Source organism: Cupriavidus sp. 30B13 (assembly GCF_049059565.2).
GTDB lineage: Bacteria > Pseudomonadota > Gammaproteobacteria > Burkholderiales > Burkholderiaceae > Cupriavidus.
On the sequence record NZ_CP188223.1, the window covers coordinates 1170492 to 2074080 of the forward strand.

Annotated in this window: 790 protein-coding genes, 15 tRNA genes, 1 other RNA gene, 5 pseudogenes and 1 riboswitch (2 of these 812 only partly in view); of the genes and pseudogenes, 421 read left to right on the forward strand and 390 right to left on the reverse strand. The window is 68.8% G+C overall.

Going from position 1 to position 903589, the window contains the following annotated elements; all coding sequences use genetic code 11:
• From ACKI2N_RS05465 to trxB, 3 genes are all read right to left on the reverse strand, one after another.
• Window positions 1-411, reverse strand: the 5' portion of a protein-coding gene (locus ACKI2N_RS05465) for a trimeric intracellular cation channel family protein (RefSeq protein ID WP_420995539.1). The gene continues 231 nt to the left of window position 1, outside the view; the window shows 411 of its 642 coding nt (coding positions 1-411); its start codon is at window positions 409-411; its stop codon lies beyond the left edge, outside the window.
• A 9-nt stretch (window positions 412-420) separates the two neighbouring features.
• Window positions 421-1104: a Smr/MutS family protein gene (locus tag ACKI2N_RS05470; protein ID WP_420995540.1), complete on the reverse strand. Its 684-nt coding sequence runs from the start codon at window positions 1102-1104 to the stop codon at window positions 421-423.
• A gap of 162 nt (window positions 1105-1266) precedes the next feature.
• Window positions 1267-2214 carry a thioredoxin-disulfide reductase gene (trxB, locus tag ACKI2N_RS05475; RefSeq protein ID WP_420995541.1) on the reverse strand — a complete coding sequence of 316 codons (948 nt, stop codon included), beginning with the start codon at window positions 2212-2214 and terminating at the stop codon, window positions 1267-1269.
• Between the two features lie 168 nt (window positions 2215-2382).
• Between trxB and ACKI2N_RS05480 the strand changes: the two genes are divergently transcribed.
• The 3 genes from ACKI2N_RS05480 to ACKI2N_RS05490 all read left to right on the forward strand — a co-directional run bounded on the left by ACKI2N_RS05480 (window position 2383) and on the right by ACKI2N_RS05490 (window position 5908).
• Window positions 2383-4710: a DNA translocase FtsK gene (locus ACKI2N_RS05480; RefSeq protein ID WP_420995542.1), complete on the forward strand. Its 2328-nt coding sequence runs from the start codon at window positions 2383-2385 to the stop codon at window positions 4708-4710.
• Between the two features lie 143 nt (window positions 4711-4853).
• A complete protein-coding gene (gene lolA, locus ACKI2N_RS05485; protein ID WP_420995543.1) occupies window positions 4854-5489 on the forward strand; it encodes an outer membrane lipoprotein chaperone LolA in 636 nt (211 codons plus the stop codon).
• Between the two features lie 8 nt (window positions 5490-5497).
• The gene (locus tag ACKI2N_RS05490) at window positions 5498-5908 is read left to right on the forward strand and encodes a hypothetical protein (RefSeq protein WP_420995544.1); all 411 of its coding nucleotides are present in this window, start codon (window positions 5498-5500) and stop codon (window positions 5906-5908) included.
• A 58-nt stretch (window positions 5909-5966) separates the two neighbouring features.
• Here ACKI2N_RS05490 and ACKI2N_RS05495 read toward each other — a convergent pair whose 3' ends face one another.
• Window positions 5967-6635: a hypothetical protein gene (locus tag ACKI2N_RS05495; protein WP_420995545.1), complete on the reverse strand. Its 669-nt coding sequence runs from the start codon at window positions 6633-6635 to the stop codon at window positions 5967-5969.
• Window positions 6636-6999: 364 nt separating this feature from the next.
• Here ACKI2N_RS05495 and ACKI2N_RS05500 point away from each other — a divergent pair, with 364 nt between their 5' ends.
• The 4 genes from ACKI2N_RS05500 to ACKI2N_RS05515 all read left to right on the forward strand — a co-directional run bounded on the left by ACKI2N_RS05500 (window position 7000) and on the right by ACKI2N_RS05515 (window position 11170).
• Window positions 7000-8049 carry a TRAP transporter substrate-binding protein gene (locus ACKI2N_RS05500; protein WP_420992906.1) on the forward strand — a complete coding sequence of 350 codons (1050 nt, stop codon included), beginning with the start codon at window positions 7000-7002 and terminating at the stop codon, window positions 8047-8049.
• A gap of 123 nt (window positions 8050-8172) precedes the next feature.
• Window positions 8173-9546, forward strand: coding sequence for a replication-associated recombination protein A (locus tag ACKI2N_RS05505; RefSeq protein WP_420992905.1), 1374 nt, complete (start codon window positions 8173-8175; stop codon window positions 9544-9546).
• A 140-nt stretch (window positions 9547-9686) separates the two neighbouring features.
• Window positions 9687-11000 (forward strand): serine--tRNA ligase, encoded by a 1314-nt coding sequence (gene serS / locus ACKI2N_RS05510; protein WP_420992903.1) that lies wholly within the window; start codon window positions 9687-9689, stop codon window positions 10998-11000.
• An 80-nt stretch (window positions 11001-11080) separates the two neighbouring features.
• Window positions 11081-11170 (forward strand) — tRNA-Ser (locus ACKI2N_RS05515).
• Window positions 11171-11283: 113 nt separating this feature from the next.
• Here ACKI2N_RS05515 and ACKI2N_RS05520 read toward each other — a convergent pair.
• The 9 genes from ACKI2N_RS05520 to atpD are packed head-to-tail and all read right to left on the reverse strand — an operon-like array spanning window position 11284 to window position 18221.
• On the reverse strand, window positions 11284-12198 hold the full coding sequence (locus ACKI2N_RS05520; RefSeq protein WP_420992902.1) for a F0F1 ATP synthase subunit gamma: 915 nt from the start codon (window positions 12196-12198) through the stop codon (window positions 11284-11286).
• Complete coding sequence (locus ACKI2N_RS05525; RefSeq protein WP_420992901.1) at window positions 12195-13772, reverse strand: alternate F1F0 ATPase, F1 subunit alpha; 1578 nt, start codon at window positions 13770-13772, stop codon at window positions 12195-12197. Before ACKI2N_RS05525 ends, ACKI2N_RS05520 begins: the two co-directional genes overlap by 4 nt.
• Entirely contained in the window at window positions 13769-14623 is an 855-nt protein-coding gene (locus ACKI2N_RS05530) for a F0F1 ATP synthase subunit delta (protein WP_420992900.1), read from the reverse strand. Before ACKI2N_RS05530 ends, ACKI2N_RS05525 begins: the two co-directional genes overlap by 4 nt.
• 3 nt (window positions 14624-14626) lie before the next feature.
• Window positions 14627-14908: a F0F1 ATP synthase subunit C gene (locus ACKI2N_RS05535; RefSeq protein ID WP_420992899.1), complete on the reverse strand. Its 282-nt coding sequence runs from the start codon at window positions 14906-14908 to the stop codon at window positions 14627-14629.
• Window positions 14909-14964: 56 nt separating this feature from the next.
• A complete protein-coding gene (locus tag ACKI2N_RS05540; RefSeq protein ID WP_420992898.1) occupies window positions 14965-15669 on the reverse strand; it encodes a F0F1 ATP synthase subunit A in 705 nt (234 codons plus the stop codon).
• Complete coding sequence (locus tag ACKI2N_RS05545; protein WP_420992897.1) at window positions 15653-16000, reverse strand: ATP synthase subunit I; 348 nt, start codon at window positions 15998-16000, stop codon at window positions 15653-15655. The genes ACKI2N_RS05540 and ACKI2N_RS05545 overlap by 17 nt, the downstream gene beginning before the upstream one ends.
• Window positions 15987-16346 carry an AtpZ/AtpI family protein gene (locus tag ACKI2N_RS05550; protein ID WP_420992896.1) on the reverse strand — a complete coding sequence of 120 codons (360 nt, stop codon included), beginning with the start codon at window positions 16344-16346 and terminating at the stop codon, window positions 15987-15989. Before ACKI2N_RS05550 ends, ACKI2N_RS05545 begins: the two co-directional genes overlap by 14 nt.
• Window positions 16343-16738 carry a F0F1 ATP synthase subunit epsilon gene (locus ACKI2N_RS05555; protein ID WP_420992895.1) on the reverse strand — a complete coding sequence of 132 codons (396 nt, stop codon included), beginning with the start codon at window positions 16736-16738 and terminating at the stop codon, window positions 16343-16345. Before ACKI2N_RS05555 ends, ACKI2N_RS05550 begins: the two co-directional genes overlap by 4 nt.
• The gene (gene atpD / locus ACKI2N_RS05560; protein WP_420992920.1) at window positions 16728-18221 is read right to left on the reverse strand and encodes a F0F1 ATP synthase subunit beta; all 1494 of its coding nucleotides are present in this window, start codon (window positions 18219-18221) and stop codon (window positions 16728-16730) included. The genes ACKI2N_RS05555 and atpD overlap by 11 nt, the downstream gene beginning before the upstream one ends.
• Before the next feature lie 163 nt (window positions 18222-18384).
• Here atpD and ACKI2N_RS05565 point away from each other — a divergent pair, with 163 nt between their 5' ends.
• Window positions 18385-19227: a DUF1653 domain-containing protein gene (locus ACKI2N_RS05565; protein WP_420992894.1), complete on the forward strand. Its 843-nt coding sequence runs from the start codon at window positions 18385-18387 to the stop codon at window positions 19225-19227.
• Window positions 19228-19231: 4 nt separating this feature from the next.
• The gene (locus ACKI2N_RS05570) at window positions 19232-20314 is read left to right on the forward strand and encodes a phosphatase PAP2 family protein (RefSeq protein ID WP_420992893.1); all 1083 of its coding nucleotides are present in this window, start codon (window positions 19232-19234) and stop codon (window positions 20312-20314) included.
• Here the strand turns inward: ACKI2N_RS05570 and ACKI2N_RS05575 are convergent.
• A complete protein-coding gene (locus ACKI2N_RS05575; RefSeq protein ID WP_420992892.1) occupies window positions 20208-21521 on the reverse strand; it encodes a hemolysin family protein in 1314 nt (437 codons plus the stop codon). The genes ACKI2N_RS05570 and ACKI2N_RS05575 overlap by 107 nt on opposite strands.
• Before the next feature lie 91 nt (window positions 21522-21612).
• Entirely contained in the window at window positions 21613-22575 is a 963-nt protein-coding gene (locus ACKI2N_RS05580; RefSeq protein WP_420992891.1) for a LysR family transcriptional regulator, read from the reverse strand.
• Between the two features lie 126 nt (window positions 22576-22701).
• Here ACKI2N_RS05580 and ACKI2N_RS05585 point away from each other — a divergent pair, with 126 nt between their 5' ends.
• The 4 genes from ACKI2N_RS05585 (at window position 22702) to ACKI2N_RS05600 (ending at window position 26772) form a co-directional block, all read left to right on the forward strand.
• A complete protein-coding gene (locus ACKI2N_RS05585; protein WP_420992890.1) occupies window positions 22702-23991 on the forward strand; it encodes a D-amino acid dehydrogenase in 1290 nt (429 codons plus the stop codon).
• A 191-nt stretch (window positions 23992-24182) separates the two neighbouring features.
• Window positions 24183-25112 (forward strand): glutamate/aspartate ABC transporter substrate-binding protein, encoded by a 930-nt coding sequence (locus tag ACKI2N_RS05590; protein WP_420992889.1) that lies wholly within the window; start codon window positions 24183-24185, stop codon window positions 25110-25112.
• A 156-nt stretch (window positions 25113-25268) separates the two neighbouring features.
• Window positions 25269-26084 (forward strand): transporter substrate-binding domain-containing protein, encoded by an 816-nt coding sequence (locus ACKI2N_RS05595; protein WP_420992888.1) that lies wholly within the window; start codon window positions 25269-25271, stop codon window positions 26082-26084.
• A gap of 28 nt (window positions 26085-26112) precedes the next feature.
• Window positions 26113-26772 (forward strand): amino acid ABC transporter permease, encoded by a 660-nt coding sequence (locus ACKI2N_RS05600; RefSeq protein ID WP_420992887.1) that lies wholly within the window; start codon window positions 26113-26115, stop codon window positions 26770-26772.
• Between the two features lie 244 nt (window positions 26773-27016).
• Here ACKI2N_RS05600 and cphA (ACKI2N_RS05605) read toward each other — a convergent pair whose 3' ends face one another.
• The gene (cphA, locus tag ACKI2N_RS05605) at window positions 27017-29590 is read right to left on the reverse strand and encodes a cyanophycin synthetase (protein WP_420992886.1); all 2574 of its coding nucleotides are present in this window, start codon (window positions 29588-29590) and stop codon (window positions 27017-27019) included.
• Between the two features lie 41 nt (window positions 29591-29631).
• Window positions 29632-32268, reverse strand: a complete 2637-nt coding sequence (cphA, locus tag ACKI2N_RS05610) for a cyanophycin synthetase (protein ID WP_420992885.1) — start codon at window positions 32266-32268, stop codon at window positions 29632-29634.
• A 239-nt stretch (window positions 32269-32507) separates the two neighbouring features.
• Here cphA (ACKI2N_RS05610) and ACKI2N_RS05615 point away from each other — a divergent pair, with 239 nt between their 5' ends.
• Together ACKI2N_RS05615 and ACKI2N_RS05620 are read left to right on the forward strand one after the other, a co-directional pair.
• Window positions 32508-34796 (forward strand): ABC transporter ATP-binding protein, encoded by a 2289-nt coding sequence (locus ACKI2N_RS05615; protein ID WP_420992884.1) that lies wholly within the window; start codon window positions 32508-32510, stop codon window positions 34794-34796.
• An 11-nt stretch (window positions 34797-34807) separates the two neighbouring features.
• Window positions 34808-35278, forward strand: a complete 471-nt coding sequence (locus ACKI2N_RS05620; protein ID WP_420992883.1) for a DUF1854 domain-containing protein — start codon at window positions 34808-34810, stop codon at window positions 35276-35278.
• A gap of 30 nt (window positions 35279-35308) precedes the next feature.
• Here the strand turns inward: ACKI2N_RS05620 and ACKI2N_RS05625 are convergent, their stop codons facing one another.
• The 5 genes from ACKI2N_RS05625 to ompA form a co-directional block, all read right to left on the reverse strand.
• Window positions 35309-36175, reverse strand: coding sequence for a hypothetical protein (locus ACKI2N_RS05625; RefSeq protein ID WP_420992882.1), 867 nt, complete (start codon window positions 36173-36175; stop codon window positions 35309-35311).
• Between the two features lie 494 nt (window positions 36176-36669).
• Window positions 36670-37028: a transfer-messenger RNA gene (gene ssrA, locus ACKI2N_RS05630) on the reverse strand.
• A gap of 90 nt (window positions 37029-37118) precedes the next feature.
• Window positions 37119-37790 carry a phosphoglycolate phosphatase gene (gph, locus tag ACKI2N_RS05635; RefSeq protein WP_420992881.1) on the reverse strand — a complete coding sequence of 224 codons (672 nt, stop codon included), beginning with the start codon at window positions 37788-37790 and terminating at the stop codon, window positions 37119-37121.
• A 2-nt stretch (window positions 37791-37792) separates the two neighbouring features.
• The gene (gene ubiG / locus ACKI2N_RS05640) at window positions 37793-38542 is read right to left on the reverse strand and encodes a bifunctional 2-polyprenyl-6-hydroxyphenol methylase/3-demethylubiquinol 3-O-methyltransferase UbiG (protein WP_420992880.1); all 750 of its coding nucleotides are present in this window, start codon (window positions 38540-38542) and stop codon (window positions 37793-37795) included.
• A 111-nt stretch (window positions 38543-38653) separates the two neighbouring features.
• Complete coding sequence (gene ompA, locus ACKI2N_RS05645; protein ID WP_420992879.1) at window positions 38654-39313, reverse strand: outer membrane protein OmpA; 660 nt, start codon at window positions 39311-39313, stop codon at window positions 38654-38656.
• Between the two features lie 458 nt (window positions 39314-39771).
• Between ompA and gyrA the strand changes: the two genes are divergently transcribed.
• From gyrA to cysM, 18 genes are all read left to right on the forward strand, one after another.
• Entirely contained in the window at window positions 39772-42480 is a 2709-nt protein-coding gene (gene gyrA / locus ACKI2N_RS05650; protein ID WP_420992878.1) for a DNA gyrase subunit A, read from the forward strand.
• Window positions 42481-42559: 79 nt separating this feature from the next.
• Window positions 42560-43135 (forward strand): DUF2059 domain-containing protein, encoded by a 576-nt coding sequence (locus tag ACKI2N_RS05655; protein WP_420992877.1) that lies wholly within the window; start codon window positions 42560-42562, stop codon window positions 43133-43135.
• Between the two features lie 129 nt (window positions 43136-43264).
• Complete coding sequence (gene serC / locus ACKI2N_RS05660) at window positions 43265-44425, forward strand: 3-phosphoserine/phosphohydroxythreonine transaminase (RefSeq protein ID WP_420992876.1); 1161 nt, start codon at window positions 43265-43267, stop codon at window positions 44423-44425.
• Between the two features lie 132 nt (window positions 44426-44557).
• Complete coding sequence (pheA, locus tag ACKI2N_RS05665; protein WP_420992875.1) at window positions 44558-45697, forward strand: prephenate dehydratase; 1140 nt, start codon at window positions 44558-44560, stop codon at window positions 45695-45697.
• A 56-nt stretch (window positions 45698-45753) separates the two neighbouring features.
• Entirely contained in the window at window positions 45754-46869 is a 1116-nt protein-coding gene (hisC, locus tag ACKI2N_RS05670) for a histidinol-phosphate transaminase (RefSeq protein WP_420992874.1), read from the forward strand.
• Window positions 46870-47038: 169 nt separating this feature from the next.
• Window positions 47039-47947 (forward strand): prephenate dehydrogenase, encoded by a 909-nt coding sequence (locus ACKI2N_RS05675; protein WP_420992873.1) that lies wholly within the window; start codon window positions 47039-47041, stop codon window positions 47945-47947.
• A gap of 67 nt (window positions 47948-48014) precedes the next feature.
• Entirely contained in the window at window positions 48015-49319 is a 1305-nt protein-coding gene (aroA, locus tag ACKI2N_RS05680) for a 3-phosphoshikimate 1-carboxyvinyltransferase (protein ID WP_420992872.1), read from the forward strand.
• 177 nt (window positions 49320-49496) lie between these two features.
• A complete protein-coding gene (cmk, locus tag ACKI2N_RS05685) occupies window positions 49497-50159 on the forward strand; it encodes a (d)CMP kinase (protein WP_420992871.1) in 663 nt (220 codons plus the stop codon).
• A 146-nt stretch (window positions 50160-50305) separates the two neighbouring features.
• Complete coding sequence (gene rpsA / locus ACKI2N_RS05690; protein WP_420992918.1) at window positions 50306-52000, forward strand: 30S ribosomal protein S1; 1695 nt, start codon at window positions 50306-50308, stop codon at window positions 51998-52000.
• A gap of 32 nt (window positions 52001-52032) precedes the next feature.
• A complete protein-coding gene (locus ACKI2N_RS05695) occupies window positions 52033-52518 on the forward strand; it encodes an integration host factor subunit beta (protein ID WP_420992870.1) in 486 nt (161 codons plus the stop codon).
• Window positions 52519-52766: 248 nt separating this feature from the next.
• Entirely contained in the window at window positions 52767-53093 is a 327-nt protein-coding gene (locus ACKI2N_RS05700) for a lipopolysaccharide assembly protein LapA domain-containing protein (protein ID WP_420992869.1), read from the forward strand.
• 3 nt (window positions 53094-53096) lie between these two features.
• Window positions 53097-54344, forward strand: a complete 1248-nt coding sequence (lapB, locus tag ACKI2N_RS05705) for a lipopolysaccharide assembly protein LapB (RefSeq protein ID WP_420992868.1) — start codon at window positions 53097-53099, stop codon at window positions 54342-54344.
• 42 nt (window positions 54345-54386) lie between these two features.
• On the forward strand, window positions 54387-55760 hold the full coding sequence (locus tag ACKI2N_RS05710; RefSeq protein ID WP_420992867.1) for a UDP-glucose dehydrogenase family protein: 1374 nt from the start codon (window positions 54387-54389) through the stop codon (window positions 55758-55760).
• 69 nt (window positions 55761-55829) lie between these two features.
• Window positions 55830-56822 (forward strand): D-glycero-beta-D-manno-heptose-7-phosphate kinase, encoded by a 993-nt coding sequence (gene rfaE1, locus ACKI2N_RS05715; protein ID WP_420992866.1) that lies wholly within the window; start codon window positions 55830-55832, stop codon window positions 56820-56822.
• Window positions 56819-57814 (forward strand): ADP-glyceromanno-heptose 6-epimerase, encoded by a 996-nt coding sequence (rfaD, locus tag ACKI2N_RS05720; RefSeq protein ID WP_420992865.1) that lies wholly within the window; start codon window positions 56819-56821, stop codon window positions 57812-57814. The genes rfaE1 and rfaD overlap by 4 nt, the downstream gene beginning before the upstream one ends.
• Before the next feature lie 244 nt (window positions 57815-58058).
• Window positions 58059-58463 carry a ComEA family DNA-binding protein gene (locus ACKI2N_RS05725; protein WP_420992864.1) on the forward strand — a complete coding sequence of 135 codons (405 nt, stop codon included), beginning with the start codon at window positions 58059-58061 and terminating at the stop codon, window positions 58461-58463.
• Between the two features lie 272 nt (window positions 58464-58735).
• Window positions 58736-60040, forward strand: coding sequence for a solute carrier family 23 protein (locus ACKI2N_RS05730; RefSeq protein WP_420992863.1), 1305 nt, complete (start codon window positions 58736-58738; stop codon window positions 60038-60040).
• 145 nt (window positions 60041-60185) lie between these two features.
• Window positions 60186-61088, forward strand: a complete 903-nt coding sequence (gene cysM, locus ACKI2N_RS05735; protein WP_420992862.1) for a cysteine synthase CysM — start codon at window positions 60186-60188, stop codon at window positions 61086-61088.
• A gap of 80 nt (window positions 61089-61168) precedes the next feature.
• Here cysM and mltB read toward each other — a convergent pair whose 3' ends face one another.
• Window positions 61169-62275 (reverse strand): lytic murein transglycosylase B, encoded by a 1107-nt coding sequence (gene mltB, locus ACKI2N_RS05740; protein WP_420992861.1) that lies wholly within the window; start codon window positions 62273-62275, stop codon window positions 61169-61171.
• Window positions 62276-62392: 117 nt separating this feature from the next.
• Here mltB and ACKI2N_RS05745 point away from each other — a divergent pair, with 117 nt between their 5' ends.
• From ACKI2N_RS05745 to ACKI2N_RS05780, 8 genes are all read left to right on the forward strand, one after another.
• Window positions 62393-63316: a histone deacetylase family protein gene (locus tag ACKI2N_RS05745; RefSeq protein ID WP_420992860.1), complete on the forward strand. Its 924-nt coding sequence runs from the start codon at window positions 62393-62395 to the stop codon at window positions 63314-63316.
• 17 nt (window positions 63317-63333) lie between these two features.
• The gene (locus ACKI2N_RS05750) at window positions 63334-64137 is read left to right on the forward strand and encodes an enoyl-CoA hydratase (protein WP_420992859.1); all 804 of its coding nucleotides are present in this window, start codon (window positions 63334-63336) and stop codon (window positions 64135-64137) included.
• Between the two features lie 160 nt (window positions 64138-64297).
• Complete coding sequence (locus ACKI2N_RS05755; protein WP_420992858.1) at window positions 64298-65332, forward strand: methionine ABC transporter ATP-binding protein; 1035 nt, start codon at window positions 64298-64300, stop codon at window positions 65330-65332.
• Window positions 65322-65975, forward strand: a complete 654-nt coding sequence (locus tag ACKI2N_RS05760; RefSeq protein ID WP_029043184.1) for a methionine ABC transporter permease — start codon at window positions 65322-65324, stop codon at window positions 65973-65975. The genes ACKI2N_RS05755 and ACKI2N_RS05760 overlap by 11 nt, the downstream gene beginning before the upstream one ends.
• A gap of 91 nt (window positions 65976-66066) precedes the next feature.
• Window positions 66067-66867 carry a MetQ/NlpA family ABC transporter substrate-binding protein gene (locus ACKI2N_RS05765; RefSeq protein ID WP_420992857.1) on the forward strand — a complete coding sequence of 267 codons (801 nt, stop codon included), beginning with the start codon at window positions 66067-66069 and terminating at the stop codon, window positions 66865-66867.
• A 204-nt stretch (window positions 66868-67071) separates the two neighbouring features.
• A complete protein-coding gene (locus ACKI2N_RS05770) occupies window positions 67072-67821 on the forward strand; it encodes an electron transfer flavoprotein subunit beta/FixA family protein (RefSeq protein WP_420992856.1) in 750 nt (249 codons plus the stop codon).
• Window positions 67822-67838: 17 nt separating this feature from the next.
• Entirely contained in the window at window positions 67839-68774 is a 936-nt protein-coding gene (locus ACKI2N_RS05775) for an electron transfer flavoprotein subunit alpha/FixB family protein (protein ID WP_420992855.1), read from the forward strand.
• A gap of 90 nt (window positions 68775-68864) precedes the next feature.
• Window positions 68865-70649 carry an acyl-CoA dehydrogenase gene (locus tag ACKI2N_RS05780; protein ID WP_420992854.1) on the forward strand — a complete coding sequence of 595 codons (1785 nt, stop codon included), beginning with the start codon at window positions 68865-68867 and terminating at the stop codon, window positions 70647-70649.
• Between the two features lie 75 nt (window positions 70650-70724).
• Here the strand turns inward: ACKI2N_RS05780 and ACKI2N_RS05785 are convergent, their stop codons facing one another.
• A complete protein-coding gene (locus tag ACKI2N_RS05785) occupies window positions 70725-72029 on the reverse strand; it encodes a D-amino acid dehydrogenase (RefSeq protein WP_420992853.1) in 1305 nt (434 codons plus the stop codon).
• A gap of 108 nt (window positions 72030-72137) precedes the next feature.
• Here ACKI2N_RS05785 and ACKI2N_RS05790 point away from each other — a divergent pair, with 108 nt between their 5' ends.
• On the forward strand, window positions 72138-72641 hold the full coding sequence (locus tag ACKI2N_RS05790; RefSeq protein WP_420992852.1) for an Lrp/AsnC ligand binding domain-containing protein: 504 nt from the start codon (window positions 72138-72140) through the stop codon (window positions 72639-72641).
• Between the two features lie 119 nt (window positions 72642-72760).
• The gene (locus ACKI2N_RS05795; protein WP_420992851.1) at window positions 72761-73846 is read left to right on the forward strand and encodes a PA0069 family radical SAM protein; all 1086 of its coding nucleotides are present in this window, start codon (window positions 72761-72763) and stop codon (window positions 73844-73846) included.
• A gap of 33 nt (window positions 73847-73879) precedes the next feature.
• Here the strand turns inward: ACKI2N_RS05795 and ACKI2N_RS05800 are convergent, their stop codons facing one another.
• From ACKI2N_RS05800 to ACKI2N_RS05815, 4 genes are all read right to left on the reverse strand, one after another.
• On the reverse strand, window positions 73880-76102 hold the full coding sequence (locus ACKI2N_RS05800; RefSeq protein WP_420992850.1) for a copper-transporting P-type ATPase: 2223 nt from the start codon (window positions 76100-76102) through the stop codon (window positions 73880-73882).
• Between the two features lie 222 nt (window positions 76103-76324).
• Window positions 76325-76813, reverse strand: a complete 489-nt coding sequence (locus ACKI2N_RS05805) for an NINE protein (RefSeq protein ID WP_420992849.1) — start codon at window positions 76811-76813, stop codon at window positions 76325-76327.
• A gap of 200 nt (window positions 76814-77013) precedes the next feature.
• Window positions 77014-77421, reverse strand: coding sequence for a hypothetical protein (locus tag ACKI2N_RS05810; RefSeq protein ID WP_420992848.1), 408 nt, complete (start codon window positions 77419-77421; stop codon window positions 77014-77016).
• A 164-nt stretch (window positions 77422-77585) separates the two neighbouring features.
• Window positions 77586-78722, reverse strand: coding sequence for a PQQ-dependent sugar dehydrogenase (locus ACKI2N_RS05815; protein ID WP_420992847.1), 1137 nt, complete (start codon window positions 78720-78722; stop codon window positions 77586-77588).
• A gap of 145 nt (window positions 78723-78867) precedes the next feature.
• Here ACKI2N_RS05815 and rpsP point away from each other — a divergent pair, with 145 nt between their 5' ends.
• From rpsP to ACKI2N_RS05840, 5 genes are all read left to right on the forward strand, one after another.
• On the forward strand, window positions 78868-79122 hold the full coding sequence (gene rpsP / locus ACKI2N_RS05820) for a 30S ribosomal protein S16 (RefSeq protein ID WP_020201010.1): 255 nt from the start codon (window positions 78868-78870) through the stop codon (window positions 79120-79122).
• A 178-nt stretch (window positions 79123-79300) separates the two neighbouring features.
• Window positions 79301-79885: a ribosome maturation factor RimM gene (gene rimM / locus ACKI2N_RS05825; protein ID WP_420992917.1), complete on the forward strand. Its 585-nt coding sequence runs from the start codon at window positions 79301-79303 to the stop codon at window positions 79883-79885.
• Window positions 79886-79949: 64 nt separating this feature from the next.
• Window positions 79950-80744, forward strand: coding sequence for a tRNA (guanosine(37)-N1)-methyltransferase TrmD (trmD, locus tag ACKI2N_RS05830; RefSeq protein WP_420992846.1), 795 nt, complete (start codon window positions 79950-79952; stop codon window positions 80742-80744).
• Between the two features lie 75 nt (window positions 80745-80819).
• Window positions 80820-81215 (forward strand): 50S ribosomal protein L19, encoded by a 396-nt coding sequence (gene rplS, locus ACKI2N_RS05835; RefSeq protein ID WP_420992845.1) that lies wholly within the window; start codon window positions 80820-80822, stop codon window positions 81213-81215.
• A 142-nt stretch (window positions 81216-81357) separates the two neighbouring features.
• The gene (locus ACKI2N_RS05840) at window positions 81358-82038 is read left to right on the forward strand and encodes a CoA pyrophosphatase (RefSeq protein WP_420992844.1); all 681 of its coding nucleotides are present in this window, start codon (window positions 81358-81360) and stop codon (window positions 82036-82038) included.
• A 12-nt stretch (window positions 82039-82050) separates the two neighbouring features.
• Here the strand turns inward: ACKI2N_RS05840 and ACKI2N_RS05845 are convergent, their stop codons facing one another.
• Entirely contained in the window at window positions 82051-82896 is an 846-nt protein-coding gene (locus ACKI2N_RS05845) for a sulfurtransferase (RefSeq protein WP_420992843.1), read from the reverse strand.
• Between the two features lie 182 nt (window positions 82897-83078).
• Here ACKI2N_RS05845 and dnaE point away from each other — a divergent pair, with 182 nt between their 5' ends.
• Window positions 83079-86591 carry a DNA polymerase III subunit alpha gene (dnaE, locus tag ACKI2N_RS05850; RefSeq protein ID WP_420992842.1) on the forward strand — a complete coding sequence of 1171 codons (3513 nt, stop codon included), beginning with the start codon at window positions 83079-83081 and terminating at the stop codon, window positions 86589-86591.
• A gap of 49 nt (window positions 86592-86640) precedes the next feature.
• Window positions 86641-87894, forward strand: coding sequence for a glycosyltransferase (locus tag ACKI2N_RS05855; RefSeq protein ID WP_420992841.1), 1254 nt, complete (start codon window positions 86641-86643; stop codon window positions 87892-87894).
• Here ACKI2N_RS05855 and ACKI2N_RS05860 read toward each other — a convergent pair.
• On the reverse strand, window positions 87842-88609 hold the full coding sequence (locus tag ACKI2N_RS05860) for a glycosyltransferase family 2 protein (protein WP_420992840.1): 768 nt from the start codon (window positions 88607-88609) through the stop codon (window positions 87842-87844). The two genes, ACKI2N_RS05855 and ACKI2N_RS05860, sit on opposite strands and share 53 nt — an antisense overlap.
• Window positions 88610-88641: 32 nt before the next feature.
• Here ACKI2N_RS05860 and ACKI2N_RS05865 point away from each other — a divergent pair, with 32 nt between their 5' ends.
• From ACKI2N_RS05865 to ACKI2N_RS05880, 4 genes are all read left to right on the forward strand, one after another.
• The gene (locus ACKI2N_RS05865) at window positions 88642-89874 is read left to right on the forward strand and encodes an O-antigen ligase family protein (protein WP_420992839.1); all 1233 of its coding nucleotides are present in this window, start codon (window positions 88642-88644) and stop codon (window positions 89872-89874) included.
• A gap of 77 nt (window positions 89875-89951) precedes the next feature.
• Window positions 89952-91640, forward strand: coding sequence for a lipid A export permease/ATP-binding protein MsbA (msbA, locus tag ACKI2N_RS05870; protein WP_426990834.1), 1689 nt, complete (start codon window positions 89952-89954; stop codon window positions 91638-91640).
• Window positions 91641-91748: 108 nt separating this feature from the next.
• On the forward strand, window positions 91749-92339 hold the full coding sequence (locus ACKI2N_RS05875) for a peroxidase-related enzyme (RefSeq protein ID WP_420992837.1): 591 nt from the start codon (window positions 91749-91751) through the stop codon (window positions 92337-92339).
• 115 nt (window positions 92340-92454) lie between these two features.
• Window positions 92455-93672 carry a cation:proton antiporter gene (locus ACKI2N_RS05880; RefSeq protein ID WP_420992836.1) on the forward strand — a complete coding sequence of 406 codons (1218 nt, stop codon included), beginning with the start codon at window positions 92455-92457 and terminating at the stop codon, window positions 93670-93672.
• A 17-nt stretch (window positions 93673-93689) separates the two neighbouring features.
• Here the strand turns inward: ACKI2N_RS05880 and ACKI2N_RS05885 are convergent, their stop codons facing one another.
• Together ACKI2N_RS05885 and acpA are read right to left on the reverse strand one after the other, a co-directional pair.
• Window positions 93690-94199 (reverse strand): hypothetical protein, encoded by a 510-nt coding sequence (locus ACKI2N_RS05885; RefSeq protein WP_420992835.1) that lies wholly within the window; start codon window positions 94197-94199, stop codon window positions 93690-93692.
• Between the two features lie 254 nt (window positions 94200-94453).
• Entirely contained in the window at window positions 94454-96592 is a 2139-nt protein-coding gene (gene acpA, locus ACKI2N_RS05890) for an acid phosphatase (protein ID WP_420992834.1), read from the reverse strand.
• A gap of 391 nt (window positions 96593-96983) precedes the next feature.
• Between acpA and ACKI2N_RS05895 the strand changes: the two genes are divergently transcribed.
• A complete protein-coding gene (locus tag ACKI2N_RS05895) occupies window positions 96984-98285 on the forward strand; it encodes a cytochrome-c peroxidase (RefSeq protein ID WP_420992915.1) in 1302 nt (433 codons plus the stop codon).
• Window positions 98286-98425: 140 nt separating this feature from the next.
• Here ACKI2N_RS05895 and ACKI2N_RS05900 read toward each other — a convergent pair whose 3' ends face one another.
• From ACKI2N_RS05900 to ACKI2N_RS05940, 9 genes are all read right to left on the reverse strand, one after another.
• Window positions 98426-98806, reverse strand: coding sequence for an RcnB family protein (locus tag ACKI2N_RS05900; protein ID WP_420992833.1), 381 nt, complete (start codon window positions 98804-98806; stop codon window positions 98426-98428).
• A gap of 103 nt (window positions 98807-98909) precedes the next feature.
• Window positions 98910-100376, reverse strand: coding sequence for a ribonuclease G (rng, locus tag ACKI2N_RS05905; RefSeq protein ID WP_420992832.1), 1467 nt, complete (start codon window positions 100374-100376; stop codon window positions 98910-98912).
• A gap of 150 nt (window positions 100377-100526) precedes the next feature.
• The gene (locus ACKI2N_RS05910) at window positions 100527-101132 is read right to left on the reverse strand and encodes a Maf family protein (protein WP_420992831.1); all 606 of its coding nucleotides are present in this window, start codon (window positions 101130-101132) and stop codon (window positions 100527-100529) included.
• A gap of 127 nt (window positions 101133-101259) precedes the next feature.
• Window positions 101260-101730, reverse strand: coding sequence for a 23S rRNA (pseudouridine(1915)-N(3))-methyltransferase RlmH (gene rlmH, locus ACKI2N_RS05915; RefSeq protein ID WP_420992830.1), 471 nt, complete (start codon window positions 101728-101730; stop codon window positions 101260-101262).
• A gap of 22 nt (window positions 101731-101752) precedes the next feature.
• Window positions 101753-102511 (reverse strand): ribosome silencing factor, encoded by a 759-nt coding sequence (gene rsfS / locus ACKI2N_RS05920; protein WP_420992829.1) that lies wholly within the window; start codon window positions 102509-102511, stop codon window positions 101753-101755.
• 11 nt (window positions 102512-102522) lie between these two features.
• Complete coding sequence (locus ACKI2N_RS05925; RefSeq protein WP_420992828.1) at window positions 102523-103269, reverse strand: nicotinate-nucleotide adenylyltransferase; 747 nt, start codon at window positions 103267-103269, stop codon at window positions 102523-102525.
• A 10-nt stretch (window positions 103270-103279) separates the two neighbouring features.
• A complete protein-coding gene (gene hemF, locus ACKI2N_RS05930; RefSeq protein ID WP_420992827.1) occupies window positions 103280-104191 on the reverse strand; it encodes an oxygen-dependent coproporphyrinogen oxidase in 912 nt (303 codons plus the stop codon).
• Between the two features lie 262 nt (window positions 104192-104453).
• Window positions 104454-105722, reverse strand: a complete 1269-nt coding sequence (gene purD / locus ACKI2N_RS05935; RefSeq protein ID WP_420992826.1) for a phosphoribosylamine--glycine ligase — start codon at window positions 105720-105722, stop codon at window positions 104454-104456.
• Window positions 105723-105823: 101 nt separating this feature from the next.
• Entirely contained in the window at window positions 105824-106549 is a 726-nt protein-coding gene (locus ACKI2N_RS05940; RefSeq protein ID WP_420992825.1) for a YebC/PmpR family DNA-binding transcriptional regulator, read from the reverse strand.
• Between the two features lie 258 nt (window positions 106550-106807).
• On the opposite strand from ACKI2N_RS05940, the gene ACKI2N_RS05945 reads away from it, so the two are divergent.
• On the forward strand, window positions 106808-108355 hold the full coding sequence (locus ACKI2N_RS05945) for a helicase HerA-like C-terminal domain-containing protein (RefSeq protein ID WP_420992824.1): 1548 nt from the start codon (window positions 106808-106810) through the stop codon (window positions 108353-108355).
• Between the two features lie 30 nt (window positions 108356-108385).
• On the opposite strand, the gene ACKI2N_RS05950 is transcribed toward ACKI2N_RS05945, so the two are convergent.
• The 3 genes from ACKI2N_RS05950 to ACKI2N_RS05960 all read right to left on the reverse strand — a co-directional run bounded on the left by ACKI2N_RS05950 (window position 108386) and on the right by ACKI2N_RS05960 (window position 110518).
• A complete protein-coding gene (locus ACKI2N_RS05950) occupies window positions 108386-108532 on the reverse strand; it encodes a DUF3149 domain-containing protein (RefSeq protein ID WP_420992823.1) in 147 nt (48 codons plus the stop codon).
• A gap of 140 nt (window positions 108533-108672) precedes the next feature.
• The gene (gene upp / locus ACKI2N_RS05955; RefSeq protein WP_420992822.1) at window positions 108673-109323 is read right to left on the reverse strand and encodes a uracil phosphoribosyltransferase; all 651 of its coding nucleotides are present in this window, start codon (window positions 109321-109323) and stop codon (window positions 108673-108675) included.
• 145 nt (window positions 109324-109468) lie between these two features.
• Window positions 109469-110518 carry a Bug family tripartite tricarboxylate transporter substrate binding protein gene (locus ACKI2N_RS05960; RefSeq protein ID WP_420992821.1) on the reverse strand — a complete coding sequence of 350 codons (1050 nt, stop codon included), beginning with the start codon at window positions 110516-110518 and terminating at the stop codon, window positions 109469-109471.
• Between the two features lie 235 nt (window positions 110519-110753).
• Between ACKI2N_RS05960 and ACKI2N_RS05965 the strand changes: the two genes are divergently transcribed.
• The 4 genes from ACKI2N_RS05965 to ACKI2N_RS05980 all read left to right on the forward strand — a co-directional run bounded on the left by ACKI2N_RS05965 (window position 110754) and on the right by ACKI2N_RS05980 (window position 114108).
• Window positions 110754-111698, forward strand: coding sequence for a DMT family transporter (locus tag ACKI2N_RS05965; RefSeq protein WP_420992820.1), 945 nt, complete (start codon window positions 110754-110756; stop codon window positions 111696-111698).
• Window positions 111699-111769: 71 nt separating this feature from the next.
• Window positions 111770-112558, forward strand: coding sequence for an SDR family oxidoreductase (locus ACKI2N_RS05970; RefSeq protein ID WP_420992819.1), 789 nt, complete (start codon window positions 111770-111772; stop codon window positions 112556-112558).
• A gap of 112 nt (window positions 112559-112670) precedes the next feature.
• A complete protein-coding gene (locus tag ACKI2N_RS05975; RefSeq protein WP_420992818.1) occupies window positions 112671-113072 on the forward strand; it encodes a methylglyoxal synthase in 402 nt (133 codons plus the stop codon).
• 61 nt (window positions 113073-113133) lie between these two features.
• Window positions 113134-114108 carry a quinone oxidoreductase family protein gene (locus ACKI2N_RS05980; RefSeq protein WP_420992817.1) on the forward strand — a complete coding sequence of 325 codons (975 nt, stop codon included), beginning with the start codon at window positions 113134-113136 and terminating at the stop codon, window positions 114106-114108.
• 9 nt (window positions 114109-114117) lie between these two features.
• Here ACKI2N_RS05980 and ACKI2N_RS05985 read toward each other — a convergent pair whose 3' ends face one another.
• The 6 genes from ACKI2N_RS05985 to ACKI2N_RS06010 form a co-directional block, all read right to left on the reverse strand.
• A complete protein-coding gene (locus ACKI2N_RS05985; RefSeq protein WP_420992816.1) occupies window positions 114118-114411 on the reverse strand; it encodes a YkvA family protein in 294 nt (97 codons plus the stop codon).
• Window positions 114412-115039: 628 nt separating this feature from the next.
• Window positions 115040-116185, reverse strand: coding sequence for a BMP family ABC transporter substrate-binding protein (locus ACKI2N_RS05990; protein ID WP_420992815.1), 1146 nt, complete (start codon window positions 116183-116185; stop codon window positions 115040-115042).
• Between the two features lie 153 nt (window positions 116186-116338).
• Window positions 116339-117259: an ABC transporter permease gene (locus ACKI2N_RS05995; protein WP_426990580.1), complete on the reverse strand. Its 921-nt coding sequence runs from the start codon at window positions 117257-117259 to the stop codon at window positions 116339-116341.
• 16 nt (window positions 117260-117275) lie between these two features.
• A complete protein-coding gene (locus ACKI2N_RS06000; RefSeq protein WP_420992813.1) occupies window positions 117276-118376 on the reverse strand; it encodes an ABC transporter permease in 1101 nt (366 codons plus the stop codon).
• A complete protein-coding gene (locus ACKI2N_RS06005) occupies window positions 118369-119946 on the reverse strand; it encodes an ABC transporter ATP-binding protein (protein WP_420992812.1) in 1578 nt (525 codons plus the stop codon). Before ACKI2N_RS06005 ends, ACKI2N_RS06000 begins: the two co-directional genes overlap by 8 nt.
• 386 nt (window positions 119947-120332) lie before the next feature.
• Window positions 120333-121259, reverse strand: coding sequence for a pirin family protein (locus ACKI2N_RS06010; protein WP_420992811.1), 927 nt, complete (start codon window positions 121257-121259; stop codon window positions 120333-120335).
• Between the two features lie 725 nt (window positions 121260-121984).
• Here ACKI2N_RS06010 and ACKI2N_RS06015 point away from each other — a divergent pair.
• Genes ACKI2N_RS06015 through ACKI2N_RS06030 form a run of 4 tightly spaced genes read left to right on the forward strand, consistent with a single transcriptional unit; the run spans window position 121985 to window position 125540 of the window.
• Window positions 121985-122701, forward strand: coding sequence for an ABC transporter permease (locus ACKI2N_RS06015; protein WP_420992810.1), 717 nt, complete (start codon window positions 121985-121987; stop codon window positions 122699-122701).
• Between the two features lie 26 nt (window positions 122702-122727).
• On the forward strand, window positions 122728-123705 hold the full coding sequence (locus ACKI2N_RS06020) for a glycine betaine ABC transporter substrate-binding protein (protein WP_420992809.1): 978 nt from the start codon (window positions 122728-122730) through the stop codon (window positions 123703-123705).
• A gap of 10 nt (window positions 123706-123715) precedes the next feature.
• The gene (locus ACKI2N_RS06025) at window positions 123716-124363 is read left to right on the forward strand and encodes an ABC transporter permease (protein WP_420992808.1); all 648 of its coding nucleotides are present in this window, start codon (window positions 123716-123718) and stop codon (window positions 124361-124363) included.
• A 1-nt stretch (window position 124364) separates the two neighbouring features.
• Window positions 124365-125540, forward strand: a complete 1176-nt coding sequence (locus tag ACKI2N_RS06030; RefSeq protein WP_420992807.1) for a betaine/proline/choline family ABC transporter ATP-binding protein — start codon at window positions 124365-124367, stop codon at window positions 125538-125540.
• A gap of 113 nt (window positions 125541-125653) precedes the next feature.
• On the opposite strand, the gene ACKI2N_RS06035 is transcribed toward ACKI2N_RS06030, so the two are convergent.
• Together ACKI2N_RS06035 and ACKI2N_RS06040 are read right to left on the reverse strand one after the other, a co-directional pair.
• Window positions 125654-127228, reverse strand: coding sequence for an aldehyde dehydrogenase (NADP(+)) (locus tag ACKI2N_RS06035; RefSeq protein WP_420992806.1), 1575 nt, complete (start codon window positions 127226-127228; stop codon window positions 125654-125656).
• A 194-nt stretch (window positions 127229-127422) separates the two neighbouring features.
• Window positions 127423-128169 carry a FadR/GntR family transcriptional regulator gene (locus tag ACKI2N_RS06040; RefSeq protein ID WP_420992805.1) on the reverse strand — a complete coding sequence of 249 codons (747 nt, stop codon included), beginning with the start codon at window positions 128167-128169 and terminating at the stop codon, window positions 127423-127425.
• A gap of 259 nt (window positions 128170-128428) precedes the next feature.
• Here ACKI2N_RS06040 and gudD point away from each other — a divergent pair, with 259 nt between their 5' ends.
• From gudD to ACKI2N_RS06055, 3 genes are all read left to right on the forward strand, one after another.
• Window positions 128429-129814: a glucarate dehydratase gene (gene gudD / locus ACKI2N_RS06045; protein ID WP_420992804.1), complete on the forward strand. Its 1386-nt coding sequence runs from the start codon at window positions 128429-128431 to the stop codon at window positions 129812-129814.
• A 122-nt stretch (window positions 129815-129936) separates the two neighbouring features.
• On the forward strand, window positions 129937-130941 hold the full coding sequence (locus ACKI2N_RS06050) for a Bug family tripartite tricarboxylate transporter substrate binding protein (RefSeq protein WP_420992803.1): 1005 nt from the start codon (window positions 129937-129939) through the stop codon (window positions 130939-130941).
• A gap of 116 nt (window positions 130942-131057) precedes the next feature.
• Window positions 131058-131435, forward strand: a complete 378-nt coding sequence (locus ACKI2N_RS06055) for a hypothetical protein (protein WP_420992802.1) — start codon at window positions 131058-131060, stop codon at window positions 131433-131435.
• A gap of 20 nt (window positions 131436-131455) precedes the next feature.
• Here ACKI2N_RS06055 and ACKI2N_RS06060 read toward each other — a convergent pair whose 3' ends face one another.
• The 4 genes from ACKI2N_RS06060 to ACKI2N_RS06075 all read right to left on the reverse strand — a co-directional run bounded on the left by ACKI2N_RS06060 (window position 131456) and on the right by ACKI2N_RS06075 (window position 133965).
• A complete protein-coding gene (locus ACKI2N_RS06060; RefSeq protein WP_420992801.1) occupies window positions 131456-131944 on the reverse strand; it encodes a hypothetical protein in 489 nt (162 codons plus the stop codon).
• A gap of 294 nt (window positions 131945-132238) precedes the next feature.
• Complete coding sequence (locus tag ACKI2N_RS06065) at window positions 132239-133009, reverse strand: anti-sigma factor family protein (RefSeq protein ID WP_420992800.1); 771 nt, start codon at window positions 133007-133009, stop codon at window positions 132239-132241.
• The gene (locus tag ACKI2N_RS06070; RefSeq protein ID WP_420992799.1) at window positions 133006-133527 is read right to left on the reverse strand and encodes a sigma-70 family RNA polymerase sigma factor; all 522 of its coding nucleotides are present in this window, start codon (window positions 133525-133527) and stop codon (window positions 133006-133008) included. The genes ACKI2N_RS06065 and ACKI2N_RS06070 overlap by 4 nt, the downstream gene beginning before the upstream one ends.
• Window positions 133528-133875: 348 nt before the next feature.
• Window positions 133876-133965: transfer RNA gene (locus ACKI2N_RS06075), tRNA-Ser, on the reverse strand.
• A gap of 229 nt (window positions 133966-134194) precedes the next feature.
• Between ACKI2N_RS06075 and ACKI2N_RS06080 the strand changes: the two genes are divergently transcribed.
• A complete protein-coding gene (locus ACKI2N_RS06080) occupies window positions 134195-134761 on the forward strand; it encodes a glycine zipper 2TM domain-containing protein (RefSeq protein WP_420992798.1) in 567 nt (188 codons plus the stop codon).
• 91 nt (window positions 134762-134852) lie between these two features.
• On the opposite strand, the gene hemW is transcribed toward ACKI2N_RS06080, so the two are convergent.
• From hemW to ACKI2N_RS06105, 5 genes are all read right to left on the reverse strand, one after another.
• Window positions 134853-136097 (reverse strand): radical SAM family heme chaperone HemW, encoded by a 1245-nt coding sequence (gene hemW / locus ACKI2N_RS06085; protein WP_420992797.1) that lies wholly within the window; start codon window positions 136095-136097, stop codon window positions 134853-134855.
• Window positions 136094-136711 carry an RdgB/HAM1 family non-canonical purine NTP pyrophosphatase gene (gene rdgB / locus ACKI2N_RS06090; protein ID WP_420992796.1) on the reverse strand — a complete coding sequence of 206 codons (618 nt, stop codon included), beginning with the start codon at window positions 136709-136711 and terminating at the stop codon, window positions 136094-136096. Before rdgB ends, hemW begins: the two co-directional genes overlap by 4 nt.
• Window positions 136712-136740: 29 nt before the next feature.
• The gene (gene rph / locus ACKI2N_RS06095; RefSeq protein ID WP_420992795.1) at window positions 136741-137460 is read right to left on the reverse strand and encodes a ribonuclease PH; all 720 of its coding nucleotides are present in this window, start codon (window positions 137458-137460) and stop codon (window positions 136741-136743) included.
• Window positions 137461-137620: 160 nt separating this feature from the next.
• Window positions 137621-138535, reverse strand: a complete 915-nt coding sequence (locus ACKI2N_RS06100) for a PP2C family protein-serine/threonine phosphatase (RefSeq protein WP_420992794.1) — start codon at window positions 138533-138535, stop codon at window positions 137621-137623.
• A 63-nt stretch (window positions 138536-138598) separates the two neighbouring features.
• Window positions 138599-139654, reverse strand: coding sequence for a serine/threonine protein kinase (locus ACKI2N_RS06105; protein ID WP_420992793.1), 1056 nt, complete (start codon window positions 139652-139654; stop codon window positions 138599-138601).
• A gap of 178 nt (window positions 139655-139832) precedes the next feature.
• On the opposite strand from ACKI2N_RS06105, the gene ACKI2N_RS06110 reads away from it, so the two are divergent.
• The 4 genes from ACKI2N_RS06110 to ACKI2N_RS06125 all read left to right on the forward strand — a co-directional run bounded on the left by ACKI2N_RS06110 (window position 139833) and on the right by ACKI2N_RS06125 (window position 144404).
• Window positions 139833-140774, forward strand: a complete 942-nt coding sequence (locus tag ACKI2N_RS06110) for a YicC/YloC family endoribonuclease (protein WP_420992792.1) — start codon at window positions 139833-139835, stop codon at window positions 140772-140774.
• A 5-nt stretch (window positions 140775-140779) separates the two neighbouring features.
• Window positions 140780-141433: a guanylate kinase gene (gene gmk, locus ACKI2N_RS06115; protein WP_420992791.1), complete on the forward strand. Its 654-nt coding sequence runs from the start codon at window positions 140780-140782 to the stop codon at window positions 141431-141433.
• Window positions 141434-141516: 83 nt separating this feature from the next.
• Window positions 141517-141720 (forward strand): DNA-directed RNA polymerase subunit omega, encoded by a 204-nt coding sequence (rpoZ, locus tag ACKI2N_RS06120; RefSeq protein WP_006578656.1) that lies wholly within the window; start codon window positions 141517-141519, stop codon window positions 141718-141720.
• Window positions 141721-141986: 266 nt separating this feature from the next.
• Complete coding sequence (locus ACKI2N_RS06125; protein WP_420992790.1) at window positions 141987-144404, forward strand: RelA/SpoT family protein; 2418 nt, start codon at window positions 141987-141989, stop codon at window positions 144402-144404.
• Window positions 144405-144431: 27 nt separating this feature from the next.
• Here the strand turns inward: ACKI2N_RS06125 and greB are convergent, their stop codons facing one another.
• A complete protein-coding gene (gene greB / locus ACKI2N_RS06130; RefSeq protein WP_420992789.1) occupies window positions 144432-145013 on the reverse strand; it encodes a transcription elongation factor GreB in 582 nt (193 codons plus the stop codon).
• Window positions 145014-145136: 123 nt separating this feature from the next.
• Between greB and ACKI2N_RS06135 the strand changes: the two genes are divergently transcribed.
• The 4 genes from ACKI2N_RS06135 (at window position 145137) to ACKI2N_RS06150 (ending at window position 147254) form a co-directional block, all read left to right on the forward strand.
• A tRNA-Arg gene (locus tag ACKI2N_RS06135) sits at window positions 145137-145213 on the forward strand.
• A gap of 554 nt (window positions 145214-145767) precedes the next feature.
• Window positions 145768-146454 carry a DUF1266 domain-containing protein gene (locus ACKI2N_RS06140; RefSeq protein ID WP_420992788.1) on the forward strand — a complete coding sequence of 229 codons (687 nt, stop codon included), beginning with the start codon at window positions 145768-145770 and terminating at the stop codon, window positions 146452-146454.
• Between the two features lie 100 nt (window positions 146455-146554).
• Window positions 146555-146836, forward strand: coding sequence for a hypothetical protein (locus tag ACKI2N_RS06145; protein ID WP_420992787.1), 282 nt, complete (start codon window positions 146555-146557; stop codon window positions 146834-146836).
• A 181-nt stretch (window positions 146837-147017) separates the two neighbouring features.
• Window positions 147018-147254 (forward strand): hypothetical protein, encoded by a 237-nt coding sequence (locus ACKI2N_RS06150; RefSeq protein ID WP_420992786.1) that lies wholly within the window; start codon window positions 147018-147020, stop codon window positions 147252-147254.
• 51 nt (window positions 147255-147305) lie between these two features.
• On the opposite strand, the gene ACKI2N_RS06155 is transcribed toward ACKI2N_RS06150, so the two are convergent.
• Together ACKI2N_RS06155 and ACKI2N_RS06160 are read right to left on the reverse strand one after the other, a co-directional pair.
• Window positions 147306-147764: a hypothetical protein gene (locus tag ACKI2N_RS06155; RefSeq protein ID WP_420992785.1), complete on the reverse strand. Its 459-nt coding sequence runs from the start codon at window positions 147762-147764 to the stop codon at window positions 147306-147308.
• 156 nt (window positions 147765-147920) lie between these two features.
• Window positions 147921-148208 carry a hypothetical protein gene (locus ACKI2N_RS06160; protein WP_420992784.1) on the reverse strand — a complete coding sequence of 96 codons (288 nt, stop codon included), beginning with the start codon at window positions 148206-148208 and terminating at the stop codon, window positions 147921-147923.
• Window positions 148209-148472: 264 nt separating this feature from the next.
• On the opposite strand from ACKI2N_RS06160, the gene ACKI2N_RS06165 reads away from it, so the two are divergent.
• Window positions 148473-149156: a Fe2+-dependent dioxygenase gene (locus ACKI2N_RS06165; RefSeq protein ID WP_420992783.1), complete on the forward strand. Its 684-nt coding sequence runs from the start codon at window positions 148473-148475 to the stop codon at window positions 149154-149156.
• Window positions 149157-149358: 202 nt separating this feature from the next.
• Here ACKI2N_RS06165 and ACKI2N_RS06170 read toward each other — a convergent pair whose 3' ends face one another.
• Complete coding sequence (locus ACKI2N_RS06170) at window positions 149359-149658, reverse strand: hypothetical protein (protein ID WP_420992782.1); 300 nt, start codon at window positions 149656-149658, stop codon at window positions 149359-149361.
• A 259-nt stretch (window positions 149659-149917) separates the two neighbouring features.
• Here ACKI2N_RS06170 and ACKI2N_RS06175 point away from each other — a divergent pair, with 259 nt between their 5' ends.
• Both ACKI2N_RS06175 and lpxO read left to right on the forward strand, forming a co-directional pair.
• Window positions 149918-150229, forward strand: a complete 312-nt coding sequence (locus ACKI2N_RS06175) for a hypothetical protein (protein ID WP_420992781.1) — start codon at window positions 149918-149920, stop codon at window positions 150227-150229.
• A gap of 156 nt (window positions 150230-150385) precedes the next feature.
• Window positions 150386-151288 (forward strand): lipid A hydroxylase LpxO, encoded by a 903-nt coding sequence (gene lpxO / locus ACKI2N_RS06180; protein ID WP_420992780.1) that lies wholly within the window; start codon window positions 150386-150388, stop codon window positions 151286-151288.
• Between the two features lie 76 nt (window positions 151289-151364).
• Here the strand turns inward: lpxO and ACKI2N_RS06185 are convergent, their stop codons facing one another.
• From ACKI2N_RS06185 to ACKI2N_RS06195, 3 genes and pseudogenes are all read right to left on the reverse strand, one after another.
• The gene (locus ACKI2N_RS06185; protein WP_420992779.1) at window positions 151365-152927 is read right to left on the reverse strand and encodes a sensor domain-containing diguanylate cyclase; all 1563 of its coding nucleotides are present in this window, start codon (window positions 152925-152927) and stop codon (window positions 151365-151367) included.
• 94 nt (window positions 152928-153021) lie between these two features.
• Window positions 153022-153231 (reverse strand): hypothetical protein, encoded by a 210-nt coding sequence (locus ACKI2N_RS06190; protein WP_426990593.1) that lies wholly within the window; start codon window positions 153229-153231, stop codon window positions 153022-153024.
• A gap of 454 nt (window positions 153232-153685) precedes the next feature.
• Window positions 153686-155125 (reverse strand): annotated as a pseudogene (locus tag ACKI2N_RS06195) (PLP-dependent aminotransferase family protein); the annotation flags it as partial.
• A 175-nt stretch (window positions 155126-155300) separates the two neighbouring features.
• On the opposite strand from ACKI2N_RS06195, the gene ACKI2N_RS06200 reads away from it, so the two are divergent.
• Entirely contained in the window at window positions 155301-155726 is a 426-nt protein-coding gene (locus ACKI2N_RS06200; RefSeq protein ID WP_420992776.1) for a hypothetical protein, read from the forward strand.
• A complete protein-coding gene (locus ACKI2N_RS06205) occupies window positions 155723-156682 on the forward strand; it encodes a threo-3-hydroxy-L-aspartate ammonia-lyase (RefSeq protein WP_420992775.1) in 960 nt (319 codons plus the stop codon). The genes ACKI2N_RS06200 and ACKI2N_RS06205 overlap by 4 nt, the downstream gene beginning before the upstream one ends.
• 46 nt (window positions 156683-156728) lie before the next feature.
• Here the strand turns inward: ACKI2N_RS06205 and ACKI2N_RS06210 are convergent, their stop codons facing one another.
• Window positions 156729-157034, reverse strand: coding sequence for a single-stranded DNA-binding protein (locus ACKI2N_RS06210; RefSeq protein ID WP_020202980.1), 306 nt, complete (start codon window positions 157032-157034; stop codon window positions 156729-156731).
• A 210-nt stretch (window positions 157035-157244) separates the two neighbouring features.
• Between ACKI2N_RS06210 and ACKI2N_RS06215 the strand changes: the two genes are divergently transcribed.
• Entirely contained in the window at window positions 157245-158861 is a 1617-nt protein-coding gene (locus tag ACKI2N_RS06215; RefSeq protein WP_420992774.1) for an NAD(P)/FAD-dependent oxidoreductase, read from the forward strand.
• Window positions 158862-158874: 13 nt separating this feature from the next.
• Here the strand turns inward: ACKI2N_RS06215 and ACKI2N_RS06220 are convergent, their stop codons facing one another.
• Window positions 158875-160134: a TIGR03862 family flavoprotein gene (locus ACKI2N_RS06220; protein ID WP_420992773.1), complete on the reverse strand. Its 1260-nt coding sequence runs from the start codon at window positions 160132-160134 to the stop codon at window positions 158875-158877.
• 162 nt (window positions 160135-160296) lie between these two features.
• Between ACKI2N_RS06220 and ACKI2N_RS06225 the strand changes: the two genes are divergently transcribed.
• A complete protein-coding gene (locus ACKI2N_RS06225; RefSeq protein ID WP_420992772.1) occupies window positions 160297-160683 on the forward strand; it encodes a hypothetical protein in 387 nt (128 codons plus the stop codon).
• A 56-nt stretch (window positions 160684-160739) separates the two neighbouring features.
• Window positions 160740-161294 (forward strand): DUF1415 domain-containing protein, encoded by a 555-nt coding sequence (locus tag ACKI2N_RS06230; protein WP_420992771.1) that lies wholly within the window; start codon window positions 160740-160742, stop codon window positions 161292-161294.
• Between the two features lie 74 nt (window positions 161295-161368).
• Here the strand turns inward: ACKI2N_RS06230 and ACKI2N_RS06235 are convergent, their stop codons facing one another.
• Window positions 161369-162265 carry a class I SAM-dependent methyltransferase gene (locus ACKI2N_RS06235; protein WP_420992770.1) on the reverse strand — a complete coding sequence of 299 codons (897 nt, stop codon included), beginning with the start codon at window positions 162263-162265 and terminating at the stop codon, window positions 161369-161371.
• Window positions 162266-162385: 120 nt separating this feature from the next.
• A complete protein-coding gene (locus ACKI2N_RS06240) occupies window positions 162386-163330 on the reverse strand; it encodes a bestrophin family protein (protein ID WP_420992769.1) in 945 nt (314 codons plus the stop codon).
• Window positions 163331-163640: 310 nt separating this feature from the next.
• Here ACKI2N_RS06240 and ACKI2N_RS06245 point away from each other — a divergent pair, with 310 nt between their 5' ends.
• The 3 genes from ACKI2N_RS06245 to ACKI2N_RS06255 all read left to right on the forward strand — a co-directional run bounded on the left by ACKI2N_RS06245 (window position 163641) and on the right by ACKI2N_RS06255 (window position 168357).
• On the forward strand, window positions 163641-165284 hold the full coding sequence (locus ACKI2N_RS06245; protein ID WP_420992768.1) for a DUF342 domain-containing protein: 1644 nt from the start codon (window positions 163641-163643) through the stop codon (window positions 165282-165284).
• A gap of 302 nt (window positions 165285-165586) precedes the next feature.
• Complete coding sequence (locus ACKI2N_RS06250; RefSeq protein ID WP_420992767.1) at window positions 165587-166096, forward strand: DNA-binding response regulator; 510 nt, start codon at window positions 165587-165589, stop codon at window positions 166094-166096.
• Between the two features lie 221 nt (window positions 166097-166317).
• On the forward strand, window positions 166318-168357 hold the full coding sequence (locus ACKI2N_RS06255; protein ID WP_420992766.1) for a gamma-glutamyltransferase family protein: 2040 nt from the start codon (window positions 166318-166320) through the stop codon (window positions 168355-168357).
• A gap of 227 nt (window positions 168358-168584) precedes the next feature.
• On the opposite strand, the gene ACKI2N_RS06260 is transcribed toward ACKI2N_RS06255, so the two are convergent.
• Window positions 168585-169454 (reverse strand): transcriptional regulator, encoded by an 870-nt coding sequence (locus ACKI2N_RS06260; RefSeq protein WP_420992765.1) that lies wholly within the window; start codon window positions 169452-169454, stop codon window positions 168585-168587.
• 471 nt (window positions 169455-169925) lie between these two features.
• Here ACKI2N_RS06260 and ACKI2N_RS06265 point away from each other — a divergent pair, with 471 nt between their 5' ends.
• A complete protein-coding gene (locus ACKI2N_RS06265) occupies window positions 169926-170213 on the forward strand; it encodes an excalibur calcium-binding domain-containing protein (RefSeq protein WP_420992764.1) in 288 nt (95 codons plus the stop codon).
• Window positions 170214-170229: 16 nt separating this feature from the next.
• Here the strand turns inward: ACKI2N_RS06265 and ACKI2N_RS06270 are convergent, their stop codons facing one another.
• From ACKI2N_RS06270 to ACKI2N_RS06285, 4 genes are all read right to left on the reverse strand, one after another.
• Complete coding sequence (locus ACKI2N_RS06270) at window positions 170230-170715, reverse strand: hypothetical protein (RefSeq protein ID WP_420992763.1); 486 nt, start codon at window positions 170713-170715, stop codon at window positions 170230-170232.
• Window positions 170716-171338: 623 nt separating this feature from the next.
• On the reverse strand, window positions 171339-171710 hold the full coding sequence (locus ACKI2N_RS06275; protein ID WP_420992762.1) for a hypothetical protein: 372 nt from the start codon (window positions 171708-171710) through the stop codon (window positions 171339-171341).
• A 143-nt stretch (window positions 171711-171853) separates the two neighbouring features.
• On the reverse strand, window positions 171854-173230 hold the full coding sequence (locus tag ACKI2N_RS06280; protein WP_420992761.1) for an NAD-dependent succinate-semialdehyde dehydrogenase: 1377 nt from the start codon (window positions 173228-173230) through the stop codon (window positions 171854-171856).
• A 96-nt stretch (window positions 173231-173326) separates the two neighbouring features.
• Window positions 173327-173824, reverse strand: a complete 498-nt coding sequence (locus ACKI2N_RS06285) for a carboxymuconolactone decarboxylase family protein (protein WP_420992760.1) — start codon at window positions 173822-173824, stop codon at window positions 173327-173329.
• A gap of 162 nt (window positions 173825-173986) precedes the next feature.
• Between ACKI2N_RS06285 and ACKI2N_RS06290 the strand changes: the two genes are divergently transcribed.
• From ACKI2N_RS06290 to ACKI2N_RS06345, 12 genes are all read left to right on the forward strand, one after another.
• Window positions 173987-174763 (forward strand): AraC family transcriptional regulator, encoded by a 777-nt coding sequence (locus tag ACKI2N_RS06290; RefSeq protein ID WP_420992759.1) that lies wholly within the window; start codon window positions 173987-173989, stop codon window positions 174761-174763.
• Window positions 174764-175079: 316 nt separating this feature from the next.
• Window positions 175080-177401, forward strand: a complete 2322-nt coding sequence (locus ACKI2N_RS06295) for a TonB-dependent siderophore receptor (protein WP_420992758.1) — start codon at window positions 175080-175082, stop codon at window positions 177399-177401.
• A gap of 8 nt (window positions 177402-177409) precedes the next feature.
• A complete protein-coding gene (locus ACKI2N_RS06300) occupies window positions 177410-178189 on the forward strand; it encodes an energy transducer TonB (RefSeq protein WP_420992757.1) in 780 nt (259 codons plus the stop codon).
• A gap of 30 nt (window positions 178190-178219) precedes the next feature.
• Window positions 178220-178948: a MotA/TolQ/ExbB proton channel family protein gene (locus ACKI2N_RS06305; protein WP_420992756.1), complete on the forward strand. Its 729-nt coding sequence runs from the start codon at window positions 178220-178222 to the stop codon at window positions 178946-178948.
• Window position 178949: 1 nt separating this feature from the next.
• On the forward strand, window positions 178950-179357 hold the full coding sequence (locus ACKI2N_RS06310) for an ExbD/TolR family protein (RefSeq protein ID WP_420992755.1): 408 nt from the start codon (window positions 178950-178952) through the stop codon (window positions 179355-179357).
• A 19-nt stretch (window positions 179358-179376) separates the two neighbouring features.
• A complete protein-coding gene (locus ACKI2N_RS06315; RefSeq protein WP_420992754.1) occupies window positions 179377-181173 on the forward strand; it encodes an ABC transporter ATP-binding protein/permease in 1797 nt (598 codons plus the stop codon).
• A gap of 17 nt (window positions 181174-181190) precedes the next feature.
• On the forward strand, window positions 181191-182543 hold the full coding sequence (gene trxA / locus ACKI2N_RS06320) for a thioredoxin (protein ID WP_420992753.1): 1353 nt from the start codon (window positions 181191-181193) through the stop codon (window positions 182541-182543).
• Between the two features lie 16 nt (window positions 182544-182559).
• Window positions 182560-183867: a thioredoxin family protein gene (locus ACKI2N_RS06325; RefSeq protein ID WP_420992752.1), complete on the forward strand. Its 1308-nt coding sequence runs from the start codon at window positions 182560-182562 to the stop codon at window positions 183865-183867.
• 26 nt (window positions 183868-183893) lie between these two features.
• On the forward strand, window positions 183894-185360 hold the full coding sequence (tldD, locus tag ACKI2N_RS06330) for a metalloprotease TldD (RefSeq protein ID WP_420992751.1): 1467 nt from the start codon (window positions 183894-183896) through the stop codon (window positions 185358-185360).
• Window positions 185361-185519: 159 nt separating this feature from the next.
• Window positions 185520-186890: a metalloprotease PmbA gene (pmbA, locus tag ACKI2N_RS06335; protein ID WP_420992750.1), complete on the forward strand. Its 1371-nt coding sequence runs from the start codon at window positions 185520-185522 to the stop codon at window positions 186888-186890.
• Window positions 186891-188007: 1117 nt separating this feature from the next.
• Window positions 188008-188511, forward strand: a complete 504-nt coding sequence (locus tag ACKI2N_RS06340) for an RNA polymerase sigma factor (RefSeq protein WP_420992749.1) — start codon at window positions 188008-188010, stop codon at window positions 188509-188511.
• A gap of 36 nt (window positions 188512-188547) precedes the next feature.
• Window positions 188548-189525 carry a FecR family protein gene (locus tag ACKI2N_RS06345; protein ID WP_420992748.1) on the forward strand — a complete coding sequence of 326 codons (978 nt, stop codon included), beginning with the start codon at window positions 188548-188550 and terminating at the stop codon, window positions 189523-189525.
• Window positions 189526-189561: 36 nt separating this feature from the next.
• Here ACKI2N_RS06345 and ACKI2N_RS06350 read toward each other — a convergent pair whose 3' ends face one another.
• The 4 genes from ACKI2N_RS06350 to pepN form a co-directional block, all read right to left on the reverse strand.
• Window positions 189562-189867, reverse strand: a complete 306-nt coding sequence (locus tag ACKI2N_RS06350; protein WP_420992747.1) for a hypothetical protein — start codon at window positions 189865-189867, stop codon at window positions 189562-189564.
• 244 nt (window positions 189868-190111) lie between these two features.
• Window positions 190112-190187, reverse strand: a tRNA-Thr gene (locus tag ACKI2N_RS06355).
• A 174-nt stretch (window positions 190188-190361) separates the two neighbouring features.
• A complete protein-coding gene (locus tag ACKI2N_RS06360; protein ID WP_420992746.1) occupies window positions 190362-191378 on the reverse strand; it encodes a class 1 fructose-bisphosphatase in 1017 nt (338 codons plus the stop codon).
• Window positions 191379-191492: 114 nt separating this feature from the next.
• Window positions 191493-194192 (reverse strand): aminopeptidase N, encoded by a 2700-nt coding sequence (gene pepN, locus ACKI2N_RS06365; RefSeq protein ID WP_420992745.1) that lies wholly within the window; start codon window positions 194190-194192, stop codon window positions 191493-191495.
• Between the two features lie 265 nt (window positions 194193-194457).
• On the opposite strand from pepN, the gene ACKI2N_RS06370 reads away from it, so the two are divergent.
• Entirely contained in the window at window positions 194458-195066 is a 609-nt protein-coding gene (locus ACKI2N_RS06370) for a DUF4136 domain-containing protein (RefSeq protein WP_420992914.1), read from the forward strand.
• A 251-nt stretch (window positions 195067-195317) separates the two neighbouring features.
• Entirely contained in the window at window positions 195318-197639 is a 2322-nt protein-coding gene (locus ACKI2N_RS06375) for an NADP-dependent malic enzyme (protein WP_420992744.1), read from the forward strand.
• A 144-nt stretch (window positions 197640-197783) separates the two neighbouring features.
• Here ACKI2N_RS06375 and ACKI2N_RS06380 read toward each other — a convergent pair whose 3' ends face one another.
• On the reverse strand, window positions 197784-198029 hold the full coding sequence (locus ACKI2N_RS06380; RefSeq protein WP_420992743.1) for a hypothetical protein: 246 nt from the start codon (window positions 198027-198029) through the stop codon (window positions 197784-197786).
• A 518-nt stretch (window positions 198030-198547) separates the two neighbouring features.
• Between ACKI2N_RS06380 and ACKI2N_RS06385 the strand changes: the two genes are divergently transcribed.
• Complete coding sequence (locus ACKI2N_RS06385; protein ID WP_420992742.1) at window positions 198548-200725, forward strand: TonB-dependent receptor; 2178 nt, start codon at window positions 198548-198550, stop codon at window positions 200723-200725.
• A gap of 72 nt (window positions 200726-200797) precedes the next feature.
• Here ACKI2N_RS06385 and ACKI2N_RS06390 read toward each other — a convergent pair whose 3' ends face one another.
• Window positions 200798-202303 carry an MFS transporter gene (locus ACKI2N_RS06390; protein ID WP_420992741.1) on the reverse strand — a complete coding sequence of 502 codons (1506 nt, stop codon included), beginning with the start codon at window positions 202301-202303 and terminating at the stop codon, window positions 200798-200800.
• Window positions 202304-202460: 157 nt separating this feature from the next.
• Between ACKI2N_RS06390 and ACKI2N_RS06395 the strand changes: the two genes are divergently transcribed.
• A complete protein-coding gene (locus ACKI2N_RS06395; RefSeq protein ID WP_420992740.1) occupies window positions 202461-203090 on the forward strand; it encodes a TetR/AcrR family transcriptional regulator in 630 nt (209 codons plus the stop codon).
• A 91-nt stretch (window positions 203091-203181) separates the two neighbouring features.
• On the opposite strand, the gene ACKI2N_RS06400 is transcribed toward ACKI2N_RS06395, so the two are convergent.
• From ACKI2N_RS06400 to ACKI2N_RS06420, 5 genes are all read right to left on the reverse strand, one after another.
• Window positions 203182-204267 (reverse strand): porin, encoded by a 1086-nt coding sequence (locus ACKI2N_RS06400; protein ID WP_420992739.1) that lies wholly within the window; start codon window positions 204265-204267, stop codon window positions 203182-203184.
• Between the two features lie 182 nt (window positions 204268-204449).
• Window positions 204450-204968, reverse strand: a complete 519-nt coding sequence (gene uraD / locus ACKI2N_RS06405) for a 2-oxo-4-hydroxy-4-carboxy-5-ureidoimidazoline decarboxylase (protein ID WP_420992738.1) — start codon at window positions 204966-204968, stop codon at window positions 204450-204452.
• Complete coding sequence (gene puuE, locus ACKI2N_RS06410; RefSeq protein ID WP_420992913.1) at window positions 204965-205915, reverse strand: allantoinase PuuE; 951 nt, start codon at window positions 205913-205915, stop codon at window positions 204965-204967. The genes uraD and puuE overlap by 4 nt, the downstream gene beginning before the upstream one ends.
• 100 nt (window positions 205916-206015) lie before the next feature.
• The gene (locus ACKI2N_RS06415; protein ID WP_420992737.1) at window positions 206016-207422 is read right to left on the reverse strand and encodes a nucleobase:cation symporter-2 family protein; all 1407 of its coding nucleotides are present in this window, start codon (window positions 207420-207422) and stop codon (window positions 206016-206018) included.
• 147 nt (window positions 207423-207569) lie between these two features.
• Window positions 207570-208313 (reverse strand): GntR family transcriptional regulator, encoded by a 744-nt coding sequence (locus tag ACKI2N_RS06420; RefSeq protein ID WP_420992736.1) that lies wholly within the window; start codon window positions 208311-208313, stop codon window positions 207570-207572.
• A gap of 323 nt (window positions 208314-208636) precedes the next feature.
• Here ACKI2N_RS06420 and uraH point away from each other — a divergent pair, with 323 nt between their 5' ends.
• The 3 genes from uraH to ACKI2N_RS06435 all read left to right on the forward strand — a co-directional run bounded on the left by uraH (window position 208637) and on the right by ACKI2N_RS06435 (window position 211301).
• On the forward strand, window positions 208637-208990 hold the full coding sequence (uraH, locus tag ACKI2N_RS06425) for a hydroxyisourate hydrolase (protein ID WP_420992735.1): 354 nt from the start codon (window positions 208637-208639) through the stop codon (window positions 208988-208990).
• Window positions 208991-209020: 30 nt separating this feature from the next.
• Window positions 209021-210226, forward strand: coding sequence for a urate hydroxylase PuuD (locus tag ACKI2N_RS06430; protein ID WP_420992734.1), 1206 nt, complete (start codon window positions 209021-209023; stop codon window positions 210224-210226).
• 220 nt (window positions 210227-210446) lie between these two features.
• Window positions 210447-211301 carry an NADPH-dependent F420 reductase gene (locus ACKI2N_RS06435; RefSeq protein WP_420992733.1) on the forward strand — a complete coding sequence of 285 codons (855 nt, stop codon included), beginning with the start codon at window positions 210447-210449 and terminating at the stop codon, window positions 211299-211301.
• A 29-nt stretch (window positions 211302-211330) separates the two neighbouring features.
• On the opposite strand, the gene ACKI2N_RS06440 is transcribed toward ACKI2N_RS06435, so the two are convergent.
• The 7 genes from ACKI2N_RS06440 to xdhA form a co-directional block, all read right to left on the reverse strand.
• Entirely contained in the window at window positions 211331-211906 is a 576-nt protein-coding gene (locus ACKI2N_RS06440) for a TMEM165/GDT1 family protein (RefSeq protein ID WP_420992732.1), read from the reverse strand.
• Between the two features lie 88 nt (window positions 211907-211994).
• A riboswitch (yybP-ykoY riboswitch) is annotated at window positions 211995-212152 on the reverse strand.
• 34 nt (window positions 212153-212186) lie between these two features.
• Window positions 212187-213287 carry a fatty acid desaturase gene (locus ACKI2N_RS06445; protein WP_420992731.1) on the reverse strand — a complete coding sequence of 367 codons (1101 nt, stop codon included), beginning with the start codon at window positions 213285-213287 and terminating at the stop codon, window positions 212187-212189.
• 154 nt (window positions 213288-213441) lie between these two features.
• Entirely contained in the window at window positions 213442-214773 is a 1332-nt protein-coding gene (gene guaD, locus ACKI2N_RS06450) for a guanine deaminase (protein WP_420992730.1), read from the reverse strand.
• Window positions 214774-214842: 69 nt separating this feature from the next.
• Window positions 214843-215898, reverse strand: a complete 1056-nt coding sequence (locus ACKI2N_RS06455; protein WP_420992729.1) for an adenosine deaminase — start codon at window positions 215896-215898, stop codon at window positions 214843-214845.
• Entirely contained in the window at window positions 215895-216938 is a 1044-nt protein-coding gene (gene xdhC, locus ACKI2N_RS06460; protein ID WP_426990611.1) for a xanthine dehydrogenase accessory protein XdhC, read from the reverse strand. Before xdhC ends, ACKI2N_RS06455 begins: the two co-directional genes overlap by 4 nt.
• A gap of 11 nt (window positions 216939-216949) precedes the next feature.
• A complete protein-coding gene (gene xdhB, locus ACKI2N_RS06465) occupies window positions 216950-219328 on the reverse strand; it encodes a xanthine dehydrogenase molybdopterin binding subunit (RefSeq protein WP_420992727.1) in 2379 nt (792 codons plus the stop codon).
• 15 nt (window positions 219329-219343) lie between these two features.
• Window positions 219344-220852, reverse strand: coding sequence for a xanthine dehydrogenase small subunit (gene xdhA, locus ACKI2N_RS06470; RefSeq protein ID WP_420992726.1), 1509 nt, complete (start codon window positions 220850-220852; stop codon window positions 219344-219346).
• Window positions 220853-221071: 219 nt separating this feature from the next.
• Here xdhA and ACKI2N_RS06475 point away from each other — a divergent pair, with 219 nt between their 5' ends.
• The 5 genes from ACKI2N_RS06475 (at window position 221072) to ACKI2N_RS06495 (ending at window position 226701) form a co-directional block, all read left to right on the forward strand.
• Window positions 221072-222028, forward strand: coding sequence for a LysR substrate-binding domain-containing protein (locus ACKI2N_RS06475; RefSeq protein ID WP_420992725.1), 957 nt, complete (start codon window positions 221072-221074; stop codon window positions 222026-222028).
• A gap of 153 nt (window positions 222029-222181) precedes the next feature.
• A complete protein-coding gene (locus ACKI2N_RS06480; RefSeq protein WP_420992724.1) occupies window positions 222182-222808 on the forward strand; it encodes a DUF4126 domain-containing protein in 627 nt (208 codons plus the stop codon).
• Window positions 222809-222935: 127 nt separating this feature from the next.
• The gene (locus ACKI2N_RS06485; RefSeq protein ID WP_420992723.1) at window positions 222936-225563 is read left to right on the forward strand and encodes an ABC transporter permease; all 2628 of its coding nucleotides are present in this window, start codon (window positions 222936-222938) and stop codon (window positions 225561-225563) included.
• A 78-nt stretch (window positions 225564-225641) separates the two neighbouring features.
• Window positions 225642-226064 (forward strand): group II truncated hemoglobin, encoded by a 423-nt coding sequence (locus tag ACKI2N_RS06490; RefSeq protein WP_420992722.1) that lies wholly within the window; start codon window positions 225642-225644, stop codon window positions 226062-226064.
• A gap of 34 nt (window positions 226065-226098) precedes the next feature.
• Window positions 226099-226701, forward strand: a complete 603-nt coding sequence (locus ACKI2N_RS06495; protein ID WP_420992721.1) for a DUF924 family protein — start codon at window positions 226099-226101, stop codon at window positions 226699-226701.
• 39 nt (window positions 226702-226740) lie between these two features.
• Here the strand turns inward: ACKI2N_RS06495 and ACKI2N_RS06500 are convergent, their stop codons facing one another.
• The 10 genes from ACKI2N_RS06500 to ACKI2N_RS06545 all read right to left on the reverse strand — a co-directional run bounded on the left by ACKI2N_RS06500 (window position 226741) and on the right by ACKI2N_RS06545 (window position 234460).
• Complete coding sequence (locus ACKI2N_RS06500; RefSeq protein ID WP_420992720.1) at window positions 226741-227325, reverse strand: TIGR00730 family Rossman fold protein; 585 nt, start codon at window positions 227323-227325, stop codon at window positions 226741-226743.
• Window positions 227322-228026 (reverse strand): TetR/AcrR family transcriptional regulator, encoded by a 705-nt coding sequence (locus tag ACKI2N_RS06505; RefSeq protein ID WP_420992719.1) that lies wholly within the window; start codon window positions 228024-228026, stop codon window positions 227322-227324. Before ACKI2N_RS06505 ends, ACKI2N_RS06500 begins: the two co-directional genes overlap by 4 nt.
• 137 nt (window positions 228027-228163) lie before the next feature.
• On the reverse strand, window positions 228164-228664 hold the full coding sequence (locus tag ACKI2N_RS06510; protein ID WP_420992718.1) for a diacylglycerol kinase: 501 nt from the start codon (window positions 228662-228664) through the stop codon (window positions 228164-228166).
• Window positions 228564-229709, reverse strand: coding sequence for a glycosyltransferase family 4 protein (locus ACKI2N_RS06515; RefSeq protein WP_420992717.1), 1146 nt, complete (start codon window positions 229707-229709; stop codon window positions 228564-228566). The genes ACKI2N_RS06510 and ACKI2N_RS06515 overlap by 101 nt, the downstream gene beginning before the upstream one ends.
• Window positions 229710-229799: 90 nt before the next feature.
• Window positions 229800-230699 (reverse strand): UDP-2,3-diacylglucosamine diphosphatase, encoded by a 900-nt coding sequence (locus ACKI2N_RS06520; RefSeq protein ID WP_420992912.1) that lies wholly within the window; start codon window positions 230697-230699, stop codon window positions 229800-229802.
• A gap of 271 nt (window positions 230700-230970) precedes the next feature.
• Complete coding sequence (locus ACKI2N_RS06525) at window positions 230971-231948, reverse strand: esterase/lipase family protein (RefSeq protein ID WP_420992716.1); 978 nt, start codon at window positions 231946-231948, stop codon at window positions 230971-230973.
• The gene (locus ACKI2N_RS06530) at window positions 231945-232490 is read right to left on the reverse strand and encodes an RDD family protein (protein WP_420992715.1); all 546 of its coding nucleotides are present in this window, start codon (window positions 232488-232490) and stop codon (window positions 231945-231947) included. Before ACKI2N_RS06530 ends, ACKI2N_RS06525 begins: the two co-directional genes overlap by 4 nt.
• Window positions 232491-232668: 178 nt before the next feature.
• Window positions 232669-233457 carry a DUF3106 domain-containing protein gene (locus ACKI2N_RS06535; protein WP_420992714.1) on the reverse strand — a complete coding sequence of 263 codons (789 nt, stop codon included), beginning with the start codon at window positions 233455-233457 and terminating at the stop codon, window positions 232669-232671.
• A 2-nt stretch (window positions 233458-233459) separates the two neighbouring features.
• Window positions 233460-233897, reverse strand: a complete 438-nt coding sequence (locus ACKI2N_RS06540; RefSeq protein WP_420992713.1) for a DUF3619 family protein — start codon at window positions 233895-233897, stop codon at window positions 233460-233462.
• The gene (locus tag ACKI2N_RS06545) at window positions 233894-234460 is read right to left on the reverse strand and encodes an RNA polymerase sigma factor (RefSeq protein WP_420992712.1); all 567 of its coding nucleotides are present in this window, start codon (window positions 234458-234460) and stop codon (window positions 233894-233896) included. Before ACKI2N_RS06545 ends, ACKI2N_RS06540 begins: the two co-directional genes overlap by 4 nt.
• Before the next feature lie 388 nt (window positions 234461-234848).
• Here ACKI2N_RS06545 and ACKI2N_RS06550 point away from each other — a divergent pair, with 388 nt between their 5' ends.
• From ACKI2N_RS06550 to ACKI2N_RS06720, 35 genes are all read left to right on the forward strand, one after another.
• Window positions 234849-236612 carry an acetolactate synthase 3 catalytic subunit gene (locus ACKI2N_RS06550; RefSeq protein WP_420992711.1) on the forward strand — a complete coding sequence of 588 codons (1764 nt, stop codon included), beginning with the start codon at window positions 234849-234851 and terminating at the stop codon, window positions 236610-236612.
• Window positions 236612-237103: an acetolactate synthase small subunit gene (gene ilvN / locus ACKI2N_RS06555; protein WP_020203618.1), complete on the forward strand. Its 492-nt coding sequence runs from the start codon at window positions 236612-236614 to the stop codon at window positions 237101-237103. Before ACKI2N_RS06550 ends, ilvN begins: the two co-directional genes overlap by 1 nt.
• A 91-nt stretch (window positions 237104-237194) precedes the next feature.
• Window positions 237195-238211 carry a ketol-acid reductoisomerase gene (gene ilvC / locus ACKI2N_RS06560; RefSeq protein ID WP_420992710.1) on the forward strand — a complete coding sequence of 339 codons (1017 nt, stop codon included), beginning with the start codon at window positions 237195-237197 and terminating at the stop codon, window positions 238209-238211.
• Window positions 238212-238365: 154 nt separating this feature from the next.
• Window positions 238366-239010: a phosphatidylserine decarboxylase gene (locus ACKI2N_RS06565; RefSeq protein WP_420992709.1), complete on the forward strand. Its 645-nt coding sequence runs from the start codon at window positions 238366-238368 to the stop codon at window positions 239008-239010.
• A gap of 29 nt (window positions 239011-239039) precedes the next feature.
• Window positions 239040-239939, forward strand: a complete 900-nt coding sequence (gene pssA / locus ACKI2N_RS06570) for a CDP-diacylglycerol--serine O-phosphatidyltransferase (RefSeq protein ID WP_420992708.1) — start codon at window positions 239040-239042, stop codon at window positions 239937-239939.
• A gap of 156 nt (window positions 239940-240095) precedes the next feature.
• Window positions 240096-240590 (forward strand): peptidoglycan-binding protein LysM, encoded by a 495-nt coding sequence (gene lysM, locus ACKI2N_RS06575; RefSeq protein ID WP_420992707.1) that lies wholly within the window; start codon window positions 240096-240098, stop codon window positions 240588-240590.
• Window positions 240591-240958: 368 nt separating this feature from the next.
• The gene (locus tag ACKI2N_RS06580) at window positions 240959-242497 is read left to right on the forward strand and encodes a 2-isopropylmalate synthase (protein ID WP_420992706.1); all 1539 of its coding nucleotides are present in this window, start codon (window positions 240959-240961) and stop codon (window positions 242495-242497) included.
• A 219-nt stretch (window positions 242498-242716) separates the two neighbouring features.
• Window positions 242717-243964 (forward strand): branched-chain amino acid ABC transporter substrate-binding protein, encoded by a 1248-nt coding sequence (locus ACKI2N_RS06585; protein WP_420992705.1) that lies wholly within the window; start codon window positions 242717-242719, stop codon window positions 243962-243964.
• A gap of 192 nt (window positions 243965-244156) precedes the next feature.
• Window positions 244157-244426, forward strand: a complete 270-nt coding sequence (gene rpsO, locus ACKI2N_RS06590) for a 30S ribosomal protein S15 (protein WP_420992704.1) — start codon at window positions 244157-244159, stop codon at window positions 244424-244426.
• 432 nt (window positions 244427-244858) lie between these two features.
• The gene (gene pnp, locus ACKI2N_RS06595) at window positions 244859-247021 is read left to right on the forward strand and encodes a polyribonucleotide nucleotidyltransferase (RefSeq protein WP_420992703.1); all 2163 of its coding nucleotides are present in this window, start codon (window positions 244859-244861) and stop codon (window positions 247019-247021) included.
• Window positions 247022-247207: 186 nt separating this feature from the next.
• Window positions 247208-248212 (forward strand): NAD(P)H-quinone oxidoreductase, encoded by a 1005-nt coding sequence (locus tag ACKI2N_RS06600; protein WP_420992702.1) that lies wholly within the window; start codon window positions 247208-247210, stop codon window positions 248210-248212.
• Between the two features lie 150 nt (window positions 248213-248362).
• Complete coding sequence (gene tpiA / locus ACKI2N_RS06605) at window positions 248363-249067, forward strand: triose-phosphate isomerase (RefSeq protein WP_426990837.1); 705 nt, start codon at window positions 248363-248365, stop codon at window positions 249065-249067.
• Between the two features lie 46 nt (window positions 249068-249113).
• Complete coding sequence (gene secG, locus ACKI2N_RS06610; protein ID WP_420992700.1) at window positions 249114-249482, forward strand: preprotein translocase subunit SecG; 369 nt, start codon at window positions 249114-249116, stop codon at window positions 249480-249482.
• Between the two features lie 203 nt (window positions 249483-249685).
• Window positions 249686-249770, forward strand: a tRNA-Leu gene (locus ACKI2N_RS06615).
• A gap of 165 nt (window positions 249771-249935) precedes the next feature.
• Window positions 249936-250295, forward strand: coding sequence for an NADH-quinone oxidoreductase subunit A (locus ACKI2N_RS06620; RefSeq protein ID WP_420992699.1), 360 nt, complete (start codon window positions 249936-249938; stop codon window positions 250293-250295).
• Window positions 250296-250301: 6 nt separating this feature from the next.
• A complete protein-coding gene (locus tag ACKI2N_RS06625) occupies window positions 250302-250784 on the forward strand; it encodes a NuoB/complex I 20 kDa subunit family protein (RefSeq protein ID WP_020203631.1) in 483 nt (160 codons plus the stop codon).
• Window position 250785: 1 nt separating this feature from the next.
• A complete protein-coding gene (locus tag ACKI2N_RS06630; RefSeq protein WP_420992698.1) occupies window positions 250786-251385 on the forward strand; it encodes an NADH-quinone oxidoreductase subunit C in 600 nt (199 codons plus the stop codon).
• Window positions 251386-251393: 8 nt separating this feature from the next.
• A complete protein-coding gene (locus tag ACKI2N_RS06635) occupies window positions 251394-252647 on the forward strand; it encodes an NADH-quinone oxidoreductase subunit D (protein ID WP_420992697.1) in 1254 nt (417 codons plus the stop codon).
• A gap of 203 nt (window positions 252648-252850) precedes the next feature.
• On the forward strand, window positions 252851-253351 hold the full coding sequence (gene nuoE, locus ACKI2N_RS06640) for an NADH-quinone oxidoreductase subunit NuoE (protein ID WP_420992696.1): 501 nt from the start codon (window positions 252851-252853) through the stop codon (window positions 253349-253351).
• A gap of 1 nt (window position 253352) precedes the next feature.
• A complete protein-coding gene (gene nuoF / locus ACKI2N_RS06645) occupies window positions 253353-254648 on the forward strand; it encodes an NADH-quinone oxidoreductase subunit NuoF (protein WP_420992695.1) in 1296 nt (431 codons plus the stop codon).
• Between the two features lie 12 nt (window positions 254649-254660).
• Window positions 254661-257036, forward strand: a complete 2376-nt coding sequence (gene nuoG, locus ACKI2N_RS06650; RefSeq protein WP_420992694.1) for an NADH-quinone oxidoreductase subunit NuoG — start codon at window positions 254661-254663, stop codon at window positions 257034-257036.
• A gap of 18 nt (window positions 257037-257054) precedes the next feature.
• A complete protein-coding gene (gene nuoH / locus ACKI2N_RS06655; RefSeq protein ID WP_420992693.1) occupies window positions 257055-258119 on the forward strand; it encodes an NADH-quinone oxidoreductase subunit NuoH in 1065 nt (354 codons plus the stop codon).
• Window positions 258120-258184: 65 nt separating this feature from the next.
• Entirely contained in the window at window positions 258185-258676 is a 492-nt protein-coding gene (gene nuoI / locus ACKI2N_RS06660) for an NADH-quinone oxidoreductase subunit NuoI (protein ID WP_420992692.1), read from the forward strand.
• 159 nt (window positions 258677-258835) lie between these two features.
• Window positions 258836-259471, forward strand: a complete 636-nt coding sequence (locus ACKI2N_RS06665; protein ID WP_420992691.1) for an NADH-quinone oxidoreductase subunit J — start codon at window positions 258836-258838, stop codon at window positions 259469-259471.
• A 16-nt stretch (window positions 259472-259487) separates the two neighbouring features.
• On the forward strand, window positions 259488-259793 hold the full coding sequence (gene nuoK, locus ACKI2N_RS06670; RefSeq protein ID WP_006156828.1) for an NADH-quinone oxidoreductase subunit NuoK: 306 nt from the start codon (window positions 259488-259490) through the stop codon (window positions 259791-259793).
• A gap of 59 nt (window positions 259794-259852) precedes the next feature.
• Window positions 259853-261970, forward strand: a complete 2118-nt coding sequence (gene nuoL, locus ACKI2N_RS06675; protein WP_420992690.1) for an NADH-quinone oxidoreductase subunit L — start codon at window positions 259853-259855, stop codon at window positions 261968-261970.
• Between the two features lie 13 nt (window positions 261971-261983).
• Window positions 261984-263450, forward strand: a complete 1467-nt coding sequence (locus ACKI2N_RS06680; RefSeq protein ID WP_420992689.1) for an NADH-quinone oxidoreductase subunit M — start codon at window positions 261984-261986, stop codon at window positions 263448-263450.
• A gap of 18 nt (window positions 263451-263468) precedes the next feature.
• Window positions 263469-264944: an NADH-quinone oxidoreductase subunit NuoN gene (gene nuoN, locus ACKI2N_RS06685; RefSeq protein ID WP_420992688.1), complete on the forward strand. Its 1476-nt coding sequence runs from the start codon at window positions 263469-263471 to the stop codon at window positions 264942-264944.
• Between the two features lie 19 nt (window positions 264945-264963).
• Window positions 264964-265272 (forward strand): DUF2818 family protein, encoded by a 309-nt coding sequence (locus ACKI2N_RS06690; RefSeq protein WP_420992687.1) that lies wholly within the window; start codon window positions 264964-264966, stop codon window positions 265270-265272.
• Window positions 265273-265323: 51 nt separating this feature from the next.
• On the forward strand, window positions 265324-265986 hold the full coding sequence (locus ACKI2N_RS06695) for an NUDIX domain-containing protein (RefSeq protein ID WP_420992686.1): 663 nt from the start codon (window positions 265324-265326) through the stop codon (window positions 265984-265986).
• A gap of 195 nt (window positions 265987-266181) precedes the next feature.
• Window positions 266182-266634: a DUF1178 family protein gene (locus ACKI2N_RS06700; protein WP_420992685.1), complete on the forward strand. Its 453-nt coding sequence runs from the start codon at window positions 266182-266184 to the stop codon at window positions 266632-266634.
• A gap of 94 nt (window positions 266635-266728) precedes the next feature.
• Window positions 266729-267931 (forward strand): acyl-CoA dehydrogenase family protein, encoded by a 1203-nt coding sequence (locus ACKI2N_RS06705; RefSeq protein ID WP_420992684.1) that lies wholly within the window; start codon window positions 266729-266731, stop codon window positions 267929-267931.
• Window positions 267932-267944: 13 nt separating this feature from the next.
• Window positions 267945-269063, forward strand: coding sequence for an acyl-CoA dehydrogenase family protein (locus ACKI2N_RS06710; protein WP_420992683.1), 1119 nt, complete (start codon window positions 267945-267947; stop codon window positions 269061-269063).
• Between the two features lie 110 nt (window positions 269064-269173).
• On the forward strand, window positions 269174-269623 hold the full coding sequence (locus tag ACKI2N_RS06715; protein ID WP_420992682.1) for a MaoC family dehydratase: 450 nt from the start codon (window positions 269174-269176) through the stop codon (window positions 269621-269623).
• Window positions 269624-269724: 101 nt separating this feature from the next.
• A complete protein-coding gene (locus ACKI2N_RS06720) occupies window positions 269725-270204 on the forward strand; it encodes a MaoC family dehydratase (RefSeq protein ID WP_420992681.1) in 480 nt (159 codons plus the stop codon).
• Between the two features lie 89 nt (window positions 270205-270293).
• On the opposite strand, the gene ACKI2N_RS06725 is transcribed toward ACKI2N_RS06720, so the two are convergent.
• Window positions 270294-271595: an MFS transporter gene (locus tag ACKI2N_RS06725; RefSeq protein ID WP_420992680.1), complete on the reverse strand. Its 1302-nt coding sequence runs from the start codon at window positions 271593-271595 to the stop codon at window positions 270294-270296.
• Between the two features lie 433 nt (window positions 271596-272028).
• Between ACKI2N_RS06725 and urtA the strand changes: the two genes are divergently transcribed.
• The 15 genes from urtA (at window position 272029) to ACKI2N_RS06800 (ending at window position 286177) form a co-directional block, all read left to right on the forward strand.
• Complete coding sequence (urtA, locus tag ACKI2N_RS06730; RefSeq protein WP_420992679.1) at window positions 272029-273294, forward strand: urea ABC transporter substrate-binding protein; 1266 nt, start codon at window positions 272029-272031, stop codon at window positions 273292-273294.
• Between the two features lie 244 nt (window positions 273295-273538).
• Window positions 273539-275173: an urea ABC transporter permease subunit UrtB gene (urtB, locus tag ACKI2N_RS06735; RefSeq protein WP_420992678.1), complete on the forward strand. Its 1635-nt coding sequence runs from the start codon at window positions 273539-273541 to the stop codon at window positions 275171-275173.
• Window positions 275173-276420 (forward strand): urea ABC transporter permease subunit UrtC, encoded by a 1248-nt coding sequence (gene urtC / locus ACKI2N_RS06740; protein WP_420992911.1) that lies wholly within the window; start codon window positions 275173-275175, stop codon window positions 276418-276420. Before urtB ends, urtC begins: the two co-directional genes overlap by 1 nt.
• Window positions 276417-277265: an urea ABC transporter ATP-binding protein UrtD gene (urtD, locus tag ACKI2N_RS06745; protein WP_420992677.1), complete on the forward strand. Its 849-nt coding sequence runs from the start codon at window positions 276417-276419 to the stop codon at window positions 277263-277265. The genes urtC and urtD overlap by 4 nt, the downstream gene beginning before the upstream one ends.
• A gap of 2 nt (window positions 277266-277267) precedes the next feature.
• Window positions 277268-277960, forward strand: coding sequence for an urea ABC transporter ATP-binding subunit UrtE (urtE, locus tag ACKI2N_RS06750; protein WP_420992676.1), 693 nt, complete (start codon window positions 277268-277270; stop codon window positions 277958-277960).
• Between the two features lie 114 nt (window positions 277961-278074).
• Entirely contained in the window at window positions 278075-278950 is an 876-nt protein-coding gene (locus ACKI2N_RS06755) for an urease accessory protein UreD (RefSeq protein WP_420992675.1), read from the forward strand.
• 67 nt (window positions 278951-279017) lie between these two features.
• Entirely contained in the window at window positions 279018-279320 is a 303-nt protein-coding gene (locus ACKI2N_RS06760; protein ID WP_020203657.1) for an urease subunit gamma, read from the forward strand.
• Between the two features lie 83 nt (window positions 279321-279403).
• Window positions 279404-280015 carry a HupE/UreJ family protein gene (locus ACKI2N_RS06765; protein ID WP_426990631.1) on the forward strand — a complete coding sequence of 204 codons (612 nt, stop codon included), beginning with the start codon at window positions 279404-279406 and terminating at the stop codon, window positions 280013-280015.
• 64 nt (window positions 280016-280079) lie between these two features.
• A complete protein-coding gene (locus tag ACKI2N_RS06770; protein WP_420992673.1) occupies window positions 280080-280385 on the forward strand; it encodes an urease subunit beta in 306 nt (101 codons plus the stop codon).
• Complete coding sequence (ureC, locus tag ACKI2N_RS06775) at window positions 280385-282103, forward strand: urease subunit alpha (protein ID WP_420992672.1); 1719 nt, start codon at window positions 280385-280387, stop codon at window positions 282101-282103. The genes ACKI2N_RS06770 and ureC overlap by 1 nt, the downstream gene beginning before the upstream one ends.
• A gap of 20 nt (window positions 282104-282123) precedes the next feature.
• Window positions 282124-282726, forward strand: coding sequence for an urease accessory protein UreE (gene ureE / locus ACKI2N_RS06780; RefSeq protein WP_420992671.1), 603 nt, complete (start codon window positions 282124-282126; stop codon window positions 282724-282726).
• Between the two features lie 121 nt (window positions 282727-282847).
• Entirely contained in the window at window positions 282848-283471 is a 624-nt protein-coding gene (locus tag ACKI2N_RS06785; RefSeq protein WP_426990634.1) for an endonuclease domain-containing protein, read from the forward strand.
• Entirely contained in the window at window positions 283468-284160 is a 693-nt protein-coding gene (locus ACKI2N_RS06790) for an urease accessory protein UreF (protein ID WP_420992669.1), read from the forward strand. Before ACKI2N_RS06785 ends, ACKI2N_RS06790 begins: the two co-directional genes overlap by 4 nt.
• A gap of 34 nt (window positions 284161-284194) precedes the next feature.
• Window positions 284195-284824, forward strand: coding sequence for an urease accessory protein UreG (gene ureG, locus ACKI2N_RS06795; RefSeq protein ID WP_420992668.1), 630 nt, complete (start codon window positions 284195-284197; stop codon window positions 284822-284824).
• Between the two features lie 354 nt (window positions 284825-285178).
• Window positions 285179-286177, forward strand: a complete 999-nt coding sequence (locus tag ACKI2N_RS06800) for a threonine ammonia-lyase (protein WP_420992667.1) — start codon at window positions 285179-285181, stop codon at window positions 286175-286177.
• 61 nt (window positions 286178-286238) lie between these two features.
• Here the strand turns inward: ACKI2N_RS06800 and ACKI2N_RS06805 are convergent, their stop codons facing one another.
• Complete coding sequence (locus tag ACKI2N_RS06805) at window positions 286239-286631, reverse strand: helix-turn-helix domain-containing protein (RefSeq protein ID WP_420992666.1); 393 nt, start codon at window positions 286629-286631, stop codon at window positions 286239-286241.
• Window positions 286632-287053: 422 nt separating this feature from the next.
• Here ACKI2N_RS06805 and ACKI2N_RS06810 point away from each other — a divergent pair, with 422 nt between their 5' ends.
• On the forward strand, window positions 287054-287839 hold the full coding sequence (locus tag ACKI2N_RS06810; protein ID WP_420992665.1) for a hypothetical protein: 786 nt from the start codon (window positions 287054-287056) through the stop codon (window positions 287837-287839).
• Between the two features lie 31 nt (window positions 287840-287870).
• On the opposite strand, the gene ACKI2N_RS06815 is transcribed toward ACKI2N_RS06810, so the two are convergent.
• Window positions 287871-288563, reverse strand: coding sequence for a glutathione binding-like protein (locus ACKI2N_RS06815; protein WP_420992664.1), 693 nt, complete (start codon window positions 288561-288563; stop codon window positions 287871-287873).
• Window positions 288564-288754: 191 nt separating this feature from the next.
• The gene (locus tag ACKI2N_RS06820; protein WP_420992663.1) at window positions 288755-290017 is read right to left on the reverse strand and encodes an acyl-CoA dehydrogenase family protein; all 1263 of its coding nucleotides are present in this window, start codon (window positions 290015-290017) and stop codon (window positions 288755-288757) included.
• 166 nt (window positions 290018-290183) lie between these two features.
• Here ACKI2N_RS06820 and ACKI2N_RS06825 point away from each other — a divergent pair, with 166 nt between their 5' ends.
• Window positions 290184-291119, forward strand: a complete 936-nt coding sequence (locus tag ACKI2N_RS06825; protein ID WP_420992662.1) for a LysR family transcriptional regulator — start codon at window positions 290184-290186, stop codon at window positions 291117-291119.
• A gap of 55 nt (window positions 291120-291174) precedes the next feature.
• On the opposite strand, the gene ACKI2N_RS06830 is transcribed toward ACKI2N_RS06825, so the two are convergent.
• From ACKI2N_RS06830 to ACKI2N_RS06840, 3 genes are all read right to left on the reverse strand, one after another.
• The gene (locus tag ACKI2N_RS06830) at window positions 291175-292626 is read right to left on the reverse strand and encodes a hypothetical protein (RefSeq protein WP_426990639.1); all 1452 of its coding nucleotides are present in this window, start codon (window positions 292624-292626) and stop codon (window positions 291175-291177) included.
• Window positions 292623-293264: an RNA polymerase sigma factor gene (locus tag ACKI2N_RS06835; protein WP_420992660.1), complete on the reverse strand. Its 642-nt coding sequence runs from the start codon at window positions 293262-293264 to the stop codon at window positions 292623-292625. The genes ACKI2N_RS06830 and ACKI2N_RS06835 overlap by 4 nt, the downstream gene beginning before the upstream one ends.
• A 79-nt stretch (window positions 293265-293343) precedes the next feature.
• Window positions 293344-295101, reverse strand: a complete 1758-nt coding sequence (locus tag ACKI2N_RS06840; RefSeq protein ID WP_420992659.1) for a vWA domain-containing protein — start codon at window positions 295099-295101, stop codon at window positions 293344-293346.
• Between the two features lie 186 nt (window positions 295102-295287).
• Here ACKI2N_RS06840 and ACKI2N_RS06845 point away from each other — a divergent pair, with 186 nt between their 5' ends.
• A complete protein-coding gene (locus ACKI2N_RS06845; protein WP_420992658.1) occupies window positions 295288-297171 on the forward strand; it encodes a gamma-glutamyltransferase family protein in 1884 nt (627 codons plus the stop codon).
• Between the two features lie 188 nt (window positions 297172-297359).
• On the opposite strand, the gene ACKI2N_RS06850 is transcribed toward ACKI2N_RS06845, so the two are convergent.
• The gene (locus ACKI2N_RS06850) at window positions 297360-297710 is read right to left on the reverse strand and encodes a winged helix-turn-helix transcriptional regulator (RefSeq protein ID WP_420992657.1); all 351 of its coding nucleotides are present in this window, start codon (window positions 297708-297710) and stop codon (window positions 297360-297362) included.
• Window positions 297711-297813: 103 nt separating this feature from the next.
• Here ACKI2N_RS06850 and ACKI2N_RS06855 point away from each other — a divergent pair, with 103 nt between their 5' ends.
• Both ACKI2N_RS06855 and ACKI2N_RS06860 read left to right on the forward strand, forming a co-directional pair.
• Window positions 297814-298143, forward strand: a complete 330-nt coding sequence (locus ACKI2N_RS06855) for a nuclear transport factor 2 family protein (protein WP_420992656.1) — start codon at window positions 297814-297816, stop codon at window positions 298141-298143.
• Window positions 298140-298919 (forward strand): SDR family oxidoreductase, encoded by a 780-nt coding sequence (locus tag ACKI2N_RS06860; protein WP_420992655.1) that lies wholly within the window; start codon window positions 298140-298142, stop codon window positions 298917-298919. Before ACKI2N_RS06855 ends, ACKI2N_RS06860 begins: the two co-directional genes overlap by 4 nt.
• 30 nt (window positions 298920-298949) lie before the next feature.
• Here ACKI2N_RS06860 and ACKI2N_RS06865 read toward each other — a convergent pair whose 3' ends face one another.
• The 4 genes from ACKI2N_RS06865 to ACKI2N_RS06880 form a co-directional block, all read right to left on the reverse strand.
• A complete protein-coding gene (locus tag ACKI2N_RS06865; RefSeq protein WP_420992654.1) occupies window positions 298950-299957 on the reverse strand; it encodes a Bug family tripartite tricarboxylate transporter substrate binding protein in 1008 nt (335 codons plus the stop codon).
• Between the two features lie 256 nt (window positions 299958-300213).
• The gene (locus tag ACKI2N_RS06870) at window positions 300214-301290 is read right to left on the reverse strand and encodes a phosphotransferase (protein ID WP_420992653.1); all 1077 of its coding nucleotides are present in this window, start codon (window positions 301288-301290) and stop codon (window positions 300214-300216) included.
• Window positions 301291-301376: 86 nt separating this feature from the next.
• Window positions 301377-302156 (reverse strand): oxepin-CoA hydrolase, alternative type, encoded by a 780-nt coding sequence (locus ACKI2N_RS06875; RefSeq protein ID WP_420992652.1) that lies wholly within the window; start codon window positions 302154-302156, stop codon window positions 301377-301379.
• A gap of 95 nt (window positions 302157-302251) precedes the next feature.
• Entirely contained in the window at window positions 302252-303775 is a 1524-nt protein-coding gene (locus ACKI2N_RS06880) for a 3-hydroxyacyl-CoA dehydrogenase (RefSeq protein ID WP_420992651.1), read from the reverse strand.
• A 216-nt stretch (window positions 303776-303991) separates the two neighbouring features.
• On the opposite strand from ACKI2N_RS06880, the gene ACKI2N_RS06885 reads away from it, so the two are divergent.
• Window positions 303992-304633 carry a glutathione S-transferase gene (locus tag ACKI2N_RS06885; RefSeq protein ID WP_420992650.1) on the forward strand — a complete coding sequence of 214 codons (642 nt, stop codon included), beginning with the start codon at window positions 303992-303994 and terminating at the stop codon, window positions 304631-304633.
• A 36-nt stretch (window positions 304634-304669) separates the two neighbouring features.
• On the opposite strand, the gene ACKI2N_RS06890 is transcribed toward ACKI2N_RS06885, so the two are convergent.
• Together ACKI2N_RS06890 and ACKI2N_RS06895 are read right to left on the reverse strand one after the other, a co-directional pair.
• Window positions 304670-305860, reverse strand: a complete 1191-nt coding sequence (locus ACKI2N_RS06890) for a pyridoxal phosphate-dependent aminotransferase (RefSeq protein ID WP_420992649.1) — start codon at window positions 305858-305860, stop codon at window positions 304670-304672.
• Between the two features lie 79 nt (window positions 305861-305939).
• Window positions 305940-306452: a putative toxin-antitoxin system toxin component, PIN family gene (locus ACKI2N_RS06895; RefSeq protein ID WP_420992648.1), complete on the reverse strand. Its 513-nt coding sequence runs from the start codon at window positions 306450-306452 to the stop codon at window positions 305940-305942.
• Between the two features lie 39 nt (window positions 306453-306491).
• On the opposite strand from ACKI2N_RS06895, the gene yaaA reads away from it, so the two are divergent.
• Both yaaA and ACKI2N_RS06905 read left to right on the forward strand, forming a co-directional pair.
• On the forward strand, window positions 306492-307277 hold the full coding sequence (gene yaaA, locus ACKI2N_RS06900; RefSeq protein WP_420992647.1) for a peroxide stress protein YaaA: 786 nt from the start codon (window positions 306492-306494) through the stop codon (window positions 307275-307277).
• A gap of 124 nt (window positions 307278-307401) precedes the next feature.
• A complete protein-coding gene (locus tag ACKI2N_RS06905) occupies window positions 307402-308544 on the forward strand; it encodes a M14 family metallopeptidase (RefSeq protein WP_420992646.1) in 1143 nt (380 codons plus the stop codon).
• A gap of 304 nt (window positions 308545-308848) precedes the next feature.
• Here the strand turns inward: ACKI2N_RS06905 and ACKI2N_RS06910 are convergent, their stop codons facing one another.
• From ACKI2N_RS06910 to ACKI2N_RS06920, 3 genes are all read right to left on the reverse strand, one after another.
• Window positions 308849-309673, reverse strand: a complete 825-nt coding sequence (locus ACKI2N_RS06910) for a BspC domain-containing protein (protein WP_420992645.1) — start codon at window positions 309671-309673, stop codon at window positions 308849-308851.
• 247 nt (window positions 309674-309920) lie between these two features.
• Entirely contained in the window at window positions 309921-310802 is an 882-nt protein-coding gene (locus ACKI2N_RS06915) for an N-formylglutamate amidohydrolase (RefSeq protein ID WP_420992644.1), read from the reverse strand.
• A 12-nt stretch (window positions 310803-310814) separates the two neighbouring features.
• On the reverse strand, window positions 310815-311801 hold the full coding sequence (locus tag ACKI2N_RS06920) for a tripartite tricarboxylate transporter substrate binding protein BugE (RefSeq protein ID WP_420992643.1): 987 nt from the start codon (window positions 311799-311801) through the stop codon (window positions 310815-310817).
• 180 nt (window positions 311802-311981) lie between these two features.
• Between ACKI2N_RS06920 and gcvA the strand changes: the two genes are divergently transcribed.
• Window positions 311982-312884 (forward strand): transcriptional regulator GcvA, encoded by a 903-nt coding sequence (gcvA, locus tag ACKI2N_RS06925; protein ID WP_420992642.1) that lies wholly within the window; start codon window positions 311982-311984, stop codon window positions 312882-312884.
• A gap of 36 nt (window positions 312885-312920) precedes the next feature.
• Here gcvA and ACKI2N_RS06930 read toward each other — a convergent pair whose 3' ends face one another.
• The 3 genes from ACKI2N_RS06930 to ACKI2N_RS06940 are packed head-to-tail and all read right to left on the reverse strand — an operon-like array spanning window position 312921 to window position 315611.
• A complete protein-coding gene (locus ACKI2N_RS06930; RefSeq protein WP_420992641.1) occupies window positions 312921-314096 on the reverse strand; it encodes a vWA domain-containing protein in 1176 nt (391 codons plus the stop codon).
• A gap of 29 nt (window positions 314097-314125) precedes the next feature.
• Entirely contained in the window at window positions 314126-314719 is a 594-nt protein-coding gene (locus tag ACKI2N_RS06935) for a GNAT family N-acetyltransferase (RefSeq protein WP_420992640.1), read from the reverse strand.
• A 13-nt stretch (window positions 314720-314732) separates the two neighbouring features.
• On the reverse strand, window positions 314733-315611 hold the full coding sequence (locus ACKI2N_RS06940) for an AAA family ATPase (RefSeq protein WP_020201397.1): 879 nt from the start codon (window positions 315609-315611) through the stop codon (window positions 314733-314735).
• A 405-nt stretch (window positions 315612-316016) separates the two neighbouring features.
• Here ACKI2N_RS06940 and ACKI2N_RS06945 point away from each other — a divergent pair, with 405 nt between their 5' ends.
• Both ACKI2N_RS06945 and ACKI2N_RS06950 read left to right on the forward strand, forming a co-directional pair.
• Window positions 316017-316364 (forward strand): c-type cytochrome, encoded by a 348-nt coding sequence (locus ACKI2N_RS06945; protein WP_420992639.1) that lies wholly within the window; start codon window positions 316017-316019, stop codon window positions 316362-316364.
• An 11-nt stretch (window positions 316365-316375) separates the two neighbouring features.
• A complete protein-coding gene (locus tag ACKI2N_RS06950) occupies window positions 316376-316774 on the forward strand; it encodes a c-type cytochrome (RefSeq protein ID WP_420992638.1) in 399 nt (132 codons plus the stop codon).
• Here the strand turns inward: ACKI2N_RS06950 and ACKI2N_RS06955 are convergent.
• The 5 genes from ACKI2N_RS06955 to ACKI2N_RS06975 all read right to left on the reverse strand — a co-directional run bounded on the left by ACKI2N_RS06955 (window position 316701) and on the right by ACKI2N_RS06975 (window position 325716).
• Window positions 316701-317345, reverse strand: coding sequence for a hypothetical protein (locus tag ACKI2N_RS06955; RefSeq protein WP_420992637.1), 645 nt, complete (start codon window positions 317343-317345; stop codon window positions 316701-316703). The genes ACKI2N_RS06950 and ACKI2N_RS06955 overlap by 74 nt on opposite strands.
• A 56-nt stretch (window positions 317346-317401) precedes the next feature.
• Window positions 317402-318481, reverse strand: coding sequence for a 3-deoxy-7-phosphoheptulonate synthase AroG (aroG, locus tag ACKI2N_RS06960; RefSeq protein WP_420992636.1), 1080 nt, complete (start codon window positions 318479-318481; stop codon window positions 317402-317404).
• Window positions 318482-318857: 376 nt separating this feature from the next.
• Entirely contained in the window at window positions 318858-320318 is a 1461-nt protein-coding gene (gene tldD, locus ACKI2N_RS06965; RefSeq protein ID WP_420992635.1) for a metalloprotease TldD, read from the reverse strand.
• A 114-nt stretch (window positions 320319-320432) separates the two neighbouring features.
• Complete coding sequence (locus ACKI2N_RS06970) at window positions 320433-321272, reverse strand: carbon-nitrogen hydrolase family protein (protein ID WP_420992634.1); 840 nt, start codon at window positions 321270-321272, stop codon at window positions 320433-320435.
• Between the two features lie 55 nt (window positions 321273-321327).
• Window positions 321328-325716, reverse strand: coding sequence for a YhdP family protein (locus ACKI2N_RS06975; RefSeq protein ID WP_420992633.1), 4389 nt, complete (start codon window positions 325714-325716; stop codon window positions 321328-321330).
• A gap of 121 nt (window positions 325717-325837) precedes the next feature.
• Here ACKI2N_RS06975 and glnE point away from each other — a divergent pair, with 121 nt between their 5' ends.
• Together glnE and rrtA are read left to right on the forward strand one after the other, a co-directional pair.
• A complete protein-coding gene (gene glnE, locus ACKI2N_RS06980; protein WP_420992632.1) occupies window positions 325838-328813 on the forward strand; it encodes a bifunctional [glutamate--ammonia ligase]-adenylyl-L-tyrosine phosphorylase/[glutamate--ammonia-ligase] adenylyltransferase in 2976 nt (991 codons plus the stop codon).
• Window positions 328814-328851: 38 nt separating this feature from the next.
• Window positions 328852-329460, forward strand: coding sequence for a rhombosortase (rrtA, locus tag ACKI2N_RS06985; RefSeq protein ID WP_420992910.1), 609 nt, complete (start codon window positions 328852-328854; stop codon window positions 329458-329460).
• Window positions 329461-329511: 51 nt separating this feature from the next.
• Here the strand turns inward: rrtA and ACKI2N_RS06990 are convergent, their stop codons facing one another.
• The 4 genes from ACKI2N_RS06990 to ACKI2N_RS07005 all read right to left on the reverse strand — a co-directional run bounded on the left by ACKI2N_RS06990 (window position 329512) and on the right by ACKI2N_RS07005 (window position 334594).
• A complete protein-coding gene (locus ACKI2N_RS06990) occupies window positions 329512-331188 on the reverse strand; it encodes a S8 family peptidase (protein WP_420992631.1) in 1677 nt (558 codons plus the stop codon).
• A 197-nt stretch (window positions 331189-331385) separates the two neighbouring features.
• Window positions 331386-331826 carry a hypothetical protein gene (locus ACKI2N_RS06995; protein ID WP_420992630.1) on the reverse strand — a complete coding sequence of 147 codons (441 nt, stop codon included), beginning with the start codon at window positions 331824-331826 and terminating at the stop codon, window positions 331386-331388.
• Between the two features lie 40 nt (window positions 331827-331866).
• Window positions 331867-333591, reverse strand: coding sequence for a DNA repair protein RecN (gene recN / locus ACKI2N_RS07000; protein WP_420992629.1), 1725 nt, complete (start codon window positions 333589-333591; stop codon window positions 331867-331869).
• Window positions 333592-333676: 85 nt separating this feature from the next.
• On the reverse strand, window positions 333677-334594 hold the full coding sequence (locus ACKI2N_RS07005; protein ID WP_420992628.1) for an NAD kinase: 918 nt from the start codon (window positions 334592-334594) through the stop codon (window positions 333677-333679).
• Between the two features lie 104 nt (window positions 334595-334698).
• On the opposite strand from ACKI2N_RS07005, the gene hrcA reads away from it, so the two are divergent.
• The 3 genes from hrcA to ACKI2N_RS07020 all read left to right on the forward strand — a co-directional run bounded on the left by hrcA (window position 334699) and on the right by ACKI2N_RS07020 (window position 337401).
• Window positions 334699-335736 carry a heat-inducible transcriptional repressor HrcA gene (gene hrcA, locus ACKI2N_RS07010; RefSeq protein ID WP_420992627.1) on the forward strand — a complete coding sequence of 346 codons (1038 nt, stop codon included), beginning with the start codon at window positions 334699-334701 and terminating at the stop codon, window positions 335734-335736.
• Between the two features lie 112 nt (window positions 335737-335848).
• Window positions 335849-336964 (forward strand): ferrochelatase, encoded by a 1116-nt coding sequence (gene hemH, locus ACKI2N_RS07015; RefSeq protein WP_420992626.1) that lies wholly within the window; start codon window positions 335849-335851, stop codon window positions 336962-336964.
• A 41-nt stretch (window positions 336965-337005) separates the two neighbouring features.
• The gene (locus ACKI2N_RS07020) at window positions 337006-337401 is read left to right on the forward strand and encodes an RNA-binding S4 domain-containing protein (RefSeq protein ID WP_420992625.1); all 396 of its coding nucleotides are present in this window, start codon (window positions 337006-337008) and stop codon (window positions 337399-337401) included.
• Between the two features lie 42 nt (window positions 337402-337443).
• Here ACKI2N_RS07020 and ACKI2N_RS07025 read toward each other — a convergent pair whose 3' ends face one another.
• Window positions 337444-337599, reverse strand: coding sequence for a hypothetical protein (locus ACKI2N_RS07025; RefSeq protein ID WP_420992624.1), 156 nt, complete (start codon window positions 337597-337599; stop codon window positions 337444-337446).
• Between the two features lie 274 nt (window positions 337600-337873).
• Between ACKI2N_RS07025 and grpE the strand changes: the two genes are divergently transcribed.
• Window positions 337874-338431, forward strand: coding sequence for a nucleotide exchange factor GrpE (grpE, locus tag ACKI2N_RS07030; protein ID WP_420992623.1), 558 nt, complete (start codon window positions 337874-337876; stop codon window positions 338429-338431).
• A gap of 96 nt (window positions 338432-338527) precedes the next feature.
• The gene (locus ACKI2N_RS07035; RefSeq protein WP_420992622.1) at window positions 338528-338953 is read left to right on the forward strand and encodes a thioredoxin family protein; all 426 of its coding nucleotides are present in this window, start codon (window positions 338528-338530) and stop codon (window positions 338951-338953) included.
• Window positions 338954-338987: 34 nt separating this feature from the next.
• On the opposite strand, the gene ACKI2N_RS07040 is transcribed toward ACKI2N_RS07035, so the two are convergent.
• Window positions 338988-340313: a phospholipase A gene (locus ACKI2N_RS07040; protein ID WP_420992621.1), complete on the reverse strand. Its 1326-nt coding sequence runs from the start codon at window positions 340311-340313 to the stop codon at window positions 338988-338990.
• Between the two features lie 154 nt (window positions 340314-340467).
• Window positions 340468-340899 carry a DUF1841 family protein gene (locus tag ACKI2N_RS07045; protein ID WP_420992620.1) on the reverse strand — a complete coding sequence of 144 codons (432 nt, stop codon included), beginning with the start codon at window positions 340897-340899 and terminating at the stop codon, window positions 340468-340470.
• 104 nt (window positions 340900-341003) lie between these two features.
• Here ACKI2N_RS07045 and ACKI2N_RS07050 point away from each other — a divergent pair, with 104 nt between their 5' ends.
• Complete coding sequence (locus ACKI2N_RS07050) at window positions 341004-341960, forward strand: DMT family transporter (RefSeq protein ID WP_420992619.1); 957 nt, start codon at window positions 341004-341006, stop codon at window positions 341958-341960.
• 82 nt (window positions 341961-342042) lie between these two features.
• Window positions 342043-342630 carry a malonic semialdehyde reductase gene (locus ACKI2N_RS07055; protein WP_420992618.1) on the forward strand — a complete coding sequence of 196 codons (588 nt, stop codon included), beginning with the start codon at window positions 342043-342045 and terminating at the stop codon, window positions 342628-342630.
• Between the two features lie 95 nt (window positions 342631-342725).
• Here ACKI2N_RS07055 and nth read toward each other — a convergent pair whose 3' ends face one another.
• Both nth and rsxB read right to left on the reverse strand, forming a co-directional pair.
• Complete coding sequence (nth, locus tag ACKI2N_RS07060; RefSeq protein ID WP_420992617.1) at window positions 342726-343370, reverse strand: endonuclease III; 645 nt, start codon at window positions 343368-343370, stop codon at window positions 342726-342728.
• A complete protein-coding gene (gene rsxB, locus ACKI2N_RS07065; protein ID WP_420992616.1) occupies window positions 343367-344188 on the reverse strand; it encodes an electron transport complex subunit RsxB in 822 nt (273 codons plus the stop codon). Before rsxB ends, nth begins: the two co-directional genes overlap by 4 nt.
• A gap of 204 nt (window positions 344189-344392) precedes the next feature.
• Here rsxB and ACKI2N_RS07070 point away from each other — a divergent pair, with 204 nt between their 5' ends.
• Entirely contained in the window at window positions 344393-345028 is a 636-nt protein-coding gene (locus ACKI2N_RS07070) for a TetR family transcriptional regulator (RefSeq protein ID WP_420992615.1), read from the forward strand.
• Window positions 345029-345121: 93 nt separating this feature from the next.
• On the opposite strand, the gene ACKI2N_RS07075 is transcribed toward ACKI2N_RS07070, so the two are convergent.
• Both ACKI2N_RS07075 and ACKI2N_RS07080 read right to left on the reverse strand, forming a co-directional pair.
• Window positions 345122-346363 (reverse strand): polyhydroxyalkanoate depolymerase, encoded by a 1242-nt coding sequence (locus ACKI2N_RS07075; protein WP_420992614.1) that lies wholly within the window; start codon window positions 346361-346363, stop codon window positions 345122-345124.
• A 279-nt stretch (window positions 346364-346642) separates the two neighbouring features.
• Window positions 346643-347839 (reverse strand): amino acid aminotransferase, encoded by a 1197-nt coding sequence (locus tag ACKI2N_RS07080; RefSeq protein WP_420992613.1) that lies wholly within the window; start codon window positions 347837-347839, stop codon window positions 346643-346645.
• A gap of 156 nt (window positions 347840-347995) precedes the next feature.
• Between ACKI2N_RS07080 and uvrB the strand changes: the two genes are divergently transcribed.
• Entirely contained in the window at window positions 347996-350095 is a 2100-nt protein-coding gene (uvrB, locus tag ACKI2N_RS07085) for an excinuclease ABC subunit UvrB (RefSeq protein WP_420992612.1), read from the forward strand.
• Window positions 350096-350171: 76 nt separating this feature from the next.
• On the forward strand, window positions 350172-350471 hold the full coding sequence (locus tag ACKI2N_RS07090; protein WP_420992611.1) for a putative quinol monooxygenase: 300 nt from the start codon (window positions 350172-350174) through the stop codon (window positions 350469-350471).
• Between the two features lie 12 nt (window positions 350472-350483).
• Here the strand turns inward: ACKI2N_RS07090 and ACKI2N_RS07095 are convergent, their stop codons facing one another.
• Window positions 350484-350813: a hypothetical protein gene (locus tag ACKI2N_RS07095; protein ID WP_420992610.1), complete on the reverse strand. Its 330-nt coding sequence runs from the start codon at window positions 350811-350813 to the stop codon at window positions 350484-350486.
• A 254-nt stretch (window positions 350814-351067) separates the two neighbouring features.
• On the opposite strand from ACKI2N_RS07095, the gene ACKI2N_RS07100 reads away from it, so the two are divergent.
• The 11 genes from ACKI2N_RS07100 (at window position 351068) to iscX (ending at window position 359916) form a co-directional block, all read left to right on the forward strand.
• Window positions 351068-351559: a low molecular weight protein-tyrosine-phosphatase gene (locus ACKI2N_RS07100; RefSeq protein WP_420992609.1), complete on the forward strand. Its 492-nt coding sequence runs from the start codon at window positions 351068-351070 to the stop codon at window positions 351557-351559.
• 70 nt (window positions 351560-351629) lie between these two features.
• A complete protein-coding gene (locus tag ACKI2N_RS07105; protein ID WP_420992608.1) occupies window positions 351630-353729 on the forward strand; it encodes a site-specific recombinase in 2100 nt (699 codons plus the stop codon).
• 79 nt (window positions 353730-353808) lie between these two features.
• Entirely contained in the window at window positions 353809-354360 is a 552-nt protein-coding gene (gene iscR / locus ACKI2N_RS07110; RefSeq protein WP_420992607.1) for a Fe-S cluster assembly transcriptional regulator IscR, read from the forward strand.
• Between the two features lie 58 nt (window positions 354361-354418).
• Window positions 354419-355642: an IscS subfamily cysteine desulfurase gene (locus ACKI2N_RS07115; protein ID WP_420992909.1), complete on the forward strand. Its 1224-nt coding sequence runs from the start codon at window positions 354419-354421 to the stop codon at window positions 355640-355642.
• A 49-nt stretch (window positions 355643-355691) separates the two neighbouring features.
• Entirely contained in the window at window positions 355692-356096 is a 405-nt protein-coding gene (gene iscU / locus ACKI2N_RS07120; protein ID WP_020201432.1) for a Fe-S cluster assembly scaffold IscU, read from the forward strand.
• Between the two features lie 25 nt (window positions 356097-356121).
• The gene (gene iscA / locus ACKI2N_RS07125) at window positions 356122-356442 is read left to right on the forward strand and encodes an iron-sulfur cluster assembly protein IscA (RefSeq protein WP_020201433.1); all 321 of its coding nucleotides are present in this window, start codon (window positions 356122-356124) and stop codon (window positions 356440-356442) included.
• A gap of 22 nt (window positions 356443-356464) precedes the next feature.
• On the forward strand, window positions 356465-356686 hold the full coding sequence (locus ACKI2N_RS07130) for a DUF3565 domain-containing protein (protein ID WP_420992606.1): 222 nt from the start codon (window positions 356465-356467) through the stop codon (window positions 356684-356686).
• An 82-nt stretch (window positions 356687-356768) separates the two neighbouring features.
• Window positions 356769-357287 (forward strand): Fe-S protein assembly co-chaperone HscB, encoded by a 519-nt coding sequence (gene hscB / locus ACKI2N_RS07135; protein ID WP_420992605.1) that lies wholly within the window; start codon window positions 356769-356771, stop codon window positions 357285-357287.
• Between the two features lie 119 nt (window positions 357288-357406).
• Window positions 357407-359272, forward strand: coding sequence for a Fe-S protein assembly chaperone HscA (hscA, locus tag ACKI2N_RS07140; RefSeq protein ID WP_420992604.1), 1866 nt, complete (start codon window positions 357407-357409; stop codon window positions 359270-359272).
• Window positions 359273-359313: 41 nt separating this feature from the next.
• The gene (fdx, locus tag ACKI2N_RS07145) at window positions 359314-359652 is read left to right on the forward strand and encodes an ISC system 2Fe-2S type ferredoxin (protein ID WP_420992603.1); all 339 of its coding nucleotides are present in this window, start codon (window positions 359314-359316) and stop codon (window positions 359650-359652) included.
• 69 nt (window positions 359653-359721) lie between these two features.
• On the forward strand, window positions 359722-359916 hold the full coding sequence (gene iscX / locus ACKI2N_RS07150; RefSeq protein ID WP_420992602.1) for a Fe-S cluster assembly protein IscX: 195 nt from the start codon (window positions 359722-359724) through the stop codon (window positions 359914-359916).
• Between the two features lie 84 nt (window positions 359917-360000).
• On the opposite strand, the gene ACKI2N_RS07155 is transcribed toward iscX, so the two are convergent.
• The 4 genes from ACKI2N_RS07155 to prfB all read right to left on the reverse strand — a co-directional run bounded on the left by ACKI2N_RS07155 (window position 360001) and on the right by prfB (window position 364518).
• Window positions 360001-360720, reverse strand: a complete 720-nt coding sequence (locus ACKI2N_RS07155) for a glycine zipper 2TM domain-containing protein (protein ID WP_420992601.1) — start codon at window positions 360718-360720, stop codon at window positions 360001-360003.
• Between the two features lie 279 nt (window positions 360721-360999).
• On the reverse strand, window positions 361000-362538 hold the full coding sequence (gene lysS / locus ACKI2N_RS07160; RefSeq protein WP_420992600.1) for a lysine--tRNA ligase: 1539 nt from the start codon (window positions 362536-362538) through the stop codon (window positions 361000-361002).
• Window positions 362539-362584: 46 nt separating this feature from the next.
• Complete coding sequence (locus ACKI2N_RS07165) at window positions 362585-363355, reverse strand: SDR family oxidoreductase (protein ID WP_420992599.1); 771 nt, start codon at window positions 363353-363355, stop codon at window positions 362585-362587.
• 58 nt (window positions 363356-363413) lie between these two features.
• Window positions 363414-364518 (reverse strand): peptide chain release factor 2 gene (gene prfB, locus ACKI2N_RS07170; RefSeq protein WP_420992598.1). Its coding sequence is split into 2 segments (ribosomal slippage): window positions 363414-364436 and window positions 364438-364518, totalling 1104 coding nucleotides; the frame shifts between segments, so codons are not numbered across the junction.
• A gap of 242 nt (window positions 364519-364760) precedes the next feature.
• On the opposite strand from prfB, the gene ACKI2N_RS07175 reads away from it, so the two are divergent.
• Complete coding sequence (locus tag ACKI2N_RS07175) at window positions 364761-365519, forward strand: peptidoglycan DD-metalloendopeptidase family protein (protein ID WP_420992597.1); 759 nt, start codon at window positions 364761-364763, stop codon at window positions 365517-365519.
• Between the two features lie 36 nt (window positions 365520-365555).
• Here ACKI2N_RS07175 and recJ read toward each other — a convergent pair whose 3' ends face one another.
• Both recJ and ACKI2N_RS07185 read right to left on the reverse strand, forming a co-directional pair.
• Window positions 365556-367253, reverse strand: coding sequence for a single-stranded-DNA-specific exonuclease RecJ (gene recJ, locus ACKI2N_RS07180; protein WP_420992596.1), 1698 nt, complete (start codon window positions 367251-367253; stop codon window positions 365556-365558).
• Between the two features lie 103 nt (window positions 367254-367356).
• Window positions 367357-368484, reverse strand: coding sequence for a hypothetical protein (locus tag ACKI2N_RS07185; protein ID WP_420992595.1), 1128 nt, complete (start codon window positions 368482-368484; stop codon window positions 367357-367359).
• Between the two features lie 152 nt (window positions 368485-368636).
• Here ACKI2N_RS07185 and ACKI2N_RS07190 point away from each other — a divergent pair, with 152 nt between their 5' ends.
• From ACKI2N_RS07190 to ACKI2N_RS07205, 4 genes and pseudogenes are all read left to right on the forward strand, one after another.
• On the forward strand, window positions 368637-369887 hold the full coding sequence (locus tag ACKI2N_RS07190) for a lipoprotein-releasing ABC transporter permease subunit (RefSeq protein ID WP_420992594.1): 1251 nt from the start codon (window positions 368637-368639) through the stop codon (window positions 369885-369887).
• Complete coding sequence (lolD, locus tag ACKI2N_RS07195) at window positions 369880-370629, forward strand: lipoprotein-releasing ABC transporter ATP-binding protein LolD (RefSeq protein ID WP_420992593.1); 750 nt, start codon at window positions 369880-369882, stop codon at window positions 370627-370629. Before ACKI2N_RS07190 ends, lolD begins: the two co-directional genes overlap by 8 nt.
• A gap of 20 nt (window positions 370630-370649) precedes the next feature.
• Window positions 370650-371543 (forward strand): TatD family hydrolase, encoded by an 894-nt coding sequence (locus ACKI2N_RS07200; protein WP_420992592.1) that lies wholly within the window; start codon window positions 370650-370652, stop codon window positions 371541-371543.
• A 62-nt stretch (window positions 371544-371605) separates the two neighbouring features.
• Window positions 371606-373891 (forward strand): annotated as a pseudogene (locus ACKI2N_RS07205) (DNA internalization-related competence protein ComEC/Rec2); the annotation flags it as partial.
• 70 nt (window positions 373892-373961) lie between these two features.
• Here ACKI2N_RS07205 and ACKI2N_RS07210 read toward each other — a convergent pair.
• Window positions 373962-374960, reverse strand: coding sequence for a MurR/RpiR family transcriptional regulator (locus ACKI2N_RS07210; RefSeq protein ID WP_420992591.1), 999 nt, complete (start codon window positions 374958-374960; stop codon window positions 373962-373964).
• Between the two features lie 294 nt (window positions 374961-375254).
• Here ACKI2N_RS07210 and edd point away from each other — a divergent pair, with 294 nt between their 5' ends.
• The 10 genes from edd (at window position 375255) to ftsB (ending at window position 387244) form a co-directional block, all read left to right on the forward strand.
• A complete protein-coding gene (gene edd / locus ACKI2N_RS07215) occupies window positions 375255-377141 on the forward strand; it encodes a phosphogluconate dehydratase (protein WP_420992590.1) in 1887 nt (628 codons plus the stop codon).
• Between the two features lie 194 nt (window positions 377142-377335).
• Entirely contained in the window at window positions 377336-377836 is a 501-nt protein-coding gene (locus ACKI2N_RS07220; RefSeq protein ID WP_420992589.1) for a gluconokinase, read from the forward strand.
• A 287-nt stretch (window positions 377837-378123) separates the two neighbouring features.
• On the forward strand, window positions 378124-379596 hold the full coding sequence (locus tag ACKI2N_RS07225) for a circularly permuted type 2 ATP-grasp protein (protein WP_420992588.1): 1473 nt from the start codon (window positions 378124-378126) through the stop codon (window positions 379594-379596).
• 115 nt (window positions 379597-379711) lie between these two features.
• On the forward strand, window positions 379712-380665 hold the full coding sequence (locus tag ACKI2N_RS07230; protein WP_420992587.1) for an alpha-E domain-containing protein: 954 nt from the start codon (window positions 379712-379714) through the stop codon (window positions 380663-380665).
• A 33-nt stretch (window positions 380666-380698) separates the two neighbouring features.
• The gene (locus ACKI2N_RS07235; RefSeq protein WP_420992586.1) at window positions 380699-381523 is read left to right on the forward strand and encodes a transglutaminase family protein; all 825 of its coding nucleotides are present in this window, start codon (window positions 380699-380701) and stop codon (window positions 381521-381523) included.
• A 140-nt stretch (window positions 381524-381663) separates the two neighbouring features.
• The gene (locus ACKI2N_RS07240) at window positions 381664-382485 is read left to right on the forward strand and encodes a peptidase (RefSeq protein ID WP_420992585.1); all 822 of its coding nucleotides are present in this window, start codon (window positions 381664-381666) and stop codon (window positions 382483-382485) included.
• 157 nt (window positions 382486-382642) lie between these two features.
• Window positions 382643-384295, forward strand: a complete 1653-nt coding sequence (locus tag ACKI2N_RS07245; protein ID WP_420992584.1) for a CTP synthase — start codon at window positions 382643-382645, stop codon at window positions 384293-384295.
• 32 nt (window positions 384296-384327) lie between these two features.
• The gene (gene kdsA, locus ACKI2N_RS07250) at window positions 384328-385200 is read left to right on the forward strand and encodes a 3-deoxy-8-phosphooctulonate synthase (RefSeq protein WP_420992583.1); all 873 of its coding nucleotides are present in this window, start codon (window positions 384328-384330) and stop codon (window positions 385198-385200) included.
• Window positions 385201-385526: 326 nt separating this feature from the next.
• Entirely contained in the window at window positions 385527-386816 is a 1290-nt protein-coding gene (gene eno, locus ACKI2N_RS07255) for a phosphopyruvate hydratase (RefSeq protein ID WP_420992582.1), read from the forward strand.
• A gap of 86 nt (window positions 386817-386902) precedes the next feature.
• Entirely contained in the window at window positions 386903-387244 is a 342-nt protein-coding gene (gene ftsB / locus ACKI2N_RS07260; RefSeq protein WP_420992581.1) for a cell division protein FtsB, read from the forward strand.
• Window positions 387245-387351: 107 nt separating this feature from the next.
• Here the strand turns inward: ftsB and ACKI2N_RS07265 are convergent, their stop codons facing one another.
• The 3 genes from ACKI2N_RS07265 to ACKI2N_RS07275 all read right to left on the reverse strand — a co-directional run bounded on the left by ACKI2N_RS07265 (window position 387352) and on the right by ACKI2N_RS07275 (window position 389469).
• Entirely contained in the window at window positions 387352-387762 is a 411-nt protein-coding gene (locus ACKI2N_RS07265) for a hypothetical protein (RefSeq protein WP_420992580.1), read from the reverse strand.
• A 90-nt stretch (window positions 387763-387852) separates the two neighbouring features.
• Window positions 387853-388881, reverse strand: a complete 1029-nt coding sequence (locus ACKI2N_RS07270) for an Hsp33 family molecular chaperone HslO (RefSeq protein ID WP_420992579.1) — start codon at window positions 388879-388881, stop codon at window positions 387853-387855.
• A gap of 63 nt (window positions 388882-388944) precedes the next feature.
• Window positions 388945-389469 carry a gamma carbonic anhydrase family protein gene (locus ACKI2N_RS07275; protein ID WP_420992578.1) on the reverse strand — a complete coding sequence of 175 codons (525 nt, stop codon included), beginning with the start codon at window positions 389467-389469 and terminating at the stop codon, window positions 388945-388947.
• A 153-nt stretch (window positions 389470-389622) separates the two neighbouring features.
• Between ACKI2N_RS07275 and ACKI2N_RS07280 the strand changes: the two genes are divergently transcribed.
• On the forward strand, window positions 389623-390510 hold the full coding sequence (locus ACKI2N_RS07280) for a ferritin-like domain-containing protein (RefSeq protein ID WP_420992577.1): 888 nt from the start codon (window positions 389623-389625) through the stop codon (window positions 390508-390510).
• On the opposite strand, the gene ACKI2N_RS07285 is transcribed toward ACKI2N_RS07280, so the two are convergent.
• Entirely contained in the window at window positions 390504-390866 is a 363-nt protein-coding gene (locus tag ACKI2N_RS07285) for a hypothetical protein (protein ID WP_420992576.1), read from the reverse strand. The two genes, ACKI2N_RS07280 and ACKI2N_RS07285, sit on opposite strands and share 7 nt — an antisense overlap.
• Window positions 390867-391382: 516 nt before the next feature.
• Window positions 391383-393116 carry an acyl-CoA synthetase gene (locus tag ACKI2N_RS07290; RefSeq protein WP_420992575.1) on the reverse strand — a complete coding sequence of 578 codons (1734 nt, stop codon included), beginning with the start codon at window positions 393114-393116 and terminating at the stop codon, window positions 391383-391385.
• Between the two features lie 152 nt (window positions 393117-393268).
• Here ACKI2N_RS07290 and ACKI2N_RS07295 point away from each other — a divergent pair, with 152 nt between their 5' ends.
• On the forward strand, window positions 393269-394162 hold the full coding sequence (locus tag ACKI2N_RS07295; protein ID WP_420992574.1) for an alpha/beta fold hydrolase: 894 nt from the start codon (window positions 393269-393271) through the stop codon (window positions 394160-394162).
• A gap of 18 nt (window positions 394163-394180) precedes the next feature.
• On the opposite strand, the gene ACKI2N_RS07300 is transcribed toward ACKI2N_RS07295, so the two are convergent.
• Window positions 394181-395314, reverse strand: a complete 1134-nt coding sequence (locus ACKI2N_RS07300; RefSeq protein ID WP_420992573.1) for an NAD(P)/FAD-dependent oxidoreductase — start codon at window positions 395312-395314, stop codon at window positions 394181-394183.
• A gap of 184 nt (window positions 395315-395498) precedes the next feature.
• Here ACKI2N_RS07300 and ACKI2N_RS07305 point away from each other — a divergent pair, with 184 nt between their 5' ends.
• The 8 genes from ACKI2N_RS07305 to ACKI2N_RS07340 all read left to right on the forward strand — a co-directional run bounded on the left by ACKI2N_RS07305 (window position 395499) and on the right by ACKI2N_RS07340 (window position 402858).
• Window positions 395499-396344, forward strand: coding sequence for a 3',5'-nucleoside bisphosphate phosphatase (locus ACKI2N_RS07305; RefSeq protein WP_420992572.1), 846 nt, complete (start codon window positions 395499-395501; stop codon window positions 396342-396344).
• 141 nt (window positions 396345-396485) lie between these two features.
• Window positions 396486-397109, forward strand: coding sequence for an L-threonylcarbamoyladenylate synthase (locus tag ACKI2N_RS07310; RefSeq protein ID WP_420992571.1), 624 nt, complete (start codon window positions 396486-396488; stop codon window positions 397107-397109).
• 44 nt (window positions 397110-397153) lie between these two features.
• Entirely contained in the window at window positions 397154-397819 is a 666-nt protein-coding gene (locus tag ACKI2N_RS07315) for a site-2 protease family protein (protein WP_420992570.1), read from the forward strand.
• 76 nt (window positions 397820-397895) lie between these two features.
• Window positions 397896-399098 carry a tryptophan--tRNA ligase gene (locus tag ACKI2N_RS07320; RefSeq protein WP_420992569.1) on the forward strand — a complete coding sequence of 401 codons (1203 nt, stop codon included), beginning with the start codon at window positions 397896-397898 and terminating at the stop codon, window positions 399096-399098.
• 14 nt (window positions 399099-399112) lie between these two features.
• Complete coding sequence (locus ACKI2N_RS07325) at window positions 399113-399691, forward strand: class I SAM-dependent methyltransferase (RefSeq protein WP_420992908.1); 579 nt, start codon at window positions 399113-399115, stop codon at window positions 399689-399691.
• A gap of 150 nt (window positions 399692-399841) precedes the next feature.
• Window positions 399842-400726 carry a 4-hydroxy-tetrahydrodipicolinate synthase gene (gene dapA, locus ACKI2N_RS07330; protein WP_420992568.1) on the forward strand — a complete coding sequence of 295 codons (885 nt, stop codon included), beginning with the start codon at window positions 399842-399844 and terminating at the stop codon, window positions 400724-400726.
• Between the two features lie 46 nt (window positions 400727-400772).
• A complete protein-coding gene (bamC, locus tag ACKI2N_RS07335) occupies window positions 400773-401990 on the forward strand; it encodes an outer membrane protein assembly factor BamC (RefSeq protein ID WP_420992567.1) in 1218 nt (405 codons plus the stop codon).
• Between the two features lie 79 nt (window positions 401991-402069).
• On the forward strand, window positions 402070-402858 hold the full coding sequence (locus ACKI2N_RS07340; RefSeq protein WP_420992566.1) for an MBL fold metallo-hydrolase: 789 nt from the start codon (window positions 402070-402072) through the stop codon (window positions 402856-402858).
• A 113-nt stretch (window positions 402859-402971) separates the two neighbouring features.
• Here ACKI2N_RS07340 and ACKI2N_RS07345 read toward each other — a convergent pair whose 3' ends face one another.
• On the reverse strand, window positions 402972-403199 hold the full coding sequence (locus ACKI2N_RS07345; RefSeq protein WP_420992565.1) for a hypothetical protein: 228 nt from the start codon (window positions 403197-403199) through the stop codon (window positions 402972-402974).
• Window positions 403200-403398: 199 nt separating this feature from the next.
• Entirely contained in the window at window positions 403399-404607 is a 1209-nt protein-coding gene (locus ACKI2N_RS07350; protein ID WP_420992564.1) for a JmjC domain-containing protein, read from the reverse strand.
• A gap of 11 nt (window positions 404608-404618) precedes the next feature.
• Here ACKI2N_RS07350 and ACKI2N_RS07355 point away from each other — a divergent pair, with 11 nt between their 5' ends.
• Complete coding sequence (locus ACKI2N_RS07355) at window positions 404619-405149, forward strand: FKBP-type peptidyl-prolyl cis-trans isomerase (RefSeq protein WP_420992563.1); 531 nt, start codon at window positions 404619-404621, stop codon at window positions 405147-405149.
• A gap of 161 nt (window positions 405150-405310) precedes the next feature.
• On the opposite strand, the gene ACKI2N_RS07360 is transcribed toward ACKI2N_RS07355, so the two are convergent.
• The 5 genes from ACKI2N_RS07360 to ACKI2N_RS07380 all read right to left on the reverse strand — a co-directional run bounded on the left by ACKI2N_RS07360 (window position 405311) and on the right by ACKI2N_RS07380 (window position 411104).
• Window positions 405311-406372 (reverse strand): hypothetical protein, encoded by a 1062-nt coding sequence (locus tag ACKI2N_RS07360; RefSeq protein ID WP_420992562.1) that lies wholly within the window; start codon window positions 406370-406372, stop codon window positions 405311-405313.
• Entirely contained in the window at window positions 406369-409056 is a 2688-nt protein-coding gene (gene mutS / locus ACKI2N_RS07365) for a DNA mismatch repair protein MutS (RefSeq protein ID WP_420992561.1), read from the reverse strand. Before mutS ends, ACKI2N_RS07360 begins: the two co-directional genes overlap by 4 nt.
• Before the next feature lie 293 nt (window positions 409057-409349).
• Window positions 409350-409784 (reverse strand): universal stress protein, encoded by a 435-nt coding sequence (locus tag ACKI2N_RS07370; protein WP_420992560.1) that lies wholly within the window; start codon window positions 409782-409784, stop codon window positions 409350-409352.
• Between the two features lie 43 nt (window positions 409785-409827).
• On the reverse strand, window positions 409828-410043 hold the full coding sequence (locus ACKI2N_RS07375) for a YdcH family protein (RefSeq protein WP_420992559.1): 216 nt from the start codon (window positions 410041-410043) through the stop codon (window positions 409828-409830).
• A 245-nt stretch (window positions 410044-410288) separates the two neighbouring features.
• Window positions 410289-411104, reverse strand: coding sequence for an inositol monophosphatase family protein (locus ACKI2N_RS07380; protein WP_420992558.1), 816 nt, complete (start codon window positions 411102-411104; stop codon window positions 410289-410291).
• A gap of 166 nt (window positions 411105-411270) precedes the next feature.
• On the opposite strand from ACKI2N_RS07380, the gene ACKI2N_RS07385 reads away from it, so the two are divergent.
• Window positions 411271-412203: an RNA methyltransferase gene (locus tag ACKI2N_RS07385; RefSeq protein WP_420992557.1), complete on the forward strand. Its 933-nt coding sequence runs from the start codon at window positions 411271-411273 to the stop codon at window positions 412201-412203.
• A gap of 285 nt (window positions 412204-412488) precedes the next feature.
• The gene (cysE, locus tag ACKI2N_RS07390; protein WP_420992556.1) at window positions 412489-413232 is read left to right on the forward strand and encodes a serine O-acetyltransferase; all 744 of its coding nucleotides are present in this window, start codon (window positions 412489-412491) and stop codon (window positions 413230-413232) included.
• A gap of 30 nt (window positions 413233-413262) precedes the next feature.
• Here cysE and ACKI2N_RS07395 read toward each other — a convergent pair whose 3' ends face one another.
• From ACKI2N_RS07395 to ACKI2N_RS07410, 4 genes are all read right to left on the reverse strand, one after another.
• Window positions 413263-414063 carry a UDP-2,3-diacylglucosamine diphosphatase gene (locus ACKI2N_RS07395; protein ID WP_420992555.1) on the reverse strand — a complete coding sequence of 267 codons (801 nt, stop codon included), beginning with the start codon at window positions 414061-414063 and terminating at the stop codon, window positions 413263-413265.
• 84 nt (window positions 414064-414147) lie between these two features.
• Window positions 414148-414648 (reverse strand): peptidylprolyl isomerase, encoded by a 501-nt coding sequence (locus ACKI2N_RS07400; RefSeq protein WP_420992554.1) that lies wholly within the window; start codon window positions 414646-414648, stop codon window positions 414148-414150.
• A 101-nt stretch (window positions 414649-414749) separates the two neighbouring features.
• Entirely contained in the window at window positions 414750-415334 is a 585-nt protein-coding gene (locus ACKI2N_RS07405; protein ID WP_420992553.1) for a peptidylprolyl isomerase, read from the reverse strand.
• A gap of 69 nt (window positions 415335-415403) precedes the next feature.
• Window positions 415404-416159: a tetratricopeptide repeat protein gene (locus ACKI2N_RS07410; protein ID WP_420992552.1), complete on the reverse strand. Its 756-nt coding sequence runs from the start codon at window positions 416157-416159 to the stop codon at window positions 415404-415406.
• Between the two features lie 324 nt (window positions 416160-416483).
• Between ACKI2N_RS07410 and cysS the strand changes: the two genes are divergently transcribed.
• The 7 genes from cysS to ACKI2N_RS07445 all read left to right on the forward strand — a co-directional run bounded on the left by cysS (window position 416484) and on the right by ACKI2N_RS07445 (window position 423709).
• On the forward strand, window positions 416484-417872 hold the full coding sequence (cysS, locus tag ACKI2N_RS07415; RefSeq protein WP_420992551.1) for a cysteine--tRNA ligase: 1389 nt from the start codon (window positions 416484-416486) through the stop codon (window positions 417870-417872).
• A complete protein-coding gene (locus ACKI2N_RS07420; protein ID WP_420992550.1) occupies window positions 417869-418708 on the forward strand; it encodes a DNA-3-methyladenine glycosylase family protein in 840 nt (279 codons plus the stop codon). The genes cysS and ACKI2N_RS07420 overlap by 4 nt, the downstream gene beginning before the upstream one ends.
• A 116-nt stretch (window positions 418709-418824) precedes the next feature.
• Window positions 418825-419796 carry an acetyl-CoA carboxylase carboxyltransferase subunit alpha gene (locus ACKI2N_RS07425; protein ID WP_420992549.1) on the forward strand — a complete coding sequence of 324 codons (972 nt, stop codon included), beginning with the start codon at window positions 418825-418827 and terminating at the stop codon, window positions 419794-419796.
• Complete coding sequence (gene tilS, locus ACKI2N_RS07430; RefSeq protein ID WP_420992548.1) at window positions 419762-421204, forward strand: tRNA lysidine(34) synthetase TilS; 1443 nt, start codon at window positions 419762-419764, stop codon at window positions 421202-421204. The genes ACKI2N_RS07425 and tilS overlap by 35 nt, the downstream gene beginning before the upstream one ends.
• A gap of 177 nt (window positions 421205-421381) precedes the next feature.
• Window positions 421382-422632 (forward strand): aspartate kinase, encoded by a 1251-nt coding sequence (locus ACKI2N_RS07435; protein WP_420992547.1) that lies wholly within the window; start codon window positions 421382-421384, stop codon window positions 422630-422632.
• A gap of 152 nt (window positions 422633-422784) precedes the next feature.
• Window positions 422785-422878, forward strand: a tRNA-Ser gene (locus ACKI2N_RS07440).
• 444 nt (window positions 422879-423322) lie between these two features.
• Window positions 423323-423709 (forward strand): hypothetical protein, encoded by a 387-nt coding sequence (locus ACKI2N_RS07445; RefSeq protein ID WP_420992546.1) that lies wholly within the window; start codon window positions 423323-423325, stop codon window positions 423707-423709.
• A 55-nt stretch (window positions 423710-423764) separates the two neighbouring features.
• Here ACKI2N_RS07445 and ACKI2N_RS07450 read toward each other — a convergent pair whose 3' ends face one another.
• Window positions 423765-424736, reverse strand: a complete 972-nt coding sequence (locus ACKI2N_RS07450; protein WP_420992545.1) for a toxin-antitoxin system YwqK family antitoxin — start codon at window positions 424734-424736, stop codon at window positions 423765-423767.
• Window positions 424737-424857: 121 nt separating this feature from the next.
• On the reverse strand, window positions 424858-425604 hold the full coding sequence (locus ACKI2N_RS07455; protein ID WP_420992544.1) for an FkbM family methyltransferase: 747 nt from the start codon (window positions 425602-425604) through the stop codon (window positions 424858-424860).
• Window positions 425605-425838: 234 nt separating this feature from the next.
• Here ACKI2N_RS07455 and ACKI2N_RS07460 point away from each other — a divergent pair, with 234 nt between their 5' ends.
• Window positions 425839-426204, forward strand: coding sequence for a helix-turn-helix domain-containing protein (locus ACKI2N_RS07460; protein WP_420992907.1), 366 nt, complete (start codon window positions 425839-425841; stop codon window positions 426202-426204).
• On the opposite strand, the gene ACKI2N_RS07465 is transcribed toward ACKI2N_RS07460, so the two are convergent.
• Window positions 426205-426843 (reverse strand): hypothetical protein, encoded by a 639-nt coding sequence (locus ACKI2N_RS07465; RefSeq protein ID WP_420992543.1) that lies wholly within the window; start codon window positions 426841-426843, stop codon window positions 426205-426207.
• Between the two features lie 576 nt (window positions 426844-427419).
• Window positions 427420-427884 (reverse strand): annotated as a pseudogene (locus ACKI2N_RS07470) (IS5 family transposase); the annotation flags it as partial.
• Window positions 427885-428083: 199 nt separating this feature from the next.
• Between ACKI2N_RS07470 and ACKI2N_RS07475 the strand changes: the two are divergent.
• Both ACKI2N_RS07475 and ACKI2N_RS07480 read left to right on the forward strand, forming a co-directional pair.
• Complete coding sequence (locus tag ACKI2N_RS07475; protein WP_426990680.1) at window positions 428084-430084, forward strand: hypothetical protein; 2001 nt, start codon at window positions 428084-428086, stop codon at window positions 430082-430084.
• Window positions 430085-430198: 114 nt separating this feature from the next.
• Window positions 430199-430951 (forward strand): TonB-dependent receptor, encoded by a 753-nt coding sequence (locus ACKI2N_RS07480; protein ID WP_426990841.1) that lies wholly within the window; start codon window positions 430199-430201, stop codon window positions 430949-430951.
• Here ACKI2N_RS07480 and ACKI2N_RS07485 read toward each other — a convergent pair.
• From ACKI2N_RS07485 to ACKI2N_RS07500, 4 genes are all read right to left on the reverse strand, one after another.
• Window positions 430948-431733 (reverse strand): hypothetical protein, encoded by a 786-nt coding sequence (locus ACKI2N_RS07485; RefSeq protein ID WP_420995110.1) that lies wholly within the window; start codon window positions 431731-431733, stop codon window positions 430948-430950. The genes ACKI2N_RS07480 and ACKI2N_RS07485 overlap by 4 nt on opposite strands.
• A gap of 15 nt (window positions 431734-431748) precedes the next feature.
• Window positions 431749-434328, reverse strand: coding sequence for a TonB-dependent siderophore receptor (locus ACKI2N_RS07490; RefSeq protein WP_420995109.1), 2580 nt, complete (start codon window positions 434326-434328; stop codon window positions 431749-431751).
• A gap of 137 nt (window positions 434329-434465) precedes the next feature.
• On the reverse strand, window positions 434466-435446 hold the full coding sequence (locus ACKI2N_RS07495; RefSeq protein ID WP_420995108.1) for a FecR domain-containing protein: 981 nt from the start codon (window positions 435444-435446) through the stop codon (window positions 434466-434468).
• Between the two features lie 4 nt (window positions 435447-435450).
• On the reverse strand, window positions 435451-435963 hold the full coding sequence (locus ACKI2N_RS07500; RefSeq protein ID WP_420995107.1) for a sigma-70 family RNA polymerase sigma factor: 513 nt from the start codon (window positions 435961-435963) through the stop codon (window positions 435451-435453).
• Window positions 435964-436010: 47 nt separating this feature from the next.
• Between ACKI2N_RS07500 and ACKI2N_RS07505 the strand changes: the two genes are divergently transcribed.
• A complete protein-coding gene (locus ACKI2N_RS07505) occupies window positions 436011-436319 on the forward strand; it encodes a hypothetical protein (protein WP_420995106.1) in 309 nt (102 codons plus the stop codon).
• Here the strand turns inward: ACKI2N_RS07505 and ACKI2N_RS07510 are convergent.
• The 18 genes from ACKI2N_RS07510 to tssB form a co-directional block, all read right to left on the reverse strand.
• Complete coding sequence (locus ACKI2N_RS07510) at window positions 436313-438859, reverse strand: TonB-dependent siderophore receptor (RefSeq protein WP_420995105.1); 2547 nt, start codon at window positions 438857-438859, stop codon at window positions 436313-436315. The genes ACKI2N_RS07505 and ACKI2N_RS07510 overlap by 7 nt on opposite strands.
• A gap of 145 nt (window positions 438860-439004) precedes the next feature.
• Window positions 439005-440093, reverse strand: coding sequence for a FecR domain-containing protein (locus ACKI2N_RS07515; protein WP_420995103.1), 1089 nt, complete (start codon window positions 440091-440093; stop codon window positions 439005-439007).
• On the reverse strand, window positions 440086-440595 hold the full coding sequence (locus tag ACKI2N_RS07520; protein WP_420995102.1) for a sigma-70 family RNA polymerase sigma factor: 510 nt from the start codon (window positions 440593-440595) through the stop codon (window positions 440086-440088). The genes ACKI2N_RS07515 and ACKI2N_RS07520 overlap by 8 nt, the downstream gene beginning before the upstream one ends.
• Window positions 440596-440766: 171 nt before the next feature.
• Entirely contained in the window at window positions 440767-442239 is a 1473-nt protein-coding gene (locus ACKI2N_RS07525) for an efflux transporter outer membrane subunit (RefSeq protein ID WP_420995101.1), read from the reverse strand.
• The gene (locus ACKI2N_RS07530; protein WP_420995100.1) at window positions 442236-444269 is read right to left on the reverse strand and encodes a MacB family efflux pump subunit; all 2034 of its coding nucleotides are present in this window, start codon (window positions 444267-444269) and stop codon (window positions 442236-442238) included. Before ACKI2N_RS07530 ends, ACKI2N_RS07525 begins: the two co-directional genes overlap by 4 nt.
• Window positions 444270-444277: 8 nt before the next feature.
• On the reverse strand, window positions 444278-445456 hold the full coding sequence (locus ACKI2N_RS07535) for an efflux RND transporter periplasmic adaptor subunit (RefSeq protein WP_420995099.1): 1179 nt from the start codon (window positions 445454-445456) through the stop codon (window positions 444278-444280).
• Window positions 445457-445586: 130 nt separating this feature from the next.
• Complete coding sequence (locus tag ACKI2N_RS07540; RefSeq protein WP_420995098.1) at window positions 445587-445949, reverse strand: DUF3325 domain-containing protein; 363 nt, start codon at window positions 445947-445949, stop codon at window positions 445587-445589.
• Entirely contained in the window at window positions 445946-447622 is a 1677-nt protein-coding gene (locus ACKI2N_RS07545; RefSeq protein ID WP_420995097.1) for a PepSY-associated TM helix domain-containing protein, read from the reverse strand. Before ACKI2N_RS07545 ends, ACKI2N_RS07540 begins: the two co-directional genes overlap by 4 nt.
• Complete coding sequence (locus ACKI2N_RS07550; RefSeq protein WP_420995096.1) at window positions 447619-448173, reverse strand: hypothetical protein; 555 nt, start codon at window positions 448171-448173, stop codon at window positions 447619-447621. Before ACKI2N_RS07550 ends, ACKI2N_RS07545 begins: the two co-directional genes overlap by 4 nt.
• 275 nt (window positions 448174-448448) lie before the next feature.
• Complete coding sequence (gene icmH, locus ACKI2N_RS07555) at window positions 448449-449279, reverse strand: type IVB secretion system protein IcmH/DotU (RefSeq protein ID WP_420995095.1); 831 nt, start codon at window positions 449277-449279, stop codon at window positions 448449-448451.
• Window position 449280: 1 nt separating this feature from the next.
• Window positions 449281-450618, reverse strand: coding sequence for a type VI secretion system baseplate subunit TssK (gene tssK / locus ACKI2N_RS07560; RefSeq protein ID WP_420995094.1), 1338 nt, complete (start codon window positions 450616-450618; stop codon window positions 449281-449283).
• Window positions 450615-451688, reverse strand: coding sequence for a type VI secretion system lipoprotein TssJ (tssJ, locus tag ACKI2N_RS07565; RefSeq protein WP_420995093.1), 1074 nt, complete (start codon window positions 451686-451688; stop codon window positions 450615-450617). The genes tssK and tssJ overlap by 4 nt, the downstream gene beginning before the upstream one ends.
• Window positions 451685-453058, reverse strand: a complete 1374-nt coding sequence (tagH, locus tag ACKI2N_RS07570) for a type VI secretion system-associated FHA domain protein TagH (protein WP_420995092.1) — start codon at window positions 453056-453058, stop codon at window positions 451685-451687. The genes tssJ and tagH overlap by 4 nt, the downstream gene beginning before the upstream one ends.
• Window positions 453055-454074, reverse strand: coding sequence for a type VI secretion system baseplate subunit TssG (tssG, locus tag ACKI2N_RS07575; protein ID WP_420995091.1), 1020 nt, complete (start codon window positions 454072-454074; stop codon window positions 453055-453057). The genes tagH and tssG overlap by 4 nt, the downstream gene beginning before the upstream one ends.
• Window positions 454038-455804, reverse strand: a complete 1767-nt coding sequence (gene tssF / locus ACKI2N_RS07580; RefSeq protein ID WP_420995090.1) for a type VI secretion system baseplate subunit TssF — start codon at window positions 455802-455804, stop codon at window positions 454038-454040. Before tssF ends, tssG begins: the two co-directional genes overlap by 37 nt.
• A 24-nt stretch (window positions 455805-455828) precedes the next feature.
• Entirely contained in the window at window positions 455829-456257 is a 429-nt protein-coding gene (gene tssE, locus ACKI2N_RS07585) for a type VI secretion system baseplate subunit TssE (protein ID WP_420995089.1), read from the reverse strand.
• 14 nt (window positions 456258-456271) lie between these two features.
• Window positions 456272-457744: a type VI secretion system contractile sheath large subunit gene (gene tssC / locus ACKI2N_RS07590; protein ID WP_420995088.1), complete on the reverse strand. Its 1473-nt coding sequence runs from the start codon at window positions 457742-457744 to the stop codon at window positions 456272-456274.
• A gap of 47 nt (window positions 457745-457791) precedes the next feature.
• Complete coding sequence (gene tssB / locus ACKI2N_RS07595; RefSeq protein WP_420995087.1) at window positions 457792-458298, reverse strand: type VI secretion system contractile sheath small subunit; 507 nt, start codon at window positions 458296-458298, stop codon at window positions 457792-457794.
• A 452-nt stretch (window positions 458299-458750) separates the two neighbouring features.
• Here tssB and tssH point away from each other — a divergent pair, with 452 nt between their 5' ends.
• Genes tssH through tssM form a run of 5 tightly spaced genes read left to right on the forward strand, consistent with a single transcriptional unit; the run spans window position 458751 to window position 468779 of the window.
• Window positions 458751-461315, forward strand: coding sequence for a type VI secretion system ATPase TssH (gene tssH, locus ACKI2N_RS07600; protein WP_420995086.1), 2565 nt, complete (start codon window positions 458751-458753; stop codon window positions 461313-461315).
• A 14-nt stretch (window positions 461316-461329) separates the two neighbouring features.
• Entirely contained in the window at window positions 461330-462898 is a 1569-nt protein-coding gene (locus tag ACKI2N_RS07605) for a sigma 54-interacting transcriptional regulator (RefSeq protein WP_420995085.1), read from the forward strand.
• Window positions 462895-463608: a type VI secretion system-associated protein VasI gene (vasI, locus tag ACKI2N_RS07610; protein ID WP_420995084.1), complete on the forward strand. Its 714-nt coding sequence runs from the start codon at window positions 462895-462897 to the stop codon at window positions 463606-463608. The genes ACKI2N_RS07605 and vasI overlap by 4 nt, the downstream gene beginning before the upstream one ends.
• Window positions 463609-463640: 32 nt before the next feature.
• Complete coding sequence (gene tssA / locus ACKI2N_RS07615; RefSeq protein WP_420995083.1) at window positions 463641-465053, forward strand: type VI secretion system protein TssA; 1413 nt, start codon at window positions 463641-463643, stop codon at window positions 465051-465053.
• Between the two features lie 15 nt (window positions 465054-465068).
• Entirely contained in the window at window positions 465069-468779 is a 3711-nt protein-coding gene (gene tssM / locus ACKI2N_RS07620) for a type VI secretion system membrane subunit TssM (protein WP_420995082.1), read from the forward strand.
• 379 nt (window positions 468780-469158) lie between these two features.
• Here the strand turns inward: tssM and ACKI2N_RS07625 are convergent, their stop codons facing one another.
• From ACKI2N_RS07625 to ACKI2N_RS07675, 11 genes are all read right to left on the reverse strand, one after another.
• On the reverse strand, window positions 469159-470001 hold the full coding sequence (locus ACKI2N_RS07625; RefSeq protein WP_420995081.1) for a tetratricopeptide repeat protein: 843 nt from the start codon (window positions 469999-470001) through the stop codon (window positions 469159-469161).
• Window positions 469998-470963, reverse strand: a complete 966-nt coding sequence (locus tag ACKI2N_RS07630; RefSeq protein ID WP_420995080.1) for a glycoside hydrolase family 19 protein — start codon at window positions 470961-470963, stop codon at window positions 469998-470000. Before ACKI2N_RS07630 ends, ACKI2N_RS07625 begins: the two co-directional genes overlap by 4 nt.
• A gap of 125 nt (window positions 470964-471088) precedes the next feature.
• Window positions 471089-471868 (reverse strand): hypothetical protein, encoded by a 780-nt coding sequence (locus ACKI2N_RS07635; RefSeq protein WP_420995079.1) that lies wholly within the window; start codon window positions 471866-471868, stop codon window positions 471089-471091.
• Complete coding sequence (locus ACKI2N_RS07640) at window positions 471823-472011, reverse strand: SH3 domain-containing protein (protein ID WP_420995078.1); 189 nt, start codon at window positions 472009-472011, stop codon at window positions 471823-471825. Before ACKI2N_RS07640 ends, ACKI2N_RS07635 begins: the two co-directional genes overlap by 46 nt.
• A gap of 222 nt (window positions 472012-472233) precedes the next feature.
• A complete protein-coding gene (locus tag ACKI2N_RS07645; RefSeq protein WP_420995077.1) occupies window positions 472234-472815 on the reverse strand; it encodes a hypothetical protein in 582 nt (193 codons plus the stop codon).
• Window positions 472816-472828: 13 nt separating this feature from the next.
• Complete coding sequence (locus tag ACKI2N_RS07650; protein ID WP_420995076.1) at window positions 472829-473197, reverse strand: hypothetical protein; 369 nt, start codon at window positions 473195-473197, stop codon at window positions 472829-472831.
• A gap of 163 nt (window positions 473198-473360) precedes the next feature.
• A complete protein-coding gene (locus ACKI2N_RS07655) occupies window positions 473361-473855 on the reverse strand; it encodes a hypothetical protein (RefSeq protein WP_420995075.1) in 495 nt (164 codons plus the stop codon).
• 189 nt (window positions 473856-474044) lie between these two features.
• Window positions 474045-474302 carry a PAAR domain-containing protein gene (locus ACKI2N_RS07660; protein ID WP_420995074.1) on the reverse strand — a complete coding sequence of 86 codons (258 nt, stop codon included), beginning with the start codon at window positions 474300-474302 and terminating at the stop codon, window positions 474045-474047.
• A gap of 229 nt (window positions 474303-474531) precedes the next feature.
• Window positions 474532-475512 carry a hypothetical protein gene (locus ACKI2N_RS07665; RefSeq protein WP_420995073.1) on the reverse strand — a complete coding sequence of 327 codons (981 nt, stop codon included), beginning with the start codon at window positions 475510-475512 and terminating at the stop codon, window positions 474532-474534.
• Window positions 475513-475527: 15 nt separating this feature from the next.
• Complete coding sequence (locus ACKI2N_RS07670; RefSeq protein ID WP_420995072.1) at window positions 475528-477618, reverse strand: type VI secretion system Vgr family protein; 2091 nt, start codon at window positions 477616-477618, stop codon at window positions 475528-475530.
• Window positions 477619-477719: 101 nt separating this feature from the next.
• Window positions 477720-478238: an Hcp family type VI secretion system effector gene (locus ACKI2N_RS07675; RefSeq protein ID WP_420995071.1), complete on the reverse strand. Its 519-nt coding sequence runs from the start codon at window positions 478236-478238 to the stop codon at window positions 477720-477722.
• Between ACKI2N_RS07675 and ACKI2N_RS07680 the strand changes: the two genes are divergently transcribed.
• Window positions 478237-478512, forward strand: coding sequence for a hypothetical protein (locus ACKI2N_RS07680; RefSeq protein WP_420995070.1), 276 nt, complete (start codon window positions 478237-478239; stop codon window positions 478510-478512). The genes ACKI2N_RS07675 and ACKI2N_RS07680 overlap by 2 nt on opposite strands.
• Before the next feature lie 228 nt (window positions 478513-478740).
• On the opposite strand, the gene ACKI2N_RS07685 is transcribed toward ACKI2N_RS07680, so the two are convergent.
• The 3 genes from ACKI2N_RS07685 to ACKI2N_RS07695 are packed head-to-tail and all read right to left on the reverse strand — an operon-like array spanning window position 478741 to window position 481261.
• Window positions 478741-479139 carry a hypothetical protein gene (locus ACKI2N_RS07685; RefSeq protein WP_420995069.1) on the reverse strand — a complete coding sequence of 133 codons (399 nt, stop codon included), beginning with the start codon at window positions 479137-479139 and terminating at the stop codon, window positions 478741-478743.
• A gap of 8 nt (window positions 479140-479147) precedes the next feature.
• Window positions 479148-480257: a CaiB/BaiF CoA transferase family protein gene (locus tag ACKI2N_RS07690; protein WP_420995068.1), complete on the reverse strand. Its 1110-nt coding sequence runs from the start codon at window positions 480255-480257 to the stop codon at window positions 479148-479150.
• A gap of 11 nt (window positions 480258-480268) precedes the next feature.
• Window positions 480269-481261: a Bug family tripartite tricarboxylate transporter substrate binding protein gene (locus ACKI2N_RS07695; RefSeq protein ID WP_420995067.1), complete on the reverse strand. Its 993-nt coding sequence runs from the start codon at window positions 481259-481261 to the stop codon at window positions 480269-480271.
• Between the two features lie 103 nt (window positions 481262-481364).
• On the opposite strand from ACKI2N_RS07695, the gene ACKI2N_RS07700 reads away from it, so the two are divergent.
• From ACKI2N_RS07700 to ACKI2N_RS07710, 3 genes are read left to right on the forward strand one after another with little or no spacing between them, the layout of a single operon-like run.
• Entirely contained in the window at window positions 481365-482333 is a 969-nt protein-coding gene (locus ACKI2N_RS07700) for a LysR family transcriptional regulator (protein ID WP_420995066.1), read from the forward strand.
• A 19-nt stretch (window positions 482334-482352) separates the two neighbouring features.
• A complete protein-coding gene (locus ACKI2N_RS07705; protein WP_420995065.1) occupies window positions 482353-482493 on the forward strand; it encodes a hypothetical protein in 141 nt (46 codons plus the stop codon).
• An 8-nt stretch (window positions 482494-482501) separates the two neighbouring features.
• The gene (locus ACKI2N_RS07710) at window positions 482502-483116 is read left to right on the forward strand and encodes a response regulator (protein ID WP_426990697.1); all 615 of its coding nucleotides are present in this window, start codon (window positions 482502-482504) and stop codon (window positions 483114-483116) included.
• 42 nt (window positions 483117-483158) lie between these two features.
• On the opposite strand, the gene ACKI2N_RS07715 is transcribed toward ACKI2N_RS07710, so the two are convergent.
• Both ACKI2N_RS07715 and ACKI2N_RS07720 read right to left on the reverse strand, forming a co-directional pair.
• Window positions 483159-485642, reverse strand: a complete 2484-nt coding sequence (locus tag ACKI2N_RS07715) for an ATP-binding protein (protein WP_420995063.1) — start codon at window positions 485640-485642, stop codon at window positions 483159-483161.
• A 133-nt stretch (window positions 485643-485775) separates the two neighbouring features.
• A complete protein-coding gene (locus ACKI2N_RS07720; protein WP_420995062.1) occupies window positions 485776-487425 on the reverse strand; it encodes a hypothetical protein in 1650 nt (549 codons plus the stop codon).
• A 288-nt stretch (window positions 487426-487713) separates the two neighbouring features.
• Here ACKI2N_RS07720 and ACKI2N_RS07725 point away from each other — a divergent pair, with 288 nt between their 5' ends.
• Complete coding sequence (locus ACKI2N_RS07725) at window positions 487714-489714, forward strand: hypothetical protein (RefSeq protein WP_420995061.1); 2001 nt, start codon at window positions 487714-487716, stop codon at window positions 489712-489714.
• 76 nt (window positions 489715-489790) lie between these two features.
• On the opposite strand, the gene ACKI2N_RS07730 is transcribed toward ACKI2N_RS07725, so the two are convergent.
• A complete protein-coding gene (locus tag ACKI2N_RS07730; protein WP_420995060.1) occupies window positions 489791-491191 on the reverse strand; it encodes an ATP-binding protein in 1401 nt (466 codons plus the stop codon).
• A 19-nt stretch (window positions 491192-491210) separates the two neighbouring features.
• Window positions 491211-491909 (reverse strand): response regulator, encoded by a 699-nt coding sequence (locus ACKI2N_RS07735; protein WP_420995114.1) that lies wholly within the window; start codon window positions 491907-491909, stop codon window positions 491211-491213.
• A gap of 317 nt (window positions 491910-492226) precedes the next feature.
• Between ACKI2N_RS07735 and ACKI2N_RS07740 the strand changes: the two genes are divergently transcribed.
• Window positions 492227-493351 (forward strand): porin, encoded by a 1125-nt coding sequence (locus ACKI2N_RS07740; RefSeq protein ID WP_420995059.1) that lies wholly within the window; start codon window positions 492227-492229, stop codon window positions 493349-493351.
• A gap of 26 nt (window positions 493352-493377) precedes the next feature.
• Window positions 493378-493890: a cytochrome b gene (locus tag ACKI2N_RS07745; protein WP_420995058.1), complete on the forward strand. Its 513-nt coding sequence runs from the start codon at window positions 493378-493380 to the stop codon at window positions 493888-493890.
• A 115-nt stretch (window positions 493891-494005) separates the two neighbouring features.
• Here the strand turns inward: ACKI2N_RS07745 and ACKI2N_RS07750 are convergent, their stop codons facing one another.
• The 4 genes from ACKI2N_RS07750 to ACKI2N_RS07765 all read right to left on the reverse strand — a co-directional run bounded on the left by ACKI2N_RS07750 (window position 494006) and on the right by ACKI2N_RS07765 (window position 500444).
• A complete protein-coding gene (locus ACKI2N_RS07750) occupies window positions 494006-496174 on the reverse strand; it encodes a TonB-dependent siderophore receptor (RefSeq protein WP_420995057.1) in 2169 nt (722 codons plus the stop codon).
• 241 nt (window positions 496175-496415) lie between these two features.
• Window positions 496416-498842, reverse strand: a complete 2427-nt coding sequence (locus tag ACKI2N_RS07755; protein WP_420995056.1) for a TonB-dependent siderophore receptor — start codon at window positions 498840-498842, stop codon at window positions 496416-496418.
• A gap of 97 nt (window positions 498843-498939) precedes the next feature.
• Window positions 498940-499953, reverse strand: coding sequence for a FecR domain-containing protein (locus ACKI2N_RS07760; protein ID WP_420995055.1), 1014 nt, complete (start codon window positions 499951-499953; stop codon window positions 498940-498942).
• A complete protein-coding gene (locus tag ACKI2N_RS07765; protein WP_420995054.1) occupies window positions 499929-500444 on the reverse strand; it encodes a sigma-70 family RNA polymerase sigma factor in 516 nt (171 codons plus the stop codon). The genes ACKI2N_RS07760 and ACKI2N_RS07765 overlap by 25 nt, the downstream gene beginning before the upstream one ends.
• Before the next feature lie 414 nt (window positions 500445-500858).
• Between ACKI2N_RS07765 and ACKI2N_RS07770 the strand changes: the two genes are divergently transcribed.
• The 5 genes from ACKI2N_RS07770 (at window position 500859) to ACKI2N_RS07790 (ending at window position 507101) form a co-directional block, all read left to right on the forward strand.
• A complete protein-coding gene (locus ACKI2N_RS07770; RefSeq protein WP_420995053.1) occupies window positions 500859-501167 on the forward strand; it encodes a YtcA family lipoprotein in 309 nt (102 codons plus the stop codon).
• A gap of 20 nt (window positions 501168-501187) precedes the next feature.
• Complete coding sequence (gene mdtN / locus ACKI2N_RS07775; protein ID WP_420995052.1) at window positions 501188-502258, forward strand: multidrug transporter subunit MdtN; 1071 nt, start codon at window positions 501188-501190, stop codon at window positions 502256-502258.
• 9 nt (window positions 502259-502267) lie between these two features.
• A complete protein-coding gene (locus tag ACKI2N_RS07780) occupies window positions 502268-504379 on the forward strand; it encodes an FUSC family protein (protein WP_420995051.1) in 2112 nt (703 codons plus the stop codon).
• Window positions 504372-505865: an MdtP family multidrug efflux transporter outer membrane subunit gene (locus ACKI2N_RS07785; protein ID WP_420995050.1), complete on the forward strand. Its 1494-nt coding sequence runs from the start codon at window positions 504372-504374 to the stop codon at window positions 505863-505865. The genes ACKI2N_RS07780 and ACKI2N_RS07785 overlap by 8 nt, the downstream gene beginning before the upstream one ends.
• Window positions 505866-506126: 261 nt before the next feature.
• A complete protein-coding gene (locus ACKI2N_RS07790; protein WP_420995049.1) occupies window positions 506127-507101 on the forward strand; it encodes a helix-turn-helix domain-containing protein in 975 nt (324 codons plus the stop codon).
• A 19-nt stretch (window positions 507102-507120) separates the two neighbouring features.
• On the opposite strand, the gene ACKI2N_RS07795 is transcribed toward ACKI2N_RS07790, so the two are convergent.
• The gene (locus ACKI2N_RS07795; RefSeq protein WP_420995048.1) at window positions 507121-508131 is read right to left on the reverse strand and encodes a zinc-binding alcohol dehydrogenase family protein; all 1011 of its coding nucleotides are present in this window, start codon (window positions 508129-508131) and stop codon (window positions 507121-507123) included.
• A 332-nt stretch (window positions 508132-508463) separates the two neighbouring features.
• Here ACKI2N_RS07795 and ACKI2N_RS07800 point away from each other — a divergent pair, with 332 nt between their 5' ends.
• Window positions 508464-510116: a Na+/H+ antiporter gene (locus ACKI2N_RS07800; protein WP_420995047.1), complete on the forward strand. Its 1653-nt coding sequence runs from the start codon at window positions 508464-508466 to the stop codon at window positions 510114-510116.
• Here ACKI2N_RS07800 and ACKI2N_RS07805 read toward each other — a convergent pair.
• From ACKI2N_RS07805 to ACKI2N_RS07840, 8 genes are all read right to left on the reverse strand, one after another.
• Entirely contained in the window at window positions 510084-510416 is a 333-nt protein-coding gene (locus ACKI2N_RS07805; RefSeq protein WP_420995046.1) for a putative quinol monooxygenase, read from the reverse strand. The genes ACKI2N_RS07800 and ACKI2N_RS07805 overlap by 33 nt on opposite strands.
• A gap of 68 nt (window positions 510417-510484) precedes the next feature.
• Window positions 510485-511885, reverse strand: a complete 1401-nt coding sequence (locus tag ACKI2N_RS07810) for a dihydrolipoyl dehydrogenase family protein (RefSeq protein ID WP_420995045.1) — start codon at window positions 511883-511885, stop codon at window positions 510485-510487.
• A gap of 170 nt (window positions 511886-512055) precedes the next feature.
• Window positions 512056-512556: a DoxX family protein gene (locus tag ACKI2N_RS07815; protein WP_420995044.1), complete on the reverse strand. Its 501-nt coding sequence runs from the start codon at window positions 512554-512556 to the stop codon at window positions 512056-512058.
• Window positions 512553-513467, reverse strand: a complete 915-nt coding sequence (locus ACKI2N_RS07820; RefSeq protein WP_420995043.1) for a DNA-binding domain-containing protein — start codon at window positions 513465-513467, stop codon at window positions 512553-512555. Before ACKI2N_RS07820 ends, ACKI2N_RS07815 begins: the two co-directional genes overlap by 4 nt.
• 7 nt (window positions 513468-513474) lie before the next feature.
• A complete protein-coding gene (locus ACKI2N_RS07825; protein ID WP_420995042.1) occupies window positions 513475-514452 on the reverse strand; it encodes a hypothetical protein in 978 nt (325 codons plus the stop codon).
• Window positions 514453-514463: 11 nt separating this feature from the next.
• Window positions 514464-515369, reverse strand: a complete 906-nt coding sequence (locus ACKI2N_RS07830; RefSeq protein ID WP_420995041.1) for a DUF692 domain-containing protein — start codon at window positions 515367-515369, stop codon at window positions 514464-514466.
• Window positions 515370-515465: 96 nt separating this feature from the next.
• The gene (locus ACKI2N_RS07835) at window positions 515466-515798 is read right to left on the reverse strand and encodes a DUF2282 domain-containing protein (RefSeq protein ID WP_420995040.1); all 333 of its coding nucleotides are present in this window, start codon (window positions 515796-515798) and stop codon (window positions 515466-515468) included.
• A 278-nt stretch (window positions 515799-516076) separates the two neighbouring features.
• Window positions 516077-516229 carry a hypothetical protein gene (locus tag ACKI2N_RS07840; protein WP_420995039.1) on the reverse strand — a complete coding sequence of 51 codons (153 nt, stop codon included), beginning with the start codon at window positions 516227-516229 and terminating at the stop codon, window positions 516077-516079.
• Between the two features lie 435 nt (window positions 516230-516664).
• Here ACKI2N_RS07840 and zigA point away from each other — a divergent pair, with 435 nt between their 5' ends.
• The 6 genes from zigA (at window position 516665) to ACKI2N_RS07870 (ending at window position 521991) form a co-directional block, all read left to right on the forward strand.
• Window positions 516665-517861: a zinc metallochaperone GTPase ZigA gene (gene zigA / locus ACKI2N_RS07845; RefSeq protein WP_420995038.1), complete on the forward strand. Its 1197-nt coding sequence runs from the start codon at window positions 516665-516667 to the stop codon at window positions 517859-517861.
• 229 nt (window positions 517862-518090) lie between these two features.
• Window positions 518091-518651, forward strand: a complete 561-nt coding sequence (locus ACKI2N_RS07850) for a DUF2796 domain-containing protein (protein ID WP_420995037.1) — start codon at window positions 518091-518093, stop codon at window positions 518649-518651.
• A 10-nt stretch (window positions 518652-518661) separates the two neighbouring features.
• Window positions 518662-519363, forward strand: coding sequence for an ATP-binding cassette domain-containing protein (locus ACKI2N_RS07855; RefSeq protein ID WP_426990707.1), 702 nt, complete (start codon window positions 518662-518664; stop codon window positions 519361-519363).
• Window positions 519363-520631, forward strand: a complete 1269-nt coding sequence (locus ACKI2N_RS07860; protein ID WP_420995035.1) for an ABC transporter permease — start codon at window positions 519363-519365, stop codon at window positions 520629-520631. Before ACKI2N_RS07855 ends, ACKI2N_RS07860 begins: the two co-directional genes overlap by 1 nt.
• 10 nt (window positions 520632-520641) lie before the next feature.
• On the forward strand, window positions 520642-521226 hold the full coding sequence (locus ACKI2N_RS07865; protein WP_420995034.1) for a DUF3299 domain-containing protein: 585 nt from the start codon (window positions 520642-520644) through the stop codon (window positions 521224-521226).
• Between the two features lie 60 nt (window positions 521227-521286).
• Window positions 521287-521991, forward strand: a complete 705-nt coding sequence (locus tag ACKI2N_RS07870; RefSeq protein WP_420995033.1) for a DUF3299 domain-containing protein — start codon at window positions 521287-521289, stop codon at window positions 521989-521991.
• A 78-nt stretch (window positions 521992-522069) separates the two neighbouring features.
• On the opposite strand, the gene ACKI2N_RS07875 is transcribed toward ACKI2N_RS07870, so the two are convergent.
• Complete coding sequence (locus ACKI2N_RS07875; protein ID WP_420995032.1) at window positions 522070-523008, reverse strand: LysR family transcriptional regulator; 939 nt, start codon at window positions 523006-523008, stop codon at window positions 522070-522072.
• A 118-nt stretch (window positions 523009-523126) separates the two neighbouring features.
• Here ACKI2N_RS07875 and ACKI2N_RS07880 point away from each other — a divergent pair, with 118 nt between their 5' ends.
• The 4 genes from ACKI2N_RS07880 (at window position 523127) to ACKI2N_RS07895 (ending at window position 527206) form a co-directional block, all read left to right on the forward strand.
• Entirely contained in the window at window positions 523127-523918 is a 792-nt protein-coding gene (locus ACKI2N_RS07880; protein ID WP_420995031.1) for an HpcH/HpaI aldolase family protein, read from the forward strand.
• Window positions 523919-524090: 172 nt separating this feature from the next.
• Complete coding sequence (gene hisD, locus ACKI2N_RS07885; protein ID WP_420995030.1) at window positions 524091-525383, forward strand: histidinol dehydrogenase; 1293 nt, start codon at window positions 524091-524093, stop codon at window positions 525381-525383.
• An 8-nt stretch (window positions 525384-525391) separates the two neighbouring features.
• A complete protein-coding gene (locus ACKI2N_RS07890; protein WP_420995029.1) occupies window positions 525392-526156 on the forward strand; it encodes an SDR family NAD(P)-dependent oxidoreductase in 765 nt (254 codons plus the stop codon).
• Between the two features lie 69 nt (window positions 526157-526225).
• Complete coding sequence (locus tag ACKI2N_RS07895) at window positions 526226-527206, forward strand: Bug family tripartite tricarboxylate transporter substrate binding protein (protein ID WP_420995028.1); 981 nt, start codon at window positions 526226-526228, stop codon at window positions 527204-527206.
• A gap of 76 nt (window positions 527207-527282) precedes the next feature.
• On the opposite strand, the gene ACKI2N_RS07900 is transcribed toward ACKI2N_RS07895, so the two are convergent.
• From ACKI2N_RS07900 to ACKI2N_RS07935, 8 genes are all read right to left on the reverse strand, one after another.
• Window positions 527283-527951, reverse strand: coding sequence for a TetR/AcrR family transcriptional regulator (locus tag ACKI2N_RS07900; RefSeq protein WP_420995027.1), 669 nt, complete (start codon window positions 527949-527951; stop codon window positions 527283-527285).
• Window positions 527952-528093: 142 nt separating this feature from the next.
• Window positions 528094-529758 (reverse strand): cation/acetate symporter ActP, encoded by a 1665-nt coding sequence (gene actP, locus ACKI2N_RS07905; RefSeq protein ID WP_420995026.1) that lies wholly within the window; start codon window positions 529756-529758, stop codon window positions 528094-528096.
• Window positions 529755-530114 carry a DUF485 domain-containing protein gene (locus tag ACKI2N_RS07910; RefSeq protein ID WP_420995025.1) on the reverse strand — a complete coding sequence of 120 codons (360 nt, stop codon included), beginning with the start codon at window positions 530112-530114 and terminating at the stop codon, window positions 529755-529757. The genes actP and ACKI2N_RS07910 overlap by 4 nt, the downstream gene beginning before the upstream one ends.
• 56 nt (window positions 530115-530170) lie before the next feature.
• On the reverse strand, window positions 530171-531391 hold the full coding sequence (locus ACKI2N_RS07915) for an FAD binding domain-containing protein (RefSeq protein ID WP_420995024.1): 1221 nt from the start codon (window positions 531389-531391) through the stop codon (window positions 530171-530173).
• Window positions 531388-531867 (reverse strand): VOC family protein, encoded by a 480-nt coding sequence (locus tag ACKI2N_RS07920; RefSeq protein ID WP_420995023.1) that lies wholly within the window; start codon window positions 531865-531867, stop codon window positions 531388-531390. The genes ACKI2N_RS07915 and ACKI2N_RS07920 overlap by 4 nt, the downstream gene beginning before the upstream one ends.
• Window positions 531868-532382: 515 nt before the next feature.
• The gene (locus ACKI2N_RS07925; RefSeq protein WP_420995022.1) at window positions 532383-532526 is read right to left on the reverse strand and encodes a hypothetical protein; all 144 of its coding nucleotides are present in this window, start codon (window positions 532524-532526) and stop codon (window positions 532383-532385) included.
• Window positions 532527-532607: 81 nt separating this feature from the next.
• Window positions 532608-533117 carry a hypothetical protein gene (locus ACKI2N_RS07930; RefSeq protein WP_420995021.1) on the reverse strand — a complete coding sequence of 170 codons (510 nt, stop codon included), beginning with the start codon at window positions 533115-533117 and terminating at the stop codon, window positions 532608-532610.
• A gap of 306 nt (window positions 533118-533423) precedes the next feature.
• On the reverse strand, window positions 533424-536315 hold the full coding sequence (locus ACKI2N_RS07935; protein WP_420995020.1) for a CheR family methyltransferase: 2892 nt from the start codon (window positions 536313-536315) through the stop codon (window positions 533424-533426).
• Between the two features lie 263 nt (window positions 536316-536578).
• Here ACKI2N_RS07935 and ACKI2N_RS07940 point away from each other — a divergent pair, with 263 nt between their 5' ends.
• The gene (locus ACKI2N_RS07940) at window positions 536579-537298 is read left to right on the forward strand and encodes a Crp/Fnr family transcriptional regulator (protein ID WP_420995019.1); all 720 of its coding nucleotides are present in this window, start codon (window positions 536579-536581) and stop codon (window positions 537296-537298) included.
• A 274-nt stretch (window positions 537299-537572) separates the two neighbouring features.
• On the opposite strand, the gene ACKI2N_RS07945 is transcribed toward ACKI2N_RS07940, so the two are convergent.
• From ACKI2N_RS07945 to ACKI2N_RS07970, 6 genes are all read right to left on the reverse strand, one after another.
• Window positions 537573-538604, reverse strand: a complete 1032-nt coding sequence (locus ACKI2N_RS07945) for a porin (RefSeq protein ID WP_420995113.1) — start codon at window positions 538602-538604, stop codon at window positions 537573-537575.
• Window positions 538605-538716: 112 nt separating this feature from the next.
• Entirely contained in the window at window positions 538717-539712 is a 996-nt protein-coding gene (locus ACKI2N_RS07950; RefSeq protein WP_420995018.1) for a Bug family tripartite tricarboxylate transporter substrate binding protein, read from the reverse strand.
• A 156-nt stretch (window positions 539713-539868) separates the two neighbouring features.
• Window positions 539869-541029, reverse strand: a complete 1161-nt coding sequence (locus tag ACKI2N_RS07955) for an acyl-CoA dehydrogenase family protein (RefSeq protein ID WP_420995017.1) — start codon at window positions 541027-541029, stop codon at window positions 539869-539871.
• Between the two features lie 30 nt (window positions 541030-541059).
• Window positions 541060-542283: an acyl-CoA dehydrogenase family protein gene (locus ACKI2N_RS07960; protein ID WP_420995016.1), complete on the reverse strand. Its 1224-nt coding sequence runs from the start codon at window positions 542281-542283 to the stop codon at window positions 541060-541062.
• 13 nt (window positions 542284-542296) lie between these two features.
• Window positions 542297-543007: an enoyl-CoA hydratase/isomerase family protein gene (locus ACKI2N_RS07965; RefSeq protein ID WP_420995015.1), complete on the reverse strand. Its 711-nt coding sequence runs from the start codon at window positions 543005-543007 to the stop codon at window positions 542297-542299.
• Complete coding sequence (locus ACKI2N_RS07970) at window positions 543004-544260, reverse strand: CaiB/BaiF CoA transferase family protein (RefSeq protein ID WP_420995014.1); 1257 nt, start codon at window positions 544258-544260, stop codon at window positions 543004-543006. Before ACKI2N_RS07970 ends, ACKI2N_RS07965 begins: the two co-directional genes overlap by 4 nt.
• Before the next feature lie 199 nt (window positions 544261-544459).
• Here ACKI2N_RS07970 and ACKI2N_RS07975 point away from each other — a divergent pair, with 199 nt between their 5' ends.
• Window positions 544460-545392 carry a LysR family transcriptional regulator gene (locus ACKI2N_RS07975; RefSeq protein WP_420995013.1) on the forward strand — a complete coding sequence of 311 codons (933 nt, stop codon included), beginning with the start codon at window positions 544460-544462 and terminating at the stop codon, window positions 545390-545392.
• 92 nt (window positions 545393-545484) lie between these two features.
• Here ACKI2N_RS07975 and ACKI2N_RS07980 read toward each other — a convergent pair whose 3' ends face one another.
• The 6 genes from ACKI2N_RS07980 to ACKI2N_RS08005 all read right to left on the reverse strand — a co-directional run bounded on the left by ACKI2N_RS07980 (window position 545485) and on the right by ACKI2N_RS08005 (window position 550251).
• The gene (locus tag ACKI2N_RS07980) at window positions 545485-545997 is read right to left on the reverse strand and encodes a CinA family protein (protein WP_420995011.1); all 513 of its coding nucleotides are present in this window, start codon (window positions 545995-545997) and stop codon (window positions 545485-545487) included.
• A gap of 3 nt (window positions 545998-546000) precedes the next feature.
• A complete protein-coding gene (locus ACKI2N_RS07985; RefSeq protein WP_420995009.1) occupies window positions 546001-547110 on the reverse strand; it encodes a flavodoxin family protein in 1110 nt (369 codons plus the stop codon).
• 205 nt (window positions 547111-547315) lie between these two features.
• The gene (locus tag ACKI2N_RS07990; RefSeq protein WP_420995008.1) at window positions 547316-547975 is read right to left on the reverse strand and encodes a UdgX family uracil-DNA binding protein; all 660 of its coding nucleotides are present in this window, start codon (window positions 547973-547975) and stop codon (window positions 547316-547318) included.
• A 5-nt stretch (window positions 547976-547980) separates the two neighbouring features.
• Window positions 547981-548601 carry a diguanylate cyclase gene (locus ACKI2N_RS07995; protein WP_420995007.1) on the reverse strand — a complete coding sequence of 207 codons (621 nt, stop codon included), beginning with the start codon at window positions 548599-548601 and terminating at the stop codon, window positions 547981-547983.
• Window positions 548602-548632: 31 nt separating this feature from the next.
• The gene (locus ACKI2N_RS08000; protein ID WP_420995006.1) at window positions 548633-548995 is read right to left on the reverse strand and encodes a hypothetical protein; all 363 of its coding nucleotides are present in this window, start codon (window positions 548993-548995) and stop codon (window positions 548633-548635) included.
• Window positions 548996-549306: 311 nt separating this feature from the next.
• Window positions 549307-550251, reverse strand: a complete 945-nt coding sequence (locus ACKI2N_RS08005) for a DUF72 domain-containing protein (RefSeq protein WP_420995005.1) — start codon at window positions 550249-550251, stop codon at window positions 549307-549309.
• Window positions 550252-550558: 307 nt separating this feature from the next.
• Between ACKI2N_RS08005 and ACKI2N_RS08010 the strand changes: the two genes are divergently transcribed.
• The 5 genes from ACKI2N_RS08010 (at window position 550559) to ACKI2N_RS08030 (ending at window position 554545) form a co-directional block, all read left to right on the forward strand.
• Entirely contained in the window at window positions 550559-551047 is a 489-nt protein-coding gene (locus ACKI2N_RS08010; RefSeq protein WP_420995004.1) for a hypothetical protein, read from the forward strand.
• 114 nt (window positions 551048-551161) lie between these two features.
• Window positions 551162-552961 (forward strand): thiamine pyrophosphate-requiring protein, encoded by a 1800-nt coding sequence (locus tag ACKI2N_RS08015; RefSeq protein WP_420995003.1) that lies wholly within the window; start codon window positions 551162-551164, stop codon window positions 552959-552961.
• A 222-nt stretch (window positions 552962-553183) separates the two neighbouring features.
• On the forward strand, window positions 553184-553624 hold the full coding sequence (locus ACKI2N_RS08020) for an Hsp20/alpha crystallin family protein (RefSeq protein ID WP_420995002.1): 441 nt from the start codon (window positions 553184-553186) through the stop codon (window positions 553622-553624).
• Between the two features lie 14 nt (window positions 553625-553638).
• A complete protein-coding gene (locus tag ACKI2N_RS08025; protein ID WP_420995001.1) occupies window positions 553639-554043 on the forward strand; it encodes an Hsp20/alpha crystallin family protein in 405 nt (134 codons plus the stop codon).
• Between the two features lie 118 nt (window positions 554044-554161).
• Window positions 554162-554545 carry a hypothetical protein gene (locus tag ACKI2N_RS08030; protein WP_420995000.1) on the forward strand — a complete coding sequence of 128 codons (384 nt, stop codon included), beginning with the start codon at window positions 554162-554164 and terminating at the stop codon, window positions 554543-554545.
• A gap of 46 nt (window positions 554546-554591) precedes the next feature.
• On the opposite strand, the gene ACKI2N_RS08035 is transcribed toward ACKI2N_RS08030, so the two are convergent.
• Window positions 554592-555395 carry an AraC family transcriptional regulator gene (locus tag ACKI2N_RS08035; RefSeq protein WP_420994999.1) on the reverse strand — a complete coding sequence of 268 codons (804 nt, stop codon included), beginning with the start codon at window positions 555393-555395 and terminating at the stop codon, window positions 554592-554594.
• A 179-nt stretch (window positions 555396-555574) separates the two neighbouring features.
• Between ACKI2N_RS08035 and ACKI2N_RS08040 the strand changes: the two genes are divergently transcribed.
• The 7 genes from ACKI2N_RS08040 (at window position 555575) to ACKI2N_RS08070 (ending at window position 566852) form a co-directional block, all read left to right on the forward strand.
• Window positions 555575-557758 carry a TonB-dependent siderophore receptor gene (locus ACKI2N_RS08040; protein ID WP_426990720.1) on the forward strand — a complete coding sequence of 728 codons (2184 nt, stop codon included), beginning with the start codon at window positions 555575-555577 and terminating at the stop codon, window positions 557756-557758.
• Window positions 557759-557946: 188 nt separating this feature from the next.
• The gene (locus ACKI2N_RS08045) at window positions 557947-558483 is read left to right on the forward strand and encodes an RNA polymerase sigma factor (protein ID WP_420994997.1); all 537 of its coding nucleotides are present in this window, start codon (window positions 557947-557949) and stop codon (window positions 558481-558483) included.
• Between the two features lie 22 nt (window positions 558484-558505).
• Window positions 558506-559498: a FecR family protein gene (locus tag ACKI2N_RS08050; protein ID WP_420994996.1), complete on the forward strand. Its 993-nt coding sequence runs from the start codon at window positions 558506-558508 to the stop codon at window positions 559496-559498.
• Between the two features lie 66 nt (window positions 559499-559564).
• Window positions 559565-562093, forward strand: a complete 2529-nt coding sequence (locus ACKI2N_RS08055; protein WP_420994995.1) for a TonB-dependent hemoglobin/transferrin/lactoferrin family receptor — start codon at window positions 559565-559567, stop codon at window positions 562091-562093.
• 113 nt (window positions 562094-562206) lie between these two features.
• Complete coding sequence (locus tag ACKI2N_RS08060) at window positions 562207-564267, forward strand: choice-of-anchor tandem repeat GloVer-containing protein (protein WP_420994994.1); 2061 nt, start codon at window positions 562207-562209, stop codon at window positions 564265-564267.
• Between the two features lie 105 nt (window positions 564268-564372).
• Entirely contained in the window at window positions 564373-566238 is a 1866-nt protein-coding gene (locus tag ACKI2N_RS08065; protein WP_420994993.1) for a choice-of-anchor tandem repeat GloVer-containing protein, read from the forward strand.
• A 74-nt stretch (window positions 566239-566312) separates the two neighbouring features.
• Complete coding sequence (locus ACKI2N_RS08070; RefSeq protein WP_420994992.1) at window positions 566313-566852, forward strand: Fur family transcriptional regulator; 540 nt, start codon at window positions 566313-566315, stop codon at window positions 566850-566852.
• A 34-nt stretch (window positions 566853-566886) separates the two neighbouring features.
• Here the strand turns inward: ACKI2N_RS08070 and fumC are convergent, their stop codons facing one another.
• The 11 genes from fumC to ACKI2N_RS08125 form a co-directional block, all read right to left on the reverse strand.
• Window positions 566887-568287 (reverse strand): class II fumarate hydratase, encoded by a 1401-nt coding sequence (gene fumC, locus ACKI2N_RS08075; RefSeq protein ID WP_420994991.1) that lies wholly within the window; start codon window positions 568285-568287, stop codon window positions 566887-566889.
• A 241-nt stretch (window positions 568288-568528) separates the two neighbouring features.
• Window positions 568529-570976 (reverse strand): TonB-dependent siderophore receptor, encoded by a 2448-nt coding sequence (locus ACKI2N_RS08080; protein WP_420994990.1) that lies wholly within the window; start codon window positions 570974-570976, stop codon window positions 568529-568531.
• Window positions 570977-571063: 87 nt separating this feature from the next.
• The gene (locus ACKI2N_RS08085) at window positions 571064-572104 is read right to left on the reverse strand and encodes a FecR family protein (protein ID WP_420994989.1); all 1041 of its coding nucleotides are present in this window, start codon (window positions 572102-572104) and stop codon (window positions 571064-571066) included.
• The gene (locus ACKI2N_RS08090; RefSeq protein ID WP_420994988.1) at window positions 572101-572619 is read right to left on the reverse strand and encodes a sigma-70 family RNA polymerase sigma factor; all 519 of its coding nucleotides are present in this window, start codon (window positions 572617-572619) and stop codon (window positions 572101-572103) included. Before ACKI2N_RS08090 ends, ACKI2N_RS08085 begins: the two co-directional genes overlap by 4 nt.
• 140 nt (window positions 572620-572759) lie before the next feature.
• A complete protein-coding gene (locus ACKI2N_RS08095) occupies window positions 572760-575192 on the reverse strand; it encodes a TonB-dependent siderophore receptor (protein ID WP_420994987.1) in 2433 nt (810 codons plus the stop codon).
• A 176-nt stretch (window positions 575193-575368) separates the two neighbouring features.
• Window positions 575369-576406 (reverse strand): FecR family protein, encoded by a 1038-nt coding sequence (locus ACKI2N_RS08100; protein ID WP_420994986.1) that lies wholly within the window; start codon window positions 576404-576406, stop codon window positions 575369-575371.
• Between the two features lie 10 nt (window positions 576407-576416).
• Entirely contained in the window at window positions 576417-576932 is a 516-nt protein-coding gene (locus tag ACKI2N_RS08105) for a sigma-70 family RNA polymerase sigma factor (protein ID WP_420994984.1), read from the reverse strand.
• Between the two features lie 238 nt (window positions 576933-577170).
• Window positions 577171-579177, reverse strand: a complete 2007-nt coding sequence (locus ACKI2N_RS08110) for an Ig-like domain-containing protein (protein ID WP_420994982.1) — start codon at window positions 579175-579177, stop codon at window positions 577171-577173.
• A gap of 332 nt (window positions 579178-579509) precedes the next feature.
• Window positions 579510-580991 (reverse strand): FAD/NAD(P)-binding protein, encoded by a 1482-nt coding sequence (locus tag ACKI2N_RS08115; RefSeq protein WP_420994980.1) that lies wholly within the window; start codon window positions 580989-580991, stop codon window positions 579510-579512.
• An 18-nt stretch (window positions 580992-581009) separates the two neighbouring features.
• Entirely contained in the window at window positions 581010-582485 is a 1476-nt protein-coding gene (locus tag ACKI2N_RS08120; RefSeq protein WP_420994978.1) for an LLM class flavin-dependent oxidoreductase, read from the reverse strand.
• Window positions 582482-583918: an LLM class flavin-dependent oxidoreductase gene (locus ACKI2N_RS08125; protein ID WP_420994976.1), complete on the reverse strand. Its 1437-nt coding sequence runs from the start codon at window positions 583916-583918 to the stop codon at window positions 582482-582484. Before ACKI2N_RS08125 ends, ACKI2N_RS08120 begins: the two co-directional genes overlap by 4 nt.
• A gap of 499 nt (window positions 583919-584417) precedes the next feature.
• Between ACKI2N_RS08125 and ACKI2N_RS08130 the strand changes: the two genes are divergently transcribed.
• Genes ACKI2N_RS08130 through ACKI2N_RS08165 form a run of 8 tightly spaced genes read left to right on the forward strand, consistent with a single transcriptional unit; the run spans window position 584418 to window position 594335 of the window.
• Window positions 584418-585659, forward strand: a complete 1242-nt coding sequence (locus tag ACKI2N_RS08130; RefSeq protein ID WP_420994974.1) for an acyl-CoA dehydrogenase family protein — start codon at window positions 584418-584420, stop codon at window positions 585657-585659.
• Window positions 585656-587212, forward strand: a complete 1557-nt coding sequence (locus tag ACKI2N_RS08135) for an FAD-dependent oxidoreductase (protein ID WP_426990730.1) — start codon at window positions 585656-585658, stop codon at window positions 587210-587212. The genes ACKI2N_RS08130 and ACKI2N_RS08135 overlap by 4 nt, the downstream gene beginning before the upstream one ends.
• Before the next feature lie 34 nt (window positions 587213-587246).
• On the forward strand, window positions 587247-588785 hold the full coding sequence (locus ACKI2N_RS08140) for an ABC transporter substrate-binding protein (protein ID WP_420994970.1): 1539 nt from the start codon (window positions 587247-587249) through the stop codon (window positions 588783-588785).
• An 8-nt stretch (window positions 588786-588793) separates the two neighbouring features.
• Window positions 588794-590374, forward strand: coding sequence for an ABC transporter substrate-binding protein (locus ACKI2N_RS08145; protein ID WP_420994968.1), 1581 nt, complete (start codon window positions 588794-588796; stop codon window positions 590372-590374).
• Window positions 590375-590387: 13 nt separating this feature from the next.
• A complete protein-coding gene (locus ACKI2N_RS08150) occupies window positions 590388-591305 on the forward strand; it encodes an ABC transporter permease (RefSeq protein WP_420994965.1) in 918 nt (305 codons plus the stop codon).
• Window positions 591306-591307: 2 nt separating this feature from the next.
• Entirely contained in the window at window positions 591308-592264 is a 957-nt protein-coding gene (locus ACKI2N_RS08155) for an ABC transporter permease (protein ID WP_420994963.1), read from the forward strand.
• An 11-nt stretch (window positions 592265-592275) separates the two neighbouring features.
• Window positions 592276-593307: an ABC transporter ATP-binding protein gene (locus ACKI2N_RS08160; RefSeq protein ID WP_420995112.1), complete on the forward strand. Its 1032-nt coding sequence runs from the start codon at window positions 592276-592278 to the stop codon at window positions 593305-593307.
• Complete coding sequence (locus ACKI2N_RS08165) at window positions 593304-594335, forward strand: oligopeptide/dipeptide ABC transporter ATP-binding protein (RefSeq protein ID WP_420994961.1); 1032 nt, start codon at window positions 593304-593306, stop codon at window positions 594333-594335. Before ACKI2N_RS08160 ends, ACKI2N_RS08165 begins: the two co-directional genes overlap by 4 nt.
• Before the next feature lie 48 nt (window positions 594336-594383).
• On the opposite strand, the gene ACKI2N_RS08170 is transcribed toward ACKI2N_RS08165, so the two are convergent.
• Both ACKI2N_RS08170 and ACKI2N_RS08175 read right to left on the reverse strand, forming a co-directional pair.
• Window positions 594384-595382, reverse strand: a complete 999-nt coding sequence (locus ACKI2N_RS08170; protein WP_420994959.1) for a TauD/TfdA dioxygenase family protein — start codon at window positions 595380-595382, stop codon at window positions 594384-594386.
• 260 nt (window positions 595383-595642) lie between these two features.
• Window positions 595643-595816: a hypothetical protein gene (locus ACKI2N_RS08175; RefSeq protein WP_420994957.1), complete on the reverse strand. Its 174-nt coding sequence runs from the start codon at window positions 595814-595816 to the stop codon at window positions 595643-595645.
• A gap of 28 nt (window positions 595817-595844) precedes the next feature.
• Between ACKI2N_RS08175 and ACKI2N_RS08180 the strand changes: the two genes are divergently transcribed.
• The 3 genes from ACKI2N_RS08180 (at window position 595845) to groL (ending at window position 599690) form a co-directional block, all read left to right on the forward strand.
• Window positions 595845-597458 carry a carboxylesterase/lipase family protein gene (locus tag ACKI2N_RS08180; RefSeq protein WP_420994955.1) on the forward strand — a complete coding sequence of 538 codons (1614 nt, stop codon included), beginning with the start codon at window positions 595845-595847 and terminating at the stop codon, window positions 597456-597458.
• A gap of 214 nt (window positions 597459-597672) precedes the next feature.
• Window positions 597673-597963, forward strand: coding sequence for a co-chaperone GroES (locus tag ACKI2N_RS08185; protein WP_420994953.1), 291 nt, complete (start codon window positions 597673-597675; stop codon window positions 597961-597963).
• Between the two features lie 95 nt (window positions 597964-598058).
• Window positions 598059-599690, forward strand: coding sequence for a chaperonin GroEL (groL, locus tag ACKI2N_RS08190; RefSeq protein ID WP_420994950.1), 1632 nt, complete (start codon window positions 598059-598061; stop codon window positions 599688-599690).
• A 109-nt stretch (window positions 599691-599799) separates the two neighbouring features.
• Here groL and ACKI2N_RS08195 read toward each other — a convergent pair whose 3' ends face one another.
• Both ACKI2N_RS08195 and ACKI2N_RS08200 read right to left on the reverse strand, forming a co-directional pair.
• Window positions 599800-600408 (reverse strand): nitroreductase family protein, encoded by a 609-nt coding sequence (locus tag ACKI2N_RS08195; protein WP_420994948.1) that lies wholly within the window; start codon window positions 600406-600408, stop codon window positions 599800-599802.
• A gap of 236 nt (window positions 600409-600644) precedes the next feature.
• Window positions 600645-601649, reverse strand: coding sequence for a molybdopterin-binding oxidoreductase (locus ACKI2N_RS08200; protein ID WP_420994946.1), 1005 nt, complete (start codon window positions 601647-601649; stop codon window positions 600645-600647).
• 109 nt (window positions 601650-601758) lie between these two features.
• Here ACKI2N_RS08200 and ACKI2N_RS08205 point away from each other — a divergent pair, with 109 nt between their 5' ends.
• Window positions 601759-602505, forward strand: a complete 747-nt coding sequence (locus tag ACKI2N_RS08205) for an AraC family transcriptional regulator (protein ID WP_420994944.1) — start codon at window positions 601759-601761, stop codon at window positions 602503-602505.
• 42 nt (window positions 602506-602547) lie between these two features.
• On the opposite strand, the gene ACKI2N_RS08210 is transcribed toward ACKI2N_RS08205, so the two are convergent.
• Complete coding sequence (locus tag ACKI2N_RS08210; RefSeq protein WP_420994942.1) at window positions 602548-603486, reverse strand: cyclase family protein; 939 nt, start codon at window positions 603484-603486, stop codon at window positions 602548-602550.
• A gap of 330 nt (window positions 603487-603816) precedes the next feature.
• Between ACKI2N_RS08210 and ACKI2N_RS08215 the strand changes: the two genes are divergently transcribed.
• On the forward strand, window positions 603817-604470 hold the full coding sequence (locus ACKI2N_RS08215; RefSeq protein WP_426990736.1) for a ProQ/FinO family protein: 654 nt from the start codon (window positions 603817-603819) through the stop codon (window positions 604468-604470).
• A 248-nt stretch (window positions 604471-604718) separates the two neighbouring features.
• Here the strand turns inward: ACKI2N_RS08215 and ACKI2N_RS08220 are convergent, their stop codons facing one another.
• The 4 genes from ACKI2N_RS08220 to ACKI2N_RS08235 all read right to left on the reverse strand — a co-directional run bounded on the left by ACKI2N_RS08220 (window position 604719) and on the right by ACKI2N_RS08235 (window position 608471).
• Window positions 604719-605282, reverse strand: coding sequence for a DUF882 domain-containing protein (locus ACKI2N_RS08220; protein ID WP_420993730.1), 564 nt, complete (start codon window positions 605280-605282; stop codon window positions 604719-604721).
• Between the two features lie 19 nt (window positions 605283-605301).
• A complete protein-coding gene (locus ACKI2N_RS08225) occupies window positions 605302-606903 on the reverse strand; it encodes a L,D-transpeptidase family protein (RefSeq protein WP_420993731.1) in 1602 nt (533 codons plus the stop codon).
• A complete protein-coding gene (locus ACKI2N_RS08230; protein WP_420993732.1) occupies window positions 606900-607355 on the reverse strand; it encodes a universal stress protein in 456 nt (151 codons plus the stop codon). Before ACKI2N_RS08230 ends, ACKI2N_RS08225 begins: the two co-directional genes overlap by 4 nt.
• 108 nt (window positions 607356-607463) lie before the next feature.
• Window positions 607464-608471: a zinc-dependent alcohol dehydrogenase family protein gene (locus ACKI2N_RS08235; protein WP_420993919.1), complete on the reverse strand. Its 1008-nt coding sequence runs from the start codon at window positions 608469-608471 to the stop codon at window positions 607464-607466.
• A gap of 309 nt (window positions 608472-608780) precedes the next feature.
• On the opposite strand from ACKI2N_RS08235, the gene ACKI2N_RS08240 reads away from it, so the two are divergent.
• Both ACKI2N_RS08240 and ACKI2N_RS08245 read left to right on the forward strand, forming a co-directional pair.
• The gene (locus tag ACKI2N_RS08240) at window positions 608781-609257 is read left to right on the forward strand and encodes a universal stress protein (protein ID WP_420993733.1); all 477 of its coding nucleotides are present in this window, start codon (window positions 608781-608783) and stop codon (window positions 609255-609257) included.
• Between the two features lie 19 nt (window positions 609258-609276).
• Entirely contained in the window at window positions 609277-609819 is a 543-nt protein-coding gene (locus ACKI2N_RS08245; RefSeq protein WP_420993734.1) for a flavodoxin family protein, read from the forward strand.
• Between the two features lie 48 nt (window positions 609820-609867).
• Here ACKI2N_RS08245 and ACKI2N_RS08250 read toward each other — a convergent pair whose 3' ends face one another.
• The 3 genes from ACKI2N_RS08250 to ACKI2N_RS08260 form a co-directional block, all read right to left on the reverse strand.
• Window positions 609868-611421, reverse strand: coding sequence for an AAA family ATPase (locus ACKI2N_RS08250; RefSeq protein ID WP_420993735.1), 1554 nt, complete (start codon window positions 611419-611421; stop codon window positions 609868-609870).
• Window positions 611422-611554: 133 nt separating this feature from the next.
• Window positions 611555-612361, reverse strand: a complete 807-nt coding sequence (fnr, locus tag ACKI2N_RS08255; protein WP_420993736.1) for a fumarate/nitrate reduction transcriptional regulator Fnr — start codon at window positions 612359-612361, stop codon at window positions 611555-611557.
• 91 nt (window positions 612362-612452) lie between these two features.
• Complete coding sequence (locus ACKI2N_RS08260) at window positions 612453-612884, reverse strand: response regulator (RefSeq protein ID WP_420993737.1); 432 nt, start codon at window positions 612882-612884, stop codon at window positions 612453-612455.
• A 236-nt stretch (window positions 612885-613120) separates the two neighbouring features.
• Between ACKI2N_RS08260 and ACKI2N_RS08265 the strand changes: the two genes are divergently transcribed.
• From ACKI2N_RS08265 to ACKI2N_RS08275, 3 genes are all read left to right on the forward strand, one after another.
• The gene (locus ACKI2N_RS08265; protein ID WP_420993738.1) at window positions 613121-614275 is read left to right on the forward strand and encodes a PAS domain-containing sensor histidine kinase; all 1155 of its coding nucleotides are present in this window, start codon (window positions 613121-613123) and stop codon (window positions 614273-614275) included.
• Window positions 614272-614916, forward strand: coding sequence for a response regulator (locus ACKI2N_RS08270; RefSeq protein WP_420993739.1), 645 nt, complete (start codon window positions 614272-614274; stop codon window positions 614914-614916). Before ACKI2N_RS08265 ends, ACKI2N_RS08270 begins: the two co-directional genes overlap by 4 nt.
• 248 nt (window positions 614917-615164) lie before the next feature.
• A complete protein-coding gene (locus ACKI2N_RS08275) occupies window positions 615165-616523 on the forward strand; it encodes an MBL fold metallo-hydrolase RNA specificity domain-containing protein (RefSeq protein WP_420993740.1) in 1359 nt (452 codons plus the stop codon).
• A 120-nt stretch (window positions 616524-616643) separates the two neighbouring features.
• On the opposite strand, the gene ACKI2N_RS08280 is transcribed toward ACKI2N_RS08275, so the two are convergent.
• Genes ACKI2N_RS08280 through ACKI2N_RS08290 form a run of 3 tightly spaced genes read right to left on the reverse strand, consistent with a single transcriptional unit; the run spans window position 616644 to window position 619700 of the window.
• Entirely contained in the window at window positions 616644-618455 is a 1812-nt protein-coding gene (locus tag ACKI2N_RS08280) for a PHA/PHB synthase family protein (RefSeq protein WP_420993741.1), read from the reverse strand.
• Window positions 618452-619198, reverse strand: coding sequence for an acetoacetyl-CoA reductase (gene phbB, locus ACKI2N_RS08285; protein ID WP_420993742.1), 747 nt, complete (start codon window positions 619196-619198; stop codon window positions 618452-618454). Before phbB ends, ACKI2N_RS08280 begins: the two co-directional genes overlap by 4 nt.
• Window positions 619188-619700, reverse strand: coding sequence for a hypothetical protein (locus tag ACKI2N_RS08290; protein ID WP_420993743.1), 513 nt, complete (start codon window positions 619698-619700; stop codon window positions 619188-619190). The genes phbB and ACKI2N_RS08290 overlap by 11 nt, the downstream gene beginning before the upstream one ends.
• A 332-nt stretch (window positions 619701-620032) precedes the next feature.
• On the opposite strand from ACKI2N_RS08290, the gene ACKI2N_RS08295 reads away from it, so the two are divergent.
• Complete coding sequence (locus tag ACKI2N_RS08295; RefSeq protein WP_420993744.1) at window positions 620033-621292, forward strand: MgtC/SapB family protein; 1260 nt, start codon at window positions 620033-620035, stop codon at window positions 621290-621292.
• Window positions 621293-621320: 28 nt separating this feature from the next.
• Here the strand turns inward: ACKI2N_RS08295 and ACKI2N_RS08300 are convergent, their stop codons facing one another.
• On the reverse strand, window positions 621321-621659 hold the full coding sequence (locus ACKI2N_RS08300; RefSeq protein WP_420993745.1) for a hypothetical protein: 339 nt from the start codon (window positions 621657-621659) through the stop codon (window positions 621321-621323).
• A 605-nt stretch (window positions 621660-622264) separates the two neighbouring features.
• On the opposite strand from ACKI2N_RS08300, the gene ACKI2N_RS08305 reads away from it, so the two are divergent.
• The 3 genes from ACKI2N_RS08305 (at window position 622265) to ACKI2N_RS08315 (ending at window position 628163) form a co-directional block, all read left to right on the forward strand.
• The gene (locus tag ACKI2N_RS08305; RefSeq protein WP_420993746.1) at window positions 622265-624127 is read left to right on the forward strand and encodes an ABC transporter ATP-binding protein; all 1863 of its coding nucleotides are present in this window, start codon (window positions 622265-622267) and stop codon (window positions 624125-624127) included.
• A gap of 215 nt (window positions 624128-624342) precedes the next feature.
• A complete protein-coding gene (locus tag ACKI2N_RS08310; RefSeq protein WP_420993747.1) occupies window positions 624343-627579 on the forward strand; it encodes an ATP-binding protein in 3237 nt (1078 codons plus the stop codon).
• A gap of 41 nt (window positions 627580-627620) precedes the next feature.
• On the forward strand, window positions 627621-628163 hold the full coding sequence (locus tag ACKI2N_RS08315) for a gamma carbonic anhydrase family protein (RefSeq protein WP_420993748.1): 543 nt from the start codon (window positions 627621-627623) through the stop codon (window positions 628161-628163).
• 34 nt (window positions 628164-628197) lie between these two features.
• Here ACKI2N_RS08315 and ACKI2N_RS08320 read toward each other — a convergent pair whose 3' ends face one another.
• The 3 genes from ACKI2N_RS08320 to wrbA form a co-directional block, all read right to left on the reverse strand.
• Window positions 628198-629619, reverse strand: coding sequence for an FAD-binding oxidoreductase (locus ACKI2N_RS08320; protein ID WP_420993749.1), 1422 nt, complete (start codon window positions 629617-629619; stop codon window positions 628198-628200).
• Window positions 629620-629689: 70 nt separating this feature from the next.
• Entirely contained in the window at window positions 629690-630112 is a 423-nt protein-coding gene (locus tag ACKI2N_RS08325; protein ID WP_420993750.1) for a DUF2069 domain-containing protein, read from the reverse strand.
• On the reverse strand, window positions 630109-630714 hold the full coding sequence (gene wrbA, locus ACKI2N_RS08330) for an NAD(P)H:quinone oxidoreductase (protein WP_420993751.1): 606 nt from the start codon (window positions 630712-630714) through the stop codon (window positions 630109-630111). Before wrbA ends, ACKI2N_RS08325 begins: the two co-directional genes overlap by 4 nt.
• A gap of 205 nt (window positions 630715-630919) precedes the next feature.
• On the opposite strand from wrbA, the gene ACKI2N_RS08335 reads away from it, so the two are divergent.
• The gene (locus ACKI2N_RS08335) at window positions 630920-632287 is read left to right on the forward strand and encodes a YihY family inner membrane protein (protein ID WP_420993752.1); all 1368 of its coding nucleotides are present in this window, start codon (window positions 630920-630922) and stop codon (window positions 632285-632287) included.
• 17 nt (window positions 632288-632304) lie between these two features.
• Here the strand turns inward: ACKI2N_RS08335 and ACKI2N_RS08340 are convergent, their stop codons facing one another.
• From ACKI2N_RS08340 to ACKI2N_RS08350, 3 genes are all read right to left on the reverse strand, one after another.
• A complete protein-coding gene (locus ACKI2N_RS08340; protein ID WP_420993753.1) occupies window positions 632305-632622 on the reverse strand; it encodes an Mpo1-like protein in 318 nt (105 codons plus the stop codon).
• Between the two features lie 427 nt (window positions 632623-633049).
• Complete coding sequence (locus tag ACKI2N_RS08345) at window positions 633050-633874, reverse strand: alpha/beta fold hydrolase (RefSeq protein ID WP_420993754.1); 825 nt, start codon at window positions 633872-633874, stop codon at window positions 633050-633052.
• Window positions 633874-635184 (reverse strand): O-acetylhomoserine aminocarboxypropyltransferase, encoded by a 1311-nt coding sequence (locus tag ACKI2N_RS08350; RefSeq protein ID WP_420993755.1) that lies wholly within the window; start codon window positions 635182-635184, stop codon window positions 633874-633876. The genes ACKI2N_RS08345 and ACKI2N_RS08350 overlap by 1 nt, the downstream gene beginning before the upstream one ends.
• Before the next feature lie 270 nt (window positions 635185-635454).
• Here ACKI2N_RS08350 and ACKI2N_RS08355 point away from each other — a divergent pair, with 270 nt between their 5' ends.
• The 4 genes from ACKI2N_RS08355 to ACKI2N_RS08370 all read left to right on the forward strand — a co-directional run bounded on the left by ACKI2N_RS08355 (window position 635455) and on the right by ACKI2N_RS08370 (window position 640452).
• Window positions 635455-635901: a CBS domain-containing protein gene (locus ACKI2N_RS08355; RefSeq protein WP_420993756.1), complete on the forward strand. Its 447-nt coding sequence runs from the start codon at window positions 635455-635457 to the stop codon at window positions 635899-635901.
• Window positions 635902-636080: 179 nt separating this feature from the next.
• Window positions 636081-637979, forward strand: a complete 1899-nt coding sequence (locus ACKI2N_RS08360; RefSeq protein WP_420993757.1) for an MFS transporter — start codon at window positions 636081-636083, stop codon at window positions 637977-637979.
• 144 nt (window positions 637980-638123) lie between these two features.
• Window positions 638124-639242 carry a chorismate synthase gene (gene aroC, locus ACKI2N_RS08365; RefSeq protein WP_420993758.1) on the forward strand — a complete coding sequence of 373 codons (1119 nt, stop codon included), beginning with the start codon at window positions 638124-638126 and terminating at the stop codon, window positions 639240-639242.
• A gap of 1 nt (window position 639243) precedes the next feature.
• Window positions 639244-640452, forward strand: coding sequence for an MFS transporter (locus tag ACKI2N_RS08370; RefSeq protein ID WP_420993759.1), 1209 nt, complete (start codon window positions 639244-639246; stop codon window positions 640450-640452).
• A gap of 4 nt (window positions 640453-640456) precedes the next feature.
• On the opposite strand, the gene ACKI2N_RS08375 is transcribed toward ACKI2N_RS08370, so the two are convergent.
• Together ACKI2N_RS08375 and ACKI2N_RS08380 are read right to left on the reverse strand one after the other, a co-directional pair.
• Complete coding sequence (locus ACKI2N_RS08375) at window positions 640457-641566, reverse strand: NAD(P)/FAD-dependent oxidoreductase (RefSeq protein ID WP_420993760.1); 1110 nt, start codon at window positions 641564-641566, stop codon at window positions 640457-640459.
• Window positions 641567-641668: 102 nt separating this feature from the next.
• Window positions 641669-642373, reverse strand: coding sequence for a FadR/GntR family transcriptional regulator (locus tag ACKI2N_RS08380; RefSeq protein ID WP_420993761.1), 705 nt, complete (start codon window positions 642371-642373; stop codon window positions 641669-641671).
• A 295-nt stretch (window positions 642374-642668) separates the two neighbouring features.
• Here ACKI2N_RS08380 and ACKI2N_RS08385 point away from each other — a divergent pair, with 295 nt between their 5' ends.
• Window positions 642669-643574, forward strand: a complete 906-nt coding sequence (locus ACKI2N_RS08385) for a flagellar brake protein (protein ID WP_420993762.1) — start codon at window positions 642669-642671, stop codon at window positions 643572-643574.
• A gap of 124 nt (window positions 643575-643698) precedes the next feature.
• On the opposite strand, the gene ACKI2N_RS08390 is transcribed toward ACKI2N_RS08385, so the two are convergent.
• The gene (locus ACKI2N_RS08390; protein ID WP_420993763.1) at window positions 643699-645378 is read right to left on the reverse strand and encodes a 4Fe-4S dicluster domain-containing protein; all 1680 of its coding nucleotides are present in this window, start codon (window positions 645376-645378) and stop codon (window positions 643699-643701) included.
• 367 nt (window positions 645379-645745) lie between these two features.
• Here ACKI2N_RS08390 and ACKI2N_RS08395 point away from each other — a divergent pair, with 367 nt between their 5' ends.
• The 7 genes from ACKI2N_RS08395 (at window position 645746) to ACKI2N_RS08425 (ending at window position 652461) form a co-directional block, all read left to right on the forward strand.
• Window positions 645746-646531 (forward strand): SDR family oxidoreductase, encoded by a 786-nt coding sequence (locus tag ACKI2N_RS08395; RefSeq protein WP_426990748.1) that lies wholly within the window; start codon window positions 645746-645748, stop codon window positions 646529-646531.
• 287 nt (window positions 646532-646818) lie between these two features.
• Window positions 646819-647442 carry a TRAP transporter small permease gene (locus ACKI2N_RS08400; RefSeq protein ID WP_420993764.1) on the forward strand — a complete coding sequence of 208 codons (624 nt, stop codon included), beginning with the start codon at window positions 646819-646821 and terminating at the stop codon, window positions 647440-647442.
• Window positions 647439-648743, forward strand: a complete 1305-nt coding sequence (locus ACKI2N_RS08405) for a TRAP transporter large permease (RefSeq protein WP_420993765.1) — start codon at window positions 647439-647441, stop codon at window positions 648741-648743. The genes ACKI2N_RS08400 and ACKI2N_RS08405 overlap by 4 nt, the downstream gene beginning before the upstream one ends.
• Window positions 648744-648843: 100 nt before the next feature.
• Window positions 648844-649872, forward strand: coding sequence for a DctP family TRAP transporter solute-binding subunit (locus ACKI2N_RS08410; protein WP_420993766.1), 1029 nt, complete (start codon window positions 648844-648846; stop codon window positions 649870-649872).
• Window positions 649873-650130: 258 nt separating this feature from the next.
• Complete coding sequence (locus ACKI2N_RS08415) at window positions 650131-650838, forward strand: DUF2968 domain-containing protein (RefSeq protein ID WP_420993767.1); 708 nt, start codon at window positions 650131-650133, stop codon at window positions 650836-650838.
• A gap of 388 nt (window positions 650839-651226) precedes the next feature.
• Window positions 651227-651943: a hypothetical protein gene (locus tag ACKI2N_RS08420; RefSeq protein ID WP_420993768.1), complete on the forward strand. Its 717-nt coding sequence runs from the start codon at window positions 651227-651229 to the stop codon at window positions 651941-651943.
• Between the two features lie 119 nt (window positions 651944-652062).
• The gene (locus ACKI2N_RS08425; RefSeq protein WP_420993769.1) at window positions 652063-652461 is read left to right on the forward strand and encodes an acyl-CoA thioesterase; all 399 of its coding nucleotides are present in this window, start codon (window positions 652063-652065) and stop codon (window positions 652459-652461) included.
• 19 nt (window positions 652462-652480) lie between these two features.
• On the opposite strand, the gene ACKI2N_RS08430 is transcribed toward ACKI2N_RS08425, so the two are convergent.
• Entirely contained in the window at window positions 652481-653026 is a 546-nt protein-coding gene (locus ACKI2N_RS08430) for a LuxR C-terminal-related transcriptional regulator (protein ID WP_420993770.1), read from the reverse strand.
• 178 nt (window positions 653027-653204) lie between these two features.
• On the opposite strand from ACKI2N_RS08430, the gene ACKI2N_RS08435 reads away from it, so the two are divergent.
• Together ACKI2N_RS08435 and ACKI2N_RS08440 are read left to right on the forward strand one after the other, a co-directional pair.
• Entirely contained in the window at window positions 653205-653918 is a 714-nt protein-coding gene (locus ACKI2N_RS08435; RefSeq protein WP_420993771.1) for a CoA transferase subunit A, read from the forward strand.
• 11 nt (window positions 653919-653929) lie between these two features.
• Window positions 653930-654568, forward strand: a complete 639-nt coding sequence (locus tag ACKI2N_RS08440; protein ID WP_420993772.1) for a CoA transferase subunit B — start codon at window positions 653930-653932, stop codon at window positions 654566-654568.
• A 70-nt stretch (window positions 654569-654638) separates the two neighbouring features.
• On the opposite strand, the gene ACKI2N_RS08445 is transcribed toward ACKI2N_RS08440, so the two are convergent.
• Window positions 654639-655103 carry a DUF411 domain-containing protein gene (locus tag ACKI2N_RS08445; protein WP_420993773.1) on the reverse strand — a complete coding sequence of 155 codons (465 nt, stop codon included), beginning with the start codon at window positions 655101-655103 and terminating at the stop codon, window positions 654639-654641.
• 15 nt (window positions 655104-655118) lie between these two features.
• Complete coding sequence (locus ACKI2N_RS08450; protein WP_420993774.1) at window positions 655119-655907, reverse strand: 3-hydroxybutyrate dehydrogenase; 789 nt, start codon at window positions 655905-655907, stop codon at window positions 655119-655121.
• Between the two features lie 296 nt (window positions 655908-656203).
• Between ACKI2N_RS08450 and ACKI2N_RS08455 the strand changes: the two genes are divergently transcribed.
• The 14 genes from ACKI2N_RS08455 to ACKI2N_RS08520 all read left to right on the forward strand — a co-directional run bounded on the left by ACKI2N_RS08455 (window position 656204) and on the right by ACKI2N_RS08520 (window position 668724).
• The gene (locus ACKI2N_RS08455; protein ID WP_420993775.1) at window positions 656204-657088 is read left to right on the forward strand and encodes an alpha/beta fold hydrolase; all 885 of its coding nucleotides are present in this window, start codon (window positions 656204-656206) and stop codon (window positions 657086-657088) included.
• Window positions 657089-657148: 60 nt separating this feature from the next.
• Window positions 657149-657511 (forward strand): RidA family protein, encoded by a 363-nt coding sequence (locus tag ACKI2N_RS08460; RefSeq protein WP_420993776.1) that lies wholly within the window; start codon window positions 657149-657151, stop codon window positions 657509-657511.
• Window positions 657512-657526: 15 nt separating this feature from the next.
• Complete coding sequence (locus tag ACKI2N_RS08465; RefSeq protein WP_420993777.1) at window positions 657527-659746, forward strand: RelA/SpoT family protein; 2220 nt, start codon at window positions 657527-657529, stop codon at window positions 659744-659746.
• 21 nt (window positions 659747-659767) lie between these two features.
• Window positions 659768-659844 (forward strand) — tRNA-Val (locus ACKI2N_RS08470).
• A 78-nt stretch (window positions 659845-659922) separates the two neighbouring features.
• Window positions 659923-659999, forward strand: a tRNA-Val gene (locus ACKI2N_RS08475).
• A gap of 393 nt (window positions 660000-660392) precedes the next feature.
• Window positions 660393-662300 carry a threonine--tRNA ligase gene (gene thrS / locus ACKI2N_RS08480; RefSeq protein WP_420993778.1) on the forward strand — a complete coding sequence of 636 codons (1908 nt, stop codon included), beginning with the start codon at window positions 660393-660395 and terminating at the stop codon, window positions 662298-662300.
• 45 nt (window positions 662301-662345) lie between these two features.
• Entirely contained in the window at window positions 662346-662867 is a 522-nt protein-coding gene (gene infC, locus ACKI2N_RS08485; RefSeq protein ID WP_081651578.1) for a translation initiation factor IF-3, read from the forward strand.
• Window positions 662868-663035: 168 nt separating this feature from the next.
• On the forward strand, window positions 663036-663233 hold the full coding sequence (gene rpmI / locus ACKI2N_RS08490) for a 50S ribosomal protein L35 (protein WP_006575466.1): 198 nt from the start codon (window positions 663036-663038) through the stop codon (window positions 663231-663233).
• A gap of 29 nt (window positions 663234-663262) precedes the next feature.
• A complete protein-coding gene (rplT, locus tag ACKI2N_RS08495; protein WP_092292801.1) occupies window positions 663263-663619 on the forward strand; it encodes a 50S ribosomal protein L20 in 357 nt (118 codons plus the stop codon).
• A gap of 332 nt (window positions 663620-663951) precedes the next feature.
• Window positions 663952-664989, forward strand: coding sequence for a phenylalanine--tRNA ligase subunit alpha (pheS, locus tag ACKI2N_RS08500; protein WP_420993920.1), 1038 nt, complete (start codon window positions 663952-663954; stop codon window positions 664987-664989).
• Window positions 664990-665059: 70 nt separating this feature from the next.
• A complete protein-coding gene (gene pheT, locus ACKI2N_RS08505) occupies window positions 665060-667507 on the forward strand; it encodes a phenylalanine--tRNA ligase subunit beta (protein WP_420993779.1) in 2448 nt (815 codons plus the stop codon).
• An 86-nt stretch (window positions 667508-667593) separates the two neighbouring features.
• Window positions 667594-668007, forward strand: a complete 414-nt coding sequence (locus ACKI2N_RS08510; RefSeq protein ID WP_420993780.1) for an integration host factor subunit alpha — start codon at window positions 667594-667596, stop codon at window positions 668005-668007.
• A 151-nt stretch (window positions 668008-668158) separates the two neighbouring features.
• Window positions 668159-668590 carry a MerR family transcriptional regulator gene (locus tag ACKI2N_RS08515; protein ID WP_420993781.1) on the forward strand — a complete coding sequence of 144 codons (432 nt, stop codon included), beginning with the start codon at window positions 668159-668161 and terminating at the stop codon, window positions 668588-668590.
• A gap of 57 nt (window positions 668591-668647) precedes the next feature.
• A tRNA-Pro gene (locus ACKI2N_RS08520) sits at window positions 668648-668724 on the forward strand.
• Window positions 668725-668936: 212 nt separating this feature from the next.
• Here ACKI2N_RS08520 and ACKI2N_RS08525 read toward each other — a convergent pair.
• Window positions 668937-669212, reverse strand: a complete 276-nt coding sequence (locus ACKI2N_RS08525; protein ID WP_420993782.1) for a hypothetical protein — start codon at window positions 669210-669212, stop codon at window positions 668937-668939.
• A 582-nt stretch (window positions 669213-669794) separates the two neighbouring features.
• Here ACKI2N_RS08525 and ACKI2N_RS08530 point away from each other — a divergent pair.
• The 6 genes from ACKI2N_RS08530 (at window position 669795) to ACKI2N_RS08555 (ending at window position 673578) form a co-directional block, all read left to right on the forward strand.
• Window positions 669795-671300: an ATP-binding protein gene (locus ACKI2N_RS08530; protein ID WP_420993783.1), complete on the forward strand. Its 1506-nt coding sequence runs from the start codon at window positions 669795-669797 to the stop codon at window positions 671298-671300.
• A 392-nt stretch (window positions 671301-671692) separates the two neighbouring features.
• Window positions 671693-671980 (forward strand): hypothetical protein, encoded by a 288-nt coding sequence (locus ACKI2N_RS08535; RefSeq protein ID WP_420993784.1) that lies wholly within the window; start codon window positions 671693-671695, stop codon window positions 671978-671980.
• A 32-nt stretch (window positions 671981-672012) separates the two neighbouring features.
• Window positions 672013-672255, forward strand: coding sequence for a hypothetical protein (locus ACKI2N_RS08540; RefSeq protein ID WP_420993785.1), 243 nt, complete (start codon window positions 672013-672015; stop codon window positions 672253-672255).
• A gap of 69 nt (window positions 672256-672324) precedes the next feature.
• Entirely contained in the window at window positions 672325-672576 is a 252-nt protein-coding gene (locus ACKI2N_RS08545; RefSeq protein ID WP_420993786.1) for a hypothetical protein, read from the forward strand.
• 74 nt (window positions 672577-672650) lie between these two features.
• On the forward strand, window positions 672651-673019 hold the full coding sequence (locus ACKI2N_RS08550; protein WP_420993787.1) for a hypothetical protein: 369 nt from the start codon (window positions 672651-672653) through the stop codon (window positions 673017-673019).
• Window positions 673020-673323: 304 nt separating this feature from the next.
• A complete protein-coding gene (locus ACKI2N_RS08555; RefSeq protein ID WP_420993788.1) occupies window positions 673324-673578 on the forward strand; it encodes a hypothetical protein in 255 nt (84 codons plus the stop codon).
• Between the two features lie 18 nt (window positions 673579-673596).
• Here ACKI2N_RS08555 and ACKI2N_RS08560 read toward each other — a convergent pair whose 3' ends face one another.
• Both ACKI2N_RS08560 and ACKI2N_RS08565 read right to left on the reverse strand, forming a co-directional pair.
• A complete protein-coding gene (locus ACKI2N_RS08560; RefSeq protein ID WP_420993789.1) occupies window positions 673597-674229 on the reverse strand; it encodes a DUF2939 domain-containing protein in 633 nt (210 codons plus the stop codon).
• 94 nt (window positions 674230-674323) lie between these two features.
• The gene (locus ACKI2N_RS08565) at window positions 674324-679216 is read right to left on the reverse strand and encodes an NAD-glutamate dehydrogenase (RefSeq protein WP_420993790.1); all 4893 of its coding nucleotides are present in this window, start codon (window positions 679214-679216) and stop codon (window positions 674324-674326) included.
• Window positions 679217-679588: 372 nt separating this feature from the next.
• Between ACKI2N_RS08565 and ACKI2N_RS08570 the strand changes: the two genes are divergently transcribed.
• Complete coding sequence (locus ACKI2N_RS08570; protein WP_420993792.1) at window positions 679589-681100, forward strand: acetyl-CoA hydrolase/transferase family protein; 1512 nt, start codon at window positions 679589-679591, stop codon at window positions 681098-681100.
• 406 nt (window positions 681101-681506) lie between these two features.
• On the opposite strand, the gene ACKI2N_RS08575 is transcribed toward ACKI2N_RS08570, so the two are convergent.
• Both ACKI2N_RS08575 and ACKI2N_RS08580 read right to left on the reverse strand, forming a co-directional pair.
• Window positions 681507-681860 (reverse strand): hypothetical protein, encoded by a 354-nt coding sequence (locus ACKI2N_RS08575; RefSeq protein ID WP_420993793.1) that lies wholly within the window; start codon window positions 681858-681860, stop codon window positions 681507-681509.
• A gap of 252 nt (window positions 681861-682112) precedes the next feature.
• Entirely contained in the window at window positions 682113-683087 is a 975-nt protein-coding gene (locus ACKI2N_RS08580) for a Bug family tripartite tricarboxylate transporter substrate binding protein (RefSeq protein ID WP_420993794.1), read from the reverse strand.
• Between the two features lie 182 nt (window positions 683088-683269).
• On the opposite strand from ACKI2N_RS08580, the gene ACKI2N_RS08585 reads away from it, so the two are divergent.
• A complete protein-coding gene (locus ACKI2N_RS08585) occupies window positions 683270-683554 on the forward strand; it encodes a hypothetical protein (protein WP_420993795.1) in 285 nt (94 codons plus the stop codon).
• Here ACKI2N_RS08585 and ACKI2N_RS08590 read toward each other — a convergent pair.
• Window positions 683542-683617 (reverse strand) — tRNA-Lys (locus tag ACKI2N_RS08590). The genes ACKI2N_RS08585 and ACKI2N_RS08590 overlap by 13 nt on opposite strands.
• 145 nt (window positions 683618-683762) lie before the next feature.
• Between ACKI2N_RS08590 and ACKI2N_RS08595 the strand changes: the two genes are divergently transcribed.
• Together ACKI2N_RS08595 and ACKI2N_RS08600 are read left to right on the forward strand one after the other, a co-directional pair.
• Complete coding sequence (locus tag ACKI2N_RS08595) at window positions 683763-684671, forward strand: LysR family transcriptional regulator (RefSeq protein WP_420993796.1); 909 nt, start codon at window positions 683763-683765, stop codon at window positions 684669-684671.
• Between the two features lie 124 nt (window positions 684672-684795).
• A complete protein-coding gene (locus ACKI2N_RS08600; RefSeq protein WP_420993797.1) occupies window positions 684796-686181 on the forward strand; it encodes an 8-oxoguanine deaminase in 1386 nt (461 codons plus the stop codon).
• 383 nt (window positions 686182-686564) lie between these two features.
• On the opposite strand, the gene ACKI2N_RS08605 is transcribed toward ACKI2N_RS08600, so the two are convergent.
• A tRNA-Lys gene (locus ACKI2N_RS08605) sits at window positions 686565-686640 on the reverse strand.
• 236 nt (window positions 686641-686876) lie between these two features.
• Between ACKI2N_RS08605 and ACKI2N_RS08610 the strand changes: the two genes are divergently transcribed.
• The gene (locus ACKI2N_RS08610; RefSeq protein ID WP_006159541.1) at window positions 686877-687140 is read left to right on the forward strand and encodes a DUF1488 domain-containing protein; all 264 of its coding nucleotides are present in this window, start codon (window positions 686877-686879) and stop codon (window positions 687138-687140) included.
• A gap of 189 nt (window positions 687141-687329) precedes the next feature.
• On the opposite strand, the gene ACKI2N_RS08615 is transcribed toward ACKI2N_RS08610, so the two are convergent.
• The 7 genes from ACKI2N_RS08615 to folD form a co-directional block, all read right to left on the reverse strand.
• On the reverse strand, window positions 687330-689129 hold the full coding sequence (locus ACKI2N_RS08615; RefSeq protein ID WP_420993798.1) for a SulP family inorganic anion transporter: 1800 nt from the start codon (window positions 689127-689129) through the stop codon (window positions 687330-687332).
• A complete protein-coding gene (gene hpaR, locus ACKI2N_RS08620; protein WP_420993799.1) occupies window positions 689126-689575 on the reverse strand; it encodes a homoprotocatechuate degradation operon regulator HpaR in 450 nt (149 codons plus the stop codon). The genes ACKI2N_RS08615 and hpaR overlap by 4 nt, the downstream gene beginning before the upstream one ends.
• A 133-nt stretch (window positions 689576-689708) precedes the next feature.
• A complete protein-coding gene (gene xth, locus ACKI2N_RS08625; protein ID WP_420993800.1) occupies window positions 689709-690500 on the reverse strand; it encodes an exodeoxyribonuclease III in 792 nt (263 codons plus the stop codon).
• A gap of 117 nt (window positions 690501-690617) precedes the next feature.
• A complete protein-coding gene (locus ACKI2N_RS08630; protein WP_420993801.1) occupies window positions 690618-693560 on the reverse strand; it encodes an autotransporter outer membrane beta-barrel domain-containing protein in 2943 nt (980 codons plus the stop codon).
• A gap of 172 nt (window positions 693561-693732) precedes the next feature.
• Entirely contained in the window at window positions 693733-694446 is a 714-nt protein-coding gene (gene hutC, locus ACKI2N_RS08635) for a histidine utilization repressor (protein WP_420993802.1), read from the reverse strand.
• A 156-nt stretch (window positions 694447-694602) separates the two neighbouring features.
• Window positions 694603-696696: a M3 family metallopeptidase gene (locus tag ACKI2N_RS08640; RefSeq protein WP_420993803.1), complete on the reverse strand. Its 2094-nt coding sequence runs from the start codon at window positions 696694-696696 to the stop codon at window positions 694603-694605.
• 97 nt (window positions 696697-696793) lie between these two features.
• Window positions 696794-697645 carry a bifunctional methylenetetrahydrofolate dehydrogenase/methenyltetrahydrofolate cyclohydrolase FolD gene (folD, locus tag ACKI2N_RS08645; protein WP_420993804.1) on the reverse strand — a complete coding sequence of 284 codons (852 nt, stop codon included), beginning with the start codon at window positions 697643-697645 and terminating at the stop codon, window positions 696794-696796.
• Between the two features lie 132 nt (window positions 697646-697777).
• Between folD and ACKI2N_RS08650 the strand changes: the two genes are divergently transcribed.
• Window positions 697778-698452 (forward strand): energy-coupling factor ABC transporter permease, encoded by a 675-nt coding sequence (locus ACKI2N_RS08650; protein WP_420993921.1) that lies wholly within the window; start codon window positions 697778-697780, stop codon window positions 698450-698452.
• Between the two features lie 99 nt (window positions 698453-698551).
• On the opposite strand, the gene ACKI2N_RS08655 is transcribed toward ACKI2N_RS08650, so the two are convergent.
• Entirely contained in the window at window positions 698552-699184 is a 633-nt protein-coding gene (locus ACKI2N_RS08655) for a response regulator transcription factor (protein ID WP_420993805.1), read from the reverse strand.
• 81 nt (window positions 699185-699265) lie between these two features.
• Window positions 699266-701863, reverse strand: a complete 2598-nt coding sequence (locus tag ACKI2N_RS08660; RefSeq protein ID WP_420993806.1) for a PAS domain S-box protein — start codon at window positions 701861-701863, stop codon at window positions 699266-699268.
• A 397-nt stretch (window positions 701864-702260) separates the two neighbouring features.
• Here ACKI2N_RS08660 and aceE point away from each other — a divergent pair, with 397 nt between their 5' ends.
• The 4 genes from aceE (at window position 702261) to lpdA (ending at window position 709299) form a co-directional block, all read left to right on the forward strand.
• Window positions 702261-704948: a pyruvate dehydrogenase (acetyl-transferring), homodimeric type gene (gene aceE, locus ACKI2N_RS08665; RefSeq protein ID WP_420993807.1), complete on the forward strand. Its 2688-nt coding sequence runs from the start codon at window positions 702261-702263 to the stop codon at window positions 704946-704948.
• A 163-nt stretch (window positions 704949-705111) separates the two neighbouring features.
• Window positions 705112-706776: a dihydrolipoyllysine-residue acetyltransferase gene (gene aceF / locus ACKI2N_RS08670; RefSeq protein ID WP_426990752.1), complete on the forward strand. Its 1665-nt coding sequence runs from the start codon at window positions 705112-705114 to the stop codon at window positions 706774-706776.
• Window positions 706777-706865: 89 nt separating this feature from the next.
• Entirely contained in the window at window positions 706866-707483 is a 618-nt protein-coding gene (locus ACKI2N_RS08675) for an MFS transporter (RefSeq protein WP_420993810.1), read from the forward strand.
• Between the two features lie 28 nt (window positions 707484-707511).
• Entirely contained in the window at window positions 707512-709299 is a 1788-nt protein-coding gene (lpdA, locus tag ACKI2N_RS08680; RefSeq protein WP_420993811.1) for a dihydrolipoyl dehydrogenase, read from the forward strand.
• A gap of 411 nt (window positions 709300-709710) precedes the next feature.
• On the opposite strand, the gene phaP1 is transcribed toward lpdA, so the two are convergent.
• Window positions 709711-710289 carry a TIGR01841 family phasin PhaP1 gene (phaP1, locus tag ACKI2N_RS08685; protein WP_420993812.1) on the reverse strand — a complete coding sequence of 193 codons (579 nt, stop codon included), beginning with the start codon at window positions 710287-710289 and terminating at the stop codon, window positions 709711-709713.
• Window positions 710290-710725: 436 nt separating this feature from the next.
• Between phaP1 and ACKI2N_RS08690 the strand changes: the two genes are divergently transcribed.
• From ACKI2N_RS08690 to pbpG, 5 genes are all read left to right on the forward strand, one after another.
• Window positions 710726-711673, forward strand: a complete 948-nt coding sequence (locus tag ACKI2N_RS08690; protein WP_420993813.1) for a histone deacetylase — start codon at window positions 710726-710728, stop codon at window positions 711671-711673.
• Window positions 711670-712575: a DMT family transporter gene (locus ACKI2N_RS08695; protein ID WP_420993814.1), complete on the forward strand. Its 906-nt coding sequence runs from the start codon at window positions 711670-711672 to the stop codon at window positions 712573-712575. The genes ACKI2N_RS08690 and ACKI2N_RS08695 overlap by 4 nt, the downstream gene beginning before the upstream one ends.
• Before the next feature lie 20 nt (window positions 712576-712595).
• Window positions 712596-713042 carry an acyl-CoA thioesterase gene (locus tag ACKI2N_RS08700; protein ID WP_420993815.1) on the forward strand — a complete coding sequence of 149 codons (447 nt, stop codon included), beginning with the start codon at window positions 712596-712598 and terminating at the stop codon, window positions 713040-713042.
• Window positions 713043-713066: 24 nt separating this feature from the next.
• Window positions 713067-713768: a nitroreductase gene (locus ACKI2N_RS08705; protein WP_420993816.1), complete on the forward strand. Its 702-nt coding sequence runs from the start codon at window positions 713067-713069 to the stop codon at window positions 713766-713768.
• 310 nt (window positions 713769-714078) lie between these two features.
• Window positions 714079-715275: a D-alanyl-D-alanine endopeptidase gene (gene pbpG, locus ACKI2N_RS08710; protein WP_420993817.1), complete on the forward strand. Its 1197-nt coding sequence runs from the start codon at window positions 714079-714081 to the stop codon at window positions 715273-715275.
• Window positions 715276-715431: 156 nt separating this feature from the next.
• On the opposite strand, the gene ACKI2N_RS08715 is transcribed toward pbpG, so the two are convergent.
• From ACKI2N_RS08715 to ACKI2N_RS08725, 3 genes are all read right to left on the reverse strand, one after another.
• Entirely contained in the window at window positions 715432-716844 is a 1413-nt protein-coding gene (locus ACKI2N_RS08715) for an FAD-binding oxidoreductase (RefSeq protein WP_420993818.1), read from the reverse strand.
• A gap of 41 nt (window positions 716845-716885) precedes the next feature.
• Window positions 716886-717614, reverse strand: coding sequence for a FadR/GntR family transcriptional regulator (locus ACKI2N_RS08720; protein ID WP_420993819.1), 729 nt, complete (start codon window positions 717612-717614; stop codon window positions 716886-716888).
• A 140-nt stretch (window positions 717615-717754) separates the two neighbouring features.
• A complete protein-coding gene (locus ACKI2N_RS08725; protein WP_420993820.1) occupies window positions 717755-718543 on the reverse strand; it encodes an IclR family transcriptional regulator in 789 nt (262 codons plus the stop codon).
• A gap of 236 nt (window positions 718544-718779) precedes the next feature.
• Between ACKI2N_RS08725 and ACKI2N_RS08730 the strand changes: the two genes are divergently transcribed.
• Genes ACKI2N_RS08730 through ACKI2N_RS08740 form a run of 3 tightly spaced genes read left to right on the forward strand, consistent with a single transcriptional unit; the run spans window position 718780 to window position 721248 of the window.
• Window positions 718780-719505, forward strand: coding sequence for a (Fe-S)-binding protein (locus tag ACKI2N_RS08730; protein WP_420993821.1), 726 nt, complete (start codon window positions 718780-718782; stop codon window positions 719503-719505).
• 58 nt (window positions 719506-719563) lie between these two features.
• On the forward strand, window positions 719564-720976 hold the full coding sequence (locus ACKI2N_RS08735; protein ID WP_420993822.1) for a LutB/LldF family L-lactate oxidation iron-sulfur protein: 1413 nt from the start codon (window positions 719564-719566) through the stop codon (window positions 720974-720976).
• Window positions 720973-721248: a hypothetical protein gene (locus ACKI2N_RS08740; protein WP_420993823.1), complete on the forward strand. Its 276-nt coding sequence runs from the start codon at window positions 720973-720975 to the stop codon at window positions 721246-721248. Before ACKI2N_RS08735 ends, ACKI2N_RS08740 begins: the two co-directional genes overlap by 4 nt.
• 99 nt (window positions 721249-721347) lie before the next feature.
• Here the strand turns inward: ACKI2N_RS08740 and ACKI2N_RS08745 are convergent, their stop codons facing one another.
• From ACKI2N_RS08745 to ACKI2N_RS08835, 19 genes and pseudogenes are all read right to left on the reverse strand, one after another.
• Complete coding sequence (locus ACKI2N_RS08745) at window positions 721348-722142, reverse strand: ABC transporter ATP-binding protein (protein WP_020201197.1); 795 nt, start codon at window positions 722140-722142, stop codon at window positions 721348-721350.
• 1 nt (window position 722143) lies between these two features.
• Window positions 722144-723037: an ABC transporter permease gene (locus ACKI2N_RS08750; protein ID WP_420993824.1), complete on the reverse strand. Its 894-nt coding sequence runs from the start codon at window positions 723035-723037 to the stop codon at window positions 722144-722146.
• A 148-nt stretch (window positions 723038-723185) separates the two neighbouring features.
• The gene (locus tag ACKI2N_RS08755) at window positions 723186-724157 is read right to left on the reverse strand and encodes an ABC transporter substrate-binding protein (RefSeq protein ID WP_420993825.1); all 972 of its coding nucleotides are present in this window, start codon (window positions 724155-724157) and stop codon (window positions 723186-723188) included.
• 309 nt (window positions 724158-724466) lie between these two features.
• A complete protein-coding gene (locus tag ACKI2N_RS08760) occupies window positions 724467-725525 on the reverse strand; it encodes an aldo/keto reductase (RefSeq protein WP_420993826.1) in 1059 nt (352 codons plus the stop codon).
• A 92-nt stretch (window positions 725526-725617) separates the two neighbouring features.
• Window positions 725618-726652: a quinone-dependent dihydroorotate dehydrogenase gene (locus tag ACKI2N_RS08765; protein ID WP_420993827.1), complete on the reverse strand. Its 1035-nt coding sequence runs from the start codon at window positions 726650-726652 to the stop codon at window positions 725618-725620.
• 97 nt (window positions 726653-726749) lie between these two features.
• Window positions 726750-727580, reverse strand: coding sequence for an arginyltransferase (locus ACKI2N_RS08770; protein ID WP_420993828.1), 831 nt, complete (start codon window positions 727578-727580; stop codon window positions 726750-726752).
• Between the two features lie 92 nt (window positions 727581-727672).
• Window positions 727673-728425, reverse strand: coding sequence for a leucyl/phenylalanyl-tRNA--protein transferase (aat, locus tag ACKI2N_RS08775; protein ID WP_420993829.1), 753 nt, complete (start codon window positions 728423-728425; stop codon window positions 727673-727675).
• Window positions 728426-728474: 49 nt separating this feature from the next.
• Window positions 728475-729059, reverse strand: a complete 585-nt coding sequence (locus tag ACKI2N_RS08780) for an NUDIX hydrolase (RefSeq protein ID WP_420993830.1) — start codon at window positions 729057-729059, stop codon at window positions 728475-728477.
• A 384-nt stretch (window positions 729060-729443) separates the two neighbouring features.
• Window positions 729444-730838 carry a hypothetical protein gene (locus ACKI2N_RS08785; protein ID WP_420993831.1) on the reverse strand — a complete coding sequence of 465 codons (1395 nt, stop codon included), beginning with the start codon at window positions 730836-730838 and terminating at the stop codon, window positions 729444-729446.
• The gene (locus ACKI2N_RS08790; protein ID WP_420993832.1) at window positions 730835-731092 is read right to left on the reverse strand and encodes a PAAR domain-containing protein; all 258 of its coding nucleotides are present in this window, start codon (window positions 731090-731092) and stop codon (window positions 730835-730837) included. The genes ACKI2N_RS08785 and ACKI2N_RS08790 overlap by 4 nt, the downstream gene beginning before the upstream one ends.
• Window positions 731089-731775, reverse strand: a complete 687-nt coding sequence (locus ACKI2N_RS08795; RefSeq protein WP_420993833.1) for a T6SS immunity protein Tli3 family protein — start codon at window positions 731773-731775, stop codon at window positions 731089-731091. Before ACKI2N_RS08795 ends, ACKI2N_RS08790 begins: the two co-directional genes overlap by 4 nt.
• Complete coding sequence (locus ACKI2N_RS08800; RefSeq protein ID WP_420993834.1) at window positions 731772-732506, reverse strand: T6SS immunity protein Tli3 family protein; 735 nt, start codon at window positions 732504-732506, stop codon at window positions 731772-731774. Before ACKI2N_RS08800 ends, ACKI2N_RS08795 begins: the two co-directional genes overlap by 4 nt.
• Window positions 732507-732682: 176 nt before the next feature.
• The gene (locus tag ACKI2N_RS08805) at window positions 732683-733366 is read right to left on the reverse strand and encodes a T6SS immunity protein Tli3 family protein (RefSeq protein WP_420993835.1); all 684 of its coding nucleotides are present in this window, start codon (window positions 733364-733366) and stop codon (window positions 732683-732685) included.
• Complete coding sequence (locus ACKI2N_RS08810; protein ID WP_426990842.1) at window positions 733366-733698, reverse strand: effector protein Tle3 domain-containing protein; 333 nt, start codon at window positions 733696-733698, stop codon at window positions 733366-733368. Before ACKI2N_RS08810 ends, ACKI2N_RS08805 begins: the two co-directional genes overlap by 1 nt.
• Window positions 733699-733719: 21 nt before the next feature.
• Window positions 733720-734097 (reverse strand): annotated as a pseudogene (locus tag ACKI2N_RS08815) (contractile injection system protein, VgrG/Pvc8 family); the annotation flags it as partial.
• A 685-nt stretch (window positions 734098-734782) separates the two neighbouring features.
• Window positions 734783-734858 (reverse strand) — tRNA-Met (locus ACKI2N_RS08820).
• An 82-nt stretch (window positions 734859-734940) separates the two neighbouring features.
• Entirely contained in the window at window positions 734941-735687 is a 747-nt protein-coding gene (locus ACKI2N_RS08825; protein WP_420993837.1) for an RES family NAD+ phosphorylase, read from the reverse strand.
• Window positions 735647-736036: an antitoxin Xre/MbcA/ParS toxin-binding domain-containing protein gene (locus ACKI2N_RS08830; RefSeq protein WP_420993839.1), complete on the reverse strand. Its 390-nt coding sequence runs from the start codon at window positions 736034-736036 to the stop codon at window positions 735647-735649. Before ACKI2N_RS08830 ends, ACKI2N_RS08825 begins: the two co-directional genes overlap by 41 nt.
• Before the next feature lie 201 nt (window positions 736037-736237).
• Window positions 736238-737176, reverse strand: coding sequence for a helix-turn-helix transcriptional regulator (locus tag ACKI2N_RS08835; protein ID WP_420993841.1), 939 nt, complete (start codon window positions 737174-737176; stop codon window positions 736238-736240).
• A 249-nt stretch (window positions 737177-737425) separates the two neighbouring features.
• Here ACKI2N_RS08835 and ACKI2N_RS08840 point away from each other — a divergent pair, with 249 nt between their 5' ends.
• The 8 genes and pseudogenes from ACKI2N_RS08840 to ACKI2N_RS08875 all read left to right on the forward strand — a co-directional run bounded on the left by ACKI2N_RS08840 (window position 737426) and on the right by ACKI2N_RS08875 (window position 746965).
• Window positions 737426-739096, forward strand: a complete 1671-nt coding sequence (locus tag ACKI2N_RS08840) for a benzoate-CoA ligase family protein (RefSeq protein ID WP_420993842.1) — start codon at window positions 737426-737428, stop codon at window positions 739094-739096.
• Window positions 739077-739892: an alpha/beta fold hydrolase gene (locus tag ACKI2N_RS08845; protein ID WP_420993843.1), complete on the forward strand. Its 816-nt coding sequence runs from the start codon at window positions 739077-739079 to the stop codon at window positions 739890-739892. The genes ACKI2N_RS08840 and ACKI2N_RS08845 overlap by 20 nt, the downstream gene beginning before the upstream one ends.
• 100 nt (window positions 739893-739992) lie before the next feature.
• Window positions 739993-741180 carry an ABC transporter substrate-binding protein gene (locus ACKI2N_RS08850; protein ID WP_420993844.1) on the forward strand — a complete coding sequence of 396 codons (1188 nt, stop codon included), beginning with the start codon at window positions 739993-739995 and terminating at the stop codon, window positions 741178-741180.
• A gap of 124 nt (window positions 741181-741304) precedes the next feature.
• Window positions 741305-742172: pseudogene (locus ACKI2N_RS08855) on the forward strand (branched-chain amino acid ABC transporter permease).
• A 58-nt stretch (window positions 742173-742230) separates the two neighbouring features.
• Window positions 742231-743214: a branched-chain amino acid ABC transporter permease gene (locus ACKI2N_RS08860; RefSeq protein WP_420993922.1), complete on the forward strand. Its 984-nt coding sequence runs from the start codon at window positions 742231-742233 to the stop codon at window positions 743212-743214.
• Window positions 743211-744032 carry an ABC transporter ATP-binding protein gene (locus tag ACKI2N_RS08865; RefSeq protein ID WP_420993846.1) on the forward strand — a complete coding sequence of 274 codons (822 nt, stop codon included), beginning with the start codon at window positions 743211-743213 and terminating at the stop codon, window positions 744030-744032. The genes ACKI2N_RS08860 and ACKI2N_RS08865 overlap by 4 nt, the downstream gene beginning before the upstream one ends.
• A complete protein-coding gene (locus ACKI2N_RS08870; protein WP_420993847.1) occupies window positions 744029-744739 on the forward strand; it encodes an ABC transporter ATP-binding protein in 711 nt (236 codons plus the stop codon). The genes ACKI2N_RS08865 and ACKI2N_RS08870 overlap by 4 nt, the downstream gene beginning before the upstream one ends.
• A gap of 327 nt (window positions 744740-745066) precedes the next feature.
• Window positions 745067-746965, forward strand: a complete 1899-nt coding sequence (locus tag ACKI2N_RS08875) for a potassium transporter Kup (protein ID WP_420993848.1) — start codon at window positions 745067-745069, stop codon at window positions 746963-746965.
• A 213-nt stretch (window positions 746966-747178) separates the two neighbouring features.
• Here the strand turns inward: ACKI2N_RS08875 and ACKI2N_RS08880 are convergent, their stop codons facing one another.
• The gene (locus tag ACKI2N_RS08880) at window positions 747179-749530 is read right to left on the reverse strand and encodes a Tex family protein (RefSeq protein WP_420993849.1); all 2352 of its coding nucleotides are present in this window, start codon (window positions 749528-749530) and stop codon (window positions 747179-747181) included.
• Between the two features lie 130 nt (window positions 749531-749660).
• Here ACKI2N_RS08880 and ACKI2N_RS08885 point away from each other — a divergent pair, with 130 nt between their 5' ends.
• The 3 genes from ACKI2N_RS08885 (at window position 749661) to ACKI2N_RS08895 (ending at window position 753112) form a co-directional block, all read left to right on the forward strand.
• Window positions 749661-750458: a hypothetical protein gene (locus tag ACKI2N_RS08885; protein WP_420993850.1), complete on the forward strand. Its 798-nt coding sequence runs from the start codon at window positions 749661-749663 to the stop codon at window positions 750456-750458.
• Between the two features lie 132 nt (window positions 750459-750590).
• Window positions 750591-750794: a YdcH family protein gene (locus tag ACKI2N_RS08890; RefSeq protein ID WP_420993851.1), complete on the forward strand. Its 204-nt coding sequence runs from the start codon at window positions 750591-750593 to the stop codon at window positions 750792-750794.
• Window positions 750795-750868: 74 nt separating this feature from the next.
• On the forward strand, window positions 750869-753112 hold the full coding sequence (locus ACKI2N_RS08895) for an ATP-dependent DNA helicase (RefSeq protein WP_420993852.1): 2244 nt from the start codon (window positions 750869-750871) through the stop codon (window positions 753110-753112).
• Between the two features lie 76 nt (window positions 753113-753188).
• On the opposite strand, the gene ACKI2N_RS08900 is transcribed toward ACKI2N_RS08895, so the two are convergent.
• Complete coding sequence (locus ACKI2N_RS08900; RefSeq protein ID WP_420993853.1) at window positions 753189-754019, reverse strand: outer membrane protein assembly factor BamD; 831 nt, start codon at window positions 754017-754019, stop codon at window positions 753189-753191.
• Between ACKI2N_RS08900 and ACKI2N_RS08905 the strand changes: the two genes are divergently transcribed.
• On the forward strand, window positions 754003-755253 hold the full coding sequence (locus ACKI2N_RS08905) for an RluA family pseudouridine synthase (RefSeq protein ID WP_420993854.1): 1251 nt from the start codon (window positions 754003-754005) through the stop codon (window positions 755251-755253). The genes ACKI2N_RS08900 and ACKI2N_RS08905 overlap by 17 nt on opposite strands.
• Window positions 755243-756034, forward strand: a complete 792-nt coding sequence (gene pgeF / locus ACKI2N_RS08910; protein ID WP_426990760.1) for a peptidoglycan editing factor PgeF — start codon at window positions 755243-755245, stop codon at window positions 756032-756034. Before ACKI2N_RS08905 ends, pgeF begins: the two co-directional genes overlap by 11 nt.
• 25 nt (window positions 756035-756059) lie before the next feature.
• On the opposite strand, the gene ACKI2N_RS08915 is transcribed toward pgeF, so the two are convergent.
• Window positions 756060-756356 carry a hypothetical protein gene (locus ACKI2N_RS08915; RefSeq protein WP_420993856.1) on the reverse strand — a complete coding sequence of 99 codons (297 nt, stop codon included), beginning with the start codon at window positions 756354-756356 and terminating at the stop codon, window positions 756060-756062.
• Window positions 756357-756748: 392 nt separating this feature from the next.
• On the opposite strand from ACKI2N_RS08915, the gene phaC reads away from it, so the two are divergent.
• From phaC to ACKI2N_RS08960, 9 genes are all read left to right on the forward strand, one after another.
• Entirely contained in the window at window positions 756749-758551 is a 1803-nt protein-coding gene (phaC, locus tag ACKI2N_RS08920; RefSeq protein ID WP_420993857.1) for a class I poly(R)-hydroxyalkanoic acid synthase, read from the forward strand.
• A gap of 77 nt (window positions 758552-758628) precedes the next feature.
• Window positions 758629-759810 (forward strand): acetyl-CoA C-acetyltransferase, encoded by a 1182-nt coding sequence (locus ACKI2N_RS08925; RefSeq protein ID WP_420993858.1) that lies wholly within the window; start codon window positions 758629-758631, stop codon window positions 759808-759810.
• Between the two features lie 117 nt (window positions 759811-759927).
• Entirely contained in the window at window positions 759928-760668 is a 741-nt protein-coding gene (locus ACKI2N_RS08930) for a 3-ketoacyl-ACP reductase (protein WP_420993859.1), read from the forward strand.
• 353 nt (window positions 760669-761021) lie between these two features.
• Window positions 761022-761573, forward strand: a complete 552-nt coding sequence (gene phaR / locus ACKI2N_RS08935) for a polyhydroxyalkanoate synthesis repressor PhaR (RefSeq protein ID WP_420993860.1) — start codon at window positions 761022-761024, stop codon at window positions 761571-761573.
• Window positions 761574-761885: 312 nt separating this feature from the next.
• Complete coding sequence (locus tag ACKI2N_RS08940) at window positions 761886-762866, forward strand: tRNA dihydrouridine synthase (protein ID WP_420993861.1); 981 nt, start codon at window positions 761886-761888, stop codon at window positions 762864-762866.
• A 138-nt stretch (window positions 762867-763004) separates the two neighbouring features.
• Complete coding sequence (rimO, locus tag ACKI2N_RS08945) at window positions 763005-764384, forward strand: 30S ribosomal protein S12 methylthiotransferase RimO (RefSeq protein ID WP_420993862.1); 1380 nt, start codon at window positions 763005-763007, stop codon at window positions 764382-764384.
• A gap of 100 nt (window positions 764385-764484) precedes the next feature.
• Entirely contained in the window at window positions 764485-765669 is a 1185-nt protein-coding gene (gene bktB, locus ACKI2N_RS08950; RefSeq protein WP_420993863.1) for a beta-ketothiolase BktB, read from the forward strand.
• 28 nt (window positions 765670-765697) lie between these two features.
• Window positions 765698-766303: a hypothetical protein gene (locus ACKI2N_RS08955; RefSeq protein WP_420993864.1), complete on the forward strand. Its 606-nt coding sequence runs from the start codon at window positions 765698-765700 to the stop codon at window positions 766301-766303.
• Window positions 766304-766406: 103 nt separating this feature from the next.
• Window positions 766407-767645 carry a cystathionine beta-lyase gene (locus ACKI2N_RS08960; RefSeq protein ID WP_420993865.1) on the forward strand — a complete coding sequence of 413 codons (1239 nt, stop codon included), beginning with the start codon at window positions 766407-766409 and terminating at the stop codon, window positions 767643-767645.
• Window positions 767646-767729: 84 nt separating this feature from the next.
• Here the strand turns inward: ACKI2N_RS08960 and ACKI2N_RS08965 are convergent, their stop codons facing one another.
• From ACKI2N_RS08965 to mfd, 7 genes are all read right to left on the reverse strand, one after another.
• Window positions 767730-769814: a TonB-dependent siderophore receptor gene (locus ACKI2N_RS08965; protein WP_420993866.1), complete on the reverse strand. Its 2085-nt coding sequence runs from the start codon at window positions 769812-769814 to the stop codon at window positions 767730-767732.
• Window positions 769815-769987: 173 nt separating this feature from the next.
• Window positions 769988-771622 carry a PepSY-associated TM helix domain-containing protein gene (locus ACKI2N_RS08970; RefSeq protein ID WP_420993867.1) on the reverse strand — a complete coding sequence of 545 codons (1635 nt, stop codon included), beginning with the start codon at window positions 771620-771622 and terminating at the stop codon, window positions 769988-769990.
• Between the two features lie 22 nt (window positions 771623-771644).
• Entirely contained in the window at window positions 771645-771956 is a 312-nt protein-coding gene (locus ACKI2N_RS08975; RefSeq protein ID WP_420993868.1) for a hypothetical protein, read from the reverse strand.
• Complete coding sequence (locus tag ACKI2N_RS08980; protein WP_420993870.1) at window positions 771953-772255, reverse strand: hypothetical protein; 303 nt, start codon at window positions 772253-772255, stop codon at window positions 771953-771955. Before ACKI2N_RS08980 ends, ACKI2N_RS08975 begins: the two co-directional genes overlap by 4 nt.
• A 222-nt stretch (window positions 772256-772477) precedes the next feature.
• The gene (gene serB / locus ACKI2N_RS08985; RefSeq protein WP_420993871.1) at window positions 772478-773332 is read right to left on the reverse strand and encodes a phosphoserine phosphatase SerB; all 855 of its coding nucleotides are present in this window, start codon (window positions 773330-773332) and stop codon (window positions 772478-772480) included.
• 128 nt (window positions 773333-773460) lie between these two features.
• Window positions 773461-774666 carry an acetylornithine deacetylase gene (gene argE, locus ACKI2N_RS08990; protein ID WP_420993872.1) on the reverse strand — a complete coding sequence of 402 codons (1206 nt, stop codon included), beginning with the start codon at window positions 774664-774666 and terminating at the stop codon, window positions 773461-773463.
• Window positions 774667-774821: 155 nt separating this feature from the next.
• The gene (gene mfd / locus ACKI2N_RS08995) at window positions 774822-778295 is read right to left on the reverse strand and encodes a transcription-repair coupling factor (protein ID WP_420993873.1); all 3474 of its coding nucleotides are present in this window, start codon (window positions 778293-778295) and stop codon (window positions 774822-774824) included.
• Between the two features lie 433 nt (window positions 778296-778728).
• Between mfd and ispD the strand changes: the two genes are divergently transcribed.
• On the forward strand, window positions 778729-779520 hold the full coding sequence (gene ispD, locus ACKI2N_RS09000; RefSeq protein ID WP_420993874.1) for a 2-C-methyl-D-erythritol 4-phosphate cytidylyltransferase: 792 nt from the start codon (window positions 778729-778731) through the stop codon (window positions 779518-779520).
• A 48-nt stretch (window positions 779521-779568) separates the two neighbouring features.
• Window positions 779569-780078 carry a 2-C-methyl-D-erythritol 2,4-cyclodiphosphate synthase gene (gene ispF / locus ACKI2N_RS09005; RefSeq protein WP_420993875.1) on the forward strand — a complete coding sequence of 170 codons (510 nt, stop codon included), beginning with the start codon at window positions 779569-779571 and terminating at the stop codon, window positions 780076-780078.
• A gap of 34 nt (window positions 780079-780112) precedes the next feature.
• Here ispF and ACKI2N_RS09010 read toward each other — a convergent pair whose 3' ends face one another.
• The 6 genes from ACKI2N_RS09010 to ompR all read right to left on the reverse strand — a co-directional run bounded on the left by ACKI2N_RS09010 (window position 780113) and on the right by ompR (window position 786142).
• A complete protein-coding gene (locus tag ACKI2N_RS09010; RefSeq protein ID WP_420993876.1) occupies window positions 780113-780682 on the reverse strand; it encodes a GNAT family N-acetyltransferase in 570 nt (189 codons plus the stop codon).
• Between the two features lie 162 nt (window positions 780683-780844).
• The gene (locus tag ACKI2N_RS09015; protein ID WP_420993877.1) at window positions 780845-781366 is read right to left on the reverse strand and encodes a carboxymuconolactone decarboxylase family protein; all 522 of its coding nucleotides are present in this window, start codon (window positions 781364-781366) and stop codon (window positions 780845-780847) included.
• 140 nt (window positions 781367-781506) lie between these two features.
• Window positions 781507-782055, reverse strand: a complete 549-nt coding sequence (locus ACKI2N_RS09020; RefSeq protein ID WP_020201245.1) for a peroxiredoxin — start codon at window positions 782053-782055, stop codon at window positions 781507-781509.
• 343 nt (window positions 782056-782398) lie between these two features.
• Window positions 782399-783700 carry an MFS transporter gene (locus ACKI2N_RS09025; protein WP_420993878.1) on the reverse strand — a complete coding sequence of 434 codons (1302 nt, stop codon included), beginning with the start codon at window positions 783698-783700 and terminating at the stop codon, window positions 782399-782401.
• A gap of 359 nt (window positions 783701-784059) precedes the next feature.
• Window positions 784060-785409 carry an ATP-binding protein gene (locus ACKI2N_RS09030; protein ID WP_420993879.1) on the reverse strand — a complete coding sequence of 450 codons (1350 nt, stop codon included), beginning with the start codon at window positions 785407-785409 and terminating at the stop codon, window positions 784060-784062.
• Between the two features lie 10 nt (window positions 785410-785419).
• Window positions 785420-786142: a two-component system response regulator OmpR gene (gene ompR / locus ACKI2N_RS09035; protein ID WP_006576352.1), complete on the reverse strand. Its 723-nt coding sequence runs from the start codon at window positions 786140-786142 to the stop codon at window positions 785420-785422.
• A 266-nt stretch (window positions 786143-786408) separates the two neighbouring features.
• Between ompR and ACKI2N_RS09040 the strand changes: the two genes are divergently transcribed.
• The gene (locus ACKI2N_RS09040; RefSeq protein ID WP_420993880.1) at window positions 786409-786795 is read left to right on the forward strand and encodes a hypothetical protein; all 387 of its coding nucleotides are present in this window, start codon (window positions 786409-786411) and stop codon (window positions 786793-786795) included.
• Window positions 786796-786894: 99 nt separating this feature from the next.
• On the opposite strand, the gene ACKI2N_RS09045 is transcribed toward ACKI2N_RS09040, so the two are convergent.
• From ACKI2N_RS09045 to hpnD, 3 genes are all read right to left on the reverse strand, one after another.
• The gene (locus ACKI2N_RS09045) at window positions 786895-787791 is read right to left on the reverse strand and encodes an SMP-30/gluconolactonase/LRE family protein (RefSeq protein WP_420993881.1); all 897 of its coding nucleotides are present in this window, start codon (window positions 787789-787791) and stop codon (window positions 786895-786897) included.
• A 104-nt stretch (window positions 787792-787895) separates the two neighbouring features.
• Window positions 787896-789179, reverse strand: a complete 1284-nt coding sequence (locus ACKI2N_RS09050) for a Zn-dependent hydrolase (RefSeq protein WP_420993882.1) — start codon at window positions 789177-789179, stop codon at window positions 787896-787898.
• A gap of 133 nt (window positions 789180-789312) precedes the next feature.
• Window positions 789313-790149: a presqualene diphosphate synthase HpnD gene (gene hpnD / locus ACKI2N_RS09055; protein ID WP_420993883.1), complete on the reverse strand. Its 837-nt coding sequence runs from the start codon at window positions 790147-790149 to the stop codon at window positions 789313-789315.
• Between the two features lie 445 nt (window positions 790150-790594).
• On the opposite strand from hpnD, the gene ACKI2N_RS09060 reads away from it, so the two are divergent.
• Window positions 790595-791752, forward strand: a complete 1158-nt coding sequence (locus tag ACKI2N_RS09060) for an efflux RND transporter periplasmic adaptor subunit (RefSeq protein WP_420993884.1) — start codon at window positions 790595-790597, stop codon at window positions 791750-791752.
• Between the two features lie 10 nt (window positions 791753-791762).
• Window positions 791763-794873: an efflux RND transporter permease subunit gene (locus tag ACKI2N_RS09065; RefSeq protein WP_420993885.1), complete on the forward strand. Its 3111-nt coding sequence runs from the start codon at window positions 791763-791765 to the stop codon at window positions 794871-794873.
• 254 nt (window positions 794874-795127) lie between these two features.
• Here the strand turns inward: ACKI2N_RS09065 and ACKI2N_RS09070 are convergent, their stop codons facing one another.
• The 7 genes from ACKI2N_RS09070 to ACKI2N_RS09100 form a co-directional block, all read right to left on the reverse strand.
• Entirely contained in the window at window positions 795128-795538 is a 411-nt protein-coding gene (locus ACKI2N_RS09070; protein ID WP_420993886.1) for a DUF3830 family protein, read from the reverse strand.
• Between the two features lie 90 nt (window positions 795539-795628).
• Window positions 795629-796828: an amidase gene (locus ACKI2N_RS09075; protein ID WP_420993887.1), complete on the reverse strand. Its 1200-nt coding sequence runs from the start codon at window positions 796826-796828 to the stop codon at window positions 795629-795631.
• A 28-nt stretch (window positions 796829-796856) separates the two neighbouring features.
• The gene (locus tag ACKI2N_RS09080; RefSeq protein ID WP_420993923.1) at window positions 796857-797837 is read right to left on the reverse strand and encodes an ABC transporter ATP-binding protein; all 981 of its coding nucleotides are present in this window, start codon (window positions 797835-797837) and stop codon (window positions 796857-796859) included.
• A gap of 60 nt (window positions 797838-797897) precedes the next feature.
• The gene (locus ACKI2N_RS09085) at window positions 797898-798953 is read right to left on the reverse strand and encodes an ABC transporter ATP-binding protein (RefSeq protein WP_420993888.1); all 1056 of its coding nucleotides are present in this window, start codon (window positions 798951-798953) and stop codon (window positions 797898-797900) included.
• A 4-nt stretch (window positions 798954-798957) separates the two neighbouring features.
• Complete coding sequence (locus tag ACKI2N_RS09090; protein ID WP_420993889.1) at window positions 798958-799845, reverse strand: ABC transporter permease; 888 nt, start codon at window positions 799843-799845, stop codon at window positions 798958-798960.
• Window positions 799846-799858: 13 nt separating this feature from the next.
• Entirely contained in the window at window positions 799859-800809 is a 951-nt protein-coding gene (locus tag ACKI2N_RS09095) for an ABC transporter permease (protein WP_420993890.1), read from the reverse strand.
• 168 nt (window positions 800810-800977) lie between these two features.
• A complete protein-coding gene (locus ACKI2N_RS09100; protein ID WP_420993924.1) occupies window positions 800978-802630 on the reverse strand; it encodes an ABC transporter substrate-binding protein in 1653 nt (550 codons plus the stop codon).
• A 194-nt stretch (window positions 802631-802824) separates the two neighbouring features.
• Here ACKI2N_RS09100 and ACKI2N_RS09105 point away from each other — a divergent pair, with 194 nt between their 5' ends.
• Window positions 802825-804072 carry a Zn-dependent hydrolase gene (locus tag ACKI2N_RS09105; protein ID WP_420993891.1) on the forward strand — a complete coding sequence of 416 codons (1248 nt, stop codon included), beginning with the start codon at window positions 802825-802827 and terminating at the stop codon, window positions 804070-804072.
• A gap of 28 nt (window positions 804073-804100) precedes the next feature.
• On the opposite strand, the gene ACKI2N_RS09110 is transcribed toward ACKI2N_RS09105, so the two are convergent.
• Window positions 804101-804913 carry an IclR family transcriptional regulator gene (locus ACKI2N_RS09110; RefSeq protein ID WP_420993925.1) on the reverse strand — a complete coding sequence of 271 codons (813 nt, stop codon included), beginning with the start codon at window positions 804911-804913 and terminating at the stop codon, window positions 804101-804103.
• A 442-nt stretch (window positions 804914-805355) separates the two neighbouring features.
• On the opposite strand from ACKI2N_RS09110, the gene ACKI2N_RS09115 reads away from it, so the two are divergent.
• The 6 genes from ACKI2N_RS09115 to ACKI2N_RS09140 all read left to right on the forward strand — a co-directional run bounded on the left by ACKI2N_RS09115 (window position 805356) and on the right by ACKI2N_RS09140 (window position 810559).
• Window positions 805356-806063, forward strand: a complete 708-nt coding sequence (locus ACKI2N_RS09115) for a GntR family transcriptional regulator (RefSeq protein WP_420993892.1) — start codon at window positions 805356-805358, stop codon at window positions 806061-806063.
• Between the two features lie 44 nt (window positions 806064-806107).
• Window positions 806108-806785 carry a DUF2848 domain-containing protein gene (locus ACKI2N_RS09120; protein ID WP_420993893.1) on the forward strand — a complete coding sequence of 226 codons (678 nt, stop codon included), beginning with the start codon at window positions 806108-806110 and terminating at the stop codon, window positions 806783-806785.
• The gene (locus tag ACKI2N_RS09125) at window positions 806782-808113 is read left to right on the forward strand and encodes an amidase (protein ID WP_420993894.1); all 1332 of its coding nucleotides are present in this window, start codon (window positions 806782-806784) and stop codon (window positions 808111-808113) included. The genes ACKI2N_RS09120 and ACKI2N_RS09125 overlap by 4 nt, the downstream gene beginning before the upstream one ends.
• A gap of 111 nt (window positions 808114-808224) precedes the next feature.
• Window positions 808225-809553: an MFS transporter gene (locus tag ACKI2N_RS09130; protein WP_420993895.1), complete on the forward strand. Its 1329-nt coding sequence runs from the start codon at window positions 808225-808227 to the stop codon at window positions 809551-809553.
• A 258-nt stretch (window positions 809554-809811) separates the two neighbouring features.
• A tRNA-Leu gene (locus ACKI2N_RS09135) sits at window positions 809812-809898 on the forward strand.
• A 241-nt stretch (window positions 809899-810139) separates the two neighbouring features.
• Entirely contained in the window at window positions 810140-810559 is a 420-nt protein-coding gene (locus tag ACKI2N_RS09140; RefSeq protein ID WP_420993896.1) for a hypothetical protein, read from the forward strand.
• An 89-nt stretch (window positions 810560-810648) separates the two neighbouring features.
• Here the strand turns inward: ACKI2N_RS09140 and ACKI2N_RS09145 are convergent, their stop codons facing one another.
• The 4 genes from ACKI2N_RS09145 to ACKI2N_RS09160 form a co-directional block, all read right to left on the reverse strand.
• Window positions 810649-811767: a hypothetical protein gene (locus ACKI2N_RS09145; protein WP_426990778.1), complete on the reverse strand. Its 1119-nt coding sequence runs from the start codon at window positions 811765-811767 to the stop codon at window positions 810649-810651.
• A gap of 257 nt (window positions 811768-812024) precedes the next feature.
• Complete coding sequence (gene dinB, locus ACKI2N_RS09150; protein WP_420993898.1) at window positions 812025-813188, reverse strand: DNA polymerase IV; 1164 nt, start codon at window positions 813186-813188, stop codon at window positions 812025-812027.
• Window positions 813189-813352: 164 nt separating this feature from the next.
• Complete coding sequence (locus tag ACKI2N_RS09155) at window positions 813353-813844, reverse strand: hypothetical protein (RefSeq protein ID WP_420993899.1); 492 nt, start codon at window positions 813842-813844, stop codon at window positions 813353-813355.
• Between the two features lie 391 nt (window positions 813845-814235).
• A complete protein-coding gene (locus ACKI2N_RS09160; RefSeq protein WP_420993900.1) occupies window positions 814236-815093 on the reverse strand; it encodes a 23S rRNA (adenine(2030)-N(6))-methyltransferase RlmJ in 858 nt (285 codons plus the stop codon).
• Between the two features lie 190 nt (window positions 815094-815283).
• Between ACKI2N_RS09160 and mnmC the strand changes: the two genes are divergently transcribed.
• From mnmC to ACKI2N_RS09200, 8 genes are all read left to right on the forward strand, one after another.
• Entirely contained in the window at window positions 815284-817284 is a 2001-nt protein-coding gene (mnmC, locus tag ACKI2N_RS09165; RefSeq protein ID WP_420993901.1) for a bifunctional tRNA (5-methylaminomethyl-2-thiouridine)(34)-methyltransferase MnmD/FAD-dependent 5-carboxymethylaminomethyl-2-thiouridine(34) oxidoreductase MnmC, read from the forward strand.
• 299 nt (window positions 817285-817583) lie between these two features.
• Window positions 817584-818942: a trigger factor gene (tig, locus tag ACKI2N_RS09170; protein ID WP_420993902.1), complete on the forward strand. Its 1359-nt coding sequence runs from the start codon at window positions 817584-817586 to the stop codon at window positions 818940-818942.
• Between the two features lie 96 nt (window positions 818943-819038).
• Window positions 819039-819689, forward strand: coding sequence for an ATP-dependent Clp endopeptidase proteolytic subunit ClpP (gene clpP, locus ACKI2N_RS09175; RefSeq protein WP_020203705.1), 651 nt, complete (start codon window positions 819039-819041; stop codon window positions 819687-819689).
• Window positions 819690-819900: 211 nt separating this feature from the next.
• A complete protein-coding gene (clpX, locus tag ACKI2N_RS09180; protein WP_420993903.1) occupies window positions 819901-821175 on the forward strand; it encodes an ATP-dependent Clp protease ATP-binding subunit ClpX in 1275 nt (424 codons plus the stop codon).
• A 248-nt stretch (window positions 821176-821423) separates the two neighbouring features.
• Window positions 821424-823835 (forward strand): endopeptidase La, encoded by a 2412-nt coding sequence (gene lon / locus ACKI2N_RS09185; RefSeq protein WP_420993926.1) that lies wholly within the window; start codon window positions 821424-821426, stop codon window positions 823833-823835.
• Window positions 823836-824136: 301 nt separating this feature from the next.
• Window positions 824137-824212 (forward strand) — tRNA-Val (locus tag ACKI2N_RS09190).
• A gap of 59 nt (window positions 824213-824271) precedes the next feature.
• Window positions 824272-824348, forward strand: a tRNA-Asp gene (locus tag ACKI2N_RS09195).
• A gap of 172 nt (window positions 824349-824520) precedes the next feature.
• Window positions 824521-826458, forward strand: a complete 1938-nt coding sequence (locus tag ACKI2N_RS09200; protein ID WP_420993904.1) for a SurA N-terminal domain-containing protein — start codon at window positions 824521-824523, stop codon at window positions 826456-826458.
• A gap of 132 nt (window positions 826459-826590) precedes the next feature.
• Here ACKI2N_RS09200 and ACKI2N_RS09205 read toward each other — a convergent pair whose 3' ends face one another.
• The gene (locus ACKI2N_RS09205; RefSeq protein WP_420993905.1) at window positions 826591-827268 is read right to left on the reverse strand and encodes an arylesterase; all 678 of its coding nucleotides are present in this window, start codon (window positions 827266-827268) and stop codon (window positions 826591-826593) included.
• On the opposite strand from ACKI2N_RS09205, the gene ACKI2N_RS09210 reads away from it, so the two are divergent.
• The gene (locus ACKI2N_RS09210; RefSeq protein WP_420993906.1) at window positions 827267-827965 is read left to right on the forward strand and encodes an ABC transporter ATP-binding protein; all 699 of its coding nucleotides are present in this window, start codon (window positions 827267-827269) and stop codon (window positions 827963-827965) included. The two genes, ACKI2N_RS09205 and ACKI2N_RS09210, sit on opposite strands and share 2 nt — an antisense overlap.
• Window positions 827966-827993: 28 nt before the next feature.
• Here ACKI2N_RS09210 and pgi read toward each other — a convergent pair whose 3' ends face one another.
• The 8 genes from pgi to ACKI2N_RS09250 all read right to left on the reverse strand — a co-directional run bounded on the left by pgi (window position 827994) and on the right by ACKI2N_RS09250 (window position 838338).
• A complete protein-coding gene (gene pgi / locus ACKI2N_RS09215; protein WP_420993907.1) occupies window positions 827994-829625 on the reverse strand; it encodes a glucose-6-phosphate isomerase in 1632 nt (543 codons plus the stop codon).
• Window positions 829626-829808: 183 nt separating this feature from the next.
• The gene (locus tag ACKI2N_RS09220) at window positions 829809-830801 is read right to left on the reverse strand and encodes a DMT family transporter (protein ID WP_420993908.1); all 993 of its coding nucleotides are present in this window, start codon (window positions 830799-830801) and stop codon (window positions 829809-829811) included.
• The gene (locus ACKI2N_RS09225) at window positions 830798-832408 is read right to left on the reverse strand and encodes an NAD(P)H-hydrate dehydratase (RefSeq protein WP_420993909.1); all 1611 of its coding nucleotides are present in this window, start codon (window positions 832406-832408) and stop codon (window positions 830798-830800) included. The genes ACKI2N_RS09220 and ACKI2N_RS09225 overlap by 4 nt, the downstream gene beginning before the upstream one ends.
• A 2-nt stretch (window positions 832409-832410) precedes the next feature.
• A complete protein-coding gene (locus ACKI2N_RS09230) occupies window positions 832411-833700 on the reverse strand; it encodes a D-amino acid dehydrogenase (protein WP_420993910.1) in 1290 nt (429 codons plus the stop codon).
• Window positions 833701-833775: 75 nt separating this feature from the next.
• Window positions 833776-835086, reverse strand: a complete 1311-nt coding sequence (locus ACKI2N_RS09235; RefSeq protein WP_420993911.1) for a TRAP transporter large permease — start codon at window positions 835084-835086, stop codon at window positions 833776-833778.
• Window positions 835086-835637 carry a TRAP transporter small permease subunit gene (locus tag ACKI2N_RS09240; protein WP_420993912.1) on the reverse strand — a complete coding sequence of 184 codons (552 nt, stop codon included), beginning with the start codon at window positions 835635-835637 and terminating at the stop codon, window positions 835086-835088. The genes ACKI2N_RS09235 and ACKI2N_RS09240 overlap by 1 nt, the downstream gene beginning before the upstream one ends.
• A gap of 174 nt (window positions 835638-835811) precedes the next feature.
• Window positions 835812-836801, reverse strand: coding sequence for a TRAP transporter substrate-binding protein (locus tag ACKI2N_RS09245; RefSeq protein WP_420993913.1), 990 nt, complete (start codon window positions 836799-836801; stop codon window positions 835812-835814).
• A 193-nt stretch (window positions 836802-836994) separates the two neighbouring features.
• Entirely contained in the window at window positions 836995-838338 is a 1344-nt protein-coding gene (locus ACKI2N_RS09250) for an amidase (protein ID WP_420993914.1), read from the reverse strand.
• A 395-nt stretch (window positions 838339-838733) separates the two neighbouring features.
• Here ACKI2N_RS09250 and ACKI2N_RS09255 point away from each other — a divergent pair, with 395 nt between their 5' ends.
• The 4 genes from ACKI2N_RS09255 (at window position 838734) to ACKI2N_RS09270 (ending at window position 848751) form a co-directional block, all read left to right on the forward strand.
• Entirely contained in the window at window positions 838734-839321 is a 588-nt protein-coding gene (locus tag ACKI2N_RS09255) for a winged helix DNA-binding protein (RefSeq protein WP_420993915.1), read from the forward strand.
• Window positions 839322-839381: 60 nt separating this feature from the next.
• A complete protein-coding gene (locus tag ACKI2N_RS09260; RefSeq protein ID WP_420993916.1) occupies window positions 839382-843026 on the forward strand; it encodes a hydantoinase B/oxoprolinase family protein in 3645 nt (1214 codons plus the stop codon).
• A gap of 248 nt (window positions 843027-843274) precedes the next feature.
• Window positions 843275-847321, forward strand: coding sequence for a phosphoribosylformylglycinamidine synthase (gene purL, locus ACKI2N_RS09265; RefSeq protein ID WP_420993917.1), 4047 nt, complete (start codon window positions 843275-843277; stop codon window positions 847319-847321).
• 116 nt (window positions 847322-847437) lie between these two features.
• Entirely contained in the window at window positions 847438-848751 is a 1314-nt protein-coding gene (locus tag ACKI2N_RS09270; RefSeq protein ID WP_426989754.1) for an IS4 family transposase, read from the forward strand.
• A 131-nt stretch (window positions 848752-848882) separates the two neighbouring features.
• Here ACKI2N_RS09270 and ACKI2N_RS09275 read toward each other — a convergent pair whose 3' ends face one another.
• From ACKI2N_RS09275 to ACKI2N_RS09290, 4 genes are all read right to left on the reverse strand, one after another.
• A complete protein-coding gene (locus ACKI2N_RS09275; RefSeq protein WP_420994137.1) occupies window positions 848883-849161 on the reverse strand; it encodes a hypothetical protein in 279 nt (92 codons plus the stop codon).
• Window positions 849162-849400: 239 nt separating this feature from the next.
• Entirely contained in the window at window positions 849401-850267 is an 867-nt protein-coding gene (locus ACKI2N_RS09280) for a molybdopterin-dependent oxidoreductase (RefSeq protein WP_420994138.1), read from the reverse strand.
• Window positions 850264-850893 (reverse strand): cytochrome b/b6 domain-containing protein, encoded by a 630-nt coding sequence (locus tag ACKI2N_RS09285; protein WP_420994139.1) that lies wholly within the window; start codon window positions 850891-850893, stop codon window positions 850264-850266. The genes ACKI2N_RS09280 and ACKI2N_RS09285 overlap by 4 nt, the downstream gene beginning before the upstream one ends.
• A gap of 11 nt (window positions 850894-850904) precedes the next feature.
• On the reverse strand, window positions 850905-851558 hold the full coding sequence (locus tag ACKI2N_RS09290) for a hypothetical protein (RefSeq protein ID WP_420994140.1): 654 nt from the start codon (window positions 851556-851558) through the stop codon (window positions 850905-850907).
• 147 nt (window positions 851559-851705) lie between these two features.
• Between ACKI2N_RS09290 and ACKI2N_RS09295 the strand changes: the two genes are divergently transcribed.
• From ACKI2N_RS09295 to ACKI2N_RS09340, 10 genes are all read left to right on the forward strand, one after another.
• Entirely contained in the window at window positions 851706-852377 is a 672-nt protein-coding gene (locus tag ACKI2N_RS09295) for a heavy metal response regulator transcription factor (protein ID WP_420994141.1), read from the forward strand.
• Entirely contained in the window at window positions 852374-853789 is a 1416-nt protein-coding gene (locus ACKI2N_RS09300) for a heavy metal sensor histidine kinase (protein WP_420994142.1), read from the forward strand. Before ACKI2N_RS09295 ends, ACKI2N_RS09300 begins: the two co-directional genes overlap by 4 nt.
• Window positions 853790-854288: 499 nt before the next feature.
• Window positions 854289-855080 (forward strand): ABC transporter permease, encoded by a 792-nt coding sequence (locus tag ACKI2N_RS09305; RefSeq protein ID WP_420994143.1) that lies wholly within the window; start codon window positions 854289-854291, stop codon window positions 855078-855080.
• Window positions 855077-855739 (forward strand): ABC transporter ATP-binding protein, encoded by a 663-nt coding sequence (locus ACKI2N_RS09310; RefSeq protein WP_420994144.1) that lies wholly within the window; start codon window positions 855077-855079, stop codon window positions 855737-855739. Before ACKI2N_RS09305 ends, ACKI2N_RS09310 begins: the two co-directional genes overlap by 4 nt.
• Window positions 855736-856839 (forward strand): chain-length determining protein, encoded by a 1104-nt coding sequence (locus ACKI2N_RS09315; RefSeq protein ID WP_420994145.1) that lies wholly within the window; start codon window positions 855736-855738, stop codon window positions 856837-856839. Before ACKI2N_RS09310 ends, ACKI2N_RS09315 begins: the two co-directional genes overlap by 4 nt.
• A gap of 2 nt (window positions 856840-856841) precedes the next feature.
• Window positions 856842-858572 (forward strand): SLBB domain-containing protein, encoded by a 1731-nt coding sequence (locus ACKI2N_RS09320; RefSeq protein WP_420994146.1) that lies wholly within the window; start codon window positions 856842-856844, stop codon window positions 858570-858572.
• A gap of 5 nt (window positions 858573-858577) precedes the next feature.
• Entirely contained in the window at window positions 858578-859606 is a 1029-nt protein-coding gene (locus ACKI2N_RS09325) for a galactosyltransferase-related protein (protein WP_420994147.1), read from the forward strand.
• Between the two features lie 228 nt (window positions 859607-859834).
• Complete coding sequence (locus ACKI2N_RS09330; protein WP_420994148.1) at window positions 859835-863956, forward strand: CDP-glycerol glycerophosphotransferase family protein; 4122 nt, start codon at window positions 859835-859837, stop codon at window positions 863954-863956.
• A gap of 36 nt (window positions 863957-863992) precedes the next feature.
• A complete protein-coding gene (locus ACKI2N_RS09335) occupies window positions 863993-866032 on the forward strand; it encodes a capsular polysaccharide biosynthesis protein (protein WP_420994149.1) in 2040 nt (679 codons plus the stop codon).
• A 79-nt stretch (window positions 866033-866111) separates the two neighbouring features.
• Complete coding sequence (locus ACKI2N_RS09340) at window positions 866112-867437, forward strand: capsule biosynthesis protein (protein WP_420994150.1); 1326 nt, start codon at window positions 866112-866114, stop codon at window positions 867435-867437.
• Window positions 867438-867473: 36 nt separating this feature from the next.
• Here the strand turns inward: ACKI2N_RS09340 and ACKI2N_RS09345 are convergent, their stop codons facing one another.
• The gene (locus ACKI2N_RS09345) at window positions 867474-868685 is read right to left on the reverse strand and encodes a globin domain-containing protein (protein ID WP_420994151.1); all 1212 of its coding nucleotides are present in this window, start codon (window positions 868683-868685) and stop codon (window positions 867474-867476) included.
• A gap of 251 nt (window positions 868686-868936) precedes the next feature.
• Between ACKI2N_RS09345 and ACKI2N_RS09350 the strand changes: the two genes are divergently transcribed.
• Complete coding sequence (locus tag ACKI2N_RS09350; protein WP_420994152.1) at window positions 868937-869449, forward strand: RrF2 family transcriptional regulator; 513 nt, start codon at window positions 868937-868939, stop codon at window positions 869447-869449.
• 44 nt (window positions 869450-869493) lie between these two features.
• Here the strand turns inward: ACKI2N_RS09350 and ACKI2N_RS09355 are convergent, their stop codons facing one another.
• The 5 genes from ACKI2N_RS09355 to ACKI2N_RS09375 all read right to left on the reverse strand — a co-directional run bounded on the left by ACKI2N_RS09355 (window position 869494) and on the right by ACKI2N_RS09375 (window position 873579).
• Window positions 869494-869952: a cupin domain-containing protein gene (locus tag ACKI2N_RS09355; protein WP_420994153.1), complete on the reverse strand. Its 459-nt coding sequence runs from the start codon at window positions 869950-869952 to the stop codon at window positions 869494-869496.
• Between the two features lie 16 nt (window positions 869953-869968).
• Window positions 869969-870406, reverse strand: coding sequence for a carboxymuconolactone decarboxylase family protein (locus tag ACKI2N_RS09360; protein WP_420994154.1), 438 nt, complete (start codon window positions 870404-870406; stop codon window positions 869969-869971).
• A gap of 130 nt (window positions 870407-870536) precedes the next feature.
• A complete protein-coding gene (locus ACKI2N_RS09365; RefSeq protein ID WP_420994155.1) occupies window positions 870537-871967 on the reverse strand; it encodes a PLP-dependent aminotransferase family protein in 1431 nt (476 codons plus the stop codon).
• Window positions 871968-872122: 155 nt separating this feature from the next.
• A complete protein-coding gene (locus ACKI2N_RS09370; RefSeq protein WP_420994156.1) occupies window positions 872123-872557 on the reverse strand; it encodes a MarR family winged helix-turn-helix transcriptional regulator in 435 nt (144 codons plus the stop codon).
• A 146-nt stretch (window positions 872558-872703) separates the two neighbouring features.
• Complete coding sequence (locus tag ACKI2N_RS09375; RefSeq protein ID WP_420994157.1) at window positions 872704-873579, reverse strand: AraC family transcriptional regulator; 876 nt, start codon at window positions 873577-873579, stop codon at window positions 872704-872706.
• A gap of 114 nt (window positions 873580-873693) precedes the next feature.
• Here ACKI2N_RS09375 and ACKI2N_RS09380 point away from each other — a divergent pair, with 114 nt between their 5' ends.
• Window positions 873694-874137 carry a hypothetical protein gene (locus ACKI2N_RS09380; RefSeq protein ID WP_420994158.1) on the forward strand — a complete coding sequence of 148 codons (444 nt, stop codon included), beginning with the start codon at window positions 873694-873696 and terminating at the stop codon, window positions 874135-874137.
• Between the two features lie 202 nt (window positions 874138-874339).
• Here ACKI2N_RS09380 and ACKI2N_RS09385 read toward each other — a convergent pair whose 3' ends face one another.
• The gene (locus ACKI2N_RS09385) at window positions 874340-874663 is read right to left on the reverse strand and encodes a hypothetical protein (RefSeq protein ID WP_420994159.1); all 324 of its coding nucleotides are present in this window, start codon (window positions 874661-874663) and stop codon (window positions 874340-874342) included.
• Window positions 874664-875198: 535 nt separating this feature from the next.
• On the opposite strand from ACKI2N_RS09385, the gene ACKI2N_RS09390 reads away from it, so the two are divergent.
• Together ACKI2N_RS09390 and ACKI2N_RS09395 are read left to right on the forward strand one after the other, a co-directional pair.
• Window positions 875199-875561 carry a hypothetical protein gene (locus ACKI2N_RS09390; protein WP_420994160.1) on the forward strand — a complete coding sequence of 121 codons (363 nt, stop codon included), beginning with the start codon at window positions 875199-875201 and terminating at the stop codon, window positions 875559-875561.
• 303 nt (window positions 875562-875864) lie between these two features.
• Entirely contained in the window at window positions 875865-876431 is a 567-nt protein-coding gene (locus ACKI2N_RS09395; protein WP_420994161.1) for a TetR/AcrR family transcriptional regulator, read from the forward strand.
• A 116-nt stretch (window positions 876432-876547) separates the two neighbouring features.
• Here the strand turns inward: ACKI2N_RS09395 and ACKI2N_RS09400 are convergent, their stop codons facing one another.
• Both ACKI2N_RS09400 and fliD read right to left on the reverse strand, forming a co-directional pair.
• Window positions 876548-878320 carry an MBL fold metallo-hydrolase gene (locus ACKI2N_RS09400; protein ID WP_420994162.1) on the reverse strand — a complete coding sequence of 591 codons (1773 nt, stop codon included), beginning with the start codon at window positions 878318-878320 and terminating at the stop codon, window positions 876548-876550.
• Between the two features lie 131 nt (window positions 878321-878451).
• A complete protein-coding gene (gene fliD, locus ACKI2N_RS09405; protein WP_420994163.1) occupies window positions 878452-879882 on the reverse strand; it encodes a flagellar filament capping protein FliD in 1431 nt (476 codons plus the stop codon).
• A gap of 544 nt (window positions 879883-880426) precedes the next feature.
• On the opposite strand from fliD, the gene ACKI2N_RS09410 reads away from it, so the two are divergent.
• Complete coding sequence (locus ACKI2N_RS09410) at window positions 880427-880690, forward strand: hypothetical protein (RefSeq protein ID WP_420994164.1); 264 nt, start codon at window positions 880427-880429, stop codon at window positions 880688-880690.
• A 71-nt stretch (window positions 880691-880761) separates the two neighbouring features.
• Here the strand turns inward: ACKI2N_RS09410 and ACKI2N_RS09415 are convergent, their stop codons facing one another.
• The 3 genes from ACKI2N_RS09415 to ACKI2N_RS09425 form a co-directional block, all read right to left on the reverse strand.
• Window positions 880762-881187, reverse strand: coding sequence for a rubredoxin (locus tag ACKI2N_RS09415; protein WP_420994165.1), 426 nt, complete (start codon window positions 881185-881187; stop codon window positions 880762-880764).
• 278 nt (window positions 881188-881465) lie between these two features.
• Window positions 881466-882674: a zinc-binding metallopeptidase family protein gene (locus ACKI2N_RS09420; protein WP_420994166.1), complete on the reverse strand. Its 1209-nt coding sequence runs from the start codon at window positions 882672-882674 to the stop codon at window positions 881466-881468.
• A 184-nt stretch (window positions 882675-882858) separates the two neighbouring features.
• A complete protein-coding gene (locus ACKI2N_RS09425; protein WP_420994167.1) occupies window positions 882859-883035 on the reverse strand; it encodes a hypothetical protein in 177 nt (58 codons plus the stop codon).
• A 346-nt stretch (window positions 883036-883381) separates the two neighbouring features.
• Between ACKI2N_RS09425 and ACKI2N_RS09430 the strand changes: the two genes are divergently transcribed.
• The 4 genes from ACKI2N_RS09430 (at window position 883382) to ACKI2N_RS09445 (ending at window position 889412) form a co-directional block, all read left to right on the forward strand.
• Window positions 883382-883912 carry a sigma-70 family RNA polymerase sigma factor gene (locus tag ACKI2N_RS09430; protein WP_420994168.1) on the forward strand — a complete coding sequence of 177 codons (531 nt, stop codon included), beginning with the start codon at window positions 883382-883384 and terminating at the stop codon, window positions 883910-883912.
• Complete coding sequence (locus tag ACKI2N_RS09435) at window positions 883912-884940, forward strand: FecR domain-containing protein (RefSeq protein WP_420994169.1); 1029 nt, start codon at window positions 883912-883914, stop codon at window positions 884938-884940. The genes ACKI2N_RS09430 and ACKI2N_RS09435 overlap by 1 nt, the downstream gene beginning before the upstream one ends.
• Before the next feature lie 169 nt (window positions 884941-885109).
• Complete coding sequence (locus ACKI2N_RS09440) at window positions 885110-887608, forward strand: TonB-dependent siderophore receptor (RefSeq protein ID WP_420994170.1); 2499 nt, start codon at window positions 885110-885112, stop codon at window positions 887606-887608.
• Window positions 887609-887714: 106 nt separating this feature from the next.
• Window positions 887715-889412, forward strand: a complete 1698-nt coding sequence (locus ACKI2N_RS09445; protein WP_420994171.1) for an alpha/beta hydrolase-fold protein — start codon at window positions 887715-887717, stop codon at window positions 889410-889412.
• Between the two features lie 25 nt (window positions 889413-889437).
• On the opposite strand, the gene ACKI2N_RS09450 is transcribed toward ACKI2N_RS09445, so the two are convergent.
• From ACKI2N_RS09450 to ACKI2N_RS09460, 3 genes are all read right to left on the reverse strand, one after another.
• The gene (locus ACKI2N_RS09450) at window positions 889438-890562 is read right to left on the reverse strand and encodes a Gfo/Idh/MocA family protein (protein WP_420994172.1); all 1125 of its coding nucleotides are present in this window, start codon (window positions 890560-890562) and stop codon (window positions 889438-889440) included.
• 113 nt (window positions 890563-890675) lie between these two features.
• Window positions 890676-891593, reverse strand: a complete 918-nt coding sequence (locus tag ACKI2N_RS09455) for a LysR substrate-binding domain-containing protein (RefSeq protein WP_420994317.1) — start codon at window positions 891591-891593, stop codon at window positions 890676-890678.
• 109 nt (window positions 891594-891702) lie between these two features.
• Complete coding sequence (locus ACKI2N_RS09460) at window positions 891703-892821, reverse strand: alkene reductase (protein WP_420994173.1); 1119 nt, start codon at window positions 892819-892821, stop codon at window positions 891703-891705.
• Window positions 892822-893064: 243 nt separating this feature from the next.
• Here ACKI2N_RS09460 and ACKI2N_RS09465 point away from each other — a divergent pair, with 243 nt between their 5' ends.
• A complete protein-coding gene (locus ACKI2N_RS09465; RefSeq protein WP_420994174.1) occupies window positions 893065-893724 on the forward strand; it encodes a TetR/AcrR family transcriptional regulator in 660 nt (219 codons plus the stop codon).
• Window positions 893725-893997: 273 nt separating this feature from the next.
• Here ACKI2N_RS09465 and ACKI2N_RS09470 read toward each other — a convergent pair whose 3' ends face one another.
• The gene (locus ACKI2N_RS09470) at window positions 893998-895110 is read right to left on the reverse strand and encodes an NADH:flavin oxidoreductase/NADH oxidase (protein ID WP_420994175.1); all 1113 of its coding nucleotides are present in this window, start codon (window positions 895108-895110) and stop codon (window positions 893998-894000) included.
• Window positions 895111-895569: 459 nt separating this feature from the next.
• Between ACKI2N_RS09470 and ACKI2N_RS09475 the strand changes: the two genes are divergently transcribed.
• The gene (locus tag ACKI2N_RS09475; RefSeq protein ID WP_420994176.1) at window positions 895570-896484 is read left to right on the forward strand and encodes a LysR family transcriptional regulator; all 915 of its coding nucleotides are present in this window, start codon (window positions 895570-895572) and stop codon (window positions 896482-896484) included.
• Window positions 896485-896508: 24 nt separating this feature from the next.
• Here ACKI2N_RS09475 and ACKI2N_RS09480 read toward each other — a convergent pair whose 3' ends face one another.
• The 5 genes from ACKI2N_RS09480 to ACKI2N_RS09500 all read right to left on the reverse strand — a co-directional run bounded on the left by ACKI2N_RS09480 (window position 896509) and on the right by ACKI2N_RS09500 (window position 901409).
• A complete protein-coding gene (locus ACKI2N_RS09480; RefSeq protein WP_420994177.1) occupies window positions 896509-897090 on the reverse strand; it encodes a TetR family transcriptional regulator C-terminal domain-containing protein in 582 nt (193 codons plus the stop codon).
• 77 nt (window positions 897091-897167) lie between these two features.
• Window positions 897168-898397, reverse strand: a complete 1230-nt coding sequence (locus ACKI2N_RS09485) for an MFS transporter (RefSeq protein WP_420994178.1) — start codon at window positions 898395-898397, stop codon at window positions 897168-897170.
• A gap of 253 nt (window positions 898398-898650) precedes the next feature.
• On the reverse strand, window positions 898651-899295 hold the full coding sequence (locus ACKI2N_RS09490) for a flavin reductase family protein (RefSeq protein WP_420994179.1): 645 nt from the start codon (window positions 899293-899295) through the stop codon (window positions 898651-898653).
• A 128-nt stretch (window positions 899296-899423) separates the two neighbouring features.
• Window positions 899424-900320, reverse strand: coding sequence for an SDR family oxidoreductase (locus ACKI2N_RS09495; RefSeq protein ID WP_420994180.1), 897 nt, complete (start codon window positions 900318-900320; stop codon window positions 899424-899426).
• 192 nt (window positions 900321-900512) lie between these two features.
• Window positions 900513-901409 carry a helix-turn-helix domain-containing protein gene (locus tag ACKI2N_RS09500; RefSeq protein WP_420994181.1) on the reverse strand — a complete coding sequence of 299 codons (897 nt, stop codon included), beginning with the start codon at window positions 901407-901409 and terminating at the stop codon, window positions 900513-900515.
• A 330-nt stretch (window positions 901410-901739) separates the two neighbouring features.
• On the opposite strand from ACKI2N_RS09500, the gene ACKI2N_RS09505 reads away from it, so the two are divergent.
• Window positions 901740-902774 carry a LysR family transcriptional regulator gene (locus tag ACKI2N_RS09505; RefSeq protein WP_420994182.1) on the forward strand — a complete coding sequence of 345 codons (1035 nt, stop codon included), beginning with the start codon at window positions 901740-901742 and terminating at the stop codon, window positions 902772-902774.
• Window positions 902775-902802: 28 nt separating this feature from the next.
• On the opposite strand, the gene ACKI2N_RS09510 is transcribed toward ACKI2N_RS09505, so the two are convergent.
• Together ACKI2N_RS09510 and ACKI2N_RS09515 are read right to left on the reverse strand one after the other, a co-directional pair.
• Window positions 902803-903228 (reverse strand): nuclear transport factor 2 family protein, encoded by a 426-nt coding sequence (locus ACKI2N_RS09510; protein WP_420994183.1) that lies wholly within the window; start codon window positions 903226-903228, stop codon window positions 902803-902805.
• On the reverse strand, window positions 903225-903589 hold the 3' end of the coding sequence (locus ACKI2N_RS09515) for a hypothetical protein (RefSeq protein ID WP_420994184.1). The gene runs 571 nt beyond the window's last position; 365 of the gene's 936 nt are visible here — the last part of the coding sequence; its start codon lies off the right edge, out of view; the stop codon is at window positions 903225-903227. The genes ACKI2N_RS09510 and ACKI2N_RS09515 overlap by 4 nt, the downstream gene beginning before the upstream one ends.

Below are 903589 nucleotides of genomic sequence, written 5' to 3' on the forward strand. Positions count from 1 at the left end.
GCCCATCATGACCGCCACGGTCGGCGTCATCTGCGCCACCAGCGCCAGCGAGGTGCCGGTGACCGAGAACAGTCCCAGCCCGATCGCGTCGGCCGCGATCATGGTGCGGTCCGAGGCCACGCGGCTGACCACCCGCAGCACCAGCGAGGCGCTCAGCGACAGCAGGAAGATCAGGATCACGTAGCCTTCGTGGTCGACCCAGTAGAAGGGCCGGCGGTCCAGCAGCACGTCGCGCACGGTGCCGCCGCCGAAGGCGGTGGCGAAGGCCACCACGAAGGTGCCCACGGCATCGAAGCGCTGCTTGCGCGCGTCGACCACGCCGGAGATGGCGAAGGCCAGCACGCCCGTGACTTCCATCACATGCAGGATCAGGGGCAGCCGCCCCATCAGGAGATCGAGCGGCAGGTGCATCGCGCCGCTTCAGGCGTGCGGCTGGCGCAGCAGCACCATCAGCGCGCCGGCGCCGCCCTCGGCGCCGCGCGCCTGCACGAATGCCAGCACTTCTTCCTTCTGCACCAGCCAGCTGCGCACCTTGCCCTTGAGCACTGGCGTCTTGTCGGGCGAGCCGTTGCCCTTGCCGTGGATCACGCGCACGCAGCGCACGCCGCGCTTGACCGAGCGCCGCACGAACTCGGCCAGCGCCTCGCGCGCTTCGTCGCTGCGCAGGCCGTGCAGGTCGATCTTGTCCTGCGGCACCCACTCGCCGCGGCGCAGTTTCTTGACCACGTCGATGCCGATGCCGGGGCGGCGGAACGACAGCGTTTCGTCGGTGTCGAGCAGGTTCTCGACGTCGAACTCGTCGGAAAGGGACGCGGCCAGCACCGCCTTGTCGTCGAGCTGGGTCTGCACCGGCACCGGCGCGGGATGCCTGGGCGCGGGCACGACGCGGTTGCGGTCGCGCAGGGTGTTGACGTTGCCGATGCTGCTGCGGAACACGTCGGCTTCCTCGCGGGCGCGCCGCGCCGCCGCCTCGGCCTCGCGCCGCTCGGCTTCGCGCCGCTCGGTGTCGGCTTTCAGGGTGTCGCGCAGGCCGGACAGGTCATCCAGGCCGAAGCGCCTGGTCGGCTTCGGCGGGCTGGCGGGTTTCTTGGCGCCATGCGGCATGGGTCTCTCCGGGAAGGCTCGGGCTGATCTCGGGGAGATTATAGGGGAGGGCGGCAGGCGCCAGAAGAGCGCAGGATGGGCGCCGGATCGGCGCCGGCGGCGGGACGCTCGAAGGCAACCCGCCGCCTTTCGCCGCCCGGCGCGCCGGGCGGCTTGTGCCGCTTACTGCAGCGCTTCCACGTAGCGCTGCGCGTCGAGCGCGGCCATGCAGCCGGTGCCGGCGCTGGTGATGGCCTGGCGATAGATGTGGTCCTGCACGTCGCCGGCGGCGAACACGCCGGGGATGCTGGTGGCGGTGGCGTCGCCCGCCAGGCCGCTCTTGGTCACGATATAGCCGTTGTGCATCTCCAGCTGGCCTTCGAACAGCTCGGTGTTGGGCTTGTGGCCGATGGCCACGAACACGCCGGCCAGCTTCACTTCGTCGACCGTGCCGGTCTGCGTGTTGCGCACCTTGATGCCGGTCACGCCGGAGTCGTCGCCCACCACTTCGTCGAGCACCGCGTTCCAGCGGATCTCCACGCGGCCTTCCTTCTCGCGCTGGAGCAGGCGGTCGACCAGGATCGGCTCGGCACGGAACTTGTCGCGGCGGTGGAGCACGGTAACCTTGCTGGCGATGTGCGACAGGTACAGGGCTTCTTCCACGGCGGTGTTGCCGCCGCCGATCACGGCGACTTCCTGGTTCTTGTAGAAGAAGCCGTCGCAGGTGGCGCAGGCCGACACGCCGCGGCCCATGAAGCTTTCTTCGGAAGCCAGGCCCAGGTACTGGGCCGAGGCGCCGGTGGCGATGATGAGCGCGTCGCAGGTGTACTCGCCGGCGTCGCCGACCAGGCGGATCGGGCGCTCCGTCAGGCGGGCCGTGTGGATGTGATCGAAGATGATTTCGGTGTTGAAGCGCTCGGCATGCTCCAGGAAGCGCTGCATCAGTTCGGGGCCTTGCACGCCGTTGGCGTCGGCGGGCCAGTTTTCCACGTCGGTGGTGGTCATCAGCTGGCCGCCCTGCGCCAGGCCGGTGATCAGCACGGGCTGCAGGTTGGCGCGCGCCGCGTAGACGGCGGCGGTGTAGCCGGCGGGGCCGGAACCGAGAATCAGCACTTTTGCGTGTTTGGCCATGATGCGTTCCTGTGGCCGGTGCGCCTTGCTGCGCACCAGCGTGAATCGAAACCAGCATTATAAGTGGACCGGCGTTTGCTCACTGTTGCAAATTCCAATGAGAGCGATAGCCCCGGGCAAGGTTAAAATGGCCGGCACTGCAATCCCAGACGGCAAACCAGACCAGGCATGGCCCGAGCTACCACCACCACCCGTACCGACCCCTCCGCGCTGCCTTCGCGCATCGGCAAGCTGCTGGGCGAGGTGCGCTGGTTCCTGATGCTGGCCGTCACGCTGGCCTTCGTCTGCATCCTGGCCAGCTACAGCAAGGCCGATCCGGGCTGGTCGCATGCCAACCAGGTGGCCGACATCCACAACCTGGGCGGCCGCGTGGGCGCCTGGCTGGCCGACGTGCTGTTCTTCATCTTCGGCTTCTCCGCCTACTGGTGGGCGGTGCTGCTGGTGCGGCGCTGCTGGCGCGGCTGGCGCGCGCTGACCGCCGAGCTGCCCGAGCGCACGGCCGAGGCGCGCCAGGGGCTGGTGGTGAGCTGGATCGGCTTCGCCCTGTCGCTGACCGCCAGCATGGGCCTGGAAGCGATCCGCATGTATCCGCTGCGCGCGGCGCTGCCGCGCGCGCCCGGCGGCGTGCTGGGCGACCTGCTGGGCGGCTGGATGCAGATGGCGCTGGGCTTCACCGGCGCCACGCTGCTGCTGCTGCTGGCGCTGGCCATCGGGCTGTCGCTGTTCTTCCATTTCTCGTGGCTGTCGGTGGCCGAGCATGTCGGCGGTTTCGTCGAGAACCTGTTCCTCGGCTTCAAGGCGCGTCGCGAGAGCAAGCAGGACCGCATCATCGGCGAGGCCGCCAAGGTCGAGCGCACCGAGACCGTGGAAGTGCAGCGCGTCAAGATCGAGGAAGCCACGCCGGTGCAGATCGTGCGCCCGCAGGCGGTGCCCAAGCACGAGCGCGTGGAGCGCGAGAAGCAGCAGCCGCTGTTCGCCGACATCCAGGACTCTGACCTGCCGCCGCTGGCGCTGCTCGACCCGATCCCGGCGCACCAGGAAACCGTGAGCGCGGAAACGCTGGAGTTCACCTCGCGCCTGATCGAGAAGAAGCTCAAGGACTTCGGTGTCGAGGTCAAGGTGGTGGCGGCCTACCCGGGCCCGGTCATCACCCGCTACGAGATCGAGCCGGCCACCGGCGTCAAGGGCAGCCAGGTGGTCAACCTGGCGCGCGACCTGGCGCGCTCGCTGTCGCTGGTGTCGATCCGCGTGGTCGAGACCATTCCCGGCAAGAACTACATGGGGCTGGAACTGCCCAACCCCAAGCGCCAGACCGTGCGCCTGTCCGAGATCCTCGGCTCGCAGGTCTACAACGAAAGCGCCTCCATGCTGACCATGGCGCTCGGCAAGGACATCGCCGGCAAGCCGATGGTGGCCGACCTGGCCAAGATGCCGCACTGCATGGTGGCCGGCACCACCGGCTCGGGCAAGTCGGTCGGCATCAACGCCATGATCCTGTCGCTGCTGTACAAGGCCAAGGCCGAGTCGGTGCGGCTGATCCTGATCGACCCCAAGATGCTCGAAATGAGTGTCTACGAAGGCATCCCCCACTTGCTGTGCCCGGTGGTCACCGACATGCGCCAGGCCGGCAACGCGCTGAACTGGTCGGTCGGCGAGATGGAGCGGCGCTACAAGCTGATGAGCAAGCTCGGCGTGCGCAACCTGGCCGGCTACAACAAGAAGATCGACGAAGCCGCCGCGCGCGAGGAAAAGCTCCCCAACCCGTTCAGCCTGACCCCGGACGCGCCCGAGCCGCTCGACAAGCTGCCGGTCATCGTCATCGTCATCGACGAGCTGGCCGACCTGATGATGGTGGTGGGCAAGAAGGTGGAAGAGCTGATCGCGCGCATCGCGCAGAAGGCGCGCGCCGCCGGCATCCACCTGGTGCTGGCCACGCAGCGCCCGTCGGTCGACGTCATCACCGGCCTGATCAAGGCCAACGTGCCGACCCGCATCGCCTTCCAGGTCAGCAGCAAGATCGACTCGCGCACCATCCTCGACCAGCAGGGCGCCGAGGCGCTGCTCGGCATGGGCGACATGCTGTACCTCGCGCCCGGCACCGGGCTGCCGATCCGCGTGCACGGCGCCTTCGTCTCCGACGAGGAAGTCCACCGCGTGGTGGAAAAGCTCAAGGAGGGCGGCGAGGCCAACTATATCGAGGGCATTCTCGAAGGCGGGCTGGCCGAGGGCGAGACCGGCACCGACGGCCTGGGCGGCGGCGCCGGCATCGGCGGTGGCGGCGGCGAAGCCGATCCGCTCTACGACCAGGCCGTCGAAGTGGTGCTCAAGAACCGCCGCGCCTCGATCTCGCTGGTGCAGCGCCACCTGCGCATCGGCTACAACCGCGCCGCGCGGCTGCTCGAGGACATGGAAAAGGCCGGCCTGGTATCGGCCATGTCGGGCAACGGCAACCGCGACATCCTGGCCCAGCCCGGGGCCGTGCGCGACGAGGAATGACGCCGCGCGGGTAACATGCGGTTACGCGCGATGCACCCGGTTGCGGAATCCGCCGCCCGCGCGCCGCTCTAACCGGACATGCGGCGCCGCGCCCGGGCACAACGGCGCGGCGCCGCGGCCTCTCCACCAAGCAAGGAAACTACATGCGAATCCGCTTTCTCGTGCCGGCCTGCGCCGCGCTGGCCATGTCGCTGGCGGCGCCGGCGGCCATGGCGGCTGGCGTGGACCAGCTCCAGGCCTTTGTCGCCAGCGTCAAGAGCGCGCGCGGCGAATTCACCCAGCGCCAGGTCAAGGGGCAGGGCGACAGCCTCAAGGTCACCGGTTCTTCCAGCGGCACCTTCGCCTTCGCGCGGCCGGGCAAGTTCACCTGGCGCTACGTCAAGCCGTACGACCAGCTGCTGCAGGCCGACGGCCAGACCCTCTACATCTACGACAAGGACCTGAACCAGGTCACCGAGCGCAAGCTCGACGGCGCGCTCGGCTCCAGCCCGGCGGCGATCCTGTTCGGCAGCAACGACCTCGAGAAGAACTTCACGGTGAAGAACGGCCCGACGCGCGACGGCGTGGAGTGGATCGAGCTGACCCCCAAGGCCAAGGACACGCAGTTCGAGCGCATCGGCATCGGCTTCAAGGGCGGCGACCTGGAGGCGATGGAGCTGCGCGACGCGTTCGGCAACACCACGCTGCTGACCTTCAGCGCCATGCAGAAGAACCCCGCGCTGCCCGCCGATACGTTCCGGTTCACGGTGCCGAAGGGCGCCGACGTGATGAAGCAATGAGGCCGCCCATGAACACGCTCTTCTCCGCGCGCCGCGCCGCTGCCCTGGCCGGCATCGCGGCGGCCATGCTGCTCGCGGCCTGCGCCGGCAGCGGCGGCGCCAGCAGGCATTTCGACGTGGATGCCTTCCTGCGCGCTTCGGATACGGCCTTGCCCGAAGTGCTGGCCAACCCCGACTTCCTCGCCGCCACGCAGGCGCCCGCCAACGATTGCGCCGTGCTGCTGCAATCGGTCAGCAGCGGTGTGCTCGAAGGCCTGCCGCCCACCGGCAGCGGACGCGGCCCGGCCTGGCTGCTGCATCCGGCCGGTTCGCCCGACAAGGTGTGGCTGGTGGTGGGCAAGGCCGGCGGCGAGCGGACCTGCCACGGGCCGCTGCCGGCCGACGCGATGAAGGCGCTGGCGGAACGGGCCGGCAGCTAGAGGCTGGCGGCCTGCCCGCCACGCACAAGGAAAGGATGGCGGCGCGAGCCGCCATTTTTCATGGCCCGGTTTTCGGCTTGGGACGGGGCGCTGCCTTGCCCGCGGCGGCCTTGCCGTCTTCCACGCGCCGGAAGCGCAGCTTGGCGCCGCGCTTCTTGTGGCGCTCGAACATCAGCTTCACTTCCTCGCGCCGCCGCATGTGCCGGTGGCCCACCGTGCCGTCGGCATAGGGCAGCTTGGCGACCACGCCATTGGCGGTGTGCTTGGCCAGCAGTTCGTCGAGCGCCTGGCGCGCGCGCACCTGCGCCTGGAGCAGTGCGTCGGACGGGTTGGCGCGCGCCCGCGTGAGGTCGTAGGGCAACTGCACCGGACCGGCCAGCTGGCGCAGCATGGCGCGGATCTCCGGGCTGTCCATTTTCGATTCGTGCAGGACCCAGGCGGCATCGTGGCGCAGCCACGGTTCGGGGTCGCGCAGCTTGCGCAGCAGCGCCTGGCGCAGGTCCGCCTGGCGGTAGCCGTGCGCGCGCCGCACCGCGTTGAGCGCGATGCGCCTGACGTGGCCGTTGCCGTGGTCGAACAAGTCGGCCACCAGGCGTTCCACCATGCCCGGCTTGTCGATCATCTCGGCGAGCTGGCCGGCGAGGGCGATCTCGTCCACGGCGCTGATCCGCTCCTGCGCGGACATCCGGCTCAGCTTGAACACGAGCATGCGATAACGAAGCTGCATAACACTCCCTGAAGACGCTGCGAAACGCGTGCCGGGCAAGCATGTGGCCGGCACGGCCATGATGCGGCGCCGAAGCGGCCGGCGGCGGGGGCGGACCGCGTGACGCACACGGATGGCGCGTGCGGAGCAAGGCTTCGGGCTCAACGAATATCGGCAGGATCGCGCCGGACTTTAGCGCCGGGGCCCGGCATTTTTCGGTGCCGCCCGGTGGCATGCCGCGGCGCGCCGGCGCGCCCCTATAATGCCGGGCACGGCCCTTGCTGCTCCTGCCTTGCCCCGCCGTGGCGCCGCGCACCGCGGCGCCGCGCCGGCCATATCAAGCCACCCGGCACCTTACACTCGCAGCCCCGATCCCATGACATCCATGTCTGCCTCCCTGAAGTGTGCATTCCAACCCGCGCGCCGCCGGCTGCTGCGCGGCGGCGCGCTGCTTGCCCTGCTTGCCTGCGGCGCTGCCCAGGCGTGGGCGCAGCCGGCCGCCGCCGGCGCCGCCTGGCGCATGGCCACGGAATATCCGGCCAGCGCCATGCCGGGCGAAGGCCTGGCCACGTTCGCCGACGAAGTCAGGGCGCGCACCGCGGGCGCGGTGGAGGTCAAGCCGAGCTATGACGCGAGCGCGGGCGTGCGCTCGGCGCAGATGCCGGCCGCGGTCAGGGAAGGCAGGCTGGAAGGCGGCGATGCCTTCGGCGGCGCGCTGGGCGCGGTGGATCCGCTGTTCCTGCTGTCCTCGCTGCCGTTCGTCGCCACCTCGGTGGACGGCGCGCGGCGCCTGGCCGAGCTGGCCCGCGCCGACTACGCGCGCGCGTTCGAGGCGCAGGGCCAGCACCTGCTCTACATCACGCCGTGGCCGCCCACCGGGCTGTGGTCGCGCGACCCGGTGGCCACGCTGGCCGGGCTGCGCGCGCTGTCGGTGCGCACCTACGACGAGACCTCGACCGAGGTGATGAAGGCCGCCGGCGCGCAGGCCACCAACCTGTCGTTCGCCGACGCCATGCCGCGCCTCAAGGACGGCTCGGTCAACGCGGTGCTGTCCTCGGGCGACGGCGGCGCGGGCCGCAAGCTGTGGGACTACCTGCCCAACTTCACGGCGATCGGCTACGCCATGCCGCTGTCGTTCACCACGGTCAACGCCGCGGTCTATGCCGCGCTGCCGCCGGCCACGCGCGCCGCCGTGGACGCCGCCGCGCAGGCCACCGAGCAGAAGCAGTGGGCGCGCCTGGATACCCGCCTGGAAGAAAACACGGCGCGCATGCGCGCCAACGGCGTGACGATCCAGCCCAGTCCGGCGCCCGCCGTGCAGCAGGCCTTGCGCGAAGCCGGCGCCGGCGCGGTGAGCGCGTGGCGCGCGCGCGTCGGCGGCGAGCGCGCGGCCGTGCTGGATGCGTTTACGCGCAACGAGCAGGCAGCGAAGTAGGCAGCGAAGCAGGCAGCGAAGCAGGGCGGGCGCGGGCCGCCTGCCCGCGATGGTCTACACTGTCAGGTTCCAGGGCGCAGCGGCCTGCCCGTGCGCCCGCCCTGACCAAGAGGCCTGATTACCGTGGCGGATTCGCTGTTCTCCGAAGCTCCCGACCGTTCCCAACAACCGCTGGCCGAGCGCCTGCGCCCGCGCAACATCGACGAAGTCATCGGCCAGCAGCACCTGCTGGGCCCGGGCAAGCCGCTGCGCGTGGCCTTTGCCTCGGGCGAGCCGCATTCGATGATCCTGTGGGGGCCGCCCGGCGTGGGCAAGACCACGCTGGCGCGGCTCATGGCCACCGCCTTCGACGCCGAGTTCATCGCGCTGTCGGCGGTGCTGTCCGGCGTCAAGGACATCCGCGAGGCGGTCGAGCGCGCCGAGCAATACCGCGCCCACGGCCGCCGCACGCTGGTGTTCGTCGACGAGGTGCACCGTTTCAACAAGAGCCAGCAGGATGCCTTCCTGCCGCACGTGGAAAGCGGCCTGTTCACCTTCATCGGCGCCACCACCGAGAACCCGTCGTTCGAGGTCAACGGCGCGCTGTTGTCGCGCGCGGCCGTGTACGTGCTCAAGAGCCTGGACGACGCCGAGCTCACGCAGCTCGCGCGGCGCGCCAGCGAGGAGCTGGGCGGCCTGCAGTGGGAGGACGAGGCACTGGCGCTGGTGGTGTCTTCGGCCGACGGCGACGGCCGCAAGCTGCTCAACAACATCGAGATCGTGGCGCGCGCCGCGCGCAACGCCGGCGCCGCCAGCGTGGACACGGCGCTGCTGGGCAGCGCGCTGTCCGAGAACCTGCGCCGCTTCGACAAGGGCGGCGACGCCTTCTACGACCAGATCAGCGCGCTGCACAAGTCGGTGCGCGGCTCCGACCCCGACGCCACGCTCTACTGGTTCTGCCGCATGCTCGACGGCGGCGCCGACCCGCGCTACCTGGCGCGCCGCATCGTGCGCATGGCCTGGGAAGACATCGGCCTGGCCGACCCGCGTGCGGCCCGCATCACGCTCGACGCGGCCGAGACCTACGAGCGCCTGGGCTCCCCGGAAGGCGAGCTGGCGCTGGCGCAGGCCCTGGTCTACCTGGCCGTGGCGCCCAAGTCCAACGCCGGCTACAACGCCTACAACGCGGCGCGCGCCTTCGTCGCCAAGGACAAGTCGCGCGGCGTGCCGGTGCACCTGCGCAACGCGCCGACCAGGCTGATGAAGGAACTCGGCTACGGCCACGCCTACCGCTACGCGCACGACGAGCCCGAAGCCTACGCGGCCGGCGAGCACTATTTCCCCGACGACCTCAAGCGCCAGGGCTGGTACCAGCCCACGCCGCGCGGGCTGGAGGGCAAGATCGGCGACAAGCTGCGCCACCTGCGCGAGCTCGACGCGCAGTGGCAGCGCCAGCAGCAGGGCAAAGACAAAGGCAAGGGCAAGGATGGGGGCAACGATGGGGGCGGTGAGTCCTAGCCGGCCCGCCCGTCCCGCGGAACAGCGGCCGCCGGCGCCGTCTGCTGCGCGCCAGGCCGAACGGCGGGCGGCGCGGCCAGTGCAGTAAAATGGCGGGTCCGCCGGCATGTCGCCGGCCCAGCACCCTCCACACACGCAACATGCTAGACATCCAGCTGTTCCGCAAAGACATCGACACCGTGGCGCAACGCCTTGCCGCGCGCGGTTTCCAACTCGACGTAGCGGCCTTCCAGGCACTCGAAGCCGAGCGCAAGCAACTGCAGACCCAGACCGAGGAACTGCAGGCGCGCCGCAACAGCCTGTCCAAGCAGATCGGCATGCTCAAGGGCAAGGGCGAGGACGCCTCGGCCGTGATGGCGGAAGTGGGCGGCATCGGCGATGCGCTCAAGGCCTCGGCCGCGCGCCTGGACGAGATCCAGGCGCAGCTTGCCGAGACCATGCTGGCCATTCCCAACCTGCCGCACGAAAGCGTGCCGGTGGGCCGCGACGAGACCGGGAACGTGGAAGTGCGCCGCGTCGGCACGCCGCGCAGCTTCGATTTCGAGATCAAGGACCACGTGGACGTGGGCGAGCGGCTCGGGCTGGACTTCGACACCGCCACCAAGGTCACGGGCTCGCGCTTCGCCATGCTGCGCGGCGGCCTCGCGCGCATGCACCGCGCGCTGGTGCAGTTGATGCTCGACACCCACACGCTCGAGCACGGCTACACCGAGATGTACGTGCCCTACATCGTCAACGCGGCCTCGATGCGCGGCACCGGCCAGCTGCCCAAGTTCGAGGAAGACCTGTTCAAGGTGCCGCGCAAGCTCGGCGGCGAGAACAGCGAAGGCGGCGAGCGCACCGAGAACTTCTACCTGATTCCCACCGCTGAGGTGCCGCTGACCAATATCGTGCGCGACGCCATCGTGGCCGGCGACAAGCTGCCGCTGCGCTTCGTCGCCCACACGCCGTGCTTCCGCTCGGAAGCGGGCTCGTATGGCCGCGACACGCGCGGCATGATCCGCCAGCACCAGTTCGACAAGGTCGAACTCGTGCAGGTGGTGCCGCCCGAGCAGTCGTTCGACGCGCTCGAGCAGCTCACCGGCCATGCCGAGGCGATCCTGAAGAAGCTGGACCTGCCGTTCCGCACCATCGTGCTGTGCACCGGCGACATGGGCTTCGGCAGCACCAAGACCTACGATCTCGAAGTGTGGATCCCCGCGCAGAACACCTACCGCGAGATCAGCTCGTGCTCGAACATGGGCGACTTCCAGGCGCGCCGCATGCAGGCCCGCTTCCGCACCGCGCAGGGCAAGCCCGAGCTGGTGCACACGCTCAACGGCTCGGGCCTGGCCGTGGGCCGCACGCTGGTGGCGATCCTGGAGAACTACCAGAACGCCGACGGCTCGCTGACGGTGCCGGCCGCGTTGCAGCCGTATCTCGGCGGCCTGGCCCGGCTGGAACCCGAGGCGTAAATTTTCTCGCCCGAGGGGCTTGCGGTCGCAATGGACTTCACTCTATAATCTTGTTCTTCGCGACACGCGACCAAGTTACCGGAGAGGTGGCAGAGTGGTCGAATGTACCTGACTCGAAATCAGGCGTACCGGCGACGGTACCGTGGGTTCGAATCCCACCCTCTCCGCCAGCATGACCAGAAGCCCCCGGAAGCGTTCGTTTCCGGGGGTTTTTGTTTTCCCGCGCGCTTGTTTTCCCGCGCGCCGCGCTGTCTTGCGCCATGGCTCGCCAGCCGCCGGCCGCTCATGGCCTGCCGTCGGCTGGTCCCGCCCGCGACAGCGCCTCATACCCCGCCGTCACATCGAACAGCTCCTCGTCGATCGCGCTTTGCCGCTCGCTGTGGAAGCGGCCGCGCAGGCTGGTCAGCAGTTCGTCGATGTTCTTGTCGGCGCGCTCCATGGCCGCCAGGCGGCTGGCGTTCTCGCTGGCGAGCGATTCGGCGCACGCGCTGAACAGCGAGATGAAGAGATGCTCGCGGATCAGCGCGCGCAGCGTCGCGGTGCCGCTGCCGATCACCTGCGGCGGGTTGCGCGTCGGCCAGCGCTGCGCGAGCAAGGCGGCCAGCCATTGCGCGTCGAGCGGCAGCAGGCGCTGCGCCACCGGCCGGAACTGCGCGCCGGGCTGCGGCTGGTTGTAGAACACGTGGATGTGGGCTTGCCCGGCCTGGCTCGGATGCGTTTCGGTATCGAGCTGGAGGCGGTCCACCAGCGCGGCGATGGCCTCGACCGAGCCCGGCACCGCATAGGCGCCGGTCACCGCGATGCCGGCGTCCTCCAGGCGCGCCCGCACCCGTTCGCCGACGGCCCACACCGCGCGCTTGCCGGGCAGCGCCCGCAGCGCATCGAGCGCGTAGTCGGCGATCGTCTCGTTGAACTGGCCCACCAGGCCCTGGTCGGAGCCGAACACGATGGCGCCGACCGTGTCCGGGCTCGCCGCCGCGGCGCGTTCGTCGCGGGGCATGGCGGCGGCCGGGCCGAGCGGGCGCAGGCATGCGCCCAGGCTCAGGGTTACCGCGCGCCGGTAGTCGGCCAGCGCGAGCACGGACTGCTCGTACTGGCTGATGCTCGATGCCGCCAGCGCGCGCATGGTGCGCACCACGCCTTGCAGTTCGGTGGCGCTGTCGATCTGGTGGCGCAGCGTGGCGGTGGTGTCGCTCATGGCGTCGTCGCGGGGGCGGAGGGCGGCGTGCCGCCGCTGCCCGCCGCGGGCTGGAACGGCGCCAGCGCCGCGCGCGCGATGGCGACGAGGGCCTGCGCATCCGCTTCGTCCGGCTTGCCTGCCGCTTCGAGGCGGGCGGCGATGGCCTGCGGGATGGTCGCGGCCGCCGCGCACACGGCGCGCTGCGCGTCCTGCATCCGCTCCAGCGGCACGGTATCGAAGAGGCCCGCGCCCAGGGCGCTCAGGATCGCGATCTGGCCGGGCACCGGCACCGGCTCCGACTCGGCCTGCATGAGGCAGGCGCGGATGTGCTGGCCGTGCGCGATGGCCCGGCGGCTGTCGTCGTCGAGGCGGGCGCCGAAGCGGGAGAACGCTTCGAGCTCCTCGAACTGCGCGTAGGCCAGCTTGAGGTCGCCGGCCACCGCGCGGAAGCTGCCGCGCTGGGCCTTGCCGCCGACGCGCGACACCGACTTGCCGACATCCACCGCTGGCAGCACGCCCAGCTCGAACAAGGAGGGCGACAGGTAGATCTGGCCGTCGGTGATCGAGATCAGGTTGGTCGGGATGTAGGCCGACATGTCCTGCGCTTCGGTCTCGATGATCGGCAGCGCGGTGAGCGAGCCGCCGCCGCGCTCGTCGCTCAGGTGCGTGGCCCGCTCCAGCAGCCGCGAATGGATGTAGAAGATGTCGCCGGGGAACGCCTCGCGGCCTGGCGGGCGGCGCAGCAGCAGCGACAGTTCGCGGTAGGCGCGAGCATGCTGGGTAAGGTCGTCGTAGACCACCAGCACGTCGCGCCCGGCTTCCATGAAATGCTCGGCGATGCTGGTGGCCGCGTATGGCGCGATATAGGCCAGGCCCGGCGGCTGGTCGCCTTCGGTGACCACCACCACGGTGTAGTCGAGCGCGCCGCTGGCGCGCAGCGTGGCCACGGCCTTGGCCACGGCGGAGGCGCGCTGGCCGATGGCGCAGTAGACGCACAGCACGTCGCGCCCGCGCTGGTTCAGGATGGTGTCGATGGCGATGGCGGTCTTGCCGGTCTGGCGGTCGCCGAGGATCAGTTCGCGCTGCCCGCGCCCGATCGGGATCAGCGCGTCGATGACCTTGACGCCGGTCTGCAGCGGCACCCTGACGGGCGCGCGCTCCAGGATGGCCGCGGCGGCGCGCTCGATCGGCAGCCGCGCGGCGGCGGCCACCGGCCCGAGCCCGTCGAGCGGCCGGCCGAGCGGGTCGATCACGCGCCCGAGCAGGGCGTCGCCGACCGCCACGTCCATCACGCGGCCGGTGCGCTCGACCTCGTCGCCGGCGCCGAGCCGCCAGTAGTCGTCGAGCAGCACCACGCCGACCTCGTCCTCGTCGACATTGAAGGCGATGCCGTACACGCCGCCGGGAAAGCGCACCAGCTCGTCGAAGCCGACGCCGGGCAGGCCCGACACGTGGGCGACGCCGGTCGCCACGCTGACGACGGTGCCCACTTCCTGCGTGGCCAGCGGCGGGGCGAAGCCGTCGCGCGCCGCGCGCATCGCCGCGAACGCGCGCGCGATGGCGGCTTGCGGGGTCGGCAGGGCGGCGCTCATGGCTGGCTCGCCGCGGCCCGCGGGGTCTGCGGGGCTTGCGGGACGTGCGGGACTTGCGGGGCCGGACCGGTGCCTTCGGCCGGCGCCGCGGCGCTGCCCGGCGCCAGCAGTTCGCCCGCGGCATGCTCCAGCGAGCCCAGGTAGTGGTCGATGCTCCAGGCCAGTTTCTGGCCGCCGCCGGCGAGCTCGATGCCGCCCACCAGCTCCGGCGCGGTTTCGAAGGCCAGCGGGATGCCGCTGCCCAGGCAGGCATCGAGCGCGGCCTGGATGGCGGCACGCTGCGCGTCCGGCAGCTCGAATGCGCTGCGCACCACCGCGCGCGCCGACGGCAGCCTGAGCGCGGCGGCGAGGCTGCTTTTCGCCGGCTCGCCGAGCGCGCGCAGGCGCCGCACGAAGACGTCCGCCACGCGCTCTTCGAGGCTGGCCGAGGCCAGGTCCGCCAGCGCGCGGCGCGCGATGGCGAACACTTCGTGCCGCGCCAGGTCGCCGAGCGCCTGCGCCAGGTGCCCGGCCTCGCTGCGCAGCGCCTCCTGGCGCCTGGCGCCGAGATCGTCGGCGGCCTGCCGGGCCGCCTCCATGAGCTGCCGGCGCTGGGCCTCGGCCGTGCTGGCGGCCTGCGCCATCAGCGCGGCGCGCTCGCGGTCGAAGGCTTCGCTTTTCTGCCGGAAGGCCTCGCCTTGCCGGCGCGCGGCGGCGTCCTTCGCCTCGACGTCGGCGATCTGCGCGGCGATCAGGCTCTCGCGGGCATCGATGGCGTCGAGCACCGGCTTGTACAGAAAGCGCTTGAGCAGCCAGACCAGCACGACGAAGTTGAGCGCCTGCGCGCCAACGGTGAACCAGTCGATCAGCATGGCTTACCTGGCCGCGGCGCGGGCGATGGCGGCGTTCCAGAACGGATTGGCGAAGATCAGGATCATCGAGACGACGAAGCAGTAGATCGCCGTCGATTCGATCATCGCCAGGCCGACGAAGAGCGTGCGCGTGATGGTGGCCGAGGCATCGGGCTGCTGGGCCAGCGACGTCAGGGCCGTGGCGACCGCGCGGCCTTCGGCGAGCGCCGGCCCCATGCAGCCGAAGCCGGTGCACAGGCCGGCGATGGCGATCGACGCTACCGCGATGATGGTCAGGCTGTCCATGAGCTGTTTCCTTGTCTGGTTCGGTTGGTCGGTGGTTCGGTTGGTCAGTCGGTTGGTCAGTCGGGTCCGGGCGGCGGGGCCGGCGCGGGCTCCGCCTCGTCCGCGTGGGTGGCCGCGGCGAGATAGACCGCCGCCAGGATGCTGAAGATATAGGCCTGCACCATGCCGGTGAGCAGGCCGAGCGCGGTCATGACGATGGGAAAGAGAAAGGGCGTGATGGTCAGCAGGATGGCGATGATCATCGCCCCGCTCATCATGTTGCCGAACAGGCGCACCGCCAGCGCCAGCGTGCGCGACAGTTCGCTGATGATGTTGAACGGCAGCATCATCATGGTCGGCTCCAGGTAGGAGCGCAGGTAGCCGCGCAGGCCCTGGCCGCGGATGCCGTACAGCGGCACCGCCACGAACACGCACAGCGCGAGCGCCAGCGTGGTCGACAGCGAGCCGGTCGGCGGATCGTAGCCGGGCACGATGGTAAACAGGCTCGCCGCCGCGACGAACAGGAACAGCGTGCCCAGGAAGCCGAGGTAGCGGCGCGGCTGGCGCAGGCCCACGTCCGCGATCTGGTGCTCGATGCCGGTGATGACGATCTCGAGCAGGTTCTGCCAGCGCGAGCGGCGGTGGTCCGCCGAGAGCCGGCGCGTGACCAGCCACGAGCCCAGCCACAGCACCAGCATCAGCGCCCACGTAAACAGGATGGTGGCGTTGAGCTTGACGATGCCGTGCTGCCAGAAGATCCACTGGTCAGGGCTGAGGCGCATGGCTGCTCTCCCCGGGCGCCGGCGCGCGGCGGCCGGCCTGCCGCGATGTCGTCCGCGTCATGCGCGTCGCCACGCAGCGCGCCACGGTGAAACCCGCCAGGCACGCGGCCAGCCGTTCCCAGTGCCCCGCGCCGATCGCATGGAAGCCGAGCAGCGTGACGCCCATGCGCAGCAGCAGGCTGCCCAGTTGCCACAGCGCCGCGCGTCCGGGCGCCAGGCCCGGCGACATGGCCTGGCGCACCGTCCACCACAGTCCGCCGAAAAAGAAGCCGCCGAGCGCGCCGCCGGCCAGCCCCGCGAGCAGCAACGCCGCCATGTCATGCATCTGCATCGTGTTCATCCTGTTCTTCCGCGTCCCGGCGCATGGCCTGGTCTTCCCTGGCCACCCAGCGCCATGCATTGAAACAGCCGAGCACCAGGCCGGCCACCAGCAGCGCCAGCGCCCATGAATGCCGGCCCGGATGGTGCCGGTCCAGCCAGATGCCCAGCGCCGCGCCGAGCAGCGTCGGCACCACCACCGACCAGCCGACCAGCCCCATCATGCCCAGCCCGGACCAGACGCCCGGTACGCCCTGGCGCCGCGCCCTGAGCTTGCGCCGCGCCTTGGCGCCGACCTCGCCGGCCAGCGTGGGCGCGGGCCTGGCCGGGGATTCCGGTGTGGGCCGCGGCTCGCTCATGGCAGTGTCTGGCGCAGCCTGGCGAGGCGCGAAAGAAAGCCCGTCTCCAGCTTGTCCATGACCGTGCGCAGGCTGCGCGCCTGCTCGTCCAGCGCCAGGAACTCGCGCTCCACGGTGCGGCGCAGGCGGGCCAGGTCGGTGCCGGCCATCGCCTGCCGCACCGATACGCGCACCTCGAGGCCGGTCTTCACCAGCACGCCCTGGTCGACCGCGATGAACACTTCGCCGTCGGCCGGCGTCTCGAAGGCCAGGATGCCGGGCGCGAGCGCCGCGACGCAGTCGAGCCGGTGCGGCAGCATGCCGAACGAGCCCTCGGCGGTCTCCGCCACGATGCGCGACACCTCCGGCTTGCGCAGGAAGACGCGGAACGGCAGCAGCACTTCAAGACGCATGCTGTCCGGCGGCATCTCGCACCTCCGCGGGTGGTGGGGCGGCTGGCTTGCTCCGCGCCTCGGAGACCGGCCCGATCATGTAGAGCGCGCTTTCCGGGTAGTCCTTGAACTCGTCGCGCAGGATGCGCTCGCAACCGTCGAGCGCGTCCGCCAGGCTGACCGTCTTGCCCGCGATGCCGGTGAACTGCTCGGTGGTGAAGAACGGCTGCGTGAGAAAGCGTTCCAGGCGGCGCGCGCGCGCCACCACGTTGCGGTCGGCGGGGGAGAGCTGCTCCAGGCCGAGCATGGCGATGATGTCCTTGAGCTCGGCGTACTGCGCCAGCGTGCGCCGGATGTCCTGGGCCAGCTGGTAGTGGTGCGCGCCGACGATGCCCGGCGTGGCCATCATGGAGTTAGATTGCAGCGGATCGACGGCCGGGTAGAGGCCCTCGCTCGCGCGCTTGCGCGACAGCACGATGGAGGCGGACAGGTGCGAGAAGGTATGCACCGCCGCCGGGTCGGTGAAATCGTCGGCCGGCACGTAGACTGCCTGGATCGAGGTGATGGCGCCGGTGTCGGTGTTGGCGATGCGCTCTTCCAGCCCCGACAGCTCCGTGCCCATGGTGGGCTGGTAGCCGAGGCGCGACGGCATCTGCCCCATCAGGCCGGAGACTTCCGAGCCGGCCTGGATGAAGCGGAAGATGTTGTCGATCAGCAGCAGTACGTCGCGGTGCTCTTCGTCGCGGAAGTACTCGGCCATCGTCAGCGCGGCGTGGCCGACGCGGAAACGCGCGCCCGGTGGCTCGTTCATCTGGCCGAAGACCATGACCATGTCGTCCAGCACGCCGGCCTCGCGCATGTCGTGGTACAACTCTTCGCCTTCGCGGCAGCGCTCGCCGATGCCGCAGAAGATGCTCACGCCCTGGTGGTGGCCGACCATGTTGTGGATCAGCTCGGTGAGCAGCACGGTCTTGCCCACGCCGGCGCCGCCGAACAGGCCCGCCTTGCCGCCCGTCTCCAGCGGCAGCAGCACGTCGATGGCCTTGATGCCGGTCTCGAACACGACCGAGCGCGTGGAGCGCCGCGCCAGCGGCGGCGGCGCCCGGTGCACGGAGCGCCACTGCACGTCCGGCGGTGCCGGCAGCCGGTCGATGGGCTGGCCGAACACGTCGAACATGCGCGACAGGATATGCGCGCCGACCGGTGCCTGCAGCGGCGCCCCGGTGTCCCGCACCGGCATGCCGCGCGCCAGCCCCTGGGTGGAGGTCAGCGCGATGCAGCGCGCGTGGCGCACGTCGAGCTGGGCCAGCACTTCGATGGCGATCCGGCCGTCTTCCCCGGCGCGCAGCAGCGTGCGGATCGGCGGCAGCGCGGAGGCGAAGCGCACGTCGACCACGCTGCCGCGCACCGCGGCGACCACGCCGCGGTGCGTCTCGCCGCGCGTGCCCGCCGGCGCCTGCCATGTCGGTTCCACACTGTCTTTCACGCCGTCCTCCGCGGGCATCCGCGCCATTGCACAATCATGCGCCCGCGTCGCCGGGGGAAGTTGACGCATGTCAACTTTCGGAGCGCGCCGCGCCTGCTCGGCCACCGGTACGGGCAGGTGCGCCTTGCGCCGCGCCGTCCATGCACTATCATGGCGCAGCCCCGCTCCGGACCCATTCATCATGACCTTGCCGCCGATCCCGCCCGCTGCCGAAGACTTCCTGCCGGGCATGCCCTACCGCCACTACAAAGGCGGCGCCTACGCCATCGCCGGGCTCGGCCTGCTCGAGTCCGACCTGTCGCGCGTGGTGGTGTACCGGTCGATGCGCGACCGCGGCGAATTGTGGGTGCGGCCGCTGGACGTGTTCACCGAGGCCGTGGCGACGCCGCAAGGCGCGCAGCCGCGCTTCGCGCCGGACTGGCCGGCGGCGCTGGCCTGCCTGGATTTTCTGCCGCGCGCCGCGGTGCTGCAGGCGCTGGCCTGCTACGACGCGCCGTATCGCCGCTATCACGACCGCCGCCACGTGCTCGAGATGTTCGCCGTGGCGCATGCGCGCGCCATCGCGCTTTCGCCCGCGCAGGCGCTGGCCGTGCTGTTCCACGACGCGGTCTACGTGCCGGGATGCGAGCACAACGAAGCCGCTTCCGCGGCCCTGATCGAGACCATGGCGAGCGGCGTGGATGCGGCGGTCGTGGCGCAGGCCGCGCGCATCGTGACGGATACCCGCGGGCACCGCGCCTCGGTGCCGGGCTCGGAGCCGGTGCTGGACCTCGACCTGTATCGCCTGGCCGCGCCGCAGGCGGATTTCGACGGCTACACCGATGCCGTGTTCGAGGAAAACCGCGCATTGCTGGCCAGCCGCTCGGGTTTGTCCGGCGCGGCGCTGCATGCGGCCTTCATGGCGCGCCGCGTGGCCTTCCTGCAGGCGCTGGCGCGGCGCGAGCGGCTGTTCCTGACGCCCGCGTTTGCCGATTGCGAGGCGCCGGCGCGCGCCAATATCGCGCGCATGGCGGCCGGGGCTTGAGGCGATGGCGGGCGCTCATGTCTCCGATGCGTGGCTGACGCCGCTCACCGCGCTGGGCGTGGTCGGCCTGCTGGCCGTGTTCGCGCTGTTGCTGCTGTGCGTGGTGCGGGGCCTGCTGCTGGTGATCCGGCCGCTGGTGCGCCGCCTCGACGGCGCGCGCCTGCGCGGGCGCGATGCGCTGCTGGCGCGCGCCGGGCCGCCGTGGCCGCGCCTGCTGCGCGTGCTGGAGCGCGACATGGCGGAGCTGCTGTTGCTGGCGGCGGCCGGCGTCCTGCTGCTGGCGTGCGCCGCGGCGCTGCTGTGGCTGGGCGCGTCCATCGCGCACGGTGCGCCGCTGGTGCGGCTGGACGCGGCCGTGTTCGCGCAGTTGCGCGCGTGGCGGCAGGACTGGCTCGACACGGCGATGGTGGCCATCACCGAGCTGGGCGGCGCGCGCGTGTCGGTCACGGTAGCGGTGACGGTGTTCGCGTGGCTGGCATGGCGCCGCGCCTGGGTGGCCGCGGCCTACTGGGTGGGCGCGCTGCTCGGCGCGCGCGCCTGCGTGATGGTGCTCAAGCTGGCGCTGGCGCGCAGCCGGCCGGCCAGCATCTATGGCGGCCTGGAGTCGTTCTCGTTTCCCAGCGGCCACGCCAGCAGCAGCATGGTGACCTACGGCTTCCTGGCCTTCCTGCTGTGCCTGCGCCAGCCATGGCGCGTGCGCATGCCGGTGGTGGCGCTGACGGCGGTGGCGGTGGCGCTGATCTGCCTGTCGCGGCTGTACCTGGGCATGCACTGGCTGTCCGATGTGCTGGCCGGCTGCGCGCTGGGCTTTGCGTGGATCGTGCTGCTGGGCGCCGCGTACGCGACGCTGCATGCGCCGGAACGGCTGGCGCCGCTGCGCCTGGGCGCGGCCGCGGCGGTTGCGGTGCTGGTGGTGGCCGCGTGGATCCTGGCGTTCCGGTTGCCGGAGACGGTGGAGCGCTACCGCCGCGCGCTCGCGGTCACGGCTGGAACGGCTGCGCCGGCGGCAGTTTCGACACCAGCAACTGGTCGATCTTGTGATGGTCGATGTCCAGCACTTCGAAGCGGTAGCCCGCCACTTCGATGAACTCCGACTTCTTCGGGATGCGCTTGAGCGAGTAGATCACCAGCCCCGCGGCGGTGTCGACGTAGTCCTCGCCGGGCAGCTCCTCCAGTTCGAGCGCCTTCTTCAGGTCCACCAGCGGCGTCAGGCCGTCCACCAGCCACGAGCCGTCGTCGCGCCGCACGATCTGCTCGTCCTCGCTGGAATAGATGATGTTGCCCATCAGCGCGCCGACGATGTCGTCCAGCGTGACGATGCCCACCACCAGCCCGTACTCGTTCATCACCACCGCGAAGCTCTGGTGCATCTCGCGAAAGCGCGTGAGCGCCTCGGTGAGGGTCAGCGTGTCCGGGATCACCAGCACGTTCTTGTCGTGGTGCTTGCCGATGTTGCCGATGTTGCCGATCACGCCGGTGGAGTCGTCGGCCAGGAACATCTGCAGGATGTCCTTCGAATCGATGTAGCCGAGCACGTCGTCGAGGTTGTGCCCGCACACCGGGTACTGCGCATGCGGGTGGTTGACCAGCTTGCGGCGCAGGCTGTCGGCGGCCTCGTCCAGGCCGATGTAGACCACGTCGTCGCGCGGCGTCATCACCGCGGTGACGTTCTTGGCGTCGAGCTCGAACACGTTCTCGATCAGGTGGATCTCATGCTTGTGCAGCACGCCGGCTTCGGCGCCGGCGTCCACCATCGCGGCGATGTCTTCCGAGGTGATCTGGTCGATCTGCTTGGTGGGCAGGCCGAACATGCGCAGGGTGGCGTCCGCCGTGGCGTTGAACACCCAGACCAGCGGCTTGAAGATCTTGATCATGGTCAGCATCGGCCCGATCACCAGCAGCGCGCAGGGCTCGGGAAAGCTCATGGCGATGCGCTTGGGAATCAGGTCGGCGAACTGGATGAACAGCAGCGTGACCACCAGGAACGAGCCGACGTTGGCGATCTGCCCGGCGAGCGGCGCCTCGAAGTAGGGCAGCAGCGCCGCGTGCAGCAGGTCGGACACGTGCTTCTCGCCGACGATACCGGCGAGGATGGCCACGCTGTTGACGCCGATCTGCACGATGGTGAAGAAATTCCCGGGCTCCTCCTTGAGCAGCATGATCTTGGTGGCGCGGCGGTCGCCGCGCTCGGAGAGCGTCTGCAGCTTGGTGCGGCGCGATGCGGTCAGCGCGATCTCGGAGGTCGAGAAGAAGGCGCTGATCAGGATGAGCAGGAGCAGGATTAGGGCGAACATAGGTTTCAGGAAGCACCAGATGGGCGCTTCAGGCTGTCTGATGATGGTGCACGGCGCGGGGCGCTGTCAAATCCGCGGCCGGCGGCAGGGCCTACTTGGGAATGTGTTCGAAGCTGACCGCCGGGGCCTCCAGGCGCGCGGGCAGCGTGGCCGCAAGCTGCAGTGCGGCATCGGCGAACTGCGCGCGCATGTCGTCGGCCAGGCTGGAGCTGCCGCGATGGCTGGCGCGCAGGGCCTGGATCTCGAAGCCCAGCGCCGGCCTGACCGCATGCAGCGAGACCCGTTCCGGGTTGGCGCCGAGCGCGGTGTACTGGTCCAGCAGGGTCAGGCCGAGGCCAGCGTCGACCAGCGCCAGCGCCAGCGAATAGGTCTGGACTTCCAGCATCGAGCGCGGCTCGAGCGCGTTGCGCGCGAGCGTCTGGCGCACCAGCAGGCCCAGCGAGCTGTTGTCGTCATAGGCAATGAAAGGGCGCTCCACCAGCCGCTGCATCGGCACGTCGGCGCGCCGCGCGCGCGGCGAGGACGGCAAGAGCGGCTCGCCGCGCGGCACCGCCAGCAGCATCTGCCCGCTGGCCACCGGCTCGCTGGCGATGGCCTCGTGGCGCGGCGGCGCGAAGGCGAAGCCGAGGTCGATCTGGTTGGCCAGCAGGCCCTGCACGATCTCGTCGGTATGGTGGGTCAGCACCTGCACCTGGGTGTCCGGGTGGCGCGCGCAGAAGCGGCGCACGGCGGGCACCAGCAGCGGGTTGGCCAGGCTGGGCGTGGCCGCCACCCGCAGCCGGCCCGCACCTTTGTGGCGCAGGCTCTCCGAGACGCGCCGCACGCGCTCGATCTCGCCATAGAGCCGTTCGACGTCGCCGTACAGCGCGGTGGCCTCCGGGGTGGCCTGCAGGCGGCCCTTGATGCGTTCGAACAGGCGAAAGCCCAGCGTGGCTTCGGCATGCTGCAGCACGCGCGTGACCACCGGCTGGGAGACGTGCAGCAGGCGCGCCGCCTCGCTGACGGTGCCGCTCAGCATGACGGCGCGGAAGACTTCGATCTGGCGCAGGCGCATCGGGACGGGCGGTGCGTCGGCGCACCCATAGCCTAAAGACATATTCTGGCACGTATTCGCATTGGGCAAGCCGGCCCGCCTGGTCTACGCTCTCGCGGATCGGATCCAACGGCGACAAGGCAGGCAATGAAGGTAGTGATCGTGGGGGCGGGGGTGATCGGGATGAGCACGGCGTGGCGGCTCGCGGCCGACGGGCACGAAGTCATCGTGCTGGAGCGCCGCGACGGCCCGGGCGAGGAAACCAGCTTCGCCAACGGCGGCCAGCTCAGCTACAGCTACGTGGCGCCGCTGGCCGGACCGGGCGTGCTGGCCAAGGTGCCGGGCTGGCTGCTGCGCGCCGATTCGCCGATGCGCTTCCGGCCCTCGCTGGACCCGGCGCAGTGGCGCTGGCTGGCCGCCTTCGCGCGCGCCTGCAACGCCGCCGCCAGCGAGGCCACCACGCGCAAGCTGCTGCGGCTGGCGTTCTACTCGCGCGACCTGATGCAGGCCTTCGTCGACAGCGAGCCGGCCGATTTCGGCTTTGCGCGGCGCGGCAAGCTGATCGTGCACCGCGATGCCGCCAGCTTCGGCGCGGCGTGCCGGCTGCTCGACTACCAGGCCAGCCTGGGCTGCGAGCAGCAGGCGCTGGACCGTGACGCCACCGTGGCGCTGGAGCCAGCGCTGGCGGGCATCCGCGGCGAGATCGCCGGCGCCATCCACACGCCGAGCGAAGAAGTGGCCGACTGCCACCGCTTCTGCCTGTCCCTGGCATGGTTGCTGCATGACCGCCCCGGCGTGTCGCTGCGCTTCGGCGCCGAGGTGCAGGGCATCGAGCGCGAGGGTGGGAGCGGGGGTGGACGCGGGGGTGGACGCATTACCGGCGTGCGCACCGCCGGCGGCATCGAGCGCGCCGACGCGGTGGTGGTGGCGGGCGGCATGGGCAGCGTGAACCTGCTGCGGCCGCTGGGGCTGCGCGTGCCGCTGTGGCCGCTCAAGGGCTACAGCATCACGGTGCCGATCCGCGCGGGCGTCACCGCGCCGCATATCAGCATCACGGACTTCGCGCGCAAGATCGTCTATGCCCGCATCGGCAACACGCTGCGCGTGGCGGGCATGGCCGACCTGGTGCGCGGGGATACCGTGATCGACCGCAGCCGCATCGCCACGCTGGCCGGCGAGACCCGCGCGCTGTTCGCCGGGGTGGCGCCGGATGCGGAGGTGCCCGAGCAGCTGCAGCCGTGGACCGGGCTGCGCCCGGCCACGCCGAGCGGGCTGCCGCTGGTGGGCGAGTCGCGCCTGCGCGGCCTGTGGCTCAACCTCGGCCACGGCGCGCTCGGCTTCACGCTGGCGATGGGCAGCGCCGGCCTGCTGGCCGACCGGCTGGCCGGGCGCAAGCCGGCGGTCGAGGCCGGGGATTTCAGCGCGGCGCTGGCGTAGCGCCGCCGCGCGCAGGGAGCACGGGGAGCGCCGGTTACAGCGTCGCACAGCCGTACCGCGGCCGTACCGCAGCCTGGTCCGCAGCGCACCGACATCGACACCGGCCGTTCCTTGAGCGAGCCGTCCCTTGATCGTGGTTCTTTAATCGTGGTTCTTTAATCGTCGTCCCTTCACCCCAGGAGAAACACCAGATGAAACCGCATGCACGCCTGCCCCGCCTGAACCGATTCTCCCGCTGCCTGCTGGCCGCCGCCGTGCTGGCGGGCGCCGCCGGCGCCCCCGGCGCGGCCAGCGCCGACGACGGCGATACGCTGCGCAAGATCAAGGAGACCGGCGTGATCTCGCTGGGCTACCGCGATTCGTCGATCCCGTTCTCGTACACCAACGGCCGCGACGTGATGGGCTACTCGCACGAGATCCTGCTGCAGATCGTCGACAAGGTGAAGGCGCAGCTGCAGATGCCCAACCTGCAGGTCAAGCTGATCCCGATCACCTCGCAGAACCGCATCTCGCTGATGCAGAACGGCACCATCGACATCGAGTGCGGCACCACCACCAACAACCTCGAGCGGCAGAAGCAGGTGGCGTTCTCCAACAGCCTGTTCGTCTATGGCCTGCGCATGCTGACCAGGAAGGACTCGGGCGTGAAGGACTTCCCCGACCTGAAGGACCGCAACGTGGTGACCACCGCCGGCACCACCGACGAGCGCCTGCTGGTCAAGATGAACGGCGAGAAGGCCATGAACATGAACCTGATCAGCACCAAGGACCACGGCCAGTCCTTCCTGATCCTGGAAAGCGGCCGCGCGGTGGCCTTCGTCATGGACGAGCCGCTGCTGTACGGCGAGCTGACCAAGGCCAAGAACGCCGACGACTGGGTGGTGGTGGGCACGCCGCTGCAGACCGAGAACTACGCCTGCATGTTCCGCAAGGACGATCCTTCCTTCAAGAAGCTGGCCGACGACGTGATCGCCGGGCTGATGACCAGCGGCCGCGCCGACCAGCTCTACAAGAAGTGGTTCCAGTCGCCGATCCCGCCGCGCGGCATCAACCTCAACTATCCGCTGTCGGCCGACATGAAGGACCTGTACGCGCACCCGAACGACAAGGCGTTCCAGTAAGCCTGGCGGGTCCCGGGCGGGCAGGGCGAATCACCATTGCCGGGTGCCGCGCGGTTGCGGTAGGCTCGAAGGCGGACTACGCTCATAGAGCTATCTGGTGCTATGTAGCGCCAGTAGTAGTGCCAGTATCCGCCGCCCGTCCTGTCTGGAGACCCCATGCAATCGCTTCGACTTCGCACCGGCTGCCTCAAGGCGCTGTCTGCCGCGCTGTTTGCCATTTCGCTGCTGGCGGCCGGCGTGGCCGCCCAGGCCGCCGACCTGCTCGATACCGTCAAGCAGGCCGGCGTGCTCAGGATCGGGGTGGAGGGCACTTATCCCCCGTTCAACTACCGCGGCGCCAACAACCAGCTCGACGGCTTCGACGTCGACGTGGCCAAGGCCGTGGCGGCCCGCCTGGGCGTCAAGCCCGAGTTCGTCACCACCGAGTGGAGCGGCATCATTGCCGGCCTGCAGGCCGGCAAGTTCGACGTCATCGTCAACCAGGTCGCGGTGACGCCGGCGCGCAAGCAGGTGCTGGATTTCTCCACGCCCTACGTCTACTCGGCGGCGCAGCTGATCCAGCGCAAGGACGACAAGCGCCAGTTCAAGTCGCTGGACGACCTCAAGGGCAGGAAGCTGGGCGTGAGCCTGGGCAGCAACTACAACGAGCTGGCCAAGTCGGTGGCCGGCATCGACGTCAAGACCTATCCCGGCGCGCCGGAATACCTGCGCGACCTGGCCGCGCAGCGCGTGGACGCGGCGCTCAACGACCGCCTGATGATCGGCTACCTGATCAAGACCTCCAACCTGCCGCTGCGGCCCGGCGCGATCGTCGAGGGCGGCGGCTCCGAGGTGGCGATTCCGTTCCGCAAGGACAATCCCAGGTTCGCCCAGGCCATCGACCGCGCGCTGGATGACATGCGCAAGGACGGCACGCTCGCCAAGCTGTCGGCGAAGTGGTTCGGCAGCGACGTGACGCGGCCCGCGAAGTAAGCGCGGCAGCACGCGCCGGCGTTCGTTCATGTCCGCTCTCCAGCTCATCGCCGCTTCCTTGCCCGTCCTGATGCAGGGCATGCTGCTGACCATCAAGTTCGCGCTGCTGTCGATGGCCTTCGGGCTGGTGATCGGGGTGGCGGTGGCGCTGATGGGCATCGGCCACCAGCGCGTGCTGCGCGCGCTGGCGGGCGCCTATGTCAGCATCATGCGCGGCACGCCGCTGCTGGTGCAGATCTTCGTGGTGTACTACGGGCTGCCCGGCATCGGCATCGCGCTGGAGCCGACCCCGGCCGGCGTGCTGACGCTGAGCCTCAACGTGGGCGCCTATCTTTCCGAGAGCATGCGCGGCGCCATCCTCGGCATCCCGCGCGGGCAGTGGATGGCGGCCTACAGCCTGGGCCTGACGCCGGCCCAGACGCTGCGCTACGTGGTGGGGCCGCAGGCGCTGCGCCTGGCGGTGCCGAGCCTGTCGAACAGCCTGATCAGCCTGATCAAGGACACCTCGCTGGTGTCGGTGATCACGGTGACCGAACTGCTGCGCACGGCGCAGGAGGTGATCGCCGCCACCTACCAGCCGCTGCCGCTCTATCTGGCGGTGGCGGCGATCTACTGGGTGCTCAGCACCGCGCTGTCGCAGGTGCAGCGGCTGCTGGAGCGGCGGCTGTCGTTGCCGGGGAGGCATTAGGGGCGGGGGGCCGCTGCGGTAAAGAAAAAGCCAGCCTGGAGAGGCTGGCTTTTTTCTGCAAAGTCGCGTGAGCGGCGGCAGGGTTTTCTCCCCTCTCCCGCTTGCGGGAGAGGGGCGGGGGAGAGGGCCGACGTCTCCACGAAGTGAAGACTTTCGTCATGCGCGGGCGCTCGCCCTCTCCCCCGGCCCCTCTCCCATAAATGGGAGAGGGGCGCAAACCACCGCGTTGGCGGTGCCTTGCGCCCTACGCCGCTTCCCTGATCCGCTGCGCGATATGCGCGAGCGCCTCTTCCACCTGGTCCACCAGGATCAGGCACAGGTCGCCGGGCTGCAGGTGGGCCAGGGCGGTATCGATGGCGAGGAATTCCCCGCGGATCTCTTCCACCGCGCTGGCGCGCCGGGCGCCTTGCAGGCCTTCGCGCAGCAGCGCCAGCACCTCGCCGTCCTCGCGGCCGCGCTGGCACTGGTCCTGGTACAGCACCACTTCGTCGAACACGCCGCCGAGGATCTCGGTCTGGCGGCGGATGTCGACGTCGCGGCGGTCGCCGGCGCCGCTGATCACCACCGAGCGGCGCCTGGCCGGCATGCTTTCGATGGCGTCGCACAGCGCCTGGATCGCGTCCGGGTTGTGGCCATAGTCGGCAATCAGGGTGGCGCCCTTGTAGTCGAACACGTTGAAGCGTCCCGGGGCGGTGGCGGCGTCGTTGACGAAGGTGGCCAGGCCGCGGCGGATCACGTCCCAGTCGATGCCGAGCGCCCATGCGGCGGCCACGGAGGACATGGCGTTCTCGACCTGGAAGCCGATGGTGCCGCCGCGCGTGAGCGGGATGGCCGCCAGCGCGAGGCGGACCTGGCTGTCGCCTTCGGCGGCCACGATATGGCCGTCTTCGACGAACACCACGCGCTTGCCCTGCGCGCGGTGGGTGGCCATCACCGGGTTGTTCGGGTCGGCGGCGAAGAAGGTCACGGCGCCGGGGCAGGCGTCGGCCATGCGCACCACCATCGGGTCGGCCGCGTTGAGCACGGCCATGCCGTGCGGCGCCACGTTCTGCACGATCACGCTCTTGAGCACGGCCAGGTCTTCCACCGTGCTGATGTAGGACAGGCCGAGGTGGTCGCCTTCGCCCACGTTGGTGACCACGGCCACGTCGCAGCGGTCGAAGGCCAGGCCTTCGCGCAGCAGGCCGCCGCGCGCGGTCTCGAACACGGCGGCGTCCACGTCGGGGTGCATCAGCACGTTGCGCGCGCTGCGCGGGCCGCTGCAGTCGCCGGTGTCGATGCGCTCGCCCTGGATATAGACGCCGTCGGTGCCGGTCATGCCCATGCGCAGGCCGCTGCCGGCGAGCAGGTGGGTGATCAGGCGCACCGTGGTGGTCTTGCCGTTGGTGCCGGAGACCGCCACCACGGGGATGCGGCCGTCGTCGCCGTCGGCGAACATGGTGGAGATGATGGCCTCGCCCACCGCGCGGCCCTTGCCGTACGACGGCTGCAGGTGCATGCGCAGGCCCGGCGCGGCGTTGACCTCGACGATGCCGCCGGCCTGTTCCTCGAACGGCTTGAGCACGGTCTCGCAGACCGCGTCCACGCCGCAGATGTCGAGCCCGACCATCTGCGCCGCGGCCACGGCGCGCGCGGCCATGTCGGGATGCACGTCGTCGGTGACGTCGGTGGCGCTGCCGCCGGTGGAGAGGTTGGCGTTGTTGCGCAGGACCACGCGGGTGCCCTTGGGCGGCACCGAGTCGGCGGTCAGGTTCTGCTTGGCCAGCACGGCCAGCGCGATATCGTCGAAACGGATCTTGGTCAGCGAGGTGGCGTGGCCCTCGCCGCGGCGCGGGTCGCGGTTGACCTCCTCGACCAGCTCGCGCACGGTGTGCCTGCCGTCGCCGGTGACCTGGGGCGGATCGCGGCGGGCCGCGGCCACCAGGTGCTTGCCCACCACCAGCAGGCGGAAGTCGTGCCCGGGGATGTAGCGCTCGACGATCACGTCGGAGCTGATGTCGGAGGCGACCTCGAAGGCGGCGTCGATTTCCTCGCGGGTGCGGATGCGCACGGCCACGCCCTTGCCCTGGTTGCCGTCGCGCGGCTTGACCACCACCGGCGCGTTGATCTCCTGGGCGGCGGCCCAGGCCTGGTCGGCGTCGGTCACGGTGCGGCCCAGCGGCACCGGCACGCCGGCGGCGTGCAGCAGCGTCTTGGTGAGGTCCTTGTCCTGCGCGATCGATTCCGAGACCGCGCTGGTCATGTCGGTTTCGGCCGCCTGGATGCGGCGCTGCTTGCTGCCCCAGCCGAACTGCACCATGCTGCCCTGGGTCAGGCGGCGGTAGGGGATGCCGCGCGCCACGCCGGCATAGACGATGGAGCCGGTGCTCGGCCCCAGGCGCAGATCCTCGTCGAGTTCGCGCAGGCGGTGCAGCGCGCCGGCGAGGTCGAACGGCATGTCGTCGCGCGCGGCGCGGCACAGCGTGGCCGCCAGTTCCAGCGCGAGCCGGCCGACTTCTTCCTCGCTGTACTGCACCACCACCTGGTAGGTGCCGGGCTCGACCGTGGGCGCGGTGCGGCTGAAGCTGACCGGGCAGCCGGCTTCGGCCTGCAGCCGCAGCGCGGCGCATTCGAGCGCATGCGCCAGCGACACCACGCCTTCGTTGTCGTCGGGCCGCAGCGGGCCCACTTCGGGGAAGCGCGCGCGCAGGCGCTCTTCGAAGCCGGGCAGCTGGGCCAGGGTGTGGGCCTCGTCGGAGCACGACACGATGGCTTCGACGGCGGTGTGGCGGCACCACAGGTTGGGGCCGCGCAGGGCCCGGATGCGTGAGACTTCCATGAAATCAGTTTCCTCTTGGATCCGTTCTTCTGCGGTCCGGATCAGGCGCGGCGGCCCGGCTGGCCCATCCACTGGTGGACCTGGTCGATGGTCGGCAGGGTCGAGGCCTCGTCGCACTGCAGGACCAGCAGGTCGCCGGCCACCACTTGCGCTAGGGCGGCCTCGATCGCCTGCCGGCGCGGGCCTTCGTCGATGATCTTGGTCACGCGGCGGCCTTCGTACAGGCCCTGCTTGAGCAGCGCGCGCGCCTCGGCATCGGGCAGGGCGCTTTCCACGGAGCGGTCCTCGCACAGGAAGACGCGGTCGAAGGCGGCGCCCAGCACCTTGCCCTGCTTGACCATGTCCTCGTCGCGGCGCTGCAGGCCGGCGCCGTACACCACCACGCGGCGCTCGGTCGGGAAGCGCTCCAGCGCCGCCACCAGCGCTTCCAGCGCGGGGGCGTTGTGGGCGTCGTCGATCACCACGATGGCGCCGTTGCGCTCGAACAGCGTGAAGCGGCCCGGCACGTCCACCTGGCCCACGTCGAAGGTCACCACGCCGGCGCGGATCAGGTCGTGCGAGATGCCCAGCGCCCATCCGGTGGCCACGGCGGCCAGCACGTTCTCGACCTGGAAGGCCACGCGGCCGGCGTAGGTCAGCGGGATGGCGGCGACGTCGGCCAGCGGCGTCTCGCGGCTGCCGGTGGCCAGCACCACCTTGCCGTCGCGCACATATACCGCGCGGCGGCCGGCCGCGCGGTGCGCGGCGATGGCGGGCAGGTCGGCCGACAGGCCGAAGAAGATCACGTCGCCGTCGCTCAGTTCGGCCATCTCGACCACCAGCGGGTCGCGCGCGTTGAGCACGGCCACGCCGCCGTCGAGCACGACGTCGACCTGCGTGCGCAGCACGTTGTACATCTTTTCGATTTCCTCGACGTAGTACTGGCCGAGGTGGTCGGGCACGTCGATGTTGGTGACCACGCCGACCTGGCAGCGGTCATAGGCGAGGCCCTCGGAGAGGATGGCGCCGCTGTCGTTCTCGAGCACGGCGGCGTCCACCGCGCGATTCATCAGGATGCGGTGCGCGGCGTCCCAGTTGGCGCGGTCGCCGGCTTCGACGCGGCGGCGGTCCAGGTAGAGGCCGTCGCTGCAGGCCAGCCCGGTGTGCTTGCCGGACAGCTGCAGCAGGCGCGCCACCAGCTTGGCCACCACGGTCTTGCCGTTGGTGCCGGTGATGCCGACCACCGGGATGCGGCCGTTGTCGTCGCCTTCGCCGGCGGGGAACAGGTGGTCCACCACCGCTCGGCCGACCGGGCGCGCTTCGCCGTTGGAGGGCTTGAGGTGCATCAGCAGGCCGGGGCCGGCGTTGACCTCGACGATGGCGCCGCGCTGCTCGGCGAGCGGGCGCGAGATGTCCTGCGCCACCAGGTCCACGCCGGCGATGTCCAGGCCCACCACGCGGGCGGCCAGCGAGGCATGCGCGGCCACGCTCGGGTGCACGCGGTCGGTCACGTCGAAGGCGACGTTGCCGTTGCGCTGGATCAGCACGTGCTTGCCTTCCGGCGGCACCGAGCCGGCGTCATAGCCCTGGCGCTTGAGTTCGAGGCGCGCGGCGGAATCGAGGCGCACCTTGTTGAGCGGGTGGTCCTCGGTGCTGCCGCGGCGCGGGTCGGAGTTGATCTGCAGTTCGATCAGCTCGTCGATGGTCGAGCGGCCGTCGCCGGTCACGCTGGCGGTCTCGCCCATGGCCGCTGCCACCAGGCGGCCGCCCACCACCAGCAGGCGGTGTTCGTTGCCGGGCACGAAGCGCTCGACGATGACACCGCTGCCTTCGTCGATGGCCACCGCGTAGGCGGTCTCGATTTCCTCGCGCGTGGTCAGGTTGGTGAACACGCCGCGGCCGTGGTTGCCGTCATAGGGCTTGACCACCACCGGCACGCCGATGTCCTCGGCGGCGTCCCAGGCGTCGGCGGCGCTGTCCACCAGGCGGCCTTCGGGCACGGGCACGCCGCACGATTCGAGCAGGCTCTTGGTCAGGTCCTTGTCGCGCGAGATGCTCTCGGCAATGGCGCTGGTGCGGTCGGTCTCGGCGGTCCAGATGCGGCGCTGGCGGCTGCCGTAGCCGAGCTGCACGAGGTTGCCCTCGGACAGGCGGATGGCCGGGATGTCGCGGTCGTCGGCGGCATCGACGATGCACGCGGTGCTCGGCCCCAGGCAATGCTTGTCGACCAGGCGGCGCAGGTGATCCACGGTCTCCGACACGTCGTAGGGGCGGTCCTCGATGGCGGCCATCACCAGGTCGCGCGCGGCGAACAGGGCGGCGCGGGTGACTTCCTCGTGCCAGGCGCGCACGACCACCTTGTAGACGCCGCGGATCGGCGTTTCGCGGGCCTTGCCGAAGCCGCCGGGCATGCCGGCCAGGTTCTGCAGCTCAAGCGTGACGTGTTCCAGGATATGGCCGGGCCAGGTGCCTTCCTTGAGGCGCTGCAGGAAGCCGCCGCGCTCGCCGATGCTGCAGCGGTGTTCGATCAGCGAGGGCAGCCAGGCCGACAGGCGCTCGTAGAATCCCGGGATGGTGTTGGAGGGAAAGTCCTCCAGTTCCCCGATGTCGACCCACGCCTCCAGCACGGGCCGATATGTCCACATATTCGGGCCGCGCAGCGACATGACATCGAAAATCTCAATGTCCTTCTTTTTCATTGATTTAGCTTGAGGCAGTGGGCGAGTGCCCGAGAAATAGAAGCCTAACCTTTCAGTAACGTTACAACGGTCAGCCGGTTGACTTTCTTGATTAAAAAGCGATTGTGCAATGCATCAGGGCGCCCCTGCGTTTGGCCTTATGTATACTGCGGGCAAATTGGCGGGCCGCCAGGGCGTGCCCGCGCTAAATTGTTTCAAGTTATGTCCATGCCCAGGGGACGCAGCATGCTGTGCCAACGATGACCCAACCTTCCTTGCCCGCGATTGATACCGACGCCTCGAACGAACCCTGGCGTAACGAACTCGGCACCCGCCTGGTGCCCGGCGAGGCCGTCCTGGCCTGGCTGGCGGTGGATCTTGATGCGAGGCTGCATTTTACCCAAGGCTGGGTGCTTGTGACGGATCGTCGGCTGCTGGCCCGCACGCCGGGCCGCAACGACTGGCAGGAATGGGCAATCCAGCCCGGATTATCGCTGCATCACGCCGATCATGCCGGCGTCGGCACGCTCGAGCTGCAGGACAGCGGCCGCCTGCTGGCCACCTGGCGCTACACGCTCGGCCACAACCCGGCCGCGCTGCGGCTGATCGACCAGTTCCAGGCCCAGCGCGATCTTTCCCAGTCGGGCCGCCTGGGGCTGGCCGGGGCCGACGCGGTCTGCCCGACCTGCAAGGCGCCGCTGTCGCCCGACGACGAGCAATGCCCGCAATGCAGCCGCGACCTCGAGGCGCCGCCTTCGACCTGGGCGCTGCTGCGCCTGTGGCGCTTTGCCAGGCCGTACCGCTTCGAGCTGCTGGCCGGTTTCCTGCTGACGCTGCTGTCGACGGCCGCCACGCTGGTGCCGCCGTATCTGACCATGCCGCTGATGGACAACGTGCTGATTCCGTTCCAGAACGGCCTGCCCATCGACTACGGCCGGGTGAAGCTCTACCTGGCCGGCCTGCTGGGCGCCGCGCTGGTGGCGTGGAGCCTGGGCTGGGCGCGCACCTACCTGCTGGCGCGGGTGTCGGAGCGCATCGGCGCCGACCTGCGCACCACTACTTATGAACATCTGCTGCGCCTGTCGCTGGAGTATTTCGGCGGCAAGCGCACCGGCGACCTGATGGCGCGCATCGGTTCCGAAAGCGACCGCATCTGCGTGTTCCTGTCGCTGCACCTGCTGGATTTCGCCACCGACGTGCTGATGATCGTCATGACGGCGGCCATCCTGATCTCCATCAACCCGTGGCTGGCGCTGGTGACGCTGGTGCCGCTGCCGTTCATCGCATGGATGATCCACCTGGTGCGCGACCGCCTGCGCCACGGCTTCGAGAAGATCGACCGGATCTGGTCCGAGATCACCAACGTGCTGGCCGACACCATCCCCGGCATCCGCGTGGTCAAGGCCTTCGCCCAGGAAAAGCGCGAAGTCGAGCGTTTCCGCGAGGCCAACCGGCACAACCTGGCCATCAACGACCGCGTCAACGCGGTGTGGTCGCTGTTTACGCCGACCGTCACGCTGCTGACCGAGATCGGCCTGCTGGTGGTGTGGATCTTCGGCATCTGGCAGGTCTCGCACAACGCCATCACGGTCGGCGTGCTGGTGGCCTTCCTGACCTACATCAGCCGCTTCTACACGCGGCTGGACTCGATGAGCCGCATCGTCTCGGTCACGCAGAAGGCGGCCGCGGGCGCCAAGCGCATCTTCGACATCCTCGACCATGTCTCGAGCGTGCCGGAGCCGGCGCGCCCCGTGCATCTGGAGCGCGTGGAGGGCGCCATCGAACTGCGCGACCTGGGCTTCCGCTACGGCAACCGCGCCGTGATCCGCGGGCTCAACCTGTCGATCGCGCCGGGCGAGATGATCGGGCTGGTGGGGCACAGCGGCTCGGGCAAGAGCACGCTGGTCAACCTGATCTGCCGCTTCTACGACGTCTCGGAAGGGGCGATCCGCGTCGACGGCGTGGATATCCGCTCGCTGCCGGTGTCCGAGTTCCGCAGCCACATCGGGCTGGTGCTGCAGGAGCCGTTCCTGTTCTTCGGCACCATTGCCGAGAACATCGCCTACGGCAAGCCCGGCGCGACCCGCGAAGAAATCGTCGCGGCCGCGCGCGCGGCCCATGCGCATGAGTTCATCCTGCGGCTGCCGCACGGCTACGACTCGCTGGTCGGCGAGCGCGGCCAGGCACTGTCCGGCGGCGAGCGCCAGCGCATCTCGATCGCGCGCGCGCTGCTGATCAACCCGCGCATCCTCATCATGGACGAAGCCACCTCGTCGGTGGACACCGCCACCGAGAAGGAAATCCAGAAGGCGCTGGACAACCTCGTGCAGGGCCGCACCACCATCGCCATCGCGCACCGCCTGTCGACGCTGCGCAAGGCCGACCGGCTGGTGGTGATGGACCGCGGGCAGATCGTGGAAGTGGGCGGGCACGAAGAGCTGCTGGCCCGCGAAGGCGCGTACTACAAGCTGTACCAGGCGCAGGCCCGCAACGTCGACACCGACGCGGAGCAGGATCTCGACACCGCCGAAGCGGTCATTGCCCAATAAGGAAGGCCGCCATGCAGCAAGCCGATTTCAAGCTCTCCCGCAACGCCCTCGGGCGCCTGGTGATGACCACCGCGGATGGCGCGGTGCACGAAGGCGTGGTGCCCGTGCGCGCGTTCCCCATCGCCGCGCCCGACGACGGCGTCGGCATGATCAGCGCCGATGGCCGCGAACTGGCCTGGCTGCCTCGCCTGGACGCGTTGCCCGCGCCGCTGCGCGAGATGATCGAAGCCGAACTGGCCAGCCGCGAATTCATGCCGGAGATCCGCCGCATCCGTTCGGTGTCGACCTTCGCCACGCCCAGCACCTGGGAAGTGGAGACCGACCGCGGCATCACCTCGCTGGTGCTGCGCGGCGAGGAAGACATCCGCCGCCTGGCGGGCTCGACGCTGCTGATCTCCGACAGCCACGGCATCCACTACCTGATCCGCAGCCTTGCCGGGCTCGACAAGGCCAGCCGCAAGCTGCTCGACCGCTTCCTCTGAGCGCGCGGCCCGGACTGCCGCCGCCGGCCGTCAGTGCTTGCCGGTGAAGATCATGCCGGCCTGGCGGTCGGCGCGCATCACGAACAGGTAGAGCTGGCCCAGCGTGGGCAGGCTGTGCGTGGTGGTCGGGTCGTAGTAGGCGATGCCCGTCATCGTCGTGTTCGGATAGCGGCATGGTGCCGCGCCGAACTGCAGGCTGACGTTGTAGACCTTGCCCTGGCGCCGCGGCGTCGCGGTGCCGGTAAACGAGCACCCCGCGCCGGCGTCGACGGTGATGCCGCCCGTGGCGTCGACATGCATGGCGATGCCGTCCGAGCGCATGCCGCTGGTGTCGAGCGCCACCGCGTTGCCGGCGTAGTCGCCCTGCAGTCCGTCCACCGTGGCGACGTAGTTGTAGTCGGTGCTGTAGGTGGCGGTGAACGCGGCATTGCGGGCGTTGCGGTAGGTCAGCTGTGTCTGCATCAGCGTGCTGGGCACGAACCTGCCGTTGAAATTCGCCGCCGTGAGGTTGTAGCCGGCCGCTTCCAGGTTGAAGTCGAGCCCGTTGTTGTTGGTGGTGAGCGTGTCGCTGTTGCTGCTGTAGTTGCCGGTGACGACGCCCATCGGCACGTCGGGCACGCCAGGCGACGAGTAGAAGATGTAGAAAGCGTTCTCGTCGAGCACCAGCACATTGACCCGCTGCCCGTCCGGTGTATTGCCGGTGAAGATGCCGGTGCCGATGGCGTTGGTATCCGGCGCGGCCGGCACGGCAGGGGTGGCGGGCGTGTCGGGCGCCGCCGGCGCGCTCCCGCCCGATGGCGGCGTGCGCACGAGCGCCAGCCCGTTGTCGTTGTCGCCCGATCCGCCGCATCCCGCGAGGGCGAGTGCGATGCCCGCCGCGCCGATGATTCTCTTCATGTTGCCCCTTGCCGGTTCCGTTTTCCTCCGGAGCGGAGCCGTGCCGCCCGGTCGTCGAAAAAAATATCGACTGTAACAGATGATTACAATTTGGCGGCGAAGCGGGACGATGCGGGAGGGAACGGCCACCGGCGGCTGGCCGGGGTGGCCGGCACCGCAAAAGAAAGGCGCCCGCACTGGAACGGGCGGGCGCTTGAGGGATGCTCCGGAACAGACATGAAGACCGGCCGGAAGGCCGTTCCCGCTTGGGTCTGGGATGGGCCTGGGGAGATCATGCCTTCATTGGCGCCGGATGTGAATCAGACGGCTCTTATCGGCAGGGATATCCCTGGCGTTGCCGCCGGGGTCCGGCCGGAAAGCCTGCGCGTCGCGAGATGGCGCGCGGCGGTATTGGCCGGGGCCGGCGACGATTATGGGCGGTAAAAAAAATAAAACCCCGGGGAGCCGATCCTCGGGGTTTTTTGATGGCACCGGCAATAACCGGTATCGAATATTGGTGGAGCCGGCGGGAATCGAACCCGCGTCCGCAAGCCCTCCACAGAGAGTTCTACATACTTAGTTCTGTCATTTGATTTAACCGGTGCATCGCGGACGAACACGCTCTACAACGGCGAGTCACTAGGTTTTCGTCCCCGGGTTCGTGACTCACTCAGGGCTTATCTGACGTAAATGACCTCGCGTAGTCTTGCGACTCTAGCCCGTCAGCGAGCCAGTGCGAGGACGGCCGCAATTAAGCGGCCAGTGCGTAACGTTCGTCGTTAGCAGTTATTGCATTCCCATTGATTAACGAGGTGACGGGTCCTCGGTATGCCCTCCACTGCTTTGTAACCCACGTCGAAACCAGGTCGGCCCCGTGTGAACTGCCTGAACAGTGTCAAGAAATGGGATTGTACTCCGTTGGCGGCCTGAAGTGTAGGGCGCGTCCCGCTGCCGATTCCGGGGACTAGCGGCGCGCGGCCGGCGTCAGCAGCGCGATCAGTTCGCTCGGATGGCGCACCAGGTAGTCAGCGCCCCATTCCTCGGGCGGCTCGCCTTCGCCGCAGTAGCCGTAGGCTGCGGTGACGGTGGCCATGCCGGCGGCCTTGCCGGCCTGGATGTCGCGCAGGTCGTCGCCCACGTACACGCAGCGCGCGGGAGCCACGCCGCTGACCTCGGCGGCGTGCAGCAGCGGGGCGGGGTGGGGCTTGGCATGCGGCGTGGTGTCGCCGCTGACCACTGCCGAGGCGCGCGGCGCCAGGCCGATGGCGGCCACCAGGGGCGTGGTGAAGCGGGTGACCTTGTTGGTGACGATGCCCCAGCGGATGCCGGCTGCCTCGAGGGCGTCCAGCACCTCGCCCATGCCTTCGAACAGGTGCGTGTGCACGGCGATGTCGGCCTCGTAGTAGTCGAGGAAGGTGTCGCGCAGGGCGGGAAACTCTGGATCGGCCGGGCTCTTGCCGAAGGCGGCGCCGATCAGCCCGCGCGCGCCGTGCGATGCCACCGGGCGCAGCTTTTCATAGGCCACGGGGGGGCGGCCATGTTCGGCGACCAGGCGGTTGGCGGCGGCGGCGAGGTCCGGGGCGGTGTCGGCCAGGGTGCCGTCGAGATCGAAGAAGACTGCGTCGAAGGTCAGCATGTTCAGGCGGGCCGGCGGAATGCCATCAGATAGTTCACGTCGGTGTCGCGGCCCAGCGAATAGACCTGGGTCAGCGGGTTGTAGCGCATGCCGCGCATCTCGATCAGTTCGAGCCCGACGTTGCGCGCGTAGCGCGCGAGTTCGGCGGGCGTGATGAACTTGTCGTAGTCGTGCGTGCCGCGCGGCAGCATCTTGAGCAGGTACTCGGCGCCGACCACGGCCAGCAGGTAGGCTTTGAGGTTGCGGTTGATGGTGGAGAAGAACACCGTGCCGCCGGGCCGCACCAGGGTGGCGCAGGCGCGCACGACGGATTGCGGGTCGGGCACGTGCTCGAGCATTTCCATGCAGGTCACCACGTCGACGCTGGCGGGCATGCGCTGCGCCAGCGCTTCGGCGGCGATCTCCTCGTATGTCACCGATACGCCGGACTCCAGGCTGTGCAGGTCGGCCACGCGCAGCGCCTTGGCGGACAGGTCGATGCCGCGCACGGTGGCGCCGCTGCGCGCCATGCTCTCGGCCAGGATGCCGCCGCCGCAGCCGACGTCGACCACCTGCTTGCCGTCCAGGCTGGCGATGCCGTCGATCCAGCCCAGCCGCAGCGGGTTGAGCTCGTGCAATGGCTTGAACTCGCTTTCCGGGTCCCACCAGCGGTGGGCCAGTTCGCTGAACTTGTCGATTTCGCGGGCGTCGGCGTTCTTGCCGAGCAGGGTGGTTTCCAGGGTGGGGTGGTGCGGCGTGGAGATCTGCGTCATGGAGTTTGGCGCGCAGCCGGTGCGGCAGCGTGGAAGCGGAGGGTATTGCGGCACTGTATCAAAAAAAAAGCCCAGCTTGCGCTGGGCTTTTCTTCATCGGAAGGAATCCGATTAACGTGCGCTGCGGGTGCCGACCACTTCGACTTCCACGCGGCGGTTCGGCTGCTGGCAGGCGATTTGTGCGGTGCGGTTGCCCTTGCACGACTTCGGATCGACCTTCAGCTGACGCTTGCCCTTGCCTTCCGTGTAGACACGGTTGGCTTCCACGCCCTTGCTCACCAGATAGGCCTTGACGGCTTCGGCACGACGGATCGACAGGCGATCGTTGTACTTGTCCGAACCGAACGAGTCGGTATGGCCAACGGCGATGATGACTTCCAGGGTGATGCCGGACAGCTTGGAGACCAGGTCGTCCAGCTTTGCCTTGCCTTCGGGCTTCAGCACGGCCTTGTCGAAATCGAACAGGGTGTCGGCAGCGAAAGTGACCTTCTCGCTGGAGACAACCGGCGGAGCAACCGGTGCGGGCGGTTGAGCAACCGGAGCGGACGCCGGAGCCAGGGCGCCATCGCACAGGGCGTTGGCGGTGGCCGGGGTCCACGAGCTATCGCGCCAGCAAAGCTCGTTCGTGCCGTTCTTCCACACGTACTCGCTCGTACCGTTGCCCCAGTTATCGTTCACAGCCTTCTTTTCGTAGGGGACGGACTGGGCTTGAGCGGATGCAGCCATTACTGCGGTAGCTGCAACGAGCGCGAGCTTGGCAAATTTTTTCATATTTCTCCTCTCAGGATGAGATCACCGCAGGGTTACTGCGAGCAAATGGACGGAAACAAGTCATACATTCTTCGGAGTATAACATTCTCGATGCGGTGTATGCTCCACTTCGAACAATGTCTGGCTCTTCGCTGGGGAATTGTGCCACAAGCCTCGTTTCCTAAGAAGTAAATATATTCGATTCAATCAATGGGTTTTAGGCCTGTGGTGTTTGTGCAACATGGCCCTTGCGATGCCCGGAAACCCTTGTCTGGCCGGGCTTGCAGGTTTTCGGTCCGGGCGCCTCGCACCCGTTTGCGGGCCCGCGCGAGGCCCGCCGCGCGGGCCTGCCGCGGCTGCGGGGGCGGGGTGCCGGGCATGTTAGAATGCCACGTTGCCCTGCTGTCAGACGCCGTCCCGGCGAATGGCGATTCACCTGGGTGCCTTCTGTTTAAATTCGCCGCATAACCCACGCCGCAATGGATCAATTCGCCAAAGAAACCCTTCCGGTCTCCCTCGAAGAGGAAATGCGCCGCTCCTATCTCGATTACGCGATGAGCGTGATTGTCGGGCGCGCGCTTCCCGATGTGCGGGATGGCCTGAAGCCGGTACACCGGCGTGTGCTCTATGCGATGCATGAGCTGAACAACGACTGGAACCGGCCGTACAAGAAATCGGCGCGTATCGTGGGGGATGTGATCGGTAAGTACCACCCCCACGGCGACACTGCTGTATACGATACGATCGTCCGCATGGCGCAGAATTTCTCGCTGCGCTACATGCTGGTCGACGGCCAGGGGAATTTCGGTTCGGTGGACGGGGATAACGCAGCCGCCATGCGTTATACCGAAATCCGCCTGTCCAAGATTGCCCACGAGATGCTGCTGGACATCGACAAGGAAACTGTCGATTTCGGGCCGAATTATGACGGTTCCGAAAATGAGCCGCAGATTCTCCCGGCGCGCATCCCCAATCTGCTGATTAATGGTTCGTCGGGCATCGCGGTGGGCATGGCCACCAATATCCCGCCACACAACCTCAACGAAGTGGTCGACGGCTGCCTGCACCTGCTGCGCAATCCGCAGGCCACGGTGGACGAGCTGATCGAGCTGATCCCGGCGCCGGACTTCCCGACCGCCGGCATCATCTACGGCATCCAGGGCGTGCGCGAGGGCTACCGCACCGGCCGCGGCCGTGTGGTGATGCGCGCCAAGACGCACTTCGAGGACATCGACCGCGGCCAGCGCCAGGCGATCATCGTCGACGAGCTGCCCTACCAGGTCAACAAGCGCACCCTGCTCGAGCGCATCGCCGAGCTGGTCACCGACAAGAAGGTCGAAGGCATCTCGGATATCCGCGACGAGTCCGACAAGTCCGGCATGCGCGTGGTGATCGAGCTCAAGCGCAACGAAGTGCCGGAGGTGGTGCTCAACAATCTCTACAAGCACACCCAGCTGCAGGACACCTTCGGCATGAACATGGTGGCGCTGGTCGACGGCCAGCCGCGCCTGCTGAACCTGCGCCAGATGCTGGACTGCTTCCTGTCGCACCGGCGCGAAGTGGTCACCCGCCGCACCGTGTTCGAGCTGCGCAAGGCGCGCGAGCGCGGCCACGTGCTGGAAGGCCTGGCGGTGGCGCTGGCGAACATCGACGAGTTCATCGCCATCATCAAGGCCGCGCCGACCCCGCCGATCGCCAAGCAGGGCCTGATGGCCAAGGCGTGGGATTCGAGCCTGGTGCGCGAGATGCTGTCGCGCGCCGAGGGCGAGACGCCGGGCGGCCGCGCTTCCTATCGCCCGGACGGCCTGCCGGCCATCTTCGGCATGCAGGGCGACGGCCTGTACCGCCTGTCCGACTCGCAGGCGCAGGAAATCCTGCAGATGCGCCTGCAGCGCCTGACCGGCCTGGAACAGGACAAGATCGTCCAGGAATACCGCGACATCATGGCGGAAATCGCCGACCTGCTCGACATCCTGTCGCGGCCCGAGCGCATCAGCACCATCATCGTCGACGAACTGACCGCGATCCGCGCCGAATTCGGCGACGCGCGCCGCTCGCATATCGAGCTCAACGCGACCGAGCTCGATACCGAGGATCTGATCACGCCGCAGGACATGGTGGTGACGCTGTCGCACAGCGGCTACATGAAGAGCCAGCCGATCTCCGAATACCGCGCGCAGAAGCGGGGCGGGCGCGGCAAGCTGGCGACCGCCACCAAGGAAGACGACTGGATCGACACGCTGTTCGTGGCGAACACCCACGACTACATCCTGTGCTTCTCCAACCGCGGCCGCCTGTACTGGCTCAAGGTGTACGAGGTGCCGCAGGGTTCGCGCAACTCGCGCGGCCGGCCGATCGTCAACATGTTCCCGCTGTCCGACGGCGAGAAGATCAACGTCATCCTGCCGGTGCGCCAGTTCGACGCAGAGCATTTCATCTTCATGAGCACCGCGCGCGGCACCGTGAAGAAGACCGCGCTGACCGAGTTCTCCAACCCGCGCAAGGCCGGCATCATCGCGGTGGACCTCGATGAGGGCGACTACCTCATCGGCGCCGCCGTCACCGACGGCCAGCACGACGTGATGCTGTTCTCCGACGCCGGCAAGGCCGTGCGCTTCGACGAGAACGACGTGCGCCCGATGGGCCGCCAGGCGCGCGGCGTGCGCGGCATGAACCTGGAAGACAGCCAGAGCGTGATCGCCATGCTGGTGGCGCCGGCCGAGACCAGCGAGCAGGCCGGCACGGTCGGCAGCGTGCTGACCGCCACCGAGAACGGCTACGGCAAGCGCACGCCGATCGCCGAATACACTCGACACGGCCGTGGCACCAAGGGCATGATTGCGATCCAGACGAGCGAGCGCAACGGCCGGGTGGTGGCCGCGGCGCTGGTATCGCCGGACGACGAGATCATGCTGATCACGACCGGCGGCGTGCTGATCCGCACACGCGTGGCCGAGATTCGCGAAATGGGCCGCGCCACGCAGGGCGTCACGCTGATCAACGTGGACGAAGGCACCAAGCTGTCCGGGCTGCAGCGGATCGTCGAGAGCGATGCCGACAACGGCGTCGCGGGTGACGAGTCCGACGCGGCCGAGGCGGATGGCGCCGAAGGTGCCGCGCAGGGGGAGCAGGCCGGTACGCCTGACGACACCGAGGCGGGCACGCCGGATACGGGATCGAATTCGTAAGTTGTTGCAACATTGGACCGCGGGCCGGAACTCGATTGCCGGCGGCGGGACTAAAACGGACATATTCAAGGGAGTCACAATGCTCAAGACCTATCGACGTATCGCTGTTCTGGCTGCCTTCGTGCCGGCCATGATGCTGGCCGGCGCGGCGCATGCCCAGGCTCAGGCCCAGGACGCGGACAAGACCGCGGCCATCAAGGAACTGCTGACGGTGATGCAGGCCGACCAGGCCGTGAAGGGCCAGGCCGACAACTGGCAGCAGGGCGCCAAGCAGGAAGCGCCCATGGTCCTGGAACAGGTCCTCGTCGAGAACAAGACGCTCAACGACAAGCAGAAGCAGGCCGCTGTCGACAAGCTGAAGAAGAACGGCGCGGTGCAGCGCATGGTCGATGGCGCCGGCCAGGCCTTCACCACCGACGGCTTCAAGAGCGACGCCATCAAGGCGCACTATGACGCCTTCGCCAAGTACTACAGCGCGCAGGAAATCCGCGACCTGACCACCTTCCTGAAGTCGCCCACGGGCCAGAAGTTCATGGCCAACCAGGGCAAGGCTACCCAGGAAATCTGGGGCTCGATGATGCAGAAGTACGGCCCGCAGGTCGGCAAGTCGATGCGCGACGCCGCCGAGAAGGAAATCGCCGCCGCGTCGAAGTAAGCTGCTGCGCAGGCCGGCAACCCGGCCGCCCGGAGCGGGGGCGCTGCCCCCGTCTCCCCATTGCGGTGCGGGTTTGAGGGATAATGGCTGCTTGGTCTACACCGGCAGCCATTTTTCATTCTTACTTCCATGAACGAACCCCAGAATCCAGCACTTGCCGCCATGATGCAGCGCGCCGTGGCCGAGCGTGTCTATAACTTCTCGCCCGGTCCGGCAGCGCTGCCGACCGAAGTGCTGCTGCAGGCGGCAGAGGAGATGCTGTCGTGGCATGGCACGGGGGTGTCGGTCATGGAAATGAGCCACCGCAGCCGCGAGTTCGAAGGCATCCAGGCCGAGGCGCTGGCCAACCTGCGCGAGTTGCTGCACGTGCCGAAGAACTTCCGCATCCTGTTCCTGCAGGGCGGCGCCATCGGCGAGAACGGCATCGTGCCGCTGAACCTGATGCGCCGCGTGAACGCCGAGCGTCCCAAGGCCGATTTCGTCGTGACCGGCAGCTGGTCGGTGAAGTCCGAGCAGGAGGCGCGCCGCTATGGCGAGGTCAATGTCGCCGCCACCAGCGCCGCGCAGAAATTCACGCGCATCCCCGACGTGTCCGAATGGAAGCTGTCCGACGACGCGGCCTACGTGCACCTGTGCACCAACGAGACCATCGGCGGCGTCGAGTTCCAGGACGTGCCCGACATCGGTCAGAGCCGCGACGGCGGCCCGGTGGTGGTGGCCGACGTCTCCAGCCACATCCTCTCGCGCCCGGTGGACTGGTCGCGCATCCAGGTCGCCTACGGCGGCGCGCAGAAGAACATCGGCCCGGCCGGCGTGACCATCGTGATCGTGCGCGAAGACCTGCTGGGCCACGCGCATCCGCTGTGCCCGTCCGCCTTCGACTGGCGCCTGGTGGCCGAGCACAACTCGATGTACAACACGCCGCCGACCTACGCCATCTACATTGCCGGCCTGGTCTTCAAGTGGCTCAAGGCCCAGGGCGGCGTCGACGCGATCGAGCAGCGCAACATCGCCAAGGCGAGCGCGCTGTACCGGTTCCTGGACCAGAGCGCGTTCTACCGCAACGACATCGATCCGGCCAGCCGCTCGCGCATGAACGTGCCGTTCTTCCTCGCCGACGAGTCGCGCAACGAAGCCTTCCTGGCCGGCGCGCGCGCCAACGGGCTGGTGCAGCTCAAGGGCCACAAGTCGGTCGGCGGCATGCGCGCCAGCCTGTACAACGCCATGCCGCTCGACGGCGTGCTGGCGCTGATCGAATACATGCGCGAGTTCGAACGCAGCGCGGCCTGAGCGTTTTCCCCCCGGCATGGCGCGGCCGGCCCGCGCCATGCCGCGCATCCTCGCTCGGGATGGCGCGGAGATGGCGCAAACCGGTCTTTTTCAGAGCCGTCTTGCAACGAAGCGGCGAAGCGGATCCATACGATGACAAACCAAGACAAGCACAGTGCGCAGGAGGCGGCGCAGCAGGACAACGCCGCGGCCGAGAAGGCGCTCGGCGTCGAGCTGACGCCGCTGCGCGAGCAGATCGATACGCTCGACCGCGAGCTGCTTTCGATGCTCAACCGCCGCGCGCAGCTCGCGCTCGACGTGGGCGAGGTCAAGAAGAAGTACGGCGCGCCGGTGTTCCGCCCGGAGCGCGAGCTGCAGGTGATCCGCAAGGTCCAGGGCGCCAATCCGGGCCCGCTGCTCGACGACAGCGTGGCGGCGATCTGGCGCGAAGTGATGTCGGCCTGCCGCGGGCTGGAGAAGCCGCTCGAAGTGGCCTTCCTCGGCCCGGCCGGCACCTTCTCCGAGCAGGCGCTGTATGCGCATTTCGGCCATGAAGTGAGCGGCGTGCCGTGCCCGAGCATCGACGAGGTGTTCCGCGCGGTGGAAGCCGGCACCGTCGAGTACGGCGTGGTGCCGGTGGAAAACTCCACCGAGGGCGCGGTGTCGCGCACGCTCGACCTGTTCCTGCAGACCTCGCTCAAGATCAGCGGCGAGATCGCGCTCAAGGTGCACCACAACCTGATGGCGTCGTCGCCCGACATGAAGGGCGTGACCGTGGTGCGCGCCCACGCGCAGGCGCTGGCGCAGTGCCAGCACTGGCTCACGGCCAACTATCCGCATCTGGAGCGCCAGGCGGTGTCGAGCAACGCGGAAGCCGCGCGCATGGCGAGCGAGGACCCGACCGTCGCGGCCATCGCCGGCGAGTCGGCGGCCAACCGCTATCACCTGCACCTGGTGCGCACGCATATCCAGGACGATCCGCACAACCGCACGCGCTTCGCCGTGATCGGGCGCTACGAGACCGAGCCCTCGGGCAGCGACCAGACCTCGATGATCCTGTCGGTGCCGAACAAGGCCGGCGCGGTCTACCAGTTGCTCGCGCCGCTGGCCGACAACGGCGTGTCGATGTGCCGCTTCGAGTCGCGCCCCGCGCGCAGCGGCGCGTGGGAGTATTACTTCTACGTCGACGTGGAAGGCCACCAGAACGACGCGGCGGTGGCGCGCGCGCTGGAGGAACTGCGCCGTAACGCGGCCTATTTCAAGGTGCTGGGCTCGTACCCGTCCAGCAAGTAAGGCAGCAAATCAAGACAGCAAGCAGACAGCAAGACAGCGATCAGCAAGGAGTCGACATGGCAGAGCAGGGCAAGCAATTCGGTCCCGAGTACGTGCGGGCGATTTCTCCGTACGTGGCGGGCAAGCCGATTTCCGAGGTGGCGCGCGAGTTCGGCCTGGACGAAGCCGCCATCGTCAAGCTGGCCTCGAACGAGAACCCTCTCGGCATGCCCGAATCCGCCCGCACCGCCATCGCGGCCGCGGTGGCCGAGCTGGGCCGCTACCCCGATGCCAACGGCTTCGAGCTGAAGGCCGCGCTGTCGGCCCGCTTCGGCGTGCCGGCCGAATGGCTGACACTGGGCAACGGCAGCAACGACATCCTGGAGATCGCCGCGCACGCGCTGGTCAGGCCGGGCGAGTCGATCGTCTATGCCGAGCACTCGTTCGCGGTGTACGCGCTGGCCACGCAGGAAGTCGGCGCGCGCGCGATCGAGGTCAAGGCGCGCGACTACGGCCACGACCTCGAGGCGATGGCCGCCGCCATCGCGCCGGACACGCGCCTGGTCTTCATCGCCAACCCCAACAACCCGACCGGCACCTTCCTGCCGGCGGCCGCCATCGAACGCTTCCTGGCCAAGGTGCCGGCCGGCGTGGTGGTGGTGCTGGACGAGGCCTACAACGAATACCTGGACGACGCGCAGCAGTACGACTCGGTGGCGTGGGTGCGCCAATACCCGAACCTGCTGGTCTCGCGCACCTTCTCCAAGGCCTACGGCCTGGCCGGCCTGCGCGTCGGCTACGCGGTGGCGCAGCCCGGGCTGACCGACCTGCTCAACCGCATCCGCCAGCCGTTCAACGTCAACAGCCTGGCCCAGGCGGCAGCCATCGCGGCGCTGGGCGACGCGGCCTTCCTCAAGCGCAGCGCCGAGCTGAACCGCGCCGGCAAGGCGCAGCTGGTCGAGGCATTCGACCGGCTCGGCCTGCAATACGTGCCGTCCTCGGGCAACTTCGTGCTGGTGCGGGTGGGCCAGGACGACGGCGCCGGCGCGCGCGTCAACCTGGCGCTGCTCCGGCAGGGCGTGATCGTGCGCCCGGTCGGCAACTACAACCTGCCGCAATGGCTGCGCGTGACCATCGGCCTGCCCGAAGAGAACGCCGCCTTCATCGCGGCGCTCGAAAAAGCGCTCGGATAAGGGTGCGCAGGCCTGTCTTGCCGCCTTTGCCGAACCCTTTGCCGAGCCGTTTGCCGAGTCCTTTCGCCGCGGCTTTCCGGCCCGCGCCCGCGCAATCGGCGGCGCCGCCGCCGGGCGGAGCGGATACAATGCCGGATTCCCGAACTTTCGTGCCTGGCAGCGTATCTCCGTGACCGAACCTGCGTCCGCTCCCTATTTTTCCCGTGTCGTCATCGTCGGCGTCGGCCTGATCGGCGGCTCGCTCGCGCTTGCGCTCAAGCGGGCCGGCGCGGTCGGCACCGTGGTCGGCGTGGGCCGCTCGCAGGCTTCGCTCGAGCGCGCGCTCAAGCTCGGCGTGATCGACGAGGCAGCCACGCTGGAAGAGGCTGCCAGGGGCGCCAGCGTGATCGTGCTGTGCGCGCCCGTGGCGCAGACCTTTGCGCTGCTGCATGCACTCGAGCCGCATCTCGAGCCCGCCACCATCGTCACCGACGCCGGCAGCACCAAGTCCGATGTGATCGTGGCCGCCAAGACCGCGCTGGGCGACAAGGCCGCGCAGTTCGTGCCGGCGCATCCCATCGCGGGCCGCGAACTGAACGGGGTCGAGGCCGCGCTGGCCGATCTCTACGACGGCAAGCGCGCCGTGCTGTGCCCGCTGCAGGAAAACAGCCGCCTCGACGTGGCCGCCGTGCGCGCCATGTGGGAAACCGCCGGCGCACACTGCGACGTGATGTCGGCCGTCCAGCACGACGCGGTGTTCGCCGCGGTCAGCCATCTGCCGCACCTGCTCTCCTACGCGCTGGTGGCCCAGGTGGCCAACGCCGAGGACGCCGCGCTCAAGCTCGATTTCGCCGGCGGCGGCTTCCGCGATTTCACGCGCATCGCCGCGTCCTCGCCGGAAATGTGGCGCGATATCTGCGTCGGCAACCGCGAGGCCCTGCTGAGCGAGCTGTCCACCTACCAGGCCATGCTCGCGCACCTGAAGACACTGATCGAGAAAAGCGACGGCGCGGGCCTGGAGCGCATTTTCCAGCGCGCCAGCCAGGCGCGCCTGCGGTGGGGCGCGCAGCGCGCGCCCGCCGCCAACGCCGAACCCTGACCGCCACGCCACTGACACCGCGGCGGCCCGCCACCGGCAGGGCCGCCGCACAACCAGCCCGCAGACCATGGAACACCTCACGCTCGGTCCCCTCACTCGCGCTTCCGGCACGGTCCGCCTGCCGGGCTCCAAAAGCATCTCCAACCGCGTGCTGCTGCTGGCGGCGCTCGCCGAAGGCGAGACGCGCGTATGCGACCTGCTTGATTCCGACGACACCCGCGTGATGCTGCAGGCGCTGCGCACGCTCGGCGTGGAATGGCGCCAGGAAGACGGCGCGTGCGTGGTGCGCGGCGTCGGCGGCAATTTTCCCAACAAGTCGGCCGAGCTGTTCATGGGCAACGCGGGCACCGCGATCCGCCCGCTGACCGCGGCGCTGGCGCTGCAGGGCGGCAGCTACAAGCTGTCCGGCGTGCCGCGCATGCACGAGCGGCCCATCGGCGATCTGGTCGACGGCCTGCGCCAGATCGGCGCCAGGGTCGACTACCTCGGCACCGAGGGCTATCCGCCGCTGCAGATCTCGCCGGCGCCGATCCGCGTCGACGCGCCGATCCGCGTGCGCGGCGACGTGTCCAGCCAGTTCCTCACCGCGTTGCTGATGACGCTGCCGCTGGCCGACGCCGCCACCGGCGCCATCGAGATCGAGGTGGTCGGCGAGCTGATTTCCAAGCCCTACATCGAGATCACGCTCAACCTGCTGGCGCGCTTCGGCATCGACGTCAGGCGCGAAGGCTGGTCCCGCTTCATCGTGCCGGCGCGCGCCGCCTACCGCTCGCCCGGCGAGATCTTCGTCGAAGGCGATGCCTCGTCGGCTTCGTATTTCCTGGCGGCCGGCGCCATTGGCGGCGGTCCGCTGCGGGTGGAAGGCGTGGGCATGTCGAGCATCCAGGGCGACGTGAAGTTCGCCGAGGCGCTCAACCGCATGGGCGTCAACGTCATGGCCGGCGCCAACTGGATCGAAGTGCGCGGCACCGAGCGCGACGACGGCCGCCTGCGCGGCATCGAGCTGGACTGCAACCACATCCCGGACGCCGCCATGACGCTGGCGGTGGCCGCGCTGTTCGCCGACGGCCCCACCACGCTGACCAATATCGCCAGCTGGCGGGTCAAGGAAACCGACCGCATCGCCGCCATGGCCACCGAGCTGCGCAAGCTCGGCGTGGAGGTCGAGGAGGGCGCGGACTACCTGAAGGTGACGCCGCCGTCGCAATGGCAGACGCCGGCCGGCGGCATCGATACCTACGACGACCACCGCATGGCGATGTGCTTCTCGCTGGCCGCCTTCGGGCCGCTGCCGGTGCGCATCAACGAGCCGGGCTGCGTGGCCAAGACCTTCCCCGATTATTTCGAGGTGTTCGGCACGGTGACGCGCTGATCACCGCGCGCGCTTGTCCGCGCCTGCCCCAGTAGCGGTCGGGCGCGGAATGCGCCACAGTAAGAGAATGCGCTGCGAACGGTGCTGACCGGGCGCGGCTGAAGCACGGCGTGCTTGCCGCGGCGCATGCGTGCTTTTTATCCAGGAAGTTAATTTTTTGTTCTGTTTCAATAAGCAATGACTATCGTCGACGTCATCACAATCGACGGGCCCACCGCCTCCGGAAAGGGCACCGTAGCGCACAAGGTGGCCGATGCGCTCAGCTTCCACTTGCTGGACAGCGGGGCCTTGTATCGCCTGGTGGCGCTCGCCAGCGAGCGTGCGGGCATCGACGCGCAGGATGTCGAGGGGCTTGCAAAGCTGGCCACCCGCCTCGATGTCAAGTTCGGTCCGGACCGGGTCTGGCTCAGCGGCGAGGAGGTCAGCCTGGCCATCCGCGCCGAGGCCACCGGCAACCGCGCCTCGGCCATCGCGGTGCACCAGCCGGTGCGCGACGCGCTGACGGCGCTGCAGCGCGGTTTCCGCAAGCTGCCAGGGCTGGTCGCCGACGGGCGCGACATGGGCACCGTGATTTTTCCGGACGCCCGGCTGAAGGTGTTCCTGACCGCAAGTGTCGAGGCGCGCGCTCGCAGGCGCTATAAACAATTGATTGATAAGGGAATTTCTGCTAATATCGAAGACCTTTTGCGTGACCTCGAGTCGCGCGACCTGCGGGATCGCACCCGCACGGCCGCGCCGCTGCGTCCCGCAACGGATGCGCAACTGCTCGATACCTCCGAGATGACGGTGGATCAGGCGGTGGCGCAAGTGCTGGACTGGTACGCCGCGCAGGGTTGCTGACCCGCGCCCGGACCGCCCCGCGCCGAAGTGCCGGCAGCGCCCGCGTGCGCGGAACTGCCGGTGTTGTTCAACCTGACCCCGCTGCCCAGGCAGACTGAGCGCGATCCTCGCGCCGGCCCGAGTACTGCGGATTGCTAAACAAGTTTATGTCCGACCTGCAAACTAACGAATCCTTTGCCGCACTGTTCGAGGAATCCGTCGCCCGCTCCAATATGAAGGCTGGCGAAGTGATCTCCGCTGAAGTCGTGCGCATCGACCACAACTTCGTGGTCGTCAACGCCGGCCTCAAGTCCGAAGCCTTTGTGCCGGTGGAGGAGTTCCTGAACGACCAGGGCGAACTCGAAGTGCAGGCCGGCGACTACGTCTCCGTGGCCATCGACGCGCTCGAGAACGGCTATGGCGACACCATCCTGTCCCGCGACAAGGCCAAGCGCCTGGCATCGTGGCTGAACCTCGAGAAGGCGCTGGAAGACGGCGAGATCATCTCGGGCACGGTCACGGGCAAGGTCAAGGGCGGCCTGACCGTCATGGTCAACGGCATCCGCGCGTTCCTGCCGGGCTCGCTGGTCGATGTGCGTCCGATCAAGGACACCACGCCGTACGAAGGCAAGACCCTGGAATTCAAGGTCATCAAGCTGGATCGCAAGCGCAACAACGTGGTGCTGTCGCGCCGCGCCGTGGTCGAAGCGACCCTGGGCGAAGAGCGCCAGAAGCTGATGGAAACCCTGAAGGAAGGCGCCATCGTCAACGGTATCGTCAAGAACATCACCGACTACGGCGCGTTCGTGGACCTGGGTGGCATCGACGGCCTGCTGCACATCACCGACCTGGCATGGCGCCGTGTGCGCCACCCCAGCGAAGTGCTGTCGGTCGGCCAGGAAATCACCGCCAAGATCCTCAAGTTCGACCAGGAAAAGAACCGCGTCTCGCTGGGCGTGAAGCAACTGGGCGAAGATCCGTGGGTCGGCATCTCGCGCCGCTACCCGCAAAGCACCCGCCTGTTCGGCAAGGTGACCAACCTGACCGACTACGGCGCGTTCGTCGAGATCGAAGCCGGCATCGAAGGCCTGGTGCACGTGTCGGAAATGGACTGGACCAACAAGAACGTTGCCCCGTCCAAGGTTGTCCAGCTGGGCGACGAAGTCGAAGTCATGGTGCTCGATATCGACGAAGACAAGCGTCGTATCAGCCTGGGCATGAAGCAGTGCAAGGCCAATCCGTGGGACGATTTCAGCCGTAACCACAAGAAGGGCGACAAGCTGGCCGGCCAGATCAAGTCGATCACCGACTTCGGCGTGTTCATCGGCCTGCCCGGCGGCATCGACGGCCTGGTTCACCTGTCGGATCTGTCCTGGCAGGAAACCGGCGAAGAAGCCGTGCGCAAGTACAAGAAGGGCGACGACGTGGAAGCCGTGGTCCTGGGCATCGACGTCGACAAGGAACGCATCTCGCTGGGCATCAAGCAGCTGTCGGGCGATCCGTTCAACAACTTCATCTCGGCCAACGACAAGGGTTCCCTGGTCAACGGCACCATCAAGACGGTGGACGCCAAGGGCGCCGTGGTGCAGCTGGCTGACGACGTGGAAGGCTACCTGCGTGCATCCGAAATCTCGGCTGACCGCGTGGAAGACGCCCGCAACGTGCTGAAGGAAGGCGAACAGATCACCGCCCTGGTGGTGAACGTCGACCGCAAGTCGCGCAACATCAACCTGTCGATCAAGGCCAAGGACAGCGCAGAGCAGCAAGAAGCGATGCAGAAGTTCCAGGCTGACACCGGCACTGCCGGCACGACCAACCTGGGCGCGCTGCTGAAGGCCAAGCTCGGCCAGGACAGCCAGTAAGCATCGGTTCCTACCCCTGCCAGCGGATGCCCATGACCAAGTCCGAGCTTGTCGAAAAACTGGCTGCCCGCTTCCCGCAGTTGCTGCTGCGGGACGCGGACATCTCGGTGAAGACGATCCTCGATGCGATGTCCGAAGCGTTGGCCGATGGCCACCGCATCGAGATTCGCGGATTCGGCAGTTTTGGTCTGAACCGGCGTCCGCCGCGCGTGGGGCGCAACCCCAAGTCCGGCGAAAGGGTGCTGGTGCCCGAGAAACGGGTGCCGCACTTCAAGGCGGGCAAGGAGTTGCGCGAGCGGGTCGACCGCAGCCTGATGACGCCTGCCGGTAACGGCGGCTCGGGCGCTGGTGCCGCCGCCAACGGCAGTCACGCCGGCAGCAACGGTAATGCCAACGGCAATGGCCACGGCGCGGCGCCGGGCGCGGTCCATGCGGCATCGCACGGACAGCCCAAGCCGGCAGTGGCTGCCGGCGGCACGCTGCACGACGACGCCGGGCTGAAGCTGGCCCGGTCCTGAGTTGCGGCGATTCGTTCGCAATATGCCTGGATAGTCGAGAAAGCGCCCCGCATCGGGGCGCTTTTTCATTATGCGGGCATACAAGAGGTTACCGTTGGCGCGAGGCGATTCCGCTACAATGCCGGAAATCCACCGAGGGGTGCCGCCGCCGCGCTTGCCCGATGTTCCGTTTTGCATCGGCCGGCATTGCCGGAGCCCGGTTCCCTGCCTGCCGCATGAAGTCCGCATGAAATCTGCCTGACGTCCGCATGAAACTTGTCGCCTGGATCATCCGCATTGTCCTGTTCGCGCTGCTGTTCGTGCTGGCGCTGCGCAATACCGCCGACGCCTCGCTGCGGCTGTTCTTCGACGCCGTGTGGCGCGCGCCGCTGATCCTGATCCTGCTGGCCGCGTTCGGCCTCGGCATCGTTGCCGCGCTGGCCGCCGTCGCGCCGGCGCTGATGCGCCAGCGCATCGAAATGGGCCGGCTGCAGCGCGCGCTTGGCGAGGCGCGCAGCCAGTCGGCCGAAGGCCCGCGTGACCAGCAGGCCGCCGCGTCCGGCGTTCCTTATAACGTAGTCGGCCCGAAAGTCTGATCCATGATTTTTGAAACCTGGTGGCTGCTTGCGCTGCCGCTGATCTTCGGCCTCGGCTGGATGGCCGCGCGCTTCGACGCGCGCCAGCTCCTGAGCGAGCAGGGCGCCTTGCCCCGCTCCTATTTCAAGGGGCTGAACTTCCTGCTCAACGAGCAGCCCGACCAGGCCATCGATGCCTTTATCGAAGTGGTGCGCCTGGATCCCGAGACCACCGAGCTCCACTTCGCGCTCGGCGCGCTGTTCCGCCGGCGCGGCGAGACCGAGCGTGCCATCCGCGTGCACCAGAACCTGGCCAGCCGCCAGGATCTGCCCGACGCGGAGCGCGAGCACGCGCTCTACGAGCTCGGCCAGGATTACCTGCGCGCGGGCCTGCTGGACCGCGCCGAAGAGTCGCTGCGGCGCCTGATGTCCGGCCCCTACGCGGCGCCGGCCAAGCACGTGCTGCTCGAACTCTACGAAGTCGAGAAGGAATGGAAAAAGGCCATCGACGCCGCGCGTGAGCTGCAGCCGCTCGAGCACAAGGACTACAAGGTGCAGATCGCCCAGTTCTGCTGCGAGCTGGCCCAGGACGCGCTGCAGCGCAAGCAGCCCGACGAGGCGACCGCCTGGCTGCGCCAGGCCATCGAGGAAAATCCCGCCAATGTGCGCGCGCCGATGCTGCTGGGCGACGTGTCCATGGCCGCCGGCGATATCGCCGGGGCGCTCGGCCACTGGCTCGGCATCGAAAAGCAGGATGCGTCCTACCTGCCGCTGGTGGCGGACCGCGTGGTCAATGCCTATCGCCAGCTCGGCGAAGAAGGCCGCGCCCTGGCATGGCTGCGCGGCCTGCTCAAGACCAGCCTGGCCCCGGAGTTGCTCGACAGCGCTTATCGCGCCGAGCTCGAACTGCACGGCGCGCCCGCCGCCGCGGCGCTGATGCGCGAGCAATTGCGCCGGCAGCCTTCGCTGCTGGCCCTGACCAAGTATTTCGAAGCCCAGGCCGCCGAAGCCGCGCAGGCGCAGGAAGCGCCCGCCGACGCGGCGGCGGCCGGCACCGCGGCCACGGCGGTGGCGCCGCCGGCCGCCGGCCAGGATATCGCGCAGGCGCAGGAAGTCTCGGCGATCCGCGACCTGCTGCAGCATCGCACGCGCAACCTGGCCCGCTATACCTGCCGCGAATGCGGTTTCCGCGCGCGGCTGTTCTATTGGCAGTGCCCTGGCTGCAACCGTTGGGAGACCTACGCGCCGCGCCGTTCAGAGGCACTCGGTTGACGCTCCGGCGTCGCACGCCAATCCCTATCTGGAGTACAAGCTATGAAAGTCACCGTAATCGGCAGCGGCTACGTCGGTCTAGTGACCGGGGCCTGCCTGGCCGAACTGGGCAACGACGTGTTCTGCCTCGATGTGGACGAGCGCAAGATCGCGCTGCTCAACGCCGGCGGGGTGCCGATCTACGAACCGGGCCTCAAGGAACTGATCCTGCGCAATCGCGAAGCCGGGCGGCTGACCTTCTCCACCGACGTGGCGGCGAGCGTCGAGCACGCCGACGTGCAGTTCATCGCGGTCGGCACGCCGCCCGACGAGGACGGCTCGGCCGACCTGCAGTACGTGCTGGCGGCGGCGCGCAACATCGGCCGCCACATGACGGGCTTCAAGGTGGTGGTGGACAAGTCGACCGTGCCGGTCGGCACCGGCGACCGCGTGGCGCAGGCGATCCGTGCCGAGCTGGCCGGGCGCGGCCTCGAGGACCTGCAGTTCTCGGTGGTGTCGAACCCCGAGTTCCTCAAGGAAGGCGCCGCGGTGGAAGACTTCATGCGCCCCGACCGCATCGTGCTGGGCTGCGACGCCGACGTCGCGGGCCGCCACGCCAAGGCGATCATGCGCCAGCTCTATGCGCCGTTCAACCGCAACCACGAGCGCACCTTCTACATGGACGTGCGTTCGGCCGAGTTCACCAAGTACGCCGCCAACTCGATGCTGGCCACGCGCATCTCGTTCATGAACGAGCTGGCCAACCTGGCCGACGAAGTCGGCGCCGACATCGAGCTGGTGCGCATGGGCATCGGTTCCGATCCGCGCATCGGCTATAGTTTCCTGTATGCCGGCGCCGGCTACGGCGGCTCGTGCTTCCCCAAGGACGTGCAGGCGCTGATGCGCACCGCCAGCGCGTACGGCAAGCCCATGCGCGTGCTGGAAGCGGTCGAGGCGGTCAACGACGCGCAGAAGCAGGTGCTGGCCGACAAGATCGTGCGCCGCTTCGGCGAGGATCTCGGCGGGCGCACCTTCGCGGTCTGGGGCCTGGCGTTCAAGCCCAATACCGACGACATGCGCGAGGCGCCGTCGCGGGTGCTGGCGCGCGCACTGGTGTCGCGCGGCGCGGCCCTGCGCGTGCACGACCCGATCTCGATGGCGGAGGCGCGCCGCGCGCTGGAGGGCGACCTCGCCGACATCGAGGGCGGCTTCGCGCGCGTGCATTTCAGCGACGCCCAGATGGACACGCTGGACGGTGCCGACGCGCTGGTCATCGTCACCGAATGGAAGGTCTTCCGCAGCCCGGACTTCAACCAGATCAAGCGCCGCCTGACGGCGCCCGTCATCTTCGACGGACGCAATCTGTACGAGCCCGAGGCCATGCAGGAAGCCGGCATCGAATATCATGCGATCGGGCGGCCGACCACGACGCGCTAACCGAGAAACCAACGGGAAGAACAAGCCGACGCACTGGCTGACGGACCGGGCCGCGTTGCCAAGGACTCCATGAGCAAGAACCACATTCCGCTGCAACAGATCAATCAATCCCGCATCCTGGTGACGGGCGACATGATGCTGGACCGCTACTGGTTCGGCGACGTGGAGCGCATCTCGCCGGAAGCGCCGGTGCCGGTCGTGCAGATCAAGCGCAGCGACGAGCGTCTCGGCGGCGCGGCCAACGTGGCGCGCAACGCCGCCGCGCTCGGCGCCAACGTCGGCATGCTCGGCGTGGTCGGCGACGACGAGCCCGGCCGCACGCTCGAGACGCTGCTGGCGGCCAGCCACGTGCAGCCCTACCTGCACCGCGACCCCAGCGTCAACACCACCATCAAGCTGCGCGTGGTGGCCCACCAGCAGCAACTGCTGCGGGTGGACTTCGAGAATCCGCCCGCGCACGAGGTGCTGCTTTCCGTGCAGGACCGCTTCCTGTCCCTGGTCAAGGAATACAAGGTGCTGGTGCTGTCCGACTACGGCAAGGGCGGGCTGGCGCACGTGAGCCGCATGGTGGAAGCGGGCCGCGCGGCGGGCTGCCTGGTGCTGGTCGATCCCAAGGGCGACGACTACTCGCGCTATCGCGGCGCCACGCTGATCACGCCCAACCGCGCCGAGATGCGCCACGTGGTGGGCGCCTGGAAGACCGAGTCCGACCTGACCATCCGCGCCCAGAACCTGCGCCGCGAGCTGCAGCTCGAAGCGCTGCTGCTGACGCGCTCGGAAGAAGGCATGACGCTCTACACCGAGGCCGAAGTGCTGCACGTCTCGGCGCAGGCGCGCGAGGTCTACGACGTCTCCGGCGCCGGCGACACCGTGATCGCCACGCTGGCGACCATGCTGGGCGCGGGCGTGCCGCTCAAGGAAGCCGTGCAGCATGCCAACCGCGCCGGCGCCATCGTGGTGGGCAAGCTCGGCACCGCCGTGGTCACCTATTCTGAACTGTTCGGCACGCCGGCGCAAAACGCGGCGCTGCCTTCCGGCTCGCACGAGCCCTCACGCACATGACCATCATCGTTACCGGCGCTGCCGGCTTCATCGGCAGCAACCTCGTCAAGGGCCTGAACGACCGGGGCGAGGACAATGTCGTCGCCGTCGACAACCTGACGCGCGCAGAGAAATTCCACAACCTGGTCGACTGCGACATCCGCGACTACGTCGACAAGACCGAATTCCTGGCCCGCTTCGCGCGCGGCGAGTTCGGCAAGGTGCGCGCGGTGTTCCACGAGGGCGCCTGCTCCGACACCATGGAGCACGACGGCCGCTACATGATGGAGAACAACTACCGCTACACGCGCGCGCTGATGGAAGCCTGCCTGGAGCAGGGCACGCAGTTCCTCTACGCCTCGTCGGCCGCCACCTACGGCGCCTCGCAGGTGTTCAGGGAAGACCGCGAGCACGAGCAGCCGCTCAATGTCTATGGCTATTCCAAGTTCCTGTTCGACCAGGTGGTGCGGCGCACGCTGCCGTCGGCGCTGTCGCAGATCGTGGGCTTCCGCTACTTCAACGTCTATGGCCCGCGCGAAGCGCACAAGGGTCGCATGGCCTCGGTGGCGTTCCACAACTTCAACCAGTTCCGCGCCGACGGCACGGTGAAGCTGTTCGGCGAGTACGGCGGCTACGGCCCCGGCGGCCATACGCGCGATTTCGTCTCGGTGGAAGACGTGGTGAAGGTCAACCTGTTCTTCCTCGAGCATCCGGACAAGTCGGGCATCTTCAACCTCGGCACCGGCCATGCGCAGCCGTTCAACGATATCGCCTCGGCCGTGGTGAACACGCTGCGCGAAGCCGAGGACAAGCCCCGCCTGAGCCTGGAAGAGCTGGTGCAGGAAGGACTGGTGGAATACATCAAGTTCCCCGACGCGCTGCGCGGCAAGTACCAGTGCTACACCCAGTCCGACATGTCGCGCCTGCGCGCGGCCGGCTACAAGGAAGCGTTCTACACGGTCGAGGAAGGCGTGTCGCGCTACTGCCGCTGGCTGCTCCAGCGCAAGGGCTGAGACGGGCGCGGACTTCGACGCGCGCCGCGGCGCGCGTATCACAAAGCGGCAAGCTGGCCTTGCCAGGCAGCCTGGACGCGCGCTTCGGCGCGCGTTTTTCTTTTGGCGCCTTGCGCGGACACACCTTGGTAGCCGAGGTGAACTTTGGTTGCAGGATGCGCCAAGCGCGCCGCGCGCTTCTATCCTCCGTCTTGCCGCGTCCAGCCAGGGCGCGGCAACCTTCACAACGGATAGGAGAATCTCCATGCTCAATCAGGCAATCAGGCAGTCGATCAAGCAGTCGATCCAGCAGTCGATCAAGCTGGTGTCCAGGCATGCGGTGCTGGCGCTTGCGCTCTGCTTTTCGCTGGCGGGCGCGGCATATGCCGCCGTCGATGTGAACACCGCCGACGAGGCCACCCTGGTGACGCTCAAGGGCATCGGCCCGGCCACGGCCAGCACCATCGTCGCCGAGCGGACCAAGGGCGGCCCCTTCAAGGATGCCGCCGACCTCGCCGACCGCGTCAAGGGCCTCGGCCAGAAGTCGGTGGCGCGGCTGGAGGAAGCCGGCATGACCATCGGCGCGGGCACCGCGCCGAAGTCCGCCGCCGCCGTGGCGAAGAAGGAGGCCAAGCCCGCGGACAAGGCGCCGGCGAAGGCCGCCAGGTAGCACGCGCGCAGCGCGCGCTGCACCGCCGAAGCCCCGGACGCGTCCGGGGCTTCCTGCATTCATGCACCATGATCGTGGCAATGCGCCGCCCCGGCGCCGGCGCACGCTGGTACGGCTTGTGCTAGTCCCGGTGGCTTCGCATGAATGCGGCCGCGCGGTATCATGCGCACGCCCGCGCGGACCGAGCCGGCTGCGCGGCCACGACAAACCAATTCGAGCCGGACCTGCCCGCGAGCGGGCAGCCAGGCCAAGATAAGAAAGGGAGCTCGACGATGGGAAATGGTGAGGACGCGGGATTCCTGCCCAAGTGGCGGCTGAAGACGCATGGCGTGATCGCGCCTGACGAACGGCTGCCTGCCGGCCAGACCGTCCTGGCGGGCATCCAGCACGTGGTGGCGATGTTCGGCTCGACTGCCATCGCGCCGATCCTGATGGGCTTCAATCCCAACATCGCGATCCTGTTCTCGGGCATCGGCACGCTGATCTTCTTCCTGTGCGTGCGCGGCAGGGTGCCGAGCTACCTGGGCTCGAGCTTCGCGTTCATCGCGGTGGTGATCGCCGCCACCGGTTATGCCGGCAGCGGCCCCAACCCCAACATCCCGGTCGCGCTCGGCGGCATCATCGCCGCGGGGGCGCTCTACCTGCTCATCGGGCTGGTGGTGCAGGCGGTGGGATACCGCTGGGTGGAGCGGCTGATGCCGCCCGTGGTGACGGGCGCGATCGTCGCCGCCATCGGGCTGAACCTCGCGCCGGTGGCGGTCAGGGCCGTGAGCGGCGCCGCGCTGGATACGTGGGTGGGTCTGGCCACGGTGCTGGCGGTGGGCCTGGTGGCGGTGCACGCGCCGGGCATGCTGCGCCGCCTGCCGGTGCTGGTCGGCGGGCTGTTCGGCTACCTGCTGTACTACGTCTGCACCAACCTCATGGGGCTGGGCAAGGCCATCGACTTTTCCGGCGTGGCCGCGGCCAGCTGGTTCGGCTTGCCGGTGTTTACCGCGCCGGTGTTCCAGGCCAGCGCGATGCTGCTGATCGCGCCGGTGGCGATCGTGCTGGTGGCCGAGAACCTCGGACACATCAAGGCCATCAGCGTGATGACCGGGCGCAATCTCGATCCGTACATCGGCCGCGCCTTTATCGGCGACGGCATTGCCACCATCATCTCGGCGGGCGGCGGCGGCACCGGCGTGACCACCTACGCCGAGAACATGGGCGTGATGGCGGTGACGCGGATCTACTCCACGCTGATCTTCGTGGTGGCCGCCGTGGTGGCGCTCATCCTGGGCTTCTCGCCCAAGTTCGGCGCGCTGATCCTGACCATTCCTGGCCCGGTGATCGGCGGCCTGACCATCGTCGTGTTCGGCCTGATCTCCGCCACGGCGGGGCGCATCTGGGTCGAGAACAAGGTGGACTTCTCGAGCTCGCGCAACCTCATCACGGTCGGCGCCACGCTGACCGTGGCAGCCGGCGACCTGACCCTCAAGCTGGGCGGCATGGCGCTGGGCGGCATCGGCACCGCCACCTTCGGCGCCATCCTGCTGTACCACCTGCTGGGTGGGCGCAAGAGCGAGGCCGAGGCCTGAGCGTGCCGAACGCGCTGAACGTGCCTGACGTGTCGGACATGCCATGAGGCGGCGGCATGCCGGGGCCGCGGGGGCCCGGCATGCCGCCGACGCGAGTATTACGACTGGATTACAATGTCCGCCGACATTTGGAATCCCGCTCACCATGGCCTACAAGACGATCGAAGACACCATCGGCAATACGCCGCTGGTGCAACTGCAGCGCATTCCCGGCGCGGCCGGCGCCCCGCGCGGCAACGTAATCCTCGGCAAGCTCGAGGGCAACAACCCGGCGGGCTCGGTCAAGGACCGGCCGGCGGTGTCGATGATCGCCCGCGCCGAGGCGCGCGGCCGCATCAAGCCGGGCGACACGCTGATCGAGGCCACCTCTGGCAACACCGGTATCGCGCTGGCCATGGCGGCCGCCATCCGCGGCTACAAGATGGTGCTGATCATGCCGGAAGACCTGAGCATGGAGCGCCGCCAGAGCATGGCCGCCTATGGCGCGGAGATCATCCTCACCCCCGTCAAGGGCGGCATGGAGTACGCGCGCGACCTCGCCGACTCCATGGAGCGCGATGGCCGCGGCGTGATCCTCGACCAGTTCGCCAACCCTGACAACCCGCTGGCCCACTACGAGACCACCGGCCCCGAGATCTGGCAGGAAACCGAAGGGCGCATCACTCATTTCGTCTCCGCCATGGGCACCACCGGCACCATCACCGGCGTGTCGCGCTACCTCAAGGAGCAGAGCGCGGCGGTGCAGGTGGTCGGCGCGCAGCCGGCCGAGGGCTCGCGCATTCCCGGCATCCGCAAGTGGCCGGAGGCGTACATGCCGAAGATCTACGATCCCAAGTTCATCGACCGCACCGAGCTGGTCAGCCAGGGCGACGCCGAGCACATGGCCCGCCGCATGGCGCGCGAGGAAGGCATCTTCTGCGGCATCTCGGCCGCGGGCGCGCTGTGCGTGGCGCTGCGCATCGCCGAGGAAGTGGAGAACGCCACCATCGTCTTCGTGGTGTGCGACCGCGGCGACCGCTATCTTTCCACCGGGGTGTTCCCGGCCTGAGGTCCGCGCCGCGCGCCAGCAAAAAGCCCCGCTCGGACTACGGCGGGGCTTTTTTGCCTGTTGCCGGGCGGCGGCCCGCGTCAGCCCATCGCCGACTTGACCGCCTCGCCTAGCTGGTACACCGCCAGCGCATAAAAGAAGCTGCGGTTATAGCGCGTGAGCACGTAGAAATTGCGCAGGCCCAGCATGTAGTCGGTGGTCTCGCCGGGCGTGGGCAGGTCCACCACCAGCACGCCGGTCTCGCCTTCGCGCGCGAGGTCGATCGGCTCGTCCACGCGCAGGCCGGTCTTGAGCAACTGGTTGAGCGTGCGGGTCGGCCACGGCTCGCCGTCGGCCGCGGCGGCGGCGATGCCGCGGCTGCCCTCGTCGGTGGCGATGCGCCACACCACCGGGCGGCCCTGTTCCCAGCCGTGCAGCTGCAGGAAGCGGCCCACGCTGCCGATGGCATCGGTGGGGCTGTTGCGCAGGTCGATGTGACCGTCGCCGTCGTAGTCGATGGCATATTCGCGCAGGCTGGTGGGCATGAACTGCGGGATGCCGACCGCGCCGGCGTAGGAGCCCAGCACCGAGAACACGTCGGTATTGGTGTCCCGGCACCACAGCAGGTAGTCCGCGAGCTGGTTGCGGAACAGCGTGGTGCGGGCATCGCGGTTGGGCGTGTCGGGATAGTCGAAGGCCAGCGTGGAGAGCGAATCGATCACGCGGAACGTGCCCATGTCGCGCCCGTAGATGGTCTCCACGCCGATGATGCCGACGATCACGGAGGCCGGCACGCCGAACTCGGCCTCGGCGCGGCGCAGCGTGTCGCGGTTCTGCTGCCAGAAGCGCACGCCGGCGTTGATGCGGATCGGCTCGATGAAGCGCGAGCGGTAGGCGCGCCAGCTTTTGCGCCCCGGCGTGGCCGGCGGCATGATCAGGCGCGCGACCGTGGACGAATAGACGGTCTGGCCGAACCAGCCTTCGAGCAGGGTGCGGGAGAAGCCGTGGCGCGCCACCATGTCGTCGATGAAGGCGCGGCTCTTGGGATTGTCGCGGTAGCGGCCCGGCTCGATCTCTTCTTCGCGCACGCTCGCGCTGCGCTTGCCGGCCGCGAGCAGGGCGGGGGAGACGCCGCACAAGCTCAATGCGGCAGCGGAAAGCGCGGCGCCCAGCAGTGGGCGGCGCAAGGAGCGCTGGATGTCGGTCATGGTGTCCTTTGCAAGTCGCTGCGAGTATAGCGGATGGTGCGCGCGCGGCACCCGGCTGGGTGGCTGGCCCGGCATGTGCTAACGTAGCGAATGGAGACAACCATAAAGCAATAAGACATGCCGACAGGCTTCTACACGCATCCCGAATTCCTGCTGCATGAGATGGGGCATTTTCATCCGGAGTGCCCGGAGCGCCTGCAGGCCATCGAGGACCAGCTGATCTCGCACGGCATGGACGGCCTGCTGGACCGGCGCGAAGCCCCGCCCGCCACCGCCGAGCAGATCGGCCGCGTGCACCGGCCGGAATACGTGGCCAGCCTCGCCGCGGCCAGCCCCGCCAGCGGCTACCACCCGATCGACCCGGACACGCTGATGAACAGCCACACGCTGGCCGCCGCCGGCCTGGCGGCCGGCGCCGCCGTGGCCGCCACCGACGCGGTGATCGCGGGCGAGATCGAGAACGCCTTCTGCTGCGTGCGTCCGCCCGGCCACCACGCCGAGCCGGACCGCGCGATGGGCTTCTGCTTCTACAACAACGTGGCGGTCGCGGCGCGCCACGCGCTGGCCGCGCACGGGCTGGAGCGGGTGGCCATCGTCGACTTCGACGTGCACCACGGCAACGGCACCGAGGCGGCATTCCGCTGCGACCCGCAGGTGCTGATGTGCAGCTTCTTCCAGCACCCGTTCTATCCCTACAGCGGCACCGAGCATATCGCCGCCAATATGTCGAACATCCCGCTGCCGGCCTATACCAACGGCCTGGCGGTGCGCGAAGTGGTGGAGACGATCTGGCTGCCGCGCCTGCATGAGTTCAAGCCGCAGATGCTGTTCATCTCGGCGGGCTTCGACGCCCACCGCGAGGACGACCTCGGGCAGATGGGCCTGGTCGAGCAGGACTACGCCTGGATCACCTCGCAACTGATGGAGGTCGCCCGCACCCACGCGAAGGGGCGCATCGTCAGTTGCCTGGAAGGCGGCTACAACCTCAGCGCGCTCGGCCGCAGCGTGCTGGCGCACCTCAAGGTGCTGCTCGAACAATAGGCACACAGGAGACCGGCATGGCCGAAACCGACAACCGCGCGGCCACGCCGCTGCTGGCCGAAAGCCTGGACGCCGCGGGCGTGCTGCGGCTGACGATGAACCGCCCCAAGGCTTTCAACGCCTTGTCCGAAGGCCTGCTGGACGCGCTCGCCGCCGCCTTCTCCCGCATCGCGGCCGATCCCGCGGTGCGCGTGGTGGTGCTGGCCGGCGCCGGGCGCGCCTTCTGCGCGGGCCACGACCTGCGCGAGATGCGCGCCAGCCCCTCGCATGCCTACTACCGCGGGCTGTTCGACCGCTGCACGCGCATGATGATGGCGATCCACAAGATGCCCCAGCCCGTGATCGCGCGCGTGCAGGGCATCGCCACCGCCGCCGGCTGCCAGCTGGTGGCGATGTGCGACCTGGCGGTGGCGGCGGACGATGCGCGCTTCGCGGTGTCCGGCGTCAACCTCGGCCTGTTCTGCTCGACCCCCGGCGTGGCGCTGTCGCGCAACGTCTCGCGCAAGCAGGCGCTGGAAATGCTGCTGACCGGCGACATGATCGACGCGGCGCAGGCGCGCGAGCGCGGCCTGGTCAACCGCGTGGTGCCGCCCGCTGCACTCGACGCCGAGGTCGCGCGCCTGGCCGCCAGCATCTGCGCGAAGCCGGCCGCGGCGGTGGCCGCCGGCAAGGGGCTGTTCTACCGCCAGCTCGAGATGGGCATCGAGGCGGCCTACCAGCTTGCCGGCCAGACCATGGCCTGCAACATGATGGACGAGTCGGCACTGGAAGGCGTGCAGGCCTTCCTGGACAAGCGCCCGCCCTCCTGGGGCGGCGCCTAAGCAGCTTTTCGTTGTTCTATATGCTGCGAGCATATAAAGACATCGGCAAAAATTCGTTTCTGGCATGAAGCGGATCGCTTAAAATGCGAGCTTCGCCAAAAAAATAAGATGCGGCAACAGCGCTTGAGACATTTCTCGCCTGTTGCCGTTTTCATTTCACATGATCGAACTGCAAGGTTTATCGCAGCGCTTCCCCGGCGGGTCGGGCGAGGTGCATGCATTGCGGGATGTCAGCCTGTCCATCGCTTCGGGCGAGGTCTTCGGCATCATCGGCCGCAGCGGTGCCGGCAAGAGCACGCTGGTGCGGGCCATCAACCTGCTCAACCGCCCCAGCGCCGGCCGCGTGATCGTCGCCGGCCAGGACCTGACCGCGCTCGACAGCGGCGCGCTGCGCCAGGCTCGCCGCGACATCGGCATGATCTTCCAGCATTTCAACCTGCTGTCGTCGCGCACTGTGTACGACAACGTGGCGCTGCCGCTGGAGCTGGCCGGCAAGTCCAGGAGCGAGATTTCCGCGACCGTGCTGCCGCTGCTGGAACTGGTCGGCCTGACGGCGCTGAAGGACCGCTATCCCGCCCAGATCAGCGGCGGCCAGAAGCAGCGCGTGGGCATCGCCCGCGCGCTGGCCAGCAAGCCCAAGGTGCTGCTGTCCGACGAGGCCACCTCCGCGCTCGACCCCGAAACCACGCGCGCCATCCTGGAGCTGCTCAAGCAGATCAACCGCGACCTGGGCCTGACCATCGTCATGATCACGCACCAGATGGAAGTGATCAAACAGGTCTGCGACCGCGTTGCCGTGCTCGAAGCGGGGCAGGTGGTGGAAACCGGCCGCGTGATCGACGTCTTCCTGCGCCCGCAGCATGCGGTCACGCGCGCGATGATCGGCGACGTGATCGCCCAGGAACTGCCGGCCAGCGTGCTCAAGCGCGTGGAAAGCCGGCTCGGCAACGGGCGCGACCACGTCTACCGCCTGGCCTTCACCGGCGCCGGCGTGGACCAGCCGGTGCTGGCCCAGGCCATCCGCCGCCACGGGCTCGATTTCAATATCCTGCACGGGCATATCGACGAGATCCAGGGCCAGGCCTTCGGCTCGCTGGCCATCATGGCCACGGGCGAGCTGGCCGACGTCAAGGCGGCCATGGCATTCCTGCAAGAACAAGGCGTGGTGGTGGAGGAGATCGAGCATGTGGTCTGAAATGTTTGACCTGTTCCTGACCTCGTTCAACGAGACCCTGCTGATGGTGGGCATCTCGGGCGTGGTCGGCGCGCTGTTCGGCGTGCCGCTGGGCGTGCTGCTGCACCTGACCAACCGCGGCGGCGTGCTGTCGCACCCGCTGTTCAACCGCACCATCGGCGTGGTGGTCAACGCGGTGCGCTCGATTCCCTTCATCATCCTGCTGGTGGTGGTGATCCCGTTCACGCGCTTTATCGTCGGCTCGTCGATCGGCACCACGGCCGCCGTGGTGCCGCTGACCATCGCCGCGATTCCGTTCATCGCGCGCCTGGTGGAAAGCGCGCTGCGCGAAGTCGACAAGGGCCTGGTGGAAGCCGCCCAGTCGATGGGCGCGACCACCGGCCAGATCGTCATGAAGGTGCTGCTGCCCGAGGCCATGCCCGGCATCGTGGCCGGCCTGACCATCACCTTCGTCAGCCTGGTCGGCTACTCGGCCATGGCCGGCGCCATCGGCGGCGGCGGGCTGGGCGACCTGGGCATCCGCTATGGCTACCAGCGCTACATCACCGAGGTGATGGTGGCGGTGGTGCTGATCCTGATCGTCTTCGTGCAGGCGGTGCAGAGCTTCGGCGACTGGCTGGTGCGGCGCATCAGCCATAAGTAAGGCGCACGCGAAAAGCCAGCGCGGCAACAGCGCGCGGGCCACGCGCGCGGAAAACCAGAGTCAGAGCATTCGAGAAACAAGGAAGCCAGTCATGCAACGTCGCAACGTGCTGCAATGGATCGCCGGCGCCGCCATTGTTGGCGCCACCTTCGCCACCGGCGCTCTCGCCCAGGAAAAGCCGGTCAAGGTCGGCGTCACGGGCGGCCCGCACGCCCAGATCATGGAGCAGGTGAAGAAGGTCGCGGCCAGGGACGGCCTCAACATCCAGGTGGTGGAGTTCAGCGACTACATCCAGCCCAACGCCGCGCTGGCCGCCGGCGACCTCGACGCCAACAGCTACCAGCACCTGCCGTACCTGGAAGCGCAGATCAAGGACCGCGGCTACAAGTTCGCCAACGTCGGCTTTACCGTGACCTTCCCGATGGGCGTGTACTCCAGGAAGCTCAAGTCGCTCGACCAGCTCAAGGACGGCGCGCGCGTGGGCGTGCCCAACGATCCCACCAACGGCGGCCGCGGCCTGCTGCTGCTGCAGAGCAAGGGCCTCGTCAAGCTGCGCCCGGACGCCGGCCTGAAGGCCACGCCGCTGGACATCGTGTCCAACCCGAAGAAGATCAGGATCGTGGAACTGGACGCCGCCCAGCTGCCGCGCTCGCTGGACGACCTCGACGCCGCCGCCATCAACGGCAACTATGCCGAGTCCGCCGGACTGTCGCCGACCAAGGACGCGATCGCCATGGAAGGCCCGAAGGGTCCCTATGCCAACCTGATCGCCGTTCGCGAAGCCGACAAGAACAAGCCGTGGGTAGCCAAGCTGGTGAAGGCCTACCACTCGCCCGAGGTCAAGCAGTATGTGCAGAGCACCTACAAGGATTCGGTGATTACCGCCTGGTAAGTTGGAGAAAAACCTCCAAACCGCCGTGCCGCAGGGCAGCCCGCGGCACAATGGCCCCAGGTTTTCGCGTTGCCGGGCTATGCCCGGCAATTCTTTGCCGATAAAATAGTACGACCGTTCGAAAAACAAGAAGGCCGCCAACCCGGTGGTTATAATGGCGGGCGAACCAAATTTCTGACTATCGACTATCAGTGGAGTGAGCGCATGAAAGTACTCGTCGCAGTCAAGCGCGTGGTGGATTACAACGTCAAGGTCCGGGTCAAGTCGGACGGCTCGGGCGTGGATCTGGCCAACGTCAAGATGAGCATGAACCCGTTTGACGAAATCGCCGTGGAAGAAGCGGTGCGCCTGAAGGAAGCCGGCGTGGCGACCGAGGTGATCGCCGTGTCGTGCGGCGTGGCGCAATGCCAGGAAACCCTGCGCACCGCGATGGCGATCGGCGCCGACCGCGGCATCCTGGTCGAGTCGGGCGAAGAGCTGCAGCCGCTGGCCGTGGCCAAGCTGCTCAAGGCACTGGTGGACAAGGAGCAGCCGCAACTGGTGATCCTGGGCAAGCAGGCCATCGACGACGATTCCAACCAGACCGGCCAGATGCTGGCCGCGCTGGCGGGCCTGCCGCAAGCGACCTTCGCCTCCAAGGTGACGGTCGCCGATGGCCGTGCATCGGTGACGCGCGAAGTGGATGGCGGGCTGGAAACGCTGTCGCTCAAGCTGCCGGCGGTGGTCACCACCGACCTGCGCCTGAACGAGCCGCGCTACGTCACGCTGCCCAACATCATGAAGGCCAAGAAGAAGCCGCTCGAGACCGTCAAGCCCGAGGACCTCGGCGTCGACGTCGCGCCGCGCCTGAAGACCGTCAAGGTCGTCGAGCCGCCCAAGCGCAGCGCGGGTGTGATGGTGCCGGACGTCGCGACGCTGGTGCAGAAGCTGAAGAACGAAGCCAAGGTCATCTGAGCGCCAGGAGATAAAACATGACTGCACTCGTCATTGCTGAACACGACAACCAATCCATCAAGTCGGCCACGCTGAACACCGTGACGGCAGCCGTCCAGTGCGGCGGCGACGTCCACGTGCTGGTTGCCGGCGCCAATGCCAGGGCGGCTGCCGACGCGGCCGCCAAGATCGCCGGCGTGTCCAAGGTGCTGCTGGCCGACGCGCCGTATTTCGGCGACGGCCTGGCCGAGAACATCGCCGAACAGGTCCTGGCCATCGCCAGCGACTACAGCCACATCCTGGCGCCCGCCACCGCCTACGGCAAGAACATCCTGCCGCGCGTGGCCGCCAAGCTCGACGTGGCCCAGCTGTCGGACATCACCAAGGTCGACGGCCCGGACACCTTCGAGCGCCCGATCTACGCCGGCAACGCGATCTCGATCGTGCAATCGTCGGACAAGGTCAAGGTCATCACCGTGCGCGGCACCGGCTTCGACGCCGCCGCCGCCGAAGGCGGCTCGGCCGCCGTGGAAAGCCTGCCGGCCGTGGCCGACACGGGCATCTCGCAGTTCGTCTCGCGCGAAGTCACCAAGAGCGACCGCCCGGAACTGACCGCGGCCAAGATCATCGTGTCCGGTGGCCGTGGCGTGGGTTCGGGCGAGAACTACACCAAGGTGCTGACGCCGCTGGCCGACAAGCTGAACGCCGCCATGGGCGCCTCGCGCGCCGCGGTGGACGCCGGCTTCGTGCCCAACGACTACCAGGTCGGCCAGACCGGCAAGATCGTCGCGCCGCAGCTGTACATCGCCGTCGGCATCTCGGGCGCGATCCAGCATCTGGCCGGCATGAAGGACTCCAAGGTGATCGTGGCGATCAACAAGGATGCCGAAGCGCCGATCTTCTCGGTGGCTGACTACGGCCTGGTTGGCGACCTGAACACCGTCGTGCCGGAACTGGTGGCGGCGCTGGGCTGATCGCGCGGGCCCTGCCGGGCCCGCCCAGAAAGTGCAAGCCGTTCCGGGCCCGCCCGCGAACGGCTTTTTTATACACATCCGGAGACATCGATGACCTACCGTGCCCCGCTCAAGGACATGCTGTTCGTGATGAACGAACTGGCTGGCCTCGGCGCAGTCAGCAAGCTGCCCGGCTTCGAGGACGCCACGCCGGAGACGGCGCAGGCGGTGCTCGACGAGGCGGCCAAGTTCAACGAACAAGTGGTGGCGCCGCTCAACCGCATCGGCGACACCGACCCCAGCCGCTGGAAGGACGGCGTGGTCACGACCACGCCCGGCTTCAAGGACGCCTTCCGCCAGTTCGCCGAAGGCGGCTGGCAGGGCGTGCTGCATCCGCAGGAATTCGGCGGGCAGGGCCTGCCCAAGCTGATCGCCACGGCGTGCAACGAGATGCTCAACAGCGCCAACCTCTCGTTCGCGCTGTGCCCGCTGCTGACCGACGGCGCCATCGAGGCGCTGCTCACCGCGGGCAGCGACGCGCAGAAGGCCGCCTTCCTGCCCAGGCTGATCTCGGGCGAATGGACCGGCACCATGAACCTGACCGAGCCGCAGGCCGGCTCGGACCTGGCCGCCGTGCGCACGCGCGCCGAGCCGCAGGGCGACGGCACCTACAAGGTGTTCGGCACCAAGATCTTCATCACCTACGGCGAGCACGACATGGCGAAGAACATCGTCCATCTCGTGCTGGCGCGCACGCCCGATGCGCCCGAGGGCGTGAAAGGCATCTCGCTGTTCATCGTGCCCAAGTTCCTGGTCAACGAAGACGGCTCCACCGGCGCGCGCAACGACGTGCACTGCGTGTCGATCGAGCACAAGCTCGGCATCAAGGCCAGCCCCACCGCCGTGCTGCAGTTCGGCGACCACGGCGGCGCCATCGGCACGCTGGTCGGCGAGGAGAACCGCGGCCTCGAGTACATGTTCATCATGATGAACTCGGCGCGCTTTTCGGTCGGCATGCAAGGCGTGGCGGTGTCCGAGCGCGCCTACCAGCAGGCCGTGGCGTTTGCCCGCGAGCGCGTGCAGAGCCGCCCGGTCGACGGCTCCGCGCGCGAGGCGGTCACCATCATCCACCACCCGGACGTCAAGCGCATGCTGATGACCATGCGCGCGCTGACCGAAGGCGCGCGCGCGGTGGCCTACGTGGCCGCGGCCGCCTGCGACACCGCGCACCAGCACCCCGACGAGGCTGTGCGCCGGCAGTACCAGGCCTTCTACGAGTTCCTGGTGCCCATCGTCAAGGGCTGGAGCACCGAGCTGTCGATCGAGGTCACCAGCCTCGGCGTGCAGGTGCACGGCGGCATGGGTTTCATCGAAGAGACCGGCGCCGCCCAGCACTACCGCGACGCGCGCATCCTGCCGATCTACGAAGGCACCACTGCCATCCAGGCCAACGACCTGGTCGGGCGCAAGACCGTGCGCGACGGCGGCGCGACCGCGCGCGCGATCTGCGCGCAGATCGCCGAGACCGAGGCCGCGCTGGGCCAGCAGGGCGGGGCGGCCTTCGCGGCGGTGCAGGCGCAACTGGCCCGCGGCCGCGCGGCGCTCGAAGCCGTGGTGGCGTTCGTGGCCGGCAATGCCAAGTCGGATCCAAACGCGGTGTTCGCCGGCAGCGTGCCTTACCTGAAGCTGTGCGGCATCGTGTTCTCGGGCTGGCAGCTCGCCCGCGCGATGCTGGCCGCGCAGGCCAGGCACGGCGAGGATGCGGCGTTCCACGATGCCAAGATCGCGACCGCGCATTTCTTCGCCGAGCACATCCTTTCGCAGGCATCGGGTTTGCGCGACGCCATCGTGGCTGGCGCGGCGCCGGTCAATGCCTTGAGCGAAGCGCAGTTCTGACGGCTGCGCGGCAGAAGCAAGAAGGGCGGCCCCGGGAGGGGCCGCCCTTTTTTTTCGGGCGCGGGCTTGGCCGGCTCAGGCCACGGCGGGGCGGTGCGCGGCGCGCGCGCCCGGCTGCCTGATATAGCGGGCCACGGACAGGTCGTCGGCGCGGATGGCCGGCGAGGTGCCCGACACCAGGTCCGACAGCAGCTTGCCCGAGCCGCAGGCCATGGTCCAGCCCAGCGTGCCGTGGCCGGTGTTGAGCCACAGGCCCTTGACGGGGGTCGGGCCGACGATGGGCGTGCCGTCCGGGGTCATCGGGCGCAGGCCGGTCCAGAAGGTGGCGCGGCTGACGTCGCCGGCCCCCGGGAACAGGTCGTTCATCACGTGCTCCAGCGTGCGGCGCTTGGACGGGTCCAGCGAACGGTCGTAGCCGACGATCTGGGCCATGCCGCCCACGCGGATGCGGTCGTCGAAGCGCGTGATGGCGACCTTGTAGGTCTCGTCGAGCACGGTCGACACCGGGCTGCGCGCCGCGTCGGTCATCGGCACGGTGATGGAGAAGCCCTTGAGCGGGTAGACCGGCAGGTTCGAGATGCCCGGCAGGAAGTTCTTCACGAACGGGGTCGACCAGCTTCCCAGCGCCACCACCACCAGGTCGGCCGTCACCGGCTGGCCGCCGACCATCGCGCCGGTAACCGCGTCGCCCTTGGTCAGCAGTCCGTCGATGGAGCGGTTGTAGTGGAACTTCACGCCCAGGCCTTCGGCCATCGCCGCGAGCTGGGTGGTGAACAACTGGCAGTCGCCGGTTTCGTCGTTGGGCAGCCGCAGGCCGCCGCTCAGCTTGTGGCTGACCGCGGCCAGGGCCGGTTCGCTCGCGGCGAGGTCTTCGCGCGACAGCAACTGGTAGGGCACGCCGGCCTGCTCGAGCACGGCGATGTCCTTGGCCGCGCCGTCGAGCTGCTCCGGCGTGCGGAAAACCTGCAGCGTGCCTTGCTGGCGGCCTTCGTACGCGATGCCGGTATCGGCGCGCAGCGCGCGGATGCAGTCGCGGCTGTATTCGGCCAGCCGCACCATGCGTTCCTTGTTGACGGCGTAGCGCTCGGCCGAGCAGTTCATCAGCATCTGCCACATCCATTGCAGCTGGAACAGCGTGCCGTCCGGGCGCACCGTGAGCGGAGCGTGCTCCTGGAACATCCACTTGATGGCCTTGAGCGGCACGCCGGGCGCGGCCCACGGCGACGCATAACCGGGCGAGATCTGGCCGGCGTTGGCGAAACTGGTGCCGAGCGCGGGCGCGGCCTCGCGGTCGATCACCGTGACTTCATGGCCGGCACGGGCCAGATACCAGGCGCTTGTCACGCCAATCACACCGCTGCCAAGTACGAGAACGCGCATAGTCGGGGGCCTGAACCAGAAATCAAGGTGGATAAAGTAATTAACTCTATAATATTTAAATATGTGCAGTCATAGTTGTCGTAATTTTCAGGGAAACAGGAACTACTCATGAGAACGAGCCGGCAACCCGTGCGCAGCCTGGACCGGCTGGACCGCAGGATCCTGGCGCTGCTCCAGGCCGACGGGCGCATGTCGATGAAAGAGCTGGCCGAAGCGGTGGGGCTGACCATCACGCCCTGCATCGAGCGGGTCAAGCGCATGGAGCGCGACGGCGTGATCATGGGCTACTACGCGCGGCTCAATCCCGCGCTGCTGGGCAGCGGCCTGCTGGTATTCGTGGAAATCTCGCTGGGCAACAAGTCCGGCAACATGTTCGAGCAGTTCCGCCGCGAAGTGTCGCGCATTCCCGAAGTGCTGGAGTGCCACCTGGTGTCGGGCGACTTCGATTACCTGATCAAGGCGCGCATCCGCGAGATCGGCGAATACCGGCGCCTGCTCGGCGACATCCTGCTGCAGTTGCCCGGCGCCGCGCAGTCCAAGAGCTACGTGGTGATGGAAGAGATCAAGGAGACGCTCGCGATCGCGGTCGACGAAAAGGCGCCGCCGGCCTGAGGGCGGGACCCACCGCCGCGGGGCGTCTCACGCGCGCCGGCACGCCCCGGAAAACCTGCAAGCCATACCTTGATACTGTATATTCATACAGTACATCGTAATGCCCAGCAGGAGTTGTCATGGCGTCACTCAAGACCAGTTTCCGGCGCGGCCGCGGGGCGCTTTCGAACGTCGAATCCCGCTTCGACGGCTGGTCGCGCGAGCCCGACGACGATGGTCTCGCGGCAGTCCTGGAAGCCCATGGAGAGCCGCCCCAGCCGAAGACCATCGTGGTCCTCGAAGAAGCGAAATCCATCATCACGCGGAACCAGTCGCCCGACATCCCGTTCGACCAGTCGATCAACGTCTACCGCGGCTGCGAGCATGGCTGCTCGTACTGCTTCGCGCGCCCGACGCACGCCTACCTGGGGCTGTCGCCCGGGCTGGACTTCGAGACGCAGCTGTTCGCCAAGCCGAATGCGGCCGAGCTGCTGCGGCGCGAGCTGGGGCGCAAGAGCTACGTGCCCTCGGTGATCGCGCTCGGCACCAATACCGATCCTTACCAGCCGATCGAACGGGAGCACGGGCTCACGCGCGCCATCCTCGAGGTGCTCGAGGAATTCAACCACCCGGTGGCCATCACCACCAAGTCGTCGCTGGTCACGCGCGACGCCGACATCCTCGCCCGCATGGCGGCGAAGGATCTGGCCCGGGTCTATATCTCGATCACCACGCTCGACGCGGATATTGCCCGGCGGCTCGAGCCGCGCGCCAATACGCCGGCCAAACGCATGGAGGGGGTGCGGCGCCTCGCCGGGCAGGGCATTCCCACCGGTGTCATGGTGGCGCCCGTCATTCCGGCGCTGACGGACTTCGACATCGAGCGCGTGCTGGAGGCGGCCGCCGAGGCCGGCGCCGGATCGGCCGGCTACGTCATGCTGCGCCTGCCGCTGGAGGTGCGCGACATCTTCGTGGAATGGCTGGAGCAGCATTACCCGGGGCGGCGCCGCCATGTCATGAGCCTGATCGAGCAGATCCGCGACGGCAAGCACAATCACTCGGAGTTCGGCCAGCGCATGCGCGGCACCGGCATCTTCGCCGAGCTGGTCGGCAAGCGCTTCGAGCAGGCCTGCCGCCGCTTCGGACTCAACCAGCAGCGGCGGCCGCTGCGGGCCGACCTGTTCCGCGTCCCGCCGAAGCCATCCGCGCAGCAATCGCTGTTCTGAGAGGCCGCGCGATGCCGCCGCCGCTGCGTTCCCTCACACCGCCGTGCGCCGCAGGCGCAGGGCGTTGGAGACCACCGACACCGAGCTCAGGCTCATGGCCAGCGCCGCGAACATCGGCGACAGCAGCAGTCCGGTCGCGCCGTACAGGGCGCCGGCCGCCAGCGGCACGCCCAGCGCGTTGTACACGAAGGCAAAGCCGAGGTTCTGCTTCATGTTGCGGATCGTCGCTTCGGACAGCTTCCTGGCGCGGGCGATGCCGCGCAGGTCGCCTTTCACCAGCGTGACCTGGGCGCTGTTCATCGCCACGTCCGTGCCGGTGCCCATGGCAATGCCGACGTCGGCCCGGGCCAGCGCCGGGGCGTCGTTGATGCCGTCCCCGGCCATGGCCACCACGCGGCCTTCCTGCTGGAACCGCGCGACCAGCGCCAGCTTGTCCGCCGGCTTGACCTCGCCGTGGTATTCGTCGATGCCCAGCCTGGCCGCCACGGCCCGGGCCGTGGCCACGCCGTCGCCGGTGGCCATCACCACGCGGATGCCTTGCGCCTTCAGGCTGCGCAGCGCTTCGGGCGTGGTCGCCTTGACCGGGTCCGACACCGCCAGCAGGCCTGCGAGCGTGCCGTCGACGGCGAGATACATGACGCTCGCGCCTTGCGCGCGCAGGCCGTCGCCGGCCTCGCCGAGGGCGGCGGTGGGAACGGCTTCGGTTTCCATCAGCGCGGTGTTGCCGAGGGCGAGTTTCCTGCCTTCCACGGTGCCGCGCACGCCGATGCCGGAACCCGATTCGAAATCCGCCGGCGTGGCCAGCCGCAGATCCTGCGCGCGGGCCGCCGCGACGATGGCGGCCGCCAGCGGATGCTCGCTGCCCTGGTCGAGGCTGGCCGCCAGGCGCAGCACTTCCTGGTCCGAAAATCCGTTGGCGCCGATGCTGCGCTCGAAGGTCGGCCGGCCTTCGGTGAGCGTCCCGGTCTTGTCCACGATCAGCGTATCGACCTTGCGCAGGTTCTCGATGGCCGAGGCATCGCGGAACAGCACGCCCGTGGACGCGCCCTTGCCGCTCGCGACCATGATGGACATGGGGGTCGCCAGCCCGAGCGCGCACGGGCAGGCGATGATGAGGACCGCGACGGCATTGATGAGGCCATACCCCCAGCTCGGCTGCGGGCCGAACAGCCCCCACGCCAGCAGCGTGAGCAGGGCGACGGCGATGACCGCGAGCACGAACACGCCGGCCACCTTGTCCGCCATCCGCTGCATCGGCGCCTTCGAGCGCTGCGCCTGGGCGACCATCTGCACGATCTGGGACAGCACCGTCCGGGAACCGACCTTCTCGGACTCGATGACCAGGCTGCCGGACGCGTTCATGGTGGCCCCGATCACATGGTCCCCGACGCGCTTGGTCACGGGGATCGGCTCCCCGGTGATCATCGACTCGTCGAGCGAACTGGTCCCCTCGGTCACCACGCCGTCGACCGGGACCTTCTCGCCCGGCCGCACGCGCAGGCGGTCGCCCACATGGACGTGGCCCAGTGGCACATCCTCTTCGCTGCCGTCGGCGTTGATGCGGCGCGCCGTCTTTGGCGCCAGGCCGAGCAGGGACCTGATCGCCGCCGAGGTCTGCGAGCGGGCCTTGAGCTCGAGCAGCTGGCCGACCAGGGTCAGCGAGATGATCACCGCGGCCGCCTCGAAATACACGCCGACGCGGCCGTGCGCGGCGAAGTCCTGCGGGAATAGTCCGGGCGCCACGGTGGCAATGACACTATAGATATAGGCCGCCCCGGTACCGAGGCCGATCAGCGTCCACATATTGGGGCTGCGCTGCACGAAGGACCGGACGCAGCGCGCCAGGAACGGGTATCCCGCCCACAGGACCACCGGCGTGGACAGGGCCAGTTCCACCCAGCTTTGCGCGCTGGCCTCCATCCAGCCGAACTGGTGGCCGGACATGGCCAGGATGAAGACCGCGGCGGTCAGCGGCAGGGTCCACCAGAAGCGCCGCTGGAAGTCGGCCAGTTCGGGGTTCTCCGCGTCTTCCGGCTCCGGCATGAGCGGTTCCAGCGTCATGCCGCATTTCGGGCAGTTGCCGGGATGGTCCTGCCGGATCTCCGGGTGCATGGGGCAGGTATAGATAGTGCCTTCCGGCGCCGGCGCGGATTCTGCGGCCGGCGCGCGGGCGTGCTGGTGGTCGTGCGGATTGCCGTGCCGGTGCACGTGGCCGTGCTGGTGTTTTTCGCTCTGCGGATGTTCGTGGCTGTCCATTCGGTGGCGCTCCTTTCGGTTCGGCCATGCTCGCGTCTGGTGCTGCGTCTATTGCTGCTGTTCGCTTCCGGCGTTCGCATCATAAGCGCCCCACGCGGCGGCTTGATGATGTGGCGCAAACCAGCGTCACGACGGTGCTGCTGCCGGAGCGCAGCCGATAGAGGCGAGGCGGGGCCGCGCTGTCCTGCGGACCGCGCTACGGGATGTGCCGGGCGGCCACGGTTACTGCGAGAGTGCCCGCGCCGCTTCGACCTGGGATTCGAAGAAGGTCTGGAAGCTGATGGCGAGGCCGGCCATCAACAGGCCGGTGCCGATCAGCAGCGACAGGATGACCAGGATCACGACCGGCCAGCCCGAGCGGGTGGGCTGGCCGTGCGGATTGAAGCGCGCGTCCCACTTCTCGTCGGGGCGCAGCCCGTACACGATGGCCGTGAGGAAGGCGGCGATCACGGAGGCGCCGCCGGCGACCGCGAAGGTCCAGTTCAGCGCCGGCGCGCCGGCCCCAGTCTGCATCGACGCCACGCCGATCGCGCCGGCCAGCGTGGCCAGCAGGTGAGCCCAGCCGAACTTGTCGCGCAGCCCGCCCAGGTAGAAGCGGTGCAGGCCGAGGCTGCCCAGCAGGAAGGCCAGCGCCACCGTGAGCAGCTTGGATTTGCCGGGGGTGGCGCGGGCGGTCTTGGTGGCGGCGGAGGCTGGAGTGGCGGCAGGCATCGGGCGGCGGCGAAGTGAGGGGCCGGCGAAACGTGCCGGCGGGGCAGTCACGCGCCAGCCATGCTGGCGCCGGCGCTCATTGTACGCCGGCGCGTGACGCGCACGACGCGGCACCGGCATGGCGCAGGCGCAGCCGCCGTGGCAAGCGCGGGGGCGGCACGAAGGTGCAAGGCAAGAAAGGGGAGGGGGAAAGTTGGCGGCTACCGGCCGCCGTCGCGCCCGCGGGCCTGCCAGCCCGGGCCGATGCCGGAATTGCGCTGTTCGCTGCGCACGGGGTCTGCCTGCGCGCTGCGCTCGGCCGGGCGACCGCGCTCGTCGTCGCGTTCCTGCGGGGGCAGGGGACGGCCGTTGAGGCGGTCGTCGGCGCGGGCGCGGGCTTCCATCCGTTCGATCTGGGCGCGTACGTGGTCCTGGCGCTCGGCGCGCACGCTGGCCATCTCCCAGCCGCCCTGGCCCGCCGGTGCGCGGGCATTGGCCATGCTCCGGCCTTCGGGCCGGCTATGTTGCCAGAACGCGACCTGTGCATGGCCGGCGCCGCTGAGGCCGAGAAGAAGGACGGCCAGCACGATGCCTGCCACCGGGTCGCGCAGGAGAATGCGGGGGAACATGCGGAATCCCAGTTTCCTGTCGCGCGGCGATGTTGTCGGAAGATGGAATCATGGTACGCACGCGCATCCGGCGCGCCTAGGCAAAAGCCGTTACCGGTGTAACGGATTGTTTCGTCCCCTTCTGCCAGGAAATATCACATTCGTGAAAGATTCCTGTGTTCACCTCATGGCGCATAGCGGATGCGGTAGACCGCGCCCGCGAGGTCGTCGCTGACCAGCAGCGAGCCGTCGGGCGCCACCTGCACGTCGACCGGCCGGCCCCAGGGTTTGCCGTCCTGCAGCCAGCCCTGCGCGAAGACCTCCTGGCGCACGGCCTGGCCACGCTCGTCGAGCACCACCCTGACCACGCGGTAGCCGATCGGCTGGGAGCGGTTCCAGCTGCCATGTTCGGCAATAAAGATATTGTTGCGATATTCGGCAGGAAATTGCGATCCGGTATAGAAGCGCATGCCCAGCGCGGCAACGTGGGCGCCGAGCTTTGCCGCCGGCGGCACGAATTCGGAGCAGGCGCGCTGCTTGCCGAATTCCGGGTCGGCGATGTCGCCGGCATGGCAGTACGGATAGCCGAAGTGCTGGCCCGCGCGGGTGAGGTGGTTGAGCTCGTCGTCCGGCACGTCGTCGCCGAGGTTGTCGCGGCCGTTGTCGGTAAACCAGAGCTGGCGCGTGCCGGGCTGCCAGTCGAAGCCGACCGTATTGCGCACGCCGCGCGCGACCACCTGCAGGTCGCTGCCGTCGGGCTTCATCTTCATGATGTTGGCGTAGCGGTTCTCGTCCGGCTTGCAGATGTTGCAGGGCGCGCCGACCGGTACGTAGAGGTAGCCGTCGGGTCCGAAGGCGATGAACTTCCAGCCGTGTTGCGCCTCGCCGGGAAAGCGGTCGCTTACCACGACGGGAGCGGGCGGATTGTCCAGGCGCGCCTCGATATCGTCGAGCCGCACGATGCGCGAGGTCGACGAGGCGTACAGCGCGCCGTTGCGGAAGGCCACGCCCACCGGCATGGTCAGCCCCGTGGCGACGGTGCGCACCTGCGGGCTGCCGGCGAGCGGGCCGCTGATCGCATACACCTTGCCTTCGCCGCGCGTGCCGATGAACAGGGTGCCGGCCGGCGACAGGGTCATGCCGCGCGCTTCCGGCACCGCCTGGCTCAGCACGTCGATGCGAAATCCAGGCGGCAGCCTGATCTGGTCGACAGGCAGGGCGTCGGCGGCCGCGGCGGCGGCCATGTGGCCAAGCCAGGCGCCGCTGGCAAGCACGCCCGCGAGCAGGGCGCGGCGGGCGCGAATGTGAAGGTAGGAACGCATGCGATGCTCTCCTGTGGGGGTTTTCGCCACGATGCCTGTGGTCGGGTGTCGCGTCAATCGCTCTAAGTGTTTGTTTGGGCTCGGGATTTGGGCTATACTCTTGCGTTTCGTGTTCGAACATCAAGTTTTCTGAGGAATCACACCCATGGTCGTAATCCGTCTGGCTCGCGGTGGCAGCAAGAAGCGCCCGTTCTTCAATATCGTTGCTGCTGACTCGCGCAACCGCCGCGATGGCCGTTTCATCGAGCGTATCGGTTTCTACAATCCCCTGGCCGGCGCCAGCGAAGAAGGCCTGCGCCTGGTGCAGGACCGCCTGACCTACTGGACCGGCGTTGGCGCGCAGATGTCGCCGACCGTGGCCCGCCTGGTCAAGCAGAACGCCGCCAAGGCCGCTGCCTGATTGCCGTGACGCGCGTTTCGCGACGCGTGGCAAACGACACGTGACCGAACGCAAGCAAGGCGCCCCGGCACGGCGGCCGCTCAATGTGCCGCTGGAGCCCACGGCCCGGCCGCAGTCCGCCGGCCACGCGGGCCAGAAGAAGCCGGGCCCGAAGCCGCAGGCCGGATCGCCGGCCGCGCTGGCCGCACTGGCGTACACCGCCGACGAGTTGCCGGACGACCTGGTCGAAGTCGGCTACATCGGTGCGGCCTATGGCATCCGGGGCTGGCTCAAGATCCAGCCGCACGCCGACGACGCGAGCGCGCTGCTGCACGCGCGCCGCTGGTGGCTGCTCAAGCCGCCGGCAGGCATGCCGGGCGCGGCGGGCGCGGAGCGGTCGGAGGCCTTGTGCGTGAAGATCGCGCAGTCCCGCGAGCATAGCGGCACCGTGGTGGCGCAGGCGGTCGGCGTGACCGACCGCAGCCACTCCGAAGCGCTCAAGGGCCGTCGTGTATGGATCCGCCGCGAGGATTTCCCCGCGCCGGACGAAAACGAGTTTTACTGGGTCGATCTGATCGGCTGCGCCGTGTCCAACGAACAGGGCGAGCTGCTGGGCGAAGTGTCCGGCCTGATCGACAACGGGGCTCACCAGATCCTGCAGGTGGCGCATGCCTTGCCCGACGGCAAGACCGGCGAGCGCCTGATCCCGTTTGTCGATGCCTTCCTGCGCTCGGTCGATATCAAGGCCAGGCAGGTGGTGGTCGACTGGGGGCTGGATTACTGAGTTGCCGGGCGCCTGGCGACAGGTGCCGGGCCGGGGTCCGGAGGGCAAGCCAAGGGAGAGGCGGATGCAGTTCGATGTGATCACGCTGTTTCCCGAGATGTTCCGCGCGCTGACCGACTGGGGCATCACCAGCCGGGCGGCGAAGCAGCAGCGCTATGCGCTGCGCACCTGGAATCCGCGCGATTTCACCACCGACAACTACCGTACCATCGACGATCGCCCATATGGCGGCGGCCCTGGCATGGTGATGCTGGCCAAGCCGCTCGAGGACGCCATCGATGCGGCTTGCGCGGCCCAGCGGGGCGCGCAGGCGGACGCGGTCAAGGTCGAGCCGCATGTGGTGCTGATGTCGCCGCAGGGCGCGCCGCTGACGCATGCGAAGGTGATGTCGCTGGCGCAGCGCCCCGGGCTGGTGCTGCTGTGCGGGCGCTACGAGGCCATCGACCAGCGCCTGATCGAGCGGCGCGTGGACGAGGAAATCAGCCTCGGCGATTTCGTGCTGTCCGGCGGCGAGCTGCCGGCGATGGCCGTGATCGACGCGGTGGTCAGGCATCTGCCCGGCGTGCTGGGCGATGCGCAGTCGGCGGTGCAGGACAGCTTCGTCAACGGCCTGCTGGATTGTCCGCATTACACGCGGCCGGAAGAATACGAAGGCGTGCGGGTGCCCGAGATACTGCTCGGGGGCCATCATGCCGAGATCGAGAAGTGGCGGCGCCAGCAGGCGCTCGCCAATACTGCGCGCAAGCGCCCCGACCTGATCGAGGCAGCCCGCAGCGAAGGTTTGCTCAGCCGTGCCGACGAGAAATTCCTGTCGGCGTGGCTGGCGAATGAAGGGCGGGAGTTCGCTCCCGTCAAGTGAAACCCCATCCTCTGCCGGGGCCCGGGCAACGCCCGGGGCATTCAACGCTGGCATGATGGACAAGGAGAAGAAACGATGAACCTCATCGAACTGATCGAGAAAGACGAAATCGCGCGCCTGACCGCGAACAAGACCATCCCCGCATTCGCACCCGGCGACACCGTGATCGTCAGCGTGAACGTGGTGGAAGGTAACCGCAAGCGCGTGCAGGCCTACGAAGGCGTCGTGATTGCCAAGCGCAACCGCGGCCTGAACTCGTCCTTCATCGTGCGCAAGATTTCCTCGGGCGAAGGCGTGGAACGTACGTTCCAGCTGTACTCGCCGCTGATCGCCGGTATCGAAGTGAAGCGCCGCGGCGACGTCCGCCGCGCCAAGCTGTACTACCTGCGTGAGCGTTCGGGCAAGTCCGCGCGTATCAAGGAAAAGCTGGCATTCAAGGCCGCGCCTGCCAAGGCAGCCGCAGCCGAGTAAGCCGGTTGCCGTGGCCGGTCCGCCGGCCATGGCTGCGCAAAAAGGGCACCTCCGGGTGCCCTTTTTGCATCATGGCGCGCACTCTTGCTGCTGCGACGCGCAAAGACGGCTTTGTCCGGCATCTGTCATACTTCATGCCGATATGCGTCCCGCCTTCGATCCCGAATCCCTTCCCGTCGTTTCCACCGATACCAGCCATCCGGCGCTGCCCGACGTGCGCCTGCAGCCGGACTTTGTCCGCCACCGGCTCAAGTCGCCGCCGGCATGGGCGCCCGAGCTGACCGACGAATCGCGCGTCTATGACCGCAGCAAGGCGCTGCGCGACGCCGCGGTGCTGGTGCCGCTGGTGGAGCGGAAGGACGGCCTGACGGTGCTGCTGACGCAACGCAACGCCAACCTGAGCGCGCATGCGGGGCAGATCAGCTTTCCGGGCGGGCGCCATGAGCCGTCGGACGTCGATCGCGTGGACACCGCGCTGCGCGAGACGGAAGAAGAAGTGGGGCTGGTGCGGGACTACGTGGAGGTGCTGGGCGCGCTGCCCGACTACATCACGGGCACCGGCTTTCATGTCAGCCCCGTGGTTGGGCTGGTCCGCAGCGGCTTTACCTTGCGCCCCGACGCGCGCGAGGTGGCCGATGTGTTCGAGGTGCCGCTGGGCTTCCTGATGGATCCGTCCCACCACCAGCGGCGCCTGTTCCGCTGGGTGGACGGCGAGCGGCTCTTCTACGCCATGCCGTTCCCGCGCGAGGGCGGCGGCTACCGCTTCATCTGGGGCGCCACCGCCGGTATGCTGCGCAACCTCTATCACCTGCTGGCGGCCTGAAGCCGCCGGCGTTCAGGCCGCCGCCTGCCGCTGCGCGGCGCAGTGGGGGCAGCTCTTGCCCACCACGTAGTGCGGGCTCTGCTGCTCCTCGGCGGTGACCACGGCGCGGCAGGCGAAGCACTGCTTGGGGCCTGCCGGCTCCAGCCTGGGATTCAGCGCGGTGCGGTAGTCGAACACGAAGCAGTCGCCTTCGTAGTGGCTGCCGCCCACTTCCTCGAAGTACTTCAGGATGCCGCCCTCGAGCTGGTAGACGTGCTCGACGCCGGCTTCCTGCATGTGGATGGCCGCCTTCTCGCAGCGGATGCCGCCGGTGCAGAACGACACCACGGTCTTGCCTTCGAATTCCGCCTTGTGCGCGGCGATGGCGGGCGGGAAATCGCTGAACTTGGCGATGTCGTAGTCCACCGCCTGCGCGAAGGTGCCGACCGCCACCTCGAAATCGTTGCGGGTGTCGAGCATCACCACCGGGCGGCCGGCATCGTCGTGGCCCTGGTCGAGCCAGCGCTTCAGGTCCGCCGGCCGCACCGCCGGCGCGCGCCCGGCCTCGGGGCGGATCAGCGGCATCTTCATGGTGATGATTTCCTTCTTTTCGCGCACCAGCATGCGCTTGAAGGGCTGGGTCTCCGACAGGCTTTCCTTGGGCGCGATGTCGGCGAAGCGCGGGTCGGCGTGCAGCCAGCCCATGAAGCCGTCGATGGCGCCGCGGCTGCCCGCCAGGAACATGTTGATGCCTTCCGGCGCGAGCAGGATGGTGCCCTTGAGGCCGAGGGCCTCGCAGCGCGCGCGCATTTCCGGGCGCAGGGCCGGGATATCGTCCAGGGTGACGAATTTGTAAGCGGAGATGTTTACGATCTGCATAGATGAGGCGCGCCCGGCCCGCGCCTGGTGACCGCGCGGTAACTGCCTGATTGGAAAGGCGAAATTATAGCGCTTCAAAGGCCGCGCGCCGGCCTTGTCCGAGCGCCCCGCTCAGGCTTGCGCGCGCGGCGCGCGTGCAAAGAACGCAGGCGCCGGCATGCCGAGCCGGTACAATCACGCCCATGTCTGCACCTCGCTTCGTTCATCTCCGCCTCCATTCCGAATACTCCGTCGTCGACGGGATCGTGCGCCTCGACGACGCCGTCAAGGCCGCCGCGGCCGACGGCATGGGCGCGCTCGCCCTGACCGACCTGGCCAACGCCTTCGGCCTGATCCGCTTCTACAAGGAAGCGCGCGGCGGCGGCGTCAAGCCGGTGGTCGGCGCGGACGTCTGGCTCACCAACGCCGAAGACCGCGACAAGCCCGCGCGCCTGCTGCTGCTGGTGCAGGACCGGCGCGGCTACCTCAACCTGTGCATGCTGCTGTCGCGCGCGTGGCTGTCCAACCAGCACCGCGGCCGCGCCGAGATCGAGCCGGGCTGGTTCGACGAGCCCGGCGAGGAAGGCCTGCCGCTGGCCACTGGCCTGATCGCGCTGTCCGGCGCCATGGGCGGCGACATCGGCATGGCGCTGGCCAACGGCAACGACGCCGCGGCCGAGCGTGCCGCCGCGCACTGGGCCCGGGTGTTCCCGCAGCGCTTCTACATCGAGCTGCAGCGCGCCGGCCATCCGGGCACCGACGCCTACGTGCAGCAGGCCGTGCAGCTGGCCGCCAGGCTGCGCCTGCCGGTGGTGGCGACGCATCCGGTGCAGTTCATGACCGCCGACGACTTCACCGCGCACGAAGCCCGCACCTGCATCGCCGAAGGCGAGCTGCTGGCCAACCCGCGGCGCACGCGGCGCTTCACCACCGACCAGTATTTCAAGACGCAGGACGAGATGTGCGCGCTGTTCGCCGACATCCCCTCCGCGCTGGAAAACGCGGTGCAGATCGCGCGCCGCTGCAACCTCACGCTGGAGCTCGGCAAGCCGCGCCTGCCGCTGTTCCCCACGCCGGACGGCATGTCGCTCGACGACTACCTCGTCCACCTGGCCAAGGAAGGCCTGGAAAAGCGCATGGCCGTGCTGTTCCCCGACGAGGCCGAGCGCGAGGCCAAACGGCCCGAATACTACGCGCGGCTGGAATTCGAGACCGGCACCATCATCAAGATGGGCTTCCCCGGCTACTTCCTGATCGTGGCGGACTTCATCAACTGGGCCAAGAACAACGGCGTGCCGGTGGGCCCGGGGCGGGGCTCCGGCGCCGGCTCGCTGGTGGCCTACGCGCTCGGCATCACCGACCTGGACCCGCTCAAGTACGCGCTGCTGTTCGAGCGTTTCCTGAACCCGGAACGGGTCTCGATGCCCGACTTCGACATCGACTTCTGCCAGCACGGGCGTGACCGCGTGATCACCTACGTGAAGGAAAAGTACGGCAAGGACGCGGTCTCGCAGATCGCCACCTTCGGCACCATGGCGGCCAAGGCCGCGGTGCGCGACGTGGGGCGCGTGCTCGACCTCGGCTACGGCTTCGTCGACAGCATCGCCAAGCTGATCCCGTTCAAGCCCGGCAAGCTGGTCACCATCGAGGAAGCCAAGAAAGAAGAGCCGCTGCTGACCGAGCGCGAGAACAACGAGGAAGAAGTGCGCCAGCTGCTGGAGCTGGCCCAGCGCGTGGAAGGCATGACCCGCAACGTCGGCATGCACGCCGGCGGCGTGCTGATCGCGCCCGGCAAGCTCACCGATTTCTGCCCGCTCTATACCCAGGGCGGCCAGAACGACGGCATGAGCGGCGTGGTCAGCCAGTACGACAAGGACGACGTGGAGGCCGCCGGCCTGGTCAAGTTCGACTTTCTGGGCCTGACCACGCTGACCATCCTCGACTGGGCCGAGCGCTACATCCGCCGGCTCGACCCGTCCAAGGCGGACTGGAACTGCAGCCACATCCCGCTCGACGACGTAGCGGCCTTCGACATCCTCAAGACCGCCAACACGGTGGCCGTGTTCCAGCTGGAAAGCCGCGGCATGCAGGGCATGCTGAAAGACGCCAAGCCCGACCGCTTCGAGGACATCATCGCGCTGGTGGCGCTCTACCGCCCGGGCCCGATGGACCTGATCCCCAGCTTCTGCGCGCGCAAGCATGGCCGCGAGAAGGTGGAGTACCCGGACCCGCGCGTCGAGCCGGTGCTCAAGGAGACCTACGGCATCATGGTCTACCAGGAGCAGGTGATGCAGATGGCGCAGATCATCGGCGGCTACTCGCTCGGCGGCGCCGACTTGCTGCGCCGCGCCATGGGCAAGAAGAAGGCCGAGGAAATGGCCCAGCACCGCGAGCTGTTCCGCGCGGGCGCGGCCAAGAACGGCCTGAGCGCCGAGAAGGCCGACGACACCTTCGACCTGATGGAGAAGTTCGCCGGCTACGGCTTCAACAAGTCGCACGCGGCCGCCTATGCGCTGCTGGCCTACTACACGGCCTGGCTCAAGGCGCATCACCCGGCCGAATTCATGGCAGCCAATATGTCGCTGGCCATGGACGACACCGACAAGGTCAAGATCCTCTACGAGGACTGCAAGCTCAATGGCCTGAAGGTGCTGCCGCCCGACGTCAACGCCAGCGAATACCGCTTCGCGCCGACCGACGCCAGGACCATCCGCTACGGCCTCGGCGGCATCAAGGGCTCCGGCCAGGGCGCCATCGAGGACATCCTGCGCGCGCGCGAGGAAAAGCCGTTCGTCGATTTGTTCGATTTCTGCGAGCGGGTCGACCGCCGCCAGGTCAACCGCCGCACCATCGAGGCGCTGATCCGCGCCGGCGCCTTCGACAGCCTCAACGACAACCGCGGCCAGCTGCTGGCCTCGGTGTCGCGCGCGATGGAAGCCGCCGAGCAGAAGGCCGAGTCGGCCAACCAGGTCTCGCTGTTCGACCTGATGGCCGACGCCGGCGAATCGCACCGCCCCGAGCTGGTCGACGAGCCGCGCTGGCCGGCCAAGCGCACGCTGCAGGAAGAGAAGCAGGCGCTCGGCTACTACTTCTCGGGCCACCTGTTCGACGCCTACCGCGAGGAGGTCGGGCGCTTCCTCAAGGGCACGCTGGCCGGGCTCGAGAAGGAAGTGCAGGGCAACGGCGGCGGCTACGGGCGCGACGTGCGCGGCAAGGTGATCGCCGGCGTCATCACCGGCATGCGCACGCAGATGACGCAGCGCGGCAAGATGCTGATCGTGATGCTCGACGACGGCACCGGACAGGTCGAGATGACCGTGTTCAACGAGCTGTTCGACGCCAACCGCCACATGTTCCGCGAGGACGAGCTGGTGATCGTGCAGGGCAACGCGCGCCACGATACCTTCACCGGCGGCGTGCGCTTCACCGCCGAATCGGTGATGGACCTGGTGGCCGCGCGCGCCAGGTATGCCGAGGCCGTGGGGCTGGCCCTCAACGGCAACGCTTCCACGGAACTGCTGCGCGAACTGCTGACGCCGTATCTCGCCAACGTGGCCAACACGCCGGGCCTGCCGGTGCGCGTCAGCTATGCCACCAGCGGCGCGCGCTGCGAGGCCGAGCTCGGCCGGCAGTGGCTGGTCACGCCGTCGGACGACGCGCTGGCGAGCTTCCGCGCCGCGCTGTCCGGCGAGAACGTGCGCATGCTGTACGGCTGATCCGCCGTTGCCGGCAGCCCGTCATCCCCTGGATCCACCACGCCCCCGCATGGCCAAGCAACGCATCCTCTTTCACCTGACCCACTTCCTGCGCGGTGGCATCGAGACCTCGCTGGTTTCGCTGCTGGCCTCGCTCGACCGGGAGCGCTTCGAGCTCGGCCTGACGCTGACCTATCCGACCGAGGCGCTGGAGACGCATTTCCGCGCCATGCTGCCGCCCGACGTGAAGATCCACATCCTGGCGCCGGAGCGCTGGCTGTCGCATTTCCGGCAGAAGAAGAAGGCCGGCAAGCTCGGCCCGCTGGGCAAGATCTACGAGGAAGTGCTGCTGCCGCCGGTGCGCAAGCCGCTGGTCAACCGGCGCTTCCGCGCGATCGCGCGCGGCTACGACCTGGCCATCGACTACGACATGTCGCTGTCGCGGCTGACCGGCCGCCTGCCGATACCGATGATCGGCTACCAGCACTTCAGCGTGGCGCACCTGGAGCGCGAGAACCCGCGCAAGCTGCGCAAACTGCGGCGCCAGTGCCGCGAGCACTATGACCGCATCGTGGTGCTCAACGACAGCATGCTGGCCGACGCGCGCGCGCTGATTCCCGAGGCCGCGGCCAAGTTCGTGCGCCTGTACAACGCCACCGACCTGGACCGCATCCGCGCGCTCGGCAACGCGCCGTTCACGCCGCCGGCCCATCCCTACATCGTTTCCGTGGGGCGCCTGGAGGAAAGCCAGAAGGATTTCACCACGCTGCTGCACGCCTACGCCGCGCTGGTGCGCGGCACCGGGCTGTGCGAACGGCTGGTGCTGGTGGGCGACGGCGCGTCGCGCGCGCGGCTGGAGGCGCTGGCGCGCGAGCTGGGCGTCAGCGAACGGGTGACCTTCGCCGGCTTCCAGGCCAATCCCTATGCGTGGATCCGCCACGCGCGGCTGATGGCGTTCAGCTCGAAGATGGAGGGGCTGCCCAATGTGCTGCTCGAAGGCATGGCGCTGGGCCAGCTGGTGGTGAGCACCGACTGCCCGGTGGGGCCGCGCGAGATCCTGGCCGACGGCCAGGCCGGGCTGCTCACGCCGGTCGGCGACGTGCACGCGCTGGCCGAGGCGATCCGGCGCGGGCTGGAAGACGCGCCGCTGCGCGCGCGGCTGCTGGCCTTTGCCGCGCGCCATATCGAGCAGATGGGGTTCGGCCCGACCTCGGCCGCCTTCGCGGCCTGCGTGGACGACCTGCTGGGCACGCCGCCGGCGGCGGCCGGGCTCAGCGCTGCGGCTCCTGCGGCTGCGTCTTCTGCCGCAGGTACCACAGCTTGATGTATTTGTAATAGCTGGCCTGGCCGTTCATCAGCGCCACGCCCAGGCCCTGCGCGCCGTCCAGGAAGGCGCGCCGCATCAGGTAGGTGCGCAGGAAGGCCCAGGCGCCATGCAGCACGGCGCCGGCGGGCGAGGCCGACTTGCCGCGCGCGAAGCCCTGCTGGGCGCCCAGCGTGGAGTACTGGTCGACCTTGCGCAGCACCTGCGAGAAGTCGTCGTAGGTGTAGTGCAGCAGCGGCGAAGCCAGCTTGCCGACCGGGCCGTCGGCGACCACGCGCTCGTGCACGAGGTCGTCGGTAAAGCGTGCATGGCCGCGCCTGAACAGCCGTGTGACGTAGTCGGGATACCAGCCGCCGTGGCGGATGAAGCGGCCGCAGAAGCGCGACAGGCGCGGCATCTCGTAGGCGTCGGCCTGGCCGGACGCGACCGCCGCCAGGATCTCGTCGCGCAACTCGGGGGTGACGCGCTCGTCGGCGTCGAGGGATAGCACCCAGTCGGTGTCGGCCTTGGAGACGGCGAGGTTTTTCTGGGCGCCGAAGCCCGGCCAGTGCTCGGTTTCGAAGACCTCGGCGCCGAGGCTGCGGGCCAGTTCCACGGTGCCGTCCCGGCTACCCGAATCCACTATAATCGCGCGGTCGCACCAGGACACGCTTTCCAGGCAGGCCCGGATGTTGTGTGCCTCGTTTTTCGTAATCAGTACGACTGAGATTTTCATAGGGTTTGTCTATGGTGTTTCGTGCAGGGAAAGTGACTTCCATCGCCAATGCGCTGGTCCTGGCATTCCCGATCCTGCTGCTCTGCGTGCCCAAGGGCGCAGGCATCTTTCTCGCCGGCATCCTGGTGCTGGCGTTGCTGGCCCACCGGGGCATGGGGAGCACGTGGACGCAGTATCGCGCCACGCTCTATCCGCTTGGGCTCGCTATTCTAGCCGCCGTGCTCGTGTTCATGGCGTCGAAGCTCTATTTCGGCGTGCCCTGGAACGTGATGGACAATCCGTCCCGGATCCTGCTGCTGCTGCTGACCTGCCTGGTCGTGCTGAGGACCGCGCCCGATCCGCAGCGCATCTGGGGCGGGATCACCGTGGCGCTGGCCGTCAGTCTTGCGGCGGTGCTGTTCCAGCGCTGGGTTCTCAACGATCCGCGGCCTTCCGCGTGGACGCAGGCCATCGCCTTCGGCAACATGGTTGCCGCGCTGGGGCTGATCGGCTTCGTGCATCCGGGCGAAAGCCGCAGGGCGCACCTGATCGCGTGGGCCAACCTGGCGCTGGCGGCAGCGGTGCTGATCGTCAACGGCACGCGCGGCGCCTGGCTGGCGCTGGCCGTCACGATGCTGCCATTGCTGTTCGTGCGCTACCCCAGCATGAAGCCCGGCAAGTTCATCGGCGCGGTGTCGCTCATCGTCGCGCTGGCCGCCGGACTCTATCTGGTGCCGGATAGCCCGGTCGCCCAACGGGTGGACCTGGTGCGCGGACAGTTGGAGCAGTTCCAGGAAGGCAACACGGAAACGTCGGTCGGCGCGCGCCTGAAGACCTGGCAACTGGCGCTGGACTCGATCCGCCTGCATCCGTGGCTGGGCGTCGGCATTGGCCAGTTCGCGCGTATTCCCCGCGCCTCGGCCTTCTGCCAGCAGCACGGCGGGTCCGATGTCTGCATCCTCCAGCATGCCCACAACGACGTGCTCGAGGCCGCCGCAACCACCGGCATGCCGGGCCTGCTGGCACTGCTGGGCCTGTTCCTGGTGCCCGGCGTCCTGTTCTGGCGGCTGTTGCGCGCCTGTTGCCGCTCGGGCAACCGCATCGGCGTCTGCCTGAGCGCCGGCGGCCTCGGCGTGGTGCTGGCCAGCCTGATCTGCGGGCTGACGCAGGTGACCATGGCGCACCAGGCCAATATCGTTTTCTACGCCAGCGTCATCGGGCTGCTGCTCGGCCTGGCCGCGATGCAAACAAAATATCCCCGCGCCGACGGGGCGGAGAAGCTGTGAACGTTCGAGAACAACACGCCCTGCACGGCCGCGAGGCCGACACCCTGAAGCGCGTCTGGGCCTATCTGCGCCCGGAGATGCGCATCTTCGTGGTCGCCATCATCGCGATGGCGGTGGTGGCGGGCGCGGAAGGCCTGATCCCCAAGGTCGTCAACGACCTGCTCGACAAGGGGTTCGGCGGCGCCTACGCGGGCAAGCTCTGGCACGTGCCGGCCTTGCTGACCGGCGTGGCGCTGATCCGCGGCGTGGCGCAGTTCGCCTCCGGCTACCTGCTGAGCCTGATTTCCAACCGCGTGCTGCTGAAGATGCGCATGCAGATGTTCGAGCGCATGCTGCACGCGCCGGCGCTGTTCTTCCACCGCAATACCGCGGCCTCGCTCATCAACGCGGTGATCTTCGAGGTCAACCAGGTCATGCAGATCCTGACCGGCGTGCTGATCACGCTGGTGCGCGATTCGCTGACGGTGCTGGCGCTGCTGGTCTACCTGTTCTACACCAACTGGCGGCTGACGCTGGTGGTGGCGGTGATCCTGCCGGTGATCGGCTTCGTCATGTCCAAGGTCAACCGGCGCCTGCGCCGGCTCAACCGCGACCACCAGGCGCTGACCAACAGCGCGGCGTACGTGGTCGAGGAGGCCGTGGGCGGCTACAAGGTGGTCAAGCTGCACGGCGGCGAGCAGTACGAGACCACGCGCTTTGCCGCCATGGCCGAGCGCCTGCGCGGCTACTCGATGCGCATGGCGGTGGCGGGCGGGCTGAACCAGCCGGTCACGGCCTTCCTGGCCTCGCTGGCGCTGTCGGTGATCCTGACCATCGCCATGATCCAGTCGCAGTCCAACCAGACCACGGTGGGCAGCTTCACCGGCTTCGTGATGGCGATGCTGCTGCTGATCTCGCCGCTCAAGCACCTGACCGACCTCAACCAGCCGCTGCAGCGCGGCCTGACCGCGGCCGAGATGATCTTCGGCCTGATCGACGAACCGGTCGAGCGCCAGGAAGGCGGGCTGCCGCTGGCGCGCGCGCGCGGCGAGCTGGTGTTCGACAAGGTGAGTTTCCGCTACGGCGATGCCGGCCGGCCGGCGCTGGACAAGGTCAGCTTCCGCGTCAGCGCGGGCGAGGTGGTGGCGCTGGTGGGCCCGTCGGGCAGCGGCAAGACCACGCTGGTCAACCTGGTGCCGCGCTTCTTCGACCCGACCGAAGGCCGCATCCTGCTCGACGGCCAGCCGATCGACGTGTTCGCGCTCAAGGACCTGCGCGACCAGATCGCCTTCGTCAGCCAGGACGTGGTGCTGTTCAACGGCACCGTGGCGGCCAACGTGGCCTATGGCGTGCATACCGCCGAGGACATCGACATCGCGCGCGTCGAGCGCGCGCTGGCGGCCGCCTACCTGACCGACATGGTCAAGGGCCTGCCGCAGGGCCTGGAGACCAATATCGGCGACAACGGCATGAAGCTGTCCGGCGGCCAGCGCCAGCGGCTGGCGATCGCGCGCGCGATCTACAAGGATGCGCCGATCCTGATCCTGGACGAGGCCACCTCGGCGCTGGATTCCGAGTCGGAGCGGCAGGTCCAGGCCGCGCTGGAAGCGCTGATGGTCGGCCGCACCACGCTGGTGATCGCGCACCGCCTGTCCACCATCGAGAACGCCGACCGCATCGTGGTGCTGGACCACGGGCGCGTGGCCGAGCACGGCAGCCACGAGGAGCTGCTGTCGGCCGAAGGGCTCTACGCCGGCCTGCACCGCATCCAGTTCGCCACGCACTGAGCGCGGCATGGCGCGGCGCCGGCTGTGCCACATTCTTCCCTCCGGGTTTGCGGGCGCCGCCGGCCAGGTTGGCTAGAATGGCACGCAAACCACAGCCGAGAGGAAGACATGAGCAAGCCCGATTCCCCGATCAGCCGGTATCCCGTGCCGGCGCTGGCCGACCTGCCCGACGACATCCGCGCGCGCATCCTGGACGTCCAGGACAAGGCCGGCTTCGTTCCCAATGTGTTCCTCACGCTGGCGCACCGGCCCGACGAATTCCGCGCCTTCTTTGCCTACCACGACGCGCTCATGCTCAAGGAAGGCGGCCTGACCAAGGGCGAGCGCGAGATGATCGTGGTGGCGACCTCGGGCGCCAACCAGTGCCTCTACTGCGTGGTGGCGCACGGCGCCATCCTGCGCATCTACGAGAAGCAGCCGGCGCTGGCCGACCAGGTCGCGGTCAATTACCGCAAGGCCGACATCGTGCCGCGCCAGCGCGCCATGCTCGATTTCGCGCTCAAGGTCTGCCAGGCCTCGCAGGAAGTCGGCGAAGCCGATTTCGCCGCGCTGCGCGAGCATGGCTTCAGCGACGAGGACGCCTGGGACATCGCCGCCATCACGGCGTTCTTCGGCCTGTCCAACCGCATGGCCAACACCATCGGCATGCGGCCGAACGACGAGTTCTACCTGATGGGGCGCGTGCCCAAGGCAAAATAGCGCGCTCGCCCGCTCACGCATTGCCGCAGGCCGCGCCCGGCGCGGTCCGCGGCTTCCGTTACCGCAAATCGCCAACTTTCCTCTGTCCTGCCCGACCGGCACGGCGTCTTCCATCTTGAATCCTGTCTCGCTCTTCTTCGCCCAGGCCTGCCTGGTGGTGGGCACGCCGTTCGTCCTGTGGCGCGGACTGCGCATCGGCAGCATCGTGCCGCTGGTCGCCATGCAGATCGTGGGCGGCATCCTGCTCGGGCCGTCGCTGCTGGGCGCGTTGTGGCCGCATGGCTGGCAGGCGCTGTTCGGCGCCGCGCAGCTGTCGGCGCTGTCGGGGCTGCAGTGGCTGGCGGTGGTGCTGTTCGCTTTCCTCTCGGGCCTGCACATCGGCGGCACCGGGCAGCCGGGCATGCGGCGCATCGCCACCGCGGCGGCGCTGGGCTGCGTGCTGGTGCCGTTCGCGCTGGGCACCGCGGCCGGCGCGTGGCTGGCGCATGCGGCGCCGGCGGTGGTGGGGCCGGCGGCATCGGCCTGGCAGTTTGCCTTTGCCGTGGGCGTGTCGATGGCGGTGACCGCGCTGCCGGTGCTGGGCGCCATCCTGCGCGAAATGAAGCTGTCGGACTCCGTGCCCGGCCAGCTGGCGCTGGGCTGCTCGGCCTTCAGCGACGCGGCGATCTGGCTGGTGCTGTCGGCCATCCTGGCCAGCGCGGGCCGCTCGTCTGCCGGCGATTTCCTGCGCCTGGCGTTGTGCGGCGCGCTCTATGTCGGCGCCATGCTGTGGCTGGTGCGGCCGGCCCTGGCGCGCGCGCTGCCGCGCCTGCAGGGCACCGACGCGCGCCTGGCGCTGGTGGCGGTGCTGATCTTCGGCTCGGCGCTGGTCTCCGAATCGATCGGGCTGCATTACATCCTGGGCGGCTTCCTGGCCGGCGTGGCGCTGCCGCGCGAAGCGGCGGCGGACCTGCGGCGCCAGCTCGAGCCGACCACGGTGGTGGTGCTGATGCCGTTCTTTTTCCTGATGACGGGGCTGCGCACCGACATCGCCGTCGGCGGGCACGAGACCTTGCTCGTGTTCGGGCTCGGCACGCTGGTGGCGGTCGCCGGCAAGGTCGCCGGCACGGCGCTGCCCGCGCGCCTGGCCGGCCTGCCGCGGCGCGAGGCGTGGATGCTGGGCGCGCTGGTGCAGACCAAGGGGCTGATGGAAGTGGTGGTGCTGGGCATCCTGTTCGAGGCCGGGCTGATCGGCCAGGCGGCGTTCTCGGGGCTGCTGCTGATGGCGCTGGCCACCACCGTGCTGGCCAAGCCGCTGACGCGCGCCGCGTCACGGCTGCGCGGCCCCGCCTGAGGCGGGCGCGCCGCGCGCTAGCGCACCTCCGCGCACGCGCCGCTGCGCGGGTCGAACAGGACCGGCCACGCCTGCTCGTAGATCCCCGGCGTGCAATGCTGCTCGCAATGGGCATGGGCCAGCGTCACGCGGCGCGGATCCTGCCACACCATCAGCGTGCAGCCGCTGTCGTCGCGCGCGCGCAGCTCGATGTGGGGCGTCTTGCGGGTCTGGCGGAATTCGGTCAGGTCGAAGTGGCACGAGCCGCGCCTGCCGACCCACAGGGTCCAGGTCAGGCTGCGCACGTCGTTGCTCGCCACGCGCATGTGCGCGTCTTCGCGGAAACCGTCGTCTTCGGTGCGCTGGCAGTTGCCGGCGATGTCGATATCGCGCGCCGGTATCGGCGTGGCGCGCTCGCGCGCGGCGCTGGCGGCCGCGGGACGCGGCTCGGGCGCGCGCGCGGCGGGCGGGGAGGGCGGCGGCAAAGTCACGGTACAGGCCGTCAACGCGGCGACCGACAGCCACGCAGGCAAGCGCGTGTTCTTCATGGCTACTCCTTGCGCCCGGTGCCCGCGCGGCCGCCAGGCTGGCCGCGCGCACCTCTACCTGTAGTTATAGAAGATGGCCAAAGGAAGGCGAGGGGAAAGCACCATGCCCGCGTGCGGCAGGCATCGGATGCCGCCTGCGGCCATGCCGATGCCGCACCGCGCAAAGAAAAACCCCGGGCCGGCGACGGCGCGGGGTTTTTGCAGGCTTGCGCTCACGCCGCGCCGCATTGGCCGATGCGGCGCGAGTGACTCGCTTACTTGGTGGTGGAGAAGTCCAGCGCGTTGCTCAGGTCGCCCATCGTCTTGGCCTTGTTGGCCACCAGCGCATCGTCGCGCTGCTTCAGGCCCGGCAGCGTCGGCAGGGCGAAGCGGTGCGTGATGAAGCGCAGGATGGAGGCCGTGTCGTACTGCGTATGGTCGACGAAGCCCTTCCTGGCGAACGGCGACACGATGATCGCCGGGATGCGCGTGCCCGGGCCCCACACGTCGCCCTTCGGCACCGTGGCGTGGTCGAAGAAGCCGCCGTTTTCGTCGTAGGTCACCACGATCAGCATGTTCTTCCACTGCGGGCTCTGCTTGAGCTGGCTGATCACGCTGGCGATGTGGGCGTCGCCGTCGGCCACGTTGGCATAGCCGGCGTGCTGGTTCAGGTTGCCCTGCGGCTTGTAGAACGTGACGGCGGGCAGCTTGCCGGCGGCGGCGTCCTGCAGGAACTGCGAGTCGAAGTCCTTCAGGTGCGCGCTGCGGTAGTCGGCATTGGCGACCGGGTCCAGCTTGGCGTAGAAGTTGAACGGCTGGTGGTGCGTCTGGAAGTTGGGCACGGCCTGGCCGTTGTTGATCAGCGTGCGGTCGGCCGTTACCTTGGCCCAGGCGCCGGCGTACCAGGCCCAGTTGACCCCGCGCGCGTCCAGCAGGTCGCCGATGGTGGTCTGCGTCTGCGGCGGCAGCGTGGTGGCCTTGGTCGGGTCGGCATAGGTAGCGTTGCCGCCGGCCGCCGGCGCGTTGCCGCTCGGCTGGTAGGCCGGCTGCATGGTGTTGACGGCGTAGTACATGCCCGTCTTGTCCTTCGGCGTCAGCGTGCTGTCGTTCTTGTAGGCGGCGGCGCCGCTCAGGACGCTGGCCGGTGCCGTGGGGCTCGGCGTGAGACGCACGAAATTGCCGTTGGCATCGGTGTCGATGGCGGAGATCGAGCCGCTGGCCGGCGAGGTGTCCGCGTTCGGGTATTGCGGCGCGCAGGCGCAGATCAGGTACTGGTGGTTCAGGAAGGAGCCGCCGAACGCGCCCATGTAGAAGTTGTCGGCCAGCGTGTAGTCCTGCGCCACCTTCCACAGGGCCATCTTGCTGCCGTCGTAGTAGCCCATGGTGATGCCGCCGGCGTCGGTGTAGGCCGCGAACTTGTCGTTCTTGCCGCCGTTGATCTGCATCTGGTTGTTGTAGAAGCGGTGCACCAGGTCGCGCGTGACGACGGTCTGGTCCACCACCGTGCCGGCGCCCTGCACGCCGGCCGGATCGTCGATGCGGAACGGCTTGTTGGCCCAGCCGACCGTGTTGGCCTGCGGCAGCGTGACGGCCTGGCCGCTGGCGGTAAAGCCGCCCCAGGTCGGCGGCAGCGAGGCCAGCGTGCTGTTGTCGAAGTCTTTCTGCGGCTCGATCTTGCCGTCCGAGGACGGGTTCACGCCGGGCACGCCGTTGGCGCCCGGGAACAGGCCGTACAGGTTGTCGAAGCCGCGGTTTTCCGCGTAGATCACCACCACGGTCTGGATGTTGTTGAGCGCCAGGCGCTTGGTCACGCCGTCGCCGATGGCCTTGCCAACATCGCCGCCGCTGGCCACGGCATCGGCGATCAGGTCGATGGCCTGGTCGATCTCGGCCTGCAGCGCGGTCTTGACCTTGCTGTCGGTTTCCTTGTTGTGGTCTTCCAGCAGCTTGTCCACGGCCACGCCGAGGCGGGTCGCCAGTTGCGTCTTGGCCGCGTTGAGGTCGCCGCCGTTGCCGTCCATGATGACGGCCAGCTCGGTCGAGATGGCGCTGATCACGCCATTGGCCGCCGCCGGTGCGCGGAAGATCAGCGGGCGGGTCACCGCGTTGTGCGCGCTGCCGTCGTTGCGGAAGGCGTCGGTGCCGATCTCTGCCACCACGGCGCCGGTGCCGGTGAGCGTGTAGGCGCCCTGCTGGTTGGTGAAGGTATTGGCTTCGCCGGTGTCGCACTTGCCGTTGCCGTTGGCGTCGAGGCAGACCTTGGCGTGCTCGAAGTAGCTGCCGGTCACGACACCGGACGTGGTGGCGGCGGCGGGCGAGGCCGGGGCCGGGCTGCCGGAGTCGCTGCCGCCGCAGGCGGTCATGGCTGCGGCGGCGAGGGCCGCCAGCGGAAAGAGTCGGAATGCGCGACGCATGGTTTTTCCTCTTCTATGCGTAAGGGGACGACAAAACATGAGGGGACGACAAAAGATGGCTGTCAGGGTGGGGCGCTATTGTTCTGAGGCAGGAGTCTGTGCCCGGTCCGTGTCAAATTGATGATGGTGACGACGGTGAGTGGAACTTTGTGCGCCGGCGGCGGTCGCCGCCGCGTGAGTCGGTTTGGTGACTGACACGCGGCTGTCATCGAGGCGCGCTAGGGTGGCAAGCCTGCCGGACGCGGGTCCCGGACCATGCCGCCGCGCCCCGCATCCACCCGACTTTGCGTTTCGCCTTCTCATGATGCTGCCGCCCTTGCTGCTGAATATCTCGTCGCCTTCGCTGCAGGCGTGGATACGCATCGCGGGCACTGGCGCGCTGGCGCTGGCGATGGCATTGCTGGGCGCGTGCGGCCGCCAGGATGCGCCCGCGGCAGTGACGCCGGCCGCGGCCAGCGCGCCGGTGGCCGCCGGCGCACCGCCCGCCGCGGCCCCCGCTGCGGCCAAGGCCCCCAAGCCGTTCTACGCGATGATGGCCGAGCGCCATCCGTCGATCCCGGCGCTCAATGCGCTCGGCAAGTCACTGTTCTTCGATCCGTCGCTGTCGGCGTCGGGCCAGCAGGCCTGCGCGAGCTGCCACAGCCCGGCGCATGCCTACGGGCCGCCCAACGATCTCTCCGTGCAGCTGGGCGGCGCCGACATGCGGACCCCGGGCACGCGTGCCGCGCCGTCGCTGCGCTATGTGCAGAACGTGCCGCCATTCGCCGAGCACTTCCACGAGAACGACGGCGACGACTCGGTCGACCAGGGGCCGACCGGCGGCCACAACTGGGACGGCCGCGCCTCGTCCGCGCACGAGCAGGCCGGCGCGCCGCTGCTGTCCGCGCACGAGATGGCCAACGGCACGCCGGCGGCGGTGGTGGCGCGCATCCGCTCCGGCCCGCATGCCGAGGCCTTCCGCCAGGTGTTCGGCAAGGACATCCTGGACGAACAGGACACCGCTTACCAGGCCATCGTGATGGCGCTCGAGGTGTTCCAGGAAACGCCCGCCGAGTTCTACCCGTACACCAGCAAGTACGATGCCGTGCTGCGCGGCCAGGCGACGCTGACCCCGCAGGAAACGCGCGGGCTGCGCGTGTTCAACGACCCGGACAAAGGCAATTGCGCCGCCTGCCACCCGGGCAGCATCCGCGAAGGCGCATTCCCCGCGTTTACCGATTTCGGCTTCATCGCGCTCGGCGTGCCGCGCAACCGCAAGCTCGCCGCCAACGCGGACCCCGGCTTCCACGACATGGGCCTGTGCGGCCCCGACCGTACCGACCTCAAGGACCGCGGCGAGTACTGCGGGCTGTTCCGCACGCCCTCGCTACGCAACGTGGCGCTGCGCCGCACGTTTTTCCACAACGGCATCTTCCATTCGCTGGACGAGGTCCTGCATTTCTACGCGCAGCGCGACACGAACCCGGACCAGTGGTATCCGCACAAGCGCGGCGGCGCCGTCGACAAGTTCGACGACCTGCCCGCGCAGTACCACGGCAACGTCAACATGGAAGCCCCGTTCGGCGGCAAGGCCGGCGGCAAGCCGGCCATGACGGACGCCGAGATCCGCGACGTGATCGCGTTCCTGAAGACGTTGACGGATGGCTACACGGTGCCGGCGCAGGCACCGGCAAAGGTGGCGGCGGCGCATTGAGGCGGCGCGCGGGAATCGGTGGCGATGGCCGCCGTCCGCATTGCGCGGTACGGCGGCCAATCCGCCGGTCATGCGCCGGTCATGCGCCGGTCATCCGGCAAATAAACCGGCAAATAAACCGGCGAATCATCGGCTGGCGGTCAGTGGCCGATGAGGGACTGGAGTACCACGCCGGTGGCTACGCCGATGAGGAAGTAGTCGCCGCCCACGCCGACCCACTGGTAGCCGCGCGGCGGCGCGGACAGGCGGTGCTCGCGCCAGTTGTCGACGACATACTGGCGGTCGCGGTATTCCATGGGAATCCGCTCGCCCTTGTGCCAGCCGCCCGGCGGCGGATGGTATCCCTCGGGCCCGTGGCCGCGATCCGGCCCGCGGCCATGCTCGGGTCCGTGGCCGTGGCCATGATCGTATCTGCCGGGAGGCGGGCCCCGGTGGTCGTCATGGCCCTGGGCGAACCCGGCCACCGACGTCATCGCGAAAGCGGCCAGCAGCAAGCTGGAGACCACCCTGGTCTTTTTCATCTTTACGTTCTCCGAACAGCCCTGTTCATGAAGGGCCTCCGGGGCAGTCTAGCGTGGATCATCCGTCGCAACTGTTACGAATTCTTCCATGCAGCTGCGCTGCTCACATCAGGATGATGTCGTACTGCTCCTGGTGGAACGTCGATTCCACCTGCAGCGAGATCGGCTTGCCGATGAAATCGCCGAGCATGGCCAGGTGCTGGCTTTCTTCCTCGAGGAACAGGTCGATCACGTGCTGCGAGCCGAGGATGCGGAATTCGCGCGGGTTGAACTGGCGCGACTCGCGCATGATCTCGCGCAGGATGTCGTAGCACACCGTGCGCGGCGTCTTGACCTGGCCCTTGCCCTGGCACACCGGGCACTGCTCGCACAGCACGTGCGCCAGCGATTCGCGGGTGCGCTTGCGGGTCATCTCGACCAGGCCGAGCTGGGAGAAGCTGTTGACGGTGATGCGGGTGCGGTCGCGCGCGAGCGCGCGCTTGAGCTCGGACAGCACGGCGTCGCGATGCTCGGCGTTCTCCATGTCGATGAAATCGATGATGATGATCCCGCCCAGGTTGCGCAGCCGCAGCTGGCGCGCGATGGTGTGCGCCGCTTCCAGGTTGGTCTTGAAGATGGTGTCGTCGAAATTGCGCGCGCCGACGTAGCCCCCGGTGTTGACGTCGATGGTGGTCATGGCCTCCGTCTGGTCGATCATCAGGTAGCCGCCGGACTTGAGGTCGACGCGGCGCGACAGCGCCTTCTCGATTTCCGCGTCGATGTTGAACAGGTCGAAGACGGGGCGCTCGCCGGTGTAGTGCGACAGGCGCGACAGCACCGCGGGGGTGTATTCCTGGGCGAACTCCACCAGCTTCTGGTAGTTCTCGCGCGAGTCCACCTGGATCGCGTTGGTGGCGTCGCTGACGAAGTCGCGCAGCACGCGCTGGGCCAGGTTCAGGTCCTGGTAGAGCAGGCTGGGCGCGGGCAGGCTGGTGGCGTTCTGGCGGATCGAGGCCCAGATCTTGCGCAGGTAGGCGATGTCGTTGCCGAGCTCTTCGTTGCTCGATTCCTCGGCGATGGTGCGCACGATGAAGCCGCCGCGCTCGTCGGCCGGCACCAGGCTCTGCACGCGCGCGCGCAGGGCTTCGCGGTCGATCTCGCCTTCGATGCGCTGGGAGATGCCGATGTGCGGGTCCTGCGGCAGGTAGACCAGCGTGCGCCCGGCGATGCTGACCTGTGTCGACAGGCGCGCGCCCTTGGTGCCGATCGGGTCCTTGATCACCTGCACCATCAGCGCCTGGCCTTCGTAGAGGGTCTTCTCGATCGCCAGCGGCGCGGCGTTGCCGTTCTTCTCGGGGTCGCGCGGGTGCCAGATGTCGGCGACGTGGAGGAAGGCCGCGCGCTCGAGGCCGATGTCGATGAAGGCGGACTGCATGCCGGGCAGCACGCGCACGACCTTGCCCAGGTAGATGTTGCCGACCAGCCCGCGCGAAAGCGTGCGCTCGACATGGAGTTCCTGCACGGCGGCCTGCTGCACGATGGCCACGCGTGTTTCCTGCGGTGTGATGTTGACGAGGATGTCTTCAGTCATATTGGATGAAACTCGTCGCCGGCTGACCGGCCAGGTGGTTGTCCGCACGATGCCGCCACGTGTTGCGGGGGGCGATGCCATGGCCGTGCACGCCATGGGGCTGTCGACGATCGATGAGCGCCGGTCGGGGACCGGCGTTTCGGCGGGCTCTCAGAACCGCAGCCGGGCCTGTCTGAGCAGCGCGGCCGTCTCGAACAGAGGCAAGCCCATGATACCCGAATAGCTGCCCGCGATTCGGGCCACGAACTCCGCCGCGCGGCCCTGGATGCCGTACGCGCCGGCCTTGCCGGCCGGCTCGCCGCTGGCCACGTAGGCAGCGATCTCGGCCTGGCTCATGGCGCGGAAGGTGACGTCGGAGACGGACAGCGCATGGCGCAGGCCGAGCGTGGAGACCACCGTCACCGCGGTCAGCACGCGGTGGGTCTGGCCGGACAGCGCCGCGAGCATGCGCGCGGCGTCGGCGTCGCCGGCCGGCTTGCCGAGGATCTCGCCGCCCAGGCAGACCGTGGTGTCGGAGGTCAGGATGGGCGCGTCGGGCAGGGCGCGCCGTTCGCGGCGGCGTAGCGCGGCTTCGGCCTTGAGCGCGCACACGCGCTGCACGTAGTCGTCCGGGCTTTCGCCGGGCAATACCGCTTCGAGCGCTTCGGCGTCTTCATCGTCGCCGGCCAGCAGCAGTTCGTAGGCAACCCCGAGCTGGATCAGCAATTCGCGCCGGCGCGGGCTCTGGGAGGCAAGGTAGAGAAAGGGATGGGTCACGGCAGTCGGGGAGTCCTGGTAGGAGAAGATCCGGCAGGCGCCATGCGCCGCTTGGGCCGCATTGTACCCTTCTGCTGCATCGCCGCAGGCGCGGCCCGGGGGGGCGGGGCGCGGGACCGGCGCGGGGTCAGGCGCGGTGATACGGATGGTTCTGCGTGACCGACCACGCGCGGTACAGCTGCTCGGCCAGCAGCACGCGCACCATGCCGTGCGGCAGGGTCAGGCTGGACAGCCGCAGCAGGGTCTGCGCGCGGGCCTTGAGGGCGGGGTCGAGGCCGTCGGCGCCGCCGATCAGGAAGGCCACGTCGCCGCGTTCGCGCTGCCAGTCGGTCAACTGGCCGGCGAGCTGCACCGTGGTGAGGTCGCGGCCGCGCTCGTCCAGCGCCACGATGCGGCATTGCCGCGGCAGCGCCGCCTCGATGCGGGCCGCCTCGCGCTGCATCACGGTGGCGGCGTTATTGCTGGAGGAGCGCGCCTCGGGCTTGATCTCGCGCAGCTCGATGCGCAGCTCCGGCGGCATGCGCTTGGCGTACTCGGCGAAGCCGGTCTCGATCCAGCCGGGCATCTTGTGGCCGACGGCCACGATCAGCAACTGCATGGCGGGATGGGGCCGCGCGGGCTCAGGCCGGGCGGGTGGTGCGCTTGCGCGCGGCCGGCGCCTTGGCGGCGGCGGTCTTGCCAGCGGTCCTGGCGGGCGCCTTGGCCGCGGTCTTGGTGGCGGTCTTGCGTGCCGTGCCGGTGCCGGTGCCGGCGGCGCTCTTGCGCGGCGCGGCGGACTTGGCCGGTGCCTTGCGCGCCGGGGCCGAGCCCAGGCTGCTGGTCAGGCGTTTCTTGACGGCCGGCGCGCGGTTGACGGCGATGGCGTCGGCGTCGGTGTCTTCATGGCCAAGCGGCGGCGAGGGCTCTTTCATGCCTTCGGGCAGGCGTGCCAGCGCCGGGCGCAGGTTGCTGGCGCGGCGCACCGTGCGGACCACCGGCGCATCGTCGTCCTCGTCTTCGTCGATCGGCTCGCTGGCCTTGGCAAGGCCCTTCCTGGCGGCCAGCTTCAGGCGCACCGGCTTGTCGCCCCAGATTTCCTCGAGGTTGTAGTACATGCGCAGCTGCGGCTGCATGATGTGGACCACCGCGTCGCCGCAGTCGACCAGCACCCATTCGCCCGTTTCCAGCCCTTCCACCGCCACGATGTGGCCGCCCGCGCCCTTGACGGTATCGCGCACCGAGGCGGCCAGCGCCTTGGTCTGGCGGTTCGAGGTCCCGCTGGCGATCACCACCCGGTCGAACAGCTCGGTCAGGTGGGTGGTGTCGTACACCTTGATGTCCTGCGCCTTGACATCTTCGAGGCCGTCGACGATGGCGCGTTGCAGTTTGCGAATATCCATGGTGTTCTTGTTCAGCTGAGATCGGTTTGTGGGCGGGCCGGGTCGGGCAGATCCGACGGGGCAGGCCGGTAAAGGCCGCGGCTCGCGATGTAGTGTGCCACGCCGGGCGGCAGTTGGTCATCTGCCGGCTGTCCGGCGGCCAGGCGTTGGCGAAGGGCGGTGGAGGAGAGGTCGACGGCGAGCGTCTGGTCGATCCACATGTGGCCGGAGGGCGTGGATTGTATCAGGTGGGTGGACCCGCGGCGCGCGGCGAGCTCTTCGCGCACCGGACCGTCCAGTTCCGAGAGGTCGAAACCCGGGCGCGTGGCCACGCACAGGTGCACGTCGGCGAACAGGTCCTGCCAGCCATGCCAGGTGTGCAGGCGCAGCAGCTGGTCGGCGCCCATCAGCCACGCCAGCGAGGCGTGCGGGCCGTAGCGCTGGCGCAGTTCGTGCACGGTGTCGACGGTGTAGCTGGGACCGGCGCGGTCCACTTCCATGCGGCTGGCGTGCACGTGCGCGCGGGTGTCGGACAGCGCCGCCGCGGCCAGCCCGGTCATGGCGAGGCGGTCGGCGGCGGGCGTGACGTCATCGCCTTTCTGCCAGGACTGGCCGGTCGGGATCCACACCAGTTCGTCCAGTTCGAGCCGCTCGATGCAAAGCCGGGCGAGCGCGACGTGGCCGCTGTGCGGCGGGTCGAAGGTGCCGCCCAGGATGCCGAGGCGGTAGGGGCGCTGGCCGTCGCCGGCGGTGCCTGATCGTGTCTTGTCGTATTCCATACGCTCGCCGTCAGGCCCAGTCGCGCACGGGCAGGAAGTCGGTGTACAGCGCCGCTTCGGCGCTGCCCGGCTCGGGCTGCCAGTCGTAGCGCCAGCTGGCCTGCGGCGGCATCGACATCAGGATGGATTCGCTGCGCCCGCCCGACTGCAGGCCGAAATGCGTGCCGCGGTCGAACACGAGGTTGAACTCGACGTAGCGCCCGCGCCGGTAGGCCTGGAACCCGCGCTCGCGCTCGCCGTAGGCCATGTCCTTGCGCGCCCGCAGGATGGGCAGGTAGGCATCGAGGAAGGCGTCGCCGACCGATTGCGTCATGGCGAAGCTGCGCTCGAAGCCGAGCGCGGAGAAATCGTCGAAGAAGATGCCGCCGATGCCGCGCGCCTCGCCGCGGTGCTTGAGGAAGAAATACTCGTCGCACCATTGCTTGAAGCGCGGGTAGAGGTCCGCGCCGTAGGGCGCCAGCGCGTCGCGGCAGGTGCGGTGGAAGTGCGCGCAGTCGCCGGCGTCGCCGTAGTACGGCGTCAGGTCCATGCCGCCGCCGAACCACCACACCGGCTCGGCGCTTTCCTTCACCGCCAGCAGGCAGCGCACGTTCATGTGCACGGTGGGCACGTACGGATTGCGCGGATGGAACACCAGCGACACGCCCAGCGCCTCGAAGCCGCGCCCGGCCAGCTCCGGCCGGCTGGCCGTGGCCGAGGGCGGCAGCGCGTCGCCGCGCACGTGCGAAAAGCCCACGCCGGCGCGCTCCATCACGGCGCCGCCTTCCAGGATGCGCGTGCGCCCGCTGCCGCGCAGGCGCTCGGTGGGCGGCTTCTCCCAGGCATCGGTGGCGAACGCCTGCCCGTCGATGGCGGCGACGGCGTCGGTGATACGGTCTTGCAGACCGAGCAGATAGGCACGGACTGCCTGGGAATCGATCATGGTGTGCGGGCGGATGGGCCGGTGCGGCGACGGCCGGGCAGGTGGTTCGCCTGTCCGGCCGTCATGGCGGTGTCATGATTGTACTGGCTGGCGCCGGGAACGCCGGGAAAAGGGGCTTTGCGGAGGCTTGGGGGACTTTGCGGTGCCTGGCGCCCGGCATGCCGAAATGCCGAGGCCCCGGCCCGACGTCCCGTCAAAGGCGGAGACATCGCGGCGGGCACCGCAGTGCCCGCCATGCGCCGCGCAGCAGATTTGTCCGCCTTTAACGCTTGATGGCGCGGTAGCCGATGTCGGTCCGGTACTGCATGCCGTCGAAATGGATCTGCTCGACCGCGGCGTAGGCCGCGCGCTGCGCCGCCTTGACCGTGTCGGCCAGCCCCACCACGCACAGCACGCGCCCGCCGGTGACCTGCAGCACGCCGTCCTTGAGCGCGGTGCCGGCATGGAAGGTCACGCTGTCCTCGGCCTCGGGCGGGATGCCGGTGATGACGTCGCCCTTGCGCGGCGCGTCGGGGTAGCCGTGCGCGGCCATCACCACGCCCAGCGCGGTGCGGCGGTCCCAGTCCAGCTCGATCTCGTCGAGGCGGCCGGAAACCGCGTGCTCCATCACGTCCACCAGGTCGGTCTTCAGGCGCGCCAGGATCGGCTGGGTTTCCGGGTCGCCCATGCGGCAGTTGAATTCCAGCGTCTTGAGGTTGCCGTCGGCATCGATCATCAGGCCGGCGTAGAGGAAGCCGGTGTAGACGATGCCGTCCTTCTCCATGCCGCGCACGGTCGGCAGGATGATCTCGCGCAGCGCGCGCGCATGCAGCGCGGGCGTGACCACCGGGGCCGGCGAGTACGCGCCCATGCCGCCGGTGTTGGGGCCGGCATCGTGGTCGAGCAGGCGCTTGTGGTCCTGGCTGGTGGCCAGCGCCAGCACGTTCTTGCCGTCCACCAGCACGATGAAGCTGGCTTCCTCGCCGGCCAGGAACTGCTCGATGACCACGCGCGCGCCGGCGTCGCCGAGGCGGTTGTCGGCCAGCATCATGTCGACCGCGGCGTGCGCTTCGGCCAGCGTGGTGGCGACCACCACGCCCTTGCCGGCGGCCAGGCCGTCGGCCTTGATGACGATCGGCGCGCCCTGCGCGTCGATGTAGGCGTGCGCGGCGGCGGCGTCGTTGAAGGTCTGGTACGCGGCGGTCGGGATGCCGTGGCGCTGCATGAAGGCCTTGGCGAAGTCCTTGGACGACTCCAGCTGCGCGGCGGCCTGCGTGGGCCCGAAGATGCGCAGGCCCTTGGCGCGGAAGATGTCGACGATGCCGGCCGCCAGCGGCGCCTCGGGGCCGACCACGGTGAAGCTCACGCCCTCGCGCTCGGCAAACGCGGCCAGCACTTCCGGATCGGTCAGCGGCACGTTCTGCAGACGCTTGTCGAGCGCGGTGCCGCCGTTGCCCGGCGCCACGTACACCACCTGTACCTTGGGCGACTGGGCCAGTTTCCAGGCCAGCGCGTGTTCACGACCGCCCGAGCCGACAACCAATACTTTCATGATCCACTGCCAGAAAAAATTCGCATGCGAAAAAGCGGCAGCGATGGTCCGCCAAGAACCGTGCTGCCGCCGTGTGACGAGCCCCCCTGCCGGGCGCCCGCTTATTCCTCGATCACCGCGTTGGTGAACACTTCCTGCACGTCGTCCAGGTTTTCCAGGACGTCGAGCAGCTTCTGCATCTTGACGGCATCGTCGCCGGTGAAGCTGACTTCGTTCTGCGGCTTCATGGTGACGTCCGCCAGCTCGGCCTTGAAGCCCGCGGCTTCCAGCGCGGCCTTGACCGTGCCGAAATCGTTGGGCGGGCACAGCACCTCGATCGAGCCGTCCTCGTTGGTGACCACGTCGTCGGCGCCGGCTTCCAGCGCGGCTTCCATCAGCTTGTCCTCGGGCGTGCCGGGGGCGAACAGGAACTGGCCGCAGTGGGTGAACATGAAGGCCACCGAGCCTTCCGTGCCCATGTTGCCGCCGTGCTTGGAGAACGCATGGCGCACTTCGGCCACGGTGCGGGTACGGTTGTCGGTCAGGCAGTCGACGATGATCGCGGCGCCGGCCAGGCCGTAGCCCTCGTAGCGGATTTCTTCGTAGTTCACGCCTTCCAGGCCGCCCACGCCGCGCTGGATGGCGCGCTGGATATTGTCCTTGGGCATGTTCGCGTCCATCGCCTTGTCCATCGACAGGCGCAGGCGCGGGTTGGAGTCGGGGTCGCCGCCGCCGAGCTTGGCGGCCACGGTGATTTCCTTGATCAGGCGGGTCCAGACTTTGCCGCGCTTGGCGTCAGCGGCGGCTTTCTTGTGTTTGATATTGGCCCATTTTGAGTGACCGGCCATGATTCTCTCCGAAGCGGAACTACGTATTGATGCGCGCGCCTTGGCCGGCGCGCGCCGCCCGCGCCGGGCGGGCCAGGGCGGCCCGGCGGCGCCGGCGGAAGGTGTCGTGTGTCTGTGAGCCGGCCCGGGGGCTGGCTATAATCAGCCCAGCATTTTATCACGCGGCCCTGCCGCCGCCGGCCCCGATGGCGGGAACCGCCGGGCGGGCGGGGACGACCAGCGGCGGCGCCGGGGCGCCGCCCGCCAACCAGAGAAACCATGGCCGATCCCATCCTCATTGCCAAGAACGCCGAACTCGAACTCGCCCTGCTGCCCGAGATGGGCAACCGGCACGGGCTGATCACCGGCGCCACCGGCACCGGCAAGACCGTGACGCTGCAAAGCCTGGCGCAGGGATTCTCGCGGCTCGGCGTGCCGGTGTTCCTGGCCGACGTCAAAGGTGACCTGACCGGCATCTCCCAGCCGGGCAAGCTGTCCGACAAGCTCAAGGCGCGCCTGGGCGACCTGGGCCTGCCCGAGCCGGTCTGGGGCGGCTGCCCCACCACGCTGTGGGACGTGTTCGGGCAGAAGGGCCACCCGGTGCGGGCCACGGTCTCGCACATGGGGCCGCTGCTGCTGTCGCGCATGCTGGAGCTCAACGACACCCAGCAGGGCGTGCTCAACCTGGTGTTCCGCATCGCCGACGCCAACGGTCTGCTGCTGCTCGACGCCAAGGACCTGCGCGCCATGCTGCAGTACGTGGGCGACAACGCGAGCCAGTTCACCACCGAGTACGGCAATATCTCCACGGCTTCGGTCGGCGCCATCCAGCGCGGCCTGATGGCGCTCGAGTCGCAGGGCGCGGACGTCTTCTTCGGCGAGCCCATGCTCAACCTGGACGACTTCATCCAGACCGAGAACGGGCAGGGCGTGGTCAACATCCTGGCCGCCGACAAGCTGCTCAACTCGCCCAAGCTCTACGCCACCTTCCTGCTGTGGCTGCTGTCCGAGCTGTTCGAGAAGCTGCCCGAGGCCGGCGACCTCGACAAGCCCAAGCTGGTGTTCTTCTTCGACGAAGCCCACCTGCTGTTCAACGACGCGCCCAAGGCGCTGCTCGACAAGATCGAGCAGGTGGTGCGGCTGATCCGCTCCAAGGGCGTGGGCGTGTACTTCGTCACGCAGAACCCGGTGGACATTCCCGACACGGTGCTCGGCCAGCTGGGCAACCGCGTGCAGCACGCGCTGCGCGCGTTCACCCCGCGCGACCAGAAGGCGGTCAAGGTGGCGGCCACCACCATGCGCGCCAATCCCGCGCTGGACCTGGAAAAGGTGATCGGCGAACTCGGCGTGGGCGAGGCGCTAGTGTCGCTGCTCGACGCCAAGGGCATTCCCGGCATCACCCAGCGCGCCTGGGTGATGGCCCCCGGCAGCCGCATCGGCCCGGTCACCGACGACGAGCGCAAGCAGTTGCTGGCCGCCTCGCTGGTGGCCGGCACCTACGAGCAGGCGATCGACCGCGAATCGGCCTACGAGAAGCTCAAGGGCCGCGCGGCGGGAACGGGCGCGGCACCGGCGGGCAATGGCACGCCCGCGCCCGCCGGCGCGCCGGATGCGGGCCAGGGCGCGCCGGCGCAGGGCGGCGGCTGGCTGGACCAGGCCGGCGAGATCTTCGGCGGGCTGACCAAGGGCACCGGCAAGAGCGGGCGCGGCGACTCGATCCTGGAATCGATGGCCAAGTCGGCCGCGCGCACGGTGGGTTCGCAGGTCGGCCGCGAGCTGATCCGCGGCGTGCTGGGCAGCCTGCTGGGCGGGAGCAAGAAGAAATAGGCGGGCCGGCGCGGGCGCGGCCGGTCCCGCTCAGCGCTTTTGCGCTGCCTCGGCATCCTCGCGCATCTTGCGCAGGAACAGGCGGGTGAAGAACCACCCCATGCCGATGATGAAGGCGATCACGCCCAGGCTCATCAGCCCGGTGCCGGTGGTGAACAGGATCTTGAAGGCTTCCATCTGGGTCTCCCTGGTCTGGCGCGGCACATCGGTCGATGTGCCGCGCCCAGTCTAGGCAGACCCGCCGCCGCGCGGATTGAGGCGGATCAAGGCGGGTGCAGACAGCGCCGCCCGGCGTTCCCGGGCCGCCCCGCGCGCGCTCAGTTCTTGGTGCCGAACAGGCGGTCGCCGGCGTCGCCCAGGCCGGGCACGATATAGGCGTGCGAATCCAGGTGGCTGTCCAGCGAGGCCACGAACAGCCTCACGTCCGGGTGCGCCTTCTGGAACACCTCCACGCCTTCCGGCGCCGCCACCAGCGCGACGAAGGTGATGGCCTCGTCCTTGACGCCGCGGCGCTTGAGCACGTCGACCGCGTGCGCGGCCGAATAGCCGGTCGCCACCATCGGGTCGCACAGGATGAAGCTGCGGTCTTCCACGTCGGGCAGGCGCACCAGGTATTCCACCGGGCGGTGCTGGTCGTCGCGGTACACGCCGATATGGCCGATGCGCGCCGACGGGATCAGCTCGACCAGGCCGTCGCTCATGCCCACGCCGGCGCGCAGCACCGGCACGATGGTCAGCTTCTTGCCGGCGATCACGGGCGCGTCGAGCTCGACCAGCGGCGTCTCGATGCGGCGTGTGGTGAGCGGCAGGCTGCGCGTGATCTCATAGCCCATCAGCAGCGTGATCTCGCGCAGCAGCTCGCGGAACGTGCGCGTGGAGGTTTCCTTGTCGCGCATGTGGGACAGCTTGTGCTGGATCAGCGGGTGATCGAGGATGTACAGGTTGGGAAAGCGGGGATCTTGCTTCATGGCGGTGAGCGGCTGAAAGGGCGCGCAGAGTACGCGCGGGTGTGCGCAGGAGTGCGGGAGGGGCGCGAGGCCCGGTGCAGCCGGATTGTAATGGATGCCGGGCCGCGCGCCGCCCCCGGCGCGGCGCGCGGCTCCCGGCGCTGCCTCAGTCCAGCGAGATGTTGGCGCTCCTGGCCACCTTGCCGAACTTCTCGTACTCGGACATGGTCAGCGACTGCAGCTCGGCCGCGCTGGAGCCCTTCGGGTTGAAGCCGGCCTGCACCAGCTTGTCCTTGACGTCGGCATTGCCCAGCGCCTCGACCAGCGCGGCGTTGAGCGCGTGCACCACCGGGGCCGGCATGCCGGCCGGGCCGTACACGCCGAACCACGGCTCCACGGCGTAGCCGGCCAGGCCGGCCTCGGCCAGCGTTGGCACGTTGGGCAGCGACGGCGAGCGGTTCTTGCCCGCCACCGCCAGCGCGCGCAGCTTGCCGGCCTGGATATGCGGCAGCGACGCCGGCAGGTTGTCGAACATCACCTGCACGTGGCCGCCCAGCATGTCGTTGATGGCCGGGCTGCTGCCCTTGTACGGCACATGAACCAGGCCGGTCTGGGTCATCTGCGAGAACATCGCGCCGGCCAGGTGCATCGAGGTGCCGGCGCCCGCGGTGGCGTAGGTCAGGCCCGGATGGGCCTTGGCGTAGCTGACCAGCTCGGCCACCGTCTTCACCGGCAGGTCGTTGCTGACTTCCAGCACGATGGTGGAGGTGCCCAGCAGGCTGACCGCGGTGAAGTCCTTGCGCGGATCGAACGGCACGTGCTTGTAGATATGCGGGTTGAGCGCATTGGTGGAGATGGCGCCGAAGCCGATGGTGTAGCCGTCGGGCGCGGCCTTGGCCACCGCTTCCATGCCGATGTTGCCGCCGGCGCCCGGGCGGTTTTCCACCACCACCGGCTGGCCCAGCTTCTCGGCGATCTTCTGGCCGACCGTGCGCGCCACCAGGTCGGTGGTGCCGCCGGCCGCGTACGGCACGACGAAGCGGATCGGCTTGGCCGGGTACTCGCCGGCCGCCCGGGCGGCGCCGGGCAGGCCGCCGGCCAGCGCGGCGGCGATGGCGGCCGCGATCAGCAGGCGCCTGCCGGGCGCCGGCGTGCGGGCGGCGCCGGACGAAACGGCGCCGGACGAAACGGAAAGAGGGAAGGGTGCTGCCGTCATATGTGCTCCTGGTTTTTCTTATGCGGTACGCGCGAGAGGGCGCCGACCGGCGAGCTTACGGCAGTTTGGCCAAGGCTGCCAGCGCCGCCTCGGCCGTGCCGCCGCCCGTGCCGCCGGCCTGCCCGCCGCGGCAGGACGGCGTCCGCTGCACCTGCCTCTTTTCGCATACAATGGCTCGCGTCTTGCCCGAGCCGCCTCCGGCGGCGCGCGGCGTGTCCCATCCAGTCCGCCCCCCGTGCCCGCATCCCCACTTTCCAGCACCGCAGTTCCCGCCCGGCCGGCTTCGCAGCGCGCCGGCCTCGCCGTGGCCGCCATCGGCGCCGTCCTGTTCTCCGGCAAGGCCATCGTCGCCAAGCTGATGTACCGCTACGACGTCGACGCGGTCATGGTCATCACCCTGCGCATGCTGTTCGCCGTGCCGCTGTTCATGGCGATCGGCTGGTGGCAGTCGCGCCGCCTGCCGGCGCTGTCCTGGGCCGACCGCGGCCGCATCGTCTTCCTCGGCTTCATCGGCTACTACCTGTCGAGCTTCCTCGACTTCCTCGGCCTGCAGTACATCACCGCCGGGCTGGAGCGGCTGATCCTGTTCCTCACGCCGTCGTTCGTGCTGCTGACCAGCGCCGTGGTGTTCAAGCGCAGCATCGCTCCCAGGCAATGGCTGTCGCTGCTGCTGGCGTATATGGGCATCGTGCTGGTTTTCGCGCATGATCTGGACGTGAGCGGCAGCCAGGTCTGGCTGGGCGCGGCGCTGGTGCTGGGCAGCGCGCTGACCTACGGGGTCTACCTGATCCTGTCCGGCGAGCTGGTGCAGCGCATCGGCTCGCTGCGGCTGGTGGCGTATGCGATGTGCGTGTCCACGGCCTGCTGCGTGGTGCAATACCTGGTGCTGCGGCGCCCGCTGGCGGAACTGCTGCAGCCGGCGCCGGTGATGTGGCTGTCGCTGGTCAACTCGGTGCTGTGCACGGTGATGCCGGTGTCGCTGACGATGATCGCGGTGGCGCGCATCGGCGCGCCGATGGCGTCGCAGGCCGGCATGCTCGGCCCGGTGTCCACGCTGTTCCTCGGCTTCTGGCTGCTGGGCGAGCCGATCACCGGCGTGCAGCTGGCCGGCAGCGCGCTGGTCATGGGCGGGATATATTTGCTGTCGGCGCGCCGGCGCGAGCCGGGGCCGGCACGATAGAACACGGAAACGAACGCAGGGCCAACAAGAGAGGCGGGCGGCCGCCTCGATGACACAAAGGAGTCGATGAGATGGATCTAGGATTGCGCGGCAAGCATGCGCTGGTGTGCGGCGCCAGCAAGGGCCTCGGTTTCGCCTGCGCGGACGCGCTGGCCGCCGAAGGCGTGGACGTGGTGATCGTGGCGCGCGGCGCCGAGGCGCTGGAGAAGGCGGCGGCGGACCTGCGCGCGCGCCACGGCCGGCGCGTGGTCGCGGTGGCCACCGACATCACCACCCCCGAAGGGCGCAAGCTGGCGCTGGATGCCGTCGCCAAGCTCGGCGACCTGGACATCCTCGTCAACAACGCCGGCGGCCCGCCCCCGGGCAACTTCCGCGACTGGGACCGCGATGCGTGGCTGGCCGCCATCGACGCCAACATGCTGACCCCGATCGAGCTGATCAAGGCCACCGTGGACGGCATGATCGCGCGCAAGTGGGGCCGCATCGTCAATATCACCAGCGGCGCGGTCAAGGCGCCGATCGACGTGCTCGGCCTGTCCAACGGCGCGCGCTCCGGCCTGACCGGCTTCGTGGCCGGCCTGGCGCGCGAGGTGGCGCAGCATGGCGTGACCGTCAACAACCTGCTGCCGGGGCCGTTCAACACCGACCGCCTGTTCAAGACCATGGAAGGCGGCGCCAAGAAGGCCGGCCTGACGGTGGAGGAAGTGGCCGAGCGCCGCGCCGCGCAGAACCCGACCCGCCGCTTCGGCGAGCCGGCCGAGTTCGGCGCCACCTGCGCCTTCCTGTGCAGCCGCCAGGCCGCCTACATGACCGGCCAGAACGTCCTGCTCGACGGCGGTGCCTTCCCGGGCACGTTCTAGGCGGCCCATGCCGTGCCCCCGCGCGTGGCGCCGATGTCGTGCGCGGGCGGGCTTTCCGCCGGGCCGCGCCGGCCCGGCCGTTCGTTTCCATTGACAGGCCTGGATGACGCAGATGACTTGCCCCCGCATTGCGCTGATCGCGCACGACCACAAGAAAGACGATATCGTCGCCTTTGCCCGGCGCCACCGCGATTTCCTCTCGCGCTGCGAGCTGCTGGCCACCGGCACCACCGGCGGTCGCCTGGCCGACGAGGCCGGCCTCACGGTGACGCGCATGCTCTCCGGCCCCTGGGGCGGCGACCTGCAGATCGGCGCGCAGCTGGCCGAAGGCCGCGTGGGCGTGGTGATCTTCCTGCGCGACCCGATGACGCCGCAGCCGCACGAACCCGACATCAACGCGCTGGTGCGCGCCTGCGACGTGCACAACGTGCCGTGCGCGACCAACGTGGCGACCGCCGACCTGCTGGTCGCCGAACTGCGCCGGCTCTACCCCGAGGCCGCCACGCAAGCCTGAGCCCTTACCCGCACCGACCGCAAGAACCGACAGCAGATAGCAAGAACGACAGGAGCGCAACATGAGCAAAGCCATCCGTATTTTCGAAACCGGCGGCCCCGAAGTGATGCAATGGGTCGACGTCGAGGTCGGCGAGCCCGGCCCGGGCGAGATCCGCGTGCGGCATGAAGCCGTGGGCCTGAACTACATCGACGTGTATTTCCGCACCGGCCTGTACAAGCAGCCGCTGCCCGGCGGCATCGGCATGGAAGGCGCCGGCGTGGTGGAGGCCGTGGGCGAGGGCGTGCGGCACCTGAATGTCGGCGACCGCGTGGCCTACGCGGGCCGTCCCACCGGCGCCTACGCCCAGGTGCGCGTGATGCCGGCGGACATCGTGGTGCGCCTGCCGGACGCGATCTCGTTCGAGCAGGGCGCGGCCATGATGCTGCAGGGCCTGACCGTGCAATACCTGGTGCGCGACAGCTACCGCGCGCAGGCCGGCGACACCGTGCTGCTGCACGCCGCCGCGGGCGGCGTGGGCCTGATCGCCAGCCAGTGGCTCAAGGCGCTCGGCGTAACCGTGATCGGCACCGCCGGCAGCGACGAAAAGGCCGCGCTGGCGCGCGCCCACGGCTGCGACCACACCATCGTCTACACGCGCGAATCGTTCGTCGACCGGGTCAGGGAGATCACCGGCGGCAAGGGCGTCGCCGCGGTCTACGATTCGGTGGGCAAGGACACCTTCAACGGCTCGCTGGACTGCCTGGCGCCGCGCGGCACCATGGTGGTGTTCGGCAACGCCTCGGGCCCGGTGCCGCCGTTCGACCTCTCGGTGCTCGGCAACAAGGGCTCGCTGCGCCTCACGCGGCCCACGCTGATGACCTATGTGGTCCACCGCGAACTGCTGGAGCCGATGGCGGCCGACCTGTTCGGCATGGTCACCAGCGGCAAGGTGAAGATCGAGGTGCGCCAGCGCTACGCACTGGCCGACGTGGCCCAGGCGCACCGCGACCTGGAAGGCCGCAAGACCACCGGCACCACCATCCTGCTGCCCTGAGCGGCGCCGCTAGCGCGCGCGCACGGCGGTGGCGCCGGCGCGCGCCTCGGCCTGCCGCAGCACGTGCGGCGGCAGTGCCTTGAGCATGAAGTGCACCGCCAGCGGAATCAGCACCACGTCGTCGACGATGCCCAGCCCCAGGATGAAATCCGGGATCAGGTCGATGGGCGAAATCGCATACAGCACCAGCCCGAAGGTGGCCGGGCGCAGCCAGCGCGGCGCGTCCGGATGGCGCAGCGCGAACCACAGCAGGCGGCCGTCGCGCCGCAGCAGCGTCCACAGCGCCGAGAATCGTTTCCACATGAGAGGGCTCCTTCACTTAGCGAGATTTATTCGCCACAAGGCCGGGGACGGGTCTTGGTCTTGGTCGTGGTCTTGCCAGTAGCTTGGGGTGGTTGGCGGGGGTTCAAGTTCCCCGGTGACGGGGGGATGCCGTTGGTGGCTTGGCCTGGCTTGCGAGGCGGGGCTTGTGCTTCAAAGTCAACTTCAAAGTCAAAGGCTTTCGCTCCCCCGGAGCGACCTACTTTCTTTTTTCCGAAAAGAAAGTAGGCAAAGAAAGCGGACTGCCTGGCCGGCAGGGGCAGAAACGTCGGGTTTCTGGTTGTTGGTGGTTTCGTGGTGGGGCCTGCGGTTCTGCTGGCCTCCTGCCGTTACCGGTGCTGGCGGCCACGATCCTGCCAGCGGTGCTGGATTCGTGGCGGCGCTGCATGATGGCGTAGGCCCGGGTGGTTCAAGCTGCTGCCGCGGCCGGAGCGGATGCGGACGTCATAGGAACGGCACTGGTTTCGTGGTGGGCGCGGTGGCTCCAGTTTGAAACGTAGCTGACGTTGGCCTTGAAGCACAAAATCCAGCCCGCCGGCCTCCCAACGAAAAAAGCGGCGGATGCCAAAAACCACATCCACCGCTTCCTGCTACCTCCCTCCACCAGCCATCAACCCGGAATCTTCCCCTCCACGCCTTCCACGTAGAACTTGATTCCATGCAGGAAGCCGTCGTCGGCGGCCTGGTCCTTGGCCAGTTGTTCCTTGCCGGTATTGTCCTTGAGCGGACCCTTCCAGATCGGCGCCGAGCCGTCGGCGATGCCCTTCTTGCGCTCTTCCACCAGTGCCTTGACGTCATCCGGCACCGCGGCGTTGAAGCCCTTCAGGTCGATCATGCCTTCCTTGATGCCCCACCACGTGGTGCCGTTCTTCCACTGGTTGGCCAGCACGTCGCCGACCACCTTGTTGTAGTAGACGCCCCACGAGATCACCGAGGCGGCCAGGTGGGCCTTCTCGCCGAACTTGCTCATGTCGCTGTCCCAGCCGAAGGCGTACACGCCCTTTTCCTGCGCGGTCTGCACCACGGCGGCGGAGTCGGTGTTCTGCATCAGCATGTCCACGCCCTGGCCGATCAGGGTGGTGGCGGCTTCGCGCTCCTTGCCCGGGTCGAACCACTTGTTTACCCACACCACCTTGACCGTGGCCTTGGGATTGACGCTGCGCGCGCCCAGCGTGAACGAGTCGATGTTGCGGATCACCTCGGGGATGGGCACCGATGCCACCACGCCCATCTTGCCGCTCTTGCTCATCTTGCCGGCCACCACGCCGGCCAGGTAGGCGCCTTCATAGGTGCGCACGTCGTACTGCGCCAGGTTGTCGGCGGTCTTGAAGCCGGTGGCGTGCTCGAACTTCACGTCCGGGAATTCCTTGGCGACCTTGAGCATCGACTCCATGTAGCCGAAGGTGGTGCCGAAGATCAGCTTGTTGCCCTGGGCGGCCAGGTCGCGGAACACGCGCTCGGCGTCGGCGGCCGATTCCGGCACGTTCTCGACGTAGGAGGTCTTCACCTTGTCGCCGTACTTTTCTTCCACGGCCTTGCGGCCGGCGTCGTGCGCATAGGTCCAGCCGGCGTCGCCGACCGGCCCGATGTAGACGAAGGCGACCTTGAGCGGCTCGGCCTTCTGCTCGGCCACCGGGGCCGAGGCGGGCGCGGCGCTTTCGGCGGGCTTGTCGGCTTCCTTCTTGCCGCAGCCGGCGAGGGCCAGCACGGCGGTGGCGGCGAGGGCCGCCAGGGTTTTCCTGCGCGTGACGATCATGATTTCTCCTTGAAATGACCTGGTTAGTGATTGTTATGACTAAGGGTGCGACGGTGGCTCAACTGTGGCTCGACTGCGGTTCTCGAATGCCGGAAACCGGTGCGGCGGCGCCCCGCGGGGCGCCGCCGCCGGGAACGAAGACTGCGGGAAGGGTCAGGCGGCGCCCGGGCGGAACGGCTTGCCCAGCGACGCCGGCATGTTCAGGCGGATCCACGCCGGGTTGCGCGAGATCAGCGCCAGCACCACGATGGTGGCCGCGTAGGGCAGCATCGACAGGATCTGCGACGGCACCGCCACGCCGATGCCCTGCAGGTAGAACTGCAGGATGGTGACGCCGCCGAACAGCCACGCGCCGGCCAGCACGCGGCCCGGGCGCCAGGTGGCGAAGGTGGTCAGCGCCAGCGCGATCCAGCCGCGCCCGGCCACCAGGTTTTCCACCCACATCGGCGTGTACACCAGCGACAAGTAGGCGCCGGCCAGCCCGCAGCAGGCGCCGCCGAACAGCAGCGCGGCGAAGCGGATCAGGCGCACCGGATAGCCCAGCGCGTGCGCCGATTCGGGCGACTCGCCGATCGCGCGCAGCGTCAGCCCGGCGCGCGTGCGGAACAGGAACCAGGCGATGGCCGCGCACAGCAGCAGGCTGAAATACACCATCCAGTGCTGCTGGAAGAAGGCCGGGCCGAAGAACGGGATGTCGGCCAGCCCGGGAATCGACCTGGCCTGCGAGGGCATGGCGAAGCCGACGAAGCGCTGGCCCATGAAGGCCGACAGCCCGGTGCCGAAGATCGACAGCGCCAGGCCGGTGGCTACCTGGTTGGTGGCCAGCACCAGCGCCAGCCACGAGAACAGCGTGGCCATGACCATGCCGGCCAGCGCGCCGGCGGCGAAGCCGATCAGCGGCGACTGGGTCTGGTAGCCGGCCATGAAGCCGAACGCGGCGGCCACCAGCATCATGCCTTCGGCGCCGAGGTTGAGCACGCCGGCGCGCTCGTTGATGAGCAGGCCGAGCGCGGCCAGCAGCAGCGGCGTGCCGGCGTTGATCGCGGTGGCGATGAGAGGTGCGAATTGTTCCATGTACGTGGGGTCTCGCTCAGGCGGCCTTGGCGCGCCAGCGCAGGCGGTTGTCGATCAGCGTGTCGCTGGCCAGCAGGAAGAACAGCAGCATGCCCTGGAACACCGAGCCGATGGCCGAGGGCAGGCCCAGGCGCGACTGCGCCATCTCGCCGCCGATGTAGAACAGCGACATGACGATGCCGCCGAACACCGTGCCCACCGGATGCAGGCGGCCGACGAAGGCCACGATGATGGCGGTGAAGCCGTAGCCCGGCGAGATCGACGGCAGCAGCTGGCCGATCGGGCCGGTCACTTCGAAGGCGCCCGCCAGGCCGGCGGTGCCGCCCGAGATCATCAGCGCGCTCCACAGCGAGCGGCGCGCCGAGAAGCCGGCGTAGCGCGCGGCCGCCGGCGCGGTGCCGCCCACCTGCAGGCGGTAGCCGGCGAAGCTGCGGAAGATAAACGCCGTCATGACGGCCACCAGCGCCAGCATCACGGCGAAGCCGGCATGCAGGCGCGAGCCCGGCATCAGGTTGGGCAGCAGGAACTCCGCGCCGAACACCTTCGACTGCGGGAAGTTCATCCCGTCGGGATCCTTGAGCGGGCCATTGACCACGTACAGCATGAGCTGCTGCGCGATATAGGTCAGCATCAGCGACACCAGGATCTCGTTGGCGTTGAACTTGTCCTTGAGCGCCGCGGTGAGCGAGGCCCAGAACATGCCGCCGATCACCCCCGCCAGCGAGGCCAGCACCAGCACCACGGTGCCGTTGGCGGTGTGCCCCGGCACGTCGAAATACAGCACGGTGGCGCCGGCGAAGATGCCGCCCACGATCAGCTGGCCGTCGGCGCCGATGTTCCAGATGTTGGCGCGGTAGCACACCGACAGGCCGAGCGCGCACAGTACCAGCGGCACGGTCTTGAGCAGCACCTCGCCGATGGCGCGGCGGTCCTTGAGCGGGTCGACCAGGAAGACCTTGAGCGCGGCCACCGGATCCTTGCCGAGCAGCAGGAACAGCAGCGCGCCGAACGCGAGCGTGAGCGCCAGCGCGATGAACGGAGAAGCATAGGCCATGCGGCGCGAGGGCAGGCCGCGCGGGGCCAGCGCGAGCGGCGAGCGGAGCAGGAAATCAGCCATGGAGTGCTGCCTCCCGCTGTTCCTGCTGGCCGCCCGGCCCGCCTTCCCACAAGCCGCTCATCCACAGGCCGACCTGCTCGCGCGTGGCGTCCTGGATGGCGATCGACGGCGACAGCCGGCCTTTGGCGATCACGTGCAGGCGGTCGCAGATGGCGAACAGCTCGTCCAGTTCCTCGGACACCACCAGCAGCGCGCAGCCGGTGGCCTTGAGGGCCAGCAGCTCGTTGTGGATCTGCGCCGCGGCACCCACGTCCACGCCCCAGGTGGGCTGGGCCACGATCAGCACCCTGGGCCCGCTTTCGACCTCGCGGCCCACGATGAATTTCTGCAGGTTGCCGCCCGACAGGCTCTTGGCCAGCGCCTCGGGCCCGCTGGCCTTGACGCGGAAGCGCTTGATCACGGCCTGCGCCAGCCCGGCCGCGGCCTTGGGCGAAATCATGCCGTGCCGCACGTAGGGCGCGGACTGGTGCGACAGCAGCGTGTTGGCGGCCAGGCTCATGCCCGGCACCGCGCCGCGGCCCAGGCGCTCTTCCGGCACGAAGGCCAGGCCGGCGCGGCGGCGCGCGCGCGCGTCGAGGCGGCCGACCGGCTTGTCGTCGAGCAGCACCGCGCCGGGTTCGGCGCGCGTGTCCTCGCCCGACAGCGCGGCCAGCAGCTCCTGCTGGCCGTTGCCGGACACGCCGGCGATGCCGACGATCTCGCCCGCGCGCAGGTCCATCGCAATGCCCGACAGCTCGGTGGCGAAGGCATGCGCGCGCGGCAGCGAGAGCGCGCGCACCGCCAGGCGGCAGCCGCCCGGCTCGGTCTGCACGCGCGCCTCGCGCGGCGGCTCGCCGCCGATCATCAGGCGCGACAGCGAGGCCGCGCTCTCCTGGCGCGGGTCGCACACGCCGGTGACCCGGCCCATGCGCATCACCGTGGCGCTATGGCAGAGCTCGCGGATCTCGTCGAGCTTGTGGCTGATGTAGAGAATGCTGGTGCCTTCGGCGGCGAGCTGGCGCAGCGTGACGAACAGCGTCTGCACGGCCTGGGGCGTGAGCACCGAAGTGGGCTCGTCCAGGATCAGCAACTGCGGCCTGGCCAGCAGCGCGCGCACGATCTCCACGCGCTGGCGCTCGCCCACCGACAGCGTATGCACGTGGCGGTTGGGCTCGAGCGGCAGGCCGTAGCGCTGCGCGGTTTCGCGGATGCGCTCGGCCAGCTGCTTCATGCTGGTGCTGTCCTTGTCCTTGCCCTTGTGGCGCGGCAGGCCCAGCGCGATGTTCTCGGTGACGGTCAACGTGTCGAACAGCGAGAAATGCTGGAACACCATGGCGATGCCCAGGTTGCGGGCATCGTGCGGATTGTGGATGGCGGCAGGCGCACCGTTGAAGTGCATCTCGCCGGCGTCGGGCTTGACCGCGCCGAAGATGATCTTCATCAGGGTGGACTTGCCGGCGCCGTTCTCGCCGAGGACGGCGTGGATCTCGCCGGGGGCCACGACGAGCGAGACGTCGTCGTTGGCGGTTACGCCGGGATAGCGCTTGCTGATATGGGCAAGCGCCAGCCGGGGGGATGTGCTTAGGGTCACTGAGGCGGCTCGAATTGTTATGGCAGCAACGTTGGTCGGCGTTCTTGGCAGGCGGCGCTTCCTGCGGCGCGACGGGCAGGATCGCCGCATCGCATCGCCGGGACCATCACGGGATGGTGATGCCGTTTATTAAGCGTGGATTATATAAGTGCGCGGGGGCCGGACGGCCTGTTCCGGGCTGTTTCGGCGGCCCCGCAACGGTTACAGGCAGGTTGCAAGTCGCATGCCGGGGTGCGGGGACCGCGCCGCCGCGCAGCCGGCGCGCGCGCTTGGCCGGCACGCACCGGGGGGCGCCGGCAAGGCAGAAAAAAGCCCCGGGCAGCAGGGTGCTCCCGGGGCCGTCGCGGGAAGGGCGCGTTGCCTTCCCGCCGCGGTGGCGTGGTGTCTCAGGCGCCGTTGTTCGCCGCGATCTGGTTGAAGCGGCCTTCGCGGAAATCCGCCAGGGTCTGGTAGATCTCCTCCTGGCTGTTCATCACGAACGGCCCATATTGCACGATCGGCTCGCCCAGCGGCTTGCCCGCGATCAGCAGGAAGCGCGCATCGGTGGTCGCGGTCACGGTCACGCCGTCGGCATCCGCGGCGTTGTCCAGCACGCCCATGCGCTGCGCCTCGAGCACGGCCACGTTGTCGCCCGTGCCCACCGCGATCTCGCCGCGGTAGGTGTACACGAAGGCGTTATGGCCCGCGGGCAGCGCCTGCGAGAAGCGCTGGCCGGCCGGCAGCGACACGTCGAGGTACAGCGGCTCCGTCACCGGGCGCGTGACCGCGCCGGCCACACCGTGCGAGGCGCCGGCCAGCACGCGCACGGTGGCGCCGCCCGGCAGCGCCACCGTGGGCACGGCGGCCGCGGGCAGGTCGCGGTACCAGGGCGCGGTCATCTTGTCCGCCGCCGGCAGGTTCAGCCAGAGCTGGAAGCCTTCCATGCGGCCGTCTTCCTGCTCGGGCATCTCCGAGTGCACCACGCCCGCGCCGGCCACCATCCACTGCGCGCCGCCGTTTTCCAGCAGGCCTTCGTTGCCGGCGCTGTCGCGGTGGCGCATGCGTCCGGCCAGCATGTAGGTGATGGTCTCGAAGCCGCGGTGCGGGTGGTCGGGGAAGCCGCCGATGTAGTCGTCGCGGCTGTCCGTGCCGAATGCGTCCAGCATCAGGAACGGGTCCAGGCGGCGCTGCAGGTTCTGCGTCAGCACGCGGGTCAGCTTGACGCCGGCGCCGTCCGAGGTGGCGATGCCGCGCACCACGCGGTCGACCGCGCGCGAGCGCTGCACGGTTTCTCCGGCGGTGGCCGGAACGGTCTGGATGAGGCGTTGTTCCATGTTCGATCTCCTGTTGGCCGGGCGGGCCCGGCGTTGGCGGGGGCGGCGGCAATGGCGGCCGGCCCCGTTGGCTACCCTCCCAATTTAAGGGTTTGGGCCGAAAGCGGTAGATAGCGGACAGGCAACAGATTGTTCTGATACTGGCACGGCGGACGCGTTCCGCGTGCCGGTTTTTGCAACAACGCGGCAGCGCCGGAAGATGTCGGACAAACACCTACAATTGCGGGGAAAAGCAGGCGTAAATTCCGAAAGATGACAAGATCGACGTAAATGCGTATAATAGCGCTCTCGTTGTCATCCGATGCTGCGTAATCGCGCATGGGGCGCAAATCCGGCATGAGGCTCGCGGTCGCGGTTCGCAGTCTTGCCCGGCCGTCGTTTGCGTCTTGTCCGTTGCTCGCCCGGCATCGGCCGATTGATCCGGCGGCGCGTCGGAAAACCATCAACTCTGCGCTGCCACTGGCCACCCGCATTCCGCGTTCTCGCGGCGGGCTGCGCCGCTCCAGGGATGCCCGGCTCCACCGTCCGGCGTCCCGTCAAATGGGTTTCCCCGCCTCGCGGCGTGGAGCCCGGCGCCCGTCCACCGGCTCATCTGCCGGTCATGGCGGGCAAGGCAATCTAGTCAGGGCCGGCGGCCCCCGTTGCTCCGCCCGCGCCCGTTTTATCGTCCGCCGATCCGGATGTGGCGCCTCGTGCCCGCATGCGGCGCGCGGGGAGAGGGGAATATGTCCAAGCAATCCGTCCAGGCGCTCGCCTGGGGATGTCTCACGCTTGCCGCGCTGGCCGGACTGGCCGCGTGGATCGGCGTCGACGTCATCCGGCAATACCAGGACCGCCTGTGGTACGACGTGGCCGACCACCTGCGCCTGGTGGCGTGGTCCATGGCGCTGGCGCTGGCCACCGGCATCCCGGCCGGCATCGCCCTGAGCCGGCCCTGCATGCGCCGCTGGGCCGACCGCCTGATGCAGGTCTTCAATATCGGCAACACCGTGCCCTCGCTGGCGGTGCTGGCGCTGGCGCTGGCCGTGCTCGGCATCGGCGAGCGGCCCGCCATCCTCGCGCTGTGGCTGGCCTCGCTGCTGCCGATCGTGCGCAATACCTGCGAAGGCCTGCTCGGCGTGTCGCCGGCGCTCACCGAGGCCGCGCGCGGGCTGGGCATGACGGCGCGCCAGCGCCTGCTGCGCGTGGAGCTGCCCAACGCGCTGCCGGTGATCCTGGCGGGCGTGCGCATCAGCCTGGTGATCAACGTGGGCACGGTGCCGCTGTCGTTCCTGATCGGCGCCAACAGCCTGGGCGAGCTGATCTTCCCCGGCATCTACCTCAACAACCAGCCGCTGCTGCTGCTCGGCGCGGCCGCCACCGCGCTGCTGGCGCTGGCCCTGGACGGCCTGTTCGCCGCCGCCGGCCATTGCTATCTGCGCAGCCGCGGGCTGGCGCGCTGAGCGCCGCGCACAACAAGGAGAATCCGATGCAACCGATCAAGAACGGGCTGGCGCGGCTGGCCGCCGCGCCGGCGCTCGCCGCGGCGCGTCTGCTGGCAAGTCTGCTGGCACGTCCCGCCGTATCGCTGGCGGTGCTGGGCGCGTGCGCTGCCGCGGCGCTGGGCCTGCCGGCGCATGCCGACACCATCCGCGTGGGCGGCAAGAACTTCACCGAGCAACTGATCCTGTCGTCGATGACGACGCAGTACCTCAAGGCCAAGGGCTTCGACACCGAGCTGACCTCCGGCCTGGGCAGCACGCTGATGCGCCAGGCGCTCGAAAGCGCGCAGCTCGACGTGGTGTGGGACTACACCGGCACTGCGCTGATCGTCTTCAACAAGGTCGAGGAAAAGCTCGGCGCGCAGGAGAGCTATGAGCGCGTCAAGACGCTCGACGCCGCGCGCGGGCTGGTCTGGCTCGACGCCTCCGGCATCAACAACACCTACGCGCTGGCCATGCCGCGCAAGCGTGCCGAGGCCGCCGGCGTGACCACGCTGTCCGCCTTCGCCGGGAAGATGCGCGCGGCCGGCGAGGACACGGCCCACCCGTTCGCGGTCGACATGGAATTCGCCGCGCGGCCGGACGGCCTGGAGCCGCTCAAGGCGCTCTACCAGCTGCCGTTCGCGCGCCTCGACGTGATCCAGCTCGATCCCGGCCTGGTCTACACCGCGCTGAAGAATGACCAGGTCGAACTGGGCCTGGTCTACACCACCGACGGCCGCGTCAAAGGCTTCGACCTCGTGCTGCTCGAGGACGACCAGCATTTCTTCCCCGCCTACAACGCCGTGCCGGTGGTGCGCCAGGCGGCGCTGGAGCGGCACCCGGAGCTGGCCGGGCTGCTCAACGCGCTCGCGGCCCGGCTCGACAACGAGACCATGACCGCGATGAACTACCAGGTCGACATCGGCCAGCAGCCGGTCGACAAGGTGGCGCAGGATTTCCTGCGCAGCCACGGCCTGCTCTGAAGGAGGCCGCATGGACCTGATGACTTACCTGCAGCACAGCTGGCCCACGCTGCTCAGGCTGACCGGCCAGCACCTGGCGCTGGTGGGCTCCGCGGTGGGGCTGGCGATCGTCGCCGGCGTGCCGCTGGGCATCCTGTGCGCGCGCTTCCGCTTCCTCGCCGCGCCGCTGCTGACGCTGGCCACCGTCGTGCTGACGCTGCCGTCGATCGCGCTGTTCGGGCTGATGATCCCGGTGTTCGCGCGCTTCGGCCACGCGCTCGGCTACGTGCCGGCGGTGACCGCGGTGTTCCTGTATTCGCTGCTGCCGATCATGCGCAATACCTGCGTGGCGCTGGCCAGCGTGGACGACGGCATCCAGGAAGCCGGCCGCGGCATCGGCATGACCACCTGGCAGCGCATGCGGCTGGTGGACCTGCCGCTGGCCGTGCCGGTGATCCTCGGCGGCGTGCGCACGGCCGTGGTGATGAACATCGGCGTGGCCACCATCGCCGCCATCATCGGCGCGGGCGGCCTGGGGGTGCTGATCCTGCAAGCGATCAGCCAGAGCAACATGAGCAAGCTGGCGGTGGGTGCCGTGCTGGTCAGCGTGCTCGCCATCGTGGTCGATGCCTGCCTGCAGTGGCTGCAGCGGGCGCTGACACCGAAAGGAATCCGCTGACATGATTGAACTCGACCAACTCACCAAGACCTTCCGCCAGAAGGACGGCGCCGAAGTGCGCGCCGTCGACGCCGTCTCCATGACGGTGCCCAAGGGCGAGATCTGCGTCTTCCTCGGCCCGTCGGGCTGCGGCAAGACCACCACGCTGAAGATGATCAACCGCCTGATCCAGCCCAGCGCCGGCCGCGTGCTGATCGACGGCGAGGACACCGCGCGCGTGGACGAGGTCACGCTGCGGCGCAAGATCGGCTACGTGATCCAGCAGATCGGCCTGTTCCCCAACATGACCATCGAGCAGAACATCATGGTGGTGCCGCGCTTGCTGGGCTGGGACCGGAAACACTGCCGCGAGCGCGCGCGCGAACTGATGTCGATGGTGCAGCTCGACCCGGACAAGATGCTGTCGCGCTACCCGCGCGAGCTGTCGGGCGGCCAGCAGCAGCGCATCGGCGTGATCCGCGCGCTGGCCGCCGACGCGCCGGTGCTGCTGATGGACGAGCCGTTCGGCGCGGTCGACCCGATCAACCGCGAGAGCATCCAGAACGAGTTCTTCCTGATGCAGCGCCAGCTCGGCAAGACCGTCATCATGGTCTCGCACGATATCGACGAAGCCATCAAGCTGGGCGACCGCGTGGCGGTGTTCCGCCGCGGCAAGCTGGTGCAGTTCGACCATCCCGACGCCTTGCTCGCGCACCCCGCCGACGACTTCGTGCAGGCCTTCGTCGGCCACGACAACACGCTCAAGCGCCTGCTGCTGGTGCGCGCCGGCGACGCCGCCACCATGGCGCAGAGCTGCGCGCCGGACATGCCGCTGGCGCAGGCCTTCGGCATCATGGACGAAGCCGACGTGCGCCAGTTGCCGGTGGTGGACACGGCCCAGCGCGCGCTGGGCTACGTCACGCGCCGCGATGCGCGCGGCGGGCAGGGCACGTGCGCCGATGCGATGCGCCCGTTCAAGGCGACCGCCGCGTTCGACGAACACCTGCGCATCGTGCTGTCGCGCATGTACCAGCACAACACCAGCTGGCTGCCGGTGCTCGACGCCGACGGCGTGTATCTCGGCGAGGTCACGCAGGAATCGATTGCGGACTATCTCAGTTCCGGACGCTCGCGCGGCAATGCGCCGGTGATCCGGCCGCCGCAGGCCCCCGCGCCGATCGAGCGCGCGGCGGCGTGAGGCGCGCCGGCAAAGCCGGCGCCAGCGGCGCAGCATGAGTGCCGTCCGCGGACGCAAAAAAGGGCCGGAATTTCCGGCCCTTCGTCATGGCGGCGGCGCATGCCGCGCGCGGCTTACTCGCGGCCGAGCTGTCCATCCTTCAGGCGCCACGCGCCCAGCGGGTTGCCGTCCTGCAGCACCGGCGGCAGCAGCTCGGCCGGCACGTTCTGGTAGCACACCGGGCGCAGGAAGCGTTCGATGGCCGAGGCGCCCACCGAGGTCGAGCGCGTGTCAGAGGTGGCCGGGAACGGGCCTCCGTGCACCATCGCATGCGAGACTTCCACGCCGGTGGGATAGCCGTTGAACAGCACGCGGCCCACCTTGCGTTCGAGCACGGTCAGCAGGCTGGCCGCTTCGGCGCGGTCGCCGGCGTCGGCCTGCACGGTGGCGGTGAGCTGGCCTTCCAGGCGGCGCGCCACGGCCAGCATTTCCGCGTGGTCGCGGCAGACCACCAGCACCGAGGTCGGGCCGAAGACTTCCGCTTCCATGCGGTGGTCCGCGAGGAACTGCGCCGCGGTGGTTTCGAACAGCGCCGGGCGGGCCTGGTTGGGGCCGTTGGCCGCCAGGCCGCTGCCGATGCGGCGCAGCCCTTCGATGTCGCCCAGCTGCGCCACGCCCTTTTCGTAGGCCTGGCAGATGCCCGGGGTCAGCATGGTGCCCGCGGCCTTCTCCGCCAGCGCGGCGACCGTGCCCTGGCGGAAGACGTCGAGCGCGGGGCTTTCCACCGCCAGCAGCAGGCCGGGGTTGGTGCAGAACTGGCCCACGCCCATCACCAGCGAATCCACCAGGTTGCGCGCGATGTCCGCCGCGCGCGCGTCGAGCGCCGCGGGCAGCAGGAACACCGGGTTGATGCTGCTCATCTCGGCGTAGACCGGGATCGGCTGCGGGCGGGCATTGGCGGTCTGCAGCAGGGCCAGGCCGCCGCTGCGCGAGCCGGTGAAGCCGACCGCCTGGATCGACGGGTGCGCCACCAGCGCGGTGCCGATGGCAAAACCGCCCACCAGCAGCGAGAACACGCCTTCCGGCAGGCCGGCATCGGCCACCGCCTTCTGGATCACGCGGCCGACCAGTTCGGACGTGCCGGGGTGGGCCGGGTGCGCCTTGACCACTACCGGGCAGCCGGCGGCCAGCGCCGACGCGGTATCGCCGCCCGCCACCGAGAACGCCAGCGGGAAGTTGCTGGCGCCGAACACCGCGACCGGGCCCACGGCGATCTTCTGCAGGCGCAGGTCGGGGCGCGGCGGGGTGCGCTCGGGCAGGGCGGAGTCGAGCGTGGCGGCTTGCCAGCGGCCGTCGCGCAGCACGCCCGCGAACAGGCGCAACTGGTTGGCGGTGCGGGCGCGCTCGCCCTGCAGGCGGGCGACGGGCAGCGCGCTTTCGGCGTGGGCACGCTCGATCAGCGTGTCGCCCAGTGCTTCCAGGCCGCTGGCGATGGCTTCCAGGAAGGTCGCGCGTGTCTCGGGCGAGGTGTTGCGGTAGGTGTCGAACGCCGCTTCGGCCAGCGCGCAGGCGCGTTCGGCATCGGCCGCGTCGCCGCCGTGGAACGCCGGCGCGAGGATCTCGCCGGTGGCCGGATTGATGGCATGGAGGATATCCGCGGTGCCGCGCACTGCGCTGGCGCCGATCAGCATTTCGCCGGTGATGGTCATGTGGGAGTTTCCTTGGACTGCGGTCAGATGGGTGCGCCCCGGGGCAGCGGGCGGGTGACGGGCCGGGCGCGATCGCGTCGCTGCATCGATCGCGCTTCGTTATAAGACATCCTACAACAAGAGCTCCCGCACGGGCAAGCGGGGAAGGCCGGGCGCGCCGGGCGGCGGTCCGGTCGGGTGCCCGTCAGGCGCCGTCAGGCTCCTTCGACGGCGGCCGAGGCCTTGCGCAGCCGCTCGCGGCTGTTGGTCAGGTGCATGCGCATCGCCGCCTTGGCGCCTTCAGGATCACGCCGCTCGATGGCGTCATAGATGTTCTCGTGCTCGATATTGACGCGCTCGAGGTACTGCGCGCGCTCCTGCGCGCTCACGTGCAGGCGGCTGCGCGGAATCACCATGGTGCCCAGGTGGCCCATGATGTCGGTGAAATAGCGGTTGCCGGTGGCGCGCGCGATGGCGAGGTGGAACTCGAAGTCCGCGCCCACCGAGTCCTTGCCGTCGGTGGCGGTGCGCTTGAGCTCGTCGAGCGCGCCGCGCATGGCCGCGAGCTGTTCGTCGCTGCGGCGCGTGGCCGCCAGGCTGGCCGCCTCGGCCTCCAGGCTGACGCGGAATTCCAGCATGGCCAGCACGTCCATGGCGGTCACCATGGCGGCGGGATCGATGCGGAACGGCGAGGCGCTTTCGGCCGGGCGCGCCAGCACGAAGGTGCCGATGCCGTGGCGGGTCTCGACCAGGCCGCTGGCCTGCAGGCGCGACAGCGCCTCGCGCACCACCGTGCGGCTGACGCCCAGCGCGCTCATGATCTCGGACTCGGTCGGCAGTTTGTCGCCGGGCTTGAGCGCGCCTTGCTGGATGCGTTCGCTCAGGTTGCTCACCGCCTCTTCGGCAAGCGTGCGGCCGCGGCGCCGCAGCGGGGTGGAGGAAGCGAGCATGGGGTTTGACATGGTGAGGGCAGGGACTTGACCGGGTCGCAATGTGCTCATTATACTGCGTCGTAAGTCATATGACGACCGATAACAGCTTTCTGGCAGGGCGATCGTCGCCCCCGCGCACCGCATCAGGCTGCGCAGGTGGCGCGCGCGCAACCGCCGGAACGGCCAGCACGAGAAAGCCGGTTTCAGCCGGCGCAGCCAAGACCGAGACAACCCGCAGCGCGCTGGCAGCCCGCCTGGCCATCCGCCGCGCTCTCCGCCGGAACCCGACATGACCCCAACGCCCATTTCCGCCGCCCGCGACGCGTCGCCGGCCCACGCGACGCCCGCTGCCGGCACGCCCGTCGTCACCGGCCTGACCGTGGTGCCGGTGGCCGGCCACGACAGCATGCTGATGAACCTGTCCGGCGCGCACGGCCCGTTCTTCACCCGCAACATCGTCATCCTCACCGACAGCGCCGGCAATACCGGCGTGGGCGAGGTGCCGGGCGGGGAGGGCATCCGCCAGACGCTGGACGACGCGCGCGAGCTGGTGGTGGGGCAGCCGGTCGGCAACTACCAGGCGGTGCTCAACCGCGTGCGCAGCGCCTTCGCCAGCCGCGACGCCGGCGGCCGCGGCCTGCAGACCTTCGACCTGCGCATCACCATCCACGCCGTCACCGCGCTGGAGGCTGCGCTGCTCGACCTGCTCGGCAAGCACCTCGGCGTGCCGGTGGCCGCGCTGCTCGGCGAGGGGCAGCAGCGCGACGCGGTGGAGATGCTGGGCTACCTGTTCTACGTGGGCGACCGCAACCGCACCACGCTCGGCTACCGCAGCGAGCCCGATGCCGACAATGCCTGGTTCCGCCTGCGCAACGAAGCGGCGATGGATGCCGCCGGCGTGGTCCGGCTCGCCGAAGCCGCGTTCGAGCGCTACGGCTTCAACGACTTCAAGCTCAAGGGCGGCGTGCTGCGCGGCGACGAGGAGATGGAAGCCATCGTCGCGCTGGCCGAGCGTTTTCCCAAGGCGCGCATCACGCTCGACCCCAACGGCGCCTGGTCGCTGGCCGAGGCCGTGCGCCTGTGCCGCGACAAGCACGGCGTGCTGGCCTACGCGGAAGACCCCTGCGGCGCCGAGGACGGCTACTCGGGCCGCGAGATCATGGCCGAGTTCCGCACCGCCACCGGACTGCCCACCGCCACCAACATGATCGCCACCGACTGGCGCCAGATGGGCCACGCGGTGCGCCTGCAGTCGGTGGACATCCCGCTGGCCGACCCGCATTTCTGGACCATGCAGGGCTCGGTGCGCGTGGCGCAGATGTGCGCGGAGTGGGGCCTCACGTGGGGCTCGCATTCGAACAATCACTTCGATATCTCGCTGGCCATGTTCACCCACGTGGCCGCCGCCGCGCCGGGCCGCGTGACCGCCATCGACACCCACTGGATCTGGCAGGACGGCGAGCGCCTGACCAGATCGCCGTTGCGGATCGAGGACGGCAAGGTCGCCGTGCCCACGGCGCCGGGCCTGGGCGTGGAACTCGACATGGAGCAGGTGGCGCTGGCGCACGAGCGCTACAAGAGCATGGGCCTCGGCGCGCGCGACGACGCCGTGGCCATGCAGTTCCTGATTCCGGGCTGGAAGTTCGACAACAAGGCGCCGTGCATGGTCAGGTGAGCGCGCCTTCCTCCGGCCGGCAAGACAAAAAAGAAAGAAGCGGTATCCGATCAGAAGTCGAAAGCCCGGGACGTCCAGTACGTCCGCGTCCACCAAACGTCCACGAGAATCAAGGAGACACCATGACCCCGTTCCAACAACCGTCCGCGCGGCGCAGGCTGCTCGCGCTCGCCGGCGCGCTCGTCGCCACCGTGGCGGCGGCCGGCAGCATCACCGCCGCCGCGCAGACCTGGCCGACCAAGGCCGTCTCGGTGGTCGTGCCGTTCCCGGCCGGCGGTTCCACCGACACCATCGCGCGCATGCTGGCGCCGCCGCTCAACGAGAAGCTCGGCCAGCCCTTCGTGGTGGACAACCGCCCGGGCGCCACCGGGGCCATCGGCGCCGCCATGGTCAAGCGCGCGCCCGCCGACGGCTACACGCTGATGGTGGCGTCGATCGGCGTCTATGCGGTGAATCCCTTCCTGCAGAAGAACCTGCCCTACGACCCGGCCAAGGATTTCGACCTGCTGACCGTGGCGGTGCGCGCGCCCAACGTGCTGGTGACCAAGCCGGACTTCCCGGCCAAGAACCTGCAGGAACTGGTCGCGTACATGAAGAAGAACCCGGGCAAGGTGGCATTCGCCACGTCCGGCGCCGGCTCGTCCGACCACCTGACCGCCGCGCTGTTCTGGCAGAAGTCCGGCACCGACGGGCTGCACGTGCCCTACAAGGGCGGCGCGCCGGCGATCTCCGACCTGCTGGCCGGGCAGGTCGATGCCTCGTTCCAGAACATCAACGCGGTGCTGCAGCATATCCGCAGCGGCAAGCTCAAGGCGCTGGCCGTGACCGGCGACAAGCGCTCCCCGGTGCTGCCCAACGTGCCCACCATGACCGAAGGCGGCGTCAAGGACGTGGACGTCTACTCGTGGCAGGCGGTAGCCGCGCCGCGCGGCCTGCCCAAGGACGTCAAGGCCAGGCTGCACGCCGCGCTGGTCAGCGCGCTGGCCGATCCGCAGATGCGCCAGAAGCTGGCCGAAAGCGGCTTCGAGGTCGTGGCCAACACGCCCGAGCAGTTCGACCAGTTCGAGAAGCAGGAGCTGCAGCGCTGGAAGGCCGTGATCGAAGCAGGCAAGATCACCAGCGAATAAGCACGCCGCGCACCGGCCGCACAGTTGACGCGGCCACGCCGCTTTCATGCTCTTTGCCCCGCCGTCGCGCGGGGCATTTTTCCTGGCGGGTACCGCGGCCTGCTACGCTTGCGTGCATGCGCCGCCCCAAGATCCGTTTCTGCAAATCGCCGCCCTGCCTGCTGGTCGAGACCCGCTGGCTGGTGCCGCGCCGCTTCGACGGCTTCACCCCCGGCCCGCTGATCCTGCTGCGACCCGGCGCGAGCCACGCGCTGATCGAGCACGAGAAGGTGCACGTGCGGCAGTTCTGGCGCTGGTGCGGACTGATGGGCGTGCTTTACCTGCTCAGCCCGCGCTGGCGCCTGCGCTTCGAGCTGGAGGCGTACCGCGAACAGCTGCGGCACTGCGAGCCATCCGCGGCGCGCCAGTTCGCGCGCATGCTGTCGCGCCACTACCGCCTGAAAATCTCGGAGGAAGAGGCTTACCGCTTGCTGACCCTGCCCGGCGGGCGCTGAGCTTCAGCGCGCCGCGCGCATCAGCGATGGCCGCCGCCGCCGTGGAATCCGCCGTGGAAGCCACCCCCGTGGAACCCGCCGAAGCCGCCGTGGAAACCACCGCCGAAGCCGCCATGGAAGCCGCCATGGAAACCCCCGCCGACCCGGACCCCGGGCGTGCGGAAGTACGGATGGCCGAGCTGGTGGATGTGATGGAAGCGATCGATGAAGATCACGCTGCCGAATGTCACGCCGAACGGCGACCAGTACCACGGATCGACCGCATAGTAAGGGTAGGGCGCGGCATACGTCACCACGCCCGAGTCGCCGTTGTCGACCATCTGCCAGGTGCCGTCGGGCTGCAGGCAGGCCAGGCCCTGGACCTGCTGCTGGACGCCGTTGATCTCGGTCTGCCCGGTCATCTGCTGGCAAGGCGGGCTTGCTGCATCCTGGGCCGCCGCCGGCACGCTGAATCCAATGAAACCCACGGCGGCCAATGCCGCCACCACGGTTGCGAAATGCTTGCGCATGCTTGTCATCCTGAACGCGAATACCCGACGTCGCGATATGGCCACGACCTACGGTGCTGGTCTTGCGGGGCGGCGCGAACGGTGAAGCCATCGCGCGGCTGCGGTACCCCGTCTTTGGTATTTCCGTAGGGAATTCCGGCCCTATCCCAAGGCACATCGGTTTGCCTGGCGGTCCCGTGCGCACTGTCGTCCCGCATCGGTCCCGCATGCCTTGTAAACGGATCGGAGGGTGTCCTTATTCCCGCGCATGCCGCGGATTTCCGCGGCCGCGCGAATCGGAACCGGTGCGCTGCCTCATTGCCAGCTTTCCGGCGTGCAGCCGAGGCTGCCGCAGACGTCGAGCGCGATCTCGCGCAGGCGCGGTTCGCTGTGCTGCCCGGAGACGGCGTAGCCCGTGCCGCCGGCGGTCCAGTAGAAGGTGCTGCGGCCATCCTGGCGCAGCACGCGGAACGAATCCTGCGGCGAAGAGGCCGGGGCGATGTACACGGTCAGCCGCTCTCCCGCCCGGTTCTCGTACATCAGCTGCGCCGCGGGGCCGGTAGCGCCGGGCAGCAGCCGGCCGCCCATCAGCCGGTAGCCGAACTCGTCGAGCACCGGAATCGTCAGCGAGCGGGACAGCCGGTGCGACAGCCATGTCACCAGGTGCTCGTGGTCGGAAGCGGGCACCTCGACCGCGTGGCGCTGCTCGGTCGAAAACACCGCATAGGCCAGGTCGGCATGGTGGGCGAAGGCGTAGGTGTCGGCCGCGGAATCCGGCAGCCAGGCCACGCCCGTGCCCAGCGCCAGGCCGACCGCCACGAAACCTAGCGCCGCCGCGCCGCGCCGCCACGCGTGCGGCCGCGGGCGCACCACCACGTAGCGCACATCGTGCTCCAGCGGAAACAGCGCCCTGAGCGCCGCGCCGTGGCGCTGGTAATCGGCCACGCGGGCAGCGGCCTCTTCGTCGCGCGCCAGGCCGGCAAGCACATCCTCGCGCGCCTGCGGCGGCAGTTCCCCGTCGACCAGGGCCGACAGCCGCTCCAGTTCGGGCCCGGGCGGCATGGCAGGGTTGCGATTATGGTTCATGACGTGCTCCTCACGGCTTTGCGCGGCGCGGGCTGGTGATCGGTGCCATCCTGGAGCAGGCTGCGCAAGTGCTCGCGCGCGCGCGACAGCCTGGACATCACGGTGCCCACCGGCACCTGCAGGATGGCGGCGGCCTCCTGGTAACTGAGCTGCTCCAGCGCCACCAGCAGCAGCACTTCGCGCTGGTCCGGCGGCAGGCGGTACAGCGCCCGCTGCACATCGCGCAGCAGCAGGCCTTCGATCTGCTGGTCCGGCGCCGCCAGCTGCGCCCACAGCGGATCGCTGTCTTCGACGGCGACCTCGTGCTGCTTGCGCAACTGGTCGATATAGAGATGGCGCAACACGGTCAGCAGCCACGCGCGCAGATTGCTGTGGGAGCGCAGCAGCGAAGCCCGGCCAAGCGCGCGTTCGGCCGTGTCCTGCACCAGGTCGTCGGCCCAGGCGGCGTCTCCCGTCAGCGCGCGCGCGTAGCGCCGCAACTGCGGCAGCCAGCCCGCCAGGTCATCCTCCAGGCTCACCGGAGCCCGCCGGCCGGGGTGCCAGGGCAGCAGCGGCCACCGGCAAAACGGCGCGGCAGCGCCGGCGGGGCAAGCGGCAAGGCGGGAACCAGACCAAGCACTTCCATTTCGATTTCCCCTCCCGCGTCCGGCCCGGATTGCCTGACGATGCATGAAGCGGAACCGGCCGCCTGCGCGAGGCGTCCGGCCCTTCCAGTACGGTAAACGTGCCGCGGCGGGGTTTTATTCCGTTGCCGCCGGCAGATTCAGGCAGGTCGGGCGCCGGGTGCGCCGGCCTTTGCTTGCGGTACGCGCGCGCGCGGGCCATGCGGACGCGGGTGCGGCGAAAATCGGGTGGTGGGGAAGGGCTGGCGGAAGCGGTGAGATTCGAACTCACGGATGGGTCACCCCATCGGCAGTTTTCAAGACTGCTGCCTTAAACCACTCGGCCACGCTTCCGGGAAGGAAAGAGCGCGCATTATAGCAAGGGCGCGGCGGCCGCCGGGCGCTTTTCCGCGCACCGGGCGGGGCATGGACTTGTCGGTGCCGGTCGGACAAGATGGAACCTTCGCCGCGGTGTTTGGCTCCTATCATGCGTGAGAGCGCACATTCGGCGCGGCGGCATGGTTCCGGTCCGTGCGCTCTCCGGCAATTCCACGCAGTTGCGATCAATCGAGGAGAATTTCTGATGAACGGCAAAACTCTGTTGGGCGTGGCGGCGGCTGCCGCCGTGGCTGGCCTGGCCGGATGCGCTGCGCCGGGCGGCTATGGCGGTGGCTACAACGGCGGTTATGGCGGCGGCTATAACGCGCCGCCGCCGCAGGCGGGCTACCAGCAACCGGGCTACCAGCAAGGCTACCCGCAGCCCGGCTACCAGCAGCCCGGCCCCGCCACCTACCAGGCGCCGGCGGGATCGGTGTTCTACGGCCGGGTCGAGTCGATCGAGCCGGTCACCACGCAGCAGGGTGGCAGCTCGGGCCTGCTCGGCACGGTGATCGGCGGCCTCGCCGGCGGCTTGCTGGGGCACCAGATCGGCGGCGGCACCGGCAACACGGTCGCCACCATCGGCGGTGCGGTCCTGGGTGGCGTCGCGGGCAACCAGGTCGAGCGGCGGGTCGATGGTCCGGAGACGGTCTACCGTGTCAACGTGCGGCTCGACGATGGCCGCCTGGCCACGGTCACGCAGCGCAACGTGGGCAATCTGCGCGTGGGCGCCCGCGCGCAGGTGGCCAACGACATGGCCACGCCGTACTGACCGGCGCCGCACGGCGAGAAAAAAAATATGGCCACCCTCGGGTGGCCGTATTGCATGGCGGTCTCCGGCCTCAGCCTTCAGTCCTTAGTCCTTAGTCCTTGAGGAACATTTCCTGCAGGTCGTTGAGGAAGCGCCGTCCCAGTTCGGTGGGCCTGATGGTGGCGAGGTCGGCTTCGAGCAGGCCTTTCTTTTCGGCCGCGGCGAGGTCGCGGCTGATGGTGTGCAGCGGCAGGCCGGTGTGGTCGAAGAAGGTGGTGGCCGGCACGCCGTCGGTCAGGCGCAGCGCATTGAGCATGAACTCGAAGGGCAGGTCCGCCGCGGCCACGTCGTGGCTTTCCTGCACCGCGTTGCCGGCCATGGCTTGCGCCATGTAGGTGGCCGGATGCTTGTGGCGCATCTGGCGCAGCACGCGGTGCGGGAACGAGAGCTTGCCATGCGCGCCGGCGCCGATGCCGAGGTAGTCGCCGAAACGCCAGTAGTTGAGGTTGTGGCGCGCCTCGCGGTGCGGCTTGGCGTAGGCGGACGTCTCGTAGTGTCGGTAGCCGGCCTGCGCGGTGCGCGCCTCGATCAGGTCCTGCATCTCGTACGCGCTGTCGTCGTCGGGCAGCGCGGGCGGGAACTTGGCGAACAGGGTGTTCGGCTCGAGTGTCAGGTGGTACAGCGACAGGTGCGTGGTGCCGAACGACAACGCGGTTTCCAGGTCCTCGGCGCATTCCGCCATCGTCTGGCCGGGCAGCGCGTACATCAGGTCCAGGTTGACGTTGTCGAAGTTGGCCAGCGCGATGCCGATGGCGGCGCGCGCTTCGGCGCCGCCGTGGATGCGCCCGAGCGCGGCAAGGTGGCGGTCGTTGAAGCTCTGGATGCCGATCGACAGGCGGTTGATGCCGCTGGCGCGGTAGCTGGCGAAACGCTCGGCCTCGAAGGTGCCTGGGTTGGCCTCCATGGTGATCTCGGCGTCGGCGTCGAGCGGCAGCAGCGCGCGGATGTCCGACAGCAGGCGGTCCATGCCGGCGGCCGACAGCAGGCTCGGCGTGCCGCCGCCGATGAACACGGTATGGACCTGGCGGCCCCACACCAGCGGCAGCGACTGCTCGAGATCGGCGCGCAGCGCGTCGAGGTAGGCGTCTTCCGGGATATCGTGGCTGCCGGCGGCGCCGGGCACCGCATGCGAGTTGAAATCGCAGTACGGGCACTTGCGCACGCACCACGGGATATGCACGTAGAGCGACAGCGGCGGCGAGGCCGGCAGCGCGATCTGGCCGGGCTGCAGCCACAGCGACTTGGTGTCCGCGGGCGCGCTGGCGCCGCTGCGCGCGGCGGGAACGATCGGGATCATGGGCGGGCGTGGTGGCCGCCCGAGGCGCGCAGGCGCTCGGTCAGCACCTTGAGCGCCTGCGCGCGGTGGCTGACGGCGTTCTTTTCTTCCGCGCTCAGCTCGGCCACGGTCTTGCCCAGTTGCGGCAGCAGGAAGTGCGGGTCGTAGCCGAAGCCGGCGTTGCCGCGCGGCGCGTCGACGACTTCGCCGGCCCACACGCCTTCGGCGATGACCGGGCGCGGGTCGTCGGCATGGCGCACCAGCACCAGCACGCAGTAGTAGTAGGCGTGCCGGTTGAACTTGCCGGCCAGTTGCGAGATCAGGTGCGCGTTGTTGGCGGCGTCCGACCTGGGCTTGCCGACGAGCTGCGCGTAGCGCGCCGAATAGACGCCCGGCGCGCCGTCCAGCGCGTCCACGCAGATGCCGGAATCGTCGGCCAGCGCGGGCAGGTTGGACAGGCGGCTGGCATGGCGCGCCTTGGTGAGCGCGTTCTCGACGAAGGTGGCGAAGGGCTCTTCGGCTTCGGGAATGCCGAGCTGGCCCTGCGGCACCACGTCATAGCCCAGCGGCGCCAGCAGCGCGCCGAACTCGCCGAGCTTGCCGGGGTTGTTGGAGGCGAGGACCAGGCGTTGCATCGCGTTCACCGTATCGGTTCGATCCACCATCAGGCCAGGCCGAGCGCGCGGCGCTGGTGCGTCACCAGCTCCGCGATGCCCTGCTCGGCGAGGCGGGTCATGGCGTCGAGGTCGGCGCGGCTGAACGGCGCGCCTTCGGCGGTGCCCTGCACTTCGACGAAGCCGCCGCTGCCGGTCATCACCACGTTCATGTCGGTGTCGCAGTTGCTGTCCTCGGCATAGTCGAGGTCGAGCACGGCCACGCCGTCCACCATGCCGACCGACACGGCGGCGACGAAATCGCGGATCGGGCTGGTCTTGAGCAGGCCGTCGCGCAGCATGGTGGCGACGGCGTCGTGCGCCGCCACGAAGGCGCCGGTGATCGCCGCGGTGCGCGTGCCGCCGTCGGCCTGGAGCACGTCGCAGTCCAGGTGGATGGTGTATTCGCCCAGCGCGGCCAGATCGAACACCGAGCGCATGGCGCGGCCGATCAGGCGCTGGATTTCCTGCGTGCGGCCGGTTTGCTTGCCGCGCGCGGCTTCGCGGTCCGAGCGGGTGTGGGTGGCGCGCGGCAGCATGCCGTATTCCGCCGTGACCCAGCCTTCGCCGCTGCCTTTCTTGTGCGGCGGCACCTTGGCCAGCACGCTGGCCGTGCACAGCACCTTGGTATCGCCAAAGGCACTCAGGACGGCGCCTTCGGCATGGCGGGTGTAGTGGCGGGTCAGTGTGATAGGGCGCAGCGCATCGGCTGCGCGTCCGCTTGGTCGCATGGGGGAATTTTCTCGGGAAACGGTCCAGGAGCGGGATTTTACCGCCGGCCGGGCTTGCGTGCCCGTCCGGCGCCGGCGCAGGCGCCGAGACCGGCCCGATTGCCGGGTTTTTCATGCGGGGCGGCGCGCACGCTACTTTTCGCGGCCCGCGCGGCCGCGCTCAGCGCATGAAGTTGCTGCTCTTGTCGATCGCCGCGCGGATCTCGGCGATCGAGCGCTCGATCTCTTCTTCCGACAGCAGGTCGGTGTCGCCGCCGTTGTTCTCGAGGATGGAGGTGGTGAAGGTGTTGAGCGGCAAGGTCTCGGTCGCCACCGCCTCGTCGTTGGCCAGGTGCGCGTCCAGCTCCCACATCATGGCGATGGCGGTGGTGTTGTCCGCGCCTTCGCCGGCGTTTTCCAGGGCCTGGTCGATCAGGTCGGGGATGGCATGCACCACCGACAGGTTGGTCACCTTGTCGACCAGCAACTGTTCCTCGATGCTGCCCCACAGGCCGTCCGAGCACAGCAGCGCGACGTCGCCGGGTTCCAGCCGCAGCGGGCCGCCGATATCGATCAGCGGCAGGTTGGGCGAGCCCAGGCAGTTGTAGAGCTTGTTGCGCTCGGGGTGGTTGGCCACCTGCATCGGCAGCACGCGCTCCTGCTGCAGCAGGTTCTCGATCTTGGAGTGGTCGCGCGTGCGGGTCAGCAGGTCGCCCTTGCGCACCAGGTAGAGGCGGGAGTCGCCGGCGTGCGCCCAGTGGATCTGGCCGTTCTGCACCAGGCAGCACACCACCGTGGTGCGCGGCACGTCGGCCAGGCCGTTGGCCTCGGCGTAGCGATGGATGTCGCGGTGGGCCAGCATGATGGTGTCCTGCAGGAAATCCGCCGGATTGCGGATCGATGGCCGGGCCTGGGCCTGGAACTGGCGGGCCAGGGTCTGCAGGGCCTGCTGCGCGGCGACTTCGCCGAGCGCGTGGCCGCCCAGCCCGTCGGCCAGCACCATCAGCAGGGCATCGCGCGTGAAGCAATACCCCATGCGGTCCTGGTTGATGCGGCGGCCGCCTTTCCTGCTTTCCTGATAGACGGAGAATCGCATGTTGGCTGTTGGGGTCGGTTCCCGGGAGGGCGCGCCCGGCGGGCGGCTCCTCCCGAATGTAGGTTAATCGCCGCTCGGGCCGATTTCCCGCGCGGGGGCGCCGGCGGCAGGTTCGTCGCGCTTGCGCAGCAGCGTCAGGAAACGGCTGGCGATGGGGCGCTCGGCGGCGGCCGGCGCGGGCACGCCGGCCGCGGCCTGCTCGCCCAGCGCGTTGGTCTGCTCGCGCAGCTCCTTTTGCAGCCGGAACACGCTCTGCGGCCGTTCCGACGGCGCCAGGCGCAGGCACCATTCGACCAGGTCGACCAGGCCGTTGGTGTAGCTGGTGCGCAGGCGCGTGAGGGAATCCGCCATGCGGTCGTCCTTCTCGCGCTGGTTCGCTTCCTGCGGTGGCATGCCGGCCATGCAGGCATAGAGCGTGGCGCCAAGGCTGTAGATGTCGGTCCAGGGGCCGAGCTCGCTGTGCTTGCCGTACAGTTCGGGCGCGGCAAAGCCGGGCGTGTACATGGGCTGGAAGCGCGCCGCCTCCATGGTCAGGATCTGGCGCGCGGCGCCGAAATCCAGCAGGATGGGCGATTCGTCCTCGCGCAGGTAGATGTTGCCGGGCTTGATGTCCAGGTGCAGCAGCTTGTGGATATGGACCTCGCGCAGGCCGCTCATCAGCGCATGGAAGACCTTGCGGATGAAATGCTCGCGCAGGACCTTGGCGCGGCCTTGCTGGCGCGCGTGCAGGATGTGTTCCTGCAGCGTCTTGCCCAGCTCGTAGTTCATCACCATGTAGACGGTGGAGTTCTCGCGGAAGAAATTCACCACGCGCACCACGCTGGGGTGCGAGATGCGGGCCAGCGAACGGCCTTCCTCGAAGAAGTACTTGAGCCCGAGCCGGAACGACGCGGCGCTCTCCTCGGGCACCACCGGGATCAGCTCGCCGGGCTTGCGGCGGGCCAGCGACGAAGGCAGGTATTCCTTGATGGCGACAGGCGAGCCGGTCTCGTCGGTAGCGAGGTAGACGAAACTGAACCCCCCGCTGGCCAACTTCTTTACAATACGGTAGTTGGACAGCAGCGTGCCGATGGGCAGCGGTGCGCTCTTCGGAGGTGTTGCGCCCTTGGACTCTGTCATAGGATTCGGGACCTTGATTGCCTCCGGATTGTCCTGACTAATCGATGACTTGTAAAGAACACAATAGCGGCCATTATTGGCCCTCTTTCCGGTGTTCGGACGGCGCGGCGGCGGGGTACCCGGCACCGCGCGCCGCCAGGACCCAAGCGGCCAGTTGGCCATTTCGCGAGACTATCCAATGATCCACAGCATGACGGGCTACGGCCTGGCGGCCCGCCAGGCGCCGCTGACCGACGCGCACGGCGCGCCGACCGGCAGGACCGCTTCCGTATCGGTCGAATTCCGCACTGTCAACTCGCGATTCCTCGACCTGTTGTTCCGGGCCCCGGAAGAGTGCCGCGCCTTCGAGCCGGCCCTGCGCGAGATGCTCATGGCCAAGCTGTCGCGCGGCAAGCTGGAGTGCCGCATCAACCTGCAGCGCGCCGAGGCCGGCACCGGCGGCGCCACGCTGGCGCTCAACGACGCCCTGCTGGCGCAGATCCGCGCGCTGGAAACCACCGTGGCGGCCACCTTCACCGAGGCCGGCACGCTGCGCATGGGCGAGATCCTGCGCTGGCCCGGCGTGCTGGTCGAGCCCGAGCTGTCGCAGGAAGCGCTGCGCGAGGCGGTGACCGAGGCGGCCAGGGACGCCCTGGCCCAGCTGCTCGAGGCGCGCCGCCGCGAGGGCGAGGCGCTCAAGGCCACGCTGGTCGAGCGCATCGAGGCCATGCTGGCCATCGTCGAGCGGCTCGTGCCGACCATCCCGCAACTGATCGCCCACCACCAGGAAAAGCTCACCGAGCGCCTGCAGGAAGCCTTCGGGCTGGTCGCGCCCAACGGCATGACCTCGATGAGCCGCGACGAGATCGGCGAGCGCATCCGCCAGGAAGCCACGGTCTACGGCATCCGCATCGACATCGCCGAGGAGCTCTCGCGCCTGCAGGCCCACCTGAACGAAACCCGCCACATCCTCAAGAAGGGCGGCCAGGTCGGCAAGCGGCTCGATTTCATGATGCAGGAGCTCAACCGCGAAGCCAACACGCTGGGCTCCAAGGCCGCCGCCAAGGAGCTGGCCGATGCCTCCATGGAGCTCAAGCTGCTGATCGAGCAGATGCGCGAACAGATTCAGAACCTCGAATAATCATCATGAGTGAAACGTCGTCCCACGTCGCCATCGACACCGCCTACCCCGGCAACCTGTTCATGGTGGTGGCGCCCTCCGGCGCAGGCAAGTCCACGCTGGTCAATGCGCTGCTGGCGCAGGACCCGGCCATCCGCCTGTCCATCTCCCACACCACCCGCGCGCCGCGCCCCGGCGAGCAGGACGGCCGCGAATACCACTTCACCACGGTGGACGCGTTCCGCGCCGCGCGCGACCGCGGCGAGTTCCTCGAGTGGGCCGAAGTGCACGGCAACTACTACGCCACCTCGCGCGTCTGGATCGAGCAGCAGATGGCCCAGGGCAACGACGTGCTGCTCGAGATCGACTGGCAGGGCGCGCAGCAGGTGCACCAGCGCTTTTCCAACGCCACCGAGATCTTCATTCTGCCGCCGTCGCTGTCGGCGCTCGAGGAGCGCCTGAACAAGCGCGGCCAGGACGAGCCCAACGTGATCGTGCGGCGCCTGCTGGCCGCGGGCAGCGAGATGGCGCATGCTTCCGAGTCGGACTACGTCATCATCAACGAGGTGTTCGAGCACGCGCTGGAGGAACTGCGCACGGTGATCCGTGCCACCCGTCTGCGCTTTTCGTCGCAAAAGGCGCGCCACACCGACCTCTTCATCGAGCTCGGTATTCATTGAGCCGGAGGCGCGCGGGAACGTTTTTTGCCGCGTGCTGTAAAATAGCCGGCATCGCATAGGTTTTGTCCCGAGGTGGATTTGATATGGCGCGTATTACCGTCGAAGATTGTCTGAAACACATCCCGAACCGTTTCGAGCTCGCGCTCGCGGCGACGTACCGGGCCCGTCAGCTGGTGCAGGGTCATACGCCCAAGGTCGAGGCCAAGGACAAACCGACCGTGGTGGCGCTGCGCGAGATCGCGTCGGGCCAGGTCGGCATCGAGATGCTCAAGAAGGTACCCACCTGATTTTCGGGCGGCCGTGGCCAGTCTTCGCAATGCGTACCTTTGCATCCAGCGCTTGCTGCACCTGCTGACGTACCTGTTCGCGAACGCGATTGCACAGCCACATCACAGAGGCCGCCCCGATGTCTTCTTCCCAGCCTTCTCCTCCTGCCGCGACGGCGAGCCCTTCGGGCGCGCTCCCGCGCCCGCATGGAGATGCGCCTGGTGAAGCGGGCGGCGACGCGATGCCGCCCGTCACGCGCAAACGCGCCGGGCCAGGCCAGCCGCCCGTGACGGCACGCACCGGCGCTCCCAATCTGCCCGATCCGCTCGGCGACAACGTCGTCGGCGAGCGCGCCGTCGCGCCCGCCATGGGCTCGGGCAAGGGCAGGGCCGCGCAGGCGGCGGCCGAAGGCGAACTGAGCGAGGCCCCGGCCGCCGCGGCACCCGCCGACGCGCTGTTCATCGACGCCGTGCTGGCGCAGTCCTACCGCCACTTCTTCGGCCCCACCTCCCAGCCCGCGGTACCGCCGCGCCAGCAGGTGATCTCGATCACCCGGCTGATGGAGAAGCTCGCCTACCTGAAGCCGGCCGACCAGGCCATCGTGCGCGAGGCCTTCCAGTTCTCCGACGAGGCCCACCTGGGCCAGTACCGCCAGAGCGGCGAGCCCTACATCACCCATCCGGTGGCGGTGGCCGAGCTGTGCGCGGACTGGAAGCTGGACGTCCAGTCCATCATGGCCGCGCTGCTGCACGACGTGATGGAAGACCAGGGCATCACCAAGAGCGAGCTGGCGGAGAAGTTCGGCCCCAAGGTGGCCGAGCTGGTCGACGGCCTGACCAAGCTGGACAAGCTCGAATTCCAGAGCCGTGAGCAGGCGCAGGCGGAGAGCTTCCGCAAGATGCTGCTGGCGATGGCGCGCGACGTGCGGGTGATCCTGGTCAAGCTGGCCGACCGCACCCACAACATGCGCACGCTCGATTTCGTGCCGCCGGAAAAGCGGCGCCGGATCGCGCTCGAGACCATGGAGATCTACGCGCCGATCGCGCACCGGCTCGGTCTCAACACCACCTACCGCGAGCTGCAGGAGCTGTCCTTCAAGGTCGGCTCGCCGTTCCGCTACGCCACGCTCGAGAAGGCGGTCAAGGCCGCGCGCGGCAACCGGCGCGAGGTGGTCAAGCGCATCCTCGAGGCGGCGCAGAAGGCGCTGGGCGACGCCGGCATCGTGGCCGAGCTGTCCGGGCGCGAAAAGACGCTGTACAGCATCTACCGCAAGATGCACGACAAGCAGTTGTCGTTCTCGCAGGTGCTGGACGTGTACGGCTTCCGCGTGGTGGTGGAAACGCAGATGCACTGCTACATGGCGATGGGCGCGCTGCATGGCCTGTACAAGCCCATGCCGGGCAAATTCAAGGACTACATCGCGATCCCCAAGATCAACGGCTACCAGTCGCTGCACACCACGCTGGTGGGTCCGTTCGGCACGCCGGTGGAGTTCCAGATCCGCACGCGCGACATGCACCAGATCGCCGAGGCCGGCGTGGCCGCGCACTGGATGTACAAGCACCAGGCCGACCAGGCCAACGACATCCAGCAGCAGGCCCACCAGTGGCTGCAGTCGCTGCTCGACATCCAGAGCCAGACCGGCGATTCGCAGGAATTCCTCGAGCACGTCAAGATCGACCTGTTCCCGGACGCGGTCTACGTGTTCACGCCCAAGGGGCATATCCGCGCGCTGCCGCGCGGCGCCACCGCGCTCGACTTCGCCTACGCCGTGCATAGCGACCTGGGCAACCAGTGCGTGGCGGTGAAGATCAACAACGAGCTGCTGCCGCTGCGCACCGAGCTCAAGAGCGGCGACATCGTCGAGGTGGTGACGGCGCCGTACTCCAAGCCCAACCCGGCCTGGCTGGCCTTCGTGCGCACCGGCAAGGCGCGCGCGGCGATCCGCCACTACCTCAAGACCACGCGCCTGGACGAGGCCATCCAGCTCGGCGAGCGCCTGCTGGAGCAGTCCGCGCGCCAGCTCGGCATCGAGTTGAAGGCGTTGCCGCAGTCGGTGTGGGACCGCATGGTGCAATGGACCGGCAACAAGCACCGCGAGGACATCTTCGCCGACCTGGCGCTGGGGCGGCGCGTGCCGGCCGTGGTGGCCAAGCGCATGGAGATCCTGCTGCAGGAGCTGTCCGGCGACGTCGACAGCGCGCTGCTGGCCGCCGTGCAGACCTTCGCCGGCGACGAAGCGCCGGCGGTGCCGATCACCGGCGACGAAGGCATGTCGATGATCTTCTCGGCGTGCTGCCGCCCGATCCCGGGCGACTCCATCGTCGGCTACCTGGGCAAGGGCGAAGGCCTGCAGATCCACGTGCAGGACTGCAAGGTGGCCAAGCGCCTGCACAGCAAGGACCCGGAGCACTGGATCGACGTGATGTGGGCGCGCAAGACCACGCGCGCGTTCGACGTTTCCATCAAGGTGATGGTGCGCAACGTCAAGGGCATCGTCGCGCGCGTGGCGGCGGACCTGACCTCGGCCGACGCCAACGTAGCGCATGTCTCGATGGAGCAGCAGGAGGGCGGCCACCAGGAAGCCACCTACATGCAGTTCGTCATCCAGGTGCAGAACCGCCTGCACCTGGCCAACGTGATGCGGGCGCTCAGGCGCAACCCCGACGTGATCCGCATCTTCCGCGACCGCAACGACGGCTGACGCCGCCGCCGCGCGGCGGCGCGGGGCTCAGGCCTGGCCGGGCTGCGCCGCCGGCTGCTGCGGATAGCGGACTTCCAGGATATCGATCTGCTCGACGCCGTTGGGCGTGTGCAAGGGCACGGTGTCGCCTTCGCGCGCCTTGATCAGCGCGCGCGCGACCGGCGAGATCCAGCTTACATGGTTACTGTCGAGGTCCACCTCGTCCATGCCGACGATGGTGACCGTGGTCTCTTCCCCGGCCTGGTTGGCATAGGTCACCGTGGCGCCGAAGAAGATCTGGTCGTTGTCGCCCTGCAGGGAAGGGTCCACCACCTCGGCCTTGTCCAGGCGGCGGGTCAGGAAGCGGATGCGGCGGTCGATCTCGCGCAGGCGCTTCTTGCCGTAGAGATAGTCGCCATTCTCGGAGCGGTCGCCGTTGGATGCGGCCCACGATACGATCTGGACCACCTCGGGGCGCTCCGTGTCGATCAGGTGCATCAGCTCGTCGCGCAGGCACTGGTAGCCCTGCGCGGTGATGTAGTTCTTGCTGCCCGGCGGCAGCGGCGCGGCGCCTTCGGGGAGGTCGTCGTCCTCATCGCCGGACGACTCTTTGACGAATGCCTTGTTCATGGTACGGATCACTTCAAGCGGGCTGTCATTATAGAAAGTCTCGGTCGGACGAAAGAAAAAGCGAAAATATGCCCGAAGGGGGTTCACAAAGCCCAAAAGTACGATATAATTTCTTTCTCGAGTGCGGCTGTAGCTCAGTTGGATAGAGTACTTGGCTACGAACCAAGGGGTCGTGGGTTCGAATCCTGCCAGCCGCACCACCTATCAGAAGAGAAGGGCTTCCAGAAATGGAAGCCCTTTTTTCGTCTTCGTTTTTGTTGTTCCCGTCCTCGTTGCGGCGTATTGCCTGCGCCCGTGCTCGGCGATGGCCGTCTGCCGCAGCACCGGTGGCCTGCCCCATTCTACGTGGTCTCGCGTCCGGTGCCCGCCGCGCGCGCGTGCGATTCAGAGTTGTCGCATCGCGGGCCATCCTTCCCGCCGCTAATCTCGGTTCCGGTGCGCCCCCGATGCGCGCTGATCGCCCGACCGCTGTCAGTACCGGCTGTCCGCTGTCCGCTGTCCGCTGTCCGCTGCGCTGCCGTTCTTCGCCAGTTGCTCGCGCCGGGCGATCGCACTCTTCCGGATTCTTCTCTTGAGGGCTTCCAAGATGCGGGCTTTACCCTGGTTGGTTTCCGCCCTGCTGCTCGCCGGGCTGGCTGGTGCCGCGCGGTGCCGGCATCGCCGCCGCGTTTCGTGCGCGGCGCCGGCCGCGCCCGCGTGCCGGCTGCCGGCCGGCAAGGGCCGCGCGCAAGGCGGCGCTGTCCGCCGTGTTTCCATGCCAGGAGCGGGCGAGCGCGAGCAGGGTTTGCTGCTCGGCCTGTTGCACGACGGCTGCCCGCACGGGCATGCGCGCGCGCTGGCCACCGGCACCGATCCGCGCGCGCAGGCCAATGCCCTCGCCGATGCCTGGCACATCCATACCGCCGGCGAAGCGCGCGGCATGCTGGCGTGGCTGCTCGAGGAGGGGCATCGCGCCTTGTACCCGCAGGTCTGCCGGATCCTGTTCGCGGTGCCGCGCGCCGCGCGCGAGCGCGAGATCGTGCGGCTCGACCAGGTCTTCGACCCGGTGCGCCTCGCGCTGTGCGTCGACAATCTCGAGCGCGCGCTGCCGGGCCTGCGCGAGTCGCGCTTCATCGTCTCCGGGCAGGATCTCGCGCGCGGCGTGCTGGCGTGGGACATGAGCCGCGCGATCCATGTCGCGCGCATGGCCTACGACTGCGGCATGCAGACCGACGCGCAGGCCTGGGCCGTGATCGAGCGGGCGGCGGCGCAGGTATTCGCGCAGTACGCATCGTGGGAGCAGGTGGTGGCGAGCTATTTGCTCGGGCGCGCCATGTGGGCGGGCCCGGATGCCGGATTCTCGCGCCACGTGGCATTCGCGCGGGCCTGCATCGACGACGCCGCCAGTCCGTGGCAGGCATCATCCTATCCTGGCCAGGAGCCCGGCCGCGGCGCCATGTAGGCGGGCGCCGACTTGCGGGCCCCTGGCCTGCGGGCTAGGCTGGGTTGAAGGGCGCGGCGCCGGTGCGCCGGCCCGGCCACGGGCAACGCGGGGGAATGTCATGAACAATTCGGACTGGCGTGTCGAAGCCTATCGCGGCATGGATGTCTATGTCCTGGTTTCCGAACAGCAGGAAGACGGCGTGGCGGCGCTGGGCGGCGTGGGCAAGTGGCGCTACGAGGTGCGGGTCGCGCAGGAGGGTGCCGATCCTTCCGACGCGGGAGACACCGAGCGGTCATCCGGGCAGGGCGCGCCCTACGCGACCCGGCATGCCGCCGAGGAGGCGGCGTTCATCGCGGGCTACCGGCTCGTCGATCAGCTGGTGGGGCGCGCCGAGGGCTAGACGTCCGCTCCCTGCGGACCTGCCGGCATCGTTGCGGATTCGGAAACATCGCATATCACGTCGTGATGTGCCTGGCTTCGTCCGTTATTGATGCCGATCATGCCAGCGTCGCCGGCGGCGCTCTACTCTGAAACTGAAGCACACGGCTTACGCGGTGTGCATGCAGCAAGGAGGTGCCATCATGCCGGAGTTCAACGGATACAAGATCATCTACGAAGTGCTCTCGCTGCCCAAGGCCAAATGGGCAATCCTGGTCGAGGTCATTCACGCGCGGGACGGCGCGGTGCTCGCCAAGCGCCACAACCCGTTCCCGCACCACGTTTTCGACACCAAGCTCGAGGCGCTGGACCAGGTCAACCGCTACCTGAAGGAAATGCTGGAAGGCAGGCCCGCCAGCGCGAATGCGCTGCGCGGCTAGCGATGGCTTCGCGCGCACCGTCTCGTGCGCGCATCCCATAGCGGCGCTGTTTCAGCGCCGTCCGCCGCGGCCGCCGCCACCACGGCCACCCACGCCGCCGCCGTGCTGTCCGCCGCCCCAGCCGCCGCGGTAGCCATGTCCGAAACCGGGGCGATGGGGATAGGCGCCCCGGTAGGAATAACCGCCGCGATACGGGTAGCCGCCGTGGTAGCGATACCAGCCACGCGCGCCGCCATAGCCGCCATAGCCACCATAGCCACGGTAGCCGCCGTAGCCCCAGTGGCGGTAGCCGTAGAAAACGGCGCCGCCGCCGTAGAACCCGCCATAGAACGGCAGCGGATAGTCATAGCCATACCCATATCCGTAGCCATACCACGTCGGCGGGTACGCCGTGCCGGGTCCGTAGAACGCGTAAGGGTCGTAGACGCCGTAGGCATCGTAGGGGCCGTACGGCGAGTAGCCGTAGTCGTAATCGTTGTCGAAGACGGCGCATGCGCCCAGGAACAACAACGGTAGAGCCAGCAAGAGTCGGAGCGGAGCGCGGTGCATGTTGCCTTCAGTTTGGCATGGGCCTGCCCGGCGCATGCCGGGCGATAACAATTAGAGACCGCCATCGCCCGCTAGGTTCATTGCCGCGCCCCCGCTGCGGGCGTGTCGGTGCGGTGCTCAGGCGGGCGCCCGCGCCAGCGCGGCCGCGCGCGCGAAAGTGTCGCGCACCTGCGGCTGGCCCTCGCGTCCCGCCGCTTCGGCATGCGCGTCGAGCCGGTCGATCAGCACGCTCAGGTTGTTGCCCGCGGGTGCGGTCTTGCTCGCCGCGCACTGGCCGACAGCCTCGCGCATGAGCTGGCCGAGTTCCCGGTCGATGTCGGCGCCGTCGAAAGCGCTGATCGACAAGGCGGAAATCTGCTCGAGGTAACGATTGACCAACGCTTCGTCGTGTGCGGGTTCGGGCATTGCCGTCTCCTTCGCCTGGATGGCATTGATGGCGGGGTGAGCTTCATTGTAGTGGGCGGGCGTGACCGTAGCTGTCGGGGCGGCGCCTACAGGAGAGCAGTACCCGTCACCATATCAGATGCTTCCTACCCGGCTTGCGCGAGATCAAGCGATATCTCGATGAAAATGATTCCTATTTGAATGCGGGAGGCCTTTCCCCTACAATCGGCGCTCGCCTGTCCACCCCGGCGCCAGTCCACCGTCTCTCCCGAGGTAAACGAAATCATGATGCTGCATATTCCCGATGTGCTGACTCCGGCTCAGGTAGCCGAATGCCGCGCGCTGATGGACGCGGCGGAATGGATCGACGGCAACGCCACTTCCGGCGTCCAGTCGGCCCTGGCCAAGCGCAACATGCAGTTGCCCGAAGGCTCGCCCGTGGCGCGGCAGGTCGGCGACCTGATCCAGGACGCGCTGGGCGCCAACCCGCTGTTCTTCTCCGCCGCCTTGCCGCTCAAGGTCTACCCGCCGCTGTTCAACCGCTACGAAGGCGGCCACGCCTTCGACAACCATGTAGACAATGCCATCCGCCACCTGCGCGGGACCAGTTTCCGCATCCGCAGCGATCTCTCAGCCACGCTGTTCCTGACGGCGCCCGAAGACTACGACGGCGGCGAACTGGTGGTGGAGGACACCTACGGCCAGCAGCGCGTGAAGCTGCCGGCCGGCCACATGGTGCTGTATCCCGCCACCAGCCTGCACCATGTCAGCCCGGTCACGCGCGGCGCGCGCGTGTCGTCGTTCTTCTGGATCCAGAGCATGGTGCGCGACGACGGCCAGCGCTCGGTGCTGTTCGAGCTGGACACGCAGATCCAGCGCGTGGCGCAGGCGCTGAGCCACAAGGAGCCCGCGGTGGTCGGGCTGACGGGGGTCTATCACAACCTGCTGCGCCGCTGGGCCGACGCCTGAGCCGGCCACGGCAGCGCTGCGTAGGGATCGGAAAGAAAGGGGAAAGGGAAGCGTAAGGGGGAGCGTAAGGGGAGCGAGGCGCGGGCGCGAACGGGGGAAACCCGAAGGATGCCGGACTCTCCCGAATCCGGCGCCGGCCGTCCGCCTCGCGGCGCCGCGGCATCGATGCGTGCCGGCGGCGGCTATTGGTTATGGCTACCGGCTATTCGCGATCGCGCCGGTGCGGCGGCAGTGGCACCATGGCGACGCGCCGCCGCGCGGGCTTGAGCACCCGGTTCGGCCAGAATACGTAGGTGGTATGCGGGTCCATCGGCTTGCCGAAGTAGGACACCCACACCTGCACGCCCTGTTCGGTTTCCGCGACGATGGCGGCCACGGCGCGGGCCGCGACTGCGGGGGATTTGAGCAAGGTCGCGAGCGCTTCCACGCCTTGGACCACATGGTGTTTGACACCGCCGAACCACGCGTACTGGCGCATGGCTGACAACAAACGCTTGGTCATTGAACGCTAGTGTTGGTGAGTGAGCTGATGAGACACGAGCTTACTCCCTTTGTTCAGTGCCGGACGATGGGACTTCTCTATCGCTTTCCCTGAGTCATCGGATGTCGCAGCACGGCCTTGCGCGCGGCGGCCGGCCGTTGCCTTTTTGCGCGTGCCGTCCGGCCGCCGCATTGACAACGCGCGGCGCGGGGATTAGCGTCATCGGCAGGGCCGCCCCGTCCGCCCCGCCGCCACGTCCGCCTATCCCGGGAGCTTGCCGATGACCGAAGAGATGCTGATGCAACTGATGGTCGAAGTCGAGAAAGAGGATCCGATCGACTACGCCGACCTGCCCTTCGACGATGCCACGCTGCGCAACCTCGCATGCCGGCTGGTGGCCCAGCGCTCGAACGCGATGGAATCGGCGGGCATGCCGGTCGGCGACCTGCTTGCCACCATGTGGGCGTCCACCGCCAAGCTGGTGCTGGAGAACATGGTGCTCAACGCGCGCCTGCTGGCGCTGCGGGGCCAGCCCGACGACGCCAGCGCGCTGATCGGGCGCATCGCCCGCCAGTCGCGCGGCAATTCCTGAGCGGGCTGCCGGCCGCCGGCCGGCACGCTGTGCGCTGGCGATCTCATTTAGCAGCGCGCGCGCCGTTTCGCTACACTACGGGTTTTCGCCCCCGATGCTGTGCCGTTGCCCGCAAGCGCGACGGCGTTCGATGCTGCTGATTTGGAGGATTTTCGGGTGATCAAGTGGATAATCGTCGCGGCGTACCTGGGAGCGATCCTGTACGTGCATTTCCGCGGCAAGGTAAGGCTGCGCATCTGGCGCCAGCTGCTGGACCATTCGGCGCTGGTCGCGCCGATCAACTGCTTCATGTACATGTTCTCGGGCGTGCCGCGCACGCCCTACATCCCGGTCGAGCGCTTCCCCGACCTCGAGAAGATCCGCGCGGCCTGGCCCCAGATCCGCGACGAAGGGCTGGCGCTGGCCGCCATGCGCAAGATCAAGGCCGCGGAGAAGAACGACGACGCCGGTTTCAACTCGTTCTTCAAGTATGGCTGGAAGCGTTTCTACCTGAAGTGGTACGAGGCGCGCCATCCGTCGGCCGAGGTCCTGTGCCCGCGCACGGTGGAACTGCTGCGCGGGCTGCCCAGCGTGAAGGCCGCGATGTTCGCCGAGCTGCCGCCGGGCGGCAAGCTCAACCCGCACCGCGACCCGTTCGCGGGCTCGCTGCGCTACCACCTGGGCCTGGCCACGCCCAACGACGACCGCTGCTTCATCGAGGTCGACGGCGAGCGCCATAGCTGGCGCGACGGCCTGGGCGTGGTGTTCGACGAGACCTACCTGCACTGGGCCGAGAACAAGAGCGACAGCAACCGGCTGATCCTGTTCTGCGACATCGAGCGTCCGATGCGCTTCGGCTGGGCCGGCAAGGTCAACCGCTGGATGGGCCGCAAGGTCATGACCGCGGCCAGCTCGCCCAACGAGGAAACCGACCAGACCGGCATGATCAACCGGCTGTTCCGCATCGTCTGGCTGGGCGGCCAGTACCGCCGCCGCTTCAAGGCCTGGAACCGCCAGGCCTACTACGTGGTCAAGTTTGGCCTGATCGCCGCCGGCGTGGCGCTGATCATCTACATCTGAGCGCGGCGCGCGGCACCGAGTTTCTTACACGGAAAAAGGGCCGGCGCAAGCCGGCCCTTTTCGTTTCCACGCCGCCTCAGCGCCGGCGCCGGCCGCGCTCGTCATCGAGTTCTTCGTAGTAGGCGCGCTTGGCCTGGTACATGCGCGAGTCGGCCAGCTTGATGGCGTCGCTCAGGCGCTCGCCGATGCCGCACGTCGCGGTGCCGATCGACAGGCTCAGCGCGGTACCGGGGTAGAACTGGTTGTTCAGCTCCACCACCTGGTGGATCTGCTCCACCACGGTGGCCACGCCGCGCTCGTCGCGCCCGGGCAGCAGCACCATGAATTCGTCGCCGCCGACGCGCGCCACGCAGACCTGGTCGCTCACGGCCTTCTTCAGCGCTTCGCCGGTGCGGCGCAGCAGCGCGTCGCCGTCGCCGTGGCCGAGCTGGTCGTTGACCTGCTTGAGGCCGTTGAGGTCCACCGCGATCACGCTGACCGGCCACGGTCCCTTGCGGCCCAGGCGCGCCAGCTCGTCTTCGTAGTAGGCGCGGTTGTAGAGCTTGGTCAGCACGTCGTGCTTGCCGAGGAATTCCACGTAGGCCTCGGCCTTCTTGCGCGCGGTGATGTCGGTCAGCGAGACCAGCACCTGGTCCCAGTCGGCCTCGTGGCCCGGGAACACCGACCACTGCATGAACACATCCACCGGCCGGCCGTCCAGCGCGTAGTTGATGACCTCGCGCTGCTGCCACAGTTTCTCGTTCCACAGGTCGACCAGCTGCTCGGCGAACTGGATGCGCATATTGTCGCGGAACACGTCGCCCAGGCGCGACAGCAGCTCGGCCTTCGAGGTGGCGCTGAACATCAGCAGGGTCTGCTGGTTGACGTCGAGCACGCGGATTTCCTGCATGCAGCGCGAGATGAAGTCCGGGTGGACGTTGAGAAAGGTGCGGAAATCCGTGATGCCGGCGCCGCGCACCTCGTCCAGCAGCAGCTTGACCGCGCTGAAATCCTCCACCCACAGCGACACCGGCGAATGCTCGAACAGGCCCAGCGCGTACTGCTCGCTGCGGCGCAGTTCGCGCTCGGTGGCCACGCGCACCGTGATGTCCTCGATGGACAGCAGCACGCGCGCCCAGGTGTCCTCGTGGCCGGGCATGACGGTTGCCTCGAGGCGGATGTCCAGGCGCTTGCCTTCCAGCGTGTAGTTGACGGTCTGGCTGGAGAAATGCCGGCCGCCGTCCCACAGCTGGCCCAGTTCCTCGACGTGCTGGTCGAACATGTCGTCGCGGAACACGGTGTCGAGGTTGCCGACCAGGTCGGCCAGGTCGGAGGCGCGGAACAGCTCCAGCGTGCGCTGGTTGACGTCCAGCACGCGGATCAGCGCCGAGCAGTGCGCCACTTCCTGGGGATGCCGGCGCAGGTGGGTGCGCAGGTCGGTCACGCCGCGCGCGCGCAGGGCCTGGAAGTGCTCGCGCACCGCGCTGAAGTCTTCAAGCCACAGCGATACCGGCGCGAGCTGGAACAAGGTTTGGTATTCGGCGTCGATGTGCGCCGCGTCGGTGATGGCCGTCAATGTGTATTCTCCCTTTCCCGTCGGCGCGCCGGGCCGGCTGGCCCGGGCGTCCGGGTCTGTGCCGGACTGCCGCCAAGCGCGCATCGGCGATAGCATAGGGCAGCGGGGCGGGAAATGGGGAGGTGTGTGGCGTAAAAACCGACGTCCGCGGGGTGTCCCCCACCAGCGGGGGGCAGGTTCAGGCCTGGCGGGAGAGCTCGGCGATGCGCGCCGGGGCGAAGCGGTGCGGCGCGTTTTCCTGCTCGGCGATCAGTTGCAGCGCGGCTGCCTGCAGCAGCGATCCGGCGGTCAGGTGGGAGGCCAGTGCGCGCAACTCGTCGAGTTTGCCGCGTGCCGGGGGCTGGAGGGAGGTCATGTCGCTGGTGGTCTGCTCGGAAACAGCGGCCATGGTAGCGGCGCGCGGGGCCGCGGCGCTTTGCGCTGCGTCATGCGCCCTGCTCGCGGCGCCGGCTTCCTCCCGCGCGGCCGGGGCGGGGCGGGCCTGGTTCGCCTCGGCGCGCGCCTGCCGGCGGTGGGCCTGGTCGGCACGGCGCAGCATGCACGAGCGCGGCGTGGCGGCGCCGGTGTCCGCGGCGAGAGGGAGGAATGGGAGCTGCATCGTTTTTCTCCTGGTGGGCGGCTTGCCGCCTTCGACAAGCCTTGGCAGAGTGCCGCACGCCGCTTTCCTTGCCGAGCGCGCTGCGATGAACGGCCGGATCGGTGGAGCGAAAAGCACGCTGCAGTGCCTGAGCCGATACCCCGGCGCGATCCGGTGCCATCCGGCGCCATCCCGCGGATCGTCTAGCCCGGCGCGCGCCCCCCGGCGCGCGCCCCCCGGCGCGGGCGCCGCGCGGCGGCCGGGCGGCCAGGCGCGCCGCCACCCCGGCCAGCTCGCGCAGCGCGCGCTCGATTTCCGGCGAAAACGGCATGCCGCAGTTCAGGCGCAGGAAATGGTCGAAGCGGTTGGAGTTGGAGAACATCACGCCCGGCACCACGCGGATGCCAGCCTTCAGGGCCTCGTCGAACACGGCTTCGGACGATACCGGCCCGGGCAGTTCCACCCACAGGTGCAGGCCGCCGTGCGGATCGGAGGCACGCGTGCCGGCCGGGAAGCCGGCGGCGATCGCCTGCGCCACCTGCGCGCGCTGTCCGCGCAATTGCTCGCGCAGGCGCCGCAGGTGGCGCTCGAAGGCGCCCGAGCCCATGTAGTCCGCCAGCGCCATCTGCGCCAGCAGCTCGTTGGGGCGCGACTGGCTGTACTTGAGCATTTCCACGCGCGCCTGCCAGCGGCCCGCCGCGATCCAGCCCAGCCGCATGCCGGGCGCGAGCGTCTTGTGCAGCGAGGCGCAATGGATCACGCCGCCGTCGCGGTCCCATGACTTGAGGGCCGCGGGCGGCGTGTCGCCGTCGGCCAGCGCGGAGAAGCAGTCGTCCTCGATCAGCGCGATGTCGCGCTGCCCGCACCAGGCCACCAGCCGGGCCTTGTGGTCGTCCGGCATGATGCAGCCGAGCGGGTTTTGCAGGTTGGGCACCACCACCACGGCGCGGATGTTGTCGTAGGTCTGCGCCGCCAGCTCCAGCGCTTCGAGCGAGATGCCGGTCTGCGGGCTGCTGGGAATCTCCAGCGCGCGCATGCCCAGGCTTTCCAGGATCTGCAGCAGGCCGTAGTAGGTCGGCGACTCCACCGCGATCACGTCGCCGGGGCGCGCCACCGCGCGCAGCGCGAGATTGAGCGCTTCCGTGCAGCCATGCGTGACCAGGATGTCCTCGGGCGCCACCGTGATGCGCGACAGCAGCGCATGGCGCGCCAGCACCGCGCGGAAAGCGGGGTGCCCGCCGGCATCGGCGGCGGTGCCGAACAGCTGCGGGTGGCGCCGCAGCGCGCGCGCCGCCGCGTCGCGCAGCGCCTGCGCCGGGTAGAGCGCGGGCGCGGCGCAGGCGCCGGCGAAATTCACCGCCACCGGGCGCTGGCGCCCGCGCGCGGTGATGGCCGAGATGCGTTCATGGATGCCGACGTACTGCGCGGGGTCCGGCAGCGTGGCCGGCGGCTCCGCGATCGGCGCCAGCGGTTTGTGCGGCGCCCGTGCCGGGTGCCGCACGAAGTAGCCCGAGCGCGGCCGGGCTTCGAGCAGCCCGTCGCTTTCCATCTGCCGGCAGGCCTGCAGCGCGGTCGACAGGCTCACGCCGTGCAGTTCCATCAGGGTGCGTACCGACGGCACGCGGTCGCCCGGCTTGAGCGTGCCGGCCTCGATGGCGTGGCGGTAATGCTGCGCGAGCTGGCGGTAGAGCGGGGCGGAATCCATGCGGCATGGTGGCGCGGCGGCGGCCAGCGCAACAGATACAGATACGGGCGTTCTGTATCGTAACAGATGGCCTGTGCATGATCTGTTGCGGTCCGGCCGGTGCGGGCGTGTGCCTGTTTCGGCCCGGCGCTGCCCGATAGTCTGGATCCCTGTCAACACCGCAGGGAGCCGCATCATGCAAGGCTATCGTTCCGATCTTCCCGATCCCATGAAGGCGGTCGCGCCGGTCGCGCCCGCCACCCCGGGCGGCGCGCCGCGGGCGCAGATGCTCGACCTCGAAACCAGCCGTGTGCTACGGTTCCATGCCAGGGCCGGCACCGCGCTGTATGTGCTGGAAGGCGAGCTTGCCCTGTCCGGGGCGCCGCGCTGGCTGGCCGGCACCATGTGGCGGCAGCCGCAGCGCCTGCCGGCCGGCAGCATGGTGGTGCTGCCTTCGGGCTGGGTGGAGCTGCTGGCCACGCGCGCCGCCACGCTGCGCCTGCACGCGCCCGCCGCGCGGCCGCGGCGCCTGGCCCGGCTGTCCCGCTGGCTGGCCCGCCGCCTGTCCCCGGGCACGCCCGCCCACGCATCGCAATGTTTTCACGGAGAGCAACACAAATGAGCGAACTGGCAATTTCCTATGACGACGTGGCCGCGGCCCACCGGCGGCTCGAAGGCGTGGCCCACCGCACGCCGGTCATGACCTCCACCTTTGCCGATGCGAACAGCGGCGCCGAGCTGTTCTTCAAGTGCGAGAACTTCCAGCGCATGGGCGCCTTCAAGTTCCGCGGCGGCTACAACGCCATCGCGCAGTTCACGCCGGCGCAGCGCAAGGCGGGCGTGATCGCGTTTTCCTCGGGCAACCACGCGCAGGCCATCGCCTTGTCGGCGCGCCTGTTCGGCGTGCGCGCGGTCATCGTCATGCCGCACGACGCGCCGGCCATCAAGATCGCCGCCACGCGCGGCTACGGTGGCGAAGTGGTGCTGTACGACCGCTATACCGAGGACCGCGAAGCCATCGGCCGCCGCCTGGCCGAGGAGCAGGGCCTGACCCTGATCCCGCCGTACGACCATCCGCACGTGATGGCCGGCCAGGGCACCGCCGCCAAGGAACTGTTCGAGCAGGCCGGCCCGCTCGACGTGCTGATCACCCCGCTCGGCGGCGGCGGACTGTTGTCCGGCTGCGCGGTGGCCGCGCGCGCGCTCAACCCGGACTGCCAGGTGATCGGCGTCGAGCCGGAGGCCGGCAACGACGGCCAGCGCAGCCTGCGCAGCGGCAAGATCGTCCATATCGACACGCCCGACACGCTGGCCGACGGCGCCCAGACCCAGCACCTCGGCAATCTCACCTTCCCCGTGCTGCGCAGCCTGGTGGACGACGTGGTGACGGTCAGCGACGCCGAACTGGTCGAAGCGATGGCGTTCTTCGCCGGCCGCATGAAGATGGTGGTCGAGCCCACCGGCTGCCTGGGCGCGGCGGCGGTGTTCGCCAGGCGGATCGACGTCGGCGGCAAGCGCGTCGGCGTGGTGATCTCGGGCGGCAACGTGGACCTGGCGCGCTTCGCTTCCCTGCTGTAGGCGGCGCAGCCATAAAGTGCAGCCCGGGCGCGGCAGCCCGCCGCGCTCAGGGCTGGGCGTCGCGGGCGCTCAGCAGGCCGTGCGCCACCATGTCCAGCGCCGGGCGCGTGTCGCCGTTCTTGTCGGTCCAGACCTTGGGCGTGAGGCTGCCCGAGAGCGCCACGGATTCGCCGTCCTCGAGCGCCAGCAGCGCGGCGCGCACCTTGTCGGCAAACGCGATCACGTTGACGATCACGGTGTCGCCGTCCCCGGCGGTGGCCTTGAGCCGGGCGGTGACGAACAGGCTGCCGCCCTGGCCGCTGCGTTCGCTGGCGTGGCCGTGGAGGCGGCCGCTGACTAGTCCGTCGATCATGGTGTTCCTTGCTGTCATGAGGTTGGCGGCCATCGCCGAGCGCGCCGCCGGGGTGCGGAAGATCTCACAATTTCGCCGCCGCGGGGCGCAGAATGCGGGCCCTGGCCCGAAAAACTATAAAATTGCGGTCCGGCCAGCCCGACGCTCACCCAGAGTGCAGTCCGCGCCCCATGCGGGGCGGACCCCCCGGCCGCAGAATTCCAGGTTCCCATGCTACGTCTAAGTGAAGTCAAACTCCCGCTCGACCATGCCGAGAGCGATCTCGATGCCGTGGTGCGCGCGCGCCTGGCCGAGATCGGCGTCGAGGCCGATGGCCTGGCCGGGTTCACCGTGTTCCGCCGCGCGCACGATGCGCGCAAGCGCTCCGATATCAAGCTCACCTACATCATCGATATCGAGGTCAGGGACGAAGCCGCGGCGATCCGGCGCATGGCGGGCAAGCCCAACTGGAGCGTGACGCCGGACATGGCCTACCGCTTCGTGGCGCTGGCGCCGGCGCAAGGCACGCGGCTGCGCCCGGTGGTGATCGGCATGGGCCCGTGCGGGCTGCTGGCCGGGCTGATCCTGGCGCAGATGGGCTTTCGCCCGATCATCCTGGAGCGCGGCAAGGAAGTGCGCGAGCGCACCAAGGACACCTTCGGCCTGTGGCGCAAGAGCGTGCTGAATCCGGAGTCGAACGTGCAGTTCGGCGAAGGCGGCGCCGGCACGTTCTCCGACGGCAAGCTCTACAGCCAGATCAAGGACCCGCGCCATCTCGGCCGCAAGGTGCTGGAAGAGTTCGTCAAGGCCGGCGCGCCGGAAGACATCCTCTACCTCGCGCGCCCGCACATCGGCACCTTCCGCCTGGTCAGCATGGTGGAGAAGATGCGCGCGGAGATCTTCGCGCTGGGCGGCGAGATCCGCTTCGAGACGCGCGTCGAGGATTTCGACATCGACCACGGCAAGCTGCGCGGGCTCAAGCTGCACGACGGCGCCTACCTGGAGGCCGACCACGTGGTGCTGGCCGTGGGCCACAGCGCGCGCGACACGTTCCAGGTATTGCACGACCGCGGCGTGTTCATGGAAGCCAAGCCGTTCTCGCTGGGTTTCCGCATCGAGCATCCGCAGGGCCTGATCAACCGCAGCCGCTTCGGCAAGTTCGCCGGCAACAAGCTGCTCGGCGCCGCCGACTACAAGGTGGTGCACCACGCCAGCAACGGGCGCGCGGTGTACAGCTTCTGCATGTGCCCGGGCGGCACGGTGGTGGCCGCGGCCTCCGAGCCGGGCCGCGTGGTGACCAACGGCATGAGCCAGTACTACCGCGCCGAGCGCAACGCCAACGCCGGCATCGTGGTCGGCATCACGCCCGAGGATTATCCCGGCGGTCCGCTGGCCGGCATCGCTTTCCAGCGCCACTGGGAAGAGCGCGCCTTCGAGCTGGGCGGGCGCAACTACAACGCGCCGGCCCAGCTGGTGGGCGACTTCATCGCGCGCCGGCCTTCGACCGCGCTCGGTTCGGTCGAGCCCTCGTACAAGCCGGGCGTCACGCCGACCGACCTTTCCGGCGCGCTGCCGGAGTACGTGACCGAAGCCATCCGCGAGGCTCTGCCCGAGCTCGACAAGAAGATCGCCGGCTTCGCCGTGCACGATGCGGTGCTGACCGGCGTGGAAACGCGCACCTCCTCGCCGCTGCGCATCCGCCGCAACGACAGCTACCAGAGCATCAACGTGGAAGGCCTGTACCCGGCCGGCGAAGGCGCCGGCTACGCGGGCGGCATCTACTCGGCGGCCATCGACGGCATCGAGGTGGCCGAGGCCGTTGCGCTGAGCATCGTCAACGGCGCCTGAGCGCCGCGCTGCCTCAGGCGGCGCGCTCCAGCCAGGCCGCGGCGCCCAGCCCGGCCGCGCGCCCGCTGGCGAAGCAGGCGGTCAGCAGGTAGCCGCCGGTGGGCGCTTCCCAGTCCAGCATCTCGCCGGCGCAGAACACGCCCGGCACGGCGCGCAGCATCAGTTGCGCGTCCAGTGCCTCGAACGCGACGCCGCCCGCGCTGCTGATGACCTCGTCGAGCGGGCGCGCGCGCAGCAGGCGCAGCGGCAACGCCTTGAGCGCGGCGGCCAGCCGTGCCGGATCGGCGAATTCTTCCTTCGACAGGCACTCGCGCAGCAGTCCGGCCTTGACGCCGGCAATGCCCAGCCTGCTTTGCAGATGGCTCGACAGCGAGCGCGCGCCGCGCGGGCGCAGCACCGCCTCGGCCACGCGCGCGGCGCTCAGGCCGGGGGCGAGGTCGAGATGGATCACGGCCTCGCCGGTGCTTTCCAGCAGGTCGCGCATGGGCGCGCTGAGCGCATAGACCAGGCTGCCCTCGATGCCGCCCGCGGTGATGACGAACTCCCCCTGGCGATCGTGCCGGTTGCCGTCGCGGTCGCGCAGGCCGATGGCCACGGCCTTGACCGGCTGCCCCGCGAAGCGCGTGCCGAAGTGCTCGCTCCAGGCCACGTCGAAGCCGCAGTTGGCGGGGCGCAGCGGCGCCACCTCGACGCCGCGCGCGGCCAGCAGCGGCACCCACGCGCCGTCCGAGCCGAGCCGCGCCCAGCTGCCGCCGCCCAGCGCCAGCACCACCGCCTGCGCGTGCACACGCAGTTCGCCCTCGCTCGTGGCGAAGCGCAGCGCGGGCGCCGCCTGGTCCGCCCAGCCCAGCCAGCGATGCCGCATATGGAAGCGCACGCCGGCCTCGCGCAGGCGGTGCAGCCAGGCGCGCAGCATCGGCGCGGCCTTCATGTCGGTGGGGAAGACGCGGCCCGAGCTGCCGACGAAGGTCTCGATGCCCAGGCCGTGCACCCATTCGCGCAGCGCCCGCGGCCCGAACTCCGCCAGCAGCGGCGCGATCTGCGCGCCGCGGCTGCCATAGCGCGCGAGGAACGGTTCGGCCGCTTCCGAATGCGTGAGGTTCATGCCGCCGCGCCCGGCCATCAGGAACTTGCGGCCCGCCGAAGGCATGGCGTCGTACACGTCCACGCGCCAGCCGCGCGCAGCCAGCGCCTCGGCCGCCATCAGGCCCGCGGGGCCGCCGCCGATCACGGCAACGGTGGCGGAATCGGGAGTGGCGGCGGGTGCGGGCATGTGGGAACTCGGGGAAGGGCGGCGGAAGGGGCGGAACGGATTATATAGGGTCACCAAGGGTCACCAGCGGCTACCCGGGGCAGCATCGCGCCGGCGCCTGATAAGATCCGGCCCTCGACCTCGCCCATACGCGTACCCACAAGCGTCCCATCCGTGCCTGCCATGACCCCGCCGCCGTTTGCCCCGGCCTTCCGCCTTGCCACGCGCCGCCTGCTGGCGGGTCTCGCGCTGGGCCTGCTCTGCGCCGCGCCGCCCGCATTCGCCCAGGAAACCGCGCAAGGGCTGCGGGACAAGGCCATGCACGGGGACTTCCTGTCACAGCGCAACCTGTCCTATTGCCTGCAGTCCGGATGCCTCGGGCTGGAGAAAGACCGCGTGCGTGCCTGCGCATGGCGCAAGGTGATCCTGCTGTCCGGCGACCGCCACGTGACCGATCTCGACACCGCCAATCTCGAATACGTCTGCGGCAAGCTGAGCGCGGCCGAGCGCGATGCCGCCATGCGCCAGGCGGACGCGCTGGCGCAGCAGATCTACGGGCAGCGCCGCTGAGCGGCGGCGCGGGGGGCGGACGCTAGAATGGCGGTTTCGCGCCGTCCGCCATTGCCATGACTTCAGCCACGCCGTCCACCGAAACCGTCCTGCACGCCACCCGGCAATGGCTGGAGCGCGCCGTGATCGGCCTCAACCTGTGCCCGTTCGCCAAGGCCGTGCACGTGAAGCGGCAGATCCGCTACGCCGTGAGCGCCGCCACCGATGCCGAAGGCGTGATGGCGGATCTCGAAACCGAACTCAAGCTGCTGGCCGAGGCGGACCCGGCCGAGACCGACACCACGCTGCTGATCCTGCCGCATGCGCTGGCGGATTTCCTCGACTACAACGACGCGCTGTATTTCGCCGAGCGCCTGCTCAAGAGCCTGCGCCTGGCCGGCACGCTGCAGATCGCCAGCTTCCATCCGCACTACCGGTTCGACGGCACCGAGCCGGACGATATCGAGAACTACACCAACCGCGCGCCTTATCCGATCCTGCACCTGCTGCGCGAAGACAGCATCGCGCGCGCGGTGGCAGCGTTCCCCGATGCGGCGGACATCTACGAGCGCAACCAGGAGACCATGCGCAAGCTTGGCCTGGCGGGCTGGCAGGCGCTGATGCGCGATTGATGCAGTCGATGCAGTACGACTGGTACTTGCCGGGCCGCGCAACGACGCCAGGATCTTCTTGAAACGACTTCTTACTACGTCACGGCGCAGGCGTCCTCGCCGTGCGCGCCGGCGTAGAAGCGCCCCGACATTTCTTCCAGCCCCAGCGTCTTCAGCACTTCGTTCAGGCGCTCGGCGGGCCGGCGCCGCGGCAGGTCCTTGTACTGCGCGATGATCAGCTCGTTCTTCATCGAGTGCTCCCAGCCCACCAGCTCGGTCACGCTGACCTGGTAGCCATGCGCTTCGAGCTGCAGGCAGCGCAGCACGTTGGTGACCTGGCTGCCGAACTCGCGCGTGTGCAGCGGGTGGCGCCAGATCTCGGTGAGCGGGCTGGCCAGCGCGCGGGCCTTGTTCTTGCGCAGCACGCCGGCCACCTCGGCCTGGCAGCAGGGCACCACCACGATGTACCTGGCGTGCTTTTCCAGCGCGAAGCGGATGGCGTCGTCGGTGGCGGTGTTGCACGCGTGCAGCGCGGTGACGATATCGATGGTGGCCGGCAGCTGCGGCGAGACGATCGAGTCCGCCACCGACAGGTTGAGAAAGGACATGCCCCCGAAGCCCAGCCGCGCGGCCAGCTCCTGCGAGGTGCGCACCAGTTCCTCGCGCGTCTCGATGCCGTAGATGCGCGAATTGTCCAGGTGGTCCTTGAAGAACAGGTCGTACAGGATGAAGCCCAGGTAGGACTTGCCCGCGCCGTGGTCCACCAGCGTCACGTCCGGGTGGTCCTGCTTGAGGTCCTGCAGCAGCGGCTCGATGAACTGGAACAGGTGGTAGACCTGCTTGAGCTTGCGGCGGCTGTCCTGGTTCATCTTGCCGTCGCGCGTGAGGATGTGCAGCGCCTTGAGCAGTTCGATGGACTGGCCGGGACGGATTTCGTGGGGGCTGGACGCCGGTGCGGCGGGCGTTTTCGACGCCGGGGACTTCTGGGCCATCTGGGGAACCTGGGAAAACTGTGGATGAGCGCCGTCAGCGCCAAAGCGGCAGTTTACCGAAAGTCGCTCCCGGCCGGGCGGAGTGGCGCAAGCGCCGCAGCCCGCGCGGCCGCGGCGTGCCTACAGCAGGCAGTAATCCACCGGCGCCAGCGGCGGCGGCAGGTCGGTCTCGCCCAGCGCTTCCTTCATCGCGATCTCGATGGCGCGGCACATGGCATCGAGCGGCAGGTCGTTGGGCGAGGTGCCGAACGGCTCTTCCAGCTCGTCGCCGAGCGCATCGAGGCCGAAGAAGGTGTAGGCCACCAGGCCGACCACGATGGGCGTCAGGAAGCCGGTGGTGTCGACCAGCCCGAACGGCAGCAGGAAGCAGTAAAGATAGGCGGTACGGTGCAGCAGCAGCGTGTACGAGAACGGGATCGGCGTGTTGCGGATGCGGTCGCAGGCCACCGCGGTGGACGTCATGGCCGACAGCGTGTTGTCGATCGCCACCGCCAGGCACGGGTCCACGCGCTGCTGCCGCACGCACTGGCCGAGATCCTCGCCCATGCGCATCATCAGCAGGGCGGGCGCGTTGGTGCTGGCGAGCATGGCGTCCCGTTCGGCGGGCGCCAGCCAGGCGGCATCGATGCCGGTGCCGGCCTGGCTGCCGCGCAGGCGGTTGCGCAGCGCGCAGGCGAAGGCGATCGTGCGCAGCAACATGCGCTGGCGCACCGCGCCGGGCGCCGCCGGCGCATGGCCCGGCGCGGCGTCGCCGATCAGGCTCATGCACTGCCGCGCGAGGTCCTGGCTGCGCACCACCAGTTCGCCCCACAGCTTGCGCCCTTCCCAGAAACGGTCATAGGCGGCGGTATTGCGAAAGCCGAGGAAAATGGCCAGCGGCAGCCCGATCAGCGTGAACGGGATGGCCGTGAGCGCGACCTTGTGCCGGAAGAAGGCGCCGTGGGTGACGGTGACTGCCAGCGCGAGCAGCACGTTTACCAGCAGCACGCGCCAGATGCGCGACAGGATCGAGCCACGCAGGACCAGGAACAGCCTCAGTCCCGATGGGCGGTCTCGCACGATCATCCAGTGTTCCCCTTTTGTTGCAGCGCGGCGTTGCGCCGATGGGCAGAAGTGTACATTTTGCCTCGGCCGGGGGCTCAAGTTTTCTCCCGAACCGCCGTTGGTGTAGTGCGCGCTAGAAAGAACATAGATCAGCAGCGCGTAGTGCCTGCCATCAATCGCATGCCGCCGCGCCCGGCCAGTACGGGCTGACTCGCCGCAAGGCGGGGCAGGGCGGATTGCGCGGGGCGCAGCGGTCGGGACCGCGCGCCCGCAAACGACCCATCGGGGGAAAGACGGAATGGAAAGCCGGGGAGAACACCCAGTCAGCGCCATGGACGGCGCAGCGCAGAGCGCAACGGAAGGCGGCCTGCGGATCCGCCTCGACGAGGCCACGCGGCATTTGCACGCGTTCTTTGCCGTGGTGCCGGGACGGATGCCGCCGGACCGCGCCGCGCTGGAGGAAGCGCTGGCCGCCGGGGGCTGGCGCGGCGCCAGGCTGGACACCGCCACGGTCGGCAACTTCCTCGCGCAGTGCCAGCGCGCCACCGAAGGCGCGCCGGTGGAGGCGCTCGTCGGCGAGGTGACAGACGGCTATTTCGAGTTCGACGTCAGCGCCGACGGCCTGAGCGTGCGGCTCGACCTGCTGCCGGCGCAAGGCGGGCGCGAGGTGACGCGCGACGAGGTGCGCGCCGCGCTGGCCGAGCGCGGCGTCGTGGCCGAGGTCGACGCCGCCGCGCTGCGCGGCGCCTTCGAGGCGGGCGCCTGCGAGGGCCTGGAGATTGCCGCCGGGCGCGCGCCGCAGCCCGGCACGCCGGCGCGCTTCGAAAGCCTGCTGGCGCCGCGCAAGCCGCTGGTGGAAGAAGACGACAGCGGCCGCATCGACCTGCGCGACCTCGGCACCTTGCTGCTGGTCAATCCGGGCACGCCGCTGATGCGCCGCATCCCGGCCCGCCCGGGCACGGATGGCCTCGACGTGTACGGCAAGGTGGTGCCGGCGCCCGCGGTCGACGATTCGCCCTATGCCGACGGGCTGGCCGGCGTGGCGCCCGATCCCGCCGACCCGCAGGTGCTGCTGGCGGCCATCTCGGGCTCGCCCGCGCTGTTGCCGCATGGCGTGTCGGTCAGCCCGGTGGTCGACGTGGAAGCGGTGGACATGCACTCGGGCAACGTCACCTTCGACGGCACCCTGCGCGTCAATGGCGACATCAAGACCGGCATGACGGTGCGCGTGACCGGCGACGTCATCGTCAGCGGCACCATCGAGGCGGCCCATGTCGAGGCCGGCGGCAACGTGGTGGTCAAGGGCGGCATCATCGGCAAGGCCGAAGGCGCGCATCAGGGCGGCGACGGCACGGCGGCGCTGGCGAGCGTGCGCTGCAAGGGCAGGCTGCACGCGCGTTTCATCGAGAGCGCGGTGGTCGAGGCCGGCACCGACGTCACCGTGGAAAGCGGCATCCGGCAGAGCGACGTGGCTGCCGGACGCGCGATCTTCGCCGGTCCCAAGGGCGGGCAGGGCAACATCACCGGCGGCCGCATCCGGGCCAAGGCGATCGTGCGCACCGCCACGCTCGGCGCGTCCGCCGGCATCGCCACCGTCGTGCAGGTGGGCACCAATCCCTATGCCGAGGCGGAAAAGACCGAAGCCGAGGCCCAGCGCCGCCAGATCGACACCGACCAGGCCAAGGTGCAGCAGCTCGTCAGCTTTTTCGCCAAGCATCCGGAGAAGGCTTCCGGCGACCTGCGCGAGAAGGCGCGCGCGACCTTGTTCAAGCTGACCCGGGACGCCATCGAGGTCGATGCCCGGCTGGCGAAGCTGGCCGAGCAGCTGCACCCCGCGCCCGACGCGGTGATCGAGGTGAGCCGGCGCATCCACGGCGGGGTGGTCGCCCAGATCGGCCAGAAATCCATGAAGATCATGGAAGACAAGCCGGGCGGCCAGTTCCGCATGGTCGAAGGCCGCGTCGCGCTGGTCTGATCCGGCCGGACCGGCAGGCGGGGCCGCCCGCGCCTGTGCGGCGTCCCGGCCCGTAACGCGCGCGGAACACGTTACGTGACGCGTAACGCGCCGGCCCGCCCCGCGCGCCGCGCAAGCTCCGCTTTCCCAGTCTTGCCGTTTCCCGCCAGCCCTTGCCGGACAAGGGCTGGCGGGCGCCGTCGCGGGCGTCGCGGCGGCCTTCGCGACACGCTCCTGCGCCTGGCACATGCCTTGCGATCCCTTTGTGTCATCAGGCGCCCGCCGCCGGCGCCCTCCGGTTAACAGAGCACAGAGGAGCAATCATGGATATGGCACTCACCGCCCGCGCCAACGTCGACAGCATCATTCCGCGCGGGCTGTCCTCGGCCCGCCCGGCGGGCCTGCCCCAGTGGCAGGGCAGCCGCGCGCAGATGGCCACGCCCGGCGCGGCGCCGGTCCGCGCGGTGGTGATCGACGAATGCGCGCTGCTGCGCCTGGGCCTGAGCCGCATGCTCGAAAGCCTGCCCGGCGTGGCGCGCGTGGACAGCGTGGACCCGGACGAGCTGCCCGATCACGCCGGCGCCATCCGCGAGGCCGAACTGCTCGTCTTCGGCATGCCGCAGGACGTGACCAGCGGCTGGCGCATGCTGCGCAAGCTGCGCAGCATGCTGCCGACGCAGCGCGTGCTGCTGCTCTCGGACAATATGTGGCTGCACATGCCGCCGCCGGAAATGGGCTACGGCATCTGCTGCTGCCTGCCCAAGACTGCCGCGCTGGTGACGCTGGAGGCGGCCATCGCCAGCATGCTGGAGGCGCAGGTGCTGGCAGCCTGAAACGCCGGGCCGCCAGGCGGCGGCGCGGCATCAAGCGTACTTTTCATCACTCGCCAGTATGAACCGCGTTTGGATGTCTGTAAATAGATACATGTAGGGATTCAATGCCGTATTTGCCGGGCTTATGTTGAGCCTTCGCCACCCTGGCCCTTGCGTGCCGGGGCAGGCGGTCGACGTAGGGAAGCGTCGATTTTTCAAGCCTCAACATAAGTCAGGAAAACATGCCAAATACTGCACATCATGCGGTTTCATCCCCCTTTCACAACGCCACCCCCACCTTCGACCGCACGCGCCTGAACGCCATCGCCGTGGCCCTGCTGGCCCTGGGCCTGGGCGCCTGCGGCGGCGACGATCCCGCACCCGAGCAGCCGGTCGCGGTCAATCCGCCCGCCGTCGTCGCCGGCTGCGAACTGAACGGCACCACCGGCGGCGAAGCCGTGATCCTGCCGGGCGACCCCGGCGCGCCGGAAATCGCCACGGGCTATGCGCCCAAGAACACGGTGTACTCCAAGACGTACATGGCGGTGACCAACAACCCCGTGTCCACCAAGGCCGCGTGCGACGTGCTGAAGAACGGCGGCACCGCCGTGGACGCCGCGGTGGCCGCGCAGATGGTGCTCAACCTGGTCGAGCCGCAGTCCTCCGGCATCGGCGGGGGCACCTTCATCATGTACTACGACGCCGCCACCAAGCAGGTCACGGCCTACGACGGCCGCGAGATGGCCCCGGCCGCCGCCGACGAGAACTACCTGCAGTGGAAGTCCGCCGCCGACCAGACCGCCCCGGTGCCGACGGCCATCCGCAGCGGCCGCTCCATCGGCACGCCGGGCACGCTGCGCGTGCTGGAACTGGCCCACCGCGAGCACGGCAAGCAGGCCTGGAAGGATCTGTTCTCGCCGGCCATCAAGCTGGCCACCGACGGCTTCCCGATTCCGCCGCGCATGGCGGCGTCGATCAGCGGCGCCAGCACGGTCACGAACATCAAGCGCGACCCCGAGATGGCCGCCTACTTCCTCAACGCCGACGGCACGCCGCGCGCGGTCAACACCATCATCAAGAACCCGGCGCTGGCCAGCGTGTTCAGCGCGGTCGCCGCGGACGGCGCCGACGCCTTCTACAAGGACGGCCCGATTGCCCGGGCCATCGTCGACAAGATCCAGACCACCTACGGCGGCACCACCACGCCCGGCGTGACCACCGTGGCCGACCTGGAAAACTACGTCGCCAAGAAGCGCGCCGCGGTCTGCACCACGTACCGCGGCTACGAGATCTGCGGCATGCCGCCGCCGTCGTCGGGCGGCATCGCGGTGGCGCAGATCATGGGCATCCTGGAAAACTACGAAATGTCGCGCTACGCGCCGGCCGTGGTGGACAAGAACGGCGGCCGCCCGACCGTGCTGGGCGCTCACCTGATCGCCGAAGCCGGCAACCTGGCCTATGCCGACCGCAACAAGTACGTGGCGGACACCGACTTCATCGGCCTGCCGGGCGGCAGCTGGGAAAGCATGCTGAACAAGCCTTACCTGCGCCAGCGGGCGGACCTGATCAGCACCGTGGGATCGATGACCCTGCCGGCGCCCGCGGGCGATCTCGGCGCGGTGCCGCTGGCGCCGTCGCTGCTCGACGAGCACGGCACCACGCACCTTTCGCTGACCGACAAATACGGCAACGTGGTCTCGATGACCACCACCATCGAGTCGGGCCTCGGTTCGTATCACTTCACCAACGGCTTCCTGCTCAACAACCAGCTGACCGACTTCAACGCCGCGCCCACCGTGGCCGGCGTGCCCGTCGCCAACCGCCTGCAGCCGGGCAAGCGCCCGCGCAGCTCGATGTCGCCCACGCTGGTGTTCAAGCGCAATGCCGACGGCTCGCGCGGCGACTTCTACATGACCACCGGCTCGCCGGGCGGCGCCACCATCATCCAGTACGTGGCCAAGACCCTGGTCGGCGCGCTCGACTGGAAGCTGGACGCGCAGCAGACGGTGTCGATGATGGACTTCGGTTCCAACAACGTGAACATGATCGTCGGCGGCGAGCATCCCAACCTCGACCTGAGCGTGCCCGCGGGCGGCGCGGCGGGCGACAACGATCCGCTGGTCAAGGGCTTGCGCAACCTCGGGCACACCGTGAACGTGGGCGCGCAGTCCAGCGGCCTGAGCGCCATCATCCGCACCACCATCGGTGGCGCGACGGTGCTGGTGGGCGGTGCCGACCCGCGCCGCGAAGGCGTGGTGCTGGGCGATACCTTCACGCCGTAAAAGGCAGCCGGCGCCGTGGCGGCTGCCTCCCGATCGGTTTTGCGGAAATTTCCCTGGCTCAAATAGGAAATGGCTGATTGGTCGTGGCGGTTCTGCTGGCTACAGTAGCCACATACCGCTCTCTCCCCGGGGGTGGTATTCCCGATGAGGGTCCATCCCTTGGCCCTCCTTCCGTAGCGCCGCATGCTTTCGCGTGCGGCGTTTTTTTTGCGTCGTGCCGGCCGCGTTCAGGCAGGCGAGACGCCTGACGGCACTTCCGCGCCGCGCGGCAGGACGCGCCACGCGAGGTTCGCGCCGTCGCCGGCGCCGGCAAATTCGCAGTGCGTGTCGCGCGCCTCGGCGAAGTCGGCCGCTTCGAGCCATACCGACAGGAAGGCACCCATGGCATCGAGCAGCGTGTCGGAATTGATGCCCGCGGGGCCGCCGACCTTCGGGCAGATCACCAGGTGCGTGCCCTCGTGCGAATACACGCGCAGCGTCTTCACCAGGTCGGCCGGCTGCAGGCGATGCTCCGTGCAGGGCACGCCCTCGAAGCCGAACGCCAGCAGGAATTCCTCTTCCTCCGCCTGCCCCGTGCAGAGAATCACCTTGGGCCGCATGCGGCGGCGCAGGCCCGCGATAAAGCGGAAGCGTCCGCCCTGGCGGCAGAAGTCCGCGTAGCGCCAGTTCGGGCTCAGGTAGGGATTGCGGCGGAAGGTCTCGATCTGCGCGAGATCCATGTGCTGCGGCTTGGGCAGCGGATAGAGATTGAGCTTGAACTCCCAGCCCCCCGGGGCGTAGAGATACTGGTCGAAGTAGGCGTGCCAGTCCACGCCCGGCATGGTCTCGCGCAAGGTGGCCGCGCGCGTGGCCGCCATGATGCGGGCCAGGCGCTGATGCGTCTGCCAGCGCGGCATGTCGTGGCGGTGGCGCTCGCGGAAGGCCGCGTCCCAGGCCGGCGGCGCATGCACCGGCGCCAGCGCCGCGCCGGGAGCGGCGGCAAGCAGATGCGGCTCCTTGTCGCAAAGCCAGACGGCCGCACCGATGTTCCCGCCCTCCATGCCGGCGTACGACGAGAAATATGCGTCCAGTTCCTCGCTGCTGAAAATCGATGCCATGTGATGTCTCGTTGATGCAAGCTCGTCATTCGCTCCCCGGCGTCCGTCGCGGATACCGGGGGTTCCCGTTTGCCGTCGGCGGCCGGCCGCGAAGCCGGCGCGCCACGTCGTGCGGTTGTGCATGCGCAATCGGCGTGCCATCCGCGCGGCATCCGTGCGCAGGCCCGTGGCGCGGCCCCGGCGCGATGGCCCGAACCGGCTGGAAGCCGCGCCGGACCTGGGTTTGCGGGGAGATGGGCGGGCCGGGCGAAAGCCATGGCGGCGCGGCGGGCGTGCGGGCCGCACGCCATCGCGGCGTTACGCGTTACGTAACGCCAGCGTTGCCGCGGAACACCGCCGGCGCTGCTACCGTGTTCCGCGCGGCACGGCCATACCCCGCGCGGGCGGGGCCGGTTTCCGTGGCGCGGCTGCCGACACGCGCGCCCGGCCGCGCCCGTTTGTGGCATGCTTCGCGCGAAACGGAGGAGCCAGATGAACAAATTCCTGGTGATCGGCGCGGCGCTGATCGCGGCGGGTTTCTACTTCAAGTCGGGGGCGCGCGTGGAAGCGCCCGGGCCGACGCCCGAGCCCGCGATCGCGGCGGCAGCGCCCGCCATGGCCCCGCCGGCGGCCGCCTTCCGCTGCGAGGGCAAGCAACGCTGCAGCGAGATGCGCTCCTGCGAGGAAGCCCGGTTCTACCTGCGGAACTGTCCCGGCGTGAAGATCGACGGGGACGGCGACGGCATTCCGTGCGAGCCGCCGCCGCTGCGGTGCTCGTAGCGGGCCGGCGGCTGGCCTACCAGACCCGTATGCGGATCTGCAGCGAGATGCAGCCGTCGACCTTGCCGCGGATCGTCGGCACGTAGATCAGGCTCGCGCCCACGCGGCCGTACTCGATGCCGATCACCGGCGCCGCCATCGGCGACCAGCCGCCGTTGTTGACATCCGGATAGCCGCGTATCGCGCCGGCCGCCGCGCCGATCCGCAACGGCCCCAGGTGCAGCGGCTGCCAGGCCACGGTGGCGTAGACCGAGTGGTAGCGCACGCTGTTGCGGTATTCGCCGGCGGACAAGGTGAAGTCCTCGCTGACGCGCACGTCGGCGCCGAAGCCCCAGTTGTACGCGTTGTAATGCGCGGCGCGGTTGAAGTGATAGGACAGCAGGCCCGCGTTCAGCCAGACCTGCGTCGGGAAGGCCGGTGCCGGCGGCGCGGCCCGGGGCGATGCCGCGCTCACCTCGCGCGCCGGGCCCTGCGGAGAAGGCACCGCGAGATCTGGAGGCACGGCATCATCCGCGCGCGACGGGGCCGCTGCCAGCGACACGCACATGGCAAGCAGCACGAGGCAGCCGCGCGAAAAAAGGCAATAGCTCGCCGCGCCAGGGACTGGACAAGCATCCATGGCCGCTTCCTTCGTTCTTGTTGTGGCTGGGACCGGCCGGGCGTGGCGCGCGCAATGCGCGGGCGCGGCGATCCTGCGATACCGGCGTGGCGCCGGCTATGTGGTGGCGGTCTGCATGCTGTTCCCCGGTTGCGCGGCAATCGGCGAACGCGTGCCGGGCAGGTGCCGGCCGGTTCGTCATGTCTGTGCGGGCGGCTGGAATCGCGGCCCGTCGTTTTACTTGTCGTGTGATACCAGTCTGGTACCTGCGCGGGGCCGATTCAATGCTTCGTACGCCGTAGGCCTAAGGACGGGCCTGGCGGACGAGAGACTGTCAACGATTCGCCGCCGCCATGCTTTTGGCGGGCGCACGTGCCGGGAACGGCGCGGGGAAGCGCCGAAAGATGCGGGCGGAGGAAGCGAAACGGGCGGAAGGGGCGGAAGGGGCGGAAGGGGCGGAAGGGCTGGAAGGGCTGGAAGGGGAGGATGCGGCGGCAAGGCCGCCCGCAGTTTGTGCCTGCGCGGTGTCAGCGCTTCCAGGCGACCGGCGCGGTGGCCGAGCACGTCGCCATCTTGCCGTACCAGTTCCGGCTGGTGGCGAGCCTGATGCGCTGCGGGTCCACCGGCTCGATCTGGCGCTGCCGGCGCTCGGCAAGGCTGTTCGCCACGCTCGCAAGCGCCGCCTTGCAGTCCGTTTCCGCCGTGCCGGTCCGCACCGTGAAGCCGGAGTAGCGATGGTTGACCATCAGCGTGAAGCCGTCCGCGACGTACTCCACCGTGTACTCGGTGTCCATGTCATAGGTGGACATCTGCCGGCCATTGCCAGGCATGGGCGTGGGCGTGGTGCAAGCCGCCGCGGCCAGGCAGGCCATTGCTGCCAGCACCTTTGTGTATCTCACAGCATGACCTCCATGGCATTGCGTGTCGGGAAACGGGCGCCGCCTGGCTCGCGGCGCGCCCTGGGGCTGGATGGTACCAAGGAATGGCGGCGGCGGTCACGCCGCCACGGCCGCCGCGGCTGCCGTGGCTTCGCTGTCCGGGCTCAGCCGGCCGCGGCGACCCGCACGAGCTTCTTGTTGACGAACTCGCCGATGCCGAGCTCGGAGAGCTCGCGCCCGAAGCCGGAATTCTTCACGCCGCCGAACGGCACCTCCGGCCCGGTATAGGCGGCGGAGTTGATGAAGACCATGCCGGCCTCGATCCTGGCGGCAACGCGCCTGGCCCGCTCGACGTCCCCCGAGAAGACCGACGCGCCCAGGCCGAAGCGGGTGGCATTCGCCAGCCTGATCGCGTCTTCCTCGCTGTCGACCACGTAGTAGGAGAGCACCGGCCCGAAGGTTTCCTGCTGGTAGAGGGGGTTGTCCTCGCCGATCCCGGTGACGATGGTCGGCTCCATGTAAAAGCCGGGACGGTCGATGCGCCGGCCACCGAGCACCACGCGGGCGCCGGCATGCCGCGCGCCTTCGACCTGCGCCAGCAGCCCTTCGAGCGCGCGCTCGGACACCACCGGGCCGACTTCGGTCGCGGGGTCGGCAGGGTCGCCGACGGCAAAGTTGCCGATGCGCTGCGTCATGTGCGCCAGGATCCGTTCCCCGCGCTCCTTTCCGACCACGATGATGCGCTTGGACGAAACGCAGGCCTGGCCCATGTTGATCATGCGGGAGAAGATCGCCTGCTCGGCGGCCTGCTCCAGCGGCGCGTCCTCCAGGACGATCATCGGGTCGCTGCCGCCGAGCTCCAGCACCACCTTCTTCAGGTTGCGCCCGGCGCGCTCCGCCACGGACGCGCCCGCGCGTTCGCTGCCGGTGAGGGTGACGCCGCGGACGCGGAAATCGTCGATGAGCGCGCCGACCTGCTCGACGGAGCAGAACAGGTTCGTATAGACGCCGGCGGGCGCGCCGGCTTCCTCGAAGAGCCGCGCAAACGCCAGCGCGCACTGCGGCACGTTGGGCGCGTGCTTCACCATCAGCACGTTGCCGGCCATGATCTGCGGGCCCGCCACGCGGGCGAGCTGGTAGTAGGGGAAGTTCCAGGGCTCGATCGCCAGGATCACGCCGACCGGCTCCGTGACCACCACCGCGCCCGGCGCCTCGGCCAGCGGCGCCGGCCGCAGGAAGGATTCGGCGCGCCGCGCGTAGTAGTCCAGGATGTCGGCCGAGAGATCGATCTCGTAATAGCCCTGGTTGACCAGCTTGCCCATTTCCAGCGTCAGGTAGCGGGCATATTCGTCGCGCTTCTCGCGCAGGATCGCGGCGGCGCGCGCCATGACCGCGGCGCGGGCGGAAACGGGCCGGTGCCTCCAGTCGCGCTGGTAGCTGTCGTCCGCGGTCTTCAGTGCGGCAAGCACTTCGGCATCGGACATCGGCGGGAAGGTCTCGATCGTAGCGCCGGTCGCCGGATTGACGGTTTCATAGGCCATGCTGTTTCTCCTTGAGGAAGCGGTCGGAAAAGGTCTGCCTCTGCGGCAGCGGTGAGGTGGTGAAGAAAGGCGCGGGCGCGCGCCATGCGCCCGGGCTCAGGCCAGCAGCGCGTCCCAGCCGGTCGGGTGGTCGTCCAGTTCGACGCCGAGGGTTTCGAGGAAGCGGGCGGTCATCATGTAGTGGCCGACCAGCAGCGTGAGCTCGGCGACCTCCTGGTCGCTCATGTGCTGCCGCAGCGCCGCCAGGGTGGGGTCGCTGACCTTCACCCGATGGACGCATTCGTCGACGAACCGCAGGATCGTGCCCGCGCGCGGGCCGAGCACGATGCCGTTGCCGCTTTCGATTGCCGCGATGTCCTGTCCGGTCCAGCCGGCGCCGCGCGCGATGGGCACGTGCTGCATGCGCTCGTACCGGCTCGCGCTGAGCGCCCCGACGCGCAGGATCGCCAGCTCGCGGTCCTTGGGGGCCAGCCGGCCTTTGGCGAATGAAGCGCCGAGGCTGAGGTAGGGGTCCGTGGACGCCGCCGTGAGCAGCAGCGCGCGCGTGAGATTGGCGGGAAAGCGCCGGAATTGCGCGCTCTGGGCTTCAGTCATTTCCGGTAACATCACCAGGGGAATTCGGGACACTGTTCTTGCTCCGGTCGGTTGCAGGGAGGTCGTCGGCAGCGACGATCGCTTGACCGGTAAGTTACAGGCCGGGGTTCCGTCCGGCGTCGCAGCCCGAGCCACTTTGTGTGCAGGAAATGACAACCTTCGATGCGCGTGCAGAAGAGCCAGAACCGCGATGACTTCCAGAACGTCGCCGGCTACGTGTCGGCGATGGCCAAGTCGTTTCCGCTCGGCACGCTCAACCCCCGCCATGCGCACCGGCGTGCGCAGCTGGTGTTCGCGGTGTCCGGCGTCATGGAGCTCAGCACGGCAGGCTGCCACTGGCTGATCCCGCCGCAGCGCGCGCTGTGGGTGCCTGCCGGCACCGAGCACGAGATGCGCGCGCGCACGGATGTCGAACTGCGGACCCTGTGGGTGCGGGTCGAAGACGTCACCGTGCCGCTGCCGTCGGTTCCCACGCTGGTGTACGTGACGCCGCTGCTGCGCGAGCTGATCGTGCGCGCAGTGGAACTCCCCATCGAAGACGGCGTCGCGGGCGCGGCGGCGCAGATCATCTCGCTCATCTTCAGCGAACTGCATTTCGTTCCGCCGGGCGAGTTCCATCTCCCGCGCGTATCGGATCCGCGCCTCGTGCGGGTCGAGACGCAGTTCAAGCAGAATCCGGGCGACACCCGCGGCCTGGAAGAATGGGCCGCGATCGCCAACATGTCCGCGCGGACCTTCACGCGCCACCTCAAAGACGAGACCGGGCTGTCCTTCGCGGACTGGCGCCAGCAGATCCGCCTGACCGAAGCGATGGTGCGGCTGGTGGGCGGAGAGTCGATCACCTCGATCGCGCTGTCGCTCGGGTACGAGAACACCGGCTCCTTCAGCCGCATGTTCAAGCGCGCCATGGGCGTGAGTCCCAGCGATCTGGCGATCTAGCGGCCCGGCGCCCCTGCCGTGGTCGATGACGCGGCGGCCACGCCGCGCTTGCCGATCGCTATCCCAAACCGCTCGGGCAAAAGGCATCTTGCCGAATCCGGGTCGGGAGCGGTTCACTCGTTGCGCTTTTTCCCCTTCCTATCCCGTGCCGGCATCTTCATAGAAGAAATTTATTGATTTTTTTGAGTCGATCAAAAAGATTTTCCAGCCGGGACGGTACCGCCTCGGCGGTTCAATCGGCTTTAGAGGTATGGGCGCGTATTTGCCGGCAGCGAAGCGCAATAGCGGGAAAACGAAGACAAAGGGAAAACTGCTCATGCCTTTCAGATGGAATCAGAAGACACTGGCCTGTCGTGCGCTGGGTACCGCCCTCGCCGTGGCGAGCGCCAGCCTGTTCGCGCAGACGGCGATCAACCTGCAGGCCCAGCCGTTGTCGACGGCGCTGTCGCAGCTGGCGCGGGAACGCGGCGTCAATATCCTGGCGCTCGACACGCTGGTGGCCGGCCGCAGCGCACCGGCCGTGGCCGGCACGCTGACCGTGCAGCAGGCGCTGGACCGCCTGCTGCAAGGCAGCGGGCTGACGGCGCAGCAGCAGGACGACAAGACCTACGTGATCCGCGCGCTGCCGCCGCCGGCACGCAAGGAGCCGGCGTCCGGGGCGGATGCCAGCGTGCTGCCGACCATCATGGTCACCGACAGCGCGGCGCCAACGGATTCGGGCTTCGTCGCGGTGGCGACCTCGACGGCCACGCGCACCGACACGCCGATCGCGGAAATTCCGCAGTCGGTCCAGGTCGTGACGGAGGACGTGCTGAAAAGCCAGCAGGTGCAGTCCGTCGGCGACGCATTGCGCAACGTCAGCGGTGTCTCGATCTCGAACGCAGGCGCCGACAGCATCGGTGGCACGCCGTACATCCGCGGCATGACGGCGGCGGTCAGCGTCAATGGCGGCATGAGTCTCGCGCGCGCGGATACCGCGCTGTCGCTGCCGACGATCGCGCTCTCGAGCGTCGAAGTCCTGAAGGGGGCGAGCGCCATCCTGGCGGGCGCATCGGATCCCGGCGGCATCGTCAACATCAACGTCAAGCGCCCGCAGGCGGAGCCCGTGCGCGAAGTGACCCTGCAGACCGGCTCGTACGGCAACCTGATGGGCGGGCTCGACCTGGCCGGCGCGCTCTCGGAGGACAAGAAGCTGATCTACCGCTTCGTGGTCTCGGGCGAGCGGAACAGCCGCGATTTCATCGGCCACGACGGCAAGCGCGATTTCTATGTGGCGCCGTCGATCGGCTGGCGCAGCGGCGGCACCGACCTGGCGGTGGGTTTCGAGCAGCATACGGGGCGGCAGCCGCCCCCCAGCTATACGTTCCCGCTGTCGAACGGCCCGGCGCCGCTCACGGGGCTGTCGGGCCGCGCGGACGATCACATGTCCGTCAACAGCACCTCGGTGTACTACGACCTCAAGCAACAGTTGACACCCGGGCTGACCCTGCTGAGCAAAGCGCGCTATATCGCCGAAAGCTCGATCAACTCGGCCTACACGGTTTTCCCCCTCGACATGGGCACGTCCGATCCCCTGGCGGTGTACACGGGGATTGCCAGCCACACCAGCGTGCGTTCCTTCAATCTCGACAACAGCCTCAAGGCCAAGTTCGAGACCGGCCCGGTCCGGCATACGATGCTGGCCGGCTTTGCCTATACGACAGCCTGGACTTCGTTGGACGGGGGCTATGGCGGCATGGCGTTCGGGTCATTTCCGATATCCGATCTGCCGCCGCTGAGCCAGGTGGTTACGCCGCAGCCGTCTCTCACTTATTCAGATCGCACTTACCAGAACGTCTTCTATCTGCAGGATCAGCTGAAGTGGGACAGGCTCACCGTCCTGGCGAGCATCAACCGCGGCCAGGCCTGGTCCAGCCTGCAGCCTTCGGTGGACGCGTGGTCGCCCAACATCGGCTTCGTGTACCAGCTTACCGATGCCGTGGGGGTCTACGCCAACGCGCTGCGCAGCTTCTCGCCGCAATCCAACATCCGGCGCGACCTCGGCAGGGCCGAGCCCATGCCGCCGCAGACCGGCCGTTCGGTGGAGGCCGGCGTCAAGCTGAACCTGCTCGATGACCGCCTCACGGGGACGTTGGCGGTGTACCGCGCCGCCAAGTACAACGTGGCGATGAGCGATCCGACGAATCCGGGCTTTTCCTTCCTGGTGCCGGGCGTCGTGAGCCGCGGCTTCGAGATGGACCTGACCGGGCGCCTGATGCCGGGCTGGAACATCATCGCCAGCTACACGTACGCCAATCAGTTGCCGACGGAGGGCAACATCAGCCAGCTGCCGCGAAGCTCCGCCAGCCTGTGGACGACCTATGACCTGCAGGGCGAGACCCTGCGCGGCTGGGGGGTGGGGGCAGGCATCTGGGCGCGCACGCGTTACCAGGCTACCGCCTATACCGGCGAAAACCGCTCGATTCCCGGCCAGGCCCGCACCGACGCAAGCCTCTATTACCGCAACAAGCAGTGGTCGCTGACGCTCGGCGTGAAGAACCTTTTCGCCCGCACGCTGTACGGCGACTACGCCAGCCAGCAACTGGTGGAAGTCCTGCCGGGGCGCCTGGTCTATTTCACCGCGACCCACAATTTCTGAGGCGTCCCATGGAGATCTTCGTGCCCTCGCCGCCGTGGCGGGCCCGCGCCGTGTCCGATGGAAAGCCGCGTTCATCCGCGCACGCTTACCGGATCCGGGGCGCGGCGTTCACGCTGCTGCTGCACGGCCTGGCGCTGTTCGGCATCGTGCACTACGCACCGCCAGCCTCGCTCGCGTCCGCCGGCCGCCCTGTTTCCGGCGCGGGGGTGCGGGTCACCCTGGTTTCGGCTCCCGCCGCTGCGCCGGCGCCGGCACCGGAAAAGCCGGCGCCGGTGAGCAAGCCCGCGGAACCGCGCCGGGCCGCGCCGCGGCATGCGCCGGTGCTGGCGTCGGACCGCTCGCAGGCCGCGCGCAGCGTGCCCGTCGAAACCACGCCGGTCGCGTCGCCCACGCCGCCCGAACCGGCCACGCCGCCAGCGCCGCCGACCGCGCAGGCGGCAGCGCAAAGCGCAGCGCAAACCGCGCCCGCGGCGATCAACCGCGAGCTGAATCTGCCCGGGGCCAATGCGGTCAAGGACGTTGCCCGCATCGTGTGCCATTTCGCCCAGCCGCCCTATCCGGCGGTGGCCCGGCGGCTGCGCCACGAAGGCACCGTGACCTTGCGCGTCACCATCGATGTCACCGGCAGGGCGTCGCAGGTCGACGTCGACACCAGCAGCGGCTTTGCCGAGCTCGACGCCGCCGCGGTGCAGACGCTGCGCGCCGGCCGCTGCGACCCGTACGTCGAGAACGGCCTGCCCGCCAGCGTGCGCGCGGTCCAGTCGCTGGCGTTCAATCTCACCAACTGATTCCACCCAGGTTCCAAGGAGAACTTCGCTATGCAATACGGACTGAATGCCGTCTGGCAGCAAGGCGACGTCGTCGCACGCGCCATCATGCTGCTGCTCATCCTCATGTCGATGCTGTCATGGGGCGTCATCTTCTACAAGGGCATGGAGCTCCTCCGCCTCAAGCGGCGGGCCACCATCGCCGAGCGGGATTTCTGGCTGGCGGGATCGCTCGCCGAAGCGCAGGCTTCGCTGGGAAGCCCGGGTTCCGGCAACCCCCACCTGGACCTGGTGGAAGCAGCGCAGGAGGCCTATCGCGGTCCGCAGTCCGAAGAGATGATGGCGCCGGACGAGTGGCTGCACCGCTGCCTGGGCATTGCGCTCGACGAACACCTCGCCCGCCTGGCGAGCGGCCTGGGCGTGCTGGCCTCGATCGGCAGCACCGCGCCGTTCATCGGGCTGTTCGGTACGGTATGGGGCATCTATCACGCGCTGATGGCGATCAGCGCGGCGGGCCAGTCGAGCCTGTCGCAGGTGGCCGGCCCGGTCGGCGAGTCGCTGGTGATGACCGCCTTCGGCCTGTTCGTGGCGATCCCGGCCGTGCTCGGCTACAACACCATCGCGCGCAACAACCGCGGCGTGGCGCACAAGCTGCACCGCTTCCGCCACGAGCTCCACTCGTTCTTCGTGCGGGGCGAGCGCGGCCGGGCCAGCAAGGGAACGAACATCGCCCCGTCGTCGCGGCCTGGCATTTCGATCATGATTCAGCCGGGGATCTGACATGGCGCCCTCGTTCGAAGAGCACGACGATGTCGTCACCGAGATCAACATGACGCCGCTGATCGACGTGATGCTGGTGCTGCTGATCGTCTTCATGGTCACGCTGCCGGCCATCACGCACGCGGTCAAGCTCGAGCTGCCGCGCGCGAGCAGCGCGCCGAGCGACAACCAGCCCGAGCGCGTCGACGTCTCGGTCGATGCGGGCGGCACGGTCTCATGGAACGCCCAGCCGGTCGACGAGGGCGCGCTTGCCACCAGGCTGGCGGTGGCGGCCACGCAGCAGCCGCAGCCGGCGCTCCAGCTCTATGCCGACCGCACCACGCCCTACGAGGCGGTCGCCGGCGTGCTCGCGGCCGCGCAGCGCGCCGGACTCACGAACATCAATTTCGTGACGACGCCCAAGTCTTAACCCAAGCGAGATTCCATCCGTGAAGTCCTTTTCCCGCCAACCCGGCGCGGCTGCCCACGCGGCGTCCTCGATCATTCCGCCCGGGGGCACCCTGCGCGCCGCCTGGCGCCTGGCGTCCCCGGTCCTGAGCTCGCCGCTCAAGTGGAAAGCGGTCGCGCTGCTGGCCCTGGCGATCGGCCTGACCTTCGTCACCAACCACGTGATGGTGGCGTTCAACGCGTGGCACGGCGTGTTCATGGACGCGGTCCAGCGCTACGACGTGGCCGGCATGGGTCCCATCGGGCGCCAGCTAGCGGTCATCATGGGCGCGATCGCGGTGCTCGCGTCGCTGGACATCCTGCTGCGCTCCACGCTGGAGATCGGCGGGCGCAGGTGGATGACCGAACACCTGATCGACAGGTGGCTGGCGCGCGGCGCGTTCTACCGGATCGAGCGCGACCAGTCGGTCGACAATCCCGACCAGCGGATCACGCAGGATGTCGCCCAGTTCGTTTCCTACGGCTACACGCTGACCATCGGCTTCATCGCCGCGCTGGTGAGCCTGGTGAGCTTCTCGGAAATCCTGTGGAAGAAGTCGGGGCCGATCGACCTCGTCCTCTTCGGCCAGACGGTCGTGATCCCGGGGTATCTGTTCTGGGCCGCGCTGCTGTATGCGATGGGCACGTCGTACCTGGTCCACCTGGTCGGCAGGCCGATGATGCGGCTCAACTTCGCCAAGGAGCGGGCCGAGGCAGATTTCCGCTTCATGATGACGGGGGTGCGCGAGCACGCCGAACAGATCGCGCTGTATCGCGGCTCGCAGACCGAAAGCCTGCGGCTGCGCCGCGGCTTCGATGCCGTGTGGCGCAATGCATGGCAGATCGTGCGCTTCGATGTCCGCTTCAACCCGCTCAATGTCGTGCTGCTTCACATCTCCGTGTTCGTGCCGACGTTCATCGTGCTGCCCCGCTATCTGGCGCACGCCATCACGCTCGGCGACATGAGCATGATGGGCTCGGCATTCACCACGCTGGTGATCACGCTCTCGTGGTTCATCGCCAACTACCAGGGCTTGCAGAACTTCCGCGTCATCGTCTCCCGCCTGGACGGACTGGAGCGGGCCACGAGCGCGGCGGGCGGCGCCGCGGAGGGCCGGGCCATCGCGCACGCGGCGGCGGGGCAGCGGCTGGTCGCCTCCGGCCTCACGCTGGCCACGCCCGCGGGGCGCGTGCTCGCCCGCGATCTTTCGTTCGAGCTGGCGCCCGGCGAGCGCTGGCTGGTGCGCGGGCCGTCCGGCGCGGGCAAGAGCACGCTGATGCGCGCGCTCGCCGGGATCTGGCCCTATGGCGGCGGGACCGTCACGATTCCCCATGGCGCGAAGATCCTGTTCCTGTCGCAGAAGAACTACCTGCCGACCGGCACGCTCAAGGCGGCGCTGTGCTACCCGTCCGCCGAGGATGCCTTTCCCGACGCCGTGTGCCGCCAGATGCTGACCGATTGCCAACTGGGGCATTACTGCGGCCAGCTGGAGGAATCGGCGCCGTGGGGCCACCGGCTGTCGCCGGGCGAGCAGCAGCGCCTGGCGATCGCGCGCGCGTTGCTGCAGCGGCCCGACTATCTGTTGATGGACGAGTCGACCAGCGCGCTGGACCTCGATACCGAGCGCCATCTCTATGGCTTGCTGGTCCAGCGCCTGCCGAACACCACGCTGTTCAGCATTTCCCACCACACGACGCTCGGTGCGTTCCATACCCATGTATTGCATGTGGGGGATAGCCGGGTCGACGGCGACGCCTGCGTGCGGACCGACTCCGCTGTTTCTCTGCTGTCCCTCTAAACCAAGAGAATCCATTCATGAGCAATCTGATCGTCAATACGACCGACGCGACGTTCGAGCAGGATGTCCTGCAGTCGGAGTTCCCCGTCCTGCTGGATTTCTGGGCGCCCTGGTGCGGCCCTTGCAAGATGCTCACCCCCATGCTGGAGCGCCTTGCCGTCCAGTATGCCGGCCGGGTCCGGATCGTCAAGCTGAACGTCGACGACAATCCCGAGACGACCAAGCGGTTCCAGATCCGCGGCATCCCCAGGCTGATGCTCTTCGCGCAGGGGGAACTGCAAAGCGCGCAGGTCACGCAATCCCAGGCCGGCCTCACGGTACTGTTCGACAACATCTCGAAGCCTGCCGGCGTCGTGGCGACAGCGGCGGCGACAGCAGCGTCGGCACCGGCGGCGGCGCCGGTGGCGGCGCCGGCAGGGGCCGCGCTTGCGGCCAGCGTCGTGCCGAGCTTCGGCGGCGATCCCGCGCGCAAGGCGGACTATCTGCAGCGCCTGCGGGCGGCCACGTTCGATGGCGACCATTCCCCCAGCGAGAGCGTGACCACCAGCGCCGGCGCGTTTGCCGGCACCACGGGCGGCCCCGAAGGCCTGGGCCAGCTGCTCGATGTGGTCTGGTGGCTGAACTATTATGATCCGGCGCGCAAGGCGCAGGCGCACGATCGCGCGGTATCGCTGATCGAAGCCATTCCGGTCGGCATCGACCTCAACCGCATTTCGCTTCTCATGGCGAACTGGCTGTTGCACGATCCCGAGACAGGGATTGCGTGCCAGGCCCCGACCGACGTCGCGCGCGCGCTGTGCGACCGGCTGGCGGCGCTCCACCAGCGCGAGCTGGATGGCGAGCGGGTGCCGGAGAGCGAGTGGTCGGTACTGCAGCACGATGTCGTCAGGCTCGCGCCGCCTCCGGTCAATCCCGATCATGCCGGCGCCGCCGCGGCACCGGCCTTGTCGCCCGAGCAGAAGTTCCTGGCCGTTCTCGAATATGGCACGATGCCGCTCGCGGATGCCGGGCTGAACAATCTCTTCAACATCGTCTACGGCCGGACGCTGAATCTCGAGATCGAGCGTTCGGGCTGCTGGAGCGCCGAGGAAAACCAGCAGTACCAGTCCGTCTACGAGGCAACGCGGGACGCGCTTTCGTCCGCGCTCGGCGAGCGCCCCGCGGATGAAGATGCCGAAGCCGCCGCGCAATGGGACGAGCGGTCGAAATCGATCGGAGCGCAGGTGCAGCCCGCGATCCAGAAGTCGCACCCGGAACTGCAGGCGCGCCGCGATGCGGTGGAGCGTTTCCAGAAAGCCCTGGGCAGCCGGGTTGCCGATGCCGTGCAGGCGCAATTCCTGGCGCAATGCGCCGCCGTAGCCACGCGCTGAGGATCGTCGGACCATCATGAGCGATTTGATCGTCAATACCACCGATGCGACATTCGGGCAGGATGTCCTGCGGTCGGAATGCCCCGTCCTGCTCGATTTCTGGGCGCCCTGGTGTTCCCCTTGCAAGGCCCTCAACCCGATGCTGGAACGCCTCGCCGCGCAGTATGCCGGCCGGGTCCGGATCGTCAAGCTGAATGTCGACGAGAATCCCGAGACCGCCAGGCTGTTCCATGTCCGCGGCATCCCGCGGCTGATGCTGTTTGCGCGGGGCGAGTTGCAGATGCCGAATGTCGCGCATTCGCAAGCCGGTCTCAAGGTACTGTTCGAGGACCTGACGAAGGCCTTGCCAGGCGCGGTCGCCGTGGCGCCGGCCCCTGCCGTGGCCGCCGCCGTGCCGAGCTTCGGCGGCGATCCGGCGCGCAAGGCGGACTATCTGCGGCGCCTGCGGGCGGCAACGTTCGAGACCAGCTGCCTGCCCGCCGACAGCGTGGCGACGGACGCCGGCGCGTTTGCCGTTGCCACCGGCGGGCCGGAAACCCTGGGCAAGCTGCTCAACGGCTTGTGGTGGACGCTCAATGAACCGGAGAGCCCCGGCCAGTCCCACGACTGGGTGGTTTCCTTCATGGAGGCGATCCCCGTCGGCGTCGACCTGGCCCGCATTTCGCTCGCCGTGGCGCATTGGATGCTGCACGACCCCGAGCTGGGGAGCGCGCAGTACGCCCCGACCGATGCCACGCGCGACTTGTGCGGCCGGCTGGCGGCGCTGCACCGGCGGGAACTGGATGGCGAACGGATTCCCGAGCATGAATGGTCGGCGCTGCAGCGCGACGTCGTTGCGCTCGCGCCGCCTCCGTTCGATCCCGATACCGCCACGGAGCCGCCCGACTGGTCGCCGGAGCAGGGCTTCATGGTGACCTTCGAGCGGCTGGCGACGCCGCTCGCGGAGTGCGACATGTCTGGCCTCTTTTCCGCTTGCTACGGCCGGACGTTATCGCTTGCCGTGGCACACCTGGGCTGCTGGAGCGGCCAGGACCAGCAGCAAATGCAGTCCGTCTACGAGGCAACGTGGAAGGCGCTGCTGTCCACGCTCGGGGAGCGTCCGGCGGACGAAGACGCCGAGGCGCTCGCGCGATGGGAAGCCCGGATGCGGGCGCTGCGGGATCAGGTGCGGCCGACCGTGCGCAAGACGCATCCGGAACTGCAGGCGCGCGTGGAGGCGTGGGAGCGCATTCAACAAGACCAGGGCAGCCGGCTGGCCAATATCGTGGGGGACTACTTCAAGGCCCTGTGCGCATCCGCGCCCCGCATCGCTGCGCCAAACTGAAGATCAGCCTACATCATCCGCTCACCATGAATATCCTCGAATCCGGCATCCGCCACCTCGCGCTCGCGAAAGACATCCTGCTGGCGCCTTACGGCCACGACGAAACCCTGCTCGCCGGGACGCTCGCCGACATCTTCACGCACCAGGTCGACTACGCCGACCTCTACTTCCAGTCCACCCGCAGCGAGGCGTGGAGCCTCGAGGACGGCATCGTCAAGTCGGGCAGCTTCAGCATCGACCAGGGCGTGGGCGTGCGCGCGGTGGTGGGCGACCGCACCGCATTCGCCTATTCCGACGACCTCTCGCCGGAGGCGATCCGCCAGGCCGCGGCAACCACCCGGGCGATCACGCGGGCCGGCGGCGGCAGCCAGAAGATCGAGGCCGCGCCGGCGCTCAGGCGCGTAGCGGGCCGCGACCTGTACCGGCCCGCCGATCCGCTGGCGTCGCTCGACGCGACCGAAAAGGTGAAGCTTCTCGAGCGCGTCGAACGGATGGCGCGCACCCGCGACCCCCGCGTCAGGCAAGTGATGGCGAGCCTGACGGGCGCGTACGACGTGGTACTGGTGGCGCGCAGCGACGGCGTGCTCGGCGCCGATATCCGTCCGCTCGTGCGGCTGTCGGTCATGGTGATCGCCGAGCAGAACGGCCGGCGCGGCGAAGGCATGGGCGGCGGCGGCGGCCGCTCCGACTACGCCTGTTTCTCCGACGAGGTGCTGTCGCGCTACGTCGGCGAGGCGGTGGATACCGCGCTGGTCAACCTCGACGCGAGCCCCGCGCCGGCGGGCGTGATGACCGTCGTGCTCGGGCCGGGCCTGCCCGGCATCTTGCTGCACGAAGCGATCGGCCACGGCCTGGAAGGCGACTTCATCCGCAAGGGCTCGTCGGTGTTCGCCGGCAGGATCGGCGAGCAGGTCGCCGCCAGGGGCGTCACGGTGGTCGACGACGGCACGCTGCCGGGCCATCGCGGGTCGCTCAACATGGACGACGAAGGCAATCCGACCCAATGCACGACGCTGATCGAAGACGGCATCCTGAGGGGGTATATCCAGGACACCCTGAGCGCGCGCCTGAACGGCATGCCGGTGACGGGCAACGCGCGCCGCGAGTCGTACGCCGATCTGCCGATGCCGCGCATGACCAACACCTACATGCTCAACGGCGACAAGGATCCGCAGGAGATCATCGCCTCGGTGAAGCACGGCCTGTACGCGCGGAAATTCGGCGGCGGCCAGGTCGACATCACGAATGGCAATTTCGTGTTCTCCGCATCCGAGGCCTACATGATCGAAGACGGCAGGATCACCCGCCCGGTGAAGGGCGCGACGCTGATAGGCAGCGGCCCGGAGACGCTCAAGTATGTGAGCATGATCGGCAACGACATGGCGCTCGACGCGGGCGTGGGCAACTGCGGGAAGATGGGGCAGAGCGTGCCCGTGGGGCTCGGCCAGCCGACCCTGCGGATCGACCAGATGACGGTCGGCGGCACCAGTTGAGGCGTCGATGCATGCCGGCGCTTTCCCGCGCGTTCCCGGTGCCATGCGCGCAGCCGGGCCGGCGGGGAAAGCCGCAATGCGCGAAGCGGTAATTTTTTCGGGCCTGCCATGCGCGTGCGATGAGCGCGGGCCGCGGGCCCATCAACGGATATCACGACTATGGCTGTCACCTCCGACGCGCACGCGCGTCATTTTGCGCACACGCAGGATCAACTGAAAGACATGGCGGCGGACATTCTCCGCCACGCCAAGGCGCTCGGCGCCACCGACGCCGCCACCGAGATCACCGAAGGCGACGGCTTGTCGGTGTCGGTGCGCTGCGGCGAAGTGGAGACGATCAAGCGCAACCGCGACAAGACGGTGGGCGTCACCGTCTTCATGGGCAAGAAGCGCGGCGCCGCCAGCACCTCGGACTTCTCGCCGGCGGCGCTGAAGGATACCGTCGCGGCCGCCTGCAATATCGCGCGCTTCACGGCCGACGACGACTCGGCCAGCCTGGCCGATCGCGACCTGCTCGAAACCGCGCCGCGCGATCTCGACCTCTACCATCCGTGGCAGCTGTCGGCCGACGACGCCGTGGAAATCGCCCGCCGCGCGGAAGAGGAGGCGTTCGCCGTCGGCGCGGATATCCGCAACTCGGACGGCGCGAGCGTGGCCGCGCAGCATTGGCAATTCGTGCGCGCGACGTCGCAGGGCTTCGCCGGCGGCTACCCGCATTCGCAGCACTACATCGCGTGCGCGCCGATCGCGGGCAGCGGCGGCGACATGCAGCGCGGCAACTGGTACACCGTGCAGCGCAGTGCCGACGATCTCGCGTCGCCGGAGTCGGTCGGCCGCCGCGCCGCCGAGCGGGCGCTGGCACGCATGGGCGCGCGCCGCCTCGACACCTGCAAGGTGCCGGTGCTGTTCGAGGCGGCGCTGGCGGCCGACCTCCTCGGCGTTTTCGCGCACGCGGCAAGCGGCGGCATGCTGTACCGCAAGTCATCGTTTCTGGTCGACAGCCTCGGCAAGCCGGTGTTCGCGCCGCACGTGCAGATCGCCGAGGATGCGCACGCGCCGCGCGCGCTGGGCAGCGCGCCGTTCGATGCCGAGGGCGTGCGCACGCACAGGCGCAGCCTCGTGAAGGATGGTGTCGTCGAAGGCTATTTCCTGTCGACCTATTCGGCGCGCAGGCTCGGCATGCGCAGCACCGGCAACGCCAGCGGTCCGCACAATCTCGCGCTGCGCAGCTCCACGACGAAGAGCGGCGACGACTTCGGCGCGATGCTCAGGACGATGGGCACCGGCCTGGTGCTGACGGAGCTGATGGGCAGCGGCATCAACTACGTGACCGGCGATTATTCGCATGGCGCGGCCGGGTTCTGGGTCGAGAACGGCGTGATCCAGTATCCGGTCGAGGGGATCACGGTCGCGAGCACGCTGCAGGACATGTTCCGCAACATCGTCGCGGTCGGTGCCGATACGATCGTGCGCGGAGCCAATGAAACAGGCTCGGTGCTGATCGAGCAGATGACGGTCGCCGGCAAGTAAGCCGGGGCCCGTCGCATGGCGCGCGTGTTCTCGTGCGCGCCCCGCATCCGTTGCCTGTGTCCGGGGCGCGCAGGGCTGCCCCGAACGCGCGGCGGGTCTTCGCGGCGCCGCGCCGTTCATGCGGTCCCGCCATTGCCGGGACAAGCGCCGCACGTCGCATCAGCCAGCGCTGACGGCTGAGGTCGTCCCGCATCGCCGCGCGTGTCCTGCGCAACGCCGCCGCGTCCTCGCGGGCAGTCGGCCTCCGTCCCGTTTCTTCCATTGCCTGCCGCAGTGTTGCCTGTCGATGACGGCAATGCGGCCAGCAGCGATATCCGCTCCCGCCGGCGCTTGCCGGGCCAGTTTCGCCACGCCTCTTCCGGGCATTCCGGGCAATAAGGACATGCGCAAATATTCGTGGCCGCGCATGCCGGCTGGTCTTATTCTCTGCACCGCTGTTGCAGGTGCTCCGCGTGTTTTCCTCGATGTGTTTCGCGGCGGATAGTGCGGCCGATTCCACGATGATTTTTCGATTGCACCGCCTTGGTGTGGATGACCGCGGAACGGCTCCGCTCTGCTGCATGGCGGTGCAGCGGAGACGCGGCAAACGCCGCGCATGCCCGGCACCTGTCGCCGGCATCGGCGGGCTGTCGTGCCGCGCGCGCCGCCGTGAAAGCCGCCGCGGCGCGGCAACCCCCTCCAGCGTGCCTGCGACAGCGCAGCGAGCCCTCGTGGCAGGCAAAAAAGGGAATGTATTCGGCACCGGCGCCGCCGGGAGCAATGTGCCGGGACACCTGGCACGGCAGTTGCAATGAAGAAGCCGGGAGCCCGGTTTCACGACGCATGCCTGACGCGCGTGCCGAACCGGAAGAAACGGAAGGGAAGAGGAAAACCATGAAAAAGTCGGTCCTTGCAGCCCGCGCCAGTTGCGGCGCCAGCGCACTCGCGCCAGGCCGCCCCGCGTCGGCGGCCCGATGAACACCCGTCGCCGCCCGGCGCTCCGGGGTTTCGACGGCTCGCATTCGAGCGGTTTCCATATCGGTACCTGCGGCCCGGACATCGGGGCGGATTTTCGCCGCGGCCGCGGGGATGCCGCCCGGATGGGCGCGCGCGTGCTCGCGCCTGGAGTCGTGTGATAATGAATTTCGTCGATGAGTTGGTGAACGGCTATCAGGAACTGGTGCGCACCTTGGCGCGCGAGCTCAACATGGACGATGCCAGGGACGTGGCGCAATCCTCGTTCGAGCGCGCGCTGGTCTACGGGCAGACGCACCAGGTGGAGTCTCCGCGCGGCCTGTTGTTCCGCATCGCGCAAGGGCTGCGGATCGATCATGTGCGGCGGCGTTCACGTGTATTGTGGGAGTCGTTTCATGCGGCAAGCGAGGAGGAAGACAACGACTTCGACCGGTACGGGCATTTCGAAATAAGCCCGGAGCAGGAAGTTGTGAGTCAGCAGACACTCCAGAAGCTGTGCGAAGTCCTGGACGGGCTACCACCTCGTTGCCGGGAAGCCTTCGTTCTGTGTAAACTCCATGGGCTATCCTATGACGAAGCCGCAGCCGAAATGGGTATCAGTGCCGCCGTCGTGCACAAATACCTGATCCAGGCGCTGCGGGCTTGCCGGGGAGCGACTCAATCATAACGAGGGCTTCGTTCCATTCACGCCAGTCGTCCAAACATGCCGTTGACTCCGTCTGAGCAGGACTATGCCGAAAGCCTCCTCGTGTCCGCTCAGTTTGGCGACACGGCGCAGAGCGCATCGGCCAAGGCCGCTCTGGATGCATGGACTCGCCAGAGCGGCGAGCGCCAGGCCTATGTGCGCAAGCTCGAGGCGGCGGATCACTCCCTGGACAAGAACCTGTCGGACCTCAAGGCCCGCTATGCCCGGCATGTCGAGCCCGCATCCGCGCAGCGGATCGCGCCCGCGCGCGCGATCCGCTGGCACCGCTCGCCCGCGGCATACCTGCTGGCGGCCGGCCTGGCGGCCTCGGTGCTCTGGGCAGTCAACCCTGTCCTGTCCCGCCAGGAGGCTTCTTCCGAAATCGGGCAGCAGCGCATGATCGATCTCGACGACGGCAGCGAGGTGCTCCTGAACACCAACACGGCCGGCCGCTTCGTCAACCGCCTCCGTTCGCGCGAATGGACGCTGGAGCGGGGCGAAGCGCTGTTCTCCGTCAAGCACAGCCCGTGGCGCCCGTTCCATGTGTTCGCGGAGTCCGTCGACATCCGCGATATCGGCACGCGCTTCAGCGTGCGCAGGCTGGCCGGCGGCGTCAGCGTGGCGGTGCTGGAAGGGAGCGTCGAAGTCAGCGCGGCCGGCAACAAGGCGCCGGCGCTGCTGGGGCCGAACGAGGCCATCAGAACCGACGGCTCGGTGTTCACCAGTCTCGATCCGAAGTCGTTCGACACCCTGGTGAGCTGGAAGGACCGGCGCCTCGATTTCAATGGCACGTCGCTGACCGATGTCGTCAGCGAACTCCAGCGCTATCGCTCGGAACCCATCGTGCTGGCCGACGCGCGCGCCGCCAAGGTCCAGATCACCGGCGGATTCTCCAGTGCCGACCCCGACCATCTGCTCGACATGCTGCCCCTCGTCGCCCCGGTGGCGGTATCGCGCAAGCAGGACGGCACGGTGGTCATTTCTTCGCGCCGGTAATTCGCATCGGCGTCGCGTCTGGGCCCTTAGCGGCCCTTAGCGGCCCTCGGCGGCATCGCCGCGCGCGCCCTGGAACTCATCCCGCAGCCTGAATATCCGCACGCTCAGCGCCAGCAATGCCAGGGGCAGCAGGAAGATGGCACTCGGGACGAGATACCAGAAAAGCCATGAAGCCCCGTCCTTGCCGCGTCTCTCCAGCTCGTGGAAGCACATGACGCCGGACACGACCGCCCCGAAATAGAAGACGCCGCCAATCTGCCAGTGCGGCAGAAGAAGAATGGAAGACGCCGCAAGTGCCAGCGAGAGCCAGCACAAGGCGAACCAATGCAGTACCTTTCCCATGGTCGTGGTCTAGCTGTATCCGGTAGCGGGAGAATATCAGGACCGTGTGCCGCCATGTTGCGGCGACTCGCATCTGGCCGCAGGCGCGCGCGGGCAAGATCGGTGGCAATGAGGCCGAGGGTCGTCCTGTGTCCAGGGTGACGGCAGGCAAGCCGCCGGACGACAAAAAACCCGCAGAGCTTTACGCTGTGCGGGTTTCTGGCAATGCCGGTCAAACCTTGAATTCTTGTGCTTTGAATTCTTGTGGTGCCGAAGAGAGGAATCGAACCCCCGACCTTCTCATTACGAATGAGCTGCTCTACCGACTGAGCTACTTCGGCCTCACCATCCGTGGAACAACTACTGGATGAAGCCCGCAATAATAGCAACGTTTTTTTGGGATGGGAAGCCCCTGCCGCAAAAAATTCGCGCCTTCGCGTGCACGTTGCGGCACGGCGGCTTGCAGAAAAAAGGGACGCCCCGGGCGTCCCTTTTCCATGGCCATCCGCGGGCTGTCAGCCGGCAGCCTTGTCTTCCTGGTGGTAGCGCGTGACGCGCTCCACTTCGTTCTTCGAGCCGAGGATCACCGACACGCGCTGATGCAGTTTTTCCGGCTGGATGTCCAGGATGCGCTGGTGGCCGTTGGTGGCGGCGCCGCCGGCCTGTTCGACCAGCATGGCCATGGGGTTGGCTTCGTACATCAGGCGCAGCTTGCCGGGTTTTTCCGGCTCGCGCTTGTCCCACGGGTACATGAAGATGCCGCCGCGCGTGAGGATGCGGTGCACGTCGGCCACCATGGAGGCGATCCAGCGCATGTTGAAGTTCTTGCCGCGCGGGCCTTCGTCGCCGGCCAGGCATTCGTCGATGTAGCGGCGCACGGGCGGGGCCCAGTGGCGCATGTTGGACATGTTGATGGCGAATTCCTTGGTGTCTTCCGGGATCGTCACGTCCGACTGGGTGAGCACGAAGCTGCCGGCTTCGCGGTCCAGCGTGAACATGTGCACGCCGTTGCCGACGGTCAGCACCAGGGTGGTCTGCGGGCCGTACACGGCGTAGCCGGCGGCGACCTGGTGGGTGCCGGGCTGCAGGAAGTCCGCGTCGGTCACGGTCTGGCCGGGCTTGGGCATGTGCAGCACCGAGAAGATGGTGCCGATCGAGACGTTGACGTCGATGTTGGACGAGCCGTCGAGCGGATCGAACATCAGCAGGTATTCGCCCTTGGGATAGCGGTTGGGGATCTCGTAGAAGCTGTCCATTTCCTCCGAGGCCATGGCGGCGAGGTGGCCGCCCCATTCGTTGGCGTCGAGCAGGACTTCGTTGGCGATCACGTCCAGCTTCTGCTGGGTTTCGCCCTGCACGTTGCCGGTGCCGGCCGAGCCGAGGATGCCAGCGAGGGCGCCCTTGCTGACGGAGTTGGAAATGGCCTTGCAGGCGCGCGCCACGACTTCGATCAGCAGCCGCAGCTCGGGCTGGATCGTGTTGTGTTTGCGCTGCTCCTCGACCAGGTAGCGGGTGAGGCTGATGCGACTCATGCGATTTCTCCTTGAATGGGCGCAATTCTACATGGGGCGCATGCTGCGCAGACCGCCACGCGCGGGGGGACCCGGCGCGGGCCGCCCGCGCGCGGACGGCCCGCCGGGCGTGGATTACGGCGCCAGCGCCTTGCCCACGATCTCGCGCACGTCGCGCGACAGGTCCTTGGCGGCGGCGACCTGTTCCAGCGCGGCGCGCATGCGGTCGCGCAGGGGCAGCGCGTATTTCTGCCAGCGGTCCATCACGCGTGCCAGGCGCGAGGCCACTTGCGGGTTGATGGCATCGAGCGCCAGCACCTGCTCGGCCCAGAACGCGTAGCCGGAGCCATCCTCGGCGTGGAACTGGGCCGGGTTGGCGGCGCAGAAGCTGAAGATCAGCGAGCGCGCGCGGTTGGGGTTGCGCAGGTTGAAGGCGGGGTGCTCCATCAGCGCGCGCACGGTGTCGATGGTGTGCTTGCCGGCGTGGCCGGCGTCGCGCGGCTCCACCGTGCCGCGCTGCATGCCTTGCAGCGAGAACCATTTGTCGATCACCAGCGCGTCGTGCTCGAAGCGCTGGTAGAAATCGGCCAGCGCGGCTTCGCGCCCCGGGGCGAAGCTGTTGACCAGGGCGGCCAGCGCGGCGAAGCGGTCGGTCATGTTGTCGGCCGCGTTGTACTGCGCTTCGGCCAGCGCCTGCATCGCGGCGTCGCCGCTGTCGGCCAGGTAGCCCAGCGCGAGGTTGCGCAGCGCGCGCTTGCCGGCGGAGACGGCGTCGGGGCTGTAGTCGCCGGGCGTGGCGTTGGCATGGTAGGCGGCCAGCCAGTCGGCCTTGAGTTCGCGCGCCAGTGCTTCGCGCATGAACTGGCGCGCGCGGTGGATCGCGGCCGGGTCGGCCACGCCCATGCGTTCGGCCAGGTAGCCTTCGGCGGGCAGCGTGAGCGCCTGCTCGCGGAAAGCGGGGCTGAGCTGCGTGTCGTCGAGCACGGTGCGCAGCGCCGCCACCAGCGCCGCGTCGAGCTTGAGCTCGCGCCCGCCTTGCACCTGCGACACCAGTTGCAGCAGGGCGCGCGTGGCCAGGCGCTGGCCGGCTTCCCAGCGGTTGAACGGATCGCTGTCGTGGGCGAGCAGGAAGGTCAGCTGGGCCTCGCTGTAGTCGGCGTCGATCACCACCGGCGCGGAGAAGTCGCGCAGCAGCGACGGCAGCGGCGGCGCGTCGCCGCGCGGCAGGTTGACGAAGCGGAAGCTTTGCTCGGCCTCGGTGAAGTCGAGCACGCGCGTGGTGGCGCCGGGCTGGCTCTCGCCTTCGAGCTGCAGCGGCAGGTCGCGGCCGTCGGCGCCGAGCAGGCCCAGCGCAAACGGAATGTGGAAGGGCAGCTTGTCGGGCGTGCCGGGGCGCGTCTCGATGCCGACCTTGGGGCAGTGCTGCGTGAGCGTGAGCGTGAGGCTGCCTTCGTCGCCGTTCCAGGCGGTGCGCACGCCCACCACCGGCGTGCCGGCCTGGCTGTACCAGCGGCCGAACTGGGTCAGGTCGCGCCCGTTGGCGTCGGCCATGGCGGCGCGGAAGTCGTCGCAGGTCACGGCCTGGCCGTCGTGGCGCTGGAAGTACAGGTCCATGCCCTTGCGGAAGCCTTCGCGGCCCAGCAGGGTCTGGTACATGCGTACCACCTCGGCGCCTTTCTCGTAGACCGTGACGGTGTAGAAGTTGTTGATCTCTTCGTAGCTGTCGGGCCGCACCGGGTGCGCCATGGGGCCGGCGTCCTCGGGGAACTGCACCTGGCGCAGCACGCGCACGTCTTCGATGCGCTTGACCGCGCGGCCCGATTCGGAGCCCATCATGTCGGCCGAGAATTCCTGGTCGCGGAATACGGTCAGGCCTTCCTTGAGCGAGAGCTGGAACCAGTCGCGGCAGGTCACGCGGTTGCCGGTCCAGTTGTGGAAGTACTCGTGGCCGACCACCGCCTCGATATTGCCGAAATCGGCGTCGGTGGCGGTCTGCGCGTTGGCCAGCACGTACTTGGTGTTGAAGATGTTGAGGCCCTTGTTCTCCATCGCGCCCATGTTGAAGTCGCCCACGGCGACGATCATGAAGCGGTCGAGGTCGAGCTCCAGGCCGAAGCGCCGCTCGTCCCAGCGGATCGAATGGATCAGCGAATCCATGGCGTGGCGCGTCTTGGGCAGGTCCTGCGGTTCCACCCACACCTGCAGCAGCTTTTCCTTGCCGGAGGCGGAGGTGATGCGCTCCTCGATGCGTTCGAGCTTGCCGGCCACCAGCGCGAACAGGTAGGACGGCTTCTTGAACGGGTCTTCCCACACGGCTTCGTGCCGGCCGCCGGGCAGCTCGCGCTCGCCCACCAGGTTGCCGTTGGACAGCAGCACCGGGTAGGCCGCGCGCTGCGCGCGCAGCGTGACGCGGAAGATGGACATCACGTCCGGGCGGTCCAGGTAGTAGGTGATCTTGCGAAAGCCCTCGGCCTCGCACTGGGTGAAGAAATTGCCGTTGGAAACGTAGAGGCCGGACAGCGACGTATTGGCGGCCGGCTGGCAGGCGGTGACGATTTCCAGCGTGCCGTGGTCGGGCAGTTCGGGCAGCGTCAGCGTGCCGGCGTCCTGGCGGGCATCGTCGAGCGGGCGGCCGTCGAGGCGCACACCGACCAGTTCGAGTTCCTCGCCGGCCAGCACCAGCGGCCCGGCGGCCTGGCGCCTGAAGCGCAGCGTGTTGGTCACCACCGTGCGCGCCGGGTCGAGCTCGAGCACGAGGTCGACGTGCTCAAAAGCGAAGGCCGGCGGAGTATAGTCTTTGCGGTGGACGGTAACGGGCGTATCGGTGCGCAGCATGAAGGAATCCTGTCCTCTGAAGGCCACTTGGGCGGCATGGTCGCCATGCGGGGGGAAACGGGCGCGGCGGGGTCGAAGACCTGCCGGCCGCGCCGGCATGGCGCTGAAGAACTCATTGTAGCCAAGCGCGCCCCGGCCGGGCACACCAAGTACTGAAGAACGATCGAACGATCTTGCGAGGGGCATCATGACAAGACAAAGAATTGCCGCCGTGTGGGCGCGGCTGGCTGGCTCGGGGGCGCACCGCGCCAGGGCAATGGCGGGCATGGCGGTGCTTGGCGCCGCGCTGCTGTCGGGCTGCGCCAGCACCGTCACCTCGGAGGTGACGGCGTTCCGGCAGGGCAACTGGCAGAACGACCCGCCGCGCACTTATGCCTTCGACCATGCGCCGGGCCAGGAGGCGCAGCTAGAGGACCAGACCTATGAGCAATGGCTGGCGCAGGCGCTGTCCGGCGTCGGCTTCGAGCAGGTGGCGCGGCCGCAGGCGCGCTACCTGGTCAGCATGGAGTACGACAGCAATCAGCGCCTGATGCGCGTGCAGGAGACCACTTATCCCGATCCCTGGTACGGCGGCCCGTACTGGGGGCCTTACTGGGGACCGTATTACCGCCCGTGGGGCTGGGGCGGCCCGGGCTACTGGCCGCCCACCACGACGGTGCGCGACGTGCCGGTGACGCTGTCCACGCTGCGCGTGGTGTTCAAGGAGGCGGCCAGCGGGCAGAAGGTCTACCAGGTCACCGCCCATCACCGCGGCGAGGGCAGCTCGCTGCAGGCGGCCATGCCCTACCTGATCCGCAGCGCCTTCGTGCAGTTCCCGGCGGAGAGCGGGCGGCCGCGCCGCGTGACCTTGCCGCTGGACCCGAACGACAAATAGAAGCATGGCGGGGCATTGCCCCTGCCGCGGTAAAAACTGAATTGCCCGGCGCAAGTCCCGGATAGCTTGTCCGCGCAAGCGGCAGGGGCTTCGCGCCGCGCTTGCCTGAGCTAGAATGACGGCTCGATTTTTCGGCCCGAGAAGCCGGAGCACGCCTCGAGAGTAGCGCAGGAAGATTGCCGGCCGCGTGCCGGGTCTGACCCGCGCAGGGAGCGGCGGATTCCGGCTGGGCCACTACCCGGACGAGCACAATGAGCAGCAAGACCGGCGGTGATGCACCGCAACATGCCCCCAACAGTCCCGAAGCGCAACTGCGCCTGGCCGCGCTGGAATATCACCGCAGCCCGACCAGGGGCAAGATCCAGGTAACCGCGACCAAGGCGCTGTCGAACCAGCGCGACCTGTCGCTGGCTTACTCGCCGGGCGTGGCCTACGCCTGCGAAGAGATCGCCAAGGACCCGGCGATGGCGGCCGAGTACACCTCGCGCGGCAACCTGGTGGCGGTGATCACCAACGGCACCGCCGTGCTGGGCATGGGCGACATCGGCCCGCTGGCCGGCAAGCCGGTGATGGAAGGCAAGGGCTGCCTGTTCAAGAAGTTCGCCGGCATCGACGTGTTCGACATCGAGCTCGACGCGCGCGACCCGGACAAGATCGTGGAAATCGTCGCCGCGCTGGAGCCCACGCTCGGCGGCGTGAACCTCGAGGACATCAAGGCGCCCGAGTGCTTCTACATCGAGCAGAAGCTGCGCGAGCGCATGAACATTCCGGTCTTCCACGACGACCAGCACGGCACCGCCATCATCTCGGCCGCGGCGCTGCTCAATGGCCTGAAGGTGGTGGGCAAGGACATCGGCAAGGTCAAGCTGGCGGTCTCGGGCGCCGGCGCGGCGGCCATCGCCTGCCTGGACACCATGGTGAGCCTGGGCGTGACCCGCACCAACATCACGGTGGTGGACTCGAAGGGCGTGATCTATGTCGGGCGCGACGCCAACATGGAGCCCAACAAGGCGCGCTACGCGCAGGAAACTGCCGCCCGCACGCTGGCCGACATCGTCGACGGCGCCGACGTCTTCCTGGGCTGCTCGACCGCCGGCGTGCTGACCGCCGAAATGGTCAAGACCATGGCCGACAAGCCCATCATCCTGGCGCTGGCCAACCCCGAGCCGGAAATCCGCCCGGAGATCGCCAAGGCCGCGCGCCCCGACTGCATCATCGCCACCGGCCGCTCGGACTATCCGAACCAGGTCAACAACGTGCTGTGCTTCCCGTACATCTTCCGCGGCGCGCTCGATTGCGGCGCCACCAAGATCACGGAAGCCATGAAGCTGGCCTGCGTCAAGGCTATCGCCGAGCTGGCCGAGGCCGAGCTCAACGATGCCGTGGCGGCGGCCTACGGCGGCCAGGAACTGAAGTTCGGCCCCGACTACATCATCCCGACGCCGTTCGACCAGCGCCTGATCGAGAAGATCGCGCCGGCGGTGGCCAAGGCGGCCGAAGAGTCCGGCGTGGCCACGCGCCCGATCAAGGACCTGGAAGCCTATCGCCAGCAACTCTCGCAGTACGTCTACCACACCGGCCTGATCATGAAGCCGGTGTTCTCCGCGGCCAAGGCCGCGCCCAAGCGCGTGGTCTACGCCGAGGGCGAGGAAGAGCGCGTGCTGCGCGCGGTGCAGGGCGTGGTGGACGAAGGCCTGGCGCGCCCGATCCTGATCGGCCGCCCGCACGTGATCCAGATGCGCATCGACAAGGCCGGCCTGCGCCTGAAGCCGGGCGTGGACTTCGAGCTGGTCGACCCGGAAGACGATCCGCGCTACCGCGCCTACCACGAGGCCTATCACGCGCTGCGCGGCCGCGACGGCGTCACGCCCGACATGGCCAAGGTGGCGCTGCGCCGCTCCAACACGCTGATCGGCACCATGCTGATGCACATGGGCGATGCCGACGCGATGCTGTGCGGCACCGTGGGCCGTTTCGAAGCGCACCTGGAACACGTGCGCGACGTGATCGGCCTGGCGCCGGGCGCCAAGGTGTTCGCGGCGATGAATGCGCTGATGCTGGAAAAGTACACGCTGTTCATCACCGACACCTTCGTCAACGACGATCCCACCGCCGAGGAACTGGCCGCCATCACGCAGCTGGCCGCCGAGGAAATCGCGCGCTTCGGCATCCATCCGAAGGTGGCGCTGATGTCGCACTCGATGTTCGGGTCGTCGAACCGCCCGTCGGCGCGCAAGATGCGCGCGGCCCAGGAAATCCTGGCGCAGGTGGCGCCGCACCTGGAAGTGGAAGGCGAGATGCAGGGCGACGCGGCCCTGGTCGAGGACGTGCGCCGTCACTTCCTGCCGGGCACCAAGCTGGCCGGCAGCGCCAACCTGCTGGTGATGCCCACGCTGGACGCCGCCAACATCGCCTTCAACCTGCTCAAGATCACGGGCGGGCAGGGCGTCACCGTCGGCCCGGTGCTGCTGGGCGCGGCCAAGCCGGTGCACATCCTCAACCCGCAAGCCACTACGCGCCGCATCGTCAACATGACGGCCGTGGCGGTGGCCGAGGCCAACGCCGCGCGCTGAACCGGCGCGGCGCGGTCCGGGACCGCACCATGAAAAACGGGGCTCCTCTCTGGAGCCCCGTTTTTTTTTAGGCCGGTTTGTGAAGCAGTCCCGCCGGCCCGGTAAAACCTCGCTGTCCTTGCGCGCACGCGCAATCGTCGCAGCCTATTGCAGCATGTTGTACTGCTCGCGCATCACCACGATGATGGATTTGGCGGCTGCCAGCTTGGTCGGCAGGTGGTCATCGCATTCGCGCGGGAAGTCGACTTCCGCGCTCCAGTTACAACCCGTGTGGTCGGGTTGGTGCACGCGCATGGCATGCAGCTCGCATTCGCCGCACTCGGGATTGTTGTTGAGGAACTGGTTCAGGATGGCCATCAACTCCGACCGGGTCTTTGCATCACGCCGCATGAGTCACCTCGTCCGTTGCCGTTTTGTTGCCTGGAAAATAAATTTAGGCAGGCACCGGCGGGCTCGCCAATTGAATCGGCCTATTAAACAACGGCTTTCGATCCCGATGACACGGTAGACTGTCTCTATCGCATTGCAACAATCTCATCATCCCGCGGCGCTCTGCCGCCGGCCCGGCACGGGCTTCCGCCCGACCTTCCCGCAACGATTCCGGTGTACCGCCGCGCCTTGCCGCCGCCCGATCCGGCGCATAAGGCATTTTTGTTGCAGACGCAGCAAAAATGAAACGATAATACAAATCAATCTCATTTACATCCGACCTGATGTTCTGAAATAATCCGCCCACACCGCCTGGAACGCCCACGCCGCGCACTTGCCGCGCGATGGCCGCACGGCGTTGTCTTGGGTCAGCAAAGTGCCCCGCCGCCGGGCACGCACAGAACATCGGGAGTTTCACCTTGTCTTCAGCTTCACGTGGTTCGCATGCGCCTGCCGGCGCACTGCGCGCTCGCTCCGCCATGCGGCCTTCGCATTCCGGCCGCTTTTTCGCTACCGCACGGCTGCGCCCGCTGGTGACGGCGCTGGCCGTGGCCGGCGCCCTGCCTTCGTTTGCGCTGGCGCAGCAGGCGGGCGCGGCGCCCGCCGAGAGCCTGCCGGAGGTCACCGTGCGCGCGCCCGCCGCAGCCGCCGACCAGCCGCCGCCGGCCTATGCCGGCGGCCAGGTGGCGCGCGGCGGCCGCCTCGGCATCCTGGGCAACCAGGACATCATGGACGTGCCGTTCAGCGTCACGTCATACACCGCCGAACTGATGCAGAACCAGCAGGCGCGCAGCATTGCCGACGTGCTGGCCAACGATCCCGGCGTGCGCAGCAGCTACGGCTTCGGCAATTACTCCGAGTCGTTCGTGGTGCGCGGCTTCCAGCTCACCGGCGACGACATCTCCTACAACGGCCTGTACGGCATCGCGCCGCGCCAGCTGGTGGCGGTCGAAGGGCTGGAGCGGGTCGAGGTATTCCGCGGCGCGAGCGCGTTCCTCAACGGCGTGACGCCGGGCGGCTCGGGCATCGGCGGCGGCATCAACCTGGTGCCCAAGTTCGCTACCGACCAGCCCATCACCCAGGCCACCATCGACTACGGCAGCGACTCGCAGGTCGGCGGCCACGTGGACATCGGCCGCCGCTTCGGCGAGCAGAAGCAGTTCGGCGTGCGCATCAACGCGCTGGCGCGCGGCGGCGATACCGCCATCGACCGCGAGAACCGGCAGCAGCGCCTGTTTACCGCGGGGCTCGACTACCAGGGCGACAAGGTGCGCCTGTCGGCCGACGTCGGCTATCAGAAGCAGAGCATCTACGGCGGCCGCTCGATCGTCCAGCTCAGCGGCACCACCTTGCCTGCGGTGCCGTCGGCCAGCGCCAACTACACCCAGCCGTGGGCCAACTCCATGCTCGAGGACACCTACGGCACGCTGCGCGGCGAGGTCGACATCGCCCCGGCCTGGACCGCCTACGTGGGCCTGGGCGCGCATCACACCAACGAGTTCGGCAACTACTCCACGCCTACCGTGAACGGCGCCGGCATCGGCACCGCCGGGCGCCTGACGGTGCCGTACAAGGCCGACACCACCTCGGAAGAGGCGGGCGTGCGCGGCCGCTTCGAGACCGGTCCGGTCAAGCACCAGGTCAACCTGGCGTGGTCGGGCATGCAGACCAAGAAGAACACCGCCTACGACTTCGGCTCGTCGGTCCCCGCCAGCCTGTACGACTTCGTCGAGGCGCCGCGTCCCGGCACCGTGCTGGTCGGCGGCAACATGGCGGACCCCGGCACCACCGGCCGCACCAACCTGAGCAGCGTGGCGGTGTCGGACACGCTGTCCTTCCTGGACGAGCGCGTGCTGCTCACGCTCGGCGTGCGCCAGCAGAACCTCAGCGTGCGCGGCTATGCCTATACCGGCGTGCAGAACGCCGACTACAACCGCTCGGCCACCTCGCCCGCGTTCGGGCTGGTGGTCAAGCCGTGGCGGAACATCTCGCTGTACGCGAACCACATCGAAGGGCTGTCCCAGGGGCCGACCCCGCCGGTCACGGTGGTCAACCGCAACGAGGTGTTCGCGCCGGTCAAGTCCAAGCAGGACGAGGCGGGCGTCAAGTGGGACAGCGGCAAGTTCGGCGCCACGCTGGCGGTGTACCAGATCAAGCAGCCGGTCGGCATCACCGATCCCGGCTCCAACACCTTCGGCCTGGCCGGCGAGCAGCGCAACCGCGGCGTCGAGCTGAGCGGTTTCGGCGAGCCGCTGCCCGGCGTGCGCGTGCTGGCCGGCATGGCGTACATCGACGCCAAGCTGACCAGCACCGCGAACGGGGCCAACGACGGCAACAAGGCGATCGGCGTGCCGAACTACACGCTGAACCTCGGCGCGGAATGGGACCTGCCGTGGCTGGCCGGCGCCACCGTGACCGGGCGCTACCTGTACACCGGGCGCCAGTACCTGGACGCCGCCAATGCCGTGAGCATCCCGTCCTGGAGCCGCTTCGACCTCGGCGCGCGCTATACCTTCAAGGCCGCACAGCAGCGCTACACGGTGCGCGCGCTGGTGGAGAACGTGGCCAACAAGGCGTACTGGGCTTCGACCTACGGCGGCTACCTGCTGCAGGGCGCGCCGCGCACGTTCAAGGTGGCGATGACGGTGGATTTCTGAGCGTCGCACGCATGAAGGAGCCCGCCCCGGCGGGCGGGTTTCCAGTTCGTGCAGGACGCCGGCTGTCCGCTTTCAGCGAGCGGCGGCCGTTTCCCGGATGGCCGGCTTCGCGCCGGGCTGAACCGTCAGGAGCAGGGCGATCGCAACGATGCAGGGAACTCCCGCGCACAACATCGCAACGTGAAACCCGCTTGCCATCGCTGCCGCATAGAGTCCGGAGAATACACGCGGGGCGTCTGGCAAGACATGGTGCGTGACCGCCTCGCGCGCGACCGACGCGGCATCGGCGATGCCGTGCGCGCCGGCGGCATCGGCGAGCACGTGGATCGCCCGGCTGCCCATCAGCGTTCCAAGCAGCGCAATGCCGATGGTCATCCCCGTCTGGCGCAGCGCATTCATGGTGGCGGAAGCCATTCCCGAGCGCTCCCGCGGCGCCGAACTCATGACGATCATGCCGGTGGCGGGGACGGCGAGCCCCATTCCCAGGCCGAGGACGCCGAACAGCGTGCCGACGGCCAGGTAGGGAGTCTGCGCGGTGAACTGCGTCATCGACAGCATCGAGATTCCGACCAGGCCGTATCCGGCCACCATCAGCCACCGCACGGCGATGCCCGCACTCAGCCGCCCGAACAGAACCGAGGCAACGCCGGTGGCCACGAACTGCGGCAGCATCCGCCAGCCCGTCTCGACCGGAGACCAGCCCTGGATCTGCTGGAGGAAGATCGAGAAAAAGAACAGGCTGCTGTAGCACGAAAAACCGAGCACGAACGACGCGAAATTGGCGACGGCGAACGGGCGATGCCGGAACAGGGACAGCGGCAGCAGCGGGCGCGCGACGCGCGTTTCCACCACCCAGAAGGCAACGAAGGCAACCAGGGCGGACAGCAGGGCTGCCGATGGCAGGGCGCCGCCGAAGCCGTATTCGCCGGCCGCGATCAACCCGTAGGTCAATGCGCCCAGCCAGAGGACGCTGAGTATCTGCCCGAGCGGGTCCAGCGCGGCGTGATCGGGGTGCCTGCGTTCCGGGATTCCCCACATGCCCAGTCCGACGGCGATGATGCCCAGCGGAAGGTTGATGAAGAAAATGCTCTGCCAGCCGGCGCTCTGCAGCAGTACTCCGCCGAGCAGCGGCCCCAGAATCAGCGCCAGCGCGCTGAACGCCGACCAGCCGCCGATGGCGTGCGCGCGTTCCCTGGGGTCGGGAAACGCGTGGGTGAGGATCGGCATCGCGCCCGGGATCAGCAACGCGCCCGCCACGCCCTGCACCGCCCGGCCGGCCAGCAAGAGAGGCAGGGTGGCCGCCATGGCGCACATGGCGGAGCCGGCCGTGAACAGGACGACGCCGGCCATCCACGCGCGCTTGTGGCCGTACAGGTCGCCCAGCGGGCCGGCCGACAGCATGAATGCCGACAGGCAGATCGCGTAGGCGTTGACCACCCACTGCAGCCCGGCGATGTCGGTCCGCAGCGCCGTCTGCAGGGTCGGCAGCGCCACGTTGACGATGCTGATGTCGAGCGACGCGAGGAAGGTGCCGAGATACGCGGCTCCCAGCAAGGCATGGCGGCGATAGCGCTGCATGGCGGTTCCGTGAAATGAGGCGGGACAACGATCGTCCATGCCGCATCCTATCAATCGACTGACCGTCGGTCAATGGAAAATGCAGCGCGGTGCGGGACCGTGGCCGGGCACTTCACTTAAACTGCGTCCGTCTGTCTGTCGCGCGCGAAATGACCCAATGAAAGCGAGATCGTCCCAAGCGGAGCCGCCTGCCGGCGCTCCGGCCCGTCCCCGCACCAAGCCGGCGGAAATCCGCCTGGAGGAGCTGATGGCCGCCGCCGAAAAACTATTCCTCGACAAAGGCGTGGAGGCGACGACGATCAACGAGATCGTCGAGGAGGCGCAGGTCGCCAAGGGCACCTTCTATCATTACTTTTCTTCCAAGAACGAGATGCTCGAAGCGCTGGGCAAGCGCTACACGGCGCAGTTCCTGGCCAGCCTGCAGAAGGCGGTCGATGCCTGTGCGGAGGATGACTGGGCCGGCCGGCTGCGCGCCTGGATCCAGGCCAACGTGGAAACCTACGTGAAGACGTACCGCACGCACGACATCGTCTACGTCAACCACCATCATCACGACCGTTCCAATCAGGCGAAGAGCGCCATCCTCGACCAGTTGCTGGGCATCATAGAAGGCGGCAGGGCGGCCGGAGCCTGGCCGGCGGAGCAGCCCCGGGTGGTGGCGCTGCTGATCTACTCCGGCATCCACGGCGCCACGGACGACATCATTGCCGCCAGGGCGAAGGACAGTTCCCCGTTCGCGCGCAGCCTGTCGGATGCCTGCCTGCGCATGTTGTCCGCGGGCAAGTGAGGACGCAGGGCCGCCGCCTCCCACGCCGGACCCGCCACGAAAAAACCCGCCGCAAGGGCGGGTTTCCGTTGCCGCCGGCAAGCCCGGCGCGTCAGAACTTGTGGCGCACGCCCACGCCGAAGGTGTCGCCGTGCGACAGGTCGGTGATCCTGTCGTAGAAGTACGCCGCGTAGACGTCGGTGCGCTTGGACAGGTTGTAGTCGTAGGCGACCGCCACCGTGTTGCGCTTGAAATCCGCGACCGAGTTCTTGGTCTTGTCGTAGGCGTAGGAGGCCAGCACGCTGCCCGCGCCGATCGGCACCGACACGCCGACCTGGCCGTTGTAGTGCTTGATGTCGCCGTTGGGGTTGTTGTCGATGTCGGTCTTGATGTACTGGCCCTGCGCGAACACCTTCACCACCTGGAAGTCGTAGCTCAGGCCGGCCTGCACCGCGTTCTGCTTGCTGAAGCCGGCCAGCAGCGGGCTGGTGGAGGCGGTGATGTCGCCCGGCGTGCTGTCGAACTTCACTTGCTGGAACGCCAGCGTGGCGGCGATCGGGCCGTTGAAGTAGGTCAGGTTGCCGCCCCACTTGTTCTGGCCGATGGAGCCGACCTTCTCGCCGAAGGAGTAGATCACGTTGGCGGTCAGGCCGCCGATGGTCGGGGTCGAGTACAGCACCGAGTTGTTCCAGCCCGAGTCGCCGACGATGCCGGGATCGTTCACGCGCGCGGTGGACGCGCCGAAGTAGGTGTGGAACACCATCGGCGAGAACACGTAGGAGTCGATCAGCGGGTTGAACAGGATGGTCGACACGAAGTAGGGCGTGGTGTTGCGGCCCAGCTTGACCGAGCCCAGCTTGTCGTTCTGCAGGCCGACGAAGGCATTGCGGCTGAACAGCGAGTCGCCGTCGAAGCGGCCCGACCTGCCGTTGTCGGTGCGGAAGAAGCCGTTCAGGTCGAAGATGGCCTTGGTGCCGCCGCCGAGGTCCTCGGTGCCCTTGATGCCCCAGTACGAGGTCTGCATGCCGCCCGAGTTGGCGACCCAGGCGCGGTCGCCCGAGCCCACGTTCTTGGTGCCGCCGACGAACATGTCGGCCTGGCCGTAGAGCGTGACGCTGGACTGGGCCATGGCGGCGCCGCTGGCGAGGGCGGCAGCCATCGCCGCCAGCTTGAGTGCCGGCTTGAATTGCTTTTGCATTGGTGATTTCTCCGTGGTTGATCCGTTGCGTGCTTTTGTGTACTGGGTCCCTGGCGGGTTCTATTCGTTCTTGGGGCATGCCCGGGCGGTGAATTCCGCTGGCTCGCGGAACCCCCGCCGGATGCTGCCCGGGCGCCTGCGGCCGAGGTACCGCAATCGATAAGCAGGCTGCCCATTTCAACTCAGCGGGATACTAAGTCGTCCAGTCGGAACTGCGCAATGCGGTGGATCTGGTTGATGCAAGTTTGCAACTCCGCGGCGGGCGCGTTGCCGATGCGCCTTGCGAATTCCCCGATGATGCCGGCGCGGTCATAGCCGCGCACGGCCAGGATGAAGGGAAAGCCGAACTTCTCGTTGTAGCGGCGGTTGAGGTCCTGGAGCTGTTCGAACTCCGCGGCCGAGCACTGGTCCAGGCCCGCGCCGCTTTGCTCGCGGGTCGATTCGGCGGTCAGCTCGCCGCGCACCGCGGCCTTGCCGGCCAGCTCCGGGTGGGCGCGCACCAGCGTGATCTGGGCGGCGTCGCCGGCGCCGTCCACGATGGCGCGCATGGTGTCGGCCAGCGTGGCGATATTGGCGAACGGACGTTGCGCCGCGGCGGCCTGCGCCACCCACGGCGAGTGTTCGTAGATGCCGCCGAGCAGCTCGATGAAGGCATCGGCGGGCAGCGCGTTGAGTTGTGCGAGGGTATAGGTCTGGCTCATGCTTGGGTTTTCGCGGAATGGGGATGGGTCTCGGCCCAGTGGCGCGCGATGTCCACGCGCCGGCAGATCCACACCTTGTCGTGGCCCTGCACGTAGTCGAGGAAGCGCTGCAGCCCGCGCATGCGCCCCGGGCGGCCCAGCAGACGGCAGTGCATGCCGACCGACAGCATCTTGGGCCGGTCCAGGCCGAGCGGGTCGCCCTCGGCGTAGAGCACGTCGAAGGCATCCTTCAGGTACTGGAAGAACTGCTCGCCGGTGTTGAAGCCCTGCGGCGTGGCGAAGCGCATGTCGTTGGAGTCCAGCGTGTAGGGCACCACCAGGTGAGGTTTTTTCTCGCCGCCGCTCACCTCCACCTCGGTCCAGAACGGCAGGTCGTCGCCGTAGTAGTCCGAGTCGTACAGCAGGCCGCCGTGCTCCACCACCAGGCGGCGCGTGTTGGGGCTGTCGCGGCCGGTGTACCAGCCCAGCGGCAGCGTGCCGGTCAGCTCCTCGATGATCTGCATGCCGATGCGCATGTGCTCGCGCTCGGTGGCTTCGTCGATGCCCTGGTAGTGGATCCAGCGCCAGCCGTGGCAGGCGATCTCATGGCCGAGCTCGACGAAGGCGCGGGTCAGCTCGGGATGGCGCTGCAGCGCCATCGACACGCCGAAGATGGTCAGCGGCAGGCCGCGCCGCTCGAACTCGCGCAGGATGCGCCAGACGCCCGCGCGCGAGCCGTACTCGTACACGCCCTCCATGCTCATGTGGCGGTCCGGGTAGGCCGCCGCGCCGATGATCTCGGAGAGGAACTGCTCGGAGCCGGCGTCGCCATGCAGCACGTTGTTCTCGCCGCCCTCTTCGTAGTTGAGGACGAACTGCAGCGCAATGCGCGCGCCGCCCGGCCAGCGCGCGTGAGGCGGCTGGCTGCCGTATCCGACCAGGTCGCGTGGATAGTTGTTGCTTGTCATCAGGGTCATGGTGTCTCAGGAAACTGTGCCGGCCCCCGCCGGCTTGTATTGCGCCGCGCTTATTGCGCCGTGTGCTCCGTATGCGCCGTGTGCTCCGCGCTCATTCCGTGCCGTGTGAGTTCGCCGCGGCGTGGCGCATCGCCTCTTCGCGCGACTGGATGCCGTTGAAGAACACGTTGAGCACCACCGCCACGATGGTGCCCAGCACGATGCCGCTGTGCGTGAAGGGGTCGGTCCACTTGGGCAGGTACTGGAACAGCGTCGGCGACAGCGTGGGAATCATGCCGAAGCCGATCGCGATGGCGACGATGAACAGGTTGTGGCGGTTGCGGTTGAAGTCGCACGAGCCGAGGATGCGGATGCCGGTGGCCGCCACCATGCCGAACATCACGATGCCCGCGCCGCCCAGCACGAACTGCGGCACCGAGGCCACGATGTGGGCCATCTTCGGAAACAGTCCCAGCGCGATCAGGATGACGCCGCCGGCGGCCGCCACGTAGCGCGAGCGCACGCCGGTCACCGTGACCAGGCCCACGTTCTGCGAGAACGAGGTATAGGGGAAGGTGTTGAACACGCCGCCGATCACCGTGCCGAGGCCGTCGGCGCGCAGGCCGCGCGTGAGATCCTGGTTGGACAGGCGCTTGCCGGTGATGTCCGCCAGCGCGAGGAACATGCCGGTGGATTCCACCAGCGTGATCAGCATCACCACGCACATCGACAGCGTGGCCGCCAGGTCGAAGGTGGGGATGCCGAAGTGCAGCGGCGTGATGAAGGCGACCATGCTCGCTTCGCCGACGCCGTCGAACGACACCTTGCCCAGCGCCATCGCCACCAGCGTGCCGGCCACGATGCCCAGCAGCACCGCGCAGTTCGACACCAGGCCGCGGCCATACTTGCTCAGCAGCAGGATCACCGCCAGCACCAGCCCGGCGATGCCGAGATTGCCGAGGTCGCCGTAGGCCAGGTTGGGCACTTCCTTGACCACGCCGTCGATCACCGCGCGCATGGTGGGCTGGCCGCCGCCGGCCCAGTTGATGCCGACCCGCATCAGCGACACGCCGATCAGCGTGATCACCGTGCCGGTCACCACCGGCGGGAACAGGCCGAGCATGCGCCCCATCAGCGGTGCCACCAGGATGCCGAACACCCCGGCTGCGATCACCGCGCCGTAGATGCCGAGCAGCCCCACGTTGGGATCGGAGCCGATGGCGATCATCGGCGCCACCGAGGCGAACGTCACCCCCATCATCACCGGCATGCGGATGCCGAACTTCCACACGCCGACCGCCTGGATCAGCGTGGCCAGGCCCGCCGCGAGCAGGTCCGCGTTGATGAGGAAGGCGAGCTGGTCCTTGGGGAGCTTGAGCGCGCCGCCGATGATCAGCGGCACCGCGACGGTACCGGCATACATCACCAGTACGTGCTGCAGGCCGAGCGCGAGCAGCCGGCCCGAAGGCAGCCGCTCGTTGGTGAGATCCGTTGGAACCGTGGTGCTGGCGCTAGTCATGGGTGTGTCTCCTCTCCTTTGGATGTTGATGGGAACGCTGCCGGCGGCTGGCTCTGTGCGTGATTCCGGCCCGCGCGCATCGTCGGGGACGCGTTCTCTTGAGCAGGAATCGGGCCTTGGCCGCGGGGTGGCGGCGGGAACATCGCGCTAGGTGGAGTGGCCCAGCACGCTGCGAAGATCGAAGTTGCCCGGTTCGTCGGGCTGCACGCGGTCGGCGCAGGCGCCGAGATGGTGCGCCATGCGGCTCTGGGCGAGCGCGGCGTCGCCCTGTTCCAGTGCATCGAGAATCTCTTCGTGCTCGTCGAACGAGCAGGCGTTGTTGCCCGGCGCTTCCACGCTGGCGATCATCAGCGTGGTGCGCGACACCAGCCGGCGCATCATGGTGACCAGCAGCGTGTTGCCGGACAGCTCGGCCAGCGCGGTGTGGAACTCGGCCGACAGGCGGATCCACTTGGGCCGCTCATGGCCGAGGAAGGCCTGGCGCTCGGCCTCCACCATCTTGCGCAGCGGCGCGATCACGCGCTTGACGTCGCGCATGGCGGCGAGCTTTTCCAGCACCGCGCGCTCGAGCATCTGGCGCAGCTCGAACATGTCGTGCGCCTCGTCGGTGGACGGGCTGGCGATGAACGCGCCGCGGTTGGGCTCGAGGTCGACCATGCCGTCGGCGGCCAGGCGCGCAAGCACCTTGCGCACGGTGTGGCGCGCGGTGGCATAGATTTCGCAAAGCGAGTGCTCGGTCAGCTTGGTGCGCGGTGGCAGCCGGTGCTCCATGATCGCGTCATAGATCTCGTGATACATGCGCTCCTCGACGGAGCCCTTGCGCGCGGGCTTGGTTTCGGCCGGGGCGGCGGTGTCATCGGCACCGCCAATCAGCTTGAGACTTTTGGACATCTTGGCACCAGCGTATCGGTGAGGAGAGAAGCGGCGCTGCGGGCCGGCCCGGAAAGACGTCCCGGGAACCGGTGGCGCGCCCCAAAAATTGTTGACAATTATTTGGTTGTGCATTCAATATTGTCAACAAAACCGAGCTAGGTTTTCGACAACTCAGGGTATTTCCTTAGTTGTCATCCGGACTGGCGCGAAGCATTGTCGCCCTGCACCAGTCCAGCGCCGGGATGCGTTAGAAATACGTACCGAGCGGGCACCATTCCCACAAATGGTGCTAGTGAAGGCAGCGGCGCCTCTCACAACCCAAAGCCCTAAGGAAGAACAGGATGGGACGCTTGACCACTCATGTACTCGACACCGCAGCCGGCAAGCCCGGTGCCGGCATGTCGATTACCCTGCATAAAATTGTCGACAATCGTAAGGAGGCGCTGAAGACCGTCGTCACCAACCACGATGGCCGCTGCGACCAGCCCCTGCTGGACGGCGACACCATGGCCGCCGGTGTGTACGAGCTGGAATTCGGCGCCGGGGACTACTTCCGCGCGCAAGGCGCCAGGCTGCCCGAGCCGCCCTTCCTCGACGTGGTGACGCTGCGCTTCGGCATCGCGGACACGGCCGCGCACTACCACGTGCCGCTGCTGGTCTCCCCCTGGTCGTATTCCACTTACCGCGGCAGCTGAGCGCGGGCCAGGCAACACAGGAGACAAGACATGGAAGGCTATATCCTCGACTGGGCCAATCTGCTGCTGCGCTGGGTGCACGTCATCACCGCCATCGCGTGGATCGGTTCCTCGTTCTATTTCGTCTGGCTCGACAACAGCCTGACGCGACCGCAGGACCCCGAGTTGCAGGAAAAGGGCGTGGGCGGCGAGCTGTGGGCCGTGCACGGCGGCGGCTTCTACAACCCGCAGAAATACCTCACCGCGCCGAGGACGCTGCCGGAGAACCTGCACTGGTTCTACTGGGAGTCCTATTCCACCTGGATGACCGGCTTCGGCCTGCTGGTGGTGCTGTACCTGTTCAACGCCAGCACGTTCCTGATCGACAAGAACGTCTACGACATGTCGCCGGGCGCGGCGGTCGGGCTGGCGCTGTCCTACCTGGCCGCGGGCTGGGTGGTGTACGACTGCATCTGCCGCGTGTTCGGCAAGAGCGACCGCACCGTCGGCGTGCTGGTGGCGATCTACGTGGCGGTGGCCGCGTACGTGGCCTGCCACGTGTTCTCGGGCCGCGCGGCATTCCTGCTGACCGGCGCGATGATCGCCACCATCATGAGCGCCAACGTGCTGGTCTGGATCATCCCCGGGCAGCGCAAGGTGGTGGCCGCGCTGCGCAAGGGCGATCCGGTCGATCCGGTGCACGGCAAGAATGCCAAGCAGCGCAGCGTGCACAACACGTACTTCACGCTGCCGGTGCTGTTCGCCATGCTGTCGAACCACTACAGCATGACCTACAGCTACAAGTACAACTGGGCGGTGCTGGTGCTGATCATGCTGGCCGGCGTGCTGATCCGCCAGTTCTTCATCCTCAAGCACAAGGGCAAGATCAACGTGGCATGGCCCGCCGCCGGCGTGGCCGTGCTGGCCGTGGTCGCGGTGATGATCGCTCCCGTGCCGCGCGAGACCGTGGCCGGCAAGGACGGCGCCGCGGCCACGCCGGTGCGCTTCGCGCAGGTGCAGGAAGTCATCAACTCGCGCTGCATCCAGTGCCATGCCGCGTCGCCCAAGCTGATGCCCAGCGCCGCCAAGGGCATCAAGTTCGATACCGCGGACGAGATCAAGGCGCACGCGCAGATGATCTACCAGCAGGCCGTGCAGCAGAAGGCCATGCCGCTGGGCAACGTCACGCAGATCACCGACGACGAGCGCGCGCTGCTGGGGCAGTGGTTCGAGGCGGGGGCGAAGACGACCAACTGATCATCCGGCTCGCCTGGCAGGCGAAATGAGAAACGGGGCGCGAGCCCCGTTTCTCATTTCGCGGTCGCCAGACCGCGCGGAACCGGTCCCGCGCGATGTGCCGGCCGTGCGCAGCGCGCGCAGCTTTTTTGGCCTACAGTTTGAGGGCACGCGCCGCGTCCCGCGCCGGCGCCATTCGCTGTGATGCAGCAGCTTCTCCTTGCCGATCGAGGAGTCCGACATGCCGTTTTCCGGTCATCCCGCATCTCCGGCCCGCCGCGCGGGCCGTCCGCCCGAGTCCCGCTGCGCCGCCACTGCCCCCGCCGCCCCCGACCTGCGACGGCGCCTGCTGGCGGGCGGCTCGGTCCTCGCCCTGCTGGCCCTGGCGCTGGGCCTGCGTCCTTCGCACCTGCTGGCGCAGTCGGGCGCCGCCCCGGTCCGCATCGGCGTGATCGGTTCCGGGCGCATCGGCGGCACGATAGGCGGGCTGTGGGTGCAGGCCGGGCATCCGGTGCTGTTTTCCTCGCGGCATCCGGAGGAGCTCAAGCCGCTCACCGACAAGCTCGGCCCGCTGGCGCGCGCCGGCACCGTGGCCGACGCGCTGGCCTTCGCCGACGTGATCTTGCTGGCCGTGCCGTACAAGGCACTGCCCGAGATTGCCGGGCAGAACGGCAATGCCTTCGACGGCAAGGTGGTGGTGGACGCGACCAACGCGGTGCGCGCGCGCGACGGCGCCATCGTCGACGAAGCGATGAGCAACGGCATCGGCATCACCACGGCCAAGTACCTGCGCGGCGCGCGCGTGGTGCGCGCGTTCAACTTCACGGGCGCGGCGGATTTCGCGCAGAACAGCCGCCGCGCGGGCGCGCTGATGGCCGTGCCCATCGCCGCGGACGATCCGGTGGCCCTGCGCGTGGGCGCGCAGCTGGTGCGCGACGCCGGCTTCGAACCGGTGGTGGTGGGCCCGCTGGCCACCGCGAACAGCTTTGCCACGGGCGGTCCGCTGTTCCGCCAGATGGGTTCGGCGGACGAGCTGCGGGCGCGCATCGCGCAGGAAGCCGGACGGCCGGCCGCGGCCGGCGCGATGGCGAAATAACGGCGCGCCGCCCGCCGCCCGCCGCCCGCTCAGGCGCCCACGCCGAGCAGCGCCAGCACGCCCAGCACCAGGAAGATCGCCGCGGCGATCTTGTGCACCAGCGCGATCGGCATCTTGTTGGCGAAGCGGTCGCCCAGCAGCACGGCGGGCGCATTGGCCAGCATCATGCCGAAGGTGGTGCCGGCCACCACGCCGATCACCTCGCCGCTGAAGCGGGCCGCCAGCGCCACGGTGGCGATCTGCGTCTTGTCGCCCATTTCCGCGAAGAAGAAGGCCACGATGGTGGTGCCGAGGATGCCGAGCGCGCCCTTGGCCGGCTTGCCCTGCTCGGCGTCGTCGAGCTTGTCGGGGATCAGCATCCAGCCGGCCATGGCGATGAAGCCCACGCCGAGGATCCAGCGCAGCACGTCCGCGCCGAGCACGTGCGTGATCCAGCCGCCGAGCGCGCCGGCGAAGCCGTGGTTGACGAGGGTGGCGATGAAGATGCCGAGGATGATCGGCAGGGGCTTGCGGTAGCGGGCCGCGAGCACGAGGGACAGCAACTGGGTCTTGTCGCCCATTTCAGCAAGGGCGACGATGCCTGTGGAGACGAGGAAGGCTTCCATTCTTTTGTGGGTGATGTCCGGGCCGCTGCATCGCGAGATGCCAATGACAAGCACCTTTCCCGGCCCGGCCAGAAAGGTGATGTCATCGGTCTCGCCAGGCCTGGAAACAGGCCGCGTGGCCCGTCCCGGAAGCTGCGCACGCCATAACCGCAAGCGGTCAAGTCTGTTGACGTGCGCCCCCGCTTTTCCGCTTCCCGCGTTGCGCGGGCGGTGAAAACGGGGCGGCTACTCCCCAATGGAAGCCCGCATTATGCCAAGGCGGGCCGCGCGCGTCCAGTGCCTACAGTGGCACCGGTGCGTTGTCGCTGGTCTGGCGGCCGCGGAAGTCGGTCCAGCACAGCGCCTTGAAGTCGTACAGCTTGCAGCGGCGCGCGGTGCCGAAGTACCAGCGCCAGCTGAAGTTCTGGATGATGATGCGGCCCGGCAGGGTCTGCTCCAGCAGCGCCTGGGCGCGCTTGAGGCGGTACAGCGGCACGCTCATGTCCACGTGGTGCGCGGTGTGCTCCATGATGTGGTGCAGCGCCGCGCCGATGCCGTAGCGGAACCGCAGGTGCACGGTGGTGGAGACGAACGGCTGGGCGCGCGCCCACATGGCCTTGGTGTCGTACCAGGCCACGCTGGTGTGGGTGTGGTGCACGTACAGCACGAAACCGACGGTCAGGTTCCACACCAGGAACGGCAGCACGAAACCCAGCCCGACCAGCAGCGCGGCCGACTGGCCGCTGGCCAGCGCCAGCCACACCAGCGCGCCGATCCAGGCGGCGCCGAACACGGCCACCAGCACGCAGTCCCACATGAAGATGGCGCGCCGCGTGGGCATCTGGCGGCGGTTCGGGAAGAACATCTTGCACCACCAGATTTCCACCAGGTAATACAGCCCCGCGCCGAAGCCGGTGCGGTAGATGCGCTCCATCGCGCGGCGCCAGCGCGGCAGCGCCTGGAATTCCTCGAGCGAGTACGGCGCCCACACGAAGTCGAAGCCCTTGAGGTTGGAATAGCCGTGGTGGACCACGTTATGGCCCACTTCCCACAGGCTGTAGGGCGTCAGCGACGGCAGGAAGGTCAGGCGCCCGAGCCATTTGTTCAGGCCGCGCCGTGGCGTCAGGCTCTGGTGGCAGGCATCGTGCCCGATGATGAACAGGCGGGCGATGACGAGGCCGGTTGCCACGCCCGCGGCCGCCTTGGCCAGCCAGTGCGAAAACAGCACCACGCCGGCCAGCGCCGCGGCGAACAGCGCGGTGTCGAGCGCGAACAGCACCAGCGCGCGCGGCGTGCTGCGCGTGGTGATCGGGATCATCCAGCTGCGGATGACCTTGCGCGGCGGCAGCGGAGCGTCTGGGGAAACCGGTTCGGGAAAGGGAATTTGCTGCGAGACGGTCATGGCACCTTCAGTTGTCGAGCGCTTGGAATGGAACTGGGCGATTAGCGGCCACACGAGGCCAAGGTTGCGACAGCTTAGAAGGGATGTATGACGGGTGTGTTGACTGGCGTCAAAAAGGGCGTGGCGGCTCCCGCCGAGTGGCGGGAGCGCCGCTTCAGTGCGCGGCGCGCGCCGCGGCTCCGGCTTCCTCGCCCATCACGTAGACCTCGCCGACGGCGCGGTCGTCGCCCAGCATGGCGAAGGCGAATAGCTGCTCTTCCAGCGTCTCCGAGCGTTCGCTGCGGCGCGCGATCAGCGGCGTGGCGTGCGGGTCCAGCACGATGAAGTCGGCTTCGCAGCCGGGCGCGAAGCTGCCCACGCGCGCGCTCCAGCCGAGCGCGTCGGCGGCCGCGCGCGTGGCGAGGTAGAACATGCGCAGCGCGGTCAGGTGATAGCCGCCCATGCGCGCCACCTTGTGCGCGGCGTTCATGGTGCGCAGCATGGAGAACGAGGTGCCGCCGCCCACGTCGGTGGCCAGCGTGACGTTGAGGCGGTTGGCGTCGGACTGGTGGAAATCGTAGAAGCCGCTGCCCAGGAACAGGTTGGAGGTGGGGCAGTGCGCCACGGCGGCGCCGCTGTCGGCCAGGCGGCGGCGGTCGTCCTGGTCCAGGTAGATGGCGTGGCCGTAGAGCGCGCCGGGGCGCAGCAGGCCGTATCGGTCGTAGACGTCCAGGTAGCTGCGCGCCTGCGGGAACAGCTCGGCCACCCATTTCACCTCGTCGCGGTTTTCCGCCACGTGGGTCTGGATGAAGGCGTCCGGGTAAGCCTTGGCGAGTTCGCCGCAGGCGGCCAGTTGCGCTTCGGTGGAAGTCGGGGCGAAGCGCGGCGTGATGGCGTAGGACAGGCGCTTCCTGCCATGCCAGCGCGACAGCAGGTCGGCCGAGTCGCGCGCGCCGGACTCGGCGGTGTCGCGCAGGAACTCGGGGCAGTTACGGTCCATCATGACCTTGCCGGTGACCAGGCGCAGGTTGCGGCGGTCGGCCTCGGCGAACAGGGCGTCGGCCGAGGCCGCGTGCACGGTGCTCCAGGCCACCGCGCTGGTGGTGCCGTTGCGCAGCAGCTCGTCGGCGAAGAAGCCGGCCACCGCGGCGGCGTATTCCGGCTCGGCGAAGCGGCGCTCCTCGGGGAAGGTGTAGGTGTCGAGCCAGTGCAGCAGGCCCGGCGAGGGCGAGGCGATGATGTCGGTCTGCGGGTAGTGCACGTGTGTGTCGATGAAGCCAGGCACGATCAGCTTGCCGCGGCGGTCGACGATCTCGGCGCCGGCCGGGATCTGCGCGGCCAGTTCCGCGTAGGCGCCCGCCGCGGCGATGTGCCCGGCGGTGACGATCAGCACGCCGTCCTCCCAATACTGGTACGCGTCCTCATGGAACTGGGGGTCGCGCAGGAAATGCAGCACGCGGCCACGGATGGCGCGGGTGATGGCGGGAGCGGGGGGCGTGGTCGTCATGTCGATGTCTCATGCTGTGCCGGCGCGGGACTCGGGTCCGCGGGCCGGCCTCTCGGTATAAGCCGCGCGTCAGGCCGGAGCGGCCGCGGCGGCGATGGCGGGTAGCGGCGATTGCCAGAAGTGGTCGACTTCGGCGAGGAAGGCGGCCTTCTGCGTGGCGGGCAGGAAGGACGCCTCGAAACTGTTGCGGGCCAGCGTGTGGCCGTCGGCCGCGGTCAGCGGCATGGCTTCGAAGGTGGCTTCCCAGTTGGCGTTCATGTAGCCGCCGAAATAGGCGGGGTCGTCCGAGTGCAGCGTCACCAGCACGCCGGCGTCGAGCAGGCGCTTGAGCGAGTGGTCGCGCAGGTCGGGGTAGACCTTGAGCTTCTGGTTCGACAGCGGGCACACGGTCAGCGCCACGCGCTCGCGCGCCAGGCGCTCGACCAGCGCGGCATCGTCGATGGCGCGCACGCCGTGGTCGATGCGCTCGACCTTGAGGATGTCGAGCGAGTCGGTGACGTTCTGCGCCGGGCCTTCCTCGCCCGCATGCGCGACCAGCCGCAGGCCAAGCTCGCGGGCGCGCGCGAACACGCGCGCGAACTTCTGCGGCGGATGGCCCTTTTCGGAGGAGTCGAGCCCCACGCCGATGAAGCGGTCGCGGTAGGGCAGCGCGGCTTCGAGCGTGGCGAAGGCGTCTTCCTCGGACAGGTGGCGCAGGAAGCAGAGGATCAGGCTGCTGGAGAAATCGAACTGCGTGCGCGCCTGGGCCAGCGCGTCCGAGATGCCGTCGATCACCACGCTGACCGGCACGCCGCGCGCGGTGTGGGTCTGCGGGTCGAAGAAGATCTCGGCATGGCGCACGTTGTCGGCCACCGCGCGCTGCACGTAGGCCATGGTCATGTCGAAGAAGTCGTCCTCGGTCAGCAGCACGCTGGCGCCGGCGTAGTAGATGTCGAGGAAGGACTGCAGGTCGGTGAAGGCGTAGGCATCGCGCAGCGCTTCCACGCTGGCGTAGGGCAGCTTCACCTGGTTGTGCTGGGCCAGCCGGAAGATCAGCTCGGGCTCGAGCGTGCCTTCGATATGGACATGCAGTTCCGCCTTGGGGGTGAGGCGAATACGGTCGGCGAGCGCGGCATCGAGCGTCATGGGGTTCCTTTTGCGGTTCTGGTTTGCGTCGTTCCCGCCGCTTCGCCGCCGCGTGCCGCGCTCAGCGCGCCCAGGTGGGCGGCGCGCTGGTCGCGGACCTGCAGCAGCTGGGCGACGATGGCAACCGCAATCATAGCCGGAGCCTTGTCGGTGATGCCGGCGATGCCCATCGGGCACGTCATTTCGGCGAAGCGCGCCGGGTCGATGCCGTGCTCGGCCATGCGGCGCTCGAAGCGCGCGCGCTTGGTCCTGGAGCCGATCAGGCCGAAGTAGGCAAAGTCGTCGCGGCGCAGGATGCGCTCGCACAGCGCCTGGTCCAGCGCGTGGCTGTGCGTCATCACCAGGAAATAGCTGCCGGGCGGGGCGGCGTCGATGACCGCCTCGGGGGTGTCGGTAGCCTCCGCGCTCACGTTGGCCGGCAGCCCGGCCGGGAACAGCGTGTCGCGCTCGTCCACCCAGCGCACCCGGCACGGCAGGCCGGCCAGCAGCGTGACCAGCGCATGGCCGACGTGGCCGGCGCCGAACAGCACGACCTGCATCTCGTCCGGCACCATGACGTCGGTCCAGCCGCCGTCGCGGTTCAGCGTCACCGACGGCAGCAGCGCCGGCGCCGGCGCATGCCGCACCGGGCCGCTCGCCGGCACGGTGCGCGCCACCGAGCGGCCGGCGGCAAAGGCTTCCTGCACGGCGTCCAGCCACGGCAGGTCGGCCTCGCCGAGCACCTCGAAGGCGAGCCGCACCACGCCGCCGCAGCACTGCCCCAGCGCCGGCCCCAGCGGGATGCGCACCAGCTGGCGCGCCGGGCCGCCGGCGGCCAGCGCGGCCAGCATGCCGCGCGCGATCTCCATGCCGCGCCATTCGAGATGGCCGCCGCCGATGGTGCCCACCAGGTCGCCGGCGGTCACCAGCATGCGGATGCCGGCCTCGCGCGGGGCGGAACCCCTGACCTCGGCGATGGTGACCATCGCCACCGGCACGCCGGCGCGCACGCAGCGCACGGCGTCGGCGAAGCCGAAGGGTTTGAGCGGGGCATCTTGCATGATGTGCCTTCCTACCGGGATGCCGGGGTGGCCGCGGCCCGCACGGCGTCCACCGCGTCGAGGATGGCCTCGCTGGTGGCCGGCGCCGTCAGCGGCGGGTTGACCTGGTAGCCGCCCACGCTCGCCACCGCGTCGCGGATGGCGAAGAACACCGAGAACGGCAGCAGCAGCGGCGGCTCGCCCACCGCCTTGGAGCGGTGGATGCTGTCCTCCACATTGCGGTTGTCGAACAGCCGCACGGTGAAGTTCTCCGGGCAGTCGTTGACGGTCGGGATCTTGTAGGTGGACGGCGCGTGCGTCATCAGCTTGCCGTCCTGGTTCCACCACAGCTCCTCGGTGGTCAGCCAGCCCATGCCCTGGATGAAAGCGCCTTCCACCTGGCCGATGTCGATGGCCGGGTTGAGCGAGCGGCCCGCGTCGTGCAGCACGTCGGCCTGCAGCAGCTTCCATTCGCCGGTCAGCGTGTCCACCAGCACCTCGGAGCAGGCCGCGCCGTAGGCGAAGTAATAGAACGGCCGGCCCTGCAGCTTCGACTGGTCCCAGTACAGCTTGGGCGTGGTGTAGAAGCCGTCCGACCACAACTGCACGCGCGCCACGTAGGCCTGGCGGGCCAGCTCGCTGAAGTCCAGGCGCAGCTCGCCGGCCACCACCAGGTCGTCGCCGAAGCTCACCTCGCCGGGCTCCACGCCGGCCTGGCGCGCGGCGAACGCGGCCAGGCGCTCGCGGATCTGGCGCGCGGCGTCCTGTGCGGCCTTGCCGTTCAGGTCCGAGCCGGTGGAGGCGGCGGTGGCCGACGTGTTGGCCACCTTGCTGGTGTCGGTGGCGGTCACGCGCACGCGCTCCAGGCGGATGCCCAGCTCGTGCGCCACCACCATCGCCACCTTGGTGTTGAGGCCCTGGCCCATCTCGGTGCCGCCGTGGTTCACCAGCACCGAGCCGTCGTTGTACACGTGCACCAGCGCGCCGGCCTGGTTGAAGTGGGCCACGTTGAACGAGATGCCGAACTTCACCGGCGTGATGGCGATGCCCTTCTTGAGCACCGGACTGGCGGCGTTGAACGCGCGCGTGGCGGCGCGGCGCGCGCGGTAGCCGCTGGTGGCCTCGAGTTCGTCGAGCAGTTCGTGGATGACGTTGTCCTCCACGGTCTGGCCGTAGGGCGTGACGTTGCGCTCGGTCTTGCCGTACAGGTTGGCGCGGCGCACGTCGAGCGCGTCGCGGCCGACGTTGCGGGCCACGTTGTCGAGGATGTACTCCATGGCGAAGGCACCCTGCGGGCCGCCGAAGCCGCGGAAGGCGGTGTTGCTCTGGGTGTTGGTCTTGCCGCAGTAGCCGTCGATGCGCACGTCGGGCAGCCAGTAGGCGTTGTCGAAGTGGCAGATGGCGCGGGTCATCACCGGGCCGGACAGGTCGGCCGAAAAGCCGGCGCGCGACACCATTTCCACCGCCACGCCGTCGAGGCGGCCGTCGGCATCGTGGCCGACCTCGTAGTCGAACACGAAGTCGTGGCGCTTGCCGGTGATCATCATGTCGTCGTCGCGGTCCGGGCGCAGCTTGACCGGGCACAGCAGCTTCCACGCCGCCAGCGCGGCGCAGCAGGCAAAGATGGCGGACTGCGATTCCTTGCCGCCGAAGCCGCCGCCCATGCGCCGGCACTCCACCAGCACCTGGTGCGCGTGCCAGCCCAGCATGTGCGCCACCGCGTGCTGCATCTCGGTGGGATGCTGGGTGGAGCACCACACGTGCATGCCGTCGTTTTCCTTGGGCGCGGCGTAGGCGATCTGGCCTTCCAGGTAGAACTGCTCCTGGCCGCCCAGGCGGATATGGCCGCGCTCGCGGTGCGCGGCCGCGGCGATGCGGCTGGCCGGCGCGCCGCGCGTGAGGTGCATGGGCGGCAGCACGTAGCTGCCGGCCTGGTGCGCGGCCTCGGGCGACAGCACCGGAGGCAGGTCTTCGTATTCGATCGCGCCCAGGCGCGCGGCGCGGCGCGCGGCGTCGTGCGAGGTGGCGACCACCACGAATACCGGCTGGCCGATGAACTGCACCAGGCCGGTGGCCAGGATCGGGTCGTCGTGGAGGATCGGGCCGCAATCGTTGGTGGCGGGGATGTCGTCGGCGGTCAGCACGGCCACCACGCCGGGCGCGGCGCGCACCTTGTCCAGCGCGACCGACCGGATGCGGGCGTGCGCGCGCGTGCTCATGCCGAGCGCGGCGTGCAGCGTGCCGGCCAGCTCGGGGATGTCGTCGGTGTAGGTGGCGGTGCCCGCCACGTGCAGGTGCGCCGATTCGTGCGGGCGCGAGATGCCGACCTGCGGCGTGGCGATGGCGGTGCGGGCTGCGCCGCCGAGGTCGGCCTCGGCGTCGAGCAGGAAGGGTTCGGTTTGCTTGTTCATGGCGCTGTCCTCCCCTCAGGCGGTGGCCAGGGCCTGGCCGGCGCCCGGCGCGCGGACATTGACGGCGGCCGCCGGCAGCGCGTCGGCGCGGGTTTCCAGCCAGAAGCGGTACAGCAGGTTGGCGGCGCCGCGGCTGCGGTAGGCGGCGCTGGCGCGCATGTCGCTCAGCGGGGTGTAGTCCTGCCCCAGCGCGGCCATGGCGGCGCGCACGGTGGCTTCGGTCCATGGCTGGCCGAGCAGGGCGGCCTCGGCGCGCGCGCCGCGCCTGGGCGTGGCGGCCATGCCGCCGAAGGCCACGCGCGCGCGGGCGATCACGCCGTCTTCGAGCGTGAGCGCGAAGGCCGCGCACACCGCGGAGATATCCTCGTCGAAGCGCTTGGACAGCTTGTAGGTGCGGAAATGCTGCGCGCCGGCCAGCGGCACGCGCAGCGCCGCGACGAATTCGCCCTCGGCCATGGCGGTCTTCTGGTAGGCCAGGTAGAGGTCTTCCAGCGGCAGCGCGCGGCGTGCCTCGCCGCGTTGCAGCACCACTTCGGTGCCGAGCGCGATCAGCGCGGGCATGGAGTCGCCGATCGGCGAGCCGTTGGCGATGTTGCCGCCCAGCGTGCCGGCGTTGCGGATCGGCAGCGAGGCAAAGCGCTTCCACAGCTCGCGCAGATCGGGATGGACCGCCTCCAGCGCGGCGTAGGCGCGCTCCAGCGATACGCCCGCGCCGATCTCGAGCATGCCTTCGCTTTGCCGGATGTATTGCAGGTCCGCCACCTGGCCCACGTACAACAGGTTGCCCAGCCCGCGGAACTGCTTGGTGACCCACAGCCCCACGTCGGTGCTGCCGGCCAGGATGCGCGCGCCGGGCTCGGCGGCCTTGATGGCGGCGAAGGCCGAGGCCGTGCGCGGCGCGTAGAAATGCTGGCCGTCGGCGCTGTAGTGGAAGGTGTCCTCGCGGCGCAGCGCGCGCAGGGTCTCGGCGATCCGGCGCGGCTCGAGCTTGCTGGCATGCGGGGCGGGCAGGGCCATCATGCGCTGCCCGGCCTCGATGATGGGGCGGTAGCCGGTACAGCGGCACAGGTTGCCGGTGAGGGCGTCGCAGATGGTGTCGCGCGCCGGCGCGCGGCCGCTGCCGGCGTCGCCGGCGTGCCGCTGGTAGAGTGCCCACAGCGACATCACGAAGCCTGGCGTGCAGAAGCCGCACTGGGAGCCGTGGCATTCCACCAGCGCCTGCTGCACCGGATGCAGGGCGCCGTCGGCCTGGCGCAGGTCTTCCACGGTGACCAGCGCGCGGCCGTCCAGCGTGGGCAGGAACTGGATGCAGGAGTTGACCGCCTTGAACTCGACCTCGCCATCCTCGCGCAGCTCGCCCAGGACCACGGTGCAGGCGCCGCAGTCGCCCTCGGCGCAGCCTTCCTTGGTGCCGGTGCAGCGGGCGTCCTCGCGCAGGTACTGCAGCACGGTGCGGGTCACCGGCGCGCCGCCGACCTCCCTGACCTGGCCGCGGTGGTAAAAGCGGATGGTTTGCGTCTCCATGGTGTCGTCTCTCTTTGCAATGGGGCAAACATAGCACTCGGGCCGATCATGCAATATTCGGCCCAGGTGATATGCCCCATCAAGGAGGGGAGAGCGTTGTGCCGCCAGCGAACCGGCGCCGGCCGGATTGACCGATGGTGGGGTGCCTGACATACACTATGCGCCGTTCCCATCCCCCACGCCACTGGCCGCGCAGCGCGCCTGGCGCCCCCCCTCGCCATGCACGGACGCGACCACCTCGACACCTATTTGCTGCGTGTACTGCACACCCTGCTGACCGAGCAGAGCGTGACGCGCACGGCGGTCAAGCTGGGGCAGTCGCAGCCGGCCATCAGCAACACGCTCAAGCGCCTGCGCGAGATCACCGGCGACGCCATTCTGGTGCGCGGCAAGAGCGGCATGGTGCCGACCGAGCGCGGGCGCGAGCTGCTGCAGCTGGCCGAGCAGAGCCTGGCGGCGATGGACCGCATCGCCCGCCCGCCCCAGCATTTCGATCCCGCCACCACCACGCGCACCTTCCACCTCGGCGCGCCGGACTACCTGGACGCCTTTTTCCTGCCCAACATCGTCGAGCGCGTGCGCCGGCTGGCGCCGCGCGCCCGGCTGTTCGTGCATCCCATGACGTCGTCGAGCGACTTCCTCGAAAGCCTCGAGCAGGGCCAGCTCGACATCGTGGTGGGCAACTGGCTGTCGCCGCCCGAGCACCTGCACATCTCGCCGCTGTTCGACGACGAGGTGGTATGCATGCTGGGCGCCCAGCACCCGCTCGCGCGCAAGGGCCTGACGCTCAAGCACTACCTCGAGATGCCGCACCTGGCGCCGGCGCCGTATGCGTCGATGCAGCGCAGCATGATCGACCAGGCGCTGGCCGAGCAGGGCTACAAGCGCAATATCCAGGTCACGCTGCCGTATTTCGGCCTGGTGCCCTACGTGCTGATGAAGACCGACATGGTCTTCACCACCGGCCGCCAGTTCGCCGCGCACTATTCGCAATACCTGCCGCTGCGCATGGTGCCGTCGCCGGTGCCGTTCCCGCGCATGCGCTTCTACCAGCTCTGGCACGAGCGCTGCCACGCGGCGCCGGACGTGATGTGGCTGCGGCGGATGATCGCGGAGGTGGCGGCGGAACTGCCGCAACTGCCCCAGCTGCCGCAGCTGGGCGAGGTGCAGGCCTGAACGGCGGGGAGCGGCCCGGCTCCGGAAAGTGGCGCAAGCCATGCATGCGGGTGGGCGGGGAGGGGCCGCCGGCGGGCTGTCCGGGCGGGGCCGTATTACACTGCTTGCAGTGGCCGGCGCTGCTGCCGCCGCGACAGACATGCAAGGAGCCTCATGCTAGAAACGGCCGCGTTGGCCGCGGGCTTGTCCTGGACCAGCGGATTCCGCCTCTACCTGGCCGTGTTCACGGCCGGCGCGCTCGGGCGCCTGGGGCTGCTGCATCTGCCGCCTGGGCTGCAGGTGCTGGAGTCCTGGTGGATGATCGCGCTGGCGGCGTTGCTGGCGCTGGCCGAATTCGTGGCCGACAAGGTGCCCGGCTTCGATTCGTTCTGGGACAGCATCCAGACCTTCATCCGCATTCCCGCCGGAGCGATCCTGGCCGCCGCGGCGTTCGGCCAGCTCGATCCGCAGTGGGTGATGGCCGCGGGGCTGGCCGGCGGCACGCTGGCGGGCACCGCGCACGCGGCCAAGGCCGGCACGCGCGCGCTGATCAATGTCTCGCCGGAACCGTTTTCGAACTGGGCTGCCTCACTGAGCGAGGATGTCGCCGCCAGCGGCGGCCTGCTGCTCGCGTTTTTCCTGCCGGTGGCCTTCCTGGTGGTGCTGGCGCTGCTGCTGGTGGTGGCGATCTGGCTGCTGCCCAAGCTGTGGCGCGGCCTGCGCCGGCTGCGCGCGGCGCTGGCCAGGCGCGCCGGGCCGGGCGAAGCCGCCATCACGGCGCGCCGGCAGCCGCGGCGCTAGTGCATCCGCCTGCCCGGATTCACGGTATTCACGCCCTCGCGTCTTCATGGACAACCCGCGGCCTGCCCGGCGGGCCGCTTCAATGCATGTCGACGCAGGTCAACGCATGTGCACGGATAACTGACTGATGCCTTCCGAACTGGATTCTGCCGCCGGGACCGCCGGCGCTTTTTCTGCCGCCGCGGCGGTGCCCGCCGCCCGCTTTTCCCCGTGGCGCCAGGCCCTGCGCATGGCGCGGCGCGACTGGCGCGCCGGCGAGCTGTACCTGCTGCTGTTCGCGCTGGTGCTGGCGGTGGCGGCACTGAGCAGCGTGGGCTTCCTGGCCGACCGCATGCGGCTGGGGCTGGAGCGGGACGCGCGCCAGATGATCGCCTCCGACGTGCTGATCGTGAGCGACCAGCCCTTCGACGCAGCCTTCGCCGCGCGCGCCGCGCAGGCGGGGCTGGCCACCGCGCAGACCGTCACCTTTCCCAGCATGGCCACCGCGCGCCCGGCCGCGCAGGCGGGGGCGGCCGCTTCCGCCGCGGCGGCGGAGCCGCCTTCGCAACTGGCAGCGCTCAAGGCGGTCGGGCCCGGTTATCCGCTGCGCGGGCAGGTCAAGGTGGCCGCCGCGCGCGGCGGCCCGGAGGTGGCCGCCGGCGGCATTCCGGCGCCGGGCACGGTGTGGGTCGACGAAGCGCTGCTCGATTCGCTCGGCGTGTCGCTGGGCGACACCATCCAGTTGGGCAGCCGCGCCTTTCGCATCGAACGCATCATCACGCAGGAGCTCGACCGCGGCGCCGGCTTCATGAACTTCGCGCCGCGCGTGATGCTGCCGCTGTCGGACCTGGACGCCACCGGGCTGGTGGGCTGGGGCAGCCGCGTGACCTACCGCCTGCTGGTGGCGGGCCCCGACGCGGCCGGCCAGGCCTACCGGCAATGGGCCGACGCCGAGATCGCCCGGCGCGGCCTGCGCAATACGCGCGTGGAATCGCTCGAGTCCGGCCAGCCGCAGATGCGCGCCACGCTGGACCGCGCCGAACGTTTCCTGTCGCTGGTGGCGGTGCTGTCGGCGATGATCGCGGCGGTGGCCATCGCCATGTCCGCGCGCCGCTATATGCAGCGCCATACCGACGCCTGCGCGGTGTACAAGTGCATGGGCCTGTCGCGCCGCGAGATCCTGCTGGCGTTCTCGCTGGAGTTCCTGCTGCTGGGCCTCGGCGGCGCGGTGGCGGGCGTCGTGCTGGGCTACCTGGCGCACTACGGCCTGCTGCTCTCGCTGGGCAACCTGCTGACCGTGACGCTGCCGCAGCCTTCGCCGGCGCCGGCGCTGGTGGGCCTGCTGGCCGGCATGGTGCTGCTGGCCGGTTTCGCGCTGCCGCCGCTGCTGGCGCTCACGCGCGTGCCGCCGCTGCGCGTGCTGCGGCGCGACCTGGGGGCGCCGCCGGTGTCCACCTGGATCGCCTACGCGCTCGGCCTGGGCGCCTTCGTGGCGCTGCTGCTGGTGGCCGCGCGCGACCTCAGGCTCGGCCTGACCACGGCCGGCGGCTTCCTCGGCGCCGGCGTGGCGTTCGCGCTGCTGGCGCTGGGCTTGCTGAGCCTGCTGGCGCGCCTGATGCGCGGGGGCCGGCTGGCGCGCGGCAGCGTGGGCTGGCGCTTCGCGCTGGCGGTGCTGGAGCGGCGCCGCGCGGTGACGGTGCTGCAGACCGTGGCGCTGGCGGTGGGGCTGATGGCGCTGCTGCTGCTGGGCATGACCCGCAACGACCTGATCGCCTCCTGGCGCAACGCCACGCCCGCCGACGCGCCCAACCGCTTCATCATCAACATCCAGCCCGACCAGCGCGCGCCGCTGGCCGGCATGCTCGCCCACGCGGGCATTCCTGACCTGCTGTACCCGATGGTGCGCGGGCGCCTGACCCAGATCGCCGGCCAGCCGGTGCATGCCGAGCGTTTCGAGGACGGGCGCGCGCGCAACCTGGTCGAGCGCGAGTTCAACCTGTCGTACACCGACCGCCTGCCCGAGGGCAACCGCGTGGTTGCCGGCCGCTGGCTGGCCGCCGGCACCGAGGCGGGCGCGTCGGTGGAAGAGGGCATCGCCAAGACGCTCGGCATCCGCCTGGGCGACACGCTGCGCTTCGACGTGGCGGGGCAGGCCGTGGAGGCGCCGGTCACCTCGCTGCGCAAGCTGGACTGGGGTTCGATGCGGGTGAACTTCTTCGTCATCCTGCCGCCGGCCGCGATGAAAGGCATGCCCGAGACCTACATCACCGCATTCCACCTGCCCGCGCCGCAGGCGGCGCTGGGCAACCGGCTGGTGGCGGCCTTCCCCAACATCACCGTGGTCAATACCGACCTGATCCTGCGCCAGATCCAGGAAGTGCTGGACCAGGTCATCGCCGCGGTGGAATTCCTGTTCGCGTTCACGCTGGCGGCCGGCGTGACGGTGCTTTACGCGGCGCTTTCCGGCTCCCGCGACGAGCGCAAGCGCGACGCCGGCCTGCTCAAGGCGCTGGGCGCCTCGGCCGCGGTGGTGCGGCAGACGCAATATGCCGAGTTCCTGGTGGTGGGTGGCCTGGCGGGGCTGCTGGCCAGCCTGGGCGCGATCGCGGTGGGCTGGGGCCTGTCGCAGTTCGTGTTCGATTTCCCCTACCGCTTCAATGGCTGGATCGTGCCGGCCGGCGTGCTTTCTGGCATGCTGTGCGCTTTTGCGGGGGGCTGGCTGGGTTTGCGCGAGGTGCTGAAGCAGCCCGCGCTGGCCACGCTGCGCGAGGCCTGAGTAATCTGAGTGACCCGAGTGGCCTGCGGGCGTCTTCTTGCGCCACGCCCCTCTCCCCGGATGAACTGACGAGTGTTTATGAGTACCGATTCGAATTCCGCGGCCGCCGCCGACGTCGCCGAGCCCACCGCCTATGAACTGGTCGGCGGCGAGGCGCGCGTGCGCGAGATGGTGGACCGCTTCTACGACCTGATGGACCTGGAAGAGCAGTTCAAGGGGCTGCGCTCGCTCCATCCCGCCTCGCTCGACGGCTCGCGCGACAAGCTGTTCTGGTTCCTGTGCGGCTGGCTGGGCGGGCCCAACCATTTCATCGAGCGCTTCGGCCATCCGCGCCTGCGCGCGCGCCACCTGCCGTTCCAGATCGGCACCAGCGAGCGCGACCAGTGGATGCGCTGCATGGCGCTGGCGATGCAGGACGTGGGCCTGCCCGACGACCTGCAGCTGCGCCTGATGAAGGCTTTCTTCGATACCGCCGACTGGATGCGCAACGTGCCGCGCTGAGGCAGCCGTTGCGGCTTCCCCGGCCTCTGCCGCCATGACCGGACCCCAGCCCCTGCCAGCCGAAGCGCAACGCGTGCTCGATTTCTGGTTCGGCGCGCCGGGCTCCGCGCAGTGGAACACCAACCGCAAGGCCTGGTTCACCAGGTCGGCGGAATTCGATGCCACCGTGCGCGCCGCCTTCCTGCCACTGTGGGAAGCCATGCGCGCCGGCGCGCATGAAGACTGGGCGCAGACCGCGCCGGGCGCCTGCGCGCGCATCGTGGTGCTCGACCAGATGCCGCGCAACATGTTCCGCCACGACGCGCGCAGCTTCGCCACCGATGCGCAGGCGTTGCAGGCGGCCCGCCTGATGGTGGCGGGCGGCGCCGACCGCGCGCTGCCCACGCCGTTCCACCGCCTGTTCTGCTACATGCCGTTCGAACACGCCGAATCGCTGGCCGGCCAGGCCGAGTCGGTGCGGCTGATGACCGCGCTGCGCGACGACAGCGGCGGCGAGGTGGACACCGTGGCCTGGGCGCTCAGGCACCAGGCGGTGGTGGCGCGCTTCGGCCGCTTCCCGCACCGCAACGCGGTGCTGGGACGGGAGAGCACGCCGCAGGAAACGGCGTTCCTGCGCGAGCCGGGTTCGTCTTTCTGAGGCGGGGAAGGAGGGGCGGCGGGGCCGCGCGGCGCGGGCTCAGGTCTGCCCGCGCTTTTCCTGCCACTTGTCCACGGTCACGCGCGGCGCGCGGGCGAGCTTGTCGAGGATGCCTTCCGGCGTGGGATCCATGTACAGCAGGTCGTTGTGGACCTGCTTGAGGAAGCCTTCGTCGACCGCGTGCTGCAGGAAGCCCAGCATGCCGTCGTAGAAGCCGGCCGCGTTGAGCAGGCCGACCGGCTTGGCGTGGTAGCCGAGCTGCAGCCAGGTGAAGGTCTCGAACAGTTCTTCGAAGGTGCCCACGCCGCCGGGCATGGCGACGAAGGCGTCGGCGCGGTCGGCCATCATCTGCTTGCGCTCGTGCATGTTGCGCACCACGTGCAGCTCGCTCAGGCCGCGGTGGCCCACTTCCTTCTGCATCAGCGCCTCGGGGATGATGCCGATGGCGGTGCCGCCGTGCGCCAGCACGGCATCGGCCACGGTGCCCATCAGCCCGACCTTGCCGCCGCCATAGACCAGCGCGAGGCCGCGCTCGGCCAGGAGCTTGCCCATGGCGCGCGCCGCCTCGGCGTATTCGGGACGGTTGCCGGGGCTGGAGCCGCAGTAGATGCAAACGGACTTCACTTGTCTTCCTTCGGGGTCTGGGTCTGGGCCGCGCGGGCGGCGGCGTATTCGCGGGCTTGCTGGTCGAACGCCTCGCGCGCACGGCCGCGCAGGTACGGCGCGAGGATCGAGAAGATGTGGTAGCTGGCGCCGTGCAGGTAGCCGCGGATCTGGGCCGGGTCGTTGTACTGGCGCGGATGCTGCACGAACTGGAAGGACAGCCAGTAGGTGGACACCACCACCATGTTGGTGCAGATGGCGTCGACCTGTTCGGGCGTGGCTTCCATCTCGCCGTCTTCCTGGAACTGGCGGCAGATCTCCATCGCCAGGCGCTTCTTCTGCTCGACGATGCGCTTGAAATTGGTTTCAAGCATGCGGTTGCGCGCCAGCAGGTCGTTGATGTCGCGGTACAGGAAACGGTAGTTCCACAGGAACTCCGACATGTACTGCAGGTAGCCCCAGCTCTCGTCCAGCGTGGCCTTGTGGTCGTCCGGCAGCTTGAGGCGGCGCTCCATCTCCTGCTCGAACAGCATGAAGATGGAGTTGATGATGTCGTCCTTGTTGCGGAAGTGGTAGTACAGGTTGCCGGGGCTGATCTCCATCGCTTCGGCGATGGTCGTGGTCGTCACATTGGGCTCGCCGAGCTCGTTGAACAAGCGCAGCGAGACGTCGAGGATGCGGTCGCGGGTGCGGCGCGGGCCGGTTTGCGGTTTGGATTCCATGGGCGGCCGGGCGAGCGGCAATTCGGTAAGTTGAAGCCGATTATAAGCAATCGCGCCTGCCGCACTGCCGCATGCCGCCCGCATGGCTCCCGCGCCGCCATCCGTCCCGTCCCTGCCGCCGTTTCTTGTCCAGTGCCTCATCCCGCCAGTTGCTTCAGCCAGCCCACCACGATCGGCCCGGCGATCGCCAGCCAGGTGCCGCCGCACAGCACCAGCGCCAGCATCACGGCGGCGCTGCCGAAGTCCTTGGCGCGCTTGGACAGGCCGTGGCGCTCCAGCGAGATGCGGTCCACCGCGGCTTCCACGCTGGAGTTGAGCAGCTCGACGATCAGCACCAGCAGCAGGGTGCCCAGCAGCAGGATGCGCTCGACGATGCCGACCGGCAGCAGCAGCGCGCACGGCGTGAGGATGACCACCAGCGTCAGTTCCTGGCGGAACGCGCTTTCCTCCAGCACCGCGTAGCGCAGGCCGGACAGGGAGTTGATGCCGGCATGCCAGGCCCGCGCCAGGCCGCGGTTGCCTTTGTGGGGATTCTGCTCAATCGTGTAGTCGCTGTTCGGCGAGGCCTTGGCCGGCGCCGAGGTCTGGGCCGCCGGCGGGCGGCTGGATACGGGCGGCGGGCGATGCGGATTCGGCATGTTCGGATGCGGGACGGGCAGCGCCGCCGGCCGGGCCGGCGGGCGCGGAGGGCAGCGGCTGCAGGTGTGTCAGGAACTGCTCGGAGGCAGCGCGCCACGAGAACCGCTCGGCGTGCGCGCGGGCAGTGGCGCGGTCGATGCGCAGTGCCTCCAGGCACGCTTCACGCAGGTCTTCGTGCATCACGCCGGCACGGCTCTCGCCGAGCACGTCGATCGGGCCGGTGACCGGATACGCCGCCACGGGCAGGCCGCTGGCGAGTGCCTCGAGCAGTACCAGGCCGAAGGTGTCGGTGCGGCTGGGAAACACGAAGACGTCGGCTGAAGCATACACCTTGGCCAGTTCCGGCTGGCTCAGCACGCCGAGATAGCTGACGCCCGGGTAGCGCGCCCGCAGCGAGGCCAGCGCGGGGCCGTCGCCGACCACCCACTTGGAGCCCGGCAGGTCCAGCGCGAGGAAGGCCTCGACGTTCTTTTCGACCGCCACGCGGCCCACGTAGAGGAAGATCGGGTGGGCGGTGTTGAGCACGTTGGCCTGCTGCGCGGTGAACACGTCCAGGTCCACGCCGCGCGTCCACAGCACGCCGTGCGCGATGCCGTAGCGGCGCAGGTCCTGCAGCACCACCGGCGTGGGCGCCATCACCGCGCGCGCCGGGCCGTGGAACCAGCGCAGGAACGCGTAGGTCCAGCCCAGCGGGATGCCGAAGCGCGCCTGCACGTACTCGGGAAAACGGGTGTGGTACGCGGTGGTGAACGGCAACCGCTCGCGCAGCGCGTAGCGGCGCGCGGCCATGCCGAGCGGGCCTTCGGTGGCGATGTGCAGGGCGTCGGGGGCGAACGCGCGGATGCGCTCGCGCACCTTGGCGCCGGCGAACAGGGACAGCGAGATCTCGGGGTAGGTCGGGCAGGGGATGGTGCGGAATTCCTGCGGCGTGATCAGCTCGACCGTATGCCCCAGCGCGGTCAGCTCGCGGCGGGTGGACTTGAGGGTGCGCACCACGCCGTTGACTTGCGGCTCCCAGGCATCGGTGACGATCAGGATCTTCATGTCTGCTCCTTGCGGCGGGCCGCGTGGGTGACCGGGCCTCGGCGGGGCGAGGCCGGGGGACTGCGTTCTGCGTCGGCGGCGGCGCCCGGCTCAGGCGGCCGTGACGGCGGCGCGGCGCCCGGCCGTGGCGGGGGCGTCGAGCAGCTTGGTCCAGTAGACGATCTGCAGCTCGCCGTCCTGCGTCTCGACCAGCGCCGAGAGGCTTTCCACCCAGTCGCCGTCGTTGCAGTAGAGCTGGCCGTCCACCTCGCGGATCTCGGCCTTGTGGATGTGGCCGCAGATCACGCCGTCGCAGCCGCGGCGGCGCGCTTCCTCGACCATCGCTTGCTCGAACGAGTTGATGTAGTTGACCGCGTTCTTGACCTGGTGCTTGAGATATTGCGACAGCGACCAGTACGGGAAGCCCAGGCGCGCGCGGATGCGGTTGAAGTGGCGGTTGATGGCCAGGATCAGCGTGTAGAGCGAGTCGCCCAGGTAGGCCAGCCAGCGCGCGTGCTGCACCACGCCGTCGAACAGGTCGCCGTGCACCACCCACAGGCGGCGCCCGGTGGCGGTGACGTGGATGGCGTCCTCGCGCACGGCGATGTCGCCGAAGGCCAGGCCGTCGAACTGGCGCGCCACTTCATCGTGGTTGCCGGGCACGTAGATCACCTCGGTGCCCTTGCGCGCCTTGCGCAGCAGCTTCTGCACCACGTCGTTGTGGCTTTGCGGCCAGTACCAGCCGCGCCGCAGTTGCCAGCCGTCGATGATGTCGCCGACCAGGTAGAGCTGGTCCGATTCGTTGTGCTTGAGGAAATCGAGCAGGTAGTCGGCCTGGCAGCCCGCGGTGCCCAGGTGGATGTCGGACAGCCAGATGGCGCGGTAGTGGCGGATCGGGTGGGCGGGATGCGGGGCGGAGGGCGTGGTGGCGGGGGGCGGCAGGCTGGCGGAGGCGGGAGTGGAAGCCCCGCGTGACGGCGGGCGTTGCTGCAAGGTACTGGCCGGTGGCATGAAGGCGGCCAGCGCGGCGGGCAGGGACGAAGGGCCGGGCAGCGGCGGCGACTCCGCCGTGCGGGCGCGCAGCAGTTGCGCGGCCTTTGCCAGTTGTCCGCGTGCGGAGCGAAGGGCTTGAACCATGGCGGCCTCGGTATCGACGATGGCTGCATTGGGCCAGCCGCCGATGACGGAGCCGTGACGGAAACATGAATGTCACATGACTGTGGCGTGCCCGCCAAACTGCCCGACCCCTGCCCGCCATTGCGGGCATCGGCCGCGCGCCGGCTCAGGAGGCCGGCGCCACCGCGCAAAGCCGCGCCAGCGCGCCCAGCACCGCCTGCGTGACGCGCGGATGGTGCAGCAGGCTCACGTGGCCGACGCCGGCCAGCGGCACATGGTGGGCGCCTTCCAGCCACGATGAGCCGGCCGGGCCGGCGATGGAGTCGTGCCAGCTGAATACCGACACCAGCGCGGCGCGCTGGCGCGGCGTTTCGCGCGCCGCCAGCGCGCGCAGCCAGGCGCTGCCGCAGCGCATCTGGCGGGCGTTGAAGCCGCTGCCGTAGCGCGCCAGCGCGCAGCCGTGGTGGGGCGAGCCGAGCGTGACGATGCCGCGGCACGGCGGCGGCTTGCCGCGCCCCGCCACGGCCGCGCGCGCGGCCAGCCCGCCCATGCTGTGGCACAGCAGCAGCGGCGCCTGGCCAGTGGTGGCGGCGATGCGCGCGATGGCGGCGCGCACCTGCAGCGCGTAGTGGTCGAGGTCGCCGAACACGGGCTCGAGGTCGACCGCCTCGCAGTGATAGCCGGCCGCGGCCAGCGCCGGCTGCATGTCCAGCCATACCGCGTGGTTGCAGCCGTAGCCATGCACCAGCAGCAACGGCGGGCGCGAGCCCGGCGCGCGCGCCGGGGTGAAGCGCCGGTGCGAGCAGAACGGCTGGAGCCAGTTGAACATGCGGAATACGGCTGCGTATTCGTGCAGGAAGCAGCCCAGCGCCTGTGCCGGGCTCAGCGGGGCGGGCCGGGTCGCCAGGAAGGCCGGCGGCTGCGGCGGGCGCTTGCCGGCGGGCACGCCGAAGCCGGCCAGCGAGAGGACGAAGGCGCCGGCCAGCGACAGCCCCAGCAGGCCCAGCACCAGCAGCAGGCCGGCCAGCAGCCCGGCGGCAAGCGTCCAGCCGGCGCGCTCGCGCAGCGCCACCGCGCAGCCGGCCACCGCGGCAGCCTGCACTGCCACCGCGATGCGGCGCAAGGCGGCGGCCGAGAGCGTCATGGCTTGGGCGGGCGCAGGTCGGCCAGGCGGGTGCCGGCCAGGCGGTCGTGCAGGAACTGGCGGCGCGGGTCCAGCCACGCCAGCAGGATCCAGATCAGCAGGCCGGCGGCCAGCACGCCCACGAACGGGCCCTTGACCAGGCCGAGCGCGTGTCCCACGGCCGCCGAGGGCGGCAGCCACAGCCATGCGAGCAGGTAGCGCGCGGTGGCCTGCGGCCAGCGCGGCGGCACGCCGGCGGCGGTCTCCACGCGCATGCGCCAGGTCTGCATGGCCAGGGTCTGGCCATTGCGCTGCCAGAACCAGACGAAGTAAAAGCCCAGTACCAGGAAGCTCCACAGCTGCATGGCGAGCTTGCCGTCCATGCCCAGCCGCTGCAGCGCCGGCCGCGCCAGCAGGTAGAGCGCGGTGGAGGCGCTCAGCACGCCGAACAGCAGCACGCCTTCATAGAGCATGCAGGCCGCGCGGCGGCGCAGCGAGGGCGCCTGCGCCGGGCGCCTGGCGGCGGGCTTGGCGTCGGGGGTGGAAGTGGTCGCGGCAGGCATGGCGGAATTGGGCAAGGGCGATGCCGGCCCGGGGCAGGCGCGGTAACGGAGGTGGCAACGGGTAGACAACGGTGCGGTAACGGCGCGGCAGGGCACGGCAACGGCAGCCACGGCCACGGCCGGCGCAAACCGCATTATGCCAAAGCCGGGCGGGCCCGGGCATTCCCGCGCCGGGCGTTCAGCGGCGTACCGGCTCGTCGGGGCTGGCCGGTCCGCCGGCGTTGCTTGCCGCGGCCTCGGCGCCGGCCTCGTGCGGCGTCTCCGGCGCGGCGGCGGGTGCCGCGGGTGCCGCCGTCACTGCGGGCGGGGTGGCTGCCGCCGGCGTTTCGGGCGCATGCGTGCCCGCTTCGGAGGCCGGGTGGTGTGCCGCCATGTGCGCGCCGGCCGTCCCCTTCTTCTCCAGGTGCATCTGGCGGGTGGTCTCGGCGGGCAGGCGCTTGCCGGAGGGCAGGGCGCTGACCGCGCCGGGGCGGCGCGGCACCTTCTCGGCAGCCGCAAGGTTCTTTTTCTGTTCTTCCGGCAACTGCTGGTATTTATCCCAGGCTTCGGCCTTCTTCTGCGGCGGCAGCGAGCGCGTGATCTGGTAGTTTTCGCGCGCCAGCCGGCGCTGTTGCGGCGTCATCTTGACCCATTCGGTCATGCGCGTCTGCAGGCGCGCCTGCTCGGCCGGCGAGAATTTCGGATAACGCTCCGCGATCTGCATCCATTTGCGGCGGTTCAGCTCGGGGAACGTATTCCATTCGCCTTGCAGCGGCGCCAGTACGCGTTGCTGCACGGCGGTCAGTTCCGCCCAGGTCGGATGCGCGTTGACGGGGGTGGAGGCGGCGGAGGCGCCGGTGGCGCGGCCGCCCTGCGCCTGGCAGGCCAGGGGATTGAGCAGCCACGCGGCGGCCACCGCCAGCCCGGCCAGCAGCAAGCCTGCCAGCCGCCGGCGCGGCGCGGCGGGTCGGAGAGGAGTGCTGGCCATTGCTACTGCTGACCGCGTTTGAGGAACACGTGGAAGCCCTGGTCGGCGTATGCCGTGGGCGGCAGGTCGTCGAGCAGCATCGCGGCGTCCACGTCGGCCAGTTCGTCGACGCGTTTTTGCTGCTGCCAGTGGTAGATGCCGATCAGGCCGGCGCCGAGCGCCACCAGCGTCCATACCAGCCCGAGGCGGCGCAGCCAGGCGCCCGCGCGGTGCAGCGGGGAATCGTCCTCGTCGAACGAGACCGTGGCCGGGCCGGCCGCGGCGAACTGCGGCGCGGCCACGGCGGCGTGCGCCTTCTTGCGCGACAGCGCGACGCGCCGCGCGGCGGCGAGCCGCGCGCTCACATCCGCCGGCAACGCATTCGCCGAGGCATCCAGTGCCGTGCGAATCTCATGTGCCAGGCGGCGTTCATTGATTTCTTTTTCGTTTCTGGTGCTCATAGTCGGACCCCCCGCGCTCGCAATGCCTGCGCCAGTGTGTGCGTGGCGCGGGAACAGTGAGTCTTGACGCTGCCTTCGGAGCATCCCATGACAGCAGCCGTTTCCGCGACGTCCATATCCTCCCAGTAACGCATCAGGAACGCTTCGCGTTGACGTGTCGGCAGGCGCTGGATCTCCTGTTCGATGATATGCATGGTCTGGGCGCGTTCTACTTTGTCGGCGCTGCTCTCGGCCGATTCGGAGCCGATTTCGGCCTCGAAAGTGTCGAGCAGGTCATTATCCTCGCCTTCCCGGTCGTCGCGCAGGTTGGAAAACAGCGTGACCCAGGTATTTCGCACCTTCTGGCGGCGGAACCAGTCGTGGATGGTGTTCTGCAGTATGCGCTGGAACAGCGGCGGCAGTTCGCTCGCGTTCTTGTCGCCGTACTTCTCGGCGAGCTTGATCATGGCGTCCTGGACGATGTCCAGGGCGGCCTCGTCGTCGCGCACCGCAAACACGGCCTGTTTGAAGGCGCGCCGCTCGACGCTGGCGAGAAAGTCGGATAGTTCCTGATCGGTTGCCATGCAGGCGGGGTACAGACGGTGAGGCCGCGGCCGGTGGATGTGCAGGTTACGGCTTCCTGCACGTCCAAAATGGTGGGAATGCTAGCAAATAACCCTGTGGGTGACCATCTTTGTTCTTTGTTGCGGTCATTCACGAAGGCCCCGGCGGGGGCGGCAGCGGCTTTGCCGCATGCAAAAAACGGACGCCGCCGGGTTTCCCCGGCAAGCAGAAAGCCGTAGACCGGCCTGATGCAATGCAGTATCATCGTCGGTTCACGACATCAGTGGTTGTCTCATCAGGCCGCTTATGAGGCGGTCTACCATGCAGACGCGCACCGCTTGAACCCGTGCCACAAGCCCGGCAGAGAGCATCCGAACAATTTTTTGCCGAAAATTGCAAAGGACTGAAATGAACATGCCCAGCGCGGAATTCTCCCACGCAGACAGCAATTCATCTGCCGCACCCGAAATGATCGGTGCGGAAATCCTCGTTCACGCACTTGCCGAAGAAGGCGTCGAGTACGTCTGGGGCTACCCCGGCGGCGCAGTGCTGTATATCTACGACGAGTTCTACAAGCAAAAGAAGATCGAGCACATCCTGGTGCGCCACGAGCAGGCCGCGGTCCATGCCGCAGACGGCTATGCGCGTGCGACCGGCAAGGTGGGCTGCGCCCTGGTGACCTCCGGTCCCGGCGTCACCAATGCGGTGACGGGCATCGCCACGGCCTACCTGGATTCGATCCCGATGGTGATCATCACCGGCAACGTGCCGACGCACGCCATCGGCCAGGACGCTTTCCAGGAATGCGACACGGTCGGCATCACCCGCCCGATCGTCAAGCACAACTTCCTGGTCAAGGACGTCCGCGATCTCGCTTCGACCATCAAGAAGGCGTTCTATATCGCCGCGACCGGCCGTCCCGGCCCGGTGGTGGTGGATATCCCCAAGGACGTCTCGCGCAACACCTGCAAGTACGAGTATCCCAAGTCGATCGACATGCGCTCGTACAACCCGGTGAACAAGGGCCATTCGGGCCAGATCCGCAAGGCGCTCGCGCTGTTGCAGGGCGCCGAGCGGCCGTTCATCTACGCGGGCGGCGGGGTGGTGCTGGCCAACGCCAGCGAGGAGCTGCGCCAGCTGGCCGCGCTGACCGGCCATCCGGTCACCAACACGCTGATGGGCCTGGGCTCGTTCCCCGGCACCAGCAAGCAGTTCGTCGGCATGCTCGGCATGCACGGCACGTATGAAGCCAACATGGCCATGCAGAACTGCGACGTGCTGATCGCCATCGGCGCGCGCTTCGACGACCGCGTGATCGGCAATCCGGGGCACTTCACCTCGCAGCCGCGCAAGATCATCCACATCGACATCGACCCGTCTTCGATCTCGAAGCGCGTCAAGGTGGATATTCCCATCGTGGGCAACGTCAAGGACGTGCTGCAGGAGCTGATCTCCCAGCTGCAGGCCAGCGACGTCAAGCCCAAGCGCGAGGCCCTGGCCCGCTGGTGGGAGCAGATCGAGCAGTGGCGCTCGGTGGACTGCCTCAAGTACGACCGCAATTCCGAGATCATCAAGCCGCAGTACGTGGTCGAGAAGATCTGGGAACTGACCAAGGGCGACGCGTATATCTGCTCGGACGTCGGCCAGCACCAGATGTGGGCCGCGCAGTTCTACAAGTTCGACGAACCGCGCCGCTGGATCAATTCCGGCGGCCTGGGCACGATGGGCGTGGGCCTGCCGTACGCGATGGGCATCAAGAAAGCCTTCCCCGAGAAGGAAGTGGTGACCATCACCGGCGAAGGCTCGATCCAGATGTGCATCCAGGAACTGTCGACCTGCCTGCAGTACGACACCCCGGTCAAGATCTGCGCGCTCAACAACCGCTATCTCGGCATGGTGCGCCAGTGGCAGGAGATCGAGTACGACAACCGCTACTCGCACTCCTACATGGACGCGCTGCCCGACTTCGTCAAGCTGGCCGAGGCCTACGGCCATGTCGGCATGCGCATCGAGAAGACCGCGGACGTCGAGCCGGCGCTGCGCGAAGCGTTCCGCCTGAAAGACCGTACCGTGTTCCTCGACTTCCAGACCGACCCCACCGAAAACGTGTGGCCGATGGTGCAGGCCGGCAAGGGCATCTCCGAAATGCTGCTCGGCGCGGAGGACCTGTAATGCGACATATCATTTCGGTCCTGCTGGAAAACGAACCGGGCGCGCTGTCGCGCGTGGTGGGCCTGTTCTCGGCGCGCGGCTATAACATCGAGACGCTGACGGTGGCCCCCACCGAAGACGCCTCGCTGTCGCGCATGACCATCGTCACCAGCGGCTCCGACGACGTGATCGAGCAGATCACCAAGCACCTGAACCGCCTGGTGGAAGTGGTCAAGGTGGTGGACCTGACCGAAGGCGCGCACATCGAGCGCGAGCTGATGCTCGTCAAGGTGCGCGCGGTCGGCAAGGAGCGCGAGGAAATGAAGCGCACCGCCGACATCTTCCGCGGCCGCATCATCGACGTCACCGAGAAGACCTACACCATCGAGCTGACCGGCAACGGCGTCAAGCTCGACGCCTTCCTGGACGCCATCGACCGCGCCGCCATCCTCGAGACCGTCCGCACCGGCGGCTCGGGCATCGGCCGCGGCGAACGCATCCTGAAGGTCTGAACCAGATTGCAGTATCCATGGGCGGCCCCGCCGCATGCAGCGCGGCGGCCGTCAACCGACACACGAAAAACGAAAGCTTGAAGGAACCATCATGAAAGTGTTTTACGACAAGGACGCCGACCTCTCCCTGATCAAGGGCAAGAACGTCACCATCATCGGCTACGGCTCGCAAGGCCACGCCCACGCGCAGAACCTGAACGACTCCGGCGTCAAGGTGACGGTCGGCCTGCGCAAGAGCGGCGCATCGTGGAACAAGGCCGTCAACGCCGGCCTGCAGGTCAAGGAAGTGGCCGAGGCCGTCAAGTCCGCCGACGTGGTCATGATCCTGCTGCCGGACGAGCAGATCGCCGACGTGTACAAGAACGAAGTGCACGACAACATCAAGGAAGGCGCCGCGCTGGCCTTCGCCCACGGCTTCAACGTGCACTACGGCGCCGTGATCCCGCGCGCCGACCTCGACGTGATCATGATCGCGCCGAAGGCCCCGGGCCACACCGTGCGCTCGACCTACGCGCAAGGCGGCGGCGTGCCCCACCTGATCGCCGTGCACCAGAACAAGTCCGGCGCCGCCCGTGACATCGCCCTGTCGTACGCCACCGCCAACGGCGGCGGCCGCGCCGGCATCATCGAGACCAACTTCCGCGAAGAAACCGAAACCGACCTGTTCGGCGAGCAGGCCGTGCTGTGCGGCGGCACCGTCGAGCTGATCAAGGCCGGCTTCGAGACGCTGGTGGAAGCCGGCTACGCGCCGGAAATGGCTTACTTCGAGTGCCTGCACGAACTGAAGCTGATCGTCGACCTGATCTATGAAGGCGGCATCGCCAACATGAACTACTCGATCTCCAACAACGCCGAATACGGCGAATACGTCACCGGCCCGCGCGTCGTGACCGCGGAGACCAAGAAGGCCATGAAGCAGTGCCTGACCGACATCCAGACCGGCGAGTACGCCAAGAGCTTCCTGCTCGAGAACAAGGCCGGCGCGCCGACCCTGATCTCGCGCCGCCGCCTGACGGCCGAGCACCAGATCGAGGAAGTGGGCGCCAAGCTGCGCGCCATGATGCCCTGGATCGCCAAGAACAAGCTGGTCGACCAGTCGAAGAACTAAGTCGGAATCCAGTCCTGGGCCCGCCGTTTCGCGCGGCGGGCCGCGGCCGTCCCGCCTTCCGCGCGCTCGGGTCCCTGTTCCCGGGGAGCTTTCGCGCGGGGGCGGGACGGCTTTTTGTTATCCTTGTCAGACTTTCTTCTTCTACAAGCACTGCATGAACTATCCTCATCCGCTGATTGCCCGTGAAGGCTGGCCGTTCCTGGGCGCCGCCTTCGTCATCTCGCTGCTGGTGCAGTTCAGCGCCGGCTTCTGGTGGGCCCTGCCGCTGTGGATCATCACGCTGTTCGTGCTGCAGTTCTTCCGCGATCCGCCGCGGCCGATCCCGGCCCAGCCGAACGCCGTGCTGGCGCCGGCCGACGGCCGCATCGTGGTGGTCGAGAAAACCCAGGACCCCTACGCGGGGCGCGAGGCGCTGAAGATCAGCGTGTTCATGAACGTGTTCAACGTCCACTCGAACCGCGTGTCGGTGGACGGCCAGGTGGAAAAGGTCGAGTACTTCGCCGGCAAGTTCGTCAACGCGGACCTCGACAAGGCCTCGCTCGAAAACGAGCGCAATGCCGTGGTGATCCGCCGCGCCGGCGACGGCAAGGTGGTGACGCTGGTGCAGGTCGCCGGCCTGGTGGCGCGCCGCATCCTCTGCTATACCCGGGTTGGTGAAACCCTTTCGCGCGGCCAGCGCTACGGCTTCATCCGCTTCGGCTCGCGCGTGGACGTGTACCTGCCCGTGGATGCGCGCCCGCGCGTGACCATCGGCGAGAAGGTGTCGGCCTCGTCGACCGTCCTGGCCGAGCTGGACTGACCCGGCCGCGCGGCCACTGGAGAACAGGCATGGGTGCATTCAACCGGCGCAACAAGCGCGCCAGCAACGGCAACGTGACGCATCTGCGTCCGTTCCGCCACAACCAGCTACGCGGCAACGAGCCGGACGGCTACGATGACGATGCCGCCGATCCCGACATCGAGTACGTGCGCCCGCGCCGGCGCGGCATCTACCTGCTGCCGAACGCGTTCACCACCGCGGCGCTGTTCGCCGGCTTCTTCGCCATCGTGCAGGCCATGAACATGCGCTTCGACACAGCGGCCATCGCCATCTTCGCGGCCATGGTGCTGGACGGCATGGACGGCCGCGTGGCGCGCATCACCAATACGCAGAGCGCGTTCGGCGAGCAGTACGATTCGCTCTCCGACATGACCTCGTTCGGCGTGGCGCCGGCGCTGGTGATGTACGAGTGGATCCTGCACGACCTCGGCAAATGGGGCTGGATCGCCGCCTTCGTCTACTGCACCTGCGCGGCGCTGCGCCTGGCGCGCTTCAACGCCAACATCGGCGTGGTCGACAAGCGCTTCTTCCAGGGGCTGCCCAGCCCCGCGGCGGCGGCGCTGGTGGCCGGCTTCGTGTGGCTGGTGATCGACAACAAGCTGCCCGTCAAGGACCTGTGGATGCCGTGGGTGGCATTCGGCATCACGCTGTACGCCGGGCTGTCGATGGTGTCGAACGCGCCGTTCTACAGCGGCAAGGCGCTCGACGTGCGCTACCGCGTGCCGTTCGGCATGATGGTGCTGGTGCTGGTGCTGTTCGTGGTGGTGTCGACCGATCCGCCGGTGGCGCTGTTCGGGCTGTTCGTGGCCTACGCCATCTCGGGCTACCTGTTGTGGGGCTGGCGCGCGCTGCACGGGCAGCCGGCAAGCGTGCGCAAGGGGCGCGACGGCGGGAACGACCGTTCCTGAGCCGCTCCGGCGGGAAAGGCGCTGCGGCGCCTTTTCTTTTTTTTACTCTTCAGTTCTCGCTCTTTTACCGCCGCTCTTTTATCTTGGCTCTCTGATCCCGGCTGCTGTTCCGCCGCTGTTCGTCGTCGTTCCTTTTCACGATCACAGGAGGTTCCCATGGGCATGCTCGACTTCATCAAGGAAGCAGGAGAGAAACTGTTCGGCGGCGGCGCGGCCAAGGCGGCCACGCCCGAGGCCGCGCCCGCGGCCGATGCCGACGCGGCCAACCGCGCCGCCGGCGATGCCATCGAGGTCTACATCAAACAGATGGGCCTGGACGCCACCGGGCTGACGGTCCAGGTGGACGGCTCGCAGGGGCTGGTGACGGTGTTCGGCGTGGCGCCGGACCAGGCCACGCGCGAGAAGATCATCCTGTGCTGCGGCAATGTGCAGGGCGTGGACAAGGTCGACGACAAGATGTCGGTCAACGTGGAGACGGCCGAGTCGCAATGGCATACCGTGGTCAAGGGCGACACGCTGTGGGCCATCTCCCAGGTGGCCTACGGCAACGGCGCGCTGTATACGGCCATCTTCGAAGCCAACCGCCCGATGCTGTCGAATCCGGACAAGATCTACCCGGGGCAGAAACTGCGCATCCCGCCGAAGCCCTGACGCCGGGCGCCGCCGGACAGCCGGGCAGGGCGCGCACGCCGCCCGGTCCCGGCTATCGGCTATCGGCTATCGGCGCGATTGATGCGCCCGTATTGCGCGCGCGCGGCTTCTCGGCTATAGTCGCTGACATGATTTCGCGCCAAGCCCTACTCGCCCGCACCATTCTAGGTGGCCTACTAGGCCATCAGGTCGGGATGCGTTCGCGCTGAGGGAAGCCAATACCCTCGCGCAAAGTCACACAGGATTCACAAACGCCCCGGCCTGCATCACTGCACGCCGGGGCGTTTTGCATTCAGCGCCGGCGCCGGGAGAGCAGGCCAGGTCCGCCAGACGCCAAGCACAACAGATAAAGCCCAGGAGCCCCACCCATGTCCGACAAACTCATCATTTTCGACACCACCTTGCGCGACGGCGAACAGTCGCCCGGCGCCTCCATGACCCGCGAGGAAAAGATCCGCATCGCGCGCCAGCTGGAGCGCCTGAGGGTGGACGTGATCGAAGCCGGCTTCGCGGCCAGTTCCAACGGCGACTTCGAGGCCATCCGCTCGATCGCCCAGGTGGTCAAGGATTCCACCATCTGCTCGCTGGCCCGCGCCAACGACAAGGACATCGCCCGCGCCGCCGAGGCGCTCAAGCCGGCCAACTCCTTCCGCATCCATACCTTCATCGCCACCTCGGCGCTGCACATGGAGAAGAAGCTGCGCATGACGCCGGACCAGGTCTATGAGCAGGCCCGCCTCGCCGTGCGCTTCGCGCGCCAGTTCACCGACGACATCGAGTTCTCGCCCGAAGACGGCAGCCGCTCGGACATGGACTTCCTGTGCCGCGTGCTCGAAGGCGTGATCGCCGAGGGCGCCACCACCATCAACCTGCCGGACACGGTCGGCTACGCGGTGCCGGAAGGCTACGCCGCCCTGATCCGCTCGGTGCGCGAGCGCATCCCCAATTCCGACAAGGCGGTGTGGTCCGTGCATTGCCACAACGACCTCGGCATGGCCGTGGCCAACTCGCTGGCGGCGGTCAAGCTCGGCGGCGCGCGCCAGGTCGAGTGCACCATCAACGGCCTCGGCGAGCGTGCCGGCAACACCAGCCTGGAAGAAGTGGTGATGGCGGTCAAGACCCGCCGCGACTACTTCGACATGGACGTCGGCGTGGACACCACGCAGATCGTGCCGGCCTCCAAGCTGGTCTCGCAGATCACCGGCTTCGTGGTGCAGCCCAACAAGGCCGTGGTCGGCGCCAACGCGTTCGCCCATGCCTCGGGCATCCACCAGGACGGCGTGCTCAAGGCGCGCGACACCTACGAGATCATGCGCGCCGAGGACGTGGGCTGGACCGCCAACAAGATCGTGCTGGGCAAGCTCTCGGGCCGCAACGCTTTCAAGCAGCGCCTGCAGGAACTCGGCATCACGCTCGACAGCGAAAGCGAGATCAACGCCGCTTTCGCGCGCTTCAAGGAACTGGCCGACCAGAAGGCCGAGATCTTCGACGAAGACATCATGGCCATCGTTTCCGACGAGGCCCACGACGTCAACGATCACTTCCGCTTCATCTCGCTGTCGCAGCGCTCGGAAACCGGCGAGCGCCCGCATGCGCGCGTGGTGTTCAACATGGACGGCCAGGAAATGGTCGGCGAGGCCGAGGGCAACGGCCCGGTCGACGCTACCCTGCATGCCATCGAAAGCAAGGTCAACAGCGGCGCCGAGCAGGTGCTGTATTCGGTCAACGCCATCACCACGGGCACCCAGGCCCAGGGCGAAGTGACGGTGCGCCTGTCCAAGGCCGGCCGCATCGTCAACGGCGTCGGCACGGACCCGGACATCGTGGCGGCCTCGGCCAAGGCCTACCTGGCCGCGCTGAACAAGCTGCACGACAAGGCCGTGCAGAAGATCAACCCGCAGATCTGATCCGGATCCCAGCGGCAAGCCCCGCGGCCTATCCGGCTGCCTGGCTTGAAACCGGCCCGCCGCGTTTCCCACGAGGACGCCGGCGGGCGTTTTGCGTTCTCTCGCATTCTTTTCGCGTTCCCGCCGCGCGCGGCGCTTTCCTTCCCGGCGCGCCGCCGCGGTTTGCCTCCGGCCGCCTCCCTGGCTTACCATGCACCGCTTTTGACGGGAGGGCTCTCGATGTGGAGTAGACGATGGCTGGCCGGCTGCCTGCTGACGCTGGCCGCCGCGGGCGCTGGCGCCCAGGAGCCGATCCGGCTCGGCATGATCGAGGGACTGTCGGGCCCGTTCGCCAATGCCGGCGACGCGGTGGTGCGCAACCTGCGCATCGCCATCGAGCGCGTCAATGCGCGCGGCGGCGTGAAGACCGCGCAGGGCATGCGCCCGTTCGAGCTGGTGACGCTCGACAGCAAGGGCAATGTCGACGAGAGCCTGATCCAGTTCCGCGGCCTGACGGACCGCCGCATTCCCTTCGTCCTGCAGGGCAACAGCTCGGCGGTGGCCGCCGCGCTGGTCGGCGCGGTCAACCGGCACAACCAGCGCCAGCCCGATGCGCGCGTGCTGTTCCTCAACTATTCGGCGGTCGACCCGGCGCTGACCAACGAGAACTGCAGCTTCTGGCATTTCCGCTTCGACGCCAGCGCCGACATGCGCATGCAGGCCCTGACCGAGGTCATCCGCGCCGACGCGAGCGTGCGCCGCGTCTACCTGATCGACCAGGACTACAGCTTCGGCCACCAGGTGGCGCGCTCGGCGCGCGAGATGCTGGCCGCCAAGCGCCCCGACCTGCGCGTCGTCGGCGACGAATTCCACCCGATCGGCAAGATCAAGGATTTCGCTCCCTACATCGCCAAGATCAAGGCCAGCGGCGCGGATGCCGTCATCACCGGCAACTGGGGCAACGACCTGACCCTGATGGTCAAGGCCGCGCGCGAAGGCGGGCTGAACGCCAAGTTCTACACCTTCTACGGCAACGGCCTGGGCGCCCCCGCGGCGATGGGCGACGCCGGGGTGGGGCGGGTGCTGGCGGTGGCCGAATGGCACCCGAACGTCGGCGGCGCCGCTTCGGACGCGTTCTACCAGGCCTTCCGGGCGCGCTACCCCGAGCCGCGCGACGACTACGTCCACCTGCGCATGCAGATGATGGTCGAGATGCTGGCCCGCGCCATCGGGCAGGCCGGCTCGACCGATGCCGTCAAGGTGGCGCACGCGCTGGAAGACATGCGCTACGTCAACGACTTCCATGACGCCACCATCCGCGCCGGCGACCACCAGGTGCTGCAGCCGCTCTACGTGTCCGTGATGGAGAAGCAGGGCGGCGAGGTGCGCTTCGACAACGAGGGTTCGGGATACGGGTTCCGCACGGTCAGGAAGCTGAAGGCCGCGCAGACCACCTTGCCGACCACCTGCGAGATGGAGCGGTTCTGAAGGGCGGCAAGGGATTTCTGGCAAGTGCCGCCGGATTTCCGCTATAATCGCCGGCTGTCGTCGCCAGTCCGAGGGGCAACCTGCGGTTCCGGCGCCGGCAGCGATGCAAATATGCCTGAGAAGTAATGCAAAAGGCACGACGCAGGCGGCGCATTCCGCGCTGTAGCGTTCGCAAGTGAAAAGGAAATCACCATGGCAGCCGCCGAAACCAGCAAGACCGATATCATCAAGCAGTTCGCACGCGCAACCAACGACACCGGCAGCCCCGAAGTCCAGGTCGCCCTGCTGACCAACCGCATCAACGAACTGACCCCCCACTTCAAGGCCAACATGAAGGATCACCACAGCCGCCGCGGCCTGCTGCGCATGGTGAGCCGTCGCCGTCGCCTGCTGGACTACCTCAAGGCCAACGATGCCGACCGTTATCGTTCGCTGATCGAGAAGCTGGGCCTGCGCAAGTAAGCACCAGGATCGTCCGGATGGCAGCACGAATGGATGCACTGCACGCCTTCGCGTGAAGCCATGAATGCCTGCGTCAGCCCCGCTGATGCAGGCATTTTGTTTTTGCGGGCCGAGCCCGCGACGCTGCCGGGTGGAGTGATGCCTGTTCCACCCGGCAGCGCCAGGCGCCCCTGCCTGACGCCCGTTGCGCCAAGACGTGCAACGGAGTAAGTTACTTCGTTCTTTAGCTTTTTTTCATACCGGAGTCGGGCAAGGAAGCGGGGCTTTGTGTCATTCCAGCGTGGTATCCGCGGTATCGGCCGTGGTATCGGGTACCCCGCTGGAATGGCATAGCACTTCCCTGTGACCGCGACCGACGCGCATCCGGCGGTTCGCCCGCGGCTGCTAACGCGGGCATTGCACAAGCGTGCAAGCACGAACAAAGGAACGCTCATGACCATGTTCAACAAGATCGTCAAGGAATTCCAGTGGGGTCAGCACACGGTGCGCCTGGAAACCGGCGAAATCGCCCGCCAGGCTGGCGGCGCCGTGATCGTCGACGTGGAAGACACCGTGGTGCTGGCCACCGTGGTGGCCGCCAAGTCGCCCAAGGCCGGCCAGGATTTCTTCCCGCTGACCGTCGACTACATCGAAAAGACCTACGCCGCCGGCAAGATCCCAGGCGGCTTCTTCAAGCGTGAAGGCCGTCCGTCGGAAAACGAGACGCTGACCTCGCGCCTGATCGACCGTCCGCTGCGCCCGCTGTTCCCGGAAGGCTTCTACAACGATGTGCAGGTGGTGATCCACGTGCTGTCGCTGAACCCGGAAGTGCCGGCCGACATCCCCGCGCTGATCGGCGCCTCGGCCGCGCTGGCCGTGTCGGGCATTCCCTTCAGCGGCCCCGTGGGCGCCGCCCGCGTCGGCTACAAGGACGGCCAGTACCTGCTCAACCCGACCCGCTCGCAGATCGCCACGTCGCAGCTCGACCTGGTCGTGGCCGGTACCGAGCGTGCCGTGCTGATGGTGGAATCGGAAGCCCACCAGCTGTCGGAAGAAGTGATGCTGGGCGCCGTGGTGTACGGCCACGAGCAGATGCAGACCGCCATCAACGCCATCCATGACCTGGTGCGCGACGGCGGCAAGCCCGAATGGGACTGGGCGCCGGCGCCGAAGAACGAAGCGCTGATCGCCAAGGTCGGCGAGATCGCGCTGCCGCTGCTGCAGGACGCCTACCAGCTGCGCCAGAAGTCGGCGCGCAGCCAGAAGCTCAAGGAAGTCTACGCCGCCGTGACGGCCCAGCTGGCCGAAGCCGGCGTGGAAGCCGACAAGGTCGAGGTGGGCAACGTGCTGTTCGACATCGAGGCGAAGATCGTGCGCAGCCAGGTGCTGTCGGGCGAGCCGCGCATCGACGGCCGCGACACCCGCACCGTGCGCCCGATCGAGATCCGCTCGTCGGTGCTGCCGCGCGCGCACGGCTCGGCCATCTTCACCCGCGGCGAGACGCAGGCGCTGGTGGTGGCCACGCTGGGCACCAAGGGCGACGAGCAGATCATCGACGCGCTCGCCGGCGAATACCGCGACCGCTTCATGCTCCACTACAACATGCCTCCGTTCGCCACCGGCGAAACCGGCCGCGTGGGCAGCCCGAAGCGCCGTGAAATCGGCCACGGCCGCCTGGCCAAGCGCGCGCTGATCCCGGTGCTGCCGAAGGACGACGAGTTCGCCTACACCATCCGCCTGGTCTCCGAAATCACCGAATCCAACGGCTCGTCGTCGATGGCATCGGTGTGCGGCGGCTGCCTGGCGCTGATGGACGCCGGCGTTCCGGTCAAGGCGCACGTGGCCGGCGTGGCCATGGGCCTGATCCTGGAAGGCAACAAGTTCGCCGTGCTGACCGACATCCTGGGCGACGAGGACCACCTCGGCGACATGGACTTCAAGGTGGCGGGCACCGACGCCGGCATCACCGCGCTGCAGATGGACATCAAGGTCCAGGGCATCACCAAGGAAATCATGCAGGTCGCGCTGGCGCAGGCCAAGGAAGGCCGCCTGCACATCCTGGGCAAGATGCAGGACGCCATGGGCCATGCGCGCACCGAGCTGTCGGAGCACGCGCCGCGCATGATCACCATGAAGATCCATCCGGACAAGATCCGCGAAGTGATCGGCAAGGGCGGCTCGACCATCCAGGCGCTGACCAAGGAAACCGGCACCACCATCGACATCCAGGAAGACGGCACCATCACCATCGCCTCGACCTCGACCGAAGGCATGGCCGAAGCCAAGCGCCGCATCGAAGGCATCACCGCGGAAGCCGAAGTGGGCAAGATCTACGCCGGCACCGTGCTCAAGCTGCTGGACTTCGGCGCGATCGTCAACATCCTGCCGGGCAAGGATGGCCTGCTGCATATCTCCGAGATCGTCAACGAGCGCGTCAAGGACATCAAGGACTGGCTCAAGGAAGGCCAGCAGGTTCGCGTCAAGCTGATCCAGGCCGACGAGAAGGGCCGCCTGCGCCTGTCGCTGAAGGCCGCGCTGGCCGAAGAGGGTGGCAGCATCAGCCCGATCGTCAACAGCGACGCGCCGGCGAACCCGTCGGCGGAACAGCAGCAGTAAGCTGCCCCGCAGTACCCGTAGCAGGAAAAACGGCTGGCGATGTCCAGCCGTTTTTTTGTTTACACTGCGCGAGTCCCGGCCCGGCGCCGCGGCGCGCCTCCAGGGGCCGCGCCGCCGCCGGCCTCCCCGATACCGACCCCAGCCATGCGCGCGAACGCAGCCGCATGCGCAATGCAAGGAGCAGACATGCAAGCCATCGAAATCCGCGAATACGGCGCCCCCGAAGTCCTGCAGCTCACGCAGCGCCCCGATCCCGAGGCCCGGGCGGGCGAGATCCTGATCCGCGTGACCGCCGCCGGGGTCAACCGCCCCGACGTGTTCCAGCGTACCGGCAACTATCCGGTGCCGCCGGGCGCGTCCGACCTGCCCGGGCTGGAAGTGGCCGGCGTGGTGGCCGGCGGCGATCTCTCGCATCCCGACAACCGCTTCGGCCTCAAGCTGGGCGACCGCGTCTGCGCGCTGCTGCAGGGCGGCGGATATGCCGACCTGTGCGCCGCGCCGGTGGCGCAGTGCCTGCCGGTGCCGCCCGGCCTGTCGGATATCGAGGCGGCGGCCCTGCCGGAGACCTTCTTCACCGTGTGGAGCAATGTGTTCGACCGCGGCTACCTGGGGCGCGGCCCGCTCGGCAAGGACGAGACCCTGCTGATCCAGGGCGGCTCGAGCGGCATCGGCACCACCGCCATCCAGATCGCCAAGGCGCTCGGCCACAAGGTCTTCGTGACCGCCGGCAGCGCCGAGAAATGCCGCGCCTGCGAGGCGCTCGGCGCCGACCGCGCCATCAACTACAAGACCGAGGATTTCGCCGCCGAGGTCAAGGCGCTGACGGGCGGCCGCGGCGCCGACGTGATCCTCGACATGGTGGCCGGCCCCTACCTGGCGCGCGAACTGTCCTGCGTGGCCGACGACGGCCGCATCGTCATCATCGCGCTGCTGGGCGGCGCCAAGGCGGAGATCCCGCTGGCCGACATCCTGCGCCGCCGCATCACCGTGACGGGCTCGACGCTGCGCCCGCGCCCGGTCGCCTTCAAGGGCGAGATCGCGCAGGCGCTGCACCGGCACGTGTGGCCGCTGCTGGCCGCCGGCAAGATCAAGCCGGTGATCCACCAGACCTTCCCGGCGGCGCAGGCCGCCGCCGCGCACCGCCTGATGGAGTCCAGCGAGCATATCGGCAAGATCGTCCTGACCTGGTAAAGGCGGCAGGGCAGGGCGTGCGGCCCCGGGGCGCTCCCGGGCCGGCTTGGGGCCGCTTTGGTGGCGTAGGGCCCGCGCCCGCGCTACAATAGCGGGTTTTATCGAGAGAGGCGCTCCGTGAGACAAAAGCTCGTCATCGGCAACTGGAAGATGCACGGCAGCCTGGCCGCCAACGCGGCCCTGCTGGCAGGTATCAAGGCCGCGCCGGCAAGCGCCCGCCTGGCGGTGTGCGCGCCGTTCCCGTACCTGGCGCAGTGCCAGTCGCTGCTGGCCGGCTCGGCCGTGGCATGGGGCGCGCAGGATGTCTCGGCCGAGGCGCGCGGCGCGTTCACCGGCGAGGTGGCGGCTTCGATGCTGGCCGAATTCGGCGTTTCCTATGTCCTGGCCGGGCACTCGGAGCGCCGCAGCTATCATGGCGAGACCGATGCCGTGGTCGCCGCCAAGGCATTGCGCGCGCTCGAGTCCGGCATCGTGCCGGTGGTGTGCGTGGGCGAGACCCTGGCGCAGCGCGAGGCAGGCGAGACCGAGGCCGTGGTCGGCCGCCAGCTCGATGCCGTGCTGGAGGCGCTTTCGGCCGAGCAGCTCGGGCGCATCGTGCTGGCCTACGAGCCGGTGTGGGCGATCGGTACCGGCAAGACCGCCAGCAGCGCGCAGGCCCAGGCCGTGCATGCCTTCCTGCGCGGCCGCGTGGCGGCGCGCGACGCCGGCGTGGCGGCCGGCATGGCCATGTTGTACGGCGGCAGCGTCAAGCCGGACAACGCGGCAGAACTGTTTTCCATGCCCGACATCGACGGGGGCCTCATCGGAGGCGCCGCGCTGAAGTCGGACGATTTCCTCGCGATCGGCAACGCCTGAATGCCGGCCGCTCACATGGTCTGATCAGGCAAGCGAATCGAATCAAATGGCAATTTTCAAAACTCTGTTGGTGGTGGCGCAGGTACTGTCCGCGCTTGGCGTGATCGGCCTGGTGCTGCTGCAGCATGGCAAGGGCGCCGATGTCGGCGCGGCATTCGGCTCGGGCGCCTCGGGCAGCCTGTTCGGCGCCACCGGCTCGGCCAACTTCCTGTCGCGCACCACGGCCGTGCTGGCATCGCTGTTCTTCATCTGCACGCTGAGCCTGACGCTGATGGGCAACTATCGTCCCGCCGCCTCGCTGGGCGTGATGGGCGCCGCGCCGCAGTCGGCGCCGGCGCCTGCCGCGGCGGCTTCGGCCCCCGCTGCGCCTGCCGTGGCAGCGTCGGGCGCAGCCGCGCCCGCAGTACCGAAATAATCAAGCGGCCTTGCGACTGATTCTTGAAGATTTTTGTAGTTGTGCGTTGAACAAAACAAGAATTTTGGGTTAGAATGCAAGGCTTGAAACGATCCCCCAGCGACGGGGCTCCAGCCAGGATAGAGGTATCCCAGCCAGAGTTCCGAAGGGTGTAAAAACCCTGGGCCCCAAGGCCAGCGCCAGGCAATATTGTTTCTCCCCCAGCCGACGTGGTGAAATTGGTAGACACGCTATCTTGAGGGGGTAGTGGCGAAAGCTGTGCGAGTTCGAGTCTCGCCGTCGGCACCAAACAACTTGATCGGGGCGTGGAGTCCGGAGTGCATCCCGGCTTCCTGCCCCGGCCAGTCCGCAAGGCGGCGTCGTAATTTCTACGGAATGGCGCTTGGGGTGGGCAACAGGTCGCCGCTAGCTGCTGGTGCTGTTGACAACATTCCAGATAAGGCTGGCCGTACCTTGAATCTCGAAGCCTACTTCCCCGTCCTCATCTTCATCATCTTCGGTGTCGTGCTCGGCGTGGCACTGATGTCGATTGGCCGGATCCTCGGCCCCAACAAACCTGATCCCGCGAAGCTCTCTCCGTACGAGTGCGGCTTCGAAGCGTTCGAGGACGCGCGCATGAAGTTCGACGTGCGCTACTACCTCATCGCTATCCTGTTCATCCTGTTCGATCTCGAAACCGCCTTCCTTTTCCCGTGGGGTGTAGCCCTGCGCGACATCGGCTGGCCGGGTTTCTTCTCCATGGGCGTGTTTCTGCTGGAATTCATCGTGGGCTTCGTCTACATCTGGAAAAAAGGCGCGCTCGATTGGGAGTGATGTGAAATGGCAATCGAAGGCGTTCTCAATGAAGGCTTCGTCACGACTACCGCTGACAAGCTGATCAACTGGACCCGCACCGGGTCGCTCTGGCCGATGACCTTTGGCCTGGCCTGCTGTGCGGTGGAAATGATGCATGCCGGCGCGGCACGCTACGACCTGGACCGCTTCGGCGTGGTGTTCCGTCCGTCGCCGCGGCAGTCCGACGTGATGATCGTGGCCGGCACGCTGTGCAACAAGATGGCCCCCGCGCTGCGCAAGGTCTACGACCAGATGGCGGAGCCGCGCTGGGTGATCTCGATGGGGTCGTGCGCCAACGGCGGCGGCTACTATCATTACTCGTATTCCGTGGTGCGCGGCTGCGACCGCATCGTGCCGGTCGACATCTACGTGCCGGGCTGCCCGCCGACGGCCGAAGCGCTGATCTACGGCGTCATCCAGCTGCAGAACAAGATCCGCCGCACCAACACCATCGCGCGCAAGGGCTGACATGGCGAACCTCGATACCCTGAAGGCCGCGCTCGAAAAGACATTGGGCAAGCGTATCCAGAAACTCGTCGAAGCGACAGGGGAGCTAACCCTGATCGTCAAGGCCGGCGACTACCTGGAAACCGCGCTGATGCTGCGCGACGATCCCGCGCTGCGCTTCGAGCAGCTGATCGACGTGTGCGGCGTGGACTATTCTTCCTTCGGCGACGGCGCCTGGGACGGTCCCCGCTTCGCCGCGGTGACGCACCTGCTGTCGATCACGCACAACTGGCGCCTGCGCGTGCGCGTGTTCGCGCCGGACGACGACGTGCCCGTGGTGCCCTCGCTGATCGACGTCTGGAATTCGGCCAACTGGTTCGAGCGCGAAGCGTTCGACTTCTACGGCATCGTATTCGAAGGCCACCCCGACCTGCGCCGCCTGCTGACCGACTACGGTTTCGTCGGCCATCCGTTCCGCAAGGACTTCCCGGTGTCGGGCTTCGTCGAAATGCGCTACGACCCCGAGCAGAAGCGGGTGATCTATCAACCCGTGACCATCGAGCCGCGTGAAATCACGCCGCGCGTGATCCGGGAAGAGAACTACGGCGGCTTGCAGCACTGAGAAGCGCAATGGCAGACATCAAGAACTACACCCTGAACTTCGGCCCGCAGCACCCGGCAGCGCACGGCGTGCTGCGCCTCGTGCTCGAGCTCGACGGCGAAGTGATCCAGCGCGCCGACCCGCACATCGGCCTGCTGCACCGTGCCACCGAGAAGCTGGCCGAGCAGAAGACCTGGATCCAGAGCGTGCCCTACATGGACCGCCTCGACTACGTGTCGATGATGGTCAACGAGCACGCCTACGTGATGGCGATCGAGAAGCTGCTCGACATCGAGGTGCCGCTGCGCGCGCAATACATCCGCGTGATGTTCGACGAGATCACGCGCCTGCTGAACCACCTGATGTGGATCGGCGCGCATGCGCTGGACGTGGGCGCGATGGCGGTGTTCCTGTACGCCTTCCGCGAACGCGAGGACATGTTCGACATGTACGAGGCGGTGTCGGGCGCGCGCATGCACGCGGCCTACTACCGTCCGGGCGGCGTGTACCGCGACCTGCCCGACACGATGCCGCAATACAAGGCGTCGAAGATCCACAACGAGCGCGCCATCAAGGCCATGAACGAAGCGCGTTCGGGCTCGCTGCTGGACTTCATCGAGGACTTCACCAACCGCTTCCCGAAGTACGTCGACGAATACGAGACGCTGCTCACGGACAACCGGATCTGGAAGCAGCGCCTGGTCGGCATCGGCGTGGTGAGTCCCGAGCGCGCGCTGCAGATGGGCTTTACCGGCCCGATGCTGCGCGGCTCCGGCATCGAGTGGGACCTGCGCAAGAAGCAGCCCTACGAAGTGTATGACCGCATGGACTTCCAGGTGCCGGTGGGCATGGGCGGCGACTGCTATGCCCGCTACCTGGTGCGCGTGGAAGAAATGCGCCAGTCCAACCACATCATCAAGCAGTGCATCGACTGGCTGCGCCGCAATCCGGGCCCGGTGATGAGCGACAACCACAAGGTGGCGCCGCCGTCGCGCGTGGACATGAAGACGAACATGGAGGAGCTGATCCACCATTTCAAGCTCTTCACCGAAGGCATCCACGTGCCCGAGGGCGAGACCTACGCGGCGGTGGAGCACCCGAAGGGCGAGTTCGGCATCTATGCGATCTCCGACGGTGCGAACAAGCCGTACCGCCTGAAGATCCGGGCGCCCGGCTTTGCCCATCTGGCGGCCCTCGACGAAATGGCCAAGGGCCACATGATTGCAGACGCGGTAACGATCATCGGTACGCAGGACATCGTCTTCGGCGAGATCGACCGCTAACAGGAGCCGCCGGCCCCGGACGACGATCCGGGCGCCCCTGGCAGGGATCCGGGCAAGTCCCGCGTCCGGCCACGGGAAACCCGCGGTGGGCCAGGCATGCTTCGACATGCGGGCCGCAACGGCAGCGACGGCTGCAAACCTGCGCAATGCGCGCCATGTGGCGGGCATGAACGCAAATGACTCGGCGTATTACAGCAACGACCATGCTATCAGCAGAAGCTCTCAAGGAAATCGATCGCGCGATCGCCAAGTATCCGGCTGACCAGAAGCAGTCGGCCGTGATGGCGGCGCTGGCCGTGGCACAGGGCGAAGTGGGCTGGGTCTCTCCGGAAGTCATGCAGTTCGTCGCCAGCTACCTCGACATGCCTCCGGTGTGGGTCGAGGAAGTCGCGACCTTCTACAACATGTACGACACCAAGCCGGTCGGCAAGTACAAGCTGACGGTCTGCACCAACCTGCCGTGCGCCCTGTCGGGCGGCGAGCGGGCCGGCGAGTATCTCAAGCGCAAGCTCGGCATCGACTACAACGAAACCACCCCGTGCGGCACCTTCACCCTCAAGGAAGGCGAGTGCATGGGCGCCTGCGGCGACGCGCCGGTGATGATCGTCAACAACACGCGCATGTGCAGCTTCATGAGCGACGCGAAGCTGGACCAACTGGTTGACGAGCTGAAGGCCGCCGACTCCGCCACGGGGGACAAGTAACATGACCTCTCTGCACGACCGCCACATCAAGCCGCTGATCCTGGCCGGCCTCGATGGCAGCAACTGGCACCTCGAAGACTACGTCAAGCGCGGCGGCTACCAGCAGCTCAAGCGCATCCTGACCGAGAAGATCACGCCCGAGCAGGTGATCGCGGACGTCAAGGCCTCGGGCCTGCGCGGCCGCGGCGGCGCGGGCTTCCCCACCGGCCTGAAGTGGAGCTTCATGCCGCGCCAGTTCCCGGGCCAGAAGTACCTGGTCTGCAACACCGACGAGGGCGAGCCCGGTACCTTCAAGGACCGCGACATCATCCGCTACAACCCGCACGCGCTGATCGAAGGCATGGCCATCGGCGCGTATGCGATGGGCATCACCGTGGGCTACAACTACATCCACGGCGAGATCTGGAACGAATACCGGATCTTCGAGCAAGCCCTCGAAGAGGCGCGCGCGGCCGGCTTCCTGGGCGACGACATCCTGGGCTCGGGCTTCAACTTCCAGTTGCATGCCCACCACGGCTACGGCGCCTACATCTGCGGCGAGGAAACCGCGCTGCTCGAATCGCTGGAAGGCAAGAAAGGCCAGCCGCGCTTCAAGCCGCCGTTCCCGGCCAGCTTCGGCCTGTACGGCAAGCCGACCACCATCAACAACACCGAGACGTTCGCCGCGGTGCCGTTCCTGCTGGCCGTCGGCCCGGACAACTACCTGAAGATGGGCAAGCCGAACAACGGCGGCACCAAGATCTTCTCGGTGTCCGGCGACGTCGAGCGTCCCGGCAACTACGAGATCCCGCTGGGCACGCCGTTCTCGGCGCTGCTGGAGCTCGCCGGCGGCATGCGCGGCGGCAAGCGCATCAAGGCGGTGATCCCGGGCGGCTCGTCCGCGCCGGTGGTGCCGGGCGACATGATGATGGCGTCCGACATGGATTACGACTCGATCGCCAAGGCCGGCTCGATGCTGGGCTCGGGCGCGGTGATCGTGATGGACGAGACGCGCTGCATGGTCCGCTCGCTGCTGCGCCTGTCGTACTTTTACTTCGAAGAATCGTGCGGACAGTGCACGCCGTGCCGCGAAGGCACCGGCTGGCTCTACCGCATGGTGAATCGCATCGAACACGGGGAAGGTCGCCAGGAAGACCTGGACCTGCTCAATAACGTCGCTGAAAACATCATGGGCCGCACCATCTGCGCGCTCGGCGATGCGGCAGCGATGCCGGTCCGCGGCATGCTCAAGCACTACTGGAAAGAGTTCGAATATCACGTCGAACACAAGCAGTGCATGGTTCCGGCCTACTCTTAAGCGTGGCAGAACATGGTTGAACTCGAGATCGACGGCAAGAAGGTTGAGGTTGCTGAAGGCAGCCTGGTGATGGAAGCCGCCCGCAAGCTGGGCACCTACATCCCGCACTTCTGCTACCACCGCAAATTGTCCATCGCGGCGAACTGCCGCATGTGCCTGGTCGAGGTTGAAAAGGCGCCCAAGGCGCTGCCGGCCTGCGCCACTCCCGTCACCGCGGGCATGAAGGTCTTCACCAATTCGGAGAAGGCGGTCAAGGCCCAGAAGTCGGTGATGGAATTCCTGCTGATCAACCACCCGCTGGACTGCCCGATCTGCGATCAGGGCGGCGAGTGCCAGCTGCAGGATCTGGCCGTCGGCTACGGCGGCTCCGGCTCGCGCTACAAGGAAGAAAAGCGCGTGGTGTTCCACAAGAGCGTGGGCCCGCTGATCTCCATGGAGGAGATGACGCGCTGCATCCACTGCACCCGCTGCGTGCGTTTCGGCCAGGAAGTGGCCGGCGTGATGGAGCTGGGCATGCTCAACCGCGGCGAGCACTCCGAGATCACGACGTTCGTCGGCCAGACGGTCGACTCCGAACTGTCGGGCAACATGATCGACCTGTGCCCGGTCGGCGCGCTGACCAGCAAGCCGTTCCGCTACTCGGCCCGCACCTGGGAACTGGCCCGCCGCAAGTCGGTGTCGCCGCATGACGGCCTGGGCGCCAACCTGGTGGTGCAGACCAAGAACCAGCGCGTGATGCGCGTGCTGCCGCTGGAAAACGAAGACGTCAACGAGTGCTGGCTGTCCGACAAGGACCGCTTCTCGTACGAAGGCCTGAACAGCGCCGACCGCCTGACCAAGCCGCTGCTCAAGCAGGGCGGCGAGTGGATGGAAACCGACTGGCAGACCGCGCTGGAATATGTGGCCAACGGTCTGGCCGGCATCAAGCGCGACCACGGCGCCGACCAGATCGCCGCGCTGGCCAGCCCGCACAGCACGCTGGAAGAACTCCACCTGCTGGCCAAGCTGGTGCGCGGCCTGGGCAGCGACAACGTCGACTTCCGCCAGCGCCAGACCGATTTCTCGGCCGCCGTGAAGGGCGCGCCGTGGCTGGGCCTGCCGATCGCCGAGGTCTCCGCGCTGCAACGCGTGCTGGTGATCGGCTCGGCCCTGCGCAAGGATCATCCGCTGCTGGCCGCGCGCCTGCGCCAGGCCGGCAAGAAGGGTGCCCGCGTGGCGGTGCTCGGCGCCAACGCCGACGACCTGCTGATGCCGCTGGCCGCGCGCATCGACGTCGCGCCGTCGGCCTGGGCCGCCGCGCTGGCCGGCGTGGCCCGCGCCGTGGCCGCCGCCAAGGGCGTGGCCGCTCCGGCCGGCACCGACGGCTTCGATGGCGACGACAAGGCCAGGCTGGTCGCCGACGCGCTGCTGTCGGGCGAGCGCCGCGCCGTGTTCCTCGGCAACGAGGCCGTGCGCCATCCGCAATTCGCCACGCTGCACGCGCTGGCGCAGTGGATCGCCAGCGAGACCGGCGCCACGCTGGGCTTCCTGACCGAAGCCGCCAACACCGTGGGCGGCCATATCGCCGGCGCGCTGCCGCAGAACGGCGGCGCCAACGCGCAGGCCATGTTCGACACCCCGCGCCGCGCCTACGTGCTGCTCAACACCGAACCCGAGTTCGACGCCGCCAACCCGCGCCAGGCGCTGGCCGCGCTGGGCCAGGCCGGTACCGTGGTGGTGCTGTCGCCGTTCCGCTCGGAAGCCGCGCTGCAGTATGCCGACGTGATCCTGCCGGTGACGCCGTACACCGAGACCGCCGGCACCTTCGTGAACTGCGAAGGCCTGCCGCAGAGCTTCAACGGCGTGGTCCGCGCGCTCGGCGATGCGCGCCCGGCCTGGAAGGTCCTGCGCGTGCTGGGCAACCTGCTGGACGTGCCGGGCTTCGACTACGAGACCGCCGAAAACGTGCGCGACGAAGTGCTGGCCAGGCCGGTCGCGGCGCAGCTGGACAACACCACCGACGCAGCCATCCGCGTGAGCGCGGCGGCCGGCGGCATCGAGCGCGTCGCCGACGTGCCGATCTACCACGCCGACCCGATCGTGCGCCGCGCCGATTCGCTGCAGCTGACCGCGGCCGCGCGCCGCGCCATGCAAGCCGGCCTGTCGGCCGACCTGTTCGCCTCGCTCGGCGTGCGGGCGGGCGACCCGGTGCGCGTGACGCAGGGGCAGGGCAGCGTGGTGCTGCCGGCAGTGCTGGAAGCGGCGCTGCCCGCGAACACCGTGCGGGTGTCCGCCGGCACCGTCGCCGCGGCCAGCCTGGACGCCACGAGCGGCACCGTCACCGTTGAGAAAGCCATCGACCTGGCCAGCGCCGCGAAGGGTGCGGCCGAGCCGGCGGCCACGGCATAAGAAGAGCGAGAAAGAAACATGATCGACTGGATTACCTCGCAAGGGCAGAATCTCTTCGGCGGCGCCTGGACGCCGCTGTGGATCCTGATTCGCGCCGTGCTCATCGTGGTGCCGCTGCTGTTGTGCGTGGCCTACCTGATCCTGTGGGAGCGCAAGCTGATCGGCTGGATGCACGTGCGCATCGGCCCGAACCGGGTCGGCCCGCTGGGCCTGCTGCAGCCGATCGCCGACGTGCTCAAGCTGCTGCTCAAGGAAGTGATGATGCCCACGCAGGTCAGCCGGGGCATGTACCTGGTTGCCCCGCTGATGGTGCTGATGCCCGCCGTGGCGGTGTGGGCGGTGATCCCGTTCCAGGCCGAGGCGGTGATGGCCAACGTCAACGCCGGCCTGCTGTACGTGATGGCGATCAGCTCGGTCGGCGTGTACGGCGTGATCCTGGCCGGCTGGGCCTCGAACTCCAAGTACGCCTTCATCGGCGCCATGCGCGCCGCGGCGCAGATGGTGTCGTATGAAATCGCCATGGGCTTCGCCCTGGTGACGGTGCTGATGGTGTCGGGCAGCCTGAACCTGTCGGCCATCGTCACCACGCAGAACACCGGCTACTTCGCCGGCCTGGGGATCAACATCCTGTCCTGGAACTGGCTGCCGCTGCTGCCGATGTTCGGGGTGTACTTCATCTCCGGCGTGGCCGAAACCAACCGCCACCCGTTCGACGTGGTGGAAGGCGAATCGGAAATCGTGGCCGGCCACATGATCGAGTATTCGGGCATGGCCTTCGCGCTGTTCTTCCTGGCCGAGTACATCAACATGATCATCATCTCCACGATGACCTCGCTGATGTTCCTGGGAGGCTGGGCGCCGCCGTTCTCGAGCTTCATCACCGATGCGATCCCGGGCTTCTTCTGGCTGCTGATCAAGGTGTTCCTGCTGCTGTCGGTCTTCATCTGGCTGCGCGCCTCGTTCCCGCGCTACCGCTATGACCAGATCATGCGCCTGGGCTGGAAGGTCTTCATCCCGCTCACGGTGGGCTGGCTGATCATCGTCGCGATCTGGATCCGGTCGCCTTGGAATATCTGGCATTGAACGGCCAGGGCAGGTGCGCCGCCGCCCCCGGCGGCGCCCTGCGGAATCACTAGGAAGCAATCGTCATGCTGCTCGCCATCAAGGACTTCTTCAACAGCCTGCTCCTGAAGGAACTCTTCAAGGGCATGGCTCTGACCGGGCGCTATCTCTTCGCCCGCAAGGTCACGGTCCAGTTTCCCGAAGAGAAAACGCCGATCTCGCCGCGTTTCCGCGGCCTGCACGCGCTGCGCCGCTATCCCAACGGCGAAGAGCGCTGCATCGCCTGCAAGCTGTGCGAGGCGGTCTGCCCCGCGCTGGCCATCACCATCGAGTCCGACGCGCGCGCCGACGGCACCCGCCGCACCACGCGCTACGACATCGACCTGACCAAGTGCATCTTCTGCGGCTTCTGCGAAGAGGCCTGCCCGGTCGACGCCATCGTCGAGACGCACATCCTCGAATACCACGGCGAGAAGCGCGGCGACCTGTACTTCACCAAGGACCTGCTGCTGGCCGTGGGCGACCGCTACGAACCGCAGATCGCCGCGGCCAAGGCCGCGGACGCCAAGTACCGCTGAGCCAGGCGGCGCATTACAGGGCGCGCCGGCCGAGTCTGGCCGGCGCTGCCAACGAATAGTGAATCTGGCCCCCCAGGGGGTCGACGAAAAGGATGCCGCAAGGGCAGGCCGCCGGAGGCGGCTTGTGCCGGAAGGCTCAAAGAGGATCCGACAGGAACCATGGAACTCACGACCACCATCTTCTATGTCTTTGCGCTGGTGCTGGTGCTCTCCGCACTGAAAGTCATCACCGCGAAGAACCCCGTGCACTCCGCACTGTTCCTCGTGCTGTCGTTCTTCACGGCCGCCGCGATCTGGATGCTGCTGAAGGCCGAATTCCTCGCCATCCTGCTGGTGCTGGTGTACGTGGGCGCCGTGATGGTGCTGTTCCTGTTCGTGGTGATGATGATCGACATCGACATCGAGCACCTGCGGCGGGACTTCTGGACCTACGTGCCGCTGGCCTCGGTGGTCGGCGCGCTGATCATCGCCGAGATGGCCACCGTGCTGGTGCGCAACTTCATCGGCACCACCACGCCGCTGAACAGCGTGGCGCAGAGCCCGGACTACTCGAACACCGCGGCGCTCGGCAAGCTGATCTACACCGACTACATCTACGCCTTCGAAGTGGCCGGCATCATCCTGCTGGTGGCGATCATCGCCGCCGTCGCGCTGACGCTGCGCCGCCGCAAGGACAACAAGGCACAAGACGTGGGCGAGCAGCTGCGCACCCGCCGCCAGGACCGCGTGCGCCTGGTCTCGATGCCGACGGAAGCCAAGGCGCAAGACGCCGCCGCTACCGCCAACAAGAACTGAAGCCCGGAGAAACGCTGTGCTATCTCTTGCCCACTTCCTCGTGCTCGGTGCGATCCTTTTCGCCATCAGCATCGTTGGTATTTTCCTGAACCGCAAGAACGTGATCGTGCTGCTGATGGCGATCGAGCTGATGCTGCTTGCGGTCAACATGAACTTCGTCGCCTTCTCGCACTACCTGGGCGACCTGGCTGGCCAGGTTTTCGTTTTCTTCATCCTCACGGTGGCTGCGGCCGAGTCGGCAATCGGTCTGGCAATCCTGGTCGTGCTGTTCCGCAACCTGGACACGATCAACGTGGACGACATGGACACCCTCAAGGGCTGATCCGCATCGCCACGTCATGAATCAAGACCGCAATCCGACCGCACACCACTAAGCGTCCTATGGCAACCACGCTCGACCCCAACCTGCTACTGGCGATCCCGCTCGCACCGCTAGCCGGTGCAGCCATCGCCGGCCTGTTCGGCACCAAGTTCTTCAGCACGTTCTCCTCGGAGACGCGCGCCGGCCGCACGCTGGCCCACACCGTGACGATCCTCGGCGTGGCGATTTCCTGCCTGCTGTCGATCATCGTGCTGATGGACGTGTTGAACGGCGCGAGCTTCAACGCCACCGTGTACGAGTGGATGACGATCGGCAGCCTCAAGATGGAAGTGGGCTTCCTGGTCGATTCGCTCACCGCGATGATGATGGTGGTGGTGACCTTCGTCTCGCTGATGGTGCACATCTACACCGTCGGCTACATGGCGGAAGACCCCGGCTACAACCGCTTCTTCGCCTATATCTCGCTGTTCACCTTCTCGATGCTCATGCTGGTCATGAGCAACAACTTCCTCCAGCTGTTCTTCGGCTGGGAAGCGGTGGGCCTGGTGTCGTACCTGCTGATCGGCTTCTGGTACACCCGGCCGACGGCGATCTTCGCCAACCTGAAGGCCTTCCTGGTCAACCGCGTCGGCGACTTCGGCTTCATCCTCGGCATCGGCCTGCTGCTGGCCTACAGCGGCAGCATGAACTACACCGACGTGTTCGCCGCGCGCGACCAGCTCGCCACGATCCTGTTCCCGGGCACCGACTGGATGATGATCACGGTGGCCTGCATCTGCCTGTTCATCGGCGCGATGGGCAAGTCGGCCCAGTTCCCGCTGCACGTGTGGCTGCCCGACTCGATGGAAGGCCCGACCCCGATCTCCGCGCTGATCCACGCCGCCACCATGGTGACGGCCGGCATCTTCATGGTCGCGCGCATGTCGCCGCTGTTCGAGCTGTCCGACACCGCGCTGTCCTTCGTGCTGGTGATCGGCGCCATCACCGCGCTGTTCATGGGCTTCCTGGGCATCATCCAGAACGACATCAAGCGCGTGGTGGCCTACTCCACGCTGTCGCAGCTCGGCTACATGACCGTCGCGCTGGGCGCCTCGGCCTACTCGGTGGCGGTGTTCCACCTGATGACCCACGCGTTCTTCAAGGCGCTGCTGTTCCTGGCGGCCGGCTCGGTCATCATCGGCATGCACCACGACCAGGACATCCGCAACATGGGCGGCCTGCGCAAGTACATGCCGATCACCTGGATCACCTCGCTGGTGGGTTCGCTGGCGCTGATCGGCACGCCGTTCTTCGCGGGCTTCTACTCCAAGGACTCGATCATCGAGGCCGTGGCGGAATCGCATATCGCGGGCTCCGGCTTCGCTTACTTCTCGGTGCTGGCCGGCGTGTTCGTCACGGCGTTCTACTCGTTCCGCATGTACTTCCTGGTGTTCCACGGCGAAGAGCGTTTCGGCAAGGCGCACGACGCCCACCACGCGCACGGCCATGACGACCACGATGCGCACCATGCCGACGACGATGCCCACCACGACGAGCATCACGGCCTGGCCCCGGGTCAGAAGCCGCACGAGTCGCCGTGGGTGGTGACGCTGCCGCTGGTGATGCTGGCCATCCCCTCGGTGGTGATCGGCGCGATCGCCATCGGCCCGATGCTGTTCGGCGACTTCTTCAAGAACGGCGTGGCCTTCAAGAACGTGATCTACGTCGGCGAGAACCACCACGCGATGGAAGAGCTGGCCGAAGCGTTCCACGGCTGGGTGGCGATGGGCCTGCATTCGCTGACCACGCCGGTGCTGTGGCTGGCCATCGCGGGCGTGGTGCTGTCGTGGTTCTTCTACATGAAGCGCCCGGACATCCCCGCCGCGATCAAGCAGCGCTGCTCGGGCCTGTACACGCTGCTCGACAACAAGTACTACATGGACGCCATCAACGAGGCCGTGTTCGCGCGCGGCGCGCGCCTGCTGGGCACCGGCCTGTGGAAGGGCGGCGACCAGGGCCTGATCGACGGCCTGGTGGTCAACGGCGCGGCGCGCGTGGTGGGATGGTTCGCATCGGTCAGCCGCTACCTGCAGTCCGGCTACATCTACCACTACGCATTCGCCATGATCCTGGGCATGCTGGTGCTGCTGTCGCTGACGGTGTTCGGCACCTCGTTCGCCACGGTGGGCGCCAAGTAAGGAAAACAAGAAAATGGTTCTGTCTTTCGCTATCTGGCTGCCGATCTTCTTTGGCTTGCTAGTCCTTGCCTCCGGGTCCGACCGCAGTCGCTGTTACGTGCGCTGGATGGCGCTGTTCGGCTCGGTCCTCAGCTTCATCGTCACGCTGCCCCTGGTCTTCCACTTCGACCGCTCCACGGCTGCCATGCAGTTCGTCGAGAAGTCGACATGGATCGAGCGCTTCAACATCAACTACCACCTGGGGGTCGACGGCATCTCGATGTGGTTCGTGGTGCTGACCGCCTTCATCACGGTGATCGTGGTGATCTCGGCCTGGGAGGTGATCACCGAGCGCGTGGCCGAGTACATGGCCTCGTTCCTGATCCTGTCCGGCCTGATGGTCGGCGTGTTCAGCGCGCTCAACGGCATGCTGTTCTACGTGTTCTTCGAGGCCACCCTGATCCCGATGTACATCATCATCGGCGTGTGGGGCGGCCCGAACCGGGTGTACGCGGCCTTCAAGTTCTTCCTCTACACGCTGCTCGGCTCGCTGCTGACGCTGGTCGCGCTGCTGTACCTGTACAGCAAGACCGGTACCTTCGACATCCTCGAATGGCACCAGGCCAAGCTGACCATGAACGAGCAGATCGGCCTGTTCATCGCCTTCTTCCTGGCCTTCGCGGTCAAGGTGCCGATGTGGCCGGTGCACACCTGGCTGCCCGATGCCCACGTGGAAGCGCCGACCGGCGGCTCGGTGGTGCTGGCCGCCATCATGCTGAAGCTGGGCGCCTACGGCTTCCTGCGGTTCTCGCTGCCGATCGCGCCCGACGCGAGCCACAGCCTGGCGGCGTTCATCATCACGATCTCGCTGATCGCGGTGATCTACATCGGCCTGGTGGCGCTGGTGCAGGCCGACATGAAAAAGCTGGTGGCGTACTCGTCGATCGCCCACATGGGTTTCGTCACGCTCGGCTTCTTCATCTTCAACGAGATCGGCATGGAAGGCGGCATCGTCCAGATGATCTCGCACGGCTTCATCTCGGGCGCCATGTTCCTGTGCATCGGCGTGCTGTATGACCGCGTGCACTCGCGCCAGATCGCCGACTACGGCGGCGTGGTGAACGTCATGCCGAAGTTCGCCGCGCTGTCGGTGTTCTTCGCCATGGCCAACTGCGGGCTGCCGGCCACCTCGGGTTTCGTCGGCGAGTTCATGGTGATCCTGGGCGCGGTCAAGTTCAATTTCTGGATCGGCCTGCTGGCGGCCACCGCGCTGATCCTGGGTGCCGCCTATTCGCTGTGGATGGTCAAGCGCGTAATCTTCGGCGACGTGGTGCACAAGCACGTGGCCGAGCTGATCGACCTGAACAAGCGCGAGTTCTTCATGCTCGGCCTGCTGGCGATCATGACCCTGTACATGGGCCTGTATCCGAAACCCTTCACCGATGTCATGCACGCTTCCGTGGTGAACCTGCTGTCGCACGTGGCGCAGTCGAAGCTGTAATCGGGGAGAGAAACAAACATGCAACCGTCCTCGACACTGGCACCTGTGGCGCCAATCATTTTCCTGGCGATCTCGATTGCCGCGGTCAACTGGATCGACCTGGCCCGCGGCAGCAAGCGCGCGAGCCTGGCGTATCCGCTGTCGCTGCTGATCACGCTCGTGCTGACCGTGTGGTTCGGCCTCAACGCCGCCGCCGGCGACACGCACTACGCCTTCGCCAACCTGGTGGTGGTGGACCCGATGGCCAACGTGCTGTCGGCCTTCTGCTCGGCCGCGCTGTTCATCACGCTGGTCTATACCCGCGGCTACCTGGCAGACCGCGAGATGTACAGCGGTGAGTTCTACATGCTCGCGCTGTTCACGCTGGGCGGGCAGATCGTGATGATCACCGGCAACAACTTCCTGACCCTGTACCTGGGCCTGGAGCTGCTGTCGCTGGCCTCGTACGCGCTGGTGGCCCTGCGCCGCGACAACCGCGTGACGTCCGAATCGGCCATCAAGTACTTCGTGCTGGGCGCGCTGGCCTCCGGCTTCCTGCTGTACGGCATGTCCATGCTGTACGGCGCCACCGGCTCGCTGAACCTGGGCGAAGTGTTCCGCGTGGTGGAGTCGGGCCGCGTGAATACCACCATGCTGGCCTTCGGCGTGGTGTTCCTGGTGGCGGGCATCGCCTTCAAGATGGGCGCCGCGCCGTTCCACATGTGGATCCCGGACATCTACCAGGGCTCGCCGACCGCGGTGACGCTGCTGATCGCGGGCGCGCCGAAACTGGCCGCGTTCGCCATGGCGCTGCGCCTGCTGGTCGAAGGCCTGCTGCCGCTGGCGGTGGACTGGCAGACGATGCTGGTCGTGCTGGCCGTCGCTTCGCTGGCGATCGGCAACCTGACCGCCATCGTGCAGACCAACCTGAAGCGGATGCTGGCGTACTCCACCATTTCGCACATGGGCTTCCTGCTGCTGGGCATGCTGTCCGGCGTGGCCGGCGGCAGTGCCGAGGGCGCCGCCGGCGCCTACGGCGCGTCGATGTTCTACGCCGCGACCTACGTGCTGACCACGCTGGGCACCTTCGGCATCGTGCTGCTGCGCGCCGGCAAGGACTTCGAAGCCGAGACCCTGGACGACCTCAAGGGCCTGTCGCGCAAGAACCCGTGGTACGCGCTGCTGATGCTGGTGATGATGTTCTCGCTGGCCGGCATCCCGCCGACCATGGGCTTCTACGCCAAGCTGGCCGTGCTGGAAGCGGTGGTCAAGAGCGGCATGACCTGGCTGGCCGTGGTGGCGGTGCTGTTCTCGCTGATCGGCGCGTTCTACTACCTGCGCGTGGTCAAGCTGATGTACTTCGACGCGCCGGCCGACGAGCGTAAGCTGGAGTCGTCGTTCGGCCTGCGCTCGATGCTGAGCCTGAACGGCGCGGTCATCATCGCCCTGGGCCTGTTCCCGTCCGCGCTGATGAACCTGTGCTACCAGGCCATCCGCGCCACGCTGGCTTCGTGAAGCAGGGCGGCGCAGGCATATGAGCTCGTCGGCGGCAGGCTGGTTTGTCATCTTGCTGGCATTTGTCTGTGCCAACCTGCCGTTCGTCAACCAGCGCCTGTTCGTGCTGGTGTCGCTGCGCTTCGCCAGGAAGCCGCTGTGGATCAGGCTGGCCGAGCTGATCACGTGGTACGTGTGCGCCGGCCTGGCCGGCTTCGCGGTGGAGGCGGGCCTCGGCAACGCCTTTCCGCAGGGCTGGCAGTTCTACGCCATCACCGCCTGCATGATGCTGGTGTTCGCCTTCCCGGGCTTCACCTGGCAATACCTCGTCAAACATCGCGCGGCCTGAGGCCCGGGCAGTGAAGGCGCCCGGCCGGCCGCGCCCGGACCCGGAGCTTTCATGAGCGACCAGACGGATACGGCCGCGGCCGCCGCCGCCGCCGCCGATGCCGATACCGGCCACGGCGACCTCGCCGCCGGCAACGATCTCGCCCTCAGGGAAACCTGCGTGGCCTCCGCCACGCTGCACCAGGGCAAATTCCTCACGCTCAAGCAGGACATCGTCCGGCTGCCGGACGGCAAGCACGCCGGGCGCGAGTACGTGCTGCATCCGGGCGCGGTGATGATGATCCCGCTGTTCGACGACGGCACCGTGCTGATGGAGCGGCAGTTCCGCTATCCGGTCGGCGAGGTGATGCTCGAATTCCCGGCCGGCAAGCTCGATCCCGAGGAAGGCGCGCAGCGCTGCGGCGAGCGCGAGCTGCGCGAGGAAACCGGCTACAGCGCGCGGCGCTGGGACTACCTCACGCGCATCCACCCGGTCATCTCCTACTCCACCGAGTTCATCGACATCTTCCTCGCGCGCGATCTGGCGGCGGGCGCGGCCGAGCTCGACGATGGCGAGTTCCTCGAGACCTTCATCGCGCCGGCGGGGCAGGTCATCGACTGGGTGCGCGGCGGGCGCATCACCGACGTCAAGACCATCATCGGCGCGTTCTGGCTCGAAAAAGTGATCTCCGGGGCCTGGCAGCCCGGCGAGCAGACCCTGCCGGGCCCGCGCTGAGCCATGCCCGGCAAGGCGCCGGGCATGCGCGTAGAATCCCATTCCTTAGCCGTGCAGGCGCGGCCATGCCCCGGTTTCCCCGTTGCGCGAAGCAGTTGCGGCAAGCCGGCGGCGCGGGGCCGCAAAAAAATTAGCACGACCGTTCACAAAATTCCGTTTCGCGGATACTATAGCTTTCGACGGGCTGGAAACATCATGAAGGTGCTCGACCTGCGCTGTGCGCAAGACCATCGTTTCGAGGGCTGGTTCGCTTCGGAGGACGATGCGCAGGCGCAGATTTCGCAGAAACTCGTCCAATGCCCGATCTGCGCCGACCATGCCATCACCCGGCTGCCCAGCGCGCCGCGCCTGAACCTGTCCGGCGCGGCCGCCGCGCCGGCCGGCAGGCCGGCCGGGGCGAAGGCCCCGGCCGCGGCTCCCGTGACACTGCAGTCGCTGTACATGAAGGCGGTGAAGCAGGTGCTGGCGCAGACGGAGGACGTGGGCGAGCGCTTTGCCGAGGAGGCCAGGCGCATGCATTACGACGAGGCACCGGAACGCGGCATCCGCGGCACGGCATCCCCGGACGAAGTGCAGGCGCTTGCCGAAGAGGGCATCGATACCTTCCAGCTCGTGGTGCCGGATGCGCTCAAGCAGACGGCTCACTGAATAGCGTCCTGTGCCCGCGGCAGTGTCTTGCCGGCGCATGACGCGCTAGCTAGAACAATTTGCCGGTCTCACACCGGCATCACTGGAGACGGGCATGGATCTCAACTACTCGGCGGCCGACGATGCCTTCCGCGCGGAAGTGCGCGGCTGGCTGGAGGCCAATCTGCCGGCCGACATCAGCAGCAAGATTCTCAACCACCGCCGCCCGAGCCGCGACGACCTGGTGCGCTGGCACAAGCTGCTGGCGGGCCGCGGCTGGTCCGCGCCGCACTGGCCCGTGCAGTACGGCGGCACCGGCTGGAACGCCACCCAGCGCCATATCTGGGACGAGGAAAATGCCCGCGTCGGCGCGCCCGGCGTGCTGCCCTTCGGCGTGGCGATGGTCGCGCCCGTGATCATGAAGTACGGCAGCGAAGCGCAGAAGCAGTATTACCTGCCGCGCATCCTCGACTGCACCGACTGGTGGTGCCAGGGCTATTCCGAGCCAGGCTCGGGCTCCGACCTGGCCTCGCTCAAGACCCGCGCCGAGCGGAGCGCCGACGGCAAGCACTACATCGTCAACGGCCAGAAGACCTGGACCACGCTCGGCCAGCACGCCGACATGATCTTCTGCCTGGTGCGCACCGATCCCGAAGCCAAGAAGCAGGAAGGCATCTCCTTCCTGCTGATCGACATGAAGACCCCGGGCATCACCGTGCGCCCGATCATCATGCTCGACGAAGAGCATGAAGTGAACGAGGTGTTCTTCGACAACGTGCAGGTGCCGGTGGAAAACCGCGTGGGCGAAGAGAACCGCGGCTGGACCTACGCCAAGTACCTGCTCGGCCACGAGCGCACCGGCATCGCCCGCGTGGGCAATTCCAAGCGCGAGCTCGGCTTCCTCAAGCGGGTGGCCAGGCAGCAGCAGAAGAACGGCCGCCCGCTGCTCGAAGACCCGCTGTTCGGCGCCAAGGTCGCCGCGCTGGAGATCGAGCTGATGGCGCTGGAGCTGACCGTGCTGCGCGTGGTGTCGAGCGAGAGCGCCGGCAAGGGCCCCGGCCCCGAGGCCTCGATGCTCAAGATCAAGGGCACCGAGATCCAGCAGATGCTGACCGAGCTGATGGTGGAGGCCGTGGGCCCCTACGCGCAGCCGTTCGACACGGCCTACCTGGAATGCGAGCACGACCACGCCGTCACCGGCTACGACGATGCCGCGCCGCTGGCCGCCTACTACTTCAACTATCGCAAGACCTCCATCTACGGCGGGTCCAACGAAATTCAGAAGAACATCATCAGCCAGATGATCCTGGGGCTGTGAGGAGACACGCGATATGAACTTCAATCTCAGCGACGAGCAGAAGCAACTGGCCGATGCCATCCACCGCTTCATCGACAAGAGCTACGACTTCGAGACCCGCAAGAAGGGCATCAAGTCCGCCAGCGGCCACGGCGACGCGGCCTGGGGCGCGCTGGTCGAGCTCGGCCTGACCGCGCTGCCGGTGCCCGAGGCGCAGGGCGGTTTCTCCGGCACCGCCGTCGACATGATGGTGGTGCAGCAGGAACTGGGCCGCGGCCTGGTGGTGGAACCGTACTTCGCCACCGTGGTCGGCGCCTACGCGCTCAAGCTGGCAGGCGGCCAGGACGCGCTGCTGGAGCAGGTGGCCGGCGGCGAGCTGAAGCTGGCCGTGGCCTTCAACGAGCCGCACGCCCGCTACGCGCTCAACGACGTGCGCGTCACCGCCGGGGACGGCAAGCTCAATGGCCGCAAGACCGTGGTCCTCCACGGCGCGCAGGCCGGCAAGCTCGTCGTCTCGGCCCGCAGCGCCGGCGCCGATGCCGACACCAGCGGCATCTCGCTGTTCCTGGTCGACCCGAAGGCCGCCGGCGTCAGCATCACCGACTACCGCACCATCGACAACCTGCGCGCCGCCGATATCACCTTCAAGGATGCGCAGGGCGAACTGCTGGGCACCGCCGGCGCGGCCTGGGAGATCATCGAGCAGGTGGCCGACTACGCCGCCGTGCTGTTGTGCGCGGAAGCGGTCGGCGTGATCGACGCGCTCAACGCCGCCACGCTGGAATACGCCAAGACGCGCCAGCAGTTCGGCCAGCCCATCGCGCGCTTCCAGGCGCTGCAGCACCGCATGGTGGAGATGTTCATCCACGCCGAGCAGTCGCGCTCGATCACGCTGCTGGCGGCCGCCAAGTTCGACGAGGCCAGCCCCGCCGAGCGCCGCCGCCTGGCGTCGGCCGCCAAGGCGCGCGTCGGCCAGGCCGCCCGCTCGGTCGGCCAGGAAGCGGTGCAGATCCACGGCGGCATGGGCGTGACCGACGAACTGCCGGCCGCGCACATGTTCAAGCGGCTGACGCTGATCAACACCACCTTCGGCGACGTCGATCATCACCTGGGCCGCTTTGCGACACAGCCCGGTTTCCTGGAAACCGCCTGATCCGGGAACATGACAGAAACCGCGCCGCAGTCCAGGCGCGGTTTTTTTTCATTCCGCTGCCACCGCGGCATCGCCGCACGGCCGCGCCACCGCACCATAGAGGGACCATCATGCCTTCCCTGTATTTCGAAGACTTCACCGTCGGCAGCAAGCGCGACCTCGGCTCCCACCTGGTGACCGAGGAAGAGATCCTCGCCTTCGCGCGCCAGTACGATCCCCAGCCCTTCCATATCGACAAGGAAGCGGCGCAGAACAGCATCTACAAGGGCCTCATCTCGAGCGGCTGGATGACCTGCTCGGTCATGATGCGCCTGCTGGTGGACAACATGACCTCCAAGTCCGCCAGCATGGGCTCGCCCGGCGTGGACGAGATCCGCTGGCTCAAGCCGGTCTACGCCGGCGATACGCTGAGCGTGTCGCTGGTGGTGCTCGACGCGCGCGCGTCCACGTCCAAGCCGGACCGCGGCGTGGTCCACACGCAGTGGGAGGCCACCAACCAGCGCGGCGAACTGGTCTGCACGGTCAAGGGCATGGGCATGTACGGCCGCCGCCCGGCCTGAGGCCGTTGCCAGCCCGCGCGCATCAGGGCATCATCTGGCGGCGCCCGCCGCGGCCACCTTCGCCACCCCCGCCACCCTCGCGACAACAACAAGGAGACACCATGCGTACCATCGCTTCGCTCGAAGAACTGGAAAGCCTGCAAGGCCAGGAAGTGGCCGTCAGCGACTGGATCGAGGTCACCCAGCAGCAGGTCAACCAGTTCGCCGAAGCCACCGGCGATCATCAATGGATCCACGTGGACGTGGAACGCGCGCGCCGCGAATCGCCGTTCGGCGGCCCGGTGGCGCACGGTTTCCTGACGCTGTCGCTGCTGCCGGCGTTCCTGCACAACGCGCTGGACATGCCCGGCGTGAAGATGGGCGTGAACTACGGCCTGAACCGCGTGCGCTTCACCGCGCCGGTGCCGGTCGGCAGCCGCCTGCGCGCGCGCGTGAAGCTGCTGTCGGTGGAGCGCCTCGAGCCGCTGCCCAGCGCGCCCGCGCTGGTCGGCGCCCAGTCGATCTGGGAAGTCACCGTCGAGCGCGAAGGCAGCGAGCGGCCCGTGTGCGTGGCGGAGTCGATCACGCGGCGCTACTCGTAGCACGGATTCTCGGCGCCGGTTTGCGGCGCCGGCGCAGGGTGCCGGCTCAGGGCACCGGCCGGGAGCGCCTGCCGCGCCCGGCGCGCGCCTCACGCCGGCGAGCGCGCCGGCCCCATTTCCCGCGCGGCCGCCGCCAGGGCCGTGGCCGAGCGCTCGGGGTTCATCCACAGCAGGCCCATCGCGCCGCTGGCCAGCAACAGCAGTGCATTGATGGTCAGGCCCGCGTCGAAGCCGCCGCTCATGCCGTGGCGCTGCACCAGTTGTCCCACCACCGCCGGCGCGACGACGCCCGCCATCGAGATGACCGCGGTGTGGATGGCCAGCACGCTGCCGCGCTGCGCTTGCGGCACGACCTGCGCCAGCATGGCGGGGGAGAGCGCATAGGCCACCGGCGGCAGCGCGCCGGCCACCGCGAGCAGCAGTGTCTTGGCCACCGGCGACAGCGTGGCCGATTCGATCACCAGGTACATGACGCCGCCGGCCAGCGCCGCCACCGAGATCAGCGCGCCGCGCGCCAGCCGCGACGAGGCGCCGTTGCGCAGCAGGCGCTGCGACAGCCAGCTCAGCACCAGCGTGGTCGGCATGGCCGCCACCACGATCACCGCGTACCAGCGGCCCGTGGCCACCGGGCTGAAGCCCAGCCCCTGCTCCAGCCAGGCCGGCAGCCACGTCAGCGCGAGCGCCAGCGCCCAGTAGGCGCAGAAATTCAGCACCATGCACGACAGCACGGTCGGGTCGCGGAAGATGCGGCGGTAGGGCAGCCGCGCCGCGCTCGCGCCGGCGCCCGCATGCCGCGTGTGTGCCTGCGTCAGCGGTCCTTCGCGGCCCAACCACAGCCACAGCGCGCTCCACGCGGCGCCGACCGCGCCCAGCACCACGAAGTTGGCGCGCCAGCCCCAGTGCTGCGTCACCAGCGGAATCGCCAGGCCCGCCACCAGCAGCCCTACCGTGGCGCCCTGGTTCACCACCGCCACCGGCAGGTTGCGCTGGTGGTCGGGAAACCATTTGTAGAGCGCGTGCACGGAAATCGGGAAGGCCGGCCCCTCGGCCGCGCCCAGCAGCATGCGGCAGGCCAGGATGGTCATGGCCGAGCCGGCCAGCGCCATCGGCACCTGCAGCACCGCCCACGCCACCCCCATGCCCAGCAGCAGCCAGCGCGTGGCGACGCGGTTGGAGAGAAAGCCCACCAGCACGGTGGCTAGCGCGAACAGCCAGAAAAAGCTGCTGGCGACCATGCCGAACTCAGCCGGCGACAGCTTCAGGTCCGCCATCATCGGCACGGCGACCATGCCCAGCACGATCTTGTCGAGGAAATTGATCAGCGCGAGCCAGGTCAGCATCGCTGCCATGGCCCAGGCCTGGCGCGGCTGGTACGACGAGGGATGGTTCATGGGCATGGCCGGTGGCGCAGAGGTGCGCGCGGCGCGGCCGCGCGCGTATCGAAGGGGGGGCGCCGCCTGCGACGAGGATGGCGCGCCGGCCCGGCGGCAAGAAACGCCGGGCCACCATAGTGCCGTTTCCGGATTCGGACAAGTCACGGCGCAGCATGGCGGCCACCGGTCCCGGCCACCGCGCGCAAGCGCTGCCGCGCACCAGTCCGGCAGCGCACGCCGCCGCGCATGCCCCAATCTGAGTCGGCCTGCCGACGTGCACCGGAATGGTGCGCATACATCCCGCACATTGCTGGTGCGCAGGGCTTTTCGCCGCCACCGGAGGCAGGCCCGGACTCGCTCCACGGGCGCGCAAGCCATGGCATGTTAGTTGCAGATACGTTACTTGGGGTGCGTTGTTCCTTATCAAACACGAGACAATCTGGGAGCTGCAATGAAACGACGTGACATGCTGAAGCTGTCGGCGGTAGCCGCCGCGGCGCTGGTTGCAACCGCTGGCGTCAGCCCGCTGGCGATGGCGCAGTCCAAGGAACCGATCAAGGTCGGCATCCTGCATTCGTTGTCCGGCACCATGGCCATTTCCGAAACGTCGCTCAAGGACGTGGCGCTGATGACCATCGACGAGATCAACAAGAGCGGCGGCGTGCTCGGCCGCAAGCTCGAGCCGGTGGTGGTGGATCCCGCCTCCAACTGGCCGCTGTTCGCCGAGAAGGCGCGCCAGCTGATCACCAACGACAAGGTCGCCGTCACGTTCGGCTGCTGGACCTCGGTGTCGCGCAAGTCGGTGCTGCCGGTCTACGAGGAACTGAACGCGCTGCTGTTCTACCCGGTGCAGTACGAAGGCGAGGAGATGTCGAAGAACGTCTTCTACACCGGCGCGGCCCCCAACCAGCAAGCCATCCCCGCGGTCGAATACCTGATGAGCAAGGAGGGCGGCGGCGCCAAGCGCTTCTTCCTGCTGGGCACCGACTACGTCTACCCGCGCACCACCAACAAGATCCTGCGCGCCTTCCTCAAGAGCAAGGGCGTGGCGGACAAGGACATCGAAGAGGTCTACACGCCGTTCGGCCACAGCGACTACCAGACCATCGTCGCCAACATCAAGAAGTTCTCGCAAGGCGGCAAGACCGCGGTGATCTCCACCATCAACGGCGACTCCAACGTGCCGTTCTACAAGGAGCTCGGCAACGCCGGCCTGAAGGCCAAGGACGTGCCGGTGGTGGCCTTCTCCGTGGGCGAGGAAGAACTGCGCGGCATCGACACCAAGCCGCTGGTCGGCCACCTGGCCGCGTGGAACTACTTCATGTCGGTCAAGAATCCCGAGAACGATGCCTTCAAGAAGCAGTGGGCGGCCTGGGTCAAGGCCAACAACCTGCCGGGCGGCGACAAGCGCGTGACCAACGACCCGATGGAAGCCACCTACGTGGGCATCCACATGTGGGCGCAGGCCGTGAAGAAGGCCGGCACCACCGATCCGGACAAGGTGCGTGCCGCCATGTACGGCCAGACCTTCAAGGCCCCGGACGGCTTCACGCTGACCATGGGCGAGAACCACCACCTGTACAAGCCGGTGATGATCGGCGAAGTCAAGGGCGACGGCCAGTTCACGGTGGTGTGGAAGACGCCGAAGGCGATCCGCGCGCAACCGTGGAGCCCGTTCATCGCGGGCAACGAAGGCAAGCCGGACAAGGTGATGTAAGCCGCTTCCGGGCTGCCCGCCTGCCAGGGCCTGCGCCCTCTCCCGCGCGGGGAGGGCCGCGGGAGAGGGCATGCGACGCCGGCTGCCGCCGGCCGCTGCCAGCCGGCATGGCCGGCCCTCTTTCCGCCCCTCCGCCCCCGGGGACTCCAGGGGGCGAAACAGCGGGTGGGTCCACCGCTTGCGCCGCATCCATCCAGAACACCAAGACGCGATCCAACGCGCTACCAGGACTCCGCCGGCTCCTATGCACCGATCCTTTTCCTTCTCCGCCTTGCCCTGGCTGCGCGCCATGCTGGCCGCGCTGCTGCTGGCCGCGGCGCCGCTGTGGGCCGCGCCGCTCACGCAGGCCGACCTCAAGCCGCTGGCCGAAGACGACTTCGACGCCAAGACCGCCGCGCTGAGCGCGCTGGCCAAGGCGCCGCCGGAACAGGCCGGCCCCATCCTCAAGGCACTGCAGGACGACGCGCTGCAATACGCGCCGTCGGTCGGCATGGTGCGCCAGGACGGCGACAAGACCGTCGACGCGATCACCGGCAAGCCCGTGACCGTGAAGGCCGACGAGCTCGAATCGCTCACGCTCAACAACAGCCTGCGCGCGCTGGTGGACAGCGCCGCGAGCAGCATGCTGCTGCAGTCGCCCGACGCCACGGTGCGCGCGCAGGCCGTCAATACGCTGCTGGACCAGCCCGGCAGCGCCTCGCGCGAGACCGTGGAGGCCGCGCGCAAGGCCGAGGCCGACGCCGGCCTGCGCGCCAAGCTCGACGTGATCTGGGCCAATATCGTGCTGGCCGAGGGCAACCGCAACGACCGCCTCGAGGCGATCCGCATCCTGGGCCGCGACAGCAACCCGCAAAGCCGCCAGAAGCTGCAGCCGCTGGTGGAAAAGGACGCCGCCGGCAACTACCGCGAACCCGACGCCGAGCTGCGCGGCGCCGCCCAGCAGGCGCTCGACGCGCTGCGCGGCGACCAGCGCCGCGCCGAGCTGATCGGCAACCTGTTCGCCGGCCTGAGCCTGGGCAGCGTGCTGCTGCTGGCGGCACTCGGGCTGGCCATCACCTACGGCCTGATCGGCGTCATCAACATGGCGCACGGCGAATTCCTCATGATCGGCGCCTATGCCACCTATATGGTGCAGGGCGTGTTCCGCGCGCACTTCGCCGGCGCCTTCGACTGGTACCTGCTGGCCGCGTTGCCCGCGTCGTTCCTTGCTTCTGCCATCGTCGGCTTCGTGCTCGAGCGGCTGGTGCTGCGCCATCTCTACGGGCGCCCGCTGGAGACGCTGCTGGCCACCTTCGGCGTGAGCCTGCTGCTGATGCAGGCGGTGCGCACGCTGTTCGGCGCGCAGAACGTGGAAGTGGCCAACCCGTCGTGGATGAGCGGCGGCATCGAATGGCTGCCGGGGCTGGTGCTGCCCTACAACCGCATGGTCATCATCGTGTTCGCGCTGGCCGTGGTGGCGGTGGCGTGGGGCGTGCTCAACCGCACGCGGCTCGGCCTGTTCGTGCGCGCCACCACCCAGAACCGCACCATGGCGGCCTGCGTGGGCGTGCGCACGTGGAAGGTGGACAGCTACGCGTTCGCGTTCGGCGCGGGCATCGCCGGGCTGGGCGGCTGCGCGCTGTCGCAGATCGGCAATGTCGGGCCGGACCTCGGCCAAGCCTACATCATCGATTCGTTCATGGTGGTGGTGCTGGGCGGGGTGGGCCAGCTGGCCGGCACCATCATCGGCGCCTTCGGCCTGGGCCTCGTCAACAAGTTCATCGAGCCGTTCTACGGCGCGGTGCTCGCCAAGATCTTCGTCCTGGTGCTGATCGTGCTCTTCATCCAGAAGCGCCCGCAGGGACTGTTCGCGCTCAAAGGGCGCAGCGCGGAGGCATGATGCAGACATCGACAAGCAATCCATCCGCGGGCGGCTTCCGGCTGGCCGTGCCGGCGCGCCAGCCGCTGTTTACGCGGCGCGGCTGGGCGGCGCTGGTGGTGCTCGCGCTGATCGCCGCCGTCGGCGTGCCGGTGTGCGCGCTGCTGCTGCCCGAAGGCCATCCGTTGCACATGTCGGCCTATGTGCTCACGCTGGTCGGCAAGATCATGTGCTTTGCGCTGGCCGCGATCGCGCTGGACCTGGTGTGGGGCTACTGCGGCATCCTCAGCCTCGGCCACGGCCTGTTCTTTGCGCTCGGCGGCTACGCCATGGGCATGTACCTGATGCGCTCCATCGGCCGCGAAGGCGTGTACAAGAGCGACCTGCCCGACTTCATGGTGTTCCTGGACTGGAAGGAGCTGCCGTGGTTCTGGCACGGCACCGGGCACCTCGGCTACGCGTTGCTGCTGGTGGTGCTGGTGCCGGGCGTGCTGGCGTGGCTGTTCGGTTTCTTCGCGTTCCGCTCGCGCATCAAGGGCGTGTACCTGTCGATCATCACGCAGGCCATGACTTATGCGGCCATGCTGCTGTTCTTCCGCAACGAGACCGGCTTCGGCGGCAACAACGGCTTTACCGACTTCAAGCGCATCGCCGGCTTCGCGGTGGCCGCGCCGCACACGCGCACCGCGCTGTTCGTGCTGACCTTCGCCGCGCTGCTGGCCGGCTTCATCGCCTGCCGCTACATCGTCACCTCCAAGCTGGGCCGGGTGGTGACGGCGGTGCGCGACGCCGAGATGCGCGTGATGTTCTCGGGCTACAACCCGCTCGGCTACAAGCTGTTCGTGTGGACCTTCTCGGCGGTGCTGTGCGGCATCGCCGGCGCGCTCTACGTGCCGCAGGTGGGCATCATCAACCCGGGCGAGATGTCGCCGGCCAATTCCATCGAGATGGCGGTGTGGGTGGCCGTGGGCGGGCGCGGCACGCTGATCGGCCCGGTCATCGGCGCGTTCCTCGTCAACGGCGCCAAGACCATGTTCACGGCGTACTTCGCCGAATACTGGCTGTTCCTGCTGGGCGCCATGTTCGTGCTGGTCACCCTGTACCTGCCGGACGGCGTGATCGGCCTGCTCAAGCGGCTGCGCGGCGAGCCGGCGCGGCGGCAGCCGTCGCAGGGCGCGGCTTCGGCGGGCGCTTCGCCCATTGTCACCCAATCGAATGCAAGCGAGGCGACGCCGGCCGGCGCCACCCGCAGCGGAGGCGACGCATGAACGCGGCACTCGGAACCCAGCAGGCGGAAAGCGGCGACGCCACCGGCCTCGGCCGCGTGCTCGAGCCCGGCGTCATCGACGTCTCGCACGGGCCCATCCTCTACCTGGAAGACGTCACCGTGCAGTTCGACGGCTTTCGCGCGCTCAACCAGCTCACGCTGTCGATCGACCATGGCGAGCTGCGCTGCGTGATCGGCCCCAACGGCGCCGGCAAGACCACCATGATGGACGTGATCACCGGCAAGACCGGGCCGCGCAACGCCAACGTGAGCGGGCGCGTGTTCCTCGGCCAGAGCATCGACCTGATGCGCATGACCGAGCCCAAGATCGCGCAGACCGGCATCGGCCGCAAGTTCCAGAAGCCCACCGTGTTCGAGCAGCACGAAGTGTGGGAGAACCTGGAGCTGGCGATGAAGGCCGACAAGCGCTGGTGGTCGTCGCTGCGCGCGCGCCTGGACGCGCACGGCCACCGCCGCATCGAGGAAACGCTGGCGCTGACCGGGCTGGAGGACGAGGCCTACCGTCCCGCGGGGCTGCTCTCGCACGGGCAGAAGCAGCGCCTGGAGATCGGCATGCTGCTGATGCAGCAGCCGCAGCTGCTGCTGCTCGACGAGCCGGTGGCCGGCATGACCGACGAGGAAACCATGCAGCTCGCCGCGCTGCTCAACAGCCTGCGCGGCACCTGCTCGATGATGGTGGTGGAGCACGACATGGAGTTCGTCGCCGCGCTGGCGGGCGCCACCGGCACCGTGACCGTGCTGGCCGAGGGCAGCCTGCTGGCCGAAGGCACGCTCGACGCGGTCAAGCGCGACGAACGCGTGATCGAATCCTACCTGGGAAGATAACCATGCTGCAGGTCAACGCACTGAACCAGTTCTACGGCGGCAGCCACATCCTGCGCAATGTCAGCTTCGAGGTGCCGCAAGGCAAGCTGACCACGCTGCTGGGCCGCAACGGCGTGGGCAAGAGCACGCTGCTCAAATGCCTGATGGGCGTGGTGCCGACCAGGAGCGGCAGCATCAGCTGGGCGGGCCACGCGCTGGAGAAGAAGCCGCCCTACGAGCGCGTGGCCTCCGGCCTGGCCTATGTGCCGCAGGGCCGCGAGATCTTCCCGCGCCTCACCGTGGAAGAAAACCTGCTGATCGGCGCGGCCAGCCGCAAGCGCCCGAGCGGCGTGCCGGACCGCATCTACCAGTTGTTCCCGGTGCTGCGCAGCATGCGCGCGCGCCGCGGCGGCGACCTGTCCGGCGGGCAGCAGCAGCAACTCGCCATCGGCCGCGCGCTGATGAGCGAGCCGGGACTGCTGATCCTGGACGAGCCCACCGAAGGCATCCAGCCGTCGATCATCCAGGACATCGGCCGCGCGCTGCGGCTGCTGGTGGACGAGTTCGGCATGACCGTGCTGCTGGTGGAGCAGTACTACGAATTCGCCCGCCACCTGGCCGACCACTACGTGGTGATGAGCCGCGGCGAAGTGGTGGCCAGGGGCGAGGGCGCGCGCATGGAGGAAGACGGCGTGCGGGAGCTGATCGCGGTGTGAGAAGCGCGCGCGGCCGCCGCGCGATGCCACTTCCAGCCGGCCCGGCCGCGCGCTATGATGCCCGCATCACGCGCGCCGCGCATGCCCCCGGCGGCGCCCGCCTTCCAAGCCTTCATGCGTCATCCTGACTTTCCTTCGACCCTGGCCGTGCCGCCCGCATGGGAGGCCAGCCTGTGCCTGGGCTTTGCCGCGCGCGGCGAGCGCACCGCGCTGGTCGAGCGCCGCCACCGCGGCCCGCTGCTGGTGCAGAAGCCGCTCTATCCCGAGGGCGGCATCTGCCATGCGGTGATCCTGCATCCGCCCGCCGGCATCGCCGGCGGCGACAGCCTGCAGATCGACCTGGTGGCGGGTGCCGGCGCGCATGCCGTGGTCGCCACCCCGGGCGCGACCAAGTGGTACAAGTCGCTCGGCCGCGAGGCCGCGCAGCGCGTCACGCTGACGCTGGAAGCGGGCGCGCGGCTGGACTGGCTGCCGCAGGAGAACATCGTGTTCGACGACGCGCACGCGCGCCTGGCCACCACGGTGACGGTGGCGCCCGGCGCCAGCGCGATCGGCTGGGACGCCGTCGTGCTGGGGCGCCAGGCCAGCGGCGAGACGTGGTCGCGCGGCACGCTGCACATGGATACGCGCATCGCGCTGGCCGGCGGCCGGCGCGCCTTGTGGATCGAGAGCGCGCAGCTCGAGGCCGGCTCCGCGCTGCGCCATGCGCCGGCCGGGCTGGACGGCCTCAATGTCATGGGCACGCTGTGGGCGGTGGGCGAGGGCGCCACGCCGGCGCTGGCCGAGGCGCTGGCGCAAACGCTGCCGTACCGCGCCGACCTGCGCGCCGGCGTGACGCGCCTGGAGCAGGACGGCCAGCCGATGCTGCTGCTGCGCGTGCTGGGCGCGCGCATGGAAGCCGTGCGGGAACTGCTGGTGCGGGCGTGGGGCCTGCTGCGCGAGCCCATGCACGGCGTGCCGGCGCGGCCGCTGCGGCTATGGGCGACATGACCGGCGACATGGCGGGCGCCGCCGCGGGCGGCGCCGGCACGATACCAACGACAACGGGACGAACCAGATGGAACTGACTCCGCGAGAGAAAGACAAGCTGCTGATCTTCACCGCCGCGCTGCTGGCCGAACGCCGCCGCGCGCGCGGGCTCAAGCTCAATTACCCGGAAGCGGTGGCGCTCATCACCGCCGCCATCATGGAGGGCGCGCGCGACGGCCGCACCGTGGCCGAGCTGATGCACGAAGGCACCACCGTGCTGACGCGCGAGGACGTGATGGACGGCGTGGCCGAGCTGATCCCGGAGATCCAGGTCGAAGCCACTTTCCCGGACGGCACCAAGCTGGTCACGGTGCATCACCCGATCGTCTGAGGCGCGCCGCGCCGCGCCGCACCCCGCCCCAACCTGCCGAACCCTGCCGCACCCTGTCCAACAAAAACACGAGGCATCAAGACATGAACCGTTCCAACCGCGCGCGCGCCATCGTGGGCGCTTCCCTGGCGCTGGCCAGCGCCGCCGCCATCGCCCACCCCGGCCACGATGCCGCCACCGTCGGCGCCAGCCTGTGGGCGGGCCTGCTGCATCCGTTCACCGGCATGGACCACCTGCTGGCCATGGCCGGCGTGGGCGTGTGGAGCGCGCTGGGCGCGCGCTCGCCGCGCGAGGCGCTGCGCATGCCGTTCGTGTTCGTCGCGCTGATGCTGGCCGGCGCCGCTCTCGGGCTGGCGGGGGCGGGGCTGCCGCTGGTGGAGCCGATGATCGCCGCCTCGCTGCTGGTGATCGGCTTGCTGGTGGCGCTGCGCGCCAGGCTGCCGGCGTGGGCCGGCATGGCCATCGTCGGCGGCTTCGCCGTGTTCCACGGCTACGCGCACGGTGCCGAGCTGCCGACCGCGGCGGGCGCGCTGCCGGCGGCGGCCGCCTACGTGGGCGGCTTCACCGTCGCCACCATGGCGCTGCACCTGGGCGGCATCGGCGTGGGGCAGGTGCTGCGCCGCCACGCCGGCTGGCTCGCGCGCGCGGCCGGCGCGGGCGTGGCGCTGTACGGCGTCGGCCTGATGGTGGCCTGATGCAGCCCGGCGCGGCCGTGGGCCGCTTTCGCATCGCGTTGGCAACGTCGACAAGGAACCCGACATGATTCCCGGTGAACTGATGCCCGCCGAGGGCGAGATCGAACTCAACGCCGGCCGCCAGATGGTCAGCGTGACGGTGGCCAACACCGGCGACCGGCCGGTGCAGGTCGGCTCGCATTTCCATTTCTACGAGACCAATGCCGCGCTCGACTTCGACCGCGAGGCCGCGCGCGGCTTCCGCCTGAACATCGCCGCCGGCACCGCGGTGCGCTTCGAGCCGGGCCAGAGCCGCACGGTCGAGCTGGTGGCGCTGGACGGCGCGCGCATCGTCTACGGCTTCAACGCCAAGATCATGGGAGCGCTGTGATGAGCGTGAAAATCTCCAGGCAGGCCTACGCCGAGATGTTCGGCCCCACCACCGGCGACCGGCTGCGGCTGGCCGACACCGGGCTGGTGATCGAAGTCGAGAAGGACTTCACCATCTACGGCGAGGAAGTGAAGTTCGGCGGCGGCAAGGTGATCCGCGATGGCATGGGCCAGAGCCAGCGCATGGCCAGGGACTGCGTCGACACCGTCATCACCAATGCCCTGATCGTCGACCACTGGGGCATCGTCAAGGCCGACATCGGCCTCAAGGACGGGCGCATCGCATCCATCGGCAAGGCCGGCAACCCGGACATCCAGCCCGGCGTGACCATCGTGGTCGGGCCCGGCACCGAGGTGATCGCGGGCGAGGGCATGATCGTCACGGCCGGCGGCATCGACAGCCACATCCACTTCATCTGCCCGCAGCAGATCGAGGAAGCGCTGATGAGCGGCGTCACCACCATGATCGGCGGCGGCACCGGCCCGGCCACCGGCACCTTCGCCACCACGGTGACGCCGGGGCCGTGGTTCATGGAGCGCATGCTGCAGGCGGTGGAAGCCTATCCGATGAACATCGGCCTGCTCGGCAAGGGCAACGCCAGCCAGCCCGGGCCGCTGACCGAGCAGGTGGAGGCCGGCGCGATCGGCCTCAAGCTGCACGAGGACTGGGGCACCACGCCGGCGGCCATCGACACCTGCCTCACCGTGGCCGACGCCACCGACACCCAGGTGGCGATCCACACCGACACGCTCAACGAGGCCGGCTTCGTCGAGGCCACGGTGGCCGCGTTCAAGGGCCGCACCATCCACACGTACCATACCGAAGGCGCTGGCGGCGGCCACGCGCCCGACATCATCAAGGTATGCGGCGAGGCCAACGTATTGCCGTCGTCGACCAACCCGACGCGGCCCTATACCGTCAACACGCTCGACGAGCACCTCGACATGCTGATGGTGTGCCACCACCTGGACCCGTCCATCGCCGAGGACATCGCCTTCGCCGAAAGCCGCATCCGCCGCGAGACCATCGCCGCCGAGGACATCCTGCACGACCTCGGCGCGTTCTCGATGATCTCCAGCGACTCGCAGGCCATGGGCCGCGTGGGCGAGGTCATCATCCGCACCTGGCAGACCGCGCACAAGATGGCCGCGCAGCGCGGCAAGCTGCCCGGCGATCCCAACGACGCGCGCGGCGGGCACGACAACTTCCGCGTCAAGCGCTATATCGCCAAGTACACCATCAACCCCGCGCTCACGCACGGCATCGCCCACGAGGTCGGCTCGGTCGAGGTCGGCAAGTGGGCCGACCTGGTGCTGTGGAAGCCCGCCTTCTTCGGCGTCAAGCCGAGCCTGATCCTCAAGGGCGGCATGATCGCCGCGGCCGCGATGGGCGACCCCAACGCGTCGATCCCCACGCCGCAGCCGGTGCACTACCGGCCGATGTTCGCCGCGGCCGGGCGCGCGCTGCACAAGTCGTCGCTGACCTTCGTCTCGCAGGCCGCGCTGGCCGCCGACGTGGGCGGCCGCTATGGGCTGGAGAAAACGCTCGCGGCGGTGCGCGGCACGCGCACCGTGAGCAAGCGCGACATGGTGCACAATGACTGGCAGCCGCACGTCACGGTCGATCCCGAGACCTACCAGGTCGTCGCCGACGGCCAGTTGCTGATGTGCGAGCCGGCCACCGTGCTGCCGATGGCGCAGCGCTATTTCCTGTTCTGAGTTCCCGTCCCGAGCCCGCCTTGCAGAAGATCGACAAACACCTCAGCGCCCCGCACGGCATCGCCGCCGTGCTGGTGCGCCGCGCGCCCAAGCTGGTGCTGCCCTTCGCCGAACGCAGCAAGAGCCGCCTGCGCGCCACGCTGGACAACGGCGAGGAAGTGGCGCTGTTCCTGCCGCGCGGCACGGTGCTGCGCGGCGGCGACCTGCTGGTCACCGAAAGCGGCGTCTTCGTCGAGGTGCAGGCCGCGGCGGAATCGGTGCTGCAGGTCGGCGCCAGCGACCCGCAGGCGCTGATGCGCGCCGCCTACCACCTCGGCAACCGCCACACGCCGGTGGAAGTGGGGCGCGACTACCTGCGCCTGGAGTACGACCCCGTGCTGGCCGACATGCTCGCGCGCCTCGGCGTGCAGGCCGGACGCGCCGAACTGCCGTTCGAGCCGGAAGCGGGCGCCTACGGCGGCGGCCACAAGCACGGGCACGACGCCACGTTCGCCGAGGACTACGCGGCGGCGCAGGCGGTGTTCCATGAGCATCATGGGCATAGCCACGATCACGATCATGGGCATGCGCACGACCATGGCCACGTGCACGATGCGCATTGCGGCCACGACCACAAGCATTGAGCCCGCAGGCTGGCGCATGAAGACACCACCGCTGTCCAATCGGCCGACAACCGAACTCCCCTCTCCCGCAAGCGGGAGAGGGGCAGGGGGAGAGGGCAAGCGCGCGCCGGAGCCCGCATTCGTGAAATCGCTACGTGCCAGCCAGACCGAGGCGGAGCAGCGTCTCTGGTACCACTTCCGTGCGCATCGTTTCCTCGGTTTGAAGATCAGGCGCCAGAAGCAGCTCGGCCCGTTCATCGCCGACTTCGTTTGCCTGGAACTGAAGCTGGTGATCGAGGCCGATGGCGGGCAGCATGGCGACATTTCCGACGCCAGGCGCGATGCCTGGTTCCAGCGTAACGGCTACACCGTCCTGCGTTTCTGGAACAACGAGGTGCTGGGCCAGACCGGTGCCGTGCTCGAACGGGTGCGCGAGGTGGCGCTGAGGCTGGGGCACGTGGACGCGCCGGCCCTCTCCCCCGGCCCCTCTCCCGCAAGCGGGAGAGGGGAGCAAACCGTCGGTCTGCGAGGGGGTTCGAACAAGGCGAAATCGTCTCCGCACGAGTTCCTCTCTCCCGCAAGCGGGGGAGAGGCGCAAACCGTCGGTTTGCGAGGATGTTTGAGTACGGCCACATCGTCTCCGCACAAGCTCCCCTCTCCCGCAAGCGGGAGAGGGGCAGGGGGAGAGGGCAAGCGCGCGCCGGAGCCGAATGCTTCCGCGATGCCAGCCACCGCCGCGAGGCAACGAGAAAAGGGCCATTCATGACCCAGCTCTCCCAGCTGATCTCCCTCCTGCACCTGGCCTCGCCCGCGCTGCCCATCGGCGGCTTCAGCTATTCGCAGGGGCTGGAGGCCGCCATCGAGTGCGGCCTGGTGCACGACGCCGCGAGCGCCGAGCAATGGGTGCGCAGCAACCTGCTGGACGTGCAGGCGCAGTGCGAGGCGCCGGTGTGGCTGCTGCTGTTCCGCGGCTGGCAGGCGCGTGACGCCGCCGGCGTGGCGCAGTGGAACGACTGGTTCCTCGCCACGCGCGAGAGCGCGGAGCTGCGGCTGGAGACCGAGCAGATGGGCTGGTCGCTGGCGCGGCTGGTCGCGCAGATGGAGTGGGGCGACGGCGCACTGCGCACGCAGCTCGCGGCGCTGTCGCCGGTGTGCCTGCCCACGGCCTTTGCCGCGGCGTGCGTGGCGCTCGGCGTGGACGAGCGCGACGGGCTGGCGGCCTATTGCTTCAGCTGGGCCGAGAACCAGGTGGCCGCGGCGCTCAAGGCGGTGCCGCTGGGGCAGGTGGCCGGCCAGCACATCCTGCGGCGGCTGCATGCGGCCGTGGCGCAGGCCGTCGGCGAGGCGCTGCGCCGCGCCGATGCCGGGCCGCCGGCGTTGTCGACCTTCTCGCCGATGCTGGGCCTGCTGTCGGCCCGCCACGAAACCCAGTATTCCCGGCTGTTCCGTTCCTGAGCGGCCGATCTTCACCGAGACACGATTCCCGATCATGACCCAGGCCCGTACCAAGAAGAATCCCCCGCTGCGCGTCGGCGTGGGCGGCCCCGTCGGTTCCGGCAAGACCACCTTGCTGGAGATGCTGTGCAAGGCCATGCGCGAGCGCTATGACCTGGTGGCCATCACCAACGACATCTACACCAAGGAAGACCAGCGCCTGCTGACCGTCTCGGGCGCCTTGCCGGCCGAGCGCATCATGGGCGTGGAGACCGGCGGCTGCCCGCATACCGCCATCCGTGAGGATGCCTCGATCAACCTCGAAGCGGTGGACCGCATGCTGGCGAAGTTTCCCGATGCCGACATCGTCTTCATCGAATCGGGCGGCGACAACCTTGCGGCCACCTTCAGCCCGGAACTGTCGGACCTGACCATCTACGTGATCGACGTGGCCGGCGGCGAGAAGATCCCGCGCAAAGGCGGGCCCGGCATCACCAAGTCGGACCTGCTGGTGATCAACAAGACCGACCTGGCGCCCTATGTGGGCGCCAACCTCGACGTGATGGAAAGCGATGCGCGCAAGATGCGCGGCGCGCGCCCGTTCGTGATGGGCAGCGTGAAGTCGGGCCAGGGGCTGGCCGAGGTGATCGCCTTCATCGAGCGGCAGGGCATGCTCGGCATCTAGCCAGGCAGCTTTTCAGCCGCGCCGGCGCGCGACAAGCCGGCATCGCCGCGTTTGCGCCGCCGGCGGCTTGTGGCATACTTGCCCGCCTATGCCGCGCGTTTTCCTCGCCCCTTCCTCGCCGTGCCGCGCCACCGATTCCGGTGACGCCGCCGCACGCATGGGCGCCGCGCCGTCATGCCTGGCGCTTTCTGGCGCCGGCTCCTCTTCCGCTTTCTCTTCTTCCGCTTTCTCCATCATTCGAATTATCCGGGGTCGCTGAGCTGCGGCTTTGGCTGGTGCTCGGTGGCCCGTGGTCCGTCTGACCGCGCACGCCGCCCGGCCTGCGCGCGACTTCCGATCCGATGGAGAATCCCGATGTCCGACCTTCCCGAGCTGCGCGCCCACGCCAGTTATCCCGTCCTGGCCGAGATCCAGGACACAGCCCGGCGCCTGCGCGGCCACGTGCTGGAAACCCCCGTATGGCGCTGGCAGACCGGCGCGATGCAGCAACTCGACCCGGCCACCGAAGTGTGGCTCAAGATGGAGCTGTTCCAGCTCACCGGCACCTTCAAGCTGCGCGGCGCGCTCAACAGCATGGCGCGGCTCGATGCCGCCGCGCGCCGGCGTGGCGTGGTGGCCGCGAGCGCCGGCAACCATGCCATGGCGGTGGCCTATGCCGCCAAGGTGGCGGATGTGGGCGCCAAGCTGGTGATGCCGGCCGGCGCCAGCCCGGCGCGCGTGGCGGCGTGCCGCGAGTGGGGCGCGCAGGTGGTGTTGCTGCCGGACGTGCACGCCGCCTTCGCGCACGCGCAGCAGCTGGCGGCGCAGGAAGGCCGCACCATGGTCCATCCGTTCGATGGCCCGCTGATCGTGCAGGGCACGGGCACGGTGGGGCTGGAGCTGATGCGCCAGGTGGCGGGGCTGGAGGCGGTGGTGGTGCCGGTGGGCGGCGGCGGCCTGTGCGCGGGCATTGCCGCGGCGGTCAAGCAGATCAATCCCGCCTGCAAGGTCTACGGCGCCGAGCCGGCGGGGGCCGATGCCATGACGCACAGCTTCGAGGCGGGGCGCCCGCAGGTGCTCGAGCGCGTGGAGACCGTCGCCGACAGCCTCGGCGCGCCCTATGCGATGGACTACAGCTTCGGCGTGTGCAGCCGCTTCGTCGACGGCATGGTGCGGGTCTCGGACGAGGCGATCCGCGACGCCATGCGCATGCTCTACCGCGACATGAAGCTGGCGACCGAACCGGCCACCGCGGTGTCCACCGCGGCGCTGCTGGGGCCGCTGCGCGGCCGGCTGGAGGGCAGGAAGGTGGCGCTGGTGCTATGCGGGGCCAACCTCGACGCGGCCCGCTTCGCGGAGCTGCTGGCGGCCTAGCGCGCGGGCGCCGGCCAATACGCAATACGCGGCGCGGCCGGCTCCGCGGGAACTACGTCAACTACATCTGCTGCTGCGCCCGCGCAGCGATCACGCGCGCCACCGAGGCGATGGCATCCTGCTCGATGTCGTTCATCAGCGCCATGTGCCGCACGGTCACGCGCTGGGCCGGCGTGATGTTGAACTCCGCGCAGCGCTGCTCCAGCACCAGCGCGCCGCGGTCGCCCTTGCCGCTGCCGTCGCCGAAGTTCAGCATCTCCGCCGGGTTGACGCCCAGCGTGCTGGACAACGCGCAGATATTGACGAGGGAGACATTGCGCACGCCGCGTTCGATGCCGCTGAGGTAGGAGCGCGCCATGCCGCTTTCCAGCGCGAGTTTTTCCTGCGACCAGCCGCGTTGCTTGCGTAGTTCCGCCAGGTGCAGCCCGAAGAGCTTGAGAGGATCAGCGATCATGGCTCGATTCGTGGAGAAAGACGAAGCGAGGTTAAGGGTTTGACCTCTTTGTATCGACGCCTTATAGTGGAACGCACTATGAGTGTCGGATTGAATTGCGTTGAAGATGTCGGAATCGTTTCGGAAACGTCTGTCAATTCCGCTCAATTGTAAAAGGAATGTAATAGGCGGCGGGCGCCACGCCTCGGCGGGTGCCGGCTTTTGCCGACCGTGCGCGCGGCCCGGGTGCCGCAGGCGCGGGCCCCCGTAGCCAGCGCCGATGATGCCATCGCCACGCGCGCCGGAACTTGTCCGATCCATACGAAAACGGGCCGGCATGCGGCCCGGGCCGGCGGGGCCAGGCATGGGCAAGGCCGGAAGGCCATCACCCCCGGGGGAAGCGCGGCGCGGCATGTTTCCATCAAGCGGAAAAAGGGGGTGTCATGCGTATTTTTTCCTTGTTCGAGGCGCAGATGCGCGGCGAAATCCTGGCCGGTGGCGGGGCTTCGGCATTGCGCGTGGGCCTGCAGGTCCGGGTGGTGCCCGAGACGGCCGGCCTGGGCAGCAGCGGCGACTACGTCTTCCTGCCGCAGGGCGCGATGCAGCCCGGCACCGCCACCGCGCGGGCCGAGTGGTGGGCCTGCCTGTGCGGCGCGGTGAAGGTCACGCTGGCGGGCTGCGCGCCGGTGCTGCTGTCGCCGGGGAGCGTCTACGCGATCCGCCAGGGCGAGCGCCTGCGGCTGGCGGCGCTGCAGGACAGCGTGCTGATCCGCGCGGTGCTGGACCCGCATGCCGTGGGGCTGGTGGGCGCGGGGCTGACCAGCAGTTTCGATGCGTTCGCGGCCGGCCAGGCGGAGCGCTGGCGGGCGTGGGGCGGGGCGGCCGATGCCGTGGCGCGCGCCGGGCGGCCGGCGCCGCCGCGCCTGAACGCCGCGTTCGTGACGATCGCCGAGGGCGAGCCGGAATGGGCGGACCGGCTGCGCGCCGGCGGGCTGAACTGGGCCGCCTGCCACGAAGGCACGCTGCGCCTGCAATGGCATTCGCCGTGGCCGCATGCCGAGCGCCAGGTCGCGTACCTGCAGCCCGGCATGGTGTTCGCGCCGGATCCGGACGAGGGGTACCGCATCGAGGCGCTCGAGCCGGTGGCCAGCCTGCTGTGCTGCCTGCAGGCGCCGGCGCGCGAGCCGGCCGGCGCGGGCGGCGCCGCGCAGGCCGTGTCGCTGCACTGAGGGGGCGGCACGCGCGCGCCGCTGCCGCCGCTCAGCGGCGCTGGTACTGGGTGGCGCCGAACAGGATTTCCTTTTCCTTGTCGTCGCGGATGGGCTTGCGCACGCCGGCCAGCACCTCCACGCCGCGCTTGACCGCGGGGCGCTCGGCGATTTCGTTGAACCAGCGCTTCAGATGCGGGTAGTCGTCCAGCTCCACGCCCTGGTTCTGCCAGCTGCGCAGCCACGGGAAGGTGGCGATGTCCGCCACCGTGTACATGTCGCCGGCCAGCCACGGATGCGCCGACAGCCGCTTGTCGATCACGCCGTACAGGCGGCGCGCTTCGTTGGTGTAGCGGTTGATGGCGTACTCCAGCTTCTCCGGCGCGTACATGCGGAAATGGTGGGCCTGGCCCAGCATCGGGCCGACGCCGCCCATCTGGAACATCAGCCACTGCAGCGCTTCGTACTTGCCGCGCACGTCCTCGGGCAGGAACTTGCCGGTCTTGCCGGCGAGGTAGAGCAGGATCGCGCCGGACTCGAACAGCGAGATGGGCTGGCCGTCCGGGCCGTCGCTGTCGACGATGGCGGGGATCTTGTTGTTCGGGCTGATCTTGAGGAATTCGGGCGCGAACTGGTCGCCGGCGCCGATGTTGGTGGCATGCACCTTGTACTCGAGGCCGCACTCCTCGAGCATGATGTGGATCTTGTGGCCGTTGGGCGTGGGCCAGGAATAGACGTCGATCATCGGGGAAGGGGCTCCTGGGAATGGCTGCAATCGCTGCGATCACGGCGTGTCGCGCGGACGGTGGGCCGCCGCTTCAACCACTGCGGTGGCGAACCGCGCGATTTAAGCACAGAAGAAAAAAACGCGCAGACCACGCTGCGCGTTTTCCCTGCTGGCGGCAGGGGATGTGCCCCGCCGCCGCGACGGCGGGCTCAGAAGCCGCGCGTTACCGGCATGTCGATGTCGTTCGGGTTGATGCTCATGTGCTTGGCCAGTTCCAGCTTGGCGATGGCGTTGCGGTGCACCTCGTCCGGGCCGTCGGCCAGGCGCAGCGTGCGCTGGTGCGCCCACCACGAGGCCAGCGGGAAGTCGTCGGAGACGCCGGCCGCGCCATGCACCTGGATGGCCCAGTCGATCACCTTCAGGGCCATGTTCGGCGCCACCACCTTGATCATGGCGATCTCGGCCTTGGCCACCTTGTTGCCCACGGTGTCCATCATGTACGCGGCCTTGAGCGTGAGCAGGCGCGCCATCTCGATGTCGCAGCGGGCCTCGGCGATGCGCTCGCGCGTCACGCCCTGGGCCGCCACCGGCTTGCCGAACGCCACGCGCGCCAGGCTGCGCTTGCACAGCAGTTCGAGCGCGCGCTCGGCCACGCCGATGCTGCGCATGCAATGGTGGATGCGGCCCGGGCCGAGGCGGCCCTGGGCGATCTCGAAGCCGCGCCCTTCGCCGAGCAGGATGTTGGCCGCCGGCACGCGCACGTTCTTCAGCTCGATCTCCATGTGGCCGTGCGGCGCGTCGTCGTAGCCGAACACCGGCAGGAAGCGCTTGATGGTGATGCCCGGGGTCTCGGCCGGCACCACGATCATCGACTGCTGTTCATGGCGCCCGGCGTCCGGGTTGGTCTTGCCCATCACGATGTAGACCTGGCAGCGCGGATCGCCCGCGCCCGACGACCACCACTTGGTGCCGTTGATCACGTACTCGTCGCCGTCGCGCTCGATGCTGCAGCAGATGTTGGTGGCGTCGGACGAGGCCACGGCCGGCTCGGTCATCAGGAAGGCCGAGCGGATCTCGCCGCGCAGCAGCGGTTCCAGCCAGCGGTCCTTGAGTTCCTCGGAGGCGTAGCGCTCCAGCGTTTCCATGTTGCCGGTGTCCGGCGCGGCGCAGTTGAACACCTCGGCCGACCAGGGCACCCGGCCCATGATCTCGCACAGCGGCGCGTATTCGAGGTTCGACAGGCCTTCCGGCGCGCGCTTCGAATGGGGCAGGAACAGGTTCCACAGGCCGGCTTCGCGCGCCAGCGGCTTGAGCTCCTCGATCACCTTGGTCGGGATCCAGGCGTTGCCGGCCTGGCGGTTGGCCTGGATTTCCGCGTAGAAGCGCTTCTCGTTCGGATAGATGTGCTTGTCGAAGAAGGCCAGCAGGCGGGCCTGCATCTCCTTGACCTTGGGGGTGTACTCGAATTGCATGTTGTCTCCTCCACCTCTGAATGAGAGCCTGGAGGCCGTTGCCGGCCCCGGCGGACGCGGTCTGCGTCGACTGGAGAGGACTCTACCGTAATCCAGGTAATTAGAAAAATGAATTTTCTGGATTTGCCAGTATCAATAGGGTGCATTCCGTGACAGAATCGACGCCATGCAGCTCTCCCGCATCGACCTCAATCTCTTCGTCGTCTTCGACGCCATCTACAGCGAAGGCAGCATCACCGCGGCCGCGCGCCAGCTCAACCTGACGCAGCCCGCCGTGAGCCACGCGCTGGGGCGCCTGCGCACCCTGTTCGACGACCCGCTGTTCGAGCGGCGCGGGCAGGGCATGGCGCCCACGCCGCTGGCGCGCTCGCTGGCCGCCGAGGTGCGCGCCGCGCTGCAGTCGTTCGCGCGCACGCTGCAGGACACGCCGCACTTCGACCCGGCCGCCACCGTGCGCCGCTTCACCATCGGCATGCGCGACGCGCTGGAATCCACGCTGCTGCCGCCGCTGATGGCGCGCGTGACCGCGATGGCGCCGCAGGTGGAAATCGCGGCGATCCGCTTCGACCGGCGCGAGATGGAGTCCGAGCTGCTGGCCGGCACGCTCGACGCCGCCATCGACATCCTGCTGCCGGTCTCGCCCGCCATCCACCACACGCCCTTCATGGCCGACCCGATGGTGGTGCTGGCGCGCCGCGACCATCCGCTGGTGAAGAAGGAGCTGACGCTGGAGCGCTACCTGGCGGCCGAGCACGTGCATGTGTCGTCGCGCCGGCGCGGCGCCGGGCTGGAAGACCAGGCGCTGCACCGCATGGGCCTGACGCGCCGCGTGCGCCTGCGCTGCCAGCACTACGCGGCGGCCTGCCGCGTGGTGAGCTGCACCGATCTGCTGGCCACGCTGCCGCTGCGCTACGCGCGCATCGCCAACGAGCCCTACGCCAACCGGCTGCTGTCGCTGCCGTTCAAGGTGCCGTCGCTGGAGCTGCACCTGTACTGGCACGCCGGCGGCGAGAACGACGGCGCCAACCGCTGGCTGCGCGAGCAGTTGCAGGCGGTGATCGCCGCGCTGGGCGGCGGGCGGGGCGAAGCGGCGCCGGGCTGAGGCCGGCCGTCCGCGTTCTCGTGCTCGTTTTCCTGCTTTCTTGCCGGCGCGCCGTTCAGCGCGCGCCGTCGTCGATGCGCTCGATGCGCACGGTGTCGGGCGGCAGCGCGCTGTCGGCCTGCACCGCGTAGGGCAGCGGCGGGCGGCGCGCCGCCGGCACCGCTTGCCATAAGCGCGCGGTCCAGGCGCGGACCGCGGGGCTGTCCGGCGCCGCCGCGGTGATGCGCAGGGCCAGCGGTGCGGCGCTGGCCTGCTCCGCGCCCGGCGCATCGGGGATCAGGCGCTCCAGCGCCAGTTGCGGCTCCAGCCGCAGGCCCATCGTCACGGATTTCGCGGGTTGCGCGAGCGTGTGCACGGCTTCGTCCGACGGCGCCGCGCGCAGCCCCCAGCGCTGCCCCTGCATGGCCAGCACCGGCGCGGCGGGCGTGACCGGCGGCACCGGGGCGATGGCGGCCGGCTGGGGCGGCGGCGCGGCCGGCGCCGGCATGGCGATGCGCGGTGCCAGGGCCGGCGGGGCGGCCGGCACCGGCAGCGGTGGTGGTGCCGGCGGGACTGGCGGAGCCACCGGGGCGGGAGCGGGGGGGGGCGCGGCCTGGGGAGCGGCCTGGGGCGTGGCTTGCGGTGCGGCCGCGGCCGGGCCGGCAGCCGGCACGGCGCGTTCCGCGCGTGTTGCCGTGGCGGGCGCCGCCGCCGCGCGGGCGGCGCCCGCGTCGCCATCCGGTGCGGGGCCGGCTTGGACTTGCGGCGCCGGGCGTGCCTTGGCGGTGGCCGGGGCATGCTCGCCCGCGGGCGGCGGTTGCTGCGGCGCGGCCGCGGGCGGTGGCTGGCGATTCGCCGCGGGCGCCGGTCCAGGCGCGGGCGCTTGCGCGCCCGGCGCGGCCTGCGGCTCGCTTGCCTTGTGCGCGGTGCGCGGGGCATCCGGCAGCAGCAGCGCGCCGTCGCGCGCGTCCATCTGCCTGAGCACGATCTGCAGCGACAGCGCGGCCACGCCCAGCGTGCCCGCCAGCACGCCCAGCGCGGGCCACCGGCGCCGCGCGGCGCGCCGGCCGGGGGCGGACGCGGTTTCCTGCCGAGCCGTTTCTTGCTGCTGCTGCTGCTGCTGCTGATGCTGCGCCTCGGCCTGTTCGCGCAGCCACGCCTGCGCTGCCGCGCCGACCGTCGCGCCCAGCACGCGCTGCGGGCTGTCGCCGCGCCGCACCTCTTCCAGCACGGCCGCGCGGCGGCCGGCCTGCGCGGCTTGCAGGCGCGCGGCTTCCGCCATCACGGCGGCCTGCAGGCCGGCGGACGGGGTGAACGTGGCGCCGGCATCGGCATCGGCGCTGGCTGCGCCATCGGCTGCGTTCGTGTTCGCGTTCGTGGCTGCGCGCGCCTGCCGCGTGGCCTGCGCGGCGCGCGCCGCGGCCATGACCGCGGCCTCCAGCGAGGGCGGCGGCGCGAACGGCGGCAGCGCGCGCAGCAGCGCCGCGAGCCGGTCCTCGCCGGCGATGAATCGTTCGTCCGCGCTCATGGCCGGCGCTCCTGCGGCGCCGCCGCCGCGAGGCTCTCGCGCAGCCGCGCGAAGGCGTAGCGCAGCCGGCTCCTGACGGTCTCGAACTTCTCGCCCAGCGTCTGCGCGATGTCCTCCACGCTCATCTCGCTGAAGAAGCGCAGCACGATCACTTCGCGCTGCGCCGCCGGCAGCGCCATCAGCGCCTGCCGCACGCCTTGCAGGTTCTGCCGCAGCGCGGCCTCGGCCTCGGGGCTGAGGTCGCCGGCGGGCAGCGCGAGGTGGTCGTCGCCGAGCGTGTCGCGCTGGCGCTCGTAGGCGCCGCGCAGCGTGTCGAGCCAGGTGTTGCGCGCGATCTGGAACAGGAAGGTGCGCAGCGCCGCGCCGGGCTGGTAGTCGCCGCAGCGGGTCATCAGCTTGACCCAGGTCTTCTGGGTCACGTCTTCGGCCTCGCCCGTGTTGCCCTGGCACAGCCACGCCACGTAGTTGTAGAGCGCCGCGTTGTGGCGGCGGAACAGCTCGGCCACCGGCTGCTCGATCAGGCCGTTGGCGACCAGCAGCATGAGGTCGGTATCGGCCAGCGCGGACAGGCCGGCGGCGGGCGTGGCTGGCGTGGGGTGCGTGCCGGTGGGCATGCGGTCGGGCGCGGAGGCATTCATGCGCGGCAGTATATGACAGCGCTGCGCGCCGCCGCGAACGGGGCGCGTGCGTGCCGCGCGCGGCGCCACCGCGCGTGCTTCAGGGCCGTGGCGCGGCGCCGTCGCCCTGCGCCAGCGGCGCATGCGTCGACAAGGCCTGCGCCAGGTCCACCAACTGGAGGAACTCGCCGCGGTAGCCGAAGCGGTCGTCGCCGCGCGCGCCGAGCGCCAGCGCGCGCGCATCGGCATAGCGCCAGGCGCCGGCATGGCTGCCGCTGCGCAGCAACTGGCCGAAGCCGGCCACCGCGGCGGCGAAGCGGAAGGCATCGCCGGCCTGCGCCAGCGGCCGCACCGCGCTGGCCGGCACCGCCAGTTCCAGCAGTTCGCTGGCCTGCCCCTGCGGGCGCTTGTAGCGCAGCTTCACGTGGGCCAGCTCGCCGGCGTTGCCGCTTGCGGCCGGCGCGCGCTGGTAGCGCAGCGGATCGATCAGGCCGGGCCTGCCGGCCAGCGTCAGCTCGTAGAGCGCGGTCACGGTGTGCCCCGCGCCGATGTCGCCGGCGTCCACCTGGTCGTTGTTGAAGTCCTCGCGTTTCAGGGCGCGGTTCTCGTAGCCGATCAGGCGGTACTCGCTGACCGTGGCCGGGTTGAACTCGACCTGGATCTTGACGTCGCGCGCCACCGTGGCGAGCGTGGAGCTCATCTCCTCGACCAGCACCTTGCGGCCTTCCATCAGGTTATCGATGTACGAGTACGCGCCGTCGCCGGCGTCGGCCAGTTGCTCCATCAACCGGTCGTTGTAGTTGCCGGTGCCGAAGCCCAGCGTGGACAGCGACACGCCCGACTTGCGCTTTTCCGCGACCATCGCCTTGAGCTCGCGGAAGTCGGTGACGCCCACGTTGAAGTCGCCGTCGGTGGCCAGCAGCACGCGGTTGATGCCGCCGGCGATGAAGCTCTGCTGCGCGGCCTGGTAGGCCAGCGCGATGCCGCTCGCGCCGGCGGTGGCGCCGCCCGCCACCAGGGCGTCGATGGCGGCGGAGATGGCCGTCTTGTCGCTGCCCGGCGTGGGTGGCAGCGCGACGCGCGTGCCGCTGGCGTAGGTGACCAGCGTGATGCGGTCCTGCGGACGCAGCGCGCCGGCCAGCAGCTTGAGCGAGGACTTGAGCAGCGGCAGCTTGTCTGCCGAGTACATCGAGCCGGACACGTCGACCAGGAACACCAGGTTGGCCGGCGGCAGGCTCGCGCGCGCCGCGTCGGCGGCCTTGATGCCGATGCGCAGCAGCACGTTGCCGGCATGCCAGGGCGCGGGCGCGGCCTCGGCATGCACGGCGAAGGGCCGGCCGTCGCGCGGCGGCGCGTAATCGTAGGGGAAGTAGTTGACCATCTCTTCCACGCGCACCGCGTCGGCCGGGGGCAGGCGGCCCGCGTTGAGCAGGCGGCGCACGTTGCTGTAGCTGCCGGTGTCGACGTCGATGCCGAAGGTGGAGACCGGCGCCTGCGCGACCTGCTGCACGCCGTTTTCCTCGATGGCGCCGTAGCGCTCGCGCGCGGGCTCGCCGCGCCAGCCGGACTGCGCGGCCATCGCGGCGGGCGCCCCGCGCAGGCCGAAACGGACCGGCGCGCCCGCGTTGGCCGGCATTTCGGCCCGGCTGGCCTTGGCGGTGGGAGCGGCCGGCGCGTCCGGCGCCGGAAACGCCATGGCCGGCGCGGTGGTGAATGGCTCGCCGGGCAGGATGACAGGGGAGCGCGGCGGGTAGGCCCTGCCGCTGTCGGCGGCGGGGTTCGCCTGCTGGTTCGGGGACGGTCCGCCGCATGCGGCCATTGCGAGGGCAACGGCCAGGACTGCCGGGCGCTTGTGCATGTCGATTTCTCCGGAAAGGGCCGCGCCGGCGGTGCCGGCGCCGGGGCGCTGCCAGTGAAACGAAGCAGGCACGCGGGCGGGGTTGATCCGATGCGAAAAAAAACGGCGCGGCCTCCCCGGGGGTGCCGCCCCACGCACAGGCGCCCTACAATGGCTGTTTCTTCCCCCACGGATGAGGAGCTAGGCATGGCAAACCAGGCATATTCCCCGGCGCTCTGGCGCGGCCCGCTCGCCGTCGCCGCGGCGCTCGCGCTGCTGGGCGCCTGCTCGACCCAGACCGGCGCGCCGCCGGCCGCCGGCACCGCGCCCGCGGCGCCGGCTGCTTCGGCCGCCGCCGCGCTGCCGCCCGCGCCGGAAGTGGCGTCGGGCTACCGGCAGGGCATGACCACCACGTTCGCGGACAGGCACATGGCCGCGGCGGCCAACCCGCTGGCCACCGAGGCGGGCCGCAAGATCCTGCGCGACGGCGGCTCGGCCATCGACGCGGCGATCGCCATGCAGGCCGTGCTGACGCTGGTCGAGCCGCAGGCCACCGGCATCGGCGGGGGCGCCTTCATCATGTACTGGGACGGCAAGCGCGTGCAGGCCTACGACGGCCGCGAGACCGCGCCCGCCGGCGCCGGCGAGAACCTCTTCATGCGCCCGGACGGCAAGCCGATGAGCTTCAGCGAGGGCCAGATCGGCGGCCGCTCGGTGGGCACGCCGGGCGTGCTGCGCGCGCTCGAGCTGGCGCACCGCCAGCACGGCAAGCTGCCCTGGGCCAGGCTGTTCCAGCCCGCCATCGAGCTGGCCGAGAAGGGCTTCCCGATCTCGCCGCGCCTCTATACGCAGATCGCCGCCGACAAGTTCCTGCCGAACTCGCCCGAGCTGGCCGCCTACTTCCTCACGCCCGACGGCAAGGCCAGGCCGGCCGGCACCATGCTGAAGAACCCGGCGCTGGCCCGCACCCTGCGCGAGATCGCGCGGCGCGGCCCCAGCGTGCTGTACACCGGTCCGATCGCCGGCGACATCGTCAGGCAGGTCAACGGCAGCGCGAACCCGGGCTCGCTCTCGCTGGCGGACCTGCGCGACTACCGTGCCAAGGAGCGCGTGCCGGTCTGCAGCGACTACAAGCGCTGGAAGATCTGCGGCATGCCGCCGCCGTCGTCGGGCGGCATCGCCATCGCGCAGATGCTCGGCACGCTGCAGGCGCTGGAAGCCAGGGACCCGAAATACGCGCTGGCCGCGATGACGCCGCGGCAGGTGAATTCGCCGGCCGGCTTCGAGCCCACCGTCGACGCCGTGCACGCGGTGTCGGAAGTGGGGCGCCAGGCCTATGCCGACCGCGGGCTTTACGTGGCGGACTCGGACTTCGTGCCGGTCAACGTGGCCGGGCTGATCGACCGCGACTACCTGGCCCGGCGCGCCGCCCTGATCGGCGAGCGCAGCATGGGCAAGGCCGAGCCCGGCGTGCCGCCCGGCACCAAGGTCGCGTTCGCGCCGGACCGCTCGCCGCCGCGCGTGTCGACCTCGCAGATCGTGGCGGTGGACAACGCCGGCGGCGCGATCTCCATGACCACCACGGTGGAGAGCTATTTCGGCTCGCACCTGATGGTGCGCGGCTTCGTGCTCAACAACCAGCTCACCGATTTCTCGTTCGTGCCGAGCGAGAACGGCAAGCCGGTCGCCAACCGCGTGCAGGCCGGCAAGCGCCCGCGCTCGTCGATGGCGCCGACGCTGGTGTTCGACCGCGAGAGCGGCAAGCTGGTCGCCACGGTGGGTTCGCCCGGCGGCTCGCAGATCATCGAGTACGTCTCCAAGACGCTGGTGGGCCTGCTGGACTGGAACATGGACGTGCAGGCCGCGATCAACCTGCCCAACTTCGGCAGCCGCAACGGCCCGACCGAACTGGAAGCCGGGCTGGTCAGCCCGGCGCTGGCGCAGGGCCTGGCCGAGCGCGGGCACCAGGTGGCGCAGATCGAGATGACCAGCGGCACGCAGGCCATCGTGCGGCGCCAGCGCCCGGACGGGAAGTGGGCCTGGGCGGGCGGCGCCGATCCGCGGCGCGAAGGGGTGGCGCTGGGGGATTGAGCGAGGCTGGCTTCCGATCGCTGACAGGCCTCCGGTTAGCGGAGGTTTGCTCCCCTCTCCCACGCCAGCGGGAGAGGGGAGACCGCAATCGGCAAGCTGACTTTGCCGGCAATTCGAGGCCGGCTCGCGCGAGCCGGCCTTTTTTCGTTTCGCGCCATCGCCAGCCGCCGCGCGGCCGCGCGTGCCGGTCAGTCCCCGCTTGCCTCGCCTGCGGGCAGTGCTCTCTGCTCCGACCACAGCAGCAGCGCGTCGAGCGCCGGGCACAACGCCTGTCCCCACGCGGTCAGCCGGTACTCCACCTTGGGCGGGACCTGCGCGTAGATCTGCCGCGCCACGATGCCGTCGGCCTCGAGCTGGCGCAACTGCTGGGCCAGCATCTTCTGCGAGACGGCGGGGATGAGTCGCTCCAGGTCGGAGAAGCGCTGCACCTTGCCGTCGAACAGGTGGAACAGGATGATCAGCTTCCAGCGCCCGTCGATCAGCCGCAGCATCTCTTCCACGCCGGCGGCGGCCGTGGCGGGCGTATAGACCTTTCTCATGGGTGGGTAGCTTACCTTTTCGTGCGTTCTTGTCGAGCAGGGAGGTTATGTTGAAAATCCGGGTACCGCAACTTTGCTCCGGAGCCCCCGGACACCCGCCATCATGAACCTGCCGCTGCCCGGCGCCATCGCCGCCTTTTTCGAGGTGAGCAACGGTGCCGACGATGCGCTGCTGGCGCACTGCTTCGCGCAGGATGCCGTCGTGCGCGACGAAGGCCATGCCCACGAGGGACAAGAGGCCATCCGCTCCTGGCTGCGCGAGGCGCGGCGCCAATACGCGTACCGCGTCGAGCCGCTGGCGCTGTCGGGACAAGGCGCCGGCGTGACGGTGGTGGCCAGGGTCACCGGCACGTTCCCCGGCAGTCCGGTTCAGCTCGCGCACGTTTTCCGGCTGCGCGGCGAGCGCATCGCATCGCTGGAGATCCGCGCATGAGCATGGACCTCGGATTGAAGGGGCTGCGCGTGCTGGTCACCGCCGGCACCAAGGGCGTCGGCGCGGCTGCGGTGGCGCGTTTTCGCCAGTCCGGGGCGCGCGTGCTGACGACGGCGCGCACGCGTCCGGATGCGTTGCCGGAGGCGCTGTTCGTCGGCGCCGATCTCACCACGGAGGGCGGTTGTGCCGCGGTCGCGGAGGCGGTCGACGAGCGGCTGGGCGGCGTGGACATCGCGGTTCACGTGCTGGGCGGCTCGTCGGCGCCCGCGGGAGGCTTCGCCGCGCTCGACGACACCGCGTGGCACCGCGAGCTGTATCTCAACCTGTTTCCCGCGGTGCGGCTGGACCGGGCCCTGCTGCCCGGGATGCTGGCCCGGGGCGCCGGCGTCATCATCCACGTCACTTCGATCCAGGACCGGCTGCCGTTGCCGGAATCCACCACGGCCTACGCCGCGGCGAAGGCCGCGCTGTCGACCTACAGCAAGAGCCTGTCCAAGGAGGTGACGCCGAAGGGTGTGCGCGTCGTGCGCGTCGCGCCCGGCTGGATCGAGACCGAAGCCGCCGTGGCGCTGGCCGAGCGGCTCGCGCGGCAGGCGGGCACCGACTACGAGGGCGGCAAGCGGATCATCATGGATGCGCTCGGCGGCATTCCGCTCGGGCGCCCGTCGAAGCCGGCCGAGGTGGCGGACCTGATCGCCTTCCTGGCTTCGCCGCGGGCGGCGGCGATCAGCGGGACGGAATATGTGATCGACGGCGGGACCATCCCCACGGCGTAGCGTGGCCGGGCCCCGCGCCGAGGCGCGGCTTCAGTCGAGCCGCACGTCGGCCTGCTTGACCACCGCGGCCCAGCGCGCGCGCTCGGTGACGAAGAACTTGTTGGTCTCCGGCGGCGTCATGGTCACCACTTCGGCGCCCTGGCCGGCCAGTTGCGCGCGCACTTCCGGCGTGCGGATGATGCGGATCAGCTCGCTGCTGATGCGCGCCACCAGCGCGTCGGGCATGGCCGCCGGCGCCATCACGCCTTGCCAGGTGCCGGACTCGAAGCCGGGCACGCCCTGTTCGGCGATGGTCGGCACCTGGCCCACCAGCGGCATGCGGGTCTTCTTGGACACCGCCAGCACCTTGAGCTTGCCGGCCTGCACCTGCGGCAGCGTCGCCAGCATGCCGTTCATCAGCACCTGCGCCACGCCGCCCACCGTGTCGGCCACGGCCTGCGAGCCGCCCTTGTAGGGCACGTATTGCCACTTGGCGCCGGTGGCCTGCGCCACCGCCACGCCGGCCAGGTGCGGCGCGCTGCCGATGGCGGTGACGGCGAAGTTGAGCTGCGTGCGCTTGGACAGCTCCACCAGCTCCTTCAGGTTGTTGGCCTGCACCGACGGGTGCACCACCAGCAGGTGCGGCGAGTAGGCCAGCATCGACACGCCCTTGAGGTCCTTGCCAGGATCGAAGGTGAGCTTGGTGTAGACGGACGGGCTGATCGCCAGCGCGCCGACGTCGCACAGCAGCAGCGTGTGGTTGTCGGTGCCGGCCTGCGCCACCATCGCCGCGCCGATATTGCCGTTGGCGCCGGGGCGGTTGTCCACCACGATGGGCTGGCCGAGCGCGTCGCCGAGCTGCTTGCTGATCAGGCGCGCGATGATGTCGGACGAGCCGCCGGCCGGGTAGGGCACGACCATGCGGATGGGGCGGGTGGGCCAGTCTGCCGCCTGCGCGGCGGAGGACAGGAGAGCGCCTGCGGTGCCGAGGCCGCCAGCGGCGGCGGTGGCGCCCAGGGCGGAAAGCTGGGTCAGGAACGTACGGCGGGTGGTCGGCATTGCTGCTGTCTCCGATATTGTTGACGTTGTATGTTGTCGTATGTGTTTGATGATAGCTCGAAGTTTGCGGGCGGTCTAGGGGCGGGTTTTCGCCTAGATGCCGCAGCTATGGCTTCCAGGCCGCATCGCCGGCAGGGAGGCGGCGTGGAGGCGGCTTGTGGTACACATCGTGTGATACGACAACATCGGGCAGGAAAAAAGCCCCCATTCCGGGCAGGGAATAGGGGCTTCGCATGGCTGCGGCCCGCGGGCCGTCCTATTGCTTGGCCTTCCTGGCGTATTCCCAGCCCATTTCCGCCATCGGCCGCGCGCGCTTGCCGGCGTCCAGCGCCTGCGCCGACGAGGCGGTGCCGTCCACCACGCGCTTCATGATGCCCTGCAGGATGCCGGCGATGCGGAACATGCTGAAGGCGAGGTAGAAATTCCAGTCGCCGGTGATGGGGCGGCCGGTGCGCTTTTCGTAGGTGCGGCGGTAGGTGGCCTCGTCGGGGATGCCCAGGCTCGCGTAATCGAGCCCGGCGATGCCGCGGAACTGGCCGGGCGCGATGTGCCAGCTCATGCAGTGGTAGCCGAAGTCGGCCATCGGGTGGCCCAGCGTGGACAGCTCCCAGTCCAGCACCGCCAGCACGCGCGGCTCGGTGGGATGGAACATGAGGTTGTCGAGGCGGTAGTCGCCGTGGACGATCGAGGTCAGGTCGGCGTCTTCGTGCGGGATGTGGTCGGGCAGCCAGGCCATCAGCGAATCCATGGCCGGAATGCTCTCGGTCTCGGACAGCTTGTACTGCTTGGTCCAGCGCTCGATCTGGCGCGAGAAGTAGTTGCCCGGCTTGCCGTAGTCGCCCAGTCCGATGGCCTGGTAGTCGACCGTGTGCAGCGCGGAGATGACGCGGTTCATCTCGTCGTAGATGGCGCCGCGCTCGGCCGTGCTCATGCCCGGCAGCGACTGGTCCCACAGCACGCGGCCGGCGACGAATTCCATGATGTAGAAGGCGCGGCCGATCACGGCTTCGTCCTCGCACATGGCGTACATCTTCGCCACCGGCACGTCGGTGCCGGCCAGCGCCGCCATCACGCGGTATTCGCGCTCGATGGCGTGCGCCGAGGGCAGCAGCCTGGATTTCGGGCCCGGCTTGGCGCGCATCACGTAGGTCCGGCCCGGCGTGATCAGCTTGAAGGTGGGATTGGACTGGCCGCCCTTGAACTGCTCGATGGCCAGCGGGCCGGCGAAGCCCGCCACGTGCCGGCCCATCCAGGCTTCCAGGGCGGCGAGGTCGAAGCGCTGCTGCTCGGCCACCGGCCGCGTGCCTTCGAAGTTCGAAACGTTGTCGCTCATGCTGTCTCCGTTTTTCGGTCTGTTCCGGGTATTCCGTGTTCGTGTGGCTTGCCCGTCTGCGCGGGCATGTCTGGCCGGCCGCGCGCCTAGCGGTAGCGCGGCTTGCGCTTTTCCAGGAAGGCGCTGATGCCTTCGCCGCCGTCCTTGTGGTGCAGCGCGGCCACGAAGTTGTCGCGTTCCTCGGCCAGGTGTCCGGTGAGGCTGGCGGTGCCGGCGTGGTTGATCAGCGCCTTGATGCGGCCCACCGCGTGGGGCGACTGCGCGGCCAGCGATTCGCCCAGGCGCAGGGCCTCGGTGAGGGCCTGCCCGGGCGGCACCACGCGGTTGACCAGGCCGAAGTGGGCCAGGCGCGCGGCATCGGCGGGCTTGCCCTCCATCATCAGCTCGGAGGCGAGCTGGCGCGGCAGCGCGCGCGCCAGTTCGTAAGAACCGCCGCCGTCCGGCGTGAGGCCGACCTTGACGTAGGCCATGACGAACTTGGCGTCGCTGGCGGCCACCACGAAATCGCAGGCCAGCACCAGCGAGAAGCCGGCGCCGGCGGCGGGACCTTCCACGGCCGCGATGATGGGCTTGGGAAACGCATGCAGCGTCTCGATCCAGTGGTTGAGGACCTCGATGCTCTCGGCCTGCACCGACTGCGGCCTGGCGCGGTTGCCGAGCAGGCGGTTGAGGTTGCCGCCGGCGCAGAACACGCCGTCGGCGCCGGTGATGACCACCGCGCGCACTTCGTCGTCGCGCGCGGCCTGTTCCAGCGCTTCCTGCGAGGCCGCGTAGATGTCCGGGTGCAGCGCGTTGCGCGCCTCGGGGTTCGAGATGGTCAGCACCAGCGTGGTGTCGACGCGTTCGGAAAGCAGCTGAGCGGTCATGGCGGCGAGGCTAAGAGCGGGGCGGCGCGAAGCGGGGCGCGCCCGCGGGGGCGGATGTGAAACGACCGCAGGCCCGGGGGCTTGCGGTCGCGGGATTACTGCTCTTCGGCCAGCAGCGACAGGCCGAGCCCGGCGCGGCGCCACAGCCACGGGCTGGGGCGGTAGCGCATGTCGCCGGTCAGGCGCTCGAGGTTGCGCAGCACGGTCAGCACCAGGTGCGGGCCGATCGCGTCGCCCAGCGCCAGCGGGCCCTTGGGATAGCCCAGGCCCAGGTTGACGGCGAGGTCGATGTCGACCGGCGTGGCGATGCCCTGCTGCGCGATGTCGCTGGCGATATTGACGATGCAGCTCACGATGCGCTGGGCCACGAAGCCGGCCGAGTCGCGGATCACCGTGACCGGCACGCCGTCGGCGGCGAACAGGCCGTGCGCGGCGTCGCGCATGGCGGCGCTGGTGGCCGGCGTGGTCATCAGCGTGCGGCGCTTGGTGGCCTCGAACGGCATCAGGGTGTCGATGGCGACCACGCGGCTCGGGTCCAGGCCTTCGTGCAGCGCGCAGGTGGTGGCGTCCAGGCCCAGCGGCGTGACCACGATCAGCGCGTCGGCGGAGGGCTGGTTGCCGGCCTCGGTGGTCATGCCCAGCGCGCTGATCAGCTTGACCACCATGGCGTGGCCGCGCTCGTCGGCGTGGCTGACCCAGACGCTGGCCGGGCGCGCGGACGGCACCGCGGCGGTGGCGGGCGCCTGCTTCTGGCCGTCCACGTAGCGGTAGAAACCGGCGCCGGCCTTGCGGCCGAGCAGGCCGCCCACCGAACGGATCGCCGTGATCGGCGAGGGGCGGTAGCGCGGTTCCTGGTAGAACTGGTTGTAGATCGATTCCATCACCGGGTGCGACACGTCCAGCCCGGTCAGGTCCATCAGCTCGAACGGGCCCATGCGGAAGCCGGCCTGCTCGCGCATGATGGCGTCGATGTCGGCGAACCCGGCCACGCCTTCCTGGGCGACCTTGAGGCCTTCGATGTTCATGCCGCGCCCGGCGTGGTTGACGATGAAGCCGGGCATGTCCTTGCAGCGCACCGGCGTATGGCCCAGGCGGCGCGACAGCGCCATCAGCGCGTCGCCCACGGCGGGGTCGCCGGACAGGCCGTCGATCACCTCGACCACCTTCATCAGCGGCACCGGGTTGAAGAAGTGATAGCCGGCGATGCGGCCCGGGTGCCTGGCGCCCACCGCGATGGCGGTGATCGACAGCGAGGAGGTGTTGGAGGCGATCACTGCTTCCGGGCGCAGGATGGCTTCGAGCCTGGCGACCAGGTCGCGCTTGACTTCGAGCTTCTCGACGATGGCCTCTAGCACCATATCGCAGCCGGCTAGGTCTTCCAGCGCGTTGCAGGGCAGCACGCGGGCCAGCGCGGCGGCGCTGGACTCGGCGCTCATCTTGCCCTTCTCGGTGAGCTTGGCGAAGGTGTCCTGCAGGTATTGCCGCGCGGCCGCCACGGCTTGCGGGTTGGTGTCGTACAGGCTGACGGTCAGGCCGGCCTGCGCGGCGATCTGCGCGATGCCCCGGCCCATGGCGCCGGTGCCCACGATGCCGAGGGTGTCGATGGTGAAAGTGCTCATAGTGCGTCCAGAAAGTTGTGGTTAAATTAGCACGAGCGTACGTTTTTTGCATCATCCGCGACAGTGGCGCGATGCAAGCGGCGTGCGCTGATCGGCCACGGGCGCCGTCAGAGTCTGCCTGGGCACACAATGCGGCCCGGCCCTTGCGCCGGGCGATTTTTTGCGGTCCCCCGCCGCATCCCGCCGTAGTACCCCCATGACAAGGAGAGAGACGACATGCTGCAGCTCTGCGGATTTTCCGCCAGCAACTACTACAACAAGGTCAAGCTGGCCCTGCTGGAAAAGAACCTGCCGTTCGAGGAAGTGCTGGCCTGGCTCGGCGAGACCGATCCCGAAGCCTCGCCGCTGGGCAAAGTGCCCTACATGATCACCGATCGCGGCCCGCTGTGCGAGTCCGAAGTGCTGGACGCCTACATCGAATCCACCTACCCGCAGACGCCGCTGCTGCCGGCGGACCCGTTCCAGGCCGGCAAGGTGCGCGAGCTGGTGACCTTCCTGGAGCTGTACCTGGAGCTCACCGCGCGCGAGCTGTATCCGGAAGCCTTCTTCGGCGGCAAGGTGAGCGACGGCACCAAGGAGCGGCAGCGCAAGCTGCTCGAGCGCTATATCCCGGCGTTCGCCAGGCTGGCGAAGTTCTCGCCCTATATCGCCGGCGACACCTTCACGCTGGCCGACTGCGCGGCCGTGGTGCACCTGCCGCTGGTCTCCGCCTGCACGAAGATCGTCTACGGCGAAGACATGCTGGCCGGGCTGCCGGTCAAGGACTATCTCAAGCGCATGTCGGAGCGGCCGTCCGTGCAGAAGGTCAATGCGGACCGCAAGGCGAATACGGAGCTGATGCTCGGCCGCAGGAAGTAGGGCGCGCCGGCGGGCGCGCCGGGGCCGGAGGCTGGCTTACAGCTTTTTCAGCCGCTCCAGCGCCAGCGCCAGCGTTTCCTCCTTCTTGGCGAAGCAGAAGCGCACCACGCCGGATTCGCGCGGCTGCGAGTAGAACGCCGACACCGGGATCGCCGCCACGCCGATTTCCTTGGTGAGCCACATCGAGAAATCGGCCTCGCTCAGGTCGGAGATGGCCGAGTAATCCACGCACTGGAAGTAGGTGCCGTCGGATGGCAGCAGCTTGAAGCGCGTGCCGGCCAGCCCGGCGCGGAAATAGTCGCGCTTGGCCTGGTAGAAGTCCGCCAGGCCGAGGTAGGGGGCCGGGTCGGCCATGTAGTCGGCCAGGCCGTGCTGCACCGGCGTGTTGACCGTGAACACGTTGAACTGGTGCACCTTGCGGAATTCGGCCGAGAGCGCCGCCGGCGCGGCGACGTAGCCGACCTTCCAGCCGGTCACGTGATAGGTCTTGCCGAAGCTCGACACCACGAAGCTGCGGCGCGCCAGCTCGGGGTGGCGCGACACGGACTCGTGGCGCTGGCCGTCGAACACCATGTGCTCGTAGACCTCGTCGGACAGCAGCAGGATGTCGGTGCCGGCCAGCAGGCCGGCCAGGCGCTCCATGTCGCCGGCGCGCCAGATGGTGCCGGTGGGGTTGTGCGGCGTGTTGACCATCAGCATGCGCGTGCGCGGCGTGATGGCCGCGGCGATGCGGTCGAACGGCACGCGGAAGTGCGGCGCGTCGAGCGCTACCGGCACCACCTTGCCGCCGGCCAGCTCGATGGCGGGGATGTAGCTGTCGTAGCACGGTTCCAGCACGATCACCTCGTCGCCGGGGTGCACCGCGCACAGGATGCTGGTGAGGATGCCCTGGGTGGCGCCGGCGGTGACCGTGATCTCGCTGTTCCAGTCATAGGCATGGCCGTACAGCTTGCCGATCTTGTCGGCGATGGCCTGGCGCAGCGCGGGCACGCCCGCCATCGGCGGGTACTGGTTCAGGCCCGAGCGCATGGCGTGCGCCACCGCGTCGACGATCTTCGGGTCGCAGTCGAAGTCCGGGAAGCCCTGGCCGAGGTTGACGGCGTTGCGCTCGGCGGCCAGCGCCGACATCACGGTGAAGATGGTGGTGCCCACGTTGGGCAGGCGCGAAGGCGGCGGCGTGAGCGGCAGGCAAGGCGAGGCGGACTGGACGGAAGGCTGGCTGGACATGGGAAGCGGCGTCGGGCTGGAGCGGCGGTCGGAGAGCGAAGGATCGAGAAAGACGGACGGCGAACGGCAATCCCGCATTCTAGCGGGGATCGGCCGCGGCCTGCGCGGCGCCGGCGCGCGCGGCCAGCCAGGCCGGGAAGGCCTGCGGCAGCAGGATGTCCACGCCGCTCTGGCGGCGCAGGCGCCCCTTGAGCTTGAGCACGGCCTTGTCCTTGGACACCAGGCAGGCGGCCTGGGCGAAGTGGGCCAGCTCGATGAATTTCTGGTCGTCGGTGTCGCGGCAGCGCGGCAGGCGCGCGGCCAGCGTGTCGGCTTCGGCGGGAATCTCCAGGGCGGTGGCGAGGCGGTCCACGGTGGCCATGGCGGCGGGAATGTCCACGCCGAAACGGGCAAATTGCGGATAGGCCAGCACCCGGCGCAGTTCTTCGCGGCAGTCGGGGCGGATCACCGCGGCGATGGCGCCGCCGTGCAGCGCGGCGCGGATGGGCTCGACATGGGGGTCGGCAAAGACCAGCAGGTCGACCCAGATATTGGAGTCGAGCACCACCCGCGGCGCGGCGGCGGCGGGGGCTTCGGTGGAGTGGGATGGCATTCGTTACAATCGGGTCTTTGTGTTTGCCGCGATTTTGCCATGCTCATCGTCCTGTCCCCCGCCAAGTCGCTCGACTACGAGACGCCGGCACGCCTGAAGACCCATACGCTGCCGCGTTTCATCGAGCGCTCGGCGGCGCTGATCGAGCGCCTGCGCAAGCTCGCCCCGCAGGACATCGGCGCGCTGATGGACATCTCCGACAAGCTCGCCGTGCTCAACGCCACGCGCTACGGCGACTGGTCGCCCGAGTTCACCGCCGCCAACAGCAAGCAGGCGGTGCTGGCCTTCAACGGCGACGTGTACGAGGGGCTGAACGCGGCGTCGCTGTCGAACGACGACCTTGCCTTCGCGCAGAAGCACGTGCGCATCCTGTCCGGCCTGTACGGCGTGCTGCGCCCGCTGGACTGGATGCAGCCCTACCGCCTGGAGATGGGCACGCGCCTGGACACCGCCGCGGGCAAGGATCTCTACAGCTTCTGGGGCGACGACGTCACCCGGCTGCTGCAGGAGGACTTCAAGGCGCTCAAGGCCGAGGGCCGGCCGGTGCTGGTGAACCTCGCCTCCGAGGAATATTTCAAGGTGGTGCGCCCCAAGGTGCTCGACGCGCGCATCGTCACGCCGGTGTTCGAGGACTGGAAGGGCGGCCGCTACAAGATCATTTCCTTCCATGCCAAGCGCGCGCGCGGCACCATGACCCGCTACGCGGTGACCCACCGCATCACCGACCCGGCCCGGCTCAAGCGTTTCGCCGAGGACGGCTATGCCTTCGACAAGGACGCATCGGACGATGCGCGCTGGGTATTCCGCCGGCGCCTGGAAGACTGAGGCTGAGCGGCATCGCCGCCCGTTTTCCCTCGGCCTCTTTGCCACCGTCGCCCCTGCTCCCTTGCCACATGACCGCGCGCCGCGCCGGCGCGCTGCCGCACACGCCTTACAGAACCCATACGCCATGACCCAAGCCCTGCATATCTCCGCCAGCTTCGACGCGGGCGCCATCGAAGTCGAATCGCTCGCGCAGGCCAGCGACATCCGGCTGCGCATCCGCGCCGACTCGCACGCGGAGTTCCGCCAGTGGTTCCATTTCCGCCTGCAGGGCGCGGCCGGGCAACCCTGCACCCTGCAGTTCCTGAACGCGGGCGACTGCACCTACCCGGACGGCTGGCGCGGCTACCACGCGGTGGCCTCGTATGACCGCGCGCACTGGTTCCGCGTGCCGACCGCGTTCGACGGCAGCACCATGACGGTGTCGTTCACGCCCCGGCACGACAGCGTGTGGCTGGCGTACTTCGAGCCGTACTCCGAGGACCGCCATCTTTCGCTGCTGGCCACCGCGCAGCGCTCGCCGCTGGCGCGCCTGTCGCACCTGGGCAGCACCGTGGACGGCCGCGACATGACCGCGGTCACGGTGGGCCAGCCCGGCGACGGCAAGAAGACCATCTGGATGATCGCGCGCCAGCATCCCGGCGAGACCATGGCCGAGTGGTTCTGCGAAGGCGTGCTGCAGCGCCTGACCGGCACCGGCATGTGGGCCGGCGATCCGGTGGCGCGCCGCCTGCTCGAGCGCGCCGTGTTCCATATCGTGCCGAACATGAACCCGGACGGCTCGGCGCGCGGCAACCTGCGCACCAACGCCGCGGGCGCCAACCTCAACCGCGAGTGGATGGCGCCCAGCCTGCAGACCAGCCCGGAGGTGTACCACGTGCGCCGCGCCATCGAGGCGAGCGGCTGCGACATGTTCTTCGACATCCACGGCGACGAGGGCCTGCCTTACAACTTCGTGGCCGGCAGCGAGATGCTGCCCGGTTTCACCGAGGCGCAGCGCGCCGACCAGTTGCGTTTCATCGAGGCCTTCAAGCGCGCCACGCCGGACTTCCAGGACGTGTACGGCTACGCCGCCAGCAAGTACAACGCGGACGCGCTCAAGCTGGCCTCGAAGTACATCGGCCATACCTTCGGCTGCCTGTCGCTGACGCTGGAGATGCCGTTCAAGGACAACGCCGACCAGCCCGATCCGGCGGTGGGCTGGAACGGCGCGCGCAGCGCGCTGCTGGGCGCGGCGATGCTGCAGGCGGTCCTGGCGCAGTTGGATTGAGGGGTGCGCGTGCGAGGGGCAAAGCCCCGGTGCGATTGACGAAGCCCGCGAACGGGCCCAAGCGGCCAGAGCTAGCCTAAGCAAGGTGTCCTCCCTCTCCCCTCACGGGGAGAGGGCCGGGGAGAGGGGCGGTTTGACTAGGCGCCACATCAAGCGAAGCCAGCGGTGTGATCCAGCTTAGCAGCCAGCAACGAAGCCGCCGGTTTTTCCAGCACGGCAGCATTCGCCAGCGCCCGCCCTCTCCCTCGGCCCCTCTCCCGTACGCGGGAGAGGGGAGCAAACCAGCGGCAAGTCTACCCGCCACTCAGCGCGCCTTCTTGCCCGGCTTCGTGGTGCTCTTGCTGCTGCCCTTGGCGGCGGGCTTGCCGGTGCCGGTCGATTTGGCGCTGCCGGCCTTGCCCGAGCCGGACTTGGTCGCCTTGCCGCCCTTGTGCCCCTTGGCGCTGCCGGCCTGGCGGGCATTGCTGCGTACCGCGGGCGCGGCGGCGGGCTCGCTGATGACGGTGCCGCTGCCATCGAGCAACTCGTAGGCCAGCATCATGCCGTCGGCGTAGCCGCAGCGCACCTTGACCGCCTCCCACTGGGCCTCGCCGTTGCGCTTGTGCGCGGTGGCGGCGAAGGTCACCACGGAGCTGACCGGCACGGCCTGCTTGCCTTGCGAGAAGCGCCCGTCCCACGGTTCCACCGTGGCCTGCCCGGCGCCGAGCGCGCCGGTGGGGATCTTCAGCGCGTCGAACGTCACCGAGCGCGGCACCACCCAGCTGGCGTGCGCGGCGCAGTCGGCCACGTCGGCGCTGGCGTTTTCGGTCTGCATCAGTTGCTGGCGCATCTGCGCGCGGTATTCGGCCAGGCTCACGCGGCCTTGCGCTGGCAGGGTCACGGTCTTGGTGGGCGGCGTGGCGGCGGGAGCGGGCGGCGGGCGGGTGGCGGCCGGGGCGGGGGTGGCGGGCTTGGCGGCAGCGGCTGCCGTGGCTGCGGCGGCGGGCGTGGCGGTGCCGGGATTGGTTACCACGGCATCGCGGTCGTTGAGCGGTGTATCGGCGCAGCCCGCCAGGGCGATCGCACCTGCCACTGCGGCAGCCAGCGCGCAGAGGCGGCTGCCGATCAGGTCAGAGATTCGTCGGATCACGGGATCGTCTTGCTTTGAGGCAAAAGGGGTTGGCAAAGGTCTGCCATGATAGAGGAAACCCATGCCGCAAAGTTCCGAAATCTCTTGACCCTAGGTTCTACCCTAGGTGCCGCCGCAGCCACGATGGCGGCGCGGCGCGCCCGCCATGCCGCTTTCGGGGCGGGCCGGCGCGCGGCTGCGTTGCACAGCCGCGCGGCCTGCCGCGCATGGCGCGGCGGGGCTTGCCGGTGGCGCTTCGGCGCGCGCTTCAGTGTGCCGAAGCCGCCTTGACGAAGACCTTCAGCTCGTCGAGCAGGTGGTTGAGGTTGGCCTTGAGCTTGCCGAAGCCGGCGTTGTGCGCGAGGCCCACTTCGTCCATGTACAGCTTGCGGTTGATTTCCAGTTGCAGGCTGTGGCGGCGCTGGGCCGGCTGGCCCACCACGCGCACGATCTCCACGCCCTTGTACGGGTGGTTGCGCCAGACGTCGTAGCCCATGTCCTTGAGCACGGCTTCGACGCGGTCGGTGAAGCGCGTGTCGCAGGTGGTGCCGTCGCGGTCGCCCACCACGAAGTCCGGATGCTGCAGGCCCGGATGCTCGGTGGCGTACTGCGCCGCTTCGCTCGGCATCGAGTGGCAGTTGATGTGCCACGCGCTGCCGTGCTGGGCGATGGCCTGGTCCGACAGCTTCTGCAATTGCGCGTAGTAGGGCAGGTAGTACTGCGCGATGCGCGCCTGCACCTCGACCACGCTCAGCTTGCGGTCGTAGATGGCCTCGCCGGTATCCAGCACGCGCCACACCAGGCCCTTGCCGAGCCGGGTCTTGGAGGTTTCCTGGCGCGGGCCGGGCCAGGGCGCGTCGAGCAGCGCCTCGTCGATTTCCTCGATGCCGCGGTTGGCATCGAGGTAGCTGCGCGGGAAGCCCGCGCACAGCAGCGCGATGCCGCGTGCGGGGGCGTCGGCGTACAGCTCGTCGACAAAGGTGTCTTCGGCCTGGCGCAGCAGCGGCAGGGGCAGCCCGGCGGCCGGACGGAAATCGTCCGGGTAGGTGGTGGCGCTGTGCGGCGAATCGAGAAAGAGCGGGCTGCTCTCGCCTTGCGGCAGTTGCAGGAGGTGGGGAGTAAGCCCGGTCTTTCGGTCTGCTTCCGTCATGATGTGCGTCGGTTAATCCAGGGAGATCTTGGCGGCGCCGGCGATGCGCTTGTTCTTCGCCACTTCGCTCTTGATCTGGGCGGCGAACTGCGCCGGGGTGTTGCCGACCGGCACCGCGCCCAGCTTCTCCAGCTTAGCCTTGACTTCGGGCAGCGCAAGCACCTTCACGGTGGCGTCGTGCAGCTTGTTCTGCAGGTCGGCGGGCAGGTTGGCCGGCGCGATCAGGCCGAACCACGAGGCGTCGTTGACTTCGGGCAGGCCGAGTTCGGCGAAGGTGGGCACGTTGGGCAGGGCCGGCACGCGCTTGGGCGCGGCCACCGCCAGGGCGCGCAGCTTGCCGCCTTCGATGAAGGGCAGCGAGGACGGCAGGTTGTCGAACAGCACCTGCACCTGGTTGGCCAGCGCGTCGTTCAGCGCCGGGCCGACGCCCTTGTACGGCACGTGCAGCAGTTCGGTCTTGCTGCTCATCTTGAACAACTCGCCCATCATGTGCGATACGCTGCCGTTGCCGGCCGAGCCGTAGGCCATCTTGTTGGGCTCGGTCTTGGCCAGCGCGATGAACGACTTCATGTCGGTGGCCTTGACCGCCGGGTTGATGCTCATCACGTTGGGCACCGAGGCCAGGTTGGTGATGGTGGAGAAGTCCTTGGTGGCGTCATAGGCCAGGCGCGGATACACGGCCGGGTTGATGCCATGCGTGGAAGCCGTGGCGATGCCCAGCGTGTAGCCGTCCGGCGCGGCCTTGGCCAGGAACGCGGTGCCGATGCTGCCGCCGGCGCCGCCGCGGTTGTCCACCACCACGGCCTGGCCCAGTTGCTGGCCGAGCTTGTCGGCCACGATGCGCGCCACGATGTCGGTGGTGCCGCCGGCCGGGAACGGCACGACCAGCGTGATGGGCTTGGTCGGGTAGGTGCCCTGGGCCGCGGCCGACAGCGACAGGCCGGCGGCGACGGCGCCGGTGGCGGCGGCAAGGAGGCGGAGCATGTTACGGCGTTGCATGAGTTCGGTTCCTGAAGGAAGAGCGGGGAGAGGAAAGAGGAGGGAGGCTCAAGGGGCCTCTCAAACGTCTTGAAAGCAAGTCAAAGGGCTTTCCCCGATTCTGCTCGTTCGTGCAAGCAGTCCGCAAACGAAATAAAATCGCACGATCATTCCGTTTGGTAGTGAAGTAAGGGGTAACCTATGCGACGCTTATGTCCGTCGCTGACCGAATTGCAGGCTTTCGAGGCCGCCGCGCGCTACAACAGCTTCACGGTGGCCGCGCGCGAGCTCCATGTGACGCAGGGGGCCGTCAGCAAGCAGGTGCGCAGCCTGGAAGCCTTCCTCGGCGTGGAGCTGTTCGAGCGCGTGCGCCAGCGCCTGATGCTGACCGACGCCGGCCAGCGCTACCTGGACCGCATCCGCCCCAGCCTGACCGAGATCGAGGCCGCCACGGTCGAGCTGATCGCCCGCCAGGGGCGCGGCGGCACCCTCCATATCGCCAGCATGCCCACGCTCGGCGCCAAGTGGCTGATCCCGCGCCTGCCGCAGTTCTTCGAGAAGCATCCCGACGTGAGCCTGGAGTTCGTGCCGCATGCGCAGGGCTACGATTTCTCGCAGCCCGATCTCGACGCCGCCATCCGCTTCGGCGACGGCGTGTGGCCGGGCAGCCTGGCCGACTACATGACCGGCCGCGAGGTGCTGCCGGTGTGCCGGCCAGGCCTGCTGGCGGGCGAGACCGACGGGATGGCGCGCACGCCGGCGGCGCTGCTGCGCTATCCGCTGCTGCATCACACCACGGTGCCCGAGGCGTGGACGGACTGGTTCGCCGAACTTGGCGTGGCCACCCGCAAGGCGTGGAGCGGCGCGCGCTTCGACCAGTTCTCGCTGCTCACGCAGGCGGCCATGTCGGGCCTCGGCATCGCGCTGATCCCGCGCTGCCTGATCGAGCAGGAGCTGGCCAGCGGCGCGCTGGTGGTGGCACATCCCGCGCGCGTGCTGAGCAAGAAGGGCTATTACCTGTGCTACCCGGAGCAGAAGCAGCACCTGCCGGCGCTGCAGACCTTCCGCCAGTGGGTGATGGAGGGGGTGGACGTGGTGGCCTGAGGCGGCGCCACCGGTCCGTGTCCGCTTCCTTGAGCGCTACTTCGACAGTACCCGCATGGCCTGTTCGAGCCCGTTGAGCGTGACCGGGTACATGCGCGACTTCATGATCTGGTTGATCACGGTCACCGACTGGCGGTATTGCCACAGGCCTTCGGGCTCGGGGTTGAGCCAGACGAAGCGCGGGAACTGCTCGATCAGGCGGTTGAGCCAGACCGCGCCGGCCTCCGGGTTGTTGTACTCCACCGAGCCGCCCGGCTGCAGGATCTCGTACGGGCTCATGGTGGCGTCGCCGACGAAGATCACCTTGTAGTCCGAGCTGTACTTGTGGATCAGGTCCCACGTGGCGATCTTCTCGGCGTGGCGGCGGCGGTTGTTCTTCCACACGTAGTCGTACACGCAGTTGTGGAAGTAGTAGTACTCGAGGTGCTTGAACTCGGTCTTGGTGGCCGAGAACAATTCCTCCACGCGCTTGATGTGGTCGTCCATCGAGCCGCCCACGTCGAGCAGCATCAGCACCTTGACCTTGTTGTGCCGCTCCGGGCGCAGCTTGATGTCGAGCAGGCCGGCGTTGGCCGCGGTGGAATGGATGGTGTCGTCGAGGTCCAGCTCGGTGTCTGCCCCTTCGCGCGCGAAACGGCGCAGGCGGCGCAGCGCCACCTTGATGTTGCGCGTGCCGAGCTCGACCTGGTCGTCGTAGTCCTTGTAGGCGCGCGTCTCCCACACCTTGATGGCGGTGCGGTTGCCCTTGGAGGGGCCGCCGATGCGGATGCCTTCCGGGTTGTAGCCGCCGTGGCCGAACGGCGAGGTGCCGCCGGTGCCGATCCACTTGTTGCCGCCCTCGTGCTTTTCCTTCTGCTCCTCGAGCAGTTGCTTGAGGCGCTCCATGAGCTTGTCGAGCCCGCCCATGGCTTCGATCTTGGCCTTTTCCTCGGCCGAGAGCTCGCGCTCCAGCGTCTTCTGCAGCCAGTCCAGCGGAATGTCGGATTTCCAGTCGACCAGGTTTTCCACGCCCTTGAAGTACGCGGCGAAGGTCTGGTCGAACTTGTCGAAGTGCTTCTCGTCCTTGACCAGCGCCATGCGCGACAGGTAGTAGAACTCGTCGATCGACGGCGAGATGACCCCGGCCTTGAGCGCTTCGAGCATGGCCAGGTATTCCTTGACCGAGACCGGCAGCTTGGCGTGGCGCAGTGAGAAGAAGAAGTCGATCAGCATGATGCCTCGCTTTCAGTCGGCGCCGCGCTTCAGCGCGGGCGCGCGAGCTGGAATTGCAGGTGTTGGCGCACCGTCGGCCATTCGCTGGCGATGATGGAGAACACCACGGTATCGCGCAACGAGCCGTCCGGCATGCGCTGGTGGTTGCGCAGCACGCCGTCCTGCTTGGCGCCCAGCCGCGCGATGGCGGCGCGGCTTTGCTGGTTCATCCAGTGCGTGCGGAATTCCACGGCGATGCAGCCGAGATGGTCGAACGCATGGCCCAGCAGCATCAGCTTGCATTCGGTGTTCAGCGGCGTGCGCTGGACGCGGCGGGCATACCAGGTCGAACCGATCTCGACGCGCCGGTTGGCCGCGTCGATGTTCATGAAGGTGGTCATGCCGGCGAGCTGGCCGGCGGCGTCGCGCACCGCGAACGGCAGCATCGAGCCCTGTTCCAGCAGGCCCAGGCGCCGCGCGATCTCGGCTTCCATGCGCTCGGGCGCGGGCACGCTGGTGTACCAGAGCTTCCACAGTTCGCCGTCGGCCGACGCGGCGCGCAGGCCGTCGGCATGCTCGGGCCGCAGCGGCTCGAGAGTGGCGTGATGGCCCACCAGCGTCACGGGCTTGGCAAAGGCGGTCATGGCGGGTGCGGGCTCAGCGGTTGGCGCGGTTCATGAACACCAGGCGCTCGAACAGGTGCACGTCCTGCTCGTTCTTCAGCAGCGCGCCGTGCAGCGGCGGGATGGCGGCCTTCTTGTCCGGGCTCTTGAGCGCCTCGGGCGGGATGTCCTCGGCCATCAGCAGCTTGAGCCAGTCGATCAGCTCCGAGGTCGAGGGCTTTTTCTTCAGGCCCGGCAGGTTGCGCATCTCGTAGAACGATTCGAGCGCGGCGGCCACCAGCTCGCGCTTGATGCCGGGGTAGTGCACGTCGACGATGCGCTGCATGGTCTCGGCGTCGGGGAACTTGATGTAGTGGAAGAAGCAGCGGCGCAGGAACGCGTCCGGCAGTTCCTTCTCGTTGTTGGAGGTGATGATGACGAGCGGGCGGTGCCTGGCCTTGACCAGCTCGCGCGTCTCGTACACGTAGAACTCCATGCGGTCGATTTCGCGCAGCAGGTCGTTCGGGAATTCGATGTCGGCCTTGTCGATCTCGTCGATCAGCAGCACCACCTGCTGGTCGGCCTCGAAGGCCTGCCACAGCACGCCCTTGACGATGTAGTTGCGGATGTCGTGCACGCGGTCGTCGCCGAGCTGCGAGTCGCGCAGGCGCGAGACCGCGTCGTACTCGTACAGGCCCTGCTGCGCCTTGGTGGTCGACTTGATGTGCCATTGCAGCAGCGGCATGCCGAGCGCCGCCGCCACTTCCTCGGCCAGCATGGTCTTGCCGGTGCCGGGCTCGCCCTTGATCAGGAGCGGGCGCTGCAGCGCGCGGGCGGCGTTGACGGCCAGCTTGAGGTCATCGGTGGCAACGTACTGCTGGCTGCCTTCGAAGCGGGTCTGCTGGTTGGGGCTGGCGTTGGTGGTGTTGGACATGAGGCAACCTGATGAGGGGTTCGTGCGTGTCGGAATGGGCCAGTATAAAAGAGCTTTTCCGTTCGCGTATGCCCGCCTGCACCATGCTGGACGCTCGCGTGCAGCGTGCGGTACAATGCGCCGGTTTGACGCGCCCCCCAAGTCCTATATCTCCACCGTCCGGTTCGTCCGCCTAGTCTTGCGCGCGGCCCCTGCCGGGAGGCGGCGTTCAAAAGAGATGGTTGCAGAATGAGGCAGGTCCCACCCATCCCCGCCGCGTCCGGCGGCGTCCCGGGTGCCCGGATCCCCTGGCAGCTTCACATCGAGCCGCGCGCAGACGCGGTCTCCCGCCGGCCCCATTCCGAAGCCATTTCTGACCGGTCGGGCAGGTCTCCCAGGGTTTTACACTTCCAATCAGCTACGACAATGAAAAAGCTCCTCACGATGGTAGTGCTGGGTGCGGCCGCGATGGCTGTGCAAGCCCAGGAAGTCAAGGGCAATGTGGATGCCGCCAGGAACAAGGTCGCAATGTGTATCGGATGTCATGGTATTCCCGGGTACCGTGCTTCGTTCCCCGAGGTGTATCAGGTGCCGCTGCTGGGAGGCCAGAACGCCAAGTACATCGAGAACGCCCTCAAGGAATACCAGAAGGGCGACCGCAAGCACCCGACCATGCGCGGCATTGCCGCCACGCTGAGCGACCAGGACATCGCCGACGTGGCTGCCTACTACGCCCAGCAGACCTCCAGCACCCAGAACAACAACCAGAAGTGAGGGGACCCTCCATGAATACGCTCAAGACGCTTTCGCTCGCGGCCGGCGCGCTCGTGCTGGGTGCCGCGGCCTTCTCCGCCGCGGCCGCCGACATCGCCGCCGGCAAGGCGCTGGTGGAAAAGGGCAACTGCGTGGCCTGCCACGGCGCCGGCATGAATGCCCCGATCAGCCCGGACTACCCGAAGCTGGCCGGCCAGCACGCCGACTACCTGTACCACGCGCTGGTTGCCTACCAGGTCACCACCAACCCGCAGGTGGGCCGTTCCAACGCCATCATGGCCGGCCAGGTCAACGCCAATCCCGCCGTGACCGGCAAGGACGGCAAGCCGCGTCCGTTCACGCGCCAGGAACTGCGCGACATCGCCGCGTATATCGAGTCGCTGCCGGGCGGGCTGGTGCTGAAGAAGTAAGGACGGCATGCCGGAGTATCGGCTGGAAAACCTGCGCATCCTGTTCGGATAGTCCCAGCAAAGCCACGGCTTCGGCGCCCGTCCGTCCATCGCGGACAATATGGCCGATCGTCTCGTTCAAGGCTTCCCGGAAGCGCAAGCGCATCGGGTCGGGTCGGGTCGGGTCGGGAACACCCATCGCCTCGATCTGGACGACGGCGTATTTCCTGATCAGTTCTTCCGTGGCCAGCAGGGAATAGCGATTGCCCTCCAGGCGCGATGAGGACCAGGACAGATCGATGAGCAGGGGTCCCAGCACGTTGCGTGCATAGGTTCCGGCGGGCTGTTGTCCGCGCCGGCGCCCCTCCGGCCAGTGCTTGCGCGATGGCTTCGGGAAGCAGGTAGCTCTGATTGGGCACATAGCCGTCCACGAAGGCGCGCTGGTAGCCGACTGCCATTTGGGAACCCGCATGAGCTGATGACGGGCTGATTTGTTTTCGGCGAGCCGGTTCTCACGGCACATCCCGGCATTGATGAGCCCGGTTGGATCGGATGCGCGCGCGAGCCAGCCGGATTCCGGCGTGGGTGCCATGTCGAAATCAAAAAAGCCGCTGACATCAGCGGCTTTTTCGTTGCGCGCGGCCGGGCTCAGTTGCCGGTGCCCTTGGCCAGGCGGCGTGCCTTGACGGCGTTGGCGAGGATCTCCAGTACCTGGACCGAGTCGTCCCAGCCGATGCAGGCATCGGTGACCGACTGGCCGTAGGTGAGGCTATCCACCGGCGTGCCCTGGGCGTGGTCCTGGCGGCCCGCCACCAGGTGCGATTCCACCATCACGCCGACGATGCGCTCGTCGCCGGCGGCCAGCTGGCGGCCGATGTCCTCGCACACCGGGATCTGGTTCTCGTGCTTCTTGCTGCTGTTGGCGTGCGAGGCATCGATCATCAGGCGCGCGGCCAGGCCGGCCTTGGAGATCGCCTCGCAGGCTTCCTGCACGCTGGCGGCGTCATAGTTGGGCGCCTTGCCGCCGCGCAGGATGATGTGGCAGTCCTCGTTGCCCGAGGTCGACACGATGGCCGAGTGGCCGCCCTTGGTGACCGAGAGGAAATGGTGGGGCTGCGAAGCGGCCTTGATGGCGTCCACGGCGATCTTGACGTTGCCGTCGGTGCCGTTCTTGAAACCCACCGGGCACGACAGTCCCGAGGCCAGCTCGCGGTGCACCTGGCTTTCGGTGGTGCGCGCGCCGATGGCGCCCCAGCTCACCAGGTCGGCGATGTACTGCGGGCTGATCATGTCGAGGTACTCGGTGCCGGTCGGCACGCCCAGCTCGCTGATGTTCAGCAGCAGCTCGCGCGCGGTGCGCAGGCCGTCGTTGATCTTGAAGCTGCCGTCCATGTGCGGGTCGTTGATCAGGCCCTTCCAGCCCACCGTGGTGCGCGGCTTTTCGAAATACACCCGCATCACCACTTCCAGCTCCCCGGCGAAACGGTCGCGCTGCACCTTGAGCAGCTTGGCGTATTCGAGCGCGGCGCGCGTGTCGTGGATGGAGCAGGGCCCGATGATGACGATGAGGCGGTCATCCATGCCGTGCAGGATGCGGTGCATGGCCTGGCGCGCGCCGTAGATCACGTCGGAGGCCTGTTCGGAGCAGGCGAACTCGCGGATCAGGTGCGCCGGCGGCAACAGTTCCTTGAGTTCGCGAATACGCAGGTCGTCGGTGTTCTTCAGCATGATGGCTCCGGATTTTGTGGGTCGTGGGTTTGGGGGTATGGGCTAGGGCCTGGGAGCGGGCCGGGATAAAAAAAGCCGCCAGGTTCGCTGGCGGCTTTTTCTGTATCCTCGGGGCGCTTACGATCGTCCCTCTCCATCCGCCAGCGGTGTGAGATCGCTAAAAAAGTAAAAGTAAAACTTGGCGGACATGGATCGGATCAGGCTCGGGTGTCGTATGTTCTTTGCGGCAATGCGTCAGAGGATGGCACAAAATTGCGCCGGGGCTGGCAATTCTGCGGGCCGCGGCCGTTGACCATCGTGCAACGAAGCATCTTTATAGCGCTTTTTACCGTGCTTGGCAAGCGCCGCGCGCTGCACGCGCGGCGCCCGGCGGGCTTCAGGCGGTGCCGCCCACGGTCATGTTCTCGATGCGCAGGGTCGGCTGGCCGACGCCCACCGGCACGCTCTGGCCTTCCTTGCCGCACACGCCCACGCCCGAGTCCAGGCGCATGTCGTTGCCGATCATGGTCACGTCCTTGAGCGATTCCGGGCCGTTGCCGACCAGCGTGGCGCCCTTGACCGGCGCGGTGATCTTGCCGTCCTCGATCAGGTAGGCCTCGCTTGCCGAGAACACGAACTTGCCGTTGGTGATGTCGACCTGGCCGCCGCCGAAATTCACCGCGTAGAGGCCGCGCTTGACGCTGGCGATGATCTCCTGCGGGTCGCGGTCGCCGTTGAGCATGTAGGTGTTGGTCATGCGCGGCATGGGCAGCGCGGCATAGCTCTCGCGGCGCGCGTTGCCGGTCACCGGCATCTTCATCAGGCGCGCGTTGAGCGTGTCCTGCATATAGCCCTTGAGGATGCCGTCCTCGATCAGCGTGGTGCACTGGGTCGGGTTGCCCTCGTCGTCGAGGTTGAGCGAGCCGCGGCGGTTGGCCAGCGTGCCGTCGTCGACCACGGTCACGCCCTTGGCCGCCACGCGCTCGCCCATGCGGCCGGCAAACGCCGACGAGCCCTTGCGGTTGAAGTCGCCTTCCAGGCCGTGGCCGATCGCTTCGTGCAGCAGCACGCCGGGCCAGCCCGGGCCCAGCACCACGGTCATGGCGCCGGCCGGGGTGGGGCGCGCGTCGAGATTGACCAGCGCCGAGGCGACCGCTTCGTCGACGTACTTGCGCAGCAGCTCGTCGGTGAAATAGCCGTAGGCATAGCGCCCGCCGCCGCCCGAGGAGCCGATCTCGCGGCGGCCGTTCTGCTCGGCGATCACCGTCACCGAGACGCGCACCAGCGGGCGCACGTCGGCGGCGATGACGCCGTCGCTGCGCGCCACCAGCACCACGTCGTATTCGCCGGCCAGGCCCGCCATCACCTGCACCACGCGCGGGTCCTTGGCGCGCGCCATGCGCTCCACGCGCTCGAGCAGCGCCACCTTGTCGGCGGCGGCCATCGAGTCGAGCGGATCGTTGGGGGTGTACAGGTTGCGCCCGCCCTGCGAGGCCATCTTGCCGGCCACCTTGACGCGGCCGCTGCCGGCGCGGCCGATGGTGCGGGTGGCGGCGCCGGCCTTGAGCAGCGCGTCCAGGCTGATGTCGTCCGAGTAGGCGAAGGCGGTCTTGTCGCCCGACACGGCGCGCACGCCCACGCCCTGGTCGATGCTGAAGCTGCCCGACTTGACGATGCCTTCTTCCAGGCTCCACGCCTCGTTGCGGGTGTACTGGAAGTAGAGGTCGGCGTAGTCGACCTTGTGCGTGAAGATGTCCGCCAGCACGCGCTGCAGCTTGGCCTCGTCGAGGCCGTAGGGAGCCAGCAGCAGTTGCTGGGCGGTGGCGAGGTTGCGGATTCCGAGGTCGCCGGCGTTCATGGTTTTCCTTTTATCGTCGTGCCGCGGCGGCTGCGGACGCCACCGCGTGAAAAATCTGCGTTCCGTGGCCCGGGCGGGCGCATCGCCATCTGCCCGGGCCTGTGGCCGTACATGCTACAGCACCCGGTGGCGCAGCGCCGGCAGGTTCTGCCGCACTTCGTCCAGGCGCGCGGGATCGATCACGCCGCTCACCACGCCTTCGCCCTCGGGCAACACCGCCATGATTTCGCCCCACGGGTCGATCAGCATGGAATGGCCCCAGGTGCGGCGGCCGTTCTCGTGCTTGCCGCCCTGTGCCGCGGCCAGCACATAGCACTGGTTCTCGATGGCGCGCGCGCGCAGCAGGATCTCCCAGTGCGCCTGTCCCGTGGTGTAGGTGAAGGCGGCCGGCATCAGAATCAAGCTGGTCTTGCCGCCGGCGGCGAGCTGGCGGTACAGCTCCGGGAAGCGCAGGTCGTAGCAGACCGACATGGCGACCCGGCCGCACGGCGCCTCGAAGCTCACCGGCGTGTCGCCGGCCAGGATGGTGCGCGACTCGTCGTAGCTCTCGGTGCCGCGCGTGAAGCCGAACAGGTGGATCTTGTCGTAGCGCGCCACGCGCTCGCCGCGCGGATCGTAGACCAGCGAGGTGTTGTAGACGCGCGCCTCGTCCTCGCACCACAGCGGCAGGGTGCCGCCCACCAGCCAGAGGCGGTGGCGGCGCGCGGCCCCGGCCAGGAAGGACTGGATCGGGCCGTCGCCGTCGCGCTCGCGGATGGCGACCTTGTCGCCCTCGCGCTGGCCCATCATGCAGAAATATTCCGGCAGCAGCACCAGCTCCGCGCCGCCGTGCGCGGCCTGGGCGATCAGCGCCTCGGCGCGGGCCAGGTTGGCCTCGCGCGAGATGCCGCTGACGGTCTGGATCGCGGCCACGCGGAACGGCGTTGCGCCGGGGGCGGAGGCGGTTGCGGTCATGTGCGTTTTCCTTGGCATGGGGCTGGCGGCGCGGCGCGCGCCGCGCGTGCGGGGCTTACGGCAGCGGGTAGACCCGGTTCGACGTGCCTTGCACGGAGGGCAGGCCGGGCTGGGCATCGCCCTTATTCTCCCCCACTTTGCCGATCTGCGGGTTCGCCCAGCTGCCGCTGATGTGGTAGCGGCGGCTGAAGGCCTTGGAGAACTCGTCGGCGAAGATGAGCTGCGCGGCCAGCGTGCCGATGCCCAGCGCCGGATTGATGAAGGCCGCCGCCACCGAGGCCGAGGTGGCGTTGATGCGCGGCACCACCGTGACCTCCAGGTCCTGGGTTTCGCGCGGCAGGTTGGCGCTGCCCGTCATCGAGGCGCGCAGCTGGCCGCCCTTGAGCTCGAAGTCCTTGGTGCTGGCCACGCCGTTCTCGAGCGTGCCGGTGCCGGTGATCTCGTCGAACACCATGCCCTGGCCCGCCACGCCGCGGAAGTCGAAGGTGGCCAGCCGCATCAGCCCCTGCAGGCTGAGCACGCCCAGCAGCTTGGCCGCGCCCGGCTCCACGGCGAGGATCTGGCCGTTGTCGAGCTTGAGCGTCACGCGGCCCGACAGGGTGGGATAGTCGATCGCCAGCGGCGATCCGCGCCAGCCCACGCGCCCCTCCAGCGTGCCGCGGCCGTCGGCCAGGATGTGCGGCAGGCCCATGCGTTCGAGCACCTGGCCGCCGTTGCGCACGTCGAGCTTGAAGTCGAGCAGGGTGCGGCGCTCGGCGCTGGCGCCTTCGCGCAGCCGGCGCGGCATGCGCCAGCTGCCGCTGCCGGTGAAGGTGGCGCCGGGCTGCTCGAGCACCAGGCGCTCCAGCGTCCACACCGGATCGCCGCCGCTTTCGCCGGCGTGCGCCTTGACCTCCAGCTTGCCGAAGTCGCGCCCGTGCAGCTCGAAGCGGTCGGCCACCAGGTCCAGCGCCGGCAGTTCGCCGGCGTTGCCGGCCAGGGTATCCGCCATGTTGCCGGCGTCGTTGCTGTCGGGGATGTTCAGGCGCGACAGGCGTACCGTCAGCGCGCCGGCCGGCCCGGTGCTGGCGTCGTCGCGCCAGCGCAGGGTGCCGGCGACCTGGCGCGCGTCCAGGCGCACGTCCCAGCCGCCGGGCGCGCGGCTGGCTTCGACCGCCGCCTCGTCCAGCTCGCGGCCGAATGCCACCAGCGTGCGCGCGCGGGCGGTGATGCGCTCGGGCATGAAGGGCGAGGGCGGCGCGGCTGGGGCGTTGCTCCGGCCGCCGTTGTTCGCCCTGGCGGTGCCGCCGTCGCCGCCCAGCAGGGCGCGCCACGGGTCCAGGTCGAAGCGGCTGCTGGCCAGCGCGGCGGTGACGCCGCTGGCCGGCTGCGGCGCCGCCTGCTCGATGCCGATGCCGCCCGCCACCACTTCGGTGCCTTCGGCGCCGCGCCGCAGCAGGTAGCGCGCATTGAGCGCATTGCCGTATTGCACCAGCAGCTCCTCGTGGCCGGCGCGCGCGGCGGCCGGGCGCAGTTCCACGCGCAGCGGCACGGCCTGGGCCGCGCTCTTGGCCAGCGGGGCGGGCAGCGCCAGCGCCAGCCCGGCCAGGTCGGACGTGATGGTGATCTGCGGCTGGTGCTCGCGCACGCCGATCACGGCACCGTAGCTGGCGCTGCCCTCGGTCTTCTGCCCCAGCGCGGCGAGCGGCGAGCCTGCCAGCATCTCGCGGATGGCGGGCGCGCCGAGATTGCCGCTGGCCGTCACGCGCACCGTGCCGTCCGGCTGGCTGCCGCCGCCGGCGCGGATCTCGCCGCCGAGAAAGCGCGCGCGCAGGTCATTGAGCTGGAAGCCGCGCTCGCTGAAGGCGATCGTGCCGGTGGTGCCTCCCAGCGGCGGCAACTGCGGGCTCAGCACGAGGTCGTTGCCGGGCAGGCGGAATTGCCCCTCCACCTTGGCTCCGTGGGCTTCGGTGAGCGGCAGGTCGAGCTTGAGGCGCAGCTCGCCGTTGCCCTGGGCGCGCATCTCGCTGGTCACCTGGCCGGTCCAGTCGCGCACCGGGCTGGCGCCGATAAAGCGCAGGAAGCCCGACATGGGGCCGCTGGCGCCGCCGTCGAGCAGCAGGTGGCCGTGATCGCTGAGGTCGGCGATATGGCCGTTGACATCCTGCAGCGTGACGCCGGCCACGCCCTGCACGGTGGCGCGCTGGGCCACGAAGGACAGGCCGCCGCGCTCGAACAGCACGCGGCCGCTGATGTCGGTGAAGTTCGGCCACGCCTTGCCGCCGTTGCTGGCGGCCGCGGCGCTGCCGGGCGCCGCGCCGACATGGGGCGCGATCTGGTAGCTGAAATGCTGGATCGGCACTTCCACGCGGAAGTCGCCGGCGCCGTCATGCGGGCTGTGGAAGGGGAAGTATTCGAGGTCGCCCTTGACCAGGAACTTGACGTCGCTGGCTTCGCCGGCCACCAGCGCGCCGGCCAGGTACTGGCGCGTCGCCGCCGGCAGGCCCATCGGCAGGTAGCGCGGGATGCGGCTGACCTGGGCCCGGCTCAGCTCGCCGCTGAGGTCGGCAATGCCGCCGTGGCCGTCGCCGCCGGTCTGCCAGGTGCCGCGCACGACGCCGGCGGTGTCCGGGTTGGCGAAGCGCACGCCGTCGGTGCGCACCGCCAGCTTGTCGCGCTCGCGGGTCCAGTGCACCTCGCCGGCGATCTGGTCGAACGGCACGCGCGGCTCCTCGAACATGCCGGGCAGCATCAGCGCGGCGTTGCTGCCTTCCAGGCGCGCGCTGCCGCGGTGCTCGTCGAAATTGAAGCTGCCCGACAGCCGCGTGAAGCCGGGCACGCCCAGGTTCGGCTTGCCGTTGGCGCCCATGGCGGGGCTGGCCGCCTGGCCGCGCACCGAGACGTTGCGCAGCGTGCCCTGCACATTGAAGTGCGGCTGTCCCTCGCGGCGCGTCAGCAGGTTGGGCCGGTCGCGGTTCCAGTTCACGTCCAGGTTGTCGAGATGGCCCGACGGCTGCAGCGCGCGCAACTGGCGCGACAAAGCCGTGTCGAGCGGCAGCGAGGTGGCCAGCGAGCGCACCGTGTTGAGGTCGAAGGTGGGCGCCTTGAGCGTGAACTTGCGCAACTGGCCCTTGTTGTCGGTGGCCCACCCCACCACTACCTTGCGCATGCCCTCGCGCCAGGCACTCTCGGCCGCGGGCGCGTCGGACGCCACGCCGGCGGGAGCCGAAGCCGGCACGGCAGCGGACGCGGAAGCGGAAGCGGGCACGTCGGCGCGCGCGGGCGGCACGGCCGGGCCCTCGGCCGGCTCTGGCTGCCACAGCAGGGTGTCGATGGTCAGCAGGTGGTCGTGGTCGCGCCCGGTGCGGTGCATGACGAAGGCCTGCGCGCTGGCGAGCTTGAGCGGCTCGGGCGCGCCGGCCAGTTGCAGGTCCACGCCGCTGGCGCGTAGCCGGGCCTGGCTGCGGCTGATCTGGCCGCCGCGGAATTCGATGGTGCCGTCGGTGCTGAAGGTGCCGCGCGCCACGCGGTCGAAGATGGCCGTGTAGCGCTGCAGCACGGGCAGCTCCAGCCGGCCCAGGTCCCAGCTGGCCTGGCCGTGCCAGTTGTGCCAGTCGCCGGCGCGGCGCAGGTAGTCGTGGCGGAAGTCGGCCTGGATCACCAGCGGGCGCGGCGCCAGCGTGGCGGATTGCGCTTCCAGCTTGACGAGGTGGCGCGAGCCGAGCCGCCGCGCGCTGAACTGGATGTTGCCCACGTCGAGCTGCGGCAGCTTGTCCTTGTCGTCGAGCCAGCGCAGCTTGCCGTCGCTGAGCTCGACCTTGCCCTGCGCCAGCAGCCAGTCGAACAGGCGGTTGTCCTGCGGCTGCGCGCCGGTGGTGTCGACCGCCATGCCGGCCACCTCGAGCTTGCCGTCGGGGGTGCGGTGCACCAGCACGTCGGTCTGGCTGGCCGAGATCTGCTGGAACAGCAGGTCCATGCCGAACAGGGAGCGCCAGGAGAGCTTGCCGTCGAGCGTGCCGGCGGCCAGCAGCACGCGCTGCTCGCCGTCGAGCGCCTTGACGTTGCGGGCATGGAAGGCTGGGTGCCAGCCGTCCCAGTAGGTGTCGAGCTGGCCGATGCTGAAGCTGGCGGACAGCGCGATCGAGCCGCGCTGCTCCAGCCAGGTGCGCGCCGCCGAGGCCTGTGGCCACAGCACGAAGCGGATCAGCAGCCCGCCCAGCAGTGCGATCACCAGCAGCGCGATCGCCAGGCGCGCCAGCGCGCGGCCCAGTCCGCGCCACGCGGGATGGCGCAGCACCGCGCGCGCGGCGCGCCCGAGCGCGCGCGCCAGCGCCAGCGCGCGGCGCGGGGCCTGCTGCAAAAAGGTGGGGCCGGCGGTCCCGTCCTGGCCCGGCGCGGCTGCCGCGGCGGCCGTGGCGGCAGCCGGCGGGCCGGGTTCTGCGGGAGGGGTGGCGCGGCTGGACATGCGCAGATTATCCGACAATACTAGGCGCTCTCCAATTCGGTGCCTGACAGGCCGTGCACGATGCGCGCGCCGGCCCGGGGCCGGCTCACGCGCTTCCCTCATGCGCTTCCAAGTAACAGGAATGACTTCCACTGATCCGACGAGTTCCACGGCAGGTTCCACGGCAGCAAGCGCCACCGCCACCGCCGCGGCCGGCTCGGGTGGCGAACATGCGCCCGGCAACACTTCCGGGGCCGCCAGGCAAGCCGTGGCCGACATGGCCACGGGGCCTTACGCCGTCGTGGCCGCCGCCGGGCTCGTGCCGGTCGATTGCGCCGGCACGGCATTGTACTCGCCCGCCTATTCGCATTACACCCGCCGTATGGTGCAGGCCCGTCCCGCCCTGGCGGAAATCGTCGCGGCCGCGAGCGCGCGGCCGCTCACGCGCGAGTGGATGGCGGCCCGGCTGCAGGCGCTGCACGAACCGTCGGCCGACGCCGAGGACGCCGCCAAGCGCGCGCTGCGCCGGCTGCGCGCCGAGGTGATGTGCGTGGTGATCGAGCGCGACCTGCGCGGGCTGTCGGCCCTGGGCGAGGTCACCGGCGCCATGACCGACCTGGCCGAGCTCGGCATCCAGTACGGCATGTCGGTGCTGCAGGCGGACATGGAGCCGGTCTATGGCCGCCCGGTCGGCGAGTCCAGCGGCGAGGTGCAGGAGCTGGTGGTGGTCGGCATGGGCAAGCTGGGCGGGCGCGAGCTCAATGTGTCCTCCGACATCGACCTGATCTTCCTCTACGACGAAGACGGCGACACGCGCGGCGGCCAGCGCAGCCTGTCCAACCATGAATACTTCATCCGCCTGGGCCGCCGCCTGATCAACCTGCTGGCCGAAGTCACCGCCGACGGCTATGTGTTCCGCGTCGACATGCGCCTGCGCCCCAACGGCGACGCCGGCCCGCTGGCATGCAGCTTCGGCATGCTGGAGCAATACCTGGTGGTGCAGGGGCGCGAATGGGAGCGCTATGCGTGGATCAAGGGCCGGGTGGTGTCGGCGCAGGACACGCCGCACGCGCGGCGCGCCGCGGCGCAGCTCGCCAGTCTCACCGGCCCCTTCGTGTTCCGCCGCTACCTGGACTACGGCGTGATCGCCGCGATCCGCTCGCTGCACGCGCAGATCCGCGCCGAGGCGGCCAAGCGCAGCGGCGGCCTGGCGGGCGGCGGGGGCGGGCAGCGCGTCAACCAGCGCGCCTTCGACATCAAGCTGGGCCGCGGCGGCATCCGCGAGATCGAGTTCATGGCCCAGGTGTTCCAGCTCATCCGCGGCGGCCAGGACACCGCGCTGCGCGTGCGGCCCACGCTGGAAGTGCTGGCGGTGGCGGTGGAGCACGGCCTGCTGCCGGCCGGCCAGGCCCAGCAGCTGGCCGATGCCTACCGCTTCCTGCGCCAGCTCGAGCACCGCCTGCAATACCGCGACGATGCCCAGACCCATCACCTGCCCACCGCCGCCGAGGAGCAGCAGGCGGTGGCCGCCATGATGGGCTGCGACGGCTGGCCGGCCCTGATGGCGCGGCTGTCCTCGCTGCAGGAGCCGGTGGCGCAGCAGTTCGAGGCCACCTTCTCCGACCCCGACCAGGTCAACGAGCCGTGCGAGGCGCTGTGGCCCGCGCTGATCCAGGACGAACAGGACGAGCCGCCGTGCGAGCGCCTGGCCAAGGCCGGCTTCACCGATTGCACCGGGCTGCTGGACCGCCTGCGCGCGACCGGCTCGTCGCTGCGCTACCGGGCGCTGTCCGAGCAGAGCCGGGTGCGCTTCGACCTGCTGGTCAACCGCGCGCTCGACCTGGCCGCGCGCCAGGGCGATGCCGACAGCACCATCGCGCGCTTCGTCGATTTCCTCGAGGCCATCAGCCGGCGCGCGTCCTATCTGTCGCTGCTGTCCGAGTACCCGCAGGCGATGGCGCGCGTGGCCGACACGCTGCACGCGTCGAGCTGGGCCGCCGCCTACCTGACGCGCCACCCGCAACTGCTCGACGAACTGCTCGACAGCGACGCGCTGGCCGGCGCGCCGGACTGGCACGGCTTCCGCGCCCGCCTGGCCGCGCGGCTCGACGCCGCCCACGGCCAGGTCGAGGCGCAGATGGACATCCTGCGCCGCGAGCACCATGCCGAGACCTTCCGCATCTTGCTGCAGGACCTGCAAGGCATGCTGACCGTGGAGCAGGTGGCCGACCGCCTGTCCGACCTGGCCGACGCCATGCTGGCCGTCACGCTGCAGGCGGTGTGGCGCCAGCTCGCCACGCGCCACCGCGAGCAGCCGCGCTTCGCCGTGATCGCCTACGGCAAGCTGGGCGGCAAGGAGCTCGGCTATGCCTCCGACCTCGACATCATCTTCCTCTACGAGGACGAGCACGAGCGCGCGCCCGACATCTACGCGGCCTACGCGCGCCGGCTGATCACCTGGCTGACCAGCCACACCGCGGCCGGCACGCTGTTCGACGTGGACACGCGGCTGCGCCCGAACGGCGAGGCGGGCCTGATGGTGACCAGCTTCGAGGGCTTTCGCCGCTATCAGCAGCGCGAGGGCGACAACACGGCGTGGGTGTGGGAACACCAGGCGCTCACGCGCGCGCGCTTCTGCGCGGGGGACCCGGAGATCGGCGCGCATTTCGAGCGCCTGCGCGGCGAAGTCCTGCGCGAGCCGCGCGACGCCGCCACGCTGGCCGGCGAGATCACCGCCATGCGGCGCAAGGTGGCCGACGGCCATCCGAACGCCGGCGGGCTGTTCGATCTCAAGCATGACCGCGGCGGCATGGTCGACATCGAGTTCACCGTGCAATACCTGGTGCTGCTGCATAGCCACCACCACCCCGAGCTGACCCGCAACGCCGGCAATATCGCGCTGCTGCGCACCGCCGCGGAGCTGGGCCTGATCGACGCCACGCTGGCGCGCGAGGTGGGCGACGCCTACCGCGTCTTCCGCGCCCGCCAGCACCAGCTGCGGCTCGACGGCCACGACCAGGCGCGCGTGCCCGCGGACTCGGTGGCCGCGGAAGTGGCGCAGGTGCGGGCGCTGTGGCAGGCCGTGTTCGGCGAGCCGGCGGGCGCGGGCGGCAATTGACGCAGCTTCCCGCCGGCGCGGCGCCGCCACGGCCCGCCATGCCGGCCATGCCCGGCATAGTGGCCGCGCTCGCCGCCACGGCCGCGCTCGGCGCGGCCTTCACCTTTGTTCCCTGGCTGCACGCCCACGGGCTCTACCTGCGCGACGCGGTGCTGGGGCACGGCGCCGCCGGCCAGTGGTGGCGCTTGTTCACCGCGATGTGGGTGCACCTGGGCTGGCGCCACTGGCTGGCCGACCTGCTGGCGGCCGCGGGCCTGCTGCTGCTGGTGGGGCGCGAGGCGCGTGGCGGCGCCATGTTCGCCGTGCTGCTGGCCTGCGGCGTGGCGGTGCAACTGGCGTTGTGCCGGGTGCCGGCGGTGGGCTGGTACGGCGGGCTGTCCGGCGCGTTGCACGGGCTCGCGCTGTGGGGCGGGCTGCGCCTGCTGCGCGGCGACGGCTGGTCGCGCGGCATCGGCGTGCTGCTGTGCCTGGGCGTGCTGGTGAAGACCTGGCTGGAACAGTCCTGGCTGGCGCCGGTGGTGTTCGACGCGCAATGGGGTTTCGGCGTGGTGCGCATCTCGCACGCGGCCGGCGCGGTGGCCGGCCTGGCGCTGTGGCTGCTGCAGGAGTGGTGGGAGCGCCGGCGCGGCCCGGCGCCCGGCGGGTGAGTGCATGAGCGCGCAGGCGCCGCCGCCCCCGCGGCGCCGGCCATCGGGCCGTTAGCGTGGCGCGGCCTTCCGGCGCCGCCGCGCGCCCAGGCCGAGCAGCAGGCCAAGTCCGCACAGCGCGAACGAGAGCGGCCATGCGAGCGCGCCGCCGCCACCGCCGCCGCCATCCGACGGCGTGCCCGGCGTGGCGGCCGGCGCCTGCGTGGCGGCGATCACGGCGGCGTTGGCGTCGAGCAGGCCCGCGCCGCAACTGCCCACGTTGGCGGCCTGCGTGCAATAGGTGTTGGCCGGATGCGGCCGCGCCGAGCTCTTCAGCGCGGCCAGCACCTGGGCCGGCGTCAGGGCCGGGTTGACCGCGAGCATCAGCGCGGCCACGCCCGACACCAGCGGCGCGGCAAAGCTGGTGCCCTGCGAGTTGATCACGTTGTAGTTGCCCAGCGTGGTGGTGCCGTCGTTGGACAGCGTGCGGATATACGACTGCGCGGTGGTGCAGGAGATGGCGCCGGTGCCGGGATCGGTGACCACCCTGGAGTTGCCGCAGCCGCCGCCCGGCGCGCTCAGCGAAACCTGCGGCCCCACGTTGGCGTAGCTGGCGTTCTCGCCGCTGTTGACGTGCGCGGTGACGGCCACCACGCCGGTGCAGTCCGCCGGCGCCTCGACCGCGCCGGCGCTGTTGCCGGTGGCCGCGACCACCACCGCGCCGGCGGCGGCGAGGTCGTTGACGGCCTGCTGCTCGATGGTGGAGCAGGTGCCGCCGCCCAGGCTCACATTGATGACGCGGGCCGGGGTGGGGTTGGCCGGGATGTTCGGCACCGCCAGGCCGCCGGCCCAGCGCATGCCGTCGACCGTGTCGGACAGCAGCGCGCCGCAGCGGCCCGAGACGCGCACCGGCTGGATGCGCGCGTTCCAGTCCACCCCGGCGATGTTCTGCCCGTTGTTGGTGATCGCGCCCAGCGTGCCCGCCACGCGCGTGCCGTGCCAGCTGTTGTTGGTGGCGGTGGTGGCCGGCGCCGAGCCGGCGCAGGTGTAGCCGACCGGCACGCCGTCGCCGGCATCGGTGGCGTCGGCGTCGCGGCCGTCGCTGTCGTTGGCGGTGCCCGGGTCGGTGATGAAGTCGTAGCCCGGGACGATGCGGGCCGCCAGGTCCGGATGCGGCAGGTAGCCGGTGTCGACCACCGCGATCACCAGGCTGCTGCTGCCGCGGGTGCGGTCCCAGGCGGGCGGCAGGTTGACCCCGCCCACCACCGCGGCGGGCGTGTTCAGGTAGACCTGGTTGAGGGCGAATTCGGGGTCGTTGGGGCTGGTGTCGTGGAGCTGCAGCCAGCGGTCCGGCACCACCTCGGCGATGCGCGGGTCCTGGCGCAGGCGCGCCGCCGTGGCCTCGGGGTCGGCGGCAGCGGCGCCGCCCACGCTCAGCAACTGCAGGTTGCCGCCCATCTGGCGCTTGACCGAGAGCGCCACGCCGGTGCTCTGGCTCACGCTCAGCATGCGCTCGGACTGCGCGCCGGCGGCCGCATTGTCCTTGGCGCCCGCGCTGTCGCGCCAGCGCACGATGAAGTTGCCGCTATAGCGCGGCGCGGGCCGCGCGGCCGGGTCCGGCGCCGCGCCGGCGGCGGCCGGCAGGCCCAGCCAGAGGCCGGCGCCCAGCGCCAGCAGCGCCGGCAGCGCGGCGGCGCGCCGCGCCAGGGCCACGATCCTGCGATTTCGATCCTGCCACGGTTGCTGCATGTCTGCCTCCTCCCGTTTGGTCCGCGTCGGACCGACCGCGGCGGAGCACCCCTGGGACGCTCCGGCATTGCCTGTGCGCGGATGCGCCGGAAACCTCGGTTACTGCGACCAGCTTTTCAAGGTACTTCAACGCCCCAGCGGGGACATTCGACTACAGCAAACTGACGGCGGCGCGACAGAAATCCGCGCCAGGCGCTTCAGCCCGGCTGCATGTCGCGGCCGGTGGGCTGGGTGCGGTTGGGCTTGAGTACGCGGTCCGGCTCGGCGGTCTCGATGCGCGGCGCCGCGCGCAGCGTGGCCACGGCCTGGTCGAGCGTGGCGTCGGCCGAGGCGGAGATCGCGGTGACCAGCCACACGCCGCCCGACATGGGCCGCTTGACCACGAAGCGGATCGGGCCGGCGATCGACTCCACCAGGCGCCCGGCATCTTCCGAGGCGGTCACCGGCGGCGCGGTGAAGCGCACCATGATGTCGCCGACGGCGCGGTCGGCATTGAGGCTGCTGGCCGGCGCGGACGGGCGCTGGGCCTGGCAGGCGCTCAGCGTGGCCAGCGCCAGCAGGGCCAGCACGCCGCAGGCGGCGGTCAGGCGCAGCGGGCGGGCCAGCTTGCGGGAGGGCGGCTGCGTGCCGATGGACATGGGAGACTCCTGATTGGTTACTGGGCCGGGGACGGCGCCGTCAACTGGCGGCGCGGCGCGACCGGCGCGTTTCGCGGGCCGGGACGGCGCCGCTGCGCGCGCCTTGCGCGAGCATTTCCTCGGCGTGCTGCATGGTGGTGGCGGTCACGGTGGTGCCGCCGAGCATGCGCGCGGTCTCGACCACGCGGCCGGCGGCGTCGAGCGCGCGGATGCGCGAGCGGGTGACCGAGCCTTCCTGGCCGCGCGCGCTGGTTTCCTTGCTGACCAGCAGGTGCGCGCCGGCCTGCGCGGCCACCTGCGGCAGGTGGGTCACGCACAGTACCTGGCGCGCGCGGCCCAGCTCCTGCAGGCGGCGGCCGACCACCTCGGCCACCGCGCCGCCGATGCCGGTATCGACTTCGTCGAAGATCAGGGTCGGCGTGGGCGCGGCTTCGCTGGTGATGACGGAGATCGCCAGGCTGATGCGCGCCAGCTCGCCGCCGGAGGCCACCTTGGCCAGCGGGCGGGCGGTGACGCCGGCATGCCCCGCGACCAGGAACTCGACCTGCTCCAGGCCGTGGCTCTGGCCTTCCTCGAGCGGGTGCAGGGCCACCGCGAAACTGCCGCCGGCCATCGACAGGCCCTGCATGGCCTCGGTCACGCCGGCGGAGAGTTTTTCGGCCGCCACCTTGCGCGCCGCGCCGAGGTGCTGGGCGATGGTCAGGTAGGCGGCGCGCGCGGCGGCCTCGCGCGCCATCGCCTTGTTCAGGTCCTGGGCGGACTGCAGGTCGTCGAGCTGCTGGCGGCGCGCCAGCAGCTCGTCCGGCAGTTGTTCGGGCGGCAGCCGGTACTTGCGCGCGGTGGTGTGCAGCGCCTGCATGCGCGCCTCCACCACCTGCAGCCGCTCGGGGTCGAGGTCGAGCCGGTCGACGTAGCGGTTGAGCGAGTGGGCGGCTTCCTCGACCTGCACCTGGGCCGGGTCGAGCGCGGCCAGCACGTCGCCCAGGGCCGGGTCGACGTCGGCGAGCTGGCGCAGGCGCTGCACCACGCTGTTGAGCGTGGACAGCACCGAGCCGTCGGCTTCGGAGAGCGCTTCGAGCGCGGCGCGGCTGCCTTCGATCAGGCCGGCGGCGTGCGACAGGCGGTTGTATTCGGCCTGGATGTCTTCCCATTCGCCGGGCTGCGGCGCGAGCTTTTCCAGCTCGCCGACCTGCCATTCGAGGCGCTCGCGCTCCAGCGCCATCTCGCGCGAGCGGTGTTCCACCGTTTCGCGCTGGCGCACGCAGGCGCGCCACGAGCGCCAGGCTTCGGCCACGGCGCCGGCCTGCGCCGTGAGGCCGGCGTGGGCGTCCAGCAGCAGGCGCTGGGCGTCCGGGCGCAGCAGCAGCTGGTGGGCATGCTGGCCGTGGATGTCGACCAGGCGGTCGCCGATCTCGCGCAACTGGCCCAGCGTGGCGGCCGCGCCGTTGATGAAGGCCTTGCTGCGGCCGCCGGCGTCGACCGTGCGGCGCAGCAGCACCGTGCCTTCGTCGCCGGTGAGGTCGTGCTCGGCCAGCCAGGCGTCCAGCCCGGCCGGCGTGGCGAAGGTGGCGCCGATGCTGGCGCGGGCCGCGCCTTCGCGCACCACGCCGGCGTCGGCGCGCTCGCCCAGCACCAGGGCCAGCGCGTCGATCAGGATCGACTTGCCGGCGCCGGTCTCGCCGGTGAAGACGGTAAAGCCCGGGGAGAAGTCGAGGTCGAGGGTATCGACGATGACGAAATCGCGGATGGACAGGCTGCGCAGCATCGTGGGCGACGGGTCAGGGTCTGGGTTGGGTCGTTCGGGATCGTTCAGGGCTGGCTCGGGGCCGGATCGGTTGCGGCCGGCCCGGTCAGAGCCGGTTGTCTTCGCTCGGGTACTCGTGCCAGTGCAGCTTCTTGCGCAGCGTGGCGTAATAGTTGTAGCCGAGCGGGTGCAGCAGGTTGACGGTCTTGGCCGAGCGCCGCACCACGATGCGGTCGCCGGGCAGCAGCGAGGTCAGCGACTGCATGTCGAAGTTGACGCTGGCGTCGCGCGCGGTGGCCACCTCGATCGACACCTCGGCGTCGTGCGGCAGCACGATCGGGCGGTTCGACAGCGCGTGCGGGGCGATCGGCACCAGCACCAGGCCGGACAGCGTGGGATGCAGGATCGGGCCGCCGGCCGACAGCGCGTAGGCCGTGGAGCCGGTCGGGGTGGACACGATCAGGCCGTCCGAACGCTGGTTGTACATGAAGTAGCCGTCCACCGAGACCGCCAGCTCCACCATGCCGGAGATGCCGGAGCGGTTGACCACCACGTCGTTGAAGGCCAGCGCGGAGAAGATCACGCCGTCGTCGCGCACCACCTGCGACTCCAGCAGCATGCGGGTCTCGGATTCGTAGCGCCCCGACAGCATGTCGGGCAGCACCGACTGCACGTTTTCCAGCGGGATGTCGGTCATGAAGCCGAGCCGCCCGTGGTTGACGCCGATCAGCGGCACCGGGAAGCCGGCCAGCTGGCGCGCCAGGCCCAGCAGGGTGCCGTCGCCGCCCAGCACCACCGCGACGTCGGCGTGCTTGCCGATCTCGCCGGGGGGCAGGGCGGGGTAGTCGGTCAGCCCGGTGGCCAGGGCGGTCTCGCGCTCGAACACCACATCCTGGCCGTTCTTCAGGATGCAGGCGGCCAGCTCTTCCAGCGGGCCTTCGATGCCGGCGGTGGCGTACCTGCCGATCAGGGCGACGGTGCGAAAGGGGGCGCGCGCGGCGGCGGGCTTGGGGAGCGATGACATGCCCGGATTAGACCATACCGCCGTGACCATTGTCAGCACGCCGGCGCGCGCCGGCGTGCGCCGGCCGCCCGAACCGGGAAAACTTGCGTAAAATCGGGTGCATCATGGATGAACGTGCCAAAACGCTTCTCAAAACGCTGATCGAGCGCTATATCGCCGAGGGGCAGCCCGTCGGCTCGCGCACCCTGTCGAAGTACTCGGGACTCGACCTGTCCCCGGCCACCATCCGCAATGTGATGTCGGACCTGGAGGAAATGGGCTTCATCACCAGCCCGCATACCTCCGCCGGGCGCATTCCCACCCCGCGCGGCTACCGGCTGTTCGTCGACACCATGCTGACCGCCCAGCCGCTGGACGGCGCGCTCAACCTGGCCGAGCTGACCGGCAAGATCCAGGGCCAGCTGCACGGCCAGCAGCTCGGGCCGCAGCGGATGATCACCGCGGCGGCGCACACCTTGTCCAACCTGTCGCATTTCGCCGGCGTGGTGATGACCCCGCGGCGCGCGCAGGCGTTCCGCCAGGTCGAGTTCATGCGGCTGTCGGACAAGCGCATCCTGCTGATCATCGTCACGCCGGAAGGCGACGTGCAGAACCGCATCATCCAGACCGAGCTGCCGTACAGCCCGTCGCAGCTGGTCGAGGCCGCCAATTTCATCAACTCGCACTATGCCGGCATGAGTTTCGACAACGTGCGCGACCACCTGCGCGGCGAGCTGCAGGCGCTGCGCATGGACATGTCGCAACTGATGCAGGCGGCGGTGGAAGCGGGCAGCAGCGCCATGGCCGAGGAGGAGGACAACCATGTCTTCATCTCCGGCGAGCGCAAGCTGCTCGAGGTGGAGGACCTGTCCTCCAGCATGGAAAAGCTGCGCCGCCTGTTCGACGTGTTCGAGCACAAGACCGGCCTGCTCAAGCTGCTCGACGTCTCCAGCCATGCGCAGGGCGTGCAGATCTTCATCGGCGGCGAGAGCAAGCTGGTGCCGCTCGAAGACATGGCGGTCATCACCGCGCCCTACGAGGTCGACGGCCAGATCGTCGGCACGCTGGGGGTGATCGGGCCGACCCGCATGGCCTACGAACGGGTGATCCCGATCGTCGACATCACGGCGCGGCTGCTGTCCAGCGCGCTGAGCCAGAACTAGTGCGGGGCCAGGCGGGTCTCACGGACTGCCTGTTCCGTTCCGCCTGTCAGTTCGGCGAGACCCGGCGGCCGCGCGCGTTCGCCGCGGCCTGCCCCGCCACACCGGAAACACCATGAAGACTACTCCCGAACCGGCCTACCAGCATGGCCAGGCGCCGCGCACGGCGATCCTGCTCATCAACCTCGGCACCCCCGATGCGCCGACCCCGAAGGCCGTCGGCAGCTACCTCAGGCAGTTCCTGTCCGATCCGCGCGTGGTGGAGATCCCGCGCGCGGCCTGGCTGCCCATCCTGTACGGCCTGATCCTGCCGCTGCGCTCGCGCGCCTCGGCCATGAAATACGAATCGGTGTGGCTGCGCGAGGCGCACATGACCGGCTCGCCGCTGCTGGTCCACACCGAGCGCCAGGCCCACGCGCTGCAACTGCTGCTCAACCAGCACGGCCACGAAGTGACGGTGGCCTGCGCGATGCGCTATGGCAACCCGTCGATCGGCTCGGTGCTCGAAGCGCTGCGGCGCCAGGGCACCGAGCGCATCCTGCTGCTGCCGCTGTATCCGCAGTATTCCGGCACCACCACGGCGACCGCGTTCGACGAGGCATTCCGCGTGCTGGCGCAGTGGCGCAATCAGCCGGAGTTGCGGCTGGTCAAGCATTTTCACGACCATCCGGCTTATATTGCCGCCCTGCACCAGCAGGTGGGCGCATACTGGGCGCAGCACGGCACGCCGGATTTCGCGCGCGGCGACCGCCTGATCCTGTCGTTCCACGGGGTGCCGCGGCGCACGCTGGAACTGGGCGATCCCTACCATTGCGAATGCCTCAAGACCGGCCGCCTGCTGGGCGAGGCGCTCGGGCTGCAGGCCGGCCAGTACCAGGTCACCTTCCAGTCGCGCTTCGGGCGCGCGGAATGGCTGCAGCCCTACACCGCGCCGACGCTGCGGGAGCTGGGCAAGGTCGGCACGGGCCGGGTCGACGTATTCTGCCCCGGCTTCCCTGCCGACTGCCTGGAAACGCTCGAGGAAATCGGCATGGAGGGGCGCTCCGAATTCCAGGTGGCCGGTGGCAAGGTTTTCCACTACATTCCCTGCCTCAACGACGCCGAGCCCTGGATCGCCGGGCTGGCCGAGATCGCCCTGCAGCACCTGCAGGGCTGGCCGTTGCGGCTGCCGCACCCGCACGAGCTGGAGGCGCGCCGCAGCCAGGCACAGATGCGCGGCGCGGCGGCCTGAGGCGCGGCCCGTGTCGGGGAGACGACAGAGGAGATGACAGCATGAACGTATCTTTCGAGGCGGACGCCCGCCTGCGCATCGACAAATGGCTGTGGTGCGCGCGTTTCTTCAAGACGCGCTCGCTGGCGGCCGAGGCCGTGGAGCGCGGCAAGGTGCAGGTCAACGGCCAGCCGTGCAAGAACTCGCGCGAGGTCAAGCCCGGCGACACGGTGGCGCTTGAAGCGCACCAGCAGCGCTGGGAACTGGTGGTCAAGGGGATCGCCGGCGCGCGCGGTTCGGCGCCGGTGGCGCAGACGCTGTACGCGGAAACCGAGGCAAGCCAGGCGCGGCGGCGGGAAGATGCGGAAAACCGGCGGCTCAACGTGGAGCCGGCGTCGCGCCTGCAGGGCCGGCCGACCAAGCGCGACCGGCGCCTGCTCGACGGCATCGGGCGGTGAGGGGAGCGTCAGCGCGCGCGGCGCCGCGGCTCACCGGCCGGATCAGCGAACGAAGGGAATGATGTAATGCTTGAAGACCGCCTTGCCACTGCCGTACTCGGTGTCCCGCGGCGTGAAGGCGCCGGAGAGGCAGATAAAGATTGTCATCACCGATAATGCGGCGAGCAGGAAGACCGTCAGAACAGGCAGCTTGTGCATGGCTAACCTTTCGAGAGTGGCCCGACTATGGTGCATCTTCGACCCCGTTATTTTTGTCATTTTTGTACACTTTCATCTTAGAGGGTGCGCTGCAGCAAAGCAATATGGCCCCTATTTCGGGGTCCCCCTCTTTGTAACCATGTGTTTCACCGCACCGACGTGGTGCGCCCTTGAAAAAATGGATGCCTGCCACCAATTGCAGGCTACATTTGCCGATTGAACCACCCGTGGCCGGCGCCAGGCCGGCCGCGTCCTTGTATCAGAACGGATCGACATGGAAGAACAGAAGCAGACGCCATCCAACACGACGCCGCCCGCGGCCGCCGGCGAGGAGCTGAACAACGCGCCGGCCGCGCAGGCCGAGAACGCCGCCGCGGAGGACGTGACCGCCCAGTTGGCCGCGCTCGAAGCCAAGGCCAAGGAAAACTACGACCTGTTCCTGCGCGCGACCGCCGAAGGCGAGAACATCCGCCGCCGCGCCCAGGAGGATGTCGCCAAGGCGCACAAGTTCGCCATCGAGAGCTTTGCCGACTACCTCCTGCCGGTGATGGACAGCCTGCAGGCTGCGCTGGCCGACGGCTCGGGCGACATCGCCAAGCTGCGCGAAGGCGTCGAGCTGACCGCGCGCCAGCTCACCAGCGCCTTCGAGAAGGGCAAGATCGTCGAGCTGAACCCGGTCGGCGAGAAGTTCGACCCGCATCGCCACCAGGCCATCTCGATGGTGCCGGCGCCGCAGGAGCCCAATACCGTGGTGTCGGTGCTGCAGCGCGGCTACATGATCGCCGACCGCGTGCTGCGCCCGGCGCTGGTGACGGTGTCCGCGCCCAAGTAAGGCCGCAGTCCTTTTTTCGCTGTCCGCCTGTCCGGCTGGCACGAGCAACGCCCGGTGCCGCTCTGGCCCGGGCGTTTTTCATTGATGGAGAGACCGATGTCCACATCCCCCGACCCCGCCGCCGACGGCGCGGCCCCGCACCTCGATCACCGCGCCTTCGACGCGTTCGGCATGCGGGAAGTCAGCGGCGACGATATCGACGCCGCCATCGCCGATGCCGGCGACAAGCTGGTCTGCGTGTTCTTCTGGGGCGTGGACTGCTTCAACTGCGAGATGGCGAAAAAGGCCATGCTGGCCAATCCCGAGCCGGTGCGCGCGCTCGACCTGCACTGGCTGCACGCCAACGTCTACGCGCATCCCGAGCTGGGCAAGCGCTTCGGCCTGCACGGCATCCCGGTCTTCATGTTCTTCCACAAGGGCAAGAAGCTCGGGCGCGCCACCGGCTGGCACGGCCAGGGCCAGTTTGCCGCGGCGGTGGGCAATGCCCGCCTGAAGGCCGGCGGCAAGCCGCTGGCCGGCTGAGCGCAGCGCTCGCTCCCGCGCGCGGCGGGCCCCGCTAGCGCGACAGCGCGTAGCCGAGGCGGAACTGCCACGGCAGCTTGCGGTTGTAGTCCAGCAGGCTCTCGCCGTAGCCGACGAAATAACCCGCCATCAGGTAGCCGGCGGTGCCCGGGATCAGCCGGGCCAGCGGGTAGGTCACCGCCGCGTCGACGCTGCCGTAGTACTTCTGCGTGCCCTTGCGCAGGGTGGCGGCGAACTCCCACGAATCCGCCTTGCCATAGGCCAGCTTCAGGTCCATGTAGCCCCGGTAGCTGGCAATGTTGGTGTTGTCGTTTTTCTCCAGGTAGTAATACAGCTTGGGCGACACGCTCCAGTGCCAGTCGGTCAGGTCGCCTACATAGAAGGTCGGCCTGACGAAGACGGTGTTGATGCTGCGCGACCGGTCGCCGTCGAGGCCGTTGGATTCATGCTCCAGGCCCGCGGCGAGCGACAGCCGGCTGATGGCGCGGTTGTGCACGCCGGTATCCGACAGGTAGTAGAACAGGCTGGGCCGGTAGTTGGTGTCGCGGAACGGGTGCGAATCGGCGGCCAGGTCCCACAGCGAGAACTGCGTGTAGCCGAAGTACAGGTTGTCCAGCAGGCTGCGCGAAGCCGGGTCCTCGCCCTGGAAGACGCGGAACTTGAAGCTGAGCTGGAACTTGGCATTGGCGCCGCCATGCCCGCCGGCAATGAAGTACATCGGTTCGTTGAAGGTCAGCCGGCCCTGGTCGCGCAGGTCGGCCTGCACCGGCGCGGGCTCGGCCGCCGCCGCCGCCGATACCACTGGCACCACCGGGGTGGGGGCGGGGGCGTGGCTGTCGCCGGGGGCCGGTGTGGCGGTCGCTTGCGCCGCTGGCGCCGGTGCCGCGGCGGGTGCCGCATCTTCCTGGCCCGGCGTGCGGTTCAGCGTGACCAGTACCGGCGCGGCGTCGATATCCACGGGATCCAGCCGAACCAGTCCCCGCAGCGTGGGCGGCACGGTCGCGCTGTATTCGATGGTGCGGTGCTCGCCTTGGCGCAGCCGGACCGTGGCGGGGCCGGGCGTGGTGCGCTGCATGCTCAGGCGCACCGGCGCCTGCAGGTCCGCCGAGGCCACCACCTCGATGGCGTGCGGCACCAGGAAGGCACGGTTGGCCTTGTCCGCGCTGACCAGCAGCGTGAGGGTCAGCGGCCGGGTGCCGTCGACCACCTTGGGTGGCTGCAGCAGGGCGATGGCGGCGCGGCTCTGAAGCGGCCACGCTGCCAATACCGCGAGGGAAAGCAGGAGAGCGGGGGCGGCCGCTCCGGGGCGGCGCGGAACGGCGCCGGGGCCGGTCCGGGCTTTGAGCGTGCAAGGCTGCATAGGATTGGGCGGCGTGCCTTCCCCGGATCTGGGGCGGGGTGACGCACGCGCGGCAGGTTATTGCGACGCGGTAGAGCCTATCATGCCCTGCGAACGGGATTTGTGATGATTTGTACGCCGCGAGCGGGCCGGGGACGGTCCGGCGCGGTGCCGGCTACCGTGTGGCGCGGCGCCGGACCGAGGCAATGTATTGCTCGCCGTCGGGCGGCAAGCCGGTGCGCTGTGCTTGCCACAGCATCTCGCCCAGGCATTCCATGACCTGGTGATGCGCCTCGTGCGGCGAATCCAGGCGCTGGGCCAGGGCCTCGTAGGCGCGGCGGATGCCCGGCGGCTGGTCGATCGAGACCTGCTCGGCGATCGACAGGTGCATGGACAGGTGCAGGAACGGATTGGTCTGGCCGCCCTCGGGCGTGTAGTCCTGGCTCAGCGCGCCTTCGGTGTCGGTGAGCAGGCTCTGGTATTCGGGATGCTCGCCGATCCAGTCGACGGCAATGACTTCAAGCGGCGTGAGGACGCTGCCGGCGCGCTGCTTCTGCCAGGCTTCGCAGAAAAAACGGCGGACTTCTTCGCGGGAGGGATTGAACATGATGGCGCCATTGTAAACGAGCCCGGATTCCGCCGCAGGGCCCCGCGCAGCATAGAATGCGGCTTGCCCGGCGCCCGCCGGGCGCTCCCGCTCCGCATGTTCCCATGTCCGCTTCACACTCTTCTTCCGCCGGTGGCCAGCCGTCCGGCCGCGACCTTCGCGAGCAGCTCGCCGGGGTATTGCTGATCGCGCTGTCGGCCAGCGCCTTCGGCGCCATGGCGATCTTCGCGCGCTTTGCCTACGATGCCGGCGCCGACGTCTATGGCCTGCTGGCGGTGCGCTTCGTGCTGGCGGCGGGCGCGCTGGCGCTGGCCATGCGCGCGCGCGGCGTCGGCCTGCCGGGCTGGCGCAAGGTGCTGGCGCTCGCGGCCATGGGCGGGATCGGTTATGTCGGCCAGTCGTTCTGTTTTTTCACGGCGCTCAACCATGCCCAGGCCAGCCTGGTGGCGCTGCTGCTGTATCTCTATCCGCTGTTCGTGACGCTGCTCGCGGCGGTATTCCTCAAGGAGCGGCTGAGCACGGCGGCGGTGGTGGCGCTGGTGCTGTGCTCGCTCGGCGCGGGCCTGACGGTCGGCGGCGGCTCGGGTTCGGCGCTGGGGATCGCGCTCGGGCTGGCCTCGGCGGCGATCTACTCGGTGTACATCATCGTGGGCGCGCGCATCACGGCCGGGGTCGACCCGCTCGCCACCACCACCGTGGTGTGCGTGGCCGCGGCGCTGGTCTACGGCGGGGCCGGCATCGCGCGCGCGGCGGCGGGCGTGCCGCCGCAGTTTCCGCAGACCTTGCCGGGCTGGCTGGCGCTGCTGGCGATTGCCTTGCTGTCGACGGTGCTGGCCATCCTGACCTTCTTCGCCGGGCTGCAGCGCCTCGGCGCGGCGCGCGCGTCCATGCTCTCCACGCTCGAGCCGGTGGTCACGGTGGCGCTGGCGGCGCTGCTGCTGGGCGAGCAGGTCGGGCTGACCCAGGCGCTGGGCGGCGCGCTGATCCTGGCCGGGGTGCTGTGGCTGACGCGCAAGGGCACCGGCACCCGGCAGGCGGGGCAGAAGGTGCAACAGAATTGAATCCCTTGCTCAAATCGCTTGGTGGGAGCAAGCGCTGTCTTCGCTACAATCCGGCTCTCAACTCCCGTTCAGGAACCGACGCATGAAACCGATCGACCAGGCCGCCATCGCCCAACTGTTCACCGAAGCCCGCACCCACAACGTGTGGCAGGACCGCAAGGTGGACGATGCCACGCTTCACCAGATCTACGAAGCGATGAAGTTCGGCCCGACGGCAGCCAACGGCTCGCCGGCCCGCATCGTCTTCGTCAAGAGCGCCGCCGAGAAGGCCCGCCTGGTCGAATGCGTCTCGGCCGGCAACGCCGAGAAGACCCGTTCCGCGCCGGTGACCGCCATCATCGCGTTCGACAATGCCTTCCACGACCAGCTGCCCAAGCTGTTTCCGCATGCCGACGCCCGTTCGTGGTACGCAGGCCAGCCGGAAAAGATCGCGCGCGACGCGCTGATGAACGGTTCGCTGCAAGGCGGCTATTTCATCCTGGCGGCCCGCGCGCTGGGCCTGGATTGCGGCCCGATGGCCGGCTTCGACGCCGCCAAGGTGAACGCCGCCTTCTTCCCCGACGGCAAGTGGTCGGTCAACTTCCTGTGCAACCTGGGTTATGGCGAGGCGGACAAGCTGTTCCCGCGCAGCCCGCGCCTGTCGTTCGACGAGGCTTGCCGCATCGTCTGAGGGCGGCGCCTGGTCTTCGGCAAAAAAGGCCCCACGGGGCCCCACGGGGCCTTTTTGCATTCCACGCCGCCGCCCGGGCGGCGTCCGGATGCGGCTCAGATATTCGGCGCCTCGGTTTTCTCGCGGTATTCGCACAGCGGCTCGATCGCGCAATGCCAGCATTCTGGCTTGCGCGCCTTGCAGACGTAGCGCCCGTGCAGGATCAGCCAGTGGTGCGCGTCGTGCAGGAACTCGTGCGGCACCACCTTGAGCAGCTTGTGCTCCACTACCTGCACGTTCTTGCCCGGCGCCAGGCCGGTGCGGTTGGCCACGCGGAAGATATGCGTGTCGACGGCGATGGTGGCCTCGCCGAAGGCGGTGTTGAGCACCACGTTGGCGGTCTTGCGGCCCACGCCGGGCAGCGCTTCGAGCGCCGCGCGGTCGCGCGGCACCTGGCCGCCGTGCTGCTCGACCAGGATGCGGCAGGTCGCCATGACGTGCTTGGCCTTGGTCTTGTACAGGCCGATGGTCTTGATGTACCCGATCAGCCCTTCCTCGCCGAGGTCCAGTATCTGCTGCGGCGTGTGCGCGACCGGATAGAGCTTGCGGGTGGCCTTGTTCACGCCCACGTCGGTGGCCTGCGCCGACAGCAGCACGGCGATCAGCAGCTCGAACGGCGAGCTGTATTCCAGCTCGGTGGCGGGGGTCGGATTGACTTCGCGCAGTGTTTCGAACAGGGCGCGGCACTTGGCGGCGTTCATTCGTCCTTGTGGGCTGGGTTGGTGTCGGGTGCGGCGGTGCCGCCGGCCTGCGCCGGGGCGGCGAGGCCGGCCCTGGCGCGGCGGGCTTCGGCGGCGTCGATCTGGGCCTGCACGGCCGGCGGCACGTTTTCGGTATTGCGCGGCTTGACGGCCTGCTGCTTCAGGCGCGCGCGCTCGATGGCGGCCTGGATGATGGCCTTCTTGCGCGCCTGGGCCTGGCGCTCTTCCTCGCTCTGCGCGGCCTCGGCCTGCAGAGCTTCGAGCTTGGCGGCGGCCTTGGCGGCCAGGCGGGCGTCGTTTTCCCGCTGCTCGCGCACCAGGCGGGCGCGGCGCGCCAGGTAGCGCGCGTGGGCCTCGTCGGCCTGCGCCTGCGACCACGCGGCCCAGCCGGTGCGCCCGGCGTTCACGGGGATCATGGCAATGCAGTCGACCGGGCAGGGCGCCACGCACAGGTCGCAGCCGGTGCACCAGTCGGCCAGCACGGTATGCATCTGCTTGGGCGCGCCGACGATGGCGTCGACCGGGCAGGCCTGGATGCACAGCGTGCAGCCGATGCACAGGCTTTCGTCGATGCGGGCGACCGCGCGCGCCTGCTCCGCGCCGCGCTCCGGGTCCAGCGGCAGCACCGGCGCGCCGAGCAGCGCGGCCAGGCGGCGGATGCCCTCCGCGCCGCCGGGCGGGCAACGGTTGCAGTCCGCCTCGCCGGCGGCCATGGCTTCGGCGTACGGGCGGCAACCGTCGAAGCCGCATTTGGTGCACTGGGTTTGCGGCAGCAGGGCTTCGAGGCGGTCGGCGAGGGTTTGCGGGATGGCAGTCACAACGGCATTGGCGGGTTTGCGGGCACGGCGGGGCGCCGCTCTCTTGTCTGGCCGGCGGTCCGGCCCGCCGGAGCGGCTGCGCGGCAGGGATTATCCCCGATTTCGTTGCGACGCAGAAACGCGCGATGATGCGGCGCAGTGCCGGGGCGCTGGGCGCCGGTTGCCCTGTGCCATAATCCCGCGCAACGATTCTTCAGCCGTCGCATGCAAAACGAAACCAGAACGAAGCGGGACCCAGAGGGCACGCGCCGCCGCATTCTCGACGCGGCTACCGAGGAATTCGCCAAGGGCGGGCTGGCCGGCGCGCGCGTCGACCAGATCGCGCGCCGCGCCGAGACCAACGAGCGCATGCTGTATTACTACTACGGCAGCAAGGAGGGCCTGTTCCTCGCCGTGCTGGAGCGGCAGTACGCGGAATTCCGCGCCGCCGAGGAGCAGTTGCACATCGTCGACGAGGACCCGGTGGCCGCGGTCCGCACGCTGGCCCGCTTCGTCTGGGACTGGTATTACCGCAACCCGGAATTCATCCGCCTGGTCAACAGCGAGAACCTGCACGAGGCGCGCCACCTGAAGAAGTCCACGCACCTGCACCAGCTGGTCAACCCGGTGGTCAATGTGCTGGCCGACATCGTCAAGCGGGGCCAGCGCCAGGGTGTGTTCCGCGACAACGTGGACGTGCCGCAGCTCTACCTGACGATCTCGGCGCTCGGCTATTACGTGCTGTCCAACCGCTATACCATCAGCGCGGTGATCGGCCGCGACGTGGCCTCGCAGGACGAGCACGAGCGCTTTGCCGAGCTGCACACCGACATGCTGCTGTCCTACCTGGAAAAGCGCTGAGGCCAGCCGTGCCGCGCGCCGCACGAAAAAACGCCCGCGTCGTGTGAGCGCGGGCGTTTTGCCTTGTCGCCGCCGGCAGGCGGCGCGGCGTGCTCAGCGGTACTTCAGGATGAAGTCGCGCAGTTCGGGGTAGATCTCCTGGCGCCAGCGGCGGCCCGAGAAAATCCCGTAGTGGCCGCACTTGGCCGCCGTGATGTGCTGCTTGCGCGTCTTGGCGATGCCGGCGCACAGCTCGTGCGCGGCGGCGGTCTGGCCGGCGCCCGAGATGTCGTCCAGCTCGCCCTCGATGGTCAGCAGCGCGGTGCCCTTGATGTCCTGCGGGCGCACCGGCTCGCCGTCGATTTCCCAGGTGCCGTTGGCGAGGCGGAATTCCTGGAAGACTTCGCGGATGGTGTCCAGGTAGTACTCGGCCGCCATGTCGAGCACGGCGTTGTATTCGTCATAGAAGCGCACGTGGGCTTCCGCGTCGTCGGCATCGCCCTCGACCAGGTTCAGGTAGTAGTCATAGTGCGAGGACAGGTGGCGGTCCGGGTTCATCGCCACGAAGCCGGCGTGCTGCAGGAAGCCGGGGTAGACCTTGCGGCCGTGGCCCGGGTAGTTCGCCGGCACGGTGTAGATCACGTTGTTCTCGAACCACTCGTACGACTTGTTGGTCGCCAGCGAATTCACCGCGGTGGGGCTGCGGCGCGCGTCGATCGGGCCGCCCATCATGGTCATGGTCTTGGGCGTCTTCTCGCCGGCCGAGGCCAGCAGGGAAATCGCCGCCAGCACCGGCACGGTGGGCTGGCAGACCGAGATCACATGCAGGTTTTCCGCGCCGATATGGCGGATGAAGTCCTGGATGTAGTGGATGTAGTCGGACAGGTGGAACAGGCCCTGGTCGACCGGCACCATGCGCGCGTCGAGCCAGTCCGTCACGTAGACCTTGTGGTCCTGCAGCAGGGTGCGCACGGTGTCGCGCAGCAGCGTGGCGTGGTGGCCCGAGAGCGGGGCGCACACCAGCACCACCGGCTCGTCCTTGAGCATCTTGATGGTTTCGGGATCGTCGGCATAGCGCTTGAAGCGCACCAGCTTGCAGAACGGCTTCTCGACGATGGTCTGCTCGACGATCGGGATCTCGCGCCCGTTGGAGCGCACTGACTTGATGTCGAACGACGGCTTCTCGTATTCCTTGCCGAGCCGGTACAGCAGCTCGTAGCCGGCGGCCAGGCGGGTAGCGCCGGGCACCAGGGAAAGCGGACTGAGGGGATTGGTGAAGGTCTTGGCCGTGGCCTGCGCCCACGCGGTCAGCGGGTGCAGCATCGAGCGCTGGAACTCATGCAGCTGGTAAAGCATGACGGATACCTATCAGGCTGGGGGCGAAGCGGGAATTCAACGCCGTGACATTATAAATGTGACGAAAAAACACTATTTACACTGCTAACGCTGCCGATTATGCGCGTTTGCGAACGATCGTGCGATGCAGCATATACCCTAAGGTACGCCCGCCCGGGAAAAAGACAATAGGACAAAGGCCGTACCGCTTATTACAGATCGGAAAAGATCGTAAAAAATTGAGTCTGGGCGCAAAAAAGGCGACCGAAGTCGCCTTTTCGTTGCTTTTGCCGCAATTTATTACAGTACCGCTGCAATCGCGTTGACCACCGCATCGATGTTGCGGCTATTCAATGCCGCCACGCAGATGCGGCCGGTGCCGACCGCGTAGATGCCGTGCTCGGTGCGCAGCAGGTCCACCTGGGCCGAGGTCAGGCCCGAATACGAGAACATGCCGCGCTGGGCCTTGACGAAGGAGAAGTCGCCCGGCACGCCCTTGGCGGCCAGCTTGTCCACCAGCGCATGGCGCATCAGCTTGATGCGGTCGCGCATCTCGCCCAGCTCCTGCTCCCACATGGCGCGCAGCTCGGGGCTGTTCAGCACGGTGGCGACCACGGTGCCGCCGTGCGTGGGCGGGTTGGAATAGTTGGTGCGGATGACGCGCTTGACCTGCGACATCACGCGCTGCGCTTCTTCCTTGCCGGTGGTCACGATGGACAGCGCGCCCACGCGCTCGCCGTACAGCGAGAAGCTCTTCGAGAACGAGCTGGAGACGAAGAACGGCAGGCCCGACTCGGCGAACAGGCGCACGGCGGCGCCGTCCGGCTCGATGCCCTCGGCGAAGCCCTGGTAGGCCATGTCGAGGAACGGGATCAGGTTGCGGTCCTTGATCAGGCCCACCACCTGCTGCCATTGCTCGGCCGACAGGTCGACGCCGGTCGGGTTGTGGCAGCACGCGTGCAGCACCACGATGGTGTTGGCCGGATAGGACTTGAGCGACTCGACCATGCCGGCGAAATTCAGGCCGTGGCTGGGCGCGTCGTAGTAGGCATAGTTGACCACGGGGAAACCGGCCGCCTCGAACAGGGCGCGGTGGTTTTCCCAGCTCGGGTCGCTGATGGCGACCTTGGCGTCGGGGTACAGGCGCTTGAGGAAGTCGGCGCCGATCTTCAGCGCGCCGGTGCCGCCCAGTGCCTGGGCCGTCACCACGCGGCCTTCGGTGATGAGCGGCGATTCCTTGCCGAACAGCAGCGTCTGCACGGCCTGGTCGTAGGCGGCGATGCCCTCGATGGGCAGGTAGCCGCGCGGCGTGGCGGTGGTCAGGCGGGCCTTTTCGGCCTCTTGCACGGCGCGCAGCAGAGGGATTTTCCCTTCGTCGGTGAAGTACACGCCGACACCGAGATTGACCTTGGTGGCACGGGTATCGGCATTGAAGGCTTCATTCAGGCCCAGGATCGGGTCGCGCGGGGCCATCTCGACGGCAGAAAACAAACTCATTTGGGATCTCGTGGTCAGCTATGTAACAAAACGGGAGGGCGTAGAATGCTCCGGACTGCGCTGGAGAGTGCGGCGGCCCCCATCTTGATACCTGGCCGCCAACCCCAAGATTCTAGCGTATCCGCCCGTTTTCCTGAGGTTTTCCCTTACCAGCCTATGTCGAATCTTGTTGAAGTCGCGCCCGCGCTGGACGAAGAGAAGTTCGCGACCTTTCCCGGCTCGCCGTTCCAGCTTTACCAGCCTTATCCGGCCGCGGGCGACCAGCCCGAGGCGATCCGCCAGCTGGTGGAGGGCGTGGAGGACGGACTTTCGTTCCAGACCCTGCTGGGCGTGACGGGCTCGGGCAAGACCTTCACCATGGCCAACGTGATCGCCCGGCTGGGGCGGCCGGCCATCGTGTTCGCGCCCAACAAGACGCTGGCGGCGCAGCTGTACTCGGAATTCCGCGAGTTCTTCCCGCGCAACGCGGTGGAGTACTTCGTCAGCTACTACGACTACTACCAGCCCGAAGCCTACGTGCCGCAGCGCGACCTGTTCATCGAGAAGGATTCCTCGATCAACGAGCACATCGAGCAGATGCGGCTGTCGGCCACCAAGAGCCTGCTGGAGCGGCGCGACACCATCATCGTGGCCACGGTCTCGGCCATCTACGGTATCGGCAATCCGTCCGAGTACCACAAGATGATCCTGACGCTGCGCGCGGGCGACAAGATCAGCCAGCGCGACGTGATCGCGCGGCTGATCGCCATGCAGTACACGCGCAACGAAACCGACTTCCAGCGCGGCACCTTCCGCGTGCGCGGCGACACGCTCGACATCTTCCCGGCCGAGCACGCCGAGCTGGCGGTGCGCGTCGACATGTTCGACGACGAGATCGACTCGCTGCAGTTCTTCGACCCGCTCACCGGGCGCGTGCGCCAGAAGATCCCGCGCTTCACGGTCTATCCGTCGAGCCACTACGTGACGCCGCGCGAGACCGTGCTGCGCGCCATCGAGGACATCAAGGTCGAGCTGCGCGAACGGCTGGACTTCTTCTACAAGGAGAACCGGCTGGTGGAGGCGCAGCGGCTCGAGCAGCGCTCCCGCTTCGACCTCGAAATGCTGTCCGAGCTGGGCTTCTGCAAGGGCATCGAGAACTACTCGCGGCACCTGTCGGGCGCCAGGCCGGGCGAGCCGCCGCCGACGCTGGTCGACTACCTGCCGCCGGACGCGCTGATGTTCCTGGACGAGTCGCACGTGCTGATCGGCCAGTTCAACGGCATGTACAACGGCGACAAGGCGCGCAAGACCACGCTGGTGGAATACGGCTTCCGCCTGCCGTCGGCGCTGGACAACCGCCCGCTCAAGTTCGAGGAATTCGAGCGCAAGATGCGCCAGGTGATGTTCGTCTCCGCCACACCGTCCAATTACGAGAACGAGCACGCGGGCCAGGTGGTGGAGCAGGTGGTGCGGCCGACCGGGCTGGTCGACCCGATCATCCACGTGCGCCCGGCCACCACGCAGGTGGACGACCTGCTGTCCGAGATCCATGCCAAGGTGGCGCTCGGCGAGCGCGTGCTGGTGACCACGCTGACCAAGCGCATGTCCGAGCAGCTTACCGAGTTCCTGACGGAAAACGGCGTCAAGGTGCGCTACCTGCATTCGGACATCGACACCGTGGAGCGGGTCGAGATCATCCGCGACCTGCGCCTGGGCACCTTCGACGTGCTGGTCGGCATCAACCTGCTGCGCGAGGGCCTGGACATCCCGGAAGTCTCGCTGGTGGCGATCCTCGATGCCGACAAGGAAGGCTTCCTGCGCGCCGAGCGCTCGCTGATCCAGACCATCGGCCGCGCGGCGCGCAACGTCAACGGCACCGCCATCCTGTATGCCGACCGCATGACCGACTCGATGAAGCGCGCGATCGGCGAGACCGAGCGCCGGCGCGCCCGGCAGATCGCCTTCAACGAGGCCAACGGCATCGTGCCGCGCGGCGTGGTCAAGCGCATCAAGGACATCATCGACGGCGTCTACGATCCGGGCGAGGTCAAGGCCGAGCTGCTGGCCGCCGAGGAGCGCGCCAGGTACGAGGACATGAGCGAGAAGCAGGTCTCTAAGGAGATCAAGCGCCTCGAGAAACTCATGTTCGAGCATGCCAAGAACCTCGAGTTCGAGAAGGCCGGCCAGGTGCGCGACCAGCTCGCCAAGCTCAAGCGCCAGGTGTTCGGCGCCAGCGGCGACGGCGAGCACCTGCCGCCCGCCGCGGCGGCTTCCTGAGCCAGCGGCGGGGCGGCTCGGGCGCTGCCGTTACCGTCTATAGTTGGAATCCCGGACGGTGGTCAAGAGGTGCGTCATGGTCAAGCTCGCGCTGTGGGTTCCGCTGCATGCGAAGCCCGGCAAGGAAAAGGAAGTCGAGGCATTCCTGCTCGGCGGACTGCCGCTGGTGCAGGAGGAGGGCGGCACCACGGCGTGGTTCGCGCTCAAGCTGGGGCCCTCCATGTACGGCATCTTCGACGCGTTCGAAGACGAGCAGGGGCGCCAGGCCCATCTCTCGGGCAAGGTCGCGGCGGCGCTGATGGCCAGGGCGCCGGACCTGTTCGCCAAGCCGCCTTCGATCGAGAAGATGGACGTGCTGGCGGCCAAGCTGCCCTGAAGCCCCGGCGGGCTAGTTCTTCGGCGGCAGCGTGCGCAGGCGCTTGTTGACTTCCAGCAGGGTTTCGCAGGCGTCGGCATCGGCCGCGCGGCGGGTGGCGATGTAGTCGGCGATGGCGCGCAGCGGTTCCTGCTGCGCCGCGCATGCCGTGGCGGCGGCCGGGATCGAGGCGGGCGCCGGGCAGGCCGTGCCGAGCTCTTCCTCCAGGCTGCGCTGGACCACGGCCAGCATGCTGGCGCAGCCTGCGTCGGCGGCAGCGTCGGCACGCGGCTCGGCGGCACACGCCAGGCTGGCGCACACCAGGACGCCGGAAACGAGTAGGGGGCTGAGGCGAAGGTTCACCGCCGGCATTATGCGGGGGAGGCGTCTTTGCGTCACCTTTTTTGACTCTGCGGCGCGTTGCCGTTGCCCGTTTGCCGCTCGTTTGCCGCTCGTTTGCCGCTCGTTTGCCGTTGCCGCCTGCTTTCGCTTTGCCCCCGTGGAATCCGCGTGCCGGCAGGCGGGCGGGGTCGCCTGCGGGGGCGGTAAAATCCGCCCGGCGCGCGTCGGGCGCGTCAATCGTGTGGATCGTCGAAGGGACTGCGTTCAGGATGCCGATGAAGAAATTTGCCATTCTCATGTGCTGCATGGGCAATATCTGCCGCTCGCCGACCGCCGAGGGCGTGCTGCGCGCCAGGTTGCTGGCCGCCGGCCTGGATGGGGTGGTCGAACTGGATTCGGCCGGCACCCACGGCTATCACGTCGGCCGCGCGCCCGACGCGCGCGCGCAGCGCCATGCGCTGGCGCGCGGCTACGATCTCTCGGCGCAGCGCGCGCGCCTGGCCACGGCGGCCGATTTCGCCCGTTTCGACCTGGTGCTCGCGATGGACCGCGACAACCTGGCGGCGCTGGGCGCGCTCTGCCCGCCGGGCAGCCGCGACAAGCTGCGCCTGTTGATGAGCTTCGCCACGCGCCACGACGCCGACGAGGTGCCTGACCCGTACTATGGCGAGGGCGACGGCTTCGAGCGCGTGCTCGACTACGTTGAGGACGCCTGCGACGGCGTGGTCGCCATGCTGCGCGCCAGGGGCCTGGATTCGGCCGGCTGACGCGCGTGCGCGGATTGCCGGGCATGCCCGGCATGCGCGCTGGCCGTTTTTCCAATTTTCACGAGGTTTCATGTTTCGTTCCCTGTTCCGCAAATGGCGCGAGTCGCGCAATGCCAGCCTGCAACTCGACGCGATCCTGGCCGCCGCGGACCCGGACGCGCCGCTGGCGGAGCGCAACGGCTGGCTGATCGAACTGGGCTACTGGATCCGGCGCGACGGCCTGCCCGGCGCCGAGGGCGCGCCGGCCGACGAGAACCGGAAGAGCCGGCGCGAGCATGTGCGGCTGCGCTACCTGCTGCAGGTGCTCGGGCGCAATCCGGAGATGGCCGCGCGCGTGGCGCGCACGGTGCGCTCGCTGGTGCGCGACAACGACCCGACCGGCTTGCTGTGCGACACCGGCGTGGCATCGCACCCGGGTTTCTGGGGCGAGGTGCTGGACCGCCTGCAGGCGCGTTTCCTGCCGCCGCCGCCCAACCAGGGCGACCTGGCCGGCCTGTTCGCGCTGCTGTTCATCGACGGCAACGACGCCGACTGGGTCGAGTCGCTCGATGCCGACCTGCTCGGGCGCCTGGCGGCGATGTTGCGGGTCGGCGAGGAACCGGCCGCCGGCGAGCCGGCAAGCGCCGCGCTGCCGGAGTGGGACCGCTTCGACCGCACGCTGGCCACCAGCCTCCAGGTGCTGGTCAGCCAGGTGCGCGCCACCGGGCTGAGCCAGGCGATCCGCTCGCGCCTCAAGGGCCGCGTGCAGGACACGCCGTTCTTCCGCCTCGACAGCGCCGTCGAGGCCCTGTGCGAGGACGACGCGGCCGGCGGCGAGGCCTTCGCGCACCGCCTGAACTATTTCCGCGCGCTGCTCGACGGCTGCCACCAGGCCGCGCAGCGCGTGTACGACGACCTCGAAGAGAATGGCGTTTCGGTCGAAGTGGTGTTCCAGATCGAGCGCATGAAGGTGCGGCTGGCCCGCATCGAGCTGCTGCTGGCCACCTGGGTCGAGCCGCAGCGCGCCGGGCGCCACGCCCACCTGATCGCCGCGCTGATCCGCTCCACGCAGGCGCGCCGCAGCATCGCTCACCTGGCCGGCTCCTCGTTCTCGCAGCTCGCGCGCAAGGTGGTCGAGCGTTCCGCCGAGACCGGCGAGCACTACATCACGCGCGACCGCCGCGAGTACCGCGAACTGATGCGCGCGGCGGCCGGCGGCGGCCTGATCACGGTCGCCACGGTCTATCTCAAGTTCCTGATCTACGGGCTGCACCTGGACAAGTTCATCGAGGGCCTGCTGGCCTCGCTCAACTATGCCGGCAGCTTCCTGGTGATCCATTTCGCGCATTTCACGCTGGCCACCAAGCAGCCGGCCATGACCGGCCCGGCGCTGGCGCACCGGCTCGATGCCGTGGGCAAGCCGGAGGGGCGCGAGGTGTTCGTGGACGACACCATCGCCATGATCCGCTCCAACGCCGCCGCCATCTTCGGCAACCTGGCCGTGGTGTTCCCGGTGGCGCTCGGCATCCAGTGGCTGGCCAGCCGCGTCCTCGGCGCCAACCTGATCACGCCGGCCAGGGCGATCGCCACCATCGAGTCGTTTTCCCTCCTCGGTCCCACGCCGGTGTACGCCATCTTCACCGGCGTGCTGCTGTGGCTGTCGAGCCTGGTGGCGGGCTGGGCGGACAACTGGTTCGCGCTGCACAAGGTGCACGACGTGATGGCCTACAACCGCCGCCTGCGCTATGTGCTGGGCGCGGCCGGCGCCATGCGCGTCGCGGATTTCTGGAAGCGCAACATGTCGGGCATCGCGGCCAATGTGTCGCTGGGGCTGCTGCTGGGGCTGGGCCCGGAGATCCTCAGTTTCTTCGGGCCGCATATGGAAGTGCGCCACGTCACGCTGTCGACGGGCGCGGTGGGGGCCGCGATCGGCGTGCTGGGCTTCGACGCGCTGCGCATGCCGGCGCTGTGGCTGGCGGTGGCGGGGATCGCGCTGATGGGGCTGCTGAACGTCGCGGTGAGCTTTGCGCTGGCCTTCAATATGGCGTTGCGCTCACGCAGCCTGCGCCGCGTCGACCGGCGCGCGCTGAGTGCGGCCGTGCGGCGGCGCGTCCTGAAGCATCCCTGGTCGCTGGTCGTCCCGCCGCGCGCGGCCGGGCAGGCCATGCCGGCCGGCGAGGAGCGCGCTTGATGCAATGCGGCAGGGGTACTTGACTGAATTAGTCGGGATCTTTATACTCGACCAAAATGATCAAGTATTCCCCGGCATCATGAGACTGACTACCAAAGGCCGCTTCGCGGTAACCGCCATGATCGACCTGGCCATGCGCCAGGATCAGGGCCCCGTTACGCTGGCCGGTATCAGCCAGCGCCAGAAAATCTCCCTGTCCTACCTGGAACAGCTGTTCGGCAAGCTGCGCCGCCACGAAATCGTGGAGAGCGTGCGCGGCCCGGGCGGCGGCTACAGCCTCGCGCGCAAGGCCGAGGACGTCACGGTTGCCGACATCATCATCGCCGTCGACGAGCCGCTGGACGCCACGCAGTGCGGCGGAAAGGGCAATTGTAACGGAGATGAAGGCAGCGGGCGCTGCATGACCCACGAGTTGTGGGCCACGCTGAACCAGAAAATGGTCGAGTACCTCGACTCCGTTTCCCTGAAGAACCTGGTTGACCAGCAGCGTGCCAAGTGCCCGACGGTGCTGCACGACATGCGCGAGGATGCTGCCGCGCAGGTGGCCGCCGCGCCGCGCGTCAGCCCGGAAAAGGAAAAGCCCGCGCGCCCGCGGGTGGTGAATTCGGTCTTCAGCCTGGCGCAGTCATAAGCGGGCATCCGGCCGGCCAGATCAACTTCAAGCATTGCGGTCCCAAACAAAGGCAGTCATAACGATGAGCACCCCACATTTCCCCATCTACATGGATTACTCGGCCACCACCCCGGTGGACCCGCGCGTGGCGGACAAGATGATTCCGTACCTGCGCGAGCAGTTCGGCAATCCGGCTTCGCGCAGCCATGCCTACGGCTGGGATGCCGAGCGCGCGGTGGAAGAGGCGCGCGAGCAGGTAGCCGCGCTGGTGGGCGCCGATCCGCGCGAAATCGTGTGGACCTCGGGCGCGACCGAGTCGAACAACCTCGCCATCAAGGGCGCCGCGCATTTCTACTCGGGCAAGGGCAAGCACATCATCACGGTCAAGACCGAGCACAAGGCCGTGCTCGACACCGCCCGCGAGCTGGAGCGCCAGGGCTTCGAGGTGACCTACCTCGACGTGCAGGACAACGGGCTGGTCGACATGGACGTGTTCAAGGCGGCGATCCGCCCGGACACCATCCTGGTTTCGGTGATGCTGGTCAACAACGAGATCGGCGTGATCCAGGACGTCGAGCAGATCGGCGAGATCTGCCGCGCCAAGGGCATCATCTTCCATTGCGACGCGGCCCAGGCCACCGGCAAGGTCGCCATCGACCTGAACACGCTCAAGTGCGACCTGATGTCGTTCTCGGCCCACAAGACCTACGGCCCGAAGGGCGTCGGCGCGCTGTACGTGCGCCGCAAGCCGCGCGTGCGCCTGGAAGCGCAGATGCACGGCGGCGGCCACGAGCGCGGCATGCGCTCGGGCACGCTGGCCACGCACCAGATCGTCGGCATGGGCGAAGCCTTCCGCATCGCCCGCGAGGAAATGGCCACGGAAAACGAGCGCATCCGCATGCTGCGCGACCGCCTGTGGCGCGGCCTGTCCGGCATGGAAGAGGTCTACCTGAACGGCGACATGGAGCGCCGCGTGCCGCACAACCTGAACGTCAGCTTCAACTTCGTCGAAGGCGAGTCGCTGATCATGGCGATCAAGGACGTGGCCGTGTCGTCGGGCTCGGCCTGCACCTCGGCCTCGCTGGAACCGTCGTACGTGCTGCGCGCCCTCGGCCGCAACGACGAGCTGGCGCACAGCTCGATCCGCTTCACCGTGGGCCGCTTCACCACCGAAGAGGAAGTCGACTACACCGTCGAGCTGCTCAAGAGCAAGATCGCCAAGCTGCGCGACCTGTCGCCGCTGTGGGAGATGTTCAAGGACGGCGTGGACCTGAATTCCATCCAGTGGGCCGCGCACTGAGCGCCAAGGCCCCCAGCAAGACCCCATAAATACGCAAGAGGTAGCCAAAATGTCATACAGCAACAAGGTTCTCGACCACTATGAAAACCCCCGCAACGTGGGCTCGTTCGACAAGAACGACGACGCGGTGGGCACCGGCATGGTCGGCGCGCCGGCTTGCGGCGACGTGATGAAGCTGCAGATCAAGGTCAACGAAGCCGGCGTGATCGAAGACGCCAAGTTCAAGACCTACGGCTGCGGCTCGGCCATCGCCTCGTCGTCGCTGGTGACCGAATGGGTCAAGGGCAAGACCGTGGATCAGGCGCTGGAAATCAAGAACACGCACATCGCCGAGGAACTGGCGCTGCCGCCGGTGAAGATCCACTGCTCGATCCTCGCCGAGGACGCCATCAAGGCCGCGGTCGAGGACTACAAGAAGAAGCACGTGGGCGCAGCCGAGCAGAAGGCCGCCTGAGTTCAACGCAAGGGATGAAGCAGCGATGATCACGCTTACCGAGAAAGCCGCCAAGCACGTGGCGCGCTACCTGGACCGCCGCGGCAAGGGCGTTGGCCTGCGCCTGGGCGTCAAGACCACCGGCTGCTCGGGCCTGGCCTACAAGCTCGAATACGTCGACGACCTGCAGCCGGAAGACAGCGTGTTCGAGTCGCACGGCATCAAGGTGATCGTCGATCCCAAGAGCCTGCCGTACATCGACGGCACCGAGCTCGACTTCGCGCGCGAAGGCCTGAACGAGGGGTTCCGCTTCAACAACCCCAACGTCAAGGACGAGTGCGGCTGCGGAGAGTCGTTCCGGGTCTGAGCACCGGGCCGGGCGGCGTGCGATGAGGCGCGGCATCGTCGGTTTCCATCTGGACGACGAGCACCATTGGGTGGCCGAGCTCGAGTGCGGCCATGGCCAGCACATGCGCCATGACCCGCCCTGGCAGATGCGTCCGTGGACGCAGACCGCGCCCGGCCGCGCGGCACGGATCGGCGCCCGGGTGGATTGCCTGAAGTGCGACCGCGGCGAGCCGCCGGCCGATGGGGCTGGCCCGGCCGCATGAGCGGCGGCCCGGCCGCGTGGCCTGGACGCGCAAGGAAGTTCAAAGGGGCGGCGCAGCCGCTCTTTTTTGTTTGGGGAAGGTGTTGAAAGACGATTATTTCGCGCTGTTCGGCCTGCCGGCCGCCTTCACGGTGGATGACGCCGCGCTGGACGCCGCCTACCGCACCGTGCAGTCGCAGGCGCACCCGGACCGCTTCGCCAACGCCGGCGATGCCGAGCGCCGCGTCGCCATGCAGTGGGCCGCGCATGCCAACGAGGCTTACCGCACGCTGCGCCAGCCGCTCAAGCGCGCGATCTACCTGCTGTCGCTGCGCGGCGTGGACATCCAGGCCGAAAGCAATACCGCCATGGCGCCCGCGTTCCTGATGCAGCAGATGGAATGGCGCGAAGCGCTGCAGGAAGCGGTGGCCGGGCGGGACGTGGCGCGCCTCGACGCGCTGCTGCGCGAGCTGCGCGGCGAGAAGCGCGAGCGCCACGCGGCGCTCGGCGCGCTGCTCGACGCCGGCGACGACGCGGCGGCCGGCAGCGCGGCCAGGCAATTGATGTTTATCGAGAAGATCGAACACGACACCAGCGAGGCCATCGACCGCCTGGAAGACTAGCCCGGCTCCCGGCCAGGTTCCCGGCAAGTTCGCCCCGGCCATGCCACAATGGCGCCCCGGCGCGGGCCGGCCGCCTCGGGCGGCGTGGCCCGCCACCGCACGAATAAAGAAGATTCATCATGGCACTGCTCCAGATCTCCGAACCCGGCATGTCGCCGGCACCCCACCAGAAGCGGCTCGCGGTCGGCATCGACCTCGGCACGACCAACTCGCTGGTGGCGGCGGTTCGCAACAGCATTCCCGAAGTCCTGACCGACGAAAGCGGCCGCGCGCTGCTGCCGTCCGTGGTGCGCTACCTGCCCGGCAAGGGCACGCAGATCGGCTACCGCGCGCAGGACGAAGCGGTGCACGACCCCAAGAACACCATCGTGTCGGTCAAGCGCTTCATGGGCCGCGGCCTGCGCGACGTGGCGCATATCGAGCACAGCCCCTACGATTTCGTCGATGCCCCGGGCATGGTGCAGATCAAGACCGCGGCCGGCGTCAAGAGCCCGGTCGAGATCTCGGCCGAGATCCTGGCCACGCTGCGCCAGCGCGCCGAGGATTCGCTCGGCGACGAACTGGTCGGCGCGGTGATCACGGTGCCCGCGTACTTCGACGACGCCCAGCGCCAGGCCACCAAGGATGCCGCCCAGCTGGCCGGCCTGGAAGTGCTGCGCCTGCTCAACGAGCCGACCGCGGCAGCCATCGCCTACGGCCTGGACAATGCTTCCGAAGGCATCTACGCCGTCTATGACCTCGGCGGCGGCACCTTCGACATCTCCATCCTCAAGCTCACCAAGGGCGTGTTCGAGGTCATGGCCACCGGCGGCGACTCCGCGCTCGGCGGCGACGACTTCGACCAGCGCGTGATGTGCTGGATCGTCGAGCAGGCCGGCCTGCAGCCGCTCTCGGCGGAAGACATGCGCCTGTTGCAGGTGCGCGCGCGCGCCGCCAAGGAAGCGCTGTCGGCGGCCGATGCCACCGTCATCGACGCCGTGCTCAACAGCGGCGAGATCGTGCACCTGACGCTGACCGTGCCGGCCTTCGTCGAGATGACCGCGCCGCTGGTGCAGAAGACCCTGGCGCCGGTGCGCAAGGCGCTGCGCGATGCCGGCGTGGCGGCCGATGAAGTGAAGGGCGTGGTGCTGGTCGGCGGCGCCACGCGCATGCCTTCGATCCGCAAGGCGGTGGGCGATTTCTTCGGCCAGGCGCCGCTGACCAACCTCGACCCGGACAAGGTGGTGGCGCTGGGCGCGGCCATGCAGGCCAACCTGCTGGCCGGCAACGGCGCCCCCGGCGAGGACTGGCTGCTGCTGGACGTGATCCCGCTCTCGCTCGGCGTGGAAACCATGGGCGGCCTGGTCGAGAAGATCATCCCGCGCAACAGCACCATCCCGGTGGCGCGCGCGCAGGAATTCACCACCTTCAAGGACGGCCAGACCGCGATGGCCATCCACGTGCTGCAGGGCGAGCGCGAGCTGGCGGTCGACTGCCGCTCGCTGGCGCGCTTCGAGCTGCGCGGCATCCCGCCGATGGTGGCCGGCGCGGCGCGCATCCGCGTGACCTACCAGGTCGACGCCGACGGGCTGCTGTCGGTCTTCGCGCGCGAAACGCAGTCCGGCGTGGAGGCGACCATCACGGTCAAGCCGTCCTACGGCCTGGCCGACGACGAGATCGCCCGCATGCTGCAGGACAGCTTCCGCGAAGCCGAGCAGGACATGAAGAGCCGCGCGCTGGCCGAGGAACGCGTGGATGCCGCGCGCCTGATCGAGGCCACCAACCGCGCGCTCGAGACCGACGGAGAACTGCTCTCGGCCGACGAGCGCGCCGCCGTGGAGCGCCTGATCCAGGCGGTCAGCGACGTGGCCGCCGGCCACGACCACCACGCCATCAAGGCCGCCGTGGAGGCGCTCTCCCACGGCACCGACGAATTCGCCGCGCGCCGCATGGACCGCTCGATCAAGAGCGCGCTCGCGGGCCGCAAGGTGCAGGACCTGGGCTGATCCCCGAGGCCGCCGCACCGTATCCCCATCCAGGACTACCCATGCCACAGATCATCGTATTGCCCCACGTCGAACTCTGCCCGGAGGGCGCCGTGTTCGAAGCCAAGACCGGCACCAGCATCTGCGACGCCTTGCTCGACAACGGCATCGAGATCGAGCACGCCTGCGAGAAATCGTGCGCCTGCACCACCTGCCACGTCGTGGTGCGCGAAGGCTTCGACTCGCTCGGGGAAGCCGAGGAAAAGGAAGAGGACCTGCTCGACAAGGCCTGGGGCCTCGAGCCCAATTCGCGGCTCTCCTGCCAGGCGCTGGTGGCCGACAGCGACCTCACCGTGCAGATCCCGAAGTACACGATCAACCATGCCAAGGAAGAGCACTGAGCGCCGGGCCTCGCGTGCTTGCTGCCTTCGCGACCTGACGACCTGACGACCCGACCGGAGAGAGATCCCATGAAGTGGACCGACACCTACGATATCGCCGCCGCGCTGTACGACAAGTACCCCGACGTCGATCCCGCCACGATCCGTTTCACCGACCTGCACCGCTGGGTCATGGAACTCGACGGCTTTGCCGACCTGCCCGAGCGCTCGGGCGAGAAGATCCTGGAGGCGATCCAGGCCGCCTGGATCGAAGAAGCGGAGTAAGCGATAAGCGGCAAGCCGGTGAAGGGCCAAGGAAAAACGGGCGCGTGCGCCCGTTTTTCTTTGGCTGCCGGCACCGTGCCCGCCTCAGGCGGGGACCAGCCCGCCGTCCTGCAGCCGCACCCGCTCGCCCACCTGGAAGCCCGGCGCGGCGTGATAGGTGAAGGTGCGATGCGTGCCGTTGTCCATTTCCACGCGGACCTGGTAGCTGGTGTCCTTGCGCACGCTCTTCTCGATCTGGTTGCCGGCGAAGCCCCCGCCCACGGCGCCCGCCACGGTGCCGAGGATACGGCCGTTGCCGCGGCCGATCTGGTTGCCCAGCAGGCCGCCGACCACGGCGCCGCCCACCGCGCCCAGGCCGCTGGCCGGCTTGGCGGTTTCGATCGGCGTGATGGCCACTACGTGGCCGAGGCTGGCGCTGGGCGGCGCGGGCTGGCGCTGCGCATACGCGCCGTTGTCCGCGCGCCGGGCCGGCTGGGCCTGCGCGGCCGGCGGGGCAGGGGCGACGGCCGGCGCCGGCGCCGGGTTCATGGCTTCGGGCGGCCGCGTGGTGCTGCCCGGCACGGGCTGCTGCTGCTGCTGCTGGCTGGCCGCGGCATTTTCCGCGGCGATCTGCGCGGTCAGCGACCGCGGCGCATCGGACGCGGCCTTGCCGAGCGGCAGCACGCCGGTCATGGCGGCCACCGCCGTCAGGCTCGCGATCACGATTGCCACGGCCGCGGCGCCCACGAGCGGATGCAGGCGGCGTTGGGCGGGCAGCGCCGGGGCGGTGGCTTCGCCGGACGGGTTCAGGGTCGGATTCGGCATGTCGTTTTCCTTGTGCGGTACCGGAAGCACACGTCTGGCACAGGTGGCTTCGATGTTTCCCGGTCTTGAGTTTGGCCGAATCCGCCGCCGTTTTCCGTTTGATTTTGTAAGTTTGTGTAGAGCCGGATTTCCGAGTGGAATCAACGGTTTGCGCGTCCCGCGCGGAACCTTGCCGCGGCGCCTTTGTAACAGCGCGGCCCACAAAAACAAAAAGCCCCGCCGGCAAGGCGGGGCTTTTCGCCTGGCGCCGGCTTCCCGGTGGGGAAGCCGCGCCGGCCATCATTCCTCGCGGCGCAGGTGCGGGAACAGGATGACGTCGCGGATATTGGGGCTGTCGGTCAGCAGCATGACCAGGCGGTCGATGCCGATGCCGCAGCCGCCCGTGGGGGGCATGCCGTATTCCAGCGCGCGGATGTAGTCGGCGTCGAAATACATGGCTTCCTCGTCGCCGGCGTCCTTCTGGTCGACCTGCTTGCGGAAGCGCTCGGCCTGGTCCTCGGCGTCGTTCAGCTCCGAGAAACCGTTGGCGATCTCGCGGCCGGTGATGAACAGCTCGAAGCGCTCGGTGATGCCGGGCAGGGTGTCCGAGGCGCGCGCCAGCGGCGAGACTTCCACCGGGTAGTCGACGATATAGGTCGGCTCCCACAGCTGGCTTTCGGCGGTTTCCTCGAACAGCACCAGTTGCAGCGTGCCCAGGCCCGCGTTGAGGAATTGCGGCGCGCCGGTGTTGACGCCGAACTTCTTCAGCTCCGCGCGCAGGAAGTCCACGTCCGCCAGTTGCGCGTCGGTGTATTGCGGCGCGTATTTCTGGATCGCCTGGCAGATGGTGAGGCGGTGGAATGGCCTGGACAGGTCCAGCTCGCGGCCCTGGTAGGTCAGCACGGCGCTGCCGCGCGCGTCGATGGCGGCCTGGCGGATCAGGTTCTCGGTGAAGTCCATCAGCCAGCGGTAGTCGGTGTACGCGGCGTAGAACTCCATCATGGTGAACTCGGGGTTGTGGCGCGGGCTCACCCCCTCGTTGCGGAAATTGCGGTTGATCTCGAACACGCGCTCGAAGCCGCCCACCACCAGGCGCTTGAGGTAAAGCTCGGGCGCGATGCGCAGGAACATCTGCATGTCCAGCGCGTTGTGGTGGGTGATGAAGGGCTTGGCCGCGGCGCCGCCCGGGATCGGGTGCAGCATCGGCGTCTCCACTTCCATGAAGCCCGCGTCGGCCATGTGGCGGCGCAGCGAGCTGATGGCCTGGGTGCGCGCGCGGAAGGTGGCGCGCGTTTCCGGCGACACGATCAGGTCGACGTAGCGCTGGCGGTATTTCAGCTCCTGGTCCGACAGGCCGTAGAAATCGCCGGGCAGCGGGCGCAGGCTCTTGGACAGCAGGCGCAGTTCGGTGACCGCCACCGACAGCTCGCCGGTCTTGGTCTTCATCAGCGTGCCGCGCGCGGCGACGATGTCGCCGAGGTCCCACTTCTTGAAGGCGGCGTAGACGTCTTCGCCGATCGCGTCGCGGCTGATGTAGAACTGGATGCGGCCGGCGCCGTCCTGCACGGTGGCGAAGCTGGCCTTGCCCATCACGCGCTTGAGCATCATGCGCCCGGCGATGGCGACCTCGACCGGCGCCGCTTCGAGCGCGGCCTGGTCGGTTTCGCCGTACTGCGCGTGCAGCGCGGCGGACTGGTGGGTCGGGCGGAAGTCGTTGGGGAAGGCCACGCCTTGCTGGCGCAGGGCCTGCAGCTTCTCGCGCCGTTCCGCGATGATCTTGTTTTCGTCGGCTGCGGCCGGGGCGCCGGCCTCGGCGGGAGCGCGGTTGGAGTCGGTCATGGTGTCTTGGTGAGGCGCGCGGCGGGCCGCGCGCATGTCAGGCGTTTCAGGTGTTGCGGATGTCGTCGAGCTCGATGCTGCCGAAGTCGGGGCGGTCGAGATAGGCCACGATGCGGCGCGCGGTGTCCTCGGCGGAGGCGAGCTGGTCGTTGTCCTTGAGATCGCGGAAGCGCTGCACCTGCGCGAAGTCGGCGCCGCGGATGGTGGCCTGCATGCCGGTATCGACCACGCCCGGGGCCAGCGCCACCGCGCGCACGCCGCGCTCGGCCGGCACCTGCGCGTACTCGGCGTTGACCGAGCGCACGAACATGTCGAGGCCGGCCTTGCCGGCGCAATACGCGGCCCAGCCTTCGACCGGGCGGCGCGCCGCGCCGGACGAGATCGCCAGCACCTTGCGCGGGCAGCCGAAACGCTCGGTGCGCGCCAGGAAGGCCGCGGTCATGGTCATCGGCGTGGCCAGGTTGGTGAGCAGGTGCGGCACCAGCGTGGCTTCTTGCAGCGCGGCCACCGGGCCGATCGGCTCGATCATGCCCGCGTTGAGGATCAGCGTGGCGCTCGCCGGCACCTCGTCGACCACGTCGAGCACGCTGCCCAGCCAGGCCGCGGCGGGGCCGGCCTGCGACAGGTCCTGCAGGTGCCAGGCTACCTTGACGCCGCTGGCGGTGGCGGCCTGCTCCAGTTCGGGGTTGCGGTTGCGCGCCACGCAGATCAGGCGGTTGCCCGGCTTGAGCAGGGCCTGCGTCAGCGCGGCACCGAGGCCGCGCGAGGTGCCGGTGATGATGATCAGGTGCGTTGCTGCGGTCGATGCTGCGGTCATGGTCGAGTGGGTCCGGCAGGTGAGCCGCGCCGCCGCCGGGCGGCGGCGCGGGGGCGTGTTACAGGCCTTGCTTGAGGCTGGCTTCGATGAACGGGTCCAGGTCGCCGTCCAGCACCTTCTGCGTGTTGGACATTTCCACGTTGGTGCGCAGGTCCTTGATGCGGCTCTGGTCCAGCACGTAGGAGCGGATCTGGTGGCCCCAGCCCACGTCGGTCTTGCCCGCTTCGAGCTTGTCGGCCTCGGCCTGGCGCTTGCGCATCTCGTGCTCGTACAGGCGCGACTTCAGCATCGACATGGCCTCGGCGCGGTTGCGGTGCTGCGAGCGGTCGTTCTGGCACTGCACCACGATGCCGGTCGGGATGTGCGTGATCCGCACGGCCGAATCGGTCTTGTTGATGTGCTGGCCGCCCGCGCCCGAGGCGCGGTAGGTATCCACGCGCAGGTCCGCCGGGTTGATCTCGACCTCGAACGAATCGTCCACCTCGGGGTAGACGAACACCGACGAGAACGAGGTATGCCGGCCGCCCGACGAGTCGAACGGCGACTTGCGCACCAGGCGGTGCACGCCGGTCTCGGTGCGCAGGTAGCCGAATGCGTATTCGCCCTCGATCTTGATGGTGGCGCTCTTGATGCCGGCCACGTCGCCCTCGGACTCTTCCAGCACCTCGGCCTTGAAGCCCTTGCGCTCGCAGTACTTGAGGTACTGGCGCAGCAGCATCGAGGCCCAGTCGCAGGCTTCCGTGCCGCCGGCGCCGGCCTGGATGTCGATGAACGCGTTGGCCTGGTCCATCTCGCCCGCGAACATGCGGCGGAATTCCATGTCCGCGACGATGGCCTCGAAGCCCTTGACGTCGGTCTCGATGGCTTCCAGCGTGTCGTCGTCGCCTTCCTCGCGCGCGAGCTCGAACAGCTCCTCGGCGCCGGACAGGTCATCGGTGAGCTTGCCGAGGATGCCGACCACGCCCTCCAGCATCTTCTTTTCCTTGCCGAGATCCTGGGCCTTCTTGGGGTTGTTCCAGACCTCGGGGTCCTCGAGTTCGCCGTTGACTTCGTCGAGTCGTCCTACCTTGACATCGTAGTCAAAGATACCCCCGTAGATCTTCCGTCCGGGAACGGAGATCGGAGATGGCACCGGAAATGGCGTTGAGGCGTTCTGCTTCCATGATGTTCTGCGCTTTCAAAACCTCGAATTATAGCGGATCGGGGCCTTTTCCCCCGTGCCTGGCGATGCGCGGCAGACAATTTCGAACGGTTCGCTTGCCGAACGGTCTACAGTTGCGGGTGCGCCATGGCAGACTTGCAGCGGGCGCGGGCCCCGCCGCGCCGGCGGGAGCGTTCCGGACAGCCCGCGGGCTGCCCTCGAAATAGCCGTTCAGACATGGACAAGGATGGACGATAAGCACGCATGAAGCCAAGCAATCACGAGACCACGGGGATGACCGGGACGACCGAGACCACCATTGGCCGACGCCGCGCGCTCGGCCTGCTGGCCGCCGCGGCGGCGGCGTGCCTGGCGGCGGGCTGCGGCACCCTGGCCAGCGAGCCGGCGCCGGACGGCTACTACCGGGTGCAGAGCGGCGACACCTTGTACAGCGTGGCCCAGCGCCACAAGCGCTCGGTGCGGGACCTGACGCGCTGGAACCAGCTGCCCAACGCCGACCGCATCGAGGTCGGCCAGCTGCTGCGGATCCGCCCGCCGGCGGGTGCCGCGGCCAGCGCCGGCGGCGCGGGTGCGGGCAACGGCCCGGTGGCGGTGCGCGATACCCCGCGCGTGGACAGCAGCCCGCCGGCGCGCGCGCCGGCCACCGCCATCCGCCTGCAATGGCCGGCCGAGGGCCGCGTCAAGGCCGGCTTCGGGCCGCCCGCCAGCAAGGGGCTGAGCATCGACACGCCGCCCGGCAGCGCGGTGCGCGCCGCCGCCGCGGGCAAGGCCATCCACGTCGGCAACCTGCGCGGCTACGGCATGCTGGTCATCGTCAAGCACGACGACAACTGGCTGACGGTCTACGGCAACCTCGACAAGCCGTCGGTCAGCGAGGGCGCCCAGGTGTCGGGCGGGCAGGAGGTCGGCCGCATGGGCAAGTCCGACAGCGAGCTGCACTTCGAGGTGCGCAACAACGGCAAGCCGGTCGACCCGGCCGGGCTGCTGCCCGCGCGCGGCTGAGGCGCGCCGGCGCGCCGGCGCGGCGGGCGCGGGCCGCTACTGCGCGTGCTCGATCACCATCTGCACGCGCGTGACGCCGTTGAAGGTGTTGTTGTCCAGGCGGTAGGCCACCAGCGCGCTGGCGCCCAGCGAATCGGCGTGGTTGAACCAGATCGCGTCGAAGCGCTGGCTGCCGCGCCCGAGCTGCAGCTTGAGGTGCTTGCCCTTGAGCACGGTCTGGCGCAGCACGTCGAACTCGCCGCAGAAGGTCGGCGCCGGAAAACCCTGGCCCCATACCTGCTGCTCCAGCAGCGCGACGAATTCCGGGCTGAAGCAGCCATCCTCGATATCGCCGTCGGTCTCGATCACGCGCGCGAGCTGCTCGTCGCTGAGCCATTCGCGCCCCACCGCCTCGAACGCTTCCATGAACTGGCCGAAGGTGTCGGCGCGCAGCGTCAGGCCGGCCGCCATCGCATGGCCGCCGAACTTGACCAGCAGGCCGGGATGGCGCTTGGACACCAGGTCCAGCGCGTCGCGCAGGTGGAAGCCCGGGATCGAGCGGCCCGAGCCCTTGATGGTGTCCTCGTCGCCGGGCGCGAAGGTGATGGTCGGGCGGTGGTATTTCTCCTTGAGCCGCGAGGCCACGATGCCGATCACGCCCTGGTGCCAGGTGTCGTTGAACACGCTGACGGTGAAGCGCGCGGCCGGATCCAGCGCGCCCAGCGGGCCTTCCAGGATCTGCAGCGCTTCCTGCTGCATGCCGGCCTCGATGTCGCGGCGCTCGCGGTTCATGCCGTCCAGTTCCTGGGCGATTTCCCAGGCGCGGCCGGCGTCGTCGGTGAGCAGGCATTCGATGCCGAGCGACATGTCGGCCAGCCGCCCGGCGGCGTTCAGGCGCGGGCCCACGCCGAAACCGAGGTCGAAGGTGTTGGCGCGCGCGGCCTCGCGGCCGGCGGCGCGGAACAGCGCGGCCACGCCCGCGTGCATGCGCCCGGCGCGCATGCGCTTGAGGCCCTGCGCCACCAGGATGCGGTTGTTGCTGTCGAGCTTGACCACGTCGGCCACGGTGCCCAGCGCCACCAGGTCGAGCAGGGTGTCGAGGCGCGGCTGGGTCCGGGCGTCGAACGCGCCGCGGCGGCGCAGTTCGGCGCGCAGGGCCAGCAGCACGTAGAACATCACGCCCACGCCGGCCAGGTTCTTGCTCGGGAATGCGCAGCCGGGCTGGTTGGGGTTGACGATCACCGCCGCGTCCGGCAGTTGCTCGCCGGGCAGGTGGTGGTCGGTCACCACCACGTCGATGCCGAGCGCGTTGGCCGCCGCCACGCCGTCGACGCTGGCGATGCCGTTGTCCACCGTGACGATCACGTCCGGCTGGTGCCGCGCGGCCAGCGCGACGATCTCCGGGGTCAGCCCGTAGCCGTACTCGAAGCGGTTCGGCACGATGTAGTCGATGTGCGCGCCCAGCATGCGCAGGCCGCGCACCCCCACCGCGCAGGCGGTGGCGCCGTCGCAGTCGTAGTCGGCCACGATCAGCAGGCGCCGGCCGGCGGCAATGGCGTCGGCCAGGTAGGTGGCGGCGTGGCCGATTCCCTTCATGGTGTCCGGCGGCATCAGCCCGGGCAGCTCGGTGGCCAGCTCGGCCGGCGCGCGCACGCCGCGCGCCGACAGGATGCGGGCCAGCGTGGGGTGCAGGCCGGCGCCGGCGAGCGTGCCGGCGTGTTCGGCGGAAAAGGAGCGGACTGCGATTCGGGTCATGTAGGGGCAGGCAAAGACGGGGTGAGGCTGTCGGGCGTTCGGAGAGTCGGGGCGTTCAGTTGCTCAGGTGCTCAGGTGCTCAGGTGCTCAGGTGCCGGGGTGCTCAGGCGGCGCAGGCAAGGTCGGACAGCAGCGCGCGCCAGTCGCCGCGCGTGCCCAGGCCGCGCCAGAACTTGCGCAGGTCGGCGCGGCGCACGGTGAACTCGGCGTAGTGGTTGTCGCCGGCCAGCACCAGCGTCAGGGCCGGCAGCGCGCCGCTTTCCAGCGCGGCCAGGGCGGGGGCGAACCAGTCCGCCTCGAGCGCGTGCATGCGCTCGATCCACAGGCCCCAGTCCTCGCCGATATGGGCTTCGGTGGCGTCTTCCAGCAGCACCATGGCGCTGTCCCCGGCCTCGGTCGCCTCGACCGCCGCGAAGCGCGGCGGCTGCGGCCCCGGCGCGGCGCCGCCCGCCAGCGCCAGGCCGCGCAGGAACGCGTCTTCGCTCAGCACGGCGCCGGCCAGGCGCGGCACCGCCTGCAGCTTGCCGCCGCCGTGCAGCCAGACCGAATTGACGGCCAGCTCGCCGGCGGCCTCGCGGGCCTGGTTGACCGGGTGGTCGTGCCAGGTCATCTGGATCTCGTTCTGGACGCGGCGCCAGTCGCGCGCGCGCTCGCCGGCCTGCATCCACATGTCGATATTGCGGCCGGCGGCGCGCAGCGGGCTGGTGGCGGCGAGCGGGCCGAATGCGGCTTCCGGCAGGTACCAGCGTGCCGGCTGCGGCGTTTCGAGCAGGATGCCCGATTCTTCCAGCAGGCCGGCCACGGCAGCGTGCAGGGCCGCCGCCTCGTCGGCGCGCAGGCGCAGGTGGGCGGGGTTCATCAGCACGAGGTGGTCGCGCGCGGCGTGGATGTGCACCGGCTGCAGGCAGGCCCAGGCCTGGCCGTCGGCGGCGCCCGGGGTGCCGGCCGCGGCCATGTCGGCCAGCCGCATGAAGGGCGCGCTGGGCACGCGGGCGGTGTCCAGCCCCGCGCGCCCGGCCAGCCAGCGCTCGTGCGGCAGCGAGCGCAGGAAGGGATCGTCGTGCCGCTCGCGCGGGCCGGGGCTGGCGCGGGTCAGCAACTTTCCGAGCGCCGGCAACTCCAACTGGCGCAGCAGCGCCTCCAGCATGGCGTCGTTGCCGCCGCCGTCGGCGTCGATCGCGGCGCCCGGCGGGACGGAAAAGGGCACAATCAGGGTCAGGTGCGTCATCATGATGGCCGAGATTGTAAACTTCCGGCTGGCGGGCGGCGGAATTATCGCCCGGACAGGCGTCGGCGGCCGTATGGTCGACGGTATGGCCGACGGTATGGCCGACGGGGCCGGCGATGTGGCGCCGGCGTTTCTCCTCAACGACAGGGATCCTCTTGAACTTTCCGTACGAATGGCAGATCGGCTGGCGCTACACCCGCGCCAGCAAGCGCGCCAGCCGCAACACCTTCATTTCCTTCATCTCGATGATCTCCATGCTCGGCATCGCGCTGGGCGTAGCGGCGCTGATCGTGGTGCTGTCGGTCATGAACGGCTTCCAGAAAGAGGTGCGCGACCGCATGCTGTCGGTGCTGTCCCATATCGAGGTGATGGGCCCGGGCGCGCTGCCCGACTGGCAGAAGACCGCCGCCGAAGCCGAGCGCAACAAGGAAGTGATCGGTGCTGCGCCCTATGTGGCGGCCCAGGCCATGCTGACCCGCGAGGACGCCGTGCGCGGCGTGCTGCTGCGCGGCATCGAGCCCAGCCAGGAGCCCAAGGTGTCCGACCTCGGCAAGCAGTTCCGCGCCGGCGACATGGACAGCCTGACGCCGGGCAGCTTCGGCATCGCGCTGGGCAACGAGCTGGCCAACGCGATGGGCGTGCAGGTCGGCGACAAGGTGACGCTGGTGGTGCCGCAGGGCACCATCACGCCGGCCGGCGTGCTGCCGCGGCTCAAGCAGTTCACCGTGACCGGCATCTTCTCGTCGGGGCACTTCGAATTCGACAACGCGCTGGCGCTGATCAACCTGCAGGACGCCGAGACCATGTTCCGCCTGGCCGGCCCGACCGGCGTGCGCCTCAAGCTGATCGACATGCAGCGCGCGCCGCAGGTGGCCGACCAGCTGGCCGGCACGCTTACCGGCGAGCTGTACGTGCGCGACTGGTCCAAGCAGAACCGCAACTGGTTCGCCGCGGTGCAGACCGAGAAGCGCATGATGTTCATCATCCTCACGCTGATCATCGCGGTGGCGGCCTTCAACCTGGTGTCCACGCTGGTGATGACCGTGACCGACAAGCAGGCCGACATCGCCATCCTGCGCACCATGGGCGCGCAGCCGAGCTCGATCACCAAGATCTTCATCGTGCAGGGCGTGGCCATCGGCTTCATCGGCACGCTGGCCGGCGTGGCGGGCGGCGCCCTGATCGCCTGCAACATCGATGTGATCGTGCCCTTCATCGAGCGGCTGCTGCACGTGCAGTTCCTGCCGCGCGACATCTATTTCATCAGCGAACTGCCTTCGGATCCCCGCGTGAACGACATCGCCACCATCGGCATCCTCTCCTTCGTGCTGGCCACGCTGGCCACGCTCTACCCAAGCTGGCGCGCCGCCCGCGTCAACCCGGCGGAGGCGCTGCGCTATGAGTGAAGCCATGCTGCGCACCGCGCCCGCGGGCGACGCCACGCCCGGTTCCGGGTCTGCCGCCGCCGGCACGCCGGTGCTGATGGGCGAAGGCCTGACCAAGCGCTTCCGCCAGGGCGGCCTGGACGTGACCGTGCTCAAGGGCGTGGACGTGCGCGTCGAGGCCGGCGAGAAGGTGGCCATCGTGGGCGCGTCCGGCTCCGGCAAGAGCACGCTGCTGCACGTGCTGGGCGGCCTGGACAACCCGGACAGCGGCCGCGTGGCGCTCAAGGGCAAGCCGTTCACCTCGCTGCGCGAAAGCGAGCGCAATATCGCGCGCAACCGCGACCTGGGCTTCATCTACCAGTTCCACCACCTGTTGCCCGAATTCACCGCGCTGGACAACGTGGCGATGCCGCTGCGCATCCGCGGCCTCAAGCAGGGCGAGGCGCGCGCGGCCGCGCAGGCCGTGCTCGAGCGCGTGGGCCTGGGCGACCGCGCCCAGCACCGCCCGGGCGAACTGTCCGGCGGCGAGCGCCAGCGCGTGGCGATCGCGCGCGCGCTGGTGGGCAGCCCCGCCTGCGTGCTGGCCGACGAGCCCACCGGCAACCTCGACGACCACACCGCGGGCGGCGTCTACGACCTCATGCTGGAACTGTCGCGCACGTTCGGCACCAGCTTCGTGATCGTGACCCACGACCTCGACCTGGCCAGCCGCTGCGACCGCGTGCTGCGCCTGCGCGACGGGCACCTGCACCGCGAGCGCTGAGACAGGCCGGGACGCCGCCCATGTGGATCGACACCCACTGCCATCTCGACGCCGCCGAATTCGACGCCGACCGCGACGCGGTCACCGCCGCCGCCACGGCGGCGGGCGTGAGCGGCATCGTGCTGCCGGCGGTGGCCGTGTCGAACTTCGCCGCGGTGCGAGCGCTGGCGCGGCGCCACGCCGGCTGCGTGTATGCGCTCGGCATCCATCCGCTCTATACGCCGGGTGCCGGGCAGGCCGATCTCGACGCGCTGCGGCGCGAAGTGGCGGCGTCGCTGGACGATCCGCGCTTCGTCGGCATCGGCGAGATCGGCCTCGATTTCTTCGTGCCCGGGCTCGACGCGCAGCACCAGGCCTGGATCTACGCCGAGCAGCTCAAGCTCGCGCGCGAGTTCGACCTGCCGGTGCTGCTGCACGTGCGCAAGTCGCAGGACCAGGTGGCGGCCCAGCTGCGCCGCGCGGGGGTGCGCCAGGGCATCGCCCACGCCTTCAACGGCAGCCTGCAGCAGGCGCGCGGCTTCACCGACCAGGGCCTGAAGCTGGGCTTCGGCGGCAACATGACCTTCAGCCGCGCCAGGCAGATCCGGCGCCTGGCGCAGGAACTGCCGCTGGAGGCCATCGTGCTGGAGACCGACGCGCCCGACATCGCGCCGGCCTGGCTGTCCGACGACCAGTTCGGCGAGCAGCACAAGGCGCGCAACACGCCCGCCGAAACGGCCGGCGTGGCGCGGGCGCTGGGCGAGCTGCGCGGCATCGGCGCGCCGGCGCTGGCGCAGGCGATGTGGCACAACTCGGTGGCCGCGTTGCCGCGCCTGGCGGCGTTCGAGGCCGTCATGTTCCCGGCCGCCGCCGCCGCCTCCGCCTCCGCCGCCACGCTCGCCGACACAAACGGCAACCTTCCCGTTTCTTCCTGACACGTTTTCCGCCGCCCGCCGGCCGTATAAACGGACGCTTGTGAAACCGTCCGGGAGCCGGCATGCGTCTCGTCCTGGCCGCCTTCGTGGCGGGAAGCTGGTGGCTGCAGCAGCAGGGCGCGCTGCCCGGCCGCGCGGCCGCCTGGGCGCTGGCCGCGGCGGGTCTGCTGGCGGCGCTTGTCGCGGTTCTCCTGCGGGACCGGCATCCGGCCTGGGCGCGCGTGGCCCTGTTGGCGTTCTCCGCGCTGGCCGGTTTCGGCTGGTCGGCCTGGCGCGCGGAGGCGCGGCTCGGCGAGCGGCTGGCGCCGGCGCTCGAAGGCATCGACCTGGTCGTGAGCGGCGTGGTCGCGGGGCTGCCCGCGCCGGCCTCGCGCGGCCAGCGTTTCGAGTTCGCGCCCGACCAGGCCGCCGCACGGCGGTTGCCGCCGCGCGTGGTGCTCGGCTGGGAGGACGCGCCGCAGGACCTGCTGCCCGGCCAGCGGCGTGTCTTCGCGCTGCGCCTGGCGCGGCCGCACGGGCTGGCCAACCCGCATGGCTTCGACTACGAATTCTGGCTGCTGGCCGCCGGGCTCGGCGCCACCGGCTATGTGCGCGCCGAGCGCGGGCCGCCGTTCGAGGCCGTGGGCGACCGCCTGGAATGGCGGATCGCGCGCTGGCGCGCGCGCGTGCGCGACCACGTGCTCGCCAGCCTGCCCGCCGGCGCGCGCTTCGCCCCGGTGCTGGCGGCGCTGGTGGTGGGCGACCAGCGCGGCATCCGGCCGCAGGACTGGATCTTGTTCACGCGCACCGGCATCGGCCACCTGATCAGCATCTCCGGGCTGCACATCACCATGATCTCGGGCCTTTGCTCGGCGCTGGTCCACTGGCTGTGGCGGCATTCCTTCGGCCTGGGCCGCCGGCTGCGCCGGCCCTTGCCGCTGCGCTGGCCGGCTCGGCGCGCGGCGCTGGTGGCGGCGGTGCTGGCGGCCTTCTCCTACGGCCTGCTGGCGGGCATGCAGGTGCCGGCGCAGCGCACCGTGTCGATGCTGGCGGTGGCCGCGCTGGCGCTATGGAGCGGCCGCGCGCCGCCGGCCTCGCTGGTGCTGGCCTGGGCCGCCTTCGTGGCGGTCGCGCTCGATCCGTGGGCGGTCCTGTCGCCGGGCTTCTGGCTTTCGTTCGGCGCGGTGGGCGTCATCTTCCTGGCCGCCGCCGCGCCGCCGCGCGGGCCCGGCGCTTCCCGCTGGCAGCGGCTGCGCCACGCGCTGGCGCAGGGCGCGCGCACGCAGTGGGTGGTGACCATCGGGCTGGTGCCGCTGACCTTGCTGCTGTTCCAGCAGGTGTCCGTGATCTCGCCGCTGGCCAACGCGGTGGCGATCCCGCTGATCAGCCTGCTGGTGACGCCGCTGGCCTTGGTGGCGTCTGCCATGCCGGCGCCGATGGCGGGCTGGCTGCTGGCGCCGGCCCACCTGCTGCTGGACTGGCTGGCGGCCGCGCTCGCAGCGATGGCGGCGCCGCCGTGGGCGGTCTGGCAGGCGGCGCGCGCCGGCCCGCTGGCGTGCGCGCTGGCCACGCTCGGCGCGCTGCTGTTGCTGGCCCCGCTGCGCTGCGGGCCGCGCGCGCGCCTGCACGGCGCGGCATTGCTGCTGCCGATGGTGGTGGCCGGGCGGCAGCCGGTGGCGCCCGGCGAGTTCCGCGCCACCGCGCTCGATATCGGGCAGGGCACGGCGGTGCTGGTGGAAACGCGCTCGCACGTGCTGCTCTACGACGCCGGGCCGGCTTATGGCTGGGGCGCCGGCGCGGCCCAGCCCGGCAACAGCGCCGGCGCGCGCGTGATCGCGCCCTACCTGCGCGGCGCCGGCGTGCGTGCGCTCGACCGCCTGGTGATCAGCCATGAAGACGCCGACCATGCCGGCGGCGCGCGCGACGTGATGGCCGCGCTGCCGGTGCGGGACCTGCTGACCGCGGCGCCGGCCGGGCATCCGTTGCTGGCGCCGCCCGACGGCGCCGCGGCGCCGGCAATCCGGCCGTGCGCGGCGGGGCAGCGGTGGCAATGGGACGGCGTGACGTTCGCGATGCTGCATCCGCTGCCGGAGGCGGCCGGCAAGGCCGCGCTCGACAGCAATGCGCGCTCGTGCGTGCTGAAGGTGACGGGCAGCGCGCGCAGCCTGCTGCTGACCGGCGACATCGGCCGGCGCGACGAGGCCGCCTTGCTGGACCGTCTGCCGGCGCACGACCTCCGAGCCGACTTCCTGCAGGTGCCGCATCACGGCAGCGGCACTTCGTCGAGCGCGTCGTTCCTGGCGGTGGTGTCGCCGGAGCTGGCGCTGTTCCAGCTCGGCTACCGCAACCGCTACCGGCATCCGCGCGCCGACGTGTGGGCGCGCTACGCGTCGCGCGAGATCGCGCGCTACCGCAGCGACGAAACCGGCGCGGTCCAGCTCACGACGCGCGGCGCGGCTTACGCGCTGCAGGCTTACCGGCAGCACGAGCGGCGCTACTGGCGCGCGGCGCCGCCTGTGCCTTCGCCTGTGCCTTCACCTGTGTTTTCGCCTCTGCCTGCGCCCGGGCCCCGGCCTGGGCCCCCTTGACCTGGGCCGGCTCGGCCTGCGCGATGCGGCGCTCGCGCAGGTGGGCCTTGGCGCGCTGCAGGCCGGCGGACACGATGTCGGCGCGCTCGAGCGCCACGCCGGCGGCCAGCACGTCGCCCAGCACCAGGTGGCAGATGCGCGAGGTCATCGGCGTGTAGACCTCGCTGTCTTCTTCCACGTCGGAGAACACGCAGACGTCGGCCAGCTTGGCCAGCGGCGAGCCGCTGTGCGTCAGCGCCAGCACGCTGGCGCCGCTGGCGCGCGCCAGCGTGGCGGCGGCCAGCATGTCCCAGGTGCGCCCGCTGTTGGACACCAGCACGGCCACGTCGCCGGGGCCGAGCAGCGCGGCGGACATGCTGAACACGTGCGAGTCCGAATACGCGGTGGTGGGGATGCCGAGGCGGAAGAACTTGTGCTGGATGTCCAGCGCCACGATGCCCGAGTTGCCGCAGCCGTAGAACTCGATGCGGTGCGCGGCGGCAAGCAGCCTGATGCCGTGCTCGATCTGGTCGGCCGAGAGCGCGTTGCGCACCGTCATCAGCGTGGCGATGGTGCGGTCGAACACCTTGCCGGCGATGTCGGCGGGGCGGTCTTCGGCCTTGACGTCCTGGTGCACGAAGGGCGTGCCGCCGCCCACGTTCTGCGCGAACTGCAGCTTGAACTCGCGGAAGCCGTCGTAGCCCAGCGCGGCGCAGAAGCGCGCGATGGTGGGCTGGGACACGCCGGCGCGCTCGGCCAGCTCGGGCATGGACAGGCGGATCACGCTGGCGCCGTGGCGCGCCACGTAGTCGGCCAGGCGGCGTTCGGAAGGGCGGAGCGTGTCGTAGACGGCAAGGATTCGGTCGCGCATGTCGGCAGGCGGGATCTCTCGTGCCCGCGCGTGCCGGACATGGCTGCCGGGGTCTCGTGGGCTTGGGGTTCGATTGGGAATGTAGATATTCTACAGAATTCGCCTTGGAATTCGCTTGGCGCCGCTGCCGTGGATGGCTAGGGATTTCACCTATGGAGCCAAAACATGCCGTTCTTTCGGCGCTTTGTGACGCACGTGCAAGATGCTTTCCGGAAGTCTTTCGATATAATGTAGAAAATCTACATAAAAATGCGTTCACGGAATCACCGGACACTCCACCAGGAACTCCCACGAATGTCGCAAGCCCTCCATTCCGAAGTGCAGGCAGTCACCGCGCGCGTGGCCGCGCGCAGCCAGCGCAGCCGCGCCGCCTACCTGGCGCGCTGCGAGCGCGCCCAGCAAGAGCTGGGGCCGCTGCGCGGGCTGTCCTGCGCCAACCTGGCGCACGGCCTCGCCGCGCTGCCGGCGCATGACAAGCTCAAGCTGCGCGTCGAGCATGCCGCCAACCTGGGCATCGTCACGGCCTACAACGACATGCTGTCCGCCCACCAGCCCTACGAGCGCTATCCCGGCGTGATCCGCGAGGCCGCGCGCGCGGTGGGCGCGGTGGCGCAGGTGGCGGGCGGGGTGCCGGCGATGTGCGACGGCATCACGCAGGGCAACCCGGGCATGGAGCTGTCGCTGTTCTCGCGCGACGCCATCGCCATGGCCACCGCGGTCTCGCTGTCGCACAACACCTTCGATGCCGCGGTGATGCTGGGCGTGTGCGACAAGATCGTGCCAGGGCTGCTGATGGGCGCGCTGCAGTTCGGCCACCTGCCGGTGGTGTTCGTGCCGGCCGGGCCGATGGCCACGGGGCTGTCCAACAAGGAAAAGGCGCGCGTGCGCCAGCTCTACGCGACCGGCCAGGTCGGCCGCGAAGCGCTGCTGGAAGCGGAATGCGAGGCTTATCACGGCGCCGGCACCTGCACCTTCTACGGCACCGCCAACAGCAACCAGTTCCTGATGGAGATCATGGGCCTGCATATGCCGGGCGCCGCCTTCGTCCACCCGGACAGCGGCCTGCGCGACGCGCTCACCGCGGCGGCCGCGCAGCGCGCGCTGGCGCTCACCGCGCGCGGCCCCGGCTACCTGCCGCTGGCGCGCATCGTCGACGAGCGCGCCGTGATCAACGCCATCGTCGGCCTGCTGGCCACCGGCGGCTCGACCAACCACACCATCCACCTGGTGGCGATGGCGCGCGCGGCCGGGATCGTGATCGACTGGGACGATTTCGACCGCCTGTCGCGCATCACGCCGCTGCTGGCGCGGGTCTATCCCAACGGCTCGGCCGACGTCAACCATTTCCACGCGGCCGGCGGCGTGGCCTACGTGATCCGCCAGCTGCTCGAAGCCGGGCTGCTGCACGAAGACGTGGAAACCGTGGCCGGGCGCGGGCTGGCGCGCTACACGCAGGAGCCGGTGATGACCGACGGCGTGCTGCGCTGGCGCGACGGTCCCGCCGCCAGCGGCGACGCCGCGGTGCTGGCCAGCGCCGCCGAGCCGTTCTCGCCCGAAGGCGGCCTGCGCCTGCTGCGCGGCAATCTCGGCCGCGGCATGATCAAGGTGTCGGCGGTGGCGCCGGAGCACCGCGTGGTGGAAGCGCCGGCGCGCGTGTTCGATTCGCAGGAAGGCCTGCAGGCCGCCTTCGAGGCCGGCGAGCTGACCGGCGACGTGGTCGCGGTGGTGCGTTTCCAGGGTCCCAACGCCAACGGCATGCCGGAGCTGCACCGCCTCACGCCGGTGCTCGGCTCGCTGCAGGATGCCGGGCACAAGGTGGCGCTGGTGACCGACGGCCGCATGTCGGGCGCGTCCGGCAAGGTGCCGGCCGTCATTCATGTGGGTCCGGAAGCACTTTCGGGCGGGCCGCTGGCGCGCGTGCGCGACGGCGACCGCATCCGCGTGGACGCCGTGGCCGGCACGCTGGAATGGCTGGGCGGCGCCGACGGCGGGTCCGGGCTGGCGGCGCGCGCGCCGGCGCCGTCGCCGGACGACGATTTCGCCCGCTTCAGCGTCGGCCGCGGCCTGTTCGGCCTGTTCCGCCGCCATGCGCGGACCGCGGAGGAGGGCGGCAGCGCGCTGGACCTGTCCGAGGCCGATGCCCCCGGCGCTGTGCAAACCGCCGCGGCCGTCGCACAATAGGCCGCGCCCAACCCGGTTTTCTCTTTTTTCTGACCCCGCCCGCCGCCCGGCGGGCGGGCACCCCGAGCCGGTGCATGCCAGGCCCTGTCATGGCTGCATGGCCGCGCGGTTTTTCCGAAGAACCGTCCGGCGCGCGGCGCGGGGACTACCGACAAGGATGGGAAAACCATCCGACCACGATCGCTGGAGCAGACATGATCTATATCCTGATGGGCGTTTCCGGCAGCGGAAAGACCACTGTCGGCCAACTGCTGGCCAACACCCTGCATTGCGGCTTCAACGATGCCGATGAATTCCACAGCGCGGCCAACAAGGAGAAGATGCACAACGGCATCCCGCTGACCGACGAAGACCGCTGGCCCTGGCTGGGCGCCCTGCGCGCGGCCATCGACACGGCCCGCGCCGAGGGCCGCACCCACGTGTTTACCTGCTCCGCGCTGCGCCAGGTCTACCGCGACCGCCTGACCCCGCCCGATGGCGGCGTGACCTTCGTCTACATGAAGGGCGACGCCGCCGTGATCGGCGGGCGCCTGTCCGAGCGCAGTGACCACTTCTTCAACCCGGCCCTGCTGCAGAGCCAGTTCGAAACGCTGGAAGAGCCGAGCGACGCGCTGGTGCTCGACATCCGCCAGCCGCCCGAGGCGCTGGTGCAGCGCATCCTGGCCGCGGTCCCCGCCGCCGCCGCGGCGCGCTGAGCGGGCGCTGCCGAGCCGGCCCGCCCGGGTGCGTTTCCCCCTGCGCGCACGCGGGCTGGCAGACATCTTGCTACATTCCTTTCCGATGGCGCGGACGCTTGCTGCTTGCGGCTTTCGCGGCCATGGGTATCATCCCACTTAGGACAGCACTTCGACGCATGGCCCGCGGCCTTTGACCGCCGGGCCCCGGGTGGTGGCCTCGAAATGCTGTGCCGGGAAGAACAAGCCAATCAAAACGGGATCGCCGGCAGTTTGAGCGGCGCCCAAATCATGGGGGAACGGCCATCATGGCGGCGCGGTTTTTCGACGAGATGCTCGATTGGCAAGATGGCGTGGCAGCAGCAATCCACGCGGGGCAAGCCCTGCCGGCAGGCGCGGTGCGCGGGCACTACAAGCAGTTCGCGGACTGGCTGGCGCGGCAGTCCGAAGGGACCATGGGCAACAAGCGCGCGGAAGCGGACCTGATCTTCCGACGCGTGGGCATCACCTTCGCCGTCTACGGCGAGAAGGACGAGTCCAACAGCGGCACCGAGCGGACCATTCCGTTCGACGTCATTCCACGCATCTTTCCGGCCAGCGAATGGGCCACGCTGGAGCGCGGCCTGCGCCAGCGCGTGTCGGCGCTGAACCGCTTCATCCACGACATCTACCACGGCCAGGACATCATCCGCGCGGGCGTGATCCCGCCCGACCAGATCTACAACAACGCCCAGTACCGGCCCGAGATGCTCGGCATCGACGTGCCGCGCGACATCTATGCCCATGTGGCCGGCATCGACGTGGTGCGCGCGGGCGAGGGCGAGTTCTACGTGCTGGAAGACAACCTGCGCGTGCCCTCGGGCGTGTCCTACATGCTGGAAAACCGCAAGATGATGATGCGGCTGTTCCCGGACCTGTTCGCGCGCAACCGCGTGGCGCCGGTGGCCCACTATCCCGACCTGCTGCTCGACATGCTGCGCGGCGTGTCGCCGCAGAGCATTGCCGACCCGACCGTGGTGGTGCTCACGCCCGGCATGTACAACTCCGCCTATTTCGAGCACGCGTTCCTCGCGCAGCAGATGGGCGTGGAGCTGGTCGAGGGCAGCGACCTGTTCGTGCAGGACGAGCACCTCTACATGCGCACCACGCAGGGGCCGCAGCGCATCGACGTGATCTACCGCCGCGTCGACGACGACTTCCTCGACCCGCTGGTGTTCCGTCCCGACTCCACGCTCGGCGCGGCGGGGCTGCTGTCGGTCTACCGCGCCGGCAACGTGACCATCTGCAATGCCATCGGCACCGGCGTGGCCGACGACAAGTCGATCTATCCGTACGTGCCGGACATGATCCGCTTCTACCTCGGCGAAGAGGCGATCCTCAACAACGTGCCGACCTATATGTGCCGGCGCCCGGACGACCTGCAGTACGTGCTCGACCACATGGACCAGCTGGTGGTCAAGGAAACCCACGGCGCCGGCGGCTACGGCATGCTGGTGGGGCCGGCCGCCACGCGCGCGGAGATCGACACCTTCCGCGAGGTGGTGCGCGCGCGCCCCGAGCAGTACATCGCCCAGCCCACGCTGGCGCTGTCGACCTGCCCGACCTACGTGGAGTCCGGCATCGCGCCGCGCCACATCGACCTGCGGCCGTTCGTGCTGTCCGGCAAGGATGTGCGCATGGTGCCCGGCGGGCTCACGCGCGTGGCCTTGCGCGAGGGCTCGCTGGTGGTCAATTCGTCGCAGGGCGGCGGCACCAAGGACACCTGGGTGCTGGAGCGCTGAGCGCCGGCGCGCCCGGGCGCGCGCAATGAAATGCTTGAGATGACCGCGCCGCCGCCGCCCATGCGGCCGGCGAGGACGAACCGCGCAGTACGAGCGCAGTACGAGGGGACCGACCATGCTAAGCCGCACCGCCGACCATCTGTTCTGGATGGCGCGCTATACCGAACGCGCGGAAAATACCGCGCGCATGCTCGACGTGAATTACCAGACTTCGCTGCTGCCGCAATCGGCGGAAGTGGCGGAGCAGGGCTGGTGGGCGATGCTCGACATTTCCGAGCTGACCACCGTGTTCGACCACAAGTACGGGCTGCTCACGCGCGACGACGTGATCGACTTCATGGTGCGCGACATGACCAACGCGTCGTCGATCATGAGCTGCCTGCGCGCGGCGCGCGAGAATGCGCGCGCGGTGCGCGGCTCGCTCACCACCGAGGTGTGGGAAACCATCAACACCACGTGGCTGGAAGTGCAGCGCATGATCGCCGACGGCGTGCTGCGCGAAGACCCGGCGCAGTTCTTCGAGTGGGTCAAGTTCCGCTCGCACCTGGCGCGCGGCGTGCAGTTCGGCACCATGCTCAAGGACGACGCCTTCCACTTCATGCGGCTGGGCACCTTCCTCGAGCGCGCCGACAATACCGCGCGGATCCTCGACGTCAAGTTCCAGGCCAGCACCGTCGACGACAGCGATCCCAACCGCGATGCCAACGATTTCTACCACTGGGCGGCGGTGCTGCGCTCGGTGTCGGGCTTCGAGGTCTACCGCAAGATCTACCGCACGGTGATCACGCCGGAGCGCGTGGCCGAGCTGCTGGTGCTGCGCCCGGACATGCCGCGCTCGCTGGTGTCGAGCATGGACGAGGTGGTGGCGATCCTGGCGCTGGTGGGCAACCACCATTCCTCGGAGACCGAGCGGCAGGCTGGTAAACTCCACGCCGATCTGAAATACGCGCGCATCGACGACATCTTCGCGGTCGGCCTGCACGCTTACCTGACCAGTTTCCTGGAGCGCATCGGCGACCTCGGCAACGGCATCAGCCGGGATTTCCTCGTGCCGCTGCTGGCTGCCTGAACCGCGTGGTGGTCGCGCCGGCCTCGCCACATCGTGAAATACAAGATCCGTCACAAGACCGTCTACCGCTACACCGAGCCGCTGCGCCGCAGCGTGCACGAACTGCGCCTGGCGCCGCGCTCGGGGCCGCTGCAGACGGTGCGGCAATGGCGCGTGTCGGCGCCCGGCAACCTGTCGGAGGCGCGCGACGGTTTCGGCAACATCGTGCACAGCTTTACCGTGGCCGGTCCAGCGCATACGCTGGTGATCGAGGCCAGCGGCGTGGTGGAAGTGACGCCGCCCGCGGCCGGCGGCACGCCGCTGTTCTGCGACGCGCCGCCGGCCGGCGAGGCGCGCGTGTCGCCGCTGTACTACCTGGGCGGCACGCCGCTGACCGCGGCGCCGCCCGAGATGGTCCGCTTTGCCGCGCCTTACCTCGCGGCAGGGCATGAAGTACCGGCGCTGCTGGCGCTGGCCGACGGCATCGCGCGGCGCGTGCGCTATGCGCCGGACTGCACCGATGTGGGTACCTCGGCCGGCGAGGCGTTCGCGCTGGGCGGCGGCGTGTGCCAGGACCAGGCCCAGGTGATGGTGGCGTGCTGCCGCGCGCTGGGTGTGCCGGCGCGCTACGTCAGCGGCTATTTCTACGATCCGGCCGCCGCCGCGCTGGCCGGCCATGCCTGGGCCGACATCTGCGTGGATGCCGGCCAGGAATTGTGGTGCAGCGTCGACGTGACCCACCGCTGCCTGAGCGACGCGCGCCACGTGCGCCTGGCGGTGGGGCGCGACTACCGCATGGCCGCGCCGGTGCGCGGCGTGCGCCAGGGCGGCAGCGGCGAGCAGATGGCGGTCGAGATCGCCATTGCACCGGAACGGTGAACGCGGTGGTGCATGGGGCACCACGCACGGGCGCGCGCGCCGGTTCCGATGGCGGTGCGGCGGCGCTAGAATGCGGCATTGATGTGGCCCCGCGCCGGTGGCGTGCCGGGGCCGGGCATGCACCATAACAAGACAAAACCATGACGTACTGTGTTGCCATGCGGCTCGACGCCGGCCTGGTGTTTCTCTCCGACTCCCGCACCAACGCCGGCGTCGACGCGATCTCCAGCGCGCGCAAGATGACCGTGTTCGAGGAGCCGGGCGACCGCGTCATGGTGCTGCTGACCGCCGGCAACCTGGCCATCAGCCAGTCCGTGCGGCAGGTGCTGGCCGAGGGGCGCGACGAGAAGCGCTCGCTGTGGACCGCGCGCGACATGTTCGAGGCCGCCACCATCGTCGGCGACGCGGTGCGGCAGGTGCACAAGCACGATGCCCACGCGCTGCGCGAAGCCGGCATCGAGTTCAACGTGAGCCTGATCTTCGGCGGGCAGATCCGCGGCGAGCGGGTGCGCCTGTTCAATGTGTACGCGGCCGGCAACTTCGTCGAGGCCACGCCCGAGAACTGCTATTTCCAGATCGGCGAGGCCAAGTACGGCAAGCCGATCATCGACCGCGTGGTGGAGCCGTCGCTGCCGCTGGGCGAGGCCGCCAAGTGCGCGCTGATCTCGATGGACTCCACGCTCAAGTCGAATATCTCGGTGGGCCTGCCGCTGGACCTGCTGGTCTACGAGGCCGACTCGCTGCGGGTGAGCCGCTTCGTCAATATCGACGACAAGAACGCGTACTTCCGCATGATCCGCGACACCTGGGGCCAGCGCCTGCGCCAAGTGTTCGGCGAGATCCACGACCCCGAATGGGATGCCGCGGCGCCGGCCGAGTTTCCGCTGGCGCGCCAGGGCGAGGGCGACCGCTGGGGCCAGCCCGTGCGCGCCAAGCGCGAGCGCAGCGGCGGGCGCGGCTGACGGGCCGCAGGGGGCAAGCGGCGCATGCGCCGCAACGTGCAGCCGGTGCGGGGGAGGGCCCTGGGAAGGGGCGTGCGGCGGGCCGCTTGTCACAAATGCGGCGGTGCAGCAGGCGGCTGCTCATGTATAATCCCGATTTCCCCGGCAAGCTCGGTTTATGACCAAATTCGTCTTCGTCACCGGTGGCGTCGTCTCTTCTCTCGGCAAGGGCATCGCTGCTGCTTCGCTCGCGGCCATTCTCGAGTCGCGCGGCCTCAAAGTCACCCTCCTCAAGCTAGATCCCTACATCAACGTCGACCCCGGCACGATGAGCCCCTTCCAGCATGGCGAGGTGTTCGTCACGGAAGACGGTGCGGAAACCGACCTCGATCTCGGCCACTACGAGCGTTTCGTCTCGGCCAAGATGCGCAAGTCGAACAACTTCACCACGGGCCAGATCTACGAATCGGTGATCCGCAAGGAGCGCCGCGGCGAATACCTCGGCAAGACCGTGCAGGTGATCCCGCACATCACCAACGAGATCCAGGCCTTCATCGAGCGCGGCGCGGCCGCCTCGCACGGCGGCAAGGCGGATGTGGCGCTGGTGGAAATCGGCGGCACCGTGGGCGACATCGAATCGCTGCCGTTCCTGGAAGCGGCGCGCCAGATGAGCCTGCGCATGGGCCGCAACCACGCTGCCTTCGTGCACCTGACGCTGGTGCCGTTCATTGCCAGCGCCGGCGAGCTGAAGACCAAGCCGACCCAGCACTCGGTGCAGAAGCTGCGTGAAATCGGCATCTCGCCGACCGCGCTGCTGTGCCGCGCCGACCGCCCGATTCCGGACGACGAGCGCGCCAAGATCTCGCTGTTCGCCAACATCCCGCAGGAAGCCGTGATCTCGGTGTGGGACGTGGACAGCATCTACAAGATCCCGCAGATGCTCAACGAGCAGGGCCTCGACCGCCTGATCTGCGAGGAACTGCGCATCGATCCCAAGCCGGCCGATCTCTCCATGTGGCAGCGCCTGGTCAATGCCCAGGAGAATCCGCAGCACGAGATCACCATCGGCATGGTCGGCAAGTACGTGGACCTGACCGAGTCCTACAAGTCGCTGATCGAGGCGCTGCGCCACGCCGGCATGCACACCGCCACCCGCGTGAACATCGAGTACATCGATTCCGAGGAGCTCGAGTCGGGCCACCTGGAAGTGCTCGCGCCGCTGGACGCCATCCTGGTGCCGGGCGGCTTCGGCAAGCGCGGCACGGAAGGCAAGATCCGCGCGATCCAGTACGCCCGCGAGAACAAGGTGCCGTACCTGGGCATCTGCCTGGGCATGCAGCTGGCCGTGATCGAGTTCGCCCGCCACGTGGCCGGCATGGCCGACGCCAACTCGACCGAATTCAACGTCGAGACCGAGCACCCGGTGGTGGCGCTCATCACCGAGTGGGTGGACCGCGAAGGCAAGGTCGAGCAGCGCTCGGCCGATTCCGACCTGGGCGGCACCATGCGCCTGGGCGCGCAGCGCGTGCCGGTCAAGGCGGGCACCAAGGCCGGCCAGATCTACGGCGCCGAGGTCAACGAGCGCCATCGCCACCGCTACGAGGTCAACAACCACTACGTGCCCACGCTGGAAAAGGCGGGCATGGTGATTTCGGCGCGCACGCCCACCGAAGACCTGCCCGAGATGATGGAGCTGCCGGACAGCCTGCATCCGTGGTTCGTCGGCGTGCAGTTCCACCCGGAATTCACCTCCACCCCGCGCGACGGCCATCCGCTGTTCAAGGCGTACGTGGAAGCGGCGCTGGCCAGCCAGAAGAGCAAGGCGGCCTGAGGGCCCGGCACCGCGCAAGCAGGAGACTAGCGATGAAACTCTGCGGCTTCGAGGCTGGCCTGGACCAGCCCTTCTTCCTGATCGCCGGCCCGTGCGTGATCGAGTCCGAGCAGATGGCGCTGGATACCGCCGGCGAGCTCAAGGCGATCACCGGCGCGCTCGGCATCCCGTTCATCTACAAGTCCTCGTTCGACAAGGCCAACCGCTCGTCGGGCCGGACCTTCCGCGGGCTGGGCATGGAGCGCGGCCTCGAGATCCTGGCCACGGTCAAGCGCGAGATCGGCGTGCCGGTGCTGACCGACATCCACGAGATCGACGAGGTCAAGCCGGTGGCCGCGGTGGTCGATGTGCTGCAGACGCCGGCCTTCCTGTGCCGGCAGACCGATTTCATCCGCGCCTGCGCGCAGAGCGGCCGCCCCGTCAACATCAAGAAGGGGCAGTTCCTGGCGCCGCACGACATGAAGAACGTCATCGACAAGGCCCGCGACGCCGCGCGCGAGGCGGGCCTGCCGGAAGACAGCTTCATGGCCTGCGAGCGCGGGGTCTCGTTCGGCTACAACAACCTGGTCTCGGACATGCGCGCGCTGGCGATCATGCGCGAGACCGGCGCCCCGGTGGTGTTCGATGCCACGCACTCGGTGCAGTTGCCGGGCGGGCAGGGCACCAGCTCGGGCGGCCAGCGCGAGTTCGTGCCGGTGCTGGCGCGCGCCGCGGTGGCGGTCGGCGTGGCCGGCCTGTTCATGGAAACGCACCCGGACCCGAGCAAGGCCATGTCCGACGGCCCCAACGCGGTGCCGCTGTCGCGCATGAAGGAACTGCTGTCGGTGCTCAAGGACCTGGACGCGCTGACCAAGCGCGCCGGCTTCCTGGAAGACAATTTCAGCTGGCCCGCGGCCTGCGCCTGAGCCTGGCCGCGCCCCGCGCCGCCGGCGGCCTCCGGCGACGGAAGCCGCCGGCCGGTGACGAATCGTATCGAAAGACAATACAAAAGCTTGGGAGACACTTCATGGCCGCAGGCGATATCATCGCCCACGTCGATGTCACGGACCCCCGGCAATACGATCAGTAGTATCGTGCTGCGCGTGCCGCACGCGAGCACGCCGCCAGCATGAACATGATCGTGGCGGACGGCGCCTGACATATTGGCAGGGCATCATCCGCGCTTGATCCCGACTCGCCGGCCGCGGCCGGCGAGCCAGCAGCAAGATTCGAAACAGTCAGAGAGGAATTCATGAGTGCAATCGTAGATATCATCGGTCGCGAGGTTCTCGACTCGCGCGGCAACCCGACGGTCGAGTGCGACGTCCTGCTGGAGTCCGGCGTGATGGGCCGCGCGGCGGTGCCGTCGGGCGCCTCCACCGGCTCGCGCGAAGCCATCGAGCTGCGCGACGGCGACAAGTCGCGCTACCAGGGCAAGGGCGTGCTGAAGGCGGTCGAGCACATCAACACCGAAATCTCCGAAGCCATCATGGGCCTGGACGCGTCCGAGCAGGCCTTCCTGGACCGCACCCTGATCGACCTCGACGGCACCGAGAACAAGAGCCGCCTGGGCGCCAACGCCACGCTGGCCGTGTCGATGGCCGTGGCCCGCGCCGCCGCCGAGGAAGCCGGCCTGCCGCTGTATCGCTACTTCGGCGGCTCGGGCGCGATGCAGATGCCGGTGCCGATGATGAACATCGTCAACGGCGGCGCGCACGCCAACAACAGCCTGGACATCCAGGAATTCATGATCATGCCGGTGTCGCAGACCAGCTTCCGCGAAGCCCTGCGTTGCGGTGCCGAGGTGTTCCACGCGCTCAAGAAGATCCTGGCCGACAAGGGCATGTCCACCGCGGTGGGCGACGAAGGCGGCTTCGCGCCGAACTTCGCTTCGAACGAAGAGTGCCTGAACACCATCGTGCAGGCCGTCGAGAAGGCCGGCTACCGCGTGGGCGAAGACGTGCTGCTGGCGCTGGACTGCGCCGCCAGCGAATTCTTCCGCGAGGGCGAGGACCTGTACCACCTGGACGGCGAAGGCCTGAAGCTGACCTCGACCCAGTTCGCCGACTACCTGGCCAACCTGTGCGACAAGTTCCCGATCGTGTCGATCGAGGACGGCATGGCCGAAGGCGACTGGGAAGGCTGGAAGACGCTGACCGACAAGCTCGGCAAGCGCGTGCAGCTGGTGGGCGACGACCTGTTCGTCACCAACACCAAGATCCTGAAGGAAGGCATCGAAAAGGGCATCGGCAACTCGATCCTGATCAAGATCAACCAGATCGGCACGCTGACCGAAACCTTCGCCGCCATCGAGATGGCCAAGCGCGCCGGCTATACCGCCGTGATCTCGCACCGCTCGGGCGAGACCGAGGACAGCACCATCGCCGACATCGCGGTCGGCACCAACGCCGGCCAGATCAAGACCGGCTCGCTGTCGCGTTCGGACCGCATCTCGAAGTACAACCAGCTGCTGCGCATCGAGGAAGACCTCGGCGATATCGCCAGCTACCCGGGCAAGAGCGCCTTCTATAATCTGCGCTAAGCCCGCGTCATGCGCCGGCCGCGGATAGCCAGTATCGCGGCCGGCGCCGACGGACCCGACTTCCTCTTCAAAGCGCCGGAATCCCTATGCGCCTGATATCGCTGCTGCTGTTCGTGCTGTTGCTGGCCATTCAGTACCCGTTGTGGCTGGGCAAGGGCGGCTGGCTGCGCGTGTGGGAGATGGACAAGCAGGTGCAGGAGCAGAGTGCGCGCAACCAGGCGCTCAAGCTGCGCAATGCCAAGCTGGAAGGGGAAGTGAAGGACCTGCAGGACGGCACCGGCGCCATCGAGGAACGTGCCCGCTACGAGCTGGGCATGGTCAAGGACGGCGAGGTGTTCGTGCAGTTCGTGGCGCCCGCGCCCAAGGTCAGCGCCACGCCGCCGCTGCCGCCGCCACCCAATTCCCCGGCCGCCACCGGCCATCACTAGCACCGCGGCGCCCGCTCCGGGCGCCGATACCATCCACGCACCGCCTGTGTTCCCGCTGTCACCGTCATGTGATGCCGCGGGCGCACTCGTTGCCGATTCGTTGCCGCCTACCAGTACGGATAGCCGCCCCAGCCCCAGCCCGGATAGCCGCTGCTGAAGCCGACGCCGCCACCCCAGCGGCCGCCGCCCCAGCCGCCGTAGTACAGGTTCCAGCTCGGCGACGGATAGGCGTAATAGGCACGCGCGTAGGCTTCGGCCTGCTGCTGGCGCGCGATGGCGGCGTCCTGCTCGCGCAGGATGTCGCGGTTCAGCGCGCCCAGCTTCTGGCTTTCCTCGGGGGTGATCGGTGCCGGCGGGATGCTGTTGGGCATCAGCCGCGCGGTCGGCGGCGAGCCGTTGATGTCGCGCGGCAGCCCGGCGCAGCCGCCGAGCAGCGCGGCACCGAGCAGCAGCGCGCCGCACGCGCGCGGCAGGCGCCGCGCCGCGGCGGGAAGCAGGTTCGGAGACGAAGCGGACATGATATTTCCCCTGGCTCTGGTGGGTCGCTGATGCTTTGACCGCGGCGGAGCGTGCAAAGGTTCCGCCGCGGCCTGGCCCGTGCCCGCCGCTCAGTGCTGCTGGCTGGCTCCGTCGCCGGCGCCGGTGGCGACCGGCACGGGCGCGAACAGCTGCGCGCAGTCGACCGGGTCGAAGTGATACTGCTGGCCGCAGAAATCGCAATGGATCTCCACGTTGCCGCGCTCCTCCAGGATGCTCTCGATCTCGGCGCGGCCCAGGTTCTGCAGCATGCCGGCCACCTTGGGGCGCGAGCAAGAGCAGTTGAAATGCGGGCTGAGCGGCTCGAACACGCGCAGGCCGGTGGCCTGCAGGTCTTCCCAGAACAGGCGGCGCAGCAGCGTGTCGGGTGTCTCGGCCAGCAGTTCGTCGGTCTTCAGCGTGGCGCCGAGCTGGCAGGCGCGGTCCCAGGTATCGAGGTCCTGCGCGCGGGCGCTCTCGGCCAGCGGCGCGCCGGTCTCGCCGACCTGCGCCGGGCCGCGGCCCGCGTGGCCTTCCATGGTGCCGCCGTAGCTGGGCAGCTTCTGCAGCAGCATGCCGGCGGCGACCTGGTCGTCGGCGGCCAGCCACAGGCGCGTGTCGAGCTGCTCGGACGAGTGCATGTAGTGTTCGAGCACCGCGGCCATCGAGGTGAAGGCGCCCTGCGCGTCGGCCAGCGGCACGATGCTCTGGTAAGCCTGCTGGCCCGGCAGCTTGTCCTGCGGGTCCAGCGTGATGGCGAAGCGGCCGCCGCCGTGCACGTTGACCAGATCGGCCAGCGTGGCGTCGTCGGCCACCTGCACGCCTTCGGCCAGCTTGGCGGTGGCGCGCATCGACAGGTCCGACAGGCATTCCACCACCAGCATGCGCACCGGGCCGTCGCCGTGCACCTGCATCACCAGCGCGCCGTTGAACTTCAGGTTGGCGGTGAGCAGGGCGGCCGCGGACATCATTTCGCCCAGCAGCCGGCGCACCGGGGCGGGGTATTGATTGCGGCGCAGCACATCCTGCCAGGTGGCGCGCATGCGCACCAGTTCGCCGCGCACGGGAGCCGCGTCGAACAGGAATTTCTGCAGGGTGTCGGGGGAGGTGGTGTCAGTCACGATGGTCCGTCGGTAAAGCGGCGCGGGCACGGCGCCTGGCCGGCGCGCCTTGGTCGATGCGTCTTAGTCGATGCGTTTGAGCTGCGTCTTGTACATGGCCTGGCGCGTGGCGTAGGTCTCGGCGTTGCGGTACAGGTTGGCCACGTCCTGCTCGGTGAGTTCGCGCACCACCTTGGCCGGCGCGCCCAGGATCAGCGAGCGGTCCGGGAACACCTTGCCCTCGGTGACCACGGCGCCCGCGCCCACCAGGCATTCCTTGCCGATCACCGCGCGGTTCAGGATCACGGCCTGGATGCCGATCAGCGAGCCTTCGCCCACGGTGCAGCCGTGCAGCATGGCCTGGTGGCCGATCGACACGTTGTCGCCGATGGTCAGCGGGCAGCCCGGGTCGGTGTGGAGCACGGTGCCCTCCTGCACGTTGCTGGACTCGCCTACCACGATCGGTTCGTTGTCGCCGCGGATCACCACGCCCGGCCAGGCACTGGCACGCGCCTTGAGCGTCACGTTGCCAATGATGGTGGCCTCGGCGGCCACGTAGGCGTCCGGATCGATGGTGGGGGCGATATCGCCGAGCTGGTAAAGCGCCATGAAGTCTCCTGCACAAGTTCGTATGGGTATATGGGGTTTGCCGCCGGGCTTTAAAGAGAGTCCTGGAGGGAGGCGGAACGGCGAGGCGGCGCGCCGGCTGCGCAGACGGCCGGCCCTGCACCCTACAATGGCGGCAACCCGGATTTTACGCTTATGGCAGCCAACCTGACCGACACCGTCCCCGCCCACGCGCCCGACCCCGCATTTCCCGCCCTGCCGGACCTCGCCGGCCTGTCCTTGCGCCGCCAGGCGCTGGCCATCCTGTGCCTGTGCGACGCCCGGCAGAAGGCGGCCGCCACGCGCCGCATGCGCCAGGCGGCCGCAGGCATGGCGCCGGAGGCACTCGGCGCCGGCGAAGCCCTCGCCGCCACGCTGCCGCTGCCGGGCCGCCCGGCGCTGCCGGAACTGGTGGCGCCGCAGCGCGTGGGGCGGCGCCGCTCGCTGCGCACGCCGGCCGGGCGCGCGGCCATGATCCACGCGCTGGCCCATATCGAATTCAACGCCATCAACCTCGCCCTCGACGCCCTCTGGCGCTTCGGCGGCATGCCGGCCGAGTTCTACCGCGACTGGCTGCGCGTGGCCGACGAAGAGGCGCTGCACTTCACGCTGCTGGCCGACCACCTCGGCACGCTGGGCGCCGGCTACGGCGATTTCCCGGCCCACAACAGCCTGTGGGAGATGGCCGACAAGACCGCCGGCGACGTGCTGGCGCGCATGGCGCTGGTGCCGCGCACCCTCGAGGCGCGCGGGCTGGATGCCTCGCCGCCGGTGCGTGCCAGGCTCGCCGCCGCCGGCGACCACGAAGCCGCCGCCATCATCGACATCATCCTGCGCGACGAAGTGGGGCACGTGGCCATCGGCAACCGCTGGTACCGCTGGCTGTGCGCCGGGCGCGGGCTTGACCCGGTCGCCGCCTACGGCGAGCTGGCGGCACGCTACCAGGCGCCGCGCCTGCGCCCGCCCTTCAACCTGGACGCGCGCCGCGCGGCCGGCTTCGACGACGCCGAGCTGGCGTGGCTCGAGGCGCAGGCCGCTCAGTAGTACTCGGCGACCAGGATCAGGCCTTGCTGGCCGGCGTCCTGGCCGTTTCCCCTCACGAAGCGGGCCGTCTGGACGGACGCGCGCGCGGACTTCATCTGCACGGACGTGCCCGGCAGCAGCGGCATGGCGGCGAACTCGGCAGCCTGGGCGCCGTTCTGGGGGCAGCTTACCGAGGCGCTGCCGGAGCTGGCGCTCATCTGGGTCATGCACGACGGCGCGACGATGGCGCCGCGGAAGACGATCACGCCGCCGGCGCCCCACGCCGGGACCGAGAGCAGCGCGCACGCCAGGGCCAGCGGCAGGCGGTGCTTGAGGTTGCGGATGGAGGCGTTGCCGGTGCGTGCGTGCGTGCTCATGGTGATCCCCTTTTGGTCATTGAGCCCAGGAAAATTCGTAAATCCTAATCAGAAATTTCTTCTTATTTTTTGGGAAGTTTATTTTCCACCTCTGGGAAGTGCAACCTGAAAAAGATGAATTTTCTTACGTCTATTTCTCTTCCATTGTGCTAAGTCAACTGACGCTTCCTACTGACTCCTGCTGGCTTGCCATTGGACGAATCTTCATCTGGCTCGGATTTGTCCCAGCCCTGCGCATGCCCGGGGCGGTCATTTCCGTGAAATGCCTGCGGTGATTTTTCTTTAAGACTTATCTTATAAATAAGAGAAGCGCCAAGTTATTCAGGGCAATGGGCCAGCCATGCCTGGACTGCCGGCGCGGCTTGCACAGGAAATGCGCAAACGAAAAGCGGACGCATATCTCCGCTAACGTCAACTTTCGCGAATACTTGACGCAGGCATCCCGCCGGCCCGGAGGTCAGCCGGGCCGGTGCGGGAAGAAGAGGAAGGGGCGGGTGGCGGAAGCCGGCCGGGGGGCTAGCGCTGCGGCGTGGCGCCGCGCTGCGCTTCCATCTCGCGCAGCACGCGGCGCTGGATCTTGCCGGTGGTGGTCATGGGCAACTGCGCGATGAACTCGATGGCCTTGGGATATTCGTAGGGCGCGAGCTGGCCGCGCACATGCTGCTGCAGTTCCGCGGTCAGGTCGGCATCGGCGCGCGGGGAGCGGGCCACCGACGGCTGCAGCACGATGAACGCCTTCACCACGGCGCCGCGCTCGGGGTCCGGCGACGGCACCACGGCGCAGTTCGACACCGCGGGGTGCTTGAGCAGGCAGTTCTCGATCTCGCTGGGGCCGATGCGGTAGCCGGACGACTTGAAGACGTCGTCGGCGCGCCCCTCGTACCACAGGTAGCCGTCGGCGTCGGCGCGCGCCAGGTCGCCGGTGCGGCACCAGCGCAGGCCGCCGTGCTCCACGTACCTGGCCTGCGTGGCCGCTTCGTTGCGCCAGTAGCCGAGAAAGAACACGGGGTCCGGGTGGCCGTGCAGGTCGGTGCTGCACACGGCGATCTCGCCGGCTTCCCCGGGCGCGCAGGGCCGGCCGTCTTCGTCGACCACGGCCAGCCGGTGGCCCGGATAGGGGCGGCCCATCGAGCCCGGGCGCGCCGGCCAGCCGAGCTCGCCGCCGTCGTTCTGCGCGGTGCAGTTGCCCACGATGTAATTGATCTCGGTCTGGCCGAACATTTCGTTGACCACCACGCCGAGCGCGTCGCGGCACCATGCGAACACGGTCTCGCCGACGGCCTCGCCCGCGCTCATGAGCGCGCGCAGGTGCAGGCGGTATCGTGCGCGCGGCGCGGGGCAGGTCTTCATCATCTGCTTGAGCGCGGTCGGGAACAGGAAGGTATTGGTGACGCGGTAGCGCTCCATCAGCTCGAACGCCAGCTGCGCCGAAAAGCGGCCCTGGTAGCCCACGATGGACTGGCCGAAGTACAGCGCCGGCATCAGCGCATCCCACAGGCCGCCGGTCCAGGCCCAGTCGGCCGGGCTCCAGAACACGTCGCCCTCGCGCGGATACCAGTTCTGCGAGCAGACGAAGCCGGGCAGGTTGCCGATCAGCGCGCGGTGCGGGAGCACGGCGCCCTTGGGCGGCCCGGTGGTGCCGCTGGTGTAGATCAGCACCGCGGCTTCGTCGGCCTTGGTCTGCTCGGCGGTGAAGTCCGGCAGTTGCGCCGCCAGCAGCGCGTCCCAGTCCAGCCCGGCGCGGCCGGCGGCCGCGCCCACGCCGATCACCGCGGCCAGCGCCGGGCACTCGGGGCGGGCGGCCAGCACGTTGTCGATGGCGGTCTCGTCGGCGATCGCCACGCGCGCCTCGCTGTGCCGGAAGCGGAAGGCCAGGGCTTCCGGCCCGAACAGCATCGACAACGGCATGGCGATGGCGCCGAGCTGGTAGATCGCCATATGCGCGATCACCGTCTCGATGCGCTGCGGCATGACGATGCCGACGCGGTCGCCGCGCGCCACGCCGAGCGCGCGCAGCGCGTGCGACAGGCGGTTCGCCTCGGCCTGGATGTAGGCGTAGCTGTGGCTGGCGCGGCGGCCGTCCTCGTGCTCGGTGTAGACGGCGATGCGGCCGGCGCTGGCCGCATCGCGCGCCCAGCGGCCGCAGCAGGCCTCGGCCAGGTTGAAATGCTCGGGCACGTGCCAGCGGAAGCTTTCGTGCAGCGCGGGGTAGTCGTCGCGCCGGCTTGCGGGCAGGGCGGTTGCGGCCATGCAGGTCTCCTGTTTGCTTTGCGTTCGCCCGGCAGCGGGAAGGCGGCGGGTGCCGCTATAATCGCCAAAGCGAACGATCGTTCTATTTTTATCGCGCCTCCCCGTTGTCGCGGGTGAAGGCGCCGGCCGGGAAGGCACCGGGGGAGACCACCATGACAATCAGAGAAACCTCGCGTTCGGAATTTATCACGTTGCGCGGGCTCGCCATGCACGTGCGCCACTGGGGCCGCGCAGGCGCGCCGAAGCTGTTCGCGCTGCACGGCTGGATGGACGTGGCGGCCTCGTTCCAGTTCATGGTGGACGCGCTGGAGCGCGACTGGCACGTGATCGCGCCGGACTGGCGCGGCTTCGGCCAGACCGGCTGGCCGACCCGCCATCCGGGCACCGGGTCGTACTGGTTTCCCGACTACCTCGCCGACCTGGAGGCGGTGCTCGACCATTTCCAGCCCGGCGAGCCGGTGAACCTGGTGGGCCACAGCATGGGCGCCAACGTGGCCTGTTTCTACGCCGGCATCCGTCCCGCGCGGGTGCGCCGCGTGGTGGACCTGGAAGGCTTCGGCATGACCGGCGCGCACGCCGGGCAGGCCCCGGGGCGCTATGCGCGCTGGCTCGACGAACTGCGCCAGCCTCCCGCGCTGAAGACCTACGACAGCATGGCCGCCGTGGCCGCGCGGCTGCAGAAGACCAACCCGCGCCTGCCCGACGACCGCGCCGCCTTCCTGGCCGAACACTGGTCGGCGCGCAATGGCGAGGGCCGCTGGGAGATCCTGGGCGATCCCGCGCACAAGATGGTCAATCCGGTGCTTTACCGGCTCGACGAAGTGATGGCGATCTGGGCGCAGGCCACCGCGCCGGTGCTGCATGTGGAGGCGCGCGACTCGCAGACGCTGAGCCATATCGCGCGCGGGCAGCCGCTCGACGAATTCAGGCAGCGCTTCCAGGCCTTCCGCGATTTCCGCGCGGCGGTGATCGACGACGCCGGCCACATGCTGCACCACGACCAGCCGCGCGCGGTGGCGGCGCTGGTCGACGGCTTCTGCGCGTGACGCGCGCCCGCGCCGCGCTCAGGCGTGCGTCAGCTTGTCCTTGAGCGCGGCGTTGTTGCTGGTGTGCACGTGCACCAGCGCCTTTTCCGGGAAGGCGTAGTGATAGGCCTTGCGCAGCGCCAGCGCGGCTTCGTGGAAACCCGACAGGATCAGCTTCTGCTTGTTCGGGTAGAAGGCGATGTCGCCGGCGGCGAAGATGCCGCGGCGCGAGCTCTCATAGGTGGTGGTGTCCACCACGATGCGCCCGGCGCGCATGTCGAGGTCCCAGTGCGCGATCGGGCCCGGCTCGGACACCAGGCCGTACAGCGCCACCAGCTCGTCCGCGGGCAGGCTCACGGTGTCCTCGCGCGTGCGGATGTCCACGCCGGCGAGGGGGCCGGCCGGGGTGCCGTCCCCGGTCTTCAGCGCGCCCAGCATGCCTACCACGAAATCCATCTCGCCGGCCGCCACGGCCGCGCGCATTTCCGCCACCGTGCCGTCGGCGGCGCGGAAGCCTTCGCGGCGGTGCAGCAGGGTGACGCGCGCGGCCACCTTGCGCAGCGCCAGCGCCCAGTCCAGCGCGGCATCGCCGCCGCCGGCCACCACCACGCGCTTGCCGGCGAAGCGCGCCACGTCGCGCACCGCGTAGTGCAGGTGGCGGCCTTCCAGCGCGGCGGCCTCGGGCAGCGCCACGCGTTGCGGGGCAAACGCGCCGGCGCCGGCGCAGACCAGCACGGCGGCCACGTCGAAGCGCTTGCCGCCGTCGGTGGTGACCAGCAGGCGGGGCGGATGCGCATGGCCGGCCCCGGGCGTGGCCAGCGCGGCGGGGGCAATGTCCTCGAGGCCGCTGGCGCGCTCGTTGAAGTGCATCGGGAACGCGAACGGCGCGCACTGTTCGAGCAGCCGGTCCACCAGGTCCTGCGCCAGGCAGCCGGGCACCGCGGGGATGTCGTAGATCGGCTTCTCGGGGTAAAGCTCGGTGCACTGGCCGCCGGCCCGGTCGAGCACGTCGACCAGTTCGCAGCGCAGGCCCAGCACGCCGGCCTGGAACGCCGCGAACAGGCCGACCGGGCCGGCACCGACGATCAGCACGTCGGTGCGGGTCACATTGGCGCCCGGGGCGCAGTCGGCGCTGGCGGAGCTGGCTGGGGTGGCGGAAGCGTCGGTCGGCATGGCGTTGCGGGCGGCGCGCTTGGCGCCGCCGGGCGGGAAGATCGAAAGGCCCCAACTATACCGCGCGGCACGGCGGCGGCACCCGACGCCAGCGTTGGCGGCAGGGCTATCGCCCGCGCGCGGCGGGCGGCGCTGTGTGTGCCGCCTCACGCCTGCGCCGCTGCCGCCGGAGTAGAATGGCGGCATGCAGAACCCTCACGCCATCAACGCAGATCTTCATTGCCACTCCACCGTGTCCGACGGCATGCTGTCGCCGCGCGAGGTGGCCGCGCGCGCCCATGCGGGCGGCGTGGCTTTCTGGGCGCTGACCGACCATGACGAGACCGGCGGCCAGCTCGAGGCGCGCGCCGCCGCCGAGGCACTCGGCATGCGCTTCGTGCCGGGCGTGGAGATCTCGGTGACGTGGGCCGGCCAGACCGTGCATGTCGTCGGGCTGCAGATCGACCCGGCCTGCCCGGCGCTGGTCCAGGGCCTGGCGGACACGCGCTCGGGGCGCGCGGCGCGCGCGCAGGACATCGGCGAGGCGCTTGCCGCCATCGGCATCGAGGGCGCCTACGAAGGCGCGCTGCGCTATGTCGGCAACCCGGACCTGATCTCCCGCACGCATTTCGCGCGCTGGCTGGTGGACCAGGGGCGCTGCAAGACCATCGGCGACGTGTTCAGCGAATACCTCGGCGAAGGGCGCCCGGGTTATGTCGGGCACCGCTGGGCCCGGCTGGCCGACGCGGTGGGCTGGATCCGGGCCGCCGGCGGCATCCCCGTGATGGCCCATCCGGGCCGCTACGATTACACCCAGCTCCAGCACGACGCGCTGTTCGACGAGTTCGTGCAGCTCGGCGGCGCGGCGGTCGAGGTGGTGACCGGCAGCCACACGCCCGACCAGTTCCGCCAGTACGCCGACGTCGCGCGCCATTACGGCCTGCTGGCCTCGCGCGGCTCCGATTTCCACGGCCCCGGCGAAGGGCGCACCGAGCTGGGCGCGCTGCCGCCGCTGCCGCCGTCGGTCACGCCGGTATGGCATGACTGGTAAGCCGGCACGGCCCGCGGCCGCCCGGCGCTCCGATGGCCCCCGCCCGTCATGCGCACCGCCCGACTTTCCCCTTCGCAGAACCCGCCCGGCGTACCCGCTGCCTTCGCGCCGGGCCGGCGGCCATTTGCCCTTCGCGCCCCCATGTCCCAATACTTCGATATCCACCCGCTCAATCCGCAGGCCCGGCTGATCAAGCAGGCCGCGCAGATCATCGGGCAGGGGGGGCTGATCGCCCTGCCGACCGACTCGAGCTACGCGCTGGCCTGCCGGCTCGACGACAAGGCCGCGGTGGAGCGCCTGCGCCGCCTGCGCGGCATCGACGACAAGCACCACCTGACGCTGATGTGCAGCGACCTGTCCGAGCTGGGCAACTTCGCGCGCGTCGACAACCGGCAGTACCGCTGGCTCAAGGGCGCCACGCCCGGGCCCTACGTGTTCATCCTCGAAGCCACCAAGGAAGTGCCGCGCCGGCTGTCGCACCCGGCGCGCAAGACCATCGGCGTGCGCGTGCCCGACCACCCGATCCCGCTGGCGCTGCTGGCCGAGGTGGGCGAGCCGCTGATCTCGGCCACGCTGCAGCTGCCCGGCGACGACGCCCCGCTCAACGAGCCGGAGGTGATCCGCGCCCGCCTGGAGAAGCAGCTCGAGCTGGTGATCTGCGGCGGCGCCGCGCCGGCGCAGCCGACCACCGTGATCGACCTGACCGGCGGCGAGCCCGAGCTGATCCGGCAGGGGCGCGGCGACATCGAGCGCTTCGGCCTCTGAACGCCGGTGCGCGCGCCGCGCGCGGCCCGGTACAATAGCGCCCCATGGATTCTTCCCTGATTCAGACCCTTGCGGTCTATGCCTTGCCGGTCCTGTTCGCCATCACGCTGCACGAAGCCGCCCACGGCTACGTGGCCAAGCTGTTCGGCGACAGCACCGCCTACATGATGGGCCGCGTCAGCATCAACCCGGCCCGGCACATCGATCCCATCGGCACCATCGCGGTGCCGCTGCTGCTCTATTTCATGACCAGCGGCCAGTTCGTGTTCGGCTACGCCAAGCCGGTGCCGGTCGCCTTCGACCGCCTGCGCAATCCGCGCTGGCACGGCATGTGGGTGGCGCTGGCCGGGCCCGGCAGCAACGTGCTGCAGGCCTTCCTGTGGGCGCTGGTGGCCGTGGGGCTGGTGCTGGCGCAGGTGCAGGAGCCGTTCTTCAGCCAGATGGCGCGCGCCGGCGTGCTGGTCAACCTGGTGATGGCCGCCTTCAACCTGTTCCCGGTGCCGCCGCTCGACGGCGGCCGGGTGCTGACCGCGCTGCTGCCGCAGCGGCTGGCCCATGCCATCTCGCGCATCGAGCCCTACGGCATCTTCGTGGTGCTGGCGCTGGTGGCCGCCGGCGTGATCACCAAGGTATGGATGCAGCCGGTGATGGGTGCGCTCAGCGGGCTGGTGCAGCTGATGCTGCAGCCGATCCTGGCGCTGGTGCAATAGCCGGCCGCCGGGCCGCGCCCGGCACGCTGCATGCGCCGTACCGAGTCCCGAATCCCCATCAAAAGAACAGACAGACATGTTTCCCGACCGCGTTCTCTCCGGCATGCGGCCTACCGGTGCGCTGCACCTGGGCCACTACCACGGCGTCCTGAAAAACTGGGTCCAGCTGCAGGCCGAATATCCGTGCTTCTTCTTCGTGGCGGACTGGCATGCGCTGACCACCCACTATGAATCGCCCGAGGTGATCGGCGAGTCGGTGTGGGAGATGCTGATCGACTGGCTCGCGGCCGGCGTCGATCCCGAGCGCGCCACGCTGTTCATCCAGAGCCGCGTGCCCGAGCACGCCGAGCTGTTCCTGCTGCTGGCGATGGGCACGCCGCTGGGCTGGCTGGAGCGGGTGCCGACCTACAAGGACCAGATCGAGAAGCTCAAGGACAAGGACCTGTCCACCTACGGCTTCCTCGGCTACCCGCTGCTGCAGGCGGCCGACATCCTGATCTACCGCGCCGGCCGCGTGCCGGTGGGCGAGGACCAGGTGCCGCACGTGGAGATCACGCGCGAGATCGCGCGCCGCTTCAACTACCTGTACGGCCGCCAGCCGGGCTTCGAGGAGCGCGCGCAGGAGGCCGCGAAGAAGCTGGGCGGCAAGCGCACCAAGGCCTATCTCGAGCTGCGCCGGGCCTACCAGGAGCAGGGCAAGGCCGAGGCGCTGGAAGAGGGCGCGGCGCTGGTCGCGCAGTCGCAGAGCCTGGCCGCCGAAGACCGCGAGTTGCTGCTGGGCTACCTCGGCGGCTCGCGCAAGACCATCCTGGTCGAGCCGCAGGCGCTGCTGACCGCGGCTTCGCGCATGCCCGGGCTGGACGGCCAGAAGATGTCGAAGTCCTACGGCAACACCATCCGCATGCGCGAGGACAAGGCCTCGGTGGAGAAGAAAGTGCGCACCATGCCCACCGATTCCGCGCGCGTGCGCCGCACCGACGCCGGCGAGCCGGCGCGCTGCCCGGTGTGGCAGCTGCACCAGGTCTACTCGGACGTGCCCACGCGCGAGTGGGTGGAAAAGGGCTGCCGCAGCGCCGGCATCGGCTGCATCGAATGCAAGCAGCCCGTGATCGACGGCATCCTGCGCGAGCAGCAGCCGATGCTGGAGCGCGCGCAGAAGTATATGGACGACCCCGCGCTGCTGCGCGCCATCGTCGCGCACGGCTGCGACAAGGCCAGCCAGGTCGCGCGCGAGACCATGGGCGACGTGCGCGCCGCGATGGGACTGGGGTACCGGTGAACGTGGCCGGCACCATGCCGCACCATGCGCCCGCGCCGCCGTCGCCGTGGGTGCTGCGCTGGGCGCACCTGGTGCGCGCGGGCGGCCGCGTGCTCGACCTGGCCTGCGGCAGCGGCCGCCACGCGGCGTGGTTCGCCGCGCGCGGTCACGCGGTGCTGGGCGTCGACCGCGACGGCGCGTCGCTGGCCGCGCTGGCCGCGGGCATCGAGACGCAGCAGGCCGACCTGGAGCAGGGCACGTGGCCGCTGGCCGGCCGCGCGCCGTTCGACGCCATCGTGGTGACCAACTACCTGCACCGGCCCTTGTGGCCGCACCTGGTCGCGGCGCTGGCGCCGGGCGGCGTGCTGATCTACGAGACCTTCTCGGCCGGCAACGAGACCGTGGGCAAGCCGTCCAACCCGGACTTCCTGCTCAGGCCGGGCGAGCTGCTGGAAGCCGTGCGCGGCAGCCTGCGCGTGGTCGGTTATGAAGATGGTATGCTCGAAGTGCCTAGAGCTGCCTTTGTGCAGCGCCTGTGCGCGGTCCGCGAGGTGGCGGGCGGCGGCGGCCAGGCAAGCGGCGGCGCGCCGCCGCGCTATCGCCTGCCTGCCTGAAGTGCGGCCGGGGCTATTTGCCCGCCCGATCGGCGAGACCCGGACTTCACGCGTTGAACCGGCGTGGGTTTTCCCCGGTCGAAGGGGCGGTCGGAAGGCCCGGGCTATCCGGTACAATCGCGGTATTCGTTTCCCGAATTCTCATACGTTATGACACAGATTAACGGCAGCATCGTCGCGATCGTGACGCCGATGCAGGAAGATGGCAGCCTGGATTTCCCCGCGCTGCGCGCCCTGGTCGACTGGCACGTGGCCGAGGGCACCGACGGCATCGTGATCGTCGGCACCACCGGCGAGTCGCCCACCGTGACGGTGGACGAGCACTGCGAGCTGATCCGCGTGGCCGTGGAGCAGGCCGACAAGCGCATCCCGATCATCGCCGGCACCGGTGGCAACTCCACCAGCGAGGCGATCGAACTGACCGCCTTCGCCAAGCGGGTCGGCGCCGATGCCTCGCTGCAGGTCGTGCCCTACTACAACAAGCCGACCCAGGAAGGCATGTACCGCCATTTCCGCACCATCGCGGAAAGCGTGGAGCTGCCCGTGGTGCTGTACAACGTGCCGGGCCGCACGGTGGCCGACATGCAGCCCGAGACCATTCTGCGCCTGGCGCAGGTGCCGGGCATCGTCGGCGTGAAGGAAGCCACCGGCAATATCGATCGTGCCGCGCAGCTGATCAAGGATGCCCCGGAAGGCTTCGCCATCTATAGCGGCGACGATCCCACCGCGATTGCCCTGATGCTGCTCGGCGGCCATGGCAACATCTCGGTCACGGCCAACGTGGCGCCGCGCAAGATGCATGAATTGTGCGTGGCCGCCCTGAAGGGCGACGCTATCACCGCGCGTCGCATCCACATGGAACTGGTTGCGCTGAACAAGGCGATGTTCGTCGAGGCCAACCCGATTCCCGTCAAGTGGGCACTCCAGCAAATGGGCAAGATGCAGGGCGGTATCCGCCTCCCGCTCACCCCGCTGTCACCGGAATACCACGACGTGGTGCGCAAGGCGCTGTCGGATGCCGGCCTGCTCGGCTGATCCCTCGGTACCCTGCCGTTGTCCCATCAACTAGGATTGCGTGTCAATGAAACTCAAGCTTAACCGCCACGGCGCGACGCAAGTTCGCCGTGCCGCCTTGGTCTTGCCCGTGCTGGTGGCAAGCGCGATGTCCGGTTGCAGCAGCATCAACGATGCCATGTCGCCGGACAAGATCGACTACAAGGCCAACGCCAAGCGCACCTCCACGCTGGACGTGCCGCCCGACCTGACCAAGATCGAAGGCGACCGCCGCTACTCCGTGCCCGACCAGAACGGCACCTCGACGCTGTCGACCTACAACCAGTCGACCAAGACGGCGCAACAGCAGGTCGGCACCGAGAACGTGCTGCCGGCCACGCAGGGCGTGCGCATGGAGCGCGACGGCAACCAGCGCTGGCTGGTGATCAGCAACGGCATGCGCGCGGACCAGCTGTGGCAGTCGCTGCGCGAGTTCTGGCAAGAGAGCGGCTTCCTGCTGGTGCAGGACTCGCCCGAGACCGGCATCATGGAAACGGACTGGGCCGAGAACCGCGCCAAGATCCCGCAGGACTTCATCCGCAACACCATCGGCAAGGTGTTCGACGGCCTGTACTCGACCTCCGAGCGCGACAAGTTCCGCACGCGCCTGGAGCGCTCGCAGAACGGCAACCTGGAAGTCTTCATCAGCCACCGCGGCGCGCAGGAACAGCTGACCGGCATCGACAAGTCGCAGACGGTGTGGACCCCGCGTCCGTCCGATCCCGAGCTGGAAGCCGAATTCCTGTCGCGCTTCGCGCAGCGCCTCGGCGTGCAGAAGGAGCAGGCCGACCGCATGGCCAAGAACAGCACCGCTGCTCCGGCAGCGGCGGCCGGCGCTGCCGCGGCACCCGCGGTGGCGGCCAAGGCGCCTGCCGCCGGCAGCAACCTGACCCAGGTCAACGGCAGCCAGGCGCTGCAGCTGGCCGAACCGTTCGACCGCGCCTGGCGCTCGGTGGGACTGGCGCTGGACCGCGTCAACTTCACGGTGGAAGACCGCGACCGCGCGCAGGGCCTGTACTACGTGCGCTACGTCGACCCGCGCGACACCGTGGACAACCGCGGCTTCTTCTCCAAGCTGTTCGTCAAGACCGGCTCCGAAGACAGCAAGCGCGCGAAGAAGTACCGCGTGGCGCTCAAGGGCGACGGCACCGGCACCACGGTGACGGTGCAGAACGACGCCGGCCAGCCGGAAAGCACCGAGGTCGGCAAGCGCATCCTCTCGCTGCTCGACGAGCAACTGCGCTAAGCGCGGTGCCGGTCGTGCCAGCATACCCGCGGCGTCCTGCCGCGGGAGGCTCCCGCCAGCTGCCGCGCGAGGCCGGCGCATGATGCGCTTCGCCTTTCTCGGCAGCGGCAGCGAGGGCAACTCCCTGTTGATCGAAGCACGCGAGGGCACCGCCACCACGCGGGTGCTGCTCGACTGCGGGTTCGGCATCCGCGAGACCGCGCGCCGGCTCGAGCGGCTCGGCATCGCGCCGGACCAGCTCGATGCGGTGCTGGTCACGCACGAACACGGCGATCACGTCGGCTCGGCCTACTCGTTCGCATCGCGCCATGACCTCGCGGTCTACACCAGCCATGGCACCTGGCTTGCCACCTCGCATCTGCGCGGGGCGGAAACGGCCGATGTGCGGGTCTGCTGCGCCGACCACCCGCTGTCCATCGGCGCTCTCCAGATCCTGCCGTACACGGTGCCGCACGATGCACGCGAGCCGCTCCAGTTCGTGCTCAGCGACGGCGACGCCAGGCTCGGCGTGCTGACCGACGCCGGCATGGAAACCCCTTACATCACCGCGCGCCTGTCCGGCCTGCACGCGCTGGTGCTCGAGTGCAACCACGACCGCGAGATGCTGCGCAATTCCGCCTATCCGGCGTCGCTGAAGCGGCGCGTCGGCGGCGATTTCGGCCACCTTGCCAACGAGGTCGCGGCCGGGATCCTGGCGCGCGTGTCGCACGCGGGGCTGCAGCGCGTGGTGGCGGCGCACCTGAGCCAGCAGAACAATACGCCGGCACTGGCGATCCAGGCGTTGTCGGAGGCACTTGCCGGGGCGGCAAGCGAGATCCTGGTGGCGGACCAGCACGAAGGGCTGGGGTGGCAGCCGGTCAGGGCCTGAGCGGCGCGAGAGGCGATGGCAGCGCGCTGGCGCAAGTGTGGCCGGTATGCCACGGAAATCATGGACGCAAAAAAGCCGACCCGAAGGTCGGCTTTTTCATCGGTCGAGACCGATTACTGCTTGGCAGCCGGAGCCGAAGCGTCGGCAGCGGGAGCCGAAGCGTCAGCGGCCGGGGCCGATGCGTCAGCCGGAGCGGCGGCGGGAGCCGAAGCTTCCGGTGCCGGGGCAGCAGCGGCGGGAGCCGAAGCTTCCGGTGCGGGAGCAGCAGCTTCTTCTTTCTTGCCGCAAGCGGCGAGAGCAACGGCGGCGAGCAGCGATGCGATCAGGAGAGACTTCTTCATTGTTCGTCCTTTAACTTTAATAACAGAAAAACAGGCGATGAATAATTACCGGTAATTATCGCTCTTGAACTGCAAAATAGAGGCTCTCCCGGGTGCCGACAAATGCAGTGGTACACAGTACTAGCCAGCCGACGATTATATCCGCGTTTTCCCGGCTTGTGTAGCGATGTCTTTTCCTGTTTTTGGTTGTTACGGTTTATTACAGTGACGATGGCGCAAATTGCAGCCATCCTTCCAGCGCCCAGTGATGAAAGGTCTCCATCAGGTCGGGCAGATCGGCGCAGGCAGCCACTTCCGCGGCACTCAGGTGGCGCCGGTCGGCCAGCTGGCGCAGCCAGCGCGCCAGTTCCGCGGGCGGTTCGTAGGCTTCCCCGTTGATAAAGAAATGGGTGCGGTCGTACAGCGCGATCGATCCCGGCGCCAGCACGATGCCGTGAGATAGTGCCAGCTTGGTGTATTTCTTCAGCGTGATTTCGGGTATCACCGGGAATTCCACGCTCGGCTTGGGCTCGGAAAGATGGGCGCCCAGAAACTCGGAAATCATGCTACCCGACCAACGCAGGGCACTGAGGCGGTCGCTCACCGCGCGCACCATGCTGGCCGGCAACTGGGCCGGCCGCGCGGTGGCGGGTTCGCCCGGATCGGCGTAGCGCCCCGCCAGGTCTTCGTTGTCTTCGACCGTCTCCGACAGCCAGGCCAGGAAATGTCCCGCCAGCTCGCGGTAGGCCGGCGCGCGGAAGCCCACGGAGTAGGTCATGCACTCGCCCTCGGCCACGCCGTCGTGGGCATACTGGGGCGGCAGGTAGAGCATGTCGCCGGGCTCCAGCACCCATTCCTGCTCGGGCGTGAAGTCGGCCAGGATCTTCAGCGGCAGGTCCGGCACCAGGTCGAGCCGGGTCTGCGACGAGATGCGCCAGCGCCGCCGGCCCGATACTTGCAGCAGGAAGACGTCGTAGGAATCGAAATGCGGGCCGACGCCGCCGCCGTCGGTGGCGTAGCTGACCATCAGGTCGTCCAGGCGCGCGTCGGGGGCGAAACGGAATTGCCCCAGCAATGCCGCGGCTGCACTATCGTGGAGGTTGACGCCCTGCACCAGCAGGGTCCACTGGCGCGCCTTGAGCGACGGCAGGTTGTCGGCGGCGAACGGCCCTTGCTCGAGCTTCCAGCGGTTGCGGAAGTGCGACACCAGGCGGGACTCGACGTCGTCCCGGTCGGCCAGTTCGAAAAGGGACTCGCGCGATACCGGCGGCACGATTCCCGGTATGGCTTGTCGGATCAGCAGGGGCTTGCGGTGCCAGATATCGCGCATGAAAGCGGCCGGCGTCATGCCCCCCAGCAGGGGGAGCGGCACGTCGGGATCGACGGGGCCGGGGGGCAAGGCCTGCGCGTATAATGCGGAATCGTTCATGGAGTCAAGAATTGAAAATCGCTAAGAACACGGTGGTATCCGTGGTGTACAAGCTGTCGGATGCGCAGGGCAATCTGATCGAGGAATCGGATGAGCCGATGGTCTATTTGCACGGCGGCTATGATGGCACGTTCCCCAAGATCGAGGAAGCGCTGGAAGGCCACGAAGCCGGCTTCGAGACCCAGCTCCAGCTCGAGCCCGAGGAAGCGTTCGGCGATTACGACGCCGAGATGGTCAAGGTGGAGCCGCGCGACCGCTTCCCCGAGCCGCTCGAGATCGGCATGCAGTTCGAGGGCGTGCCCGAGGACGGCGACGAGGACGATTCGATCATCTACACGGTGACCGACGTGGCGCAGGACAAGGTCGTGCTGGATGGCAACCATCCGCTGGCCGGCATGGCGCTGCGCTTCTGGCTGCAGGTGTCCGAAGTGCGCGAAGCCACCGACGACGAAGTCCAGCATGGCCACGCCCACGGCGCCTCGGGCATCGAGGTGGTGGACGAGGACGAAGACGAGGACGACAACAAGCGCACGCTGCACTGAGTGCGCACCGCCGCGCATGTCCGTTCCCGAAAAGCCGGCTCTGCCGGCTTTTCCCGTTAACGGACGGCCTTCTCGGGAAGGCCTTCTCGGGAAGGCCTTCTCGGGGCTGCCGTCTCGGGACTGCCCTCATCGGGGCCCCTTCATCCCTCCGCATTCCGCGCTCAGTCCGTCTCCGGCCCGTCCCTGAGCGTCACCTCGAACGGCTTCGGCGAGCCCGGCGTGATCGCCAGCTCGGCGTACTGCCGGGGCGTGCCGGCGGGCAGCACCACGCGGGTGACGTTGCGCAGGATCTTGCCGCCGGCATCCTTGAGCGGCGTGTCGATGCCGAAGCCGCCCAGGCCGGTATGCACCAGCAGCACCTGGCCGCGGTAGCGCGCGGCCAGCTCGCGCAGCTGGCGCTTGAACTCCAGGTAGCCGTCGCGCGTGCGGCGGCGCAGGAAGCCGTCGAACAGCGAAGGATTGCCGCGCTGCTCCCAGCCGTTGCCGAACTGCGGGTCGGCGTGGATCAGCACCACGATGCCGGGCAGGCCCTGCTGCTGGGCCAGCGAGAAGGCGCGCGCCAGCCACTGGCGGTTGGCCTCGCGGCGGTCCTCGAACTCGCCGTTGCGGCCGCCTTCGGACAGATAGTGATTGTTGTCGCCGGGCAGGTTCAGCGTCATCAGCAGCACGCCGCCGGCGCTCCAGCGCACGTTTTCGCGGTAGCTGCGGAAGGTGGCCTGGTCGGACTGCCGCATCAGCGGCACCGTGCGCTGGCCCAGCGTGGCGTCGTCGGGGAAGAACAGCTCGCGCACCCGGTTCAGGCGCTCCACCGCGTCGAAATGGCCGTTCACGGCGCTATGGCATTCCGCCCAGTCGGTTTCGCCGGGCAGGTAGACCAGCGGCAGCGGCGACTGGTCGAGCAGGCGCTGGCGCGCCGCGAGCAGGGCGTCGCCGCAGGATTCGGTATCGCCCTTGATGCCGCCCAGGTGCACCACGAAATCGAGCCGGCGCGTGGCGGCATAGTCGAGCAGGCGCGCGGTGCCCGCCTCGGCGGACGGCCACTGCGGCTGGTCGGCGAGCAGCGCCAGGCGCACGGTTTCGGCGGCCGGCGCGGCGGCGCGCCGGGGCGCCGCCTGCGCGTGCAGCACGGGCAGGGCCAGCGCCATGCCCAGCATGGCGCCGCGCGCCGCGCGTGCGAGCGGGCGTGCCAGCCTGGCGCGGCTGCCCGGCCCGGTCGGCGTCATGCCGTGGCTACCGCATCCCTGGCCAGCGCCCGCAGCCGGTACAGCGCGTCGAGCGCCTCGCGCGGGGTCAGGCTGTCCGGGTCGAGCTCGCCGACGGCGTCGAGCAGCGCGGACTGCTCCGGCGACAGGCCGCCGCCGGGCGCGCCGGCGGGCTCCGCGTAGTCGTCTTCGTCATCCTCCGGCGCGGGCGGCGCGGCGAACAGGTCGAGCTGCGGCGTGGGCGTGGCGTCGGCCGACTGCTGCTCCAGCCACGCCAGGTGCTTGCGCGCGGCGCGGATCACCGGCTGCGGCACGCCCGCCAGCTGCGCCACCTGCAGGCCGTAGCTCTGGCTGGCCGGGCCGTCCTGCACGGCGTGCAGGAACACGATGCCGTCGCCGTGCTCCACCGCCGAGAGGTGCACGTTGGCCGCCTGCGTGAATTCCTGCGGCAGTTGCGTCAGCTCGAAGTAGTGCGTGGCGAACAGCGTATGGCTGCGGTTGTGCGCCAGCAGGTGGCGCGCGATGGCCCACGCCAGCGCCAGGCCGTCGAAGGTCGAGGTACCGCGGCCGATCTCGTCCATCAGCACCAGGCTGGCCGGGGTGGCGTTGTGCAGGATGCCGGCGGCCTCGGTCATTTCCACCATGAAGGTGGAGCGCCCGCCGGCGAGGTCGTCGGCCGCGCCGATGCGGGTGAAGATGCGGTCGATCGGGCCGATCACCGCGCGCCGCGCCGGCACGTAGGCGCCCACGCAGGCCAGCAGCACGATCAGCGCGGTCTGGCGCATGAAGGTCGACTTGCCGCCCATGTTCGGGCCGGTGATCAGCAGCAGCTTGCGCGCCTCGGTGAGCTGGCAGTCGTTGGCGATGAACGGCACCGACTCGGCGGCGAGCTGGCCTTCCACCACCGGATGGCGGCCCTGCACGATGTCGATGGCGTTCTCGTCGACGCGCTCGGGCTGGGTCCAGTCCAGCGTCTGCGCGCGCTCAGCCAGCGCCGCCAGCACGTCCAGCCGGGCCAGCGCGCCGGCCACGCGCTGCAGCTCGCCGATATGCGGCAGCAGTTGCTGCAGCAGCGCGTCGTAGAGCTGCTTCTCGCGCGCCAGCGCGCGGTCCTGCGCCGACAGCGCCTTGTCCTCGAAGGCCTTGAGCTCGGGCGTGATGTAGCGCTCGGCGTTCTTGAGCGTCTGGCGGCGGCGGTAGTCGTCGGGGACCTTGTCGGCCTGGCCGTTGGTCACCTCGATGTAGAAGCCGTGCACGCGGTTGTATTCCACGCGCAGGTTGGCGATGCCGGTGCGGGTGCGCTCGCGGGTCTCCAGGTCGACCAGGAACTGGCCGCAGTTCTCGGAGATGTCGCGCAGTTCGTCGAGCTCGGCGTCGAAGCCGCGCGCGATCACGCCGCCGTCGCGCACCACGCTGGCCGGCTCGGGCGCCACCGCCGCGATCAGCAGCGCCTGGCAGTCCTGCGGCACGGCCAGTTCGGCCACGGTCTGGTTCAGCAGCGGGGCCGCCTCGCCGGGCCGCACGCAGGCCTGCACGTCGGGCAGGGCGGCCAGCGTGTCGCGCAGCGAGGACAGGTCGCGCGGGCGCGCGTTGAGCAGCGCCAGGCGCGCGGTGATGCGTTCCACGTCGGACAGCCGGCGCAGCGCCGCGCGCAGCGGCTCGATGCCTTGCTCCAGCAGCGCGCCGATGGCCTGCTGGCGCGCCTGCGGCAGCGCGCGGTCGCGCAGCGGGTGGTGCAGCCAGTGGCGCAGCAGGCGGCTGCCCATGGTGGTGGCGCAGGTGTCCAGCAGCGAGAACAGCGTCGGCGACTCGCCGCCACGCAGGGCCTCGGTCAGCTCCAGGTTGCGGCGCGTGGCGGTGTCCAGGCCGACGAATTCCGATTCGCGCTCCACCGTCACGCCCTGCACGTGGCGCAGCGACTGGCCCTGCGTGGAAGCGGCGTAGTTCAGCAGCGCGCCCACGGCGCCCAGCGCCGCGCCCAGCCCGGCGCAGCCGAACGGGTCCAGGCTGGCCACGCCGAGCTGCTCGCGCAGGCGGCGCGTGCCGGCCTCCTGGTCGAAGTGCCATTCCGGCAGGCGCGTGCGCGCGCAGGCCAGCGCCGGCAGCTCGATGCCGTCGGCGAACAGCAGCTCGGCCGGGCGGATGCGCTCCAGCTCGCGGCCAAGCTGCGCCACTTCGCATTCCATCAGGCGCAGCTCGCCACTGGCGAGGTTGAGCCAGGCCAGCCCCATCTTGCTCACGCCGCGGCGCGTGGTGTGCTGGTGCACCGCCATCAGGAAGGTATCGGCCTTGTCCGGCAGCAGCGCCGCATCGGTCAGCGTGCCGGGGGTGACGATGCGCACCACCTTGCGCTCCACCGGCCCCTTGCTGGCGGCGGGGTCGCCGATCTGCTCGCAGATCGCCACCGATTCGCCGAGCTTGACCAGCCGCGCGAGGTACTGGTCCACCGAGTGGAACGGAATGCCGGCCATGCGGATCGGCACGCCGTTGGAGGCGCCGCGCGCGGTCAGCGTGATGTCCAGCAGCCGCGCCGCTTTCTCCGCGTCGTCATGGAAGAGCTCGTAGAAGTCGCCCATCCGGTAGAACAGCAAGGTGTCCGGGTGGTCGGCCTTGATGCGCAGGTACTGCTGCATCATCGGCGTGTGCTTGGTGCCGGAGGTTTCCGCCGCCGCCTGATCCGGGTCCGTCTTTTTCTGCAATCCCATTGCCATTAAACCTGTTTGGCACAGAGGATGCCGCCACCTGCTCGGCGTCCCTGTGCTTGCCATCGCCTTGCCGGCCCGATCGGCGCACATGGCGCGTGGCGCGGGCGCGCCGGAAAAATCCGGCCGCGCGAGGGGCCTGCCTCGGGACGCAAGGGGGTATTTCGGAAGATGGGCGATATGGTACAGCACCGGCCGCCGGCGCTGGGGGCCGCGCGCGGCCCGGCGGGACCGCCGGGCACGCGGGTGAGGGCGCCCGGCGGCGCCGGGCGCGGAGATGGCGGCCTGCGCGGCGCCTAGCGGAACACCAGCACGGGGATCGTGCTGTGCGTGAGCACCTTCTGCGTCTCGCTGCCCAGCAGCAGGCCGCCGATGCCGCTGCGGCCGTGCGATGCCATGAAGATCACGTCGCAGCCCTGCTCGGTGGCGGTGGCGATGATGCCGCGGTACGGCGCCGCGGAGACCGAGGTGGCGGCGTGGCACGGCACGCCGGCCAGCGCCGCCGCCGCTTCGATGCGCGCCAGCTCGGCGCGCGCGGCGGCCTCGACGCGCTGCTCGAACACCGAGCGCTTTTCGTGGGTGGCGTCGCTGGTCGGCAGGAACGGATATTCCTCCAGGCACATGTAGGCGGTCAGCCTGGCGCCGGTGGCGCGGGCGAACTCGATGGCGGCGCCGACGGCCTTCTGAGAAAGCTCGGAGCCGTCGATGGGGAGGAGGATGTGCTTGAACATGGGCGTATGTGGGTTGGGGCGGGCGGGGGGAGGGGCCGGCGCTTCAGGCGGCAGCCTTGCGCAGGATGACGTAGAGCTCGTCCTTGAGCTTGAGCTTTTCCTTCTTGAGGGTCTCGATGGCCACGCTGTCGGCCGGCACCAGCCCGGCCTCCATGTTCTTGATTTCCTGGTCCATCTCGTTGTGGCGATGGAACAGCCTGGCGAAACGCGCGTCCTGTGCCTTGAGCACGGAAATCAGTTCGCGGAATTCGGGAAACATGCGGGCTCCTTGAAGTGGCGATCGTCGCGTGCCGGGCCGCGCGGCGGCCTGCGGGGAACGCAGGTCGCGCGGCGCCGGCAGCGCATGCCTTCATTGTGGAGCGGGCGGGGGCGGCGGGCCTTGATATGGATCAGGCGCACGGGACGCCTCGCGCAAACGAAAACGCCCGCCTTGCGACGGGCGGGCGTTCAGGCAGGCACTGCGCCGGCACAGTGCCTGCGGTGCGCGGGGCGGCAGGCGCGGACTCAGGCCGCCTTGTCGTTGTCGGCGGAGAACGGCGACAGCAGGCGCACCATCTGCGCGAAGGCCTTGGGGTTGCCGGCCAGGATTTCGCCTTGCTCGAGCTGGCGCGCTTCGCCGGCGTAGTTGCCGGTCAGGCCGCCGGCCTCGGTCACCAGCAGCATGCCGGCGGCCATGTCCCAGGGCTTGAGGCCCTGCTCGAAGAAGCCGTCGGTGCGGCCGCAGGCCACGTAGGCCAGGTCCAGCGCGGCGGCGCCCGGGCGGCGCAGGCCGGCGCAGTTCTGCGTCATCAGCGCGAACAGTTCCATGTACTGGTCGAGGCCGGCCATGTCGCGGTACGGGAAGCCGGTGCCGAGCAGGCAGTCGGCCAGCTTGTCGCGGCGCGAGACACGGATGCGGCGGTTGTTCAGGAAGGCGCCGGCACCCTTGCTGGCGGTGAAGAGTTCGTCACGCGTGGGGTCGTAGACCACGGCCTGGACCGGCACGCCCTTGTGCAGCTGGGCGATGGAGACGCAATACTGGGGAAAGCCGTGGATGAAGTTGGTGGTGCCGTCGAGCGGGTCGATGACCCAGGTGTATTCGCCGGCTTCCTCGCCCTCGGCCCAGGACTGGCCGGACTCTTCCGCTAGAATGGCGTGTTCCGGGTAGGCCGTGTGGATGATCTCGATGATCGCGGCCTCGGCGGCGCGGTCGACTTCGGTGACGAAATCGTTGTGCTGCTTGCGGGAGACATGGACCCGGTCGACGTCCATCGACGCGCGGTTGATTACGGAACCTGCCTTGCGGGCCGCCTTGACGGCGATATTGAGCATCGGATGCATGAATCTCTCCAGGCCGGCCAGGAGTGCGCCATCCGGCGCAAAAAGGCCGGCGCGCTGCCCTCCGGGGGCGGCTGACAACACAACGAATTGTAGAAGAACGGGCGCGTCGCCTTGGCTTGAAGCGAGCGAAACGGGCGGCGCACCGAAGATGAAGCTTGGATTGTATATGAACCCGCTGAACCAGACGAGTGCCGCCGCCGGCGATGCCGCCGCCACGCCGCGCCCGGCGGCGGACACGGCGCGCCACGCACCCGGGGCCTTCGCCGCCGCGCCCTTCGCCGCCGTGCGTTTCGTGCTGGTGGAGACCAGCCATCCCGGCAACGTGGGCGCGGTCGCGCGGGCCATCAAGACGATGGGCTTCGGCGCCGCGCCGGGCAGCCTGGTGCTGGTCGCGCCGCGCGAGCCGGAAGTGCGCTCGCATCCGGAGGCGGTGGCCATGGCCAGCGGCGCCGACGACGTGCTGGCCGCCGCGGTGATCGTGGACGACATCGAGCGCGCGCTGGCCGGCACCGCCTACGCGGTGGCGCTGACCGCGCGCCAGCGCGAGTTCGGGCCGCCGCGCCTGCTGCCGCGCGATGCCACCGCGCAAGCCGCCGGCCGCGTCGCCGCGCGCCTGGCCGCCACGCCCGGCGAGCCGCCGGCCGGCGCCCATGTGGCCTTCGTGTTCGGCAACGAGCGCTTCGGCCTGCCCAACGAGGCCGTGGACCGCTGCTCGGCGGTCACGCATATCCCGGCCAACCCGGCCTATACCTCGCTCAACCTGGCCCAGGCCGTGCAACTGGTCGCCTATGAAATGCGCCTGGCCCTGCTGGAGCCGCGCGCCACGCCGCAGGCGGAGATCGGCTATGCTGGCGAACCGGCCACCGCGGAGCAGGTCGAGGCCATGTTCGGCCACCTGCAGACGGGGCTCGAGGCGATCGGTTTCCTCGACCCCGCCATGCCCAAGAAGCTGATGCCGCGCCTGCGCCGGCTGCTGGCGCGCAGCGGGCTGGAACGGGAAGAAGTGAACATCCTGCGCGGCATCGCCAAGCACATGCTGCTGGCCGCGCGGGGCGAGGCCCCTGGCTCCCCCCGGGCGCAGGGCAAACAGGAGACGTAAACGGTGGTGCAGATTCCTGCCTTCGGCGCGGTCCACGCGACCGGATCGATACCCGGCCCGACCCACGCGCCCGCACGATGTTGACGGCCGGCGCCGCCGGCGTCCGCGCGCTGGCGCGGGCAGGGCGGCGCATGCGCAGTCAATGTCCATGACGGCAGCAGGGCACCAAATCTCTTACACTCCCTGCTCCGTTCCCACCGGCCAACGACCCTGCCGGCGACCCGCGTTTCCACCCTGCCGAGCCGGGGCGCGCGGCGCACGGCAGGGCAACACGACACGACCACGATGTTCTCTCGTCTGAAGGAAGATATCGACGCCATCATGCGGCGCGATCCCGCCGCGCGCAGCCGTCTCGAGGTGCTGACCTGCTATCCCGGCCTGCATGCCGTGGTGTTCCATCGCTTAGCGCACGCCTGCTGGAACGCGGGCTTCCACTGGCTGGGCCGCTGGATTTCGCACTGGTCGCGCTTTCTCACCGGGATCGAGATCCACCCGGGCGCCAAGGTGGGGCGGCGCGTGTTCATCGACCACGGCATGGGCGTGGTGGTGGGCGAGACCGCCGAGATCGGTGACGACTGCACCATCTACCAGGGCGTGACGCTGGGCGGCACTTCGCTCTACAAGGGGCAGAAGCGGCATCCCACGCTGGGCGCGGGCGTGGTGGTCAGCGCCGGCGCCAAGGTGCTGGGCGGCTATACCATCGGCGAGGGCGCGCGCATCGGCTCCAACGCCGTGGTGCTCAAGCCGGTGCCGCCGGGCGCCACCGCGGTCGGCGTGCCGGCGCGCATCATCCTGCCGGACGCGCCCGGCGCGCAGCAGGGCGCCAAGCAGGAGTTCTCGGCCTACGGCATCACGCCCAACGCGGACGATCCGGTCTCGCTGGCGCTCAAGAGCCTGATCGACAACGCCGCGCAGCAGCACGAGCGGCTGGAAATCGTGATGGCGGCGCTGGACCGGCTCGGCGAGCATCTCGAGAACACGCCGAACGACCGTTTCGATGCCAGCGAACTGCGCAAGCTGATGAAGTGAAAGTGATGGCGGGCGGGCCCGCGCCGCGGCTCAGTCCGCCTGCGGCAGCACGGGCAGCACGCTGAAGCCGTCGGCGTCGAGCTGCAGCACCGCCGCGCGCGGACGCTTGCCGTCCAGGTCCCAGTCGGTCAGCACCCAGCGCACGCCTTCGGCGCTTTCGTGGCGCGCGGGGCGGTGGGTGTGGCCATGCACCAGCACCGGCGCGCGGCTCGCGCGCAGCAGCGCGGCCACGGCCTGCGGCGTGGTGTCGCCGTAGTCGGGCGGAGCGTCGCGGCGCGCCTGGCCGGCGCGGCCGGCTTCGCTGTCGGCGCGCAGCCGGCGCGCCACGCGCAGGCGCAGCGCCAGCGGCAGCGCCAGGAAGGCGCGCTGCACCCAGCCCTTGCGGGTCCAGCGGCGAAAGCGCATGTAGCGCGCGTCGCCGGTGCACAGCATGTCGCCGTGGCTGAGCGCCACGCGCTGGCCGGCGCAGTCGATCACGGTCGGGTCGGGCAGCAGCGTGGCGCCGGCGGCGCGCGCGAAGCGCTCGCCCAGCAGGAAATCGCGGTTGCCGTGCATCAGGTACACCTGCACGCCGTAGCGGGCCAGCTCGCGCAGCCTGGCCGCGACCTGCGCCGCGAACGGGCTGTCGGTCTCCTCGTCGCCCACCCAGAATTCGAAGAAGTCGCCCAGGATGAACAGCGCGCGCGCCTGCACGGCCGCGCGGTCGAGCACGCGCTCGAACGATGCCAGCGTGCGCGGCATGCCGGGCGCGAGGTGCAGGTCGGAAATGAACCACGCCGGCGCCGGCACCGCGAGGGTGCCGTCAGCCGGCGCGGGAGGGGTCACGGTCATGTGTGTGCAAAGAGATTCCGGCATGACATCTCATGCCGCGCCCCGGCGAGGCCCGGCGGGGCGTCCCGCCGGGGCGCCGCGGGGTTATTCGACCACCACGGCCTTTTCGATGACCACGTCTTCCAGCGGCACGTCCTGGTGGAAGCCGGCGCTGCCGGTGCGCACGCCCTTGATCTTCTCGACCACGTCGGCGCCCTCGGTCACCTTGCCGAACACGGCATAACCGAAGCCTTGCGGGGTCGGCGAGGTGAAGTTGAGGAAATCATTGTCGACCGTGTTGATGAAGAACTGCGCGGTGGCCGAGTGGGGCGCGTTGGTGCGGGCCATGGCCACCGTGTAGCGGTCGTTCTTGAGGCCGTTGCCGGCTTCGTTCTCGATCGGGGCATCGGTGCCCTTTTGCTTCATGCCGGGTTCGAAACCGCCGCCCTGGATCATGAAGTTCTTGATCACGCGGTGGAAGATGGTGTTGTCGTAGTGGCCCTTGCGCACGTACGACAGGAAATTCTCGACCGACTTCGGCGCCTTGTCGGCGTCGAGTTCGATGGTGATGACACCCTGGTTGGTGTGGAGTTCTACCTTGGACATGTTGCGTTCCTCTGTTCGGTGATTGCCTGGCTGTTGTTCGGCGTGGTGACGGTCGTAATGGCGAGCGTGACGGCGGGCCCGATGGCGCTCCGGCGGCCGCCTTACTTGACGATGGTGGCGGACTCGATGACGATCGGCGCGGCCGGCACGTTGTGCAGCGGGCCATATGACGTGGTAGGCGCGCCCTTGATCTTGTCGACGGTATCCATGCCTTCCACCACCTTGCCGAACACGGCATAGCCGTTGCCGTCCGGCTGCGGATAGTCGAGGCTGGAATTATCCACCACATTGATGAAGAACTGTGCGGTGGCCGAATTCGGATCGCTGGTGCGCGCCATGGCCACCGTGCCGGCCTTGTTCTTCAGCCCGTTCTGCGCTTCCAGCGGGATCGCCGCGCGCGTGGGTTTTTGCTTCATGTCGCGGTCGAAGCCGCCGCCCTGCACCATGAAGCCGTTGATGACGCGGTGGAAGATGGTGCCGCTGTAGAAGCCGCTCCTGACGTACTCCAGGAAGTTCGCCACGGTCTTGGGCGCGGCGTCCGGATAGACCTCGATCGTGAACTTGCCGGCACTGGTGACGAACTGCACCCGTTCGGTCTTGGTCTGCTGGGCCTGCGCTGCCAGCGGCGACAGCGCCAGGGCGCCGGCGAACAGGCTGGCAAGGACGAGGCGACGCGAAAAAATCATGCTTGACTCCGTGTGTCGGGAAACATAAGGGGCGAGGCGGCACTGCCGCCACGCCGGCCGGGCAAGGCGCTAGCGCGCGGGTTCGGCAGCGGCCTCGCTGGCGGCGCCGCGCGCGCGCGCCTCTTCAGCCGCGGTGGCCGCCGTGGCAGCGCCGGCGGCCGGCTTGCGCCGTGCTCCCGCGGCGGCCGGCGCCGGTGCCGGCGTGGCCGGGGCGGGCGCCAGTTGCCTGAGGCCGGCCAGGGCCACCGCGTCCTTCGGGTTGCGGCGCAGCGCGTCGCGGTAGGCGTTCTCGGCCAGGCGGCGGTACACGTCGCCGAGATTGGCGTAGCCGACCGAGAAATCGGGTTTGACATCGACCGCGACCAGCAATTCCGCCTCGGCGCGCTTGAGGTCGCCGCGCTTGGCGTACAGCAGCGCCAGGTTGTTGTGCGGCTCGGGCAGCTCGGGGAAATCCTGGGCCATCGAGGTCAGCGCGGCAATGGCATCGTCCTCGCGACCGGCCTGGGCCAGCGCCCAGGCCCGCTCGAAGCGCGCCTGCGCATTGCGCGGGTTGGTGGCCAGCACGCGGTCGAAACCGCTGATGGCCTCGTCGTACTGTTTCTGCGCCGCCGCCTTTTCCGCCGCGGCCATGCCCGGGTCCGCCGAGCGCACGCCGCCGGGCGGCGTGACCGGAGCCGGCAGCGAGAGCGGCCCGTGCTGCGCGCCGGCGGGCGCTGCCGCAAGCAGGCCCGCCAGCATTGCCGCCAGGCCGATCGATGCGGCCGCGGCGCGTCGGCGCGCGGGCTTGGGTGAAGCGGTTTTCAAGGTGGGCAGGAACAGGCTCATGTAAGGGCGTCCGTTATACTCCGCGGCATTCTAGCAAAGCGCGGCGGACGGGCCGCGGATTGGCGCTTGCGGGCGCGCCACGGCGGGCGGGCGCTTCCGGTAAGATATGGGGCGCGTCTGAATTTGCCCGGGCGCAAATCGCCGGACCTGGGAATGGCGCGACAATGGCACGACGACGTTACCGGTCGCGCTGCCGCTGCCGTTACGGGGACGCCGCGCGATTGTCGCCTGGCCGTCTCGCTGTGTTTGCTGTGCCTTGTTGTGCCGTCGCTGTCGCAACCTGTCATGCTGCCGGCAGGATTTCTCTTCCATTCACCTCGTTTCATGTATCCACTGAATATCTACAACACGCTCGCGCGTGAAAAGCAGCTCTTCGTGCCAATCGAACCCGGCCGCGTGCGCATGTACGTCTGCGGCATGACGGTGTACGACTATTGCCACGTCGGCCATGCGCGCGTGATGGTGGTGTTCGACATGGTGCAGCGCTGGCTGCGCACCGCCGGCTACGAGGTGACGTATGTGCAGAACATCACCGACATCGACGACAAGATCATCCGGCGCGCGGCCGAGAACGGCGAGACCATCGGCGCGCTGACCGACCGCTTCATCCGCTACATGCACGAAGACGCCGAGGCGCTCGGCATCCAGCGCCCGGACCACGAGCCGCGCGCCACCGACTACGTGCCGCAGATGCTCGACATCATCGGCAAGCTCGAGGCGCGCGGGCTGGCCTACCAGGCCAGCGACGGCGACGTGAACTACGCGGTGCGCAAGTTCCCGAACTACGGCCGCCTGTCGGGCAAGTCGCTCGAAGACCTGCGCGCCGGCGAGCGCGTGGCCACCAACGAGGCCAAGCACGACCCGCTGGACTTCGTGCTGTGGAAGCCGGCCAAGGAAAGCGAGCCCGCCGAGAGCAAGTGGGAGTCGAAGTGGGGCGTGGGCCGCCCGGGCTGGCATATCGAGTGCTCGGCCATGAGCTGCGCCTTGCTGGGCGAGCATTTCGACATCCATGGCGGCGGCGCCGACCTGCAGTTCCCGCACCACGAGAACGAGATCGCGCAGTCCGAGGGGGCGAGCGGCAAGACCTTCGTCAACCTGTGGATGCACAACGGCTTCGTGCGCATCAACGACGAGAAGATGTCGAAATCGCTCGGCAACTTCTTCACCATCCGCGAGGTGCTCAAGGCCTACGACGCGGAAGTGGTGCGCTTCTTCATCCTGCGCGCGCACTACCGCAGCCCGCTGAACTACAGCGACGCGCATCTCGACGACGCCCGCCATTCGCTCACGCGCCTGTACACCGCGCTCAAGGACGTGCAGCCCGACGGCGAGCCGCTCGACTGGGAAGAGGCCCACGCGAAACGCTTCGTCGAAGCCATGGGCGACGACTTCAACACGCCGATCGCCATGGCCGTGCTGTTCGACCTGGCCGGCGAGGTCAACCGTACCGGCTCGCCGAGCATGGCGCGCCAGCTCAAGGGCCTGGGCGCCACGCTGGGGCTGCTCGAGCGCGACGCGCACGCCTTCCTGCAAGGCGGCAAGAGCGCCGACGGCCTGCAGCCGGAACAGATCGAGGCGCTGATCGCCGCGCGCAAGGACGCCAAGGCCGGCCGCAATTTCGCCGAGGCCGACCGCATCCGCGCCGAACTGCTGGCCGGCGGCGTGATCCTCGAAGACAAGCCGGGCGGTGTCACCGAGTGGAGGCGCGCTTGAACGCTGCCGTGCGCAAGACGGCGCCGCCCGCGGCCCCGGCCAAGACCGCCGCGGCCGGCAAGGCTGCGGCGCCCAGGCCGGCCAAGGCCGCGGGCGTGGCCAAGGCCGCCGCCAAGCCGGCGAAGCCGGCACCCAAGGCCGGCGCGCGCGCCGCCAGGGCGCCCGCGCTGCCGGAAGCGCAGGCGGTGCCGCTGCCGGTCGAGACCGTGGTCGACGCGGTGCGTCCCGCCTACTGGGACGAAGCCTGCGCCGACCTGATGAAGCGCGACCGCATCCTGCGCAAGATGATCCCCACCTATGGCCCCGCGCACCTGATCTCGCGCGGCGACCCGTTCATCACGCTGGCCCGCTCCGTGGTCGGCCAGCAGATCTCGGTCAAGGCCGCGCAGACCGTGTGGGAGCGGCTGGCGGCGCTCTGTCCCAAGCTGACCCCGGCGCAGATGCTCAAGGCCGGGCACGAAAACCTGGCCGCCTGCGGGCTGTCGCGCCGCAAGGCCGAGTACATCGTCGACCTCGCCGAGCACTTCAAGGCCGGGCGCGTGCACGTGGGCAACTGGGCCGAGATGGACGACGAAGCCGTCATCGCGGAGCTCACCCAGATCCGCGGCATCGGCCGCTGGACCGCCGAGATGTTCCTGATGTTCAACCTGATGCGGCCCAACGTGCTGCCGCTCGACGACATCGCGCTGATCAACGCCATCTCGGCCAACTATTTCAGCGGCGAGCCCGTCACCCGCAGCGAGGCGCGCGAGGTGGCCGCCAACTGGGAGCCGTGGCGCACCGTGGCCACCTGGTACATGTGGCGCAGCCTTGACCCGCTGCCAGTGACCTATTAGCCTGAAAGGGCGCAGAATTTGCAGGGAAGTGCGCGAGGCTGCATCCGCAGACTTGCGGTTTAGCGGGCGAATTCCGGTAGAATGCGCCCCTTCACAGACGGGTACGTGTGATTCTCATGAAAACCACCTTCCTGGATTTTGAACAGCCCATTGCCGAACTCGAGGCAAAGATCGAAGAACTGCGTTTCGTGCAGGATGATTCGGCTGTCGACATCTCCGAAGAAATCTCGCGGCTGGCCGGCAAGAGCCAGCAGCTGACCAAGGACATTTACGCCAACCTGACCCCATGGCAGGTGGCGCAGATCGCGCGGCATCCGCAGCGTCCCTACACGCTGGACTACGTGCGCGAGATCTTCACCGATTTCCACGAGCTGCACGGCGACCGCGCGTTCGCCGACGATCTCTCCATCGTGGGCGGCCTGGCTCGCTTCAACGGCCAGGCATGCATGGTGATCGGCCACCAGAAGGGCCGCGACACCAAGGAGCGCGCGCTGCGCAACTTCGGCATGTCCAAGCCCGAAGGCTACCGCAAGGCCAAGCGCCTGATGGAGCTGGCGGACAAGTTCGGCCTGCCGATCTTCACCTTCGTCGATACCCCGGGCGCATTCCCCGGCATCGACGCGGAAGAGCGCGGCCAGTCCGAGGCCATTGGCCACAACCTGTATGTGATGGCCGGCCTCAAGGTGCCCCTGATCGCCACCATCATCGGCGAAGGCGGCTCCGGCGGCGCGCTGGCGATCGCCGTGGGCGACGTGGTGCAGATGCTGCAGTTCGCCACCTATGCCGTGATCTCGCCCGAAGGCTGCGCCTCCATCCTGTGGAAGACCGCCGAGAAGGCGCCCGAGGCCGCCGAAGCGCTCGGCCTGACCGCGCACCGCCTCAAGGCGCTCGGCCTGATCGACAAGATCGTCAGCGAGCCGCTGGGCGGCGCGCACCGCGACGCCAAGGGCATGGCCGCCATGCTCAAGCGCTCGCTGGCCGACTCGCTGCGCCAGTTCCAGGGCATGGACGTGAAGGAACTGCAGGCGCGCCGCCATGAGCGCCTGCTGAGCTATGGCAAGTTCAAGGAATCCGGCGCACCGGGCTGATCCGTCCGCCGGCTTGACCGACAAGGTCGCACAGGCTCTGCAGGCCGGTGCGGCCTTTGTTGTTTCTGGCGATGCCGGCGGCGCGCGCGCGGGCACGGTGGCGGTGGCGCTGTCGGGCGGGCGCGACTCGGTCGCGCTGCTGCATGCGCTGCGCGCGGCGGTGTCCGCCGGCGCGCTGCCGGTGCGCGTGGTGGCGCTGCACGTGCACCATGGCCTGCAGGCGCCCGCCGACGAATGGGATGCGTTCTGCGCCGCGCTGTGCCGCGACTGGCAGGTGCCGTTCTTCAGCCGCCGCGTCACGGTCGGCCAGCAGCACGGCGAGGGCCTCGAAGCCGCCGCGCGGCGGGCGCGCTACGCCGCGCTCGAAGCCATGTGCGGCGAGGCCGGCGCCGCCGTGCTGCTGTTCGCGCACCATCGGGACGACCAGGCCGAGACCGTGCTGCTGCGGCTGTTCCGCGGCAGCGGCCTGGCCGGGCTGGGCGGCATGCCGCGCGTGCGGCGCATGGGCGCGGACCGGCAGATCGTGCTGCTGCGCCCCTGGCTCGAGGCGGGGCGCGACGAGATCGACGCCTATTGCGCCGCCCACGCGCTGCCGTGGATCGACGATCCCTCCAACCACGATCCCCGTTTCGCCCGCAACGCGCTGCGCCAGCACATGCCGGCGCTGGCCGCGGCCTTCCCGGCGCTGCGCGCCAACGTGGCGCAGGCCGCCGCGCACCTGGCGCAGGCCAGCGAACTGCTCGACGCGCTCGCCACCGAGTGGGTGGCGCCGCTGGTGCGCCCGCCGCGCGACGCCGCCACCGTGGCCGAGCTCGACCTCGCCGGCCTGCGCGCGCTGTCCGCCGCGCAGGCCGACGCCGTGCTGCGCCTGTGGCTGCGCGAGCTGGGCACGCGGGCGCCGTCCACGGCGCGGCTGTCCGCCATGCGCGCGCAACTGATCCGGCACGACGGCGGCGAGCCGGCCATCCATCACGAAGCGCTGGTGCTGCGGCGTTTCCAGGGGCGTGTGCTGGCCTGCCAGGCCGAGCCGGATCTTTGCGTGCGGGAACTGGCCTTGTGCTGGAACGGCGAGGCGAGCCTGCCCGCGCCATCGTGGCGCGGCGAGCTGCGCTTCGCGCGCGACGACACCTTCGGCGTGCCGGAGGCCGCGTTGCGCCAGCCGCTGCGCCTGGCCGCGCGGCAGGGCGGGGAGCGCATCGTGCTGCGTCCCGGCGGTCCGGCGCGCGCGCTCAAGCAGGCCTACCAGGAAGCCGGCGTGCCGGCTGCGCGGCGCGCGCGCCTGCCGCTGCTGTGGTCCGGCGACCAGTTGCTGTTCGCAGCCGGCCTCGGCATGCATCGCAGGTGGCCACAGGCGCCGGGCGCGCCGCGCTGGCGCATCGAATGGTCGGCATGGCCGGCCGGTGAATAGACGGGGCCCGGCCGCGCCGGCCAGCGGCGAGATGGCCATCCGGCGCGGCGTTCGTGCCGCAAGTGCGAACCTCCCTTCACATGCGCCGGCGCTCCGCCAGGCCGCCTGCGCCTTGCCTCGGCGGGCCTCTTCGTGTATTTTCAGAGGTTTTGCACAATCGCTGGCGTCGACAAGAAGATGGCTCTCATCGTTCACAAATACGGCGGCACTTCGATGGGTTCTCCGGAACGCATCAAGAATGTCGCCAAGCGCGTTGCCAAATGGCACCGCGCCGGTCACCGCGTAGTCGTGGTGCCTTCGGCCATGTCGGGCGAGACCAATCGCCTGCTCGGCCTCGCCAGGGAGATCTCGGCCCAGCCGAACCCGCGCGAACTGGATATGCTGGCCTCCACCGGCGAACAGGCCAGCGTGGCGCTGCTGGCCATCGCGCTGCAAGGCGAGGGCATCGACGCCATCAGCTACACCGGCTGGCAAGTGCCGGTGAAAACCGATTCGGCCTTCACCAAGGCCCGCATCGAGTCGATCGACGACGAGCGCATCCTGAGCGATGTCGATGCCGGGCGCGTGGTCGTCATCACCGGTTTCCAGGGCATCGACGACGAGGGCAACATCACCACGCTCGGCCGTGGCGGCTCGGATACCTCGGCCGTGGCCATCGCCGCCGCCATCGAAGCCGACGAGTGCCTGATCTACACCGACGTGGACGGGGTCTACACGACCGATCCGCGCGTGGTCGAAGACGCCCGCCGCCTGGACAAGATCACCTTCGAGGAAATGCTGGAAATGGCCAGCCTCGGCTCCAAGGTGCTGCAGATCCGCTCGGTGGAGTTCGCCGGCAAGTACCGCGTGAAGACCCGCGTGCTGTCGTCGCTGACCGACCCCCTGATGCCGCTCGAGAAAGAAATGCACTCGGGCACGCTGATCACTTTTGAGGAAGAGTCTGACATGGAAGCAGCCGTCATCTCCGGCATCGCCTTTGCCCGTGACGAGGCCAAGATCACCGTCCTGGGCGTGCCCGACAAGCCCGGCATCGCATACCAGATCCTGGGTCCCATCGCCGACGCCAACATCGACGTCGACATGATCATCCAGAACCAGTCCGTCGACGGCAAGACCGACTTCACCTTCACCGTCCCGCGCGGCGAATACCAGCGCGCGCTGGCCATCCTGAACGACGGCGTGAAGGCCCACATCGGCGCCGCCAGCGTATCGGGCGACCCCAAGGTGTCGAAGGTCTCGGTGGTCGGCGTGGGCATGCGCTCGCATGTCGGCATCGCCAGCAAGATGTTCCGCACGCTGTCCGAAGAAGGCATCAACATCCAGATGATCTCCACCTCGGAAATCAAGATCTCGGTGCTGATCGACGAGAAGTACATGGAACTCGCGGTGCGCGCACTGCACAAGGTGTTCGAGCTGGATCAGGCGTGATCCGGCGCGGCAGGCCGCATGCGGCCCGCCGCGGGTTTTGCGGGGTGCGCAAATTTTTGTGATTGGTCATCGAAACTTCGTTGACCAATTGAAAACACCTCGATAGAATACGCGCTTCGTTGTGTGGCCTCCCTCACGCAACGGCAGGTTTGGGAGACGTGGCCGAGAGGTCGAAGGCACTCCCCTGCTAAGGGAGCATCCGGGCCAAAACCTGGATCGAGGGTTCGAATCCCTCCGTCTCCGCCACTACAAATCGTATTGGCGGCAGAACCCCGGAAGATCGCGGTCTTCCGGGGTTTTGTTTTTTCTGGCCCATCAGCCAGCCCATCATCAGATGGAGCCTATCCCGGCGGTTGTCAGCCTTTCCTCGTGTACTCTCGAAGTCATTGACCACCAATGCAAGAGGAACACGTGCGAGTCCGTGTCGAACTATCCTCTGGTCCCCTGATTGAATTCTCGGATTTCTGTCGTGCGATAGCTCAGGCCATTTGCCCTGCTGATGAGCAGCCACCAGAGGGAATGGGATGCGTGGTCGGGAGGAGAACAAGACACAGCTTCACTGTGCGTCGGCTCCCAGATGGCAAAGGGCAGTCTTCCGAGGGCGAGTTCCAATTGGGGCCAATTTCCGATGGTGCGCTCCCCCGTGGCCAGTCGATTCTGGAGCCATGGTGCCCAGATAGCGAAGGAGCAGTGGAATCTCCCGTAGACGCTTCGCAGGATCAAGTCCGTGAGGCGTGGCTGCCCTTTGCGCTGAGCGACAGTGAGCGTTGTTGGCTTGAGGGCGTGCTGCCTCAGTTGCCACCACTGCGGTATCCAATCTCTGATGAAGAGGCCGCTGCTTTTCTGATGGCCTATCGTGATCTGAAGGAACGGCCGGAGTGGGAGCCGATGCTGATGACGACAGTGGAAATGGAGCGGAGGAAGGACGGGCAGGCGGCTGTGTTGGCACGTCAACGAGAGGCACTGCAAGCTGAATTCAAGCGTGGCAGCATAGTTGCCGTTGACAGCGTGTACGTGCCGGTCCCAATGCTTACCACCGTAGCTATATTCCACGTGAGCAGGCGGTTGCATACTTAGTCGGTGTGGTCTTGTTCCTTGGGCGCTGTTGTGCGCCCAGGGGTTCTGCTGCATCCTACTGCGCTCCTCGCGTCACTGAATCAGACACCAAGCGCCGCTCCTCTCTACATGCAGCATCCCACTCATCGCGCTGAGCGGATTCTTCGTAATGACCCGTGGCTTGTTCATAGGCTTGAGCCCGATTATTAGTACATTCGGTGACGGCATCATTTGGCCTCAGCATCTCGCCGTTTTGATATTCTCTCTCGTATATCAACTTTCCACTGCTATCCCAGCGCTTTAGCGTTCCCTGTAATTTTCCATTTACGTATTGGGCCTGTCCGGTGAGTTTCCCGGTCTTCGGATCGAATGATTCCTCACCACCAACCGGTACTCCTTTATCAAACTTTAACCGATGGATGATGCGATCACCGTTCGGTGTGTATTCGATATAATCGCCATCATATTTTCCATCGACGTTATTGATCTGCATGGTACGGTTGCCAGTGCTTTCGTCAAACGCTTCCTCGGTGCCATCGCCAATGCCATTGTTCCACTCAATGCGATGGATGAGTCTGTTCGTGTGGAGACTGTAGATTTCCTCTTTGCCGTCCAGTTGCCCATGCTTGAGCGTGGCCGTCACCACGGGGAGGCGGTCGCCGTTGCGGAACATATAGGCGGCCAGCTTGCCGTCGACGTGTCCTGCGCTCATCGTTGTTTCGAGCATGATGTTTTCCGTACCGGCCTTCTTGCATTTTACAGGCCCGTCGAGCATGCCCTCTTGCACTCGCACGTCGCATAGTACATAAGCTGCTTCCGGAGTCCTGGCTGGGGACCCCAGGCCGGTTTCTCTGAATATTGTTAATCTAATATTTTCGACGCCGGGATTCGCATAGGTCATGGCTTCCACAGCGGTATTGCTTACTAACTGCAGCCCAGGCTCCACTGAAAACACAAATCCACTGGGTACGTTCGTGACCGTTCCGGAGAACGGTTCATTCGCTCCGCTTTGATAGAATTTTCCGTTAACAATCTCTGCATTTCTCACGTCGAGGATTTTGCCTCCGCACGCAGATAGGCAGAGGGAAACCATTGCAACTATCAGGAGGTGCCGACTGTTCCTCTTGTAATGTGATATGGTCATATTTGTCTTTTTTCGAGGGATAAAATTAAACGGAAGTGCCACTCTTCGCGTCGTGCTTGTAGACCAGTGTGCGGTTGCGCATGGCAATCAGCCGGAAACCGGCGTCATGAAGAAGGTTCGACGCCTCCGAAATCTCTTGCTGGCTGTGCGTCTCGAAGAGGACATAGCGCGTGCGTTCCAGCGTGCGCGATCCCCCTTTCAGCGCCTCGGCACCATGTCCCTCGATATCGATCTTCAGAAGGTCAATGTGCGCGAGACCGTATGGAGCGAGGCGGGCATCGAGCGTGCCCGTCTTCACGGTCCGCGTTTGCCGGCGTCCCGTTGCGGTGACGCTGTTCTCTCCGAAGAGCGGATCATCGAAACTGATCTCCAGGCTGTCGCCCTCGGTTGCCGATAGCGCGCACGTGATCGGTTCATACCAGCTTCCCGCGCCACCGATGCGATCCTGGGTGAACGCATGGGCCTCTTGCATCATGTCGAAGCCGAAGACACGTGCCCTGTCGTTGAGGTGATGCCACCAGCGGATCGTCACGCCGATGTTGACGCCGCAATCGACGACGACAGGTGCTGCTGCGCTGCGCAAATGGTTCTCGACTTCAGGGTGCCGCAGCTCACCCTTGCCGAAGTTGTCGTGAATGTTGAGCACCTCGTCGAGGGTCGACACCGTGCCGAAGACGGGCAATTCCAGAGCAAAGGGCACCGCCCGCAGGGTTCGGAACAGTGACACCAGACGGCCCTTGGGGCCGATCAATTCTTTGAGCTGTTTTTTCATTTGTGATCTGAATAGGTAATAGACCTCGCGCACAGCAGCGCAGGTCTGTGAACTCCGGGGGAACACGCGGCCAAAGCACGGCGACGCAAGGTCGCCATGTCCTCGATGCCCTCGGGAAGGGAGGGCACCGAGATGGCTCATGAACTGGTTGACGTCAAAAACGGGAGTTATTGTAGAGTAAACACTACAACAAAAGACGAATATAGAACGTCGAGGATCAGTCGCCGGGCAGGCATCCTGCCCGGCATGACTGCCTCTCGCCCGGACAAACCTCCCCGTCGCTCTGCCGCGCCTGCGGCTTCTCGCGCCGTTCCTGTCTCCGCGGTACTTGGCAGGCGCATCAAGGAGTGCCGGCATGCGGCCGACAAATCCCAGGAGACGCTGGCCTTCGAGGCGCAGGTCGACCGCACCTACATCTCCGCCATCGAGCGCGGGATCGCCAATCCGTCCATCGAGACATTGGCAGACATTTGCCACGCGATCGGGATCAGCCTGGCAGCGCTTTTCGAGCCCATGACAGAGGTTCCACGCGCTCCGAGTGGGGAGCGCCGTGCGAATGCTGCGACACCGCCCGAGATCAAGCGCAGCCGGCTGCGGTAGCTATGCCGTTCCGTCCGATCGCCGGATCGAGATGCAGCCCTCGATCGTGACAGGGCGCCGTCCGGTAGCGATGACGTATGTCGTCCGATCGTCGGCCTTGCCGAACTCCATCCGTCCATTGAAGGCGGCAAGCCCAGGTCCGGTCTCGGCCGGGTCTAGCAGCAGTAGGGCATGGGGCACGAAACCCCGAGCCCGCTGCCGTCCCTCCACCCCGACCACCAGTGCAGCGTGCGCTGACGCCGGGTACCGGTTGTGCCAGCCGATGACTACCGGCCAGCCCTTGGCTAGTTCCTGCGCGCAGAAACGGAGTACCGCTGTCGATCTTCCCTCGGCCGTGACCGGTCGCAAGCCGCAGTTCAGCTCCCAAATGAAGCTCGCCAGTTCTGCCAGCGTCAGGCCATGCAGGTAATGAGGGGAGGCGCGGTCCCAGAATCTGGCCTCGGGACCGTGTGCATACCGCCAGACCTGGACCGGATCGGACAGCTTGCCGAGCAGCGCGAGTGCCATGGCGGTGCAATGCAGCGTGCTGCCGCCATCCCATCCTCCCTGTCGACTGAAGAGTGGTTTGCCAGAGGCGGCCATCGTGAGCTGCTGGCCGAGGCGCAAGGCCGGATGCAGTTTTTGGATCAGAGGGGACATCAGTAATCACTCGGTAGCAATACGGTCGTCACCGACCGATCCCATTCAGTAGAGTTGCACAGCGGGCAGGGTGGTGTCATTGCGTGTGCCCCGGGAGCGTGTAGGCCGGGCGCGCTGCTGCACCGCTGTCCATGAGTCGGCAGCGCGGCGCGGGCTTCATGCGTTTGGTGAAATTGTCGAGGCGAGCGTGCCTGCTGGTCTCGAGGATGACGATGGCCGGAAGCGGTCGGGAAGGTCGTTGGATGGATATCACGCTGACTCCATGAAGAGATAACTTGATGGATGAGCCGCCCCACGGCAATACCGGGGCGGGTTCGTGTCAGTGATATGAGATTGAAAATTTCTGGGATCGATGTGCTCGCGCCAGATGCGCCAGGGTTTCGAATGTACGTGGCCGCAGGGACTCCAACGAGGGAAATAGGCGCACGATGCACCAGTCTCAGTCCGGGTCGATACCGAGAACCGTCAGTGTTCCAGGTGCTCGGTGTCAGTTCACTGGTCTCTCGGTACGATGGGATCCATGATTCCCCTTTGCACCTTGCCTTCGGATCGAGACCTTAGAGCCTGTTTGAAAATTCAAGGATGGACGACTCTGCGTAGCAGAAGTCCGCCCATTGCGATATAGACCATTGCCTCGGACACGTCGGGACGTTGCTCGTAGTCCCTGACCAGGCGACGCCAGCGAATCATCCAGCCGAAGGTACGTTCCACTACCCAACGCCGGGGCAGAACTGCGAAGCCAACCTGATCCTCGTGGCGACGCACCACCTCGACGACAAAGTCGAGCGTCGCGGCTTTATCCATCAGCGCGCGACGATCGTACGCACCATCAGCAAACAGATGTTTCAGGCTCGGCCACCGCCTCTTCAAGGCCTCCAGTACCGTCACTGCCCCTGTACTGTCGGCAATGTCTGCAGGCGTCAGGTTCACCATCAGCAGCCGCCCATTTGTATCCACGGCAATATGCCGCTTGCGCCCGACGATCTTCTTCGCAGCATCGTAGCCGCGCTCTTTCGCCGCTGGCGCCTTCACCGATTGCCGCGCTGCCATCCGTGGGTCGGCCGCGCGTGCGCTACATTGCAAAACTTAATAGCCCTGAAGGGGTATGGAGGAGGGGAACCCCTCGCTGCTACAGTCGCCCGGGCACATCCCTAGCGCCCATGTCGCGTCGGCAGATCGAAAGAGACCCTGGCACGCCGGCGGCGCGCACTTGCCAATAAATAAAAACGGGTCAGGTCACATGTTCCAAGGTATCCATGCCGGCGCGCGGTCTCGCGCGGCCGGCCTGCTCTCGCTCGTCCTCGCCGCGGCCTTGCTGTCCGCCTGCGGCAGCGACGAAACGCCATCTTCCCCAGCCACGCAGACACCCAGCAGCCGCCTCGTCGTCGACACCGGCACGGCCGCGCCCGCGCAGGGCGGCACGCTGACGCTGAAGGCTACCTTGCTCGGCGCCGACGGCCTCGAGGTCAAGGGCGCCAAATTCGCGTGGTCGTCGTCCAACGAAGCGGTCGCGGTAATCGTGTCGGCCTCCGACCAGGCGCCGGCGGCGGCCAGCATGATGCAGCCGGTGGGTACCTATGCCTCGGTGCGCATGCTCGCGCCCGGCGAGGTCGACATCGTCGCCACGGCGACGCTGCCCGACGGCAGCCAGGCCACCAGCACCACGCACCTGGCCGTGCAGGCGCCGGCGGCGAAGACCTATGCGCTGACGCTGTCGCCCTCCACGCTGACGGTCAACTACGGCGCGGCGGCGCAGGTCGTCACGGCGGTGGTGCGGCGCTCGGACGGCGTCGACGGCGCGGCCGACCTGACGGACTGGTCGTGGGCGGTCGACAACGCCACGTTCGCCGCCGCGCCGGCGGCGGACAGCCATTCGGCGCAGGTTTCCACCACGGGCACGCTGGCGGGCACGGGGCAACTCACCGCGTGCGCCAGCACGCCGGTGGGCGACCGGCTGTGCGCCAATGCCGCGCTGGCGCGGCCGCTGGTGGCGCTGCCGTCGATCGCGTTCTCGGCGCCGTCGCTGAACGTGAAGCCGGGCCGCACCGGCACCGTGACGGCGACGCTGACCGACGGGCCGGGCGCCGACCTGGCCGGCCGGGCGACGCTGGCGTGGTCGATCCAGCAAAGCGGCACGGCCGCATCCATCGTCGGCATGCCCACCAGCACCAGCGTGACGATCGGCCTCGACGCCGCGCAGACCGGCACCTATGCCGCGACGCTGACGCTGACCGCGACCTACCCGGATGGCCGCACCAACAGCAGCACGCTGCCGCTGACGTCCCCGGGCATTTGGAGCCGCCTGCCGGATGCGCCCATCGCCAACCCGTCGGTGGTCAGCCTGGCGATCGACGGCACGCGCGTGTGGCGGCTGACCGCGGACGGCAGCCAGCCGGCGCGGCTGGAACGCTTCGGGTCTGCCGGCGCTGCGCCGAGCGAACCTGCTGCGGCATTGCCGGCGGCGGTGCAAGGCATGTGGCTGGCGGCGGACACGGACCCGGCGAATTCGGCGGTGGTGGTGCAACTCGGCGCCGATGCCGCGAGCGTGCCGTTTGGCAGCTTCGATGCGGAGCTTGTCGGAGCGCGCGCGGACTTCTCGCTGGTCGGCTGCGCGCAGTATGCGGCGAGCACGACCGCGGGACGCGCTTTCGTGAGGGCAACGGACGGCACCGGCATCGTTTCGGCCGGCTGGTGTGCCAATGAGCGGAGGTGGTGGTGGCAGCCCGTGGGCGGAGGCGCGCGCGGGAATGTTTTGATTAGCACGCCGATCATCGACGCGCGTCCGTTACCTGCTGGTGGTGGCCTGGCTATCCAATCGAATGGAACACGCGATTTCCTGGGCCTGGAGGCCGGCGCCGAGTTCATGACGTTGGGCGACCTGGCACCCCTTGGCCTTGGCGCTGTTTCCAGTGGCGCCACCGATGCAAATGCACCGATCTACGGCTACGCGAGCGGTAATGGCATCGTTGTCAATTCCGGACCGTCCCAGCCTTATGTCACCCGAGTGCCATCGGCGCCGCCCCTGGTCAAGCTGAGCGCCATCCCGCAGTTCGTGCTGGGCCTCCCGGCGTCCTGGTCCGCCATCATCGTCGCCAATACGGACGGCAGCACGCCGCTGATGCTCGCGCTGCCCGGCAATGCATTTGGGCTGGATTTCGCGGGCGCCGTCGACGCTAACGGCAAGCTGCGCATCGCCGTGCGCCTTGCCGACGGTTCGGTGTGGGTGTACGACCAGCCTTGAAACAAGGACCGCCTGGGTAACGGCAGTAACGCAGGCGCTTCCATCACCTCCAATATCTACGCTCCCCTTGATCGTCCACAACCGAACGTCGCGTCGCCCGGTGGCGCGCCGAAGATATACGACTCCACGCTCTCCGGTGGGGCGTTTGCCGACACCCTTGGTGTACTCGACGACCGCGTGCAGTTGACCGTCGGCGCGCGCTACCAGCAGGTCAAATCAGGCAACTACAGCGCGACGACCGGCGTCCAGACTGCTTCATACAACGAGAGCGCCGTTACGCCGCTGGCGGGTGTTGTCTTTAAGCCATGGGACCGCGTGTCGTTCTATGCCAACTACGTCGAAGGGCTGAGCAAGGGCGACATCGCGCCTGGCACGGCGTCGAATGCCGGGCAGGTTCTTGCGCCATACAAGACCAAGCAGCAAGAGGTCGGAGTGAAGTTCGATTCGGTCAAGCTGTTGGCGACGCTGGCCGCGCTCCGCATGAGCAAGCCGAGCGGCCAGTTGTTCGGTACTGTCTATGCGATCGACAGCGAGCAGCGCAACCAGGGCCTCGAATTTACGCTGTCGGGCGAGGCTTACCGGGGCGTGCGTGTGCTGGGTGGCGTAACGCTGCCCGACGGCGAGCTCACGAAGACCAACAGCGCCGCCACACGGGGTAGTCGTCCAGTCGGCGTACCGACCGTGATGGCCAATGTCAGCGGCGAGTGGGACCTCCCGCGGTTGCCGGGTCTGACGCTGACCGGCGCTGTCAATTACACAGGCAGGGAATATGTAGACCAGATGAATCCCAAGGCAGTGTCTTCGTGGGCCACGGTCGAATTTGAATGGCGCGCGGTTTTCCGGGCCGGGCCGTACGCATTGCCCTAGCGCAGCCCCAGTGCCCAGTCCACCGCCGCATCGAACAGCTGGCGGCCGGGCGCGGCGAGGTTGGCGAAGGTGTCGTTGCCGAGGAAGAACATCACGCGCCGCGCGGGCGCCAGCGTCTCGTAGTCCATCGTGGCGCCTTTCTCGTAGGCAAAGATGGCGGCCTTGTCGGGCTGGCCGTAGAGGGTGGCGATGATGCTGGCGCCCAGCCCGGGCTTGCCCCAGCTCATGCCGGCCTGCCGCTCGTAGACGTTGGCCACGCCGGCGGGCAGCCCGGCGGAGAGCGGATGGGGCGCGTTGACCAGCCACAGGTAGCGTTCCCTGGGCGCTTCGCCGAAATCCACGTCGTGGCGCTTGCCGGTCATGGCGAGGTCGTCCAGCAGGTCGTTCTCCCAGGTCAGCAGCGGCTTGGGCAGGGTGCGCCAGCCGCCGGCCACGTTCTTGGCCGCGATGGTGGACGACATCATCACGAGGTCGGCGCCCAGTGCGGCGTCGGCCGGCTGGTCCTGCGGCAGCAGGCTGACCGCGTAGCCGCGCGCCTCGAGATGCGCCTTGATCTTGAGGTCCGCCGGCAGGTCCGGGCCGCCGGCCTGGACGACCAGCGCGATCTTCCTGCCGTGCCCCGCGGGCTCGGCGGCGTGCGCGCCGCCGGCCATGCTGGCCAGGCCGCCGGCCGACAGCAGCAGTCCGGCAAGGCACGCGGCGAACGCGCGGCGGCCCGGGTTCACGGCGAGGCGGTGGCGGCGCGCGCGGCAAGCGCCTCGCCGGAGGTCGTGCGTGTTCATGGGTTTCCTCGTTCCTCAGAATTCCAGCGTGGTCAGCAGCGATACCTGGCGCGCGTCGCCCACCGCGACGAAATACCGGTTGGCGCTGGACGGGTAGTAGGTCCGGTTGAACAGGTTCTTGACGTTGAGCTGGAAGCGCAGCTTCTGCGTGGCGCCCACCTTGGTCTCGTAGGTGGCGAAAGCGTCGGCCACGACATAGGCGGGCAGCGCGAAGCTGTTGGCCGAGTCGCCCGGGCGCCGCCCCACGTAGCGCCCCGCCGCGCCCAGCCGCAGGCGGTCGGTGCCGAAGACCTGGCCGAAGTCGTAGACCGCCGACAGCGAGCCGGTCTGCTGCGCCACGTTCCACAGCCGCATGCCGGCATAGAGCGGATCCTCGGTGGTCTTGGCGTCGATGAAGGCGTAGCTGCCGATGATGTTCCAGCGGTTGCCGATCTGGCCGGCCACGTCCAGCTCCACGCCGCGCGAGCGCGCGCGCCCGGAGGTGCGCCAGTCGGTCAGCTTGGTGGTGTCGTTGTACTGGGACACCAGCACGTTCTTCTTGTCGATGTCGAAGAGCGCCAGGTTGGCGCTCAGGCCGCCGGCGAAGTCCAGCTTGGTGCCCAGTTCCCAGGACTGCGCCTGTTCCGGCGCCACCGACGAATCGATCACCACGCCGCTGCTCAGCGGGGCGATGGTGGAGGTGGGCTTGAGCGATTGCGTGTAGCTAGCGTACAGCGAGGCCGCCTCGGTCGCTTTGTAGACCACCCCGGCGCGCGGCAGCCATCTGTTGCCGCTGAGGTCGGTGTTGACCATGAACGGGCGGCCGCGGCCGGCGAGCTGGCTGTAGGAGAGGAAGCGCACGCCGCCGACCAGGATCCACTTGTCGGTCAGGTGCAGGCTGTCCTGCAGGAACAGCGAGGTGGTGTGCAGGGTGTCGGTCTGGTCGCTGTCGCTGGGCGAGACGGTGCTGGACGGCGGCTCCAGGCCGTAGACCGGGTTGAAGTAGTTGAACTTCGAGGTGGTGGCCTGGCGCAGCAGGTCGGCGCGGTAGATGCGGCGGTATTCGCTGTCCACGCCGACCTGCAGGTCGTTGCGCATGCCGGCCGCCTGGAAGCGGCCGTCGAGGTAGGCGATGCCGTAGCTGTCCGTGCTCAGCGAGCCGTGGGTGGCGTCGTTGCTGCGGGTGAGGATGCCGGTGGTACTGTTCACGCCGCTCACGCGCAACTGGCCCGCGTCGTAGGTCTCGCGGTTGTAGCTGTAGCCGAAGTGTCCTTTCCAGTCGGGGTTGAACTGGTGGTCCACCACGAGCTGGGCCAGGTGGGACTGCCCGTCCATGCTGTTGAACGGCTCGTCGAGCCGGCGCCGGCTGGGAATCGCCAGCGGCTCGTTGGTCTTGGGGTCGAGCGCGGTGCCGCGGTCGAACGGATAGAGGAACTTGCGGTACTCGTAGGACAGCACGACCTGCGTGTCCTTGCCGTACCAGGCCAGCGAGGGCGCCACCAGCGTCTCGCGGTGCTCGCCGAAGTTGCGCCAGTATTGCTCGTCGACCTGGTCGACGACGAGCCGGTACGCCAGGCCGGAGGTGCCGATGGGGCCGGTGGTGTCGAGCGTGCCGCCGGCGCCGTTCTTGCCGTGGCCGTAGGTGGTGCCGAGCATGGAGATGGCGTTGTACTGCTGCAGCATCGGCCGCTTGCTGACGATGTCGATGACGCCGCCGGGATCCATGATGCCGTACAGCAGCGAGGACGGGCCCTTGAGCACTTCCACGCTGTCGGCCGCCGCGTTCAGGCCGCGCCCTTGTACCAGCGGCATGCCGTTGTGCATGACGGAGCCGTCGCGGTTGCCGCCGAAGCCGCGCTTGAGGATGGTGTCCTGCGTGCCGGCCAGCGTGTTGCCCTGGGTCATGCCGCTGACGTTGCCGAGCGCATCATCGAGGTTGCGCGGCCGTTGGTCGCGCAGCACCTGCGACGGCACCACGTTGACCACCTGCGGGATGTCGAGCAGCGGCGTGTCCGAGCGCATCACGGAGGCCGTGGTCGGCAGACGGTAGCTTTCCTCGCGGGCGGCATCGGCCTGCACCACCACGGGCGGCAGCGCCGCCTCGCCCGGCGCCAGCGGCGTGGCGGCGGCCGGCTCGATGCGCCGGACCAGCGCGTAGCCGCCATAACCTTGCGCCACAGCGGCCAGGCCGGTGCCCTGGAGCAGAGCGCCCAGTGCTTCCGGCACGCCGTATTGCCCGCGCAGCCCCTTGCTTTGCAGGCCGGCGGTGGTTTCCGGCGGGAAGGACAGCAGGATGCCGGCTTCGCGGCCAAACCGGTTGAGCGCGTCTTCCAGCGGGCCCGCCGGGATGTCATAGGCCCGCGCCGGCGATGGCTGCGCGGGCTGCGAGGGTGCGGCGCCGGCGGCCGCGCCGGTGGCGGGCGCGAGCGCCGCCATGCCCAGTCCCGCTGCGGCCAGCGCGTGGCCCAGGGCGCACGCCAGCGGGCGGCTCACGGCGCGCGGCGGCGGCTGCCGCAGTGGCCTGGGTTGCTGGTGTTGGCCAAGGCGCCGTGTCGGTGACGGCGGCGTGACCTCGTCGGCGCCGAGGGCGCGTGTGGTGATGCGGTGGTGTTCCATGAGGATGGCTCTGCGGAAAGTTCGGAGATGTGGTGCGCTTATCTCCTATGTCCCGCGAGAATCGGAAACAGACCACCCCGGGCACGGAAAAAAAGCGGACAGGCCCGCGCGGTGCCGCCGGAGGCACCGCGCAGTCACTAGTCCGCGGCCTGTACGGTTACCCAGTAGCGGGTCAGGAAGGCGATCCGGACCGGCAGCGTGGTGCGCAGCGCGTCGAGGATGCGGTCGGTATCGGCCAGGGGGAAGGTGCCGGACACGCGCAGCCCGGCGACGGCCGGATCGCAGCGCAGCCGGCCCGGGCGGTGGCGGCCGAGTTCGGCGAGGAAGTCGTCCAGGCGCATCCGGGTGGCGACGATCATGCCGTCGGCCCAGGCCGTATCCGCCTCGCTGGCTGTCATGGTCTGGCCGATGGCAGTGCGCGTGAAGCTGGCCTGTTCGCCGGCGCGCAGCGTGCGGGCCAGGCCGGCGCCGTCGCGCGGACGGATGGCGACCGCGCCCTCGAACACGCTTACCCGGCTCGCATCCGGCAGGCGCCGCGCGGTGAAGCGCGTGCCCAGCGGCTGCAATTCGCCCTGCTCGGTCTCCACCAGGAAGGGCCGCGGCGCGGCGCCGTCCTTGCCGGTGACGACCATGATCTCGCCGCCGACCAGCCGTACGCGGCGCTCGGTGGCGGAAAAGCGCACGTCGATGGCGCTGTCCGTATTGAGCGACACCACGGTACCGTCGGCCAGCACGAGGCTGCGCCGTTCGCCCACCGCGGTGCGCTCGTCCGCCAGCCATTCGCGCCAGGGCGCATGTTCCTCGGCGGTCCAGGCGATGCCGCCGGCGAACAGCAGCAGCGCCAGCGCCTTGACCGCCTCGCGGCGCCCGCGCGAGCGCGGCGGCAGCAGCGCGGCGCGTGCCGCGGCGGCTGCCTCGGGTGAGGCGAAGTGCTGCAGCCGCGCATTGACGCGTTCGATCCGTTCCCAGGCCCGGGCGTGATCGGGATGTGCCGTGCGCCAGCGCTCCCAGGCCTGGCGCGTGGCCGGCGTGGCACCCTCGTCCTGCAGCGCCAGCAGCCATTCGACCGCGCGCGCGGCGACGTCGGGCGGGATGCAAGGGGCGGTTTCAGCGGGCATCGCGTTACTCCACCGAGACCGCGAAATAGCACTGCGTGGCGGCGCGCACGAGGTAGCGCTTGACGGTGGTCACGGACACCCCGAGCTGCGCGGCGATGTCCGCCTGCCCCATGCCGTCCAGCTGGGACAGCAGGAACGCGCGCTTGACCTCGGTCGGCAGGCCCGACAACAGGCGGTCGATTTCGAGCAGGGTTTCCAGCAGCATGGCGCGCTCCTCGGGCGAGGGCGCCAGCGGCTCCGGCATCCGCGCCAGCGCATCGAGGTAGGCGCGCTCGAGCTGCTCGCGCCGCCGGTAGTTCGACAGCACGCGCTTGGCGACGGTGGTCAGGAACGCGCGCGGTTCTTCGATGCCGAGGGTTTCTTCACGCGCCAGCAGGCGCAGGAAGGTGTCGTGGGCGAGGTCGGCGGCGCGATGCGTGCAGCCGAGCCGGCCGCGCAGCCACGTGCATAGCCAACCGTGATGGTCGGTGTAGAGCGCTAGCAATTCGCGCTGTGGTGCGGATTCCGCGGCCGGCATGGCAATCCTTCCCGATCAACAGGTGCGCAGCACCGGTCACAACAAAAATGAGAACGATTCGCATTATAACAAAGACGAGGGAAGAGGCGCGCTTCATGGCGGCATCGGCAGGGGAGGCCGTCACGGCGGGTGGCGGTGTTTCGGCAGTGCTGGAGGGCGGCCGGCTGCGCGGCGCGCGCGATCTGGCGCTGGCGCAGCACGAGGAACTGCTGGCTGGCTGCCACGCCGTGATCGTCGCGGCCTTCGGTGACGTGGACAAGGCGCTCAATGCGATAGCGGGGTTGGATGCGCAGATGGATGCGCAGGGCGAGGCGCTGCATCGGACTACGCTGCCTTGCCGTCGCAGCGGTCAGTAGCTGACGTTCAGCCCGAGCCGCACGCTACGCGGCGTGCCATAGAACGACGAGCTGGTGCTCGTGTAGTAGTTCTTGTCGAGCAGGTTGTACACGTTGAGGGTTGCGGCGATCTTTGGCGTGAACTGGTAACGGGCCATCAGGTCCACGACGGCGTAACTGCCCTGCGTGAATCGCACCCCCAGCGGACCCATGTCCTCGCTGTAGATCTGGTTTTGCCAGCGCACGCCACCACCGGCGGTGAGGCCGCGGGCAAAGCCGCCGAAGCGGTACGTCGTGAAAAGCTTGAAGCTGTCCTGTGGAATGTTGGTGTTGAGCGCCTTGCCGTCGGCGTCGGTGGTCAGGTTGCGCGTGAAGGCGATATTGGCTTGCCAGCTCGGCGTGATCTGTCCGGCCGCTTCGAGTTCGAAGCCCTTGGTCTTGGTGCCGGATGCGGCGTAGTAAGCCTGCGAGCCGTCGGGGGCGATCGCGCCGGGAATGGCCACCGCGAGATTGTCCTGCTTGATCCAGTACAGTGCCCCGGACAAGTTCAGGCGGTTGTCAAAGAACGCGCTCTTGGTGCCGATTTCGTAACCGTTTCCGATCAGGGGATCGAGGAAATCGCCATTGACCGCACGGTTGCTCTGCGGCTTGAAGATGTTGGTGTAGCTCGCGTACGCGGACCAGTGCTTGCTGAAGTCGAGCACGAGGCCGGCATATGGCGTGATCTTGCCATTTTCCTTTCGATCGTCGACATAGCTTTCTCCGGTGTCGTAGCTGGTGGTGCTGTTGGTGCGCCAGCTGGTGACACGCGCGCCCAGCAGGACGGAAAGGGCATCGGTGGGACGCAGTCGCGCCGTGGCATAGGCGCTGGTCAGCTGCTCGGTATAGGCCAGTTTGCCGTTGGGCGGGTTATTGGGCGCGGGCGGTGTGCTGCCGTTCCATGTGTAGATATTGGCAATGTCACCGCTCCAGCCGTCGAAGCTCCAGAGGCCGTAGGTTGGGCCGGTGAAAACGGTGCGGGCGAGCGTGGAGCCCACCACGAGCTCATGTTCCTGGCCGAACAGGTAGAGTGGGCCGGTGGCGTACAGGTCGACGCTGGTCTGTTCGGGTTTTGCGGACCACCTCCCGGCCCACAGGTTCACGCCGGCGCCGGTGAGCTGATTGGGATAGCCGCCGCCGGCGTACCCCAGGACTTCATCGAAGGCAGTCTTGTCGTAGCTGAGCGTGCCCTTCACGCGCCAGTTGTTGTCGAACCGATGCTCCAGTGAACCGAAGACAGTCTGGGACTTGCGATAGGAGTAGGCCCAGTCCGCGGCGGCGGACATGGAGCGGGACCAGGCGGTGCGGGTACCGTCATCGAAGTACAGTGGAAGCCCTGAGCGCGCGATGCCCGTGATATCGAAGCTCTGGTACGAGAATCCGACCGTGGCCAGGGTCTTCGGCGTGATGTCGGCTTCCACGACACCGTAGAAGACCTCGCGCTTTTCGTGATAGCGCTCGACGTTGCCGTTGTTTTCCTGATAGGCGGCCACAAAGCGGCCGCGCAGCGTGCCGGCCTGGTTCAGCGGCGACGAGATGTCGGCGCCGAAGCGGCGATAGTCCCACGATCCGCCTTCCACGCTGACCGAGGCCTGGAAGTCCTGTGTGGGTTTCTTGCGCACGAGGTTGATGGTGGCGGCGGGAGAACCCATGCCGTTCATTAGCCCGGTGGCGCCACGCACTACCTCCACGCGGTCATAGATCGCCATGTCGGCGGTCTGGAATAGCGAGTTGTAATTGCTGTTCAGTTGGGGCACGCCATCGAGCTGATAATTTTCCACGGCGAAGCCGCGCGAATAGATCGCGCTCGAGTCCGACCCGAGGTTGCCGCTCTGGCTGACGGTGAGTCCCGGGGTCTGGGCCAGTACGTCGGTTAGCTGGGTCAGGCCCTGGTCATCCATCTGCTGGCGCGTGATCACGCTGACCGACTGCGGCGTCTCGCGCAGCGTCAGGCCGAGGCGCGTTGCGGTGTTGCTCGCATTGGTGGTGTACGAGCCCGTGCCTTCGGTAGTGCCGTCTCGCGCCGCCGAGGTGCTGACTATCACCTCGGCGAGCGTCGCGACTCCGGGTTCCGCCGGCACGGTGGCCGACGTGGGCACCGCGTTGCGCCGGCGCAGGCGGTAGCCGCCGCTCGGGCCGCTGACGGCTTCAAGCTGTTGGCCGGAGAGCAGCACGGACAGCGCCTCGGGCACCGTGTAGGTGCCGCGCAGTCCTTCGCTGCGCAGGCCGCCGGTGAGTTCGGGGTCGATGGCGATCATGACGCCGGCCTCGCGCCCAAAGCGGCCGAGCGTCTGGTCAAGCGTGCCGGGCGCAATATCGTACTGGCGCGCGCCGGCCGGTGCCGCTTGTGCCCACGCGAATTGCGGCAGCACACCTGTGGCACCTAGCGCGCCGCCAAGCAACGCCGCGCGCAACGCCAGCGCCAGGGGCGTCTTGCGGTTGATCAGGTAACGGCGGGGACGATAGCGTGCGGACGTGGTGTTGCCTTGCGTGTCGGTGCAAGAGCCGGGGCGTGGCGCCATGGTGCAGTTTCCTCTCGGTGTTCGTGTCGTGATTGGCGTAACGCTGCGTGGCTCCGCAGTGCCGCTAATTCACTTGACGCGCGAACGGGAAAAAGCTGCCGCGATCGATGAAAAAAAGGATGGTTTCGGGTGCGCGCGCAGCAGGTCAGGCGGGCAGCACCGAGACCCAGTAGCGCGTGACGGTGCGCACGCGCACCGGCAGGGCATCCTGCAGGATGTCCAGCACGGCGTCAGAGTTGTCGAGCGGGAAAGAGCCCGAGATCGAGAGGCCGGCAAGGGCAGGGTCCGCGCGCAGCACCCCATGCCGGTAGCGTGCCAACGCCGCCAGGAAGCGCGGCAACGGCATGCGGTCCGCCACCAGCATGCCATCCACCCAGGAGCCTGCATCCGGGCCCACGGGTTCCGGCGTGGAGATGGAAGTCGGCATGAACTCCGCCCGCTGGCCTGCGTCCAGCGTGGACGGGATGCGTTGCCCATGGGGGGCAATGCGCACCGCTCCATCGAGCGCCGAAACCGCGATCGGCGCATCGCGCCTGCGCGTGCCGGGACCGCCGGGGGCATCGGCCACCGCGAAGCGGGTACCCATCGGCGCAATGTTGCCGTGGCGGGTGGCTACGAGCAGCGGGCTGCCTGGCGCGTGGCCGGTATGCCCGATATTCCCGATCACCAGCATTTCGCCTTGCAGGAAACGGATGGTGCGCTGGGCAGCATCAATGCTGACATTGATGGCGCTGCTCGCGTTGAGGATGATGCGACTACCGTCCTCGAGCGTGATGGTGCGGCGGTCGCCCACGCCGGTTCGGTAGTCCGCCATCAGGCCGTCGATCGGCAACTGGTCGGCCGTTGCCCACGCACCGCCCGCCACGATGCCCAATCCGACGATGGACTTGAGTGCGCTGCGCCGGCTGACGGGAGATGCAGTGCGCAGGGCCACCCGTGCGATGGCGGGCGGGACCTGGTCGAGCCCGCTGCGCAGGCTATTGCCAAGACTGCTCATGCGCTGCCAGGCCTCTTCATGTGCCGGCGCCGCCTGGCGCCATTGTTCGCAGGCTTCCCGCTCGGCATCCAGGTCACTGTCCGCCCCGGCTTGCAGGCGAGCCATCCAGCCGGCTGCCTGGGCGACGACGTCGGGGTCCAGCCGCTGCGGGCGATAGTCATTTCCCTTCGTGGCAAAGCGGCGCGCCGCGGCTTCCGGCAGCAACGCTCCCGGCAGTTCGCCCGCGCGATTACCCATAGACCGCCTCATAGCAGTGCAGGAACGCGCGCGTCATTGCCTTCTGCACCACGTTGACGGTAACGCCCAGTTCTGCGGCTATCTCGCGATAGGTGAGGCCATCGAGCTGCGACAGCAGGAAGGCCTCGCGCACACGCTCTGGCAGTTGATCGAGCACGGCGCTGACAGCGGTCAGCGCTTCCACCACGAGCGCGCGGGTCTCCGGCGATGGGGCGGTGGCCTCGGGCTGCTGCGCGAGCGCGTCGAGATAGGCGCGTTCCAGCGCGAGGCGTCGAAAGTAATGCGCCGCGAGCCGGCTCGCAACCGTGGTCAGGTAAGCGCGCGGCTCGCGAAGCGACGCCGCGTCGGCGGCGGTAAGCAGGCGTGCAAAGGTGTCTTGCGCCAGGTCCGCCGCGTTGTCGACGTTGCCCAGCTTGCGCCACAGCAGATTGACCAGCCAGCCGTGGTGCTCGCGATACAGCGTGTGGAATTCCGCTTTCGGAATAGAAATGACCGTCGACATGGCGCCTCGATACTGGCGCACTGCGCCGCGTCTTAAATAAGAATGATTCGCATTTTATATTTAATGGGCTGGGTGGACAAGCAATGAACACCGTGCCGCTGTCGTCTGCCTGCCACGCATTTTGGGCACGGCCGCAAAGCAATGTGATGCAGAGGGCGTGTTGGGATTCGCTCAGATGCCGGGCTCCCATCCACCGCCCAGCGCCTTGTAGAGCAAGACGCTGCCTTGCAGCCGGGCGAGCCGCAACTGCGCCGCAGCATCTTCGGCGTCGAACAGCGTGCGTTGGGCATCAAGCACCGTGAGCAGTGTTTCCGCGCCGGCACGGTAGCGGTATTCGGCCAGCGTGAAGGCGCGACGGGCCTGGGCCAGTTCTTCGTCCTGCGCAATGCGCTGCCCGGCCGCGCCCTGGATGGTGTTCAGGGCCATCTCCACGTCTGCACTTGCCGCAATGATCGCGCTTCGGTAGTCGGCCAAGAGTTCCTGCTTGCGCGCGATGGCCACGTCGCGGCCCGCGGCGAGCCGGCCTGCGTCGAAAATGGGGGCGAGCACTCCGGCGGCGACGGAGTAGATCGGGTTGTCGAACAGCGCGCGCAGGCGGTTCGTCTCGAACGTGCCGCCTGCGGTGAGCGTCAGGCGCGGCAGCATCAGCGCACGGGCCATGGCGATATCGGCGTCGGCGCTGACCAGCCTCGCTTCGGCGGCTGCCAGATCGGGGCGGCGCGCAAGCAATGCGGCTGGCAGGCCGCTGTCGATCGAGGGATCGCGCACATCGGCCAGCGAAGCCGATCGGAGCTCGACGTTGCTGACAGGCTGGCCCAGCAACACCGCCACCGCCACGGTGCTGTCGTTGCCGCGCTGCGCGAGCTGGCGCATGGTTCGCTCGCGATTGGCCACCAGCCCGCGCTGTTGCGCGACTTCAAGCGCGGTGGCGCTGCCGGCCGCATGCCGGGCCTCCACCAGTGCCAGCACGCGTCGTGTGTTGTCGACCATGCCCGCGGCAATGGCGGTGCGCTCACGCAGGCTTACGGCCTGCAACCAGGCGAGCGCCACTTCGCTGGTGACTGCCAGGGTGGCCGCGTCGCGATCGAAGGCTGCCGCGCGCCATGCTGCCGACGCGCTGGCGGTTGCCGCGCGGTTACCGCCCCACACATCGACTTCGTAGCTGGCGGCGAGGCCCAGGCGAAAATTCGCGGTGTCGTCATCCGGGCTCAATCCGTTGCCGCCGTATCTGGCTGCGTCGGCCGAGCCGTTCAGGGAAGGGAACAGGCCGGCCCGTGCCACCGCGACCTTGGCGCGCGCCTGGCGCAGGCGCGCCCAGGCAGCCGCCAGGCTCGGGTTGTCGGCGCGGGCCTGGGCGACCAGGCCGGCCAGTTCGTCGCTGCCGAACGCTTGCCACCAGCTCACACTGATGGCATCGGTGCCGCCCATGGCCGGACCCGCCGCAGCGACGGAAGCGGCGGAAGCGGCGGAAGCAGGTGTGGCAAAACGCCATTGCGCCGGCAGGGCCGGGAGGGGCGCGTCGGCCGGCACCGGGCTCGCGCAGCCGGCCAGCGCGGCAGCGGCAGCGAGGCCGGCGGCCAGGAGCGACAGGCGCGTGCCCGTGCGGTTCGGAGAGGCGTGGGTTGGAGTGCTTGGCATGTTCATTCGCTCGCCAGTGCCTGTACAGGGTCGAGCCGTGCGGCTTGCCGGGCCGGCATGTAGCCGAACAGAAGCCCGGTGGCCACGGCGCAACTGAACGCGCCGGCCATTGCGGTGAGGGAGAGGATGGCCGGCACGCCGGCGACCTGGAGGGCGACGCCTATGGCCACGCCGGCCGCCACGCCGGCCACACCGCCCACCAGCGACACCAGCACGGCTTCGGTCAGGAACTGGCGCAGGATGTCGCCCTGCCGCGCCCCGGTCGCCATGCGGATGCCGATCTCGCGGGTGCGTTCGCGCACGGTCATCAGCATTACGTTCATGACCCCGATGCCACCCACCAGCAGCGAGATGGCAGCGATCAGGCCCAGCATCAACGTCATGGTGCGCTTAGCCTCGGCATTCACGCGGATCGATTCCGCCCGGTTGAACACCCGGGCATCGCGGCTGCCGCGGCGCTCGGCCAGCAGGGAGACGATGTCGGCCTCGGTTTTCTTCGCCTGCTGCATGTCGCGAATCGAGACCGAGACCCAGGTCGGATAGGGCGACCCGAACAGCCTTGCGCTGGCCGTTGAAAATGGCACCACCACGCGCTCGTCCTCGCTCGAGTTGCCGGACAGCGCGCCTTTCTCTGCCAGCACACCAATCACCTGGAACGGCACGCTGTCGAGCAGGATGGTCTGGCCAAGCGGGTCGGTATGCGCATCGAACAGCGCTTCACGCACGCGCTGGCCGATCACAGCCACCTTTGCCAGGTCGCGCTCGTCGCGTTCATCGAAGAACACGCCCGCGGCCAGGCCCCAGTCGAGTGCTTCGGCAAAATCGACGGTGGCGCCACCGGCTTCGGTGCGGTGATCCACGTTACCGCGCCGCGCGGTGACGAACCCTTCCAGGTAGGGCATGGCGGCTTCGACGTTGGGCAGGCCGCGGATGGCGTCGACGTCGGCCAGCGACAAGGGCGGCGTGCGGTCGCGGCTGGTAGCTGGCATGGCATCGACGTACATCTTGTTGGCACCGAACACCGAAAGCTGCTGCATCACCCGATATTGCGAGCCGCTGCCCACCGCCAGCATCACGATGACCGAGGCCACGCCGATGACGATGCCCAGCAGGGTGAGTCCCGTACGGAAGCGGTTCGCCCAGAGCACGCGCCACGCGGCGCGCGCGGCCTCGGCTACGTCGGCCGACAGCGTGGCGTGGCGTTCGGCGCCGCGGTGCAGGCCGTCGAGCCATGCCTGGTCCTGCACCTTGGCCGAAGGGCTCGGGGGTGCACCGCCGCCGGGCGGTGGCGTCACCTCCGCGGAATCCGACACCACCAAACCGTCGCGAATCTCGATCACGCGGCGCGCTTGCGCGGCCACACCGCGGTCATGGGTGATCAACACGATCGTGTGTCCGGCATCGGCCAACTCGCGCAGCAGCGTCATGACCTCGGCCCCGCTCTTGCTGTCGAGCGCACCGGTAGGCTCGTCGGCGAGGATGATGCGGCCGCCATTCATGAGCGCCCTTGCGATCGACACGCGCTGTTGCTGTCCGCCGGAGAGCTGGCCCGGCCGGTGATCGCAACGTTCGGCCAGCCCGAGTTGCATGAGCAACCGCTCCGCGCGGGCCTTGCGCGCTTGCGCTGGCTGGCCGGCGTAGATCGCGGGCACTTCGACGTTCTCGCGTGCGCTCTCGGTGGCAATCAGGTGGTAGCCCTGGAACACAAAGCCGAAGGCCTCGCGGCGCAGCCAGGCGAGCTGGTCCGAGCCGAGGCGCGAGACGTCGTGCCCGCCGAACAGGTAGGTCCCGGAAGTGGGACGGTCGAGGCAGCCAAGCACGTGCATCAGTGTGGATTTGCCCGAGCCGGAGCTGCCCACGATGGCGACGAACTCGCCCGCGTCGATCCTGAGGGAGATGCCGCGCAGGACTTCGGTAGCGGGCGCGCCACCGGCGCAAGGGCCACCATATTGCTTGCGAATGCCGCGCAATTCGAGCAGCGGCGCGGGGGTGCCAGGCTTCGTGCCCGCGGTGGCGGAGAATGCGGCATTGCTCATGCTCGTGCTCACAGGCGGATCCGGGGCATGTCATCGGCCGGCTTGCGCTCGCCGGTAATGAGCAACTCGCCCTCGCGCAGGCCTTCCAATACCTGCCCGCGCAGGCGGTCGCGCACACCCACGCGCACCTCGCGCGACTGAGCCCTGCCATTGCCGTCGAGCACGCGGGCACGGAAGCGATCCGGCTTGCCGTCAATCGCCTGCAACGCGGCCAGCGGCGCCACCAGCGTGTCGCTGGCTTGCGCCGCGACGAACGACACCTGCGCGGTCATCTGCGGCATCAGTTCGCCGTCCGCGTTGTCGACGTCGAACAACACGGTGTACAACACCACCTTGCTGGCCGGAGCGGCTGGCTGGTTCCCTTGCGCCTGCTGTGCCTGACCCGCCGGCGCCGGCGGCGCCGGCAGCACCTGGCGAACCTTGCTGCGCCAGCGGCGCTGGCTGCTGCCCAGCGTATTGAAGCTGACCGGCATACCGGTCAACACACGCCGCACATCGGCCTCCGAGACTTCGGTCCAGACCGTCATGGCGTTCAGGTCGGCGATGCGCAACAGGTTTGGGGTCTGGTAGGTTGCGTTGAGGGTCTGGCCCAGACGCGCTTCCAGCGTTACCACAGTGCCGGCCATCGGCGCGTAGATGCGCGTGTAGCCCAGCTTGGCGACGTCGCCGTTCAGCGTCGACTGCGTCTGTTCGATCTGCGCGCGCAATCGGTCCATGCGCGCCGCGGCCGTCTTGAGCGCGGCGGCGGCAGTTTGCACGTCTTCCTCCCGCGTGGCGTCGTTGCCGGCCAGGTGGCGCTGGCGCGTGTCCTGCTGTCGGGCCAGTTCGAACAGCGCCTGTTGCTCGGCCAGTTGGGCCTTGAGGCCGGCGAGTTCGGCCCGGCCGGCTTCCACGGTGGCGCGCGGCACGCTGGCGTCGATTTCCGCGAGCAACTGGCCTTGCTTTACGGTATCGCCAACCTGGACCAGCAGTTGCGTAATCTGGCCGGACACCTGCGCGCCGACATCGACGTAGCTGCGTGGCTGCAGCGTTCCCAGCGCGGTGACGCTGGTCTCCACGTTGCCGCGCGCGAGCGCGACCGTGTCGTAGGCAGGTTTGCCGCCGCTGATCCACCAGACCGTGCCGCAGATCGCAGTGACAGCCAGCAAGGCGGCGGTGAGCGGAAGAAAGCGTTTAGCGTTGGCCATGCGTCGAGATGTCTCGGTGTGGTCGGTTCAAAGGGATGGTGCGGAAGCCGGGAAGGGAAGCCGGGCGGTACGCACGCGTGATGGGGAAGGGCGAAGCCGGATGCGCGGTCACGCGGGCTTGATGCCGGCATCAGCCAAGCGTCAGCCCGGCGACACCGGACAGGACGGCGGGCACCGCAAGCCCGGCCGCGGCACGCGGGCGCCAGGCCTGGAGTCCCACCAGCGCGAGTGCGGCCGCCGACAGCGAGCCAGTCCATACGACGGCGCCGATGCTTGCGCCCCAGCCGCGCAGGCAGGACAGCGCAGCCAGCATCAGCAGCAGCCAGCCCACGCTGCGCAAGATGATCCGATGCACCCGGGCCGGCTCTCGCCGCCATAACTGCGCATGATGCCGGTCCATGGCAAGGCAAAGCGCGGTCATGCCGGCATAGCAGAGCGCCAGGCTGCTCCACGCGCCCAGCATGGGTGACAGCGGCGACAGGTTGGCGATCATCGCGCTTCTCCGCGCGTGCCGAGCGCACCCAGCCCGGCAGGCTCGTCCGCCTTGCCGGACTTTCCGTCCTGGCGAGCTCCCGTCCGTATCGCGGCTGGCCTGCGCCGCAGCCGCAGCGCCGCCCAGAGCATCAGCATCCCGGCCACCAGCACGGCAAGCTCCACACTGGCGGCTTGCCAGTCTCCGTGCGTCAAGTAGCGTGCCAGGTGCCATCCGGTGGTCGCCGCATTCAATATCGGCAGCGCGAGGCAAAGCAAACCGGCCGTTCCCAATTGCGCCGGCCATGCCCGGGCCGGGGCGCTGGCCAGTGCATGCACCGTCGCGGCCAGCCATGCGGCAAAGAACACGCCTGCCTCATCGTGATGGCGCTCCACCAGGCCGAGCGGCAACAATCGATTTCCCCACAAGTAGACGATGCAGGCGAGCAGCAGGCCAGCGATGGCAGCAACGTTGAGCCGTTCGATCACCTCGTAGACACGCGCGCTGGCTGCGCCGAATTCACGCGCCTTGCGACTGGCACGCTTGACGGAAAACAGCAGCAACCCGGCCGCGATCATGGCCGCGCCAGCCAGGCCGCAGACAAAGTAAAGCCACTTGACCGTGTCGCCGCCAAAGCGGGCCATATGGAGCGTGCGCAAGACCGAGCCGGCCACCAATGCCGGGTTCGCGCCTTCGCCGAGCATTTCATCATTGGCATGGGTCGAGAGGTAGGCGCCGGTCACGCCGTCATACCGGAATTCGCGTGCCGCGGCGAACGCGACACCATCGAAGCGGTAAGGCCCGGCGACGATCACGCTGGCGGTGGTGCGGCCAGGGCGTTCCACCATCACGGTGGCGACGGTGCGGTGGTCGGCTTGTGCGCCGCCCGCGCCTGTGCCGGTCGCAAGGCGTGCCCTGGCATCTGCAAGGAGCGCCGGCAGCGGCGCAAGCGGGGCAGGGTCGCCGGCCGGTGCCACGGCTTTCGGCTGAAGCCAGCCGCCACGCCCCACGTCGTCGAAGAAAGCGCGCTGGTCGCCGTTGTAGTGCACATCAATGCCTGCCGGCATGGTGTCGGGCCACCAGATAATGAGCCCCGTATAGCTGATCAGGAACAGGAACGGCAGCGTCAGCACGCCAAGCGCGTTATGCGCGTCGAGCCAGGAACGCTGGCCCTTGCCCGGTCGGAAGGTAAAAAAGTCCTTGAAGAAACGGCGGTGCGTGACGATGCCGGATACCAGCGCCACCAGCATCGCCATAGTCGCGAATGCGACGATCCACACGCCGGCCATGCCGGCATGGAGTTCGTAGTGAAACTCGATGAAATGGTGGCCGCCTTCGGTGTCGCGCGCCGGCGGCAGCGCGGCGCCGGTGATCGGATCCAGGCGCAGCTCGCCCCCTTCCTGCCCATCCCAGTGCAAATGCATGGCGCGATCCTCGGCGGAGGGGAATTCGATGCGCCAGCTGGCCGCGTCCGGCGCTTCGTGTTCGAGCGTCTCCTGGGCATGCGCCAATGCGATGTCAGGGTCGAATGCCCCGTCGCTCACCATCAGTCGCTCAGGTTGCATCCAGCGGGTAACCGGTGCGTGGAATACGCTAAGCGCTCCGCACAGGAACACGGCGAAGAGCAGCCACCCGAGCCAGAGGCCGCACCACGTGTGCAGCCACGCCATCGATTGCCGGAAGTTCTCCTTCATGCCCGCGCCACCCGGTGCGCCACGCCGGCGATCGCCAGCAGCAGGGCCGACGGCGCTAGCAAGCCGGACCAGGCGAGCAGGGCGGTGCGTGCCGAGAACGCCCACACCACCGCTGCCGTGTAGATCGCATAGCTCGACAGGCTCGCCGTCATGATGGCGCTGGCTCGCAAGTCCGGACCCAATGCCGCAGAGGCAAGAATGCATGCACTGGCAAGCAGGTAACCGCCGCCAATGCCGGCAACGGTGCGCGACACGATGCCGGGCAGCGACGATCGTCCCGGCGGCGTTTCCCGGCGTGACGGCACTGGCATCTCGGTCTCGGGGGAATGGCAGGCTGGCGAATCCACGGCTTGGGCCCTTTCTTGGGACGGTTGGAAATGGCGGCGCGCCGCGTCGACATGCGGGGCCTCACTCTCCTTGACGCGCGAAAACGGAAAAACTGCCAGAGCCAGACCGGCAAGGTGATTTAAATGTTCTTTGAGGTTCTTTGGGAAAGGTGGAGCGCCTGCATTCCGCCCGGGAAGCAGGGAGATGTCGAGCGGCGGGGTCAAGCGGGAGCCGGGCCGCCGACCTCAGCGCTTGTGCCGGGCGAGGACGACGCAGACGCCGGCCAGTCGAACGGTCCGGCCAGCCGGTTTGCTGTTACCCAGGATGCACACCAAAAAATACTGTATGAATGAACAGTATGTGGCGGGCGATGCCGGAAGGGATATGCCGGGGGCAATATCCCGATCATCGGATCTTGCGGAATTGCGGATGATTCCGTCAGCCGCCGCCATCGCTCCGGCAAGTCCGTGCGTGGCAAGTTAGCGTGGCACTGTGGCCCTCATGGCTTGAGAATGGCGTCCAGCGACTGCAGGACCAGGTTGGTGGTGCTGCCCAGTTTCACCGCGAACAGCGCGTAGGCGATGGCGAGCACCGCCAGCGCCATGGCCCAGGGCGCCCACAGCGGCATGAGCCGGCCGAGGCGGTAACGCCGGGTGGCGACGTTGGTCTGCGCGTCGGTCAACTGCTCGGGCGTCTCGCCGCGCAGTTGACGCAGGGCGAGATGCAGTCTGGTGATGATGCCGTTGAGGGTTTCGTTCTGGTTGTGCTGCATGCCGTACTTGCCCTTGAAGCCCAGGCATAGGCACAGGTATTTGAACTCCAGTACGTCGCGATACTTGGCCGGGTCCATCATCATGCGCGACAGCACGGTGAAGAACTTCTCGCCGCCCCAGGTTTCCTTGTGGTGATGGCTGAGCAGGGAGCGCTGCGACCACACCGAATCCTTGCCGCCCCACGGCGTGGCCATGACCGCTTCGTCGATGAAGGTGCACAGGGCATAGCGATAGGCCATCAGGGTGGCGCTGTCGTAGCCGTACTGGCGGACTTCGTCGCTGAGCGCGGTGACCTGGTCGCGTACGGTTTCGTAGAGCCGCTGGACGTCATCGAACTTCTGCAGCCTGCGCAGGCGCATGACCAGGCCGAACAGCGGCTGGGCGGCATCCACCAGCGGGTTGATGCTGTGCCCGCGCAATTTGAAGCGCAGGTCTTCGTCGTGATCGAGCTGCGCGACGTGTTCGTAGGCGAGCTCTTCCTTGTCTTGTACCGGCGCGGGTGGCGGGGTCCGCAGGTAGTGGCCGCGGTCGTTGCCGATATTGACGGTGGTGGTCATGTCATTGACTCCTGATGGCCCAGAACTGCAGCTCCAGCTCGGGGTAGTCGCCCGGAACATGGAAGCCGAAACCGGCGGCGCCCTTCATCATCTGCCAGCTGGGGTGGCTGCTGTCGAGCTGGAAGTAGCTGAAGCCGGCGTGGTACGGCAGGTGGCGCGGCGCCACCGGCAGTGGCGTCAGCGGGATGCCGGGCAACTGCAGGCGGACGAATTCGCCCAGCTTTTCCATGGACGCTACCTTTGCCTGCTGCAGGAACTGCTGTCGCAGCTGGTCCAGGGGCATGCGCGCGCGTACCGCGAGGATGAAGTCGGCCCCCTCGAACAGGCGGCGGTCATGCACGTTGGCGGTGAGCACGCCGTATTGCTGCTTGGCGATCGGCAGAGAGACGGCGCGCGGCTGCAGCACGGTGCTCAGCGTGCGCCGCAGCGTGTCGAGCAGCGGCTGGAACGATTCGCGCGGGCGGTCGTGCTGGTAGGCTGGATATTCGGCTGGCAGGCGACCCTCGTCGGTGAAGGTAACAAGTTCGCCGCAGGCCTGGCTGAAAGCGATATAGAGTTGTTCGGGATGCGCCTGGCGCTGGAGCGACAGATGCCGGAACAGCGGGTGCAGGCGATTGAGAGCCTGCAGCAGGTTGAAGTCGGTGATGTCGGCCACGCCAGACTGGCCGGGCGAGCCGATCCGCTCGGCGATGTTCTTGGCGCGCTCGCGCATGAGGGTGGCGGCCTCGTCGAGGAAGCGGGCCAGCGGAGCGATGGCGTTGACGCACAGGCCGGTGGGATAAAAACCGTCGTCCAGCACCAGGCTGCCGTCTGGGCGGCGGTCGAGAATGCGGCCCAGGGCCAGGCTGGTGAAGGCACTGCGGTCATCGTTATCCAGCGCCAGCTGAAGGTTGAGGGTGGCCAGCGCCACACTGGTGTGGTCTCCCTCCGGGCTGTGGCTGTCGCGGATGTCTTCGGCGCTGTGGAGATAACGGGTGTTGGCGTAGGTATCGGGCCAGCGCACTTCCAGCACGCCTTCGGACCTGAGCGGCAGGATGAGGTGGACGGCCTGGTTGATGGCGGCAGCGCTGGCGATGGGCAGCGGTGCCGGCGGCGCGTGATCATTGGGGATATCGAACACAGTGCCGTCCGGCATCACGCCGCGGGCGCGGATGACAGCGATCTTGCCGAAGGCCAGGAATTCCTGGTTCAACTCCAACTCGGTGAAGCCGTAGAGATGCGGGCTCACGCTATTCACGCGCTGATTGGCATGGTGTTCCAGCGCGCGGTTCTGTTGCTGGAAATGCTGGGGCTTGATGAACGCCCCTTCCTCCCAGATGACGGGATTCTTGCTGGTCATGGCTTGGTACTCGGTTGGAGTGCCGGCGCATCCTGCGCCGCGCGATAGCTTTCGTCCGTGACGGTGACGCGGGTGTTCTGCAGGGTTACCAGCAGGGCGTACCTGCGCCCACGAGGCTCCAGGCGGAAGACCTGCTTCCAGCGTTCGGCGTTGGGGTCGTGGAACTTCCCGACGACGGCCAGGTAGCGGGTGTCCGCCTGGATGCTGGAGAAGTCGATGAACTTGAATTGGCCGGGCTGCAGCACGTAATCGTCGACGCTGATGAAGGTGCTGCCCAGCGTCTTTTTCAGGTTCTCCGCCAGTTGCTGGGCATCGGCGCTCTCCAGCAAGGAGTCGTCTTTCAGCTGCAGGACTTTGAAGGCGATCGGGGTCGGCGCACCGGCAGAGGCCGTGGTCCGGGGCAATGACGTCGGTCTGGCGGCGGGCAGACCAGTGCCGCGGGCGTACTGGCCAAGTGCCTGGCCGTCCCCTGGGGATGCGTCCGCCGCCGCCTCGGGCCCGACGGTCGCGATGGACAATAACCGTGGTATGTCTGCCGGCAACGTTTCGGCAAATTTCGGCGCTTCGACCGGTGACAGGGAGGGAATGACGTATGGCGATGGGATGGGCCAGGCGCTGTCTTCGTTGCGAACGCCCATGTCGCCCAGGCTGTCACCCCATCGCGGACTCGACTTAGCCGCTGCCGGCCGCGGCGGCAGCAGCGTCGGCTGCTGCGGCTCTTCGGCCTCCAGTACGCCGAGCAGGCTGCGCAGTTGCTCGATCAGCCCGGCTTTGCTGCGGCTGTCCAGCCGGATGGCATAAGGGCCGTCTGAGGCCGCCTTGGGCAAGTTCGCCGATACGGGAACGGTATCCGCGGCATCTGCGGCATCTGCGGTCAGGCTGGCCGGGTTGGGGTTGACGTCGATGCCGGCGTAAAGGCTGAGCGCGATGCGCGTGGGCTGGTCCTCCGCCGCGCCGACCTGGATGGACGGGTCCATCAGAACCTGCGCGGTCTTCTTCACGACGTTGCCAACGGTGCTGCAACCGGAAAGGAGTGCTGCGCTCAGGAAGGTAGAGAGCGCGCGCCTCATTGCGCCTCCGCGCGCACGGCTTTGTCGTAGGCCTGGTCGAACACCTCCCAGAAGAGCTTGTCGAAGCCCTGCTGGCGGCCCGACGTCAGTTCGTCGTAGTAATGCGTGTACATCTGCCAGGCCCAGTCGCCAGGCTGCGACTCTGCCTGGTCCGGGCGGTAGCGGCGGAACCGGCTCAATAGCTGTTGCGGGGAGAAGGACTGCAGCAATGCATCGAGGGCGGCACTGATGGCCTGCAGCATGGCTTTGTGCTGCAGACGCAGTTGCTCCAGGCTTTCCTCGATGGCCGCCGCCGGCGCCAGGTGCACGACACTGCGGTTGGCTGAGAACAGGGAGGCTACCGTGTCCGGGTAGCTTTGGCCCAGGCGCAGCGGGTTGTCTTCGATCGGCTGGAGGGTGCGGTGGTGCAGCGTCAGCCGTCGCTGTTCGCCGGCCTGGGCCCCATGCAGGGCCGCCAGGCCGCGAATTGCCGCGCCCAGTGCCTGGCCGGCTTCCAGCAGCAGGGCGTAGCTGGCCTGGGCGTCCAGCACGCCTACTGGGGCGTCCAGTCCCTGTACCAGAGGTGCGGCGAGCTGGCCGGGATCGATGCCGTCCACGTGCTGGCTGGTCAACCATTGCTGGGCTGCGAGGGCGCGGGTGTCTTGCTGCGGCATGCCTGAATCTCCATGTTGGGTAGCGGGTGAGCCGGAAACAGCCTCGAAACGCGTGGCGGCAAGGTCCTGCTGCGTCCAGGCCGGTGACATGCCGTAATGCGTGGGGTCGAGGGGATCGAGGCGGTCTTCCCGAGTCCGCTGCCGGCGTTCAGCGGCGTCCAGTGCCACCAGCGGGTCGAGTTCCCCGCCCGGTGGGGTTGGCGCGGATAGTTCGCCGAAGGCAGACAGGGCGTCGTCCTCCGACGCGACCGATGTTGTTTCCCACGCCAGCGCCGCTGCCGGCGTGGTCAGGTCGTCCAGTTGCATGCCTGGGTCGTTGAGCAGTTCGCCGACTTCGTACTGGGCAAGGTGCCGTGTCGCATCGGGCAGGGCATCGGAGGCGTCGTCCAGATGCACCGTGGCGACGTACGGGCCGATGTGCAGCAGATCGCCTTCGCTGAGCCGTGCGCCGACGTTCATGCCGATGGGGTCGGCATGGTCGTTGATGCGGGTCTGGCCGCTGCGGTCGACCACCACAAAGGCGTCGTCCTCCATGAGAATTTCGCAATGCACGGGCTGCACGCGCTGCGCGCCATCGGCCAGGCACCAGCTGACGTTTCCGGAGCCGATGCTGCCGCCTTCGGCGCCAAAGCTGTGCCGGGGCGTGCTGCCTTGCTGCAGGGCCTGCGGGTTGGTGACCACCAGCGCCACCCGACGCTCGGTTGCACGATCGGTCATAGGCGCACCTTGATTCGTACGGGCGGCGGCTTGCGCAGGACCTTGCGCTCGAAGAAGCTGGTCCAGCCCAGTTGGCTGCCCGCGCCACGCCGCAGATTGAAGGGAGCGACTTCGTCCACGCGCAGGCCGAGTTCCAGATCGTAGGCGATCGGGTTGCGCAGGAGAAAGTCGACCAGTCTGCGCAGGCGTGCGAAGTCCTCGCCGCTGGGCAGGAACGCGCGGAAGCGCTGCTGCGGGAGATCGGGGATGACGATGGTGAACTTGCTGTGACGCGAGCGCACACGTCGGCCGACGATAAAGCTCTCGCCCAAGGCGCCGTTCTTCTTGCCCAGGGCAATCAGGTCGGTTTCGTCGAGGTCCGCGTAGCGGAACTCGTATTCGCGGATGTGCACGCCTTCAAGGTCGAAGCAGTGTGCGATGATGCCGGTCACCATGGAGGGCGAGCGGCTGCGGCTGGCGACCATGCCGGCGAAGCTGAGCAGGCGGCTCCAGGCGATCGGCGTGGTACCACGCAACTGGGCGTCCCCCAGGCCGACGAGGGCGAATATGTAGGGCGAGAACTGGTCGCTGGCCTCGGCCTGGAAGCGGATGTAATAGCGGTATTTTCGCCATGCCTGATGCAGCAGCGTCAGCAGGCGATGGTTGAAGAAGTCGAAGAACGCAGGGCGGATGCCGATGCTCTGGCCGTACTCGTAGGCCAGGCGATCGAGGTAGTAGCCCGGCAGCGGCGAGTCCGGCCCGTGCATTCCGAAGAAGGTGGCCTGCACCCGATAGTCGTGCTGGGCGCTGGCGGGTGTCCGCCCGGCACGCGACACGTCGGAGGCAGGAAAGCCCAGGCCGGGGTCGGCTGCCAGCAGCACGCGCTGATGCTCGGCGTCATAGCCGTCGGGCGACTCCAGGTCGTCGCCGTGCAGGTGGTGCAGCAGTTCGAGCAGGCCGAAGAAGTTGTAACGGCGGGCGCCCGCCAGCACCCTGTCGGCTACATCAGTGGTTGCTTGCCGATTCGCATGGGCCATGCGTAACGCTCCTTGTTGCCGGTGTTGATCGCTTCCAGCAGGTGGAAGGAGTTGATGCTCGCGTAGAGGGCGAAGAAGTGGCTCAGTACAGTGCCGAACAGGTAAAGGTCGCCCTCGCAGAAGAATCCCGCCGGGTCCAGCTTGAGTTCGGTCTTCATGCCACGGATGGGCAGGCCTTTGATCAGCCGGTCAACGGGAGTGGTGGCAGCCGCGCCGATGCCGTCCAGCCGTTTGCGCGTGGCGCGCGCATGCTGGATGTCGTGCAGTGCGGCGAAGTCATAGGCGCCCAGCACCGCTTTCAATGGATCGACCGATTGCAGCGACAGGTAGTTGAGCGACAGGTTGGAGATCAACCGCCACTGCAGCTTGCCGTCCAGCACTGGCCGGTATGAGGGTGTCGGCCGGGTGATGTTGCGGTAGGTGGCGAAGTCGGGCGTGGTCTGCGTTTGCCGGCGAATGTCGCCGACACCCAGCGCCAGGGGCAGGTCGCGGTTGGTGCAGGTCAAGGAGAAGGAGACGGTCTCGTCGCGGCCCACATAGTCGGCTTCATCAGCGCGCACGAATGCCACGCGGTGGACCACGCCCGCTTCGGCGAGGGCAGGTTCGATGCGGGTCCGGTAGTAGAGGGCGGTGTTTCCCTTGGCATGCTCGATCTCGTGCTGCAGCGACTCGAACGGCGGATAAGTGCGCAGCCATTGCCCCGGCTGGCCATCTTCCGTGTTCTGCCAGCCGTTGACGGCATCGATACTGAAGATCTCGTACGCATCAGGGCGTTGGCCTCCCGGCCGCAGGCGCTGGTCGATTGCCGTGCCATTGAGGCTGACCGGCTCGGCGTCATGCTCGAACAGGTTGACCGCCGGGGTGCAATACAGGCTCAGGTCGTCCATGCGCACGCGGATATCGGCCGGCATGGGGCGGGTGAAATGGAATTCGAGACGGATCTGCGCGGTGGGCTCGCCGGGCCATTGCGAGCGCAGGCCTGCCAGCCTGAAGAAGTAAAAACGCCTGGGAAAGATGAAATATTCCTGCAGGACGCGGTAGCCATCGAACACATTCTGCGGGTACGGCAGCAGGGCCTCCTCCGGGGCGAAGCCGGGGAAGGTGATCTGGCTCACGGGTATGCGGCGCACTTTGTCGCCCGCTTCCATGCGGATCTCGCCCAGATACTTTGCCAGCCACAGGTACAGCGTCAGTGCATTGAGGTCGCTGCCGCTGAGATGGAAATCCAGGGCATCACAGTCATAGGTGTCGGGCGTGTTGCGGGTGGTCGGTGCGAGGTCGATGCGCAGGATGGACTTTTCGCGCGAATGCGCGTCGCTCACGTCGGCAATGCGCAGCGGGTACAGCGCGACATCCGTGCAGGTGCGGAATTCGCAGCGAACCCCATCGACAGGTTCGGACAGTACCCGCGTTCCCTTGGCGATGACCTTGCGGCTGGTGATGGCGCGCCCGACTGGCTCGAAACGCATGATGGTGGCACTGGGCAGCGGACGCAGGTAGTTCGGCCATAGCAGTTGCAGCAGCGAGTGGGTGACCTCGGGGAGGTCGTCTTCGATCTTGAGCCGCAACTTCGCTGTAAGGAAGGCAAAGCCCTCCAGCAACCGCTCGACGTCGGGGTCGTTGGCCTCCGCGCCGAGGAACTGGGCGAGTTGTGGATTGTCGCGTGCGAACACCCGCCCGAGTCGGCGGAGATAATCCATTTCCTCGAGGAATTTTCCTTTCAACGGCATCTTGCGTTCTTCCCTTGGCTGGCGTTACACCACCAGCGTCGACTGGTCGTGGCGACCCACGATGAGGTCGATCTCCACCTGTTCTTCGATGTTGTTCACCGGGATCAGGCAATGCAGGCGGAAATGCAGTTCCAGCGGGCGGCCGCTGTCCGTGACGGGCTGAACCTGAAGTACCTGGACGCGCGGCTCGAACGCCGCCACCGCCGCGCGGATGTCCCGACAGATGCGCACGCGCAGGTCGTTGCTGCCGATGGTGGCATCGTTGAGGTCCGGCAGGCCGAGCCCGGGGCAGCTCTGCGAGCTGCCCCGGCGGGTATTGAGGATCTGATCCAGATGCCGCTTGACGGCGCGGATGCGCTCGGTGGCGAGGTCCTGCCGCGAGCGCGTGCGCCGCGGCGGCAGCTCCGGATCGAGCCGCTCGAACAGACTGCCTTGCCCTGGAGAACGAGGCACGGGTCAGGCTCCCTTCATTCCTTGTCCAGCCGGCCTACCAGCGAGAGCTCGAAGTTCGCGCCCATGTACTTGAAGTGCGGGCGCACGGCGAGCGAGACCTGATACCAGCCCGGATTACCCGCCACGTCCTGCACCAGCACGCGCGCGGCGCGCAGCGGCCGGCGGCTGCGGACGTCGGCCGAAGGGCTTTCCTGGTCGGCGATGTATTGCTTGAGCCAGTTGTTGAGTTCGCGTTCCAGGTCCTGGCGTTCCTTCCAGGCGCCGATTTGCTCGCGCTGGAGTACCTTGATGTAGTGCGCCAGGCGGTTGATGATGAACATGTAGGGCAACTGCGTGCCGAGCTTGTAATTGGTCTGCGCGGCCTGGCCTTCCGGCGTCTTGGCGAAGAGTTTGGGCTTCTGCACCGAGTTGGCGGAGAAGAAGGCGGCGTTGTCGCTGTCCTTGCGCATGGTCAGGGGAATGAAGCCCTCTTCGGCCAGTTCGAATTCCTTGCGATCGGATACCAGCACCTCGGTCGGGATCTTGGCTTGCAGCTGGCCGAGCGATTCGTACAGGTGCACCGGCAGGTCGTCCACGGCGCCGCCCGATTGCGGGCCGATGATGTTCGGGCACCAGCGATACCTGGCGAAGCTGTCGGTAATGCGGCTGGCCAGCAGGTACGAGGTATTGCCCCACAGGTAGTTGTCGTGCTCGCCATCGATGGTCTCGCGGTAGGCGAAGCTGCGCGTGGGATTTTCCAGCGGGTCGTAGGGCTGGCGCAACAGGAAGCGGGGCATGGTCAGGCCCAGGTAGCGCGCATCCTCGGAGTCGCGAAGGCCGCGCCACTTGGCAAAGCGCGGCCCCTCGAAGATGTCCTTCACTTCCTTGAGATTGGGCAGTTCCTGGAAGCTGGCGATGTTGAGGAATTCGGCGCCGGCGGCGGCAAGGAAGGGCGCGTGGGCCATGGCGCCGACCGACGCGGCATGGCTGAGCAGCCTGATGTCGGGCGCGGAGGGGCCGAATGTGTAGTTGCTGACGACGGCCGCCACGGGCTCGCCGCCGAACTGGCCATATCCCGCGGTGTAGATATGCTTGTAGAGCCCGCTGCGGGTGATGTCGCCCGCGCTTTCGAAGTCGTCCAGCAGTTCTTCCTTGGTGGCGTGCAGGACTTCGATCTTGATGTTCTCGCGGAAATCGGTGCGATCCACCAGCAATCTCAGGCCGCGCCAGGCCGACTCCAGTTCCTGGAGCGGCTTCTGGTGCAGGATGGCGTCCATCTGGTGGCCGAGCTTGCGGTCGATCTCCGCGATCATCTGGTCGACAAGTTGCTTGTTGACCGGCTGCTCGCGCTCGTGGGTCTTGAGCATCTCGGAAATGAAGGCCGCGACGCCGCGCTCGGCGACGGCATAGCCTTCATGGCTGGGTTCGATGCGGGTCTGGGCCATGATCTGGTCCAGTAGCCCCTGGGATTGGCGTTCTTCCGTTACGGCGATGCTTTGAGCCTTCATGCTCGTATCCTTTGAAACCGAGGTGGGATGGAAGTCGTGAGGGGAGGTCAGGCGCCGGGCTGGCCCAGCACCAGATTGAGTTCCTCGGCCAGCCTGCTGCGCGCCTTTTCGTCGGCCAACAGGCTCTGCAACTGCTTGCGGAAGGCGGGAACGTTGCCTAGCGGCCCCTTGAGGGCGACCAGCGCCTCGCGCAGCTCGAGCAGCTTGGCGAGCTCGGGCACCTGCCGGGCGATGGCGTCGGGGTTGAAGTCGCTCATTGCGCCGAACCTCAGGTCGACTCCGATCGTGTCGTCGTCCTGTCCGGTGCCAAGTCGCGAGGGCACTTCCATCTTCAGCGCCAGGCCGGCTTCGGCCATCACGTCGTCGAAGTTGTCCTTGTCGATGCGGACCGCGGGCCGCTCCTCCAGCGCGATCTCTTCGCCATGTCCCTTGAAGTCGCCGGTGACGAGCAACTTCAATGGCAATTCCATCTCTGCCTGCTGGTCACCCGTGGCCGGCACGTACTTGATGTTTATCCGTTCTTGCGGGGCAACTGATGCACTCTTCTTCGCCATGGAAGACTCCTGTATATGAAGTGCGTTGAAATGGCTAACAACAGAAATAAAATAAACTAACAACGAAAATTCACTGGTCGAAAAAGCACGCTGGCAGCTTCTTGGGCTGCTCCGCATGGGACCGCGTGATAAACATGCCGGAATGGCGCTGGTCGGTTGAATTTATGTGAAAGATATTGATCGCGGAATTACAGTCCTGTTGGAGGGTAATTTCAATAGGAAAATTCTTCAAATTGATCGCGATGTTTCGAGCATCTTTAAATTGTGAATAATATTAAAAAATATTACTTGTTTTAGGATGTATCTGATGGATTTTTGACTGATTGTGTGGTGTCGTGACGGGCTCGGAATTAATTGATTTCCTTGGCCACGATGCGACGATCCGGAGCCGGTCTCCTGTCGGAAAAGTGCCGTGGCCTGGTCGCTTCAATCTCATTGGATAAGTTGCCCGCATGATCAGAATCGAGCTCTCCGCACTGATCGATCGCCTCAACCCGATTTGCCGCCAGGCCCTGGAGGAAGCTGCCAGCCTGTGCATCGGCCAGCGCGGTGCCGAGGTGACCGTGCCTCACCTGTTGTTCAAGCTGCTCGATCAGCCCCTGGCCGACATGCGTTTGCTGATGAAGCGGGCGAGGCTGGAGACGGATGCGGTGCGCCAGGCCCTGTCCACCGCGTTCCCGGCGCAGGATGACGCTCCGGGGCAATACCCGGCTTTTTCGCCGTTGCTGGTCGAGTTGCTGCAGGAGGCGTGGACGCTCGGCTCGCTGGAACTGGGCCAGCAGGCCATACGAGGCGGCAGTCTGTTACTGGCCGCCTTGCTCAACCCGGCGCGCTATCTGCCGCTGGCGGCGGTGCACCTGTTCGACGGCATCAACCGCGAGGCCTTGCGCAAGCAGTTCGCCGCGCTGCTGGCCAGTTCGGCCGAAGCCCCCGAGAGCCGGCCGCAGCGGGTGACCCTGCAAGCGGGCGAAGTGGATACGGCGCTGACCAGGTACGGACATGACTTCACGGCGCAGGCGCGCGGGGGCCGCATCGACCCGGTGCTGTGCCGGGACGCGGAGATCGACCTGATGATCGATATCCTCTCGCGCCGGCGCAAGAACAATCCCATCGTGGTTGGCGATGCGGGCGTGGGCAAGAGTGCCGTGGTGGAAGGGCTTGCCCTGCGCATCGTCCACGGGCGCGTGCCGGAGCCGCTGCGCCAGGTGGCGCTGTGGGGGCTGGACCTGGGCGCGCTCCAGGCCGGCGCCTCGGTCAAGGGAGAGTTCGAGAAGCGGCTGAAGGCAGTGATCGACGAGGTGAAGATCTCGCCGCAGCCGATCATCCTGTTCATAGATGAAGCGCATACGCTGATCGGCTCGGGCAATGCTGCCGGCGGCAGCGACGGCGCCAACTTGCTCAAGCCGGCGCTGGCGCGCGGCGAACTGCGGACCATCGCCGCCACGACTTGGTCCGAGTACAAGAAGTACTTCGAGAAGGACGCAGCGCTTGCCCGGCGCTTCCAGTTGGTGAAACTCGATGAGCCGAGCCAGGAGCAGGCGGTGCATATCCTGAGGGGCTTGCGCACGGTTTACGAGCAGGCGCACAAGGTCTATATCGGCGACGATGCGCTGCGTGCCGCCGCAGCGTTGTCCGCGCGCTACCTGTCCGGCCGGCAACTGCCGGACAAAGCCATCGACGTGCTCGATACCGCCTGCGCACGCGTTGCCACGGCACTCGCCGAGCCGCCACGGCAGCTTTCGGCGCTGGAGCGCGAGTCGGTGCAAATCGAAGCGGAGCTTGACCTGCTGCGGCGCGACGGCCGCTCCGGGCGCAGCGTCGATGCGCGTCGGCTACGGGCGCTGGAAGGCGCGCGCCTAGACGTGGCAGAAAGAATGGAGCGGCTGCAACGGACTTGGGCACGGCAGCGCGCGCTGGTGGACGAGATTCTTTCGCTGCGTGCCGGGCAAAACGAGGAGAGCGACGGCGCCGCGCTGGCCGCCAGGGTTGCCGAACTGGCCGTGCAGCAGCGCGATGGCGCGCTGCTGCACGTCGACGTAGGACACGAGCAGATCGCCCAGGTCATCGCCGACTGGACCGGCATTCCCGCCACCGCCATCAGTAGCGACCGGATGGCAAGGCTCGACAGCCTGCCAGGTGCCTTGCGCGAACGGGTCAAGGGCCAGGACGTGGCCATCGAGAGGGTGCACAGACATCTGCTCACAGCGATGGCCGACCTGCGCCGGCCGGGGACGCCGCTGGGCGCCTTCCTGCTGGTCGGGCCCAGTGGCGTGGGCAAGACCGAGACCGCGCTGGCGCTGGCCGATGCGCTGTTCGACAGCAAGCAATTCCTCACCACCATCAACATGTCCGAGTTCCAGGAGAAGCACACGGTATCGCGCCTGCTTGGCGCACCGCCCGGCTACGTGGGCTACGGCGAGGGCGGGGTGCTGACCGAGGCGATCCGCAAGCGGCCGTACTCGGTGGTGTTGCTGGACGAGGTCGAGAAGGCCCATCCGGAAGTCCTCAACATCTTCTACCAGGCTTTCGACAAGGGCGAGCTGGCCGATGGCGAAGGGCGCCAGATCGACTGCAAGAACGTCCTGTTCTTCCTCACCTCCAATCTCGGCTTCGACCAGCAGGATGCCGATCTCGCGGACCTGGACGAGGATGCGCTGCGCGGCCGGCTCAAAGGCTTCTTCAAGCCGGCCCTGCTGGCGCGCATGCAGATCATCCCGTACCGCTACCTGGACGAAGTGGTGCTGGGCGAGATCATCGATGCGCGCTTGCAGCGTTTGAGCGCGCAGTTCGCCGCGCGCTACGGCGCTGCGCTGGTGGTGGACGACCGTGCCCGCGTGGAACTGCGCGCCCGCTGCACGCGCCATGAGAACGGGGCGCGCATGCTGGATGCCAGCATCGACGGCGAGCTGCTGCCGCCACTGTCGTTGACGGTGCTGCGGCGCCTGGCGTCCGGGGAAGCCTTCGGCCATGCCGGGCTGAGCTGGAATGGCAGCGCCTTCGAAGCAACGTTGGCGTGAGCGGAGGCTAGCGAATGGAGGCGCTGGAAGTGGCCAGCCTGGCACGGGACATGGCCAAGGCGACGAACCCGGCAAGGCTGGTGGACATGTTGCTGCGCACCGTAGTCGGGTCTCATGGCTTGAGGTGCGGTTTGTGTTACTGGCGCGACGCGGCGGGCGATCAGTTGCTGCCGTTGGCATGCACGCAGACCGAGCCTGCCAGGCTCCCCGCGATTCCGCTGAGCGAACTGGAGAATCCCCTGGTCTACAGCCTGGTCGAAGGCAAGCCTTGCCATATCGGGCAGATTGGCGCCCTGGTCGGCGTGGGGGAGAGCTTCGAATTCCTGCGCGAGCACCTGCCCGGGCGCGACGCGCTGTCGATACTGCCGTTGTGGGATCGCAAGCGGCAAGCGATTGGCTCTCTGGTGCTGGCAGGCGCGGCTCCGGCGTTGCAGGCGGTGCAGGGCGACGCCTTGTGGCAGGCGCTGATGGATCTGCACGAGCAACTGCTGGCGCGCTTGCGCGAGCGGTTGGGTACGGCCGACACCATGGATCACGAACGCGCGCTCAGCCGCCACCAGGAGGCCGAGCGCGGTCGGGCTCGCGCGGTGCGCCTGCTGGCGGCGGAGTTCGTCGGCACCGGGGCCTCGGCGCGGCGCCTGCGCGAGGAGATGCTGCGGCTTGCCGATTCCTCGCTGGCGGTGCTGGTGACCGGCGAGACGGGGTCGGGCAAGGACCACGCGGCCTGGTTGATCCACCAGGCTTCGTCGCGGGACGGCAAGTTCGTGCCGGTGAACTGCGCGGCAATCCCCAAGGACCTGATCGAAGCGGAGCTGTTCGGCAGTGTGCGTGGCGCCTTCACCGGCGCCACCCAGGCGCGCAGCGGCCTGGTGGCCGAGGCCGATGGCGGCACGCTGTTCCTCGACGAGATCGGCGACATGCCTGTGGCGCTGCAGGGCACGCTGCTGCGCTTGCTCAACGAAAAGAAATTCCGGCCGGTGGGCGCCAACCGGGAACAGGCTTCCGATTTCCGGCTGATTTGCGCCACGCACCAGCCCTTGCTGCAACTGATTCGCGACGGCCGCTTCCGCGAAGACCTGTATTTCCGCATCCGCCAGCAGACTTTGCACCTGCCGCCGTTGCGTGAACGGCGCGAGGACATAGCTGCGCTGGCGACACACGTGCTGCTGCAACACAACCGCGGACGGCAGAGCCACATCACCGGCATCGAGCCGAGAGCGATGGCGTTGCTGCAGACGCACAGTCTTCCCGGCAACGTGCGCGAGCTGCGCAGCTTGGTGCTGGCGGCCGCCGAACGCACGCCACAGGGCAAGGCCATCGGCGCGGACACTATCCGTGACCTGCAAGCCACGCTCGATGCCCCGGAGCCGGCCGGCGCCGTCGATCCTGTCCTGCGCTCGCTATGGTTAACCACGGACCTGCCCAGCGCCGTAGCCGATTTCGAGCGCCTGCTGGTCAGCGAGCGCCTGCGGCAGGCCGACGGATCGCGTCGCCGCGCGGCACAAAGCCTGGGCATTCCCAAACGCACCCTGGCGCGCAAGTGCCAATTCTGGAACCTGGACCGGGAGGATTCGACTGCATGACGAGGCTACGCCATCTGATGTTGTTGTTAGTGGTCGCGGTCGCCGGCTGCGACGCGGAGAGACCGACCGGGGCGGCCGGCCGCGATTGCACCGCCATCGTTTCGGCGGTCGAGCGGCTGGCCTGCTTCGACGCGGCTGCCGGCACGCCGCCGGCGCCGTCGATGCCGCGGGCCCCGGCCCAACCGGCGGCCAGCGCCGCTGCCGCCGCAATCGCCGCAACCGCCGCGGGCGACGCCGTCCCCGAGGTCACCAGACTGCTTCGCCGCAACGAAGCCGCGCGGGTCGCGGGAGACGGCAAATTCCTGCTGGCACGCAGCGAGGACACGCAGCCGGGGCAATGGAAACTGGTGCTTTCCGCGCCCGCGCTGGGCACCTCGGTGCCTCGCGCCTACCTGGCAATCAGCTGCCTGTCGAATATCTCGCGCCTGCAGTTGGTGGCCGACAAGCCGGTCGCCCTCAACCGGGTGAACATGCGCCTGTCGCTGGACGATCGCCCGTTGTCCGGCATCCGACCGTGGCAGGTACTGGAAGACGGCACGGTGGTAGATGCCGGGCGCGGCCTGGTGGCCATCGAGCAACTGCGCCACCTGGCTCATCCCGGCGCGCGCCTGCAGTTGGATAGCGACCATCCGTCCTTCGACGGGCTGGTGTTCGATGCGGCAGGGCTGCAAGACCTGATCGCGCAGCAGCGCGAGGTGTGTCACTGGTGAATGCGTTCGCCCCTCAACCGCTGAACTTCGAGGTGCTGCTGGCGCCGCTGGACGAGCGGCAGCCGGCCGGCTGCTTCGATGAAGAAGACGAGACCTTCCAGGGCATCGAGCACGAGATGGTCAAGCTCGGCGGCCTGCACGAGCCGGGCATGGACTGGGCCTATGTCGACGAGGCCTCGAGCCAGTACCTGGGCCGGCAGTGCAAGCACTTCCGCATCGCCGGGCACCTGATCGCCGCGCGCTTGCGATCACGTACCTGGCGCGGCTGGGCCGAGGCCGCCGGTGTGTTGGCCGGCATGGTCGAGCGCTACTGGGAAACCGGCTTTCCGAAGCCCGGTGCCACGGGCTACCCGGGCAAGCGCCGGCTGGTCGCGCTGCAGGTCGAACGCCTGGGCGAAGCGCTGGCCGGCATGGGTGGCGAGAGTTTCTCGCCGGAGTTCCACAAGGCGGCGCAACAGGCGCTGGACCGCCTGCAAGCCAGCGCCACGGGGGCGCAACTGGACGTTCCCATGCTGGCGCGGCTGGAGTCCCGGCTCAGCCGGCGGGTCGAGGAAACCCGCTATCCCGGCGAGGCGGACGTCGTGCCCATCGCGGCCCAGGCCATCGGACAACCGATCAGCGAGGACTTCTTCGCCTCCCATGCCGTGGTCCATGACAATGAGCGGGATCGGCGGCGCTCGCTGTTGGCGGTGGCGGAGATCATCACGCAGCAGGAACCATACGATCCCACGGGCTACCTGCTGCGCCGGTTTGCCCTGTGGGCACATCTGAATGCCGCGCCTCCGGCGCGCAAGGATCAGCGCACCGACTTGATGGCGGTGCCCGCCGATATCGCCGAGGGCTATCAGGAGGCGCTGACCGCCAACGCGGTCAACCCGATATTGCTGCAACGGGTCGAAAAGAGCGTGACGTCCTCGCCGTACTGGTTGCGCGGCAGTTTCCTCGCGGCTGGCATGGCCGCACGGCTTGAGATGCCGCAGGTGGCGGAAGCCATCCGGCATGCCGCCGAGCGTTTCCTGGTGCGCGTGCCCGGGCTTGCCAAGCTGCAGTTCGGCGACGGCCGTCCCTTTGTCGACGGCGACACGCTGGCCTGGATCAGCGGCGCAGACGCCGGTGGCGGGCCGGCCGGCGCCGCGCGGGAATACGCCGGCCTGCGCGAAGAACTGGTCGTGCAATTGGAGACCCAAGGCGTGGAGTCGCTGCTGCGGCGCCTCGAGGACATCCAGGGCCAGTCCCCCGATCTGCGCCACCGCTGCCACGTCATGACCATCGCCGCCGACCTGCTGGGCGCGCGCGGCCTGTCCTGGCTGGCCGACGGACTCTACGCCAACGCGCATCGAGCCATGCACGGCGCCTCTGCCCCGGAGTGGGAGCCGGATCTCTTCAATCATCTCTCCAGGCATGTGCCGGCGCCGGCGGCGCGAACGCCGGGACACAAGGATTAAGCAAGGAGCATCGCAATGCGGAATATCTGGTCTTCCCTGAAGCCCTACGGCCAGCCTTTGCTGCGCTGGAGCAGGCAAGGGGTCCCCTTGCTGTTGATGCTGGGGCTGCTGTTCCTGCTGGTCGCCATCTGGTGGCTGGGCCCGCAGTGGAGCTGGGGCGCGCGCAAGCCGCTTGCCGATCTGTCGGCGAGGGTGCTCGCCACCGTGCTGCTGTTGGTCCTGCCGTTACTCGGATGGGCGCTGCGCCTGCGCAGCCGCAACCGGCGGCTGGAGGCAGAAAGCCAGCAGGAAGCCCAGCGTCTGCAAGACCCTTGCTTGCGCTATGTGGAAGCCCAGGAGCGGGCCTTGGACCACAGCCTGTCGACCCTGCAGTCCCACCTGAAAGGACGCAATGCACTGTATCAGTTGCCCTGGTACCTCGTGCTGGGACAGGAAGGCTCGGGCAAGACCAGCTTCGTCAACCGCTCCGGCCAGAACTTCTCGTTGACCGGTGAGGTCAAGGCCGGCAGCCGGCGTGTCCAGGCGGACCCCGACCAGATCTATGCCGTCGACTGGTGGATGGGGGACCAGGCGGTGCTGATCGATCCGCCCGGCGAGCTGGTCAGCCAGCCGCGGCTGGACCAGGGTGAGGATATATCTGCCGCGGACGGCGAGGCCGACACCCACGAGACGTCCGCGCCGCAGAAACGGGTCACGCGCCCATTGCCGGCGGATTTGCATGCTCGCCTGTGGGATAGCCTGGTGGGGTGGCTGGGCCGCAATCGCAGCCGCCGGCCCCTGAACGGCGTGGTGCTGATGGTCGACCTCGTCACGCTCTTCGGGCAGCAGCCCAGCGACCGGAAGGCCTTGGCCATCGTGTTGCGCACGCGCCTGGCAGAACTCAGCCGGCAGCTCGGCACGCGGCCGCCGCTATATGTGGTGCTCAGCAAGTTCGATCGGCTGGAAGGCTTTGACGCCTTCTTTGCGCGGCTGCCGCAATCCGCCCGGGAAGACATCTTTGGCTTTACCTTCACCCTCGACTCGGTGCAGAACTACGACGCCTGGCTAGAAGAACTGGCGCAGCGCTATGACGGCTTTATCGCGCGCCTCAACGAAAAGATCTTCGACGCGCTCGCTCACGCGGGCGATCTGAAGCAGCGCGAAGCCCTGTATTCGCTGGTGCGGCAGTTGTCGGGCCTGCGCCCGGTGCTGCTAGGGTTCCTTGGTGACGTCATGGGCAGTGACCGCTATGTCACGCCGGCGCTGCCGCGCGGCGTGTTCTTCTCCTCCGTGCACCAGCAGGGGTTGGTGAGCAATGCCTTCGTCAGCTCGGCATCGCGCGCCTATCACGTTGAGGATCCGACGTCGCCGGCGTCGCCCGGTGGGCGCTCGGTGGTGTACTTCGCCCAGCGGCTGTTCCAGACGGTCATCTACCCGGAGTCCGGCCTGGCCGGCGACAACCTGAAGGTGATGGCTGACAAGAAGCGCGCGCTGATGGTGAGCTTCGCCGTGGCGTCGCTCGGCACTCTCGTCATCATCGGCGGCTGGTATCACTACTACGCAATCAACCGCGACAAGGCGGTCAGCGTGCTGGAGCGCAGCCGCGCATACAGCGCCCATGCCATCGACGGCAAGGACGATCCCACCGGGCGCAACTTGCTGCAGCCGCTGGATCAGATCCGCAGCGCTGTTGCCGTCTACGGCGATTATCGGGACGCCTGGCCGGTGCTGACCGACCTGGGCCTGTACCAGGGCCGGCAGATTGGCCCGAAGGTGGACCAGGCCTACCTGAAACTGCTGTCGCAGCGTTACCTGCCCGCGCTGGCAGGCGGAGTGATGCAGACGCTGGACGCGCCGAACGCGAACCCCGACGACCAACTGGCCGCGCTACGCGTCTACCGCATGATCGAGGACCGGCCCAACCGGCGGCCGCCGGTCGTCGAAGACTGGATGGCTAGACGGTGGCAGGCCGCATTCCCGGGCGAGGACGGCGTGCAGCGCGCGCTGATGCGTCATCTCGATTACGCCATGAAGTACGCCGACGCCGACCTGCCGCAGTACCGCGCGCAGGTGGCCGAAGTACAGCGCCAACTGCGGCAGGTTCCCATGCCGCAGCGGGTCTACATGACCATGCGCCGCCAATCCGGCGACACCTTGCGCAACCCGCTGGACCTGCGCAACGAGATCGGTACCGCGTTCGACGTCGTCTACCAGCCAGTGACCGCCGCCGACGGCACCAAGATCGATGCGCTGCTCACCGCCAAGGGCTACCGCGGCTACTTCGCGCAGCACAGCCAGGACTTGACCGAACTGGCGATGATCGACCAATGGGCGTTGGGCGAGCGTCGCAACATCGACTATTCGGAGGCCGACAAGCGGGCCCTGGCCGAGCGCATCCGGGCCATCTACAGCCGCGACTACATCGACACCTGGCAACGCGGCATCAACCGCCTTGAAGTGAGGAACTTCGCCGATATTGCCGATGCAGCCGACGTGCTCGGCAGCGTGACCAGTCCCGCGGCGCCGCTGCGCAGGCTGGTGGAGACGGTACGCGACAACAGCGAGTTCGGTATCGCGGCGAACACCGCGGCTGCGGCCGCGGCCTCGACGTCGGGGGTGGCTGCTGCACCGCTGGCGGCAAAAGCGGCGGCGAGCGAGCCGAGCGACATGCCCGCGCCGGTCACCGGCATCACGCATGCCTTTGCGCCGCTGAGCCAGTTGCTGGTAGCCAAGGGGGAGCGGCCATCCCATCTGGATGAGACCACGCTCGCGATTGGCGCTGTGTACGACGCCGTCAAGCGCGTCCAGGACAGTCCCAGCCAGGGCAAGGCGGCCCTGAGCCTGGTGGTCGATCGCTTCTCGCTGAAGGGCACGGACCCCTTCGGCAACTTGCAGCGGATCGCCGCGGGCCTGCCCGAGCCGGTGAACCAGCAGGTCAGGAAGCTGGCCGACGAGTCATCCCAGGTCGTGCTGATCGCGGCGCTGCGCGAACTGGAGCAGCGCTGGGATACCGACGTCTATCGATTCTACCGGGAGCGCCTGGCGAGCCGCTATCCGTTCAACCCGGCCAGCCGGGAAGATGCCTCGCTGGACGATTTCACCGCCTTCTTCGGCCCGCAGGGACGTCTGCAGCAGTTCCGCGAGCAGTATCTGAAACTGTTCCTGGAAGACAACCTGGATGCCCTGTATTCGGAGCGCCGTGGCGGTTACCTGGTTCGTACCGATGTCCTGACGCAACTCGAGGCGGCCGACAAGATCCGCGATGCATTCTTCAACAATCGCGGTGCGCTTGGCGTGCAATTCACTGTCGAGCCGCTGGGCCTGACCCCCACGCGGCGCAGCAGCTCACTCAGCGTGGAAGGCCAGCTTGTTGCCTACAATCACGGCCCCAGCATCGGCGCCGGCCTGATCTGGCCCAACACGCTGGCCAGCAACAACGAGAGCCGGATCACCCTGGTCAACGGCGGCGGCAACAGCAGCGGCCTGGTGTACAAGGGCTCCTGGTCGATGTACCGCCTGCTCAGCCAGGCTCGCCTGAACGGAGCGACCGCCACCAGCGTGGACCTGAGCTTCATGTCCGGAGACGGAGGCATGCGCTATCGCATCACCGCGGAGAAGACCAACAACCCGTTCACCACGCCGCTGTTCAAAGGATTCGCCTTGCCGCGCACCTTGTTGCAGGAAAACACGCCGTCGAATGTGACGGTGAGCAAGGACGGCAGGGGCAAGCAGGGGCGTTCGCCGTGAGCGCAGCCATGCCTGGTTCGCTTACGGATGCGCGCACGGTGTCTCGCGGGGACTGGGGAAGCGACGATGAACGGCGCTCTGCTCGCGGGATCACGATGCTTGTTCATCTGTCGGGACATGCATTACCTTGTGCGCGATCCGGAAGACCAATCGCTCCGGCGACTCATGAGTGGAGTATGGCGACGCCGCGAAGCAGTGGGCCGCGCGTGGCTGTCGCTATCGCCGGCGTCTGGCCAGGACATAGCGCTGTCCGTGATAGTCACAGTGGCCGACGCCGGTGATGGCCACGGCCTTGCCTTCGATGGTGGCGACAGCCAGGACAACCTGTTCAGAGTACCCCTAAGGCTTGAGGTAATCCCTATGACACGGCGATCCACTGTTAATGAGAGCAGCCCATTTCTGCTGCGTGGTCTTTGTTATCTTTGTCAAGCTCTCCTTCTTTGGAGAGAAGGATATAAACTGCGCATGCATTTTTTATGTCGCCGGACTCATTGTAGATATGGGCAAGTGAGCTTGCGACCTGCGAGTCTTTTGGGTTAATTTTAATGACTGAACGATATAAGATTGCCGCCCCGGCGGGATTTCCAATGTTGGCCTGGTAATTTGCAATTTTCTTGATGTCCTCCATCAGCGGCGCGCTCATGCGAGCGGATAACTCAAGTGCTATCCATTCCGGGATTTTTCTTTTCATATAGTTGGCCACCCACGATTTTTGATCGTCGAGTCGCGGGAGGCTCTTCATGACGATGCGGCGGCTGGGCACTGCTCCCACTCTTGAGCAATCTTCAAATAGTCTGATTTTGACGTCGGTTGGCAGAAGTTCATTTTCAAGTTGATTGGGCGGGGTTCCCGTGACAGATGCATGCAGGCAGAGCGTTTCGTTCATCTTGCTCCATTGATACACATCGTAGTTCAGTTCGGACGAATCCCGAGAGCTCCGAACGCTATAATCGATTATCAGTTCGCCGGCGCTAGTGCCGGGATATACGTCGATATTTCCTGATTCCGACTCAAGGATCCCTGGCGTGTTATTCTTGCCGCGGCTTAATATTATGCTGATTTTTTGTTTGGAGGCTTGATCCTTTCCGATTTTAAGTGGCGACAGATCAATAATGTCGGGAATCCCGTCTAGATCCAAGTCGTGCCGCAGGGTCGTGGCATGCAAGTTGATCTCGGTTAGAGAACTGACCAGAATTAGCAAACAGAAAATTTGCTTTTTCATTGCTCGTCCTTTAGCCTGTTGATCTGTGTTTCTGCAAAATTTCTATAAGAAGAGACGATAAGTCCATACCAATATTTATTGAGACTTGGTTCGGCTGGTCGTCCTGCTGCCTCATGCAGGTCAATATATCGCTGATATCCATCGATGGCTTTTTGCGTCGATTTGGTCACGCCGGATTTGTTGGATGCGGGATCATGCCATAATCCCCATGCAAATGAATATCTCCTGTTGTCATAGGCCTTGCTTTCACTAAAAATATAATTTCCAGACTTATTCTTGGGTGCGCAGGATCCAATTTTCAAGGCGGAGGTGGCGCGATTAAGGTGTGAAAGCCTGTCGTTATATCCATTGTACGCTCCGTTCACAACGGCAGTGCACCAGATGAAGTCATCTTCATCTCCAGATTTACTAAGATTCTTGAATTCAGACCAGTACCAACCAGCAGAAAGAACGGCGTGCGGAGATTTTTCCAGTTTTTGGTATGCGGCTGCATTCGATATAGTATCTTCGCCTATAGAGTCGCCATATTTAATATAGTTTGTCATTCCGGTGATCTGGATCAAACCTCTGCCGCGCCAAGGGTCATAACTAAGATTTGTTCCAAGCTCTTTGGTATATCTGAATGATCCGCTCTCATGGAGCATCTGGGCAAGAATATGTGCTCGATTGATACACGTATGGATGGCAAATTTGTCAAACATGGAGTTTATCGAGTCGATATATTCTGCAATGGAATCCTCGCTTGCTTGAGGGGCTATCGAGCTGAGCTGCTCTTTTGTAAGAGCCTCACCACAGGAACAGTCCGATCCCATGAGATTTGCCGCAACCCCTATTGGGTGAAGGTGGTAGACAAACTGATCTATTGGGAAATGCTTGACCTTCTTCGTCACGTCTTCCCACCACACCAACTTGGCAATACGTGTCTTCTCGCTGTTCCATGATGTCTGGCTGGACGGTGGCACGAGCGGGTCGTACGCGTCCCAGCCTTTCTGATCGGTTCTCCACTCAGTGGGATAGCGAATGATCAGGCGCGACAGATCGCGTAACGTGCTCCGACTGCGTTGTGCCGCCTGCAGCTTCGCCAGAGTCAGGGTGCTGTCGGGGCTGCTATCGAGCCCTGTGTCAGATTCGTTGTCAGAAGTTTGCGCGAACCGATGGCGGGGAGCCCGGTATGCGTGCTCTTTGCCATCCACACCGGCATCTTGCTTACTGCTCCGACCAGGATGCCCTTGTAGCGTGTAGCCCCAGGGCTGCCTAGTGTCCCTTGGTTTGGCGGGCGAATCAGATCAGCCGGCGTGAAGGGCGTGCTGTTGTCGTGACGATACAACTTTGCGTCCTGGGCGCCTTGGGGCAATGGGGTCGTACGTTCAATCCACTCCAGAGTGTGGGTGGGCGTGACCTTCACATAGACGGCGTCGTCTGATGGTGCTCCGTCCAAAGCCACGACGGTGTTGGCAGTCAAGAGATTCTCGGCAGCATTCGCCAGCATTGCGTTGCACAACTGGGTGCCCGGTGCGATGCGCAGCAGGGTCTTTTCCTCGGGCTTGGCGGCTGCCGCGGCTGCCCGGCTCCTGGCCAAATAGCCGCTCAACTCCGGACCTGCGAAAATCTCGTGGTGTAGCAAGGAGCGGGCCTGGCCAGGATTGTGGATACGACGGTATTCGCCAAGATGGCCCAGCAATGCGCCGGCCTGGATGGCAATCGGTGGTTCGGGGACGACGATGGTATCGAGTTCGGCGGGCGCCGCGCCATCTTCGTCTAATTCGTTGAGGAAGACCCAGCCGCGCTCCGCTCCCGCGGTGGGTTGCGCCTGGGTAGCGATCAGAGGCTTGATGGTACCTTCGAGGAGTTGGTCGATCTTCCCCATTTGCCGTCCTTGGACCGCTCCGTGACAGCGATGCGCGCTCCACGCTGAAGGATGCCGAGGATGGTGCTCTTGCTGGTGGCTTGTTCGCGGATGCGCAACCCGATGACGGTCTCGGTGCTGGATGCGTTTTGGTTGTCGGTCACGATGGTATTACCTCAACGGAAACGAGAGAGGCGAGGGGGCGCGCAAAGCGACCGATGCGCGGCTATCCGAATCGTGTGTCGGAGAGGAACGATTGCGCGCAGGGCATGTGGTGGAAGGTGCGCAGAAGCAAATGGAGCACACGCATGTTCATTCCCATATGTTTGTGGACCACTCCTTGGCGCCCGTCAGCGACGATGGCAATGCATGCGAGAGCGGACAAGTCAGGGTTCCCCGAAAAGATGCGGGTCACAGGTTTCGAGACTGGAGTCAACGTCATAGCCGAATGCGGCATACAGCCATGTTTCTCGTTGTTTGCCGCTGAAAATGAACAAGTTAAGGCCTTCGGTGCCAAGGCACGCCTCGATATGATGGGTTGCGCCTGCCTCGTCGACTGCATGCAAGCTCGTGTTTCGTGATTGTTGGGCTTTGGATACGCCACGCGCGCTCCAGATCGCCGCGCCGACGAAGTTCCCCTTGTAGGCAGCTTGTCCGGAAAGGTTGATGGCGTACCGATAAATCGGCTGGCTCATCAGGGCGTCGGTGACGGGCTGCTCGGCGACTTCGGGGCGCCCCAGCGTGTCGGCGCTAACGGTGATGCAGCACGCCGCGCTGCCGCTCCTGTCAGGATATTGCAGCCTCAGGTGCTCTCCCGGTGCAATGCTGGCTTCGGTGGTGTAGAGGTGGCCGCGTCCGCTGGCGAAGGTGAAAAGCCCAGCTTTCAGCGGCGATGGCGGGGCGGGCAACGTCGTGCCAGCGGCTATCGTCGATAGAACGAGCGCGAGAATGATCAGCGTTCGCTTCATAACGCTAAGTCCATTAATGACCATCGTCGGACCAGTGCGGCGGATCGCTAACCAGCTTGATGACGCCGTAGCTGGCACCTACGGCGTGGAGCTGTGCCGCGCTCTGGATCACCGTGGTGTCGCCAGAGGCATTCACGATGGACCGGTTGATCATGCCGCCAATTGTCATGTCGATGGCACGCCTTTGCGTATGCCGGCTGGTCAATGCTGCCGAATGCGCCATGTGATATCCGTTGACCATCGCTTGCGCGCCTCGCCTGGCTGCATCGAGATCCGCCATGCCTTGCTCATTCCGGTGAGCCCAGTCGATGTTAACGCCTTCATGCGCCGGTATGCTCTCGGGCGAGGTGCCTTGGTTGGCGATCGCCCATGCGTAGTGCATGAGATAGGCGCGTTCCGGGGGCGATAGGTGGCGGAGACTGTTACGGTGCCGCCCACGTTGCGGATGGCTTGAAGGAAGCGCGACACCGCGTTCGAGAAAGTGGGCATGAGGTCGTTGATGCTGGTGCTGGTCGGAAAGCGCTACCCACGCTGCGCCGCTGGGTTCACCCTGACCGGGCTGCCGGTCCTTGGCCTTGTCGCCGACTCGGTACATCTTCTTGGGCCAATAGGCCGGGGGATTTGCCTTTCTTGCCCAAGCGCAGATAGTCGTTGAAGGAGCGCAGGTGCATGGCTAGGCAGTAGTAGGTTAGCTTGTTGCCTACCGGATACTCCAGTGTGTGCCGTGTGAGGACGAAGCCGGAACTGAAAGCGGCCAGTGAAGCCTCTGCGGTCATCGGAATCTGCGGAATTCCCTGCACGGTGGGATAGTCGCCGTTGACGCGATAGGCTACGACCTCGCCTTTGGCGATGGCACCCATACCTTCGTCGAGCGAGAGCATATTGGCCATCGCCTGCTCGTAGTGGATGCCGCAATGCACGCCGGACGGTGCCAATGGATAGTAACCACTGGAGGCCAGTGCGAGCGCGTCGTAGTAAACGCTCGCATCACGTACATCTTTGCCGGCTTTGTTTTTGAACGGAAACTTGAACGAAGACATAGTCACTCCGTGCCGCGTCGCGTGGGAAGGAGAGGGAGAATTCGCCATCCGGCTCTTCGCCGGGTGTGAGAGAGTCCGACAGCGACAACGAACCACCGGCGGCGCCACCCTGCATGCTGATTTGTCCTTGAAATGCGGTTGCGTCCCGTCCAGGGTGATGCCGCCGCCGTCGATGGCACAGCGATTTCTTCAGTCCACCCGCCAGCCGCTGTCGCCCTCGATCAAGGTGCCGCCGTGACTGGTGGTGTCGCCTTGGCGCGCCACGGACTTGCCTTCGATGGTGGCGACAGCCGAGCCGCTGACAATCACCGCGCCACAACTGATCTTGTCACCGACGCGGGCGATCGCGCGGTCACCGACATTGGCATTGGTGGCGCCACTGATGACGGTGCCGGCGCCGTGGATGGGACAGAAATGGCGATGGCCGACGAGAACGATGGGTTGCATGGGGTTATCTCCTAAGAAAGTTGCATTCACAGGGGCGCCATCGTGGTTTTTTGTCGAGGCCGCTATTTTTCTGGTACGAGATGCTAATCTTATCGTTACCGCTGGCGTCTTTTGGTATCTGGTCATTGTTATCCGTTATGTATTTGGAAAATATGACTTGGTATATTGGTTTGCCAGGTGATTCTGGCTAAAATATTGTCATGTGTATATTTTCTAGTATTGCGAGTGATCAGTCGCAGGGAATTTTCGATCCTCGCTTATCTAATTCTCCGTTGATTTTGTCCTCGGAATTGAGGGGGAAGGTAATTCTCTTGCCATTCTTTACCCCATCCCATCCAACCTTGTTCTTTCCAAGCAGTTCGTGCCGGGTAAAGGTCGGTTCATCGGATCTATTGTCTCTATGGTTGTAGATAAATATTCTGTATATGTCACCATAAAATGAAGATGCGCGAGAATGGATGTGCCATTTTGCTAATACGACGATGCACTTATTCCTTCTTGTAAATGCCGATGTTATTTCCGGGGTGCTACCCTCTTCTTCATAGCTATCGAAAAAAACGGCTGTACCGTCCTTGCATGACCACCCGATCTCGACATTTCTCGGTGATGTAGAAGATTTTGAATGTTGAAATACCACTGAGCAGCCGGGTCTTATTTCATCTGCGCTGATAGTCTCAATTGTCGGTGAGGCGGAGGTCTCTTGAGCGAATAATGATGGCTGCATGCCGAAGATAATTATTGCTGTGAGTGAACTTATCACCAACCGTGAGTGGAATTTATTCTGGAGTTCCAATTCTTTTTTGCATGGCTCGCGTCCTTGATTTATCGCCTGAAAAGCCCTGGCCAGACAGAAGTAGGTCAGCGTGTTGCCGGCCGGGTATTCGAGGGTGTGGCGAGTGAGGACGAAGCCCGTGCTGAACGGTGCCTGCACCGAGCCGTTGGCCATGGGCACTTTCGCGGTGCCGGGGACGGTGGGGTAGTCGCGGTTGACCTGATACGCGACGATCTCGCCTTTGGCGATGGCACGCATGCCTTCGTCCAGCGATAGCGTATTGGCCATCGCCTGCACGTAGTGAATGCCACAATGCACGCCGGAGGGGCCCAGCGGATAGAAGCCATTGTCGGCAAGGCTGAGCGTCTTGTAATAGAGCGCGGAATCTCGCACTTCCTTGCCGGCCTTGTTTTTGAACGGAAATTTGAACGAGGGCATAGTCACTCCGTGCGCTTACGCGTCGCCCGAGAAGGAGAGGGAGAAGTCGCTATCCGGCTCTTCGCCGAGTGTGGGAGAGCTCGACAGCGACAACGAACCGCCGGCACCGCCGCCCTGCATGCTGATCTGCCCCTTGAAACGCAGTTGTGTCCCTTCCAGCGTGATGCCACTGCTGTCGATGGTGATGGTGCCGCCAGGCCCGCACAGGCGGGCCACCTGGCCGGCCTGCAGTTCGTAGCGCGCGGTCTTGCGCTCGATGCTCTGCCCGGCCTGCAGCTTGTGGTGGCCCTGCACGGTCGTCTCGGCATGCCCACCGATCTCCACCCAGTGGTGGGCAACGGTCTTGTCGCGGCGATTGTTGCCCACCTCTTCCGTACGATCCTTGCCGGTCCGGATCGTGTGGTTGCGCCCGACGGTCTGGAAATCGTCCCGGCCGACGTCATGCCGGCGGTCCTGGCCGACGGTTACCTGCTCGTCCTTGCCCACGGTCTCCTTGCGGTCATGCCCGATGGCGACGGTCTCGTCGTGCTGCACCTGCTCGCTGCGGTCATGCCCGACGAAGGTGGTTTCGTCATGGTTGACGTGGATGTTCTGGTCCTTCTGCGCGTGGACGAAGATTTCCTCCTGGTCCTTCTCGTCCTCGAAGCGCAGTTCGTTGTAGCCCTCGCCCTTGTGGGTCTGGCTCTTGATGGTCATGCGGGTCTTGTGGTGTGGCAGCGCGTACGGCGGCAACTGGTTCGATCGGTACGTGCGGCCGGTGATGACCGGCTGGTCCGGGTCGCCGCTCCAGAAGTCGACGATGACCTCCTGGCCGATGCGCGGGATGGCCATGTGGCCCCAGGTGGCGCCGGCCCAGTTCTGCGCCACCCGGATCCAGCAGGAGCTGTGCTCGTCGTGCCTGCCCTGGCGGTCCCACGGGAACTGCACTTTGACCCGGCCCCATTCGTCGCAGTAGATCTCTTCGCCGGCCGGTCCGGTCACGGTAGCCGATTGCGGCCCTTCGATGCACGGCCTGGGCAGCGGTTCGGCGCGCCACTCGGTGCGGTCGGGAACCAGTTCGGCGGTGTAGCTGTAGTGGGTGCCTTGTTCGCTGCCGGCGCTCTCCTCGGCCTGGCTGGTGTGCTGCACGCCGTGGTGGCGCAGGCGCACGGGGCGCCAGCCGCGGTTCATATCCTGGCGTGGGTGGCCGGTGAGTTTGAAGGACAGGCCGGGCACCAGGCGCGGGTCGTCGCCCTCGACGCGGGCGAGGCGGGCGTCGCGGCGGTAGCCGCGCAGGCGCGCCTCGGTGAAGGGCTTGCCGGCTTCGTCGCGCTTGTAGCGCCCTGGGTAGGCGTAGTGCGCGTAATGCGTCTTCTGGTGCTCCAGGTCGGCGCCGAGCGGGGCGTGTTCCTGGTCGTACTGGGGATGGGTGAAGGTGTAGTCGCGCTGGGTGAGGCGTGCGGTGCGCACGTTCTCGGTGTAGATGAAGCGGCGCAGGGCGGGCTCGGGCTGGTCGCCGCCGGGGTTGGGGTTGTAGAGCACGGGCCCGCCGGCGATGCGGCCCTGCACGAACAGGCGGTCGCTGTGGATCAGGCGGTGGCTGTCGGCGTCATGGCGGAAGGCAAAGTAGAAGCCTTCCTCGCGGGCAATGCGCTCGAGGAAATACAGGTCGGTGTCGCCGGCCTGCACGCAGTACTCGCGGGGCAGGTGCCCGGCGGTGACGATCTGCTCGTAGCGGGCGGCCAGGCCGTGGTCGTCGAGCACGCGCCGGAGGATCTCGGGCACAGAGAGGGTCTGGAAGATGCGCCAGTTGGAGGACAAGCGCAGGCGGGCGAGGGCGGGCTCGACGACGGCGCGGTAGCGTGTGCGCCGAAAGCCGGTGTCGCCCTGCTCGAAGCCGCTGACCAGGCCGTGGACATGGCGCACGGGTTCGTCGCCGCGCCAGAGGGTGAGCAGGGCGGGCCGGTCGAGGATGGCGGCGAAGTCGAGGCCGGGGTCGGCATGGGCCAACTGCACGTCGAGGCGGAAGGTCTCGGAGAGGGCCTCGTCGAGATCGAACGCGATGACCTCGAAGTCGACGCCGCCGACGACGGCGAAGGTGAAGCGCAGGTCGGACTGGCGGGCCATGGTGTGCTCCTTGCCGATCGGCGCGCGAGCCCCGATCGCTTAGTGGCCAGAGGAGAACGCAGCCGGCGCGTACCGCCGACCGCACGGGTTCGCCCGGGCGCTCAGGCTTCCTGCGGCTTGCGCCAGTCGTCGGAGGCTTCGGTGCCGGCGATGGCATGCGTCCAGGTGATCTTGCGGTAGGCCATGGCGACCTTGACCAGCTGGGTGTACTCCGCCTTGCTCGGATCCTGCGCATGCGGCAGCACCTGGTTGATGTCGACGATGGTGGCGTCTTCGAGCCTGGTGGTGAAGAAGTGCTCCTGCTTGCCTTCGGTGGAGGTGCGGTACCACTTGATCTCGACGCTCGGCAGCATCTCGCCGGTGGCCAGGGCCTGATACAGCAGCGGCGTGGCCTTGTTCAGCGGGCTGGTGAAGGTGAAGGGCTTATGCACGCGCTGGCCCGACGGCTGGCCGCTCTGCGGGTCGGTCGGCGTGGCGATGCGGTGTTCGATTTCCTGGACCAGGATCTGGTCTTCGTGGCCTTCGACGTAGACGTTGCCGACCGAGTCGGCGGTGAAGGCGCCCTGGGTGATGTTGCCCTGGGTCTTGCCCTGGATGCTGATATAGGCGGGTGTAGGCATGACAGATTCCGTTGTCGTGAAAAATGGCCGGATCGGCCGGGATGCCATCGCTGATGACAACGGATCTATTGCAAACGCCATGCCAATATCTCTAATGGCAAAAAAGACGATTTTAAAAACAATGAGTTATGCAGTAATTTCGGAATTGGCCGATCAACCGAGGTTCCCGCGCGCTCCGCAATCCACGGCTTTCGAGGCGGATCGGGTCAATATCGGCTCGATGGCGCATGTTTTCCGGAGGAATCGGGACAGAACTGACTCGGTATTTCTTTAACCTGCTGATTATGCAAATAAAAAAATCCGGCCAAAGATGGCCCGCATGCCCTTTACGGTCCTGCCACTGTCGAAGAGACTAACCAATGGTTCCTGGTTTATCGGGCTTTCCTTCCAGTCAGAGCCGTTGCTGGCGTCGGAACTGTTCGCCGACCTGGCGCCGGCGGCGCTCCGGTGAAACTGTTGCTCAGCATCAGCGGAAGTCGCCGGATACGCCGCGGCAAGTCGTTCAGAAGGTTTGCCGAATCCCCAGCACCGCCCCGAACATGCTGTTCTTTCCCGCGCCGAGGTAATACCCGGTCCCCAGTCCGCCGACCGACGTATCGAAGTTCAGCGACGCGTTCTTCGCGTACGCCGTCGTCAGATACAGGTTGGTCCGCTTCGACAGGTAGTAGTTGTTGATGATCTGCACCTGCCACGGATTGACGATGTTGCCGAGCAGGGCGCCGCTCACGGGGTGGGTGACCTGCGTGACGTCGTCGTAGTAGATGCCGGCGGTGATCCGCCGCGCCTGCTGTCTCCCCGGGTTGTCATGGAAAAAAGGGCGCAGCGCCCTCTCATCTCGCCGGATGCGTTCGGGGACGTGCGGAAAAGAGGGGCCGGCGCGCCACGCGCCGGCGCGGGGCAAGGGCGGTATCAGCGGCGCGCCTGCGCGCCGAAGCCGAGCCCGGGCGAGATCACCGAGACGTCCTCGCCGTGCAGCGCGACGGTCGACACGCGGCCGTGCTGCCGTGCCGCGGTCGCGAATTCGCCGAGCTTGCGCACCTTGGCTGCCGGTACGCCGCGCGCGGCGAGGCGGTCTTCGAGGTCGTCTGCGTCCAGCGTCTGCAGGCGCGCGGCGATGCGTGCCTTGAGCCCGGCCGGATCGGCCGAGCGCACGAACGACGCCGGCGAGTCCGGGTCCAGCGGCGCGGCGAAGTAGGCCGGGTCCGCCGCGAGGCTGGTCAGGTCCAGTGCTTCCAGAAGCCGCATCAACTGGCGGGGCGTGTTGGCGCCCAGCGCGATCCAGCCGTCGCGCGTGGCGAAGAAGTCGGCGGTGGGGCTGCCCGAATACCCTTGATTGCCGACGCGTGCCGGCGACGCGCCGCTGGTCAGTGCCTCGCAGGCGAACGAGTACATCAGTTGCAGCGCCGCGCCGGTCATCGACACGTCCAGCTGCACGGCGCAGCCGAGCCGATCGCGCTCGCGCAGCCCGGCCAGGATCGCCAGCGCCGCCTGCATGCCGGTGGCGGCATCGACGACGGGAAAGCCGGTCTTGATCGGCGGGTCGTTCTCCGTGCCGGCCATGAAGGCCATGCCCGTCGCCGCCTGAATCACGTGGTCATAGGCCGGGCGGGCGGCCACGTCGGCGCTGCTCCGTCCGTATCCGGAGATCGTGCAATAGACCAGCGTCGGGTTGGCGGCGCGCAGCGCTTCGAAGCCCAGCCCGAAGCGCTCCAGGACGCCGGGGCGCAGGTTGTCGACCACCACGTCGCAGGTCGCCGCCATCTCCAGCACCCGCGCGAAATCCTCCGGCTTGCCAAGATCGACGGCATGGCTTTCCTTGCCGGCGTTCAGCGCGACGAAGCCCTGCCGGCCTTTCCCGGTGCGCCGCATCACGTCGCCGCCGTTGGCGTTTTCCATCTTCAGCACCGTGGCGCCGAGTTGTGACAGGTAGAACGTCGCGAGCGGCCCCGCAATGACATGCGAGAAGTCGAGCACGCGGACGCCGGTCAGCGGGGCAAAGGAGCGTTCTGGGTCATTCATGTCGGCCTCGCTTACTGAAGGGTGAAATGGCTCTGCGCGACGATGCGGCGGTACTTGCCGGTTTCGTCCGCGACGAAGCGGTCGAACGCCTCGGGCGTCGGGGTCGGGTCGATGATCGTGCCGGCCTTCTGGTAGAAGTCGCGCACGCCCGGATCGTCGAGGGCCTTCAGGAAGGCCGCATGCAGCCGGGCGACCACCGGCTTCGGCACGCCTGCCGGCGCCCAGATGCCGCTCCACGAATCGAGCGCCAGGTCCTGGCGGCCGAGCGCCTCGTTCAGCGTCGGCACCTCGGGCATGCCAGGGAGCCGGTGCGCCGACGTGACCGCCAGCGCGCGCACCGTACGACTTTGCAACTGGGGAAGGGCGGTCGAGGCGACCGGGAACCCGACGGTCGTGTCGCCGCGTATCAGCGACGGCACGATCTCGACCGAGCCCTTGTACGGGACATGGACGAGATCGATGCCGGCGGCATTGGCAAACGCCGCCCCCGACAAATGCGCGGCACTGCCTATCCCGCCCGACGCGTAGTTCAGCGTACCCGGCGCCTTGCGCGCCGCCTGCACCACATCCGCCACCGTGCGATACGGCGCGTTGTCCTTCACCAGCATTACCTGCGGGCTGAAGCCGGAGCGGATGATATGGGTGAAACTCGTGACGGGGTCGAACTTGACCGACGGCTGGAGCAGCTTCTGCGTGACGTGCGTCGAGGCGCCGAGCATCAGCGTATAGCCGTCGGCGGGCTGCTGGGCGACGACTTCGGCCGCGAGGATGCCGCCCGCGCCGACCTTGTTCTCGACCACCAGCGGCTGCCCCAGCTCGCGCGCGGCGACTTCGGCCAGCTTGCGCGCCTGTATGTCGGGCCCGCCGCCGGCGGCGTAAGGAACGATGAGCCGGATCGGCCGGTTGGGAAAGACGGCATCGGCCGCCGTGGCCGCGCGGGGCAAGAGGCCGGCCATGGCGAGCGCCAAGGCCAGCCCGGCCAGAAGTTTTCCTGTTGTGCGCACTGCGTCGTCTCCTTGTCGTTCTATGGATTTATGGAGTCCGATTGTGGAAGCATCGCACTTTCCTGTAAATTATTGCTTCCTGATGCAGTCATCACAATCTGTTATGAGCAAGGATACGGCCCGCATGGCCGCGCGCCTCGACCGGCTGCGCATCCGCCACCTGCGTTTCCTCGAGCTCGTCGACGCGCACGGCTCGCTGTCGGGCGCGGCCGGGCAGCTCGCGCTGAGCCAGCCCGCCGCGACCAAGATGCTGCAGGAGATCGAAGCGGTGTTCGGCGCCGAACTGGTCGCCCGCACCACGCGCGGTGCCGCGCTGACGCCGGCCGGGCAACTCGCGCTCGCACGCCTGCGCGTTGCCCTCAACGCGCTGTCCGCCGCCATCGAGGCCGTCAGCGCGGCTCCGCCGGTGCCGGTGGTTCGCCTCGGCATCCTGCCGCTGGTCGGCGTCGTGGCCTTGCCGAAGCTGTTGGCGAGGATGGCCGCGCAACCGGGCTGCCCGCGCCTCTCCGTGCACGAGGCGACGGTCGGCGGCCTGCTGAGCATGCTCGACCGCGGCGAGCTCGACTGCGTGATCGGCCGCGTCGGCAGCAGCCTGGAAGCGAGCGCGACGAGCGCGATGCGCGTGACGCCGCTGTGGGAAGAGCGCCTTGCCGTCGCCTGCGCGCTCGACCATGCGATGGCGCGCAAACGCGCGGTGACGCTCGCCGACCTGTGCAACCAGGACTGGGTCACCACGCCGCGCGGCGCCCATACGCGCTCGCTGTTCGAGGCGCCGTTCCTCACGGCCGGCATCGTGCCGCCGCAGCCAAAGGTCGAGTCATTCTCGTTCCACACCAATCTCTGCCTGGTCTCCGGCAGCAACCTGCTGACGGTCGCGCCGGAGAGCGCGGTGCGGCACTACGCGCGGCTCGGCATGGTGAGAAAGGTGCGCCATGGCGCCTGGTTCGCGGCAGGGCGCACGGTGTTTGTGACGCGCGAGGACATGGCCGACTCGCCCGGCGTGGCCACCGTCGCCGCGGCACTGGCCGGGATGATGGACGATGCGGAATGCGGCTTGCTCGATGACGATTGAGCGGTAACCCGCAACGACAGTGCTGGCCTTTTCCCCGCCGGCGCAGCAGAATGTGCCGGAGCGGCCGTCGCGGATGCATGGCGCATTGCATGATGCCATGGGGATTTCCGGCGACGGCTGGCTGCGTCCGCACGATGACGAAGGAAAACTACCGCTGTGATGCGTGTCTTGCTCGTTGACGACCATGCGCTGTTGCGCGATGCCCTGGCATTGCTGCTGACGCAACGTTTTCCTCATGCGGAGTTTCGCGGCGCCGGCAGCCTGGCGCAGGCGCGCAGCGCCCTGGCCACGCAGCCGGCCGATATCCTGCTGATAGATCTCGACCTTCCGGATGCGAAAGGCATCGAGGCACTGCTCGCCTTGCGCGAGGAGGTGCCGCAAGCGCGCGCCGTCGTCGTGTCGGCCGATGACCGGGCGGAAACGGTCTATGCCGCGCTCGACGCGGGCGCGGCCGGCTTCTTGCACAAGGCGACGGACAGCGTCGAATTCGCCGATGCGATTCAGTTCGTGATGGAGGGCGGGGTGGCGCTTCCGCTGTCATTCGTCGGCAGACCCGCGGCGGCTCCCACGTCCTATGCCGCGCTCGGGTTGTCGCGCCGGCAATGGGAGGTGCTGCGCCTCGTCCTGCAAGGCAAGCCCAACAAGCTGGTTTGCCGCGAGCTCGATCTCTCCGCCTCCACGGTCAAGACCCATCTGTCTGAAATATACCGGCGCCTGGGCGTGCGTTCGCGCACGCAAGCCATGGTCGAAGTGGCCCGCCGGGGAATCAAGGACGACGTCTGACGCCAGACGCCGGCGTGTCGCTGCGGCACCAGGCGCAGAAAACTAAGCGCACGTCCGCAGTTCGTGGCTGATTGCCTCCAGCAGCGCCTCGCTGCCGAACGGCTTGTGCAACACCGCGATGCCCGAGCTTGCCTGCGTGGCGAGCTGAGCGGGTGCCGTGTTTCCGGTCACCAGCAAGCCGGCAACGGGGACGGGGGCGTCTGCCTGTATCGACCGGATCAGTTCCAGCCCGTCTCCGTCGGGCAGGCGGGCATCGCTGATGACAAGGTCCGGCCAGTCCTGCGCGCAGAGCAGGCGCTGCCGGAAGTCTGCCGCCCGGCTGAAGGATTCCAGCCTCGCGCCCCATTGCACAAGCTGCAGCGCGAGCGCGTCGCGCACCGCGTCGTTGTCTTCGATAAGCCAGACCGCGCGGCCGCGCAGCACGCTGGAATCGGGTGCCGGGGACCGCGCCTGGCTAGGTCCGGGCAAATTCGCCGTGCCGTCGGCAAGCGGCAGGGTCAGCCTGAAGCAACTGCCTCGTCCGGGTTGCGACACCAAGGCGAGGTCATGCCCGAGCTGCACCGCGGCACGGCGCGCGATGGCGAGCCCGAGCCCCAGGCCCTCGGTGGTCACCCGGCCCGGGTTGTTCAACTGCACAAAGGGCTCGAACACGATTTCCTGATCGGCAGGCGCAATGCCGCGTCCGCTGTCCCACACACACAATTGCGCCTGGCCCGACGACTTGCGGGCGCGCACGCCCACCAGCACGCCGCCGCGCTCCGTATAGCGGATCGCGTTGCTCACCAGGTTGCGCAGGATCTGTTCCAGCATGACCGGATCGGACCGCACGGTCAGCGACGTCGCCCGCACGCGCAGACGCAAGCCCTTGGCTTCGGCGTGCGACGCTTCGTGGGCGAGCACCGCATCGAGAATCTCCTGCATGTGGACTGGCCGCAGGCTGGCGGGCGCGTTGCCGGCGCCTTCGAGCCGGGAGAAGTCCAGCAGCCGCTTGAGCAGCTCCTCCATGGCCGACACGGCGCGAGCCAGGCGTTCGAGCAGGCCGTGGACGGCGGCATTCGGCACGGCCCTGGAGAGTTCCTGCCGCAGCAAGCCAAGCAGCAGGCCGATGCTCACCAGCGGCTGACGCAGGTCGTGGCTCGCGCTGGTAATGAAGTGCGTCTTGGCGGCATTCGCGGCTTCCAGGTCGCGCGTGCGCCGGGCCACCCGCGCCTCCAGCGTCCGGTTTAGCCGATCCACTTCAGCCATGGCGTCGAACAGCCGTACCAGCAACAGCCCGGAGTAACAGCACAGCGCGAGCGGCAACACGTGGGAAAGCGCCAGCGATTGCGTGATCGGCAGCCAGCCCACGATCTGATAGGCAAAATCGTGCAAGGCCGCCAGGAAGATCACCAGCAAGAATGCGCAGAGCGCCCGGTGCGGCGCGTCTCGCACCAGCCGGGCGGACATCGCCACGTTTTGCACGGAACGCAGGTTCACCACGGCCAGGACCGCATAGGCGAGCAGGCGCACCGGAGGCAGCCAGGCAGCCGGCAGGCAGGCGACGATCGCCGGCACCGAACCCAGCAAGGCCCAGAACAGCCGGCCGTGCGGCAGCGCGCGCTGGAAGCGCATGCGGTGCGCATAGGCCAGGAACAGCATTGCCATCCAGATCATCGCCGTGAAGGCGAACCGTTCCATCCAGTCGCCCGGCCAGGACAGCATGTCGTCCAGGGTGACATAGTTGCGAATGCCGCTGATCAGGCCGAGCGCGCCGAACAGGCCGATGGCTTTTTCGCGAGGCTGCCGCCACGCCACGGCGAGCATCAGCATGGCCAGCACGCAGGCGACCAGGTTCAACTGCTGGGGCAGTTGCTTTTCCCACCACAGCAAGCGCTCGTGCGAGCGCTCCAGGGAATCGATCGGCCCCGCGCGAACGCGCGACAAGCCGCCGCGATGGCGATACTGCAGCACCAGGTGAAGCTCGTTGTCGCCGGCATGCAACAAGTGCAGAGGCAGTTCGACCAGTGCGGGAAGCGGCACCATGCGCCCGCCAGGGGGATATGCGTCGACCAATTCGCCGTTGACATAGACCTGGCGCGCCGGCGAGACACGATCGAGTTCCAGCGCCCACGGCTCCCGCGGCGCCTCGGCCAGCGTCAATACCATGCGGTATTCGCCCCCGCCCGTGCCCGGCAGATCGCGCAGGGTCCAGGTATCTGGCAGCGCGACCTGCGTCCACCGCTCGTCCGGACTTCGGCGGAAATCCGCCCGCCCGATGGTCACCGGCGCCGTCTCGCGCGGCGCGGTGGCCGCCTGAACGGGCGCAGAAGCGGAAGTGGGCCGGGCGCAGGCTGGCACTGCGGTGCAGCCGCAAATCAAGGCGGCAAGCCAGATCAGGTTGTTTCCCCACGCTCGCATGCCGGCAGCCGCGGCGCGTGCAAATGCGCGGGCGACGTTGCGGGCGCGGGCGGTCAGGGCAGGAGTCAGAGGCAGAGCGATCGTTGGTGGCAAGGGCGAGTCGACCAGCCGGGGCACAAGCCCGGCCATTCTACCCAATGCCTTGAGGTGGCAAGCATCGCCAGGCGCTCCGGCACGACGCGACGAAGTGACGATGCGACGGCGCGACGATGCATGAAGCGGCATCGTCGCGCCGTGACGGCCAGGATCTCCGGTCGGTAGCTTACGGTTTGTCCAGGGATACCGACAGGAAGTGCTTGCCCGGCACCGAACTGGCTGTGAGCACCAGGCCGCCGAAGGGAAGCTGTACCACGCCGTTGCACGTTGATGCGGCGCCGGCGGACGTCGTGCAGGCATTGGTTGCGCGATAGCGGGTGCCGTCAAAGGGCGTGTTGTAGGTCAAGGTGTCGAAATGCCCGTCCGACGGGAAGCTGCGCGTCACCACCCCGGTCGCGCTGTCGGCCGCGGTCACCGTGTTGGCATCTTCCGATACCGCGCTCAGTCCCGCGTTGTTCAGGGTGAATTGCCAGAACGACGCCACGCGCGAAAGCGCCGGGAGCGCCAGCTTCGCCTTCGAGACCAGCGCCGCTACGGTGCCGCCCGTGGCAGCCTGCGCCAGCATCAGCGTCTTGCCGGAGCCGTCGCGGAACGCGAACACACGGTGCAAGGTCGTGCCGTTTTCGACGTAGTCGAAACCGCCGCTCGGGTTGGCGGCCAGTTTGCCCTTCGACTCGGTATCCGTGGCGCATGTGCCGTAGCCTTGCGGGCAATTCTTCGCCAACCCGTTCTGTCCGTCCGCGGCAAATTCCGTGTCGCCGAAATCGCCCTCGTCCGCGTCGAAGGTGGCGCCGTACGACACCCGGTTGTAGCTGCCGCCCAGCGCGGCCACATCCAGCTTCTGCTCGGGGATGGCAATGCCGGCAACGCCGGTGAGGCCAGTTCCCTGCAGCACCACCGCCGCGCCGGAACGCGCCACCAGGATGCGCGTTCCGGCCGCATCGTTGGCGAGGTAGTCGCAACTGGCGTTTTTCGCAAGCTGGTAGGCGTTGCCGCCTACGGTCAGCTTCAGCGCGTCGGCATCCACTTGCATGGTGCCATTCTGGCCGTTCAGGAAGGCCACATAGCGCAACGTCCCGGTCTTCAGCCCGGGGCAGTCCGGCGCGGATCTGGCCAGCACCGTGCCGATCACCGCCGCGCCCGCCGTGCTGCCTGTCTTGCTGCTGGTCGATACCGCCGAGGCAAGGTCGGCCAGCGTGGCACCCGCCCCTGCCAGGGTGGCCTGAAGCTTGTCGAGCACGCCGTCGTATCCGGTGCCGCTGCCCGCGGTCAGCCCGCCCCCGACGATATCGCCGACGCCGGACGTGTCGACGCCCGCGGCTGTCAGCATCTGCAGCAACGCTGCTTGCGCCGCCGCCAGTTCGGCCGCGCTGATCGTGGTTGCCGCGCTGAAGCCGGCCGCGAAGGACTGCGGGTCGATGCCCGAAAGCTGCGCGATCAGCAGTTCGCTCAAGGGCGTGATGTTTGCCGTGGCGTCGGTGTGGCCGCTGCCCGGTAAAACGGAATGCAGCACGGTCTTGCCATCGCTGCTGGTGACGCTCAGAACACAAGGCAGCGCGCCGCCGCTGACGGTCGCGGTGTAGGTGCCGTTCGCGCCGGTGGTCGCGGTGCCGCTTCCCGCGGCGCAGGTCACGCTGACGCTGGCATTGGCCATGGCGGCACCCGTAGCCGCCGTGCCGCTGACCTTCATCGCGGCGGGCGCCGCGGCAGCGCCGGCGGCCGGGCTGCTGTCGGACCCGCCGCCGCAGGCAACCATTGCCGTTGGAATCAGGACGGCAACAAGCCCGCGCGCAACCAACTTCGTTCTGTACTCCATATCGATTTCCCTTTGTTCCCGTCGTCAGGATTTGTGATTCAGTGCGCATTATCTGAACGGGGGATTCGCCCGTACTATCGGCCAAGCGGCCGATGGCGCGGTCGCACGAAGAGGCGATCCGGCAGGGCACAGCGGCAGATTGAGGACGCCTTGTGTGCCTGATCAGGCACGCCATCAAACTTGATAGCCCCGAAGGGGTATGGAAGAGGGGGGAAGCCTGCTGCTACAGTTCCCCGGCGGCACGCGAGTGGCGTGCGCTTGCCAATAAATAAAAACGGGTCAGGTCACATGTTCCAAGGTTTCCATGCCGGCGCGCGGTCCCGCGCGGCCGGCCTGCTCTCGCTTGTCTTCGCCGCTGGCCTGCTGTCCGCCTGCGGCAGCGACGAAGCCCCATCTTCCCCAGCCACGCAGACACCCAGCAGCCGCCTCGTCGTCGACACCGGCACGGCCGCGCCCGCGCAGGGCGGCACGCTGACGCTGAAGGCTACCTTGCTCGGCGCCGATGGCCTCGAGGTCAAGGGCGCCAGGTTCGCATGGTCGTCGTCCAACGAAGCGGTCGCGGTAATCGTGTCGGCCTCCGACCAGGCGCCGGCGGCGGCCAGCATGATGCAGCCGGTGGGCACCTATGCCTCGGTGCGCATGCTCGCGCCCGGCGAGGTCGACATCGTCGCCACGGCGACGCTGCCCGACGGCAGCCAGGCCACCAGCACCACGCACCTGGCCGTGCAGGCGCCGGCGGCGAAGACCTATGCGCTGACGCTGTCGCCGTCCACGCTGACGGTCAACTACAGCGCGGCGCCGCAGGTCGTCACTGCGGTGGTGCGGCGCTCGGACGGCGTCGACGGCGCGGCCGACCTGACGGACTGGTCGTGGGCGGTCGACAACGCCACGTTCGCCGCCGCGCCGGCGGCGGACAGCCATTCGGCGCAGGTTTCCACCACGGGCACGCTGGCGGGCATGGGGCAACTCACCGCGTGCGCCAGCACGCCGGCGGGCGACCGCCTGTGCGCCAATGCCGCGCTGGCGCGGCCGCTGGTGGCGCTGCCCTCGATCGCGTTCTCGGCGCCGTCGCTGAACGTGAAGCCGGGCCGCACCGGCACCGTGACGGCGACGCTGACCGACGGGCCGGGCGCCGACCTGGCCGGCCGGGCGACGCTGGCGTGGTCGATCCAGCAAAGCGGCACGGCCGCATCCATCGTCGGCATGCCCACCAGCACCAGCGTGACGATCGGCCTCGACGCCGCGCAGACCGGCACCTATGCCGCGACGCTGACGCTGACCGCGACCTACCCGGATGGCCGCACCAACAGCAGCACGCTGCCGCTGACGTTCCCGGGCGTGTGGAGCCGCCTGCCGGATGCACCCATCGCCAACCCGTCGGTGGTCAGCCTGGCCATCGACGGCACGCGCGTGTGGCGGCTGACCGCGGACGGCAGCCAGCCGGCGCGGCTGGAACGCTTCGGCGTGGCCGGCGACGGACCGGTCGAGCCCGCCACGGCGCTGCCGGCGGCGGTGCAAGGCATGTGGCTGGCGGCGGACACGGACCCGGCGAATTCGGCGGTGGTGGTGCAACTGGGCGCCGATGGCGCGAGCGTGCCGTTTGGCAGCTTCGATGCGGAGCTCGCCGGAGCGCGCGCGGACTTCTCGCTGGTCGGCTGCGCGCAGTATGCGGCGAGCACGACCGCGGGACGCGCTTTCGTGAGGGCAACGGACGGCACCGGTATCGTTTCGGCCGGCTGGTGTGCCAATGAGCGGAGGTGGTGGTGGCAGCCCGTGGGCGGAGGCGCGCGCGGGAATGTTTTGATTAGCACGCCGATCATCGACGCGCGTCCGTTACCTGCTGGTGGTGGCCTGGCTATCCAATCGAATGGAACACGCGATTTCCTGGGCGTGGAGGCCGGCACCGAGTTCATGACGTTGGGCGACCTGGCACCCCTTGGCCTTGGCGCTGTTTCCAGTGGCGCCACCGATGCAAATGCACCGATCTACGGCTACGCGAGCGGTAATGGCATCGTTGTCAATTCCGGACCGTCCCAGCCTTATGTCACCCGAGTGCCATCGGCGCCGCCCCTGGTCAAGCTGAGCGCCATCCCGCAGTTCGTGCTGGGCCTCCCGGCGTCCTGGTCCGCCATCATCGTCGCCAATACGGACGGCAGCACGCCGCTGATGCTCGCGCTGCCCGGCAATGCATTTGGGCTGGATTTCGCGGGCGCCGTCGACGCCAACGGCAAGCTGCGCATCGCCGTGCGCCTTGCCGACGGCTCGGTGTGGGTCTACGACCAGCCTTGATCAGGGGGGGCGCAATACGCCTGTCGGAAGACGTGCCGCTGCTCGTGCCGCTGCTTGCCGATCCGGATACTGCGCGCTAGGCGGGCCGCGGCAGGCACAGCACGGCGTCCAGTCCGCGGGGGGCGCGGTTGCGCAAGGCCAGCGTGCCGCCATGCGCCACCGCGATCGCGCGCGCGATCGTCAGCCCCAGGCCGGTCCCGCCGGCCGTGCTGTCCAGCCTGACGTAGGGCTCGAACACCTGGCCGAGCATCTCGTCGGGGATGCCGGGCCCGTCGTCGCTGACCGTGATGCGCAGCATGCGGTCTTCGTCCTCGACGCCGATGACGACGTGCCGGCCATGCCGGGCCGCATTGTCGACCAGGTTCTGCAGGCACCGCTTGAGATGGCGCGGATAGCCCGGGACGGGGGCATGGGCGCGGCCCGTCACCTCGATCAGGGCGCCGTTCGCTTCGATTGCTTCCATCGCTTCCATCGCGTCGTCGCGCAGTCCCCGCAGCATCGAATCCATGTCGATGTCGTGGCGGGCTTCCGCGATGTCGACGCTGCGCACGAGGTCGAGCGTGGTGCTCACCATGGCCTCCATTTCGTCGAGGTCCTGGCGCAGGCGCTCGCGCGCCGGCGCGTCGGCAAGCATTTCCGCGCGCAGCCGCAGCCGTGTCAGCGGCGAGCGCAGGTCGTGCGACACCGCGCCGAGCAGCCGCGTGCGCTGGCCGATGATGTCGACCAGGCGCTGCTGCATCGCATTGAACGTGCGGGCGGCGTCGCGCACCTCGCGCGGCCCGGACACCGGAAGCGGCGGGCGGTGCATGTCCTGGCTGAGCGCCGCGGCGGCGTTCGTCATCTGCTTGAGCGGCTTGAGGGCGAAACGCACCGCGATCAGCGCGAACAGGAACACCGCCGCGAAGCGGATCAGGTAGACATTGACCAGGTAGTCGAACACCTGCGAGGCGGGCTGCGTCGCGACCGCCGCCTCGGTGGCGTCCACGTCGACCCAGTAGTCGTCGGCCATGCGCAACCGCAGGCGGAACGTGCTCGACGGCATGGCCGAGTCGAAGTGGTGCAAGGCGCCGGCCGGAACGTCGATGCGGGTGTTCAGCCGCGCGTCGAGCAGGCGCACCTCCAGGGCCTTGCCCGTGCGCTGGCGGATCACGCTGGCCAGGATGTCCTCGAGCGCCCGCTGCGCCACGTCGCCGCGGCCCGGCGCGCCGGCCGGCGCCTCGATCCAGCGCAGGCGGTAAGCCTCGCTCGACAGGCGGCGCGCCAGTTCCTGCCGCGCGCCGTCGCCGTGCACCTGCTCGAGCAGGTGCACCGAGTCGGACAGCCGGCTGGCCAGCAGGTAGGCGGGAATTTCGAGCGAACGGTAGCGGCTGGTCTCGAACCAGATGGTGCTGGTCAGGAGCTGGCCGGCAAACATGCCGACGGAAAGCACCAGCACCAGCCTGCCGAGCAGGGTGTCGGGCCACAGGCGCAGTTTCATGGCGGCGTCGTGGTTCCGGTCACGGCTGCTGGTCGACGTCGGCGACCAGCATATAGCCCTCGTTGCGCACCGTGCGTATCAGCGACTTGTCTTGCAGGTGCTGCCGCAGGCGGCTGATGCACACGTCTATCGCGCGGTCGAGCGGCGTGTACTGCTTGCCGAAGGCGCGGTCGAGCAGGTATTCGCGCGACAGCGGCCGGTTCGGATGGTCCAGCAGCGCGCGCAGCGTGCGGTAGTCCGATCCGCCCAGCGTCACCACCAGCCCGTTCGCCGACAGCATCTGTTTCATCGACGTGTCGAGCTTCCAGCCGGCGAAGCGGATGTAGGCGACCGGGTCCGCCCGGCGCGGCAGCGCCTCGCCGCTGCGGCGGAGCACGACCTTGATCTTGGCGACCAGTTCGCGCGGATCGAACGGCTTGGGCAGGTAGTCGTCGGCGCCCATCTCGAGCCCGAGGATCCGGTCGAGCAAGCCGCCGCGCGCGCTCAGCATGATGATCGGCACCGAGCTGACGCGGCGCAGTTCGCGCGTCAGGTCCAGCCCGTCCTCGCCGTTGAGCATCAGGTCCAGCACGATGAGGTCGACCGGCGAGGTGTCGAGGATGCGGCGCATCTGGGCGCCGCCGGCCGCGGCCTGCACGCGGTAGCCCATGCTCTCCAGGTAATCCAATAGAAGCTGGCGGATGTTCGGGTCGTCATCGACGACCAGTATCCGGCCCATTCCTGCTTTGTTCATGATCCCGAATCTTGGCAGCATCCGCCGCGAAAGGCATCGCTTCCCGGCGGCCCGGCGCGTGCCGATACAAGAACCCCGGCTGCCAACACATTCCCATTACATTGGCCCGCTAGAGTGACGTTCCAGAAACGAGAATCAAAATGATTCTCCATTACGCACTGCGGAGGTTATCACATGGCCCTTGCCAACCGGTCGCCGGCCTCGCGCCCGGCGGACCGCGCGCCGTCCGGCGACGGCCGTCGCTCATGGCTGGCGCCAGCCGCCGGCCTGTCCGTTCCGTTTCCTTGCCTTGCGATGGCCCGATGAAGAAGATCGTTGTGCTCGTGGCGGCGTGCGCCACCGGATACGCGGGTGCGTCGCAGGCGGCCGATGCCGTGACGCTGTACGGCGTGATCAATTCCGGACTCTCGTTCACGAACAATGCCGGTGGCCACTCGCAGGCGGGCGCGACCAGCGGCGACATCCAGGGCAGCCACTGGGGACTGGCGGGCAGCGAGGACCTGGGCGGATCGACCCGCGGCATCTTCCGGCTCGAGAGCGGCTTCAACGCGCAGACCGGCAACAGTACGCAGAAAAGGCTGTTCGGCTTCCAGGCCTACGTCGGCCTGGACGACCGCCGGCTGGGCACCCTGACCGTCGGCCGCCAGTACGATGAGCTGTCCGATTTCGTGCGTCCTAGCCATGTTCCTGTCTCGAACAATCTCGGCGCCCATCCGTTCGACAACGACAATCTCAATCACGGATTCCGCGTCAACAACGCGGTGAAGTACCGCGCCACGCCGTTCGACGGCTTCCAGGTCGGCGCGCTGTACGGCTTCTCCGACGCCACGGGATTCTCGGACAACCGGGCCTGGAGCCTCGGCGCCCGCTACGCGACGGGCAACTGGAGATTCGCGGTGGCCTATGACAGCATTCACGCGGCCGACGGTGGCAACACCGGTGGCGCGATCACGCTGACCGACCGCACCTTCCTCGCCGACACGCAGCGCATCCTTGGCGCCAGCGCCACGTATCTGCTGGGTGCCGCCAAGATCAATGTGCTCTGGACCCGCTCGTACTTCGACAAGCTGAATTCGATAGCCAGCCTCGGCGCGCCGGCCATCGCGCGCCATGACGATTCCGCGCGCTTCGACAACTACGAGCTGAACGCATCGTTCCCGCTGGCGCGCGCATGGACGCTGACCGCCGCGTATACGCTCACGGCGGCGACCGTGAAGGATGCCGGCGGCGAGCACAATCCCCGCTGGAACGACGTATCGCTGCTGCTGCAGTACGCGTTCTCCAGGCGCACGGATTTCTATGTCGAAGAGGTATATCAGCACCTCAACGGCGACGGCTCCGGGCTGACCGCGCAGATCAGCCGGCAATCCGCCGCCTCCGGCCCGATGCAATCGGTCGTCTCCATCGGGATGCTGCATCGTTTCTGAAACCGTTTCCGGACGCCGCTCGCACCATGACCAGCAAGTACCCGAAATCCACGGTGTTTTTCCACTGGACCATCGCCGCGCTGGTGTTGCTGGCGTATTTCTCGATCAACCTGCGCGGACCACGCGGCTCCGCCGCTCAGGTCTTCTGGTCCGGCATCCACTTCTGGGCTGGCACGCTGGTCCTGCTGCTGTCGGTCCTGCGGTTCGGCTGGCGCGCACCCGCTCGCGCGCGAACCGTGGAAACGTCGCGATTGCTCAGGGGGCTCGCGTCGCTGGTGCATGTACTGCTCTACGTTTTCACGCTGGTTCAGCCAGTGCTGGGCATCCTGAACCTCAATCTTGGCGGGCACCCCGTGCACTTGAGCGGGATCGGCGTTTCATTCCGGCTGGTGGGCGCCAATGCGGCTCTCCGCCCGCTTGTCCACGGCCTGCACATCTACCTGGGCATCGCCTTCTATGCCGTCATCGGCCTGCACGCGGCGGCGGCGCTGTGGCATCACTTCGCCAGGGGCGACGATACGCTTCGACGCATGCTGTGATACGGCCACTCAGCGCGGCCCCATGCGACACGGGCCGGCCGGGCGCCAACGCCGCGCGGGCGCGCAGCGGGATGCCGAGCCAGGGAGTGGTCGGCATCCTTGTCTGATGCGACGGTCAGAAATCGAATTGAGCGCTGAGCTTGAATACGCGCGGCGCGCCCTGTGTCAGATATGAAGCGCTGGTGAGCCAATACGCCTTGCTGGTCAGGTTGTCCACATTGAAGCGGATGGTGGTCCGCGCGCCGCCAACGCGGGCGACATAGCGCACCCCCGCATCGAACAACGTATAGGACGGCAGCGAGACGGTGTTTGCCGGATCGATCGAGCGCGCGCCGTAGTACTGCACGCCGCCGGTCAGCGTGAAGCCCGTATCCCACAGGCGATACTCGGTGTAGAGCGCGGCCTGCTGCCTGGGCGTGCCATCGACGCGGTGGCCGCTGATGCCCTCGGCGGCGTTCTCACTCTTGGCGTCGAGGAACAGCACAGTCGCGCCCACCAGCCACTGCGGCATGACGCGCACCTTGCCGCCCAGTTCCAGGCCGTCGTAGCGGGCTTCGCCGTCCTGCGTGAACAGGCCGGCCGGCGTGGTGTACGTGAGGCCGCGCTTGATGCGGAACAGCGCCGCGTTGGCGGACCAGTTGGCGCGGTCGGCTTTCACGCCCACTTCATATTGCTTGCTCTTGAGCGGGGCGAACACCTCATTGGCATTGACCGCCTGCAGCGGGGCGGTGGCGCCTTGCTCCAGCGATTCCACGTAGCTGGCGTACGCGGACAGCCAGTTGGTCGGCTTGAAGATGATCGCGCCGGTGGGCGTGGTCGCGCTCTTGTCGTAGTCGTTGATCGTGTCCTTGATGTTGTTGCGGCGCACGCCGACCACGAGGTCGAGGTGTTCGCCCACGTGCATCGTGTCGGAGACGAAGAACGCGCGCTGGGAGGTGTAGCTGTTGAGCGTGTCGGCTGGTTCCGCGCTCAGATGCGGGTTGTCGAAGCTGCCGGGGTCGGCCAGGTTGCCCGAGCCGAGCGTCGCGAAATTGAAGATGCTGGAGGTATACGAGCGAATGCGGCCGTAGGACGCGCCAAACGTCAGGTCATGCGTGACGAACCAGGTTCTTGCCTTGCCCTGGACCAGCGCCAGCACGTCGTCGGTCTTGAACTTGTCGGTGCCGCCGTACTGCTCCTCGGTGTAGTCGCCGCGCGCATTGGCGTAGATCGAGCCGTTCAGGTAGATCCGGTCCATCGTCGATCCGCGGTATGCCACGCGCGCCTTCCAGTCCTGCGCAAAGCCCCAGTCGAGCGCGGTGCCCCACACCTTGGCGCGTGTTTCGTAGCTCGTGAACGGCGAGTAGATGCGCTTGCTGCCGCGGATCGCCGAGGGTGGTTGCGCCACCGAGAAATCGTCGTTGGAACCCGACGCATTGGGGAACAGGCCCCAGCCCGACGAACCCTTGACCACGCGGTCCATGCCGAGGAAATCGGCGCTCCAGACCAGGTTCGGCATGATGCGCCAGTCGAGTGCCACCGATGCCGAGCCGCGCTTGATGCGGCCGCCGTCGTCGACGTAGCTGTCGCCGGCCTCGCCGACCACGACGGCGCGGTAGCCGAACCGGTCGTCCGGGCCGAAGCGGCCGCCGAGGTCGCCGCCGAGCAGGAACTGGCCACTGTCGGTGACCGACGTGAATACGCTGCGCGTCGGCGTATCGGTCGGGCGCTTGCTGACGAAGTTGACCATGCCGCCAGGCTGCCCGAAGCCATACAGGAAGCCGCCGGCACCCTTGAGGACCTGGATCTGGTCGAAGTGCTCCAGTGGCAGGTCGCCACTCCAGCCGAAGATGTTCATGCCGTCGATCTTGCGGCCGTAGAGCAGGTCGAGCGGGATGCCGCGGACCGCGATCTGGGAGGACAGGCCGCCGATGTTGTTGGAGGTGGCCGAGACCGACGCGTCGTTCTTGAGCGCCTGCACCAGCGACGTGGCCTGCTGGTTGTCCATGAGCTCGCGCGTCACCACATCGACGCTGTACGGCGTGTCCAGCAGCGACTTGTCGCCCATCGCGCCAAGGCTGGCGCGTTCAGCGCGATACAGGTTGTCGGCGGTGGCGCCGGTGACGGTGACCGTCGGCAGCGTGGCGACCGGCCCGGGCGATTGCGCGGTGGTCGCGCCAGTATCTTGCGCATGCGCCGCACTGGCCGTCAGTGTCAGGCCCAGTACCGTCGTGCCCAGGGCAAAGGTCAGGCGGGTCGGCCGGAACGGCGCCGCGCCGGTCGGCAACTTTGAGGTGGTTTCCATTTATTGCGTTGTTATGGCGTCGTGGTTGAAAACACTGGCTGCGCTTCAGCCGCGCGCGGTGGTCCATGAATATTTCCGCAAGCGTCGAAACGGGGCGCTCGTCGACATGTGGGTCTCCGGGGATGCAAATGGAACTGAACCCGGTTCATCGTTTTCAGAATGTTTGACGGATGACCGTCAAAAATCCGCCAACTTTTTTTGCCGGGGCCGGCAGGGCGACGTGGATGCGGGAGGGAACAGCTCAAAAATCGAACTGGGCGCTGAGCCTGAGGGTGCGCGGCGCACCCTGGGTCAGGTAGGAAGCACTTGTCAGCAGGTAGGCCTTGTCGGCGAGATTGTCGACATTGAAGCGGACGATAGTCCTCGTGCCGCCGAAGCGGCGCTCGTACCGGATGCCCGCATCGAAGAGGGTGTAGCCGGGAAGCGCCGCCGTATTCGCGGGATCGAGCGGGCGCGCGCCGTAATACTGGACGCCGCCGGTCAGTGTCAGGCCCGTGCCCCCGAGGCGGTACTCGGCATAGAGCTTGGCTTGCCGGCGCGGCGTGCCATCCACGCGCTTGCCTGTCAGCGATGCCGTGTTGGTCTCGTTGGCCGCGTCGAGGAGCATCACGCTGCCGATCAGTTGCCAACGCGGCGTGAGCCTTGCCTTGGCCTGGAATTCGATACCGTCGTAGCGCGATATGCCGTCCTGCGTGAAGATATTGTCGGCATTGGTGTAGGTCAGCCCCCGCTGGATTCGGAACAGCGCCGCAGTTGCCGTCCAGCGGGGGCGGTCGACCTTGACGCCGGCCTCCACCTGCCGTGTCTTCAGCGGCGCGAATACTTGCTGGGCATTGGCCGCCGTCAGTGGCGCGGTGGCGCCTTGCTCCAGCGCTTCGACGTAGCTGCCGTAGAGCGAGAGCGACTGCGATGGCTTGAGCACTACCGCTGCCGTGGGTGTATGGGCGGTCTTGTCGTACCCGTTGATGCTGTCCTCGAGGCCGTTGCGCCTGACTCCGGCCACCACGTCCAGGTGATCGCCGATGTGGAGCGTGTCCGATGCGAAGATCGCTCGCTGGGTGGTATAGCTGCCCAGGGTGTCGGCCGTCGGGGCGGTGAGGCCGGGATTGGCGAAGTGGCCAGGGTCGGCAAGATCGGCGGTGCCGAGCACGGCATGGTTCGTCACGCTCGAATAGAACGTCCGGATGCGGCCGTACGACACGCCGAACGACAGGTCATGGCGAATCGGCCCGGTACGCACCGTGCCGGTGACCAGCGCCTGCACGTCGTCGGTGTCGAACCTGTCGCGTCCACCATACTGGACTTCGGTGTATCGGCCTGTCGCATTGACGAAGATCGAACCGTTCATATAGACGCGCTCCATCGCCGACCCGCGATAGAGCAGGCTGGCGCGCCACTGATCGGCAAAGGCCCAGTCCACGTGGGTGCCATACACCTTGGCATGCGTCTCGTAGCTGGTGAACGGGGAAAAGATGCGCTTGCTGCCGGGGATCGGGGGCGGGGGCTGCGCCACGGCATAGTCGGTGTCGCTGCCGGTGGCGTTGGGGAAGATACCCCAGCCGGACGAGCCTGTCACGCGGCGGTCGACTGCCAGGACGTCGGCGCTCCAGACCAGTTGCGGCAGGATGTGCCAGTCCAGTGCCAGCGATGCGGAGCCGCGCTTGATGCGTCCGCCGTCCTTGACGTAGCTGTCACCGGTCTCGCCCACCACGTTGGCCCGGTAACCGAATCGGTCCGCCGCGCCGAAGCGGCCACCCAGGTCGCCGGCGAGCAGGAAGGTGCCGCTGTCGGTCACCGAGGTCAGCACGCTTCGCTTCGGCGTGTCGGTCGGACGCTTGCTGATGAAGTTGACGATGCCGCCCGGCTGCGCGGCACCATACAGGAATCCGCCCGCGCCCTTGAGCAGCTGGATCTGGTCGAAGTGCTCGAGCGGCAGGTCGCCGCTCCAGCCGAAGATGTTGAGACCATCGATCTTGCGTCCGCTCAGCAGGTCCAGTCCCACCCCCCGGATCGCGATCTGCGACGACAGCCCGCCGATGTTGTTGCTGATCGGCGTGACCGAGGCATCGTTCTTGAGGGCGTCGACCAGCGAATCGGCTTGCTGATTGTCCATCAGGCCGCGTGTCACCACCTCGACGCTGTACGGCGTGTCGGTGATGGCCTTCTCGCCCATGGCGCCCAGATTGACTGTGGCGGCACGATAGTCGTCCAGCTCGTTCGCCTTTGGCAGGGCCGCCGCCGTGACGGTCACCTGCTCGAACGTCGGAACCGACGCCGCCGCGTCTGCCGGCGTCAGCCGGGCCGCATCGCGCCGGCGCAGCCAGTAGCCGGCGCCGGGATTGGCGACGGCCTCCACCGGCTGTCCGCTCAGCAGCAGCTGCAACGCCTGCTCCACGGTATAGGTCCCGCGCAGGCCACTGCTGTCGAGACTGGCGGCCGCGGCGGGATCCACGGCAATCGGGACGCCGGCCTCCGCGCCAAACCGGGCGAGCGTGACGTCGAGCGGGCCCGGCCCGATATCGTAGTGGCGCGCGCCGGCGGGTGCCTGCGCCCAGCTCGCCGCAGGCAGCGCACCCGTGCCCGCCACGGGAATGGCCAGCATGAGCGCACGCAAGGCAAGTGCGAGCGGCTTGCCGGCGAAGCCGCGATTGCCGGAGCGACGGAGCACGTGGCAGTTCTGGCTCGCGTCGGAGAGATGGCTGTCCTCTCTCACGCCGGCAGAAGCCCGGTCACGCGCACGATGTCAGGCCCCATGGCAAACAAGGCTAGCGGGGAATCACGGTCACCCAATACGGCGTGATCGCCCGCGCTTGCACGGGCACGGCCTTTTCCAGCAGCGCCAGCGCGGCATCGGTGTCATTCAGCGGGAAGGCGCCCGACACGCTGAGGGTCGCAAGCGATGGGTCGCAGCGGAGCACGCCGCGACGGTATCGGGCAAGCTCGGCAACGAATTCGGGCAGCGGCATCCGGCGTGCGACCAGCATGCCGTCGAGCCAGGACCGGCTGGCGAGATCCACCGCTTCGGGCGCGCCCACCGAAGTCGCCGTAAAGCTGACCTGCTCTCCCGCGGGCAATTGGACAGGCATGCCGCCGGCGGCCGGGACGATGCGGACAGCCCCCTCGGTTACCGCAACGGTGATCGCCTCGGCCCGGCCGGTGGCATCGGCGGCCGGAACGTCGCGAACGACGAAGCGGGTGCCAAGCGGGACAATCTCGCCCAACCGGGTCGCCACCAGCAACGGCCGGCCCAGCGCATCCTTTGCCGTGCGGACCTCGATCTCGCCGGTGCGCAGGCGGATCGACCGGCGGCTCGCGTCGAACGCCGTGTCGATCGCGGAGGCCGTGTTCATCGTGACCACGGTGCCATCCGGCAATGTGATGGTGCGGCGTTCGCCAGGGCCGGTGGCAAGGTCGGCGGCCAGGCGGTCGAATGTTCCGGGCCGGGACATGGCCCAACCGCCGCCCAACATGGCCAGCACGCCCACGCCGGCGAGCGACTTCAGCGCGCGGCGCCGGGCGCCGTGCTTGCCGCCGATCCGCAAGGCCTGCCGTGCCACGGCAGGGGAAACCTCGGCCATGCCGCCACGGATCTGCCCGACAGTGGCGGTCATGATTTGCCAGGCCGCTTCATGCGATGGGTCCGCCGCGCGCCAGCGCGCGCACGCCGCCTCGTCGGCGGCAGTCGCTTCACCCGATTCGAAGGTCGTCATCCATAGCGCAGCCTGCTCGATGACGCTGGCATCCGGCATGCCCATCAGCGGTGCATCACGTTGCAGCACTGCACGTAAGCCTTGGCCATCGCCTTTTGCACCATGTTGACGGAGATATCCATCTGCTCGGCTATCTCCCGATAGCCCAGGCCGTCGACCTGAGACAGCATGAAAATCTCGCGCACGCGCGGCGGCAACCGGTCGAGCGCGCGGCTGACGGCGGTGAGCGCTTCCAGGACCAGCGCGCGCGTTTCAGGCGAAGGGACCGTCGCCTCCGGCTGGCAGGCCAGGGCGTCGAGATAGGCGCGCTCCAGTGCCAGCCGGCGGAAGTAGTCCGCGGTCAGGTGCGCGGAAACGGTGGTCAGATAGGCGCGGGGTTCACGCAACGAAGCGGCGTCGCCGTTCTTGAGCAACCGCGTAAAGGTGTCATGCGCGAGGTCGGCCGCATTGTCCGCATTGCCCAGCTTGCGCGAAAGCAGACCGAGCAGCCAACCGTGGTGGCTGCGGTAGATACTCGCGAAAGCGTGCCCCGCGCTTGAAGCGGTGTCTGTCAATGCCATGGCGCCGGTCCCGTCGCGGCGCCGTGCGCCTTGTGTTATTGAGAACGATTTGCATTCTAGTGGCGATGAGTGCGGATCGCAAGCCCTCCGGGCGGACGCGACAGGGATGGCGATTTCCAGGAACGCCTCGGCTTGCCGACGGAGGCAGGGCGGGCCATCCGCGGACTTTTCGCGCGGCCCTCCATGGTGCCGCGCGGCTCGCAATCCGATACCAAATGGCACAAGACCGTGCAATCCTCCGCGGCCCCCGGTCCGTATGCTGGCTGTTCCGCGACTTAGGGTCCTTGCGGGCCGTTTTCCGGCCCTGGCGCCGGATGAAGATGCCATGCCCATGCCGGGCGGCTCGCCTGAGCGGCGCCACATCGGGAAGAGATGCGCAGCGCGAACGCAATTATTGACGGTGGAGTGATGACAATGCCGGTCTCGACAAGGCAAGGCAGCGCGCGCGCGCGCGGCGCCGCGGCCGTCTCGGGTTGGTTGGTGGCAGGGTGCGCGCATGCGCCGTCGGTCAACGTGCTCGGCGCCTATTTTCCGGACTGGCTGTTCTGCATCGTCGCCGGCGTCGTGCTGACCGTTGCCGTGTATCGGGTGCTCGCGCGCCTGTCCGGCGGCGGCGCTGGCGGCGGCGCCGGTGGCCGTGGCTTCGGACCTCCCGCGGTGGTCTACCCCACGCTCGTCGTCCTCCTGGCATCGATTGCCTGGTTGATCTTCTTTCAGCAATGAGCTCGGGCACCGGGAGGCCCATGACAACGACGGCAACCAGCAACGCACCGCACAAGAAGGCATCGACGTACCTGGCCATCGCGCTGGTGGTGGCGACCGTGCTGGTGCTTCTGTTCGTGATCCGCCTGCTCGACCGCGAGCCGCGCACCGACGACGCCTACGTCTATGCGGACACGATCGACGTGGTGCCCGAAGTCAACGGGCGCATCGCCGAGCTGGCCGTGCGCGACAACCAGGCGGTCAGGCAGGGCGACCTGCTGTTCCGGATCGATCCGCGTCCCTACCAGGACGCGCTGGCCCGCGCGCGGGCCAGCCTGGTCGCGCTCGACAAGCAGATCGCGCTGAGCCAGCGTACCGTCGACGCGCAGCGGTACAACGCGCAGTCCGCGCGCGCCGCGGTCGAGCGCGCGCGGGCCGCCGCCGAGCAGGCGGCGGACACGCTGCATCGCACCGCGCCGCTGCTGTCGCAAGGCTATGTGTCGGCGCAGGACGTCAATCTCGCCCGCACCGCGCAACGGGCCACGCAGGCCGAGCTCGCCGCCGCCGAGCTGCAGGCGCGGCAGGCCGCGGCGGCGGTCAGCGGCGTCGATGCGCTGGTGGCCCAGCGGGCGGTGGCCGAGGCCGAGATCGCGATTGCCGAGCTGAACCTGGAATTCGCCACGGTACGCGCGCCGTTCGACGGCCGGGTCGTGTCGCTGAAGACGGCGGCCGGGCAGTTCGCTTCCGCGCTCAAGCCCGTGTTCACGCTGATCGACACGCGCCAGTGGTACGTGGTGGCCAATTTCCGCGAGACCGAGCTGAAGGGCCTGCGCGCGGGGACGCCGGCTACCGTCTACCTGCTGAGCGACGCCGGCCGGCGCTTTCGGGGTACGGTCGATTCGGTCAGCTACGGCGTGCTGCCGAACGAGGGCGGTGTCGCGTTGCCGGGCGGCCTGCCGCGCATCGAGCGCACGCTCAACTGGGTCCATGTGGCGCAGCGCTTTCCGGTCCGGATCCGGGTCGCGAACCCGGACCCGGAATTGTTCCGCATCGGCACCTCCGCGGTCGCCGTGCTGTATCCCGGGCGCGGCGGCGATGCCGGCCACCGCTGAGGGGCGCGCATGAGCTTCGCGGATACCCTGCCGCAGTCGCTGCGCGACGCGGGCGCCTTCCTGCGCGCCGAACTCGCGCCGTTCCCGGGCCGCGCCAACGTCATGCTGCGCGCCTTGCTGTCCAGCGCGATCGTGATCGTCGCGTCGCTGGCGCTCGAAGTGCCGGAGCTGCCGCTGTCGCTGCTGGTGGTGTTCTACGTCACGCAATCGAACGTGGTGATCACCCGGCTCGTCGGCCTGCTGTTCATGGTCGGCTCGACGCTTGCGATCGGCAGCTCCATCCTGCTGCTGAAGTTCACGTTCGACTATCCGCTGGTGCGCATCGCCGCGGCCAGCGTGCTGTTCTTCGGCAGCGTCTACCTGATGCGCGTGCTGAAGGCCGGCATCGTGTTCTTCATCGTCGCGATCGTGATCATCTATGTACAGACCTTCGTCGACCGCACCGACCAGGCCGAATTGCTGGTGCGCGCCGTGCTGTGGGTGTGGGTCGCGGTGAACTATCCGATCGCCCTGACGCTCGCGATCAACTCGCTGCTGCTGCCGGCCGAGCCGCAGCGCCAGCTGAAGGCGGAGCTGGCGCGGCAACTGGCCGCCGTCGATGCGCATCTGGCGCAGCTGGCCGATGGCGGTCCCGCGCCCGCGCCGATCACGCTGCGGGATGTCCAGCAAGGCGCGCTGACGCTGCAGAAGCTGCTCAAGTTCGCCACCATGCGGGATGCCGGCTATCGCGACACGCAGGCCTGGCATCTGGCGTCGATCGCCACGGTGACGCGCCTCCATCTGGGCGCCAGGGAACTGTCGGCCAGCGCATGGCCGCGCGCGGCCGCGCACCGGGCGCTGCAGCGCGCGCTGCGGGAGCATTGCCGCGCGCTCGCCGCCGCGCTTGCCGCCGATATGCCTTATCGCCTCGCCGGCCCGGCCTGGCCCGACGGCGCGGACGCCGCCGGCATGGCGGACGCGGCGCTCGAGATGCAGCGGGCGCTCCACGCGCTGAGCGACTTCGGCGCGCGCGGCGCGCGCGCCGAGTTGGCCGGCACGCCGCCGGCGGCGGAGCCGATGCTCCTGCCGGACGCGTGGACCAACCCCGCGTATGCCCGCTTTGCGCTGAAGACGCTGCTAGCGGTGCTCATCTCGTACGTCTTCTATAACGCGGCCGACTGGCAAGGCATCCACACGATCATGCTGACCTGCCTGATCGTCGCATTGCCGAGCCTCGGCGCCTCGGCGCAGCGCGCGCTGCTGCGCGTGGCCGGCGCGCTCGGCGGCAGCGCGCTCGCGCTCCTGGTGGTGGTGTTCGTGATTCCGCGGCTCGACAGCGTGGCCGGCCTGCTGCTGATGGCGTTGCCGGTGGCCGCGCTGGCCGCGTGGATCGCGGCCGGATCGGAGCGCGTGGGCTATGCCGGCGTGCAGCTGCTGTTCACCTTTTCGCTGGCGGTGCTCGGCCAGTTCGGGCCGACCACCGATCTCACCGAGATCCGGGACCGCATGGCCGGGATCCTGCTCGGCGTCGGCGTCGCGACCGTGGTCCAGTTGTCGTTCTGGCGAGAGGGCGAAGGCGATGCGCTGCGCCTGAAGCTGGCGACGATGCTGCGGCCCGTGGCCGCGCTGCTGCGGGCCGGGCCGCAGAGCGCGGCCGGGAGCGGGCCGGTGGCCTACGCGCGGCAGCAGTTGCAGGCCTGGGCCGTGCTGGGCGACTGCGAGGCGATACTCGCGCGCGTCGCGCTCGAGCCCAGCTGGCAGGAAGGCGAGCAGACCCACCTGACGGTGCGCGCGCAGGCGGTGCTTGCCCAGGGCCGCGAGATCATGCTGGCCGGCGACGCGCTGCGCCAGGCGCTCGATGCGCGCGGCGCCCTGGCCACGGAGGAGACCGCCAAGGCCGTGCGCGCGGTCCAGGAACAGGCGGCCGCGTGCCTTTCCCGCTACGCGGACGCGCTGTCGGCCAACCCGCCCGCGGCGCGGCGGCCGCGCCGCATCGAAATCCCGGCGGGGCCCGACGACGCGCCCGACGCGCAGCTCTGGGCCCGCGCGCGCCGCCTGGCGGGCGAGGTGGCCGGCTTGCCGGACTGGAACCTCGCGGTGCCGCACGCCGGCGTCCCGCGCACGCTGCCCGAACATGACTGAACGGCATCGTCAACGCCGGCGTTCGTCGCGGCGCTTGCGCGCGCTTTGCGCCGGGGCCGCGCTCGCCTGCGCACTGGCAGGCTGCGCGCTGATCCATCACGACGGCGCCCCCCATGCGCCGATCGCGCCGGACGACATCCGCCTTGCCGATGACATTCGCCTCGCGCGCGACGGCTGGCCCTCGGCGCGCTGGTGGACCGGCTACGGCGACGCGCAACTCGACGCGCTGATCGGGCGCGCGCTCATGGATGCGCCGACCATGGCGATCGCGCGCACGCGCGTCGCGCAGGCGAGGTCGGACGTCGAGCTCGTCAAGGCGGGCTCCAACCTGCAGGTGATAGCGCTTGGCCTGGTCGACCGCGAGCGCGTGTCGTCGAATGGCTTCCTCGGGCCCTTCGCGCTCGACGAGCCGGCGCTGGGCTTTTCCGGCCCGTGGTACACCGAGGGCATCGTCGGGCTCGGCGCGAGCCTGGACGTCGACATCTGGGGCAAGCAGCGTGCCCAGGTGGCGGCTTCGCTCGGCGTGCAGAACGCGCGGCTGGCGGAAGCCTCGGCGGTCGAGCTCGAGATCTCGACCGACGTCGCGCAGCTTTACTACGGCATCCAGACCACTTACCGGTTGCTCGGCCTGCTCGAGCAGTCGCAGCAGGTCGCTGCGTTCGCGGTCGAGGCGCACGCCTCGCGCGCCGCGCGCGGCCTCGAGTCGCACACCTTCGTCGAAGACGCGCAGGCGCGGCGGCTCGCCGTGCAGCGGCGGATCGTCGGCGCGCGCGGGCAGCTCAAGCAGTTGCGCGAATCGCTGCGCGCGCTGGCCGGCGCCGGCGCGGACAGCCTGCCCGAGATCGCGCCCGCGCCGTTGCCGGCGTTGCATGCCGGGCTGCCGTCGACGCTGTCGTACGAGCTGCTCGCGCGCCGTCCCGACCTGCAGGCGATGCGCTGGTACGTGCAGGCATCGTTCGACCGCATCGACGCCGCCAAGGCCGCGTTCTATCCGAGCTTCGACATCAAGGCGTTCTTCGGCGTCAACGCGCTGCACCTGGCCGATCTGTTTACGCACGCCAGCCAGCAGTTCAACCTCATCCCCGGCGTGTATCTGCCGATTTTCGACGGCGGGCGGCTCAACGCGAACCTGGGCGGCGCGCGCACGGCGAGCAACCTGCTGATCGAGCAATACAACCAGGCAGTGCTCGACGCCGTGCGCGACGTGGCGAAAACCGGCAGCCGCCTGCAGGAGCTGGACACCGGCGCGCAACTGCAGGCGCAGAAAGTGCAGGCGGTCTCGTTTGCGCGCGACAGCGCCGAAGCGCGCCACCTGCGCGGGCTCGCCGACCGGCTGGCGGCGATGGAGGCGCGCGAGCCGGTGATCGCCGAGCAGGTCGCGCTGCTCGAGATCGACGCACAGCGCCTGAGCCAGGACATCGCGCTGGTGAAGGCGCTCGGCGGCGGCTACCGGGCCGCGCCGCCGGTCGGACTGAAGCCGCGTTGATGGCCGCAACCATGGGCGCCGCCGACGGGACGATCACGCGAGAGCCGCGCTGTCGGAGCGCCGCGACTTGTGCCACAATCAGGCGGCAAGACCGCCGCGGGAAACCGGCGCCGGATGTGGCAACAGGGGCACCTATGGTCATCAGCTTCGCATCGCACAGGCCCGCGCGGCGACAGTCCCGGGGATTGCCGTCCACGCGCGATGGCAGGCCTTTCGCGGCCGGGCGCCGGCATTGGCGGGGCGCCGCAGGTGGATAGCGCCATGCCGCGAAGCATCCTGCCCTCGCCGTGCCCGAAACTGATCTCGATCGAAGAGATCCTGCTCGCGCGGCCCCAGCGGCCGATCGCCACCACCCGCGGACGCGGCTGGAGCGGCGTGACGGCCGATCTTCATCGTCCTTATTTCGGCTGTGCCGAAAGCCATGCCGGCCTCGACCATCACCTGGTCTGCTATTGCCCCTCGGGAAGCGCCCGGCTGGTCCAGATGCGGGCCGGCGCCGTGCATGCGAGCGTCATCACGGCCGGCACCTCCTATATCATGCCCGCCGGCTATGAGTCGAGCTGGGAGGGCGACTCGGGCGTGTCCGCGCGGCTGCGCATCCCGACGGCGCTGGTCGACGCCGCGGCCGAGCAGCTTGGCGGCCGAAGAAGCCGGGTGGAAATCCGCAACGTGTTCCAGGTGCTCGATCCCGTGATCGAGCGGCTCGCGCAGACGCTGCTGGTGGAAATGGACAAGAAGGCGCATCCCGTCCAGGTGTTGATCGTCGACGCCATCTCGACAGCGCTGGCAGCGCACATGCTGCGCAGCTACAACGTGTTCGAGGCGGTGGAATGCGCGCCGGAGCGCTCGCTGTGCCAGCTCGAAATCGCCCGCCTGACCGAGTTCATCGAAGACAATCTCGACCGCACGATCAGCCTCGAGGACCTGGCCTCGGTGGTCAACGTGAGCCGGTTCCATTTCAGCCGCCTGTTCAAGCGCAGCACCGGCAGCACCGCCATCGGCTTCGTGGAGCGGTGCCGCATCCGCCGGGCCCAGGCGCTGATCACCGACACTGACCTGCCGCTCGCGGAGATCGCGCTGACGGTGGGTTTCGTCGACCAGAGCCATTTCACCCGGCGATTCCACCGCCATGTCGGCTGCACGCCGGCGGTCTTCGCGCGCGAGCACGGGCGGCGGCGCCCGGGGCCGCGCGCGGCGTTGCGCCTGGCGCGGCCGGACGGGGAAGACGGGCAATAGCCGCCGCGCCGCCGCGCGCTCAGCTCCAGCCCTCGATGACGATCTTGCCGCGCGCGCTGCCGCGCTCGACCGACGCATGGGCCTGCCGCAGCGTTTCGGCGCAGATCGGCGACAGCCTCTGGCCTATGACGGCGGCGATGCGGCCGGCGTCGGCCAGCGCGGCGACCTCGTCGAGCAGCTTGTGCTGCGCGATCATGTCGGCGGTCTGGAACGTCGATCGTCCGAACATGTATTCCCAGTGCGCCGACAGCATCTTCGGCTTGAGGGCGACGATGTCGAGCGCGTCGGGGTCGTCGATGAAGGCGATGCGCCCTTGCGGGGCGATCAGCCTGGCGATCTCCGCAAGATGCTCGCGCGTGTGCGTGGTCGAGAAGACGAAGCCGGGCGCGTCGATGCCGAGCGCGGCGAAGCCCTCGTCGAGCGGCTGGCGATAGTCGATGACATGGTCCGCGCCGAGCGCGCGCACCGCGTCGGCGCCGGCGGGAAGCGCCGCGGTGGTGGTCACCGTCAGGCCGGTCAGCCTCTTTGCCAGCTGGATCGCGATCGAGCCGACGCCGCCGCTGCCCACGATGAGGATGCCGTTGGCGCCGGGCACCGGCCGGCGCACCTCCAGCCGGTCGAACAGCGCCTCCCATGCGGTGATCGAGGTCAGGGGAAGGGCCGCGGCCGCCGCCCAGTCGAGCGAGTGCGGCTTGTGGCCGACCAGCCGTTCGTCGACCGCGTGCAGCTCCGCATTGGTGCCCGGCCGCGTGATGTCGCCCGCGTAGAACACCGCGTCGCCCGGCTTGAACAGGGTGACGTCCGCGCCGACGACTTCCACCACGCCCGCCGCGTCGAAGCCGAGCACGCGGGCGGTTCCCGCCGGCGGATTCACGCCCGCGCGGACCTTGGTGTCGACGGGGTTGACCGAGACCGCATGCACGCGGACGAGCAGGTCGCGCGGGCCGGCCACGGGCGCGGGCAGCGACAGATCGACCAGCGCATCGGGCCTGTCGATCGGGGCGGCGGCATGGTATCCGACTGCTTTCATGGCTATCTCCTTCTCCTGTCGCGCCCGCAACCGTCCCGGGCGGGGAAGCGGTTCACGGGCGTGTGTGCATGGCGTGCGGCATCGCGCGGCGCCACCAGGCAACGATACTGGCGGCGGCGGGCAGAGGCTTGAACCTTCTTGCTCGAAATGGTCGATTGCTGCTGTTCGCGGCGGCAAACCGGTTCGCGCCCGCCATCGCGCTGCGGACTTGTGTGGCGGATTGGCCCGCGACCCGATGCCATCGCATATGCGCCGTTTTTTATGGCCTATGATCGAGATGCCTTCCTTCTCATTCTTCGCCGGAGCGCGGGGCGGATCCCCGAGGGCCGAACTTGGAAACGATAACGATCACTCTCGTGCTGCTTGCGTGCGTCATTGCCAGCAGCATCCTGAAGCGCGCCGCCAGGATCCCGCTTCCGCTCGCGCTGGTGCAGATCGCGATCGGCGCGCTGATCGCCCGGATGTCCGGGTTCCGGGTCTCGCTGCCGCCGGATGTCTTCCTGCTGCTGTTCGTGGCGCCCTTGCTGTTCCTGGACGGCTGGCGCATTTCGAAGGAAGGGCTCTTCCGCGATAAATGGACGATCGGCGCGTTTGCGCTGGTCCTGGTCCTGCTCACGGTGCTGGGGGCGGGGTTTTTCATTCACTGGCTGATTCCGGCGATGCCGCTGCCGGTGGCCTTCGCGCTGGCGGCGACGCTGTCTCCGACCGACGCGGTCGCGGTGTCGGCCATCGCCGAGCGCGTGCCGATCCCGAAGCGGCTGATGCATGTGCTGGAAGGCGAGGCGTTGCTGAACGACGCCTCGGGCCTGGTCTGCCTGCGTTTTGCGATCGCGGCCGCGGTGACCGGCTCGTTCTCGCTGGCCGAGGCGGGCGTGACCTTCCTGTGGCTCGTCGCCGGCGGCGTCGCGGCGGGCGCGGGGGTGACGCTGCTGGCGAACGCGGCGAAGGACTGGACCGCGCGGCTCTTCGGCGAGGAGACCGGCACGCAGATCCTGATCAGCCTGCTGCTGCCGTTCGGCGCGTATGTCGTCGCCGACCGGATCGGCGCGTCGGGCATCCTCGCCGCGGCGGCCGCGGGCATCGCGATGAGCTACGAGGAGCTGTCGGGAAGGGCGCTGGCGGGCACGCGCATTCGCCGCGCGGCGGTGTGGGATGCGCTGCAGTTCGCCGGCAATGGCGTGATCTTCGTGCTGCTCGGCCAGCAACTGGCGGGCGTGATCGCGCAGGCGGGGCAGGCGCTGCGCCAGACCGGCAGGCAGGACGAGGGATGGCTGCTGGTCTACGTCGCCGCCATCGGCTGCGCGCTGTTCGTCATCCGTTCACTGTGGACCTGGGTCGCCTTGCGCCTGATCCTGTTTCGCGCCGGCCGCGGCGCGCCGGCGCTCGGCGCGTCGCGCTGGCGGCTGATCGCGGCGACCTCGCTGGCGGGCGTGCGCGGCGCGGTTTCGCTGTCCGGCGTCATGACGCTGCCGTTGCTGCTCGCGGACGGCTCGCCGTTCCCGGCGCGGGACCTCGCCATCCTGCTCGCCGCCGGCGTGATCGTGGTCACGCTGGTCGCCGCCAACGTCGGGCTGCCCTATGTCCTGAGCGGCATCCGGGTTCCGCCCGGCACGCACGAGCAGCGGCAGGAGGACGAGGCGCGGTGCGCGGCGGCCCGGGCGGCCATCGCCGCCGTGGAGCATGCGTTGCGCGCGACCGGCAAGGCAACCGAGGACGCCGACCTGTTCTCGCAGGCCGGCGCGCGGCTGATCGCACACTATCGCGAGCAGATCGAATTGCACCTGCATACCGGCACGGCGGCGCGGCGCGGCCTGCGGATCGACGAGGCCGAACGCGGCTTGCGCCTGCTTGCCCTCGGCGCGGAGCGGGCAGAGCTGTACCGGATCGCGCAGTCGGGCAAGGTCACGGACGAACTGGTCCGCGACCTGGTCCGGGAGGTCGACCTGCAGGAGTCACGGTTCAGCGGCCGCGGCATGCGGAGCTGAGCCCGGCGTCTTCACGCCCAGCACTTCGAGCAGCGCGATGGCGGGGGGCGCGGCAAGCAGGTCCGGGGCACGCGCCATGAGCGCCTGTCCGATCGGGCCGGCCAGGTGCGCCTGCCGGTCGGCTTCGCTGGCGAACGCATCGAATATGCCGAAGGTGGCGGGGGCCAGGCGCAAGGCGAACCATACCGGCGTGGTGGTTTCCCGGTTCGCCATCTCGAGCGCGGCCGCGAGAAACGCGGATACCGCCTCTTCCTTGCCGGGCTTGGCTTCGAGTCGTGCATAGAGTGCGTATTGCATCATCTTCTTTCTCCAGGTTGTCGTGGAGACGTCCACGATATTGGCTGCCGCCGGTTCATCGAGTCCGCGCGCTATGCATGCATCATCCAGCCGCCCGCGGCCATGGCCGCCTGGCGCAGCGCCTCCGAGCGGACCGGGTAGGGGTGGCAGATGCGCGCGAAGTCTTCGCAGATCATGGAGGCCTCCATCGCAATGGCCACCTGCGAAATCAGGTCGGCCGCGCCCGGGCCGATGAGATGGGCGCCGGCGATGAGGTTGGTGCGGGAATCGACCACCAGCTTCACGAAGCCCCCGGCGCCGCCGCCGAGGGCGGCGTGCGCGCCGGCCGCGAGCGGGCAGTAGCCGACGCGGTAGGCCGCGCCGGCTTGCCGAAGCTCGTCCTCGGTTTTCCCGATCGTGGCGACCTCGGGGCTGGTGTAGAGGACGTAGGGAATCGCCGCATAGTCGACGAAGCCGGGCAGGCCGGCGATCCGCTCGGCGCAGGCTATCGCCTCTTCCTCGGCCTTCGACATCAGCATGGGGCCGGCCGCGGCGTCGCCCACCGCCCATATTCCCAGGGCGCCGGCGAGCGGTCCCTGCCGGGGCAGCGCGCCGTCCGGGCCGGCCCGCATGCCCACGCTCGCCAGGTTCAGCCCGGCCGTCGCCGGCCGGCGGCCGATGGCGACGAGGACCATGTCCGCGTCGACGGTGGCCAGCCCGCCGGATGCCGCGCCGCGCAGCCGGATGGAAACGCCGTCGGCGCGCGTGTCGAGGCCGACGACGTCGCTCGACGCCCGGATGTCGATGCCGCGCCGCCTGAGCGAGCGCTCCAGGGCGGCCGTCACGTCGCGGTCGAGCCAGTGGCAGATGCGCTCGCGGCGCTCGATGAGGGTGACGCGCGAGCCGAGGCGGCGCCAGATAGAGCCAAGCTCCACGCCCACCGCGCCGGCGCCGATGATCGCCAGGCGCCGCGGCACGCGGTCGAGCGACAGCGCATCGGCCGAGTCGAGAATCCGCTTGTGGTCGAAGGCGGCAAACGGCAGCGGGGCCGGCTCGGAGCCCGTGGCGATGACGATGGCGGCGCCGGACAGCGTCTGCTGCGCGCCGCCGGCTTTTTCGACCACGACCTGCCCCGCCGCGGCGAGGCGCGCGTCGCCATGGATCAGCGTGACGCCCTGCTTGCGCAGCAGCCGGTGGATATTCTTCGACATCTTTTCGACGGTCGCCGTCTTGTAGACCATCATCTGCGCCAGGTTGAGCGTCGGCGCGCCGCCGATTCCCAGCGCGGCGTGCTCTCCCTTGCTGGCAAGGTCATAGATCTCGGACGTGTGGAGCAGCAGCCGGGACGGAATGCAGCCCGTGCGGATGCCCGCTCCCCCGGCATTCGACGCGCGCTCGACGCAGGCCACGGCGAAGCCGAGCTGGCTCGCCCGGATGGCGGTGTTGTAGCCGCCCGCGCCGCAGCCGATGACGATCACGTCGTAATGGTTCATCAGTCTTGCATCCTGGACTCTTGCCGGCGAGGAGGAATGAGCGGGGTCGGCATGCGGCCGCGAGCGGGTCCGGCGCCGCGATCGCCGTCCGGTCTGCCGTTGCGTCCGCGTGCGTGCGCGGCCCGTTCAGAGGCTGCGGCGGGCGAGGAAAGCGGGCATGGGTGCCGTCTTCAGATAGCGCGCGGAGACAGCCAGCGGCCCAGCAGGCGGTCGAGCGACAGGGGGCCGGCACCGAGCGCCATGATCGCCACGGCGAGCGAGGCCCAGTAGAGATGGAAATTCGCCCAGCCGTCGGGGAACACCAGCTGGATCACCGCCGTCATCACCAGCAGGGCGAGCGCCGCGAAGCGGGTCGCGAGCCCGAGCACGAGCAGGACGGGCAGCGTCGTTTCCGCCACGGCGACGATGAACGAGACAACGTCGGGCGCCGGAAAATCGTAGGCGCCGCCGAAGATGTGGACCTTGAACTGATTCTCGAACAGGAACAGCGTGGCCGGCGAAATGGACAGGAAGCCGTCCCACCGCGTCAGGCCCGAGCGGAAGAAGGGCAGCGCAAGCGCGATCCGCAGCATGGGTGGCGCGAGCAGCCAGCCAAGCGAGCGGATCTGCTCCAGGGCCGCGCGGGCCAGCCGTGCCAGGCGGCCTTGCGGCCGCGCGCTGAATTGATTCATGCGTACCTCGCCATCGGGTTGGTCGGGTTGGTCGGGTTGGTCGGGTTGAGCGGGTCGGTAGGGTCGGTAGGGTCGGGCGGATCTGGCGGATCGAGCGGGTCGGGCCCGGCATCTTCCGGCAGGCTCCATCCGGCGATCGCCTGGACCGCGAACAGGTCCCGCAGCGCGCCGGCCAGGTCGAAGCCGGCATGTTCGGCGAAGGCGCGCGCCGCCGCGTCGGCCACCGGCGCCCCGGCCGCGAGGGCCTGGATGAAGGTGGCCGCGCCGGCGGGCAGGCGGCGCACCTCGACCTCGGCAACGGGGCGCAGCACGAGCGCATCCTCGCCGCCGCCATGGATGTCGACCGCGGCGGCCACGCCGGTGCCGGCGTTCATCAGCCAGATCTGCACGGCGGGAAAAGGCGACCGCACCACGCATGCCGAAGGATGCAGCGCGAGCACAAGCCGCGGCAGGCGCCGGCAGTCGATCGTGGCGAGCAGGGCGGGATCCGCCGGGGTCGCCTCGGCGGCGTGATACGCCTGCGTCCACGCGCGCTCGATGCGGGCGACGTCGGCCAGATACGGCACGCTGTCGGCCGGCCCGAAGGTGCCGATGAAGTCCGGGAACGTGGCGCCATAGTCGAGCATGACAGGAGAGCGCGGCGGCTCCTGCGCGACGTAGACGCGGGCCATTGCCGCGAAGAACGCCTCGCCCACGATGCGGCACACGGCCGGAAAGGCCGCCTTCAGCGCCTCGACGAGGCCCGCCACGACATTGTTCCGGTAGACGTTGAAGCGTTTTTCGCTGGGCTGCCGGTCGGGGCCGACGAGGCCCGGAGGGACCGGCCTGGCGGGGTCCAGCAGCGCCGCGGCGAACTGCCGCTGGCGTTCGCGCAGGCAGTGGGGGGCTTGAGCTGGTTCCTGGCGTGCCATGGCGCCCTCACGACCGCAGCGCACGCTGGACGACGTTGGTCCACAGCTCGCGCAGGCTCTCCACACCGCCGGCCGTCGAACTCCAGAGGGTGGCGTCGCTCACCAGCAGGGTGCCGGCGAACGTGTCCGGCCGGGACTGGAGGAGGGCATCGAAGGTCGCGCGTTGCTGTGCGAAGGGATGCGCGGGGGCGGCGCGGTCGATGCGCTGGCGGGCGAGCACGTCGAGCTTGCCGGCGGCCTCGCCGAGGCGCTCGAGTTGCGGCAGATGCGGATGCAGGTTGAACGTGCTTACCCGCCGGAGCAGACCTGACCGGTCCAGCGACGCCTCGGCCTCGATCGGCGCCGCAGAGCCGTCCGGCGCGGCCGCCGGCCTGAGCCCGTAGCGGTTTTCCACCGGCACGCCAAGGCCCGCGAGCAGCGAGCGCGCGAAGCCGCCGAACCGCTGGCTGGGCGGAATCGTCTTGTCGCCGTGATGCGCGAATTCCGCAATCTGGCGCGGCAGCCGCTCGTCTTCGGGAAGGCCCGCCACGTCGCCGATGTCATGGTGCGGGCAGACGAAGGCGAGATGATCGGGGTGCGCGAGGAACGCGCGGACCGCCTCGATTTCCGCGCCTTGCGCTGTCTGCGCGGTGCGCAGCGAGTCGAAGCTGATGACGATCAGCGTGTCGATGCCGCCGAGCAGTTGCGCATCGAGCAGCCTGGGCGTGCCGTCGTCCAGGACGCGCTCGGCCTCCGTCACGCGCTGGCCGGTCAGCGTCGCCGCCAGCTCCACGAAGGCGGTGAAGTTGTGCTTCATGATGTGGTCCAGGAAGCCGGCGATGCCCTGGTCGAACCGGCGCGGGTCCGAGAATTCGTGAAATCTCGGGAAGCCCATCCTGCGGCTTTCGAAGAGCGCCGGAAACCGGTCTTCGATCACGTGGAGCGGCGCGCCGCTCTCGCCTGGCCGGCTCCACGCGTAATAGACAAGGACTTGCCGCTTGTTCATGGGCCGCGTGTTCATGTCGTGTGTGCCTCTGCCGGCTGGTGCCGCATGGCCGCGGGCCGCGCGGCGGCCCGGATGGCGGTGTCGGCCCGCTCCGCTTCCGCCTGGAGGACCGGCCAGGCCGGTACGTTTGCGTCCCACTCGATCAACGTGGGCACGGGGCCGGTCTTGGCGAGCACCCGCGCGAACAGCGCCCATACGATGTCGGCGACGTGGCGGTCGTGCGTGTCGATGAGCAGCGGGCGGTTTTTTTCGTCCGCTTCCTGCGCGTGGCCGGCCAGGTGGATCTGTTGCACGGCCGCGAGCGGATATGCGTCGATGTACGCGAACGGGTTCCACTGCTGGTTGACCGATGCCACGTACACATTGTTGACGTCGAGCAACAGGCCGCAGCCCGTGCGCCGCGCGACGGCGGCGATGAAGTCGGTCTCCGCGTACGTGCTTTCCTCGAAGGCCAGGTAGGTCGAGGGGTTTTCCAGCAATATCTGCCGGCCGAGGGCTTCCTGCACCTGGTCGATGTGGTCCGCCACGCGCGCGAGGCTGCGCGCGGTGTAGGGCACCGGCAGCAGGTCGTCCAGGAAGCCGCAGTCGTGGCTGGACCAGGCAAGGTGCTCGGAGACCAGTCCCGGCGCATAGCGGGCCACCAGTTCCTTGAGGCGCCGGAGGTGGTCCCGGTCCAGAGGACGGTCCGCGCCGATCGACAGGCCGACGCCGTGCACGGACAGCGGGTAGGACTCCCGTATGGCCGACAGGAAGCGGTGCGGCGGGCCGCCCGCGCCCATGTAGTTCTCGGCGTGCACCTCGAAGAAGCCGATGTCCGGCCGCGATGCGAGGATCGTGCGGTAGTGCTCGGCCTTGAGCCCGACGCCGGCGCGCCGGGGCAGGCCAGGTCGGGCAGCGGAGGGTGGCAGCTCTGGCATGGTCGAACGTGGTGGCGATTGGGAGCGGGCTGGCCGGACATGGCCGGACATGGCCGGACATGGCCGGGCATGAGGGTGCCCGGCCGCTGGCCGGACTCAGGCCTTGGGAGACAGGCTGCCGGGTCCGTTCGGCGTGGAGATGGTGGTGCAGGTTCCCTTCGGCACCAGCTTGAATGCGTTGCCCTGGTAGTCGGTCGTGCTCGTGCCCGCGCAGGTCGTGCCCGCGCCCGCATAGCAGTCGTTCTTGCCCTTCAGGGCCGCGCCGAAACAGGGCTCGACCTTGCCCGCCTTGACGAGGGCCGTGTGCTCGGCCTGGATCTTCTTCTGTGCCGCGGTGAACTCCTGTGCACTCGCGGGCGTGGCCGCCATGGCGGCGAGGGCGGCGGCGAATGCACCGGCGACGAGAGTGGTGGTTTGGTAATCGGCCATACGATTTCTCCAGCGTTGAAAAAGAGGGAGCAGCGATCCGAAGGCATGGCGGTCACGCCCGGCCTTGCCCCGGCATGCCAGCGATAGCGAGTCGCTGTACGGCCAGCATACGGAGCGGGGGCGGCGGAAGATTGCACGGTCTTGTGCCATTTGGTATCGGATTGCGAACGGCAGGCGCGGCGGCGGCCGTCCTGGCGGGCGGAACGCTCTCGCGGCGCCGTCTCCGCCACCTGCTGCTGCCCTGCCTTGGCCGCGGAGCCGCCGCGGCTCAGCCGCTCTCAGCCGCTCTCAACCATGCGTGCCAGGCGGGCCGGCCACTGGCCTTCGTCGACCAGCGCCCCGGTGATCCGCAGCATGCTGTTCCAGATGGCGGTGGCGGCGAGCGTTGCGGGCAGCGTGGCTGGCCGGCAGATGAAGACCTGGCGGGACATGGCGGGCGCCACGATGCGGGCGCCGGCCAGCGTGCCCGCCGTGAGTTCGGCCTGGACGCAGGCATGCGAAAGGGCGCGATGCCTTCCTGCGCGCGACCGACAGCGACTACCGGCGCGGCGTGGCCTACGCGGTGGAGACGTTTTGCCATGTCGCGTCGACGGACGATGCCCGCGAGGGCATCGCGTCGTTCGTGGAAAAGCGCAAGGCCGAATGGCGGGACTGAGAAGGAGAAGGCAGTCGCCGGTCGCCGCACGGATTCTTCACGTTCGCGCTTGCAATGCAACTTTGTTGCATTTATGATTGTCGTGCAACTTGGTTGCATAAGAGTGGTTGCATACCAGGTGATTGCATACCAGGGCAGCAGGCACCGCCGGACGCGCCGGCGCGGCCTGTTCCGGTCCCCCAGGTCCGACATCGTCCACCCAGCACGACACATGAATACAACGCCCCGCCTTCCCGTCACCGTCCTGTCCGGCTTTCTGGGCGCAGGCAAGACCACGCTGCTCAACCACATCCTGCACAACCGGGAGGGCCGGCGCGTGGCTGTCATCGTCAACGACATGTCGGAAGTCAATATTGACGCGGCCCTGGTGCGCGACGGCGGCGCCGGGCTGTCGCGCACCGACGAGAAGCTGGTGGAGATGAGCAACGGGTGCATCTGCTGCACGCTGCGCGAAGACCTGCTGCTGGAAGTGAATCGCCTGGCCAGGGAAGGGAAGTTCGATCAACTGGTGATCGAATCGACCGGGATTTCCGAGCCGCTGCCGGTCGCCGAGACCTTTACCTTCACGGGCGAGGATGGCCAGAGCCTGTCGGACGTGGCACGCCTGGACACCATGGTCACCGTGGTCGATGCCTGCAATTTCCTGCAGGACTATGGCTCGTGCGACAGCCTGCGATCGCGCGGCGAGTCGCTCGGCGAGGAAGACCGGCGCACGGTGGTGGACCTCCTGATCGAGCAGGTCGAGTTCTGCGACGTGATCCTGCTCAACAAGGTCGACCTCATCACCGCCGCGCAGCGCGATCGGTTGATGGCGATCCTGCACAGCCTCAATCCCCGGGCCCGGATCGAGATATCCGAGTTCGGCCAGGTCGCGCTCGAGAAGGTGCTGGGGACCGGGCTCTTCGATTTCGAGCAAGCGTCCCGTGCGCCTGGCTGGCTCAAGGAACTGCGCGGGGAGCATACGCCGGAGACCGTGGAATATGGCATCGCGAATTTCGTCTACCGCGCGCGCCGCCCCTTCCATCCGGCGCGTTTCTTCGCGCTGATCGAGAGCGAGTGGCCCGGCGTGATTCGCTCCAAGGGCTTCTTCTGGCTGGCGAGCCGGCCAGCCTGGGCGGGCACGTGGTCGCAGGCGGGCGGCGTCTGCCGCCACGGGCTGGCCGGGCGCTGGTGGGCCGCGGTGCCGCCCGGGCAGTGGCCGCAGGACCCCGAAGCTGTGGCAATGATCCGCCGGAATTGGGAAGAGGGCGTCGGCGACGCGCGGCAGGAACTGGTGCTGATCGGCATCGAAATGGCCGAAGCCGACTTGAGGAGGCGTTTCGATGACTGCCTGCTGAGCGACGCGGAGATGGCCCAGGGACCCCGCGCCTGGCTCGCCTACGACGATCCTTTCCCCGCGTGGGGATAGGGCTGGTTCCGGGTTGCCGCATCGCCCGGGTGCCGGCGGCCCCCCGCGAGGCGACGCGCTTTCGCGCAAGCGACGGTTTTCCCGAGCCCGCTTTTGCGAGAGCGCCGCAGCCTTCCGGGTATCTCTGGGCATCAGATCCCATGGGACGCGGAAACGTAGTCGGGTACCGCGATTGCGGGGTGAAAGCGGGTGCCCCGGCACTCTCGGCCTTTTCTTCTTGGTGGACGCAATGAATCTGGGACGGACCGGCGCGGCGCTCGCCGCTTTCCTGCTGGCGGCCGGCGCGGGCGCGCATGAGGCGCACGTGCATGGCGCGGCGAGGCTCGACGTGGTGCAGGACGGCGCCGTGCTCACGGTGCACCTGGAGTCGCCTTTGATGAACCTGTTCGGCTTCGAACACGCTCCGCGCAGCGCGGCCGAGCAGGCGGCCGCGCAACAAGCCATGGCAAGGCTGCGCGATGGCGGGGGATTGTTCGTCACCCCGCCCGCCGCCGGTTGCCGCCTGGAATCGGTCCAGTTCGACTTCGGCCCGCTGAACCGGGCGTTCATGCCTGCCGGCGGCAGCGCGCCGGGCCCGATGCAGGCGGCGCAGGCGGCGAGCGGCGGCGAGCATGCCGACCTCGACGCCGACTACACGTTTCGCTGCAAGGCCGCCGCCGGGCTGCGCCAGCTTGACGTGAAGCTGTTCGACGCGTTTCCGGCGCTGCAGCGCGCCACGGTCCAGCTGGTCACGCCGGCACGGCAGGCCGGCGCCACGCTGACGCGCGCCGGCTACAGGCTGACATGGTGAGGGCCGCATCGTGAATGATCCGATCGTCGACCTGAGGGATGTCGTCTTCGCCTGGCCAGGGCAGGAGGCGGCGTGCCTCAGGCTGGACAGGTTCCGCGTGGCGGCCGGCGAGCATGTCTTCGTGTCCGGGGCCAGCGGCAGCGGCAAGAGCACGCTGCTGGGCCTGCTGGCGGGTGTGCTGGTGCCGGGGCAAGGCCAGCTCCTGCTGAAAGGCACGGCATTGCGCGACCTGACCGGTGCGCAGCGCGACCGCTTCCGCGCCGACCACATCGGCATCATCTTCCAGCAGCTGAACCTGCTGCCTTACCTGTCGGTGCTGGACAACGTGCTGCTGGCCTGCAAATTCTCCGCGTCCCGCCGCCGGCGCGCGGCGGAGCAGGGCGCAACTCCCGCCGCGGCCGCGGGCATGTTGCTGGCGCGCCTGGACTTGCCGGAGCCGCTGTGGCGGCGGCCGGCGGCCCGGCTCTCGGTCGGCCAGCAGCAGCGCGTTGCGGCCGCCCGGGCGCTGCTCGGACGGCCGGAACTGGTGCTGGCCGACGAGCCGACCTCGGCGCTGGACGCCGGCCGCCAGGCCGCGTTCATGGACCTGCTGCAGCGCGAGTGCGGCGCGGTCGGCGCCAGCCTGGTCTTCGTCAGCCATGACGAACGGCTGGCGGCCCGCTTCGGCAGCCGCTTCGCCATGCCGGCGGGCGCCGCCGCGGAGGCCGCCTGATGCCGCTGCTCGGGCTGGCCGCGCGCAGCGCCTGGAACCGCCGCTACAACCTGCTGCTGATGGTGATGGCGATTGCCCTGTCGACCGCGCTGCTGCTCGGCGTCGAGCGCATCCGGCAGGCGGCGCGCGCGGGGTTCTCCCAGTCGGTCTCGGGAACGGACCTGGTGGTCGGTGCGCGCGCCAGCCCGATGCAGCTGATCCTCTACACCGTGTTCCACCTCGGCGGCGCGACCAACAACATGGGCTGGGACAGTGCCCGGCGCATCGCGCGGCATCCGCTGGTGGCCTGGACCATTCCGGTCTCGCTGGGCGACTCCCATCGCGGTTTTCCCGTGCTGGCGACCTCGCAGGACTACTTCCGCCATTTCCGCTACGGCGACCGGCGTCCCCTGGTGCTCGCGCAGGGAAGGACGTTCCAGGGATTGTTCGACGCCGTGCTCGGCGCGGAGGTGGCGCGCCGGCTCGGCTATCGGCTGGGCGACCGCATTGTCCTGAGCCACGGCGACGCCACCGGGCCCATGGCCGGGCAACTCCAGCACGCCGACAAGCCGTTCGTCGTCACCGGCATCCTGGCCCCCACCGGGACGCCGGTGGACCGGACGGTGCATATCGGCCTGGAGGCCATGGAAGCGATCCACCTGGACTGGCAGGCGGGCGCCCCGCTGCCGGGCTTGTCGATCCCGCCCGAGCTCGTCCGCAAGTTCGACCTCACGCCGAAGAGCGTCACCGGCGTGCTGGTCGGCCTGAAGCTGCGCTCCCGCGTCTTCGCGCTGCAGCGCGAGATCGCCGACGACGCGCATGAGCCCCTGATGGCCGTGCTGCCGGGCGTGGCGCTCGACGACTTGTGGGAGATCGTCGGCGTCGGCGAGAAGGGCCTGTTGCTGATGTCGGCGCTGGTGGTCGCGGTCGGCCTGGCCGGGCTGGTGTCGTCGATCCTCGCCGCGCTGGGCGAGCGGCGGCGGGAACTGGCGATCCTGCGCGCGGTGGGCGCGCGCCCGCTGGACCTGCTGATGCTGCTGGCGGCCGAGGGGCTGGTGCTGATGCTGGCCGGGACGCTGGCGGGCTATCTGCTGCTGAGCGCGCTGTGCGTGGCCATCGCGCCATGGCTGGAGGCAAGCCTCGGCCTGGCCTTGCCGATTTCCTGGCCGCAGGCGAGCGAGCTGCCCCTGCTGGCCGCGATCGTCGCTACCGGCGCGGCCGCGTCGCTGCTGCCGGGGTGGCGCGCCTACCGGCTCAGCCTGAGCGACGGCCTGGCGCCCAATACCTGAGGAGAATCCCATGCCGGCCAGACGAACCCTGTTGCGCGCCGCGGCAGCCGGCGCCGGCGCGGCGCTATTGCCGCCGGCGCGGGCCGCCGCGGGCGGGGACGCAAGCGGGGACGCAAGTAGGGACCAGTACCGGGCCATGCCATGGTCGGCGCTGCTGCCCAAGGGCTGGGACCCCAAGGCACCCTTCAGGGGCCTGAAGCTCGACGAACTGGACGACGGCGACCCGCGCGCGCAGGAGGCGCTGTTCAAGGCCCGCGAATACTGGAAAGGCGCGCCGGTCGAGCCGTCCCTCCAGGGCGCCCGGGTGCGGCTGCGCGGCTACGTCGTGCCGATGTCGGGCGACGCTGGCATCGTGCGCGAATTCCTGCTGGTCCCTTATTTCGGCGCCTGCATCCATGTGCCGCCGCCGCCGGCCAATCAGGTCGTCCACGTGCTGATGGACAAGCCGCTGAAGAACCGGCTGCGGACCATGAGCTCGGTCTGGGTCAGCGGCACCCTGCGCATCGAGCGCTTTTCCTCGGTGATGGGCGACGCCGGCTACGCAATGCGCGGCAGTCTCGTCGCGCCTTATCTGGAGAGGCCGGGCGACAAGTAAGCGCGGCGACGCGGCCAGCGCCGCCAGGGCCCGCACGCTTGCACCGATGACCGAACACCGATGACCAGACGAACGAAAGCTCCCGTTGCCCGCGCACTGCCCGCCGTCGCCGCGGCGGCCGCGATCCTGGCGCTCGCCGTTGCCGGGGTGCGCGCCTTTCGCCCGCCGGCGCAAGGCGAACGGACCGGCCATCCGGCCGCTGTCGCCGGCACGCAGACGCAGAGCGCCTACGCGGTGGGGCAGCCGCTGCCGGCCACGGCAACGCCCGCCCGCTCGCCGGACGCCGCCTTCCGGGAGATCGGCTGGCAGGCCCTGCTGCCCAGGGGCTGGGATCCGATGGCGCCCTTCAAGGGACTCAGGCTCGCGCAGATGGCGGACGGCGACCCGCGCGCGCAGGTCGCCCTGTACAAGGCGCGGCAATACTGGAAGAACGCGCCGGTCGAGCACAGCCTGGACGGCGCCGCGGTGCGGCTGCCCGGCTTCGTGGTGTCGCTCGGCGCGGAAGGCGAGGCCATGCGCGAATTCCTGCTGGTGCCGTATTTCGGCGCCTGCATCCACGTGCCGCCGCCGCCCGCCAACCAGGTCATCCACGTGCGCACCGAGCGGCCTCCGCCGGGCCTGCGCACCATGGACACCGTCTGGATCAGCGGCGTCATGCGCGTGGAGCGGGCGGAAACCATGATGGGAGAGGCCGGTTATGCCATGCCTGCCGCGCGCGTCGAACCCTATCTGGCGCCCGGCGGCGGACCGCCGCCGGGGAACTGAGGCGGGGCGGGCGGCGCGGCAGCCGCTGTTTCCCTATTTCCCCTACTTCCCCTACTTCCCCTACTTCCCCTACTTCCCCTACTTCCCGGCCGCGAAACAGCCCGCGTCCACCTGGTAGTTCGCCGCGCTCTGCACGGCCTGCTCGACGAACGGCAGCGTCATCGGATTGCCGATCTCCTTGTGGAAGGCCACCCAGAGCTCCAGCGACGGCGCGTCGCGGTTGGCGAGCCGGCGGTAGACCACGCCCCTGAGCGGCTGCGCGGCGGCCGAGGCCGGCACCAGCCCCACGGCGAGGCCGGCGGCCACCAGCGACATCATCGCGTGGTGCCGCGCGCCGTCGTGCATGCGCGCCGGCACCACGTTGTGCTCGGCCAGCCAGGTCATCATCAGGTCATGCGCGTACTGGCCGAAGCGCCGCTCCAGCGTGGCCAGGCTTTCGCCATGCAGGTCGCGCGCATGCACCTTGGCGCGCGTGGCGAGCGGATGGCGCTCGGGCAGCGCGAGCACGTACGGCTCGGACATCAGGCGGCGTGCCTGCAGGCGCGGATCGGTCACGGGAGGGCGCAGGATCGCCACGTCCAGTTCATTGCGCAGCAGCGACTGGATCATGGCGTCGGAGCTGGTTTCGCGCAGCGAGTAGAGCACGCCGGGCAGGCGCGCCGAGAACTGCCGCAGCATGTCCGGCACGAGCTCGACGGCGGAGATCGCGGTCAGGCCGATGCTCAGGTGGCCGACGTCCTCGCCGCGTCCGGCCTGTCCCACCATCTGGCGCGCGCGGTGCTCGATGTCGAACAGTTTCTCCGCCTCGGCGCGCAGCACCTGGCCGGCCGGCGTCAGCCGCACGCTGCGCTTGGTGCGCTCGAACAGCTGGGCGCCCACCTGGGCTTCGAGCTGCTTGATCTGCAGGCTCAGCGGCGGCTGGGTCATGTTCAGCCGGCGGGCGGCCCGCGTGAAGTTGAGTTCGTCGGCCAGGACCAGGAACGAGGTCAGCACGCGCAGTTCGAGCGGGTTATACATATACAGGTCCTGTATAAATTCCATACAAAAGTAGTATTGGCAATATAACTCGCCAGAAACCAGAATGTCTTCACCCGGCCGCCGATGCGCCGCGGACCACTTCGAATCCGTGAGACAAATGACCATCCAGCACCCGATCGACAACCGCCTGCCGGCGCTGCTGCGCAGCGGCGAACCGCTGCGCGGCATCTTCACCGCGCTGCCCAGCCCCGCCATCGTGGAAATGTGCGCCTATGCGGGCTTCACCTTCGTCATCGTGGACAACGAGCATGGCGCGGCCGATTTCGAAACCACCGAGCACATGCTGCGCGCGGCGCGCGCCAGCGGCATCGTGCCCGTGGTGCGCTGCTTCCCGGAAGACATCGCGCGCGTGCTGGACATGGGCGCCAGCGGCATCCAGGTGCCGATGACCGAGACGGCCGCCGACGCGCGCGAGCTGGTGCAGCGGGTGCGCTATCCGGGCGCCGGGCGGCGCGGCAGCGCGTTCAGCGGCCGCGCGGCGGGCTATGGCGCGTTTCCGGGCGCCGCCCATACCGCGCGCAGCAACGAGGGCGTGGCGCTGATCGCGATGATCGAGACGCCGCAGGGCGTGGCCAACGCGGCCGAGATCGCCGCGGTGGAGGGCATCGACGCGGTGTTCGTCGGCCCCAACGACCTGGCCCACGCGATGGGCCACGGCAACGACTGGAACGCGCCCGCCGTGGCCGAGGCGATCGAGCGCGCGCTGCGCGCGGTGCGCGATGCCGGCAAGTGCGCCGGCATCATCGCGCTGACCCCGGAAGACGAGCGGCGCTATGGCGAATGCGGCGCGCGCTACTTCGCCACGGTGGCCACCAGCCTGATCACGCAGGCGTTCCGGCAGGCGGCGCAGGCCGGCCGCGACACGCCGCCCGCTGCGCTGCGCTACTAGCCTGCTAGCGCGCGGATTGCCGCGGACCGGGCCCGTTCCCGGCCCGGCCCCGGCCCAGACCCGACACATTCCACCAGGCCGCGCGCGGCGGCCGGGCGGCGCTCGTCCCGGCGCCGCGCGCCGCCCGCATCGGACCGCTGACGAAAATGACGACATACCGAAGGAGACTGGCATGGCCCAATTCTTGAAAACCTCGAAGCCGCAGGAAGTGAAGGCGGAAATCCAGGCCCAGGTGCGCGACACCGTGGCCGGCATCCTGGCGCAGATCGCCAGCCGCGGCGATGCCGCCGTGCGGGAATACTCGGCGCGCTTCGACAAATGGGAGCCGCAGGACTTCCGCCTGACGCAGGCGCAGATCGAAGCGTGCGTGGCCTCGCTGCCGCCCGGGGTGCTGGCCGATATCCGCTTCGCCCAGGAGCAGATCCGCCGCTTCGCGCAGATCCAGAAGGAGTCGATGCGCGACGTGGAAGTGGAGACGCTTCCCGGCGTGGTGCTGGGCCACAAGCACCTGCCGGTCAACAGCGTGGGCTGCTATATCCCCGGCGGCAAGTATCCGCTGGTGGCGTCGGCGCACATGAGCGTGCTGACGGCCAAGGTGGCCGGCGTGCAGCGCGTGATCGCCGCCGCGCCGCCGTTCGACGGCCAGCCGTCGCCCGCCATCGTCGCCGCCATGCATCTGGCCGGCGCCGACGAGATCTACTGCATGGGCGGCGTGCAGGCCATCGCCGCGATGGCGCTGGGCACCGAGCATATCGCGCCGGTGGACATGATCGTTGGCCCCGGCAATGCCTACGTGGCCGAAGCCAAGCGGCAGCTGTTCGGCCGGGTCGGCATCGACCTGCTGGCCGGCCCCACCGAGACGCTGATCATCGCCGACCACACCTGCGATGCCGAGCTGGCCGTGGCCGACCTGCTGGGCCAGGCCGAGCACGGCCCCAACTCGCCGGCCATCCTGCTGACGAATTCGCGCGCGCTGGCCGAGGCCGTGCCCGCCGAGATCGAGCGGCAGCTCGCCATCCTGCCGACCGCGCCCGTCGCCCGCGTGGCCTGGGAGGAGTATGGCGAGATCATCCTGTGCGATTCGTACGAGGAAATGGCGGCCGAGGCCGACCGCATCGCCTCGGAACACGTGCAGGTCATGACGCGCGATCCGGACTACTTCCTGCGGAACATGACCAACTACGGCGCGCTGTTCCTCGGCGCGCGCACCAATGTGTCGTACGGCGACAAGGTCATCGGCACCAACCACACGCTGCCCACCACCAGGGCGGCCCGCTACACGGGCGGCCTGTGGGTCGGCAAGTTCATCAAGACGTGCACGTACCAGCGCGTGACCACCGACCAGGCATCGGCCATGATCGGGGAATACTGCTCGCGGCTGTGCGCGCTGGAAGGGTTTGCCGGCCACAAGGAGCAGGCCGACATCCGCGTGCGCCGCTACGGCGGCGCGCGCGAGGCCGCATGAGCGCGGCCATGCGTGGACTGCTCGATTTCGGCGGCAAGGTGGCGCTGGTGACCGGCGCCACCGGCGGGCTCGGCTCGGCGATCTGCCATGCCTTCGCCGCGGCCGGCGCGCGCGTGGTGGCCGGCTATCACCGCTCCGGCGGGGCCGCGCAGGCGCTGGCCGGCGACTTGCCCGGCGCTGCCGGAGCGCGCCATCTCGCCGTGCCGCTGCCGGTCACGGACAGCGGCGCGCTGGCGCGGGGCGCGGCGCTGGTGGCCGAAGCCTGCGGCCATGTCGACGTGCTGGTCAATTGCGCCGGCACCACCCGCTTCGTGCCGCACGACGACCTGGACGGGCTCGACGATGCGCTGATCGACGCGGTGCTGGCCACCAACGTGCGCGGCCCGATCGCCATGGTGCGCGCGTTTCGCGGGCTGCTGGAGGCGTCCCCGGACGCGGTCGTCGTCAATATCTCGTCGGTGGCGGCGCGCACGGCGATGGGCAGCAACATCGCCTATTGCGCGTCGAAGGCGGCGCTGGACAACCTGACCGCGTCGCTGGCGCGGGCGCTGGCGCCCCGCATCCGCGTGGTGTCGGTGTCGCCGGGCCTGGTCGATACCGATTTCGTGCAATCGATGGACCCCGGCTGGCGCGACATGCAGGCCAGCCTGACGCCGCTCGGGCGCCTGGCGCGGCCGGCGGAGATCGCCGCCGCCGTGCTGGCGGTGGCCGGGGCCATGCCGTTTACCACCGGCGTGGCGATTCCGGTCGACGGCGGGCGGCCGCTGCGCTAGCCGCGAAGCGCGGCCCCTTTCACCTGCAAGACCATATACAACTACACAAAAGACGACTGGAGACACATCATGCATCCACTGTTTCGCAGCGCCCTGCGTGCCGGCCTGGTGCTGGCCGGGCTGTCGCTGGCCATGTCCGCGTGGGCCCAGGCCTGGCCGAGCCGGCCGATCCGGTACGTGGTGCCGTTCTCGCCGGGCGGGGTGTCGGACGCCACCGCGCGCATCGTCGCGGAGGGCCTGTCGCAGCGGCTGGGGCAGCCCGTGGTCATCGAGAACAAGCCTGGCGTGTCCGGGATTCTCGGCACGCAGTCGGTGGCGCGCGCCGACCCGGACGGCTACACCATCATGGGCGGCACCATCACCACGCACGCGGTCAATCCCTTCTTCTACAAGAAGCTCGGCTATGACCCGGTCAAGGACTTCGTGGCGGTCAACCTGGTGGGCACCGTCAGCAACGTGCTGGTGGTCGCCAACGACAGCAAGTTCCACTCGGTGGAGCAGATCGTCGCCGCGCTCAAGGCCAGGCCGGGCGGGCTGACGTTCGGCACCGCGGGGCCGGGCAGCTCGCAGCAGTTGTCGGGCCAGCTGTTCCAGAGCGTCACCGGCACGCAATTGCAGCAGATCTCGTACAAGGGCGGGGCGTCCGCGATGACCGACCTGATCGGCGGGCAGATCGACCTCGTGTTCGAGACCGTGGCGGCGGCCAGGCCCATGCTCGACGGCAAGCGCGTGCGCGCCCTCGGCGTGACGTCCACCCATGCGCTGCCGAGCCTGCCCGGCGTGCCGCCGCTGGCCGACCAGGGCCTCAAGGGATTCGAGATGCAGTCGTGGCAAGGCATCTTCGCTCCGGCGGGCACGCCCAAGGCGATCGTCGACCGGCTTGGCAACGAGATTGCCGCGGTGGTGGCCAACCCCGCCGTGCAGCAGCGGCTGCGCACGCTGGGCGTGGAGCCGGAAGGCAAGACCGCGGCCGCCTTTGCCGCGTTCCAGCGCTCGGAAGTGGCCAAGTGGGGCAAGATCATCCAGGCCGCGGGGGTGGTGCCCGAGTGAGCGCGCGGCGCAGGCCGCCGGTTAGCGGTAGAGCCGGGGCCGGCGCCGCGAGAGTCCTTCGCCAAGGCGGCGGCGGTCAGCCTGCCCGGATCGCGCGTATCGCCGCCGGCGCGCCGTGCAGGAACATGTCGACCTGCCGGCGGATCACCGCGTCGAGGTTGGCCGGCACCTTCAGGCCGTACACCCACTTGCGCACGCCGACATAGAAGATGGCCGCATGCAGGCTCCAGATCATCTCGATCTCGGCCTCGGTTTCCGCCGCATTGCGCGGAGCGGCGATGCCGAAGGCCTCGCGGACCTCGGCCAGCACGGGCAGGAACACCTTGCTGCGCAGCTTGCTGAGGTATTTGTTGTTGATGCCCTCATGGGTCAGGCCGGCAAAGATGAACAGCCGGATCCACTCCTCGCGCAGGATCACCGAGGAATAATCGAGGTAGAAGGCCTGGAGCCGCTCGGCAAGCGGCTTCGAGCGGTCGCTGATCTGGCGGTCCCAGTCGGGGCGCCACTGGAACACCTCGTTGTAGACCCGGTCGATCAGCGCTTCCTTGCTCTCGAAATAGCGATAGAGCAGCGGCTGGGTGACGCCGATCTGGCGGGCCAGCTCGCGCGTGCTGCCGCCGAAGCCGTTGCGCGTGAAGTGTTCGATGGCCTTCTCGACGATCTGCTGTTCCCGCTCCTCGGGCAGCAACCGCCGGGTGCCCTTGCTGGCGGTCTCGTCCGGCGTGGTGGTGGCGCGTGGCTCCATGGCTGTCTCTCTCGGCTCTCGGTTTTCGGATGATGCCCGGATTCTACCAATCGCCCGATAAACGAGACGGCAGGTGGCATGCGGGCATCGCGGCCGGCATGCCACCCGCCTTGCGGCGCGCAGCGCGGGGGCAGGCGCGGGGTCAGGCGCCGGGCCTGGCGGCGATGCCGAGTTCGCAGTCCACGCGCTGGTTCTGGTAGGCATCGCGCTCCCAGGCGCCGCGCGCGGAGCGGTCGGTCACCGAGAACACATAGATGCCGGCAAACGCCGCCAGCATCGAGAACAGCGCCGGATACTCGTACGGATAGATGGCCGAGCCGTGGTCCAGCACCTGCACCCACACCGTCGGGCTCAGGATGGTGAGGACCACGGCCGTGACCAGCCCCAGCGCGCCGCCGGCCACGGCGCCGCGCGTGGTCAGGCCGCGCCAGTAGACCGAGAGCAGCAGCACCGGGAAGTTGGAGCTGGCGGCGATCGAGAACGTCAGGCTGACGATGAAGGCGATGGTCTGCTTCTCGAACAGGATGGCGAGCAGGATCGACAGCACGCCCAGCACCAGCGTGGTGAGGCGCGAGACGCGCATCTCTTCCTGGTCGGATGCCTTGCCCTGGCGCAGCACCGTGGCATAGAGGTCATGCGAGATGGCGGAGGAGCCCGCCAGCGTCAGCCCGGCAACCACGGCGAGGATGGTCGAGAACGCCACCGCGCAGATGAAGCCCAGGAACACGTTGCCGCCCACCGCGTGCGCCAGGTGCACGGCCACCATGTTGACGCCGCCGGTCACGGCGCCGGCGCCGTCGTGGTACAGCGGAGCCGGGGCGACCAGCGCGATGGTGCCGAAGCCGATCACGATGATCAGGGCATAGCCGATGCCGACGATGCCGGTGGCATAGAGCACGCTCTTGCGCGCGGCCTTGACGTCGCCGACCGTGAAGAAGCGCATCAGGATGTGCGGCAGGCCGGCCGTGCCGAAGATCAGCGCCAGCCCGAGCGAGACCGCCGACACCGGGTCCGAGACCAGGCCGCCGGGGCGCATGATGGCATCGTGCCTGCCGTGCGCCGCGATGGCGTGCTCGAACAGGCTGTTCAGGCTGAAGCCGAAGCGGCTCATGACCATGAAGGCCATGAACGCGCAGCCGGCCAGCAGCATGGCCGCCTTGATGATCTGGATCCACGTGGTGGCCAGCATGCCGCCGAAGAACACGTACACCACCATCAGGACACCGACCAGCACCACGGCCGAGAGGTAGTTGAAGCCGAACAGCAGCTCCACGAGCTTGCCCGCGCCCACCATCTGCGACACCAGGTACAGCAGCACGATCACCATCGAGCTCGAGGCCGAGAAGGCCCGGATCGGACGCTGCCTGAGACGATAGGAGAGCACGTCGGCCAGCGTGTAGCGCCCCAGGTTGCGCAGCGGCTCGGCGATCAGGAACAGGATGATGGGCCAGCTGGCCAGGAACCCGATCGAATAGATCAGGCCGTCGTAGCCGCTGGTGAAGACCAGCGCGGAGATGCCGAGCAGCGAAGCGGCGGACATGTAGTCGCCGGCAATCGCCCAGCCGTTCTGCATGGCGGTGATCTTTCCGCCGGCGGCGTAGTGGTCGGCCACGCTGTGGTTGCGCCTGGCAGCCCAGCGCGTGACGGCGAGCGTGGCGGCGACGAACACCACGAACATGGCGATGGCGATCCCGCTCATGCCCTGGCCCGCCGGCGGCGTGGCCGCCAGGGCCGGGCTGGCGGCCGCGAGCCCGGCGAGCAGGACGAGAGAGGCGGGCGCGGCGGCCGCGGTCAGCGTGCGGTTCATGGCTGCGCTCCCTTGCGGATGTCCGCGATCATCGCGTCGTAGACGGTGTTGGTGCGATACACGTAGATGGCCACCAGCGCGAACGTGAACGCGAACATGCCGAAGCCGACGGGAATGCCGACGCTCATCGGCTGGCCCGGCACCAGTTGCCGGGCCAGCAGGCCGGGGCGGAAGGCCAGCGTGAGGATGAAGCCGAAATAGACCAGCAGCATGGCCGCGGTCAGCGCCCACGAGAAGCGGCGGCGCGCGCGGTGCAGGCGCTCGAAGGCGGGCTGGCCCAGCATGGGGTGCAATACCACCGGGGCATCGGTCGCGGCGGGGCCGGGATGCACTGGACAGGGGGCGGCTTGTGGCATGGGTTTGTCTCCGAATGGGTTCGGTCCGGTGGGATCCGGATGTTGTCGGGGGTGGTTCAGAACTGCCGCGATACCGCGGTCTCCCGCATGACCGCTTCCGGCGTGCGGTAGCGCTCCGCCATTTCGCGGTCCTGCTCGCTCTTGAGCTGCGCCTGCATATAGGCGCCGAGATGGCGCGCGTGTTCGACGATGGCTTGCCCGACCTGTACGCGTTCGGCGCTGTACGCCTGCAGCGCCGCCTCGGCGGACCCGTGCGCGGCCAGGGCGCGGGCCAGCGCCATCGCGTCGCCTGCCGCCTTGGTGACGCCCATGCCGCAGTGCGGGCGCGCCACGAAGGCGGCATCGCCGAGCAGCGCGATCCGGCCGAAGGCCATGCGCGGCACGGTCAGGTCGTAGATCGGCTGGAACAGCGGTTGGGCGGTGCGGGCCACGACCTCGGCGAACTGCGGCGCCAGCAGCCCGGCCGCCGCGCTTTCCATGTCGGCGAGCACGTCCGGGCGGATCAGGCCCGGCGGGATGCCGGCGGGCCAGCACTTGCCGCTGGCGTCGGTCAGCAGGCCGGCCAGTTCGTCCTCGCGCGTGGCGCGATACCAGACGAAGTTGTAGCGGCGCCGGCCCGGCGCGATGCTGTTGCCCTCGCCCGCGACCGGATAGCCGAGGATCTGCTCGCGGGGCGGCAGGCAAAAGGCAAACTTGCCGAAGATCGCCGCGTGCGTGGCCGGCGACAGGCGGGCCTCGTCGACCAGCCCGCGCCAGGCGATATAGCCCGCGTATTCGAGCTGCGCCGAGGGCAGCAACCGTTCGCGCATGCCCGAGCGGAACCCGTCGGCGGCGATGACGATGTCGGCGCGGTGCACCGATCCGTCCTGCAGCGTGACGGCGGCGTGGTCCGCGTGCGATTCGGCCGCGGTCACGTTGGCGCCGGTGCGGTAGGCGCCCGGGAACGCATGGCTCAATACGTCGTACATCTTGCCCCAGGCGGTCAAGGTCTGGGGCAGCTCGCGCGCCGATACCGTGGCGCCATCGCGCGAGAGCGTCATGCGGGTGTCGACGCGCACGCCGATGCTGTCGTCGGGCGCCACGCCGGCCGCCGCCAGCGCCTGGAACAGCTCGGGGTGGGTGACGATGCCGGCGCCACGGCCGGTCAGTGCCGCGGGCGTGCGCTCGAAGATCTCGACCGCCCAGCCATGGCGCGAGAGAAGGTTGGCGGCGAACAGTCCCCCGATCGAGCCGCCGACGACGATGGCGCGGGGTTGCGCGTGCGGTACGGGATTCATGCCGGTGCTCCCGTCTTTGCCCGCGCCTGCCCGGGCAGTTCGAGGCCGGCCACCTCCTCGGCGGGGTAGTTGAGCTCGATCGTCACGCCCGATGGGTCCTCGAGGAAGACCTGGTGCAGGCCGAGGCCCGGTACCGTGCGGTCGCGCCACGCGATGCCCTCCGCGTGCAGCGTCTGCCACATCTGCGCCACGCCGGTGGCCAGGAAGGCGATATGGTCGAGCGTGCCGGTGCCCGGCGCGGGCATGGACTTGTCGCCAAGATAGGCGGACAGGCCGGATGGATTGTCCGGGTCGACGCCGATGATGTGCACCGTGCCGAAGCTGCTTTCGTCGCCGCCCAGGTAGAGCCACGCGCCGGGAAATTCGAACGGCGGGCGATAGCCGCGCCGGAACCCGAGAACGCGTTCGTAGAATGCGCACGACCGCTCCAGGTCGGTCGTGCGGATGGAAAAATGTGCGAGCCTGCCGAGTGCCATCGCTGCCTCCTTTAAATTATCAATCGATCAGTGATCGGTTGATAAATGATAGGGAGAAAGCGTTGCCGGGCCAAGAGTGGGGAAGCTAAGGATTTACCCTTACGCGGAGCGGTTGCGTGCGTTCGGACGTGACGCAGCGCCGGTGGCGGTGGCGGCGCCCGTGGCGTGGCGAAGACGACCGGCGGCTACCTTGGTTCTGCCTGAAGATATCCGCCGCGCAGGGAAGGAGGAAGGGAAGGGGAAGGGCTAAGCGAAGGGCGGTCCTGGCTATCACCAGTCCAGGTACCGCGTCCCCCGGCAAACCGGAACAGCGTGATCTCGTGCCCGGCTCCGGGCCGGGGAAATCCGTCCATGCCCGGACTGTGTCCGGCGCGGCCTTGTCCCGCGCGGATTCCACGATGGCGACAGCCACGGCGGGGCGTGGCGGGAGGGGCGCCGGCCGGAAGCCCGATGCCGGCAGCTGAGGACTTCGGCGCGGATAAGGTCGTGGCCGGACCCGTTGGTCTTGTCCATGATCACCGCACCGACCATACCGCCATCGCGGTTGCCATCGCGCAGTTGAGCGCGCCGAGGGCAAGCCATGAGGCGGCGAGCAGGGCGCCGCGCCGGCGCGGCGCGACTCCACGGACAAAGGCGAGGCTGCGGACGAATGGGGTCATGATCTGCTCCGGCTATCGGGAATCTGCGAATGAAGACGGGAAGACAGGCGGAGGCCGATGGCGGGCTCCGCCGCCCCGGACTCAGGCCGTGGCTTCGCCGGGCGTGGCCGACACGCCGGTCTGGTCGCGGCCGGCGACCATCACGCCGCTGAACGGCTGCACGTTCTGTTCGAGGCGGGCGCCGTCGAAGAACGGGTTGCGCTTGTCGTTGACGCGCGCGCCATCCAGGTACGGGCTGCGCTTGTCATCGACGCGCGCGCCGTCCAGGTAGGGGCTGCGCTTGCTGTCGACGCTGGCGAGCATCACGCCGCCGGACGGCAGCAGGCTCTTTTCCAGGCTGGCGCCGTCGAGGTAAGGGCTGCGCTTGTCGTCGATGCGCGCGCCGTCGAGGAACGGGCTGCGCTTGCTGTCGACCTTGGCAACGTGGCGGACCGCGGGGGCCTGCTTGGCGGGCACGATGTTGTTGTAGTCGTAGCGGTCGGCGCTGAACGGGCTGGTGCGCGGGTCCATGGCGTTGGCGTACGAAGCGGCGAAGACGCTGGCGCCGACGAGGCCGACGGCGGCGAGGATGCGTTGGGTGCGGGTGGTCATGATATTTCTCCTGGCGATGCGATGAGGTGGGCCGGTCAAGATGGGGTCCGGCGCAATCCGGGAGAGCGGGGCCTGCGTCGCCGTGTTCGGGCGGTTCGCAGTGCTGCTGTCCTTGGCATCAAGCTTAGGAGGGCGGCCGCGCAAGCACATTGGTGCATGCGGTTGCCGGACTAGCGCATAGGTTGCGGGACCCTATCCCAAGGTATGAGTGCTGCCTCGGGACGGGTCGGAAGCGCGGGCTTGCGGTGCGGGAACGTGCACTGCGCCGGGAGCGCAGGGCCGCAAGGTGCGCAGCGCGGCGGCCCGCTAGGCGTTGCTCATGCTGCGATCGGTCAGCTCGCGCTCCGTCGTCGCGACGGCCACGGCGTTGCCCTGGCCGTCCGAGAGAATCGACAGGGTGATCCAGATATCGATCAGCCGGCCGTTTTTCGCGACCCGCCGGGCCTCGTAGGCATGCTGCGCTTCATGGCGGGCGGCGTAGCGGATGAAGTCGAGATGATCCTGCCTGGCGCCGGGCGCCAGCATCTCGGAGACCGTCATGCCCAGCGCCTCGGATTCGCTATAGCCATACAACCGGGTCGCGGCCCTGTTCCATGCGGTCAGGCGGCCGTTCAGATCGAACACCGTCATGGCGTCATTGGAGTCCTGGACCACAGCGGCAAGGCGGCGTGACCGTTCGTCGGACGCCTTGACATGGGTGATGTCGGTCCAGGTCACCACCGCGCCCGCGGGCGGCGCGCCGGGCACGGCGATGTACGGCGTGATGCGCCGGACGTACCACTGTCCGGTCACCGTTTCGATTTCCTTGCCGGCCTCGCCGGCCTGGGCCGACAGCACCTGGCGAACGTCGTCGAGCAAGGCATCGCCGAGGGGATTGCCCAGGACGTTCGCGATCGGGCGGCCGATATCGGCCTGCGCCAGGCCGAAAATCCGGGCGGCACTCGGGGTAAAGCGTCTGATCGCCCCGAGCGGGTCGAGCAGCAGCGTCGCGATTTCGGTGCTGGCAAGCAGGTTGGTCACGTCTTCGCTGAGCACTTCGAGCTGGTGGACCTTCTGTTCCAGCTGGGAATTGACCACATTCAGCTGCTCGTTGAGCGCCTGAAGTTCTTCTTTCGACGTTTCGAGCTCTTCGTTGGCCGAGCGCAGTTCCTCGTTGATCGAAAGGATCTCTTCGTTCGACACCCGGAGTTCGCTGTTGCTTTCTTCCAGTTCCTCGATCGTGCTGCCAAGCTCCACCTGGGTCATGCGGAGCTCGCTCTCCAGGTGCCAGAGGTCGGAATCCACGCCGGACGGCACCGGCGACAGCGGCCGGTCGGCCATCGGCAAGCGGGCGAAGACGACCAGCCAGACCTTGTCCGCGCTGGTGGTGTCGAATGGCCGCGTCACCGCGATTTTCACCGCCGGCGCGCCACCGTCGGAGACGATTTCGCTGACCGGCGAGCCCGCCTGGTCCTGGGTCGCGCGGCGCAACACGATGCGCAGCTTGAGCCGCAAGCCTTCGCGCACCATGTCGAGAACGTTGCCGGTCGGCTCGCCGGCGGGCTGCCTCAGGTATTCGTCGGCCGCGCCGCTCACATAGAGCACCTGGTGAGCGGAGTTGATCAGCACCGCGGCCCCGTGGTTTTCCTCGAGCAAGGTAGCGTTGACCAGTTCCGCATAACCCTTGTTGCGCATTCCGACGCGGCTCGCCGGCGGGAATGCCTCGCGGCGCACCGGGCCCGTGGAGAACCGGTAGCCGGCAACGGCCGGCGCCGCCGCCGGACTGCGCTGGTAGATGCGCCAGGTCCTCGACACCTCCTGGAACTGGCTGGAATCGGGGTCGGTGCTTTCCGAGCGCCCCAGGAACAGGTAGCGCTTGGGGTTGAGCGCGAAGTGAAATACCTCGAACACCCGCTGCTGCGCTTCCGGCTCGAGGTATATCAGCAGGTTGCGGCAACTGATCAGGTCGACGCGGGAAAACGGCGGATCGGCAATCAGGTTCTGGGGCGTGAACAGAATCGTTTCACGCGTGGCCTGCTCGATCTGATACCCTTCGTCGTGCGCATGGAAAAAGCGCGCCAGCCTTTGTCCGCCGACCGGCAAGGCCACGCTGGGCGAATAGACGCCAAGGCGCGCCCGCGCGAGCGCCGCGCGGTTGACGTCGGATGCCAGGATCATGAAGGTCCGGGCGACTCCGCGCTTCTCGATCTCCTCGGTGAGCAGCATGGCCATCGAATAGGCCTCCTCTCCGGTGGCGCACCCCGGCACCCACACGCGCAGCGGATGATCGCCCGGCGGCTCGTCGAGAAGACGGCCCAGGACCTCTTCTGACAGGGCTTTCCACGCTTCGGGGTCGCGAAAGAACTCCGTCACGCCAATCATCATGTCCAGGCTCAAGGCCTGGGCTTCCCCGGGCTTCGTCCTCAGGATGCCGCAATAGGCGTCCAGGCTGTCGACCTTGTTGACCGCCATGCGGCGGGCGATGCGGCGCTCGAGCGTGCCGCGCTTGTAGCCCCGGAAATCGGAGCCGGCCGCGGCCAGCGCGGCGAGTACCGGTTCCAGGTCGGCCGGCGCGCCGGCGCCCGCGCCGGCCGGCGAGACGCCGCCGCCCGAGCGCGCGATGTAGTCGAACAATACCGCCGGCATCTGCTCGACCGGCAGCACGTAGTCGACCAGCCCGGTCGAGATCGCCTGCAGCGGCATCGTGCCGTGTTCGGCGGTCACGGGTGTCTGCGCCATGACCATGCCGCCTTCGGCCTTGATGGCTCTCAGGCCCGCCGAGCCATCCGCGTTCGCGCCGGTCAGCACGATGCCGATGGCGCGCTCGTGCTGGTCGGCGGCCAGCGAGGCGAAGAACTCGTCGATCGGCATGGGAATGGTCGGCCGCTCGACGGCCGGCCGCAGCCTGAAGATGCCTTGCTCGATGACCACCGATACTCTCGGCGGGATGACGTAGACGTGCCCGGCGCGCAGCATGGCGCCGTCCTGGATGGCCGAGACGGCGAAAGACGTTTCCCTGGCCAGCAGCTCCGGAAGATGGCTTTCGGCGCCGGGGGCCAGGTGCACCACGATCGCAAACGAAAGATCGTGGGGAATCGTGGCGGCCGCCCTGAAAAAGAGGCTCAACGCATGAAGCGCGCCGGCCGACGCGCCGATTGCGACGATGCGGGGTGCAGTGGCAAGCTCCGCCGTCGGCGAAGCATTATTGGAATCATTCATGACACACTGCCTGAAACGGCTGGAGGACCAGTGTATCGCGTTGCATACCGTGACAGAGGGAATAATCTTGCCGCCGGCTCCCGGCCGGCCCGGTCCCGCAGCCATCCGGCGCGCGCCGAGGGCAGGCCCGGGGTGAAGCAGGCATGCCGGCGTTTCCTCGATGCGCCACGTGGCTTGCCGCGGCCGCTTCGCGCCATCGGCCATGAACGCGACCGGGCCGGGAAAGCGGCACGGTTTGCCAAACTCTCTGCGCGGAAACAGCAATGCTGAATGAAGACCACAGGAACGGAAATCACCTGCTCGCGGTATTGCCCGAGGCGGAGTGGGCCCGCATCGCGCCGCACATGGTGCCGGTGGACCTGTCGCTGGGTCAGGTCCTCTACGAGTCCGGCGGCCGCATGAACCATGTGTATTTCCCCGCAACCGCGATCGTCTCGCTGCTCTACGTGATGGAGGACGGCGCGTGCGCCGAGATCGCGATCGTGGGCAACGACGGAATGGTCGGCATCGCGCTCTTCATGGGCGGCGAAACCACGCCGAACCGGGCGGTCGTGCAAAGCGCCGGCCGCGCTTACCGGCTGGATGCGCGCATCCTGAAAGAGGAATTCCATCGCGTCGGCCCCCTGCAGCACCTGCTGCTGCGCTACACCCAGGCACTGATCACGCAGATGACCCAGACCGCCGTGTGCAACCGGCATCATTCGATCGACCAGCAATTGTGCCGCTGGCTGCTGCTCAGCCTCGACCGCCTGCCGACGAACGAGCTGAACATGACGCAGGAACTGATCGCCAACATGCTCGGAGTCCGCCGGGCCGGTGTGACCGTGGCCGCCATGAAGCTGCAGGACGCGGGGCTGATCCGCTACAGCCACGGCCATATCGTGATGCTGAATCGGCGCGGGCTGGAGCAGCGCGTATGCGAGTGCTATGACGTGGTCCGGCGTGAAACCGCCCGGCTGCTGCCGGGCCGGAAGGCGACATGACCGGTGCCTGTCTCCATGGCGCGGGCGTCCTACCTCAACCCGACATAGCCAAGGACGAACAGGACGATGACCACGGCTCCGACGAGCCAGATGATGTTGTTCATGACGTGCTCCTCAAGTTGGATACTGCCACTTCCGACCGGCCCGCGGACCCGGGGGCACGGAGACGGAGAGCGGAAGCGCACGGTTCCAACCATGCGCGCGGCGGGGACGGGAGTCGGTACGGTGCCGTACGCCGTACCGGACTCCGGGGAGCGGGATCGGCGGCTTTGCCCTAGAACCGATGCCGCAAGCCGACGCTGACGGATTTCGCGTCGTCGCCGCTGCCCGGATTGACGGCGATGCTGTTGTTGGTCACGCTGCCGCCGGCGCTGTTGTGCACGTACACCGCCCGCACATAGCCGGTGGTCCGCTTGCTCAGGTCGTGATCCCATCCCACCGTCACCGCCAGCGGCCGCTCGCCGCCGCCCAGGATCTGCCGCTTGAGCGCCGCGGCCTTGAAGGTGTCCCGCTGCGTCACCGTCCAGTTGAGGGTCACGCCATAGTGCCGCGCCGACCGCGTATCCGGGCGCTCGCTGCTGGCCGAGCTCAGCAACAGCCCCAGCTCGACCGCCTTGAACCGGTACGACCCGCCCACGAAATGGTTCGAGGTCAGCGTCGGGTCCACCGGCACGCTGGCGCCGGAATACATTCCCTGATAGCTGTAGAACGCATAGGCGTTGCCGGCCTCGTACGCGGCATTCATGCCAAAGTTCAAGCCCGACCGCGCCGATCCCGGCACCTCGCCCGGCGCCACCGCGGCGCCGAAGGAGAACCCGCCCCAGGTGGGCGAGAAGTACTGCACGGCGTTGTCGAAGCGTGCCGCGTAGGCTACGTGTCCGGTTCCCTGCGACGCCGTCGCGCTCAGCAGGTTGAATGGCGATATCGCCCCGTTCAGCAAGAACGGGTCGAGCCGCAGCAGCGCGTAGAACGACGGCGTGTACTGGCGCCCCAGCCGGAATTCCCCCCAGCCGTTCGACAACCCCACATACGCCTGCCGCCCGAACAGCCGGTTGCTGCCGAAGAACTCCATCCCGTTGTCGATATTGAACCCGGACTCGACCAGGAAATTGGCCTTCAGTCCGCCTCCCAGGTCCTCGATTCCCCGGATGCCCCAGCGCGACGCCGCTTGCTGGCCTTCGCGCATGCGCACCACGCTGTCCGATCCCTTGGCGTATTCGATCGAGGCATCCACCACGCCGAACAGCTGCATCGTGCCCGCGGTTGCATCGGCGCAGGCGAGCGCCGTCCCGATTGCCGCGCCCATTGCCATTCCCGCCGCCGTCCACTGTCTAGCTTTCACGCTGCCTGTCTCCCGTTGTCGTTGTCGTTGTCGTCGTCGTTGTTTTCGTCGTTTTGGTCGTCTTCGTGCGCTGCGGTCACTCGGCCTCGAGTCCCGCCACCTTCACCACTTCGCCCCATGCCGCGAGGTCGGTGCCGAGCAGCCTTGCCAGATCGGCCGGGCTCGACGGGTTGGCCGGCTTCAGGTTCATCGCGGCGAAGCGCTCCCGGTCCTGCGGGGATTGCAGGATGCGGTTCACCTCGGCGTTCAGGCGCGCGACGATCGGCGCCGGCAGGCCCCTGGGCCCGAACAGCGCGCCCCAGCTGGCCTGCTGGAAGGACACGCCTTGCTCGGTCATGGTGGGCACCTCCGGCGCGGGCAGCAGCCGCTCCGGGCCGGAGACGGCGATGCCGCGGATGCGGCCGGATTTCAGGTGAGGAATGGCCGATACCGAATCGGTGATGCCGATGGTCACGTGCCCCGCCGCCAGGTCGTTGCTGCACTGGGTGGCGGTCTTGTAGGGAATGTGGCGCAGGTGGATGCCGGTCTTGGCCTTCAGGTACTCCATCGCCAGGTGGCCGCCGGAGCCCACGCCCCAGGAGCAGTAGGCCAGTTCGGTCTTGCTGGCCTTCACATAGGCCAGCAGCTCCTGCAGGCTGCGCACCGGCATGCCGGCGCTGACCGCCAGCAGGTTGCCGCCGGGCGCGCTCGGACGCGCGATCGGCGTGAAGTCCTTGAGCGGGTCGTAGGGCAGCGACCGCGTGGTCCACGGGTTCACCGTCAGCGTGGCCGAGTAGGTGTACAGCAGCGTGTAGCCGTCCGGCGCGGCGCGGGCCACGGTTTCGTTGGCGATGATGCCGTTGGCGCCCGGGCGGTTGTCGATCACCACCGGCTGCCCGAGCGCCGTGGTCAGGCGCTCGGCGACCAGGCGCGCGGTCTGGTCGGTCACGGTGCCGGCGCCCGAGGGCAGCACCATGCGGATCGGGCGGCTGGGGTAGGGGGCTTCGGCGCGCGCGCCGGCGGCGCTCGCCACGGCCAGTGCCGTGGCGAGGACCATGCCGGCCCTGCGGGCGTGGGTGTGCTGGCTGAACATGCTGCTGTCTCCGTTGCGGCGCGTTGGCCGCGCATGCCGGTACGTTGCCGGGCTGTGATGGTCGAGAGTCGACGGGCGATAGTCGAGGGTCGAGGGTCGAGGGTCGATGGGCGGGAATCCATGGCCGGCGCCCGCCGGCGCCATGGGCGCGCCGGCTCAGGCCCGCGCCGGCGCTGCGCGATCGAGCGCCGCCAGGCGCTCGTAGTGCCAGTCGGCATCGCCGAACAGGTTGGCCAGCGCGGCCAGGCGCTTGTAGCAATGGCCGATCTCGGTCTCGTCGGTCATGCCGATCGCGCCGTGCAGCTGCACCACGTCTTCGCCGAGCGCGCGGGCGGCGCCCGACACGAAGGCCTTGGCCTGCGAGACCGCGCGCCGGCGCGCCGGCGCATCGCCATGCAGCGCGGCCGCCGCCGTTTCGGTAATGGCGCGCGCCTGCTCGACGCTCACGTAGAGGTCCACCAGCCGATGGCGGATCACCTGGTTGGCGGCCAGCGCGCGGCCGAACTGTTCGCGCGTGAGCGCGTAGTCGCGGGTCAGCTCGAAGGCGCGCGCCATGGTGCCCACGGCTTCGGCGCAGGCCATCGCGGTGGCGTGGTCGATGGCGGCTTCGACCAGCGGCCAGGCCCCGCCCACCGCGCCGATGCGGGCACTGTCGGGCACTGTGGCGCGGCGCAGGGTCACGCTGGCGGTCTGGCGGCCGTCATAGGTGGGCAGCGCCTCGATGGCGATGCCGCGCGTGCCGGCGGGCACCGCGAACAGCGTCAGGCCGTCGCGCTCGCGGCGCGCGCCGCCGGTGCGCGCCAGCACCAGCAGCACATCGGCGCTGCCGCCGCCCAGGACCAGTGTCTTGCGGCCGTCCAGCGTCCATTGGCCCGCGGCGGCCATATCGTCGTCGCGCCGCTGCGCGCCGGTGCTGACGTCGAAGGCGTCATAGCGCCCCTGCGGCTCCCACGCGGCCAGCGCCAGCATCGTCGTGCCCTGCGCCGCCGCGGCGGCGGTGGCCGCATGCGCCGGATCGCCGCATGCGGCCAGCAGCGGCGCGCACAGCGCGGCATTGGCCAGCCACGGCTCGGCGGGCTGGGCGCGGCCCAGTTCCTCGGCCAGCAGGGCCTGGTCGGCGGTATCGCCGAGGCCGCCGCAGGCTTCGGGCAGGCCCACCGCCAGCCAGCCGAAAGCGGCAAACGCCTGCCAGTGCCGGCGGGAGAAGCCGCCTGGCTCGGCCAGCGCCGCGCGGCGCTGCTCGAAGCCGTAGTCGCGCTCGACATAGCGCCGCACGCTTTCCTGCAGCATGCGGCGGTCGTCCTGGGAATCGCTCATGGGTTCCGTTCCTTTACCGGGATGGTCGGGCTAGAGGCCGAGCACCTGCTTGGCCAGCAGCTCGTGCTGGATCTCGCTGGAGCCGCCGGCGATGGTGTAGCCGCGCGTGACGAAGCGCCGCGCCGAGGCGGCCGCCGCGTAGGCCGATTGCCCGGGCTGCGGCGCCGCCGGCTCGAAGTGCGCGGCGCGGTCGTAGGCCAGCGTGCCGGGCCCCAGCGCGTCGACGGCCAGGTTCTCGATGTCCTGGATCAGCCGGCTGCCGAGCAGCTTGAGCATGCCGGTCTCGGGCCCGAGCTGTTCGCCGGCGCGCGCCCGCTTGCGAAAGCGCAGCACGGTGGCGGCCAGCGCCGCCAGCCGCACTTCCAGCTCGCTGAAACGCCGCGCGAACCACGGCCGCTGCATCAGCGGCTGCCCGTGCTCCTCCAGCTCGGCGGCGATCGCGCGCACCTTGGCCAGCCGGCGCCGGTTCTCGGCCACGCGCGCCAGGTTCAGCCGCTCATGCTCCAGCAGCGACTTGGCGATGGCCCAGCCGGCGTTCTCGTCGCCGACGCGGTTCTCGATGGGCACTTCCACGTCGTCGAAGAACACCTGGTTGAACAGATGCCAGCCGTGGATGCCCACCAGCGGCCGCACGCTGACGCCGGCGCTGCGCATGTCGATCAGCAAGAAGCTGATGCCCTGTTGCGCGCGCGCCTCCGGATCGGTGCGCACCAGGCAGAAGATCCAGTCGGCGTACTGCGCGTACGAGGTCCAGATCTTGCTGCCGTTGACCACGTAGGCCTCGGTGCCGTCCGCGCGGGTCTTGCGCACCGCGCGGGTCTTCAGCGAGGCCAGGTCGGAGCCGGCATTGGGCTCGGAGTAACCCTGGCACCACCAGTGCTCCAGGTTGAGGATGCGCGGCAGGAAGTATTGCTGCTGCGCCGGCGTGCCGTAGCGGATCAGGATCGGCCCGATCATCTCGACGGAGATGCCGCCGGTCTCCGGCGCGTGGGCCAGCACCAGTTCCTCCTGGAACGCGGCGCGGCGTTCGGCGCTCCAGCCCAGGCCCTGCCACTCGCGCGGCCAGTGCGGCGCCAGCCAGCCGCGCCCGGCCAGCCGGCGCTGCCAGTCGAGCATCTCTTCCTTGCTCACTTCCAGGCCGAGGCGCACCTTCTCGCGCACGCCGCCGGGCAGCGCCTGCGCGACGAACGCGCGCACCTCGCGGCGGAAGTCCTGCAGCGAGGCTTCGCTGTCGGCGGTGATGGGATCGGTCATCGGGCGTCTCTCTTCAGTCGTGGATGTCGCGGCAGGCGTCGAGCCAGGACGGCAGCGCCATGCGCGTGCTGGCGGCACGCATGCCACCCTTGATCGCGGCCACCGCGCCGGCCGGAAAACCGGCGATGGCCGCGGCCATGGCGCGCGCGCGGTCGAGTACCTGCGCGTCGCCGGTGACTTCGGTGGCGATGCCCAGCCGCAGCAGCTCGGCCGCCGGCACGCGCTCGCCGAGCAGGCACAGGCGCGCCGCCACCGCCTCGGAATGGCGCAGCGCCAGCCAGGCCAGATTGCGCGGCGCCGCCATGCCGATGCGGATCTCGCCGATCTGCAGGAAGGCGCCGGCGCCGCACACCAGCAGGTCGCCCGCCAGCGCCAGCGCCGCGCCGCCGTTGACCGCATGGCGCTCCAGCGCCACGATCCAGGCCTTGCGGCTTTGCAGCAGGCCCAGGTGCACGCGTTCCCACGCCCTGGCGAAGCCGGCCATGCCGTCCGCTTCGGCCTGCAGCGCCTTCAGGTCGAGGCCGGAGCAGAAGGCGCCGTCGGCGCCCCGCAGCAGCACGGCGTGCGTGGCGGCGTCGGCGTTGACGGTGTCGATGGCGTCGGCCAGCGCGCGCGCCAGGGCGCCGTCGATCGCGTTGCGGCGCGCCGGGCGGTTCAGCACGATCTCGGCCACGCCGGCATGGCGCACCAGCAGGACCGGCGGCGCGGCGCCGATCCCGCTCATGCTGCCTCCCGCGGCGCGCCGCTGGTGTCGTTGGCGTCGTTGGTGTCGCCGGTGCCGAGGCCGATCGCGCCGGCGCGGGCCAGTTCGTCGATCCGGCCGGCGCCGAAGCCCAGCTCGGCCAGCACTTCGGCGGTGTGCTGGCCGAGGCGCGGCACCGCCGGCATGTCGCCGGCCGCCAGGCTCGCGAGGGTGAAGGGCAGCCCCGGCAGCTCAAGCTGGCCGCCGTAGCCGTTGCCCACCGCGCGCAGGATGCCGCCCGCGCGCACGTCGGCGCTGGCGCTGACCTGGTGGTAGTCGCGCACCACGCCGACCACCACCTGGTGGCGCTCGAGCAAGGCGCGCGCCGCGTCGCCGCCGAGGTGGCGCAGCGCGCCGTGCAGGATGGCCAGCAGCGCGGGGCGGTTCTGCACGCGCAGCACGTTGCTGGCAAAGCGTGCGTCGTGCGCCAGCGCGGGCTGGCCGATGGCCGCGCACAGGCGCGCCCAGTGCTCGTCCAGGTAGGCCGACAGCACGATATGCCCGTCGGCCACCGCGATCACGTCGGCGGCGGGCGCGGCCTTGGGCTGGCTGTTGCCGCTGCGCACCGGCAGCGCGCCGGAGCACTGGTACTCCGCCCACAACTGCGCCTGCAACTGCACGCCGACCTGCAGCAGCGAGGTCTCGATGGTTTCGCCGGCACCGGTGCGCAGGCGCCGGAACAGCGCCGCCAGGATGGCGTTGGCCGCCGCCAGCGCGGTGGCGGCGTCGATCAGCGCGAAACCGGCCTTGAGCGGTTGCCCGCCGGCCTCGCCGGTGACCGACATCATGCCGCTTTCGGCCTGCGCGGCGATGTCGAGCCCCGGCCGCGAGCGCGAGGGCCCGCGCGTGCCGAAGCCGCTGATCGAGGCATGGATCAGCGCCGGCCTGGCCGCGCGCAGCGTGGCGGCGTCCAGCCCCAGCGCCTCCATCACGCCGTGGCGGGTGTTGTGCAGCACCACGTCGCTGGCCAGCGCCAGGCGGCGCGCGGCCTCGGCGCCGCCCTCGCTGCGCAGGTCCAGCGCGATGCCGCGCTTGCCCCGGTTATAGGCCAGGAACATCGGGCTCTGCGCGCTGGTGCCGTCGAAGCGCCGCGCGCTGTCGCCGCGCAGCGCCTCCACCTTGACCACGTCGGCGCCCAGGTCGGCCAGCATCATGGCCGCCCCCGGCGCCGCGATGAACTGCCCGAATTCCGCTACCCGAATGCCTGCCAGGGGCTGGTCTTGCCGGCTTGCCATTGGATCCGCTCCTCGTTCCGTGCCGGCGTGGCCGGCGGTTGTGGTGATGCGTACGGATCATGCGGCAGCGCCGCGCATCGCGGCAGATGCCAGGATCGCTGCGGTGGAAACCACCGGTTAGCACCGCGGGTTATCCCGCGGTTGCCCGGAATGCCGCTATCCTGTGCGTCCCCCAAGGTCGTATCCGTCGAGCGTTTCCATGCGTCTGAGCCAACTCCAGGACTTCATCGCCGTGGCCGAGCACGGCAGCATCCGCGCCGGCGCCCGCGCGCGCGAGGTGTCGGCGCCCGCGCTGACCAAGAGCATCCGCCAGCTGGAAGAGGAGCTGCACGTGCCGCTGCTGACGCGCACCACGCGCGGCATCGTGCTGTCGCGGTACGGCGAGGCGTTCCTGGTGCGCGCGCGGCTGATCGCCACCGAGGCGCGCAAGGCCGGCGACGAGATGTCGCAGATGCTGGGCGCGCGCAACGGCGCGGTGCGCGTGGGCGTCACCGGCGGCCCGGCAAGCCTGCTGCTGCCGGAGGTGATCAAGCGCTTCCGGGCCCAGCACCCGGACGTGATGGTCAGCATCGACAGCGGCGTCTACGTGACCCACCTGGCGGACCTGCGCGCCGGCGTGATGGACATGGCGGTGAGCCCGGTGCCGGACCACGGCATCGAGCGCGACCTGCAGTGCGAGCCGCTCTACGACAACGATTCGGTGGTGGTGGCGCATCGCGAGCATCCGCTGCGCCACGCCCGCAGCCTGCGCGAACTGGTGGGGTCCGAGTGGGTGCTGACCGGGCAGGCCATGCAGGGTCCGGGGGCCGCGATCCTGGACGCCTTCCGCGCGCGCGGCCTGCCGCTGCCGCGCGTGGCGGTGCGCTGCAACAGCATCGGCATCATCCAGCCGCTCTTGCAGGACCGCAACCTGCTGTGCCTGCTGCCGCGCCAGCTGGTGCCCGGGCGCCTGGCCGCCAGCGGGCTGGTGATCCTGCCCGTCGAAGACCCGCTGCCCAGCCACACCGTCAGCCTGATCTACCGTGCCGACTCGCCGATGACGCCGGTGGCGGCCCAGTTCGCCACGCAGCTGCGGCGCGAGGTGCATTACCTCGCCAACATGGCCGACAGCCCGCTGCGCCGGCAAGGCTGAGCGGCGTCCTGGCAACGTCCCGCGCGCGCGGGCGGCGAGGGCCCGGCCAGGCGGTGGCCGGCGGCGTCGCCGATGCAGCCGCCTACCGCCGCCTACCGCCGCCCGCCCCGGCCGGCCAGTTCCGCGTGCGCCACGGCGCGTTCCAGCGCCCAGTGCGCGGCCGCCGCGCGGACTTCGTTGCGCTCGCCGCGGAAATGCGCGGTTGCGGTGAACTCGGCGCGGTGCCGGCCCGTGTCGAACAGCCACGCAAAGCACTGCGTGCCGGCGGGCACCCCGTCCTCGGCGCCGCCGTCGGCCACGCCGGTGTTGGCGATGACCAGGCTCGCGCCGCAGATGCGGCGCACGCCGCGGGCCATGGCGAGCGCCACCGGCTCGCTGGTCAGGCCGTGGCGCGCGATCAGCGCGGCCGGCACGCCCAGCACGCGCTGCTTGATCTCGGGGGAATAGGCGACGACGGCGCACAGCAGCAGGTCGCCGCAGCCGGGCACGTCGGCCACGCGCGCGGCGATCAGGCCGGCGGTGCAGGATTCCGCGGTGGCGAGCCGCAGGCCGCGGCGCCGCAGGGCCTGCGCGATTTCCGCGATCGTGGCCATGGTGGCGGGCACGGCTTATTTCGGCCGGGGCCTGCGGAGCGCCGCCCCGGCCGCCCGCGGCTGGCCTTGCCGCCGCGCCGTGACCGCGCGGCCGACCAGCGTGGCCGCCTGTATCACCTCCGTGTGCAGGGCGTCGTCGCCGTCCAGCGCTTCGTGGCTGGTGGCGTAGGGGGCGTAATAGCCGATGTAGCGGTCCAGCGCCGCGAGCTTGCCGGCGGGGATCATGCCGATCCAGTCCAGCCAGTTGGCGAGCGCGTTGCGCACCTCGCCGATGCCGGCCACGTCGCCGTGCACGACCACGCCGTAGACGCGGCCGGCAAGGTGCTGGGGGTAGTCCCAGCCCGACAATTCGAGCGCCTTCGCGCGCGCGGCATCCTTGCCCGCGGTGGCGGTGGGATCGGGGTTGCCGCCGTCGGCGCACACCAGCCGGTCCATCATCAGCTTCAGCGGGCTGGTGGCCTGGTACCAGTGCACCGGCGTGAGGATCAGCACGCCGTGGCAGGCGACCCAGCGCGGGTAGAGCGCATTCATCCAGTCGTTGACCTGCCCCAGCGCGTGGTTGGGATAGCAGCTGCAGGGCCAGTGGCAGAGCGGCATGGCGGTGGAGACGCAGCCCTTGCAGGGATGGATGTGCAGGTCGAAGTCCGACGACAGCAGGCTCAGGTCGAGCAGGTCGACCTCCATGCCGGCCGTCTCGAGCGCGCATTGCGCGAGCGCGGCCAGCCGGTGGGTTTTCGACATTTCGCCGGGGCAGGTGTGGTCGTTGCGCGGCGACGCGTTGACCAGCAGCACGCGCGACGCGCCGCCGGCGTCGCCATGCCGGCGCTGCGCCTCGTCGATGGCCGCGCGCGCGGCGATCCATTCCACCGACAGGTCGTACCCGGGGTCCTGGTAGCCGGGCCCGGCCTTGCGCGTGCGCGGCGCCTTGCGCGCTTCGTCGTAGGCGCGCCAGGTGATCGCCTCCAGCCTGGCGATGGCCGGCTGCTCGGCGTCGAACCAGGGGTCGGCGAAGCGTGCCGCGAAGCGGGCGCGGAACTGTTCGCGCGTCAGGTTCTGCGTGACCTGGCCCTTGCGCGGCTGCGGCACGCGGGGCGGTTCGTTGCCATGGGGAGGACCGTCGGACATGGGCATCTTCCGGTTGCCGGCTGCGGCGGCGACGCAGGCAGTGCTGCAAGTTCCGTTCCGGCGGCCGGCGCGCCTGCCATGGCCGCTGCCGGCGCGGCCGTTGTAAGCGGCGGCATCGCGGGTTTGCAATTTTTTCCCGGCGCGGCAACGCCTCATGCCGGATCGGGGCGGCCTGTGCCGGCCTGTGCCGGCCCGTGCCGGACCGCTACGCGCGGCCGTCGCGCGCGATGCGGGCGGCAAGCCGGAGCGCCTCGACAATCTGTCCGAACGCCTTGCGCCGGCCCGCCTCGTCCGGCATGCGCAGCACGTACGACGGGTGCCAGGTGGCGATCACGATGCGGCCCTCGTGCTCGACCGGCTGCCCCAGCACCTTGGCCAGTCCCGCCGACTTGCGGTGCAGCACGGCCTTGAGCGCGGTGGCGCCGAGCGCCAGCACCACGCGCGGCTTCACGCGCGCGAGTTCCTTGTCGAGCCAGTAGCCGCACGCTTCGATCTCGAGCTGGCCGGGCGTCTTGTGCAGGCGCCGCTTGCCGCGCAGCTCGAACTTGAAGTGCTTGACGGCGTTGGTCAGGTACACGCTGTCGCGCGCCACGCCGGCCTGCCCGAACGCTTCGTCCAGCAGTCGCCCGGCCTGGCCGACGAACGGGCGTCCGTCGAGATCTTCCTGGTTGCCCGGCTGCTCGCCGACCAACATCAGCGGCGCGCGGGCGCGGCCGCTGCCGGGCACGGCCTGCGTGGCGTGGCGCCACAGGTCGCAGCGGCGGCAGGCATCCAGCGACTCCGGCTGCCCGGCGTCGGGCCGGGCGGCGCGGGGCCGGGCTGTGCCCGCGGGCGCCGGAGCGGGCGGGGCGCGGCGTGTCGGCATGCGAGTCATGCACCCGGCCATGTGCCCGGCCGGGCGGCCGCCTGCCGGCGCCCGCCGCGCGCCGGACCGTGCCCGGCGCGGCGCCACCGCAGGCCGCGCCACAGCTCTTCGGCATAGGGCAGCACGGCGAACAGGAAAACCGCGGCCATCAGGCTTGCCACGTACCAGGCCGGCAACGGCGCGGCCTTGAGCCGCAATCCGGACAGCGGCGCGTGCCGGGGCGCGGACGGCACGCCGAACAGCGCGGCGAAGGCTTGCCAGTGCGCGGCGGCCAGCAACAGCAGGCCGCACAGGGGCAGCACCTCGAGGAAGGCGTGCATGTGCTGCTCGAGCGGAGTGATGAGGCGGCGGGTCGAGGCATAGTGCACGTCCCACCACGCGGTCGCCTCGTGCACGGCGAGCGCGGCCAGCATCACGGCGAAGACGGTCGGCGTCATTTCCAGGAAGACCGCCATCAGCAGCGGCACGCCGATCTCCGCGAACATCAGCAGGTGCAGCAGCGATTCGGCCGCGCCGGCGTTGCGCTCGATGTGCGAGCGCCGGTGGCAGCCCCAGTCGGCCAGCCCGACGGCCAGCCAGGCCGGCAGCAGGAAGTACATCAGGATGGCTCGCACGGCGTCTTGCATGGCGGTCTCCAGGCGTGTTGCGCGTGTCGCGTCACCGCGCGGGCGGCTCGCGCATGGCGGCGGCCGCGGGCGACGGCTTGCCCGCGATCACGCAGCAGACCAGCAGATAGGCCCGCTTCAGGTCCAGCGCCGCGTTGGCGCAGCGCCCCGCCTGCGCGTGCGTGAAAGCCGAGCCGATCCACGTCTCGATATCGCGGTCCAGCGCGGCGTCGCAGAACACGCGGGGGCAGCGCGCCTGCCATAGCGTCATCAAGGCGCGTTGGCGGTTGGCCAGCGTGGAGCGGGGGCAGCCGCCTTCGTTCCTGCCCCACAGTTCCATCCGCAGCGCGAGCAGCATTTCCAGCAAGAAGCCGGCCTGCTGGCGGCCTTGCATTTTCCCTGGCGTCGCGGTCATGCCGGCTCCTGAAAACCTGATGTGTGTGGCGCCCGCGCACGGATGCGGGCGCACCGGATGCCGGGTAGCGTGCAAGCGTTGTGCCCGCTCGCGGACGTCTCGCAAAGCGCACCTCGCCGGCCCGGAAAACGGCGCCGGCGGGGCCGCGCGCAGACCAACAGCCGCGTGGTGGACAGCCTGCTCAACTACGACACCGTGAAAATATTCCGCGCGCGAGCCGTTCGAGCCGGGTCGGGGCCAGCGTGGAGAACCAGTACGCGCTGGCCGCGCAGTGGGGCGCCGAGGCGGCGGCGAGGCGGGGAAGGGGCCGGCTAGCGCGGCTTGCCCTGCGGCTTGTGCTGCGGTTCGTCCTGCGGCTTGTCGTGCTGCTTGCCTTGCGCCGCGTCGCCGGCCCGCAGGCGCCCGACAAGCCGTCCGGCGTCGAACGGCGCCTCCACCTTCTTGTCATTGTCGAAATAGCAGAACACGTCCCGCGCGCGGCGGCGCCGCACGGGCGTGGCGGAGATGCGCCTGGCGTCCGCCGGCTCGCCGCCGGCGGCCCACGCCCGGATGCGGGCGGACCACTGGTCGAGGGCGGCATCCGGGTAGGCGCCGCCATAGAGCGTCTGCGTGCCGTGCAGTCGCAGGTAGAGGAAATCCGCGGTGACCTCTTCGATGTAGGGCCAGTCGGCGACCGCATCGGAGACGACGAGGGCCAGCCGGTGCTTGCGCAGCAGCGCGGCGAACGCGGGCTGGCAGAAGCTCGGATGCCGTATCTCGATGGCGTGCCGCAAGCGCCGCCGCCGGCCGGCTTCGAGCCAGGGCTGCCGGACCCGGTGGTCGTGCTCCCGCGCCAGCGCGGCGGCCTCGCCGGTGTCGCCGGGAAGCAGCGAGACGAAGCGCGCCAGCCGTTCCTCGTCGTAGGCAAAGCCGGGCGGAAACTGCCACAGCAAGGGGCCGAGCTTTTCGCCCAGCGCGAGCACGCCGGACGCGAGGAAATTGGCCATGGCGGGGCGCGCGGCGTCGTCGCGGAAACGCAGCATGTGCGTGAGGTAGCGCGGCCCCTTGACGCTGAAGACGAAATCCGCCGGTGTCGCCGCGTGCCAGGCCCGGTAGCTGGCGCTGGTCTGCAGCGCGTAGTGCGAGCCGTTGATCTCGATGGTGTCGACCGCGCGCGAGGCGAATTCGAGCTCGCGCCGCTGGGCCAGCCCGGCCGGGTAGAAGACCCCGCGCCATCCCGCGTAGCGCCACCCTGAAATGCCGATGCGGATTGTCACCGTCCTCCTCGCGATAGGCCGCTGCGCGGCAGCGTGCCGGCGGCGACGCAATTGCCGTTCCAGCCGCGCCGCGGCGCGCGCTGGCGGCGCCGGCGGCGCGCGCGGCGCGGGATTCGCGGGATTCCTTACCGGGCCGTTGTAGCGATTACACGCGCAGCGCGCCCCCGCGGCGGCGCGTGCGCGCCGTGCGCGGCGCGGCACGGAAGTTGCACCGCGTTGGTGGATACCGCCCCGGGGCAGGCCCTGCGCCCGCAGGCCGCGCGGCGGCTGCCGCGGGGATGGGGTCCACATTCATGGAGATAGAACCATGCCGTCCATCGTCGCAGGCCGTTTTCCTTCCGTTCCCGCCGCCGAGAAAGTCGCCCTCGAGCTTTATGCGCGCGGGTTTTCGGTATGGGACGTCTCCGTGATGTCCGTCGCCGCGGGCGGCAGCCGCCCGGCTGGCGTGCTGCTCGCCGTGCAGGTCGAGGGCGCGCGGCGCGACGACGCGCTGGACGTGCTGCGCCGGGGCGGCGCCTGCGGCCTCGAGCAGGCCACGGGGCAATGGGAGCACGGGCGGTGGGCCGACTTCGATCCGCGCGGCCAGCCGCGGCCGGCCGAGGGGGACGAGCGCGCCGATGTGGCCGATGCCGCCGATGCCGCTGGCGCGCCCGGGGCCGCGCGGGAGCCGGCGGGCCCGGCGCCCGGCAACGCGCCGGTGGCGCAGCAGGCCGTGGCGCTGGACAGCACTTTCAACGAAGACCCGGGCAGCGAGCTGGAGCATTACGTGGACAAGCAGCGCGCCAGCCGCGAGTGAATCCGTCCGCGCCGGTGCGCCCCGGGCAGAACGACCAGGAGCAATCATGCAGACCCATTTCAAGGACGCGCGGAGCCGCCCGCGCCCGTGCGTGCGGCAGCCGGGAGCCGGCGCATGACGACCGTTGCCGATTTCATTCTCGCGCGCCTGCGCGCCTGGGGCGTGGCGCGCATCTATGGCTACCCCGGCGACCGCATCAACGGCATGCTCGGCGCGCTCGACCGCGCCGGTGGGCAGGGGCCGCGCCTGATCCAGGTCCGCCACGAGGAGTCGGCGGCGATGATGGCGTGCGCCCACGCCAAGTTCACCGGTGAGGTCGGCGTGTGCATGGCGACCTCGGGGCCGGGCGCGATCCATCTGCTCAACGGGCTCTATGACGCCAAGGCCGATCACCAGCCGGTGGTCTGCCTGGTGGGCCAGCAGCGCCGCGCCGCGCTGGGCGGCGACTACCAGCAGGAAGTCGACCTGGTGTCGCTGTTCAAGGACGTCGCGCACGAGTACGTGCAGATGGCGGTGACGCCGGGCCAGGTGCGGCACCTGATCGACCGCGCGCTGCGCATCGCGCTCGACCAGCGCAGCGTCACCTGCGTCGTGCTGCCCAACGACATCCAGGATATGGAAGCCGTGCCGGTGCCCCCGGCCGAGCACGGCACGGTGCACAGCGGCGTGGGCTACGCGCGCCCGCGGGTCATCCCGGATGCCGCCTCGCTGGACCGCGCGGCGGAGGTGCTCAACGCCGGCGAGAAGGTCGCCATGCTGGTCGGCGCGGGCACGCTCGGCGCCACCGACGAAGTGATCGCCGTGGCCGAGCGCCTCGGCGCGGGCGTGGCCAAGGCGCTGCTCGGCAAGGCCGCCGTGCCGGACACGCTGCCCTACGTGACCGGCAGCATCGGCTTGCTGGGCACGCGCGCCAGCTGGCAGCTCATGAGCGAGTGCGACACCTTGCTGATGGTCGGCTCGTCCTTCCCGTATGCGGAGTTCCTGCCGCCCGAGGGCCAGGCGCGCGGCGTGCAGATCGACCTCGACGGCCGCCGGCTGAGCCTGCGCTATCCGATGGAGGTCCCGCTGGTGGGCGACGCCGGGCAGACGCTGGCCGCCTTGCTGCCGCGCCTGCGCGAGCGCAGCGACTTCGCCTGGCGCGCGCGCGTGGAGGCCAACGTCGAGCGCTGGTGGCGCGTGCTGGAGCGGCGCGCGCTCGACGACGCGGTGCCCATCAATCCGCAGCGTGTCTTCTGGGAACTGTCATCGCGCCTGCCCGCCGATGCGATTCTGTGCGCGGACTCCGGCACCGCCGCGACGTGGTACGCGCGCGATATCCGCATGCAGCGCGGCATGATGGGCTCGTTGTCGGGCGGGCTGGCTTCGATGGCGCCGGCGCTGCCCTATGCCATCGCGGCCAAGTTCTGCCATCCGGGGCGCGTGGCGATTGCCCTGGAAGGCGACGGCGCGATGCAGATGAACGGCATCAACGAGCTGATCACGGTGGCCGCGCACTGGCGCGGGTGGTCGGACCCGCGCCTGATCGTGCTGGTGCTCAACAACGGCGACCTCAACATGGTGACCTGGGAAGAGCGCGCGATGGGCGGCGACCCGCGCTATCCGGTGTCGCAGTCGGTGCCGCCGTTCGACTACGCCGCGTACGCGCGCATGCTGGGCCTGGAGGGAATCCGCGTGGACAGGCCCGAGGCGATCGGGCCGATGTGGGAGCACGCCCTCGCGGCCACGCGCCCGGTCGTGCTCGACGTGGTGACGGATCCCAACGTGCCGCCGGTGCCGCCGCATGCGACGCCCGAGACCATCCGCAACTACATGAAGGCGCTGCTGGGCGGGGACGCCGAGGGCCTCGCCGTGCTGCGCGCCACCGCCAGGGAACTGTGGGCCGAGGTGGTGCCGGCGGTGCGCGTGCCCGGCTGACGCGCGCGGCGCGGGGGCGGGCGCCGCGCGATGTGAACGGCGAGCCTCCCGCGCGGGGGCTTGAAAATGCGCGCGATTGTTCCTATCTTGATGATGCTCAAGCAGTCGCGATTCATGCGCTGCGTGTTTCTGTTTGTTTGCCGCGGCCCGGCAGGCGAGTGGAGGCGCGTATGCCCGTATGTCCATTCGCCTTCGTGCCGCATCGCGAAGGAGAAATGAACCATGAACAATCTCTTTTTCGGAGCCGGCATCTTCAGCGAGCTCGACCGTCTGCAGCGCCAGATGGGCGAGCTGTTCGGCGGTTTTCCCACCAGCATCCGCTCGGTGGGGCCGGGCGCCTTCCCGCCTGTCAACATCGGCACGACCGACGATTCGATCGAGGTGGTCGCCTTCGCGCCCGGGCTTGCCGCGGCGGATTTCGACCTGTCCATCGACAAGGGCCTGCTGACCCTCAGCGGCGAGCGCAAGCCCGCGCCGCAGGCGGGCCAGGAAGGCGCCCGCCTGTACGCCAACGAGCGTTTCGCCGGCGCCTTCCGCCGCGTCATCGAGCTGCCGTCGAATGCCGATCCCGACAAGGTGCGCGCGACCTACGCCAACGGATGCCTGTCGATCAGCATCGGCAAGCGCGAGTCCTCGCGCCCGCGCGCCATCACCGTGCAATGAGCCAGGAGACCGCCATGGACGAAAACACCAGGCTTGCCGAACGCAGCCAGACAGCATCGCCGCGCGAGGCCGGGCGCGAGGTATCGCGCATCACGCTGACCCCGGCCGTGGACGTCTTCGAAGACAGCCAGGGCGTGACGGTCTGGGCCGACCTGCCCGGCGTGACGAAGGACCGGCTCGAGGTCAAGGTGCATGACGGCCGCCTCTACATCGAGGCCGAGGCGGCCGTGCCGACCCCGGGCACGCTGCAACTGCAGCATGCGGAGATACGCCAGCCGTACTTCGCGCGCGCGTTCTCGCTCAGCCCCGATTTCGACACCTCGAAGATCGAGGCCAACCTGCAGGACGGCGTGCTCCGGCTGACCGTGCCGCGCCGCGACGAAGCGCGGCCGCGCCGCATCGCGGTGGCGGCGGGCTGAGCGCGGCCGGCATTGCCGGCGACATTGCCGGCGAGGCAGGGCGCGTGCCCGCGGCATGCGGCCGCGGGCACGCGCGCAGGCAGATCAGGACCCAACCCGTGAAAGGAGTCGACGGATCATGAGCGAGGGAGATTTTGCCCGGCGCCCGTTCCCGGCCGGGACAATGGCACACGAAGCGGTACACGAAGCGGCGTACGGGGCGGCACACGGAGCGGCCGCGGGCGCGGCGCTCGGAGAGGCGCTGGGCGAGGTGGTGGCGGTGGGCGCGATCCGCCCGTGCGCCGGCGACCTGGTGGTGGTGCGCAGCAGGATCGACCCGGCGGTGGAATTCCACGCGCGCCTCGCGCTGCCGGTGCCGGACGGCACCTGGAAGGCCGCCGTCTTCCATATCGAGCGCGCCGGCCGCACGCTGGCCGCGTTCGACGGCGTGGGCGTGGACGACGAGGTGATCGTGTCGATGGACCAGATCGTCTCGGTCCTCAAGTGCGTGCCGGTCCAGTAGCGCCGCCGGCCACGCGCAAGGCGTGCCGGGCGGCCGGCGCGGGTGCTCACAGCGGCGCGCCCGCCTGGAAGCGCTGCGGCGTGCAGCCGAAGCTGCGCTTGAACATCACGGAGAAGGTGCGCACGCTGGCATAGCCCAGTTCCTCCGCCACGCTGGGGGCGGGCTGCCCGGTCAGCAGCCGCGACATGGCCTCGGTCAGGCGCAGCTGTTCGCGCCACTGGCCGAACGACATGCTGGTTTCCTGGCGGAACAGCCGCGCCAGCGTGCGCGAGCTGGTGTGCGCGCGTTCGCTCCAGCGCTCCAGGGTTTCGTTGTTGTCCGGCTGCGCGATCAGCGCCTCGCAGATGGTGCGCAGCCGCCAGTCCGCCGGCAGCGGCAGGCGCAGGTCGCGCGCGTGCGCCGGGGCGCCGTCGAGCAGGCGCAGGATCAGCGGCACCAGCAGCTGTTCCCGGCTGCCGTCGGCATCGTCCAGCTCCGGGCCGAACATGCCGGCGATGGCCGCGCGCAGCAGGTCCCCCATCGGTATCGCCCGGCATTCCCGCTCCGGGCGCGCGAGCCGCTCCGGCAGGATGTAGAGCGTGCGCAGCGATACCTCGCCCCCCATGTGCAGGGCGTGTTCCACCTGCGAGCCGATCAGCAGCGCGCTGCCTTCGGTCAGCGTCCACAGGCCCAGCGGGGTGATCACGCGCACGATGCCGCGCATGGCGCAGACCAGCTGCGCGCGATGGTGGAAATGCGCGGGCTCGTGGGCGCCGTCCTGGTAGTCCATCGCCTTCGCGATGATCTGGCTGTGCTGGAGCTCGTCGCCGAAGGTCTGGAGCCTGGCTCTTCTCGTGTCCGTTTTATGCACGATTCTTTCCCGATTGCATAGATTCAGCCACGTTTGTCCGGTCCGGAGAAAAGGTTGTCCTGACCTGCACGGCGTGGCTGCGCTAATGTAACGCAACTAATAATCATTCTCAGCCAATTGCATCGTAAAGGAAGCCAATGCGAGTTCCCGGGGGTCGCAGGGACGCGTTTCGCCGCGTCTTGTTGTCAGGTTTGCTGTCAGGCTCGGTCGGCGCCGCCGCCGCTGCCGCGGCGCAGGAAGTGCCTGCTTCCGCCAATGCCGCCAATGCCGCCAATGTTGCCAATGCCGCCGCGCCGGTGCTGCCGGCCGTCACCGTCAGGTCCGGGCGCGAGCGCGGCGGCACCGGCCAGGCGGACGGCTATGTAGCCACCAGCGCGCTGACGGCCACCAAGACCGACACGCCGCTGCGCGAGACGCCGCAGTCGGTGTCGGTCGTCACGCGCGCGCAGATGGACGCGCAGGCCGCGCAGAGCGTCGGCGAGGCGCTGCGCTACACGGCCGGCGTGGTGTCCGAGATCCGCGGCGGCGCCTCGGCGGGCTCGCCCTACCTGTTCAGCCGCGGCTTCTACCTGGAGCAGTTCCTGGACGGCACCCGCCTGCCCAGCGACGCGGGCTTCGGCTACGCCGTTCCCGGCTTCGACCCCTACGGGCTGGAGCGCATCGACGTGCTGCACGGGCCGTCGTCAGTGCTGTACGGGCAGGCCAATCCCGGCGGCGTGGCCAACCTCGTCAGCAAGCGTCCCACCGCCACGCTGCTGCACGAGGTGTTCGTCACCACCGGCAACCACGGCCGCGCGCAGGCGGGCTTCGACCTGGGCGGCGCGCTCAACCAGGACGGCACGCTGTCCTACCGGCTGACCGGCTCCGGGCTGGATACCGGCACCCAGGTCGACGACGCGCGCCAGTCGCGCTTCTTCATCGCCCCGGCCATCACCTGGCGCCCCGGCGCCGACACCTCGCTGACCGTGCTGGCCAAGTACCAGCGCGACCCGGATGCCGGCTACTACAACTTCGTGCCCGCCATCGGCTCGCTGCTGGCCAGCCCGGGCGGCAAGATCTCGCCGCACACCAACCCCGGCGACCCGGGCTTCGACCGCCACCAGAAGACGCAGTACTCGCTGGGCTACCTGTTCGAGCACAACTTCAACCCGGCGTGGACGTTCCGCCAGAACGTGAAATACACCTACGTCAAGGACGATTTCGCCAACGTCTTCTCCAACGGCTACGTGGCGGGCTCCGCCACCGACGTTTCCCGCTACGCCTTCTTCAACGACGAGAACGCCAAGTTCTTCACCGTCGACAACCAGCTGCAGGCGAAGCTGGCCACCGGGCCGGTGTCGCACACCGTGCTGTTCGGCTTCGACTACCAGCGCGTGCTCTATCGCGAGCGGGTGGGGCTGGGCGGCGCGCCGTCGCTCGACATCTTCGCGCCGGTCTACCTGCCGGTGACCATGCCGGCCGCCACCTCGGACGACTTCATCCGCCAGCGGCAGTACGGCCTCTACGCGCAGGACCAGATCGCCTACGGCAAGTGGCGGCTGCTGGTGGGCGGCCGCGAGGACTGGGCCACCGCCGACGACGTCAACCCGATCCAGCAGTCGGCCGTCTCGCAGTCCGAGCGCGCGTTCACCTGGCGCACCGGGCTGGTCTACCTGTTCGACAACGGCATCGCGCCCTACGCCAGCTTCTCCAAGTCGTTCGACCCGCAGGCCGGCGTGCTCTACGGCGGCGGCGCGGCCAGGCCGACCACGGCGCAGCAGTACGAGGTCGGGGTCAAGTACCAGCCGCGCGGCTTCAACAGCTTCGTCACCGCGGCGCTGTTCGATCTGCGCCAGCAGAACGTGATCACCGCCGACCTGCTCCATCCCGGCTTCAGCAGCCAGGCCGGCGAGGTGCGCAGCCGCGGCGTGGAACTGGAAGCCCATGCCAGCCTGTCGCGCAGCCTCGACCTGAGCGCGTCCTACACCTACCTGAGCGCGGTCACCACGTCGTCCAACGATGCGGCCTTCACGCTCGACGGCAGCGCCGTGCCGCTGCAGGGCAAGCAATTGTGGGGCATGCCGCGCCACCTGGCGCGGCTGTGGGCGGACTACACGCTGCACGGCGGCGACCTGCGCGGGCTGGGCTTCGGCGCCGGCGTGCGCTACACGGGCGCCAGCCTCGACACCTCGAACACGCTGCGGGTGCCCTCGGCCACGCTGGTCGACGCCGCCATCCACTACGACACGGGCCTGCACTGGCTGCTGTCGCTGAACGCGCAGAACCTGTTCAACCGCCAGTACGTGGCGTCGTGCTTCGGCGGCACCACCTGCACCTTCGGCCAGGGCGTGCAGGTGCTGGCGAGCGCGCGCTATCGCTGGTAGGCCGGCGGCAAAGCGCCCGCTTGCGGCGCCGGGGCGGCCGCGGGCGGCAGGGGGACCGGACGGTTTTCCCTGCCATCCGCGGCCGCTTTTTTTTCCGCGCGGGCATCTCCGGCCTGGCGCCACATTATTGCAAATGATTCGCATTTGTAATAAGGTGTGACGTCTTCGACTTATGCGGACGCCCCGTCATGCGTGCGACCCCCCCGGCTCCGGGCGCCACCTGGCTCGGACTCAACCTCGACTGGATCTACACCGACCTGCTGCGCGGCATCGTGCGGCGGACCTGCTCCGTCCATCATGCGCGCGACGTGCTGCACGACGCGCTGGTGCGCTTCGCGGTGGTGACGCTGCGCTCGCGCATCGCCGAGCCGCAGGCCTACGTGCGCCGCATCGTCGAGTCGGTGCTGGTGGACCATTACCGCAGCGACAGCCGCTACGTGCCGCTGGCCGAGGGCGACGAGCCGCAGCCGGGGCAGGCCGACATCGGCGCCGAGGCCGCGCCGTCCAGCGAGACCCTGGCCGACCTGCGGCAGCGCCTGGCCGCGATCCAGGCCGTGATCGAGAGCCTGCCGCCGCGCTGCCGCGAGGTATTCTGGCTGCTGCGCGTGGAAGGCTTCACCTACGCCGAGATCGGCGCGCGCATGGGCATCGCCCAGAAAACCGTGGAAGGCCACGCGGTGCGCGCGCTGGTGCAGCTGAGCCTGCTGCGCGAGCGGCTGGCGTGAGCGCCGGCGCGGCCCGCCAGCCATGACCGCCGAACTGCGCGAGGAGGCCGCGCGCTGGTTCCTGCGCATGCATGGCGCCGAGCCTGACGACGGCCAGCGCTCGCGCTTCGAGGCGTGGCTGGCGTCCGACCCGGCGCACGCGCAGGCCTTTCGCGCCATCGCCGGCGTCTGGGACGATTTCGATTCGCAAAGCCGGCTGCAGGCGCTGGCGGCGGCCAGCCAGGCCACCGCCGCGCGCGGCGAGCCCGCCCGGCGCGGGCCGCGCCGGCGCGCCTTCCTCAAGCAGGGCGCGCTGGCCGTGGCCTTGTCGGCCGGGGCGGGCGCGCTGGCCTGGCGCCTGGGCCTGCAAGGCGAGGGCGAAACCAGGCTGATCGCCACCGGCCCGGGCCAGACGCGGGACGTCACGCTGGACGACGGCTCGCGCATCGAGGTCGGCCCGGCCACGCGCCTGCGCGTGGCCTACGGCGCCGCGCGCCGCGCGGTATCGCTGCTCGAAGGCGCCGCCGCGTTCGACGTGCGCCGCGATCCCGACCGGCCGTTCGTGGTCGACAGCGGCGCGCTCGAAGTCGCCGTGCTCGGCACCTACTTCGCGGTCGACATGCTGCCGGCGCGCACGCGCGTGAGCGTGGCGCGCGGACAGGTCAGGGTGGCGCGCCCGCGCCGCATCCTCGGCTGGCGCTTCGGCGACGAGGAGCGCTGGCTGCTCGGCGCCGGCGAGGTGCTCGACGTGGGCCCGGACGGCGCCACCCGCCCCGGCATCCCCGCCGCCGACGCGTTCTCCTGGCAGAGCCGCGTGCTGACCTTCTCCGGCACGCCGCTGACCGAGGTGGCGCAGACGCTGTCGCGCTATCGCGCGCAGCCGTTCATCGCCGAGCCGGCGCTGGCGCGCATCCGCATCGCCGCGGTGGTGCGCACCGGCGACATCGAGCGCTTCATCGCCAGCCTGCCCGGCATCGCCCCGGTCCGGGTGGTGCCCGGCGGCGCCGACACGCCCACCTACCTGGAAAAGTTGTAACAAGACCAAGGGTATTGCGGCCGCGCTCGCGTCAGGACAACAAGAGCCAAGCCAATCAAGATACCCATGGTCCATCGTCATGCCGTGGCGCTCGCAGCCTGCCTGCTGTGCGCCCACCTTCCGCTTCACGCGCAGGAGATCGATTTCGATCAGCCCGCGCAGCCGCTCAGCACGGCCATCACCGAACTGGGCAAGCGCTCGGGCCTGTCCATCGTGGTCGACATGGCGCTGGTCTCCGGCCTGCGCGCGCAGCCGCTGTCGGGCCGCCACACGCCGCAGGCGGCGCTGGCCATGCTGCTGCACGGCACCGGCCTGCGCGGGCGCTTCGACGGCAGCATCGTCACCATCCGCCGCGGCGACGGCGACGGCGACGGCGCGGCGGGCGAGGGCGACGGCGCGGCGGGCGAGGGCGGCAAGGGCCCGGCGCAGCCCCACGGCAACCTGCTGCCGACGGTGGTGGTCACGGGAAAGCGCGACGCGCGGGAGCAGGCCTATGACACGCCGGGCTCGGTCTCCGTGGTCACGCGCGAAGAAATCGACCGCCTGCCGCCGCGCAACACCGCGGACGTGCTGCTCGACGTGCCCGGGGTCTACACCTCGCAGACGCGGCAGAATCCCGGCGTGGCGGTGAACATCCGCGGCCTGCAGGATTTCGGCCGCGTCAACGTGATGATCGACGGCGCGCGCCAGAACTTCCAGCGCAGCGGCCACGGCGCCAACGGCCAGGCCTATCTCGATCCCGAGCTGCTGGCCGGCGTGGACGTCTCCAAGGGCCCGGCCTCGACCGTGGGCGGCGCCGGCATGATCGGCGGCTCGGTGAACTTCCGCACGCTCGCCGCCGACGACCTGATCGAGGACGGCCGGCGCTACGGCGGGCGCGTCAACGCCACCACCGGCACCAACGCCTATCACTTCGCCGGCAGCGTGGCGGGCGCGTGGCGGCCCGCCGACCCGTTCGACCTGACCGCGGCCGTGAGCCGCAAGAACGTGGGCGAGTTCAGGCGCGGCAACAACGGCAACGGCGACAGCAACAACGGCTTCACCCACGGCACCAGCCTGCTGTCCGCGCAGGACCAGACCTCGGGCCTGTTCAAGATGGCGTGGCGCCCGGCCGCCGGGCACGAGCTGCGGCTCGGCTACGTGGGGCTCGATGCATCGTTTACCGAAGGCAGCTCGATCGACGTGCCCAGCGGCGCCGTGGCCACGCGCAACCGCGTGCGCAGCGACACCGTCACCGCCAACTACGACTGGAACTCCGGCCGGCGCTGGCTCAACCTCGCCACCAGCCTCTACTACACCCAGACCGTCAACGACCAGGACCGCGACGCCACCGACAGCTACGGCGCCTTCCGCCTGCACTACCGCACCAACACCGTGGGCGGCACCGCGCAGAACACCGGCTACTTCGGCCTGCCGGGCGTGGACGCCGTCGTCAAGGTCGGCGGCGAGTTCTTCCACGACTGGACCGACCCGCAGGCGCAGCCCAGCACCACCGGCCAGTCGCTGTGGTTTACCGGCGCCACGCCCAAGGGCCGGCGCACCGTGGCCAGCGCCTTCGGCGAAGCCAGCCTGCTGCGCGGCGACTGGCTGGAGCTGACCGGCGGGCTGCGCTACGACTGGTACGGCCTGCAGGGCGACGGCGAGATGTACGTGGGCTCCATCGCCAACGCGCCGGGCGTGCGCCCGAGCGTGACCGACCTCTACACCCGTTTCAAGGTCGACCGCAGCGACGGCGCGCTCGCGCCGCGGCTGTCGCTGGCGCTCAAGCCGGCCGAGCCGGTGCAGTTCTTCGCCAGCTACGGCCGCGGCCTGCGCCCGCCGGCCATCACCGAGTCGCTGATGTGGGGCATGCATACCGGCAACATGTTTCCCTACTACCCCAATCCCAACCTGAGCGAGGAGCGCGCCACCAACTGGGAGGCCGGGGCCAACCTGCGCTTCGACAACCTGCTCGCCGGCGGCGACAAGCTGCGCGTGAAGGCCGCCTGGTTCGACAACAAGGTCGACAACTACATCGTGCAGGCCCGCATCATGTCGCCGGTCAGCGCGGGCAACGGCGGCCTGTTCGGCCCGTTTGCCTTCGTCAACCTGCGCGATCCGTACCGCAGCAAGGGGATCGAGCTGCAGGGCGACTACGACGCCGGCTTCGCCTTCGGCTCGGTCAGCTACACACGCTTGCTGATCGACAGCGGCCGCGGCGGCTACGACCCGTTCCCGCTCGGCAGCCTGCTCGGCTATCCGGCCACCACGCTGGGCCAGCCCGGGGGCGCCAACCTGTGGTACGTGATGCCGCCCAAGGTCAAGCTGGTGCTCAGCGGCGGCGTGCGGCTGTTCCAGCGCAAGCTCACCGTCGGCGGCCGCATGAGGCTGACCACGCCCACCGCCAACGACAGCGGCTGGACCAGCGGCGCGGACACCTACAACCGCACCACCCACGTCTACGACGCATGGCTGACCTACCAGCCCACGCGCCAGCTCACGCTGCGCCTGTCGGTGGAGAACCTGCGCGACACCAATTATTTCGAGATGAACGGCGGTACCTACTGGGTCGCGCCGGGCCGCACCACCATGGCCACCGTCTCCTACAAGTTCTGAGCCGCGCCATGCCCGTGCGCCGCGCTTCCCTTCACCGCCCGACCCGCCATCCCGCCGCGACCATGCCATCCTTGCGTTCCGTTCTCGTCAGCCACGCCCGCCACGCCCGCCACATGCGCCGCGCCCTCGCGTCCGGCCTCTGGTGCCTGTGCGCGCTGTTGCCCGCCGCCGCCCGTGCCCTCGACACGGTGCGCGTCACGCCCGTCACCTCGTTCCACTACTACGCCGAGGAAGAGGAGGCGGGCAGCGGCGGCCTGGCCGGCTGGCCGCCGGTGCGCTATCCGTCGGCGCCGCCGCTGTACGCGCGCGGCGAGACCGGCGCCTTCCTGTACGGCACGGGCACCCTGTCCGACGCACGGCAGCCGCGCGGGCTGAACGCGGTGCCGGGCCTGTTCCTGCTGCCGCCCTCGGCCAACACGCACTACCGCGCCGCCAACCTGCGCGACGCGCTGCAGCTCGGCTACACCAGCATGCCGCTGGACGGCGGCGGCGCCTTCGACGTCGTCGGCGGCATCGGGATCGGCAACCTGGTCAGGCTGCGCGACGGCGGCCTGGTCGGCGCCATCGTGCCGGCCAGGCGGCTCGACGTTTTCAACGACAGCGGCGTGGTGAAGGCCGGCGCGCTGTACCGCACCGAGTTCGACGGCGCCAACGGCCGGCTGATCGCCGCCACCGTCGGGCAGCTGGTGCACCCGCTGGGCGTGCTGGTGGCGGATGCCGGCGACAACGTGTACGGCGTCGACATGGGCCCGCAGGGCAATGGCCGCATCTTCCGCCTCGGCGCCGACGGCGGCTTTTCCGTGGTGCACGAGTTCGCGCCGGGCGCCGACGGCATGCCGCACCTGCCCAACGGGCTGACGCTGGGCACCGACGGCTGGCTCTACGGCGTGACCGGCTACCGCCGCGGCATGCCGGGCGCCGCCGCCACGCCGGCCGCGCCGGCCACGCCCACCGGCACGCTGTACCGGGTCGACCCGGCCGATCCGTCCAGCTTTGCCGTGCTGCATGCGTTCACCTTGCAGGACGGCGAGTTTCCCGCCGTCCACCCGGGGCTGCGCGATGCGGGCAACAACGGCGCCGAGCCGGCGCTGGCCTACGTGGTGGACGGCGGCGACGGCTGGCTGTACGGCACCACCTCGGTGGGCTCCTGCCTGTCGGCGGCGACCCCCGCGGCCGCGCGCTACGCCAGCACCGGGCTGGAGGCCGGGCAGTGCGGCCGCACCTACAGCGGCCGCAGCGCCTGGTCGCGCGCGCCGCTGCAGGCCTATCCGCACCATGACGGCCCGCGCCCGTTCGGCACGGTCTACCGCATCCGCAAGGACGGCAGCGGCGGCCTGCAACTGCTCCACGTGTTCAGCGACGGCGACGGCGCCAATCCGCGCGGCCCGCTGGTGCTGGGCAAGGACGGCGCCATCTACGGCACCACCCTGGCGGGCGGGGCGAAGCATAGCTGGCAGGCGTTCTCCGACGGCCCGCGCTGCACCATCGTGTCGCTGTGCGGCCCGGACCAGCTCGAGCGCCCGGTGGGCAACGGCACGCTGTACCGCATCGTGCCGCAGCGCATCCGGGCCGATGCCGGCGGCGCGGTGAGCGACGGCGGCTTCGAGCACCTGCACGATTTCGACAAGGCCGTCGACGGCAAGGCGCCGGTCGGCCTGTCGGCGGGCGCGGACGGCAATCTGTACGGCGCCACGCTGTTCGGCGGCGCCGGCTACACCAACCGCTCCGGCAAGGCCATCGAGGAAGACGTGTACGGCACGCTGTTCCAGGTCAGCCTCGACGGCTCGGTGCAGCCGGCCAGTGTCAGCCTGACGGTCACCCCGGCCGGCGGCGACGCCGGCACCGTGGCCGAGCTGACCTGGACCAGCTACCTGGCCACCAACTGCGTGGCCGCGTCGTCGGCCGGCGACTGGACCGGCCCGGTGGCCGGCAGCGGCAGCATCCAGCTCGCCAAGCCCACCGGCGTCTACTACTACAGCCTGAGCTGCGACGGCGACGCGGGCGCCAAGGTATCCGCCATCGCCACGCTGCGCATCAACGCGCCCGCCACGGCGCAGGACGGCAACTCGGTGTCGTACGGCAACGGCGGGGGCGGCGCGGCCGGCCCGCTCGCGCTGCTCGCGCTGGGCGCGGCCGCGCTGTGGCGCCGCCGCGCCGCGCGCCGGGGCCGCTGAGCCATGCCGCGCCAGCCCATCCGGCACGTTCGCCGCATCCGCATTGCCACGCCCGCCGGCCCGCGCCGGCCCGGCCATCCATCGACCGTCATCAAGGAGAATTCCATGCGCCGCCAATCCGTTGCGCGCCATACCTCGCCCGCGCTTTGCGCCATCGCCTGCGCGCTGTGCGCCGCCGCCGCCGCGCCGGCCGCCATGGCGGCCGGCTTCGCCCCCGAAGTGCTGGCGCGGTTCGCCGGCGCCGCCGGCCAGCCGGTGGGCAACGCACCGTTCGCGCCGCCGCTCTATGGCAGCGACGGCAAGCTTTACGGCACCACGCAGGACGGCATGCCCCGGATCGGCAGCGGCGGCTACCTGTTCCAGGGCGTGGCCTACGTGCTCGATCCCGCCACGCGCGCCTATGGCGCCTTGCCGCTGGGCGACTTCGGCTGGGCCTACGGCAACCTCGTGCAGCGGCCCGACGGCAAGATCTATGGCCGCACCTCGGCCTCGCTGGTGGAGGCGCAGCACTACGCCAGCGTGCTGTTCGGCGTGGGCGCGCTGCTGCGCCTGGACGGCGGCGTGCCCACGCCCATCGCGCCGCGCGGCGCCGACCAGCAGCCGTTCTACGACTCCACCTTCCAGGCGCGCGGCCAGGCCGCGGTGGACGGCGAGGGGCGGGTCTACTTCTCGGGCGCGGCCACCGGCGTGTGGCGCATGAACGCGGACGAAAGCGTGGAGCGCATCGTCAACTTCCGCCTGCCGGCCTACCTCAAGGTGGTCGTCACGGGCGGCCGCTCCAAGACCTACTACACCAGGGGCGACGGCCTTGCCGCCGCGGTGTGGAGCACGGCGGACAACGCCCTGTACGGCGTCACCGCCAGCACCGGCGGCACCGGCGGCGACCCGGACCTGGTGCCGTCCACCGACGTGCCGGCCGGCACCCTGTTCCGCATCCGCGCGGCCGACATGCGCGGCGACGGCACCAGCACGATCGAGGTGCTGCACACGTTCGCCGGCACGCGCGACGGCTATGCCTATGCCAGCGACACCTACCAGACCGGGCTGGTCGAGGACGGCGAGTGGCTGTACGGCACCAGCCTCTACAACGGCACCACCACCAACCCGCTCAAGGACGGCGGCGCGGTGTGGCGCCTGCGCAAGGGCGATCCGGCCAGCTTCCGGGTGATCCACCGCTTCCGCGCCGATGCCGCGCTCGACGGCACCGCGCAGGGCGGCGGCGCCAATCCGTGGGGCACGCTGGTGCGCGCGGCCGACGGCAACATCTACGGCACCACCTCGCGCGACGCCACGCGCATCAACACGCTGCCGGCCTCCACCGCGGGCACCGTGGCGATCGGCGCGGGCACCGTGTTCCGCATCAAGGTGGGCGCCGCCGCCGACCGCGCCGACGACGCGGTGGAGGTGCTGCACCGCTTCGACGTGGCGCGCGACGGCGCGCGCCCGGTGGGGCTGTCGGCGGGTCCGGTGGCCGGCGGCGTGCAGAAGCTGTACGGCGCCACGCGCGCGGGCGGCGGCGGCGCCGACGCGCTCGACGGCAGCGATCTGGTGCCGGGCTACGGCACCGTGTTCTCGATCGACGTGCCGGTGCCGTCGGCCGTGCTCGGCAGCCTCACGGCGTCCGCCGCGTCGCTGGCCGCCGGCGGCCGCGTGACGCTGTCATGGCGCAGCGAGAACGCCACCGTATGCAATGCGAGCGGCGCCTGGAGCGGCAGCAAGGCAGCCAGCGGCAGCGAGCAGGTGACGGTGGGGCAGGGCGAGAACGTCTACACGCTTGCGTGCACCGGCGCGGACGGCACGCCGGGCGCGGCGCGCTCGGTCACGGTGACGGGCACCGCGGGCGGCGCGGACACCGGCAGCGGTGGCGGCCCGGCCGCCGGCGGCAGTTCGGAGGGAGGCGGGCCGCTCGCGCCCGCCGTGCTGGCAGCGCTGGGCCTGGCCGCCCTGTGGCGGCGCCGCGCGCGGGCCTGAGCCGCGCCTCGCCGCAAGCGCCGGCGCCGGCCCCCGTGCGGCCGGGCCGGCCCGGTCCCACGTCAGGAGTGCTTATGGATCAGCGCAATCAGCGCAATCAGCGCAATGAGCCGGAGCGGCAGGACCGGCCGTCCGCCGCGCAGCGGCTTGCCGATGCGCGCCTGCGCGCCACGCGCACACGCATGCTGGTGCTGGAGGCGCTGGCCGCACCGGATTGCGCGCAGGCCGACGCCGAGACCCTGTTCGCCCGCTTCGTGCTGGCCGGGCAGGGCACCAGCATGGCCAGCGTCTACCGCGCGGTGCGCGAGCTGGAGCGGCACGGCCTGCTGGCGCGGCACCGGACCGGCGGCGGCCGGGCGCTGTACCGGCTGCGTGCCGGCGCGCGTCCGGATGCGGCATTGGTGGTGACCGACGGCGCCGGCGGCTTTGCGCTGCGCGTCAGCGATGCCGCGATGTACGAGCAATTGCTGCACTGGCTCGGCACGCAAGGCCTGCGCGGGCAGCCGGGCATCATCCGCATCGAGGTGGAAGGCATGCAGGGCGGCGCCGGGCCGCTGCCGGCGGCGGCCCGGCGCCACGACATCTTCGGGCGCGTGCCGGAGCGCTCGCGCTGAGGCGCCCCGGCCGCGGCCCCGCATGCGGGGCGTGTCAGGCGCTCGGGTGCGTCATCTCGATGGGCACGATCCAGCGCGCGTAGTCTTCCTCGCTCAGGTAGCCCAGCGCCAGCGCCGCGGCCTTGAGCGTCAGGCCTTCCTTGTGCGCCTTCTTGGCGATGGCCGCCGCCTTGTCGTAGCCGATATGGCGGTTCAGCGCCGTCACCAGCATCAGGTTCTTGTCGAGGTTCTCGGCGATCTTCGGCAGGTTCGGCTCGATGCCGACCGCGCAGTGTTCGTCGAAGGCCAGGCACGCGTCGGCGATCAGCTCGATGCTTTCCAGCACGTTGTGCACCATCACCGGCTTGTACACATTGAGCTGGAAGTTGCCCTGGCTGCCGGCGAAGGCGACCGTGGCGTCGTTGCCGAACACCTGCGCGCACACCATCGTCATGGCCTCGCACTGGGTCGGGTTGACCTTGCCCGGCATGATCGACGAGCCCGGCTCGTTCTCGGGAATGTTCAGCTCGCCGATGCCGCAGCGCGGGCCCGACGCCAGCCAGCGCACGTCGTTGGCCATCTTCATCAGCCCGCCGGAGAGCGTGCGCAGCGCGGCCGAGGTCTGCACCAGCGCGTCGTGCGCCGACAGCGCGAAGAACTTGTTGGGCGCGTCGACGAACGGATGGCCGGTCAGCGTGGCGATGTAGGCCGCCGCGCGCGCGCCGAACTGCGGATGCGCGTTCAGGCCGGTGCCCACCGCGGTGCCGCCGATGGCCAGTTCCAGCAGGCCCGGCAGCGCCGTCTTGACGGCGTTCAGGCCGAAATCGATCTGCGCGACCCAGGCGCTGATCTCCTGGCCCAGCGTGATCGGCGTGGCGTCCTGGAGGTGGGTGCGGCCGGTCTTGACGATGTCCTTGTACGCCGTGGCCTTGGCCGCGAGCGTGTCGCGCAGCGCTTCCACCGCCGGCAGCAGCTTGGTGTAGATCTGCTCCACCACCGCGATGTGCATGGCGGTGGGGAAGGTGTCGTTGGAGCTCTGGCCGCGGTTGACGTGATCGTTGGAGTGCACCGGCGTCTTGCTGCCCAGCACGCCGCCGGCGATCTCGATGGCGCGGTTGGAGATCACCTCGTTGGCATTCATGTTCGACTGCGTGCCCGAGCCGGTCTGGAACACCACCAGCGGGAAGTGATCGTCGAGCTTGCCGGCGATGACCTCGTCGGCGGCCTGCACGATCAGGGCGGCCAGGTCCTTGGGCAGCTCGCCCAGCTCGGCGTTGGCCTCGGCCGCGGCCCGCTTGAGGATGCCCAGCGCGCGGATGACCGGCCGTTGCCAGCGGAACCGACTCACGCCGATCGGGAAATTGATGGTGGAGCGCTGCGTCTGCGCGCCCCAGTATCGGTCGGCCGGGACGTCGATGGCGCCCATCGAGTCGGTTTCGGAACGGAATTCGGACATCTGAGTTGCTCCCCAGGAAAAGGTTAAGCCACGCGCGCTCCTGCTCCGGGCGAGGAATTTCGCCCCGCGCTCCGCGCTGCCCCGGAACGATAGCGCATGTTGCCGCCGCTGGCACGCGTAGCCCGACCGGTGGAAGGGGTAAGCCGGCATGGCGCCGGCCGGCCCGCGGGCAGGTGATGCGGGCAGGTGACGCGGGCGATGCACGCGCCCGGCCATCGCCTGCGTCGCCGGCCTCGCCGCGCTACCAGCGGTACCTGGCGGTGGCCACCACGGTGCGCTCCAGCCCGTAGTAGCAGCCGTTGACGCAGGACTGCACGTAGTGGCGGTTGAACAGGTTCTGCGCGTTCACGGCGACGCTCACGCCATGCAGCGCGGGCGCGAGCCGGCCCAGGTCGTAGGTCAGCGCGGCGTCGAACAGCGTGAACGGCGGCACGTGCAGGGTGTTGGACTGGTCGTAGGTGCTGCCCGTGTAGCGCACGCCCAGGCCCAGCCCCAGCCCCGCCAGCGCGTCGCGGTGGAAGTCGTACTTGGCCCACAGCGCGAAGGCGTTGAGCGGGATGGCGAAGATGCGGTTGCCGGCGTCGCCGTCGTTCGACGCCGCCACCGCCGCGTGCGTGTAGGTGTAGGAGGCGATGACGCGCAGCTCGCGGCTGAGGTTCAGGCGCGCTTCCAGCTCGGCGCCGCGCGAGCGGACCTCGCCGCTCTGGATGCGGTTGTTGGGGTTGTCCGGGTCCTGCGTGACCACGTTGCGCTGGCGCAGGTCGAACAGCGAGGCGGTGATCAGCGCGTCGATGTGCTGCGGCTGGTACTTGATGCCGACCTCGTACTGCTTGCCGCGCGTGGGCACGAACGGCGAGCCGTAGGCGTCGGTGCCCAGCGTGGGCTGGAACGAGGTCGTGTAGCTCGCGTACGGCGCGATGCCGCTGTCGAACAGGTAGAGCAGGCCGGCCTGCCAGGTGAAGGCGCGGTCGGACTGCCGCGTCGCGCTCTGCGCGATGAAATCGTCGGTGGCGGTGCTGGACCAGTCCTGGCGCAGGCCGAGGTTCAGGCGCCAGCGCCCGAGCTTGACCTGGTCCTGGGCGTACAGCCCGAGCTGCCTGATGCGCTGGCGGTTGCGGATGTAGAAGTCGGCCGCGGTGTAGTCGCGCAGCGCGGCGTGGTAGTTGGGGTTGAAGATGTCCTGCGTGGGCGCGTCCGCGTCGGCCTCGGTGTCGTGCGCCACGGTGGACTGGTAGTCGAGGCCGACCAGCATGGTGTGGTCCAGCGCGCCGGTCCTGAATTTCGCCTGCGCCTGGTTGTCGACCACGAAGGTGTTGAGCCAGTTGTCGTCCATGAACTTGTCGCGCACCATGGTCGTGCCGGACAGGCTGTCGCCCTGGACGCTGTCGAAGGCGAAGCTCAGGTGCTGGTAGCGCAGGTTCTGGCGCACCGTCAGCACGTCGTTGAAGGCATGCTCGAAGGCGTAGCCGATCGAGGCCTGCGAGCTGGCGGTCTTGTTGAAGCCCAGGTCGCCGGAATAGAAGCTGTAGGGAATCTGGCCGGCCGGGTTGTGCAGCAGCGTGCCCTGGGCCGGCAGCTTGTTCCAGAAGCCCATGTTGGGGTCGCGGCGGAAATCCGCCAGCAGCGTCAGCGAGGTGGCGCTGTCGGGGCGGTAGGTCAGCGACGGCGCCAGCGCGAAGCGGTTGTCCTTGGTCTGGTCGACCTGGGTGTTGCTGTCGAACGCGACGCCGGTCACGCGGTACAGCCAGCGGCGGTCCGCGTCCAGCGGGCCGCCGAAATCGAAGCCGGCGCCGATGCGCCCGAAGTTGCCGAACTGCGTGTAGACCTCGTGGACCGGCTCCTCGGTGGGGCGCTTGCTGACGTAGTTGACGAAGCCGCCGGGCGAGATCTGCCCGAACAGCACCGACGACGGCCCCTTGACCAGCTCCATGCGGTTGAGCATGTACGGGTCGTAGGCGGCCGGCACGAAGGTGCCGGTCACCAGGCGCAGGCCGTCCAGGTAGGTTTCCGCCGGGAAGCCGCGCATGTTCAGGTAGGTGCCGCCCTTGGTGTCGGCGCCGTTGAAGTCGGTCACCGCGCCGGCCGAGTAGCGGAAGGCCTGGTTGACGTTGATCACGCCCTGGTCGTCCATCTGGTCGCGCGTGATGACCGAGATCGACTGCGCGGTTTCCAGCACCGGCGTGCCGGTCTTGGTGGCGGCCGCGCTCTGCCGGGCGACGTAGCCGTTGCCGGGGCCGTTCGGCGACTCGGCCGCCGCGGCGTCGCGCACGGTGACCTGCGGCAGCATGGCCTCGGACTGGCCGGGCACGGCGTGGACCGTCCAGCCGCCGCCGGTGCGGCTTGCCGCCAGGCCGTGCGCGGCCAACAGCGCGGCCAGCCCTTCCTCGACCGTATAGCTGCCCGACAGCGCGGCGGCGCGCTTGCCGCCGACCAGCGCGGGATCGAACGACAAGGTGATGCCGGCCTGGCGGGCAAACGCGTTGAGGGCATCCTCGAGGCTGCCGCCGGCGATGCGCAGCGACAGGCGCGCGGGCGCCGCGGCCTGCGCCCGCGCCGCGGGCATGGGCGCGGCAAGGCCCAGCGCCGCGCCGAGCAGCAGCGCGCGGGCGGCGCCGGCGATCGACGCCGTGGCGGGCGGGGCGATGCCGTGGCGAGGGGGATGGCCGGGATGGCGGAAGCGGGTACGCATGGAGGGCGGGTCCTTTCGGTTTCAGGTGGTGTCACCCGTCTGCCGGACGAGGCCGCCAAAACCCGTAATCCGCGCGCAAGAAAATTTTCAGTGCCGCGCCACCAGCAGCGTCGCGCCGGGCTGCTGCACCACCCGCAGCGGCAGGGTGGCCGCCAGCACTTCCAGCGCCCGGCCGACCGGATCGGGGCCGTCGAGCTGGAACACGCCGGACACGCGCAGCGCGCCGGCGCCCGCATCGCAGCGCAGCGGCATGCCGCGGTAGCGCGCCAGCTCGGCGACGAAGGCATCGAGCCGCATCTGCTTGGCGACCAGGGCGCCGCCGGTCCAGGCCTCGGGCGTGAAGGTGAGGTCGCGCAGCCGCACCGGCGCGGCTGCCTGGTCCGGGATCAGGAAGGTGTCGCCGGCGCGCGCCAGGACCGGCGCGCCGTCGTCGTCGGCATGGATGGCGACGCTGCCTTCGACCACGTAGAGCCGCGTCTCGCCGGCCGACCGGCGCACGCCGAAGCGGGTGCCGATGGCTTCCAGGCGCGCCTGCGCGGTCTCCACCCAGAACGGCCGGCGCCCGGCGACGGCATCGGCGTCGCGCCCGGTGTCGACGAACAGCTCGCCGTGCCGCAGCACGATCAGGCGCCGCAGCGGCGAAAAGACGACCTCGGCCTCGGAGTCCGTGTTCAGTTGCAGGCGGGTGCCGTCGGCCAGCATCACGCTGCGCCGGTCGCCCACCGCGGCGGCGTAGCGCGCGCGCTGTTGCCACGGCAGCAGCCGCGCCGCCAGCGCGGCCAGCACGGTGCCGATGGCCGCCGTGCCGAGCAGCTTGAGCGCGCGGCGGCGCCCGTCGCCCTGCAGGCGCTGCGCGGACTGCAGCGCGTCCAGGGCCAGCGTGCCCTGGCCGGCGGGCAACCTGCGGAAGGCCTGCTCGATCTGCTGCACCTGCTGCCAGGCGGTCTCGTGGGCGGGATGGGCGGCGCGCCAGGCCGCGCAGGCGCCGCGCTCGGCGTCGGTGGCGGTGCCGGACTCCAGCCGCACGGCCCAGTCGATGGCCCGGTCGATGGCGTGGTCCGGCGCGTGGCCGGGCGCGTGGGACGGCGGCGCGCCGGCGGCCGCCGCGGTGGCCGGCCGGCGCTTCAAGGCAGCGATGCCGCGCGCGCCGCCAGGCAGTGGCGGATGGCGGTGGCCATGTATTTCTCGACCGAGCTCAGCGACACGCGCAGGCGCGCGGCGATCTCCGCGTAGCTCAGGCCTTCCAGCCGCGACAGCAGGAAGGCGCTGCGCGCCCTGGGATTGAGCCCGTCGAGCAGGGCGTCGACCTGCACCAGCGTCTCGATCAGCAAGTGGCGCGCTTCCGGCGACGGCGCGCACGCCTCGGGCAGCGCGGCGATGGCCTCCAGGCAGGCGCGCTCCACCGCGCGCCGGCGGATATGGTCGACCACCAGCCCGTGCGCGATGGTGGTCAGCCACGCCCGCGGCTCGCGGGCCGCATGGGCCTCGAGCGGGCGGCCCAGCACGCGCATGAAGGTGTCCTGCGCCAGGTCGGCCGCGTCGAAGGCATTGCCCAGCTTGCGCTGCAGCCATCCCTTGAGCCAGCCGTGGTGATAGCAGTAAAGGGCTTCGACTTTCTGGTGGTGAGTATCGGCCGCCGACATGGCTGCTCCGCGCAAGTGCTGGACGCCCGCGAGGAAAAGTGACCAGGGCGCCCTGTGCTGCGTCCCGGCCATTCTTCTTAAGCGAAATTAAATGAGAACTGTTCGCAATTGTATTGGCGGGACGTGCGGCCTGCAAGCGTTCAGTATCGGGTCCGTACCGTCAGCATGACGTTGCGCGGCTGGCCGTAGTAGCCGAGCGACTGGTAGTAGTTGCGGTCGAAGACGTTGTTGACGCTCAGGGTGGCGGACCAGTTGCGGTTGACCTTGTAGCCGACCTGCATGGCCACGGTGGCGTAGCCCGGCACGCGGATATTGCCGCTGGTCAGCGCGCTGGAGGCCAGCACGCCCGCGCCGGCGCTGAAACCGGCGAGCGGGCTGCCCGCCAGGAAGCGGTAGTTGCTCCAGAACTTCAGGTTGTGCCGCGGCGTGACCGCGGACAGGTTGTCCTGGTCCGTCTCGTAGCGGGCGTTGAGGTAGGTGTAGCCGGCCGAAAGGTCCCAGCCGGGCAGCGGCGAGCCGCTGACCTCGGTCTCGAAGCCCTGGATGTCGGCGCGGCCGGCGGCGCTGTAGAAGAAGGTGTCGCTGGAGTAGTAGGCGCGGTTGTGGTCGGTCAGCTTGAAGACCGCGGCCGAACTGTTCAGGCGGCCGCCCATGAATTCGCCCTTCACGCCGGCCTCGTACTGCCGGCCGGTGCGCGGCGGCAGCGGCGAGCCGCTCGCGGTCAGCTGGGACTGCGGCACGAAGATCTCGGAGTAGCTGGCGTAGACCGACACGTGCCGGCCCAGGTCGTAGATCAGCGCGGCGTAGGGGGTGAACTTGTGGTCCACGCCGCCCGGCGAGCGCGGCATCGCCGGTTCCGTGCCGAAGTCGCCGAGGCCCACGTATTGCTGGTAGTTGGTGAGCCGCCCGCCCAGGATGGCGGTCAGCGGGTCGAGGATCTTCAGCCGCGCCTGGCCATAGACGCCGAACTGCTCGGTGCGCACCTTGTAGATGCCGGTCAGCGGCAGCGCCGGCTCGGGCAGGTGCGACAGGGCGAAGAAGTCGATGGTGTCCGACGGCACGTTGGAGTAGCCGTCGCGGCTGTCGAGGCGGTCGTAGTTCATGCCGAACAGCAACTGGTGCTGGCGCCCCAGCAGCCGGAACGGTCCGCTGGCATTGATGTCGGCCGCCAGCCAGCTGAACGCGGTGCTGTCGGCCGCGGGGAAGTAGTTGGTCTGGTTGGTGGCCGGGTCCACGCCGCCGAAGACGCCGACGTACTTGGCATCCGTGGTGGTGCGGCGGTAGCGCAGGCTGGCGCGCGAGCGCCAGTCGTTCTCGAAGAAGTGGTTGAGCTCGGCGAAGACTTCCTCGGTGTCCTGGTTGGTGTGGGTCCAGTCGGGAAAGGGGTTCGAGCGGCGCGGGATGGCCGGCAGCGCGCCGTTGGCGTATGCCGGCAGCATCGAGAGGATGCCCTGGTTCTCGTCGTGCTGCACGGTGCCGGAGACCGACAGCAGCGTGCGCGGCGCGAGGTCGTATTCGACGATGCCATAGAGCATGCCCGAGCGGCTGTGCGAATGGTCGTAGAAGTAGTCGCGGTCGGTGCCGGCCACCACCGCGCGCCCGCGCAGCGAGCCGTCGGCGTTGAGCGCGCCGGTGATGTCGGCGTCGGCGTGGTAGTTGTTCCAGGAGCCGACCGAGACGCTGCCGGAGGTCTGGAAGTCGCGCTGCGGGCGCTTGCGCGCGAAGTTGACCAGCCCGCCCGGCTCGCCGGAGCCTTCCAGCAGCCCGGCGGAGCCGCGGATCACCTCGATGCGGTCGTACATCGCCAGGTCGAACTGCGGCGCGCCGACGTTGAGCGAGGTGGTCGACGGAATGCCGTCCAGCTCCGCCGACAAGGCATAGCCGCGCGCGAAATACTGGTTGTTCAGGTAGGGATTCTCGTTGACCTGGACCGTGATGCCGGTGGTCTGCGCCAGCGCGTCGCGCACCGTGGTCATGTTCTGGTCGTCCATGCGCTGGCGGGTGATGACGCTGACCGACTGCGGGATCTCGCGCAGGGCATGCTCGCTCTTGCCCAGCGTGAGGGCGCGCGTGGTGTACGAGCCGGTGTCCTGCGTGGTCGCGTCGCGCGACTCCGCGGTCACCGTGACCGCGGGAAGCGGGATGTCGGCGGCCGGCGCGGCCGGCCCGCTCGGCGCGGCCGGCTGGCCCGGCGCCGTGGACGCCACCAGCACGTAGCCCGCCGCGGTCTTGCCGATCGCATAGCCGCTGCCGCGCAGCAGCGTGTTGAACCCGTCCTCGACCGAGTAGCTGCCGCGCAGCCCGGCCGAGCGCATGCCCCTGAGCTTGTCCGCCTCCAGCGCAAGCGCCACGCCGGACTGGGCGGCGAAGCTGCTCAGCGCATCGGCGAGCGCGCCGGCGGGAATGTCGTACCGGACGGCGGCGCGCCCGCCCTGGGCCAGCGCCGCCGTGCCGTGGCCCGCGGCCAGGGCGCCGGCGATGGCCAGCTGGATGGCGATGGCCAGCGCGCTGGGGCGCGCGCGGCGAAGGGTGCGGGCCACGGTGCGGCGGCGCGTCGGGTGGGCTGACTGCATGCTCGGGGATTCCTCTTCGTTGACGTTCCATGTAGCGGCGGGACGAAAAACGAAGACAGGCGCCGGCCGTGGCCCGTTTTTCGTCGCCTACGCAGGCATTGACGTGCGAGCCGGGGAAACACGAACCTGCCGTGGAAAGAAATTTGCGGCGGCGCGGATGCGCCCGCGGACGCGCGCTACCGGGCCGCCGCCGGGGCGTCCACCCAGACCAGGTAGGGCGTCAGCATCCGCACGCGCAGGGCGGGCACGCTGTCCACCAGCAGCTGCAGCGCGCGGTCGGTATCGTCCAGCGGCAGCACCCCGGCCATGTCGATGTCCTGGAGCCGGGCGCGGTCGTAGAGGATGCGGCCGCGGCGGTAACGGTTGAGTTCGTCCAGCACTTCGGGCAGCGGCCGGTCGCGCACCACCAGCTGGTGGAATTTCCAGGCATCCGCCACGCTGCGCGCGTCGATGCGCTCGACCGGGCCCAGGCCGCCGGCGGCGATGCGGACCCGCTGGCCGGCCTCGATGACGGCGCTGGCGGCGCCGGCCGGGTCGCCGCGCTGGCCGCCCGCCTGCACCGCCACCTTCGATTCGAGCATGGTCAGCCAGGTGCCGTCGTCGCGGCGGTCCACCACCAGCCGGGTGCCGAGCGCGCGGATGGTGCCGTGCTCGGTCTCGACCAGGAAAGGCCGGCCGGGGTCGTGGGCCACGTCGACCAGGATCTCGCCGCTGACCAGTTCCAGCGCGCGCCGCCGCGGGTCGAAGCGCAGGTTGACCGCGCTGTGGCTGCCAAGCGTGATGCGGGTGCCGTCGGACAGGGTGCGGGTTTCCCACTGGCCGGTGCCGCTGCGCATGTCGGCCGCCAGCCAGGCGAGGGGATAGGCCTGCAGCGCCAGCCACCCCGGCACCGCCAGCGCGCAGGCCAGCGTGGCCGCCGCCACGGCGCGGCGGGTGCGGCGCCGCTTGCCGTCGCCGGCGAAGGTGGCGCCGAACGCCGCGCGAGCCGGGCCGGCATGGCCGCCGGCGGCCTCCCGCACGCTTTGCAGCTGGCCGATCACGTTTTGCATGCTGTCGGCGGCGGCGGCGTGCCGCGGATCCTTGCGCTTCCATGCCTCGAAGCCGGCGCGGGCGGTCTCGCAAGCGCCCGCGTCGCCGGCGCTCAGGCGCACGATCCATGCCGCGGCCTGGGCGGCAATGTCGTCGGGGACGGGCTGGCGGCGCGCGGCGGGCATGCGGGCCGGTCTAGCCGTTGAGAACCTGATGGCAGCGCAGCAGCGCCTGCGCCAGGTACTTCTGCACCATGCGCACGGAAATGCCGAGCCGGCTCGCCACGGCCGGCTGGGTCTCGCCTTCCAGGTAGTGCAGCAGGAACACCTCGCGCCCCTTGTCCGGCAGGCCGGACAACGCGCTGCCCAGTTGCGCCAGCACCTGCACGGCGACCGCGATGGCCTCGGGCGACGGGGCGCCCTCCGTGCTCCCGGCCACCAGCGCCAGCTCGGCCAGATAGGCCTGTTCGATGCGGGCGTGGCGGGCGCGGTCGATCATCAGCCGCTTGGCGGTGGTGGTCAGGTAGGCGCGGGGTTCCGCCAGCATGGACGGCGCATGGCGCGCGCCCAGGATGCGCAGGAAGGTGTCGTGCGCGAGGTCGGCGGCCTGCTCGGTGCAGCCCAGCTTGCGGCGCAGCCACGCTTTCAGCCAGCCGTGATGGTGGCTGTAGAGCGTTTCGACTTCCTGGAGATGGGTATCGGCGGCTGACATGATCGCACCGGCGCGGTGCCCGCGTCTGCGTTAAACAGGATTTAAATGAGAATTGTTCGCAATTGTATTGGGTGGCGGGCGGCATGGCAAGACCAATGGCCAGTCTGCTGCGAAAGCGCCCCGGGGAGGGCCGGAACCGGCTGCGTGTCCTGCGCGCAGGCGCCGGCGGCGCTCCCCGGGGAGGGCGCCGGCCAGGCGTTCCGGCCGGCGCGCCGCCGGCGGCCGGCGGCAATCCCGGTTATTGGCCGGGAACGTTGATGACGGTGTTGACCATGGTCACCCCGGCGGTCAGCGCGATCGCGCGGCCGTTGAGGGTCGTGACGACGGCGCTCGGTGGCGTGCCGCCGGTGGTCGAGATGGTGATGCCCGCATTGGCCAGCATGGTGCCCGCCATGGTGGAACCGGTGCCGATGATGGCGCCGCCCGGGACGTACCAGAACACGTTCTTGGCCAGGGCGCCGTTGACGAGCAGGACCTGGATCGGCACCGCCGGCGTGGCCGGGCCGGTGAGCCCGACGTTCAGGGTGCCGCTGCCCGCGGCGGTCTGGAAGACCCAGACGGCATTCGCGTCGCCGCCGGCATCCAGGGTCAGGCTGGCCGAGGTCCGCCCGACGCCGCCGATGTCGTAGGTTCCGAGCGCCGACAGGTACACGCCGGGCGGCAGCGTCCGGCCCGCAAGCTCGTCGGCGCCGTCGCCGATGCCGCCGCAACTGGCGCACTGCGCGGGGTCCGACATGTCGATGCCGCCGGGCAGCGAGGCGGGAGAGAGCGCGTTGAATGCGGCCAGCGCGCCGATGCTTGCCTGCGTCACGGCCGCCGCGGCGACCGAGCCGGGCGGGGCGGTCAGCGTATAGATCAGCCCGTTGACCGTGCCGTCGTTGCTGGTCGTGGTGGTGTAGACGTTGCCGCCGGCGTCGTGCAGTCCCGTTATCGTCGTGGAAGCGGCATTGACGCCGAGATCGCCATTGATGACGGTGGCCAGCCCGTCGTTGGTCACGGTGGCGCTGCCCCCGAACGAGCCGAACGGCGCCGCGCCGCCCAGCGCGGGCGCGGTGGCGCAGGTCGACGAATTCGTGGTGAACGTCGTGGCCGCGCCGGTGGCCAGCGCATTGCCCGCGAGATCCTTGGCGCCCGTCGTGATGGTGGCGATGTAGCTGGTGCCGGCCGTCAGGGCGCCGGGCGTGAAGGTGGCGACTTTGCCCGGGACGTCGTAGGTGACCACGCCCGGCAGCAGCGCCGCCGGCGCGGCGGAGGTGGTGAGCGTGAAGGTGGCGGTATTGAGGGTAAGCGGGTCCATCGCCTCGCTGAAGGTGAAGTTGACCGACTTGTTGGTGCAGATCCCGGTGGCGAGGTTGGCCGGGTTGGTGGAGACGACCGTGGGCGGCGTGGTGTCCGCGCCCGCGCCCGTGGTGAATGTCCACGTGAAATTGCCGGCCAGCGCATTGCCGGCGAGATCCGCCGCCGCGGTGGTGACCGTGCCGTTGAACGCGGTGCCCGCGGCCAGCGGGGCGCCCGGCGTGAAGATCGCGCTTTTCGCCCCGGCCGCGTAGGAAACGGTGCCCGCCACCGGCGCGCCTCCCGCGCCCGTCAGCGTAAAGCTGGTGCCGCTGATGGTCGCCGGATCCATGTCCTTGCTGAAGGTCACGGCGATATTGGTGTTGGTCGCCACATTGGCGGCGCCGGCGGCAGGCACGCTGAGCGATACCGTGGGACGCGTCGTGTCGGGGGCCGAGCCGGTGGTGAACGTCCACACGAAGTTGCCCAGCAGCGCATTGCCGGCCAGGTCGCTGGCGCCGGTGGTCACCGTCGCGGTCAGCAGGGTGGCGGCGGGCAGGGCGGCGGCCGGGACGAAGGCGGCGCTTTTCGCGCTGGCCACGTAGGTGACCGAGCCCGCGACGGGCGCCGCGCCGGGGCCGGTGACGGTGAAGCTCGCTGCGGTGAGGGATGCCGGGTTCATGTCCTTGCTGAACGTCGCGACGACCTTGGTATTGGTGCCGACGCCCGTGGCGCCGGGCGCGGGAACGGCCAGCGTTACCGTGGGCCGGGTCGCGCCCGGAGTGCCGCCCTGGTCCGGATTGCCTGGCGCATTGTTGTTGTTGCCCGAGGAACCGCCGCCGCAGCCTGCGGCCAGCGCGATCGCCAGCACCGCCATAAACCGCCCCAGCCCGCCCAGGCCGGTGGCAGACTTGTCCGTTCGCAATCCCGGCCCGGCAATGGTCCCGTCGTGGCTTTTGAGGTTTTTCATTTTTTCTCCGCGTGTGCACTGCCTGAGTGCTGGCAAGTAGAGGCAGGCGCGGCGGAATTCCCGGCGATGCCTCCTCTCTCGCGCAGAGAGTCTGGGAGATCGAACGCGAAAAGTCGGTACGGTAGTGGGCAATCGGGACGGGGAATCGTCTCCTGCCGCTCCTGCCGCTCCGAACGCGCGGCGCAACGGTCGGCGCGCTCCCGCCGGTCAGGCGGAGGCTTCCGGCATTGGTTACCCGCGGTTGTTTCCCTTTGGCGGCAGTTGCGGCCTCTTGGCGCCACCCGCGCGAGGATGCGGGTGGCGCCGTGCCGCGCGCCGCGCGCGGCGGCGCCTCAGCCCGCGGCCACCGGCGCGGCGGCGCCGGCGCGGTCTTCGTGCGCGTGCGCGGCGGGCCGCGCCAGTTGGGCGATCAGCGATCGCGCGACCTTGGTCGCCTGCGGCACGTGTTCGGTGACCGCGTTGGATTCCCAGAACACGCCGCGCAGCGGATGGCCGACCGCATGCAGGCCCGGCTGGGGCCGCCCGCCGGCGTCGAGCAGCGCGCAGTCCGCGCGGTTGGCCTGCAGGCCGAAGCCGAGCGGATCGGGCAGCGCCAGGCCGCGGGCCAGCACGTCGCGGGCGAGCGGATCGTGGCTCTGCGTCCAGTCGAACGCGAAGCCCAGGCAGTTGACCACGCGGTCGGCTTCCAGGGTCTGCACCGCGTCGCTGCCGCGCGCGCGCCAGCGCACGGCCAGCCGGCCGTCGGCCAGCGTGTCCACGGCCAGCAGCGTGCCGGCCGCATGGCGGTAGCGGCCCCCGGCCTTGACGCGCGTCTGCCAGGCCAGCGCCTCGGGCGCCGAGCGGTGCAGCGCGACGTCCCACCACGAGCGCAGCTTGCGCACGAAGCGCGCGCGCTCTTGAACGCTGGCGCGGGCCCACAGCGTGTCCACCTGCAGGCGCAGGGTGGGCACGATGCGCTGCCAGTCCTGCCGCTGCGCCGCCATGGCGCGCAACTGCGGATGGACCTGGCGCAGCAGCTGGCGCAGCGTGAGGCCGCCGTCGGGAATGTGGAGGAAGTCGGGCCAGGGTTCGGGCATGCGGCGCTCGTTGACGCCGAGGCCGGTGCGCGAGATCGCCATGTGCTCGCCACGGAAGCCGGCGTGCTCGGCCGAGATCAGGCCGTCCAGCGCGCTCAGGCCGGCCCCGAGGTAGACGATGCGCCGGTCGCGCGCGACTTCGTGCCAGGCGCCGCCGGCCCACTGGTCGGCCACGTAGCGGGGCGAGCGCCGGGCCGCGTCGCCGAGCGCGAACGGCAGCTGGTCGGCGCGGCGCTGCATCAGGCCGGTGGCCAGCACCACCTTGTCGGCCAGCCGCTGCCGGCCGTCGGCGAGCGACACCGCATAGCCGTGCGCGGTGGCCCGCAGGCCGACCGCGCGCGCCCGCACGTGCTCGAGCGACAGGCCGGGGCGCAGGCGCGCGGTCTCCTCCGCCCAGGTCTGCTGCAGGTAGGCGCCGTACAGGCGGCGCGGCGGCAGGCTGTCTTCGATCGCCACCCCGGGCGGCGGCGCCCAGGCGCCGGCGCGCACCTGGCGCGCGAGCCAGCCGGTGAAATGCGCGGGTTCTTCTTCGAACAGGCTGATGGCCTTGCTCACGCCGTTGATCAGGTGCTGGGCGAGCGGCGTGCCGTAGGCCACGCCCAGGCCCGGCGTGGCGGCGGGTTCGATCAGGTCGATGTGCAGCGCCATTGGCGCTTGCCGCAGCAGGCGCAAGGCCACGGCGATGCCGGCGAAGCCGCCGCCGACGATGGCGACGCGGGGAATGGCGACAGTGTTCACGAGATAAGGTCCATGCGGTCAGGCGGCGGCCGTGCCGGCGGCCGGCGCGGGCCGGGTTTGCTGCTGGCTGGCGGTTGGGGCGGGAGGGGCGGTCGGGTCGGGTGGGGTGGAAGGGGCGGACTCCGCGGCCGGCACGCGGTAGCGGGCGGCGGCATGGTCGCTGCCCAGCCGGGCGCGGCCGGGGCCGTAGAGCTTTTCGCGCAGGGTGCCGGGCTGGTACGCCGTCTTGTAGACGCCGCGGCGCTGCAGTTCGGGCACGACGAGGTCGACGAAGTCCTGGTGCGAGTCGGGCATGATGGTGTAGCTCAGGTTGAAGCCGTCCACGCCGGTTTCCTCCATCCAGGCCTGCATCGCGTCGGCGACCTGCGCGGGCGAGCCCACCAGCACCGGGCCCTTGCCGCCGATGGCGTTGTGGCGCGCCAGCTCGCCGATGGTCCATACCCGGTCCGGGTCGGCGATGGTGAAGCCCTCGACGGTGGATTGCATGCCCTCGCTCCGTTCGTAGGTGAACGGCGCGTCGATGTCGCGCCCGGCCAGGTCGATGCCGGTCCAGCGCGAGAACAGCGCGAGCGCGCCTTCCAGGCTCACGTGCCGCTCGATGTCGGCCAGCTTGGCGCGGGCTTCTTCCTCGGTGCGCCCGACGATGACCGTGAGCAGCATGAAGAATAGCACCGAGGCCGGGTCGCGGCCCTGCTCGGCCACGCGGCGGCGTGTGTCCTGCACTGTGTCGCGGATCACTTTGCGCGACGGCGCGCTGATGAACACGCACTCGGCATGCGTGGCCGCGAAGGTCTTGCCGCGCCCGGAGGTGCCGGCCTGGTAGAGCAGCGGCGTGCGTTGCGGCGACGGCTCGCTGTAGTGCACGCCCTCGATGTGGAAGTACTGGCCGTCGTGGCGGATCTCGTGCACGCGGGCGGGGTCGGCGAAGATCTGCCGTTCGCGGTCGCGCACGGCGGCGCCGTCTTCCCAGCTGCCTTCCCACAGCTTGTACAGCAGTGCCATGTATTCGTCGGCCACGTCGTAGCGCTCGTCGTGCGCGCGCGCCTCGCCCAGGCCCACGGCGCGGGTGCCGGTGTTGCCGAAGCTGGTGACGATGTTCCAGCCCACGCGGCCGTTGGTCAGGTGGTCCAGCGTGGACATGCGCCGCGCGAACTGGTACGGCGGCTCGTAGGTCGTGCTGCTGGTGACCGCGAAGCCCAGGTGCGTGGTGACCTGCGCCATGGCCGAGACCAGCAGCAGCGGATCGAGCCGCGGGAACTGCAGCGCCCCGCGGATGGCGGGGTCGTGGGAGCCGCCGTAGACGCTGTAGGTGCTGATGCCGTCGGCCCAGAACAGCGCGTCGTAGAGGCCGCGCTCGGCGATGCGGGCCAGCTCGGTCCAGTAGGCGAGGGTGTGGTACTGCAGCGATTTGTCGCGCGGATGCTTCCACAGCCCCGGCGACAGGTGGCTGGGCGCGAAGGTGACGAAGGCGTTGATGCGGATTTCTTTGCTCACGGTGCGGTGACTTGCGGTGCGGGCGCGGCGTGGCCGGCGCTGGCGCTGGTTGAGGGAGCCTGCGCGCCGTGGCGGTGGCGGCTGGCCGGGTGGCTGTCGGGCAGGCGCGCATGGCCCTGGCCGTAGAGCTTCTCGCGCAGCGTGCCGGGGGCGTAGTCCTGCTTGTAGACGCCGCGGCGCTGCAGCTCGGGCACCACCAGGTCGACGAAGTCGCGGAAGCTTTCGTGGGCGACGGCGTAGCCGAGGTTGAAGCCGTCCACGCCGGTGTCGTCGACCCATTCCTGCATGCGGTCGGCGATGGTGGCGGGCGAGCCCACCAGCAGGCTGGCGCTGCCGCCGCCGATGGCCACGCGCGCGAGGATCTCGCGGAAGGTCCAGACGCGCTCCGGGTCGGCGCGCGTGTAGTTGTTCACCACCGACTGCATGTGGTTGGAGTCGATGTACTCGATGGGGTCGTCCAGGCCGTAGCGCGACAGGTCGATGCCGGCCCAGCGCGAGAACAGCGCCGCCGCGCCTTCGGGACAGGCGTATTGCAGGTAGTCCTGGTACTTGGCCTGGGCCAGCTCGTCGGTGGCGGCGGGAATCGCGGTGAGCGACAGGAACACCTTGATGTCGCCGGCGTCGCGGCCGGCCAGCACGGCGCGCCGGCGCAGGTCGTCGACCGCGTCCTTCACTACCTTCTTGCTGGGCGCGCTGATGAACACGCACTCGGCGTGCCCGGCCGCGAACGCCTTGCCGCGCGCCGAGGTGCCTGCCTGGAACAGCAGCGGCGTGCGCTGCGGCGAGGGCTCGCAGATGTGGATGCCTTCGCTGCGGAAGAACTCGCCTTCGTGCCGCACCTGGTGGATGCGCGCCGGGTCGGCGAAGATGCCCTGTTCGCGGTCGCGCAGCACGGCTTCGTCTTCCCAGCTGCCCTCCCAGTACTGGTAGACCAGCGACATGTACTCGTCGGCCACGTCGTAGCGGTCGTCGTGGGCGCGCGCGGCCTGGCCGTTGAGGGCCCTGGTGCCGCTGTCGCCGAAGCTGGTGACGATGTTCCAGCCCACGCGGCCGCCGGTGACATGGTCCAGCGTGCTCATGCGGCGCGCGAACAGGTAGGGCGGCTCATAGCTGACGCTGCTGGTGATGCCGAAGCCCAGGTGCTGCGTCACGTGCGCCATGGCGGAAACCAGCAGGATCGGGTCGAGCCGCGGGAACTGCACGGCGCGGCGGATGGCGGTGTCCGCGCTGCCCTTGTACACGTCGTACAGGCTGATGCCGTCGGCGAGGAACACCGCGTCGAACTTGCCGTCTTCGGCGATGCGGGCCAGGTCGGTCCAGTAGGACAGCTTGTTGTAGTCCAGCGAGCGGTCGCGCGGATGCCGCCACAGGCCCATCGACAGATGGGACGGCGCGGCCAGCGCGAAGGCGTTGAGTCGGATCTCTTTGCTCATGGCGGAGGTGGATGGGCGAGGCTGGGAAGGGCCGCCGGCGCCGGCGGCGGGCGGACGGCATGCGACGGCGCGAAGGTGTCCACTGGGTTCGAGACATGCCTGATGAAGGGGATGGCTGGAAGAGGATGGCTGCGCGGGCCGGCATCGTGTCGCGCCGCATCGGGGCGGCCGGCGCCACGGCATATCCGTGCCCGCGCCAGACGCCAGGAGTTCACAAGGTTAATCAATCCGCGGCCGTGGCCGAAGCGCGATTTACGCATTTGCATATCCGCGCGCCTTTCCATGGATATGCGAAATCGGTCTTTGTCGTGCGCAACCGGAGTTCGCACAATGCGTGTCCATGACTGAGCCGCATGGCCGAGCGCCGCCATCGGCCTGCCCCTCGCCTTGCCTGTTCCGCCGCCGGCCGCGGCGGCGCGGACAAGACGGCGGCCGCCTGCCAGCCTGCCCGGGGCGCCAAGCCTGTCGCCCGGCAACCGCATCGAAGAAGACGCCCTCCATGTCCGCCGTTCTGGAAATCCACCCCGCCCGTGCCGCCGGCCTGCCCGACGCGCCGCCACCCGCCGCGTCCACGGCGCGGCAGCCGGACCTGCAGGCGCTGCGGCAACTGGCCGAGACGCGCTTCGCGCCGCGCGAACGCGCGCTGCACGAGGCCGCCGCGCTGCCGCTGGAAAACCTGCGGGAGCTGCATGACGGCGGCTGGCTGCGCCTGACCCTGCCCGAGTCGCTGGGCGGCGCCGACAGCCGCCTGGGCACCGGCGCCGCGCCCACCTACCTGCAGGCGATCCGCACCGTGGCGCGCGTGTCGCCGGGCACGGCGCATTGCCTGCAGGTGCACAACCACGCCTTGTGGACCGTGCTGGAGGCCGGCACGCCCGAGCAGCATGCGCGCTTCCTGGCGCCGCTGCAGCGCGAACTGTCCCTGTTTTCCTTCATCGGCAGCGAGCCGGGCCTGGCTCCGGGCGCGGCGCGCTTCCAGACCACCGCCACGCCGGAGGCGGGCGGCTTGCGCGTGCATGGCCGCAAGCAGTACGCCACCAATGGCGTGGCGCGCGGCTACGGCATCGTCTTCACCTCGCTCGACGGCGCCGGCGGCAGCCAGGGCGAGGGCGGCATGGCGGCCAACCACCAGATGGTGATCGTGGAGCCCGGCATGCCCGGCGTCTCGCAGGACGACGACTGGTACGCGCCCAGCGGCATGCGCGTGGCGGCCAGCCCGCAGATCCGCCTGGAGCAGGTCAGGGTGCCGGCCAGCCATGTGCTGGGCCAGCCCGGCGAGTACCTGCGCGGCCGCTGGCAGGGCCGTTTCCACCTGGGCTTCACGGCCAACTACCTGGGCATGGGCGAAGGCATCCTGCAATGGTCGCTGGCATGGCTGCGGCAGTTCCCGGAACGGGTGGCCGATCCGTTCGTGCAGGCCCATGTGGGCGAGGTGCAGGTGGCGCTGCAGGCCGCCGCCGCGGCGCTGGACCACGCGATCGCCGCGTGGCGGCAGCCGGACGTGCAGCGGGCCGAGCTGGTCTCGATGGCCGCCAAGTCCACCTGCGCGCAGGCCGCGGTGCTGGCGGCCGACACGCTGGGGCGCCTGACCGGCTCCACGGCGCTGTTCGACGATCATCCGCTGGGACGGCTGATCCGCGACCTGAAGACCCACATCCTGCACGTGGGCCACGACCGCACGCATCAGACCATCGGCGCCGCCGCGCTGGGCCAGGCGTTCGATTCCACGCGCCAGCGATGAGCGCGCGCAGCCTGGCGTGCGACGTGCTGGTGGTCGGCTATGGCGCGGCCGGCGCGGCGGCCGCCATCGAGGCCTCGGACGCCGGCGCGGAGGTGCTGCTGGTGGAGAAGATGCCGTCGCCGGGCGGCCTGTCGGTGGTGTCGGCGGGCGGCGCGCGCATGGCCTTCGACGCCGGCGCGGCGCTGTCCTATCTGCGCCATACCTGCGGCCAGCGCACGCCCGACGACGTGTTGCGCGTGCTGGCCGACGGCATGCACGATTTTCCCGCCTGGCTGGCGGCGCTGGCGCGCGACATCGGCGCCGAGCTGGTGCTGCGCCCGGCGCCCGGCAACTACCCGTTCGACGGCTTCGAGGCGCTCGGCTATGCCGAGGTGCAGGCGCTGCCCGCCGGCCTGGCGTTCCGGCATCCGGTGCCGCAGCGCGTGCGCGACGTGTCGCCCGCGGGGGCGCGCTTCTTCGGCCTGCTGCAGGCGCACGTGGAGCGCCGGCCGGTGTCGGTGCTGACCGCCACGCGCGTGGCGCGGCTGGTGCGCGATGCCGACGGCGCGGTGCGCGGCGCGGCGCTGGAGGACGCGCGCGGCAGCCTCTCGGTGCAGGCACGGCAGGGCGTGATCCTGGCCTGCGGCGGCTTCGAGGCCAGCGCGCGCATGCAGAGCGACTGGCTGGAGCCGGCGCAGGTGCTCAACGGCAGCTTCCTCGGCAATACCGGCGACGGCATCCGCATGGCCCAGGAGCTGGGCGCGGACCTCTGGCACATGTGGCATTTCCACGGGCCCTACGGCTTTCGCCACCCGGACCCCGCGTTTCCCTACGGCCTCTACGTCAAGAATTTCCCGATGTGGACCCCGGGGCTGCCGACCGCGCACCTGCCGGCGATGCCGTGGATCCTGGTGGACCAGCTCGGCCGGCGCTTCGCCAACGAATACGAGCCGTATCCCGGCGACACCGGCGTGCGCCATTTCTCCCACCTCGACGGCAACCACGGCCGCAACACGCGCCTGCCCGCGCTGATGGTGCTGGACGCGGACGGCTTCGCCATGTACCCGCTCGGCCGCTTCGTGGCGCACGACACGCAGCAGTCGTTCGAATGGAGCGCGGACAACCGCCGCGAGCTCGAACTGGGCATCTTCCGGCAGGCCGCTTCGCTGGCCGCGCTCGCGGAGCTGGCCGGCGTGCCCGCGCCGGCGCTGGCGGACACCGTGCAGGCGTGGAACGCGGCCTGCGCGCGCGGCCACGACGCGGCGTTCGGCCGCCCGCCCGCCACCATGCGGCCGCTGGCGCGCCCGCCGTTCTACGTGGCGCCGGTATGGCCGCTCGTGATCAATACCCAGGGCGGCCCCGTGCACGACGCCTGCCAGCGCGTGCTGGACGTGCGCGGCCACGCCATCGAGGGCCTGTACGCGGCCGGCGAGCTGGGCAGCGCCTTCGGCCATCTCTACATGGCCGGCGGCAACCTGGCCGAGTGCCTGGTCGGCGGCCGCGCCGCGGCGCGGCACGCGGTCTCGCGCGCGCGCCGCGGCGCTTCCGGCGGCGCGCAGCGCGCCGCGGCCTGAACCCAACACCAACCGAGAGAGAGGGACCTGTTTCATGAAGGCTGTTTTGCGAATGACCGGCGCGGCCGCCGCGTGCCTGATGCTGTCGGCCGGCGCGGCCCATGCCGTGGGCGGCAAGCCCGCCGTCGACAAGCAGACGCTGGTGGTGGCGCTCGCCTCCGGGCCCGGCAACCTGGACCCGCAGGTCGCGCCCAGCGTGGATTCGGCCAAGTACGCCTGGAACGTGTTCGACACGCCCTACGGCTTCGACGTGAAGGGCAACCTGGAGCCGCGCCTGGCCACCTCGTACAAGATCAGCGAGGACGGTCTGGTGTTTACCTTCGCCATCCGCAAGGGCGTCAGGTTCCACAACGGCGACAGCCTGAGCGCGCGCGACGTCAAGTACTCGCTGGACCGCATCCTCGACCCGGCCACCAAGAGCACGCGCCGGCCGTTCTTCGTCAACGTGGTGGAGAGCGTCCAGGCGCCCGACGACGGCACCGTGGTGATCCGCCTGCGCAAGAAGGACGGCGCGTTCCTCAACAAGGTGGCCGGCTACCTGTACGTGGTGCCCGAGGCCTACACGCGCGGCCTGGGCTCGCCCGAGGCGTTCGCGCGGCAGCCGGTGGGCACCGGCCCCTATCGCGTGGTGTCGTACCAGATCGGCCAGTCGCTGGAGCTGCAGCGCTTCGCGCAGTTCTGGGGCGAGGCGCCGAAGGTCAACCGCATCGTCTACCGCTTCGTGCCCGAGGCCAGCAGCCGCGTCAACGCGCTGCTGGCCGGCGAGATCGACCTGGCCACCGACATCGCGCCCACCGAGGTGGAGCGCCTGCAGGCCAACCCGGGCCTGCGCAGCCTGTCCGTGCCCGGCGGCAGCCCGGTGTTCGTGCGCGTGTACGCCAACGATCCGAAGACGCCGCTGTCGAAGCCGCAGGTGCGGCTGGCGCTGAACTACGCCATCGACAAGGACGCGCTGATCAAGAACGTGTTCCGCGGCCGCGCCGCGCCGCTGCGCTCGCACATCCCGGACAGCTACCCCACCGATCCCAACAAGGGCCTGAAGCCGTTCGCCTATGACCCGGCGCTGGCCCGCAAGCTGCTGGCCGAGGCGGGCTATCCGCAGGGCTTTTCCACCAGCCTGATGTGCACCACGCCGACCTTCGAGCGGGCCTTCTGCGAGGCCATCGCCGCGTATTGGGCGCAGGTGGGCGTGAAGGCGCAGATCCGGCTGATCGAGTCCACCGCGTCCAACCGCCTGAACAACACGCACCAGAGCGGGCCGCTGTTCCTGTCGCACTTCGGCAATGCCATCTACGACCCCATCCACGTGGTGGGCGGCTCCATCGCCAAGGACGGCACCTGGGCCGACTACGACAACCCGGCCGTGCAGGCGCTGGTCGACGAGGTGGAGGGCGTCAACGACCCGGCGCGCCGCACCGAGATCTTCGGCCGCCTGCTCAAGCTGGCGCGCGACGACGGCCAGGCGGTGCTGATCGCCGAGCCGCAGCTGAACTACGTGGCCGACTCCGCCTTGCAGTGGTCGCCGCAGATCGCCGGCTGGAGCTTCAACTTTCGGCAGGTGACCTGGAAATGAAATCCGCCATGAACCACGAGACCCGCGATATCCACCGCACCCGCAACATGCGTCGCCGCAAGGCGTTCCTGGCCGCCGCCGCGGCGGCCGCGCTGGCGTGGGGCTTCGCCACGCCGGCGGCGGCCATCGACGGCAAGCCCGCCGTCGACCGGCAGACCGTGGTGGTGGCCATCACGGCGCTGCCGGCCAATCTCGATCCGCTGATTCCGCCCAGCATCGAATCGGCCAAGTACGCGTGGAATGCCTTCGATTCGCTGTACGGCTTCGACCGCCAGGGCAACCTGGAGCCGCGCCTGGCCACCGGCTACGAGATCAGTCCCGACGGCCTGGTGTGGACCTTCCGCCTGCGCACCGGCGTGAAGTTCCACAACGGCGACGCGTTTTCCGCCGACGACGTGAAGTTCTCGATGGACCGCGTGCTGCAGCCCGAGACCAAGAGCACGCGCCGGCCGTTCTTCGCACCGGTGGTGGAGTCGACCACGGTCAAGGATGCGCACACCGTGGTGTTCCGGCTCAAGAAGAAGGACGGCGCCTTCCTCAACAAGCTCGCCGGCTACCTTTACGTGGTGCCGCGCAAGTACGTGCAGGGGTTGCCGAATGCCGACGCCTTCGGCCAGGCGCCGGTGGGCACCGGCCCGTGGAAGATCGTGCAGAACCAGGTCGGGCGCGAGCTGGTGTTCGAGCGCTTCGACGGTTTCTGGGGCAAGAAGCCCGGCGTGGCGCGGCTGGTGTACAAGGTCATCCCCGAGCCCAGCAGCCGCGCCAGCGCGCTGCTGGCCGGCGAGATCGACCTGGCCACCGAGGTCGCGCCCACCGACCTGGAGCGCCTGGCGTCCAACAAGGGCCTGGCGGCCGAGGCGGTGGACGGCGGCAGCCCGCTGCACATCCGCATCTACGCCAGCGACCCGGCCTCGCCGCTGTCGAAGCGCGAGGTGCGGCTGGCGCTGAACTACGCCGTCGACAAGAAGGCCCTGATCGCCAGCGTGCTGCGCGGGCAGGCGGCCGAGCTCAACGCGCTGATTCCCTCGAGCTACCCCTATGGCAGCAACCCGGCGCTCAAGCCGTTCGAGTTCGACGCCGCCCGCGCCCGCCAGCTGCTGGCCCAGGCCGGCTACGCCAAGGGCTTCGACACCAGCCTGACCTGCCCGAGCAACCAGCCGCGCGCGATCTGCGAGACGCTGGCCGCCTACTGGGGCCAGGTGGGCGTGCGCACGCAGATCAAGGTGATCGACTCGATCGCCTACAACCGGCTCAACAACACGCACCAGAGCGGGCCGCTGGTGGTGATGGGCTTCGGCAACGCCATCTACGACCCGATCCACGTGATCGGCGGCGCGGCCATCAAGGACGGCACCTGGTCGGACTACACCAATCCGGAGGTGGAGAAGCTGGTGGCGCAGGTGGACGGCGAGTCCGACCGCGCGCGCCGCGACGCGATCTTCCGGCAGGTGCTGCAGATCGCCCGCGACGACGGCCAGGCCGTGCTGCTGGCCGAGCCCAAGGTGCTTTACGTGCAGGACCCCCGGCTCGGCTGGAAGCCGCAGGTGGCCGGCTGGAGCCTGAATTTCCGCGAGGTGGCCTGGAAGTAGGCCGGGAGCTGCCATGCTGAACTACATCCTCAGGCGCATCGGCCAGTCGGCGCTGACGGTCTTCCTGGTCATCGCGGTGATCTTCACGGTGGTGCGCGCCATCGGCGACCCCACCCACCTGATGCTGCCGCCGGAAGCCACCGAGGCCGACCGCCAGGTACTGCGCGAGCAGATGGGCCTGGACCGCCCGCTGCCGGTGCAGTTCGCCAGCTTCGTGGCGGACCTGGCGCACGGCGACTTCGGCACCTCCTACCGCTTCTCGCGCCCGGCCCTCGGCGTGGTGGCGCAGGCGCTGCTGCCCACGCTGATGCTGGCGGTGGCGGCGTTGTGCGTGGCGGTGCTGATCGGCCTGCCGCTGGGCGTGGCGTCGGCGCTGTGGCCGCATGGCGCGGCCGACCAGTTCGCCAGGATCTTCACCGTGCTGGGGCAGGCGGCGCCGCCGTTCTTCTTCAGCCTGGTCTTCGTCAAGGTGTTCTCGCTGCAGTTCGGCTGGTTTCCCACCGGCGGCTACGGCACCGTCTCCCACCTGATCCTGCCCATGTTCGCGCTGGGCTGGTACGCGGCGGCCGGCGTGGCGCGGCTGACGCAGTCGAGCATGGCCACGGTGCTGCATTCGGAGTACGTCAAGTTCGCCCGCATCAAGGGCGTGCCCGAGCACGTGATCGTGCTGCGTCACGCGCTGCGCAACGCCATCCTGCCGGTGATCACCTTCGTGTCGCTGCAGTTCGGCGTGCTGCTGGGCGGCGCCGTTTCGGTGGAAGTGGTGTTCGCCTGGCCCGGCGTGGGGCAACTGCTGCTCGATTCCATCAACAACCTCGACTACACGGTCGTGCAGGCCGCCGTGACGGTGGCCGCGCTCGTCTTCGCCGTGGTCAATCTCGCGGTGGACCTGGTCTACGCCGTGGTCGATCCCCGTATCCGCTATGCCTGACCATGCCTGACACTATCCACGCGTCTCCCCAGGGCCGGCCCGCGATCCGGCCTCTCGTGCCGCCACTCGCGCGGCCCGCCGACATCCGCGAAATCCCAGCCGAACCCGCGCCGAGCAGCGGCGGCCACGCGCGCTCCAGCCAGCGGCTGGCGCGCGCGCAGCGCTGGGCGGCGCTGGCCATCGTGCTGGCGGTGTGCGCCTGCGCCGTGCTGGCGGAGTGGCTGTCGCCGTTCGACCCGGTAGCCATCTCGCTTTCCGACACCTTCCAGCCGCCATCGCTGGCGCACTGGATGGGCACCGACCAGCTCGGCCGCGACATCCTCGCGCGCGTCATCCACGGCGCGCGCGTGTCGCTGGCGATCGCGCTGGTCGTGGTCACGCTGGCAGGCGTGCTCGGCACGCTGCTCGGCGTGGTCGCCGGCTACGCGGGCGGCGCGGCCGACGCCGCCATCATGCGCCTGACCGACATGCAGCTGGCGTTTCCGGCGGTGATCCTGGCGCTGGTGCTGGCGGGCGTGATCGGCGTCAACATGAGCAACCTGGTGGTGGTGCTGACGCTGGCCAACTGGGCGCGCTTCGCCCGCATCACGCGCGGCGAGGTGCTGTCGCTGAAGTCGCGCGAGTACGTGCTGCTGGCGCGGCTGGCCGGCGCCAGCCCGGCGTGGGTGATGCTCAGGCATATCGTGCCCGGCATCGCGGGCATCCTGGTGGTGCTGGCCACGCTGGACATCGGCAGCGTGATCATCCTGGAAGCCACCATGAGCTTCCTCGGGCTGGGCGTGCAGCCGCCCATGGCCTCGTGGGGCTCGATGATCGCCGAGGGCCGCGGCCAGCTCAGCACCGCGTGGTGGGTCTGCGTGATGCCGGGCGCGGTGCTGATCGTCACCGTGCTGGCCGTCAATCTGCTGGGAGACGCGTTGCGCGACAAGCTCAATCCCGTCATTCCCGAAACCTGGTGAACGGGGGCCGCATGGACATCCTGCTGCAAGCGCGTGGCCTGACCACGCAACTGATTACCCGCAACGGCACCATCACCGCGGTCGACCAGGTCAGCCTGGCGGTGCGCAAGGGCAGGGTGCTGGCGCTGGTGGGCGAGTCCGGCTCGGGCAAGAGCATGACCTGCGCCTCCATGCTCGGCCTGCTGCCGGCCAACGGCAAGGTGGTGGGCGGCGAGGTGCTGTTCCAGGGCCGCGACCTGCTGCGCATGCCCGCGCGCGAGCTGCGCAAGGTGCGCGGCCGCCAGATCGGCATGGTGCTGCAGGATGCCATGACCTCGCTCAACCCGCTGCTCACCATCGGCGAGCAGGTCGGCGAAGTGTTCCGCTGGCACCACGGCGTCACCGACCGCCGCGAACTGCGCCGCCTGAGCATCCAGGCGCTGGAGGCGGTGCGGATTCCCGCGGCCGCCGAGCGCCTGGACAGCTACCCGTTCCAGTTCAGCGGCGGCATGCGCCAGCGCGTGTCCATCGCCATCAACATCGCCTGCTCGCCGGACCTGCTGATCTGCGACGAGCCCACCACGGCGCTCGACGTGACCGTGCAGATGCAGATCCTGGGCCTGCTCAAGGAGCTGCAGGCCACGCGCGGCATGACCATCGTGTTCATCACGCACGACCTGCAGCTGGCCGCGCAGTCCTGCGACGACGTGGCCATCATGTACGCGGGCCGCATCGTCGAGCAGGGGCCCATCGCCGAGGTGTTCGCGCATCCCGTGCATCCGTACACCGAGGGACTGCTGCGCGCCATCCCCTCGCTGTCCGGCGGCGGCGACGCGCCGCTGCGGACCATTCCGGGCACGCCGCCGCTGCCGCGCGACTGGGCTGCCGGATGCCGCTTCGCGCCGCGCTGCCCCGAGGCCGCGGACCGCTGCCACGCCGCCTATCCGAACTGGTTCGAGTGGGACGACGGCCGGCGCCGCGTGGCCTGCTGGCACACCGTGCAGCGCGTGGATGCCGCCTACGCGCCCGTTCCCAACCCCGCGGCCAGGCAGAAAGTCGCATGAGCGCAGCCACCGCATTCATCCGCGCGGAAGACCTGCGCAAGCAGTACCAGCTGCGCCGCGGCCTGTTCGGCAAGGGCAAGACCCTGCATGCCGTGGCCGGCGTGGATTTCGAGGTGCCCGCCGGCAGCACTTTCGGGCTGGTCGGCGAGTCCGGCTCGGGCAAGAGCACGCTGGCGCGCCTGTTGCTGGCGGCCGAGCCGGCCAGCGGCGGCCGGCTGCACGTGGACGGCAAGCCGCTGTCCACCGGCACGGCGCGCGAGCGCAAGGCTTTCCACCGGCTGGTGCAGCCGGTGCTGCAGGACCCTTATGCCTCGCTGAATCCGCTGATGCGGATCGGCGACATCGTGTCCGAGCCCATGCGCATCCACGGCCTGGCCAAGGGGCCGGCGCTGGCCGCGCGCGTGGCCGCGCTGCTGCAGTCCGTCGGCCTGACGCCGTCGCTGGCGCAGCGCTTTCCGGGCGAGCTCAGCGGCGGCCAGCGCCAGCGCGTGGCGATCGCGCGGGCGCTGGGCCTGGCGCCGCGCGCGCTGGTGCTGGACGAGCCGGTGTCGGCGCTGGACGTCTCGATCCAGGCGCAGATCCTCAACCTGCTCAAGGACATCCAGCGGCAGCAGGGGCTGACCTATGTGCTGATCTCGCACGACCTGGCCGTGGTGGCCTACATGAGCAGCCAGATCGGCGTGCTGTACCTGGGCGAGTTCGTGGAGCTCGGCAGCCGCGACGACATCATCCGCAACCCCCGGCATCCCTATACGCGGGCGCTGATGGCCTCCAGCGAGAGCCGTGTGGAAAGCGGCGCGGAGAGCGGCGCGGCGGCGGTGGCGGAGATCCCGTCGCCGATCGCGCTGCCGCCGGGCTGCCGCTTCCAGTCGCGCTGCCCGCATGCCGCGCCGCGCTGCCGCGAGCACAAGCCGGCGTTGCGGGAGGTGGGGCGGGAGGTGGGGCGGGAGGTGGGGCAGAAGGTCGGGCCCGACGCCGGGCCGGAGGCCGGGGCCGCGCATCGCGTGGCCTGCCATTTCGATCTCTGAGCGGCCGCCGGCGCCGTCAGGGCGCGGCCCGCGCCGCGCCGGCCGCGTTCAGTAGGCCGCGCCGTGCACGGCCAGCACCGGGTCGCCCTGGATCGCGGTGGACGGGCGGCCGTCCAGCCCGCTCGGCACGTGGCCGACCAGCGTGGCGCGGTAGAGCTGGCGTTCGAAGTCCAGCGCGAAGATGTCCTGCGGCGCGACGTGCGCGGTCGAGCGGTTGTCCCAGAAGGCGATCGAGCCCGGCTCCCACTTGAAGCGCACCGTGAATTCGGCCTTGACCGCGTGCTCCCACAGCAGCTCCAGCAGCACCCGGCTCTCGCGCCCGCTCAGGCCGACGATGCGCTTGAGGAAGCCCGGGCTGACGTAGAGCACCGGCTCCTGCGTCTCGGGGTGCACCGTCACCAGCGGGTGTTCGGTCACCAGCGTGTTGTTCTCGACCAGCGCCTGGTAGGCCCTGGACGGCGTCTGGCCCTGCGGCGGGCTGAAGCGGTGCTCGCCGCGCAAGGTGGCCACGAAGCGCCGCAGCGGCTCCGACAGCGCCGCGTAGGCGGCCGCCAGGTTGGTCCACTGCGTGTCGCCGCCGTAGGGCGGGATGGTCACGCCGCGCAGGATGGAGGCCGCGGGCGGATTGTGCGCCGCCGTGACGTCGGCATGCCAGCCGGTCCACGGGCGCACTTCGGCCTGGCCGCCGTGGCCGTTGTTGGCGCTGCGGTACTTGGCGATGGAGTACAGCTCGGGATGCCCGTCGACGTGGCCGAACACCGGGTGGCCCACCGTGAGCTCGCCGAACTGGCGCGCGAACGCGACGTGCTGGTGGTGGTCGAGCGGCTGCTCGCGGAAGAACACCACCTTCCAGCGCAGCAGCGCCGCGCGCACGGTGGCCACTTCGCCGGCCGACAGGGGCCGGCTCAGGTCGAGGCCGCGGACCAGCGCGCCGATGTGCGCGGACTGGGGCTGGACCGCCACGTGGCGCGTGGCATCGAGCGCATGGCGCAGGCGCTCGTCCAGGGCGAGCGTGTGGGCGGCGTAGGCCGGCAGAGGATTGTTCATCTTGGTTCCATCAGGGTGGGCGTGGGCGCGCCGGGCGGGCCGGGAAGGCATGGCGCCGGATGCTGAACGTTAGCGATGCGGGGGGCGCCGGTCAAACGACTTATCCGGCTTTCCTTATGCGCGCGCCGCGCTTGGCGTCGTTTCGGAGCGCGGCCGGGCTGGCAGCCATGTGATTTTCCGGATACCGATATGACCGAAGATTCGTATCGGGCGGCGCAGGAGTTCAATTAGTCTTGGCGCTTCTCTTTTCGGCGGGTGCTTCAATGCCGGGCGTCCGCCGGACGGATCTCCTTCCAGGAATCGCTCGTGGCTTCCAGCATGTCTTCTTCCTCCTCTTCCTCTTCCTCTTCCTCTTCCTCTGTTTCCGCCTCCTCCCCGCCATCCCCCTCGCCATCCCCCTCGCGTCCTGCGCGCCGGACCTTTCTGCTGGGCACGGCGCGCTCCGGCGTCGCCGCCGCCGCGGTGAGCGCGCTCCCGGCCTGCGCCGGGCTCGCCGGCACCGGCGAGCCGGTCGTCGAGACCACGCTGGGCCGCGTGCGCGGTGTGCATCGGCAAGGCGTGTACGCGTTCAAGGGCGTGCCGTACGCCGCCAGCACGGCCGGCGCTAACCGCTTCCGGCCGCCGCTGCCGCGCGAGCCCTGGTCCGGCATCCGCGACGCGTTCGAGGGCGGCGCTTCCGCGCCCCAGCTCGCCGCCGGCAGCCCGGCCGAGTTCGCCTGGTACTGGTCGACGATTCCGGCCAGCGAGGATTGCCTGTCGCTGTCGCTGTTCACGCCCGGCCTGCGCGGCTACAAGCGGCGCCCCGTGCTGGTGTGGCTGCATGGCGGCGCGTTCGCCGCCGGCGCGGGCACGTCGGCCGGTTTCGACGGCAGCTACCTGGCCTTGTCGCAAGACGTGGTGGTGGTGTCGGTCAACCATCGCCTCAACGTGCTCGGCTCGCTGTTTACCGGCGAGCACGCGGACCAGCTCGCGCCGGAATCGGCCAATGCCGGCACACTGGACCAGGTGGCCGCGCTGCAATGGGTCAAGGCCAACGCGGAAGCGTTCGGCGGCGACCCAGGCAACATTACCGTGTTCGGCCAGTCCGGCGGCGCCGCCAAGGTGACCGCGCTGCTGGGCCTGCCGGCGGCCCGGGGCCTGATTCAGCGGGCCGTGGTGCAAAGCGGCTCCGGCGCATGGAAACTGGCCAGCGCGGAGAACGCCGCGCGTGCCGGCCATGCGTTCCTGCGCGAGTTCGGCCTCACCGCGGCCAACGCCGGGCGCCTGCGCGAGGTGCCGGTGGACAAGCTGATCGCCGCGTTCGGCAAGGTGGCGGCGGCCGGCGGCGGCGTCAGCGAGTTCCGCCCCACGCTCGACGGCCAGGTGTTCGCCACGGACCCGTTCGACCCGGTGGCGTCGCCGCTCGCGGCCGACATTCCGTTGCTGATCGGCAATGCCGCGCAGGAAGCCACGTTCTTCCTGGCGTCCGATCCCAGCAACTTCACGCTGTCGGCCGGGCAGGTGCGCAAGCGCGTGCAGCGTTTCGTGCGTCTCGGCGACGCCGACACCGACCGCCTGATCGCCGCGTACCGCGACATCGACGGCAAGGCGACGCCGAGCGAACTGCTGATCGCCATCGCGGGCGACTACAACTATCGCCTGCCGACGCTGGCGGTGGCCGACCGCAGGGCGCGCAACGCCGGGCTGAAGCCGGGGCAGAAGGGCGCGCCGGTGTACGCCTACCAGTTCGAATGGAAGTCGCCGGCGCGCGGCGGCGCGTTGGGCTCGCCGCACACATCCGAAGTGCCCTTCATCTTCGGCACGCTCGAGGCGGCGCGCGCGCTGGTGCAGGACAGCCCGGACCAGCTCGCGGTGCGCGACCGCATGGGCGCGATCTGGGCGCAGTTCGCGCGCACCGGTAACCCCGGCACCGACGCAGTCGCCGGCTGGGCGCCCTACGATCCGGCCACGCGCACCACCGCGCTGCTGGGCAAGGGCTGGCGCACGCAGGCGGACCCGGCGGCGCGTGCGCGCGCGGCCTTTTCGTCCGTCCCGCTGTACGAGTACAGCTTCCCCGTGTCGTTCACGCGGGACTGAGCGCCCGCGGCCTGAGAGCCTGCGCGGCCGCCCGCATGCCCTTGACTAAGGAAATGCGAAACAAGCAGTTGGCGGGCCGTGGGAGCGTTCCTATACTCGGCACTCGCCGGCATCGAGTGCTGATCGCCCGCACCGACGCGCCGGAACGCGCCGGCAATGCATCGCGATGCGCTGCCGGCCCGATCCGATTTCATTTCCCATTCTGGAGCCCAGCATGAGCCTTCGCCCGCTGCACGACCGTGTCCTGGTCAAACGGTCCGACAACGAAACCCGCACCGCATCCGGCATCGTCATCCCGGACAGCGCCGCCGAGAAGCCCGACCAGGGCGAGGTCGTGGCGGTCGGCCCCGGCCGCCGCAACGAGGCCGGCGAGCGCATCGCGCCCGACCTGCGCGTGGGCGACCGCGTGCTGTTCGGCAAGTATGCCGGGCAGGGCGTCAAGGTCGACGGCGAGGAACTGCTGGTGCTGCGCGAGGAAGACGTGGTCGCCGTGGTCGAGCGCTAAGGCGCTAAGGCGCTAAGGCGCCGACGCGCAGCATGCCGCCGGGCTGCCGCCGCGGCGGCCCGAACCAGCCAGACAAACACACAGGAAATACAGCAATGGCAGCAAAAGACGTAGTGTTCAGCGACGTGGCACGCGCCAAGGTGGTGGAAGGCGTGAACATCCTCGCCAACGCGGTGAAGGTCACGCTCGGGCCGAAGGGCCGCAACGTGGTGCTGGAGCGCAGCTTCGGCAGCCCCACGGTGACCAAGGACGGCGTGTCCGTGGCCAAGGAGATCGAGCTGCAGGACAAGCTGCAGAACGTGGGCGCGCAACTGGTCAAGGAAGTGGCCTCGCGCACCAGCGACAACGCCGGCGACGGCACCACCACCGCCACCGTGCTGGCCCAGGCCATCGTGCGCGAAGGCGTCAAGTACGTGGCGGCGGGCCTCAACCCGCAGGACCTCAAGCGCGGCATCGACAAGGCCGTGGCGGTGGCCATCGAGGAGCTGCGCCGCATCAGCAAGCCGACCACCACCAGCCGCGAGATCGCGCAGGTGGGCACCATCTCGGCCAACGGCGAGAGCGCCATCGGCGAGCGCATCGCCGAGGCCATCGACCGCGTGGGCAAGGAAGGCGTGATCACCGTGGAAGACGGCAAGTCGCTCGGCGACGAGCTGGAAGTGGTGGAGGGCATGCAGTTCGACCGCGGCTACCTGTCTCCGTATTTCATCAACAACCCCGACAAGCAGGTGGTGGTGCTGGAGCAGCCGTTCCTGCTGCTGGTGGACAAGAAGATCTCCAGCATCCGCGACCTGCTGCCGGTGCTGGAGCAGGTGGCCAAGGCCGGCCGCCCGCTGCTGATCATCGCCGAGGACGTGGAAGGCGAGGCGCTGGCCACGCTGGTGGTCAACAACATCCGCGGCATCCTCAAGGCCGCGGCGGTCAAGGCGCCGGGCTTCGGCGACCGCCGCAAGGCGCTGCTGGAGGATATCGCCGTCCTCACCAACGGCCAGGTGGTCGCCGAGGAAGTGGGCCTGTCGCTGGAAAAGGTCTCGCTGGAAGCGCTGGGCCAGGCCGCGCGCGTGGAGATCGGCAAGGAGAACACCACCATCATCGACGGCGCCGGCGATGCCGGACAGATCCAGGCGCGCGTCAAGCGCATCCGCACCCAGATCGACGAGGCCACCTCCGACTACGACCGAGAGAAGCTGCAGGAGCGCGTGGCCAAGCTGGCCGGCGGCGTGGCGGTGCTCAAGGTGGGCGGCGCCACCGAGGTGGAGGTCAAGGAAAAGAAGGCCCGCGTCGAAGACGCGCTGCATGCCACGCGCGCCGCGGTGGAGGAAGGCATCGTGGCCGGCGGCGGCGTGGCGCTGATCCGCGCGCGCCAGGCCGTCAAGGACGTGACCGGCGCCAATCCCGACCAGCAGGCCGGCATCAAGATCGTGCTGCGCGCGCTGGAGGAGCCGCTGCGCCAGATCGTCACCAACGCCGGCGAGGAAGCCAGCGTGGTGGTGGCGCGCGTGGCCGAGGGCACCGGCAATTTCGGCTACAACGCGGCCACCGGCGAATATGGCGACCTCGTGGAGGGCGGCGTGGTCGACCCGACCAAGGTGACGCGCACCGCGCTGCAGAATGCCGCCTCGGTGGCCGGCCTGATCCTGACCACGGACGCGGCGGTGATCGAGCTGCCCAAGGCCGATGCCGGTCCCGCGCTGCCGGGCGGCGCGCCGGGCGGGCTGGACTTCTGAGCCCGCGGGTAGCCGAGTGAAAAGGCCGCCGGCATTGCCGGCGGCCTTGCTGTTTCGGGCTGGCCGCGCGGGAGTCGGCCCACGCGCCCACGGGCCGACGCGCCGACTTTTACGCGGCGGGCTGGTCCTCGAACGCGAAGCGTCCCTCGGCCACCAGTTGTGCCAGCGGCAGCCGCTGGTTGGGCTGCTCGCGCGCCTGCAGCGCTTCGGGCAGTTGCGCCTTGTCGCCCCGCTTGCCGATGGCGACCACGGCCTCGATCGCGTAGTCGTCCGGCACCGCCAGCGCCTCGCGCAGCCGGGTCTTGTCGAAGCCGCCGATGCCATGCGCGTGCCAGCCCGCCAGCGTTGCCTGGAAGGCCAGGCTGGCCCAGGCCGCGCCGGCATCGAAGGAATGCGTGGCGATGTCCTGCGGTTCGCTCTTGCCCGGCGGAATCCACACCTTGCGCGACAGGATGGCCACCAGCGCCGACGCGCCGCGCGCCCAGCCCTGGTTGTACTCCGACAGCGCGCCGAAGATCGGCTCCCATGCGGGGGTATCGCGCCGGCCATAGACGAAGCGCCATGGCTGGGCGTTGTAGCCCGACGGCGCCCAGCGCGCCGCCTCGAAGAAACGCAGCAGCGTGGCGGGGTCGACCGGCTCGCCGGTAAAGGCGCGCGGCGACCAGCGCTGCAGGAAAAGCGGGTGGATATCGTGCTCGGTGCTGCGGGGCTGCGACATGAAAGCTCCTGGTGAGGTCGGCGTGCGGGATCGGCTCGCGCCGCCCGGGCCGGCGGGCGGCGGCGAAACCCGGAGAAGGTCCGGGAGAATTCCAACACGGCCGCGCGCGACGTTCCCACGAATATTTGCGTACATGCTTACTCGGATCGTCGCGTATGCGGCAGGCGGCCGCCATCGGCCGCGGGCACGAAGAAAGCCGCCGCGGTAGATCTGCCGGCTTGCCGCCGGCAAGGCGTTCACTGCGCGGGCGGGGCCGCGAACACCTCCAGGCTGATCAGGTTCGAGACATAGCGGCCGGCCTTGCCATCGTTGGGAATCACCAGGCGTGCAAAGCCGTTGCCGCCCAGGCCGGCGCCGTTCATGTCGTACGCGATCAGGTCGGGCTGGTTGCCGAAGCCGGGGTCCAGTTCGCCAAGCGAGATCAGGGCCTTGTAGCCATCGCTGCCGGTGGCAACCGCGTACATGCCGAGCGAGGCGTTCTTGGCGGCCGGATCGGTGGCGAGACCGACGGTGGTGTTGAGCAGGTCCCACAGGCTCACCCCGGTGTAGGTGTTGCCGCCGACGGTGCGCGTCACGGCGGGCAGGGCCAGGAGCGCGGCCGCATCGAAGGTCATGCTCTGCTTGACCGCGCCGCTCACCGTGAACTGCGTCGAGACGGCGCCGTCGGTGGCGGCCACGGTGGAGCCCGACGCGCGCACATCCAGCCGCACCAGGCCCGACACATAGCGGCCGCCCTTGCCGTCGCCGGGCGCGGTCACGCGCAGCGGGCCATCGGTGCTGAGCGCCGCCGTGGCGCCGTTGAGCACTTCGGCGTACGCCACCAGGCTCGGGCGGTTGCCAAAATCGGGATTCAGCTCGCCCAGCGAGAACACCGTCTTGTAGCCATCGGAGCCGGTGGCCAGCACGTATTTGCCCAGCACGTCGTTCTTGACCGCCGCATTGACCTGGATGCCCAGGCCATTGAGCAAGGTCCATAGCGAGGCGCCCACGTAGGTGTGGGTCTGCGCGCCGGTGCCGCTGGAAAAATTGACGGTCTGCGTGATCGCGGGCTGCGTCTTGAGCTGCGTCAGCGTGACGGCGCCCGGGCGGTCCAGCGCGCCGCCGACCTGCACGGCGCTCTCCGGCTGCGTGGGCGGCGCGGGGGTGGGCGGCGGATCGTCCGAGCCGCCGCAGGCGGCCAGCAGCAGCGGTACGAACACCAGATTGAATGCGGCCAGCAACGGATGCTTGCGTGCGAGCATGGGGTCTCCTCCCTGTAGAGTGCAGCTGTTGTCTGTCGTTGGGTACGACGAGCCTTGTTTTCGTTATATTTACTCTAACATAACGCTATCCGCCCCGGCCGCCGGGCGGATGGTGGTCTACTTCCGCGCCTACAGGATTCCCGCCGGGACGGTGGTCCAGCCCCACCGGCACGCATGGTGGCAGTTCGCCTACGCCCGCGAGGGGATCATCCACGTGACCCTGAGCCATTCGACCATTGTCCTGCCGCCGCAGTACGGCATGTGGATTCCCGCGAACGTGAGGCACACGGTGCTGGCGGCCGACGACGTCGCTCTCGAAAGCCTCTACATCCGGTCGATACCCGACGGCGTGGCGGCTGCCGACGGCCGCGTGGTGGTGGTGACGGACCTGGTGCGCGAGTTCATTCACTACGCATGCCGCAAGATCGGGCGCCGCTATGACGAGGCCGGCCCCGACGGCATCAAGGTCCGCGTCTTGCTGGATCTGCTGGGGGAGCTCCCGGACGCGCCGCTGAGCCTGCCGCTTCCCGCGGACGAGAAGCTCCTGGAAATGTGCAATGCCATTCAGCGGCTGCCGGAGCGCCCGCATAGCCTGACCGGCTGGGCGGGCGAACTCAATATGTCGTCCCGCACGCTGGCACGCCATTTCGCCAGGGAGACCGGCATGACGTTCCTGGCGTGGAAGCAGCGGCTGAGGCTGCTGCAATCGCTTGGCTTGCTCAAGAAGGGCCACAGCATCACCCGCATCGCGCTGGATCTCGGCTACAGCAGTGCCTCGGCGTACATCTATGCGTTCAGGAAACTGTTCGGCGCGCCGCCGAACCGGTTCAGGGCCGGGGACCAGCCGCCGGAGTAGGCGGCAGGCATCGGCGGCAAGCCGGCCTCCCGGCCACGGGCATCACCGGATCGCCACCGGGTTGACGTTGACCTGGGTGGAGCCGACGTACAGCGGCTGGCCGAGCACGAACAGGAATTCCCAGGCGCGGTCGCGCACCAGCGCGCGGCTGTCGATGAGCTCGAGGTTGTAGATGCCGTGCTTGGCGAGCATGTACTGGTTGACCGGGAATTCCTCGCCGCTCGGGTTGGGATAGACCTCCGAGGCCCAGGTGTCGCCGCCGAAGGCGACGATGCCCTGCGCGGCGAGCCATTGCGCGGCTTCCATGTCGATGCCGGGCTCGGTGTCGAGGAACTGCTTGTCGTCCTTGCCGATCAGCTCCAGCCAGCCGGTGTGGAACAGGACCACGTCGCCCTTGCGCAGCGTGATGCCTTCCTGTTTCAGCACGGCCTGGATGTCGGCCACGGTGAAGGCGGTGCCGCCGGGGACGATGGCCTTGCCGAAGTGGGCCGTCATGTCGAGCACCACGCCGCGGGTGACCAGCGGCGGCACTTTTTCGATGCCCAGTTTCTTCACGCCTTCGACGGTGACGAAGTCGGTGGCCTTGTTGCCGTTGTAGTAGACATGGTCGATGCCGATGTGGCCGATGCCGTTGAGCTGGGTGCCCACGCCGGTCCACGCCACGGCCATTTCGTCGTTGAAGCTGAACTTGTTCGGCCCCAGCGTCTGGCCGCCCTGTTCGCCGGGCTGCACGTTGTAGAGCCGGAAGCTGCGGTGGCGGAAGGCGGGCAGGTCCTTGCTGACGGGCACGGCGAGCGGATAGGTCTTGCCGGTCCTGACCAGCCCGACCGCTTGCTTGACCACGTCGGGGCTCAGCAGGTTGGCGGCGCCGATCTCGTCGCCGGGGCCGTAGGCCGACGGATACCAGTCGCCGGTGGCGCCGGCCGTGCCGGCCGCCAGCGCGAGCGCCGCGGCCAGTGCGAGTTGCTTGATGCGTTTCATGTCTGTTTCTCCTGAGGGGACGGATGCGTTGCAGGTGGTGTGTCTCGGTTGCCGAGTGTGCCTGCGCGACTTTTGCGTAAAAAGTGGGCTATGCGCGAAAGATATTTGACGGTGAAGCAAGGATGGGGTGGCCCGCGCCGTCGGTCCCGCACGCCGGATACAAAGCAATCCGCGCCGGCAGCCGCCAGGATTGTTAGACTCTAGGGTTGCCGCTGGCCCGTTCCGGTCCTCACGGCTGGTCCTTCTGATATCTTCCGGGCATACACCGGGGGATGGCGAACGGGAATGGTTGCCACCTGGCACGAACAACTTTCTTGAAGCGGATGCACTATGGGTTTTGAACAACTTGCCGCGCTGAAGCAGCAACTGGCGGCGCAGGCGAAAGAGGCCAAGGGCGCGAAAGGGCCCGCGGAGGGCAAGGAGCGCAGAGAGGCCAGGCCGGCCAGGGAAGCCAAGGACGGCAAGGACGGCAAGGACGGCGGGAAGCGCAAGAGCGCGCCGCGGCCCGAAAGGAAGGAGCCCGTCGATCCGGTGGTCGAGTCGATCTGGCGCCTGCAACGGCACTTCCCGCGGGCCTTCCCCAAGAATCCCGCGCCCAAGCTGCCGCTCAAGCAGGGCATTCTCGACGACGCCGCCCAGCAGCTCGACACGCTGGGCCTGACCCGCGAGCAGTTGCAGCAGGCCATCGCCGCCTGGTGCCAGGGCAGCCGCTACTGGGCGTGCCTGGTGGACGGCGCGGCGCGCGTCGACCTGCAGGGCAATCCGGTGGGCAGCGTGACGACGGACCAGGCCGCGCGTGCGCGGCGCCAGGGCGCGCGCCGCGCTCCGGGGCGCGCGCGCGGCGGCCGTCCGGGCGGCGCGCGCGCGGCCGCGGGCGCGCAGGACAGCGGCGCGGCCGCGAATGCGCCGGCGCCCGCCGAGGCGCCGGTGACTGCCGCTGCACCGGCATCTGCCGATACACCGGCGCCTGCCGACGGCGCCTGAGCGCCGCGCGGCAAGCCGGCCCCGTTCCCGCGCTCGGGCGAGCCGCCGGCGGGTAACGGACAGCAGGACAGCAGGGCAGGACAGCGGGGCAACAAGGCAGGGGTGACCACGCAACTGCCGCGCCGGGCCGGCTCTCGCGCCCGGCCCTCCTGCGGCCACGCGGGCCGCGCCTCGCACCACTCGCGCACCACTCGCGCACTACCGCGCGCCAGCTCCACCTCCATCTGCTTCCACCGGCCTGCGGGCGGCTACCAGTCGCGCACGCGCCCGGTATCCGCGTGCACGAACTGCTCGCGCGGATAGAAGCCCACGCCGCCGCCGCGCAAGGACAGCGCGGCGTCGCGCAGGTCGGCCAGCGGCACGCCGGGCAGGCGGATGTCGATGGCCTTGCCGTCCATGTGCAGGCTGTGGCTGGCCACGCCGCCGCCGCGCGTCTTGCGCAGCCGCGCGTTGGTGGCCGGGCTGCGGTAGCCGGAGATCACCTGGAACGGGTTGTCGCAGCACAGCGTGCGCTGCAGGCGGTAGAGCAGCGCGAACAGTTGCGGGTCGATGACGCCGGCCTGGCCGCTGTAGTGGTCGCGCAGGAAGTGGTTGAGCGCGGCCAGCGACGCCGGCACGAACTGTTCGCCTACGGCGAAGACCACCGAGATGCGCTCGCCGGTATGGGTGTGGTCGAACGACAGGCTGCGCGCGTCCGGCAACGCGGCCAGCCCGGCAAAGGCGGGCCGGGCCGACAGCGGCAGCACGGTGCCCGCGACGGCCAGTTGGGCCGAGCGCGACAGGAACACGCGGCGTGGAGAGGGCTTTGGCATCGGGCGTTGCCTCCGGGCTTCAGGCTGGGGTTGCGGCGGGCGCGGCTGCGGCCGGGCGCCGCGCCGGGCGCTGCCGCAGGGCGCGGTCCAGCAGCTTGTCCAGCCCGTAGATATCGTTGAAGAAATAGACGCGCCCGTCGGCCTTGACGATGGCCGTGCCGTAGGCCAGCACCACCGGCAGCGGCGCCTGCAGCCGCAGCGTGCTCGACTGGCCTTTCTCCATGGCCTGGCGGATGCGCGCGTCGGTCCAGCCGGGCATGTCGCGCAGCACGAAGCCGGCCAGCGCCACCGGGTCTTCCACGCGGATGCAGCCGTGGCTGAGGTCGCGGCGGTCGCGCGTGAACAGTTGCGGCGCCGGCGTGTGGTGCAGGTAGATGTTGTCGTTGTTGGGGAAGATGAACTTGATGTCGCCCAGCGCGTTGAGCGGCCCCGGGCGCTGGCGTATGCGCATCTGCCCGCGCTGCACGGCGTCGAGGCTGGCCGCCGACAGCACGGTCGACACCTTGCCGTCGGCGCCGACGAACTCCAGGCCCTGGCGCGCGAAATAGCCGGGATCGCGGCGCAGCCTGGGCAGGGTTTCCGCGCGCGCGATGGAAGGCGGGATGTTCCAGTACGGGCTGAACTCGATGAAGCGCAGGTCTTCCTTGAACAGCGGCGTGCGCGTATCGAGCGCCTTGCCGACGATGACCTTCATCTCGGCCCTGACCTGCACGCCGCCGTCCTCGACATCGTAGGCGCGCAGCACGAACTCCGGCACGTTCACCACGATCATGCGCGGGCCGTCCAGCAGCGGCGTCCAGCGCAGGCGCTCCAGCGTGAGCTCGATCTGGCGCGCGCGGCTGGCGGGAGAGACGTTCAGCTGCGCGAACGTGCCCGCGCCGACCACGCCGTCCGGCTCCAGCCCGTGGCGCAGCTGGAACGCCTTGACGCCGCTCACCAGCGCCCCTTCGTAGCGCCCGGGAGTGGCCGTGCCGGCGGGCAGGTCGCCGAGCGCGGCCAGCCGTTGCGCCAGCGCGGGCAGGCCCGCGTAGGGCTGGCCGGGCGCGAGCCTGGCGGCGGGCAGCGGCGGCAGCGGCGCCTGCCAGGCGGGATCGGCGGCCAGCGCGCGATAGCGGGCAAGCGCGTCGCGCAGCGCGCCATAGAGCGGGAACGAGGGCGGGGCCTGGCGCGCCGCCTCGGGCAGGCGGTGCGCGGCGACGGCCGCGCGCAGGTAGCCGGCGGGGTCGAAGCGCTGGTCGGCCGCCGCGGAAAAATTCTCGTGGATGGTGCGCGGATCGATCCGGCCGCCGTGCAGGTCGGCGAGATAACGTTCCATGGCCGCCGTCAGTGCCTGGTCGAGCCGGTCCGCGGCGTCCGGCGCCAGCGGCGGCCCGTCCTGCGCCTCGGCGAGCGCGCGGCGCAGTGGCCCGGCGTCATAGTCGCCGGGGTCCAGGCCGTCGGCGGCGGCCCCGGCGAGGATGCCCGCCGCCTGCTGCGCTTCGGCGAGCGGGCGGCCCTGCGCGAACCACAGCCCGTCGCCGGCGGCCAGCGCGCCCGCATGCCAGGCCAGGGCCCAGGCGGCCAAGAGGGCGGCCGCGCCGGCGCGGCCGCGGGACCGGGCAGCCTTGTCTGCCGCGCTCATTCCTTGATTTCGCTCCGGATCAGCAGCACCGGCTTGCTGCTTTCGCGCACCACGCCTTCGGCCACGCTGCCCAGGACCAGGCGCTTGACGCCGCGGCGCCCGTGCGTGCCCATCACGATCAGGTCGGCGCCCCAGCCGTCGGCTTCGCGCACGATGGTTTCCGCGATCAGGCCCGGGGAGACCGGGTTTTCGATCAGCTTGGTCGAGTGGCGCACGCCGGCCTCGGCCAGGCGCCGCGCGGCGGCGTCCAGCGTTTCCTCGCCCATCTTGCGGATGTTGTCCATCAGCCAGGACGGGTAGGTGGTGCCGGCGAAATAGAACACGTCGGTGTCGTCGGCCACGAACAGCGCCTTGACTTCGCTGCCGGTCGCCTTGGCGACGATGATGGCCTGGCTCAGGGCAAGGTCCGATGAGCGGCTGCCGTCCACCGCGAGCAAGATCTTTTCGTACATGGTGCGTTTCTCCTGGCTAAGCAGCCGCTGCGTTCGCTTGGCGGCCTTCGCGGGGCATCGCCTTGGTCTGGAGAATAAGGGCCGGCGCGGCCGCCGTGTTGACGCACGTCAAGCGCCCGCGCCGATGCGCAGCACGGCGGCGCCGCTGAGCCGGCCCGAGCGCAGGTCGGCCAGCGCGTCGTTGGCCTGCTCCAGCGCATAGACCGTGATGCTGGTGCGCAGCGGCGTGGCCTGCGCGATCCGCATCAGTTCCTCGCCGTCTTCGCGCGTGAGGTTGGCCACCGAGACGATGGAGCGCTCCTCCCACAGCAGCCGATAGGCAAAGGCCGGGATGTCGCTCATGTGGATGCCGCCGCAGACCACCGTGCCGCCCTTGGCGACGGCTTGCAGCGCCAGCGGCACCAGCGCGCCGACCGGCGCGAAGATCAGGGCGGCGTCGAGCGCGCGCGGCGGCGGCTGGTCGCTGGGGCCGGTCCAGCACGCGCCGGTAGCGCGCGCCAGCTCGCCGGCGGCGGCGTCGCCCGGGCGCGTGAAGGCGAAGATCTCGCGCTGCTGCGCCACCGCGACCTGCGTCACCAGGTGGGCCGCCGCGCCGAAGCCGTAGATGCCGATGCGGCGCGCCGGTCCCGCCATGCGCAGCGTGCGGTAGCCGATCAGGCCGGCGCACAGCAGCGGCGCGGCGTGCGCGTCGTCGTAGCGGTCGGGGATGCGGAAGCAATAGCGGCTGTCCGCCACCACGTACTCGGCGTAGCCGCCGTCGCGCGTGTAGCCGGTGAACTGCGGCGCGTCGCACAGGTTCTCGCGGTGCGCCGCGCAGAACGGGCAGTGCCCGCAGGTCTGGCCGAGCCACGGCACCCCGACCCGGTCGCCGGCGGCGAAGCCGGCGACGCCTTCACCGCACGATTCGATCCGGCCGACGATTTCGTGGCCGGGAATCAGCGCGGGCTTCGGTTGCGTCAGTTCCCCGTCGACGATGTGCAGGTCGGTGCGGCAGACCCCGCACGCGGTCACGGCGATCCGCACCTCGCCGGGGCCCGGCACCGGCACCGGCACGCGGGCCGGGCGCAGCAGCGGGCCGCTGCCGTCGAAGATCATCGCCCGCATCCATTTCTGCATCGCTGCCTCCTGGCCGGCGGCCGGCATGGATTTTCCCCTTCCCATGCTAGGCCACGCGGCGCGGGCCCGCTTGCGCCGCGTCAAGGCGGCTGCATGCGGCGTGCATGCGGCGTGCATGCGGCGTGCATGCGGCATGCGGCCGGCCCGCGATGGCGGGGCAGGCCGCAAAGCTGCGAAATGCATGATCCACATCAACATGGCCGGCGCCGGCGCGCACAAACTGGAAGCATCGGGACGAAGGCTGCCGCAGGGGCGGCGCCATGCTCCCCCTGGATGGCCGCGCAGTGACCGCGGCGGGAGAGAAAGACGATGTACAGCAAGATACTGGTTGCCGTGGACGGCAGCGAATCCGCCGCGCAGGCGCTCACCGAGGCCCTGCGGCTGGCCGCGGCCATGCATTCCGAACTGATCGTGGTGCACGTGATCGACAACACCTATCTCAGGTACGAGGTGGGCTACGTCGACCTGACCGACCTGCGCGCCAGCCTGATCGAAGGCGGGCGGCTGGTGCTGGAGCAGGCGCAGGCCAGGGCGGCGGAAGCCAAGGTGAAGTGCACGCCGGTCATGATCGACGACGCGCTGTCGGTGGGCGACGTGTCCGCCGCGATCGAGCAGGCGGCCGAGCAGAACGGCGCCGACCTGCTGGTGGTGGGCACGCACGGCCGCCGCGGCGTGCGGCGGTTGCTGATGGGCAGTGTCGCCGAAGGCCTGGTGCGGCAGTGCCGCCTGCCGGTGCTGCTGGTGCATGCGCCGCAGCAGGCACAACAGGCACAACAGGCGCGCTAGCGCCGGCACGGGGGGAGACATGATGGAAAAGAACGGGCAAGCCATCCAGATCGTCTACTACTCGCGCACCGGCACCGCGCGCCAGGTCGCCGAAGACCTGGCGGCGGTGACCGGCTGGCCGCTCGCCGAGGTCGGCGACCTGGCCAGCCGCGCCGGCCTGTCCGGCGACGTGCGCTGCGTGATCGACAACCTGCTGCAGCGGCACGTGGGCTACCGCTATGCCGGCCCGGCGCCGGCCGAATGCCGGCGGCTGGTGATCGTGGCGCCGGTCTGGATCGGCAAGCTGGCCGCGCCGATGCGCAGTTTCCTGCGCGACCGCGCGCCGCTGGCCTGCGAGACCTCGGTGATCTGCGTGATGGCCAGGCAGGGCGCGTTCAACGCGGCGGAAGAGATCGCCCGGCTGGGCAAGACGCCGCCGGCGCCGGTGCTCGCGCTGCGCCAGAGCGACGTCGTGAGCGGCACCGCGCAGCAGGCCTTGCGGACCTTCGCCGACCAGGTGGCGGCCGCCAGCGGGCAGGGCGGCGCGCAGCGGCCGGCCTGGATTTCGCCCAACGAGGCCTGATTCGCCGCTGGCGGGCCCTTCGTCCGCCGCCTCATTCCCTCCGCCGCCTCATCCGCTCCCGTTCTGCCCGCATCGACTGCCGGGCGCGGGGAGCGCATCGACCCGCACCACATGGCGCCATTCGTCGCTGGCCAGCGGCTCCTGCGCGCGCCGCTGTCCTTCCAGCACGTCGAGCGTCGCCTCCGAGGGGTCGCCGCCTTGGCGCGCCCTGGCCGCGATGCGCTCGCGCAGGACGGCCACGTCGGCTTCGCAGTCGACGATGGAGAACGGCACGCCGCGCCGCGCCGCCAGCGCGGCGAACCGCTGCCGCTGGCGGCGCGCGAGGAAGGTCGCGTCGGCGATCATCGGGAAGCCCGCGCCGCTGCCGAGGCGGCAGATCGCCAGCATCCGCCGGTAGACGCGCGCGGTCTGGTCCGGCGCGTAGAGGTGGAGGCCGGGGCCATGCGCGGCCCGCTGGCGTTCGGCGTCCGAGCGCACGCGCACCATCGCGCCGGCGAGCGCGAGGCGCCGGGAAACCGTGCTTTTGCCGCTGCCGGACAGCCCGTGCATGATGGTGATGGCGCCCGGGCGCCGCGTCAGCGCGGCGCTGGCCAGCCCCAGCAGGTCCTTGCAGAGCAGCCTGGTCCTTGCCATTGCCTCGGCGCTGACGGTGCCGGCCAGGCTGCGCTGGCGCGCACGCTCGAGCAGCACCCGCGCGCGCACCACGGCGCGCATGGCGGTGTAGAAGGGCAGCACGGCCAGCCCGGCGTAGTCGCCGCTGCATTCCAGGTAGGTGTTGAGCAGGTGGTAGGCCAGGTCCTGCCGGCCATGGTGCTGCAGGTCCATGAACAGGAAGGCGACGTCGCTGATGGTGTCGATCCAGCGCAGGCCGGCATCGAATTCCAGGCAGTCGAACGGCGTGGGCACGCCGTCGATCAGGGCAATGTTGCCGAGATGGAGGTCGCCATGGCATTCCCTGACGTGGCCGCTGGCCAGCCGCTTGCCGAACGCCGCGCCCAGCGACGCGGCCCGCGCGCGCAGCAGCGCCGCCACCTGTGCCGTCATGCCGGCGTCGGTCGCCAGCGCGGCCAGGCCGGCCAGGGCTTGCTCCATCACCGCGGCGATCTGCGCGGGGGTGCCGTGGCCGCCGGCGCCGGCCGCCGCCGGGGCGGCCCGGTGGAACGCGGCGAGCTGGCGGCCCAGCGCCTCGACCTGCGCGCCGGTCAGCTGGTCCGCTTCGGCCATCGCGGCCAGCACGTCGCGCTGGCGGAAGCGGCGCATCTTCACCGCGTATTCCAGCGCCGGGCCAGCGCCGCCGACCATCACCGTGGGCGGCCCGCCCTCGGTGGCGGCCGGGTCGGCGGCGGTGACAGGCACCACGCCGAGGTACAGCGCCGCGGCCAGCCGCCGGTTCAGCCGCAGCTCGGTTTCGCAGTCGGCGCGCCGGGCCGCCAGGCTGCGGAAGTCGACGAAGTCCAGGCATACCGGCTTGCGCACCTTGTAGGCAAACGCGCCGGCCAGGAAGACCCGCGAGATATGGGTCTCGATCAGCGTGACCTTGCTCACGGGGTGGGGGTAGGCCGCCGGACGCATCAGCGCCCGCGTGAGTCCCTCGGATTCCATGCTGCGCTCTCCCGGTGGCGCCCGCCGGTGTCGGGCAGGCCAGGTCTCCATGCTATGCGGGCGGCCGGGCAGCGGCTTGACGGGGGTCAAGGACGGCGGCGGCGCGGCGCGCCAGGCCCCGGGTGGCGCCAGGCTAGATGCGGTCCAGCGCGTCCAGGTCCAGCAGGCTGATGCGCTTGCCGTGCACGCTGATCAGGCCGTCGCGCTGGAAGCGCGACAGGGTCCGGCTGACGGTTTCCAGCTTCATGCCGAGATAGCTGCCGATTTCCTCGCGGGTCATGCGCAGCGCCAGTTCGCGCGGCGAGTAGCCGCGCGCCTTCTGGCGCGCCGAGATATTGAGCAGGAAGGCCGCCACGCGTTGCTCGGAGCACAGGCTGGCCAGCAGCAGCATGACGCCGGATTCGCGCACGATCTCGCTGCTCAGCATGCGGTGCACCTGCTGCTGCAGCGAGCGCATCTCGCGGCAGAGCGCCTCCAGCAGGTGGAAGGGAATCACGCACACCGCGCTGTCCTCCAGCGCGATGGCGTCGCAGGCATGCTGCTCGGCGCAGATGCCGTCGAGCCCCAGCGTCTCGCCGGTGAGGAAGAAGCCGCTGACCTGCTCGCAGCCGTTGGCGTGGGCCACCACCGTCTTGAACGAACCGGAGCGCAGCGCGTAGATGCTCTGGAAGGCATCGCCGGCGCGGTAGAGCGCCTCGCCGCGCCTGACCATGCGCCAGTTGTGGATGACCGTGTCGAGGCGCACGCGCTCGGCGTCGTTGAGCTTGCCGCCCAGGCAGATTGCCTGCATGGCGCAGTTCGAGCAGCTTGCCTTGTGGCTGGTGCCCGCGCGCGCGGCGGGCTCCCGGCACGGCTCCTGCGACAAGGACCGCAGAACCTGGGGGGCGTGGATGGCAGCGCTGGCTGCCGGCGGTGCTTCCTGTTGCAGGTGGTTTGACATGGTGGCCTCGTTCATCCTTGGGCATGCCGGTCGGCATGCCGATTCAAATGCGTTCTTTCATTCCCGATACGCCGTCGATGCAGCATCCGCATCAATACGCCGCGCTGCTTTCCGGCGCTGCCAGCCGCGTGGCCTGCTTCTGCGCGGCAAGGCCCAGGAGGGCGCCGCGCAGGGCATCCAGCTCCATGGTCTTGTCGAAGAAAAACGACGCGCCGGCCTGCATGCAGGCATGGCGCATCGGTGGAATCGAACAGTTGCTCAGCACGATGATGGTGGCCTGCCGGCGCATGCGCGCCAGCTCCCGCAGCGCGCGCATGCCGGCGCCGCGGCGCAGCGGCAGCGCCAGGATGACGACGTCGGGCAGCAGGATCAGCGCCGCCAGCATGGCCGCGCGCGGCTCCCGCGACGAGGCCAGCAGCTCCACCTCGCTCATCGCGCGCAGCATCCGCGTCAGCCGCGCGCTGATCATGGGCGCGTGCTCCAGCACGAGGACGGTCAGCGGTTCGGTGGTCGGCGGATTCATGCCATGCAGTATCGTTGCCGCCCCCGCGCGGCGAAAGCAGCGCCGGCTGAGAATGCCGTCCGGAAAAGGAAGGACCTTGTCAGGTTTTCCTGACAAGGCGGGAATCGGATGCCCGCCGCGCGGCCCGAATGCGTATCATGCAGATCGGCTACCTTTCATCTCCGCCGGCCGGCCTGCGCGACTTCGCCGGGCCGGCCTCCCGCGGAACATGCTTCGCCCCAAAGACGGCTCCCGACATGGCTACCCACCAGACCGCCCCCCCGATACCCGACGGGCACGACCTCGCGCACACCCAGGCCAGCGAGGCGCGCCTGGCCGGCATCATCCGCTCCTCGATGGAAGCCATCATCACGGTGGACGAGAACCAGCGCGTGGTGTTGTTCAACCCGATGGCCGAGCGGCTGTTCGGCTGCGCGGCGGCCGAAGCGATCGGCCGGCCGCTCGCCGACTTTATCCCGGCGCGCTTTCGTGAGGCGCATGAGGCACATGTACGCCGCTTCGGCGTGACCGGCGTGACGGAGCGCCAGATGGGCCTGCAGCGCGTGCTGCACGCGCTGCGCCGCGATGGCACCGAGTTTCCCATCGAAGCGTCGATCTCGCAGACCCAGGACGGCCACGGCAAGCTGTTTACCGTGATCCTGCGCGACACCACCGAGCGGGTCCGCGCGGAAGCCGCCATGCGCCAGTCGCGCGAGGAGCTGCAGCAGCTCTCCGACCGCGTCCAGGCCTCGCGCGAGGAGGAGCGCCGCCGTATCGCGCGCGAGCTGCACGACGACCTCGGTCAGCGCCTGAGCGCGCTGAAGATGGACCTGGCCATCCTGGCCGGCGACCTGCGCGAGGCCGGCGTCGCGCAGGGGCTGCTGGACCAGGCCGCGGCCATGCACCTGGTGATCGACGAGACCGTGGCGTCGGTGCGGCGCATCGCCGCCGACCTGCGCCCGGCCCTGCTCGACGAGCTGGGGCTGATCCCGGCCATCGAGTGGCTGGCCAAGGAGTTCTCCGCGCGCTACGGCATTGCCGTGGCGGTCCACGCCGCGGAAGAGGAAGACGTGGGCGAGCGCGCCGCCACGGCGGTATTCCGCATCGTGCAGGAGGCGCTCAGCAACGTGGTGCAGCACGCCGCGGCCAGCCGGGTGGACATCGAGCTGGTGCGCCACCCGGCGCACTACGAGCTGGCGGTGCGCGACAACGGCCGCGGCGCCGCCAGCCGGCCGGCGCGCGGACAGCGCATCTCGCTGGGCCTGGTGGGCATCCGCGAGCGCGCGCGCCTGCTGGCCGGCACGGTTTCCACCACGCCGGCCGAGGGCGCGGGCTTCTGCCTGACGGTCTGCTTTCCCGTGCCCGGCACGGATCCGGATGCCGACAAGACCAGCGCGGAGGGCCTGGCATGATTCCCGTGATGATCGCCGACGACCATGCCGTGGTGCGCGACGGCCTGCGCCATATCCTCGGCAGGTCCGGCGGTTTCGAGGTGGTGGGCGAGGCCGTCGACGGCACCCAGGTGCTGCAGATGGCGCGCGAATGCAAGCCGCGCGTGATCCTGCTGGACCTGTCCATGCCCGGGCGCAGCGGCCTGGAGCTGATCAGGCAGCTGCGCGCCGAGCAGCCGGGGCTGCGTATCCTGGTGCTGACCATGCACGCCGAGGAGCAATACGTGGTGCGCGCGTTCCGCGCCGGGGCGGCCGGCTACCTGACCAAGGAAAGCGCGGCGACCGAACTGGTCAGCGCCATCGGCAAGGTGGCGGCGGGCGGCACCTACGTGAGCCCGGCGATGGCCGAGAAGCTGGCCAACAGCCTGCAGGACGAGCACCGCGACGAGCCGCACCTGCGCCTGTCGGACCGCGAGATGGAAGTCTACCGGCGGCTCGTGCTCGGCGAGCCGCTGACCGATATCGCCGCCGCCCTGTGCGTCAGCGCCAAGACCGTGAGCACGTACAAGATGCGGCTGATGGAGAAGATGCAGCTGCCCAGCGAGGCCGCGCTGGTGCGGTATGCGATCCGCCACCGGCTGTTCGACGAAGGCGAGATCTGACGCGGCGGCGGCCTTGATCTGGAACAAGGCCGCCCGTCCCGCCTGTGCCACCATGAAGCGAAGGCCCGGTCCCGGGCCATTGCCTTCGACAAGACGCTGCGCCGGCAGGCCACGGCCCGGCAGCGGCGCCGCCCATGGAGCACAGCATGCGAGATCCCCGCACTTCCCCCGTTTCCCGTGTCCCGGCGGCCGCCGTGCCGGCGGTGTCCGCCGGCGCCGCGGGCCGGCGCGCCTGACGGAGCGCCGCCATGGAACTGCAGTTTCTCGGCGCCACCGACACCGTCACCGGCTCCCGCTACGTGCTCGACACCGGCCGCAGCCGCGTGATGGTGGACTGCGGCCTGTTCCAGGGCTACAAGGCGCTGCGGCTGCGCAACTGGGAGCCGCTGCCGTTCGATGCCGCCAGGCTCGACGCGGTGGTGCTGACGCACGCGCACATCGACCATAGCGGCTACCTGCCGCTGCTGGTGCGCAACGGCTTCCGCGGGCGGGTCTTCTGCACCATGGGCACCGCCCAGCTCTGCAACATCCTGCTGCCCGATTCCGCCCACCTGGCCGAAGAGGATGCGCACTTCGCCAACCGCCACGGTTTCTCGCGCCACCATCCGGCCATGCCGCTCTACGACGGCGCCGACGCCGTGCGCGCGCTGCGGCGGCTGGAGCCGTCCCACTACGACACGCGCGTGGCCGTGGCGCCCGGCGTCGAAGCGGAGTTCCAGCGGGCCGGGCATATCATCGGCTCGGCCATCGTGACGCTGCACGCGGGCGGCAGGCGCATCGTCTTCTCGGGCGACCTGGGGCGGCAGCACGACACCGTCATGCGCGCGCCGGAGATGGTGCGCGAGGCGGACTACCTGCTGGTGGAATCCACCTACGGCAACCGCGCCCATCCCGCCGGCGATCCGCTCGACATGCTGGGCGAGATCGTCAGCCGCACCATCGGCCGCGGCGGCAGCGTGGTGATTCCCGCCTTCGCCGTGGGGCGCAGCCAGGCGCTGCTGTACTGCCTCTACCGCCTGCGCCAGCAGCACCGCATCCCGCCGGTGCCGGTCTACCTCGACAGCCCGATGGCCATCGACGCCACCACGGTGTTCGCGCTGCATCCCGACGAATTGCGGATCGAGCGCGCCGACTGCACCGCGGCCTGCAACATGGCCATCCTGGTGCAGAGCGTGCAGCAGTCCGCCTGGCTCAAGGGCGACCGGACGCCCAAGATCATCCTGGCGGGCAGCGGCATGGCCACCGGCGGGCGCGTGGTGCATCACCTCGAGACCTATGGCCGGGACGCGCGCAACACCATCCTGCTGTCGGGCTTCCAGGCGGCCGGCACGCGCGGCGCCGCGCTCGCCGCGGGCGCGCGCGAGCTGCGCATCCACGGCAAGACGGTGCCCATCCAGGCCGCGGTGGCGCAGATCGAAACCCTCTCCGCGCACGCCGACGCCGACGAGCTGATGACGTGGCTGGGCGGCTTCGGCCACGCGCCGCGGCAGACCTTCGTGGTGCATGGCGAACCGGCGGCCAGCGATGCCTTGCGCCAGCGCATCGAGCGCGAGCTGCGCTGGCCGGTCACGATGCCGGAGTACCTGCGGTCTTATCCGCTGGACTGAGGCCGGACCGGGATTGCGCCGGACCGGGGGGAGTTGAGGAACTGAGGTATCCGTTCGTCGGCGCCGCCGGATTGCCTGCGGGCCGGGCATGGCCCGGCCCGCGGCCATCGCGCCGCGGCGCTAGCTTTCCAGCACGTAGCTGCCCGGCGCCTCGGCGAGCGCGCCGGGCGCGGGGTCGCGCGCCGCCACGCGGGCGCCGGAGTGCGAGGCCAGCCATTCCTGCCAGCACGGCCACCACGATCCCTCGTGCCGCGCCGCCCGGGCCAGGAATTGCTCCGGGCTGCCGTAGTCGGCGCGCGCCGCGCGCGTGGCCACGCGGTAGCGCCGCCCCGGATGGCCCGGCTCGGAGACGATGCCGGCATTGTGCCCGCCCGAGGTCAGCAGGAAGGTCAACTCGGCCGAGGTCAGCAGGTGCAGCTTGTAGACCGAGCGCCACGGCGAGACGTGGTCATGCTCGGTGCCGACGGCGAAGAGCGGCAGTTCCAGGTCGGCCAGCGCCACCGGGCGGCCGTCCACGCAATAGCGGCCTTCGGCCAGGTCGTTGGTAAGGAAGAGCTTGTGCAGGCATTCCGAATGCATGCGGTAGGGCAGGCGGGTGAGATCGCGGTTCCACGACACCAGGTCGTTGGGGCGCAGCCGCTTGCCGAGCAGGTACTCGCTCATCATGCGCGACCAGACCAGGTCGCGCGAGTGCAGCATCTGGAAGGCGGCGGCCATCTGCGGGCCGTCCAGGTAGCCCTGCCGGCGCATGGTGGCGTCCAGCGTCGACAGCGCGCTGCTGTCGATGAACAGGCCGAGCTCGCCCGGCTCGGAGAAGTCGGTCTCGCTGGCGAACAGGGTCAGGCTGCGCAGCGGCGCGCCGTCGCCTGCGCCCTCGCCGTCGCGGCTGAGCGCCGCCGCGCAGATCGCCATCAGCGTGCCGCCCAGGCAATAGCCGGCGGCGTGGATGCGGGTGCCGGGGCAGCGCTCCTGCACCACGCGCAGGGCTTCGCGCGGGCCCAGCCGCAGGTAGTCGTCGAGCCCGGTGTCGCGCGCCTCGGCGCCCGGGTTCTTCCAGGAGATCATGAAGACGGTGTGGCCTTGCCCGACCAGGTAGCGCACCATCGAGTCGTGCGGCTGCAGGTCCAGGATGTAGTACTTCATGATCCACGACGGCACGATCAGCACCGGTTCGCGCCACACCTCGGCGCCGGCCGGCGCGTACTGGATCAGCTCCATCAGCGCGTTGCGGAACACCACCTTGCCGGGCGTGACGGCCACGTCGCGGCCCACCTTGAAGGCGGGCGGGCGGCGCAGCGCGGGCTCGTGGGTGAGGTCGGCCACCACGTCCTGCAGGTCTTCGAGCCAGTTCTGCGCGCCGTTGGCGAAATTGCCGCCGGCGCTGGCGGCGGCCGCCTGCAGCACCACCGGGTTGAGCCACCACACGTTGCCGGGCGAGCAGGTGTCGAGCATCTGCCGCACGCAGAACGACACCAGCCGCTCGTGGTGCGGCGACACGCCGGTCAGCCCGTGGGTGAGCGATTCCCACAGCGCTTCGTTGCTGTGGAAGGCATCGCGCCAGCAGCAGTAGGGCCAGCGGGACCAGGCCGGATCGGCGAAGCGCAGGTCGGCCGGCGGCGCGGGCTGCGCGCCGGGCACGGCGCCGGGAGACGTGCCGGGAAGCGCGCCCGGAAGCGCGCCGGCGCCGGCGGCGATGGTGCTGCCGAGCCACTCTCCCACGGCGGCGCTGACCTTGCCGGGCGAGATGGCGGCGTGCATGGCCCAGTCCAGGCCGGCCAGCCAGAACGATGCCAGCGAGAGGCCTTGCGTGGTGGCGGCCAGCGCGGAGCGGACCTGTTCGTCGAGCAATTCGGGCGGCCCGGCCGGCGCCGGGGCGCAGCCGCATCCGGCCTCGGCGGCGGCGAGTTCCTTGTTCGGGGTCGGCGCGTTCATTGCATGTGCTGCCCGCCGTTGATGGCGATATTGGCGCCGGTGATGAAGGCGGCGTCCTCGGAACACAGGAACGCGATCAGCGCGCCCACTTCGTCGGGCCGGCCCAGCCGGCCCAGCGGGATCTGCGGCAGGATGCGGGTCTGCAGGATGTCGGCGGGAATGTCGGTGACCATGTGCGTGGCGAGGTAGCCGGGCGAGACCGTGTTCACGGTGACGCCCTTGGTGGCCAGCTCCAGCGCCAGCGACTTGCTGAAGCCGTGGATGCCGGCCTTGGCCGTGGCGTAGTTGGTCTGGCCGAAGGCGCCCTTGGAACCGTTGACCGAGGCGATGTTGACGATGCGCCCCCAGCCGCGCCCGGCCATGCCTTCGCACAGCGGCTTGGTCATGTTGAAGATCGAGTCGAGATCGGTCCTGAGCACGATGTCCCAGTCGGCCTTGGTCATGCGCCGGAAGGTCATGTCGCGCGTGATGCCGGCGTTGTTGACCAGGATGTCGACCTGGCCCGCCTGCGCCAGCACCTCGGCGGCGCAGCGCTGGCAGGCGTCGAAATCGGCCACGTCGACGGCGAACGCGCTGAACTCCCGCCCGGCCTCGCGCTGGCGCGCGAGCCAGGCCTGTACGTGGTCGTTGGCCATGGAGTGGGTGACGGCGACGCGGTGGCCGGCGTCGTGCAGGCGGATCGCGATGGCCTCGCCGAGGCCGCCCATGCCGCCGGTGACCAGGGCGGTGCGCTTAGCTGGCATGGGCGACGCTCCTCGGCTTGCCGGCGGCCGTGTTGCCGGGCGCGGCCTCGCCGGCGGCGGCATTTTCCGCCGGCGTCCAGCCCGTGGCCTGGCTGAGTTTCTCGAACAGGTCCTTCACCGGCGCGGCCAGCGCGGAGGGGTTGCCCGCCTGCTGCCACAGCGCGGCCTGGCAGCGCTGCCAGGATTCGCCGGTTTCGCGCATCTGCTCCATCAGCGCGTTCTGGTCGTGGATGGCCAGCCGCATCCAGGCCTGGATCAGGCTCGCGCAATGCTCGGCCTGGCCGCGGAACAGGGCGGCCGGCAGCGCGGCGAGCGCGGCGAAGTCGCCCGCGCCGACGATCTGCGCGCCCATTTCCCGGGTGGCCTTGATGTCCTTGCGCACCGCTTCGAGCTCGGCCTCGAGCAGGCGCTCGCGGCTTTCCTGCAGCAGGGTCAGGGCCCGCAGGCCCGTCTCGCACGGGAAAGCCAGGACGTCGCTGGGGATGCTGGTGGGTTCTGCCATGGTGGGTCTCCTTGGTTTGCGCGCGCCATGCCGGCCGCCGCAGTGCCGGGCGGGAGGCGGGGCAAAAGCAGGACATGCCGTGGCGGACCGCGGGGGAATCGTCCGGGATTTGTCCCGTCGGAAGGGAGCAGGGCGATGCGCGCGATGAAGGCCGGCTGCGCATCGGTCCGTGCATTGATTCTAGGAGAGCGCTGATTGCGCTTGTTGATTCGCGTCAAGCTTCGGCATCGCGCGCCGGATTTGCGGCGCATCAAGCAAAATGTGCGCTTGCGGTCCAGACTGACCGCCAGAGCGCTGGCATTGCGCCCGCCCCCGGCCCGAGGAGCCCCGGCATGGATCAGACGGTAGTCGCTTTCTGCGTTGCCCTGGGCATCGGCCTGGGGTTCGGGGTCGAGCGCGAGCGCAGCCAGGCGGCCGAGGGCGCCGAGGCCGCCGCCGGCCTGCGCACCTTCGCCATCGCCAGCCTCTGCGGCGCGCTGGGCGCCTTCCTGCCCAGCGCCGGGCTGCTGCCCGCGGTCCTGCTCGGCGTGGCCGCCCTGGCCGCCGTGGGCTACCGGCATACCGCGGCGAAGGATCCCGGCCTGACCACGGAGTTCGCCTTGCTGTGCACGGTGCTGCTCGGCGCGCTCGCGATTACGCATCCCGCCCTCGCCGCCGGCATCGCCACGGTGCTGGTGAGCCTGCTGCATGGCAAGGCGAGCCTGCACCGGCTGGTGCGCAGCGCGCTGACCCGCCAGGAGGTCAGCGACGCCCTGGCGCTGGCGGTCGCCGCGCTGGTGGTCTGGCCTTTGCTGCCGGACCGCTACATGGGGCCGCTGGAAGCCTGGAATCCGCGCACGCTCTGGCTGGTGGCGGTGCTGGTCATGATGATGGGGGCGGCCGGGCATATCGCCACGCGCGTGTTCGGGGAAAAGGCGGGGTTGCCGCTGACCGGCCTGTTCGGCGGCTTCGTCTCCAGCGTGGCGACCGTCGCCTCGATGGCGGCCCTGGTACGCAAGGCGCCCGCCACGCGCGACGCGGCGGTGGCCGCCGCCTTGCTCTCCAGCGTCGCCACGTTCGCGCAGATGCTGCTGTTGCTTGCCGCCACCAGCGCGGCGGCACTGCGGGTGCTGGCGATACCGCTCGCGGCCGGGCTGGCGACGATGGCGGCCTGCGCCGGCGTCTGGCTGTGGCGGGCGCTGCGCCGGCAGGCCGGCCAGGAAGACGCGCGGGTGGGCGCGCGGGCGGCGGGCCAGCGCATGGACTGGCGGGTGGCGGCGGGCTTCGTCGGGCTCATGGCGCTGCTGATGCTCGTCAACGCCGCCAGCCGGACGTGGTCCGGCGCGGGCGTGCTGCTGGGCGTCGCGCTGGCCGGCGGGTTCGCCGACGCCCACGCGGCGACGGTCTCGGTGGCCGCGCAGGTGGCGGCCGGGCGCGTGTCCGCCGAGGCCGCGGTGTGGCCGGTGCTGGCGGCGTTTTCCGCCAACACGGCGACCAAGCTCGTGGCGGCCGCCGCCGGCGGCGCGGCCTTCGCCTGGCGCGTCGCGGCAGGGCTGTTGCTGGCGGCGGCCTCGACCTGGGGCGCCGCGCTGGCGCTGGCCGCCTGGCGCTGACGGCGGCCGCGGCGCGGCCGTGCCGCGCTCAGCCGCGCCGGTCGAGCGCCAGCGCGCACAGCGCGCCGCAGGTGGCGGCGAAGGCGGCGGCCACGCCGAGCAGGCGCCACGGGTGCTCATGCACGAATTCGTCGCCGGCATCCGCCCACTGACGGGCCCGGCCGCGGCTTTCCGCCTCCAGTTCCCGCAGGCGCTGCCGCAGGGTTTCCAGCCGCGCCCGCAATGGCGCGCGGTCGTGGCCGGCCTGCTCGCCGGCTGCGGCCGCCGCCTCGCGCAGCAATGCGTGCAGATCGGCCAGCAAGGCTTCGATGTCGCGCATCAGCGCGGCGCGGTGCGCGGACAGCTCGGAGCTCGTGTCGTCGTTCATGGGGTTCTACCGGCAGGTTCGGACAGATTCGGGCAGGTTCGGATAAAGGCCGCGGGTGGGGGGAGACAGGGCAGGCGCCACTATAGGCAGCGCGCGGGTGTGCCGCTTGACCAGAGTCAAAACCATGGCGCGCGGCGGCGGCCGCCGCCGGGGTCCGGGCTGCCCTGGCTGCCCGCGCGGGGCCGCCGGGCAAGGCTTGTGCCCGGGCGCGCGGGCGGGGGCCGGCTCCGTTCTTCGCCGCGCTTCCACGTCGGGATTTGGCAACATGCGCGCCCCGCGGTATTGCCGTGGCCGCAGCCGCGCTGATAGAATCGCCTGCCTGAGCCTTCGCTCGGGTTTTTCGTTTTTACCCTTTTCTTTTCACCCATCACGACAAGGAGGTGCCCGATGTTCCGAATGCAATGCGCCTCCCCAGCCCCGCGACACGCCTGAGTCGTCGCCCGTGCCGGCCCCGGCCCGTGCTTTTTCCCGACAGCGTTCCCGACAGCTCGTTGCCCGCCCGCCGGCCCTGACCGGCAGCGCGCCGGCTACCGGCCCTGCTCCGTCGGTCTTGCTTCTCCCGACTGCAAAGTCCTGGCGCGCCCCGTGCGGCCAGGCCGTGACATATGGCTCGCAAAAAAACCAATCTGGGCGGACAGGCGTTCAAGAGCGTCCTCGGCTTCACCCTGCGGCACTGGCGCCAGCAGCCCGTGCGCACCGCCGCGATCGCGCTGCTGGCGCTGCTGTCCGCCCTGGCCGATGTCCTGACGCCGCTGTTCGCCGGCCGGCTGGTGGATGCGCTCGCGCAGGGATCCGCTGACAAGGCCGCCGCCTGGCATGGCGCGCTGGCCGCCTTCGGCTGGCTGGCCGCGCTCGGCGTGGCCGGCACGCTGCTGCGCCAGCTCGTCTTCATGAACATCATCGCGATGACGCTCAGGATGATGAGCGAGATCGCGGCCGGCGCCTTCCACCGGGTGCAGCGCCTGTCGTCGGACTGGCACGCGAACAGCTTCGCCGGCTCGACCGTGCGCAAGATCACGCGCGGCATGTGGGCGCTCGACCTGCTCAACGACACGCTGCTGATCGCGCTGCTGCCTTCGCTGGCGATGCTGGCCGGCGCCACCGCGCTGCTCGGCGCGCACTGGCCCGTGATGGGCGCCATCGTCGGCGTCGGCTCGCTGCTGTATATCGCGGTGACGGTGGCGCTGTCGCTCGGCTTCGTCGCGCCGGCGGCGCGGCTGGGCAACGCGTGGGACACGCGCATGGGCGGCGCGCTGGCCGACGCGGTCAGCTGCAATGCCGTGGTCAAGGCGTTCGGCGCGGAGGCCCGCGAGGAAGCGCGGCTGGCCCGCGTGATCGGCAAATGGCGCGCGCGCACGCGGCGCACCTGGGTGCGCGGCACCCTCAACGGCGGTGCGCAGGGCGGCATGCTGGTGGCGCTGCAGGCGGTGATCCTGGGCACGGCGCTGCTGCTGTGGCGGCGTGGCGAGGCGAGCGTGGGCGACATCACCTTCGCGCTGACGATGTTCTTCATGCTGCAGGGCTACCTGCGCGAGGTCGGCATGCATATCCGCAACCTGCAGCGCTCGGTCAACGACATGGAGGAGCTGGTGTCGCTCGACAGCCAGCCGCTCGGCGTCGAGGACCGGCCCGGCGCGCGCCCGATCCGCATCGGCCGCGGCGAGATCCGCTTCGAGCATGTGACGTTCCGCTACGGCGCGCAGGCCGCGCCGCTGTACGCGGATTTCTCGGTCCGCATCGCGGCGGGCGAGCGCGTCGGCCTGGTGGGCCATTCGGGCTCGGGCAAGACCAGCTTCATCAAGCTGATCCAGCGCCTGCACGACGTGTCGGCCGGCCGCATCATCATCGACGGGCAGGACATCGCGGGCGTCACGCAGGCGTCGCTGCGCAGCCAGATCTCGATCGTGCAGCAGGAGCCCTTGCTGTTCCACCGCACGCTGGCCGAGAACATCGCCTACGCCAGGCCGGGCGCGTCGCGAGCCGAGATCGAGCGGGCCGCGCGGCTGGCCGGCGCGCACGGCTTCATCGCCGCGCTGCCGGACGGCTACGACACGCTGGTCGGCGAGCGCGGGGTCAAGCTGTCGGGCGGCGAGCGGCAGCGCGTGGCGATCGCGCGGGCGTTCCTCGCCGACGCGCCGGTGCTGATCCTCGACGAGGCGACCTCGAGCCTCGACAGCGAAAGCGAGGCGCTGATCCAGCAGGCGATGGAGCGGCTGATGGTCGGGCGCACCACGCTGGTGGTCGCGCACCGGCTCTCGACCGTGCGCGCGCTCGACCGGCTGCTGGTGCTGGACCGCGGCCGGATCGTGGAGGAGGGCAGCCACGAGACGCTGGTCCGGCGCGAAGGCGGCATCTACCGGCGCCTGTTCGAGCGCCAGGCGCTGGAACTGACGCGCGGGCTGCCGGAGGGCGGCGCGGCGCCGCGCCGGCAGGCCGCCCCCGCCATGGCGGCGCTCGGCAAGGACTGACGGGCCGGGCGCGGCGGCGCATGCCGGGCAGGCGCGCCATGCCGGCGGATGCGCCGCAGCCGCCGCTTCGGCTATAGTATTTCCACCCGCGGCCCCGGTGGCGGCGTCTTCCCCGCGCCAGCCGCGCCGATCCGGCTGGCGCCGCGCCGATCGGCGGCCCGGCGCTTGCGCGGGGGCGCCGGCAAGGGGCCGATCGACAGCCGCATTGGAGCGCCATGCACAAATCGCCCTGGGCCGCAGCGTTGTTCTGCTTCCTTCTGTTCCTGCTTTCCGCCGCCCAGGGGGCCGATGTGGCGCCCCCGTCGAAGATCGAAGTCTTCGGCCGCCTGACCTCGGGGCCCAAGCCGTGGCTGAGCGAGGACGACCGCCAGTGGCTGGCGCAGCGGGCGCCGCTGACGGTCGGCGTGGTGACGCCCGACTATCCGCCGCTGGAAATGCTCACCGCCGCCCGCTTCGAGGGGGTCACGGCGGACTACCTGGCGCTGATGTTCGAGCACCTGCCGCAGGTGCGCGCCTTTACCTCGCGGCAGGCGGCGCTGGAGGCGCTGCGGCGCGGCGAGATCGACCTGCTGGGGCGCGGCAGCGCGGCCGAGGCCGAGGAATACGACCTGCGCGTGTCCCATATCTACCTGGCCGACCAGCCGGTGCTGATCTCCGCCGACGGCCGGCGCTTCGACGACCAGCGCGAGGGCGCCACGCTGGCGCTGGTGGCCGGCTACCTCGCCGAGCGGCAACTGGCCGCGCGCTACCCGAAGAGCCGCATCCTGCTGTTCGACTCGCCGCAGCGCGCGCTGGAGGCGCTGAGCCTGGGGCACGTGGACGCGATGGTCGGCGATGCGTTGTCCACGCATTACCTGATCAACATGAACTACCTGCTGAACCTGCGCATCGAGAACTTCGCGCCGATCGACAGCCATGGTTTCGGCTTCCTGGTGCGCTCCGAGGACAACCGGCTGCGCGCGCTGATCGACCGCGCGCTGGTGCAGATCAACGTGCAGTTCGGCGACGAGATCCTGCGCAGCTGGAGCGCCGGGCGGCGCTTCCGGCTCGACGAGCAGCGCCTGGCGCTGACGCCGGCCGAGAACCGCTGGCTGGCCGCGCACCCGGAGGTGCCGGTGATCGTCAACCGCTACCTCGGCTCGCTGGGCCAGCTCGACGCCCGCGGCCGGGTGACGGGCATCGGCCACGACTACCTGGAGCTGATCGCCAAGCGCAGCGGCCTGAAGTTCACTTACGCCAGCGCGGACAATTTCGCCGAGCTGACCAAGCGCATGGACGCCGGCGAGGCCATGGTGACGCCGGTGCTGCCGCCGGACAACCCGACCGACGGCAAGCTCGAGATCCTCTCGCCGTATCTGCGCAGCTCCGTGATCCTGATGACCCGCCAGGACCGCGAGGGCGTGAGCGACCTGGCCAGCCTGGCCGGCAAGCGGCTGGCCACCGGCGCCGGCTATTACCTCAACGAGACCATCCGCCGGAACCACCCGTCGATCAACCTGCAGGTCTACGACAACCTGCTCGACGCCATGCGCAGCGTCGACGAGGGCAAGAGCGACGCCTGCATCTCCAACCTGTTCTCGGGGCGCTTCCTGGCCGCCCACGATTTCAACGGCAGGCTGGTGGTCAGCGGCATCCTGGAGGACCGCACCGTGCCGGTCAGCATCGGCGTGCTCAAGAGCGAGCCGGAGCTGCAGAACATCCTGGAGAAGGCGCAGATGTCGATCGGCCCGGACGAGGTCGCCGACATCGTGCGCCAGTGGGAGCCGCGCTTTCCCGCCGTGGGCGCGAGCTTCTGGCGCGACCACCGCGGCCGCATCCTCCAGCTCGGCAGCGTGTTCGCGCTGCTGGTGGCGCTGTCGCTGGTATGGGGCTTCTACCTGACCCGGCAGGTGCGCAAGACGCGGCGCGCGGAGAAGCGCCTGACCAACCAGCTGGCGCTGAAGAACACGCTGATCAACGCCATCCCCAACCCGATCTACCTGCTCGACCGCGAGGGCCGCCTGAGCGCCTGCAATACCGCGCTGCTGCGGCTGTTCGGCGCCAGCGCGGAGCTCAGCCTGGGCAAGACCATCCTCGAACTGCGCTGGTTTCCCGCCGAGCTGGCCGAGCGCCTGCTGCGCGAGCAGCGCCAGCGCATGGCGCAGGGCTCGCCGGCGGTCGCGGAGCATCTGCTCGACGTGCGCGGCCGCACCCTTTATATCCAGCACTGGACGGTGCCTTACCGCGACGTCGACGGCGAGGTGGAGGGCATGATCGGCGGCTGGGTGGACCTGACCGAGCGCCAGAGCCTGATCGACCAGCTGCAGGTGGCGCGCGAGAAGGCGGAGTCGGCCAACCAGGCCAAGAGCATCTTCCTGTCCACCATGAGCCACGAGATCCGCACCCCGATGAACGCCATCATCGGCCTGCAGGAGCTGGTGCTGCAGAAGGCCGAGGAGGGCGCGGTCGACGCGGCCTCGCTGGTGGTCGCGCAGGAGGCGGCGCGCGGCTTGCTGCTGCTGCTCGGCAACGTGCTGGACCTGACCCGCATCGAGACCGGCAAGCTCGATTCCTCGCCCGAGCCGGTGGCGCTCAAGGCGCAGATCGAGGGCATCGCCACGCTGGTGATCGGCATGGCGCGGCAGAAGCATCTGTCGCTGGACCTGCAGTTCGACGGCGACGTCGACCAGTGGGTGATGATGGACCCGCTGCACTTCAAGCAGGTGCTGTTCAACCTGCTGAGCAACGCCATCAAGTTCACCGAGCGCGGCGGCGTGGTCCTGCGCGCCACCGGGCGCCGCGCGGGCGAGCGCCTGCGCGTGCTGCTCGAAGTCATCGATACCGGCATCGGCATCTCGGCCGAGGACCAGGCCAAGCTGTTCCAGCCGTTCTCGCAGGTCGAGGCGGCGCAGGCCGACCAGGCGTTCGGCAGCGGGCTGGGCCTGAGCATCAGCCTGCGCCTGGTCAAGCTGCTGGGCGGCAGCATCAGCCTGAGCAGCGAGCCGGGCCGCGGCTCGTGCTTCAGCGTCGAGCTGGACCTGCCGCTGGGCACGGCGCCGGCGGCGGCCGAGCCGCCGGCCGCGGCGCCGGCGCCGGCCGCGCGTAACCTGGACGTGCTCGCGGTGGACGACCATCCGGCCAACCGCATCACCTTCCGGCAGCAGCTCAGGCACCTGGGCCACCGCGTCACGCTGGCGGCGGACGGGCAGGAAGCGCTGGAACTGTGGCAGGCCGGCGCCTTCGACGTGGTGCTGACCGATTGCCAGATGCCGCGCATGGACGGCATGGCGCTGGCCCGCCGCATCCGCGACGAAGAAAGCCGCGGCGAACGCCGCCGCTGCCTGATCCTGGCCGTCACGGCCAGCGCCGAGCCCGCCGAGGTCGAGCGCTGCCTGGCGGCCGGCATGGACCGCGTGCTGATCAAGCCGCTGACGCTGGAGATCGTCGGGCAGGCGCTTGCCGCGGCCGCTTAGACTTCAACCCTTCCGGCATGCCGGGTTTTCAGGATTTCAACGTGAGCATCCGCAGTTTCCAGGGCAAGGCCCCCCAGTTCGGCGAACGTGTGTTCGTCGATGCCAGCGCCGTGCTGATCGGCGACATCGAGATCGGCGCCGACAGCTCGGTCTGGCCGATGGTGACCATCCGCGGCGACATGCACCGCATCCGCATCGGCGCGCGCACCAGCGTGCAGGACGGCAGCGTGCTGCATATCACGCATGCGGGGCCGTTCAATCCGGACGGCTTCCCGCTGACCATCGGCGACGACGTGACCATCGGCCACAAGGCGCTGCTGCACGGCTGCACGGTCGGCAGCCGCATCCTGGTCGGCATGGGCGCCATCGTCATGGACGGCGCGGTGATCGAGGACGAGGTGATCCTCGGCGCCGGCAGCCTGGTGCCGCCGGGCAAGGTGCTCGCGGGCGGCCATCTCTACGTCGGCAGCCCGGCGCGACGGGCGCGGGCGCTTACCGAGAAGGAGCGCGGCTTCTTTCGCTACACGGCGGGCAACTATGTGAAGCTCAAGGACCAGTATCTCGCGCAGCGGGGCGGCACCTGACGGCGCGGCCGCCCTGGCCCGGCCCCGGCCCCGGCTAGACCACCTTGCCGGGATTCATCAGCCCGCGCGGGTCCAGCGCCTGCTTGATGGCCCGCATCATGGCCAGCTCGACCTCGCTCTTGTAGCGGCGGTTTTCCTCGCGCTTGAGCTGGCCCAGGCCGTGCTCGGCCGAGATCGAGCCGCGATGGGCGTGCACGCTGTCGTGCACGATGGCGTTGAGGGCCGGGCCGTTGTCGAGGAAGGCGTCGTGGTTCTGCCCGGCCGGCGGCGACACGTTGTAGTGCAGGTTGCCGTCGCCGAGATGGCCGAACGTGACCATGCGCGCGCCCGGGAACGCTTGCTGGATGAGCGCGTCGGTGGTGTCGATGAAGTCGGCGATGCGCGAGATCGGCACGGCGATGTCGTGCTTGACGTTCTTGCCTTCCTCCACCTGCGCCAGCGGGATGTGCTCGCGCAGGTTCCAGAAGTCGCGCGACTGCTGCACGGACTCGGCCACCACCGCGTCTTCCACCACGCCGGTCTCGAAGGCGGTTTCCATCATCGCCTCGAAGATGGCGCGCGCGTGTTCCTCGCTCTCGTTGTCGGACAGCTCCAGCAGCACCACCTGCGGATGCTGGCGGTCGAACGGATAGCGCAGCTGCGGATAGTGCGTGGTGACCAGCGACAGGCATGTCTGCGACATCAGCTCGAAGCCGGTCAGCAGCGCCCCGGCGCGCTGCTGGGCGATGGCCAGCAGCGCCAGCGCGGCGCGCGGGCTGGCCACGGCGGCCAGCGCGGTCACGCGCGCGCGCGGCAGCGGGTAGAGCTTCATCACGGCGGCGGTGATGATGCCGAGCGTGCCTTCGGCGCCGATGAACAGGTCGCGCAGGTCGTAGCCGGTGTTGTCCTTGCGCAGGCCGCGCAGGCCGTCCCAGACCTCGCCGGCCGGCGTGACCACTTCCAGCCCCAGGCACAGTTCGCGCGTGTTGCCGTAGCGCAGCACGCCGGTGCCGCCCGCGTTGGTGGCGAGGTTGCCGCCGATGGTGCAGCTGCCTTCGGCCGCCAGGCTCAGCGGGAACAGGCGGCCGTGCTCGCGCGCGGCATCCTGGAGCTGCTGCAGGATCACCCCGGCTTCCACGGTGACGGTGTTGTTGAGCGGGTCGACCTGCCGCACGCGGTTCAGCCGCTGCAGCGAGATCACCACCGAGGCGGTGCCCGCCGACGGCGTGGCGCCGCCGCACAGCCCGGTGTTGCCGCCCTGCGGCACCACGGCGAGCTGGTGCGCGTGGCAGGCGTGCACGGCGGCGGCGACTTCCTCGGTGGTGCCGGGGCGCAGCACCGCGACCGCTTCGCCGGTATAGCGCTTGCGCCAGTCGGTCAGGTAGGGCGCCTTGTCGGCGTCGTCGGTCAGCACGTGCTGGCCGCCCAGCGCGGCGCGGCAGAGTGCGAGGAAGGATTCGAGCTGCGAGGCATTCATGATGGGATCCGGTGCGGCTTGTGGTAAGGCGGGCTTGGCTTCTGGGGCGGGCTGCCTGCGGCTGCCCGGGCTACTTGCGGCGGGCCGGCTGCAGCGCCCGGGCGCGGCGCTTGTACGGGCGCAGGTAGAGGATGGTGGCGAAGAAGAACAGCAGCGTCAGCGCCACCTCGAGCCACGCCAGCGTGGAGGAAGGCGGGCGGTCGCTGGTGGCGCGCACGATGCCTTCGGTGAAGAACAGCAGGATCAGCATCGACGACCACTGCATGGTGTAGCGGTTGCGCGTCAGCACGCCGCGCAGCGGCAGCAGCAGCGGCAGGAACTTGAGGATCAGCCAGGAGCCGCCCGGGCGCAGCGGCGCGAGAAGCCATTCCCAGGCGATGCACAGCGCGATCAGCGCGAGCAGGCTGCCGGCGCTCAGGCGGTACAGCGCGGCGCTGTGCAGCGCGCCGTCGGTGGCCGCGGCGTCGCCGGCGCCGGCCGGCGCGGCGCTCATGCGCGGCTCCCGGCGGCCAGCCGCAGCGCGGTCTCGGCCAGGCGGCGGCCCATGGCGCGCGCCAGCGCGGCTTCGTCCTCGGACACCGGCGCGCTGTTGTCCACGCGCGCGTGATGGCTGGGGCCGTAGGGCGTGCCGCCGCCGGTGGTGGTCATCAGCGCGCTTTCCGAGTACGGCAGGCCGACCAGCAGCATGCCGTGGTGCAGCAGCGGCAGCATCATCGACAGCAGCGTGGTCTCCTGGCCGCCGTGCAGGCTGCCGGTGGCGGTAAACACGCAGGCCGGCTTGCCGCTGAGCGCGCCCGACAGCCATTGCGCCACGGTGCCGTCGAGGAAGTACTTCAGCGGCGCGGCCATGTTGCCGAAGCGGGTGGGGCTGCCCAGCGCCAGGCCCTGGCACTCCTCCAGGTCGCGCAGCTCGGCATAGGGCGGGCCTGCGCCGGGGATGTCCGGCGCGGTGGCTTCGCTGACGGTGGAGACCGGCGGCACCGTGCGCAGGCGGGCATGGGCGCCGGGCACGCTGTCGATGCCGTGGGCGATCAGTTCCGCCAGCTTGCGGGTGCTGCCGTGGCGGCTGTAGTAGAGGACGAGGATGTCGGTCATGGGCAAGGCGTTGGCTGGCCGCGCCGGGGCGGCAGGCCGCGTGGATGGCGCGTCCGGCACCGGGTTGGTGCCGGGCGCGCGGCGCAGGGCGTGCGCGTATTATAGTTGTGGCCCCGGCGCGGCCCGCCGGGCCGGCCATGGCACCGGCGCCGCCGGCTCGCCGTCACCGCATCGTCACCGCATCGCCCAAGGAGTTTGCCCCCGCATGTTCGCCGCCCGCATCGTCCGCCTGCGCAGGGAATGGAACCTGCAGAAGCTGCGCGCGCTGACCCGCTACGCGCTGCGCCGCGCGGCCGAGGACCGGCTGCCGCAGGTGTCGGCCAGCCTGACCTTCACCACCGTGCTGGCGGTGGTGCCGGTGCTGACGGTGGCGTTCGCGCTGCTGGCGGCGTTCCCGGTGTTCCGGGAGTTCCGCAGCTCCATCGAGACGTTCCTGTTCCAGAACCTGATTCCCGGCAACGTCAGCGATTCCATCACCAGCTATCTCGGGCAGTTTTCGAAGAACGCCAAGGGCCTGACCGCGGCCGGCCTGGGCGGCCTGATGGTGACCTCGGTGCTGACCATGCTGACGGTGGAGGACGCGCTCAACGCGATCTGGCGCGTCAAGCAGCGCCGCCCGCTGGCGCAGCGCGTGCTGGTGTTCTGGGCGGTGCTGACGCTGGGGCCGGTGCTGATCGGCGCCAGCCTGTCGATCAGCTCCTACCTGATCTCGGTCTCGGCCGGCTACGTGGGCACCATGCCGCTGGGGCTGGGCCTGCTGGTGAGCCTCACGCCGGTGGTGCTGGCGGCGCTGGCCTTCGCTTTCCTCTACATCGCGGTGCCCAATGCCAGCGTGGAGTGGCGCGACGCCATCACCGCCGGGCTGGTGGCGGCGCTGGCCTTCGAGCTGGCCAAGCGCGGCTTCGGCTACTTCGTCACGCACATTCCCACCTACACCGCGGTCTACGGCACCTTCGCCGCGCTGCCGATCTTCCTGCTGTGGATCTACCTGAGCTGGCTGGTGACGCTGCTGGGCGCCACCATCGCCGCCAACCTGCCGGTGATCCGCCAGGGCTACTGGCGCCGGCGCACGTTCGCCGGCAGCGAGTTCTTCGATGCGCTCGGCGTGCTTTACCTGCTCTACCGCGCGCGCGACGAGGTGCCGCGCAGCATCGGCGAGCTGGATCTCGGGCGCAAGCTGCGGGTGGAGGCGGATTACCTGTCCGGCCTGCTGGGCCGGCTCAAGGCCATGCACCTGATCGGCAAGCTGGCGCAGGACCGCGGCCAGGCCCACTGGGCGCTGCTGTGCGATCCCGCCCACGTGACGCTGCGCACGCTGCACGACCGCCTGGTGCTGAACCTGCCGCGCCTGCCGCGCACGGCGCTGGCGCAGCAACTGCAGGGCGCCGACACGCTCAGGCAGGTGCTGGACAACCCGCGCCTGGACCAGCCGCTGGAGGCGGTGTTCGGCCAGCGGCGGGCACAGGCGCCGGGGCAGGCGGAAGAGGAGTCGGCGGCGGCGCCCGGCCGCCCCGCCGAAGGCGGGCGCCGCACGCTGGAAGTGGTGCCGCCGGGCTGGCACGGCCAGATCTGAGCGGCCGGGCCGCGGGGTCAGAACGGAATCCTGCCGCGCCAGATGTCGGCGTACATCACCCAGTCGCCCATCAGGCTGTAGAGCGGATGGCGGAACGTGGCCGGGCGGTTCTTCTCGAAGCCGAAATGGCCCACCCAGGCGAAGGCATAGCCCGACACCGCGGCCGCGGCCAGCCACCACCAGTTGCCGCTCAGGGCCAGGGCCAGCAGGCACAGCAGCGCCACCGTGGAGCCGGCGAAATGCAGCCGGCGGCAGGTGGGGTTGCGGTGCTCGTCCAGGTAGAACGGGTAGAAGGCGGCGAAGTCCTGGAATTCGCGGGTGTGCGACCGGGGCATGTCGTACTCCTGTGGGGGTGCGGCATGTGTCAGTCTAGCTGGCGCGGGGCGGGTGTCCAGAGGGGTCTTCCTGGGGCCGCCATGCCGGACAACACCGTTGGCCTTGCTTGATGTTGCGTGCCTGCCAGGATCGCGGGTTTGGGGAGAGGGCGGCGAATGCTGCCGTGTGGGAAAAAACCGGCGGCTTCGTTGCTAGCCTCCAAGCTGGACAACACCGTTGGCCCCGCTTCTTGTGGCTCCTGGCTAAACCGCCCCTCTCCCCGGCCCTCTCCCCGTGAGGGGAGAGGGAGGACACCTTGCTTTGGCTAGCTCGCGCGGCGTGGGCCCATTCGCGGGCTTCGCCAGTCGCTGGGGGTGCTCCCCTCTCCCGCTTGCGGGAGAGGGGACGGGGGAGAGGGTCGGCGTTCCGCTGGGCTGAAGCCTTCGCTCAGCCTGCCGCCACCGCCTTGCGCGCGAACGCGGCCAGCGCGTCCAGCACTTCGTCGGGCTTTTCGCCCATCAGCGCGTGCCCGCACGGCACGGTGACGGTGCTGGCCGAGGCCATCTTCGCGGCCAGCGCCAGTGCGGCCTTGGGCGAGGTCATCATGTCCTTGCTGCCGCTGACGAACAGCGCCGGGCAGCGCACCGCGGCGGCCGCGGCTTCGCCGTTGGCGTAGGCGTTGCAGGCCGAGAAGTCGTTGTGGAAGACATGGCTCTGCGGGTTGCGCTGCGCTACGCGCTCCATCAGGCGCTGGCTGCCGCCCTGCATCCACGAGCCCGGTCCCGGCGAGGACGGCTTGTTGGCGAGGCTGGAGTGCGACCACGCGGTGACCATGGCGATGGCCTGGCCGACCTGCTTGAGCGAGGCTTCGAGCAGGGCGTCGGAGACCTTCATCGGGTAGGCCGTGGCCAGCAGCGCGATGGCGCGCACCGCGTCCGGGTGGCGCGCCGCGGTTTCCAGCGCGATCAGCGACCCCATGCTGTGCCCGAACACCAGCGCCGGCGCGGCGACGCCGGCCGCGCGCACCAGCTCGACCACCCAGTCGGCCATCGCCTCGATGGTCTTGAGCGGCTCGCCTTCGCTGCGGTTGTGGCCGGGCAGGTCCACGGCCAGCACGCCGAAGCCGTGGTTGGCGAACCAGCGCGTCTGCAGGGCCCACACGCTGTGGTCGTTCTGCGCGCCGTGCACGAACACGGCGCACGGCAGGGCGGGGTTGAAGGGTTTGCCGCCGGTGTAGGCGTAGGCCTTGCGGCCCGCGATCGTCAGTTCCATCAGGCTTGCCCTCCCTTGCCGCTCATGGCGCGCTCGGCGGCCTTGAGGCCGCGCTTGAGATCGTCGATCAGGTCGTCCGGGTCTTCCAGGCCGACCGACAGGCGGATGGTGCCTTCGCCGATGCCGGCGGCCCGCAGCGCCGCCGCGTCCATGCGGAAGTGCGTGGTGGAGGCGGGGTGGATCACCAGCGAGCGCGCGTCGCCCACGTTGGCCAGGTGCGAGAACAGCGCCAGGCTTTCGATGAAGCGCTGGCCGGCGGCGCGGTCGCCCTTGAGGTTGAAGCTGAACACGGCGCCGGCGCCGCGCGGCAGCAGGCGCTTGGCGAGCTCGTAGTCGGGGTGGGATTCCAGCTCGGGATAGGCCACCGATTCCACCATCGGGTGCGAGACCAGGAACTGCACCACGCGGCGCGCGTTTTCCACGTGGCGGGCCATGCGCAGCGGCAGGGTCTCGATGCCTTGCAGCAGTTGCCAGGCGGCCATCGGGTTGAGGCAGGCGCCGAAGTCGCGCAGGCCCTCGCGGCGCGCGCGCAGCAGGAACGGCGCCACCGTGCTTTCCTCGGTAAACACCATGTTGTGGAAGCCGGCATACGGCTCGGACAGTTCGGGGAAGCGCCCGGAGGCTTCGAAGTCGAAGGTGCCGCCTTCGGCCAGCACGCCGCCGATGGTGGTGCCGTGGCCGCCCAGGAACTTGGTGGCCGAGTGGTAGAGCAGGCCGGCGCCGTGGTCGAACGGCTTGAGCAGGTAGGGCGTGGTGAAGGTCGAGTCGACCAGCAGCGGGATGCCGTTGTCCCGGCCGAGCTGGGCCAGGGTCGGGATGTCGAGCACGTCCAGGCCGGGGTTGCCCAGCGTTTCGCCGAACAGCAGCCTGGTCTCGGGCCGGATGGCGGCGCGCCAGGCGTCGATGTCGCGCGCCTGCACGAAGGTGGTCTCGATGCCGAAGCGGCGCAGCGTGTAGTGCAGCAGGTTGTGCGAGCCGCCGTACAGCGCGCTGGACGCCACGATGTGCGAGCCGGCCCCCATCAGGGTGGCCACGGCCAGGTGCAGCGCGGCCTGGCCCGAAGCCACGCCGATCGCGCCGGCGCCGTTTTCCAGCGCCGCCACGCGTTCCTCGAACACCGCCACGGTGGGGTTCGAGATGCGCGAGTAGACGTGGCCGGCGCGTTCCATGTTGAACAGCGAGGCGGCGTGCTCGCTGTCGCGGAAGACGAAGGACGTGGTCAGGTGGATGGGCGTGGCCCGCGCGCCGGTGGCGGGGTCGGGGGCGGCGCCGGCATGCAGCGCCAGGGTGTCGAAACGGGTACCGGACATGGCTTCCAGGGCAAGAGTTGTCTCCGGTGCGCATCGTAGCATCCGGCGGCCCGCCGGCGCACGGCAAAGCGCGCGCCGGGGCGGGTCCGGAGGCGGCCGCGCTTTACTTGGGCGGGCGGTTTCGGCTAGGATCGGCCCATCCGGCGGCGCCGGCCCGTGCCCGCGCCGCGCCCGGGCGGAACCGGCCTCGCGCGGCCGGCGGCGGACCGCCACCACAGCGGCAGTACATCAGCAGATACATACAAGCAGATTCAGCAAGCGGAGACCACCATGAAAGTCAGCGACATCCTGCAGATCAAGGGCAACACGCTCTTCACCGTGACGCCCGACACCTCGCTGCAGCTGGCGGTCAAGACCATGGCCGAGCACGACATCGGCTCGCTGGTGGTGATGGAGTACGGCGAGCTGGTCGGCATGCTGACCTTCCGCGAGATCATCAATACGCTGGCCGCCAACAACGGCTCGGTGGGCACCTTCAGCCTGCGCAAGGTGATGGACGACGCGCCGCTGACCTGCACCATGGAAACCGACGTCAACGAAGTGCGCCGCATGATGCTGGAGCGCCACACGCGCTACCTGCCGGTGCTGGACAACCGCACCCTGATGGGCGTGATTTCGTTCTACGACGTGGCCAAGGCCGTGGTGGAGGAGCAGAGCTTCGAGAACCGCATGCTCAAGGCCTACATCCGCGACTGGCCGGAAGAAAAGACCGACTGAGATCGGCATGGCGGCGCGCACGGGCGTGCCGCGGGCGCCGGGCGGGCGGTGCCGCAGCGATGTGAATGGAGCCGGGCGCCGCGGGCGCGCCCGCGGCGTGCCGCCGCGTTGCCAGCAGTGTCGCGCCGGGTGCCCGCCGAGGGCATCCGGGTTGCCGGGGTCACCTCTTTCCTGTTTACATGAGCCAACAAAGCCAATTCCGACTGCTTCGCTCGCGCCGTTTCGCCCCGTTCTTCTGGACCCAGTTCCTCGGGGCCATGAACGACAACCTGTTCAAGGTTGCCTTTACTTCCCTCGTCACGTACCACACGGCGCTGTTCGACGGCGTCGACGCCAAGAGCGCGGCGTTCCTGATCTCCGCCATCTTCATCGCGCCGTTCGTGCTGTTCTCGGCCACCAGCGGGCAGATCGCCGACAAGATCGAGAAGTCCCGGCTGATCCGCATGGTCAAGACGCTGGAGATCGGCATCATGCTGCTGGGCCTGGCGGGCTTCGCCTGGCACAGCGCACCGCTGCTTTACCTGGGCACCTTCCTGATGGGCCTGCACTCGACGCTGTTCGGCCCGGTCAAGTTCGCCTACCTGCCGCAGCATCTCGACGAAACCGAGCTGGTCGGCGGCAACGGCCTGGTGGAGATGGGCACCTTCGTCGCCATCCTGCTCGGCACCTTGCTGGGCGGCGAGCTGGCCGGCATCGCGCACGGCGGGCAGATGACGGGGCCGCTCTACGTGGGCGCCGCCTGCGTGCTGCTGGCGCTGGCCGGGCGCATGGTGTCGGCGCGCGTGCCGGACTCGCCGGCGCCGCAGCCGGACCTGCGCATCAACTGGAACCCGTTTACCGAGACCTGGCGCAACCTCAGGCTGGCCCGCGCCGACCGCACCGTGTTCCTGAGCCTGCTGGGCATTTCCTGGCTGTGGTTCCTGGGCGCCACCTTCCTGACCTCGTTCTTCAGCTTCGCCAAGGAGGTGCTCGGCGGCGACCAGAACGTGGTGACGCTGCTGCTGGCGGTGTTCTCGCTCGGCATCGGCACCGGCTCGCTGCTGTGCGAGCGGCTGTCGGGGCGGCACGTGGAGATCGGGCTGGTGCCGTTCGGCTCGATCGGCATGACGGTGTTCGCGCTGGACCTGTTCTTCGGCAGCCATGGCGAGCATCACGCCGAGCTGTCCGGGCTGGCCGGCTTCATCGCCGACCCGCGCCACTGGCGCGTGCTGGCCGACCTGTTCCTGCTGGCGATGTTCGGCGGCTTCTACAGCGTGCCGCTGTACGCGCTGATCCAGAGCCGCTGCGCGCCCACGCACCGGGCCCGCATCATCGCCGCCAACAACATTCTCAACAGCTTCTTCATGATCGCTTCGTCGCTGATGGCGGTGGCGCTGACCCAGGCCGGCTTCACCATCCCGGAGCTGTTCCTGGCGGTGGGCCTGCTCAACGCGGTGGTGGCCATCTATATCTACAGCCTGGTGCCCGAGTTCCTGCTGCGCTTCATCGCCTGGATCCTGGTGCATACCGTGTACCGGCTGCAGCGCGTGAACGCCGAGCGCATCCCGGCCGAGGGCCCGGCGGTGCTGGTCTGCAACCACGTCAGCTTTGCCGACGCGGTGGTGCTGATGGCGGGCAGCCCGCGCCCGGTGCGCTTCGTCATGGACCACCGCATCTTCAAGGTGCCGCTGCTGTCGTGGTTCTTCCGCCAGGCCAAGGCGATCCCGATCGCGCCCGCGCACGAAGACCCGCGCATGCTCGAGCGCGCCTACGACGAGGTGGCGCGCGCGCTCGGCGAGGGCGACCTGGTCTGCATCTTCCCCGAGGGCAAGATCACCGCCAACGGCGAGATCAACCCGTTCAAGCAGGGCGTGCAGCAGATCATCCGCCGCACGCCGGTGCCGGTGGTGCCGATGGCGCTGCGCGGGTTGTGGGGCAGCTTTTTCTCGCGCCAGGGCGGCACGGCCATGTCGCGGCCGTTCCGGCGCGGCATCCTGAACCGGCTCGAGCTGGTGGTGGGCGACCCGATCGCGCCGGAGCTGGCCACGCCGGAAAGCCTGCAGCGGGTGGTGCAGGGCTTGCGCGGCGAGTGGCGCTGAGCCGTCTTTTGGCGCTGCCCGCGGCGCGCGGCGGGCCGCCCGGCGCGGCGGCCTGGCCGCATCCCGGCGCGGGCCGGGCGGGCGGCAAAAGCCTTACAATGTAGCCCGTTCTCCAATTTCCACGCGCTGTCGCGGTTCCTCATCATGTCCGGCAATACCCTCGGCCTGCTCTTCACAGTCACCACCTTCGGCGAATCGCACGGCCCGGCCATCGGCGCGGTGGTGGACGGCTGCCCGCCGGGCATGGCCCTGAGCGAGGCCGACATCCAGGGCGACCTGGACCGCCGCCGGCCCGGCACGTCGCGCCACGTCACGCAGCGCCAGGAAGCCGACCAGGTCGAGATCCTGTCCGGCGTGTTCGAGGGCAAGACCACCGGCACGCCGATCTGCCTGCTGATCCGCAACACCGACCAGCGCAGCAAGGACTACGGCAATATCGTCGAGACCTTCCGCCCGGGCCACGCCGACTACACCTACTGGCAGAAGTACGGCATCCGCGACCATCGCGGCGGCGGCCGCTCGTCGGCGCGCCTGACCGCGCCGGTGGTGGCGGCCGGCGCGGTGGCCAAGAAGTGGCTGCGCGAGCAGTACGGCACCGAGATCCGGGGCTATATGTCGCAGCTCGGCGAGATCCGCGTGCCGTTCGCGGACTGGGCCGAGGTGCCGCAGAACCCGTTCTTCGCCGCCAACGCGGAGATCGTGCCGGAGCTGGAAACCTACATGGACGCGCTGCGCCGCGACGGCGATTCGGTCGGCGCGCGCATCGAGGTGGTGGCCAGCGGCGTGCCCGTGGGCCTGGGCGAGCCGCTGTTCGACCGGCTCGACGCCGACATCGCGCACGCCATGATGGGCATCAACGCGGTCAAGGGCGTGGAGATCGGCGCCGGCTTCGACAGCGTCAGCCAGCGCGGCAGCGTGCATGGCGACGAACTGACCGCAGAAGGCTTTCGCACCAACAACTCGGGCGGCGTGCTGGGCGGCATCTCGACCGGCCAGGACGTCACCGTCTCGCTGGCGATCAAGCCCACTTCCAGCATCCGCACGCCGCGCGAATCGATCGACAAGGCCGGCCAGCCGGCCACCGTGGAGACCTTCGGCCGCCACGACCCGTGCGTGGGCATCCGCGCCACGCCGATCGCCGAGGCCATGCTGGCGCTGGTGCTGATCGACCACGCGCTGCGCCAGCGCGCCCAGTGCGGCGACGTCAAGGTCGAGACCCCGCGCATTCCCGCCCAGGCGCCGCAGTCCGGCCAGCCGTGCTGAGTTGGCGCGGGTCCAGCCGCAGGCCGGCGTCCTGCCGGCCGGGCGCCTCTCCGAGACGCGCTTCGGCCTGTTCTATCTCGGCTACTACGGTTATGTCGGCGTCATCTCGCCTTATGTAAGCCTGTTCTTCGCCGGGCGCGGCTTCAACCCGGTGCAGATCGGCGTGCTGATGGCCTGCTTCCAGGTCAGCCGCATCGTCGGGCCGTACTTCTGGGGCTGGCTGTCGGACGTGATGCATACCCGGGTGCGCCTGCTGCGCCTGGCCGGCGTGACCGCCTTGCTCGCCTTCCTGGCGGTGCCGGGCATCACCAGCTACGGCGGCATGATGGCGATGATGATCGGGCTCAACCTGATCACCAGCGCCATGTCGCCGCTGGGCGACGCGCTCACCATCTCCACGCTGCGCCGCTACGGCGCCTTCGACCATCGCTACGGGCGCATCCGCATGTTCGGCTCGGCCGGCTTCATCGCCGCCGTGCTGCTGGGCGGCGCGCTGTTCGAGCGGCTCGGCATGGAAGCCTTCCCGTGGCTGGCCAGCGCCATGCTGGCCCTGTTCCTGGTGGTGGTGTTCGGCCTGCGCGACGCGTCCGAGGAAGGCCCGCGCGTGAAGCCGCCGCCGGCCTTGCCGCTGCTGCGGCGCGCCGACGTGCGCTGGTTCCTCGCCTCGGCCTTCCTGATGATGTTCGCGCACGCCGCGCTGTATGTGTTCTATTCGCTCTACCTGGAGCAGCTCGGCTACAGCAAGTTCGCCATCGGGGTGATGTGGACCATCGGCGTGGTGGCCGAGATCGTGTTCTTCTTCTACCAGGGCCGCCTGTTCGGCGCGGTGCCGCTGCGCGCCATCCTGGCCGGCACCTTCGTGCTGGCGGCGCTGCGTTTCGGCCTGACCGGCTACCTGGCGCAGCTGGCGTGGCTGATGGCGCTGGTGCAGGTGCTGCACGCGGCCACCTTCGGCGCGCATCACAGCGCCAGCCTCAAGCGGCTGCAGCGCTGGTTCGCCGGCCCGCTGCAGGGCCGCGGCCAGGCGCTCTACACCGGCATTTCCTACGGGCTGGGCGGCACGCTGGGCGGGCTGGCGATGGGCTGGACCTGGAAGGCGCTGGGGCCGGCCCACACCTTCGGGCTGGCCGCGCTGGCCGCGGCCACCGGCGCCGTGTGCGCGCTGATGACGTTCCGCGCCGAAGCCGCGCAGGCCGGGGCGGCCGGCTAGGTCTTCAGACCAGCCCGGCCACGCGCTCGGCCAGCGCCAGCGAGGAGGTCAGCCCCGGCGACTCGATGCCGAACAGGTTGACCAGTCCCGGCACGCCGTGCGTGGCCGGGCCGTCGATGCGGAAGTCGGCCGCGGCCTCGCGCGGCCCGCTGATCTTGGGGCGGATGCCGGCGTAGCCGGGCTGCAGCGCGCCATCGGCCAGCGCGGGCCAGTAGCGGCGCACTTCGTCGTAGAAGCTGTCGGCGTCGGACGGGTCCACGCCATATTCGATCTCGTCGATCCAGCGCACGTTGGGCCCGAAGCGCGCCTGGCCACCGAGGTCGATGGTCAGGTGGACGCCCAGGCCGGCGGCCTCGGGCACCGGGTAGATCAGGCGCGAGAAGGGCGCGCGCCCGGCCAGCGTGAAATAGCAGCCCTTGGCGTAGTACTGCGGCGGGATGTGCGCGGCGGGCATGCCTTCGATGCGGCGCGCCAGCGCCGGCGCCGTGAGGCCGGCGGAATTGATCACCGTGCGGGCCAGCAGCGTGGTGCCGTCCACGGTGCCGTCGGCGGCGCCGACCTCCAGGCGGATGCCCTCGGGCGTGACCGCGCCGCCGGCCACCGGCGACTGCACCGCCAGCATGGCGCCGGCGTTCTCCGCGTCGCCCAGCAGCGCCAGCATCAGGCCGTGGCTGTCGACGATGCCGGTGGACGGCGAGAGCAGGGCGGCATGGCATTGCAGGTTCGGTTCGAGCGCCTGCGCCTCGGCCTGGCCGATCAGTTGCAGGTCGTGCACGCCGTTGGCGGCGGCCTTGGCGCGGATGCCTTCCAGCGTGGCGACCTGGGCCGGCGAGGTGGCCACGATCAGCTTGCCGCAGCGCTGGTGATTGACGTGATGGCTGGCGCAGTAGTCGTACAGCATGGCCCTGCCGCGCACGCACATCTCGGCCTTGAGCGAGCCGGCCGGGTAGTAGATGCCGGCATGGATGACTTCGCTGTTGCGCGCGCTGGTGATAGTGCCGAAGGCATTCTCGGCCTCCAGCACGATCACTTCGCGGCCCTGCAGGGCCAGCGCCCTTGCCACCGCCAGGCCCACCACGCCCGCGCCGATCACCACGCAATCCACCTTTTCCATCGTCTTCCTCGTTCTGTGTTCTGTGTTCTGTGTCTGGCTGGTGCCGCCGCGGCTTGCATGCGCGGCGGCGAAATTCCCGTCGCTTCGGTTTGAAACGACGTCTCAGGGCAGGTCCGGTTCCAGCCCCATGCGCCTGGCCGCGGCCGCAAGGTGGCGGCGCGCGGCTTGCCGCGCCGCGCCGGCGTGTCCGGCGGCGATGGCCTCGACCAGCGCCGCGTGCTCGCCGTCGGCGCCGCGCGAGCCGCCGCGCAAGCGCGCCGCGTTTTCCCAGGCGGTCTGCCGCGCCGCCAGCAAGTGCTGGCCGACGAAGTCGGTCAGGCCGGTGAAGCAGGGGTTGTGCGCGGCCTGGGCGATGGCATGGTGGAAGGCCACGTCGGCCGCGGCGGCGCCGGGGAAGTCCTGCGCCTGCGCGCGCATGGCGGCCAGCGCCGCGCGGATCGCCAGCAGGTCGTCCTCGGTGCGGCGCAGCGCGGCCATCTCGGCGCAGGCGCTTTCCACCACCATGCGCAGCTCGAACAGCTGCGCCAGCGTCGGGCCGCCCTGCGGGGCGGTCGGCATGCGCCAGACCTGCCCGCCCGGCATGTCCGAGACATAGGCGCCGGAGCCCTTGCGGGTCACCAGCACGCCGTCCGCCTTCAACTGCGCGATGGCTTCGCGCACGATCGGCCGGCTCACGCCGAAGGTCTCGCCGAGCGCGGCCTCGGCCGGCAGGCGGGCGCCGGCGGCAAAGCGCCCGGCGGCGATATCGGCGCGCAGGGCATCGGCGATGCGGGTCGCGAGCGAGTCGGGGCGGCTGAGAATGGTCATCTTTATCTGTAAGGCTGTCAGACAGCTTTGCGGCATTTTCGCGGGAAAGCGGAGCGCCGTCAAGACGGGCGGCGGCGGCCATGCAAGCCGGCGCTCAAGGTTTTCCGGGAGCGGCCGATAGCAAGTCAGATGAGATGCGCTATTCACCCGGGGTATCGTGGCTGCGCGTCCGGCGAGCCCGGGCAGCCATGCCATGTGCCGGGCGCCGCGCCAGGTGGCGGCTTGCGGACCTATGTGCCGCCGGGCCGCCGTTGGATCCACCGTGCCCGCAGGCGGGCCGCTACCGCTGCTTCCCATGATTGCACTCACTCCTGACGATCTCCCGGTTGGCCAGCCCTTGCCCTGGTCCTTGCTGGACGAAAGCGGAAACCTCGTGCTCGGCAGCGGCAGCGTGATCCCCGCGGACCGCGACGTCGCGCTGGTATTCCGCCACGGCGCCGTGTGCCGGCCCGACAGCGAGCCGGGGGACGCCGCCGGGAACGAACGCCAGGCCAGCGCCGGGCCGTTCGGCCTGCAGGTCGGCACGCTGCTGCAGATCAAGACCCAGGGCCATGTCGGGCGCGCGGCGGCCAGCCGGCTGATCGGCTTCGTCGACCAGGGCATGTTCGTGACCTGGCCCCAGCTCGGCGGCAAGGAACTGCAACTGCAGGCGGGCGAGACGGTGCTGCTGCGCGGCTTCTCCGGGCACGCCATCCTCAGCTTCGAAAGCACCGTGACCGCGGTGTGCCGCAGCCCGTTCCGCTACCTGGTGCTGTCCGCGCCGGCGCAGATGCAGCAGTTGCCGGTGCGCAAGGCGACCCGCGTGCCGACCCGGCTGGCGGCCTACCTGGTCGATCCCGCCGCCGGCGATGCGGCCGCCCAGGCGCCCGGCGCGGGCGCGGACGCGCCGCGCCGGGGCCAGCCCTCGCGCCTGGTCATGCTGACGGACCTGAGCACCGGCGGCGCCCAGGTCGAGACCGCGGACACCGTGCCCGCGCCCGGCACGCCGGTGCGCCTGTGTTTCCACCTGCATACCGCCGCGCTGGACAGCGAGATCATGGTCGACGGCGTGGCGCGCAGCGCGACGCCGATTTCCGCGGCATCCGGCTTCCCGGTGTTCGGCGTGGCGTTCGACGTGCTGGGCGAGCGCGAACTGACGCTGCTGCAGTGCTATATCTACGAGCAGTTGCTGACCAGCGCCAGCATGCCGGTGTCGGGCTGAGCGGCGCAGCGGTCCGCCGGCGACGGCGGACCGGTCCGTGCGGATCTGCGCTTGCGCCAAAGAAAAACGGCACCGGATCGCGGTGCCGTTTTCACGTCCCGACCCGCGGGGGCCGAGGCCAGGCTTACATGCCCACGTAGTTAGGCCCGCCGCCGCCTTCCGGCGTCACCCACACGATGTTCTGGGTGGGGTCCTTGATGTCGCAGGTCTTGCAGTGCACGCAGTTCTGCGCGTTGATCTGCAGGCGTTCCTTGCCGTCGTCGTTCTTGACGAACTCGTACACGCCGGCCGGACAGTAGCGGCTCTCGGGGCCGGCGTACTTGTCCCAGTTGACGCTGACCGGCACGCTGGCGTCCTTGAGCGTCAGGTGGGCCGGCTGGTTTTCCTCGTGGTTGGTGTTGCTGATGAACACCGAGGACAGGCGGTCGAAGGTCAGCTTGCCATCCGGCTTCGGATAGGCGATCTGCCGGCATTCGGCGGCCGGCTTGAGGTAGACGTGGTCCGGCTTGGTGCGGTGGATGGTCCAGGGCGGGTTGCGGATGCCGAGCTTGGGCAGCAGCCATTGCTCGATGCCGGTCATCAGCGTGGCGGTGGTGCGACCCTTCTTGAACCACTGCTTGAAGTTCTTGGCCTGCAGCAGTTCCTTGTACAGCCAGCTGTTCTCGAACGCGACCGGGTAAGCCGTCAGTTCATCGTTCTGGCGGCCGGCCTGCAGCGCGTCGTAGGCGGCTTCGGCGGCCATCATGCCGGTCTTGATGGCGGCGTGGCTGCCCTTGATGCGCGAGGCGTTCAGGTAGCCGGCATCGCAGCCGACCAGCGCGCCGCCCGGGAACACGGTCTTGGGCAGCGACAGCAGGCCGCCGGCGGTGATGGCGCGCGCGCCGTAGCCGATGCGCTTGCCGCCTTCGAAGTATTTGCGGATTTCCGGATGCGTCTTGAAGCGCTGGAATTCCTCGAACGGCGACAGCCAGGGATTGGTGTAGTCCAGGCCCACCACGAAGCCCACCGCCACCTTGTTGTCTTCCATGTGGTAGAGGAAGGAGCCGCCGTAGGTGGCCGGGTCCAGCGGCCAGCCCGCGGTGTGCACCACCAGGCCGGGCTGGTGCCTGGCGGGGTCGATCTCCCACAGTTCCTTCAGGCCGATGCCGTAGCTTTGGGGGTCCTTGCCGTCGTCGAGCTGGTACTTCGCGATGAGCTGCTTGCCGAGGTGGCCGCGCGCGCCTTCGGCGAAGATGGTGTACTTGGCGTGGAGCTCCATGCCGAGCTGGAAGTTCTCGGTAGGCTCGCCTTCCTTGTCGATGCCCATGTTGCCGGTGGCCACGCCCTTGACCGAACCGTCTTCGTCGTAGAGCACTTCGGCGGCCGGGAAGCCGGGGAAGATCTCGACGCCGAGCGCTTCGGCCTGCTGCCCGAGCCAGCGCACGAAGTTCGACAGGCTGAGGATGTAGTTGCCGTGGTTCTGGAAGCAGTCGGGCAGCAGCGGGGCGCCCTTGGCGCCGTTCTCGTCGAGGAACAGGAACTTGTCCTCGGTCACGGGCTGGGTCAGCGGCGCGCCCAGTTCCTTCCAGTTGGGGAACAGTTCGTCGAGCGCGCGCGGGTCCATGATGGCGCCGGACAGGATATGCGCGCCGGGCTCGGAGCCCTTTTCCAGCACGCATACGTTGACGTCGTTGCCTTTCTCCTGGGCGAGCTGCTTCAGGCGGATGGCGGTTGCCAGGCCGGCGGGGCCGCCGCCGACGATGACAACGTCGTATTCCATGGCCTCGCGGGGGCCGTATTGCTCCAGGAGCTGCTGCTGATTCATTGTCTCTAACCCTCTATTCTTGGCAACTTGCGCGCAATTGTGGGAAATGCGTGGTTCTGTGATTCGGGGAATGCGGTGCCCGGGCCAGGCAAGCTGCGGCGAAAAGCGGCGGGAAAGCGGGCGAAGCGGCGGCGATGCGCGCGATTGCGGCGGCCTGCGCGTTTTTCCTCTTTCCCTTTGTGGCCCGAGTTCTTAGAATCTCCGGCATTGTCCGGGACTCGCCATGGTCAGGCAAGACATTTTTTGGAACGACCGTTCTTTTTTTTGATATGCTGCCTTCCGTTTTACCCAGGCAGTTTTCGCTAGGAGCGCCCGCCGGCGCGGACCATGGCAGACGGCGGCCGGGGCTCCGAACATAGAGGTCATTATGGGTTTGTCGATCAATCTGGAAGGCAAGGTCGCGCTGGTCACGGGCGCTTCGAGCGGTCTGGGCACGCGCTTTGCCCACGTGCTGGCGGCCGCCGGCGCCAAGGTGATACTGGCGTCGCGGCGCACCGAGCGGCTCAAGGAGCTGCGCGCCGCGATCGAGGCCGACGGCGGCAGCGCCCACGTGGTGCGGCTCGACGTGACCGATCCCGACAGCATCCGCGCCGCGGTGGCGCATGCCGAGACCGAGGCCGGCGCGATCGATATCCTGGTCAACAACTCGGGCGTTTCCACCACGCAGAAACTGACCGACGTGACGCCGGACGATTTCGATTTCGTCTTCGACACCAACACGCGCGGCGCCTTCTTCGTGGCGCAGGAAGTGGCCAAGCGCATGATCGCGCGCGCCAAGGGCTCGGAGAAGAACGGCAATCCGCTGCCGCAGTCGCGCATCGTCAACATCGCCTCGGTGGCCGGGCTCAAGGTGCTGTCGCAGATCGGCGTGTACTGCATGAGCAAGGCGTCGGTGGTGCACATGACCAAGGCCATGGCGCTGGAATGGGCGCGCCACGGCATCAATGTCAATGCGATCTGCCCGGGTTACATCGACACCGACATCAACCACCATCACTGGGATACCGATGCCGGCCAGAAGCTGATCCAGATGCTGCCGCGCAAGCGCGTGGGCAAGCCGGAGGATCTCGACGGCCTGCTGCTGCTGCTGGCGTCCGACCAGTCGCAGTTCATCAATGGGGCGGTGATCACCGCCGACGACGGCATGGTGTGAGCGGCGGCGGGCGCTTCTCGCCCGCCGCCGGCAAGCCGGTCCCGCGCCGCGCCACAAGCGCGCACGGGGCACGCGTTTCCCCGGCGCCCAGGGCTGATCCGGTTCCCTTGGGCGCGGGACGCGGATGGCCCGGCACCTGCCGGTCGAGCCGGGCAGGCGTAAAAATTCCCCCGTGGTGCGCAGACTTGGCATAATCCGCCATGTCTTGAGATTAAGTCTTTACATAATTCAAAAGAAAATCCGCAAGCGGCCGGCGTGCCGAGCGGACCGGACCGGAGGCCGGGGAGATGCAAGCAGACCAGGAGGGGCGGCGCGATGCCGGCCCGCAACACGCCGCGGCCGTGCCCGGCGAGGCTGGCGCCAGCCAGCTGGTGGAGAACGTGGATAGCGCGGACAGCGGTTTCAGGGTGTCGCCGCGCATCGAGGACTGGATCGGCGTGATCGTCATGGTGCTGCTGGTGTGCATCACGTTCGCCAATGTGGTGGTGCGCTATTTCACCGACGAATCGTTTGCCTGGACCGAGGAGTTCTCGGTCTTCCTGATGATCGTGCTGGCCCTGGTGGCCGGCAGCGCGGCGGTGGCGCGCGACCGCAATATCCGCATCGAGTTTTTCTTCGAGCGCGGCAGCGAGGCCCGGCGGCGGCGCCTTGCCTTGTTCTCGGCGCTGATGGTGGCGGTGATGTTCATCGCGCTGGCGGTGCTGGGCGCGCGCGTGGCGTGGGACGAGTACACCTTCGGCGAGACCTCGCCGGGCATCGGCATCCCGAGCTGGTGGTATTCGGTGTGGCTGCCGGTGCTGTCGGCGGGCATCGCGCTGCGGGCGTTCGGCGTGGCGGCGCGCAACCTGCGCGCGCTCAAGGCGCTGCATGCGCAGCGCACGGGCGCGGCCAAGACGGGGTCCGCGCGATGACATTGATTGCCATTACCCTGTTCGTGGTGTTCCTCGGGCTGATGATGCTCGGGGTGCCGATCGGCGTGTCGCTGGGCCTGGGCGGCCTGGTGGCGATCGGCCTGTCCAACCTGGACACGCAGATGTTCGGCCTGCTGGCCGTGCCGCAGAATTTCTACGCCGGCCTGGCCAAGTATCCCTTGCTGGCGATCCCGATGTTCGTGCTGGTCGGCTCGATCTTCGACCGCTCCGGCGTGGCGCAGCGGCTGGTCACCTTTGCCATCGCCATCGTCGGGCGCGGGCCCGGCATGCTGCCGCTGGTGGCCATCCTGGTGGCCATGTTCCTGGGCGGCATCTCCGGCTCCGGCCCGGCCAACGCGGCCGCGGTGGGCGGCGTGATGATCGCGGCGATGTCGCGCGCCGGCTATCCGGGCGCGTACAGCGCGGCCGTGGTCGGCGCGGCGGCGGCCACCGACATCCTGATCCCGCCCTCGGTGGCCTTCATCATCTACAGCGTGCTGGTGCCCGGCGCGTCGGTGCCGGCGCTGTTCGCCGCCGGCATGATCCCCGGCATCCTGGCCGGCGTGGCGCTGATCGTGCCGGCGGTGTGGCTGGCGCGCAAGCACAAGATGGGCGCCATCGAAGCCGCGCTGCCGCGCCCGCCGTTCTGGAAGAGCCTGCGCGAGGCGGCCTGGGGGCTGGTGGCGCCGTTCCTGATCCTGGGCGGCATGCGCGCGGGCTGGTTCACGCCGACCGAAGCGGCCGTGGTGGCGGTGGTGTACGGCCTGTTCGTCGGCATGGTGGTCTACCGCAGCATCGGCATGCGCGACCTGTTCGTGATCTTCCAGGAAGCGGCGGAAACCTCCGCGGTGATCCTGCTGGTGGTGGCGCTGGCCGGCATCTTTGCCTATGCGCTGTCCACGCTCGGCGTGATCGACCCGCTGGCCAATGCCATCGCGCATTCGGGCCTGGGCGAGTACGGCGTGCTGGCGCTGATCGTGGCCTTGCTGATGACGGTGGGCATGTTCCTCGACGGCATCTCGATCTTCCTGATCTTCGTGCCGCTGCTGCTGCCGATCGCCAATGCGTTCCACTGGAACCCGGTGTGGTTCGGCGTGGTGCTCACGCTCAAGGTGGCGCTGGGGCAGTTCACGCCGCCGCTGGCGGTGAACCTGATGGTGTCGTGCCGGATCGCGCGCGTGCGCATGGAAGAAACCGTGCCCTGGGTGGTCTGGATGCTGCTGGCGATGTTCGTCGCCATGCTGATGGTGCTGGCTTATCCGCCGCTGGCCACCTGGCTGCCGGACCGGCTCGGCTACTGACCCGAACCGGCCCGGGCCGGAATCCGGCGGGAGAGGGCGGTCTTGTCCTTTGCCGCCGGGCATGGAAAAACACACAACACATCCTGAGAGGAGAGAACCGATGAAACGTCGTGCCCTGATGCTGTCGCTGGCCGCCACCATCGCCGCTGCCGCCCTTGCGCCGGCCGGCGCCATGGCGCAGAGCTACAAGCCCGAATACAAGATGTCGCTGGTGCTCGGCCCCGCGTTCCCGTGGGGCAAGGGCGGCGAGATCTGGGCCGACCTGGTGAAGCAGCGCACCAACGGCCGCATCAATATCAAGCTGTATCCCGGCACCTCGCTGGTGGCGGGCGACCAGACCCGGGAATTCTCGGCGATCCGCCAGGGCGTGATCGACATGGCGGTGGGCTCGACCATCAACTGGTCGCCCCAGGTCAAGGAACTGAACCTGTTCTCGCTGCCGTTCCTGATGCCCGACTACAAGGCGCTGGACGCGCTCACCCAGGGCGAGGTCGGCAAGTCGATCTTCACGACGCTGGACAAGGCCGGCGTGGTGCCGCTGGCCTGGGGCGAGAACGGCTTTCGCGAGGTGTCCAACTCCAAGCGCGAGATCCGCAAGCCGGAAGACCTCAAGGGCATGAAGCTGCGCGTGGTGGGCTCGCCGCTGTACATCGAGACCTTCAATGCGCTGGGCGCCAATCCGACCCAGATGAGCTGGGCCGACGCGCAGCCCGCCATGGCCTCGGGCGCGGTGGACGGGCAGGAGAACCCGCAATCGGTGTTCGCCGCCGCCAAGCTCTACACGGTGGGCCAGAAGTTCGTCACCACCTGGGGCTACGTGGCCGATCCGCTGATCTTCGTGGTCAACAAGCAGGTCTGGGAAAGCTGGACCCCCGCCGACCGCGAGATCGTCAGGCAGGCCGCCATCGACGCCGGCAAGCAGGAAACCGCGCTGGCCCGCAAGGGACTGGTCGAGGCCGGCGCCCCGGCCTGGAAGGACATGGAGACCCACGGCGTGAAGGTGACCCAGCTGACGCCGGCCGAGCACGATGCCTTCCGCAAGGCGACCGCCAAGGTCTACGACAAGTGGAAGAAGCAGATCGGCGCCGACCTGGTGACCAAGGCCGAGGCCTCGATCGCCAAGCGCTGACGGGCGCGCGCCGCGGCGGCGGCGCGGTTTACTCCCCTTTTGTTGCATGATTGATACCGCAACTGCTATCAAGGGTGACAAAACGCGACCGTTAATAGGCATGCCAAGGCATGCTTGTTACAATCCGCCGTTGGCCGTGTGCGCATGGCGTATCATCGCGGCCGCGGCGGCGCCTGGCAATTCGAGACGCCGCCGTGGCTTTGCCGCCATGGTTTGCCGATAACCCGAACCCTCGCCCTCTGTCCCAGCCGGAACGCTATGTTGAACAATTCCCGCCGCGCCCCTTTGCTTGCCTGCCTGATCGGCCTGATGTCGTCGCTGTCCGCCGCCGGCGTACTGGCGGCCGCCGATCCAGTGCCGACGGCGGCGGCGCCGGCGCCGCTGAGCGCGGGTCCGGCCCCGGCCGGCGTCCCGCAGGCGTCGCCCGCCTCGCTGGGGCTGGTGTCCGAGCTGCAGCAACGCCTGCGCGACCGCACCGTGCGCGAGCTGCGCACCAGCTACAACGGCGACTACGGCACCACGCTGATGCTGGCCGACGACCAGGTGGTCTGCTACGTGGCGCTGTTCTACCAGAAGAACCTGTGGCGCGTGTTCCGCTTCGAATCGATCGGCCCGGCCGAGCAGGCCTACCGCCAGGTGACCCGGCAAAGCGCCATCTGGGCCGGCGACGATATCCGGCGCCAGGTGCTGGCCTCGCAGAAGCGCGCGTATGACAAGGCGCTGCAGGACACCGAGGCGCGCGCCAACGCGCTCAACGAAGACCTGCGCGTGATGCAGGCCCAGCGCACCCGCATCGCCGAGGAGCAGCAGGCCGCGCATGCCGAAGTGCAGAGCGCCGAGGTCGAAAGCCGCGCTTCGCGCATCCGCCTGGACCAGCTGCAGCAGCAGATCCGCCGCATGGAGTCCTCGCTGGCCGATTCCGGCCTGGCCACGCCCGCGCAGGGCAGCCGCCAGCCGCGCCGCTGAGCGGCCGAGCCTTCCCGGGTGCCGGCGGCAAGGGCCGCCGGCTGTCCGGCGCGGCCCCGGTGGGCTTGCCGGGGCCGTGTGCTGTGCGCGCGCATGTGCCTTTCCCACCCGCCTGATCCCCCCGAATCCTCTTCCGTTCGCACCCGCGCTGCCCGTTGCCGGCCGCGTTTGCCGATTTTTCCCAGGCCAGAATCCGTTCCGTCCGAGCCGCGCGCCGCCGCCGCGGGCCTATGATCCTGCGCTGACCGGTTGCGCCCGGACGGGCCGGCGCCGCCGCGTCGCCATTGCGCCTCGGGGTGAAGCCGTGTCCAGATCCGTTTCCAGTCCCAGTTCCAGTCCCCGCCGCCGTACCGGTGGCGCCCTCAGTGCTGCCGATTCCGCTACCGGCATGCCGCCGTTGCCGGCCGATGCGGCCGTGCCGCCGCCCTGGGGCACGAGCTTCGACGTGCGCGAATCGCTGGACGCCATGCGCGCCGCCGCCGTGAAGCGCCATCTGGCCGCCATCGGCCCGGGCCAGGCGCGCACGCTGCGGCAGGCGCGGCAGCGCAGCCTGGTGACCGGCGTGCTGGGCGGGGGCGTGGCGGTGCTGGCGCTGTGGCTTGCCAGCATTGCCTTGCGCGGCGGCGGTCCGCCGCCGGCCGCGGAGATGGCCGGCGCACCCGCGCCGGCCGGGCCAGCCGTGGTGGCGGAAACGCCGGCGCCGGTTGCCGAAAACGTACCGGAGAGCGTGCCGGAAAGTATGTCGGAAAGTATGCCGGACAGCGTGCCCGACGCCGTCGCGGCCTTGTCGCCCGCGGTTTCGGCGTTCGCCGCCGCCGCGCTGCCGCCCGCCGCGGCCGGCGGCACGGAACCCGCTGCCGCCGGCGTTGCGGCCCCGCCGGTGGCCGCGCGCCAGGCCGCGCAGGCGCGGCCCGTCGCCGCGCGGCTGACGGCCAGCCGGAGCGCGCTTCGGCCGGCTGGCGACGCGGACGAGGATGCAAGCTACGGCGACGAAGCGCCGGAAGCCGGCGCCCTGGATGGCTGGCCCCGCCCCAGCGCGGCTGCCTACCTGCCGCACGACACGCCGTTCGAGCTGCCCGCCCATACCCGGCTGAGCGACGGCTGAGCGACAGCTGAACAGCGGTCGAGCGGCGATCGAACAGCGGTCGAACAGCCGCCGAGCCGCGCAGGAACCGTCGCTTCCGCCGATGGAAGCGGCGCGCCGCGAGTGGTAGGCTAGCGCCCATGAAACCCGTATTCACTCTGCGCATGCCCATCCGGTGGGGCGACATGGACGCCATGGGCCATGTCAACAACACGGTCTATTTCCGCTACCTGGAGCAGGCGCGCATCGCCTGGTTCGAGTCGCTCGGGCATGGCGGCAAGGACGCCGCCGGCCACGGCCCGGTCATCATCAACGCGCACATGACCTTTATCCGGCAACTGCGCTACCCCGGCGACATCGAATGCCGCATGTCCGCCGGCGCGCTCGGCCGCACCAGCTTCGAGACCCGCATGGAGATCCGCCGCACCGACCAGCCCGAAGTGGTCTACGCCGAGGGCGGCGCCAAGGTGGTGTGGTGCGACTACGCGGCAGAGAAATCGGTGCCGGTGCCCGCCGCGCTCCGCGCCCTGATCGGGTAGCCGCCGGCGGCCGCGCCGCTCAGTGGTTGACCAGGCGCTGCACCAGGTCCACCGCGGTGTGCGCGCCGTATTTCTTCATCAGCCGCGCGCGGTAGATATCCACCGTGCGCGGGCTGATCGACAGCAGCTTGCCGATCTGCTTGCTGGTCTTGCCGTCCACCAGCTGCGCGGCGATGTCGCGCTCGCGCGCGGTCAGCTCGGCGGTGACCGGGCGCTTCTGCGACAAGTCCTCGAAGGTCCAGATGCCCGCGCCCAGCGGCTGCGAGCGGTCCAGCGAGCGGCCCGTGACATGGCACCAGAACAGCTCGCCGCCGGCGCGCTTCATGATGCGCTCGTCCGAATAAGCCCCTCTGGCATTCATGATCGGGACGATGCGCGCGCCGGTGCGCTCGAATTCGTCGGCGGTGGGGTAGAGTACCTGGAACGACTCGCCCAGCAGCGCCTGCCGCGTGGTGCCGAAGATGCGGCAGACCTCGTCGTTGCAGTCCTCGATCATGCGCTCGCGCGACAGCACGAGGCCGACCGGGGCAAGCTGGAAGGCGGTCTGGTAGTCGATGGCGGGCATTGGCTTATGTAGTTTTACGTATTGGCGCGGCATACCGCACATGCGTATGCTGTCGGACGTTCGGCAGCGGGGCGATGTCCGCCCGATTGTACCGTTACAATTTCCCTGCGTGGCTCGCCGGCGGCACTCCGCACGGCGGGCGCAGCGACAGGAAAATCACCGAGGCAAGGAGATAAAGATGAACAAGGTCTACGCCAGCGCCGCGCAGGCGCTCGCGGGCGTCGTCCGCGACGGCCAGACGATCGCGGTCGGCGGATTCGGTCTGTGCGGCATTCCCGAGGCACTGATCGCGGCGCTGCGCGACAGCGGCGCCAGGCAGCTTACCTGCATCTCTAACAATGCCGGCGTCGACGGCTTCGGCCTCGGCCTGCTGCTGGCCACGCGCCAGATCAGCAAGATGATCTCTTCCTACGTGGGCGAGAACAAGGAGTTCGAGCGCCAGTACCTGGCCGGCGAGCTGGAACTGGAATTCACGCCGCAGGGCACGCTGGCCGAGAAGCTGCGCGCCGGCGGCTCGGGCATTCCGGCGTTCTTCACCAAGACCGGCGTCGGCACCATCGTCGCCGAAGGCAAGGAAATCCGCGAGTTCGACGGCCAGCAATACGTGATGGAACGTGCCCTGACCGCCGACGTGTCCCTGGTCAAGGCCTACAAGGCCGACCGCGCGGGCAACCTGGTGTTCCGCCGCACCGCGCGCAACTTCAACCCGATGTGCGCGATGGCGGGCAAGGTCACCGTGGTGGAGGTCGAGCACCTGGTCGAGACCGGCACGCTGGACCCGGACGAGATCCATACGCCGGGCATCTTCGTGCAGCGCATCGTGCTGAACGCCACCCCCGAGAAACGCATCGAGCAGCGCACCGTGCGGGTTTCAGAAAATCAGGCCAGCTAAGGAGCGACATCATGGCATGGACACGTGACGAAATGGCGGCGCGCGCCGCGGCCGAGCTGCAGGACGGCTTCTACGTCAACCTCGGCATCGGCTTGCCGACCCTGGTGGCCAACCACGTCCCGGCGGGGATGGAAGTGTGGCTGCAATCGGAGAACGGCCTGCTCGGCATCGGCCCGTTCCCGACCGAGGACGAAGTCGACGCCGACATGATCAACGCCGGCAAGCAGACCGTGACCACGCTGCCGGGCTCGTCGATCTTCTCGTCGGCGGACTCGTTCGCGATGATCCGCGGCGGCCATATCAACCTGGCCATCCTGGGCGCGATGCAGGTCAGCGCGAAGGGAGACCTTGCCAACTGGATGATCCCGGGCAAGATGGTCAAGGGCATGGGCGGCGCGATGGACCTCGTCGCCGGCGTCGGCCGCGTGGTGGTGCTGATGGAACACACCGCCAAGAAGAAGGACGGCAGCGAGGACATCAAGATCCTGGACGCCTGCAACCTGCCGCTGACCGGCGTGGGCGTGGTCAACCGCATCATCACCGATCTCGGCGTGATCGACGTGACCGACGCTGGCCTGAAGCTGGTGGAGACGGCGCCTGGCGTGAGCCGCGAAGAGATCCAGAGCAAGACGGGCGCGCCGCTGCTCTGAGCATCGCGACAAGGGCCTCGCAGGCCCTTGCGGCACCCCGGGAAATGGCCGCGATGCGGCCATTTCCGCTTTATGCGCCGCGCTTGCCGTAGCTGGCGAAGACCGAGGCCGCGCCGTCCCTGCGGATCAGGAAGACATCGAACGGGTCCTTGCGCGAACCCTGCTCCATGCCCGGCGAACCCACCGTCATGCCCGGCACCGCCAGGCCCGCGGCGGCGGGTCGGGCGGCCACCAGCCGCCGGATGTCGGCCGCCGGCACGTGGCCCTCGATGCCGTAGCCCGCGATCAGCCCCGTATGGCAGGAGCCGAAGCGCTCCGGAATGCCGGCGCGCGCGCGGTAGGGCCCCGTATCGTCCACATCGCGCACCGTGACGGCGAAGCCGCTGGCGCGCAGATGCCCGACCCAGGCTTCGCAGCAGCCGCAGCCGGGGGTCTTGAAGACTTCGATGGCCGGCGCCGGCGCGGCCAGGGCGCGCTCCAGCGCCAGCGCGGCGGCGCCCGCCGCCAGGGTCCCGATGAAGTGGCGTCTTCGCATGCGGGCTCCTCGCGCTTACTGCGCCACCCAGCCGCCGTCCATGTTCCAGGCCGCGCCGCGCACCTGGCGCGCCGCGTCGCTGGCCAGGAACACCGCGAGCGCGCCGAGTTCCTCGGGCGTGACGAACTGGCCGGACGGCTGCTTCTCGATCACCAGTTCCTGTTTGGCCTGTTCCACCGCGATGCCCGCCTTCTGCGCGCGCGCTTCCACCTGCTTCTGCACCAGCGGCGTGAGCACCCAGCCCGGGCAGATCGCGTTGGCGGTGATGCCGGTCTGCGCGGTTTCCAGCGCCGTGACCTTGGTGAAGCCGACGATGCCGTGCTTGGCGGCCACGTAGGCGGATTTCTGCGCCGAGGCCACCAGGCCGTGCACGGAGGCGATATTGATGATGCGGCCCCAGTCCTTGCGCTTCATGCCGGGCAGGGCCAGGCGCGTGGTGTGGAAGGCGGAGGTCAGGTTGATGGCGATGATGGCGTCCCAGCGCTCGGGCGGGAAGTCCTCGATATTGGCCACGTGCTGGATGCCGGCGTTGTTGACGAGGATGTCGGCGCCGCCGAATTCGGCCTCGGCGTAGCGCATCATGTCCTCGATCTCGGCGGACTGGCTCATGTCGGCGCCGTGGTAGCCCACGCGGATGTCCGCGCCGGACCGCGCGCCCGCCTGCGCGATCTCGCGCCTGGCGGCCTCGGCGTCGCCGAAACCGTTGACGATGATGTTGGCGCCCTGGGCGGCGAGCGCCTGCGCGATGCCGAGACCGATACCGCTGGTCGAACCTGTGACAAGTGCCGTCTTGCCTTTGAGCATGGATGTCTCCGTCGGGAATGTCTCTGAGGATGTGTGCCTGAGCTGTGTCTGACCTGCGTCCGGCCTGTATTTTGCGTGCCTCTTGCATGCCTCTTGCATGCCTCTTGCGTGCGTGCCGCTGGCGTGTGCGCCGCGCCCGCCAGGCGCGCGCGGCCAGCCGCCGCTGGCGCCGGCGTGGCGGCGCCGGGCCGGATGCTGTGGCATTGTAACTGCTGCGGCGTACAATCCAGCTTTGCCCAGCCGCGTGCCGCCCAGCCGGCGGCGCCGCTTCGATAACGCTTTGCCAGGGAGTTCAGATGTCAGTCAGTCCGCGCCTCGGCTTCGTCCAGTGCATCAGCCCGGCGGGGCTCCACCGCATGGCGTATCACGAGTGGGGCGATCCCGCCAATCCCCGCGTCCTGATGTGCGTGCATGGCCTGACGCGCACCGGCCGCGATTTCGACACCGTGGCCGCCGCGCTGTGCGGCGAGTACCGCGTGGTCTGCCCCGACGTGGTCGGGCGTGGCCGCTCGGACTGGCTGGCCGATCCGCGCCGCTATGTCGTGCCGCAGTACGTGTCCGACATGGTCACGCTCATCGCGCGGCTCAACGTCGAGCAGGTCGACTGGTTCGGCACCTCGATGGGCGGCCTGATCGGCATGGGCCTGGCCGGCCTGCCCAGGTCGCCGGTGCGCAAGCTGCTGCTCAACGACGTGGGCCCGCGCCTGGCCGCCTCGGCGGTGGAGCGGATCGGCGCCTACCTGGGCCTGCCGGTGCGCTTCAAGACCTTCGAGGAAGGCCTGGCCTACCTGCAGACCATCAGCGCTTCGTTCGGCCGCCACACGCCCGAGCAATGGCGCGAGCTCAACGGCGCCATCCTCAAGCCGATGCAGGGCGCCGAAGGCCTGGAATGGGGCTTGCATTACGATCCGGCGATGGCGCTGCCGTTCCGCGAGACCACGCCCGAGCAGGTGAGCGCCGGCGAGGCCGCGCTGTGGCATATGTTCGAAGCCATCCAGGCGCCCACGCTGGTGGTGCGCGGCGCCCAGTCCGACCTGCTCACGCGCGAGACCGTGGCCGAGATGGTGGCGCGCGGGCGCAATGTCAGTGCGGTGGAAGTCCCGGATGTGGGGCATGCGCCGACCTTCATCGATCCGGCGCAGGTCGCCATCGCCAGGCAGTTCTTCCTGGGCGCGGCCTGAGTCGCCGGGCCGGTATCGCGTTTTTTAGCAGACCAACCAGAACAACAGAGTTTTTTTGCCATGAGCACCAGTGAACTGAAGCGCGCCCACGTGGGCAAGCGCCTGTCCGAATACGCGATCTACAACGGCGTGGTCTACCTCGCCGGCCAGGTGGCGGAAACCGACCCCGCCGCCGACCTGCGCGGCCAGACCCGCGAAGTGCTGGGCCATGTCGAACGGCTGCTGGCGGAAGCCGGCAGCGACAAGAGCCGGATCCTGTCGTGCCAGATCTTCCTCACCAACGTGGACGAGATCGGCATCATGAACGAGGTGTGGGACGAGTGGGTGGTGCAGGGCAGCACGCCGCCGCGCGCCACCGTGGAAGCACGCCTGGCCAATCCCCGGTACCGGATCGAAGTGGTGGTGACCGCCGCGCTCAAGTGAGGCTGGTGCAGCAAGATGGTGACGTCGACTGACCTGACCGGGCAGATTGCCGGCACGCCCGACGCGGGCCTGGTGGAGCGCGCGCTGGCTTATGTGCGCGAGCGCGGCAGCGCCGCGCAGCTGCCCACCGGCGAGCCCGTGCTCACGCACGCCGAAGGCATGCTGCGCATTCTCGACGGCCTGCGCGTCGACGATGCCGCGCGCGCGGCGGCCTGCCTGTTCGCGGTCGCGGCCTTCGTGCCGGGCTGCGAGGAAGACATCGAGCCGCGCTTCGGCGAGGAAGTCGCCAGGCTGGTCAAGGGCGTGCGGCAACTGCTGCGCATCGGCGCCATCGCGGTCGGCCACAGCGGCGCGCCGGAGACCACCAAGGACGAGATCGCCGCGCGCCAGGAGCAGGTGGAAGCGCTGCGCAAGATGCTGCTGGCGTTCGCGCAGGATATCCGCGTGGTGCTGGTGCGGCTGGCCTCGCGCCTGCAGACGCTGCGCTGGCTGGCGCAGGCCAAGGCGCAGCCGCTGCCCGGCGTGGCGCGCGAAACGCTGGACATCTACGCGCCGCTGGCCAACCGGCTCGGCATCTGGCAGATGAAGTGGGAGCTGGAGGACCTGGCGTTCCGCTTCGAGCAGCCCGATACCTACAAGCGCATCGCCAAGCTTCTCGACGAGAAGCGCATCGAGCGCGAAGGCTTTATCGGCAGCGCCATCGCGCGGCTGCAATCCGAACTCGAGGCCGCCGGCATCCGCGCCGAGGTGACGGGCCGGCCCAAGCATATCTACAGCATCTGGAAGAAGATGCGCGGCAAGGAGCTGGACTTTGCCGACCTCTACGACGTGCGCGCGTTCCGCGTGATCGTGGACGACATCAAGGACTGCTACACCGTGCTGGGCATCGTGCACCATATCTGGCAGCCGATCCCGCGCGAGTTCGACGACTATATCTCGCGGCCCAAGGCCAACGGCTACAAGTCGCTGCACACGGTGGTGATCGGCGACGACGGGCGCGCCTTCGAGGTGCAGATCCGCACCCAGGAAATGCACCATTTCGCCGAGTACGGCGTGGCCGCGCACTGGCGCTACAAGGAAGCCGGCAGCAAGGGCTACAGCGGCCAGTTCTCGGCCAGCGAGCGCTACGACGAGAAGATCGCCTGGCTGCGCCAGCTGCTGGCCTGGAAGGACGACGCCGACCATTCGGTGGCGCACGACGAGTCGTGGGAGCAGCTCAAGCACGCCGCCATCGACGACCACATCTACGTGCTCACGCCGCAGGCGCGCGTGGTGGCGCTGCCGCAGGGCGCCACGCCGGTGGACTTTGCCTATTACCTGCACACCGACCTCGGCCACCGCTGCCGCGGCGCGCGCGTGGACGGCACCATGGTGCCGCTCAACACGCCGCTCAAGAACGGGCAGACGGTGGAGATCATCGCCGTCAAGCAGGGCGGCCCGTCGCGCGACTGGCTCAACGCCGACCTGGGCTACCTGGCCGCGCCGCGCGCGCGCGCCAAGGTGCGGGCGTGGTTCAACGCGCTCGACTCGCAGGAAACCATCGCGCAGGGCCGCGCGCTGATCGACAAGACGCTGCAGCGCGAAGGCAAGACCGCGGTCAGCCTGGACGACCTGGCCTCGCGGCTCGGCTTCAAGACGCCGGAAGACCTGTTCTCGTCGGTGGCCAAGGAAGAATTCAGCCTGCGCCACGTGGAGCAGGCGCTGCGCCATCCCGAGGGCGAGGCCGCCGCGCCGGTCAGCGAGGAAGAGGCCGTCACCAAGAAGAGCCGCGCCACCAGCGTGGCGCGCGGCGCCAAGAGCGGCGTGCTGGTGGTGGGCGTGGACTCGCTGATGACGCAGATGTCCAAGTGCTGCAAGCCGGCGCCGCCGGACGACATCGTCGGCTTCGTCACGCGCGGGCGCGGCGTCTCCATCCACCGGCGCAACTGCCCCACCTTCGGCCAGTTGTCGGCGCGCGCGCCGGAGCGCGTGATCCAGACCGAGTGGGGCAAGAAGAGCGACGCCGTCTATCCGGTGGACATCCATGTCGAGGCGGTCGACCGGCAGGGCCTGCTGCGCGATATCTCCGAAGTGCTGTCGCGCGAGAAGATCAACGTCACCGGCGTGAAGACGCTGTCGAGCAAGGGCGTGGCGCGCATGCAGTTCACCGCCGAGGTGTCCGAGGCGACGCAATTGCAGCGCGCGCTCGGACTGATCGAAGACGTGGCAGGGGTCTTGCAGGCGAAAAGAAAGTGATGCTATACTCGCGCTTTCGCTAGGCTCGTAGCTCAGCTGGTTAGAGCACCACCTTGACATGGTGGGGGTCGTTGGTTCGAGTCCAATCGAGCCTACCAACGAATTCGCAGTGGCAAGCAATTCTGGTAGTGCGCTGGCGTGCGGCAGAAAAAGAAGTAGGGCAGTAGTGTGGCAGTAGGCTCGTAGCTCAGCTGGTTAGAGCACCACCTTGACATGGTGGGGGTCGTTGGTTCGAGTCCAATCGAGCCTACCAAAAGCATTGCAGCAGGCAGTAACCCCGCAGTAACCGCAGTATTCAATTCGCAGTACCCGATTCGCAGTATCCGGTTCAACCCGCTCACAGGAACGGAAGGCGCCATGATGATGACATCGCGAACTACTACCGCTAATTAGCGACAGTAGTCGAGGTGCGCCTTGATCCCGGTCCGGCCGGGGTTGAAATCGAGAAAAACGCAGCCTTGGCTGCGTTTTTTTTCGCCTGTCGCTCGTTAGCTGCCTGCTATGCTGCCGGTCGCCGGTAGATGCGACCGCGCGAAATCCCCGCTGCCTGGCCCGTGCCCCGCATGGCTGCCCGGTGCTACAAGATGCTTTTCATCCGCTTGCCGCCGCGCAGACGCCGGCGGGCGGATTCCTGATGAGGTGCAAGATGATCGCAATCACGCTGCCGGATGGTTCCCGCCGCGAGTTTCCCGGCCCGGTGACGGTCGCAGAAGTGGCGCAGAGCATTGGCGCCGGCCTGGCCAAGGCGGCCCTGGCCGGCAAGGTGGACGGCCGCATGGTCGACACCAGCTACCTGATCGAGCAGGATGCCGGCCTGGCCATCGTGACGGACAAGGACGCCGACGGCGTCGACGTGATCCGCCATTCGACGGCGCACTTGCTGGCCTACGCCGTCAAGGAACTGTTCCCGGACGCGCAGGTGACGATCGGCCCGGTGATCGAGAACGGCTTCTACTACGACTTCGCCTACAAGCGTCCTTTCACGCCCGAGGACCTCGTCGCCATCGAGAAGAAGATGGCCGAGCTCGCCAAGAAGGACGAGAAGGTGACGCGCGAAGTCTGGAGCCGCGACGAGGCCGTGCGGCTGTTCGAGTCGATGGGCGAGAAGTACAAGGCCGAGATCATCGCGTCGATCCCGCAGGACCAGGAAATCGGCCTGTACCGCGAAGGCAAGTTCGTCGACCTGTGCCGCGGCCCGCACGTGCCGTCCACGGGCAAGCTCAAGGTCTTCAAGCTGATGAAGGTGGCCGGCGCCTACTGGCGCGGCGACGCCAAGAACGAGATGCTCCAGCGCATCTACGGCACGGCCTGGGCGAAGAAGGAGGACCAGGAAGCCTACCTGCACATGCTGGAGGAGGCCGAGAAGCGCGACCACCGCAAGCTGGGCAAGCTGCTCGACCTGTTCCACCTGCAGGAAGAGGCGCCCGGCATGGTGTTCTGGCACCCCAAGGGCTGGCAGGTATGGCAGGCCGTGGAGCAGTACATGCGCGGCCGCCTGACGCAGGCCGGCTACGAGGAAGTGCGCACGCCGCAGGTGATGGACCGTTCGCTGTGGGAGAAGTCGGGCCACTGGCAGAACTACAAGGAAAACATGTTCGTCACGGAGTCGGAAAAGCGCGACTACGCGATCAAGCCGATGAACTGTCCCGGCCATGTGCAGATCTTCAACCATGGCCTGCGCTCCTACCGCGACCTGCCGCTGCGCCTGGCCGAGTTCGGCGCCTGCCACCGCAACGAGCCCTCGGGCGCGCTGCACGGGCTGATGCGCGTGCGCGGTTTTGTGCAGGATGACGCGCATATCTTCTGCACGGAAGAGCAGATCGTGGCCGAGGCCAAGGCCTTCAATGAACTGGCCTTCTCGGTCTACGACGATTTCGGCTTCAAGGACGTGGCGGTCAAGCTGTCGCTGCGCCCCGACCAGCGCGCCGGCTCGGACGAGATCTGGGACCACGCCGAGGAAGGCCTGCGCCTGGCGCTGCGCGCCTGCGGCGTGGAGTGGGAAGAGTTGCCGGGCGAGGGCGCTTTCTACGGCCCCAAGGTCGAGTACCACATCAAGGACGCGATCGGCCGCTCGTGGCAGTGCGGCACGCTGCAGCTCGACCTGGTGCTGCCGGAGCGCCTGGATGCCGAATACGTCTCCGAGGACAACTCGCGCAAGCGCCCCGTGATGCTGCACCGGGCCATCCTGGGCTCTTTCGAGCGCTTCCTGGGCATCTTGCTGGAGAATCACGCCGGCGCGCTGCCCGCCTGGCTGGCGCCGGAGCAGGTCATCGTGATGAATATTGCCGACTCGCAGGCGGAATATGCCGAAAACGTCGTGCAATCACTGCTAAAACAAGGATTTAGGGCCAAGGCGGATTTGCGTAACGAGAAAATTACGTATAAAATCCGCGAGCATTCCCTTCAGAAGATTCCCTACCTGCTGGTGGTGGGCGACAAGGAGCGGGATGCCAATCAAGTGGCCGTGCGTGCCCGTGGCAATGTGGATCTGGGTGTGATGCCCGTTTCCGCGTTTGCGGAGCGTCTGCAACAGGACGTCGCCAGCAAAGCCTGATGGGATGAGCACGGCTTGTTTTTTGTCTTCTTGAGGTAACGCAACATCGCTACAGACAAAGGTCATCGCATCAACCGCGAAATCAGCGCACCCGAATTGCGTCTGGTCGGGGTTGATAATGAGCAGCTCGGCATCGTCAAGTTCATGGACGCGCTTCGCCTGGCTGAGGATAAGGACTTGGACTTGGTGGAGATCGCGCCGACCGCGGTGCCTCCGGTGGCCCGTATCATGGACTACGGCAAGTTCAAGTACGAGGAAGCCAAGCGCGCGCACGACGCCAAGCTGAAGCAGAAGATCATCCAGGTCAAGGAAGTCAAGTTCCGGCCGGGTACGGATGATGGCGACTACAACGTCAAGCTGCGTAACCTGAAGCGCTTCCTAGAAGACGGCGACAAGACCAAGATCACGCTGCGTTTCCGCGGCCGTGAGATGGCGCACCAGGAAATCGGCGCGCGTGTGCTCGAACGCCTGAAGGCGGACCTGGAAGAAGTCGGCCAGGTCGAGCAGATGCCGAAGATGGAAGGGCGCCAGATGGTGATGGTGCTGGCTCCCAAGAAGAAGAAGTAAGATTCTGCGCGTCGCCGCGGCCCGGTGGAGAATTCCGCCGGGCGCGGCGGCGTGCGAATACGGCGCGGACTGCCCATGCGGTGCCGCGCAACAACAAGTGGATGCGGGTCATGCAAGCGCCGGCGCCAGCTGGCCACCTGCATGCATGTCATAGAGCTGGAGTTTTTCATGCCGAAGATGAAGACCAAGAAAAGCGCTTCCAAGCGCTTTACTGCGCGTCCGAATGGTTCGTTCAAGCGTGGCCAGGCCTTCAAGCGTCACATCCTGACCAAGAAGACCACCAAGAACAAGCGTCAACTGCGCGGCACCCAGGACGTCCATGAGACGAACCTGAAGTCCGTTCGCGCAATGATGCCCTACGCATAACCCCCTAACGAAAACGAAAGGAGCATTTCATGCCTCGAGTAAAGCGTGGGGTCACTGCACGGGCCCGTCACAAGAAAGTCATCGACGCTGCCAAGGGTTACCGCGGCCGTCGCAATAACGTCTACCGCATCGCCAAGCAGGCGGTCATGCGTGCCGGCCAGTACGCGTACCGCGATCGCCGCAACAAGAAGCGCGTGTTCCGCGCGCTCTGGATTGCGCGTATCAATGCCGCGACGCGTGAGCATGGCTTGACCTACAGCGTGTTCATGAACGGTCTGAAGAAGGCCTCGATTGAACTGGACCGCAAGGTGCTGTCGGACATGGCCATCCATGACAAGCCTGCCTTTGCCGCCATCGTCAACCAGGTGAAAGCCTCCGTTGCCTGATGCCGGCTCCGGCCTGGCGCGCTAGCTGCGCGCCAGGCCGGGGGCAAGCACCGACCGCAAGGTCGACAGCATCTCCACCGGATTCGCATCCGGCGGACCTGCAAGAACGGGGCTCCTTACCGAGCCCCGTTTTTATTTCGGATGCCGTTTGTGTCTTCTTGCGTGCCCGCCGGCCAGGCGGGCGCGGCGGGCGAGACGGCATCCGAAACGAGCCCCGCGCCGCTCCCGGTGCCGCGCGGGGCCCGGCACCCACATCGCACCTAGTGCCAACCCACGCCCGGGCCCTTCTCGTGACCCGGACGCCAAATTTATCGCCGACCGCCGCCATGTCTCTGGATCCGGATCAAATCGTCGCCGACGCCCAGGCCGCCTTCGCCGCCGCCAACGACAACGCCACGCTGGAAAACGAAAAAGCCCGCTTTCTCGGCAAGACCGGCGCGCTCACCGAGCTGCTCAAGAGCCTCGGCAAGCTCGACCCGGAGGCGCGCAAGAGCGAAGGCGCGCGCATCAACCAGGCCAAGCAGCAGGTCGAGGCCGCGCTCAACGCGCGCCGCCAGGCGCTGGCCGACGCGCTGATGAACGCGCGGCTGGCCGCCGAGGCCATCGATGTCACGCTGCCCGGCCGCGCGGTGGCGCGCGGCAGCCTGCATCCGGTGATGCGGAGCTGGGAGCGCGTCGAGCAGATCTTCGGCTCGGTCGGTTTCGACGTGGCCGACGGCCCCGAGATCGAGACCGACTGGATGAACTTCACCGCGCTGAACAACCCGGACAACCATCCGGCGCGCTCGATGCAGGATACCTTCTACGTGGACGGCCGCGACAGCGAGGACAAGCTCCTGCTGCTGCGCACCCACACCAGCCCGATGCAGGTACGCTACGCGCGCATGCACGTGGAGAAGTACAAGGGCCGCGCCATGCCGCCGATCAAGGTGATCTGCCCGGGCCGCACGTACCGCGTCGACAGCGATGCCACGCACTCGCCGATGTTCAACCAGGTCGAGGGCCTGTGGATCGGCGAGGACGTGAGCTTCGCCGACCTGAAGGGCGTGTACACCGACTTCCTGCGCAAGTTCTTCGAGCGCGACGACATAAAGGTGCGCTTCCGCCCGTCGTACTTCCCGTTTACCGAGCCGTCGGCGGAAATCGACATGGCCTTCGAGGATGGGAAGAATGCGGGCAAGTGGCTGGAGATCTCCGGCTCGGGCCAGGTGCACCCGAACGTGCTGCGCAACATGGGGCTGGACCCCGAGCGCTACATCGGCTTCGCCTTCGGCTCCGGCCTCGAACGCCTGACCATGCTCCGCTACGGCATCAACGACCTGCGCCTGTTCTTCGAAGGCGACGCGCGCTTCCTGCGCCAGTTTGCCTGAGGCCGCGCACGCGTCCGAGCATCACGTCACCGACTCAACAGAACAGAATACTTACCGGATCAGAAGCGCCATGCAATTCTCGGAATCCTGGCTTCGCAGTTTCGTCAATCCCGACAAGGTCACCACCGATGCGCTCTCGCACAGCCTGACCATGGCCGGGCTGGAAGTGGAAGAGGTCGGCCCGGTCGCGCCGCCGTTCGACAAGGTGGTGGTGGCCCGCGTGCTCTCCACCGAGCGCCATCCCAACGCCGACCGCCTCAACGTGTGCCAGGTCGATGCCGGCACCGGCCAGACGCTGCAGATCGTGTGCGGCGCGCCCAACGTGGCGCCCGGCATCCTGGTGCCGTGCGCGCTGGTCGGCGCGGTGCTGCCGCCGGCCGAGGCGGGCGGCAAGCCGTTCGAGATCAAGGTGGGCAAGCTGCGCGGCGTGGACAGCTTCGGCATGCTGTGCTCGGCGCGCGAGCTCAAGCTGTCCGAAGACCACGGCGGCCTGATGATCCTGCCGCCGGATGCGCCGGTCGGCCAGGACATCCGCAAGTACCTGGACCTCGATGACCAGGTCTTCGTCATCAAGCTCACGCCCAACAAGGCGGACTGCCTGTCGATCCACGGCGTGGCGCGCGAAGTCGCCGCGCTCACGGGTGCCGCGCTGACGTTGCCGGAGATGAAGCCGGTCGCGGTGACGCTGGCCGACAAGCTGCCGGTCAAGGTGTCCGCGCCCGACCTGTGCGGCCGCTTCTCCGGCCGCGTGATCCGCGGCGTGAACGCGCGCGCGGCCACGCCGGCGTGGATGGTCCGGCGCCTCGAGCGCGCCGGCCAGCGCAGCATCTCCGCGCTGGTGGACATCTCCAACTACGTGATGCTCGAGCTGGGCCGTCCCTCGCACGTATTCGACCTGGACAAGATCCATGGGGGGCTGGACGTGCGCTGGGGCCGCAAGGGCGAACAGCTCAAGCTGCTCAACGGCAACACCGTGGAGCTCGACGAGCAGGTCGGCGTGATCGCCGACGACAAGGAGATCGAAAGCCTGGCCGGCATCATGGGCGGCGACAGCACTGCGGTCTCGCTCGACACCACCAACATCTACCTCGAAGCCGCCTTCTGGTGGCCCGAGGCGATCCAGGGCCGCTCGCGCCGCTACAACTTCGCCACCGACGCGGGGCACCGCTTCGAGCGTGGCGTGGACTACGCCACCACCGTCGAGCACATCGAGCGCATCAGCGCGCTGATCCTCGAGATCTGCGGCGGCCAGGCCGGCCCGGTCGACGACCAGGTCGTCAACCTGCCGCAGCGCAAGCCGGTGCGCCTGCGCGTGGCGCGCGCCGAGCGCGTGCTCGGCATCGAGCTCTCGTCGGCGGAAATCGCCGACGTGTTCCAGCGCCTGCGTCTGCAGTTCACGCGCGAGCAGGGCGCCGATGGCGAAGTGTTCGTGGTGACGCCGCCGAGCTACCGCTTCGACATCGAGATCGAGGAAGACCTGATCGAGGAAGTCGCGCGCATCTACGGCTTCGAGCGCATCCCCGCGCGCCCGCCGGTGGCCGAGAGCGAAATGCGCCCGACCGACGAAGCGCGCCGCTCCACCCACGTGGTGCGCCACGCCATCGCCGCGCGCGACTACCAGGAAGTGATCAACTTCGCCTTCGTCGAAGAGAAGTGGGAACGCGACTTTGCCGGCAACGACAACCCGATCCGCCTGCTCAACCCGATCGCCAGCCAGCTCGCCGTGATGCGCTCGACGCTGATCGGCGGCCTGCTCGACAAGGTGCGCTACAACCTCAACCGCAAGGCTTCGCGCGTGCGCCTGTTCGAAGTCGGCCGCGTGTTCCACCGCGACGCCGCGGTGGCGGACGGCGGCCTGACCGTGGCCGGCTACCGCCAGCCGATGGTGGCCGGCGGCGTCGCCTGCGGCCCGGCCTTCGAGGAGCAGTGGGGCGTGGCCACGCGCCCGGTGGACTTCTTCGACGTCAAGGGTGACGTCGAAGCGCTGCTGCACCCGCGCGTGGCGCGCTTCGAGCCGGTCTCGCATCCGGCGCTGCATCCGGGCCGCGCCGCGCAGGTGCTGGTCGACGGCAAGGCCGCCGGCGTGATCGGCGAACTGCATCCGCGCTGGCTGCAGGAATACGAGCTCAGCCAGGCGCCGGTGGTGTTCGAGCTGGACCTGCAGGTACTGCGCGAAGCGGGGCTGCCGGGCTACACCGAGATCTCCAAGTTCCCGGCCGCCGTGCGCGACCTGGCGCTGGTGGTGAAGCAGGCGGTGCGCGTGCAGGACCTGCTCGACACCATGCGCGCGGCGCTGGAAAAACAGGGCTACGGCCGCTACTGCCAGAGCCTCGCGCTGTTCGACGAGTTCCGTCCGAAGGCGGCTTCCGCGGCCATCGGCGCGGACGAGAAAAGCCTTGCGTTCCGCTTGACCTTGCAAGATACTGGGGCGACCCTCCAGGACGAAACCGTCGACAGCGCGGTGCGCTGCATGGTCGAAGCCGCGGGCACCGCATTCCAGGCGCGGCTGCGCGGCTGAACCAGCGGGCACGCCGGCTGGCGTGACGACATGACAATGGAGCGCCCGGACCTCCGCATCCGGGCGGATCGCCACACTGAATGACAATGAACGATCGACACGCGCATCTCATGGCCGCAGCAATGGGTGAGGCAGGCGACCGGCAGGCAGCGTCCCTCGACGACGAGGCCGCCGACGCCCGCGCCGCCGAGGTACCCACGCTCACCAAGGCCGAGCTCGCCGAAATGCTGTTCGACCAGGTCGGTCTCAACAAGCGCGAATCCAAGGACATGGTCGAAGCCTTCTTCGACGTGATTCGCGAAGCGCTGGAACATGGCGACAGCGTCAAGCTGTCCGGCTTCGGCAACTTCCAGCTGCGCGACAAGCCGCAACGCCCCGGGCGCAATCCCAAGACCGGCGAGATCATCCCCATCACGGCACGGCGCGTGGTGACGTTCCACGCCAGCCAGAAGCTCAAGGCCCTGGTGGAGGAACGCGCCGGCCTCGCGGTACCGGGCTGAGCTTTGTTTGCCAGCAGCACTGCCAGTCGCTATCCTGCTCATCTGTCTGCCGTTCCGATTGCCGTTCCGATTCGCCACGCGCGCCCGCGCACTTGCCCGCGCGGCGATCCCAACCACTGCCGGCACGGCCTGAAGCCCGCCCATTCACCGTATGTCGGAAAGACCCAGCGAACGCATTGCGTTGCCGCCGATTCCCGCCAAGCGCTACTTCACCATTGGCGAAGTCAGCGAGCTTTGCGCCGTCAAGCCGCATGTGCTGCGCTACTGGGAGCAGGAGTTCACGCAGCTCAAGCCAGTCAAGCGGCGCGGCAACCGGCGCTACTACCAGCATCATGAAGTCCTGCTGATCCGCCGCATCCGCGACCTGCTGTACGAGCAGGGCTTCACCATCAACGGCGCGCGCAACCGCCTCGACGAAGGACGCCAGCATGGCCATGCGCCCGCCGAAGACGAGCAGGCCGTGGTGGCGGTGCCGGCCGACGAAGCGCCCGTGTTCGCACTCGACCTCAACAACCTGCGCAACGAACTGGTGGAAGTCCAGCACCTGCTCGCGCAGCTTCGGCAGATCGCACGGCATGAATAAAAAGTGCATCAGGGGACTAGCCAGCGAATAAATGCTTCTGCTATAATCTTTTTCTTTCGGGGCGTAGCGCAGCCTGGTAGCGTACCTGCATGGGGTGCAGGTGGTCGGAGGTTCAAATCCTCTCGCCCCGACCAGTATCAAGAAAAACCCGCACAGTGAAAGCTGTGCGGGTTTTTTATTTCCCGCGCCCGATGTTTTCTACGGTGTCTTTTCACGGTGCCGCCGGTTCTTGCCGGTTTCGGCTCGCGCGGCCGCATATCGCGCCTCGCGCGCATTGCGTGCGTCCCGTCTCCCGTTCCCCGTCCCCGCTTTCCTTCCTGTCGCGGGGGAGTGCCGGCCGCAGCGGCTATTTCTTCGTGAGCCAGCGCCGGTCCGACAAGGTTTCCGGGTACCTCGGTTCCTCTTTCTCCTGTTTGCGGGGAACAAGTTCGACCTTGGGCCCGACCGGCCCGATAAAACGTACCGTGCCCTCGCCGATTAATCTCGCCAGGGCAAACTTGAAGTCGTCCGCCGTGGTTGCCTGGTTCCAATGCACATAGGCATCGTACAAATGCCTCACATCCTGGCTGTGCTGGAGCAGTTGGGCCAATATGAATGCTTTTTCGTGGTGATAAGGTTCCATGACTGACTTTCAGGACGTCTCATGCTGGCATGGTTCCTTCAGTGCTATTCGCTGCGACATCAGGCTGCGGATTTTTAATGCCAGTGCTCTATCGTCCGGGCAGCTGCTGCGCTAAATCCCTCTTTGGGAGGGGTGGTTGAAGCCCGGATTTTATGGATGGGCGGGACGGTGTCGCTCGCCAGGCTTGCCGCTGTCGGTACGTGGATTTCCGTGCACGTCTTGTCCAGGGCCCGCGCAGGGTGCGGGCCGGCATGGCTGGCGCCGGGCGCAGGCTGGCGGGGCAACCGCCGTGCTGTCGCATCGCCATGCCGGACGCCGCTGGAATTCCGGTCACGGCGAATATCGAGGGGAAAATAAGATAAACAAGAGGGTTGAATTATTTATCAATTCAAGGGGATTGAGCGATTAATCCGTCGGCGGCCATGGTTTGACATTATCGTGTTTTTTTCCTTTAATTCTGACGGAGCGGCGGCGATGATTTCGGGGATGGATTATTAATTGCCGGGCCATCCTTGCCGGAGTCATCAATATCTCGCGCATGCCTGAAAGATTCCTGGTCGGAACATTCTTCGAGTCAGCCTCATGGAAGCGCAACGTGCAGATGCCGATACGATCGGGCGGGTGGATATCCTCAAGCGGCTGCCGTTCTGGAGCACGCGCGGCGACGGTTACCTGGATTATGCGAACGACCTGTGGCTCGGCTGCGCCGACCTGAGCCTGGACGAGGCCCGGGGATCGGGGTGGCGCAGCAGCATCCATCCCGACGACCTCGCCGGATTCACGTCGGTCTGGCAGGCGCTGATGGAATCGGGAGAGGAGGGCTACGCGGAAGCGAGGCTTGGCTCGGCGGCGTCGGGCTGGCGCTGGTATCTGTCGCGCGCTTTTCCGGTGCGCGATGATGAAGCCGGCCCTGTCGTGCGCTGGTATGGCGTGCTCTTCGACATCAGCGACCGCAAGCGGGTCGAGCAGTCGCTGAAGCTCAGCGAGGCCTACCTCGCGCAGGCACAGCGATTGAGCCGGACCGGCAGCTTCGGGGTGAACTTCGGCGACGGCACGCTGTATTGGTCCGAGGAGACCTACCGCATCTTCGATTACCCGCCCTCGCAGCCGCTGTCGCTCGATGCGATATGGTCCTACGTGCATCCCGACGATCTGCCGCAGGTGCGGCAGGCCCTCGAGCTGTGCGAGACGGCGTGGTCCGGGCTGGACGTCCGCTACCGCATCGTGCTGCGCGACGGAACGGTAAAGAACCTGCGGGCGCTGGGGCAGGTCCAGGCGGGACCATCGGGCGCCCGGGAACTGATCGGCGCCGTGATCGACGTCACCGCCGCGCAGCTTGCCGAGGAGCGCCTGCTGCGCACGCATGCCGAACTGGCCCAGGCGGGGCGGGTCATGGTCCTGGGAGAGCTTGCCGCATCCATCGTGCATGAAGTCAATCAGCCGCTGGCGGCCATCGTCGCGCATGGCGGGGCATCGCTGCGCTGGCTGGAGCGGGACGCGCCCGATATCGGGGAGGCGGTCATGGCGATTCGCCACATGGTGAGCGACGCGGAGCGTGCCGCGGACGTGATAAGGCGGTTGAGGGCGTTCGGAAGAGAGGAGGCGCCTTCGCGGACGCTGGTGGACGTAAATGACCTGATTCTCGCCACGCTTCCGCTGATCGGCCTGCAGGGCCGCGGCAAGGCCGTGGAGAGGCGGTTATGCCTCGAACCCAACCTGCCCGAAGTGCGGATGGACCAGGTGCAGCTGCAGCAGGTGCTGATCAACCTGGTGAGCAACTCTGCGCAGGCGATCGAGCAGTCGCCGCAGGCGGGCACGGGAATGGTTCAGATCCGGTCGCGCCTGGACGGCTCGGGGGACATTGTGATCGAGGTTTGCGACACCGGCCCCGGATTCGACGACCATCAGCTCGCGCGGTTGTTCGAACCCTTCTTTACGACCAGGAAAGGGGGCGTGGGACTGGGCTTGTCCATTTGCCGGTCGATTATCGAGGCACATGGCGGCAGCATTTGCGCCAGTAATCGCGCGGGCGGCGGCGCATGCATGGAGGTCCGCATGCCGGCAGGCGCGAAAGGCGGATCGGGCTGAGCGATTGCCGCGCGGAGGCGCGGCGGCAATCATGGCGGCCTCGCGGCCGTTCCGCCGGTATCGTGAAAACCCGCATGGCGAAAACCGCGCGGGTTTTTATTTTGTGTTTATCGCTTTCATTTCGCCTTGGTTTCGTTTTCATGGGCATGCATCCATGGCAGCGGAAACCGGCCGGCGGGTCCGGTGCCGTTGCCCCGCTCTCATGCGCGCCACGGAAAACCATCCTGCCGGGCATGCCTTCCTTTATCGATCGGGTTTGTAGTGGCCCGGCGCTGACCCTACAATCAAAGCGTAGCCGCGCGGTCTGCATGTCTTGCTCGAAAGACGTTTACGGCCCGCCGGCAACTTCGCTGCTTTCCCTATTCCCACGGGCACGACGACAGGAGTGGACGATGGCCAAACGCGAGCGCGCTGCACGGGCCTTGCAGGACGAGGTAAGCCGGCGCATCCAGCGTATCGACGACATCATCGAGGACGGCGCGAGGGTGCGCGTGCCGGCGCCGCAGCCGCATGCGCGCGACGCGCGCGGGCGCAACTGGGACATGAAGGCGTTCGGCAATGCCACCGGCTACGAGAAGAGCATCCGCATCGTGGTGGACAAGGCGCGCGACGAATTCGATCTGGTGGCGCCGCCAGGACAGGGCGAGGGTGCGGCCGATCCTTTCGGCGGCGCTCCGTGAGCCGGCCGGGGACGGCCTCGTTGGAGTAATGCATGCAGGCTTGCGATCCCTGCCATCTGCTCGTCGGCGCGCCGGTCTCGGTGCTGCCGCATGAGAATCTGGCCGCGTCCGGCGCGGGTGCGCTCGGCATGGAGATCAATTCGCGCTGGGTGGACCGGCCGTGGCACTGCACGGTCTGCGGCGCGTGGATGTTCCAGAATGCTGCCCACGGCGATCCGCCCAATGTCTGGCGCATGGGGCGGCGTCCGCACGAGCGCCCGCTGGAGTGTGTCTGATCCCGGCTGCCGGCCCGGCGCTCCCGCTGCGCCGCGGCATGCTACGATGCCCGGCAAAGGGGAGACATCATGGGTGAATCGAGAACGCTGCATTACCGCGGGCACGTGGTGCTGATTTCCGTGCAGCAGCACGCGCGCGGCTGCCTGGTGAGCGCGTCGATCGTGCGCGAGGGCAAGGGCGAGGTACGCAATCCTTCTCCGCTGCAGTCGTGGATGGGGCACGAACAAGGCGAGTTGCTGGAGGTGGCGGACCGGGCCCAGGCACGCGCCTGCCGCCTGATCGACGCTACGGTGGACCATGTCGCCTATGCAGCGGACTGAGCGCCGGCACGGCATTTGCCAGAAGTTTTGCGGCCTGGCCTACATGGCGGCGGGTCGCGGTCGTTAATCGGGGTATGAACTCATACGATGCTTCCGAAAACGGCGCGGCCAACGCCGACGCCATGGGCTGGGGTTCGTCGCCGCCACACGTGCTGGCGGCGGTGCTCAATACCGCCCTGGCCGCCGAAGACCTGCACGGTTTCGCCGCGCTCCTGTCCGACATGGCGCGCGACCGTGGCCTCAAGGGCACGCGCGGCGCCCACCAGTCCATCTACGACATGCCCTATGCCAGCCTGCTGCCACGCCAGCAGCATCTGCTGGCCGACGCCTTCGAGCTGCTGATCCGCCTCGGGCTGGAATTGCAGCCACGCCGGCCGCGGATGCTGGGCGACGGCCCGGCCGATCTGCTGGCGCGCGGCAGCCACGATATTCCGCCCGCCTGAGCGCGGCCGCGCCGGCTCGCCTCGACTCACGCCAACCCCCCGCCAACGCGCATCAACACGCATCAACGCGCGCCCGCTGTCCGCGGGCGCGGCCGGCACACGTCTGGCAGAAGGCCCGCGCCGCGTGCTAGCATCACGCAAAACCAGGGGGGCCTCCAGCCCTGACCGATCAGATCGCCGCCATGACGGCGACACGCCGCCCGCGCCGCAGCCGATCCCGGCCGGGCGGCAATACTGGCAGCGGCCGCCTGCGCACGGCCGTGGTGTCCGAGGGGAGCGATCGCGAGCCGTGGAGGTATGTGTGATGGACGAAGACGAACCTTTCGGGGTTGTGTTCGAGGATTTTCGCGTCATCTGGGTGGCCGAGCGCCTGCAGGACGGCACCTGGACGGCGCGCTACTGCTGGCACCCGGGCACCTCCGAGGCTTCCGCCAAGGCGTTGCAGGCCGCGGTGCTGAGCGGCAGGTCCAAGCGCCTGCTGGGCGAATTCAAGACCGAGGAAGAGACCGTCGCGGCCATCAAGGCCGCGGTGCTGCTCGAAGCCAAGTGGGTGCGCTGAGCCATCCGCCCCGGCGCGCTAGCGCGCGGGCACGGCGAAGTCCGGCAAGGCGACGCTGCTCCATTTCCAGCTCCACAGGCCGTCGCGCGCGAGGCCGATGACGATGCGCTCGCCATTGTTCGTGGTGGCCGATGCCTCGACCCTGTTCAGGCCGCGGTAGGACAGCGCGTACCTGAGCGCTTCCCTGGCGGCCTCCTTCTTTTCTTGCCCAGGCGCTTGCTCCGGCTGTGCCTGGGGGCGCGCCCCGCCCTTGTCCTGTTGCGGGGCGGGAGCCGATGCCGGCGGCGCCGGCGGCGTGGAGGGCGCCGGCGCGGCGGTGGGTTTCTCGCCGGCCATCAGCGCCATCACGCCGGCGGGCGACACCATGGTGTCGATCATGGTGTTGATGACCGCCTGCCCGATGGCCTGCCCGATGCCGGCCAGCGGCGTGTCGCGCAGCAGCGGCGCGCCGAGCTTGCGCTCCAGCGCGGCCGTCAGCTGGCCCTTCAGGCTTTCGCGCAGCGCGGGGTAGTCGACGTAGCGGGAAAACCTGTCGGCGTCGCGCGCTTCGAGGGCGGCCCGCATCTGGTAAAGCGTCCAGTAGGGGCTGGCATAGCTGGTGGCGGCGACGGCGAGCGCTGCCGCGAGCGCTGCCTTGGAGACTCTGTTCATCGCATGTCCGGTTGGCGCCGTCGCGACGGCGACGGGCGCGGAGCGCCCATTGTCCCCAATGGCCGGCGCGTCCGTGCGGTTTTCCCCGGTTCCCCTAGCAACCGGGCTGGCTGCGTTCGAGCAGCCCGATCTCGCGGATCGCCACCGACAGCATCGACAGGCCGGCCGAGCCCGAGGCGCGCTGGTCCGCCAGCATGCGCGAGAAACGCTCGATCTGGGCTTGCCGGCCGTTGCGCCATGCTTCGATCAGTTTCTCCGTCGTGTCCAGTTCCATCGGCTGCGACAACACGCTCACCGTGAGCGCGCGCTTGAGGCGGCCCAGGTCTTCCAGCGCGGTGGTGCGCGCGAGCAGGTCCCAGTGGCTGTCGGCGGGCAGCGCCTGGGCGCGCTCGCGCAGCCAGCCGAAGCTGAACTCCGTGTCGAGCGCAAAGTAGACGCCGGCCACCAGCGCCAGGCCGCGCTGCGTGGCGGCCGCCACATCGGCGATATCGAGCGCGGCCGCGGAGATTTCCCCGGCGGCCACGCGCAGGGCCAGCGCGTCGTCCACGCCGGCCTGGGCGAGCGCCTGGCGCCGCTCGGCCAGCGCCGCGGCCTCGGGCGCGGCCAGCAGCGCCGGCAACTGCGGCGTCAGCCAGGCCGCGGCCTCGGCATAGCGGGCGTTCTCGTCGCTGTCCTGGCCGCCCGCATGCGCATGGCGCAGGAACCACAGGCTGGCGTGCTCCAGCAGCCGGCCCACGGCGGCGAACATGCGCGCCTGCACTTCGTCGTCGACGCGGTTGTCCAGCGCATCGATCTCGGCCCACAGCGGGTCCAGCCCGAACACGTCGCGGCCGATCAGGCAGGCGCGCACGATGTCCGCGGGGCGCGCGTCGGTCTCTTCCAGCATGCGGTGGACAAAGGTGGCGCCGATGCGGTTGACCAGCGCGTTGGTCAGGTGCGTGGACAGGATCTCCCGCTTCAGCGGATGGCGCTGCATGGCTTCGGCATGCCGCGCGCGCAGCGGCTGCGGGAAGTAGGCCGGCAGCAGGCCTGCCACCAGCGGATCCTCCGGCAGGCTGGAGGCGAGCAGCTCGTCGTACAGCCACATCTTGCTGTAGGCCAGCAGCACGGCGCGCTCGGGCGAGGTCAGGCCCAGCCCGGCCGCCTTGCGCTCCACCACTTCCTCGTCGGTGGGCAGGAACTCCAGCGCGCGCTTGAGGCGTCCGGCGCGCTCCAGCCAGCGGATCAGGCGCGCTTCCTGGTCGAGCAGCGCGGCGGCATGGCGGCCGGCCACCGAGAGGGCCTGGCTCTGGTAGTAGTTGTCTTCCAGCACCAGCAGGCCGACTTCGTCGGTCATCTCCGCCAGCAGCTTGTTGCGCTGTTTCTCGGTCATCTCGCCGTCGGCGACCACCAGCCCGAGCAGGATCTTGATATTGACCTCGTGGTCGGAGCAATCCACGCCGGCGGAATTGTCGATGGCATCGGTATTGATGCGCCCGCCGTGCAGGGCGAACTCGATGCGGCCGAGCTGGGTGAAGCCGAGGTTGCCGCCTTCGCCCACCACCTTGCAGCGCAGCTCGGCGCCGTTGACGCGCACCGCGTCGTTGCTGCGGTCGCCGACCTGCAGGTGGGTCTCGCGGCTGGACTTGACGTAGGTGCCGATGCCGCCGTTGTAGAGCAGGTCGACCGGCGCCAGCAGGATCGCGTGCACCAGCTCGGCCGGCGACAGCGCGCTGGCGCTGGTGCCCAGGCAGGCCTGTACCTCGGGCGTGAGCGCGATGGTCTTGGCGGTGCGCGGGTAGAGGCCGCCGCCGGCCGAGATCAGGCTGGTGTCGTAGTCGGCCCAGCTCGAGCGCGGCAGCGCGAACAGGCGCTGGCGCTCGCGCAGGCTGGTGGCCGGGTCGGGGTTGGGGTCGAGGAAGATATGGCGGTGGTCGAAGGCCGCCACCAGCCTGATGTGCGGCGACAGCAGCATGCCGTTGCCGAACACGTCGCCGGACATGTCGCCGATGCCGGCCACGGTGAAATCGGTGGACTGGATGTCGATGCCCATCTCGCGGAAATGGCGCTTGACCGATTCCCACGCGCCGCGCGCCGTGATGGCCATCTTCTTGTGATCGTAGCCGACCGAGCCGCCCGAGGCGAAGGCGTCGCCGAGCCAGAAGCCGTACTCGGCGGAGATCGCGTTGGCATAGTCGGAGAAGCTCGCGGTGCCCTTGTCGGCCGCCACCACGAGGTAGGGGTCGTCGCCGTCGTCGCGCACCACTTCGGGCGGCGGCACCAGCGCGCCGGCGACGCGGTTGTCGGTCACGTCGAGCAGGCCGCGCAGGAAGGTCTGGTAGCAGGCAATGCCTTCCTGCAGCACCGCGTCGCGGTCGCCGGCCGGGGGCGGGCGCTTGACCACGAAGCCCCCCTTGCTGCCGACCGGCACGATCACGGTGTTCTTCACCATCTGCGCCTTCATGAGGCCCAGCACTTCGGTGCGGAAGTCCTCGCGCCGGTCCGACCAGCGCAGGCCGCCGCGCGCCACCGGGCCGCCGCGCAGGTGCACGCCTTCCACGCGCGGCGAGTAGACCCAGATCTCGAACATCGGGCGCGGCTCGGGCAGGCCCGGCACCCGGGCCGGATCGAACTTGAACGACAGGCACGGGCGCGGGCCGCCGTCGGCGCCGTGGCGGAAATAATTGGTGCGCACGGTGGCGTTGATGACGCCGAGGAACAGCCGCAGGATGCGGTCTTCGTCGAGGTTGGGCACCTGGTCCAGCGCGCTGCCGATGGCCTGCAGCAGCCGTTCGCAGCGGGCCGCGCGGGCCGCCTCGGTGGCGGGGTCGAAGCGCGCCGCGAACAGTTCCACCAGTTGCGCGGCAATGGCCGGGTTGCCGGTCAGGGCACGTTCGATATAGGCATCGCTGAAGGTCGAGCCGACCTGGCGCAGGTAGCGCGCATAGGCGCGCAGGATGGTCACGTCGCGCGCGGCCAGCTCGGCGCGCAGCACCAGGCGGTTGAAATTGTCGTTCTCGATCTCGCCGTTCCAGGCGCGCGCGAAGGCGTCTTCGAACAGCGCCTTGACGCGCGCGATGTCGGCGCCGAGGTCGGCGCCGGCCGCCACGCCGTCGGCCATCTCGAGGCCGAAGTCATGGATCCAGACGGGTTCCGCGCCGGTGGGCTCGACCAGGTAGGGCCGCTCTTCGTCCACGCGCACGCCGAGGTGCTCGAGCATCGGCAGGCTCAGCGACAGCGCGATCGGCTCGCGCGCGCGGTAGACCTTGAAGCGGAACGCGCCCGGCGCGGCCTCGATGGGCCGGTACAGGTTCATCGCCACGCCGCCGCTGGCCTGCGCCGCCTCCATCAGCTCGATGTCGCGCACCGCGGTGCGGGCGGGGTAGTCCTCGCGGTAGCCGGCCGGGAACGAGTCGCCATAGCGGCGCAGCAGGCGGTTGCCTTGCTCCTCGCCGTTGCTGTCGAGCAGGGCCGCGGCCAGGTCGTCCTGCCAGCGGCGCGCGGCCTGCACGATACGTGCTTCGAGTTCGTCCGGATTGACCTCCGGCATGGTGCCCGGCTCGCCGCGCACGATGAGCTGGATGCGCGCCAGCGGCGACTCCGACAACTGCGGGGTGAACTCGCAGCTGTTGCCGTGGAAGGCGCTCATCAGCAGCTTCTGGATGCGCTGGCGCAGGTCGGTGTTGTACTTGTCGCGCGGCACGAAGACCAGGCAGGAGACAAAGCGGTCGAAGCGGTCGCGCCGCACGAACAGGCGGATGCGCTGGTGCTCCTGCAGGCGCAGGATGCCCAGCGAGATGCCGAACAGGTCGTCCTCGTCGGCCTGGAACAGCTCGTCGCGCGGGTACTGCTCGAGGATGGTCACCAGCGACTTGTAGAGGTGGCCCTTGGTCAGGAAGCCGGCGCGCGCCAGGATGTTGGCGAACTTGCGCCGCACCAGCGGGATCTCCGCGCAGGACATCATGTAGGCGGTGGAGGTGTAGAGCCCCACGAAGCGGCGTTCGCCGAACAGCTTGCCGCTGGCATCGACCAGCTTGACGCCGACGTAGTCGAGGTAGCCGGGCCGGTGCACGGTCGCGCGCGAGTTGGCCTTGGTGACGAAGATCGGCGAGCTGCCCTCGATCACGCTGCTGGCGGCCGCGGGCAGTTCGGTGAGCGCGCCGGCTTCCGCCGGGCGCAGGTTCTCGCGCAGGATGCCCGCGCCGGATCCGGCCACGCCGCGCAGGTAGAAGCGGCCGTCCTGCGTGACCAGCTCGTAGTCGCGCTGCCCGAGGAAGGTGAAGTGGTCGTCGAGCATCCATTGCAGGAAGGCGCAGGCTTCCTGGACTTCCGGCTGGCGGCCTTGCGGGGGCTGCGCCAGCATCTCGACGGTGGCCGCCGCGGTGGCGGTCATGCCGGGCCAGTCTTCGACCGCGGCGCGCACGTCGCCCAGCACGCGCGCGATGCCGTTGCGCAAGGCCTCCTGCGTGGCGGCGTCGCCGCAGCGGTCCACCTCGAAATGGATGAACGATTCCAGTCCCGGCCCGCTGGCGGCGCCATTGTCCGCGGCGCCGGCGCCGGCCTCGCTCTCGCCGGGCAGGCCGACCCTGGCGATGGTGCCGTCGGCATGGCGCCAGACCTGGAACACCGGGTGGATGGCGGAATGCAGCGCCAGCCCGAGCCGGTTGATTTCCATGGTGACCGAATCCACCAGGAAGGGCATGTCGTCGTTGACGATCTCGACCACGGAATGGTCGGAGTGCCAGCCGTGCTGTTCCAGGTTGGGGTTGTAGACCCGCAGCCGGGCGTTGCCGGGCACGAAACGCTGCGCGGTCTGCCAGTGCGCCATCACCGCGCCGTAGAGATCGGCCACTTCCCGCTGCAGCAGGTCCTCGGCGTCGGTCAGGTCGTAGTAGTGCCGCAGGAAGGGCTCTGCCTTGACGAACATGTCGCCGGGCAGGCGCCCCTGGGCGAACTGCATCAGGTCGGCCAGCAACTGGGCCAGTCGCACGTCGCTTTCCGCCAGCATGGTGTCTCCCCGGACGGCTTGTTTCGGTACAGGTCCATGCGCGCGCTGTCCCGCGCGGCGCCATGTTGCGGAACCGGGGCCGGGGGCGGCATGAGCTTGCTAACTACTGTAGAGCATAAAGAGGCGCGCGGCGTGTCATCCGTGTGACGGGCGGGCGCCTTTGCCGGCGCGGCCGCGCGGTATGGGGACGGGTATGAAATTAGCGACTGGACTTTATGAGTTTATATCGCCGCTGGAATATGACGGCGCTGGCTACACTGCTTGTCTGCGCCTTACCGTTCGGTAGGAAGCGCTAGCCGGGCAGGGTGCAAGGCCCATCCACGGCATGCGCCAGCCAGCGACCGGTCGGGGCAGGTTTCATGGAGACATAAGATGTACAAGGAACGAATCCGGCTGGCCAGCCTCCTCGACAAGATCATGCCGGCGGACGCCGCCGCGGCGATGATCCGGGACGGCATGACCGTGGGCATGAGCGGCTTTACCCGGGCCGGGGACTGCAAGGCGGTGCCGGAGGCGCTGGCCCGGCGCGCGGCGACCGAGCCGCTGCGCATCACCCTGATGACCGGCGCCTCGCTGGGCAACGACACCGACAAGATCCTGGCCGAGGCCAACGTGCTGGCGCGGCGCCTGCCGTTCCAGGTCGACCCGACCTTGCGGCGCAAGATCAACGCGGGCGAGGTGATGTTCATCGACCAGCATCTGTCCGAGACCGTGGAGCAGTTGCGCGGCCGGCAGCTCGCGCCGGTGGACGTGGCGGTGGTGGAAGCGGCGGCCATCACCGAGACCGGCGGCATCGTGCCGACCACCTCGGTGGGCAATTCCGCCAGCTTCGCCATGCTGGCCAGCAAGGTCATCGTCGAGCTCAACCTCAACATGCCGGCCGCGCTGGAAGGCCTGCACGACATCTACCTGCCGGCGGCGCGGCCCCACCGCGAGCCGATCCCGCTGACCGCGGTGGACCAGCGCATCGGCCTGCCTTATATCCCGGTGGACCCGGCCCGGATCGCCGCCATCGTGATCACGCAGAAGGACGACAGCCCGTCCAGCGCGTTGCCGCCTGACCAGGACACCCGGCAGATCGCCGGGCACCTGAACGACTTCCTGCTGCACGAAGTGCGCGCGGGCCGGCTGGCGCCGTCGCTGCAGCCGCTGCAGGCCGGCATCGGCACCATTGCCAACGCGGTGCTGCACGGCCTGATCGATTCGCCGTTCCGCGACCTGCAGATGTATTCCGAAGTGCTGCAGGACAGCACCATCGAGCTGCTGGATGCGGGGCGGCTGAGCTTCGCCTCGGCCTCCTCGGTGACCCTGAGCGGTCCGGTCTATGCCCGCTTCCTGGCCGGCCTTGAGCGCTACCGCTCGCGCGTGATCCTGCGTCCGCAGGAGATCAGCAACCATCCGGAGATCGTGCGCCGGCTGGGCCTGATCACCATCAACACGGCGCTGGAGTGCGACATCTACGGCAACGTGAATTCCACGCACGTGGGCGGCACGCACATGATGAACGGCATCGGCGGCTCCGGCGACTTCGCGCGCAACGCGCATATCTCGGTGTTCGTCACCAAGTCCGTGGCCAAGGGGGGAGCGATCTCCAGCATCGTGCCGATGGTCTCGCACGTGGACCATACCGAGCACGATGTCGATGTCATCGTGACCGAGCACGGCCTTGCCGACCTGCGCGGCCTGGCGCCGCGCGAACGCGCGCAGCAGATCATCGCCAATTGCGCGGATCCGCTTTACCGGGACCTGCTGCAGGATTACGTGACGCGCGCGGGACGGCGCGGCGGGCAGACGCCGCACCTGATCGAGGAAGCGCTGGCATGGCACGCGCGCCTGCGCGAGCAGGGCACCATGCGCGGCGCCCCGGCGCTGGCCGCGGCCTGAGCCGGCGGGGCGGGCGCGCGCCGTCCGCCCCGCCGTCGGCCTTTTTCCTTGCGGCCGTCGCTGGCCTATCCCCCGGCTATCCCTTGAAGATCAATACCGCCAGCACGAGGGAGGAAGCCATGAGTATCAGCACATCGAGCATGATGGTCTCCACGGAAGAAGGAGCGGGCGGGGAAGCGCAGCCATAGCTTGAAGGGACGCCGCGTTGCCGGCTGTCGGCGGCCTTCCTGTTTTCATGCCGGGATATATCTCACATTTCGCCCCCGGGCGTCATTCGCGCGAGGGCGTTTCAAGCGGGCGTTGCAGTCTCGGCGATGCTGTACCGATGCTGCCGCCGGGGAGGCGCGCGGACGGTGCGCTGGCGCACCATCCGCGGCGGTGCCCGCGCGACGCGGGCAGGCGGGGCTTACTGCTTGGGCGCGGCCTTGGCGCCGTCGGTGAACGGGTCGAACTTGCCGGCCTTGGCACCGTCGGTGTATGGGTCGGGTTTGCCCGACTTGGCGCCGTCCGTATAGGGATCCGCCTTCTTCTTGGCGCCGTCGGCATTCAGGTTGGACTTGGTCGACTTCCTGGCGCCGTCGGTGTACGGATCGAATTTGCCCGATTTCGCTGCGTTCTTGTTCGGATCGCCCTTGTTGGCATGGGCTCCGCCATACAGGTCGCCGCCCTCCGTGTAGTTCTTCTGGGCGTGCGCGAGTTGCGCGCCCCCGAAGGCGGCCACGGCGGCGATCATCAGAGCGGATACGGTCTTGTTGCGCATTTCTTGTCCTCGTGAGTTTGGCCATGGGCGGGGGGCACGGCCGTCGTACTGGTTGTCTGACCCGGTGATTACTTTACCGACTCGGGAGGACCCCGCGAAGTCAAATCTTCTTCCCCCTGTATTGAAGCATTAAGGACAAGTTCGAATACTGTGCCAGATCAAGTGATGCGGCATGGCAACAACAGGCAGGCCAACAGGCACACCACGGGCACGCGGCCTGGCCCCGCCGGGCCGCGGCGGGGCCGGGCAGGCTTACTCGAGCGTGATGTTCTGGTCGTGCGCGATCTTCTTGCGCAGCTCCAGTTCGCGCTTGATCTGCGCGGCGTACTGCTGCGGCGTGTTGCCGTCGGGGTAGGCCCCGCTTTCGGCCAGCCGGCGCTTGACGTTGGGGTCCTGCAGCGTTTTCACGGCGGCGTCGTGCACCTTGGCGATGACGGCGGCGGGCGTGTTGGCGGGCGCCACCAGGCCATACCAGGCCATGTTGTTCATGTCCTTCATGCCGGCCTCGGCGAAGGTCGGCACGTCGGGCAGGCCTTCCACGCGCTTGGGCGCGGCCACCGCCAGCGCGCGCAGCTTGCCGGCCTGGATATGCGGCATCGACGAAGGCAGGTTGTCGAACTGGCCGCTGACCTGGCCCGCCAGCGTGTCGTTCAGCGCCGGGCCCGATCCGCGGTAGGGCACGTGGACCATGTCGGTCTTGGTCAGGAACTTGAACAGCTCGCCATCCAGATGAGAAATGCTGCCCTTGCCGGCCGAGGCGTAGCTGTACTTGCCGGGATTGGCCTTCACCAGCGCGACGAATTCCTGCAGGGTCTTGGCCGGCACCTTCGGGTTGACCGTCAGCACGTTCGGCACGTTGACCAGGTTGGTGATCGGCGCGAAGTCCTTGAGCGGGTCGTAGGGGTTGCGGGCGTTGGTGGCCGGATTGGTCGCCATGGTGCTGACCGTGGCGATGCCGAGCGTATAGCCGTCCGGCGCGGATTTGGCCAGCGCATCGGCGCCGATCGCGCCGCCGCCGCCGCCGCGGTTTTCCACCACCACGGGCTGGCCCAGTTCGCGGCCGATGCCGTCGGCCACCGAGCGCGCCACGATATCGGTGGTGCCGCCCGCGGCGAACGGCACGATAAGGCGGATCGGCTTGGTGGGGTAGCTTTGCGCCATCGCGCCCTGGCAAAGGCCGAAAAGCGCCAGGCACGCTGCGCTGCTGATGTTCAAGATTGCTTTCAAGAGAGGCTCCGATATTCTAGGTATGCTCGCTGGCCCGTCCGGCCAGGGTGCAGGTGTCGCGGGGTCCCGGGGGCGGTCCCGTCTTTTCGTGTTCTTCCCTGCCGGCAGGCCGCCGTGTTCCGTGCAGCGGGGCTGCTCCCGGAGTTGCCGAAGCGACCGGAATGGTTCCGTAATGCGGAACCATGTTCCGCGACGTGCTTCAAGCGCAATTCAACCGTGAAAGCGCGCACGGCGGAATCGGTATCAACCCGGTATCAACCCGGTATCGAATCGGTATCGACGCGGCGGGAATTCCCTGTTCGCGGCGATATTGCGCAGGCGCGCGGGAATGGAATAGGGAGAAGCGCAAGCGGGGAAATGAAAGCGCGGGAAACGCGCGCGGAAAAGCAAAGCCAGCAAAGCAAAAAGCCGGGAGCATTTCTGCTTCCGGCTGTTTGCTTTTTTCTGAATTCGCTGGTGGGGCGTGAGTGACTCGAACACTCGACCTACGGATTAAGAGTCCGCTGCTCTACCAACTGAGCTAACGCCCCAACGAAGAAAGAGATTATAGCGAGACATTTTTGATCATGCAATAGCTGCGATCGATTTTCTCGCGCGGCCGATAGCGGCGCGGCGGCGGCTACAATGCGCTCGTCCCGGCCATCCCCGTCAGGCCCGAATCCGGAGAGCCCCTTCATGCATGCCAGAGTCCTGCGCTACCTCGACGAGGTGGTGAGCCGCGGTTCGATCCGCCAGGCCGCGCTGCACCTGCATGTGGCGCCGACAGCGATCAACCGGCAGATCCTGGACCTGGAGGCGGAGCTCGGCGCGCCCTTGTTCGAGCGCATCAACAAGCGGCTGCGGCTCACGCCGCTCGGCGAGATGGTGCTGGCCCACGTGCGCCAGACCCTGCGCGAGCACGCGCTGCTGCGCGACCGCATCGAGGCCGTCAAGGGCGTGCGCCAGGGCGAAGTCACCGTCGCCACCACGGCCGGTCTGGCCGGCGCGCTGATGCCGCCGCTGCTGCATGGCTTGCGCCAGCAGCATCCCGGCATCCTGGTGCGCCTGCTCGACCTGCCGGTGGCGGAAATCGTCGCCGCCGTCGAGTGCGGCGATGCCGACCTCGGCCTGGCCTACGACCTGCCCGACCTGGCGGCCTTGCGCATCCTCGCCGGCAGCGACTGGCCGGTCGGCGCGGTGGTGGCGCCCGGCCACGCGCTGGCCGCGCAGCCGTCGGCGCTGCTGGGCGAATGCCTGGCCTGGCCGGTGATCCTGCCGGCGCCGTCGATGTCGCTGCGCGGCATCCTCGACGAGGGTTTCGCGCGCGCCGGGCTGGAGGTATTGCCGGTGACGGAAACCACTTCGACCGCGCTGATGCGCAGCCTGGTCATGCTGGGCACCGGCATCGCGTTTCTCAATCCGCTCGATGTGCTGGACGAACGCGCGCGCGGCGCGCTCGCATGGCTGCCGCTGCGCGACGGCAACCTGCCGCGCCAGACCCTGCGGCTGGTGGCGCGGTCGCGCAACCAGCTGAGCGCGGCCGCCGGGCTGATGGCCGAGCGCATCGGCACGAGGCTGGCCGAGGTGTTCGGCGCGGCGCGCTAGCTTCCGGCAGGCGCTGTGCTGATTTTGCGCACAGCGTCGGCGCAATTCGATGCTTTGCCGCGCGGGGCCGGCGCCGTAGACTGCCCGGGCCTTCCCAGAACCGAACCCGCCCGGAGATGCCGCCATGCCCCTGATCCTGCTCCACGCCGACGTGCTCGTCACCATGGACGACCGCCGCCGCGAGATCGCCGACGGCGCGCTGGTGGCGCAAGGCCCGGCCATCGCATGGGTCGGTGCCAGCGCGGACCTGCCGCCGCAATACCGTCGCTTGGTCGACGAAGGGCGGGCCGAGGTGCTCGACATGCGTGGCCATGTGGTGACGCCGGGCCTGGTCAACACGCATCACCACATGTACCAGAGCCTCACGCGCGCGGTGCCGGCGGCGCAGGACGCCGAGCTGTTCTCCTGGCTGGGCAATCTCTACCTGCTCTGGTCGCACCTGACGCCGGAGATGATCGACGTCTCCACGCGCACCGCGATGGCCGAGCTGATGCTGTCGGGCTGCACCACCACCAGCGACCATCTCTACCTCTACCCGAACGGCGCGCGCCTGGACGACGCCATCGCCGCGGCGGCGCAGATGGGCATGCGCTTCCATGCCGCGCGCGGCTCGATGAGCGTCGGCCGCAGCAAGGGCGGCCTGCCGCCCGACTCGGTGGTGGAGGAGGAGGGCGCCATCCTCGCCGACAGCCAGCGGCTGATCGAGCAATATCACGATGCCGCGCGCCACGCCATGCTGCGCGTGGTGGTGGCGCCGTGCTCGCCGTTTTCCGTGTCGCGCGACCTCATGCGCGAGTCGGCCCGGCTGGCGCGCAGCTATGGCGTGTCGATGCACACTCATCTGGCCGAGAACGACAACGACATCGCCTATTCGCGCGAGCGGTTCGGCCTGACGCCGGCGCAGTACGCCGAGGAGCTCGGCTGGGTCGGCCCCGACGTGTGGCACGCGCACTGCGTGAAGCTCGATGGCGAAGGGATCGCGCTGTTCGCGCGTACCGGCACCGGCGTGGCCCATTGCCCTTGCAGCAACATGCGGCTGGCGTCGGGCATCGCCCCGGTGCGCGCGATGCGCGACGCGGGCGTGCCAGTCGGGCTGGGCGTGGACGGCAGCGCTTCCAACGACGGCGCCCACATGCTCGGCGAGGCGCGCCAGGCCATGCTGCTGCAGCGGGTGGGCTACGGGCCGGCGGCCATGAGCGCGCGCGAGGCGCTGGAAATCGCCACGCTGGGCGGCGCGCGGGTGCTGGGGCGCGACGACATCGGCGCGCTGGCGCCGGGCATGTCGGCCGACTTCGTGTCCTTCGGCATGGATGCGGTTGCCTATGCGGGAGCCGGCCACGACCCGGTGGCGGCGCTGGTCTTCTGCACGCCGGGCAATGTCGCCACCAGCGTGATCAACGGCAAGGTCGTGGTGCGCGGCGGCGAACTGCTGACGGTGGAGTTGCCGCGCGTGCTGGCGCGGCACCGCACGCTTGCGCGCGCGCTGTTCGAGCGCGCGCAAGCGGCATGAAGCCGCCGGCGCGCGGGCAACCCTGCTTTGCCACGTGCGCGCGACCCCACTCGAGTGGGGCAGCGCCATGTTTCCAATGTATTCACACTTGTCACCGGGACGTTCCCCGAACGCCCCTGACCCTTCCCGAGCCCGCGGACCCGCGGGCTTTTTTTGCGCGCGACGATGGCGTGCCGAGATGCCTCGGCGGCCGATCGTGCCGATGACAGGTGTCACATTGATACGGTATCAATGACGCTATCCGCATGCGCGCCGGATGGACCCGGGGCGGACAGCAGGAGAGGAAGCGGAAAACGAAAGCGGGGAAGCGGAGAAGACGCGAGGAAGCAAAGGCGCAAAGAAAAAAGCCGGGAGCATTTCTGCTTCCGGCTTTTTGAATTCGCTGGTGGGGCGTGAGTGACTCGAACACTCGACCTACGGATTAAGAGTCCGCTGCTCTACCAACTGAGCTAACGCCCCAACGAAGAAAGAGATTCTATCACCGTTTTTGAGTTTGTCAAAGGTTTCGTGTTTTTTCTTCGCGCGCGCGACCGCGCCGAAGGCGCGCGGACGGGCGCGGTGCGGGCGCACGCGGCGGGAACTCGGGCGCGCCTCCCGCAGTCTTGGTTGGAGGCGAACGAACCGTAGGCCTTTGCGGACGAGTCGGGCCGACCCATGTTAGGATGTTTTTTCACTTGCAATGGAGGGCTGTACCGATGGATATCAAGTTCCAAGAGCAAGAGCGTTACGATATCAACAATGAAGGCTTGCTATTCCACGCCGTCGTCGACGGCCAACCGGTTACCTGCGTGGTGACGCGCGAGGCGCTGTGGGAAGGCTTCAGCGCCGACCAGGTGCTGTCGCTCGAAGAAGCGTTCCGCGCCGGCCGCGAAACCATCGAGCGTGCCGCCGTGGTGCTGATCGAGCAGGGCGCCGCGCAGCCGGTGGTAGTCAAGCGCGCCCACGTGGCGCCGCTCTGAAGCGGGTTCTGTCCGGGCCGGTCATCGGTCCGATCCCGGGCGCCCGCTTCACGGGTTTGCGGCTATCCGCCACTAGCGATCAGCCTTAGCCGCCTGGCGCCGGATTCTCCGGCGTTTCTCTTTTCGCATACTCCCCGCCGTCGTCACTGCCATCTGCCCCATCGTGCCGTATCCCGGCTCGCCCGCGCTTCATGCCGGCCGCGCCGCGGCCTCGGCGCCTCCCGGGCGGCTTGCGCATTCCTCGAAGATCCGCGCGCGGCATGCGCGGCACACCGCCGGATCGAGCTTGGCAATGATGGTGTGCAGGGCCTGCCGCTTGGTCGGGAAGATGTGGTGCTCGCCGAGCTTGGCGGTGAATCCGGTCTGCTCCCAGGTCTGCAGCACTTGCGTGCGTGGCCGGTGGAAATAGAGATCGCCGCCGGCCGCGCGCCGTTCGGTCAGTTCGCTTTCCCACATTTCGGCGCCGGCCAGGTCGATGAAATTCATGCTCTTGGTCATGGCCAGCAGGTGGGTCTGCCCGGCGTGCGCGGTGCGCGCATGGTGCAGCCGGTCGGTGACGTACTGGACGGCGCCGAAGTAGATCGCGCCTTCCATGCGCAGCAGCTTGAGCTGCGGGCATTCCGGCTGCGGCCGGCGCAGTTCGTCGAGCGGGGTGAAGCGGCGTTCCGGATCGTCCGCATCGGGTACGAGGCTGCGCACGGCCGGCCGCGAGGTGCGATAGAGATAGGCCACCAGCGACAGGATGGTGCCGAGCAGGACCGCCATCTCCAGGCGGATGGCGAGGGTGGCGGCAAACGTACTGATGGCGATGGCGAACTCGGCCCGGCTCAGGCTGGCGATGCGCCGCAGGCGGCCGAAGTCGAACAGGCCCCACGCCACCAGCAGCATGGCGGAAATCGCCGCCAGCGGGATCTGCGCCAGCAGCGGCGCGCTGGCCGTCACCAGCGCCACCAGCAGCAGCGCCGAGAACACGCCGGCCAGCGGCGTCCGCGCGCCGGCTTCGTAGTTGGGCATCGAGCGGTTCAGGGAGCCGCAGGAGATATAGGCCGAGAACAGGCCGCCCGCGATATTCGACAGGCCCTGGCCGATGAACTCGCGGTTGGCGTCGATATGCTGGCCGGAGCGCAGCGCCACCGCCTTGGCGATCGAGATCGACTGGCCGAGCGCCACGATGGTCAGCGCCGCGGCGATGCCCAGCAGGTCGGGAATGGCCTGCCAGGAAATATCGGGCAGGTGGAAGGGCGGGATCGCCGACGGGATCGGCCCGACCACGTCGACATGGCGCGCGCCCCGGCTCCAGTCCGGCGCGTTGAGCAGCAGGGCCACGCCGTAGCCGGCCAGCAGGCCCAGCAGCATGAACGGCAGGCGGCGCCAGACGCGCTTCACGGCGAGCGTCACGGCCAGCGTGACCACCGCCACGGTAAACGCGCTCCAGTTGATGGTGCCGGCGTTGTCGAGCAGGAAGCGCACCACGCCGAAGGCGCTGGTGCCGGTGGGCACGGCCAGCCCGAACAGGTCCTTGAGCGCGTAGAGCCCGATCAGCGTCGCCGCGCCGCAGGTAAAGCCAAGCAGCACCGAGGGCGAGATGAAGTTGGCCAGCGAGCCCAGCCGCAGCGTGCCCACCGCCAGCTGCAGCACGCCGACCATGATGGTCACGGCCAGCGCGAGGTTGATGTAGGCAGGGCTGCCGGCAAAGGCCACCGGGCTCAGCATGGCGAACAGCGCCAGGGAATTGGCGTTGGTCGGCCCGGACATCACGTGCCAGCTCGAGCCGAACAGCGCGGCCACGATGCAGGGAATGACCGCCGCGTAGATGCCGTACTGGGGCGGCAGCCCGGCCAGCGTGGCGAAAGCCACGCCCTGCGGCAGCACCAGCACGGCGCCGAGCAGGCCGGCCACCAGGTCGGCGCGCAGGGAGGCGGCGCTGACCCGGCGGCGCCACGCCGGCAGCAGGCGCGCCAGCAGCGCGCCGGGGGAGGCGGCACTCATGCGCGCGGATCCTTTTCGCTGAAGCTCTCCAGCAATTCGTCCAGCGCGCCGTAGACCTTGCAGAGCCGATCGGCGCCGATCATGCGTTCGAGTTCCTCGTAGCGCTGGTCGATCAGCGGCTCCATGCGGGCGATCATGACGCGGCATTTGTCCGTCAGCGAGATCTGCTGGCGGCGCTGGTCGGTGGTGGAGCGCGAGCGCAGGATCAGGCCCGCCTGTTCCATGCTGGACAGCATCCGGGTCAGGCTCGGGCTGAGGATGAGGCAGGCATCGGCAAGCTGGTTCGGCTCCATCTCGCCCTGCTCGTTGAGGGTGCGCACCACGCGCCATTGCTGCTCGGTCAGGCCGTGCTGGCGCAGGATCGGCCGGAAGCCGGCCATGAGCGTTTCGCGGGCCCGCAGCAGCAGGTGGGGCAGGTTGCGGTGGCGGAAGGTAGCCGGTTTCATGCCCGCCAGTGTAGCCGCGCGAAGGCCTTCACGCGAGCCGGTAGCGATACCGATGGCGCCCGCTGCGCTCACCGGTCTTGCGCTGGTCCTGCGCCGGTCTTGCGCCGCGCCGGGCCGTCCCCGGCGCGCCGTCTCAAGCCAGCGTGGCGATCACCGGCGTATGGTCGGACGGCTGTTCCCAGGTGCGCGGCACGCGGTCGATTACGCAGCCGCTGCAGGCCTCGCGCAGCGCCGGCGACAGCAGGATATGGTCGATGCGCAGGCCGGCATTGCGGCGGAAGGCGAACATGCGGTAGTCCCACCAGGAGAAGCTTTTCTCCGGCTGCTCGAACAGCCGGAAGGCATCGGCCAGGCCCAGCGCCTCCAGCGCGCGGAAAGCCTCGCGTTCCTGCGGCGACACCAGGTTCTGGCCTTCCCACTTCGCCGGATCGTGCACATCGCGGTCTTCGGGCGCGATATTGAAGTCGCCCAGCAGCGCCAGCTTCGGGTACTTCGCCAGTTCTCCGCGCAGCCACGCCGTCATGGCGCGCAGCCAGTCGAGCTTATAGACGAACTTGTCGGAGTCGGGCGCCTGGCCGTTGGGGAAATAGGCGCACACCAGGCGCACGTCGCCATAGGTGGCCGCCACCACGCGCTGCTGGGTGTCCTCGAATCCGGGGATGTTGCGCACCACGTCGGCGGGCGCGGGCATGGTCGCGTTGCGCGCCAGGATCGCAACGCCGTTGTAGGTCTTCTGGCCGGTGAACACGCTATGGAAGCCCGCGCTCTCCAGCTCGGCCAGCGGATATTTGTCGTCCGGCATCTTCAGCTCCTGCAGGCACAGGGCGTCGATGGGCGTGTCGGCTTTTTCCTGCTCGATCAGCCAGTCCAGCACCTGCGGCAGCCGGACCTTGAGCGAGTTGACGTTCCAGGTGGCGATTCTCATTGTCTATGCATTCCTGTCTTCACGAGCCGGAGTGTACCAGCGGCCACCGGACGGCGGACGGCGGCTTCAGCGTCATGCAGGGACGCCGCGGCGCCACGCCGTGAAGGTTCGCCGGGCTCACCAGGCGTAGCGCACCCCGAGATTGCCGCGCACGCCCTGGCGGCGGCCGCCGTCGGTGCCGCCGACCGCGAACTGGTACCCGGCCTGCGCATAGAGGCTCAGCCGGGGAGTGACGCGCGTCGTCACGCCGCCGGCGAACTCCAGCCGCGTGGCGGCCGCCTCGAGCGCGACCGCGTCGCTGCCGAACAGCGTCGTCGCCGTGCCGCCCCAGTCGTGCCACAGGTTGAGCCGGCCGTATGGTTCCCAGACGGCGCCGCCGGTCCGTTCGATGTGCCACTGCCCGCGCACGCCGATGCGGCCGGTGGTGCCCGTGGTCGAGCCGAGGTCGACGGGGCCGAAGCCATCGTTCTTGCGGTCGAAGCTGACCCGTTGCCAGATGAGCTGCATCTGCGGCTCCAGCACGAAGCCCGGGCCCAGCGGCAGGGGGAACGGGTAGCCGCCTTCGAGCGAGGATGCGAAGCCGCTGCCCGTGGTCTTCAGCGTTGTCGCTCCGGTGCTGGCGTGGCCGTCGTAGTACGTGCCCTGCAGGACTGCGTCCAGGTACCAGCCGGCCGGGCCGTAGTGTGTCCAGTATCCGGCCAGCGAATACGCATCGAGGTTCACCCGGCCGGTGCGCTCCAGCAGGTAGGCGTCCGCGGCCGGGCTGGTGACCAGGCCGGTGGTCGCGACATTGCTGTTGCCGTAGGCGAAGTACATGCCGGCGGTGTCGCGGTGGCCTTCGCGCGAACTGCCGCGCCAGAGGTCCAGCCCGGCCTGCAGTCCCAGCAACTGTCCCTCGGCGTGGGGATCGGCGAAGGCACGATACCGGTTGTTGATCTGCTCTCCGAAGATCCTGCCCCAGGCCGACTGCGCGACGCCCTGGTGGCCGGCGCCGGCGTACGGCGCGTCGAGCGTGTTGCCGATCCGCTCATGGAGCGTGCCGAGCGTGGTCAGGCCCATCTGCCGCGCGACCGGCTGCACCACGCCGTAGGTGGCCAGTTCCGGTCCGATGATCGGGTAGGTGCCGGGCGGCAGGCCGCTGCCGGACGGCGGCGGATCGGCCGGGAAAACCGGAGCGCCCGGCTCCGCAGGCGGCACGGGCGGCACGGGCGGCACGGGCGGTGGCGTCACGGGTGGCGCCACGGGAGGCGTAACCGGCGGCGTCACGGGTGGCTCGAGGGGCCCGGGCGGCAGGACCGGCGGCGGAGGCACGACGAAGCTCGAGCGCAGGAACCAGCTCTGCGGATTGCTGCCATTGAGCCCGCCGCGGAACAGGAAGTAGTCGAAAGCGCCGGCGCGCAGCCGGTTGGCCAGCGCGAAGGCCTCCGGTGCCGTGGTGGCGCCGTTCAACGCCTGCACCACCGCGATGCCGTCGCTCGACGTGAGCGCGCCGGGGCCGCCCGTGTTCACCACGGTAAGCGCCGTGGCGCCGGTGGCGGCGCCGCCGCTGACCACCAGCCGGTCCGACGGCGAACCATCGGCGCCCAGGTACGTGTTGAGCGTGATGCCGCTGCCTTGTCCGGCGTAGTTCGCCACGCTCAGGGTCTTGTAGCCGCTCGCGGCCGCGGGGTCGCCGGCCGGCGCGGAAAAGGCGATCGTGCTGGCATTGTTGACCAGGGTGGTCAGGTTGGAACTGCCGGTCATGGTCCACACGGTGCCATCGTGCAGGGTCGCGTCGGTCCTGCTGCCCGCCGTGGTCGTGATCGCGCCGCTCAGCGTCGAGGCGCCCGCGTCGAACGCGGCGGCCGTGCTGCCGTTATTGCTCAGCAGCACGCCGTTGGCCTGGGTGACCGTGGTGCCGGTGGCCGTGATGCTCGCCGGGGCCGCGCCCTGCACCTGGAAGCTGTCCGCGGTGGAGGTGAGCGTGGTATCCGCCAGGCTCAGCGTGTTGGTGTTGCCGCCGGCGCCGCTCAGGAGCGCCCCCACGCTCGACGCGCCGTTTGCCAGCACCGAGCCGCCGCTCACGGCCGCCGAGGCGCCATTGCTCAGGTTCACGGCCGAGGAATTGGCGGCGGCCGTGCTGATCGCGGTGCCGGTGGCGCTCAGCGTGGTGCCGGCGTCGAACCCGCGCAGCGCGGCGGAGCCGGGGCCGCCGGTCACGTCGACCGTGCCGCCGGTGAGCACGACGTTGCCGCCGCTTGCCGCCCGCACGCCGGTCACGTCGCCGCCGCTGCCCTGGACGGTGATGGCGGTCTGGCTCGCCCGCACGGTGCTGCCCTGGTCGGCGAACACCGCATTGATGCCGCCGCCCTGCGAAGACAGATGGATGGTGCTTTGTGTGAGGTCGACCTCGGCCCCGCCGGTGCTGCGCACGGTGAAATCGCCGCCGCCGGTACTGCCTTGCAGCGTGACGTCGTTCCCCACGATGCGGCTGCCCGCGCCGGTCGCGACGAGCGTATTGCTGCCGCCGCCCGGACTGACGTTGACCGTGGTGCCGCTGTCCAGCGTGATCAGTCCGCCGGCTTCCGCGCTCGCCACCACCACGCCGCCGGCATTGAGCGTCACCGTGACGCCGCTGGCGGTGATCTGGCTGCCGGCGCCGGCCGCGCGCATCGCGGTGATGCCGCCTCCCCCGAACGGGTTGGTGATGCTGCCGCGCCCGGCCGACGGATCGATGCCGAACATCACGGCCGCGCCATTCTGCGCGGTGACGCCGGTGCCGAACGGCACGGCGACATTGACGCCGTTGGCCTGCACCGCGGAGCCGGTGCCCGAGGCGGTGATGCGCGCGGCGGTGCCGGCGGGAACGGTGCAGGTCGTGCCGGCGGGACTGGTGTATTCGGCGGGCTGGCCGCTGGCCGGGCAGTTCGCGGCGCCCGCTGGCGGCGCCGCGGTGGCCGCGATGGCCGTGGCCAGGGCGCTCCATGCATATCCCCGCAGGGGGGTGTGGCGCCGGCCATCGTGGCGGCCCTTGGCCTGTGCCGATGCGGCGTGCCGGCCGCTTTCGGGTGTTCCGTGCATGCCGGCTCCCGGAGGGATCACGTCAACGTTTCACGGCCCTCCGGGGAGAGTCTTCTTTACCACATCACAGCTAACCATAATAAGACGCGGCCATCGGGAGGGTGATCTGAGAGATTTTTATATCGCTCTGAAATCATTTGACATGTGCCACCGCACGCACTGCCGCCGATGCCTATGGCTTGAAAGAGCCCTCGATGGTATAGCGCGAGCCGGGGTGCACCAGGCGTGCCAGCGTGATCGGCGAGCCCTGGCTTTCGGTGCGGCGCACCACGATCAGGCACGGCTCGCCGGGCTTGATGCCGAGCAGCTGCGCTTCCTCGGCGGTGGGCAACTGCGCCTCGATGGAGTACTGCGCTTCCCACAGCGGGGCCACGGTCAGCAGGTAGCTGGTCGGCGTGGTCTTGGTGAAATCCACGCTGAGGTAGTCCGGCGCGCGCGCCGGGTTGACGTAGCGGTCTTCGCACAGCAGCGGCACGCCGTTTTCGCTATGGACGATGAGCGTGTGGAAGACCTCGCTGCCCGCCGGCAGGCCGAGGCGCGGGGCGAGCGCCTCGCTGACCGTTTCGGCCCGCGCCAGGTGCACGTCGGAGCGGTGCTTGTGGCCGCGCTCGGTGATCTCGTCGTGGAGGTCGCGGATGGTCAGCGTGGACGATGCGCGGTAGGGCTGGGTGGCAAAGGTGCCGACGCCCTGCACGCGCTCGACCAGCCCTTCGGCCTGCAGCTCCCGCACGGCGCGGTTGGCGGTCATGCGGCTGACGCCGAACTGGGTCACCAGCTCGGACTCCGACGGCATCAGCGTGCCCGGCGGCCAGCGGCCCGAACTGAGGCCTTCCTTGAGGTAGTTCTTGATGTGCGCGTAGGCGGCGGCTGGGGGCAGGTAGCTCATGGCCCGCATCTTACTTGACCGGGCTTGTCTAGCCAATTCGGACTGGTCGGACTGGTTGCCCCAAAGCCGCCGCCCGGCCTGCTTTTTGCCCGCCGCAGCGGCTCCGGCCCGGAGGCCGGGAGCCGCGCTATCCCCGGGTTTCGGCCCGGGGCGGGGTCACGCCAGGGCCATCCCGCCGTGGCGCAGCAGCGCGTCGATCTGCGGCGCGCGGCCGCGGAACGCGGTGAACGACTCCATGGCCGGGCGGCTGCCGCCGACCGCGAGGATCTCGCGGCGGTAGCGCGCGCCGGTTTCGGCGTCGAGCACGGTGCCCGACAGCTTGGCGGCGTCCTCGAAGGCTGCGTACACGTCGGCGGACAGCACTTCGGCCCACTTGTAGCTGTAGTAGCCGGCCGCATAGCCGCCCGCGAAGATGTGGCTGAAGGTGTTCGGCCAGCGCGAGAGCGGGTGCTGCGGCACCACGTGGGCGTGGTCGTTGATCTCGCGCGACAGCGCCAGCACGGACTTCTCGCCGGCGGGGTCGAAGTCGGTATGCAGGTGCATGTCGAACGACGAGAACACGATCTGGCGCAGCGTCATCATGCCGTTCTGGAAGTTCTTGGCGGCCAGCATGCGCTCGAACAAGGCGCGCGGCAGCGGCTCGCCCGTGTCGGCATGCGCGGTCATGCCGGCCAGCACTTCGTACTCCCAGCAGAAGTTCTCCATGAACTGCGAGGGCAGTTCCACGGCATCCCATTCCACGCCGTTGATGCCGGACACGCCCAGCTCGCCCACCTGGGTGAGCATGTGGTGCAGGCCGTGGCCGAACTCGTGGAACAGCGTGATCACTTCGTCGTGGGTAAACAGCGCGGGCTTGCCGCCGACCGGCGCGGAGAAATTGCAGGTCAGGTAGGCCACCGGCGTCTGCACGCGGCCATTGCCGAGCAGCTTGCGGCCGCGGGCGTCGTCCATCCAGGCGCCGCCGCGCTTGCCTTCGCGGGCGTACAGGTCGATGTAGAACTGCGCCAGCAGATTGCCCTCGGGCGAGACCACGCGGAAAAAGCGCACGTCCTGGTGCCAGGTCTGCGCCTGGTCGGCCTCGATGCGCACCGAGAACAGCTTTTCCACCACGCCGAACAGGCCCTTGAGCACCTGCGGCTCGGGGAAGTATTGCTTGACCTCCTGCTCGGAGAACGCGTAGCGCTGTTCGCGCAGCTTTTCCGAGGCATAGGCCACGTCCCACGGCGCCAGCTCGGCCAGGCCCAGCTCGCTGGCGGCGAAGTCCTTGAGCTCGGCCCAGTCCTTTTCGGCGAACGGGCGCGCGCGGGCGGCCAGCTCGTCGAGGAAGCGCAGCACTTCGGCCGGCGATTCCGCCATCTTGGGCACCAGCGAGACCTCGCCGTAGGAGGCGTAGCCGAGCAGGTGCGCTTCTTCCTGGCGCAGCGCGAGCTGCTCGCGCATGTTGGCGGTGTTGTCCCACTCGGCCTTGCCCTGGCCGTATTGCCCGGCCAGCTCGGAGGCGCGGGTCACGTTGGCTTCGTACAGGGTCTGGCGCAGCGCGCGGTCGTCGGCGTACTGCAGCACCGGGAAATACGACGGGAAGTGCAGCGTGAATTTCCAGCCGGCCTTGCCGTCCTTCTCGGCGGCGCCGCGCGCGGCTTCCAGCGCATCGGCGGGAATGCCGCTCAGGCGGCTTTCGTCCTCGATCACCAGCGCGTAGGCATTGGTGGCGTCGAGCACGTGGTCGGAGAAGGCCTTGGACAGCTGTGCCTGCTGTTCCTGGATGGCGGCGAAGCGCGGTTTCTTGTCTTCCGGCAGTTCGGCGCCGCCCAGGCGGAAGCCGCGCAGTTCGTTCTCCATCAACTGGCGGCGCGCCGCGCTCATGGCGGCGAACTCGGGGCTGGCGGCGATGGCCTTGTACTTCTCGTACAGCGCCAGGCTCTGGCCCAGCGAGGACCAGAATTCGGTCATGCGCGGCAGGTTGTCGGCGTGCGCCTGGCGCAACGCCGGCGTGTCCGCCACCGCGCTCAGGTGGCCGACCACGCCCCAGGCGCGGCCGAGCGGCTCGGTGGCCGCTTCGAGCGCTTCCACCGCGTCGGCCCAGGTGGCCGGGGTGGCGGGGTCCTCGGCGCGCGCGACGGCGGCCTGCGCGGTGGCCAGCAGCGTGTCCAGCGCCGGCCCGATGTGTTCGGGGCGGATCTCGGAGAAACGGGGCAGGTCGGTAAAGTCCAGCAGCGGATTGGCGGCGTTAGCGTTGGCGGCTTGATCCATGGCGTCTCTCTTGGCGGGGGCCATAAAGGCAATACCCCGCACATTGGGGCGGGGCGGGGTTTTTTCCAGTGCCGGAAGCGGCGGGCGGGCGCGGCGTTCAGCCGGCGGCGCGCTCGGCGGCTTCCAGCGTGTTGATGAGCAGCATGGTGATGGTCATCGGGCCCACGCCACCCGGCACCGGCGTGATATAGCCGGCCACTTCCCTGACGCCGGCGAAGTCCACGTCGCCGCACAGCTTGCCGTCGTCGTCGCGGTTCATGCCCACGTCGATCACCGCCGCGCCGGGCTTGACCATGTCGGCCGTGATGATGTTCCGGCGTCCCACGGCGGCCACCACGATGTCGGCCTCGCGGGTATGGGCGGCCAGGTCGCGCGTCTTGCTGTTGCAGATGGTGACGGTGGCGCCGGCCTGCAGCAGCAGCATCGCCATCGGCTTGCCGACGATATTGGAGGCGCCCACCACCACGGCGCGCGCGCCGCGCAGCGGGAACTGCACCGACTCCAGCATCTTCATGCAGCCGTAGGGCGTGCAGGGGCGGAACAGCGGGGCGCCGGTCATCAGCGCGCCGGCATTGGCCACGTGGAAGCCGTCGACGTCCTTTTCGGGGGCAATCGCCTCGAGCACTTTGTGGCTGTCGATATGCTTGGGCAGCGGCAGCTGCACCAGGATGCCGTGGATGTTGGGGTCGCGGTTCAGGGCATCGATGCGGGCCAGCAGGTCGGCTTCGCTGAGGTCGGCCGGATAGCGGTCCAGCGAGGAATGGAAGCCGTTGTCGTCGCAGGCTTTCACCTTGTTGCGCACATAGACCTGGCTGGCCGGGTCATCGCCGACCAGGACCACGGCCAGGCCAGGCCGGTGGCCGCGCTCGGTAAGGCGGGCGGCGCGCTGGGCGGCTTCCGTGCGGAGTTGCTTGGCAAGGGCGTTGCCGTCGATGAGTTGGGCTGGCATGGGGATGGGAGCGGAAGGTGGGAACAAGGGACAAAGCGGAATTATAAAGGTTGACGCAACCCGGGGCGAAGTCGGCAGGGGCGCTGGTAGCATCTGCGCATGCATGCACTGACCGCTTCCCTGATCGATTCGATGGCGCCGGGCGGGCCTGCCGCGCCAGCGTGGCTGGCGGCATGCGCCCTGGGCGGACTGGCCTGGGCGCTGTGGCGCCGGCCCTGGCAACTGCTGCGGCGCGGCGATCTCCAGCACGGCTGGCTGGGCGCGCTGCTGTTCGTGGCGCTGCTGTGGACGGCGCGGGTGGCGCTGCCGGGCGGGCTGGTGTTCCAGCTGTTCGGGGCCACGCTGATGGTGACGCTGTTCGGCCTGCCGCTGGCGCTGCTGTCGCTGTTCCTGGTGGACCTGGTGTCGCTGCTCGGCCTCGGCTACCTCGCCGGCGCGCACTGGAGCGGCGTCGACTGGGCGGCGCTGTGGCCGCGCTATGTGTGGATGGGTTTGCTGCCGGCGCTGCTGTCGGCGGCCCTGCAGGTCGCCATGCGCCGGCTGCTGCCGCGCCATCCCTTCGTCTTTATCCTCGGCCACGGCTATTTCGCCGCCGGGCTGGCCGCGCTGGGCGCCGGCGCGGCGCGCGCCATATGGCACAGCTACGGCACGGGCGGCGGCGTGCTGACGCTGCCCGATACGCTCACGGCGGTGCTGATCCTGGCGTTCGGCGAGGCGTTCCTCACCGGCATGCTGGTGGCGGTGTTCGTGGTCTACAAGCCGCAATGGGTGGTGACCTTCCGCGACGAGGAATACCTGAGGGGATGAGGAAGGCGGGGAGGCCACCGGCGCCCCGGCAACGGGGCGGTGGCTGTGCGGCGCGGTACCCGTGGCGGGACCGCGCGCCGCGCTGCGGGCCGGCGGCCCTCAGGTGTTCTTCGACAGCGCCAGGCGCAGCAGGTCGGCGACGGTGTTGACGTTGAGCTTTTCCATGATGTTGGCGCGGTGCGCCTCCACGGTCTTGATGGAAATGCCCAGGTCGTCGGCGATCTGCTTGTTCAGGCGGCCGGCCACGATGCGCTCCAGCACCTGCTGCTCGCGCGTGGTGAGCTTGCCCAGCAGGTCCTTGGCGGCGCGCTGCTCGCGCGCGGCGGAGTGGTCGGTGCGGGCCTTCTGCAGCATGCGCTCGACCAGCGAGCGCAGCTCGGACTCGTCGAACGGCTTCTCGATGAAGTCGATCGCGCCTTTCTTCATGGTGGACACCGCCATCGGCACGTCGCCGTGGCCGGTGATGAAGACGATCGGGATATTGATGTTCTCCGCGATCATGCGTTCCTGCAGCTCGGGCCCGCTCATGCCGGGCATCCGCACGTCCAGGATCAGGCAGGAAACCTGGCTGGCGTCGTAGGCGGAAAGAAACTGTTCGGCGCTGGTAAAGCTGCGAACCTGGTAGCCATTGCCCTCCAGCAGCCAGGTCAGCGAGTCGCGCATCGCTTCATCGTCGTCGACGATGAAGACGGTCTCGCCGCGGTGGGAGGTGGGGTTTGGCGTCACGTTCATGAAGTCTCCTGGGACATCGAAATCATTTGCCGCCAAGTGTAACCGGCCCGGGCGGCTAGCAACAGGGGGCGCCGCCGGCCGCTATTGCTCGGCCAGCGCGGGCTGCAGCGGCAGCATGATCTTGAAGGTGCAGCCAATGCCGTCGGCATTGTTCTCCACCCACAGCCGCCCCTGGTGGGATTCGATGATGGAGCGGCAGATGTTCAGTCCCATGCCCATGCCGTCCGACTTGGTGCTGAAGAACGGCTCGAACAGCCGTTCCTTGGTGGCCTCGTCCACGCCCGGGCCCTGGTCGATCACGTCGATGCGCATGATCTGCCCGAACTCGCCGGGCTCCACGCGCGCATGCAGGCGCACCACGCCGGCCGAGCGCATGTCGGGCAGGCCGGCCATCGCCTCGACCGCGTTCTTGAGCAGGTTGACCAGCACCTGCTCGATCAGCACCGGGTCCACGTACAGCAGCAGCGGCGGCGCCGGCAGGCGGGTCAGGATGGTCACGCGGCGGCGCGTGGCTTCCAGGTCGGCCAGGCCCACGGCATCGGCCACGATGTCGTGCAGCGCCGCCTCGCGCCGCTGCGGCTGGCTGCGCTTCACGAAGCCGCGGATGCGGCTGATGATGGTGCCGGCGCGCACCGCCTGGGCCGAGGTCTTTTCCAGGATCGGGATCAGGTCCTCGGCGTTGCTGCGCCCGGAATTGAGCCGCGCCACGGCGCCCATGCAGTAATTGTTGATGGCGGCCAGCGGCTGGTTGAGCTCGTGCGCCAGCGAGGAAGCCATCTCGCCCATGGTGGTGAGGCGGCTGGTGAACTGCAGGCGCTCTTCGTGCTGGCGCGTCATTTCCTCGGCCGCCTTGCGCACCGTGATGTCGGTGGCGATCTGCATCTGCGCCAGGTGGCCGTCCACCCACTGGATGTAGCGGCGGCGCACTTCGAACCACTTCTGCATGTCCGGCACGAAGACCTCGCGCGCGTCCGACGAATAGGGCATCAGCTCCGAGGCCGGCAGGCCGGCATAGGCGTCGATGAAGTCGGTGGCGTCGCTCGACACCTGTTCCTTGTCGACCTCGCCGCCGGCCAGCTTCAGGTGGCCCTCGGCTTCCCAGCCGAACAGCTGGCGGTAGTAGCGGTTGGCGAACAGCAGCTCGGGCTTGTCGGTGGCCAGCACCGACACCGCGGCATCCAGGCTTTCCAGCACCGTGGTGAAGCGGTCGTGCGCGGCGGCCAGTTCCTCGCGGGCGCGCTTGGGCTCGGTGATGTCCGTCATCGAGCTCATCCAGCCGGTATGGCGGCCGCGGCTGTCCACCAGCGGCGACACGTACATGCGGGCGTGGAAGCTGCTGCCGTCGCGGCGCATGACGCGCATCTCGTAGCCGCCGGCCGGCGACTTGCCCTGCAGCGTGAGATCGATCTGCTTCTGCATTTCCGGCTGGTCGTTGGGCGGCCAGTAGGGGAACGGCGGCATGCGCCCGACCAGGTCGGCATCCTGCCAGCCCGTCATGCGGCAGAACGCCGGGTTGACGTAGGTGATGCGCCCGTTCAGGTCGAGCGCGCGCAGCCCGATCAGCATGGAGTTTTCCATGGCGCGCCGGAACGAGGTCTCGGCCAGCAGCGCGCGTTGCGCCTCGGAGCGGCGGCTGGTATGGCGCCACATGCTCCACAGGCTCCACAGCAGGAAGCACGACAGCCCCACCACCAGCCACAGCAGCATGTTGTTGGGCAGGTTGGAGGCGGGCGGGTAGGCGTCGGCGCGCAGCGACAGCGAATGGCCGGGCGGGTCGAGCAGCACCTCGTAGGACAGCGCGTTGCCCGGCACCGGCCGCAGCGAGGTGCTGGCGCGGATCTGGTTGTTCTTGTCGATCAGCGAAAAGCGGTAGCGCTCGGTCAGCTCGGGCGGCAGCAGGTGGGTGAGGATGCCGTTGATCGAATACAGCGCGCCCAGCGTGCCGAGGAATTCGTTGTCGCGCACGATCGGCACTTCCATCAGCATGAAGCTGTCGCCGCGGTCGTTGACCAGCGGGCGCGAGTACACCACGCGCTGGGTCTCGCGCGCGGCGTCGAAGGTATCGAGCACCTCGGGCTCGAGCGGCTGGTCCTGGGTCTCGCGCAGCCGGTTGGCGAACTCCGAGGTGGAGGGCAGCGACCAGCGCCCGCGATGGGTGGCGTCGAGCCAGTTGACGAAAACGATCTCGGGGTTCTCGCGCAGGATTTCCTGGGCCGCGGTGCGGTAGGCGCCCTGGTCGAGCTGGGCGGCGGCGATGTCGCGCGCCAGCGAGGCCATCTGGTCCTGGTTGCTCAGCAGGGACAGGCGCACGCGCTGCTGGGCCCAGGCGGCGTCGCGGTAGAGCGCGTCGCGCTGCTGCTGGCGCTCGGTCTCGTGCAGCGACCACAGGATCACGCCCATCGCCACCGTAAACAGCACGATCGCCACCAGCGGGATGAACATGAACCAGCTGGTTGCCACCAGGTTGCGCCAGCGCAGCCACCACAGGCCGCGCGGCGGCCCGCTCACGGCAGGCTGCTCGTCGGCATGGCCGAGCGATTCGAGCGGCGGGAGCGGCGTGAGCGGGCCGGGAGGCGGGGCCAGGGTGGAGTCGCCGCTGGCCGCCTTGGCGGTGCCGGAAGCGGAGGGCGGCACGATGGCGGTGCGCAGGCGGGACAGGAAATCGTTGAGGGAAGGCATGGCGGGATTGACGACTGACCGGCCAGTGTAGCGGGATTGCCGCGCTGCGTCGCTTGGGGTAAGCGCCAATGCGGCACTGCGTCATTCCTGCCGTGGGCGCGCACCGCCGCGGCCCTTCAGCAGCAAGGGTTCGCGCCGGCTTGTGATGCGCCGCCGCAATATTCCGCATTATGAGAAACCATATCGCAATTTGAAAATTTGGCTTGTCTTGCCCTATCTGCTTCCATAGAATCGGTCCGACCGAAAAGCGCGGACGGCGGGGCTGCGCCTGCTGCAGGCGAGCAATGCCTGGCAAGGTTTTCGCAGGCTCCGCGCCGTACCGTAGTCACCCGTCAGGACGGGGTTCCCACGACAACAATCCGGGAGCGCCGCGGCATGCATTCACCAGGAGACAGTCATGTCAGCTGTACCAGAGCAGATCCTCGGCGCCAGCAGCGCCAACGACGCCGATCCCCAGGAAACCCACGAATGGCTCGCCGCCCTGCAGGGCGTGCTGGCCGCCGAAGGCACCGAGCGCGCTGCCTTCCTGATCGACAAGCAGATCGAATACGCACGCGTGAACGGCGTCACCCAGCCGTTCCACGCCGAGACGCAGTACATCAACACCATCCCGGTCGAGCAGCAGGCCCGCATCCCCGGCGACCAGGACGTCGAGCACCGCATCCGCTCGTACACGCGCTGGAACGCCATGGCGATGGTGCTGCGCGCCAACAAGCATACAAACGTCGGCGGCCATATCTCGTCGTTCGCTTCGGCGGCCACGCTGTACGACGTGGGCTACAACCACTTCTGGCACGCCCCCTCCGAGAACCACGGCGGCGACCTCGTGTTCGTGCAGGGCCATTCGGCTCCGGGCGTGTATTCGCGCGCCTTCCTGCTCGGCCGCCTGACCACCGACCAGCTCGACAACTTCCGCCAGGAAGTGGACGGCAAGGGCATCTCGTCCTACCCGCACCCGTGGCTGATGCCGGACTTCTGGCAGTTCCCGACCGTGTCGATGGGCCTGGGCCCGATCATGGCGATCTACCAGGCCCGCTTCATGAAGTACCTGGACAGCCGCGGCCTGGCCAAGGCCGGCGACCGCAAGGTGTGGGCCTTCCTCGGCGACGGCGAGACCGACGAGCCGGAATCGCTCGGCGCGATCGGCATGGCCGGGCGCGAGAAGCTCGACAACCTGGTCTTCGTCATCAACTGCAACCTGCAGCGCCTGGACGGCCCGGTGCGCGGCAACGGCAAGATCATCCAGGAGCTGGAATCCGAATTCCGCGGCTCCGGCTGGAACGTCATCAAGGTGGTGTGGGGCAGCCGCTGGGATTCGCTGCTGGCGCGCGACACCAAGGGCCTGCTGATGAAGCGCATGATGGAATGCGTGGACGGCGAGTACCAGACCTTCAAGGCCAAGGACGGCGCCTACGTGCGCGAGTTCTTCTTCAACACGCCGGAACTCAAGGCGATGGTGGCCGACTGGTCCGACGACGACATCTGGCGCCTGAACCGCGGCGGCCACGATCCGCACAAGATCTACGCTGCCTACAAGGCCGCCAGCGAGCACAAGGGCCAGCCCACGCTGATCCTGGCCAAGACCATCAAGGGCTATGGCATGGGCGACGCCGGCCAGGCCATGAACGTGGCCCACCAGCAGAAGAAGATGCCGGTGGAAGCCATCCGCGCGTTCCGCGACCAGTTCAACATTCCCGTCACCGACGACAAGATCGAGGACGTGCCTTACCTCACCTTCGAGGAAGGCTCCAAGGAACTGGAATACATGCGCGCGCGCCGCATGGAGCTGGGCGGCTACCTGCCGGCCCGCCGCCTCAAGGCCGCGCCGCTGCAGATCCCCGAGCTGTCCGCGTTCGACGCGCTGCTCAAGGCCACCGGCGAAGGCCGCGAAGTGTCCACCACCATGGCCTTCGTGCGGATCCTGAACACCCTGCTCAAGGACAAGCAGATCGGCAAGCACGTGGTGCCCATCGTGCCGGACGAGTCGCGCACCTTCGGCATGGAAGGCCTGTTCCGCCAGGTCGGCATCTGGAACCAGGAAGGCCAGAAGTACGTGCCGCAGGACCATGACCAGCTGATGTTCTACAAGGAATCGCAGACTGGCCAGGTGCTGCAGGAAGGCATCAACGAAGCCGGCGCCATGTGCGACTGGATCGCCGCCGCCACGTCGTACTCGACGCACGGCGTGCAGATGATCCCGTTCTACATCTATTACTCGATGTTCGGCATCCAGCGCATCGGCGACCTGTGCTGGGCCGCGGCCGACATGCGCTCGCGCGGCTTCCTGCTGGGCGGCACCTCGGGCCGCACCACGCTCAACGGCGAAGGCCTGCAGCACGAAGACGGCCATTCGCACGTGTTCCACGCCGCCATCCCGAACTGCATCTCGTACGACCCGACCTTCCAGTACGAACTGGCGGTGGTGATGCAGGACGGCATGCGCCGCATGTATGTGGAGCAGGAAGACGTCTATTACTACCTGACGGTGATGAACGAGAACTACGAGCATCCGGAAATGCCGGCTGGCGTAGAGCGCGACATCGTCAAGGGCATGTACCAGTTCCGCAAGGGCGTGGAGAACAGCAACGCGCCGCGCGTGCAGCTGCTGGGCTCGGGCACGATCTTCCGCGAAGTCATCGCCGCGGCCGAGCTGCTCAAGAAGGACTGGGGCGTGGAGTCGGACCTGTGGAGCTGCCCGAGCTTCACCGAGCTGGCCCGCGAAGGCCACGACGCCGAGCGCTTCAACCTGCTGCACCCGACCGAGACGCCGCGCGAGTCGTTCGTCGCGCAGAAGCTCAAGGGCGTGCGCGGCCCGGTGATCGCCTCGACCGACTACATCCGCGCGTTCGCCGAGCAGATCCGTCCGTTCGTGCCGCGCCGCTACGTGGTGCTGGGCACCGACGGCTTCGGCCGCTCGGATACCCGCGAGAAGCTGCGCCACTTCTTCGAGGTGGACCGTCACTGGGTGACGCTGGCGGCACTGAAGGCGCTGGCCGACGAAGGCGCGATCGGCCGCGACAAGGTGGCCGAAGCCATCAAGAAGTACAACCTCGACCCCAGCAAGCCGAACCCGATGTCGGTCTAAGCCGGCTGACTGCACGAAACCCCCGCAGGAGCGGCAGCCGTGCCGGGGCGCCCGGGCTTGAAGCCCGGCGCCTTGCGGCGCGGCGGCGTGACAGATCCAGGCGGTGAGGGTAACCTCGCCGCTGGTGCTTGCCGTGCCCGCCGTCTTGCCCAGGAGACACTGAATGAGTCAAGCGATTGAAATCAAGGTGCCGGATATCGGCGATTACGACGCCGTTCCCGTCATCGAAGTGCATGTAAAACCGGGCGACACCATCCAGGCGGAAGACGCCCTGGTGACCCTGGAATCGGACAAGGCGACGATGGACGTGCCGTCGCCGCAAGGCGGCACCGTCAAGGAAGTCAAGATCAAGGTCGGCGACAACGTGTCCGAAGGCGCCGTGCTGGTGATGCTGGAACCGGCCGGCCAGGCCGCCGCCGCGCCTGCTCCGGCCGCCCCGGCGCCGGCTCCCGCGGCCGCCGCGCCCGCGCCGGCCGCCGCACCGGCACCGGCACCGGCCAGCGCACCCGCCCCCGCGGCTGCCGCTGCCGGCCCCATCGAAGTCAAGGTGCCGGACATCGGCGACTACGACTCCGTGCCCGTCATCGAAGTCCATGTCCGGCCCGGCGACACCATCAGCGCCGAAGACGCGCTGGTCACGCTGGAGTCCGACAAGGCCACCATGGACGTGCCTTCGCCCGCCGCCGGCGTGGTCAAGGAAGTCAAGGTCAAGATCGGCGACAACGTGTCCGAAGGCACGCTGATCCTGATCCTCGAAAGCGCGGCCGCCGCGCCCGCCGCCAGCGCCCCCGTGTCCGCACCGGCCGCCGCGCCCGCGCCGGCAGCAGCGGCTGCCGCTGCGCCGGCCCCGGCTCCGCAGGCCGCGCCGGCTCCGGCCGCCGCGCCGTCCGCCGGCGTGACCGGCGCCGCCGCCCACGCCAGCCCCTCGGTGCGCAAGTTCGCGCGCGAGCTGGGCGTGGACGTGTCGCGCGTGCCGGGTACCGGCCCCAAGGGCCGCATCACCCAGGATGACGTGCAGCGCTTCGTCAAGGGCGTGATGAGCGGTCAGGCCGCCGCGCCCGCGCAAGCCGCGGCCGCGCCGGCCGGCGGCGCGGGCCTGAACCTGCTGCCGTGGCCGAAGGTCGATTTCACCCGCTTCGGCGAGATCGACAGCAAGCCGCTGTCGCGCATCAAGAAGATCTCGGGTGCCAACCTGCACCGCAACTGGGTCATGATCCCGCACGTCACCAACAATGACGAGGCGGACATCACCGAGCTGGAAGCGTTCCGCGTGCAGCTCAACAAGGAAAACGAGAAGTCGGGCGTCAAGGTCACCATGCTGGCCTTCATCATCAAGGCCGCCGTGGCGGCGCTGAAGAAATTCCCGAACTTCAACACCTCGCTCGACGGCGACAACCTGGTCTACAAGAAGTACTTCAACATCGGCTTCGCCGCCGATACGCCGAACGGCCTGGTCGTGCCGGTGCTGAAGGACGCGGACAAGAAGGGCGTGCTCGAGATCAGCCAGGAAATGGGCGAGCTCGCCAAGGCCGCGCGCGACGGCAAGCTCAAGCCGGACCAGATGCAGGGCGGCTGCTTCTCGATCTCGTCGCTGGGCGGCATCGGCGGCACGCACTTCACGCCGATCATCAACGCGCCGGAAGTGGCCATCATGGGTGCGAGCAAGTCGTACATGAAGCCGGTCTGGGACGGCAAGCAGTTCGTGCCGCGCCTGACGCTGCCGCTGTCGCTGTCGTACGACCACCGCGTCATCGACGGCGCCGAGGCGGCGCGCTTCAACGCGTACCTCGGCCAGCTGCTGGCGGACTTCCGCCGCATCATCCTTTAAGGCGGACAGCGCGTGCGCGGCTTGCCGCGCGCGCCTGTCGCCGGCGCGGGCGCCGTCCGCCGGCAGGCCCCCAACAGGAAGCGAGATCCATGACCACCTGCGTCGTCGTCAAGAAGGCCGGTGAAGTGGCGATTGCCGCCGATGCGCTGGTGACGTTCGGCGACACGCGGCTCACGCGTGCCTACGAGCGCAACCAGAAGGTGTTCCCGGTGGGCGAGAGCTTCGTCGCGCTGGCCGGGACCACCGCGCATTTCCCGGTCATGCGCAGCCTGCTGGCCGGGCTGGGCGAGGACTGCCGGCTGGGCTCGCGCGACGACGTCTTCCGGACCTTCCTCAAGGTGCATGAAAAGCTCAAGAACGAGTATTTCATCAACACCAAGGAAGACGAGGACGATCCCTACGAGTCGTCGCAGATCGTCTGCCTGATCGCCAATCCGGCGGGCATCTTCGGCGTCTATTCGTATCGCGAGGTGTTCTCGTTCGACCGCTTCTGGGGCATCGGCTCGGGGCGCAACTACGCGCTCGGCGCCATGCACGCGGTGTTCGACCGGCCCGGGCTGGGCGCGGCCGACATCGCCCGCATCGGCGTGGACGCGGGCGTGGAGTTCGACAAGAGTTCGGCGGGGCCGGTCGAAGTGCAGGTGGTGCAATTGCGCGACATGCCCGGCGACGGGGCAACCAATAACGACGGCGCGGCCCGCATCTGAGGCGGGACGCGTTTTTGAGGAGCAAAGCATGAGTGTGATCGAAGTCCAGGTGCCGGATATCGGCGATTTCGACGCGGTGGAAGTCATCGAGGTGCTGGTCAAGGCCGGCGATACGATCGAGGTGGAGCAGTCGCTGATCGTGCTCGAGTCCGACAAGGCCAGCATGGACGTGCCCGCGTCGGCCGCCGGCAAGGTGGTCGAGGTGCGCGTGAAGGTGGGCGACAAGGTCGCCAAGGGCGCCGTGATCTGCACGGTCGAGAGCGAAGCGGCCGCCAGGCCGGCTGCCCCCGCGCCGGCTCCGGCCGCCGCGCCCGCCGCCGCTGCGGCCCCGGCAGCGGCTCCGGCAGCGGCTCCCGCCGCCGCCACGCATGCCGGCAGCGCCGACATCACCTGCGAGATGCTGGTGCTGGGCTCGGGCCCCGGCGGTTATTCGGCCGCCTTCCGCAGCGCCGACCTCGGCATGAACACCGTGCTGGTCGAGCGCTACGGCACCCTCGGCGGGGTCTGCCTGAACGTGGGCTGCATCCCGTCCAAGGCGCTGCTGCACAACGCCGCCGTGATCGACGAAGCCAAGGCGCTGGCCGCCCACGGCATCCTGTTCGGCGAAGCCAAGATCGACCTCGACGGCCTGCGCCACTACAAGGACACGGTGGTGGGCAAGCTCACCGGCGGCCTGGCCGGCATGGCCAAGACCCGCAAGGTGCAGGTGGTGCGCGGCATCGGCAGCTTCCTCGACCCGCATCACCTGGAGGTGCAGGAAACCGAAGGCGACGGCAAGGCCACCACCGGCAAGAAGACCGTGATCCGCTTCGAGAAGGCGGTGATCGCGGCCGGCAGCCAGGCGGTCAAGCTGCCGTTCATCCCCGAGGACCCGCGCATCGTCGATTCCACCGGCGCGCTGGAGCTGCCCGAGGTGCCGAACAAGATGCTGGTCATCGGCGGCGGCATCATCGGGCTGGAAATGGCCACCGTGTACAGCACGCTGGGCGCGAGCATCGACGTGGTGGAAATGCTCGACGGCCTGATGCAGGGCGCCGACCGCGATCTCGTCAAGGTCTGGGACAAGATGAACAAGCAGCGCTTCGGCAAGGTCATGCTCAAGACCAAGACCGTCGGCGTGGAAGCCAGGCCGGACGGCATCTACGTCCGGTTCGAAGGCGAGCAGGCGCCGGCCGAGCCGCAGCGCTACGACCTCGTGCTGGTGTCGGTGGGCCGCGTGCCCAACGGCAAGAAGATCGGCGCCGAGAAGGCCGGCGTGGCCGTGACGGAGCGCGGCTTCATCGACGTCGACAAGCAGATGCGCACCAACGTGCCGCACATCTTCGCCATCGGCGACATCGTGGGCCAGCCCATGCTGGCGCACAAGGCGGTGCACGAGGCGCACGTCGCCGCCGAGGCCGCGCATGGCGAGAAGGCTTACTTCGACGTCAAGCAGATCCCGTCGGTGGCCTACACCGATCCGGAGGTGGCCTGGGCCGGCGTGACCGAAGACCAGTGCAAGGCACAGGGCATCAAGTACGGCAAGAGCGTGTTCCCGTGGGCCGCCTCGGGCCGCGCCATCGCCAACGGCCGCGACGAGGGCTTCACCAAGCTGATCTTCGACGAGCAAACCCACCGCATCATCGGCGGCGGCATCGTCGGCACGCATGCCGGCGACCTGATCAGCGAAGTGTGCCTGGCGATCGAGATGGGCGCCGACGCGGTGGACATCGGCAAGACCATCCATCCGCACCCGACGCTGGGCGAGTCGATCGGCATGGCGGCCGAGATCTACGAAGGCGTCTGCACGGACGTCCCGCCGCCGCGCAAGCGCTGAAGCGCGGCTGCGCAGGACCAGGAAGGCCCGCCGCTCATGGCGGGCCTTTTTTATCGTCAATTCGCAATTAACGGCCAGATTTTTGGACCCGGTCGCCATGCGCGGCTGCGCCGCGTGGAAAGGCCGGCAAGGATGCGGGGGAGTGGCGAGGCGAGGGAGGGGACTCGAACCCCTGGACGGCCCCGGGCGGTTTTTCCGCTGCCTGCCGCCGCGGGATGCTCCAAAAAAAACCCGGCGCATGGCCGGGTATTAACGGTATTGGAATACGAGAAACCGGATACCGAGGAGACATCGATAGAGGGCAGGGGCTTGTCGATCCCGCTTGCCTTCGTTGGCAAAACGCGCCGGTATGTGCCATGCGCGCTTTGCCAACGAACCGGCCGGAGCCGGTCCGTCTACCGTGCGTGCTGCTTAGGCGGCGGTAGTGGCCTTCTTGGTCGCGGTGCGAGCCGTGGCGCTGGCTTGCTGGGCGGCCTTGGTGGCGGCCGAGGCGGCTGCCTGGAAGTTGCTTTCGGCGATTTCGACGGCCTGCTTGGTGGCCTTCTGGACCGACTCGTAGGCGTTGTTCGCGGCGCTGATCGCGGACTTCACGATGGCCACGGTCGATTCGGAACCGGCCGGGGCGTTCTTGGCGAAGTTCTCGACCAGGGCTTGCACCTTCTTCGAGTTCTCGGCCAGTTGGGCTTCGGCGACCTTGGTGAATTCCGACTGGGTTTCCGAGGCGATTTCGTACAGGTGGCGGCTGTAGGCCAGGGTCTTTTCGGCGACCGGCTGGACCAGCGAAGCCTGGATGGCCAGGAATTCCTGGGGATCCTTGGCGGACAGCGCCTTCTTGGCGTTGTCGACGTTTTCCGCGAAAGTCGCCTTGACCACTTGCAGGTTCAGCTCGACCAGCTTTTCAACGCCTTCGAATGCCTTGGTGGTCAGGCCGAAGATGGTTTCCAGATTGGCTTTTTGCGCTGCAGCGACTTGTTCCGGGGTGAAGTTCATGCGAGTCTCCAATGATGAAGTTCAAGATCATGCAAAATTAGGCCGCCCAGATGTCAAAGCCATGACGAATAACGGTCTCTCGTCAGCCAGCCCCAGGCGTAGGGGGTTGCAGGTACGTTCCGATTGCTTGGCAACTTCGGATGGTGCGCCGCAACAATTCCAATTGTAGGGGAAAGAAAAAGGCTGTCAAGGTCTTCTTGTGCAATGCACAAATAAATCGCCTTGAAGTCCGTGCGCGGCGCCCGGCGGGGGAGCGAGAGCGGTGGATGCCGCACCCCAATGTCGGCGCTGCGGCGTGGCTTGCGGAGGCGTTCCGCCGCTGCAGGCCGCGGCGGCGCCAGTACGCCGTCGGCGGCGCAGTGCTACCATCGCGGTCTGCCGGAAGCCCGGCTTCACCGGGCGCAACCGGCCGCCCGACGCCGGTTTCCCGTTTCCCATGCTTGCCTTCTACGCCGATCATTTCGTCCTGCCGCTGCCCGAGGGCCACCGCTTCCCGATGCGCAAGTACAGCATGCTGCGGGAAGCGGTCGAGCGCGACGTGGCGGGGCTGACGCTGGCCGAGGCGCCCCGCGCCGGCGACGATTCCCTGCTGCTGGCGCATACCCGGGAATATGTCGACAGCGTGTCGCGCGGGCAGCTCGACCCGGCGCGCCAGCGCGAGATCGGCTTCCCGTGGTCGGAGGCCATGGTGGAGCGCTCGCGGCGTTCGGCCGGCGCCACCATCGCAGCCTGCCGCGCCGCATTGCGCGAGGGCATTGCCGTCAACCTGGCCGGCGGCACGCATCACGCCTATGCGGACAAGGGCGGCGGTTTCTGCGTGTTCAACGACGCCGCCATCGCGGCCCGCCAGCTGCGCCGCGACGGCCTGGCCGGGCGCGTGGCGGTGGTGGACCTCGATGTGCACCAGGGCAACGGCACCGCCTCCATCCTGCGCGGCGATCCCTTCGTCTTCACGCTGTCGCTGCATGGCGAGAAGAACTATCCCTTCCGCAAGGAGGCCAGCGACCTCGACGTCGGCCTGCCCGACGGCTGCGGCGACGAAGCCTATGCGCGGGCGCTGCGGGACGCACTCGATACGCTGTTCAGCCGCTTTGCCCCCGACCTGATCATCTACCTCGCCGGCGCGGACCCACACGAGGGCGACCGTCTCGGCCGCCTCAAGCTGACGCTGGCCGGCCTGGCGCGCCGCGACAGCCTGGTGTTCGACGCGGCCTTGCAGCGGGGCCTGCCGGTGGCCGTGGCGATGGCCGGCGGCTATGGCAACCAGATCGAAGATACCGTTGCCGTGCATGCCCAGACCATCGCGCTGGCGGCGCAGTATCACGCACGTCATGCCGCATGCCGGCATGCGGCAGCCGGCATGGCGGAGGCCGCCGCCCGATGAGCGCCGGCAGCCAGGCCGGCACGCTGCGCGGCGCCTTGTGGGTGGTGGCCATGCCGTGGCTGTTCGTCGTCATCTGGAGCACGGGTTTCATCGTGGCGAAATACGGCATGCCGCACGCGGAACCCATGACCTTCCTGTTCCTGCGCTTTGCCGGCGTGCTGGTGCTGATGGTGCCGTTCGTGGCCTTGGCGCGGGTCCCGCTGCCGCGGCGCGGCGGCGCCACCGACTGGCGCATGGTCGGGCATATCGCGCTGGCGGGCCTGTTCCTGCAGGCGGGCTACCTGGGCGGCGTATGGGCCGCGGTCAAGCTGGGCATGCCGGCCGGCGTGTCGGCGCTGATCGTCGGCATGCAGCCGGTCCTGACCGCGGTGGCGGCCGCGCGCATGGGCGAGACCATCCGCCGGCGGCAGTGGCTGGGGCTGCTGCTCGGCCTGGCCGGCGTCGGGCTGGTGGTGGCCAACAAGCTCACCACGGCCGGCCTGTCGGTGCCGAGCCTGCTGCTCGCCGCGGGTGCGCTGTTCTCGATCACGTTCGGCACGCTTTACCAGAAGCGCTATTGCCCGGTGTTCGACCTGCGCATGGGCTCGGTGATCCAGTTCGCCGCGGCCGCGCTGGCCTGCCTGCCATTCATGTTCCTGGCCGAGACCCGCCACGTCGAGTGGACCGCCGAGATGGTCGGCGCGCTGGCCTGGTCGGTGGTGGCGCTGTCGATCGGCGCCATCTCGCTGCTTTTCCTGTTGATCCGCGAAGGCGCGGCCACCAAGGTGTCGAGCCTGATGTACCTCACGCCGCCCACCACGGCCGCCATGGCGTGGCTGCTGTTCGGCGAGAGCTTCCCGCCGCTGGCGGCCTTCGGCATGGTCCTTGCCGCAGGCGGCGTGGCCCTGGTGATGCGCCGCTGAACCTACTTTCCCAGCCACCGATGAAACCGACCGCCGACACGCGCAGCGCCTACCGCCACTTCCAGCCCATCACCACGCGCTGGATGGACAACGATGTCTATGGCCATGTCAACAACGTCATCTACTACAGTTATTTCGATACCGTCGTGAACACCTACCTGATCCGTCAGGGCGTGCTCGACCTCGAGGCCGGCGAGACCATCGGGCTGGTGATCGAGACGCAGTGCAACTACTTTTCCGCGCTGAGTTTTCCCGACACGGTGGTGGCGGGGCTGCGCGTGGCGCGGCTTGGCAATTCCAGCGTGCGCTACGAGGTGGGGCTGTTCCGCAACGACGAAGAGATTGCCGCGGCACAGGGGCATTTCGTGCACGTCTACGTGGACCGCGCCACGCGCCGCCCGGTACCGCTGCCGGCCGCGCTGCGCAATGCCCTGCAAGCCCTGGTGCACGAAGCGCCGGGGCAGTGAGACGAAGAACAGAAGGATAAACGTATGGACTCGCAGCAAAGACGGGACGCCACGGTGGTCGACCAGGCCATCATCACGCGGCGCTCGGTGCGCGCTTTTCTCGATACGCCGGTGCCGCGCGAAACGGTCAGCGAGATCCTGGCCGTGGCCAGCCGCGCGCCGTCCGGCACCAACGTGCAGCCGTGGCGGGTCTACGTGCTGACCGGCGAGGCCAAGCTGAAACTGTCGGCCGACGTGCTGGCCGCCTATGACGATCCGCAGCGCGACAGCAAGTACCGCGAGGAATATCCGTACTACCCGCGCGAGTGGGTGCCGCCCTATATCGACCGCCGGCGCAAGGTGGGCTGGGATCTCTACGGCCTGCTGCAGATCAGCCGCGAGGACAAGGCGCGCATGCACGCGCAGCATTCGCGCAATTTCACCTTCTTCGACGCGCCGGTGGGAATGATATTCACCATCGACCGCATCCTGGAACAGGGGAGCTGGCTCGACTACGGCATGTTCCTGCAGAGCATCATGGTGGCGGCGCGGGCGCGCGGGCTGGATACCTGCCCGCAGGCCGCGTTCACGCAGTTCCATGCGGTGATTTCCCGGCACCTGCGCCTGACGGAAGATGAAATGGTGGTGTGCGGGATGGCGCTTGGCCATGCCGATCCGGCGGCCATAGAGAATACCCTTAGTACGGAGCGTGAACCGGTAAGCGAGTTCGCGCGTTTCCTTTCCTGAGGCGCGGCTGGAAGGTGGCCGGGCGCACTGTCGGAGCGTCCTGCCGGCTTGAATATCTGCGTACTTGCCGTGGCCGCGCGAGCGGCCCGCGCGAGGCGCGCACCGTGTGGCACCGGTAGTGCCGTGCGGTGGAATTACCACAGTCCGAGTCGGCCGGGCAGCACGTGTTGTGTGATGTCTGACCCGCTTTTTCCGTAATGTGGAATTGTTTGCAAATCGAACTTTAAAGAGCCTTCGTAAGTCTTTAATCTTGCTAACAATTTCTTTTTTTCCTAAACTGGCGCCATCCTAGCTGCGCGCTGAATGAATCATGTTCCGGTCTGATTCCTCCCTATTCTCCAGATTCTTCGGCTCTGTCCCTTTGACTTCGGTTGCGGCTTCGGTGCTGCTGACCGTCTCCATGCTGGCCGTCCCCACGGCCGATGCCGCCACCAAGGCGGAAACGACAAAGTCCACCAAAAAGTCGGCAAAAGTCTCGAAATCCGAGAAAAAGTCGGCAACCTCATCTAAATCCGTTGCCGCCGAGCGTGTTGCCACGCGCAAGGTCGTCGTGCTGAAGAACGGCAGGCGTCAGGTGATCGCACAACGGCAGGCGGCGCCGGTGCGCGCGGCGTTCACGCCGGCCAAGCCGTCGCTGGGCGAGGCGCTCGGCCTGCGCAACACCGAGGACGCGCTGGCGCTGCGCTCCAGCGTGGCGCTGGTGATGGACCAGAACACCAACGAGGTGCTGTTCCAGAAGAATTCGGCGGCGGTCCTGCCGATCGCCTCCATCACCAAGCTGATGACGGCGCTGGTGGTGATGGACTCGCACCTGCCGATGGACGAGATCCTCACCATCAGCGAAGACGACCGCGACAACGAAAAGCACAGCAGCTCGCGCCTGCGTTTCGGCACGCAGCTCAGCCGCCAGGAACTGCTGCTGCTGGCGCTGATGTCGTCCGAGAACCGCGCGGCCTCCGTGCTTGGCCGCAGCTACCCGGGCGGACTGCCGGCCTTCGTGCAGGCGATGAACCGCAAGGCGCGCGAGCTGGGCATGAACGACAGCCACTTCGTCGATTCCAGCGGCCTGTCGAGCGGCAATGTCTCGAGCGCCGGGGATCTGGTGCGCCTGGTCAACGCGGCCTACCGCAATCCCACCATCCGCGAGTTTTCCACGCAGACCGAGCATGAAGTCAACGTGCTCGGACGCACCCAGCACTACGTCAGCACCAACCGGCTGGTGCGCGGCGGCAACTGGGAAATCGGCCTGCAGAAGACCGGCTTCATTTCCGAGGCTGGCCAGTGCCTGGTGATGCAGGCGCGCGTGAACGGCCGCAATGTGGTGATGGTGTTCCTGGATTCGGTGGGCAAGCTGTCGCGCTTTGCCGACGCCACCCGCGTGAAGGACTGGCTGGAACACTCGCCGTCCGCGCCGGCACACCCGTTCCCGGCCTCGCCCAACCTGACGCAGGGGCCCGCCAACAGCCCCCAGGCCGTGCTGGCCGCCCAGCAGGCGCGTGGCATCTGATGCCCGCACCGGAATGACGGCATGACGGGCTGAGCCATGCAAGGTGCCGGCCCGCCCGCCGTCCGCTCAAGTCCGCAACGAAAAAACGCGCCGATGGCGCGTTTTTTTATCCTGTCCGCTCCCGCCGCAGCGCACCGCGAGCCGCGGGGAGGGCGCTCAGAGCAGCTTGCCGGGATTCATGATGCCGGCCGGGTCGAGCAACTGCTTGATGCTTCGCATCAGGCGCAGTTCCAGCGGGTCCTTGAGGCGCAGGAAGTCGTCGCGCTTGAGCTGGCCGATGCCGTGCTCGGCGCTGATGCTGCCGCCGTAGCGCGCCACTTCGTCCAGCACCTCGGCGGTCAGCGCCTTGCCGTGCACGGCAGCCCAGTCGCGCTCCGCGCCGGCCGGGCGCGACAGGTTGTAGTGCAGGTTGCCGTCGCCGAAATGGCCGAAGACGAAGGGGCGGATGCTCGGGCTGACGGCCTTCAGGCGCGTTGCCATGGAAGCCATGAAGGCCGGGATCTGCTCGATCGGCAGCGACACGTCATGCTTCAGGTGGGGACCGTCCGCGCGCTGCGCCTCGGAGATTTCCTCGCGCAGCTTCCACAGGCTTTGCAACTGCGCCAGCGAAGCCGAGACTGCCGCGTCCAGGCACAGCTCGCGTTCCAGCGCTTCGCCGATCACGCGCTCGAGCAGGGCATTGAGCGCCTCCTCGTCGGTGGTGTCGGCCAGTTCCACCAGCACGTAGGCAGGATAACGCTGGCTGAACGGTTCCTGCACGCCCTCCGCGTGCTTGAGCACCAGGTCCACGCAATCGCCGGTGAAGAACTCGAACGCCTGCAGGCGCGCGCCGCATTGCTCGAACAGCAGTTCGAACAGCGCCAGCGATTGCTGCGGCGATGCCACCGCCGCCAGCACCACCGAGCGCGCATCGGTGCGCGGGAACAGCCGCAGCGAGGCGGCGGTGATCACGCCGAGCGTGCCTTCCGAGCCGATCAGCAACTGCTTGAGGTCGTAGCCGGTGTTGTCCTTGCGCAGCGCGCGCAGGCCGTGGAAGATCTCGCCGCTCGGCAGCACGGCTTCCACGCCCAGCACCAGCTCGCGCGTCATGCCATAGCGCACCACGTTGACGCCGCCCGCGTTGGTGGCGAGATTGCCGCCGATCTGGCAGGAGTCCTCGGCTGCCAGGCTGAGCGGCAGCAGGCGGTGCGCCTCGGCCGCGGCGCGGCGCAGGTTGCCCAGGATGCAGCCCGCCTCGGCCACCATCGTGTTGGCGATGGTGTCGACCGAGCGGATCGCATTCATGCGGTCCAGGCTCAGCACTACGTTGGCGGGGCTGCTGTCGGGCGCCGCGCCGCCGCACAGGCCGGTATTGCCGCCGCGCGGCACCACCGGCACCGCGGCCTGCTGGCACAGCGCCAGGCAGCGCGCCACTTCGTCCACCGAGCGCGGCCGCACCACGGCCTGCGCATTGCCGCGGTAGAGGCCGCGCCAGTCGGCCAGCCAGGGCGCCACCTGGTCGGGCCCGGTGGCCACCACATCGGGGCCCAGCGCTTCGGCCAGGCGGGGCAGGAAGTCGGAAGTTTGCATGGTGGTTCTGTCCGGTAAGACGTCCGGTAAGACGATGCGGCTCAGGCCGCGGGATGGGATGGATCGGTGCAGCGCGCCGCCACCGGCAGGCCGAGCCGCGCGGCGGCGCCTTGCAGGTGCGACACCGCGGCCGCGCGCGCCAGGTCGGCGTCGCCGGCGCGGATGGCATGGAAGAGGGCCAGGTGCTCCTGGTGGACCTGCTCGGACAAGCCTTCTTGCTGGCGCGTGTTGAGCCGCGCGGCATGCACCGCCTGGTGCAGTTGCAGGTTCAGGTATTGCAGCAGTTGCAGGTAATACGGATTGTGGGTGGCGGCAGCGATCGCCACGTGAAAGGCGGTATCGGCTTCCACGCTGCGGTCCGGGTCGTGCAGTTGCGCGCCGAGCTGCGCGAGCAGTGCCTCCATCCGCGCCAGTTCCGTGGCGGTGCGCCGCTGCGCGGCGAGCGCGGCGGCCGCGCTTTCCAGGTCGAGCCGCAGTTCGTAGATGCTGGCGAGCTCGCCGCGGTCGACGCCGATTTCCTGCGGCAGCCGGAAGCCGCCGTTGCCGGTGCGCGAAAGCACCGTGCTGCCGAGCCCCTGGCGGCTTTCCACCAGGCCTTGGGAGCGCAGGTGCTCGGTGACTTCGCGGATCACCGCGGGGCTGACGCCGTAGCGTTCGGCAAGCTGCTTGCCCGAAGGCAGCCGGGCGCCGACGGGATAGACGCCCTCGGCGATTTCCGCGCGCAACTGCTGGGTCACCTGTTCGGTAAGCGTGATGGCTCTGGTTCGCATGCCCGGCAGCATACTGCTAATCAGGTTATCTGAAAACCAAGGGTAAATACTTATTCGAATGACATCGTGAATGCCGGCCCGGCAGGGAAGGGCCGGCGCGCTCCGTTGCTCCGTTACAGGGCCATCGCGCCGCGCCAGGGTCAGGCTGCCGCCACGTCGGTCGCGTAGCCCATGCCGCGGGAGATCTGCAGCGCGGTGTCCTTGAGGTTCTGCAGCCAGCTTTCCTGCAGGCGGTCGGCCGGCGCCGACAGCGACAGGCCGGCCACCAGCCGGCGCGAGTCGTCGTAGATGCCGGCGGCGATGCAGCGCACGCCCAGCTCCAGCTCCTCGTTGTCGCGCGCATAGCCGTTGGTGCGCACCCAGTTGAGCTCGCGCTCGAGCTTGATGAGGTCGGTGATCGAGGTGCGGGTGTGGCCGGCCAGCCCGGTGCGCGTGGCGTAGTTGCGCACGCGGCTGATTTCGTCGGCCGCCAGGAACAGCTTGCCGACCGAGGTCAGGTGCAGCGGCGCCCGCCCGCCGATGGCGCGCACCACCTGCATGCCCGAGCGCTCGCTGTAGGCTCGCTCGATGTAGACGATCTCGTCGCCCTGGCGCACCGACAGGTTGACCGTCTGGCCCGTCACGCGATGCAGCGCGCGCATCGGCGCCAGCGCCGCGTCGCGTACCGACAGGCGTGCCTTGACCAGGTTGCCCAGTTCCAGCAGCCGCATGCCGAGCCGGTAGCTGCCCGGGTCGGAGCGGTCGACGAAGCGGCAGGCCACCATGTCGTTGAGGATGCGGTGCGCGGTGGAAGGATGCAGGCCGGTGGCCAGCGACAACTCCTTCAGGCTGACGGGATCCGCGTGCTGCGCCAGCGAGTCGAGCAGCGTCATCATGCGCTCGATGACCTGGATGGACGTCTTGCCGGGTTCTTTGTCTGCTTCAGCCATGGGAAATGTTGCCATGCGGCAAATTAAGCGGTTGCCTGATTCTATCTCGCATTGTGAAAATTTCAATAGGTGAAATGCGATTGCCGAACAAAACCTCGGCTGGCGCGCGCTCCGGATATGTCCCGGCGCGCACATGGCTCTCGCACGAAAAGTCGGCCCGGCGGTTGCCCAGACGATGCGGCACGGTGCCCAAAAGCGCATAATCGTGAGGTTTCGGGGTCTGGAAAAGGGAAACAATGCGAGTCGGCCTGTTCGCCACCTGTCTGGTGGACCTGATGCGTCCGGAAATCGGCTTTTCGGTGCTCAAGCTGCTGGAGAAGGCGGGATACGAAGTGATGGTGCCCGCAGCGCAGACCTGCTGCGGGCAGCCTGCCTACAACTCGGGCGAGCGCGCCGTGGCGCGCGACCTGGCCGAGAAATTCCTGCGCGAGTTCGAGATGTTCGACTACGTGGTGATTCCGTCCGGCTCCTGCGGCGGCATGGTGCTGCGCCACTATGCCGACCTGCTGCGCGACGACCCGGAGCTCAACGGCCGCTATGAAAGCCTGCGCGCGCGCGTGTTCGAGCTGACCGACTTCCTCGCCAACGTGGCCAGGCTCGGCGAGTTCGATTCGAAATTCGCCGGCCACGTCACCTACCACGATTCCTGCTCCGGGCTGCGCGAGCTCGGTGTCAAGAGCCAGCCGCGCGCGCTGCTGGCGCACCTGCCCGGGGTGCAGCTCAGCGAGATGAAGGACTGCGAGGCCTGCTGCGGGTTCGGCGGCACCTTCTCGGTCAAGTACGGCGATATCTCGACGGCCATCGTCGACGAGAAATGCGCCAACATCCAGGCCAGCGGCGCCGATGCCGTGGTGCTGGGCGACCTGGGCTGCATCCTGAACATCGAAGGCCGCCTGCGCAGGACCGGCGACACGCGCACGCGGGTCCTGCATATCGCGCAGGTGCTGGCCGGCGACGCCTGAGCCGGGCCGGATCGCAACGCAACGCAACGCAAGAACACAACATCAGCGAGATCCCGCTATGCAAGTTCGCAGCATGGAATTCAAGGCGCGCGCGGGCCAGAAGCTGGCCGACCAGCGCCTGCAGCAGAACCTCAAGAAGCTCTCCACCAAGTTCGTCACCGCGCGCGCGGATGCGATGCGCGACCTTGACTTCGAGGCCACGCGCGAAGCGCTCAAGGAGCGCCGCAACCGCGCGCTGGACAACCTCGACGTGTGGCTCGCCACCTTCGAGGAAAACGCCACGCGCCGCGGCGCCACCGTGCTGTTCGCCGAAACCACGGCCGACGCCGCGCGGCTGGTGGCGGAGATCGCGCAAAAGCATGGCGTCCGGAAGGTCATCAAGAGCAAGTCGATGGTGACCGAGGAAATGCGCCTGAACCAGGTGCTGGGCGAGATGGGCGTGCAGAGCGTCGAGACCGACCTCGGCGAGTACATCCTGCAGATCAACGACGCCGAGCCGCCGTCGCACATCATCGCGCCGGTGGTGCACAAGGACAAGGAAGAGATCGCGGACCTGTTCGCGCGGGTCCACCACAAGCCGCGCCTGACCGACATCCCCGAGATGACGCGCGAGGCGCGCGAGATGCTGCGCCCGGAATTCCTCTCGGCCGACATGGGCGTGACCGGCGGCAACTTCATCATCGCCGAGACCGGCTCGGTGGCGGTGGTGACCAACGAGGGCAATGAGGGCATGTGCACGGTGATGCCGCGCGTGCACGTGGCCGTGACCGGCATCGAGAAGGTGCTGCCCACGCTGGAAGACCTGGCCACCGTGATGCGCCTGCTGCCGCGCTCGGCCACCGGCCAGGCGATCTCGAACTATTTCTCGCTGCTCACTGGCCCGCGCGCCGAAGGCGAGCGCGATGGCCCCGACCACATGTACTTCGTGCTGGTCGACGGCGGGCGCAGCGGCCTGATCGGCGGCGAGTTCCAGGAGATGCTGCGCTGCATCCGCTGCGGCGCCTGCATGAACCACTGCCCGGTCTACCAGAAGATCGGCGGGCATGCCTACGGCTGGGTCTACCCCGGGCCGATGGGCAGCGTGCTGACGCCGAGCTATGTCGGCCTGGCCAACGCGCTGGACCTGCCGCAGGCGGCCACGCTGTGCGGAGAATGCAACCGCGTGTGCCCGGCCTCGATCCCGCTCTCGGACCTGCTGCGCAAGTTGCGCGAAAAACAGATGGAACGCGGCCTGCGGCCGTGGCAGGAGCGGCTCGGCCTGAAAGCGTGGGGCTACGTTGCCAGCCGGCCGGGCCTGTACGCCTTCGCCACCCGCCTCGGCGCGCGGCTGCTGGCGCGCATGGGCGGCAGCGACAAGCGGATCGCCAGCCTGCCGATGGCCGGCCGCGGCTGGACCGCGACCCGCGACATGCCGGCCCCGAGCGGCCGCACGTTCCGCGAACTCTACAAAGAAAGGAGAGCGCGCCAATGAGCGCTACCGCAAGCAATGCGCCCGCGCTGACGGGCATGCGCACGGCGCTGGAACAGCATCTCGGCGGCGCCCTGGCGGCCGATGCGCTGGTGCGCAGCTGGCGCGAGGCCGCGCCCGCGCTGACGCTGCCGCCCGTGTTCGGGCAGGCGATGGAAGAACTGCTGCGCCGGCTGGAAATGTCCGCCGTGTTCGCGCAGGAAAGCTGCTCGTTCTCGAGCTCGGCGGTGACGGATCAGATGAGGAAGTGGCTGGAGAAGGCGGCCGCGGTGTAGCCGACTGCCGACGGTTTGCCGATGGCGATCTCCCCTCTCCCGCAAGCGGGAGAGGGGAGATCGCCGCCGGCGCAATGACGCGCCGGGGCGTGGGCCGCCTCAGCTCAACAGCAGCGCGTCGTCATCGAGTTGCTCGTGCCGCGTCTGCTCGAACATGCGCAGCAGGTCCGGCACGTCGAGCCCGGCACGCTGTTCGCCGGACACGTCCAGCACGACCTGCCCCTGGTGCAGCATCACCGTGCGCTGGCCGTAGTCCAGCGCCTGGCGCATGCTGTGCGTGACCATCATGGTGGTGAGCTTGCTGTCCTCCACGATCTTGGCGGTCAGCTCCAGCACGAAGGCGGCGGTCTTGGGGTCGAGCGCGGCGGTGTGCTCGTCCAGCAGCAGGATGCGCGAGGGCTGCAGCGATGCCATCAGCAGGCTGACGGCCTGGCGCTGGCCGCCGGAGAGCAGGCCGATGCGGTCGGTCAGGCGGTTTTCCAGGCCCAGGTTGAGCAGGCGCAGCTTGTCGCGGAACAGTTCGCGCGAGGGCTTGTTGAGCGCCGCGCGGAAGCCGCGGCGGCTGCCGCGCGCCATTGCCAGCGCCATGTTTTCCTCGATCGTCAGTGCCTCGCAGGTGCCCGCCATGGGGTCCTGGAACACGCGCGCCACCAGGTGGGCGCGGTCCCACGCCGGCTTGCGCGTGACGTCGGTGTCGTCGATGGTGATGCTGCCGCTGTCCACCATCTGGTCGCCGCTGATGGCGTTGAGGAAGGTGGATTTGCCGGCGCCGTTGGAACCGATCACGGCCACGAACTGGCCGGTGGGGATATCCAGGCTGAGGCCGCGCAGCGCGCGCGTCTCGATCGGGGTGCCGGGATTGAAGGTCAGTTTCAGGTCTTGCGCGCGCAGCATCTCAGGCACCTCCCTTGCGGCCGAACAGCTTCTTGCGGGTTCCCGGCAGCACCAGCGCGCCGGTGACCAGCACGGCGGTGACCAGGTTCAGGTCCTGCGCCTTGAGGCCGATGAATTCGCTGTTGAGCGCCAGCGCGATGAAGAAGCGGTACAGGATGGCGCCCAGCACCACGGCCAGCGTGGTGTACACCAGGCGGCGCGCCGGCAGGATGCTCTCGCCGATGATCACCGCGGCCAGGCCGATCACGATGGTGCCGATGCCCATCGAGATGTCGGAGCCGCCCTGGGTCTGCGCGAACAGCGCGCCGGCCAGCGCGACCAGTCCGTTGGACAGCGCCATGCCGGCCAGCGTGGCGCGGCCGGTGGCGATGCCCTGGGCGCGCGCCATGCGCGGGTTGGCGCCGGTGGCGCGCATGGCCAGGCCGAGCTGCGAGGAGAAGAACCAGTCGAGGCCGAACTTGGCCACCACCACCACGATCAGCAGCAGCGCGGGGCGCAGCATGTAGTCCGGCAGCCAGTCGGGCTGCAGGATGGTGAAGATGGTGGATTCGGTGATCAGCGGCACGTTGGGCTTGCCCATGATGCGCAGGTTGACCGAGTACAGCGCGATCATCATCAGGATACTGGCGAGCAGGTCCATGATCTTGAGGCGCACGTTGAGCCAGCCGGTGACGAAGCCGGCGAAGGCGCCCGCCACGATGGCCAGCGCGGTGGCCACGAACGGATCCTGGCCCGCGGCGATCAGCGTGGCGGCCACGGCGCCGCCGAGCGGGAAGCTGCCGTCGACGGTCAGGTCGGGAAAGTTGAGGATGCGGAAGGAGATCAGCACCCCCAGGGCGACGAGGCTGAAGATCAGGCCGATCTCCAGTGCACCCAGGACGGAAAAGAGGGACATGGGGAAATCCAGTTGCTGTTTCCGGCACGGGAGGCCGGATCTGGAACGCCCGCCGCGCCGCCCGGGTCGGGCGGCGCGGCGCGGGCGTTCCGGGGGCGGGCCCGGATAGAGCCGCCTGCGCGCGGGCGCGCAGGGTCAGCGTGCCGTCTTACTTGATGACGGTCTTCGCTTCCTTGACCAGTTCGGGCGAGAGCGTCACGCCTTGCTTCTCGGCCGCGCCGGTGTTGACGAACAGTTCGAGCTTGTCGCTGGTCTCGGAGGCGATCGCGCCGGGCTTCTCGCCCTTCAGGATGCGCACCACCACCTTGCCGGTCTGGTGGCCCAGGTCGCCGTAGTTGATGCCGAGCGCCGCCACGGCGCCGCGCTTGACGCTGTCGGTGTCGGCGGCCACCAGCGGGATCTTGGATTCGTTGGCGACCTTGACCAGGGCCTCGTAGGCCGACACCACGTTGTTGTCGGTGTTGGTGTAGATCACGTCGACCTTGCCGATCAGGCTCTTGGCGGCGGCGCCGATGTCGACCGTGCGCGGCGCGGCGGCTTCCTTGAGCGCCAGGCCGTCCTTGGCCAGCAGCGCCTTGAGTTCCTTGACCACCACCACCGAGTTGGCCTCACCGGGGTTGTAGACCATGCCGACGGTCTTGACCTTGGGCACCACGCGCTTGATCAGGGCGACCTGCTTGTCCAGCGGCAGCTTGTCCGACACGCCGGTCACGTTGGTGCCGGACGGGCCCCAGCCCTTGACCAGCTGCGCGGCGACCGGGTCGGTCACGCCGGAGTACACCACCGGCACCGACTTGGTGGCGGCCACCACGGCCTGGGCCGACGGCGTGGCGATGGCGACGATCACGCTGGGCTGGTCGCCGACGAACTTGCGGGCGATCTGGGCAGCGGTGCCGGTATTGCCTTGCGCGCTCTGGTATTCCCACTTCAGGTTCTTGTCGGCGTCGTAGCCGGCCGTCTTCAGCTCGTCGCGCACGCCGTCGCGGATGGCGTCGAGCGCGGGATGGTCGACGATCGAGAGCACCTTGACGGTCTGGGCCTGCACGGCGCCGCCGTACAGCAGCGCTAGGGCGACGGCGCTGCCCAGGATGGTCTTGGTCGATGTCTTCAGGCACTTCATGGTTTCTGATCTCCCCCGGATATGGGTTCTGGGTGGTGAGCCGCTCATTGTTTTCTACCGGTCAGGTCCGGTCCGCCGTCCCGGCCGGCCGCGGACCCGGGCGGGCCGGCGCTGGCCAGCCGCTGCCGCCGCGCGGCGACTTGCCTGGCGGCGGGCAGGCAGTCGCTGTGGCGCAACGGTTGCGACGGCGATAAGCCTGCGAGGATACCATTTCCGCCGCGCGATTTGCCCGGTTTGCCCCGTTCCAGTGCGTCGGAGGGGGCAAGCCGCGGGCGGGGAGGGTGCCGGTCGCGCGGCGGGTTGCGCAGCTTATTGCGCCGGATTGTGGATCTCGGCGTGGATGCGCTCGATGGCCGCGGTGACGTCTTCGGGCAGGCGCACCTGCCAGGCATCGATGTCCTCGCGCAGTTGTTCCAGCGAAGTGGCGCCGATGATGGTGCTCGCGGCGAACCAGCGCGAGTAGCTCCAGGCCAGCGCCAGCGCGGCCGGCGAGATGCCGTGCTCGCGCGCGAGCTTCACGTAGCGGGCCGACGCGGCCAGGCTCTCCGGGCGCAGGTAGCGCGGGCTCCAGTCGGCCGGGAAGCGGGTCAGGCGGCCCTGCGCCTGCGCGTCGAACACGGGCTGCTCCGGCGTGCCGCCGAGGTACTTGCCGGTGAGCTGGCCGAATGCCAGCGGGCTGTACACCAGCAGGCTCACGTCGGTGCGGAAGCAGGCTTCGTCCAGGCCCTGCTCGAAGCTGCGGTTGAGCAGGTTGTACGGATTCTGGATGGTGGCGATGCGCGGCAGCCCGTGCAGCTCGGCCTGCCTGGCGAACTCGGCCACGCCCCACGGCGTTTCGTTGGACACGCCCACGTAGCGGATCTTGCCGGCGCGCACCAGTTCGCCCATGGCCTCGAGCTGGGCCTGGATCGAGGTGCATTCGCGCTCCTTGGCCGGATCGAACTGCTTCTGCCCGAAGATCGGCGCGTTGCGGGCCGGCCAGTGGATCTGGTAGAGGTCGATGTAGTCGGTCTGCAGGCGCGCCAGCGAGGCGTCCACCGCCTCGCGGATGCTCTGCGGCGTGAGGTCGCCGCCATTGCGGATCCACGGCATGCGGGCCGGGCCGGCCACCTTGGTGGCCAGCACGATGCGGTCGCGCTGCTGGCGCTTGAGCCAGCTGCCGACGATGCGCTCGGTGCTGCCGTAGGTTTCGGCGCGCGGCTTGACCGGGTACATCTCGGCCGTGTCGATGAAGTTGATGCCGCGCGAGACGGCGTAGTCGAGCTGGCTGTGGCCTTCGGCTTCGGTGTTCTGCTCGCCGAAGGTCATGGTGCCGAGGCAGATGCGCGAGACTTCCAGGTCGCTGCGGCCCAGACGGATGGTTTCCATGACGTTCTTTGTCCTTGTCACACTGAGGAGAGTGGGATGGGGATGATACGGCGATTGGAAAAACCGCGTATCAGGCCCCTCTCATGCGCGACTCAGGCCCGCAGCGCGTCCGCGCATTCCTTCACCAGCACCGGCCCGCGGTAGATCAGTCCGCTGTAGACCTGCACCAGCTGCGCGCCGGCGGCGATCTTGGCGCGCGCGTCGGCGCCGCCGAAGATGCCGCCCACGCCGACGATGGGCACGGCGTCGCCGACCACCGCGCGCAGGCCCTCGACCACCCGCGTGGAGGCCGCGAACACCGGCCGGCCCGACAGGCCGCCGGCCTCCTCGCCGTGCGGCAGGCCCTTGACCGCGTCGCGCGCGATGGTGGTGTTGGTGGCGATCACGCCGTCGATGCGGTGGCGCACCAGCGCGTCGCCGATGTTGCCGATCTGGTCGGCATCGAGGTCGGGGGCGATCTTCAGCGCCAGCGGCACGTAGCGCTTGTGCTGGTCGGCCAGGCGCTGCTGCGCGTCCTTGAGCGTGGACAGCAGGCTGTCCAGCTCGCTGGCGCCTTGCAGCTGGCGCAGGTTCTTGGTGTTGGGTGAGGAGATGTTGACGGTGACGTAGCTGGCGTGCGGGTAGACGCGCTCCAGGCAGTGCAGGTAGTCGTCCACCGCGCGCTCTATCGGCGTGTCGGCGTTCTTGCCGATGTTCAGGCCCAGCACGCCGCCTTCGGCCTTCCACTGCGAGGCCTGGACGTTGGCGATGAAGGCATCCACGCCGCCGTTGTTGAAGCCCATGCGGTTGATCAGCGCATCGGCCTGCGGCAGGCGGAACATGCGCGGGCGCGGGTTGCCGGGCTGTGCCCGCGGCGTCACGGTGCCGACCTCGATGAAGCCGAAGCCGAACGCGGCCAGCCCGTCGATATACGCGCCATCCTTGTCCAGGCCCGCGGCCAGGCCCACCGGATTGGGAAAGCGAACGCCCATCACGGTGCGCGGGTCGGCGGCGATGGCGTTGCCGATGCAGCCCGCCAGCCCGAGGCGCTTGGCGCGCCGCAGGTTGTTCAGCGTGAAATGGTGGGCGTCCTCGGCATCCATCGAGAACAGGGCGGGGCGAAACAGGGGATAGAGCGCGTTCAGCACGGGGAATCAGCTTGGAAGTCGGGACCAGGGCGGCATTGTAACGGTTGGGCCGCCGCGCGGCCTTCCAGCCTGTCCCGCGCTACTTCGCAGTCCGCGGCTAGCGCGTGCTGCCGGCTTCCTCGTCGCCGGGCTGCGGCGGGATCACCGGCGCGGCGGTGGGCGAGCCCGGCTGCGCCGGCGCGGCGGGCGCGTCGAACGGCCGCCACTGGTTGCCGCTCAGGACCTGGAGCGGCTGGTAGCGCGCCTTGTAGGCCATCTTGCGGCTGTCGGCGATCCAGTAACCGAGGTACAGGTGGGGCAGGGCCAGTTCGCGCGCCTGGCGGATCTGCCACAGGATGTTGTAGGTGCCGTAGCTGGCGCCCATCTCCAGCGGGTCGTAGAAGGTGTAGACCGAGGACAGGCCGTCGTCGAGCACGTCGATCATGCTGACCATGCGCAGGCGTCCTGCCTGCGGCGCGCCCGGCGGCTCGCGGAACTCCACCAGGCGCGAGTTGACGCGGCTTTGCAGCAGGAACTGCTCGTACTGGTCGCGGCTGTCCTGGTCCATGCCGCCGCCGGCGTGGCGCATCGACTGGTACAGCAGGTAGAGCGCGTAGTGTTCCTCGACGTAGGTCAGCGGCGCCACCAGCGCCTGCAGGCTCTCATGCTGGCGCCAGGCGCGGCGCTGGCTGCGGTCCGGCGCGAAGCGGTCCACCAGCACGCGGCACGGCGTGCAGGCGTGGCATTCGTCGCAATAGGGGCGGTAGGTGAAGATGCCGCTGCGCCGGAAGCCCGCGCGCACCAGCCGCGAATAGACATCCGCGTTGATCAGGTGGGCCGGGGTGGCCACCTGCGAGCGCGCCATGCGGCCGTCCAGGTAGCTGCAAGCATAGGGCGCGGTGGCGTAGAACTGCAGCGCGGAAAGGGGTAGTTCCTTTAGCTTGCTCATTTGTCTGCGACGGCCAGGGATAAAACGGCAATGCAAGGGAAACCGGCGGCGTGCGGCATGCGTGGCATGGTCGCGCGCGCTAGTCCGGGGCGCTAGTCGCGGGCAGCGTCCGGCGCCCCGGTCCAGCGCTGCAGCGCGGTCTTGTCGAAGCGCCAGGGCACGATGTCCGGCTGGCGGGTGGCAAGGCGCACATGCGCCGCGAAGTCCGCGCGCGGGATCGGGCTGGCGCCAAGCGAGGCCAGGTGGTCGGTTTCCTGCTGGCAGTCTATCATCGCCACGCCGTGCATGCCGAGGAACGCGCAGAGCCCGGCCAGCGCGATCTTGGAGGCGTCGGTGCGGTGCGCGAACATCGATTCGCCGTAGAACATGCGTCCCAGCGCCACGCCGTACAGGCCGCCCACGCGCTCGCCGCGGTACCAGCTCTCCACGCTGTGGGCCAGGCCGTTCTGGTGAAGCGCGCCGTAGGCGGCAATGATGTCCTCGGTGATCCACGTGCCGTGCTGCCCTTCGCGCGGGGTCAGCGCGCAGGCCTGCATGACCTCGGTGAAGCCGGCGTCGACGCGGATTTCCCAGTCCGGGTCGCGCAGCACGCGCCGCAGGGTCTTGCGGAAGGTGGCGGATACCCGCAGCGCGTGCGGCGCCAGCACCATGCGCGGGTCGGTGCTCCACCACAGCACCGGCTGGCCTTCGGCGTACCAGGGGAAGATGCCTTGCCGGTACGCCAGCAGCAGGCGCTGGGCCGACAGCTCGCGGCTGGCGGCGAGCAGGCCGGGCGCGTCGGTGCCCGGGCCGAGCGCACGCTCGACCGGCGGAAACGGATCATGCGGATCCAGCCAGGTGATCATGCGGGATGGGCGGGCGTGCGGGCAGCGGGGGCGGCCTCGGGTGAAGGGATCAGGGCTCGACCGTGGCGCGGCTGGTGAGCGGGCGCATCGGCTTGTCGATGTCCAGGCTGTGCAGGCGGAAGCTGCCGTCGGCCAGCCTGCCCGCCGCGCGGTCGGCGAAGAAGCAGCGCAGCGAGTGGATCACGGTGGGGAAGGCCAGTTCGTCCCACGGCACGTCGGCTTCCTCGACCAGCTTGACCTCCAGGCTTTCCTCGCCCGCGCTGATGTCGAGATCCTCCAGCCGCGCCAGGTAGAACATATGCACCTGGTGCACATGCGGCACATTGAGGATGGAAAACAGTTCGCCGATCTCCACGCGCGCGCCGGCTTCTTCCAGCGTTTCGCGCGCCGCGCCCTGGGCGGTGGTCTCGCCGATCTCCATGAAGCCGGCGGGAAGGGTCCAGAAGCCGTAGCGCGGCTCGATGGCGCGCTTGCACAGCAGCACCTTGTCCTCCCACACGGGAATGGTGCCGACCACATTGCGCGGGTTGACGTAGTGGATGGTGCCGCAGTTCTCGCACACGTGGCGCGGGCGAGAGTCGCCTTCGGGGATGCGCAGCACGACCGCATGGCCGCAGTTCGAGCAGAATTTCATGAGGGGCGTCCGGGAGGAATGGCGAAAGTGTATCACCGCCGGTGGACGCTGCCGGAGCAGCGCGATGCGCTTGCGCGGAGCGATCGGGGAATGTCCGGATGCGGTGCGTAGCAAGGGCGGAGCGCCGGGCGCATAAGGCAAAAAACACCGGATCGGAACCGTAATGTCGTTCAGTTGAGGCTTCGACGGCATTTTTTGTTCTTGCCGAGGAGGCAGGTTGTAAACAGGGCGCCGCGGTGTTAGCTCGGCTGCACTATATTATCCGCGCATCTGACTATCTGCCGGAAGCCCGGCAGCCGTCCGACTTCGTTACATGGATTGCGCAGCCGATATGCCAGCCTCTTTTTCATGCATGCCTATCGATGCTCTATCTGTGTTGGTGTGCTACCAGAAATACCTGTCTTCGAAGTCCAGGATCATCTGGCCCAGACTCAGTCCTTCCACCACAAGACCGAGCACGATCAGCAACAGGGCAATCACCGGATAGGCCCACCATGCCATGAACATATCCTCGGGCATCCCTTTGGCGCACATGAAATCCAGCAGCCATCCGCCCCCGGCGAGGCCAAATACAGAGGCTACCCACGTTATCCCGGCATAGGCTTGCGGGGGTGGGCGGGACAGGCCCGCCACCTCAGGCGCTACCACGTTCAGCGCCACGCCGAGTGGGTCTCGTGTGGCGATCAACTGCGAACCTTGCCCGTGATGGAGCATCTGCGCGGCCAGCACGGCCGGCAGCCAGTCGCTGGCGTGGCTCGCCTTCCCAAGGCAGCGGTCGATGTCCTGCATGCCCAGGGTCAGCCCCGTATCCCTCACCGCCGTGGTCACCGCGTGCCGGGTCCGCTTTTCCAGCCGGCTGAACCAGAAATGCTTGAGGCGCTTGGGCGGGGTCTGCTCGGCGCGCAGCAGCGTTGCCAGCGCCGTGTCGAGCGCATCGGTATCGACCGAGATCGGGCGATACAGGTAGGCCTGGGGCTTGAGCTTCCCGCGCGCCAGCCTATCCGGATGGCACAGCAGCAAGGCAAGCGCCAGTTCCGAGCAGTCCGGCGCTTCCTTCCCTTCGTGCAACTGGCAAGCCAGGACGAGCAGACTCCCGGATGGGGTCTGGTCATCGGCCCACAGGCGGTTCATCGGTGCCGAATCGTTGCCGGAGATCCACGAGAGATTCGGCAGGGGCATATCCAGCTTGCGCATGGCCCGTTGCAGCTCGTCAAGATCGGCCTGCCGACCCGTTTGCAGGATGACGCGAAATTCTCCGGTCTGCTGCAACTGCCTGACCGTTTGCGCCAGCGGCTGGAGCATCAAGTCCAGGACGTAGGCCAATCGGGTCATGCCTGCGGGCACCGCCAGTTCCAGCGGCAGAATCTTGTCGGGGTTGGCCGGGGCGCTGCCCTCCAGGCCGAGCATGCGTTCCGCGATGGCGTCCTCCGGGGCAAGCATCGTGCTTGTCACGATGGCAAGGCGCGACTGCGCCCACCGGTGCCAGTAGTACCGACGCTTGTCGCATAGCCTGTTCCACTCGATGACCCGCGTCAGCGGCCTTTCAAACGAGAAGTAATGAAAGAAGCCGCCAACGATGATCGTGACGAACAGGGCTGGCATCAGCATGGCGAAGACGAAATCCGCCGTCGCCGCCGGCTTTCCTTTGGGCCATGCGGCGACCACAATCGCGGCGCTGATTGCCTGGATGACGATGTAGAAAATAATGTAGGGCCAAAAGCCGCCCCAAACGACTTCCGGTCGTTCCCTGGGCTCGGGATGGAACCACGGCGAAGTCATCCGATCTTGACTCCCGAGTAGCCCGGCAGGACGATACTGCCGCACTGTGAGCGGCAGCCTGTGACGACCAGCGGCCGGCCCTCGTCGGTCATGCCCTCGCCACCTTCCATGAGCGGATTATCGCCATGGATCGGGCAGGACACGATGTCGCCGACCAGGGCCGCGCGGCGTCCGTCCAGTACATAGGTCGATGAGGCGGTCTTGACCTTGCCGCCATGGCTGGTCGGGTCATCGAGCAATGCGGGTTCTTTCATTTCTTGGCTGGCAGGTTCTTGGGGCGGATGGAATCGTCACAGGACAGGTATTCCTGACCGGAAGGCGTGCGCAGGCCTTTGAGGTAGTCCGGGCGGTCGGAGGCTTTAAAACTCGCTCCCCTCACCCCGGGTGGGTATTCTTTCCGCAGGTCGATGCCAGGGATAAGCGGGTACTGCGTTACAGAGTAGTCCCGCGATCCCCATCTTTTCGCGATGTAAATACGATCTGCTGTGGCGGCCATGATGTAGTCGGCAGAGTCCAGATAGGGAGTTTGGGTATTGCTCATATACCACTCTCCCTTGAATGTACGGCCACCGTCTGTGGAGTAGGCAAACGAGACACGACACCCCTTGTCGGGGCACGCAAATTTTGGAGGTGTGGAATTCGGAATGACGATGTTCTGCCCGGTGGGGTCGGCGTTGATCAGCCGTCCACGGTAGTTCTCTTTGCTTGCCCACCCCAGTTCGGTGCGAATACCTTGGTGGGTGTCGTTGTAGTACGTCGTGCCATGATGGCAATCGGTATAGTTCTCCAGCGAGATAAAGCGATGATCGTCGATCCGGTAGATGACTTGGGGCTGTACGTCGTAGTGCCGCTCAACCGCTGGCGGCTTCGCATTCTTTACAGCACACCCAGCGATCAATAGCATGGCGACGGCGCCCAGCAATGCAGGTTCTTTCATGGCTTGGCTGGCAGATTCTTGGGGTGGATGGAATCATCGCAGGACAGGTATTCTTGGCCCGAGGGGGTGCGCAGACCCTTGAGGTAGTCCGGACGGTCGGAGGCGCGAAACCGGTGGCCCTTGACTCCTGGCGGTAACTCCTTCCGCAGATCAATACCGGGAATCAGCGGATACTGCTCGACAGCGTAGTCCCTTGATCCCCACTTTTCCGCGATGTAGATGCGGTCTGCCGTGGCAGCAATAATGTACTTGGCAGAGTCCCGATAGGGAGTTTGGGTGTTTCGCATGTAATAGGTGCCCCGGAAAGAGCGCCCGCCGTCCGTCGAATAGATGAATGAGATGCTGCAGCCCTTGTCGGGGCAGGCACGAGTAGGCGGCTCCGACGATGGAATCACAATGTAGCGGCCAGAAGGATCAGCGTTGATGAGTAGCCCCTGATAGTTCTCAATGCTATCGGTTCCCAGCTTGGTACGAATGCCCTGCTGCGTGTCGTTGTAGAACGTTGTGCCGTGATGGCAATCCCTGTAATTTTCCAGTGAGACGAAACGGTGGTCGTCAATCCGGTAGATGACCTGCGGTGGCACATCGTAGTTCCGCACCTCATCAGGTGGGTTCGGAGGGGGAACGGCACATCCGACAAGCAACGCGACGCCGACAATAGGCGCAATTCTGTTTACGCGCCCCATGACCAGCGGAGACAGGCTGACAATGTCTGAGATTCTTGTGCGCATCAGTGTGTCTCCCGCTTGGCTCGTTCTGCCTGGTTCCGTGCGATGGCATTTGAGGCCATCTTTTTTTCGATATAGGCTGTTGGCATGTCCGGTTTGAGTAATAAGTCGTTCTCTAGTCAGCGGCCCTTCATACGAAAATCCGTAGCCAATCAGATCATTCAGCAATGCAGGTTATTTCAGTTCTCGGCTGGCAAATTCTTGGGGCGGATGGAATCGTCACAGGACAGGTATTCCTGACCGGAAGGCGTGCGCAGGCCTTTGAGGTAGTCCGGGCGGTCGGAGGCTATAAAACTCGCTCCCCTCACCCCGGGTGGGTATTCTTTCCGCAGGTCGATACCTGGGATAAGCGGGTACTGCGTTACAGAGTAGTCCCGCGATCCCCATTTTTTCGCGATGTAAATGCGGTCTGCTGTGGCGGCCACAATGTAGTCGGCAGAGTCCTTAAACGGTTGCCAACTATTGCGCATGTAGTAGGTGCCCCAGAAGGAGCGGCCGCCATCCGTCGAATAGATGAATGAGATATTGCAGCCCTTGTCGGGGCAGGCATCGTCGGGGGGAAACGAAGAAGGGATCACAATGTAGCGGCCGGAAGGATCGGCGTTGATTAGCCGCCCTCGGTAGTTCTCGATACTGTCTTCTCCCAGTTCGGTGCGAATACCCTGGCGCGTGTCGTTGTAGTACGTCGTGCCATGATGACAATCGGCATAGTTCTCCAGCGAGACAAAGCGGTGATCGTCGATCCGGTAGATCACCTGCGGCGGCACGTCGTAGTGCCGCTCAACCTCTGGCGGATTCACATTCTTTACAGCACACCCAGCGATCAAGAGCAAGGCGGCAGTGCCGGGGATGTTTGCGCGCATCAGTGTCTCTCCCGCTTTTCCCGTTCGGCCTGTTCCCGTGCGATAGCGTCCAAGGCCGTCTCTTTGTCGATATAGGCTGTTGGCATGTCCGGCTTGAGCAATACATCCCTCTCGAAATAGGCATCCGTGCATTGCGTCCAGTCCGCGTCCATCATCAAGCCGCGCCAAAAGGCTCGGTCATCAAAGGACTCGCAGAATCCGATCGGCAGGTCATACGCAGCCACTTGGCTCATGAACTCCGGATTGGACGGCAGCGTGCTGTGGTCGGCGGGTTCGGCCTTGTAGTGCTTCAATCGATCCCGGGCCTCTTCCACGGTTTCCTTCGTTCTCACCCGGCGACCGTCGTTGTAGATGGCGCGTGTGAGCGACAGTCGCGCGACCAGCGGCTCGACCACGATCTCGTAGCCGCAGAAATCGCGGGTCTGCCGGGTCTGGCTGAAGTGGGTGATGCAGCCCGCAAACTTGCGTGGCTCGGTGCCGTCGGCGGGATCGATCAGGAAGGCCGCGGGCTTGCCCAGATAGTCCGCCCGTTCCAGTGCCAGCGGGTGTGTCAACTGGATGGTGACGCTGTAGGGGGAGCCCAGCCGTTCCACCGCTTCGAACGACACCACGGACAGCGCGGCGGCGTTTGCCGTGCCGGGCACTTCGAGAAAGTACGGCTGCCGTCCGGTAGTCAGTGCATTGAGCGCGCGGGCGCCGATTGTCCTGACTTCGCTAAAACCTTCCGCCATCGGTGTTCACTCCGTTTTCGCCATGCCGTAACGCCCGGTGTGTCGCGCCAGGTTGGATAGCCCGTGTTCTGCGGGGCAATTTCTGCGCCCGCATGAAGGCATATCAATACGTATGGAATGGTACGGAAGTGACATCTAACGCGATATCGGACGTTTCCCAAAAAAAGCTCGAATTGATTGAGATCAGAATTAAGGAAATCGCAATTTACTCGAATTATTTCTATCGGCAGGTGTGAGCGGACGAACAAATTCCAGCGCGCGGGATATTCCGCCACGCCGTCGTAAATCATGCGCTGCGGCGACGAGACGCGAAAATGCGCGCCCGGCTGGCCGTGGTCGAGAAAAATCTCTCGAATTTCGTGAAAGCGATGATGAGTTCGCCTGGGCACAGGTCAAAGCGGATGCTTTGCAGGCCGAGCAGCGGGAATTGAAGGCGGCGCCGGTTCCATGTCGAGCGAAAGGCGGTGAAGTGGGAAAACTTCGTTCCCGGACTCACGCCAAGGTCACGCACTTGCGCGAACTGCCGAGGGGATTGTCAGTCGAGAGGATTGGGCCGGTCCGCGAGGCAGTCGCCCGACTGATCGGGTCGATTGTGCGGCAAGAGGGGGGAGGGGGATTTACGGGGTCTTCGGCGATCCCGTAGGCAAATGGCTAGCGATGTGAAATCTGCTACGCATTTGGGATGTGGTTGCGGGGGCAGGACTTGAACCTGCGACCTTCGGGTTATGAGCCCGACGAGCTGCCAACTGCTCCACCCCGCGTCCGTCGAAGAAAAAGATTATAAGGCTATTCCTTTTGCATTGCAACACCCAATTCACAATCGGATGCTAGGCGCGGCTCCGTTCAGCCCGGCCCGGCGGGCGCCGCCTGCCACGGCGCGGCGGGAAACTGGAAGCTGTCGCGCTGGAGGAGGTCGTCGCGCTGCCAGATGACGCGGTCGGGCCGCACCGTGAGCATCCAGGTGGTGGTCGCCAGCGGCTGCGGCTCGGCAAAGGCGCGCGGCGTCAGCAGCGCGGCGCAGGGACCATGCGCGGGATCGCGCACCGACGTGTAGCGGATCATGCCGAGGCCGGCCTCGCGCGCCGTGCGGGCCAGCGCGTGGCAGGCATCGTAGTTGTCGGGGTCGGTCCACCTGGCCGCGTCTTGCGCGAAGGGGGGCGCGTCGAGCGCGATGCCATCGGTGCGCACGCTGACCTGGAACAGCGTGTGCGGACGCGCGTCGATGCGGGGCAGCGCCGGGCTGTCGCGCAGGAAGCGCCAGCGCCAGTAGCCGAGTTCGGCGCAGGCGGTGCGGATCTGCTCCGCGCCATAGAACACGCCCGGATCCTGCTGGCCGCGGAAGCGCGAGCCCCAGGACGAGGGTGGATAGCGGAACGGCGTGAACAGCAGGTAATGGAGATGGCGCGCCTCGGCGGGCACGGCGGGCTTGCCCGCGTCGAGCACGGCCTCCAGCACGGCCTGTTCTTCGAGGCTGTCGACCAGGGGCATGGTCGAGACCACGTGCTGCGCCTCCACCGCGCGCCAGAGCGTCAGCGCGAACGGCCGGCGCTCAGACGCGACCGCGGGTGGCATCCAGATAGTGGACGACACGTACCAGGCCCTCGGTTGTGCGGATCAGATCGCCCGGCTTGCCGCCGAGCGCCAGGTTTTCGTTGGCCAGCCAGAGGCGGGCCTGGTCGCTGTGGCCCAGGATGGCGTCGAGCGAGCGGAACAGCCGCACGAACAGCACGCCGAACTCCCACTCCTTGCGGTGTGCGTCGAGCACATAGCCGCCGGACGCCATGCGCGACACCGACGCCGTGCTGATGCCGAGCACGCTGGCCACGCCCGCCTGGCTGATGCCGAGAAAGCCGGCGGCGCGCATCACGGCCTTGGTCAGGGTGGTGCCGGGGTCCGGACCGCCGGCGGGATCCCGCTCCGGGAGTTGCCTGGTTTGCATCGCCTCGCTCCTGTTTCTTGAGAAACATTATAGGCACCGTGTTTCGCAAGGGAAGCACTAAAGCACACCTTGCGGGTATCCCCCATGGCAGGGCCCGCGGTCTTCGGCGTGCATTATATTTTCGTGATTTTCCTGATTGAAATATAGTGCATCAAACGGATGGCGTATCCGGCGCTTTCTCGCGCGGCGCAGGCGCGAAGCTCAGGCGCCGGTCAGCCGCAGGTGCGCGCGCAACGCTTGCAGCGAAGTGGCCGGATCCTGGCCGCTGGTGTCGATGGTCGCGTCGGCGCGCGCGTAGAGCGGCGTGCGCGCCTGCAGGATGCGGCGCAGGTCCGCCATGGCTTCGCGGTTGCCTTCTATCGGGCGCATGTCGCCTTGTGCCACCACGCGCGCCATGTGTTCTTCGGGCGTGGTCTTTACCCACACCGTGTAGCAGCGCGCCAGCAGCAGGTTGAAGGTCGACGGCTCGGACACCAGGCTGCCCGGCGTGGCCAGCACCATGCGTTCGTTCTCGCGCAGCACGCGCTCCAGCGCGCGCATCTCGTAGCGGCGGTAGGCCGCCTGGCCGTAGAGCGAATGGATTTCCGCCAGGCTGGCGCCGGCTTCCTGCTCGATGGCGGCATTGAGCTCGACGAAGGGGATGTCCATGGCGGTGGCCAGCGCGCGTCCCAGCGTGGACTTGCCGGCGCCGCGCAGGCCGATCAGGCTGATGCGGCGGTGGCGCGCGTCGAGCGCTTCGGATGGCGCCAGCGCATGGCGGCAGGCTTCGCGCACGCGCGCCAGATCGGCCGCGGGCAACTGCGCCAGCCATTGCACCAGCTGCGCGAACTCGGCGGCCGGCTGGCCGTCCCGCGCGTGGCGGCCTTCGACCTCGGCCAGCACCACCGGCAGCGGCACGTCGAGGGCGCGCGCCACCTGCCGCAGCAGCAGCACCGAGGCGTTGCCGGTGCCGGTCTCCAGGTTTGCCAGGTAGCGCTCGGACACTTCGGCGCCGCGCGCGAGGTCCTTGCGCGACATGCCGCGGGCGGCGCGCAGCGAGCGGATGCGCTCGCCGAGCTGGGTCAGGTAGGGGTCGCGCTCGCCGGCGGGGCGGGCGTCGGCGGGATCGGGGACCAGCAGGGGATCGGGATCGCGGCGCATGGCGGTGGCGGGCTGGAAAGTTTGGAAAGCCGGCGCGGCCGGGGGCACGGTGTGCCGGGGGCGTGCAACGGGGCTGCGATTATAAGCGACGCGCAATTCGTGCCATATAGTGCATTCCTCTGCTTGCATAATAGTAAATATGCAATAAAATGCATTGTCAAAAGAAGCAGACAAGCATGCTGCCGACAAAAACCTGACTCCGTCTTCCCGCAGCCCTTCGCGCGGGAGACGGCACGGAGGAGTGGAGACATGACGCCCCCAGTGGTCCCCCCGCAAGCGCCGGCCGGCGCGGCCGTGCTGCCGGCCCGGTACAACGCGGCCGCCAACCTGCTCGGCCGCAACCTTGCCGCCGGCCGCGGCGCCAAGACCGCCTATATTGACGACACCGGCACGCTGGATTATGCGGCGCTCGACCGGCGCTGCCGCGGTTTTGCGTCGGCGCTGCTGGCATCGGGCATCCGGCCGGAGGAGCGGCTGCTGCTGTGCGCGCTCGATACCGTCGATTTCCCCACCGCCTTCCTCGGCTGCCTGCTGGCCGGCGTGGTGCCGGTGGCCGTCAACACGCTGCTGACCGCCGACGACTACGCCTACATGCTGGCGCACAGCGGCGCGCGCGCCGTGGTGGCCTCGGCGCCGCTGGCGGCGGTGCTGCGCGACGCCGCCGCGCGCGCGGGCACCGCGCCCGCCTTCATCCTCGCCGCGCCCCACGGCGAAGCGGAGGGGGCCGCGCCCAGCGTCGCCGCGCTGGCGGAGCAGGGCGCGCCGCTGGCGGAAGCTGCCGCCACGCGGCCCGACGACATCGCTTTCTGGCTCTACTCGTCCGGCTCCACCGGCCGCCCCAAGGGCACCGTGCATACGCACGGCAACCTGTTCCATACCGCCGATCTCTATGCGCGCCAGGTACTGGCCCTGCGCGAGGACGACGTGGTGTTTTCCGCGGCCAAGCTGTTCTTTGCCTACGGCCTCGGCAACGCGCTGACCTTTCCGCTCTCGGTCGGCGCCACCACCGTGCTGATGGCCGAGCGCCCCACGCCGCAGGCCGTGTTCCGCCGCCTGTGCGAGCGGCGTCCGACCGTATTCTGCGGCGTGCCCACGCTCTATGCCGGCATGCTGGCGGCGGCCGAGCTGCCGCCGCGCGCGCTGGTGTCGATGCGCGTGTGCACCTCGGCCGGCGAAGCGCTGCCCAAGGACATCGGCGAGCGCTACCGCGCGCATTTCGGCTGCGACATCCTCGACGGCATCGGCTCCACGGAGATGCTGCACATCTTCCTGTCGAACCGCCCCGGCGAGGTACGCTATGGCACCACCGGCAAGCCCGTGCCCGGCTACGAACTGAAACTGCTCGACGAAGCCGGCCGGCCGTGCGCGCCCGGCGAGATCGGCGACCTCTTCATCAAGGGGCCGAGCGCCGCGCTGATGTACTGGGGCAACCGCGACAAGAGCCGCGACACCTTCGTGGGCGAGTGGACGCGCAGCGGCGATAAATACCTGCAGGACGCGGACGGCTATTTCATCTACGCGGGGCGCAGCGACGACATGCTCAAGGTCGGCGGCATCTACGTCTCGCCATTCGAGGTGGAGGCCGTGCTGGCCCAGCACCCGGCGATACTGGAGGCCGCGGTGATCGGCGTGAGCGACGCCGAAGGGCTGGTCAAGCCGAAGGCCTTCGTGGTGCCGCGCCCGGGCCAGTCCTGGCACGACGGCATGGCGGCCGAATTGCAGGCCTTCGTCAAGTCGCGGCTGGCGCCCTACAAATACCCGCGCCAGATCGAGTGCGTGGCGGAACTGCCCAAGACCGCCACCGGCAAGATCCAGCGCTTCCGCCTGCGCCAGCGCGAGGAAGCCGCCGCCGCGGATTGGCCGGGCAGACTGACGACAACGGAAGCAGAGGCAACGAGGCATGCAAAGCGAGCTGGTTGAGATTCCCTTCGACGGGCGCCGTATCCGGATGGAAGTGCAGTGGCTCAGGCCGCAGCGCGGGGCGCGGCCGCTGCTGGTGTTCCTGCACGAGGGCCTCGGCTCGGTGAGCTTGTGGCGCGACTATCCCGCCGCGCTGTGCGAGGCCGGCGACTTCCGCGGGCTGGTGCTGTCGCGTTATGGCTATGGCCGTTCCACGCCGCGCCCGCCAGAGGAAAAATGGGGCGTCGATTTCATGCACCGGCAGGCGCGCGAAGCGCTGCCGGCGCTGTTCGACGCGCTCGGCATCGGGCCCGGCCGCAGCCGCGGCGCGCCCTGGCTGTTCGGCCACAGCGACGGCGGCTCGATCGCGCTGATCTACGCCGCCAGCTTCCCGCAGGCGGTGGACGGCATCACCGTGCTGGCGCCGCACATCATGGTCGAGGACGTCTCGGTCACCAGCATCCGGGCCACGCGCGAAACCTACCTCCGGACCGACCTGCGCAGCAAGCTCGCGCGCCATCATGGCGATGTGGATTCGGCCTTCTGGGGCTGGAACGACATCTGGCTCGATCCCGCCTTCCGCGCCTTCGACCTGCGCCCGCTGCTGCCGCAGTTGCGCTGCCCGGTGCTGGCGGTGCAGGGCGAGGACGACGAGTACGGGACCATGGCGCAGATCGAGGGTATCCATCGATATGCGCCGCAAACCACGCTGCTTAAACTCGCGCGGTGCGGGCACTCGCCGCACCGCGACCAGCCGGGCCCGTTGACGGAGGCGGCGGTCCGGTTTATAACCGCACATACTTCATACCTAAAATAATTTCGCGCTCGTGCGCGCCGGCGCCCGCGGCAAGCCGCGGGCGCCGGCGATGCCAGCCACGGCGACGGAAGCCGGCTTGACCACCAGGAGAGGAGACTCCATGCATCGCATCACATCGCGCGGGCTTGCCCCCGCTTGCCTTGCCATCGCTGCATCCTTTGCCTTTGCCGCGGGCGCCGCTGCCCAGGGCCAGGGCGGCGGGAAGATCAAGGTCGGCTTCATGCTGCCTTACACCGGCACCTATGCCTCGCTCGGCAACGCCATCGAGAACGGCTTCAAGATGTACGTGCAGGAGCAGGGCGGCAAGCTCGGCGGCCGGGAGATCGAATACTTCAAGGTGGACGACGAGTCCGATCCGGCCAAGGCGCCCGAGAACGCCAACAAGCTGATCAAGCGCGACCAGGTCGACGTGGTGGTGGGCACGGTCCACTCGGGCGTGCAGATGGGCATCGTCAAGGTGGCCAGGGAAAACAACACGCTGCTGATCATTCCCAACGCGGGCGTGGACGAAGCCACCGGCCCGCTGTGCGGCCCGAACATCTTCCGTTCCTCGTTCTCGAACTGGCAGCCCGGCTACGCCATGGGCCACGTGCTGGCCGAGCGCGGCATGAAGCGCGTGGTCACGCTGACATGGAAATACGCGGCCGGCGAGCAGTCGGTCAAGGGTTTCAAGGAGGCCTTCGAGGCCAAGGGCGGCAAGGTGGTGAAGGAGCTGAGCCTGCCGTTCCCCAACGTCGAGTTCCAGGCGCTGATCACCGAGGTGGCGTCGATCAAGCCGGACGCCGTGTTCGTGTTCTTCGCCGGCGGCGGCGCGGTGAAGTTCGTCAAGGACTGGGCCGCGGCGGGCCTCAAGGACAAGATCCCGCTGTATGCCTCGGGCTTCCTCACCGACGGCACGCTGGAGGCGCAGGGCGCCGCCGCGCAGGGGCTGGAAACCACGCTGCACTATGCCGACGGCCTGGCCAACCCGCGCGACCAGAGCTTCCGCCTGGGCTACGCCAAGACCTACAAGCTGCAGCCGGACGTATACGCGGTGCAGGGCTATGACGCCGCCCAGTTGCTGGCCGCCGGCGCCAACGCGGTCAAGGGCGACATGGGCCGCAAGGCCGAGGTCATCAAGGCGATGGAGCTGACCCGGGTGGACAGCCCGCGCGGCTCGTTCACGCTGTCGAAGGCGCACAACCCGGTGCAGGATTTCTACCTGCGCAAGGTCGACGGCCGCGAGAACAGGCTCGGCGGCATCGCCGTGAAGGCGCTGGCCGATCCGGCGCGCGGCTGCCGGACCTGAGCGCCCGGGCCGGCGCGCCGTGCCTGCCGTGTCCCGCGCCGGCAGCGGGCGCGGCTGCACGACCGCACGGCCCGTCGCTCTTCTCCTTTCGCAATCACGCTGCCGTCTTGCCGCACGGGTGTCCATGGATATCGTTTCCTTCTTCATACAGTGCCTTAACAGCATCCAGTACGGCTTGCTGCTGTTCCTCGTGGCCAGCGGCCTGACCCTGATCTTCGGCATCATGGGGGGTGATCAACCTCGCCCACGGCAGCTTCTACATGCTGGGCGCCTACCTGGCCTTCACGCTGGCCGGGCTGACCGGCAGCCTGCTGGTCGCCATCCCGCTCGGCATCGTGCTGGCGGTGGCGTTCGGCTACGTGCTGGAGTGGGTGTTCTTCAGCTATCTCTACCAGCGCGAGCACCTGCAGCAGGTGCTGATGACGTATGGCCTGATCCTGGTCTTCGAGGAACTGCGCAGCATCCTGGTGGACGACGACGTGCACGGCGTGACCGTGCCGCCGTTGCTCGACTGGGCGCTGCCGATCGGCAACGGGATGACCTATCCGGTCTACCGCCTGTTCATCTCGGCGGTCTGCCTGCTGGTGGCGGCGGCCATGTACCTGGTGATCCGCCGCACGCGGCTGGGCATGATGATCCGCGCCGGCGCCACCAACCGCGAGATGGTGCAGTCGCTCGGCATCAACGTGACCATGCTGTACCGCTTCGTGTTCGCGCTCGGCGTGGCGCTGGCGGTGCTGGCGGGCATGATCGCCGCGCCGGTGTCGTCGGTCTACCCGGGCATGGGCGCGCAGGTGCTGATCGTATGCTTCGTGGTGGTGGTGATCGGCGGCATCGGCTCGGTCAAGGGCGCCATGGTGGCGGCGCTGCTGCTGGGCTTCGTCGATACCTTCGGCAAGGTGTTCTGGCAGGAGGCCTCGGGCGTGCTGGTCTACCTGCTGATGGCACTCATCCTGCTCTGGAAACCCCAGGGCTTGTTCAAGGCGGGGTAGGCATATGCCGGGCGATATCAATGCACTGGAGGGCGCGCCGCGCGCGCGCGCGGGCGCCATGCCCTGGCGCGGCGGCTTCGGCTGGCTGGCGCTGTTCGCGGTGCTGGCGGCCATGCCGCTGCTGCTGGGCGAGCAAGGGCAGCGCTTCTACATCGAGCTGCTCAGCAAGGTCATGATCATGGCCATCTTCGCGCTCTCGCTGCAACTGCTGATCGGCTATACCGGCCTGGTCAGCCTGGGGCACGCGGCCTACTTCGCGGCGGCGGCCTATGCCACCGCGCTGCTGGCGCCGCAGGTCGGGCCCGGCAACGGCTGGCTGCTGCTGCTCGGCGCGCTGGCCGCGGCGGCGGCGCTGGCGCTGGTGGTGGGGGCGCTGGTGCTGCGCACGCGCGGCGTCTACTTCATCATGGTCACGCTGGCGTTCGCGCAGATGGTGTTCTTCGTGTTCCACGACACCCGGATCGCCGGCGGCAGCGACGGCACCTATATCTACTTCCGGCCGGAGTTCGACCTGCTGGGCGCGCGCCCGTTCGACGTCAACGACGTCGCGCATTTCTACTGGCTGGTGCTCGGCGCCCTGGTGCTCACCGTGGCGGGGCTGGCGCTGGTGCTGCGCTCGCGCTTCGGCCACGCGCTGGTGGGCATCCGCCACAACGAGCAGCGCATGCGCGCGGCGGGCTACGCCACCTACCGCTACCAGCTCGGCGCCTTCGTGGTGGCCGGCACGTTCGCCGGGCTGGCGGGTTATCTGTATGCGATCCAGTACGGCTTCGTCAATCCGGAGATCGCGTCCTGGCACCAGTCCGGCAACGCCATGCTGATGGTGATCCTGGGCGGCGCCGGCAGCCTGGCCGGCGCGGTGCTGGGCGCCTTTTCCTTCGTCCTGCTGGCGGAATGGTTCAGCACGCTGACCAGGCACTGGCAACTGCTGATGGGCGGTTTCATCATCGTGGCGGTGGCCTTGCTGCCGCACGGGCTGGTCAGCCTGGCGCGCGTGCTGGCGCCGCTGCTGGCGCGCCGCGCGCAAGGAGAATCGCGATGAACGCACCGGTCTTGTCGGCGCGCAAGCTGACGCGCCGGTTCGGCGGCCTGACCGCCGTGGGCGACGTGGACATCGACCTTGCGCTGCATGAAATCCACGCCGTGATCGGCACCAACGGCGCGGGCAAGTCCACGCTGATCAATATGCTGTCGGGCGAACTGCCGCCGTCCTCGGGCACGCTGCAGCTGCAGGGGCGCGACGTGACCGGATGGGCGCAGCCGCGGCTGGCGCGCGCGGGCATCGGACGCAGCTACCAGCGCAACAATATCTTCCTGCCGCTGACCGTGCGCGAGAACTGCCGGCTGGCGGCGCAGTCGCGCGCCCAGCGCGCGTGGCGGCTGTGGGAAGGCGCGCAGCGCTGCCGCACCAGCCGCGCGCTGGGCGACGAGGCGCTGGAATGCGCGGGCCTGGCCGCCTGCGCCGACACAGTTGCCACCGCGCTGTCGCACGGGCAGAAGCGGCAGCTCGAGGTGGCCATGTGCCTGGCCACCCAGCCCACCGTGCTGCTGCTCGACGAGCCGCTGGCCGGCATGGGCGCGGAGGAGTCGGCGCGCATGCTGGCGCTGCTGCGCTCGCTGCGCGACGGCCACGCGGTGCTGCTGGTGGAGCACGACATGGAAGCGGTGTTCTCGGTGGCGGACCGCATCACGGTGATGGTCAACGGCACCGTGATCGCCTCCGGCGATCCGGCTGCGATCCGCATCAACCAGGCGGTGCAGCAGGCGTACCTGGGGGAGGAGAGCGAGCCGCCGGGCGAATTCAGGGGCGGCCACGAAGGCGGGCCGCATCGCGCGGCATGCAAGGAGCAGGCGGCATGAGCGAGATGATCGCGGCCACGGGCGTGAACGCCTGGTACGGCAGCAGCCATGTCCTGCGCGGCATCGATTTCCGCGTCGGGCGCGGCGAGACGGTGGGCCTGCTGGGCCGCAACGGCATGGGCAAGAGCACGCTGCTGCGGACCCTGCTCGGGCACGTGCGCCAGCGCCAGGGCGCCATCTTCGCCGGCGGGCGCGATGTCTCGCGCGCGCCGCCGCACGAGGTGGCGCGCCTGGGCGTGGCCTACGTGCCGGAAGGGCGCGGCATCTTCCCCAATCTCTCGGTGCGCGAGAACCTGGTGATGGCAGCCCGCGAGGGGCCGTCGGGCCGGCTGGACTGGGACGAAGCCAGGGTGCTGGACCTGTTTTCCCGCCTCAAGGAACGCCTCGGCCACGGCGGACAGCAGCTGTCCGGCGGCGAGCAGCAGATGCTGTCGATCGGCCGCGCGCTGATGACCAACCCCGACTGCCTGATCCTCGACGAGGCGACCGAGGGGCTGGCGCCGCGCATCGTGGCGGAGATCTGGCAGGTGATCGCCACCGTGCGCGCCACCGGCATCGCCTCGGTGGTGGTGGACCGCAACTACCGCACCGTGCTGGCCAACGCCGATCGCGTCGTGGTGCTGGAAAAGGGACTGGTGGCGATGGAGGGTCCCGCCGCCAGCGTGCTCGCCCAGCCCGGCGCGCTGGACCGTTATCTCGGCGTTTGATTGTGACGCTTGCTGCATGTCTTGTGGCGATGCAGCAACGCCGCCCCGGGCCGGGCGCGCCGGGATCGGGTGCGCCGGCGCGCGCAAGCGCTTGACCGAGCGGGACTTCGCTCGCATGCTTGACCAGTCACCAGCACCAGGCAGGTTCTGCAAGGCAGGATGCTCCCCAGTGGTCGTCACCCGGCACTTCATCTAGAATGGCGCGCGTTTGTGCAATGCAATAGCGTGGGCGGCGTACTTTTGCCCGCTTCGTCTGTTCCGTCCATCCTGGCGCCTTAGCCCGGGCGCCGGAAGCGTTGCGCGAGCCTTTCAACCAGACTCCTATTCATGACCCAGACCGCAACCAGCCATTATTTCGTCGAAAGTCCCAGCAAGCGTGCGCTGGTGATCGGCGCGATCGGCGTCGTCTTCGGCGATATCGGTACCAGCCCCCTTTATTCGCTCAAGGAGTGCTTCAGCACCGAGCATGGCATTCCGTTCAGCAGCGACGCGGTGATGGGCATCATCTCGCTGCTGTTCTGGGCCATGACCATCGTGGTGTCCATCAAGTACGTGATGTTCGTCATGCGGGCCGACAACGATGGCGAAGGCGGCGTGCTGGCGCTGATGGCGCTGGCCCTGCGCACGGCCTCGCCGCGCTCGCGCACCGCCAAGATGCTGATGATGCTGGGCATCTTCGGCGCCTGCATGTTCTATGGCGATGCGGTCATCACGCCCGCCATCTCGGTGCTTTCCGCCGTGGAGGGGCTGGAGATCGCCGCGCCCGGCCTGTCGCATTTCGTGATTCCCATCACCCTGGTGATCCTGGTGGCGCTGTTCATGATCCAGCGCAGCGGCACCAGCGCGGTGGGCAAGCTGTTCGGCCCGATCATGATCGTCTGGTTCCTGGCCCTGGGCGCGCTCGGCGTGTACAACCTGATCGGCGTGCCGTCGGTCCTGCTGGCGGTCAATCCGCTCTATGGCGTGCGCTTCCTGACCGAGCATTCGCTGCAGGCCTTCATCGTGCTGGGCTCGGTGTTCCTGGTGCTGACCGGCGCCGAGGCGCTGTACGTCGACATGGGCCATTTCGGCCGGCGCCCGATCCGCTTCGCCTGGTTTGCGCTGGTGATGCCCTGCCTGATGCTGAACTACTTCGGCCAGGGCGCGATGCTGCTGCAGAACCCGGACGCGATCAGCAATCCCTTCTACCTGATGGTGCCGCAGGCGCTGCTGCTGCCGATGGTGCTGCTGGCCACCTGCGCCACCGTGATCGCCTCGCAGGCCGTGATCTCGGGCGCGTTCTCGCTGACCAGCCAGGCGATCCAGCTCGGCTTCGTGCCGCGCATGCGCATCCGCTACACCTCGGCCGCCGAGATCGGCCAGATCTACCTGCCGGTGATCAACTGGATCCTGCTGGTGCTGGTGGTGGCAGTGGTGGTGGCCTTCAAGAAGTCCGACAACCTGGCCGCCGCCTACGGCATCGCCGTGACCACCACCATGGTGATCACCACCTTCCTCGCCGCGGTGGTGATGCGCAACGTCTGGAAATGGAACCCGGTGCTGGTCACGCTGATCGGCGTGAGCTTCCTGCTGGTCGACCTGGCCTTCTTCTCCGCCAACCTGCTCAAGGTCGCCGAAGGCGGCTGGTTCCCGCTGCTGATGGGCGGCACCGCGTTCTTCCTGCTGATGACCTGGCACAGCGGCCGCAAGCTGCTGCGCGCCCGCAGCCTGGAAGACGGCATCCCGCTCGAGCCTTTCATCGGCGGCCTGCTGGCGCATCCGCCGCACCGCGTCGAAGGCACCGCGGTGTTCCTGACCGGCAATACCGAATCGGTGCCGGTTTCGCTGCTGCACAACCTCAAGCACAACCGCGTGCTGCACGAGCGCGTGGTCTTCCTGAGCTTCGTCACGCGCGACGTGCCCTACGTGGACGACGACCATCGCCTGACCTGCAAGGACCTGAGCGGCGGCGTGTTCATCCTCAAGTCCGAATACGGCTTCAAGGAAACGCCCGACGTGCAGCGCGTGCTGGATCTCGCGCATCGCAAGCTCGGCATGCAGTTCGAGCTGATGGAGACCTCGTTCTTCATCGCCCGGGAATCGGTGATCCCCTCCAAGCTGCCGGGCATGTCGATGTGGCGCGAAAGCTTGTTCGCCTGGATGCATCAGAACGGCGCCAAGCCCTCGGACTTCTTTCAGATTCCCGCGAATCGCGTGGTGGAGTTGGGGACCAAGGTGGAAATCTGAGGCATTGCTGAAGCCCCGCGGCTACAAAAACAAGCCGGAGAGCCGGATTTTGTAGCCCTTGGGGATCAAGATTCTCGGACCCCGTGCCGGCGGAGAAGGCCGGTACCGTGAGCGGACGGTCCGGCCTGACGGGCAAGCGCGGCGCGCGGTGAGGAAGGCGAGGGGAAAGGGAGAAAGGGAAAAAGGAGAAGGGGACACAGAGGCCCCCTTGGCTCAGCGCTTGAGCTTGGCGAATGCCGCCGCCATCGCGCCGGACGGTTCGGCTTCCCGGCGCCCGCCGCCGAAGCTCTTGTTCTGGCCCTGGCGCGGCGCATTGCCGCGGTCGCCCAGGCCCGCGCGGGCCTGGGCCTGGCCGGGTTCGTCGTCCAGGCGCATGCTCAGGCCGATGCGGTTGCGCTTGACGTCCACTTCCATCACCTTGACCTTGACGATCTGGCCGGCCTTGACCACCTCGTGCGCGTCCTTGACGAACTTGGAGGAGAGCGCCGAGATGTGGACCAGGCCGTCCTGGTGCACGCCGATATCGACGAAGGCGCCGAACGCTGCCACGTTGGTGACCACGCCTTCGAGCACCATGCCCGGCTGCAGGTCCTTGATGTCTTCCACGCCGTCCTGGAAGGTGGCGGTCTTGAACTCGGGGCGCGGGTCGCGGCCGGGCTTTTCCAGCTCGGCGAGGATGTCGCGCACGGTCGGCAGGCCGAAGGTCTCGTCGGTGAACGCGGCCGGCGACAGCCCGCGCAGCGCTTCGCGGTTGCCCATCACCTCGGGCAGGCCCTTCTTGATGTGGTCGAGGATGCGGGTGACCACGGGGTAGGCTTCCGGGTGGACCGAGGAGCGGTCCAGCGGGTTGTCGCCGTCGTTGACGCGCAGGAAGCCGGCGGCCTGCTCGAAGGTCTTGTCGCCCAGGCGCGGCACCTTCTTCAGCGCGGCGCGGTTGGGAAAGGCGCCGTTGGCGTCGCGGTATTCGACGATATTGCGCGCCAGCACCGAGTTCAGGCCCGACACGCGCGCCAGCAGCGGCGCCGAGGCGGTGTTCACGTCCACGCCCACGGCGTTCACGCAGTCCTCCACCACGGCATCGAGCGCGCGCGCCAGCTCGCGCTGGTTGACGTCATGCTGGTACTGGCCCACGCCGATGGACTTGGGGTCGATCTTGACCAGTTCCGCGAGCGGGTCCTGCAGGCGGCGCGCGATCGAGACCGCGCCGCGGATCGATACGTCGAGGTCGGGGAATTCCTTGGCCGCCAGCTCGGACGCGGAGTAGACGGAGGCGCCGGCCTCGCTGACCACGATCTTGGTCAGCTTGGCTTCGGGCAACTGTTTCATCAGGTCCTGCACCAGCTTGTCGGTCTCGCGGCTGGCGGTGCCGTTGCCGATCGAGACCAGCATCACGTTATGCTGCTTGGCCATGCGGGCCAGCGTGGCCAGCGAGCCGTTCCAGTCGCGGCGCGGCTCGTGCGGGTAGATGGTGGCGGTGTCGAGCAGCTTGCCGGTGGTGTCGACCACGGCGACCTTGCAGCCGGTGCGGATGCCCGGGTCGATGCCCATCACGGACTTCGGGCCGGCCGGCGCGGCCAGCAGCAGTTCATGCAGGTTGCGGCCGAACACCTTGATGGCTTCGCTCTCGGCGGTCTCGCGCAACTGCGTCAGCAGCTCGGTCTCCAGGTGCGGCTGCACCTTGACGCGCCAGCACCAGCGGCACACGTCGCCGAGCCACTTGTCGGCCGCGCGGTTCTGGTTCTGGATGCCGAAATGGCGCGCGATCATGCCTTCGCACGGATGCGGCACCAGTGCGTCCTGTTCTTCGCCGAGGCCCAGCTTGACCATCAGCACGCCGGCGTTGCGCCCGCGGAACAGGGCCAGCGCGCGGTGCGAAGGCACGGTGCGGATGGTTTCGCTGTACTGGTAGTAGTCGCGGAATTTCTCTTCTTCCGCGCCTTCCTTGCCCTCCATCACCGACGAGCTCACCAGGCCGTTGTTCCACAGGTGCTCGCGCAGCTTGCCGAGCAGCTCGGCGGTCTCGCCGAATTGTTCGGAGAGGATGTCGCGCGCGCCGTCCAGCGCCGCCTTGACGTCGGGCACGCCGCCGTCGGCGGTGGGATTGCCGTTGACGTACCTGGCGGCCTCGGCTTGCGGATCGAGCGTGGGGTCGGCCAGCAGCGCCTGGGCCAGCGGCTCGAGGCCGCATTCGCGCGCGATCTGGGCGCGCGTGCGGCGCTTGGGCTTGTAGGGCAGGTAGAGGTCTTCCAGCGTCTGCTTGGTCTCGGCGCCTTCGATGGCGGCGCGCAGCTCTGGCGTGAGCTTGCCCTGTTCCTCGATGGAGGCCAGGATGGCGGCGCGGCGCTCTTCCATCTCGCGCAGGTAGAGCAGGCGCTCTTCCAGCGTGCGCAGGTGCGTGTCGTCCAGGTTGCCGGTCACTTCCTTGCGGTAGCGGGCAATAAAGGGCACGGTCGCGCCTTCGTCGAGCAGTTCTACGGCCGCCGCCACCTGGCGGGGTTGGACGGACAGTTCGGCCGCGATGAGCGACACGATCTTTTGCGTGACGGAAGCTGGCAGATTGGACATCAGGAAAACAGTCGGTCGAAAGCGGGGCATTTTGCCACAAGCGCGCAGCGCCGCGACGCGGCGCGCAGGCGCGCATGCCGCACGGCGCCGGCAGCGCGGCAAGAGGCAGGCCGGATGATAGAATCCGGGCATGATCGTCAAGCCACATCCGGCCGCCCATCCGGCCGCGTTCCCAGCCCGCCGCGCCATCCGCGCGGCGGCCCGCGTGCCCCGCCTGCCGCGCGCGCGGCGCTTCCTGCTGGCCGCCCTGGCGGCGGCGTGGCTGCTGCCTGTGCCCGGCATGGCGCAGACGCCCGCGCCGGCGCCCGAGACTGCCGCGCCGCCGGCGCCGCCCCGGGACTTTGCCGCCGAGCGCAAGGCCATCAACGATTCGCGCGAGTGGACCAACTACCGCTACGGGCAGTCGGCGCATGACTGCTACAGCAAGTTCTTCGTCAACCATTGCCTCGACAAGGCCAAGGACGAGCAGCGCGCCGAGCTGCAAGTGCTGCGCAAGCGCGAACTCGAGGTCGGCGACGCCGAGCGCGCTTTCAAGGCGGTCGAGCGCGACCGCGAGCAGGCCATCCGCAATGCCGAATACGAGGCCGACCAGCCCAAGCGCGAGGCCAACGAGCAGGCCAGCCGCGAAAGCTTCGAGCGCAAGCAGCAGGAGCAGCAGCTGCGCGACGCGGAGCATGCGGCGGGCGCGCCGCAGCGCGCGGCCAATGCGCAGGCTTACGACAAGAAGCAGGCGGATTTCGACGCCCGCGTCAGGCAGGCGCAGGACCAGGCCGCGCAGAAGGCCCAGCAGCGCCAAGAAAACGTGAAGGCCTTCGACGCCAAGCAGCGCGACGCCGAGCAGCGGCAGAAGGATCTCGACGAGCGCCGCGCCAAGGCCAAGGAGCAGCAGCAAGGGCAAGGGTCCGCGCCGCGGCCCTTCGGTTTCTGAGCGGTGCGCGCCGTGCCCACGGCCGGAGGCAATACCGGCGACAATGGCGATAGCCCACAATTGGCGACAACAGCCGGCGCCCGCGCCATGCCGGCGGCGCCGGCGCAGCGCCGGCCTTGAGCAGGGGAGCCCATGGACCGCAACCTGAATACCCTAGCGCGGCAGATCATGGAGTTGCAGATCGAGCACCGCGACCTGGACTACCTGATCGACCGCATGGCGTCTGACGCCACGCACGACGAACTGCAGATGCGGCGCCTGAAAAAGCGCCGCCTCAAGCTCAAGGATGCGATCACGCTGCTCCAGCTTCAGCTCGAGCCGGACGTGCCCGCCTGAGCGCTTGCCGATAGACGTTCTCGTCCCTCTCATCCCCGGGCCGGCGCCGAGCCGGCTCGCCAGAAAGCCTCGCCTTGCCTGCTTCCGAAGATCTCCCTGATACGCCCGCGGCGCCCGCGCTGCCCGCAGCGCCCGGCCTCGACGAGGGCGGCACCGGTGTCGCCGGCCATGCCGGCGCCACCGGCAACGCGGCCGCCCACGCGGCCCAGCTTGCCACCATCTTTGCCAGGACCGGCACGCTGGCGCAGGCCATCGACGGCTACCGCCCGCGCGACGCGCAGGAGCGCATGGCCGCGGCCGTGGCGGGCGCCATCGAGGCCAGCGACACGGTCATCGTCGAGGCCGGCACCGGCACCGGCAAGACCTTCGCCTACCTGGTGCCCGCGATGCTGTGGGGCGGCAAGGTGATCCTCTCCACCGGCACCAAGAACCTGCAGGACCAGCTGTTCCTGCGCGACATCCCGACCGTGCGGCGCGCGCTCAACGTGCCGGTGTCGGTCTCGCTGCTCAAGGGACGGGCCAACTACCTGTGCCACTACCACCTGGAACGGGCCGAGGCCCAGGGCCGGCTGGCGTCGCGCCAGGACGCGGCCTGGCTGCGCGAGATCGCCAGCTTCGCCAAGGTCACGGCGTCGGGCGACAAGGCGGAGCTGGCCTCGGTGCCCGAGAATGCGCCGGTCTGGCAACTGGTCACCTCGACGCGCGACAACTGCCTCGGCACCGAGTGCCCGCACTACAAGGAGTGCTTCGTCATGCGCGCCCGCAAGGAGGCGCAGCAGGCCGACATCGTGGTGGTCAACCATCACCTGTTCTTCGCCGACGTGGTGCTGCGCGATACCGGCATGGCCGAGCTGCTGCCGGCCGCCAACACCGTGATCTTCGACGAAGCCCACCAGTTGCCGGAGACCGCCACGCTGTTTTTCGGCGAAAGCCTGTCCACCAGCCAGCTGCTGGAAATCGCGCGCGATACCGTGGCCGAGGGCCTCTCGCATGCGCGCGACGCGGCGGACTGGGTGCGCATCGCCGCGCCGCTGGAGCGCGCCGCGCGCGACCTGCGGCTGGCCTTCAGCAAGGACAACGTGCGCCTGGCGGTCAGCCAGGTCGAGGCCGATCCGCGCATCAGCAAGCCGTTCTTCGAGACGCTGGACGCGCTGGAAAGCGCGCTGGCGGATTTCGTGGCCCTGCTCGAGAGCCAGGCCGAGCGCGCCGAATCGCTGGAGCAGTGCCACCGCCGCGCGGTGGAGCTGGAGCAGCGCCTGGCCGCGTGGCGCAGCGAAGCCCAGGCCGCGCCGAAGCCGGCGCCGGCCGGCGGCGAGGGCGCCGATGCCGCCACGCCGGAAGCCGCCTTCGGGCCGGACACGGTGCGCTGGGTGGAGGTGTTCTCCCATACCGTGCAACTGCATCGCACGCCCTTGTCGATCGCACCGATCTTCACGCGCCAGCGCGAAGGGCATCCGCGCGCCTGGGTCTTCACCTCCGCCACGCTGTCGGTGAAGGGCAATTTCAGCCACTATGCCGCGCAGCTCGGGCTCGACAAGGAAAAGTCGCTCACGCTGCCCAGCCCGTTCGATTACGCCGAGCAGGGCCTGCTCTATGTGCCGCGCGACCTGCCGGCGCCGCAGTCGCCGCAGTTTACCGATGCCGTGGTGCAGGCCGCGCTGCCGCTGATCGAGGCGGCCGGCGGGCGGGCCTTCCTGCTCTGCACCACGCTGCGCGCGGTGCAGCGCGCCTCCGACCTGCTCTACGACGCATTCGCCGAGCGCGGCCTGGAGCTGCCGCTGCTGGTGCAGGGCCAGGCCAGCCGCACCGAGCTGCTGGACCGCTTCCGCGAGCTTGGCAACGCGGTGCTGGTCGGCAGCCAGAGTTTCTGGGAGGGCGTGGACGTGCGCGGCGAGGCGCTGTCGCTGGTCATCATCGACAAGCTGCCGTTCGCCCCGCCCGACGACCCGGTGCTGGCCGCGCGCATGGAGGTGCTGCAGAAGAAGGGGATGAGCCCGTTCGCCGCGCACCAGCTGCCGCACGCGGTGATCACGCTGAAGCAGGGCGCCGGGCGCCTGATCCGCTCGGAGACCGACCGCGGCGTGCTGGTGATCTGCGATACCCGGCTGGTGGAGAAGCCCTACGGCCGCCAGATCTGGCAGAGCCTGCCGCCGTTCAAGCGCACGCGCGAGGCGGACACGGTGATCCATTTCCTGGAGACGCTGCGCGACGGGAGCGGGCCGGCGGGAGAGACGGAAGAGGCGGATCAGGCGGATCAGGGGGATCAAACGAACGGCGGCGCCGGCAGCGCGTCCGGCGGCGAACCGCCCGCCGCGTAGGCGCGCGGGCAACCGGCGCGCAGGCAAAGAAAAAGCCCGATCGGAATCGGGCTTTTTCATGCGCGCTGGGGGTCGCTCAGAACACTTCCCACCAGGACTTGTCCTTGCGGCGCTCGCCGTACTTGATGTAATCGCTGTCCGGGAAGTTCTTTTCCATCACGCGCGCGGTGTCGTCGCGCAGATCCTTCATGCCCAGCGAATCGTAGGACCGGATCATGATGTACAGCGCTTCCTCGTTGGCGGGCGCGCCGTCGTAGTCCTTGAGCGCCTGCTGGGCCCGGTTGGCGGCGGCCAGGTAGGCGCCCCGGCGGTAATAGTAGCGCGCCGCGTGGACTTCGTGCTGGGCCAGCGAGTTCACGATGTACTGCATGCGCGCGCTCGCGTCCGCGGCGTACTTGCTTTCCGGGAAGCGCGTGATCAGCGTGTTGAATGCGTCATACGCGGCGCGCGCGGCCTTCGGGTCGCGCTCGCTCAGGTCCTGGCCGGAGAAGCGGCCGAGCCATCCGAGGTTGTCGTTGAAGTTGATCAGGCCCTTGAGATAGTAGGCATAATCGATGTTCGGGTGATTCGGGTGCAACTGGATGAAGCGGTCGACCGAGGCAAGCGCCGCGGCGGTCTCGCCATCCTTGTAGTTCGCGTAGGCGGTGTCGATCTGCGCCTGCTGCGCGAAACGGCCGAACGGATAGCGGCTTTCGAGCTTTTCGTACAGCTTCACTGCGCGGGTAAAGTCACCTGAATCGAGAGCTTCCTTGGCTTCCGAATATAATTTGTTGGCCGACCAGCCGGCAGTCTCGTCTGGTTGATCCGACAGCAGGCCGCATGCCGACAGCATGACGCAGCCGCCTGCGAGCAGAATCGCTCCAATTCTTGCGCGCCAACTGGCGCGCTTCATGCTCATCAATTGCATGGGCAACGTATCCCGGATGAAAAATAGCGTCAAGCATTATAGCCCAAGCCCCTTGCCGGAAACCGCCGCCAAGGGCACCACGCCGCAAGCGGCGGATCTGGCCGACGCCTTGAACGAGGTGGAGGATCTGGAAGACCTCGTCGACGTGGCCGCGCTGGGCGGCCTGCCGCTCGGCGCGCCGCTCACGCCGATCGAGACGGAGATGCAGCCGGTCTCGTTCGATGTCGATAGCGCTTCACATGGCGAGCGCCTCGACAAACTGCTTGCCCGCCACCTCGGCGGCTTCTCGCGCAGCCGCCTGCAGCAATGGATCGAAGACGGCGCGGTGCTGGTCAACGGCGCCCCGCGCCGTTCGCGCGACGCCGTGCAGATGGGCGAGCGCATCGAGGTGAGGCCGCAGGCCGCGCCGGAGTCGCGCGCCTTCGTGGCCGAGGACGTCGAGCTGGACGTGGTGTACGAAGACGCCACGCTGCTGGTCATCAACAAGCCCGCCGGCCTGGTCGTCCATCCGGCGGCGGGCAACTGGGGCGGCACCGTGCTCAACGGCCTGCTGCGCCGTTATCCCGAATCGGTGGGGCTGCCGCGCGCCGGCATCGTCCACCGGCTCGACAAGGAAACCACCGGCCTGATGGTGGTGGCCCGCACGCTGACCGCGCAGACCGACCTGGTGCGCCAGTTGCAGGCGCGTACCGTCAAGCGGCGCTACCTGGCGCTGGTGTGGGGCACCACGCCAGATTCCGGCACCATCGACGCGCCGATCGGCCGCGACCCGCGCGAGCGCACCCGCATGGGCGTGGTGCTGACCAACAGCGGCAAGGCGTCGCGCACGCATTTCCGCACGCTGGGCACGGTGCCGCTCGGCCGCGGCTATGTCTCCATGGTGATGTGCCAGCTGGAAACCGGCCGCACGCACCAGATCCGCGTGCATTTCGAATCGATCGGCCATCCGCTGCTGGGCGACCCGGTCTACCACCGCGCCGCCACCCGGCGCGGCCAGCGCCCGGCGATCAAGGCGCCGCTGCCGGTGCCGCTGGGCCGCCAGGCATTGCATGCCTTCCGGCTCGGGCTGGTGCATCCCGTCACCGGCAAGGACATGGCCTGGGAGGCGCCGCCGCCCGACGACCTGCAGGCCCTGATCGACATGTTCGCCTTCGAGGGCACCGGCGACGATGACGACGATGACGGCTGGGTCGAAGGCGAAGACGGCGTGTGGGTGTATGGCGATGACGACTGAACCGGGCTGGCTGGTGCCGGACTGGCCGGCGCCGGCGCGTGTGCGCGCGCTGTCCACCACGCGCCGGGGCGGCGTCAGCGGCGGACCTTACGGCCTGGCCGGCGGCAGTCCGGGCGGGCTCAACCTGGGCACGCATGTGGGCGACGATCCCGCGGCGGTGGCCGCCAACCGCGCGCGCCTGGCCGCGCGGCTGCCCGCGGCGCCCGCCTGGCTGGAGCAGGTGCACGGCTGCGCGGTCGCGACCGCGGACCAGCCTGACGCCGGCGGCGCGGTGCCGCGCGCCGACGCCAGCATCGCCACGGCACCGGGGCGCGTCTGCGCGGTGATGACCGCCGATTGCCTGCCGGTGCTGCTGTGCGACCGCGCCGGTACCGTGGTGGGCGCCGCGCACGCGGGCTGGCGGGGGCTCTGCTCGGGCGTGATCGAAGCCGCGCTGGCGCGCATGGGCGCGCAGGCGGGGCCGCAGGCGCAATGGCTGGCGTGGCTGGGGCCGGCCATCGGGCCGCAGGCGTTCGAGGTGGGGGCGGAGGTGCGGCAGGCTTTCCTGGACGCGGCGCGGCCGGAGGAAATCGCGCTGGTCGGCGCGGCGTTCCGCCCCGGGGCGGCAGGCAAGTACTTCGCCGATCTCTATGCGCTGGCGCGGACCCGGCTGGCCCGGGCTGGCTGCACCGATGTCTACGGTGGCGACACCTGTACCGTCACCGACGCGCAGCGCTTCTATTCCTACCGCCGCGACGGCGTCACTGGCCGCATGGCCAGCCTGGCCTGGCTGGCAGGCTGAGCACTGGCTGGTTCACTCGGCTGGTTTACTCGCGCGGCGCCGGAGCCGGCTCCGCGCCCGTGCCGCTCTGCGCGGATGGTGCGGATGGTGCGGACGTCGCGGATGTCGCGGATGGCGTCTGGCCGTCCGTTGCCTGCCGCTCCGCCATCGCTTCCTCGGCCTTGCGGCGCCGGCGGCGGCCAGGCGTGCCCATGATGTACATCAGGATGGCCACCGGCCCCAGGCCATAGAAGGCGAAAGTGGCCACGCCCGCCACCACGGTATGCTCGGTGATCGCCATCATCAGGGTCACGTAGAGCCAGCCGGCTGCAACGATGTACATCAGAACGTCATCCTCCTCGGGCAAGCTCGCCCCTTGGTCCGGCGCGGCCCCCGAAAGACGCCGGTCCGGAAGCGCGCAGGCTCGCGCCAGGCGCCCGCCGGGCGCATTTTGCGGGCGCCGCCCGCCCGCGCAGTTTTCCGCATTGACAGGCACAACATTGCAAGGCAACAATGGCCTCGAATGTCTTGCGAGGCCGGCCTGCTCGCGGCATTCGCAGGCTTCGCCGCGACCAACCGGTGCGCGGCGCGGCATGTCCGGCAAGCATACCGCATGACATCACCAGCCGAGGGTGTCAGCGCGGGCCGGTTCCGAGACTGGCGGCGGCGTAGCGCGCAATGGCGGCACACCGTCCGGCAGCCTTCATATAAGTGACGGCAGAGAGACGAAACATCATGGCAACCGGCAAAGGTGCGGCAGCTTCCCCCAAGGAAGACAAGTCCCAACCGTTTTCATTTGCACCGGGGCCATTCGATCCAGCAGCATGGCTGGCATGGTCCCGTCAGGCACAAGCCAACGGCAGCGTTAACGGCAACGGCGCGGTAATGCCCCTGGGCATGCCCGGCATTCCCGGCCTCGATGCGCTGGCCGGGTCCGGCGTGGCAGGCGTGACAATCCCGCCCGACCAGCTCGCCGACATCCAGCAGCGCTACATGAAGGACTTCACCGAGCTGTGGCGCAGCATGGCCGAAGGCGGCGCCAACCCCGCCACGGTCCTGAGCGACCGCCGCTTTTCCGGCGAGGCCTGGCGCAGCAGCGCGGCCTTCCACTACGCGGCCGCGTTCTACCTCATCAACGCGCGCGCCATGAACGAGCTGGCGGGCGCCGTCGAGGCCGACGCCAAGACGCGCCAGCGCATCCGCTTCGCGATCTCGCAGTGGGTCGACGCCATGTCGCCGGCCAACTTCCTGGCCACCAACCCGGAAGCGCAGAAGCGCCTGATCGAATCGGGCGGCGAATCGCTGCGCGCGGGCGTGCGCAACATGCTGGACGACCTGGGCCGCGGCAAGATCTCCCAGACCGACGAATCCGCCTTCGAGGTGGGCCGCAACGTGGCCGTCACCGAGGGCGCGGTAGTCTACGAGAACACCTACTTCCAGTTGCTGCAGTACAAGGCCACCACCAGCAAGGTGTTCGCCCGGCCGCTGCTGCTGGTGCCCCCCTGCATCAACAAGTACTACATCCTCGACCTGCAGCCCGAAAGCTCTCTGGTCAACTACATGGTGGGGCAGGGCCACACCGTCTACGTGGTGTCGTGGCGCAACCCGGACGCCTCGATGGCCGAGCTGGGCTGGGACGACTACATCGAGCACGCGGCGATCCGCGCGATCGAGGTCGTGCGCGAGATCAGCGGCCAGGACCAGATCAACCTGCTCGGCTTCTGCGTCGGCGGCACCATCGCCGCCACCGCGCTGGCCGTGCTGGCCCATCGCGGCGAGCGTCCGGTGGCCAGCCTCACGCTGCTGACCACGCTGCTGGATTTCGCCGATACCGGCGTGCTCGACGTGTTCGTCGACGAGGCCCACGTGCAGCTGCGCGAGGCCACCCTCGGCGGCGCGGCCGGCACGCCCTGCGCGCTGCTGCGCGGCGTGGAGCTGGCCAATACCTTCTCCTTCCTGCGCCCCAACGACCTGGTGTGGAACTACGTCGTCGACAACTACCTGAAGGGCAACACGCCGGTGCCGTTCGACCTGCTGTTCTGGAACGGCGACGCCACCAACCTGCCGGGCCCCTGGTACTGCTGGTACCTGCGCCACACCTACCTGCAGAACGAACTGAAGGTGCCGGGCAAGCTGACCGTGTGCAATGCGCCGGTGGACTTGCGCAGCATCGACGTGCCGACCTATGTCTACGGCTCGCGCGAGGACCACATCGTGCCGTGGACGTCGGCCTATGCCTCGACCGCGCTGCTCGAGAACAAGGTGCGCTTCGTGCTCGGCGCGTCCGGCCACATCGCCGGCGTGATCAACCCGCCGGCCAAGAACAAGCGCAGCCACTGGACCAACGACAAGATCGCGGACACGGCGCAGGCATGGCTGGACGGCGCCACCGAGCATGCCGGCAGCTGGTGGCCGGACTGGGCGGCGTGGCTGGCCCGGCATGCCGGCGCGCGCAAGGCCGCCCCGGCGGACTACGGCAACAAGGACTACCGTGCCATCGAGCCGGCCCCCGGACGCTACGTCAAGGCCAAGGCATGAGATTCGTCCGGACCGGCTGCCTTGCGGCGGCCGGCTGATTCACTTCCTACACGCAATCATCTCGAGAGGATCTCCCAATGACTGACATTGTCATCGTATCCGCTGCCCGTACCGCGGTTGGCAAGTTCGGCGGCTCGCTCGCCAAGATCCCCGCGCCGGAACTGGGCGCCATCGTCATCAAGGCCGCGCTCGAGCGCGCCGGCGTCAAGCCCGAGCAGGTCAGCGAAGTGATCATGGGCCAGGTGCTGGCCGCCGGCTCCGGCCAGAATCCGGCGCGCCAGGCCTCGCTCAAGGCCGGCCTGCCGGTGATGGTGCCGGCCATGACCATCAACAAGGTGTGCGGCTCCGGCCTGAAGGCCGTGATGCTGGCCGCCAACGCCATCGCCGCCGGCGATGCCGAGATCGTGGTGGCGGGCGGCCAGGAAAACATGAGCGCCGCCCCGCACGTGCTGCCGGGCTCGCGCGACGGCTTCCGCATGGGCGACGCGAAGCTGGTCGACAGCATGATCGTGGACGGCCTGTGGGACGTCTACAACCAGTACCACATGGGCGTCACCGCAGAGAACGTCGCCAAGGAATACGGCATCACGCGCGAAGCCCAGGACGAGTTCGCGGTCGGTTCGCAGAACAAGGCCGAGGCTGCCCAGAAGGCCGGCCGCTTCGACGAGGAAATCGTCCCGGTGCCGATTCCCCAGCGCAAGGGCGACCCGGTGCAGTTCGCCACCGACGAATTCGTGCGCCACGGCGTCACGCTGGATGGCCTGTCCGGCCTCAAGCCGGCCTTCGACAAGGCCGGCACGGTGACCGCGGCCAACGCCTCGGGCCTGAACGACGGCGCCGCCGCCGTGGTGGTGATGTCCGCCGCCAAGGCCAAGGAACTCGGCCTGACGCCGCTGGCCACCATCCGTGCCTACGGTACCGCGGGCGTCGATCCCAAGGTGATGGGCATGGGCCCCGTCCCGGCCTCCAAGCGCTGCCTGTCGCGCGCCGGCTGGAGCGTGGAGGAACTGGACCTGATGGAAATCAACGAAGCCTTCGCCGCGCAGGCCCTGGCCGTGCACAAGCAGATGGGCTGGGATACCTCCAAGGTGAACGTCAACGGCGGCGCCATCGCCATCGGCCACCCGATCGGCGCATCGGGCTGCCGCGTGCTGGTCACGCTGCTGCACGAAATGAAGCGCCGCGACGCCAAGAAGGGCCTGGCCTCGCTGTGCATCGGCGGCGGCATGGGCGTGGCGCTGGCAGTCGAACGCCAGTAAAGGAAAGCAACGGCCTGGCGCGGCATGTCCCGCCAGGCCGATCAGAGGGGTGTGCCGGTGGCGAGAAGGCTTTTCCCGCCGCCGGCCTAAATAACAATTAGCCATCAAGGAGTAGATATGACTCAGCGCATCGCATACGTAACGGGTGGCATGGGCGGCATCGGAACGGCCATCTGCCAGCGCCTGGCCAAGGAAGGCTTCAAGGTCGTGGCCGGCTGCGGCCCCAATTCGCCGCGCCGCGAGAAGTGGCTCGAGCAGCAGAAGGCCCTGGGCTTCGACTTCATCGCCTCCGAGGGCAACGTCGCCGACTGGGATTCGACCAAGGCCGCGTTCGACAAGGTCAAGGCCGAGGTCGGCGAGATCGACGTCCTGATCAACAACGCCGGCATCACGCGCGACGTGGTGTTCCGCAAGATGACGCGCGCCGACTGGGACGCCGTGATCGACACCAACCTGACCTCGCTGTTCAACGTGACCAAGCAGGTCATCGACGGCATGGCCGACCGCGGCTTCGGCCGCATCGTCAACATCTCGTCGGTCAACGGCCAGAAGGGCCAGTTCGGCCAGACCAACTACTCCACCGCCAAGGCCGGCCTGCACGGTTTCACCATGGCGCTGGCGCAGGAAGTGGCGACCAAGGGCGTGACCGTCAACACCGTGTCGCCCGGCTACATCGCCACCGACATGGTCAAGTCGATCCGCCAGGACGTGCTGGACAAGATCGTCGGCACGATTCCGGTCAAGCGCCTCGGTGGCCCCGAGGAAATCGCCTCGATCTGCGCGTGGCTTGCGTCCGAGGAATCGGGCTTCGCCACCGGCGCGGATTTCTCGCTCAACGGCGGCCTGCACATGGGCTGATCGCCGCCAGGGCGGCTTTCCCGGCGCCAGGGCCCTCTGCGGAGGGCCTTTTCTTTTTTCCGGCGCCGATTATTGCGTTGCACCGCCCGCACCGCATCAATGCTGCAGCCCGACCCGGGTTCTTCGCGAGAAATTCCCGCAATCCATTGTCCCGTGCGGGTTTTCCTTAAACCCTCCGGCTTTCATTAGTGCCTTGTTGGGCATAGAATCAGGGCAGCGGCTCGCCCGCACCAAAATAGATCATGCGTTGCAGGTCAACACGTTGTATCCCCCGCTGGCGGTCCCCCGATTGCGCACCGCACAGCATGCGGTGCAGCAACATGCAACAGCGACGATAAAAGGATAGAGCACCGATGGCTACCACCAAGAAAGGCGCAGAGCGACTGATCAAGAAGTATCCAAATCGCCGGCTCTACGATACGCAGACCAGCACCTACATCACGCTGGCCGACGTCAAGCAGCTCGTGATGGACACCGAAGATTTCAAGGTGATCGACGCCAAGTCCGGTGACGAACTCACGCGCAGCATCCTGCTGCAGATCATCCTCGAAGAAGAGACCGGCGGCGTGCCGATGTTCTCCAGCGCGATGCTCTCGCAGATCATCCGCTTCTACGGCCACGCGATGCAGGGCATGATGGGCACCTACCTGGAGAAGAACATCCAGGCCTTCATCGAGATCCAGAGCAAGCTGGCCGAGAACTCCAAGGGCCTGTACTCGGGCGAGCCGTTCAGCCCCGACATGTGGTCCCAGTTCATGAACATGCAGGGGCCGATGATGCAGGGCATGATGAGCAACTACATCGAGCAGAGCAAGAACCTGTTCGTGCAGATGCAGGAGCAGATGCAGAGCCAGGCCAAGAACATGTTCGGCACCTTCCCGTTCAACCAGCCCGAGAAGAAGTAAGGCGGGCGTTCACCGGCTTTCGCCGGCTCCCTTCGCGGGCTCCCTTTCGCCCGCTCCCGCGTGCGGGAACGCGGCGTGCCGGCCGGTGCCGCATCGTGTTGCCCGATGCCGCTGCCCCTTGCCCCGGGGCTCCCAGGGACAATCGGGTAGAATCACGCCCGTTCGGCCGGCGCGCGGATTCAGCGCAGCGGCTATCCCTTTCAAGTGTGGCGATTCATCTTGCGGACTCGCCTGCAAAGCGCGAATCGCAATGCCCCCCGAAATCCCAGACACCAGCCAGGACAAGCGCTGCACCGCGGCGCCGGCTTTCGCATGAGCCGGCTGTTCCTCGCTCCCATGGAGGGGCTGGCGGACTACGTGCTGCGCGACGTGCTGACCGGCACGGGCGGATACGACGGCTGCGTGTCCGAGTTCGTCCGCGTGACGGGCTCCCTGCTTCCCGATCGCGTCTACGAGAGGGACACGCCCGAAATCCTCCACGGCGGCCATACGCCCAGCGGCACGCCGATGGTGATCCAGCTGCTCGGCAGCGACCCCGGCTGGCTGGCCCTGAATGCCGCCCAGGCGGCCAGCCTGTCGCCACACGGCATCGACCTCAATTTCGGCTGTCCCGCCAAAGTCGTCAACCGGCACGGCGGCGGCGCCATGCTGCTGGCGGATCCCGAACTGCTGAACCGGATCGTCTCGTCGGTGCGCGCCGCGGTGCCAGCCGGCATCGCCGTGACGGCGAAGATGCGGCTCGGCGTGTCCGATACCGCGCTGGCCATCGACTGCGCAACCGCGCTGGCCGAAGGCGGCGCGGCCTCCATCGTCGTGCACGCGCGCACGCGCGACCATGGCTACCGGCCCCCGGCCCACTGGGAATGGATCGCGCGCATCGACGCCGCGGTGGATGTGCCGGTCATCGCCAACGGAGAAGTCTGGACCGTCGACGACTGGGAGCGATGCCGGGCCGTGAGCGGCTGCGCCGACGTGATGATCGGGCGCGGCGCCGTCTCCGATCCCTTCCTCGCCCTGCGCATACGCGGCCGGATGGACCGGTCGGCCTCCGGCGAGGAATGGCCCCTCGTGCTGCGCCATATCGCCGACTACCTCAGGAAATTGCAGAACCGCATCGCTTCCTGCCACGAGCACGGCCGCGTCAAGCTGTGGCTCAGCTATCTGAAGCGGACCTGGCCCCAGGCCGCCGAACTGCACGACGCGATCCGGCGCATGCAGGATTCGCGAGAGATTCGCGGGGTGATCGAGGGTGCGTCGGAAGGCTTGCCGCGGGCCTTGCCGTCCCCGGTGTGACGCCACCGCGCGCAACGGGTGCCTTCGTGTGCGGCGCCAGCCGCCGGCAAACGCCAGCGAACGGTTAAAATGCGCGATTGGCTTCGTACGGCCCCGCGGCCATGTCCCGCCCGGCCCGCCCCACATTTGGAAGTAACCGTGAAAAACCCTGCAGAATCAACGACAAACAAAGACCGTATTCCAAATGTGGGATTCGTCAGCCTGGGCTGCCCGAAAGCCCTGGTCGACTCCGAGCAGATCATCACCCAGCTGCGCGCCGAGGGCTATGCCATCAGCGGGACCTATGACGGCGCGGACCTGGTGGTGGTCAATACCTGCGGCTTCATCGACGAAGCGGTGCAGGAAAGCCTCGACGCGATCGGCGAGGCGCTGACCGAGAACGGCAAGGTGATCGTGACCGGTTGCCTGGGCGCGAAGAAGAATGCGAACGGCGAGGACATCATTACCTCGGTGCATCCCAAGGTGCTGGCCGTGACCGGTCCGCATGCGCTGGGCGAGGTGATGCAGGCGGTGCACACGCACCTGCCCAAGCCGCACGACCCGTTTACCGACCTGGTGCCGCCGGCCGGCATCAAGCTCACGCCGAAGCACTACGCTTACCTGAAGATTTCCGAGGGCTGCAATCATCGCTGCTCGTTCTGCATCATCCCGTCGATGCGCGGCGACCTGGTGTCGCGCCCGGTGGCGGAGGTCATGCTGGAGGCGGAGAACCTGTTCAAGTCGGGCGTGAAGGAACTGCTGGTGATTTCGCAGGACACCAGTGCCTACGGCGTGGACGTCAAGTACCGCACCGGCTTCTGGGACGGCCGTCCGCTCAAGACCCGCATGACCGAGCTGGTGGCGGCGCTGGGCGAACTGGCCAGCCGTTACGGCGCCTGGGTGCGCCTGCATTATGTGTACCCGTACCCGCACGTGGACGAGATCATTCCGCTGATGTCGCAGGGCCACGTGTTGCCGTACCTGGACGTGCCGCTGCAGCACGCCCACCCGGACGTGCTCAAGCGCATGAAGCGCCCGGCCAATGCGGAGAAGACCATGGACCGCATCCGCGCGTGGCGCGAGATCTGCCCCGAGCTGACCATCCGCAGCACCTTCATCGCCGGTTTCCCGGGCGAGACCGAGGCAGAGTTCCAGACCTTGCTGGACTTCATCGCCGAGGCCGAACTGGACCGCGTGGGCTGCTTCGCTTATTCGCCTGTGGACGGCGCCACCGCCAACGACCTGCCGGGCGCCTTGCCCGACGAGGTGCGCGAGGAGCGCCGCGCGCGCTTCATGGAGGTGGCGGAGGAAGTCTCGGCGCGCCGCCTGCAGCGCAAGGTGGGCCAGACCCTGCGCGTGCTGGTGGACGAGGTCAACCAGGACGGCGGCATCGGCCGCTCGGCCGCGGATGCGCCGGAAATCGACGGGCTGGTCTATATCGACCCGCCCGCCGGCGGCGCGCAGCGCTACAAGGTGGGCGAGTTCGTCGCGGTGAAGATCACGGGCGCCGACGGCCACGACTTGTGGGGCGAGGCCTGAGGCAAAGGCCTGCCGGGGGCGTTAGGTAAAAGTACGGTCGTTCGCTTTGTCCGGCGCGCCGCTATACTGTGCGCTGCAACATCAGCCCAGGAGACACAAGATGACACGTGAAGTGGTGGTGGTGAGCGGCGTCCGGACCGCGATCGGTACCTTCGGCGGCAGCCTGAAGGATTTTTCCCCGACCCAGATGGGTGCCATGGTCGTGCGCGAGGCCTTGTCCCGCGCGCAGGTCAGTGGCGACGAGGTCGGCCATGTGGTGTTCGGCAACGTCATCCAGACCGAGCCGCGCGACATGTACCTGGGCCGCGTGGCGGCGGTGGACGGCGGCGTCAGCATCGATGCCCCGGCGCTGACCGTCAACCGCCTGTGCGGCTCCGGCCTGCAGGCCATCGTGAGCGCCGCGCAGACCATCATGCTGGGCGATGCCGACGTGGCCATCGGCGGCGGCGCGGAAAGCATGAGCCGCGCGCCGTACCTGGCACAGTCGGCCCGCTGGGGCGCGCGCATGGGCGACGCCAAGCTGCTCGACATGATGCTCGGCGCGCTGCACGACCCGTTCCACGGCATCCACATGGGCGTGACCGCCGAGAACGTGGCCAAGGAATACGACATCAGCCGCGGCCAGCAGGACGAGACCGCGCTGGAATCGCACCGCCGCGCCTCGGCGGCCATCCGCGCCGGCCACTTCAAGGAGCAGATCCTGCCGGTCACGCTCAAGTCCCGCAAGGGCGACGTGACCTTCGACACCGACGAGCACGTGCGCCACGATGCCACCATCGACGACATGACCAAGCTCAAGCCGGTCTTCGTCAAGGAAAACGGCACCGTCACCGCGGGCAATGCCTCGGGCCTGAACGACGCCGCCGCGGCCGTGGTGCTGATGGAGCGCGGCGTGGCCGCGCAGCGCGGCCTCAAGCCGCTGGCGCGCCTGGTGTCCTACGCGCATGCCGGCGTGGACCCGAAGACCATGGGCATCGGCCCGGTGCCGGCCACCAGGAAGGCGCTCGAGCGCGCCGGCCTGAGCGTGGCGGACCTCGACGTGATCGAAGCCAACGAAGCCTTCGCCGCTCAGGCCTGCGCCGTCACCAAGGCGCTCGGCCTCGATCCGGCCAAGGTCAACCCGAACGGCTCCGGCATTTCGCTCGGCCATCCGATCGGCGCCACCGGCGCGCTGATCACGGTCAAGGCGCTGTACGAACTGCAGCGCGTGCAGGGCCGCTATGCGCTGGTGACCATGTGCATCGGCGGCGGGCAGGGCATCGCGGCCATCTTCGAGCGTATCTGAGGCAGCCTTGCGTCGCCTGGCGATCTCCATGACGCTCCGGGTCCGGCTGGCGCTGGCGTCGGGCCTGGCCGCGGCCATGCTGGCCGGCGCCGCGCTGGCCGCCGGCGGCGCCGAGCTGTCCACGGCGCCCGCCGGGGCCGGCGGGCAGGGCTTCGGCATCGGCCAGGCGATCCGCGACGGCGAGGCAAGACGCGGCACGGAAATCTCCACGGGCGCGCCCCGGCCGCTTGCGCCGCGTCCCGAATACGCATCGCTGCCGGTCTATGTGGGCACGCTGGGCGACCAGCCGGTGCGCCTGCGCATCGGCCCCAAGCCGGACGAGCGCGACAGCGTGCACGGCGAATACAGCGTGGGCCCGGGCGGCGTGCGCCTGCTGGCCGGCGAGTATGAGAATGGCGGTTTCCTGATGGAAGAATCCAGCGACGGCACCCACGTGACCGGCAACTGGGAAGGCGCCATCGATGCCGCCGGCGCGGTGCGCGGCCACTGGACCGACCCGGCCAACCCGGCCATCGTCCTGCCCTTCATGATCCGGCCGCTGGGCGTGCTGGTGATCCCGCCGTTCGACATGACGCCCGGCAGCGGCATCACCTACGCGCCGCCGCCGCCGAAGTCGTCGATCTCCGGCCGCTAGCGGGCAACTGGCCAGGCGAAGGCGAAGGCACCCCGGGCCAACATGCGCCCGAATGCTGGTAAGCTCGGAGGCTCATCGAGTCATCGCCAGACAAGGAATCATCGTGTCCGACCGCCAGCCGCCCGAGCCGTCCGCTCCCCAGCCAGCTCCCCAGCCCGCCTTCCTGCAAACCGTGGCCGTCCAGCCGGAACTGGATATCGCGCCCGGCTTCGCCTCGTTCTCGCCGCCCACGCACCGCGGCTCTACCGTGGTCTTCCGCAGCCTCGCGGAGCTGCGCGCGCATGGCGACGGCAACACGACCTACTGGCGCTACGGGCTGCATGCCACGCCCACCAGCGAGGCGCTGTGCCAGCATCTGGCGCTGATCGAAGGCGCCCGCCACACGCTGCTGCTGCCGTCCGGCCTGGCGGCGATCTCGCAGGTGTATTTCGCGCTGGTCAAGTCGGGCGACGACGTGCTGGTGCCCGACAACGTCTACGGTCCCAACCGCGAGCACGGCGAATGGCTGGCGCGCGATTTCGGCGTGTCGGTGCGCTACTACGACCCCATGATCGGCGCCGGCATCGCGGGCCTGATCCGCCCGAACACCAGGCTGGTCTGGATGGAGTCGCCGGGCTCGGTGACCATGGAGATTCCCGACACCGCGGCCATCGTGGCCGCGGCGCGCGCGCGCGGCGTGCTCACCGCCATCGACAACACCTGGTCGGCCGGCGTCTATTTCCGCCCGTTCGACCACGGCATCGACATCTCGGTGCAGGCGCTGACCAAGTACCAGTCGGGCGGCAGCGACGTGCTGATGGGCGCGGTGCTGACCCGCGACGACAAGCTCCACGACCGCATCAGGCGCTCCCGCATGCTGATGGGCTGGGGCGTGTCCGCTGACGACTGCTACCTGGTGCTGCGTTCGCTGCCGAGCATGCCGGTGCGGCTGGCCGCGCACGACCGCGCCGCGCGCGAAGTGGCCGAATGGCTCTGCCAGCGCCCGGAGGTGGCCAGGGTCCTGCACCCGGCGCTGCCCGACTGCCCGGGGCACGAGTTCTGGCGGCGCGATTTCACCGGTGCCAGCGGCCTGTTCTCGATCGTGCTGCGCGACCGCTATACGCGCGCGCAGGTCGACGCCTTCGTCGAGGCGCTGCGCCTGTTCGCCATCGGCTGGTCCTGGGGCGGCGCGCACAGCCTGGCGGTGCCGTACCACGTGCAGACCATGCGGCCCGCGGGCAGCTGGCCGCCGGCCGGCTGGGAAGGCAGCGGAGAACTGGTGCGCCTGTACATCGGCCTGGAAGACACGCGCGACCTGATCGCCGACCTGCGCGCGGCGATGGAGGCGACGCTGCGCGCCTGAATCCGTCCCGCATGCGAAAACGGCCCCGCCCAGGCATCGGCGGGGCCGTTTTTCATGGCGCGCGCGCAGGCGCCGGCAGCGGGATCAGAACTGCACGCTGGCGTTGGCCAGGAAGGTGCGCGAAGCGCCCGGCAGCACGAAGCCGTCGTAGGTGGTGGTCCAGAAGCGCTTGTTGGCCACGTTGTTGACGGTGGCGCGCAGCGTCACCGCCTTGCCGGCGATCTTGGTCAGGTAGCGCGCGCCCAGGTCCACGGTGGTGTAGGACGGCACCTTCTGCGTGTTGGCCGAGTTCACGTACATGTCGCCGGTGATCTTGGCGCCGGCCGACAGCGTCAGGCCGCGCAGGAACGGCGTGTCGTACTCGACGCGGGCGGTGGCGATGTAGCGCGGCGTGGCGTACACGCGGTTGCCGTCGATGGCGGGATCGTCCACGCCGTGCGCCTTGGCGTTGAGCCACATCACGCCGCCCAGCAGCCGGACGTCGCGCGCGATGCGCAGCCAGCCGCTGGTGTCCAGGCCGGTGAAGCGCTGCGTGCCGTCCTGCACGAACACGTTCGAGGTGTTGGTGTACTCGTAGCCGCGGTCCACGCGGAACAGCGCCACGTTGGCGCCCCAGTCGCGGCGCTCGGTCTTGAAGCCGATTTCGTACTGCTTGCTCTTGAGCGGGCCGTAGACGGTCGGGTAGTTGGCGTTGGTGATGCCGGCCGAGCCGCCTTGCTCCAGCGCCTGCACGTAGCTGAAGTAGGCGGTGGAGAAGTCGTCGGTCTTGTACATCAGCGCCACCGTCGGCGAGACCGGGCTGGCCTTGTAGCGCGAGGTGGTCTGGGCCGAGGTGTCGTAGTTGCTCTGGGCGAAGTCCGTGTAGCGCAGGCCGGCCAGCACCGAGAAACGCTGCGTGAACTGGATGGTGTCGCTCAGGTAGAGCGACTTCTGCGTGATCTTGTAGTCGCGGTAGGGCATGTAGTCCTTGCCCACGCCGGCCTGCTCGGGCAGCGGCACCGGGTTGTACAGGTTGCTCTCGCCCAGGTAGATGCCGTCGCCGCCGAGGCCGGAATCCAGCTCGCGCACCTGGGTCTGGTAGCCGACGCCGGCCACCACCTCGTGCTTGATGCCGCCGGTATCGAACTTGCCCTGCACCATCGCATCGTAGGCCTGGTAGTAGTAGGCCGTCTTCCAGCGGTACTGCGTGTCGGCGAAATTGCCGGCGGCGTCCTCGACGAACAGGAAGCTGTCCGCGTTCAGGCGGTTCTCGCGCGCGAAGCGGTACTTGAAGCTGGCCTTCCAGGCGTCGTTGATGCGGTAGTCCAGTCCGGTGCCCACGGTGGTGGTGTCGGTCTCGTGCGAGGAGTAGGGCTGGACGATGTCGCGCGCGACCTTGCTGGCGCTGGGCACGTCCACGCCGGGCGCGAAGGACATGCCGAAGAGCGTGCCGCTGGTCTTGCGCTTCCAGTACATGACGTCGGCCGACCAGGTCAGGTCCGGCGTGATGCGGAAGTCGGTGGCCAGCGAGAAGACCTGGCGGCGCACGTGCACGTTCGGGTCCACCGAGTTGCCTTCCTCGTTGACGGCATTGATGCGGTAGCCGAAGCGGTCGTCGACGCCGAAGCGGCCGCCGAGGTCGAGCTTCTCGCTCCAGATGTTGTTGGCCTGGTAGCCGAAGGTGAACTGGCGATAGGGCGTGTCGGTGGGGCGCTTGACCACGTAGTTGATGATGCCGCCGGGCGAGCCGAAGCCGTACATGAAGCCGGACAGGCCCTTGAGCAGTTCTACCTGCTCGAACGGCTCCAGCGGCAGCTCGGTATCCCAGGCCACGAAATTCTGGCCGTCCACCTTGGTGCCGTTGAGCGGGTCAACGCGCATGCCGCGCACGGCGAAATACGAATTCTCGGTGCGCGTGTTGTCGCCCAGGATGGACACCGAGGGGTCGTACTTGAAGACGTCGTTGGCGGTCTGCGCCATGCGCTCCTGGATCTCTTCGCTGGTGACGCCGACCACCGAGAACGGCGTGTCCACCGGCTTGCGGTCGCCCAGCGCGCCGCCGCTCACGCGTTCGACCTTGGCCGGCTCCGCATCGCGCGAGGCGGACACGGTGGCGGTCGGCAAGGTGGCTTCGGCCTGGGCCTGGGCGAGCGCCGGCAGCGCGGCGAAGGCGAGGGTCAGGCTCAGCACCGCGCTGGCGACAGGCGAGAGCCGGAGGGCGGGCGCGCATGCGGCGGCGCACCCTTGCGATGGGCGAAGAGAAGGCATAGAAGCGGTTCTTTAGGAAAAGTGAGGCCAGGCCAGCCCGCTGGCGGGCCTGGATGGGTACGACGAAAGCGGATGAAAGGAGGGCGCCGCGGCGCTCAGGACGGCTCGGCCAGCGACGCCGGCGCCTTGGCCGCGGCGGCGGGGTCGCCGCGCGCCGGCAGGGCCCACACCGAATGCGGCGGCCCGTTGCGGGCGCGGCGGCGCGTGGCCAGGGCCAGCACGGCAAAGCCGCAGGCCAGCGCCAGCGCGCCGAAGTCGAAGCCGGCCACGGCCCAGTGGCCCGCGAGCGCCGCGTTCCACAGGTAGTCGCCGGTCACCGCCGCGTTGACCACCGGCACCAGCACGGCGCCGGCCGCGGCAGCCCACAGCAGCTCGATGGCGGCGCGTGCCGGCGCGCGCAGCAGCGCCCACGCCAGCGCGGCGAAGAACACCGGGAAATAGTGCCAGCCGGCCGCGCGTCCGGGCCAGACCAGCGCGCCGCAGAAGGCCGCGGCCACGCCGATGCAGCAGCCGATGCACACGCCCACCGTGGCCTGCGCCAGCAGACGGTGCACGCGCGGCTGCTCGGCCTGGCGGGTCTTGCGGCGCGACTCGATCCACAGCAGGTTGCCGGAATAGAACAGGAAGGCGCCGGCCAGGCCGGCCAGCAGGTAGACCAGGCGCAGCGCCAGGTCGCCGTAGGTGCCGAAGTGCAGGGCGTAGATGGCGCTGTAGATGGCGTGGTTGCCGTCGCGCCCGGCGGGCGTCTGGTCGGCCAGCACCTTGCCGCTGTCGGGCTGGCCGGCGGCGGCGTGCACGGAGACCGAACCGTAGTTGCCGAGCGCGCGCGCGGTGTCGCCGCGGATCTCGATCAGGGCGTTGGCGTCGCCGTAGTGCTGGTAGCGGACCGACAGCGGCGTGAAACTCTCGCCGGCGCTGGCGCGCGCGGCGGCCATCAGCGTGGCCGCCGGCAGCATCGGCGCCGGCTGGCCCGCCGCCTTCAGCTCGGGCGAGGCGGTGGTCATGCGCGGCAGCGCCGCGAAGAGCTTGCCGTCGAAGGCCAGTGTGTTGAACACCATGACCAGCACCATGGCCAGGCACAGCACGGCGCCGGTGATGGCGAACACCAGGTGGAAAGGCAGGCTGAACAGGCCGATCACATTGTGCGCGTCCATCCAGAAGCGCTTGAGGTTGCGGCCCGGGCGGATGGCAAACAGGTCCGCCTTCAGGCGCGGCAGGTGCAGCAGCACGCCGGACACCAGCGCCAGGCCGTACAGCACCGAGATCGCGCCCATGAAATAGTTGCCCGCCACCGGCACGCCCAGCGTGTAGTGCAGGCTGTCGATGAAGGCTGCCAGTTCGCCCCGCGAGGCCTCGAGCGAGGTGTCCTCCGGCGTGTTCCTGCCGGCTTCGAGCCTGGCGGAAGTGCTGGTGCGCCAGGTGCCGTCCTGGTCCTGCCAGTAGGCGGTGAACTCCGGCTCGTGCATGGTCGGCAGCGTGACGTAGGCGCTGCCGGCGCTGTGCGGATGCGCCGCCACCAGCGCGCCCATGAAACGGTCCAGCGCAGCGGGGCCGGCGTCCGGCGCCACGGGGCGGGCGGCCAGCGTGCGTGCCGGCGACTGCCATGTGTGCAGTTCCTCGTGGAAGACGGTGATGGCGCCGGCGAAGAAGGCGATGAACAAGGCCCAGCCGGCCATCAGGCCGACCCAGGTATGCAGGGTCTGGTAAAGGCGCAGCGTGGCGGCTTTCATGTGTCGCTCCTGGTGCGCCGGATCATGCCGCGCCGGGCGCCAGCAGGCGCCACGCCCACAGCGCGCCGAAGGCGGCGGCATTGCCGGCCGCCAGCCACAGCCAGGCGGCGCGGCTGCTGCGGAACAGCAAGGCGGCGCTGATCATGGCCACCCACAGCGGCAGGCAGGCCAGCATGGCGCCGATCGCGCCGCTTTGCCAGCCGCCCGGCAGCCAGATCACCGCCAGCGCGCACAGCGCCACCGACAGGGGCAGGCCCAGCAGCGTGCCGGCCAGCCACTTGGTGCCCATGCCGGGCTGGGGCTTGCGCGGGCTGCGCACGCTCGCCGCCGTCATCGGGCGGCTCCCGCCTGCTGCCGGCCCTGGCGCCGGGCTTCGAGATAGGCGCCGGCGAACGGCCACAGCGACAGGCCGGTGCCGACCGTGGCCAGCGTCGCGGCGACGGCGCAAGGCCAGCCCTGCGCCGCGCTCCAGGCCCAGGCCGAGGCGGCGACGGCCAGCGCCGCCGCCCGGCAAAGCCACGCGCTGCTGCGCGCCGCCGCGGCGGCGAAGGACGGCAGGAGGCGCTGGTTGGGCGATGCAAGGTAGAAACAACAAGCGCCGCCCAACCCAAGCAGCACGGCAAGCACTTGCATGGAAAAGTTAGGACCGATTAGGACAGTTCCGAGAAAGGCAAATGATAATGATTGCGATTTAAACTTGCAAGCCTGGCGGGGATTATTTGCCCCGCAACGGTGCATCGCGGCGGCCATCCGCCCGCGGGGCGGCAGCGCTCAGGCGAGACCAGGCAAGGCGGGAAACCCCGGGCGGGCGCCGGGGCAGGCGGGCTGCGGGCGCCCCCGGGAGGGCGCCCCGCATCAGTGCGGGAACAGTTGCAGCAGGCCGTCGAGCCCGACGTGGTTGAACGCCACGCTGGCCTGCGCGCGTACTACCGGCTTGGCGCGGAATGCCACCGAGAGGCCGGCCACGGCCATCATCTTGAGGTCGTTGGAGCCGTCGCCCATGACGATGGCCTGGGCGGGATCGGCGCCGATCTGCGCGCACACCTCGCGCACCGTGCGGGCCTTCACGTCGGCGTTGACGATCTCGCCGAGCACCTGGCCCGTGAGCTTGCCGTCGACGATCTCCAGCGTGTTGGCGCGGGTGTAGTCGAGTCCCAGGCGCGGCTTGAGCTTGTCGGTGAAATGCACGAAGCCGCCCGATACCAGCAGCGTACGCAGGCCAAGCACCTGCACGGCTTGCAGCATGTCCGCGGCGCCCGGCGACAGGCGCAGGCGCTCCTCGTAGACGCGGTCCAGGACGCTGGCGTCGAGGCCCTTGAGCAGCGCCACGCGGCGGCGCAGGCTTTCGTTGAAATCGGTGATCTCGCCGCGCATGGCGGCTTCGGTGATGGCCGAGACTTCGGCCTTGAGGCCGCAGAAATCGGCGATCTCGTCGATGCACTCGATGGTGATGAGCGTGGAGTCCATGTCCATCGCCACCAGCCGGAAGTCCGACAGCCTGCGGCCGGCCGGCACGATGGCCCAGTCGATCGCGCGCGGGCCGCAGAACGTGTCGAGCGCCTCGCGCAGGGCGGGTGTCAGCGGCGCGCAGTCGTCGGCGGCCGCCACCAGGTCGGTGCGCGCGGCCAGTTGCGGCGCCTGGGCCAGGGAACGCAGCGCGTCGAGGTCGGCGGCGCCGATCGGCGCGGGGCTTTGGAGAATCAGGGGCATGGCGTGAATGCGGGCGCGCGGCGCGCCAGGTGACGTTGGATGCGGAAAAGCAAAAGCAGGCCGCCGGGGCGGCGAGGACCCGTATTGTAAACGTCCGCGCGCGCGCCGGCCCCGCGGTCCGGATTCGCTCAGTTCACGCGCAGGCTGTCGATCACCTTGTGCAGGAACGACTCGCACGCGGCCAGCTGTGCCAGCTCGACGTACTCGTCCGGCTTGTGGGCCTGCTGGATATCGCCGGGGCCGCACACCACGGCCGGGATGCCGGCGCGCTGGAACAGCCCGGCCTCGGTGCCGTAGGCGACCTTGTTGACGTCGCGGTCGGCGGTCAGCGCGCGCACCAGCTGCGTGATGGCTTCCTGCTCGGCCACGTCGAGCGAGGGGGCGGCGGCGATCTTGCTGATGGCCAGGCCGGCGTCGGCGTGTTCGGCGCGCATCTTCGGCAGCAGCACGTCGTTGGCATAGGCCTGGATGCGCGCGAAGATCGCTTCCGGGTCGACGCCGGGCAGGTTGCGGAACTCGAACACGAACTCGCACAGCGCCGGGATGGTGTTGAGCGCGATGCCGCCCTGGATGGTGCCGGTCGAGGCGGTGGTGAACGGCACGTCGAAGGCCTGGTCGTACGGGCCGTTGGCCTTGAACTCGTCGGCGATGTCGCGGATGAAGCAGATCAGGCGCGCGGCGTATTCGATGGCGTTGACGCCCTTGGGCGTGAGCGACGAATGCGCGGCCTGGCCCTTGACGCAGCAGCGGTAGGCGTTGATGCCCTTGTGCGCCACGATCACGCGCATGCTGGTGGGCTCGCCCACGATGCAGCCGGCCGGGCGCACGCCGCGCTCGCGCAGCTCGGCCAGCAGGTAGGGCGCGCCCATGCAGCCGATTTCCTCGTCGAACGAGAGCGCATAGTGCACCGGCTCGCGCAGCTTCGCCTGCAGGATGGCGGGCAGCAGCGCCAGGCTGGTGCCGATGAAGCCCTTCATGTCGCAGGTGCCGCGGCCGTACAGGCGGCCGTCGCGCACCACCGGCTTGAACGGGTCGGTGGTCCAGTTCTGGCCGTCCACCGGCACCACGTCGGTGTGGCCGGACAGCACGATGCCGCCATCGGTGGCGCCGTCGGCGGCGGGCACGGTGACGAACAGGTTGGCCTTGTCGTTCTGCGGGTTGTAGCTCAGGTGCGGGCGCAGGCCCTTGGCCAGGAAATGGTCGCGCACCGCCTCGATCAGGCCGAGGTTGGAATGACGGCTGGTGGTGTCGTAGCTGACCAGGCGCTGGATCCAGTCGAGGGCGCTGCCGCGGGCGGCGGCGTCGGCAGGCTTGCTGAGGGTGTCGGCTTGCATGGCAGGTTGCCTTTGGTATGGCTTTGGATAACGTGTTAAGCGAACGATGCTACACCGTGCCGGACCATGGGTCCATGCACGGCGCACCATCGTGGCCCGCCCCGGCGCGAAAAGCCGGGGAGGCGGGCACAGGGGAGCAATGATCAGGCCAGTTATCAGGCCAACTGGCGCAGCGTGTGCTTGATGGTCTGCGCGCGCACCGCCACGTCGGGCATCTTGCCTTCGACGCGAAGCTTGTCCTGGCCGGCCAGCTTGATATGGCGGTTTTTCTGCACCAGCTCGATGATCTTGAGCGCGTCGACGGGCGGGTTGGGCAGGAACTGCATGCTGATGGCGGCCTCGTTGGCGTCGATCTTGCGCACGCCCAGCGGCACCGCGGCAATGCGCAGCCGGTGCGTCTCGATCAGCGCCTGGGCCTGGTCCGGCAGGCGGCCGAAGCGGTCGATCAGTTCTTCCTGGATATCGTCCACGCGCTCGGCCGTCTCGCAGTTGGCCAGGCGCTTGTACAGCGACAGGCGCTCGTGCACGTCGGTGCAATAGTCGCTGGGCAGCAGCGCCGGCGTGCCGAGGTTGATCTCGGTGGTGGCCGCCAGCGGCGCCATCAGGTCCGGTTCCTTGCCCGCCTTGAGCGCCTTGACGGCGGCGTTGAGCATGTCGGTGTAGAGCTGGAAGCCGATCTCGTGGATCTCGCCCGACTGCTTGTCGCCGAGCACTTCGCCGGCGCCGCGGATTTCCAGGTCGTGCATGGCCAGGTAGAAGCCCGAGCCCAGTTCCTCCATCTGCTGGATCGCCTCGAGCCGGCGCTGCGCCAGCTTGCTCAGGCCGTCCACGTCATGCACCAGCATGTAGGCGTAGGCCTGGTGGTGCGAGCGCCCGACGCGCCCGCGCAGCTGGTGCAGCTGCGCCAGGCCGAACTTGTCGGCGCGGTGGATCAGGATGGTGTTGGCGGTCGGCACGTCGATGCCGGTCTCGATGATGGTGGTGCACAGCAGGATGTTGTCGCGCCGCGCGACGAAATCGCGCATCACGCGTTCCAGCTCGCGCTCGTGCATCTGGCCGTGCGCCACCGCGATGCGCGCCTCCGGCACCAGCTCGGCGAGCTTGGCGCGCTTGTTCTCGATGGTCTCGACCTCGTTGTGCAGGAAATAGACCTGGCCGCCGCGCTTGAGCTCGCGCAGGATGGCCTCGCGCAGCACGCCGTCTTCCTCGCGCCGCACGAAGGTCTTGATGGCCAGGCGCTTCTGCGGCGCGGTGGCGATCACGGAGAAGTCGCGCAGGCCTTCGAGCGCCATGCCCAGCGTGCGCGGGATCGGCGTGGCGGTCAGCGTCAGCACGTCGACCTCAGCGCGCAGGGTCTTGAGCGCTTCCTTCTGGCGCACGCCGAAGCGGTGTTCCTCGTCGATGATGACCAGGCCCAGGCGCTGGAAGCGCACGTCGTCCGACAGCATCTTGTGGGTGCCGATGACGATGTCGGCGGTGCCGTCGTTGATCATCTTGATGGCGCCGTCGATCTCCTTCCTGGTCTTGAAGCGCGACAGCTCGACGATGCGCACCGGCCATTCGGCGAAGCGGTCGGAGAGGTTGTGGAAATGCTGCTCGGCCAGCAGCGTGGTGGGCGCCAGCATGGCCACCTGCTTGCCGCCCATCACGGCGACGAAGGCCGCGCGCAGCGCCACCTCGGTCTTGCCGAAGCCCACGTCGCCGCACACCAGGCGGTCCATCGGCTTGCCCGAGGTCATGTCGGCGATCACCGCGGAGATGGCCGCGGCCTGGTCCGGCGTTTCCTCGAAGCCGAAGCTCTCGGCGAACTTCTCGTAGTCCCGGGGCGAGAGCGGGAAGGCGTGGCCCTCGCGCGCGGCGCGGCGCGCGTACAGGTTGAGCAGCTCGGCGGCGGTGTCGCGGATCTGCTGCGCGGCGCGGCGCTTGGCGCGTTCCCACTGGCCGGAGCCGAGCGAGTGCAGCGGCGCGGTGTCGGGGTCCGCGCCGGAGTAGCGCGAGATCACGTGCAACTGGTGCACCGGCACGTAGAGCTTGCTGCCTTTCTCGTAGTCCAGGTGCAGGAATTCTTCGTTGCCCTGGCCCAGGTCGAGCGTGACCAGCCCCTGGTAGCGGCCGATGCCGTGCTCGCTGTGCACCACCGGGTCGCCGATCTTGAGTTCGGCCAGGTCGCGCACCATCGAGTCGACGGCGCTGGCCTGCTCCTGCTTGCGGCGGCCGGTGCGGCGCGCCACGCCCGAGTAGAGCTCGGCTTCGGTGACGAAGGCCAGCGGCGCGCCGCCGTCGGCGGCCGGCAGCGCGAAGCCGCTCTGCAGCGGCGCCACCGCGATGGAGAAATGCGAGTCGCCGGCCAGGAAGGCGGCGAAATCGTCCACCGGCAGCGGGCGCAGGCCGCTCTCGGCGAACAACTGCACCAGCGTCTCGCGCCGGCCGGCGGAGTCGGCGCACATCAGCACGCGGCGGTCTTTCCTGAGCAGCAGCGCTTCGAGGTTGACCAGCGGGTCTTCGGCGCGCCGGTTGACCGAGACGTCGGGCAGCGCCTCGGCCAGCGGCGTGGCGTCGGCGGCGTTGCCGTCGTTGGCGGTGGCCTGCAGCACCAGGCGCGCCAGCGGTTTGGCGGCGGTGAAGAACTGCTCGTCGGAGAGGAACAGGGTGGCGGGCGTGAGCAGCGGGCGCTCGCGGTCGTGCCGCATGAAGTTGTAGCGCTGCGTGGTGTCGGCCCAGAAGCGGCGGATGGCGTCGGGCACGTCGCCCACGAAGGCGAGCTGGCTGCCCGCGGGCAGGTAGTCGAACGCGGTCGCCGTTTCCTCGAAGAACAGCGGCAGGTAGTACTCGATGCCGGCGGACGGCACGCCGTTGCCGATGTCCTTGTAGATCGGCGAGCGCGTCGGGTCGCCCTCGAACCTCTCGCGCCAGCGGCCGCGGAAGGCGGTGCGCGCGGCTTCGTCGAGCGGGAATTCGCGGCCCGGCAGCAGCCGCACTTCCTTGACCGGATACAGGCTGCGCTGCGTGTCGGGGTCGAACGCGCGGATGGTCTCGACCTCGTCGCCGAACAGGTCGATGCGGTAGGGCAGCGCGGAGCCCATCGGGTAGAGATCGATCAGGCCGCCGCGCACGCTGTACTCGCCGGGCCGCATCACCGCGCTCACATGCTCGTAGCCGGCCAGCGTGAACTGGGCCTTGAGCGCGTTTTCGTCGAGCCGCTCGCCCTGCTTGAAGAAGAAAGTGTAGGCCGCCAGGAAGGCCGGCGGCGCCAGCCGGTACAGCACGGTCTGCGCCGGCACCAGCATGATGTCGCACTGGCCGCCCTGGATGTCGTGCAGCGTGGCCAGCCGCTCCGAGACGAGGTCCTGGTGCGGCGAGAAGCTGTCGTAGGGCAGGGTCTCCCAGTCCGGCAGCAGGCGCACGCGCAGCTCGGGCGCGAACCACGGGATCTCGTCGGCCAGCCGCTGCGCGTCGGTCGCGTTGGCGCAGACCACCGCCAGCATCGGCACGCGCTCGCGGTGCTGGCGCGCGTAGGCGGCCAGCGCAAGCGCATCGGCGGAGCCTGGCAGGCCGGCGATGGTGTTGCGCTGGCCTGCCTTGACCAAGGGCAGGCTGGCGAAAGGGGCGGGACGATTGGCTTCGGGCATCGGGTACGGACTGGCGGTTGGGGTGCGGGGGCCTTGCTGCGGCAGGCGAGCGGACGCTATCGGGTGCAAAGTGGGCGCGAACGGGCGCAAAACGGACGAAACAGGCGCCAAGCGGACGCCAAGCGGACGCCAAAAGCGCCGGCCGCGCAGCAGCGACACCCCGCCGGCGTCGCGGGCGGGGTGTCGCTGCTGCTGGGCCTGCGCAAGACGGACAGGCATTGCACTTTCATTGCCCGCTTGTCCGCGAGCGAAGGCCGTATTATAGAATGCGCTCCGAATCCACGTTTCAACAGCCGTTTCAAGAGCTAAGAGCTGCGCATCAAGAGCCGCGTTTGCCCGCCTTGCGCCTTCCTTCCGTTGCGTGGCGGCCCGAATCCGCAGGCCTTGCCGCGCGTCCCGTGCCCCGCACCCACTTTTGTCCCTTGCGCTATCCGTGTCTGTCCGCCGTTTTGCCCTGATTCCCTGTGCCGGTACCGGCAGCCGCGCCGGCGGCAGTTTGCCCAAGCAATACCAGATCGTGGCCGGCCGGCCGATGATCTGGTACGCGCTGGCCGCCTTTGCCGCCTGCGATGCCATCAGCGCCACCGCGCTGGTGCTGGCGCCGGACGACATGCCGCTGGAGTCGCGCTTCGGCGCCGAGACCTTTGCCGGGCTGCGCTTCGACACCGCCTTCGTGGGCGGCGATACGCGCCATGCCTCGGTGCTGGCGGGGCTGCATCACCTGGCGCAGCTCGGCGCGAGCGACCGCGACTGGGTGCTGGTGCACGACGCCGCGCGCCCCGGGCTGACCCCCGCCATGATCCACGCGCTGGTGCGCGCGGTGGAGGGCGACGGTGCCGGCGGCGGCGAGGGCGGCGAGGAGGACGGCCCCGACGCGGCCATCGGCGGCATCCTGGCGATTCCGGTGCCCGACACGCTCAAGCGCGCCAGCGCCGCGCCGGCGCAGGCAGACGAGGGCGCGGTGGTGCGCATCGGCGCCACCGTCTCGCGCGAAGGCCTGTGGCAGGCGCAGACGCCGCAGATGTTCCGCATCGGCGTGCTGCGCCAGGCCCTGCAGGAAGCGCTGGCGGCCGGCGCGGTGGTGACGGACGAAGCCAGCGCCATCGAGCGGCTGGGGCTGCATCCGCGCCTGGTCAACGGCTCGCTGCGCAATTTCAAGGTGACCTATCCCGAAGACTTCGCGCTGGCGGAGTTGCTGCTGGACGAAGCCGCCGCCAGGCCGTGAACCGCCATCCCGAACAATCTGTCCCTTTCCTGAAGGAGTGACGCTTCCATGACCCCATTCGATATCCGTGTCGGCCAAGGCTACGACGTGCATGCCCTGGTGCCCGGGCGCAAGCTCATCCTGGGCGGCGTGGACATTCCCCACGACCGCGGCCTGCTGGGTCATTCCGACGCGGATGCGCTGCTCCACGCCATCACCGACGCGCTGTTCGGCGCGGCCGGCCTGGGCGACATCGGCCGCCATTTCCCCGACACCGACGAGCGCTTCGCCGGCGCCGACAGCCGCGTGCTGCTGCGCGAGGCGGCCCGCCGCGTGCGCGAGGCCGGCTACGAGATCGGCAACGTGGATGCCACGGTGATCGCGCAGCAGCCGAAGCTCGCGCCGCATATCGGCGCCATGGTGGCGAACCTGGCCGAGGATCTGGAGCTGCCGCCGTCGAGCTGCAACGTCAAGGCCAAGACCAACGAAAAGCTCGGCTTCGAGGGGCGCCAGGAAGGCATCGTGGCGCAGGCGGTGGTGCTGATCTGGCGCGGCGCGATCGCGCCGCCGCAGGACTGAGGAAGGCGGGAGAAGCGCAGCGCGCGGCGCGCGCTCAGCCCTTGGGCGCGGCCGCGTCTTCGGGCGGCACGGCGTAGATGTAGTCGATCAGGCGGGCCATCGGGCCCGAGCGCGCGCCGGCCTCGGTGCGCTTGACGAAGCCCATCTGCTCGCACAGCCGGTTGGCGGATTTCATCTCGGGCATGGCGCGCACCAGCAGCGCGCCGGCGCCGATGTCGCGCGTGCGCTGGATGCAGACCTGCATCAGCGTGCGCCCCAGGCCAAGCCCGCGCGCCTGCGGGCTGACCGCCAGCAGGCGCGCCTCCGGCAGGGCCAGCGTGACGGTGCTGCCGTCGAGCACCGGCACGGTCGCGCCGGGATGGCAGAACAGCACGGCACCGCTGATGCCGTGATCACTTTCCGCCACCCACCATTCCATTTCCGAGGTATTCGCCGCCAGCACGGACTTCATGCCCTGCTGGAAGGACGCGCGGCAGTCCTCCATGATCTCCAGCTCGTATTGCCCGTAAGCCTGCTGGGTCACGGCGGCAATGTCGCCCCAGTCGTGCACGGCGGCCAGGCGGTAGCGGAAACGCGGGGAGGTATGCGAGGGAAGGGTGCTCATGGCGGGGGCAAGGGCTGTGACCTTGCTGGATTGTAGGCCCTTCGGAGCACAAAAGCAGTCAGTGAATTACCGCCTTGGCGCACCGGCAACAAATGCCGGTGCGAGGGCCGGCACCAAGGCCGGCGTGGCGGGAAGGCGCTTGCACTCCCGCCCGCGGGATGCTTACTCCGCGGCGATCACGTTGGCGGCCGCCACGATCACGGCGGCGATGCGGCCCACGTCGCGCAGCTGCTGCGCGGTCATGCCTTGCTCGTTCTTGAGCAGCTGATAGTGCGACTTGACGCAGAAGTGGCACTTGCCGACGATGGACGCGGCCAGCGCGTACATCTCGAAGCGGCGCTTGTCCACGCCGCCGTGCGTGGCGTACGCGTTCATGCGCAGGCCCGCGGGCTGGCTGGCGAGGTCGGGATCGTCGGCCATCTCGATGTACGGATACCAGACGTTGTTCATGCCCATCAGCGCGGCGGCGGTCAGCACCGCGTTGGTTTCCTCGGGCGACAGCACGCCCGAGTTGCGGATCGCGTCGACGAGCACGCGGCTCTTGGCGGCGAAGGCGGCGGCCAGGGCCACGGCCACGGCATCGTTGCCTTCGAGCGAGGAGCGCGCGATGGTGCCGTCGAGGTTCAGGCGGATATCCTTGGCGTAGTCGGGAATCAGGCCCTTAATCGTGCTGATGAATTCCATACAAATCTCCTATCGGTAGGGGCTCAAAAAACCCGCCGGGGCGGGTTTTGAGACGCGGGCCGGAGCCCGCGCGCAGATCGCCGCAAACTGCCGGCCTTGTGGCGCCGGCAGTCCGCGCTGCATGCAAGCCGTACTGAAGCTTACAGCGTGGCGCCGCCAACGGCGCGGTTGCACGGGCACAGTTCGTCCGTTTGCAGGCCGTCCAGGATGCGCAGGACTTCGTCCGGGTTGCGGCCGACGTTCAGGTTGTTCACCGAAACGTGCTGGATCACGTTGTCCGGGTCGACGATGAAGGTGGCGCGCAGGGCGACGCCGGCAGCGTGGTCACGCACGCCGAGCTGGTCGATCAGCGAGCCGGTCACGTCGGCGAATTGCCATTGGTCCAGCTTGTTCAGGTCCTTGTGTTCGCGGCGCCATGCCAGCTTCACGAATTCGTTGTCGGTCGAGCCGCCCAGCACGATCGCGTCGCGGTCGGCGAAGTCGCCGTTGAGCTTGGCGAAGGCGACGATTTCGGTCGGGCACACGAAGGTGAAGTCCTTCGGGTAGAAGTAAATGATCTTCCACTTGCCTTCGAACGACTTCTCGGTGATGTCTTCGAATGCCGACTGGCCATTCTCTTCATGGTTGTTGAAACCCGGCTTGACACCGACGACGTGGAAGGCTTCGATCTTGTCACCAACGGTCTTCATAGACTGCTCCTGGATACGGTTGAAGAGAGACGCTCGCGCCGCCATCCCGCAGGGGGCCGGAGAGCAGCGCAACGAACATGGATTATGCGTCATCCCCGGAGGCCGGGCTAATTGAAAATCTCAAAGAGCCCGATAGCCGGGGCGGCGCATCCGCGCACCGGCCGTGCGCTCCGGCCAACGATAGTGGCCGCCGCATGTTGCGGCCCCGTGTCAGCCGGGGCACGCGCCGCGCGTGCCGTGTCGAGGCACTGCGCGGGCGCGGCCAGCCGGAACCGGAAGTCTACTCCACCGGCGCCGCGCCGGCGCGCCAATGGCACGCCGGCGCGGCATGCGCGCGGGTACCTCAGGCGGTCTTGCCGGCCGGCGCGGCGTAGGCATGCTGCCTGCCGGCGCGGAAGATCACCAGCGTGGCGACCAGCCCGCACGCGGCGGCGAACATCAGCCACAGGCCGGGCGCGGCCTTGTTGCCGGTGCTGTGGATCAGGTAGGTGGAGATCGCCGGCGTGAAGCCGCCGAACAGGGCCGTGGCCAGGCTGTACGCCAGCGAGAAGCCGGCCGTGCGCACCGCGGGCGGCATCACTTCGGTCAGCGTCACCACCATCGCGCCGTTATAGCTGCCGTACAGGAAGGACAGCCACAGCTCCACCATCAGCAGGCGGCCGAACGAAGGCTCGGCCACCAGCCACGACACCGCCGGATAGGCCGTGGCCAGCGTGAGGATGGTGAAGACGATGAGCAGCGGCTTGCGGCCCACGCGGTCCGACACCGCGCCCATGAGCGGCAGCCAGATGAAGTTGGACAGGCCGATGCAGATGGTGACGATCAGGTTGTCGACGTCGTCGAGCTTGAGCACGGTCTTGCCGAAGGTCGGCGTGTAGGCCGTGATCATGTAGAACGACACGGTGGTCATCACCACCAGCATGCAGCCGGCGACGATGATGCGCCAGTTCTCCGCCATCGAGCGGTAGATCTCGCCCACGCTCGGGCGATGCTTGCGCGCCTTGAATTCCTCGGTCTCTTCCAGCGAGCGGCGGATCAGGAACAGGAACGGCACGATCAGGCAGCCGATCACGAACGGCACGCGCCAGCCCCAGTCGCCCATCTGCGCGGGCGACAGCAGCGCGTGCAGCGCCACGCCCAGCAGCCCGGCGAAGATCACCGCCACCTGCTGGCTGGCCGACTGCCAGGCCACGTAGAAGCCCTTCTTGCCGGGCCTGGCGATTTCCGCCAGGTAGACCGACACGCCGCCCAGCTCCACGCCGGCGGAAAAACCCTGCAGCAGGCGCCCGGCCAGCACCAGCAGCGGCGCGGCCACGCCGATCGTGGCATAGCCCGGTACGCAGGCAATCAGCAGGGTGCCGAGCGCCATCAGCACCAGCGTGAGGATCAGGCCCTTGCGGCGGCCGTGGTGGTCGATGTAGGCGCCCAGCACGATTGCGCCGAGCGGGCGCATCAGGAAGCCCGCGCCGAAGGTCGCGAGCGACAGCATCAGGGAAGCGAACTCGTTGCCGCTGGGGAAGAACGTCTTGGCGATGGCGGCGGCATAGAAGCCGTACACCATGAAATCGTACATTTCCAGGAAGTTGCCGCTGACGACGCGGAACACGGTGCGGAAGCCGTGTTGCTGGGAGGTGGAGCTTGACATGTGGCTGTCTCTCGCAGGCGCCGCCGGTCGGTCCCGGCGGCTTGATTGTGGTGGTTTCTGTCAGCGTTGCGGGGGATGCCGCGCCCGTGCGCGCGGTGCTGCGGGCGGCGTCCGGCTGATGGCGGGAGTTTGCGCCGGGGCGCTGTCAATCCGCTGTCAAAGGGCTTTCAAATTGATATCAGCGGCTGTCGAAAACCTGTCAGTCGCGGATGCGGGTGTGGGGTGGGGCACTTGCGGCGGCGGGCCGCCGCAATCCGCGCCCGGAAAAGCGCAAGGCCATTTCACGCCGCGCAGGGACAGGGCGCCGTGAAATGGCCTTCGCTGCCGGCGCCCGCGCGGGCGTGCAGGCCGGCCGGGGCCTAGGCCCGCCTGAAAAACGCGCTGACCACCAGCCCGGTCGCCGGCGGCGGCCGGTTGGCCAGCGTCAGCCGGCCGCCGTTGCGCTGCAGGATCCGGTTGACGATCGACATGCCCAGCCCCGCGCCCTTGGCCTCGCTGCGCGCGCCGTCGAGCCGGTAGAACGGGCGCGTGAGCAGCGGCAGTTGCGCCTCCGGCACGCCGCTGCCGTGGTCGGCCACGGTCAGCACCGCTTCCTTGTCCTCGAGCCGGGTGCTGATCTCGACCACCGCCACGCCGTTGTCCTCGGCCTTGGCATAGCGCCGCGCGTTTTCCACCAGGTTGTCGAGGATGCGCTGCACTTCCATGCGGTTGGCCACCGCCATCACGGGCTCGCCGGCGCGCACGTGCACCTGCACGTCGTCGTGCGCGCCGTAGACGCCCACCGCGTCCTGCACCAGCGCCGACAGGTCCACCGGCTCGACCGTCTCCAGCGCCGGGCGCGCGTAGTTGAGGAACTGGCCGATGATGGCGTCCATCTGCTCGATGTCCGCGATCATGGCCTCGCGCGTGCCGGCGTCCACCGGCGACATCTCGGTCTCCAGCCGCAGCCGCGTGAGCGGCGTGCGCAGGTCGTGCGAGATGCCGGCCAGCATGACCACGCGGTCGTCGTCGAGCTGGCGCAGGTCGCGCACCATCTGGTTGAAGCTGTGGTTGGCCAGCGCCACTTCGCTGGCGCCGTGCTCGGGCAGCGTGGGCGGGTCGCCGCCGCCGCCGATGGCGCGCGCCGCGTTGGCCAGCCGCTTGAGCGGGTGGTTGACCAGCGAGGTGATGAAGGCGGCGCCGATGATCGACAGCAGCAGCGCGGCGATGCTCCACCACAGCCACTGGATGCCGGGCACGCGCTCGAAGCGCTCGGGGCTGATCGCCACCCAGTAATCGTCGCCCTCGATCTCGAAGCTGACCCACACGCCGGGAATGTCGTTGACGGTGGTGGCGATCACGGTGTCCTCGCCCAGCCGGCTGCGTATCTCCTGCTGCACCAGCTGGGTCAGGAACGGGTTGGTGGTCGGGCGGGAAAAGTCGTCGTCCTTCTCGCGCGGGTAGACCTTGATGCCTTCGTTCTGCACCAGGTCGAGCAGCAGGAAGCGCCGCCGCGCGGGGTCGGAATAGAGCAGCGCGGCGCGCGTGAGCTTGACCACGCTGACCACCTGCATGGCGATCTGCTGCGCGCGCGGGGCGCGCTCGAACAGCCGGTAGCTCTGGAACCAGATACCCAGCGAGAGTGCCAGCAGGAGGGCGATCAGCATGAAGGTCCGCCAGAACAGCGAACCAAACAGGCGCGTGGCCGCGCGGCCGAGGGCGGTCGCCATGCGCGGCGCCTTACTTCACGCCATCGGGAATGAATACGTAGCCGAGCCCCCAGACGGTCTGGATGAACCTCGGGTTGCCGGGATCGGGCTCGATCAGCTTGCGCAGGCGGGAGATCTGCACGTCGAGGCTGCGGTCGAAGACTTCATATTCGCGTCCGCGCGCCATTTCCATGAGCTTTTCGCGCGACAGCGGCTGGCGCGGATGGCGGGCGAACACCTTGAGCACCGAGAACTCGCCGGTGGTCAGGGTGATCTCTTCGTCGTTCTTGGTCAGCGTGCGCGTGGCCAGGTTGAGCACGAAGTCGCCGAAGGCGAAGGTTTCCGGCGTCTCCGAAGGCGCGCCCGGCACTTCGGCCGGGCCCTTGCGGCGCAGCACGGCGTGGATGCGGGCGATCAGCTCGCGCGGGTTGAACGGCTTGGGCAGGTAGTCGTCGGCGCCCATCTCGAGGCCGACGATGCGGTCGACGTCCTCGCCCTTGGCGGTGAGCATGATGATCGGCGTCTGGTCATTGGCGCCGCGCAGGCGCCGGCAGATCGACAGGCCATCCTCGCCGGGCATCATCAGGTCGAGGACCAGCAGGTCGAAACGCTCGCGCAGCCAGAGCTTGTTCATCGCGGTGGCGTTTTCCGCTACCAGTACCGTGAAGCCCTGTTCGCCCAGGTAACGGCGCAGCAGGTCGCGCAGACGGGGATCGTCGTCCACGACGAGAATCTTGTGGCTGGTATTTTCCATGGCGGTATCTTAGCGACAATCGCTTTCGCTCAAAATGGCTTAACAAAAGGTTACATACTTTACCCCGTGGTATGGCGGCGTGCATGCACCCTGCTTGTACACTGCCCGCATACCGTTTCCGCAGCCGCGCCCGCATGCGTCACTGCCGTTCATGCGGGTGCCGCCATGCCCGCCCTCAGCCAGGACGACGCGCGGCGGGGCAACGGGATTCCCTGCTTCCGGCGGCCGGTCGGCTGCTGTTCCAGAAGCGAAAACCGCCATTATCAATGAAAGTTACCCGCAAGCGCGCCGGTATTCCTCTTTATCGTGCCGGCGCGGCGGTAGCACTGCTGCTTGCCGCCGGCGCCGGGCATGCCCAGTCCCCGGGCATGGCGCATTTGCTGCAGAGTCCCGGGCGGGCAGCGCCCCCCGCTCCTCCCACCGGCCCGAACGGGCCCAACGTACCCTCCCGCGATGGCTTCCCGCGCAACGAGCGCGAGCGCTTCGGCCAGGATGAGGCGCGCGCACGCGCGGGCAAGTACCGCGCCGAGCGCGACCTCAACGACCGGCTTTCGCGCGGGCTGCCCAACGACAAGCTCTCGCCCGACGAGCGCCGCAAGCTGCGCCAGAATCTCTACGACCTCGGGCGGGAAATGTACCAGGGCGGCGGCTGACGCCGCTCTTGCATGAGCTTGCCACCGCCCGGGGCGGCCGCGGTATCGGCCTTCGTCCTACGTGGGCCTTGATTTCGGCCGCCGGCCGGTCCGGCGATGTCAGGGCAGGCCGGCGTGCGGCACCTCGACCTCGGTCATCAGCACGTGGCCCCGGCGGGAGGCGCGGCGCTCGGCCTCGTTGAAGTTCGGCGCCGCCGCCAGGAACAGCGTGGTGCCGCGCGGGCCGCCCAGCGCGGCGGCGAAGATGCCCGTGCCGCAAGCGATTTCCTCGGCGATTTCCCCGCCCGGCATGACCCGCAGCACGCGGTTGCCGATGGCATCCGCTACCCACAGCGCGCCTTCGGCATCCTGCGCGCAACCGTCCGGCGCGACCCGGGCGCCGCCCAGGGCCTGTGCCAGCTCGGGCGAGGCGGGCAGCCCGCCGAACGCGGCCCAGTCGCGGCGCGGGCCGAGCGAGCCATCTTCGTGCAGGTCGAACGCGGAAATGCGGTTGCCCATGGTCTCGCCCACCACCAGCGTCTTGCCGTCGGGCGTGATGACGGCGCCATTGGGGAAGAACAGGCCTTCGGCCGCCACCGACACGGTGCCGTCGGGATCGACGCGCGCCAGGCTGGCGGTGCGGATCGGCGCGCCGGCCATCAGGTCGAAGCCGAAATTGCCGACATAGGCGCGGCCGTGCCGGTCGACCACCATGTCGTTGGCATGCCCGGTGGCCACCGCCGACAGGTCGGCGTGGACCGCCAGGCTGCCGTCGCGCTCGCGGCGCAGCACCTTGCGGTCGCGCATGGACACCACCAGCAGCCGTCCGTCCGGCAGCCAGCCGAGCCCGGACGGCTGCTGCGGCACCTCGGCGATCTGCTCGACGCGGCCGTCCAGGCTCACCGCCAGCACCCGGTGGGTGTAGAAATCCGACAACCACAGCCGCCCCTCGTGCCAGCGCGGTCCTTCCAGGAAGGTATGGCCCTCGGTCAGCACCGCCAGTTTGCGTTGCGCCATGCGTGTCTCCTTTGTGATCTCCCGATCTTGTGATCGGTGTGCCTCTTATCCAATACGATCTGGCCGGAGACTGCAAGCGCCCCGCGCCCGGGGCGGGCCGCGGCTTAGCCGCGCGGCTGGAAATGCCGCAGGAAATCCACGAACACCTCGGCGGCGAGCTGGGCGTCGGCGGCGGTGATGGTTTCCAGCGGGTTGTGGCTGATGCCGCCGTTGCCGCAGCGCACGAACAGCATGGCCACGTCGGTGATGCGCTGCATCATCATGGCGTCGTGGCCGGCGCCCGAAGGCAGCTCGAACGCATCCAGCCCGCGCTTTTTCAGCACGGCGCCGAACTGGTCCATCAGCCAGCGCGCGCACGGCGCGTTGTCGACCGGCGTCACGCGCTCCACCTCGGCGGCCAGGCCGCGCCGCGCGGCGATGGCCTCGATGCCGGCCAGGATGTCGGCGATGGCGGCTTCGCGGATGCCGTCCTCGCCGGCGCGGATGTCCATCGAGAACGCGCATTCGGCGGGGATGACGTTGCTCGATCCGTTCGGCACCTGCAACTGGCCCACCGTGCCCACCAGCGTGGGGGCCTCGCCGCAGCGGCGCTCCACCAGCAGCACCATCTCGGCCGCGCCGGCGGCGGCGTCCTTGCGCAGGGTCATCGGCGTGGTGCCGGCGTGGCTGGCCAGCCCGCGCACGCGCACCTGGAAGCGGCTGCTGCCGGCGATCTGGGTGACCACGCCCAGCGGCAGCGCGTGGTGCAGCAGCACCGGACCCTGTTCGATGTGGACCTCGACGAAGCCGTGCAGGGTGGCGGGGTCGACCGCCGCGCCACGCAGCGCATCGAGGCTGCCCGCGCCCGGCAGGCCGGAGGCGGCCAGCGCCTCGCGCAGCGTGACGCCGTCGGCGTCGCCGCGCTCCAGCAGGGCCGGGTCGAAGCGGCCGGCCAGCACGCTGCTGGCCAGGAAGCTGGTCTTGAAGCGCAGGCCTTCCTCTTCGGCGAAGGCCACCACCTCGAAGTGATAGGGCAGGCGGATGCCGGCGGCGTTGAGCGCGCCCGCCACCGCCACCGGCAGCAGGATGCCGAGCCGGCCGTCGTAGCGGCCGCCGTTGCGCACGGTGTCGAAGTGCGAGCCCGTCATCAGCACGCGCGCCGCGTCGCCCGCGGCGGGGTCGGCGGCATAGCGGCCGATCACGTTGCCGATGGCGTCGATGCGCACCGCCATGCCGGCTGCGCGCATCCACTCCGCCAGCCGGGCCTGCGCGGCGCGGTGGGCCGGGGTCAGGTAGGCGCAGGTCAGGCCGCCCTCCATGTCCGAGAAGCTTGCCAGCGCTTCAGCCTGGTCGAGGATGGTCTGGCCGAGCGTCACGCCGGCGTGCGGGAGCGAAGTGGATTGGGTCATGGCAGGCAGGGGAGGAATGCGCAAGACCGCGCGCCCGGGGCGCGCGCGGAGTGAGGATGATAACGCCGGGGCGCGGGCCTGGCGGGTTCGGCGTGGCCGGCGGGCGGGGAAGACCGGGCTGGCGGGACGCGGTTCAGCGGTTGCGCATCCACGTCTTCCACGCGATCCACAGCTTGCGCATCGGCGTGAGCGAGATGCGCTGGTTCAGCACCTGGAAGTCGCTGGCCTCGAGTTCGTCGAGCAGCGCCTGGTGAAGCGCGCCCATCACCAGCGCGGCGCGCTGGGCGCGGCGGTCGGCGCGCGGCAGCAGCGCCAGCGCCTCGCGATGGAGCGCGCGGGCCTGGCCGGCGCGCTCGTGCATCAGCGCGGCGAAGCGGTCCGAGTGCGTGCCGCGGGTGATTTCCGCCGCCGGCACCGCGAAGCGCTGCATGGTGTTGACGGGCAGGTAGATGCGCCCGCGCCGGGCGTTCTCGCCCACGTCGCGCAGGATACCGACCATGCGCAGCGACAGGCCGAGCTTTTCGGCGAACGCCAGCGTGCGCGGGTCCTGGAAGCCCAGCAGGCGCGCGCCCATGGCCCCGACCACGCCGGCCACGCCATGGCAATAGCGGGCCAGCGCGATGTCGTCGAGGTAGCGCGACTGGGCCAGGTCCATCTCCATGCCTTCGAGCACCTCGCCGAACATCGCCTGCGTCAGCCCGCAGGCCTGCGCGTGGGGCTGGAGCGCCTTGGTCACCGGATGGCTGGGCGCGCCCATGAACATCTGGCCGATCTCGTTGCGCCACCAGGCGAGCTTCTGGTGGGCCACGCTCGCGTCCTGGGTGTCGTCGATGGCATCGTCGAGCTCGCGGCACCAGGCGTGCAGCGCCGTCATCGCCTGCCGCAGCCCGGGGGGCAGGAACAGGAAGCTGTAATACAGGCTGGAGCCGCTCGGGGCGGCTTTGTCTTGGCAATACTGATCGGGCGTCACGCCGGTCTCGGTCGGTGAAGTGGGGGCAATGCGGCGCTGGACGGCAGGGTCCGCCCGGGCGACGCGGCGGATTGTAGCATTGCGCCCGCGCCGCGCTGGTGCCGCGCTGGTGCCGCGCTGGTGCCGCGCTGGTGCCGCGTTCGGGCGCGGTTCCGTGTGCCTGCGGCGGCACTGCGGCAATCCGCCGCGCCCGCCGGCCTTGCCCGGCGCGCCGCCCGCTCCGGCGGCCCGGGGCCGGGCAAAGGCTTTTTCGCGGCTCTCGCACGGAGCGCCGTTTGACGCATTCGGGTCCGCCCCGCTATATTGCTGACCGGCGGGTTATTAAATCTGCCGCCGCTTTCCGCAATGCCCGCAGTCTCATCGCGCAGTTCACTGCGCAGCTTGCCAATCTGACGCTTAACTCATGCCAGAGCCTTGCCCCAGGCCGGACGTTGCGGCCGCCGAAGTGCTTTCTTCCCCGCTTTGCGCAACCGCCCGGCGCGCCGCCGGAGACGGCCGGCGCCCGTTCGCCTGGCTGGCGGCAGCCTGCCTGCTGCCGCTGCTGGCCGCCTGCGGCCCCAAGCCGGAGGCCGCGCCGGAGGTCCGCCCGGTGCGCCTGATGCGCGTGGAGGCGGGCGCCGGCAAGACCGATTTCGAGTTCTCCGGCGATGTGCGGCCCCGCATCGAGTCGCGCCTGGGCTTTCGCGTGGGCGGCAAGATCGCCGCCCGCCTCGTCGACGTCGGCGCCGCCGTGCGCAAGGGCCAGCCGCTGGCGCGGCTCGACCCGACCGACCTGGGCCTGGCCGAAGCCGGCTCGCGCGCGCAGTTCGACGCCGCCAGGACCGACCGCGATCTCGCCGAGGCCGACCTCAAGCGCTACAACGACCTGTTCGCCAAGGGCTTCATCAGCGCGGCCGAGCAGCAGCGCCGCCAGGCCACCTTCGATTCCGCGGTGTCGCGCCTGCGCCAGGCCGAGGCCGGCCTGCGCAACCAGTCCAACCAGACCGCCTATGCCGTGCTGCCGGCCGATGCCGACGGCGTGGTCACGGCCATCGATGCCGAGGTCGGCCAGGTGGTCACGCCCGGGCAGCCGGTGGTGCGGGTGGCGCAGACCGCCGAGAAGGAGGTGGCGGTGGGCCTGCCCGAGGACCAGGTGGAGCGCCTGCGCGGCATCTCGGACGTGACGGTGCGGACCTGGGCCGAGCCGGGCCGCCCGCTGCCGGGCCGCGTGCGCGAGATCTCGCCGATGGCCGATCCGGTCACGCGCACCTACGCCGCGCGCATCAGCGTGCCCAACCCGCCGCCCGACCTCAAGTTCGGCATGACCGCCGTGGTGACCTTCACGCGCACCGGCGACAGCGCCGCGCTGCGCGTGCCGCTGTCCGCGCTGCTGCAGCAGGACGGCGGCAACCAGGTCTGGATCTACGAGGCCGCCGCCAGCGCGGCGGCCGGCATCGTCAGGCCGGTCAGCGTGACGCTGGGCGAGCCGCAAGGCAACGAGGTGCAGGTCACCCGGGGGCTGGCGCCCGGGCAGACCATCGTCACCGCCGGCGTGCACCTGCTCAAGCCCGGCCAGAAGGTGAAGCCGCTGCAGTCCGTGGCGCCCGCCACCGCGCGCAACTGAGGCGCGCGGCATGGAACATTCCCGCTTCAATCTTTCGCGCTGGGCGCTCGAGCACCAGCCGCTGACCCGTTACCTGCTGGTGGTGCTGCTGCTGGGCGGCCTGTTCGCCTACTTCCAGCTTGGCCAGGACGAGGACCCGCCGTTTACCTTCCGCGTGATGGTGGTGCAGGCCTACTGGCCCGGCGCCACCGCCGAGCAGATCGCGGTGCAGGTCACCGACAAGATCGAGCGCCAGCTGCAGGAAGTGCCCTACGCCGACAAGATCCGCAGCTTCTCCAAGCCCGGCGAGACCACGGTGATCTTCCAGCTCAAGGACACCTCGCCGGCCAGGGACACCGCGCAGATCTGGTACACCGTGCGCAAGAAGGTCGGCGACATCGCGCAGACGCTGCCGGCCGGCGTGCGCGGGCCGTACTTCAACGACGAGTTCGGCGACGTGTACGGCTCCATCTACGCGCTCCGCGCCGACGGCTTCAACTACAAGGAGCTGCGCGAATACGCCGACCTGGTGCGCCAGCAACTGCTGCGCGTGCCTTCGGTGGCCAAGGTGGCGCTGATCGGGCTGCAGGACGAGAAGATCTTCGTCGAGTTCAACCAGGCCCGCTTCGCCCAGCTCGGGCTCGACATCAACGCTATCGCCGACCAGATCTCGCAGCAGAACGGCATGAACGCCAGCGGTGTGCTGGTGACGCCCGGCGACAACCTGCAGGTGCGCCTGTCGGGCCAGTTCGCCAACGTGGCCGACCTCGAAAACCTGGTGCTGCGCGGGCCGAGCGGCATCGCCAACATCCGCCTCGGCGACATCGCGCACGTCTATCGCGGCTACGTGGACCCGCCGCAGAGCAAGATGCGCTTCCAGGGCAAGGAAGTGATCGGCCTGGGCATCTCGATGGAAAAGGGCGGCGACATCATCGCGCTGGGCAAGAACCTGCGCGCGGCGATGGACGGCATGCGCGGGCAGTTGCCGGTCGGCATCGAGCTGGACCAGGTGCAGAACCAGCCCGAGGCGGTGGAGCGCTCGGTGGGCGAGTTCGTGCACGTGCTGATCGAGGCGGTGGTGATCGTGCTGGGCGTGAGCTTCGTCTCGCTCGGCCTGCACACCAGGCCGCTGCGCCTGGACGTGCGGCCCGGGCTGGTGGTGGCGCTGACCATTCCGCTGGTGCTGGCCGTCACCTTCCTGTTCATGAACATGTTCGGCATCGGCCTGCACAAGATCTCGCTCGGCGCGCTGATCGTGGCGCTCGGGCTGCTGGTGGACGACGCCATCATCGCGGTGGAGATGATGGTGCGCAAGCTGGAGGAGGGCTTCTCCAAGATGGAGGCCGCCACCTTCGCCTATACCTCCACCGCGATGCCGATGCTGACCGGCACGCTGATCACCGCCGCCGGCTTCCTGCCGGTGGGGCTGGCGCGCTCCACGGTGGGCGAATACACCTTCGCCATCTTCGCCGTGACGGCGCTGGCGCTGGTGCTGTCGTGGCTGGCCGCGGTCTATTTCACGCCCTACCTGGGCTACCTGCTGCTCAAGGCCCGGCCGGCGGGAGAAGGCGCGCATCACGAGGTCTTCGACACGCCGTTCTACAACCGCTTCCGCCGGCTGGTGCACTGGTGCGTGACCTGGCGCAAGACCGTGATCGCGGTCACGCTGGTGGCATTCGGCCTCGGCCTGTATGCCTTCAAGTTCGTCGAGAAGCAGTTCTTCCCGGACTCAAGCCGCCCCGAACTGATGGTGGAGCTGTGGCTGCCCGAAGGCAGCAGCTTCGCCCAGACCGAGGCCGAGACCCGGCGCTTCGAGCGCGCACTGCGCGACGACCGCGAGATCGCCAGCCTGGCCAGCTTCGTCGGCACCGGCGCGCCGCGCTTCTACCTGCCGCTGGACCAGATATTCCCGCAGAGCAACGTGGCGCAGGTGATCGTGCTGCCGGCCGACGTGGCCCTGCGCGAGCGCGTGCGCCAGCGCGTGGTCAGCCTGCTGGCCAGCGACTTCCCGCACCTGCGCGGGCGCGTCAAGCTGCTGCCCAACGGGCCGCCGGTGCCTTATCCGGTGCAGTTCCGCGTGATCGGCCCGGACGCCGCCGGCGTGCGCAAGCTGGCCGACCAGGTCAAGGCGGTGATGAGCGCCAATCCCAACACGCAGGGCGTCAACGACAACTGGAACGAGAGCGTCAAGGTGCTGCGCCTGGACATCGACCAGGACAAGGCGCGCGCGCTCGGCGTCAGCAGCACCGCCATCGCGCGCGTGACCCAGACCGTGCTCACCGGCGTGGCGGTCGGCCAGTACCGCGACGGCGACAAGCTGATCGACATCCTGATGCGCGCCCCGCGCAACGAGCGCGACGCCATGTCCGACCTGCAGAACGTGCAGGTGCCCACCGCCGGCGGCCGCGTGGTGCCGCTGACCCAGGTGGCGCGCATCGCATTCCGCTCCGAGCCCGGCGTGATCTGGCGCGAGAACCGCGACTTCGGCGTGACCGTGCAGTCCGACGTGGTCGAAGGCATCCAGGGCCCCACCGTCACCGCGCAGATCAATCCCGCGCTGGATACGCTGCGCGCGCAGCTGCCGCCGGGCTACCGCATCGCGGTCGCCGGCGCCGAGGAAGAAAGCGGCAAGGCCGGCGCCTCGATCGCGGCGCAGCTGCCGCTGTGCATCTTCCTCATCTTCACGCTGCTGATGCTGCAATTGCACAGCTTCTCGCGCGCGCTGATGGTGTTCCTGACCGGCCCGCTCGGCCTGATCGGCGCCGCCGCCACGCTGCTGCTGCTGAACGCGCCGATGGGCTTCGTGGCCCAGCTCGGCATCACCGCGCTGCTCGGCATGATCATCCGCAACTCGGTCATCCTGGTCGACCAGATCGAGCAGGACATCCGCGGCGGCGCGCCGGCCTGGGACGCCATCGTCGAGTCGGCGGTGCGCCGCTGCCGCCCCATCATCCTGACCGCGGCCGCCGCCGTGCTGGCCATGATCCCGCTCTCGCGCTCGGCCTTCTGGGGACCGATGGCCGTGGCCATCATGGGCGGGCTGATCGTCGCCACGGCGCTCACGCTGCTGTTCCTGCCGGCGCTGTACGCGGCGTGGTTCAGGGTGAAGGCGCCGGCGGCGGGGACGGTGGTGGCGCGCTGATGCCGCCGACGGGGCCGCGCAAGCCTGCGCGGCCCCGTACCTTGCCGGAACGGGGACGGTCCTCCGTTACCGGAACGGTCTGAAATGACATCCGGGGCAGTAGAGGGACACACCGGGCTCGCGGTGAGACACGCGACGGCCGCGCGGCGTGGGCATGCGTTGCGCAGGGTAGCAAGCGGATGGCGGAATTTGTCGGGGAAATTTCGCAACGGGACCCATGAAGACGCGTCCCCGCGCGCCCCGCACGGCTGGCGCTACATCGCCTCGAACACCACATCCTGCGCGCCTTCCCACAGCACCTTGGTGCCGAGCGCGCGCAGGTTTTCCTTGCCTTCGACGATGGTCAGGAAGTGGTTGCCGGCGAGCTGGCCCATCTTGCTGGCGAAGCAGCAGCTGCCGTAGGCCAGGATGATCTCGGTTTCGCTGTAGCCGCCCGGGTAGAACAGGATGTCGCCCACGGAGGGGTGGCTGGTGTGGTTCTCGAAGTCCACCCCGAGCCTGAACTCGCCCAGCGGGATCCAGCAGCCTTCGCCGCTCCAGCGCACGTGGATCAGTTTCTGGCGGTAGGGCAGCAGCTTGGTGAAGGCGGCCACGGTGAGCGGGGCGTCGGGGTTGGTCTCGGCGACGAACTGATAGCCGCCGGCGGTGATGCGGATGCGGGCCATTGAGGCTCTCCTTGTCTGTATCGGAAAAAGGCAGAAATGCGCGCGCCGCCGGGCGGGCCGGCGGCGCGTGGCAAACGGATGCTGCGTAGCTTAGCTTACTTGGCCCAGCGCCTCGACGAGGCGCGCCGCAAATGCGATCAGGCTGCGGTCGCTGCCGGCCGGGCCCATCAGCGAGATGCCGAGCGGCGCGCCGGCGCGGCCGGACAGCGGCAGGCTCATCTGCGGGAAGCCGGTCAGCGGCGCCAGGCAGAGGATCTGGGACGAGCGGTTGCGGTGGTCCTCGAGCGTGTTGTCGTCGGCGTCGGACAGCGGCGCGATGTCGGGCATGGTCGGCATCAGCAGCACGCCGTCGTCGCCCAGCAGCGCGCCGACATGCGCGGTGACGGCGCGCCGGATCGCGGTGGAGGCCTCGAATTGCGCGGCCGTGACGCTCTTGGAGAAGGCGAAGCGGCCGGCCACGTCGGGGCCGAGCTGCAGGCCGTACTGCTCGATCAGCTCGCCGTCGGCCTGCCACGCTTCCCAGCCCTGCACATAGCGGAAGGCCCACCAGATGTCCAGGAGCGGCTGGTTCATTACCGTGACCGGCGCGGCCTTGCCCAGCGCGGCCTCGACGCGGCCGACCACCGGCAGCAGCGCGTCCAGCGCGGGCGCGGTGGGCAGGCCGAACAGGTCTTCGGCCAGCAGCAGGCGCGGCGCGCCCGGCAGCGCGCGGGCGTCGGCGCCCAGCAGCACGTCGGCCACGCGCGAGAAAGTGGCGATGTCGCGCGCGAAGAAGCCGCAGGTGTCGAGGCTTTCGGCCAGCGCCAGGGTGCGTTCCAGCGAGATGCGGCCGTGCGTGGGGCGGATGCCGAACAGGCCGCAGTGGCTCGCCGGCGCGCGCACCGAGCCGCCGGTGTCGCTGCCGAGCGCGAAGTCGCACAGCCGGTTGGACACCGCCGAGGCCGAGCCCGACGACGAGCCGCCGGTGATGCGCCCGGGCGCGGCGCCGTTGACCGGCGAGCCGTAGTGGGCGTTCTTGCCGTTCATCGAGAAGGCCAGCTCGTCGGTGTGGGTCTTGCCGACGAAGGCCGCGCCGGCGTCCAGCAGGCGCTGCACCGCGGGCGCGGTGGCGGTCTTGATGCCGGACAGCGCCAGCACGTGGGGGTTGCCGCCGCCGGTCGGGTAGCCGGCCACGTCGAACAGGTCCTTGGCGGCGAAGGTCAGGCCATGGAGGGGGCCGGACGGCGCGCTCGGAACGGCGGCGGCGGGATACGGCATGAAGGCGCGGGCGGGATGGGTGGCCAGGGACATGTGGATGGGGTTCCTAACGTTGGGATTCTCAGGCGGCAACTTCGGCTACGGCGGGCTCGGACGCGAGGATACAACTTACCCGGTGTCCGTGGCCGAGATCGGTGGTGGCGGGCACCTGCGCCAGGCACGCCGGGCGCGCGTGCGGGCAGCGCGGCGCGAAGGTGCAGCCGGGCGGCAGCGCGGCTAGGTCGGGCGGCGAGCCGGCGATGGTCTGCAGGCGCTGGCCGCGGTCCATGCCGTGCTGGCGGCTTTGCAGCAGCGCGATGGTGTACGGGTGGCGCGCCGCGCGCAGCAGCGTGCGGATCGGGCCTTCCTCGACGATGCGCCCGCCGTACATCACCGCCACGCGGTCGGCGATCTCCACCGCCGCGCCGATGTCGTGGGTGACGAACACGATCGACAGGCCCAGCTCGCGCTGCAGCTCGCGCAGCAGGATCAGCACCTGGATCTGCACGGTGGCGTCGAGCGCGGTGGTGGGCTCGTCGGCCAGCAGCACCTTGGGGCTGGCCGACAGCGCCAGCGCGATCATGGCGCGCTGGCGCATGCCGCCGGACATTTCGTGCGGGTAGGCCGCCAGGCGCCGCTCGGGGCTGGGGATGCGCACCGACTCCAGCGCGCGCAGCGCGCGCCGGCGCGCCTCGGCGGCGGACACGCGCGCATGGGTGCGGATGCACTCGACGATCTGCTGGCCCACGGTGTAGACCGGGTCCAGCGCCAGCAGCGGCTCCTGGAACACCATCGCCACGGTGCCGCCGCGCAGGCGCTGCAGCGCGCGCGCGTCGAGCGCCATGACGTCGGCGCCATCGACGCGGATGCTGCCTTCCATGCGGGTGCGGCGCGGCGGGTGCAGGCGCATCAGCGCGCGCAGCGTCACGCTCTTGCCCGAGCCGGACTCGCCGATCAGGGCCAGCGCCTCGCCCGGCGCCACGTCCAGCGAGACGCCGTTGACGGCGCGGATGGTCTTGCCGCCGCCGGAGAAGGTCACGCGCAGGTCGCGCACCGACACCATCGGGGCGGCGCCGGCTTGCTGTTCGGTGCTGTTGTCTTGTGGGGTCACGGTAAGCCTCGCTCAGATCTTCGCGGCCAGCTGGCGGCTGTGGCCGCTGTCCGCATTGGCCATCAGGCAGGCCACGGGGTGGCCGGCCAGCGCGTCCGTCAGCACCGGCGCGCGGCGCGCGCATACCGCTTCGGCCATGGCGCAGCGCGGGTGGAAACTGCAGCCGGACGGCGGGTTGATCGGGTTGGGCGGGTCGCCGGCCAGCGGCGCGACCAGGGTGCGGTGGTCCGGGTCGGTGGCCGGCATCGAGGCCAGCAGCGCGCGCGTGTACGGGTGGGACGGATTGGCGTAGAGCGTCTCGGTGTCGCCGACTTCCACCACCTTGCCCAGGTACATCACCATCACGCGGTCGCACAGGTAGCGGATCACGTTGAGGTCGTGGCTGATGAAGACGTAGGTCAGGTCGAATTCGGCCTTGAGTTCCAGCAGCAGGTTCAGCACCTGGGCCTCGACCGATTTGTCGAGCGCGGACACCGCTTCGTCCAGGATCACCAGGCGCGGGCGCAGCACCAGCGCGCGCGCGATGTTGACGCGCTGGCGCTGGCCGCCCGACAGCTCGTGCGGGTAGCGCCCGGCGAAGCGCGCCGGCTCCAGGCCCACGCGGTCGAGCAGGGCGCGCGCGCGCGCGCTGGCCTCGGCCGCGCCGATGCCGTGCACGCGCGCGGTGAAGGCGATCGATTCCTCGATGGTCAGGCGCGGGTTGAGCGAGGAATAGCTGTCCTGGAACACCATCTGCACCTGGCTGCGGAAGCGCTTCATCGGCAGCTGCGCCGAGCCCACGCCCTGGGCGTCGAAGATCAGCTCGCCGCTGTCCTGCTCGATGAGCTGCATCAGCAGGCGCGCCGTGGTGGACTTGCCGCAGCCCGATTCGCCCACCACGCCGAGCGTCTCGCCCTTGCGGACTTCGAAGCCGACGCCGTCGACGGCGCGCACCACGCCGGCGCGGCGCCCGGGGATCTTCGACTTGAGCGGAAAGTGCTTGACCAGGTCGCGGGCAATCACCAGCGGCTGGGCCGGGCCGCCGACATCGGTGTTGCGCAGGGCTTCCGGCAATGTGGTATCGGTCATGGCGTCAGTCCTTGATTTCCATCGCCGAGCGGATGCCGTCGGCGAGCAGGTTGAAGGAGATCGAGGTCAGGAAGATCATGGCGCCGGGCAGCGCGGCCACCCACGGCTGCGTGTAGATGGCGGTGCGCAGCGTGTTGAGCATCAGGCCCCATTCCGGCTCGGGCGGCTTGACGCCGAGGCCGAGGAAGGACAGCCCGGAGGCCAGGATCATCGACACCGAGATCAGGCTGGTGGCATAGACGAAGATCGGGCCCAGCACGTTGTTGAGCACGTGCGCGCGCACGATGGTCAGCGACGAGGCGCCCGAGGCGCGCGCGGCGTCGACGAATTCGCGGTTGCGCACCTGGGTGGTCACGCTCTCGGCCACGCGCACGATCTGCGGCACGAACACGATGGTGAGCGACAGCAGCGCGTTGCCCACGCCCGCGCCCAGCGTGCCCGACAGCGCGATGGCCAGCAGCACCGACGGGAAGGCGTAGAGGATGTCGATCAGGCGCATGATGATGGTGTTGGTCCAGCCGCCCGCGTAGCCCGCCACGATGCCCAGCGCGCTGCCGATCACGAAGGCGATCAGCACCGGCGTGATGCCCATGAACAGCGACAGGCGCGCGCCCAGCATCAGGCGCGAGAGCATGTCGCGCCCGAGCTCGTCGGTGCCGAGCGGGTAGTGCTCGGTGCCGAACGGCTTGAGGCGCTTGAGGATGGAGGCGGCGTAGGGATCGGCCGGCATCAGCGCCGGCGCGAACAGCGCCATCAGCACCAGCGCCAGCAGGATCAGCGCGGCCAGCATGGCCAGCTTGTTGCGCAGCAGGCGCCGGCCGACCGTGGTCCAGTAGCCGGGCGAGCGTTCCACCAGGGGGGCGACGGCAGGCTTTTTCAGGGTCATTTCCATGTGGGGCTCCCGGTCAGTTGCGCTGGATGCGGGGATCGAACAGCGTCTGCAGCGCGTCCACCAGCAGGTTGAGCAGCACGAAGAACACGGCCAGCACGAGGATGGTCCCCTGCAGCAGCGGGAAGTCGCGCTGGAAGATCGCCGAGTTGAGCAGGAAACCGGTGCCGGGCCAGGAGAACACGGTCTCGATCAGGATCGAGCCGCCCAGCAGGTAGCCGAGCTGCAGGCCCATCACCGACAGCGCGGTCGGCGCCACGTTCTTCAGCACGTGGCGGAACACGGCGAACTCGGACAGCCCGCGCGCCTTGAGGCCGACGATGAACTCGTTGGAGAGGATCTCCGCGACCAGCGCGCGGATGGTGCGCGCGACGATGCCCATCGGGATTACCGACATCGTGACCGCGGGCAGCACCATGTACTGGATATGCTCCCAGTCCCACTGCCAGTCGCCCGAGCCGCCGGGGCCGGCGCCGGTGGCGGGCAGCCAGCCGAGGAAGACCGAGAACACGATCACCAGCACCATGCCCAGCCAGTAGTGCGGCATGCTGACGCCGAACACCGACAGGAAGGAGGCGGTGCGGTCGGCGGCGGAATCGCGGAAGTAGCCCGCCACGAAACCGAACAGGCAGCCGAAGGTGAAGCCGATCAGCGTGGCCACCGCGGCCAGGCGCACCGAGTTGACCACCGCCGTCATCACTTCGCTCATGACCGGCCGGTTGGTGGCGATGGAGGTGCCCAGGTCGCCGTGCAGCGCACGGGTGAGCCAGTGCACGAATTGCTCGAGGAAGGGCTTGTCGAAGCCGTACAGCGCGGTGAGCTGGCGGCGCAGTTCTTCGGAAGCGTCGGGCGGCAGCACCGATACCAGCGGGTCGCCCGGCGCGATGTGGACCAGGGAGAAGCACAGCAGGGAAACCCCGAGCAGGATGGGGATCGCGTAGACGATGCGGCGGAGCAGGTAAGTCATGGGCTTGGCCGGCTAGAGAAAACGAATGGGTGGGGCAAGGCAATGCAACTGCGGCAATTGCGGCAATTGCGCCGGCTGTCTCCCTTCTCGCGTGCGGGAGGGGAGACAGCCAGGGGCGGCCTGAGCGGCGCGGCGCATCTGTCCGTGCGCCTGCGCCGTCAATGCCGCTCAGTCCATCGACATGGTGGCCATGTCGATGAACCAGCTCTGCGGCTGCACCACGCCCTTGACCTTCTTCGAGATGGCGCGCGGGCCGACGTCATGCGCGATCAGCACGAACGGCGACTCTTCCACGATGCGCGCATGCAGCTTGGCCAGCGCCGCGTCGCGCGCCTTGTCGTCGAAGGAGGTGCGCGCGGTCTCGATCAGCTTGTCGAACTCGGGGTTGCCGAAGTAGCCCCAGTTGTTGGAGACCGGCGGCTGCGTCTTGGTGCTGACGAAGCGGACCATGGCGAAGAACGGGTCCATCGCCGCGAAGCTGACGTTGATGGCGTTGGCGCCGTGCGCGCTGGGGTCCTTGGCGCCGATGCGCCAGTTGGTAAACAGCGTGTTCCACTCGACCACGTCGAAGTCCACGTCGAAGAAGCACTCCTTCAGGTTCTGCTGCACGTACTCGTTCATCGGCAGCGGCTGCATCTGGCCGGAGCCCGAGGCCGACACCTGCACCTTGACCTTGACCGGCTTGGCGGCCGAGTAGCCGGCCTCGGTCATCAGCTTGCGCGCGGCGCTGGGATCGTACTTGATGTCGAACTTGGGATTGCCCCACCACGGGTTGCCGGGCTCGACGATGCCCTTGGCCTCGGCCATGTAGCCGCCCAGCAGCGTCTTCAGGCCGGAGCGGTTGACGCACAGGTTGGCCGCTTCGCGCACGCGCTTGTCGAGCCAGGGCGATCCCGGCGCGAACGACAGCTGCCACGGCCACATGTGCGGCTGCGCATTGGCGTAGACCTCGAAGCCGCGGCTCTTGATCTGCGCCACGGCGTCGGGCGCCGGCGCCTCGATCCAGTCCACCTGGCCGGACAGCAGCGCGGCGGTGCGCGCGTTGGCTTCCGGCATCGGCAGCATCACCACCTTGTCGATCTTGGGCACGCGCTTGGCGTCCCAGTACGCCGGGTTCTTCACCACTTCCAGGCGCTCGCGCGGCACGAAGCGGCTCATCTTGAACGGGCCGGTGCCCGAGGCGTCGGCGGCGAAGGCCACCCAGGCCTGCTTGCTGCGCTCGGCCGGATCGGTCACCGAGGCCGGCACCGCGGCCAGCTTCTTCTCCCACTGCGCGGGCGAGGCCATGAACAGGTTGCTGAGGTTGTAGGGCAGGAAGGAATCGGGCTCGGAGGTGACCAGTTCCACCGTGAGGTCGTCGATCTTCCTGGCCGAGCGCAGCGTCGGCATGCGCGAGGCGGTCACGCCGACCTGGCTGGGGTCGAACTGCCTGGCGGTCTTGTCGAGCACCTTGTTCACGTTCCACACCACGGCGTCGGCGTTGAACGCGGAGCCGTCGTGGAACTTGACGCCGGGACGCAGCTTGAAGACCCACTTGGTCTTGTCCTTGGCGTCCACCTTCCATTCCGTGGCCAGGTCGGCGATCAGCAGGCTCGGACCATTGGCCTTGGAGAGGTCCCACTGGGTCAGGCCGTCATACATCGGGATGCCGGTGAAGCGGTTGCCTTCGAAGCCCTGGTCGGGCTGGCCCAGCGTGCGCGGGATGTCGGCGGCGGTCATGCCGATGCGCAGCACCTTCTCGGCGTGGGCCACGCCGGGCAGCGCGAGCAGGGACAGCGAGGCGAGCGCGGCGAGCGCGGTGGTCGTGGCGACGGTTTTCAGGCTGGGTTTCGTGCTTCCGGCGGCGAGGGAAGAAAAAACGGTCACGGGCAGGACTCCTGGGTGGGGGAAGGGGAGACGACGGATTTCTCCAAGCAAGTCATGTGCCAGTACCCGGCCAGCCGGCCGCGCGCCCCGCGCATGGCCTGCTTTTTGCTGGCTTGTCCTTCCGTTTCCCAACCAACCGGCTTTCCGACATGGACCAGCAACACCTTCCCCGCATCAACGCAGACCGCCTGTGGCAGTCGCTGATGGAACTCGCACAGATCGGCGCGACGCCGAAGGGCGGCGTGTGCCGCATCGCCCTGACCGAACTGGACAAGCAGGGCCGCGACCTGGTCACGGGCTGGTGCCGCGAGGCGGGGCTGGCGGTGCGCACCGACGAAGTGGGCAACGTGTTCGCGCGGCGCGCCGGCAGCGATCCGGACGCGCCCGCCGTGGCCACCGGCAGCCATATCGACACCCAGCCCTCGGGCGGCAAGTTCGACGGCAACTTCGGCGTGCTGGCGGGCCTGGAGGTCATGCGCACGCTCAACGACCTCGGCATCGTCACGCGCGCGCCGCTGGAGCTGGCCTTCTGGACCAACGAGGAGGGCACCCGCTTCACGCCGGTGATGATGGGCTCGGGCGCCTTCGCGGGCGTGTTCGGGGCGGAGTTCGTGCGCGCCCAGCGCGACCTGGACGGCATCAGCGTGGGCGAGGCGCTCGAGCAGATCGGCTACCGTGGCGAGCACGCCGCGGGCGAGGTGCCGGGCGGCATGTTCGCGGCCTATTTCGAGGCGCACATCGAGCAGGGGCCGGTGCTGGAAGCCGCCGGGCTGCCGATCGGCGTGGTCTCGGGCGCGCTCGGCCAGCAGTGGTACGACGTGACCGTGACCGGGCAGGATGCCCATGCCGGCCCCACGCCGCTGGCGCTGCGCCACGACGCCATGCTGGCGGCCGCGCGCATGATCGAGGAGGTCAACCGCATCGCCGTGGGCGAGGCCCCGCATGGCCGCGGCACGGTCGGCTACGTGCAGGTGACGCCCAATTCCCGCAATGTGATCCCGGGCCGGGTGGACTTCTCGGTGGACTTCCGCAACCTCTCGCAGCCGGGGCTGGACCGCATGGATGCGGCCATGCGCGCGGCTTTCGCGCAGATCGCGCAGCACGGCGGCGTCGCGGTGGAGATCCGCCAGGTGGTGAAGTTCGAGCCCTGCGAGTTCGCGCCCGCCTGCGTGGACAGCGTGCGGCGCGCCGCCGCGGCGCTGGGGCTGCCGCACATGGACGTGGTCAGCGGCGCCGGCCACGACGCGGTCTACGTGGCCCAGCGCGCGCCCACCGGCATGATCTTCGTGCCCTGCAAGGACGGCATCAGCCACAACGAGCTGGAAGACGCGCTGCCCGAGCATATCGAGGCCGGCGCCAACGTGCTGCTGCAAGCCATGCTGGAGCACGCGCGGTAATCGGGCTTTCCCCTCGGTCCTCGCCCTCTCAGTGCGCGATGGAGCGGGAAATCGCCCGCGCGCACTCGATCACCATCGGCGCCAGCTTCTTCTGCGCCTCGGCCATGCTCCAGCGGCTGGCCGGCGGCGACACATGCACGGCGCCCACCGGCTGGCCCTGGCTGTTGACGATGGCCGCGCCGATGCCCATGTCGCCGAGGAACAGCTCCTCGTTGTTGCAGGCATAACCCACCTTGCGGCAGGCCGCCACGGTTTCGAAGATCGCCGCCACGTCGGTCAGCGTGGCCGGCGTGCGGGCCACGCGCGCCGAGCGCTCCAGCATGGCCATCACCTGTTCGTCCGGCAGCGTGCTGAGGTAGGCGCGGCCGCTGCTGGTGCAATACATGGGGATGCGCATGCCCACCGGGGTCAGGACCGGGATGTACTTCGACGTCATCAGCTGCGCCACGTAGACCATGTCCAGGCCGACCGGCTCGGTCAGGTTGGCGGTCTCGCCGCTGGCATTGGCAAGCTGCGACAGGTAAGGGCTGGCGGCCTGGATCAGGGCGTCGGCGGACAGGTAGTTGTAGCCGATTTCCATCACCTTGGGCGTCAGGCGGAAGCGCCGCGTCTGCGGGTGCTTGGCCACGTAGCCGAGCTTTTCCAGCGTGTGCACGGTGCGCTGCGCCGAACTCTTGGTCATGCCGGTAAGCCCGGCGAGCTCCGCCAGCGTGAGCGTGCGGTGGGCGGCGCTGAAGGCGCGCAGGACGTCCAGGCCCTTTTCGAGCGACTGGTTGAACAGCGGGTCGGCGCGGGTGGTGTCCTCGCCGCTTTCCGCTATCTCCGCCGTCTCCGCCGGCATGCCGCCGTCCTGGTATTCGATGTCCTGCCCGGTCATGTTTCCGCCTGTTCCCTCGGTTCGGTCGTCCGGTGTCCGGCACCATCGCTGGGATACCTTGCACCACGATGAATGCATATTGCACCAATATACGACTGAATCGATTATCGATTCATTAATGATGCGCCCATGATAAGAGGGCCGCGTTCTTTTGGGAATAGGGGGCGAAAGCATGGTGTTGCGCAGGGACCGGGACCGGGTGCGGCAGTTGGCCGGAAAGCCTTGTGCAGCAAGCCTTTCCGGTAAATTCGCGGCGGCCGGCGGGGCCGTCCGTGCCGGCCCGTTTTCCGCGGCCTGTCGCCAGGCACGCTGGGGGACCTAGCGTTTACCCCAATCCTCGTCGTGTTGACGCTCAGTGAAATATCAGTCTAGTATCACAACAACTTCAAGACCCACGGAACGCATCATGGCCAATCCGATCCGGCTAGTCGGCAGTGCAGGCGAGGCCGCCGCAGCAAGCGGCGGCCCGGGCCGCGCCGCCACCGGCGCCGCCCTGCGCGAACAGGCCTACGCCGAGATCAAGCGCCGCATCATCGCCTGCGAGTTCCGCCCGGGCGAGCCGCTCAACGAGGCCCAGGTCGCCGGCCTGCTCGGGCTGGGCCGCACCCCGGTCCACCAGGCGCTGCACCGGCTGGAAGTGGAAGGGCTGGTGTCGATCATGCCGCGCAAGGGCGTGCTGGTGACGCCGCTGTCGCTCAACGAAGTGCTCGACATGATCGAAGTGCGCGCCACCAACGAGGTCCTGTGCGCCACGCTTGCCGCCGAGCGCGGCCACGAGAGCGATTTCATGGCCATGCGCGAGATCGTCGGCCGCACGCCGGACCTGCTGGCGCGGCGCGACGTCGCCGGGCTGGCTTCGCTGGACCTCAAGTTCCATACCGCCATGTCGGCCGCGTCGCGCAACCGCGTGCTGGCCGACCTGCTGCGCAACCTGCACGAGAAGCAGGCGCGCTTCTGGTTCCTCTCGCTGTCCGACCCGCAGCACCTGGAGAACGTCTACCAGGAGCACCTGGAGATCATCGACGCGCTCGAGCGGCGCGACATCCCGGCCGTGCGCGAGGCCATCCGCGAACACATCGACGAATTCCGGAAGAACATCATCCGGACCATCTGAACCACCGACAGTTTTCTTCCGCCACAGGTAACAGGTAGTACGACATGCCGACACTGCAATTCCAGGTCGCCGGCGAGGGCGCGCTCGCCCTCGACATCCAGCGCCTCATCATCGCCGGCTGGACCGGCCGCGACGCCGACGCCGTCAATCATCACATCCGCGAGCTCGAGGAGATCGGCGTCAAGCCGCCCTCGACCGTGCCCTGCTTCTATCCGCTGGCGGCCTCGCTGCTGACCACCGACACGCTGCTGGAAGTGCCGCGCGCGGATTCCTCGGGCGAGATCGAGTTCGTGCTGCTGGCCGGCCGTGACGATCTCTACATCGGCGTCGGTTCCGACCATACCGACCGCAAGGTCGAGGCCTACGACGTCACCGTCTCCAAGCAGATGTGCGCCAAGCCGCTCGGCACCGGGCTGTGGCGCTTCGCCGACGTGGCGGACCACTGGGACCAGTTGCAGATGCGCTGCTGGCGCACCCGCGACGGCCAGCGCGCGCTGTACCAGGAGGGCCTGGTGACGCGCCTGCTCGACCCGCGCGACCTGATCCGGCGCCTGACCGGCGCAGACGCGCTGCCGCCCGGCACCGCCATGTTCTGCGGCACCCAGGCGGTGATCGGCGAGCTCGGCAGCGGCGAGGCCTTCGAGGTGGAGCTGCACGACCCGGTGCGCCAGCGCACCCTGCGCCATGCCTATCGCGTGGCCTGCCTGGCGGTGGCGCCATGAGCGGCGCGCACCCGACCATCGCCGCGCTCGCCGCCGACCTGGCCGCCGGGCGCACCACCAGCGTGGCGCTGACCGAACAGGCGCTGGCGCGCATCGAAGACCATCGCAGCCAGGGCGGCACCGCGTTCCTGGAAGTGGACGCGGCGGGCGCGCTGGCCGCCGCGCGCGCGGCCGACCAGGCGCGCGCCGCCGGGCTGGCGGCATCGCCGCTGGCGGGGCTGCCGGTCTCCATCAAGGACCTGTTCGACGTCAAGGGGCAGGTGACGCGGGCCGGATCGAAGGCGCTGGCCGGCGCGCCCGCCAGCGCCGACGCGGTGGCCGTGGCGCGCCTGCGCGCCGCCGGCGCGGTGCTGGTCGGGCGTACCAATATGAGCGAGTTCGCGTTCTCGGGGCTCGGCCTGAACCCGCACTACGGCACCCCGCGCACGCCGTTCGACGACGCCCGCATCGCCGGCGGCTCCACCTCGGGCGGCGCGGTCAGCGTGGCGCAGGGCATGGCGGTGGCCGCGCTCGGCACCGACACCGGCGGCTCCATCCGCATCCCGAGCGCGTTCTGCGGCCTGACCGGCTTCAAGCCCAGCGCGCGCCGCGTGCCGCTGGACGGCGGCGTGCCGCTGTCCACCTCGCTCGACTCGGCCGGCCCGCTGGCCCGCTCGGTGGCCTGCTGCGCCGCGCTCGACGCCATCCTCAGCGGCCAGACGCTCGACAGCCATCCCGCGCCGCTGGCCGGGCTGCGCCTGCTGGTCACGCGCGACTTCGTCTGCGACGGCCTCGAGGCGGAAGTCGCGCAGGCGTTCGAAGCCACGCTGGAAACGCTGTCGCGCCTGGGGGCGCGCATTGTGCCGTTCGATTTCCCCGACCTCAGGCGCCTGCCGGAGATCAACGCAGGCGGCGGCCTGACCGCGGCCGAAGCCTGGCACTGGCACAAGCAACTGCTGGGCGAGCGCGGTGGCGACTACGATCCGCGCGTGGCCATGCGCATCCGCCGCGGCGAAAAGCTCGGCGCCGCCGACTACCTCGACCTGCTGGCCGCGCGCCGCGCCATGCAGGCGCGGGCCGCCGGACTGCTGCGCGAGGCCGACGCCTGGCTGATGCCCACCGTGGCGGTGCGCCCGCCGCGGCTGGACGCGCTGGACAGCGACGAAGCCTTCTTCGCCACCAACGGCCTGGTGCTGCGCAATCCCAGCGTGGTCAACTTCCTCGACGGTTGCGCCGTCTCGCTGCCGCTGCCGGCGGCGCAGGGCATCGGCCTGGGCGTGTGCGGGCTCGGCGGCCACGACGCGCGCGTGCTGCAGGTGGCCGGCGCCATCGAAGCCGCGCTCCGCTGATTCGGCAACCCGGCAACCCAGCCCCAGTCAGCAATCCAGCCAGCCAGGAACGAACCGAGGGCCGCGCCGATGCAGCGCGGCCCCGCCATCCATATCCAAGGAGTTGTACCGATGACTACCGTGATGACCGGCGCCCCCGACACCCCCGACACCATACGGCACGCCGCGCCCAGCGCCGCCGAGCGCGACCATGCCTACCGCAAGATCGCGGTGCGGCTGATTCCCTTCCTCGTCTTCCTGTTCGTGCTGGCCTGGATCGACCGCGTCAACGTCGGTTTCGCCAAGCTGCAGATGCTGCAGGACCTGCAATTCAGCGAAGCCGTGTACGGTTTCGGCGCCGGCATCTTCTTCGTCGGCTACTTCCTGTTCGAAGTGCCGAGCAACCTGCTGCTGGAAAAGATCGGCGCGCGCCGCACGCTCGCGCGCATCACCATCCTGTGGGGCCTGGCGTCGATGGCGATGATCTTCGTCAAGACCCCCATGCAGTTCTACGCGCTGCGCTTCCTGCTCGGCATCTTCGAAGCCGGCTTCTTCCCGGGCGTGGTGCTCTATCTCACCTACTGGTTCCCCGCCCACCGCCGCGCCCGCATCAACGGCCTGTTCATGACCTCGTTCGCCATCGCCGGCGTGATCGGCGGCCCGCTGGCCGGCTTCATCATGAGCCGCATGGAAGGCGTCGAGGGCCTCGCCAACTGGCAATGGCTGTTCGTCATCGAAGGCATCCCGTCGGTGCTCGCCGGCATCGCCGTGCTCATGTTCCTGCCCGAGAAGCCGGCCAGCGCCGGCTGGCTGACCGCGGGCGAGCGCGACCTCGTCACCCGCGAGATCGAAGCCGAGAGCCGCGACCCCGCCAAGCACTCGTCGCTGCGCGATGCCTTCGCCAACGCCCGCGTCTGGATCTGCGCCGCGATCTACTTCTGCGTGGTCAGCGGCAACGCCACCATCGCCTTCTGGTCGCCGTCGATCATCAAGGAGCTCGGCGTGCAGGGCAACCTGCAGATCGGCCTGGTTTCCGCCATCCCGTTCATCGCCGGCACCATCGCCATGGTCTGGAACGGCATCCATTCCGACCGCACCGGCGAACGCCGCCTGCACTGTGCCCTGGCGACGCTGATGGCCGCCGCGGGCCTCGTGCTCACCGGCATGTGGCTGCATAGCGCCGTGCTTGCGCTGGTCGCGCTGACCATCGCCTCGGTCGGCATCCTCGCCGCCTTCCCGGTGTTCTGGTCGCTGCCGTCGGCCTTCCTGGCCGGCACCGCGGCCGCCGGCGGCATCGCCCTGATCAATTCCATCGGCAACCTGGCCGGCTTCGTCGCCCCGTACATGATCGGCTGGTTCAAGACCAGCACCGGCCAGCTCTCATCCGGCCTGTACTTCGTCGCCGCGCTGGAGGCCTGCGCCACCGTCCTGGTGCTGGCCTGCATCAAGGTCAAGCGCTGAAACCGGCGCCCGGCGCGCCCGCGCCGGGCGGCGGCGGGGAGGACTGGATTCCCCGCGCGCTTTGCGCTAGAATCCGCTGCCTCGTTGCGCTGCATGCGCAAAGTGCGCCGGCAGCACAGGAAACACAAGCCAGGCGGGCAGTCCAAGCCGCCTGTTTTGCTTTTTGCTTCTCTTTGCTTATGTGACTACACACTGTCCGGCCCGCCTGCACGCCAGCGAGCACAGCGGCCTCCCGCCAGGGATGCGCCCGCAGGGACTGCGAGGGTGGCGAAATTGGTAGACGCACCAGGTTTAGGTCCTGACGCCAGCAATGGTGTAGGGGTTCGAGTCCCCTCCCTCGCACCATTTCCAAGGCCTTTCCATTGCCGTGGAAATTCTGGAAATTCAAAGGCTTAGCGCCACCCACGGTGGCCGGCGTCTTTCCGCACCGTCCAATCCTTTCCCCCCGATCACCCGGCATCCGCCCAGGATTTGGTTCGGGGACGGAAGCACGGCTTGCGTGACTCGCCAACGATTGCGAAAATCGCGAGCGCATCTTGGACGATGCTGACGAACATGCGTCGCAAGACCGGCTCAAGAACAACTCATGAAAAAAATCACAGCGCTTTTCCTGGCGGTTACCGTCGCCGGCTGCGCGAGCTCGGCGGCGCCGAATTTCGTGAACGGAAGGTATTACATGGCGGGCGATTCCGTGTGCGAGCGATACAGGGTCCTTTCGCCAAGCCGGATAATGTGCTTTAACTCGGACGGTCAGGCCACCGGATACAGGGATGCCATGACCGATCAGCAGTTGCAGATGTATCAGTTCAACCAGCAGATGACTGCCCAGCAAATGCAGCAGTTCAATGCGCAATTGCAGCAGCAAAACCAGCAACTGCAGCAACAGCAGAATGCGTGGCTTCAGATGCCGCAATACGTGGCGCCGCAAGCCGCGCCGCTGACACCGCAAACCGGCAATCAGATACGTTGCATCAATACCGGGCCGGTTACTAACTGCCGATATTGATCGAGGTCGGACACGCGGTGACTGCGTCCACGGCGACTGCGCGGCGTCAGATCGTGCAGCCATGCGCAGATGTGCGCAGGCGTGTTTTCTCAGTGCATTCGCGCGGCCTCCGGCAGCCCTGCCGGCTCGTGCCGGAGTGGCGTTCCGGCATTCGCCCGCCTGACAAAATCCAGCCCGAACAGCACCATCGCGACGATCGTGCCGCCGCTGAGCAGCGAAAACACCGCCATCACGAGCATGCCCGGGCCGGCGCGCCGGTCGGGCAGGGTTGGCCCGGAGGCGAAATGCGCGTTGACGAGGTGCCGGGTCCGGAGCTCTTCGGCTATCAGGCCGACGTCGTTGAAGACTTCGCGGATGTCGTCGTCCTTCAGGTCGGCGCCGTCGAACACGTCTTTTTGCAGCGCCAGGTAGCCGGCCAGCATCGCCTTGCCGGACCTGGGCGGCGTGCCCAGGGCTTCCGCGCGCGCGAAGAAGGTTTCGCGCAGCGCGTTCTGGGCTGCGTCCCGCTCGAGCGAGGTGAGCTGCGTGCGCAGGTCGGTGATGGCGGATTCCGCGCCGATCAGCTGCGCTACCGGCGACAGGTATTTCGAACTGGCGGCATCGGATGAGAGCAGTTGCCTGGATTCCAGCCGGGCGGCGCCGGGATATCGGCCGGCGATGACCTTGAGGGACTTCAGCCGCTCGGTTTCCTGGCGGAGCTCGAGCCGTTTCGCAATGATCCGGTTGTCGATCTGCTGCTTCCTGGCCTTGAATTCCGCGGCCTTGGTGTGGACGATTTCGGTCAGTTCCTGGCGCAGCATCGTGTCCTTGAGGAAGTCGCCGAGGATTTCCACCCTGGCCGTCGCGTCGGCGGGCGAGGCGGCGGCAAAGGAGATGTTGAAGCCGAGGATGTCGGGGTCGAGCGGCGTCTTGGTGTTGTTGAGGTAGCCGAGCTCCGCCTTGGAGTAGGGCAGCACGGGCGTGACGTGCTTGCGCAGGAAATTTTCCTGCAGGGAGTGGGTCAGATACCGGCCGTTGGCGTCGGCTTCCAGTTTCTCGTTGAGGAGAAAGCGCTGCAGGGCGCTCTTGTCGGCGAACGCGGCGCGCTGGGCGTTGTACTCCGCCAGCTTCCGGCTCGCCCGGAGAAAGCCGTCGCTCTTGTAGCTCGCGCTGGCCAGGTACAGGGTCGAGAACAGGAGGAAAGCCACGGCCGGCGCGAAGATCGCCATCCGCTTCCAGTGCCGGCGCAGCCATTGCCACAGGGCGACGGCAGGGGGTGGCAGGGCAAGCGTGCTTTCCGGCGGTCTGGCTTCCGACATGGCGTCTCTCTGAATCGATGGATGAAATGCGCCGGTTGCGGGCCGGCTTACTAGAATCCATCAACACAGCGAGGCAATGGCGGCGAATTTTCCTAAGCGCAATACGGAATTCTCTCGATATTGCGTACTAGTCCGGACAGTCCGGAATTTGCCCGCCGGGCGCCCGGTCAGCCGGTTTCGTCGAACGGCAATTCCCCCTGTACCGGCAACGGCGCCAGATCGTTCTCCGCCGCCACCGTCAACGCACTGACGCGCACTCCCAGCAGCCGGATCCTGCGGTCCAGCGCGACCCGCTTCACGCATTCCGTGGCGGCCCGCCGCAGCAGCACGGCGTCGGCCGTGGGCTCGGGCAGGCTGAGGTCGCGCGTGACGGTCTGGAAGTCGTCGTAGCGCAGCTTGACACCGACCGTGCGGCCGACGTAGCCCTTGCGGCGCAGGTCTTCGGCCAGGCGCTGGCACAGGCCGGTGAAGATCCCGGAGAGGGCCTGGCGGTCCTGGCGCGGGTGGAGATCGCGCTCGAAGGTGGTTTCGCGGCTCATGGACTTGGGTTCCGAGCTGACCACGACGCTGCGCTCGTCGCGGCCCTGGGCGATTTCCGCGAGCCAGGCCGAGTAGCTGCGGCCGAAATGGCTTTGCAGCAGGCCAAGGTCGGCGTGGGCGAGGTCGCCGACGGTGGCGATGCCCAGGCCGGCGAGTTTCTCGGTGGCCTTGGGGCCGATGCCGTTGACCTTGCGCACGGGCAGGGGCCAGATGCGCAGGGGGATGTCCGCGGCGGTGAGCAGGGTAAGGCCGTCGGGCTTGTCGAGTTCGGAGCCGATCTTGGCGAGCAGCTTGTTGGGGGCGATGCAGATGGAGCAGCTCAGCCGGGTGGCTTCGCGCACCGCCTGCTTGATGCGCATGCCGAGTTCGGCCGGCTCGCCGGGCACGTCGCTGAGGTCGATGTAGATTTCGTCGATGCCGCGGTCTTCGATCTGGTCGGTGAAGGCGTGGACGGCGGCCTTGAACAGGCGGGAGTAGTGCCGGTAGGAGTCGAAGTCGGTGGGCAGCAGGATGGCGTCCGGCGCGAGCTGGGCGGCCTTCATCATGCCCATGGCCGAGAACACGCCGAGCGCGCGTGCCTCGTAGGTGGAGGTGGTGACCACGCCGCGCCCGGCGTAGTCGCGCAGGCGGGCGAAGCGCCGGGTGCCGTCCGGCAGCGTTTCGGGCGTGGCGTTGCGCCCGCCGCCGATCACCACGGCCTTGCCGCGCAACTCCGGGTATCGCAGGAGTTCGACGGAAGCGTAGAACGCGTCCATGTCAAGGTGGGCGATGCGGCGGATGGCGGATGGCATTGGCGGCGGGCTGGGATTGGCGACGCCTCTGTCCTGCCGTGGTGGGGGTAGGGCGCCTCGATGACTGTATGCATATACAGTATATCGGAGGATTCCGCATGCCTGATGGGAATCCTCCGAGGGCGGCCTTTATTTTGCCTCGCCGGGCAAAGCAGGTGCGGCGCTTACCGCAGCAGGAAGGCGATGTCGTCGACGCTGATCTGCGTTGCCGGCACGCCCCGGCGCTGCTGGAACAGGATGTGCTGCAGCACCTGGCGGCGCTGCGCGGCGAAGACGGCGAGGTCGATCGGCGAGCCGGTGCGGGCGTAGTGTTCGATCAGCAGCTTGTAGGCGCGATGGCGCATGCGCAGGGCTTCGCCGTCGGCGCGCAGCTTGCCGGCGTCGTCCGCGGCGGCCGGCCCGGCGGTGCGCAGCGCTTCGAGCGCATGGGCATGCAGTGCGCGGTAGCGGTCGAGTTCGGCCTGGGTGGTGCGCAGGCGTTCGCGCAGTTCGCGCACCTTGCGCTGCAGCCGCAGCGTCATGCCGACGCCGTGCTCGATCAGCGCGACGGTTTCCAGCGCGTGGCTGGCCGCCGCGATGGTGTTCTTCCAGATGCCCCGGTCGGACGTGTCGGCATCCGGGGCCCACCCGTTATGGGCTCCGCTCAGTGTTTTCATATGACCCTTGACCCTTGAACCGATTTCCGGCGGCCGGTCTTGTGATGCCCGGTCCGGTCCGGCAAGCAGGTGGCCGCGCCTGGCTGGCGGCCTGCCATGCTGATGCAGCCCCGTGCGTTCGGGTGCGTCCGGGTGCGCGCGGGATGTGCCGCCGTATTGCGGGCACGCCGGGTCTCGCAGCCTTGCGCCGGGGTTTTGGGGAATGATCCTACGGTCTTACCGGGCGCGGGCCAAGTAGAAGATGCTTAGATCTGGTTTTTCCCGCGCCTATGTCGTGTCATGTCTGGCCGTCCGTGTGGCTTGTCATCATGCTGACGCGAAACGCGGGGCCGGGTGGACACCATGACGGCGGCGCTCGGCCGGGGGACCAGGCCGGCGAGCGGGCGGCGACTCAGTTTTCCCGGGCCTCGAGCGTGAAGCCGGCGCCGGCGTCCTGGCCCAGCAGCGAGACCAGCGCCGGCATGGCCGCTTCCAGGTTTTCCTTGAGGCGCCACGGCGGGTTGACGACGAACATGCCGCTGCCGTGCAGGCCCAGGCCGCCGGCGACGGGCTGCTTGACCGTCAGGGTCACGTGCAGCCAGCTCTTGAGCGGCAGCTTCTTCAATTGCACCGGCAACTGCACCGACTCGCGGCGCTGCACCTGGGGATACCAGATCGCGTAGACGCCGGTGGCGAAGCGCTGCAGTCCGTCCTGCAGGGTCCGCACCACGCGCGCATAGTCCTGCTTGTCCTCGTAGGACGGGTCGACCAGCACCAGCGCGCGGCGCGGCGCGGGCGGCAGGATGGCGTTGATGCCGGTGAAGCCGTCGCCGTCGTACAGCATGACGCGGCGGCCGGCGCCGCGGAAGTTGTCGCGCAGCACCTGGATTTCCGTGGGGTGCATCTCGAACAGGCGCAGGCGGTCGGCGTCGCGCAGCATCTGCCAGGCCAGCCACGGCGAGCCCGGGTAGTGCTGCAGGCTGCCGTCCGGGTTGAGGGTGCGCACCTGCTCCAGGTAGTCCTCGAGCACGGTGGGCATGGGCCGCCTGGCGGCGGCGGCCTGCCACAGGCGGGCGATGCCCGTTTCAAACTCGCCTTTTTTCTGCGCGTATGCATGGTCCAGCGCATACAGCCCGGCGCCGGCATGCGTATCGATATACCAGAACGGCTTGTCCTTCTGTGTCAGCTGTTCCAGCAACTGGACCACGATGGCGTGTTTGAGGACATCGGCGTGGTTGCCGGCATGGAAGGCGTGACGATAGCTGAACATGACAAAGCGCAAGAAAAGCGCAAGAGAGGCGGCAGAAGGGCGCGCGAAGCCGGGCGGGGCGGGCTGCGGCGCAGGGCGCTATGCTACCATCGCCCGCGCTCGGGGCCGTCCGCCGGCCGTCAGTCGGCAGTTCGCCGCGCCGGCCGCCGTGCTCCGGATTTCCCTCATCCCAGACGTTCCTTCCCGTTCCATGTCCCGCGCCTTAGATCTCGCCGAGCCCGTCTTCTCCGATGCCGGGCCGCCCTATTCGACGCGCTATGGCGACGTCTACCACAGCGACGAAGGCGGGCTCGCGCAGGCTCGCCACGTTTTCCTCGGCGGCAACGACCTGCCGCAGGCGTGGGGCGGCCGCGACCAGTTCGTGATCCTGGAAACGGGCTTCGGCCTGGGCCTGAATTTCCTGGCGACGTGGCAAGCGTGGCGGGCCGATCCGCGGCGCTGCCGGCGCCTGCATTTCGTCTCCATCGAGAAGCATCCGTTTTCGCGCGAAGGCCTGGCCGTGGTTCACGCCAGGATGTCCGGCGCGGCGGAGCTGGCGCCGCTGGCGGCGCAATTGCAGCATGCCTGGCCGCTGGCGCTGCCGGGCATGCACCGGCTTGAGTTCGAGGGCGGCGCGGTGGTGCTGACGCTCGCCTTCGGCGATGTCGACACCATGCTGCCGCGGCTGGCGCTGGGTGCCGACGCGTTCTACCTGGACGGCTTTGCCCCCGAGCGCAATCCCGGAATGTGGCAGCCGCCGCTGATGAAGCGGCTGGCCCGGCTGGCCCGGCCCGAGGCCACGGTGGCGACGTTCGCCGCGGCCGGCCTGGTGCGCCGCGGCCTGCAGGCCGCGGGCTTCGAAGCGAAGCGCGCGACCGGCTACGGCAGCAAGTGGCACATGACGGTGGGGCGCTTTCCCGCCGAACGCGCCCGGCGCCGGCATCCGCCGCCGGTGCCCGCGGCCTGGCCCGAGCGCCACGCGATCGTGATCGGCGCCGGGCTGGCGGGCTGCGCGGTGACCGAGCGGCTGGCCGTGCGCGGCTGGCGCGTGAGCCTGTTCGACACGCACGACGGCCCGGCGCGGCAGACTTCGGCTCACCGCGCGGCGGCCATGCATCCGCACCTGTCGTCCGACGACAGCATCCTGTCGCGGCTGTCGCGCGCCGGCAATCTCGCGTCGCTGCGCTGCTGGGCGGGGCTCGCGGCGGCCGGGCACGCGCCGGGCTGGAACGAATGCGGCGTGCTGCAGATCGGCGCCGGCGAGGAAGACGCGCGCATCCAGCAGGCCGCGCTTGCCGCGCTCGGGTTTCCGGAGGCATTCGCGCGCTGGATGCCAGCCGCAGAGGCCGCGCGCGCGCACGGCGCGGCGGTGCCGCTGGGCGGGCTGTGGTTCGAGCAGGGCGGCTGGGCGGCGCCGCCCGATCTCTGCGGCGCGCAGCTGGCGCAGGCCGGCGCGGCGCTGACGGCGCGCTTCGGCTGCCGCGTGGCGCGGCTGGCGCGCGACGGCGACGGCTGGCAGGCGCTCGACGGAACCGGCGCGGTGCTGGCGCGGGCGCCGGTGGTGGTGCTCGCCAATGCGCATGAGGCGCTGCGGCTGCTGCCGCTGCGCCATATGACGATCGACCGGGTGCGCGGCCAACTGACCACGCTGGCGGCGGCGCAGGTCGACCAGCTCGGCGCCTGGCCCGATTGCGTGGTGACCGGCACCGGCTACCTGCTGCCGCGCGCCGGCGACGGCAGCGCGCGGGTCGGCTCCAGCTACGAACCGGCGGCGCCCGAGGGCGACGACCTGCGCGAGCGCGCCGACGTGCACGCCGAGAACCTGGCCAGGCTCGGCGCCTTGCTGCCCGGGCTGGCCGCTGCCGCGCGCCGGCTCGATCCCGCCGCGCTGCGCGGCTATGTCGGCGTGCGCAGCGTGTCGCACAACCGCCTGCCGCTGATCGGCCCCATCGCCGATGAGCAGCGGGCCGCACAGGACGCCCCGGCGCTGCGCGGCGCGCGCCTGCGCGACGTGCCGCGCCAGCCCGGCCTCTACGCCGCCCTTGCATATGGCTCGCGCGGCCTCACATGGGCCGCACTGGGGGCGGAACTGCTGGCCAGCCAGATCGAAGGCGAACCGCTGCCGCTCGAGCTGGAGCTGGCCGAGGCCATCGATCCGGCGCGGCTGCTGGTGCGCGCCCTGCGGCAGGGGCTGGCGGGCGGCGGCGGGTGATGGCGGAGAAGCCGCGGAGGTTCCTGCCGAAGCCGGCGCGCCGCGCGGTTCCGAGTCCGTTACCGGGTAAAAACTGCCGGAAGCGAACGAAAACCATGCGATAATCCCCGTTTTCCGTTTGCGCGGGGCCTGTGCCCGGAAGCTCCGGGGCGCGGTTTTCAGCGCATGCCGGCAAGCTTGCGGACAGGACTTCGCACTGGCACCGGCGCTCGCCGCCGCGCATTGCCCCGCTTCATGCCGGGCGCGCGGGCGGGGTGCGCTTACGAACACAACAACATCTCTGGATTGGATCAACGACCATGTCGAATGTCATTGAAAACCTTGGCAAACTGGACCGCAAGGTGACCCTGGCCATTCCCAAGGCCGAAGTCGAAAAGGAAAAGCAGGATCGTCTGGTTCGCCTGTCGAAGACGGTGAAGATGTCCGGTTTCCGTCCCGGCAAGGTGCCGATGAAGATGGTCGAGAAGCAGTACGGCCAGCAAGTCGAGTTCGAAGTGCGCTACGACAAGGCTGCCCGCAAGTTCTTCGACATCACCAAGGAACAGGACGTCAAGGTCGCCGGCCAGCCGCGTTTCGAAGTCAAGACCGACGGCGTCGCCGAGGACGAAGTGGCGTTCGACGCCACCTTCGAGGTATACCCGGAAGTCAAGCTGGGTGACCTGGCCACTGCCGAAGTGACCCGCACCCGGACCGAAATCACCGATGCCGAAGTCGACAAGACCATCGACATCCTGCGCAAGCAGCGCGTGCACTACCACACGCGCGGCGAAGCCGGCGAGCACGGCGACGGCGGCGGCGAAGCGGCTGCCCAGAACGGCGACCGCGTCACGCTGGACTTCGTCGGCAAGATCGACGGCGTGGAATTCGCCGGCGGCAAGGCGGACGACTTCGCCTTCGTGCTGGGCGAAGGCCGCATGCTGCCCGAGTTCGAGCAGGCAGCCCTGGGCCTGAAGGTCGGCGAAAGCAAGAGCTTCCCGCTGACCTTCCCCGAGGACTACCACGGCAAGGAAGTGGCCGGCAAGACCGCCGAGTTCACCGTCACGCTGAAGAAGATCGAGTGGGCGCACCTGCCGGAAGTCAATGACGAGTTCGCCAAGTCGCTGGGCATCGCCGACGGCAGCGTCGAGAAGATGCGCGCCGACATCCGCGAGAACCTCGAGCGCGAAGTCAAGCGCCGCACCCACGCCATGCTCAAGGACCAGGTGATGGACGCGCTGCTCAAGGCCAGCGAGCTGGACGTGCCCAAGGCACTGGTCGAGCAGGACCAGGAGCGCCTGGTCGAAATGGCCCGCCGCGACCTGGAACAGCGTGGCATGCCGAACGCCAAGGACATGCCCATCCCGGCCGAGATGTTCACCCAGCAGGCCGAGCGCCGCGTCAAGCTGGGCCTGATCCTGGCCGAGATCGTCAAGGCCCACGGCCTCGACGCCAAGGCCGACCAGATCAAGGCCGAGATCGAAGACTTCGCCAAGAGCTACGAAGACCCGAAGGAAGTCATGCGCTGGTACTACGGCGACCAGCAGCGCCTGGCCGAGATGGAGGCCTACGTGCTGGAAAACAACGTGGTAAATTTCGTGTGCGACAAGGCCAAGGTCACCGACAAGACGGTGTCCTTCGAGGAACTGACTGCCGAAGGCAACCAGCCCCAGCAGGCCTGAGCCCGGCCCTGCGCCGGCGCGCCGTCCCGACGGCGGCGCCGGCCGCGGCCCGGCCTCCGGCCGCCTTGTCTCTCACCGAACTCCAGGAGAACTTGCATGACCCGCAATGATTTGCTTGACCGTCTGGCCACCACGCAGGCCTCCGCCCTGGAAACGCAGGGACTCGGGCTGGTGCCGATGGTGGTCGAGCAGTCCGGTCGGGGCGAGCGCGCCTATGACATTTACTCGCGCCTGCTCAAGGAGCGCGTGATTTTCATGGTGGGCGAAGTCAACGACCAGACCGCTAACCTGGTGGTGGCACAGCTGCTGTTCCTGGAGAGCGAAAACCCCGACAAGGACGTCTCGCTCTACATCAACTCGCCGGGCGGCTCGGTGTCGGCTGGCCTGGCCATCTACGACACGATGCAGTTCGTCAAGCCGGACGTGTCGACGCTGTGCATGGGCATGGCCGCCAGCATGGGCGCGTTCCTGCTGGCAGCGGGTGCCAAGGGCAAGCGTTCGGCGCTGCCGAACTCGCGCATCATGATCCACCAGCCGCTCGGCGGCGCGCGCGGCCAGGCCTCGGACATCGAGATCCAGGCCCGCGAGATCCTGTACCTGCGCGAGCGCCTGAACGGCATCCTGTCTGAAGTCACCGGCCAGCCGGTCGAGAAGATTGCCCGCGATACCGATCGCGACAACTTCATGAGCGGCGACCAGGCGGTGGACTATGGCCTGATCGACAAGGTCATCGCCCGCCGTAGCTGAAAACGCCGTCCCGGGACCCGCGGGTTCCGGGGCTGGCGCGGATTGAAGAAGGCTATGCAGAAACGAGGCCTGGCGCCTCGTTTTTTGCTTTTGCCCCACAGCGTAGGGGTTCCACCGCCGCGCCAATTGTTTTGGCGTATGATGCGTTTGAAGCGTATCCCCGCAGCGCTTTGGCACTGCGGCACGCACACTGCTAATGTGACTGATTCCTATGGCGGATAAAAAAGGTTCATCCAGCGAGAAGCTCCTTTACTGCTCGTTCTGCGGCAAGAGCCAGCACGAGGTAAAGAAGCTCATCGCCGGCCCGTCGGTGTTCATTTGCGACGAATGCATCGACCTGTGCAACGAGATCATCCGCGACGAGGCGGCGGCATCCGACAAGGATGCCGGCGCCACGGCCAAGTCGGATCTCCCCACGCCGCACGAGATCCGCGAAAGCCTGGATCAGTACGTGATCGGGCAGGAACAGGCCAAGAAGATCCTGGCCGTAGCGGTGTACAACCACTACAAGCGCCTGAAGCACCTCGGCAAGAAGGACGACGTCGAGTTGTCCAAGAGCAACATCCTGCTGATCGGGCCCACCGGCTCCGGCAAGACGCTGCTCGCGCAGACGCTGGCGCGCCTGCTCAACGTGCCGTTCGTGATCGCCGACGCCACCACCCTGACCGAAGCCGGCTATGTCGGCGAGGACGTGGAAAACATCATCCAGAAGTTGCTGCAGAACTGCAACTACGAGGTGGAAAAGGCACAGCGCGGCATCGTCTACATCGATGAGATCGACAAGATCTCGCGCAAGTCGGACAACCCGTCCATCACGCGCGACGTGTCGGGCGAGGGCGTGCAGCAGGCGCTGCTCAAGCTGATCGAGGGCACCATGGCCTCGGTGCCGCCGCAGGGCGGACGCAAGCACCCGAACCAGGATTTCCTGCAGGTCGACACCACCAACATCCTGTTCATCTGCGGCGGCGCGTTCGACGGCCTGGAAAAGGTCATCATGCAGCGCTCGGACAAGACCGGCATCGGTTTTGCCGCGCAGGTGCAGAGCAAGGAAGAACGCGACGCGAGCGAAGTGCTGCCGCAGACCGAGCCGGAAGACCTGATCAAGTTCGGCCTGATCCCGGAACTGATCGGCCGCCTGCCGGTGGTCGCCACGCTGGCCAAGCTCGACGAGGCCGCGCTGATGCAGATCCTGGTCGAGCCCAAGAACGCGCTGATCAAGCAATACCAGAAGCTGCTGGCGATGGAAGGCGTGGAGCTGGAAATCCGCCCGGCGGCGCTGTCGGCGATCGCGCGCAAGGCCATCCGCCGCAAGACCGGCGCGCGCGGCCTGCGTTCGATCCTCGAGCAGTCGCTGATGGATGTGATGTACGACTTGCCCAACTACAAGGGTGTGCAGAAGGTGGTGATCGACGAGAACACCATCACCGGGGATGCCCCCCCGCTGCTGATGTACGAGGACCAGCCGAAGGTGGCCGGTTCGAACTGACGCGGACGCCGGCGCTTTATGTTTAATCGAGGCCGGCAGCGAGACCGAAAGGCCGCTCGCAAAAAGCGAGCGGCCTTTTTTCTTCATTTTCGTAAAACGAAGGGGAGGAAACGGGGGTATGCTGTTTGGACGGGTCCTGCAAGTGCGGAAACCAGCATTTGCACGGGGTCATGAATCGTTGGCGAAGTGTGTCTTGCAATCGATTCATGCGGCCCAATTTACGCCTAAATGACTGACTGGGGAAAATGATGTCCGGAACACAACTCCTCCCGGCTGAGCCGATTCGCCTGCCACTGTTGCCGCTGCGCGACGTGGTGGTGTTTCCGCACATGGTGATCCCACTGTTCGTGGGACGTCCGAAGTCCATCAAGGCGCTTGAAACTGCGATGGAGTCGGGCAAGAGCATCATGCTTGTAGCCCAGAAGACGGCGGCCAAGGATGAGCCGACCGCCGACGACCTCTACGAGGTGGGCTGCATCGCCAATATCCTGCAAATGCTCAAGCTGCCCGACGGCACCGTCAAGGTGCTGGTGGAAGGCACGCAGCGCGCGAATATCCGCGAAGTGAGCGAAGACGATTCGCACTTCATGTGCGAAGCCGTGCCCGTGCCGCCGGGCCCGGTCGAGACCGCCGAGACGGAGGCGCTGCGCCGCGCCATCGTGTCGCAGTTCGACCAGTACGTGAAGCTCAACAAGAAGATCCCGCCGGAGATCCTGACCTCGCTGTCGGGCATCGACGAGCCTGGCCGCCTGGCCGACACCATCGCCGCGCACCTGCCGATCAAGCTCGAGCAGAAGCAGAAGATCCTGGAGATGGTGAACGTCACCGAACGCCTGGAGAGCCTGCTGTCGCAACTCGAAGGCGAGATCGACATCCTGCAGGTCGAAAAGCGCATCCGTGGCCGCGTCAAGCGCCAGATGGAGAAGAGCCAGCGCGAGTACTACCTGAACGAGCAGGTCAAGGCCATCCAGAAGGAACTGGGCGAAGGCGAAGAAGGCGCCGACCTGGAAGAGCTCGACAAGCGCATCAAGGCTGCGCGCATGCCGAAGGAAGCCAAGAAGAAGGCCGACGCCGAATTCAAGAAGCTCAAGCTGATGTCGCCGATGTCGGCCGAAGCCACCGTCGTGCGCAACTACATCGACACGCTGGTCAACCTGCCGTGGCGCAAGAAGAGCAAGGTCAACAACGACCTCGCCAATGCCGAGCGCGTGCTCGACGAAGACCACTATGGCCTGGAGAAGGTCAAGGAACGCATTCTCGAGTACCTCGCGGTGCAGCAGCGCGTGGACAAGGTGAAGGCGCCGATCCTGTGCCTGGTCGGCCCCCCCGGCGTGGGCAAGACCTCGCTCGGCCAGTCGGTGGCGCGCGCCACGAACCGCAAGTTCGTGCGCATGGCCCTGGGCGGCGTGCGCGACGAGGCCGAGATCCGCGGCCACCGCAGGACCTACATCGGCTCGATGCCGGGCAAGATCCTGCAGAGCCTGTCCAAGGTCGGCGTGCGCAACCCGCTCTTCCTGCTCGACGAGATCGACAAGATGGGCATGGACTTCCGCGGCGACCCGTCGTCGGCCCTGCTCGAGGTGCTGGACCCGGAACAGAACCACACGTTCCAGGACCACTACATCGAAGTGGACTTCGACCTGTCCGATGTGATGTTCGTGGCGACGTCGAACTCGCTGAACATCCCGCCGCCGCTGCTGGACCGCATGGAAGTGATCCGCCTCTCCGGCTACACCGAAGAGGAAAAGGTCAACATCGCCCAGCGCTACCTGCTGCCCAAGCAGATCAAGAACAATGGTCTGAAGGCAGGCGAGATGGAAGTCAGCGAAGAAGCGCTGCGCGACATCATCCGCTACTACACGCGGGAAGCGGGCGTGCGTTCGCTCGAGCGCGAAGTGTCGAAGATCGCCCGCAAGGTGGTCAAGCTGCTGCTGCTCAAGAAGGAGTCGGGCACGGTCAAGGTGGCCTCGGACAACCTGGACAAGTTCCTGGGCGTGCGCAAGTACGACTTCGGCCTGGCCGGCAAGGAAAACCAGGTCGGCCAGGTGACCGGGCTGGCGTGGACGGAAGTGGGCGGCGACCTGCTGACCATCGAAGCCGCGATCATGCCGGGCAAGGGCAACATCACCCGCACCGGTTCGCTGGGCGACGTGATGAAGGAGTCGGTCGAGGCGGCCCGCTCGGTGGTGCGCTCGCGCGCCCGCCGGCTGGGCATCACGGACGAGATGTTCGAGAAGCGCGACATCCACATCCACGTGCCCGAAGGCGCCACCCCGAAGGATGGTCCTTCGGCCGGCGGGGCGATGACCACGGCGCTGGTATCGGTGCTGACGGGCATCCCCGTGCGCGCCGACGTGGCCATGACCGGCGAGATCACGCTGCGCGGCGAAGTGCTGCCGATCGGCGGCCTCAAGGAGAAGCTGCTGGCGGCCCACCGCGGCGGCATCAAGCTGGTGCTGATCCCCGAGGAGAACGTGAAGGATCTCGCCGAGATTCCGGACAACGTCAAGAACGCCATCGAGATCGTCCCGGTGCGCTGGATCGACAAGGTCCTGGAACTTGCGCTCGAGCGCAAGCCCGAGCCGCTGCCCGAGGAAGTGGCCAAGCCCGCCGATGTGGCGGACAAGGCCGCGGCCAAGGTCGAGATGATCCACCACTGAGATCGCCCGGGGCCCGCGGTCCGGGGCCTTGCCGGATGACGGCGGCACAAGACGCCGCGGGCTCTGCCCGCGGCGTTTTTCATTGCGCGCCGGCGCTGGCGGCAGCGATGCGAAGAGCAGCCCGGACGCCGTTTTCCGGGGCTTTTCCAGGGCTTTTCCGTGGCTCCAGGCGGCCGCGAAGAATGCTTGGCAAAAAGGCAACGCCTGTATTACACTTGCGGCCTCGCAACGCAAACAGCAGTAAATGCTCTGATATGTGCGCGGCGATGCTTGCAGCATGCAGTGTGGCTGCGGTACGAGCGGGTGCTTAGCTCAGTTGGTAGAGCGGCGCCCTTACAAGGCGTAGGTCGGGGGTTCGAGCCCCTCAGCACCCACCACGCTCCGGCCGCGAACGCTTCACGTCTTCACGGCGAAGCATGCGGCGGCACCGAATTCAGGAGTGGTAGTTCAGTTGGTTAGAATACCGGCCTGTCACGCCGGGGGTCGCGGGTTCGAGCCCCGTCCACTCCGCCAAACACGCAGTCAGCAAAACGGGCCCCTCGCGGCCCGTTTTGCTTTTGGGCGCCGGTTCGTTCCCGCTGCCGCGCCGCAGGCATGCGCGGCAGTCCGTAAATCGCGTGAAGCGTGCCGCTCCTGATAGAATCCCGGAGTTTGCCGTTCGTACCAACCCTTCTCCTGAGTCCGCATGCTTGATTTCGTACGCAACAACCGCCGCTTGATGCTTCTGCTGCTGCTGGTGCTTGTCTTCCCGTCGTTCGTATTCTTCGGCGTGGAAAGCTACTCGCGCTTCATGGACAGCTCGCACGACGCAGCCAAGGTCGACGGCCGCGCGATCACCACGCAGGAAGTCGACAACGTCGTGCGCGACCAGAGCGAGCGCATGCGCCAGGTGCTCGGCCCCAACTATGACCCGCGCCAGTTCGAAGGCGCGCAGGCCCGCCAGCAGGTGCTCGACCAGTTGATCCTGCAGCGCGTGGTGGCCAACGACGTGGCCAACAAGCACCTGACCGTGTCCGACGCGGCCCTGCAGCAGGCCATCTACAGCATCCCGGCGATCGCCAGCCTGCCGAAGCAGGCCGACGGCCGCCTCGAACCCAAGCCTTATGTCGAACTGCTGGCGCAGCAGGGCCTCACGCCCGAGCAGCTCGAGGCGCGCATGCGCTTCGACCTCGCCACGCAGCAGCTCGGCAGCTCGATCGGCGCGACGGCCTTCGTGCCCAAGTCGCTGCTCGACCGCCTGATCGCCATCCGCGACCAGCAGCGCGACGTGCAGGTGCTGCAGTTCAAGCCGGCCGACTTCGCCGCCAAGGTCAATCCGGACGAAGCCGCGCTGAAGGCGTACTACGAAAGCCACCAGGCCCAGTTCGCCGTGCCCGAGCAGGCCAAGGTCGATTACCTCGTGCTGTCGGCCGACGCGCTGGCCGCATCGACGGCCGTCACGCCCGAAGAGCTCAAGTCCTATTACGACAGCAATATCGCGCGCTTTCGCACCGACGAGCAGCGCCGCGCCAGCCATATCCTGATCGCCGCGCCCAAGGACGCGCCGGCGGCGGACCGCCAGGCCGCCAAGGAAAAGGCCACCAGGCTGCTGGAAGACCTGCGCAAGCATCCCGAGACCTTCGCCGACGTGGCGCGCAAGGAATCGAAGGATCCGGGCTCGGCGGAGAAGGGCGGCGACCTCGGCTTCATGGGCCGCGGCGCGCTGGTCAAGCCGTTCGAGGACGCCATGTTCTCGCTCAAGGAAGGCCAGATCAGCGACGTGGTGGAAACCGACTACGGCTACCACATCATCAAGCTCACCGGCATCAAGCCGGCCGAGACCAAGCCGCTCGACCAGGTCCGTCCGGAACTCGAAGCCGAACTGCGCAAGCAGCTCGCCGCCAAGAAGTTCACCGAGCTGGCCGACGCGTTCGGCAACATGGTCTACGAGCAGTCCGACAGCCTCAAGCCGGCTGCCGACAAGTTCAAGCTGGCCATCCAGACCGCCGACAACGTGACGCGCGAGCCGAACCCCGCGCTGGGCGCGCAGAACCCGCTCAACAACGAGAAACTGCTCAAGGCGCTGTTCAGCGAAGACTCGCTCAAGAACAAGCGCAATACCGAAGCCGTGCAGGTCGCGCCCAACACGCTGGTGGCGGCACGCATCGTCGACTACCGCCCGGCCACCACGCGCAAGTTCGAAGACGTGCAGGCCAAGGTGCGCGAAGGCTACATCGCGCAGCAGGCCGCCGAGCTGGCCGACAAGGAAGGCGCGGCCCGCCTCGAAGCGCTCAAGAAGAGCGGCGCCGCCGACGGCTTCGGCCCGGCGGTCACGGTGTCGCGCGCGAAGGCCGACGGCCTGCAGCCGAAGGCGCTGGAAGCGGTGATGCGCGCCGACACCGCCAAGCTGCCCGCGCTGGTCGGCGTGGACCTGGGCGCGGACGGCTATGCGATCTACCGCATCACCAAGGTCAGCCAGCCCGCGCAGGTGGATGCGGCGCAGCGCCAGGGCGAGGCCCAGCAACTGGCGCAGATGGCCGGCCAGACCGAGCTGGAAGCGTTCTACGAAAGCCTGAAGGCGGCAGCGAAGGTGAAGCTGCTCAAGCCCGCCGCCGCGGCCGCGAGCGAGGCGGCCGCGCAGTAAGGATTGCCGGCAGGCGGGCGTCTCGAATTGACGCCGGTTTGCTCCCCTCTCCCGCACGCGGGAGAGGGCCCCGTCGGCAGAAAGCCAGAGGCGCCCAAGCGGGCGCCTCTTTTCATTCCGGCGGCCGTTGCCCTAGCGCCCGGCGGTGCGCGCCGCCGGCACCTTCAGCAGCGGCTTGAGCTGCGGCCATACCGTATCGAGCAGCGTGCCCTGCGCCTGCGCCGTGGGATGCATGCGGTCCTGCTGGAACCAGTCCGGCCTGGCGACGACCCCTTCGAGCAGGAACGGCACCAGCCGTGTCTTGTACTCGCCGGCCAGCCGGGGGTAGAGCGAGAAGAAGCGCTCCGTGTAGTCGGGCCCGTAGTTGGGCGGAATGCGCATGCCGACCAGCAGCACGCCTGCCTTGGCCTGCTGCGCGCCGGCGACGATGCTGCGCAGGTTGGCTTCGGTGGTCTGCAGCGGCAGGCCGCGCAGCGCGTCGTTGGCGCCGAGCTCCACGATCACCACCGCCGGATGGTGGCGCGCCAGCAGGTCGGGCAGCCGGGTCTTGCCGCCCACGGTGGTCTCGCCGCTGATGCTAGCATTCACGACGCTATAATCGAACCGCTCGGTGCGCAGCCGCGTTTCCAGCAGCTTGACCCAGCCCGTGTCGCGCGCGATGCCATACTCCGCGGACAGGCTGTCGCCCAGCACCAGGATGGCGGGCGCCGCGGTTGCCGCGGCCGCCGCCGCGTGCGTCGAGGGCAGCAGCATGGCCGCACACAGCGCCAGCCCCAGCTTGCGCCAACCGCACCAGAACTTCTTGCTCATGTCTTCTTCCATTCTTGCAGTCGAGTCATTAGGAAAGACCGTGGCCGACACGACCGGTTCGCTGACGATTCTGCATGACGTCACGTTTTCCGTCACGCCCGGCGAGACGCTGGCCATCGTCGGCGCCTCCGGCTCGGGCAAGTCGACCCTGCTCGGCCTGCTGGCCGGCCTCGACCTGCCCACCACGGGCACGGTCCGCCTCAACGGCCAGGACCTGTTCCAGCTCGACGAAGACCAGCGCGCGGCGCAGCGCGGGCGCCATGTGGGGTTCGTGTTCCAGTCGTTCCAGCTGGTCGGCCACCTGAGCGCGCTGGAGAATGTGATGCTGCCGCTGGAGCTGCGCGGCGAGACCGCCGGCGTGCGCGAGCGCGCGGCCGACATGCTGGCGCGCGTCGGCCTGGGCGGGCGCCTTGCGCATTATCCGCGCACGCTGTCCGGCGGCGAGCAGCAGCGGGTGGCGCTGGCGCGCGCGTTCGTCGCGCGGCCGGACATCCTGTTCGCCGACGAGCCTACCGGCAGCCTGGACACCGCCACCGGCGAGGCCGTGATCGCCCTGATGTTCGAGTTGAATCGCGATGCCGGTTCCACCCTGGTGCTGGTCACGCACGACCGCTCGGTGGCGGCGCGCTGCGGGCGCATCCTGACCATCGAGGCAGGGCGCGTGGCCAGCGACGAATGGATGACCGCGCCGGTCTGAAGCGGGCGCCGGCGGCCGGGCCGGCAGGCTAGGCGGCGCCCAGCGCCGCGCGCGCGCGGGCGATCAGGCCGCTGGTGGAGGCATCGTGCGGCGCCGGCGCGGCGGCCGTGCCGGTCAGCTCGGCCTCGATCGGCTTGGCCAGGATCTTGCCCAGCTCCACGCCCCACTGGTCGAACGAGTTGATGTTCCACACCACGCCCTGCACGAAGGTGCGGTGCTCGTACAGCGCGATCAGCGCGCCGAGCGTATGCGGCGTGATGTCTTCGATCAGCAGCGTATTGCTGGGCCGGTTGCCTTCGAACACCATATGCGCGATGCGCACGTCGTCGGTCATGCCGGCGGCGCGCAGCTCGTCCGCGCTGCGCCCGCGCATCAGCGCCTCGGCCTGCGCGAAGCAGTTGGCCAGCAGCTTGGCATGGTGGCCGGGCAGTTCGCGCGGCGGCCGCAGCGGCGCCACGAAATCCACCGGCACGATCTGCGAACCCTGGTGGATCAGCTGGAAATACGCATGCTGGCCGTTGGTGCCGGCCGAGCCCCACACCACCGGCGCGGTATGCGCGCGCACATGGCGGCCGTCGAGCTGGACCGACTTGCCGTTGCTCTCCATCTCCAGTTGCTGCAGGAAGGCCGGGAACAGTTCGAGCGAGGTCGAATAGGGCGCCATGCAGCTGGTCGGCATGCCGAAGAAATTGCGGTACCAGATGCCGATCATGCCCAGCACCACCGGCATGTTGCGCTCCAGCGGCGCGCTGGCGAAATGCTGGTCCATGGCGCGGCCGCCGGCGAGCAGGTCGGCGAAGGCGTCGTAGCCGACCGCCAGCACGATGGACAAGCCCACCGAGGACCACAGCGAGAAACGCCCGCCGATCCAGTCCCAGAACTCGAACATGTGGGCCGGGTCGATGCCGAAGGCGCGCACCGCTTCCACGTTGGTGGACACCGCGGCGAAATGGCTGGCCAGTTGCGCCTCGCCCACCCCGCGCGACAGGAACCAGGCGCGCGCGCTGTTGGCGTTGGCCATGGTTTCCAGCGTGGTGAACGTCTTCGAGCACACGATCACCAGGGTCTGTTCCGGGTCGAGCCGCTCCAGCGTCTCGGCCAGCTCGGTGCCATCCACGTTGGAGACGAAATGCATGCGCGGCCCGCCATTGGCGAGGTGCGACAGCGCCCGGCACACCATGCGCGGGCCCAGGTCCGAGCCGCCGATGCCGATATTGATGACGTCGGTGATGCGCTTGCCGGTGGCGCCGGTCCATTCGCCGCTGCGCACGCGCTCGGAAAACACGCGCATGCGCTCGAGCACGTCATGGATCGCCGGCATCACCGGCTTGCCGTCCACCTTGAAGGTGGCGTCGCGGTCCGCGCGCAGCGCGATATGCAGCACCGCGCGGTCCTCGGTGGCGTTGATGTGGTCGCCGGCGAACATGGCGTCCCGGCGGCCCGGCACGCCCGCTTCGTCGGCCAGTTGCATCAGCAGGGCAAAGGTCTGCGGCGTGATGCGGTTCTTGGAATAGTCGAGGAACAGGCCCGCGGCTTCCAGGGAGAACTGCGCGACACGCTGGTCCGCATCCGCCTCGGCAAACCAGTCGCGCATCGGTATTTCGCGAATCGCTTCGTGGTGTTGCAGGAGGGAGCGCCAGGCGTGGAGATCAGTGGGCATGCGTACGGAATTCTCTGAATATCTTTGAAATGCAATGCCGGAACCGGCTGCGGAAGCGGCACGTCAAGTATAGCGCCCCCGCATGACACGATTTCGTCGAATAGCGGTAATAGACGACATTGCTTCGGATTTGGAAACACTACCAAATAGGGGAATCGCGCGCTGTCCGTGCGCGGCTGACATTCAGCCGGCGCGGCCCAGCCGCCGCGCGAGCGCGCGCAGCGCAGGCTCGCCGCCCGCCACGCACACGCCGCCGGCGCAGATCACGGCCACGCCCAGCGCGGTGATCCAGTCCGGCAACTGGCCGAAAGCCAGGTAGCCGATGGCGGTGGCGGAGAGGATCTGCAGGTACAGGAAGGGGCTGAGGAACGAAGCATCCGCGTACTGGAACGCGCGGATCACGAAGTAATGCCCGAGCGAGCCGGTGATGCCCGTGCTCAGCAGCAGGCCCGCCTGCAACGGCGTGGGCACGGATTCGAACCAGAAGAACGGCACCAGCACGGTGGTCAGCGCGGCACCGGTCACGCCGCTCTGGATCAGCGTGGTCATCGGCGCATCGTGCGCGGCGATGCGCCGCGTCAGCATCTGCATCAGCGCGAACACCAGCGCCGACAGCAGGCCCAGCGCGATGCCCGGCCCGCTCAGCTCGCCGCCGGGGCGCACCACCACCAGCATGCCGGCAAAGCCGACCGCCACGCCGCTCCAGCGGCTGGCGCGCGCGTGGAAGCCGGGGCGCTCGCCCAGCAGCCACGGCGACAGCGCCACCACGAACAGCGGCGCGCAGAAATTGAGCGCGGTGGCCTCGGCCAGCGGCATCAGCCTGAGCACGCTGAAGAACACCAGCGTGGAGACCAGCATGAGGCCGCCGCGCAGCCATTGCAGGGCCGGCTTGACCGGGCGCCATTGCGCGCGCAAGCGCGCCGGCCCCAGCAGCAGGAAGATGGCGGCCACGTGGCCCACGTAGCGCACCCACGCCACGCCCATCACCGGCAGGCCCTGCTGGGTCAGCATCTTGCTGCTGGCGTCGAGCAGGCTCAGGATCCACTGGCCCAGCACCAGCAGCGCCACGCCGGTCAGCAACTGGCGGCGCGCCGGGCCGCAGGCCGGGGTGGCAACCGCAGCGGCCGCGGGACCGCCCGGCGCCAGCGGCGCGGCGCGTTCGGCGGCGTTGCTCATGCGCGGCGCGGCTGCCGCAGCAGGCCGTTGAACAGCGTGCGCAGCGGCAGGTAGAGTTCGCTGGCGGTCAGGCCGGCGGGCCCGGTGCCGTCGGCCACCAGGCGATCGGCGGCGCGCCCGTGCAGCCACACCGCGGCCTGCGCGGCCTGCAGCGGCGGCATGCCCTGGGCCAGCAGCGCGCCGATCATGCCGGCCAGCACATCGCCGGTGCCGGCGGTGGCCAGCCCGGCATTGCCGGTCGGGTTGATCGACAGCGCCACGCCGCCGCCGGCATCGGGCGGCGCGGCGATCACCGTGCCGGAGCCCTTGAGCACCACCACCGCGTGCCACTGCGTGGCCAGCGAGCGCGCCGCCGCCAGGCGGTCGTGCTGGATCTCGGCCACGCTCAGGCCAGCCAGGCGCGCGGCCTCCAGCGGGTGCGGCGTCATCACGCGCACCAGCGCGCTGCCGGCCAGCAAGGCGGCCAGCGCGGGGTCGGATGCCAGCAGGTTGAGCGCATCGGCGTCGAGCACCAGCGGGGGCGGCTCGGCCACCGTGGCGCAGCCGTGCAGCAGTTGCGCGAGCTGCTTGCGCGCCGCCGTGCCGGTGCCCATGCCGGGGCCGATCACCAGCGCGGTCATGGCCGACAGTTCCACCTCCGCGATCGGGTGCAGCATCAGCTCCGGATGCACCGGGTCGAGCAGCGGCGCCGGCTGCGCCAGGAAGGCGATATGCACGCGCCCCGCGCCGAGGTGCTGCGCGGCGCGCGCGCCCAGCAGCGGCGCGCCGGTCATGCCCACGCCGCCGCCGATCACGGCCAGCGAGCCGAAACTGCCCTTGTTGGCGGCATGCCGGCGTCCCGGCAGCGCCGCGGCGAACGAGGCCGGCACGTTGACCGTGGCGCGGGGCCGTTCGGCGGGCGGATAGATCAGGCCCAGCGGGGCGATGTCCACCTCGCCCGCGCAGTCGCGGCCGTCCAGCGTGAGCAGGCCCGGCTTGGCGCCGATGAAGGTCAGCGTGCGGCGGGCTTGCACCGCCGGCGCGCCGGCGCCGGTATCGGCAAACAGGCCGCTGGGAATGTCGAGGGCGAACACCGGCAGCCCGGCGCCGTTGATGTGCGCGATCCACTGCGCGACGTAGCCGTCGGCGGGGCGGTTCAGGCCGATGCCGAGCAGGCCGTCGACCAGCGCGCAGGTATCGGCGGGCAGCGGCGGCAGGCCGCCCTGGCAGGCGGCTTCCGGCAGCGTGCGCAGCGGCACGCCGGCGGCGCGGGCCTCCAGCCAGGCGCGCGCCGCGTCGGCGGGCAGCCGGTCGGGCTCGGCCGTCAGCCAGGCCTGCACCGCGCGCCCGGCCTGGTGCAGGCGGGTGGCGGCCACCAGCGCATCGCCGCCATTGTTGCCGGGGCCAGCCAGCATCAGCAGCGGGCCGTGCGGCGCATGGCGCGCCAGCCAGTCCGCGGCCGCGGCGCCCGCGCGCGACATCAGCGCGAAGGCGGGCAGCGTCGCCATCGCGGCGGCTTCGATGCGGCGGATGGCCGCCACGTCGTAGAGCGGAATGCCGGCCTGGCCGGCGGCGTCGAGCGGCAGCCAGGCATCGGCGGCAGGGAGGGAGGACAAAGGTGTCTGCATGATCAGCGCGGGCCGAGCCCGTAGCGGGCCGGCGTGAGCCCGTCCATGTCGATGGCGGGCGGGTTGCCGGCAATGAGGTCGGCGGCAATGCGGCCCGAGCCGCAGGCCATGGCCCAGCCGGTCGAGCCGTGGCCCAGGTTGAGGAACAGGCCGGGCACGGCGGTGGCGCCGATCAGCGGGGGGCCGTCCGGCAGCATCGGGCGCGCGCCGGCCCACAGCGTGGCGTTGCCATAGTGGCCGGCCACCGGGAACCAGTCGCGCGCCACCTTGAGCAAGGTGTTGACGGCGGCGGGGCGCAGGTCGAGCCGGCGCGAGCCGAGCTCGGCCGTGCCGGCCACGCGCAGGCGGTTGCCCATGCGCGTGATGGCGACCTTGTACGACTCGTCCATCAGCGCGGCCAGCGGCGCCTGCAGCTCGTCGCTGACCTGCACGGTGGCGGAATAGCCCTTGACCGGGTAGAGCGGGATGCGCAGGCCCAGCGGGCGCAGCAGCGCGGCGCTGCCCACGCCGGCGCACACCAGCATGCGGTCCGCGGCAAGCGTCTCGCGCGCGCCGCCGGCGGCGTCGCCGCCCGCGGCGCGCAGGTCCAGCGCGAGGCCGCCGCCCGGCAGCGGGCGCGGCGCGCCGGCGTCGCGGTCCATGACGAAGCGCACGCCGGCGGCTTCGGCCAGCGTGCGCAGGCGCCGCACGAACATCGGGCAGTTGCCGGACTCGTCCTCGGGCAGGTGCAGGCCGCCGGCCAGCGGCGTGTCGGTGGTCAGGCCGGGCTCGATGCGGCGGCAGCCGTCGGCGTCGACCAGCCGGTGCGGCACCTTGTGCTCGCGCAGCAGCACCAGAGCGGGTTCCGCCAGGTCCAGGTCGCGCCGCGTGCGGAACAGCTGCAGGTAGCCCTGCGACTGCTCGTATTCGATGGCGAGCTTGCCGCGCAGCGCGTGCAGGCATTCGCGGCTGTAGAAGGCCAGCCGCTGCATGCGCAGCTTGTTCAGGCGGTAGCGCTCCAGCGTGCATTCGCCGAGCCAGCGCACGATCCAGCGCCACATGGCCGGATCGGCGCTGGGGCGGAACAGCACCGGCGAGGTGCTGGCGAACAGGTTGCGCAGCACCTTGCCCGGCATGCCCGGCGCCGCCCACGGCGTGACGTAGCCCGGCGCGATCACGCCGGCGTTGCCGAAGCTCGACTCCTGCGCGGGCGCCGCGCGCCGCTCGACCACGGTCACCTCGAAGCCGGCTTCGCGCAGGTACCAGGCCGAGCACACGCCGATCACCCCGGCGCCGATCACGATCACATGCATGGCACTCCGTTGGGGGCCGCGGCCCCCGCTGTTTCGCAATGCCGCCGGCGGCATGCGGCGGCCGGCATTGCAGCGCTACTTCAGTTCCTTCTGCATCACCACGTCGGGCAGCCACGTGACCAGGGTCGGCCACACCGTGATGATGCCGATGGCGATCACCATCATCATGAAGAACGGCAGCGAGACCCGCGCGATGTAGTTGCTGTCCTTGCCGGTCATGCTCTGCAGCACGAACAGGTTGAAGCCCACCGGCGGCGTGACCTCGGCGATCTCCACCAGCAGCACGATGAATATCCCGAACCATACCAGATCGAAGCCCGCCGCCTGCACCATCGGCAGCACCGTGGCGGTGGTCAGCGCGATCATGGAGATGCCGTCCAGCGCGGTGCCCAGCAGGATGTAGATCACCGTCAGCACGGCGATCAGCGCCCACGGCGACAGGTGCATCGACGCCACCCATTCGGCCAGCGCGCGCGGGATGCCCGTGAAGCTCATGGTCACCGACAGGAACGAGGTGGCGCCCAGCACGAACATGATCATGGCGGTCAGCCGCGTGGCCGACATCAGGCTTTCCCAGAACGCCTTGCGCGTCAGCGAGCCGCCCGCCCAGGCCAGCCCCAGCGAGGCCACCACGCCGTAGGCGGCGGCCTCGGTGGCGGTGGAGTAGCCGGTGATCATGATCCAGGTGATGAAGGCGATCAGGATCATGCACGGCATCAGCTGGCGGACCGAGGCCAGGCGCGAGCGCCAGTCGAAGCGCTCGGCCGGCGGCGTCTTGTCCGGGTTGGACAGCGCCCACGCCACGATATAGCCCGAGAACAGCAGCATCAGCAGCAGGCCCGGCAGGAAGCCCGCCAGGAACACGCGGATGATGGAGACGTCCGCCGACACCGCGTACACCACCATGGTGATCGACGGCGGGATCAGGATGCCGAGCGTGCCGGCGCACGACAGCGAGCCCAGCGTCACACGCTCGTCGTAGCCGCGCCGGGTCAGCTCGGGCAGCGCCGACTTGGCGATGGTGGCGCAGGTGGCGGCCGACGAGCCCGACACCGAGCCGAAGATGCCGCAGCCCAGGATGTTGACGTGCATCAGCCGCCCGGGCAGCCAGTTCAGCCACGGCGACAGGCCGTTGAACATCTGCTCGGACAGCTTGGTGCGGAACAGGATCTCGCCCATCCACACGAACAGCGGCAGCGAGGCCAGCGTATAGGACGCGCTCGACGACCACCACGCATTAGCCAGGTTGACCAGCGCGTCATGGTCGGCGAAGACCACCAGCCCCACCCAGGAGGTGACGGCGATGGCCACCGGGATCCAGGCCCCGATCACCAGGAACACGATCATCACCAGCAGCAGGATCAGGGAAACCAGGACGGTGCTCATCAGACGGTCTCCCCGAAGTCGCCGGCGGCCAGCTTGGCTTCCTGCGCCAGCTGGTAGCGCGGCTTCTGGCGGCGCGCCACGCGCAGCAGCTCGTCGAGCACGGCCAGCGCGAAGCCGGCGCAGCCCAGCACCGCGAAGCTCTGCGGAATCCACAGCGGCACCACGATCTGCCCCTGCGAGACGTCGCCGATCTCCCAGCTCTGCCAGGCGAAGCTCAACAGCGCCCAGGTGGCATAGCCGGCAAACACCGCGCAGATGGTCAGCGAAAGCAGATCGAGCCACCAGCGCTGGCGCGCGTTCACGGCTTCGAGCAGCATTTCCACGCGCACGATGCCGCCGTGCTGGAAGGTCTGGCCGAGCACGAGGAAGGCGGAGGCCGCGCACAGCCAGGCGACGATGTCGTCGCCGCCCTTGAAGACGATGGTGGTCTCGCGCGAGAAGGACATCAGGATCATGATGATGCAGACCCCGAGGATGCACAGCGCGCCGAGCACGGCGAACAGGTCAAGCAGCCGGTCGAGCCAGCGCTTGTTGAGGGCAGGAGCTTCCATGGCGGGTGAGGAGGGAGGATGCGGTGATAAGAGACGCGGGCCGCGGCGGCAGGCTGCGCCGCCGCGGCTGCACCCGGAGCGCGGCGCCGGTGCGCCGCGTCCCGCGTGCATGGCGCCTGGCTGGCGCCGGGTACGGCACCGGATGCCGGACCGGCTCCGGCTTACGGCACCGGTTTACTTCTTGTAGGCCTCCAGAATGGCCTTGCCGTCGTCGCCGGCGCTCTTGGCCCACTCGTCGACCATGACCTGGCCCACCTTCTGCATGTCCTGCTTGAGCTGCGGCGAAGGCGGCTGCACGGTCATGCCGTTCTTGCCGAGCACGGCCAGGTAGTCGCGCGTCTTCTGCTCGGAGACCTGCCAGCCGCGCTTCTCGGCCTCGGCCACGGTCTTGAGCAGGGCGTCCTGGGTCGGCTTGTCCAGCGCGGCGAAGGCTTTCTTGCTGACCACCAGCATGTTCTTCGGCAGCCAGGCGTCCACGGTGTAGAAGTACTTCACGCTTTCCCACACCTTGGTGTCCACGCCGGTGGCGCCCGAGGACATGAAGGAGTTGACGGTGCCGGTGGCCAGCGCCTGGGCCAGGTCGGCGGCCTGGATGGTGACCGGCTGCGCGCCGACCAGTTCGGCGATCTTGGAGGTGGCGGGGTTGTAGGCGCGCCACTTCAGGCCCTTCATGTCGGCCGCGGCGTTGATCGGCTTGTTGGCGTAGATGCCCTGCGGCGGCCAGGCCACGGCGTAGAGCAGCTTCATGCCCTGCTTGTCGAGCACCTTGTCGGTGACCGCGCGCGAGGCCTGCCACAGCTTGTAGGAGTCCTGGTAGCTGGTGGCCAGGAACGGCACCGCGTCCACGCCGAACACCGGGTTCTCGTTGGCCAGCAGCGACATCAGGATCTCGCCCATCTGCACCTGGCCGGTCTGCACGCCGCGCTTGATCTCGTTGGCCTTGAGCAGCGAGCCGTTGGGGTGGATCTGGATCTTGAGCTTGCCGCCGGTGGCCTTCTCCACGTCGTTGGCCATCTGCTGCAGGTTTTCGGTGTGCAGGTTGTTGGTGGGGTAGCCGGTCGGCAGGTCCCACTTGGTCTGCGCCTGCGCCACGGGGGCCAGCGCGGACGCGGCGGCCAGCACCCCGCCCACCAGCATGTACTTCAGTGTTGCCTTCCCTTGCATCGATCTCTCCTGGTTGGTCGTTGCGGCTCGGTCTGTTGTTGTGCGGCGGTCTTGTGCGTCTTTTTGTGCGTCTTCTTGTGCCTCTCGGTGCCGCGCATGCTGCGCGTCTTGCCGTGTCCTGCATTCGTCCCGCCCGCGCGGCCTGGCTCAGGGGCTGCGCGGGCAGGTGGGGGCTTGCCGGGGTGCGGCCGCCTCAGGCGGCCGGCTTGACGACGGGTTCCAATGCAATTGCCGTGCCCAGCAGTTGCGCGTCGCGCAGCGCACCGTGCGAGAGCATCAGCCCGACCGGCAGTTCGCCCGGCTGGTGGCAGGGCAGCGAGATCGAGCAGCCGTCGAGGAAGTTGAAGGCCGAGGTGTTGCGCAACAGCAGCGCGTTGGTGCGGAAGAAGAGATCGTCGTCGCCCAGCAGCGGCGCGACCGGCGGCGCCACCATCGGCACGGTGGGGCAGGCCACCGCGTCGAAGCCCTCGATGCGCGCCAGCACGCGCGCGATCCAGGCGGCGCGCGCGCGCATCAGGTCCACATAGTCGGGCGCGCTCATGGCGGCGCCGCGCTCGATGCGCATGGCCACGCGCGGGTCGTACTGGCCGCGCCGGCCGGCCAGCACGTGGCGGTGGATGGCGTAGGCCTCGGGCGCGGTGAAGCCGCCGGCGGCATTGATGCCGGGCAGCTCGGTCAGTTCGGGCAGGTCGACCGGCTCGATCCGCACGCCGGCCGCGGACAGCAGGCCGAGGGTACGGTCGAAGGCGCGCGCCACGGTGGCGTCGAGGTCGTCCAGCAGGTACTGGCGCGGCACCGCCAGGCGGATGCCCGCCGCGGCCTTGCCGGCAGGCACCACGGCCTGGTCGGCGATCACGCTGTCCACCAGCACGCAGTCGCGCACCGAGCGCGTCATGGCGCAGGCGGTGTCCAGCGTGTAGGACAGCGGAAACGCGCCGTCGAGCGGCACCCGCCGCGTGGTCGGCTTGAAGCCGGTCAGCCCGCACAGCGCCGCGGGAATGCGGATCGAGCCGCCGGTATCGCTGCCCAGCCCGGCCACCGCCAGCCCCAGCGCCACGGACACCGCCGCGCCCGACGACGAGCCGCCGGGAATGCGCGCCACGCTGCGGTCGGCGGGGTTCGCCGGGGTGCCGAAATGAGGATTGATGCCGACGCCGGAGAAGGCGAACTCGGTCATGTTGGTGCGTCCGACCAGCGCCGCGCCGGCCTCGCGCAGGCGGCGCACCACGGTGGCATCGGCCGCGGCCGCGGGCGCATCGTTGCGTACCGGAGAGCCAGCGCGCGTGACCTCGCCGGCCACGTCGAACAGGTCCTTGACCGAGACCGGCAGGCCCGCGAGCGGATGCAGCTGCCGGCCGGCGCGGGCGGCGGCATCGGCCGCGCGGGCGGTTTCGGCGGCGCTGTCGAAGGTGGCGTGGAGCAGCACGGCTTGCGCCGCGGGTTGCCGCGCGAGTTCGGCGGCTTCTGCGATCACGCCGGCCCGCGAAGCGGAGCCATCGTGAAGTTTTGTCTGTAATGTGTGGATATCGGCGGGCATCGGATTCGCGGTTCAGGCGCGTTCGGCAAGGATCGGGTCGAGTCTAGCCAGTGCGCCGGTGCCGCGCAACCAGACCGCCGGCGGGCTGCCCGCGGGCCCCGCGATAGTGCGCGGGCTAGTGCATTGGCGACTGTGCCTGCCCTGTCTTCGTGCAGAATCCACTGCTACGTCCCCGATGTTTTGCTTGGATTTATTTGGTGTTTATCCTCATAATTTGTTTATAAACTGTCAAGCCAAATCTGCGGGCGAGACCCTCGGGGATATACCTAGTCAGGTCAGGCCCGTGTCGGTTCCTCGGGGCCGCCATGCGGACGCGCCAGACCACACAGACCAGCACGGACCAACGCATACCAACGCATACCAACGCATGCCGACAATGAGAGAGGAGTGTAGAGATGGCTCGTAAGCCAGCCGCCGACCACGACAACGCCGGGCAGGACGCGCCCGCCCGTGCCGCCACCGGCGCGCTGCCGCGCGCGCTCGGGCCCAATATCGTCTCGTCCTCGCACCTGGTGTCCGAGCGCAGCCCCGAGCTGTCGGAGTTCGAGTTCGGCCTGAACACCGCGTACAACGCCTACAGCCGCTGGGTGGTGCGCTGCATGGGCGCCTCGGGCGTGCGCGACCTGACCTTCCTCGACGTGCTGGTGCTGCATCACGTCAACCACCGCGCCCGGCCCAAGCGGCTGGCCGACATCTGCTTCGTGCTGAACGTGGAAGATACCCACCTCGTGACCTACGCGCTGAAGAAGCTGCAGGGCATGGGGCTGGTGGAAGGCGAGCGCGTCGGCAAGGAAGCCACCTACACCACCACGGCGGCCGGCACGCAGGCCTGCGCCCGCTACCGCGAGATCCGCGAGCAATGCCTGACCAGCAATTTCACCGCCGGCAGCGCGGAGAACATCGAGATCGGCGAGCTGGCGCGGCTGCTGCGTGTGCTCACCGGCCTGTACGAGCAGGCCGCCCGCTCGGCCACTTCGCTGTAGGCCGCCCTGCGCCACCGCCGTTCCCCGATTCCACACCACGCTAGACAAGGAAGCCCCCGCATGTCGCTGCCATCCTCCGCCGCCTTCGTCCCGGACCGCCGCCGCTGGCAATTCTGGATCGACCGCGGCGGCACCTTCACGGACGTGGTCGGGCTGCGGCCCGACGGCACGGTGGTCACCCACAAGCTGCTGTCCGAGAACCCGGAGCAATACAGCGACGCCGCCGTGGCCGGCATCCGCCACCTGCTGGGCCTGGCGCCGGGCGAGCCGGTCACGCCGGCGCTGGTGGAGGTGGTGAAGATGGGCACCACGGTGGCCACCAACGCGCTGCTAGAGCGCAAGGGCGAGCCGCTGGCGCTGTTCATCACGCGCGGGTTCCGCGACGCGCTGCGCATCGCGTACCAGAACCGGCCGCGCCTGTTCGACCTGAACATCGTGCTGCCCGAGCTGCTCTACCGCGAGGTGGTGGAAGTGGACGAGCGGCTCGATGCGCGGGGCGGCGTCGTCGCGCCGCTGGACGAAGCCACGCTGCGCGCCGACATGCGGCGCGTGTTCGCCGGCGGCACGCGCGCCATCGCCATCGTGTTCCTGCACGGCTACCGCGCGCCGGCGCACGAGCAGGCCGCGGCGCGCATCGCGCGCGAGACCGGCTTCACGCAGATCTCGGTGTCGCACCAGGTATCGCCGCTGATGAAGCTGGTCTCGCGCGGCGACACCACCGTGGTGGACGCCTATCTCTCGCCGATCCTGCGCCGCTACGTCGGGCAGGTGGAGCAGCAGATGCCCGGCGTGCGGCTGCAGTTCATGCAGAGCAGCGGCGGCCTGACCGACGCGCACCGCTTCCAGGGCAAGGACGCCATCCTGTCCGGCCCGGCCGGCGGCATCGTCGGCATGGTGCGCTCGTCGCAGGGCGCCGGCTTCGGCCGCATCATCGGCTTCGACATGGGCGGCACCTCCACCGACGTGTCGCATTTCAACGGCAGCCATCCCAACGATTTCGAGCGCGTGTTCGAGACCGCCGTGGCCGGCGTGCGCATGCGCGCGCCGATGATGAGCATCCACACGGTGGCCGCCGGCGGCGGCTCCATCCTGCATTTCGACGGCAGCCGCTTCCGCGTGGGGCCGGACTCCGCCGGCGCCAACCCGGGCCCGGCCAGCTACCGGCGCGGCGGCCCGCTGGCGGTGACCGACTGCAACGTCATGCTGGGCAAGATCCAGCCGCGCCATTTCCCCAGCGTGTTCGGCCCGGGCGCCGACGCGCCGCTGGACCGCGACGTCGTGGTGTCGCGCTTCGCCGAACTGGCGCAGGCGGTGAGCGCCGCCACCGGCGACGCGCGCAGCCCGGAGCAGGTGGCCGAGGGCTTCATCGAGATCGCGGTCGGCAACATGGCCAACGCGATCAAGCAGATCTCGGTGCAGCGCGGCCACGACGTGACCGGCTACACGCTCACCACCTTCGGCGGCGCCGGCGGCCAGCATGCCTGCCTGGTGGCGGACGCGCTCGGCATGCAGACCGTGTTCGTGCATCCGCTGGCGGGCGTGCTGTCGGCCTACGGCATGGGGCTGGCCGACCGCACCGCGATGCGCGAGCGCGCCGTGGAAGCGCGGCTCGATGCCGCCGCGCTGCCGGCGCTGCAAGCCACGCTCGACGCGCTGGCGCAGCAAGCGCGCACCGAATTGCTGGAGCAGGAAGTGGCCGACGCGCAGATCGACGTGGTGCGCCGCGCCCACCTGCGCTACGAGGGCACCGACTCGGCGCTGGTGGTGCCGTTCGGCACGCTCGCGGCCATGCAGGCCGCCTTCGACGCCGCCTACCGCCAGCGCTACGCCTTCCTGATGCAGGGCAAGCCGCTGATCGTGGAGGCCGTCTCGGTGGAAGCCATCGGCAGCAGCGAGCCGCCCGCGGAAAAGCTGCCCGAGCCGCTGCCGCGCAGCGGCGGCCCGGTGCCGGCCGAGCACGTGCGCATGTTCAGCGGCGGCGCCTGGCACGACACCGGCCTGTTCCCGCGCGACACGCTGCGCCCCGGCGACGTGCTGCCCGGCCCGGCGATCATCGCCGAGCGCAACGCCACCACCGTGGTCGAGCCCGGCTGGCAGGCCGAGCTGACCGCGCGCGACCATCTCGTGCTCACGCGCGCGGTGCCGCGCCCGCAGCGCCGCGCCATGGGCACCGATGCCGACCCGGTCATGCTGGAGGTCTTCAACAACCTGTTCATGTCGATCGCCGAACAGATGGGCCAGCGGCTGCAGAACACCGCCTACTCGGTCAACATCAAGGAGCGGCTCGACTTTTCCTGCGCCATCTTCGACGCCGGCGGCAACCTGATCGCCAACGCGCCGCACATGCCGGTGCACCTGGGCTCGATGGGCGAAAGCATCAAGACGGTGATCGCGCGCAATGCCGGCCGCATGGCCGACGGCGACGTCTACGTGCTCAACGACCCCTACAACGGCGGCACGCACTTGCCGGACGTGACCGTGATCACGCCGGTGTTCGACCAAGCCGGCAGCGAGATCCTGTTCTACGTGGGCTCGCGCGGCCACCACGCCGACATCGGCGGCATCACGCCGGGCTCGATGCCGCCGGACTCCACCGTGGTGGAGGAGGAGGGCGTGCTGATCGACAACTTCCCGCTGGTCAAGGCCGGCGTGCTGGACGACGCCGGCATGCGCGCGCTGCTGGCCGGCGGGCGCTACCCGGCGCGCAACGTCGACCAGAACATGGCCGACCTGCGCGCCCAGGTGGCGGCCAACGCCAAGGGCGTGGAAGAGCTGCGCAAGATGGTGGCGCAGTTCGGCCTGCCGGTGGTGCGCGCCTACATGGGCCACGTGCAGGACAACGCCGAGGAAGCGGTGCGCCGCGTCATCACCGCGCTCAAGGACGGCGCCTACGACTATCCGCTCGACAACGGCGCGCGCATCCGGGTGAAGGTGACGGTGGACCAGGCCCGGCGCGAGGCGGTGGTGGACTTCACCGGCACCTCGGCGCAACTGCCCAACAACTTCAACGCGCCGCGCGCGGTGTGCATGGCGGCGGTGCTCTACGTGTTCCGCACGCTGGTCGACGAGGACATCCCGCTCAACGCCGGCTGCCTCAAGCCGATCAAGGTCGTCATCCCGGAAGGCTCGATGCTCAACCCGCGCTATCCGGCCTCGGTGGTGTCGGGCAACGTGGAAACCTCGTCGTGCATCACCAATGCGCTGTACGGCGCACTGGGCGTGGTGGCCGCCAGCCAGGGCACCATGAACAACTTCACGTTCGGCAACGCGCGCTACCAGTACTACGAAACCATCTCGGGCGGCAGCGGCGCCGGCCACGGCTTCGATGGCTGCGACGTGGTGCAGACCAATATGACCAACTCGCGGCTGACCGACCCGGAAGTGCTGGAATGGCGCTTCCCGGTGCGGCTGGAGAGCTACGAGATCCGCCCGGGCTCGGGCGGCGCGGGGCGCTGGCACGGCGGCGACGGCGGCATCCGCCGCGTGCGCTTCCTGGAGCCCATGACGGCCTCGATCCTCTCCAACAACCGCCTGCACGCGCCGTTCGGCATGGCCGGCGGGGCGCCCGGCGCCACCGGCCGCAACTACGTGGTGCGCGCCGATGGGCGGGAGGAGCCGCTCGGCCACGTGGGCCGCTGCGAGATGGAGGCCGGGGACGTGTTCGTGGTGGAAACGCCGGGCGGCGGGGGCTTCGGCCAGGCCTGAACCGGCGTGGCGGCGGCAGCCCCGGAGGCAGCCCCGGTGACGGCCCGGGTGAGGGCCCGGGCGGCGTGTGGCGATAGTGCCGCTCGTCGGCCCGCGCGCCGCTGCCGCCGGGGCGCGGCAGGCTCTGCTGCAACGCGGGAAAGGGCGGCCGACAAGGTATAATGCCGGTTTCCCGCCAGCACGGCGCCCCAACCAGCGGCGCCGGCCGGTAGCAGCCCCTACCTCCTGCCCTCCCGACCGCTCAGACCATGGCGCATTTCTCGTGCTTCCCCGGCGCATTGGCCCTTTCCGCCTTCCGCCAGCAACGCCTGCTCACCGCCCTCAAGCAGATCGACGCCGACATCGAGTCGGTTCACGGCCAGTTCCTGCATTTCGTCGATTCCGATGTGCCGCTGTCGCAGGACGACAGTGCCCGCATCGGCGCGCTGCTGACCTACGGTGCGCCGTTCGAGCCGCAGGCCGAGGGCGACCGCTTCGTGGTGATCCCGCGCTTCGGCACGATCTCGCCGTGGGCCAGCAAGGCCACCGACATCGCGCATAACTGCGGCTTTGCCCACGTGCACCGCATCGAGCGCGGCATCGAGATCACCGTGATCTGCAAGAAGGGCCTGCTGCGCGGCCGCAAGACGCTGGACGCCGGCACGCGCGCCGCCGTGGCCGCGCACCTGTTCGACCGCATGACCGAGACCGTGGTCGCCGCGCGCGAGGACGCCGCCGGGCTGTTCCAGGAGCTGCCGGCCAAGCCGCTGCGCTTCATCGACATCGCCGGCGGGCGCGCCGCGCTGGCGCAGGCCAACACCGAGATGGGCCTGGCGCTGTCGGACGACGAGATCGACTACCTGGTGGATGCCTACGCCACGCTCGCGCGCAACCCGACCGACGTCGAGCTGATGATGTTCGCGCAGGCCAACAGCGAGCACTGCCGCCACAAGATCTTCAACGCCACCTGGACCATCGACGGCGTGCAGCAGGACAAGTCGCTGTTCGCCATGATCCGCAATACGCACCAGCTCAACCCGCAAGGGTCGATCGTGGCGTACTCGGACAACTCGGCGGTCATGGAAGGCGGCGTGGCCGAGCGCTGGTATCCGCGCGGCGCCGGGCAGAAGTACGGCCGCCACGAAGCGCTCACGCACACCCTGATGAAGGTGGAGACGCACAACCACCCGACCGCCATCTCGCCGTTCCCGGGCGCCTCCACCGGCGCCGGCGGCGAGATCCGCGACGAAGGCGCGACCGGCCGCGGCGGCAAGCCCAAGGCCGGCCTGACCGGCTTCACCGTGTCCAACCTGATGCTGCCGGACGCCGTGCAGAGCTGGGAAAACGCGCGCGACGCCGCCCAGCCGCTGGCGCACCGCAATCCGGACGACAAGGCCGGCGTGACGGGCAAGCCGGACCGCATCGCCTCGCCGCTGCAGATCATGATCGACGGCCCGCTCGGCGGCGCCGCCTTCAACAACGAATTCGGCCGCGCCAACCTGGGCGGCTACTTCCGCGTCTACGAGCAGAACGTGGGCGGCACCGTGCGCGGCTACCACAAGCCGATCATGATCGCCGGCGGCATCGGCGCGATCGACGCCAGCCACACCCACAAGAAAGCGCTGCCGGCCGGCAGCCTGCTGATCCAGCTGGGCGGGCCGGGCATGCGCATCGGCATGGGCGGCAGCGCCGCCAGCTCGATGGCCACCGGCACCAACACCGCCGACCTCGACTTCGACTCGGTCCAGCGCGGCAACCCGGAAATGGAGCGGCGCGCGCAGGAAGTCATCAACGCCTGCTGGCAGCTCGGCGACGACAACCCCATCCTGTCGATCCACGACGTGGGCGCGGGCGGCATCTCCAACGCCTTCCCCGAGCTGGTGGACGGCGCCGGCCGCGGCGCGCGCTTCGACCTGCGCCAGGTGCACCTGGAAGAGTCGGGCATGAGCCCGGCCGAGATCTGGTGCAACGAGTCGCAGGAACGCTATGTGCTGGCCATCGCGCCGGATTCGCTGCCGCTGTTCCAGGCCATGTGCCAGCGCGAGCGCTCGCCGTTCGCGGTGGTCGGCGTGGCCACCGAGGAAAAGCAGCTGCAGCTGGTGGACGCGCACGTCGACGCCGCGCTCAAGGAGCACTACGCCGTCGACATGCCGATGGAAGTGCTGCTCGGCAAGCCGCCGCGCATGCACCGCGACGTCAGGCACGTCGAGCAGGAACTGCCGCCGGTGGACGTGACCGGCATCGCGCTGGAGCAGGCCGTGCGCGACGTGCTGCGCCACCCGACCGTGGCCAGCAAGTCCTTCCTGATCACCATCGGCGACCGCACCGTGGGCGGCATGAACGCGCGCGACCAGATGGTCGGCCCGTGGCAGGTGCCGGTGGCCGACGTGGCCGTGACCACGCTCGACTACAAGGGCCGCGCCGGCGAAGCCATGACCATGGGCGAGCGCACGCCGCTGGCCGTGATCAACGCGCCGGCCTCGGGCCGCATGGCCATCGGCGAGGCGCTGACCAACCTGGCCGCCGCGCCGGTCAAGGACCTCGGCAAGGTCAAGCTGTCCGCCAACTGGATGGCCGCCTGCGGCGTGGACGGCGAGGACGCCAGGCTGTACGACACCGTGCGCGCGGTCGGCATGGAGCTGTGCCCGGCGCTCGGCATCAGCATCCCGGTGGGCAAGGATTCGCTGTCCATGCGCACCAAGTGGGACGACAACGGCATCGCCCGGGAAGTGGTGGCGCCGGTCTCGCTGATCATCTCGGCCTTCGCCGCGGTGGACGACACCGACCGCACGCTGACCCCGCAACTGCGCACCGACGCCGGCGACAGCGTGCTGATCGCCATCGACCTGGGCCGCGGCAAGAACCGCCTCGGCGGCAGCATCCTCGCGCAGGTCACGCAGCAGGTCGGCGACGCCACGCCGGACGTGGACAGCGCCGAGGACCTGAAGAACTTCTTCAACGTGATCCAGCGCCTGAACCGCGAAGGCAAGCTGCTGGCCTACCATGACCGCTCCGACGGCGGCTTCATGGCGGCGCTGGCGGAAATGGCCTTCGCCGGCCATTGCGGCGTGTCGCTCAACGTCGACATGCTGGCGCTGGACCCGCAGCAGGAACAGGACTACGGCGACGCCAAGAACTGGGCCCAGCAGATCTCCGAGCGCCGCAACGACCAGACCCTGCGCGCGCTGTTCTCCGAAGAGCTCGGCGCGGTGATCCAGGTGCGCCTGTCCGAGCGCGACGCCGTGTTCGGCGTGCTGCGCGAAGCCGGCCTGTCGGCCTGCAGCCACGTGGTGGGCAAGCCCAACGCCACCGACCAGATCGAGATCTACCGCGACGCCAGGAAGGTGTTCGGCGCCGCCCGCGGCGAGCTGCAGCGCACCTGGAGCGAGGTGAGCTGGCGCATCGCGCGCCTGCGCGACAACCCGGCCTGCGCCGACAGCGAATACGACCGCCTGCTCGACGCGGCCGACCCGGGCATCTCGCCGGTGCTGACCTTCGACCCGGCCGAGGACATCGCCGCGCCGTTCGTGGCCACCGGCGCCCGCCCGAAGGTGGCGATCCTGCGCGAGCAGGGCGTCAACTCGCAGATCGAGATGGCCTACAGCATGGACCGCGCCGGCTTCGACACGCACGACGTCCACATGAGCGACCTGATCGCCGGGCGCGCCAGCCTGGCCGACTTCACCGGCTTCGTCGCCTGCGGCGGCTTCAGCTACGGCGACGTGCTGGGCGCCGGCGAAGGCTGGGCCAAGACCATCCTGTTCAACGCGCAGATGGCCGAGCAGTTCGCCGCCTTCTTCAACCGCCAGGACACCTTCGCGCTGGGCGTGTGCAACGGCTGCCAGATGATGAGCAACCTCGCCCCGATCATCCCGGGCGCGGGCGCTTGGCCGAAGTTCACGCGCAACCAGTCCGAGCAGTACGAAGCGCGCTACGTCACCGTGGAAGTGCAGTCCTCGCCGTCGATCTTCTTCGCCGGCATGGAAGGCAGCCGCATCCCCATCGTGGTGGCGCACGGCGAAGGCTTCGCCGACTTCTCCCGGCAGGGCGACCAGCAGCAGGCCCGGGTGGCGCTGCGCTTCGTGGACAACCACGGCGCGCCGACGCAGACCTATCCGCTCAACCCGAACGGGTCGCCGGACGGCATCACCTCGGTGACCACCACCGACGGCCGCTTCACCGTGCTGATGCCGCACCCGGAACGCGTGTTCCGCACCGCGACCATGAGCTGGGCACCCGACGCGTGGAAGCAGATCGCCGACGGCGGCAGCCCGTGGATGCGCATGTTCCGCAACGCCCGCAAGTGGGTGGGGTGAGGCGATAGCGTCTCCAAGAAAAAACGGACCCCGAGGGGCAATGCCAGTTAGTTAAGCCAGAGCGAATGTGACTTGGAGTAAAAAGGGAGCGTGTTGACCACGCTCCCTTTTTTGCTTTGAACCTGCTGCAGACCACCCTGAACGAGACGTTGGAAGCACTGCCTGCCAACGGGATAGCCGAGTTGAGCGCGCTGCTGGATCCGGCCTGGATAGAACAAGCGCTTGAAGCCACGGGCAAGGCATCGATACGCCGACGCAAGCTGCCCGCCGAACACGCCGTGTGGCTGGTAATCGGTCTGGCGCTGTTTCGTCACATGCCGCTGTGGCAAGTGGTGCAGGAGATGGCGCTGACGCTGGACAGCAAGGAACTGCCCGCGCCCAGCGCCAGCGTGCAGGTTCGCCAGCGGTTGGGGGCGCAGCCCATGGCGCACTTGTTTGCCCTGCTCGCCAACGCCTGGGGCCGCGCCCATGCGGTGCACGCGGGAGAGTTGCGCGTGCTGGCGGCCGATGGCGTGGTCTGGTCAGCCCCGGACAGCAAGGACAACCGCCAGGAGTTGGGCAGCGGCCAGACGCAATATGGCCCCCAGCCCTGGCCCATGGTGCGCGCCGTATGCCTGCTGGACACCGACAGCCATGAACTGCTCGATGCCCAATTGGGGGGCTACGGCTGTGGCGAGCTGACGTTGGCGGCCGATCTGCGCGGCCTGGATCACTCGATCACCTTGTTCGACCGTGCCTACTTCAGCGCCGCGTTCCTGCTGCGCTGGCAGCAAGTGGGCGAGCAGCGCCACTGGCTCATGCGCGCCAGGGACAATCTGCGCCACGAGGTGGTGCAGGTATTGGGCCAGGGTGATTGGCTGATCCGCATGCCCGTGTCGCCACGCGCCAGGAAGATGCATCCAGAACTGCCCAGCCATTGGCAGGCCCGGCTGATCGAGGTGAGCGTTGGTGGCAAGATCAGGCGCTTCATCACCTCGATGCTGGATTCTGAGCGGTTTGCCGCCGTGCCACTGGCGCAGTTGTACCGCCAGCGCTGGGAGGTCGAGTTGGGGTTTCGGGAAATCAAGCAATCACTGCAACAAGGTCGAGCCGTGTTGCGCAGCAAACAGCCCGAGTTGGTCAAGCAGGAAGTCTGGGGCGTGCTGATTGCCTACACACTGCTGCGCCGATGGATGCGCCTGATGGCCCAGCACGCGGGTGTCGAGCCGAGCCGCATCAGCTTCCACACGGCGCGCCACGCCATCACGGGGGCGATCAACACGGTCCATCTGGCGCGCGCTGGTGCCTTGCCTGAACTCTTGCAGCGGCTGCTGGAGCAAGCCCGCTACTTCGTGCTCCCGCCTCGCCGCACCGGGCGCTCATTCCCGCGCGAGGTTAAGCGCTCTCGCAGCAAGTTCCCAACAAAAAATGCCAGTCAGCGGGCTAACTGACTGGCATTGCCCCGAGGGGTCCGTTTTTTTTCGGTAGGGCGAGCCCGCGAGATTGCCCTTGGATTGCCGTCGCCCGCCACCAGCAGCCAGACCGGCCCGCAAGCCGGCCCGCAAGCCGGCCCGTTTCCCCGTCATCCGGCCGCCGCACTCCACGCCTGGTAAACGTAATACAAAGGCCGCTGCGGATCGGAGCGGTGCGCGGCCTCGGGCGCCGCGCCGCGCAGCTGCATGGTCACCAGCACCATGCGCGCGGCCTTCACCGGCGAGTAGCGGTCGCGCAGCGGCAGCATGGGCAGCACCGCGCGCCATTCCGGCGGCAGGCCGTCGCAGGTGAACGTGCCGAGCGCGCAGTAGCCCCAGCCTTCCGAGGTCAGGTGCCAGAGTTGCCGCGGTACGCTGCGTGAAGCCATGTTCTCGCTCGTCCGGTACGGGGCCCGCGCGGGAGGATGCGGGCGGGGATGCTTGCGATCTTACCCACGAGCGGCCGCGCTGGGAATGCTCCGTTGGCGGCAACGACATGCGTTTGGCGGGAAATGCGTGCGTTAGGCCGCATCCGGCGCGTCGCCGGCGGCACTTGCGACGGAAAATCGGGCGGAATTCCCCCGGCGTGGTCCCCGGGGCAGCCACCTGCGCGCCGGGACGCCGGCCGCTAGAGGCCGCTGAACCAGTTGTAGCCCTGGTCTTCCCAATAGCCGCCGGGATTCTCGTTGGTCACGAACAGCGCGGCGATATGCTTGGGATTCTTGAAGCCGAGCTTGGTCGGCACGCGCAGCTTGAGCGGATAGCCGTACTTGGGCGGCAGCGGTTCGCTGCCGAAGTCCAGCGCCAGCATGGTCTGCGGGTGCAGCGCGGTCGCCATGTCGAGGCTGGAGTAATAGCGGTCCGCGCACTTGAAGCCGACGTAGCGCGCCGTGGTGTCCGCGCCGATGCGCTGCAGGAACGTGCGCAGCGGCACGCCGCGCCATTCGCCCACGGCGCTCCAGCCCTCGATGCAGATATGGCGCGTGATCTGGTCCGCCTGCGGCAGCGCGCGCAATTGCGCCAGGCTCCAGCTGCGCTTGTCGGCGACCAGGCCGGAGACCTCCAGCCGGTAGTCGCTGCCGTCCACCTCGGGCACGTCGAACTCCTGGTAGAAGGCGTTGAACGGGAAAGGCTGCGTGATCTGGCTGCGCGCATAGGTGGGCGCCAGCCGCGCGCCGCTGAACAGCCAGGCCTGCACGCGGTCGTTCCAGCGCGACATGGACCACAGCACCTTGTCCACGGTGTCGCCGTCCTGCAGCGTGCACCCGGCCAGCATGGAGACCGCGCCGAGCGAGAGCGACGAGCGCAGGAACATGCGCCGCTGCAACCGCGCCAGCTGCGGCTTGAAATCCGCCGCGCTGAGGCGAGGCCGCGCCGGCGTGGCGATGACGCCGGCCTCGCGCGGCTGGCCCGCGCGATCGGCGGGACTGGCAGCATCGGCGGAACTGGCGGGATGGGCCCGCCCGACTGGCGTCTTGCCGGACGGCTCGCTCATGCTTCGGCTTCTCCATGACGGCCGCGTCGCGCGCGGCCGGTAAACATCGGCAACAGCGTGGACGGCACGGCGATGACCAGCGCCAGGTGCACGGCCACGAAGGCGACGATGCCGGACATGGCGAAGAAGTGCACGCGGCGCGCGGTATCGAAGCCGCCGAACAGGTCCGCCAGCCACCAGAGCTGGACCGGCTTCCACACCGCCAGGCCCGAGGCCACCACCAGCACGCCCAGCAGCAGCACCGCCACGTACATCAGCCGCTGCACCGCGTTGTAGGCGCCGGGCCGGTGCGGCAGGCGCAGGCGCAGCGCCAGGCCCGCGTCGCGCAGCGCGGCGCGCGCGCTCAGCGGCAGGAAGTGCCGGCGGAAATGCCGCGTGGCCAGGCCATAGCCGAGATAGAGCAGGGCGTTGGCGCACAGCAGCCACATCGCGGCGAAATGCCAGGCGATCGAGCCGCCCAGCCAGCCTCCCACCGTGGCCCAGGCCGGAAAGCGGAAGGCGAACAGCGGCGAGGCGTTGTAGATGGCCCAGCCGCTCATCACCATGCAGACCATGGCGAAGGCATTGACCCAGTGCGTGGCGCGCACGGCCAGCGGGTGGACCACGGCGGAGGTTGGCTTGAGCATGGCCCGGCGCCTTACATCGGGGGCACGACGCCGTTCTTGCCGGCGGAGATGAAGCGCGCCGTCAGCGCGCCGTCGGCGGCCTTGCTGGCGAACAGCACCACGTGCGCGCCGGGCACCAGCAGCGAGCGGTCGCCCGGTTCGAGGTTGACGATGGGCACGTCGGCCGGGATCACGATGCGCTTTTCGCCCTCGGGGTACTTCACGGTGATGGTGCGGCCGTTGCTGACCACCACGCTGCCCACGGTGCCGTTGGTCATGCTGCTGTTCTTGCCCAGGTCCCAGGCGCGGTGGCCTTCGCCGGTGCCGCGCATGCTGGGCGGGAACACGTGCACTTCCAGCGCCTTGAGCGAACCGTCGGCCTGCGGGATGGCGGCCGAGCCGATATAGCTGCCGGCCTTGATCTCGTCGGCCTTGGCCAGCGTCACGGCGCGCACCGCGGCGTCCTTGGCCAGCGTCACGTCGAGTTCCTGGCCCGAGCGCGTGCGCACCTTCAGCGCGTCGCCGGAGAAGGCGGTCACGGTGCCGCGCACGCCAGTGGGCGCGCTGGCGGGGGCGCCGGCCGGGGCCGCCTGGGCCAATGCCGCCGGGGTGCCGGCGATCGCCGCGCCGGCCAGCATGGCGGCGGCCAGTAGGGTACGCATGAACTTGCTCGAAACGGTTGTCATCCTGCAGCTCCGGAAGGGGTGGAAACTGGATGCAGGGTAGGGTGCGGGCGCGGTCGCGCGGGTGACTTTTTGGTGACAAAAATGTCACGAATTGTCGCGCGCGGCTGGCTAGAATGACAGCACGAACGCTGAACCGAGCAGGGCATCATGAGCATCCTCGTCATCGAAGACGATCCCAAGACCGGCGACTACCTGCGCAAGGGACTGCGCGAGAGCGGCTATGCCGTGGACCTCGCGCGCACCGGCACCGACGGCCTGCACATGGCGCTCGAGCATGCCTACGACCTGGTCGTGCTCGACGTCATGCTGCCCGGCATCGACGGCTGGGAGATCATGCGCACCCTGCGCGCGCGGCGCGACCTGCCGGTGATCTTCCTGACCGCGCGCGACCATGTCAACGACCGCATCCACGGGCTCGAGCTCGGCGCCGACGACTACCTGGTCAAGCCGTTCTCGTTCGTCGAGCTGGTGCTGCGCATCCGCACGCTGCTGCGCCGCGGCGTGGTGCGCGAGGCCGAACTGTTCGAGTTCGCCGACCTCAAGCTCGACGTCCTGCGCCGCAAGGTCACGCGCCAGGGCATCGAGATCGCGCTGACCAACAAGGAATTCCTGCTGCTGCACCTGCTGGTCAAGCGCCAGGGCGAGGCGCTGTCGCGCACGCTGATCGCCGCCGAGGTCTGGGACATGAACTTCGATAGCGACACCAACGTGGTGGACGTGGCCATCAAGCGCCTGCGCGCCAAGGTCGACCAGCCCTTCGACAAGAAGCTGATCCATACCGTGCGCAGCATCGGCTATACCTTCGGCGAGGGCGCATGACAGGCAAGCACGCGCGTCCGTGGTCGCTCACGGCACGCACCACGTTTTCGCTGGCGCTGATCGCCTGCGTGGTGATCGGCGCGCTGGGCGCGTATTTCTACCGGTCGGTGAAGACCTCGATGGAGTCGCGCGCGGACACCCAGCTGATCGGGCGCGTGACGCATTTCCGCCGGCTGGCCAGCGACGTCTATACGGTCGCAGAACTCAAGAACCGCCCGCTGCTGTTCGAGACCATGCTCGGCGCCGAGCGCGACGTGCTGATCTTCCGCAAGCCGGGCGAGCCGCCGTTCATCCACGTCAACCCCGACGGGATCCAGGTGCCGCCGGCACTCGCCGCGCGCACGGCGGGCGACAATACCGAGCTGACCGACGCCAGCATCCTGCGCACGCAGCTGAGCGACGGCGTGCCGGTGCACTGGGCCGCGGCGCGCGCGCGTTCGAGCGAAGACGGCAGCGTGGTCGAGGTGATCGCCGGGCATCCGCTGCGCAACGAGCGCCAGATGCTGGCCGCGTACCGGGACCGCGTGCTGCTGGGCACGCTGGTGGGCATGCTGGCGGCCACGGTGCTGGCCTTCATCGCCATCCGGCGCGGGCTGGGGCCGGTGGGCAGCATCGCCGCGCGGGCCGCGGAGATCAGCCCGGCCAGCCTCGCCGTGCGCCTCGACGAGGCAGGCGCGCCGGCCGAGCTGCACGCCCTCGTGCGCGCGTTCAACGCCATGCTCGACCGCCTTGGCGAGGGCTACGAGCGGCTTTCCCAGTTTTCCGCCGACCTCGCGCACGAGATCCGCACGCCGGTAGGCGCGCTGATCGGGCAGACGCAGGTCGCGCTGAGCCAGCCGCGCCGGCCCGAGGAATACCAGGAACTGCTCGAGTCCAACCTCGAAGAGCTCAGCCGCCTCGGCAATATCGCCGAGAACATCCTGTTCCTCGCGCAGGCCGACCACGACCGGCTGACCATCGAGCATGCCGCGGTGGCGCTGCCGGCCGAGCTCAACAAGATCGCGGAGTATTTCGAAGGGCCCGCCGACGAAAAAGGCATGCGCTTCGAAGTCGCGGCGGACGGCGAGTTGTGGGCGAACCCGCTGTTGTGCCGCCGCGCCATCAACAACCTCGTGGTCAACGCGGTGCGCTACGGCGCGCCGGGCAGCGTGATACGCCTGTGCGGCGCGCGCGAGGCCGGCAGCACCGTCGTGTCGGTGGAGAACCAGGGCGAAGCCATCCCGCCGGAGCAACTGGGCCGCCTGTTCGACCGCTTCTACCGCAGCGACGCGGCGCGCAGCCAGGTAGCCGAATCCAACGGGCTCGGGCTGGCCATCGTCAAGGCCATCATGGTGCTCCACGGCGGCGATGCCGAGGCCAGCTGCCCGGCGCCCGGACGCGTGCGCTTTGCGCTGCGGTTCCCGCTGGCCTAGTCCAGCGCGCAGGGCGTACTGCACAAGACGTATCGCGCAGGACGTATCGTGCCATCGCGCCGGAAAAGCCTGATCCGCGCGCCGGTACCCCGCGCCCTCCGGTAGCGCCGCGCCGGCCACGCACCGCGCGGTGGCCGTGCCCGGCATCAGACCGATTGCGCCCGCCAACAGAAACTTGCTGTATATGCTTGGGAAGCGTCTGATGCCTAAGCAAGGTTCGGTCAAGTACTATTTCTTCCGTTGCCGCGGCGTGTTTGCCGCGGCGTGATTCTGGAAGGTAGCGGCAAGCGAGCCGGGCATGCGATGCCCCGCGTCCCGCAGCCGTGTTGTCTTAGCCGGTGAAGTCCACGGGCGCCCGGCCTGCCGGCCGCGTGCCCCTGCATTTCCCGCCGCGCGCCCCCGCGCGGCGCAGGCTAGCGCGCCCGAGCGCCATCTGTCCAGCAAGCTCCCCCGACCCTCGTACCGCGCATGCGGTCGCTGGTCATTGTCTTGATCGAGCATGCCCGCAAACGTAGTCCGCACCCGCTTTTCCGTCGCCGCCTCGGTATGGCGCGCACTGTTCCTGCGTGAAGCCAATGCGCGCCTGGCCACCGAGCGCGGTGCCTGGCTGTGGTTGCTGCTGGAGCCGGCCATCCATATCGGCTTCCTGATGCTGCTGTTCGGCGCGGTGCGCCATGTGCTGATCCCGGGCATCGCCGCCAGCCTGTTCATCCTGGTCGGCATCGTCGGCTTTTTCCTGGTGCGCAACGTCGCGAGCCGCGGCGCCGAGGCGATCAAGGCCAACGGCGCGCTGTTCGCGTACCGGCAGGTGCGGCCGGTGGATGCGGTGCTGGTGCGCGCCGCGCTCGAAGGCCTGCTCTACGGCCTGGTGTTCGCCGTGCTGCTGGCCGCCTGCGGCCTGGCCGGCGTGGACGTGTGGCCGCGCGACCCGCTGCAGGTGCTGCTGGCCGCGGCGCTGCTGTGGCTGCTGGGCGTGGGGCTGGCCTTGAGCCTTGCCGTGCTGGGCACGCTGGTGCCCGAGCTCGGCCGCGTCGTCAGCCTGCTCTTCGCGCCGCTGTACTTCATCTCGGCCGTGATGTACCCGATCGCCAGCGTGCCGCGCCCGGCGCGCGACTGGCTGCTGCTCAACCCGATCCTGCACGGGCTCGAAGCCATGCGCGGCGGCTTCTTCTCGGCCTACCGCGGGCAGGCCTGTGCCAGCCTGTCCTATCTCGCGGCATGGGCGCTGGGTAGCGTGCTGTTCGGGCTCGCATTGCAGCGCCGCTTCGCCACGCGGCTGGTGGCGCAATGATCAGGATCGCAGGCCTGCACAAGCGCTATCGCGGCGCGCCCGCGGACGGCTGGGTGCTGCGCGACGTGTCGCTCGAGATTCCCGCATCGAGCCGGGTCGCGCTGATCGGCCGCAATGGCGCGGGCAAGTCCACGCTGCTGCGCCTGATCGGCGGCACCGACACGCCCAACCGCGGCGAAGTGGTGCGGCGCTGCCGCGTGTCATGGCCGCTCGGCCTGTCCGGCGGCTTCCAGGGATCGCTGAGCGGGCGGCAGAACGCCAAGTTCGTCTGCCGCATCCACGGCGCGCAGGCGGCGCTGGACGACAAGCTCGCCTTCATCCAGGACTTCGCCGAGCTGGGCGCGGCGTTCGACGCGCCGGTCAGGACCTACTCGTCGGGCATGCGCTCGCGGCTGGCCTTCGCGCTGTCGATCGCCTTCGAGTTCGACATGTACCTGGTCGACGAACTGACCGCGGTCGGCGACGCCGCCTTCAACGCCAAGTCCCGCAAGGCTTTCCAGGACCTCGCCGGGCGCTCTGGCCTGGTGATGGTGTCGCACAGCGAATCGACCCTGCGCAGCTTCTGCGAATCCGCGGTCTGGCTGCACGAGGGCCAGGCACACCGCTTCGACAGCGTCGACCGGGCCATCGAGGCATACAAGAAGAGCATGACAAGGTGAACAAGCTGTTCAGGCAATTCAGGCAATGCGGCCGGCTGTGGCGCATCGCCATCGGCGCATCCGTGCTGGCCATCGTCTACTGGAGCGTGATCGCCTCCGACCGCTATGTCTCGGAAGCCAAGGTGGTGGTCGAGCGCAGCGACGCGGTGGGCGCCAGCGCCACGGACTTCTATTCGTCGCTGCTGGGCGCCAACGCGGCGCCGCAGGACTTGCTGCTGCTGCGCGAATACCTGCTTTCCGTCGACATGCTCGGCAAGCTCGACGCCCGGCTCGCGCTCAAGGCCCACTACAGCGATCCGCGGCGCGACGCCTTGTCGCGCCTGTGGCCGGCCGATGCTTCGCTCGAGCGTTTCCACGATTACTACCTGCGGCGGGTAAGCGTGGAATACGACGATTTCTCCCACACCCTGGTGGTGCGCGCGCAGGCCTACACGCCGGCCATGGCGCAGGCGGTCACGCGCCTGCTGGTGGCCGAGGGCGAGCGCTTCATCAACGACCTCACGCACCGCGTCGCCGGCGAACAGGTGGTCTACATCGAGAACCAGGTGCGCACGCAGGGCGAGCGCATGAAGGCCGACCGCCAGGCCCTGCTGGCCTACCAGAACGCCAACGGGCTGGTGTCGCCGCGCGGCGACGTGGAGAGCCTGTCCAGCGTGGTGGCCGGCGCCGAGTCGGAACTGGCCGACCTGCGCGTCAGGCGTGCCGCGCTCAAGGACGTCTACACGCCGCAGTCGCCCGCCATCCAGCAGCTCGACGCGCAGATCGCCGCCGTGCAGGCGCAGATCGGCGCGCAGCGCGCGCGCATGACCTCGTCGAAGAGCAAGGCGCTCAACCAGGTGGTGGAAGAGCACGAACGCCTGCAGGCCGCGGCCGGCTTCAGCGAAGACCTCTACAAGACCGCGCTGAGCGTGCTGGAGAAGGCCCGCATGGAAGCCACGCGCAAGCTCAAGAACGTCGCCGTGGTGCAGAGCCCGACGCTGCCCGAATATCCGCTGCAGCCGCGCCGCCTCTACAACATCGTCGTATTCGTGCTGGCGGCGCTGATGCTCGCCGGCGTGCTCCAGCTGCTCGGCGCCATCATCCGCGATCACAGGGACTAGTCATGCTTCGTATTTTCCTCGTCCTCCTGTGCGCCATGAGCGCCGCGATGCCAGGCGCGCGGGCACAGGCCGGCGCCCGCGCCGACGCGCGCATCAACGGCGAACCCGACTACGCCGCCCTGGCCGCGCAGGGCGGCCTGCCGCCGCCGGGCGCCACCGGCATGGCCGCCGTCCCCACCGTGCCGGCACGCCCCGCCCAGCCCGTGCCCGACAGCGCGCCGCAGAACGCCGACTACGGCGCCAACCTGGCCAGCGACGCCTTCGGCGCGCAGCTGTTCACCGGCGCCTTCAGCCGCGAGAGCGCATCGGTCTTCAATCCCAGCCACGTCATCTCCGTGGGCGACCGCATCCAGCTGCGCATGTGGAACGGCTACAACCTCGACACCGTGCTCGCGGTGGACGCCGGCGGCAACATCCTGCTGCCCGAGGCCGGCCCGTTCCACGTGCAGGGCATCGCCAACGCCGACCTGCAGGCCGCCGTCACCGCCGCGCTGCGCCGCGTGTTCGCCGGCCGCGTCTCCATCTACGCCAGCCTGCTCGCCGCGCAGCCGGTGCGCGTGTACGTCACCGGCGCCGTCTACCGGCCCGGCATGTACAACGGCACCTCCAGCGACAGCGTGCTGCGCTATCTCGACCAGGCCGGCGGCATCGACCCCGAGCGCGGCTCCTTCCTCGACGTGGCCATCAAGCGCGGCACCCAGACTCTCGCCGTGGTCAACCTCTACGACTTCCTGCTCAAGGGCGAGCTCGCCACCCGCCAGCTCAACAACGGCGACGTGATCTTCGTCCAGCCGCGCAAGCGCACGGTCAAGGTCGGCGGCCTCGCAGAGAACGCCAGGCGCTTCGAATTCCAGGGCGAGCAAGCCCGGCTCGACCAGATCGCCCGCCTGGCCAGGCCGCTGCCGCAGGCCACCAACGTGCGCGTGGTGCGCAACACCGGCTCCATTCGCAATGTCGAATACTTCCCGATCTCCCAGGACCGGGAAATCATCCTGCACGACGGCGACGAAATCGAATTCACCGCCGACAAGCGCCCCGGCACCATCACCGTGCGCGTGGAAGGCGAACACGCCGGCCCGCAGGAATTCGTGCTGCCCTACGGCAGCCGCCTGGGCGAGCTGCTCGGCCAGGTCGCGTTCACCCCGCAGTCCGACGCCGACAGCATCCAGCTCTACCGCCTCAGCGTCAAAGCCCGCCAGAAAGTGCTGCTCGGCACCGCGCTGCGCAGCCTCGAATCCAGCGTGCTCACCGCCCGCTCCGGCACCGCCGACGAAGCCCAGCTGCGCAAGGAAGAAGCCGCGCTCGTCCTGCAATGGGTAGAGCGCGCCCGCAAGATCGAACCCACCGGCCAGACCCTGATCGCCAGGTCCGGCGCGCGCGACCAGCTGCTGCTGGAAAACGGCGACATCCTGCGCGTGCCGGTCAAGGACGGGCTCGTCATCGTCAACGGCGAAGTCCTGTTCCCCAACGCCGTTGCCTTCGACGCCAGCATGAGCGTGGCCGACTACATCCGCCAGGCCGGCGGCTACTCGCAGAACGCCGACAGCGCGCGCGTGATCGTTGCCCACCGCGACGGCAGTTTTTCGGAAAGCAAGTGGGGCACGCAGGTGCGCTCCGGCGACGAGATCCTGGTGCTGCCCAGGGTGGACATGAAGACGCGGCAGTTTGCCAAGGATGTGTTCCAGATTCTTTATCAGTTGGCGATTTCGGCCAAGGTTGTGCTGGGGTTGTGAGGGGTATGCAAAACAAGAGGCATATCGATGCTCGCCTGACTGCGGTGGTTCCCGTCGATCTGCTGCGCAGGCCGGCCGAGTTGTTGCGGAGAATGGTGGATCAGGTCAGTTTCCCGGGCATGAGCCAATTGAAGATGGTGATTGCCCATAACGACCGCGGCAGCCGGCACGACCGGACGTTGGTCGATGTGCTGTCCAGATTTCCGCATGTCACGCTGGTTTCGCACATGTTCTATGGCGGCGCGGTAAACAACGCGCGCCTTCGTAACCGCGCGGTCGAGAAGGTGGACACAGAAATGCTCGTACTGCTGGACGCTGACCTGCACCCCGATCCGACGCTGCTGACAGAGAGCAGCCGCTTGCTGGAGTCGCAGGAGGAAAGGCTGGTGATTCTGCCTTGCCTCTATCTCACCAAATGGGCAAGCCAGCGTTTGCGAGCCGGGCGCGAAACGCCGGACACGATACTCGACGGCTATTTCTCGTTCCGGCGCCGATATTTCCAGCACATGGCCAGCCCATCGTCGGTGCTGGCGATGCGAACGCAGGACTACCGGGATCTAGGTGGCTTCGACGAGGAATTCCAGGGGCACGGCTATGAGGATTTCGATTTCATGCTGCGCCTGGCCATGCACCACGGTCTGGTGCCCCGTACCGAGGACTTGCTCGAGAACAAGAGTTTTCGGGCTCCCTTGCTGGCCGTGGGCTTTCGCAAGTATCTGGGACGCCTCAGCTTGCCACGGTTGTTGGAGAAACGGGTGGTGCTGCATCTCTACCATGACAAGCCGGTTGACGACTATTACCACGCGCGGGCTAAGAACGCGGCCCGGTTGCAGCGCAAGTTGCGGGCGTGCATCGGTACCGCTGCCAGCGAAACGTACCGCCGGGAGTTTCTGGTGGACGAGTTCCTGGAATGTTGCCGGGAGCAGGGTGTATCCGCGCAGGACTATCTGGTGCTCTTCGACACGCGACCGGGCCATATCGACAGGCTGAGCAAATGGACTGATCGACTGAAGTACGTGCTAGGCATGTGTTGAGGCGCGGCGCCGGCTCTCTCCGGCATGCGCATTCACCCATGCCGGAGAGAGCCGGTCGATGTTGCCTCCTGTGGACGTTCCCCTCAGGGCGAGTCGGCAATCCTGGTGCATTCAACCCACATCGTAATGAATCCAAAAATGACAACGGCAAAAAAGACGTCTACGGTAACCACCGCATCTCAAAGACAGGGAAACGCGCGACGCGCCAAGTCTCGTCTGGGCAGGAAGATGCGAAAGCTTCTGAATGAACCTGGCTTGTTCTTTCGCGACATGCTGGAGAAGCAGCGCGCTCGTCTGACCCGGTCCAGTGAACCGAGAGCCAGGGCTGGGTCGGTCAAAGGCGAACGCCTCTATTCGGTGGTGGCAGCGGTCTACAACGTCGACGCCTATCTGGATGATTTTTTCTCCAGCATGACCGCGCAGTCGCTTGATTTCGGCAGGCATATCGAACTGATCATGGTTGACGATGGCTCCACCGACCGTTCGGCGCAGATCATCCGACGTTGGCAGCGCAAGTATCCCGCCAATATCCGGTATATCTGCAAGGACAACGGCGGGCAGGCCACTGCTCGCAATTTGGGGTTGGAGTGGGTTCGTGGAAGCTGGGTGACGTTTATCGATCCGGACGATTTCGTCGACGCTGGCTACTTCGCCGCTGTCGAGAAACACCTCGCGTCGATGCAGGGCAAGCCGGCCCTGATCTCAAGCCGTTTCATTTTCTACCACGAGGACAAGAAGACGTTTTCGGATACACACCCCTTGAAATATCGCTTCAGCAAGGGCACCGCGGTGGTCGATTACGCCAAACCGACCAAGCACATACAGCTGTCGTGCAATTCCGCCTTCTTCGACGCCGCGCTGTTGTTGGCAGACAAGACTTTGCGCATGGACGAGCGCATCCGCCCGAATTTCGAGGATGCCCATTTCGTCAATACATATCTGGCAGCCAGCTCCAACAAGGAAGTGGTGTTCCTTGCGACCGCGAAGTACTACTACAGAAAGCGTTCGACGGGATCGTCCACCTTGGATACGGCATGGGAGAAGCCGGGGCTGTTCGGGGACGTGCTGGAGCATGGTGTGCTGGACATGCTGAAACGGCATGCGGTAAAAGGTACAGTCCCCGGATACGCCCAGCGTGTGGCGCTCTATCACATGATCTGGTACTTCCGCCAGTTGATGGACAAGCCTGGCACCTTGAACGTGCTCGACGACGCGGGCAAGGCGAGGTTCCTGGGCCTCACGGATCAGATATTCGCGCATATCGATCGCGCCACCATCATGGAGTTCGAGCTTGGCGGCACGTGGTGGCTGCATCGTGTGGGTCTGCTGAGCATGTTCGGCAAGGCGCCGCTTGGATTCCAGCGCATTTACTTCGAAGACTACGATCCGGAGCAGAAGCTCTTGCAGGTTCGCTACTTCACGGCAAAGCCAGGTTTCGAAGCGTTCATTGTCGACGGGGCAGAAGTGATACCGACGCACGCTACCACGCGTGTACATCTTTTCGTCGGCAGGGAGTTCGCTTTCGAGCGGCTGGTCTGGATTGCCGTTCCGCAGACAGGGAAGCTTTCGGTGGCGCTCGATATCCAGAAGGTCGAGCTCGTCGTGGGAGGCGTGCCGCAGGCAAGCGTGGAAATATCTCAGTTGAGAGCCATCTTTGACAAACGCCGGTCGGCGGTTGCTGGCAATCTGCCACGACTCACGAAGTTGCTGAGATGGCTCGCCGGACGCGAGGCCGTGATGCGCCGCTATGGCGGCGCATGGGCACTTGCCGACCGGGATATCCGCGCCGACGACAACGCCGAGCATCTCTACCGCTACATCCGGTCGCGCGAGCCTGGCATCAATGCCTATTTTCTGCTGCGCCGCAATTCCCCGGATTGGGCGCGGCTACGGGCCGAGGGTTTCCGGCTGATTCCTTTTGGCGGGCTCCGGCACAGGTTGCTGCTTCTGAATTGCGCACATCTGATTTCGTCCCACGCCGACGCGTACATGACCAGCTTCATGCACGAAACATGGTATCGGGACATATTGCGCTATAGGTTCACTTTTCTTCAGCACGGTGTGATTCACAACGACTTGTCGCACTGGATGAACGGCAAGCGGATCGATTGTTTCGTTACCAGTGCGGAGCGCGAGGCAGAGTCGATATCTGGTCCATCCCGATACAAGTTCTCGTCCAGGGAGGTAGTACTGACCGGCTTGCCGAGACATGACGAGCTGGTTCGCCGCTCCGGAAAGACCGAACGCGTCATCCTGGTGATGCCCACCTGGCGGAAGAACCTGGTCGGTAGTGCGCTGGGAAAGACCAATACGCGCGGACTCAATCCTGATTTCGAATCCACCGATTATTTCCGGGAGTGGAGTGGACTGCTGCGCAGCGATGCGTTCGGGCAGATGGCCAAGCGTGCGGGATATCGCATCATCTTCCATCCCCACCCTAATATTCGCCCCTATCTGCCGCGGTTCGGATTGCCCTCCCATGTCGAAGTGCTGGGCGATGACATGGAAGGGGGAATGCAGTCTCTGTTCGAGGCGGCCTGCGTGATGGTGACCGACTACTCGTCGGTCGCGTTCGACATGGCGTTGATGAGAAAGGCAGTTATCTATTTTCAATTCGACGCCGAAAGCCTGTACGACGGAACGCATATCGCCGACGAGGGGTATTTCCACTATGGGGATGACGGCTTCGGTCCCGTGTGCCGGGACTGGAAGGAGGTGCTCGCGAGCATGCAATCCATTCTTGCCGACGAAGGCAGGATGCCGGCGCCGTATGCGCTGCGGGCCGAAGCGTTTTTCCGCTACCGCGATGGTGGAAACTGTGCGCGCGTCGTCGCTGCTGTACAGCGAATCTCCAGAGTGGCGCCAGGGCATGATGCCGACGAAGCTGCCCTGCTGGAACGTGCAAGGGCTGCCTCCGCGGCAAGGAAGTGGACCTTCGCGGAAGGCCGGTGGGAAGCGTTGGCAAAGCGCTCTCCCGATGCGGCTCTGGAGCTCATCCGCGCCAAGCGGCAACTCGGCAAGCTCGACGAAGCGTTGTCGCTTGCCTGCGAACGTCCGCGGGCCGGCTACCCGCTCGCATGGAAGATCGAGTATGCGGAATTGTTGTCGGCAAAGCAGGCCTGGGAGGAAGCCGCTGCTGCATGGATCGCCGTCTGCTCCGAACTGAAGCCCGAACATGGGTTCTGGACCGAAGCGATGCTCAGGCGGATTGAAGCACATGTGCGCTCGGGCAACCTTCAGCGTGCGATGCGAGAACTGCGGCACCTGCCAGACACCGCGCGCGCGGACACGAACTGTCGCCATGTCCGTGTCCATGTCGCGCTTCGGAAGCGCGCGTGGGACGAGGCGGTGGGGCTGTGGGAAACCCTGCCTGCACAGCAAACAAGGTACGCGACGGAGGAATCGAAGCTGGCATTGGGCTGGGCCTACTATCGCCTGGGCCGCAAGGACAAGGCGGCCAGCATGCTCGCGGGTCTCCTGAAGATCCGGCCGGATTGGCGGGAAGCTAGGCAACTGGCGTGCCGCCTGGCGATGGATAGTGGCGAGCCAAAGAAGCTTGCGGAGGCATGGGAGCGGCTGCTTGTGTCCGCAGGATATGCGGAGGCAGCGGCAGTGGAGGACATGGGCACGCTACTAGGCGAGCCTATGTCGGAGGAGGAGCAACTGACACTGGCACGCGCGCTGCGTCAACATGGCAAACCGCGCGTGGGGCTGGCCTTGCTGCAAGGATCGCCGGCATTGTCGGAAAGCCTGGCGCTCGCAGGGGAATTCATCACGTGCGCGCATCTGGCCCAGGACTGGCCGCTGGTGGTGGATTGGTCGCGGCGGCTTCTGGACAGACATGACGTCGAAGACCACGGCCGTCTTCTGCGTCTCGAGGCCGAAGCCAGCCTCGCGCTCGGCAATCTTCCTGCGGCCAGGGCGGCGTTCGAGGCAGCGGTCGCGGCCGCGCCGGACGCAACGGACCTGCGGCTTGCCTGTGCCGACGTTGCGTATGCCACGGGCGATTTCGAGGAGGCGGCTTCTCATTGGTTTGCGGTATATGACGCGCATCGCCAGCGGCTTACGAATTTGCCGCTTCCCGACGGCCTTGTGCTGAAGCTGATCGGCCTGTGGCAAGCCATTGGAGAGATCGACAGGATCCGGCAACTCTTGTGCAGGGAAGCAGCATACCAACGGCTGTTCGGTGTGTTGTCGGCAAAAGTATTCAAGCCGGAGGACTTGGTTCAGTGCGCGGTCATGCTGGGCCAGTATGCCAATGAGGCCAATGCGGACCAGTCAGCCCGCGATGGCACGCCACATGCGGCCAACGATGCCCCGCCACGGATCGCCAGATCGGGGACAGAGTGAAGGCTGTTTCGAACAGAGTGCTGGACAGAGGTAGCCGTGATCGGAATCTTGTCGCGCGGAGTCTTGCGCATTCCAAACCTTGACGTGCTGCTCGGCGAGAAGCCGATACGGTTGCGAGCCTGGCAGCGGCCGCCGGCGGGGCTCTCGGCGATTGCGGGCTGGGGACGCCGGCCATCCTCTGCACGGGCGAGCGCTTTGGCACAAGCCTGTGCGTTGCCATATATCGCACTTGAGGATGGTTTTCTGCGCTCTATCCGACCCGGGCCTTTGGAGCGGCCGCTCTCGATGGTGATGGATCGCACGGGCATTTACTATGACGCGAGCCGGTCGTCGGATCTCGAGAAACTCATTGCGTATCCCCGTCAGGATGCACACACGATGGCGCAGGCGCGCAGCGCCATGGATTGCATCCGCCGGCATCGTCTGTCGAAATACAATCACGCACCGGCGATCCAGTTGCCCGCCACATCGGGGAGGAGGCGCGTGCTGGTGGTAGATCAGACCGCGGGAGATATGTCGATTGTCCTTGGCGGCGCGGGCGAGGCAACTTTCGCGGCCATGCTTGCCGCGGCGCAAGCGGATCACCCGGAGGCGCAGATATGGGTCAAAGCGCATCCGGAGGTAATCCAGGGCCGCAAGAGCGGTAATCTCGGTCGAACACAGGCGTCCGCCCAAGTGCGCTGGCTGGAGCAGGAGTGCTGTCCGCATTCGCTGATCGAACAGTTCGACCATATCTACGTTGTAACGTCGCAGATTGGTTTCGAGGCTTTGCTGCTCGGCAAGCCGGTGGTTTGCTTCGGCATGCCGTGGTACGCGGGCTGGGGGCTGACCGATGATCGCCATCCCGATATCGGCCGCCTGCGCCAGCGCCGGCCGGCACCGCGCGCGCTCGAGCAATTGTTCGCGGCCGCCTATCTGCAATACACGCGCTATATCCATCCCGTGACGGGTAAGCCGGGGCAGCTCGCCGATGTCGTCGACTGGCTTGCGCGCAACAAGGTCCTGAACGATCAGGTCCGGGGGACATTGTATTGCGTAGGCATGAGCCCCTGGAAGCGGGCTATCGTGCGGCCCTTTCTTGCCATGCCGTCGAATCGCCTTGTCTTCGTGCGGAAGATGGAGAGGCATCATCTGCATGGCCTGGCGGAGAACGCGAGGATCGTGGTGTGGGGAAGCCAGCATGCAGCGCTGCGGGAGGCCTCTATCGAGGCGGGAGTGCCCCTCCTGCGGGTCGAAGATGGCTTCATCCGTTCCGCGGGACTAGGCTCCGACCTGCACGCCCCACTGTCGCTCGCGCTTGACGGTCCAGGCATCTATTACGATCCGGCCTCAGCCAGCCAGCTTGAGCGTTTGCTGGAAACCGTGCCTGTGAGCGATGAGGAGCGGTTGCGGGCGGCAGGACTGCGCGACATCTTGCTGCGGCAGGGAATCAGCAAATACAACATCGGCGGCGCATTTTCCCTCGATCGAGAAAGTGCGGCGCGGCGCGTGCTGCTGGTGCCCGGCCAGGTCGAGGATGACGCATCGATTCAATATGGGTCACCATTGATCCGGCGCAACAGGGACTTGCTGCGGGCGGTTCGGTCAGCCAATCCCGACGCGTGGATTGTCTACAAGCCACACCCTGATGTGGTTGCCGGCAACCGGCGCGGCGCGATGGAAGACGTCGCGCTTGAGGGACTCGCTGACCAGGTGGCGGCCGGCGCCAATATCACCGCCTGTATCGCGCTCGCTGACGAAGTACATACGATGACATCCCAGGCCGGGTTCGAGGCCTTGCTGCTGGGCAAGCCCGTGCATTGCTATGGCGCGCCGTTCTATGCGGGATGGGGCTTGACCATCGATACGCAGCGGCTGCCGCACCGGCGACGTCGCTTGTCGATCGAAGAACTTCTCTTTGTCGCGCTGTGCCTGTACCCGCGCTATCGCCTGCCGGGCGGGCATGGCTGCTGTGCGCCGGAGGATGTCCTCGCTTACCTCGGCCCGGCGGATCAGCGACGCGTTGTCGGCGTTGGCACCCACTGGCTGGGACGTCAATATCGGAAGGCCAGGGCATTGATCCATGCGTTGCGCTAGAGCGGTCCCTGTGCCGGGCCAGCGATTGATCACACATGCAGGATGATATCCATGAATGCACAAGAGACCTCTGTTCTAAATGGGACCGTCTGATTTTCGGCAGTTGGCAAGGTACCGGCGAATCCTCCTGCTGCAAGGTCCGAATGGACCATTCTTTGCCCGTTTGCGCGATTTTCTCGAAGACGAGGGACGCCAGGTCTGGAAGGTCAACTTCAACGGCGGTGACGATCTCTTCTACCGCAACGGAAGGATCACGCGCTTTGCGGGCCAGATGACAAGCTGGCGATCGTTCCTGCGCGATCTGCTGATATCGCAGCGCATCGATGCCATCGTCGTGTTCGGCGATTGCCGGCGGCCTCATCGCATGGCCTCGCAGGTTGCACAGGAACTCGGAATTGCATTCTGGGTCTTCGAAGAAGGCTATGTCAGGCCCGGTTACGTGACGCTCGAGCTTGGCGGTGTCAACGCGAACTCGCCCATCGCGCCGTTATCGCTGGCGGACATGCCGGCAGTCAAGCCACAACCCAGGTACCGCAGCTTCCGGCATGGCTTTGCCCTGATGGCTTGGTATTCGTTCTGGTACTTTGCCGGCGGCATGCTTGGCTGCAACCGGTACCGGCACTACCGGCACCACAAACCATTCGGGTTCCGGGAGCTGGGGTGCTGGGTGCGGGCGGGCATCCGCAAGCCCCTTTACCGATGGCAGCAACGCAAGAGCGTAGCTGGCCTGCTGGCGAAGCATCGTCCCGCATTCTTCATCGTGGCACTGCAAGTGCACAACGATAGCCAGATCTTGACCCACAGCCCGTGGCAAAGGATAGAGGCGTTCATTGAGTCGACGCTGTTTTCCTTTGCCCGGCATGCGCCGGCGGACTGCGTTCTGGTTATCAAGCACCATCCGATGGATCGTGGACACACGAACTATGCCGCGGCGATCCGGGCGTGCGCGCGGCGTCTGGATGTGTCGGGTCGGGTGGTCTATCTGCACGATGCCCATCTGCCGACGCTTCTGCAACGTTGCAGCGGGCTCGTCACGATCAATTCCACGGCGGGCCTGCAGGCGCTTTTCCACGGCGTGCCGGTCATCGCGCTGGGTCGCTGTTTCTATGCGAAGGAGGGTGTCAGTTACCAAGGCTGCCTGGACGACTTCTGGCGTGATGCCCGCCCGGCAGATAAGAAAATGGTGGCGCGCCTGCGCAACTATGTGATCCACGTCTCGCAGGTCAATTCTTCGTTCTACGCGGACGGGGCGCCAGGCCGGGCGGAGATGCCGGCGCGCAGCTTGCCGGGCTTGTGGGTGCGGCTGTACTGCGGGCCTGGATTGCGCACGCCCTGGCTGGTGGATGTCGTCGGCCAGGCCGTGCCCATCGCATTGCAGTGGGCAGTCATGCATCTTGCCGCCTGAACGGCGACGGGCGTCGGAGCCCGTCGCTCATCCCCCCTACAACAACCCATCCAGCAAATCCGGCCCGAACACCTCGCGATGCACGCGCTCGGCCTTCACGCCGCGCGCTTGCAGCGCGGCGCGCTGTGCCTGCATGAAGGGCAGCGGGCCGCAGAGGTAGAAGTCCGCGTCGGCGAGGTCCTCGCCGGCGAAGATGGCGTCGAGGTCCATGCGGCCGGGCAGGGCGGGCTGGGCCAGGAACTCGGCCTGCTCTGCGGATTCCAGGAAGAAGTGCGTGCGCAGGCCGGCTATCTGGCGCGCGGCGTGCCTGATGTCCTGGACGTGGGCGACATGCGAGGCCATGCGCGCGGCGTGGCCGAAGACGACCTTGCGCGCGGGGTTGCGCCGGGCGACGGCGTTGAGCGCGGAGATCATGGGGGTGACGCCGACGCCGGCGGAGAGCAGCACGATGGGGGTGGCGGGCTCGATGGCGGGCGCGAAGTCGCCGAAGGGCTGGCTGACCATCAGGACGTCGCCGGTGCCGGCATTGTCGTGCAGCCAGTTGGAGACCGCGCCGGCCGGCTGGCTGGTGCCGTCGCCGCGCTCGCGCTTGACGGAGATGCGCCAGGTGCGGCCGTTGGGGGCGTCGGAGAGGCTGTACTGGCGTTGCTGGAAGACGCCGGGCGAGAGTTCGGCCACCACGGAGATGTACTGGCCGGGCAGGAAGTCGGCCAGGGTGGTGCCGCCGACGGCTTCGAGCGTAAACGAGGTGATGTCGGCGCTTTGTTCTTCGCGCGCGACGATGCGCGCCGGCTGGCGGTGGTCGGGGCCGGTGCCGGCGCGTTCGTAGAGGCGCGTTTCGGCGGCGATCAGCTCGGCGGCGAGCAGCCAGTAAGCTTCGTCCCAGGCGGCGACGAGTTCGGGGGGGGCGGCGTCGCCGAGCACCTCGCCGATGGCGCCGAGCAGGTGGCGCGCGACGATGGCGTAGTGGCTGGGCTTGATGCCGACCGAGGCGTGCTTGTGGACGATGCGGCTGACCACCGGGGCCAGCGCGCTGTTGTCGCCGTAGTTGGCGGCGTAGGCGAACACGGCGGAGGCGAGCGACTGCTGCTGCGAGCCGTTGGCCTGGTTGCCCATGTTGAACAGGTTGGTCAGTTCGGGCCTGTCGGCGAACATGTTGCGATAGAACGTGGTGGTAATGGCCAGGCCATGTTCGCGCAGCACGGGGACGCTCGCATCGATCAGGGGTCTCGATTTTTCAGACAGCACGGCAACCTCCAAAGATATACACTGAATGCAACAAATATGGCGAATGAATCCGCGTCATGAGCGGTGGCGGCGGGGCGATCCGTCTTTGTTCGCGGCGCCTCGGAACCCATTCTATTAAACATGCATTTTCGGTGCAACATAAATTTGCCGCGTTGCAAAAGATGTATCGGGGGGCCATGTTAGACTTCGCGTGCCTTCTCCCGACGGCACGATGCCCGCACCATGATCCGCACGGCGGAGGACCACTTTGCATGAGACTGACCGACTACACCGACTACAGTCTGCGGACCCTGATCTACGTCGCGGTCCATCCGGGCGAACTCGTCACCATCCAGCGCATCGCCGATGCGTTCGACATTCCCAAGAACCACCTGATCAAGATCGTGCAGAAGCTCGGCCAGGCGGGCTTCCTGCATACCGTGCGCGGGCGCGCGGGAGGGATCGAGCTGGGCCGGCCGGCGGCAGCGATCAACGTGGGGGAGGTGATCCGCACCATGGAGTCGGACTTCCACCTGGTGGAATGCTTCCAGGGCGACGACAACCATTGCGTCATCACCCGCGTGTGTGGCCTGCGCGGCGTGCTCTCGGCCGCGCTGCGGGCTTATTTCGAGGTGCTGGATGCCTATAGCCTGCAGGACCTGGTGGAAAGGCCGGCGGCGCTGAGCCGCGCGCTCGATCCGGATGGCGGCACGGTGACCGGCATTCCCGTCAAGAGCGTGACGCGCAAGGCGCGGGCGGCGCCCGGCGGCGACGCGGCAGGGTAGGCGGTGACGGCGGTCACGGCGGTGAAGGCGAAATCGGGCGTGGCCTAGCGGGGCAGCGGCTGCTTGATCGGCTCGCCTTCGCCGGCGATGGCGAACACCAGCAGCTTCGCGGGCCGGGTCTTGCTGGCGTTGCGCGCGACCAGGTGCTGCGCGCCGGGTGGCTCGTACCAGCTTTGCCCCGCGGCGTAGGTCCTGGCCGGCTCGCCGCCGAGCTGCGAGACCACGCTGCCTTCGAGCACGTACGCGAAGATCGAGCCCGGATGGGTATGCGGCGTGGAGACCTGCCCGGGCGCGAAGGTGACGGTGGCCATCAGCACGTTCTTGCCGGCGGCCTCGGGGATCGCCTGCTTCATCACCGGCTGCACGTTTTCCTCGCCCGCGCCGGGCTTGCCGTCCGGCGCATGGGCGCGCGCCTGTCCCGCGCCGGGCAGGGCCAGCAGGGCCGGTACCACGGCGGCGAGGATCAGGCGGGACGCCGCGGGTTGTCGCTTGGATCGGATCATGATGTGTGTCTCCCGCTCAGGCCGGCAGCTTGCGGAACGCGATCGCGAAGCGGTTCCAGCTGTTGATGGCGGAGACCAGCAAGGTCAGGTCGACCAGCTCGGCATCGTCGAAATGCGGGCGCACGGCGTCCCAGGCGGCGTCCGGCACATGGTCCTGCGCTACCAGCGTGACGGTCTCGGTCCAGGCCAGGGCGGCTTTCTCGCGGTCGGTGAAGAAGGGCGTTTCGCGCCAGACCGACAGCGTGGCCAGGCGGCGGTCGTCCTCGCCGCCCTTGCGCGCGTCGGTGGTGTGCAGGTCGATGCAGTAGGCGCAGCCGTTGATCTGCGAGGCGCGCAGGCGCACCAGCTCCACCAGCGGCTGTTCCAGGCCGCTCTTGGCGATGCGTTCTTCCAGCCCGGTCAGTGCCTTGATGGCGGCGGGGCTGGCTTTGTAGAAGTCGAGACGTTGTTGCATGGCTTGCTCCTCGTTGGCACCGCCGGGGATGGGGTGCGGCAGGAGCAAGGTTAGGAGCAGCACTGGTTATTAAAAATAGCCAGTTTCCGGTAATTTGAGGTAACCAGTTCCGGAGCCGGAAGGTGCCGGCCTAGGCGCCGGCCGCGAGCACGCCGGCCAGCTTTTCCATGCCGGCATGGATGTCGGCCACGCCGATGCCGCCGTAGCCGAACAGCAGCCCCGGCGTGGGCGTGCGCCCGCCATACATGCCGGAAATGCCGTACAGCCCGACCGACGCGGCAGCCGCGCGCCCGATCAGCGTCCGCTCGTCCTGCGCGGTTTTCAGGTGAGCGACCAGGTGGATGCCGGCCGCCGGCGTGCGGGCCGCCAACCACGGCGCCAGCGGGCCGTTCAGGTGCGCCAGCAGCGCCTCGCGGCGCGCGGCGTATTCCTTGTGCATGCGCCGCAGGTGCTTGGCGAAGTAGCCGTCGAGCATGAACTTCGCCAGCGCGGTCTGCGTCATGGCGCAGCTATGCCAGTCGCCGACCTGCTTGGCGCGGCGCATGGCGGCGGCGAGCGGCGCGGGCGGGATCACGTAGCCGATGCGCAGCTCGGGGAAGATGGTCTTGGAAAAGGTGCCCACGTAAGCCACCACGCCGCCGTTGTCCAGGCTCTTGAGCGATTCCATCGGCCTCCCCATGAAGCGGAACTCGCCGTCGTAGTCGTCTTCCACCACCAGCGCGCCGCGCCGCTGTGCCCATTCCAGCAGCGCCACCCGGCGCTCCAGGCTCATCGCCATGCCGAGCGGGAACTGGTGGGAAGGGGTGACGTAGACGATGCGCGCGTTGTCCGGCAGCGCGTCCACCACCAGGCCCTCGGCGTCCACCGGCACGTAGGCCAGCCGCGCGCCCAGCGCGGAGAAGGCGATGCGCGCGGGCGGATAGCCGGGATCCTCCACCGCCACCACGTCGCCGGGGCGGAGCACCACGCGCGCCACCAGGTCGATGGCCTGCTGCGCGCCGTGCGTGACGAGCACGTCCTGCCAGTTGCTGACCACCGCGCGGCTGAACGCCAGGTAGCGCGACACCGCCAGGCGCAACTCCTGCTCGCCGGCGGGGTCGCGGTAGGTGCCGCGCCCGCGCGCCTGCACGCGCAGCGCGTGGCCCACGCAACTGCGCCATTTGTCGAACGGAAACAGGCTCTTGTCGGTCACGCCGCCGACGAAGTCGAAGGCTGGCGCCGCGTCCGGCGGCGTGTGCGGCAGGGCATCGGGCAGCGCTTCCCAGATCGAGCCGGCACCGGGTCCCGGGATGGCCGGGGAGGGCGGCGGCGCCAGCCGGGTCATCTCGTGCGCGACGAAGGTGCCGTCGCCGGCGCGCGAGCGCAGGTAGCCTTCGGCGATCAGGCGCTCGAAGACATCGAGCGTGGTCTTGCGCGACACCCCGAGCCTGGTGGCCAGGTCCCGCGTGGACGGCAGCCGCTCGCCCGGCGCCAGCCGGCCATCCACGATGCCCGCCCGCAACTGGCGGTAGAGCTGGCCGGCCAGCCCCTGCCGGCCGTGAATATTCAGATGGACGTCCATGTACTGGTTACCTGTGGCGCAAGGAATCAGGTTGATTCTACGTGCCGGTCCGAGGGCATTCCATCGGTCCAGGCATGGCGATCCGTTCACGCGCCATCGCCCGGGCCGCGCGCAAGGCGGTCCAGGGCACTGCCTGGCCGCGCGGGCTACGACGCTCAGGCCGAGAACTTGTCCAGCAGGCGCAGCAGTTCGTCGAACTCCGCCTTGCTGAAATCCTTCAGGCGCGCGTTCAGCACTTCGGGGGCGATTTCCGGAATCCGCTGCGCCACGACGCGGCCCTTGTCGGTCAGTTCGAGGTTGACCACGCGGCGGTCCTCGAGGCTGCGCGAGCGGGCCAGCAGACCCTTTTGCTCGAGCTTGTCCAGCATGCGCGTCATCAGGCCGGTGTCGATGACCAGCAGCTTGCTCAGCTCGAACGGGGTGGCGGCGGTGCCGCGCGACAGCGACAGCAGGATGCCCATCTGCTGGGCGGTGATGTCCAGTTCCTTGAGCGCGGCATCCATTTCCATCAGCACGAGGTTGCGCGCCTTGTTGAGGTGGAAGCCGACGCTTTTCGTGAGGTTGAAGTTTTCCTTGGTGTAGTGCTTCATCGGGTTCCTCACGTTCGGATGCAGATGGCCCGATGTTATTTGATGCATCAGATAACTTCAAGGTCAGAATCTACGGCATGCGGCCCTGCGGCTTGGCGCGCGCGGCGCGGGGAGCAGGGAGTTGGGAGCAGGGAAGGCCGGCGTCCCTATGCCCCCAGCCCGCGGCTGGCAAAGTAGCGGGCCGGCGAGTCCCCGAACGCGCGGCGGAACATGGCGATGAAATTGCTCGGCGTGGCATAGCCCAGCGCTTCGGCCACCTGCGCCACCGCCTCGCCGCGCGCCAGCCGCTCCAGCGCGTGCGTCAGGCGCGCCTGCTGGCGCCAGTTGGCAAAGCTCAGCCCGGTCTCGCCGAGGAACAGGCGCGACAGCGTGCGCGGCGACACTCCCGCCCACCCGGCCCATTCGGCCAGGCTGCGGTGATCGTCGGGATGCTCCAGGATGGCGCTGCTGATGCGGCGCGCGCGCCGGTCGACCGGCAGGGGCAGGTGCAGCGGCTCGCGCGGGGCCTGGCGGATTTCGTCGAGCAGGACCGCGATGATGCGCTGCTGCGCCGCGTCGGGCGCGTGCGGCGCCGGCCACGAGGCGGCACGCCCGATCAGCGCGCGCATCACCTCGCTGATGCCGAACACGCAGGGCAGCGGCGGCAGGTCCTGCTCGCGGGCCGCCGACGGCGCGATCCACACGTTCCAGCCGCTCAGCACGCCGCTGATGCTGATGCGGTGCATCTCGCCCGGCGGCATCCAGCCGGCGCGCTGCGCGGGCAGCAGCCAGGAGCCGTGGCGCGTGCGCACGTGGACCAGGCCATTGTCGATGCAGAACAATTGCCCGCGCAGGTGCCGGTGCCAGCCGAGCTCGCGGGTGCCGAGGCGGAACGCGTTGCCGTCCTGGTCCGAGCCGCGCATGGCGATCAGGGCGGGGCCGCCCGGCTGTTCACTGGTATCGGCGAAGGCATCGAGCAGGCGCCGCGTGGCGGCCGTGACCGCCGCATCGTCGTCCGCCGGGTTGGGCGCGGAGGTTCGCATGGCTCAAATACGTTGTTTTTAGTCTGGATAGCGTTATCGAGTCTAACCGCTTCCGCCGGATACTGCTTCCGAGGCGCAACCAGCTGTATCGATCCCGCGCCGCAGGAGAGCAATATGCAAGAACAGGTTTCCGGTTTCCGTGGGTCCGGGGCTTTCTTCATCCACGACATTTCCGCCTTCCCGCTCGTGCTCGGCCGGACCGAGACCATGGCGCCGGGGTATGCCGGCCAGTGGTGCGAGGAGATGACCACGCTGGTGCGGCAGGAACATCCTTTCGTCATCGTCATGGGCCCGCAGGCGAGCGCCGAACAGCACGAGGACCGCCGCCTGCGCGCCCTGTGGCTGAAGCACAACCGCGAGCAGCTCGTGCTGCGGTGCCGGCTGCTGGTCTACGTCGAGCCGGATGCCATCAAGCGCGCCGGGCTGTCCGCGCTGGCGGCGATGGCGGTCAAGGCATTCGGCGTGCCGGTGGCGCTGACCGCCGGCATGGACGAGGCGCTGGCGCGCGCCGCGGAAGTCCTGCAGGCCGAAGCAAAACAGATGGCGCACGACAGCTGAGCGGCACGCAACCGCTCGATGCCTGCGATCATCAGGCGCACAGAAGAGGAAAGAGGAAAGCGGGAAGGAAGAAAAGAGGAAGCCCGGCCGCCGGGAAAACCGCCGGCGGCCGGGCCTGGCTTACCGCGCCGCGCGCGCGGCAAGCCAGAATGTAACTGTGGGCCGTGGCGGTCGTGCGGGTATCGCCACGCGCTGGCCTGGCTTACTGGGACTTGGCGCCATCCGTATACGGATCGCGCGTGCCGGACTTGGCACCGTCGGTATAAGGGTCGCGCGTGCCGGCCTTGGCGCCATCGGTGTAGGGATCGGCCTTGGTCTGGGTCGCGTTCAGGTCCGACCGGGTGGACTGCTTGGCGCCGTCCGTATAAGGGTCGAACTTGCCCGTCTTGGCGCCGTCGGTATAGGGGTCTGCCTTGCCCATCTTCGCGCCGTCGGTATAAGGGTCGGTCTTCTTTTGCTGGGCGTAGCTCGCGCCTGAGGCTACGGCCGCAGCGACAACTAACGTCATGGTGAGGACTTTGCGCATCGTTTGCTCCGGTGATGATGACAGGGCGTCCGGGGGAGATCCCCCGGTGGCAGACCGGGGGACGCCCGAGCTTATGCTGTGTTTCGCACTGTTAAATCCTAGGAGCGAAATTGGGGAGTCCGTAGGAAAACCTTGTAAGTGCATGTTGCGCCGTGAGACCGGACCCCGTCCCAATAGGCCTTGCGGCACCTCGATGGTATTTATGTGACCAATAATTCATTTTTTGACCGGTGCGGGCGGCTTCTGGGCGATTTCCGCATCCTGCCCGAACGCCACCGAGAAATTCTTGGGAAAACTCCTTGACTATCTATCTACCAGTAGATAATATTCGGGTCATGGAAGCCGCTGCTCCGCCCCAGCCAGAACGCTGAAGCAGGAAAGAGGATCCAGCGCAGTACCCGGGGACTCCCCGTTTTTTTTGCCCAGATCATCTATCTACTAGTAGATAACAGCAAGAGAAACGCCGGACTCCAGAGCGCCTTACCGATTCGATTCCGCCCCCAGCGCGGATCCTCAATGTGAAATGGAGAAGATCATGAACGCCAAGCTCATCGCCAAGACCGTCATCACCGCCGCCACCCTCGCCGCCGCCTTCGTGGCCGGCCAGGCACAAGCCTCGGGCCCCAAGGACAGCAGCATCGCCGGCGACAAGTACGGCTATGTGTTCCGCACCGACGCCCGCGATGCCTATACCGACGGCGCGCGCAGCGTAGACCAGTTCACCGACGGCGCCCGTGCCGGCAAGTTCGACACCTTCACGGACGGCGCCCGCACGGTGGCCGGCCTGGACCGCAGTGGCGTGTCGGCAACCCCGGCGCGCAGCGGCAACCGCGATGCCTTCACTGATGGTGCCCGCACCGGCAAGTTCGACGTCTTCACCGAAGGCGCCAACGCCTGATCTGGCCGGGCATGACGCCTGACCGCGAAAAGCGCTGCGGGGGGCGGCAGGGGGCGGCCGGCCAGTGCCGGTCACCCCGTCCCGCCCGCGATTGCGGCGGGCCAATGGAACCGAGTTGGAGTACATGATGAATCTACGGGACAGCTTCCTGATACTCGCCGGCTGGGTCGGGCTTTGCCTGGTCAGCGGCTCTCTGGTCACGGTAGTCGCGCAAGTGCTGCCTTCCTGAGCAGCAGGCGCGGCTTTTGCGGCCGCACATGGAATTGCCTTGAGTATCTATCGACAGATAGATAAAATCACGCCATGAAAACGCAATCCGTACGCGAACAACTGCTCGAACACACGCTCGTGCTGATCCGCCGCCGCGGTTTCAACGGCTTCAGCTATCGTGACCTTGCCGAGCTGGTCGGGGTGAAAACCTCGAGCATCCACTATTACTTCCCCGCCAAGGACGACCTGGTGCTGGAAGCGGTCAAGGAATACAGCGCGCGCATCACCGAGCGGATCCGCAATATCGACGCCAGCCTGCCGCCGCACGAGCAGGCGGACGCCTATCTGAGCTTTCTGCGCACCGCGGCCTGCGGCGACCAGATCTGCCTGGCCGGCATGCTGTCGACCGAGACGCTGTGCCTGCCCGAGACCGTGCATGCCGAGCTCAAGGCGTTCTACCGCATGAACGAAGACTGGCTCATGGGGCTGATCGAGCGCGCCCAGAGCGAGTACGGCAAGGTCTACCCGGTGTCGCCCAGGGCGCTGGCACAGGTGATCTACGGCGCGCTGCAAAACGGGCTGGTGGTGGCGCGGCTGTTCTGCGCGCCGGAGCGGCTGGAGTCCGCGGCGGAATTGCTGATGGCTTCGCTGTCGAAGTGACGTTGCCGGAATAAGGCAAGCGCGCCTGCGGTTTTTCACGCTTGCAATATGAAGAGGCTGTCCCGGTTCCGGCATGGAACCCCGGACAGCCTCTTTTCATTTGGCGTTTCCCGCGGCTAGGGGCGCGCCAGCGTGCGCCACACGCCGTCGTCGTCCACCACGGCGCCATCCACCGCAAGCTTGTTCAGGTGCGCCAGCAGCGAGCGCTGCGCCACCGGCAGCATGCGTTCCGGCACGTCGTCGTACACGCGCAGCAGCAGGACTTCGATCGCGCTGTCGCCCAGCTCGCGCAGCGCGTTCAGCACCTTGGCCTCGCGCTGCAGGCGGTGGCGGATCAGCGTGCGGATCGCATCGGCGGGCCTGGCCATCAGGAAGCCGTGGCCGGGCGCCAGCCATTCCAGGTCTTCGTGCTGCAGCGCCGCCAGCGACGCCAGGTAGGCGTGCATGTCGCCATCGGGCGGATTGATGACGACCGTCGAGCCCTGCATCACGTGGTCGCCGGTAAACAGGGTCTTTTCTTCTTCCAGCAGGAAACACAGGTGATTGGATGCGTGCCCGGGCGTGTGCACCACGCGCAGGGTAGAGCCGCCGCCCAGCGCCAGCCGCTCGCCGTGCTCCAGGATGCGGTCCGGCTGGAAGGTCTGGTCCTGGCGCGGCGTGGCCGGCGCGGGGCGGCCCAGCACGGGCGCGCCGGTGGCGGCCTTGAGCCGCGGCGTGGCCGGCGAGTGGTCGAGGTGGGTGTGGGTGGCCAGGATCCAGCGCACCGGGCCGGGCGCCGCGGCCAGCACGGCGGCCAGGTGGGCGTCGTCGTCCGGGCCCGGGTCGATCACGGCCCACTGATTGGCGTCGGGGTCGCCGACGAAGTAGGTGTTGGTGCCCGGCCCGGTCATCACGTTGCCGTTGCCGGCGGTCACGCGCCATACGCGCGCCGAAAGGCGCACGGCCTCGCCGGTGGCCAGTTCGTAGCGGGCGTGGCCCGCGCCGTGCGGATCGATCCGCTCGATCTCGGCATAGGCAGGCTCGTTCGGCAGCACCGGCCGCAACCCGCCGCCGCCCTTGGCCAGGCGCGGCATGATGCGCGCAATGCCGCGCAGTTGCGCAGCATGGTCGAAGCAGGCCTGCGCGCTCTCGAAGCGGGCGATCGAGGCGAGCGTGCGGCGCGTCACCGGCACCATCTTGTAGCCGCTGGCGGCATCGAGCGCGTCGGCCGGACGCACCCAGATATGCTCCACCGCTTCCTCGCCGTCGTGCACGGCGGTTTGCCCGGGCGGCGCGACCGCGACGAAAAAGCGCGTGTCGAAGCGCTTGGGCAGGCCGGGCGGGGTAAGCCAGTGGCTGTGATAGGCCAGGCGGTCCACCGCCAGCCGCACCTGCAGGCGCTCGCAGATCTGCGCCATGCCGGGGCCGCCGCGGCGCGCGGGCTGGCGCAGCCAGTCGTGTTGCTGCGCGTCGCGCGCCTGCAGCGCATCGAGTTGCGCGAGCGTGCCGCCCGCGTCGCTGGCGAACAGCAGGCCGGCTTCCTCGAAGCACTCGCGCACCGCCGCCAGGTAGAAGTCCAGGCCGCCCTCGGGCACGCCCAGGCGTTCGCTGGCCGCCGCGTCGTCCAGTCCGGCGCAGTACGCGTGCAGCGCCTTGTCCTGCGGGTCCAGCGTGCCGCCGGGAAAGACGAAGGCGCCGCTGCTGCGGTCGTCGTTGCGCTCGGCGCGGCGCACCATCAGGACTTCCATGCCGGCGGCGCCGTCGCGCACGACCAGGATGCTGGCGGCGTGGCGCAGGGACGCGGGGCGCGCAGACTGGGACTGCGGCCGGGGGTCAGGCGGGAGGGCGGGCTGAGAGGCGGGCTCGGGGACGGAAGGCGGGGTGTTGCCGCTCTTTTGTGGTTCGCTCATGTCTGGCGGATGTCTCGGTGTACTGGCGGGTCAAGGCCCCTAGTGTAGCGGCATCGCCCGGTTATGCCAGCGGGGGAAAGCGAGACATGGCCGGCCCTGCGCCGCCCCCGGGGAGGGGGCGGCTGCGGCGCTTACTTGCTGTTGCTGCTGTTGTTCATCGCGGCGAACTGCTGCGTGAGGTAGCTGCTGGTCGAATTCAGCCGGGTCATCATCAGGTCGAGCTGCTCGAACTGCGCGCGGTAGCGAGCCATGGTGGCGCCGATGTCCGCCTGGGCCTTCGTGTACGTGGTCACCAGGTTCTTCATGTTGGTCTGCACGCCCTCGGAAGCGGTGGTCAGCGTCCCCTTGGGGTCGTTGAACGACTTCGCCAGCGCGGACAACTGGTTGCCGTAGCCGGACTTGCCGTCCGTGCCGCTGAAGAGCTGCGCCACGCCGGTGCGGTTGGAGGTCAGGGCCTTGTTCAGCTTGTCCGTGTCCAGCGCCATGCTGCCGTCGGACTTGAACGTGATGCCGACCTGCGTGAGGTTGACCAGGCTCTTGTCGCCGGATGCGTCCTGCGGCTTGTTGAATACCCCGGCGAGCTGGTTCTGGATCGAGCGCAGCGCGCCGTCGCCCAGCAGGACGCCGGCGGCCTTGGTGTTCTTGTCGAAGCTCGCCAGCTTGGCCGCGGTGCTTTGCAGGGTGTTGTAGGCGGTGACGAAGTTCTGCACCGCCGTGGACATCGCCCCGGTGTCGGTGGCCGCGGTCACGGTGCTGTCGCCGGTCTTGAGCAGGTTCAGCGTGAGGCCCGGGACGGCGTCCTGCACGGTGTTGGACGAGCTCGTGACGGCCAGCCCGTTGACGGTCAGCTTGGCGTCGACGGCCTTGATGTTCTCCGTCATCGACTTGGTGCCGGCCGGGTCGTAGGTCATCAGGTCGGAGATCATGCTGGGATCTCCCACGCCGTTGCTCTCGACCGAGACGCGCATGCTGGACTTGGCGCCGGTGGTGTTGGAGGTCAGCACGATGTGGTACGGCGTGCTGCCGCCGTCATTGACGATGCTCGCCGTGACGCCCGAGTTGGACGCATTGATGGCGTCGCGGATGCCCTGCAGCGTGTTGTTGGTGCCGTTGATGTTGATCTCGGCGGCCTTGGCGCTGCCGGGCGTGAAGACGCCGGCTTCGGTGGTGCCGAATTCGATCTTGATCTTGGCGCTGCCCAGCGGCATGCCCTTGCTGTCGACGACGCCCTTGGACACCAGCGTCTGCGAGGTGGCCAGCTGCGTCACGTTGACCGCATAGTTGCCGGCCGTGGCGGTCTTGTCGCCCGACACGGTCAGCACGTCCTTGTTGCTCGAGGAGGTGGTGGTGCTGCTGTACAGGCTGGCCTTGCCGAGCGCGGCGGCCGCGCTCTGGAAAGAGGCCAGCGCGCCCTGCAGCAGGCTGTACGCGGACAGCTTGTTGGTGTGGACGGTTTGCTGGTTGACGAGCGGCTCGAGTTTCTTGTTTTCCGCGTCTTCCAGGTTTTTCAGCAGGGTACCCAGATCTAATTTAGATCCGATACCGATCGATGAAATTGCCATATTTCAGCCTCTGATAATGCGTTGGAGGGAAAATCAGCCGGACCGCCCGGGCGGTCCGGTATCGGGGAGGCCCTGTCGCGCGCAGGTGGAATGGCTGGCACGCAGGGAATTTCCCGGGCGAATATGCGAAGGCGCCCCGCAAGGCAGGCGCCGTATTGCGACTGGCGCCGGCGTCAGGCAGGTGCTCCGGTGCCGGCCGCTGGCTGTCGCTCGCCCCTGATGCTGTCGGGTCGAGGAAGATGCAGGCGCGCATCGATCCTGTCCGCGACCTGCCGGAAGAGCGCTAGGCGCCGGGCGGTTGACCGGGGGGAAAGCCGTTACCGTGTGCCTGACTCTTCACGCTCAAGATCGTAAAGGCAAGCGCTTCCTGCCAATCGCCGGAACAGGGACGGAAAAACGGGCTTGCTCGCGCTCAAAAAAAGGCGCCGGCGGCCGCCCCCTGGGGAAAACGAGGCAGCAAATGTCTCCTTTGTCTCCTAACATGCAGTCAAAAGCGCATGTCGGCCACGACAGAATCACGCCAGGACCAAGCCAGGAGAGGGAAATGGACCGCAAAGGCCTGCTCGACGCAGCACAGGTGCTGGAAGACCTCGCGGCCGGCCTGCAGCCGGACGGCAAGCGCCTGGCCGCGGGTGCCCGGGCGCTGTGCGCGATGCATGCGGATCATCCGTCGTGGCGCGACATGACGGACGCCGCCTTCGCGCTGGAGGCGCTGGCAGGCGGCAGCGCGCTGGGCCTGGACCAGAAAGGGCGCGCCCGCGCCGGCCGGCTCGCGGAAGTGGTGCGCAGCCTGGTCGATTCGCTATAGCAGCTGCTAGCGGCTGATAGCGGCTATAGCCTCTCAGCCGCGCGGAGCCGCCGCGGGCCCGGGATGGCGGCCTAGAATTCCACCATCGCAAAATCTTCCTTGCCCACGTCGCACTCCGGGCAGCGCCAGTCGTCGGGGATGTCTTCCCAGCGCGTGCCGGGCGCGATGCCGTCCTCGGGCAGGCCGGCCGCCTCGTCGTAGACCCAGCCGCAGATGATGCAAACCCATTGGCGCAATGCCGTGGCGGGCGCCGTGGCCGGCGGCATCGCGGGCGCGGCGCGATCCTGCGCGCGCGCGGTGCCGGCGCCCGGTTCGTCCAGGCTGAAGACCGCGGGTGCGTCGGTGCCTTGCCCGCGATGCGCGAGCTTGTCCTGCAGCACAGCCAGCAGTTGCTGCGCTTCCTCCGCGGTCAGGTCGATCCAGTACGGGTCTCCCGCGCCGTCGTTGAGTCGCGCGGGGGAAAACTGCAGTTCGATTGCGGTGCCTTTCTTGTACATGCCTGTGGAAATGAATGCCGGGATGCGCGCGCCGGATTGCCGGCGTGGGCCGGATGTCCGGTGTGGCGATGGTGACGGGCCGACATTGTCGTCGAGTTTCGTCCGGCCCGCTGTTTCCCGGGCCGGCTCTGCCGTGCCGGGTCGCACCAACGCCGACAGCGCAGTTTATTGGCGCGGCCGGAATCGATAAAGAGACATTGGCGCGACATATAGTCCCTGCAAGCGGGACAATGAGAACGCCCGAAGCCGGTGTGCCGGGCCTGGCCCCCGCGGGCGCCTCAGCCGGCAACGGCCGGACCGCTCCCGGCGGCCGCCGCCGGAGTTGCGGTGACTGGCGTATCCGGCACTTCAGGTACTTCAGGCGCTGCGGGTGATTCGGGCGATTCCATCGATTCCGTCGATTCGGCCACTGCCGGCACCTCGGGTATCTTCGGCTGCGGCCCGGCCGCCACCACGTCGTGCACGAAGCGCAGCTTTTCCACCACCTTGGGCGAGAGCGCGAACGGATAGCCGTCCGCGAGGCCCAGGCTGCGGTTCAGGCTGTTGAGCACGTAGGTCAGCGGATACCAGCGGTTCATCAGGCTGTCGAAACTCGACACTTCGACCGGCGTCTGGTCCGTCAGCACGGGTTCGCCCGCGTTGCTCGGGTTGAGTTCCAGCCCGCAGGCGGCGGCGGTGTCCACGGTATCGACGATGTGCAGGTAGTGCGCCCAGGTCTCGGCCCAGTCTTCCCACGGGTGCATGGTCGCGTAGGCGCTGACATGGGCCTGCTCCCAGCCTTGCATGGTGCCCTGCTCGTAATGCGCGGCCAGCGCGGCGGCGTAGTCCGCCCGCTCGTCGCCGAACAGCGCGCGGAACGGTTCGAGCCAGCGCGTGCCGGCCACCAGCCGGTCGAAATAGTAGTGGCCGATCTCGTGGCGGAAGTGGCCCAGCAGCGTGCGGTACGGCTCGCTCATCTCCGAGCGCGTCTTTTCGCGGTGCGCATCGTCGGCCTCGGCGATGTTCATGGTGATCAGGCCATTGTCGTGGCCGGTCATCACGCGCTCCTCGCCCACGTCCTCGAGGAAATCGAACTGCAGCCCGCCCTCGGCATCCACCTCGCGCGAAACCACCGGCAAGCCCAGCGCCGCCAGCGTGTAGAGCACGCGCCGCTTGGCGGTTTCCAGCCGCCACCAGTAGAGCCGGTTGTTCGGCGTGGCCAGGAACGGCGTGGTGCGGGTCAGCTGGCAGGCATCGCACAGCGTGTTCTCGGAATCCGCCGGAATCATCCAGTTGCAGACTTCCTGGACCGCGTAGTTGTGGCACTGGCGGTAAAGCGCGCCGTCGGCCTCGCCGTTGAGGCAGCGCCAGTTATCCTCGCCGGCGGGCTCGAAGGCGCAGACCTGCGACAGCTCGGGGACATAGCCGAGCAGGGCGTTGCAGCGCTCGCACGTCACATTCTCGAAAAACACCAGATTGCTGCATTTTCCGCAGTGGAAGGTCTTCATGGCTCGCCTGTGGTTTCCTCGCGCGGGCATCCCGGCATCCCGGATATCCCGTCGCGCCTGTGCTTGCCCGTTGTTGCTGCCGCCGCCGAGTGCGACGCGGGCCGGGCAGGATTTACATCGCCGGTAACAACTGCGCGCAGTCCGGGCACGGATGCGCCCGTTCTGAGCGACGGCGCGGCCGGCGTTACTGCTGCGGGCAATGGCGGGCGGACGAGCCAGGCCGGTCCGCCGGCTGGCTGCTCTGGGGATCGCGCTCGCCGGGCTGGCTGGTCTTGCGGCCTTCTCCGGGCTGCTCGATATGGCCGCCTGGGCGGGGGCTGGCACGCCCGGTCGTCCCCGGGCGGCTGAGCGGATGGTTCATGGCCTGTCTCCGTACTCCGTATCGATGGGTGAAACGGGGTCCTGCGGACCCGGTCGCGGCACACGCTTGCTTGCACGGTGCCACGACGAACCAGGGTTGGCAAGATCCGTGCCGGTGAATGGCTCCCGCAAGCCATGGCGGGGCTTTTCCTGGCGCTTGACGCGGGGCAGGGGCGACAGGCCGACAGCGCGACGGCGCCGCGGGCGCCTTGCCATCCGCATTGCCGCCCGCTTACAATAAACGAGAATGATTCTTATCTTCGCTTGATTTGTCCCGATTCATCCGCGTTCGACAAGCGGCCGCCGCACGCCAGGCGGCCGCTTGCGTTGCGGGCCGCACGCCACCCATGTCCGTAGCCGATTCCGCAGCCGATCCCGGCCTTTGCCAGCAGGTTCACCTTCTCTACAGCGACCATCATGGCTGGCTGCGCGGCTGGCTGCGCAAGAAGCTGGGCAATGCCATGGACGCCGCCGACATCGCGCACGACACCTACCTGCGCGTGCTGATCTGCGGCGCGGCGCCGCAGCCCGGACAGTCGCGCCGCTACCTGACGCAGATCGCCAACGGGCTGCTGGTCGACCTGTACCGCCGCCGCGCCATCGAAGCCGCCTACCTGGCCACGCTGGCCAGCCAGCCCGAGGCGCAGGCGCCGTCGCCGGAGACGCGCGCGCTGGTGCTGGAGGCGCTGGTCGAGATCGACGCCATCCTCGGCCGGCTGGCGCCGAAGGCGCGCCAGGCCTTGCTGCTATGCAAGCTGGAGGGCCTGAGCTACCGCGAGATCGCCGACCGGCTCGGGGTGTCGGTGTCCTCCGTGGAAAAGTACATCGCCGCCGCGCTGGTGGCCTGCTGCGGCGCGCTGCACGGGTGGGCGGCCTGATGGCGCCCATGCCGGCGCGCGCCGGCGAAGGCGGCGCGGCCAGCGGGCAGGGCGGCCCGGTCGATCCTGCCGTTCTGCAACGCGCGGCGCGGTGGCAGGCGCGGCTGTGGTCGGAACAGGCCAGCAGCGCCGACGCCGCCGCTTGTGCTGCCTGGCGGGCCGCCGACCCGGCCCACGAGCGCGCCTGGCAGTGCCTGCAGGCGGTCGGCGACAAGCTGCACAGCGTGCCGCGCGAGGTGGCGCTGGGCACGCTGCTGGCCGCGCCCGGCGCAGGCCGGCCGCGCCGTCCGGCGCGCCGCAAGGTGCTCGGCGCGCTGGGCCTGCTGGCGCTGGCAGGCGGCAGCGCCAGCCTGGTCCGCCGCAGCGAATCGTGGCAGGTCGCCACCGCCGACTACCGCAGCCCCGTGGGCGAACTGCGCGACGTGATGCTGCCCGACGGCACCCGGGTCCTGCTGGATACCGGCAGCGCCATCGACGTGCGCTACGGCGCCGCCGAGCGCCGCGTGATCCTGCTGGCCGGCCAGATCCTCGTCGCCACCGCGCCCGATCCCGCCCCCGCCTACCGGCCCTTCCTGGTGCAGACGCGCGAAGGCACCGCGCGCGCGCTCGGCACGCGCTTCGCCGTGCGCCAGCAGGACGGCGCCTCGCGCGTCGCGGTATTCGAAGGCGCGGTGATGCTGCAGCCGGCGCGGCCGGGCGCGCCTTCCCTGCGCCTCGATGCCGGCCAGCAAGCCGCGCTGCGCGCCGCCAGTGCCGGGCCGCCGGCGCCGGTGGACGATGCGGCTGGCGCCTGGGCGCGCCGCCAGCTGGTGGCCGAAGGCATGCGCGTGGCGGATTTCCTCGCGGAGCTGGCGCGCTATCGCCACGGCGTGCTGCGTTGCAGCCCCGAGGTGGCCGGGCTGCGCGTGAGCGGCGTGTTCCCGCTGGCGGACACCGACCGCGCGCTGGCCAACCTGACGCTGGGCCTGCCCGTGGAACTGGTCTACCGCACCCGCTACTGGGTCACGGTGAAGGCGCGCGAGGGCTGACGGGCGCCCGGCCGAAAAAAAACATGCCGTGGCATTGAGGGTTTCGCCGTCTCGTTCGGAATACCAGCAGACACCCATTGAAACCCTGGTACCGAAAGGATCCACCATGCCGCGCAGCCGTACCCCGGCCATTCCATGCCCACCAGGCATCCGCAGTCACGTTTCCCGCTTGCCCTCGATCTCCCCGCCGATCCCTTCCCCGCGCCCCCCGGCGCGGTCCTCGTCCGTTCATGCCCCGCGCCCCACGCGGCTGGCCGCGGCCCTCGGGCCGGCGCTGCTGGCCGCGCTGGGCCTCGGCGCCGGCCTGGGCGCCGCGATGCCGCAGCGCGCCCTGGCACAGCCGGTGCAAGACACCGCCGAGGCGCGCCGCGCCTATGACATCGCGCCGGGCACGCTGGACCAGGCGCTGAACCGCTATGCGGCGCGCGCCGGCGTGGAGCTGGCGGCCGACGCCGGGCTCACGAGCGGCAAGGCCAGCGCGGGCCTGCGCGGCAGCTTCACGGTGGCCGAAGGCTTCGAGCGCCTGCTCGACGGACAGGGCTTGCAGGCCGTGCGCGGCACCAACGGTGCCTGGACGCTGCGCCCGCTCGCGCCGCCGCCCGGCGCCGGCACCGAGCCGCAACTGCCGGCCGTGATCGTCAGCGCGCGCGGCGAGTCGGCCGAAGCGCTGCCCGAGCCCTATGCCGGCGGCCAGGTCGCGCGCGGCGCGCGGCTGGGGCTGCTGGGCAATGCGGACATCATGGACGTGCCGTTCAACATCGCCAGCTACACCGCGCAGTCCATCGAGGACCAGCAGGCCGGCACGGTGGGCGACGTGCTGGTCAACGATCCCGCGGTGCGCTTCACCACCTCGGCCGGCCATATCTACGAGAACTACAGCCTGCGCGGCTTCGCGGTGAGCGCCGACGACCTCGCGCTCAACGGCATGTACGGCTTGTCGCCGTACGGCCATTCGCCCACCGAGTTCATCGAGCGCGTGGAGGTGCTGAAAGGCCCGGGCGCCTTGCTCTCGGGCATGGCGCCCAGCGGCGGCGTGGGCGGCGTGATCAACCTGGTGCCCAAGCGCGCCGGCGACGAGCCGCTCACGCGGCTGAGCGCCGACTACATTTCCAGCTCGCAGTTCGGCGGCCACCTCGACCTGGGCCGGCGCTTCGGCGACAGGAAGGAATTCGGCGTGCGCATCAACGCCGCGGCCCGCGACGGCGACACCGAGCTGGACGGCCAGAGCAAGCGGCGCCTGCTGGGCGCGGTGGGGCTGGATTACCGCGGCGAGCGCCTGCGCCTGTCGCTGGATGCCTATGCCAACCAGGAGGACATCCGCAACGGCAGTCCGTGGATGGCGTCGTTCTCCGGCCCGGTGGTGGCCAGCCCGCCCAGGCCCGGCACCAACCTGCTGCGCGGCACCTATGGCCGGCTCGAGAACAAAGCCGCGGTGCTGCGCGGCGAGTACGACCTGGCCGACCAGGTCACGGCCTATGCCGGCGTGGGTGCGCTGGGCTTCCATTACTCGGGCTTCATCAACGGTACCCGCGCCGGCAGCGTCAAGCCCTCCGGCAGCTATACCGGCATGACCTACAACCAGGACGGCTATACCGACTCGCTGTCGGCCGAGGCCGGCGTGCGCGCCCGCGCGCGCACCGGCCCGGTGGGCCACCAGCTGGTGCTGGGCGCCACCGTGCTGCAGCTCAAGAGCGGCACCATCAACAAGACCAGCGCCGGCTACGCCTCCAATATCTACGATCCAGCCACGCCGCTGCTGGCCGGCGAGCCGGGTTCGGCGCCGCGCACGGCGCAGACCACGCTCACCAGCTTCGCGCTGGCCGACACGCTGTCCTTCGCCGGCGAGCGCGTGCTGCTCACCGCGGGCGTGCGCGCGCAGCGGGTGCAGACCAAGACCTTCAGCAGCACCACCGGCGCGCAGACCGCCGACTACGACAAGAGCGCGCTGACCCCGGCGCTCGGGCTGGTGGTCAAGCCGTTCGGGCCGCAATGGTCGCTCTACGCCAACTACATCGAAGGCCTGAGCCAGGGCGATACCGTCACCGACACCGGCGCGCGCAATTTCGGCCAGGTATTCGCGCCCTACAAGAGCAAGCAGGTGGAGGCGGGTGCCAAGTGGGACACGGGCGAGATCGCCAACACGCTGAGCGTGTTCCAGGTGTCCAAGCCGAGCATGCTCAAGGACAACGCCAGCAATACCTACAACGCCGACGGCGAGCAGCGCAACCGCGGCGTGGAATGGAACGTGTTCGGCCAGCTCGCGCGCCAGGTGCGGGTGCTGGGCGGCGTCACCTACACGCAGGGTTTGCTCACCCATACCGCCGGCGGCGCCTATGACGGCAACACGGCCTACGGCACGCCGCGCTGGGTCGGCACCGCGGCGCTGGAATGGGATCTGCCGTGGCTGCCCGGCCTGACGCTGACCGGGCGCGCGGTGCGCACCAGCTGGCAGTACATCAATTCCGCCAATACCCAGCGCATTCCGGGCTGGACCCGCTACGACGCCGGCGCGCGCTATGCCGCGCGCATCCAGGGCCGCAAGGTGGTGTTCCGCGCCAGCGTGGAAAACCTGCTCGACCGCAGCTACTGGACCGGCACCTTCAACGACGGCTTCGTGACGCAGAACGCGCCGCGCACGTTCAAGCTGTCCACCACCATCGATTTCTGAGGGAGCGGCGATGAACGGAAGCGGGAACGGAAGCGGGAACGGAAAGCGCGCGCGGCAAGGCGCCGCATGGCGCGCCGCGCTGGCCCTGGCTGCCGCGGCGATATGCATGGCGCCTGCGCGCGCGAACGAGGCCGGCGCCGATGGCGCGCGCGCGGTGGCCGCGCCGCCCGGCAGGATCGCCGGCGGCGCCAGCGTGGCGGGATCGCTGCGGCCCGGCGAGGCCGCCACGTACAAGATCGCGCTGGCGCGCGGCGACCTCGTGCAGGGCGGCTTCGAGGGCATGCCGGCCACGCTCGACCTGCTCGATGCGGGCGGCGGCCACCTGCGCCGGCTGGCGGGCGCCACGCTGCCCACGCGCGATTTCCTGTTCGTGGCGCCGGCCGATGGCGACTACCTGCTGGCCGTGCGCGCCCCGGCGCAGGACGATGCGCCCGGCGCCCTGCGTTTCCGGCTGGCGCTCGGCGCCACCGTGCCGCCGTCGGCCCAGCACGCGCCGCCCGAGGCGCTGGAAAGCCCGCGCCTGCGCGCGCTGGCCGCGGGCGGGGATGCGGGGGATGTCGCGGCATTCTGGCGCGAGATGGCCGCGCGCGGCACGCCGCTGGTCGAGCCGGCGGATGCCGACGGCGCCGGCATGCTGGTCACCTTCCTGTGGCGCGGCGCGCGCGGCAACGTGCGCCTGTTCGGCAGCCCGGCCGGCGACCACGACGCGCTGGCCCGGCTGGGCGACAGCGACGTGTGGTTCCGCTCGTACCGCCTGCCGGCCACCACGCGCCTGAGCTACCAGCTCGCGCCGGACGTGCCCGAGCTCGACGCGCCCGCGCCGCAGCGCCGGCGCGCCATCCTGGCCACCTCGCAGCGCGACCCGCTCAACCCGCGCGTGTTCGCCGCCGGGGACGCGGCCGACGCGGCCGACGCGGCCGACGTCTTCGGGCAGAAATCCGTGCTGGAGCTGCCGGGCGCGCCGCCGCAGCCGTGGCTGGCGCCGCGCCCCGCCGTGCCGGCCGGCACGCTGCGGCGGCACCGCTTCGACAGCCGGCTGCTGGGCAACACGCGCGACGTCTACCTGTACCGGCCCGCCGGCTACCGTCCCGGCGCCGCCGGGCAGGCCCTGCTGGTGGTGTTCGACGCGCAGGCCTACGTCAGCCTGGTGCCCACGCCGGCGATCCTCGACAACCTCATCGCCGAAGGCCGCATCCCGCCCACGGCGGCGGTCATCGTCGGCAACCCGAGCGCCAATGCGCGCAGCGCGGAGCTGCCGCCCAATCCGCTGTTCGCGCGCTTCCTGGCCGAGGAACTGATGCCGTGGGCGCGCGCGCAGGGCGTGGCGGCGCCGGCCGCGCGCACGGTGATCGCGGGATCGAGCTATGGCGGGCTGGCCTCGGCTTATGCCGCGCTGCGCCACCCCGGCCTGTTCGGCAACGTGCTGAGCCAGTCGGGCTCGTTCTGGTGGGCGCCGGGCGCGGGCTCGGCGCTGGCCGCCGGCACCGGCGCCGGCGAGAACGAGAGCGAGCCGGAATGGCTGGCGCGGCGCTACGCCGAAGCCGGCCGGCTGCCGCTGCGCTTTTACCTGGAGGCGGGGCTGTTCGAAGGCGCGCGCGGGCCGGGCGGCATTCTCTCCGCCACGCGCCACCTGCGCGACGTGCTGCGCGCGCGCGGCTATCCGGTGCGCTATGCCGAAAGTGCCAGCGGGCACGATTACCTGCACTGGCGCGGCTCGCTGGCGTGCGGCCTGATGGCGCTGATCGGCACGCCGCCGGCGCCGGCCACCGAGGCGGCGCGCGCGTGCCCGATGCTGAAGGACTGACCGGCGCGCCCGCCGGACACGGCCGTCAGGCCAGTTCGATGCGCCGGCCGTCGTCGGACGATGCCACCGCGGCATCGAGCAGCTTGTGCATCCTGACCGCATCGGCGAAGGTCGGGGCGGTCGCGGTGCCTTGCCGCACGTCATGCTCGAACGCGGTGTAGAGCTCGGCCAGCTCCAGCACCGCGGAGGGCAGCGCCGACGGCGGCAGCCGGTCGTACGCGGCCGGCACCGGCAGCGGCGCCAGCGGCAGGTTGTCGCCGTGCGCGCCTTCGATGCGGTAGTCGTCGCCGACGTCGCCGAAGGCCGAGGTATTGGTGATGCGCAGGTCGCCGGCATCGCCGGTGATGTCGATCTGCACCCCCGAGCCGTTGCGCTTGCCGCCTTCCACATGCACGCTCAGCACCGCGCCGCCGGCCAGGCTGCCGGTCAGCACCAGCTGGTCAGGCGTGGTGGTCGGGAAGACCTCGCCGGTTTCCTTGATGGTGATCCGGTCGAACTGGTTCACCGTCAGCGCGGAGACGCTCGTGGGCCAGCCGGTGGCGGCCAGCAGCATGTCGACGAAATGGCCGGCGTAGATGGCGATCACGCTGGAGAAGTTCTCGGGCGGCGCGGTCCAGCGCAGCGCGTCGGGCCGCAGCGCCTGGAAGTAGTTCATGCTGACGTGCATGCGCACCGAGCGCAGCTTGCCCACGTAGCCCTGCGCCAGCAGGTCCTTGAGGTAGCGGTTGTGGGCGGCGTGGCGGCGCTGCAGCCCGACCACGTGCCGCACGCCGCGCTCCTGCGCCAGCCGGACCAGTTCCTGCGAGGTCCCGGTGCTGGTGGACAGCGGCCATTCGCAATACACATCCTTGCCCGCGCCGATGGCGGCGCGCACCGCCTGCTCGTGCTGCGGCGCGGTGGTCAGCACCACCACCATGTCGACTTCGGGATGGTCGACCAGCGCGTCGAGCGAATCGACCACGTGCGCGATGCCGTATTCGCGCGCGGCCGATGCCGCGGCCTCCCGGCGCTGGCTGTAGATCGCCGCCAGCGCGTAGCCGGGCAGCAGGCTGAGCACGCGCAGATGCCCGTGCCGGGCCCAGTTGCCGATGCCGACCAGGCCCACGCGGATCGGCGCGGCGGCGCGGGCGGCTTCCTGATTTGAACTCATGATGACTTCCGGCTTGTAGTGAAGCGAGTCACCAGTGTAGGTGCGCGGCGCCGCCGGAAAAACAGCCGCGCGCTCCGAACACTGCGGACGCGGGCGGCGGCAATGGCGGGCGCCTAGGCGCGCGGACGCCGCCTGGGCAAGGATTTCTCGGCCAGCAGGTTCTCGGCCAGGTAGTCGACGAAGGCCCGCACCTTGGGCGAGAGGTAGCGGCTCGACGGCCACACGGCGCTCAGCCAGCCGGTGTGCTCGATGTACTGGTCGAGCACGCTGAGCAGCGTGCCGTCGGCCAGTTGCCGGCGCACCGCGAAATCCGGCACGCAGACGATGCCGAGGCCGAGCTCGGCCAGGTGCACCAGCGGCTCGGTGGAGCTGGCGGCACCGCTGACCGGCAGCTCGAGATCCGCGCCCGGCGCAGCGGGCGCCAGCGGCCAGCGCTCGAGCTTGCCGCTGGTGGCGAACTTGTGATGGATGCACGCGTGGGACTGCAGGTCGAGCGGCGTGGCCGGCGTGCCGCGCCTGGCGAAGTACGACGGCGCGCCGAACAGCCGCAACTGGTAGGTGGCCAGCGTGTGCGCGGTCAGGCGCGAGTCGCCGACGTCGCCGGTGCGCACCACCACGTCATAACCCTCGTCGATGACGTTCACCAGCCGGTCGCTGAAGTCCAGGTCGACCTCGATGTCGGGATAGGCCGCCATGAAGCCGCCCAGCGCGGGCGTGAGCAGCGTGCCGACCAGGGGCAGGCTCACGCGCAGCTTGCCGGCCGGCGCGCGGCGCGACTGCGCCAGTTCGAGCTGGGCGTTTTCCAGCTCGGCCAGGATGCGCTTGCAGCTCTCCAGGAACATGCCGCCTTCGTGCGTCAGCGTGATGCTGCGCGTGCTGCGGTGGAACAGGCGCACGCCCAGGCGCTCCTCCAGGCGCGCGATGGTCTTGCCGATGGCCGAGGAGGTCACGCCGAGCTGGCGCGCGGCCTCGGTGAAACTGCGCGTCTCCGCGGCCCGGATGAAGGCGTTGAGCGCCGCCAGGTTTTCCATGCCTTGTCTTTGTCCCGTCATGGCGGACGCCGGTGTCCGCGCTGCTCGTTACTATAGCCGCGCGGCTGGCCCCGTGGCGAGGGCGGGGCGGCCGCCGCCCCGGCAGGCGTCAGGCTGCCTGCTTTTCCTCCCCGTTGGCCTGCTCGCCATAGCGCGGGTAATCGATGTAGTGATAGTCCGTGCCGCCCCAGAATGCCTCGCGGTCATACGGGGCCAGCGGCAGGTCGCGGCGCAGGCGTTCCGGCAGGTCGGGGTTGGAAGCGAACCAGCGGCCGAACGCGACCAGGTCGGCGTCGCCCTTTTGCAGGATGGCTTCGGCGCCCGCCTTGTCGAAGCCGCCGGCGGCGATGATGGGGCCCTTGAACTTGTTGCGCAGGAACACCGACGCCACCGGCGCCTGGCCCTCGTGCAGCGTTTCCACGCCCATCACGCGCGGCTCGATCACGTGGAGGTAGGCCAGGCCGAAGTGGTTGAGCCGTTCCGCGGCGTAGCCGAAGGTGGCTTCCGGGTTGCTGTCGGAAATCGCGCCCCATTTGCCGCTGGGAGAAAAGCGCACGCCGACGCGGTCGCCGCCGAAGACCGAGACGAGGGCTTCGGTGGCTTCGAGCAGGAAGCGCGCCCGCTTCTCGATGGAGCCGCCGTACAGGTCGGTGCGCCGGTTGGTGCCGTCCTGCAGGAAGGTGTCGACCAGGTAGCCGTTGGCGCTGTGCAGCTCCACGCCGTCGACGCCGGCGGCCAGCGCGCGCTCGGCGCTGGTGCGGAACGAGGCGACCAGCGCGCGGATCTCGTCGATGGTGGCGGCCTTGTGCGGAGACACCGGCACCCAGCCGTTGTGCGTCAGGGCCAGCCCTTCGTAGGGCACCTCGGACGGCGCGATGGGCGGGATGCCGCCGGTCATGTCGACGTGGGACTGCCTGCCGTCGTGCGCGATCTGCATGAAGACCTTGCCGCCCTGTTCGTGGACGGCGTCGGCGATGCGCTTCCAGCCGGCGATGTGATGGTCCTCGTAGATGCCCGGACCGCCCAGGTAGCCGCGCCCGCTGCGCATGGTGTGGGACGACTCGGTGATCAGCAGCCCGCCGGCCGAGGCGCGCTGGCGGTAGTACTCGGCCATCATCGCGCTGGGCGTGTCGTCGGGCTCGGAGCGCAGGCGCGTCATCGGCGCGTGCACGACGCGGTGCTCGAGCTGGTAGCGGCCGAGCTTGAAGGGAGAGAAAAGTCTGGTCATGGTGTCCTGCCGGTGGTTCGATTGGGGAAGGCTTGCTGAAACAGGCCGGGCCAGGCCGGCTGCCTCATTGCTGGACAGCGTAGCCCAGGCAATGGGGAATCGGGTTCCCCTCTGGCGCGCCCCGCACGCGCGCGGCGGTTCGCCGCCGCCGGATAATGTTGTAGCATTCGATACCCCTCGGGCGGCTGCCCGGAGGCCGACGCCGATATCCGATCCCGGTTCCGATTCCAACAGATCCCCCGCATGACACCGAGCAAGCAGGAAATCCTTATTCAAGCCGCCGAATGCTTCATGGAGCAGGGTTTTCATGCCACCAGCATCGATGACGTCGCGCGGCGGCTGGGGGCGACCAAAGGGCGCATCTACCATCATTACGCGTCCAAGATCGACCTGTTCTTCGACGTGCACCGCGAGGGCATGCAGCTCCTGTTCGCGGCGGTCGAGCCGGCCCGCAACATCGCCGGCGACGGCATCACCGTGCTGACCGCGATGCTGCGCGCGCATGCCATGGCCGTGCTGGAGCACCACACCTTCGAAAGCGTGGTGGCGCAGGGCGTGCAGATGCATCGCTTTGGCGCGACCACGCCGGCGCAGCGCCAGGTGCTGGACGACCTGATCGCCAGCCGCGACCGCTTCGAGCGCCTGTTCAAGGACCAGGCCGCGGTGGCCAGGCAAGACGGTTCGCTGGCGGCGGGCATCGATGTCTCGATCGCGGTGAAGACCATGCTGGGCGGCATCCAGTGGTCCCTGATCTGGTACCGGCCCAGCGCCGGCTCGGACGAGCGCGCGCGGACCCGCCTGGCCGACGAGATGGTGCGCACGCTGGTCGACGGCGCCCGGGCGCGCCCCGAAGAAGCGCTCAAGACAACCGCCAGGCCGCGCGCGCAGAAAAAGCGCGCGTGAATCGCCGGGCGGTCCGGACTGCCGGCGGATTCTCGCTTGGGATTCTCGCTTGCCGCCGGTTGGCTCCCCTCTCCCGCATGCGGGAGAGGGGCCGGGGGAGAGGGCCGGCGCGCGCGAACGGCGAAGGCCGTCGCTCCGCGTAAACGCCGGCCACAAGCGGCAAGCTGACCGTGCCGCCAGCCCGCGCGCGCCGGGCCCGGTCTGCATGCGCGCATGCGTCCGGGCGTATCGCGGCCATGCCGCGTATTTGACCCCGCCTGCTTTCCCTTCCTTTCAGCGTGCCCCGAATACGGTCTGGCCGAAGAGATCCTTGTGCTCGGCCGGCGGCGCGCGCCAGTACGGCGGCGGCGCGCTGACCTGGCCGCCGAGTTCCGCCGCGGCATGCCACGGCCAGCGCGGGTCGTACAGCATGGCCCGCGCGATGGCGACGAGGTCGGCCTTGCCGCCCGCCACGATCTCTTCGGCCTGGCGCGGCTCGGTGATCAGCCCCACCGCCGTGGTGACAGCGCCCGTGGCCTGCCTGACCGCCTCCGAGAACGGCACCTGGTAGCCGGGCGCCGGCGAGATCTTCTGCAGCGGGGAAATGCCGCCCGAGGACAGCACGATCCAGTCGACGCCGCGGCGCCTGAGTTCGCCCGAAAGCTCGACGGTCTGCCCGATGTCCCAGCCGCCTTCCACCCAGTCGGTGGCCGACAGCTTGATGCCCAGCGGCATGCCGGTGGGGATGGCCGCGCGCACGACATCGAACACTTCCAGCACGAAGCGCATGCGGTTCTGCAGCGAGCCGCCGTATTCGTCGGTGCGCTGGTTGGCGATCGGCGACAGGAACTGGTGCATCAGGTAGCCGTGGCCGCCATGCAGCTCGAGCGCGTCCACGCCCAGCGCCACCGCGCGCCTGGCCGCGGCGGCGAACGCCTCGCGCAGGCGCCAGATGCCGGCCTTGTCCAGCGCGAGCGGGGCGGTTTCGCCGGGTTTCTGCGGCAGCGCGGACGGTGCGTGGGTCGCCCAGCCGCCCTCGGCCGGCGGCACGAGCTGGCCGCCTTTCCAGGGCACGTGGCTCGACGCCTTCCGCCCGGCATGGGCCAGCTGCAGGATCACGGGCGTGGGCGAATGGCGCCGTATCGCCGCGAGCACCGGCGCGAACGCGCGTGCCGTGGCGTCGTCCCACAGGCCGAGGTCGCCCGGGGTGATGCGGCCGTCGGGTTCCACCGCGGTGGATTCGATGGTGAGCGCGCCGGCGCCGGAGATGGCGAGCTGCAGCAAGTGCATGAGATGCCAGTCGTTGGCCAGGCCGTCTTCGGCGATGTACTGGCACATCGGGGAAACCACGATCCGGTTGGGAAGGGTCAGGTCTCGGATGGTGAGGGGAGAGAACAGGGAGCTCATCGGATGTTTCGGTAGGAATGCAATGCCAATGCGATACGCAGACGGGCCCGCCACCTGCGCTGCACGGGGCAGCGTGGGCCGGACCCTCGCAGACATACTACTAAGTATGTCCATGCTGTTCAAGGAAAAATATAAATAGCGATTTACAGGTCACTGAGAAAAAACCGGACATCTTTCCGGAGCATTGCATTCGTTTTCCGTGCCGTGCTTATCCTCAAAAATACGCGGCATTAGGCTGAAAAACCGGACAAAAGCGGGAGGCGCCATCAATGGCCCCGCATCGGCGGTGTCTTGTCAGAACCTACCTGGTGGTATGTCATAAAAAAACGATACCTCGGGGCGGAAAAAGCGCAGGTCGGTACCAGCGCTTTTTTCGCGGCGTGTCGATAAAATAACAAGCCCCGGCAACCGCGCGGCAATGCGCGGGAACCATTTTCTGGCCAATCGCGAGGAGGGGCCTTGGCGCTTACCAACTTCAACGACATTGCCGTCTTCGTCGCCGTGGTGCAGGCCGGCAGCTTTACCGTGGCGGGCAAGCGCACGGGCCTGACCCGCTCCGCGGTGGGCAAGGCGGTCGCCAGGCTGGAGGAAGGGCTGGGCGTGCGCCTGCTGAACCGGACGCCGCGCAGCCTGAGCCTGACCGACGACGGCAAGGTCTTCCACGCCCGCTGCGCGCAACTGATCGAGGATCTCGAGGAAACCGAGCAGGCCATGGCCGCGCGCGGCGCGCGGCCCGCCGGCGTGCTGCGGCTGAGCGTGCCCATCGCGCTGGGCCACCGGCACGTCCTGCCGGTCGTGGAACGGTTGCTGGACAGATGGGAGGCCATCGCGGCCGAGGTCAGCTTCACCGACCGCTTCGTCGACCTGATCGACGAGGGCATGGACATCGCCGTGCGCATCGGCGAGGCGGACACCGACTCGCGCCTGATCGCGCGCACCGTGGCGCGGCAGACGCTGGTGACGTGCGCCGCCCCGGCTTATCTGGCGCGGCACGGCGTGCCGTCGGTGCCGGCGGACCTGGAGCGCCATCGCTGTCTCCATTTCCTGACCGGCGGCAAGGCGCAGCCGTGGAAATTCGCGCAAGGGGAGGACCAGGTGGTTTCGGCCGGGCGGCTCGACATGGACAGCGCGGAGGCGCTCATCTCGGCCGCGGTCAACGGCGCGGGCATCGTCCATCTGCCGACCTACCTGCTGGACAACGATGTGGCGGCGGGCCGCCTGGTGCCGGTCCTCGCCGCATACCGGCCCGCGAGCGTGCCCATCCGCGTCATCTATCCGACGCGCAAGCAGCTCTCGCCGAAGATCCGGGCCTTCATCGACCTGCTGATCGAAAGCTGGTCGCCGCTGGCGCCGTGGGAGCGCGTGCTGCCCTGACGACCCCGCCGCGGGGCCGTGACGTCAGCGCAGGATGACCGAAAACAGCATGTGCTCGAAATGCTCGATGGGCGCCACGCTGCGCTGGACCTTGGACATCAGGAAGGCGCCTTCGAGATACGAGACGATCAGCTCCGCGGTGGCCTCGCAATCCAGCGCCGGCGGCACCTCGCCGGCTGCCACGGCCGCCTTGAGGCAATGTGCGTGGGCGCGCTGCAGCTCGGCGAAGATCTCGATCAGCCGCTGCCGGATGGTTTCGCTCTGGTCCACGACTTCCGCGCTGAAGTTGCCCATCAGGCAGCCATTGCGCAGGTTCTCGCCTTGCAGCCGGCTCTTGACGAAATTCAGGTAGGCGCGCAGGCGCTGCAGCGGCGGCAGGTAATCGTTGCGCAGCGTGGCCTGCACGGCCTCGAGCGTGAACCCGAAGTAGAGGTTCAGCACTTCCAGCCCGAACGCTTCCTTGGAGGTGAAGTGATTCGTGAACGAGCCCTGCGGCACGCCGGCCGCCTGCACGATATCGCGCACGCTGGCCCCGGCGTAGCCACGCGCGTGGACCACCTTGAGGCCTTCGGAGAGGATTTTGTCGCGATGCGAGGGTTTTGGCATGCGCCGATAATACAACCGTCCGCCATACGGGTCAACGAGGCGCCCGGGGGCGGGCGTCGTCGCCCCCGGGATCTGGCCTAGGGCGCGACGGACGCGCCGCTTTCGCCACGCTTCGCGCCGATGCCGCTCAGCAGCAGGGCCGAGAGCAGCGCGGCGGCCAGCTCGCACGCGGCGGCCGCCCAGCCCAGGTCGAGCACCGACCGCCTGGCGACGATGACGGCGCCGAGCGCCGCGCCGGCCGAGAACCCCAGGTACATGAACGAGGCATTGAGCGAGAGCACGATCGGCGCGACCCGGAGCCCGGCAACCTCCACCAGGCGCGCTTGCTGGGCGGGGTAGAACGCCCAGTGCGCGACGCCCCACGCGGCAATGGCGACCAGCACCGGCAGGCGCGCCGCCGCGGGCGAGAGGCCGTGCGCGCTGGCCGACAGCGTGAGAAAGGCCAGGACCGAAAGGCCGATCATCGGCACGATGACCGCGCCGGCCCCGAGCTTGTCGTTGAGCGTGCCGCCGGTGGCCACGCCGGCGGCTGCCGCCACGCCCCACAGGAAGAGCACCGCGCTGATCTGCGCGCCTTGCAGGCCGATCGCGCTGGACAGGAACAAAGCCAGGTAGGTATAGACCACGTAGGCGCCGGTGGCCCACAGCGCCGTCACCAGCAAGGTGAGCAGGATGGCCGGCTGGCGCGCCACCCGCAGCCGCTCGCGCAGCGTCGCGGTCGGCACGCCGTGGCCGACGCCCCTCGGCAGGCCCCGCAGCAGGCCGATGGTGGCCACCGCGGACAGGACGGCCACGCTGGCGAACGTCATGCGCCAGCCCAGGCGATGGCCGACCACGGCGCCCAGCGGCACGCCGAGCGCGATGGCGATCGAGATGCCGCCGTTGACCACCGCGAGCGCGCGGCCGCGCCGCTCGGCCGGCACGATGGCGCTGGCCAGCGCGTGCGCGCCCGGCACGAACAGCCCGGCCGAGAAGGCGAGCAGGATCCGCGCGCCCATCAGCGCCCAATAGCCGGGCGCGGCCCAGGCGAGCAGGTTGGCGGCCGTGAAGGCCGCCATGCTGGACAGCAGCAGCGTGCGGCGGCTCAGGCTGCCGGTGAGCGCGGTCAGCACCGGCGAACTCAGGCCATAGGCGAGCGCGAAGACCGTGACCAGTTGGCCGGCTGACTCGATGCTGACGGACAGGTCGGAGGCGAGGTTCGGCAGCAGCGGAGCGACCATGAAGCCCTCCGTGCCAATCGCGAATGCGCCGAATGCCATCCAGTAGACGGGGGCGGGAATCCGCCCGGCAGATGACTTGGGTTCCATGAAAAGCTCCTGAAAGTCCTTGCGGCCTGATCTGCTTGCGCAGAACCGACTCAGTAGTATGTCGACGTGAAATATGTACGTGCGTAGTAAATAAGTCAAGGGCTTTTGCCAATGCCGCCAGGGATGCGTCTGGGCAGGCACAAGCACGGTGCCGGAAGGCACCACGGCAGGACGCGCCGGCCCGGAAAAGCGGGGAGGACGGCGAGGCTCCGGCGCGCCTGGCGATGCGCGCGGAGCCGGCCCGAAGGCAACCTCAGGTGCCGCGCAGCGGTTCGGGGGAGACCCAGGATTCGAGCGGAATGCGCGGAAGCTCGAGGATGTCCGAGGTGCGGACATAGGAGTTGCCTTCCATGCGCCCGACCAGGCGCAGGCTGGGCGTATCGATCCAGCAGCGCTGCGCGTCGATGACGGCCTCGTCGCGGACATGCATCATCAGGACCTCGCCCAGGACCAGCGAGCGCAGGTCGCCGAGCTTGACGATCTGCGTGAGCTTGCACTCGAAGCAGACGTGGCTCTGCGCAATGCGCGGCGTGGCGATGGTGACCGAGGGCAGCGGCGTGAGCCCGGCTTCGACGAATTCGCTCCGGTCCGCCGCGAACTCGATCGACGAGATGTTCATCTGGTGCAGATTGTCCTCGCTGACGAGGTTCACCACGAACTCTTCGCGCAGGCGGACGTTGTTGCCGGTGTCCTTCGCGTCGCTCTCCGAGCGGTGCAGGATCGCGAACGCGACGATCGGCGGATCCTCGCCGAAGACATTGAAGAACGAGAACGGCGCCGCGTTCGGCTTGCCGTCGGCGCCGAGCGTGGATACCCAGGCGATGGGCCGGGGCGTGATGGTGGAGCCGAGCAGCTTGTAGCGCTGCCGGGCGTCGAGTTTCGAAAAATCGAACTGCATGGGATGAACTCCGCGGACAGCGCCATCGGTGCCTCACCGGCTGGCGGCGGTCCTTCGTGGATGAAACGAGGTGGAAAGCGTGGCCTCGCGTGCGCCCGGCGGCCGGACCCGGCGCGCGGACCCGGCCATCAAGCCTGGTGCCGAACCTGGTAGTCGAACTCGGCGCGGTGGCGCGCGGCGAACTCGGCCCAGGTCGTGCCGCGCCTGCCCAGCAGGCCGGCCAGCACGCCGAATGGCGCGCCCGGCTCGGGTGTCTTGCCGGCGGAATACTCGGCATAGTTTTCATAGGCGGAGTACATATAGGCCGGGTCGGCGCCGGCCGCGGTCACCTTGTCGATGAATTCGCGGGCAGGGCGCGGCTCGTAGGCAAAAGGCTTGCCGACGACCTGCGACAGCGTGCCGGCCACTTCGTGGAACGTCTTGACGTCGGATGCCAGCCGGTAGGTCTTGCCCGCGTGCGGTTCCGGCTGCTTCAGGCACAGCGCCGCCACGGCCGCCACGTCGTCGCAATCGACCCAGCTGATGCGCGCGTCGCCGACGTAATGGCGCACCAGCCCCTCGCTGACGGGGCGGGAACCGCCGTAGCCGAGCAGGTTCTGCATGAAGATGTCGGGGCGCAGATGGGTGAACGAGAAGCCCGCCCACTCGATGTAGCGCTCCACGAACTGCTGCCATCCCCAGTGGGCCACGCGGGTATCGTCGTCGCCGCAGGCGCCCAGGTGCACGATGTGCTTGACGCCGGCGCGCCTGGCCGCGTTCACGAAGTCCTTGCTCTGGCGAAACATGTCGACCGTGTACGCCGTCATCATGAAGACGCGGTCGACCCCTTCCATGGCGGGCGCCAGCGTTTCCGGCCGGTCGAAATCCAGGTGCGCGGTGGCCACGCCGAGGCCGGCCGCCCTGTGCGGCGAACGGACCCCGGCCACGATCTCCAGGCCGGGCTCGGCGCGCAGGTAGCGTACCAGCGCGGTGCCTACCTTGCCCGTCGCGCCGGTCACGAGAATTCTCGGTTTATCGAATGTCATCTGGTTTTAACTCCTTCGCCGCAGGAGCGGCACAAGCTCGATTTAATATAACATACTACCCAGTATGTTGCAGGCGGGCGCAATGCGGGTAACGGAAAGTGACAAGCCCGCGGCACGCGGGAAATCGGGCGCCTGCGCGCCGCATGCCGTAGGGCCTGCAAGCGTCGTTGCCGGCCGGGACTTGCGCGGTGCCTAGTGATTGAGGCGCCGCCACAGCCCCGGCGAGATGCCGTAGGCGCGCACGAAGCGGCGGTTGAAATGCGCCTGCGTGCCGAAGCCGCTGGCCTGTGCGATTTCCGCAAGCGGCAGGCTGGTGCCCAGCATCAGCTCCCTGGCCCGGATCAGGCGCTGCTCGATCAGGAACTGATACGGCGATTGCCCGACGCTCTCCTTGAAGGCATGGCCGAAGTGGCTGACCGACAAGCCGCAGTGCCCGGCCAGCTCGGCGAGCGTCAGGTTGCCGTCCAGGCTGTGATGGATGACCTCTTCGACACGCATGCGTTGCCACGCCGCGAGGCCGCCGCGGGGCGGTTTCGCGGTGGCCAGCAGGGCGCTGCCGTAGGTGCGCAGCACATGCACGTTGAGGGCGCGCGTGATGGCATCGACGAACAGGGGGCACGCGCTTGCCGGCTGCTCCATCGCCGGCAGCAGGCACGCCGCAAGGTGGCCGATGACGGGATCGAGGGTGCCCGGCGCGGGGCAGCGCAGCTCGCCGATGCGGCGCACGCCGGCGTCGTCCTGCATGCGGGAAAGCGCCAGCGACGGCACCTTGAAGATCATGCAGTCGAACGGGTCGTACAGTTCGGCGTGCGGCTGGCTGTCGAAATGGGTGAAGCACAGCGCATGCACCGGCATCGGCGCGGCACTGGCGAGCTTTTCGCCGTACCACATGCGCACCGAGGTCATCGCGCGCAGCTTTACGCCGACAAAGTAGGCATCTTCTCTTTCGGGCACGGGCATCAGCCCGAAATTCGCGCTGTCGGAGCGCAGCCGCAGCGCCGTGACGTGCTCGCCCTGGATCGATGCGTGCAGCAGGGCAGGGCAGGGGCGGTCCCGGCCGGCGGGGATGGAAGGTTGCCTGTCAGTCATGGCGCCAACTCCCTTCGGTATGGCGAAGCGGGCGCGGCCGCTTGTCGTTCAAGGCTAATGCAAGACCGCGCGGATGCAAGCCACGCGCGCGGCAACCGCGCGATGGATGCGAGATATTGTCCGGCTCCCGGCGCGGCGGGCAGCCCCGCGCACCCGCGGCCTGCGCGCGCGGGCCTGAACCGCCGCTTGCCGGCTCTCCGGCTGCCGCAGCTTTGGTCAAGGCGCAGCACGAATGGACAATGCGCCGGCGCATGCCAATGCCTAAGATTCTCGTGTCGGGCGGTTCATGCCGCCGCGCAACCTGCCGCGCAACCCTGGGAGGACACCCGCATGGATCGGCTGCAAGCGATGCTGGTCTTCACCAGAGTGGTCGACGGCGGCAGCTTCTCGCGTGCCGCGGAGACCCTGGATCTCGCGCGGGCATCGGTCACCGTCATCGTCCAGCATCTCGAAGCCCACCTGAAGGTCCGCCTGCTGCAGCGCTCGACGCGCCGGCTCAGCCTGACCGCCGACGGCGCGCAGTTCTACGAGCACTGCGTGCGCATACTGGCCGAGGTCGAGGAGATGGAAGGCAGCCTTGCCCGGACCGCCGGCCTGCCGCGCGGCAGGCTGCGCATCGACATGCCGGGCCCGCTCGGCAAGCTGCTCGTCATTCCCGCGCTGGGGAACTTCCGCGCGCGCTATCCGGATGTCGACCTGTCCATCGGGCTGGGCGACAAGCCGGCCGACATGATCCAGGATGCGATCGACTGCGCGATCAGGCTGGGGCCGCCGACGGATTCCAGCCTGGTCGCGCGCCGCGTGGGCATGCTGCAGCGGGTGACCGCGGCGGCGCCGGCCTATCTCGCGCGCTTCGGCGTGCCGCAGTCGCCCGAGGCGCTGGCCACGCACGCGGGCGTGCGCTATGCCTGCGCCGGCGCGCATCGCGCGCCCGACCTGTCGTTCCGGGCCGACGGCAAGGCCATCGGCGTCGACCTGCGGGCCGGCGTGGCCGTCAACGATGCGGAGGCCTACCTGGCGTGCGGCCTGGGCGGGCTCGGCATCATCCAGAGCCTGCGTTTCATCAGCGTGCCCTACCTGCGCTCCGGCGAGCTCGTCGAACTGTTGCCAGGCTGGAAGCCCGAGCCGGTCCCGGTTGCCGTGGTCTACCCGCAGGGCCGCCACCTGTCGCGCAGCGCGCGCGCTTTTGTCGACTGGGTATCCGCGTTGCTCGAAGGATCTTCCGTGCTCGACGCGGTGCGGCCGCCGACGCCGTGCCATGCCGGCCAGCGCGCCGATCACGCTGACCATGCCGACCATGCCGATCACGGCGGCTGCGCGGCGCCGGCCGCGCGCCCCGCCGCCGTGGAGCAGGCCGCGGCGTAGCCCGGCGCCCGGCGGGCGCGCAACCCTGTCAGGCACCCCCGGCCCCTGCGTTTGCCGCGATCCGTTCGAGCAGGGCCTTCGGTTCGAAGTAGGCGACCCAGATCGACAACGCCGTGTCCTTTTCCAGGATCCAATGCTCGGAAATCATGAGCATCGCATCGGTGCCGGCCACGCCGACGTTGATCAGCGCGACCACCCGCTCGTCTTCCGCGATCAGGCTGTCGTAGGAAAAGCGGCCGAAATCGAGCACCTTCGCCACTTGCGGCAGGGTGACGCCGAGATAGTGATCCGCGCCCCTGCGCGGGCCGCCCCACGGCAGGTAGTCCGGCGCCGTGCAGAGAAAGTCCGGATGCAGGTAGCGGGCGAAGCCGCCGATGTCGCCGCGCACGCCGCCGTCGTAGAACATGCGCACGATGTCCTTGTTGCGCGCCGCCGTGCCGGTCGTCGCGTTCATGCGGGCTCTCCCTGATGGTCGCCGGCGCCGGCGCGGCGCTGCCGCGCGAACAGGCTGGCGACGTCGTCCTCGGTCTGGTTGACGGCGCCCATCTGCTCGATGATCTCGGCGGTTCTGCTGCCGCGCAGTCCCGCGGTCGTGAGCACGCCGTCGCGGATGTAGGTGTAGACGCCGGTCACGAGGAAGGCGGCCACCGACCGCACGTGCGTGGCCTGGCCGTCGGCGGCGGCCTTGAACGCTGCGCTGTCGAAGAAGGCCCGCGCGGCCAGCGCGCTTTCAAAGCCGATCTCCATGATCGCCGGCTGCAGCAGCTCGTCGATGACGCGATGGTCGACGTTGGGCGAGGGCGGCTGCGGGTTGG

Coding starts and splice junctions, on each gene's coding strand:
- tldD (WP_420992751.1), top strand. CDS start 183,894: ATGAATATCCTCGAATCCGGCATCCGCCACCTCGCGCTCGCGAAAGAC.
- ACKI2N_RS07185 (WP_420992595.1), bottom strand. CDS start 368,484: ATGATGACGCACCTGACCCTGATTGTGCCCTTTTCCGTCCCGCCGGGC.
- ACKI2N_RS07945 (WP_420995113.1), bottom strand. CDS start 538,604: ATGGGCGCGGCAATCGGGACGGCGCTCGCCTGCGCCGATGCAACCGCG.
- purL (WP_420993917.1), top strand. CDS start 843,275: ATGGCGCATTTCTCGTGCTTCCCCGGCGCATTGGCCCTTTCCGCCTTC.
- tagH (WP_420995092.1), bottom strand. CDS start 453,058: ATGACCGATCGTGCAACCGAGCGTCGGGTGGCGCTGGTGGTCACCAAC.
- ACKI2N_RS06915 (WP_420992644.1), bottom strand. CDS start 310,802: ATGACGGAAGCAGACCGAAAGACCGGGCTTACTCCCCACCTCCTGCAA.
- ACKI2N_RS05980 (WP_420992817.1), top strand. CDS start 113,134: ATGAGCAAAGCCATCCGTATTTTCGAAACCGGCGGCCCCGAAGTGATG.
- ACKI2N_RS06790 (WP_420992669.1), top strand. CDS start 283,468: ATGACCCAGCTCTCCCAGCTGATCTCCCTCCTGCACCTGGCCTCGCCC.
- ACKI2N_RS08780 (WP_420993830.1), bottom strand. CDS start 729,059: ATGAAATTCTGCTCGAACTGCGGCCATGCGGTCGTGCTGCGCATCCCC.
- eno (WP_420992582.1), top strand. CDS start 385,527: ATGAGTGCAATCGTAGATATCATCGGTCGCGAGGTTCTCGACTCGCGC.
- guaD (WP_420992730.1), bottom strand. CDS start 214,773: ATGACGACCACGCCCCCCGCTCCCGCCATCACCCGCGCCATCCGTGGC.
- ACKI2N_RS09030 (WP_420993879.1), bottom strand. CDS start 785,409: ATGGCGACCGCCCTCGGCCGCGCGGCCACGCGCCTGTTTGGTTCGCTG.
- ACKI2N_RS07770 (WP_420995053.1), top strand. CDS start 500,859: ATGCCGGTCTCGACAAGGCAAGGCAGCGCGCGCGCGCGCGGCGCCGCG.
- rdgB (WP_420992796.1), bottom strand. CDS start 136,711: ATGCAACGCCTGGTCCTCGCCTCCAACAACCCCGGCAAGCTCGGCGAG.
- ACKI2N_RS07500 (WP_420995107.1), bottom strand. CDS start 435,963: ATGCCGGCCGCGGAATCCGCACCACAGCGCGAATTGCTAGCGCTCTAC.
- ACKI2N_RS06515 (WP_420992717.1), bottom strand. CDS start 229,709: ATGAAGATCCTGATCGTCACCGATGCCTGGGAGCCGCAAGTCAACGGC.
- fliD (WP_420994163.1), bottom strand. CDS start 879,882: ATGGCAATTTCATCGATCGGTATCGGATCTAAATTAGATCTGGGTACC.
- ACKI2N_RS08600 (WP_420993797.1), top strand. CDS start 684,796: ATGCCCCTGATCCTGCTCCACGCCGACGTGCTCGTCACCATGGACGAC.
- ACKI2N_RS08925 (WP_420993858.1), top strand. CDS start 758,629: ATGACTGACATTGTCATCGTATCCGCTGCCCGTACCGCGGTTGGCAAG.
- ACKI2N_RS07265 (WP_420992580.1), bottom strand. CDS start 387,762: ATGTCCGCTTCGTCTCCGAACCTGCTTCCCGCCGCGGCGCGGCGCCTG.
- ACKI2N_RS08450 (WP_420993774.1), bottom strand. CDS start 655,907: ATGCTCAAAGGCAAGACGGCACTTGTCACAGGTTCGACCAGCGGTATC.
- mnmC (WP_420993901.1), top strand. CDS start 815,284: ATGTCCCGCGCCTTAGATCTCGCCGAGCCCGTCTTCTCCGATGCCGGG.
- ACKI2N_RS08375 (WP_420993760.1), bottom strand. CDS start 641,566: ATGGAAAAGGTGGATTGCGTGGTGATCGGCGCGGGCGTGGTGGGCCTG.
- ACKI2N_RS05975 (WP_420992818.1), top strand. CDS start 112,671: ATGACTTGCCCCCGCATTGCGCTGATCGCGCACGACCACAAGAAAGAC.
- ACKI2N_RS07840 (WP_420995039.1), bottom strand. CDS start 516,229: ATGTCCCGCCAGGTCTTCATCTGCCGGCCAGCCACGCTGCCCGCAACG.
- ACKI2N_RS08835 (WP_420993841.1), bottom strand. CDS start 737,176: ATGCGCCGCGATCCCGATCCCCTGCTGGTCCCCGATCCCGCCGACGCC.
- ACKI2N_RS05525 (WP_420992901.1), bottom strand. CDS start 13,772: ATGAGCGCCGCCCTGCCGACCCCGCAAGCCGCCATCGCGCGCGCGTTC.
- ACKI2N_RS09015 (WP_420993877.1), bottom strand. CDS start 781,366: ATGGAATTCATCAGCACGATTAAGGGCCTGATTCCCGACTACGCCAAG.
- puuE (WP_420992913.1), bottom strand. CDS start 205,915: ATGACAAGCAACAACTATCCACGCGACCTGGTCGGATACGGCAGCCAG.
- ACKI2N_RS08325 (WP_420993750.1), bottom strand. CDS start 630,112: ATGAGCGCCGCGCCGGCCGGCGCCGGCGACGCCGCGGCCACCGACGGC.
- ureG (WP_420992668.1), top strand. CDS start 284,195: ATGACCCAGGCCCGTACCAAGAAGAATCCCCCGCTGCGCGTCGGCGTG.
- cysE (WP_420992556.1), top strand. CDS start 412,489: ATGTTCTCTCGTCTGAAGGAAGATATCGACGCCATCATGCGGCGCGAT.
- ACKI2N_RS07100 (WP_420992609.1), top strand. CDS start 351,068: ATGAAGAAATTTGCCATTCTCATGTGCTGCATGGGCAATATCTGCCGC.
- ACKI2N_RS08575 (WP_420993793.1), bottom strand. CDS start 681,860: ATGCGCAACAAGACCGTATCCGCTCTGATGATCGCCGCCGTGGCCGCC.
- ACKI2N_RS08445 (WP_420993773.1), bottom strand. CDS start 655,103: ATGCGAAGACGCCACTTCATCGGGACCCTGGCGGCGGGCGCCGCCGCG.
- ACKI2N_RS09500 (WP_420994181.1), bottom strand. CDS start 901,409: ATGACTGACAGGCAACCTTCCATCCCCGCCGGCCGGGACCGCCCCTGC.
- tssF (WP_420995090.1), bottom strand. CDS start 455,804: ATGCCGTTGAAAGGAAAATTCCTCGAGGAAATGGATTATCTCCGCCGA.
- rsfS (WP_420992829.1), bottom strand. CDS start 102,511: ATGGATATTCGCAAACTGCAACGCGCCATCGTCGACGGCCTCGAAGAT.
- ACKI2N_RS07660 (WP_420995074.1), bottom strand. CDS start 474,302: ATGCAACCCATCGTTCTCGTCGGCCATCGCCATTTCTGTCCCATCCAC.
- ACKI2N_RS08050 (WP_420994996.1), top strand. CDS start 558,506: ATGACCGCCGAACTGCGCGAGGAGGCCGCGCGCTGGTTCCTGCGCATG.
- ACKI2N_RS06100 (WP_420992794.1), bottom strand. CDS start 138,535: ATGCGATTCTCCGTCTATCAGGAAAGCAGGAAAGGCGGCCGCCGCATC.
- ubiG (WP_420992880.1), bottom strand. CDS start 38,542: ATGACGCAGATCTCCACGCCGCACCACCCCACCCTGGAAACCACCCTG.
- wrbA (WP_420993751.1), bottom strand. CDS start 630,714: ATGACCGACATCCTCGTCCTCTACTACAGCCGCCACGGCAGCACCCGC.
- ACKI2N_RS08980 (WP_420993870.1), bottom strand. CDS start 772,255: ATGCAAGTGCTTGCCGTGCTGCTTGGGTTGGGCGGCGCTTGTTGTTTC.
- ACKI2N_RS07655 (WP_420995075.1), bottom strand. CDS start 473,855: ATGTCTTCGTTCAAGTTTCCGTTCAAAAACAAAGCCGGCAAAGATGTA.
- ACKI2N_RS07050 (WP_420992619.1), top strand. CDS start 341,004: ATGTCCGCTTCACACTCTTCTTCCGCCGGTGGCCAGCCGTCCGGCCGC.
- ACKI2N_RS06015 (WP_420992810.1), top strand. CDS start 121,985: ATGTCCAAGCAATCCGTCCAGGCGCTCGCCTGGGGATGTCTCACGCTT.
- ACKI2N_RS07795 (WP_420995048.1), bottom strand. CDS start 508,131: ATGAAAGCAGTCGGATACCATGCCGCCGCCCCGATCGACAGGCCCGAT.
- lpdA (WP_420993811.1), top strand. CDS start 707,512: ATGAGTGTGATCGAAGTCCAGGTGCCGGATATCGGCGATTTCGACGCG.
- ACKI2N_RS06810 (WP_420992665.1), top strand. CDS start 287,054: ATGCGTATTTTTTCCTTGTTCGAGGCGCAGATGCGCGGCGAAATCCTG.
- ACKI2N_RS08260 (WP_420993737.1), bottom strand. CDS start 612,884: ATGAATCCGCCGACCACCGAACCGCTGACCGTCCTCGTGCTGGAGCAC.
- ACKI2N_RS06860 (WP_420992655.1), top strand. CDS start 298,140: ATGAGCATGGACCTCGGATTGAAGGGGCTGCGCGTGCTGGTCACCGCC.
- ACKI2N_RS06870 (WP_420992653.1), bottom strand. CDS start 301,290: ATGAGCGACAACGTTTCGAACTTCGAAGGCACGCGGCCGGTGGCCGAG.
- bamC (WP_420992567.1), top strand. CDS start 400,773: ATGAAACTCAAGCTTAACCGCCACGGCGCGACGCAAGTTCGCCGTGCC.
- ACKI2N_RS09230 (WP_420993910.1), bottom strand. CDS start 833,700: ATGCATGTGATCGTGATCGGCGCCGGGGTGATCGGCGTGTGCTCGGCC.
- ACKI2N_RS06690 (WP_420992687.1), top strand. CDS start 264,964: ATGAGCTCGTCGGCGGCAGGCTGGTTTGTCATCTTGCTGGCATTTGTC.
- ACKI2N_RS08270 (WP_420993739.1), top strand. CDS start 614,272: ATGATTCCCGTGATGATCGCCGACGACCATGCCGTGGTGCGCGACGGC.
- ACKI2N_RS08265 (WP_420993738.1), top strand. CDS start 613,121: ATGGCTACCCACCAGACCGCCCCCCCGATACCCGACGGGCACGACCTC.
- ACKI2N_RS08205 (WP_420994944.1), top strand. CDS start 601,759: ATGGTGGTCTACTTCCGCGCCTACAGGATTCCCGCCGGGACGGTGGTC.
- ACKI2N_RS05550 (WP_420992896.1), bottom strand. CDS start 16,346: ATGAGCGAGCCGCGGCCCACACCGGAATCCCCGGCCAGGCCCGCGCCC.
- ACKI2N_RS08160 (WP_420995112.1), top strand. CDS start 592,276: ATGGACATCCTGCTGCAAGCGCGTGGCCTGACCACGCAACTGATTACC.
- folD (WP_420993804.1), bottom strand. CDS start 697,645: ATGCCAGCCCAACTCATCGACGGCAACGCCCTTGCCAAGCAACTCCGC.
- ACKI2N_RS06210 (WP_020202980.1), bottom strand. CDS start 157,034: ATGATCGACGGACTAGTCAGCGGCCGCCTCCACGGCCACGCCAGCGAA.
- ACKI2N_RS06400 (WP_420992739.1), bottom strand. CDS start 204,267: ATGCAAAAGCAATTCAAGCCGGCACTCAAGCTGGCGGCGATGGCTGCC.
- tssM (WP_420995082.1), top strand. CDS start 465,069: ATGCGGAATATCTGGTCTTCCCTGAAGCCCTACGGCCAGCCTTTGCTG.
- ACKI2N_RS08915 (WP_420993856.1), bottom strand. CDS start 756,356: ATGTACATCGTTGCAGCCGGCTGGCTCTACGTGACCCTGATGATGGCG.
- ACKI2N_RS07665 (WP_420995073.1), bottom strand. CDS start 475,512: ATGCCCTCGTTCAAATTTCCGTTCAAAAACAAGGCCGGCAAGGAAGTG.
- ACKI2N_RS08695 (WP_420993814.1), top strand. CDS start 711,670: ATGAGCGCCGGCAGCCAGGCCGGCACGCTGCGCGGCGCCTTGTGGGTG.
- ACKI2N_RS09275 (WP_420994137.1), bottom strand. CDS start 849,161: ATGGCTTCACGCAGCGTACCGCGGCAACTCTGGCACCTGACCTCGGAA.
- ACKI2N_RS06165 (WP_420992783.1), top strand. CDS start 148,473: ATGATGCTGCATATTCCCGATGTGCTGACTCCGGCTCAGGTAGCCGAA.
- ACKI2N_RS07850 (WP_420995037.1), top strand. CDS start 518,091: ATGAATCTGGGACGGACCGGCGCGGCGCTCGCCGCTTTCCTGCTGGCG.
- hrcA (WP_420992627.1), top strand. CDS start 334,699: ATGGATGAACGTGCCAAAACGCTTCTCAAAACGCTGATCGAGCGCTAT.
- ACKI2N_RS06395 (WP_420992740.1), top strand. CDS start 202,461: ATGAAAGCGAGATCGTCCCAAGCGGAGCCGCCTGCCGGCGCTCCGGCC.
- lolD (WP_420992593.1), top strand. CDS start 369,880: ATGAGTGAAGCCATGCTGCGCACCGCGCCCGCGGGCGACGCCACGCCC.
- ACKI2N_RS06845 (WP_420992658.1), top strand. CDS start 295,288: ATGGCAAACCAGGCATATTCCCCGGCGCTCTGGCGCGGCCCGCTCGCC.
- ACKI2N_RS07515 (WP_420995103.1), bottom strand. CDS start 440,093: ATGGGTAATCGCGCGGGCGAACTGCCGGGAGCGTTGCTGCCGGAAGCC.
- phbB (WP_420993742.1), bottom strand. CDS start 619,198: ATGCCAGCTAAGCGCACCGCCCTGGTCACCGGCGGCATGGGCGGCCTC.
- ACKI2N_RS06760 (WP_020203657.1), top strand. CDS start 279,018: ATGGAACTGACTCCGCGAGAGAAAGACAAGCTGCTGATCTTCACCGCC.
- ACKI2N_RS05730 (WP_420992863.1), top strand. CDS start 58,736: ATGGGAAATGGTGAGGACGCGGGATTCCTGCCCAAGTGGCGGCTGAAG.
- ACKI2N_RS09460 (WP_420994173.1), bottom strand. CDS start 892,821: ATGACCAGACTTTTCTCTCCCTTCAAGCTCGGCCGCTACCAGCTCGAG.
- ACKI2N_RS07820 (WP_420995043.1), bottom strand. CDS start 513,467: ATGGCACGCCAGGAACCAGCTCAAGCCCCCCACTGCCTGCGCGAACGC.
- gph (WP_420992881.1), bottom strand. CDS start 37,790: ATGCTGACCTTCGACGCAGTCTTCTTCGATCTCGACGGCACCCTGGCC.
- greB (WP_420992789.1), bottom strand. CDS start 145,013: ATGAACAAGGCATTCGTCAAAGAGTCGTCCGGCGATGAGGACGACGAC.
- ACKI2N_RS05755 (WP_420992858.1), top strand. CDS start 64,298: ATGATCGAACTGCAAGGTTTATCGCAGCGCTTCCCCGGCGGGTCGGGC.
- ACKI2N_RS06770 (WP_420992673.1), top strand. CDS start 280,080: ATGATTCCCGGTGAACTGATGCCCGCCGAGGGCGAGATCGAACTCAAC.
- ACKI2N_RS09480 (WP_420994177.1), bottom strand. CDS start 897,090: ATGCCAAAACCCTCGCATCGCGACAAAATCCTCTCCGAAGGCCTCAAG.
- ACKI2N_RS08730 (WP_420993821.1), top strand. CDS start 718,780: ATGCGAGTCGGCCTGTTCGCCACCTGTCTGGTGGACCTGATGCGTCCG.
- ACKI2N_RS08300 (WP_420993745.1), bottom strand. CDS start 621,659: ATGAACGACGACACGAGCTCCGAGCTGTCCGCGCACCGCGCCGCGCTG.
- ACKI2N_RS06205 (WP_420992775.1), top strand. CDS start 155,723: ATGAGCGAACTGGCAATTTCCTATGACGACGTGGCCGCGGCCCACCGG.
- ACKI2N_RS08055 (WP_420994995.1), top strand. CDS start 559,565: ATGGTCCATCGTCATGCCGTGGCGCTCGCAGCCTGCCTGCTGTGCGCC.
- ACKI2N_RS09120 (WP_420993893.1), top strand. CDS start 806,108: ATGCCGACACTGCAATTCCAGGTCGCCGGCGAGGGCGCGCTCGCCCTC.
- ACKI2N_RS05800 (WP_420992850.1), bottom strand. CDS start 76,102: ATGGACAGCCACGAACATCCGCAGAGCGAAAAACACCAGCACGGCCAC.
- ACKI2N_RS08400 (WP_420993764.1), top strand. CDS start 646,819: ATGCAAGCAGACCAGGAGGGGCGGCGCGATGCCGGCCCGCAACACGCC.
- ACKI2N_RS06505 (WP_420992719.1), bottom strand. CDS start 228,026: ATGGAATCCAAACCGCAAACCGGCCCGCGCCGCACCCGCGACCGCATC.
- ACKI2N_RS09370 (WP_420994156.1), bottom strand. CDS start 872,557: ATGAAGCACTACACCAAGGAAAACTTCAACCTCACGAAAAGCGTCGGC.
- ACKI2N_RS06305 (WP_420992756.1), top strand. CDS start 178,220: ATGCAATACGGACTGAATGCCGTCTGGCAGCAAGGCGACGTCGTCGCA.
- ACKI2N_RS06695 (WP_420992686.1), top strand. CDS start 265,324: ATGAGCGACCAGACGGATACGGCCGCGGCCGCCGCCGCCGCCGCCGAT.
- ACKI2N_RS09235 (WP_420993911.1), bottom strand. CDS start 835,086: ATGAGCACCGTCCTGGTTTCCCTGATCCTGCTGCTGGTGATGATCGTG.
- rpmI (WP_006575466.1), top strand. CDS start 663,036: ATGCCGAAGATGAAGACCAAGAAAAGCGCTTCCAAGCGCTTTACTGCG.
- ACKI2N_RS08585 (WP_420993795.1), top strand. CDS start 683,270: ATGTTCCGCGACGTGCTTCAAGCGCAATTCAACCGTGAAAGCGCGCAC.
- ACKI2N_RS06535 (WP_420992714.1), bottom strand. CDS start 233,457: ATGGCCAGCACTCCTCTCCGACCCGCCGCGCCGCGCCGGCGGCTGGCA.
- ACKI2N_RS07815 (WP_420995044.1), bottom strand. CDS start 512,556: ATGAATCAATTCAGCGCGCGGCCGCAAGGCCGCCTGGCACGGCTGGCC.
- ACKI2N_RS06190 (WP_426990593.1), bottom strand. CDS start 153,231: ATGGCCGCTGTTTCCGAGCAGACCACCAGCGACATGACCTCCCTCCAG.
- ACKI2N_RS08845 (WP_420993843.1), top strand. CDS start 739,077: ATGCAAAGCGAGCTGGTTGAGATTCCCTTCGACGGGCGCCGTATCCGG.
- ACKI2N_RS08640 (WP_420993803.1), bottom strand. CDS start 696,696: ATGGATCAAGCCGCCAACGCTAACGCCGCCAATCCGCTGCTGGACTTT.
- ACKI2N_RS05580 (WP_420992891.1), bottom strand. CDS start 22,575: ATGCGCCTGCGCCAGATCGAAGTCTTCCGCGCCGTCATGCTGAGCGGC.
- ACKI2N_RS08890 (WP_420993851.1), top strand. CDS start 750,591: ATGGACCGCAACCTGAATACCCTAGCGCGGCAGATCATGGAGTTGCAG.
- pheT (WP_420993779.1), top strand. CDS start 665,060: ATGCAATTCTCGGAATCCTGGCTTCGCAGTTTCGTCAATCCCGACAAG.
- ACKI2N_RS07970 (WP_420995014.1), bottom strand. CDS start 544,260: ATGGCAAGCCGGCAAGACCAGCCCCTGGCAGGCATTCGGGTAGCGGAA.
- ACKI2N_RS08240 (WP_420993733.1), top strand. CDS start 608,781: ATGTACAGCAAGATACTGGTTGCCGTGGACGGCAGCGAATCCGCCGCG.
- recJ (WP_420992596.1), bottom strand. CDS start 367,253: ATGACCCGAATCGCAGTCCGCTCCTTTTCCGCCGAACACGCCGGCACG.
- ACKI2N_RS06345 (WP_420992748.1), top strand. CDS start 188,548: ATGCCGTTGACTCCGTCTGAGCAGGACTATGCCGAAAGCCTCCTCGTG.
- ACKI2N_RS09410 (WP_420994164.1), top strand. CDS start 880,427: ATGGACCGCAAAGGCCTGCTCGACGCAGCACAGGTGCTGGAAGACCTC.
- ACKI2N_RS09130 (WP_420993895.1), top strand. CDS start 808,225: ATGACTACCGTGATGACCGGCGCCCCCGACACCCCCGACACCATACGG.
- ACKI2N_RS06715 (WP_420992682.1), top strand. CDS start 269,174: ATGCCTTCCCTGTATTTCGAAGACTTCACCGTCGGCAGCAAGCGCGAC.
- ACKI2N_RS09465 (WP_420994174.1), top strand. CDS start 893,065: ATGACACCGAGCAAGCAGGAAATCCTTATTCAAGCCGCCGAATGCTTC.
- ACKI2N_RS07405 (WP_420992553.1), bottom strand. CDS start 415,334: ATGATTTTTTCGCGTCGCCTCGTCCTTGCCAGCCTGTTCGCCGGCGCC.
- phaP1 (WP_420993812.1), bottom strand. CDS start 710,289: ATGAACTTCACCCCGGAACAAGTCGCTGCAGCGCAAAAAGCCAATCTG.
- ACKI2N_RS07985 (WP_420995009.1), bottom strand. CDS start 547,110: ATGTCCGACGGTCCTCCCCATGGCAACGAACCGCCCCGCGTGCCGCAG.
- ACKI2N_RS06060 (WP_420992801.1), bottom strand. CDS start 131,944: ATGCGCAAGCATTTCGCAACCGTGGTGGCGGCATTGGCCGCCGTGGGT.
- ACKI2N_RS07995 (WP_420995007.1), bottom strand. CDS start 548,601: ATGCAAGACGCCGTGCGAGCCATCCTGATGTACTTCCTGCTGCCGGCC.
- ACKI2N_RS09075 (WP_420993887.1), bottom strand. CDS start 796,828: ATGTCCCTGGCCACCCATCCCGCCCGCGCCTTCATGCCGTATCCCGCC.
- ACKI2N_RS08700 (WP_420993815.1), top strand. CDS start 712,596: ATGAAACCGACCGCCGACACGCGCAGCGCCTACCGCCACTTCCAGCCC.
- ACKI2N_RS08345 (WP_420993754.1), bottom strand. CDS start 633,874: ATGGAACTGACGATCGCGGGCCGCAAGGCCTACGCCTACACCGGCGGC.
- nuoL (WP_420992690.1), top strand. CDS start 259,853: ATGGCAACCACGCTCGACCCCAACCTGCTACTGGCGATCCCGCTCGCA.
- ACKI2N_RS07385 (WP_420992557.1), top strand. CDS start 411,271: ATGAACCCGCTGAACCAGACGAGTGCCGCCGCCGGCGATGCCGCCGCC.
- tssH (WP_420995086.1), top strand. CDS start 458,751: ATGATCAGAATCGAGCTCTCCGCACTGATCGATCGCCTCAACCCGATT.
- ACKI2N_RS06490 (WP_420992722.1), top strand. CDS start 225,642: ATGAGTACCGATTCGAATTCCGCGGCCGCCGCCGACGTCGCCGAGCCC.
- nuoG (WP_420992694.1), top strand. CDS start 254,661: ATGGTTGAACTCGAGATCGACGGCAAGAAGGTTGAGGTTGCTGAAGGC.
- ACKI2N_RS08885 (WP_420993850.1), top strand. CDS start 749,661: ATGATCGTCAAGCCACATCCGGCCGCCCATCCGGCCGCGTTCCCAGCC.
- ACKI2N_RS09425 (WP_420994167.1), bottom strand. CDS start 883,035: ATGAACCATCCGCTCAGCCGCCCGGGGACGACCGGGCGTGCCAGCCCC.
- ACKI2N_RS08360 (WP_420993757.1), top strand. CDS start 636,081: ATGAGCCAACAAAGCCAATTCCGACTGCTTCGCTCGCGCCGTTTCGCC.
- ACKI2N_RS07040 (WP_420992621.1), bottom strand. CDS start 340,313: ATGCAGCCTTGCACGCTCAAAGCCCGGACCGGCCCCGGCGCCGTTCCG.
- ACKI2N_RS08435 (WP_420993771.1), top strand. CDS start 653,205: ATGAACAAGGTCTACGCCAGCGCCGCGCAGGCGCTCGCGGGCGTCGTC.
- ACKI2N_RS08210 (WP_420994942.1), bottom strand. CDS start 603,486: ATGAAACGCATCAAGCAACTCGCACTGGCCGCGGCGCTCGCGCTGGCG.
- ACKI2N_RS05625 (WP_420992882.1), bottom strand. CDS start 36,175: ATGAAGAGAATCATCGGCGCGGCGGGCATCGCACTCGCCCTCGCGGGA.
- ACKI2N_RS07220 (WP_420992589.1), top strand. CDS start 377,336: ATGATCTATATCCTGATGGGCGTTTCCGGCAGCGGAAAGACCACTGTC.
- ACKI2N_RS09505 (WP_420994182.1), top strand. CDS start 901,740: ATGGATCGGCTGCAAGCGATGCTGGTCTTCACCAGAGTGGTCGACGGC.
- ACKI2N_RS06175 (WP_420992781.1), top strand. CDS start 149,918: ATGACCGAAGAGATGCTGATGCAACTGATGGTCGAAGTCGAGAAAGAG.
- cmk (WP_420992871.1), top strand. CDS start 49,497: ATGACTATCGTCGACGTCATCACAATCGACGGGCCCACCGCCTCCGGA.
- ACKI2N_RS06825 (WP_420992662.1), top strand. CDS start 290,184: ATGCAGCTCTCCCGCATCGACCTCAATCTCTTCGTCGTCTTCGACGCC.
- ACKI2N_RS06540 (WP_420992713.1), bottom strand. CDS start 233,897: ATGAGCACCAGAAACGAAAAAGAAATCAATGAACGCCGCCTGGCACAT.
- ACKI2N_RS08235 (WP_420993919.1), bottom strand. CDS start 608,471: ATGCAGAAATGGATGCGGGCGATGATCTTCGACGGCAGCGGCCCGCTG.
- ACKI2N_RS09125 (WP_420993894.1), top strand. CDS start 806,782: ATGAGCGGCGCGCACCCGACCATCGCCGCGCTCGCCGCCGACCTGGCC.
- ACKI2N_RS05985 (WP_420992816.1), bottom strand. CDS start 114,411: ATGTGGAAACGATTCTCGGCGCTGTGGACGCTGCTGCGGCGCGACGGC.
- lapB (WP_420992868.1), top strand. CDS start 53,097: ATGATTTTTGAAACCTGGTGGCTGCTTGCGCTGCCGCTGATCTTCGGC.
- ACKI2N_RS06940 (WP_020201397.1), bottom strand. CDS start 315,611: ATGTCCAACACCACCAACGCCAGCCCCAACCAGCAGACCCGCTTCGAA.
- ACKI2N_RS07925 (WP_420995022.1), bottom strand. CDS start 532,526: ATGACCCCATTCGTCCGCAGCCTCGCCTTTGTCCGTGGAGTCGCGCCG.
- iscR (WP_420992607.1), top strand. CDS start 353,809: ATGAGACTGACTACCAAAGGCCGCTTCGCGGTAACCGCCATGATCGAC.
- ACKI2N_RS07810 (WP_420995045.1), bottom strand. CDS start 511,885: ATGAACCATTACGACGTGATCGTCATCGGCTGCGGCGCGGGCGGCTAC.
- ACKI2N_RS06875 (WP_420992652.1), bottom strand. CDS start 302,156: ATGACCGCTCAGCTGCTTTCCGAACGCGTCGACACCACGCTGGTGCTG.
- ACKI2N_RS05795 (WP_420992851.1), top strand. CDS start 72,761: ATGGCGTCACTCAAGACCAGTTTCCGGCGCGGCCGCGGGGCGCTTTCG.
- ACKI2N_RS08940 (WP_420993861.1), top strand. CDS start 761,886: ATGAGCCGGCTGTTCCTCGCTCCCATGGAGGGGCTGGCGGACTACGTG.
- ACKI2N_RS09300 (WP_420994142.1), top strand. CDS start 852,374: ATGACAGGCAAGCACGCGCGTCCGTGGTCGCTCACGGCACGCACCACG.
- ACKI2N_RS07510 (WP_420995105.1), bottom strand. CDS start 438,859: ATGGCGCCACGCCCCGGCTCTTGCACCGACACGCAAGGCAACACCACG.
- argE (WP_420993872.1), bottom strand. CDS start 774,666: ATGCAAGCCGACACCCTCAGCAAGCCTGCCGACGCCGCCGCCCGCGGC.
- nuoE (WP_420992696.1), top strand. CDS start 252,851: ATGCTATCAGCAGAAGCTCTCAAGGAAATCGATCGCGCGATCGCCAAG.
- hemH (WP_420992626.1), top strand. CDS start 335,849: ATGAAGACTACTCCCGAACCGGCCTACCAGCATGGCCAGGCGCCGCGC.
- ACKI2N_RS07715 (WP_420995063.1), bottom strand. CDS start 485,642: ATGGCCGGGCTTGTGCCCCGGCTGGTCGACTCGCCCTTGCCACCAACG.
- hpaR (WP_420993799.1), bottom strand. CDS start 689,575: ATGAAACCGGCTACCTTCCGCCACCGCAACCTGCCCCACCTGCTGCTG.
- ACKI2N_RS07605 (WP_420995085.1), top strand. CDS start 461,330: ATGGAGGCGCTGGAAGTGGCCAGCCTGGCACGGGACATGGCCAAGGCG.
- mdtN (WP_420995052.1), top strand. CDS start 501,188: ATGACAACGACGGCAACCAGCAACGCACCGCACAAGAAGGCATCGACG.
- ACKI2N_RS06920 (WP_420992643.1), bottom strand. CDS start 311,801: ATGCAACGCCGTAACATGCTCCGCCTCCTTGCCGCCGCCACCGGCGCC.
- rpsO (WP_420992704.1), top strand. CDS start 244,157: ATGGCAGCCGCCGAAACCAGCAAGACCGATATCATCAAGCAGTTCGCA.
- ACKI2N_RS09320 (WP_420994146.1), top strand. CDS start 856,842: ATGCTTCGTATTTTCCTCGTCCTCCTGTGCGCCATGAGCGCCGCGATG.
- ACKI2N_RS07920 (WP_420995023.1), bottom strand. CDS start 531,867: ATGGCACTCGGCAGGCTCGCACATTTTTCCATCCGCACGACCGACCTG.
- pbpG (WP_420993817.1), top strand. CDS start 714,079: ATGTTCCGGTCTGATTCCTCCCTATTCTCCAGATTCTTCGGCTCTGTC.
- ACKI2N_RS09255 (WP_420993915.1), top strand. CDS start 838,734: ATGGCTCGTAAGCCAGCCGCCGACCACGACAACGCCGGGCAGGACGCG.
- ACKI2N_RS08460 (WP_420993776.1), top strand. CDS start 657,149: ATGAGCACCAGTGAACTGAAGCGCGCCCACGTGGGCAAGCGCCTGTCC.
- ACKI2N_RS07785 (WP_420995050.1), top strand. CDS start 504,372: ATGACTGAACGGCATCGTCAACGCCGGCGTTCGTCGCGGCGCTTGCGC.
- ACKI2N_RS07545 (WP_420995097.1), bottom strand. CDS start 447,622: ATGAAGGAGAACTTCCGGCAATCGATGGCGTGGCTGCACACGTGGTGC.
- ACKI2N_RS07965 (WP_420995015.1), bottom strand. CDS start 543,007: ATGAGCGGGATCGGCGCCGCGCCGCCGGTCCTGCTGGTGCGCCATGCC.
- ACKI2N_RS06865 (WP_420992654.1), bottom strand. CDS start 299,957: ATGCCGACCACCCGCCGTACGTTCCTGACCCAGCTTTCCGCCCTGGGC.
- aroG (WP_420992636.1), bottom strand. CDS start 318,481: ATGCTGAAGAACACCGACGACCTGCGTATTCGCGAACTCAAGGAACTG.
- ACKI2N_RS07490 (WP_420995109.1), bottom strand. CDS start 434,328: ATGGAACACCACCGCATCACCACACGCGCCCTCGGCGCCGACGAGGTC.
- xth (WP_420993800.1), bottom strand. CDS start 690,500: ATGAGAATCGCCACCTGGAACGTCAACTCGCTCAAGGTCCGGCTGCCG.
- ACKI2N_RS08100 (WP_420994986.1), bottom strand. CDS start 576,406: ATGCCCGCCGCGCGCCGCCAGCCCGTCCCCGACGACATTGCCGCCCAG.
- secG (WP_420992700.1), top strand. CDS start 249,114: ATGGCAATTTTCAAAACTCTGTTGGTGGTGGCGCAGGTACTGTCCGCG.
- ACKI2N_RS09450 (WP_420994172.1), bottom strand. CDS start 890,562: ATGAGTTCAAATCAGGAAGCCGCCCGCGCCGCCGCGCCGATCCGCGTG.
- ACKI2N_RS09140 (WP_420993896.1), top strand. CDS start 810,140: ATGAAAAAAATCACAGCGCTTTTCCTGGCGGTTACCGTCGCCGGCTGC.
- ACKI2N_RS07435 (WP_420992547.1), top strand. CDS start 421,382: ATGGCTCTCATCGTTCACAAATACGGCGGCACTTCGATGGGTTCTCCG.
- ACKI2N_RS05940 (WP_420992825.1), bottom strand. CDS start 106,549: ATGGCCGGTCACTCAAAATGGGCCAATATCAAACACAAGAAAGCCGCC.
- ACKI2N_RS08350 (WP_420993755.1), bottom strand. CDS start 635,184: ATGTCCGGTACCCGTTTCGACACCCTGGCGCTGCATGCCGGCGCCGCC.
- ACKI2N_RS08510 (WP_420993780.1), top strand. CDS start 667,594: ATGAACGATCGACACGCGCATCTCATGGCCGCAGCAATGGGTGAGGCA.
- ACKI2N_RS05590 (WP_420992889.1), top strand. CDS start 24,183: ATGAAACCGCATGCACGCCTGCCCCGCCTGAACCGATTCTCCCGCTGC.
- ACKI2N_RS08760 (WP_420993826.1), bottom strand. CDS start 725,525: ATGGAAACCATCCGTCTGGGCCGCAGCGACCTGGAAGTCTCGCGCATC.
- ACKI2N_RS06970 (WP_420992634.1), bottom strand. CDS start 321,272: ATGACCGCAACCGCCTCCGCCCCCGGCGCAACGCCGTTCCGCGTGGCC.
- hemF (WP_420992827.1), bottom strand. CDS start 104,191: ATGATCGATTCCCAGGCAGTCCGTGCCTATCTGCTCGGTCTGCAAGAC.
- ACKI2N_RS07910 (WP_420995025.1), bottom strand. CDS start 530,114: ATGCCACAAGCCGCCCCCTGTCCAGTGCATCCCGGCCCCGCCGCGACC.
- ACKI2N_RS05950 (WP_420992823.1), bottom strand. CDS start 108,532: ATGGAAGCCTTCAAGATCCTGTTCACCACCGGCACCGGGCTGATGAGC.
- icmH (WP_420995095.1), bottom strand. CDS start 449,279: ATGACCACCACCGTCAATATCGGCAACGACCGCGGCCACTACCTGCGG.
- ACKI2N_RS09380 (WP_420994158.1), top strand. CDS start 873,694: ATGCAAGAACAGGTTTCCGGTTTCCGTGGGTCCGGGGCTTTCTTCATC.
- ACKI2N_RS06105 (WP_420992793.1), bottom strand. CDS start 139,654: ATGACAGAGTCCAAGGGCGCAACACCTCCGAAGAGCGCACCGCTGCCC.
- ACKI2N_RS07975 (WP_420995013.1), top strand. CDS start 544,460: ATGCGTCTGAGCCAACTCCAGGACTTCATCGCCGTGGCCGAGCACGGC.
- ACKI2N_RS05805 (WP_420992849.1), bottom strand. CDS start 76,813: ATGCCTGCCGCCACTCCAGCCTCCGCCGCCACCAAGACCGCCCGCGCC.
- ACKI2N_RS09200 (WP_420993904.1), top strand. CDS start 824,521: ATGCTTGATTTCGTACGCAACAACCGCCGCTTGATGCTTCTGCTGCTG.
- upp (WP_420992822.1), bottom strand. CDS start 109,323: ATGAAGCAAGATCCCCGCTTTCCCAACCTGTACATCCTCGATCACCCG.
- ACKI2N_RS08045 (WP_420994997.1), top strand. CDS start 557,947: ATGCGTGCGACCCCCCCGGCTCCGGGCGCCACCTGGCTCGGACTCAAC.
- ACKI2N_RS08675 (WP_420993810.1), top strand. CDS start 706,866: ATGACCACCTGCGTCGTCGTCAAGAAGGCCGGTGAAGTGGCGATTGCC.
- ACKI2N_RS06680 (WP_420992689.1), top strand. CDS start 261,984: ATGGTTCTGTCTTTCGCTATCTGGCTGCCGATCTTCTTTGGCTTGCTA.
- ACKI2N_RS05810 (WP_420992848.1), bottom strand. CDS start 77,421: ATGTTCCCCCGCATTCTCCTGCGCGACCCGGTGGCAGGCATCGTGCTG.
- ACKI2N_RS08310 (WP_420993747.1), top strand. CDS start 624,343: ATGCACAAATCGCCCTGGGCCGCAGCGTTGTTCTGCTTCCTTCTGTTC.
- ACKI2N_RS09455 (WP_420994317.1), bottom strand. CDS start 891,593: ATGGAAAACCTGGCGGCGCTCAACGCCTTCATCCGGGCCGCGGAGACG.
- pepN (WP_420992745.1), bottom strand. CDS start 194,192: ATGCTGCGCACCGATACGCCCGTTACCGTCCACCGCAAAGACTATACT.
- ACKI2N_RS07020 (WP_420992625.1), top strand. CDS start 337,006: ATGAACGTATCTTTCGAGGCGGACGCCCGCCTGCGCATCGACAAATGG.
- urtA (WP_420992679.1), top strand. CDS start 272,029: ATGAAACGACGTGACATGCTGAAGCTGTCGGCGGTAGCCGCCGCGGCG.
- ACKI2N_RS07875 (WP_420995032.1), bottom strand. CDS start 523,008: ATGTATAACCCGCTCGAACTGCGCGTGCTGACCTCGTTCCTGGTCCTG.
- ACKI2N_RS08725 (WP_420993820.1), bottom strand. CDS start 718,543: ATGGCTGAAGCAGACAAAGAACCCGGCAAGACGTCCATCCAGGTCATC.
- ACKI2N_RS07485 (WP_420995110.1), bottom strand. CDS start 431,733: ATGAACACGCACGACCTCCGGCGAGGCGCTTGCCGCGCGCGCCGCCAC.
- grpE (WP_420992623.1), top strand. CDS start 337,874: ATGGAAGAACAGAAGCAGACGCCATCCAACACGACGCCGCCCGCGGCC.
- ACKI2N_RS05545 (WP_420992897.1), bottom strand. CDS start 16,000: ATGCAGATGCATGACATGGCGGCGTTGCTGCTCGCGGGGCTGGCCGGC.
- ACKI2N_RS07495 (WP_420995108.1), bottom strand. CDS start 435,446: ATGCCCGCTGAAACCGCCCCTTGCATCCCGCCCGACGTCGCCGCGCGC.
- ACKI2N_RS07990 (WP_420995008.1), bottom strand. CDS start 547,975: ATGCCGACACGCCGCGCCCCGCCCGCTCCGGCGCCCGCGGGCACAGCC.
- ACKI2N_RS05780 (WP_420992854.1), top strand. CDS start 68,865: ATGACCTACCGTGCCCCGCTCAAGGACATGCTGTTCGTGATGAACGAA.
- ACKI2N_RS07680 (WP_420995070.1), top strand. CDS start 478,237: ATGACAGATTCCGTTGTCGTGAAAAATGGCCGGATCGGCCGGGATGCC.
- ACKI2N_RS07055 (WP_420992618.1), top strand. CDS start 342,043: ATGAAACCGATCGACCAGGCCGCCATCGCCCAACTGTTCACCGAAGCC.
- ACKI2N_RS06050 (WP_420992803.1), top strand. CDS start 129,937: ATGACCCCGTTCCAACAACCGTCCGCGCGGCGCAGGCTGCTCGCGCTC.
- ACKI2N_RS07345 (WP_420992565.1), bottom strand. CDS start 403,199: ATGAAGAAGTCTCTCCTGATCGCATCGCTGCTCGCCGCCGTTGCTCTC.
- ACKI2N_RS05845 (WP_420992843.1), bottom strand. CDS start 82,896: ATGCAGATCGTAAACATCTCCGCTTACAAATTCGTCACCCTGGACGAT.
- ACKI2N_RS07240 (WP_420992585.1), top strand. CDS start 381,664: ATGACGTACTGTGTTGCCATGCGGCTCGACGCCGGCCTGGTGTTTCTC.
- ACKI2N_RS06030 (WP_420992807.1), top strand. CDS start 124,365: ATGATTGAACTCGACCAACTCACCAAGACCTTCCGCCAGAAGGACGGC.
- ACKI2N_RS05970 (WP_420992819.1), top strand. CDS start 111,770: ATGGATCTAGGATTGCGCGGCAAGCATGCGCTGGTGTGCGGCGCCAGC.
- ACKI2N_RS08405 (WP_420993765.1), top strand. CDS start 647,439: ATGACATTGATTGCCATTACCCTGTTCGTGGTGTTCCTCGGGCTGATG.
- ACKI2N_RS06950 (WP_420992638.1), top strand. CDS start 316,376: ATGAATACGCTCAAGACGCTTTCGCTCGCGGCCGGCGCGCTCGTGCTG.
- ACKI2N_RS09350 (WP_420994152.1), top strand. CDS start 868,937: ATGAGACTGACCGACTACACCGACTACAGTCTGCGGACCCTGATCTAC.
- ACKI2N_RS09095 (WP_420993890.1), bottom strand. CDS start 800,809: ATGACTTACCTGCTCCGCCGCATCGTCTACGCGATCCCCATCCTGCTC.
- ACKI2N_RS06995 (WP_420992630.1), bottom strand. CDS start 331,826: ATGTCCATCGGCACGCAGCCGCCCTCCCGCAAGCTGGCCCGCCCGCTG.
- ACKI2N_RS08565 (WP_420993790.1), bottom strand. CDS start 679,216: ATGCTGGCGGAAAGCGACGTGCGACTGGCCCAGTTGCTGGCCGACCTG.
- ACKI2N_RS06495 (WP_420992721.1), top strand. CDS start 226,099: ATGACCGGACCCCAGCCCCTGCCAGCCGAAGCGCAACGCGTGCTCGAT.
- ACKI2N_RS05490 (WP_420995544.1), top strand. CDS start 5,498: ATGAACACGCTCTTCTCCGCGCGCCGCGCCGCTGCCCTGGCCGGCATC.
- ACKI2N_RS06140 (WP_420992788.1), top strand. CDS start 145,768: ATGCCAGGAGCGGGCGAGCGCGAGCAGGGTTTGCTGCTCGGCCTGTTG.
- ureC (WP_420992672.1), top strand. CDS start 280,385: ATGAGCGTGAAAATCTCCAGGCAGGCCTACGCCGAGATGTTCGGCCCC.
- ACKI2N_RS07835 (WP_420995040.1), bottom strand. CDS start 515,798: ATGGCCGATTACCAAACCACCACTCTCGTCGCCGGTGCATTCGCCGCC.
- ACKI2N_RS07290 (WP_420992575.1), bottom strand. CDS start 393,116: ATGGCCGCAACCGCCCTGCCCGCAAGCCGGCGCGACGACTACCCCGCG.
- ACKI2N_RS08015 (WP_420995003.1), top strand. CDS start 551,162: ATGACGACCGTTGCCGATTTCATTCTCGCGCGCCTGCGCGCCTGGGGC.
- ACKI2N_RS07645 (WP_420995077.1), bottom strand. CDS start 472,815: ATGAAGCGAACGCTGATCATTCTCGCGCTCGTTCTATCGACGATAGCC.
- ACKI2N_RS08130 (WP_420994974.1), top strand. CDS start 584,418: ATGTCCGCCGTTCTGGAAATCCACCCCGCCCGTGCCGCCGGCCTGCCC.
- ACKI2N_RS06485 (WP_420992723.1), top strand. CDS start 222,936: ATGCCTTCCGAACTGGATTCTGCCGCCGGGACCGCCGGCGCTTTTTCT.
- ACKI2N_RS06360 (WP_420992746.1), bottom strand. CDS start 191,378: ATGAGTCGCATCAGCCTCACCCGCTACCTGGTCGAGGAGCAGCGCAAA.
- ACKI2N_RS05535 (WP_420992899.1), bottom strand. CDS start 14,908: ATGGACAGCCTGACCATCATCGCGGTAGCGTCGATCGCCATCGCCGGC.
- hscA (WP_420992604.1), top strand. CDS start 357,407: ATGGCACTGCTCCAGATCTCCGAACCCGGCATGTCGCCGGCACCCCAC.
- ACKI2N_RS06310 (WP_420992755.1), top strand. CDS start 178,950: ATGGCGCCCTCGTTCGAAGAGCACGACGATGTCGTCACCGAGATCAAC.
- ACKI2N_RS07130 (WP_420992606.1), top strand. CDS start 356,465: ATGAGGCGCGGCATCGTCGGTTTCCATCTGGACGACGAGCACCATTGG.
- ACKI2N_RS07155 (WP_420992601.1), bottom strand. CDS start 360,720: ATGCCGAATCCGACCCTGAACCCGTCCGGCGAAGCCACCGCCCCGGCG.
- ACKI2N_RS06170 (WP_420992782.1), bottom strand. CDS start 149,658: ATGACCAAGCGTTTGTTGTCAGCCATGCGCCAGTACGCGTGGTTCGGC.
- ACKI2N_RS05900 (WP_420992833.1), bottom strand. CDS start 98,806: ATGAAAAAGACCAGGGTGGTCTCCAGCTTGCTGCTGGCCGCTTTCGCG.
- ACKI2N_RS08790 (WP_420993832.1), bottom strand. CDS start 731,092: ATGAAAGAACCCGCATTGCTCGATGACCCGACCAGCCATGGCGGCAAG.
- ACKI2N_RS06990 (WP_420992631.1), bottom strand. CDS start 331,188: ATGCAGCAACCGTGGCAGGATCGAAATCGCAGGATCGTGGCCCTGGCG.
- ACKI2N_RS08630 (WP_420993801.1), bottom strand. CDS start 693,560: ATGCACGGAACACCCGAAAGCGGCCGGCACGCCGCATCGGCACAGGCC.
- pmbA (WP_420992750.1), top strand. CDS start 185,520: ATGGCTGTCACCTCCGACGCGCACGCGCGTCATTTTGCGCACACGCAG.
- ACKI2N_RS06475 (WP_420992725.1), top strand. CDS start 221,072: ATGCACGGACGCGACCACCTCGACACCTATTTGCTGCGTGTACTGCAC.
- ACKI2N_RS06705 (WP_420992684.1), top strand. CDS start 266,729: ATGGATCTCAACTACTCGGCGGCCGACGATGCCTTCCGCGCGGAAGTG.
- ACKI2N_RS07960 (WP_420995016.1), bottom strand. CDS start 542,283: ATGACCGATCCCATCACCGCCGACAGCGAAGCCTCGCTGCAGGACTTC.
- ACKI2N_RS06215 (WP_420992774.1), top strand. CDS start 157,245: ATGCTACGTCTAAGTGAAGTCAAACTCCCGCTCGACCATGCCGAGAGC.
- ACKI2N_RS08860 (WP_420993922.1), top strand. CDS start 742,231: ATGCCCTGGCGCGGCGGCTTCGGCTGGCTGGCGCTGTTCGCGGTGCTG.
- ACKI2N_RS06955 (WP_420992637.1), bottom strand. CDS start 317,345: ATGGCACCCACGCCGGAATCCGGCTGGCTCGCGCGCGCATCCGATCCA.
- ACKI2N_RS06630 (WP_420992698.1), top strand. CDS start 250,786: ATGGCGAACCTCGATACCCTGAAGGCCGCGCTCGAAAAGACATTGGGC.
- ACKI2N_RS07725 (WP_420995061.1), top strand. CDS start 487,714: ATGTTCCAAGGTTTCCATGCCGGCGCGCGGTCCCGCGCGGCCGGCCTG.
- ACKI2N_RS08305 (WP_420993746.1), top strand. CDS start 622,265: ATGGCTCGCAAAAAAACCAATCTGGGCGGACAGGCGTTCAAGAGCGTC.
- trmD (WP_420992846.1), top strand. CDS start 79,950: ATGCAGTTCGATGTGATCACGCTGTTTCCCGAGATGTTCCGCGCGCTG.
- ACKI2N_RS07475 (WP_426990680.1), top strand. CDS start 428,084: ATGTTCCAAGGTATCCATGCCGGCGCGCGGTCTCGCGCGGCCGGCCTG.
- ACKI2N_RS07955 (WP_420995017.1), bottom strand. CDS start 541,029: ATGAGCGATTCCCAGGACGACCGCCGCATGCTGCAGGAAAGCGTGCGG.
- ACKI2N_RS06230 (WP_420992771.1), top strand. CDS start 160,740: ATGACTTCAGCCACGCCGTCCACCGAAACCGTCCTGCACGCCACCCGG.
- ACKI2N_RS08535 (WP_420993784.1), top strand. CDS start 671,693: ATGGCCAAACGCGAGCGCGCTGCACGGGCCTTGCAGGACGAGGTAAGC.
- pheA (WP_420992875.1), top strand. CDS start 44,558: ATGACAAACCAAGACAAGCACAGTGCGCAGGAGGCGGCGCAGCAGGAC.
- ACKI2N_RS06020 (WP_420992809.1), top strand. CDS start 122,728: ATGCAACCGATCAAGAACGGGCTGGCGCGGCTGGCCGCCGCGCCGGCG.
- ACKI2N_RS06945 (WP_420992639.1), top strand. CDS start 316,017: ATGAAAAAGCTCCTCACGATGGTAGTGCTGGGTGCGGCCGCGATGGCT.
- ACKI2N_RS07900 (WP_420995027.1), bottom strand. CDS start 527,951: ATGGAGCCACGCGCCACCACCACGCCGGACGAGACCGCCAGCAAGGGC.
- ACKI2N_RS07740 (WP_420995059.1), top strand. CDS start 492,227: ATGAAGAAGATCGTTGTGCTCGTGGCGGCGTGCGCCACCGGATACGCG.
- ACKI2N_RS08250 (WP_420993735.1), bottom strand. CDS start 611,421: ATGGAATCCGAGGGACTCACGCGGGCGCTGATGCGTCCGGCGGCCTAC.
- ACKI2N_RS06185 (WP_420992779.1), bottom strand. CDS start 152,927: ATGCGCGCTTGGCGGCAGTCCGGCACAGACCCGGACGCCCGGGCCAGC.
- ACKI2N_RS06725 (WP_420992680.1), bottom strand. CDS start 271,595: ATGAACCATCCCTCGTCGTACCAGCCGCGCCAGGCCTGGGCCATGGCA.
- ACKI2N_RS09115 (WP_420993892.1), top strand. CDS start 805,356: ATGGCCAATCCGATCCGGCTAGTCGGCAGTGCAGGCGAGGCCGCCGCA.
- ACKI2N_RS07830 (WP_420995041.1), bottom strand. CDS start 515,369: ATGCCAGAGCTGCCACCCTCCGCTGCCCGACCTGGCCTGCCCCGGCGC.
- ACKI2N_RS08185 (WP_420994953.1), top strand. CDS start 597,673: ATGAGCCTTCGCCCGCTGCACGACCGTGTCCTGGTCAAACGGTCCGAC.
- mutS (WP_420992561.1), bottom strand. CDS start 409,056: ATGGGATTGCAGAAAAAGACGGACCCGGATCAGGCGGCGGCGGAAACC.
- ACKI2N_RS06755 (WP_420992675.1), top strand. CDS start 278,075: ATGCGTCATCCTGACTTTCCTTCGACCCTGGCCGTGCCGCCCGCATGG.
- ACKI2N_RS05925 (WP_420992828.1), bottom strand. CDS start 103,269: ATGGAATACGACAAGACACGATCAGGCACCGCCGGCGACGGCCAGCGC.
- ACKI2N_RS09155 (WP_420993899.1), bottom strand. CDS start 813,844: ATGAAAACACTGAGCGGAGCCCATAACGGGTGGGCCCCGGATGCCGAC.
- ACKI2N_RS05655 (WP_420992877.1), top strand. CDS start 42,560: ATGCTCAAGACCTATCGACGTATCGCTGTTCTGGCTGCCTTCGTGCCG.
- ACKI2N_RS09260 (WP_420993916.1), top strand. CDS start 839,382: ATGTCGCTGCCATCCTCCGCCGCCTTCGTCCCGGACCGCCGCCGCTGG.
- ACKI2N_RS08245 (WP_420993734.1), top strand. CDS start 609,277: ATGATGGAAAAGAACGGGCAAGCCATCCAGATCGTCTACTACTCGCGC.
- ACKI2N_RS07225 (WP_420992588.1), top strand. CDS start 378,124: ATGGCGGCGCGGTTTTTCGACGAGATGCTCGATTGGCAAGATGGCGTG.
- pgeF (WP_426990760.1), top strand. CDS start 755,243: ATGACGACTGAACCGGGCTGGCTGGTGCCGGACTGGCCGGCGCCGGCG.
- ACKI2N_RS07745 (WP_420995058.1), top strand. CDS start 493,378: ATGACCAGCAAGTACCCGAAATCCACGGTGTTTTTCCACTGGACCATC.
- ACKI2N_RS07090 (WP_420992611.1), top strand. CDS start 350,172: ATGGTCAAGCTCGCGCTGTGGGTTCCGCTGCATGCGAAGCCCGGCAAG.
- ACKI2N_RS06350 (WP_420992747.1), bottom strand. CDS start 189,867: ATGGGAAAGGTACTGCATTGGTTCGCCTTGTGCTGGCTCTCGCTGGCA.
- ACKI2N_RS08220 (WP_420993730.1), bottom strand. CDS start 605,282: ATGCCAAAGCCCTCTCCACGCCGCGTGTTCCTGTCGCGCTCGGCCCAA.
- rplS (WP_420992845.1), top strand. CDS start 80,820: ATGAACCTCATCGAACTGATCGAGAAAGACGAAATCGCGCGCCTGACC.
- ACKI2N_RS06435 (WP_420992733.1), top strand. CDS start 210,447: ATGCCGTTTTCCGGTCATCCCGCATCTCCGGCCCGCCGCGCGGGCCGT.
- ACKI2N_RS09045 (WP_420993881.1), bottom strand. CDS start 787,791: ATGGCGCAACGCAAACTGGCGGTGCTGACCGAGGGCCATACCTTCCTG.
- ACKI2N_RS07870 (WP_420995033.1), top strand. CDS start 521,287: ATGACCAGACGAACGAAAGCTCCCGTTGCCCGCGCACTGCCCGCCGTC.
- ACKI2N_RS08070 (WP_420994992.1), top strand. CDS start 566,313: ATGGATCAGCGCAATCAGCGCAATCAGCGCAATGAGCCGGAGCGGCAG.
- ACKI2N_RS07780 (WP_420995051.1), top strand. CDS start 502,268: ATGAGCTTCGCGGATACCCTGCCGCAGTCGCTGCGCGACGCGGGCGCC.
- ACKI2N_RS07675 (WP_420995071.1), bottom strand. CDS start 478,238: ATGCCTACACCCGCCTATATCAGCATCCAGGGCAAGACCCAGGGCAAC.
- ACKI2N_RS08870 (WP_420993847.1), top strand. CDS start 744,029: ATGAGCGAGATGATCGCGGCCACGGGCGTGAACGCCTGGTACGGCAGC.
- ACKI2N_RS05600 (WP_420992887.1), top strand. CDS start 26,113: ATGTCCGCTCTCCAGCTCATCGCCGCTTCCTTGCCCGTCCTGATGCAG.
- ACKI2N_RS08610 (WP_006159541.1), top strand. CDS start 686,877: ATGGATATCAAGTTCCAAGAGCAAGAGCGTTACGATATCAACAATGAA.
- ACKI2N_RS08955 (WP_420993864.1), top strand. CDS start 765,698: ATGACGCTCCGGGTCCGGCTGGCGCTGGCGTCGGGCCTGGCCGCGGCC.
- ACKI2N_RS07410 (WP_420992552.1), bottom strand. CDS start 416,159: ATGAGCCTGTTCCTGCCCACCTTGAAAACCGCTTCACCCAAGCCCGCG.
- ACKI2N_RS08545 (WP_420993786.1), top strand. CDS start 672,325: ATGGGTGAATCGAGAACGCTGCATTACCGCGGGCACGTGGTGCTGATT.
- ilvC (WP_420992710.1), top strand. CDS start 237,195: ATGAAAGTGTTTTACGACAAGGACGCCGACCTCTCCCTGATCAAGGGC.
- ACKI2N_RS09400 (WP_420994162.1), bottom strand. CDS start 878,320: ATGAGCGAACCACAAAAGAGCGGCAACACCCCGCCTTCCGTCCCCGAG.
- ACKI2N_RS07465 (WP_420992543.1), bottom strand. CDS start 426,843: ATGTCCCCTCTGATCCAAAAACTGCATCCGGCCTTGCGCCTCGGCCAG.
- ACKI2N_RS09040 (WP_420993880.1), top strand. CDS start 786,409: ATGAAAGTTACCCGCAAGCGCGCCGGTATTCCTCTTTATCGTGCCGGC.
- hutC (WP_420993802.1), bottom strand. CDS start 694,446: ATGAGCTACCTGCCCCCAGCCGCCGCCTACGCGCACATCAAGAACTAC.
- ACKI2N_RS06840 (WP_420992659.1), bottom strand. CDS start 295,101: ATGCACAAGCGCCCGGCAGTCCTGGCCGTTGCCCTCGCAATGGCCGCA.
- ACKI2N_RS07295 (WP_420992574.1), top strand. CDS start 393,269: ATGACAATCAGAGAAACCTCGCGTTCGGAATTTATCACGTTGCGCGGG.
- ACKI2N_RS08225 (WP_420993731.1), bottom strand. CDS start 606,903: ATGAGCGCGGCAGACAAGGCTGCCCGGTCCCGCGGCCGCGCCGGCGCG.
- ACKI2N_RS05775 (WP_420992855.1), top strand. CDS start 67,839: ATGACTGCACTCGTCATTGCTGAACACGACAACCAATCCATCAAGTCG.
- tssG (WP_420995091.1), bottom strand. CDS start 454,074: ATGGCCCATGCGAATCGGCAAGCAACCACTGATGTAGCCGACAGGGTG.
- ACKI2N_RS08385 (WP_420993762.1), top strand. CDS start 642,669: ATGATTGCACTCACTCCTGACGATCTCCCGGTTGGCCAGCCCTTGCCC.
- ACKI2N_RS06820 (WP_420992663.1), bottom strand. CDS start 290,017: ATGCAATTCGAGTACACCCCCAAGGTCAAGGAGATGCAGGCCCGCCTG.
- ACKI2N_RS06415 (WP_420992737.1), bottom strand. CDS start 207,422: ATGACTAGCGCCAGCACCACGGTTCCAACGGATCTCACCAACGAGCGG.
- ACKI2N_RS08010 (WP_420995004.1), top strand. CDS start 550,559: ATGCCGTCCATCGTCGCAGGCCGTTTTCCTTCCGTTCCCGCCGCCGAG.
- ACKI2N_RS06220 (WP_420992773.1), bottom strand. CDS start 160,134: ATGCCCGCACCCGCCGCCACTCCCGATTCCGCCACCGTTGCCGTGATC.
- ACKI2N_RS06665 (WP_420992691.1), top strand. CDS start 258,836: ATGGAACTCACGACCACCATCTTCTATGTCTTTGCGCTGGTGCTGGTG.
- ACKI2N_RS07285 (WP_420992576.1), bottom strand. CDS start 390,866: ATGAGCACGCACGCACGCACCGGCAACGCCTCCATCCGCAACCTCAAG.
- ACKI2N_RS08430 (WP_420993770.1), bottom strand. CDS start 653,026: ATGCCCGCCATCGACTACCAGACCGCCTTCCAGCTTGCCCCGGTCGGC.
- ACKI2N_RS08785 (WP_420993831.1), bottom strand. CDS start 730,838: ATGACTTCGCCGTGGTTCCATCCCGAGCCCAGGGAACGACCGGAAGTC.
- ACKI2N_RS05585 (WP_420992890.1), top strand. CDS start 22,702: ATGAAGGTAGTGATCGTGGGGGCGGGGGTGATCGGGATGAGCACGGCG.
- phaC (WP_420993857.1), top strand. CDS start 756,749: ATGGCAACCGGCAAAGGTGCGGCAGCTTCCCCCAAGGAAGACAAGTCC.
- ACKI2N_RS08550 (WP_420993787.1), top strand. CDS start 672,651: ATGAACTCATACGATGCTTCCGAAAACGGCGCGGCCAACGCCGACGCC.
- ACKI2N_RS06585 (WP_420992705.1), top strand. CDS start 242,717: ATGTGGAGTAGACGATGGCTGGCCGGCTGCCTGCTGACGCTGGCCGCC.
- ACKI2N_RS08750 (WP_420993824.1), bottom strand. CDS start 723,037: ATGTCCCTCTTTTCCGTCCTGGGTGCACTGGAGATCGGCCTGATCTTC.
- ACKI2N_RS08830 (WP_420993839.1), bottom strand. CDS start 736,036: ATGCAAACCAGGCAACTCCCGGAGCGGGATCCCGCCGGCGGTCCGGAC.
- ACKI2N_RS06445 (WP_420992731.1), bottom strand. CDS start 213,287: ATGACCGTCTCGCAGCAAATTCCCTTTCCCGAACCGGTTTCCCCAGAC.
- rlmH (WP_420992830.1), bottom strand. CDS start 101,730: ATGCAGTTGCTGATCGTGGCCGTCGGCCACAAGATGCCCGGCTGGATC.
- gyrA (WP_420992878.1), top strand. CDS start 39,772: ATGGATCAATTCGCCAAAGAAACCCTTCCGGTCTCCCTCGAAGAGGAA.
- ACKI2N_RS06880 (WP_420992651.1), bottom strand. CDS start 303,775: ATGAGCACTTTCACCATCGACACCCTCGGCATCGTGGGCACCGGCGCC.
- ACKI2N_RS06430 (WP_420992734.1), top strand. CDS start 209,021: ATGGAAGGCTATATCCTCGACTGGGCCAATCTGCTGCTGCGCTGGGTG.
- ACKI2N_RS08900 (WP_420993853.1), bottom strand. CDS start 754,019: ATGCAATTGATGAGCATGAAGCGCGCCAGTTGGCGCGCAAGAATTGGA.
- cysM (WP_420992862.1), top strand. CDS start 60,186: ATGGCCTACAAGACGATCGAAGACACCATCGGCAATACGCCGCTGGTG.
- uvrB (WP_420992612.1), top strand. CDS start 347,996: ATGTCGAATCTTGTTGAAGTCGCGCCCGCGCTGGACGAAGAGAAGTTC.
- ACKI2N_RS08515 (WP_420993781.1), top strand. CDS start 668,159: ATGTCGGAAAGACCCAGCGAACGCATTGCGTTGCCGCCGATTCCCGCC.
- cysS (WP_420992551.1), top strand. CDS start 416,484: ATGTATCCACTGAATATCTACAACACGCTCGCGCGTGAAAAGCAGCTC.
- ACKI2N_RS06700 (WP_420992685.1), top strand. CDS start 266,182: ATGAAGGTGCTCGACCTGCGCTGTGCGCAAGACCATCGTTTCGAGGGC.
- ACKI2N_RS07300 (WP_420992573.1), bottom strand. CDS start 395,314: ATGCCGACCGACGCTTCCGCCACCCCAGCCAGCTCCGCCAGCGCCGAC.
- edd (WP_420992590.1), top strand. CDS start 375,255: ATGTCGCAAGCCCTCCATTCCGAAGTGCAGGCAGTCACCGCGCGCGTG.
- ACKI2N_RS06420 (WP_420992736.1), bottom strand. CDS start 208,313: ATGTCCAAAAGTCTCAAGCTGATTGGCGGTGCCGATGACACCGCCGCC.
- xdhB (WP_420992727.1), bottom strand. CDS start 219,328: ATGAACAAGCAAACCGAACCCTTCCTGCTCGACGCCGAGGCCGACCTC.
- ACKI2N_RS09415 (WP_420994165.1), bottom strand. CDS start 881,187: ATGTACAAGAAAGGCACCGCAATCGAACTGCAGTTTTCCCCCGCGCGA.
- ACKI2N_RS06385 (WP_420992742.1), top strand. CDS start 198,548: ATGCGGCCTTCGCATTCCGGCCGCTTTTTCGCTACCGCACGGCTGCGC.
- ACKI2N_RS06035 (WP_420992806.1), bottom strand. CDS start 127,228: ATGACCATCACCGGCGAAATGCTGATCGGCGCCAGCGCAGTGCGCGGC.
- ACKI2N_RS06260 (WP_420992765.1), bottom strand. CDS start 169,454: ATGGCATCGATTTTCAGCAGCGAGGAACTGGACGCATATTTCTCGTCG.
- ACKI2N_RS06265 (WP_420992764.1), top strand. CDS start 169,926: ATGAACAAATTCCTGGTGATCGGCGCGGCGCTGATCGCGGCGGGTTTC.
- ACKI2N_RS09085 (WP_420993888.1), bottom strand. CDS start 798,953: ATGACCGATACCACATTGCCGGAAGCCCTGCGCAACACCGATGTCGGC.
- ACKI2N_RS07105 (WP_420992608.1), top strand. CDS start 351,630: ATGTTTCGTTCCCTGTTCCGCAAATGGCGCGAGTCGCGCAATGCCAGC.
- ACKI2N_RS07525 (WP_420995101.1), bottom strand. CDS start 442,239: ATGAACATGCCAAGCACTCCAACCCACGCCTCTCCGAACCGCACGGGC.
- ACKI2N_RS05470 (WP_420995540.1), bottom strand. CDS start 1,104: ATGCCGCATGGCGCCAAGAAACCCGCCAGCCCGCCGAAGCCGACCAGG.
- xdhC (WP_426990611.1), bottom strand. CDS start 216,938: ATGCAAGATGCCCCGCTCAAACCCTTCGGCTTCGCCGACGCCGTGCGC.
- thrS (WP_420993778.1), top strand. CDS start 660,393: ATGATCGCAATCACGCTGCCGGATGGTTCCCGCCGCGAGTTTCCCGGC.
- ACKI2N_RS08655 (WP_420993805.1), bottom strand. CDS start 699,184: ATGAACGTGACGCCAAACCCCACCTCCCACCGCGGCGAGACCGTCTTC.
- ACKI2N_RS06440 (WP_420992732.1), bottom strand. CDS start 211,906: ATGGAAGCCTTCCTCGTCTCCACAGGCATCGTCGCCCTTGCTGAAATG.
- ACKI2N_RS06200 (WP_420992776.1), top strand. CDS start 155,301: ATGCAAGGCTATCGTTCCGATCTTCCCGATCCCATGAAGGCGGTCGCG.
- ACKI2N_RS07940 (WP_420995019.1), top strand. CDS start 536,579: ATGCTGAATGAAGACCACAGGAACGGAAATCACCTGCTCGCGGTATTG.
- aceF (WP_426990752.1), top strand. CDS start 705,112: ATGAGTCAAGCGATTGAAATCAAGGTGCCGGATATCGGCGATTACGAC.
- ACKI2N_RS09495 (WP_420994180.1), bottom strand. CDS start 900,320: ATGACATTCGATAAACCGAGAATTCTCGTGACCGGCGCGACGGGCAAG.
- ACKI2N_RS08905 (WP_420993854.1), top strand. CDS start 754,003: ATGCTCATCAATTGCATGGGCAACGTATCCCGGATGAAAAATAGCGTC.
- ACKI2N_RS09360 (WP_420994154.1), bottom strand. CDS start 870,406: ATGCAACAACGTCTCGACTTCTACAAAGCCAGCCCCGCCGCCATCAAG.
- ACKI2N_RS07930 (WP_420995021.1), bottom strand. CDS start 533,117: ATGACCACCCGCACCCAACGCATCCTCGCCGCCGTCGGCCTCGTCGGC.
- ACKI2N_RS08390 (WP_420993763.1), bottom strand. CDS start 645,378: ATGAATCAGCAGCAGCTCCTGGAGCAATACGGCCCCCGCGAGGCCATG.
- ACKI2N_RS05760 (WP_029043184.1), top strand. CDS start 65,322: ATGTGGTCTGAAATGTTTGACCTGTTCCTGACCTCGTTCAACGAGACC.
- ACKI2N_RS09050 (WP_420993882.1), bottom strand. CDS start 789,179: ATGACCCAATCCACTTCGCTCCCGCACGCCGGCGTGACGCTCGGCCAG.
- ACKI2N_RS06145 (WP_420992787.1), top strand. CDS start 146,555: ATGAACAATTCGGACTGGCGTGTCGAAGCCTATCGCGGCATGGATGTC.
- ACKI2N_RS08570 (WP_420993792.1), top strand. CDS start 679,589: ATGTACAAGGAACGAATCCGGCTGGCCAGCCTCCTCGACAAGATCATG.
- ACKI2N_RS07730 (WP_420995060.1), bottom strand. CDS start 491,191: ATGAAACTGCGCCTGTGGCCCGACACCCTGCTCGGCAGGCTGGTGCTG.
- ACKI2N_RS09225 (WP_420993909.1), bottom strand. CDS start 832,408: ATGCAGACACCTTTGTCCTCCCTCCCTGCCGCCGATGCCTGGCTGCCG.
- ACKI2N_RS09295 (WP_420994141.1), top strand. CDS start 851,706: ATGAGCATCCTCGTCATCGAAGACGATCCCAAGACCGGCGACTACCTG.
- ACKI2N_RS05815 (WP_420992847.1), bottom strand. CDS start 78,722: ATGCGTTCCTACCTTCACATTCGCGCCCGCCGCGCCCTGCTCGCGGGC.
- rpsA (WP_420992918.1), top strand. CDS start 50,306: ATGTCCGACCTGCAAACTAACGAATCCTTTGCCGCACTGTTCGAGGAA.
- iscA (WP_020201433.1), top strand. CDS start 356,122: ATGATCACGCTTACCGAGAAAGCCGCCAAGCACGTGGCGCGCTACCTG.
- ACKI2N_RS06245 (WP_420992768.1), top strand. CDS start 163,641: ATGGACGGCGCAGCGCAGAGCGCAACGGAAGGCGGCCTGCGGATCCGC.
- ACKI2N_RS05565 (WP_420992894.1), top strand. CDS start 18,385: ATGACCTTGCCGCCGATCCCGCCCGCTGCCGAAGACTTCCTGCCGGGC.
- ACKI2N_RS07505 (WP_420995106.1), top strand. CDS start 436,011: ATGAGAACGATTCGCATTATAACAAAGACGAGGGAAGAGGCGCGCTTC.
- ACKI2N_RS09325 (WP_420994147.1), top strand. CDS start 858,578: ATGCAAAACAAGAGGCATATCGATGCTCGCCTGACTGCGGTGGTTCCC.
- groL (WP_420994950.1), top strand. CDS start 598,059: ATGGCAGCAAAAGACGTAGTGTTCAGCGACGTGGCACGCGCCAAGGTG.
- ACKI2N_RS07070 (WP_420992615.1), top strand. CDS start 344,393: ATGCAAAACGAAACCAGAACGAAGCGGGACCCAGAGGGCACGCGCCGC.
- ACKI2N_RS09305 (WP_420994143.1), top strand. CDS start 854,289: ATGCCCGCAAACGTAGTCCGCACCCGCTTTTCCGTCGCCGCCTCGGTA.
- purD (WP_420992826.1), bottom strand. CDS start 105,722: ATGAAAGTATTGGTTGTCGGCTCGGGCGGTCGTGAACACGCGCTGGCC.
- ACKI2N_RS08715 (WP_420993818.1), bottom strand. CDS start 716,844: ATGCAAACTTCCGACTTCCTGCCCCGCCTGGCCGAAGCGCTGGGCCCC.
- lon (WP_420993926.1), top strand. CDS start 821,424: ATGTCCGGAACACAACTCCTCCCGGCTGAGCCGATTCGCCTGCCACTG.
- ACKI2N_RS07895 (WP_420995028.1), top strand. CDS start 526,226: ATGCATCCACTGTTTCGCAGCGCCCTGCGTGCCGGCCTGGTGCTGGCC.
- ACKI2N_RS06530 (WP_420992715.1), bottom strand. CDS start 232,490: ATGCCTGCCGCGACCACTTCCACCCCCGACGCCAAGCCCGCCGCCAGG.
- ACKI2N_RS06975 (WP_420992633.1), bottom strand. CDS start 325,716: ATGTCCAGCCGCGCCACCCCTCCCGCAGAACCCGGCCCGCCGGCTGCC.
- fnr (WP_420993736.1), bottom strand. CDS start 612,361: ATGTCAAACCACCTGCAACAGGAAGCACCGCCGGCAGCCAGCGCTGCC.
- ACKI2N_RS09330 (WP_420994148.1), top strand. CDS start 859,835: ATGCGAAAGCTTCTGAATGAACCTGGCTTGTTCTTTCGCGACATGCTG.
- ACKI2N_RS06325 (WP_420992752.1), top strand. CDS start 182,560: ATGAGCGATTTGATCGTCAATACCACCGATGCGACATTCGGGCAGGAT.
- ACKI2N_RS06065 (WP_420992800.1), bottom strand. CDS start 133,009: ATGAACCATAATCGCAACCCTGCCATGCCGCCCGGGCCCGAACTGGAG.
- ACKI2N_RS09430 (WP_420994168.1), top strand. CDS start 883,382: ATGTCCGTAGCCGATTCCGCAGCCGATCCCGGCCTTTGCCAGCAGGTT.
- ACKI2N_RS05895 (WP_420992915.1), top strand. CDS start 96,984: ATGGCATTGCTGGGCGCGTGCGGCCGCCAGGATGCGCCCGCGGCAGTG.
- rpsP (WP_020201010.1), top strand. CDS start 78,868: ATGGTCGTAATCCGTCTGGCTCGCGGTGGCAGCAAGAAGCGCCCGTTC.
- ACKI2N_RS05540 (WP_420992898.1), bottom strand. CDS start 15,669: ATGCGCCTCAGCCCTGACCAGTGGATCTTCTGGCAGCACGGCATCGTC.
- ACKI2N_RS08395 (WP_426990748.1), top strand. CDS start 645,746: ATGGGTTTGTCGATCAATCTGGAAGGCAAGGTCGCGCTGGTCACGGGC.
- ACKI2N_RS09250 (WP_420993914.1), bottom strand. CDS start 838,338: ATGCCCGCCGATATCCACACATTACAGACAAAACTTCACGATGGCTCC.
- gmk (WP_420992791.1), top strand. CDS start 140,780: ATGAGTGAAACGTCGTCCCACGTCGCCATCGACACCGCCTACCCCGGC.
- ACKI2N_RS05695 (WP_420992870.1), top strand. CDS start 52,033: ATGACCAAGTCCGAGCTTGTCGAAAAACTGGCTGCCCGCTTCCCGCAG.
- ACKI2N_RS09390 (WP_420994160.1), top strand. CDS start 875,199: ATGAACGCCAAGCTCATCGCCAAGACCGTCATCACCGCCGCCACCCTC.
- rfaD (WP_420992865.1), top strand. CDS start 56,819: ATGACCATCATCGTTACCGGCGCTGCCGGCTTCATCGGCAGCAACCTC.
- ACKI2N_RS06550 (WP_420992711.1), top strand. CDS start 234,849: ATGAACATGCCCAGCGCGGAATTCTCCCACGCAGACAGCAATTCATCT.
- ACKI2N_RS09065 (WP_420993885.1), top strand. CDS start 791,763: ATGGAACATTCCCGCTTCAATCTTTCGCGCTGGGCGCTCGAGCACCAG.
- ACKI2N_RS08080 (WP_420994990.1), bottom strand. CDS start 570,976: ATGCGTACCCGCTTCCGCCATCCCGGCCATCCCCCTCGCCACGGCATC.
- fdx (WP_420992603.1), top strand. CDS start 359,314: ATGCCACAGATCATCGTATTGCCCCACGTCGAACTCTGCCCGGAGGGC.
- ACKI2N_RS08850 (WP_420993844.1), top strand. CDS start 739,993: ATGCATCGCATCACATCGCGCGGGCTTGCCCCCGCTTGCCTTGCCATC.
- ACKI2N_RS06580 (WP_420992706.1), top strand. CDS start 240,959: ATGTCCGACAAACTCATCATTTTCGACACCACCTTGCGCGACGGCGAA.
- ACKI2N_RS07690 (WP_420995068.1), bottom strand. CDS start 480,257: ATGAATGACCCAGAACGCTCCTTTGCCCCGCTGACCGGCGTCCGCGTG.
- ACKI2N_RS06290 (WP_420992759.1), top strand. CDS start 173,987: ATGCGCGTGCAGAAGAGCCAGAACCGCGATGACTTCCAGAACGTCGCC.
- ACKI2N_RS09110 (WP_420993925.1), bottom strand. CDS start 804,913: ATGCCGGCGGAGACGGCGGAGATAGCGGAAAGCGGCGAGGACACCACC.
- ACKI2N_RS09245 (WP_420993913.1), bottom strand. CDS start 836,801: ATGCAAGGGAAGGCAACACTGAAGTACATGCTGGTGGGCGGGGTGCTG.
- hisD (WP_420995030.1), top strand. CDS start 524,091: ATGGCCCAATTCTTGAAAACCTCGAAGCCGCAGGAAGTGAAGGCGGAA.
- ACKI2N_RS08690 (WP_420993813.1), top strand. CDS start 710,726: ATGCTTGCCTTCTACGCCGATCATTTCGTCCTGCCGCTGCCCGAGGGC.
- pnp (WP_420992703.1), top strand. CDS start 244,859: ATGACCATGTTCAACAAGATCGTCAAGGAATTCCAGTGGGGTCAGCAC.
- ACKI2N_RS06235 (WP_420992770.1), bottom strand. CDS start 162,265: ATGGCCCAGAAGTCCCCGGCGTCGAAAACGCCCGCCGCACCGGCGTCC.
- ilvN (WP_020203618.1), top strand. CDS start 236,612: ATGCGACATATCATTTCGGTCCTGCTGGAAAACGAACCGGGCGCGCTG.
- ACKI2N_RS06255 (WP_420992766.1), top strand. CDS start 166,318: ATGCCAAATACTGCACATCATGCGGTTTCATCCCCCTTTCACAACGCC.
- ACKI2N_RS07380 (WP_420992558.1), bottom strand. CDS start 411,104: ATGCATCCGATGCTCAATATCGCCGTCAAGGCGGCCCGCAAGGCAGGT.
- ACKI2N_RS08930 (WP_420993859.1), top strand. CDS start 759,928: ATGACTCAGCGCATCGCATACGTAACGGGTGGCATGGGCGGCATCGGA.
- ACKI2N_RS08090 (WP_420994988.1), bottom strand. CDS start 572,619: ATGTCGGCGGCCGATACTCACCACCAGAAAGTCGAAGCCCTTTACTGC.
- ACKI2N_RS06390 (WP_420992741.1), bottom strand. CDS start 202,303: ATGCAGCGCTATCGCCGCCATGCCTTGCTGGGAGCCGCGTATCTCGGC.
- ACKI2N_RS08000 (WP_420995006.1), bottom strand. CDS start 548,995: ATGACCGCGACGCCAGGGAAAATGCAAGGCCGCCAGCAGGCCGGCTTC.
- ACKI2N_RS08660 (WP_420993806.1), bottom strand. CDS start 701,863: ATGCCTTCCCTCAACGATTTCCTGTCCCGCCTGCGCACCGCCATCGTG.
- ACKI2N_RS09445 (WP_420994171.1), top strand. CDS start 887,715: ATGGCGCCTGCGCGCGCGAACGAGGCCGGCGCCGATGGCGCGCGCGCG.
- ACKI2N_RS07805 (WP_420995046.1), bottom strand. CDS start 510,416: ATGATGCAATACGCACTCTATGCACGACTCGAAGCCAAGCCCGGCAAG.
- ACKI2N_RS08770 (WP_420993828.1), bottom strand. CDS start 727,580: ATGAGCAAGCTAAAGGAACTACCCCTTTCCGCGCTGCAGTTCTACGCC.
- ACKI2N_RS08290 (WP_420993743.1), bottom strand. CDS start 619,700: ATGGCAGAACCCACCAGCATCCCCAGCGACGTCCTGGCTTTCCCGTGC.
- ACKI2N_RS09510 (WP_420994183.1), bottom strand. CDS start 903,228: ATGAACGCGACGACCGGCACGGCGGCGCGCAACAAGGACATCGTGCGC.
- ACKI2N_RS08140 (WP_420994970.1), top strand. CDS start 587,247: ATGAAGGCTGTTTTGCGAATGACCGGCGCGGCCGCCGCGTGCCTGATG.
- ACKI2N_RS07825 (WP_420995042.1), bottom strand. CDS start 514,452: ATGAACAAGCGGCAAGTCCTTGTCTATTACGCGTGGAGCCGGCCAGGC.
- ACKI2N_RS07670 (WP_420995072.1), bottom strand. CDS start 477,618: ATGGCCCGCCAGTCCGACCTGCGCTTCACCTTCGCCGTCGTCGGCGGC.
- ACKI2N_RS09240 (WP_420993912.1), bottom strand. CDS start 835,637: ATGGAAGCTCCTGCCCTCAACAAGCGCTGGCTCGACCGGCTGCTTGAC.
- ACKI2N_RS06455 (WP_420992729.1), bottom strand. CDS start 215,898: ATGACGCTCGATGCCGCGCTCGCCGACCGTATTCGCCTCACCCCCAAG.
- ACKI2N_RS06160 (WP_420992784.1), bottom strand. CDS start 148,208: ATGCCCGAACCCGCACACGACGAAGCGTTGGTCAATCGTTACCTCGAG.
- rng (WP_420992832.1), bottom strand. CDS start 100,376: ATGACTGAAGACATCCTCGTCAACATCACACCGCAGGAAACACGCGTG.
- ACKI2N_RS07340 (WP_420992566.1), top strand. CDS start 402,070: ATGATGCGCTTCGCCTTTCTCGGCAGCGGCAGCGAGGGCAACTCCCTG.
- ACKI2N_RS08595 (WP_420993796.1), top strand. CDS start 683,763: ATGCATGCCAGAGTCCTGCGCTACCTCGACGAGGTGGTGAGCCGCGGT.
- ACKI2N_RS07280 (WP_420992577.1), top strand. CDS start 389,623: ATGGCAGCCAACCTGACCGACACCGTCCCCGCCCACGCGCCCGACCCC.
- ACKI2N_RS05990 (WP_420992815.1), bottom strand. CDS start 116,185: ATGATCGTCACGCGCAGGAAAACCCTGGCGGCCCTCGCCGCCACCGCC.
- ACKI2N_RS09470 (WP_420994175.1), bottom strand. CDS start 895,110: ATGAGCTCCCTGTTCTCTCCCCTCACCATCCGAGACCTGACCCTTCCC.
- ACKI2N_RS08420 (WP_420993768.1), top strand. CDS start 651,227: ATGCCGCCGTTGCCGGCCGATGCGGCCGTGCCGCCGCCCTGGGGCACG.
- ACKI2N_RS09025 (WP_420993878.1), bottom strand. CDS start 783,700: ATGTCAAGCTCCACCTCCCAGCAACACGGCTTCCGCACCGTGTTCCGC.
- lysM (WP_420992707.1), top strand. CDS start 240,096: ATGGGCATGCTCGACTTCATCAAGGAAGCAGGAGAGAAACTGTTCGGC.
- ACKI2N_RS07175 (WP_420992597.1), top strand. CDS start 364,761: ATGAAGCCAAGCAATCACGAGACCACGGGGATGACCGGGACGACCGAG.
- ACKI2N_RS05480 (WP_420995542.1), top strand. CDS start 2,383: ATGGCCCGAGCTACCACCACCACCCGTACCGACCCCTCCGCGCTGCCT.
- ACKI2N_RS07370 (WP_420992560.1), bottom strand. CDS start 409,784: ATGTTCAAGCACATCCTCCTCCCCATCGACGGCTCCGAGCTTTCTCAG.
- ACKI2N_RS08155 (WP_420994963.1), top strand. CDS start 591,308: ATGCCTGACACTATCCACGCGTCTCCCCAGGGCCGGCCCGCGATCCGG.
- ACKI2N_RS07305 (WP_420992572.1), top strand. CDS start 395,499: ATGCAGAACCCTCACGCCATCAACGCAGATCTTCATTGCCACTCCACC.
- ACKI2N_RS05620 (WP_420992883.1), top strand. CDS start 34,808: ATGCAGCAAGCCGATTTCAAGCTCTCCCGCAACGCCCTCGGGCGCCTG.
- pgi (WP_420993907.1), bottom strand. CDS start 829,625: ATGCCCACTGATCTCCACGCCTGGCGCTCCCTCCTGCAACACCACGAA.
- dapA (WP_420992568.1), top strand. CDS start 399,842: ATGACACAGATTAACGGCAGCATCGTCGCGATCGTGACGCCGATGCAG.
- actP (WP_420995026.1), bottom strand. CDS start 529,758: ATGAACCGCACGCTGACCGCGGCCGCCGCGCCCGCCTCTCTCGTCCTG.
- glnE (WP_420992632.1), top strand. CDS start 325,838: ATGACTTCCACTGATCCGACGAGTTCCACGGCAGGTTCCACGGCAGCA.
- ACKI2N_RS08215 (WP_426990736.1), top strand. CDS start 603,817: ATGGGTTTTGAACAACTTGCCGCGCTGAAGCAGCAACTGGCGGCGCAG.
- ACKI2N_RS05840 (WP_420992844.1), top strand. CDS start 81,358: ATGCGTCCCGCCTTCGATCCCGAATCCCTTCCCGTCGTTTCCACCGAT.
- uraH (WP_420992735.1), top strand. CDS start 208,637: ATGGGACGCTTGACCACTCATGTACTCGACACCGCAGCCGGCAAGCCC.
- ACKI2N_RS06300 (WP_420992757.1), top strand. CDS start 177,410: ATGGAGATCTTCGTGCCCTCGCCGCCGTGGCGGGCCCGCGCCGTGTCC.
- ACKI2N_RS06280 (WP_420992761.1), bottom strand. CDS start 173,230: ATGGCCTATGAAACCGTCAATCCGGCGACCGGCGCTACGATCGAGACC.
- ACKI2N_RS06225 (WP_420992772.1), top strand. CDS start 160,297: ATGACCCCGCCGCCGTTTGCCCCGGCCTTCCGCCTTGCCACGCGCCGC.
- lysS (WP_420992600.1), bottom strand. CDS start 362,538: ATGACCGACTCCAACCGCGCTCCCGCCGAGGCCGGCGCCCCGGCCGCA.
- ACKI2N_RS08025 (WP_420995001.1), top strand. CDS start 553,639: ATGGACGAAAACACCAGGCTTGCCGAACGCAGCCAGACAGCATCGCCG.
- ACKI2N_RS09435 (WP_420994169.1), top strand. CDS start 883,912: ATGGCGCCCATGCCGGCGCGCGCCGGCGAAGGCGGCGCGGCCAGCGGG.
- ACKI2N_RS08735 (WP_420993822.1), top strand. CDS start 719,564: ATGCAAGTTCGCAGCATGGAATTCAAGGCGCGCGCGGGCCAGAAGCTG.
- ACKI2N_RS05855 (WP_420992841.1), top strand. CDS start 86,641: ATGGCCAAGCAACGCATCCTCTTTCACCTGACCCACTTCCTGCGCGGT.
- ACKI2N_RS06885 (WP_420992650.1), top strand. CDS start 303,992: ATGCTGCAGCTCTGCGGATTTTCCGCCAGCAACTACTACAACAAGGTC.
- ACKI2N_RS05570 (WP_420992893.1), top strand. CDS start 19,232: ATGGCGGGCGCTCATGTCTCCGATGCGTGGCTGACGCCGCTCACCGCG.
- ACKI2N_RS06055 (WP_420992802.1), top strand. CDS start 131,058: ATGCGCCGCCCCAAGATCCGTTTCTGCAAATCGCCGCCCTGCCTGCTG.
- ACKI2N_RS08865 (WP_420993846.1), top strand. CDS start 743,211: ATGAACGCACCGGTCTTGTCGGCGCGCAAGCTGACGCGCCGGTTCGGC.
- ACKI2N_RS07455 (WP_420992544.1), bottom strand. CDS start 425,604: ATGAAAAAACAGCTCAAAGAATTGATCGGCCCCAAGGGCCGTCTGGTG.
- ACKI2N_RS05500 (WP_420992906.1), top strand. CDS start 7,000: ATGTCTGCCTCCCTGAAGTGTGCATTCCAACCCGCGCGCCGCCGGCTG.
- ACKI2N_RS07540 (WP_420995098.1), bottom strand. CDS start 445,949: ATGATCGCCAACCTGTCGCCGCTGTCACCCATGCTGGGCGCGTGGAGC.
- ACKI2N_RS06710 (WP_420992683.1), top strand. CDS start 267,945: ATGAACTTCAATCTCAGCGACGAGCAGAAGCAACTGGCCGATGCCATC.
- ACKI2N_RS08745 (WP_020201197.1), bottom strand. CDS start 722,142: ATGCTGCGCGCGCAAGACCTGAAACTGACCTTCAATCCCGGCACCCCG.
- ACKI2N_RS06150 (WP_420992786.1), top strand. CDS start 147,018: ATGCCGGAGTTCAACGGATACAAGATCATCTACGAAGTGCTCTCGCTG.
- ACKI2N_RS08095 (WP_420994987.1), bottom strand. CDS start 575,192: ATGCAGTCAGCCCACCCGACGCGCCGCCGCACCGTGGCCCGCACCCTT.
- ACKI2N_RS08805 (WP_420993835.1), bottom strand. CDS start 733,366: ATGCGCGCAAACATCCCCGGCACTGCCGCCTTGCTCTTGATCGCTGGG.
- ACKI2N_RS07025 (WP_420992624.1), bottom strand. CDS start 337,599: ATGCACAAGCTGCCTGTTCTGACGGTCTTCCTGCTCGCCGCATTATCG.
- ACKI2N_RS05555 (WP_420992895.1), bottom strand. CDS start 16,738: ATGCGTCTTGAAGTGCTGCTGCCGTTCCGCGTCTTCCTGCGCAAGCCG.
- ACKI2N_RS05710 (WP_420992867.1), top strand. CDS start 54,387: ATGAAAGTCACCGTAATCGGCAGCGGCTACGTCGGTCTAGTGACCGGG.
- tig (WP_420993902.1), top strand. CDS start 817,584: ATGTCGAATGTCATTGAAAACCTTGGCAAACTGGACCGCAAGGTGACC.
- ACKI2N_RS06285 (WP_420992760.1), bottom strand. CDS start 173,824: ATGACTGAAGCCCAGAGCGCGCAATTCCGGCGCTTTCCCGCCAATCTC.
- mfd (WP_420993873.1), bottom strand. CDS start 778,295: ATGCCCGAAGCCAATCGTCCCGCCCCTTTCGCCAGCCTGCCCTTGGTC.
- ACKI2N_RS06905 (WP_420992646.1), top strand. CDS start 307,402: ATGACCCAAGCCCTGCATATCTCCGCCAGCTTCGACGCGGGCGCCATC.
- ACKI2N_RS07320 (WP_420992569.1), top strand. CDS start 397,896: ATGTTTCCCGACCGCGTTCTCTCCGGCATGCGGCCTACCGGTGCGCTG.
- ACKI2N_RS08230 (WP_420993732.1), bottom strand. CDS start 607,355: ATGTACGAAAAGATCTTGCTCGCGGTGGACGGCAGCCGCTCATCGGAC.
- ACKI2N_RS07210 (WP_420992591.1), bottom strand. CDS start 374,960: ATGCGCGACCGAATCCTTGCCGTCTACGACACGCTCCGCCCTTCCGAA.
- ACKI2N_RS08740 (WP_420993823.1), top strand. CDS start 720,973: ATGAGCGCTACCGCAAGCAATGCGCCCGCGCTGACGGGCATGCGCACG.
- ACKI2N_RS08030 (WP_420995000.1), top strand. CDS start 554,162: ATGAGCGAGGGAGATTTTGCCCGGCGCCCGTTCCCGGCCGGGACAATG.
- tilS (WP_420992548.1), top strand. CDS start 419,762: ATGGCAAGTTCAAGGAATCCGGCGCACCGGGCTGATCCGTCCGCCGGC.
- tssB (WP_420995087.1), bottom strand. CDS start 458,298: ATGGCGAAGAAGAGTGCATCAGTTGCCCCGCAAGAACGGATAAACATC.
- ACKI2N_RS06935 (WP_420992640.1), bottom strand. CDS start 314,719: ATGACCGCCTTTGCCAAGCCCGTGACGCTGGTGGGCCATCACGCCACT.
- recN (WP_420992629.1), bottom strand. CDS start 333,591: ATGCTGCGCAGCCTGTCCATCCGCGATTTCGTCATCGTCGATACCCTC.
- ACKI2N_RS06025 (WP_420992808.1), top strand. CDS start 123,716: ATGGACCTGATGACTTACCTGCAGCACAGCTGGCCCACGCTGCTCAGG.
- ACKI2N_RS06765 (WP_426990631.1), top strand. CDS start 279,404: ATGAACCGTTCCAACCGCGCGCGCGCCATCGTGGGCGCTTCCCTGGCG.
- ACKI2N_RS08165 (WP_420994961.1), top strand. CDS start 593,304: ATGAGCGCAGCCACCGCATTCATCCGCGCGGAAGACCTGCGCAAGCAG.
- ACKI2N_RS07625 (WP_420995081.1), bottom strand. CDS start 470,001: ATGAAAAAGCAAATTTTCTGTTTGCTAATTCTGGTCAGTTCTCTAACC.
- rrtA (WP_420992910.1), top strand. CDS start 328,852: ATGCCGGCCATGCCCGGCATAGTGGCCGCGCTCGCCGCCACGGCCGCG.
- ACKI2N_RS07860 (WP_420995035.1), top strand. CDS start 519,363: ATGCCGCTGCTCGGGCTGGCCGCGCGCAGCGCCTGGAACCGCCGCTAC.
- ACKI2N_RS05725 (WP_420992864.1), top strand. CDS start 58,059: ATGCTCAATCAGGCAATCAGGCAGTCGATCAAGCAGTCGATCCAGCAG.
- ACKI2N_RS08020 (WP_420995002.1), top strand. CDS start 553,184: ATGAACAATCTCTTTTTCGGAGCCGGCATCTTCAGCGAGCTCGACCGT.
- ACKI2N_RS07375 (WP_420992559.1), bottom strand. CDS start 410,043: ATGTTTCCCGAATTCCGCGAACTGATTTCCGTGCTCAAGGCACAGGAC.
- ACKI2N_RS08135 (WP_426990730.1), top strand. CDS start 585,656: ATGAGCGCGCGCAGCCTGGCGTGCGACGTGCTGGTGGTCGGCTATGGC.
- ACKI2N_RS08150 (WP_420994965.1), top strand. CDS start 590,388: ATGCTGAACTACATCCTCAGGCGCATCGGCCAGTCGGCGCTGACGGTC.
- ACKI2N_RS08415 (WP_420993767.1), top strand. CDS start 650,131: ATGTTGAACAATTCCCGCCGCGCCCCTTTGCTTGCCTGCCTGATCGGC.
- urtE (WP_420992676.1), top strand. CDS start 277,268: ATGCTGCAGGTCAACGCACTGAACCAGTTCTACGGCGGCAGCCACATC.
- iscX (WP_420992602.1), top strand. CDS start 359,722: ATGAAGTGGACCGACACCTACGATATCGCCGCCGCGCTGTACGACAAG.
- ACKI2N_RS06340 (WP_420992749.1), top strand. CDS start 188,008: ATGAATTTCGTCGATGAGTTGGTGAACGGCTATCAGGAACTGGTGCGC.
- gcvA (WP_420992642.1), top strand. CDS start 311,982: ATGCGACGCTTATGTCCGTCGCTGACCGAATTGCAGGCTTTCGAGGCC.
- ACKI2N_RS07915 (WP_420995024.1), bottom strand. CDS start 531,391: ATGAATCCCGTACCGCACGCGCAACCCCGCGCCATCGTCGTCGGCGGC.
- ACKI2N_RS09340 (WP_420994150.1), top strand. CDS start 866,112: ATGGGACCGTCTGATTTTCGGCAGTTGGCAAGGTACCGGCGAATCCTC.
- hemW (WP_420992797.1), bottom strand. CDS start 136,097: ATGATCCCGATCGTTCCCGCCGCGCGCAGCGGCGCCAGCGCGCCCGCG.
- ACKI2N_RS05575 (WP_420992892.1), bottom strand. CDS start 21,521: ATGTTCGCCCTAATCCTGCTCCTGCTCATCCTGATCAGCGCCTTCTTC.
- ACKI2N_RS08540 (WP_420993785.1), top strand. CDS start 672,013: ATGCAGGCTTGCGATCCCTGCCATCTGCTCGTCGGCGCGCCGGTCTCG.
- ACKI2N_RS08320 (WP_420993749.1), bottom strand. CDS start 629,619: ATGAATGCCTCGCAGCTCGAATCCTTCCTCGCACTCTGCCGCGCCGCG.
- yaaA (WP_420992647.1), top strand. CDS start 306,492: ATGCTCATCGTCCTGTCCCCCGCCAAGTCGCTCGACTACGAGACGCCG.
- ACKI2N_RS07395 (WP_420992555.1), bottom strand. CDS start 414,063: ATGACCGTGACCCCTCCCGCGCCGGCTGACGGCACCCTCGCGGTGCCG.
- ACKI2N_RS07750 (WP_420995057.1), bottom strand. CDS start 496,174: ATGGAAACCACCTCAAAGTTGCCGACCGGCGCGGCGCCGTTCCGGCCG.
- ACKI2N_RS06525 (WP_420992716.1), bottom strand. CDS start 231,948: ATGACGCTCTCGGCCGCCGCCTTGCGCCGCATCGCGGTGGCAGTGCAG.
- ACKI2N_RS07535 (WP_420995099.1), bottom strand. CDS start 445,456: ATGGCCAACGCTAAACGCTTTCTTCCGCTCACCGCCGCCTTGCTGGCT.
- ACKI2N_RS06805 (WP_420992666.1), bottom strand. CDS start 286,631: ATGATCGCTGATCCTCTCAAGCTCTTCGGGCTGCACCTGGCGGAACTA.
- ACKI2N_RS05615 (WP_420992884.1), top strand. CDS start 32,508: ATGACCCAACCTTCCTTGCCCGCGATTGATACCGACGCCTCGAACGAA.
- ACKI2N_RS08525 (WP_420993782.1), bottom strand. CDS start 669,212: ATGGAACCTTATCACCACGAAAAAGCATTCATATTGGCCCAACTGCTC.
- ACKI2N_RS09395 (WP_420994161.1), top strand. CDS start 875,865: ATGAAAACGCAATCCGTACGCGAACAACTGCTCGAACACACGCTCGTG.
- ACKI2N_RS06110 (WP_420992792.1), top strand. CDS start 139,833: ATGATCCACAGCATGACGGGCTACGGCCTGGCGGCCCGCCAGGCGCCG.
- ACKI2N_RS06835 (WP_420992660.1), bottom strand. CDS start 293,264: ATGAATGCCTCCGCGCCCGACCGCATGCCCACCGGCACGCACCCCACG.
- rfaE1 (WP_420992866.1), top strand. CDS start 55,830: ATGAGCAAGAACCACATTCCGCTGCAACAGATCAATCAATCCCGCATC.
- urtC (WP_420992911.1), top strand. CDS start 275,173: ATGCAGACATCGACAAGCAATCCATCCGCGGGCGGCTTCCGGCTGGCC.
- ACKI2N_RS08465 (WP_420993777.1), top strand. CDS start 657,527: ATGGTGACGTCGACTGACCTGACCGGGCAGATTGCCGGCACGCCCGAC.
- ACKI2N_RS07310 (WP_420992571.1), top strand. CDS start 396,486: ATGTCCCAATACTTCGATATCCACCCGCTCAATCCGCAGGCCCGGCTG.
- ACKI2N_RS09355 (WP_420994153.1), bottom strand. CDS start 869,952: ATGATCCGATCCAAGCGACAACCCGCGGCGTCCCGCCTGATCCTCGCC.
- ACKI2N_RS06520 (WP_420992912.1), bottom strand. CDS start 230,699: ATGCCACCGGCCAGTACCTTGCAGCAACGCCCGCCGTCACGCGGGGCT.
- ACKI2N_RS05785 (WP_420992853.1), bottom strand. CDS start 72,029: ATGCGCGTTCTCGTACTTGGCAGCGGTGTGATTGGCGTGACAAGCGCC.
- ACKI2N_RS08975 (WP_420993868.1), bottom strand. CDS start 771,956: ATGACGGCGGCGAGCGTGCGCAGCCCGCGCAAGCCCCAGCCCGGCATG.
- ACKI2N_RS06510 (WP_420992718.1), bottom strand. CDS start 228,664: ATGCCGAATCCGCATCGCCCGCCGCCCGTATCCAGCCGCCCGCCGGCG.
- ACKI2N_RS07045 (WP_420992620.1), bottom strand. CDS start 340,899: ATGTTCAATCCCTCCCGCGAAGAAGTCCGCCGTTTTTTCTGCGAAGCC.
- ACKI2N_RS06890 (WP_420992649.1), bottom strand. CDS start 305,860: ATGTCCAGCCAGCCTTCCGTCCAGTCCGCCTCGCCTTGCCTGCCGCTC.
- iscU (WP_020201432.1), top strand. CDS start 355,692: ATGTCATACAGCAACAAGGTTCTCGACCACTATGAAAACCCCCGCAAC.
- ACKI2N_RS08380 (WP_420993761.1), bottom strand. CDS start 642,373: ATGACCATTCTCAGCCGCCCCGACTCGCTCGCGACCCGCATCGCCGAT.
- ACKI2N_RS07520 (WP_420995102.1), bottom strand. CDS start 440,595: ATGTCGACGGTCATTTCTATTCCGAAAGCGGAATTCCACACGCTGTAT.
- ACKI2N_RS06370 (WP_420992914.1), top strand. CDS start 194,458: ATGGCGGTGCTTGGCGCCGCGCTGCTGTCGGGCTGCGCCAGCACCGTC.
- ACKI2N_RS06080 (WP_420992798.1), top strand. CDS start 134,195: ATGAACGGCAAAACTCTGTTGGGCGTGGCGGCGGCTGCCGCCGTGGCT.
- nuoN (WP_420992688.1), top strand. CDS start 263,469: ATGCAACCGTCCTCGACACTGGCACCTGTGGCGCCAATCATTTTCCTG.
- ACKI2N_RS09485 (WP_420994178.1), bottom strand. CDS start 898,397: ATGGAACCCAAGTCATCTGCCGGGCGGATTCCCGCCCCCGTCTACTGG.
- ACKI2N_RS07325 (WP_420992908.1), top strand. CDS start 399,113: ATGCCGCACCATGCGCCCGCGCCGCCGTCGCCGTGGGTGCTGCGCTGG.
- ACKI2N_RS07880 (WP_420995031.1), top strand. CDS start 523,127: ATGACCATCCAGCACCCGATCGACAACCGCCTGCCGGCGCTGCTGCGC.
- atpD (WP_420992920.1), bottom strand. CDS start 18,221: ATGCCCGCGGAGGACGGCGTGAAAGACAGTGTGGAACCGACATGGCAG.
- aroA (WP_420992872.1), top strand. CDS start 48,015: ATGGAACACCTCACGCTCGGTCCCCTCACTCGCGCTTCCGGCACGGTC.
- ACKI2N_RS07890 (WP_420995029.1), top strand. CDS start 525,392: ATGCGTGGACTGCTCGATTTCGGCGGCAAGGTGGCGCTGGTGACCGGC.
- ACKI2N_RS07635 (WP_420995079.1), bottom strand. CDS start 471,868: ATGGGGAAGATCGACCAACTCCTCGAAGGTACCATCAAGCCTCTGATC.
- ACKI2N_RS09310 (WP_420994144.1), top strand. CDS start 855,077: ATGATCAGGATCGCAGGCCTGCACAAGCGCTATCGCGGCGCGCCCGCG.
- ACKI2N_RS07230 (WP_420992587.1), top strand. CDS start 379,712: ATGCTAAGCCGCACCGCCGACCATCTGTTCTGGATGGCGCGCTATACC.
- ACKI2N_RS08875 (WP_420993848.1), top strand. CDS start 745,067: ATGACCCAGACCGCAACCAGCCATTATTTCGTCGAAAGTCCCAGCAAG.
- ACKI2N_RS06010 (WP_420992811.1), bottom strand. CDS start 121,259: ATGGAACAACGCCTCATCCAGACCGTTCCGGCCACCGCCGGAGAAACC.
- nuoH (WP_420992693.1), top strand. CDS start 257,055: ATGATCGACTGGATTACCTCGCAAGGGCAGAATCTCTTCGGCGGCGCC.
- ACKI2N_RS07530 (WP_420995100.1), bottom strand. CDS start 444,269: ATGAGCAATGCCGCATTCTCCGCCACCGCGGGCACGAAGCCTGGCACC.
- ACKI2N_RS08880 (WP_420993849.1), bottom strand. CDS start 749,530: ATGTCCAATCTGCCAGCTTCCGTCACGCAAAAGATCGTGTCGCTCATC.
- clpX (WP_420993903.1), top strand. CDS start 819,901: ATGGCGGATAAAAAAGGTTCATCCAGCGAGAAGCTCCTTTACTGCTCG.
- mltB (WP_420992861.1), bottom strand. CDS start 62,275: ATGACCGACATCCAGCGCTCCTTGCGCCGCCCACTGCTGGGCGCCGCG.
- ACKI2N_RS09290 (WP_420994140.1), bottom strand. CDS start 851,558: ATGACAACCGTTTCGAGCAAGTTCATGCGTACCCTACTGGCCGCCGCC.
- ACKI2N_RS09365 (WP_420994155.1), bottom strand. CDS start 871,967: ATGGACGTCCATCTGAATATTCACGGCCGGCAGGGGCTGGCCGGCCAG.
- ACKI2N_RS07865 (WP_420995034.1), top strand. CDS start 520,642: ATGCCGGCCAGACGAACCCTGTTGCGCGCCGCGGCAGCCGGCGCCGGC.
- ACKI2N_RS08705 (WP_420993816.1), top strand. CDS start 713,067: ATGGACTCGCAGCAAAGACGGGACGCCACGGTGGTCGACCAGGCCATC.
- ACKI2N_RS08755 (WP_420993825.1), bottom strand. CDS start 724,157: ATGAAGTGCCTGAAGACATCGACCAAGACCATCCTGGGCAGCGCCGTC.
- ACKI2N_RS07400 (WP_420992554.1), bottom strand. CDS start 414,648: ATGTCCAAGGTAGAACTCCACACCAACCAGGGTGTCATCACCATCGAA.
- ACKI2N_RS06240 (WP_420992769.1), bottom strand. CDS start 163,330: ATGATCGTGCGAGACCGCCCATCGGGACTGAGGCTGTTCCTGGTCCTG.
- ACKI2N_RS09020 (WP_020201245.1), bottom strand. CDS start 782,055: ATGAAGACCGTTGGTGACAAGATCGAAGCCTTCCACGTCGTCGGTGTC.
- ACKI2N_RS05875 (WP_420992837.1), top strand. CDS start 91,749: ATGAGCAAGCCCGATTCCCCGATCAGCCGGTATCCCGTGCCGGCGCTG.
- ACKI2N_RS06480 (WP_420992724.1), top strand. CDS start 222,182: ATGCTAGAAACGGCCGCGTTGGCCGCGGGCTTGTCCTGGACCAGCGGA.
- ACKI2N_RS08800 (WP_420993834.1), bottom strand. CDS start 732,506: ATGCGCACAAGAATCTCAGACATTGTCAGCCTGTCTCCGCTGGTCATG.
- tssC (WP_420995088.1), bottom strand. CDS start 457,744: ATGAAGGCTCAAAGCATCGCCGTAACGGAAGAACGCCAATCCCAGGGG.
- ACKI2N_RS06295 (WP_420992758.1), top strand. CDS start 175,080: ATGCCTTTCAGATGGAATCAGAAGACACTGGCCTGTCGTGCGCTGGGT.
- cphA (WP_420992885.1), bottom strand. CDS start 32,268: ATGAAAAAGAAGGACATTGAGATTTTCGATGTCATGTCGCTGCGCGGC.
- ACKI2N_RS09105 (WP_420993891.1), top strand. CDS start 802,825: ATGGACCAGCAACACCTTCCCCGCATCAACGCAGACCGCCTGTGGCAG.
- ACKI2N_RS06720 (WP_420992681.1), top strand. CDS start 269,725: ATGCGTACCATCGCTTCGCTCGAAGAACTGGAAAGCCTGCAAGGCCAG.
- tldD (WP_420992635.1), bottom strand. CDS start 320,318: ATGAACGCCGGCGACCTCGGAATCCGCAACCTCGCCACCGCCCAGCAA.
- ACKI2N_RS08060 (WP_420994994.1), top strand. CDS start 562,207: ATGCGCCGCGCCCTCGCGTCCGGCCTCTGGTGCCTGTGCGCGCTGTTG.
- ACKI2N_RS07035 (WP_420992622.1), top strand. CDS start 338,528: ATGTCCACATCCCCCGACCCCGCCGCCGACGGCGCGGCCCCGCACCTC.
- ACKI2N_RS07720 (WP_420995062.1), bottom strand. CDS start 487,425: ATGGAGTACAGAACGAAGTTGGTTGCGCGCGGGCTTGTTGCCGTCCTG.
- ACKI2N_RS08355 (WP_420993756.1), top strand. CDS start 635,455: ATGAAAGTCAGCGACATCCTGCAGATCAAGGGCAACACGCTCTTCACC.
- vasI (WP_420995084.1), top strand. CDS start 462,895: ATGACGAGGCTACGCCATCTGATGTTGTTGTTAGTGGTCGCGGTCGCC.
- ACKI2N_RS08970 (WP_420993867.1), bottom strand. CDS start 771,622: ATGAAAGCCGCCACGCTGCGCCTTTACCAGACCCTGCATACCTGGGTC.
- ACKI2N_RS08530 (WP_420993783.1), top strand. CDS start 669,795: ATGGAAGCGCAACGTGCAGATGCCGATACGATCGGGCGGGTGGATATC.
- ACKI2N_RS09220 (WP_420993908.1), bottom strand. CDS start 830,801: ATGAGCAACGCCGCCGAACGCGCCGCGCCGCTGGCGCCGGGCGGTCCC.
- ACKI2N_RS06635 (WP_420992697.1), top strand. CDS start 251,394: ATGGCAGACATCAAGAACTACACCCTGAACTTCGGCCCGCAGCACCCG.
- ACKI2N_RS08795 (WP_420993833.1), bottom strand. CDS start 731,775: ATGAAAGAACCTGCATTGCTGGGCGCCGTCGCCATGCTATTGATCGCT.
- ACKI2N_RS05750 (WP_420992859.1), top strand. CDS start 63,334: ATGGCCGAAACCGACAACCGCGCGGCCACGCCGCTGCTGGCCGAAAGC.
- tpiA (WP_426990837.1), top strand. CDS start 248,363: ATGCACGGCAGCCTGGCCGCCAACGCGGCCCTGCTGGCAGGTATCAAG.
- serC (WP_420992876.1), top strand. CDS start 43,265: ATGAACGAACCCCAGAATCCAGCACTTGCCGCCATGATGCAGCGCGCC.
- ACKI2N_RS08425 (WP_420993769.1), top strand. CDS start 652,063: ATGAAACCCGTATTCACTCTGCGCATGCCCATCCGGTGGGGCGACATG.
- ACKI2N_RS07700 (WP_420995066.1), top strand. CDS start 481,365: ATGAGCAAGGATACGGCCCGCATGGCCGCGCGCCTCGACCGGCTGCGC.
- ACKI2N_RS06040 (WP_420992805.1), bottom strand. CDS start 128,169: ATGTCAAACCCCATGCTCGCTTCCTCCACCCCGCTGCGGCGCCGCGGC.
- ACKI2N_RS08125 (WP_420994976.1), bottom strand. CDS start 583,918: ATGAGCAAAGAGATCCGACTCAACGCCTTCGCGCTGGCCGCGCCGTCC.
- ACKI2N_RS05595 (WP_420992888.1), top strand. CDS start 25,269: ATGCAATCGCTTCGACTTCGCACCGGCTGCCTCAAGGCGCTGTCTGCC.
- ACKI2N_RS09490 (WP_420994179.1), bottom strand. CDS start 899,295: ATGCAGTTCGATTTTTCGAAACTCGACGCCCGGCAGCGCTACAAGCTG.
- ispF (WP_420993875.1), top strand. CDS start 779,569: ATGACCCCATTCGATATCCGTGTCGGCCAAGGCTACGACGTGCATGCC.
- ACKI2N_RS06000 (WP_420992813.1), bottom strand. CDS start 118,376: ATGGCTGATTTCCTGCTCCGCTCGCCGCTCGCGCTGGCCCCGCGCGGC.
- ACKI2N_RS07360 (WP_420992562.1), bottom strand. CDS start 406,372: ATGACGCCGACCGGGCCGGGCAGCCGCGCCAGGCTGGCACGCCCGCTC.
- ACKI2N_RS09160 (WP_420993900.1), bottom strand. CDS start 815,093: ATGTTCAGCTATCGTCACGCCTTCCATGCCGGCAACCACGCCGATGTC.
- ACKI2N_RS07425 (WP_420992549.1), top strand. CDS start 418,825: ATGAAAACCACCTTCCTGGATTTTGAACAGCCCATTGCCGAACTCGAG.
- ACKI2N_RS05530 (WP_420992900.1), bottom strand. CDS start 14,623: ATGCTGATCGACTGGTTCACCGTTGGCGCGCAGGCGCTCAACTTCGTC.
- tssK (WP_420995094.1), bottom strand. CDS start 450,618: ATGACCAGCAAGAATCCCGTCATCTGGGAGGAAGGGGCGTTCATCAAG.
- tssJ (WP_420995093.1), bottom strand. CDS start 451,688: ATGAGGCGCGCGCTCTCTACCTTCCTGAGCGCAGCACTCCTTTCCGGT.
- ACKI2N_RS05860 (WP_420992840.1), bottom strand. CDS start 88,609: ATGAAAATCTCAGTCGTACTGATTACGAAAAACGAGGCACACAACATC.
- ACKI2N_RS05700 (WP_420992869.1), top strand. CDS start 52,767: ATGAAACTTGTCGCCTGGATCATCCGCATTGTCCTGTTCGCGCTGCTG.
- kdsA (WP_420992583.1), top strand. CDS start 384,328: ATGAAACTCTGCGGCTTCGAGGCTGGCCTGGACCAGCCCTTCTTCCTG.
- ACKI2N_RS09070 (WP_420993886.1), bottom strand. CDS start 795,538: ATGGCCCGCATCCGCATCACCGCCGGCGGCTATCAGTTCGTCGCCGAG.
- aroC (WP_420993758.1), top strand. CDS start 638,124: ATGTCCGGCAATACCCTCGGCCTGCTCTTCACAGTCACCACCTTCGGC.
- ACKI2N_RS08335 (WP_420993752.1), top strand. CDS start 630,920: ATGTTCGCCGCCCGCATCGTCCGCCTGCGCAGGGAATGGAACCTGCAG.
- ACKI2N_RS09205 (WP_420993905.1), bottom strand. CDS start 827,268: ATGAGCAAGAAGTTCTGGTGCGGTTGGCGCAAGCTGGGGCTGGCGCTG.
- ACKI2N_RS08170 (WP_420994959.1), bottom strand. CDS start 595,382: ATGAACAATCCTCTGCCGGCCTACGCCGCCCACACGCTCGCCCTGGAC.
- ACKI2N_RS07275 (WP_420992578.1), bottom strand. CDS start 389,469: ATGGCGCTTTACCAGCTCGGCGATATCGCCCCCACCATCGATCCGGAC.
- ACKI2N_RS08615 (WP_420993798.1), bottom strand. CDS start 689,129: ATGAGTGCCGCCTCCCCCGGCGCGCTGCTGGCGCGCCTGCTGCCGGCG.
- ACKI2N_RS07315 (WP_420992570.1), top strand. CDS start 397,154: ATGGATTCTTCCCTGATTCAGACCCTTGCGGTCTATGCCTTGCCGGTC.
- ACKI2N_RS06375 (WP_420992744.1), top strand. CDS start 195,318: ATGAGCAGCAAGACCGGCGGTGATGCACCGCAACATGCCCCCAACAGT.
- ACKI2N_RS09080 (WP_420993923.1), bottom strand. CDS start 797,837: ATGGTGTCGGTGCGCGACCTGCGCGTGACCTTCTCCGGCGGCGGCAAG.
- ACKI2N_RS05995 (WP_426990580.1), bottom strand. CDS start 117,259: ATGGAACAATTCGCACCTCTCATCGCCACCGCGATCAACGCCGGCACG.
- ACKI2N_RS08280 (WP_420993741.1), bottom strand. CDS start 618,455: ATGAACGCGCCGACCCCGAACAAGGAACTCGCCGCCGCCGAGGCCGGA.
- ACKI2N_RS07165 (WP_420992599.1), bottom strand. CDS start 363,355: ATGACCGCAGCATCGACCGCAGCAACGCACCTGATCATCATCACCGGC.
- gudD (WP_420992804.1), top strand. CDS start 128,429: ATGACCCCAACGCCCATTTCCGCCGCCCGCGACGCGTCGCCGGCCCAC.
- phaR (WP_420993860.1), top strand. CDS start 761,022: ATGGCTACCACCAAGAAAGGCGCAGAGCGACTGATCAAGAAGTATCCA.
- urtB (WP_420992678.1), top strand. CDS start 273,539: ATGCACCGATCCTTTTCCTTCTCCGCCTTGCCCTGGCTGCGCGCCATG.
- acpA (WP_420992834.1), bottom strand. CDS start 96,592: ATGCGTCGCGCATTCCGACTCTTTCCGCTGGCGGCCCTCGCCGCCGCA.
- ACKI2N_RS09385 (WP_420994159.1), bottom strand. CDS start 874,663: ATGCGCAAAGTCCTCACCATGACGTTAGTTGTCGCTGCGGCCGTAGCC.
- ACKI2N_RS06250 (WP_420992767.1), top strand. CDS start 165,587: ATGGATATGGCACTCACCGCCCGCGCCAACGTCGACAGCATCATTCCG.
- ACKI2N_RS08145 (WP_420994968.1), top strand. CDS start 588,794: ATGAACCACGAGACCCGCGATATCCACCGCACCCGCAACATGCGTCGC.
- ACKI2N_RS08295 (WP_420993744.1), top strand. CDS start 620,033: ATGGATCAGACGGTAGTCGCTTTCTGCGTTGCCCTGGGCATCGGCCTG.
- pssA (WP_420992708.1), top strand. CDS start 239,040: ATGGGTGCATTCAACCGGCGCAACAAGCGCGCCAGCAACGGCAACGTG.
- ACKI2N_RS07650 (WP_420995076.1), bottom strand. CDS start 473,197: ATGCACTACGCATGGGCGATCGCCAACCAAGGCACCTCGCCCGAGAGC.
- ACKI2N_RS08340 (WP_420993753.1), bottom strand. CDS start 632,622: ATGCCCCGGTCGCACACCCGCGAATTCCAGGACTTCGCCGCCTTCTAC.
- ACKI2N_RS06815 (WP_420992664.1), bottom strand. CDS start 288,563: ATGATCGACGTCTATTCCTGGCCCACGCCCAACGGCCACAAGATCCAC.
- nth (WP_420992617.1), bottom strand. CDS start 343,370: ATGAACGCCGCCAAGTGCCGCGCCCTGTTCGAAACACTGCGCGAAGTC.
- hisC (WP_420992874.1), top strand. CDS start 45,754: ATGGCAGAGCAGGGCAAGCAATTCGGTCCCGAGTACGTGCGGGCGATT.
- ACKI2N_RS07935 (WP_420995020.1), bottom strand. CDS start 536,315: ATGAATGATTCCAATAATGCTTCGCCGACGGCGGAGCTTGCCACTGCA.
- ACKI2N_RS09210 (WP_420993906.1), top strand. CDS start 827,267: ATGTCTTCTTCCATTCTTGCAGTCGAGTCATTAGGAAAGACCGTGGCC.
- serB (WP_420993871.1), bottom strand. CDS start 773,332: ATGCCCCTGATTCTCCAAAGCCCCGCGCCGATCGGCGCCGCCGACCTC.
- ACKI2N_RS07350 (WP_420992564.1), bottom strand. CDS start 404,607: ATGAACGATTCCGCATTATACGCGCAGGCCTTGCCCCCCGGCCCCGTC.
- ACKI2N_RS09145 (WP_426990778.1), bottom strand. CDS start 811,767: ATGGCGATCTTCGCGCCGGCCGTGGCTTTCCTCCTGTTCTCGACCCTG.
- ACKI2N_RS06850 (WP_420992657.1), bottom strand. CDS start 297,710: ATGAGAAAGGTCTATACGCCCGCCACGGCCGCCGCCGGCGTGGAAGAG.
- ACKI2N_RS07950 (WP_420995018.1), bottom strand. CDS start 539,712: ATGTTCAGCCAGCACACCCACGCCCGCAGGGCCGGCATGGTCCTCGCC.
- ACKI2N_RS08065 (WP_420994993.1), top strand. CDS start 564,373: ATGCGCCGCCAATCCGTTGCGCGCCATACCTCGCCCGCGCTTTGCGCC.
- ompA (WP_420992879.1), bottom strand. CDS start 39,313: ATGAAAAAATTTGCCAAGCTCGCGCTCGTTGCAGCTACCGCAGTAATG.
- msbA (WP_426990834.1), top strand. CDS start 89,952: ATGCGCATCTTCGTGGTCGCCATCATCGCGATGGCGGTGGTGGCGGGC.
- rph (WP_420992795.1), bottom strand. CDS start 137,460: ATGCGACCAAGCGGACGCGCAGCCGATGCGCTGCGCCCTATCACACTG.
- ACKI2N_RS05495 (WP_420995545.1), bottom strand. CDS start 6,635: ATGCAGCTTCGTTATCGCATGCTCGTGTTCAAGCTGAGCCGGATGTCC.
- ACKI2N_RS07075 (WP_420992614.1), bottom strand. CDS start 346,363: ATGCTTTACCAGCTGCATGAGTTCCAGCGCTCGATGCTGCACCCGCTG.
- ACKI2N_RS08110 (WP_420994982.1), bottom strand. CDS start 579,177: ATGAAAAACCTCAAAAGCCACGACGGGACCATTGCCGGGCCGGGATTG.
- ACKI2N_RS08840 (WP_420993842.1), top strand. CDS start 737,426: ATGACGCCCCCAGTGGTCCCCCCGCAAGCGCCGGCCGGCGCGGCCGTG.
- ACKI2N_RS06565 (WP_420992709.1), top strand. CDS start 238,366: ATGAACTATCCTCATCCGCTGATTGCCCGTGAAGGCTGGCCGTTCCTG.
- clpP (WP_020203705.1), top strand. CDS start 819,039: ATGACCCGCAATGATTTGCTTGACCGTCTGGCCACCACGCAGGCCTCC.
- fumC (WP_420994991.1), bottom strand. CDS start 568,287: ATGTCCGAATTCCGTTCCGAAACCGACTCGATGGGCGCCATCGACGTC.
- serS (WP_420992903.1), top strand. CDS start 9,687: ATGCTAGACATCCAGCTGTTCCGCAAAGACATCGACACCGTGGCGCAA.
- ACKI2N_RS06855 (WP_420992656.1), top strand. CDS start 297,814: ATGAACCTGCCGCTGCCCGGCGCCATCGCCGCCTTTTTCGAGGTGAGC.
- ACKI2N_RS05885 (WP_420992835.1), bottom strand. CDS start 94,199: ATGAAGAACACGCGCTTGCCTGCGTGGCTGTCGGTCGCCGCGTTGACG.
- ACKI2N_RS08200 (WP_420994946.1), bottom strand. CDS start 601,649: ATGCTCGCACGCAAGCATCCGTTGCTGGCCGCATTCAATCTGGTGTTC.
- xdhA (WP_420992726.1), bottom strand. CDS start 220,852: ATGGAGACGCAAACCATCCGCTTTTACCACCGCGGCCAGGTCAGGGAG.
- ACKI2N_RS08650 (WP_420993921.1), top strand. CDS start 697,778: ATGGCGCCGGGCGGGCCTGCCGCGCCAGCGTGGCTGGCGGCATGCGCC.
- ACKI2N_RS06895 (WP_420992648.1), bottom strand. CDS start 306,452: ATGCCATCCCACTCCACCGAAGCCCCCGCCGCCGCCGCGCCGCGGGTG.
- ACKI2N_RS08455 (WP_420993775.1), top strand. CDS start 656,204: ATGTCAGTCAGTCCGCGCCTCGGCTTCGTCCAGTGCATCAGCCCGGCG.
- bktB (WP_420993863.1), top strand. CDS start 764,485: ATGACACGTGAAGTGGTGGTGGTGAGCGGCGTCCGGACCGCGATCGGT.
- ACKI2N_RS09280 (WP_420994138.1), bottom strand. CDS start 850,267: ATGAGCGAGCCGTCCGGCAAGACGCCAGTCGGGCGGGCCCATCCCGCC.
- ACKI2N_RS06380 (WP_420992743.1), bottom strand. CDS start 198,029: ATGCGGCGTGATGCAAAGACCCGGTCGGAGTTGATGGCCATCCTGAAC.
- aceE (WP_420993807.1), top strand. CDS start 702,261: ATGTCAGCTGTACCAGAGCAGATCCTCGGCGCCAGCAGCGCCAACGAC.
- ACKI2N_RS05790 (WP_420992852.1), top strand. CDS start 72,138: ATGAGAACGAGCCGGCAACCCGTGCGCAGCCTGGACCGGCTGGACCGC.
- ACKI2N_RS05945 (WP_420992824.1), top strand. CDS start 106,808: ATGGCCGATCCCATCCTCATTGCCAAGAACGCCGAACTCGAACTCGCC.
- ACKI2N_RS07005 (WP_420992628.1), bottom strand. CDS start 334,594: ATGTCATCGCTCCCCAAGCCCGCCGCCGCGCGCGCCCCCTTTCGCACC.
- trxA (WP_420992753.1), top strand. CDS start 181,191: ATGAGCAATCTGATCGTCAATACGACCGACGCGACGTTCGAGCAGGAT.
- ACKI2N_RS08555 (WP_420993788.1), top strand. CDS start 673,324: ATGGACGAAGACGAACCTTTCGGGGTTGTGTTCGAGGATTTTCGCGTC.
- ACKI2N_RS09090 (WP_420993889.1), bottom strand. CDS start 799,845: ATGGAAATGACCCTGAAAAAGCCTGCCGTCGCCCCCCTGGTGGAACGC.
- ACKI2N_RS09285 (WP_420994139.1), bottom strand. CDS start 850,893: ATGCTCAAGCCAACCTCCGCCGTGGTCCACCCGCTGGCCGTGCGCGCC.
- ACKI2N_RS07765 (WP_420995054.1), bottom strand. CDS start 500,444: ATGGCATTGACAGACACCGCTTCAAGCGCGGGGCACGCTTTCGCGAGT.
- cphA (WP_420992886.1), bottom strand. CDS start 29,590: ATGGAAGTCTCACGCATCCGGGCCCTGCGCGGCCCCAACCTGTGGTGC.
- dnaE (WP_420992842.1), top strand. CDS start 83,079: ATGTCTGCACCTCGCTTCGTTCATCTCCGCCTCCATTCCGAATACTCC.
- urtD (WP_420992677.1), top strand. CDS start 276,417: ATGAACGCGGCACTCGGAACCCAGCAGGCGGAAAGCGGCGACGCCACC.
- ACKI2N_RS05745 (WP_420992860.1), top strand. CDS start 62,393: ATGCCGACAGGCTTCTACACGCATCCCGAATTCCTGCTGCATGAGATG.
- ACKI2N_RS09010 (WP_420993876.1), bottom strand. CDS start 780,682: ATGAGCACCCTTCCCTCGCATACCTCCCCGCGTTTCCGCTACCGCCTG.
- nuoF (WP_420992695.1), top strand. CDS start 253,353: ATGACCTCTCTGCACGACCGCCACATCAAGCCGCTGATCCTGGCCGGC.
- ACKI2N_RS07200 (WP_420992592.1), top strand. CDS start 370,650: ATGTGGATCGACACCCACTGCCATCTCGACGCCGCCGAATTCGACGCC.
- trxB (WP_420995541.1), bottom strand. CDS start 2,214: ATGGCCAAACACGCAAAAGTGCTGATTCTCGGTTCCGGCCCCGCCGGC.
- ACKI2N_RS08105 (WP_420994984.1), bottom strand. CDS start 576,932: ATGTCAGCCGCCGATACCCATCTCCAGGAAGTCGAAACGCTCTACAGC.
- ACKI2N_RS07245 (WP_420992584.1), top strand. CDS start 382,643: ATGACCAAATTCGTCTTCGTCACCGGTGGCGTCGTCTCTTCTCTCGGC.
- ACKI2N_RS07790 (WP_420995049.1), top strand. CDS start 506,127: ATGCCGCGAAGCATCCTGCCCTCGCCGTGCCCGAAACTGATCTCGATC.
- ACKI2N_RS06830 (WP_426990639.1), bottom strand. CDS start 292,626: ATGAGCGCGGACGAACGATTCATCGCCGGCGAGGACCGGCTCGCGGCG.
- ompR (WP_006576352.1), bottom strand. CDS start 786,142: ATGGAAAATACCAGCCACAAGATTCTCGTCGTGGACGACGATCCCCGT.
- ACKI2N_RS06800 (WP_420992667.1), top strand. CDS start 285,179: ATGTCCGACCTTCCCGAGCTGCGCGCCCACGCCAGTTATCCCGTCCTG.
- ACKI2N_RS07735 (WP_420995114.1), bottom strand. CDS start 491,909: ATGGGCCGGATACTGGTCGTCGATGACGACCCGAACATCCGCCAGCTT.
- ACKI2N_RS08560 (WP_420993789.1), bottom strand. CDS start 674,229: ATGAACAGAGTCTCCAAGGCAGCGCTCGCGGCAGCGCTCGCCGTCGCC.
- ACKI2N_RS05520 (WP_420992902.1), bottom strand. CDS start 12,198: ATGAGCGACACCACCGCCACGCTGCGCCACCAGATCGACAGCGCCACC.
- rpoZ (WP_006578656.1), top strand. CDS start 141,517: ATGGCGCGTATTACCGTCGAAGATTGTCTGAAACACATCCCGAACCGT.
- ACKI2N_RS08275 (WP_420993740.1), top strand. CDS start 615,165: ATGGAACTGCAGTTTCTCGGCGCCACCGACACCGTCACCGGCTCCCGC.
- ACKI2N_RS06600 (WP_420992702.1), top strand. CDS start 247,208: ATGCAAGCCATCGAAATCCGCGAATACGGCGCCCCCGAAGTCCTGCAG.
- ACKI2N_RS09420 (WP_420994166.1), bottom strand. CDS start 882,674: ATGAAGACCTTCCACTGCGGAAAATGCAGCAATCTGGTGTTTTTCGAG.
- ACKI2N_RS05960 (WP_420992821.1), bottom strand. CDS start 110,518: ATGACGGCAGCACCCTTCCCTCTTTCCGTTTCGTCCGGCGCCGTTTCG.
- zigA (WP_420995038.1), top strand. CDS start 516,665: ATGAATACAACGCCCCGCCTTCCCGTCACCGTCCTGTCCGGCTTTCTG.
- rplT (WP_092292801.1), top strand. CDS start 663,263: ATGCCTCGAGTAAAGCGTGGGGTCACTGCACGGGCCCGTCACAAGAAA.
- ACKI2N_RS08440 (WP_420993772.1), top strand. CDS start 653,930: ATGGCATGGACACGTGACGAAATGGCGGCGCGCGCCGCGGCCGAGCTG.
- ACKI2N_RS05770 (WP_420992856.1), top strand. CDS start 67,072: ATGAAAGTACTCGTCGCAGTCAAGCGCGTGGTGGATTACAACGTCAAG.
- ACKI2N_RS05765 (WP_420992857.1), top strand. CDS start 66,067: ATGCAACGTCGCAACGTGCTGCAATGGATCGCCGGCGCCGCCATTGTT.
- ACKI2N_RS07080 (WP_420992613.1), bottom strand. CDS start 347,839: ATGAGTTTGTTTTCTGCCGTCGAGATGGCCCCGCGCGACCCGATCCTG.
- aat (WP_420993829.1), bottom strand. CDS start 728,425: ATGATCACCTGGCTGGATCCGCATGATCCGTTTCCGCCGGTCGAGCGT.
- ACKI2N_RS08410 (WP_420993766.1), top strand. CDS start 648,844: ATGAAACGTCGTGCCCTGATGCTGTCGCTGGCCGCCACCATCGCCGCT.
- dinB (WP_420993898.1), bottom strand. CDS start 813,188: ATGCCATCCGCCATCCGCCGCATCGCCCACCTTGACATGGACGCGTTC.
- ACKI2N_RS06930 (WP_420992641.1), bottom strand. CDS start 314,096: ATGCTGATCGACTTCTTCTTCTCACTGCGCCACGCCAAGCTGCCGGTC.
- uraD (WP_420992738.1), bottom strand. CDS start 204,968: ATGAGCCAGACCTATACCCTCGCACAACTCAACGCGCTGCCCGCCGAT.
- lolA (WP_420995543.1), top strand. CDS start 4,854: ATGCGAATCCGCTTTCTCGTGCCGGCCTGCGCCGCGCTGGCCATGTCG.
- ACKI2N_RS06545 (WP_420992712.1), bottom strand. CDS start 234,460: ATGGCAACCGATCAGGAACTATCCGACTTTCTCGCCAGCGTCGAGCGG.
- ACKI2N_RS08720 (WP_420993819.1), bottom strand. CDS start 717,614: ATGCGAACCAGAGCCATCACGCTTACCGAACAGGTGACCCAGCAGTTG.
- ftsB (WP_420992581.1), top strand. CDS start 386,903: ATGCGCCTGATATCGCTGCTGCTGTTCGTGCTGTTGCTGGCCATTCAG.
- nuoI (WP_420992692.1), top strand. CDS start 258,185: ATGCTGCTCGCCATCAAGGACTTCTTCAACAGCCTGCTCCTGAAGGAA.
- ACKI2N_RS09375 (WP_420994157.1), bottom strand. CDS start 873,579: ATGCGAACCTCCGCGCCCAACCCGGCGGACGACGATGCGGCGGTCACG.
- ACKI2N_RS06625 (WP_020203631.1), top strand. CDS start 250,302: ATGGCAATCGAAGGCGTTCTCAATGAAGGCTTCGTCACGACTACCGCT.
- ACKI2N_RS08195 (WP_420994948.1), bottom strand. CDS start 600,408: ATGTCGCAGCCCCGCAGCACCGAGCACGATATCCACCCGCTTTTCCTG.